The 859,824-nt window shown below is 64.9% G+C and carries 799 protein-coding genes, 11 tRNA genes, 2 rRNA genes and 3 pseudogenes (2 of these 815 cut by a window edge); 450 read left to right on the top strand and 365 right to left on the bottom strand.

What is annotated here, in order from left to right:
* The 6 genes from G6P88_RS08950 to G6P88_RS08925 form a co-directional block, all read left to right on the top strand.
* Positions 1-1,145, top strand: a 23S ribosomal RNA gene (locus G6P88_RS08950); it begins 1,644 nt to the left of the window's first position.
* 105 nt (positions 1,146-1,250) lie between these two features.
* Positions 1,251-1,365: ribosomal RNA gene (gene rrf, locus G6P88_RS08945) — 5S ribosomal RNA — on the top strand.
* Between the two features lie 80 nt (positions 1,366-1,445).
* A tRNA-Met gene (locus tag G6P88_RS08940) sits at positions 1,446-1,522 on the top strand.
* A 288-nt stretch (positions 1,523-1,810) separates the two neighbouring features.
* Positions 1,811-1,951 carry a hypothetical protein gene (locus tag G6P88_RS08935; RefSeq protein WP_165322836.1) on the top strand — a complete coding sequence of 47 codons (141 nt, stop codon included), beginning with the start codon at positions 1,811-1,813 and terminating at the stop codon, positions 1,949-1,951.
* A 116-nt stretch (positions 1,952-2,067) separates the two neighbouring features.
* Entirely contained in the window at positions 2,068-2,550 is a 483-nt protein-coding gene (locus tag G6P88_RS08930) for a sterol desaturase family protein (RefSeq protein WP_165322835.1), read from the top strand.
* 22 nt (positions 2,551-2,572) lie between these two features.
* Positions 2,573-3,289 (top strand): fatty acid desaturase, encoded by a 717-nt coding sequence (locus tag G6P88_RS08925; protein WP_165322834.1) that lies wholly within the window; start codon positions 2,573-2,575, stop codon positions 3,287-3,289.
* On the opposite strand, the gene G6P88_RS08920 is transcribed toward G6P88_RS08925, so the two are convergent.
* Genes G6P88_RS08920 through crtY form a run of 3 tightly spaced genes read right to left on the bottom strand, consistent with a single transcriptional unit; the run spans position 3,272 to position 6,776 of the window.
* On the bottom strand, positions 3,272-4,171 hold the full coding sequence (locus G6P88_RS08920; protein ID WP_165322833.1) for a phytoene/squalene synthase family protein: 900 nt from the start codon (positions 4,169-4,171) through the stop codon (positions 3,272-3,274). The two genes, G6P88_RS08925 and G6P88_RS08920, sit on opposite strands and share 18 nt — an antisense overlap.
* Positions 4,168-5,634 carry a phytoene desaturase gene (locus G6P88_RS08915; RefSeq protein ID WP_165322832.1) on the bottom strand — a complete coding sequence of 489 codons (1,467 nt, stop codon included), beginning with the start codon at positions 5,632-5,634 and terminating at the stop codon, positions 4,168-4,170. Before G6P88_RS08915 ends, G6P88_RS08920 begins: the two co-directional genes overlap by 4 nt.
* Positions 5,631-6,776: a lycopene beta-cyclase CrtY gene (gene crtY / locus G6P88_RS08910; RefSeq protein WP_165322831.1), complete on the bottom strand. Its 1,146-nt coding sequence runs from the start codon at positions 6,774-6,776 to the stop codon at positions 5,631-5,633. The genes G6P88_RS08915 and crtY overlap by 4 nt, the downstream gene beginning before the upstream one ends.
* Positions 6,777-6,829: 53 nt before the next feature.
* On the opposite strand from crtY, the gene G6P88_RS08905 reads away from it, so the two are divergent.
* From G6P88_RS08905 to G6P88_RS08890, 4 genes are all read left to right on the top strand, one after another.
* Positions 6,830-7,279: a DUF2141 domain-containing protein gene (locus G6P88_RS08905; RefSeq protein WP_165322830.1), complete on the top strand. Its 450-nt coding sequence runs from the start codon at positions 6,830-6,832 to the stop codon at positions 7,277-7,279.
* Between the two features lie 204 nt (positions 7,280-7,483).
* Positions 7,484-8,695 (top strand): 4-hydroxy-3-methylbut-2-enyl diphosphate reductase, encoded by a 1,212-nt coding sequence (gene ispH / locus G6P88_RS08900; RefSeq protein WP_206335906.1) that lies wholly within the window; start codon positions 7,484-7,486, stop codon positions 8,693-8,695.
* 8 nt (positions 8,696-8,703) lie between these two features.
* Entirely contained in the window at positions 8,704-9,600 is an 897-nt protein-coding gene (locus tag G6P88_RS08895; protein ID WP_226946790.1) for a polyprenyl synthetase family protein, read from the top strand.
* A gap of 120 nt (positions 9,601-9,720) precedes the next feature.
* Positions 9,721-10,704: a zinc-dependent alcohol dehydrogenase family protein gene (locus G6P88_RS08890; RefSeq protein WP_165322828.1), complete on the top strand. Its 984-nt coding sequence runs from the start codon at positions 9,721-9,723 to the stop codon at positions 10,702-10,704.
* A gap of 8 nt (positions 10,705-10,712) precedes the next feature.
* Here G6P88_RS08890 and G6P88_RS08885 read toward each other — a convergent pair whose 3' ends face one another.
* Entirely contained in the window at positions 10,713-12,404 is a 1,692-nt protein-coding gene (locus G6P88_RS08885) for a radical SAM/SPASM domain-containing protein (protein WP_206335905.1), read from the bottom strand.
* A 380-nt stretch (positions 12,405-12,784) separates the two neighbouring features.
* Between G6P88_RS08885 and G6P88_RS08880 the strand changes: the two genes are divergently transcribed.
* Positions 12,785-14,851, top strand: coding sequence for a S9 family peptidase (locus G6P88_RS08880; protein WP_165322826.1), 2,067 nt, complete (start codon positions 12,785-12,787; stop codon positions 14,849-14,851).
* A gap of 150 nt (positions 14,852-15,001) precedes the next feature.
* Positions 15,002-16,456: a flavin-containing monooxygenase gene (locus tag G6P88_RS08875; RefSeq protein WP_165322825.1), complete on the top strand. Its 1,455-nt coding sequence runs from the start codon at positions 15,002-15,004 to the stop codon at positions 16,454-16,456.
* A gap of 40 nt (positions 16,457-16,496) precedes the next feature.
* Here the strand turns inward: G6P88_RS08875 and G6P88_RS08870 are convergent, their stop codons facing one another.
* Both G6P88_RS08870 and G6P88_RS08865 read right to left on the bottom strand, forming a co-directional pair.
* Entirely contained in the window at positions 16,497-17,678 is a 1,182-nt protein-coding gene (locus G6P88_RS08870) for a DUF1214 domain-containing protein (protein ID WP_165322824.1), read from the bottom strand.
* A 37-nt stretch (positions 17,679-17,715) separates the two neighbouring features.
* A complete protein-coding gene (locus G6P88_RS08865; RefSeq protein WP_165322823.1) occupies positions 17,716-18,975 on the bottom strand; it encodes a sulfotransferase family protein in 1,260 nt (419 codons plus the stop codon).
* Between the two features lie 134 nt (positions 18,976-19,109).
* Between G6P88_RS08865 and G6P88_RS08860 the strand changes: the two genes are divergently transcribed.
* Both G6P88_RS08860 and G6P88_RS08855 read left to right on the top strand, forming a co-directional pair.
* On the top strand, positions 19,110-20,180 hold the full coding sequence (locus G6P88_RS08860; RefSeq protein WP_206335904.1) for an AraC family transcriptional regulator: 1,071 nt from the start codon (positions 19,110-19,112) through the stop codon (positions 20,178-20,180).
* 51 nt (positions 20,181-20,231) lie between these two features.
* A complete protein-coding gene (locus G6P88_RS08855) occupies positions 20,232-20,912 on the top strand; it encodes a DUF2490 domain-containing protein (protein WP_165322821.1) in 681 nt (226 codons plus the stop codon).
* A 3-nt stretch (positions 20,913-20,915) separates the two neighbouring features.
* On the opposite strand, the gene G6P88_RS08850 is transcribed toward G6P88_RS08855, so the two are convergent.
* A complete protein-coding gene (locus tag G6P88_RS08850; protein WP_206335903.1) occupies positions 20,916-21,383 on the bottom strand; it encodes an Lrp/AsnC family transcriptional regulator in 468 nt (155 codons plus the stop codon).
* 135 nt (positions 21,384-21,518) lie between these two features.
* On the opposite strand from G6P88_RS08850, the gene G6P88_RS08845 reads away from it, so the two are divergent.
* The 3 genes from G6P88_RS08845 to G6P88_RS08835 all read left to right on the top strand — a co-directional run bounded on the left by G6P88_RS08845 (position 21,519) and on the right by G6P88_RS08835 (position 24,511).
* On the top strand, positions 21,519-21,791 hold the full coding sequence (locus G6P88_RS08845) for a hypothetical protein (protein WP_165322820.1): 273 nt from the start codon (positions 21,519-21,521) through the stop codon (positions 21,789-21,791).
* 113 nt (positions 21,792-21,904) lie between these two features.
* A complete protein-coding gene (locus tag G6P88_RS08840) occupies positions 21,905-23,620 on the top strand; it encodes an ATP-binding cassette domain-containing protein (protein WP_165322819.1) in 1,716 nt (571 codons plus the stop codon).
* Between the two features lie 204 nt (positions 23,621-23,824).
* Complete coding sequence (locus G6P88_RS08835; protein WP_165322818.1) at positions 23,825-24,511, top strand: TetR/AcrR family transcriptional regulator; 687 nt, start codon at positions 23,825-23,827, stop codon at positions 24,509-24,511.
* Here the strand turns inward: G6P88_RS08835 and G6P88_RS08830 are convergent.
* The 3 genes from G6P88_RS08830 to G6P88_RS08820 all read right to left on the bottom strand — a co-directional run bounded on the left by G6P88_RS08830 (position 24,508) and on the right by G6P88_RS08820 (position 27,858).
* Positions 24,508-26,613: a RelA/SpoT family protein gene (locus G6P88_RS08830; protein ID WP_165322817.1), complete on the bottom strand. Its 2,106-nt coding sequence runs from the start codon at positions 26,611-26,613 to the stop codon at positions 24,508-24,510. The two genes, G6P88_RS08835 and G6P88_RS08830, sit on opposite strands and share 4 nt — an antisense overlap.
* A 158-nt stretch (positions 26,614-26,771) precedes the next feature.
* A complete protein-coding gene (gene rpoZ, locus G6P88_RS08825) occupies positions 26,772-27,113 on the bottom strand; it encodes a DNA-directed RNA polymerase subunit omega (RefSeq protein WP_165322816.1) in 342 nt (113 codons plus the stop codon).
* 109 nt (positions 27,114-27,222) lie between these two features.
* Positions 27,223-27,858 carry a class I SAM-dependent methyltransferase gene (locus tag G6P88_RS08820; protein WP_425594481.1) on the bottom strand — a complete coding sequence of 212 codons (636 nt, stop codon included), beginning with the start codon at positions 27,856-27,858 and terminating at the stop codon, positions 27,223-27,225.
* A gap of 369 nt (positions 27,859-28,227) precedes the next feature.
* Here G6P88_RS08820 and G6P88_RS08815 point away from each other — a divergent pair, with 369 nt between their 5' ends.
* Positions 28,228-29,112: a LysR substrate-binding domain-containing protein gene (locus tag G6P88_RS08815; RefSeq protein WP_165322815.1), complete on the top strand. Its 885-nt coding sequence runs from the start codon at positions 28,228-28,230 to the stop codon at positions 29,110-29,112.
* A 66-nt stretch (positions 29,113-29,178) separates the two neighbouring features.
* On the opposite strand, the gene G6P88_RS08810 is transcribed toward G6P88_RS08815, so the two are convergent.
* Positions 29,179-29,646: a peptidylprolyl isomerase gene (locus tag G6P88_RS08810; protein WP_165322814.1), complete on the bottom strand. Its 468-nt coding sequence runs from the start codon at positions 29,644-29,646 to the stop codon at positions 29,179-29,181.
* A gap of 197 nt (positions 29,647-29,843) precedes the next feature.
* On the opposite strand from G6P88_RS08810, the gene mgtE reads away from it, so the two are divergent.
* Both mgtE and G6P88_RS08800 read left to right on the top strand, forming a co-directional pair.
* Entirely contained in the window at positions 29,844-31,250 is a 1,407-nt protein-coding gene (mgtE, locus tag G6P88_RS08805; protein WP_165322813.1) for a magnesium transporter, read from the top strand.
* Positions 31,251-31,281: 31 nt separating this feature from the next.
* Entirely contained in the window at positions 31,282-31,689 is a 408-nt protein-coding gene (locus G6P88_RS08800) for a DUF1489 family protein (protein WP_165322812.1), read from the top strand.
* Here the strand turns inward: G6P88_RS08800 and G6P88_RS08795 are convergent.
* The 5 genes from G6P88_RS08795 to G6P88_RS08775 form a co-directional block, all read right to left on the bottom strand.
* Entirely contained in the window at positions 31,581-32,393 is an 813-nt protein-coding gene (locus G6P88_RS08795) for a head GIN domain-containing protein (protein WP_165322811.1), read from the bottom strand. The genes G6P88_RS08800 and G6P88_RS08795 overlap by 109 nt on opposite strands.
* A 120-nt stretch (positions 32,394-32,513) precedes the next feature.
* Positions 32,514-33,032: a CarD family transcriptional regulator gene (locus G6P88_RS08790; RefSeq protein ID WP_165322810.1), complete on the bottom strand. Its 519-nt coding sequence runs from the start codon at positions 33,030-33,032 to the stop codon at positions 32,514-32,516.
* A 230-nt stretch (positions 33,033-33,262) separates the two neighbouring features.
* Entirely contained in the window at positions 33,263-33,601 is a 339-nt protein-coding gene (gene fdxA / locus G6P88_RS08785) for a ferredoxin FdxA (RefSeq protein ID WP_165322809.1), read from the bottom strand.
* Positions 33,602-33,637: 36 nt separating this feature from the next.
* Positions 33,638-33,919 carry an RNA-binding S4 domain-containing protein gene (locus G6P88_RS08780; RefSeq protein ID WP_165322808.1) on the bottom strand — a complete coding sequence of 94 codons (282 nt, stop codon included), beginning with the start codon at positions 33,917-33,919 and terminating at the stop codon, positions 33,638-33,640.
* Positions 33,906-36,455, bottom strand: coding sequence for a helicase-related protein (locus G6P88_RS08775; protein WP_165322807.1), 2,550 nt, complete (start codon positions 36,453-36,455; stop codon positions 33,906-33,908). Before G6P88_RS08775 ends, G6P88_RS08780 begins: the two co-directional genes overlap by 14 nt.
* 214 nt (positions 36,456-36,669) lie before the next feature.
* Here G6P88_RS08775 and G6P88_RS08770 point away from each other — a divergent pair, with 214 nt between their 5' ends.
* The 4 genes from G6P88_RS08770 to G6P88_RS08755 all read left to right on the top strand — a co-directional run bounded on the left by G6P88_RS08770 (position 36,670) and on the right by G6P88_RS08755 (position 41,806).
* A complete protein-coding gene (locus G6P88_RS08770) occupies positions 36,670-38,235 on the top strand; it encodes a M23 family metallopeptidase (RefSeq protein ID WP_165322806.1) in 1,566 nt (521 codons plus the stop codon).
* A gap of 106 nt (positions 38,236-38,341) precedes the next feature.
* The gene (locus G6P88_RS08765) at positions 38,342-39,976 is read left to right on the top strand and encodes a helicase HerA-like domain-containing protein (protein WP_165322805.1); all 1,635 of its coding nucleotides are present in this window, start codon (positions 38,342-38,344) and stop codon (positions 39,974-39,976) included.
* A gap of 94 nt (positions 39,977-40,070) precedes the next feature.
* Complete coding sequence (locus tag G6P88_RS08760) at positions 40,071-41,060, top strand: ATP-grasp domain-containing protein (RefSeq protein ID WP_226946789.1); 990 nt, start codon at positions 40,071-40,073, stop codon at positions 41,058-41,060.
* A complete protein-coding gene (locus G6P88_RS08755; protein ID WP_165322804.1) occupies positions 41,060-41,806 on the top strand; it encodes a class I SAM-dependent methyltransferase in 747 nt (248 codons plus the stop codon). Before G6P88_RS08760 ends, G6P88_RS08755 begins: the two co-directional genes overlap by 1 nt.
* Positions 41,807-41,822: 16 nt before the next feature.
* Here G6P88_RS08755 and G6P88_RS08750 read toward each other — a convergent pair whose 3' ends face one another.
* From G6P88_RS08750 to G6P88_RS08740, 3 genes are all read right to left on the bottom strand, one after another.
* Entirely contained in the window at positions 41,823-43,457 is a 1,635-nt protein-coding gene (locus G6P88_RS08750; RefSeq protein ID WP_165322803.1) for an ATP-binding protein, read from the bottom strand.
* 78 nt (positions 43,458-43,535) lie between these two features.
* Complete coding sequence (locus G6P88_RS08745; RefSeq protein ID WP_165322802.1) at positions 43,536-44,294, bottom strand: TIGR02186 family protein; 759 nt, start codon at positions 44,292-44,294, stop codon at positions 43,536-43,538.
* A complete protein-coding gene (locus G6P88_RS08740; RefSeq protein WP_165322801.1) occupies positions 44,291-45,205 on the bottom strand; it encodes a sulfite exporter TauE/SafE family protein in 915 nt (304 codons plus the stop codon). Before G6P88_RS08740 ends, G6P88_RS08745 begins: the two co-directional genes overlap by 4 nt.
* Before the next feature lie 134 nt (positions 45,206-45,339).
* Here G6P88_RS08740 and pdeM point away from each other — a divergent pair, with 134 nt between their 5' ends.
* Positions 45,340-46,002, top strand: coding sequence for a ligase-associated DNA damage response endonuclease PdeM (gene pdeM, locus G6P88_RS08735; protein WP_165322800.1), 663 nt, complete (start codon positions 45,340-45,342; stop codon positions 46,000-46,002).
* A gap of 9 nt (positions 46,003-46,011) precedes the next feature.
* Here the strand turns inward: pdeM and msrA are convergent, their stop codons facing one another.
* From msrA to G6P88_RS08720, 3 genes are all read right to left on the bottom strand, one after another.
* The gene (gene msrA, locus G6P88_RS08730) at positions 46,012-46,749 is read right to left on the bottom strand and encodes a peptide-methionine (S)-S-oxide reductase MsrA (protein ID WP_226946788.1); all 738 of its coding nucleotides are present in this window, start codon (positions 46,747-46,749) and stop codon (positions 46,012-46,014) included.
* A gap of 146 nt (positions 46,750-46,895) precedes the next feature.
* Positions 46,896-48,098 (bottom strand): pyridoxal phosphate-dependent aminotransferase, encoded by a 1,203-nt coding sequence (locus G6P88_RS08725; protein ID WP_165322799.1) that lies wholly within the window; start codon positions 48,096-48,098, stop codon positions 46,896-46,898.
* 67 nt (positions 48,099-48,165) lie between these two features.
* Positions 48,166-48,798 carry an aminotransferase class IV gene (locus G6P88_RS08720; RefSeq protein WP_165322798.1) on the bottom strand — a complete coding sequence of 211 codons (633 nt, stop codon included), beginning with the start codon at positions 48,796-48,798 and terminating at the stop codon, positions 48,166-48,168.
* Between the two features lie 193 nt (positions 48,799-48,991).
* Here G6P88_RS08720 and G6P88_RS08715 point away from each other — a divergent pair, with 193 nt between their 5' ends.
* Complete coding sequence (locus tag G6P88_RS08715; RefSeq protein WP_165322797.1) at positions 48,992-49,660, top strand: MBL fold metallo-hydrolase; 669 nt, start codon at positions 48,992-48,994, stop codon at positions 49,658-49,660.
* 42 nt (positions 49,661-49,702) lie between these two features.
* On the opposite strand, the gene G6P88_RS08710 is transcribed toward G6P88_RS08715, so the two are convergent.
* Positions 49,703-50,143, bottom strand: coding sequence for an MAPEG family protein (locus G6P88_RS08710; RefSeq protein WP_165322796.1), 441 nt, complete (start codon positions 50,141-50,143; stop codon positions 49,703-49,705).
* 160 nt (positions 50,144-50,303) lie between these two features.
* Here G6P88_RS08710 and rpmF point away from each other — a divergent pair, with 160 nt between their 5' ends.
* The 5 genes from rpmF (at position 50,304) to G6P88_RS20535 (ending at position 53,372) form a co-directional block, all read left to right on the top strand.
* Positions 50,304-50,483 (top strand): 50S ribosomal protein L32, encoded by a 180-nt coding sequence (gene rpmF / locus G6P88_RS08705; RefSeq protein WP_165322795.1) that lies wholly within the window; start codon positions 50,304-50,306, stop codon positions 50,481-50,483.
* A gap of 25 nt (positions 50,484-50,508) precedes the next feature.
* A complete protein-coding gene (gene plsX / locus G6P88_RS08700; RefSeq protein WP_165325060.1) occupies positions 50,509-51,555 on the top strand; it encodes a phosphate acyltransferase PlsX in 1,047 nt (348 codons plus the stop codon).
* Complete coding sequence (locus G6P88_RS08695) at positions 51,552-52,523, top strand: beta-ketoacyl-ACP synthase III (protein WP_165322794.1); 972 nt, start codon at positions 51,552-51,554, stop codon at positions 52,521-52,523. The genes plsX and G6P88_RS08695 overlap by 4 nt, the downstream gene beginning before the upstream one ends.
* Before the next feature lie 74 nt (positions 52,524-52,597).
* Positions 52,598-52,900, top strand: a complete 303-nt coding sequence (locus tag G6P88_RS08690) for an integration host factor subunit alpha (protein ID WP_165322793.1) — start codon at positions 52,598-52,600, stop codon at positions 52,898-52,900.
* A gap of 13 nt (positions 52,901-52,913) precedes the next feature.
* Entirely contained in the window at positions 52,914-53,372 is a 459-nt protein-coding gene (locus G6P88_RS20535) for a MerR family transcriptional regulator (protein WP_165322792.1), read from the top strand.
* A gap of 13 nt (positions 53,373-53,385) precedes the next feature.
* Here the strand turns inward: G6P88_RS20535 and G6P88_RS08680 are convergent, their stop codons facing one another.
* Together G6P88_RS08680 and G6P88_RS08675 are read right to left on the bottom strand one after the other, a co-directional pair.
* The gene (locus G6P88_RS08680) at positions 53,386-53,928 is read right to left on the bottom strand and encodes a SixA phosphatase family protein (protein WP_165322791.1); all 543 of its coding nucleotides are present in this window, start codon (positions 53,926-53,928) and stop codon (positions 53,386-53,388) included.
* 109 nt (positions 53,929-54,037) lie between these two features.
* A complete protein-coding gene (locus G6P88_RS08675; protein WP_206335902.1) occupies positions 54,038-56,137 on the bottom strand; it encodes a TonB-dependent siderophore receptor in 2,100 nt (699 codons plus the stop codon).
* A gap of 128 nt (positions 56,138-56,265) precedes the next feature.
* On the opposite strand from G6P88_RS08675, the gene G6P88_RS08670 reads away from it, so the two are divergent.
* From G6P88_RS08670 to G6P88_RS08660, 3 genes are read left to right on the top strand one after another with little or no spacing between them, the layout of a single operon-like run.
* On the top strand, positions 56,266-56,598 hold the full coding sequence (locus G6P88_RS08670) for a hypothetical protein (protein ID WP_226946787.1): 333 nt from the start codon (positions 56,266-56,268) through the stop codon (positions 56,596-56,598).
* The gene (locus tag G6P88_RS08665) at positions 56,595-58,184 is read left to right on the top strand and encodes a PepSY-associated TM helix domain-containing protein (protein WP_165322790.1); all 1,590 of its coding nucleotides are present in this window, start codon (positions 56,595-56,597) and stop codon (positions 58,182-58,184) included. Before G6P88_RS08670 ends, G6P88_RS08665 begins: the two co-directional genes overlap by 4 nt.
* The gene (locus G6P88_RS08660; RefSeq protein ID WP_165322789.1) at positions 58,181-58,462 is read left to right on the top strand and encodes a hypothetical protein; all 282 of its coding nucleotides are present in this window, start codon (positions 58,181-58,183) and stop codon (positions 58,460-58,462) included. The genes G6P88_RS08665 and G6P88_RS08660 overlap by 4 nt, the downstream gene beginning before the upstream one ends.
* Here the strand turns inward: G6P88_RS08660 and G6P88_RS08655 are convergent.
* Positions 58,427-61,177 carry an ATP-dependent DNA helicase gene (locus tag G6P88_RS08655; RefSeq protein ID WP_165325054.1) on the bottom strand — a complete coding sequence of 917 codons (2,751 nt, stop codon included), beginning with the start codon at positions 61,175-61,177 and terminating at the stop codon, positions 58,427-58,429. The two genes, G6P88_RS08660 and G6P88_RS08655, sit on opposite strands and share 36 nt — an antisense overlap.
* Positions 61,178-61,287: 110 nt before the next feature.
* Between G6P88_RS08655 and G6P88_RS08650 the strand changes: the two genes are divergently transcribed.
* Positions 61,288-62,883, top strand: coding sequence for a lysine--tRNA ligase (locus G6P88_RS08650; protein ID WP_165322788.1), 1,596 nt, complete (start codon positions 61,288-61,290; stop codon positions 62,881-62,883).
* A 140-nt stretch (positions 62,884-63,023) separates the two neighbouring features.
* On the opposite strand, the gene G6P88_RS08645 is transcribed toward G6P88_RS08650, so the two are convergent.
* The 4 genes from G6P88_RS08645 to G6P88_RS08630 all read right to left on the bottom strand — a co-directional run bounded on the left by G6P88_RS08645 (position 63,024) and on the right by G6P88_RS08630 (position 67,344).
* Entirely contained in the window at positions 63,024-64,868 is a 1,845-nt protein-coding gene (locus G6P88_RS08645; protein WP_165322787.1) for a DUF885 domain-containing protein, read from the bottom strand.
* Positions 64,869-64,977: 109 nt separating this feature from the next.
* The gene (locus G6P88_RS08640; protein ID WP_165322786.1) at positions 64,978-65,454 is read right to left on the bottom strand and encodes an RcnB family protein; all 477 of its coding nucleotides are present in this window, start codon (positions 65,452-65,454) and stop codon (positions 64,978-64,980) included.
* A gap of 242 nt (positions 65,455-65,696) precedes the next feature.
* A complete protein-coding gene (locus G6P88_RS08635; protein WP_226946786.1) occupies positions 65,697-66,680 on the bottom strand; it encodes an RcnB family protein in 984 nt (327 codons plus the stop codon).
* 118 nt (positions 66,681-66,798) lie between these two features.
* Positions 66,799-67,344, bottom strand: a complete 546-nt coding sequence (locus G6P88_RS08630; protein ID WP_165322785.1) for a (2Fe-2S)-binding protein — start codon at positions 67,342-67,344, stop codon at positions 66,799-66,801.
* Positions 67,345-67,551: 207 nt separating this feature from the next.
* Here G6P88_RS08630 and rpsU point away from each other — a divergent pair, with 207 nt between their 5' ends.
* From rpsU to G6P88_RS08615, 3 genes are all read left to right on the top strand, one after another.
* Positions 67,552-67,758: a 30S ribosomal protein S21 gene (rpsU, locus tag G6P88_RS08625; protein WP_029548939.1), complete on the top strand. Its 207-nt coding sequence runs from the start codon at positions 67,552-67,554 to the stop codon at positions 67,756-67,758.
* Positions 67,759-67,828: 70 nt separating this feature from the next.
* Positions 67,829-68,395 carry an FKBP-type peptidyl-prolyl cis-trans isomerase gene (locus tag G6P88_RS08620; RefSeq protein ID WP_165322784.1) on the top strand — a complete coding sequence of 189 codons (567 nt, stop codon included), beginning with the start codon at positions 67,829-67,831 and terminating at the stop codon, positions 68,393-68,395.
* A 120-nt stretch (positions 68,396-68,515) separates the two neighbouring features.
* Complete coding sequence (locus G6P88_RS08615; RefSeq protein ID WP_165322783.1) at positions 68,516-69,058, top strand: hypothetical protein; 543 nt, start codon at positions 68,516-68,518, stop codon at positions 69,056-69,058.
* A gap of 18 nt (positions 69,059-69,076) precedes the next feature.
* Here G6P88_RS08615 and lepB read toward each other — a convergent pair whose 3' ends face one another.
* The 4 genes from lepB to pyrE are packed head-to-tail and all read right to left on the bottom strand — an operon-like array spanning position 69,077 to position 71,710.
* Positions 69,077-69,949 (bottom strand): signal peptidase I, encoded by an 873-nt coding sequence (lepB, locus tag G6P88_RS08610; protein ID WP_165325051.1) that lies wholly within the window; start codon positions 69,947-69,949, stop codon positions 69,077-69,079.
* Between the two features lie 36 nt (positions 69,950-69,985).
* Complete coding sequence (gene acpS, locus G6P88_RS08605; protein ID WP_165322782.1) at positions 69,986-70,387, bottom strand: holo-ACP synthase; 402 nt, start codon at positions 70,385-70,387, stop codon at positions 69,986-69,988.
* Positions 70,384-71,118 carry a pyridoxine 5'-phosphate synthase gene (locus G6P88_RS08600; protein WP_165322781.1) on the bottom strand — a complete coding sequence of 245 codons (735 nt, stop codon included), beginning with the start codon at positions 71,116-71,118 and terminating at the stop codon, positions 70,384-70,386. Before G6P88_RS08600 ends, acpS begins: the two co-directional genes overlap by 4 nt.
* Position 71,119: 1 nt before the next feature.
* A complete protein-coding gene (pyrE, locus tag G6P88_RS08595; RefSeq protein ID WP_165322780.1) occupies positions 71,120-71,710 on the bottom strand; it encodes an orotate phosphoribosyltransferase in 591 nt (196 codons plus the stop codon).
* A 192-nt stretch (positions 71,711-71,902) separates the two neighbouring features.
* Here pyrE and coxB point away from each other — a divergent pair, with 192 nt between their 5' ends.
* The 10 genes from coxB (at position 71,903) to G6P88_RS08550 (ending at position 80,533) form a co-directional block, all read left to right on the top strand.
* The gene (gene coxB / locus G6P88_RS08590; RefSeq protein WP_165322779.1) at positions 71,903-72,913 is read left to right on the top strand and encodes a cytochrome c oxidase subunit II; all 1,011 of its coding nucleotides are present in this window, start codon (positions 71,903-71,905) and stop codon (positions 72,911-72,913) included.
* Between the two features lie 11 nt (positions 72,914-72,924).
* The gene (gene ctaD / locus G6P88_RS08585) at positions 72,925-74,613 is read left to right on the top strand and encodes a cytochrome c oxidase subunit I (protein WP_165322778.1); all 1,689 of its coding nucleotides are present in this window, start codon (positions 72,925-72,927) and stop codon (positions 74,611-74,613) included.
* Between the two features lie 84 nt (positions 74,614-74,697).
* Positions 74,698-75,606 carry a heme o synthase gene (locus G6P88_RS08580; protein ID WP_165322777.1) on the top strand — a complete coding sequence of 303 codons (909 nt, stop codon included), beginning with the start codon at positions 74,698-74,700 and terminating at the stop codon, positions 75,604-75,606.
* On the top strand, positions 75,603-75,731 hold the full coding sequence (locus G6P88_RS20430) for a hypothetical protein (RefSeq protein ID WP_282097785.1): 129 nt from the start codon (positions 75,603-75,605) through the stop codon (positions 75,729-75,731). Before G6P88_RS08580 ends, G6P88_RS20430 begins: the two co-directional genes overlap by 4 nt.
* Positions 75,728-76,294 carry a cytochrome c oxidase assembly protein gene (locus tag G6P88_RS08575; protein ID WP_226946785.1) on the top strand — a complete coding sequence of 189 codons (567 nt, stop codon included), beginning with the start codon at positions 75,728-75,730 and terminating at the stop codon, positions 76,292-76,294. Before G6P88_RS20430 ends, G6P88_RS08575 begins: the two co-directional genes overlap by 4 nt.
* Before the next feature lie 33 nt (positions 76,295-76,327).
* Positions 76,328-77,194, top strand: a complete 867-nt coding sequence (locus G6P88_RS08570) for a cytochrome c oxidase subunit 3 (RefSeq protein ID WP_165322776.1) — start codon at positions 76,328-76,330, stop codon at positions 77,192-77,194.
* Between the two features lie 75 nt (positions 77,195-77,269).
* Positions 77,270-77,653, top strand: a complete 384-nt coding sequence (locus G6P88_RS08565; RefSeq protein ID WP_165322775.1) for a DUF983 domain-containing protein — start codon at positions 77,270-77,272, stop codon at positions 77,651-77,653.
* Positions 77,653-78,276, top strand: a complete 624-nt coding sequence (locus G6P88_RS20300; RefSeq protein WP_165322774.1) for an SURF1 family protein — start codon at positions 77,653-77,655, stop codon at positions 78,274-78,276. The genes G6P88_RS08565 and G6P88_RS20300 overlap by 1 nt, the downstream gene beginning before the upstream one ends.
* Entirely contained in the window at positions 78,273-79,406 is a 1,134-nt protein-coding gene (gene glf / locus G6P88_RS08555) for a UDP-galactopyranose mutase (protein ID WP_226946784.1), read from the top strand. Before G6P88_RS20300 ends, glf begins: the two co-directional genes overlap by 4 nt.
* The gene (locus tag G6P88_RS08550) at positions 79,403-80,533 is read left to right on the top strand and encodes a glycosyltransferase (RefSeq protein ID WP_165322773.1); all 1,131 of its coding nucleotides are present in this window, start codon (positions 79,403-79,405) and stop codon (positions 80,531-80,533) included. Before glf ends, G6P88_RS08550 begins: the two co-directional genes overlap by 4 nt.
* A gap of 40 nt (positions 80,534-80,573) precedes the next feature.
* On the opposite strand, the gene G6P88_RS08545 is transcribed toward G6P88_RS08550, so the two are convergent.
* A tRNA-Ser gene (locus G6P88_RS08545) sits at positions 80,574-80,663 on the bottom strand.
* A 128-nt stretch (positions 80,664-80,791) separates the two neighbouring features.
* Between G6P88_RS08545 and hspQ the strand changes: the two genes are divergently transcribed.
* The 8 genes from hspQ (at position 80,792) to G6P88_RS08505 (ending at position 86,605) form a co-directional block, all read left to right on the top strand.
* Positions 80,792-81,181, top strand: coding sequence for a heat shock protein HspQ (gene hspQ, locus G6P88_RS08540; RefSeq protein WP_425594491.1), 390 nt, complete (start codon positions 80,792-80,794; stop codon positions 81,179-81,181).
* Between the two features lie 161 nt (positions 81,182-81,342).
* A complete protein-coding gene (gene rplU / locus G6P88_RS08535) occupies positions 81,343-81,702 on the top strand; it encodes a 50S ribosomal protein L21 (RefSeq protein WP_165322771.1) in 360 nt (119 codons plus the stop codon).
* A gap of 27 nt (positions 81,703-81,729) precedes the next feature.
* Positions 81,730-81,999 carry a 50S ribosomal protein L27 gene (gene rpmA, locus G6P88_RS08530; protein ID WP_165322770.1) on the top strand — a complete coding sequence of 90 codons (270 nt, stop codon included), beginning with the start codon at positions 81,730-81,732 and terminating at the stop codon, positions 81,997-81,999.
* 174 nt (positions 82,000-82,173) lie between these two features.
* The gene (locus G6P88_RS08525) at positions 82,174-82,746 is read left to right on the top strand and encodes a GNAT family N-acetyltransferase (protein ID WP_165322769.1); all 573 of its coding nucleotides are present in this window, start codon (positions 82,174-82,176) and stop codon (positions 82,744-82,746) included.
* A 152-nt stretch (positions 82,747-82,898) separates the two neighbouring features.
* Complete coding sequence (locus G6P88_RS08520; protein ID WP_165322768.1) at positions 82,899-83,468, top strand: TetR family transcriptional regulator; 570 nt, start codon at positions 82,899-82,901, stop codon at positions 83,466-83,468.
* A 67-nt stretch (positions 83,469-83,535) separates the two neighbouring features.
* Complete coding sequence (gene obgE, locus G6P88_RS08515) at positions 83,536-84,573, top strand: GTPase ObgE (protein ID WP_165322767.1); 1,038 nt, start codon at positions 83,536-83,538, stop codon at positions 84,571-84,573.
* Positions 84,574-84,578: 5 nt separating this feature from the next.
* Entirely contained in the window at positions 84,579-85,703 is a 1,125-nt protein-coding gene (gene proB, locus G6P88_RS08510) for a glutamate 5-kinase (protein WP_165325046.1), read from the top strand.
* Entirely contained in the window at positions 85,700-86,605 is a 906-nt protein-coding gene (locus G6P88_RS08505) for an SDR family oxidoreductase (protein ID WP_165322766.1), read from the top strand. The genes proB and G6P88_RS08505 overlap by 4 nt, the downstream gene beginning before the upstream one ends.
* Positions 86,606-86,614: 9 nt before the next feature.
* On the opposite strand, the gene G6P88_RS08500 is transcribed toward G6P88_RS08505, so the two are convergent.
* Complete coding sequence (locus G6P88_RS08500; RefSeq protein WP_226946783.1) at positions 86,615-87,160, bottom strand: Pycsar system effector family protein; 546 nt, start codon at positions 87,158-87,160, stop codon at positions 86,615-86,617.
* Positions 87,161-87,419: 259 nt separating this feature from the next.
* Here G6P88_RS08500 and G6P88_RS08495 point away from each other — a divergent pair, with 259 nt between their 5' ends.
* The 3 genes from G6P88_RS08495 (at position 87,420) to G6P88_RS08485 (ending at position 90,917) form a co-directional block, all read left to right on the top strand.
* Positions 87,420-87,662: an acyl carrier protein gene (locus G6P88_RS08495; protein WP_165325042.1), complete on the top strand. Its 243-nt coding sequence runs from the start codon at positions 87,420-87,422 to the stop codon at positions 87,660-87,662.
* Positions 87,659-88,870, top strand: coding sequence for a serine palmitoyltransferase (gene spt, locus G6P88_RS08490; RefSeq protein WP_165325040.1), 1,212 nt, complete (start codon positions 87,659-87,661; stop codon positions 88,868-88,870). Before G6P88_RS08495 ends, spt begins: the two co-directional genes overlap by 4 nt.
* Positions 88,871-88,931: 61 nt before the next feature.
* Positions 88,932-90,917: an ATP-binding protein gene (locus tag G6P88_RS08485; protein ID WP_165322765.1), complete on the top strand. Its 1,986-nt coding sequence runs from the start codon at positions 88,932-88,934 to the stop codon at positions 90,915-90,917.
* 26 nt (positions 90,918-90,943) lie between these two features.
* Here G6P88_RS08485 and G6P88_RS08480 read toward each other — a convergent pair whose 3' ends face one another.
* The 3 genes from G6P88_RS08480 to G6P88_RS08470 are packed head-to-tail and all read right to left on the bottom strand — an operon-like array spanning position 90,944 to position 93,372.
* Complete coding sequence (locus G6P88_RS08480) at positions 90,944-91,867, bottom strand: hypothetical protein (protein WP_165322764.1); 924 nt, start codon at positions 91,865-91,867, stop codon at positions 90,944-90,946.
* A gap of 11 nt (positions 91,868-91,878) precedes the next feature.
* Positions 91,879-92,850 carry a diacylglycerol/lipid kinase family protein gene (locus G6P88_RS08475; protein WP_165322763.1) on the bottom strand — a complete coding sequence of 324 codons (972 nt, stop codon included), beginning with the start codon at positions 92,848-92,850 and terminating at the stop codon, positions 91,879-91,881.
* A gap of 3 nt (positions 92,851-92,853) precedes the next feature.
* Entirely contained in the window at positions 92,854-93,372 is a 519-nt protein-coding gene (locus G6P88_RS08470) for a DUF2141 domain-containing protein (protein WP_165322762.1), read from the bottom strand.
* Positions 93,373-93,489: 117 nt separating this feature from the next.
* Here G6P88_RS08470 and lptF point away from each other — a divergent pair, with 117 nt between their 5' ends.
* From lptF to G6P88_RS08440, 6 genes are read left to right on the top strand one after another with little or no spacing between them, the layout of a single operon-like run.
* A complete protein-coding gene (gene lptF, locus G6P88_RS08465) occupies positions 93,490-94,695 on the top strand; it encodes an LPS export ABC transporter permease LptF (protein ID WP_165322761.1) in 1,206 nt (401 codons plus the stop codon).
* Positions 94,692-95,789 (top strand): LPS export ABC transporter permease LptG, encoded by a 1,098-nt coding sequence (lptG, locus tag G6P88_RS08460; protein ID WP_165322760.1) that lies wholly within the window; start codon positions 94,692-94,694, stop codon positions 95,787-95,789. Before lptF ends, lptG begins: the two co-directional genes overlap by 4 nt.
* A gap of 33 nt (positions 95,790-95,822) precedes the next feature.
* On the top strand, positions 95,823-96,656 hold the full coding sequence (locus tag G6P88_RS08455) for a sterol desaturase family protein (RefSeq protein ID WP_165322759.1): 834 nt from the start codon (positions 95,823-95,825) through the stop codon (positions 96,654-96,656).
* Positions 96,656-97,804: an N-acetyltransferase gene (locus G6P88_RS08450; RefSeq protein ID WP_165322758.1), complete on the top strand. Its 1,149-nt coding sequence runs from the start codon at positions 96,656-96,658 to the stop codon at positions 97,802-97,804. The genes G6P88_RS08455 and G6P88_RS08450 overlap by 1 nt, the downstream gene beginning before the upstream one ends.
* Positions 97,805-97,848: 44 nt before the next feature.
* Positions 97,849-98,481: a LysE family translocator gene (locus G6P88_RS08445; protein ID WP_165322757.1), complete on the top strand. Its 633-nt coding sequence runs from the start codon at positions 97,849-97,851 to the stop codon at positions 98,479-98,481.
* A gap of 23 nt (positions 98,482-98,504) precedes the next feature.
* Positions 98,505-98,801 carry a DUF1244 domain-containing protein gene (locus G6P88_RS08440; protein ID WP_165322756.1) on the top strand — a complete coding sequence of 99 codons (297 nt, stop codon included), beginning with the start codon at positions 98,505-98,507 and terminating at the stop codon, positions 98,799-98,801.
* 4 nt (positions 98,802-98,805) lie between these two features.
* Here G6P88_RS08440 and G6P88_RS08435 read toward each other — a convergent pair whose 3' ends face one another.
* From G6P88_RS08435 to G6P88_RS08410, 6 genes are all read right to left on the bottom strand, one after another.
* Positions 98,806-99,543 (bottom strand): hypothetical protein, encoded by a 738-nt coding sequence (locus G6P88_RS08435; protein WP_165322755.1) that lies wholly within the window; start codon positions 99,541-99,543, stop codon positions 98,806-98,808.
* 84 nt (positions 99,544-99,627) lie between these two features.
* Positions 99,628-100,404 carry an exodeoxyribonuclease III gene (xth, locus tag G6P88_RS08430; protein WP_165322754.1) on the bottom strand — a complete coding sequence of 259 codons (777 nt, stop codon included), beginning with the start codon at positions 100,402-100,404 and terminating at the stop codon, positions 99,628-99,630.
* Positions 100,405-100,473: 69 nt separating this feature from the next.
* Positions 100,474-100,809 carry an iron-sulfur cluster insertion protein ErpA gene (gene erpA, locus G6P88_RS08425; RefSeq protein WP_165322753.1) on the bottom strand — a complete coding sequence of 112 codons (336 nt, stop codon included), beginning with the start codon at positions 100,807-100,809 and terminating at the stop codon, positions 100,474-100,476.
* Positions 100,810-100,882: 73 nt separating this feature from the next.
* The gene (locus G6P88_RS08420) at positions 100,883-101,437 is read right to left on the bottom strand and encodes a M23 family metallopeptidase (RefSeq protein WP_226946781.1); all 555 of its coding nucleotides are present in this window, start codon (positions 101,435-101,437) and stop codon (positions 100,883-100,885) included.
* A gap of 211 nt (positions 101,438-101,648) precedes the next feature.
* The gene (locus tag G6P88_RS08415) at positions 101,649-102,479 is read right to left on the bottom strand and encodes a ferritin-like domain-containing protein (RefSeq protein WP_165322751.1); all 831 of its coding nucleotides are present in this window, start codon (positions 102,477-102,479) and stop codon (positions 101,649-101,651) included.
* Positions 102,476-103,390, bottom strand: a complete 915-nt coding sequence (locus tag G6P88_RS08410) for a histone deacetylase family protein (protein WP_165322750.1) — start codon at positions 103,388-103,390, stop codon at positions 102,476-102,478. Before G6P88_RS08410 ends, G6P88_RS08415 begins: the two co-directional genes overlap by 4 nt.
* 35 nt (positions 103,391-103,425) lie before the next feature.
* Between G6P88_RS08410 and G6P88_RS08405 the strand changes: the two genes are divergently transcribed.
* From G6P88_RS08405 to G6P88_RS08390, 4 genes are all read left to right on the top strand, one after another.
* Entirely contained in the window at positions 103,426-104,376 is a 951-nt protein-coding gene (locus G6P88_RS08405) for an alpha/beta hydrolase (RefSeq protein WP_165322749.1), read from the top strand.
* On the top strand, positions 104,373-104,846 hold the full coding sequence (locus G6P88_RS08400) for an RNA pyrophosphohydrolase (protein ID WP_165322748.1): 474 nt from the start codon (positions 104,373-104,375) through the stop codon (positions 104,844-104,846). Before G6P88_RS08405 ends, G6P88_RS08400 begins: the two co-directional genes overlap by 4 nt.
* A 70-nt stretch (positions 104,847-104,916) precedes the next feature.
* A complete protein-coding gene (locus G6P88_RS08395; RefSeq protein WP_165322747.1) occupies positions 104,917-107,079 on the top strand; it encodes a TonB-dependent receptor in 2,163 nt (720 codons plus the stop codon).
* A complete protein-coding gene (locus G6P88_RS08390) occupies positions 107,076-108,143 on the top strand; it encodes a PepSY-associated TM helix domain-containing protein (protein ID WP_165325038.1) in 1,068 nt (355 codons plus the stop codon). The genes G6P88_RS08395 and G6P88_RS08390 overlap by 4 nt, the downstream gene beginning before the upstream one ends.
* Before the next feature lie 5 nt (positions 108,144-108,148).
* Here G6P88_RS08390 and G6P88_RS08385 read toward each other — a convergent pair whose 3' ends face one another.
* The 4 genes from G6P88_RS08385 to G6P88_RS08370 all read right to left on the bottom strand — a co-directional run bounded on the left by G6P88_RS08385 (position 108,149) and on the right by G6P88_RS08370 (position 113,576).
* Complete coding sequence (locus tag G6P88_RS08385; RefSeq protein WP_165322746.1) at positions 108,149-108,610, bottom strand: peroxiredoxin; 462 nt, start codon at positions 108,608-108,610, stop codon at positions 108,149-108,151.
* 320 nt (positions 108,611-108,930) lie between these two features.
* Positions 108,931-111,621 carry a bifunctional [glutamine synthetase] adenylyltransferase/[glutamine synthetase]-adenylyl-L-tyrosine phosphorylase gene (locus G6P88_RS08380; protein ID WP_165322745.1) on the bottom strand — a complete coding sequence of 897 codons (2,691 nt, stop codon included), beginning with the start codon at positions 111,619-111,621 and terminating at the stop codon, positions 108,931-108,933.
* A 363-nt stretch (positions 111,622-111,984) separates the two neighbouring features.
* The gene (locus G6P88_RS08375) at positions 111,985-112,614 is read right to left on the bottom strand and encodes a sigma-70 family RNA polymerase sigma factor (protein ID WP_226946823.1); all 630 of its coding nucleotides are present in this window, start codon (positions 112,612-112,614) and stop codon (positions 111,985-111,987) included.
* A gap of 161 nt (positions 112,615-112,775) precedes the next feature.
* Positions 112,776-113,576 (bottom strand): response regulator, encoded by an 801-nt coding sequence (locus G6P88_RS08370; protein ID WP_165322743.1) that lies wholly within the window; start codon positions 113,574-113,576, stop codon positions 112,776-112,778.
* Positions 113,577-113,851: 275 nt separating this feature from the next.
* Here G6P88_RS08370 and G6P88_RS08365 point away from each other — a divergent pair, with 275 nt between their 5' ends.
* From G6P88_RS08365 to G6P88_RS08355, 3 genes are all read left to right on the top strand, one after another.
* Positions 113,852-114,058 carry a NepR family anti-sigma factor gene (locus G6P88_RS08365; RefSeq protein WP_165322742.1) on the top strand — a complete coding sequence of 69 codons (207 nt, stop codon included), beginning with the start codon at positions 113,852-113,854 and terminating at the stop codon, positions 114,056-114,058.
* A gap of 61 nt (positions 114,059-114,119) precedes the next feature.
* Positions 114,120-115,664 (top strand): sensor histidine kinase, encoded by a 1,545-nt coding sequence (locus G6P88_RS08360; protein WP_226946780.1) that lies wholly within the window; start codon positions 114,120-114,122, stop codon positions 115,662-115,664.
* 273 nt (positions 115,665-115,937) lie between these two features.
* The gene (locus G6P88_RS08355; RefSeq protein WP_165322741.1) at positions 115,938-116,078 is read left to right on the top strand and encodes an entericidin A/B family lipoprotein; all 141 of its coding nucleotides are present in this window, start codon (positions 115,938-115,940) and stop codon (positions 116,076-116,078) included.
* A 45-nt stretch (positions 116,079-116,123) separates the two neighbouring features.
* Here the strand turns inward: G6P88_RS08355 and tatC are convergent, their stop codons facing one another.
* The 31 genes from tatC to G6P88_RS08200 form a co-directional block, all read right to left on the bottom strand.
* Complete coding sequence (tatC, locus tag G6P88_RS08350) at positions 116,124-116,885, bottom strand: twin-arginine translocase subunit TatC (RefSeq protein WP_165322740.1); 762 nt, start codon at positions 116,883-116,885, stop codon at positions 116,124-116,126.
* Complete coding sequence (gene tatB / locus G6P88_RS08345) at positions 116,882-117,307, bottom strand: Sec-independent protein translocase protein TatB (protein WP_165322739.1); 426 nt, start codon at positions 117,305-117,307, stop codon at positions 116,882-116,884. Before tatB ends, tatC begins: the two co-directional genes overlap by 4 nt.
* Positions 117,308-117,337: 30 nt before the next feature.
* Positions 117,338-117,595: a twin-arginine translocase TatA/TatE family subunit gene (locus G6P88_RS08340; RefSeq protein ID WP_165322738.1), complete on the bottom strand. Its 258-nt coding sequence runs from the start codon at positions 117,593-117,595 to the stop codon at positions 117,338-117,340.
* Positions 117,596-117,742: 147 nt separating this feature from the next.
* On the bottom strand, positions 117,743-118,342 hold the full coding sequence (scpB, locus tag G6P88_RS08335) for an SMC-Scp complex subunit ScpB (RefSeq protein ID WP_165322737.1): 600 nt from the start codon (positions 118,340-118,342) through the stop codon (positions 117,743-117,745).
* On the bottom strand, positions 118,339-119,109 hold the full coding sequence (locus G6P88_RS08330) for a segregation and condensation protein A (protein WP_165322736.1): 771 nt from the start codon (positions 119,107-119,109) through the stop codon (positions 118,339-118,341). Before G6P88_RS08330 ends, scpB begins: the two co-directional genes overlap by 4 nt.
* 61 nt (positions 119,110-119,170) lie before the next feature.
* Positions 119,171-120,184 carry a beta-N-acetylhexosaminidase gene (gene nagZ / locus G6P88_RS08325; RefSeq protein WP_165325035.1) on the bottom strand — a complete coding sequence of 338 codons (1,014 nt, stop codon included), beginning with the start codon at positions 120,182-120,184 and terminating at the stop codon, positions 119,171-119,173.
* Between the two features lie 70 nt (positions 120,185-120,254).
* Positions 120,255-121,064, bottom strand: a complete 810-nt coding sequence (locus G6P88_RS08320; RefSeq protein ID WP_165322735.1) for an SPOR domain-containing protein — start codon at positions 121,062-121,064, stop codon at positions 120,255-120,257.
* The gene (gene argS / locus G6P88_RS08315) at positions 121,065-122,795 is read right to left on the bottom strand and encodes an arginine--tRNA ligase (RefSeq protein WP_165322734.1); all 1,731 of its coding nucleotides are present in this window, start codon (positions 122,793-122,795) and stop codon (positions 121,065-121,067) included.
* 57 nt (positions 122,796-122,852) lie between these two features.
* The gene (locus G6P88_RS08310) at positions 122,853-124,688 is read right to left on the bottom strand and encodes a M20/M25/M40 family metallo-hydrolase (RefSeq protein WP_165322733.1); all 1,836 of its coding nucleotides are present in this window, start codon (positions 124,686-124,688) and stop codon (positions 122,853-122,855) included.
* Positions 124,688-125,851, bottom strand: a complete 1,164-nt coding sequence (locus G6P88_RS08305) for a deoxyguanosinetriphosphate triphosphohydrolase (RefSeq protein ID WP_165322732.1) — start codon at positions 125,849-125,851, stop codon at positions 124,688-124,690. The genes G6P88_RS08310 and G6P88_RS08305 overlap by 1 nt, the downstream gene beginning before the upstream one ends.
* 61 nt (positions 125,852-125,912) lie before the next feature.
* Entirely contained in the window at positions 125,913-126,155 is a 243-nt protein-coding gene (locus G6P88_RS08300) for a hypothetical protein (RefSeq protein WP_165322731.1), read from the bottom strand.
* Positions 126,156-126,234: 79 nt separating this feature from the next.
* The gene (locus G6P88_RS08295; protein ID WP_165322730.1) at positions 126,235-127,653 is read right to left on the bottom strand and encodes an SPOR domain-containing protein; all 1,419 of its coding nucleotides are present in this window, start codon (positions 127,651-127,653) and stop codon (positions 126,235-126,237) included.
* A gap of 116 nt (positions 127,654-127,769) precedes the next feature.
* Positions 127,770-129,236 carry a cell division protein FtsZ gene (ftsZ, locus tag G6P88_RS08290; protein ID WP_165322729.1) on the bottom strand — a complete coding sequence of 489 codons (1,467 nt, stop codon included), beginning with the start codon at positions 129,234-129,236 and terminating at the stop codon, positions 127,770-127,772.
* Positions 129,237-129,375: 139 nt separating this feature from the next.
* Positions 129,376-130,635 (bottom strand): cell division protein FtsA, encoded by a 1,260-nt coding sequence (ftsA, locus tag G6P88_RS08285; protein ID WP_165322728.1) that lies wholly within the window; start codon positions 130,633-130,635, stop codon positions 129,376-129,378.
* 36 nt (positions 130,636-130,671) lie between these two features.
* Positions 130,672-131,586 (bottom strand): cell division protein FtsQ/DivIB, encoded by a 915-nt coding sequence (locus G6P88_RS08280; RefSeq protein ID WP_165322727.1) that lies wholly within the window; start codon positions 131,584-131,586, stop codon positions 130,672-130,674.
* The gene (locus tag G6P88_RS08275) at positions 131,583-132,539 is read right to left on the bottom strand and encodes a D-alanine--D-alanine ligase (protein WP_165322726.1); all 957 of its coding nucleotides are present in this window, start codon (positions 132,537-132,539) and stop codon (positions 131,583-131,585) included. Before G6P88_RS08275 ends, G6P88_RS08280 begins: the two co-directional genes overlap by 4 nt.
* A gap of 307 nt (positions 132,540-132,846) precedes the next feature.
* Positions 132,847-133,767, bottom strand: a complete 921-nt coding sequence (gene murB / locus G6P88_RS08270) for a UDP-N-acetylmuramate dehydrogenase (RefSeq protein WP_206335899.1) — start codon at positions 133,765-133,767, stop codon at positions 132,847-132,849.
* Positions 133,764-133,964, bottom strand: a complete 201-nt coding sequence (locus G6P88_RS08265) for a hypothetical protein (RefSeq protein ID WP_165322725.1) — start codon at positions 133,962-133,964, stop codon at positions 133,764-133,766. The genes murB and G6P88_RS08265 overlap by 4 nt, the downstream gene beginning before the upstream one ends.
* Positions 133,961-135,382, bottom strand: coding sequence for a UDP-N-acetylmuramate--L-alanine ligase (murC, locus tag G6P88_RS08260; protein WP_165322724.1), 1,422 nt, complete (start codon positions 135,380-135,382; stop codon positions 133,961-133,963). The genes G6P88_RS08265 and murC overlap by 4 nt, the downstream gene beginning before the upstream one ends.
* The gene (gene murG / locus G6P88_RS08255) at positions 135,379-136,539 is read right to left on the bottom strand and encodes an undecaprenyldiphospho-muramoylpentapeptide beta-N-acetylglucosaminyltransferase (RefSeq protein WP_165322723.1); all 1,161 of its coding nucleotides are present in this window, start codon (positions 136,537-136,539) and stop codon (positions 135,379-135,381) included. The genes murC and murG overlap by 4 nt, the downstream gene beginning before the upstream one ends.
* Positions 136,536-137,753: an FtsW/RodA/SpoVE family cell cycle protein gene (locus G6P88_RS08250; RefSeq protein WP_165322722.1), complete on the bottom strand. Its 1,218-nt coding sequence runs from the start codon at positions 137,751-137,753 to the stop codon at positions 136,536-136,538. The genes murG and G6P88_RS08250 overlap by 4 nt, the downstream gene beginning before the upstream one ends.
* Positions 137,750-139,030 (bottom strand): UDP-N-acetylmuramoyl-L-alanine--D-glutamate ligase, encoded by a 1,281-nt coding sequence (gene murD / locus G6P88_RS08245; protein ID WP_165322721.1) that lies wholly within the window; start codon positions 139,028-139,030, stop codon positions 137,750-137,752. The genes G6P88_RS08250 and murD overlap by 4 nt, the downstream gene beginning before the upstream one ends.
* Positions 139,027-140,097, bottom strand: a complete 1,071-nt coding sequence (gene mraY, locus G6P88_RS08240) for a phospho-N-acetylmuramoyl-pentapeptide-transferase (protein ID WP_165322720.1) — start codon at positions 140,095-140,097, stop codon at positions 139,027-139,029. Before mraY ends, murD begins: the two co-directional genes overlap by 4 nt.
* The gene (locus G6P88_RS08235) at positions 140,085-141,497 is read right to left on the bottom strand and encodes a UDP-N-acetylmuramoyl-tripeptide--D-alanyl-D-alanine ligase (protein WP_165322719.1); all 1,413 of its coding nucleotides are present in this window, start codon (positions 141,495-141,497) and stop codon (positions 140,085-140,087) included. Before G6P88_RS08235 ends, mraY begins: the two co-directional genes overlap by 13 nt.
* Complete coding sequence (locus G6P88_RS08230) at positions 141,497-142,915, bottom strand: UDP-N-acetylmuramoyl-L-alanyl-D-glutamate--2,6-diaminopimelate ligase (RefSeq protein WP_165322718.1); 1,419 nt, start codon at positions 142,913-142,915, stop codon at positions 141,497-141,499. Before G6P88_RS08230 ends, G6P88_RS08235 begins: the two co-directional genes overlap by 1 nt.
* The gene (locus G6P88_RS08225) at positions 142,902-144,641 is read right to left on the bottom strand and encodes a peptidoglycan D,D-transpeptidase FtsI family protein (protein ID WP_165322717.1); all 1,740 of its coding nucleotides are present in this window, start codon (positions 144,639-144,641) and stop codon (positions 142,902-142,904) included. The genes G6P88_RS08230 and G6P88_RS08225 overlap by 14 nt, the downstream gene beginning before the upstream one ends.
* Complete coding sequence (locus G6P88_RS08220) at positions 144,638-145,264, bottom strand: hypothetical protein (protein ID WP_165322716.1); 627 nt, start codon at positions 145,262-145,264, stop codon at positions 144,638-144,640. The genes G6P88_RS08225 and G6P88_RS08220 overlap by 4 nt, the downstream gene beginning before the upstream one ends.
* Positions 145,261-146,229 (bottom strand): 16S rRNA (cytosine(1402)-N(4))-methyltransferase RsmH, encoded by a 969-nt coding sequence (gene rsmH, locus G6P88_RS08215; protein ID WP_165322715.1) that lies wholly within the window; start codon positions 146,227-146,229, stop codon positions 145,261-145,263. The genes G6P88_RS08220 and rsmH overlap by 4 nt, the downstream gene beginning before the upstream one ends.
* On the bottom strand, positions 146,226-146,717 hold the full coding sequence (locus G6P88_RS08210; protein ID WP_165322714.1) for a division/cell wall cluster transcriptional repressor MraZ: 492 nt from the start codon (positions 146,715-146,717) through the stop codon (positions 146,226-146,228). The genes rsmH and G6P88_RS08210 overlap by 4 nt, the downstream gene beginning before the upstream one ends.
* Positions 146,718-147,117: 400 nt before the next feature.
* Positions 147,118-147,348 (bottom strand): hypothetical protein, encoded by a 231-nt coding sequence (locus tag G6P88_RS08205; RefSeq protein WP_165322713.1) that lies wholly within the window; start codon positions 147,346-147,348, stop codon positions 147,118-147,120.
* 142 nt (positions 147,349-147,490) lie between these two features.
* Entirely contained in the window at positions 147,491-148,489 is a 999-nt protein-coding gene (locus G6P88_RS08200; RefSeq protein WP_165322712.1) for a cysteine synthase A, read from the bottom strand.
* Between the two features lie 72 nt (positions 148,490-148,561).
* Here G6P88_RS08200 and G6P88_RS08195 point away from each other — a divergent pair, with 72 nt between their 5' ends.
* Together G6P88_RS08195 and G6P88_RS08190 are read left to right on the top strand one after the other, a co-directional pair.
* Positions 148,562-149,065, top strand: a complete 504-nt coding sequence (locus G6P88_RS08195; RefSeq protein ID WP_226946779.1) for a DNA-deoxyinosine glycosylase — start codon at positions 148,562-148,564, stop codon at positions 149,063-149,065.
* Positions 149,066-149,170: 105 nt separating this feature from the next.
* Entirely contained in the window at positions 149,171-149,551 is a 381-nt protein-coding gene (locus G6P88_RS08190) for a hypothetical protein (protein WP_165322710.1), read from the top strand.
* Between the two features lie 52 nt (positions 149,552-149,603).
* On the opposite strand, the gene G6P88_RS08185 is transcribed toward G6P88_RS08190, so the two are convergent.
* From G6P88_RS08185 to G6P88_RS08160, 6 genes are all read right to left on the bottom strand, one after another.
* A complete protein-coding gene (locus G6P88_RS08185) occupies positions 149,604-150,077 on the bottom strand; it encodes a YbaK/EbsC family protein (protein WP_165322709.1) in 474 nt (157 codons plus the stop codon).
* 7 nt (positions 150,078-150,084) lie between these two features.
* Positions 150,085-151,239 carry a hypothetical protein gene (locus G6P88_RS08180; protein WP_226946778.1) on the bottom strand — a complete coding sequence of 385 codons (1,155 nt, stop codon included), beginning with the start codon at positions 151,237-151,239 and terminating at the stop codon, positions 150,085-150,087.
* A gap of 74 nt (positions 151,240-151,313) precedes the next feature.
* Complete coding sequence (locus G6P88_RS08175) at positions 151,314-152,339, bottom strand: phytanoyl-CoA dioxygenase family protein (RefSeq protein ID WP_165322707.1); 1,026 nt, start codon at positions 152,337-152,339, stop codon at positions 151,314-151,316.
* A gap of 9 nt (positions 152,340-152,348) precedes the next feature.
* Positions 152,349-153,152 carry a 3-deoxy-manno-octulosonate cytidylyltransferase gene (gene kdsB, locus G6P88_RS08170; protein WP_165322706.1) on the bottom strand — a complete coding sequence of 268 codons (804 nt, stop codon included), beginning with the start codon at positions 153,150-153,152 and terminating at the stop codon, positions 152,349-152,351.
* 13 nt (positions 153,153-153,165) lie between these two features.
* On the bottom strand, positions 153,166-154,158 hold the full coding sequence (locus G6P88_RS08165; RefSeq protein WP_165322705.1) for a KpsF/GutQ family sugar-phosphate isomerase: 993 nt from the start codon (positions 154,156-154,158) through the stop codon (positions 153,166-153,168).
* Positions 154,159-154,320: 162 nt separating this feature from the next.
* Positions 154,321-155,973 (bottom strand): SAM-dependent methyltransferase, encoded by a 1,653-nt coding sequence (locus G6P88_RS08160; protein ID WP_226946777.1) that lies wholly within the window; start codon positions 155,971-155,973, stop codon positions 154,321-154,323.
* On the opposite strand from G6P88_RS08160, the gene G6P88_RS08155 reads away from it, so the two are divergent.
* Together G6P88_RS08155 and G6P88_RS08150 are read left to right on the top strand one after the other, a co-directional pair.
* On the top strand, positions 155,972-156,763 hold the full coding sequence (locus tag G6P88_RS08155) for a metallophosphoesterase (RefSeq protein WP_165322704.1): 792 nt from the start codon (positions 155,972-155,974) through the stop codon (positions 156,761-156,763). The two genes, G6P88_RS08160 and G6P88_RS08155, sit on opposite strands and share 2 nt — an antisense overlap.
* A 66-nt stretch (positions 156,764-156,829) precedes the next feature.
* Positions 156,830-159,511, top strand: coding sequence for an EAL domain-containing protein (locus tag G6P88_RS08150; protein ID WP_165322703.1), 2,682 nt, complete (start codon positions 156,830-156,832; stop codon positions 159,509-159,511).
* 217 nt (positions 159,512-159,728) lie between these two features.
* On the opposite strand, the gene purL is transcribed toward G6P88_RS08150, so the two are convergent.
* The gene (purL, locus tag G6P88_RS08145) at positions 159,729-161,891 is read right to left on the bottom strand and encodes a phosphoribosylformylglycinamidine synthase subunit PurL (RefSeq protein WP_165322702.1); all 2,163 of its coding nucleotides are present in this window, start codon (positions 161,889-161,891) and stop codon (positions 159,729-159,731) included.
* Positions 161,892-162,002: 111 nt separating this feature from the next.
* Between purL and G6P88_RS08140 the strand changes: the two genes are divergently transcribed.
* The 3 genes from G6P88_RS08140 to G6P88_RS08130 are packed head-to-tail and all read left to right on the top strand — an operon-like array spanning position 162,003 to position 164,401.
* Positions 162,003-162,533: a sigma-70 family RNA polymerase sigma factor gene (locus G6P88_RS08140; RefSeq protein ID WP_165322701.1), complete on the top strand. Its 531-nt coding sequence runs from the start codon at positions 162,003-162,005 to the stop codon at positions 162,531-162,533.
* Entirely contained in the window at positions 162,520-163,290 is a 771-nt protein-coding gene (locus G6P88_RS08135) for an anti-sigma factor family protein (RefSeq protein ID WP_165322700.1), read from the top strand. Before G6P88_RS08140 ends, G6P88_RS08135 begins: the two co-directional genes overlap by 14 nt.
* A 19-nt stretch (positions 163,291-163,309) precedes the next feature.
* Positions 163,310-164,401, top strand: coding sequence for a 2OG-Fe(II) oxygenase (locus tag G6P88_RS08130; protein WP_165322699.1), 1,092 nt, complete (start codon positions 163,310-163,312; stop codon positions 164,399-164,401).
* 27 nt (positions 164,402-164,428) lie between these two features.
* Here G6P88_RS08130 and G6P88_RS08125 read toward each other — a convergent pair whose 3' ends face one another.
* From G6P88_RS08125 to G6P88_RS08115, 3 genes are read right to left on the bottom strand one after another with little or no spacing between them, the layout of a single operon-like run.
* Positions 164,429-165,049 carry an Isoquinoline 1-oxidoreductase subunit gene (locus G6P88_RS08125; RefSeq protein ID WP_165322698.1) on the bottom strand — a complete coding sequence of 207 codons (621 nt, stop codon included), beginning with the start codon at positions 165,047-165,049 and terminating at the stop codon, positions 164,429-164,431.
* Entirely contained in the window at positions 165,046-167,202 is a 2,157-nt protein-coding gene (locus tag G6P88_RS08120) for a xanthine dehydrogenase family protein molybdopterin-binding subunit (RefSeq protein ID WP_165322697.1), read from the bottom strand. The genes G6P88_RS08125 and G6P88_RS08120 overlap by 4 nt, the downstream gene beginning before the upstream one ends.
* 1 nt (position 167,203) lies before the next feature.
* The gene (locus tag G6P88_RS08115; RefSeq protein ID WP_165322696.1) at positions 167,204-167,665 is read right to left on the bottom strand and encodes a (2Fe-2S)-binding protein; all 462 of its coding nucleotides are present in this window, start codon (positions 167,663-167,665) and stop codon (positions 167,204-167,206) included.
* 128 nt (positions 167,666-167,793) lie between these two features.
* Here G6P88_RS08115 and G6P88_RS08110 point away from each other — a divergent pair, with 128 nt between their 5' ends.
* Both G6P88_RS08110 and G6P88_RS08105 read left to right on the top strand, forming a co-directional pair.
* The gene (locus G6P88_RS08110) at positions 167,794-168,786 is read left to right on the top strand and encodes a ligase-associated DNA damage response exonuclease (protein WP_165322695.1); all 993 of its coding nucleotides are present in this window, start codon (positions 167,794-167,796) and stop codon (positions 168,784-168,786) included.
* The gene (locus G6P88_RS08105; protein WP_165322694.1) at positions 168,786-170,396 is read left to right on the top strand and encodes a cisplatin damage response ATP-dependent DNA ligase; all 1,611 of its coding nucleotides are present in this window, start codon (positions 168,786-168,788) and stop codon (positions 170,394-170,396) included. Before G6P88_RS08110 ends, G6P88_RS08105 begins: the two co-directional genes overlap by 1 nt.
* A gap of 6 nt (positions 170,397-170,402) precedes the next feature.
* Here G6P88_RS08105 and G6P88_RS08100 read toward each other — a convergent pair whose 3' ends face one another.
* Both G6P88_RS08100 and G6P88_RS08095 read right to left on the bottom strand, forming a co-directional pair.
* On the bottom strand, positions 170,403-171,554 hold the full coding sequence (locus G6P88_RS08100; protein ID WP_165322693.1) for an alkene reductase: 1,152 nt from the start codon (positions 171,552-171,554) through the stop codon (positions 170,403-170,405).
* Positions 171,555-171,584: 30 nt separating this feature from the next.
* A complete protein-coding gene (locus tag G6P88_RS08095; protein ID WP_165322692.1) occupies positions 171,585-172,088 on the bottom strand; it encodes a nuclear transport factor 2 family protein in 504 nt (167 codons plus the stop codon).
* A 162-nt stretch (positions 172,089-172,250) separates the two neighbouring features.
* Between G6P88_RS08095 and G6P88_RS08090 the strand changes: the two genes are divergently transcribed.
* The 5 genes from G6P88_RS08090 (at position 172,251) to G6P88_RS08070 (ending at position 177,687) form a co-directional block, all read left to right on the top strand.
* A complete protein-coding gene (locus tag G6P88_RS08090; RefSeq protein ID WP_165322691.1) occupies positions 172,251-172,811 on the top strand; it encodes a nuclear transport factor 2 family protein in 561 nt (186 codons plus the stop codon).
* Between the two features lie 97 nt (positions 172,812-172,908).
* On the top strand, positions 172,909-173,877 hold the full coding sequence (gene ku / locus G6P88_RS08085; RefSeq protein ID WP_165322690.1) for a non-homologous end joining protein Ku: 969 nt from the start codon (positions 172,909-172,911) through the stop codon (positions 173,875-173,877).
* A gap of 2 nt (positions 173,878-173,879) precedes the next feature.
* Entirely contained in the window at positions 173,880-176,408 is a 2,529-nt protein-coding gene (gene ligD / locus G6P88_RS08080) for a DNA ligase D (protein WP_165322689.1), read from the top strand.
* A gap of 42 nt (positions 176,409-176,450) precedes the next feature.
* Entirely contained in the window at positions 176,451-176,789 is a 339-nt protein-coding gene (locus G6P88_RS08075) for an antibiotic biosynthesis monooxygenase family protein (RefSeq protein ID WP_165322688.1), read from the top strand.
* Positions 176,790-176,832: 43 nt separating this feature from the next.
* Positions 176,833-177,687: an SDR family oxidoreductase gene (locus G6P88_RS08070; RefSeq protein WP_165322687.1), complete on the top strand. Its 855-nt coding sequence runs from the start codon at positions 176,833-176,835 to the stop codon at positions 177,685-177,687.
* 94 nt (positions 177,688-177,781) lie between these two features.
* Here the strand turns inward: G6P88_RS08070 and G6P88_RS08065 are convergent, their stop codons facing one another.
* Both G6P88_RS08065 and G6P88_RS08060 read right to left on the bottom strand, forming a co-directional pair.
* Complete coding sequence (locus tag G6P88_RS08065) at positions 177,782-178,015, bottom strand: hypothetical protein (RefSeq protein ID WP_165322686.1); 234 nt, start codon at positions 178,013-178,015, stop codon at positions 177,782-177,784.
* 165 nt (positions 178,016-178,180) lie between these two features.
* Entirely contained in the window at positions 178,181-178,594 is a 414-nt protein-coding gene (locus tag G6P88_RS08060; protein ID WP_165322685.1) for an RrF2 family transcriptional regulator, read from the bottom strand.
* 191 nt (positions 178,595-178,785) lie between these two features.
* Between G6P88_RS08060 and G6P88_RS08055 the strand changes: the two genes are divergently transcribed.
* Positions 178,786-178,862, top strand: a tRNA-His gene (locus G6P88_RS08055).
* Positions 178,863-179,003: 141 nt separating this feature from the next.
* Positions 179,004-180,053, top strand: a complete 1,050-nt coding sequence (locus G6P88_RS08050; RefSeq protein ID WP_165322684.1) for a Glu/Leu/Phe/Val family dehydrogenase — start codon at positions 179,004-179,006, stop codon at positions 180,051-180,053.
* Positions 180,054-180,057: 4 nt separating this feature from the next.
* Here G6P88_RS08050 and G6P88_RS08045 read toward each other — a convergent pair whose 3' ends face one another.
* Complete coding sequence (locus G6P88_RS08045) at positions 180,058-180,966, bottom strand: DMT family transporter (RefSeq protein ID WP_165322683.1); 909 nt, start codon at positions 180,964-180,966, stop codon at positions 180,058-180,060.
* Between the two features lie 95 nt (positions 180,967-181,061).
* Here G6P88_RS08045 and ccmC point away from each other — a divergent pair, with 95 nt between their 5' ends.
* From ccmC to G6P88_RS08010, 7 genes are read left to right on the top strand one after another with little or no spacing between them, the layout of a single operon-like run.
* Entirely contained in the window at positions 181,062-181,778 is a 717-nt protein-coding gene (ccmC, locus tag G6P88_RS08040) for a heme ABC transporter permease CcmC (protein WP_165322682.1), read from the top strand.
* Positions 181,775-181,906, top strand: coding sequence for a heme exporter protein CcmD (gene ccmD, locus G6P88_RS08035; RefSeq protein WP_165322681.1), 132 nt, complete (start codon positions 181,775-181,777; stop codon positions 181,904-181,906). Before ccmC ends, ccmD begins: the two co-directional genes overlap by 4 nt.
* A gap of 5 nt (positions 181,907-181,911) precedes the next feature.
* On the top strand, positions 181,912-182,373 hold the full coding sequence (ccmE, locus tag G6P88_RS08030; protein WP_206335935.1) for a cytochrome c maturation protein CcmE: 462 nt from the start codon (positions 181,912-181,914) through the stop codon (positions 182,371-182,373).
* Positions 182,370-184,295, top strand: a complete 1,926-nt coding sequence (locus G6P88_RS08025) for a heme lyase CcmF/NrfE family subunit (RefSeq protein WP_165322679.1) — start codon at positions 182,370-182,372, stop codon at positions 184,293-184,295. Before ccmE ends, G6P88_RS08025 begins: the two co-directional genes overlap by 4 nt.
* Positions 184,292-184,819, top strand: a complete 528-nt coding sequence (locus G6P88_RS08020) for a DsbE family thiol:disulfide interchange protein (RefSeq protein WP_165322678.1) — start codon at positions 184,292-184,294, stop codon at positions 184,817-184,819. The genes G6P88_RS08025 and G6P88_RS08020 overlap by 4 nt, the downstream gene beginning before the upstream one ends.
* Entirely contained in the window at positions 184,816-185,241 is a 426-nt protein-coding gene (locus tag G6P88_RS08015) for a cytochrome c-type biogenesis protein (RefSeq protein ID WP_165322677.1), read from the top strand. The genes G6P88_RS08020 and G6P88_RS08015 overlap by 4 nt, the downstream gene beginning before the upstream one ends.
* Complete coding sequence (locus G6P88_RS08010; RefSeq protein ID WP_226946776.1) at positions 185,241-185,873, top strand: tetratricopeptide repeat protein; 633 nt, start codon at positions 185,241-185,243, stop codon at positions 185,871-185,873. Before G6P88_RS08015 ends, G6P88_RS08010 begins: the two co-directional genes overlap by 1 nt.
* 151 nt (positions 185,874-186,024) lie before the next feature.
* On the opposite strand, the gene ald is transcribed toward G6P88_RS08010, so the two are convergent.
* Positions 186,025-187,122: an alanine dehydrogenase gene (gene ald / locus G6P88_RS08005; RefSeq protein ID WP_165322676.1), complete on the bottom strand. Its 1,098-nt coding sequence runs from the start codon at positions 187,120-187,122 to the stop codon at positions 186,025-186,027.
* 131 nt (positions 187,123-187,253) lie between these two features.
* On the opposite strand from ald, the gene G6P88_RS08000 reads away from it, so the two are divergent.
* The 3 genes from G6P88_RS08000 (at position 187,254) to G6P88_RS07990 (ending at position 190,334) form a co-directional block, all read left to right on the top strand.
* Positions 187,254-187,694, top strand: coding sequence for an Lrp/AsnC family transcriptional regulator (locus G6P88_RS08000; protein ID WP_165322675.1), 441 nt, complete (start codon positions 187,254-187,256; stop codon positions 187,692-187,694).
* A gap of 145 nt (positions 187,695-187,839) precedes the next feature.
* Positions 187,840-189,804 (top strand): potassium transporter Kup, encoded by a 1,965-nt coding sequence (locus G6P88_RS07995; RefSeq protein ID WP_226946775.1) that lies wholly within the window; start codon positions 187,840-187,842, stop codon positions 189,802-189,804.
* Positions 189,801-190,334: a 2'-5' RNA ligase family protein gene (locus tag G6P88_RS07990; RefSeq protein WP_165322674.1), complete on the top strand. Its 534-nt coding sequence runs from the start codon at positions 189,801-189,803 to the stop codon at positions 190,332-190,334. The genes G6P88_RS07995 and G6P88_RS07990 overlap by 4 nt, the downstream gene beginning before the upstream one ends.
* Here G6P88_RS07990 and G6P88_RS07985 read toward each other — a convergent pair.
* Together G6P88_RS07985 and G6P88_RS07980 are read right to left on the bottom strand one after the other, a co-directional pair.
* A complete protein-coding gene (locus G6P88_RS07985) occupies positions 190,303-190,710 on the bottom strand; it encodes a DUF3775 domain-containing protein (RefSeq protein WP_165322673.1) in 408 nt (135 codons plus the stop codon). The two genes, G6P88_RS07990 and G6P88_RS07985, sit on opposite strands and share 32 nt — an antisense overlap.
* A gap of 82 nt (positions 190,711-190,792) precedes the next feature.
* Positions 190,793-192,025 carry an NAD(P)/FAD-dependent oxidoreductase gene (locus G6P88_RS07980; RefSeq protein WP_165322672.1) on the bottom strand — a complete coding sequence of 411 codons (1,233 nt, stop codon included), beginning with the start codon at positions 192,023-192,025 and terminating at the stop codon, positions 190,793-190,795.
* 126 nt (positions 192,026-192,151) lie between these two features.
* Between G6P88_RS07980 and G6P88_RS07975 the strand changes: the two genes are divergently transcribed.
* A tRNA-Met gene (locus G6P88_RS07975) sits at positions 192,152-192,228 on the top strand.
* Positions 192,229-192,299: 71 nt separating this feature from the next.
* On the opposite strand, the gene G6P88_RS07970 is transcribed toward G6P88_RS07975, so the two are convergent.
* The gene (locus G6P88_RS07970) at positions 192,300-193,556 is read right to left on the bottom strand and encodes an NAD(P)/FAD-dependent oxidoreductase (RefSeq protein WP_165322671.1); all 1,257 of its coding nucleotides are present in this window, start codon (positions 193,554-193,556) and stop codon (positions 192,300-192,302) included.
* Positions 193,557-193,686: 130 nt separating this feature from the next.
* On the opposite strand from G6P88_RS07970, the gene G6P88_RS07965 reads away from it, so the two are divergent.
* Positions 193,687-194,232: a hypothetical protein gene (locus G6P88_RS07965; protein ID WP_165322670.1), complete on the top strand. Its 546-nt coding sequence runs from the start codon at positions 193,687-193,689 to the stop codon at positions 194,230-194,232.
* A 213-nt stretch (positions 194,233-194,445) separates the two neighbouring features.
* Here the strand turns inward: G6P88_RS07965 and hemE are convergent, their stop codons facing one another.
* The 4 genes from hemE to G6P88_RS07945 form a co-directional block, all read right to left on the bottom strand.
* The gene (gene hemE / locus G6P88_RS07960; RefSeq protein ID WP_165322669.1) at positions 194,446-195,465 is read right to left on the bottom strand and encodes a uroporphyrinogen decarboxylase; all 1,020 of its coding nucleotides are present in this window, start codon (positions 195,463-195,465) and stop codon (positions 194,446-194,448) included.
* A complete protein-coding gene (hemF, locus tag G6P88_RS07955) occupies positions 195,462-196,304 on the bottom strand; it encodes an oxygen-dependent coproporphyrinogen oxidase (RefSeq protein ID WP_165322668.1) in 843 nt (280 codons plus the stop codon). The genes hemE and hemF overlap by 4 nt, the downstream gene beginning before the upstream one ends.
* Positions 196,301-197,176, bottom strand: a complete 876-nt coding sequence (gene hemC / locus G6P88_RS07950; RefSeq protein ID WP_165322667.1) for a hydroxymethylbilane synthase — start codon at positions 197,174-197,176, stop codon at positions 196,301-196,303. The genes hemF and hemC overlap by 4 nt, the downstream gene beginning before the upstream one ends.
* Positions 197,177-197,374: 198 nt before the next feature.
* Positions 197,375-197,845: a TspO/MBR family protein gene (locus G6P88_RS07945; RefSeq protein ID WP_165322666.1), complete on the bottom strand. Its 471-nt coding sequence runs from the start codon at positions 197,843-197,845 to the stop codon at positions 197,375-197,377.
* A gap of 56 nt (positions 197,846-197,901) precedes the next feature.
* Between G6P88_RS07945 and G6P88_RS07940 the strand changes: the two genes are divergently transcribed.
* The 3 genes from G6P88_RS07940 to bchO are packed head-to-tail and all read left to right on the top strand — an operon-like array spanning position 197,902 to position 201,445.
* On the top strand, positions 197,902-198,861 hold the full coding sequence (locus tag G6P88_RS07940; protein WP_165322665.1) for a magnesium chelatase ATPase subunit I: 960 nt from the start codon (positions 197,902-197,904) through the stop codon (positions 198,859-198,861).
* Entirely contained in the window at positions 198,858-200,573 is a 1,716-nt protein-coding gene (locus G6P88_RS07935; protein ID WP_226946774.1) for a magnesium chelatase subunit D, read from the top strand. The genes G6P88_RS07940 and G6P88_RS07935 overlap by 4 nt, the downstream gene beginning before the upstream one ends.
* Positions 200,570-201,445: an alpha/beta fold hydrolase BchO gene (gene bchO / locus G6P88_RS07930; protein WP_165322664.1), complete on the top strand. Its 876-nt coding sequence runs from the start codon at positions 200,570-200,572 to the stop codon at positions 201,443-201,445. Before G6P88_RS07935 ends, bchO begins: the two co-directional genes overlap by 4 nt.
* Positions 201,446-201,573: 128 nt before the next feature.
* Here the strand turns inward: bchO and G6P88_RS07920 are convergent, their stop codons facing one another.
* Together G6P88_RS07920 and crtD are read right to left on the bottom strand one after the other, a co-directional pair.
* Positions 201,574-202,506, bottom strand: coding sequence for a hydratase (locus G6P88_RS07920; protein ID WP_345719204.1), 933 nt, complete (start codon positions 202,504-202,506; stop codon positions 201,574-201,576).
* Positions 202,407-203,963 carry a 1-hydroxycarotenoid 3,4-desaturase CrtD gene (crtD, locus tag G6P88_RS07915; RefSeq protein ID WP_165322662.1) on the bottom strand — a complete coding sequence of 519 codons (1,557 nt, stop codon included), beginning with the start codon at positions 203,961-203,963 and terminating at the stop codon, positions 202,407-202,409. The genes G6P88_RS07920 and crtD overlap by 100 nt, the downstream gene beginning before the upstream one ends.
* 56 nt (positions 203,964-204,019) lie before the next feature.
* On the opposite strand from crtD, the gene G6P88_RS07910 reads away from it, so the two are divergent.
* From G6P88_RS07910 to G6P88_RS07855, 12 genes are all read left to right on the top strand, one after another.
* Positions 204,020-205,144, top strand: a complete 1,125-nt coding sequence (locus tag G6P88_RS07910) for a methyltransferase (protein ID WP_165322661.1) — start codon at positions 204,020-204,022, stop codon at positions 205,142-205,144.
* 95 nt (positions 205,145-205,239) lie between these two features.
* Complete coding sequence (gene bchC, locus G6P88_RS07905; RefSeq protein WP_165322660.1) at positions 205,240-206,184, top strand: chlorophyll synthesis pathway protein BchC; 945 nt, start codon at positions 205,240-205,242, stop codon at positions 206,182-206,184.
* 2 nt (positions 206,185-206,186) lie between these two features.
* Positions 206,187-207,164: a chlorophyllide a reductase iron protein subunit X gene (locus G6P88_RS07900; RefSeq protein WP_425594490.1), complete on the top strand. Its 978-nt coding sequence runs from the start codon at positions 206,187-206,189 to the stop codon at positions 207,162-207,164.
* A gap of 2 nt (positions 207,165-207,166) precedes the next feature.
* On the top strand, positions 207,167-208,687 hold the full coding sequence (gene bchY, locus G6P88_RS07895) for a chlorophyllide a reductase subunit Y (RefSeq protein WP_226946773.1): 1,521 nt from the start codon (positions 207,167-207,169) through the stop codon (positions 208,685-208,687).
* Positions 208,684-210,144, top strand: coding sequence for a chlorophyllide a reductase subunit Z (gene bchZ, locus G6P88_RS07890; protein ID WP_165322658.1), 1,461 nt, complete (start codon positions 208,684-208,686; stop codon positions 210,142-210,144). Before bchY ends, bchZ begins: the two co-directional genes overlap by 4 nt.
* Before the next feature lie 139 nt (positions 210,145-210,283).
* Entirely contained in the window at positions 210,284-210,439 is a 156-nt protein-coding gene (gene pufB / locus G6P88_RS07885; protein ID WP_165322657.1) for a light-harvesting antenna LH1, beta subunit, read from the top strand.
* Positions 210,440-210,486: 47 nt separating this feature from the next.
* A complete protein-coding gene (pufA, locus tag G6P88_RS07880) occupies positions 210,487-210,666 on the top strand; it encodes a light-harvesting antenna LH1, alpha subunit (RefSeq protein ID WP_165322656.1) in 180 nt (59 codons plus the stop codon).
* 118 nt (positions 210,667-210,784) lie between these two features.
* The gene (gene pufL / locus G6P88_RS07875) at positions 210,785-211,609 is read left to right on the top strand and encodes a photosynthetic reaction center subunit L (RefSeq protein ID WP_165322655.1); all 825 of its coding nucleotides are present in this window, start codon (positions 210,785-210,787) and stop codon (positions 211,607-211,609) included.
* Between the two features lie 14 nt (positions 211,610-211,623).
* On the top strand, positions 211,624-212,595 hold the full coding sequence (pufM, locus tag G6P88_RS07870; protein ID WP_165322654.1) for a photosynthetic reaction center subunit M: 972 nt from the start codon (positions 211,624-211,626) through the stop codon (positions 212,593-212,595).
* Entirely contained in the window at positions 212,592-213,668 is a 1,077-nt protein-coding gene (pufC, locus tag G6P88_RS07865) for a photosynthetic reaction center cytochrome PufC (RefSeq protein WP_165322653.1), read from the top strand. Before pufM ends, pufC begins: the two co-directional genes overlap by 4 nt.
* A gap of 67 nt (positions 213,669-213,735) precedes the next feature.
* Positions 213,736-214,986 (top strand): DUF3422 family protein, encoded by a 1,251-nt coding sequence (locus G6P88_RS07860; RefSeq protein ID WP_165322652.1) that lies wholly within the window; start codon positions 213,736-213,738, stop codon positions 214,984-214,986.
* 190 nt (positions 214,987-215,176) lie between these two features.
* Positions 215,177-215,530: a hypothetical protein gene (locus G6P88_RS07855; protein WP_206335897.1), complete on the top strand. Its 354-nt coding sequence runs from the start codon at positions 215,177-215,179 to the stop codon at positions 215,528-215,530.
* 140 nt (positions 215,531-215,670) lie between these two features.
* Here the strand turns inward: G6P88_RS07855 and hemA are convergent, their stop codons facing one another.
* From hemA to bchF, 14 genes are all read right to left on the bottom strand, one after another.
* Positions 215,671-216,894 carry a 5-aminolevulinate synthase gene (hemA, locus tag G6P88_RS07850; RefSeq protein ID WP_165322650.1) on the bottom strand — a complete coding sequence of 408 codons (1,224 nt, stop codon included), beginning with the start codon at positions 216,892-216,894 and terminating at the stop codon, positions 215,671-215,673.
* Entirely contained in the window at positions 216,891-217,661 is a 771-nt protein-coding gene (puhE, locus tag G6P88_RS07845; RefSeq protein WP_165322649.1) for a putative photosynthetic complex assembly protein PuhE, read from the bottom strand. The genes hemA and puhE overlap by 4 nt, the downstream gene beginning before the upstream one ends.
* Positions 217,658-218,704, bottom strand: a complete 1,047-nt coding sequence (gene acsF, locus G6P88_RS07840; protein WP_165325022.1) for a magnesium-protoporphyrin IX monomethyl ester (oxidative) cyclase — start codon at positions 218,702-218,704, stop codon at positions 217,658-217,660. The genes puhE and acsF overlap by 4 nt, the downstream gene beginning before the upstream one ends.
* A 59-nt stretch (positions 218,705-218,763) precedes the next feature.
* On the bottom strand, positions 218,764-219,048 hold the full coding sequence (locus G6P88_RS07835) for a hypothetical protein (RefSeq protein WP_165322648.1): 285 nt from the start codon (positions 219,046-219,048) through the stop codon (positions 218,764-218,766).
* Positions 219,045-219,512 carry a photosynthetic complex assembly protein PuhC gene (puhC, locus tag G6P88_RS07830; RefSeq protein WP_165322647.1) on the bottom strand — a complete coding sequence of 156 codons (468 nt, stop codon included), beginning with the start codon at positions 219,510-219,512 and terminating at the stop codon, positions 219,045-219,047. The genes G6P88_RS07835 and puhC overlap by 4 nt, the downstream gene beginning before the upstream one ends.
* The gene (puhB, locus tag G6P88_RS07825; RefSeq protein ID WP_165322646.1) at positions 219,509-220,126 is read right to left on the bottom strand and encodes a photosynthetic complex putative assembly protein PuhB; all 618 of its coding nucleotides are present in this window, start codon (positions 220,124-220,126) and stop codon (positions 219,509-219,511) included. The genes puhC and puhB overlap by 4 nt, the downstream gene beginning before the upstream one ends.
* Positions 220,123-220,881, bottom strand: coding sequence for a photosynthetic reaction center subunit H (puhA, locus tag G6P88_RS07820; protein WP_165322645.1), 759 nt, complete (start codon positions 220,879-220,881; stop codon positions 220,123-220,125). The genes puhB and puhA overlap by 4 nt, the downstream gene beginning before the upstream one ends.
* A gap of 11 nt (positions 220,882-220,892) precedes the next feature.
* The gene (locus G6P88_RS07815; protein ID WP_165322644.1) at positions 220,893-222,326 is read right to left on the bottom strand and encodes a BCD family MFS transporter; all 1,434 of its coding nucleotides are present in this window, start codon (positions 222,324-222,326) and stop codon (positions 220,893-220,895) included.
* Entirely contained in the window at positions 222,323-223,021 is a 699-nt protein-coding gene (gene bchM, locus G6P88_RS07810; protein WP_165322643.1) for a magnesium protoporphyrin IX methyltransferase, read from the bottom strand. The genes G6P88_RS07815 and bchM overlap by 4 nt, the downstream gene beginning before the upstream one ends.
* Positions 223,021-223,911, bottom strand: a complete 891-nt coding sequence (bchL, locus tag G6P88_RS07805; RefSeq protein WP_165322642.1) for a ferredoxin:protochlorophyllide reductase (ATP-dependent) iron-sulfur ATP-binding protein — start codon at positions 223,909-223,911, stop codon at positions 223,021-223,023. The genes bchM and bchL overlap by 1 nt, the downstream gene beginning before the upstream one ends.
* An 11-nt stretch (positions 223,912-223,922) precedes the next feature.
* A complete protein-coding gene (locus tag G6P88_RS07800) occupies positions 223,923-227,468 on the bottom strand; it encodes a magnesium chelatase subunit H (RefSeq protein ID WP_165322641.1) in 3,546 nt (1,181 codons plus the stop codon).
* A complete protein-coding gene (bchB, locus tag G6P88_RS07795) occupies positions 227,458-229,005 on the bottom strand; it encodes a ferredoxin:protochlorophyllide reductase (ATP-dependent) subunit B (RefSeq protein ID WP_165322640.1) in 1,548 nt (515 codons plus the stop codon). The genes G6P88_RS07800 and bchB overlap by 11 nt, the downstream gene beginning before the upstream one ends.
* A gap of 106 nt (positions 229,006-229,111) precedes the next feature.
* On the bottom strand, positions 229,112-230,389 hold the full coding sequence (locus G6P88_RS07790) for a ferredoxin:protochlorophyllide reductase (ATP-dependent) subunit N (protein ID WP_165322639.1): 1,278 nt from the start codon (positions 230,387-230,389) through the stop codon (positions 229,112-229,114).
* Entirely contained in the window at positions 230,386-230,901 is a 516-nt protein-coding gene (gene bchF / locus G6P88_RS07785) for a 2-vinyl bacteriochlorophyllide hydratase (protein ID WP_206335896.1), read from the bottom strand. Before bchF ends, G6P88_RS07790 begins: the two co-directional genes overlap by 4 nt.
* 216 nt (positions 230,902-231,117) lie before the next feature.
* Here bchF and G6P88_RS07780 point away from each other — a divergent pair, with 216 nt between their 5' ends.
* The 7 genes from G6P88_RS07780 to G6P88_RS07750 all read left to right on the top strand — a co-directional run bounded on the left by G6P88_RS07780 (position 231,118) and on the right by G6P88_RS07750 (position 237,682).
* The gene (locus tag G6P88_RS07780; RefSeq protein WP_165322638.1) at positions 231,118-232,014 is read left to right on the top strand and encodes a cobalamin B12-binding domain-containing protein; all 897 of its coding nucleotides are present in this window, start codon (positions 231,118-231,120) and stop codon (positions 232,012-232,014) included.
* Between the two features lie 122 nt (positions 232,015-232,136).
* Positions 232,137-233,477 carry a transcriptional regulator PpsR gene (gene ppsR, locus G6P88_RS07775; protein WP_226946822.1) on the top strand — a complete coding sequence of 447 codons (1,341 nt, stop codon included), beginning with the start codon at positions 232,137-232,139 and terminating at the stop codon, positions 233,475-233,477.
* Between the two features lie 57 nt (positions 233,478-233,534).
* Positions 233,535-234,443 carry a chlorophyll synthase ChlG gene (gene chlG, locus G6P88_RS07770; RefSeq protein WP_165322636.1) on the top strand — a complete coding sequence of 303 codons (909 nt, stop codon included), beginning with the start codon at positions 233,535-233,537 and terminating at the stop codon, positions 234,441-234,443.
* Positions 234,440-235,744 carry a BCD family MFS transporter gene (locus G6P88_RS07765; protein ID WP_226946772.1) on the top strand — a complete coding sequence of 435 codons (1,305 nt, stop codon included), beginning with the start codon at positions 234,440-234,442 and terminating at the stop codon, positions 235,742-235,744. The genes chlG and G6P88_RS07765 overlap by 4 nt, the downstream gene beginning before the upstream one ends.
* On the top strand, positions 235,741-236,937 hold the full coding sequence (locus tag G6P88_RS07760; RefSeq protein WP_165322635.1) for a geranylgeranyl diphosphate reductase: 1,197 nt from the start codon (positions 235,741-235,743) through the stop codon (positions 236,935-236,937). Before G6P88_RS07765 ends, G6P88_RS07760 begins: the two co-directional genes overlap by 4 nt.
* Positions 236,934-237,413, top strand: coding sequence for a TspO/MBR family protein (locus G6P88_RS07755; protein ID WP_165322634.1), 480 nt, complete (start codon positions 236,934-236,936; stop codon positions 237,411-237,413). Before G6P88_RS07760 ends, G6P88_RS07755 begins: the two co-directional genes overlap by 4 nt.
* Before the next feature lie 83 nt (positions 237,414-237,496).
* Complete coding sequence (locus G6P88_RS07750; protein WP_226946771.1) at positions 237,497-237,682, top strand: hypothetical protein; 186 nt, start codon at positions 237,497-237,499, stop codon at positions 237,680-237,682.
* Here G6P88_RS07750 and G6P88_RS07745 read toward each other — a convergent pair.
* Positions 237,675-238,205 (bottom strand): c-type cytochrome, encoded by a 531-nt coding sequence (locus G6P88_RS07745; RefSeq protein ID WP_226946770.1) that lies wholly within the window; start codon positions 238,203-238,205, stop codon positions 237,675-237,677. The two genes, G6P88_RS07750 and G6P88_RS07745, sit on opposite strands and share 8 nt — an antisense overlap.
* A gap of 421 nt (positions 238,206-238,626) precedes the next feature.
* Between G6P88_RS07745 and G6P88_RS07740 the strand changes: the two genes are divergently transcribed.
* The 6 genes from G6P88_RS07740 to G6P88_RS07715 all read left to right on the top strand — a co-directional run bounded on the left by G6P88_RS07740 (position 238,627) and on the right by G6P88_RS07715 (position 245,397).
* Positions 238,627-239,040, top strand: coding sequence for an MbcA/ParS/Xre antitoxin family protein (locus tag G6P88_RS07740; RefSeq protein WP_165322632.1), 414 nt, complete (start codon positions 238,627-238,629; stop codon positions 239,038-239,040).
* Complete coding sequence (locus G6P88_RS07735) at positions 239,040-239,771, top strand: RES family NAD+ phosphorylase (RefSeq protein WP_165322631.1); 732 nt, start codon at positions 239,040-239,042, stop codon at positions 239,769-239,771. Before G6P88_RS07740 ends, G6P88_RS07735 begins: the two co-directional genes overlap by 1 nt.
* Positions 239,772-239,894: 123 nt before the next feature.
* A complete protein-coding gene (locus G6P88_RS07730) occupies positions 239,895-240,935 on the top strand; it encodes a hypothetical protein (RefSeq protein WP_165322630.1) in 1,041 nt (346 codons plus the stop codon).
* Positions 240,936-240,937: 2 nt separating this feature from the next.
* Positions 240,938-241,609, top strand: a complete 672-nt coding sequence (locus G6P88_RS07725) for a hypothetical protein (protein ID WP_165322629.1) — start codon at positions 240,938-240,940, stop codon at positions 241,607-241,609.
* 103 nt (positions 241,610-241,712) lie between these two features.
* Entirely contained in the window at positions 241,713-243,794 is a 2,082-nt protein-coding gene (locus tag G6P88_RS07720) for a TonB-dependent receptor (protein WP_165322628.1), read from the top strand.
* Positions 243,795-243,885: 91 nt separating this feature from the next.
* Positions 243,886-245,397 (top strand): cryptochrome/photolyase family protein, encoded by a 1,512-nt coding sequence (locus G6P88_RS07715; RefSeq protein ID WP_165322627.1) that lies wholly within the window; start codon positions 243,886-243,888, stop codon positions 245,395-245,397.
* Here the strand turns inward: G6P88_RS07715 and G6P88_RS07710 are convergent.
* From G6P88_RS07710 to G6P88_RS07665, 10 genes are all read right to left on the bottom strand, one after another.
* Positions 245,374-245,517, bottom strand: coding sequence for a DUF2256 domain-containing protein (locus G6P88_RS07710; protein ID WP_425594489.1), 144 nt, complete (start codon positions 245,515-245,517; stop codon positions 245,374-245,376). The genes G6P88_RS07715 and G6P88_RS07710 overlap by 24 nt on opposite strands.
* A gap of 79 nt (positions 245,518-245,596) precedes the next feature.
* On the bottom strand, positions 245,597-245,914 hold the full coding sequence (locus tag G6P88_RS07705; protein ID WP_206335895.1) for a hypothetical protein: 318 nt from the start codon (positions 245,912-245,914) through the stop codon (positions 245,597-245,599).
* 16 nt (positions 245,915-245,930) lie between these two features.
* The gene (gene cheB, locus G6P88_RS07700; protein ID WP_165322625.1) at positions 245,931-246,974 is read right to left on the bottom strand and encodes a chemotaxis-specific protein-glutamate methyltransferase CheB; all 1,044 of its coding nucleotides are present in this window, start codon (positions 246,972-246,974) and stop codon (positions 245,931-245,933) included.
* A 23-nt stretch (positions 246,975-246,997) separates the two neighbouring features.
* Positions 246,998-247,447, bottom strand: coding sequence for a chemotaxis protein CheW (locus G6P88_RS07695; RefSeq protein ID WP_165322624.1), 450 nt, complete (start codon positions 247,445-247,447; stop codon positions 246,998-247,000).
* Between the two features lie 34 nt (positions 247,448-247,481).
* Complete coding sequence (locus tag G6P88_RS07690) at positions 247,482-247,850, bottom strand: response regulator (protein WP_165322623.1); 369 nt, start codon at positions 247,848-247,850, stop codon at positions 247,482-247,484.
* A 70-nt stretch (positions 247,851-247,920) separates the two neighbouring features.
* Positions 247,921-248,469 (bottom strand): chemotaxis protein CheD, encoded by a 549-nt coding sequence (locus G6P88_RS07685; RefSeq protein WP_226946769.1) that lies wholly within the window; start codon positions 248,467-248,469, stop codon positions 247,921-247,923.
* Complete coding sequence (locus G6P88_RS07680; protein ID WP_165322622.1) at positions 248,457-249,479, bottom strand: protein-glutamate methylesterase/protein-glutamine glutaminase; 1,023 nt, start codon at positions 249,477-249,479, stop codon at positions 248,457-248,459. Before G6P88_RS07680 ends, G6P88_RS07685 begins: the two co-directional genes overlap by 13 nt.
* Positions 249,479-250,339 (bottom strand): CheR family methyltransferase, encoded by an 861-nt coding sequence (locus tag G6P88_RS07675; protein WP_165322621.1) that lies wholly within the window; start codon positions 250,337-250,339, stop codon positions 249,479-249,481. The genes G6P88_RS07680 and G6P88_RS07675 overlap by 1 nt, the downstream gene beginning before the upstream one ends.
* Positions 250,336-252,600: a chemotaxis protein CheA gene (locus G6P88_RS07670; protein ID WP_165322620.1), complete on the bottom strand. Its 2,265-nt coding sequence runs from the start codon at positions 252,598-252,600 to the stop codon at positions 250,336-250,338. Before G6P88_RS07670 ends, G6P88_RS07675 begins: the two co-directional genes overlap by 4 nt.
* Complete coding sequence (locus tag G6P88_RS07665; protein WP_226946821.1) at positions 252,597-252,911, bottom strand: STAS domain-containing protein; 315 nt, start codon at positions 252,909-252,911, stop codon at positions 252,597-252,599. The genes G6P88_RS07670 and G6P88_RS07665 overlap by 4 nt, the downstream gene beginning before the upstream one ends.
* A gap of 563 nt (positions 252,912-253,474) precedes the next feature.
* On the opposite strand from G6P88_RS07665, the gene G6P88_RS07660 reads away from it, so the two are divergent.
* Entirely contained in the window at positions 253,475-255,715 is a 2,241-nt protein-coding gene (locus G6P88_RS07660; protein ID WP_165322618.1) for a putative bifunctional diguanylate cyclase/phosphodiesterase, read from the top strand.
* Between the two features lie 72 nt (positions 255,716-255,787).
* The gene (locus G6P88_RS07655) at positions 255,788-256,003 is read left to right on the top strand and encodes a hypothetical protein (RefSeq protein ID WP_206335894.1); all 216 of its coding nucleotides are present in this window, start codon (positions 255,788-255,790) and stop codon (positions 256,001-256,003) included.
* 27 nt (positions 256,004-256,030) lie between these two features.
* Here the strand turns inward: G6P88_RS07655 and G6P88_RS07650 are convergent, their stop codons facing one another.
* The 3 genes from G6P88_RS07650 to G6P88_RS07640 form a co-directional block, all read right to left on the bottom strand.
* The gene (locus G6P88_RS07650; RefSeq protein ID WP_165322616.1) at positions 256,031-257,512 is read right to left on the bottom strand and encodes a globin-coupled sensor protein; all 1,482 of its coding nucleotides are present in this window, start codon (positions 257,510-257,512) and stop codon (positions 256,031-256,033) included.
* A 180-nt stretch (positions 257,513-257,692) separates the two neighbouring features.
* On the bottom strand, positions 257,693-258,430 hold the full coding sequence (locus G6P88_RS07645; RefSeq protein ID WP_165322615.1) for a response regulator transcription factor: 738 nt from the start codon (positions 258,428-258,430) through the stop codon (positions 257,693-257,695).
* A gap of 113 nt (positions 258,431-258,543) precedes the next feature.
* Positions 258,544-260,574, bottom strand: a complete 2,031-nt coding sequence (locus G6P88_RS07640) for a sensor histidine kinase (RefSeq protein WP_165322614.1) — start codon at positions 260,572-260,574, stop codon at positions 258,544-258,546.
* A 252-nt stretch (positions 260,575-260,826) separates the two neighbouring features.
* Here G6P88_RS07640 and G6P88_RS07635 point away from each other — a divergent pair, with 252 nt between their 5' ends.
* Positions 260,827-262,302, top strand: a complete 1,476-nt coding sequence (locus G6P88_RS07635) for a PAS domain-containing sensor histidine kinase (protein ID WP_165322613.1) — start codon at positions 260,827-260,829, stop codon at positions 262,300-262,302.
* 60 nt (positions 262,303-262,362) lie between these two features.
* Here G6P88_RS07635 and G6P88_RS07630 read toward each other — a convergent pair whose 3' ends face one another.
* The 4 genes from G6P88_RS07630 to G6P88_RS07615 form a co-directional block, all read right to left on the bottom strand.
* On the bottom strand, positions 262,363-263,151 hold the full coding sequence (locus tag G6P88_RS07630) for an enoyl-CoA hydratase/isomerase family protein (RefSeq protein ID WP_165322612.1): 789 nt from the start codon (positions 263,149-263,151) through the stop codon (positions 262,363-262,365).
* On the bottom strand, positions 263,148-263,909 hold the full coding sequence (locus G6P88_RS07625; protein WP_165322611.1) for an SDR family NAD(P)-dependent oxidoreductase: 762 nt from the start codon (positions 263,907-263,909) through the stop codon (positions 263,148-263,150). The genes G6P88_RS07630 and G6P88_RS07625 overlap by 4 nt, the downstream gene beginning before the upstream one ends.
* 94 nt (positions 263,910-264,003) lie before the next feature.
* Positions 264,004-265,188: an acetyl-CoA C-acyltransferase gene (locus G6P88_RS07620; protein ID WP_165322610.1), complete on the bottom strand. Its 1,185-nt coding sequence runs from the start codon at positions 265,186-265,188 to the stop codon at positions 264,004-264,006.
* Between the two features lie 37 nt (positions 265,189-265,225).
* Positions 265,226-266,353 (bottom strand): acyl-CoA dehydrogenase family protein, encoded by a 1,128-nt coding sequence (locus tag G6P88_RS07615; protein ID WP_165322609.1) that lies wholly within the window; start codon positions 266,351-266,353, stop codon positions 265,226-265,228.
* 79 nt (positions 266,354-266,432) lie between these two features.
* On the opposite strand from G6P88_RS07615, the gene G6P88_RS07610 reads away from it, so the two are divergent.
* On the top strand, positions 266,433-267,062 hold the full coding sequence (locus tag G6P88_RS07610; RefSeq protein ID WP_165325012.1) for a TetR/AcrR family transcriptional regulator: 630 nt from the start codon (positions 266,433-266,435) through the stop codon (positions 267,060-267,062).
* Here G6P88_RS07610 and G6P88_RS07605 read toward each other — a convergent pair whose 3' ends face one another.
* A complete protein-coding gene (locus G6P88_RS07605; protein WP_165322608.1) occupies positions 267,063-268,067 on the bottom strand; it encodes an inorganic phosphate transporter in 1,005 nt (334 codons plus the stop codon). It lies immediately after the preceding gene.
* A 2-nt stretch (positions 268,068-268,069) separates the two neighbouring features.
* Entirely contained in the window at positions 268,070-269,185 is a 1,116-nt protein-coding gene (locus G6P88_RS07600; RefSeq protein WP_165325010.1) for a DUF47 family protein, read from the bottom strand.
* A 307-nt stretch (positions 269,186-269,492) separates the two neighbouring features.
* Between G6P88_RS07600 and G6P88_RS07595 the strand changes: the two genes are divergently transcribed.
* The 4 genes from G6P88_RS07595 (at position 269,493) to otsA (ending at position 274,142) form a co-directional block, all read left to right on the top strand.
* Positions 269,493-269,819 (top strand): UrcA family protein, encoded by a 327-nt coding sequence (locus G6P88_RS07595; protein WP_165322607.1) that lies wholly within the window; start codon positions 269,493-269,495, stop codon positions 269,817-269,819.
* Positions 269,820-270,196: 377 nt separating this feature from the next.
* The gene (gene otsB, locus G6P88_RS07590) at positions 270,197-270,952 is read left to right on the top strand and encodes a trehalose-phosphatase (protein ID WP_165322606.1); all 756 of its coding nucleotides are present in this window, start codon (positions 270,197-270,199) and stop codon (positions 270,950-270,952) included.
* Positions 270,949-272,745 (top strand): glycoside hydrolase family 15 protein, encoded by a 1,797-nt coding sequence (locus tag G6P88_RS07585; RefSeq protein ID WP_165322605.1) that lies wholly within the window; start codon positions 270,949-270,951, stop codon positions 272,743-272,745. Before otsB ends, G6P88_RS07585 begins: the two co-directional genes overlap by 4 nt.
* A complete protein-coding gene (gene otsA / locus G6P88_RS07580; RefSeq protein WP_206335893.1) occupies positions 272,742-274,142 on the top strand; it encodes an alpha,alpha-trehalose-phosphate synthase (UDP-forming) in 1,401 nt (466 codons plus the stop codon). Before G6P88_RS07585 ends, otsA begins: the two co-directional genes overlap by 4 nt.
* A 429-nt stretch (positions 274,143-274,571) precedes the next feature.
* Here the strand turns inward: otsA and G6P88_RS07575 are convergent, their stop codons facing one another.
* The gene (locus G6P88_RS07575; RefSeq protein ID WP_165322603.1) at positions 274,572-275,858 is read right to left on the bottom strand and encodes an AAA family ATPase; all 1,287 of its coding nucleotides are present in this window, start codon (positions 275,856-275,858) and stop codon (positions 274,572-274,574) included.
* 398 nt (positions 275,859-276,256) lie between these two features.
* Positions 276,257-277,765 carry a YifB family Mg chelatase-like AAA ATPase gene (locus tag G6P88_RS07570; RefSeq protein ID WP_165322602.1) on the bottom strand — a complete coding sequence of 503 codons (1,509 nt, stop codon included), beginning with the start codon at positions 277,763-277,765 and terminating at the stop codon, positions 276,257-276,259.
* A gap of 176 nt (positions 277,766-277,941) precedes the next feature.
* On the opposite strand from G6P88_RS07570, the gene G6P88_RS07565 reads away from it, so the two are divergent.
* On the top strand, positions 277,942-279,012 hold the full coding sequence (locus G6P88_RS07565; RefSeq protein WP_165322601.1) for a 50S ribosomal protein L11 methyltransferase: 1,071 nt from the start codon (positions 277,942-277,944) through the stop codon (positions 279,010-279,012).
* 31 nt (positions 279,013-279,043) lie between these two features.
* On the opposite strand, the gene G6P88_RS07560 is transcribed toward G6P88_RS07565, so the two are convergent.
* Entirely contained in the window at positions 279,044-279,541 is a 498-nt protein-coding gene (locus G6P88_RS07560) for a DUF3251 domain-containing protein (RefSeq protein WP_165322600.1), read from the bottom strand.
* 246 nt (positions 279,542-279,787) lie between these two features.
* Here G6P88_RS07560 and rpmH point away from each other — a divergent pair, with 246 nt between their 5' ends.
* The 9 genes and pseudogenes from rpmH to G6P88_RS07520 all read left to right on the top strand — a co-directional run bounded on the left by rpmH (position 279,788) and on the right by G6P88_RS07520 (position 285,331).
* Positions 279,788-279,922 carry a 50S ribosomal protein L34 gene (gene rpmH / locus G6P88_RS07555; protein WP_012049799.1) on the top strand — a complete coding sequence of 45 codons (135 nt, stop codon included), beginning with the start codon at positions 279,788-279,790 and terminating at the stop codon, positions 279,920-279,922.
* Positions 279,923-279,939: 17 nt separating this feature from the next.
* Positions 279,940-280,260: a ribonuclease P protein component gene (gene rnpA / locus G6P88_RS07550; RefSeq protein ID WP_165322599.1), complete on the top strand. Its 321-nt coding sequence runs from the start codon at positions 279,940-279,942 to the stop codon at positions 280,258-280,260.
* Positions 280,257-280,469: a membrane protein insertion efficiency factor YidD gene (gene yidD / locus G6P88_RS07545; RefSeq protein WP_165322598.1), complete on the top strand. Its 213-nt coding sequence runs from the start codon at positions 280,257-280,259 to the stop codon at positions 280,467-280,469. The genes rnpA and yidD overlap by 4 nt, the downstream gene beginning before the upstream one ends.
* A gap of 27 nt (positions 280,470-280,496) precedes the next feature.
* Entirely contained in the window at positions 280,497-282,230 is a 1,734-nt protein-coding gene (yidC, locus tag G6P88_RS07540; RefSeq protein ID WP_165322597.1) for a membrane protein insertase YidC, read from the top strand.
* A 26-nt stretch (positions 282,231-282,256) separates the two neighbouring features.
* Positions 282,257-282,886, top strand: a complete 630-nt coding sequence (gene yihA, locus G6P88_RS07535; RefSeq protein ID WP_165325008.1) for a ribosome biogenesis GTP-binding protein YihA/YsxC — start codon at positions 282,257-282,259, stop codon at positions 282,884-282,886.
* 92 nt (positions 282,887-282,978) lie between these two features.
* Positions 282,979-284,103 (top strand): succinyl-diaminopimelate desuccinylase, encoded by a 1,125-nt coding sequence (gene dapE, locus G6P88_RS07530; protein WP_165325006.1) that lies wholly within the window; start codon positions 282,979-282,981, stop codon positions 284,101-284,103.
* A gap of 42 nt (positions 284,104-284,145) precedes the next feature.
* Positions 284,146-284,230 (top strand) — tRNA-Leu (locus G6P88_RS07525).
* 270 nt (positions 284,231-284,500) lie between these two features.
* A pseudogene (locus G6P88_RS20295) lies at positions 284,501-284,671 on the top strand (helix-turn-helix domain-containing protein); the annotation flags it as partial.
* 24 nt (positions 284,672-284,695) lie between these two features.
* Positions 284,696-285,331: an IclR family transcriptional regulator domain-containing protein gene (locus tag G6P88_RS07520; RefSeq protein ID WP_226946861.1), complete on the top strand. Its 636-nt coding sequence runs from the start codon at positions 284,696-284,698 to the stop codon at positions 285,329-285,331.
* 117 nt (positions 285,332-285,448) lie between these two features.
* On the opposite strand, the gene G6P88_RS07515 is transcribed toward G6P88_RS07520, so the two are convergent.
* From G6P88_RS07515 to G6P88_RS07505, 3 genes are all read right to left on the bottom strand, one after another.
* Positions 285,449-287,110, bottom strand: a complete 1,662-nt coding sequence (locus G6P88_RS07515; protein WP_165322595.1) for a flavin-containing monooxygenase — start codon at positions 287,108-287,110, stop codon at positions 285,449-285,451.
* Between the two features lie 178 nt (positions 287,111-287,288).
* Positions 287,289-289,469, bottom strand: a complete 2,181-nt coding sequence (locus G6P88_RS07510) for a TonB-dependent receptor (RefSeq protein ID WP_226946768.1) — start codon at positions 289,467-289,469, stop codon at positions 287,289-287,291.
* Between the two features lie 167 nt (positions 289,470-289,636).
* A complete protein-coding gene (locus G6P88_RS07505; protein WP_165322594.1) occupies positions 289,637-290,392 on the bottom strand; it encodes an SDR family NAD(P)-dependent oxidoreductase in 756 nt (251 codons plus the stop codon).
* Between the two features lie 173 nt (positions 290,393-290,565).
* Here G6P88_RS07505 and G6P88_RS07500 point away from each other — a divergent pair, with 173 nt between their 5' ends.
* The 10 genes from G6P88_RS07500 to G6P88_RS07455 all read left to right on the top strand — a co-directional run bounded on the left by G6P88_RS07500 (position 290,566) and on the right by G6P88_RS07455 (position 300,616).
* Complete coding sequence (locus tag G6P88_RS07500) at positions 290,566-292,104, top strand: SDR family oxidoreductase (RefSeq protein WP_165322593.1); 1,539 nt, start codon at positions 290,566-290,568, stop codon at positions 292,102-292,104.
* A 117-nt stretch (positions 292,105-292,221) separates the two neighbouring features.
* A complete protein-coding gene (locus G6P88_RS07495) occupies positions 292,222-292,986 on the top strand; it encodes an enoyl-CoA hydratase/isomerase family protein (RefSeq protein WP_165322592.1) in 765 nt (254 codons plus the stop codon).
* 12 nt (positions 292,987-292,998) lie between these two features.
* Positions 292,999-294,603 carry an acyl-CoA synthetase gene (locus G6P88_RS07490; RefSeq protein ID WP_165322591.1) on the top strand — a complete coding sequence of 535 codons (1,605 nt, stop codon included), beginning with the start codon at positions 292,999-293,001 and terminating at the stop codon, positions 294,601-294,603.
* 3 nt (positions 294,604-294,606) lie between these two features.
* Positions 294,607-295,335: an SDR family NAD(P)-dependent oxidoreductase gene (locus G6P88_RS07485; RefSeq protein ID WP_165322590.1), complete on the top strand. Its 729-nt coding sequence runs from the start codon at positions 294,607-294,609 to the stop codon at positions 295,333-295,335.
* Between the two features lie 11 nt (positions 295,336-295,346).
* Positions 295,347-295,877 (top strand): short-chain dehydrogenase, encoded by a 531-nt coding sequence (locus tag G6P88_RS07480; RefSeq protein WP_165322589.1) that lies wholly within the window; start codon positions 295,347-295,349, stop codon positions 295,875-295,877.
* A 58-nt stretch (positions 295,878-295,935) separates the two neighbouring features.
* Positions 295,936-296,718, top strand: a complete 783-nt coding sequence (locus tag G6P88_RS07475; protein ID WP_165322588.1) for an IclR family transcriptional regulator — start codon at positions 295,936-295,938, stop codon at positions 296,716-296,718.
* 114 nt (positions 296,719-296,832) lie between these two features.
* Positions 296,833-297,717, top strand: coding sequence for an SMP-30/gluconolactonase/LRE family protein (locus G6P88_RS07470; RefSeq protein ID WP_165322587.1), 885 nt, complete (start codon positions 296,833-296,835; stop codon positions 297,715-297,717).
* Positions 297,718-297,795: 78 nt separating this feature from the next.
* Positions 297,796-298,974: an acyl-CoA dehydrogenase family protein gene (locus tag G6P88_RS07465; RefSeq protein ID WP_165322586.1), complete on the top strand. Its 1,179-nt coding sequence runs from the start codon at positions 297,796-297,798 to the stop codon at positions 298,972-298,974.
* A gap of 11 nt (positions 298,975-298,985) precedes the next feature.
* Positions 298,986-300,098: an acyl-CoA dehydrogenase family protein gene (locus G6P88_RS07460; RefSeq protein WP_165322585.1), complete on the top strand. Its 1,113-nt coding sequence runs from the start codon at positions 298,986-298,988 to the stop codon at positions 300,096-300,098.
* Positions 300,095-300,616: a nuclear transport factor 2 family protein gene (locus tag G6P88_RS07455; protein ID WP_165322584.1), complete on the top strand. Its 522-nt coding sequence runs from the start codon at positions 300,095-300,097 to the stop codon at positions 300,614-300,616. The genes G6P88_RS07460 and G6P88_RS07455 overlap by 4 nt, the downstream gene beginning before the upstream one ends.
* A gap of 44 nt (positions 300,617-300,660) precedes the next feature.
* Here G6P88_RS07455 and G6P88_RS07450 read toward each other — a convergent pair whose 3' ends face one another.
* Genes G6P88_RS07450 through G6P88_RS07440 form a run of 3 tightly spaced genes read right to left on the bottom strand, consistent with a single transcriptional unit; the run spans position 300,661 to position 304,715 of the window.
* Positions 300,661-301,755, bottom strand: a complete 1,095-nt coding sequence (locus G6P88_RS07450; RefSeq protein WP_165322583.1) for an NADH:flavin oxidoreductase — start codon at positions 301,753-301,755, stop codon at positions 300,661-300,663.
* Positions 301,756-301,790: 35 nt separating this feature from the next.
* The gene (gene pcaF / locus G6P88_RS07445; protein WP_165322582.1) at positions 301,791-302,996 is read right to left on the bottom strand and encodes a 3-oxoadipyl-CoA thiolase; all 1,206 of its coding nucleotides are present in this window, start codon (positions 302,994-302,996) and stop codon (positions 301,791-301,793) included.
* 42 nt (positions 302,997-303,038) lie between these two features.
* Positions 303,039-304,715, bottom strand: coding sequence for a long-chain fatty acid--CoA ligase (locus tag G6P88_RS07440; RefSeq protein ID WP_206335892.1), 1,677 nt, complete (start codon positions 304,713-304,715; stop codon positions 303,039-303,041).
* A gap of 271 nt (positions 304,716-304,986) precedes the next feature.
* Here G6P88_RS07440 and G6P88_RS07435 point away from each other — a divergent pair, with 271 nt between their 5' ends.
* From G6P88_RS07435 to G6P88_RS07410, 6 genes are all read left to right on the top strand, one after another.
* Entirely contained in the window at positions 304,987-306,135 is a 1,149-nt protein-coding gene (locus tag G6P88_RS07435; RefSeq protein ID WP_165322581.1) for an acyl-CoA dehydrogenase family protein, read from the top strand.
* Between the two features lie 29 nt (positions 306,136-306,164).
* Entirely contained in the window at positions 306,165-308,198 is a 2,034-nt protein-coding gene (locus G6P88_RS07430) for a 3-hydroxyacyl-CoA dehydrogenase NAD-binding domain-containing protein (RefSeq protein WP_165322580.1), read from the top strand.
* A gap of 49 nt (positions 308,199-308,247) precedes the next feature.
* Positions 308,248-309,018 (top strand): enoyl-CoA hydratase/isomerase family protein, encoded by a 771-nt coding sequence (locus G6P88_RS07425; RefSeq protein ID WP_165322579.1) that lies wholly within the window; start codon positions 308,248-308,250, stop codon positions 309,016-309,018.
* Between the two features lie 385 nt (positions 309,019-309,403).
* Positions 309,404-311,521: an adenine nucleotide alpha hydrolase family protein gene (locus G6P88_RS07420; protein WP_165322578.1), complete on the top strand. Its 2,118-nt coding sequence runs from the start codon at positions 309,404-309,406 to the stop codon at positions 311,519-311,521.
* The gene (locus tag G6P88_RS07415; protein WP_165322577.1) at positions 311,518-312,261 is read left to right on the top strand and encodes a hypothetical protein; all 744 of its coding nucleotides are present in this window, start codon (positions 311,518-311,520) and stop codon (positions 312,259-312,261) included. Before G6P88_RS07420 ends, G6P88_RS07415 begins: the two co-directional genes overlap by 4 nt.
* A complete protein-coding gene (locus tag G6P88_RS07410; protein ID WP_165322576.1) occupies positions 312,258-313,340 on the top strand; it encodes a GSCFA domain-containing protein in 1,083 nt (360 codons plus the stop codon). Before G6P88_RS07415 ends, G6P88_RS07410 begins: the two co-directional genes overlap by 4 nt.
* A gap of 3 nt (positions 313,341-313,343) precedes the next feature.
* On the opposite strand, the gene G6P88_RS07405 is transcribed toward G6P88_RS07410, so the two are convergent.
* Positions 313,344-314,312: a methyltransferase domain-containing protein gene (locus G6P88_RS07405; protein ID WP_165322575.1), complete on the bottom strand. Its 969-nt coding sequence runs from the start codon at positions 314,310-314,312 to the stop codon at positions 313,344-313,346.
* Between the two features lie 117 nt (positions 314,313-314,429).
* On the opposite strand from G6P88_RS07405, the gene G6P88_RS07400 reads away from it, so the two are divergent.
* The 4 genes from G6P88_RS07400 (at position 314,430) to G6P88_RS07385 (ending at position 321,910) form a co-directional block, all read left to right on the top strand.
* Complete coding sequence (locus tag G6P88_RS07400; protein ID WP_226946767.1) at positions 314,430-315,608, top strand: sulfotransferase family protein; 1,179 nt, start codon at positions 314,430-314,432, stop codon at positions 315,606-315,608.
* Positions 315,605-319,510: a glycosyltransferase gene (locus tag G6P88_RS07395; protein WP_165322574.1), complete on the top strand. Its 3,906-nt coding sequence runs from the start codon at positions 315,605-315,607 to the stop codon at positions 319,508-319,510. Before G6P88_RS07400 ends, G6P88_RS07395 begins: the two co-directional genes overlap by 4 nt.
* An 89-nt stretch (positions 319,511-319,599) precedes the next feature.
* Complete coding sequence (locus tag G6P88_RS07390; RefSeq protein WP_165322573.1) at positions 319,600-320,586, top strand: M23 family metallopeptidase; 987 nt, start codon at positions 319,600-319,602, stop codon at positions 320,584-320,586.
* 73 nt (positions 320,587-320,659) lie between these two features.
* Positions 320,660-321,910 carry a glycosyltransferase gene (locus tag G6P88_RS07385; protein WP_165322572.1) on the top strand — a complete coding sequence of 417 codons (1,251 nt, stop codon included), beginning with the start codon at positions 320,660-320,662 and terminating at the stop codon, positions 321,908-321,910.
* 102 nt (positions 321,911-322,012) lie between these two features.
* On the opposite strand, the gene G6P88_RS20425 is transcribed toward G6P88_RS07385, so the two are convergent.
* The 4 genes from G6P88_RS20425 to G6P88_RS07365 form a co-directional block, all read right to left on the bottom strand.
* A complete protein-coding gene (locus G6P88_RS20425; protein WP_282097783.1) occupies positions 322,013-323,446 on the bottom strand; it encodes a calcium-binding protein in 1,434 nt (477 codons plus the stop codon).
* A gap of 174 nt (positions 323,447-323,620) precedes the next feature.
* Positions 323,621-325,054, bottom strand: a complete 1,434-nt coding sequence (locus G6P88_RS07375; protein ID WP_165322570.1) for a calcium-binding protein — start codon at positions 325,052-325,054, stop codon at positions 323,621-323,623.
* A 378-nt stretch (positions 325,055-325,432) separates the two neighbouring features.
* Positions 325,433-326,914: a calcium-binding protein gene (locus G6P88_RS07370; RefSeq protein ID WP_165322569.1), complete on the bottom strand. Its 1,482-nt coding sequence runs from the start codon at positions 326,912-326,914 to the stop codon at positions 325,433-325,435.
* Between the two features lie 495 nt (positions 326,915-327,409).
* Positions 327,410-328,840 carry a calcium-binding protein gene (locus G6P88_RS07365; RefSeq protein WP_226946766.1) on the bottom strand — a complete coding sequence of 477 codons (1,431 nt, stop codon included), beginning with the start codon at positions 328,838-328,840 and terminating at the stop codon, positions 327,410-327,412.
* Between the two features lie 179 nt (positions 328,841-329,019).
* On the opposite strand from G6P88_RS07365, the gene G6P88_RS20420 reads away from it, so the two are divergent.
* A complete protein-coding gene (locus G6P88_RS20420; RefSeq protein ID WP_282097782.1) occupies positions 329,020-329,145 on the top strand; it encodes a hypothetical protein in 126 nt (41 codons plus the stop codon).
* A gap of 63 nt (positions 329,146-329,208) precedes the next feature.
* Here G6P88_RS20420 and G6P88_RS07360 read toward each other — a convergent pair whose 3' ends face one another.
* The 4 genes from G6P88_RS07360 to G6P88_RS07345 form a co-directional block, all read right to left on the bottom strand.
* On the bottom strand, positions 329,209-329,964 hold the full coding sequence (locus G6P88_RS07360; protein ID WP_165322568.1) for a sulfotransferase domain-containing protein: 756 nt from the start codon (positions 329,962-329,964) through the stop codon (positions 329,209-329,211).
* Position 329,965: 1 nt separating this feature from the next.
* Complete coding sequence (locus G6P88_RS07355; protein ID WP_165322567.1) at positions 329,966-331,369, bottom strand: HlyD family type I secretion periplasmic adaptor subunit; 1,404 nt, start codon at positions 331,367-331,369, stop codon at positions 329,966-329,968.
* Complete coding sequence (locus G6P88_RS07350) at positions 331,366-333,111, bottom strand: type I secretion system permease/ATPase (RefSeq protein WP_165322566.1); 1,746 nt, start codon at positions 333,109-333,111, stop codon at positions 331,366-331,368. The genes G6P88_RS07355 and G6P88_RS07350 overlap by 4 nt, the downstream gene beginning before the upstream one ends.
* Before the next feature lie 88 nt (positions 333,112-333,199).
* Entirely contained in the window at positions 333,200-334,789 is a 1,590-nt protein-coding gene (locus tag G6P88_RS07345) for a TolC family outer membrane protein (protein WP_165322565.1), read from the bottom strand.
* A gap of 327 nt (positions 334,790-335,116) precedes the next feature.
* Here G6P88_RS07345 and G6P88_RS07340 point away from each other — a divergent pair, with 327 nt between their 5' ends.
* The 3 genes from G6P88_RS07340 (at position 335,117) to G6P88_RS07330 (ending at position 343,106) form a co-directional block, all read left to right on the top strand.
* Positions 335,117-339,415, top strand: a complete 4,299-nt coding sequence (locus G6P88_RS07340; RefSeq protein WP_165322564.1) for a glycosyltransferase — start codon at positions 335,117-335,119, stop codon at positions 339,413-339,415.
* A 56-nt stretch (positions 339,416-339,471) separates the two neighbouring features.
* The gene (locus G6P88_RS07335) at positions 339,472-342,030 is read left to right on the top strand and encodes a methyltransferase domain-containing protein (protein WP_165322563.1); all 2,559 of its coding nucleotides are present in this window, start codon (positions 339,472-339,474) and stop codon (positions 342,028-342,030) included.
* A gap of 119 nt (positions 342,031-342,149) precedes the next feature.
* The gene (locus tag G6P88_RS07330) at positions 342,150-343,106 is read left to right on the top strand and encodes a class I SAM-dependent methyltransferase (RefSeq protein WP_165322562.1); all 957 of its coding nucleotides are present in this window, start codon (positions 342,150-342,152) and stop codon (positions 343,104-343,106) included.
* Between the two features lie 225 nt (positions 343,107-343,331).
* Here the strand turns inward: G6P88_RS07330 and G6P88_RS07325 are convergent, their stop codons facing one another.
* From G6P88_RS07325 to G6P88_RS07300, 6 genes are all read right to left on the bottom strand, one after another.
* The gene (locus G6P88_RS07325; protein WP_165322561.1) at positions 343,332-344,072 is read right to left on the bottom strand and encodes a class I SAM-dependent methyltransferase; all 741 of its coding nucleotides are present in this window, start codon (positions 344,070-344,072) and stop codon (positions 343,332-343,334) included.
* A 243-nt stretch (positions 344,073-344,315) separates the two neighbouring features.
* On the bottom strand, positions 344,316-345,110 hold the full coding sequence (locus G6P88_RS07320) for a glycosyltransferase family protein (protein ID WP_226946765.1): 795 nt from the start codon (positions 345,108-345,110) through the stop codon (positions 344,316-344,318).
* A 120-nt stretch (positions 345,111-345,230) separates the two neighbouring features.
* Positions 345,231-346,397: a KpsE/RkpR family capsule polysaccharide export protein gene (locus tag G6P88_RS07315; protein ID WP_165322559.1), complete on the bottom strand. Its 1,167-nt coding sequence runs from the start codon at positions 346,395-346,397 to the stop codon at positions 345,231-345,233.
* 32 nt (positions 346,398-346,429) lie between these two features.
* Complete coding sequence (locus tag G6P88_RS07310) at positions 346,430-347,224, bottom strand: ABC transporter permease (protein WP_165322558.1); 795 nt, start codon at positions 347,222-347,224, stop codon at positions 346,430-346,432.
* Positions 347,221-348,489 carry a glycosyltransferase family 4 protein gene (locus G6P88_RS07305; RefSeq protein ID WP_165322557.1) on the bottom strand — a complete coding sequence of 423 codons (1,269 nt, stop codon included), beginning with the start codon at positions 348,487-348,489 and terminating at the stop codon, positions 347,221-347,223. Before G6P88_RS07305 ends, G6P88_RS07310 begins: the two co-directional genes overlap by 4 nt.
* A gap of 42 nt (positions 348,490-348,531) precedes the next feature.
* The gene (locus tag G6P88_RS07300; protein WP_226946764.1) at positions 348,532-351,156 is read right to left on the bottom strand and encodes a glycosyltransferase family 4 protein; all 2,625 of its coding nucleotides are present in this window, start codon (positions 351,154-351,156) and stop codon (positions 348,532-348,534) included.
* Here G6P88_RS07300 and rfbC point away from each other — a divergent pair.
* Genes rfbC through G6P88_RS07275 form a run of 5 tightly spaced genes read left to right on the top strand, consistent with a single transcriptional unit; the run spans position 351,149 to position 355,020 of the window.
* On the top strand, positions 351,149-351,703 hold the full coding sequence (rfbC, locus tag G6P88_RS07295) for a dTDP-4-dehydrorhamnose 3,5-epimerase (protein WP_345719203.1): 555 nt from the start codon (positions 351,149-351,151) through the stop codon (positions 351,701-351,703). The genes G6P88_RS07300 and rfbC overlap by 8 nt on opposite strands.
* Before the next feature lie 2 nt (positions 351,704-351,705).
* Positions 351,706-352,764, top strand: a complete 1,059-nt coding sequence (gene rfbB / locus G6P88_RS07290) for a dTDP-glucose 4,6-dehydratase (RefSeq protein ID WP_165322555.1) — start codon at positions 351,706-351,708, stop codon at positions 352,762-352,764.
* Positions 352,761-353,660 (top strand): dTDP-4-dehydrorhamnose reductase, encoded by a 900-nt coding sequence (gene rfbD / locus G6P88_RS07285; RefSeq protein ID WP_165322554.1) that lies wholly within the window; start codon positions 352,761-352,763, stop codon positions 353,658-353,660. The genes rfbB and rfbD overlap by 4 nt, the downstream gene beginning before the upstream one ends.
* Positions 353,657-354,526, top strand: coding sequence for a glucose-1-phosphate thymidylyltransferase RfbA (gene rfbA / locus G6P88_RS07280; RefSeq protein ID WP_165322553.1), 870 nt, complete (start codon positions 353,657-353,659; stop codon positions 354,524-354,526). Before rfbD ends, rfbA begins: the two co-directional genes overlap by 4 nt.
* Positions 354,526-355,020 carry a Crp/Fnr family transcriptional regulator gene (locus tag G6P88_RS07275; RefSeq protein WP_165322552.1) on the top strand — a complete coding sequence of 165 codons (495 nt, stop codon included), beginning with the start codon at positions 354,526-354,528 and terminating at the stop codon, positions 355,018-355,020. The genes rfbA and G6P88_RS07275 overlap by 1 nt, the downstream gene beginning before the upstream one ends.
* 20 nt (positions 355,021-355,040) lie before the next feature.
* Here G6P88_RS07275 and G6P88_RS07270 read toward each other — a convergent pair whose 3' ends face one another.
* Positions 355,041-355,265 carry a hypothetical protein gene (locus tag G6P88_RS07270; RefSeq protein ID WP_206335890.1) on the bottom strand — a complete coding sequence of 75 codons (225 nt, stop codon included), beginning with the start codon at positions 355,263-355,265 and terminating at the stop codon, positions 355,041-355,043.
* A 127-nt stretch (positions 355,266-355,392) separates the two neighbouring features.
* Here G6P88_RS07270 and trxB point away from each other — a divergent pair, with 127 nt between their 5' ends.
* Positions 355,393-356,364: a thioredoxin-disulfide reductase gene (gene trxB / locus G6P88_RS07265; RefSeq protein WP_165322550.1), complete on the top strand. Its 972-nt coding sequence runs from the start codon at positions 355,393-355,395 to the stop codon at positions 356,362-356,364.
* A 61-nt stretch (positions 356,365-356,425) separates the two neighbouring features.
* Here the strand turns inward: trxB and G6P88_RS07260 are convergent, their stop codons facing one another.
* A complete protein-coding gene (locus G6P88_RS07260; RefSeq protein ID WP_165322549.1) occupies positions 356,426-356,698 on the bottom strand; it encodes a phosphopantetheine-binding protein in 273 nt (90 codons plus the stop codon).
* A 126-nt stretch (positions 356,699-356,824) separates the two neighbouring features.
* On the opposite strand from G6P88_RS07260, the gene G6P88_RS07255 reads away from it, so the two are divergent.
* The 11 genes from G6P88_RS07255 (at position 356,825) to G6P88_RS07205 (ending at position 371,297) form a co-directional block, all read left to right on the top strand.
* A complete protein-coding gene (locus tag G6P88_RS07255; RefSeq protein ID WP_165322548.1) occupies positions 356,825-358,363 on the top strand; it encodes an acyl-CoA ligase (AMP-forming), exosortase A system-associated in 1,539 nt (512 codons plus the stop codon).
* Positions 358,360-359,601 (top strand): pyridoxal-dependent decarboxylase, exosortase A system-associated, encoded by a 1,242-nt coding sequence (locus G6P88_RS07250; protein WP_165322547.1) that lies wholly within the window; start codon positions 358,360-358,362, stop codon positions 359,599-359,601. Before G6P88_RS07255 ends, G6P88_RS07250 begins: the two co-directional genes overlap by 4 nt.
* Positions 359,602-359,695: 94 nt before the next feature.
* On the top strand, positions 359,696-360,340 hold the full coding sequence (locus G6P88_RS07245) for an XrtA/PEP-CTERM system exopolysaccharide export protein (RefSeq protein WP_165322546.1): 645 nt from the start codon (positions 359,696-359,698) through the stop codon (positions 360,338-360,340).
* Positions 360,341-360,372: 32 nt separating this feature from the next.
* Positions 360,373-361,896 carry an XrtA system polysaccharide chain length determinant gene (locus G6P88_RS07240; RefSeq protein ID WP_165322545.1) on the top strand — a complete coding sequence of 508 codons (1,524 nt, stop codon included), beginning with the start codon at positions 360,373-360,375 and terminating at the stop codon, positions 361,894-361,896.
* A 2-nt stretch (positions 361,897-361,898) separates the two neighbouring features.
* On the top strand, positions 361,899-362,987 hold the full coding sequence (locus G6P88_RS20415) for an AAA family ATPase (protein ID WP_282097781.1): 1,089 nt from the start codon (positions 361,899-361,901) through the stop codon (positions 362,985-362,987).
* On the top strand, positions 362,984-364,591 hold the full coding sequence (locus tag G6P88_RS07230; RefSeq protein ID WP_165322544.1) for a porin family protein: 1,608 nt from the start codon (positions 362,984-362,986) through the stop codon (positions 364,589-364,591). Before G6P88_RS20415 ends, G6P88_RS07230 begins: the two co-directional genes overlap by 4 nt.
* A 38-nt stretch (positions 364,592-364,629) precedes the next feature.
* Positions 364,630-366,297, top strand: a complete 1,668-nt coding sequence (locus tag G6P88_RS20530; protein WP_425594480.1) for an XrtA/PEP-CTERM system-associated ATPase — start codon at positions 364,630-364,632, stop codon at positions 366,295-366,297.
* Positions 366,298-366,304: 7 nt separating this feature from the next.
* A complete protein-coding gene (locus tag G6P88_RS07220) occupies positions 366,305-367,150 on the top strand; it encodes an XrtA system polysaccharide deacetylase (RefSeq protein ID WP_165322543.1) in 846 nt (281 codons plus the stop codon).
* 2 nt (positions 367,151-367,152) lie between these two features.
* Positions 367,153-368,202, top strand: coding sequence for a FemAB family XrtA/PEP-CTERM system-associated protein (locus G6P88_RS07215; protein ID WP_165322542.1), 1,050 nt, complete (start codon positions 367,153-367,155; stop codon positions 368,200-368,202).
* Positions 368,199-369,392 carry a TIGR03087 family PEP-CTERM/XrtA system glycosyltransferase gene (locus G6P88_RS07210; RefSeq protein WP_165322541.1) on the top strand — a complete coding sequence of 398 codons (1,194 nt, stop codon included), beginning with the start codon at positions 368,199-368,201 and terminating at the stop codon, positions 369,390-369,392. Before G6P88_RS07215 ends, G6P88_RS07210 begins: the two co-directional genes overlap by 4 nt.
* A 6-nt stretch (positions 369,393-369,398) precedes the next feature.
* The gene (locus G6P88_RS07205; protein ID WP_165322540.1) at positions 369,399-371,297 is read left to right on the top strand and encodes an XrtA/PEP-CTERM system amidotransferase; all 1,899 of its coding nucleotides are present in this window, start codon (positions 369,399-369,401) and stop codon (positions 371,295-371,297) included.
* 14 nt (positions 371,298-371,311) lie between these two features.
* Here the strand turns inward: G6P88_RS07205 and G6P88_RS07200 are convergent, their stop codons facing one another.
* The 5 genes from G6P88_RS07200 to fmt form a co-directional block, all read right to left on the bottom strand.
* Positions 371,312-371,728 carry an FKBP-type peptidyl-prolyl cis-trans isomerase gene (locus tag G6P88_RS07200; protein WP_165322539.1) on the bottom strand — a complete coding sequence of 139 codons (417 nt, stop codon included), beginning with the start codon at positions 371,726-371,728 and terminating at the stop codon, positions 371,312-371,314.
* Positions 371,729-371,744: 16 nt separating this feature from the next.
* Positions 371,745-372,554 (bottom strand): APH(3') family aminoglycoside O-phosphotransferase, encoded by an 810-nt coding sequence (locus G6P88_RS07195; protein WP_165322538.1) that lies wholly within the window; start codon positions 372,552-372,554, stop codon positions 371,745-371,747.
* A 34-nt stretch (positions 372,555-372,588) separates the two neighbouring features.
* Complete coding sequence (locus G6P88_RS07190) at positions 372,589-373,500, bottom strand: phosphoenolpyruvate carboxykinase (ATP) (protein ID WP_165322537.1); 912 nt, start codon at positions 373,498-373,500, stop codon at positions 372,589-372,591.
* A gap of 87 nt (positions 373,501-373,587) precedes the next feature.
* Positions 373,588-374,331 carry a tRNA pseudouridine(38-40) synthase TruA gene (truA, locus tag G6P88_RS07185; RefSeq protein ID WP_165322536.1) on the bottom strand — a complete coding sequence of 248 codons (744 nt, stop codon included), beginning with the start codon at positions 374,329-374,331 and terminating at the stop codon, positions 373,588-373,590.
* Positions 374,328-375,239 (bottom strand): methionyl-tRNA formyltransferase, encoded by a 912-nt coding sequence (gene fmt / locus G6P88_RS07180; protein ID WP_165322535.1) that lies wholly within the window; start codon positions 375,237-375,239, stop codon positions 374,328-374,330. Before fmt ends, truA begins: the two co-directional genes overlap by 4 nt.
* A gap of 53 nt (positions 375,240-375,292) precedes the next feature.
* Here fmt and recR point away from each other — a divergent pair, with 53 nt between their 5' ends.
* The 3 genes from recR (at position 375,293) to def (ending at position 376,938) form a co-directional block, all read left to right on the top strand.
* On the top strand, positions 375,293-375,889 hold the full coding sequence (gene recR / locus G6P88_RS07175) for a recombination mediator RecR (protein WP_165324990.1): 597 nt from the start codon (positions 375,293-375,295) through the stop codon (positions 375,887-375,889).
* A 91-nt stretch (positions 375,890-375,980) separates the two neighbouring features.
* Entirely contained in the window at positions 375,981-376,322 is a 342-nt protein-coding gene (locus tag G6P88_RS07170) for a hypothetical protein (protein ID WP_165322534.1), read from the top strand.
* An 85-nt stretch (positions 376,323-376,407) separates the two neighbouring features.
* Positions 376,408-376,938 (top strand): peptide deformylase, encoded by a 531-nt coding sequence (gene def / locus G6P88_RS07165; RefSeq protein WP_165322533.1) that lies wholly within the window; start codon positions 376,408-376,410, stop codon positions 376,936-376,938.
* A 16-nt stretch (positions 376,939-376,954) separates the two neighbouring features.
* On the opposite strand, the gene G6P88_RS07160 is transcribed toward def, so the two are convergent.
* Both G6P88_RS07160 and G6P88_RS07155 read right to left on the bottom strand, forming a co-directional pair.
* A complete protein-coding gene (locus G6P88_RS07160; RefSeq protein WP_165322532.1) occupies positions 376,955-377,638 on the bottom strand; it encodes a Fe2+-dependent dioxygenase in 684 nt (227 codons plus the stop codon).
* 6 nt (positions 377,639-377,644) lie between these two features.
* Positions 377,645-378,385, bottom strand: coding sequence for an energy transducer TonB (locus G6P88_RS07155; protein ID WP_165324988.1), 741 nt, complete (start codon positions 378,383-378,385; stop codon positions 377,645-377,647).
* Positions 378,386-378,523: 138 nt separating this feature from the next.
* On the opposite strand from G6P88_RS07155, the gene G6P88_RS07150 reads away from it, so the two are divergent.
* A complete protein-coding gene (locus G6P88_RS07150) occupies positions 378,524-380,830 on the top strand; it encodes a ribonuclease R family protein (protein WP_165322531.1) in 2,307 nt (768 codons plus the stop codon).
* A 27-nt stretch (positions 380,831-380,857) separates the two neighbouring features.
* Here G6P88_RS07150 and dcd read toward each other — a convergent pair whose 3' ends face one another.
* The 4 genes from dcd to G6P88_RS07130 form a co-directional block, all read right to left on the bottom strand.
* Positions 380,858-381,412 (bottom strand): dCTP deaminase, encoded by a 555-nt coding sequence (gene dcd / locus G6P88_RS07145; protein ID WP_165322530.1) that lies wholly within the window; start codon positions 381,410-381,412, stop codon positions 380,858-380,860.
* A 16-nt stretch (positions 381,413-381,428) separates the two neighbouring features.
* Positions 381,429-381,881 (bottom strand): cytidine deaminase, encoded by a 453-nt coding sequence (cdd, locus tag G6P88_RS07140; RefSeq protein ID WP_165324986.1) that lies wholly within the window; start codon positions 381,879-381,881, stop codon positions 381,429-381,431.
* A 10-nt stretch (positions 381,882-381,891) separates the two neighbouring features.
* Positions 381,892-382,374, bottom strand: coding sequence for a UPF0262 family protein (locus G6P88_RS07135; RefSeq protein WP_165322529.1), 483 nt, complete (start codon positions 382,372-382,374; stop codon positions 381,892-381,894).
* A 93-nt stretch (positions 382,375-382,467) separates the two neighbouring features.
* Positions 382,468-382,983, bottom strand: a complete 516-nt coding sequence (locus G6P88_RS07130; protein ID WP_165322528.1) for a MarR family winged helix-turn-helix transcriptional regulator — start codon at positions 382,981-382,983, stop codon at positions 382,468-382,470.
* 136 nt (positions 382,984-383,119) lie between these two features.
* On the opposite strand from G6P88_RS07130, the gene G6P88_RS07125 reads away from it, so the two are divergent.
* Complete coding sequence (locus G6P88_RS07125) at positions 383,120-384,631, top strand: replicative DNA helicase (RefSeq protein WP_165322527.1); 1,512 nt, start codon at positions 383,120-383,122, stop codon at positions 384,629-384,631.
* A 265-nt stretch (positions 384,632-384,896) separates the two neighbouring features.
* Here the strand turns inward: G6P88_RS07125 and G6P88_RS07120 are convergent, their stop codons facing one another.
* The 14 genes from G6P88_RS07120 to G6P88_RS07060 form a co-directional block, all read right to left on the bottom strand.
* Entirely contained in the window at positions 384,897-385,661 is a 765-nt protein-coding gene (locus G6P88_RS07120; RefSeq protein ID WP_165322526.1) for a phosphoadenylyl-sulfate reductase, read from the bottom strand.
* A complete protein-coding gene (locus G6P88_RS07115) occupies positions 385,654-386,079 on the bottom strand; it encodes a DUF934 domain-containing protein (RefSeq protein ID WP_165322525.1) in 426 nt (141 codons plus the stop codon). Before G6P88_RS07115 ends, G6P88_RS07120 begins: the two co-directional genes overlap by 8 nt.
* Positions 386,072-387,706, bottom strand: a complete 1,635-nt coding sequence (locus G6P88_RS07110; RefSeq protein WP_165322524.1) for a nitrite/sulfite reductase — start codon at positions 387,704-387,706, stop codon at positions 386,072-386,074. The genes G6P88_RS07115 and G6P88_RS07110 overlap by 8 nt, the downstream gene beginning before the upstream one ends.
* A gap of 1 nt (position 387,707) precedes the next feature.
* Positions 387,708-388,004, bottom strand: a complete 297-nt coding sequence (locus G6P88_RS07105; protein WP_165322523.1) for a DUF2849 domain-containing protein — start codon at positions 388,002-388,004, stop codon at positions 387,708-387,710.
* The gene (gene cobA / locus G6P88_RS07100; protein WP_165322522.1) at positions 388,001-388,798 is read right to left on the bottom strand and encodes a uroporphyrinogen-III C-methyltransferase; all 798 of its coding nucleotides are present in this window, start codon (positions 388,796-388,798) and stop codon (positions 388,001-388,003) included. The genes G6P88_RS07105 and cobA overlap by 4 nt, the downstream gene beginning before the upstream one ends.
* Positions 388,799-388,878: 80 nt before the next feature.
* Positions 388,879-389,379, bottom strand: coding sequence for a glutathione peroxidase (locus G6P88_RS07095; protein ID WP_165322521.1), 501 nt, complete (start codon positions 389,377-389,379; stop codon positions 388,879-388,881).
* A gap of 5 nt (positions 389,380-389,384) precedes the next feature.
* Positions 389,385-389,894: a MarR family winged helix-turn-helix transcriptional regulator gene (locus tag G6P88_RS07090; RefSeq protein ID WP_165322520.1), complete on the bottom strand. Its 510-nt coding sequence runs from the start codon at positions 389,892-389,894 to the stop codon at positions 389,385-389,387.
* Between the two features lie 90 nt (positions 389,895-389,984).
* Positions 389,985-390,875 carry an EamA family transporter RarD gene (rarD, locus tag G6P88_RS07085; RefSeq protein ID WP_226946763.1) on the bottom strand — a complete coding sequence of 297 codons (891 nt, stop codon included), beginning with the start codon at positions 390,873-390,875 and terminating at the stop codon, positions 389,985-389,987.
* A 94-nt stretch (positions 390,876-390,969) separates the two neighbouring features.
* Positions 390,970-393,387, bottom strand: a complete 2,418-nt coding sequence (locus G6P88_RS07080) for a TonB-dependent receptor (protein WP_165322519.1) — start codon at positions 393,385-393,387, stop codon at positions 390,970-390,972.
* A gap of 248 nt (positions 393,388-393,635) precedes the next feature.
* A complete protein-coding gene (locus G6P88_RS20275) occupies positions 393,636-393,803 on the bottom strand; it encodes a DUF5818 domain-containing protein (protein WP_345719206.1) in 168 nt (55 codons plus the stop codon).
* Between the two features lie 26 nt (positions 393,804-393,829).
* The gene (gene pyrF, locus G6P88_RS07075; RefSeq protein ID WP_165322518.1) at positions 393,830-394,510 is read right to left on the bottom strand and encodes an orotidine-5'-phosphate decarboxylase; all 681 of its coding nucleotides are present in this window, start codon (positions 394,508-394,510) and stop codon (positions 393,830-393,832) included.
* Between the two features lie 6 nt (positions 394,511-394,516).
* Positions 394,517-394,810 carry a hypothetical protein gene (locus G6P88_RS07070; protein WP_165322517.1) on the bottom strand — a complete coding sequence of 98 codons (294 nt, stop codon included), beginning with the start codon at positions 394,808-394,810 and terminating at the stop codon, positions 394,517-394,519.
* Between the two features lie 75 nt (positions 394,811-394,885).
* The gene (locus tag G6P88_RS07065) at positions 394,886-397,201 is read right to left on the bottom strand and encodes a patatin-like protein (protein WP_165322516.1); all 2,316 of its coding nucleotides are present in this window, start codon (positions 397,199-397,201) and stop codon (positions 394,886-394,888) included.
* 26 nt (positions 397,202-397,227) lie between these two features.
* On the bottom strand, positions 397,228-397,395 hold the full coding sequence (locus G6P88_RS07060; RefSeq protein ID WP_206335889.1) for a hypothetical protein: 168 nt from the start codon (positions 397,393-397,395) through the stop codon (positions 397,228-397,230).
* A 56-nt stretch (positions 397,396-397,451) separates the two neighbouring features.
* Here G6P88_RS07060 and radA point away from each other — a divergent pair, with 56 nt between their 5' ends.
* The 4 genes from radA (at position 397,452) to G6P88_RS07040 (ending at position 401,168) form a co-directional block, all read left to right on the top strand.
* On the top strand, positions 397,452-398,819 hold the full coding sequence (gene radA / locus G6P88_RS07055) for a DNA repair protein RadA (RefSeq protein WP_165322514.1): 1,368 nt from the start codon (positions 397,452-397,454) through the stop codon (positions 398,817-398,819).
* Positions 398,820-398,831: 12 nt separating this feature from the next.
* Positions 398,832-399,383 (top strand): CvpA family protein, encoded by a 552-nt coding sequence (locus G6P88_RS07050; protein WP_165322513.1) that lies wholly within the window; start codon positions 398,832-398,834, stop codon positions 399,381-399,383.
* A gap of 56 nt (positions 399,384-399,439) precedes the next feature.
* Complete coding sequence (locus tag G6P88_RS07045) at positions 399,440-400,528, top strand: PA0069 family radical SAM protein (RefSeq protein ID WP_165322512.1); 1,089 nt, start codon at positions 399,440-399,442, stop codon at positions 400,526-400,528.
* Positions 400,529-400,616: 88 nt separating this feature from the next.
* A complete protein-coding gene (locus G6P88_RS07040) occupies positions 400,617-401,168 on the top strand; it encodes a hemerythrin domain-containing protein (RefSeq protein ID WP_165322511.1) in 552 nt (183 codons plus the stop codon).
* Positions 401,169-401,199: 31 nt separating this feature from the next.
* On the opposite strand, the gene moaB is transcribed toward G6P88_RS07040, so the two are convergent.
* From moaB to G6P88_RS07025, 3 genes are read right to left on the bottom strand one after another with little or no spacing between them, the layout of a single operon-like run.
* Complete coding sequence (gene moaB / locus G6P88_RS07035) at positions 401,200-401,727, bottom strand: molybdenum cofactor biosynthesis protein B (RefSeq protein ID WP_165322510.1); 528 nt, start codon at positions 401,725-401,727, stop codon at positions 401,200-401,202.
* 12 nt (positions 401,728-401,739) lie between these two features.
* Positions 401,740-403,509, bottom strand: a complete 1,770-nt coding sequence (locus G6P88_RS07030) for a lytic transglycosylase domain-containing protein (RefSeq protein ID WP_165322509.1) — start codon at positions 403,507-403,509, stop codon at positions 401,740-401,742.
* Positions 403,506-404,273, bottom strand: a complete 768-nt coding sequence (locus G6P88_RS07025) for a uracil-DNA glycosylase family protein (RefSeq protein WP_226946762.1) — start codon at positions 404,271-404,273, stop codon at positions 403,506-403,508. The genes G6P88_RS07030 and G6P88_RS07025 overlap by 4 nt, the downstream gene beginning before the upstream one ends.
* A 109-nt stretch (positions 404,274-404,382) precedes the next feature.
* On the opposite strand from G6P88_RS07025, the gene G6P88_RS07020 reads away from it, so the two are divergent.
* Positions 404,383-406,032, top strand: coding sequence for an electron transfer flavoprotein-ubiquinone oxidoreductase (locus tag G6P88_RS07020; RefSeq protein WP_165322508.1), 1,650 nt, complete (start codon positions 404,383-404,385; stop codon positions 406,030-406,032).
* Between the two features lie 63 nt (positions 406,033-406,095).
* Here G6P88_RS07020 and G6P88_RS07015 read toward each other — a convergent pair whose 3' ends face one another.
* Positions 406,096-406,374: a hypothetical protein gene (locus G6P88_RS07015; RefSeq protein WP_165322507.1), complete on the bottom strand. Its 279-nt coding sequence runs from the start codon at positions 406,372-406,374 to the stop codon at positions 406,096-406,098.
* Between the two features lie 90 nt (positions 406,375-406,464).
* On the opposite strand from G6P88_RS07015, the gene G6P88_RS07010 reads away from it, so the two are divergent.
* The 5 genes and pseudogenes from G6P88_RS07010 (at position 406,465) to G6P88_RS20480 (ending at position 410,504) form a co-directional block, all read left to right on the top strand.
* Entirely contained in the window at positions 406,465-406,830 is a 366-nt protein-coding gene (locus G6P88_RS07010; protein WP_226946761.1) for a hypothetical protein, read from the top strand.
* Between the two features lie 76 nt (positions 406,831-406,906).
* The gene (locus tag G6P88_RS07005; RefSeq protein WP_226946760.1) at positions 406,907-409,042 is read left to right on the top strand and encodes a DUF3857 domain-containing transglutaminase family protein; all 2,136 of its coding nucleotides are present in this window, start codon (positions 406,907-406,909) and stop codon (positions 409,040-409,042) included.
* Between the two features lie 28 nt (positions 409,043-409,070).
* Positions 409,071-409,937, top strand: coding sequence for an energy transducer TonB (locus G6P88_RS07000; RefSeq protein ID WP_165322506.1), 867 nt, complete (start codon positions 409,071-409,073; stop codon positions 409,935-409,937).
* 165 nt (positions 409,938-410,102) lie between these two features.
* A pseudogene (locus G6P88_RS20485) lies at positions 410,103-410,282 on the top strand (arsenate reductase/protein-tyrosine-phosphatase family protein); the annotation flags it as partial.
* A 3-nt stretch (positions 410,283-410,285) separates the two neighbouring features.
* Positions 410,286-410,504: a hypothetical protein gene (locus tag G6P88_RS20480; protein WP_345719202.1), complete on the top strand. Its 219-nt coding sequence runs from the start codon at positions 410,286-410,288 to the stop codon at positions 410,502-410,504.
* A 63-nt stretch (positions 410,505-410,567) separates the two neighbouring features.
* Here the strand turns inward: G6P88_RS20480 and G6P88_RS06990 are convergent, their stop codons facing one another.
* On the bottom strand, positions 410,568-411,410 hold the full coding sequence (locus G6P88_RS06990) for a 4-(cytidine 5'-diphospho)-2-C-methyl-D-erythritol kinase (protein ID WP_165322505.1): 843 nt from the start codon (positions 411,408-411,410) through the stop codon (positions 410,568-410,570).
* Between the two features lie 32 nt (positions 411,411-411,442).
* Complete coding sequence (locus G6P88_RS06985; RefSeq protein ID WP_165322504.1) at positions 411,443-413,101, bottom strand: tetratricopeptide repeat protein; 1,659 nt, start codon at positions 413,099-413,101, stop codon at positions 411,443-411,445.
* 147 nt (positions 413,102-413,248) lie between these two features.
* Here G6P88_RS06985 and G6P88_RS06980 point away from each other — a divergent pair, with 147 nt between their 5' ends.
* A complete protein-coding gene (locus G6P88_RS06980; RefSeq protein WP_226946759.1) occupies positions 413,249-413,821 on the top strand; it encodes a peptidylprolyl isomerase in 573 nt (190 codons plus the stop codon).
* 39 nt (positions 413,822-413,860) lie between these two features.
* Here the strand turns inward: G6P88_RS06980 and G6P88_RS06975 are convergent, their stop codons facing one another.
* Positions 413,861-414,349 (bottom strand): flavin reductase family protein, encoded by a 489-nt coding sequence (locus tag G6P88_RS06975; RefSeq protein ID WP_165322502.1) that lies wholly within the window; start codon positions 414,347-414,349, stop codon positions 413,861-413,863.
* A gap of 170 nt (positions 414,350-414,519) precedes the next feature.
* Between G6P88_RS06975 and infA the strand changes: the two genes are divergently transcribed.
* The 6 genes from infA (at position 414,520) to G6P88_RS06945 (ending at position 417,126) form a co-directional block, all read left to right on the top strand.
* The gene (infA, locus tag G6P88_RS06970) at positions 414,520-414,738 is read left to right on the top strand and encodes a translation initiation factor IF-1 (RefSeq protein WP_003049127.1); all 219 of its coding nucleotides are present in this window, start codon (positions 414,520-414,522) and stop codon (positions 414,736-414,738) included.
* An 11-nt stretch (positions 414,739-414,749) separates the two neighbouring features.
* A complete protein-coding gene (locus G6P88_RS06965) occupies positions 414,750-415,334 on the top strand; it encodes a Maf family protein (protein WP_165322501.1) in 585 nt (194 codons plus the stop codon).
* Complete coding sequence (locus G6P88_RS06960) at positions 415,327-416,328, top strand: Rne/Rng family ribonuclease (RefSeq protein WP_165322500.1); 1,002 nt, start codon at positions 415,327-415,329, stop codon at positions 416,326-416,328. Before G6P88_RS06965 ends, G6P88_RS06960 begins: the two co-directional genes overlap by 8 nt.
* A complete protein-coding gene (locus tag G6P88_RS06955; RefSeq protein ID WP_165322499.1) occupies positions 416,306-416,467 on the top strand; it encodes a DNA gyrase inhibitor YacG in 162 nt (53 codons plus the stop codon). The genes G6P88_RS06960 and G6P88_RS06955 overlap by 23 nt, the downstream gene beginning before the upstream one ends.
* A gap of 65 nt (positions 416,468-416,532) precedes the next feature.
* Positions 416,533-416,608: transfer RNA gene (locus G6P88_RS06950), tRNA-Phe, on the top strand.
* A gap of 83 nt (positions 416,609-416,691) precedes the next feature.
* Positions 416,692-417,126: a lysozyme inhibitor LprI family protein gene (locus tag G6P88_RS06945; RefSeq protein WP_165322498.1), complete on the top strand. Its 435-nt coding sequence runs from the start codon at positions 416,692-416,694 to the stop codon at positions 417,124-417,126.
* A gap of 33 nt (positions 417,127-417,159) precedes the next feature.
* Here G6P88_RS06945 and G6P88_RS06940 read toward each other — a convergent pair whose 3' ends face one another.
* Entirely contained in the window at positions 417,160-417,684 is a 525-nt protein-coding gene (locus tag G6P88_RS06940; RefSeq protein ID WP_165322497.1) for a hypothetical protein, read from the bottom strand.
* A 128-nt stretch (positions 417,685-417,812) separates the two neighbouring features.
* Between G6P88_RS06940 and G6P88_RS06935 the strand changes: the two genes are divergently transcribed.
* Positions 417,813-418,820: a tetratricopeptide repeat protein gene (locus G6P88_RS06935; protein ID WP_226946818.1), complete on the top strand. Its 1,008-nt coding sequence runs from the start codon at positions 417,813-417,815 to the stop codon at positions 418,818-418,820.
* Between the two features lie 16 nt (positions 418,821-418,836).
* On the opposite strand, the gene chrA is transcribed toward G6P88_RS06935, so the two are convergent.
* The 6 genes from chrA to G6P88_RS06905 all read right to left on the bottom strand — a co-directional run bounded on the left by chrA (position 418,837) and on the right by G6P88_RS06905 (position 425,869).
* Complete coding sequence (gene chrA / locus G6P88_RS06930; RefSeq protein WP_165322495.1) at positions 418,837-420,240, bottom strand: chromate efflux transporter; 1,404 nt, start codon at positions 420,238-420,240, stop codon at positions 418,837-418,839.
* Positions 420,237-421,193, bottom strand: a complete 957-nt coding sequence (locus tag G6P88_RS06925; protein ID WP_165322494.1) for a chromate resistance protein ChrB domain-containing protein — start codon at positions 421,191-421,193, stop codon at positions 420,237-420,239. The genes chrA and G6P88_RS06925 overlap by 4 nt, the downstream gene beginning before the upstream one ends.
* A gap of 82 nt (positions 421,194-421,275) precedes the next feature.
* Positions 421,276-421,647 carry a hypothetical protein gene (locus G6P88_RS06920; protein ID WP_226946758.1) on the bottom strand — a complete coding sequence of 124 codons (372 nt, stop codon included), beginning with the start codon at positions 421,645-421,647 and terminating at the stop codon, positions 421,276-421,278.
* 4 nt (positions 421,648-421,651) lie between these two features.
* Positions 421,652-422,902 (bottom strand): aromatic ring-hydroxylating oxygenase subunit alpha, encoded by a 1,251-nt coding sequence (locus tag G6P88_RS06915; protein ID WP_165322493.1) that lies wholly within the window; start codon positions 422,900-422,902, stop codon positions 421,652-421,654.
* Between the two features lie 25 nt (positions 422,903-422,927).
* Positions 422,928-423,410: a nuclear transport factor 2 family protein gene (locus G6P88_RS06910; RefSeq protein ID WP_226946757.1), complete on the bottom strand. Its 483-nt coding sequence runs from the start codon at positions 423,408-423,410 to the stop codon at positions 422,928-422,930.
* A gap of 56 nt (positions 423,411-423,466) precedes the next feature.
* The gene (locus G6P88_RS06905; RefSeq protein ID WP_226946756.1) at positions 423,467-425,869 is read right to left on the bottom strand and encodes a TonB-dependent receptor; all 2,403 of its coding nucleotides are present in this window, start codon (positions 425,867-425,869) and stop codon (positions 423,467-423,469) included.
* Positions 425,870-426,286: 417 nt separating this feature from the next.
* Here G6P88_RS06905 and G6P88_RS06900 point away from each other — a divergent pair, with 417 nt between their 5' ends.
* From G6P88_RS06900 to G6P88_RS06880, 5 genes are read left to right on the top strand one after another with little or no spacing between them, the layout of a single operon-like run.
* The gene (locus tag G6P88_RS06900) at positions 426,287-427,453 is read left to right on the top strand and encodes an acetamidase/formamidase family protein (RefSeq protein ID WP_165322491.1); all 1,167 of its coding nucleotides are present in this window, start codon (positions 426,287-426,289) and stop codon (positions 427,451-427,453) included.
* Between the two features lie 30 nt (positions 427,454-427,483).
* Positions 427,484-428,677 (top strand): aromatic ring-hydroxylating oxygenase subunit alpha, encoded by a 1,194-nt coding sequence (locus G6P88_RS06895; RefSeq protein WP_165322490.1) that lies wholly within the window; start codon positions 427,484-427,486, stop codon positions 428,675-428,677.
* A 13-nt stretch (positions 428,678-428,690) separates the two neighbouring features.
* A complete protein-coding gene (locus G6P88_RS06890) occupies positions 428,691-429,065 on the top strand; it encodes a hypothetical protein (RefSeq protein WP_165322489.1) in 375 nt (124 codons plus the stop codon).
* Positions 429,062-429,556, top strand: coding sequence for a nuclear transport factor 2 family protein (locus tag G6P88_RS06885; RefSeq protein WP_165322488.1), 495 nt, complete (start codon positions 429,062-429,064; stop codon positions 429,554-429,556). The genes G6P88_RS06890 and G6P88_RS06885 overlap by 4 nt, the downstream gene beginning before the upstream one ends.
* Positions 429,553-429,861 (top strand): non-heme iron oxygenase ferredoxin subunit, encoded by a 309-nt coding sequence (locus G6P88_RS06880; protein ID WP_165322487.1) that lies wholly within the window; start codon positions 429,553-429,555, stop codon positions 429,859-429,861. Before G6P88_RS06885 ends, G6P88_RS06880 begins: the two co-directional genes overlap by 4 nt.
* A gap of 59 nt (positions 429,862-429,920) precedes the next feature.
* Here G6P88_RS06880 and G6P88_RS06875 read toward each other — a convergent pair whose 3' ends face one another.
* Both G6P88_RS06875 and G6P88_RS06870 read right to left on the bottom strand, forming a co-directional pair.
* Positions 429,921-430,943, bottom strand: coding sequence for an AraC family transcriptional regulator (locus G6P88_RS06875; RefSeq protein ID WP_165322486.1), 1,023 nt, complete (start codon positions 430,941-430,943; stop codon positions 429,921-429,923).
* 23 nt (positions 430,944-430,966) lie between these two features.
* Positions 430,967-431,716: an aspartate/glutamate racemase family protein gene (locus G6P88_RS06870; protein WP_226946755.1), complete on the bottom strand. Its 750-nt coding sequence runs from the start codon at positions 431,714-431,716 to the stop codon at positions 430,967-430,969.
* 253 nt (positions 431,717-431,969) lie between these two features.
* Here G6P88_RS06870 and G6P88_RS06865 point away from each other — a divergent pair, with 253 nt between their 5' ends.
* The 3 genes from G6P88_RS06865 to G6P88_RS06855 are packed head-to-tail and all read left to right on the top strand — an operon-like array spanning position 431,970 to position 434,762.
* Positions 431,970-432,326 (top strand): hypothetical protein, encoded by a 357-nt coding sequence (locus tag G6P88_RS06865; protein WP_165324976.1) that lies wholly within the window; start codon positions 431,970-431,972, stop codon positions 432,324-432,326.
* A complete protein-coding gene (locus tag G6P88_RS06860) occupies positions 432,323-433,513 on the top strand; it encodes an SRPBCC family protein (protein ID WP_165322484.1) in 1,191 nt (396 codons plus the stop codon). Before G6P88_RS06865 ends, G6P88_RS06860 begins: the two co-directional genes overlap by 4 nt.
* Positions 433,449-434,762 (top strand): NAD(P)/FAD-dependent oxidoreductase, encoded by a 1,314-nt coding sequence (locus tag G6P88_RS06855; RefSeq protein ID WP_206335888.1) that lies wholly within the window; start codon positions 433,449-433,451, stop codon positions 434,760-434,762. Before G6P88_RS06860 ends, G6P88_RS06855 begins: the two co-directional genes overlap by 65 nt.
* Here G6P88_RS06855 and G6P88_RS06850 read toward each other — a convergent pair.
* The gene (locus G6P88_RS06850; protein WP_165322483.1) at positions 434,759-435,667 is read right to left on the bottom strand and encodes a LysR family transcriptional regulator; all 909 of its coding nucleotides are present in this window, start codon (positions 435,665-435,667) and stop codon (positions 434,759-434,761) included. The genes G6P88_RS06855 and G6P88_RS06850 overlap by 4 nt on opposite strands.
* Before the next feature lie 101 nt (positions 435,668-435,768).
* Between G6P88_RS06850 and G6P88_RS06845 the strand changes: the two genes are divergently transcribed.
* The 9 genes from G6P88_RS06845 to G6P88_RS06805 all read left to right on the top strand — a co-directional run bounded on the left by G6P88_RS06845 (position 435,769) and on the right by G6P88_RS06805 (position 442,198).
* Positions 435,769-436,932, top strand: coding sequence for a muconate cycloisomerase family protein (locus tag G6P88_RS06845; protein WP_165322482.1), 1,164 nt, complete (start codon positions 435,769-435,771; stop codon positions 436,930-436,932).
* Entirely contained in the window at positions 436,932-437,228 is a 297-nt protein-coding gene (gene catC / locus G6P88_RS06840; RefSeq protein ID WP_165324972.1) for a muconolactone Delta-isomerase, read from the top strand. Before G6P88_RS06845 ends, catC begins: the two co-directional genes overlap by 1 nt.
* Before the next feature lie 25 nt (positions 437,229-437,253).
* Positions 437,254-438,183: a catechol 1,2-dioxygenase gene (gene catA, locus G6P88_RS06835; protein ID WP_165322481.1), complete on the top strand. Its 930-nt coding sequence runs from the start codon at positions 437,254-437,256 to the stop codon at positions 438,181-438,183.
* Entirely contained in the window at positions 438,183-438,899 is a 717-nt protein-coding gene (locus tag G6P88_RS06830; protein WP_165322480.1) for a CoA transferase subunit A, read from the top strand. Before catA ends, G6P88_RS06830 begins: the two co-directional genes overlap by 1 nt.
* Positions 438,899-439,546 (top strand): 3-oxoacid CoA-transferase subunit B, encoded by a 648-nt coding sequence (locus tag G6P88_RS06825; protein ID WP_165322479.1) that lies wholly within the window; start codon positions 438,899-438,901, stop codon positions 439,544-439,546. The genes G6P88_RS06830 and G6P88_RS06825 overlap by 1 nt, the downstream gene beginning before the upstream one ends.
* Complete coding sequence (pcaF, locus tag G6P88_RS06820; RefSeq protein WP_165322478.1) at positions 439,543-440,736, top strand: 3-oxoadipyl-CoA thiolase; 1,194 nt, start codon at positions 439,543-439,545, stop codon at positions 440,734-440,736. The genes G6P88_RS06825 and pcaF (G6P88_RS06820) overlap by 4 nt, the downstream gene beginning before the upstream one ends.
* Positions 440,733-441,527 (top strand): 3-oxoadipate enol-lactonase, encoded by a 795-nt coding sequence (gene pcaD / locus G6P88_RS06815; protein ID WP_165322477.1) that lies wholly within the window; start codon positions 440,733-440,735, stop codon positions 441,525-441,527. Before pcaF (G6P88_RS06820) ends, pcaD begins: the two co-directional genes overlap by 4 nt.
* 148 nt (positions 441,528-441,675) lie before the next feature.
* Positions 441,676-441,846 (top strand): hypothetical protein, encoded by a 171-nt coding sequence (locus G6P88_RS06810; protein ID WP_165322476.1) that lies wholly within the window; start codon positions 441,676-441,678, stop codon positions 441,844-441,846.
* Positions 441,847-441,952: 106 nt separating this feature from the next.
* Positions 441,953-442,198, top strand: a complete 246-nt coding sequence (locus tag G6P88_RS06805) for a hypothetical protein (protein ID WP_165322475.1) — start codon at positions 441,953-441,955, stop codon at positions 442,196-442,198.
* Between the two features lie 330 nt (positions 442,199-442,528).
* Here G6P88_RS06805 and G6P88_RS06800 read toward each other — a convergent pair whose 3' ends face one another.
* The 7 genes from G6P88_RS06800 to G6P88_RS06770 form a co-directional block, all read right to left on the bottom strand.
* Complete coding sequence (locus G6P88_RS06800) at positions 442,529-442,744, bottom strand: hypothetical protein (RefSeq protein WP_165322474.1); 216 nt, start codon at positions 442,742-442,744, stop codon at positions 442,529-442,531.
* A gap of 316 nt (positions 442,745-443,060) precedes the next feature.
* Positions 443,061-443,267: a cold-shock protein gene (locus G6P88_RS06795; RefSeq protein ID WP_165324971.1), complete on the bottom strand. Its 207-nt coding sequence runs from the start codon at positions 443,265-443,267 to the stop codon at positions 443,061-443,063.
* Positions 443,268-443,504: 237 nt separating this feature from the next.
* On the bottom strand, positions 443,505-444,614 hold the full coding sequence (locus tag G6P88_RS06790; protein WP_165322473.1) for a 3-ketosteroid-9-alpha-monooxygenase, oxygenase component: 1,110 nt from the start codon (positions 444,612-444,614) through the stop codon (positions 443,505-443,507).
* Positions 444,615-444,633: 19 nt separating this feature from the next.
* A complete protein-coding gene (locus G6P88_RS06785; RefSeq protein WP_165322472.1) occupies positions 444,634-445,827 on the bottom strand; it encodes a flavin-dependent monooxygenase in 1,194 nt (397 codons plus the stop codon).
* A gap of 21 nt (positions 445,828-445,848) precedes the next feature.
* Entirely contained in the window at positions 445,849-446,769 is a 921-nt protein-coding gene (locus G6P88_RS06780) for a VOC family protein (protein ID WP_165322471.1), read from the bottom strand.
* A 188-nt stretch (positions 446,770-446,957) separates the two neighbouring features.
* The gene (locus tag G6P88_RS06775; RefSeq protein ID WP_165322470.1) at positions 446,958-451,184 is read right to left on the bottom strand and encodes a translocation/assembly module TamB domain-containing protein; all 4,227 of its coding nucleotides are present in this window, start codon (positions 451,182-451,184) and stop codon (positions 446,958-446,960) included.
* Entirely contained in the window at positions 451,184-453,199 is a 2,016-nt protein-coding gene (locus G6P88_RS06770) for an autotransporter assembly complex protein TamA (RefSeq protein WP_165322469.1), read from the bottom strand. Before G6P88_RS06770 ends, G6P88_RS06775 begins: the two co-directional genes overlap by 1 nt.
* Positions 453,200-453,491: 292 nt before the next feature.
* Between G6P88_RS06770 and G6P88_RS06765 the strand changes: the two genes are divergently transcribed.
* From G6P88_RS06765 to G6P88_RS06755, 3 genes are all read left to right on the top strand, one after another.
* Positions 453,492-454,880, top strand: a complete 1,389-nt coding sequence (locus tag G6P88_RS06765) for an L-serine ammonia-lyase (protein ID WP_165322468.1) — start codon at positions 453,492-453,494, stop codon at positions 454,878-454,880.
* A gap of 191 nt (positions 454,881-455,071) precedes the next feature.
* A complete protein-coding gene (locus G6P88_RS06760; RefSeq protein ID WP_206335887.1) occupies positions 455,072-455,713 on the top strand; it encodes a DUF1353 domain-containing protein in 642 nt (213 codons plus the stop codon).
* A gap of 20 nt (positions 455,714-455,733) precedes the next feature.
* The gene (locus tag G6P88_RS06755) at positions 455,734-457,419 is read left to right on the top strand and encodes a caspase family protein (RefSeq protein WP_165322467.1); all 1,686 of its coding nucleotides are present in this window, start codon (positions 455,734-455,736) and stop codon (positions 457,417-457,419) included.
* Between the two features lie 77 nt (positions 457,420-457,496).
* On the opposite strand, the gene map is transcribed toward G6P88_RS06755, so the two are convergent.
* The 5 genes from map to G6P88_RS06730 all read right to left on the bottom strand — a co-directional run bounded on the left by map (position 457,497) and on the right by G6P88_RS06730 (position 464,310).
* Positions 457,497-458,276, bottom strand: coding sequence for a type I methionyl aminopeptidase (gene map / locus G6P88_RS06750; RefSeq protein WP_165322466.1), 780 nt, complete (start codon positions 458,274-458,276; stop codon positions 457,497-457,499).
* Position 458,277: 1 nt separating this feature from the next.
* A complete protein-coding gene (locus tag G6P88_RS06745; protein WP_165322465.1) occupies positions 458,278-458,496 on the bottom strand; it encodes a ParD-like family protein in 219 nt (72 codons plus the stop codon).
* A gap of 77 nt (positions 458,497-458,573) precedes the next feature.
* Entirely contained in the window at positions 458,574-460,007 is a 1,434-nt protein-coding gene (locus tag G6P88_RS06740; RefSeq protein ID WP_165322464.1) for an efflux transporter outer membrane subunit, read from the bottom strand.
* Positions 460,000-463,158: a multidrug efflux RND transporter permease subunit gene (locus G6P88_RS06735; protein ID WP_165322463.1), complete on the bottom strand. Its 3,159-nt coding sequence runs from the start codon at positions 463,156-463,158 to the stop codon at positions 460,000-460,002. The genes G6P88_RS06740 and G6P88_RS06735 overlap by 8 nt, the downstream gene beginning before the upstream one ends.
* A gap of 12 nt (positions 463,159-463,170) precedes the next feature.
* A complete protein-coding gene (locus tag G6P88_RS06730; RefSeq protein ID WP_165322462.1) occupies positions 463,171-464,310 on the bottom strand; it encodes an efflux RND transporter periplasmic adaptor subunit in 1,140 nt (379 codons plus the stop codon).
* Positions 464,311-464,460: 150 nt separating this feature from the next.
* Between G6P88_RS06730 and G6P88_RS06725 the strand changes: the two genes are divergently transcribed.
* Together G6P88_RS06725 and G6P88_RS06720 are read left to right on the top strand one after the other, a co-directional pair.
* The gene (locus tag G6P88_RS06725; RefSeq protein ID WP_165322461.1) at positions 464,461-465,156 is read left to right on the top strand and encodes a response regulator transcription factor; all 696 of its coding nucleotides are present in this window, start codon (positions 464,461-464,463) and stop codon (positions 465,154-465,156) included.
* A complete protein-coding gene (locus G6P88_RS06720) occupies positions 465,153-466,247 on the top strand; it encodes an ATP-binding protein (RefSeq protein WP_226946754.1) in 1,095 nt (364 codons plus the stop codon). Before G6P88_RS06725 ends, G6P88_RS06720 begins: the two co-directional genes overlap by 4 nt.
* A 48-nt stretch (positions 466,248-466,295) precedes the next feature.
* Here the strand turns inward: G6P88_RS06720 and G6P88_RS06715 are convergent, their stop codons facing one another.
* Both G6P88_RS06715 and G6P88_RS06710 read right to left on the bottom strand, forming a co-directional pair.
* The gene (locus tag G6P88_RS06715) at positions 466,296-467,162 is read right to left on the bottom strand and encodes a Coq4 family protein (protein ID WP_165322460.1); all 867 of its coding nucleotides are present in this window, start codon (positions 467,160-467,162) and stop codon (positions 466,296-466,298) included.
* A 26-nt stretch (positions 467,163-467,188) separates the two neighbouring features.
* The gene (locus G6P88_RS06710) at positions 467,189-468,934 is read right to left on the bottom strand and encodes an N-acyl-D-amino-acid deacylase family protein (RefSeq protein ID WP_165322459.1); all 1,746 of its coding nucleotides are present in this window, start codon (positions 468,932-468,934) and stop codon (positions 467,189-467,191) included.
* A 132-nt stretch (positions 468,935-469,066) separates the two neighbouring features.
* Here G6P88_RS06710 and G6P88_RS06705 point away from each other — a divergent pair, with 132 nt between their 5' ends.
* Positions 469,067-469,834 carry a hypothetical protein gene (locus G6P88_RS06705; RefSeq protein ID WP_226946753.1) on the top strand — a complete coding sequence of 256 codons (768 nt, stop codon included), beginning with the start codon at positions 469,067-469,069 and terminating at the stop codon, positions 469,832-469,834.
* Here G6P88_RS06705 and G6P88_RS06700 read toward each other — a convergent pair.
* Complete coding sequence (locus tag G6P88_RS06700) at positions 469,815-470,963, bottom strand: calcium:cation antiporter (protein ID WP_226946752.1); 1,149 nt, start codon at positions 470,961-470,963, stop codon at positions 469,815-469,817. The genes G6P88_RS06705 and G6P88_RS06700 overlap by 20 nt on opposite strands.
* A 163-nt stretch (positions 470,964-471,126) precedes the next feature.
* On the opposite strand from G6P88_RS06700, the gene G6P88_RS06695 reads away from it, so the two are divergent.
* Entirely contained in the window at positions 471,127-472,113 is a 987-nt protein-coding gene (locus G6P88_RS06695) for an NADPH:quinone oxidoreductase family protein (RefSeq protein WP_165322458.1), read from the top strand.
* A gap of 13 nt (positions 472,114-472,126) precedes the next feature.
* Here G6P88_RS06695 and G6P88_RS06690 read toward each other — a convergent pair whose 3' ends face one another.
* The 4 genes from G6P88_RS06690 to G6P88_RS06675 are packed head-to-tail and all read right to left on the bottom strand — an operon-like array spanning position 472,127 to position 477,100.
* Positions 472,127-473,356 carry an acyl-CoA dehydrogenase family protein gene (locus G6P88_RS06690; RefSeq protein ID WP_165322457.1) on the bottom strand — a complete coding sequence of 410 codons (1,230 nt, stop codon included), beginning with the start codon at positions 473,354-473,356 and terminating at the stop codon, positions 472,127-472,129.
* A 3-nt stretch (positions 473,357-473,359) separates the two neighbouring features.
* Entirely contained in the window at positions 473,360-474,403 is a 1,044-nt protein-coding gene (locus G6P88_RS06685; protein ID WP_165322456.1) for a phosphotransferase, read from the bottom strand.
* Entirely contained in the window at positions 474,396-475,322 is a 927-nt protein-coding gene (locus G6P88_RS06680) for an SDR family NAD(P)-dependent oxidoreductase (protein ID WP_165322455.1), read from the bottom strand. The genes G6P88_RS06685 and G6P88_RS06680 overlap by 8 nt, the downstream gene beginning before the upstream one ends.
* A 23-nt stretch (positions 475,323-475,345) precedes the next feature.
* The gene (locus tag G6P88_RS06675) at positions 475,346-477,100 is read right to left on the bottom strand and encodes an acyl-CoA dehydrogenase family protein (protein ID WP_165324961.1); all 1,755 of its coding nucleotides are present in this window, start codon (positions 477,098-477,100) and stop codon (positions 475,346-475,348) included.
* A 140-nt stretch (positions 477,101-477,240) separates the two neighbouring features.
* Here G6P88_RS06675 and G6P88_RS06670 point away from each other — a divergent pair, with 140 nt between their 5' ends.
* Positions 477,241-478,176: an alpha/beta hydrolase gene (locus G6P88_RS06670; RefSeq protein ID WP_165322454.1), complete on the top strand. Its 936-nt coding sequence runs from the start codon at positions 477,241-477,243 to the stop codon at positions 478,174-478,176.
* Positions 478,177-478,259: 83 nt separating this feature from the next.
* Here G6P88_RS06670 and G6P88_RS06665 read toward each other — a convergent pair whose 3' ends face one another.
* The gene (locus G6P88_RS06665) at positions 478,260-478,691 is read right to left on the bottom strand and encodes a hypothetical protein (RefSeq protein ID WP_165322453.1); all 432 of its coding nucleotides are present in this window, start codon (positions 478,689-478,691) and stop codon (positions 478,260-478,262) included.
* Positions 478,692-478,919: 228 nt separating this feature from the next.
* On the opposite strand from G6P88_RS06665, the gene G6P88_RS06660 reads away from it, so the two are divergent.
* The 13 genes from G6P88_RS06660 to G6P88_RS06600 all read left to right on the top strand — a co-directional run bounded on the left by G6P88_RS06660 (position 478,920) and on the right by G6P88_RS06600 (position 493,029).
* Positions 478,920-481,223: a TonB-dependent receptor gene (locus G6P88_RS06660; protein WP_165322452.1), complete on the top strand. Its 2,304-nt coding sequence runs from the start codon at positions 478,920-478,922 to the stop codon at positions 481,221-481,223.
* A gap of 25 nt (positions 481,224-481,248) precedes the next feature.
* Positions 481,249-482,046, top strand: coding sequence for an SDR family NAD(P)-dependent oxidoreductase (locus G6P88_RS06655; protein ID WP_165322451.1), 798 nt, complete (start codon positions 481,249-481,251; stop codon positions 482,044-482,046).
* Between the two features lie 137 nt (positions 482,047-482,183).
* The gene (locus G6P88_RS06650; RefSeq protein WP_165322450.1) at positions 482,184-483,410 is read left to right on the top strand and encodes an MFS transporter; all 1,227 of its coding nucleotides are present in this window, start codon (positions 482,184-482,186) and stop codon (positions 483,408-483,410) included.
* Positions 483,411-483,504: 94 nt separating this feature from the next.
* Entirely contained in the window at positions 483,505-484,647 is a 1,143-nt protein-coding gene (locus tag G6P88_RS06645; protein ID WP_165322449.1) for an amidohydrolase family protein, read from the top strand.
* Between the two features lie 204 nt (positions 484,648-484,851).
* On the top strand, positions 484,852-486,477 hold the full coding sequence (locus tag G6P88_RS06640; protein ID WP_206335886.1) for a class I adenylate-forming enzyme family protein: 1,626 nt from the start codon (positions 484,852-484,854) through the stop codon (positions 486,475-486,477).
* Positions 486,474-487,271 carry an enoyl-CoA hydratase/isomerase family protein gene (locus G6P88_RS06635; RefSeq protein WP_165322448.1) on the top strand — a complete coding sequence of 266 codons (798 nt, stop codon included), beginning with the start codon at positions 486,474-486,476 and terminating at the stop codon, positions 487,269-487,271. The genes G6P88_RS06640 and G6P88_RS06635 overlap by 4 nt, the downstream gene beginning before the upstream one ends.
* A gap of 2 nt (positions 487,272-487,273) precedes the next feature.
* On the top strand, positions 487,274-488,431 hold the full coding sequence (locus tag G6P88_RS06630) for a thiolase C-terminal domain-containing protein (protein ID WP_165322447.1): 1,158 nt from the start codon (positions 487,274-487,276) through the stop codon (positions 488,429-488,431).
* Between the two features lies 1 nt (position 488,432).
* On the top strand, positions 488,433-488,852 hold the full coding sequence (locus G6P88_RS06625; RefSeq protein ID WP_165322446.1) for a Zn-ribbon domain-containing OB-fold protein: 420 nt from the start codon (positions 488,433-488,435) through the stop codon (positions 488,850-488,852).
* Between the two features lie 3 nt (positions 488,853-488,855).
* The gene (locus tag G6P88_RS06620; RefSeq protein WP_165322445.1) at positions 488,856-490,259 is read left to right on the top strand and encodes a phenylacetate--CoA ligase family protein; all 1,404 of its coding nucleotides are present in this window, start codon (positions 488,856-488,858) and stop codon (positions 490,257-490,259) included.
* Positions 490,260-490,269: 10 nt separating this feature from the next.
* On the top strand, positions 490,270-490,437 hold the full coding sequence (locus tag G6P88_RS06615) for a hypothetical protein (RefSeq protein WP_165322444.1): 168 nt from the start codon (positions 490,270-490,272) through the stop codon (positions 490,435-490,437).
* Entirely contained in the window at positions 490,434-491,204 is a 771-nt protein-coding gene (locus G6P88_RS06610; RefSeq protein ID WP_165322443.1) for an SDR family NAD(P)-dependent oxidoreductase, read from the top strand. Before G6P88_RS06615 ends, G6P88_RS06610 begins: the two co-directional genes overlap by 4 nt.
* Before the next feature lie 19 nt (positions 491,205-491,223).
* Complete coding sequence (locus G6P88_RS06605) at positions 491,224-492,006, top strand: SDR family oxidoreductase (RefSeq protein ID WP_165322442.1); 783 nt, start codon at positions 491,224-491,226, stop codon at positions 492,004-492,006.
* Between the two features lie 21 nt (positions 492,007-492,027).
* A complete protein-coding gene (locus tag G6P88_RS06600; RefSeq protein WP_165322441.1) occupies positions 492,028-493,029 on the top strand; it encodes a Rieske 2Fe-2S domain-containing protein in 1,002 nt (333 codons plus the stop codon).
* A gap of 63 nt (positions 493,030-493,092) precedes the next feature.
* Here the strand turns inward: G6P88_RS06600 and G6P88_RS06595 are convergent, their stop codons facing one another.
* On the bottom strand, positions 493,093-493,857 hold the full coding sequence (locus G6P88_RS06595; protein ID WP_165322440.1) for an SDR family NAD(P)-dependent oxidoreductase: 765 nt from the start codon (positions 493,855-493,857) through the stop codon (positions 493,093-493,095).
* A complete protein-coding gene (locus G6P88_RS06590; RefSeq protein WP_165322439.1) occupies positions 493,854-494,984 on the bottom strand; it encodes an LLM class flavin-dependent oxidoreductase in 1,131 nt (376 codons plus the stop codon). The genes G6P88_RS06595 and G6P88_RS06590 overlap by 4 nt, the downstream gene beginning before the upstream one ends.
* Before the next feature lie 323 nt (positions 494,985-495,307).
* Between G6P88_RS06590 and ribB the strand changes: the two genes are divergently transcribed.
* From ribB to G6P88_RS06575, 3 genes are all read left to right on the top strand, one after another.
* The gene (gene ribB / locus G6P88_RS06585) at positions 495,308-496,456 is read left to right on the top strand and encodes a 3,4-dihydroxy-2-butanone-4-phosphate synthase (RefSeq protein ID WP_165322438.1); all 1,149 of its coding nucleotides are present in this window, start codon (positions 495,308-495,310) and stop codon (positions 496,454-496,456) included.
* A gap of 88 nt (positions 496,457-496,544) precedes the next feature.
* Positions 496,545-498,281 carry an N-acyl-D-amino-acid deacylase family protein gene (locus G6P88_RS06580; protein WP_165322437.1) on the top strand — a complete coding sequence of 579 codons (1,737 nt, stop codon included), beginning with the start codon at positions 496,545-496,547 and terminating at the stop codon, positions 498,279-498,281.
* Positions 498,282-498,304: 23 nt separating this feature from the next.
* Positions 498,305-499,174: a hypothetical protein gene (locus G6P88_RS06575; protein ID WP_165322436.1), complete on the top strand. Its 870-nt coding sequence runs from the start codon at positions 498,305-498,307 to the stop codon at positions 499,172-499,174.
* Between the two features lie 57 nt (positions 499,175-499,231).
* On the opposite strand, the gene G6P88_RS06570 is transcribed toward G6P88_RS06575, so the two are convergent.
* A complete protein-coding gene (locus tag G6P88_RS06570; RefSeq protein ID WP_165322435.1) occupies positions 499,232-500,149 on the bottom strand; it encodes a dihydrodipicolinate synthase family protein in 918 nt (305 codons plus the stop codon).
* 136 nt (positions 500,150-500,285) lie between these two features.
* Between G6P88_RS06570 and G6P88_RS06565 the strand changes: the two genes are divergently transcribed.
* A complete protein-coding gene (locus tag G6P88_RS06565) occupies positions 500,286-501,062 on the top strand; it encodes a FadR/GntR family transcriptional regulator (protein WP_165322434.1) in 777 nt (258 codons plus the stop codon).
* 23 nt (positions 501,063-501,085) lie between these two features.
* Here G6P88_RS06565 and G6P88_RS06560 read toward each other — a convergent pair whose 3' ends face one another.
* The gene (locus tag G6P88_RS06560; RefSeq protein ID WP_165322433.1) at positions 501,086-501,667 is read right to left on the bottom strand and encodes a nitroreductase family protein; all 582 of its coding nucleotides are present in this window, start codon (positions 501,665-501,667) and stop codon (positions 501,086-501,088) included.
* 277 nt (positions 501,668-501,944) lie between these two features.
* Between G6P88_RS06560 and G6P88_RS06555 the strand changes: the two genes are divergently transcribed.
* Complete coding sequence (locus G6P88_RS06555) at positions 501,945-502,250, top strand: hypothetical protein (RefSeq protein ID WP_165322432.1); 306 nt, start codon at positions 501,945-501,947, stop codon at positions 502,248-502,250.
* A gap of 4 nt (positions 502,251-502,254) precedes the next feature.
* Positions 502,255-503,277: a LysR family transcriptional regulator gene (locus G6P88_RS06550; RefSeq protein WP_206335885.1), complete on the top strand. Its 1,023-nt coding sequence runs from the start codon at positions 502,255-502,257 to the stop codon at positions 503,275-503,277.
* 6 nt (positions 503,278-503,283) lie between these two features.
* On the opposite strand, the gene G6P88_RS06545 is transcribed toward G6P88_RS06550, so the two are convergent.
* A complete protein-coding gene (locus G6P88_RS06545) occupies positions 503,284-503,871 on the bottom strand; it encodes a TetR/AcrR family transcriptional regulator (protein WP_165322430.1) in 588 nt (195 codons plus the stop codon).
* Between the two features lie 66 nt (positions 503,872-503,937).
* Here G6P88_RS06545 and G6P88_RS06540 point away from each other — a divergent pair, with 66 nt between their 5' ends.
* The 3 genes from G6P88_RS06540 to G6P88_RS06530 all read left to right on the top strand — a co-directional run bounded on the left by G6P88_RS06540 (position 503,938) and on the right by G6P88_RS06530 (position 508,963).
* Complete coding sequence (locus G6P88_RS06540; RefSeq protein WP_165322429.1) at positions 503,938-505,194, top strand: cytochrome P450; 1,257 nt, start codon at positions 503,938-503,940, stop codon at positions 505,192-505,194.
* Between the two features lie 121 nt (positions 505,195-505,315).
* A complete protein-coding gene (locus G6P88_RS06535; RefSeq protein WP_165322428.1) occupies positions 505,316-506,539 on the top strand; it encodes an aminotransferase-like domain-containing protein in 1,224 nt (407 codons plus the stop codon).
* A 42-nt stretch (positions 506,540-506,581) separates the two neighbouring features.
* The gene (locus tag G6P88_RS06530; protein WP_165322427.1) at positions 506,582-508,963 is read left to right on the top strand and encodes a membrane-bound PQQ-dependent dehydrogenase, glucose/quinate/shikimate family; all 2,382 of its coding nucleotides are present in this window, start codon (positions 506,582-506,584) and stop codon (positions 508,961-508,963) included.
* On the opposite strand, the gene G6P88_RS06525 is transcribed toward G6P88_RS06530, so the two are convergent.
* Positions 508,948-509,475, bottom strand: a complete 528-nt coding sequence (locus G6P88_RS06525) for a nuclear transport factor 2 family protein (RefSeq protein WP_226946751.1) — start codon at positions 509,473-509,475, stop codon at positions 508,948-508,950. The two genes, G6P88_RS06530 and G6P88_RS06525, sit on opposite strands and share 16 nt — an antisense overlap.
* Before the next feature lie 352 nt (positions 509,476-509,827).
* Here G6P88_RS06525 and G6P88_RS06520 point away from each other — a divergent pair, with 352 nt between their 5' ends.
* Complete coding sequence (locus tag G6P88_RS06520) at positions 509,828-512,266, top strand: TonB-dependent receptor (RefSeq protein ID WP_165324955.1); 2,439 nt, start codon at positions 509,828-509,830, stop codon at positions 512,264-512,266.
* A gap of 69 nt (positions 512,267-512,335) precedes the next feature.
* On the opposite strand, the gene G6P88_RS06515 is transcribed toward G6P88_RS06520, so the two are convergent.
* The 7 genes from G6P88_RS06515 to G6P88_RS06485 form a co-directional block, all read right to left on the bottom strand.
* Complete coding sequence (locus G6P88_RS06515; RefSeq protein WP_165322426.1) at positions 512,336-512,692, bottom strand: RidA family protein; 357 nt, start codon at positions 512,690-512,692, stop codon at positions 512,336-512,338.
* A gap of 13 nt (positions 512,693-512,705) precedes the next feature.
* Entirely contained in the window at positions 512,706-515,105 is a 2,400-nt protein-coding gene (locus tag G6P88_RS06510; protein WP_165322425.1) for a TonB-dependent receptor, read from the bottom strand.
* 56 nt (positions 515,106-515,161) lie between these two features.
* Positions 515,162-515,923: an SDR family NAD(P)-dependent oxidoreductase gene (locus G6P88_RS06505; protein ID WP_165322424.1), complete on the bottom strand. Its 762-nt coding sequence runs from the start codon at positions 515,921-515,923 to the stop codon at positions 515,162-515,164.
* Complete coding sequence (locus tag G6P88_RS06500; protein ID WP_165322423.1) at positions 515,920-516,501, bottom strand: nuclear transport factor 2 family protein; 582 nt, start codon at positions 516,499-516,501, stop codon at positions 515,920-515,922. The genes G6P88_RS06505 and G6P88_RS06500 overlap by 4 nt, the downstream gene beginning before the upstream one ends.
* A 41-nt stretch (positions 516,502-516,542) precedes the next feature.
* Positions 516,543-517,283: an SDR family NAD(P)-dependent oxidoreductase gene (locus G6P88_RS06495; protein ID WP_165322422.1), complete on the bottom strand. Its 741-nt coding sequence runs from the start codon at positions 517,281-517,283 to the stop codon at positions 516,543-516,545.
* Between the two features lie 135 nt (positions 517,284-517,418).
* Positions 517,419-518,609, bottom strand: coding sequence for an MFS transporter (locus tag G6P88_RS06490; RefSeq protein WP_165322421.1), 1,191 nt, complete (start codon positions 518,607-518,609; stop codon positions 517,419-517,421).
* Positions 518,610-518,702: 93 nt separating this feature from the next.
* Complete coding sequence (locus G6P88_RS06485; protein ID WP_165322420.1) at positions 518,703-519,185, bottom strand: Lrp/AsnC ligand binding domain-containing protein; 483 nt, start codon at positions 519,183-519,185, stop codon at positions 518,703-518,705.
* Positions 519,186-519,290: 105 nt separating this feature from the next.
* Here G6P88_RS06485 and putA point away from each other — a divergent pair, with 105 nt between their 5' ends.
* The 3 genes from putA to G6P88_RS06470 all read left to right on the top strand — a co-directional run bounded on the left by putA (position 519,291) and on the right by G6P88_RS06470 (position 523,955).
* Positions 519,291-522,389, top strand: coding sequence for a bifunctional proline dehydrogenase/L-glutamate gamma-semialdehyde dehydrogenase PutA (putA, locus tag G6P88_RS06480; protein ID WP_165322419.1), 3,099 nt, complete (start codon positions 519,291-519,293; stop codon positions 522,387-522,389).
* Between the two features lie 190 nt (positions 522,390-522,579).
* Positions 522,580-523,335, top strand: coding sequence for a prepilin peptidase (locus tag G6P88_RS06475; protein ID WP_165322418.1), 756 nt, complete (start codon positions 522,580-522,582; stop codon positions 523,333-523,335).
* A gap of 107 nt (positions 523,336-523,442) precedes the next feature.
* Positions 523,443-523,955: a DUF1993 domain-containing protein gene (locus G6P88_RS06470; RefSeq protein WP_165322417.1), complete on the top strand. Its 513-nt coding sequence runs from the start codon at positions 523,443-523,445 to the stop codon at positions 523,953-523,955.
* 50 nt (positions 523,956-524,005) lie between these two features.
* On the opposite strand, the gene G6P88_RS06465 is transcribed toward G6P88_RS06470, so the two are convergent.
* Positions 524,006-524,353, bottom strand: coding sequence for a response regulator transcription factor (locus G6P88_RS06465; protein WP_226946750.1), 348 nt, complete (start codon positions 524,351-524,353; stop codon positions 524,006-524,008).
* Positions 524,354-524,517: 164 nt separating this feature from the next.
* Entirely contained in the window at positions 524,518-525,654 is a 1,137-nt protein-coding gene (locus G6P88_RS06460; RefSeq protein ID WP_165322415.1) for an endonuclease/exonuclease/phosphatase family protein, read from the bottom strand.
* Positions 525,655-525,896: 242 nt separating this feature from the next.
* On the opposite strand from G6P88_RS06460, the gene G6P88_RS06455 reads away from it, so the two are divergent.
* Positions 525,897-527,822, top strand: coding sequence for an alpha/beta hydrolase family protein (locus G6P88_RS06455; RefSeq protein ID WP_226946749.1), 1,926 nt, complete (start codon positions 525,897-525,899; stop codon positions 527,820-527,822).
* Positions 527,823-527,902: 80 nt separating this feature from the next.
* Here the strand turns inward: G6P88_RS06455 and G6P88_RS06450 are convergent, their stop codons facing one another.
* Positions 527,903-528,268 carry a hypothetical protein gene (locus G6P88_RS06450; RefSeq protein WP_165322413.1) on the bottom strand — a complete coding sequence of 122 codons (366 nt, stop codon included), beginning with the start codon at positions 528,266-528,268 and terminating at the stop codon, positions 527,903-527,905.
* Positions 528,269-528,560: 292 nt separating this feature from the next.
* Here G6P88_RS06450 and pstS point away from each other — a divergent pair, with 292 nt between their 5' ends.
* The 4 genes from pstS (at position 528,561) to G6P88_RS06430 (ending at position 532,363) form a co-directional block, all read left to right on the top strand.
* Entirely contained in the window at positions 528,561-529,607 is a 1,047-nt protein-coding gene (gene pstS / locus G6P88_RS06445; protein ID WP_165322412.1) for a phosphate ABC transporter substrate-binding protein PstS, read from the top strand.
* An 80-nt stretch (positions 529,608-529,687) separates the two neighbouring features.
* Positions 529,688-530,638, top strand: coding sequence for a phosphate ABC transporter permease subunit PstC (pstC, locus tag G6P88_RS06440; RefSeq protein WP_165322411.1), 951 nt, complete (start codon positions 529,688-529,690; stop codon positions 530,636-530,638).
* Positions 530,639-530,648: 10 nt separating this feature from the next.
* A complete protein-coding gene (gene pstA, locus G6P88_RS06435; protein WP_165322410.1) occupies positions 530,649-531,485 on the top strand; it encodes a phosphate ABC transporter permease PstA in 837 nt (278 codons plus the stop codon).
* Positions 531,485-532,363: a phosphate ABC transporter ATP-binding protein gene (locus tag G6P88_RS06430; protein WP_165322409.1), complete on the top strand. Its 879-nt coding sequence runs from the start codon at positions 531,485-531,487 to the stop codon at positions 532,361-532,363. The genes pstA and G6P88_RS06430 overlap by 1 nt, the downstream gene beginning before the upstream one ends.
* A gap of 42 nt (positions 532,364-532,405) precedes the next feature.
* Here G6P88_RS06430 and G6P88_RS06425 read toward each other — a convergent pair whose 3' ends face one another.
* Both G6P88_RS06425 and G6P88_RS06420 read right to left on the bottom strand, forming a co-directional pair.
* Positions 532,406-533,416: a sensor histidine kinase gene (locus tag G6P88_RS06425; protein ID WP_165322408.1), complete on the bottom strand. Its 1,011-nt coding sequence runs from the start codon at positions 533,414-533,416 to the stop codon at positions 532,406-532,408.
* Between the two features lie 98 nt (positions 533,417-533,514).
* Positions 533,515-535,272: a hypothetical protein gene (locus tag G6P88_RS06420; RefSeq protein ID WP_165322407.1), complete on the bottom strand. Its 1,758-nt coding sequence runs from the start codon at positions 535,270-535,272 to the stop codon at positions 533,515-533,517.
* Between the two features lie 699 nt (positions 535,273-535,971).
* On the opposite strand from G6P88_RS06420, the gene G6P88_RS06415 reads away from it, so the two are divergent.
* The 3 genes from G6P88_RS06415 to G6P88_RS06405 all read left to right on the top strand — a co-directional run bounded on the left by G6P88_RS06415 (position 535,972) and on the right by G6P88_RS06405 (position 538,985).
* Positions 535,972-537,456: a PAS domain-containing protein gene (locus tag G6P88_RS06415; RefSeq protein WP_226946748.1), complete on the top strand. Its 1,485-nt coding sequence runs from the start codon at positions 535,972-535,974 to the stop codon at positions 537,454-537,456.
* Between the two features lie 809 nt (positions 537,457-538,265).
* Positions 538,266-538,658: a hypothetical protein gene (locus tag G6P88_RS06410; RefSeq protein WP_165322405.1), complete on the top strand. Its 393-nt coding sequence runs from the start codon at positions 538,266-538,268 to the stop codon at positions 538,656-538,658.
* A gap of 78 nt (positions 538,659-538,736) precedes the next feature.
* On the top strand, positions 538,737-538,985 hold the full coding sequence (locus G6P88_RS06405; protein ID WP_165322404.1) for a hypothetical protein: 249 nt from the start codon (positions 538,737-538,739) through the stop codon (positions 538,983-538,985).
* Positions 538,986-539,063: 78 nt separating this feature from the next.
* Here G6P88_RS06405 and G6P88_RS06400 read toward each other — a convergent pair.
* A tRNA-Cys gene (locus G6P88_RS06400) sits at positions 539,064-539,137 on the bottom strand.
* Positions 539,138-539,311: 174 nt separating this feature from the next.
* Between G6P88_RS06400 and G6P88_RS06395 the strand changes: the two genes are divergently transcribed.
* From G6P88_RS06395 to G6P88_RS06370, 6 genes are all read left to right on the top strand, one after another.
* A complete protein-coding gene (locus G6P88_RS06395) occupies positions 539,312-539,956 on the top strand; it encodes a protein-L-isoaspartate O-methyltransferase family protein (protein WP_165322403.1) in 645 nt (214 codons plus the stop codon).
* Positions 539,957-540,012: 56 nt separating this feature from the next.
* The gene (locus tag G6P88_RS06390) at positions 540,013-541,455 is read left to right on the top strand and encodes a TolC family outer membrane protein (RefSeq protein ID WP_226946747.1); all 1,443 of its coding nucleotides are present in this window, start codon (positions 540,013-540,015) and stop codon (positions 541,453-541,455) included.
* Positions 541,456-541,607: 152 nt separating this feature from the next.
* Positions 541,608-542,066, top strand: a complete 459-nt coding sequence (locus G6P88_RS06385; protein ID WP_165322401.1) for a DUF2497 domain-containing protein — start codon at positions 541,608-541,610, stop codon at positions 542,064-542,066.
* A 70-nt stretch (positions 542,067-542,136) separates the two neighbouring features.
* On the top strand, positions 542,137-544,170 hold the full coding sequence (locus G6P88_RS06380) for an alpha/beta hydrolase family protein (RefSeq protein ID WP_165322400.1): 2,034 nt from the start codon (positions 542,137-542,139) through the stop codon (positions 544,168-544,170).
* 68 nt (positions 544,171-544,238) lie between these two features.
* Positions 544,239-546,941 (top strand): valine--tRNA ligase, encoded by a 2,703-nt coding sequence (locus G6P88_RS06375; RefSeq protein WP_165322399.1) that lies wholly within the window; start codon positions 544,239-544,241, stop codon positions 546,939-546,941.
* Between the two features lies 1 nt (position 546,942).
* Positions 546,943-548,349 (top strand): MATE family efflux transporter, encoded by a 1,407-nt coding sequence (locus tag G6P88_RS06370; RefSeq protein WP_165322398.1) that lies wholly within the window; start codon positions 546,943-546,945, stop codon positions 548,347-548,349.
* Positions 548,350-548,398: 49 nt separating this feature from the next.
* Here G6P88_RS06370 and G6P88_RS06365 read toward each other — a convergent pair whose 3' ends face one another.
* From G6P88_RS06365 to G6P88_RS06355, 3 genes are all read right to left on the bottom strand, one after another.
* On the bottom strand, positions 548,399-548,635 hold the full coding sequence (locus G6P88_RS06365; protein ID WP_247710572.1) for a type II toxin-antitoxin system RelE/ParE family toxin: 237 nt from the start codon (positions 548,633-548,635) through the stop codon (positions 548,399-548,401).
* 28 nt (positions 548,636-548,663) lie between these two features.
* Complete coding sequence (gene relB / locus G6P88_RS06360; protein WP_165322396.1) at positions 548,664-548,969, bottom strand: type II toxin-antitoxin system RelB family antitoxin; 306 nt, start codon at positions 548,967-548,969, stop codon at positions 548,664-548,666.
* Between the two features lie 63 nt (positions 548,970-549,032).
* Positions 549,033-550,364, bottom strand: coding sequence for an MFS transporter (locus G6P88_RS06355; RefSeq protein ID WP_226946746.1), 1,332 nt, complete (start codon positions 550,362-550,364; stop codon positions 549,033-549,035).
* 154 nt (positions 550,365-550,518) lie between these two features.
* Here G6P88_RS06355 and G6P88_RS06350 point away from each other — a divergent pair, with 154 nt between their 5' ends.
* From G6P88_RS06350 to G6P88_RS06340, 3 genes are all read left to right on the top strand, one after another.
* Positions 550,519-552,975 (top strand): TonB-dependent siderophore receptor, encoded by a 2,457-nt coding sequence (locus G6P88_RS06350; protein WP_165322395.1) that lies wholly within the window; start codon positions 550,519-550,521, stop codon positions 552,973-552,975.
* A 95-nt stretch (positions 552,976-553,070) separates the two neighbouring features.
* Positions 553,071-554,180 (top strand): glycoside hydrolase family 68 protein, encoded by a 1,110-nt coding sequence (locus G6P88_RS06345; protein ID WP_165322394.1) that lies wholly within the window; start codon positions 553,071-553,073, stop codon positions 554,178-554,180.
* Positions 554,177-555,070, top strand: coding sequence for an ROK family protein (locus G6P88_RS06340; RefSeq protein WP_165322393.1), 894 nt, complete (start codon positions 554,177-554,179; stop codon positions 555,068-555,070). The genes G6P88_RS06345 and G6P88_RS06340 overlap by 4 nt, the downstream gene beginning before the upstream one ends.
* Positions 555,071-555,189: 119 nt before the next feature.
* On the opposite strand, the gene G6P88_RS06335 is transcribed toward G6P88_RS06340, so the two are convergent.
* The 4 genes from G6P88_RS06335 to G6P88_RS06320 all read right to left on the bottom strand — a co-directional run bounded on the left by G6P88_RS06335 (position 555,190) and on the right by G6P88_RS06320 (position 558,365).
* The gene (locus tag G6P88_RS06335; RefSeq protein ID WP_165322392.1) at positions 555,190-556,212 is read right to left on the bottom strand and encodes a serine hydrolase domain-containing protein; all 1,023 of its coding nucleotides are present in this window, start codon (positions 556,210-556,212) and stop codon (positions 555,190-555,192) included.
* A gap of 234 nt (positions 556,213-556,446) precedes the next feature.
* Positions 556,447-557,355 (bottom strand): diacylglycerol/lipid kinase family protein, encoded by a 909-nt coding sequence (locus G6P88_RS06330; protein WP_165322391.1) that lies wholly within the window; start codon positions 557,353-557,355, stop codon positions 556,447-556,449.
* Between the two features lie 66 nt (positions 557,356-557,421).
* Positions 557,422-557,880 carry an Lrp/AsnC family transcriptional regulator gene (locus tag G6P88_RS06325; protein WP_165322390.1) on the bottom strand — a complete coding sequence of 153 codons (459 nt, stop codon included), beginning with the start codon at positions 557,878-557,880 and terminating at the stop codon, positions 557,422-557,424.
* On the bottom strand, positions 557,877-558,365 hold the full coding sequence (locus G6P88_RS06320) for an Lrp/AsnC family transcriptional regulator (protein ID WP_165322389.1): 489 nt from the start codon (positions 558,363-558,365) through the stop codon (positions 557,877-557,879). The genes G6P88_RS06325 and G6P88_RS06320 overlap by 4 nt, the downstream gene beginning before the upstream one ends.
* 272 nt (positions 558,366-558,637) lie before the next feature.
* Between G6P88_RS06320 and G6P88_RS06315 the strand changes: the two genes are divergently transcribed.
* From G6P88_RS06315 to G6P88_RS06270, 9 genes are all read left to right on the top strand, one after another.
* On the top strand, positions 558,638-561,070 hold the full coding sequence (locus tag G6P88_RS06315) for a TonB-dependent receptor (protein ID WP_165322388.1): 2,433 nt from the start codon (positions 558,638-558,640) through the stop codon (positions 561,068-561,070).
* A gap of 17 nt (positions 561,071-561,087) precedes the next feature.
* On the top strand, positions 561,088-561,882 hold the full coding sequence (locus tag G6P88_RS06310; RefSeq protein WP_165322387.1) for an SDR family NAD(P)-dependent oxidoreductase: 795 nt from the start codon (positions 561,088-561,090) through the stop codon (positions 561,880-561,882).
* Between the two features lie 82 nt (positions 561,883-561,964).
* Complete coding sequence (gene hemB, locus G6P88_RS06305; protein ID WP_165322386.1) at positions 561,965-562,957, top strand: porphobilinogen synthase; 993 nt, start codon at positions 561,965-561,967, stop codon at positions 562,955-562,957.
* Positions 562,954-563,484: a GNAT family N-acetyltransferase gene (locus G6P88_RS06300; protein ID WP_165322385.1), complete on the top strand. Its 531-nt coding sequence runs from the start codon at positions 562,954-562,956 to the stop codon at positions 563,482-563,484. Before hemB ends, G6P88_RS06300 begins: the two co-directional genes overlap by 4 nt.
* Positions 563,481-564,032: a gamma carbonic anhydrase family protein gene (locus tag G6P88_RS06295; protein ID WP_165322384.1), complete on the top strand. Its 552-nt coding sequence runs from the start codon at positions 563,481-563,483 to the stop codon at positions 564,030-564,032. The genes G6P88_RS06300 and G6P88_RS06295 overlap by 4 nt, the downstream gene beginning before the upstream one ends.
* Before the next feature lie 1,105 nt (positions 564,033-565,137).
* Complete coding sequence (locus G6P88_RS06290) at positions 565,138-565,275, top strand: hypothetical protein (protein ID WP_165322383.1); 138 nt, start codon at positions 565,138-565,140, stop codon at positions 565,273-565,275.
* A gap of 684 nt (positions 565,276-565,959) precedes the next feature.
* On the top strand, positions 565,960-566,151 hold the full coding sequence (locus G6P88_RS06280; RefSeq protein WP_165322381.1) for a hypothetical protein: 192 nt from the start codon (positions 565,960-565,962) through the stop codon (positions 566,149-566,151).
* An 89-nt stretch (positions 566,152-566,240) separates the two neighbouring features.
* Entirely contained in the window at positions 566,241-568,046 is a 1,806-nt protein-coding gene (locus G6P88_RS06275; protein WP_165322380.1) for an aminopeptidase P family protein, read from the top strand.
* 145 nt (positions 568,047-568,191) lie between these two features.
* Positions 568,192-568,677, top strand: a complete 486-nt coding sequence (locus G6P88_RS06270) for a CAP domain-containing protein (RefSeq protein WP_165324951.1) — start codon at positions 568,192-568,194, stop codon at positions 568,675-568,677.
* On the opposite strand, the gene G6P88_RS06265 is transcribed toward G6P88_RS06270, so the two are convergent.
* Positions 568,671-568,835 (bottom strand): hypothetical protein, encoded by a 165-nt coding sequence (locus G6P88_RS06265; RefSeq protein ID WP_165322379.1) that lies wholly within the window; start codon positions 568,833-568,835, stop codon positions 568,671-568,673. The two genes, G6P88_RS06270 and G6P88_RS06265, sit on opposite strands and share 7 nt — an antisense overlap.
* 124 nt (positions 568,836-568,959) lie before the next feature.
* Between G6P88_RS06265 and G6P88_RS06260 the strand changes: the two genes are divergently transcribed.
* The 6 genes from G6P88_RS06260 to G6P88_RS06235 all read left to right on the top strand — a co-directional run bounded on the left by G6P88_RS06260 (position 568,960) and on the right by G6P88_RS06235 (position 575,559).
* A tRNA-Thr gene (locus tag G6P88_RS06260) sits at positions 568,960-569,034 on the top strand.
* Between the two features lie 297 nt (positions 569,035-569,331).
* Positions 569,332-570,528 carry a DUF932 domain-containing protein gene (locus tag G6P88_RS06255; RefSeq protein WP_206335884.1) on the top strand — a complete coding sequence of 399 codons (1,197 nt, stop codon included), beginning with the start codon at positions 569,332-569,334 and terminating at the stop codon, positions 570,526-570,528.
* A gap of 39 nt (positions 570,529-570,567) precedes the next feature.
* Positions 570,568-570,972 (top strand): DUF2958 domain-containing protein, encoded by a 405-nt coding sequence (locus G6P88_RS06250; RefSeq protein WP_165322378.1) that lies wholly within the window; start codon positions 570,568-570,570, stop codon positions 570,970-570,972.
* 121 nt (positions 570,973-571,093) lie between these two features.
* Positions 571,094-573,226, top strand: a complete 2,133-nt coding sequence (locus G6P88_RS06245) for a ParB/RepB/Spo0J family partition protein (protein WP_165322377.1) — start codon at positions 571,094-571,096, stop codon at positions 573,224-573,226.
* A gap of 59 nt (positions 573,227-573,285) precedes the next feature.
* Positions 573,286-574,323, top strand: a complete 1,038-nt coding sequence (locus G6P88_RS06240) for a DUF7146 domain-containing protein (protein ID WP_165322376.1) — start codon at positions 573,286-573,288, stop codon at positions 574,321-574,323.
* A gap of 303 nt (positions 574,324-574,626) precedes the next feature.
* Positions 574,627-575,559: a DUF2493 domain-containing protein gene (locus G6P88_RS06235; protein WP_165322375.1), complete on the top strand. Its 933-nt coding sequence runs from the start codon at positions 574,627-574,629 to the stop codon at positions 575,557-575,559.
* Between the two features lie 150 nt (positions 575,560-575,709).
* Here the strand turns inward: G6P88_RS06235 and G6P88_RS06230 are convergent, their stop codons facing one another.
* Genes G6P88_RS06230 through G6P88_RS06220 form a run of 3 tightly spaced genes read right to left on the bottom strand, consistent with a single transcriptional unit; the run spans position 575,710 to position 579,063 of the window.
* On the bottom strand, positions 575,710-577,752 hold the full coding sequence (locus G6P88_RS06230; protein WP_165322374.1) for a hypothetical protein: 2,043 nt from the start codon (positions 577,750-577,752) through the stop codon (positions 575,710-575,712).
* Positions 577,749-578,237: a hypothetical protein gene (locus G6P88_RS06225; RefSeq protein WP_165322373.1), complete on the bottom strand. Its 489-nt coding sequence runs from the start codon at positions 578,235-578,237 to the stop codon at positions 577,749-577,751. The genes G6P88_RS06230 and G6P88_RS06225 overlap by 4 nt, the downstream gene beginning before the upstream one ends.
* The gene (locus G6P88_RS06220; protein WP_206335883.1) at positions 578,227-579,063 is read right to left on the bottom strand and encodes a hypothetical protein; all 837 of its coding nucleotides are present in this window, start codon (positions 579,061-579,063) and stop codon (positions 578,227-578,229) included. Before G6P88_RS06220 ends, G6P88_RS06225 begins: the two co-directional genes overlap by 11 nt.
* A gap of 544 nt (positions 579,064-579,607) precedes the next feature.
* On the opposite strand from G6P88_RS06220, the gene G6P88_RS06215 reads away from it, so the two are divergent.
* From G6P88_RS06215 to G6P88_RS06180, 9 genes are all read left to right on the top strand, one after another.
* Positions 579,608-579,772, top strand: a complete 165-nt coding sequence (locus tag G6P88_RS06215; protein WP_165322371.1) for a hypothetical protein — start codon at positions 579,608-579,610, stop codon at positions 579,770-579,772.
* A gap of 128 nt (positions 579,773-579,900) precedes the next feature.
* Entirely contained in the window at positions 579,901-580,296 is a 396-nt protein-coding gene (locus G6P88_RS06210) for a hypothetical protein (RefSeq protein ID WP_165322370.1), read from the top strand.
* A gap of 623 nt (positions 580,297-580,919) precedes the next feature.
* Positions 580,920-581,246, top strand: coding sequence for a DUF736 domain-containing protein (locus G6P88_RS06205; RefSeq protein ID WP_165322369.1), 327 nt, complete (start codon positions 580,920-580,922; stop codon positions 581,244-581,246).
* 151 nt (positions 581,247-581,397) lie between these two features.
* Entirely contained in the window at positions 581,398-581,739 is a 342-nt protein-coding gene (locus G6P88_RS20525) for a transcriptional regulator domain-containing protein (RefSeq protein WP_425594479.1), read from the top strand.
* 88 nt (positions 581,740-581,827) lie between these two features.
* Positions 581,828-582,262, top strand: coding sequence for a DUF2285 domain-containing protein (locus tag G6P88_RS20520; protein WP_226946744.1), 435 nt, complete (start codon positions 581,828-581,830; stop codon positions 582,260-582,262).
* 138 nt (positions 582,263-582,400) lie between these two features.
* Positions 582,401-582,667, top strand: a complete 267-nt coding sequence (locus tag G6P88_RS06195; protein WP_165322367.1) for a helix-turn-helix transcriptional regulator — start codon at positions 582,401-582,403, stop codon at positions 582,665-582,667.
* Positions 582,667-583,236 (top strand): S26 family signal peptidase, encoded by a 570-nt coding sequence (locus G6P88_RS06190; RefSeq protein WP_165322366.1) that lies wholly within the window; start codon positions 582,667-582,669, stop codon positions 583,234-583,236. Before G6P88_RS06195 ends, G6P88_RS06190 begins: the two co-directional genes overlap by 1 nt.
* Positions 583,221-583,907: a lytic transglycosylase domain-containing protein gene (locus tag G6P88_RS06185; protein WP_226946743.1), complete on the top strand. Its 687-nt coding sequence runs from the start codon at positions 583,221-583,223 to the stop codon at positions 583,905-583,907. Before G6P88_RS06190 ends, G6P88_RS06185 begins: the two co-directional genes overlap by 16 nt.
* Before the next feature lie 24 nt (positions 583,908-583,931).
* Positions 583,932-584,822: a HEPN domain-containing protein gene (locus G6P88_RS06180; RefSeq protein WP_165324945.1), complete on the top strand. Its 891-nt coding sequence runs from the start codon at positions 583,932-583,934 to the stop codon at positions 584,820-584,822.
* A 65-nt stretch (positions 584,823-584,887) separates the two neighbouring features.
* Here G6P88_RS06180 and G6P88_RS06175 read toward each other — a convergent pair whose 3' ends face one another.
* Both G6P88_RS06175 and traD read right to left on the bottom strand, forming a co-directional pair.
* Entirely contained in the window at positions 584,888-585,148 is a 261-nt protein-coding gene (locus G6P88_RS06175) for a conjugal transfer protein TraD (protein WP_165324943.1), read from the bottom strand.
* Between the two features lie 37 nt (positions 585,149-585,185).
* The gene (gene traD, locus G6P88_RS06170) at positions 585,186-585,491 is read right to left on the bottom strand and encodes a conjugal transfer protein TraD (protein ID WP_165322365.1); all 306 of its coding nucleotides are present in this window, start codon (positions 585,489-585,491) and stop codon (positions 585,186-585,188) included.
* A gap of 153 nt (positions 585,492-585,644) precedes the next feature.
* Here traD and traA point away from each other — a divergent pair, with 153 nt between their 5' ends.
* On the top strand, positions 585,645-588,287 hold the full coding sequence (traA, locus tag G6P88_RS06165; protein ID WP_165322364.1) for a Ti-type conjugative transfer relaxase TraA: 2,643 nt from the start codon (positions 585,645-585,647) through the stop codon (positions 588,285-588,287).
* Positions 588,284-590,071, top strand: a complete 1,788-nt coding sequence (locus G6P88_RS06160; protein ID WP_165322363.1) for a type IV secretion system DNA-binding domain-containing protein — start codon at positions 588,284-588,286, stop codon at positions 590,069-590,071. The genes traA and G6P88_RS06160 overlap by 4 nt, the downstream gene beginning before the upstream one ends.
* 121 nt (positions 590,072-590,192) lie before the next feature.
* On the opposite strand, the gene G6P88_RS06155 is transcribed toward G6P88_RS06160, so the two are convergent.
* From G6P88_RS06155 to G6P88_RS06125, 7 genes are all read right to left on the bottom strand, one after another.
* Positions 590,193-591,119: an NADPH:quinone reductase gene (locus G6P88_RS06155; protein WP_165322362.1), complete on the bottom strand. Its 927-nt coding sequence runs from the start codon at positions 591,117-591,119 to the stop codon at positions 590,193-590,195.
* 89 nt (positions 591,120-591,208) lie between these two features.
* A complete protein-coding gene (locus tag G6P88_RS06150; RefSeq protein ID WP_165322361.1) occupies positions 591,209-592,396 on the bottom strand; it encodes a dipeptidase in 1,188 nt (395 codons plus the stop codon).
* A 62-nt stretch (positions 592,397-592,458) separates the two neighbouring features.
* On the bottom strand, positions 592,459-593,166 hold the full coding sequence (locus tag G6P88_RS06145) for an alpha/beta fold hydrolase (RefSeq protein ID WP_165322360.1): 708 nt from the start codon (positions 593,164-593,166) through the stop codon (positions 592,459-592,461).
* A gap of 38 nt (positions 593,167-593,204) precedes the next feature.
* Positions 593,205-595,535 (bottom strand): TonB-dependent receptor, encoded by a 2,331-nt coding sequence (locus G6P88_RS06140; RefSeq protein WP_165322359.1) that lies wholly within the window; start codon positions 595,533-595,535, stop codon positions 593,205-593,207.
* Between the two features lie 168 nt (positions 595,536-595,703).
* A complete protein-coding gene (locus G6P88_RS06135; RefSeq protein ID WP_165322358.1) occupies positions 595,704-597,200 on the bottom strand; it encodes a M81 family metallopeptidase in 1,497 nt (498 codons plus the stop codon).
* Positions 597,200-598,540: an MFS transporter gene (locus tag G6P88_RS06130; RefSeq protein ID WP_165322357.1), complete on the bottom strand. Its 1,341-nt coding sequence runs from the start codon at positions 598,538-598,540 to the stop codon at positions 597,200-597,202. Before G6P88_RS06130 ends, G6P88_RS06135 begins: the two co-directional genes overlap by 1 nt.
* 143 nt (positions 598,541-598,683) lie before the next feature.
* A complete protein-coding gene (locus tag G6P88_RS06125; protein WP_226946741.1) occupies positions 598,684-599,730 on the bottom strand; it encodes an AraC family transcriptional regulator ligand-binding domain-containing protein in 1,047 nt (348 codons plus the stop codon).
* A 228-nt stretch (positions 599,731-599,958) separates the two neighbouring features.
* On the opposite strand from G6P88_RS06125, the gene G6P88_RS06120 reads away from it, so the two are divergent.
* From G6P88_RS06120 to G6P88_RS06075, 10 genes are all read left to right on the top strand, one after another.
* Positions 599,959-600,966, top strand: coding sequence for a zinc-dependent alcohol dehydrogenase family protein (locus tag G6P88_RS06120; RefSeq protein WP_165322355.1), 1,008 nt, complete (start codon positions 599,959-599,961; stop codon positions 600,964-600,966).
* A 150-nt stretch (positions 600,967-601,116) separates the two neighbouring features.
* The gene (locus G6P88_RS06115) at positions 601,117-603,489 is read left to right on the top strand and encodes a TonB-dependent receptor (RefSeq protein ID WP_165322354.1); all 2,373 of its coding nucleotides are present in this window, start codon (positions 601,117-601,119) and stop codon (positions 603,487-603,489) included.
* A 77-nt stretch (positions 603,490-603,566) separates the two neighbouring features.
* Complete coding sequence (locus G6P88_RS06110; protein ID WP_165322353.1) at positions 603,567-604,676, top strand: NADH:flavin oxidoreductase; 1,110 nt, start codon at positions 603,567-603,569, stop codon at positions 604,674-604,676.
* A 49-nt stretch (positions 604,677-604,725) separates the two neighbouring features.
* On the top strand, positions 604,726-605,898 hold the full coding sequence (locus tag G6P88_RS06105; protein WP_165322352.1) for an acyl-CoA dehydrogenase family protein: 1,173 nt from the start codon (positions 604,726-604,728) through the stop codon (positions 605,896-605,898).
* Positions 605,898-607,001: a CaiB/BaiF CoA transferase family protein gene (locus G6P88_RS06100; RefSeq protein WP_165322351.1), complete on the top strand. Its 1,104-nt coding sequence runs from the start codon at positions 605,898-605,900 to the stop codon at positions 606,999-607,001. The genes G6P88_RS06105 and G6P88_RS06100 overlap by 1 nt, the downstream gene beginning before the upstream one ends.
* On the top strand, positions 606,998-607,846 hold the full coding sequence (locus G6P88_RS06095; RefSeq protein WP_165322350.1) for an HTD2 family dehydratase: 849 nt from the start codon (positions 606,998-607,000) through the stop codon (positions 607,844-607,846). The genes G6P88_RS06100 and G6P88_RS06095 overlap by 4 nt, the downstream gene beginning before the upstream one ends.
* A complete protein-coding gene (locus G6P88_RS06090) occupies positions 607,843-608,649 on the top strand; it encodes an HpcH/HpaI aldolase/citrate lyase family protein (protein WP_165322349.1) in 807 nt (268 codons plus the stop codon). The genes G6P88_RS06095 and G6P88_RS06090 overlap by 4 nt, the downstream gene beginning before the upstream one ends.
* Before the next feature lie 138 nt (positions 608,650-608,787).
* A complete protein-coding gene (locus G6P88_RS06085) occupies positions 608,788-611,133 on the top strand; it encodes a transketolase (RefSeq protein WP_425594478.1) in 2,346 nt (781 codons plus the stop codon).
* A gap of 1 nt (position 611,134) precedes the next feature.
* Entirely contained in the window at positions 611,135-612,427 is a 1,293-nt protein-coding gene (locus G6P88_RS06080; RefSeq protein WP_165322348.1) for a pyruvate dehydrogenase complex dihydrolipoamide acetyltransferase, read from the top strand.
* A gap of 61 nt (positions 612,428-612,488) precedes the next feature.
* Positions 612,489-613,736, top strand: coding sequence for an NAD(P)/FAD-dependent oxidoreductase (locus G6P88_RS06075; protein ID WP_165322347.1), 1,248 nt, complete (start codon positions 612,489-612,491; stop codon positions 613,734-613,736).
* A gap of 39 nt (positions 613,737-613,775) precedes the next feature.
* On the opposite strand, the gene G6P88_RS06070 is transcribed toward G6P88_RS06075, so the two are convergent.
* Positions 613,776-614,939 (bottom strand): amidohydrolase, encoded by a 1,164-nt coding sequence (locus G6P88_RS06070; RefSeq protein ID WP_165324939.1) that lies wholly within the window; start codon positions 614,937-614,939, stop codon positions 613,776-613,778.
* Between the two features lie 231 nt (positions 614,940-615,170).
* Between G6P88_RS06070 and G6P88_RS06065 the strand changes: the two genes are divergently transcribed.
* The 4 genes from G6P88_RS06065 to G6P88_RS06050 all read left to right on the top strand — a co-directional run bounded on the left by G6P88_RS06065 (position 615,171) and on the right by G6P88_RS06050 (position 619,873).
* Positions 615,171-616,313, top strand: a complete 1,143-nt coding sequence (locus tag G6P88_RS06065; RefSeq protein WP_165322346.1) for a pyridoxal phosphate-dependent aminotransferase — start codon at positions 615,171-615,173, stop codon at positions 616,311-616,313.
* A gap of 260 nt (positions 616,314-616,573) precedes the next feature.
* Positions 616,574-617,482, top strand: coding sequence for a polysaccharide deacetylase family protein (locus G6P88_RS06060; protein WP_165322345.1), 909 nt, complete (start codon positions 616,574-616,576; stop codon positions 617,480-617,482).
* Positions 617,479-618,873: an MmgE/PrpD family protein gene (locus G6P88_RS06055; RefSeq protein ID WP_165322344.1), complete on the top strand. Its 1,395-nt coding sequence runs from the start codon at positions 617,479-617,481 to the stop codon at positions 618,871-618,873. The genes G6P88_RS06060 and G6P88_RS06055 overlap by 4 nt, the downstream gene beginning before the upstream one ends.
* A 67-nt stretch (positions 618,874-618,940) precedes the next feature.
* Entirely contained in the window at positions 618,941-619,873 is a 933-nt protein-coding gene (locus G6P88_RS06050; RefSeq protein ID WP_165322343.1) for a LysR family transcriptional regulator, read from the top strand.
* Here G6P88_RS06050 and G6P88_RS06045 read toward each other — a convergent pair.
* The 12 genes from G6P88_RS06045 to trbB form a co-directional block, all read right to left on the bottom strand.
* Positions 619,870-620,103 (bottom strand): helix-turn-helix domain-containing protein, encoded by a 234-nt coding sequence (locus G6P88_RS06045; RefSeq protein WP_165322342.1) that lies wholly within the window; start codon positions 620,101-620,103, stop codon positions 619,870-619,872. The genes G6P88_RS06050 and G6P88_RS06045 overlap by 4 nt on opposite strands.
* Before the next feature lie 112 nt (positions 620,104-620,215).
* Positions 620,216-620,353 carry a hypothetical protein gene (locus G6P88_RS20205; protein ID WP_206335880.1) on the bottom strand — a complete coding sequence of 46 codons (138 nt, stop codon included), beginning with the start codon at positions 620,351-620,353 and terminating at the stop codon, positions 620,216-620,218.
* Between the two features lie 43 nt (positions 620,354-620,396).
* On the bottom strand, positions 620,397-621,581 hold the full coding sequence (locus G6P88_RS06040) for a TraB/TrbI/VirB10 family type IV secretion system protein (protein ID WP_165322341.1): 1,185 nt from the start codon (positions 621,579-621,581) through the stop codon (positions 620,397-620,399).
* Positions 621,578-622,435 carry a P-type conjugative transfer protein TrbG gene (gene trbG / locus G6P88_RS06035; protein ID WP_165322340.1) on the bottom strand — a complete coding sequence of 286 codons (858 nt, stop codon included), beginning with the start codon at positions 622,433-622,435 and terminating at the stop codon, positions 621,578-621,580. Before trbG ends, G6P88_RS06040 begins: the two co-directional genes overlap by 4 nt.
* Positions 622,432-623,121, bottom strand: coding sequence for a conjugal transfer protein TrbF (trbF, locus tag G6P88_RS06030; protein WP_165322339.1), 690 nt, complete (start codon positions 623,119-623,121; stop codon positions 622,432-622,434). Before trbF ends, trbG begins: the two co-directional genes overlap by 4 nt.
* A complete protein-coding gene (gene trbL / locus G6P88_RS06025) occupies positions 623,118-624,437 on the bottom strand; it encodes a P-type conjugative transfer protein TrbL (protein WP_165322338.1) in 1,320 nt (439 codons plus the stop codon). Before trbL ends, trbF begins: the two co-directional genes overlap by 4 nt.
* A 3-nt stretch (positions 624,438-624,440) precedes the next feature.
* Positions 624,441-624,812 carry a putative entry exclusion protein TrbK-alt gene (gene trbK-alt / locus G6P88_RS06020; protein WP_206335879.1) on the bottom strand — a complete coding sequence of 124 codons (372 nt, stop codon included), beginning with the start codon at positions 624,810-624,812 and terminating at the stop codon, positions 624,441-624,443.
* Positions 624,813-624,828: 16 nt separating this feature from the next.
* Positions 624,829-625,575, bottom strand: coding sequence for a P-type conjugative transfer protein TrbJ (trbJ, locus tag G6P88_RS06015; RefSeq protein WP_165322337.1), 747 nt, complete (start codon positions 625,573-625,575; stop codon positions 624,829-624,831).
* Complete coding sequence (gene trbE, locus G6P88_RS06010) at positions 625,572-628,025, bottom strand: conjugal transfer protein TrbE (protein WP_165322336.1); 2,454 nt, start codon at positions 628,023-628,025, stop codon at positions 625,572-625,574. The genes trbJ and trbE overlap by 4 nt, the downstream gene beginning before the upstream one ends.
* 5 nt (positions 628,026-628,030) lie before the next feature.
* Positions 628,031-628,294, bottom strand: coding sequence for a VirB3 family type IV secretion system protein (locus tag G6P88_RS06005; RefSeq protein ID WP_165322335.1), 264 nt, complete (start codon positions 628,292-628,294; stop codon positions 628,031-628,033).
* Positions 628,294-628,608, bottom strand: a complete 315-nt coding sequence (locus tag G6P88_RS06000; RefSeq protein ID WP_165322334.1) for a TrbC/VirB2 family type IV secretion system protein — start codon at positions 628,606-628,608, stop codon at positions 628,294-628,296. The genes G6P88_RS06005 and G6P88_RS06000 overlap by 1 nt, the downstream gene beginning before the upstream one ends.
* Positions 628,605-629,534 (bottom strand): P-type conjugative transfer ATPase TrbB, encoded by a 930-nt coding sequence (gene trbB / locus G6P88_RS05995; protein WP_165324935.1) that lies wholly within the window; start codon positions 629,532-629,534, stop codon positions 628,605-628,607. The genes G6P88_RS06000 and trbB overlap by 4 nt, the downstream gene beginning before the upstream one ends.
* Before the next feature lie 326 nt (positions 629,535-629,860).
* Here trbB and G6P88_RS05990 point away from each other — a divergent pair, with 326 nt between their 5' ends.
* A complete protein-coding gene (locus G6P88_RS05990) occupies positions 629,861-630,235 on the top strand; it encodes a hypothetical protein (protein WP_165322333.1) in 375 nt (124 codons plus the stop codon).
* A gap of 129 nt (positions 630,236-630,364) precedes the next feature.
* On the opposite strand, the gene G6P88_RS05985 is transcribed toward G6P88_RS05990, so the two are convergent.
* The 3 genes from G6P88_RS05985 to G6P88_RS05975 are packed head-to-tail and all read right to left on the bottom strand — an operon-like array spanning position 630,365 to position 632,222.
* A complete protein-coding gene (locus G6P88_RS05985; protein WP_165322332.1) occupies positions 630,365-631,018 on the bottom strand; it encodes an SOS response-associated peptidase in 654 nt (217 codons plus the stop codon).
* Positions 631,019-631,044: 26 nt separating this feature from the next.
* Positions 631,045-631,506, bottom strand: coding sequence for an SRPBCC domain-containing protein (locus tag G6P88_RS05980; RefSeq protein ID WP_165324933.1), 462 nt, complete (start codon positions 631,504-631,506; stop codon positions 631,045-631,047).
* Between the two features lie 56 nt (positions 631,507-631,562).
* Positions 631,563-632,222 carry an SOS response-associated peptidase family protein gene (locus tag G6P88_RS05975; protein WP_165322331.1) on the bottom strand — a complete coding sequence of 220 codons (660 nt, stop codon included), beginning with the start codon at positions 632,220-632,222 and terminating at the stop codon, positions 631,563-631,565.
* Between the two features lie 137 nt (positions 632,223-632,359).
* Between G6P88_RS05975 and G6P88_RS05970 the strand changes: the two genes are divergently transcribed.
* The 4 genes from G6P88_RS05970 (at position 632,360) to G6P88_RS05955 (ending at position 639,549) form a co-directional block, all read left to right on the top strand.
* Positions 632,360-633,091, top strand: coding sequence for an ImuA family protein (locus tag G6P88_RS05970; RefSeq protein ID WP_165322330.1), 732 nt, complete (start codon positions 632,360-632,362; stop codon positions 633,089-633,091).
* Positions 633,012-634,571 carry a DUF6504 family protein gene (locus tag G6P88_RS05965; protein ID WP_165322329.1) on the top strand — a complete coding sequence of 520 codons (1,560 nt, stop codon included), beginning with the start codon at positions 633,012-633,014 and terminating at the stop codon, positions 634,569-634,571. Before G6P88_RS05970 ends, G6P88_RS05965 begins: the two co-directional genes overlap by 80 nt.
* Positions 634,568-637,885, top strand: a complete 3,318-nt coding sequence (locus tag G6P88_RS05960) for an error-prone DNA polymerase (RefSeq protein WP_165322328.1) — start codon at positions 634,568-634,570, stop codon at positions 637,883-637,885. The genes G6P88_RS05965 and G6P88_RS05960 overlap by 4 nt, the downstream gene beginning before the upstream one ends.
* A 179-nt stretch (positions 637,886-638,064) precedes the next feature.
* Complete coding sequence (locus tag G6P88_RS05955; protein WP_165322327.1) at positions 638,065-639,549, top strand: hypothetical protein; 1,485 nt, start codon at positions 638,065-638,067, stop codon at positions 639,547-639,549.
* A gap of 80 nt (positions 639,550-639,629) precedes the next feature.
* Here the strand turns inward: G6P88_RS05955 and G6P88_RS05950 are convergent, their stop codons facing one another.
* Complete coding sequence (locus G6P88_RS05950) at positions 639,630-640,040, bottom strand: hypothetical protein (protein WP_165322326.1); 411 nt, start codon at positions 640,038-640,040, stop codon at positions 639,630-639,632.
* Positions 640,041-640,143: 103 nt separating this feature from the next.
* Here G6P88_RS05950 and G6P88_RS05945 point away from each other — a divergent pair, with 103 nt between their 5' ends.
* Genes G6P88_RS05945 through G6P88_RS05935 form a run of 3 tightly spaced genes read left to right on the top strand, consistent with a single transcriptional unit; the run spans position 640,144 to position 643,618 of the window.
* Positions 640,144-641,688, top strand: coding sequence for a hypothetical protein (locus G6P88_RS05945; protein WP_165322325.1), 1,545 nt, complete (start codon positions 640,144-640,146; stop codon positions 641,686-641,688).
* Positions 641,689-641,691: 3 nt separating this feature from the next.
* Positions 641,692-642,438, top strand: a complete 747-nt coding sequence (locus tag G6P88_RS05940) for a hypothetical protein (protein WP_165322324.1) — start codon at positions 641,692-641,694, stop codon at positions 642,436-642,438.
* A gap of 31 nt (positions 642,439-642,469) precedes the next feature.
* Complete coding sequence (locus tag G6P88_RS05935) at positions 642,470-643,618, top strand: phospholipase D family protein (protein ID WP_165322323.1); 1,149 nt, start codon at positions 642,470-642,472, stop codon at positions 643,616-643,618.
* Positions 643,619-643,642: 24 nt separating this feature from the next.
* Here G6P88_RS05935 and G6P88_RS05930 read toward each other — a convergent pair whose 3' ends face one another.
* From G6P88_RS05930 to G6P88_RS05915, 4 genes are all read right to left on the bottom strand, one after another.
* A complete protein-coding gene (locus tag G6P88_RS05930; protein ID WP_165322322.1) occupies positions 643,643-645,073 on the bottom strand; it encodes a response regulator in 1,431 nt (476 codons plus the stop codon).
* A gap of 2 nt (positions 645,074-645,075) precedes the next feature.
* A complete protein-coding gene (locus G6P88_RS05925) occupies positions 645,076-645,966 on the bottom strand; it encodes a sensor histidine kinase (RefSeq protein WP_165322321.1) in 891 nt (296 codons plus the stop codon).
* Entirely contained in the window at positions 645,956-647,809 is a 1,854-nt protein-coding gene (locus tag G6P88_RS05920; protein ID WP_165322320.1) for an SMC family protein, read from the bottom strand. Before G6P88_RS05920 ends, G6P88_RS05925 begins: the two co-directional genes overlap by 11 nt.
* Positions 647,810-648,025: 216 nt before the next feature.
* On the bottom strand, positions 648,026-649,288 hold the full coding sequence (locus G6P88_RS05915; RefSeq protein ID WP_226946740.1) for a tyrosine-type recombinase/integrase: 1,263 nt from the start codon (positions 649,286-649,288) through the stop codon (positions 648,026-648,028).
* A 379-nt stretch (positions 649,289-649,667) separates the two neighbouring features.
* Between G6P88_RS05915 and G6P88_RS05910 the strand changes: the two genes are divergently transcribed.
* On the top strand, positions 649,668-650,870 hold the full coding sequence (locus G6P88_RS05910) for an FAD-dependent oxidoreductase (RefSeq protein ID WP_165322318.1): 1,203 nt from the start codon (positions 649,668-649,670) through the stop codon (positions 650,868-650,870).
* A gap of 168 nt (positions 650,871-651,038) precedes the next feature.
* Here G6P88_RS05910 and G6P88_RS05905 read toward each other — a convergent pair whose 3' ends face one another.
* Complete coding sequence (locus tag G6P88_RS05905) at positions 651,039-651,734, bottom strand: type 1 glutamine amidotransferase domain-containing protein (RefSeq protein WP_165322317.1); 696 nt, start codon at positions 651,732-651,734, stop codon at positions 651,039-651,041.
* Positions 651,735-651,805: 71 nt separating this feature from the next.
* On the opposite strand from G6P88_RS05905, the gene G6P88_RS05900 reads away from it, so the two are divergent.
* The 5 genes from G6P88_RS05900 (at position 651,806) to G6P88_RS05880 (ending at position 659,440) form a co-directional block, all read left to right on the top strand.
* Positions 651,806-654,505: a winged helix-turn-helix domain-containing protein gene (locus tag G6P88_RS05900; RefSeq protein WP_226946739.1), complete on the top strand. Its 2,700-nt coding sequence runs from the start codon at positions 651,806-651,808 to the stop codon at positions 654,503-654,505.
* Positions 654,506-654,613: 108 nt separating this feature from the next.
* Positions 654,614-656,677 carry a TonB-dependent receptor gene (locus tag G6P88_RS05895; protein WP_165322316.1) on the top strand — a complete coding sequence of 688 codons (2,064 nt, stop codon included), beginning with the start codon at positions 654,614-654,616 and terminating at the stop codon, positions 656,675-656,677.
* 11 nt (positions 656,678-656,688) lie between these two features.
* Positions 656,689-657,741, top strand: a complete 1,053-nt coding sequence (locus G6P88_RS05890) for a Rieske 2Fe-2S domain-containing protein (RefSeq protein ID WP_165322315.1) — start codon at positions 656,689-656,691, stop codon at positions 657,739-657,741.
* A 9-nt stretch (positions 657,742-657,750) separates the two neighbouring features.
* A complete protein-coding gene (locus G6P88_RS05885) occupies positions 657,751-658,185 on the top strand; it encodes an SRPBCC family protein (RefSeq protein WP_165322314.1) in 435 nt (144 codons plus the stop codon).
* Between the two features lies 1 nt (position 658,186).
* Positions 658,187-659,440 (top strand): NAD(P)/FAD-dependent oxidoreductase, encoded by a 1,254-nt coding sequence (locus tag G6P88_RS05880; RefSeq protein WP_165322313.1) that lies wholly within the window; start codon positions 658,187-658,189, stop codon positions 659,438-659,440.
* A gap of 66 nt (positions 659,441-659,506) precedes the next feature.
* Here G6P88_RS05880 and G6P88_RS05875 read toward each other — a convergent pair whose 3' ends face one another.
* Positions 659,507-659,974, bottom strand: a complete 468-nt coding sequence (locus tag G6P88_RS05875) for an Lrp/AsnC family transcriptional regulator (protein WP_165322312.1) — start codon at positions 659,972-659,974, stop codon at positions 659,507-659,509.
* A 125-nt stretch (positions 659,975-660,099) separates the two neighbouring features.
* On the opposite strand from G6P88_RS05875, the gene G6P88_RS05870 reads away from it, so the two are divergent.
* The 5 genes from G6P88_RS05870 (at position 660,100) to G6P88_RS05850 (ending at position 666,015) form a co-directional block, all read left to right on the top strand.
* Entirely contained in the window at positions 660,100-661,341 is a 1,242-nt protein-coding gene (locus tag G6P88_RS05870; protein WP_206335878.1) for a thiamine pyrophosphate-dependent enzyme, read from the top strand.
* An 11-nt stretch (positions 661,342-661,352) separates the two neighbouring features.
* Complete coding sequence (locus G6P88_RS05865; protein WP_206335929.1) at positions 661,353-662,360, top strand: alpha-ketoacid dehydrogenase subunit beta; 1,008 nt, start codon at positions 661,353-661,355, stop codon at positions 662,358-662,360.
* Positions 662,360-663,625 (top strand): dihydrolipoamide acetyltransferase family protein, encoded by a 1,266-nt coding sequence (locus G6P88_RS05860; RefSeq protein ID WP_165322309.1) that lies wholly within the window; start codon positions 662,360-662,362, stop codon positions 663,623-663,625. Before G6P88_RS05865 ends, G6P88_RS05860 begins: the two co-directional genes overlap by 1 nt.
* Before the next feature lie 105 nt (positions 663,626-663,730).
* Positions 663,731-664,354: a gluconate 2-dehydrogenase subunit 3 family protein gene (locus G6P88_RS05855; RefSeq protein WP_165322308.1), complete on the top strand. Its 624-nt coding sequence runs from the start codon at positions 663,731-663,733 to the stop codon at positions 664,352-664,354.
* A gap of 11 nt (positions 664,355-664,365) precedes the next feature.
* Positions 664,366-666,015, top strand: a complete 1,650-nt coding sequence (locus tag G6P88_RS05850) for a GMC family oxidoreductase (protein ID WP_165322307.1) — start codon at positions 664,366-664,368, stop codon at positions 666,013-666,015.
* 201 nt (positions 666,016-666,216) lie between these two features.
* Here the strand turns inward: G6P88_RS05850 and G6P88_RS05845 are convergent, their stop codons facing one another.
* The 6 genes from G6P88_RS05845 to G6P88_RS05820 form a co-directional block, all read right to left on the bottom strand.
* A complete protein-coding gene (locus G6P88_RS05845; RefSeq protein ID WP_206335877.1) occupies positions 666,217-667,515 on the bottom strand; it encodes a hypothetical protein in 1,299 nt (432 codons plus the stop codon).
* 343 nt (positions 667,516-667,858) lie between these two features.
* Positions 667,859-670,129 carry a TonB-dependent receptor gene (locus G6P88_RS05840; protein ID WP_165322306.1) on the bottom strand — a complete coding sequence of 757 codons (2,271 nt, stop codon included), beginning with the start codon at positions 670,127-670,129 and terminating at the stop codon, positions 667,859-667,861.
* Positions 670,130-670,241: 112 nt separating this feature from the next.
* A complete protein-coding gene (locus G6P88_RS05835) occupies positions 670,242-670,700 on the bottom strand; it encodes a MarR family winged helix-turn-helix transcriptional regulator (RefSeq protein ID WP_165322305.1) in 459 nt (152 codons plus the stop codon).
* A complete protein-coding gene (locus tag G6P88_RS05830; protein ID WP_165322304.1) occupies positions 670,697-671,926 on the bottom strand; it encodes an MFS transporter in 1,230 nt (409 codons plus the stop codon). The genes G6P88_RS05835 and G6P88_RS05830 overlap by 4 nt, the downstream gene beginning before the upstream one ends.
* Positions 671,923-672,669 (bottom strand): 2-keto-4-pentenoate hydratase, encoded by a 747-nt coding sequence (locus G6P88_RS05825; RefSeq protein WP_206335876.1) that lies wholly within the window; start codon positions 672,667-672,669, stop codon positions 671,923-671,925. Before G6P88_RS05825 ends, G6P88_RS05830 begins: the two co-directional genes overlap by 4 nt.
* Positions 672,670-672,698: 29 nt before the next feature.
* The gene (locus tag G6P88_RS05820; RefSeq protein ID WP_165322302.1) at positions 672,699-673,247 is read right to left on the bottom strand and encodes a VOC family protein; all 549 of its coding nucleotides are present in this window, start codon (positions 673,245-673,247) and stop codon (positions 672,699-672,701) included.
* Positions 673,248-673,311: 64 nt separating this feature from the next.
* On the opposite strand from G6P88_RS05820, the gene G6P88_RS05815 reads away from it, so the two are divergent.
* Genes G6P88_RS05815 through G6P88_RS05805 form a run of 3 tightly spaced genes read left to right on the top strand, consistent with a single transcriptional unit; the run spans position 673,312 to position 675,475 of the window.
* Positions 673,312-673,722, top strand: coding sequence for a limonene-1,2-epoxide hydrolase family protein (locus G6P88_RS05815; RefSeq protein WP_165322301.1), 411 nt, complete (start codon positions 673,312-673,314; stop codon positions 673,720-673,722).
* The gene (locus G6P88_RS05810; protein WP_165322300.1) at positions 673,719-674,483 is read left to right on the top strand and encodes an SDR family oxidoreductase; all 765 of its coding nucleotides are present in this window, start codon (positions 673,719-673,721) and stop codon (positions 674,481-674,483) included. Before G6P88_RS05815 ends, G6P88_RS05810 begins: the two co-directional genes overlap by 4 nt.
* Positions 674,483-675,475 (top strand): amidohydrolase family protein, encoded by a 993-nt coding sequence (locus G6P88_RS05805; protein WP_165322299.1) that lies wholly within the window; start codon positions 674,483-674,485, stop codon positions 675,473-675,475. The genes G6P88_RS05810 and G6P88_RS05805 overlap by 1 nt, the downstream gene beginning before the upstream one ends.
* Before the next feature lie 33 nt (positions 675,476-675,508).
* Here the strand turns inward: G6P88_RS05805 and G6P88_RS05800 are convergent, their stop codons facing one another.
* The 7 genes from G6P88_RS05800 to G6P88_RS05770 are packed head-to-tail and all read right to left on the bottom strand — an operon-like array spanning position 675,509 to position 682,608.
* Positions 675,509-676,267, bottom strand: a complete 759-nt coding sequence (locus G6P88_RS05800; RefSeq protein WP_165322298.1) for an SDR family NAD(P)-dependent oxidoreductase — start codon at positions 676,265-676,267, stop codon at positions 675,509-675,511.
* A 13-nt stretch (positions 676,268-676,280) separates the two neighbouring features.
* The gene (locus G6P88_RS05795; protein WP_165322297.1) at positions 676,281-677,354 is read right to left on the bottom strand and encodes an oxidoreductase; all 1,074 of its coding nucleotides are present in this window, start codon (positions 677,352-677,354) and stop codon (positions 676,281-676,283) included.
* Positions 677,355-677,390: 36 nt separating this feature from the next.
* Positions 677,391-678,068, bottom strand: coding sequence for a ThuA domain-containing protein (locus G6P88_RS05790; protein ID WP_165322296.1), 678 nt, complete (start codon positions 678,066-678,068; stop codon positions 677,391-677,393).
* A gap of 4 nt (positions 678,069-678,072) precedes the next feature.
* Positions 678,073-678,819 carry an SDR family NAD(P)-dependent oxidoreductase gene (locus tag G6P88_RS05785; protein WP_165322295.1) on the bottom strand — a complete coding sequence of 249 codons (747 nt, stop codon included), beginning with the start codon at positions 678,817-678,819 and terminating at the stop codon, positions 678,073-678,075.
* Positions 678,820-678,821: 2 nt separating this feature from the next.
* Positions 678,822-680,039 (bottom strand): cytochrome P450, encoded by a 1,218-nt coding sequence (locus tag G6P88_RS05780; protein WP_206335875.1) that lies wholly within the window; start codon positions 680,037-680,039, stop codon positions 678,822-678,824.
* The gene (locus G6P88_RS05775) at positions 680,036-681,256 is read right to left on the bottom strand and encodes a cytochrome P450 (protein ID WP_165322294.1); all 1,221 of its coding nucleotides are present in this window, start codon (positions 681,254-681,256) and stop codon (positions 680,036-680,038) included. Before G6P88_RS05775 ends, G6P88_RS05780 begins: the two co-directional genes overlap by 4 nt.
* Entirely contained in the window at positions 681,256-682,608 is a 1,353-nt protein-coding gene (locus G6P88_RS05770; RefSeq protein WP_165322293.1) for a metal-dependent hydrolase family protein, read from the bottom strand. Before G6P88_RS05770 ends, G6P88_RS05775 begins: the two co-directional genes overlap by 1 nt.
* A 497-nt stretch (positions 682,609-683,105) precedes the next feature.
* On the opposite strand from G6P88_RS05770, the gene G6P88_RS05765 reads away from it, so the two are divergent.
* The 6 genes from G6P88_RS05765 (at position 683,106) to G6P88_RS05740 (ending at position 691,707) form a co-directional block, all read left to right on the top strand.
* Positions 683,106-685,445 carry a TonB-dependent receptor gene (locus tag G6P88_RS05765; RefSeq protein ID WP_165322292.1) on the top strand — a complete coding sequence of 780 codons (2,340 nt, stop codon included), beginning with the start codon at positions 683,106-683,108 and terminating at the stop codon, positions 685,443-685,445.
* Between the two features lie 111 nt (positions 685,446-685,556).
* Positions 685,557-687,422 carry an outer membrane protein assembly factor BamB family protein gene (locus G6P88_RS05760; RefSeq protein WP_165322291.1) on the top strand — a complete coding sequence of 622 codons (1,866 nt, stop codon included), beginning with the start codon at positions 685,557-685,559 and terminating at the stop codon, positions 687,420-687,422.
* A gap of 39 nt (positions 687,423-687,461) precedes the next feature.
* Positions 687,462-687,914: a (2Fe-2S)-binding protein gene (locus G6P88_RS05755; RefSeq protein WP_282097780.1), complete on the top strand. Its 453-nt coding sequence runs from the start codon at positions 687,462-687,464 to the stop codon at positions 687,912-687,914.
* Positions 687,911-690,280 carry a xanthine dehydrogenase family protein molybdopterin-binding subunit gene (locus G6P88_RS05750; protein WP_165322289.1) on the top strand — a complete coding sequence of 790 codons (2,370 nt, stop codon included), beginning with the start codon at positions 687,911-687,913 and terminating at the stop codon, positions 690,278-690,280. The genes G6P88_RS05755 and G6P88_RS05750 overlap by 4 nt, the downstream gene beginning before the upstream one ends.
* Positions 690,280-691,074 carry an FAD binding domain-containing protein gene (locus G6P88_RS05745; protein WP_165322288.1) on the top strand — a complete coding sequence of 265 codons (795 nt, stop codon included), beginning with the start codon at positions 690,280-690,282 and terminating at the stop codon, positions 691,072-691,074. The genes G6P88_RS05750 and G6P88_RS05745 overlap by 1 nt, the downstream gene beginning before the upstream one ends.
* 18 nt (positions 691,075-691,092) lie before the next feature.
* Positions 691,093-691,707 (top strand): SRPBCC family protein, encoded by a 615-nt coding sequence (locus tag G6P88_RS05740; RefSeq protein WP_206335874.1) that lies wholly within the window; start codon positions 691,093-691,095, stop codon positions 691,705-691,707.
* 114 nt (positions 691,708-691,821) lie between these two features.
* On the opposite strand, the gene G6P88_RS05735 is transcribed toward G6P88_RS05740, so the two are convergent.
* Complete coding sequence (locus tag G6P88_RS05735) at positions 691,822-693,255, bottom strand: efflux transporter outer membrane subunit (RefSeq protein ID WP_226946738.1); 1,434 nt, start codon at positions 693,253-693,255, stop codon at positions 691,822-691,824.
* Between the two features lie 119 nt (positions 693,256-693,374).
* Between G6P88_RS05735 and G6P88_RS05730 the strand changes: the two genes are divergently transcribed.
* The 8 genes from G6P88_RS05730 to G6P88_RS05695 all read left to right on the top strand — a co-directional run bounded on the left by G6P88_RS05730 (position 693,375) and on the right by G6P88_RS05695 (position 706,824).
* Positions 693,375-693,992, top strand: a complete 618-nt coding sequence (locus tag G6P88_RS05730; protein WP_165322286.1) for a TetR/AcrR family transcriptional regulator — start codon at positions 693,375-693,377, stop codon at positions 693,990-693,992.
* 116 nt (positions 693,993-694,108) lie between these two features.
* Positions 694,109-695,161 (top strand): efflux RND transporter periplasmic adaptor subunit, encoded by a 1,053-nt coding sequence (locus G6P88_RS05725; RefSeq protein WP_165322285.1) that lies wholly within the window; start codon positions 694,109-694,111, stop codon positions 695,159-695,161.
* Positions 695,158-698,274: an efflux RND transporter permease subunit gene (locus G6P88_RS05720; protein WP_165322284.1), complete on the top strand. Its 3,117-nt coding sequence runs from the start codon at positions 695,158-695,160 to the stop codon at positions 698,272-698,274. The genes G6P88_RS05725 and G6P88_RS05720 overlap by 4 nt, the downstream gene beginning before the upstream one ends.
* Positions 698,275-698,356: 82 nt before the next feature.
* Entirely contained in the window at positions 698,357-698,629 is a 273-nt protein-coding gene (locus tag G6P88_RS05715; protein ID WP_165322283.1) for a hypothetical protein, read from the top strand.
* Positions 698,630-698,991: 362 nt separating this feature from the next.
* Positions 698,992-705,201 (top strand): calcium-binding protein, encoded by a 6,210-nt coding sequence (locus G6P88_RS05710; protein ID WP_165322282.1) that lies wholly within the window; start codon positions 698,992-698,994, stop codon positions 705,199-705,201.
* A 3-nt stretch (positions 705,202-705,204) separates the two neighbouring features.
* Entirely contained in the window at positions 705,205-705,591 is a 387-nt protein-coding gene (locus tag G6P88_RS05705; protein WP_165322281.1) for a hypothetical protein, read from the top strand.
* Between the two features lie 71 nt (positions 705,592-705,662).
* Positions 705,663-706,127 carry a c-type cytochrome gene (locus tag G6P88_RS05700; RefSeq protein ID WP_165322280.1) on the top strand — a complete coding sequence of 155 codons (465 nt, stop codon included), beginning with the start codon at positions 705,663-705,665 and terminating at the stop codon, positions 706,125-706,127.
* Positions 706,128-706,143: 16 nt separating this feature from the next.
* Positions 706,144-706,824, top strand: a complete 681-nt coding sequence (locus tag G6P88_RS05695; protein WP_226946737.1) for a cytochrome b/b6 domain-containing protein — start codon at positions 706,144-706,146, stop codon at positions 706,822-706,824.
* Between the two features lie 220 nt (positions 706,825-707,044).
* Here G6P88_RS05695 and G6P88_RS05690 read toward each other — a convergent pair whose 3' ends face one another.
* From G6P88_RS05690 to G6P88_RS05680, 3 genes are all read right to left on the bottom strand, one after another.
* A complete protein-coding gene (locus G6P88_RS05690; RefSeq protein WP_226946736.1) occupies positions 707,045-708,316 on the bottom strand; it encodes a methyl-accepting chemotaxis protein in 1,272 nt (423 codons plus the stop codon).
* Between the two features lie 199 nt (positions 708,317-708,515).
* Positions 708,516-709,571, bottom strand: coding sequence for a serine hydrolase (locus G6P88_RS05685; protein ID WP_226946735.1), 1,056 nt, complete (start codon positions 709,569-709,571; stop codon positions 708,516-708,518).
* 224 nt (positions 709,572-709,795) lie between these two features.
* A complete protein-coding gene (locus G6P88_RS05680) occupies positions 709,796-710,371 on the bottom strand; it encodes a hypothetical protein (protein ID WP_165322278.1) in 576 nt (191 codons plus the stop codon).
* 220 nt (positions 710,372-710,591) lie between these two features.
* Between G6P88_RS05680 and G6P88_RS05675 the strand changes: the two genes are divergently transcribed.
* The 5 genes and pseudogenes from G6P88_RS05675 to G6P88_RS05655 all read left to right on the top strand — a co-directional run bounded on the left by G6P88_RS05675 (position 710,592) and on the right by G6P88_RS05655 (position 714,107).
* Positions 710,592-711,584, top strand: coding sequence for a cupin-like domain-containing protein (locus G6P88_RS05675; protein WP_206335873.1), 993 nt, complete (start codon positions 710,592-710,594; stop codon positions 711,582-711,584).
* 79 nt (positions 711,585-711,663) lie between these two features.
* Positions 711,664-712,065: a PRC-barrel domain-containing protein gene (locus G6P88_RS05670; RefSeq protein ID WP_226946734.1), complete on the top strand. Its 402-nt coding sequence runs from the start codon at positions 711,664-711,666 to the stop codon at positions 712,063-712,065.
* 54 nt (positions 712,066-712,119) lie between these two features.
* A pseudogene (locus G6P88_RS20515) lies at positions 712,120-712,290 on the top strand (hypothetical protein); the annotation flags it as partial.
* Between the two features lie 685 nt (positions 712,291-712,975).
* On the top strand, positions 712,976-713,842 hold the full coding sequence (locus G6P88_RS05660) for an alpha/beta fold hydrolase (protein WP_165322275.1): 867 nt from the start codon (positions 712,976-712,978) through the stop codon (positions 713,840-713,842).
* A 106-nt stretch (positions 713,843-713,948) separates the two neighbouring features.
* A complete protein-coding gene (locus tag G6P88_RS05655) occupies positions 713,949-714,107 on the top strand; it encodes a hypothetical protein (RefSeq protein ID WP_165322274.1) in 159 nt (52 codons plus the stop codon).
* 1 nt (position 714,108) lies between these two features.
* Here the strand turns inward: G6P88_RS05655 and glcF are convergent, their stop codons facing one another.
* From glcF to G6P88_RS05640, 3 genes are read right to left on the bottom strand one after another with little or no spacing between them, the layout of a single operon-like run.
* Positions 714,109-715,419, bottom strand: coding sequence for a glycolate oxidase subunit GlcF (gene glcF, locus G6P88_RS05650; RefSeq protein ID WP_165322273.1), 1,311 nt, complete (start codon positions 715,417-715,419; stop codon positions 714,109-714,111).
* A complete protein-coding gene (locus tag G6P88_RS05645) occupies positions 715,409-716,584 on the bottom strand; it encodes an FAD-binding protein (protein WP_165322272.1) in 1,176 nt (391 codons plus the stop codon). The genes glcF and G6P88_RS05645 overlap by 11 nt, the downstream gene beginning before the upstream one ends.
* Positions 716,584-718,083, bottom strand: a complete 1,500-nt coding sequence (locus G6P88_RS05640) for an FAD-linked oxidase C-terminal domain-containing protein (protein WP_165322271.1) — start codon at positions 718,081-718,083, stop codon at positions 716,584-716,586. Before G6P88_RS05640 ends, G6P88_RS05645 begins: the two co-directional genes overlap by 1 nt.
* 316 nt (positions 718,084-718,399) lie before the next feature.
* Between G6P88_RS05640 and G6P88_RS05635 the strand changes: the two genes are divergently transcribed.
* The 6 genes from G6P88_RS05635 (at position 718,400) to G6P88_RS05610 (ending at position 722,717) form a co-directional block, all read left to right on the top strand.
* Positions 718,400-719,119: a cistern family PEP-CTERM protein gene (locus G6P88_RS05635; RefSeq protein ID WP_165322270.1), complete on the top strand. Its 720-nt coding sequence runs from the start codon at positions 718,400-718,402 to the stop codon at positions 719,117-719,119.
* Between the two features lie 151 nt (positions 719,120-719,270).
* Positions 719,271-719,966: a cistern family PEP-CTERM protein gene (locus tag G6P88_RS05630; RefSeq protein WP_226946733.1), complete on the top strand. Its 696-nt coding sequence runs from the start codon at positions 719,271-719,273 to the stop codon at positions 719,964-719,966.
* 27 nt (positions 719,967-719,993) lie between these two features.
* Positions 719,994-720,347, top strand: coding sequence for a DMT family protein (locus G6P88_RS05625; protein WP_165322268.1), 354 nt, complete (start codon positions 719,994-719,996; stop codon positions 720,345-720,347).
* A 61-nt stretch (positions 720,348-720,408) separates the two neighbouring features.
* Positions 720,409-720,960, top strand: a complete 552-nt coding sequence (hslV, locus tag G6P88_RS05620) for an ATP-dependent protease subunit HslV (RefSeq protein WP_165322267.1) — start codon at positions 720,409-720,411, stop codon at positions 720,958-720,960.
* A gap of 38 nt (positions 720,961-720,998) precedes the next feature.
* Positions 720,999-722,300 carry an ATP-dependent protease ATPase subunit HslU gene (gene hslU, locus G6P88_RS05615; RefSeq protein ID WP_165322266.1) on the top strand — a complete coding sequence of 434 codons (1,302 nt, stop codon included), beginning with the start codon at positions 720,999-721,001 and terminating at the stop codon, positions 722,298-722,300.
* Between the two features lie 69 nt (positions 722,301-722,369).
* Positions 722,370-722,717, top strand: a complete 348-nt coding sequence (locus tag G6P88_RS05610; RefSeq protein WP_165322265.1) for an ArsC family reductase — start codon at positions 722,370-722,372, stop codon at positions 722,715-722,717.
* Here G6P88_RS05610 and G6P88_RS05605 read toward each other — a convergent pair whose 3' ends face one another.
* On the bottom strand, positions 722,718-723,887 hold the full coding sequence (locus G6P88_RS05605; protein WP_165322264.1) for a GGDEF domain-containing protein: 1,170 nt from the start codon (positions 723,885-723,887) through the stop codon (positions 722,718-722,720).
* Positions 723,888-724,037: 150 nt separating this feature from the next.
* Here G6P88_RS05605 and purT point away from each other — a divergent pair, with 150 nt between their 5' ends.
* The 4 genes from purT (at position 724,038) to G6P88_RS05585 (ending at position 727,111) form a co-directional block, all read left to right on the top strand.
* Positions 724,038-725,225, top strand: a complete 1,188-nt coding sequence (gene purT / locus G6P88_RS05600; RefSeq protein ID WP_165324922.1) for a formate-dependent phosphoribosylglycinamide formyltransferase — start codon at positions 724,038-724,040, stop codon at positions 725,223-725,225.
* Positions 725,222-725,608, top strand: coding sequence for a RidA family protein (locus G6P88_RS05595; RefSeq protein ID WP_165322263.1), 387 nt, complete (start codon positions 725,222-725,224; stop codon positions 725,606-725,608). The genes purT and G6P88_RS05595 overlap by 4 nt, the downstream gene beginning before the upstream one ends.
* 166 nt (positions 725,609-725,774) lie before the next feature.
* A complete protein-coding gene (locus tag G6P88_RS05590; RefSeq protein ID WP_165322262.1) occupies positions 725,775-726,089 on the top strand; it encodes a UrcA family protein in 315 nt (104 codons plus the stop codon).
* A gap of 227 nt (positions 726,090-726,316) precedes the next feature.
* Positions 726,317-727,111 (top strand): sulfite exporter TauE/SafE family protein, encoded by a 795-nt coding sequence (locus tag G6P88_RS05585; RefSeq protein WP_165322261.1) that lies wholly within the window; start codon positions 726,317-726,319, stop codon positions 727,109-727,111.
* Between the two features lie 51 nt (positions 727,112-727,162).
* Here G6P88_RS05585 and G6P88_RS05580 read toward each other — a convergent pair whose 3' ends face one another.
* Both G6P88_RS05580 and G6P88_RS05575 read right to left on the bottom strand, forming a co-directional pair.
* Positions 727,163-727,423 (bottom strand): hypothetical protein, encoded by a 261-nt coding sequence (locus tag G6P88_RS05580; protein ID WP_165322260.1) that lies wholly within the window; start codon positions 727,421-727,423, stop codon positions 727,163-727,165.
* Positions 727,424-728,093: 670 nt separating this feature from the next.
* Positions 728,094-728,600 (bottom strand): hypothetical protein, encoded by a 507-nt coding sequence (locus tag G6P88_RS05575; RefSeq protein ID WP_165322259.1) that lies wholly within the window; start codon positions 728,598-728,600, stop codon positions 728,094-728,096.
* A 93-nt stretch (positions 728,601-728,693) separates the two neighbouring features.
* Between G6P88_RS05575 and G6P88_RS05570 the strand changes: the two genes are divergently transcribed.
* The 3 genes from G6P88_RS05570 to G6P88_RS05560 all read left to right on the top strand — a co-directional run bounded on the left by G6P88_RS05570 (position 728,694) and on the right by G6P88_RS05560 (position 732,185).
* A complete protein-coding gene (locus tag G6P88_RS05570) occupies positions 728,694-729,341 on the top strand; it encodes a hypothetical protein (RefSeq protein ID WP_165322258.1) in 648 nt (215 codons plus the stop codon).
* A gap of 153 nt (positions 729,342-729,494) precedes the next feature.
* Complete coding sequence (locus G6P88_RS05565) at positions 729,495-730,277, top strand: transglutaminase-like domain-containing protein (RefSeq protein ID WP_165322257.1); 783 nt, start codon at positions 729,495-729,497, stop codon at positions 730,275-730,277.
* 81 nt (positions 730,278-730,358) lie between these two features.
* Positions 730,359-732,185, top strand: a complete 1,827-nt coding sequence (locus G6P88_RS05560; RefSeq protein WP_165322256.1) for a DUF885 domain-containing protein — start codon at positions 730,359-730,361, stop codon at positions 732,183-732,185.
* A gap of 55 nt (positions 732,186-732,240) precedes the next feature.
* Here G6P88_RS05560 and G6P88_RS05555 read toward each other — a convergent pair whose 3' ends face one another.
* A complete protein-coding gene (locus G6P88_RS05555; protein WP_206335872.1) occupies positions 732,241-732,933 on the bottom strand; it encodes an Npun_F0296 family exosortase-dependent surface protein in 693 nt (230 codons plus the stop codon).
* Between the two features lie 140 nt (positions 732,934-733,073).
* Here G6P88_RS05555 and G6P88_RS05550 point away from each other — a divergent pair, with 140 nt between their 5' ends.
* Positions 733,074-733,508, top strand: coding sequence for a hypothetical protein (locus tag G6P88_RS05550; protein ID WP_165322254.1), 435 nt, complete (start codon positions 733,074-733,076; stop codon positions 733,506-733,508).
* 54 nt (positions 733,509-733,562) lie between these two features.
* Positions 733,563-734,675: a PQQ-dependent sugar dehydrogenase gene (locus G6P88_RS05545; protein WP_165322253.1), complete on the top strand. Its 1,113-nt coding sequence runs from the start codon at positions 733,563-733,565 to the stop codon at positions 734,673-734,675.
* A 321-nt stretch (positions 734,676-734,996) separates the two neighbouring features.
* Here the strand turns inward: G6P88_RS05545 and G6P88_RS05540 are convergent, their stop codons facing one another.
* Positions 734,997-735,404 (bottom strand): response regulator, encoded by a 408-nt coding sequence (locus G6P88_RS05540; RefSeq protein WP_226946732.1) that lies wholly within the window; start codon positions 735,402-735,404, stop codon positions 734,997-734,999.
* A 127-nt stretch (positions 735,405-735,531) separates the two neighbouring features.
* Positions 735,532-736,464 (bottom strand): DUF808 domain-containing protein, encoded by a 933-nt coding sequence (locus G6P88_RS05535; protein ID WP_165322252.1) that lies wholly within the window; start codon positions 736,462-736,464, stop codon positions 735,532-735,534.
* A gap of 208 nt (positions 736,465-736,672) precedes the next feature.
* Here G6P88_RS05535 and G6P88_RS05530 point away from each other — a divergent pair, with 208 nt between their 5' ends.
* Positions 736,673-737,671 carry a potassium channel family protein gene (locus G6P88_RS05530; protein ID WP_165322251.1) on the top strand — a complete coding sequence of 333 codons (999 nt, stop codon included), beginning with the start codon at positions 736,673-736,675 and terminating at the stop codon, positions 737,669-737,671.
* 42 nt (positions 737,672-737,713) lie between these two features.
* Here G6P88_RS05530 and G6P88_RS05525 read toward each other — a convergent pair whose 3' ends face one another.
* The 5 genes from G6P88_RS05525 to G6P88_RS05505 all read right to left on the bottom strand — a co-directional run bounded on the left by G6P88_RS05525 (position 737,714) and on the right by G6P88_RS05505 (position 744,007).
* Positions 737,714-739,309, bottom strand: coding sequence for an NAD(P)/FAD-dependent oxidoreductase (locus G6P88_RS05525; RefSeq protein WP_165322250.1), 1,596 nt, complete (start codon positions 739,307-739,309; stop codon positions 737,714-737,716).
* 58 nt (positions 739,310-739,367) lie between these two features.
* Complete coding sequence (locus G6P88_RS05520; protein ID WP_165322249.1) at positions 739,368-740,843, bottom strand: CYTH and CHAD domain-containing protein; 1,476 nt, start codon at positions 740,841-740,843, stop codon at positions 739,368-739,370.
* Between the two features lie 67 nt (positions 740,844-740,910).
* Positions 740,911-741,879 carry a DMT family transporter gene (locus G6P88_RS05515; RefSeq protein WP_206335871.1) on the bottom strand — a complete coding sequence of 323 codons (969 nt, stop codon included), beginning with the start codon at positions 741,877-741,879 and terminating at the stop codon, positions 740,911-740,913.
* Between the two features lie 31 nt (positions 741,880-741,910).
* Entirely contained in the window at positions 741,911-743,173 is a 1,263-nt protein-coding gene (locus G6P88_RS05510) for a M24 family metallopeptidase (protein WP_165322248.1), read from the bottom strand.
* Positions 743,174-743,260: 87 nt separating this feature from the next.
* Positions 743,261-744,007: a tryptophan 2,3-dioxygenase family protein gene (locus tag G6P88_RS05505; protein WP_165322247.1), complete on the bottom strand. Its 747-nt coding sequence runs from the start codon at positions 744,005-744,007 to the stop codon at positions 743,261-743,263.
* A gap of 166 nt (positions 744,008-744,173) precedes the next feature.
* Here G6P88_RS05505 and G6P88_RS05500 point away from each other — a divergent pair, with 166 nt between their 5' ends.
* From G6P88_RS05500 to G6P88_RS05485, 4 genes are read left to right on the top strand one after another with little or no spacing between them, the layout of a single operon-like run.
* Positions 744,174-744,641, top strand: coding sequence for an Lrp/AsnC family transcriptional regulator (locus G6P88_RS05500; RefSeq protein ID WP_165322246.1), 468 nt, complete (start codon positions 744,174-744,176; stop codon positions 744,639-744,641).
* Positions 744,638-745,600, top strand: a complete 963-nt coding sequence (gene pip, locus G6P88_RS05495) for a prolyl aminopeptidase (RefSeq protein ID WP_165322245.1) — start codon at positions 744,638-744,640, stop codon at positions 745,598-745,600. Before G6P88_RS05500 ends, pip begins: the two co-directional genes overlap by 4 nt.
* Positions 745,597-747,015: an amino acid permease gene (locus tag G6P88_RS05490; protein WP_165322244.1), complete on the top strand. Its 1,419-nt coding sequence runs from the start codon at positions 745,597-745,599 to the stop codon at positions 747,013-747,015. The genes pip and G6P88_RS05490 overlap by 4 nt, the downstream gene beginning before the upstream one ends.
* Before the next feature lie 27 nt (positions 747,016-747,042).
* Positions 747,043-747,741, top strand: a complete 699-nt coding sequence (locus G6P88_RS05485) for a 2OG-Fe(II) oxygenase (RefSeq protein WP_165322243.1) — start codon at positions 747,043-747,045, stop codon at positions 747,739-747,741.
* A gap of 6 nt (positions 747,742-747,747) precedes the next feature.
* Here the strand turns inward: G6P88_RS05485 and G6P88_RS05480 are convergent, their stop codons facing one another.
* Together G6P88_RS05480 and G6P88_RS05475 are read right to left on the bottom strand one after the other, a co-directional pair.
* Positions 747,748-748,098 carry a PilZ domain-containing protein gene (locus G6P88_RS05480; RefSeq protein ID WP_165322242.1) on the bottom strand — a complete coding sequence of 117 codons (351 nt, stop codon included), beginning with the start codon at positions 748,096-748,098 and terminating at the stop codon, positions 747,748-747,750.
* A 122-nt stretch (positions 748,099-748,220) separates the two neighbouring features.
* Positions 748,221-748,751, bottom strand: a complete 531-nt coding sequence (locus tag G6P88_RS05475; RefSeq protein ID WP_165322241.1) for a PilZ domain-containing protein — start codon at positions 748,749-748,751, stop codon at positions 748,221-748,223.
* A 196-nt stretch (positions 748,752-748,947) separates the two neighbouring features.
* Between G6P88_RS05475 and G6P88_RS05470 the strand changes: the two genes are divergently transcribed.
* The 3 genes from G6P88_RS05470 to G6P88_RS05460 all read left to right on the top strand — a co-directional run bounded on the left by G6P88_RS05470 (position 748,948) and on the right by G6P88_RS05460 (position 752,058).
* Positions 748,948-750,615, top strand: coding sequence for an MFS transporter (locus tag G6P88_RS05470; protein ID WP_165322239.1), 1,668 nt, complete (start codon positions 748,948-748,950; stop codon positions 750,613-750,615).
* Positions 750,616-750,950: 335 nt separating this feature from the next.
* Entirely contained in the window at positions 750,951-751,145 is a 195-nt protein-coding gene (locus tag G6P88_RS05465) for a hypothetical protein (RefSeq protein ID WP_165322237.1), read from the top strand.
* 163 nt (positions 751,146-751,308) lie between these two features.
* Positions 751,309-752,058: an SDR family NAD(P)-dependent oxidoreductase gene (locus tag G6P88_RS05460; RefSeq protein WP_165322235.1), complete on the top strand. Its 750-nt coding sequence runs from the start codon at positions 751,309-751,311 to the stop codon at positions 752,056-752,058.
* Between the two features lie 37 nt (positions 752,059-752,095).
* Here the strand turns inward: G6P88_RS05460 and G6P88_RS05455 are convergent, their stop codons facing one another.
* From G6P88_RS05455 to G6P88_RS05440, 4 genes are all read right to left on the bottom strand, one after another.
* On the bottom strand, positions 752,096-752,464 hold the full coding sequence (locus G6P88_RS05455) for a hypothetical protein (RefSeq protein WP_165322233.1): 369 nt from the start codon (positions 752,462-752,464) through the stop codon (positions 752,096-752,098).
* A gap of 34 nt (positions 752,465-752,498) precedes the next feature.
* Positions 752,499-753,683, bottom strand: coding sequence for a class I SAM-dependent methyltransferase (locus tag G6P88_RS05450; protein WP_165322231.1), 1,185 nt, complete (start codon positions 753,681-753,683; stop codon positions 752,499-752,501).
* A 124-nt stretch (positions 753,684-753,807) separates the two neighbouring features.
* On the bottom strand, positions 753,808-754,611 hold the full coding sequence (locus tag G6P88_RS05445) for an alpha/beta fold hydrolase (protein WP_165322229.1): 804 nt from the start codon (positions 754,609-754,611) through the stop codon (positions 753,808-753,810).
* A 10-nt stretch (positions 754,612-754,621) separates the two neighbouring features.
* Complete coding sequence (locus G6P88_RS05440; RefSeq protein ID WP_165324916.1) at positions 754,622-756,220, bottom strand: FAD-binding oxidoreductase; 1,599 nt, start codon at positions 756,218-756,220, stop codon at positions 754,622-754,624.
* Between the two features lie 103 nt (positions 756,221-756,323).
* Here G6P88_RS05440 and G6P88_RS05435 point away from each other — a divergent pair, with 103 nt between their 5' ends.
* A complete protein-coding gene (locus tag G6P88_RS05435) occupies positions 756,324-757,007 on the top strand; it encodes a GntR family transcriptional regulator (protein WP_165322227.1) in 684 nt (227 codons plus the stop codon).
* On the opposite strand, the gene G6P88_RS05430 is transcribed toward G6P88_RS05435, so the two are convergent.
* The 4 genes from G6P88_RS05430 to G6P88_RS05415 are packed head-to-tail and all read right to left on the bottom strand — an operon-like array spanning position 757,008 to position 759,501.
* Positions 757,008-757,643, bottom strand: a complete 636-nt coding sequence (locus tag G6P88_RS05430; protein ID WP_165322225.1) for an ATP-binding cassette domain-containing protein — start codon at positions 757,641-757,643, stop codon at positions 757,008-757,010.
* Positions 757,640-758,305 carry a molybdate ABC transporter permease subunit gene (gene modB / locus G6P88_RS05425; protein ID WP_165322223.1) on the bottom strand — a complete coding sequence of 222 codons (666 nt, stop codon included), beginning with the start codon at positions 758,303-758,305 and terminating at the stop codon, positions 757,640-757,642. Before modB ends, G6P88_RS05430 begins: the two co-directional genes overlap by 4 nt.
* 3 nt (positions 758,306-758,308) lie before the next feature.
* Positions 758,309-759,061, bottom strand: coding sequence for a molybdate ABC transporter substrate-binding protein (modA, locus tag G6P88_RS05420; RefSeq protein WP_165322222.1), 753 nt, complete (start codon positions 759,059-759,061; stop codon positions 758,309-758,311).
* A gap of 59 nt (positions 759,062-759,120) precedes the next feature.
* On the bottom strand, positions 759,121-759,501 hold the full coding sequence (locus G6P88_RS05415) for a winged helix-turn-helix domain-containing protein (RefSeq protein ID WP_165322220.1): 381 nt from the start codon (positions 759,499-759,501) through the stop codon (positions 759,121-759,123).
* Between the two features lie 139 nt (positions 759,502-759,640).
* Here G6P88_RS05415 and epsC point away from each other — a divergent pair, with 139 nt between their 5' ends.
* The 3 genes from epsC to G6P88_RS05400 are packed head-to-tail and all read left to right on the top strand — an operon-like array spanning position 759,641 to position 762,642.
* Positions 759,641-760,615 (top strand): serine O-acetyltransferase EpsC, encoded by a 975-nt coding sequence (gene epsC, locus G6P88_RS05410; RefSeq protein WP_165322219.1) that lies wholly within the window; start codon positions 759,641-759,643, stop codon positions 760,613-760,615.
* A complete protein-coding gene (locus G6P88_RS05405) occupies positions 760,605-761,237 on the top strand; it encodes an RBBP9/YdeN family alpha/beta hydrolase (RefSeq protein ID WP_165322217.1) in 633 nt (210 codons plus the stop codon). The genes epsC and G6P88_RS05405 overlap by 11 nt, the downstream gene beginning before the upstream one ends.
* A 31-nt stretch (positions 761,238-761,268) precedes the next feature.
* A complete protein-coding gene (locus G6P88_RS05400) occupies positions 761,269-762,642 on the top strand; it encodes an alanine/glycine:cation symporter family protein (protein ID WP_165324915.1) in 1,374 nt (457 codons plus the stop codon).
* A 30-nt stretch (positions 762,643-762,672) separates the two neighbouring features.
* Here G6P88_RS05400 and G6P88_RS05395 read toward each other — a convergent pair whose 3' ends face one another.
* Complete coding sequence (locus tag G6P88_RS05395) at positions 762,673-764,487, bottom strand: gamma-glutamyltransferase family protein (RefSeq protein ID WP_165322215.1); 1,815 nt, start codon at positions 764,485-764,487, stop codon at positions 762,673-762,675.
* A gap of 15 nt (positions 764,488-764,502) precedes the next feature.
* The gene (locus tag G6P88_RS05390) at positions 764,503-765,732 is read right to left on the bottom strand and encodes a threonine synthase (RefSeq protein WP_206335870.1); all 1,230 of its coding nucleotides are present in this window, start codon (positions 765,730-765,732) and stop codon (positions 764,503-764,505) included.
* 71 nt (positions 765,733-765,803) lie between these two features.
* Here G6P88_RS05390 and G6P88_RS05385 point away from each other — a divergent pair, with 71 nt between their 5' ends.
* Both G6P88_RS05385 and G6P88_RS05380 read left to right on the top strand, forming a co-directional pair.
* A complete protein-coding gene (locus tag G6P88_RS05385) occupies positions 765,804-766,349 on the top strand; it encodes an organic hydroperoxide resistance protein (RefSeq protein ID WP_425594477.1) in 546 nt (181 codons plus the stop codon).
* Positions 766,346-766,813 (top strand): MarR family winged helix-turn-helix transcriptional regulator, encoded by a 468-nt coding sequence (locus tag G6P88_RS05380; protein ID WP_206335869.1) that lies wholly within the window; start codon positions 766,346-766,348, stop codon positions 766,811-766,813. The genes G6P88_RS05385 and G6P88_RS05380 overlap by 4 nt, the downstream gene beginning before the upstream one ends.
* A 19-nt stretch (positions 766,814-766,832) precedes the next feature.
* On the opposite strand, the gene G6P88_RS05375 is transcribed toward G6P88_RS05380, so the two are convergent.
* Together G6P88_RS05375 and G6P88_RS05370 are read right to left on the bottom strand one after the other, a co-directional pair.
* The gene (locus G6P88_RS05375) at positions 766,833-767,090 is read right to left on the bottom strand and encodes a hypothetical protein (RefSeq protein ID WP_165322213.1); all 258 of its coding nucleotides are present in this window, start codon (positions 767,088-767,090) and stop codon (positions 766,833-766,835) included.
* 242 nt (positions 767,091-767,332) lie between these two features.
* A complete protein-coding gene (locus G6P88_RS05370) occupies positions 767,333-768,226 on the bottom strand; it encodes an iron-containing redox enzyme family protein (protein WP_165322212.1) in 894 nt (297 codons plus the stop codon).
* 215 nt (positions 768,227-768,441) lie between these two features.
* On the opposite strand from G6P88_RS05370, the gene G6P88_RS05365 reads away from it, so the two are divergent.
* From G6P88_RS05365 to proC, 29 genes are all read left to right on the top strand, one after another.
* Positions 768,442-768,861 carry a secondary thiamine-phosphate synthase enzyme YjbQ gene (locus G6P88_RS05365; protein WP_165322210.1) on the top strand — a complete coding sequence of 140 codons (420 nt, stop codon included), beginning with the start codon at positions 768,442-768,444 and terminating at the stop codon, positions 768,859-768,861.
* Complete coding sequence (locus G6P88_RS05360) at positions 768,858-769,331, top strand: NUDIX hydrolase (protein ID WP_345719199.1); 474 nt, start codon at positions 768,858-768,860, stop codon at positions 769,329-769,331. The genes G6P88_RS05365 and G6P88_RS05360 overlap by 4 nt, the downstream gene beginning before the upstream one ends.
* A gap of 77 nt (positions 769,332-769,408) precedes the next feature.
* Positions 769,409-771,781 (top strand): hydrolase, encoded by a 2,373-nt coding sequence (locus G6P88_RS05355; protein WP_165322209.1) that lies wholly within the window; start codon positions 769,409-769,411, stop codon positions 771,779-771,781.
* Positions 771,782-771,967: 186 nt separating this feature from the next.
* Complete coding sequence (locus G6P88_RS05350) at positions 771,968-772,273, top strand: hypothetical protein (RefSeq protein WP_165322207.1); 306 nt, start codon at positions 771,968-771,970, stop codon at positions 772,271-772,273.
* Positions 772,273-772,632 carry a hypothetical protein gene (locus G6P88_RS05345; protein ID WP_165322205.1) on the top strand — a complete coding sequence of 120 codons (360 nt, stop codon included), beginning with the start codon at positions 772,273-772,275 and terminating at the stop codon, positions 772,630-772,632. The genes G6P88_RS05350 and G6P88_RS05345 overlap by 1 nt, the downstream gene beginning before the upstream one ends.
* The gene (locus G6P88_RS20200) at positions 772,574-773,284 is read left to right on the top strand and encodes a terminase large subunit domain-containing protein (protein ID WP_206335868.1); all 711 of its coding nucleotides are present in this window, start codon (positions 772,574-772,576) and stop codon (positions 773,282-773,284) included. Before G6P88_RS05345 ends, G6P88_RS20200 begins: the two co-directional genes overlap by 59 nt.
* A complete protein-coding gene (locus G6P88_RS20195) occupies positions 773,281-774,021 on the top strand; it encodes a phage terminase large subunit family protein (RefSeq protein ID WP_206335867.1) in 741 nt (246 codons plus the stop codon). The genes G6P88_RS20200 and G6P88_RS20195 overlap by 4 nt, the downstream gene beginning before the upstream one ends.
* A gap of 272 nt (positions 774,022-774,293) precedes the next feature.
* Complete coding sequence (locus tag G6P88_RS20190; protein WP_206335866.1) at positions 774,294-774,725, top strand: hypothetical protein; 432 nt, start codon at positions 774,294-774,296, stop codon at positions 774,723-774,725.
* Positions 774,715-775,086, top strand: coding sequence for a hypothetical protein (locus G6P88_RS05335; RefSeq protein WP_206335865.1), 372 nt, complete (start codon positions 774,715-774,717; stop codon positions 775,084-775,086). The genes G6P88_RS20190 and G6P88_RS05335 overlap by 11 nt, the downstream gene beginning before the upstream one ends.
* Before the next feature lie 183 nt (positions 775,087-775,269).
* Entirely contained in the window at positions 775,270-777,234 is a 1,965-nt protein-coding gene (locus G6P88_RS05330; RefSeq protein WP_165322202.1) for a portal protein, read from the top strand.
* 117 nt (positions 777,235-777,351) lie between these two features.
* Positions 777,352-778,239, top strand: a complete 888-nt coding sequence (locus G6P88_RS05325; RefSeq protein ID WP_165322200.1) for a hypothetical protein — start codon at positions 777,352-777,354, stop codon at positions 778,237-778,239.
* Positions 778,240-778,251: 12 nt separating this feature from the next.
* The gene (locus G6P88_RS05320) at positions 778,252-779,499 is read left to right on the top strand and encodes a P22 phage gp5 family major capsid protein (protein WP_165322198.1); all 1,248 of its coding nucleotides are present in this window, start codon (positions 778,252-778,254) and stop codon (positions 779,497-779,499) included.
* A gap of 70 nt (positions 779,500-779,569) precedes the next feature.
* Positions 779,570-780,295 carry a phage adaptor protein gene (locus tag G6P88_RS05315; RefSeq protein ID WP_165322196.1) on the top strand — a complete coding sequence of 242 codons (726 nt, stop codon included), beginning with the start codon at positions 779,570-779,572 and terminating at the stop codon, positions 780,293-780,295.
* Positions 780,296-780,298: 3 nt separating this feature from the next.
* The gene (locus G6P88_RS05310; RefSeq protein WP_165322194.1) at positions 780,299-781,726 is read left to right on the top strand and encodes a hypothetical protein; all 1,428 of its coding nucleotides are present in this window, start codon (positions 780,299-780,301) and stop codon (positions 781,724-781,726) included.
* On the top strand, positions 781,723-781,950 hold the full coding sequence (locus tag G6P88_RS05305; RefSeq protein ID WP_165322192.1) for a hypothetical protein: 228 nt from the start codon (positions 781,723-781,725) through the stop codon (positions 781,948-781,950). The genes G6P88_RS05310 and G6P88_RS05305 overlap by 4 nt, the downstream gene beginning before the upstream one ends.
* 393 nt (positions 781,951-782,343) lie before the next feature.
* Complete coding sequence (locus G6P88_RS05295) at positions 782,344-783,600, top strand: hypothetical protein (protein WP_165322189.1); 1,257 nt, start codon at positions 782,344-782,346, stop codon at positions 783,598-783,600.
* Between the two features lie 41 nt (positions 783,601-783,641).
* Positions 783,642-784,217 carry a hypothetical protein gene (locus tag G6P88_RS05290; RefSeq protein ID WP_165322188.1) on the top strand — a complete coding sequence of 192 codons (576 nt, stop codon included), beginning with the start codon at positions 783,642-783,644 and terminating at the stop codon, positions 784,215-784,217.
* Positions 784,217-784,606: a phospholipase D-like domain-containing protein gene (locus G6P88_RS05285; protein ID WP_165322186.1), complete on the top strand. Its 390-nt coding sequence runs from the start codon at positions 784,217-784,219 to the stop codon at positions 784,604-784,606. Before G6P88_RS05290 ends, G6P88_RS05285 begins: the two co-directional genes overlap by 1 nt.
* A gap of 1 nt (position 784,607) precedes the next feature.
* On the top strand, positions 784,608-784,946 hold the full coding sequence (locus tag G6P88_RS05280; RefSeq protein ID WP_165322185.1) for a hypothetical protein: 339 nt from the start codon (positions 784,608-784,610) through the stop codon (positions 784,944-784,946).
* Positions 784,947-784,976: 30 nt separating this feature from the next.
* A complete protein-coding gene (locus G6P88_RS05275) occupies positions 784,977-785,462 on the top strand; it encodes a TIGR02594 family protein (RefSeq protein WP_165322183.1) in 486 nt (161 codons plus the stop codon).
* Positions 785,459-785,626, top strand: a complete 168-nt coding sequence (locus G6P88_RS05270; protein ID WP_165322181.1) for a hypothetical protein — start codon at positions 785,459-785,461, stop codon at positions 785,624-785,626. The genes G6P88_RS05275 and G6P88_RS05270 overlap by 4 nt, the downstream gene beginning before the upstream one ends.
* Complete coding sequence (locus G6P88_RS05265) at positions 785,623-786,033, top strand: hypothetical protein (RefSeq protein ID WP_165322179.1); 411 nt, start codon at positions 785,623-785,625, stop codon at positions 786,031-786,033. Before G6P88_RS05270 ends, G6P88_RS05265 begins: the two co-directional genes overlap by 4 nt.
* Positions 786,034-786,114: 81 nt before the next feature.
* Positions 786,115-787,362: a phage head spike fiber domain-containing protein gene (locus tag G6P88_RS05260; RefSeq protein WP_165322178.1), complete on the top strand. Its 1,248-nt coding sequence runs from the start codon at positions 786,115-786,117 to the stop codon at positions 787,360-787,362.
* 96 nt (positions 787,363-787,458) lie between these two features.
* Positions 787,459-787,534, top strand: a tRNA-Val gene (locus G6P88_RS05255).
* A 265-nt stretch (positions 787,535-787,799) separates the two neighbouring features.
* Positions 787,800-788,555 carry a TlyA family RNA methyltransferase gene (locus G6P88_RS05250; RefSeq protein WP_165322176.1) on the top strand — a complete coding sequence of 252 codons (756 nt, stop codon included), beginning with the start codon at positions 787,800-787,802 and terminating at the stop codon, positions 788,553-788,555.
* The gene (locus tag G6P88_RS05245; RefSeq protein ID WP_165324910.1) at positions 788,548-789,105 is read left to right on the top strand and encodes a TspO/MBR family protein; all 558 of its coding nucleotides are present in this window, start codon (positions 788,548-788,550) and stop codon (positions 789,103-789,105) included. Before G6P88_RS05250 ends, G6P88_RS05245 begins: the two co-directional genes overlap by 8 nt.
* 58 nt (positions 789,106-789,163) lie before the next feature.
* Entirely contained in the window at positions 789,164-789,421 is a 258-nt protein-coding gene (locus G6P88_RS05240) for an accessory factor UbiK family protein (RefSeq protein WP_165322175.1), read from the top strand.
* A gap of 95 nt (positions 789,422-789,516) precedes the next feature.
* Positions 789,517-790,029, top strand: a complete 513-nt coding sequence (locus tag G6P88_RS05235; RefSeq protein ID WP_165322173.1) for a type III secretion system chaperone family protein — start codon at positions 789,517-789,519, stop codon at positions 790,027-790,029.
* Positions 790,030-790,033: 4 nt separating this feature from the next.
* A complete protein-coding gene (gene proC, locus G6P88_RS05230; protein ID WP_165322171.1) occupies positions 790,034-790,840 on the top strand; it encodes a pyrroline-5-carboxylate reductase in 807 nt (268 codons plus the stop codon).
* Between the two features lie 2 nt (positions 790,841-790,842).
* On the opposite strand, the gene G6P88_RS05225 is transcribed toward proC, so the two are convergent.
* The 7 genes from G6P88_RS05225 to G6P88_RS05195 all read right to left on the bottom strand — a co-directional run bounded on the left by G6P88_RS05225 (position 790,843) and on the right by G6P88_RS05195 (position 799,865).
* Positions 790,843-791,715, bottom strand: coding sequence for a sulfotransferase family protein (locus G6P88_RS05225; RefSeq protein WP_226946731.1), 873 nt, complete (start codon positions 791,713-791,715; stop codon positions 790,843-790,845).
* Complete coding sequence (locus tag G6P88_RS05220) at positions 791,712-792,743, bottom strand: glycosyltransferase family 2 protein (protein ID WP_226946730.1); 1,032 nt, start codon at positions 792,741-792,743, stop codon at positions 791,712-791,714. The genes G6P88_RS05225 and G6P88_RS05220 overlap by 4 nt, the downstream gene beginning before the upstream one ends.
* Positions 792,744-792,803: 60 nt before the next feature.
* Positions 792,804-794,102, bottom strand: a complete 1,299-nt coding sequence (purB, locus tag G6P88_RS05215) for an adenylosuccinate lyase (protein WP_165322168.1) — start codon at positions 794,100-794,102, stop codon at positions 792,804-792,806.
* Positions 794,103-794,181: 79 nt separating this feature from the next.
* Positions 794,182-794,874, bottom strand: coding sequence for a RadC family protein (gene radC, locus G6P88_RS05210; RefSeq protein WP_165322166.1), 693 nt, complete (start codon positions 794,872-794,874; stop codon positions 794,182-794,184).
* Between the two features lie 95 nt (positions 794,875-794,969).
* Positions 794,970-795,974 carry a KpsF/GutQ family sugar-phosphate isomerase gene (locus G6P88_RS05205; RefSeq protein ID WP_165322165.1) on the bottom strand — a complete coding sequence of 335 codons (1,005 nt, stop codon included), beginning with the start codon at positions 795,972-795,974 and terminating at the stop codon, positions 794,970-794,972.
* Between the two features lie 5 nt (positions 795,975-795,979).
* Positions 795,980-798,076 carry a class I SAM-dependent methyltransferase gene (locus G6P88_RS05200; protein WP_165322163.1) on the bottom strand — a complete coding sequence of 699 codons (2,097 nt, stop codon included), beginning with the start codon at positions 798,074-798,076 and terminating at the stop codon, positions 795,980-795,982.
* Positions 798,077-798,086: 10 nt separating this feature from the next.
* A complete protein-coding gene (locus tag G6P88_RS05195) occupies positions 798,087-799,865 on the bottom strand; it encodes a hypothetical protein (RefSeq protein ID WP_165322161.1) in 1,779 nt (592 codons plus the stop codon).
* A gap of 226 nt (positions 799,866-800,091) precedes the next feature.
* Here G6P88_RS05195 and G6P88_RS05190 point away from each other — a divergent pair, with 226 nt between their 5' ends.
* The 3 genes from G6P88_RS05190 to G6P88_RS05180 all read left to right on the top strand — a co-directional run bounded on the left by G6P88_RS05190 (position 800,092) and on the right by G6P88_RS05180 (position 803,892).
* Entirely contained in the window at positions 800,092-803,244 is a 3,153-nt protein-coding gene (locus tag G6P88_RS05190) for an intermembrane phospholipid transport YdbH family protein (RefSeq protein ID WP_165322159.1), read from the top strand.
* 76 nt (positions 803,245-803,320) lie between these two features.
* Positions 803,321-803,521 carry a YnbE family lipoprotein gene (locus G6P88_RS05185; protein WP_165324908.1) on the top strand — a complete coding sequence of 67 codons (201 nt, stop codon included), beginning with the start codon at positions 803,321-803,323 and terminating at the stop codon, positions 803,519-803,521.
* Complete coding sequence (locus tag G6P88_RS05180; protein ID WP_165322157.1) at positions 803,518-803,892, top strand: YdbL family probable chaperone protein; 375 nt, start codon at positions 803,518-803,520, stop codon at positions 803,890-803,892. Before G6P88_RS05185 ends, G6P88_RS05180 begins: the two co-directional genes overlap by 4 nt.
* A 44-nt stretch (positions 803,893-803,936) precedes the next feature.
* Here the strand turns inward: G6P88_RS05180 and G6P88_RS05175 are convergent, their stop codons facing one another.
* Positions 803,937-804,545: a flavodoxin family protein gene (locus G6P88_RS05175; RefSeq protein WP_165322156.1), complete on the bottom strand. Its 609-nt coding sequence runs from the start codon at positions 804,543-804,545 to the stop codon at positions 803,937-803,939.
* A 229-nt stretch (positions 804,546-804,774) separates the two neighbouring features.
* On the opposite strand from G6P88_RS05175, the gene egtB reads away from it, so the two are divergent.
* Positions 804,775-806,004, top strand: coding sequence for an ergothioneine biosynthesis protein EgtB (gene egtB / locus G6P88_RS05170; protein ID WP_165322155.1), 1,230 nt, complete (start codon positions 804,775-804,777; stop codon positions 806,002-806,004).
* A 1-nt stretch (position 806,005) separates the two neighbouring features.
* Positions 806,006-806,992 (top strand): L-histidine N(alpha)-methyltransferase, encoded by a 987-nt coding sequence (gene egtD, locus G6P88_RS05165; RefSeq protein ID WP_165322154.1) that lies wholly within the window; start codon positions 806,006-806,008, stop codon positions 806,990-806,992.
* Positions 806,993-807,042: 50 nt separating this feature from the next.
* Here the strand turns inward: egtD and G6P88_RS05160 are convergent, their stop codons facing one another.
* The 4 genes from G6P88_RS05160 to G6P88_RS05145 all read right to left on the bottom strand — a co-directional run bounded on the left by G6P88_RS05160 (position 807,043) and on the right by G6P88_RS05145 (position 811,218).
* Complete coding sequence (locus G6P88_RS05160; RefSeq protein WP_165322153.1) at positions 807,043-808,704, bottom strand: adenylate/guanylate cyclase domain-containing protein; 1,662 nt, start codon at positions 808,702-808,704, stop codon at positions 807,043-807,045.
* Between the two features lie 222 nt (positions 808,705-808,926).
* Positions 808,927-809,002, bottom strand: a tRNA-Thr gene (locus G6P88_RS05155).
* A gap of 17 nt (positions 809,003-809,019) precedes the next feature.
* The gene (locus G6P88_RS05150) at positions 809,020-809,889 is read right to left on the bottom strand and encodes a hypothetical protein (RefSeq protein WP_165322152.1); all 870 of its coding nucleotides are present in this window, start codon (positions 809,887-809,889) and stop codon (positions 809,020-809,022) included.
* Between the two features lie 15 nt (positions 809,890-809,904).
* Positions 809,905-811,218, bottom strand: a complete 1,314-nt coding sequence (locus G6P88_RS05145; RefSeq protein WP_165322150.1) for a replication-associated recombination protein A — start codon at positions 811,216-811,218, stop codon at positions 809,905-809,907.
* A 117-nt stretch (positions 811,219-811,335) separates the two neighbouring features.
* Here G6P88_RS05145 and G6P88_RS05140 point away from each other — a divergent pair, with 117 nt between their 5' ends.
* Both G6P88_RS05140 and G6P88_RS05135 read left to right on the top strand, forming a co-directional pair.
* Positions 811,336-811,947 carry a PadR family transcriptional regulator gene (locus tag G6P88_RS05140; RefSeq protein WP_165322149.1) on the top strand — a complete coding sequence of 204 codons (612 nt, stop codon included), beginning with the start codon at positions 811,336-811,338 and terminating at the stop codon, positions 811,945-811,947.
* Positions 811,947-812,264 (top strand): DUF2218 domain-containing protein, encoded by a 318-nt coding sequence (locus G6P88_RS05135; protein WP_165322148.1) that lies wholly within the window; start codon positions 811,947-811,949, stop codon positions 812,262-812,264. The genes G6P88_RS05140 and G6P88_RS05135 overlap by 1 nt, the downstream gene beginning before the upstream one ends.
* Positions 812,265-812,289: 25 nt before the next feature.
* On the opposite strand, the gene G6P88_RS05130 is transcribed toward G6P88_RS05135, so the two are convergent.
* A complete protein-coding gene (locus tag G6P88_RS05130) occupies positions 812,290-813,471 on the bottom strand; it encodes a glycosyltransferase family 4 protein (protein ID WP_165322146.1) in 1,182 nt (393 codons plus the stop codon).
* Between the two features lie 85 nt (positions 813,472-813,556).
* Between G6P88_RS05130 and G6P88_RS05125 the strand changes: the two genes are divergently transcribed.
* The gene (locus tag G6P88_RS05125) at positions 813,557-813,775 is read left to right on the top strand and encodes a hypervirulence associated TUDOR domain-containing protein (protein WP_165322144.1); all 219 of its coding nucleotides are present in this window, start codon (positions 813,557-813,559) and stop codon (positions 813,773-813,775) included.
* A gap of 19 nt (positions 813,776-813,794) precedes the next feature.
* Here G6P88_RS05125 and trmFO read toward each other — a convergent pair whose 3' ends face one another.
* The 3 genes from trmFO to G6P88_RS05110 are packed head-to-tail and all read right to left on the bottom strand — an operon-like array spanning position 813,795 to position 816,615.
* Positions 813,795-815,129 carry a methylenetetrahydrofolate--tRNA-(uracil(54)-C(5))-methyltransferase (FADH(2)-oxidizing) TrmFO gene (trmFO, locus tag G6P88_RS05120; protein ID WP_165322143.1) on the bottom strand — a complete coding sequence of 445 codons (1,335 nt, stop codon included), beginning with the start codon at positions 815,127-815,129 and terminating at the stop codon, positions 813,795-813,797.
* Between the two features lie 56 nt (positions 815,130-815,185).
* On the bottom strand, positions 815,186-816,358 hold the full coding sequence (locus G6P88_RS05115) for a winged helix-turn-helix domain-containing protein (protein ID WP_165322141.1): 1,173 nt from the start codon (positions 816,356-816,358) through the stop codon (positions 815,186-815,188).
* Positions 816,355-816,615, bottom strand: coding sequence for a hypothetical protein (locus tag G6P88_RS05110; RefSeq protein WP_165322140.1), 261 nt, complete (start codon positions 816,613-816,615; stop codon positions 816,355-816,357). The genes G6P88_RS05115 and G6P88_RS05110 overlap by 4 nt, the downstream gene beginning before the upstream one ends.
* A gap of 162 nt (positions 816,616-816,777) precedes the next feature.
* Here G6P88_RS05110 and G6P88_RS05105 point away from each other — a divergent pair, with 162 nt between their 5' ends.
* Together G6P88_RS05105 and G6P88_RS05100 are read left to right on the top strand one after the other, a co-directional pair.
* On the top strand, positions 816,778-817,584 hold the full coding sequence (locus G6P88_RS05105; protein ID WP_165322138.1) for a hypothetical protein: 807 nt from the start codon (positions 816,778-816,780) through the stop codon (positions 817,582-817,584).
* Between the two features lie 132 nt (positions 817,585-817,716).
* Positions 817,717-818,343 carry a YbhB/YbcL family Raf kinase inhibitor-like protein gene (locus G6P88_RS05100; RefSeq protein WP_165322136.1) on the top strand — a complete coding sequence of 209 codons (627 nt, stop codon included), beginning with the start codon at positions 817,717-817,719 and terminating at the stop codon, positions 818,341-818,343.
* 4 nt (positions 818,344-818,347) lie between these two features.
* Here the strand turns inward: G6P88_RS05100 and G6P88_RS05095 are convergent, their stop codons facing one another.
* Together G6P88_RS05095 and G6P88_RS05090 are read right to left on the bottom strand one after the other, a co-directional pair.
* Positions 818,348-819,250, bottom strand: a complete 903-nt coding sequence (locus G6P88_RS05095) for an LOG family protein (protein ID WP_165322134.1) — start codon at positions 819,248-819,250, stop codon at positions 818,348-818,350.
* Between the two features lie 63 nt (positions 819,251-819,313).
* Positions 819,314-819,985, bottom strand: coding sequence for an extensin family protein (locus G6P88_RS05090; protein ID WP_165322132.1), 672 nt, complete (start codon positions 819,983-819,985; stop codon positions 819,314-819,316).
* Positions 819,986-820,315: 330 nt separating this feature from the next.
* Between G6P88_RS05090 and G6P88_RS05085 the strand changes: the two genes are divergently transcribed.
* The 3 genes from G6P88_RS05085 (at position 820,316) to G6P88_RS05075 (ending at position 822,160) form a co-directional block, all read left to right on the top strand.
* Positions 820,316-820,900, top strand: a complete 585-nt coding sequence (locus G6P88_RS05085) for a hypothetical protein (protein WP_165322131.1) — start codon at positions 820,316-820,318, stop codon at positions 820,898-820,900.
* 86 nt (positions 820,901-820,986) lie between these two features.
* Positions 820,987-821,577, top strand: coding sequence for a hypothetical protein (locus tag G6P88_RS05080; protein ID WP_206335864.1), 591 nt, complete (start codon positions 820,987-820,989; stop codon positions 821,575-821,577).
* Between the two features lie 37 nt (positions 821,578-821,614).
* Complete coding sequence (locus tag G6P88_RS05075) at positions 821,615-822,160, top strand: hypothetical protein (protein WP_206335863.1); 546 nt, start codon at positions 821,615-821,617, stop codon at positions 822,158-822,160.
* A 217-nt stretch (positions 822,161-822,377) separates the two neighbouring features.
* Here the strand turns inward: G6P88_RS05075 and G6P88_RS05070 are convergent, their stop codons facing one another.
* The gene (locus tag G6P88_RS05070) at positions 822,378-822,773 is read right to left on the bottom strand and encodes a DUF4345 domain-containing protein (protein ID WP_165322128.1); all 396 of its coding nucleotides are present in this window, start codon (positions 822,771-822,773) and stop codon (positions 822,378-822,380) included.
* Positions 822,770-823,228 carry a DUF2721 domain-containing protein gene (locus tag G6P88_RS05065; RefSeq protein WP_165322127.1) on the bottom strand — a complete coding sequence of 153 codons (459 nt, stop codon included), beginning with the start codon at positions 823,226-823,228 and terminating at the stop codon, positions 822,770-822,772. Before G6P88_RS05065 ends, G6P88_RS05070 begins: the two co-directional genes overlap by 4 nt.
* Before the next feature lie 198 nt (positions 823,229-823,426).
* Here G6P88_RS05065 and G6P88_RS05060 point away from each other — a divergent pair, with 198 nt between their 5' ends.
* Positions 823,427-823,708, top strand: a complete 282-nt coding sequence (locus tag G6P88_RS05060; RefSeq protein ID WP_165322126.1) for a hypothetical protein — start codon at positions 823,427-823,429, stop codon at positions 823,706-823,708.
* Positions 823,709-823,771: 63 nt separating this feature from the next.
* Here G6P88_RS05060 and G6P88_RS05055 read toward each other — a convergent pair whose 3' ends face one another.
* Entirely contained in the window at positions 823,772-824,980 is a 1,209-nt protein-coding gene (locus G6P88_RS05055) for an LL-diaminopimelate aminotransferase (protein ID WP_165322125.1), read from the bottom strand.
* A 128-nt stretch (positions 824,981-825,108) separates the two neighbouring features.
* On the opposite strand from G6P88_RS05055, the gene G6P88_RS05050 reads away from it, so the two are divergent.
* The 3 genes from G6P88_RS05050 to clpS all read left to right on the top strand — a co-directional run bounded on the left by G6P88_RS05050 (position 825,109) and on the right by clpS (position 828,338).
* Positions 825,109-826,857, top strand: a complete 1,749-nt coding sequence (locus tag G6P88_RS05050) for a PHA/PHB synthase family protein (protein WP_165322124.1) — start codon at positions 825,109-825,111, stop codon at positions 826,855-826,857.
* A 106-nt stretch (positions 826,858-826,963) separates the two neighbouring features.
* Positions 826,964-827,809 carry a phasin family protein gene (locus G6P88_RS05045; protein ID WP_226946729.1) on the top strand — a complete coding sequence of 282 codons (846 nt, stop codon included), beginning with the start codon at positions 826,964-826,966 and terminating at the stop codon, positions 827,807-827,809.
* A 166-nt stretch (positions 827,810-827,975) separates the two neighbouring features.
* Positions 827,976-828,338 (top strand): ATP-dependent Clp protease adapter ClpS, encoded by a 363-nt coding sequence (clpS, locus tag G6P88_RS05040; protein ID WP_425594476.1) that lies wholly within the window; start codon positions 827,976-827,978, stop codon positions 828,336-828,338.
* A 41-nt stretch (positions 828,339-828,379) separates the two neighbouring features.
* Here the strand turns inward: clpS and G6P88_RS05035 are convergent, their stop codons facing one another.
* Positions 828,380-829,171: a hypothetical protein gene (locus G6P88_RS05035; RefSeq protein ID WP_165322123.1), complete on the bottom strand. Its 792-nt coding sequence runs from the start codon at positions 829,169-829,171 to the stop codon at positions 828,380-828,382.
* Positions 829,171-831,783, bottom strand: a complete 2,613-nt coding sequence (locus tag G6P88_RS05030; RefSeq protein WP_165322122.1) for a TonB-dependent receptor — start codon at positions 831,781-831,783, stop codon at positions 829,171-829,173. The genes G6P88_RS05035 and G6P88_RS05030 overlap by 1 nt, the downstream gene beginning before the upstream one ends.
* A 134-nt stretch (positions 831,784-831,917) precedes the next feature.
* Here G6P88_RS05030 and murA point away from each other — a divergent pair, with 134 nt between their 5' ends.
* Positions 831,918-833,201 (top strand): UDP-N-acetylglucosamine 1-carboxyvinyltransferase, encoded by a 1,284-nt coding sequence (murA, locus tag G6P88_RS05025; protein ID WP_165322121.1) that lies wholly within the window; start codon positions 831,918-831,920, stop codon positions 833,199-833,201.
* A gap of 53 nt (positions 833,202-833,254) precedes the next feature.
* Here the strand turns inward: murA and G6P88_RS05020 are convergent, their stop codons facing one another.
* Positions 833,255-833,815, bottom strand: coding sequence for a hemerythrin domain-containing protein (locus G6P88_RS05020; protein WP_165322120.1), 561 nt, complete (start codon positions 833,813-833,815; stop codon positions 833,255-833,257).
* A 263-nt stretch (positions 833,816-834,078) separates the two neighbouring features.
* Between G6P88_RS05020 and G6P88_RS05015 the strand changes: the two genes are divergently transcribed.
* Complete coding sequence (locus G6P88_RS05015) at positions 834,079-834,978, top strand: winged helix DNA-binding protein (protein ID WP_165322119.1); 900 nt, start codon at positions 834,079-834,081, stop codon at positions 834,976-834,978.
* Between the two features lie 35 nt (positions 834,979-835,013).
* On the opposite strand, the gene G6P88_RS05010 is transcribed toward G6P88_RS05015, so the two are convergent.
* Positions 835,014-836,333: a cystathionine gamma-synthase family protein gene (locus G6P88_RS05010; protein WP_165322118.1), complete on the bottom strand. Its 1,320-nt coding sequence runs from the start codon at positions 836,331-836,333 to the stop codon at positions 835,014-835,016.
* A gap of 70 nt (positions 836,334-836,403) precedes the next feature.
* Entirely contained in the window at positions 836,404-836,970 is a 567-nt protein-coding gene (locus G6P88_RS05005) for a helix-turn-helix domain-containing protein (RefSeq protein WP_165322117.1), read from the bottom strand.
* A gap of 116 nt (positions 836,971-837,086) precedes the next feature.
* Between G6P88_RS05005 and G6P88_RS05000 the strand changes: the two genes are divergently transcribed.
* The 4 genes from G6P88_RS05000 (at position 837,087) to G6P88_RS04985 (ending at position 840,268) form a co-directional block, all read left to right on the top strand.
* A complete protein-coding gene (locus tag G6P88_RS05000; RefSeq protein WP_165322116.1) occupies positions 837,087-837,695 on the top strand; it encodes an SOUL family heme-binding protein in 609 nt (202 codons plus the stop codon).
* A 248-nt stretch (positions 837,696-837,943) separates the two neighbouring features.
* Positions 837,944-839,071, top strand: coding sequence for an OmpA family protein (locus tag G6P88_RS04995; RefSeq protein WP_165322115.1), 1,128 nt, complete (start codon positions 837,944-837,946; stop codon positions 839,069-839,071).
* A 148-nt stretch (positions 839,072-839,219) separates the two neighbouring features.
* The gene (locus G6P88_RS04990; RefSeq protein WP_165322114.1) at positions 839,220-839,774 is read left to right on the top strand and encodes a superoxide dismutase family protein; all 555 of its coding nucleotides are present in this window, start codon (positions 839,220-839,222) and stop codon (positions 839,772-839,774) included.
* On the top strand, positions 839,771-840,268 hold the full coding sequence (locus G6P88_RS04985) for a low molecular weight protein-tyrosine-phosphatase (protein ID WP_425594475.1): 498 nt from the start codon (positions 839,771-839,773) through the stop codon (positions 840,266-840,268). Before G6P88_RS04990 ends, G6P88_RS04985 begins: the two co-directional genes overlap by 4 nt.
* Here G6P88_RS04985 and thpR read toward each other — a convergent pair.
* Entirely contained in the window at positions 840,253-840,786 is a 534-nt protein-coding gene (thpR, locus tag G6P88_RS04980) for an RNA 2',3'-cyclic phosphodiesterase (protein ID WP_165322112.1), read from the bottom strand. The two genes, G6P88_RS04985 and thpR, sit on opposite strands and share 16 nt — an antisense overlap.
* A gap of 140 nt (positions 840,787-840,926) precedes the next feature.
* Between thpR and G6P88_RS04975 the strand changes: the two genes are divergently transcribed.
* Positions 840,927-841,655 (top strand): Bax inhibitor-1/YccA family protein, encoded by a 729-nt coding sequence (locus tag G6P88_RS04975; RefSeq protein ID WP_165322111.1) that lies wholly within the window; start codon positions 840,927-840,929, stop codon positions 841,653-841,655.
* Between the two features lie 95 nt (positions 841,656-841,750).
* A complete protein-coding gene (locus G6P88_RS04970; protein WP_165322110.1) occupies positions 841,751-842,509 on the top strand; it encodes a WecB/TagA/CpsF family glycosyltransferase in 759 nt (252 codons plus the stop codon).
* 32 nt (positions 842,510-842,541) lie between these two features.
* On the opposite strand, the gene G6P88_RS04965 is transcribed toward G6P88_RS04970, so the two are convergent.
* The 3 genes from G6P88_RS04965 to G6P88_RS04955 are packed head-to-tail and all read right to left on the bottom strand — an operon-like array spanning position 842,542 to position 844,813.
* Entirely contained in the window at positions 842,542-843,438 is an 897-nt protein-coding gene (locus G6P88_RS04965) for a dienelactone hydrolase family protein (RefSeq protein WP_165322109.1), read from the bottom strand.
* 13 nt (positions 843,439-843,451) lie between these two features.
* Positions 843,452-843,811, bottom strand: coding sequence for a hypothetical protein (locus G6P88_RS04960; protein ID WP_165322108.1), 360 nt, complete (start codon positions 843,809-843,811; stop codon positions 843,452-843,454).
* Between the two features lie 3 nt (positions 843,812-843,814).
* Positions 843,815-844,813 carry a GDP-mannose 4,6-dehydratase gene (locus G6P88_RS04955; protein ID WP_165322107.1) on the bottom strand — a complete coding sequence of 333 codons (999 nt, stop codon included), beginning with the start codon at positions 844,811-844,813 and terminating at the stop codon, positions 843,815-843,817.
* A gap of 97 nt (positions 844,814-844,910) precedes the next feature.
* On the opposite strand from G6P88_RS04955, the gene G6P88_RS04950 reads away from it, so the two are divergent.
* Positions 844,911-844,985 (top strand) — tRNA-Gln (locus G6P88_RS04950).
* Between the two features lie 118 nt (positions 844,986-845,103).
* Here the strand turns inward: G6P88_RS04950 and G6P88_RS04945 are convergent.
* Positions 845,104-847,314 (bottom strand): beta-glucosidase family protein, encoded by a 2,211-nt coding sequence (locus G6P88_RS04945; RefSeq protein ID WP_165322106.1) that lies wholly within the window; start codon positions 847,312-847,314, stop codon positions 845,104-845,106.
* Positions 847,315-847,616: 302 nt separating this feature from the next.
* Here G6P88_RS04945 and G6P88_RS04940 point away from each other — a divergent pair, with 302 nt between their 5' ends.
* From G6P88_RS04940 to G6P88_RS04910, 7 genes are all read left to right on the top strand, one after another.
* Positions 847,617-848,999 (top strand): M24 family metallopeptidase, encoded by a 1,383-nt coding sequence (locus tag G6P88_RS04940; RefSeq protein ID WP_226946728.1) that lies wholly within the window; start codon positions 847,617-847,619, stop codon positions 848,997-848,999.
* 40 nt (positions 849,000-849,039) lie between these two features.
* Entirely contained in the window at positions 849,040-850,767 is a 1,728-nt protein-coding gene (locus G6P88_RS04935) for an alpha/beta hydrolase-fold protein (RefSeq protein ID WP_206335862.1), read from the top strand.
* Between the two features lie 115 nt (positions 850,768-850,882).
* Positions 850,883-853,912 carry a TonB-dependent receptor plug domain-containing protein gene (locus G6P88_RS04930; RefSeq protein WP_165322105.1) on the top strand — a complete coding sequence of 1,010 codons (3,030 nt, stop codon included), beginning with the start codon at positions 850,883-850,885 and terminating at the stop codon, positions 853,910-853,912.
* Between the two features lie 54 nt (positions 853,913-853,966).
* Positions 853,967-855,397: a M20/M25/M40 family metallo-hydrolase gene (locus tag G6P88_RS04925; protein ID WP_165322104.1), complete on the top strand. Its 1,431-nt coding sequence runs from the start codon at positions 853,967-853,969 to the stop codon at positions 855,395-855,397.
* A 41-nt stretch (positions 855,398-855,438) separates the two neighbouring features.
* Positions 855,439-857,598: an LpqB family beta-propeller domain-containing protein gene (locus tag G6P88_RS04920; protein WP_165322103.1), complete on the top strand. Its 2,160-nt coding sequence runs from the start codon at positions 855,439-855,441 to the stop codon at positions 857,596-857,598.
* A gap of 109 nt (positions 857,599-857,707) precedes the next feature.
* Entirely contained in the window at positions 857,708-859,009 is a 1,302-nt protein-coding gene (locus G6P88_RS04915; RefSeq protein WP_165322102.1) for an NAD(P)/FAD-dependent oxidoreductase, read from the top strand.
* A gap of 71 nt (positions 859,010-859,080) precedes the next feature.
* A protein-coding gene (locus G6P88_RS04910) for a DUF885 domain-containing protein (protein ID WP_165322101.1) crosses the window boundary here: on the top strand, positions 859,081-859,824 show its 5' end (the start). The gene runs 930 nt beyond the window's last position; 744 of the gene's 1,674 nt are visible here — the first part of the coding sequence; it begins with the start codon at positions 859,081-859,083; its stop codon lies off the right edge, out of view.

Below are 859,824 nucleotides of genomic sequence, written 5' to 3'. Positions count from 1 at the left end.
GCGCAAGCACTTATGGGGGGCACAGGCCAGGGGGTAGCGACTGTTTAGCAAAAACACAGGGCTCTGCTAAGTCGGCTTCAAGACGACGTATAGGGTCTGACGCCTGCCCGGTGCCTGAAGGTTAAGTGGAGGGGTGCAAGCTCCGAAATGAAGCCCAGGTAAACGGCGGCCGTAACTATAACGGTCCTAAGGTAGCGAAATTCCTTGTCGGGTAAGTTCCGACCTGCACGAATGGCGTAACGACTTCCCCACTGTCTCCAGCACATGCTCAGCGAAATTGAATTCTCCGTGAAGATGCGGAGTACCCGCGGTTAGACGGAAAGACCCCGTGCACCTTTACTGCAGCTTCAGAGTGGCATTAGGAAAGAATTGTGTAGCATAGGTGGGAGGCTTTGAAGCCAGGGCGCCAGCCCAGGTGGAGCCATAGGTGAAATACCACCCTGTTGTTTTCTGATGTCTAACCTCGAACCATGAAACTGGTTCAGGGACCCTCTGTGGCGGGTAGTTTGACTGGGGCGGTCGCCTCCCAAAGAGTAACGGAGGCGCGCGAAGGTTGGCTCAGGCCGGTTGGAAACCGGCTGTTAGAGTGCAATGGCATAAGCCAGCCTGACTGCGAGACTGACAAGTCGAGCAGAGACGAAAGTCGGTCATAGTGATCCGGTGGTCCCTCGTGGAAGGGCCATCGCTCAACGGATAAAAGGTACGCCGGGGATAACAGGCTGATAACCCCCAAGAGCTCATATCGACGGGGTTGTTTGGCACCTCGATGTCGGCTCATCACATCCTGGGGCTGGAGCAGGTCCCAAGGGTTTGGCTGTTCGCCAATTAAAGTGGTACGTGAGCTGGGTTCAGAACGTCGCGAGACAGTTTGGTCCCTATCTGCCGTGGGCGTCGATATTTGAGAGGAGTTGACCCTAGTACGAGAGGACCGGGTTGAACATACCTCTGGTGGACCTGTCGTGGCGCCAGCCGCGCAGCAGGGTAGCTATGTATGGACGGGATAACCGCTGAAAGCATCTAAGCGGGAAGCCTCCCTCAAGATAAGATATCTTAGAGCGGTCGAAGACCACGACCTTGATAGATCGGATGTGGAAGTGGGGTAACCCATGGAGCTAACCGATACTAATTGCTCTATTCGCGCTTCGAGAACCCCACCATCAACATCAATCCTGATGTCCAATGGTGGCGGATCTACATACAGCATCAAATATCTGCACGGTTTCTAGAACAATGATACGCGGTCCACATAGCTTGGTGGCCATAGCGTCTGTGACCCACCCGATCCCATCCCGAACTCGGACGTGAAACCAGACTGCGCCGATGGTACTAGCGCTTAAGCGGTGGAAGAGTAGGGCGTCGCCAGGCTTTGTCGACCGCGTATCCATACCCATTCATAATGACACTCAGGCCTCAGGCCAAAACCTGACATCCTGATACCTCCTTGGCGCGGGGTGGAGCAGCCCGGTAGCTCGTCAGGCTCATAACCTGAAGGCCGCAGGTTCAAATCCTGCCCCCGCAACCAACTCAAATATACACCACCACCCCAACATCCACCCCGGTAGCTCAAGCGCACCGGGCTCCGCTCGTTTCCGGGCACTCCATTGTCGATGGTGCGGCAAGGATCGTTCGCTCGTGGGCGAAGGCTTCACTACACATTAGCTCGCATGATATGCGAGCTCCGCTTCCTCCCGCATCGGACGTCCGAAAAGCGGCTTAGGTCCGACTATCCCCGAGCAACATTTGGCGCTATCGCCCGATCGGGCCGGCGCGAACTCGCGCAATCCGCCAAGCGACGAAGGATGCAGAAATTATGAGCGACGAGACCCCCATGGATCAGGAACTCACGCTGAAAGGCGCGATCTGGACAGCGCCAGAATTGACAGTCATCGACCTTTCCGAAGCGACGGAAACGTTCAACGGTGGCGCCGGGGATAGCAATACCGGCAGCTGAAACGCCCGCCCGGGCTCCACAACAACACTTCCCACAAATCCACCTGCGAGAAGGGCCGGTTTCGGCTATGCTCGCAATATGATGTTGATTTTTCTCACGCCAGTGACGGCCAGGACATGAGCCTCTCCCTTTGGCAGGGGGGGCTCGTGGCGCTGCTCGTCACGGTGGCGATGGAGATGGTCGCCTGGGCGGTGCATCGCTATGTCATGCACGGACCCGGATGGGTTCTGCATCGCTCCCACCATGTTCGCTCCGGCGGGTGGCTCGAGCTCAACGATCTGTATGGCCTGTTCTTTGCGGTGGTAAGTGTTGCGCTTCTCATGAGCGAACCGTTCGACAGCCCCGGCTACTGGATCGGGGTTGGAATGACCCTGTACGGAGCGCTCTACGCCGTGTTGCACGACGGACTCGTGCATCGTCGCCTGCCGCTGCATTTCGATCGGATGAATGGCTATTTCCGTCATCTCGTCCGCTCGCACCATCTGCATCATGCAACCCAGGGGCGTGACGGAGCCGTGTCCTTCGGTTTCCTTTATGCGCCGCCGCTCAGGACGCTGGCGGAGCAGCTACGCCATAACCGGCAGCGCCGTCGTGGATGATGTTCCGCCAACTCGCGGCCTCATGCTCGCGGGCCTCGTGCTCGGGAGCTGGGCCGGTCTGCATATCTGGTCGGTCTTCCTGATCGATGTCGGTGAGACGCCGCTGTGGATGACGGCGTCGGTTATCCTGCTGCTGTGCTGGCTCAGCGTGGGGCTTTTCATCGTCGCGCATGACGCGATGCACGGCTCGCTTGCACCGGGGCTGCCGGCATTGGGCCGGGCGATCGGACGGCTGTGCCTATTCGTCTATGCGGGCTTTTCCTTCGATCGGCTGTTGCCGAAGCATATGGCGCACCACCGCCACGCCGGTACGGCCGAGGATCCCGACTTTCACGCGCCCGCGCCGCGCAGCGTCTTACGCTGGTACGGCGCCTTTTTCCGCCAATATTTCGGCCTGCGCGAACTCGCGGTGATGTCGGCGATCATTGGCGTCTATCTGTTCCTGTTCGGCGCCCGCTACGAGAATCTGTTGCTGTTCTGGGCGCTGCCCTCGATCCTGTCTTCGATGCAGCTGTTCTTCTTTGGCACCTATATGCCGCATCGTGCGGGGGATGATTTCGTTGACCGGCATCGGGCACGCAGCGCCGATGTGCCTGTCTGGGCGTCGCTGCTCAGCTGCTACCATTTTGGGTATCATCACGAGCATCACCGCTGGCCGCACGTCCCATGGTGGGGCCTGCCGGCGGCGCGGCGGCGGGCGATAGCTGACGCGGCCAGGCGCTCAGGCGGCGGCGCGTAGCAAAGACCGCGCTACGATTGCCAGCTTGCGTGGCGTCGAGAGGACCACTCGCTCATCCCAGGCCCGGGCACCCCGCGCCGCTACTTCCCGGCCGATGCCGCCATAGATCGACCGGGCGCTGTGGATCGCCCAGCGCGAGCGAAAGTCGAGGCGGGCGATCCCCGCCATCGCCCGCTCCTCATACAGCAGCGAGAGGTCGACGATGCGCCCCACAAGCGCCACCAGTGCATCGCGCCGCGTCGGGTTCATCGGATCGGCGGGATCGACCCCGAATTCCTCCATCCAGGCACTCGGCAGATAGCATCGGCCGCCTGCATGATCCTCGGCCACGTCGCGCGCGATATTGCCCAGTTGGAAGGACAGGCCGAGTGCGCAGGCGGTGTCCAGCGTGGCGTCGTCGTCGGGGTCGACCCCCATAACGACCGCCATCATGCAGCCGACCGTGCCCGCGACATGATAGCAATAGCGCAACAGATCGGCCTCGGTCTCGGGCGTCCAGCCTGCACAGTCGAGCGCAAACCCCTCGAGATGGTCGTCGATATAGCGGACCGGGAGACGCCGCTCGGCCGCGACCGAGGCGAGCGCGCGATAGGGGGCTGCAACCGAAACATCCCCTGCCAGCGCGCGATGCGTTTCCCGGCGCAGTTCCTCGATGACGTCAGCGTCGCTGGGGCTCAGCGCACCGCCCAGTTCCTGCCCATCGCAGAGATCGTCGCAATGTCGGCACCATGCGTAAAGCAGCCACGCTCGCTCGCGCGTGGCGCGGTCGAAGAGCTGGCTGGCCATGAAGAAGGAGCGCGAGCCGAGCCGGATCGTCGATCCGGCCCATGCGACCAGATCTTCGCGGCCTGGCAATGCCCCCTGCTGCAGGCCGCTTGTCATTCGGCAAGGTCTTCGATCATCAGGGCCGCGGTGGCTTTCGCGCTTCCCACGACGCCGGGAATGCCCGCGCCTGGGTGGGTGCCCGCCCCGACGAAATAGAGGCTGCCTATGTCGGGATCGCGATTGTGGACGCGGAACCAGGCGCTCTGGGTGAGCACCGGCTCCAGGCTGAAGGCCGAGCCCAGATGCGCGGCCAGGTCGTCGCGGAAATCGAACGGCGTATAATGGAACATCGTCGTGATCCGCTCGCGCAGGCCGGGCATGAAACGCTGCTCTAGGATCGACAATATCTGATCGCGATACCGCGGCCCCTCGACCTCCCAGTCGACATTGGCCTTGCCCAGATGCGGCACCGGCGCGAGGACGTAGAAGGTCGAGTGACCGGCAGGGGCCATCGACGGGTCGGTGGCCGTTGGATGGTGAAGATAGAGCGACGGGTCGGCGGCGAGCTTTCCGCCCTTGTAGATGTCGTCGAGCAGCCCACGATAGCGCGGACCGAAGACGATAGAATGGTGCGGTACGTCGGGCCAGTCGCCGGTCGTGCCGAAATGCACCACGAACAGCGATGGCGAGAAGCGCTTGGCCTTCAGCTTGCGCTGCTTGCGCTCGTCGCTGAGCAACCCGTAGGTCGAAACCACGTCGGCGTTGGAGGCGACCGCGTCATAGCGCGCGCTGTGTCCGGAGCGCGTGATCACGCCGCGCGCGCGGCCTTCTCCGGTGCCAATGTTCACGACCGGATCGTCGAGCCGCAGCACACCGCCCAGCCGTTCGAAATGCCGCACCATGCCGCGGATCAGTGCGTTGGTGCCCCCCTTCGCGAACCAGACGCCGCCATCCTTTTCTAGCTTGTGGATCAGGGCATAGATGGCGCTGGTCGTCATCGGGTTGCCGCCGACCAGCAGGGTGTGAAAGGAGAAGGCTTCACGCAGCTTCTCGTTGCGGATGAAGCTCGACACCATCGAGTAGACCGACCGCCAGGCCTGATAGCGCGCCAGCTGCGGGGCGGCCCTGAGCATCGAGGCGAAGTCGAGAAAGGCGACCGTGCCGAGCTTGCGATAGCCTTCCTCGAAGACGCCCGCCGAATAGTCGAGAAAGCGGCGATAGCCTGCAACGTCGGCGGGATCGAGCGCAGCGATCTGACGCTCGAGCGCCGCATCGTCATTGTCATAGTCGAAGGTCGATCCGTCGGGCCAGGACAGACGGTAGAAGGGCTGTACGGGGACGAGGTCGACATCCTTTGCCATGTCGGCGCCACTCAGCGCCCAGAGTTGCTGCAGGCAATCCGGATCGGTGATGACGGTCGGCCCGGCATCGAAGATATGGCCGTCCTTTTCCCAATAATAGGCCCGGCCGCCCGGCCGGTCGCGCGCTTCGTAGATCGTGGTCGCGATCCCCGCCGACTGGAGCCGGATCGCGAGCGCCAGGCCGCCGAAGCCCGAACCGATGACCGCTGCCGTCTTCATGCCCGGCCTCCGATCGCGGAGAGCGCCGCAAGGATGCCGACCGGCGGCTTTCCGCTGAGGGTACGCAACTTGTCGAGCGCGGTCAGACGCGCGGCGTAGAAGCGGGCCACGCTCGCCTCGGGCAGGTGATAGAAATGCTCGAGCACGCGATAGCGCTGTGCGGGTGGGGCGGCGTGGAAGAGCATGCGGTTCAACATCCTGTAGAAGCCGCGTTCACGCCAGAGGCGCTTGGCACGGTCGTGGAGCAGCCGTCGGAGCCCCGACGTGGTCATATCGGATGCCTCGGTCAGCAGCATCGCATTGGCTACCGCATCCGGCACCGAATAACCTGTGGTAGGATGGAAGAAGCCGCCACGCATCCCAATCCGTCCTAACGGGCAGTCGTCCGGCCAGAGCGCTTCGAGCCTGCCCCCCAGGACGATCGGCAGCACGCCCGTCTCCTCGCCTACCGTCTCGAACGTCCGATCGATCCGATCCTCGACATAGGCGTCGATCCGCTGCCGCAGCAAAGGGACGTCCAGCGTTGGATCGAGGCTGTAATAGGTATCCTCGACCAGCAATTCGGTGGCGGTGAAGGGAAGGAGATAGACGAAGCGATAGCCATCGGACTGATCGACCTCGGCGTCCATGATCATCGGCTCGGCCACGCCATGGGGCGTGGCGAAGCGCAGGTGGCGGCCGACGAACTTCTGCCAACCCAGCGGAAGTCCGTCGATCGGACCGCCGCCGCGCGCGTCGACCACCGCGTCGGCGGCAATCGTCTCGCCATCGGACAGCCGGACGCCCTCCGGCGTCACCTCGACTGCGTCCCGGCCCAAGCGCAAGGACTCGGCGGGCAGGGTCCGGAGCAATATGTCGTGAAGTTTGGACGACCGCAGGCTGTTGTAGCCTAAACGCAGCTGCCGCTGCCTCGCCGGGAAGGCGATGCGGTGCGAGGGCCAGCGCGTCGGGCCCACCGCGTCGACGAGCCAGCGATGGGCGGCGTCCACGTCCTGATCGAAGAACGACCAGATGTGGTTGCCACCGAAGGACGCATCCCGTTCGATCAGGATTGGCTCCACATCGCCCCTTCTCGCATGGAGGGCGAGTGCGCTAAGCCCTCCGGCGAGGCCGCCGCCCAGAAGCAGGACACGCCGTTTCATGCAGCGCTCCGTATCGTTTCACGGCATGGGCAGGCGGAAAGAAGGGCAGGAAGATGGCGAAGCGCGGATATCAATGGACGGCCCTTATCGTCGCGGCGGCATTCGGCACGGAGGCCGGCCATGCCGCTACCGCCGAGCTTCGGCTGTGTCTGGAGGGACTGCGTAGCACGCGAGGCATGGTGCGCCTATGCCTGGCACGCGAGGTGGCGGCTTTTCCCGACTGCAAGGAAGGGGCTTCGGTCCGTCGGGAAATGCCGGTCGGCGCTGGGCCTGAACATTGCTTCACCCTGACCGCGCTCCAACCCGGGCTCTACGCCATTTCGCTTTTTCATGATGAGAATGCGAATGCGCGCCTCGACAAGACAATGTCCATTCCCCGGGAAGGTTTCGGCTTCTCGCGAAATCCCAAGATCGGCTTTGGCCCGCCCCGGTTCGATGCGGCACGCATCGATGTGAAGGCCGGACAGAATAGTGAGACGATCAAAGTCCGCTATCTGCTCTGAATCAGGCACCTGTACCTTAGGGCATTGGAACCGGAGCGAGGATCGGGCCGTTGCTCTCAGCCTGGTGCTGGTTTGGTGGCCACCGAGATAGCATGTTTCCACCGGCCGGAATGGCACAAGACACGGGGGAAGATCAGCCGAGGGTTGAAGATCTGAGAAATAAGGTCAGTGCGCGGGCGCAGGTTTGCAATCGCGCTCTTCTTCTTGATCAACACCGATCGAATCGGGGAGAAGTCTGCGGCAGGAAGGTCCGGGCGAGGGAGCAAGTCCTGGACTACACCGATCGCTTCGCCGATCACAGTGGGCGCCAGTCTACCATTGTCTCAGCCCTCTCGACTTGAAGCGAGAAGTAGGGTTATTCTGCAGACGATTATCTCGGGGGCCATCAAGCCGGCAGCAGGCCACTTGTTCATTCGCTTCAGCGAGGTGCCGATGTCCGTCCTGCCGCTATCGACAATCCTCGCCGGACCGACCGCAGAGCGGCTGCCGCATCTGAAGGTCGTGCTGGCTGCTCCGCGTGGCTTCTGTGCAGGAGTCGTGCGTGCCATCGATGCGGTGACCGATGCCATCGCCCATCACGGGGCGCCCGTCTATGTACGCCATGCCATTGTCCATAACCGCGCGGTGATCGGGGATCTCGAGCGACGCGGCGCAATCTTCGTGGAAGAGCTTTCCGACATACCCGAGGGCGAGGTTGCAATCCTGTCCGCCCATGGCGCGCCCCGGCGCGTCTGGCGCGAGGGGCGTGATCGGGCGTTGACGCTGGTCGACGCGACCTGCCCCCTGGTTGCGAAGGTCCATCGCGAGGTGATCCGTCATCAGCGGGATGGCCGCCACATCGTGTTGATCGGCCATGCCGACCATCCCGAGATCATCGGAACGCTCGGCCAGATCCCGCCCGAGGGCGCAACCGTGGTCCACAGTGTCGCGCAGATAGCGGATCTTCCCCAGCCTTCCGACCATCCGATGGCCTATGCCATTCAGACGACCTATTCGGTCGAGGATGCGAGCCTGCTGGTAGAGGCGCTGCGGGTGCGCTTCAGCGATCTGGCCGAACCGCGCAGCAGCGATATTTGCTACGCCACCACGGCCCGACAGGCGGCTGTCCGGCACCTTGCAGGCACGGTCGACGCCATGCTGATCGTGGGAGAGGATTTCTCGTCCAATGCCTGCCGGCTCGCCGATACGGCGCGCGCCGCCGGATGCGCGTCGGTTCAACTCGTCGCGACCTGCGATGCGATCTGCTTTCAAAGTCTCGAAGGATGCGCCATCGTCGGCGTGTCCGCCGCCGCATCGACGCCAGCGGACAGCGTCGACCAGGTTCTTTCCGCCTTGGCCGGGAGATTCAGGCTCTCGATCAGCGAGATGGATGCGGAGGCGGAGTCGATGACCTTCAAGCGGGTGGCCGTTGTATGACGATCGAGATGTTGACCGACCAGGACCTGCCGGCCGCGATGCGGCAGATATCGGATTCTGTCGACGCGGTGTTCGCCGACATATTGGCGACCCCGCCCGGTGCGAGCGAGCGACTCTACGAAGCGATGCGCTATGCCGCGATCGGTGGCGGCAAGCGGATGCGGCCGCTGCTGGTGGCTGCCTCGGCGCGGTTGTTCGACGTCGCGCCGCAAAATGCACTCCTCGCCGGCGTTGCGGTCGAATGCGTCCATGTCCATTCGCTGGTCCATGACGACCTGCCATGCATGGATGACGACGATCTCCGCCGGGGCCGGCCGACGCTGCACAAGCGGTTCGACGAGGCGACGGCAGTGCTTGCGGGAGACGCGCTGCTGGCGCTCGCTTTCGGGCTCCTGGCGCGGCCCGAAACGCATGCCGATCCTCTGGTGCGTGCCGAACTGATTTCGACGCTCGCCTCCTCGGCTGGCGCGTCGGGAATGGCCAGCGGACAGATGATGGACATGGCCGCCGTCGATACGACGCTCGACAAGGACGCGGTCGTCCAGCTTCAGCAACTGAAGACCGGCGCGATGATCGGCTGGTGCGTGGGCGCAGGCGCGGCTCTCGGCGCGGCCGATGCCGACCAGCGTGCGGCGCTGTCGCACTACGCCCAATGTGTCAGCCTCGCCTTTCAGATCGCCGATGATCTGCTCGACGTCGAGGGCGATGAACGCACCGTGGGCAAGCGACTCCGCAAGGACGACGAACAAGGCAAGCAAACCCTCGTTCGCATGCTTGGACGCGACAGTGCGCGCAGCTATGCGAGCGACCTCATCGACCGCGCGGTATCCAGCCTCGAACCTTTCGGACCGTCGGCCGAGCTGTTGCGGTCGATCGCCCATTTCAGCATCCATCGGGATCGCTGACCGCTGCGTCGTTGCGGTCGCGGCAATGACGGCGCCCCTTTGCGACATTGAAATCGGCCGGGCACCGGTCATCACTCCCGCAGCGGCCATCTGGGCCGGCGAAGGCGAGGAGGATGAAGAGTGGCCGACACCGTGATCTGCTATCGGGACGGCGCGCTTCATCTGGAGAGATTGGCGCCGCCGACCCCGCGGGCGGGCGAGGTGCGCTATCATGTTTTGGCCTTTGCACTGAACCGATCCGAGCTGCTGTTCATGGACGACCGCCATTATGTCCCCCGCCGCGATGGCGTCCGTCTTGGCTATGAAGCCTGCGGCGTCGTCGATGCGGTTGGACCGGGCGTGACCGGCTTTGCCGTGGGCGACAGGGTGAGCTCGATCCCCTTCGCCAACGATACCTATGGGGTAAACGGCAGCTGGGCGGTGACGCCGGCGGAGTGGCTGGCGCCATGGCCTGCATCGCTCGATGCCGCCGAGGGCTGCAGCGCCTGGATGCAATATCTGACTGCCTATTTTCCGCTATTCGAACTCACCCCGGTCGAACCGGGCGAAGTCGTTCTCGTCTCGGCGGCATCGAGCAGTGCCGCCATCGGCGCCTGCCAGCTGGCCAGGAGTCGGGGCGCCCATGTGATCGGCCTGACGCGCCGGTCGACCAAGAGCGCGGGCTTGCTGGCCTTGGGCTATGACGCGGTGATCGCGACCGATGAGATCGAGGATCTGGCGCGCGCCATCCGGGACGCTGCGGGCGGCCGGCCCGTGCGGCTGTCCTATGATGCCGTCTGCGGCGACCTCGTTGCGCGCTACGCGTCGGCGCTCGCTCCCGGAGCGACGATCTATGCCTATGGCAATCTGTCGGGCGATTCCGAGGTCCGACTCCCGCTGATCGCGGGTGTACGCGGCGACCTGCGCCTGCACGCCTATTCGACGCCCAACTTCTCTCACGATCCGGTGCAACGGGCCCGCGCCGTAGCCGTGATCGCTCCGATGCTGGCGAGCGGCCGCCTCCGCCCCGTGATCGACCAGCGCTTCGCCTTCGCCGACTGGCGGGACGCCTATGTGCGCCTGCGCAGCGGCGAGCAAGTGGGGAAGGTCGTTGTCACTTTGTGAGCCGGCGGTCAGCGAAACTCCGCCAGATCATTCAGCAGAACGGAGGGATGGCGCATGCGCGGATCCCGAAGCGTATCGCGAAACGCGTCATGGTCCGGATGGGTGGGCATGAAGACCGCCCGGCTGGCATATTCGGCCGCGGAGAATGTTCCCCAATTGGTGAGGCGCGAAAAGCCGACATGGTCGGCACCGTGCCGAATGCCCAGATCCACGAAATCGGGCATCTCATGGAAATTCTCAGCCTGAACGGTGAACACGAACTCAAGCGCGTCGACTTCGCCGGCGGCGCGCAGACCTGCAGCGAAGGCCAGGTTGCGCTCCATCACGTCCCAGCGGGCGCCGCGGCGAATGCTTTCGTGGACCGGGCCGCTCGCGGCGTCGAGGCTGATGCGAAGGTGGGCGACACGACCGTGAAGTGCAGGAAAGCGCTCCCATTCGCGCGGGGTCAGTAGCATCGCGTTGGTCATGAGCAGGAAGCGGAGGTCGGGATAGGCTTCCGCGTCCAGGCGATGCATGAGATTGCGAAAATTCTTGCTGGCGAACGGGTCGCCGGACCCCGTGACGAACACCAGCTCGCAATGCTTGAGCATGGGAAGAATAGCCTCTTCCTGCAACCGATCGAACCGTGCTCTGCGCCGGGGACCGGCGGCTATGACCTCCGTGCGGCAACTCGGGCAGGAAAGATTACACGTCATGTCATAGGCAAGATTCACCCGGCGCGGACCGTGAGCCAGCAAGGTCTGCGTGTGCTCGACGATGCCAGCCATGACCGTCGATCTGGCCGCGACCTCGCTCTTGGCCGGCAACGTGTTTCCCGCGATCAAGGGGCAAGCGGTCTTGTTGCAGAAGCGATAGCTGCCGTCATGAATGCTGGTCCGGATCGCCTGCGCTGCGTCGGAATTCCAGACATCCTGCCACGATTCTTGAGCGGGATCGCCGACAGATTCCGGTAGCCAGCTGGCGCAGCAGAGATGACTTTTCCCGTCCAGAACATCGAGAACCTCGAACGGTGCAGCGCAGAACCGATCCGTCAGGTCGAACCTGGTGTCGCCGGGATGCTTGAGCGACTTCAGATAGAAATAGGCCCCCTGGACCAGCGTCGACTGGCTATGTGCGACCGCGATCGGCTCCAGCTTTTGCAGAGCCTCTTCCACATGCCCCTGGGCGGCAATGCAGACCGAATGAACTACGGCCCACATCTCGGTATAGAATTTCAGTTCGTTCGCTGTGTAGCTTTCGATCTCTGCCGTGAGCTGCGGAAAGCGCGACGTCACTGCGGGCATCGCAGCCCATATTTCAGGATGATCAAGACCATCCAGCAATTGCCCGAAGAGGAGTTCGATGACGCTGGTCGTATCCGGAAGGACCAGATAGCGAAGTTGCGCGGCGGCATTGCCGAATGCGAGGTTAGGCCGTAGGTGGGTGGCCCGGATGAGCAAGATATCCGCCTTGTCCCGCGCCCCCTCCGCAGCAAGCAGAGCGGCCGACAGCAGAACGATGGCATCACCGAGATGTGCAAGATCGTCCTCGTTTGTCATGCCATTTGCCATGCGCACGATTTCGAGCGCGATACGCGCTACGCGCGGCTGAAGCTCCAGGACTTCTATGAGCGGTTCTGGATTGGAGAGGTCGAGCTCCAGCATCTCCAGTCGTCGTACCAAGGCCTCGACGAGCAGCGATTTCTCATGGTCGTCTTCCAATATCAGTCGATTGAAATCTGATAGTGGCGAGGGGCCAGGGGATTGCCAGTCATCACTCCGAGCGTCGGACTCCCCACTGCCGTCCAGATCCAGAATGGGAATCGTAAAGGAATGATTTTCCATGGATTTTACTCGTGCAGGACCTTCCTTCGAGCTACGGAAACAGGGTTAATCACGGGTAAACGACACCCTCCAAGCAGGCTAATTGCGTCAAAATGGATGTGATTTCCGGAATTTGCGGTCTCTTGATCAGATACGCTTGCCGTTTCGCCCGTCGAGTGCCCTTGAGTCCCAAGAGGTAGCCGTGGCCTCCATTGCAAGGTCTTGAGCTGGCTTCCAAAACGCGCGACGCTGTCGGGCTGACCGGTTCGAGGAACGCCATGCTCAAGACATCCCTGCTCGCCCTGTTTGCGGGTGCCTCCATTTTTGCCGCACCGCTTCTCGCGCAGGACGCGGGGGGCGGAGGCGTCGCCTCCCGCTTCGAAGGGCGCGACATATTCGCGTTGCAGGTCGCGGCGGATCCGCAGATCAGCCCCGATGGCCGCAGCGTCGCCTATGTGCGGCGGCAGGGCGACATCATGACCGATCGCCAGAAGGGCTCGATCTGGCTCGTCGACGTCGCCAGCGGTCGGCAACGGCCGCTGGTCGAGGGGGCGAGCCAGCCGCGCTGGTCGCCAGACGGACGGCGGCTGGCCTATGTCGCGGCCGATGCGAAGGGCAATGCCCAGCTGTTCGTCCGCTGGATCGCCGAGGACGCCACCGTCCGCGTGACAGGACTGCCTGACAGCCCCAGCGCCATCACATGGTCACCCGACGGCAAGAGCATCGCCTATGTCATGCGCGTCCCGGGCGAGCCGATGAAGCTCGGCAAGGCGCCCGACAAGCCCGAGGGCGCCGACTGGGCCAAGCCGCTCGAGGTGATCGATCGGATCGACTATCGCAGCGATGGCGGCGGCTATGTCGAGCCGGGCTATGATCATGTCTTCCTCGTCGCAGCGGACGGCGGCCCGTCGCGCCAGCTGACCAGCGGCGACTATCAGCATGGCGGGCCGCTGTCGTGGTCGCCCGACGGCCGGTCGCTGCTGTTCAGCGCGGTGCGCAAGCCCGACTGGCAGCGCGAGGTGTTCGACCCCGAAATCTACGCGCTCGACCTTGCCAGCGGTGCGATCCGCGCGCTGACCGATCGGCGGGGCCCCGATATCGCACCGGTGGTCTCGCCCGACGGCGCCAGGATCGCCTATCTCGGCTATGACGACCGTCGTCTCTCCTATCAGAACACGTTGCTCTACGTGATGAACCGCGACGGCAGTGGCGTGCGGGCAATCACGGCTGGGCTCGATCGCAGCATCGACCGGGTCGAATGGGCCGCCGACGGCCGCTCGCTCTATGCCCAATATGACGAGCGCGGCGTCAACCGGGTCGCGCGGATCACGCTCGACGGCAAGGTCTCCGAACTGGCGACGGGCCTGACCGGCACCGGCTTCGACCGGCCTTATAGCGGCGGCGACTTCTCGGTCTCGCGCAATGGGGTCATCGCCTTCACCAGCGGTTCGGCGCTGCGCCCGGCCGACCTGTCCGTCGTGTCCGGCGGCAAGGCGCGCCGGCTGACCGCGCTCAACGACGACTTCCTGGCGCATAAGAGCCTCGGACAGGTTCGCGAACTGGCGGTGAAGGCGCCGGACGGCCGCGAAGAGCCGGCCTGGCTAGTGACACCGCCCGGCTATCAGGCAGGGCAGAAGGTGCCGCTGGTCCTGGAAATCCATGGTGGACCGCACACCGCCTATGGCCCGCATTTCTCGACCGACGACCAGCTCTATGCGGCGGCCGGCTATGCGGTACTCTACACCAATCCGCGCGGGTCGACTTCCTATGGCGAGCAGTTTGCGCAACTGATCCACCACAAATATCCGGGCGATGACTATGGCGACCTGATGGCGGCGGTCGATGCGGCGATCGCGGCGGGCGTTGCCGATCCCGACAATCTGTTCGTGACGGGCGGATCGGGTGGCGGCGTGCTGACCAGCTGGATCGTGGGCAAGACCGACCGCTTCCGCGGCGCCGCGACCCAGAAGCCGGTGATCAACTGGGTTAGCGAGGCGCTGACGATGGACAATACGCTGTTCACGTCGCGCTACTGGTTCCCCAAGCTGCCCTGGGAGGATCCGATGGGCTATTGGAGCCGCTCGCCGCTCAGCCTGGTCGGCAATGTGAAGACCCCCACGCTGGTGGTGGTGGGCAGCGAGGATTATCGCACGCCGGTCAGCGAGTCCGAGCAATATTATGCCGCGCTCCAGATACAGGGTGTTCCGACCGCACTGGTGAAGGTGCCGGGGGCGAGCCATGGCGGAATCGCGGCGCGTCCCTCGCAGTCGGCGGCGAAGGCGGCGGCGATCATCGCCTGGTTCGACCGCTATCGCACGGGAACCAAGACCAAGACCGCCCCCTGACCGCTCGGACATAGGCCGTTCAGCCTAGTCGAAGCGGACGATGCCCGACCCCGGCGGGCTCGTTATGCCCAAGTCACATATGGGAGAGGATCGGCAAGCGGCCTGGCTTCGGGCCGATCCGACCCCGTTAGAGAAAAGGACAGGGTCGACATGGCAAAGGCGTTGCGGTTCGTGGTCATCGGTGCGGGGATGTCGGGCATCCTCGCGGCCATCAAGCTGAAGGAACAGGGGCAGAAGGACGTCACCGTCTATGAGAAGGGGGCGACGATCGGCGGCACCTGGCGCGAGAACCGCTACCCCGGCCTGACCTGTGACGTGCCGGCGCATTGCTATACCTACAGCTTCGCGCCGCATGCCGACTGGAGCGCCTTTTACGCTCCCGGCCCCGAGATAAAGAACTATTTCGAGAAGGTGATCGACGATTTCGGCGTGCGCGACCTGATCCAGCTCGAGCGCGAAGTGACCGAATGCATCTGGCGCGACGGCCGCTGGCACCTGCGGCTGGCCGACGGAAGCGCCGACGCGGCCGATATCGTGATCGCCGCCTCGGGCGTGCTCCACCATATCAACATGCCCGAGATCGAAGGCATGGCGGACTTCCAGGGCGCACTATTCCACTCTGCGCGCTGGGATGACAGCGTGGCGCTCGACGGGCAGCGGATCGGCGTCATCGGCAATGGCTCCACCGGCGTCCAGATCGTCACGGCACTGTCGACCCGCGCGGCGAAGCTTGTCCATTTCCAACGCTCGCCACAGTGGATCATGCCCGTCCAGCAATTCCCCTATAGCGACGAGGACCGCGCCGCCTTCCGCAGCGACGTCGCGAAGATCGATGCGATCCGCTATGGCGACGACTATTGGAACGGCGTGCGGCGCTTCAACAAGGGGCTGGTCGATCCCGATTCCGAAGCGATGCGCGAGATCGAGGAGCTGTGCCGCCAGAATCTCGAGAATAATGTCCATGATCCTGTGCTGCGAGAGAAGCTGCGGCCGAACTATCGCGCTGCGTGCAAGCGCCTGATCTACTCCTGGAACTATTATGAGGCAGCGCAGCGGCCGGCGGTCGAGATCGAGACCGGCAAGATCGACCGCATCACCGCGACCGGCATACGCATGGCGAATGGCACCGAACATGCGCTCGACGTGATCGTGATGGCGACAGGCTTTCGCGCCGACCGCTTCATTCGTCCCACCGTCGTGCTGGGCGAAGATGGTGCCGATCTCGACGAGCTTTGGCGCGAACGACCCACCGCCCATTATGCCGTCACTCTGCCGGGTTTCCCCAATTTCTTCATGCTCAATGGACCAACCGGGCCTGTCGGCAATTTCTCGCTGATCGACATTGCGGAGCGGCAATGGGGCTATATCGCCCAGCTGATCGCACCGATCGTCGAAGGGGAGGCCAAGGCCGTCGCGCCGACGCGTGAGGCCCATGCCGATTATGACCGCCGCCGGGCCGACGCCGCCCGCAACACGATCTTCGGATCGGGCTGCACCAGCTGGTATCTCGACAAGAATGGCGTGCCGCTGACCTGGCCGTGGAGCTACGATGCCTTCGCCGAGGCGATGAGTGCGCCGAAGCGCGAGGAATATAGCTGGGCCTGAGGCTGAAACCGGGCGTCCGCGGACAAGGCGGGCGCCCGCTTCACCATTTGAAGCGCTGGACGATGCCCCGGCGGCGCCCGGCCAGCTGCTCGCGCCGTTCCTCTGCTCCGATCCGCTGCATGCCGGCGGGTAGATGATCGAACAGCTCGCCGCGCTTGACCTGCTGGCAGGTGGGAACAGGATACTGGTCGGCGATCATCCAGCGATAGGTGACATAGCCTTCGCTATGCCCTGACGGGTCGAGCCAGTTGGGGACGCCCGGATCGTCATGGCTGACGACCACGATCAGTTCGCCATCCTCCTCCAGCGCGGCATAGTGGCAGTTGGTGTTGGCGAGGCGATAGCGATAGTCCATCGTCTCCCACCAGTAATTGCCGAACTCGACCGCCCAGTAGCGCGCTTCGGGTGGGCGGACACGGATGATGAGAGCCTCATCCTCGGGCAGCATCCAGTAGCAGATCAGCGGCTCGCCCCCCGGGGTCGCGTCGATCTTGTTGTCGTCGAGCTGGCGATAGGAGAGGAAGCGGTTGGGCTGGACCTTCCATTTGTCGATCATGTCGGCCCAATAGGTCACCGACCAGTGGAGCCAGTGCGCAGCGGCAGCCAGGCCGTCGGCGACCGTCTCTGGCGTCAGCTGGGGCGGGGCGCCGTCGCCGGTGATGCGGTCGATGCGCGCCTCCATGGGCTTCTCGCCTTCCCAGTCGGCAAAGAACTGCCGGAAGGTCAGGCGGAAGGTGTCGGGCGTGGTGCGGATCCAGTTGCCGGGGCGCTCGTCCGGCCCGACCCAAAGCTCGAAATTGCCGTCCTCGTCGACCTCGAGATCGTCTCCGAACAGGACCGAGGGCACCGCTCCGCCCCAGGGCGTGGCGCCGCGCTCGACCACGGTGACGCTGAAATAGCGCGCGTTCCCGCGCTTGCCGCTCACCCGGTAGGTGTCGGTGCCGTTGATCGGGGCACCGACATAGAGGGCGTCCGTGTTGTCCCCACCCTGTTTCCGCATCGGATCGAAATAATGCATGATCTCGGGGTGGAGCGGGTCCTTGTTCTCCAGCTCGAAGGCGAGTGCGAGGCCGATGTTGCGCGACAGCAGCCGGATCGCCGCGGCGCGGTCGACCGGATTGGACGATGCGGTCTCGCGGAAACTGATCTCCCCGGCGCGCTTCAGCGAGTCGCAGAAATCATTCCACGCATTGCGCAGCAGCAGGTCATGGTCCGTGGTCATCGGCATGGTCCTTTCCCGGACGGTTGGTGGGCGGCGCTCAGGCTTCGCTCGGTACGTCGAAATAGCTCTGGTAACGGTGGAACAGCTGCCGGGTCCGGTCCTGCTGGTCGACCTGATAGGCGTGCGCGCCGAACTTCCCCTTGGGCTTGTGGGCGAGATAGTCGGCCACGGCCGAACGCGCCTGATCGGTGAAGGGGAAGCCGATCTTCGCGTAGAGCTTTTCGAGCGCATCGACGGGCGAGTCGATCAGATCGGCATAGTTCGAATGGACGATCTGGTCCGCGGGGATCGCGCCCTGTTCGATCCAGTCGATCATCTGTTCCAGACGTGCTGCGGTGCCTTCGGGTGTCAGCAGTTCCTCGAAGGCTCGCGCGTCGAATGCTTTGTCGCTGCGCATCCAGTAGATGGTGCCGAGCAGGTTCGTGACTGATCCTTGCGCCTTCACGGGATCGCGGTGTGTGACGATGACGCGGGCGTCGGGAAAGACGTCGAACAGCGTCGGCAGGAAGCTCTGATGCTCGGGTGCCTTGAGCAGCCAATGGTCACGCGGGTTGCGCCATTGCAGCAGCTTCAGCAGCCGGCGGTAATAGGCATAGACGGGCGTCTGGTCCGCCCCGAACAGCCAGTTCACATAGGTCGGCACCTGGAAGGCGGCGGCGAGGTGCTGCGACCGGAAGGTCAGCCGGAAGGCGACCCCGCACTCGTTCGGGATCCAGGCGCCCATTTCGTGCATCGCCTGATAGGTCGGCGCGACCCGGCCCATCTGCGTGATCATGTCATGCGCGCGCGGCACGCGTGGATCGGTACGATAGGTGGCTGCCTCGGGGGGCGGGCAGGGGAGGACGAACTCCCAGTTCGCGGGTGCGAGGAACTGCTTGTCCTGCGCCAGCAGCTCGAACAGGATCGAGGTGCCCGACCGGGGGAGCCCGGTCACGAAGACCGGTTTGTCGATCACCTCGTCCTCGATCTCTGGATGTTGGCGATAGGCCTCCTCGACCTGCAGCCTGACCTCCAGGAAATGCAGCAGCTCCTGCCGGGTCCAGAGCCGGCCGAACAGGTGGAGCTCGGCCTCCTCGTTGATCGCCTTGACCATGATTTCGAGCGGTTCGCGCCAGTCGTCGCTGCCGAAATCGCTGAGGCCGGTGCGAGCGCTCGCCGTTGCGATCAGTTCCTTCGCGTCGAGCGGCGCCACGCTGTCCGCGTCCCAGGCGGCGGTCTCGGCGAGGAACTGCGCGAGCCATTCCGGGCGTGGGGGCGGTGCCCAGCTGGAGATCGGTGACCCGTCCTTCTCGCTCATCCTCATCCTCCGTTCGATCGGGGCGATGCGCGCGCCTCCGTCTGTCCGTTTCTTCCGGTGATAGGACCATGCGGGGGTGGAAGAGGATAGGGTCTTCCTTCATAGAGAATAGGGTTTTCGTTCGGGGGCGTGGGATGATCGAGGGCGGCAGGCCTGTGTCCGAACTGCTCAAGCTGCTGCAGAAGATATCGCGTATCGGGGGCGAGCCGGCCGACCTGCTGCGCAAGGCCGGGGCTGGCTTCCTGCCCGCCGATCTTGAAAATGGCCGGGTCACCGCGATCGACCGGCGCCTGCTGGTCGCCATCTATCGCGAAGCGATCGTCACCATAGGCTGGCATTCGAGCCGGCTGGACCGCAAACCGCAGATGCACCCCGATGAGTTCCGGCTGATGTGCCATTGCGTCATCACCTGCCGCAAGCTCGAAGAGGTGATCGAACGGCAGGCCGCCTTTTTCCGGACGCGGCTGGAGAAGATCTCGACCATCCGACTTGAGCGGGGCGACGGGACGGCGCACATCCTGGTCGACACGCTGCGACGGCGGACCAACCTCAGCAGCTTCCTGTCCGATCTGGCCGGCATGTCGATGTTCTGCCGTCTCTATGGCTGGCTGCTCGGAACCGGCGAACATGTCTTCTCGGTCGGCTTGGCCTATGATGAACGCTATGCCGCCGAAGCGGTGTCCGACTTCTTCTCGGGCGAGCTGGCCTTCGGTTGCGCGGTCAACCGCATCTCCTTGCCCGCCCATATGCTGTCGATGCCGATCGTGCGCACGCCGGACGACCTCGACCGGCTGCTGGTCGATTTTCCCTTCGATTTCCTGGCCGCCTCGCCCGACAGCCTGGCCCTGCCCGATCGCGTGCGGACGCTCTACGCGATGGCGCTGGCGCGCGAAGGGCGGTTGCCCACGCTCGAGCAGCTGGCGGAGATGACGGGGCGAAGCCAGAGCAGCTTGCGCCGCCACCTGGCGGAGGCCGGTTGTTCGGTACGAATGTTACGCGAAAAGGCGCAGCGCGGCTTGGCCACCGAAGCCCTCGCCGTTGGCAGCCGGTCGATCGACGAGATCGCGCTGCGGTCGGGCTTTCGCGATACGGGAAGCTTTCGGGCGGCCTTCCGGCGGTGGACCGGCCTCTCGCCTGCCGCCTATCGACGGGCGCGGCGCGACAGCGGGGAGACATTAGGATCGAATGGGGAAACGCTTTCGTAACAGGGTGTCTGGCAAGGAGGGGGCTCCGCACCCGAGCAAGAGCCCCCTTTTATGAACATCCTGCGCGCCTCTCTGGCCGTCCTGTCCCTGATGTTTGCTGCACAGCCCGCGCTGGCCGAGACTGCCCATGACGAGCAAGCCTGGGTAAATCTCACGCTGATGGGATCGCTCAAGGGCAAGGTCGTCTATTTCGCCGAGGTGCAGCCGCGCTTCGGCGACGGCGTAAGCCGGCTCGACCAGTTGTTGCTGCGCCCGGCGATCGGCGTGAAGCTGTCGCCGACGATGACCCTGTACCAGGGCTATGCTCGCGTGATCACCAAGCGCGAAGGTGCGCGCGACCTGCGCGAGCATCGCAGCTTCCAGCAGCTCAGCTGGGTCATGGGGAAGCCCTGGGGCGGGGAGATCTCCACCCGCACCCGGCTGGAGCAGCGCTGGCGTGCCGATGGCGACGATGTCGGGCACCGGCTGCGCGAAATGGTCAGGCTCGAAGTCCCCGTCGCCAGTAACGGGCTGGCTGCGCTCGGCTATGCCGAAGGCTTTCTGGCGCTCAACGATACCGATTGGGGCGCCCGATCGGGTTTCGACCAGTTGCGGAGCTTCATCGGCGCGGAGATTCCGGTCGTGGGCAAGACGACGATCGAACTGGGCTATCTGAATCAGCTGGTCAACCAGACCGGCGGCCGCCGCCGGATGAACCACGTCCTGTCCTTCTCGCTGTTCGCGCGCCTGTAAGGATCAGGTGGACGGCAGCGGCAGCGCGGTCGTCGACTTGATCTCCGACAGGGCTGCGATCGAATTGATCTCCTGCACGCCCTGCAGCCGGCTGAGCTTGTCGAAGAAGAAGCGCTCATAGGCGTCGATGTCGGCGGCAACGATGCGCAGCAGGAAATCGACCGGACCCATCAGAACGAAGGCTTCTAGCACTTCCGGGAATTCGCGGATCGCGGCGGTGAACTCGTCGAGATGCTGGCGGCCATGGGCGTTGAGTTTGACCTGCGCGAAGATCTGCGCGTTGAGTCCGATCTTCCGGCGATCGACGAGCGCGACCTGCCGAGCGATGACGCCGCTTTCGCGCAGCCGCTGGATGCGCCGCCAGCAGGGCGTCGTCGAGAGGCCGACCTTCTCCGCGATCTCGGCCGCGGAGAGCGAGCAGTCCTGCTGGAGCAGCGCGAGGATCTTGCGTTCGTAGGAGTCGAGTTTCATTGCAAAAACATACTCGGAAAACCACTCTGTAAGAAACATCATTCTCATATTGATCGAGATGATCGGTGATTGAGACGAATATTCCGGCGGGCTTAGGTTAATAGCTGCATCGTTACAGACCTGACGGGAACCGCCATGAGCCTTGCCACCCATTCGCCTTCGCTGGCCGACCATCGCTCACGCATAGCCCTTGAGGCCGAGGTCGATCTCGGCGTAACGGGCCGGCTGCTTGACCTGCTCGTCGCTTATGATCGCCTGCCGCAGACGATGAACCTGCGCCGCGAGGGCCGGACGATGACGGTGACGATGGAGATGCCGAGCGGTGTCGAGGCAGGCGCGGGCCTGCTGGCCCTGATGCGGGGGATACCGGGTGTCAGGACCGCGGGATCGATCGCCGACGCCTCCTGACCGGCTGGAGGCGGTCACGGCAGGGCCACGCCACGCGGTGCTGGACAAAGGATAATGTCGAAGCGCGGCGGAGGGTGCTGGATGAACGGCCTGCAGCTGCCTATGGACGGCCTATGGACGCCCCGCCGACCGCCGCGAACGCACCCGATGCGCTGACAACCCTGCGTGCCCTTCTGCAAGGCCAGCGGCGCGTTGGGGCCGTCGTCGGCCTGTCCGTCGTGTCGAGCCTGACCGAGGGCGTCGGCCTGCTGATCATGGTGCCGCTGCTGCTGTCGCTCGAAGCGGGCGACGGGCGCGCCGACCGCTATCTGGACATGCTGGGCCTGTCGAAGCCGCAGTTCGTTATCCTCGCGCTCGGGCTCGGCTTCCTGCTGGTTCTCCTGCGCGTCGTCATCAATCTGGTGCTGAGCGTGCAGCGACGTCATCTTGAACAGGATGTAGTCGACGGACTCAGGATGCGCATCTTCAGGGCTCTGGGGCGTGCGGAATGGCGCTGGCTGTCGCAACGGCGCGGCGCCGACCATGTCGCCGCCATGTCTACCCAGCTCGGCCGCATCAGCAGCGGTCTCTATTCCGCGATCAGGGTGATGGGTCTGCTGGTATCGATCGCGGTCAATCTTACCGTGGCTGTCCTCATCTCCTGGCAGACGGCGCTTGCGGCGATCCTGGCGGGGGGGCTGATTGCGGCGATCTTCCGCCAGCAGCGGGGCCGGGTCGCGCGGCTGGCGCAACAGGTGACGCCGCTGTCCAACCATGTCCATCGCCTGGGACAGGAAGGGGTCACCCAGCTCCGCCTCAACCGGCTGCTTCACCGGCAACCGGCCGCGGAAGCCGAGCTCGGGGCGGCGGTGCAGCGTCTGCGCGACGTCCAGATCGGCCATGGACGCGATGTCGCGCTGATCGGCGGTGTTGCGCAGCTGGTGACCGCGCTGGTCGCGGTCGCGCTGGTGGCCTTCGGCTATGCGCTGGTCGGACTGCCGATCGGCATGCTCCTGCCGCTGCTCGTGGCCATCGTTCGGATCGGCCCGATGATCGGCGGTGCGCAGGACAGCTGGAACATCTGGGTCCACGCGGCGCCGACCGTCGATGCCGTCCAACAGCTGGTCGAGGAGATCGATGCGGTCGCCGAGCCGGCGATCGATCCCGGTGCCCCCCGTATCGGGCTGGAGCGGGACATCGGCCTGTCGCAGGTGGCACTGCGCTACCCGGGCCGGGATCGGCCGGCCCTCGCCAATGTCGATTGCCGGATCGAGGCGCGCAGCACGACGGCTGTCATCGGGCCGTCAGGCAGCGGCAAGAGCACCTTTGCCGATCTGATCACGGGCCTGCTCTCCCCCGATGAAGGGCATCTGGAGGTCGATGGGCGGATCATCGCCGGGAGCGAGCGGATCGCCTGGCGACGATCGGTCGCCTATGTCGACCAGCATTCCATGCTGTTCAATGCGACGGTGCGGGAGAATCTCTTGGCCGCCGTTCCGGATGCGAGCGAGGAGCAGATGCTGGCCGCGCTCGAGGCCGCTTCGGCGCAGTTCGTCCACAGCCTGCCGGCCGGACTCGACACTGCGATCGGCGACGATGGCGTGCGCCTGTCGGGGGGCGAGCGGCAGCGCCTCGCGCTGGCGCGTGCCTTGCTCGATCGCCCGGCTCTGCTGCTGCTCGACGAGGCGACGAGCGCGCTTGATGCGGCCAACCAGGCCGCCATCGCGGATGCGATCGCTGCGCTGCACGGCCGTATGACGATCGTGTCGATCAGTCATGGCGGCTGGCTGCTCGATCGCGCCGACCATATACTCCGAATCGAAGATGGCCGACTGACGGTCGAACGCTGAGCTTCCCGCTTGTCAGGCACGGGGATTGCGTGCAGCCTTTGATCGGGAGCTTCGCCGTCAGGACGGGGCCCGATGGGGAGGCCAGCCTGATGGCGCCACGAGAGATAGGCATCTGCCTCGCGCGGATCAGGCCGTCAGCTATGGCCGCCCATTGGGGCGAGCGACCTTCCTCCCTTCCACGACTTTCAGGGATGAGGCTCCGCGATGCTCGATAACGTCCATCGTCTGACGAACCACCGGCGTCCCGGGCCGGGGCGGCCACGCCGGGAGGAGATCGACGCGCGCAACGCCGAGCTTCTCGACCATGCGCTGGCGCTGTTCCTCGACCACGGGTTCGAGCGGACGACGATCGAGGGAATCGCGGCTTCGGTCGGCATGGCGAAGCGCACCGTCTATGCGCGCTATCGCGACAAGGAGGGGCTGTTCAAGGCAGCGCTGCAGCGAGCGATCGATGACTGGGCGGTCCCCATCGAACGCTTTCGCGCGTTGGAACGCGACGATGTCGAGCATTGCCTTCAGGATATTGCCCGTCTTCTTGTCACCAACCTGCTCAGTTCGAGGGGCTTGCGGCTGATGCGCCTTGTGAACTGCGAATCCTATCATCTCCCTGAAATCGGTCGCTACGCCTATCAACGCGGGACGCAGCGCACGATCGTCTATCTGGCCGACCTCTTCCGTCGCCGTTGGGCCGGTAGCGGTTTCGATGCGGACGAGGCCGAAGACGCAGCAGCCGCCTTTCTCAACCTCGTCGTGGGCGGTCCGGCGCGCACCACCGCGATGGGGATCGGCCTTCTCGATGCGGACCTGGAGCGACAGACCCAGTTTCGCGTACGCACCTTCGTGCGCGGCGCCTTTCCGCTCGCTGCGGCGAGGCAGGACGCTCTCGCCTAGCCCGAGGGCGTTCTTTCGGCCGAGGAGACGGCATCGGCCGCCCGCAGCGCAGCAATGATCTTCATCAGATGCTGGAGATCGTCGACTTCCACGGTGACGTCATAGGTGTGGAAGGCGGCGTCGCGGTGCGACAGCGTCAGGTTGACGATATTGGCGTGGTAGGTGCCCAATATGCCCGACATGACCCCCAGTGCGCCGGGCTCGTTCTTGACGATCACGTTCAGCCGCGCGCTGGCGCCGTCCGATCCGTCGCCCCAGGCGAGGTCCACCCAGTTCGTTTCGTCGCTTTCGGCCAGGACGCGGCAGTCGATCGTGTGCACCTGCACCGGTTGATCGGGCTGACGCACGCCGATGATGCGGTCGCCGGGCACCGGGTTGCAGCATTTCGCAAGCTGGAAAGCGACCCCGGGGGTCAGGCCTTTCATCGAGATCGCATCCCGCTGGACGGGTTCGCGGCGCTTGACGCCGGCCTTCTCGGCGCTGCCCGGCATCAGCGCGTCCATCACCGAGGCATCGTCGACGAGCCTGCGGGCGATCGCCTCCATCAGCGAGTCTTCGTCGGGCAGTTTGAGCCGCTTGAGCGCGTCGGTCATCGCGTCGGTGCCCAATGCCGCGGGCAGCCGCCGAACGATCTCGTCGTAGAATTTCCGACCGAGGGTGATCGTTTCGTCGCGCTCCTTCTGCCGCACGAAGCGGCGGATCGAGGCGCGCGCCTTGCCGGTATAGGCGAAGGCGAGCCACTCCACCTGGGGCTCCTGCGCCTTGGACCGCAAGATCTGCACCTGGTCGCCATTTTCGATGGGGGTCCTCAGCGGGACCACGCGACCGTTCACCTTGGCGCCGACCGTCGTGTCGCCGACGTCCGTGTGGACGGCATAAGCAAAGTCGATCGCCGTCGAGCCCTTGGGCAACTGGATGAGCTCACCGGTGGGACTGAAGGCGAAGATGCGATCCTGGTACATCGCCATCTTCGTATGCTCGAGCAGTTCCTCGGGATTACCCGCATGTTCCAGGATGTCGACGAGGTCCCGGATCCAGCTGTGGTTGCCGTTGGGATCGGTCTGCTTGCCCTGCTTATAGGCCCAGTGCGCGGCAAGGCCGAACTCCGCCTCCGCGTGCATCTCCTCCGTGCGGATCTGCACCTCGATCCGCATCTTTTCCGAATGGATGATCGAGGTGTGCAGCGAGCGATAGCCGTTGCGCTTGGGCGTCGAGATATAGTCCTTAAACCGTCCGGGAACCATCGGCCAGCGGCGGTGCAGGACGCCGAGCGTCTTGTAGCAATCCTCGATGTCCTTGACGATCACACGAAAGGCCATGACGTCGGACAGCTGTTCGAAGCTGATGTGCCGCTCGGCCATCTTGCGCCAGATCGAATAGGGATGCTTCTCGCGGCCCTGAATGTCGGCCTGGATCCCCGCGCGGCCGAGCTGGAGCCGCAGCCCCGAGCTGATCCGCGAGATCAGGTCGCCGCCACCTTCGTTGAGCTGCTTGAGCCGCTTCGTGATCGAATCATAGGCGTCGGGTTCGAGTTGCTGGAAGGCCAGCGTCTGCATCTCGCGCATGAACTCGTACATGCCGATCCGCTCGGCGAGCGGCGCGTAGATGTCCATCGTCTCGCGGGCGATGCGGCGACGCTTCTGCTCCGATGCGATGTGATGCAGCGTGCGCATATTGTGCAGGCGGTCCGCCAGCTTGACCAGCAGCACGCGGATATCGCTCGACATCGCCAGCAGGAATTTGCGCAGATTCTCTGCGGCGCGCTCATTCTCCGTCTGGGCCTCGATCTTCGACAGCTTCGTGACGCCGTCGACCAGCCGCGCGACCGATGCACCGAAGGTCTTCTCGATCTGCTCCGGGGTCGCGACCGTATCTTCGATCGTGTCGTGCAGGATCGCCGTCGCGATCGTCTCGTCGTCGAGTTGCAGATCGGTCAAAATGCCGGCCACCTCGATCGGGTGGCTGAAATAAGGATCGCCGCTGGCCCGCTTCTGGCTGCCATGCGCCTGCATCGAAAAGACATAGGCCCGATTGAGGAGGGCCTCGTCGGCGTCCGGGTCGTAGCTCAGGACCCGGTCTACAAGTTCATATTGTCTCAGCACATAACCATGATTGGGGTGCCGCCGGGCATGATGCAACTGCGAAAAGATCGATTCCGCGTCGGGCGGGCCCGTTGCGTGTCACAAATGCACCACATGCGAAACGGCCCGCCTGCCGTGGGGCAAGCGGGCCGCATCATCATCGCAGCAGATACGACCTATCAGTCGTAGTCGCCGCCGATATTCTGGTTGCGCGGCGGGGCTGCTGCCGTCAGGCGCAGCGCTTCGGCCGAAGCCGCGAGCGAGCCGATCTCGTCCGGAGCGTCATCGTCGTCCACGCGCACGCGCTGGAGCGAAGAAACGACCGCCTCGTGCAGGTCGGGCGGGGTGACGGTCTGTTCTGCGATCTCGCGCAGCGCGACCACCGGGTTCTTGTCGCGGTCGCGGTCGACCGTCAGTTCGGCGCCGCCCGAAATCTGGCGGGCGCGCTGAGCTGCAAGCAGCACCAGGTCGAACCGGTTGGGAATCTTGTCGACGCAATCCTCGACTGTAACGCGCGCCATGGAACGCTCCGTTCTAACTCGTAATTCGGAAAGAGGGCGCGGCTAACAGGCGCCGCCGCGAATGTAAAGGAAAATGCCCTGTCAGGGATGTGGCCGATCAGGTCAGGCGTCAGGTCTCGAGTGGCTTTCGCGCCTTGAGGATGTGGCAGGGCGGGATGTTGAGCCATTCGAAGGCGCGATCGACGCGCGGGAAATGCGGGGCCAGCAGCCGCAGTGCATAGGGCGAATATTGGTAGATGAGAAAGCTGCCACCCGGGCTGAGCGCTTCGAAGGTCTGCTCGGCGATTCGCGCGCCGACGCCGGCTGGCAATGTGGAGAAGGGAAGGCCGGAAAGCACATAGTCCGCGCTGTCGAATCCGTGGGCGGTAATGATATCCCCGACGTCGGCGGCCGATCCGTGCACCGCGATAAAGCGGCTGTCGGTATAGCGCCGTCGCAGATAGTCGATGAATGCCGGGTTGGTGTCGATGACGAGGAGCGTCGCCTCTGGCGCAAGGCGTTCGAGGATGGTGTCGCAGAAGGTCCCGACACCCGGCCCATATTCGACGAAAAGCCGAGTCTCGTCCCAGCGCACGTCGGACAACATGGCCTCGATCGTTCGTCGGGACGATGGAATGATCGAGCCGATCATGGCCGGATGTCGCAGGAATTCGCGGAAGAACAGCGCCATTGGGCTGGCCGTCTTTCGCGCGGAGCGGGAGGTCACGCCGCCGTCCAGCGATCGTTCGGCCATCAAATCACCCATGTTCGTCCCATCGGATCTGTCTTTGCACGTTCCGTCGCAAAAGCCGCCGCGCATGGCAAGCGATGCCGACTATGGAAACGACAGGACGCCTCAGAGAGGGCGCAGGTTGCAGGGAGAATAGGGCTGAGCAAAAAAAAGGCCGGCAGCCCGAAGGCGCCGGCCGTAAAGTTTTAGGAGAGGATGCCTGAAAGGCCCGTCCTTATTGCGATGCGGCATAAAATCTCGCAAGTGCGAAATTGGGAGGGTGGATTGCAACTTCTGCAATCTTGAATCTCCCGCCATTGCTGCCATAAGATGTTTCCACGCCGTTGCTGAGCGCACGGATTGCATTTTGCATCGCAATGCAAGGCGGCGGAATGAAAGGGTCGCATGCGCAGACTGCCCCCGCTGACCGCCATAGAGGCGTTCGTTCAGGTCGCCCGCCTGGGCTCGGTCAAGGCCGCAGCCGAGGAACTGGCGCTGTCCTCGCCCGCGCTGAGCCGCCGGGTGCAGGCGCTGGAGCGCTTCATGGGCCGTAGCCTGTTCGAGCGCCGCCACCAGGCGATGATATTGTCCGCCGAGGGCGAGAAGTTGCTGTCGCGCATCGCGCCCGCTCTCGACCAGCTCACCCTGGCGATCGATGCCAGCTCCGGCGAAACCGAACTTGTGCGGCTACGCCTGGGAGTCATGCCCCTGTTCGCGTCGCAGCGCCTGATGGGGCGCCTGCCCGAATTGCGCGGACGGCATCCCGAACTGCACATCGACATCGATACGGGCAGCCATGCTCTGGCGCGGCTGGGGGAGGGCGTCGACGCTGCGATCGTGCTGGCGCGCGACGTCGATTCCAGCCTCTATTCGCGACGGATCGACCGGGACACGGTGGTCGGGATCGTTAACCGCTCTTTGCTGACGGGGCGCTACCCGGTCGGCAAAGTCGACGATCTCGCTCGTCTCACGATCTTTTTGCACCGCGACATGCCCGAGCTCTTCACCATCTGGCGGGAAGCGCTGGGGCGGCCGGATCTGGAGCCGGCCGCGGTCGACGTGTTCGATTCCGGACAGCTGATGCTCGATGCGGCGGCGCAGGGGCTGGGCGTGGCATTCATGCTCCGCAGCCATCTCGAAGATGCGCATGACGACCGGCTCACCCATATCTTCGATGAGTCGATCGACAGCCCCTACGGCTATTTCTTCGCTTGTCGCCGCCCGGCGCTCTCGACGCGCGCCGTGCGGATTTTCCACGACTGGCTTTTCGAGACGATCTCGACCGTCTGACACAGCCAAATGAAAAATGCCTCCCCGGCGTGAACCGGAGAGGCATTTCCAAGCTGTGCTTGCAGATCAGGCGTCGGCGGCGATGCGCGCCTTGACGATCTTGCCGGGCGTGCGCGGCGGCTCGCCCTTGGGCAGCGCGTCGACATGCTCCATGCCCGACTCGACGATGCCCCAAACGGTGTACTGGCCGTCGAGGAAGCGTGCGTCGTCGAAGCAGATGAAGAACTGGCTGTTGGCGCTGTTCGGGTTGGCGCTGCGTGCCATCGAGCAGACACCGCGGACATGCGGCTCGCGATTGAACTCGGCCTTCAGGTTCGGCTTGTCCGAGCCGCCCATGCCGGTGCCGGTCGGATCGCCGCCCTGCGCCATGAAGCCATCGATCACGCGGTGGAAGACCACGCCGTCGTAGAAACCTTCGCGGGTCAGTTCCTTGATATGGGCAACATGACCGGGAGCGAGGTCGGGGCGCAGGTTGATGACCACATCGCCGCCCTCCAGCGTCATGATCAGGGTGTTTTCGGGATCGGCGGCCATCGGGAACTCCTTTTCGTCGATACGACTCCGCTGCCGTCCCTATCGGCAGATGGCGCCGGAGGCGAGTGTTGTTTGATCCGTTGCGCGGCGGAGCGGGCGCAAAAGGCCGCCGCGCCGCCAACGCGTCGATTCCCGCCATTGCCGTTTGCCGGTCACCGCCCTAGACCGGCGCTCCGGCCAGGCGTGCGGAGGATGGCGTGAGCGAAACGGACGGCGAAATCCTCGATTCCTCCGCTGCAGAGAAGCTCCACGACGAGGATGATCGCCTCAAGTCGAGCTTCGTCGACGCGGTCATAGAATGCGTGGAACAGGGCGATACCGATGGCGCCCGCGCGCTGGTGTCCCCGCTTCATCCCGCCGATATCGCCGACCTGTTCGAGCTGGCGCCGCAGGAGATGCGTCGGCCGATCGCCTCGGCTATCTCCGACCTGCTCGACGGCGACGTCTTCGCCGAAATGAACGAATGGGTGCGTGACGAGCTGATCGATGCGCTCGCGCCGCACGAGGTGGCGGAGATTGCCACCCAGCTCGAAACCGACGACGCCGTCGCGATCATCGAGGAGCTGGAGGAGGAGGACCAGCGCGCCGTCCTCCGCGCGATGGAACCCGACGATCGCGCCGCGATCGAGGAGGCGCTCTCCTATCCCGAGGAGTCCGCCGGACGCCTGATGCAGCGCGACCTTATCGCGGTGCCCGAGCATTGGACGGTCGGCAATGTGCTCGACTATCTGCGCGGCAACGAAGATCTGGTCACGGATTTCTGGGAGGTGTTCGTCGTCGACGCGGGCCACCGCCCGATCGGCACCTGCAAGCTCAGCTGGATCATGCGTACCCCGCGCCAGGTGTCCGTCGGCGATGTCATGGCGCGCGAGCAGACGCTGATCCCGGTCGACATGGACCAGGAGGAGGTCGCGCTCCGCTTCCAGAAATATGCGCTGATCTCCGCCGCCGTGGTCGATCATTCGGGGCGACTCGTCGGCATGATCACGGTCGACGACATCGTCCACATCATTCAGGAAGAGGCCGGCGAAGACATATTGAAGCTGTCCGGCGCGGGCGACGGCGACATCAACGAGCCCGTGCTGCAGACGGTGAAGGTCCGGCTCACCTGGCTGGTCGTGAACCTCGGCACCGCCATCCTCGCGGCTTCGGTGGTCGGGCTCTTCCAGGGAACGATCTCGCGGCTGGTGGTGCTCGCGGTTCTGATGCCGATCGTCTCGGGCATGGGCGGCAATGCGGGCACCCAGACGATGGCCGTGGCGGTCCGGGCGCTCGCCCTCAACCAGCTGACCTCGTCCAATACCGCGCGCATGATCTTTCGCGAATTCCGGATCGCCATCATGAACGGCCTGTGTCTCGGCGCACTGATCGGCCTCGCCGTGTTCCTGATCTATGGCAACCGCGATCTCGGCCTGGTCATCTGTCTCGCGATGATCATCAACAACATCACGGCGGGCCTCGCAGGCATACTGGTGCCGGTGGGCCTCGACAAAGCGGGCGCCGATCCGGCGGTCTCGTCGGCGGTGTTCGTCACGACCGCGACCGACGTGATGGGATTCTTCTCCTTCCTGGGGCTGGCTGCCCTTTGGGGATTGCACGGTTGAAGCCGGTCCGCCTTCCGCCGATATTGCGGAAATGAGCGACCTCCACATCACCAAGATCGCCTTCGGATGCGACGGATTCGACGACCTCCGGGCGCGGCTCCTGCCGCGGATCGAGCGCGGCGAGCCGATCGTGCTGACCACCCGCTACAAGCCGAAGCGCTTCGAGGAGCTGGCGGGCGGGTCGCTCTACTGGATATCGCAGCACCGGTTCGGGCTGCGGCAGCCTCTGATCGGCTTCGAGGATATAGAGGGCGGTCGGTGCGGGATCGTCCTGGCGCCGACGCTGATCCCGGTCGAGCCTCGCCCGCGGCGGGCGCACCAGGGGTGGCGCTATCTGACGGCCGCCGACGCACCTCGGGACATTGGCGAGAATGCCGCCGATGCCGATGCGATCCCGGCCGCGCTGCAAGCGGAACTGGCTACCCTCGGGCTGCTCTGAACCGTGTTCAGCCGCCGCAGCGTATCGACCCGGACCCCGTCTTGCGCTGGGTACAGTCGGGGGCGTCCGCCGACCCTTATATCGCCCGAGCCTGTGACGGTCGCCTTGGCGGTCCTGGCTGCGCCGATGTCGATATCGCCCGATCCGGTTACCGTTGCGATCAGGCCTCCGGTGGTCAGGTCGCGTGCCATGATATCCCCCGAACCGGTCACGCTGGCTTCGACGTTCTGGACCGTGCCGCTTGCCGCAAGGTCGCCCGAACCGGTGACGCGCAGCGAAAGCTTGTCGGCGTCGATGCGGCCGATACGCATGTCGCCCGATCCGCTGACGCCGGCGGAAAAGGCGGGGCCCTTCGCTTGATCGAGCACGATATTGCCCGATCCACTGAGCTGGACCGAGCGAAGCGCGGGCGCCGTGATCGCGACCCGCGTGGCGTTGCGCCCGGCATTCCAAGACCAGGCCGACCTGCGCGTCTTGACGACCAGCGTGTCGCCATCCACCGCGATGATCAGGCGATCGAGCTGGTCCTGCGGCCCGCGCGCCGATGCCTCGGGCCGGCCGCCGGTCCTGACCTCCACATCATAGGGGCCTTCGACCACGATCCGGGAGAACCCTGCGACGGCAAAATTGCGGCTGGCGGCCGTTTCGGCCAGCGCAGGCGAACAAAGCCCCGCGGAAATCAGCAACAGAACCGATGCGCGCATGACGACCTCTCAACTGTGTTGTATGGATAATACACGGTCGACGCGCGACGACCATAGGAAAAAGGCAAAGAAAAAGGCGGCCCGCAAAGGCCGCCTCATTCATCCTTCCGGGGAAGGGTCTTATTTGTTGTGGATCGCCGCAGCCTTGCGGAGAATGTCGAGGATCTTCTCCTGCGCCGTGGGCTCGTCGACCGCTTCCATGGCGGCGAGCTCGCGGGCGAGGCGGCTGGTGGCCGCTTCGAAGATCTGACGCTCCGAATAGCTTTGTTCGGGCTGATCGTCGGCCCGGAACAGGTCGCGCACCACTTCGGAGATCGACACGAGGTCGCCCGAATTGATCTTCGCTTCATATTCCTGGGCGCGGCGCGACCACATGGTGCGCTTGATCTTGGGCTTGCCCTTGAGCGTCGCAAGTGCCTCGCTCATCGTCAGGTTGGACGAGAGCTTCCGCATGCCAACGGCCTCGGCCTTGTTGGTCGGGACACGGAGCGTCATCCGCTCCTTTTCGAACCGGAGAACGTAGAGTTCGAGTTTGGCTCCAGCAATTTCCTGGCTTTGCAGTTCGACCACGCGGCCGACACCATGCTTGGGATAAACAACATAATCGCCGACGACGAAGCTCAGCGCCTTGGCAGCCATTTAGCAGACCTTTCTTTGGGATGCCGTATCAGTTCCGTCCGATCCGCCCTCCCCTTAGCGGCCGACGGCAATCCTCATACGGCGACTCGCAGGTTCCTTGTTGCAGGCGCGCTGGATCGCGCCCGGACGCGAATCCTGTAACACATCAGTAAGCGAAAAGCCAGCATCCGGGCCCGTTCCGGCCCAGATGCGGCAAAGATGGTCGCATTTTGCAGATGCGAAGCGGGCGATCAGTCGCCCTGGCCGGGCTCCGGCGAGAAATGCTTCTCATATTTGCCCTCGACGCCCTTCCACTCGTCAGCGTCGGCCGGCGCTTCACGCTTGCGCGTGATGTTCGGCCACTGCGCGGCGAAAGTATTGTTGAGTTCCAGCCACTGTTCCAGGCCGGATTCGGTGTCGGGCAGGATCGCTTCGGCGGGACATTCCGGTTCGCAGACGCCGCAGTCGATGCATTCGCTGGGGTTGATCACCAGCATGTTGTCGCCCTCGTAGAAACAGTCGACGGGGCACACCTCGACACAGTCCATATACTTGCAACGGATGCAGGCATCGGTGACGACGTAGGTCATTATCCACTATTCCCCAGGGGCTGACGCGGCACCCCGTTAGGTTGCGCTTCGCGGCTCGTCAACAGGCGGCGGCGAAAGGTCCGTATAGCAGGCGGCCGCCTCCGGTGCCGGTCCGCGTCGTGCCGGCAGCGCTTCCACGCGTACGATCCGCACCCGCCCATGCAGGGCGAAGGTCAGGACATTGCCCACGCGTATCGCGGCATGGGCCCGGTCGACCACGCGTCCGTCGATCCGCATCCGGCCTTGTTCTGCCAGGTCCTGCGCAAGGGCGCGGGTCTTCGTCAGGCGCACGAACCAGAGGAATTTATCGAGCCGCATTCCGGGAGGACCGTGACGGATAGAGGTCGGCCAGCGCACCGAAGACATTGCCGGGACGCTGGGTTTCGGACTTGCGCGGTGGCCGGTTTCCCTTCCACATCCATTCCTCGCCCTTGCCCGGCTGGGTGGTGCGGAAGCCCAGGGCCAGCATCAACTGGGCGAAGCTTGCGGGACGTAGCCCGAGCGACGTGGACAGCGCCGGATCCGGGGTGAAGGGCTTGCGCCCGGTGCGCGCCTCATGGGCGATCCGGGCGAGCCGCTCGGCCAGATCGACGCGAAGCATCTGCGCTCCGAGCGCGCGATACCCGGCGCGCGTCATTGCCTCGCAGGCGTTATTGTCGCCCGGCGTGGGCATGGAGACCGATCCCGGCACCGGCAATTCGGGCATCATCTGATCCTCGGCTGCCGCGAACAGGGCGAGGCGCCAGCGCGTCGGTTCAGGCTTGAGCAGGGTGGGCGAATAGACGTCGATCGTCCCGATCTTGACGTCCAGCCGTTCGGCGCGCGACCGGTCCTCGCGCTCGAGATGGTCGATCGCCGAGGCGATCTGATCCCGTGGGACGATGCCGCCAGCCTCGGCAAGGGGCGAGAGCAAGGCACGCAGCGACGGTGGACAGGCGGGATCGCGAGCCGCATCGAAATAGCGCGCGAGCGGCTTCAGTTCGCGCTGGATCCGGGCCTCCAGCCATATTGCGAGCCGCTGCTCGACCCCTGCGCGGTCGATCGGGGTGAGCGTGTCGAGCGCGCGATGCAGCCTGAGGCGCGGAGTCAGAAGCGTGCGGCCCTTCTCCAGCCGGGCCACCACATCGCCGCGCCAGAACACGGCCACCGGCCGCCCGGCATCGGTGGCGAGGGAGAATTCGGCATCCCCATCGGCCGCCAGCTGGCGCGCGCGGTTGGACAGTTCCACCCCCAGCCGCCGTTCGGCCGCCGCCATAAGCCTTTTCATGTCACCATGCCGAGCCAGATGATCGGCCTTGAAGCGGAAGCCGATAAGGCGCCCGATCGCCTCGCCGTCGACGGTGACGATACCTTCCTCGTCGACCTTGACCGGCAGTAGCAGGTCCCCGCCCTTGGCGCCCAGATCGCGCATCAGCACCGATGTGCGCCTATCGACGAAACGCTGCGTCAGGCGCTGGTGGAGCGCGTCCGACAGCTTTTCCTCCAGCGCGCGGGTGCGTTCTGCCCAGCTGTCCGCATCGGGCAGCCAGTCCGCCCGGTGCGCGATATAGGCCCAGGTGCGCACGCCGGCGATGCGGTCCGCGAGCGTCTCGACGTCGCCCTGCACGCTGTCGAGGCGGGCGAGTTCGTCGGCGAACCAGCTGACCGGAAGGAAGCCGTTGCCTTCGCTCAGGTGCCGGAAGATGCGCGCGACAAGACGGCCATGCGGTTCCGGGCCGGTCTTACGAAAGTCGGGCAGGCCGCAGGCGGCCCAGAGGCGGGCGATAACGGGCTTGCTCCGCGCCCGCTCGCGCACCCAGTCCTCCTCGGCCAGCCGCTTGAGCACGGCCAGATCGATCGCCTGCGGCGCGGCCCGGAGAACCTGCCGGTCGGGACGCCGTTCGAGGTCGGTGATCAGTCCGTCGAGCGACGACAAGGTCGGCTTGCCTTCGCGCCAGAAGAGATGGTCGATCGGCTGGAAGGCATGGGCCTCGATCGCGTCGACCTCCTCGTCCTCGAACCGTGCGCTGCTGCTGCCCTCCAGTGCAAGCGTGCCAAAAGTACCGTCGCGCTGATGCCGGCCTGCGCGCCCGGCGATCTGCGCCATTTCGGCGATGGTGAGGCGTCGCGTCCGCCGGCCGTCGAACTTCCGCAACGAGGCGAAGGCGACATGCGCTACGTCCATGTTCAGGCCCATGCCGATAGCGTCGGTGGCGACCAGATAATCGACCTCTCCCGCCTGGAACATCGCGACTTGCGCGTTGCGGGTGCGCGGTGAAAGCGCGCCCATCACGACCGCCGCGCCACCCCGAAGGCGGCGCAGCATCTCCGCAACCGCGTAGACTTCCTCGGCTGAGAAGGCGACGATCGCGGAACGGGGCGGCAGCCGCGACAATTTGGTGGCACCCGCGAAGCTCAGCGTAGAAAAGCGTGGCCGGCCGATGATCTCCGCATCGCGGACCAGCGCGCGCACCATCGGTCGCAGCGCTTCGGAACCGAGAATCATCGTCTCCTCGCGCCCGCGCGCGCGCAGCAGCCGGTCGGTGAACACGTGCCCCCGCTCGGGATCGGTGCCGAGCTGCGCCTCGTCCAGTGCCACGAAGGCGAAGTCGCGGTCGATCGGCATCGATTCGGCCGTGGTCAGATAATATTGCGCATTCGGCGGGAGAATCTTCTCCTCTCCGGTGATGAGGGCGACGCGTTCCTTGCCCTTGATCGCCACGACCCTGTCATAGACTTCCCGGGCAAGCAGGCGGAGCGGGAAGCCGATCATCCCGCTCGAATGGCCGCACATCCGCTCTATCGCGAGATGCGTCTTGCCGGTGTTGGTCGGGCCCAGCACGGCCACGACCGGCTGGGCGCTAAGGCTGGCCATGCGGGCAGGATCGACCCGTCGCGTGACGAACGCAAGCGCGAAACCACAGGCCGACTCGACTCATGCCGCAAAGGACTCGACTCGTCGCATCCGGCGACAAAGCGCGCGCCCTTTAGTTTGACATTAACTATGTCGCGGCAGACTGACTGCGTCCGGCACGAATTTGTCTCGTCAGGGCAATCGGATAGGCGATTCGTTGAAAGGGCGGGGGCTTTTGTTTCGGGGCGGCGCTCAGGATCTGGCAACGGAAGGGCTCGCCGCCGGTGGCGGCGGCCGTGCTGTTGCGCTCGTCCGGCCGGCCCGTTTTCCTCAGTTCGACAAGCTGATCGATAGTCCGCTCGGTACCGCCGTCGATCGTCTGGCGGGCGCGGACCTCGTCGTGGACCTCGGTGCCCGCATCGGTTCGCGCGAGTGGTTCCGCGGACTCTTCACCTGCCTTTCGCTCTGTACAGCCGCAGGGCTGATGGTGCCCGACTTCCGGCCGATCCGGCTGCCCGCCGAGCCGCAGATGGGCGCAGCGCAATATGAACAGGCGCGTACCCTCGCGATTGCGCCGCTCGCCCTCGGCGCCGATACCGGCCGCCGGCTCGCGCCGACCGCGCAGGTCGAAACGCTCGGAGATACGCCGGAACGCCCGCGCGTCGAACTCACCGCCACGCTCGGACAGGGCGACGGCTTCGTCCGCGTTCTCGAACGCGCCGGGGTCGCGCGCAACGAAGCCGCCCAGGTCGCGACGCTGGTAGAGCGCGCCGTCCCGCTGGACGATCTGCGCGCAGGTACGAGGATGGACCTGGTCCTCGGTCGCCGCGAGTCCAAGCGCGATGCGCGCCCGCTCGAAAATCTCGGCTTCCGCGCCCGGTTCGATCTCAAGCTCGCCGTCGAGCGCGTCGACGGCGATCTCCGGCTTCAGCGCATCCCCATCCGCGTGGACAACACGCCTTTGCGCATTCAGGGCCGCGTCGGCTCCAGCCTCTATCGCTCGGCGCGTGCCGCCGGGCTGCCCGCCGGGGCGATCGAGACCTTCATCAAAGCGGTGTCGCAGAAGCTGTCGATGCGCAGCATCGGCTCGGACGCCCGCTTCGACGCGATCGTCGAACATGCCCGCGCCGAGACCGGCGAAGTGAAGGTCGGCGAGCTCCTTTATGCCGGCATTACCGAGGGCAAGAAGAAGGTCCAGATGCTGAAGTGGGCCGCCGGGGGGCGCCAGCAATGGTATGAAGCCTCCGGCGTCGGCGAGAGTAAGGGCGTCATGCAACGTCCGGTCCTCGGGCATCTGACCTCGACTTTCGGCATGCGCATGCACCCGATCCTCGGTTATTCGCGGATGCACCAGGGCGTCGATTTCGGCGCTCCGATGGGTGCACCGATCGTCGCCGCAACCGATGGCGTCATCGCCTTTGCCGGTCGTCATGGCGGTCACGGCAACTATGTTCGGATCAGCCATTCGGGCGGCATCGCAACGGGCTATGCGCATATGAGCCGCATCATCGCGAGGGTCGGTGAGCGTGTGCGGCAGGGGCAGTTGATCGGCTATGTCGGGTCCACAGGACTCTCGACCGGACCGCATCTCCACTATGAAATGTATCGCGACGGTCGGCCGATCAATCCGACTTCGCTCAAGTTCACGACGGTGCAGCAGTTGTCCGGCCGCGAACTGGCGAACTTCCGGGCCAAGCTGAGCAATCTGCTTGCGGTGCGCGTGGCCGGCCCTGCCGCGGCGTCCGAAACGCCCGAGAAAAACGCCGAAGCGGCCGATCGCGCCAAGCCGCGTAAGGGCTGATCAGTCGAAGGTAAAATCTGCGCATATGGTCGCAGCCTGGCGCGCCGGCGCTTCCGTACCGCCCTTTGCAAAGCTAGGCTGAAGCCTCCGCAGGAGGAGGCGTTTCATGGTCGATGGGCAGGGCATCTTTCTGGGCGGCAGCCCGTCCGGGTCGGGGATCGACGCCCAATATCTGAACCTGAGGCGCGCCAACCGGCATGGCTTGATCGCGGGCGCAACCGGCACGGGCAAGACCGTCACTCTCCAGGGGATTGCCGAGAATTTCTCCGCTGCAGGTGTCCCCGTCTTCTTGGCGGACGTGAAGGGGGATCTGTCGGGCATGGCCATGGCCGGATCGCCGGTGGCGAAGAATGCCGACAAGCTGGTCGCCCGTGCGGCGGAAATCGGCATGGACAGCTTCGGTTGGCGCGACAATCCAGCGGTGTTCTGGGATCTTTACGGCGAACAGGGCCATCCGATCCGTACGACGGTGTCGGAAATGGGGCCGCTGCTCCTCGCGCGGCTCATGAATCTGAACGAGGTTCAGGAGGGTGTGCTCAACATCGCGTTCCGGCTGGCCGACGAGGAAGGGCTGTTGCTGCTCGACCTCGGCGATCTGCAGGCCATGCTCGCCCACTGCGCCGAGCAGGCGGATATGCTCTCGGCGCGCTACGGCAATGTCAGCAAGGCCAGCGTTGGGTCGATCCAGCGTCAGTTGCTTCAGCTGGAAAGCCAGGGTGGCGGTCATTTCTTCGGAGAGCCTGCCCTGGCGATCGAGGATTTCCTATTGGTCGACGAGCAGGGGCGCGGCCATGTCAACATTCTGGCCGCCGACAAGCTCATGCAGAGCCCCAAGCTCTATGCGACCTTCTTGCTCTGGCTGCTGAGCGAACTGTTCGAGGTGCTGCCCGAGGTCGGCGATCCCGACAAGCCGAAGCTCGTCTTCTTCTTCGACGAGGCGCATCTGCTGTTCGACGATGCGCCCAAGGCATTGGCCGACAAGATCGAGCAGGTCGTCCGGCTGATCCGGTCGAAGGGCGTCGGCGTCTATTTCGTGACACAGAATCCGATCGATATCCCCGAGGACGTGGCGGCGCAGCTCGGCAACAGGGTCCAGCACGCGCTGCGCGCTTTCACGCCTCGCGACCAGAAGGCTGTCGCGGCGGCTGCGGAGACCTTCCGGACCAACCCGGATCTCGACGTCGCCCGCGTGATCACAGAGCTGAAAGTGGGTGAGGCGTTGGTTTCCGTCCTGCAGGAGGACGGGAGCCCTTCGATCGTGCGGCGGACCCTGATTGCGCCGCCGGGCTCGCGGCTCGGTCCAATCGACGCGCGCGAAAGGGCCCTGATGCTGTCGACTTCGCCCGTGGCGGGCAAATATGACGAGCCTATCGATCGGGAGTCGGCCGAGGAGATATTGGCCGCGCGCGCCGATGCCGCCGTCGCCGCAGCGGGTGCGGCAAAGGCGCAGGCCGAAGCCGACCGGGCGGCAGCGACCCAGGCCAAGCTCGAGGCCCGGCAGCGCGAAGCCGAGGCGCGCGAGCAGGCCCGTCGCCGGGCAGCCGATGAGCGGGAGGCCGCAAAGCCCTCCGCCGTCGACAAGGCGATCCAGTCAGCGACCCGGGCTGCCGCATCCTCGATCGGGCGACAGATCGCCAATGAAGTCGGGCGCGCTGTGCTGGGCGGCGGCCGGAGACGCGGCGGATCGGGAGGCATTGCAGGGCAGCTCGTCCGCGGAATCCTGGGCGGCCTGTTCAAATGAGCGCTGTCCTCGGGTGGTTCTGAACGCCATTTCTTCATTGCGTTCGGGCGCCGAACCGTGTGAACCGCCAACGGCGTAAGTCGGGGAAGCAGTTTTGGTTACGAAGACAGAGGGCGGCAACAAGCTTGGCGTCCTGTTCGGATCGGACAATCAGCATGGGAAACTGTGGGCCGGCGAGGAGCGGCAAGGCGTGCTCGGCACGACTGACGTCCGTCTGCTGCATTCGGCGGATCAGAACGACTTCGTCCGGCTCAACATCCCTGTCAACTTCCTCCGGCTGAAGACCCGGCCTTCGTTGGACAATGTCGGCGTCGTTCTCAACCTGATCACCGATGCCGACCTGAACCCAACGGTTCTCGGATTGGCCGAGCGTTTCCTCAAGGGTTATAAGGGGCGGGTGCTCAATCGGCCCGAGGCTGTGATGGAGAGCCGGCGTGACCGGGTGGCATCGCGCATGGCCGGTATCGACGGTTTGATCGTTCCGCCCGTGGCCAAGTTCAAGGGGCGGCCCAATGTGGCGATCGCAGCGATCGAGAAGGCCGGTCTCGGCTTTCCCGCCATCCTCCGCATCGCGGGTCATCATGACGGGCGGGTGGACGGGGTCTGCGCCGATCGCGATGCCGTGTTGCGGCAGATCGACCCCAAGCAGACCCATTATCTTACCCAGTTTTTCGACCTGCGCCAACCGACCGGACTATACCGCAAATTCCGCGTCTTCTATTTTGGTGACCGCGCCGTCATCCGCCACCGCCTCGTTTCGGACAACTGGAACGTCCACGGCCCCGCCCGCGAGCGGGTCATGCCGGACCACCCCGACGAGATAGCCGAGGAAAAGCGTGTCGTGGAGGGAGGGCTCGCAACGCTGCCAGAGCAGGTACAGCGGATATTGCAGGATATCAGAGCGCGTATGCCCCTCGATTTCTTTGGTATAGATTTCGACATCATGCCCGATGGCCGCGTCATCCTGTTCGAGGCCAATGCGACGATGATGTTCTTCCCCGTGTCCGATGATCCCCGCTTCGCTTACGGGCACAGCGCCCGCGAACAGGCGACGGCGGCATTCGATGCGATGATCGCCCGCTGATGCTCGACAGCTACGCCGACATCTTCGCCCGCCGCGCCGATCGCTACTATCGCGCGATGGACATGTTTCCCAAGGCGCGCGACGCGGAGTTCGCGGTCGTCGCCGATTGCCTCGATGCAGATTGCAAGGTCGTGTACGACATGCCGTCCGGAAGCGGCTGGCTGCGCCGCTACATTGCCGACGATATCCGCTACGTCGCGGTCGAGCCCGCCGAATATTTCCAGCAGCGCTGCCCGTCGGACGAGCGGTCGAGCAGCTTGCTCGCTCAGGTGGAAGCCGTACCGGCGCCCGCTGGAACTGCGTGCGCAATCATTTCGCTGGCCGGCCTGCATCATGCACCGGACCTCTCGGTGATTTTTGCCGAGATGCACCGGCTGCTCAAACCCGGCGGCCAACTGGTGATTGCCGATGTCGGCGCCGGAAGCAGCGCCGACCGCTTCCTGAACGTCTATGTCGATGCGAATAACAGCATGGGCCATGAAGGGCGCTTCCTGGACGAGGAAACGGCCAGACTTCTGGTCGCGGCTGGGTTCGAGGTCATCGAGGACCGTCAGGCCGAGACACCCTGGGTCTTTGGCGACCGGATCAGCGCGGGAGCCTATTGCCGCGATTTGTTCGGTATCGACGGACAATCGGCCGAACAGGTTTGCGACGCTTTAGCCGACATCGTCGGCCTGTCCGAAGGGGATGGGAGCCATGTCGTGCAGTGGAGCCTTCGCCGAATCATCTGCCGAAAGCCTGGCTGACGGTCCGACCGCGCCTTTACCGACCCTGGTTGCGCCAGCGCCCGATGATCTGTTCGACGAGCGCGTCCTCATTTCCGCCGCGTTTCCACAGTTCCGAGAAGAGCGGATCGTGCGATGCGGGGCGGAGCTCGGGCGCGAGATCGTCGAACGCCACGCGGATCGGGATCGGGACGCCCTCGCCGCAGATGATCGCCTCCCGGTTGCGCAGGGCTGGAATCGTGTCGAGGAACCCGCGCGCGCCTTCCGGCATCGCCGCCCGCACGAAGGCCTGGTCCCGCTCGTTGTTGAGGCGCATCGCGATGATCGTGCCGCACTGGGACAGCACGCCTTCGGCAAGATCGGAGGGGCGCTGCGTCACAAGCCCCAGCGACACGCCATATTTGCGGCCTTCCTTGGCGATCCTCTCGAGGATCCGGCGGACCGGGCCGCTATTCTGCTGTCGATCCGAGGGGACGTAGCGGTGCGCTTCCTCGCAGACGAGGAGGATCGGATGCTGCGCCGTGTTCCGTGCCCAGATCGCATAGTCGAACACGCAGCGCGCCAGCACCGAGACCACAACCGACGTGATCTCCGAGGGTACACCCGACACGTCGATGACGGAGATCGGCCGGTCTTCGCCCGGTAGCCGGAAGATGCGCTTGATGAAGCTCTTCATGCTGTCGCCGACGAGCATCCCCGAGAACATGAAATGATAGCGGGGGTCGGAGCGGATCTCGTCGATCTTGTGCTTGAGGCGAAGATAAGGCGCGTTGCTCGACGCCTTCTCCAGCTTGCCCATTTCGGTCTGGATGATCGTGGTGAGATCGGAGAGGACATAGGGAATGGGGCTGTCAACGGTAATCCGGCTGACGCCTTCGGCCGCGCGGTTGCGTTGCCGCGCGGCGAGGAGACATTTCGCCAAGATGTCCGCGTCGGTCTGCCGTTCGGCACCGCTCGTGGTGAGCAGCACCTCGCAATGCTCCTCGAAGTTCATCAGCCAGTAGGGCATGGCGAGATTGGCGACGCCATAGGAGGCGCCCACCGCGTCGAAGGCCGCGGCATATTCGCCATGGGGGTCGATCATCACGATATGACCGTGCGGCGCCATGGCACAGATGCGGTGCAGGATGAGAGCGGTCGCGGTCGACTTGCCGGTACCGGTCGAGCCGAGCAGGGCGAAATGCTTCGACAGCATGGCGTCGACGTGCAGGGCGGCGCGCGTGCTTCGCGTCGGGTGCACGGTGCCCACCTCGATGTTGGGAATTTCGCGCGCGCCGAATATGGCATCCATGTCCGGGGTGGAAACGCCGGTGACCGGCGTGCCGGGCAGGGGGAAGCGGGTAACCCCCCGGCGGAAGCCGGAGAGATGGCCTGCAGCGTCGCGTTCGCCCTCTCCCAGGAAAGCCAGATGCGCGATCACGCTGTCTCCATCGCAATCGAGCGCGTGGACCGTGGCGATCACATTGCGGCCCGCGACCGACATGGCGAGCATCGACCCGACTTCGCCGCCCATGGCCAGCGCGCCATCGTCGTCTCCCGCCAGCAGCGCGAGACCCTGACGATCGAGCCGGATGCGGGCACCTCCCCCTGAAACCGCCTCGACATGGCCCAGTACCACGCCGTCGGCCCCGTCTGTTCTAGCCGGCCGCAGCCCGCGCACGATCTCGTTCATTATTTCAAGCCCCGATCCATGGCCGGGGTCTAGCGGGACGGCGGTTAACAAAGCCGCCAATGCGCACGGGGCGAAAAGCTACTCGCGCAGCCGTCGGAACGCGACGCTGGCGGCCCAGCCGAGGCCGAGCGAGAGAAGAACCGCCGTCAGCCCGTAGAGAATGCCGTGCCGCTCTGCGGCGCGGGCGACGAAAGCCTCCATCCCGGACTTATGAATCTCGATCTCGCGCGTCGCCGCAGCGACGACGCGTCCGCGTTCGATCAGGAAGGTCTCGGCGGTGTAGCGCCCCACCGGCACCCGGGCCGGGATGGCGATGCGGGCGCGGTACAACACGCCCTCGCTGATCTCGACGCCCCGGTCGGTCTCCGAATAATAGCCGCCGCGCCGCTTGAGTTCGATCAGCCCTTCCTCGAAGCGCTGGTCGTCGGCGAGGTTGCCCGAACTGGCGGGCGAGAGCTGCAGATTGTCGATGCCCAGCTCGTAGATGACCGCCGTGCGCTGGTCGACGAGCTCGGCGATCGGGCGCGACGAGGCAAGCGCGTAGAAGGACGGCGCCGAGCGGAAGTCGCTGCTGTCCGCGTTGATCCACATGCCGGCGATCTTGCGTTTTTCGCGCACCAGCACGGGCTCTGACGGACCTTTCACCACCACTGCGATCTGGGCGTCGTCGCTGGGCGTGCGGCCGCCCGGATAGAGGATTGCCCCGAACAGCAGCAGCTCCGCTCCGGTGAAGCTGTAGATGATCTCGATCTTGCGCTGGGACACGTCGGGCACCAGCTTGGGGCCGGATGCTGCGATCAGCACCGGCGCGAGACAGGCGAGAAGAAGCGCTCTCACAGCGGCTGCACCGTGAAGATTTCGGGAGGCTGCCAGGTCAGGCCCAGCAGCATCCGGATCGCGACGACGAGAACGATGAAGGCCAGCGCGAGGCGCAGATATTCGGGCTTCATCTTCAGCGCCATGCGGGTGCCGATCTGGGCGCCGGTCACGCTGCCGACCAGAAGAAGCGCCGTCAGGACCAGGTCGACCGCGCGCGTGGTCAGCGCATGGACCATGGTCGTCGCAGCCGTCACGAACAGGATCTGGAACAACGATGTGCCGACCACGACGCGCGCCGACATGCCGAGGATGTAGATCATCGCCGGGACCAGGATGAACCCGCCGCCGACGCCCATCAACACCGTCATGATGCCGGTGGCGAGGCCGAGCAGGAAGGGCGCGAGCGGCGAGATGTAGAGGCCGGAGCGGTAGAAGCGCCAGCGGAACGGCATCATCGCAATCAGCGGATGGTGCCGCCGTCCGCTGGCTGGCGGGGCTACGCCGCGCCACTGGGCATGCAGGGAACCGATGGCGTCCTTCGCCATGACGATACCGATGCTGCCCAGCATCAGGACGTACATGACGTTCACGACCGTATCGATCTGCCCGATGTCCTGCAGCAGGCGGAACAGGAAGCCGCCGAGAAGCGACCCGATCGCGCCCCCCGCGACCAGTACGCCCCCCATCTGGTAATCGACGCCGCCGCGTGCGCCATGGGCAAGCACGCCAGACACGCTCGCGCCGGTGATCTGTGGGGCCGACGATGCCACGGCGACCGCCGGGGGGATGCCATAGAAGATCATCAACGGCGTGGTCAGAAATCCCCCGCCGACGCCGAACATGCCTGACAATATGCCGACCAGACCGCCCAGGCCGATGATTACCAGGATGTTCACCGACAATCCGGCAATGGGCAGGTACAGGTCCATGCCCGCAGGGCTAGAGCATTTTCGCCTGTCGGGGAAAGGGCCAAGCACCAAATCCTGTCGGTTTCGACGGACGATTGAGGCGTTTCGAAACCCAGCCTCTTGCCCGTCGCACCGACCCAGGGCTATGCAATGCCATGGTTCCCTTTTCGTTCTGTTCGGTCGATCTGCTGGCGCTCGGCGAGGGCGGGCTCTTTCATGCTCCGACTCGCAGCCTGCTCTTTGCAGACCTCCATCTCGAGAAAGCGAGCAGCTATGCGCGGCGCGGTCAGATGCTGCCGCCTTATGATTCGATCGAGACGCTGCGCCGGGTTCTGGCGCTGGTCGAGCGCACGGAAGCGGAAGCGGTCTATTGCCTGGGCGACAGCTTCCATGACCGGAAGGGAACCGAGCGCCTGACTGATGAAGCGCTCGGCCTGCTGGCCTTGCTGACCGCGCGAACTCGCTGGACCTGGATCGTCGGCAACCATGATCATGCGATCGCCGATCCGCTCGGCGGCCACATCGTCGGTGAGGCATATCTGGCCGGGCTGGTCCTGCGGCACGAGGCCGACCGGCATGATCCTCGCCCTGAGATTTCAGGCCATTATCATCCCCGCTATATGGTCACGCTGCGGGGGCGTCGGGTGTCCCGGCCCTGTTTCGTGGCGGGCGAAACGAAGCTGATCCTTCCTTCCTTCGGCGTATTGACCGGCGGGATGGACGCCGCCGATCCGGTCATACTCAGGACCGTCGGGGCAGGCGCACGAGCGCTGATCGCGGTTCAGGAGCGGTTGCTGGGTTTCCCTCTCGCTGCCTGAGCCTGGGCGTCAGCCCTTGGGATAGACCATCACCGGCTGCTTGCGGAACCGGTCGGGAAAGGCGACGCGCAGCGCCTCGACCTTGGGGAGGTCGTTATAAACGATATAGGGATAGTCGGGCTTCCGCAGCAGGAAGTCCTGATGATAGCGCTCGGCCGGATAGAAGCCGCGATAGCGCTCGACCTTCGTCACGATCGGGGCCTTCCACAGCCGCGCTCCGGAGAGCTGGGCGATATAGGCTTCGGCCGTTGCACGCTGGGCCGGCGTCGTCGGGAAGATGGCGGTGCGATACTGGCTGCCCCGATCGGGGCCCTGCCGATCGAGCGTCGTCGGGTCCGCGACCAGCGCGAAGAAAATCCGCAGAAGCGTGCCATAGCTGACCTTCGACGGATCATAGGTGATACGTACCGCTTCGGCATGACCTGTGCTGCCCGATCCGACCGCCTCATAATTGGCAGTCTGGGCAGAGCCGCCGGAATAGCCCGACACGGCCGATCGTACGCCCTCGACATGCTGGAACACGCCCTGCACGCCCCAGAAGCATCCACCGGCAAGCACGGCGGTCGCGGTCGCGGTCCCTTCGACCGGATCGACCGCAGGGGCCGGAACCCGAACGATCGGGCCGGCGGCGACTCTTGGAGCCGGGGCGATTGCCGGGCTCCGCGTTGCCATCATGCCCGCTGCCGCCAGCAGCAATATGCCCGCGCAAATGCCGGCGATCATCGGCCGGTTAGGACTGTCCGTCAAAAGGTCATCCTTTTTTCGATCCTGTGACGATTATGTCACACAGATGGAGAGCCGCCAACCGGATTCAATCCCGGGGGCGTCACGGTCGTGCCGGGATGGTGCGGCAGCGACCGCGCCCTCCCCGTGTCGGGGAGGGCGGCTGTGGTTCAGCTAAGGGCCGCGCAGGCGGCCTGGATGCGCGTGCAGGCTTCGGTCAGGATCGCTTCCGACGTCGCATAGCTGACGCGGAAGGCGGGCTCGAGCCCGAAGGCCGCGCCATGCACGGCCGCGACACGATGGTCGTCGAGGAAATAGTCGATCAGATCGGCATCGGTCGCGATCGTCTTGCCGGCCGGAGTCTTGAGACCGATCAGGCCCGACACGTCCGGATAGACGTAGAAGGCGCCTTCGGGACGCGGACAGTTGATGCCCTTAGCTTCGTTGAGCATCGACACCACGAGATCGCGACGCTTCTGGAAGGCGATGGCGCGCTCGGCCAGGAAGGACTGATCGCCGCTGAGCGCAGCCGTCGCGGCGGCTTGGGCGATCGAGCAGGGGTTGGAGGTCGACTGCGACTGGAGCTTCGACATCGCCTTGATCAGCGGGGCCGGGCCGCCCGCGAAGCCGATGCGCCAGCCGGTCATCGAATAGGCCTTCGAGCAGCCGTTTACCGTGAGCGTGCGCTCATAGAGGTCTGGCGCGACCTGGGCGATCGTCGCAAACTCGAAGCCATCGTACAGGATATGCTCGTACATGTCGTCCGACATGATCCACACATGCGGATGGCGACGGAGCACTTCGGCGATGGCTTTGAGCTCGTCGGCGCTGTAGGCGGCACCGCTGGGGTTGGACGGCGAGTTGAGCAGCAGCCACTTGGTCTGGGGCGTGATCGCGGCCTCGATCTGCTCCGGCGTGATCTTGTAGAGCTGGTCGGCACCGGCGCGGATGAACACCGGCGTGCCACCGGCGAACTGCACGATGTCGGGATAGCTGACCCAATAGGGGGCCGGGATGATCACCTCGTCGCCGGCCGAGACGGTGGCGACCAGGGCGTTGAACAGCGTGTGCTTGCCGCCGACATTGACGCTGATCTGCGAGGCTTCGTAGGTCAGATTGTTGTCGCGCTTGAACTTGGCAGCGATCGCCGCCTTCAGTTCGGCGGTGCCGTCGACATTGGTGTACTTCGTCTGGCCTTTGCGGATCGCCTCGATCGCTGCGTCCTTGACGAAGTCGGGCGTGTCGAAGTCGGGCTCGCCCGCCGAAAGGCCGATCACGTCGATGCCCTTCGCCTTCAGCTCGAGTACGCGGCTCGTCATGGCGAGCGTCGGCGAGGGCGAGATGCGGTTGAGGGCAGGTGCGATGAGGCTCATGGCGAGGCGCTTTCCTGTTGCTGCGCTGATGGAAACGGCCGCGCTATAGGGGAGAGGGGGCTCTGCCTCAACCTCCGTTGTGCGCTGCCGCAACGAGGCGCGCCGCGATAAGGCCGCGCAGCGAGTTGCCGATGAAGAAGCCGTCGGCAAGATCGGCAGGCGTAAGGCGTTCCTCGAACGCCCGGCCTTCCTCGATGAGGCGCTCGCGCAAAATGCCGGGGAGCAGGCTGCCGGCGGGCGGTGTGGCGAGCCGGTCGCCGCGCGTGACGAAGATATTGGTGAAGCTGCCCTCGGTCAGGCCGCCGTCGGCCGCGCGGAAAATAACCTCGAAGGCGCCCGATGCCCGTCGCGCGGAATCATAAAAGTCACGATCGGTGGTCTTGTGGATCAGGCGCAGATCGTCGGCTGGGACGGGGAGGTCTGCCAGCGCGACGGCGACCGGCTCTGCCGGCACCTGCGGCATCGGGCGGATCTCGATCGCGATGGCGCCGCTGCGTCCGAGCAGCAGGCGGACCCGGGCGTCGCTTGTCAGGCGGAAAGTCGCCGCCTGCAATTCGTTACGGCAGTCGTGCCGGTTGAAGGTGAAGCCGAGCCTGTCGGCACTTCGACGCATTCGCTCGAGATGTCGTTCCAGTTCGACGAATCCGTCGAGCGCTTCGAAGCGCATCGTTTCGACGAGGTCGAACGCCCCCGATGTCATGGCGATCCGCTGCTCCCTGCCGCCGCGGGAGCGGCGCTCGATTGCCCTGCTTCCCCTATGGTGCGAAACCGCCGCGAGCAAAAGGGCTTATCGCCAGCTTCAGGGGAGCCGGGCCTGGATAGCCGTCCGTCCGGAGCGCGCGCCCGACACGCGGCATATTGCATATGGGCCTCGCGGCAGCCATGTCGGCGGGATGACGAATGAAGCCACTCCACCGCTCAAGGCCGCGATCGTGCCGGTGACGCCGTTGCAGCAGAATTGCACCCTGCTCTGGTGCACCAAGACGATGAAGGGGGCGTTCGTAGATGCCGGCGGCGACCTCGAACGGCTCAAGGGTGCGGCCGCGCAGCATGGCGTCACGATCGAGAAGCTGCTCGTCACCCATGGTCATATCGATCATTGCGGCGGGACCGGCATCCTGGCGGAGCAACTGGGTGTGCCGATCGAGGGGCCGCATCCCGACGATCGCTTCTGGATCGCGCGGCTCGACGACGATGGCCGCAACTATGGGATCGAGGGGCGGGCCTTCGAACCGGATCGCTGGCTGGGCGATGGTGACAAGGTCACGGTGGGGGAACTCGTCCTCGACGTCATCCACTGCCCCGGCCATACGCCTGGGCATGTCATATTTCACCATGCCCCGTCGAAGCTGGCTCTGGTCGGGGATGTCCTGTTTCAGGGATCGATCGGCCGGACCGATTTTCCGAAGGGCAACCACGCGGATCTGATCGCGTCGATTACCCGGAAGCTGTGGCCGCTCGGCGGCGCTACCGCCTTCGTGCCGGGCCACGGGCCGATGTCGACTTTCGCGCATGAGCGCGCCAGCAATCCGTTCGTCGCGGACCGCGTCGTCGGCGCCTGACGCGGGCGAGGGGGGCAGCGTCGCCGCCGCCCCCGATGCCGTTCAGCGGCCGGGCGCCAGCCCGTCGTTGGTGACGGTCGTGATCAGGCCGTTCTTCGTCGTGTAGGGAATGGTCAGCGCATAGCCGGCGAGGCCGAGGGTGACCACGAAGCTGATGAGCACGCCAGCCGCGCGGAGCGGGTTGGGTGTCTGCCGGTCCATCCCGAAGGGATGAAGAATGCGTCCGGCTATATATATAATGCCGGCGCCCCACAGCCAGTTCTGAGTCCCCTGAGCAAACTCGATGAGCGCTATGAGGATGAGGATGATCGGGGTATATTCGATAAAGTTCGATTGCGCGCGCATCCGGGCGATCAGCAAGGGTTTGCCGCCGTCACCGATCAGCACCTTGTCCTTGACGCGGATGGTCGCGATCCGGACGGCGAGCCATATGTTCACGATCGCGGCGGCACCCGCGATCGTCAGCGTGATAGGCAGGATCATATCCCCCTCCTTGGATTGGAGGGCGTTGATTGGCAGGTCGCACCGATACTTGCAACGCGGAGCGAAATCGCTATAGGTCGCGCGCTCGCGACGAGCCCGACCCCCCAAAGGGTTACGGGCGTTCGTCGCTTTATTTGTTTAGCTAGGAACAGGTGCCGACATGGCCGTCCCCAAGAGAAAGACTTCGCCCTCGCGGCGCAACATGCGTCGCAGCCATCACGCGTTGACGGTTGAAGCGTTCCAGGAATGCCCGAATTGCGGCGAACTGAAGCGCCCGCACAACCTCTGCAACGCTTGCGGACATTATAACGGCCGCGAGATCGTCTCGGTCGAGGCCTGAAACAGGCCTGATCCGGGGAATGACCGTGGACGAAGCACCGCGAATCGCCATTGACGCGATGGGCGGTGACGGTGGGCCGGCGACGATCGTTGCCGGCGTTGCCCTTGCTCGCCAGCGTGACCCATCATTGCGATTCACCCTGTTCGGGGACGATGCTGCGCTGCGTGCGGAGCTGCGTCGGCATCCCGGGATGGGCGATTCGGACGTCGTCCACTGCGACGACGTCATCACGGGCGACGACAAACCCAGTCAGGCGATTCGCCGCTCCAAGACCAGTTCGATGGGTGCCGCCATCCAGGCCGTGAAGGCCGGGGATGCGGCAGCTGCGCTGTCCGCGGGCAACACCGGTGCGCTGATGGCGATCGCGAAGCTGTCGCTGCGGACGATGCACGGCATCGACCGGCCGGCGCTTGCCGCGCTGCTGCCGACGCTCGGTGATCGTGATCTGGTGATGCTCGATCTGGGCGCCAACACCGATTGCGACGCCCGCAACCTGGTCGAGTTCGCGGTGATGGGCGCCGCCTATTCGCGTCTCGCCCTGGGTACCGAACAGCCGCGGGTGCGGTTGCTCAACATTGGCACCGAAGAGCTCAAGGGCACCGGCGAATTGAAGGACGCCGCCGCTCAACTGCGTCAGCAGACCGGCAGCGGATGGCGCTTCGACGGTTTCATCGAAGCTGATCGGCTCGGGCGTGGCGAGGCGGATGTCATCGTCAGCGACGGCTTTTCCGGAAATATCGCGCTGAAGTCGATCGAGGGCACCGCGCGCTTCATCACCGACCTGCTGCGTCGCGCCTTTTCGAGTTCGATCCGGTCCAAGGCGGGCTTCCTGCTGTCGAAGCCAGCTTTCCAGCTGCTGCGCCACCACCTCGATCCGAACAACCATAATGGTGCCGTCTTCCTCGGCCTGAACGGCCTCGTGGTGAAGAGTCATGGCGGTGCCGACGAGAAGGGAATCGCCAATGCGATCAGTCTTGCCGCCAAGATCGCTCGCGAGGACCTTACCCGCCGGATCACCGACGATATCGAGGATTTCCGCAAGAGCATCGCGCAACCGGAGGACGTCGCGTGAGCGCTGAACCGCGCCGCCGCGCCGTAATCGCCGGAACCGGGTCGGCGCTGCCGAGCCGGAAGGTGTCCAATGCCGAGCTCGCCGAGACCGTGGATACGTCCGACGAATGGATCGTCGAGCGCACCGGTATCCGCATGCGCTATATCGCAGGCGAGGGTGAGACCACCTCGACGCTGGCGACCGACGCCGCCCGCCGCGCTATCGAGAATGCCGGTATCGACGCCTCGGCGATCGACCTCATCATCCTCGCCACCGCGACGCCCGACCAGACCTTTCCAGCATCCGCCACCATCGTGCAGTCGGCGCTGGGTATCAACGACTGCGTGTCCTTCGACGTGCAGGCGGTCTGCTCGGGCTTCCTCTACGCGCTGACGGTCGCCGACAGCATGATCCGCGGCGGCGCGGCGAACCACGCGCTGGTGATCGGAGCGGAAACGTTCAGCCGGATCCTCGACTGGGAGGATCGCACGACCTGCGTCCTGTTCGGCGATGGTGCGGGTGCAGTCGTCCTTCGTGGCGAGGAGAGTGAGAGCGGAGTCCTCGCGACTCGGCTTCATGCCGATGGCCGGCACAACCAGCTCCTCTATGTCGATGGCGGCCCATCGACGACGCAGACCGTCGGCAAACTTCGTATGAAGGGGCAGGAGGTGTTCCGTCATGCGGTCACGAACCTCGCCGAGGTGCTGCGCGAAGTCCTCGCTGCCGCCGATCTGACCGTGGCGGATATCGACTGGGTCGTGCCGCATCAGGCCAATCGCCGGATACTTGACGCTACGGCCCGCAAGCTCGGGCTGCCGGCGGAGCGGATCGTCATCACGGTCGACCAGCATGCCAACACCTCCGCCGCATCGGTTCCGCTCGCGCTCGACACGGCTGTTCGCGACGGCAGGATCAAGCGGGGCGACCTGCTCGTGCTCGAGGCGATGGGTGGCGGTTTCACCTGGGGTGCTGCGGCCATACGGTATTGAAGCCCTTGGAATCGGCTTTGATTCGTGCGCTACTGTACGTAAGGTAGCCGAAATCTAACCGACCGGGGGGTTCTATGGCGTTGAATGGGGGCACTTTGACGCGGGCGGATCTGTCCGAAGAAGTCCATCGCGAGATCGGCCTGTCGCGCGCCGACTCCGCAGCGGTCGTCGAACAGATCCTCGAGCATATGAGCTCTGCCCTGGCCCGTGGCGAGAATGTGAAGATTTCCGGCTTCGGAAGCTTCATCCTTCGCCAGAAGGGAGAACGGATCGGCCGCAACCCCAAGACGGGGGTCGAGGTGCCGATCGCACCGCGACGTGTTCTCACCTTCAGGGCCAGCCAGATGCTCCGCGATCGGATCGTTGCGGGGAATTAAGGCTTTTTCTTGAATGACTTCTGCTGGTGAAAAATCCGACGACGCCTTTCGGACCATTGGGGAGCTGTCGGCGGAGCTCGGCATACAGCAGCACATCCTGCGCTATTGGGAGACGCGCTTCCCGCAGCTGAGGCCGCTGCAGCGCGCGGGCAACCGGCGCTATTATCGTCCCTCCGATGCCGCGCTGGTTCGCCGTATCCACAGCCTGCTCAACGAGCAGGGCTATACCATAAGGGGCGTGCAGAAGCTGCTCGCCCAGAAGGCGCCCGCCGACGAGCCGTTGGTGGTGACGGCAGTCGAGCCTTCCGACTCCCCGCCCGCGATCGAATCCGAATCGCCCAGCATGGCGGCTGCGCCGATCGCACCGCAACCCGTATTGGTGGTCAATCAGAGCCTGCCGGCCGCGGCCCGAACCGAACTGGCGGCAATTCGCGAAGCGCTCGTCGAGGCCCTCGCAACCGACATGGACTGATCCAGCCTCGGGCTCAGGCCTGGTCGGGGCCCAGGCTGGGGTCGAGATCGCGTGGACGGACGAACAGCGACAGCGTGCCGCCATCGGCGCGGACCTCGTCCCAACGCTCCACGGGGAAACTGATCTCGGCGAGGCTGGCTGTCGGAAATTTCTCCTCGACCTGGTCGCGTGCCTCGTCGTCGGTCCGGTCTGGCACGAGCATCAGCACAAGATCCTCGAGTCCAGGATTATGGCCGACAAGAAGCAGCGAATCGAAACGGTCGTCGGCCTCCTGGACGACATCGAGCAGCGATACTGCAGAAGCGAGATAAACGCGCTTGTCCCAGGCAGGAGCGATCGTCTCGCCGATACCCTGTGCGACATGCTCGATCGTCTCGACGCAGCGGACCGCAGGCGACGACAGGATATGGTCGAAATGCATTGCGTGGTCGCGCAGATACTCGCCGATGCGATGGGCGGCGCGCTTGCCGCGCGGGTTCAGCGGGCGGTCGAAATCGCGGGCTACGGGATCGTCCCATCCCGACTTGGCATGGCGCAAAAGCGTCAGTTTCTTCACGGTGGCAACACACTCCCTCGACCTCGGGCCGTGATGCCCGAAACAGGCGACGGAAGAAAGTCCGCTTGCGGCCCGACCGCCGCCACAGGGGCGGCGGCCGGATGCCGTATCAGAAGTGCCGCGTCACCGTCGCGAAGATGTTGCGCTCTGCACCCATGAAGCAGTCCCCGCGCGAGAGACACGCCGAATAATGGCGCTTGTCGAAGAGGTTGGTCGCGTTGATCGCAAACGACCAGTCGGTCCAGTTGACCTCGACCAGAGCATCGACCAACGTATAGGACGGCGTGCGAACGCTGCCCGAGCGGTTGGCGCCGGTGTAGCGGACGCCTGAACCGATCCGCACGTCGGTATCGTCGTTCAGCACGAAGCTCTTGGTCCCCCACAGCGTGGCCAACCGCTTGGGGACATTGTCGAACTGGGTGCCGGTGCCGGCCTCCTCGGCCTTGTTGTAGCTGTAGGTCGCGATCAGCGAGTAGTTATCGCCGATGTTGCGGTTGATCTCGATCTCATAGCCCTTGGAGGTCGCCGACCCTGCCTGGCGCTGGTCGAAGGGGTCGGCGGTGGTGGGATCATCCACGGGCCGGTTCTGTTCGCGGATATGGTAGCCGGTCAGCGTGACCAGTGTATTGTTGTCTGGGTGGAACTTGATGCCGCCTTCATATTGGCGGCCGGTCTTGGGCTTGAACGGATTGCCCGCGCCGGTCGTGCCCGAGATGGGTTCGAAGGACTCGGTATAGCTGAGGAAGGGCGAGACGCCCTTGACGATCTCACCGATGATCCCCGCGCGGAAGGTCGTCGCATTGGCCTTCACGGCAGCGGAGCCGGCGGCCTTGGTGCGGACATGATCGCGGCGTCCACCGAGCACGACCGAGACACGATCCCACAGCCGGATCTGGTCCTGGATGTAGATGCCTAGCTGCCGCTGACGGGTATCTTCGGAACTGGAGAACAGGAAGCTCGGGTCCGCCGCAGTGGGAATGCCGCCGCCAAAGTCCGAGAGCGCAGCATAATCGATATTGTAGATGTCGATCGTCTCGAAGGCGAAGCCGCCGACCTTGCGGACGCGGTTCCAGCTATAGTCGATGCCCGCCAGGACGAGATGCTCGATCGCCGCGCCCGTGTTGAAGCCGATCTGCATATTATTGTCGGTCGAGAAGATGTTGAGGCGCGCCCGGCTGCCATCGGCATAGAGGCCGATCGTGCGCTGGGCCGCATCCAGATAGGGATTGGCGGGATTGGAATAGCTGTTCGGATAGTGGGTCAGATAGGTGACGTCGCTGTCGATGTAACGCGCCTTGACGTTCAGCTTGATCCGGTCGGTGAAGCGATGCTCGACAAGGCCCGTGCCTTGCAACAGGCGTCCGTCATAGCGATCCCAACCCGGCTTGCCGATGAACAGGTCGTTCGGTAGGCGGCCATTGGGATTCGCGTAGATGGTGCCGACGAGCGGGAGGAACTGCGACGTCGAACCGCCGTCATCCTCCTGGTAGAGGCCCAGCACCGTGATGTCGGTATCCGACGACGGCTGCCAGCGCAGCGAGGGGGCGAGCATCACGCGGTCGTCCGGCACATGATCGGTCTGGGTGTCGGCGTCGCGAACCCGCGCGACGATCCGGCCAGCCAGCCCGGGCGCGAGGCCTCCGGTGAAGTCCGCCAGCGCTTCCTTGCGGTCAAAGGAGCCGTAGCGCAGCGAAACTTCGCCCTTCGTCTCGAACTCCGGCAGCTTGGAGGAGAGGTTGATCAACCCGCCGATCGATCCCTGGCCGAACAGGACCGAAGCCGGGCCCCGCACCACGTCGACGCGCGAGAAATTATAGGGGTCGGCGCGGATGCTGGCATAATAGCTGAAGATGTCCCGCATGCCGTCGCGGAACTGCAGCGCGTTGATGCCGCGGATGAAGCTGCTGTCCACGCGGCTGTCGGGGCCGTAGGGATTCGCGACCACACCCGCCACATAGCGCAGGGTATCGGCGATCGAGATCGCTCCCTGGGCGAGATAGACGTCATCGGTCACGACCGTCAGGGCCTGGGGCGTCTGGATCAGCGGGGTGTCGGTCTTGGTACCGGCATTGGTGCGTTCATATCCGCCCGTGACGATGATCGTACGAGCGTCCTCGCTTTCGGCTTCGGCGGCCGCTGCATGGGCGGCGATGCCGTACAGCATGGCTGAACTGGCGAGGGCGAGACGGAGTGCGGCGCTTGCTTTCATTGCGATATCCCACTGTTTTTGACGACGGTCGATCGGTCCCGCGTGCCAGCTATTGAGAATCACTCTTATTTGCAAGTGGCTTGCAGCCTGTTGTTTTTGCGAATATCTGATCGGGTCAACGGGCCGCGATGCGGCTGGGCCGGGACATCGAGATGCGCACTTCGGCGAGGAAATGGATAAGGGTGGGGCTGGCCGGTCCGATGGCCGTGATATCGGCCCTCGTGATGATGGCGGGGATGACGCAGTGGCTCCCCGGGGGCGCGGCCGGAATCGATAATCTCGTCCTGCCGCTCCTTCTCGTTCCGCTTCTGTGGGCGGGATTCTTCTTTCACGCCTGTCTCGATTCCCGGCTGAGCCGGGTCGCGATCCTGTCCATAGGCCTCACGGTGATCCACGCGGGGCTGGTCGCCGACCGCTTCCTCCAGCGCGCACCCGAGGCGACCCAGGGGCACCGGCCATGATCCATCTCGAAAAAGAAGACACCAAGCTGATGGTGGCGGTCCACGGCTGGTCGGGCATATTGCTCGGCCTGCTGCTCTACGCCGTCGTGATCACGGGAATGGCTGCCGTCTTTGCGGAGGAGATCGGCATCTGGTCAGCGGGGCATGTGCAGACCAGCTCGGCCTTCGAGCGCCCCTTCGACCGCGCCGTCAGAGTGCTCGGGGAGCGCACGCCGGAAAAATATCATGAGGGCGTCGATCTCTTCGAGGTCGGTGATCGCAATATGGGGGTTTTCTTCCATCGGCACGAAACCGATGCCTCGGGCAATCTTGTCTCGCGCGGCATCTATTATCAGCTCGATGCGCAGGGACGCGTGGCCAGCGAGCGCAGCGGCACCGGCGAAGAGGTTTTTGGCCCGCGCAACGATGACGCGCTGAGCAGTTTCCTGGTCGATACCCATGTTCGACTGCATCTGCCCGATCCCTGGGGCCTGCTGCTGACGGGCATATTGGGACTGGCGATGCTCGTCGCGGCCATATCGGGGTTGCTGATCCACCGGCATCTGTTCAAGGACATCTTCACGCTCCGCCGCCGCGCCAATCCCGTCCTTGTCGACCGCGATCGGCACAGCGTCGCGGGCACGTGGAGCCTGCCCTTCGCCTTCCTGCTCGCCTTCACGGGAAGCTTCTTCTCCTTCTTCGGAACGGTCGGCGTGCCGATCGTCGCGATGGCCGCCTTTGGAGGCGACGTACAGGCGCTCAACGATGCGGTGTTCGGCAACCCGCGCATCGTCGATGAGCGGCCGGTTGCGGTCGGTAATCTCGATCGCATCGCGCAGGACTCGATCCGCCGAACCGGCGAAGCGCCCACCTTCCTGTCTATCGAGCATTTCGGCCGGGCCGATTCGCAGGTCACCAGCTTCCACCCGCCGGGCGAGGGCGGGCTGGAGCCCGCGACGCTTCTCTATGACGGGGCGACGGGACGCTTCGACCGGGCAAAGCCGTCGATCGGGACCGCACCGTCTGCCGGCGGCACGCTGGCGGCGATCATGGCGCCGATCCATTTCGGCAATTTCGCAGGGCTGCTGTCCAAGGCGATCTGGTTCGGGCTGGGATTCGCGATGTGCTATGTCACGCTGACCGGGCTGCGGCTCTGGCTGGTGCGGCGAAGGGAAGCCGGCCGGGCGCTCGATTGGCTCGAGCGGACGGTAGGGGCGGTTGGTTTCGGCCTGCCACTGGGACTGGTCGCCGCAGCTGCGGCCTTCCTGATCAGCATGCCCCTGGGCAGCGCCGTCTTCTGGACGCCCACCGCCTTCCTGATCGGCTTCGGCAGCGCCCTCGTTCTGGCGTGCACGCTTCGATCGGCGGCGACGCTCGACCGTGCGTTGCAGCAGGCCACGGGGGTGGTGCTCGCCCTCCTGCCGTTGTTGCGGCTGGCGACCGGCGGACCCGGCTGGACGCAGGCACTGGCCGTGGGGCAGCCGGTCATCGTGGCGATGGACGTCGCCTGCATCCTGGGTGGCGGCTGGATGTTGTGGCGCCTGCGCGGGCTGGGCGATGCCGCCAGCCGAGAGCGTGGGGCGCCGATGCTGCAGGCGGCCGAATGATGGCGCTGCTTCTGCCGTCGGCAGCGATACTGCTCACCACCACGCTGATCGCGCTGCTCGCGGCGGGCGATCCGAAAAGGCGGCGGTCGGCGCGGCTGTCGGGAGACGGGCAGGGGAAGAGTCTCCGCCGTGTCCTGGCAGCTTTTGCCTGCCTGCCCGGGGCCGTGCTGGCGGCGATGGGCGACGCTGCCGGCTTCATGCTGTGGCTCGGCGGAGCCGCCGTCGCTGGCTGGTTCGTGGCGCTATTGTTCGCCCAGACCCGGCAGGAGACGCGCTGACTCAGGCGCGCCCGCTGCAACTCCAGTCGCAGGCCTATTCGGGGCGCGATGCCCCGCAATACGCGCGACGGCCTCGTCGAGTGTAACGCGCAGAACCGGGACCCCGCCCGGGAAGGCGTCGAGCAGGCGCGACGGGGTGGCCGCACCGAGCAGGACGAAATGCCCGCGATCCTCGGCGCTACGGATGAGCCTGCCAAAGGCCTGGCGCAGCCGCGCGCGAACGATGCGGTCGTCATAGACGCTACCGCCGCCGGCTGCCTTCCGCGCACTGTGCAGCACGGTTGGTCTCGGCCACGGTATGCCCTCCATGACCACCAGCCGCAGCGAATCGCCCGGTACGTCGACGCCATCGCGCAGCGCATCGGTCCCGAGCAGCGAGGCGCGGGGATCGTCGCGGAAGATATCGACCAGCGTTCCGGTGTCGATCGGATCGACATGCTGGGCATAGAGCGGGAGCCCGTCCCGGGCGAGCCGGTCGGCGATGCGCGCATGGACCGCGCGCAGGCGCGAGATTGCGGTGAACAGCCCCAGCGTGCCGCCACCGGCCGCCGCGATCAGCCGATGATAGGCCTGGCCCAGTTGCGCGACATCGCCCCGCTTGAGGTCGGTGACCACCAGCACTTCGGCGCTGGAGGCATAGTCGAAGGGACTGGGGACCGACAGATGGCGAGGGCTGTTGTCGAGATGGACCGTCCCAGCCCGCGCCTCCGCGCCGCTCCAGTCTTCGCCGTCGCGCAATGTAGCGGACGTGACGAGGACGCCATGGGCCGGCTTGAGAACCGTTTCCGCCAGCGGGCGGGATGGATCGAGCCAATGGCGGTGAAGACCGATGTCGAGTTCCCGCCCCTCCACGCGATCGACGGCGAGCCAGTCGACGAAATCGGGATCGAGCGGGCCGCCGAGTCGGGCGAGCATGGCGATCCACGAGGCGACGAGTTGCCCGCGCTGGGTCAGCCCTGCGATCGCGCCCTCGATCCGCGCGCGGGCCTGCCCGTCGAGCCAGTCGGGGCCGTCGTCCATGACGGCGGCAAGTCGCTGCCGCAGCTTCGCCATCGGCCGCATCAGCGCCTCGAGGGCTTCGACTGCCGGGCGCGCGGCGTCGATCAGCTCCGGCTCGGGCTGCCCCGCGTCGGTCTCAAGCCCATATCCCGCATCCTGCGCGTCGGCGCGTGCATAGACGGTGGCCCGCACGGCGGAGAGCAGCCGCTCGATCGGCCCCAGCGGCAGATTCTCGCCCAACCGGCCGAGCCAGCCATCGGACGGCAGCAGGGTCGCCGCCGCCGCCGCCGCCTCGATCGCCAGCCCGCCCTCCTCGTCATAGCTGGCGACGTCGGACAGCCGCGCGGACAATCCGCGCCGCCTGCCACGCGCCTTGGATTCCGGACCGATGATCCAGCGGCGCAGCTCGATCGTCTCCTGGCCGGTGAGTGCGGCAGCGAAAGTCGAGTCGGCTGCGTCGAACAGGTGATGGCCCTCGTCGAACACCAGCCGTCCCAGCGGCTGTCCCTCGTCGGCGCGCCGCTGGGCCAGGATCATCACCAGCGCGTGGTTGGCGATCACGATGTCGGCATTGTCGGCCGCGCGGGCCGCGCGCTCGATGAAGCATTTTCGGTAGTGTGGGCAGCCCGCATAGACGCATTCGCCGCGCCGGTCGGTCAGCGCCGTCGATCCAGCGCGGCGGAACAGCGTCGGCAGCCAGCCGGGCAGGTCGCCCCCGACCATGTCGCCGTCGCGCGTATACATGCCCCAGCGGGCGACCAGCTGCGCCAGTATCGCGGCGCGGTTCTGGAAACCGCCCTGCAATGCATCTTCGAGGTTGAGCAGGCAGAGATAATTTTCCCGGCCCTTGCGCACCACGACCCGGCGGGCGCGTTCGGACGCGTCGGGAAAGATGCGGCGCGTCTCCTTGTCGAGCTGCCGCTGGAGCGCCTTGGTATAGGTCGAGACCCAAACGGCCCCGTCCGCCTTCTCCGCCCAGAGCGAGGCGGGGGCGAGATAGCCGAGCGTCTTGCCGATCCCGGTGCCGGCCTCTGCAAGCACCACATTGGGGCGTCCTTCGCCCGAGCGGGGATCGAAGGCGCGGGCGTTGGCGGTCGCATAGGCTCGCTGTCCCTCGCGGCTCTCCGCCTGGGGACCGACAAGGGCGCTCAGCCGCTGGACCACCTCCTGCTCGTCCAGATGGACGTTGCGCGGCTGTCCGCGGGCGCCCGCCTCGTCCCACTCTGGCAGGCGCGCGAACAGGCCGCGCTCCGGGCGGGCCGGCGACTTCAATATCTGTCCGATCGGGCCCGACCAGGGCCAGCGAAGGCGGGCCAGCGACTGGGCGCTGTTATAGGCGCCATAGGCTTCGGGCCAGTCTTCGGGCCGTGCCATGCGTCCCAGCAGGGCCTGTGCCGCCTCGATCAGGAAGATCGAGGCGCGCGCGTCGTCGACGGGTGGCGACAGGTCTAGTGCGCGTGCGAGGCCTGCGGGCGTAGGCACGGCAAACCGCGCGGGATGCACAAAGGCGAACAGCTCGAGCAGATCCAGACCCGAAAAATCGGCAATCCCCAGGCGGCTCGCCGTGACCGCCGCATTCAGCACGATCATCGGGGTTTCCGCTGCCCGCGCTGCCGCCTCGCCGCGCCCGATCCCGCGGACCTCGCCCTGCGCGGAGGCGAGCCAGATGCCGCCATGGGTCGCATGCAGCGCCGGATAGGGAAGGGCGAGGGCCATTGCGTCCATCTAGGGGCTAAGGAACGATTGGGGAACAGGCATAAGGCAGGATTCCGCATCGCCGCCACTGATGTTGATTCGCCGGGCGCGCGCGCTACAGGAGCCGGATCATGACCGACAGCACCACCCCCGCCGCGCTGCGCGATGCCGCGCTCGTCTCCAAGGCCTGGCCCTATGAGGAGGCGCGCAAGCTCCTGAAACGCTATGAGAAGGGCGCACCGGAGAAGGGTTATGTGCTGTTCGAGACCGGCTATGGCCCTTCGGGTCTGCCGCATATCGGCACCTTCAACGAGGTGCTGCGCACGACGATGGTTCGTCGCGCCTATGAGGAGATGTCGGACCTGCCGACCCGCCTGATCGCGTTCAGCGACGACATGGACGGGCTGCGCAAGGTGCCCGACAATGTGCCGAACCAGGAGATGCTGCGCGAGCATCTGGGCAAGCCGCTGACGCGCATCCCCGACCCGTTCGGCAAATATGAGAGCTTCGCGCACCACAACAACGCGATGCTGCGCGAATTCCTCGACCGTTTTGGCTTCGACTATGACTTCCGTTCGTCGACCGAGGCCTATGAGGGCGGCCAGTTCGACGAGGCGCTGAAGAATGTGCTGCGCCATTATCAGGGGATCATGGGCATCATGCTTCCCACGCTGCGCAAGGAGCGCCAGGCGACCTATTCGCCGGTTTTGCCGATCAGCCCCAGAAGCGGAATCGTCCTGCAGGTGCCGGTCGAGGTCGTCGACGCCGACGCCGGGTTGATCCGCTTCGAGGATGAGGGCGAGAGCATCACCCAGTCGGTCCTTGGCGGCAAGGCCAAGCTTCAGTGGAAGGTCGACTGGGCGATGCGCTGGGTCGCGCTGGGCGTAGATTACGAAATGTCGGGCAAGGACCTGATCGACTCGGTCACCCAGTCGTCGAAGATTTGCCGCGAACTCGGCGCCCGTCCGCCCGAGGGCTTCAACTATGAAATGTTCCTCGACGAGAAGGGGGAGAAGATCTCCAAGTCGAAGGGCAATGGCCTCAGCCTCGAGCAATGGCTGACCTATGGGCCCGAGGAGAGCCTCGCCTTCTACGCCTATCGCGAGCCGAAGAAGGCCAAGCAGCTCCACATGGGCGTGATCCCGCGTGCGGTCGACGAATATTGGCAGTTCCGGGGCAATTATCCGGCGCAGCCGATCGAGCAACGGCTGGGCAATCCGGTCCATCATATCCACCGTGCCACCAATGATGCGGTTCCCGAAAGCACGCTGCCGGTCACCTTCGGCCTGCTGCTGAACCTGGTCGGGGTCATGGGCGATGCGTCGCGCGAGCAGGTGTGGGGCTATCTGTCCAACTATGTCGAGAATGCCTCGGCCGAGAAATATCCCGAGCTCGACCGCCTGATCGGCCACGCCCTCGCCTATAATCGCGATTTCGTTGCGCCGACCCTGAAGCGGCGCAAGCCGACCGAGACCGAGGCGGCTGCGCTGCGGGCGCTGGACGCAACTCTTGCCGCTCTGCCGGCCGGAGCCACTGCCGAGGATATCCAGAACGAGGTCTATGCGATCGGCAAGGACGAGGCCTATGGCTTCGCGTCGCTGCGCGACTGGTTCAAGGCGCTCTACGAGACGCTGCTGGGCGCCGAGCAGGGGCCGCGCATGGGCAGCTTCATTGCGCTTTATGGGATCGATAACAGCCGCCGCCTGATCGCGGAGGCGCTGGCCTGACCGCAATTTTTTGAAAGCCAAGGGAAACCCCGGCTTTCTGCGGCGTTTCCGAGCCGGTCCACCCCCTTTCGGACTGGCATTGCGCGGCTCCGCGCATGTCGGCCGCGCCGTTGCGTATCACGCGGCGCGGCCACCCATGATCAGTGTCCCGCGCGGGTCCGCTGGATCCAGTCGTCGATCTTCGCTTCGAGCACCGTCATCGGCAGGGCGCCGGTGTCGAGCGCCTGGGCATGGAAGGCACGCGGGTCAAAGCGATCGCCCAGTTCCTTGCGCGCCTTGTCCTTGAGGCGAAGGATCGTGAGCGCGCCGATCTTGTAGGCGAGCGCCTGACCCGGAATGGCGATATAGCGCTCGACTTCGGCCGTTGCATCGGTGCGGCCGATATTAGAATGCGTCAGCATATATTGGATCGCCTGGTCGCGGCTCCAGCCCTTGGCGTGGATGCCCGTATCGACGACGAGCCGCATCGCGCGCAGCATTTCGTCCGACAGGCCGCCGAAGCGCTGATAGGGGTCGGTCTCCATGCCGAGATCCTTCCACAGCGTCTCGGCATAGAGCGCCCAGCCCTCGACGAAGGCGGTGTTGCCGCCGAAACGCATGAAGGCCGGCAGCGCCTCATTCTCCTGCGCGAGGCTGATCTGGAAATGATGGCCCGGTACCGCCTCGTGGAGGTACAGCGTCTCCATGCCAGGGGTCGTGCGCGACTTCAGGTCATAGGTGTTGAAATAGAAGATGCCGGGGCGGCTGCCGTCGGGAGTTCCCGACTGATAGCTGCCTCCGGCCTCGGACTTCTCGCGATAGGGCTCGACTGCCTTGATCTCCAGCGGACTCTTGGGCAGCAGCGTGAACTGCTCCGGAATGCGCTGGTCGACGCGCTTGCCGATGCGGAAATATTCGTCGCGCAGCCATTCCGCGTTCTTCGGCTGGAATTTCGGATCTTCGCGCAAATAGACGAAGAACTCCGCAAGGCTTCCCTTGAAGCCGACCTGCGTCTTGATCTTCTCCATTTCCGCCGTGATGCGCGCGACCTCCTGGAGCCCCAACTGATGGACATCCTCGGCTTTGAGCGGCAGCGTGGTGTGCACCTCGATCAGATGAGCGTAGAGGCGGTCGCCGCCTTTCAGGCCCACAAGCCCGACGCTGTCGCGCGCTGCCGGCAGATATTCGGTCTTCAGGAAATTGCCGAAGCGCTTGTAGGCAGGAATAATGCCGTCCCGGATGACCGCGGCTGTTTCGGCCCGAAGTCGCTGTTGGTCCGCTGACGAAATGTCGGCTGGAAAGCTCTTCACCGGTCCATAGAAGATGGAGCCTTCTACGCCCTGGGCGATCTGGGCGTCGATTTGCTCGATCATGTTGTTCACGATCAGCTTCGGTTCGACCACCCCTGCCGCCATGCCCTGGCGGAAGCGCTCGATCCAGCGGTCGACCATCACGACATAATCGCGATGACGCTTCAGGTTGTTCTCATAATCGGCGACCGTTTTGAACGGCGCGGCACCCTCGCCCGAGGCCAGGCTGGGATAGAAGGTGTGAAAGCCCTGGAAATGGTCGACCGGCTGGACCACGGTGGTGGCGAGCAGATCGGGGGCGAAGCCCTTGAGGTTCAGTTCGCTCTGCCATTTGAACACGTCATAGGCGATCTGATTGGTAGGATTGAGCTTCGAGCGATCGATCTCTGCCAGTGCGCCCAGGTCGGATTCGACCGCAATCTTCTCCGCAGCCATATAGGCATCGCTGACATAGTCGCCCAGGCGATCAGCGTAGCGCATGTCGCCGCGAAACAGCCCGTTGAGAGGATTGCGGCGCAGCGAGGCTTCGTCGCTCTGGCGGAACAGCTCAAGCAATTCCTTGTCCTCTTCGGAAACGGGCTCTGAGGCAGAGGCGGGGGTTGCGACGGGGGCTGCTGCGGCCACGACGGGCACCGCCGTAGCAAAAAGGGTCGTTGCGATAGCCGAAGCGGCCAGCAGGGGAAGGCGGAGAATCATGGGAGCAGGCATCCTGTCTGTGATGCCCGTGCTATTTCACTCATACAGTGGAGACGCAAGAAGCCCCGGCATCGCGGGGATGCCGGGGCCTCCTGTGCTTCACACTGGATTACCAGAAGAAGCGGTTGTGGACTTCGACCACGCGACCGGTCCGGACGTTCACCAGGACCACGTCATTGCCGTAGCGGACCCAGCGGTTGTAGCCGCCCGGGCGGGGCAGACGGTAGCGCGCAGGATCGGCGATCACGTAGCGCGAGTGGTAATAAGCCGGCGCGAAACGGTAGCCGGGAGCCACCGGGCGATAGGCATAGCCGCGCGGGCCGACATAGGCCGGACGACGGAAGACATCGCGATGTGACTGACGATAGTCGCGCCAATCGCCGCGGGCCTCCTGGCGCGCATCGCGGACCTCTTCGCGGGCTTCGCGCACGTCGCGACGGTCGCCATAACGCTGCGCATCGCGCAGGTCGCGCTGGGCCTCGCGAACGTCGCGCTGGCTCTCGCGGGCTTCGCGCAGCGACTGGGCCGACGCCATCGACGGCAAGGCCACGGCAGCGAGCAGGGCCAGGATGATCGGTTTACGCATGAGATATACTCCTCTCGAAATTCGCTTCGTCAAAACTCCGTGACGGGGGCCCTGTTCCTCCTCCGGCACTGAACAACTGATTCGCACAGCCGCGATGAACGCGGCAGGAACCCGATCGTCAGCGAAATGAAAGGATGACCTGCTGGCCGGTTGGCGGTGGGGATAGAGCGGGCCAAACGGAAAAGGGCCCGGCGGACATGCCGCCGGGCCCCCTCTCGGCCACTCTCTTGCCGAAGCCGTGATCAGAAGAAGAAATCGTACAGGATATCGACGATCTCGCCGGAACGAAGGTCGACGAGGACCGCGTCGTCATAATAGCGGACCCAGCGATAATCGCCGTAGGCGGGCGGCAGTCGATATTGCCAAGGATTGCCGATCCAGTAGCTCGATCCGTAGAACCAGGGATCGAAGCGGTATCCGGGCGACCAGCGCCGATAGCTGAAGCCGGCACGGGGGGCGACGTAGCGCGGCAGGCGATAGACATTGCGGTGGCTGTCGCGATAACCGCGCCAGTCGTAGCGGCGGTCGTTGCGCCAGCTATTGTCCCAGCGGCGGTCGTGGGGGCGTCCGTCATTCCTGTCCCACGACCGGCCATCGCGATTGCGGTCTGCACGATCCCACCCGCGGTCGTTCCTATCCTGCCATTCCCGGTCGCGGTCGCGGCGATTCTGATCGAGGCGATCGCCGCCGCGTCCATCCCAGCCTCGGCCATCCCGATCACGCCCGTCCCGGTCGCGCCCTTCCCAGTTTCGGCGATCCCCGTCGCGGTCGCGGCGGTCGTCACCATTGCCGGGCGGAGGCGGCGTCGGGCGACCGTTGGCGCCACCCCAGCGCTCGCGATCGGTCGACCAGTTGCGGTCGCCGCTCCGGTCCCAGGTGCGGCGATCGGTAGACCAATTGCGGTCGGGCGAGGCGGGCGCCGTCGTTCCCGCCGCAGGGCGGGGCGCCTGCCTCTCCGGGGCCGCAGGCGTCGGGCGACGGTCGTCGCGACTCCCGTCGCGGGCAGGGGGAGAGGGGGCAGGGCGGGGCTGCCCGGCGTCCCGCTGCGAAGCGCGATAGCGCTCCATCGCCTCGCGGCGGCTGTCCGCATTCATCATCGCGCCGCGCATGTCGCCCTGGCTGGCACGCGGGCGAGGAGCCGGCGCTTCCTGGGCGGCGGCGAGGGAAGGCAGGACCAGTGCGGAACCGAGCAAAAGGCCGGTCATCATCCGCGAAACGCTACGCATCGAAACATCTCCCGACGGCGGGCGCGATGCCTGCCTGATCCTTTCGTATCCGCGCGCGGCTTAGCGCCGGCTGAACCCGTGCGTCAGCCTGCCGAAAGAATCGGAGTCGATTACGACCTTATTCGGTGGACCTTGAGTCGAGGGCAGGAACGGCCCGTGCCGCATCGGCCGGATCGATGCCGGGGGGCGGGGCGGCGGCCACCGTCTCTTCGCCCTTCATGATCCTGGCGGCGCGGCCGATCGCGCGGCGAATGCGCGGATAGGTGCCGCAGCGGCAGATATTGGTGATCGCGGCATCGATCTCGGCATCGCTGGGCGAGGCATTGCTTTCGAGCAAGGCGGCGGCGGCCATGATCATGCCGGGCTGGCAATAGCCGCATTGGGGCAGGTTTTCGGCCACCCAGGCCTGCTGCACCGGATGGCTGCGGTCGCGCGACAGCGCTTCTATAGTGGTGACGAAACTACCCTCGATGGAACCGATCGGCACGCTGCACGATCGCACAGCCTGGCCGTCGATATGGACCGTGCAGGCGCCGCACAGGCCTGCGCCGCAGCCATATTTGGTGCCGGTCATGTTGGAAGCGTCGCGCAGCGCCCACAGCAGCGGGGTCGACGGATCCATCCTGTAATGGACGGGCTGGCCATTGACGGTGAACCTGGTCATGGCCCCTCATAACCCAGCGCCTGCGGGGACACAGCGAAAAAAGACATGCTTTCGCTTGAAGAATCACGGCTCCCTTGATAGGGGCCGCACTTCACGGCGCGGAAAAAGCTTCCGCGACGACAAACGTTTTTGCGTTGTAGCTGGAGACTCCGTCGGATCGGCGGCGTGGATGGCTCGCTCCGCAGGATTTTGGAGACCGGGTTTTTTATGCAGATCATCGTTCGCGACAACAATGTCGATCAGGCCCTTCGCGCGCTCAAGAAGAAGCTGCAGCGTGAGGGCGTGTATCGCGAGATGAAGCTGCGTCGTCACTACGAGAAGCCGTCCGAGAAGCGCGCCCGCGAGCGCGCCGCTGCAATCCGCCGCGCCCGCAAGCTGGAGCGCAAGCGGATGGAGCGTGACGGCGTTCGGTAAGAACGGTGTCGGGAGGCCGGCCGGTCCGGATCTCCCCGTCTTTTTTCATGGCTGAGAGAGCGAAGCGTCTATGTCGGAAGTAACCGCCGTCCCCCTTCGTCCGATCGCGAAGGGATCGCTTACCAAATTGTGGGTAGGCATCGCGGCGGTCGTCGCTCTCGCCGTGGGTGCTGCCTATGTCAGCACCCAGAGCCAGGTCGTCATGGCGATGACCCCGGAAGAGTTCCTCGCATCGAATCGCGGCGGCAATGTCGTCGAGACGGCATCGGGGCTGCAATATCGCGTCCTCGAGGAAGGCAGCGGCCGCAAGCCCACCGTGAACGACCTCGTGCTGGTCGATTTCGAAGGCAAGCTCCCCAATGGCGATGTGTTCGAATCGAGCGCGCGCCATGGTGGCCCGTCGCCGATGCCGCTCCAGGGTATGATTGCCGGCTGGACCGAAGGGCTTCAGCTGATGAACAGCGGCGCCAAATATCGTTTCTGGATGAAGCCGGAACTGGCTTTCGGTCCCGGTGGCATTCCCGGCAAGGTTCCGCCGAACTCGATCGTCGTCTTCGACGTCAAGATGAAGGAAGTGCTTTCGCCCGAGACCCTCGGCATGGGCGGCATGATGCCCCCCGGCCATGGTGGCATGTGACACCAGGCGTCTCGATCAGATAGGAGAGGACGGGGGTCGCAGCGATGCGGCCCCTTTCTTTTTGGCACGTTGTCCGTGGTGCCGCCCTCTCGCGGTGTCGCATTACCCGGAAAACACGACATGACCCTTCGCCTTTGTCTCCTCGCGCTCGCTGGCTGCGTCGCGGTTCCGCTCGCGGCACAGGAAAGTGGCACAGGGCCGCTGCCGTCGCTTCTGCAAGATATGCAGGGATGCTGGAGCGGCGAGGGCAAGGTGATGGACAAGGCGGTGACGATCTCCATGCGCATATCGCCGATCGCGCTCGGTGCCCTGCTGGCCGTCGACGCCGACAGCAGGGCGAAGGCCGATCCCGCCGACCGTTATGCGGCGCACCTGATCTTCGGCGCGGCCGCGACCGACAAAGGGGAGGCGCAGGGCAAGCTGACCGGCTTCTGGGGGGACAGCTTCGGGGGCGGCTATACCGCGACCGGGCAGGGCGGGATGCGAGCCGACGGATTCGACATGGCCTATGCCTATCCCGACGCGACGTTCCTCAACAGCTGGCGGCTTGGCGGCGATGCGCTGCGCTGGTCCATCGTTACGCGCGGCCCGTCGGGAACCGAGCAGCCCTTTGCCGAATACACGCTGCGCCGCCAGGCATGCGACCCTAAGTCGCCTGCCTGACGCACCGCGATTTCGCCCTTAGCGGCCTTCCTGTGGGTGCAGACTGGTTCCCGCACGACCGCCGCGCAGAGCGGTGAACCAGCTGATCGGGTTCCACAGCTTCGTCGTACCGTCGAGCGAGAATGTGATGAATTCGGCACGGCCGCCGATATTCTCGAACGGAACCGGGCCATCGAGGCCGTTGCGATAGGCGGGCACGCGGCTGTCGGCCGACTGGTCGCGATTGTCGCCCATCACGAAGATGTGATCGGCGGGGATGGTGATCGCGGGATAATCGTCGATCTCGGGCATGTAGCCGAGATCGAGCGTGTCATAGCTGCGGCCGTTGGGCAGCGTCTCGCGGAAGCGGGGAAGTGCGCAATACAGCTTGCCGTCCGGGCCGACGGTCCGGAATCGGACGACCTCGGGCTGGTCGCAGGCGACATTCGCGTCGACGGCGATCATCGCAGGGCTCTCGGGCACGCGCTTTACCGGCACCCCGTTGAGCACCACCACGCCGCCGCGCACCTCCAGGCGATCGCCGGGCAGGCCGATGACGCGCTTGATGAAATCGGTGTCCGACTGGGGCGGCTTCAGGATCACGATGTCGCCGCGCTCCGGAAGGCGGCCGAACAGCCGGCCCTTGATGAAGGGCAGGATGTGGAAGCTGGGCGACACATAGGACCAGCCATAGGGATATTTGGTGACGACGAGCCGGTCACCGGTGATCAGTGTCGGCATCATCGATTCGGACGGGATGTAGAAGGGCTTCGCGATGAAGCTGTGGAAGCCCAGCACCGCGAGGATCAACCAGAATATGCCGCGAATCTCGGCCCACCAGTCCGTGCCCTCCTTCTTCGGCGCGGCAGGAGCCTCGGCCGTGGGGGCGGGAACGTCGCTGGCATTGTCCATGGGATCACTCGGTCGATCGCTCACGCGATCTCCTCCTCACAAGGGGCGCGCATACAGGATGACGAACGCCTGCGCCCAGGGATGATCGTCCGTCATCGTCAGATGAACGTCAACCGCGTGGCCCGGCGGCGTCAACGCGTCAAGCCTTGCCTTGGCGCCACCGGTCAAAAGCAGCGTCGGCGCGCCGCTGGGCAGGTTGACCACGCCGATGTCCTTCATGAACACGCCCGCCTTGAAGCCTGTGCCGACGGCTTTCGAGAAGGCCTCCTTCGCGGCGAATCGCTTGGCATAGGTGGCGGCCCTTGTCAGCACGCGCCGCTCGGCCTTGGCGCGCTCCGTATCGGTGAAGACGCGGTTGACGAAGCGCTCGCCGAACCGGTCCAGCGACCCCTGTATCCGCTCGATGCTGCAGAGATCGGATCCGATCCCGACGATCACCGCGCCTCGTCCATCAACTGACGCATCCGCTGGACGACGGGGCCCAGCCCTTCGAAGATCGCCTCGCCGATCAGGAAATGGCCGATGTTGAGCTCGGCAATATGGGGGATCGCGGCGATCGGGGTGACGTTGTCGAAGGTCAGGCCATGGCCGGCATGCGGCTCGATCCCGTTCTTCACCGCCAGTGCCGCGGCTTCGGTGATGCGGCGAAGCTCTACAGCGCGCTCCTCGCCCTCGCTGTGCGCATAGCGCCCGGTGTGGAACTCCACCACCTGCGCGCCGAGCGACGCGGCGGCATCAAGTTGGCGGTGGTCCGGCTCGATGAACAGACTCACGCGGATGCCGGCGTTGCGCAGTTCCGAAATCAGCGGCTTGAGATGGTTATGCTGCCCGGCCGCGTCGAGACCGCCTTCGGTGGTCACTTCCTCGCGACGCTCGGGGACGATGCAGGCTGCGTGGGGACGGTGGCGCAACGCGATCGCGACCATTTCCTCGGTCGCGGCCATCTCCAGGTTCAGCGGCAGAGCGATTCCGCCGATGAGCCCGGCAATATCCTCGTCCATGATATGGCGACGGTCCTCGCGCAGATGCGCGGTGATGCCGTCGGCGCCGGCCGCGCTGGCAATCTGCGCGGCACGGATCGGGTCGGGATGGATGCCGCCCCGCGCGTTGCGGATGGTGGCGACATGATCGATGTTGACGCCAAGGCGGAGTCTGCCGAGGGGCGCCATGCTATGCGGCCACCGCAGCGCGGCTGCCCGGCTTGATCGCCGGGATCGCGGCCAGTTCGGGCGGCAGGGCGTCGGCCGCATAGGTCGGGACGTCGAGCTGGATGAGCGGGAAGAAGGGCACGCCCAGATCGGCGGCGCCGTTCGATCGATCGACCAGCGCGGCCGCGGCGATCACTTCGCCGCCGGCTTCGGCCACCGCCTTGATGGCTTCCCTTGAGGACAGTCCCGTCGTGACGACATCTTCCATCAGCAGCACCTTCTGGCCGGGTTCGAGCCGAAAGCCGCGCCGCAAATGGAACACGCCGTCGGGGCGTTCGACGAACATCGCGTCCAGTCCCAGAGCGCGGCCCATCTCATGTCCGGCGATCACGCCGCCCATGGCGGGGGATACGACGGCGCCAAGCTGGATTTTGATTTTATCCGGTATTTTCAGAGACAAAGCCTCCGCAAGACGTGCCGCTCTGGCGGGGTTCATGAGCACTCGCGCACATTGAAGATAGCGCGGACTGCGCAGTCCGGACGACAGGATGAAGTGGCCTTCGAGGAGCGCTTCGGCCGCGCGAAATTCGGCCAGCACCTGTTCGTCGTTCATCTGCGGGATCCTGTCTTCGGCTGCCGGAGTGCAGCATTGCGACCAGATAGTGAGATGAGATTATCGCTTCAACTGCTTGCATTCGGCTTCAAGCGGTGCTTGAGGCTGCCGGGAGCCGCGCCTATAAGGCGCTGGAATTCGTAGGGCCCGACAACAGGAAGGCACGCGCACTTCGTGCTTCACGGGGGTGAAATGAAGACGTTGAAGACTATAATGATGGCGCTCTCGCTGGCTTCGACGCCGGCAGCGCTGTACGCGCAGGAGGCAGCACCGGCGGCGAGCACCACCGTCGAAGCGGCTGCGCCTGCCGCTGCGGCTCCGGCCGCTCCGGCTTTCCAACACCGTGCGCCGGAAGCCGATATCGGTCAGCCGATCCCCGGCGGTTTCAAGCTTCAGCCCCAGGTGACGAAAGTCGGCGAAGACGCGCAATGGCTGCACGACAGCCTGCTGATGCCGATCATCACGATCATCACGATCTTCGTTCTCCTGCTTCTGGTCTATGCGGTGATTCGTTTCCGCGCGAAGGCGAACCCGGTCCCGTCGAAGACCTCGCACAACACGCTGATCGAGATCGTCTGGACTCTGTTCCCGGTCCTGATCCTGCTGGTGATCGCGGTTCCTTCGATCCGTCTGGTGGCCGCGCAATATGCGCAGCCCAAGGCCGATCTGACCATCAAGGCGATCGGCAACCAGTGGTACTGGACCTATCAATATCCCGATAATGGCGACTTCGAGCTCGTCTCGAACATGCTGCCCGATGCCGAAGCCAAGAAGCGTGGCGAGCCGCGCATGCTGGCGGTCGACGAGCGCGTCGTCGTTCCGGTCAACTCGGTGGTCAAGATGATCGTCACCTCGAACGACGTCATCCACAGCTGGGCCGTCCCGGCCTTCTGGACCAAGATGGACGCCGTTCCCGGCCGTCTGAACGAAACCTGGTTCAAGGCGGAGCGCGAAGGCCTCTATTATGGCCAGTGCTCCGAGCTTTGCGGCGCGCGTCACGGTTACATGCCGATCGCGGTCGAAGTGGTCTCGAAGGAAAAGTTCGCCGAGTGGGTCCGCTCCAAGGGTGGCAGCCTGCCGGGTGAGAAGGTCGCCGAGGCGGCTGTCCCGCCTGCGCCCGCCGCTGCCGAGCCGGCCGCGCCCGCCACGGAAACCGCTCCCGCGGCTCCGGCGACGTCCCAGCCTGCAACTGCGCAGAACTAAGGCACGATCCGATGACTGACATCACCGCAAACGCATCGCATTTCCAGGCGCATGACGATCATGCGCATCATGATGCCGATCACAAGCCGGCGTTCTTCCAGCGCTGGTTCATGTCCACCAACCACAAGGACATCGGTACGCTCTACCTGATCTTCGCGATCTTCGCCGGCATCGTCGGCGGCGCAATTTCCGGTCTGATGCGCGCCGAGCTCGCCCACCCTGGCATCCAGTTTCTCCCGATCTGGGTTAAGCTCATGGGCGGTGCGCCCGACTTCGACACCGCGCTCCACATGTGGAACGTGCTGATCACCGCGCACGGCCTGATCATGGTCTTCTTCATGGTCATGCCGGCGATCATCGGCGGCTTCGGCAACTGGTTTGTTCCGATCATGATCGGCGCGCCGGACATGGCGTTCCCGCGCATGAACAACATCAGCTTCTGGCTGATGATCCCGGCCTTCACGCTGTTGCTCGGATCGACCTTCGTCGCAGGCGGCACCGGTAACGGCGCCGGCACGGGCTGGACGGTCTATGCGCCGCTGTCGACCAGCGGCTCGGTCGGTCCGGCTGTGGACATGGGCATCCTCGCCCTCCACCTCGCGGGCGCTTCGTCGATCCTGGGTGCTATCAACTTCATCACCACCATCTTCAACATGCGCGCGCCGGGTATGACCCTGCACAAAATGCCGCTGTTCGTGTGGTCGGTGCTGGTTACCGCCTTCCTGCTGCTGCTGGCCCTCCCGGTCCTCGCCGCCGCAATCACGATGCTCCTGACCGATCGTAACTTCGGCACGACCTTCTATGATGCGTCGGGCGGTGGCGATCCGGTCCTGTACCAGCACCTGTTCTGGTTCTTCGGCCACCCCGAAGTGTACATCATGATCCTGCCGGGCTTCGGCATCGTCAGCCACATCATCTCGACCTTCTCGAAGAAGCCGATCTTCGGCTATCTCGGCATGGCCTACGCCATGGTCGCGATCGGCGTCGTCGGCTTCGTCGTGTGGGCGCACCACATGTTCACGACCGGCCTGTCGGTCGACACCAAGATGTATTTCACCGCCGCGACGATGGTCATCGCGGTCCCGACCGGCATCAAGATCTTCTCGTGGATCGCGACGATGTGGGGCGGGTCGATGAGCTTCAAGACGCCGATGCTCTGGGCGATCGGCTTCGTGTTCCTGTTCACCGTCGGCGGCGTCACTGGCGTCGTCCTCGCGAATGGCGGCGTCGACAACTATATGCACGACACCTATTATGTGGTCGCGCACTTCCACTATGTGCTGTCGCTTGGAGCGGTTTTCTCGCTCTTCGCCGGCTTCTACTACTGGTTCGGCAAGATGTCGGGCCGCATGTACAACGAGTTCCTGGGCCAGGTTCACTTCTGGCTGTTCTTCATCGGCGTGAACGTCCTGTTCTTCCCGATGCACTTCCTGGGTCTCGATGGCATGCCGCGTCGTATTCCGGATTATCCGGATGCGTTCGAGAAGTGGAACTCGCTCGCGACCCACGGGTACGAGATCATGGCCTTCAGCATGATCTTCTTCTTCATCAACGTCTTCTGGTCGCTCTTCGCGGGCAAGAAGGCCGAGGGCAATTATTGGGGTGAAGGCGCGACCACGCTCGAGTGGACGCTGTCGAGCCCGCCGCCCTACCACCAGTTCGAGAAGCTGCCGCAGATCGGGGACGATCACGGCCACTGATCGACGGTGACTTCCTGACGATGAACCGCCGCTTCGACCTCCAGCGTCCAAGCGGCGGTTTCATGTAACGATGATTGAAGAGCGATGGCGAGTAAGGCTTTCCCGATAGATATGACCGCAACGGCCGAGTGGCGCGATTTCCTTGCGCTCACCAAGCCGCGCGTGCTGACTCTCGTGGTCTTCACCGGTCTGTGCGGCTTGCTTGCCGCACCGCAGGCGATCCATCCCGTGCTTGCCTTCACCGCCGTGCTCTGCATCGCACTGGGCGCAGGCGCGGCGGGTGCGCTCAACCAATGGTATGAAGCCGACATCGACGCGATGATGGCGCGGACCGCAGGTCGTCCGCTGCCCGCCGGCCGGATGGACCGCCAGACGGCGCTTCATTTCGGCGTCGGCCTCGCCTGCTTTTCGGTTCTGCTGATGGGCTTGGCGGTCAACCTGCTGGCCGCAGCGATCCTGCTGGTCTCGATCCTTTTCTATGTGGTGGTCTACACCGTCTGGCTGAAGCGCCGGACCCCGCAGAACATCGTCATCGGCGGCGCGGCTGGGGCCTTTCCGGCGCTGATCGGCTGGGCCGCCGCGACGGGTCGGGTCGACACGCTCCCCGTGCTGCTCTTCTTCCTCGTCTTCCTGTGGACGCCGCCGCATTTCTGGGCGCTCGCGCTGTTCATCAACCCGGACTATGCGCGCGCCGGCGTGCCGATGCTCCCGGCCGTTGCGGGGCAGCGGGTCACCCGTCTGCAGATCATGCTCTACACGGTGCCGATGGTTGCCGCAGCGGTGGCGCCATGGCCTTTGGGCCTGACCGGGGCGATCTATGGCGTCGGCGCTTCGTTGCTGTCGGCCATCTTCCTGCTGCTGGCGGTGCGCGTCGGGCTGAGCAGCGAAGCCGATCCCAAGCGGATGAAGCCGGAGCGTCAGCTGTTCGGCTACTCGATTCTGTATCTCTTCCTCGTTTTCGGTCTCGTCGTGGCCGACAAGGTGCTTGCATGAGCTATACGCCTGAAGAGCAGCAGGAAATCCGTCGCCGCCAGAAGTCGCGCGCGCTGGTGACCGCTCTGATTCTGGGCGGCATGGTCATCCTCTTCTACGCGATCTCGATCGCGAAGATGCTGTGATCGCGCCTGAAGCCCGAAACAAGCGCGTGGGCGCGATCGCGCTCATGATCGCGCTCGGCATGCTGGCGCTCGGCTATGCGTCGGTGCCGCTGTACCGCATGTTTTGCCAGGCGACCGGCTTCGGAGGGACCACCCAGCGCAGCGAGACCGGTGTCGCACCGGGCGCTGTCGTGGGTAAGCTGATCGATGTCCGCTTCGACGCCAATGTCTCGCCCAGCCTGCCCTGGCAGTTCGGGCCGGAGAAGAAAGTCGCCCGCGTGGCGATCGGCGCGCGTCAGATGGCGTTCTTCACCGCGACCAATCTCAGCGATCGCCCGATCACCGGGACCGCAGCGTTCAACGTAACGCCCGAGATCGCAGGCGCCTATTTCACCAAGATCCAGTGTTTCTGCTTCACGCAGCAGACTCTGAAGCCCGGCGAGACGATCCGCATGCCGGTGATCTACTATGTCGACCCCGCCATCCTGACCGACAAGGAAGCCGGGAAACTCAACGAAATCACGCTGTCCTATACCTTCTACCCCGACAAATCCGCTGTGGATTCCGGACGGGTGGGCGGTTAAGGACGTTCCAGCAAAATATCAGGGGCACGGAAAATGGCCGGAGCGAAGAGCCACGATTATCATATCCTACCGCCGAGCATCTGGCCGTTCTTCGGCTCGATGTCGGCGCTGGTCATGGCGTCGGGCGCCATCATGTGGATGCACAAGGCAGCCTTTGGCGGCTACGTCTTTTTCGCCGGCGTGCTCGGCGTCCTCTTCACCATGTACAGCTGGTGGTCGGACGTCGTTCGCGAGGCGCATGCCGGCGATCACACGCCGGTCGTTCAGCTGCACCTCCGCTACGGCATGATATTGTTCATCGCCTCGGAGGTGATGTTCTTCGTCGGCTGGTTTTGGGCCTGGTTCGACTTTTCGCTTTTCCCGGTTGCGCTCGAATATAATGAGGGCGTTACCTCGGTCATCGCAGGTCCGAACAGCGTCACCCAGGCTGCTGGCATATGGCCGCCCAAGGGCCTCGAAGTCGTCGACGCCTTCCACCTGCCGCTGCTCAACACGCTGCTGCTGCTCTGCTCGGGCACCACGGTGACCTGGGCGCATCATGCCCTGCTGCATGGTGATCGCGACGGCCTGAAGAAGGGCCTGTGGCTGACCATTATCCTGGGCCTCGTGTTCAGCTCGGTGCAGGCCTATGAATATATGCACGCCCCGTTCGCCTTCAAAGGTCTGAACTATGGCGCGGCCTTCTTCATGGCGACCGGCTTCCACGGCTTCCACGTGCTCGTGGGGACGATCTTCCTGATCGTCTGCCTCGTGCGCGCCTATAAGGGCCACTTCACCCCGCAGCAGCATTTCGGCTTCGAAGCCGCTGCCTGGTACTGGCACTTCGTCGATGTCGTGTGGCTGTTCCTCTTCATCGTCGTCTATGTCTGGGGCGGCTGGGGCGCGCCGGTTCACGGCTGAGCCAGCTTTGACCGAACAAGGGCGCGGTGGCGGGGCAACCTGTCGCCGCGCCTTTTCTTTTGCGGGGTGCAGGACATGACGAATCAGCAGGGCGACGCGGCACCCCGGCCGTTCGATGCGGCTTTGCGCGGCCTGTGCCCGCGGTGCGGTAGTCCGGGCCTCTTCGCCAGCTTCCTGCGTTTTGCCGACCAATGCCCGCGCTGCGGCCTCGACTACCGGACCTTCAATGTTGGAGACGGTGCCGCTGCCTTTCTCATTCTGATCGTCGGGGCCATCGTCAGCCTGCTTGCGATTCTCGTCGAGCTCCGCTGGGAGCCGCCGCTGATCGTGCATTTCTTCCTGTGGGCTCCGTTGACGCTGGTGTTGACGGTGACGTCTCTGAGGTTCGCGAAGGCGCTGCTCCTCGCGCTGGAGTTCCGCAACGCCGCGCGCGAAGGCCGGATCATGAAGGACGATTGATGCGCAGGCTCCCCCTATTGCCGACCTTCGTCGTTCTCCTGGCCGTCGCCACAATGATCGGCCTGGGACTGTGGCAATTGCGTCGCGCCGAATGGAAGGAAGGCCTGCTCGCGCAATATCGGACGGCACGCACGGCACCGGCCATCATGGGCCTTCCGGTCGATGCGGAGCCTGCGTCTCTTGCCTTCCGCCGCACCCGGCTGGACTGCGCCCTTACCGGGAAGCCGGTTCAGATCGGCGGCCCCGGCCCTGACGGTGACAGTGGTTTCCGGACGATCGTCGGCTGCCGTCTGGACGACGGACGGCTGATGATGGCGGATATCGGCTGGCAGCCCGTCGGCAGGAGCCTGCCGCCATTGAAGACCGGTTCGGCTGTTCGGGGGATGGGCGTGCTGATCCCTGACGAGGTGCTTGCGGACCGCTTCGCGGGTGCGAACGGCGAGCCGCTGCCGTGGCTGATCGTCCTCGAAACGCCGTTGCCCGGCTATGCGCCGAGCACCCCGCCATCGGTCGAGACGATCCCGAACAATCATCGCGGCTATGCTGTGCAGTGGTTCCTATTCGCGGCCGTCGCGCTCGGCATCTACGCTCTGGCGGCGAGAAAGCGCTGGCTCGGCCGGTGAAGCAGGTCGCCGGCATCTCCGCGCTGGCAGGCAGTCGATGGGACGTGCTCGTCGTCGGCGCCGGATTTGCCGGGGCGGTCATGGCGGAGCGATTCGCGGCGGATGCCGGGCTTCGCGTCCTCGTCCTCGATCGGCGGGCGCATATCGGCGGGAACGCCTATGACGAGCGGGACGGGGCTGGCATCCTCGTCCATCGGTACGGCCCGCATATCTTCCACACCAACAGCCAGGACGTGGTCGACTATCTGTCGGCCTTCACCGCATGGCGCCCTTATGAGCATCGCGTTCTCGCGCATGTCGACGGGCGGGACCTGCCTTTTCCGATCAATCGGGCGACGCTGAACCTTCTCGATGGCTTGTCCTTGTCGAGCGAGGCCGAAGCGGAAGCCTACCTCCAGAGCGTGGCGGAGCCGGTCTCGCCGGTGCGGACATCGGAGGATGTCGTCGTTGGCCGGGTGGGAAGGGCGCTCTACGAGCGTTTCTTTCGCGGTTATACCCGCAAGCAGTGGGGCCTCGATCCATCGCAGCTCGATGCGTCCGTCACTGCGCGGGTGCCGGTGCGCACCAACCTCGACGACCGCTACTTCACCGACAGCTTCCAGGCGATGCCTGCCGAGGGATATACGGCCCTGTTCATGCGGATGCTCGATCATCCGAACATCACCGTGGCGACGGGGGTCGATTTCTTCGACGTCCGGGAGGCCGTCGCCTTTGGCCGGCTCGTCTTTACCGGGCCGATCGACGAATATTTCGGCCGCTGCCATGGGCCGCTGCCCTATCGTTCGCTGAGCTTCCGGCACGAGACGCTGGGGATGGAGCGTTTCCAGGCGGCTGCAGTGGTGAACTATCCCGACCAGCAGGTCCCCTATACCCGGATTACCGAGTATAAATATCTGACCGGCCAGCAGTCCCCGTCGACCAGCATCAGCTACGAATATCCCGCCGACGAGGGCGACCCCTATTATCCCGTTCCACGGGCCGAGAATCAGGCGCGTTTCCGCGCCTATCAGGCGATGGCGGACGCGCTGCCCGACGTCCTGTTCGTGGGCAGGCTCGCAACCTATCGTTATTATAATATGGACCAGGTCGTCGCGCAGGCGCTTGCCACCTATCGGCGAGCCAGGCGGTGATATCGAAGCACCGGCGGCTCCTCCGTCGTCTCGACGGACTCGCTGCGGCAGCCCGCGCCGGTTTCTCCCGGCCTCTCGTGCGCCTGCTCCTCCTCAGCGACGGCCGGGAATATACCAGCGAGCAGCAGTTCGCGCCGATCTGGCGCCACCGATGGCATCTTCGCCGGGAATTGGGGCTGGCCGTGGACTGGTTGCCGCTGGAGGGGAAGGGGGCTGACGTCCAGGCAGTTCTGCCGCGTTACGACGTGATAGGGATCAAGCTCTCCTTTCGCCGCCCTGCTGTGGAGGCTGAGAGGATCGTGGGGCGGCTCCGGGACGCCGGGCAAACCGGCCGAACGCCGCGTTTCGTCTATTTCGACGGAGACGACGACAGCGCGGTGTTGTGGCCCGAGATTGTCGATCTGGTCGACCTCTATGTGAAGAAGCATCTCTTCGCCGATCCCGCCGCCTATGGTCGTTCCTTCACGGGAAAGAGCAACCTGACCGATTACGCCGCGCGGTACGGCGGATGGTCCTTTGCCGACGACATCATCCCCATAGGCCAGCCCAGGCCGCTGGGCTCACCGGAGCGGTTGCATCTCGGCTGGAGCATCGCGCTCGACGACGAGATCGCCCGCCTGCCGACCGTGTCGCCGCGGGTCGATCGGTCGATCGACCTGTGCGGCCGCGTCCACGTCGCGCCGGGCAACTGGCTCGAGGCGCTCCGCGCCCCCGCCATAAAGGCGCTCGAATCGGCTGGGTCGCGCTGGCGCGTCGCCGTACCGCGCGAACGCGTATCCCAGGCGGCCTATCAGGCGGAGCTGCGCGCGGCACGCCTCTGTGTGAGCCCCTTCGGCTATGGCGAGCTCTGCTGGCGCGATTTCGAGGCGATCCAGGCGGGGTGCCTGCTGGTGAAACCCGACAGCGGGCACATAAGCACGGATCCCGATCTGTTCGTCCCTGGCCTTACCTATGTTCCCGTCCGGTGGGACTTTGCCGATCTCGAGGACGCCTGCCTGCCTTATCTGCAAGACGAAGAGCGGCGCGTGGCGATGGTGGAGGAGGCGCAACGCCGCCTGCGCGATTCGTTTCACCCGCGATGGTTCGCCGGCCGTATGGCGTCGCTTCTCGCCCGGCTCGGTCTGTAGACCGGGGACGGCACTCATCTGTGGAATATTATCGAGGAAATGGCGGAGAGGGTGGGATTCGAACCCACGGTACGGTTACCCGCACAACGGTTTTCGAGACCGCCCCGATCGACCACTCCGGCACCTCTCCGCAGAGGTGGAACGAACGGACCGTGAAGCCGCTCGCCAGTCGATAGGGGCGGGCCATTAGCTGAGAGTTTCGCACTTGCCAAGCACCTGCTTGCAAGTGGGAGAGACTTCCCTACATTAAATCCCGTGATCGATAAGAATGTTGCCATTGCGCAGGCCCCCGGCCTGCTGCCCCAGGGAATTGCTCCTCCGCCCGTTGCGCACGCGCGTTTCGCCATCGGCGACGTCGTGCGGCACCGGCTGTTCGAGTTTCGTGGAGTCGTGTTCGATGTCGATCCGGTGTTCGCCAACACCGACGAGTGGTACGAATCGATTCCGGCCGACATGCGGCCGGCGAAGGACCAGCCCTTCTATCATCTGTTCGCCGAGAACAGCGACAGCAGCTACATCGCCTATGTCAGCCAGCAGAACCTGATGCGCGACGACAGTGACGAGCAGGTCGACCACCCCGCGATTTCGGGGCTGTTCGATGGATTCTCCGAAGGCCGCTACAAGCTTCGCCGCCAGCACCGCCACTGAGTCGTTCCGGCTCCGCCGGTAAGCGCCCGGCGATTCACGTCGGCGCGCGCATAGAGGTTGACTTTCGGGCCTTCGACCTCTAGCGAGCCGCTTTCCTGCGTGGGCTGGTGGCCAAGTGTCCCCTGTTCTCGCTAACAGCTTTTGAAGAAGTGATGAGGGCCATGTTCGCTATCGTGCGCACGGGCGGCAAGCAGTATCGCGTTGCCGCGGGAGACAAGATCGTCGTGGAGAAGATTCCGGGTGATGCGGGTTCCACCGTGTCGCTGGACGACGTTCTTCTCGCAGGCGAGGGTGCTGAGCTGAAGGACGTCAAGGGCCTCAGCGTTTCGGCGGAAATCATCGCGCAGGCGAAGGCCGAGAAGGTCATCGTCTTCAAGAAGCGCCGTCGTCACAACTATCGTCGCCGCAACGGCCACCGCCAGCAGCACACGATCCTCAAGATCCTCTCGGTCGGCGGCGAAGCCCCGGCGAAGAAGGCTTCCAAGGCAAAGGCCGACGCTCCGGCCGCCGCCGAAGCCTGATCGAAGAGCCAAACGGAGTAGTTTGACATGGCACATAAGAAAGCAGGCGGCTCTTCGCGTAACGGTCGCGATTCGGCAGGCCGCCGCCTCGGCGTGAAGAAGTTCGGTGGCGAAACCGTCATCGGCGGCAACATCATCGTCCGCCAGCGCGGCACCAAGGTCTATCCGGGTCGCAATGTCGGCATCGGTAAGGACCACACGCTGTTCGCACTCGCCGAAGGCCGCGTCGAATTCCACAGCGGCAAGCTTGGCCGCAAATATGTCAGCGTCGCGGCGTTCGCCGAGGCGGCTGAGTAAACGGATGATCCGTCGAGGGTCGTCCGGAGAGGCGACCCCGGGTCCGGCCCTGCCGGACCGATGAGGGAGAGGGTCGCACCTCTCCCTTTTTATTTTCTCCCTCAAAAAAGTGTCGCTGCGCTGTAACCTTTTGGGTTCAAAGGCGTTTCCGGGGCAGCGATAAGGGAGAAAGAGATGTTCGCTCGTACCCCGCGGCTGTTGCTGCGTCCCGGCTGGAGAGAGGATGCCCAGGCTCTGACGGCGGCGATCGGCGATTTCGCCATCGTGTCGCGGCTTGCGCATGCCCCCTGGCCCTATACGCTCGACGATGCCGAGGCCTTTCTTGCGGCTGACCATGGTCCGCTGCCCAATTTCCTGATCTTCGCACGCACTCTGGGTGCGCCCCGGCTCGTCGGGGGGATTGCCTTCGCGTCCCGCGAGGGCGGCGTCGAACTGGGCTACTGGATTGCTCGGCCCTATTGGGGGCTGGGTTTCGCGACCGAAGCCGGACGTGCGATGATTGACATCGCCGACCATTGCCTGCGCGTGCCGCGCCTGACGGCGGGACATTTTTCGGACAATGCCGCGTCGGGCCGGGTTCTTGCCAAGCTGGGTTTCCAGCCGACGGGCCGGGTCAGTACGCGCATATGCCGTGCCCGCGACGCGGTCGTGAACTGCGTCGATTTCGAACGGCCCGCCTTTGCGACCGGTCGAGTCGGAGACGATGTCCGCATAGGCTATGATCGCGAGGAGGCAATGGCGGCGTAAACGCGCATTTATCGCGTGCCGCCAAAGCCTTGCTTCGTCCGCTTACAGAAAATGCTGGCCCATCGCTGCGTCGGGTGATGCTAGTGGCCGGGAACCGACAACCGGCGCCTTAGGCCTCCGGTTGTTTTCCAACGCCTCAGGAGGGCCCGACGATGCCGCATGTCCGTCTGCGCCTGTCCACCGAGGAGATGCGCTTCCGCGCGCTCGACGCCGCGCGCACCATCCTGATCGAGGAGGGGCCGCAGGCGGTGACGCTCATGGCGGTCGCCAAGCGTATCAACAGGACCCACGCCAATATACTTCACCATTTCGGGTCGGCGGGCGAACTGCGCCGCGCCATGGCCGAGATGGTCGTCAGCCGGGCGGTGGAAGAAATCGAGCAGAAGGTCGTCGACGCGCGGCGGAACGAAAGCGACCTGCGCGAGGTCGTCGACATAACCTTCGATATCTTCGAGAAGCAGGGGCTTGCTTCGCTCGTGTCGTGGATGGTGCTGTCGGGGGAGCGCGAGGGACTCGTTCCGATCCTCGAGGCGGTGCATAATGTCGTCGAGGAACTCGGCGAGTATCGCGGTGCTCCGCTACGGCAGATTACCCATATTCTGGTCCTGACCGCGCTCGGCGAGGGATTGCTTGGCGAGTCGATCGCCGATGCGCTCGATCTGCCACGCGACTCCGCGCGGGCGACGCTCGCCCACCAGTTGCGCATAATGCGGGGCTGGTGAGCGGGCATATTCGACAGTTCGTATACCGATGGGTTCTTTTCGCCGCCAATTGGTATAAAGGCGCGCGATGCATTTTCTTGATCAAGCAAAGATATTCATTCGCTCCGGATCGGGCGGCCCCGGTGCCGTCAGCTTCCGGCGTGAGAAGTACATCGAATATGGTGGCCCTGACGGCGGTCATGGCGGCAAGGGCGGAGACATCATCTTCGAAGCGGTCCCGGGTCTCAATACCCTGATCGACTTCCGCTATACGCAGCACTTCAAGGCGCAGCGCGGCCATGGTGGAGCGGGATCGAACCGGACCGGTGCCGGTGGGGAGGATCTCGTGATCCGCGTCCCGGTCGGCACGCAGATATTGTCGGAAGACAAGTCGGAGGTCCTCGCCGACTTCATCGTCCCCGGCCAGCGCGAGATATTCCTTCGCGGTGGCGACGGCGGCCGGGGCAATGCCAGCTACAAGACCTCGACAAACCGGGCTCCCCGCCAGCATGGCAGCGGCTGGCCGGGCGAGGAAATGTGGGTCTGGCTGCGGCTGAAGCTGCTGGCGGACTGCGGCCTGGTGGGGCTGCCCAATGCGGGCAAATCGACCTTCATCAATGCGGTGTCTAATGCCAAGGCCAAGGTCGGCGACTATCCGTTCACGACCATCCGGCCCCAGCTCGGCGTGGCCGAGCACAAGGGGCGGGAATTCGTCGTCGCCGACATTCCCGGGCTGATCGAGGGCGCGGCCGAGGGCGCCGGCATCGGCGATCGCTTCCTTGGCCATATCGAGCGCTGTCGCGTGCTGCTGCATCTGGTCGATGCGACCGGCGACGACCCGATCGATGCCTTCGAGGTCGTGCGCGGCGAACTCGACGCTTATGGTGCGGGACTGGCCGACAAGCCGCAGGTGCTCGCGCTGAACAAGATCGACGCGGTCGAGCCCAAGGCGCTGGAGAAACTGGCGAAGAAGCTCGCGAAAAAGAGCGGCGCCGAGGTCATGCTCCTGTCCGGCGCAAGCGGTGAGGGCCTGCCCGCCATACTCGATCGGATCATCGAAACGCTGGGCCCGCCGCCCGAAGCCGTCGCCGCCAATGAGAATGACGAGCCCTGGTCCCCGATCTGACGATGATGTCCGCCGCCCGTTTCGCACCTGCCGCCTGCCCGCGCCTGGTCGTCAAGATCGGATCGGCGTTGCTCGTCGATCCCGACGGCAAGGTTCGCCGTTCCTGGCTTGAGGGGGTCGTCGCCGATCTCGCCCAGCGTCACGCGGCGGGCCAGCAGATCGCGGTGGTGTCGTCCGGAGCGATAGCGCTCGGTGCCCGCCGGCTCGGCCTTGCCAAGGGCGGCCGGGCCAGCCTCGAGGACGCGCAGGCCGCTGCCGCGACGGGCCAGATCGCCTTGTCGCATTGCTGGGCCGAACTGCTTCACGAGCGGGGGCTTACGGCAGCGCAGATGCTGGTCACGCTCGACGATCTCGAGGATCGGCGGCGCTATCTGAACGCGGCTTCGACCCTCGACCGCTTGCTGAGCCTCGGCGTCATTCCCGTCATCAACGAGAATGATTCGGTCGCCACCGAAGAGATTCGCTTCGGCGACAATGATCGACTCGCGGCGCGCATCGGCCAGGCAGCGGGGGCGGGTGGCGTGATCCTGCTGTCGGACATCGACGGCCTCTACACCGCCAACCCCCATCGGGACCCGACCGCACGTCTGGTGCCGGAGGTCTCCCGGATCGATTCGCGAATCCGGGCCATGGCCGATGGCGGGTCGGCCTCGGGCATGGGATCCGGGGGTATGATCTCGAAGCTCGAAGCGGCGCGCATCGCCCAGCGCTCGGGCGCACATCTGGCGATTATTTCCGGCAAGCGTGACCATCCCCTTTCGGCCTATGATGCCGATGGGCGCGGCACGGTGTTCCTCGGAAGCCACATCGGCAGCGCGCGCAAGGCGTGGCTTGCGGGCCGGCTGACGGCAAAGGGCAAAGTGCTGGTCGATGCCGGCGCAGCGGCAGCGCTGCTCGAAGGGCGCAGCCTGCTGGCGGCGGGGGCCACCGGCGTTCAAGGGCGCTTCTCGCGCGGTGACGTGGTCGACATCTGCGGTCCGGAGGGCGAAGCTTTTGCGCGGGGCCTTGCCGAATATGATGCCGACGATGCGGCGAAGATCGTCGGTCGCCGCCGTGAGGCGCTGGAGGACCTGCTCGGTTACGCCCCGCGCTCGGCACTGGTGCACCGCGACCATATGGTGCTGCTGTGATCTTGGCGGTTACCGGGGGCACGGGCTTTCTGGGTGGCCATGTGCTGCGCCTTGCGGCCGAAGCCGGTCATCAGGTTCGCGCGCTGGCCCGCAGGCCGCAGCTTCCGCTGCCCAATGTCGAATGGGTGCGCGGTACGCTCGAAGATCATGTCGCACTGGGCGAACTGGTCGAGGGCGTGGATGCGGTGATCCACGTCGCGGGCGTGGTCAACGCGCCGACGCTGGCCGGATTCGTCGAGGGCAACGTCACCGGAACGGCCTCGCTCGCCACCGCCACCGAAGCCGCCGGGGTACGGCGCTTCGTCCATATTTCCTCCCTGTCGGCGCGCGAGCCCGATCTGTCCGATTATGGCTGGTCCAAGCGGGCGTCCGAAGCGATGGTCGTGCAATCCTCGCTCGACTGGACGATCGTGCGTCCACCGGCCATCTATGGCGCGGGCGATCGGGAGATGCTCGAGCTGTTCCGCATCGCCGCGCGCCGTGGCATCCTGCCGCTACCGCCGAAAGGGCGTCTGTCGCTGATCGAGGCGGCCGACCTGGCGCGACTGATGATCGCCCTCATCGATGCGCCCGAAACGCACGCCCAGACTTATGAACCCGACGACGGCATGGTCGACGGCTATACGCACAAGGAATTCGGTCGAATGATCGGCGCAGCGGTGGGCCGCCCCGGGATCCTGACATTGTCCACGCCGAAGCCGTTGCTGCAACTGGCCGCCTTCGTCGAGCGGCAGAGACTGGGCGACAAGGCGAAGCTGACCGGCGACCGCGTCCGCTATTTCTGTCATCCCGACTGGGTGGTCCGTACCCGCCCTCCCGAAACGATCTGGCGACCTGGCGTAGCGGCTCAGGATGGTCTGCGTGCCACCGCCGACTGGTACCGCGGACAAGGCTGGCTCTGAGCGCGCTCGTCAGCCGAAATCGATCACCAGCTGCGCCATGAAGGCGAGGAAGCTGAGAATGAGCCCGCCGAGCATCACCCGATAGGCATAGCCGAGCAGCCTGTACTTCTTACGGGCGAGCACGCGGCCATTCTGGTAGATGTCATGGGCGAAGGCGGCATAGACCGCGTCGCTGTCGGTGACGGTATCCAGGACGAATTTGACGAACTCCTCTTCCTCGATCTGCGTGAAGGATCCGAAGAACAGCATGTTCGCAGGGCCGTCGGCGCGCGGCGGAACCTTGGTCGACGGCAGTACCGCCATCACCGCGAGCAGCGCGGATAGAAAGGCGGCCGCACCCAGGATCATCAGCGCGACAGGGGCATGGCCGCCTGCCTTGATCTGGCCGACCGTGATCGTGAAGATCACGAAGGTCGCGCCCATCAGCATATTCGCCTTCTGGTCGGCCATCTGGCTCAGCTGATACTGGATCTGCTGTGCGGTTCGCAGAAGATGGACCGCATCGGGCGCGAACTGCCCTCTCGGTGGCGCTCTTGTCTCGTCGGCTGCCATCATGCCCCCTGAATGCCCGCCCGTTAATGGCATGGCACCGGGGGCCGGCAAAGAGACTTTATCGCGACTATGCGCCGGAAAGGCGACGATCGCCGCCGGTCTGCCGCGATGCCGCCGCATTCGCTTGGCAAGCGCGGCTCTGTCATCCTAGAGCGTGGCAGGACGGGCAAGGCCGGTTCCGCGCTTGCGGATCGGCCATTTTGCCGCGGGTGGCGAGCGGTCGGCCTTGCCGATGCTCGCGCAATCGCACTGAGGAACGATGATGAGCAGCAGAGACGATACCTTCACCCGCGTGGCCGAGCAGATCGAGCCCTTCAACAAGAAGGGGATCGACCTGACCGACGCGACCAGTTTCGCCGGCGATCTCGAATGGGACAGCCTCACGGTGATGGATTTCGTGGCGGCGGTCGAAGACGAATTCGACATTATCATCACGATGAACATGCAGGCCGAGATCGAGACCGTCGGCCAGCTCGTTGATGCTGTCATGAAGCTGCGGGGCTGACCTTGACGACCGATCTCTTCTCGAAATTCGACCCTCTCATCGCCGAGCGCGAGGCGCTGCTCGCGACCGGGGTGCGCGATCCCTATGCGATCGTCATGGAAAAGGTGCTGTCGCCGACGGAGGCGCTGATCAACGGCAAGAAGACGATCTTGCTGGGCACCTACAACTATATGGGGATGACGTTCGACCCGGACGTGATCGCCGCCGGCAAGGCCGCCCTCGACGCCTATGGTTCGGGCACGACCGGCAGCCGCGTGCTGAACGGTACCTATCAGGGCCACAAGGAGTGCGAGGACGCGCTGAGGGAGTTCTACGGGACCAAGCACGCGATCGTTTTCTCGACCGGCTATCAGGCCAATCTGGGCATGATTTCGACGCTGGCCGGCAAGGGCGATTACATCATCCTCGACGCCGACAGCCACGCCTCCATCTATGACGGATGCTGGCTGGGCAACGCCGAGATCGTCCGCTTCCGCCACAATTCGGTCGAGGACCTCGACAAGCGGCTTGGCCGCCTGCCTGCCGAAGCGGGCAAGCTGGTCGTCCTCGAAGGCGTTTATTCGATGATGGGCGATATCGCGCCGTTGCCGGAGATGGTGGCTGTCGCGAAGAAGCATGGCGCGATGATCCTGTGCGACGAGGCCCATGGCATGGGCTTCTTCGGCGAACATGGCCGCGGCGTGTTCGAGGAGGCCGGTGTTGCGGACGACATCGATTTCGTCGTCGGCACCTTTTCCAAGTCGGTCGGCACGGTCGGTGGCTTCTGCGTCTCGAACCATCCGAAGTTCGAAGTGCTGCGCCTCGTCTGCCGGCCCTATGTCTTCACGGCGTCGCTGCCGCCGTCGGTCGTTGCGACCGCCGCGACCTCGATCCGCAAGCTGATGCACGCGGGCGAGAAGCGGGCGCATCTGTGGAAGAATTCGCGCCGGCTTCACCAGGGCCTGCGCGACATGGGCTACAAGCTCGGAACCGAGACCGCCCAGTCGGCCATCATCGCGGTGATCCTGACCGACATGGCCCAGGCCGTGGCCCTGTGGCAGGGGCTGCTGGAAGCGGGCCTCTACGTCAATACGGCGCGGCCGCCGGCGACGCCGGCTGGGACGTTCCTGCTGCGCTGCTCGCTCTGCGCCGAGCATAGCGACGAGCAGGTCGACCAGATTCTGGCGACGTTCCAGAGCGCCGGTCAGGCGATCGGCGTCATTCCCTGATCGAAGCTCGGCGACCCGGGATGCACTATCCCGGTCGCTTCGGCTGCGATACAAGGCGGTTATGACGCTCAACGCTTCCGTCGCATGGGTACGGAACCTGTCGCAGGGGACGAGGCGATCGATCGCAGCGGCCCTGCTGGCGATATGTGCGATCGGGCTGCTGATCGCCGTGGTCACCATGGTCGCGCGGTCGAACGATGCGCGCGACGCGGCATTGCGTCGAGAGCAGCACAGCTACGACATCATGGTGCTGACGCGCTCGCTCGATGCGTCGATGGCACGATCCGAGGCGGCCCTGGCCCGCTATGTCGTGAGTGGCGATCGCAAGGTCGGCACGATCTATTATGACGAGTGGCGCAGGGCCATGAGCCAGCTGCGCCAGCTGGATCGACTGACGGCGAGCCAGCCCGGCCAGCAGCGGCTCGTCCGCAAGCTGGAAGCCCTTGCCGCCGATCGTGAGAAGGAACTTGCCGCCGCCGCCTCCTTCGCCAATGTCGGCAAGGGCTGGTACGCGATCGGCATGTTCAGCAAGGCCGGCGAATCGTCCAACGTTCCTGCCATTTCCAAGACGCTGGAGGACATCGCGGCGCGCGAGCGCGAGCGGCTGGGCCAGCGGTCGGAAGCCACGCTGTTTTCCGCTGAACGTGCCAACTGGTTCGCGACACTCCTGTCGGTGCTTGGCCTTTCGCTGATGGGACTGGCCATATTGCTGGGCTGGCTCGCGGCGGCTGCGGCTGCTCAGCGCGCGCACGCGGCGGAGGCGATGGAGATCGAGTCCGATCGTGCGGCGCAGCTGGAGGCGGCCGTGGCCGAACGCACCCGGGAACTGAGCGAGGCCAATCGCCGGCTGCTCGAAGAGAGCGAGACCCGCGCGCGTGCCGAGGCGCAATTGGCACAGGCGCAGAAGATGGAGGCCGTCGGCCAGCTGACCGGTGGCATCGCGCATGATTTCAACAACATGCTGTCGGTGGTCGTGGGCGGTCTCGATCTTGCGCGGCGCAAGCTCGCGAAACACCCCGCCGAAGCGGGCATGTATATTGACGGGGCACTGGAAGGCGCGGACCGGGCGGCGGCATTGACCCGTCGGTTGCTATCCTTCGCGCGCGCCGAGCCCCTGTTGCCCGATGCGGTGCTGCCCGCCAAGCTGGTCGCCGGCATGAAGGTGCTGCTCGACCGGACGCTGGGCGAGCGCGTGGTCGTCAACGTCCATGCTGCCAGCGCGCTATGGCCGATATGGGCCGACACGCATCAGCTGGAAAATGCGATTCTCAACCTGGCGGTCAATGCCCGCGACGCCATGGAGGGGGCAGGGCGCCTCGATATCACCGTGGAGGATGTCGCGCTGGATTCCGCCGCCAGCGGCGGGCTCAAGCCCGGAGATTATGTCAGGATCAGCGTTTCCGACACCGGTTGCGGTATGTCGAAGCAGGTCATGGAGCGTGCGTTCGAACCCTTTTTCACGACCAAGCCGGTAGGAAAGGGCACCGGTTTGGGCCTCAGCCAGATCTTCGGTTTCGTGCGTCAGTCGATGGGCGATGTCCACATCGCGTCGGAGCTGGGCAAGGGGACGACCATCTCGCTGTTGCTGCCACGCTATCAGGGCATGGCCGTGCAGCGCAGCGGCCTGGAGCTGTCGGTGGCCGCCCGCCCGGATTCCGGTGCGCTGGAGATCCTGCTGGTGGAGGACGATCCGCGGGTGCAGGCGTCCACGAGGGCAGGCCTCACCGAACTCGGCCATGTCGTGAGCGCCTGCGGCTCGGGTGAGGAAGCACTGGCGATATTGGCGGACGGGAGCAGCTTCGACCTGGTGCTGACCGATGTCATGATGCCCGGCATGACCGGCCCCGAGCTTATCGCCGCGATCAGCCGAGACTATCCCGAAATCGCCGTGTTGTTCGTCACCGGCTATGTCGGGGAGGCCGGGCAGACCGAAGATTTCGCGGACCATGAGGTGCTGCGCAAACCCTTCACCATCTCGGCCCTGGGCAATGCGATCGGGCGAGCGATGGGGCGTCGTCCCGGCAGGACGGCGTCGCAGGCCGCCTGAAACCGTTCAGGCCGGCCTTCGCTCGGTCATCGGACGGCGCCTCGCGCGATCAGACGGGGAAGCAGCGCCAACGCACCGAGGATCGGCCAGCGTCGCTGCCACGGCTTGATCTGGATCGCCGCGCCTGCGTGGCGATTTATCTTCCACGCCAGATAGTCGATGCCGCCGGCATAGGTGGTGCTCGCCTTCGCCAGCCGCAGGAGGGTCAGCGCCTTGCCTTCCCGCCGACGCCGGCGCCAGGCGCCACGGCCTGCCTGGCTTTCTGCGATGGTCACGGGTTCGGCGAAGCGGACCGTGGTCCCTTCGATAGCGGCGCCCAGGCCGGCCATGGCAAGCGCCGGTGCCGTGAAGCGGGCGTAGCGGCCGGGGTCTGCTGCAACCACCGATGAAGCGCGGCCCTTGCGTTCGGCGCGAAGCTCGGCGCCATAGGTCAGGGCGAAGGCCCCCTCCCACAGCTCGGCGATGCTCAGCGCGTCCGGAAGCAGCGGGCGGGCTGCGGCCAGCAGCGCGGGTGCGGCTCCCGCTATGGCGCGAGCGGCCTCCTCGGCGGCGGCTTCGTCGGCGGACCAGACCAGCCGCGAGGGCTGGGCGAAGCGCGCCCAGACCGAGACATTGCGCGTCGAGGCGGAAGCGAGGCGCCGGAAGTCGGCCTCGCTCAGCACGGCATATTTGGCGATCAGCCCGTCATGCTCGAACGGGAAGACATTGGGAGGCACGTGGCGATTGGCGAAGGCGAGCCAACCGCCGCCATAGGCGGCGCGATAGTCCGACACGATCAGATAGAAGTCGAGCATCAGCCCGTCGAGATTGGCCTCGCGCAGGCAGGAGCCGTAGAAGAGGACCGATCGCGAGGCGCCGGGATAGCGCGCGGCCAGGGCAGCGGCCATGGTCGTGACCCTCGGGTCGACGGGCTCGGCCAGCTCCGTCGCCACCAGCGTTTCCAGTGGCATGGGCTTTCCGGTCAGGCGGCCAGACGGAGGAAGGGCACGGGCGGCGTGGTCTTCAACACGATCGGCTTGCCGGCATCGGCCTGGAAGATCTCGCCATCGAGGATCACGCTCGAGCGCTCGCCCTCGATCTGGATCTCGTCGCCATATTCGAAATGGACGCCGTCCATGCGGTCCCGGCCAACCCGGCCGAAGATACCGGCGAACAGGGCGCGCAGCAGGGGCAGGGGGCGCTGTTCGACAACCATGAGCTGCAGCGCACCCGATGCGGTGCTGCCCCCGGTGCTGCTGCCCAGAAGCAGCTTGTGGAGGGTGGTCACGATCAGCAGCGAGAAGCGGCCCTGAATCTGCCCGGCGCGCATCATCGACACCTTCATCGGGCGTGCTGCCGGCGGCAGGAAGGCGGTGCGGATGCCGAGGATCAGAGTCACAAGAACGGCGATCGCGGTCAGAAAATGGCTGATCCCGTTCGGCAGGCCGAGTGGATAGATCTTGTTGCGGCAGTAGAGGATCGTGTCGGCGAGACCGGCCCCGCCGAGGAACATGCCCAGCACCGGACGCGACCCGTCCGAGCCGTCGGACAGCGCGATCAGCTCGCGGACGACGACATGCTCCTCGATGCCGGTGCGTGCGATCTCCATCACGCGTCGAAGCGCGGCGATCGGGTCGCCGACCGCGCCGAGATCGAGGGCGATGAGGTTGGTCTTGCCGTTCGGAAGCACTGCGACCGGAGGCGGCGAGCCATCGAAATGGCCACCGAGATAGAGTTCGGTCAGGGCGGCCTGAACCGTGCCGTCGCCGCCATTGACCACGAGCACCTTGGGACTGACCCGGGCAATGGTGCGCAGCGCCTCGCCGATCTGATCGACCGACTCGACCTCATAATGGAAGATGTCGCTCTGCGAGGCGCAGAAGCTCCGCATCCGCGGCAGCATCGACAGATTGCCTGTCGAGCGTGGGTTGGAAAGGAGCGCGACGGTGGCCATCGCTCAGCGGGCCGCCATGGCGACGGGGCCGAAGGATCCGCCCTTCACATAATTCATCACTATCGACACGCGCGTCATTCCGGCCACCTCGATCTGGACCTTCTGCGGATCCGGTTTGCGCTTGAACAGGACGTCGAGCAGCGACAGCCGGGGATTGCCGGACATGCCGCCACCGTCCTCCATGCCCGTCTTGCCCGAACCGTCCACATCGTGGCGGACCGAAACCGCATAGGCGCCGTTCGCAGGCAGCTTGACGCAGACGTCGACCGGACCCGAGGCGGGAACCGGGACGTCGATGCGGCGAAGATAGCTGCCCTTGTCAAAATAATGCTTTGGATTGCCGCCATAGGACTGCACGCGCAACATGCCGCTGCGCGACTTAAGTCCTTCGACATGAACAAGAATTGCGGGCGCGTTGCCGGTGCAGGCGGCGGCGTCGGGGCCGAGCACGGCGGCACCGGCCGCGACGGGCATACCCATCGCGATCATCAGTCCAGCCATCCCCGCCACAAGTTTCGACATGACCTCATTACTCCTGGAAGCTATAGCCAAGCGCGAACGCATGGCCGGCACATGCCCCCATGAGTCGGAAAGTGGGCTGCGATTGCGGCCAGAACATGGTCATGGGGCGTCGAAAAGTTGAGATTTGACACGCTTACCGACCGCTATCTCGCCCGTCTGGTCGCCACGCCGCTCATAGCGACGCTGGTCATCGCCGCGATGTTGCTGACGCTCGACAAGATGCTGCGTCTGTTCGATTTCGTGGTGTCGGAAGGCGGGCCGGTCAGCGTCGTGTGGCGAATGCTCGCCAATCTGATTCCCGAATATATGTCGCTCGGCATCCCGATCGGGCTGATGCTCGGATGCCTGTTGGCGTTCCGCAAGCTCGCCATGTCGTCGGAGCTCGATGTGTTCCGCGCGGTGGGGATGAGCTATGGCCGGCTGCTGCGTGTACCCTATTATTACGCGATCGCCCTCGCTCTGCTGAACCTCGCCATCGTCGGCTTCATACAGCCCTATTCGCGCTACAAATATGAGGGATTGCGCTTCGAGCTGCGCTCCGGCGCGCTGGGGGCTTCGATCAAGGTCGGCGAGTTCACCAAGCTCGGCAAGCGCATGACGATCCGCGTCGAATCCAGCCGGGACGGCGGGCGCGAGCTTTCTGGCATCTTCCTGATGACCGAGGGCACCGACGGCAAGAGCCTCGCGGTGACCGCCGAGCATGGCCAGTTCCTGGCGACCGACGATCCCGACACGATCATCCTGCGCCTGCAGAAGGGCGTGCTGGTCCATGACGCACCAAGCTTCAAGGAACCGCGCGTCCTGCAGTTCGTCGGGCATGACCTGCCGATCGACTTGCCCAAGATGGAGGCCTTTCGTCAGAGAGGCGGACGCGATCTTGAGATGACGATGCCCGAGCTGGTCGTGACCGCGCACCAGCCGCAGACGCCGGCGAAGCAGCGGGCGCAGTTCCGATCGGAATTCCACTTCCGCCTCGTCGAGGTGGCGACGATGTTCCTGTTGCCGATGCTGGCCCTGGCGCTGGCCGTGCCGCCCAAGAGGTCGTCTTCGGCGCTGGGCGTGTTCCTGTCGATCGTGATGATCGTCACCCAGCACAAGATCAACGAATATGCCGCATCGGTGGCCGCGCTCGGGCGGATCGATCCGCTGATCGCTTTGTGGACGCCCTTCCTGCTCTTCACTGCGCTGGTATGGTGGATGTATCGGACCATCGCCTATGTACCCGGAGGGCAGCCGATCGGCGCGCTCGAGCGCGCGGCCGACAAGGCGGCGAAGGCGATAGTCGGCTGGATTCGCCGGCTGGGTCGGAGGGGCCGCGCATGAACGGAATCAGCTTCTTCGCATCGCGGACGATCACCTTCTACATGGCGCGGATGTTCCTCGTCCGCTTCGCCTCGGTGCTGGCGGCGCTGGTCATCGTTCTGCTCGCGCTCGATCTTCTGGGGGAATCGGGCGATATCCTCGCCTATCCCGGCAATGGCGACGCGCAGCTCTGGTTGTATGCCACCTTGCGGACCCCGCAGATCATCGCCCGTTTTCTGCCCTTTGCGGCGCTGCTGGCGACGTTGATCACCTTCGTAACGCTGAACCAGAACAGCGAGATCATCTCAATGAAGGCGGCGGGCGTTTCGGCGCACCAGATACTCGCACCGCTGGTCGTGGCGAGCCTGGGCGTGGCGCTCGTGTCCTTCGTGTTCAACGAGCGGGTCGTCGCGCGCTCCACCGCCACGCTGACCGCATGGCAGAACGCCAATTATGGTCCGATCCCGCGCGACAGGGGCATCGTGTCGAACGTGTGGGTGCGGGACGGCGACGACCTGATCCATGCCGCCGCCGCCCGCGGACGCGGCGCCCAGACGCAGCTGGATGACGTGACGATCTACGATCGCGACGGTGGCCGCCTGTTGTCGATCGTGACGGGCAAGCTCGGCGTCCAGAAGGCGGGTGGCTGGCAACTCGCCGGGGCAAGCCGCTTCGACGTTACCCGCGGCACGACCTCCACGCTGCCGCTGTTCGCCTTTGCCCGGGGGGTGACGCCCGACCGCTTCACCCTGGCGAGTGTCGATCCGGCATCCAAGTCCATCCTTCAGCTCCGTTCGGCGATTCAGGATCTTGAGGCGGCGGGCCGTCCCACGGGGCCGCTGCGCGCGGGATTGTGGCACAAGCTGTCGGGCCCGCTGTCGGCGGTGCTGATGCCGCTGCTCGCGGCGGTCGCGGCCTTCGGGCTGGCGCGATCGGGACGGCTGTTCGTCCGTGCCGTCATCGGCATGGCGCTGGGCTTCGCCTATTTCGTCGCCGATAACTTCGCGCTGGCGATGGGGAATCTCGGGGCCTACCCGCCCTTTCTTGCGGCCTGGGCGCCGTTCCTGCTGTTCCTGCTGATCGGCGAGACCGTACTGATCCGGACCGAGGAATAGCTTTCGTCCCGCGACGGTCGCAAAAGCGCCGCATTGCCAATCCAGATCGCAATGCCATATGTGGTCCCACGAGGGGCTGGCATCTATCCATTGAGGTTTCGCGTGAAGCTTTCCGCCATCAAGCCGGCCTTCTGGTCGAAGGAGCACCATCTCGATCGCATGACGCTCAAGGAGCTGTGGGTCGCCTTTTTCCAATATCCGGCGATCATCGGTTACCTGTCGTGTGCGTTCGTCTCGATCGCCCTCTATTTCCGCTATCCGGCGCCGCTGCTTCCCACGCTGGCGGCCATCGGCATTTCGGTGTTTGTTTATCCGCTGGTCTGGTATTGCCTCCACCGCTGGGTTCTGCACAGCCGCTGGATGTTCAAGGTGCCGTTTCTTGCCGCCACCTGGAAGCGGATCCACTATGATCACCACCAGGATCCTAACCGGCTCGAAATCCTGTTCGGTGCGCTCCACACCACGCTGCCCACGATCGCCATCGCCACGGCCCCGATCGGTTACGCCCTCGGCGGTGTCGGCGGCGCGCTGGCGGCTTTCGCAACCGGGCTGATTACGACCTGCGTCTACGAGTTCTTCCACTGCATCCAGCATCTGGCCTATAAGCCGAAGATGAAGTGGGTGATGAACATGAAGGCCCGTCACATGGCACATCATTTCCATGACGAGCGCGGCAATTTCGGAATAACCAACTATTTCTGGGACCGCCTGTTCGGCACCTATTACGAACGGATCCTCAAGGAAAAGAAGAGCGAGACCGTGTTCAACCTGGGCTACACGCCTGAGGTGGCCGAGCGCTATCCCTGGGTCGCGCGCCTGTCTGGTGGCGTCGCCATGGGTCATCCGAGCCAGCGCATCCCGCACTGATGACCGTGCGCATCCGGCCGGTCATCGGCAAACGCGACCGCAAGCGGTTCGTAGATCTTGCCTATACGCTCAACGGCGGTGACCCCAACTGGGTCCCGCCTTTGCGCATGGAAGCCCTGGAGCTCGTTACTCCGGGCAAGAACCCTTTTTACGAGCATGCCGAGCAGCAGCTGTTCCTCGCCGAGCGCGAGGGACAGCTCGTCGGCCGCATCTCCGCGCATATCGACCATCTCTGGCTCGCCATGCCGGCCGATCAGGGCGGTGGGCCGGGGATCGGCAATTGGGGCATGCTTGAGGCGGTGGATGCCGCGGTGGCGACGGCCCTGATCGGGCAGGCCGAGCAATGGCTGCGCGACAAGGGGATGACCACGGCGATGGCGCCGCTCAGCTGCTCGATCTGGGAAGAGCCGGGGCTGCTCGTGCAGGGCCATGACCATCCGCCGACGGTCATGATGGGCCACGCCAACCCCGCATATCAGGGCTGGGTGGAAGCGCTCGGCTATAGCGGCGTAAAGGATCTCCTGACCTTCGAAATCGACATCACGAAAGATTTCCCGCCGCTCGTCCAACGGATCGTGAGTTCCGGCGAGCGCAATGCGCGAATCCGTATCCGCAAGGTCGACAAGAGCCGCTTCGACGAGGAAGCCGCGCTGATCCTGGCGATCCTCAACGATGCCTGGTCGGACAATTGGGGGTTCGTTCCGATCACCCCCACCGAGATCGCGCACACCGGCAAGAAGCTCAAGCCGATCGTCTTCGAAGATCTCATCCGCGTGGCCGAGGTCGATGGCGAACCGGTCGCCTTCATGATGACGCTGCCGGACCTGAACGAGATGACCGCCGACTTTGGTGGGAGCCTTTTCCCGTTCAACTGGATCAAGCTGCTCCGGCGCCTGCGCAAGCCGCGTGTGAAGACGATGCGCGTACCTCTGATGGGGGTGGTAAAGAAGCTGCAGGCAACCCGGCTTGCGTCGCAGCTGGCCTTCATGATGATCGAGTATATCCGCCGCGATTCGGTCGCCGACTATGGCGCGACGCGTGGCGAGTTCGGCTGGATCCTCGAGGACAATCAGGGGATGCGCTCGATCGCGGAGACGATCGATGGCCGGGTGAACAAGGTCTATCGTATCTATTCGAAGGACCTGTAAGCAATCCGCCCGGCGGGCGGTCAGTGCGAGGGCAGGGGGCACAGGTGTCGTTGCAGAACTGGTGGGTGTTCGTCGTGGCGACCTTCTTCGTGTCCGCCATGCCGGGACCGAACATGCTTCACGTCATGACACAAAGCATGCGGCATGGTTTCGTGCGGGCTTTCGCAACCATGGCGGGCTGCATGCTCGCTTTGCTGCTTCTGTTCGGCGTTTCGGCGATGGGCATGAGCGCGCTGCTGTCCGCACTTCCCGAGCTTCTCACCCTGATCAAGGTGGCAGGTGCCGCCTATCTCGTGTGGATCGGCATCAAGAGCTGGCGGGACGACAGTCCACCCGTCGACCTGTCGGATGAGCTGTCGACGGGGGCAGCGCGAAGCGCGGCGACGCTGTTCCGCTCGGGCTTCCTCATCAGTATCAGCAATCCAAAGGCGCTGATCTTCGCGGCGGCCTTCTTCCCGCAGTTCGTCAGCCCGACCCTGCCCAAGGCGCCGCAATTCGCGATCCTGCTGGCGACCTTCGTCGTTATCGAGACCGGCTGGTACATGACCTATGCCACGGGCGGCCGGACGCTGGCCCGTCATCTCCGCCGCCCCGAATGGCACCGCTGGGTCAATCGCACCAGCGGCGCGTTGTTCGTCATGTTCGGCCTCTCGCTACTGGCGTGGCGGCAGCGCTAGGAGAGGCTTTTGGGAGAATCACAATGACGATCGACGATATCGACGACCGCGCCGCAGCTGCCGCGTTCCGCCGGCTGGTGCGGCATTTGCAACATCGCGACGATGCACAGAACATCGATCTCATGGGACTGGCGGGCTTCTGCCGCAACTGCCTGTCGGACTGGCTGACAGAGGCGGTCGCAGGCGAGCATGACAAGGACAGCGTGCGCGAGGCCGTCTACGGCATGCCCTATGCGGACTGGAAGGCGCGCCAACCCGCCGCCACGCCCGAGCAGCTCGCACGGATGGAAGCCAGCGTGGCGCGCAACCGCGCCGGATGAGCTGCTAGGCGACCAGTCCGGCGGCCCAACGGGCGAAGCTCAGCCAGGGCCCCGTCTGCCACACCGCGAAGCGCAGCACCTGCGAGGCGAGCACGATCCCTCCGCCGATCAGCGTCGCGCGATGCAGCCTGCCATGCCGCTTCAGGTCCCACCCGATCAGCGCGAGCAGGAACAGGTCGCTGAACCCGAAGATGATCACCGGGCCCGGCACGAAGGCTGGCCACGGCCACCGGCCGAAGCCGGGGCTCGTCATTTCGAGCATCGCCAGGAACATGTAGCGCTTGTGGCTGGCAGCGTCCCATCGCTTGGTGAGCCCAGCCCCGATCAGCCCGGCGAAGACGGGCACGCTGATGAGGGGGATCGCCAGCCAGCTCAGCGGCGCGACGATCGGCGGGCCCGATGCGCGGCCGACCTGGTATAGCGCGGAAACAAGCGCGATCGCGACCATCGCGGGGAGCAGACCCACGCTCGCCATCCCCAGCCGGCGGTGCAGGTCACGGCGATCGGCCGATATCAGGAGCACCTGCGCCACATAGAGCAGCATCCAAGCCGTGAAGATCAGGCCATGGAGATGGACGAGCGGGGTCAATGAGGGGATCGGGTGGCCCGGATCGACGACCCCGCGCAGATAGTAGCTGGGCAGGAAGCCGATGATGATCGACCCGGCCATCGCGATCGCCGTTCCGCCGAAGAACCATCGTTCCGCACTTAGCCTGCGCGCGCTGCCCGCCCTGGTCGCCATGTCCCTGTCCCCCGTGCCTGTTATCTTCGTCGATATACTATAGGGGAGACGTTATTGTTGCGCAGGAACCTTGGCGCCTTGTCTCTATCGCAGCGTGATCCAGGTCGGAGCGTGGTCGCTCGCCTTTTCCAGCCCGCGCGTATCCTTATGCACCCCGGCGTCGATCAGCCGGTCCGCAGCGGCGGGGCTCAGCATGAGATGGTCGATGCGGAAACCGGCATCGCGCTGCCAGGCGCCCGCCTGATAATCCCAGAAGGTATAGACCGGCCCATGTGGATGGACGGTGCGCAGCGCGTCGGTCCAGCCGGCGGCACAAAGGCGTCGGAAGGCCGCACGGCTTTCGGGCTGGGTGAGCGCGTCGTTCGCCATGGCCCGCTCGGAAAAGACGTCGTCGGTCGATGGCGTGGGAATGACGTTGTAGTCCCCGGCCAGCACCACCGGCTTTTCGGTCGCCCAGAGCGCGCCGGCATGGTCGATCAGTCGGTCGAACCAGGCCAGCTTATAGTCGAATTTCGGCCCTGGCACGGGGTTGCCGTTGGGCAGGTAGATCGAGGCGACGATGACCCCACCCACCTCGGCTTCGATATAGCGGCTGTGACTCGGATCGGGATCGTCGGGCAGGCCTTTGCGCCGTTCGACCGGCTGGGCGCCGCGCGCGAGGATGGCGACCCCGTTGAAGCCCTTCTGGCCGTGCCAGATCGCGCCATAGCCTGCCGCTTCGATCTCGGCGATCGGAAAGGTCTCGTCGGAGGTCTTGATCTCCTGAAGGCACGCGACATCCGGCGCCTTCTGTTCGAGCCATTCGATCAGGCGGGGGAGTCGGGCCTTGATCCCGTTGATGTTGAACGTCGCTATCTTCATTTCGACGGGATAGCGTGCCGCATCGGTCCCGTCACCCGTCGACGCGACGGGCGCGCGATCATGCCGGCGTCAGATCGAGAAGCTCGACCCGCAGCCGCAGCCGGATGCCGCGTTCGGATTGGTGACGCGGAAGGCGGCGCCGCCCAGCGACTCGACATAATCGACCGCGCCGCCGCGCACGAGATCGAGGCTCACCGGATCGACCACGAGCGATACTCCATCGCGGACCGCGATGATGTCGTCGTCGGCCGGCGCATCCGCGAGCTCGAACTTATATTGGAAGCCGGCACAGCCGCCGCCATCGATCGCAAGGCGCAGGATCGGCGGCTTGCCGGTCTTGGTCGCGATTGCGGCTACGCGCGCTGCAGCAGACGGCGTGATGTCGATGTCGGTGATCGCTTCCATGGCTGCATAGATAGGCACGAAAAAGGCCGCCGACAATCGCCGGCAGCCCTTCTACCCTTCATTGGGATAAATCTTATTCTTCGGGACCGCCGAGAGCGACCGCCTGGCTCTCCTCGCGAGCAGCCATCAGATAGTTGGCCGACTGCAGGAAGGGGAGGGGATTGACGGCGCGGCCGTCGATCCGGACCTCATAATGAAGGTGGCTGCCGGTCGAGCGGCCGGTCGAGCCGACATAGCCGATGAGGTCGCCACGCTTCACGCGCTGGCCGTCACGTGCGGAGATGCGCGACATATGGCCGTAGCGGGTGGCGACACCCTTGCCATGATCGATCTCGACCATGTTGCCATAGCCGCCGAACCACTCGGCGCGATCGACGACGCCGTCGGCGGTCGCGTAAATCGGCGTACCGGTGGGCGAGGCAAGGTCGATGCCAGCGTGCATCGCAGCGGCGCCGCGAAACGGGTCCGAGCGGACGCCGAAGGCGCTGGTGAAGGTGAAATTGGCGATTGGCTGGATCGACGGAATGGAGATCGCTCCCGCGGCTCCACCGACGTTCACCGCATCGAGCTTCTTCCAGGACTGGAAGATCGCCTGGAACTGTGCAGCGGCACGTGCGTTCTCAGACATGTCCGAATCCTGCGCCATCGCAGGCTGGAACGACGTCGTAACGATAAGTGCGGCGGCGAATGTCTTGATTTGTGCGCTGCTGAGAGCCCGGGCAAGTCGGCGTGCGAAACGAACGGCATTGTCCACTAGGTGCATAATTCCCCCGCGACCGGATGACTCGAACCGGGAAACCGGTCGACCCTGTTTCGCCGCTATCAGGAATTGCCCCCCCTCATGCGACGCCGCCCTTGTGTTGGAGATCACAGGATGCGGCAACCCCAGCCATCATCGCTTTCGTCAAACCGGCTCGCTCGCGCGCCGAATCGTTAAACGGAGGTTTAACCATTCCGCGAAAATGCCGGCCGACGAGGTCGCTCCACTGCACTGCGCAATCGAATCGCTGTCGCTCGCAGAGATAGGCGAACCAGCGAACCCCGGCCGCGACATGGTCGATCTCGTCCTCGGCTATCCGGCGCATGACCTGGGCCGAGCGGACGTCGCCTGCTGCGTCGAAACGGCTTATCAGCGAGGGTGTTACGTCGAGACCCCGGGCCTCGAGTACCATCGGCACGACGGCCAGGCGGGCCATCGGATCGTGCGCCGTTGCCGCCGCGGCCTCCCATAGACCGTCATGCGCAGGCAGGTCGCCATAGGATGCGCCATAGGCGTTGAGCCGCCGTTCGATCAGCGCGAAGTGCATAGCCTCCTCGGCGCCGACCGCCATCCATTCGTCGACAAAGGCGGTTGGAAAATGGGCGCCGAACCGTCCGACCAGATCGAAGGCAAGATCGATGGCGACATATTCGATATGGGCCAGCGCATGGAGCATGGCGATGCGCGCGCGGGGAGACCCGGCTCGCCCGCGCTTGGGCATGCGTGAAGGCGGCAGAAGGGGAGGACGTCCGGTGCGAGCAGGCTGATCCGGCATGGGCGTATCGAAGCCTCGGGCCAGGCGGCTCAGTCGCCAGTCGCGTGCAGCCTTGCGTGCCGCCTTGACCTTCGCGCGCGGGGAGGGCTGGTCGAGGACCGATCGGCAGGCTGCGGAAATGTCGGTGCTGCTCACGCCGCCGGGGGTCCTTCGATGAACTGCTTGTGCAGCGCCAGCATGGATCGGGCATGTCGCCGGGCCACTGCGCGCCGGTCGTCCCCATAACCGCCGCCCATTGCGCTGGCGAGAGGAATGCCGCGTTCGCAGGCTGCCCGCATCACGAACCGGTCGCGCCGGTCCAGGCCCTGGTCGGTCAGCGCGAGCCGGCCGAGGCGGTCGTCGTGGTGGGGATCCACGCCCGCCTGATAGAGGATGATATCCGGCGCATGGGTGTCGAGCGCGGGGGCAAGGTGCGTCGCCAGTGCCGTCAGATAATCGGCGTCGCCGGTGCCGTCGGGCAGGCCCAGGTCGAAATCCGATCGGGCCTTGCGCGCCGGAAAATTGCTCTGACAGTGGATCGAGAAGGTGAAGATGTCGGGGCGGTCGTCGAGGAGCAGGGCGGTGCCGTCGCCCTGATGAACGTCGAGGTCGACAATCATGACGCGCTCCGCATGGCCTTCGGCGATCAGCCGGTTGGCGGTGATCGCCAAGTCGTTGAACACGCAATAACCAGCGCCGTGCGTCGCCTGTGCGTGATGGCTGCCGCCCGCGGCATTGGCCGCGAACCCGTGACGCAGCGCCAGCATCGCCGCCAGCCATGTGCCGCCCGGTGCCAGAAAGGCGCGGCGGGAGACATGCTCGGTCACGGGGAAACCGATCCGCCGTTCGATCGCTGCCGACACCCGACAGCTTTGCACATCATCGACATAATCGGGGTCGTGCAGCGCCTCGATCCAGTTCCGAGGCATCGGCTCCGGGCAATGAATCTCCATGTCCACCCCGCTGTCCTGCAGAGCCATCATGACCAGTTGATATTTGTCGAAGCTGAAACGGCTTCCCGCAGCGGGCGGAGAGACATAATCAGGGTGATGGACGACGCGGAGCATCTTGCGACGCTAGCGCCTTTTGCCGATGGAAAGCCATGAACGAAGAATTCATCCGCCCCGACGTCCGCGCCTTTCTCGACGACATCAACGGTCGGCCCGGTCCCAAGACCCATGAGGTCGATGCCCCGACCGCCCGCATGATGTCAGCGCGTCTGCGCGACATCGCCGATGTCGACAGCCCGCCGATTGCGACCCGCGAGGATCTCCTGATCCCGACGCATGACGGCCGCACCATTTCCGCGCGCTTCTACGATCCGCGCGCCGAACGCGACGATGGTCCGCTGGTGATCTTCTATCATGGCGGCGGCTTCGTGCTCGGGGACCTGGATCTTTACGACGCCGCCGCTGCCGACATCGCCAGAGGCCTCGACCTGCCGGTGCTGTCGGTCGACTATCGGCTGGCCCCCGAGCATCCCTGGCCGGCCGGCCCCGACGATTGCGAGATCGCGACCCGCTGGGCCGCGGCGCAGGCCGTGCTGTTCGGCCGCCGCTTCGATTCGCTCGCGCTCTGCGGCGACAGCGGCGGCGGGACGCTCGCCATCGTGACCGCCATGGCACTGCGCAATGAGCCGGCTGCGCTGCCCGTGATCGCACTTTGGCCGCTCTATCCGGCGGTCGACCTGCGCAAGCGCTTTCCTTCGACCGAGAAGCTGGGCGCCGGTTACATGCTGACGCTCGACACGCTGCGCTGGTTCAACGAGCATTATGCGCCCGACTTCAACCATTGGCGTGCGTCGCCCGGGCGCGGCGATCTGCGCGGCATGCCGCCGGCGCTGGTGGTTGGGGCGACGCTCGATCCTTTGCTCGATCAGGCCCGCGCCTATGCGATCGCCTGTATCGAGGCGGGCGTGCCGGTCACCTACAGGGAGGCGAGGGGCAATATCCACGGCTGGCTCACCCTGCGCCGGGGCATCCCGTCCTCCGAGCAGGATCTCCAGGGTTCGCTCGCGGCCTTCCGCAGCCTGATCGAGGAGTATCGTCCGTGAAGCCGACGCTGCCCTACCGCCCTGCCGCCGCGATCATGCTGCTCAACGCCGACAACCAGGTGTTCGTGGCTCAACGGATCGATAATCTCGCCGAGGCCTGGCAGATGCCCCAGGGGGGGCTCGACAAGGGCGAAGATCCCCTGGCTGGCGCACTGCGCGAGCTCGAGGAGGAAACCGGCATCCCGCCCCGCCTCGTCGAGATATTGGGAAAGGCGCCGGAGGAGCTGCTGTACGATCTGCCACCCGAACTGGTCGGCAAGATCTGGGGCGGAAAATATCGGGGCCAGGCGCAGCACTGGTTCGTCGCCCGCTTTCTCGGCACGGACGACGACGTCAATCTCGAGACGGCCGAGCCTGAATTCCGGGCGTGGAAATGGGCGGATCCGGCCGATCTGGTCGACATGATCGTCCCCTTCAAGCGCGATCTTTATGCCCGGGTGGTCGAGACCTTCCGCTCCTATCTGTCATAAGCTCTATTGCTAATCACTTGCATTAGAGATGGTAGCGCATTAGCGGCTCCCCGAAACGAAGGGGAATCCTATGCGTCACCTGTCCCGCCTGGCCGCCTCGGTGGCCTTCGTCGCTGTCGTTCCTGCCTTCGGCCAGACCGCGCCGGGCGCAGGCGAGGGGGATAGTGGCGACATCGTCGTGACGGCCGCGCGCAGCGTGCTGCCTGCCAATGCGCTTCCGCTCACCGTCGACGTGGTCGGCAAGGCGGACCTCGACCAGCAGATCGCGATTTCCGGATCGGTCACCGATGCGATTGCGACCCTGACGCCTTCCTTCTCTCCGACGCGCCAGAAGCTGTCGGGCGCGGGCGAGACGCTCCGTGGGCGCAGCCCGCTTTATGCGATCAACGGCATTCCGCAGACGACCCCGCTGCGCGACGGCAGCCGTGACGGCTTCACGATCGACGGCTTCTTCGTCGACCGTGTCGAGCTGATCTACGGTTCCAACGCGCTGCAGGGCATTGGCGGTACCGGCGGGATCGTCAACCAGGTGACGGTCGGTGCACCCGAGAGGGAAGGGGTCAGCGGTCGCGTCCTGTTGCAGGGCAATGCCGATGACGGCTTCACCAAGGATGGGATCGGCGGGAAGGCCGCCGGCCTGGTCCAGTACAAGCAGGACCGCTTCGACGCTTCGGTGGGCGCGGCCTATGAGAAGCGCGGCGTCTTCTACGACGGCAAGGGGCGCCGCGTAGGCATCAACCTGACCCAGGGCGAAACGCAGGATTCGGGTAGCTTTTCGCTGTTCGGTCGCTTCGGCTATCAGCTGGGCGATACCGGGCGCATCGACCTGATCGCCAGCCGCTACGAACTGAAGGTCGATGGCGATTACATCGCGGTCGCGGGCAACAGGAACACTGGCCTGCCCACGAGCGCCCGGCGCGGCACGCCGCCGCTCGATCCGGCGCAGAGCCGTACCGAAAGCCTCGCGCTGTCGGTCACCGACACCGACCTGCATGGCGGCAATTTCGTCAGCCAGATCTTCTTCAACCGCACGCGCGACACCTTCGGCGGCGAACCGGCACCGATCGCGACCTTCCAGGACGTGCGCATCGCACCGGTCGGCACCCTGCTCGATCAGTCGCAGAACAGGTCGCGCAAGCTGGGCGCCAAGTTCAGCTATGAGCGGGCCATGCCGGGCTTCGAGGCGCTCACCGCCACGCTCGGCTTCGACGCCCTGGTCGACGAGACCGAGCAGCGCCTGATCGCCACGGGCCGTACCTGGGTCCCGCCGACCGACTTCCGGAGTCTGGCACCCTTTGCCCAGGCCAATCTGGCGCTGTTCGACAAGAGGGTGCGGCTGGCCGCCGGCGCGCGCTGGGAGAATGTCCGGATCAAGATCGACGATTATGTCACGCTGGCGTCGACAACGACGCCGGTCGGTGGCGTCGCGGTGTCGGGCGGTACGCCGAGCTTCGACGACGTCCTGCTCAATGGGGGTGTCGTGGTGGAGCCGTGGCAAGGCATCCGCGCTTATGCGAGCTATGCCGAGGGGTTCACCGTCGCGGACATCGGCCGGATCACGCGGGCGATCGGGAAGCCGGGCGTCGACCTTGATAATTTCCTAGACATCACGCCCGTCATTTCGAACAACCGTGAGGTCGGTCTCGAGGTGAAGCGCGGCCCGCTCGACGCCAGCGTCACCTATTTCTGGTCGAGCAGCAAGCAGGGCCAGATCCTCGTCGCCAACGCTGACGGCATCTTCAACGTGCTGCGCCAGCGCGTCGAGATCGAAGGGCTCGAGATCAACGCGGGCGTGCAGATGCCGGTCAAGGGGCTGAAGCTGTCGGTCGGCTATGCGCAGCTGAAGGGCCGCTATGACGCGAGTGCGGTTGCGGACGGCAAGGTTGGAACCGACCTCGACGGCGCCAATATCTCGCCCGATCGCGTCAACCTCGCGGCGATCTACCAGCGCGGCGCCATTTCGGCGCGTCTCCAGAGCAATTTCTATCTGAGCCGGACATTCAAGAGCAGCGAGATCACGCTGGATCGGCGCAACGATTTCGGCGGCTACAACCTGACCGATGCGAGCATCCGTTATCAGACGGGGATCGGTGGCTTCACCTTCTCGGTCCAGAACCTGCTCGACGAGCAATATATCGACTATGCGAGCGACACCCAGCGGGCGACCGACAATTTCTTCTATTTCGCCGGGCGGGGCCGCAACTTCACGCTGACCTGGGATTACCGGTTCTGAGGCTGATCGATCAGCTTCACCGCTGGATCGGCGGGGTGCTCGGCATCCTGCTGCTCATCCTCGGCCTGTCGGGCGCGGTCCTCGTCCACCGCGACGCGTGGATCGGGCTGCCCCATGCCGGCGACGCGCGGGTCGCCGATCCGGTGGCCCTCGGCGAACTGACGGCGCGATTGATGGCCGACCCCGCGTCGCGCCCGCAGAGCATCCTGTTCGCCAGCGATACGCTGGGCCTGGTCAGGCTGTCGGGCAAGGGCGGATCTGGTGCCTATGCGGATCAGAGCGGCGCGATCGTCACCCGCTGGTCGAGCCAGTGGGAACGGCCAGAGCTCTGGCTGTTCGATCTTCATCATCATCTGCTGGCGGGTGATGTCGGCGAAACGGTCATCGGCATCGCGGGCGCGGCTGGCCTGTTCTTCGTGATCTCGGGCGTCACCCTCTGGTGGCGGACACGAAAGACCTTCGTTTTTCGGCTGTGGCCGGCGCGGATGACCCGGCCTGCCGTCCTTCGCCACCACCGCGATCTCGGCATCCTCGTCGCGCCGCTGCTGCTGCTGTCCTTCTACACCGGCGCGGTGCTCGTCTTCCGACCGTTCGCCGCCCTGACCCTGGGGCCCGGCGCGCCGGCTGCGATCCAAGGTGCGCTGAAACCGCCGGCGGGCAGCAAAGCGGCCTTGTCCGAGCAGATCGGCTGGCGGGCGATCGTCGCCACTGCCCACCGCCGGTTTCCGGATGCCGAGCTTCGCCTCGTCTCGCTACCCCGCAAGGGCAGTGGGCTGATCACGGTGAGGATGCGTCAGCCGGAGGAGTGGCTGCCCAATGGCCGGTCGACCCTGTGGTTCGCGGCGGACAGCGGTGCGCTGGTCGCCGCCCGTGACGCGCGTGCCCTGGGCTGGCAGGCGAAGGCATTCAACCTCTTCTACCCGCTACACGCGGCAAAGGTCGGCGGGCTCGGCTGGAGGATCGCGATGACCATCTCCGGTCTCGCGCTCGCCCTGCTCGGCGGCTTCACCACCTGGAGCTTCTGGTATGCCCGGCGTCGGACGATAGCGCAGCGCCGGGTCTGAGTCCGTCAGAGCGCCTGCGCGGCGGCCAATACCTCTTCGGCATGGCCCTTGACCTTCACCTTACGCCAGATGCGGGCGATCCGGCCGTCCTTGTCGATCAGGAAGGTGGCGCGGTCGATGCCCATATAGGCGCGGCCATAGAGGGTCTTCTCGATCCAGGTGCCATAGGCCTCGCAGACACTACCGTCATTGTCCGACGCCAGCCGCAGCTTGAGGCCATGCTTGCCAATGAACTTGGCATGGCGCGCGGCATTGTCCTTGGATACGCCGATCACCGATGCGCCGGCCGCCGCGAAATCGTCGGCAAGAGCGGAGAAGGCCTGCGCCTCGGTGGTGCAGCCCGGCGTATCGTCCTTGGGGTAAAAATAGAGGACCAGCGTCTTGCCGGCTTCCGCCGCTATGCTCGTGCTGCTGCCGTCCGGCAGTTCGAGCGTCACGTCCGGTGCCTTGTCGCCTTCGTTGAGCATCGCCTGTCTCCCTGTTCTTATCGTCCTTAGGACGGCAGGGCGGGAGGTTTCAACCTTCCCCAGCGGACAACGGCAACATCCAGGGCGTCGCCCTCCGGCAGGACCCGGCACGGCGGGGGGACTGGGGGCGCCCCGTTACGCTGGGGCGCCCTTCGGTGAATACGACCACCGGTCCACTTACGCTTACGCTACGCACACTTGATGCTGCCTGGAATAGCAGCCAGTCTTTAAGCGAGCGTCGATCAGACTGGTTAAAATCGGGAAACCCTGATTATTCTTTCGGCTGAGCGAGGCGAGCTCGAGCCCCGGATTTCCGGGCATCATGCGATGCCGGCCGCCCTTATCCATTCGCTGCGGACCAGCATCTTCGCGCTTTCATAGCCTTTAACCAAGGCGGGCCAGTCGGGCTCTCCGCAGCTGCGCGCGACCAGATCGCGCGACGCTGGCGGCGGCTCGGCCGAGGCGGGAGAGACGAGCCGCTGCGTCACCAGCAATCGCGTCAGCAATTCATGCGCGCCGATCAGCGCGGGATCGATCAGGCCGTCTTCGGCCAGTGCCCGCATCGCCACGCGGAGCCGGGGGCTGAGGCCGCGCCGGTGCCGCAATTGAAGCAGGTGGACAGTGAACTCGCAGTCGACCAGGCCGCCTTCGACGAGTTTGACATCGAAGGCGCTCGATGGCGGCTTGTGCCGCGCGATATCGCCCCGCATCTTGACGACATCGGCGGTCAGCGAGCTATCGTCCCGCTCCTGCTGAAGGATATCGTCGATAATCCTCTGCACGGCGCCGCGCGCGGGGGGCGAGCCGAAGAGGGGCCGGGCGCGGGTGAGCGCCATATGCTCCCAGGTCCAGGCGCTCTCCCGCTGATAGCGCTCGAAACTCTCGATCGACACCGCCAGAGGCCCCTGAGTCCCCGATGGCCGCAGCCGCGTATCGACCTCGTACAGGGGGCCGGCCGCGGTCGAGACCGAAAGCGCCGCCGAGACGCGCTGGGCCAGCCGGTTGAAATAGGTGGTGGCGCCCAGCGGGCGGGCACCATCGGACTCGGTCATGATGTCGCCGCTGAACAGATAGACGATATCGAGGTCGGACGCGTGGGTGAGGGCGCCTCCGCCCAGTCGGCCCAGAGCGATCACGATCAGTTCACCGCCCGGCACCTTGCCATGGGCCGCCTCGAACTCCGCCACCGTCGCGCGTGCGAGCACGTCGAGCGCCGCTTCCGCTACCCGCGCATAGCCATGTCCGACCTCGATCGGGTCGGAGGCCGCTTCGATCAGCTGCACGCCGAGGGCGAAGCGCCGCTCCCCCACCATCTGACGCACCCTGTCGAGCAGCAGTTCGTAATTCTCCGAGCGCTCGCCATGGGCGAGTTCGGCGACCAGCACCTCGACCGAGGGCGGCGGTTCCAGGGCGGTTGCGTCGATCAGCCCATCGAGCAGGGCGGGTCGGCGACCCAGCGCCTGCGACAAGGTGGGCGCGTGGCTGAGAACGTCTATGAGCGCGCGCGCCAGTGCTGGCCGCGCCTGCAGCAGGCGGAAGAGGTTGATCGCGCTCGGCAGGCCTGCGACCAGATCCTCGAAGCGGCTCAGCGCCTCCTGCGGCGCGGGCGCCTTGCCGAGCGCCCTGACGAGGGTCGGCAGCATCGCCTCCAGCGCCTGTTGCGCGACGCCGGTGCGCAGCGAACGGCTCTTGCCCTCGCGCATCGTCTCGATACGCAGCCGCGCTGCGGCGGGGTCGTCGAAACCAGCCTCGGCCAGTGCGGCCTCGAGCTTCTCGGCCTCCATAGGCATTCGCTCTTCCGCGTCGCCGTCGAGCCCATCATAGACGGCCCCCACGCGCTCGACATGCGGCTGGAGAAGATCGACGAGCGCGTCGCCGTCGCTCAGGCCGTGCAGCCGGGCGACATTGGTCAGGGCGTCCGCATCCTTTGGCAGGCGGTGGGTCTGCAGGTCGTCCACCATCTGAAGCCGATGCTCGATCGTGCGATAGAGCCGATAGGCCAATGCCAGATCGCGTGCGGTCTGCGGATCGATCCGCCCTGCCTCGCCCAGCGCCTGCAGCGCATCCAGCGTCGCCGGGGCCCGCAGCGCGGGTTCGCGTCCGCCGTGAATCAATTGGTGGATCTGCGCGAAAAACTCGATTTCGCGGATGCCGCCCCGTCCGCGCTTCAGGTCATAGCCCGGGCCGAGCATCTGGCTCTGCGCGAAATGGTCGCGAATCCGGCGGGAGATCTGGCGGATTTCCTGCACCGCTCCGAAATCGAGCGACCGGCGCCAAACAAAGGGCCGAATGGCCTCCAGAAATTCGGTCCCCAGCGCGACATCGCCTGCGGCAGCCCTGGCGCGGATGAAGGCAGCCCTTTCCCATGGCAGCGCGGCCGACTCATAATAGCTCAGCGCGGCGTCGATCGGCAGGGCGAGGGGAGAGGCCTCGGGTGAAGGGCGCAAGCGTAGATCGACGCGGAAGACATAGCCGTCGGCATCGCGGTTCTGCAGCAGTTCCAGCACGCGGCGCGTGATCCGGACCGCCGCCTCGACCGGCTCCTCGCGTGTGCGATGGGGCAGTGTGCCCGGATCGAAGATCAGGATCGGGTCGATGTCGGACGAATAGTTGAGTTCGCGGCTGCCGTGTTTGCCGAGTGCCAGCGCCGCCATTCCCCGTGGCTCCTCCCCTGGCGCCCGCTCAAGAATGGCCGAGCGGATGGCGAGGTCGAGCGCATGGTCTGCGAAGGCGGAGAGCTGCGACACCACCTCCTCGAACGAAGCGATGCCTGCCAGATCGGCCAGACCTGTCGCCAGCGACACGATCTGCCGCTGGACGCGCAGCATGCGCCCCACATCTTCCCCTCGCGCCTCGTCTAGGCCCGATGCGATCGTGTCGGAAAGTCCGGCGGCATGAAGCCGCTGGACGATGTCGGGATGTCTTTTGACGAGGCCCGCGAGGAAGGGGGAATGGTCTCCAACTCTCCGCAGGGCGTCGTCCAGCTTCTCATGCCGGGATCGTGGGTCCATCGCCGATGGATAGGGTATTTGAACGGTAGTGCAACATCCGGAAACTTGCGCGGTTCAATGCGTTATCTGATTTATGGAAAAGCGTCCCTCCTCCGACCCAGCAACGATGGCCCGGTTCAGCCGGGGACGCATCGTTCAACCGCCGCAGCGGTATGAGGGGCTGGGCAACGCACTGCGCACCGCATTTGATTCGGCCAGCTGTGGGCTGCCGGACGATATGCGCCGCCTGTTGGGCAAGCTCGACGGGTCGTAAAAAAGCCCCCAGTCCGGATGGGACAGGGGGCTCTTTTCAACATTTCTCGAGAACAGGACATTTTGCCGGGCGCCAGGCCAGCAGCCTCACCGCCATAGGTGTCAGGCCGGTCAGTCGCGACTCAACTGGTCTACGTCCGCCATGATCTGTTCGAGCGTCGAGGTTGCAGGATCGGTGTGGTGGTCGCGCCGCGAGGGCAACTGGCCATGATCGAGCAACTGTTCGAGCGCGGTACGGCCACGGGCCACGCGGCTCTTTATCGTACCGACCGCACAGCCGCAGATATCCGCAGCCTCTTCGTAGGAGAAGCCGCCCGCTCCGACCAGAATCAGCGCTTCGCGCTGCGGCTGGGGCAGGTGGAGCAGCGCACGCTGCATGTCCGCGAGTTCGATGTGGCGATCCTGGGAGGCGGGTGCCGAGAGAATCTTGGCGGCCGCATTCTCGTCCCATTCGCCGCGAAAGCGCGCACGGCGCATCTGCGAGAGGAAAAGGTTGCGCAGGATGATGAACGTCCAGGCGCGCATGTTCGTGCCTGCCTGAAAACGCGCCCGGGCAGCCCAGGCCTTCATCAGCGTTTCCTGCACCAGATCGTCGGCGAGATCGCGGTTGCCCGACAGTGAGCGGCCAAAGGCGCGCAGATGCGGGATGACCCGCGCCAGCTCGATCTTGAACTCCTCGTCGGAAAGCGCCGCATGGGGCACCGGCTCGCTGGTTTCGAGAAGATTGTCTTCGTCGTCCATGTCGTCAGCTACCCCGCTCGGCTTCGGATAAGCCGCTACTTTCGCCAGTACAGCCATCGGCTCCCCATCTCTTCGGCGGGAACTTCACCGTCACCGCCACGCCGCACCAACGACGCAGCGGCAAGTCGGTTCCAATCGAAACGGAGCCGAAACCTCTAACCTCAAGCCTCGATCGTTGCGGCGTTGAAGAAGAGCGCCTGGCTGATCGCGGCCTTTACGGTGGAGCGCTGGAAGGGCTTGGTGATCAAGAAAGTTGGTTCTGGACGCTCGCCGGTCAGCAGCCGCTCGGGGAAGGCGGTGATGAAGATGACCGGCACGCTGAACTCGGCCAGGATGTCCTTGACCGCGTCGATGCCCGAGCTGTCGTCGGCCAGCTGGATGTCAGCAAGCACGAGGCCGGGGCGCTGGGCATGGGCCTGGGCGACCGCCTCGTCGCGGGTCACGGCGACGCCGCTGACATTGTGGCCGAGATCGCGAACGATCGTTTCCAGATCCATCGCGATGATCGGCTCGTCTTCGATGATCAGCACGTCGGTCTGGGTCTGGCGGTCGATCTCCGCGATGGCCTCGGCGACGAGCGCGTCGACCTCTTCGGGCGAGGTCTCGATCAGATAGGCGGCATCCTGAACGGTGAAGCCTTCCATGGCCGTGAGCAGAAGCGCCTGCCGCGACAGCGGGGTGATGCGACTCAGGCGCGCATTGGCGATAGCCTCGCGTTCGACATCGGTATCCACTGCGGATTCTGCGAACTCGTCATAATGCGCGGAATTCCAGATAGCCTGGAAAGTGCGGTACAGGCCGACGCGAACGTCCACGTCCTTGGGGAAATCCTCCGGTGCGGCGACGATCGCTTCCAGCGTGGCGCGGACATAGGTGTCGCCATGCTGCTGGCTGCCGGTCAGGGCGCGGGCGTAACGACGAAGGAACGGCAGGTGCGGGGCGATTTTCTGACCGAGCGACATGTGTATCAACACTCCCTGAAGATATGAAAGCGGCTGACCACCATCGTACCGTCGGGAAAGGTAGCAGCCCCACCGGTAACGCGGAAGACACCCGCCGCCTCAAATTTGAACCTGAAAAAAAGAGGCGCTCGGGCTAGGGAACAATCGTCGGAGTTTTTTGTTTCATCGGCGACGCGTACATTTTACCACCATCGGGAAAATGATACGTGTCCGGATCGATCCAGGCGGGGCGGAGTCCATCGGCACCGTTGCGTGGGAGAGCATTGGACAACCACATGCAGGTCAGGGGCCAAAGCCGGTTGGCAAAGGAAAGTTCAGGGACGCCCGAGGGCGACAAGAGTGGAAGCAAGTCCACGCAGCGGCGACGGGAGGAATCTCCCCGCGATGCGAACGTGGGCGATGCTCTGCGTTCCGTCTATTCGCAGGCCGTGGACGAGCCGATTCCAAACGAATTCCTGGATCTGTTGAACAAGTTGAACTGACCATGTCCCTTAAACCTTCCGTTCCCCTGCGGATCCGCCTCAGGGGTCGGGGAGGCTTTTGATGGTGGGTTTTCCCAACCGGTTGTCTTTCGCGCGGCTGCCCAGCGGCACGAAGATGCTGATCATCATGTCGGCGGCAATGCTTCCGCTGGGCCTCATCGCGCTGCTCACCTCGCTCGATATGGCCCGCTCGGCCTCGGCCGAGCGCCGCGCTGCCGCCCAGACGGCCGCCGCCCTCTACGTTTCGCAGATCGAGGCCCGGATAAACCGGGGCCTCGATGCGGTGCGGCTGCCGGCGGCGAGCATTCAGGACGTTCCCTATCTCTGCAGCGCGCTTGCTCGTCAGGCCGTCGCCGCGCCCTCGCGGCCGCCGATCGCGCTGTTCGACGAATCGGGACGTAAGCTGTGCCAGTCGCACGGCGCCGCCATCGAACAGGTCGCGGCCAGCCACCCGATGGTCGATCATGTCTGGCTCGACCAGGCGAGCAAGACTTTCCGGCTGACCGCGGCGCGCGATGACGGCAGCCTGCTTGCGGAGGCCGATGTTCCCATCGAGGACGTTCGGCGCGACGTGGCGGAGGATGTCGGCATTCGCCCGATCCGGCTGACGCTGCGCCAGGGCGACTCCGAGGTCGAGATTTTCGCCGGGGAATCGCAGGCAGGCGACGGCGCGCCGCTGGTCATCTCGCTTCCCGTCAGCGATGGCCGGCTGGCGCTCGTTGCCGAGTTCGCCCCGGCTTCGACCGGTGCGCGGACGCTCCTTCTGGTCCTGCTTCCTCTGCTGATGTGGGCCGCCGCGGCCTTTGCCGGCTGGTACATCATCAACAGGCTGCTCCTGTCGCCGCTCGCCCAGATCAAGCGCTCGATCGAGACCTGGGAAGGATCGCGCGGCACCTTTCCGCTGCCGCGCATCACCACGCCCAGTCACGAAATTCGCGACCTTGCCGACAGCTTCGCATCGGTCACCGCGCGCATCCAGAAGCATGAAACCGAACTGGAGGAAGGGCTGGCGCGCCAGACCCGGCTGACGCGGGAGGTCCATCACCGGGTCAAGAACAACCTCCAGGTGGTCTCCAGCCTCATCAATCTGCACGCCCGTGGCGCCGAGGGCGATGTAGCCGCCGCTTACGGGGCGATACAGCGGCGTGTCGACGCGCTCGCGGTCGTCCACCGCAATCACTATGCCGAGCTCGAGGAGAATCGCGGCCTCGCCATGCGCGCGCTCGCGGGAGAACTGGCGGCTTCGCTTCGTGGCTCCGCCCCCGCGGCAGCGGCCGGCATGCCGATCGCGCTCAATATGGTCGACCTCTACGTGACGCAGGATGTCGCCGTTCCGGCGGCCTTCCTGATCACCGAGGTCATCGAACTGATGATGCACTGCAATCCTCGCGGATCGGTGCTCATATCGCTCGAGCCTGCCGAAGCGCCCGGTCGGGCTCGGCTGCGCATCGAGACCTTCGGCATGGAGCCGGGCGCAATCGCCGCCTATCCCGCGATCGTACGCTTCGAGCGGGTCGTGACCGGCATCGCCCGGCAGTTCAGGGCGCCGCTGATCGAGGACCGCGACGCTGGCCGTTTCGAGATAGAGATTGCGGCCCAAGCCTGAGCGAAAAAAAATGCAGCCTGCGGGAACCGGGTAAACGGTAGGGCGTTCTTTAATTCGGATAGCGATGCTTTGCCCCCCCGCTCCCGCTATCCAAACCAACAAAGGGCCCGGTCACTTATCCCCCCGTACGTGACCGGGCCCCCATTTTATCTATAAATCGCAAATAGTTGAGTTGGTTTCGCTGTTTCACAGGCGGAACCAGTCGGCGGCTAGTGCATTGTTCAATCGAGCTTCCCAAAATGGGAGGCCCAGTTTTTTCGAAAGAGGGTTGCCATGTTGAAGCGCACTATCGTCCTCGCCTTCGCCGGCCTGTCGCTGTTCTCGGTCACCGCCTGCAACACCGTCGAAGGTGCCGGCCAGGACGTTTCTTCGGCCGGTCGCGCCGTCTCGGATGCGGCGAACGACGTCAAGTAACGTCGTTCGACCAGCGTCGAAACAGAAAGAAGGAGCTCGGGACGGTCAGGCCGTCTCGGGCTCCTTTTGTTTTTCGCGACGGCGCTCGGTCAGCCAGATTCCGATGAGGCCGAGTTCGTAGAGGAGCACCAGCGGGATCGCGAGCAACAGCTGCGACCCGACGTCTGGGGGGGTGAGTACCGCCGCGATCGCGAAGGCGCCGACGATCGCATAGCGGCGGGCAGCGACAAGTTGCTTCCGGCTGACCACGCCGGCCCGCTCCAGAAGCATGATCAGGACGGGCAGCAGGAAGGAAATCCCAAAGCCGAACAGGAACTGCATCACGAAGGACAGGTAGTTGCCGACCCCGGGCAGCGCCTCCTGCTGGACACCGCCCAGATTGCCCTGGAAGCCGAGCAGGAAATGCAGAGCCACCGGAATGGCGACATAATAGGCCAATGCGGCCCCGGCGGTGAACAGCACGGGGGTCGCGAAAATGAAGGGGAGCAGCGCCCGCTTCTCGTTGCGGTACAGCCCCGGCGCCACGAACTGCCAGATCTGGTTGGCGATGATCGGGAAGGCCAGCATCATCGCGGCAAAGAACGCGACCTTGATCTCGACGAAGAAGGCTTCGAAGATCTGGGTGTAGATCAGCTTTCCCTGTCCGGCGCGCAGCAGCGGCTGGACCAGAAAGGCGAAGATCGGCCGCGCGAAATAGAGGCACACGCCGAAACAGAGGCCCAGCGCGGCGAGCGACATGAGCAGCCGCCGCCGCAGTTCGAGCAGATGATCGAGAAGCGGCGCGCGTGTATCGTCCAGGTCGGTCATGTCTGCCGTGGCTGTGGGGCGGACGCGGGAAAGTCCTCACCCTTGGAAGCGGATTGGGTGACGTCGGGATCGGGCAGGGCCGTGGCGCCCTCCGAGGACTCGGCGAGCAGGGCTGGCTGCGATCCGACGGGGATCATGCCGTCATCGTGCGACGAGGGCTGCTGGTCGGTATGCTGAGAAGCCTGCGGCGGATGCTCACGCATGATCCGCTCATTCTCCGCGGCCCATTTCTTTTCCATCTCCTCCAGCTCGGACTGGCGGATCATCTCGTCGATGCCCGAACGGAAATGGCGGGCCACGCCGCGCGCACGCGCGATCCACTGCCCGACGACGCGCATCGCCTTCGGCAGATCCTTGGGGCCTATGACGACGAGCGCGACGACGGCGACGAGCAGCAGCTCCGTTGGTGCTATGTCCAGCATGACGGACGATCGGCGAGGATCAGGTCGCTATCAGTTGTTCGGCCTGTCGTCCTGCATCGGCTGGAGCTTGGCCTCCGCGGTGGGCTCGAGCGGGGGCTGCTGCTGCAGGCGGGGTGCGGGGCGTGCCGGGGCCGGCGGAGTCGTCTCATCTTCCTCCGACATCCCCTTCTTGAAGCTCTTTATGCCCTTGGCGACGTCGCCCATCATGTCGGAGAAGCGACCCTTGCCGAAGAGCAAAAGCACTACAATGCCGACGACGAGCCAATGCCAAATGCCGAAACCGCCCATGGAAAATCTCCTAGAATAGCCTCCATTTAAGCCCTGCCCCTACCAATCGCAATGGCGCAGGCTGCGTATTGGCGGGTGGGCCGGCGGAGGAGGTTCCCTTGGTACAGATTTGCGACAGGCTGGTGACATCGTCGCCGGCACTTATCGCTAGTCGGCGTCGCCTTCGTCCTCTTTCTCCGGCCCTGCGGTCTCCATCTGCAGCTGTTCGAAGGCAAGATCGACCGGATCGAGCAGGCCCGCCGCCTTGAGGTCGGCGATACCGGGCAGGTCGCGCCGGCTCTGCAGTCCGAAATGAGTCAGGAAGGCCGGAGTGGTGGCGTAGAGCAACGGCCGTCCCGGCGTCTCGCGCCGGCCGGCGGGCCGGATCCACCCGGCTTCGAGCAGCACGTCGATGGTGCCCTTGGATATCTGCACGCCGCGGATCGCCTCGATCTCGGCGCGGCTCACCGGTTCATGATAGGCGATGATCGCGAGCGTTTCTATTCCGGCGCGGCTCAGCTTGCGCGGCTCCTCGCGCGTCCGCCGCAATATGTGCGCCAGGTCGGCCGCCGTCTGGAAGTGCCAGCGCCCGCCGCGTTCCACGAGCTCTATGCCGCGCCCCGCGTATAGGCGCGCGAGGCGGGGGAGGGCATCGCCGAGCGCTTCGGCCCCGATCACCGCCATGAGTTCGGACGGACTCATCGGCGCTTCCGCCGCGAACAGGGCTGCTTCGAGGGCGCGGAGCAGGTCGTCAGGCTCCTCGATCATGATGCGCTCCGGACGAGAAGCGGTGCGAAGGGCGCCTCCTGCGCCAGCGACAACCGCCCCTGCTTGGCAAGTTCGAGCGCTGCTAGGAAGCTGGAGGCGAGCGCGGAGCGCCGATAGTCTCCCCGGGCTTCGACCGGGATGAAGGCTTCGAGGCTGGTCCAGTCGATCAGCGCGCCGATCATGCGCGACACCCGTTCGATCGCCTGTTCGAGGGTCATCACCGGTCGGCGCTGAACGATGTGCACCGGCGGCTCGGCGCGCGCGCGAACGGCGCCATAGGCCGAAATAAGGTCGTAGATGCTGGCATCCCAGGCGGCCTTCCGGACGACCTTCAGGCCCTCGGGTGCGCCGCGAACGAACACGTCGCGGCCCAGCCGGTCGCGGGCCATCAGCCGCGCACCTGCCTCGCGCATGGCTTGCAGACGCTGGAGCCGCAATTGCAGCCTCAGCGCCAGTTCCTCAGGGCTGGGCTCGACTTCCGGATCTTTGGGCAGGAGCAGGCAGGATTTGAGATAGGCCAGCCAGGCGGCCATCACGAGATAGTCGGCCGCGACCTCCAGCTTCAGCGCCTTGGCATTGTCGATGAAGGACAGATATTGCTCGGTCAGCGCCAGGATCGAGATCTTCGCGAGATCGACCTTCTGAGCCCGCGCGAGACTCAGCAGAAGGTCGAGCGGTCCTTCCCAGCCTTCGAGGTCGAGCGTCAGCACCTCGTCAGGCCGGCCGTCGGCCAGCGGCAGATCAAGATTGTCGTCGTCGTCCCCCATCGGGGCGAGTTAATCAGGATTTGGCCGCCAAGGAAACAATTGTCCCGGGTGTCCCGTGCGGTCAGGCGGGAAGGACGGCCAGCAGCGCGTCGCGCTTCGCCATCAGGTCCTCGACGCTCGCCCGGCTGGTGATGTCCCTGACCGTCGCCATGGCTCGGTCGAGCCTCGCTCGCGCCGGGTCGCCGATCGCGCCGACCGCGCCCGCGATCGCTTCCATTTCGGCCATGTCGCCCGAACAGTGGAGAGCGATGTCGCACCCCGCCGCCAGCACCGATGCGGCGCGGCTGCCGAAATCCCCGGTCAGCGCATGCATGCCCAGATCGTCGGACATGAGAAGCCCGTCAAAGCCGATACGTCCGCGGATGATATCGCCGATGATTCTGGCCGAAAGGCTCGCGCACTGCTCCGGATCCCAGGCCGGATAGACGACATGGGCGGTCATCGCCATCGGCGCATCGGCCAGCTTGATGAACGGCGCGAGATCGGTTTCGAGCGCCTCTGCGTCGGCCTCGACGACCGGAAGCTCGACATGGCTGTCGGCCATGGCCCGCCCGTGACCGGGGACGTGCTTGACCACGCCGACCGCGCCGCCGGCGCGCAAGCCCTCGATCACCGCGCGGCCCATCGCCGCCACGCGCAGCGGCTCTGCGCCCAGCGCGCGGTCGCCGATGATGTCGTGTGCGCCCGGCTGCCGCACGTCTAGCAGGGGCAGGCAGTCGACGTTGATGCCGACCTCGGCCAGCATCGTGGCGATGGCCTGGGCATTGTGGCGCGCGGCCTCGATCGCCGTCATTGGCGCGATATCGTAGAGGCGGTCGAACAGCTCCGCCTTGGGATAGGCCGGCCAATGCGGGGGCTGCATGCGTGCGACGCGCCCGCCTTCCTGATCGATCAATATCGGCAGATCGGCTCGGCCGGACAGCGCACGAAGCGAGTCGGTCAGCGCGCGGAGCTGCTCCCGATCCTCGACATTGCGCTTGAACAGGATGAAGCCGGCCGGGTCCAATTCGCCGAAGAAGCGGCGTTCGGCTTCGCTGAGGGTGGTTCCGGCCAGGCCGAGAAACAGGGGCGTCATCGCCATCGTCAGTCCATTCGTTATGGCGGCCGGCGCCGGAGAGCGTCGAAGCCTCCACCGCCGGGCATCGTCATCCTATGATCGAGCAGCTTTCCCCGGCAACGCGCAGGCGCTTGCAGATGTCCGCACCATTGCCGCCGCTGGCGCGCAGGCGGTAAAGCGTCTTTTCACCCGACTGCACGGGCACGACCGACTGGGTCAGGCCCGAGAGGAAGGAGAAGCGCCCGGAGAGGGTCTTCCAGGCGGCATTGGCCTTGGCCTGGCTCGAGAAGGCGCCAAGCTGCACGGTCGATCCGCTGGTCGGCTCCGATGGTGCCGCAGGCGCGGCGACGGGCGCCGGCTTGGGCTTCGCGACCGGCTTGGCGGCCTGCTTGACCACCGTCTCGTCCACCGAGGATCCGGCGCGCACCGCTGGCTTGGGCGCAGGCGCGGTCGGCTTGGCGACCGCTGCGACCAGGGCCGGCTGCGTCGGCGCGGCCATCGTCGGGGCAGCGGGTGCCGGCTGCGGGCGGTCGACATTGACCGGGGTCTCGGCCGCGCCGCTGATGTCGATCACGCTTTCGACCTCATTGCCCTTGCTGGCGCTATAGACGATCTCGTCGCCATCTTCGGGCGCGCTCTCGTTGCCGGGGCGTTCCTTGTAATAGCTGTCGGGCGCCTGGATCAGCGAGCCGTCGCCTGCCGTCGAAGCGTCGCGCTGCCGCAGCCAGAAGAAGCCGCCGACGACCAGACCGGCGACGGCCAGCGCCGCAACCAGCCAGATGATCAGCTTCGGGGTGGTGAGACCGCCCGGCTCGTCATATTCCTCTTCGACCGGCTCGAGCCACGGCAGGCGATCCTCGTCCTGCGGACCAAGCCTGTCGCGCGAATAATCCGCCATCTACTGCATCTCCTCGGCGGCCGAGACGCCCATGACGGCGAGGCCGTTGCGGATAATCTGCCCGATCGCATCGCTGAGCGCCAGCCGCGCGCGGGTGATTTCGGGCCTGTCGGTGAGCAGGAAGCGACGGGCCGGGTCGTCATTGCCCCGGTTCCAGAGCGCATGGAACATCGCCGCCAGGTCATAGAGGTAGAAGGCGATACGATGCGGCTCGTGCGCCTGGGCCGCGCTCTCGACGATGCGCGGGAACTGCGCGGCGAGCTTGACCAGTGCCAGCTCTTCCGCGTCCAGAAGGCCAAGATCGGCTGCCGGGGTCAGGTCGATCCCCGCCTCGGCGGCCCGGCGATGCAGCGAGCGACCGCGCGCATGGGCGTATTGGACGTAGAAGACCGGATTGTCCTTCGACGCCTCGACCACCTTGGCGAAGTCGAAGTCCATCTGAGCATCGGCCTTGCGGGTTAGCATGGTGAAGCGGACCACATCCTTGCCGACTTCGCGCACCACGTCGGCGAGGGTCACGAAGCTGCCCGAGCGCTTCGACATCTTCACGGGTTCGCCGCCGCGCAGAAGCCGAACCATCTGGACCAGCTTGACGTCGAACGCGGTCCTGCCGCCGGTCAGCGCCTGGACGGCCGCCTTGATCCGCTTCACCGTGCCGGCATGGTCGGCGCCCCAGATGTCGATCAGGACGTCGGCGTCCTCGGCCTTCTGGGCGTGATAGGCGAGGTCGGTGCCGAAATAGGTCAGTCCGCCATCGGACTTACGCACAGGACGGTCGCTGTCGTCGCCGAAGGCGGTCGCCTTGAACAGCGTCATCTCGGTCGGCTCCCAGTCGTCGGGAAGCTCGCCCTTGGGCGGTTCGAGCGTGCCTTCATAGACCAGCCCCTCGGCGCGCAGCCGGTCGAGCGCCACGTCGACCTTGCCCGCCTTCTGCACGGCGGCTTCGGATGCGAAGACGTCGTGCCGGATACCGAGCAAGGCGAGGTCGTCACGGATCATGTCCATCATCGCCGCGACGGTCTTCTCGCGGAACAGGTCGAGCCACTCGCTCTCGGGCTGGCCGACATAGCGGTCGCCGAACTCGGCGGCGAGCGCCTGGCCGATCGGGATCAGATAGTCGCCCGGATAGAAGCCCTCGGGAATCTCGATGCTCTCGCCCAGCGCCTCGCGATAGCGCAGATGCGCCGAGCGGGCGAGCGTCTGCACCTGCGCGCCCGCGTCGTTGACATAATATTCGCGGACGACGTCATGCCCTGCAAATTCGAGCAGCGCGGCCAGTGCGTCGCCGACGACGGCGCCCCGGCAATGCCCCATATGCATCGGGCCGGTCGGATTGGCCGAGACATATTCGACATTGACGCGCTTGCCGTTGCCGAGGGTCGAGCGGCCATAATCGGTGCCGGATGTCAGGATCTCGGCCAGTTCCTCGCGCAGCCGTGCGTCGGTCAGGCGGACATTGATGAAGCCCGGTCCGGCGACTTCGGCGCTGGCGATCTCCGGCAGCGCGGACAGGCGCGGGACGATCAGGTCTGCGAGCGCGCGGGGATTCTTGCCGGCGGGCTTCGCCAGCACCATCGCGGCGTTGGTCGCGAGGTCGCCATGGCTCGGATCGCGCGGCGGCTCGACCGTGACATTCCGTCGATCGAGACCGGCCGGCAGGTCGCCGGTCGCCTGGAGGTCGTCGAGAATGGTGCCGATCCGGTCGGCGAAGCTGGCGTAGAGCGTGGTCAATTTCAATTCCGCTGGCGATAAGTTGGAGCGTCGCCTTAGCGGATCGTCGCCCAAAGGTCAGTCCTTAGTTTTCTTGCCTCCCTCGGCGAGGCTGTAGGTCGGGATGGTGTGCGCCAGCGGGTCGAAGCGCACCCACAAAGCCAGAACGAGCGCGGCGCCCAGCAAAACGCCCGCGCCAAGCCGCGTGGCCCTGCTGGGCCAGAGCATCAGCAGCACCGGCAGCGCGGCGAACAGCGGCACGACCAGCACGACCGACAACTCCGCACCGATGCCGAGGAACAGGAAATGCGCCTGCGCGAGGAGATGCCCGATCGCGATCGCGGCGCACAGGCCCATGGCCGGAAGCGCGGCCCGTTCGCCGAGCCACGCCCGCGCGGCCAGCGCGATTGCCGCGAGGAGCAGCGGCCAATGGAGGATCGGGGCCGCTGTCGGCAGCGTCGCCTGGACCAGAATGCCGGCTGCGAGCAGGAGCAGCAGCGCACCCTCTGCCCGGGCGGCACGATCCTCGGGAAGAAACCAGGCCGACGCCATGGCGAGCAGCGCGACCGGCACGATCGCGATCGGGCCTCCGCTCAGCAGGCCGGCCCACATCAGGATCATTCCCGGCGCGAGGGCTATCGGGTGCGGGTCCGTCCGGCGGACCAGCGGCAACAGACAGAGTAGCGCGGCCAGCGTCGCCGCAGCCATGGCCTCCAGCCGGGGCAGCGCCGCCAGCCGGTCGTAATAATTGGCGCCGCCACTGCCCGACAGGGCGTTGAAAGCCAGCAAAAGCAAGGATGCGTGAAGCAGGATGGTCAGCGTAATCAGGATGCCGCGCCCGATTGCGGCCCGATCCGGTCTCTCGCGCCACAGGGCGAAACCGATCAGCAGGGCGGAGCCGAGCAGGATCAGCCAGCCGCCGGCCGCAGGATAGACGATCGTCGCGCGACCCATGAGATCCGAGAAGCTCGCATCCGCCGCGCGCGGCGGCAGATCGCGGGCGTAGAGCAGCGCAGAGGACAGTGCGAGCGCCTGATCGCCCATGTCCTGCAGAGAGCCCGGGTCGACGACATCCGGCAGCGCCGCTGGCGAATGATAGGCATAGCCGCGGTCGAGAACGGCAAGATTATAGCCGGGAATGCCCATGCGCTTCGCGACCGTATAGTCGGTGTAGTTGGGCATGTTGTTATAGACGAGGACCGACAGCGAATTGGTTGCGGGGCGTCGGACATGCCCTGCATAGAGCCGCATCATCGCGCCATTGGCCGGGCCGGTCTCGAACATGTTGGCGCGTCCGCCCGCGCCGCGCGCCTCCATGTTGATGATGGCGCCGATCCGACGGGCCAGCGGGTTCCGGGCGAAGAAATATTCCGCACCGTCGAGGCCCAGCTCCTCTCCATCGGTGAAGAGCAGGACGAGATCGCGCTCGGGGGCGCCCCGCTCGCCAATCGCTCGGGCGACTTCCAGGGCCGCTGCCACGCCCATCGCATCGTCCGCAGCACCTGGCGAACCCCATACGCTGTCATGATGCGCCATCAGCAGCAGCGGTGGCAGGCTGCGGTCGCGACCGGGAAAGATGCCGATCAGGTTGCGGGCGACGACCCCGCGCTCGGTCCGGCCGCTCCACTTGCCCAGCCGGCGCAGGGAAGCGGCGCCGAGGGGCATCTGCTGAACGTCGATGACGGCCCCCATCGCGTGCATCCGCATCAGCAGATAGGCCGAGGCCCGCTCATTTTCCGCCGAACCCGTGGGATGCGGGACGCGGCCGATTGCTGAGACGTCGCGCATCGCCCGCGCTGCGGAGAAGACTGTGGCATGTGCTTCCAGCCCGCGTGCGGCGGGTGGGGTAATGGCCATCCAGGCCCAGAGCAACGCGCCGGCGAGCGCGGCGAACAGAGCGACCGACCGGGCCATCAGAAACCCTCGAGCGAGATCGGCCCGACATGCTCGGCATAGCGGGTCAGTGCATAGCGGTCGGTCATGCCCGCGATGAAGTCGCCGATATGGCGCGTTCGCGCTGGCTCCTCCGCCGGCAGCGAGGCGCGCCAGTTGTCGGGGAGCAGTGCCGGATCGTGGCGGTAGGCATTGGCGAGACCCGATACGACGCCCGCCATCCGCGCCGCGATCTCCAACTGTTGCGGGTGATGGTAGAGATTGGCGTACATGAAACGGGTGAGCGCCTTCTCCCGTGCCGCCATCTCGTCGGAGAAACCGATCAATGCCCGTCCGGCGGCACGCACGTCCTCGACCGAGCGGGGAGCGGCTTCCTCCAGCCGGCGGCGGCTTTCGGCCAACAGGTCGTTGACCATGCAGCCGATCTGCTCGCGCACCAGCTCGCCCAGCAGGCGCGATTCCGGGACGTCCGAATAGCGCTGGCGGACGCGGTCCCAGTTGCTCCGGACCAGCGGGTCATCGAGCACCTGGTCGAGCGTCAGCAAACCCGCGCGGACGCCGTCGTCGATATCGTGATTGTCATAGGCGATGTCGTCGGCGAGCGCCGCCACCTGCGCTTCGGGCCCGGCCCAGCTGTCGAGATCGAGCGACCACTGGTCGTCGACCTCGGCCATCGCCCAGGTCCGCTCGCGGATCGGGCCGTTATGTTTGGCCAGGCCTTCGAGTGTCTCCCAGCTGAGGTTCAGTCCGTCATGCGATGGATAGGGAGAGTCGAGGCGTGTGAAGATGCGCAGTGTGTGCGCGTTGTGATCGAATCCGCCGACGTCGGCCATGGCGGCCTTCAGCGCGTCCTCGCCGGCGTGACCGAAGGGCGGGTGGCCGATATCATGGCCCAGACAGAGCGCCTCGGTCAGATCCTCGTTCAGCCCCAATGCGCGGGCGATGGTGCGCCCGATCTGCGCGACCTCCAGACTGTGGGTCAGGCGGACACGAAAATGGTCGCCATCGGGGGCGACGAAGACCTGCGTCTTGTGGCGCAATCGGCGGAAGCTGATCGAGTGGATGATCCGGTCGCGATCTCGCTGAAAGACATCGCGCGGACCGCGGGTTTCGCCATCGCCATGGCTGTGGAAGCGGCCCCGGCTGCGGCCTGGGTCGGAAGCATAAGGCGCGAGATCTGGCATGTTGGCCCTGATGGCCGAGCGGGCCAGACAAGTCGACTCCCGACTTGCCCGCGGGAGCGAATCAGCGCTCGGAGTCGGAGCGGATTTCGGTCCCGGCCGTCTGCGGCAGGCTGGAGAGATCGGCGTTCATCAGCATGATGGGCAGCAGCCCACGCCAGCCTTCGCCCTCGATCTCCATCTCGGGGTACAGGCGTTCGGCAGCGGCTGCCTGCGACCGGGCCGTCGGATCGACCGGCGTCGTCACGGCCAGGGCAGGGGCGGCGATGAGCAGCAGGGACGATAGAAGAATAGGGCGCAGCAGCATGACGACTCCGATGATGAGTCGCTAATGCGGCCGCCCCGTTACCCTTTTATGACATGGCTGTTGCACCGGCCGAGCCGGGTCAGTCGATCCGATCAACTTTCTGGCCCGCCGGCGTGGTGACGGGAAAGCAGCTCAGCCCCCCGGCGCGTGCCGTGTTGACATAATCCTGGGCGGCGCCCTTGCTCGCGAAGGGGCCGATCAGCAGGCGGTTGGTGGCCTTGTAGGGCGCTGTCCACGGCGACCGGCCCGCGAGCAGCTTGCCGTGCGCCTTCTTTTGCTTGTCCCATTCCTTGTCGAGGTCGGGTTTGTAGGCACCGCTCGCGATCTGCACCCAATAGCGTTCCGGATTGGACTTCTTCGTCTTCGCTTCCTCGCGTGCCTTCGCCTTCTTCTCGGCTTCCGCCTTCTCGGCGGCGGCACGCTTCTGCGCGGCGCGGCGATCCTCGGCCAGGCTACGCTGGTCGGCTGCCTTCTGTTCGGCCGCGACCGCCGGTGACGGCGTGGATGCACTGTCCGATGCTGGCGGTGTGGCAGCTGCGGCTGTCCGCTGACTCGTCTCGGACCGGCTCACCAGCCGGCCGCTGCGATCGAACTGCGGGCGCTGGGCGGGGGACGAAGTCGATGGTGCCGGGGACGCGGCTGCGGGAAGCTCCTTCGAGGATGGTGCCGGGCGTGCCTCGGCAAGCTGCATCGGCACCTTGTCTTCCGGGAAATGTCCGAAATGCACCGCGGCGGCCTTTTCCGCCGGTTTCAGCGACGCGAGGCGGGCGAGAAAGGGCTTCAGCGCATCGGCCTGGAAGCGCGGCAGCACGGCGTTCGCCGCCGCTTCCGCGCCGACCGTGTCGCCCGTCATCGCCAGCACGAAGGCGCGTGCGCGCCAGGCAGCGATGTCCTTCTTGCGCAGCAGGGGGTCGAGGATGGTCAGCGCATTGGCCTTGTCGCCGCTCATTGCGAACGACAGGGCAAGACGGCGTATCGCCTCCGGGTCCTGCTTCGTGCGCATCACCAGCGCATAATCGGCCTGCGCCTTGCGGTTGTCGCCGCGCAGGTCATAAGCAAGCCCGCGGTCCAGCGCGACGTCGACCGGCGGAATGCCGAGGTCGATCGCATTGTCGAACAGCCGCAGCGCGGCACGGGGCTGTTCCTTCTGTATGAGGGCGGAACCGAGGCCAGCCTTCACCCGCCCATCGCGCGGCGAGATCTTCTCGGCCCGTACGAAGAAGTTGATGGCCGCATCGGCATCGCCGACCGCGAGCGCGGCGGAGCCGGCACCCGTCAGGGCTTCGAGATCACCGGGATCGCGGGCGAGCACGCGGAGGTATCGCGCCAGCGCTTCGGCGGGATCGCCCCGCGCCATGGCATCGCGAGCGGCCGCGACGGGATCCACGACGACGGCTTCTTCCGATGTATCGTCGAGCGACTGGGCGCCGACCTGTACGGGCGCCACGATCGCCGTCAGCAGCGACCAACCCCCAAGGATATGATATAACTTTATCATGATGCCGCCATGCTTAACCACAGCAATGCGGCGGACCGCAAGACGATTCCAGACATTGTCGCCGGACCGACCGGCGTTCGCGGCAGCTGACCGCGAACGCCCGATCCATCAGTCGTTTACTGGTTGCTCTGGCGGTTGAGGAAGCGGGGAACCGTCCCGTTGCCGGCCGGCTCATCGCCTTCCACCTGCGCCTTCGCCGCGCCGCGCGCAATGTTCGACATGCGTTCGAACAAGGTCGCACCGGTCGAGGAGGGGCGTCGGGCCGGTTCCGGCTCGGCCGCCCAGCGCCGCGCACCATCCTCTTCCTCGCGCGCCTCGGCGGCGGGAGCAGGAACGGTTGCCTCGGGCTGAAGCAGCAATTCGTCGTTGAACAGGCTGGTCAGTTCCAGCGTCTCCGCCGGGCCTTCGGGGGCTTCGAGAACGAGCTTCTCTTCTGCCGGAGCCGCAGGAGCGACCGGGGCCTGCTGGACGGGCGCGGGAGCGGGCTCCGGTGCTGCCACCGGCGCAGGGGCGGGCGCCGGGCTCGCTGCCTGCGGGACCACCACCGACTTCTCCTCACGCGCAGGCGTACGCGGCGGGAAGCTGAAGCTCTTCGACGGCTCCGGCATCGTTGCGGCGTCGACTTCGATGCCGGTCGCCACGACCGAGACGCGGATGCGGCCCTCGAGCTCGTTGTTGAAGGCCGAACCCCAGATGATGTTCGCGTCCTGGTCGACCAGCTGGCGGATGTGGTTCGCGGCCTCGTCGACCTCGAGCAGGCGCATATCGTCGCCGCCGGTGATCGACACGATCACGCCCTTGGCGCCGTTCAGGCTGACGCCGTCGAGCAGCGGGTTGGCGATCGCCTTTTCCGCTGCCTCGATCGCGCGGTTGTCGCCGGTCGCTTCGCCGGTGCCCATCATCGCCTTGCCCATCTCGCTCATCACCGAGCGGACATCGGCGAAGTCGAGGTTGATCAGGCCGGGCATGACCATGAGATCGGTGATGCCGCGCACGCCCTGCTGCAGGACCTGATCGGCCATCTGGAACGCTTCCTTGAAGGTCGTGTTCGGGTTGGCGATCAGGAACAGATTCTGGTTCGGAATGACGATCAGCGTATCGACATGCTTCTGCAGCTCCTCGATGCCGGCCTCGGCCGAACGCATGCGGCGGTTGCCTTCGAAGCTGAACGGCTTGGTGACGACGCCGACGGTCAGGATGCCACGGTCACGGGCAGCCTTGGCGATGACCGGGGCGGCGCCGGTTCCGGTGCCGCCACCCATGCCGGCGGCGATGAAGCACATGTGCGAACCTTCGAGCGCCTTTTCGACCTGTTCGAGCGTCTCTTCGGCAGCGGCCCGTCCGATTTCGGGACGGCTGCCCGCACCCAGACCCTGGGTGATCTTGAGTCCAAGCTGGATGCGGCGCTCGGCAGGGGAAGCGTTGAGCGCCTGGGCATCGGTATTCGTGACGATGAAGTCGACGCCCTGGACGTCGGCCTGGATCATGTTCGCGACCGCGTTCCCGCCCGCACCGCCGACGCCAATTACGCTGATACGGGGTTTCAGCTCGTCGACTTGCGGACGCATGAACTCGATCGTCATAGATATTCTCCCTTGCGGCCCTGCCCGCCGAAGCACCGGATGGGCCGAATCTTGCCAGACGCGATTCAGCGAATCACGCGAAAAGTTGTCCTATCCACAATTTTCGGGGTTAACCGAGCTGTCGTGGCGGTGCCCTGCATCAATAGCCACTCTTGATCGCCGCCATAAGCTTGCCGACCAGGCCCATCGGTTGGGGCCGGTGGACGGTCTGCTCGGCGACGAACGGGCGGAGTTCGGCAGGATTGGCAGCGGCCACCTGCGCCAACCCGACCAGCGTCGCGAAGGCGGGGCCGCTATGGGCGTCGGGAAGGCCCGTCAGCGTGCGCGGCCGGCCGATCCGCACGCTGCGGCCCAACACGCCCTGCGCATAGTCGGCGATGCCGCGCAGTTCGGCGCCGCCGCCGGTCAGCACGACCTGGCGTCCGACCGGGCCGACATAGCCGAGGTCCGACAGCGCCTTGGCAACCGCATCCATCCAGTGGTCGAGGCGCAGGCGGATGACTTGGATCAGCTGCGCACGGCTGATGCGCGGCGGATCGATGCCGTCGGCGGCTTCCTCGGGCGACCCGATCTCGAGCATCTCATGATTGTCGCGGGGGCTGTTCTGTGCCGAGCCATGGACGCATTTCAGCCGTTCGGCCTGGGCGCGGCGGATGTTGAAGGCGGAGGCGATGTCGTCCGTGATGTCGGCGCAGCCCATCGGCAGCGAGGTGAGGCCGACGAGCAGGCCGCCCGCGAAGAGCGAAACATTGGTGACCCCGGCGCCCATCTCGACCAGCGCTATGCCCATCTCCCGATCTTCCTCGGTCAGGCAGGAGGCGCCCGTCGCGATCGGCGAAGCGACGATCGATTTCACGCCAAGATGTGCCGAACGGACGCACAGCGCGAGGTTGCGTACCGGCGACGGCTCCGCGGCGATGACATGGATTTCGACACCCAGCTTGTCGGCATGCAGGCCGAGCGGGTTCTTCACGCCGTTGAGCCCGTCGAGCGTGTACAGCGTCGGCTGTGCATGCAGCACCATGCGACCCTGCGGGTTGAGCGACTGTCGCCCCTGGCGGAGCAGTTCGTCGATGTCGGGCTGCTCGATCTGGACGCCGCCGAGATCGACCTCGACCTGCGCCACGTCGCTGACGAGGCCGCCGGCAGAGAAACTGACCCACACATGGTCGATATTGGTCCGGGCGATCGTCTCCGCCTGCTCGACCGCTTCGCGGATCGCAGCTTCGGTCGCCTCCATGTCGGCGATATAGCCACGACGGACGCCCCGGCTCTCGCGCTGGCCGCTGCCGAGCACTTCCAGTTCGCCGGCCTCGTCCGGGCGCGCGATCAGGGCGGAGACCTTCGACGATCCGATGTCGATCGCCGTGATCAGACCTTCATTGCGCGGCTGCGCCATCGCTGCTCCCTTTCCCCAAATTGCCATCGCCCGCCCTCATGTCGTCGACTTCGGGTTGAGCTGAGCCGCCGGCGGCTCGATGCGGCTGCCCGGCTCGCGCGAGACGCGCGCCACCATCCGGCTGGGATCGCGCATATCGATCGACACCAGCCCTTTGCCCAGAAGCCCGGCGCGGCGATCTTCCTGTGCGAAGAAGACCAGTGCCTTGGCCGCTTCCGCATCGCCTTCGGGCAGCATCAGCTTCTCGCCCGACTGAAAGATGATGTCCCAGCGCCGGTCGCCCTGCCAGCTGGCTGCGGTGACCAGTGGCTTCAACGACGGCGCGTTCGCCATGAGCGCCGACAGCTGGCTGGCCCTGCGGTTCGCGCCGGGGCCGACGACGACGGGGAGGTCGGGCATGGCGCGATCATCCACCGGACCGATCACGACCCCGTCCTTGTCGATCAGGGCAAGGCGGTGCTGATATTGCCAGATCGCGGTCGGCACGCGTTCGACGATGTCGACCACCAGCGTGTCGGGCAGCCGCCGCGATACCCGCGCGTCGGAAATCCAGCCGAGCTTCATCAGTTCGGCGCGCGTTCCGTCGAGGTCGACGAGCGGCATCGGGCGGGCCTGCTGGCGCATCGCGATGTCGTACACCACCGCGCTGTCGACCTGGCGGCGGTTCAGTATTTCGACGTTACGGACCTTGAACCCCGCGCTGCCGATGCCGTCGGCGATCATCAGGCCGATCATCTGGGGCAGGCCCATGGCGATCAGCCCGGCGATCACGCCACCGGTCACGGCAAGGCCCAGCGCCCAATTGCCGGTCCTGCGCAGGGCATCGCGCGAAATCGGCAGCTGATCGACCGCCTTGTCGAGGGTCGAGGCGGTGCGGCGCGTGGGCGCGCGACGGGCCGGCGCGCTGGCGCGCGGTCGGCGGTCGGCGGAACGCGCGCGCGCGGCCTTCATCCCTTCGATCCTTCCTTGGATTGCCTGTCCGCGAGAGCTTCGTCGACGATCGCCTGGACGAGATTGGCATAGGTCATGCCGGTGTGTTTCGCCTGTTCGGGAACGAGGCTAAGCGGGGTCATACCCGGCTGGGTGTTGACCTCGAGCAGGTAGAGCCCCTCGACGCCCTGTTCGTCGTCCCAGCGGAAATCGGAGCGTGACGTGCCGCGGCATCCCAGCACGCGGTGTGCGTCGAGCGCCATGCGCATGGCTTCGTCGGCGATGGCCTGCGGGATGTCGGCAGGACAGACATGAGTCGTCAGGCCGTCGGTGTACTTGGCCTCATAATCGTAGAAGCCGCTGGTCGGGACCAGCTCGGTGACGCACAGCGCGCGATCGCCGAGCACGGCCACGGTCAATTCGCGCCCCCGGATGAAGGGCTCTGCGAGCAGTGTCTTGAAGCTTTGCCAGGGGCCATGCGAGTCACGATGAATCGGCGAGCCGTGATTGTCACCCTCTTTTACGATGGCGACACCGACCGACGAGCCCTCGTTGACCGGCTTCAGGACATAGGGACGGGGCAGGGGGTCGCCCTCGTACAGGCTGGCGCTCTCGACGATCCGCCCCTCGGGCATGCGGATGCCGGCGGGGACCAGCTGCTGCTTGGTCAGTTCCTTGTCGATGGCGATCACCGAGGTGGTGAGCCCCGAATGGGTGTAGGTCAGCCCCATCAGGTCCATCAGGCCCTGGATGGTACCATCTTCGCCGGGCGTGCCGTGCAGCGCGTTGAACACCACATCGGGCATCGCCGCCGCAAGCCGCGCGGCGACGTCGCGGTCCATGTCGATCCGCGTCACCTTGTGACCAAGGCTTTCGAGCGCATCGGCGACGCCGTTGCCCGAGGTCAGCGACACTTCCCGCTCGGACGACCAGCCGCCCATAAGAACGGCGATGTGGAGAGGCGCATGTGTCACAGTCCGTTCCTCCCCCGAACGGAAAGGGGCTCGCCGCTTGCGCGGCGCCCCTCCACCAGCCTGCGGCTGGTGCCCCTCCCCATGCTGGGGAGGAACTTATTGGTAGAGCGGCTGCCACGGAGCGTCACAATCAGAGGAGAGTTATACGTCGCACAGTTCCTCCCCGGAACGGGGAGGGGGACCGCGAGCAGCGTGGTGGAGGGGAGGGCGGTGCGGGCGGGAAGGGGCCCGCCGCTGGCGCGGCGCCCCTCCACCAGCCTGCGGCTGGTCCCCCTCCCCTTGCAGGGGAGGAACTTAGAGGTGCCGATCATTCAGCCACCCCCACGCGCTGGATTTCCCATTCCAGGGTCACGCCTGTTTTCGCCTTCACCTTGGTCCTTACCTCTTCGCCCAGCGCCTCGATGTCGGCGGAGCTGGCCTCGCCGAGGTTGAGCAGGAAATTGCAGTGCTTTTCGCTGACCTGCGCGTCGCCGCGTCGCAGGCCGCGGCAGCCGGCTTCGTCGATCAGCTGCCAGGCCTTGTGCCCGTCCGGATTCTTGAAGGTTGAGCCGCCGGTCCGGCTGCGCAGCGGCTGGCTCGCCTCGCGCTCTGCGGCGATGCGGTCCATCTCGGCCTGGATCGCCGCCGGATCGCCGGGCTCACCCCGGAAGGTCGCGCCGACGACGATGGCGCCGTCGGGCAGTTCGCTGTGGCGATAGGTGTAGCCGAGATCGGCGAGGGCCAGCGTCCGGCGCTCACCCGATCGCAGAACGATGTCCGCCGCGACCAGCACATCCTTGACCTCGCGGCCATAGGCGCCGCCGTTCATGCGGACGAAGCCGCCCACCGTGCCGGGGATCGAGCGAAGGAACTCGACGCCGGCTATTCCGGCATCGCGCGCGGCCGAGGAGACGAGAATGCCGCTCGCCCCACCGCCGCAGCGGAGGGTTTCACCATCGAGCCGTTCGACCTTGGCGAAGGGCTTGCCCAGGCGCACGACGACGCCGGGAACCCCGCCGTCGCGTACGATCATGTTGGATCCAAGGCCCAGCCCCATCACCGGCACGGCCGGATCGAGCGCGGCCAGGAAAGCGGCGAGGTCATCGACATCGGCAGGCTCGAACAGCCACTCGGCCGCGCCGCCGCTTTTGAACCAGAGGAGCGGCGCCAGCGGCGCGCCAGCCGTCAACCTGCCGCGCACGGGCGGCAGGGACGACGACGCTACGCTCGCGGTCGCTCCATCGTTCACTTCTTGTCCACGCCCCACATCGCCATCCAGCGTTCCCACGCCTGAACCTGCATGTCGGCCAGGTCCTTCGCCGCCTTGGCGGCATTGTCGAAATGCTCGCCGCTGCCCATGGCCTTGAATGCCGCTTCGACGGCGGTCTTCTGCATGGTGAGCGCCTGGTCCTGGATCATTTTCCACGGTCCGAAGAAATCGGTCATGCTGCCTTCTCCTTGGCAATCGCCTCTGAAAGCCCCGCCGCCCATTTCGTGATATCACCCGCGCCCAGGCAGATCACCATGTCGTCCGCTCCGATCGTCGCAGCCAGGACTTTGGCGAGCGCGTCCGGCCCGGCGACGGTCTGCGCCGAGCGGTGTCCGCGTTGCTTCAGCCCCGAAACGAGCGCGTCGGCGTCGACGCCTTCGATCGGCGCTTCGCCCGCTGCATAGACCGGCGTGACGTACACGGTGTCGGCGTCGTTGAACGCCGTCTGGAACTCGACCATCAGGTCGCGCAGGCGGGTGTAACGATGCGGTTGGACGACCGCGATGACGCGCGACCGCGCACCCTCGCGGGCAGCGGCCAGCACCGCGCGGATTTCAACCGGATGGTGGCCGTAATCGTCGATGATCGTGGCCACACCGTCGCCGACCGGGACCTCGCCGACCTTCGTGAAGCGCCGCTTCACGCCGCCGAATTTGGCGAAGCCGTTGGCGATGATGTCGTCCGATATGTTCATCTCCAGCGCGACGCCGATCGCGGCGAGAGCGTTCTGGACATTGTGCCGACCGGGCATCGGCAGGGTGACGCCCTCGATACGGCGCGTGTCGCCATCGCGATTGCGGATCACGACGTCGAAGCGGTTGCCGCCGGGGATCGGCGTGACATTGTCGCCGCGCACGTCGGCCTGCGCCGAAAAGCCATAGGTGACGACCTTTCGGTCGCGGACGCGCGGGATGATCGCCTGCACCTCGGGGTGGTCGATGCACAGCAGCGCCGCGCCGTAGAAGGGGACATTCTCGACGAACTCGACGAAGCAGTCCTTCACCTTGTCGAACGAACCATAATGGTCGAGATGCTCGGGATCGATGTTGGTCACCACTGCGATGGTGCCGTCGAGACGCAGGAAGCTGCCGTCGCTCTCGTCGGCTTCGACGACCATCCAGTCGGACGCGCCCAGGCGGGCATTCGAGCCATAGCTGTTGATGATGCCGCCGTTGATCACGGTCGGATCGACCCCACCGGCGTCGAGCAGCGCCGCGACCATCGAGGTCGTGGTTGTCTTGCCATGGGTGCCTGCGATCGCGACGGTCGATTTCAACCGCATCAGTTCGGCGAGCATCTCGGCGCGGCGGACGACCGGAATGCGCTTCTCCAGCGCCAGCTCGACCTCCGGGTTGCCGCGCTTGATCGCGGTCGATGTCACGACCACGGCGGCGTCGCCCAGATTTTCGGCCTTGTGGCCGATCATCACGGCGATGCCGCGCTTGCGCAGCCCTTCGACGACATAGCTTTCGGAGACGTCCGAGCCCTGCACCTTATAGCCGAGATTATGCATCACCTCGGCGATACCGGACATGCCGATGCCGCCGATGCCGATGAAATGGATGGTGCCGATGTCGGTTGCGACACCCTTCATGCAAATGCGCCTTTCAAGGGACGGAGTTCCAGTTTTTCCACGGGGATGGGGTCGACGATCGGTTCAGGGCCGATGCGCTCGACCAGATCTGCAAGGTCCTCGGCAGCCTTGGGGCGGCCGACGCCATGGGCGCGCCGCGCCGCATTGATCAGCGCCTTGGGATCGAGCGCGAGCTTCTGCATCTGCTTCGCAAGTTCCTGCGGCGTGAAGTTCGACTGCCGGATCGCGCGGGCGCCGCCGACCTGCGCAAGTTCGCGGGCATTGGCGGTCTGATGATCGTCGGCCGCCGACGGCAGGGGGATCAGGATCGCGGGACGGCCGGCGACGCTGATGTCGGCGATGGTCGAAGCCCCCGCGCGGGCGATGACGAGATGCGCCCAGGCGAGCCTTTCCGGAAGGTCGGTGAAATAGGTCGCGAGATCGGCCGGGATACCGAGTACCTTATATTTGCTGCGGACCGACTCGATGTCCTCGGGACGGCATTGCTGCGTCACCTGAAGCCGGCGCCGGAAGCCCTGGGGCAGAAGAGCGAGGCCGTCGGGAACGACGTCCGAGAGGATCGATGCGCCCTGGCTTCCCCCAGTCACCAGCAGGCGGAAGATGCTGTCGGGGCCAAGATCCGGAAAGGGCTGTTCGCGGATTTCGCGGACGCTGTCGCGCACGGGATTGCCGACCAGAACCGTCTTGTCGTCATAGCGCGGCTTGAGCCGTTCGACATCGGGATAAGCGGTGGCGATCGCATCCACTTTCCCGGCGACGAAGCGGTTCACCCGGCCGAGCACGGCATTCTGCTCGTGGATCACCGTTGGAATGCGGCGCTTGAAGGCGGCGCGGAGCGCGGGCAGCGCGGGATAGCCGCCGAAGCCGATCACCGCCGACGGCGCGAAAGTCTCGTAGAGCTGCCCGGCCATGGCGGTTCCGGCGCGAATGTCGCGCACGGCCTTGATCATGGCCCGCAGGCCGCCGCCGAGCCGGCCGGCAGGAATGACGTGCGTCTGCACTCCGTCGAACAGCCCGGGAATCCGCGCGCCGCGTTCGTCGGTGACCAGCGCGACCCGATGTCCCCGGCGCATCAGTTCGGCCGCCAGCGCATGCGCCGGGACCATATGGCCGCCGGTGCCGCCGGCCGCGAGGACGAAGTGGCGCGTTACCCTCATCGTCCCGTCCACCGGACCGTGTAGGTCGCTTCCTTGAGATGGGGATTTTCGCGGGTGAAGGCGAGGAGCAGGCCGAAGCCGATCGACAGCGCGATCATCGACGAGCCGCCATAGCTGATGAACGGAAGCGTCATGCCCTTGGACGGGGCGAGGCCGACATTGACCAGCATGTTGATCAGCGCCTGGAAGCCAAATTGCGCGACGAGGCCGGCAGAGGCGAGCAGGAGGAAATCATCCTCCTCGCGCATCAGCCGCAGGCAGACCCGCGCCACGATCGCGAAGTAGAGACAGGCGATCGCGATGCAGGCGATCAGCCCGAACTCCTCGCCGATCACCGAGAAGATATAGTCGGTGTGCGGCTCGGGCAGGGTGAATTTCTGGGTGCCGGCGCCCGGCCCGGTGCCGAGCAGGCCGCCATTGGTGAGCGTCGCATGGGCGCGGTCGACCTGATAGGTGTCGCCCTGCTTGAACAGGAATTTGTTGATGCGCTCGGTCGCGACCGAATAGAAGAAATAGGCGGTGACGACCGCGCCCATGCCGGCGCCGATCAGCGAGCCGATCAGCCGGATCGACGCTCCGCCGACGATCAGCAAGACCATCCACACCGCGCCGAAGATGACCGTCTGGCCGAAGTCGGGCTGCTTCATCAGAAGCACTGCGATCAATCCCATGGGAACGACCGAGATCAGCGCGAAGGGCAGCTCGGGATTGCGCGCGCGCAGCGACAGCAGCCAGGCCATGCCGACCGCGAACATCGGCTTGAGGAACTCGGACGGCTGGAATTTGGCGGGGCCGATGGCGATCCAGCGGGTGGCGCCGTTCGCGCTGCTGCCGATCACCGGGACCAATGCAAGGCAGAGGAGGAAGAAGAGGCCGAGGATCAGCGCCATGCGCCGCGCTGCTTTCTGCGGCAGGGCGGACACGACGAGCATCACCGGCACCGCCATCATCGTCCAGGCAAGCTGCATCCAGAAATAATAGCGCGATGCCACGGTGACGCCATTGCCCGAATAACGCACGCCGGCGGCAGGCGAGGCCGCTGCGACCGCGATGAGCCCGACGCCGATCAGGATGGTGACGAGGAGCAGCAGGACGCGGTCGATTTCCCAGAACCAGCGCGCGACGGGCGTGCGCTTGCCGCGGCCGAAACGCGACCGGCGAATGGGGAGCGGAGCGGGGGTTGCCGTGGAGTCGAAGGACACTGCGACATTCATAGCGAAAGCCCCTCCACCGCGCGACGGAAAGCATCCCCGCGCGCCTCATAATCGCTGAACTGGTCGAACGATGCGCAGGCCGGCGATAGCATCACCACTTCGCCCGGAGCGGCTGCCGCTGCGGCATCCGCCACCGCACGCTCCAGCGTCTCGCTTTCGGTCACCGGCTTGCCCGCCTCGCGCAGGATGCGCGCGAACATCGGTCCGGCCTGCCCAATCGTATAGGCGGCCACGACATGGTCGAAATAGGGCGCGCAGTCGTCGAGATCGTCGGTCTTGGGCAGGCCGCCGAGGATCCAGTGAATCTTTGGATAGGCCCCGAGCGCCGGCGCGGTGGCAGTCGCGTTGGTCGCCTTGCTGTCGTTGACGAACAGAACGCCCTTCTTCTCGGCCACGCGCTGCATGCGGTGTGGCAGGCCGGGATACGTGGCGAGACCGCGCGCGATCGCATCCTCGCCGATGCCGAACGCGCGGCAGGCGGCGATGGCGATGACGGCGTTCTGGGCGTTGTGCGGTCCCTGCAGCGCGGGCCAGTCCTGCTGACCCACGACGTCGGTCGAGCGGACGGCTACCACGCCTGGACGGCGCGAAGCTATCGCCGCACTCGGGGCATCCTCGACCGCGATGATGGCGGTGCGGTCGGGCGACTGCATCGCGAACAGCCGTTCCTTCGACGCGGCATAGCCCTCGAACCCGTCATAGCGATCGAGATGGTCGGGGGTGATGTTGGTCAGCACCGCGACGTCGCAGTCGAGGCTCTGGGTGATGTCGATCTGGTAGCTCGACAACTCGAGCACATAGACGCCGCCTGCCGGCAGCGGATCGCGGCCCAGGATCGGCAGGCCGATATTGCCGCCCACCAGCGTCGGCACGCCCGCGGTCTCGACGATATGCGCAATCAGCGCGGTCGTGGTCGACTTGCCGTTGGTGCCGGTGATGCCGACGACCTTGTGGGGCGGTAGCGAGGGGCGGGCCTGTGCGAACAGTTCGATGTCGCTGATCACGGGAACGCCGAAGCGCGCGGCATGCGCGGCGATGGGATGCCGGTTCAGCGGCACTCCGGGGGAAACGACCACGCCGGCATAGCCCGTCAGGTCGATCTCGACCGGATCGGCGAAGGTCACTTCACCCGTCACCTTCGCCCGTGCGTCTTCCTTACCGTCCCAGGCCGTGACCCGGGCGCCGGAGGCGAGCAGCGCCTCGACCGTTGCCAGCCCCGAGCGCGCGAGGCCGAGGACGGCATAGTGCTTTCCGGCGAAGGCGGGGCTCGTGATCACCGCAGCTTCAGCGTGGCGAGACCGGCGAGGGCGAGGACGAAGGAGATGATCCAGAAGCGGATCACCACCGTCGGTTCGCTCCAGCCGAGCTGTTCGAAATGATGGTGGATCGGCGCCATGCGAAAGATACGGCGGCCGGTACGCTTGTAAAAGAAGACCTGCAGCACGACCGAGACGGTTTCCATGACGAACAGGCCGCCGACGATCGCCAGGACGATCTCATGATGCGTGACGACCGAGATCACGCCCAGCGCGCCGCCAAGCGCAAGGCTCCCGGTGTCGCCCATGAAGACGGCGGCCGGTGGCGCATTGAACCAGAGGAAAGCGAGTCCGCCGCCGATGATTGCGGCGGTCAGGATCGTCAGGTCGCCTGCGCCGAGAACGTGCGGAATGCCGAGATAATGCGCGAACTTCGCATTGCCGACCAGATAGGCGATGACGAAAAAGGCGAGGCTGGCGATGACCACCGGCATGATCGCCAGACCGTCGAGCCCGTCGGTCAGGTTCACGGCATTGCCGAAGGCGACGATCACGAAGGCCGCGAACAGGATATAGGCGGGGCCGAGATCGATCACCGGGCCATTGTAGAAGGGCACGTAGAGCTGGGTGCCGTTCCCCGAGACGATCAGCCAGCTGGCAAGACCGGCGATGACGAACTCGGCGATCAGGCGGGCCTTGCCCGAAATGCCGGCGGTGCTGCGTTTCTTGACCTTGTCATAATCGTCCATGAACCCGATGAGGCCGAAGCCCAGGGTCACCCCGATGCAGGCCCAGACATAGCGGTTGTTGAGATCCATCCACAGCAGCAGCGACAGCGTCACCGCGATCAGGATCATCAGCCCGCCCATGGTGGGCGTGCCGACCTTGGCGAGGTGCGTCTGCGGGCCGTCGGCGCGGATCGGCTGGCCCTTGCCCTGGCGGACGCGGAGCCACCCGATGAAGCGCGGGCCGATGATGAGGCCGATGAACAGCGCCGTGAGCGCAGCCGCCCCCGCCCGGAAGGTGATGTACCGGATGAGATTCAGCACGCCCGGAAACCCGAGCTGTTCGGCAATCAGGTAGAGCATGTCGTCCTTTCGCCGGCCAACGCCCCCGAGCGGAGATGCTCAACGAGACGCGACAGGCCGATCGCGTTCGATCCCTTGATCAATATGGCATCGCCCGGCGCAAGCCGGCTCCCGATCGAATCGAGCGCCGCGCGGGCGTCGGGCACATGCGCGAAATCGATCCGGCCCTCAAGGGCGTTTGCGAGCGCAGCCATCTCCTGTCCGACGAGCAGCGCGAAGCCCACGCCAGCCTCCTGCAGAGGCCCTGCGAGCGCGGCGTGATAACCGGGCGAACCGGCGCCCAGTTCCCGCATGTCGCCCAGCACCACCACGCGGCGATCGGCCGCCTGCTGGCCGAGCATGCCGATGGTAGCGGCCATCGACCCGGGGTTGGCGTTGTAGCTTTCGTCGATGACCAGCGCGGTGCCGTCCCCGATCGAAACGGTGCTGCGCTGGCCCCGTCCGGGAAGGCCCTCCATTTCGGCAAAGGCGAGCCCGGCTGCCGCGAGGTCGCCGCCCACTGCCCACACGGCGGCCATGACCGCCATGGCGTTGGATACCCAATGCGCGCCCGGCGGTGCGATGGTGAAGGTCAGTTCGGCATCGGGCAGGATCAGCGAGACGAGCGTGCCGCTGTCCAGCGGGACCACGTCCTGGACGCGGATATCGGCCTGGCGGTCGTGCCCGAAGGTGACGATGCGGCCGGCATGCGGCTCGGCGGCCGCGCGCAGGCGCTCGCGGTGCGGGCTGTCGAACGGCAGGATGGCGATGCCGCCGGGCTCGAGGCCCTGGAATATCTCGCCCTTGGCATCGGCGATGTCCGCCTCGCTCGCGAAGAAGGCGCTGTGCGCGGGCGCGATGGCGGTGACGATCGCGACGTGGGGCCGGACCAGAAGGGTAAGCTGGGCAAGCTCCCCGGCGTGGTTCATGCCCATCTCGAACACGCCGATGGCCGTGTCTGCCGGCATGCGGGCGAGGCTCAGCGGCACGCCGGTGTGGTTGTTGTAGCTCTTGACCGAGCGGTGGACCCGCCCCCGCAGCGACCGATCGAGGCAAGCGAACAGCGCTTCCTTGGTGCCGGTCTTGCCGACCGATCCCGTCACTCCGATGATCTTGCCCGCCATGCGCGCCCGCGCCGCCGTGCCGAGCGATTCGAGCGCCGTCATCGTGTCGCCCACGCGGACGTGGGGGCCGGGGCAGGCGTCCGAGACTATCGCGCCCGCTGCGCCAGCGGCAAACGCCTTGTCGAGAAAGGCGTGGCCATCGGTGGTCTCGCCTTTCATCGCGACGAACAGGTCGCCGGGTCCGATCTCCCGCGAGTCGAAGGCGACACCGGACGCCTGGAAGTCGCCATGTACCTCGCCGTCCACCGCCGCTGCGATGTCGAACGCCGTCCAGAGCGGGGCGGAGGACGCGCTCATCAGGCGGCGCACTCCCGCGCGACGCTGACATCGTCGAACGGCAGCACGCGGTCGCCGACGATCTGCCCCTGCTCATGACCCTTGCCAGCGATCAGGACGATGTCCCCCGCCTCGGTGCGGGCAATGGCCTCGGCAATCGCTTCGCGACGTCCGCCGATCTCGATCGCGCCGGGCGCACCCGCCATGACGTCGCGGCGGATGGCGGCGGGGTCTTCCGAGCGTGGATTGTCGTCGGTCACGATGGCGATGTCCGACAGCCGCGCGGCGACCTCGCCCATCAAGGGCCGCTTGCCGGTGTCGCGATCGCCGCCCGCGCCGAAGACGGTGATCAGCCGGCCGGCGGTGTGCGGACGCAGCGCTGCGATCGCCGCCTCTAGCCCGTCTGGCGTATGCGCATAATCGACATAGATAGGCGCGCCGGTCTTCGAGAGGGCAGCACGCTCCAGGCGGCCGCGCACGGGCGCGACCCGCTGAAGGTCGGAGAGCGTCCTGTCGACGTCACCCCCCGTGGCGATGACCAGCCCGGTCGCGACCAGCGCATTGGCGGCCTGATAGGCGCCGATCAGCGGCAGCTTCACGTCGCGGGTCTTGCCGTCTATCTCCAGCTTGAGCGTCTGCCCGAGCGCGGTCGGGGTGCGATCGAGCAGGCGGATGGTCTCGCCGCCGGCGCCGACCGTGATCGCGCGGACCCCGCGTGCCTTCACTGCCTCGATCACGCCGCTGGAATAGGCGTCGTCGGCCCAGATCACCGCGGCACCATCCGCATCGACGACTTCGTCGAACAGACGAAGCTTTGCCGCGAAATAGGCCTCCATCGTGCCGTGATAGTCGAGATGGTCGCGGCTCAGATTGGTGAAGGCGACGGCGCGGACCGGCAGGCCTTCGGTGCGATATTGCGACAGGCCGTGGCTCGACGCCTCGAAGGCGGCGTGGGTGACGCCTTCCTTGCGGAGACCGGCCATGTTCGAGAGGAAGGTGACGATGTCGGGGGTGGTCAGCCCGGTCGATACCTGATCGTCGGCGGTTGTGACGCCGAGCGTGCCGATCGACGCGGCGTGGAACCCGGCCATGCGCCACAGCTGGCGGGTCAGCTCGACCGTCGAGGTCTTGCCGTTGGTGCCGGTCACCGCGACCGTCGTGTCCGGAAAAGGTGCGAAGAAGCGAGCCGCAAGGCGCGCGAACAGGCGCCGTGGTTCTTCGTCGACGATATGGACCGCACCTTCGACGGCCACGCCGGGGGCGGACACGATCGCGACCGCCCCGTCGGCGATCGCCTGGCCGATATAATCCTCGCCATTGAAGCGGCTGCCGCGAAAGGCGCCGAAGATGGTGCCGGGCGCGACCTTGCGATGGTCGATCGCGAAGCCGGTGATGCGGGCGTCGGACGGCGCGCCGGGGATGAGGTCAGTCAACCGCATGGACGCCTTCGTCCTTCTTCTCGGGTTTGTAGACGAACGGCATCAGGTCGGACACGTCGATGTCCTTGCTCGGATCCGGGATCACGCCGAGCAGCGGGCCGATCCGCGCGATGACATTCTTGACGGCTGGCAGTGCGGTCCATGCGGCGGTCCGGAAGCCATAGGTTTCCGGGATGCCCTGCGGCTCGTCCATCGTGACGATCACCACGTAACGCGGCGCGTCCATCGGGAAGGCGGTCGCGAAGGTGGTGACGAGACTGTTGTGGATGTAGCGACCGTTGAGATTCTTCTCTGCGGTGCCGGTCTTGCCGCCGACGCGCAGGCCGGGAATGTCGGCGTTGCGGCCGGTGCCTTCCTTGACGACGAGGCGCATCAGCTGGCGGATGCGGCGGCTCGTTTCCTCGGAGATCACGCGCTCGCCTTTCGGCGCCTGCCCGGGCGCCAGCTTGAGCAAGGTCGCGGGGCGCATGATGCCGCCATTGACCATGGCGGCATAGGCGTTGGCGAGGTGGAGCTGGCTGACCGCGATGCCGTGGCCATAGGCGACGGTCATGACCGTCGTCCGCGCCCAATAGCCGGGCCACAGCGGCTTGCCCCGCGCGCCCAGTTCGAGGTCGGCGGCGCGATCGAAACCCAGCTTGCGGAAGAAGGCCTGGGTCCGATCGGGGCCAAGCTCCTCGGCGATGCGGGCGGTGCCGATGTTGGACGAATGGATCAGGATGTCGGGGACCGACATCCAGCGCTTCTGCGGATGGTCGTCGCGGATCGTGAAGCCGCCGACCTTGAGCGGCGCGGTCGCGTCGTAGCGACGGCCGAAATCGGTGATCACGCCATTTTCGATGGCATTGGCCATCGTCAGCACCTTGAAGGTGGAGCCGAGTTCGTAGACCGAACTGATGGCGCGATTGTAGCGGGCATCCGGGCGCAACGGATCGGTGCCGACGGGAACGAGCCCCGGCGCGTTCGGATTGAACACCGGCAGCGACGCCATGGCGATCACCTCGCCGGTGTGCACGTCCAGCACGATACCCGCGCCGCCGACCGCGAAATGCTTTTCGGCCTGCTTACGGATGGCGCTTTCGAGAGCGGCCTGGACGCGGCTGTCGATCGACAACTCCACCGGCTGCCCGTTGCCGGCGGCGCTCGTCAGGCGCTTGTCGAGAAAGGCCTCCATGCCGCTGACGGGCACGCCGCCAATATCCATATAGCCGATGACCTGCGCGGCCATCGTGCCCTGGGGATAGAAGCGCTTGGGTTCCGGGACTTCTTCGATGCCGGGTTCGCCGAGCAGGCGGACGGCATGGATCATCGCCGGTGTCGCCCCCCGCTCGAGATAGACGAATTTGCGCTTGCTGTGGAGGATGCGCCGGAACTGGTCGACGCTCCGGCCCGGAAAGAGGCGCGCCAGTTCCATCGCGAGATGGTCCTTGTCGCCGATCAGCAGCGGCGGGCGGATCGCGAGGCTCACGCCGCGAATGGTCGAGGCGAGGACGGTGCCGTTGCGATCGACGATTTCGCCGCGCCGGCCACTCGCCGCCGCGACCGCCGACCGGTCCGGGCCGTCGAAAATGGCGAGATAGAGCAGGCGCAGGGCGATGACGCCGATCAGCAGACCGAACAGCAGCATGAGCACCATGAGGCGTTCATGGGCGATCTGGACGGTCTGGCCGGTCTTGACGAGGGCGCGGTCGCGCGGCGGGTTGAGCCCGGCCGCAGGCGCGTTCATTGCTTGCCTTTGCGGCTGCGCGCCGACCGGTCGTCGACCAGCCCGTCGAGGAAGTCGTCCCCCAGACTCTCGTGCTTGGCGATCTTGCGCAGCGCGACGTCATGCACCGGAGACGGGGTCTGCTCTGCCAGCGGAGAAGGCTTTGCCTGGACGTAGTTGGCCGTCCGGATGCGTGGCTGCTCGACCGCCGGGGCCGGCAGTGGCGCGGGCGCGGCCGGCTTGGCCCGCGTCGCGCCGTCCGCAACATCCTCGATCCGGTTCAAGCTGACCTTGCTCACCGCGCCATGGCTGGCGACGATCTGCGGATCGAGCTGCAGGGCGGGCTGGCCCTGCGGCTGCGTCATGGCCACAAGTCGCACCGAGCTGGCCGCGAACTGCTCCGGCCCCGGCGCCTGCAGCCCGTAGACATGCTGATTCCACTGCTCGATCTGCGCGAGACCGCCGCGCGTGTCGATCTGCGTGCGCAGCTCGCGAATGTCTTGCTGCGTCATGGCGATCTTGCGCTCGACGCTGGCGAGTTCGGCGCGCTTCGCTGCGACCGTCTGCGAAATCATGTAGAAGGTCAGGGCGGCAGCACAGATGCCTCCGGTCCAGACCACCTCCTTGAAGCGGGTCGTGATCATCCCTGACGTCCTTCTTTCTTTACGCTGAGACCCCATGGCGAGGCCTCGGTCCGATGCGCGACGCGAAGCGTGGCGGACCGGGACCGGGGATTTCGGGCAATCTCGGCCTCGCCCGCGCGGACGGGCTTGGCGACGGCCTCGAAGCTGGGACGCGGCCCCCCGGCGCGCGCATCTGGAAGGTGGCGGGAACCGGCGGGATTGGCCCCGCTGCGCTCGCGCAGAAAACGCTTTACGATCCGGTCCTCGATCGAATGAAAGGACACGACGGCAAGCCGCCCGCCCGGTTTCAGGACGCGTTCGGCCGCAGCGAGCCCCTGTTCGAGTTCGTCGAGCTCGGCGTTGAGGTGGATGCGGATCGCCTGGAAGGTGCGGGTCGCCGGATCCTTCTTCTCGTGCGGGCGGTGGCCGAGGGCCCGCCGGACGACCTCGGCCAGTTCCCCCGTCCGCGACAGCGGACGCGCCTGCACGATCGCGCGTGCCACACGGCGCGCGCGGGGCTCTTCGCCTAGTTCATAAAGGACGTCGGCAATCTCGGCTTCGTCGGCGGTGTTGACGAAGTCCGCGGCGCTCATGCCGTCCTGCTCCATCCGCATGTCCAGCGGACCATCGGACTGGAAGGAGAAGCCGCGCTCGGCGCGATCGAGCTGCATCGACGACACGCCGATGTCGAGCGTCACGCCGTCGACCTGTGCGACGCCATGCTCTGCCAGAGCCTCCGCCATGCGCGAGAAGCGCTCGGGCACGAGCGTGAGCCTGCCGCCAGCGGCTTCCTCGATCGGCTTGCCCTCGGCGATCGCGTCGGGATCGCGATCGAAGGCGTAGACGCGCGCGCCCTGTCCAAGGATGGCGCGCGTATAGCCGCCAGCGCCGAAAGTGCCGTCGACATGGATTTCCTCCGGCCCCGGAGCGAGGCCGGCCAAAACCTCGTCGAGCAATACCGGGATGTGGGGAGCTGCTGCGGTCATCCGCGCTCCTTCCGCTTCGCCAGAAGCTCTTCCATCTCTTCGATCACTTCCTCGGACTCGCCGCCTGGCGTGGCGCGGAGGATGTCGGGGCTCCAGATGCGGAAGCGCCGGCCGCGGCCGACGAAGAAGGCGTCACCGGTGATGCTCGCCTTGGAGCGCAGCCGTTCCGGCAGAATCATGCGGCCCGCCGCGTCGAAATTGACGTCCTTCATCAGCGGGAAGGCTTCCGCCTCGAGACGATCGAGGATGTCGCCCATCAGCTCGCCCGTCTGCTCGGACACGCGGGCGGCATGCGCGGTCATCTGCTCCTCGGTCTCGGCAATCTGCAGACCGTCGCTGACCTCGATGCAGGGCAGCGAGGGGTGGCGCGTCATACGCAGCGTCTTTTCGAGACCGGAGGCAACCTTGCCTGAGCCACAACGGATTTCGATGGTCTGACGAAAGGCAGCCGGGAGCGAAACGCGCCCCTTAAGGTCCACGCCGTTCATGTGAACGTCATTGAAGACCGCACCACCCGCCGCCACCGAACGAACCCCGTTTTCTGAGGGGAGAACCGCTGGCGCCATGCCGCTCGGAGAGCTGCGAAAGGCGTCGATGCGTAGGGCGATACTCCCCACCCCATTGCACCATTAGGATGTACTTGGATCGCCTTGGTTTGACAAAGGGTTTTTATACCATTTCGTGGTTCAGCATGGTTTGAGCTGTGGATTTCGGGGGATGGTCAGGGCCTGGCCATGGCATGCGGAACGCACAAAGCGCCGGAATCCGCCGTAGATGCACGGGGATGGGCCTGTGGATAAGTCTAGGGAAAAGCCATGTACCGCCCCGGTAACGAACCGGGACGGGCGGGGAGCGCGGACTGCGGGGCTGTGTCCCCCTGCGATAGGATCAGGGCTGAGTCGGTTCCGGGGGCGCGGGGCTGGTCTCGCCGATCGTGCCGCCGGGGGCGACTCCGAGTTCGGCCAGCGGATCGCCCGAGGGTGCGGTGCTGTTGGCGGCAGAGGCCAGATTGGCCTCCTCGCTTCTGTCCTTCGTATGAAAGCCGACGATCGCGGCCGCGAAGAGGACGATGAGGAACACCACGGCGAGGCCGGTTATGCCGATCCGCACGCGATGCATCAGGCTTGCTTCCCCATGGTCTGTTTTTCCGTCAGCCCTGCGCACAGGTCAATCGACAATCTGCACGGGCCCTCGACCCGCCCGGCGACGAGCGAGGCTTGACCGTGCATAGTGCGGTATCCGGATGGCGCGGCGCTGGCGCTCAGCGCCGCAGGAGGGCCGGTACCGGCAACCCCTTGGATTCGAGCCAGGCGGGGTTGAAGAGCGACGAGAGGTAGCGCATCCCCGGATCGCACAGGATCGTGACGATGCGCTTGCCGGGGCCGAGTTCCCGCGCCAGCGCGATGGCGCCCGCGACGTTGATGCCCGAGGACAGGCCGACGCAAAGGCCTTCCTGTTCCAGCAGCGCGAAGGCCTGTTCCAGACCCTGCTCGTCCGAGATGCGGAACTGCGTGTCGACCGGTGCGCCGTCGAGATTGGCGGTGATGCGGCTCTGGCCGATCCCCTCGGCAACGCTCGACCCTTCGGCCTTCAGCTCGCCATGCGCGAAATAATTGTAGAGCGCGGCGCCGTGCGGATCGGTCAGTCCGATCACGATGTCTTCGTTGAACGACTTGAGGCCCAGGCCGACGCCCGCCAGCGTGCCGCCCGTGCCGACGGCGCAGGTGAAGCCGTCGATCCGCCCTTCGGTCTGGGCCCAGATTTCCGGTGCGGTGGTACGGATATGGGCCAGGCGGTTGGCGGTGTTGTCGAACTGGTTCGCCCACAGCGCGCCCGGCGTTTCCTCGGCGATGCGGCGCGAGGTGTGCACATAATGGGCGGGGTTGGAGTAGGCGGTGGGGGCGACCAGCACGAGTTCGGCGCCCAGCGCGCGAAGCGTCTGCTGCTTCTCCTGGCTCTGCGTGTCGGTCATGACGATGATCGTCCGATAGCCGCGTGCATTGCCCACCAGCGCCAGGCCGATGCCGGTGTTGCCGGCGGTGCCTTCGACGATCACCCCGCCGGGGGCGATCAGGCCGCGTTCCTCGGCATCGGTGATGATCGCGAGCGCGGCCCGGTCCTTGACCGACCCGCCCGGGTTCATGAACTCGCATTTGGCGAGGATGTCGCAGCCGGTCGCTTCGCTCGGGCCCTTGAGGCGGACGAGCGGGGTGTTGCCGATCAGCGAGATGGCATCGGGGGCAATGGTCTGACGTAGCATGGCGCCTGCCTAGCCGAGAGCGCTGCCCATTGCCAACATAGCTTGTGTTGGGCCCTGGTCATGCCCAGCTTCATGGCCATGACGCGCAAGGCCAGCTTTCCTCCCGTGGTGCGGGCGGACACCCGATTGCTGCTGCTTGGCAGCCTGCCCGGCGAGGCATCGCTGCGGGCGGATCGCTATTATGCGCATCCGCAAAACCAGTTCTGGAAGCTGGCCGGGGCCGTTGCCGGCATCGAGGGGCTGCACGAGCGCAGCTATGAAGACAGATTGGTACAGCTCCTCGACGCCGGCATCGGGCTGTGGGACGTCGTTGCGGATGCGCTGCGCTGCGGCAGTCTCGATGCTGCGATACGGGACCATCGCGTGAACGATCTCGTTGCTCTGGTCGGAACGCTGCCGCGTCTCCGCGCGGTCGGCTTCAATGGCGCTACGGCTGCTCGACTGGGCCGGAAGATGATGACTGAACTGGCAGAAATCCGCCTTTTCGACCTTCCGTCAAGCAGTCCGGCTTATACTCTCGGCTTCGCATCGAAGCTCGAGCGATGGATGGCGATGCGCCCTTGCCTGCAGCAATGATGCCGGAAGGGCGCCGGTTGCGATAAAAAGTTTCCGTTCATGGGGCCTTCATGCCAGCGCGATACTTGACGCAGTGCACACAAGGCCCGCAAGAGACAGAGCGCTATGCAAAATCATTCCCGCTTCATCACCGCCGCCGTCCTCGGAACGGCACTTATGCTGACCGCATGCGGAAAGCCCGAAACGATTACCGCTGGGGGCGACGATCCCGACGCGAAGGCGCTGAACGCCGCGGCGCCGGTCGAGCTTCCGCCCATGGTCACGCAGAGCCGCACCTATCGCTGCACCGACGGCGCGCTCGTCTATGTCGATTTCTTCAGCAACAACACCGCCATGTTGAAGAAGGATAAGAGCGAGACCGGCACCCAGCTCAAGGCCGAGGCCCCGGGCAAGCCCTATGTTGCGGAAGGCCTTTCGGTGAGCGGCGATGGCCCGCAGGTCGAAATCGCCATGCCGGGCAAGGCGGCGCAGAGCTGCAAGGCCTGAATTCCACTCTTCTCCACGAATCGAGCCGGCGGACGCTGTTCGCCGGCTTTTTTCATGCCTTGGCCGGGGACTGGCAGACATCCACCCATGTGGCGCCGGTAAGCTCTGCAAGACGAGCCGGCGTCAGCGCCACCGATGCCGTGCGCGACCCGGCTGCCGGATAGACGATGTCGAAGTCACGCAAGGATATGTCGCAGTAGATCGCCAGCGGATGGGTGAGCCCGAACGGGCAGACCCCGCCGACCGGATGGCCGGTCAGCGCTTCCACTTCCTCGGCCTCCAGCATCCGGGGCCGGTCGCCCAATGCGTCCTTCGTCTTGCGATTGTCCAGCCGCGCATCGCCGCGCGCAACGACGAGCAACCGCCTTTCCCCGATACGTACCGACAGGGTTTTGGCGATCTGCCCCGGGAGCACCCCGAGCGTCTCGGCCGCCTCCGCGACCGTTGCCGTGCTTCGGCCCTGATCGATGATCTCCAGATCGGGTGCATGCTGCGCGAGGAAGGCGCGCACGGAGTCGAGGCTCATTGACCGTTCAGTCCTTGCGGAGGACGAGGCCGAAGGGTCGGTCGAGATCCTCCGCACCTTCGAAGTTGAGCTGGGCGACGGAAAAGCCCCGGGACAGCAACGTGACGGCGAGCCGCTCGACCTCGCCGCGCGGCAGGGCCCCGGGCGTGGCGGTAGTTCTGCCTGACAGGAGCAGCATATGCACCGCGACGCCGCGCGGGCGCAGCACCGACATCATCTCCAGAAGCATGTTCGCGGTGTTGCCGTCCGCATAGCCCTGATTGGCGGCTCCCAGGCTCAGCAGAAAGTCGAAACCCCGCTGGTCGGGTGCTTCATCGGCGAGCGGCAACAGTTCGATCGGAGAATCCGCGCGGGCATCGAGCCGCCGGCAGGGAAAGGCGTGCCAGTCGATCCCTGCGTCACCGGAGATCGGCGCGGCCTCGGCCAGAAGCGCGCTGCAGCCGGCGTCGGCAAACACCGGTGCGAGCGCCCGGCATTCGGGCCCCCAGCAGATTCCACGGGCGCCGGGTTCGAGCAGGCCATAGCTGCGCAGCGCCTGCGCCGCAAAAGCGAGCGTCCAGGACTGCTCGGGCGTGCCGACATGGTCGCCAAGCTGGCCTTTCCACCGCTCGAAATCCGGCTCTTGCAGTTGCGTGTCGGTGATCGCCTGCGACACTGGATAGGCGAAGGATGGCGGTTCCGACGCGATCAGGCGGGTGGGGGCCTGCAACTGCCCGGCGCCGAATTTGCTCGGAAGAAGGGGGCGTTGCGCGGTGGCCGGATCGGCTGTTTCCAGCTGCTCGGCCTCGATCGTCAGTCCCTCGGCGCGGGCATCGGTGCCCTCGGTGCAATAGCCATAGGCGGCATAGGTCGCGCCGGCGACGCTCATGAAGCTGATGGTCAGGCCGCGCGCCACCGCTGCTGCGTCATGAAGATTGACCCGGGCCGACGTGACGAAGATGGCATCGCGGCCGCTTCCGGGAATGAAGGCGTTAACATTGACCCGCAACTCGCCGAAGCTTGCCCGGAGCCGATCGAAGCGCAGGCGGAAGACCACGCGGCCGGGCTGGAATTCGACATAGGGCGTATGGAAGGCGTAACGCGTGTCCAGGCTGCGCTCGACGCCGCCCAGCGGGACGATCGCGCTGCTCTGGCCGATGAAGAAGCCGAAAGGGTCCAGCATGCGCACATGCTCTGAAACGTCCGATGTCATATGTGTCCCCTAAGGCTGTTCGACAGCGGATGGAATGGCGGGTTTCACTCGTCGCCGGGCTTCTTGAACCCGGCCTTCGCCCAGGGCTGACCGATCCAGCGACGATAAATGTCGTGGGTGAGCCAAAGCAAAGGAATCCGTCGCTCCGCTACGCCGGGAAGGCTCCAGGGGTCGAGCCCCAGGAAGGGCAGAAACGGGTTGCGGCGGCTATAGGCGAAGATCTCGACGCGCGTGCTGGGGCGACTGCTGGTGCCGCGCGCGTGGAAGCCGAAGGTGTCGGCGACCACCAGCGTGTTGGCCGGAACGGTAAAGGCGGTCGGTTCCGGAAGGCCGAGCGCGGCCAGTTCGTCGCGTTCGATCCGGAACGATCCCCGCGCCGAGAGGAAGTCGCCACTGTCGCGCACCTCGAGGCTCCGGCGCCTTTCCCATGCCAGACGCTCCGGTGTCAGTCGATGCGACCCTGGGACATAGGTCAGCGGCCCGTCCTCGGAACAGACGTCCTGAAGGAATAGCCATGCCTTCATCGACGGATGGAAGGTGTCCGCATGGAGGCAGGTCTGTGGATCGGATGGTGCCGCGCGACGCTGGCTCAGGATGCTCTGCACGTAGAGCAGCGGTTCGATGTCGAAGCCCGACACATAGCGTGCCAGCCCCCGCCAGCGCTTGTCGTCGCGAAAGGCCGCCAATGCCGGGACGGCGCGGACGGCGCCGGGATCGATCGCATAGCGGCGCGTGATCGTGTCGCCTTGGACCATCTCACGCGCCGGACCTTGCCAGTCCGTCACGCCCTGTCTGAGGGCTGCGAAGACGTCGGTGGGCAGGAAATCGGGGATGCACACATAGCCGTCCCGCTCGAACGCTGCGCGGTCGTCAGGGCGCACCAGTCCGGCGAGCCGCGACCTGCGGCGTTCGGCCATGGCGTTTGCCGTTTCCACCCGCCACGCGTGCAGACCACGCCGATTGAGGCGTCGCGAACCGATTAGCGGATTGTCGAGAAAGGACCGTGCGCCCGTCAGAATCTGCGCCGCCCAGAGGGGCGCCAGCAACGGGCGGAGAAACGAAGCGGCCATCGACGTGTCTTATGCGATTCCGCGGGCTTTGAGGATGGCCTCGATCGGGGCGACATCCGTGGGATTGTTCAGTTCGATGGCGTCCCAGGCGATCGGATCGAACGGAACGACGCCGACCGCTATGCCACCCGCGAGGAAGCGCAACTGTTCGAGGCCCTCGAGCTCCTCGAGCTGGCTTACCCCGAGCGCGACATAGCGCCGCAGGGCTTCCGGCCGATAGGCATAGACGCCGAGGTGCAGATGAACCGGGGGGAAATCCTCCGCTGCGGCGGAGGGCGGCAGATGGGGGATGACCCTCTTCGAGAAATAGAGCGCCCGGCGGTTCGCGCCGAATACCACCGTGGTCCCGCCGACGCGCCCCTGCGCCTGATCGGCGACCAGATGGGCATAGGTGCTGCGCGCGCAGCGCAGGGCAGGGGTGGTCATCGCGACCGCATTGTCTTCCCGCAGGGCATCGACGAGCGCGGAGGCGACATGGGCCGGGGTGAGGGGAGCGTCGCCCTGAAGGTTCACGATGATTTCCGGACTGGCCGGCAGCTTGTCGATGGCCTCGGCGCACCGCTCGGTGCCGTTGGCACAATCTTCCGACGTCATCACCACCTGGCCGCCAAAGGCGCGCACCGCGTCGGCTATCCGCTCGTCGTCGGTCGCAACCCAGATGGCGTCCGCTTCGACGATGGTGCGCGCACATTCCCAGCTGCGCTGGATTAGCGGCTTTGCGAGACCGGTCGCACCGACGAGCGGCGCCAGCGGCTTCGCCGGATAGCGCGACGAGCGATAGCGCGCGGGAATGATGACCGCGACGTCCTTCATGCGGCGACGGATATCAGCTGAGACCGTAGCGGACGAAATCGTGAATATGAACGATGCCCGCCGGCCGCTCGGGCCGCTCGGCCTCCATCACGAACACGGTCGTGATCTTGCAGTCGTTCATGATCATCAGGGCGTCCTCGGCGAGCGTGTCGGGCGGGACCGTCTTCGGATTGGCGGTCATCACATCCGCCGCTACGCCGTCGCCCAGATCGCCGACATGTCGACGCAAGTCGCCATCGGTGATGACGCCGATCAGTCGACCCTCGCCATCGAGGACGCCAGCGGCGCCGAAGCCCATCGACGTCATGATCATGATCACGTCGCGCATCGGCGTATCGCGCGACACGAGCGGCACGCTCGGCCCGCTGTGCATCATCTCGCTGACCGCCATCAGGCGAAGACCGATCGCACCGCCCGGATGGAGCGCCTTGAGGCTTTCCCGGTCGGCCCCCCGCAATTCGCTGAGCGCCATGGCGAGCGCGTCGCCCAGCGCGAGCATTACTGCGGTGGAGCTGGTCGGTGCGATGTTGCTGGGGCAGGCCTCGCGCACCTGCGGCAGCAGCAGCCGCACGTCGGCGGCCTGCATGACCGGCGAGTCGAGACGGGAGGCCATGCCGATGATCCGGATGCGGAGGCTGCGGCAATGCTGCATCACCGGGCTGAGTTCCGGCGTAGAACCGGAGTTGGACAGCACGACCAGCGTGTCGCCATGCTGCACCATGCCGAGATCGCCATGAGCGGCCTCTGCGGGATGCAGGAAGATTGCAGGCGATCCGGTGGCAGCGAAGGTCGCGGCGATTTTGCGCGCGACATGGCCGGACTTGCCCATACCCGTCACGACGATGCGGCCGCGAGTTTGCTGCAGCAGCATGACCGCTGCGGAGAAGCTCTCGTCCACCTGCTGCTCGAGCTGGATCAGCGCATCGATCTCGGCGCGTATGACCCGGCGTCCATGTTCAAGAATAGCTACTGTGGCCGTATTGGCCTGGATGTCGTGTGTTATCACGCTCGTCTCCCTGGCCCCACCACGCGATCGGAAAATATACAGGCTCGTTAATGTTGCAATAGGCTAATTGCCGCGATGCACCAATCCCGGGACGAGCCCCTTTATTCCGTGCGGGCAGGTTCTGTTAGTTTGACGAAGCCATTTGGCGAATGCCTTGGTCCGTCAGGATTTTTTTCGGACGATCATGCCGAAGGAGGTCGCGACCCAGCGCATCAGCTGCAGCTTCAGATGAGGATCGCTCGCATAAGGGGGAAGGTCGATCACCCGATCCAGTTCGTCGTCGCCACTGTCGAAGGTGATGGGGATCACCTCATGTCCTGCCGCCGTGAGCCGTGTGGCCAGTTCCTCGAAGTCGCGGCGGCGGAAGATCACGGTTCCGCCCTTGTCCAGCGTAGCATCGTTCGAGCTGAGGTTGAGCTCGGTCGTATGGACCGCCAGCCCGCCGGGCTTCAGGCATTTGATGGAGTTTTCGAAAAAGGCGAGCCCCGCCTCGATCGAGCCGAGATGCTCATAGGCGCAGGACGACCAGGTAAAATCGAAGTCGACCAGATCCGCCGGAATCGCGTTCATGTCGACTGCGCGGTAGGTTACCAGGTCGAAGAAAGTCTGTTCGTCACACAGCTGCGGATTGTGGATCTGCCGCAGATTTGCGCCGAGTTGGTCGGTGTCGCTCCAGGCACGAGCGCGGTCGTCATCGGCGGCAAGATCGGTCGCGACCACCTGGCATCCCGCCGCTGCGAATATTGACGAGAGCGGCTCGATTCCTACGCCGAAGCCCAGGCCTTTCGCTCCTGCGCGCAGCGCGCCATAATATTCGAGGGCGCGCAGGATGAACACGAATTCCCACTGCTTGCGGTGGCGCGTGGGAACATTTCCCATACGCTCGCACCATTGTGCGTATATGGGCTCCGCCATCTGCGCCGCCGTGCACATCTGCGAGATCGGGCTTTCCAGCGTTGCACGCTGTCGGACCACCAGCTTGCGAAGTGGGCCGCGCCCGGGCTCGGCAAGGAACTCGCGCCTGGCTGCCTCGAAGCGGGTGCGCAGGGCGTCGGAACTATCGCCGCCGGTCAGGCTGATCTCGATCCGCTCGGCCCGTGCGTCCGAGTCGTCGGTGAGCGTGCCCATCAGAGCGTAGCTATGGCCGTATAAGCCGAGCTTGGATATCTCGACCTCGCCGCCAGCGGAAACCAACTTGTCGATCGAAACCGACATCGTCTTTGGCGCGATGGGCTCGGCGGTAGCGCCGAGGCCGTTGACGTTGATCATGAGCGTGCCCCGCGTGCCCGTCAGGCCGTGGAGCCGAACCGTGAAGCTCAATCGCCCGCCTGTCGACGGCACATAGTCCGTATGGAAGGCATAGCCGGGTACGATGCTCGGCTGGCTTCCGCCCTCTCCCGACAATGCGCTGGCTTGACCAGGCCAGAACGAGAATGGCTGAAGAATCACGGCCGGTTCGTCGCGCCGGCTTCCGCTGCGCCGATCGCGCCACCACCTGATCGCCCGAACGATCAAGGCATGGACCTTCGATTTGTCGTGCTGGGAGGCGAGGCGAGCTGGAATGGGTGCGTTTATCGTCATGGTTGAGGGGGGCTCTATGCCGATACGCAGGACGCTATTCAACCTGATAGATGTGAACGGCGATTGCGCATCCTTTGAAGAGAGGAGGATGGAAAGCCACAACGCAGCTTTGCGGCATCGGTGCCTTCCATTGCCAAATTCCGTGGCCCCGCCCATATCTGCGCGCTTCGGAGGCTGAATTTTGAACGATATGGAAGAACAGCAGGGTGGTGATCGGGGCTGGCGCCAGCGCATGAATACGCTGACGGCGCGGCGTGCCGAGCCGCCACGCCCGCAGATTCCCGCCGGACAGCGCGTCTATGCTGTCGGCGACGTCCATGGACGTCTCGACCTCTTGTTGCCGCTGCTCGCACATATCCGCGACGACAGCGCCGCGCGCGCCGATGCCGACGCCCATGTGGTGCTGCTCGGCGATCTCGTCGATCGCGGGCCTTATTCGGCGGAAACGGTCGAATATGCGATCAGCGGCCTGCCGAGCTTCGCCACCTTCCACATTCTCATGGGCAATCATGAGGAAGCGATGCTGCGCGCGCTCGACCCGCATGAGGATAGGGCCACGAATCTCTGGCTCAAATTCGGCGGCTACGAGACGCTTGCGAGCTACGGCATGCCGGTTGCCCTGTTGGGAGAGGAACTGCCCCCGGCAGAAACGCTTCGCCACTATATACCCGAGCGGCATCGCCAGTTTCTCGACAGCCTGCCCGACGCGATTCGCTTCGGCGACTATGTGCTGGTCCATGCCGGCATCCGCCCGGGCGTCGCGCTGGAGGACCAGAATCCTTCGGACATGCGATGGATCCGCCAGGAATTCCTGACCAGCAAGGGTGATCATGGGGCCTTCATCGTCCATGGCCATTCGATCTCGACCGAGCCGGACCTTCAGGCAAACCGCATGGGCATAGACACCGGCGCCTATCGTAGCGGCACGCTCACCGCGCTTGGCCTCGAAGGGGAGCGTCGCTGGCTGATCCAGGCCAGCGTGATCGACGGTGAGGTTCAAACGAAATTAAGCAGCTTGGGCTAAGCCCGACTCGAAATCGGGCTCGCGCGCGCATGCCGTGGCGGCCCGCGGGTCGAGGAGATGCGCCGCATGCGGCGGGTACGTGGTAGGTCTGTCATGGCCATGGAGACGAGGAGCGAGGCCGAGCCCCGGCACGGCCTTTTCCTTCAGGGCCTGTTCCCCAGCGGTGATTCGCACGATCAGCAGTCGATCGCGAACCGCGTCCGGATGACGATCGACGCGCTGCCGGTGCTGCTGCTCGCCAATGTCGTGGTCGCGGCGGGCCTCGCTTTCGTGCGGCGACCGGAACTTGGCAGCGGAGCCTTCTGGGCTCTCCTCCTTCCACTCCTGCTGGTGTTGCCAGCCGGTGCCGCGCTCGTCGCTTTCGGCCGTCGCAGCCGCACGGGCTCGACTCACACGGCGCACGGCGCGGTTGGCTCGCCCGTACGGATGCACGGATTCGTTTCCCTGTTCGGACTGCTTCAGGGCCTGGGCTGGTCGGCGTGGATGCTTGGCGTGATGGGTGATGCCGGCAACCCCAACTGGCCCGTCGCGATCGTCGCCCATGGGGCGCTGCTGATCATCACGACGCTGATCTTCGCCCCCGTCCCCACGGCGGCGCTCGCGCTCTGGCTCACCCTCTCGATCGCCAGCGTCGGGCTGTTCGGGCAATTCGCGGTGCTCGCGATGCTGCTCCCGCTGCTGGCTGTGGCGACCATTGCGCTGGGCGGAATCTCGCAGCGCAGCTATCTCGCTTCGCGCCGCTGGCTGGTCAATGCGGCCGCAGCGTTGAAAGCCTCGCTTCTGCTCAGCGAATTCGAGGAAAGCGGTCGCGGCTGGTTCTGGGAAACCGACGACCGCGGCCTGATCAGCTATATCTCTCCCCAGATCGCCGTAGCGCTGGGCGTTCCCGTCGAACAGCTGCTGGGAACCCCCATGACCGGGCTCGTCCTGCACGAGACGGGCGAGGGGCGTGGCGGGACGGGCGACGGGGAGCGCACGCTCGGTTTCCACCTCTCGACCCGCCTGGCCTTTGCCGAGATCGCGGTCCGTGCGGCGAGTGGGCATGACGTCCGCTGGTGGTCGCTTTCGGGGCGGCCGGCGTTCGATGAGTTCGGCACCTTCCTCGGTTTCCGCGGCAGCGGCACCGACCTGACCGAGATGCGCCGCTCCGAGGCCGAGGTGAAGCGCCTCGCAAGCTATGATTCGCTGACGGGCCTGCCCAACCGGATCCTCATGCGGCGCACGCTCGACGAATCGATGCGCGACATCGCTGGTCGGCCGAAGCGTGCGGCGCTGTTCATGCTCGATCTCGATCGCTTCAAAATGGTCAACGACACACTCGGCCATCCGGTTGGCGACGGGCTGTTACGGCAGGTGGCGGAACGGCTGCAGCGGATCGTCCATAATGACGGGCAGGTGGGCAGGCTCGGTGGCGACGAGTTCAATGTCGTCCTGCCCGGCATCGTCGAGAAGAACCGGTTGGCCACCCTCGCTTCTGCGATCATTCAGGAGGTTTCGAAGCCCTATCTGATCGAGGGTTCGCACGTCACCATCGGCGCATCGGTCGGCATCGCGATCGCGCCCGAGGACGGGGCGACCGCGGACGCGCTCGTTCGGAACGCCGATCTCGCGCTGTACGCCGCCAAAGCCGACGGCAAAGGCGTCCATCGCTTCTACGAGCCGGAGATGCACGCAAGCGCCAAGGACCGGCGTCTGCTGGAGATGGACCTTCGCAAGGTGATGAACGAGAGCGGGCTCCATCTCGTCTACCAGCCCGTGGTCAATGCCGACAGTGAGGCTATCGTCTGCTTCGAGGCGCTGGTGCGCTGGAACCACCCCACGCGCGGGCCCATATCGCCGTCCGAGTTCATTCCCGTGGCGGAAGAGATCGGCCTGATCCCCCAGATCGGGGAATGGGTGCTGCGTACCGCCTGCATGGAAGCCGCGAATTGGCCGGACCCGGTTCGCATCGCAGTCAACATCTCGCCGATCCAGTTTGCCAATCCTTCGCTGCCCGGCATCGTCATGTCGGCGCTGGCAGCGTCGCAACTGCCGCCGCATCGGCTGGAGCTCGAAATCACCGAAGGCGTTTTCCTGAACGACGATGCCGCCACCGATGCGATGTTCGCACGCCTCAAGGCGATCGGCGTGCGGTTCGCGCTCGACGATTTCGGGACCGGCTACTCCTCGCTTGGCTATCTGAAGAAGGCGCCGTTCAACAAGATCAAGATCGATCAGAGCTTCGTGCGCGGGGCGGCCGTGCCGGGCAACCGCAACGCCGCCATCATCCGCGCGATCGTCGCGCTGGCCGACAGTCTGGAAATGGAGACCACCGCCGAGGGCGCCGAGACCCCGGACGAGCTTGCATTGATCCGGTCGCTCGGCTGCAGCCACATTCAGGGCTATATCTTCGGTCGGCCGATGCTTTCGGACGAGGCGCGGGCGCGCGTCGCGGGCTCCGGCAAGCTTGCAATGCCGGGTCTGCTGGTGACCCGCGACCCGCGCGTCGCGGTGCTGCGGTCGGCAACCGTGCTCAGCGCTGGCGGGCCAGCCCAGGGCAGGGTGCGAAACCTGTCGCGTTCAGGCGCGATGATCGAAAGTGCAACGGCCTTTCGCCCGGGCGACCAAGTCACGCTCGATTTCGGCGAGGGCCGCCGGATCGCCGCGGTTGTGCGCTGGGCGGACGAGGAGCGCTTCGGCGTCGCATTCGACGAGCCGATCGAACTCGATCAGTTCAACCCACAACGCCCGATGCGGGCTGCGGGCTGATCCCGAAGCCTCCATCTCAGTTTTCTCTTGATATTGAGAATAATTCGCAATAAATATGTGCGTGTCGCAGGTTATGCCCTTGGCCACCGGCGCACATGCCCCGAAAGCTCCCTCCTCGGGACATGCGAATGGGCGGGGCTCGCCTCTCCTGGCCCCGCCCATTCCCTCTTTTTCTCCGAGCGGCTTGCCCGTTTCGCAACGGCGAGCAGAACTCGGGTCAGTTCATCAGCTGGGGAAAGAAACCCTCATGCGCGGTGCGCAGGTCGGCGAGATTGATGCCGACGAGCGTCTCGCCGCCGGTAACGCCGATCCGGCGTGCCGTCACGCCAGCGGTCAGTGCGGCTGCAAGCAACGCATCCGAATTGGCGGTGGTCACCACATAGCGCGCCTGATCCTCGCCGAATGCCCGAACATGATCGAGTTCGTCCAGCTTCGCGCCGATGCCTCCCGCAAGCGCCATTTCGGCAATCGCGACGAGCAACCCGCCGTCCGCGATGTCATGGACCGCGCTGACCTTGCCGTCGGCGATCAATTCGCGGACGAAGTCGCCATTCCGCTTTTCGAGTTGCAGATCGACCGGCGGGGGTGGGCCTTCCTCACGACCGGCGATGTAGCGTAGCCACAGCGACTGACCGAGATGGCTACCTTCTTCGCCGATCAGAACGATATGCTCGTCTGCGGACTTGAAGGCGATCGTCGCCATCTTGTCGATGTCCGCCAGCAGGCCGATGCCGCCGATCGCGGGGGTCGGCAGGATCGCGCTCCCGCTGCCATCCTCGTTCTTGGTCTCGTTGTAGAGGCTGACATTGCCCGACACGATGGGGAAGTCGAGCGCGCTGCATGCCTTTGCCATGCCCTCGATCGCACCCACGAACTGGCCCATGATCTCGGGACGCTGCGGGTTGCCGAAGTTCATGCAGTCGGTTGTGGCGAGCGGCTTGGCGCCGACCGCCGTGATGTTGCGCCAGCATTCGGCGATCGCCTGCGCCCCGCCCTGGACCGGGTCGGCGAACACGTAGCGCGGCGTGCAATCGGTGCTGATCGCGATGCCCTTGCGCGACCCGTGGACGCGGACGACGGCGGCATCGCCGCCGGGACGCTGAACGGTATCGGCGCCGACCATGTGGTCATATTGCTCCCAGATCCAGCGGCGGCTGGCGAGATCGGGCGACGCCATCAGCGTCATGAGATTCTCGGGTACACTGCCCTTGGCGGCGACGGGGCCAAGCGCAGCGCGCGTCGGGGTCGGGACCCAGGGACGGTCGTATAGCGGAGCCTCGTCCGCCAGCGGGCCGAGCGGGATGTCGCAGACAATTTCGCCATCGAAGCGCAGGACCATGCGGCCCGTCTCGGTGACGCGGCCGATGACCGCGAAGTCGAGCTCCCATTTACGGAAGATCGCCTCGGCCTCGGCCTCGCGGCCGGGCTTCAGCACCATCAGCATCCGCTCCTGCGACTCGGACAGCATCATCTCATAGGGCGTCATGCCGGTTTCGCGACAGGGAACGGCGTTCATGTCGAGTTCGATGCCGACACCGCCCTTGGACGCCATTTCGACCGACGAAGAGGTCAGGCCGGCCGCGCCCATATCCTGGATCGCGACGATCGCATCCGACGCCATGAGTTCGAGGCAGGCCTCGATCAGCAGCTTTTCGGTAAAGGGGTCGCCGACCTGGACGGTGGGACGCTTCTCTTCGGAATACTCGGTGAAGTCGGCCGACGCCATGGTCGCGCCGTGGATGCCGTCGCGGCCGGTCTTCGAGCCGACATAGACGATCGGATTGCCGACGCCGGACGCGGCCGAATAGAAGATCTTGTCGGTATCGGCGACGCCGACCGTCATCGCGTTGACGAGGATATTGCCGTCATAGGCCGGGTGGAAGTTGACTTCGCCGCCGACGGTGGGGACGCCGACGCAATTGCCATAGCCGCCGATCCCGTGGACCACGCCCGAGATCAGGTGGCGCATCTTGGGATGGTCGGGCCGGCCGAAGCGCAGCGCATTCAGGTTGGCGACGGGCCGCGCGCCCATGGTGAACACGTCGCGCAGGATGCCGCCCACGCCCGTGGCCGCGCCCTGATAGGGCTCGATATAGCTGGGATGGTTGTGGCTCTCCATCTTGAAGATAGCAGCCTGGCCGTCGCCGATGTCGACCACGCCGGCATTTTCTCCGGGGCCGCAGATGACCTGCGGACCGGTGGTCGGCAGCTTCTTCAGATGGATGCGGCTCGACTTGTAGCTGCAATGCTCGGACCACATCACCGAGAAGATTCCGAGCTCGGTCAGGTTCGGCGCCCGACCCATCGCATGCAGGATGCGCTCATATTCTTCGGGGGACAGGCCGTGCTCGGCGACGATGGCGGGCGTGATCTCGGTCATGCGCCGCCGATAGCGTTTGAATCGGCCTGCGCCTAGACCCGTCGAAGGCGTCGAGGAACGATCCTTGTCGACGTCGTGGAATAAATGCCCGACGGAAGGCGTAACCCCGTCATGACTCCCTGGACCGCCACCGAGATCGAACAAAGCCTGCCCCGTCTGCGCAGCTATGCCCGGGCGCTGACGCGCGATCCGGTGGCGGCCGACGATCTGGTGCAGGAAGCGCTGCTGCGGGCCTATGAGCGCGCCGCGACCTTTCGGCCCGGTAACTCGTTGCGATCCTGGTTGCTGTCGATCGTCCACAATCTTTTCATCGACCAGAAGCGGCGCGAAGCGAGCGAACAACGCCGAAACGCCCGTGTGGCCGCTCTCGACCCCGGCGCCGTTATCCAGGGCGGGCAGGAACAGGCGGTGTGGCTCGCCGAGGTTGCCGCCCGCTTCGACGCTCTGCCGGATGAGCAGCGGGCGGTGGCCAGCCTGATCATCGTGCAGGGCGTCAGTTATCAGGAGGCGGCCGAGACGCTGGACGTCCCCGTCGGCACCGTCATGTCGCGGCTTCACCGCGCGCGCGCCGCGCTGCGCGAGCCGCATCACGCCGGCAATGCCCGGTTGCACATCGTAGGAGGCAGGGATGCAGGAGCCTGAACCCGTTACCGACGACGAGATCGAGGCCTATCAGGATGGCGAACTCGATCTGGACCGACGGCTGGCCGTCGAAACCCATCTTGCGCGCAATGCGGAGGCGGCGGGGCGCTTCTTCGAAGATCTCCGGCTGCGCTCGTCGCTGCGTCTGATCGCCGCGCAGGCTGAGGAGGCCCCGCCCGCCATGCGTCGCACGGCAGCTCTGCTCGCGGACCGGCTGAACGAGCGGCCCATGCGGGGCTTCCGCCAATGGTTTGCGCCGCGTGGCTTGTCGGGGCTCGCCATGGCCGCCGCGCTGGTCGCGGTCGTCTTCCTTCCGGCACGCTATGTCGTCGCCAGCCCACCCGACTATGTCGGCGATGCGGTCGAGGCCTATCGCACCGCGCTGCTGCGGGGGCGCATGGTCTCGCAGATCGAATCGCCGCGTATCGACATCGCGGAAATTCGCAGGAGCACCAATATCTCCGTGCCACGGTTGCCGGCGCAATGGGTGGTTACGGATGCGCAGATATTCCCGACGCAGAAGGGACCTGCGTTGCAGATCATGGTGAAGACGCCGACCGAAGGCACCCTGTCGATCTTCGCCGTTCGCGCGCCAAGCGATGCGCCGGCGGAGCCGGAAGCCGTACGCCATGAGGGCACATCGGTTGCCTATTGGCGCGAGGGGGACATGTCTTACGCCGTCACCGGAGGCGAAGCCCCCGAAGCACTCGACACGATCGCCGAAGACCTGGCGGTCGAGAACCAGACCGAAGCCTGATCGTCGGAGAAGGACGACCATGAAGATTTTTCCCGGCGAGTTCGCGCCGTGGTTCCAGGCGCCCGTGCCGGGGGGGGGCAAGGAGTTTCAATTCTCGTCGCTGGGCGGGATGCACGTCGTGATGCTGTTCGTGAAGAGTGCCGATTCGCCTCTGGCGCGCCAGGCGCTCGCCGATCTGCATGCGCGGCGCTCGATACTCGATGATCGGCGGCTGTGCTTCTTCGGGATCACCCGCGACCCTGCCGACGTGGAAGCGGGCCGGGCGGCGATCAGCCTGCCGGGTATCCGCTGGTTCACCGACTTCGATGGTTCGATCTCCCGCCAATATGGCGCGATAGACGCCGTCGACGAAGATCGTCCCATATGGATGGCGATGGACCCGCTGATGCGGATCATGGGGCGTTCTGACGTAGCCCAGGGCGGCGCGCTTCTCGACCGGCTGGCCCAGGTGGTCGGCCGGCCGCGTGCCGAGATACCCGCGCCGGTCCTGATCCTTCCGGACGTGTTCGACCGCGCCATCTGTCGCCGTCTGATCGATGCCTATGAAAAATCCGGCGGCGAACCCTCGGGCTTCATGCGCACCGTCGACGGGAAGACGGTCGGCGTGTTCGACGAAAAGATCAAACGCCGGCGCGATCATCATATCGAGGATCCCGCACTGCGAGAGCAGATCCAGCTCCGGCTGACCCGCTTCCTGATTCCGATGGTGAAGCGCGCGCTCCAGTTCGAGGTTACGCGCGTCGAACGCTATATGGTCGCCTGCTATGATGGGCAGTCGGCGGGCTTCTTTCGCGCCCATCGCGACAACACCACGGCCGGCACCGCCCATCGCCGCTTCGCCTGCACGATCAACCTCAACGCGGAGGAGTATGAAGGGGGCAATCTGCTCTTCCCCGAATTCGGTACGCGCGCCTATCGGGCGCCGACCGGTGCGGCCCTCGTCTTTTCCTGCTCGCTGCTGCACGAGGCACAGCCCGTCACCAAAGGGCGGCGTTATGCCTTCCTGCCCTTCTTCTATGACGAGGCCGCTGCGCGCGAGCGGGAAGCTATGGCCCGCTCAGGGCAGGTCGGCAGCGATCTGGCCAAATATCGCGTGCGGAAATCAGGATAGGGGAGGCGTTAAGCCACCCTTATCCGATCATTTGGGGCACTGCGCCCCCGAATCCGCCCAGGCCTTGAACAGGGCGCCGAACTGCGCCTGCGTGCCCGGCGCCGGGGTTCGCTTCCCACCCGGATTCCAGCCCCAGCCCACCAGTTCGTCCTCGGCCATATGGTGGACGAGCTGCGCCATGTCCTTGCCGCCGTTGCGGTTCGGATCCTTGATCTGCTCGCAGATCTGACCGAGCGACTTGCCGACCCACGCCATTTCGGGAGGCGCGAGCATCCATTTCGGATTGCCGGGCACGCCGGCCGGCTCGTAATTTTTCTCGTGGTGGCAGGTGGTGCAGCGCATGCCCGTCGCGCCGATCCCGCCATCGCCTCGCACGACCAGCGGCATATGCGGACGCATGGCGTCGGTCTGGGTCGGACGCTCGCCGACCGGGTGGCAGTTCAGACAGCGCGGATGCTGGATGACCTTGCCGACCTCGGCGAAGAGGGCCAGCGACCGCTTCTTGCTATCCTTTATCCCGGCGAAGTCGGATACCGGTCGGAGCGTCTTCGCCATGGGCGGCGCAGCCGGCTCCTTGTCGGCGGCGATGCCCGCACCGGCGACGGCGAGGGCAAGGAGCGCCGACAGGCCGGCGACGCGCGCGATCATGCGCGCACCATCGGCAGGCGGGCGGGGCGCTTGTGGCCCAAGGCGGCCATTGCATTCGCGACGGCCGGCGCCAGCGGGGGCACGCCGGGCTCGCCGATGCCGGTCGGTGCTTCCTTGGACGGGACGATGACCACCTCGATCTCGGGCATCTCGTTGATCCTCAGCGACCGATAGTCGTTGAAGTTCGACACGGTAGGCCGACCCGCCTCCAGCGGCACTTCCGCATAGAGGGCGTGGCCGAGGGCGAAGCCGATGCCGCCTTCCAGCTGAGCCCGGATGATGTCGGGGTTGACCGCTACGCCGCAGTCGACTGCCGCCCACACCTTATGGACCTTGGGCTCGCCATTCTCGCCCATCGACACTTCGGCGATCTGCGCCACATAGCTGCTGAAGCTTTCCACGACGGCGACACCCCTTGCCCGACCATTGGCGGCTCGCGGGCCCTTCCAGTCCGCGAGCTTGGCCACGGCCTTCAACGCACCGGCGGCGCGCGGGTTGCCGGCCATCATGGCAAGGCGGCCTTCGACGGGGTCCTGGCCGGCGGCGACCAGCAACTGGTCGACGAAACACTCCACCGCATAGCCAGTGTGGGTGTGGCCGACCGAGCGCCACCAGAGGGTGCTGACCGGCGACTTTGCGACATGGGCGTCGCAGCGGAAATCGGCGATGTCGTAGAGCAGCTTGCTCGACCCCTCGCTCATGATCGCATCGACGCCGTTGCGGACGGCGAAGGCCTCGAAGGAGGAGCCGATCATGAAGGACTGGCCCATCATCGTGTTCGACCAGGCGGTGATCTTGCCGTCCTTGATGGCGCCTTTCAGGCGGTGGACGAACAGCGGGCGGTAATAGCCGCCATGGATGTCGTCCTCGCGCGTCCAGACCAGCTTGACCGGGGTACCGACGGGCATCGCCTTGGCGACCTCGGCAAGTTCTGCCGCGAGATGGCCGCTCGGCGTGGCGCGGCGGCCGAAGCTGCCGCCAGCCAGAAGCGTCTCGATCTCGACCTTGTCCATGGGGATGCCGAGCACCTGGGCGATGGCGCCCTGGTCGATCGTCTGCCCCTGCGATCCGAAGCGCGCTTTGGCAGTCGTGCCGTCGAAGACCATGAAGCCGTCGAGCGGTTCCATTGGCGCATGGGCGAGATAGGGGAAGACATATTCCGCCTCGATCACCTCACCGCCAGCGGCGAGCGCCTTGGCCGCGTCGCCCTTTTGACCGTGGACCGTGCCGGGCTGGCGCGTCTGCTCGAGATAGGCGGCGATCATCTCCTCGCTGCCGCGGGTCTCGGCCTTGCTGTCGTCCCATTCGATCCGCAGCGCCTTGCGGCCCTTGATCGCGGGCCACATGCCCCTGGCATAGACGGCGACGCCGGTGGAGATCTGCTTTACCGCGACCACGCCCTTGACCTTCAGAGCATCGGCCGCGTCGAAGCTGCGGACCGTACCCCCGAAGCGCGGGCTGCGCGCCACGAGCACGGTCAGCATGCCGGGTGCGGTCATGTCGATCGTGAACTTCGCGCGGCCGGTGGCCTTGTCGGCGCTGTCGACACGAACGCCGGGGCGGTCCTTGCCGATCAGCGTGTAGGCGGCCGGGTCCTTATAGGCGACCTGCTTGGGCATCGGCAGCTTCGAGGCCGCTTCGGCGAAAGTGCCGAAGCCGGCGGAGCGCTTGCTCTTGCCGTGGGAAATGACGCCCTTGGAGACGGCGATCTCCGAGACGGGAACCTTCCATGCGGTGGCGGCAGCCTGCACCAGCATGGCGCGGGCCATTGCGCCTGCCTGCCGCATCTGGTCGAAGCTGTTGGCGATCGCCGACGAACCGCCGGTCAGCTGTGCCCCGAGCATGAGGTTCGCATAGATTTTCGCATCGGCCGGCGCGCTCTGCACGCGGACCTTCGACCAGTCGGCGTCGAGTTCGTCTGCCGCGATCGTGGCGAGGCCCGTATAGGGCCCCTGACCGAATTCGATATGCTTCGACAGGATCGTCACGACGTCATCCGCGCCGATGCGGATGAAGGCGTTTGGCGTAATCGGCGGCGGACCTTTGGCCGCCTGCGCCTTGAGGCCGCCGACCGGCAGGCAGACGCCGACGACGAGCGCGCCGGCGGCCTTGAGTGCGTCGCGACGCGACAGCGTCATGTCATGTGCGCCCATGTCAGGCCTCCGTCAGCGATTTGGCGGCCGCGTGGATCGCGGAGCGGATGCGGACATAGGTGGCGCAGCGGCAGAGATTGCCGTTCATCGCCAGGTCGATGTCCTCGTCGGTGGGCTGGGGCTTCTCCCGCAGCAGCGCGACCGCGCTCATCACCTGGCCCGACTGGCAATAGCCACACTGCGGCACGTCATGCGCGACCCAGGCCGCCTGGACAGCCTTTGCCTCGGGACCTTCGACCGCCTCGATCGTCCTGATCTCGCCGCTGACGCCCGAGATGGGCATCGAGCAGGAGCGGATCGGCTGCCCGTCCATATGGACGGTGCAGGCGCCGCACATCGCCACGCCGCAGCCGAACTTCGTGCCGGTCAGGCCGAGGTCGTCGCGCAGGACCCACAGGAGCGGCGTGTCGTCGTCCACGTCGACGCTACGGCTTTCGCCGTTGACGGTAATGCTGAAGCTCATCGGAGGCACCCTCTGTTCGGCGCATGGCGCGCGCCCATGAACGAATGATACGTACCGTTCGGTTTCTGTAAACCCGGAAATGCGGCCAGATGGATGGAACCGTCTCCGGCTGCTATCGTCTTTGCTCCATGGTCGACTGGATCGAAGCCTCTCCCCGCGGCATCTATGTGCGGCCCGCCAATGCCTGGATCGACCCATCGATCCCGGTCGACCGGGCGCTGATCACCCATGGCCATGCCGATCATGCGCGCGGCGGGCACCGCGAGGCCTGGGCCACACCCGAGACGCTGGCGATCATGCGTCTCCGCTACGGCGCCGTGGACGGCAAACCGGTGGCCTATGGAGAATCGGTGCGGGTCGGCGGGGTCGAGGCGAGCTTCGTGCCCGCCGGCCATGTGCTCGGGTCGGCGCAGATATTGCTCGAACATGCCGGCGAACGCGTCGTTGTGACCGGCGATTACAAGCGGCGCGCCGATCCGACCTGCCCGCCGTTCCAGCCGGTGCCCTGCGACATCCTCATAACCGAGGCGACCTTCGGACTTCCGGTGTTCCGCCACCCGCCGATAGGGCAGGAAATGGACCGGCTGCTGGCGGCGCTTCACGCGGCGCCGGACCGGTGCGTGGTCGTCGGGGCCTATGCGCTGGGCAAGGCGCAGCGGGTGATCGCCGAACTGCGTGCCCATGGTCATACCAATCCTATCTTCATCCATGGCGCGCTCGAGAAGATGTGCGATCTCTATCGCGACTTCGGTGTCGACCTCGGCCCGCTGATCCCGGCCACCGCCGCCAACAAGGATGCGATGCGCGGCAGCATCGTGCTGTGCCCGCCTTCCGCGCTCAACGACCGCTGGTCGCGGCGACTGCCCGATCCGATAACCGCTATGGCCTCGGGCTGGATGCGGGTCCGACAGCGCGCCCGGCAGAAGAATGTCGAACTGCCTTTGGTCATTTCCGACCATGCCGACTGGGACGAACTGACGGACACGGTCCGCGAGGTGGCGCCGCGCGAATTATGGGTGACGCATGGGCGCGAGGAGGCGCTCGTCCACTGGTGCGCACTCAACCAGATCCGGGCCCGGGCGCTGGCGCTGGTCGGTTACGAAGATGAGGACGAAGGCTGATGCGCGCCTTCTCCCAACTGCTCGACGGCCTCGTCTACACCCGCTCGCGCAACGCCAAGCTGGCATTGATCGCCGATTACATGCGCACCGCCCCCGATCCCGACAGAGGCTGGGCGCTGGCCGCGCTGACCGGCGACCTCAACCTGCCGGCGGTCAAGGCGTCCGCGATCCAGGCGATCGTCGACGAGCGGGTCGATCCCACCCTGTTCCGCATGAGCCGCGACTATGTCGGCGATCTCGCGGAGACCGTCGCGCTGCTCTGGCCCAAGCGGCTCGACCAGCCGGCGGAGATCGACGACGGATCGCTGACGCTCGGCGCGGTGGTCGACCGCCTGATGAAGCTGGGCAGAGCGGAGGCGCCGGCCGCACTGGGCGAGATGCTCGACCATCTCGACTCGCCGGGGCGCTTCGCCCTGCTCAAGCTGGCGACCGGCGGTTTGCGCGTCGGCATCTCTTCGCGCCTCGCCAAGACCGGTTTCGCCCAGGCCTTCGATCTCGACGTCGAAGCGGTCGAAGAAGTCTGGCACGCGCTGAAGCCACCCTATGCCGAACTTTTCGTCTGGGGGCAGGGCGGGGAGCGTCCCGATCCGCGCGGTACGCCCTTCTTCCGCCCCTTCATGCTGGCCCATCCGCTCGAAGACGGCACCGTCGACCTCGGCGACTATGCCGCCGAATGGAAATGGGACGGCATTCGCGTGCAGATCGTCGGCACCGGTGACGCCGTGCGCCTTTATAGCCGTGCGGGCGACGACATCACCGCGACCTTCCCCGACGTGGCAGCCGCTGCGGCAGGGCTCGACGGCGTGCTCGACGGCGAGATGCTCGTGCGCGGCGAGGCGCAGGGGCGCGAGGAACATGGCGGCTCGGCCGCCTCGTTCAACGCGCTGCAGCAGCGGCTCGGTCGCAAGACCGTTTCCGCGCGCATGCTCGGCGACTATCCCGCCTTTGTCAGGCTGTACGACCTGCTCATCGACGGCGAAGAAGATCTGCGCGAACTGCCCTGGAGTGAACGCCGTACGCGGCTGGAGACCTTTGCCAGCCGGCTCGATCCCGACCGCTTTGACGTGTCGACGGTGATAGCGGCGCGCGATTTCGACGAGCTCGCGGAGACCCGCGCGGGTGCCCGCGACGCAGCGATCGAGGGCGTGATGCTCAAGCGCCGCGACAGCCCCTATGTCGCGGGCCGCCGCACCGGCCTCTGGTATAAATGGAAGCGCGATCCGCTGACGATCGACTGCGTGATGATGTATGCGCAGCGCGGGCACGGCAAAAGGTCGAGCTTCTATTCCGACTACACTTTCGGCTGCTGGTCGGGTGATCCCGAACAGGGCGGCGAACTCCTGCCGGTCGCCAAGGCCTATTCGGGTTTCACCGACGAAGAGCTCAAATGGCTCGACAGCTTCGTCCGCAACAATACCCTCAACCGCTTCGGTCCAGTGCGCGAGGTCGAGAAGACGCTGGTCGTCGAACTCGCCTTCGACAGCGTGCACGAGAGCCGGCGCCACAAGTCGGGCGTCGCAATGCGCTTCCCCCGCATCGCCCGCATCCGCCGTGACAAGCCGGCGGCGGAAGCTGACAGCATCGACAGCCTCCGCCGGTTGATCGCCTGACCGGCGTCAGCCGGTCGTTTCCGCCGACAGCGGTGTTGGAGCGGCATCGACCGGCTGGAGGCGGCGCGGATCGGTGTCCGCATGGACCGGATAGTCGGTGTAGCCCTCGGACCCTTGCGTATAATAGGTCGCGATGTCCGGACGAGTGATGTCCAGCCCGTCGCGATAGCGCTCCGCTAGATCGGGATTGGAGATATAGGCCTGCCCGAAGGCGATCATGTCGGCTGCGCCCTTGGCAATCGTCGCGGCGGCCGTCCGACGGGTGAAGCCGGCGACGAACATCGCCGGACCGTCGAACAGCGGGCGCAGCGTGCCGTAGACGTCCCACTCCATCCCGTAATTGCCGATCTGGAGATAGGCGATGCCGCGCTTCGACAGTTCGCGTACGACATAGGTGTAGGTCGCGACGGGATCGTCGTCGAACACGTCATGGAAGGTCCAGCCTGGCCCGATTTTGACCGCGACGAAGCCGGGGTCGGTCGCGGCGATCATCGCGTCGACGCAGGCGAGCAGGAAGGCCGCGCGCTTCTCGACGCTGCCGCCCCAATCGTCGGTGCGGACATTGGCGTTGGTCGACAGGAACTGCATCGGCAGATAGCCCGAGGCCGCGTGAACCTCGACGCCGTCGAAGCCCGCCTGGCGCGCCAGCGCGGCGCAGCGCGCATATTCGTCGATGACGCCCAGCACCTCGGCATGGGTCATGGCGCGAGGTTCGGGATAGGGACGCTTCGGGCGCGGGCAGTTAACCGTATAATGGCGCGCCTTGGGATCGGGCTGCACGGCGGAGGGCGCGATCGGTTGCTCGCCGTCGAGCATCAGCGGATCCGAGAGCCGACCGACATGCATGATCTGTCCGAAGATCGCACCGCCGGCAACGTGGACGGCATCGGTGACCCGCTTCCAGCCAGCGACATGGCGATCATTGTGCAGGCCGGGGGTGAAGAGATAGCCGCAGCCCATCGGCCCCGGATAGATGCCCTCGCTGACGATCAGGCCGGCCGATGCCCGCTGGCGATAATAATCGACATTGAGATTGGTCGGCGTGCCGTCGAGCAGCGAGCGCTGTCGCGTCATCGGGGCCATCGCCATGCGGTTGGCTATGGTGACGTTGCCGACGCGCAGCGGCGTGAACATCGCGTCCAACGGGTCAGTGCTCATTCGCTTGGTCCTTTTATCATGGTGGCGCCGTCAGACGCCCTGCATGCCGATATCGGGTCGTGCGCGTGCGCCGAGCGCCGCGGCCTTTTCGAACAGGCTTCGGTCGCCTTGCTCCCAGGTGATGTTGAGGCGGCAGGCCGCGATCTTCCAGCCGGACGGCGTCCTGATGAAGCGCTCGGTATAATAGCCGCCCATCATTTGCGCCTCATCGCCCAACTGATGCCGCGCGGTCATGTTGGTCACGCAGTCGGCCTCGTCGCCTGCCAGCGTGATGAACTGCCCGCTGAAGACATGCTGGGTCGCGTCGAAGGGGGCGAGGGTCGCCTTGACCATTTCGACCCAGCGATCGGCGGGGATCGTCTCGCGGATTCCGGCCCAATCGAAAAAGTCGAAGGCGACCTCGTCGGTGAAGATCGAGCGATAGAGCGGCCAGTCGCGCCGGTCGACGGCAAAGGCGTAGGTCTGCTTGACGTCATGGATTGCGGCCCTGTCGAGCAGGTCCTGAAGCCCGGATGGTGGTCGTGGCAGATCCATGGCGCTCTCCGTTGCGGCGGATCCTGGCCCGCTTCGGTCCGCACAGGGCCGCATAAGCGCGGCATCCACAAGCTGGGCAAAAGCCTAGCTGCGGGACGGCCGACCGCTGATAGTCTTCCTGCTGGATCGGTCTCGATGGACCGGCAAGCGAGAGGAATGCCGATGTCGGTCGCAGCACCCGGCCCAGAGGAAATCGCCGCGCGCCTCGCGATCGCCGATGTCCTGCACCGCTACTGTCGCGCGATGGACCGGATGGACCGCGACCTGGCGCTGTCCTGCTGGCATCCGGGTGGCACCGACGAGCACGCGCCCTTGTTCGTCGGCACGGCGGAGGGCTTCGTCGACTGGGTGTGGCGGATCCACCAGCCGATGCTGCTGACGCGGCATGTCCTGTCCAACATCCAGATCGAGGTCGATGGTGAACGCGCCTGGTCCGAAAGCTATTGGGACGTGTTGCTGCGTATCCGCGACGGGGCGACCATGACCGACATCACCGGCGGCGGGCGCTATCTCGATTATCTCGAATGTCGCGGCGGGCTGTGGGCGATCGTCCATCGCCGCTCCGTCCATGACTGGGATCGCGTCGACCCCGTCGGGCGGACCATGGCCGACGGCGACGCGGTTCCGCCCAACAACCCCGGAGCGCGCCTGCACCTCGCGACTCGCGACGCGCTTGACCCATCCTATGCCTTTCTCGGCGGCCATCTGACCCGCTTCGACTGACGTCGGCCACCTCGCCCGGAGCGGCTCGCCCGCGCCGGCGGAACCATCGCCTCCAACGGGCTTTGACTCCGCATTCGCAGGGGCAGGAGAATAGAGCATGGCCGCGCGCGCTTACTGGCAGGGGCAGATCCGTCTTGCCCTCGTCTCGATCCCCGTCGAAATCTACAGCGCAACCAACAGCAGCGCGCAGGTCGCTTTTCATCAGGTGCACGAGCCCAGCGGCAAGCGCATCCGCTACGAAAAGATCGTGCCCGGCATCGGACCGATCGACACCGACGATATCGTCAAGGGTTTCGAGGTGTCGAAGGGCAATTATGTCCTGCTGGAGCAGGACGAGATCGATGCGGTAAAGCTGGAGAGCAAGCGAACGCTGGAGCTGGTCCAGTTCGTCGACGCGCACGAGATCGACGTCCTCTATTTCGAGAAGCCCTATTATGTCGTTCCGGCGGACGAGCTGGCAGAAGAAGCCTTCATCGTCCTGCGCGAGGCGCTGCGGCGGACCAAGAAGGTCGGTCTGGGCCAGCTCGCCATGCGCGGGCGCGAATATGTCGTGAGCCTCAAGCCCTGTGGGCGGGGCATGGTGCTCGAAACGCTCCGCTATGCGGACGAGCTGCGCAAGGCGCATAGCTATTTTCGGGAGATTCCCGATAGCAAGCCCGATGCCGACCTTCTCGATCTTGCGGAGACGCTGATCGAGAAGAAGAGCGCTAAGTTCGACGCGAGCGAGTTTCACGATCGCTATGTCGACGCGCTGAAGGGCCTCATCGAGAAGAAGAGCAAGGCCAAGGGCCGCAAGATCATCGAGGATCCGGAGGACGCCCCACGCGCGAAGGGCAACGTCATCGACCTGATGGCGGCACTCAAGAAATCGGTCGACGGAGGCACGCGGTCGCGCGCTGCTGCGCAACGGGAGCCGGAAAAGGACGAGGCCGACACCAAGCCCAAGACCGCCAAGGCACGGTCGACCGCCAAGAAGGCTGCCACCAAAGCACCAGCGGCGAAGTCCCGAGCCTCCAAGACGGCTGCTGCCAAGTCCGGCACCAGCCCCGCCCGCAAGCGTGCCTGACCATGGCGCGGCTGGACGACTATAACCGGAAGCGCGACTTTGGGCGGACGCGCGAGCCCGCAGGCAAGCTCGGCCCGAAAGGCGGGCATCGCTTCATCGTCCAGAAGCATGATGCGACCCGCCTCCATTATGATTTCCGGCTCGAAATGGATGGCGTCTTGAAAAGCTGGGCGGTCGCGCGCGGACCGAGCCCCGATCCTGCCGACAAGCGGCTGGCCGTTCGCACCGAGGATCACCCGATCAGCTATGCCGAGTTCGAAGGCTGCATTCCCGCAGGCGAATATGGCGGGGGTACGGTCATGCTGTGGGACATCGGCACCTGGGCGCCGATCCCGGGCAAGAGCGAGCGCGACCTGGACGAGGGCCATCTCCACTTCACGCTCGAGGGTGAACGGATGAAGGGCGAATGGCTGCTCGTCCGGATGAAGCCGCGTCCCGGCGAGAAACGAGAGAACTGGCTGCTCCGCAAGGTCGAGGACGCGGCGGCCGGCGGCAGCGACGATCTGGTCGGCACCGCCCTGACCAGCGTGAAGACGGGGCGGACGATGGCGGAGATCGCGGCCGACCAGGACGGGGAGATCAGTCTGGCCGGGAAGAAAGGCAAGGCGTTCGACGCTGCCATGGCGCGTGCGGACGATCATGCCGCAAAGGTCGGGAAGACCGGCAGGGCGCGGCCCAAAGCAGCGCGCAGGAAGACACCGGCGGCACTGCCGGCCTTTCGTCCGCCGCAACTGGCAACGCTCGTCGATACCGTGCCCGTCGGGCGCACCTGGATCCATGAGATCAAGTTCGATGGCTATCGGGCACTCGTCGCCGCGTCCGGCGGAAATGTGCGCATATATACCCGCTCCGGCCTCGACTGGACCGACAAGTTCGAGCCGGTCGCGGGCGCCGTCGCCGCACTCGACCTGCCGTCCTGCCTGATGGATGGAGAGATCGTCGCGCTCGACGACAAGGGCAATCCCAGCTTTTCTGAGCTTCAGAAGCGCATCAAGGGCGAGAGCGACGCCCCGCTCCACCTCTATCTGTTCGACCTGCTGATGGAGGAAGGCGAGGACCTGACCAAATTGGGTACGGTCGAGCGAAAGTCGCGTCTGTCCGCGCTGGTGGCGGCCGATGCGTCGGTGGTCGTCCAGGTGGCCGACCATGTGATCGGGGCAGGCGAGAAACTGTTCGATGCTATGTGTGGCGCGGGGCAGGAGGGCATCATCAGCAAAAGGGCCGACGCTCCCTATCGGGGCGGGCGCTCCAGGGACTGGCTCAAGACCAAATGCACGCGGCGGCAGGAGTTCGTCATCATCGGATGGAGCCCGAGCAGCGCACGGGGGCGCCCCTTCCGGTCCCTGCTGCTGGGCCACCATGTCGACGGCAAACTTGTCTATGCCGGTAAGGTTGGGACGGGCTTCGACCAGGACGGCATGACGGCCTTGGCCGAGCTTTTCGCCAAGCGGTCACGCAAGACGCCGCCTGCCGAGGCTCCCCGGAGCGAGGCCCGGGATGCGCACTGGGTCAGGCCGGATCTGGTTGCCGAAGTCGCCTTTGCGGAGTTCACCCATGAGGGGGTGCTGCGGCATGCGAGCTTCCTGGGGCTGCGCGGCGACAAGGAAGCGACCGACGTGCGCCTCGAGGAGCCGGTTCCGGTGCAGGAGGCCATCCGCCGGGATGTCGCCGAGGACGTCGTGATCACCAATGCGGATCGTGTGATCTTCCCCGAATCCAAGACGACCAAGGGCGATCTCGCCGACTATTATCGGGCGATCGGTCCGGTCATGCTCCCCTGGGTGGCGAACCGACCGGTCAGCCTCGTGCGCTGCCCCCAGGGGCGCGGCCGTCAGTGTTTCTTTCAGAAGCATGATTCGGGCTCGTTCGGCGATCATGTGAAGCATGTGCCGATCCGCGAAAAGGACGGCGGGGCCGAGGATTATCTCTACGTCGAGGATATCGCCGGCCTTGTCGCCTGCGTGCAGATGGGGACGATCGAGTTCCACGGCTGGGGATCTCGCATCGAGGATGTCGAGAAGCCCGACCGGTTGATCTTCGATCTCGATCCCGACGAAGGCCTGGATTTCGCCGACGTGAAGAAGGCGGCGCGCGACATAAGGACGATGCTGGCGGATATCGGGCTCGTCAGTTTCGCCCTGCTTTCGGGCGGCAAGGGCGTCCATGTCGTGGTTCCGCTCCGTCCCGAAGCGGAATGGCCGGCAGTGAAGGATTTCGCCCAGCGCTTCGCCCAGGCGCTCGCCCAGGCCGAGCCGGAACGCTTCGTGGCGACCATGGCGAAGGCGAAGCGGATCGGGCGCATCTTCATCGACTATCTGCGCAACCAGCGCGGCTCGACCGCGGTCATACCCTATTCCGCCCGGGCGCGGCCGGGGGCGCCCGTAGCTGCGCCGATCTCGTGGGAGGAACTGGACGGGTTCGACACGGCCGGGGCGTTCAGCATTACCGGCGCCGATCTGCTGTTGAAGCGTGCGTCGTCGCGGGCGCTAAAAGGGTGGGGCGTGGCCGACCAGACCCTGCCGGATCTATGATGGTCGATCTATGATGGTCGTGCCGAAGCGAGGGGAGCCCGCATGTTCGTAGCCGTTTACTGGTGGAAGGTTCATCCGGGCAAGGAGGAGCAATTCGTTCGCGCCTGGACCCGGGGCACCGACCTGATCCGCGAAATCTATGGCAGCTACGGATCGCGCCTTCACCGTGATTCGGACGGCCGGTTCGTCGGCTATGCCGAATGGCCGGACGAGGCGACCTGGCGATACGCCTTCGATCACAAGATGACCTATGAAGAGCCGGAGACGCGCCAGGCCTTCGAGGATGCGGTGTGCGAGGTCCCCGCCGACGCCGATCCGATCTTCACGATGACGGTGGTCAGCGACCGGCTGGTCACCCGGACCGTGCCCGCAACGGACTGAACCCGCGTCGTGCCGCTTCGTTGGTCGGGCGAAGGAGATCACCATGACCGACCAGCACGAACCTATGATCCACGAGGATGACCTGCCGGGTCACGAGAGCGGACTCGACCCCAAGCCCGACTGGGCGCCCCGCTATCCCGGATCGGGCCGTCTCGAGGGCAAGGTGGCGCTGATCACCGGCGCTGACAGCGGAATCGGTCGCGCCGTCGCGGCGCTCTATGCCCGCGAGGGTGCCGACGTCGCCATCCTCTATCTATGCGAGCATGACGACGCGGCAAAAACCGTCGAGATCGTCGAGCGCGAGGGCCGCCGGGCTATCGCCATCCCGGGCGACGTCGGCGACAAGGCCTTTTGCGACGAGGCGGTCGCGAAGGTGATCGAAACCTTCGGCAGTCTCGACATTCTGGTCAACAATGCCGGCGAACAGCACCCCGATCAGGACATCACCGACATCACCGAAGAGCAGCTGCGCCGGACGTTCCAGACGAACATCTTCGGCATGTTCTTCCTGACGCAAGCCGCACGGCCACATCTGCGTGCTGGCGCCGCCATCATCAACTGCACGTCGGTGACGATGTATCAGGGTAGCAAGGAACTGCTCGACTATTCGAGCACCAAGGGCGCGATCACCGCCTTCACGCGCTCGCTATCCGAAAATCTGGTGGGGGAGGGCATTCGCGTGAATGCGGTCGCGCCGGGCCCGATCTGGACGCCGCTCAATCCGTGCGGCGGCGCGAGCGAGGAGAAGCTTGCTCATTTCGGCGAGTCCACCCCGATGGGGCGCCCGGGCCAGCCGAATGAGGTGGCGCCGTCCTTCCTCTTCCTGGCGTGCGAGGATGCGAGCTACATGTCCGGGCAGGTGCTGCACCCGAATGGAGGGATCATCGTCAACGGCTGAGCGCGCCACGCACCCCTCGGCACAAAAGAAAACGGGCGCCCCTTTCAAGGCGCCCGTTCCTTTCAGCAATTCCGGTCCGGTACGGACCTGGAGATTACTTCGCGTCCTTGACGGCGTCAGCAGCTTCCTCAGCGGCATCGGCCTTGTTCTCAAGCGCGCTCTCGACGGCCTCGTTCGAGGCATAGTCGGCGGCGTTCTCGAGCACCTCAGCCTGGTTCTCCAGGGCAGCGGCGGTGTTGTCGGCGGCGTTCTCGGCCGGAGTTTGCTTGTTGCAGGCGGCCAGGGCGATCAGACCAGCAGCAACGACGACTACGCTCAGCTTTTTCATTCGAGCAGCTCCCAAAGCATTTTAACGGCCGGCTCGAACGCCGTACCTCGGGTTGACATAACGCCGAAGATAAGAGCGTCAACGGAAAATCGACATGAATCCAAGGCTTAAAAGGTAACGACGCCCGTAACGAAAATCCCGAAAGCGACGGATTTCATAGGGTCGTTACAGGTCCAGCCGTTCTGCCAGCGACAGTCTATCGAGAATATTCGCCGTCTCGTCCCGCACGGACAACATGACGGCGCGCAACCGGCACTTGGCCTCGTCTATGCAGTGGTCGCAGGGCGCATAGGCGAGACGGGCGGCGCAGGGCACCAATGCCAGCGATCCGCGTGTCGCCCGCACGATGTCGCCATAGGTGATCTCGGCCGGCGGCCGTGACAGCCAATAGCCGCCCTCCTTGCCCCGCATCGTCTCGACGAAACCCGCGCGCTTCATCTCCGACAGGATTACGGTGAGGAACTTGCCCGGAATATTCTGCTCGTCCGCGATCTCGGCCAGCTGGATCGGCCCCTTGCCGTACCGGTCTCCGAGATGGAGCAAGGCGCGTATCGCATATCGCGTTCTCTGTGACAGCACGGCCCGACCCTCTGAAGCTTGCGAACCATGTAGGCAAAGCCAACGATAATGGAAGAGTAGAGTTAGTAGACAAAGCGATCGGCCGCCAGTCGGCGAGCGATCCGGCTCGCACCCGGATGGCGCACATGCCCGCTTGCGTCGGGCGGGGGCTTTGCCTATGGAGCCCCGCACATGACGCGTCAGCGTTCGTGGCGATCGTAGTTCAATTGGTTAGAGCACCGGTTTGTGGTACCGGAAGTTGCGGGTTCAAGTCCCGTCGGTCGCCCCACCTTTTCAAGCATGAAGCAGCGTTATGCTCCGGCTTTTCCGGTGTGGCCGAGCCGTATGTTCCGCGGGCCCGCTTTAGGCTAGCCAATTTCCAGGAATAATTATATTACCTCAGATCGTAATAGAATTACGTGAGGTTGTAATGATCGCTCCCTGGTCCCTTCCCGATTTCGATGATCACGAGGGCGTGCACCTCTTCCGCGACGCGGCATCGGGGCTAACGGCGGTGATTGCGGTGCATTCGACCCATCTCGGGCCGGCAGCCGGCGGCACGCGTTTCTGGCATTATGCCGACCAGGCCGAGGCGATCACCGACGTGCTGCGCCTGTCGCGGGGCATGAGCTTCAAGAATGCCATGGCCGGACTGCCGATGGGCGGCGGCAAGGCCGTGGTTCTGGCCGATCCGCTGCGGACGAAGACCCCCGAGATGCTCGCTGCCTTCGGCCGTGCGGTCGATTCGCTCGGCGGGCGCTATGTGACCGCCGAGGATGTCGGCATGTCCGACGCAGACATGGTCGCGATCTCGCAACAGACGAAGCATGTGTCGGGCCTGCCTGTCGCCGCCGGTAATGCGGGCGGCGATCCCGGTCCGACGACGGCGCTCGGCGTGTATCTGGGGGTCCGTGCCGCGATCGCGCGGGGGCTCGGCAAGAGCGACCCGCGCGGGGTCCATGTCGCGATCCAGGGCGTGGGCAGCGTCGGTGGGGCGCTGGCGCGGTTGCTGGCCGCCGATGGTGCGCGGCTGACCCTGGCCGATGCGGACGCGAAGCGCGCCCGCGCGCTGGCCGCCGAACTCGGCGCGGAGCTGGTTTCGACCGGCGAGATCATGGCGGTGGAGGCCGATGTTCTGAGCCCTTGCGCGCTCGGCGCGGTGCTCGACGAGCGCAGCATCGCCGCGCTGCAGGTCGGGATCGTCGCGGGTGCGGCGAACAACCAGCTGGCCACCCAGGCCGATGCCGACCGCATCCATGCGCGCGGCATTCTCTATGCGCCGGACTATGTCATCAATGCCGGTGGCATCATCAACGTCGCGCTCGAATATCTCGGGCAGGGCGATCGGGCCGAAGTGGAAGCGCGGGTCGCGCGCATCCCCGAGCGTCTTGAGGCGATCTGGTCCGAAAGTGCCGCCAGCGGCGTTGCGGCGGCGGTCGTCGCCGATCGCATGGCGATGCGCCTGATCGGCCGGGGCTGAGGGCTCAGCCGAGCGTCGCCGCGCTCGCGCGCCGCAGGCGCTGTTCTCGCCACACGGTGTAGAGCCCGCTCGCGGCGATGAGCCCGGCGCCGGCCAGCGTGCTGGCGCCGGGCACGGCCGACCAGATCAGCCATCCCAGCAGCGCCGCCCAGACGATCTGGGCATAGTCGAACGGCACGAGCGCGGCGACCGGAGCTGCCTGCAATGCACGGGTCATGCACAGCTGCGCGCCGGTGCCGGTGAGTCCGCCCGCGAGCAGCAGCCACCAGGTCATGGCATCATGGCGTCCGGTGAAGAAAGGCATCGCGATCGCGCTGGCGACGAAGACACTGACGAAGAACCAGAAGATGATGGCGCCCGCCGACTCGGTTGCACCCATTTCGCGCACGGTCACGTTCACGGCGGCGTTGGCGAACGCCGCCGCTATGGCGATCACCACCCCGGCGAGGGGCAGGTCGGACCCGCCTGGTCGTGCGACGACGACGACCCCGAGAAAGCCGATGGCGACGGCGGCCCAGCGATGCAATCCGACATGCTCGCGCAGGAAAACCGCCGACAATATGGTGGCGAAGGCTGGTGCGGAAAAGCCGATCGCGACCGCGTCGGCGAGCGGCAGCAGCACCAGCGACTGGAAGAGCAGGCCGAGCGACGCGAGCCCGATCAGCGATCGGAAGATGTGCGCGCCCGGTCGCTTCGTTCGGATCGTGCCCACACCGTCGGTCATCCACAGCCAGGCGAGGATCGCCGGTATGCCGACCGCGGCGCGGAAGAAGACCATCTCGACCGGTCCCGCTCCGTGATTGCCGGCAAGCTTCATCGCCGCGCTCATCAGGGCGAAGAAGGCGACGCCCGCCGAACGCAGGGCGATACCCCGAACGATATCCTGCTGGTGCGAAGGGAGGGGCGGGGTCATTCCGTAGCGCGATGGTCGCTATCGTGGCGGCGCGCAAGCCTTCCCCGATGGACCATTGCGGAGGAGTCATTTCACCCTTATTCCCACATGCTACCGTGCATATCTTGGCCAACCCCGCCCGCTTCTTGTCGATCGCGCGCCCGCTGACGCCCTGGTTGGGCTGGCCGGGTCTCGTGCTGATCGTGGCTGGCATCGTCGGCGGTTTGTTCTTCACCCCGCAGGATTATCTGCAGGGGCAGAGCGTCCGAATCATGTATGTCCACGTCCCCGCCGCCTGGCTGGGCATGGCGGGGTGGAGCGGCATTGCCGTCTCCAGCTTGATGCAACTGATCTGGCGCCATCCCCTGGCGGCGGTCGCCGCGCGCGCCATCGCGGTTCCGGGCGCGCTGTTCAGTGCGATCTGCCTTGCGACGGGTTCGATCTGGGGGCGTCCGACCTGGGGCACCTGGTGGGAATGGGATGGCCGGCTCACGTCGATGCTCGTCCTGTTCTTCCTCTATCTCGGCTATATCGCCTTGTCGTCGGCCGGCGCCGAGCGCGGTAGCAACGACCGCATCTCGGCGATCTTCGGTGTCGTGGGCGCGGCCAATATTCCGGTGATCCACTATTCGGTCGAATGGTGGCGGACGCTGCACCAGGGGCAGAGCATCGGGCTGGGCGGCTCGAAGATCGATCCCTCGCTCCTCTGGCCTCTGTTGCTCACCACCCTCGGCTTCACGCTGCTGTTTGGTGCCATCGTGCTGATGCGGATGCGCGCGCTGCTGGCCGAGGCCAAGGTCGCTTCGCGGCTCAAGCGGATGGCATCCGAATGACGCATTGGCCCTTCATCGCCGCAGCCTATGCGGTCACCATCCTCGGCACGCTGGGCGTGCTTATCGCCTCGCTGCGCTGGATGCGCCGCGCCGAGCGCCAGGCCGAAGCCCTGAGCAGGCGCGACTGATGGCGGTGAAAGCGAAGAACCAGCGGCTGATCCTGGCCCTTCTCGCGGTCGTCGCGATCGTCGGCGCGGCCTTGCTCGCCATGTCCGCGCTCAAGGACCAGGCCTCCTATTTCTACACACCATCCGATGCCAAGCGCGACCATGTCGAGACCGGGCGCGCCGTTCGGCTGGGCGGGATGGTGAAGGGTGGCTCGATCGAGCGCATGGGCGATGGCGTGACGATCCGCTTCGTCGTCACCGACAATGCCGAGACCGTGCCCGTCACCTTCAAGGGCATCGTCCCCGACCTGTTCAAGGAAAATTCGGGCGTCGTCGCCGAGGGCAGTTTCCAGTCCGACGGCAGCTTCGTCGCGACCAACATCCTCGCCAAGCATGACGAGCGCTACATGCCGCCGCAGGTTGCGGGCGAGATGCACAAGACCGAGAGCCTGGACGCGGGGCCGGGCAAGGGGAAGGGGACGACGTGATAGCCGAAGCAGGATTGGCGGCGCTGTGGCTTGCGGCCGCGCTTGCGGGGCTACAGCTTCTGTTCGGGATCATGGGCGTATCGAGCGGCCGGGCCGAACTGCTCGCAGCCGTGCGGCCGGTCGCGGTCGTCCAGGCGGTGTTGACCGCGCTGGCCTTCGCCATCCTCATCTATCTGTTTGTCACGGTCGACCTGTCGGTCGCGCTGGTCGTCGCCAACGACGCGTCGACCAAGCCTCTTCTGTACAAATTCGCCGGTACCTGGGGCAACCACGAAGGCTCGATGCTGATGTGGGTTACCATCCTCGCGGTGGCTGGCGGCGGCGTGGCACTCTTCGAGCGGCGGTTGAACGAGCGCACATTGATCGCGACGCTGGCGGCGCAGGCGGCGATCGGGCTCGGTTTCTATGCCTTCCTTCTGTTCGCCTCCAACCCCTTCGCCCGGATCGATCCGGCGCCTGCCGAAGGGCAGGGGCTCAATCCGTTGCTGCAGGATCCGGGCCTCGCCTTCCATCCCCCGACGCTCTACCTCGGCTATGTCGGCCTGTCGGTCGCCTTTTCCTTCGCGGTCGGTGCGCTCATCACCCGCGACGTCGGCGCGGCCTTCGCCAAGGCGATGCGGCCCTGGGTGCTTGGCGCCTGGATATTGCTGACCCTCGGCATTACCGCCGGCAGCTACTGGGCCTATTATGAACTCGGCTGGGGCGGCTGGTGGTTCTGGGACCCGGTCGAGAACGCCTCGCTGATGCCCTGGCTCGCGGCGACGGCGCTGCTCCATTCGGTGACCGTGCTGGCGACGCGGGAAGGCCTGCGTGCCTGGACCGTGATGCTCGCGGTCGTCGCCTTCTCGATGTCGATGGTGGGTACCTTCCTCGTTCGATCGGGCATCCTGACCTCGGTCCATGCCTTTGCGGTCGATCCCAAGCGGGGCAGCTTCATCCTGGCACTTCTCGCCATCTATATCGGTGGCGCGCTCGCGCTGTTCGGCCTGCGCGTCGGCACGGTGCGCGAGGGGTCGCGCTTCGATGCAGTCAGCCGCGAAGGGGCGCTCGTCATCAACAACCTGCTGCTGTCGGCTATTCTCGGCATCGTATTGGTGGGCACGCTCTATCCGCTCATGGCTGAGGCCGTGACCGGGGAGAAGCTGTCGGTCGGCCCGCCCTATTTCAACACCGCCGCCGGCCCGCTCGCGCTCGTCCTTGTCGCCGTCATGATGGCGGGCCCGGTGATGCGCTGGCGGCGCGATGATCTGAAGGCGGTGCTGACCCGCATGGCGATCCCGCTTCTGGTCGCGGCAATCGTCCTGTTGCTGGTCGTCCTTCTCGCGCCTGGCATCGGCATATTGCCACTTCTGGGGCTGGTCGCGGCGGGTGGCGTCGGCCTCGGTTCGCTGGCGCCGCTGTGGAAGCGCAACCTGCGGCGTACTCCGCTGTTCACCTGGGGCATGGTGATCGCGCATCTCGGCATTGCCGTCAGCATGGGGGGCATGGCGGCCGAAAGCGCCTTCACCAAGGAGACGCTCGTCGCGGCGCAGATGGGCGAAAGCCACCGCGTCGGTCCCTACACGATCCGACTCGATGACGTGCAGCCGGTCGCGGGGCCGAATTTCACTGCGGTCGAGGCGAGCATCACCGCTCAGCGCGGCAGCAACGCGCCCTTTACCCTGCACCCGCAGACACGGACCTTCCCGTCTCCGCCGGCCGAAACCAACGAGGCCGCGATCACGACAGTGCTCGACGGCCAGCTTTATGTCGTCGTTGGCAAGTCGGACGAGGCAGGCCGCTGGCAGCTGCGGCTGTGGTGGAAGCCCTTCGTGACGCTGATCTGGGCCGGTGGCGCGCTCGTCGCGCTGGGTGGCCTGTTATCGCTGATCGGGCGCGTGCGCCGCGAGATGCGCCACGCTCCGGCGGAGCGTTACGCATGAGGAAGCTGCTCATCTGGCTGCCGCTGGCGATGTTCCTTGCGTTCATGGTGGTCTTCGCCGGCGGTCTGATCAGCCCCGAGAGCAAGACCATCCCGTCGAAGCTGATCGGCAAGCCCATGCCGCAATTCGCTTTGCCGGCGGGAATTGCAGGCAAGCCGGGCCTCAGCAGCACCGAACTCGCCAATGGTCAGCCGCATCTGGTCAACATCTTTGCCAGCTGGTGCATCCCCTGCATCCAGGAAGCCCCGCAGCTGGCGCAGCTGGCACAAGCCGGCGTGCCGATCTACGGCATTGCCATACGCGACCGGCCCGAAGATCTCGGACGCTTCCTCGCCCGCAACGGCGATCCCTATCGTGCGATCGGTGGCGACGCGAACAGCAGCGTACAGATTGCGCTTGGTTCTTCGGGCGTGCCCGAGACCTTCATCGTCGACGGCAAGGGTATCATTCGTCGCCAGCATATCGGCGCGATCAATCCCGAAGACGTGCCCGGCCTGATGTCGGCGCTGGCGGCCGCGAAATGAGGCGGCTCCTCGCTATCGCAGGCGCCGCGACGCTGGTGGCGAGCCCGCTCGCACCGCTGCTCGCCGATTCGCTGATGCCGGCCGCGCGCTATGCCAATGAGCAACTCGCCGACCCGAAGCAGGAACGCCAGGCCAAGGCGCTGATGGAGACGATCCGCTGCTTGGTCTGCCAGGGCCAGTCGATCGCGGACTCGGATGCGGAGATGGCGGGCGATATGCGCGCGCTGATCCGCACCCGGATCGAAGCCGGCGAAAAGCCGGAGGCGATCCGTGCTTGGCTGATCGAGCGCTATGGCGACTGGGTGAGCTTCACGCCGCCGCTCGATCGCCTGACTTGGCCGCTCTATTTGCTCCCCGCGCTTTTTCTCGGCCTGGGCATCTGGATCACGAGCGGGCGCCTGAAGCGCCGGAGGAAAAGCTGATGGGCTGGATCGTCTTCGCCGTCCTCGCGGCGCTGGTCGTCGTCGCCCTGTGGCGCTTCGGTCGGCTGCCCAAGGGTGGGCTCGAACTGGTCGGCGCGGCGATGTTCATCGCGGTCGCCGGTTATGCGTGGCAGGGTTCGCCGGGCCTGTCGGGTAAGCCGACCCCGCCCGCCGACATGGCGAAGATGCCGGACAGCGACTTTGCGCAGGAGCGCGAAAAGCTGCTCAGCCGCTTCGGCGCCGACGCCGACGTCCTCGGCACCGCCGACGCCTTTCATCGCCAGGGACTGAACCTCTACGCGATCGGAATCATCAAGGGGGCGCTGGAGAAGCGGCCGAACAGCGCGGAGTTGTGGGTCGGTCTCGGCAACGCCTTCTTCATCCATGGCGGCAACCAGATGTCGCCGGCCGCCCAGCTTGCCTTCCAGCGGGCGCAGGCGATCGCACCCGATCATCCGGGACCGCGTTTCTTCATGGGCCTGTCCTATGCGCAGGCGGGACAACTCGACCAGGCGGAGATCGTCTGGCGCCAGCTGCTCGAAAGCGCGCCGCCGGGTGCGCCCTGGCGCAACGACGTGGAGGAACGGCTGGTCGAGCTGGAGCGGTTCAAGGCCGGCATGGCCGGCCGCTGATCCGGACTTCGCCCGCTTCCGGACGGGGGTGGGAGAGGGAAGGCGCGGCCGGGGAAGACCGCGCCCTACAGGTCCGGGGATAGGGGGGTATGGCCCTGTCTCCCTCTCCCGATCCTCCCCTCCAGGGGAAGAGGGGAGGAAGACGGAAATCCTAGCCGGCGAACGGCAGGTCGAGTGCCTCGGCAACGGCCTTGTGGCGGATCTTTCCGGCCGACACGTTGAGGCCGGCCGCGAGATGCGGATCGGCGGCCATGGCCGCATCCGCGCCTAGCGCGGCGAGCTTCTGCACGAAAGGCAGGGTCGCGTTGTTCAGCGCGAAGGCCGAAGTCCGCGCGACGGCGCCGGGCATGTTCGCGACGCAATAGTGGATGACGCCGTCGACTTCGAAGACGGGGTCGTCATGCGTGGTCGCATGGCTGGTTTCGAAGCAGCCGCCCTGGTCGATCGCAATGTCGACCAGCACGGATCCGCGCTTCATCGTCTTGAGCATGTCGCGCGTCACCAGCTTGGGCGCTGCGGCACCCGGAACCAGCACGGCGCCGATCACCAGATGCGCGCGGGCGACGGCCGCAGCGATGGCGGCCTTCGAGGCATAGGCGGTCTTGATCTGGCTGCCGAAATGCATGTCGAGTTCGGCCAGGCGATCATTGTTGATGTCGTAGATGGTGACGTCGGCGCGCTGGCCGACCGCCATTTGCGCGGCGTTGATGCCGGCGACGCCGCCGCCCAGGATCGCGACGCGCGCGGGGGCCACGCCGGGCACGCCGCCGAGCAGCACGCCCCGGCCGCCCTGTTCCTTTTCCAGATAATGGGCGCCGACCTGGATCGACATGCGGCCGGCGACTTCCGACATCGGCTTGAGCAGCGGCAGCGCGCCGGAGCGCGACGTGACCGTCTCATAGGCGATGCAGGTCGCGCCCGACGCCATCAGCCCTTCGGCCTGCGGCTTGTCGGCGGCGAGGTGGAGATAGGTGAACAGCGTGTGGCGCGCCTCGAGCATGGCGATCTCGGACGGCTGCGGCTCCTTCACCTTGACGATCATGTCGGCGGCGGCGAAGACGGCGCCCGCATTGGGGGCGATGCGCGCGCCCGCAGCGACATAATCCTCGTCCTCGAAGTCGATGCCGGTGCCGGCACGCGTCTCGACGATCAGCTCGTGACCGGCGGCAACGAGTTCGGCTACGGAAGCCGGCGTCAGACCGACCCGATATTCGTGATTCTTGATTTCCTTTGGAACACCGATCCGCATGGCTCATTCCTCTCAATGATCACCCATCATAACGCCTGGGCAACGGGAAAAAGTTGCGAAGGTCGACGGGGTTGAGCGAAACGCGCGCAGGGGTTTGCGCGGAACCCCCTAGTCATGCCAAAAACTCCCGCATGGATCGTATCGATCGCAAGATCCTCTCACAGCTTGCCCGCGATGCGAGCCTGACCAGCGAACAGCTTGGCGACAAGGTCGGGCTGTCTCCGTCGGCCGTGCATCGGCGCGTCAAGGCGCTCGAACAGGCCGGCATGATCCGCGGCTATCGGGCGCGGTTGTCCGACGAGGCGCGCGGCAATCCGTCGACCATGTTCGTCCAGGTAACCCTCGCCGACCAGCGTCAGGCGACGATGATGGCGTTCGAGCAGGCGCTCGAGCGGACAGGGCATGTGGTCGAGGCCTATCTGCTCAGCGGCGAGTCCGATTATCTGCTGAAGGTCGAGGTCGCCGAAGACGACAGCTATGAACGGGTCCATCGCGACATCCTGTCCGCGCTGCCCGGTGTCCTGCGTCTCGTGACCCAGATGACCCTGCGCACGCTTCTCAAGGATGACTGAGCGGCTCGTCCCGCGATGGAACGCGAGCCTGCGCCCACCGTTGCTACCGACGTCCCGCCCGTGCTAGTGCGCCGCCGCTGTGCGGTCCGACCCGGGGGAAGGGCGGGCGCTCGACATGGGCATCGGACATGAAGGCTGACCTCGCATGACGGAAGAGGGCACGGGCAACCATTCCGTGCAGGCAGAGTCGACCTCGACGCCGCAAGGCGAGCAGGTGGAGCATGGTTCCGGCGGGCATGCCCATGGCAGCCTGGGCGCGCTCATGGTGGGCGCGATCGGGGTGGTGTTCGGCGATATCGGCACCAGCCCGCTCTACGCCTTCCGCGAAACCTTCGCCGGCCATCATCCGCTGCCCCCCGACGAGATTCACATCCTCGGCGTCCTCAGCCTGATCTTCTGGTCGATGATGGTCGTCGTGACGTTCAAATATGTCGCGATCATCATGCGGGCCGACAATAAGGGCGAGGGCGGAAGCCTGGCGTTGCTGGCGCTGATCAACCGCAAGACCGAGAATAAGCGCTGGACCAAGGGGATCGTCCTGCTGGGCGTGTTCGCGACCGCGCTCTTCTATGGCGACAGCATGATCACCCCGGCCATCTCGGTCCTGTCGGCGGTGGAGGGGCTGACCACGGTCGAGGCCGGATTCGCGCCCATGGTCCTGCCGGTGGCGGTGGGCATCCTGATCGGCCTGTTCACGATCCAGTCGCGCGGCACGGCCAAGGTCGGCCTGCTGTTCGGTCCGATCATGCTGGTCTATTTCACGGTGCTGGCGGCGCTCGGCCTGTGGCACATCGTCGACAATCCGCATGTGTTGATCGCGCTCAACCCCTGGTATGCGGTCCGCTTCTTCATGGAGGAAGGCTATTTCGCCTTTCTCGCCATGGGTTCGGTCGTGCTGGCGGTGACCGGCGCCGAGGCGCTCTATGCGGACATGGGCCATTTCGGGCGCAAGCCGATCGGCGTCAGCTGGCTGGTGTTCGTTCTGCCGGCGCTGATGATCAACTATCTGGGCCAGGGCGCGATGCTCCTGTCCCAGGACATGGCGACCGCGCTGCGGACGATCCACAATCCCTTCTTCCTGCTCGCGCCGGAAATGCTGCGCCTGCCGCTGGTCATCCTCGCGACGATGGCGACGGTGATCGCCAGCCAGGCGGTGATCTCGGGTGCCTTCTCGGTCACGCAGCAGGCGATCCAACTCGGCTTCATCCCGCGCCTGCGCATCACCCACACCAGCGCCGGATCGATCGGCCAGATCTACATCCCGGCGATCAACTGGGGCCTGATGGTCATGGTGATCCTGCTGGTCATCTCCTTCCGCACCTCGTCGAACCTCGCCGCCGCCTATGGCATTGCGGTGACCGGCGCGATGGCGATCGATACCTGCCTCATCGCGGTCGTGCTGATCCAGCTGTGGGGCTGGAACAAGTGGGTCGCGGCACCGCTGATCGCGGTCTTCGCGGCGGTCGACTTCGCCTATTTCGGGGCGAACCTGACCAAGGTCCCCGACGGCGGCTGGTTCCCATTGCTGATCGGCTTCATCGCCTTCACCCTGCTCACCACCTGGGCGCGGGGCCGGAGCCTGATGATCGATCGCCTCCGCCAGGCATCGATGCCGGTGAAGGTGTTCGTCCAGTCGGCGGTCAATTCCGCTGTCCGCGTGCCCGGCACCGCCGTGTTCATGACCTCGCAGGCACAGGGCATGCCGCACGCGCTGCTGCATAACCTCAAGCACAACAAGTGCCTGCACGAGCGGGTCATCCTGCTCACCGTGAAGATCGCGGACGTGCCCTATGTCCGGACCACGGAGCGGGTCAGCTGCGCCGACCTCGGCCAGGGCTTCTTCCGCATCGTCATCAATTACGGCTTCATGGAGGATCCGGATGTGCCGGCGGTGCTGGCGCAGACGCAGACCTGCGGTCCGGAGTTCCGGATGATGGACACCAGCTTCTTCCTCGCCCGGCAGACGCTGCTGCCGTCGGCCCATCCCGGCATGGCGATCTGGCGCGAGAAGCTCTTCTCCTGGATGCTGCGCAACGCCGAAAGCGCGATGGAGTTCTTCAAGCTGCCGACCAATCGCGTGGTCGAGCTGGGCAGCCAGGTCGAGATTTGACGGCAGCCGCGCCGATCATCGTCACCGCGCTGCTGGGCGACGAGGATCTCGCCTGGGCCGACGGGCTGCGCCGCGCGCACTTCCCGCCCGAGCGCAACGTGCTGCGCGCGCATCTGACGCTGTTCCACCATCTGCCACCGTCGGGATTGGACGAACTGCGCCGCCTGTTGATGCGCGAGGTGCGCTTCACCATCGCGCCTGCGGCGCGCATAACGCGGCTATTGTCGCTGGGAAGAGGGGTGGCTTTCGGTATCGACAGCCCCGGCCTGGCCGCGATCCGCTCGCGCATCGCCGAGGCGTTCGATCCGATGCTGACTCCCCAGGACCGCGCAGGGTGGCGTCCCCATATCACGGTCCAGAATAAGGTGACTCCCGCCGAGGCACGAGAGCTCATGGCGGAACTGTCGAAGGAGTTCGAACCGCGTCCGCTGCGCATCGACGGCCTGTCCGCCTATTGGTATCGCGGCGGGCCGTGGGAATCGATCGGCGACTGGCGCTTCACTCGATCTGGCCGATCCCCGCGCAGCTGAGGTCGAACGCGGCAAGGCCGGCATCGAGATAGCCGGCCAGCATCGGCATCTCCATCAGCTGATCCACGATCGGCTCGGCATCCTGCTCGCCGGCCGCCTCCAGCGCCTCGTCCCATTCGCTCGCGTCGAACGTGCCGCGCCCGACCAGAGCGAGGGCAAGGACCTCGACCTGCTCGTCATCGGCCATGTCCTCGATCAGCGCGCGAATCTCTTCCTCGACAGCCTCATTGGCTTCGTCCTCGAGCACGGCCAGCGGATCGTCGCTGTCGGTCGGGTCCTCGTCCTCCTCGGTCTCGATCGCAGGCACTTGGGCCTCCATCTCGCGCGCACGCACGATCAGGCGGCAAACATCTTCCAGGGAAACTGTCAGTTCCATCGCACGAACCTCGCATGTCCAGCCGCTATCGGCGCGCTTTCCAACGTGGAGGCGCGATCAGGGTTCCCGATGTTCCCGAGCGTCAGGCGGGAACGAGCGTCTTGAGCGGGACTTCCGTGTCGGCCAGCGCCGCCTTGTCGGGCGACAGACCCTTGGTCACGAGGGCCTTGCCCTGGACATAATCCTTCACCGCATTGACGCAGTCGAGCGCGAGCACCTTGCCGTCCTTCAGGTAGATGACCGAGAAGCTGCGCGTCGCCGGATCGCCGCGGACGATGGTCTCGTCATAGCCGATCGACAGGCCCATGGTCTGCAGCCGCAGGTCATATTGGTTCGACCAGAACCAGGGCACGGCATGATAGGCTTCCTCGGTGCCGAGGATGTGCTTCGCGGCAGTGGTCGCCTGGTCGTTCGCATTCTGGACCGATTCCAGCCGGATGCGCTGCCCGTCGGCGAAGGCATTGGCGTGCATCGCACAGTCACCGATCGCATAGATGTCGGGTAGGCTGGTGCGGCAATAGGCGTCGACATCGACCCCGTTTCCGCCGGCCGCGCCGGCCGCGATCAGCGGCTCGACCGCCGGGATGATGCCGATGCCGACGATCACCATGTCGGCCGGGATGATGCTGCCGTCGTGCATCCGCACCCCGGTCACGCGGTCCTGCTCGTCGCCCAGGATGCAGTCGACCTTCGCGCCCAACTGCACGTCGACGCCATGCGCGCGATGCTCTGCCTCGTAGAAACGCGACAGCGTCTCGCCGGCGACGCGCGCCAGCACGCGGTCGAGCGCTTCGAGGATCGTGACCTTCTTGCCGAACTTCGACAGCACCGCCGCCGCCTCGAGGCCGATATAGCCGCCGCCGATGACGACGACATTGGTCGTCCGCTCGAGTTCGCCCAGCATCCGGTCGGCATCGGCGCGGGTGCGCACGCCATGGACGCCCGACAGATGATGGCCCGAGCAGGTCAGCCGGCGCGGGGAGCCGCCGGTCGCCCAGATCAGCTTGCCATAGCCGATGGTCGACCCGTCGGTGAGGGTGACGCTGTGGCCGACCGGATCGACGCTCTCGACCCGCCGGCCAAGCAGCATGTCGACCTTGCGGTCTTCCCAGAAGCTGGCGGGACGAATCAAAATCCGCTCGAAGCTCTTCTCGCCCGAGAAATATTCCTTGGAGAGCGGGGGGCGCTCATAGGGGAGTTCGGGCTCGTCGCCGACGATCGCGATGCTGCCCTCGAACTTGTTCTGGCGCAGCGCCACGGCTGCCTGCGCGCCGCCATGACCGGCGCCAACGATCAGCACGTCATACTGGGCCAAATCCGAATCTCCCCGCCATGTTTTCACGCTGAGGGGCTCTGTAATGGGTGGGACGGCAAAGTCCAGTTGACCGGCCCGCCGACCCCGCTTATAGGCCCGCTCCACCGCGTTCGCGGACGCCTTTGGGGCGGAGTAGCTCAGTTGGTTAGAGCAGCGGAATCATAATCCGCGTGTCGGGGGTTCAAGTCCCTCCTCCGCTACCATTACTCTCCTTATACATGCCAGAGGCCTGGGTGGGGGACCGTTCCGGCTGCATGGCTAAGCCCTCGACCGATCAGCCGCTCTCGCCGTCGCCCGTGATCAGGCGGGCGCCGCGCTCGAAGGTCAGGTAGTTCCAGATCCAGCTGATGGTCACCGACATTCGGTTGCGCAGCCCGTTCAGATACCAGATGTGCGCCACGCACCACAGCAGCCACGCCAGATGTCCCGACAGCTTAACGCGGCCAATGCTGCAGACGGCGCGGGCGCGGCCGATCGTCGCCATCTGCCCGTAGTCGCGATAACGGAACGGCTCCACCGCGCGGCCGGAAAGGCGATCGCGGATGGCCTGTGCGGCATATCGCCCCTGCTGCTTCGCGGCCGGCGCCACACCGGGACATTCGCGCCCGTTGGCGTCCACGCATCGCGCCGTGTCGCCGATCACAAAGACATCGTGCGCGCCCTGGGGGTGGAGCAGCTCGTCGACGTCCACCCTGCCGCTGCGATCGGGCGCGCAGCCGAGCCAATCGGCGGCCGGTGAGGCCATCACGCCGGCTGCCCATATCACCGTCCGAGCCGGTATGAACGCACCGTTCACCGCAAGGCCGGCCGGCGTGATCTGCTCGACCCTGGCTTGCAGCCGCACGTGAACCCCTAGCGCTTCGAGCGCCAAGCGCGCCTTTTCCGACAAGGCTTCCGGGAAGGACGGCAGCAGGCGGTCGGCCTTCTGCACCAGCCAGACTTTCGAGCAGTGCGGGGTGATGTGCCGGAAATCCTTGCTGACCGACTGGCGGGCCAGTTCGGCGATCGCCCCGGCCATTTCCACCCCGGTCGGCCCGCCGCCGACGACCACGAAGGTCAGCAGCGCGTCGCGCGTGGCCTTGTCGATCTCGGTCTCGGCCTTTTCCAGGGCGATGAGGACCCGGCGCCGGACCGAGGTCGCATCATCGATGGTCTTGATGCCGGGGGCGTGCGGCGCCCATGCGTCCATCCCGAAATAGCTGTGACGCGCGCCGGTCGCGACGATCAGCCAGTCATAATATAGCGGACAGTTGTCGCGCATGTGCACCATGCGCGCCGCGCGATCGATCCGGCATACCTCGTCGAGCAGCACCCGGCTGTTCTGCTGGTCGCGCAGGATCGACCGGATCGATCCGGCAATGTCGGCCGGCGATAGCCCGGCCGTGGCCACCTGATAGAGGAGCGGCTGGAACAGGTGATGATTGCGCCGGTCGATCACCGTGACGTCCACCGGCGCCCGGCGCAGCGCCTTCGCCGCCGCCAGCCCGCCGAAGCCGCCGCCGACGATCACGACATGGGGGCGAGTGGACATGGCGGCGGTCTCCGGTTGGGCATGGAGGCGCCATGCCTGCAACCGTTTTTTCGTTGGCGTGGGGGAGAACGTTACAAGCGGGCCGTGGGCTGGTGCGCGAATCCGGGTTTTGCGGGCCGGAGTAACTTCGGTGCAGCGTCACCGAAGTGTCATCGAAATCCGCAAGCTCGGTCGGCTTGCAGATGTCACTGCGATTGTCCATCATTTGCCCGACTGGACCGTTGGGGGCTCAATGTTCTTTCCGCTTATCGTCGCTGCCTCTGTAGCGTCGGCGCCCGCCGATGCGCCCTGCACAAATGAGGTTTGCGTGTTCCGCAGCCTCAAGGACAGCGGAGTGGCATTGCCGAAGGGCAAGGTTGCAACCGCCGCGAGAACGGCTGCCATGCCCTATTTCCATTGTCTTGCCGATAATCTGGAAACGGTCACATGGGTTTGGCCACAGGGGAATGACATCGAGCAGGCAAGGTGGGTGGTTAGCACAACGTGGGACGTATGTGCGAAGGAGCGTGCCGCTGCGACTGCGGCGATGGTCAATGTTTTTCACGAGGCACGAAGTTATTCGACCTTAGATGATGAGCAGGTGGGCGCAGATCGATACCGTAGTGGCATTGCTTACGCGTTGTATTCGCTGCGCTTTATGAAGATGGGCAAGTTCGAAGCATTCAAGGGCATCTGATGAGATGCTGCCTTTAATCTTTCTGCCAATTCTCGCGCAGAATTCCGGTGACCGTGCAGCAATTCGGATGTGACTGGGGGGCGGTCCACCCTCTGCGTGAGATGGAGCTTTATCGCTGCATCGTCGTTATCGCGGCCCACTGAATCGGCTTGCTGTGCGCGACAATGTCTAAGGCTCGGCCGTGCCCTCCGCGCCGCCAAACCTCATGCCCCCTCACGCCACCCCACGCACCCGCGCCAGCAGCGCTTCGACATGGGCGATCGGGGTTTGCGGCAGGATGCCGTGGCCGAGGTTGAAGATGTGGGGGCGGTCGCGCAGGGCGGTGGTTAGCCGGTCGATCGCGGAATCGAGTTCGGCGCCGCCGGCGAGCAGCGCGAGCGGGTCGAGGTTGCCCTGGACTGGCAGGCTTTCGGGCAGTGCCGCGTTCGCCCAGGCCGGGTCGACGGTCTCGTCGAGGCCGATCGCATCGGCGCCGGTTTCCTTCGCATAGGCGACGAGCTTGCCGCCCGCGCCCTTGGGAAAGCAGATGACCGGCGTGTCGGGGTGGCGCGCGTGGAGCGCGGCGACGATCCGGGCGGTCGGGGCGATGACCCAGCGGTCGAACTGGGCCGGGCTCAGCGTCCCCGCCCAGCTGTCGAACAATTGCACGGCCATCGCGCCGCACGCGATTTGGCGCGAGAGATAGTCGATCGTCAGGTCGGTGACGGCATCGATGATCCGGCCGAACGCCTGCGGGTCGCGATAGGCGAATTCGCGCGTCTCGTGCTGGTCGCGGCTGCCCTTGCCGGCGACCATGTAGGTCGCGACCGTCCAGGGCGAGCCGGCAAAGCCGAGCAGGGTCGTCTCCGGCGGCAGCGCGGCGGCGACGCGGCGGACGGTTTCATAGACCGGGTCGAGCCGGTCGAGTGCAGGCGTGAGGCTATCGACGTCGTGGTCCAGCAGCGGCGGATCGAGCTGGGGGCCTTCGCCCGGCCCGAAGCTTAGATCCTGGCCCAGCGCCCAGGGCACCATCAATATGTCGGAGAACAGGATTGCCCCGTCGAAGCCGAAGCGCCGGATCGGCTGGAGCGTGATCTCTGCGGCGGTCGCGGGATCGGTGGCGAGTTCGAGGAATCCGCCCTTGTCGGCGCGCAGCGCGCGATATTCCGGCAGATAGCGTCCGGCCTGCCGCATCAGCCAGACCGGTGGGACGTCCAGGCGCTCGCCCTTCAATACGGAGAGCAGCGGCCTCATGACCAGGTCGCGCGAGGCGGGAGGCTCATCAGGATCGCGTCGATATTGCCGCCGGTCTTCAGCCCGAACAGCGTGCCGCGATCATAGACGAGGTTGAACTCGGCATAGCGCCCGCGCCATTCGAGCATCGCCGCCTCGTCCTCCGGCGTCCAGGCATCGTTCATGCGTCGCCGGACGATGCGCGGATAGGCATCGAGAAAGGCGCGGCCGACATCCTGAACGAAAGCGAAGTTGGTGGCGAAGTCGCCCTCCAGATGATCGAAGAATATGCCGCCGACCCCCCGATTGACGCCGCGATGCGGGATTCGGAAATAGTCCTCCGCCCAGGCCGAGAAGCGCGGATAGTCGCCCGCCGGATGGGCTTCGCAGGCGCGTTGCAACGTCGCGTGGAAGTCGGCGGTGTCTTCGGCATAGGGAAGCGGCGGATTGAGATCGGCGCCGCCGCCGAACCAGCGTTTGGTGGTCGTCAGGAAACGGCAGTTCATGTGCACCGCAGGGACGTGCGGATTGACCATGTGCGCGACCAGGCTGATCCCGGTGGCGAAGAATTGCGGGTCTTCGGCCGCGCCGTGGATCGACTTGGCGAAATCGCCCTCGAACGCCCCCCCGACTGTCGACACATTGACTCCGACCTTTTCGAAGACGCGGCCCTTCATCACGCCGCGCACGCCGCCGCCGCCGGGTTCGCCGGACGGATCCGAGCGGTCCCAGGCCGTGTAGTCGAAGCTGGCGTCGGAGCCCGCCTCGCGCTCGATCGCTTCGAATTCGGCGCAGATCAGGTCGCGAAGATGCTCGAACCAGTGGCGGGCCTGGGTCTGTTCGGAGTCGATGGGCTTCATGCGGCGAATAGCTTTCGAATGGAGTCGGGTGCGCGGGCGAGAAGGTCGCGCGCCAGTGCTGCGGGATCGCGGCCTGTGCCGGCGACATGGGCGCTGCCGTCTTCGGCATAGAGCTCGGCACGGATCAGGCCGGTCGTGTCCGCCAGCGCCGCCACCGGCGAGTGGCAGCCGGCGTTGAGCCCGGCGAGCAGGGCGCGTTCGGCCAGGACGCAGCCATGGGTCGGCGGGTGGTTCAGCACCGCGAGCAGCGCGCGCATGTCAGCATCGTCGCTACGCGCTTCGATCCCCACCGCGCCCTGCGCCGGGGCCGGCAGCATCACGTCGAGCGCGATCGGGGTGCCGACATCGGGCCGCTGGAGCCGTTCGAGGCCCGCCGCCGCCAGCAGCGTGGCATCGGCCTCTCCAGACGCCAGCTTGGCGAGCCGCGTATCGACATTGCCGCGAAACTCGACGATCGTCAGGTCGGGTCGCATCCGCAGCAATTGCGCGCGGCGCCGCGGTGAACTCGTGCCGACCGTCGCGCCTTGCGCTATTGCGTCTATGCTATCGGCGCCGATCAGCCGGTCGCGGACGTCTGCGCGCTCCAGTATGGCGATGATCGCGATGGCCGGGGGGCGGATCGTCTCGACGTCCTTCATCGAATGGACCGCACAGTCGATCTCGCCCGCGAGCAGGGCCCGATCGAGTTCCTTGGTCCACAAGGCTTTCCCGCCAATATCGGCCAGCGGGCGATCCTGCACGACATCGCCGGTGGTCTGGATGACGACGATCTCGGCCGCGATGCCGTGAGCGGCGATCAGCGCGTCGCGTACCATCCCTGCCTGTACCAGTGCGAGCGGCGATCCGCGGGAGCCTATCCGAAGGGGCTTCACGAATGCGCCGGCTTATGACGGCTATGCATTATTTCGACGGACATCCGTTCCCCATCCCCCTTGTCGCTTTGGCAAAGCGTAGGAAAATGCCATCACAGTGTCAAACTATCTGGACACAGATGCTGTAAGAAGAAACTGGCTTGAGCCGTCGGATCGGTGTGTCTCCGCTGCCCGGTCTTTCCGCTCTCCCCAATCCGGTCAGGCAAAAGGTCCGTTCAGGCGCACGATAGCAAAATTCAGCCAGGAGGCGAAGCTGACCCAGAGCAGATAGGGCAGGATCAGCAGGCTGGCGAAGTGCGAGATCGGCCATAGTCCGATCACCAGTGCAACCAGCGAAGCCCAGAGAAACACGACCTCGATAAGCGCCCAGTCGGGGCGGCGCGCCCGAAAGAACAGCGGGCTCCAGAGCGCATGAAACAGCGCGTTCGTTGCGAAGAGGATGATCACGTCGGTTCGCGCAGCCGAATCCTGCGCTGCGTTCCACGCGGTCACCGCCGACCAGGCGGCGAGGCCGAGAATGATCGTCCAGGCAGGGCCGAACAACCAGTTCGGCGGCTGCAGCCTGGGTTTGGCCAGAGACCGATACCAGGGACCGATCGGCGTCATGAGCCCACCTAACGCGCCCAGGAACAGAGCGCCCGCGCCGGCAACGATGATCGGCGTCCACATGTCTCACTATCCTGTCTTGTAGAGTGTCCAACCCGTGTTACAGTTCAGGGGTGCGTATGTCATTTCCATTCTCCGCAATCGTCGGCCAGGACGAGATGAAGCGCGCCTTGCTGATCGCGGCGGTCGATGCCCGGATCGGCGGGGTCATGGTGTTCGGCGACCGCGGGACGGGCAAGTCGACGGCTGTGCGCGCGCTCGCCGGACTGTTGCCGCCGATCGATGCGTCCGCCGCAGGCTATCAGGACGGCAGTCCCCGCAAGGGCAAAGTGGCGGTGCCGTTCGTCGACCTGCCGCTGGGGGCGACAGAGGACCGCGTCGTCGGTGCCCTCGATCTTGAGCGGGCGCTGGGGGCGGGGGTCAAGGCGTTCGAGCCGGGGCTGCTGGCGCGGGCCAATGGCGGGTTTTTGTATATCGACGAAGTGAACCTGCTGGAGGACCATATCGTCGATCTGCTGCTCGACGTTGCGGCATCGGGCGAAAATTTGGTCGAACGCGAAGGACTGAGCGTGCGGCACCCGGCGCGCTTCGTGCTGGTCGGCAGCGGCAACCCGGAGGAAGGCGAGCTGCGCCCGCAATTGCTCGATCGCTTCGGCCTGTCGGTGGAGGTACGGACGCCTGGAGACCTGAAACAGCGCGTCGAGATACTGAAGCGCTGCGACGCCTTCGAACGCGATCCCCAAGGCTTCTCCGAGAGCTGGAAGCGCGCGGAACGCAAGACGCTGAAGCAGATTGCGCGCGGCCGTGAGGCGTTGCCCATGGTGACGATATCCGACGCGGTCCTGACCTATGCCTCGCGCCTGTGCATGACCGTCGGCGCCGATGGGTTGCGCGGCGAGCTGACGCTCATGCGGGCAAGCCGTGCGCTGGCGGCACTCGACGGCGCCGACATGGTGACCACCGGCCATGTTGCGGCTGTCGCGCCGATGGCGCTGCGCCACCGTCTGCGCCGGGGCGTGCTCGACGACACGGGCTCGACTGCCCGGATCGAGCGTGTGCTGGAGGAAATTGCGGCGTGACGGCGTCGCGCGACGATGCTCCCGATCCTTTTTCTGATGCACTGCTGGCGGCGCGGATGTGCGCGATCGACCCCGGGCTGGGCGGTCTTGTCCTGCGGGGCGACGGCGAACTCCGCGATGCGGTGATCGCGGAACTGCGGGCGACTCTCCCGGCAGAAGCCCCGATGCGACGCCTGCCGGTCCATGTCGACGACGAGCGGCTGCTGGGCGGCATCGATCTTGCCGCGACGCTGGCGCTCGGGCGGGCCGTGACGAGTCCGGGCCTGCTGGAGGAAGCGGCAGGCGGACTGCTTATCGTGCCCATGGCGGATCGGCTCTCGGCAGAGACGGCCGGGCGTATCGGCGCTGCGATGGACAGCGACCATGCGCCGTTCCTGTTGGTCGCCCTCGACGACGGGATGGAGCCCGACGATCGCCCGCCGGCAACCCTGGCGGAGCGGCTGGCCTTCGCGATCGACCTCTCCGCCCCGGCCGATGCAGGTGCATCACTGGCAGAGCGGTGGAAGGGAAGTGATGCAGGCGGGGCGACCATGCCGGTTCGCTTCCACCAGCCTGTGCTTGGTCCCTCTCCCCATGTCGGTGAGGATCTGATGACGGCGCTGGTCGCCACCGCAGCCGCGCTCGGTATCGAGTCGGCGCGGGCGCCGATCCTGGCGCTCCGTGCGGCGCGCGCGTCAGCGGCTCTTGCGGGGCTGGCCGAGGTGACCGAGGAGGATGTGATGCTCGCCGCGCGTCTCGTCCTGGCGCCACGCGCGACGCGCCTGCCGGCCGCAGCCGAGGATGCAGCGCCGGAGCCGCCGCCGCCATCGACCGACAATGATGGCGCAAATGAAGATCGCGGCGAACCCGGTCCGATCGAAGATGTCGTTCTCGCCGCCGCTCTGGCGGCTTTGCCCAAGGATGTGCTGGCGCGCATCGCCGCCGGTCGCAGTCGCAAGCCGGGGCGCGCCAACGGGGCGGGAGAGCGGCAGGCGTCGCATGCGCGCGGCCGGCCGATGGGCGCGCGTGCGGGCATGCCGGGGGGCGGGCGCCGCTTGAGCCTGATCGATACGCTGCGTGCCGCCGCGCCGTGGCAGAGGCTGCGCGGCGCCGGTGGCGGCCGGGTGGCCGTCCGCCGTGCCGACTTGCGCATCCGTCGGTTCGAGTCGCGCGCGCGTGCGCTCACGATCTTTGCGGTCGATGCTTCGGGGTCGTCGGCGCTGGCACGGCTGGCCGAAGCGAAAGGGGCGGTCGAGCTGCTGCTCGCCGAAAGCTATGTGAAGCGCGCCGAAGTGGCGGTCGTCGCCTTTCGTGGCACCGCAGCGGAACTCCTGCTGCCGCCGACGCGGTCGCTCGCCCGCGCCCGCCGCTCGCTTGCCGAATTGCCCGGCGGTGGAGGGACGCCGCTGGCGGCCGGACTGAATGCGGCTCGAGAGGTTGCCGAGAGCGCGCGTGTGCGGGGCCGTACACCGTTCCTCGTGGTGTTGACCGACGGCCGCGCCAATATCGCCGCCGACGGCAGCGCCGCGCGCGAGGCCGCAGAACGCGATGCGATGACCGCGGCCGGCGCGATCGGCGCGGCCGGCATCGCGTGCGCCTTCGTCGACATCTCGGCGCGGCCGCGGCCTGAAGGCGCCAGGCTCGCCCGTGAAATGGGCGCGCGCTATCTGCCGCTGCCGCGCGCCGACGCGGCGGCGATGCACGCCGCCGTGACGGCGGCACAGGCCGGATGAGCAGGCCGCGCTGGTCAGTCGAGGGCCGCGACTGGCCCAATCGCGCTCACAGCCGGTTCGTCGATGCCGGGCGGATGCGCTTCCATGTCCAGATCATGGGCGAAGGGCCGGTGCTGCTGCTGCTGCACGGAACCGGCGCGGCAACGCACAGCTGGCGTGCTCTGGCGCCCATGCTCGCCGAGAATGTCACCGTCATCGCACCCGACCTGCCGGGTCACGGTTTCACAACCGGGCGCCCCGTCGGCGGGCTGGCGATGCCGGCGATGGCGCGTGCGATCGGCGAGTTGCTGCACACCCTGGATATGCGGCCCGACGCCATAGCGGGCCATTCGGCGGGGGCGGCGATCGCCATCCGCATGGCGCTGGACGGCATCGCGGATCCCAGCGCGATCGTCGGGCTGAGCGGAGCACTGCTGCCGTTTCCGGGTCTGGGGGCCGCCCTGTTTCCGACGCTCGCGCGCCTGCTGTTCGTCAACCCCTTTGCCCCGCATATCTTCGCACGGATGGCGCGCGTGCCGCGTGAGACGGGCAGGTTCCTCGTGCGCAGTACCGGCTCGCACATCGATGCCGAGGGTGTCCGCTGTTACGAACGGCTGCTCGCCACGTCTGACCATTGCGCGGGGGCGATCGGGATGATGGCCGATTGGGATCTGGAGACGCTGAAGCGCGACCTGCCGCGGCTGCGTAAGCCGTTGCTGCTCGTCCATGGCGAGGAGGATGCGGCGATCCCGATCGCTACGGCGCGCAGTGCGGCCGGGATGGTGGAAGGCGCGCGGTTGCTGGCCTTGTCTCGTCTTGGCCATCTCGCGCACGAGGAGCAGCCGGAGGAGGTTGCTGCGATCATCAGGAATTTCGTGGAGGCGTCCTTATGAGTCTCGGTCTGCTCGACCTCGCGATCGCCGGCATACCCGCGCTCGCCTTCGGCATCTGGCAACTCGTGTCGATCAATCGGGAGATCGCGCGCGACAGGGAGAAGCGCGAACAGGCAGCGCAAGACGCCTCACCAGAAGGCTCTGGGCATCCGGTAGGGGAGCATCGACTGGATGATCGGTGACCGGAAGCGGCCGAGCGACAGGCTTTCGTGCACTGCCTGCGCGTCTTCCCCGAACAACCGGGTCGCCAACGCCGTCCGCGCATAGAAGGGCGCATCGATCCATGTCCTGATGACGCGCGGCGCATGCCCCGCGTCCGCGCGCGTCGCCCGCTTGACCAGCCAGCCGCTGCGCGGCAGCGACGCGGGCGAAGGCTGCACCACGTCATGCCAGCGCCCTTGCCGGTCGAATTTCAGGGCGAGGTCGAAAGGCGTGCCGTCGCGGCGCTTCCCTTCGTAGAGCACCGCGACGTCGTGCTTCAGGTGCGCGCGTGACCAGTGCCATTCGTCGAAGCCGTCCTCGAGCGGCTCGTCGCCGAAGTTCGAATCGAAATAGCCGTCGCCATGCCAGACCACGTCGGGGTGGGTCATCGCCACCTCCACGCGCGCACGTGGCGCAACCGGGTGCCACCGGTGCATGCCGGCAGGGTCGAGTGCGAAAGCGGTGGTGCCGATCATCTCCGGCGTTACCCGCACGGTGCCGCGCACCCGATAGGGGAGGGGCGCCGAAATCTCGGCGATCTCGATGACCAACGTGTCGCCATCCCAGCTGAGCCCGCTCGGACCGACGGTGAAATGATCGCGCCCGCGATCCACGCGGGCCGCGCCGCGCTCGGTCATCGCCCAGGCGCTGCCGCGCGGTCCCGTCAGCGAGACGTTGATCGCGCAGTGATTGTCGGGCCGGCCCCGCCCGCTGAACTTGTAATAGGGCGAGAAGACGCTGCCGACAAAGGCGATGATCGTCAGCCCGTAACGACCGTCCGCGCTGGTTGCGTCGATGTACCACCAGGCATAACCGTTCGGCGCGACCGCGACATCGAAGCGCGGTCCCTGAGCAGACATTCGACGGCTAGCTGGCCGGAAAGCGCCGCCATCGGGACGCCCGCGCCGGGGTGTGTACTCCCGCCCGCGCAATAGAGCCCAAGGATCGCTGTCCGGCTGCCCTGCCGGCGGAAGGAGGCCGCCCACCCGTGCGAGGCCGGTCCATAAAGGGCTCCACCCGTCGACGGAAACAGGGCTTCGAAGTCGTTCGGAGTCGTCAGCACCGCCGAAGCTCCCAGATCGAGCGAAAGTCCCGCCCGCGAAACGCTGTCCAACATCCGCTGTGTGCATAGGTCGATCTCCGCTGGAGTTGGGGGTGCGCCGTCGCCGGTGGCGGGAGCATTCACGATGATCTGGACACGCTCTCTGCCGTCGCCGCGCCGCGCGCCGTCGTCGTCGCGATCCTGCGCGCACAGATAGACGCTCGGTGCCTGGGCCAGCCGGCCGGCGGCGAGCGCGGCGAACTCGGCGGCGTAATCGTTCGAAAAAAAGACGCTGTGGCGCACCAGCGGAAAGCCTGTCGCTTCGGCCTGCGCTGTCCACACCATCGCACTCAGCGAACGGCGGCGCGGCGAAATCCTGGGGGTGGCGACCCGCGCAGCTTGACCGAACGCGCCGGCCCCAAGCGCTGCGGGGTCGGCGTTGCACACGACCGCACGCGCTTCGAGCCGTTCGCCGGTCGACAGAATGATGGCCGCAACCTGCCCTCGCTTGACGACGATTTCCCGGACGCGTGCGTGATAGCGGAACCGTGCGCCGACGCTGCGCCCCAGCGACTCGAGCGCGCGGGCCAGCCGATGCATTCCGCCTTCGATCAGCCACACGCCGTTCGCCTCGACATGGGAGATCAGCATCAGCGTGGCCGGGCACGCAAAGGGCGAGGACCCGCAATAGGTGGCATAGCGACCGAACAGCTGGCGCAGTCGCGGGTCGCCGAAATAGGCGCCCAGCGCGCGCCACATCGACGTGTAGGCCCGCAAGTTCAGATAGTCGGGGAAGCCCTTTATGCCCATCCGCCAGCCGAGCGTGATCGGATCGGTCTTCACCCCTCGCAGGAAAGGGCGGTCGAGCGCGTCGAAGAGTCGTTTCGCCTCCGCCCGAAAGATACGGTAGCCCCGCGCTTCTTTCGCGCCGGCAAAGTCGCCGATGGCCTCCTCGCTCGCTGCAGGGTCGGCAAAAAGATCGAGCCGTGCGGTGCCCCAGGCATGGCGCGCCAACCGGTTCGCGGGTCGTAGAGTCAGATGATCGGCCATGGTCGCGCCGCACGCATTGAAGATGCCCTCGAAGATGTCGGGCATGGTGAAGACGGTCGGCCCGCCGTCGATCGCCACCCCGCCCACATCGACAGCACGGAGCTTTCCGCCAGGTGCGCTACCCGCCTCGACCACCAGAACGTCGCACCCTGCGGCCGCCAGCAATGCGGCGCTCACCAGTCCGCCGACACCCGCTCCGATTATGACGATGGGTCCGTCCGACATCGCTTCTATCCACTTCGATTGACGCAATGCTATCATGTGTCCAGACTAATGGACATATGAAACCGTCCAAATATTCGGAATTGGGTTGGAGGGGGCGTTGGCTGGCGCTCCGCAACCATGTGCTGTCCTCACCGGGATTCCAGCGTTGGGCCGCGCGATTTGCGCTGACCCGTCCGATCGCACGGGCGCGGGCAGGCGAGTTGTTCGATCTGGTCGCCGGCTTCGTCTACTCGCAGATTCTGGCGGCGTGCATTGAGACCGGATTGCTGCGTCATCTTTTCGACAGCCCGCTGACCGCCGAGGAGGTTGGTGCACGCATCGACCTCCCGATCGAGGGCGCCACACGTCTATTGCGGGCGGCAGCGGCGCTGCGACTCGTCGAACCGATAGGATCGGCCTGGACGCTGGGGAGCGCCGGTGCCGCGATGTGCGGCAATCCTGGCATTGCGGACATGGTGGCGCACCACCGCCTGCTCTACGCCGACCTGACCGATCCCGTATCGCTGCTGCGTAGCGGCGGCGGCGGGGGCAAGCTGGCTGGACTGTGGCATTATGCCGAAGCGCCGGGGACGGGGGAGGACTCGGCGGTCGCCGCCTATTCGGCGCTCATGGCGGCATCGCAGCCGCTGGTCGCCCAGCATGTGATCGATGCCTATCCCTTTCACCGGCATAAGCGGCTGCTCGACGTTGGCGGCGGCGAGGGGGCGTTTCTAGCCGCCGTCGGTGCGCGAGCGCCGGACCTGCAACTGGCGCTGTTCGATCTTCCCGCCGTCGGCGAGCGCGCCCGCGCGCGGCTTGACGATGCCGGCCTGTCGAGGCGGACGCAGATCCACGGCGGGAGTTTCCTCAGCGATCCCCTGCCGCATGGCTATGACCTCATCTCGCTCGTCAGGGTCCTCCACGATCATGACGACGGCCCAGCCATGGCGCTGCTGCGGGCTGTCCATGCTGCGCTCCCTCCGGGGGGTATGCTGGTGATCGCTGAGCCGTTGGCCCAGACTCGGGGTGCCGAGGCAGCGGGGGACGCCTATTTCGGCTTCTATCTTCTCGCGATGGGATCGGGGCGTCCACGAACCTCGGACGAAATTTGTCGCATGCTGGGCACTGCCGGATTTCGCGAATCGCGCGAAATTCCGACGGCAATGCCACTGACCGTGCGTGTAATCGCGACGACCAAATGACGAATGTCTAAGTTTGTTGACATAAGCGAGTGTCTAGATCAGATTACACAAACGTTAGAGCGCGCCATGTGCTCGACGTCGGGGAGCCAAGTCTCATGGAGGCTGTTGCAGTCATTCTGGAAGCGCCGGGGCAGCTATCGCTGCGACCGCTAGCACTGACCGGCATGGCTGCGGGCGATGTACGGGTCGAGATCGAGTGGAGCGGCATTTCCTCCGGCACCGAGAAGCTGCTGTGGACCGGGCGGATGCCTGACTTTCCCGGCATGGGCTATCCGCTCGTACCTGGATATGAATCGGTCGGCCGCATCGTCGATGCGGGCTCGGACGCAAGAGCCCGGATCGGTGAGTATGTGTTCGTCCCCGGTGCCAACTGCTACGAGAGCGCGCGGGGCCTGTTTGGCGGGACGGCGCGACAGGTCGTGCTTCCCTCTGCGCGGGCGATCCCCATCAGCGAGTCGCTGGGGCGTGACGGCATCCTGATCGCGCTGGCGGCGACCGCCCACCGGACAATATCGGTCGGCGGGGTGCCCGAGCTGATCATCGGTCACGGGATATTAGGTCGCCTTATCGCTCGGATCGCCATCGCCACCGGCGGCGACGCCCCTACCGTGTGGGAGGCCAACCCGGTCCGGCGGGAAGCAGATCTTGGCCAGGCGGGTTTCGATTATTCGGTGATCGATCCCGATGCGGATGGACGTCGAAATTATGCGGCGATCTGCGATGCCAGCGGCACGCCCGATATCCTGGATCTCGCCTTTGGCCGCTTGGCGAAGGGTGGGGAAGTGACGCTCGCCGGCTTCTACGACCGGCTGTCCTTCGCCTTTCCGCCCGCATTCATGCGTGAAGCCCGTATGCGGATATCCGCCGAATTCACCCCCGCGGATCTCGCTGCCGTCGTCGAACTTCTCGATATCGGGCTGCTCGAGTTCGACGGCCTGATCAGCCACACCCGGCCGGCTGCCGAAGCCGACGCCGCCTACCCGCAGGCGTTCACCGACCCTGCGTGCCTCAAGATGGTCCTGGATTGGAGAACGCTGTGAGCATGCTAGACCCCGGTGTCCTGCGCGAGGAAGCATCCTGGGAGCCCGATCCGGTTCCTACGGGGACGCCCACCAAGGAAACGCAGATCATTGCGATCTACGGCAAGGGCGGCAGTGGCAAGTCGTTCGCGCTGGCCAATCTCAGCTACATGATGGCGCAGCAGGGCAAGCGCGTGCTGCTGATCGGTTGCGACCCGAAGAGCGACACGACCAGCCTGCTGTTCGGCGGCAAGTCGACGCCCACGATCATCGAGACCTCGTCGAAGAAGAAGCTGGCCGGCGAAGAGGTCGGCATCGAAGATGTCTGCTTCCAGCGCGACGGCGTGTTCGCGATGGAGCTTGGCGGGCCCGAAGTCGGCCGCGGCTGCGGCGGACGTGGCATCATCCATGGCTTCGAGACGCTGGAGAAGCTCGGCTTCCACGAGTGGGGCTTCGACTATGTCCTGCTCGACTTCCTCGGCGACGTGGTGTGCGGCGGCTTCGGCCTGCCGATCGCGCGCGACATGTGCCAGAAAGTGATCGTCGTCGCCTCCAACGACCTGCAATCGCTGTACGTCGCCAACAACGTCTGCAAGGCGGTCGAATATTTCCGCAAGATGGGCGGCAATGTCGGCGTCGCCGGCATGATCCTGAACAAGGACGACGGCACCGGCGAGGCGAATGCCTTTGCGGAAGCGGTTGGCATCCCTGTGCTGACGGCGATCCCCGCAAATGAGGACATCCGCAAGAAGAGCGCCAACTATCAGATCATCGGCAAGCCCGGCGGGCAGTGGGCCTCGATCTTCGAGGAACTCGCGACCAATGTCGCGGAGGCACCGCCGCTCCGCCCCACGCCCCTCGACCAGGACGGGCTGCTGGGGTTGTTCAGCGCCGACGTGACCGGAGCGGACTTCACGCTCAAGCCCGCTACCCAGGCGGACATGCGCGGCGCGGCCTATGAGCCCAAGCCGAGCCTCGAAGTCGTGTACGACGCGGTCTGAACGTGGATAGCCCCAACCTTTCCCGCGATCGCGACCGGATCGACCTTGCGGCGCCTGCCGAAGGCGGCTGCTCGTCTGGCGACACGCTCCGCGCGGCCGCGATCGAGGCGGGCAAGTCCGATATCCTCGACCGCTACGCCGCCGATTATCCCAAGGGCCCGCACGACCAGCCGCAGTCGATGTGCCCCGCCTTCGGGTCGTTGCGCGTCGGCCTGCGCATGCGTCGCACTGCCACGGTACTGTCGGGCTCGGCCTGCTGTGTCTACGGCCTGACCTTCACCAGCCATTTCTATGGCGCGAAGCGCAGCGTCGGTTACGTCCCCTTCAGTTCCGAGACGCTCGTCACCGGCAAATTGTTCGAGGACATCAAAGAAGCAGTCGAGGGTCTCGCCGATCCGGCGCTCTACGACACGATCGTCGTCACCAATCTGTGCGTGCCGACCGCATCGGGCGTTCCGCTGCAGTTGCTGCCCGACCAGATCAACGGCGTGCGCATCGTCGGCATAGACGTCCCAGGCTTCGGCGTGCCGACGCATGCCGAGGCGAAGGACGTGCTGGCAGGCGCCATGCTCGCCTATGCGCGGCGAGAGGCGGAAGTCGGCCCGGTCGCCGCGCCGAAAGAGCGCTCGGCCCGCCCGACCGTCACCTTGCTGGGTGAGATGTTCCCCGCCGACCCGCCGGGCATCGGGCTGCTGCTCGAACCGCTCGGCCTCGCCGCCGGCCCTGTCGTTCCGACCCGCGAATGGCGCGAACTGTACCAGGCGCTCGACTGCGCCGTGGTTGGTGCGATCCATCCCTTCTACACCGCCAGCGTCCGAGAGTTCGAAGCGGCAGGACGTACGGTCGTCGGGTCCGCGCCGGTCGGCGCAGACGGCACGGCGGCATGGCTCGACGCGATCGGCGCGGCATGCGGGATCGCGCAGGACAAGGTCGATGCGGCAAAGAACCGCTTCATCCCGGCGATCCGTGGCGCGCTCGCTGCCCGGCCGGTATCGGGTCGCGTCACCGTATCGGGCTATGAAGGCTCCGAGCTGCTCGTGGCGCGGCTGCTGATCGAGAGCGGGGCCACCGTGCCTTATGTCGGCACCGCCTGTCCGCGGACCGTCTGGTCCGATCCCGACCGTGACTGGCTGGAGGCGCATGGCTGCCGCGTCCAGTATCGCGCCAGCCTCGAACAGGACATCGCCGCAGTCGAGGAATATCGTCCCGACCTCGCAATCGGGACCACGCCGGTCGTCCAGCACGCCAAGCAGAAGGCGATCCCGGCGCTCTACTTCACCAACCTCATCTCGGCGCGGCCGCTGATGGGCCCGGCGGGCGCGGGGAGCCTGGCGATGGTGGTGGGCGCCGCGCTCGCCAACAAGCACCGCTTCGACCGGATGACCGAGTTCTTCGAAGGAGTCGGCACCGGCGCGACCGCAGGCCAGTGGGAAACCACGCCTGTCGACCGGCCCGAGTACAAGGCGAAGTTCGCCGCGAAGCGCATTGCCGCCGCCAAGGCGGAAGAAAGCGTCGGCGTATGACCCTGATCCTCGATCACGACCGCGCCGGCGGCTATTGGGGGGCGGTTTACGCCTTCACCGCGATCAAGGGCCTGCAGGTCATCATCGATGGCCCGGTCGGGTGCGAGAATCTGCCGGTCACGTCGGTGCTGCATTATACCGATGGCCTGCCGCCGCACGAACTGCCGATCGTCGTGACGGGGCTGGGCGAACAGGAACTCGGACGCGACGGAACCGAGGGCGCGATGCGGCGGGCGTGGAAAACGCTCGACCCGGATCTGCCGGCGGTCGTCGTGACGGGCTCGATCGCCGAGATGATCGGCGGCGGCGTCACGCCGGAAGGCACCAACATCCAGCGCTTCCTGCCGCGCACGATCGATGAGGATCAGTGGCAATCGGGCGACCGTGCGCTCACCTGGCTGTGGACGCAGTTCGGTCCGAAGAAGGCACCGCCTGCAAAGCCGCCGGTCGCCGGGCAGAAGCCGAAGGTGAACATCATCGGCCCGATGTACGGCACGTTCAACATGCCGTCGGACCTCGCCGAGATACGCCGGCTGATCGAGGGCATCGGCGCCGAGGTCAACATGACCTTCCCGCTCGGCAGCCATCTGGCCGATGTAAAGAAGCTCGCCGCCGCGCAGGTCAATGTCTGCATGTATCGCGAGTTCGGACGCGGGCTGTGCGAAGCGCTCGAGCGCCCCTATCTGCAGGCACCGATCGGGTTGGAGAGCACCACGCTCTTCCTCCGCAAGCTCGGCGAGCTGACCGGTCTCGATCCCGAGCCGTTCATTGCTCGAGAGAAGCACACGACGATCAAGCCCTTGTGGGATCTGTGGCGCTCGGTCACGCAGGACTTCTTCGGCACCGCGAGCTTCGGCATCGTCGCGACCGAAACCTATGCCCGCGGAATCCGCAAGTTCCTCGAGGAGGACATGGGGCTGCCGTGCAACTTCGCGGTGGCGCGCTGCGCGGGCGCCAAAACGGACAATCAGGCGGTCAAGGACATGATCGCGACCAATCCCCCGCTCGTCCTGTTCGGCAGCTTCAACGAGCGGATGTATATGGCCGAGGCCGCGGGCGGCGGCGGCGGGATGCGCGGCTGCTACATTCCCGCAAGCTTCCCCGGCGCGGTGATCCGTCGTCACACCGGGACACCCTTCATGGGCTATGCCGGCGCGACCTACCTCGTCCAGGAAGTCTGCAACGCGCTGTTCGACGCGCTTTTCCACATTCTTCCGCTGGCGGGCCAGCTCGACGCGGTCGAGGCGACCCCGGCGCGCACGCAGAGCGAAGTGACCTGGGACGCCGCCGCCAAGATGGAACTCGACGCGGTCGTCGAGCGCGCTCCGGTCCTGGTCCGCATTTCGATGGCCAAGCGCATCCGCGACGCCGCCGAGCGCGCCGCGCGCCGGGCTGGCGAGGCGTCGGTCACGCCCGAACGCCTGGCGATAGCGATTTCAGAAAGCCGCGGGGCATGACCGCGGCCAACCCTTACCGCGCGATGCGACCTGGTTCGCTGCGGGCGCACCGATCCTGCCGGGCATGTCGCCCGGGTGGATGCCGTCGGGGAGCGCGCTTCACGCTCCTACCCTCGTCGGGAATAATGGAGACGTAGAAATGAATGATCCGAACGAAAGGATGGGGCTCACCACATATCTGAGCCCGGAAGAAGCCAAGGAATTCCACAAGCTGTTCATCACCAGCTTCCTGATGTTCACGGCGGTGGCGATCGTCGCCCACTTCCTGGTCTGGAACTGGCGCCCCTGGCTGTAAGCGGCATTGCTGCGGAATTCTGGACTGACTGAGAAAGGAACCACGACATGTGGAGGATCTGGCTGATATTCGACCCGCGCCGCGCGCTGGTCGCATTGTTCATATTCCTGTTCGTGCTGGCACTGCTGATTCACTTCATCCTGCTGAGCACCGACAAGTTCAACTGGCTCGATGGCCCGCGGACCGCCCCCATGGCGGCCACGGCTCCGGCCGCGCCTGCGAGCTGACAGCCGTCGGGCGATTTCAAGTGGGCGGGGCGGGCCCCTCCGTTCGGCCCGTCCACTGAAATTTCTGAAATATTCGAATGGTCGCTGTCGCTGATCGGCACGACGGGGAGGTTTGGCCATGGCCTTGCTGAGCTTTGAGCGAAAATACCGGGTCAGGGGCGGCACGCTGCTCGGCGGTGACCTGTTCGACTTCTGGGTCGGGCCATTCTACGTCGGCTTCTTCGGCGTGATCAGTGCGATCACCGCGCTGCTCGGCACGCTGCTGATCATCTATGCCGCTTCGCTGGGGCCGACCTGGAACCCCTGGCTGATCAGCATCGCACCACCCGACATCAGCTACGGCCTGGGCCTGGCGCCGCTGCGCGAAGGGGGGTTCTGGCAGATCATCACGGTGTGCGCGATCGCGGCCTTCTCATCCTGGGCGCTCCGCGAGGTCGAGATCTGCCGCAAGCTCGGCATGGGATATCATGTCCCCTTCGCCTACGGTTTCGCCATCTTCGCCTATGTCAGCCTCGTCGTGATCCGCCCCGTGTTGCTGGGCGCCTGGGGGTTCGGTTTCCCCTATGGCATCTTCAGCCACCTCGATTGGGTGTCGAACACCGGCTACCAATATCTGCACTTCCACTACAATCCGGCGCATATGCTGGCGGTCAGCTTCTTCTTCGTGACCGGTGGTGCGCTCGCCTTCCACGGCGCGCTCGTCCTTTCGGCGGTCAATCCGCCGCCGGGCGAAGCGGTGAAATCGCCGGAATATGAAGACGCGTTCTTCCGCGACACCATCGGCTATTCCGTCGGTACGCTCGGCATCCACCGGCTGGGCCTGTTCCTGGCCCTGTCGGCTGGCTTCTGGAGCGCGATCTGCATCATCATCTCGGGTCCGTTCTGGACACGCGGCTGGCCGGAATGGTGGACGTGGTGGCTCAACCTGCCGATCTGGTCGTGAGAGGGAGATAGACGATGCGCTATCAGAACATGTTCACCCAGGTGCAGTTGCGCGGGCCGCTGGAGATGGGGCCGCCATTGCCCCCCGGCAGCTTCGCGCGCGGTGACCTGGCGATCTACAATTATTGGGCCGGCAAGCTCGGCGCCGCGCAGATCGGACCGATCTATCTCGGCAAGCTCGGCATCGCCTCGCTCGTCTGCGCCTTCCTCGCCTTCGAGATCATCGGCCTCAACATGTGGGCAAGCGTCAACTGGGATCCGATCCAGTTCGCCCGCCAACTGCCTTGGCTGGCGCTGGAACCGCCGGGACCCCAGTGGGGCTTCACCCTTGCCGTGCCGCTGGCCGAAGGCGGCTGGTGGCAGATGGCAGGCTTCTTCATGACCGCCGCGCTGCTCTTGTGGCTCGTCCGCACCTTCCGCCGCGCCAGCGCACTGGGCCTTGGCAACCATGTGCCCTGGGCTTTCGCTGCCGGCATCTCGCTGATCCTGACTCTGGGTTTCATCCGCCCGATGCTGATGGGCAGCTGGTCGGAAGCGGTGCCGTTCGGCATCTTCCCGCACCTCGACTGGACCGCAGCCTTCTCGATCCGCTACGGCAACCTCTTCTACAACCCGTTCCACTGTCTCTCGATCGTCTTCCTCTACGGATCGACCCTGCTCTTCGCGATGCACGGTGCGACGATCCTCGCGGTCGGGCGCTATGGCGGCGAGCGCGAGATCGAACAGATCACCGATCGCGGTACCGCGTCTGAACGTGCCGCCTTGTTCTGGCGCTGGACGATGGGCTTCAACGCCACGATGGAATCGATCCATCGCTGGGCGTGGTGGTTCGCGGTGTTGTGCCCGCTGACCGGTGCGATCGGCATCCTCCTGACCGGGACGGTCGTCGACAACTGGTATCTCTGGGCGACGCAGCACGGATATGCGCCGGGCTATCCCAGCACGGGCGTGATCGATCCAGCCACCTTGCCGGGAGCGCCGCAATGACCCGCACCATGATCAAAGTGGCTGCCGCCGCCATCGGGCTGATCCTGCTGGCCGGCTGCGAACTGGGGCCGAAGGACACCGCGCAGGTGGGCTATCGCGGCACCGGCATGAACCTGATCGTCGACAAGGACAATGTGCCTCCGCCGGCGACCATCCCCCCGATTGCCTATCCGCTTCCGCCCGAGGGCGGAGACACCGCAGCCTCGGCTTATCAGAATGTTCCGGTGCTCGGCAGCATGAGCAAGGACCGGTTCGACCATATGATGGCGCAGATCAACCAATGGGTCGCGCCGGCCGAACAGGGCTGCAACTACTGCCACAATCCCGAGAATATGGCGTCGGACGAGAAGTACACCAAGATCGTCGCGCGTCGGATGCTCTTGATGACGCGTCAGATCAACACGGGCTGGTCGAGCCACGTCAAGCAGACCGGCGTCACCTGCTTCACCTGCCACAGGGGACAGCCGGTGCCGGCGAACATCTGGGCGCAAGAGGAAGGGCCGCCCAATCCGCGGTCGATCCGGGGCAACAAGCGGGGGCAGAACACGCCCAACCCGGCCGTTGCCTACGCCTCGCTCCCGGCCGGTGGCTTCTCCGAATATCTGGCCGGCAAGGGCAATATCCGGGTTGCTTCGACCAACGCGCTGCCTTCCGATCATCGCGTGTCGATCAAGGCGACCGAGACGACCTATGGCCTGATGATGCACACCAGTCAGGCTTTGGGCGTGAACTGCACCTTCTGCCACAACAGCCAGTCCTTCGCCGCCTGGAACCGCAGCCGCGCGCAGCGTGCCCAGGCCTGGTACGGCATCCGCATGGTCCGCGATGCCAACAACAGCTACATCACGCCGCTTGCATCGGTCTTCCCGGCCAATCGCAAGGGGCCGATGGGCGACCCGTACAAGGTCAACTGCACCACCTGCCACCAGGGCGTGAACAAGCCGCTCGGCGGGGTGAGCATGGTCGACCAGGCGCCCTGGCTGATCCAGGCTCCTGCCCCCGCGGCCCCGGCGCCTGCCCCATCCATCGCGATGGCGCCGGCAACGGGCACCCAGGTGGCGGCAGCGCAATGACGATGGCCCGCGCCGCTGGTTCGAGCGGCGCGGGTCCAGACTTTCCGACACGGCTGGCGCGCGGGGCATGATGCGCAATCACGCCCTGCGCGCTTCGCTGTCGGAGGAGATGCACGTCCGGCGCCTGCCGCGCCTGTCGGCGCCGTGTCGCCTGATGCAGATCATCACCCTGACCGGCGAAGGCGGCGGCGAAGCGAGCCGCGCGCATATGGACGCGCTGGCCCAGGGCAGCCGGGCGATCGTTCCGGTTGCCGCCAAATATGGCGTCATCGCCGTTGACGGCTTCACCCTGGTGTGGGAGCGGCATACCGAATTCGTCAGCCACACGCTGATCCGCGAAGGCCATTATGACGCGCCGTTCGACGAGGCGCTGTTCGAGCCGCTGCTCAGCCGGATCCTGGCCGACCTTCCGGGCGACGTGATCCGCGCGACGCAGATTGCCTTCGCTCCGCGCGATCGACCGGAACCCTCTGCAGAGGAGCGTGATCGCTGGTTCTCGTCCGAGGCTACGGTCGTGTGCGACGTGGCGTCCGGCGCCGCCAGGATAATGTCGGACTTTCGTTTGCATGACGACGGCTATGGCCGGTTGCTGGTGCTTGATCGGGATCTTGCGCTCGACGAGCCTGCACAGCTTCTGATGCGGCTCCAGGAACTGGGCAATTACCGCAACATGGCGCTGCTCGGTCTTCCTTTGGCGCAGCGGCTGACCCCGCGCGTGTCCGAGCTTGAGGCGCGGCTGGCGGAGCTGACCGGCGCGGTGTCGGAGCGGACGTCGCAGGACGACGAACTGCTCGACGAACTGACCTTTCTCTCGGCCGAGCTCGCGCGGATCGTCGCCGAGACGCGCTATAGGATGAGCGCGACGCGCGCTTATGCCCAGCTCAGCACCGACCGGCTGGCATCGCTCCAGATCGGGCTGGTGCGCGGACACCAGACGCTGGCGGACTTCACCGAAAGGCGGCTGACGCCGGCGGTGCGGACCTGCGACAGCTTTTCCGCGAGGCTCGAGGATCTGTCGCAACGCGCCGCCTGGACCAGCGAGCTGCTCCGCACCCGGATCGACACCGCGCTGGCCAAGCAGAACACCGTGCTGCTGGCGTCGATGGACCGTCGGACCGAAGTGCAGCTGCGGCTGCAGCAGACGGTCGAGGGCCTGTCGGTGGTCGCGATCAGCTATTATCTGGTCGCCTTGCTGGCCTATGTGATCGGCGCGGTGCCGGGCCTGTCCTACAAGGTCGCGATGGCCGCCGTCGTGCCGCTGGTGCTGACGATCGTCGCGCTGAGCCTGATGCGGGTGCAGCGGAAGCTGCACGAATAGGCGGATCGACCAAGTTCGCGTGAGCGGGGAGCGTTCTCACGCATACACACAGGCGCAAAGGCGAGCGGTCTTTCTGCGTCATCGGCGGGGAACGGCCTGCTGTCACTCCGTATCGGACCACGAGATCGCTAAAGTCGCCTGTCGGCTCTCGACCCCGTTGCTGTCGATCAGCCCAAGTGTCAGATTACCGATGATGACGATTCATGACCCGACCAAAACGGGGAAGCTAGCGCGCGAGCGTTTCAGCGTCGCCCTCATGAGCGACGCCAAGTGGCGAAAGCTATTCGGGGCAGTCGAGCAATTTGGTCGCGGTCACATGATTGTGAAGTTCATCGATGTTGACGAACCACGCCAAATGCGGTTCCCACCTTCGCTCGCATGTCCCAAGGCATTCATGGATACGATTGAGTTTGGGCCAGTTGAGCTACGTGCGATCGAGTGGCTTGAGCTTCCTATCGATTTAGCGCCGATTGTTGACCCCATCGGCAAATTTCCGCTTGTGCCGACAGAATTTGGAACACGGGTTATCGGCTATCAGTCCTGACCAAGGTCATGGCAGGAATCCACCCCATCCCGGCCATTGAGATCTACTGGCTATAGCGCCGACAGCTGACAGGCAGCCTTGCGAGATAGGGCAGGACTAGCAGCGGTGGCGCCCAGCTTACGCCAGCGGCGCGCTCGCCCTCAGGCCGCCATTTCCCGCCGTGCCAGCGCGCATTGCGACCAGATCTCGCTCAGCGCCGTCACCAGCCGGTCGATGTCGCCGTCGGTGTGGACGGGCGACGGCGTGATGCGCAGCCGCTCGGTGCCCTTGGGGACGGTCGGGTAGTTGATCGGCTGCACATAGATGCCGTGATTGTCCATCAGCCAGTCGCTGATCATCTTGGCATGGTGCGCGTCGCCGACCATCACCGGGATGATGTGGCTGGGATTGGGCAGATGCGGGATGCCGAGCGCGTCGAGCCGCTCGCGCACCATCTTCACCCGGTTCTGGTGGCGCACCCGCTCGACCTGGCTGTCCTTGAGGTGGCGGATCGAGGCGGCGGCACCGGCGGCGACGGCCGGCGGCAGCGAGGTCGAGAAGATGAAGCCGCTCGCAAAGCTGCGGACGAAATCGCAGAGATTCTTCGACGCCGTGATGTAGCCGCCCATCACCCCGAAGGCCTTGCCGAGCGTACCCTCGATCACGTCGATCCGGTCCATCAGCCCTTCGCGCTCGGCGACGCCGCCGCCGCGCGGGCCGTACAGGCCGACGCCGTGGACCTCGTCGATATAGCTGAGGGCGCCGTGCTTTTCGCACACTTCGATAATCTCGCGGATCGGGGCGATGTCGCCGTCCATCGAATAGACGCTCTCGAACGCGACCAGCTTGGCGCGGCCCGGCTCGACCTGGGAGAGGAGCTCATCGAGATGCGCCACGTCATTGTGGCGGAAGCGGAGGCATTCGGCGCGGCTGTGGCGAATGCCTTCGATCATGCTGGCATGGTTGAGCGCGTCCGACAGCACCACGCAATTGGGCAGGCGCGAGGCGAGGGTGGAGAGTGCCGCCCAGTTGGACACATAGCCCGAGGTGAAGATCAGCGCCGCTTCCTTGCCGTGCAGATCGGCAAGTTCGCTCTCGAGCAGCACATGCTGGTGGTTGGTGCCGGAGATGTTGCGCGTGCCGCCGGCGCCGGCGCCGCAGCGGTCGAGCGTCTCGTGCATCGCCGTGAGCACCTTCGGGTGCTGGCCCATGCCGAGATAGTCGTTCGAGCACCAGACGGTGACGTCTTCGACCTGGCCATCCTTGGTCCAGCGGCTGGCACGGGGAAAGTTGCCGGCCTGCCGCTCGATCTCGGCGAAGACGCGGTAGTTGCCCGCTTCGCGCAGAGTATCGAGCTGTTCGGCGAACAGGTTGTCGTAGTTCATTGCCCTCTCCCCAGAAAATCGATTTTGGCGGGCTTAGCCCAGCTGAACAATTTGGCGTCGCGCATCGGCAGCACCAGAAACAGATGTTCGACCACCCCGAGAGCTGCGAGGCCCGCGAGCAGGGTCGCGCTTGCCGCCGCCCCGTCGGCCGACCGTTCGGCGACGGTCCAGGCCCAGACTGCCAGGCCCACGCTGCCCACGATCGAAAACGGGAACAGCGGGTTCAGGCGGCGCTTGCGGAAATAGGTCTTGAGATAGGCGAGATGCTCCGGAAACACCTCGTCGCTCAGGTTCGGCACGCCGAAATAGAGATTGAACTTGGCCGACAGGCGGAGTGCGAACAGCAGTGCGAAGGTCAGCGGTGCGGCCTGGTTGGGCTGCCCCCAGGTAAGCGCGAACAGCGCGAGTGCCGTCGCGGCGATGGCCAGCTCATGGTGGATGACGGTCGCGGTCGCCGCCTTGAATCGTTCCCAGCCGGTCAGTCCGGGCGGACAGGATGCGCGGTTGGGACCGGCGACCTCGCCCATGAGGAAGCTCATCTCGTGCCAGCCCCAGATGGCGATCGCCGCGCCGAAGCCGACATAGGCGCCGTCCACCGTGCTACTGTCGGCATATGTCCACACCAGGCCCATCGCCGCGATCGCCACCACGCCCGCCAGCGAAAGGCTCGTGCGGAAGGTGTCGCGCGGGCGGCTGTCGAGCCAGACGACCGTGGCGGTACCGATGAACCACATCAGAAGCGCGAAAAGGAGGGGCGGCAGGGTCACCAGGCCGGGACCAGACGGACGCTGGCGGGAAGCGGGTTGGCCTCGGCGCGCTGGAAGAAGAGCCGCACGAAGGTCAGGCCCGCCGCCGCCATGGTGCCGAGCCGGCGCGCCTTGTTGAGAAGGCCGGGCTGGCCCCGAAGCGCGTCCATGCGGCGCGAGATCCGCAGCAGATCCTCCATGCGGGCGCGGAACTGCGGCGTATCGGTGTCGATCGTGATGGGGAAAGCCTGGCGGCTGATCTCGGTCGTCAGGCGGAAGACGCTGTAGTCATAGTCGGTGATGTCCATCCCGAAAGCCTCGTACAGCGCCGGACGGGTATGATCGCGCACGTACATCGTCGCATAGACCGAAAGGATGAAGAAACGGATCCACAGGCGGTTGATGCCCTGCGTCATCTTCGGGTCGGCGCGGATCAGCAGTGCCAGCGCTTCGCCATGGCGGAACTCGTCGTTGCACCAGCTCTCGAACCACTCGAAGATCGGGTGAAAGCGATGTTCGGGATGCTTCTCGAGATGGCGGAAGATCCGAATGTAGCGCGCATAGCCGATCTTCTCGGAGAGGTAAGTCGCGTAGATGATGAACTTGGGCTGGAAATAGGTGTATTTCTTGGCCTTGCTCAGGAAGGACAGATCGATGCCGATTCCGGCGTCCTTCAGGCTGTCGTTGATGAAGCCGGCGTGCCGGCTCTCGTCGCGGGCCAGGCACTTCATCAGGCGCTTCATGTCGGGATTCTTCGTGCGCTTCGCGATTTCGGCATAAAGGAGGCAGCCCGAAAATTCGGAGGTCATCGACGAAATCAGGAAGTCGATGAAGTCGCGACGCAGTTCGGGGGGCATCCGCTCGATCACACCGTCGAAAGACTCGTCCTTCTTGAAATGCGTCTTGTTGGGGTCCGACTCCATTTCGTCCATCAGCCCGTCCCACTCGGCACGGACGCGGGAGACGTCGGTTGCATCGAGCGCCTTGAAATCGGTGGTGTAGAAGCGCGGGCTGAGGACCGTCTCGTTCGACACCTCGCGCTTCAGATCCTCCACGCTCGGCATCGCGACCTCGGACGACGGCGCAGCGACGACAGGCGCCGCCGATTTGAGGGCCATGGTGCTCATCGATGATCTCCCGGCGAGAAGCCAATTTCGTATAATTCGGTCAGCGCGAGCCGTGCCTTGATGCGGGTCAAGGCCCGCTCCCACGGCCGGGCGCGGGTCACCGTCGCGGTGCGCCGCTCGGTGAGCGATCCGCCGAAGGGGACGATGATGCGCGCGCCATGAACGATTACGCGGTCCCCCGCGTCGAGCTGGACATCGCTGTCGAGCGTCACATGCGCATGCAGATGCTCGAAACTGTGCGCCACCTCGACGGTGCAGCCGATGTCGAACCGGCGGCTCATTTGAGCAACGCCGCAAAGGTCGCGCGGTTGGTGGCGCCGAAGCTCGAAAGCTCGATCGTCCGGCCGGTCGCGGTGTCGGTCAGCGAAAGCTGCCCATTCGCCCAGGCGGTCAGGCGGAACGGCGGCTCCGCGCCGATGCCGCGCATATGCCGGTCGCGGGCCAGCCCGCGCATCACGCCGCGGGTGAAGCCGGTCTGCTCGCCGGGTGCGATCACTGCCGCCGTCCGTCCGGTCACAACGTCGTCGATCACCACGGCCCCGTCGGCGCGGTCGCGGAAGCGCAGCACGCGCTCGGCGAGTGGCGCAATCTTCTCCTGGGCGCGCAAAGCGACGGGTGAGGCCGCAGGCGGCGTGCCCGTGATCCGCACCATGGTGGTTGCCGTCAGCGCGAACGCGACCATCGCGCCGGCAACGACCAGCGTACCGCGTGGCAGCATATTGGCGTGATTATGTGCGGTGCTCATGCGACCTGCGCCAACGACGGCATCGGCTGCGCCGGGGTTTCGGCGACAGCGATCTGCCCGCCGGGATTGGCCGCGAGGCAGGTCCGCGCTACCAGCGCCGCCACGTTCGCGGCATCGGGTACCGCGCGCAGCATCGGCCGGGGCGTGCCGACCTTCCAGGGCAGGACGTGCGGCCAGAAGGCAAGATAGCCCATCCGGTGGGTGCCCATCAGGGTCAGCGGCAGATCACCGGTTCCGTCGGCGTGGCAGCCCAGGTCGACCGCGGCGATCTTTCCGAGCGGCAGGTTGATGCATTTGGGCACCGCGATGCCGATCCGCAGGACGATGCGCCGGTTGGTGAGCGTGTAGAGCGTCGTCCGCGCCGAAGCGCGGGCCAGCAGATGGAGCAGGCCAAGGGCGACCCCGCCCAGAGCGGTCGTCATGGCAACGCCTGTGATGCTGCCGAAGACTATGGATATGGCGATGAGCAGGGCGAAATAGCCGGCGACCCAGCGCGTGCCGAAAGCCGTCCGCGCCAGGACACGCCACTCGGGCGACCCCTGCCACAGGATGCGCTCGCCCGGTGGCAGCTGTCCTGGCAGGCCGGGGATCGGCTCGATCTCATGCTCGGTCATATGATCGGCTCCTGACGGCCGGCATTGGCGTAGAGATAGCCACCGCCAAAATAGGACGCGACGCGCTCTTCCTCATACAGGGTGATCTGGTCGGCAGCGGAGGGGCGGGGCACGCCTGCGAACTGTGCGGCGTTGATCGCATCGATCACGACGCGGCGACGCCGGCGGTCGACCTTCGCCATCATCATCGGCGCCAATATGCCGTCCTCCATCTGGATGTAGCGGACCAGCCGGTCGGCGGTGTCGATCCACAGGTCGGTGACATGGCCGGCGACGGCACCGTCGGCGCCGATCACCGGCCAGCCGTTCAGGTCCGAATCCTCGCGGGCGATGCCGAAGGCGCTGGCCTTGCTGAGCGGCAGGATGCGCGGGTGACCCTCCATGTCGAGGTCGGGATGCTTGGCGCGCTCGGCCCAGGCGGCCGGGCCGATGCCGTCGACCAGCGGATTGCCGGTGGGCTCGTAGGGCGCGCCGGCGAAGCGATCGGTGCGGCGCGCGGCGATGTCCACCGGTTCGCGGCCCTTGGTCGGTGCGGTGACGAAGCCGTGGCCAAAGGGCAGCCGGAACGTCTTGGTCGACGCGGTGCTGAGCGGGCCACCCGGCGTCTCGACCCGGCCGGTGAACTCGTCCTCGAGCGGATAGCCCTCACGTCTGTCCTCGCGGCGCAGGTAGAAGACCAGGCAGACGAAGAAGAGGACGAACGACCAGAAGACCAACAGGGCGACATCGATGCCGGGGGTGAGTTCAGGGCTCATGGCAGGACCTTTCAGATCGGAAATTCGCTGAGGCCGAAGCCGCGGGGGGTGGACGGGGTAGACCGATAGGTGCGGACGAGCGGTCCGAGGGCGACGAGCGCTGCGACCAGCAGCAAAATCTCTATTGCGTAGACCAGGGCATAGCCCGTCGTCGGTGCGGCCAGCGTCGCTCCGAAGCGGTTCTCTACTGCTGCCGACGACACGGCGTCGCGCATGAGGGCGCCGATCGCAATGGCGAGGCCGGCGGCCGTCGCCTGCACCGCACCCCAGGCACCCAAGGCCAGGCCGGTTCGCTCCGCATCGCCCAGCGCCATCGCTGCCGTGAGCGTACCGACCGAGAACAGGCCCGCGCCGGCGCCGATGAAGGTCGCGCCGATGCCCAGCAGGGCCGGCAAGTGGAGTGGGCCTGCGAAGATCACGCAGAGGAAGGCGCCGATGCCTGCCACGGCGCCGAACCCCGCCAACCGGTGCGGGTCGGCTCCGGCCGAGAGGGCGCGGGCAGCATAGGTGAAGCCGGCGAGCATTCCGACCGCCCAGAGTGCGGTGAGCGAGGTCGTCGCGCCGACCGACAGGCCGAGGATCTGTCCGCCATAGGGTTCCAGCAGGACGTCCTGCATGCTGAACGCTGCCGCGCCCAGTCCGACCGCGACCAGCAGCCGGCGTGTCCGCGCATTGGCGATGAAGGGAGCCCAGACAGTGCGGAAGGCCGGGCGCGCTGGCGCCGGCTGGGCCGAGCGAGGCGCGCGTGCCTCCTGCTTCCAGAGTGCCACGACGTTCAGGACCATCGTCAGCATCGCCGCACCCTGGACGATCTGGACGAGCTTGGTCGGGGTGAAGTCCGCGAGCAGCCGCCCGATCACGAGCGCGCTGACCAGCATGCCGACAAGCAGCATGACGTAGAGCAAAGCGACGACGCGCGGTCGGGAGTCTTCGGTGGCGAGGTCGGTCGCGAGCGCGAGACCCGCGGTCTGCGTCGTGTGCATTCCGGCGCCGACCAGCAGGAAGGCGAGCCCCGCACCGATCTGCCCGACGATGGCCGGGCCGATGCCGCCGCCGGTCATCACCAGCAGCCCGAAGGGCAGCAGCGCCAGCCCGCCGAACTGCAGAAGCGTCCCGAACCAGATGTACGGCACTCTTTTCCAGCCGAGCACCGAACGGTGCGTATCGGAGCGGAAGCCGATGAGCGCGCGGAGCGGGGCGAACAGCAGCGGGAGCGATACCATCGCGGCCACGATCGACGCCGACATGCCCAGCTCGACGATCATCACCCGGTTGAGCGTGCCGGTTAGCAGGACCGCTGCCATGCCGACCGACATCTGGAACAGCGACAGGCGCAGCAGCCGGCCGAGCGGGAGTTCCACCGTTGCGGCATCGGCGAACGGCAGGAAGCGCGTACCGACGCGGTTCCAGAACGCTCCGGTCCGCAAGGCGGCCACGCGGCTCATCCCGGCATCACCTCCAGGGCATGGCTGGTGTAGAAGCCGCTGCCGATACGCTCGCTGCGGCCGATCCTGGCCGACGGCATCGCACCGTCTATCAGCGTGCGGAGCAGCCGCTCGCGGACCGGCTCGATTGCCGGCGAGCGGTTGCCGCGCGGGAATAATTTGCCGATCGCATGCATGACGATGAGCGGCCGGGTCGAGGGCGCGAAAGTGAACAGCAGCGATCCGTCGGTGCGATCGGCAAGGCCGGACAGCACATCGACGATGTCGAATGCGCGATAGTGGATCAGCGAGTCCATCGCCACGATATGGTCAAAGCGGCCGAGCGCGGGATCGAGCAGGTCACCGACCCGCCAGTCGATCTTGAGGCCCTTCGGCGCGCGATGATGGGCGACCTCGACCAGGCTGCGTGCCACGTCGATCGCCACCACCTCGGCCCCGCGCCGCGCCGCCTCGACCGCCAGCGCGCCTGTGCCGCAGCCGGCGTCGAGCAGCCGAAGGCCGGTCATGTCGGCAGGCAGCCACGACAGCAACATGTCGCGCATCCGGTTGCGGCCGGCGCGAACGGTCGCGCGGATGCCGCTGACCGGCGCGTCCGACGTCAGCCGCTCCCAGGTCTTCGACGCCGTGCGGTCGAAATAGGTCTCGAGCGACGAACGCCGATCGGCATAGGTGGAGGAGGGGGCAGCGCTGGCCATCACTCGAACCCCAGAAATTCGAAGATATCGCGATCCTTCATCGGCTCGGCATCGAGCGGGTCGACGCCTGCCCACAGCATCGCTGCGAGCCGCTTATACTCGTCGCAGGCCGCGGCGACCTCGGGCGTCTGCTCCATCTCGAACAGCGTGCATTTCTTCAGGCGCGAGCGGCGGATGGCGTCGAGATCAGGGAAATGCGCGAGGCGCTTCAGGCCGGTGGCCTCGTTAAAGCGGTCGATCTCGTCGGTTGCAGTCGAGCGGTTGGCGATGACGCCCGCCATGCGCACGTCGTAATTCTTGGACTTGGCCTTGATGGCGGCGACGATGCGGTTCATCGCGAAAATGCTGTCGAAGTCGTTCGATGCCACGACGACAGCACGCTCGGCATGCTGGAGGGGGGCGGCAAAGCCTCCGCACACCACGTCGCCAAGCACGTCGAACAGGACGACGTCGGTGTCCTCGAGCAGATGGTGCTGCTTGAGCAGTTTCACCGTCTGGCCGACGACATAGCCACCGCACCCGGTTCCTGCCGGAGGCCCGCCCGCCTCGACGCACATCACGCCGTTAAACCCCTCGAACATATAGTCCTCGGGGCGGAGTTCCTCGCTGTGGAATTCGACGGTCTCGAGCACGTCGATGACGGTGGGCATCAGCTTCTTGGTCAGCGTGAAGGTGCTGTCATGCTTGGGATCGCAGCCGATCTGGAGCACGCGCTTGCCGAGCAAGGAAAACGCCGCAGACAGGTTGGACGAGGTGGTCGACTTGCCGATCCCGCCCTTGCCATAGACGGCGAACACCTTGGCGGTGCCGATCCGGTCATTGGGGTCGAGTGCGACCTGGAGCGAGCCTTCGCCGTCCAGCTTCTTCGCGGGGGGATCAAACAGGGCCATCTTCAAATTCCTTATGCCGCCACCGGGGTGACGCCTTCGAGGCGGTCTTCAAGTTCGTCGCTGGCCGCCTGGAGAGCAGCGAGAGTTTCCGGATCGGGCAGCCAGAACTGGCGTTCGCTTGCCTCGATCAGCCGGTTGGCCACGCGGGCCGATGCCTTCGGGTTGAGCGCGGCGAGGCGCTCGCGCATCGCCGGATCAAGGACGTAGGTTTCGCTGATGCGCTGGTAGATCCAGGGCGCGACCTGCCCGGTGGTGGCCGACCAGCCCATCGTGTTGGTCACGTGGCTTTCGATGTTCCGCACGCCTTCGAAGCCGTGCTTGAGCTGCCCTTCGTACCACAGGGGGTTGAGCATGCGCGTCCGCGTCTCGAGATCGACTTGTTCGGCAAGCGTGCGGACCTTGGTCGGGCCTTGCGTCGCATCGACAATGTAGATCGGCGCGGCGCTGCCCTTTGCGCGCGTGATCGAGCGGCTGATTCCGCCTAGGGCATCGACATAATGGTCGATGTCGGTGACGCCCAGCTCGACCGAATCGAGGTTCTGATAGGCGAGGTCGACTGTCGCGAGCGCAGACTTGAACAATTCCGCCTGACGCGCCGGCTTGCCGTTCGGGCCATAGGCATAGCCCTTCTGCCGCTCGAACACCTCGGCGATCTCGTCAGGATCCGTCCAGGCACCGTCGTCGATCAGCATGTTGACGTTGGCGCCGTACGAGCCTTCGGCATTGGAGAAGACGCGCAGCGCGGCCGTCTGGAGATCGCAGCCGTGCTTGTCGGCATGCGCCAGGCTGTGCTTGCGCACGAAATTGTGCGTCAGCGGTTCGTCGGCCGAAGCGGCGAGCCAGGCGGCCTCCGCAATCATGCGCGTCTGGAGCGGCAGCAGATCGCGGAAGATGCCCGACAGGGTCACAACCACGTCGATGCGCGGCCGGCCGAGTTCCCCCAGCGGCACCAGTTCCGCCCCGGCGAGCCGGCCATAGCCGTCGAACCGTGGACGGGCGCCGATCAGCGTCAGCGCCTGTGCGATCTGGACGCCTTCGGACTTGAGATTGTCGGTGCCCCACAGCACCATAGCCAGCGTTTCGGGCAGCGCGCCGTCGCCGCCGTGCCGTTCGAGCAGCGCATCCGCCTGACGCTTGCCCTCGGCCATCGCGAAGGTGCCGGGGATGCGGAAGGGGTCGAAGCCATGGATGTTGCGGCCGGTCGGCAGCACCTTGGGGTTGCGCAGCACGTCGCCGCCCGGCGCCGGCCGCACGAAGCCACCGTCGAGCGCATGGACCAGCGCATCGAGCTCGCCATTGTGATCCGACAGTTCCGCGCCCGCCGCGATCATCTCCGCGCGCTGAGCCTCGGGGATCGGCTGCCCCAGAATGTGCAGGCCGTGCGGGATCAGCTCACGCTCGATCTCGTAAATCCGGCTCGAAAGCAGTGCGATGTCGCTCGCATCGAGATCTAGCATCTCCGCCGACGCCGCGATCATCGGTTCCACCGCGGCGCGCTCTTCGTCCGACGGCGAGGAGCGCCAGCGCTCGATCAGAGCCTTGAGATCGTTCAGTCCCTTGTACAGCCCGGACTGCGCCAGCGGGGGCGTCAGATAGCTGATCAATGTCGCGCCGGAGCGGCGCTTGGCGATCAGGCCTTCGGACGGGTTGTTGGCGGCATAGAGATAGATGTTGGGCAGGTCGCCGATCAGCCGTTCCGGCCAGCAATCGCCACTCAGACCCGCCTGCTTGCCGGGCATGAACTCCAGCGCGCCGTGCGTTCCGAAATGGAGCACAGCGTCTGCGGCGAAATCCTCACGCAACCAGCGATAGAAGGCGCTGAACGCGTGGGTCGGGGTGAAACGGCCCTCGAACAACAGCCGCATCGGGTCGCCCTCATAGCCGAAGGCGGGCTGGATGCCGACGAACAGGCTGCCGAACTGCGCGCCCAGCACGTGGATGGTGCCGCCGTCGCTCTGCTGCTTGCCCGGCGCTGGGCCCCATTGCGCCTCGATCGCCGCCAGATGCGGCTCGCGGCGGACATGGTCGTCGGCCTGGATCCGCACATGGACGTTGGCGTCTGCGCCGTAGCGTGCGGCATTACCCTTCAGCACCGCGTCGCGCAGCGCGTCGACATCGGCGGGGACAGCGACGTCATAGCCTTCGCCAGCCAACCGGGTCAGCGTCGCATGCAGCGATTCCCAGACCGCGAGATGCGCCGCGGTGCCGGTTGCGCCGGCATTGGGCGGGAAATTGAACAGCACGATGGCAAGCTTGCGTGCCGCCCGTTCCGATCGGCGCAGCGCAACCAGTTTCGCGACCTTGCCGGCGAGCGCTTCCGCGCGCTCCGGGCAGGACTGCATCTCGCGGGTCAGCGCGGCGGCAGGGAAGGTGCAGCCGCGCCCGCAACCGGTGCAGGGCTCGCCGGATCCGTCCGCGCGGCCCCCGAACACGCTGGGCAAGATCGAGCCGTCGAGCTCGGGGATCGCGACCATCATCGTCGCCTCGATCGGCAGCAGCCCCTGGCGGCTCGCACCCCATTGTTGGAGCGACTGGAACTCGAGCGGATGCGCCGCGACATAGGGCACGTCGAGCGCGGCAAGCACCTCCTCGGCTGCCGCCGAGTCGTTATAGGCCGGTCCGCCGACCAGGCTGAAGCCGGTCAGCGACACGACCGCATCGACCGTCGCGCGCCCGTCGTCCACGAAGAAACGGTCGATCGCCGCGCGCGAGTCGAGCCCGCCCGCAAAGGCGGGGATCACGCGCAACCCGCGTGCTTCCAGCGCCGCGATGACACCATCATAATGGCCGGTGTCGCGGCTGAGCAGATAGGAACGCAGCATCAGCAGGCCGACCGTGCCGTTCCTTGCCTTGGCTGGGGGCAGCGCATCGATGCGGTCGGTCATCCGCTCGGCGAGCCGGGGGTGGTACAGCCCGACATCGGGATAGTCGCGGGGGCTCTCGGCGCGCGTCGCGTGGCCGGCATAGCGATGCGCCAGCGCGCGCACCATGTTGACGACATTGTCGTCGGACCCGGCGAGCCAATATTGCAGCGTCAGAAAATAGGCGCGAACATCCTGGGCCGTGCCGGGAATGAACCGCAGCATCTTGGGCAGGCGGCGCAGCATCTTCATCTGGCCCGCGCCCGATGATTTGCCCGATTTGGATGACCCGCGCAGCCGCTTGAGCAGCGCCAGCGGCCCTTTTGCGGGCTTGTCCATGCGATACTCGCCGAGCCGCGTCAGCTTGACGACCTCGCTGCCGGACATCAGACCCACCATTGCCGCGCACGCTTCGCGCCGCGCCTCCAGCGCAGGCAGTACCGCGCGGATATGATCGTCCAGGAACAGCATCGATGCGATGATGATGTCGCCGCGCGCGATGTCGGCGAGGCAGGCGGTGAGGCGCGCCGGATCGCGGTCCCAGTCGGCGGCGGCGTGGAAGCCGATCGTGATGTCGGCCCCGTCTGCGGCAAACCGCGCCGCCGCGCGCTCGGCGGCGCCCGACAGATGGTTGTCGAGCGTGACGATCACGACCCGGAGCGAATCCGGGCGGAGAGGCGCGGTGCTATCGGGCATAATGCGCCTTTGCGTCATACAGCGTGTCGAGGGTGATCGTGGCCACGCCCTGCTCGGCCGCGAACTTTTCGGTGTTCCGCCGCGCCTTGCCGCGGACGAAGAAAGGGATCTTCAGCAGCTCGCGCTCGGCCTCGGGGGCCCAGCCGCCCGCAGTCTGGGCCGGGGCCTCGGTGATGGCTGCTACGGTCGGCTCGGGCGCTGCCGCCGGCTGGGCGCCATGTCCCAGATGGCTGGCTCCGTGTGCGTCGGAAAATTCGAAATCGTCCCGGAACATCGTCAGCAGATGCTCCTCCAGCCCCATCACCAGCGGGTGGACCCAGGTATCGAACAGCACATTTGCGCCCTCGAACCCCATTTGCGGGCTGTAGCGCGCAGGGAAGTCCTGGACGTGGACGGGTGCGGAGATCACGGCGCAGGGAATGCGCAGCCGTTTGGCGATGTGCCGCTCCATCTGCGTGCCGAGTACCAGCTCGGGCTGAAGTGCCTGGATCGCGTCCTCGACGACGAGATAATCGTCGGTGATCAGCGGTTCGACGCCGTAGAGTGCTGCCGCCTCGCGCAGGTCGCGCGCGAATTCCCGATTGTAGCAGCCGAGCCCCACGACCTCGAAGCCAAGCTCGTCGCGCGCCACGCGGGCAGCGGCGATGGCGTGGGTCGCGTCGCCAAAGATGAAGACGCGTTTGCCGGTCAGATAGGTCGAGTCGACCGAGCGGCTCCACCAGGGCATGTTCGACGTATCGAGCGCCGCAGCCGGGTCGACGCCCGCAAGTGCGGCGACCTCGGCGATGAAGGCACGGGTGGCGCCGTAGCCGATCGGCACCGTCCGTACCGTCTTTTGCGCGTAGCTGCGTTCCAGCCAGCGGCACGCGGTATCGGCGATTTCGGGATAGAGGCAGATGTTGAAATCCGCATCCGCCAGCCGCGACAGGTCGGCAGGGGTAGCCCCCAGCGGCGCGACGACGTTGACGTCGATGCCCAGCGTGCCGAGCAGCCGCGTGATTTCGATTACATCGTCGCGATGGCGAAAGCCGAGGGCGGTCGGCCCGAGGATGTTGGCCGATGGCCGCGCCCTGTCGGCGCGCGCCGGCTTGGCGACGCCCGCGCACATCCGGCGCACGAGCTGGTAGAAGGTCTCCGCCGCGCCCCAATTTTCCTTGCGCTGATAGCTCGGCAGTTCGAGCGCGACGACGGGGCAGGGAAGGCGCATCGCCTCGGCGAGGCCCGAGGGATCGTCCTGGATCAGCTCGGCGGTACAGGACGCGCCGACCAGCATCGCCTGCGGCTGGAAGCGCGCATAGGCATCGCGTGCCGCCTGCTGGAACAACTCGGCCGTATCCTTGCCCAGATCGCGCGCCTGGAAGGTGGTGTAGGTGACCGGGGGGCGCTTGCTGCGCCGCTCGATCATCGTGAACAGCAGGTCGGCATAGGTGTCCCCCTGCGGCGCGTGCAGCACATAATGGACACCCTGCATCGCGGTTGCGATCCGCATCGCGCCGACATGGGGCGGACCCTCATAGGTCCATACAGTCAGTTGCATCGACCGCCCTCCGTGCCGTTGGCTGCGAGTGCCGCCGAGAGACGTTGACCGTCCGCCGATGGCCGCTTCTCGACGTCGCCCGAAGCGAACGGGGGCTGCCGGCTGTTCATAGCTGCAACACGTCTCGCCGCCTCAGCGGGCGCGCGAAGAGTTCGGCGAGGTCGCCTGCCTGGTCGAAGCCGTGAATGGGCGAGAAGACCAGCTCGATCGCCCATTTCGTCGTCAGGCCCTCGGCCTCCAGCGGATTGGCGAGGCCGAGGCCGCACACCGTCAGGTCGGGCCGGGCGGCGCGGACGCGGTCGAGTTGACGATCGACGTCCTGACCTTCGCTGATGAGCGTCCCCTCTGGCAGCAATGCCAGTTCCTGTGCGAGGTGGCGGCGGTGGAGATAGGGCGTGCCGACCTCCACCGGCTCCATGCCCAGCTCGGTTGCCAGGAAGCGTGCCAGCGGCACTTCCAGTTGCGAGTCGGGGAGGAAGGTGATGCGCTTGCCCGCAAGTTTTGCGTAGCTGTGTTCGATCGCCCGCTTGGCGCGCTCGCGACCCGGCGCGATCACGCGGCGGAAGTGCATCTCGTCGACGCCGAATGCGGTCGCCGCTGCGTGGAGCCAGTTGGTCGTTCCTTCCGCGCCGAAGGGGAACAGCGCGTCGAGCCGGGTGGCGCCGCGATCTTCCAGCGCCCGCGCGGTCTCACCCAGAAACGGTTGCGCCAGCAGAAAGCGCGTGTCGGGGCCAACCGGCGGCATCGCCTCGGCTCGACGCGCGGGGAGCATGTGGACATGCGCGATGCCGAGCTCGGCGAACAGCCGCAGAAACTGGTCCTCGACCACGTCGGGAAGCGCGCCGACGATCATCAGGCTCGGCACTTCCGTCGTGTCGGCGGGAAGATCGGCCACCAGCGCGGCGAGGCAAGCGTCTTCGCCTTCGGTGAAGGTCGTCTCGATCCCGCTTCCCGAGTAATTCAGGATCTTCGTCGTTCCGGCATGCTTGGTCGAGAGCCGCCCTGCGGCGCGCGACAGATCGAGCTTGATGACTTCGGACGGGCAGGAGCCGACGAGGAACAGCAATTTGATGTCGGGCCGGCGCGTCAGCAGGCGGTCGACCACGCGGTCGAGCTCGTCGTTGCAGTCGGCGAGTCCGGCCAGGTCGCGCTCCTCGATGATCGCGGTACCGAAGCGCGGCTCGGCGAAGACCATCACGCCCGCCGCCGACTGCAGCAGATGGGCGCAGGTGCGCGAGCCGACGACGAGGAAGAAAGCGTCCTGTACCTTGCGATGCAGCCAGATGATTCCGGTCAGCCCGCAGAAGACCTCCCGCTGTCCGCGTTCGCGCAGCACCGGGGCGGCGTTGCACCCCAGGGTCGCAGGGGAGGGCGGGGGCGTCATCCTTCCAGCGCCATCTGTGACGGCGCCGTCAGGCGGGCGACGCGCAGTTTCCACAAGAATTGCCCGGCGTTCACGACGTAGCTTGCATAGGCCGCCAGGGCGAGGAGCATCCGGTCGCGTTCGCTGCCGAAATCCCCGATCAGCATGACCAGATAGGCCGTGTGCAGTGCCAGCACGAGCATGCTGAACACATCCTCCCAGAAGAAGGCGGGCACGAAGAGCCATTTGCCGAACACGACCTTCTCCCAGATCGAGCCGGTGATCATGATCGCGTAAAGAAGCAGCGTCTTGGTGACGATCGACACCGTAGCCGCAAAGGCTCCGTCGCCGGTGGCGAGGTAGCGGAGGACGAGCATCAGGCTGGCGAGGAAGACGAAGAACTGAAGAGGCGCGAGAATGCCCTGCACGAGCGTCCAGCGTGTCGAATCCCGCCGCTGGCGCTGCTCGGCCGTATAGAGCGGCGCGGCGCGTCCACCATTTGCGGAATATGAGTCGTTCGACCGCAGCGCCACGTCGTCTGCCCTTTTCCAGTCAGGTCACAAGGCTACGACCAACTGGCCAAATGTGTCAAACGGAAATGACGTCCAAATTTTTAGACATTTCTTCTCGAAGGTTCATTGCGAGGTTGCTACACATCGAGAACAGGCATACTGTCCGAGTCGTGGGGATGTCGGAGGGCAGTTCCACCAATTGTCTCTGGGGACATCAACCAGCGAGAGGGACGGGCTATGGCGTCATTAGCGCCTCGAGATCCTCAGACCGTTCCTGCCGAACTCGCGCAGGCCCTGGTGCGACTTGCGCCCGATGCGCTTCAACTTGCCAGTTTCCGCAGGGAAGCGACGGCGGCGCCATGTGATCGGTCGTTGTCGACCCTGATCGAAAACGAGATCATTCCTCGCCTGATGATAGCGCATTCTGTTCGCGCGCCCGACGCCGCCGAAGGCGGGGCTGCCCCCGAAGACATCGACACGCTGGCGCGTCTGGCGCTGCAGGTTGATGCCGATGCGCTGCTGAGCCATGTGGATTCGATCCTCGCGCGACGCGTTGCGGTCGATACCATCATGGTAGATCTGGTTGCGCCGGCGGCGCGCCTGCTCGGCGTCTATTGGGACGAAGACCGGTGCAATTTCGTCGATGTCACGATGGGGCTCTGGCGACTGCAGGAGGTCGTTCGCGAGATCGCCGCACGCGTCCCGGCCGATCGCCGCCGCGCCGCCGGAGGCCATCGTGTGCTATTTGCGGCGATACCGGGAGATCAGCACACATTCGGCGCTGTCATGATCGATGAAGTGTTTCGCCACAATGGCTGGATGACCGAGTTGCTGGTGGACTGTTCGACGCCCGACTTGCTACGGCGTGCCAGCGGCGAATGGTTCGACCTTGTCGGATTGACTGTCAGTCTCGACTGCAATATCGCGGCGCTCCCATCGATCATTGCTGCGCTGCGGAATGTTTCCCGAAACCCCGGCCTCTGCATCATGGTTGGAGGGAGGGTATTTGCCGCCGATCCCGACCTTGCGAAACAGGTTGGGGCCGATGGTACCGCCCGCGATGCCAAGCATGCCCTGAAAGTGGCTGCGGATCTTGTCCGTGTCCGTGAAAGGGAAATTTCCGCTTGTAGCTGATATCGTTTTCTGGAAAGCGACGCTCGTCGATGACCACGCCTGTCGCCCCGTCCCTCAAGACCGCTTTTGCGCGGCCAGATATGATGCCGGGACCGTTGTCGGCGGAAGTCTCCGCTGTGCTGATGTCCGCAGTGGGCGACGTTACCTTCATTCTGTCGGGTGTCGGACGCATTCTCGACGTCGCCGTATCGCAAGTCGACCTTGCCAGCCAAGGGTTCGCCGAATGGATCGGCCGGGCGTGGATCGACACGGTCACCGTCGAGAGCCGCCCGAAAATCGAGGAAATGCTGGCCGACGCAGCCGCGGCCGGATCGGCTCCGCGCTGGCGCCAGGTCAATCACCCAACCGCCGGTAGCGACGTGCCCATCAGCTACGTCACGATGGCGTTGGGCGACGAGGACCGTTTGATTGCGATCGGGCGCGACATGCGCAAAGAGGCGGCGATGCAGCAGCGGCTGCTCCGGACCCAGCAATCGCTCGAACGCGACTATATGCGGCTGCGGCAGGTCGAGACGCGTTATCGTCTGCTGTTCGACATGTCGTCGGAGCCGGTGCTCATCGCCGATGCGGCCACGCGACGCATCCGCGAGGCGAACCCCGCCGCGCACCGCCTGCTCGACGCGGCCGAGGGCACGCTGGTCGGCAAGGCGCTGGCGACGATCGTGGATCCGCGCGACCGCGACGATTTCATCGCCTATCTGGGGGCTTCGGAAGCGACCGACGACCTGGCGCCGGCCACTCTTCGGCTGAGCAAGGCGCGCGGCGAAGCCCGGATCTCGGCGCGGCTTTTTCGTCAGGCGCGTGCGCCGCTGCTGCTCGTGCGTATCGCCATGGCCGACCGTTCAGCGTCCGACCATCCCTATGACGCGGCACTCGGTGCTGTGGTGGAGAGGATGCCGGACGCCTTCGTCCTGGTCGACCGGGAATTGAGCGTACTCGCGGCCAACGCCGCGTTCGTGGAGCTCGCCGAGATACCGTCGCTGGAGCGCGCCATTGGCGAAGGCCTCGGCAATTGGCTCGGCCGGCCTGGAATCGACCTTGATCTCATTTTGGGCCAGCTGCGGGACCACGGCATGGTCCGCAATGTTCCCACGATCCTGCGCGGGATGACCGGCGGCGACGAAGAGGTTGAGCTGTCGGGCGTGGTCGCGCCGATGGGCGACAGCGAATGCTATGGCTTCACGATCCGCGCGGTCGCGCGCCGTCTGGATGCTGTGGCGGCTGCTCCTCGCGACGTGCCGCGTTCGGTTGAACAGCTCACCGAACTGGTCGGCCGTATGCCGCTGAAGGACATCGTCCGCGAATCCACGGACGTGATCGAGCGGCTGTGTATCGAAGCGGCGCTTGCCTATACCTCGGATAATCGTGCATCGGCCGCCGAAATCCTGGGCGTGAGCCGTCAGAGCCTCTATTCCAAGCTGCACCGCCACGGGCTGGGCAATCTTGTCGGGGGTGACGACTGATCTGCTGACTGTCAATTTGGTTTGACGCCTGCAGATGTCAGTTATAGCGTTCCGAACATGGAGCGCTTAAAAGATTCTCGTATCGCGACGCCGATCCCATATCCGCGCGATGTGCTGGAATTGCTCAAGCCGGTAACATGGTTTCCGCCGATGTGGGCGTTCATGTGCGGCGTGGTTTCGTCCGGCGTCCCCCTCGTCGATCGCTGGCCGTTCTTACTGGCCGGCGTCATGCTGGCCGGGCCGTTGGTCTGCGGTACCAGCCAGGCCGTGAACGACTGGTTCGATCGCCATGTCGATGCGATCAATCAGCCAGAGCGCCCAATCCCGTCGGGGCGAATTGCGGGCAGCTGGGGGCTGTGGATCGCCTGCATAGGCACGATCCTGTCATTGCTTGTGGCGTGGGCGACCGGCGCGTGGATCTTCGCGGCGACCTGCCTGGGCCTCGCCTGTGCCTGGGGGTACAGCGCGCCGCCATTTCGTTTCAAGACCAGCGGCATCTGGGGCCCGGCGGTGGTCGCGCTGACCTATGAAGGCCTGACCTGGTTCACCGGCGCGAGCGTCATGGCTGGCGGGTTGCCGCCTCCTCCCGTGCTGATCATCCTGGCGCTCTACAGCGTGGGGGCGCACGGAATCATGACGCTCAACGATTTCAAGGCGGTCGAGGGCGACCGCGCCACTGGCTTGCGCTCGCTGCCCGTGACGCTCGGGGTCGGCCCTGCGGCGCGACTGGCGTGCGTGGTGATGGCGGTGCCGCAGGCGGTTGTTTTCACGCTGCTGGCAGCCTGGGGCCATATGCTGTCTGCGGGCATGGTTGCGGTGCTGCTGGGCGGGCAACTGCTGCTGATGCGACGCTTGCTGTCCGATCCGCGCCGGCATGCGCCGTGGTACAACGCGACGGGAACGTCCTTATATGTGCTCGGAATGCTGGCCGCCGCGCTGGGTCTTGGCGGGGTAATGGCGCTGTGAAACCGCTCGGGTGGTTCGGGATCATTCGCCTGGGGCTGGTGCAAAGTGCGATCGGCGCCATCGTCATGCTCGCGACATCGCTCCTGAATCGCGTGATGGTGGTCGAATATATGCTGCCGGCCGCGTTACCGGCGGGCCTGGTCGCGTGGCACTATGCGGTGCAACTCTCGCGACCGATTTGGGGGCATGGCTCGGATCGTGGCCGGCGGCGAACGCCCTGGATCATCTTCGGGATGGCAATATTGGCGGCAGGTACGTTGCTGGCGGTGAATGCGCTCAGCCTGCTCGCCGTGCGGTCGTTCTGGGGCTACGCGCTGGCCCTGCTCGGCTTCTCGCTGATCGGAGCGGGCGTGGGGGCGGCAGGAACGTCGCTGCTGGCTCTGCTTGCGACACGCGTCGCGCCGGAACGGCGGGCGGCGGCGGCATCGATGACCTGGACGATGATGATCGCCGGCATCGTCGTCACGGCCGGCGTCGCGGGTGGACTGATCGACCCCTTTTCGCTGCCGCGGCTGGCGATGGTGGCTGGTGGCGTGGTCACGGTCGCGGTCCTGATCGCGGTCGCTGCGGTGTGGGGCGTCGAGGGTAAACCAGCGTCGGTACGGCCCGAGCCGGCGATGCCGGCGTCCAGCTCCGCGTTCGGCCCGGCACTGCGCGAGATGTGGGGCGACCCTGCGGCGCGCCGGTTCACCGTCTTCGTCTTTCTGTCGATGCTCGCCTATTCGATGCAGGACCTCATCCTCGAGCCCTTCGCTGGCCTGCTGTTCGATTTCACGCCGGGGCAGTCGACCAAATTGTCGGGCGTGCAGCATGCAGCGGTCCTGGCCGGCATGATTCTCGTCGGCTTGGGCGGTGGCGCCTTCGGGGGGCGGAGCCCTGGGGGGCTGCGGATATGGACCGCCGGTGGCTGCATCGCGTCGGCAGTGGCGCTTGTGGGGCTGGCGATCGGCGCACGTTCCGGCTTGGGCTGGCCGTTGACGGCGAACATCGCGTTGCTGGGTTTCGCCAATGGTGTCTTCGCTGTCGCCGCGATCGGCGCCATGATGGGACTGGCGAGCAGCGACAAGGGGCGCGAGGGTATCCGCATGGGGGTGTGGGGTGCGTCGCAGGCGATCGCGTTCGGGCTCGGCGGCTTGTTGGGGGCGGTGGGCGTCGATGCGGGCCGGGCGCTGACCGGCTCGATCCCCGATGCGTTTACGACCGTGTTCGCGGCCGAAGCGCTGCTGTTCTTCATCGCGGCGGGCCTCGCGCTTCGCCCCGTACAGCGCGCGGCGATTCCGATAATGGCCAGGGCGGCATGACCTATGACTGCGTCGTCGTCGGCGGCGGGCCGGCCGGGGCCACCGCTGCAAATGACCTCGCAAAGGAAGGCCGTCATGTCCTGCTGCTCGACCGGGCTGGCCGGATCAAGCCCTGCGGCGGTGCGATTCCGCCACGACTGATCCGCGACTTCGCCATTCCGGAGCACCTCCTCGTCGGGCGCGCGGTCGCGGCACGCATGATCGACCCGCGTGACCAGCGGGTCGATATGCTGGTGGACGAGCGCCGCAGGACCGGCTTTGTCGGCATGGTCGATCGCGACAGCTTCGACGAATGGCTGCGTGCGCGGGCGGAAACATCGGGCGCCGAGCGCCGGACCGGCACTTTCCAGCGTATTGAGCGGGATGCCGATGGTGCAGCGATCGTGGTCTATACCGACAGGCGCGGCGGGGCGGAACAGCGCGTAGCGGCGCGATGCGTGATCGGGGCCGATGGCGCCCGCTCGCGCGTGGCAAGGGCGGTCCTGGCCGATGCCGATCGCATGCCCTGCGTCTATGCCTATCACGAAGTGATAGCGTCGCCGCCTGAGAGCGACCCTAGCTTCGATCGCAGCCGCTGCGACGTATTTTATCAGGGGGCCTTGTCGCCGGATTTTTACGCGTGGGTGTTTCCGCATGGAGATACCACCAGCGTCGGGGTCGGGAGCGCGATCAAGGGTTTCGGTCTGCGTGACTCTATCACGCAACTGCGCGCCCATGAGGGTCTGGATGGCTGTGCGACGATCCGTCGGGAAGGGGCGCCGATCCCGCTCAAGACATTGAAGCGGTGGGACAATGGGCGCGATGTCATCGTCACCGGCGATGCGGCGGGCGCAGTCGCCCCGGCTTCGGGGGAGGGCATCTACTATGCCATGGTCGCCGGGCGCGAGGCAGCCTCTGCGGTCGGCGCCTTCCTTCGCTCGGGCAATCCCAAGGCACTGCGCCGGGCGCGCCGCGCTTTCATGCGTGCCCATGGACAGGTGTTCTGGGTTCTTCGGATCATGCAATATTTCTGGTATCGGAACGACCGGCGCCGGGAGCGTTTCGTGACGATGTGCGAGGACCGCGACGTGCAGAAACTGATATGGCCAGCCTATATGGACAAGCGATTGGTCTACGCACAACCGGCGGCCTATCTGCGGATCTTCCTGAAGGACATGCGCCACCTGTTGCAGACGGCGGGCGGATCGCGATGAGCCGGGCCTGGCTTTTCCCGACTGTCGTCGCCCTGCTCCTTGCGACGGTCGTCGCGTTCATGGGGGCGACCATTACCGATTTGGGGCCTTGGTATCGCGGCCTCGTCCAACCCAAGTGGGCGCCGCCCGATGCGGCTTATGGCATCGGCTGGACGATAATCTTCGCGTTGGCGGCCCTGTCTGCGGTCAACGGCTGGCTGGCGATGCGCTGGAACGAGCGCGAGTGGCTGCTGGGTCTCTTCGCCCTAAACGGGTTCCTCAACATCCTCTGGAGTCTGTTGTTCTTCAAGCTCCACCGACCGGACTGGGCGATGGTGGAAGTGATCGGGCTGTGGATTTCGATCCTCGGGCTGATCGTTTTCATCTGGCGCAGATCGATCATGGGCGCCGTGTTGTTGCTGCCCTATCTGATGTGGGTCACTTTCGCCGGATATCTCAACATGACGATCGTCCGGCTTAACGGGCCATTCGGCTGAGCGGCTGGCTGGCCTGGGCGTTCGCCAGCGGCCATGCCGCGGACTTCGTCCTGCTGGTCATCGCAGCGGAGTTCGTCTGGCTGGTGAAGGCGGGGCGCTGGACTGTGGCCGATGCGGCGCTGCGGTTGTTGCCCGGTGCCTTGATGATGGTGGCCGTGCGCCTTGCACTGGTCGATGCGCCTTGGCTGCTGATCGCGCTGACGCTCGCGCTATCGTTTCCGATCCACCTCGCCGACCTGCGCCGGCGAGGTGGACCGCGCATCACTTGAGTGTTGCGAGGTAGGCGATCACGTCTGCACGCTTCTGTGCATCGGGAATGCCGCTGAACGCCATCTTGGTGCCCGGCACCACGCGCTGCGGACCCTGCAGATACTGGAACAGCTTCTCGGGCGTCCAGGTGATGCCGCTATTCTTGTTGGCCGGCGAATAGGTGTAGTCGGCCACGCTGCCGGCCTTGCGGCCGACGACACCGGCCAGGTGCGGGCCGATCTTGTTCTGGACCGGGTCATGGCAGGTCTTGCAGGCGACGAAGGCGGCTTCGCCCTTCGTCGCATCGCCGGTGAAGCTGGCAAGCTTGGTGCCGTCGGTCGTGTCGGTGTTGTCGGCCGCGGGCGCACCCGAAGCTGCGGGCGCAGCGGCCGGTGCCGGCGTAGCTGCGGCCGGAGCGGCCGTATCTGTTGCGCTTGCCGTCGTCGTCGTATCGGCAGCCTTCTCTTCGGACTTGCTGGAACAGGCGGTCAGCGCAAGCGCCGAAACCGCGGTACAAATGGCTAGTCGACCAAAACGAACCATGGATCCAGATCGCATAATATCGTTCCTCTCAGCAGCATGCTCCCCAGCCTCATCCTCTACCGGCAAGATCAAAATGTCCATGGCCCTTAACAGGGATTGGCTCGACAAAATGCCGCCTGCGCCAGTTGTTTGATCTTGGCGCAGCTATCCACGCCAACGCGGGGACAGAGCTGGCGTCGCGCTTCTCTCGGACGAGCCCCCGCAAAGTCTTGAATTGCATGCCCGCATCCTTGGGCACGACTCGGCGCAATTTTCCCTGATGTCGGGTCGCTCGGCAGTAGTCTGACGAGGCTTTGTAGAAATAGATCTGTAATACAATATGTTATGGCTTTGCGGGATCTTCTCTCGCTAAAAATGCGCAAAGCACAGTGTTGCCAAATGGCATTGAAGACCCAATATGTAGCCATATTGGAGATTGTCCATGCTTGGCCTGCACCCCATCGATACCGCCGTCCCGCCGTTCCGGCCGGAGCCGATCACCCAGGATGAGGCTGCGGCGATGTTCCGCGCGGCGATCAACCTGTTCGGCAAATGGGGCCTCACCGACGAGCAGGCGGCGACGTTGCTCGATATGCCGCTGCGCTCCTATCGGCGGTGGAAGGCCGAGGGGCCGGGTCGGGTCTCGCGGGATGGGCGGGCGCGGCTGTCCAATCTGATGGGCATCCACAAGGCGCTTCGCACGATCTTTGCCGATGCCGGTCGGGTCTATGCCTGGATAAGGGCCATCAATGATGCCTTTGGCGGGGCAAGCGCGCTGGACGTGATGCTGGGCGGTGAACTCACCGATCTGATGCGCGTCCGCCGCTATGTGGATGCTGAGCGCGGCGGCTGGTGATGCCGGCCGATGATCTCCCACAGGTCCGTATCGACTGGAGTAGCGCGGTCCGGATCATCCGCAGCGCCTTTCCGCCGATCGACCTGTTCGAGGATATCGCCGATCCCGCCGACTGGCCGCTGCTGATCTCGGCCGAACAGAAGACCAATCCCCGGCTTATGGCGACCATCGGCAATCTCGATCTGATCCCGGCGGACCGGCGCGTCGGCGGAGCGGGGGCGTCCTATCTGATGGCGCCCTTCACCCATGTCAGCCCGGATCGCCCCAGCCGCTTCAGCGACGGCAGCCGGGGTGTGCTCTATCTGGCCGACGCATTCGAAACGGCGCTGTTCGAGACGATCCACCACCACGCCCGCTTCATGGCGCGCACGCGCGAGGCGCCGGGATGGACGTCGCAGTTTCGGGAGATCGTGATGTCGGTCGAAGCCGATCTGCATGACGTGCGGGGAGATGATCCCCGCTTCGCTGCCGTGCTGAACCGCGACAGCTATGCCGCATCGCAGGCGCTTGCCGAACAACTGCGCGCTGCAGGCTCGGACGGCATCGTTTTTCCGAGCGTAAGGCACGCAGCGGGAGAATGCGTTGCGCTGTTCTACCCGGATTGCGCGTCCAGCCCGGTGCAGGGGCGGCATCTCGATTATCACTGGGATGGGGAGCGGGTCGATCTCGTGCGCGATGCAGGGTCGGGGGCGGTCTTCCGGGTCGTGGAGATGTCGGTTGAACAGCGCTGATTGTTTCGAACGTCCATGGCTCGAGTTTGTTCTGCAAATGTTCTTGAATTGTAGGAGAGTCTATGGCTGCTTCTCCTCCGGATCGCGGCAAGGCCGCTAGCTGGACCTTCCGGGGGAGTAGGAATGGGCAGATCAAAAGGAAATTCAAGGTCTTCGGGCTGGGAAAGCACGAAGGCCGGATTGCGGGGAATCGTAGACTCGGCGCCGTTCGACTTGGGAGATTACGCACCCGCGGTAGTGAATGCGATTATTGATGCGGCACACGGTAAGTCGTTTCAGGCGGCCTATGATCGACGACTGAAGGCGGAACGAGCCCAAAACCGCTATGATGAGGCGGTCCATCCTTACGCGCGCTTGGCAGGCAAGGCAGGCGGGACGATTGCTCAGATAGCCGTGCCCGGTTTGTCACTCGCCAACGTCGCGAGGGCAGAGCGAATGAAGGTCGCGACGCGGTTGCTCGCAAGTGAGGCAGGCAAACTTGCCGGGATCGGAGCGGGTGTCGGCGTGGGCTCGCAAGGCGTGGCGGATGTCCTACGCGGGAAGCGGGGTTCTCTCGGCGAATATGCGGGAAGCGCGGTCGGCGGTGCAGCAGGGGTGGCGGCCGCTCTGGCGGGCAGGCCACAATATGTTGGCGCGGTAACGGGGGGCGTCACAGCTGGCGTTCAGGATCTTCTGGATCATGGGACAGGGTCGCGCCAGGATCTGCTACGTCTGGCCGGCAAGATCAGTGGAGGTGCAGCAGACGGCAACTTTGCAGTGCTTCCGGCCTTCGGGTTGATGCGGAGGGTCGAGAGGTTCTCGCCCAAGAAGAAGGGTGAGTTGGGCGAAAAGCTTGCTCGGCAGCGGACGCGGTTGCGCGGCGAAAGCATCACGCCAGGGCCGCGACGAGAGTATCTCCGGAATGGCAGGTACACCGTGGTCGATCATCGGACCGGGACAGGCGCCGCGGCCGGGATAGTCGAAGCAAAGTTCGGAGTAAGCCACGCCAAGAAGGGGCTCAGCCGTCGGCAGACGACAGCGAGGGAGGAATATGGAGATCTGTATCGCGTCGATCATTTCCTGCCGCGCGATATCCTCGCCGGCGCGTCCGTCCCGACGGGCTCGATCCTTTCTCAGGGACCGCTCAGAATTCGGTCGGACAAACCCGTCAAGAAGGGGAGATAATCATGAGCGTGCATGATAGCTGGATCGCGGTCCGTGACCTTCCGGCCGAGGCCCTGCTCGACCTGTTGGGGCTGGAAGAGACGGGCGAGGAGGATGTCGCCGCTTGTGCGGCGGACCCCTATGCGTGGGGCAGGACCGAGGCGGGCTGGACGATCCTCTATGCCAATTTCAATGGCCTGGCCCATCCCGACAATCTGGGCGCGCTGTCGCGCCATGGTACCGTCATCGCGTGCGACTATCAGGACCAGGTCGACACGCCGAGCGGGTCGATGATCGCAGTCCGCAATGGCAAAACGCTGTGGAAGATCGACGTCGTCGGAGATCTGCTGGAGACCGAAGGCAAGCTTCCACCCGCGTTCGGTCCGATCCATGATCGGCTCAAAGCGCTGCAGGACGTCGATCCGGACAGTCCCTATTTCTGGGATATTCCGATCGATCTGGGCAGGGAGCTATGCGGGTTCAGTCCGTTCGAGAGCGAAGTGCGCTTCCGATCGCTGCGTCCGCGGAAGAACTCGATCTGGCACGGATCGCTGACTCTCGGCGACCACCGGAGCTACCCCGAACCGCCGACGTCTTCTTCCAATGATGTTCTGTGGGATTTGGGCCAATATGCATTGTGGTGGGTGTTGGGCCTGGGCGCATTCTTTACCCTTTTGCATTTCGCGGACAGATAGCACCGCTGCGGTGGTAGCCTAGCTAGCCTTGCACATGCGAATGACTGGCAATAGCGCGTAATGATCGCTATGGGCCGCTCCGACTTTGCGTTGGGGAGGCGAAATGAGTCGCGCGTTTCTGTTGTGCTTTGCTGCTCTGTCTGTGCCGGCCATGGCGGCGGAAGCCGATGGGGCCGATCAGGCCGACGGCCGGACGATCATCGTTACCGGCAAGGCGATCGGCTATAAGGCGACCGATACCGCCACGGCGACCAAGACCGATACGCCGCTGATCGACGTCCCGCAGACCGTGTCGGTCGTGACGCGCGCCCGGATCGACGATCAGGCGCTGCGCAGCATGGCCGACGTGCTCCGCTACGTACCGGGCACGACCGTGGGGCAGGGCGAGGGCAATCGCGACCAGATCACTCTGCGCGGACAGAACACCACCGCCGACTTCTTCCTCGATGGCGTGCGCGACGACGTTCAATATTATCGCAGCCTCTACAACATCGAGCGCGTCGAGATATTGAAGGGGCCGTTCGCGCTCATCTTCGGGCGCGGCGGCAGCGGCGGCATCATCAACCGCGTCCAGAAGACCCCCTCGGCCGATCTGCTGCGCGCGACGGCAGAGGGCAGCGTCAACAGCTTCGGCGCCTGGGATGTGGCCGCCGACGTCAACGCACCGATCGCCGACAACGCCGCGATCCGGATCAACGGCTTCTACGAAGAGCTGAACAACCACCGCGACCGGTTCGATGGCAAACGCTATGCCGTCAATCCCTATGTCGCGGTCGATCTGGGCGCGTGGAAGCTCGGCCTGTCCTATGAATATGTGAACGACGACCGTGTGACCGATCGGGGCATCCCATCGGTGGCTACGGGGGCGGGGCGACCCAATCGCCCCGTGCGCGGCCAGCGCGACACCTTCGTAGGCGTTCCGGGGATCAACCGCGCGGGGCTCGAAGCGCATATCGCCAAGGCCCGGCTCGATGGCGAACTGACCGACAGCCTCAACTGGTCGACAACGGTCCTCTATGGCGACTACGACAAATATTATACCAACGTCTTCGCCAATGGCGCGGCGACGGCCGATAACGGGACCGTCGCGCTCTCCAGCTACACCGATCCCACGACCCGTCGGAACATCATCGTCCAGTCCAATCTGGTCTGGAAATTCGCGCTGGGCGAGATCGGCAACACGCTGCTCGGCGGCCTGGAATATGGCGACCAGCATTCGACCAACCAGCGCCGCAACGGCACTTTGTCGAGCAGCGTCTTCGACCTGGCGAACCCCGTCTATCCGACGGTGCAGTTCGGCGCTCTTGCCCGCAATACACGGTCCGACGTCACCGTCCTGTCCGTCTATGCGCAGGATCAGATCGCCTTTGGCGACCATGTCGATGTCGTCGTCGGCCTGCGCTATGACCTCTTCCGGATCGAAGGGACCGACCTCATCGGCGCCGCGCCGCGCCCCTTCGCCCGCACGGACGAGAAGATCAGCCCGCGCCTCGGCCTGATCCTCAAGCCGCGCGAGAACATGTCCTTCTACGGCAGCTTCAGCCGGTCCTTCCTTCCGCGCTCGGGGGATCAGTTCGTCAGTCTGACCGTCGCGCAGTCCAATCTCGCGCCCGAGCGTTTCACCAATTATGAGGTGGGCGCGAAGTGGGACATCCGGCCCGACCTCAGCGCCACGCTGGCCCTGTTTCAGCTCGACCGCACCAATGCTACCACGCCCGATCCGAACAATGTCCTAGCGACGATCAACATCGGCGGCACACGAACCAAAGGCGTGGAAGCGGCGATCACCGGCCGGATCGCTCCGGGCTGGCAGAGCAGCGCGGCCTACAGCTATCAGGACGCCAAGTTGCGCGGGAACAGCTTCGTCCGGCTGGGCCAGGTCCCTCGGCATCAGGCATCTCTCTGGAATCGCTATGACGTGACGCCCACTTTCGGCGTAGGTGTTGGCGTGATCCGTCAATCGTCGCAGTTCGCCGCCATTCGCACAGCCGCAACCACCACCCGGCTGCCGGGCTTTACCCGGGTCGATGCGGCGCTGTTCCTGAAAGCCAGCGATCGGATCGACGTCCAGCTGAACGTCGAAAATCTGCTCGACGAGACCTATTTTTCGGACGCGCACAACAACAACAACATCTCGACGGGGGCCCCGATCAACGGTCGCCTGACGCTGCGCGTGAAGCTTTAGGGAGCAGCGCCCATCCTCCGCGAGGGTGGGCCGGTCGCGATACCCCGACGGACAGGCTGCGCAGGCGCTCCCGGGCGCCTAGGTCTGACCGATGGCACGCAACGTCATCCTGCTCCTCGGCGACCAGCTGAGCCCTGGCATATCCTCGCTGCAAGCGGCCGATCCCGCCGCAGACGTCGTGTTGATGGCCGAGGTGGCGGAGGAAGCGACCTATGTCCGTCACCACAAGAAGAAGATCGCCTTCCTGTTTTCGGCGATGCGTCATTTCGCAGAAGAGCTGCGTGCGTCGGGCTGGACGGTCGATTATGTGCGGCTCGACGATGCGGTCAACAGCGGCTCGCTGCGTGGAGAGGTCGAGCGGGCCATGTCGCGGCATGGCGCCTCCGGGGTTCTTGTCACCGAGCCCGGCGAATGGCGGCTGCTCGACGACATGCAGCGCTGGCCTGCAATCCGTCTGCTGCCGGACGACCGCTTCATCGCCGACCGCCACGACTTCGTCGCCTGGGCGGAAGGCCGGTCGATGCTGCGCATGGAGCATTTCTACCGGCTGATGCGCAAGAAGACCGGATTGCTGATGGACGGCGGAAAGCCGGTCGGCGACCGCTGGAACTTCGATGCCGAAAATCGCAAGCCGGCTTCGGACGATCTTTTCCTGCCCCGGCCGCTGACCTTCGAGCCCGACGACATCACACGCGAGGTGCTCGACCTCGTCGAACGTCGCTTCCCCGATCATTTCGGCGACCTGCGACCCTTCGGCTTCGCCGTTACGCGCGCGCAGGCCGAGCAGGCCTTCGACCATTTCCTGCGCAGCGCTTTGCCGGATTTCGGCAGCTACCAGGACGCCATGCTGCGCGGGCAGAAGTTCCTCTTCCACGCCGTGGTGTCGCCCTATCTCAATGCCGGGCTGCTCGATCCGCTTGCCATGTGCCGGCGGGTGGAGACCGAATGGCGCGAGGGGCGGGCGCCGCTGAACAGCGTGGAAGGCTTTATTCGCCAGATCATCGGCTGGCGCGAATATGTCCGCTGCATCTACTGGTGGCAGATGCCCGGCTATGAGCGGGTCAATCATTTCGAAGCCGATCGGCCGCTGCCGGCGTTCTATTGGGACGGTGACACCGCGATGGCCTGCGTCAGCCACTGCGTCCGGCAGACCCGCGAAGAGGCCTATGCCCACCATATCCAGCGGCTGATGGTGACCGGCAATTTCGCGCTGCTCGCCGGCATCGACCCGCACGAACTCCATCTCTGGTATCTGGCCGTCTATGCCGATGCCTATGAATGGGTGGAACTGCCCAACACGATCGGGATGAGCCAGTTCGCCGATGGCGGACTGCTCGCGTCCAAGCCCTATGTGGCGAGCGGCGCCTATATCGACCGGATGTCCGACTATTGCGGCTCCTGTCGCTATGACGTGAAGGTCAAAACGGGGCCGAAGGCGTGCCCGTTCAACCTGCTCTACTGGCGCTTCATCGGCCGGCACCGGGACGGGCTGGTCCGCAATCCCCGGATGAAGCGAATGGTGGATCTGTGGGACGGGTTCGACGCCGAGAGACGCGAGACGATCCTGCGCGATGCGGACCTATTTCTTGCCGGGCTTGGCTGACCGGCACCGGTCCGAGCAATAGAGGACATTGTCCCAGTCGCGCGCCCATTTCTTGCGCCAGGCGAAGGGACGCCCGCATGTCGCGCAGGACTTTTCCGGCAAATCGGACTTGCGAACCATCTTGGGCATGGGGCCGGTCTAGCACCGACCGGCCGAAGATCGAGCTGGACCTTCGGCCGTTACCCCGCCGAAGCAGCGATCAATTGTACCAGTCGACGTCACCCGAATCCGAAGGTTCGCTGGGTGCCATGGCGCCGGTGGCATGGTGAAGCCGGGCGGTTATGCTCTCGAGCGTCGCCGCATAGCTGGCGGCACGGATGTCCTGCGATCGCAGGATAGACGCAACCGACGCGCAGCGCTGGCTGACATGGTCGAGCGATTGCAGTTCGCGGATGTGCTGGGACGCCGTCTTCGGGTCCGCGATCAGAACCATGCCGAGCTTTTCGAGCTGCACCTGTGCCGCATCGAGCTCGCTCGCCAGCATCGCCAGTACGTCATTCTGTCCAATTATTGTCATGGCATGACCTCTCTCGTCATGCTGCGTCCCGTACCAGACGGCAGCTGTTCAATATGGCGGCTGCGATGTCACCCAGGGGCAGGCTGACATCGACAGCGCCCGCCGCGCGGGCTGCTGACGGCGCCTGGTCCACGACGCAGGTCGAAGCGTCCTCGGCGATGGTGTAGCCGCCTGCCGCGCGGAGCGCCTTGAGCCCTGCGGCGCCATCGGTGCCGAGCCCGGTCAGGATGCAGCCGACCGCGTTGGCGCCGGCAGTCTTGGCGACCGTCGCGAACAGCAGGCTGGCCGATGGGCGTGAGCCGCCGACGGGGTCGGACCGCAGCAGGCGCAGCGATGGATCGGGCCAGCGGTCGATGACCGCATGCGAACCCAGGTCGGTGGCAAGGTAGATATGCCCCTGGCGCAGCGGCTGACCGTCCTCGGCAAGCACGATCTGGGCCTGGCAGGCGGCCTTGAGGCGCTTGACCAGCGGATCGATGAAACCCGGATCGATCGGCAGGCAGATGACGGTCGGCGGGCAATTGGCCGGGAAGGTGGGCAGCAGGTTGATCAGCGCGTCGACGCCGCCGGTCGAGGTGCTCATCGCGACCATCTTGCCGTTCCAGTCGAACGCCTCGTGGGTTGCGGGCTTGGTGGCCGGCTTCGCCTTCTTCACCCCGCCGCTCGACGCGGCGATCACCAGCGCGGCCAGCTTCGGAGCGAGAGCGTTGAACTCTTCCGGCGTGGCGCTCTTCGGCTTGGGGAAGCAGTCCACGGCACCCAGCTCGAGCGCCTTGAACGAGATTTCCGCACCCTTCTGCGTCAGCGTCGAGAGCATCACGACGGGCGTCGGACGCTCGCGCATGATCTCCTCGAGGAACTCGATGCCGCTCATGCCGGGCATTTCGACGTCGAGGGTGATCACGCTCGGCTTGAGCCGGATCATCAGGTCCCGGGCTTCGTCGGCATTGGCTGCCATGCCCACGACCTCGATCCCCCGCGCGCGCTCCAGCACCCCGCTGAACAGCGCTCGCATCGTCAGCGAGTCGTCAACAATCAGAACACGGGCGGTTTCCATCATCAATTCCTGGGTATTCGAAGTTGTCAGGCAGCTTCGGCGATCTGGCCCACGGGCACCTCGATCGACAGGCGATCGAGCGCGAGGATCATCACCATGCGATCTTCGACCGAGGCGATGCCGTCCAGGCATTCCGAAGCTTCGTTGTCGCTCAGGCTCGGCGGCGGCTGCAGCGCCGATTCGTCGATCGTCACGATGTCGTTCACCGCATCGACGATCAGGCCCTGGAGCTGATCGTTGATCCGCACCACGATGATCACGTGGCGCGCAGTGGGATCGGTCAGTCCCCAGCCGAGGCGGGCTGCGAGATCGATCACGGGGAGAACGGTGCCGCGCAGATTGACGACGCCGCGAACGTGCGACGGGACATGCGGGAGCATGGTCGTCGGGGTCCAGGCGCGAATCTCGCGGATCGCCATGATGTCGACGCCGAGATACTGCTCGCCGATCTGGAAGGTGATGAATTGACGGCTCATCTGGATTTCCTTCTTCGCTGAGGGGTGAGACCGGTCAGACGGTCACGCGGCGAATCGCCGAAGCGAGCTTCACCGGATCGAACGGCTTGACGATCCAGCCGGTGGCGCCGGCGGCGCGGGCGCGTGCCTTCTTCTCGTCCGAGCTCTCGGTCGTCAGGACCAGGATCGGCATGTCGCGGTGGACCGACTTGGCGCGGACCGCCTCGACCAGACCGAAACCATCCATGCGGGGCATGTTGATGTCTGTAATCATGAGATCCGGCTTGTCGTTCGCCGACAGCCACTCGAGTGCGGCAATGCCGTCCTCGGCCTCATGCACGTCATGCCCTTGCTCGACGAGCGTGCTGCGCAGGAGCATGCGCATGCTGGGCGAGTCATCAACCGTCAAAATCGTTTTGGACATCGCTTCATCCTTTTCCCGTGCCGCCCGGCACGCTCATCAGCGTCTTCCGGGCATTATGGACCAGACCCAGTTAAAAAAGTTCAACCTCACCTTGATCTTGTACGACTGCCGGCCGCCGGACCTCGATCGGCACCTCCGCTTCGACCAGGCGACAGCGCGCCTGTCCCATCGCGGCCCGGAATTCGACGCGTCGCGCCTGCGTTCCGCCAAGGTCCCGATGTGCCAGCGGAATGCGATCGCGTGCGAGGAAGTCCTCGGCGAATCGGGCATTGCTCGTGCCGATCGCCTGCATGCCCGCATGCATGTTCGCCCCGCCATAGAGGTGGGCGCGCAAGGTGCTGCGAGTCGCGCCGGCCTTGAGCATCTCGTTGACGAGAAGCTCCATCGCGAAAAGGCCGTATCGTTCGGCTTCGGTATTGTCGCTGCGCATGCCTTCTCGCGGCTGCGCGAGCAGGAAATGGTTCATTCCGCCCACCTTGGCGTGGGGATCGAACAGGCAGCATGCAACGCAGCTGCCCAGCACCGTCGTCAGCACGATCTTCGGATCCGCTGTGATGAAGTTGGTGCCCTGAATGACGTTGACGCGATCCCGCATCACTTCGTTCGTCAGATGCTGCATAGTTCGAGAACCTTTCTGCCGATGCGCTCGAGCGGCAGCACAGTTTCGCAGCTGCCCATCTCGGCAGCGGCGCGTGGCATGCCGTATACGACGCAGGTCCCCTCATCCTGGCCAATGGTGCGGGCGCCAGACTGGCGCATTTCGTAGAGCCCGGCGGCGCCGTCACGGCCCATGCCGGTCAGGATCACGCCCACCGCCCGGTCGCCGAAGCTCTGTGCGAGCGATCGGAACATCACGTCCACGGAGGGCCGATGCCCCGATACCGGATCGGCCGCGATCAGGCGGCAGATCGGATGGGTGCCGTTGCCGACCATCAGGTGCGACAGCCCGCCCGGCGCGATATAGACCCGGCCGGAGACCAGCGGGGCCCCGCTGGTGGCCTCGACCACCTCGGCCGCGCAGAGCCGGTCAAGACGGGCGGCGAAGGACGCCGTGAAGGTCGCGGGCATGTGCTGCACGACGATCGTCGGCGGACAATCCTTCGGATATTCGCTGAGCAGCGTGGTCAGGGCCTCGACCCCGCCGGTCGAAGCACCGATGCCGACGATCTTCTCATTGCAGCGATAGTCGGTCGGCGGCGCGGCCTGCTGCTGCAGCTGCGGCGAGCGTCGGCGGCTGCGCGCGGCCTGCTTCACCATGTTGGCGAGGCTGCCGTCGTCGATCGCGAGCAGTTCCTGCAGAGGTCGCTCCGGCTTGGCGTAGCAATCGACCGCGCCGATCTCCAGCGCGCGAAGGGTCGCCTCCGCGCCTTTGGTGGTCAGCGTCGAACACATCACCACCGGAGTGGGGCGCAGGCGCATCAGCTTTTCGAGAAAATCGAGGCCGTTCATGCCGGGCATCTCGATGTCCAGCGTGATGACGTCCGGATTCAACTCCTTGATCATCTCGCGCGCCGACTGGGCGTTCGGTGCAGTGCCGATCACTTCGATGTCGGGATCGCGGCCGAGCAGGCCCGTAAGCAGGGCCCGCATCATCGGCGAGTCGTCGACTATGAGACAACGGACGCTCATCAGCGGATCTTTCGATAAATGGTCTGGCCGATCGAGGCGTATCGGGCGGCACAGTCGCCGATCAGCCGCTCGGAATGACCGATGTAGAGATGTCCGCCGGGTGCGAGCTGCTCGGTGAGCCGGGAGAGAAGCGTCTCCTTGGTCGGCTCGTCGAAATAGATCATCACATTGCGGCAGAAGATGACGTCGAACTGCCCCTTGATCGGCCAGGGGTTCAACAGGTTGAGCTTGCGGAAGCGGACCAGGTCGCGGACTTCCTTCAGGATGCGGACATCGTCGCCAACCTTTTCCGTCCAGCAATCGAAATAGCGGCGGGGAATGTCGGTGGTGGCCGAAGTCGGATAGACGCCGGCCTCGCCCACGTTCAGCACATTCTGCGACAGATCGGTCGCCAGCAGGGCGATGTCGTTCTGCAGCAACTGCTTCCCCTCGCGCCGGTCGGTGCCGAGCAGAACCATCGCGAGCGAATAGATCTCCTCGCCGCTCGACGAGGCGGACGACCACATTCTGACGCGTTCGCCGCGCTTCAGACGGGCGACCATCTCAGGGCGAACTTCCTGTTCGAAATGGTTGAAGTGGTGATCCTCGCGGAAGAACTTCGTGTGGTTGGTGGTCAGCGCCTCGATCGCACGGGCGCGCTCGGTGGCGTCATGCGTGATCAGCTCGACATAATCGGCGAAGCTCCGCTGGCCCGTTTCGCGCAGCAGCTTCGAGAGGCGCGAATAGACGAGCATCGCCTTGCCGTCGGGAAGGCATATGCCTGCATGGGCATGCACCATCTTCGCGATCGCCTGGAAATCCGCCTTCGTGTAGGGAAGTTCGGTTCCGGTCGAGGCGATCTGTGCGTCGAACTGCGTCATGCAGCGAGGCTCCGCGCGGGCTCGATCTGATGCTTGATGGTCGAGGTGATCGCCTCGACGTCGAGGATCAGGGCCACGCGGCCGTCGCCGAGGATGGTGGCGCCGGCGATGCCGTCGACCCGTCCGTAATTCGACTCGAGGCTCTTGATGACGACCTGCCGCTGATCGAGGATCGCGTCCACCATCAGCACCCGGCGCCCGGTCTCTTCGGACTCGACGACGATCAGGACCGCATCGGTCGGTTCCGACCGTGCGCCGGGAACCGAAAGTTCGCGACCGACGGACAGAACCGGCAGCCAGTGGCCGCGGACGTTGAGCATCGACTGGCCGGCGCCGATCGACTTCACGATGTCGGCGCGAGGCCGCAGCGTTTCGACGATGTGGTTCAGCGGCAGCACGAAGGTCTGCTCGCCCACCGTCACGATCATGCCGTCGAGAATGGCGAGCGTCAGGGGAAGGGCCATCGTGAAGGTCGAGCCTTCGCCAGGCCGCGAAGAAATGGTGATCCTTCCGCCCAGGGCGCTGATGTTCCGGCGCACCACGTCCATGCCGACGCCGCGACCGGAAATATTCGACACCGTCTGAGCGGTCGAGAAGCCGGCCGCGAAGATGAGGTTGTCGATCTCTTCGTTCGACAGCTTGGCATCCGGACCGACGAGGCCGCGTTCGATCGCCTTGGCGAGAACGCGCTCGCGGTCGATGCCCTTGCCGTCGTCGGACACGCTGATGAGGATGCGGCCCGACCGATGCTCCGCCGAGAGTTTGATCCGGCCTTCGGGCTGCTTGCCTGCGGCAAGGCGCTCTTCCGGCGTCTCGAGCCCATGATCGACGGCGTTGCGGATGAGGTGGGTCAGCGGATCGCCGATCCGTTCGACCACCGTCTTGTCGAGTTCGGTCGATTCGCCTTCGAGTTCGAGGACGACGCGCTTGCCGGTGCTCGCCTGCAGTTCGCGCACGATCCGCGGCACGCGGCCGAAGACCGAGCGGATCGGCTGGGCACGGATGGACATCGCGCTGTCCTGGAGCTCGCGCGTCAGATGGTCGAGGTCGACCAGCTCGCTAATATGGGACAGGCCGCAATCGAGCAGACGCTGCGCAAGCATCGACTGCGTGATCACCAGCTCGCCGACCAGATTGACCAGGCGATCGAGCTTTTCCAGATCGACGCGAATCGTCGGCGTGACCCCGACGGCCTGCGCGGTGGCGCCGCCCTTGTCGGCATCGGCCGCGGCGTCCGCGACAGGCTTGGCGACCGGCTGTGGTGCGGCGGGAGCGCTCTTCTGCGCCGGCGGGGGCGCCGCGGCGGCGACGGCCGGAGCCGCCTCGACGGGTTCCGGCTCGGTCCGCTGTTCCGCTATGGGCGCGACGGTCTCGACAGGCGCCTCGACGGCGACAGCTTCGGCCACTTCAGCCTCGGGGGCTTCGGCTTGCGTCTCCGGACCGGAGCTGTCGAAGGTCAGCTGGCAGCAGTCGGAAACGAACTCGAAGATTTCCTCGATATCCGAGCGCTGTACGCTGGACGGAACCGTCGCATGCCAGCCGATATAGGCCTTGCCCGGATCGAACTGATCGATCGTCGGGATCGAGGAGAGATCTGCCGAGCGCACGGTTGCGCCGAGATCGACGAGCTCCCGCAGCAGCAACAGCGGCTCGCCGCCATTGGCCAGCGCTCCATCGAGCGGTCGAACGAACAGATGGGTGACCTCTTCGCCCGACTCTGTGGTCGCGTCGTCTTCGGCGTCGGCGGCCGGGGCCTCGTCGGCGGGACCCTTCTCCCAGTCCTCCGCCGGGGCCATGCTGTCCTCGATCGCGCCAATCATTGCGTCGAGGTCGAAGCCGAGCGAGTCGCCCGCTGGTTCGACTTCGGCCGCAGCCTCGACGGGCGCGCCCGAGACGACAGCCTGCAGCTGCGCAAGAACCGTGCTGTCTTCGGGCATGGGCTTTTCGCCGCGAATCGCACCGACATGGTCGGCGAGCGTGTCGAACGCTGCCAGCAACAGGCTGACGAGATCAGGCGTCAGCGGCCGCTCGCCGCTGCGCACCTGATCGAGCAGCGTCTCGAAATGGTGGGTGAAGTTTTGAAGCGCCGAGAAGCCGAAGGCGCCAGCGCCGCCCTTGATCGAGTGCACCGCGCGGAAGATGGTGTTGATGGTCTCGTCGTCACCGCTTCCGGATTGCAAGGCGAGCAGGCCGGTTTCGGCATGGCCCAGTCCTTCGTCGCATTCCTGGAAGAAGATGTCCTGAATTTCCTCGATCTTCATGCGCTCGTCCCCGCGCTATTCGTTGAGTCGATGAACATGTCGGCCAAGCCCGCGAGGCGGATCACCGGTTCGATGCCCCTGCAGTCCTTGAAACTGATGGCGATGTCCCGCTCACGGCACGTCCGCACCGCGCTCGCGAGGAGCTGAAGTCCGGCCTGGCCGATCTGCTGCACCTCGCCACAACCGATCTCGATCGGCTGTCCGGTCGCGAATGCCGCCCGCAACTCGTCCAGATGCTGCACCACGGCGCTTCGGTCTATGACCGGTGCCAGCGCGATCGTGACTGGCTGAGAGCCTTCTGTTTGCGTCATCACTTCCACTCCTGCAGGCATTGCGCGCTCCGGAAGGCCGCCCCGTCGGTTGCCCCCCGATACCCCCGACCGGCGCGACGGCTGGATTGCGTGCGACGTCCGACCGGCGTGCCGGACATGAGACCGCCCGCATTTGCATGTGCCTTGCGGTCAAGGGCGTCTGCTGCGGGGAGGATCTTCTTTCTGGACATCGTGCAGACACGCTGCCCGAAGTTGGTAAGATAATCGTTAAGGCTAGCGGTGCCGCCGCCCATTCTTTCCGCGCAGGCAGTCGCTGTTAGACGAAGGTCGTAGAACCGCAGTGCATCGGGCGGGAGCAGGCAGGACAAAACGCCCGGTTTTGTCGCGCGTCGCCGCATCATGCGCCTCGTTCCTTCCTTCATAGTACGCCCCGAAGGCGTCCCGCGGATTTCCGGTCCTGGGCAGGGAAGGGGTAGCTGGCGCCGGTAAAGTCGAAGTTAAGGCGCTGCGCAGAATGCGGCCGTTACTGTCACGTAATTGTACCTGAAATCGCACGTTGAGCCACCGACCACGCTGTTCCTATGCTGCGACATGAGCAGGGAATGAAATCCGATCGATTCATGGCGCCGCCGGAGCGGCTGTTCGAGCCACGGGATTTCACCCGTCCGCTTGCCGCCACGGCCCTTGTCGTCCTTGTCGCGGCTGCGGCCATGATGATGGTGCTCGTGCGACAGATCGATCGGGATTCCGCCGCAAGGGAGCAGGCGATCCTCGCTCACGGCGTGGACTCGCGCTTCGCTGAGCTGGCGGCCTCGATTCAACCGCAGCTCGCCTGGGATGAGGCGCTGCTTCGGCTCGATCATCGTTTCGATCCGGTCTGGGCACGCGACAATCTCGGCGTCTATCTCACCGAAAATGCCGGCTTCGACACGGTCAGGTTGCTCGACCGCAACAATAGGCCGCTGTTCGCTTATGCAGCGGCCCCCGCCTCGATGCGCCCTCCGCCGCTGGACCTACCGGCGGTGTCGGCGATCGTCGCCAAGGCGCGGCACGAGGAACGTATCCGGCGTACCAGCGCCAGCGCAACAGCGCCGACACGCGGTCTGCCGCCGGTCTATGCGACGGCAGCGGCCCGGATCGACGGGCGCGTCCATCTTGTGGTCGCAATGATCGTCTCTCCCGATCTTGGCCGAGTCCGGCCGCTTGGGGAAACTGCTCCGCTCGTGCTCGTGACCCGCCCGCTCGACCAGGGCTTTCTCGACCTGATCGCCGCCCGTTTCCTCATCCACGGGCTGCATTATCGCGAGGGCGAAGAGCGAATCGGATCTCATGCCGATGAAGCGCATGTCGAGCTGATAGACGCCCGGGGGCAAATGGTGGCGTCGCTCGGCTGGGAGCCCGTCCGGCCAAGCGCGGCCGTTCTGGGGCGGTTGAAGGGGCCTCTCCTTCTTCTCATGTTGCTTCTGTGCATGGCGGTGTACGCGTTGCACCGTCGAACGCGCCGCATGGCCCGTGGGCTGATGGCCAGCGAAGCGCGCGCCAAGCATATCGCCTTTCACGACATGCTTACCGGCATGCCCAACCGCCCGCTCTTCGTCCGAAGGCTGCGCGACATTGCGGGACGGCGGAAACGGGATGGAGGACAGGCCGCCATATTGTGCCTGAACCTCGACCGTTTCCGGGAGGCGAACGACACCTATGGCCATGTCGTTGGCGACGAACTGATCCGTGAGGTCGGCGCGCGGCTCCTCCGGACCTGCCGACAGCATGAGATGCTTGCACGATTCTCTGCGGACGAGTTCGCGATTCTGCTGGAAGATGCGACTGCGGATGCCGCCGCGCGGCTGGCCGAGCGGCTCTGCGCGACGGTGGCGGAGCCGTTCGCATTGGGGGTCGGCCCCATCTCCGTGACCTGTACGATCGGCATCGCCATGTTGCCGGAAGGCGATGTCGATCCGGAAGAGATGATCCGCCAGGCCGATATGGCATTGCTTCGGGCGAAATCGGAAGCGCGGGGGCAGTATCGCCTCTTCGACGCAGACATGGACGCGCTCGTTCGATCGCGCCGGATATTGGAACAGGATCTGGGCGAGGCGCTCCGCGACGGCGATCTGCGGGTCGAATATCAGCCGCAGGTCAATGGCTCGGGACGCATGATTGGAGTCGAGGCGCTGCTGCGCTGGCGGCATCCCGAGAAAGGCGAGATCTCGCCAGCGCTGTTCGTCCCCGTTGCCGAGCAGTCGGGTCTGATCGAGCGTCTCGGTCTGTTCGTGCTGCGGCAGGCGTTCGAAGACAGCAGGGCATGGCCGTCGCTGCGCGTGGCCGTGAACATCTCCTCCTGCCAGCTCCATGCGGAGGGCTTCGTCGACAGCCTCGCCGACCTTGTTCGCGAGATGGACGTCGATCCACGTTTGTTCGACCTGGAAATCACCGAAGGCGTCTTTCTGCGTGACGATCGGCAGCTGCGCGAGAAACTGGCGCGGCTGCGCGAGCTGGGGTTTGGACTGGCGCTGGACGATTTCGGAACCGGTTATTCCAGCCTTGGCTATCTGCGCAGTTACCCGATCACGAAGATCAAGATCGATCGGTCCTTCGTTACGGGCATTGGCGCCAGCGAAGCGTCCGACCAGGTGATCGGCGCGATCATCAGGCTCGCTACGGCGCTTCGCCTGGGAATCGTCGCCGAGGGGGTGGAGACGGAGGCGCAATGGTCGTGGCTGCTCGACGCGGGGTGCCGTGACGCTCAGGGCCATCTGTTCGCGCGCGCCATGCCGGCATCGGCGGTCGGTCAGCGGCTCAATGACGAGGCAAAGCCGGGCGGGGCGCCCGGCATGGCTGCCTGACCGTCCAGAAGGGATTGCCCTTAGCAGAGTCCACAATATCGACCGACGTCTGCAACGATTATGACCCGGAACATGGTTAACAGTCGCGCCGTCATGCAAAGCTACAGATTGTACATTCTGGATTCGCTGGGCGACCACATCGACGATTGCGTCGAACTGCGTGCCCATGACGACGAGGCCGCTGTCGCCACTGCGGTACAGTTTACGGGCCGGCGCCCTTCCGAGTTGTGGCGGCTCGACCGTCGCATACGCAGTTTTCCGACGACGGCCCCGCTGCTGGCCGCGTGACGCCCTAGACGATTACTCCCGTGGGTTTCAGCCTACTGCGCTGAGCCTGCTCTGGCTGCTGTCCCAGAAGCCCTGGGCGCGATTGCCTGAGCTGCGGCCACCTTCGCCCAGGGCGAAGCGTCCGACCAGCCCGGAAAGGCGTGTGGCTTCGGTCGATAGGCTGTTGGCAGCGGCTGTGGCCTCCTCGACCATGGCCGCATTCTGCTGGGTCGAGCGGTCCATCGAGTTTACGGCAACATTGACCTCGGCGATCCCCTGCGCCTGCGCATCCGCCGTGCTGGCGATCTCGGTGGCGAGGAGGTTCATCTGGCCGATACGTCCGGCGATGCGAGAGAGGGCCTCGCCGGTTTCGCCGACCAGATGCACGCCTTGGGTGACTTGCGCCGAGCTGCTGCCGATCAGGTCCTTGATATTCTTCGCTGCATCGGCGGATCGCTGCGCGAGCGCCCTGACTTCGTTCGCGACCACCGCGAAGCCCATGCCGGCATCGCCGGCGCGTGCGGCTTCGACGCCGGCATTCAGGGCCAGCAGGTTGGTCTGGAAGGCTATGCCATCGATCAGCGTGACGATCTGGGCGATCTCGCTCGACGACCGCTCGATGTCGGCCATCGCCCCAACCGCCTTCTGGACGACCTCGGCGCCGATGCCGGCGTCATGCTGGGCCTCCTGAACCGCTGATCGAACCTCGTTCGCCCGACTCGCGGTCTGCTTCACCGTGGCGGTGATCTGCTCCATCGCGGCCGCGGTCTCCTCGACATTGGCCGCCTGTTTTTCGGTGCGTTCGGCAAGATCGGAGGAGGCGTGGGCGATCTCGGACGAACTCACCCGGATCATTTCCGACGCATCGGCGACTTCGGTCAGCGTCTCGCGCATCCTTACGCGCATCTGCTCGAAATCCTGTTCGATCTGTCGATATTCGGCGCTCAGGCCGCTGAGGCGATTGTCGAGGTCGCCATCGGCCAGCGCCGACAGGGCCTGGCCGATCCGCCCGATCGCCTCGGCACGTTCTTCATTCGCCGCCTTGAAATAGGAGGACAGAGCCAGCTGCATATCGAATAGGGCCGTCTTGACGAAGGTCCCTATGGCGTGGGTGAGGGCCTTGCCGCTGAGGCGACGGCGGACGGACTGACTCATCATCCCGTCGATCACCTGGTCGAGGACCATGGCATAGGCGCCGATATACCAGACCGGATCGAGCCCGACCCGCGCATGGATCAGCCCGATCTTCTCGGCGCCTTGCATGAACTGCCCATTGATGCCCTGCGTGAACAGGGCGGACCAGTGCTCGAGCTGCTTGGATCGCGCATGCTCGATGGCGGCGGGGTTACGGAACAGCACGCCCAGCTTGGGGTCGGAAGCGATCTTGGCGTAGAGAACATCCAGCGCTGGGCCGGCATGGCGCTCGACGCCTTCGTGGATGAGCGGCAAGTCGTCGTTCGGGCCGAAAGAGAGGCCGAAAAAGCTCAGCTGCGCCGACTCGGCCGGCAAGGATGTCCTGTTGTCTGTCATAGATCACTCCTAGATGAGTGTTTATCTACAGCAGGGACGTAAACATTTGATGATCGACAAAAATATCAATGTTTCGGAGGCGTTCTGAAATAAAATACGCCGGAAAATCAGCGTTATTACCGTGATTTCAAGTTAATGCGTGATTATGGGTGAGTGCAACTTGTCGATACGTACCTTGGATCAGGGCTTGATCGACGGTGAATCCAGTTTTGTGACGCCTGCCGCTACGGCAATCTTGAGCGCTTCGGCGAGCGATCGTACGCCGAGCGCCCGCATCAGCGCCGCGCGGTAGAGTTCGACCGTACGGATGCTGAGGTCCAGTTCATAGGCGATCACCTTGTTCGCCTTGCCTTGGCTCAACTTGACCAGAACCTCGCGTTCGCGTTGCGTCAGCCCGGCGATCTTCGCTTCGGCGTTCTTCTGTTCGGCAGCCGTTATACCGCTTGTCTCCAGCCGCACGCGCTCGGCCAGGCGCTCACAATTTGCCAGCCTGTTGTCAATGGCGGCGATGAGCAGATCGAAATCAATCGGCTTGACCAGATAGTCGTCCGCCCCCGCCTGGCGCCCGTTGATGAGATGGCTGTTGTCGCCATAGGCCGATAGGAAGATGAAGGGGATGGTACCCGTCTTCGCATCCCGGGCACGCAGTTCGCGGACCAGTGAGAGACCGTCCAGTTCGGGCATGTTCATGTCGCTCACGATCAGATTGGGCGTCCGTGCCTCAACCTTGGCAAGCGCTTCCACGCCATTTGTCGCGCCTTCGACCGAAAAACCGGCATGTGCCAGTTCCTCGACCAGATCGGCGAGTATCTCTGCCTCATCCTCAACGCACAATATGTGATACTGCGCGCGTGCTGCCGTCGCAGCAGCCGAAAGCGCGGCCTGTTCGACGGCGGATCCGCTATTGTCTTCGGCCATCTTCATCATACTCCCCCAAGACGCCTGCTTACGAATGGCTACGCCAAGATGTCGGGAAAAGCGATTCCGCACCTCTCCGTAGACTTACTATGCGCTGCCAGCCTTTTATGCGCTCAGTATTGTTCCTCAGTGCGTCCAGGCGGCGGGGCGAGCTCTTCCTCTTCGTCGGCCTTCCAGGCGTGGCGCTTCGGCAGACTGAGCGCCACCGTCGTACCGCGGTCCTGCTCGGAGAAAATCTCCAGGGCTCCGCCATGGGCGTCGAGGATCTGATCGGCCAGGTAAAGCCCGATGCCCGCGCCCGGCGTGCCGGCGCTGTTTGCCCCCCGGAAAAATCGCTGCTTCACCTGGGCAAGCTCGTCCGGCGCAATGCCGGGCCCGCTGTCATGGACCGACAGGATGCTGCGGTCGCCCTGGTCGCGCACCGAGATATGGACCTTGCCGTCCTCGCCCGCATAGCGCGCGGCATTGTCGACCACCGCCGCAACGGCGACGCGCATCATCTCGGGGTCGATCTCGATCGGCGTGTCCGGCAGATCACCTATTTCGAGCGTCCGTCCCGGATATTGGTCGCGCAGCGCTTCCTGAGCGGGCGCGACGAGCTCCGACCACATGGCCCGTGTCAGTCGGGGCGGCTCACCGCGTCCGGTCTTCTCGACACGCAGCAGCTGCAGTGCGCTGGCCAGCACATCGTTGCATCTGCGCACCGCGCGGCGGAGGCTTACCGACCTTTGTCGCAGGTCATCCGGCTTCAGCTGATCGGCACGCCGCGCGAGGATCTGGCCGCAGCTGTCGATAACCGTCAGCGGCGTGCGGAATTCGTGCGAGATGACGTCGATGAAACGTCGCTGAGCGGTATTGATCGCCACCTCGCGCTGAAGCGCTGTGCTGACCTGGCGTTCCTGCTCGCTGATGGTCTGATAGGCCTGCGCAAGGCCCCGCGACATGTGGACCAGACTATGGGCCAGAGTATCGATCTCGGTGACGCCGCTCTCCGGCGTCGACTGTTCATGCCGGCCGGCGCCGATCTCGAAGATCGTCTCTCCGATCGCATCCAGCGGGTCGGAGAGCTTTTTGCTCAGCGCACGTGTGCGCGCGTAGAGATAGACCATAAAGATGCAGTAGAAGAGGAACAGCGCCAACGCCATCAACTGACCGATGCTCTGCAGTCTCGCGCGAAGATATTGGGCCTCGCTCAAAATCTCTTCCGACGGTGCCAGCACGAGCAATTTCCACCCCGGGCCCATTACCGCGCCCCGGGCCGCAATCATGCGCCGTCCGTTCAGGGTGACATCGCGCGCGACCACCCGGTCGTCGCGAAATAGCGTGGCCAGCGGCGCCAGATCCTTGCGGCGCAGCAGATTATAGGCCTCGGGTTTGAACGTGTCCGATTTCACGGCGCCGTCATAGGCATGCTGCCGCATCTCCTTCACGCCCAGATCACGCTCGCCGGGGCCCGGTATCGCCAGCATCGTTCCGTCGCGACCGACGAGGATCGCATAGCCCTTCCACGGGATGTTCATCGCCAGAACATGCTCGATCAGCGCGCCGATCGTGACGTCTATCCCGACTACGCCCTCCAGCCGCTCGGTCGAATAGACGGGCGCGATCGAGGAGACCATCCAGCCCGCTCCGGCGGGGTCGAGATAGGCATCGGTCCACGTCTGCCGGCGCGATGGATTGCGCTTGGCGTCGGCCTCATAGTAGAAGTTATAGGACCGCACGTCCATGTCGGCGGGATAGGTTTCCGCAGCGTTCACATAGGGATAGATGCGGTTATAGGTGTCCCAGCTATTGAAATAGGATTGTGCGACCAAGGGGTTGGTTTCCTTGAGGTCGCGCAGAAGCGGATCAATCCGGGTGAGGCGCCAGACCTTGTCCATCTGCTCGGGGCCTATCCCGCGCTGGCCACTGTAAAAGCTGGCGCTGCGATCACCACCGCCCGTACTGACCAGCGCGCCGGCTTTCGTGCGGCGATAGCGCGCTCGTTCGGCAGGGTCGACGGCGGGGGCCGGCGACGCGAGCGCGCGTCGGGTCTCGCGTGCGAGAAGGGTGGTCGATGCAGCTATGCCTTCGAGCGAACTCGATATCGAAGACGCCTCCCGCTGGGCAAGGTCGGATAGGTAGTCGCGAGAGATCTTCTCCACCGCCGCAGCATTGCGGTCGTAGATGAAATTGCTGCTAACCCAATAAATTGCCAAAAAGGTTAGTTCGATCAGCAAAAGCGGGAGGATGGCGGTTCGCAGATAGGATCGGGATATCCAGGTCGCGAGGGAAACCGACCCTGGCGCATCTCTGTCCCCACCATGCTCCATAAGTCGAATTCCAGATTTTTAACTTAGACAAAATTTCGGTAGTCAGCTTAGGTTGCCATAGCGGGAAATGATGGGCGGCAGGAATTGCGGACAACCCTTAAGCACCGGAAAGTTGAGCAGGAGCTGCCGCTTTTCGAGACGGCCTACACGGTCGCACTCGATCAGCTTGCCAGCCCGATCTGGCTGTTCGACCTGGACAGCTTCGAACTGGTGTGGGGCAATCGGTCGGCTTTGACCTTCTGGGGAGCGGCATCGATTGAAGAGTTTCGCCGTCGCGACGCTTCTCCGCAGTCTCCTGGGGTCCGGCAACGGCTGGGCGTGGTCCGGCATGACCTGCTGGTTCACGGTGTGTTCGAGGATGCGTGGACCTTATATCCCTCTGGGCAGCCTACCCCGCTGACCTGCCGCCTGCGCGGTTTCCGGCTGGACAATGGTCATGTCGCGATGCTGGTAGAGGCGCAGACTGCGACGATCGCGCCCGACAAGATAAACGACCTGCGCCTGATGGAGGTGATTCGGCACACCCCCATGCTGGTCTCGCTGTTCCAGCCCGATGGAGCCAGCATCGTCAACAATCCTGCCGCTCATGCCTGGCTCCACGAAGTCGGGCTGGATGACGACGAGGATGGCGATCTTTTCCTGGCGATGTTCGTCGACACCAAGGCCGCTACCGCGCTGCGCCGGAAGGCGCTCTCATCGGGTTTCGCCGAGGCGCGGCTGCGTGTGAAGGGGCGGGGCGTGCGGCATCATGCCGTGCAACTTCGCCGGGTTCTCGATCCGCTTACCGGCAAGCCCGCGTTGCTGGCCGCGCAGTTCGACATGACGGCCACCATGCGGCTGGAGGCGCGGCTGGAAAAGGCGCTGCGCAAGGAGCGCGCGATCAATGAGAATCAGCGGCAGTTCCTGTCGCTCGCCACCCATGAGTTCAGAACGCCGCTGTCGATCATCGATGCCGCGACACGGCGGCTCCTGCGCCTGGGCACCAGCCTCAGCCCCGCCGTGAGCGAGAGGGTGCAGTCGATCCGATCCGCTACGACCCGGATGCTTGCCGCGATCGAGAAGACGCTCGCCGCCTCGTTGGTGGAAGAGGGCAAGATTTCCTTCCAGCCCGAACTGACGGATATCGGCCCGCTGCTGGATCAGGCGGTGGCGACCCAACAGGGACTGAGCGCGGACAGGACCTTGGTTCTGGATCGCGAGCCGCTCCCTGCCTTGAAGCTCGACCGCATCCTTGCCGAACAATGTATCGACAATATCCTGACGAACGCTGCCAAATATTCTTATCCCGACACGACCATCCACGTTCAGGCGGCGGTTCGGGGGGGGCATGTGTCGATCCGGGTGCGCAATGAAGGCATCGGCATCCCGGCCGACGATCTTCCGCGAATCTTCGATCATTATTTTCGCGCGAGCAATGCGCGCGGTATCAAGGGCACGGGCATCGGCCTTTACACCGTCCGCCATTTCATGACGCTGCACAGCGGCACGATTACGGTGCGCAGCAGCGAGAAGGAGTGGACCGAAGTCGAGCTGCGTTTTCCGCTGCCGACATCTGCCTGAAAGCGAAGGGCCACCACGACATGGTCGTGATGGCCCCTTGGTGATCCACGCAGCGGCCGGTTACTTCGCGTTGGCGAAATCCGGCTTCCGCTTGCCGAGGAAGGCGGCGACGCCCTCGCGGCCTTCCGGCCCCGCGATCGCACCGGCGATGCCGCGCGCCTCGAGTTCCAGATGGGTTTCCCAGCTATTGTCATAGGCGTTGAGCAGCAGCGCCCGCGAGCGAGCGATGGCGCCGACGGCACCGCTGGCGAGCTTCGCCGCGACGGCCGCACCCTCGGCTGCGAGCGCCTCGTCGTCGACTACGCGGGTGACCATGCCCAGCGCCTCGGCCTCGTCCGCCGTGACCTTGCGGTTGGTCAGGATGATCTCCTGCGCCTTGCGCAGGCCGACAAGGCGCGGGAGCAGCCAGGTCAGGCCGCCGTCGGGCGACACGCCGAGCATGCCATAAGCGGCGTTGAACACCGCTGCGCGGCCGCACAGGACGACGTCGCCGCTCAGCGCCATGCCATAGCCCGCACCGGCGGCGGGACCGTTGACCAGCGTGACCAGCGGTTTGTTCATGCGTGCGAAGCGGGACATGGCGAGGTGCAGCGTGCTGGCGAGATCGCCCACCATCGCACCGACCTTGTCGCCCGCCGCCGCCATCGCCGACACGTCGCCGCCCGCACAGAACATGCGGCCGGCACCCGTCATCGTGACGCAGCGTATGCTGTCGTCGCTGTCGCATTCGGTCGCCACCTCGAGCAGCGCGCGCGCAACCGGCATGTCGAGCGCATTGGCCGCTTCGGGGCGGTTGAGGGTGACCTTGGCGACGGAGCCTTCGCGCTCCAGCAGGACCAGCGCGCTCATCGCGGCGCCATCCGGATCGCGCCGTCGAGACGGATCGTCTCGCCGTTCAGCATCGGGTTCTTGAGGATGCTTTCGGCGAGCATCGCATATTCGCTCGGGTCCCCAAGGCGGCTCGGATGCGGCACCTGCTGGCCGAGCGAGTCCTGTGCAGCCTGGGGCAGACCCTTCATCATCGGGGTCATGAAGATGCCGGGAGCGATCGTCATCACCCGGATCTTGTGCTGGGCAAGGTCGCGGGCGGCGCACAGGGTGAGGCCCGCCACGCCTGCCTTGGACGAGGCATAGGCGGCCTGGCCGACCTGGCCGTCAAAGGCGGCGACCGACGCGGTGTTGATGATCACGCCGCGCTCCTCGCCGACCGGCTCGACGGTCAGCGCGCGGGCCGCGAACTTCGACAGGGTGTTGAAGGTGCCGATCAGGTTGATCTCGATGACCTTGCGATAGAGGTCGAGGTCGTGCGGGCTGCCGTCCTTGGCGACGACACGCGCAGGCGGGGCGATGCCCGCGCAATTGACGAGCACGCGGGCCACGCCATGCTTGGCTTCCGCTTCGGCGATGCCAGCGGCGACGCTGGCATCGTCGGCCACGTTCACCGAGACGAAATGGCCGCCAATCTCAGCGGCAGCCGCCGCGCCAGCTTCGGCATTGAGGTCGAAGATCGTTACTTTGGCGCCATTGGCGGCCAGCATTTTCGCGGTTTCGCCACCGAGGCCGGAGGCCCCTCCGGTGACGATCGCGGCAACGTCCTTTAGGTTCATCTACATCATCCCCTTGTCGTGGGCGGGCCAGCCCTAAAGGGCCGCCCGCCGAATATCCAGCGCCGCGTCGGATCCGCCGCGCAGCGCTCCGGCCTCACACCAGCTCGACCGCCATCGCGGTCGCTTCGCCGCCGCCGATGCAGAGGCTGGCGACGCCGCGCTTTAGGCCGCGGTTCTGCAGCGCGCCGAGCAGCGTCGCGATAACGCGGGCGCCGCTGGCCCCGATGGGGTGGCCCAGCGCACAGGCGCCGCCGTTGACGTTGAGCTTCTCGGCCGGAATCTGCAGATCCTTGGCAGCGATCATCGCGACCACGGCGAACGCCTCGTTGACCTCGAACAGATCGACGTCGTCGACGGTCCACCCGGCCTTCTTCAGCGCCTTCTCGATCGCGGGGACGGGGGCGGTCGTGAACAGGCCAGGCTCATGCGCATGAGCGGCGTGCGACGCGACGCGCGCGACCACCGGCAGGCCGAGCTTTTCGGCAACGCTCTGCCGGGTCATCACCAGCGCCGCTGCGCCGTCCGAAATGGACGAGCTGTTGGCGGCCGTGATGGTGCCGTCCTTGGCGAAGGCGGGCTTGAGCGTCGGGATCTTCTCCGGCCGTGCTTTGCCCGGCTGCTCGTCGGTCGACACCGTGACCGGGCCCCCGCGCGTCTCGAGCGTCACGGGCACGATCTCGCGCTCGAAGGCGCCGCTCTTGATCGCCTCGCTGGCACGGCTGAGCGAGCGGATCGCATATTCGTCCTGCGCCTCGCGGGTGAACTGATAGTTGCGCGCCGAATCCTCGGCGAAGGCGCCCATCAGCTTGCCGGGGGTGTAGGCGTCCTCGAGGCCGTCGAGGTACATCGAGTCCTTGATCACATCATGGCCGATGCGCGCGCCGCCGCGATGCTTGGCGAGCAGATAGGGGGAGTTGGTCATGCTCTCCATCCCGCCTGCGACGATCACGTCGGCGCTGCCGGCAGCCAGGGCGTCATGCGCCATGATCGCGGCCTGCATGCCGGAGCCGCACATCTTGTTGACGGTGGTCGCCTCGACATTCTTCGGCAGGCCGGCGCCGAGCGCAGCCTGGCGGGCAGGGGCCTGACCGAGGCCGGCCGGGAGGACGCAGCCCATGAAGATCTGTTCGACCTGCTCGCCCTCGATGCCTGCGCGCTCGATCGCGGCCTTGACGGCGGCGGCGCCGAGTTCGGTCGCGGACGCGCCGGAGAGGGCGCCCTGGAAACCGCCCATCGGCGTGCGGGCGTAGGAGGCGATGACGACGGGATCTGTGCTCATGCTGCTGTCCTCAGGTGAAGAAGAAAGGGGTATAGGATCAAAGGCCGCGCGCGATCACCATGCGCTGGATGTCGGACGTGCCTTCGTAGATCTGGCACACGCGAACGTCGCGGTAGATTTTGGCGAGGCCATATTCCTCGAGATAGCCATAGCCGCCCAGCGTCTGGATCGCCCCGGAGACGATCGCCTCTGCGGCTTCCGACGCAAAGAGCTTCGCCATCGAAGCTTCCTGCAGGCAGGGTTTGCCGGCATCCTTGCAGGCCGCCGCATGCAGGACCAGCTGGCGCGACGCTTCTAGCCGGGTCGCGAGATCGGCAAGCCGGAAGCCGACCGCCTGATGCTCGATGATCGGCTTTCCGAAGCTGCGGCGGTCGCGGGCATAGCCGACCGCGATATCCAGCGCGGCCTGCGCCATGCCGACGCATTGCGCGGCGATGCCGATCCGGCCGGCCTCGAGATTGGCGAGGGCGATGTTATAGCCCCGGCCCTCCGTGCCGAAGAGCAGGTCATCCTCGACGAACAGGTCGTCGAAGCGGATCGCGCAGGTATCGGACGCGGCCTGGCCCAGCTTGTGCTCGACCTTGTCGACGACATAGCCCGGCCGGTCGGTCGGCACGAGGAAGGCGGACATGCCCTTCTTTCCGGCGGCGGGATCCGTGACAGCAAAAACCATCGTCAGACCGGCGATCTTGCCCGAGGTGATGAACTGCTTTGCCCCGTTCAGCCGCCAGCCGCCCTCGACGCGAACGGCCCGGGTGCGGAGCGCGGCAGCATCCGAGCCAGCATCGCTTTCGGTCAGCGCGAAGGCGCCGATCATGCGGCCGCCGATCAGATCGGGCAGGAAGCGCTGCTTCTGCTGCTCGCTGCCCTGCGCCAGCAGGCCGCCGACGAGCAGGCTGTTCTGGATCGAGACGACGGTCGAAAGCGCGCCGTCGGCCGCGGCCAGCTCGATCAGCGACAGGGCATAGGAGACATAGTCTGCGCCGGCTCCGCCAAATTGCTCGGGCGCCACCATGCCGAGCAGGCCTAGGCTCGCTACTTCCTCGAACAGACCTTCGGGATAGCCGCCCGCCGCCTCATAGGCGGCGCTGTTCGGCTTGATGCGGTCCTGAGCAAAGCCACGCACGGCATCCTGAATGGCCAGCTGCGTCTCGGTGAGAATCATGAAACCCCTCGGAAGATTCTATACTCACCGGTATATTGATTGCTGACAGGTTTTGTGTCAACTCGGACGCAGGATGAAGATGCCCGATCAGCGTGACGCGTCTGCGTCCCCGTTCAGGACGCGAGAGCAACGCGAAGAGGAGCGGTCGGCCAAGCGCCTGGCCCTGCTCGTTGCGGCGGTGCGCATGTTCAACGAGCGCGGCTTTCATGCGACCTTGCTCGAGGACGTCGCCGCCAGTCTCGGCGTGTCGAAGCCGACCATCTATCATTATCTGGGCAACAAGGAGCGGGTGCTGCTCGAGTGCATCCGGCTCGGCATCGAGCAGTTTCGCGCGGCGATCGAGGAGGCGAGGGGACTGCCCGGCAGCGGGCTGGACCGGCTCCGCCATTTCCTGCGTGCCTATGCCCGCATCAACATGGACGATTTCGGCCGCTGCGTGATCCGCACGGGAGTCGAGCCGCTGTCGCCGGAGGGCGCGCAGGTGATGCGCGATCAGAAGCGCGGGATCGACGCCGCGCTGCGCTGCTTCATCGAGGATGGCATGGCTGACGGCTCGATCGCGCCGAGCGACCCGAAGATATTGGCGTTCACATTGGCCGGCGCGCTGAACTGGCCGGCCCGCTGGCATGTGCCCGGCGGCCCGATGAGCGCGGAAGACATCGCCACGCAGATGGTCGACATACTGACGGCTGGCCTCGCCCCGCGTTGATCAGCCGAAGAGGCCGGCGCCCAGATAGAATAGTGCACCGATCGCGGCGGCGGCGGGGAGGGTGATCACCCAGGCGACGACGATGCTGCCCGCAACGTTCCACCGCACGGCCGACAGCCGTCGTGACGATCCTACGCCGACGATAGCACCGGTGATGGTGTGCGTCGTCGACACCGGGATACCCAGCCAGGTTGCCCCGAACAGCGTGATCGCGCCGCCCGTCTCCGCGCAGAAGCCCTGCGCCGGGGTCAGGCGCGTGATCTTCGATCCCATAGTGTGGACGATCTTCCAACCGCCCATCAGCGTGCCGAGGCCCATCGCAGACTGGCAGGTGATGACGACCCAGAACGGCACGTGGAACTCGCCGCCGAGCATGCCCTGCGAATAGAGCAGGACGGCGATGATCCCCATCGTCTTCTGAGCGTCGTTGCCGCCATGGCCGAGCGAGTAGAGCGAGGCCGAGATCAGCTGGAGCCGGCGATAGCGGCGGTCGGCCGCGGTCGGTGTCGAGCGCACGAACACCCAGCTGGTGATGAACACCAGCACCAGCGCAAGGATGAGCCCGATCGTCGGGGACAGCACGATGGCGAAGCTGGTCTTGAGCACACCCGACCAGACGATCGCCGCGCTGCCTGCCTTCGCCATGCCGGCACCGAGCAGGCCGCCGATCAGCGCATGGCTGGACGAGGAGGGGATGCCCAGCAGCCAGGTGATGACGTTCCAGCTGATCGCCCCCATCAGTGCGCCGAAGATGACGCGGGCGTCGACGATCTCCGCGCTGACGATCCCCTTGCCCACCGTCTCGGCGACGTGAAGCCCGAAGAAGAGGAAGGCGATGAAGTTGAAGAAGGCCGCCATCGCTACCGCATGATGCGGCTTCAGAACGCGGGTCGAGACGACCGTCGCGATCGAGTTGGCGGCGTCGTGCAGGCCGTTCAGAAAGTCGAACGCCAGCGCGATGCCGATCAGGCCGACCAGCAGCGGAAAGGAAATCACGGGGTCCATCGTCAGGCGTGGTCGAGCACGAGACCCTGGATCTCGTTGGCGACGTCCTCGAAGGCGTCGGTGATCTTCTCGAGATGGCTGTAGATTTCGCGGCCGATGATGAAGGCCATCGGCGATTTTTCACCCTTCGCCTTGAACAGCACCTTGAGCCCCAGCGCATGGATTTCGTCGGCATGGCCTTCGAGCCGCACGATGCGTTCGGTCAGGCTGTGCAGGCGGCCCGAATTCCGACCGAGGTCACGCAGCAGCGGCATCGCGTCGGCGGTGATCCGCGCGGCTTCGACGATGATCCCCGCCATGTCGCGCATATGCGGTTCGAACTCCTTGACCTCGTACAGCGTGATCGCCTTGGCGGTCTGGTTCATCTGGTCGATCGCATCGTCCATCGAACCGATCAGGCTGGTGATCGCGGTGCGGTCGAACGGCGTGATCAGCGTCTTGCGGACGTCGACCAGCACGTCGCGGATGATGTCGTCCGCTTCGTTCTCGCGGTCGAAGATCTCCTGGCTGTGGACGGGCATGTCCGGCCCGCCCTGCAGCAGGCGGCCGAGCGCGTCGGCCGCCGCGACGTTGAGCGCGGCATGCGCCTCGAACTGCTCGAAGAAACGGCCCTGCTTGGGCAAGAGGGCCTGAAACCAGCGCACGATGGTGAACCTTTCTGCTGAATGGCGGCGCGTGGCCGAAACGACGCGTTCCGCCAGCCCCGGATTCCACACCGGGGGGGTGAACTGCGCCAATATGCTTTTGAGATCGGGCTCGTCGACCGCGGCGGCGGCGTCGGCCGGCATGAACCAGCGGGTCTGCCGCTCTTCCTTTTCCGGCCAGTCGTCGAGCTGCGTGGTGACCGAGAAGGGGAAGATGTCGACCGTCGCCGGACGCGAAGTGCCGTTGCGCCGCTGCTTGCGATAATCGTAACTGCCGATTGCATAGGGGCAGGCGATGCCGACCAGCCCCGCCTCCTCATAGGCTTCCTGGCTGGCGGCTTCGTGGCTGCGCAGTCCCTTGATGCGATTGCCCTTGGGAAGCACCCACCGGCCGGTGTCGCGCGACGTGATCAGCATGACCTCGATGAGGCCCGCTGGGGTCGTACGATAAGGCAGGACGGCAATCTGGCGGATGATTCGACTCCCCGGCGACGGGGCTCCCTACAAATGTGACAGTTATGTTGCAACGCTCACGGCGAATCGGCCGCTTGGGCCGTCTTCCCTTACGCCTGTCGTTCGTCGAACGTCCCCGTCGTTTCGTCGGCGTCATGCGACTTTGGTGGAGGCGGCGCGACGGTCGGTCGAAGTCGAAATGCGCGGCGGCAGGCAGGCGCCTATTCCCGGATCAACGGCACGGCACCGAACAACGCCGAGCCGCAAACCAGGATTTCACCGGGGGAATGAACGCCACGTTCTCCCGGCGCACAACAGGAGAACGACCATGAACCGCATCGTCACCGCCATTGCCGCCCTCGCTTCCGTCAGCGTCCTTGCTGTTCCCGCTTTTGCGCAGCGCACCGCCGAGGTCGCGTACAGCGATCTCGACCTGTCGAGCGCCGATGGCGCCGCCACGCTCAAGGCCCGCGTTCGCCACGCTGCCCAGCGCGTCTGCGCCTCGAACGGCGAACGCTCGCTGAGCAACACGGTCGAAACCCGCGCCTGCTCGACGGTCGCGATGGCCAAGGCGATGCCGCAGGTCGAGCTGGCACTGGCCAAGGCCGGCACCCAATATGCCGACGCCGGCCGCCTGACCGTCGCCGCCAAGTAACCACCCCGGCGCGCTCCGCCCCCCAGACGCCTTACCGCAGCGCGCTTCAGCGACGGACATCCCCCGGGGCGTCCGTCGCTGCTCCGGCACGAACCATCTCCCGTGTCGCTTGATCGCTTCGGCGCACCCACCACTTTGAAGCCTACATGCGGCCGGACTGGCAATTTCCTCCGCATGGGACGCACCCTCGGGTTCCCTTACCCGGGGGTGCTTTCCGTCAAACTTTTCGGCTCGCCTCGCAGCGTCTCAGGACCGGTTCGCCTCCGCAACGGAACCCGTGCCGTGATCGCGCGTCCTTGATGTTGGTCGCTGCGGACATCGTCCTATGCGTCCTTGTCCGCGTGTCACGACAACAGACGTCAGGGTGATTTGAAGAGATGCTGTCCCGGTCCCATCAACCGGTGCTGGCGCCCCCGCCGGCGCTCGACCCCACCCGTTTCAGCCTGTTCATCGATTTCGACGGCACGCTGGTGCCGCTCGTGGACCATCCCGATCTGGTTCGGGCCGATGGGGAACTGATCGATCTTCTCCACGCCCTTCATGCGAGATTCGAGGGTCGCGTCGCCATCGTCAGTGGACGATCGATCGCCCAGCTCGACGCGATGATCGGCAACGTCGCTTCCGCCCTTGCGTTGGCGGGAAGCCATGGCGCGGAGGTCCGCGTCGATGGGCGGCTGGTGGAGCCGGAAAGGCCTGCCGGACTGGATGCCGCCATCGCCGCTGTGCGGAACTATGGGGCGGGGCATCCCGAAATCTACATCGAGGAAAAGAGCCACGGGGTCGCCCTTCATTATCGCAAGGCGCCGATGCTGGAGGAGCCCGTGCACCGGCAGGCGCGCGCGATTGCCGAACGCACCGGCCTCGATCTCCAGCCCGGCAAGATGATGGTCGAGCTGCGAGGCCCCGGCTGGGACAAGGGCGAGGCCGTCGCCGCATTGCTGGCGGAACCGCCCTTTGCACTCAGCCTGCCGGTGATGATCGGCGACGACCTCACCGACGAGTCCGCGCTGCGGATCGCGGAGGAGAAGGGCGGCATGGGTGTTCTGGTCGGGCCGGGGCGCGAGACCGCTGCCCGCCACGGGCTTGCGGATGTTGGCTCGGTCCGCCGCTGGCTGTGGGAGGCGGTGGCATGACCGCGACGCTCGATCTCTGGCCCATCGGCAATTGCCAGGTGTCCGCTCTCGTCGATCGGGCGGGCCGCCTCGTCTGGGCCTGCGTGCCGCGCGTGGACGGCGATCCGGTGTTCTCCTCGCTCCTCGACAGCAATCGCCCCTCGGCCGAGGGCGCGCGCGGCTTCTGGGAGATCGACCTGGAAGACTGCGTCGACACGCAGCAAAATTATGTCCGCAACACTCCGATCCTCGTTACCCGCCATGCCGACGCGGCGGGCAATGCGATAGAGGTGGTCGACTTCTGCCCGCGCATCCATCGCCACGGCCGGATGTATCGCCCGGTCGCCTTTGCGCGGATCGTGCGGCCCGTGTCCGGCAGTCCGCGTATCAAGGTGCGGCTGCGGCCGTCACGCGACTGGGGGGCATCGGCGCCGGAGACGACGCGCGGCTCCAACCATATCCGCTATCTGCTGGACGACACGACGCTGCGCCTCACCACCTCGGCGCCGATCGGCTGGATCGAGAGCGAGCGGCTGTTCCGGGTCGAGCGCCCGCTGCACTTCTTCCTCGGCCCCGATGAAAGCTTCGTCGGAGAGATCGGCGACGCGCTCGACACGATGCTCGAACATACGACCCAGGAATGGCGGCACTGGGTCCGCGCGCTGGCGACCCCGGTGGAATGGCAGGACGCGGTGATCCGCGCGGCGATCACGCTGAAGCTGTGCCAGCATGAGGAAACCGGCGCGATCGTCGCGGCGCTGACGACGTCGGTACCCGAACATGCCGACAGCCAGCGAAACTGGGACTATCGCTACTGCTGGATCCGTGACGCCTATTACACCGTCCAGGCGCTCAACCGGCTTGGCGCGCTCGACGTGCTGGAAACCTATCTCGAATATCTGCGCAACATCGTCGACAATGCCAAGGGCGGGCATATCCAGCCGCTCTACGGCGTTGGCGGCGAGGCGCGGCTGGTCGAGCGGGTCGCGCCGCATCTCGATGGCTATCGCGGAATGGGGCCGGTGCGCGTCGGCAACCAGGCCTATGAGCAGATCCAGCACGACGCCTATGGTCAGATCATCCTGTCCAACGCCCAGGCTTTCTTCGACCAGCGACTCTTTCGCATGGCCGGCGAGGAGGATTTCCGCGCGCTCGAACGGGTCGGTGAACTCGCCTGGCAGGTCCATGACAAGCCCGATGCCGGGCTGTGGGAGCTGCGGACCAAGAGCCATGTCCACACCTATTCGGCGGCAATGTGCTGGGCGGGCTGCGATCGGCTGGCCAATGCCGCGCGTGCCCTGAACATGCCCGAGCGCGAAGCCTTCTGGCGCGACCGCGCGCTCAGGATCCGCGAGCGGATCGAGAGCCAGGCGTGGCGCGAGGACACGCAGCGCATTTCCGCCACCTTCGGCGGCGACGATCTCGACGCCAGCCTGATCCAGCTGCTCGACCTGCGCTTCGTTTCCCCTGACGACCCCCGCTTCCAGGGAACGCTGCGCGCGGTCGAACAGGGGCTGCGCCGGGGATCGCACATGCTGCGTTACGCCACGGAGGACGACTTCGGCCTCCCGCATACGGCATTCAACGTATGCACCTTCTGGTTGATCGAAGCGTTGTGGCTCACTGGGCGTACCGAAGATGCAAGGGAGCTTTTCGAGGAAATGCTGTCGCGAAGGACCCGTGCCGGGCTGTTGTCCGAGGATATCGATCCCGTAACGGGCGAGCTGTGGGGCAATTATCCGCAGACCTATTCGCTGGTGGGGATCATCAACTGCGCCGCGCTGCTCAGCCGGCCGTGGAACGCCGTCCGATGAGCCGGCTGATCATCGTGTCGAACCGCGTCCAGCCGCCGACCGGCGAGGGCGGCGGCAACCAAGGCGGGCTTGCCGTCGCGCTGTCGGCGGCGCTGCGGGAATCGAGCGGCATCTGGTTCGGCTGGTCTGGCGAGGTGGCCGAGCAGTTCACCGGCCATATCAACCTGCGCCGCGCCTTCGGGGTCACGACCGCGACGGTCGACCTGGAGGAGCAGGACGTCGACGAATATTATAACGGCTATGCCAACCGGACGCTGTGGCCGCTGTTCCACTACCGGGTCGACCTGGCCGAGTTCGAGAGCGGCTTTGCCGAGGGCTATGAACGCGTCAACCGCCGCTTCGCCGAGACCCTCCAGCCGCTGGTCGAGGAAGACGACCTGATCTGGGTCCACGATTATCATATGTTCCCGCTCGGTCGCTTCCTGCGCGACCGGGGCGTGCGCAACCGCATGGGCTTTTTCCTGCACATCCCTTGGCCGCCTTACCGGCTGTTGATGTCGCTGCCCGACCATCGCGAACTGGTCGAGACGCTGTTCGCCTATGACGTCGTCGGCTTCCAGACGCAGGACTCGCTCGAGGCCTTCCACGACTATGTCGTCCACGAGATGGGCGGCACGGTGGAGGAGGATGGCCGCGTGGTCGTGGGCGATCGTTCGGTGCTCGCGCGCGCCTGTCCGATCGGGATCGATACCGACAATTTCCTGGAGGCCGCACGGTCACCCGCAGCCAAGGACGCCTATGACCGGATGCGCGAAAGCGCCAATGGCCGAGACATGATCGTCGGCGTCGACCGGCTCGATTATTCCAAGGGGCTGCAGGAGCGTTTCCTGGGTTATGAGCGGCTGCTCCAGCAGGAGGAGGGGCTTCACGGGAGGCTGTTCCTGCTGCAGATCGCGCCGCCCTCGCGTGGCGACGTGCAGAGCTATCAGGAAATCCGTGCCGGGCTGGACTCGTTGTCTGGGCGGATCAACGGTGCCTATGCCGATGCCGAGTGGGTGCCGATCCGCTATGTGAACCGCGGCTATCCGCGCGACCGGCTGGCCGGCATCTACCGCGCTGCGCGGATCGGCCTCGTCACGCCGCTGCGCGACGGGATGAACCTCGTCGCCAAAGAATATATCGCGGCGCAGGACCCGGAAGACCCCGGCGTCCTGATCCTCTCCCGCTTCGCCGGCGCCGCCGAACAACTGAGCGACGCTCTGCTGATCAACCCGCACAGCCCCGAGGACATTGCCGACGCGATCCAGAAGGCGCTCGCCATGCCGCTCGCCGAACGCAAGGCCCGCTGGCGCGCGTGCATGGACAGCGTCGAACAGCAGGACGTGATGTGGTGGCGGAGGTGTTTCCTCAGCGCGCTGGCGGGGGAGGAGGAGTGTTCGCAAGCGGATGCGGCGTGAGGGTGGAGGTGAGAACCTGAGCGGCGACGAGCAGCGGAAACGTATTAAGTCCAATGGAGATGCGGTCCGCGAAGTCTATATAAGCGCCTCGAACCTAACCTTATACCATGCGCCTATTTGGGAGCCTCCGATACTTCTAAAGATCCCTACGCTGTTATTCGCTGAGGCCGCGAGGTTCTCAACCGCTGGACTACTTACGTATTTGGAGCGGAGACGACGAGCCTGTTCCGATGCAGCAAACAGGCCGTAGGGCACCATGGGACCGTCCAGCTGATCAAGGCGGCCCGCGACACGATGCCAGCACGGCATCCGGCAACACTGCGGCTGGAAGGCTGTAGGTTGAGCTCGGTCACGATTCAGTTTCATGGAACTCAGATTTTGAGCGTGTACGAGAATAAGAGCACAAAAATGCTCCCGACGCCATAGCCGTCACTTTGCAGCTCGGTGAACCTCCCATCGGAGATAAAATCGGAAAAAAGGATCTACCAACACTAGTTCAAGATCGTCGCTATTCCAGTCCAATGCCCTTGAACCCCGATTGCCGCCTGCGTCGATAGAAGATAAGTGATTAAGTGCATTGGAGACTTCGAGCTTTTGCGGTACTTTGTCGGCTAATATAGTATTAAGGCTACTTCGGATTTGGTCGTACGTGAGCTTCTCTTTTGGACCGGTCGCCGCGATAGACAACAAGATTGCTTGGTAAATGTCTGCGGTTCCACCTCCTACTAACGGGCGCGGGATGCGCTCTGTACGAGTTTGAGGGCCTTTCTTCAATTTTTCGTACACAGGCAGACCGGCATCACTCGCCACTTCACGAAAGATCGAATCGGTATCAAAATTAGCTGGAACAACCTGCTTGGTCACGTTCGCTTCTTCTATCCCGCAGTCATAGCAGAGGTTCCAACAAAACTGCTGCATAAGTAGCGGACTACCCTGAGATTCCTTGGCAAATAGCTCGATTATTGCGGTAGGGCAGTCAACATTGAGCGCTTTGAAGCCAGTTTGACCGATCTCAATTAGATCAGCTTCGCTCCAGTCTGGAACTGTCACATGTTTAAAGCGCCCAGTCACCTCAGGCTCTGCCTTAATTGCTTCGAAGGCGCGATAGGGTGTCGAGAGCAAAACTACTTTCAACCCTTTGAATACTGCACCTTTCAATGACTTTATGACATCTGCGCGGACATCATCAGTCAAATAATGAAAGTCATCGATAATCAACGTGATATTGTTCTTGAGAAGGTGTTCTATAGCAGATGACATTCCATCTATTTTGTAGGTTCGCGAACTATCGAAGCTTTTAAGGCGCGAGCCGCCCAAAGAAACTTCGATTTTCCCACCAGTTCCAAGAAATCCTGCGCTACCTTCCGCTTTAATGCCACCATCAACGCCGCGTTCTCGGCCTTCTGCATCGCATTGTTCAGCAGGAAGCCGTAATTCACTGCAAATTTTTGTCCACAAATCTGACTCTGTTTTTATTTGTCCGCCATCAATCCATACATACTCGAAGGCTTCCATAACACTCTTGCAGAGAACTGTCTTACCTGCTTTGGTTGCACCCGTTAGAGATACTATAGTTGTAGCCAGCGCGATCGCCTTCTTCAGGGCGGGTTCCAAGTTAAGGTGGGCGCGATTATTGTATGTGATAGAGGGCTGACCGCCTGGCGTGAACACATCGTTAAGTTTTGGCGGATTGAGAAGATTGGTGAGTATGTTCATAACGCCTCCGTGCGTACTAAACTACCTCCACACGCGGAACGAGTCCACTTGCCTCTCGACGCCTCCCGATAACTGCCGACGCCTGCCAACGCCTCCCCATGCACTCGACCTGCCCTTTGACAAATTATGATCTTAATTTGTTCTGATGGACTGTTGGAGTTTTGAGTGATGCCGATGCGCAACGGAACCGACGGCTCTCGGTTTAAAGGAAGGAGATCTCGGTTTAAAGGAAGGAGATGATGTCTCCGCCTGGGCGCGCCCAGACCCACATAGACTGTGGGCACGCGGGGAAAGCATCGAGAAACAGGACGTTGTGTGGTGGCGGCAGTGTTTCCTGAGCGCTCTGGCGGGCGAGGAGGGAATGCACGCAGGCATATGCGGCGTGATGGCAGGCGCCCCTAACTCACCGGCGCCCGCCGACGATAGCTGAGCGCCTCGGCGATATGCACCCGGCCGATATCTTCCGCTCCCGCCAGATCGGCGATCGTCCGGCTGACACGTAATACCCGATGATAGCCGCGTGCCGACAGCCGCATTGCCTCGGCGGCTTGCGCGAGCAGCTTGCGGCCCGCCTCGTCAAGGGCCGCGACGGTGTCGAGCAGGTCGCCGTCGGCCTCGGCGTTGGTCCGCACGCCGTGGCCGGCATAGCGATCGGTCTGGATCGCGCGGGCGGTGGCGACGCGGGCGGCGACTTCGTCGGAGCCTTCGGCGGGCGGGGGCAGGACCAGGTCGGCGGCGCTGACGGCGGCGACGTCGACATGGAGGTCGATCCGGTCGAGCAGCGGTCCCGACAGCTTGGCCTGATAATCGGCGGCGCAGCGCGGCGCGCGCGAGCAGGCGAGGGCGGGGTCGTCGAGATGGCCGCAGCGGCACGGGTTCATCGCCGCTATCAACTGGACGCGTGCTGGGAAGGTGACATGCGCGTTGGCGCGGGCGACGGTGACCTTGCCGGTCTCCAGCGGCTGGCGCAGCGAATCTAGGACCGTGCGCTGGAACTCGGGCAGTTCGTCGAGAAAAAGGACGCCGAGATGGGCGAGGCTGACCTCGCCGGGACGCACCTTCAGCCCCCCGCCGACCAGTGCCGCCATCGACGCCGAATGGTGCGGGGTGCGGAAGGGCCGCGCGCGGAGCAGGCGGCCGTCCTGCAACTCGCCCGCGACCGAGGCGACCATCGACACTTCCAGGGCTTCGGCCGGGGTCAGTTCGGGCAATATGCCGGGAAGACAGGCGGCCATCAGCGACTTGCCCGCGCCGGGCGGGCCGCTCATCAGCAGGTTATGCCCGCCCGCCGCCGCGATCTCCAATACGCGCTTGGCGGTTTCCTGTCCCTTGACCTGGCGCAGGTCGGCGAGGCGCGGGGGCAGGTCGGCGCTGCCCGGCTGGGGTGGGGTGAGCGGGGCGCCGCCCTTGAAATGGCCGATCAGCGAGAGGAGGTCGGGCGCGGCGATCACTTCGACGGTTGCGGCCCAGGCGGCCTCCGGGCCCTGTGCGGCGGGGCAGACGAGGCCAAGTTCGCGTTCGGCCGCGTGGAGCGCCGCCAGCAGTACGCCCGGCGCCGGGGCGACGCGCGCGTCGAGGCCGAGTTCGCCCACGACCAGATAGGCCGACAGCGTCTCCGCATCGATCACCCCCATCGCCCCGAGCAGGCCGAGCGCGATCGGCAGGTCGTAATGCGACCCTTCCTTGGGCAAGTCGGCGGGCGAGAGATTGACGGTGATGCGCTTGGGCGGAAGCGTCAGTCCGATCGCCGACAAAGCGGCGCGCACCCGTTCGCGGCTTTCGGCCACGGCCTTGTCGGGCAGGCCGACGACGATGAAGGCGGGAATGCCGGGCGCCAGCTGCACCTGCACCTCGACCGCCCGGGCCTCGAGCCCGAGAAAGGCGACCGTCGCAACCCGCGCCACCATGTGCTTGATTCCCCCGATGTTCGCCCTGTGTTCTAGTCGTGGCCGCCGGGCTTTGTCGAGGGGCGTGCGGATCCGAGCGGCGGCGGTGCCTCGTCATGCCGGGTTGACGCTGCACCGCCCTGCCGCGCATGCATCGGCAAAAGGCCGACGAAGCGGCCACGGCGGGGCGAAAGCGAATGGGCGACGGTAAGACGGTCTGGACCAGATGGCCGATGTTGCAAGGTCGCGGGCCCGATGACTGGGCGATGTTCGCGCAGGTCCTGCTCGACAAGGGCAAGACGGACGACGCGCTCGATCTGGCGCTGGCGGTGCTCGATCATACCGACTGCAGCGGCCGGGCGCGTGTGATGGCGAGCCGGGTGCTCCACAAGGACGTGCCCAACTGGCATTGGGGGCTGGTCCGCGATTCCAAGCGTAATCAGGCTTATGAGGCGGCGCTGCGGCGCGTGGTCGGACCGGACAGCCTAGTGCTCGATATCGGCGCAGGCACCGGCCTGCTGAGTCTGCTAGCGCTTCGTGCGGGCGCGGGGCGGGTGGTCGCCTGCGAGATGAACCCAGCCGTCGCGCGTATGGCGATGGCGATCGCTCGGGCCAATGGCGTCGAGGACCGGCTGACGATCGTACCGAAGAACTCGGCAGAACTCATCCTGGGTGAGGATGTCGAGCGGCCTGTCGACGTGATCGTGTCGGAGATCGTCGACAATATGCTGCTGGGCGAACATACGCTGGCGGTGCACCGCGACGTGGTGCCGCGGCTGTTGCGGCCCGGCGGAAGCGTGATTCCCGCCGAGGGGCGCATCCTGGCCGCACTCGGCCATGATCCAACGCTCGAGAGCCGCCGCATGAGCAGCCATGAGGGGTTCGATCTGTCGGCGTTCAACCGGATCGCGGCGCCTTCTCATCGGATCAAGGTCGGCGATCCGGGCGTGCGGCTGGTGTCGGATGTCGCCTGCCTGTTCGACTTCCGGTTCGACGAACCTGACAGCTGGGGCGGAAAGGCTGCAGAGCAGTCGGTGACCGCCGAGGCGGGCGAGGCCAACACGATCATCCAGTGGATGCGGATCGACCTCGATCGATCCGGAGCTGCGGACGCGGTGTACGAAGTCCGGCCGAGGCCTGGCGCGAGTTCTTGCTGGGCCGCAGTGTCCTGGCCGCTCGTTTGGCCAATTCGGCTGCAAGCGGGTGAGCGGCACGCCATCGCCGCAGCGCGCACCGATTCCACTTTAACGGTGTGGCTGGCGGGGTGACGCCGCAAGAGGGCGCCACCCCGAGCTTCTATCAGCTGCTCAGCAGATCGACATTGCCGCTCTCGAAGCCCGAGATGCGGATGAAGCCCAGCTGGGTCGGCTGAACGCCGGGCAGATCGATCACATATTGCTTCCAGCTGCCCGCCGGCAGCGGTTCGGGTGCCGTGAAGCTGGTCGACTGGTTGGCGTTGACGACCGGCAGGCCCTTGCCATCGATCGCACCCCATTCGATCTTCGCCTTCATCCCCGACAGGCGCGCAGCGGTGGGGTTGCCGAAATCGAGCGTGACGCGGGTGCCGCCCGCATAAGTCTCGACTTTGGCGATGGCGACGGCGATCCGGCCCATGTCGCTCTGGAGAATGCCGTAGCCGGCAGCACCGGGCTTCAGGCTGACGGCCTTGCCGGTTTCGACGGCGGCCTCGACCTTGGCGAGGCGATCCTCGAGCGCCTTGAGGCGCGTGTCGGTCTTCGATCCGCACGCGGTGAGAAGGGGAAGGGCGAGCATGGCGCACAGCAGCGAACGGCGCATGAGCAACTCCTGAAAAGACTGAACTGCGCGTGCCGAACGCCCGTGCAACGAAAAAGAGCCATCGGGCGAAACGATTCCTGCTACCTCGTTCCCCATCGCGCCGGCGCAGCGGCGGAAAGGGCTCCATCGGGGGCATTTCCTCTGTCGCGGAGATTGACTCGCGCCGGCCTTTTGCCTAAGCGCGCCGACGATCAGCGGCTGCCGCGTGCCGGCGGCCCTTTTGTTTTTTGATTTGAGGCAGAGACAATGAAGCGCACTTTCCAGCCGAGCAACCTGGTCCGCAAGCGGCGCCACGGCTTCCGTTCGCGCAGCGCGACCCCCGGCGGCCGCAAGGTGCTGGCTGCTCGCCGCGCACGCGGCCGCAAGAAGCTGTCCGCCTGAGCGATTGTCCCTACGCGGTGCTCGGGCGCCGCGCGGATTTTCTGGCAGCAAATGGAGGCAGGAGAGCGCCGATGCCCGGCTTCGTCCTGCTCGTCCGCCCGCGCAGCGACGACGACCCCATGATGCGCCTCGGCATCACCATCACCAAGAAGGTCGGCAACGCGGTGGTCCGGAACCGGATGCGCCGCCGTTTTCGCGAGCTGGCGCGGGAGCTGTTTCCGGTCGCCGGAATCGCGGGTGCGGACCATGTGCTGATCGGCCGGGCCGGCGGCATCGAGCGCGACTTCGCGCTGTTGCGCACCGAGCTGCTGAAGGCGCTCGGCAAGGTCGCGCGGTGATCGGCCGGATCATCATTCTCCTGGCCCGGGCCTGGCAGCTGGGCCCGTCGATGATCCTTCCCCCCACTTGTCGCTACAGTCCCAGCTGTTCGGCCTATACGATCGAGGCCGTCTCGCGCTATGGCGCGCTCAAAGGCGGGTGGCTCGGGGTTTGCCGAATCTGTCGCTGTCATCCCTGGGGGGGATCGGGTTTCGACCCGGTTCCCTGACCATTTAAGGAATATCGGGAGTTTTTGGTGGAAAACCAGCGCAACATGATCCTCGCGATCGTACTGTCGTTGCTCGTCCTGCTGGGCTGGCAACTGGCTAGCGAGCGTTTCTTCCCGACTCCTAAGGCGCCCCCGGTCGCCGCACAGCAGGGGGCGGCACCCGCCACGCCCGGCGCCCTGCCGACCGCTGGCGACGCCCCACGCGTTCTGCGTTCGCGCACGGCGGTCATCGGCAGCACGCCCCGCATCGCGATCGACACGCCCAAGCTGGCCGGGTCGATCAATCTGCGCGGCGCCCGCATCGACGACCTTGTCCTCAAGACCTATCGCGAGACGGTCAAGAAGGATGCCCCCCCGGTTCGCCTGCTGTCGCCGCAGGGCTCGGCAGGGGCCTATTATGCCGGCTTTGGCTGGACCGGCGACGGCGTCGATGCTCCGGGCCCCAACAGCCTGTGGACCGCCGATCAGAACGCTCTGCGCCCGGGTCAGCCCGTCACGCTCAGCTGGAACAACAATCGCGGCCAGCTCTTCCAGACGGTGATCGCGGTCGACCAGGACTATATGTTCACCGTTACCCAGCGCCTGATCAACAAGGGCGCCGGTGCGGTCGCGGCGCGGCCTTATGGCCTCGTCTCGCGCGACGGCATCTCCAAGGATCCCTCGACCTGGACGCTGCACACCGGACCGATCGGCGTGTTCTCGAACAAGGCCAATTATGATCTGAGCTTCAAAAAGCTCGACGAGGCCGGCTCGGCCGGCGCGCGTTTCTCGACCACCGGCGGATGGCTCGGCTTCGGCGACAAATATTGGCTGACGGCGCTGATCCCGAACGGCAAGGACAGCGTCGAGGCAGGTTTCCTGACCACCGCTCCCAAGGTCTATCAGGCGGTCCAGACCGGTCGCCCGCATGTCATCCGCCCCAATGCGAGCGAGTCAGTCACGCAGCGCTTCTTCGCCGGCGCGAAGGAGGTCAACCTCCTCGACCGCTATGAGGAGGAAGGCGGCGTCGAGCAGTTCGGTCGCGCAATCGACTGGGGCTGGTTCGAGATCATCGAGAAGCCGATGTTCTGGGTGCTCGATCAGGTGTTCAAGCTGGTCGGCAACTTCGGCGTCGCGATCATGATCCTGACCTTCCTGGTCCGTGGAATGATGTTCCCGATCGCGCAGAAGCAGTTCCGTTCGATGGCCGGCATGCGTCGCGTCCAGCCGAAGATGAAGCAACTGCAGGAGCGCTACAAGGACGACAAGCCGCGCCTCCAGCAGGAGCTGCTGAAGCTGTACCAGGAGGAGAAGGTCAACCCGCTCGCGGGCTGTCTGCCGATCCTGGTCCAGATTCCGGTCTTCTACGGCCTCTACAAGGTGCTGATGGTCACGATCGAAATGCGTCACCAGCCCTTCGTCCTGTGGATCAAGGATCTCTCGGCGCCCGATCCCGCGCATCTGCTCAACCTGTTCGGCCTGCTCGATTTCGAGCCGCCGGCTTTCCTCGGCATCGGCATCCTCGCGCTGCTGCTCGGCGTGTCGATGTGGCTCCAGTTCAAGCTCAATCCGCAGCCGATGGACGATGCGCAGAAGCAGGTCTTCGCGCTGATGCCCTGGATCATGATGTTCATCATGGCGCCGTTCGCGGCGGGCCTGCTGATCTACTGGATCACCTCCAACTTCCTGACGATCGCGCAACAGGCGTGGCTGTACCGGCAATATCCGGTCGAGCCGGTGCCTGCTTCCGCTACGGTCGTGACTGCGACGAAGAAGAAGTGAACGACGAGGTCCCCTTCGAGGAACTGATGGAGCCCGCGCGCAAGCTGTTCGCGGGTCCGGTCTCATTCCTCAAATCGGCTCCCGGGCTGCAGCATCTGCCTGAGCCGGACGCGCCCGAGATCGCCTTTGCCGGGCGGTCGAACGTCGGCAAGTCGTCGCTGCTCAACCGGCTCACCAACCGTGTCGGGCTGGCGCGGACATCGAACACGCCGGGACGAACGCAGGAGCTCAACTTCTTCGACGTCGGCGCGACCGAAGAGGGTGGCGTGCCGACGCTGCGGCTGGTCGACATGCCAGGCTATGGTTTCGCCAAGGCGCCGAAGGACATCGTCCGCAAGTGGCGCTTCCTGGTGAACGACTATCTGCGCGGGCGGGTCGTGCTGCGCCGGGCGCTCGTCCTGATCGACAGCCGCCACGGCATCAAGGATGTCGATCGCGAGATCATGGACATGCTCGACAAGGCTGCGGTCACCTATCACCTCGTCCTGACCAAGGCCGACAAGATCAAGGCAAGCGAACTGGCTGCCGTGACCGAGCAGACCGAGGCCGAGGCGCGCAAGCATGTCGCCGCCCATCCCCGCCTGCTGGTGACGTCGAGCGAGAAGGATTTCGGTATGGCCGAACTGCGCGCGGCGATCCTCGACGCGATCCGCTGATCGGCCGATCCCCTGGGCCTCCCGGCTCGCTTCCCGATGGTTCAGGGCCTTGCATCTCGGCGCGACCGCGCTAGGCGAGGCGCGTGACCGATATGATCGACCCGCTTGCGCTGACCCAGCGCCTCATCGCCTGTCCCAGCGTCACTCCTGCCGACGCCGGTGCGATGGCCGTGATTGCCGAAGCGCTCGAAGGACTCGGCTTCGCGGTGCATCGCTTTGCGGCGGGCGGTCCGCCCGACGGCCCGATCGAGAATCTGTTCGCTATCCGGGGCGAGAGCGGACCCCATTTCGCCTTTGCCGGGCATAGCGACGTCGTCCCACCGGGCAGCGGCTGGACCGGCGACCCCTTCGTCCCCGAGATACGCGGCGAACTGCTCTACGGGCGCGGCGCCGTCGACATGAAGGGGGCGATCGCCGCCTTCATCGCCGCCATCGCGCGCATCGAGCAGGATCGCGGCACGGTCAGCCTGATCATCACCGGCGACGAGGAAGGACCGGCCACGCACGGCACGGTCGCCCTGATCGACTGGATGAACGAGCGCGGCATTCGCCCCGATCTGTGTCTCGTCGGTGAACCCACCTCGACCCATCGGCTCGGCGACATGGTGAAGATCGGGCGGCGCGGCTCGGTCAACATCTGGATCGAGAATGCCGGGACGCAGGGCCACGTCGCCTATCCGCATCTTGCCCGCAATCCCGTGCCTGAGCTCGTACGGGCGCTGGCGGCGCTCGATGCGCTGCACCTCGACGACGGCAATGCCTGGTTCCAGCCTTCGAATCTCGAGATCACGACGGTCGATGTCGGCAATTCCGCGACCAACGTCATCCCGGCAAAGGCGAGCGCGCGGGTGAACATCCGCTTCAACGACGAGCATAAGGGCGCCGAGCTGGTCGAAAGGGTCAGCCGGACGGTTCTGGCCCATGCGCCGCATGCCGAGATCAAGGCCGTCATCTCCGGCGAGAGCTTCATCACGCCGCCGGGCGACTTCTCGGCGCTGGTTTCGTCGGCGATCACCAAGGTGACCGGGCTGGTGCCCGAGCTGTCGACGACCGGCGGGACGTCCGATGCGCGCTTCCTGTCGCGGATCTGTCCGGTGGTCGAGTTCGGCCTGTGCAACGCGACGATGCACAAGCTGGACGAGGCCGTGGCCGTGCCGGACCTCTACGCCCTCGCCGACATCTACGAAGAGATCGTCCGGGTCGCGCTGGCGCGCTGAACGGTTGCACGGGCAGCAGGAGCCGCTATAGCTGCGGCGCACGCGGGCGTGGTGAAATTGGTAGACGCGCCGGACTCAAAATCCGGTTCCGCAAGGAGTGTCGGTTCGAGTCCGACCGCCCGCACCAGAACTTTCTGCTCCTTCTCCGATTACTTCCGCCACTTCCCCTCCACCGCCTTCGGCGGTCCCCCTCCCCGTTCCGGGGAGGAACTCGTGTATAGTGTGCGGCAAAGTTCCTCCCCGGGACGGGGAGGGGGACCATCCGGAGGATGGTGGAGGGGATTCCGGTACTTTTGGGGCGGGCCTATCTCGCATCACATATGCAATACTTCCCCGAAACATTGCCATGGCTGACAGCGGTGGCAAATTACATCCGCGATAAGACATAAAATGCCGGATGGAGAGATGTATGCAGCGCGGAACTGTAAAATCTGCTTCGCGGACGATTCAGGTTCTCGAACTTTTTCAACAGAAAAAGCGTCCCTTGCGACTGAACGAAATATATCGCGAACTTAATTATCCTCAGTCGAGTGCGACCAATCTTCTGAAGAGCTTGGTTGTAGCAGGCTATCTCAATTACAATCGTTCAACGATGTCCTACCTTCCAACGCTGAAGGTCAGCAGCCTCGGCAGCTGGCTTTCGACGACGCTCAACAGCTATGGCGAACTCGATCGTCTTATCCAGGATATCCACAGCCGCACCGGAGAGACGGTCGGCCTCGTGTCGCAGAACGATCTGTTCATCCAATATGTGCGCTTCGTAAGCAACGCCGACGCGCCCTATTCGCGGCTCCAGGAACTCAACATGCCGCCGGACGAGGGGACGATGCGGCTGATGGTCGACTCATCTGCAGGGCTCGCCATGCTCAGCCGGCTGCGCGACCGGGAGATCGACAAGATCTACCGCTATTCGCGCCACTATAATCGTGACTCCGATGCGGTTCCCGATTTCGAGGAGTTCATGCGCGAGGTCCGCTGGGCGCGGCAGGTCGGTTATGCCTTTCTGCCGAAGAAGCCGACCCCGGAGCTGGCCTCGATCGCAATCGCGCTGGACCAGCGGGTGCATGGCATCCCGCTCGCGGTGGGAGTCGGCGGACTGGTCGAATCGATCTCGAAGCGGAAGAACGAGATATTGCGCGTGATGCGCGAGGCCATTGCTTCCTTCCATTCGGCGCAGTTGCTGGGTCAGGATGACGAGGCCGAGATCCCTTACGCACAGGCCAGCTGACCGAAGCTCGCCACCGCCGCAGAGACGCGTCGGGCCGATGGCCCCCGAAACGAGAAGGGGACGGGATCGCACAAGCGGCCCCGTCCCCCCTTTTCTTGTCCGATCGGCAGAGAGAGTTCAGGCCGGCTCCGACACCTCGTGCGAGACCGGTGCAGCCGCGAAGTCCAGGCCGCGATATCCGTCGCGGATGACGGCAGTGCAGGCTTCGTTGAACTTGAGGAAGCCGCCGGTGAAGATGGTCAGGCCGCGTGGCTTGCCCTCGACATTGGCGCCGACATACCAGGTGTTGGCCTTGGACACGAGGGTGAGCTCCGCAAGCGCGCGGACATGCTCCATCCACTGCTCCTCCGCTTCGGCCGTCGCATCCACCGTGGCGAAGCCTTGCTCGCGCATGTGGGTGATGACCTGACAGATCCAGTCCACATTCTGCTCGTCGAGGGTGATGATGTTGGCGAGCGCGGCCGGGCCGTTCGGGCCGCACACCATGAACAGGTTGGGGAAGCCCTCCATCATCAGTCCGAGGAAGGACTGGGCGCCGTCCGCCCATTTGTCGCGCACGGTGCGGCCGTCGCGGCCGGTCACCTCGAAGGCGAGCAACGCGCCGGTCAGACCGTCATAGCCGGTCGCCAGGATCAGTGTGTCGAGTTCGACCTCGCCCGCGCTGGTGCGCAGGCCGGTCTCGGTGACGCACTCGATCTGATTGGCGAGGCAGTCGACGAGATGCACGTTCGGCTTGTTGTACATCTCGTAATAGCCGGTATCGAGGCAGGGGCGACGCGCGAGGATGGGGTAACCCTTGGGCTTCAGCCGTTCGGCGGTGTCCTGATCCTTGACCGTCTCGGCGATCTTCTCGCGTACGAAATCGGCGACCTGCTCATTCGCCTCGATGTTCGTCAGCAGATCCGAGAAGAGGCCGATGAAATTCAGGCCGCCGCGCGTCCACGCATCCTCCATCAGCGCGCGGCGCTGGCTGGGCGTGATGCTGAAGAAAGGACGGCTCGTGGTGGGGCGTACGCCGCCCAGGTGGCTGGCACGGGCAGAGGCGCGAATGCCCTGATAGTTGCGCTTGAGCTCGGCGACATAATCGGGCTCAAGTACGGTGTTGCGCATCGGAAAGGCAAAGCTGGGGGTGCGCTGGAACACGTGGAGCGACTGGGCTTCCTCCGCCACGACCGGAGCGATCTGAATACCGGTGGAGCCGGTTCCGACCAGACCGACGCGTTTGCCTACGAAGCTGACCGGCTGGTGCGGCCATTTGGCAGCGCGGAGGATTTCGCCCTTGAAACGATCGAGGCCCGGGAATTCGGGATCTTTCGGAATCGACAGTGGGCCGGTCGCCATTACGCAATAAGTGGCTTCGATGGTCGCGCCGTCGTCGGTCTTTGCGACCCACAGCGTCCGTGCCTCGTCCCACGCAGCGCTGATGACGCGCGTATTGAAGCGGAAATGCGGTCGCAGGTCGAGCTTGTCGGCGACGAAATTGGCATAGGCCAGGATTTCCGGCTGGGCGGCGAATTGCTCGCTCCACGTCCATTCCTGCTGGATCTCGTCCGAGAAGCCGTAGCTGTAATCGACGCACATCAGGTCGCAGCGCGCGCCCGGATAGCGATTCCAGTACCAGACGCCGCCTACATTGTCGCCCGCCTCGACCGCGACCAGCGACAGGCCCATCTCGCGCAGGCGATGGACTGCATACATGCCGCCAAAGCCCGCGCCGACGACCAGCGCGTCGACGCGCGTCACCTCGGCTGCACCTTGCGATCCCCCGATATTCGTCATTCTCTAGAACCCTCAGTCATCTCTCACGGCGACCATGCCGCGCGGGCGCGGCGCATCCGAACGAAAGCCGGGTGGGGCGCGAACAATCACATCCGTGCACGGCGCGAAGCGCGATTGGTGCTCGCGCACGAAAAAGGGGGCCCCGGAACGGGACCCCCTTTCGCCGGGAGAAGGCCGGTCAGAGCTTGAAGGTAACTTCGGCGCCGAGCACACGGCCCTTGTTGATCGACGAGAAGGTCGACCCTGCGAAGAAGGGCAGCGGCGAGACATTGCCCTCGGTCTGATCGTCGAACAGATTGTTGCCGTAGATCGAAAATTTCCAGCGGCCGTCCGGCGTTTCATAGGCTGCGGTCAGGTCGATCATGTTGGCGGACGTCAGCACGCCGGTATTCGCGTCGTTCGAGAAGGACGCGTCGCGGTGGGCATAGCTGACCCGCGCCGTGAACTCCCCGCCGTTGGGCAGGTCATGGTCGAAGGTCGCGGCGGCACCATAGGTCCAGGGCGACAGGCGTGGCGGCTTCAGCGCGAAGTCGCGGGCGTTGATCACGCCATCGCCGGTCAGGTCGAAGAAGATCTTCTTATATTTGGCGTTGGTATAGCCGAACTGGCCGTTCAGCGTCAGGTGCTTGAATGGACGCAGCGTCGCTTCGGCTTCGACGCCCTGCAGGCGCAGGTCGGCCGAGTTGCGGATCACCTGGGTAGTGCCGATCGGCAGCACGGGCGTGATGATCTCGCGCTGCATCCCCAGCACCGTGTTGTGGAACGCAGCCAAGTTCAGGCGCAGGGTACGACCGAAATCGCGCTTCAGGCCGATCTCGAACGAGTTCTGCTTCTCGGCGTCGAACGGTCCCGGTGCCACGCTGGCATTACCGTTGCGGAAGTTATAGCCGCCGCTGCGGAAGCCGCGTGCGAAGAAGCCGTAAAGCTGCGTCTCACTGTCGGGCTGCCACTGCGCGCCGAGCCGGAAGGTGGGGTCGCTCCAGCTGTTGGAGTCGCGAAAGCCATAGGCCGTGCAGCCCTTCAGGGCGATCGGATCGCACAGATTGCCGACCAGGTTCGCGACCCGGACACGCTTGCGCTCGTAGGAATAGCGGAGGCCAGCGTTCAGGGTGATCGTGTCGGTCGCATGCCAATCGGTCGAGAAGAAGGCGCCGAGCGTCTTCTGGTGCTGGATGCCGCCCCCCGAAATGCGCAGCGCGCCACGCGACAGCCGGCGAAGTTCGACATAGTCGATCTTCTGCTGGAAGTAATAGAGACCGGTGGTCACGTCGAAGCGGCCGAAAGTCCCTGCATAACGGAGCTCGTTGCTCCACTGATGCTGGCGCGTCAGCGTATCGGAATGGAATGTGTAGCTGGGCGACGAGTCGATGTCGCTGGTGACGAAGCCCTCATAAGCGCGATAGGCGGTCAGATTCGTGATCTTGCCGTCGCCGAAACCGGTGTCGATGTTGATCTCGAGCGAGGCCTGGTCCCAGTTGTTGCGCGTCACGCCTTCCTCGTCGACGCTGATGCCGAAGCTCTCGCGCGGGAAGAGGCCGAAATTGCTGACGACCGCGCCGTCGCCGCGGATGCGGCCATGTTCGTAGCGGCCGACGATGTCGAGCGTCTCGGTCGGCGTGAAGCGCAGCGCCGAGCGGAGGATCAGCGTGCGCGAGGCGCCGAAATCATGATTGCCGTTGAACTTGTTATAAAACCAACCGTCGTCGTCATTATAATAGACGGCGACCTTGGCCGAGAGCTTGTCGGTCACGATCGGTCCCGACACGACCGCGCTGGCGATCTTGTTGAGGCCGGTTTCCACCGCGACGCGCGCGTTGACCGAAAGCTCGTTGGTCGGCGTGGAGGTGCGCACGACCACAGCGCCGCCGGTCACGTTCCGTCCGAACAACAGGCCCTGCGGCCCGCGCAGCACTTCCACGCCCTCGAGATCGAAGGTGTCGAACAGGATGCCGGCGCTGATACCCATGTAGACGCCGTCGACGAACACGCCGACCGTCGGGTCGATCGATGGGATCGAGCTGTTGATGCCGAGGCCGCGGATCGAGAAGTTCGCGAAACCGGGCGAGGTGCCGACGTCGTCGAGCTGGACGTTCGGCGCGCTATAACCGAGCCCGTCGAGCGTGCGGACATGCTGGTCGGCGAGCTGCTTCGCACCGAAGGCGGTCACCGCGAAGGGAACCTGCTGCACATTCTGCGCATCCGCCCGCTTGGTCGCCGTCACCACGATGTCGCCGAACACGGATCCGTCATCCGCCTGTTCCTGCGGCGTTGTGGCCTGTGCCATCGCCGTGCCGGACAGCGCCAAAAGCGCACAACCGCCGCACAGCGCGGCCAGTGTGTTGAATCGAGACCCCATCATCCTACTCCCCGATCATTGCCTATATCAAAAGCCGGTTATCGTCTTCGCCCTATCCTCGGAGGAGGGACGCCAGGCACCGGTCTGCCTGGTGAAACTGCTGGATCGTGCGACGGATTGGCAATCGCGGCTCTCCGCAACCCGCCAGAATCACAACCGCGATTGCCCGTTCAGCGACCGAGCCGATGCCCGATCCCGCCATCGACCGCGATCGACTGGCCGGTGATGAAGCCCGCACGTTCGCCTGCCAGCCAGAGCGCGGTCTGGGCGATATCGTCGGTCTCACCGAGGCGACCGAGCGGCGTTTGCTCGACACGGAGTGCCAGATTGTCCTCTGACAGGATCGCGAGAACGCCTTCGGTCGCGACGGTGGAGGGAGCGATGGCGTTGACGCGAATGCCCTTGGGGCCAAGCTCGACCGAGGCGGCGCGTGTCAGGCCATCGACGCCGGCCTTGACCGCCGAATAGAGGATGCTGCCCCGACTGCCGAGACGACCGGCCATCGACCCGATGTTGATGATCGAGGATCCGGGTGCCATGTGCGGCACGGCGGCCTGCATGCCCCAGACGATGGCCGCGAGGCCGACGCCGGTCATCCGGGCGAACGTCTCCGGCGCGATGTCCTCAAGGACGTCGTAGCGGTTCCACATCGCGTTGTTGACGAGGATGTCGACCCGGCCGTGGCGCGCCACGCAGTCCGCCATCGCCGCTGCGACCGCATCGCGATCGGAGACGTCGGCCCCCAGTCCCACGGCATTGCCGCCGCGTGCGACGATCTCGTCCGCAGCCGCCTGCGCCCAATGCTGCTTGAGGTCGAGGAGCACGACCTTGGCGCCTTCGTTCGCGAACAGCTCGGCCATGGCCTTGCCCAGTCCGCGCGATGCGCCGGTGATGACCGCCACCTTGTTATCGAGTTCGCCTGCCATGCTTCGCTCCTTTGCGTCGCATCTAGGTCTGGCATCGGGTGTCTGCTGGCTCTTTTCGAACGGCCCTTTGCACTATCGTCAGCTTGATAGTTGAAAATGGGCAGACCGCCGGTTTGACAGGCGGCCCGCACAGGCCTGCTCTCCGGTCGATAATCTGGCCGGGAGAGACAGCGATGATCGACGGAATATGGGCGGAGGGCGGCGCGGTGGTCCTGGTGACCGGAGCGGTGCGCGGCATCGGGCTTGCCTGTGCCCGCCGCTTCGCTGCCGCCGGCGACCTGGTCGTCCTCGCCGACCGCGATCCGGCCTGTCATGCCGCCGCCGCCGCCCTGGGCCCCGGTCATATCGGGGTGGAGATGGATGTCACCGACGAGGATTCGGTCGCCCGCGCTCTGGCCGTGATCGAAGAGCGGGTCGGCCTTGTCGACATCCTCGTCAACAATGCCGGCATCGTCGATGCGCAGGCGCGGCCCTTCCTGGACGTGCCTGTCGATGTCATCGACCAGCTTCTCGCGGTCAATCTCGACGGTCCTTTCCTGCTCGCGCGTGCCGTTGCATCCGGCATGGCAAGGCGCGGTCGCGGTGCCATCGTGAATGTCGGTTCGGGCGCCGGGGTCCGGGCGCTGCCCGGTCGGGCGGCCTATGGTGCGACCAAGGGCGCGCTGCTGGGATTGACGCGGGCGCTGGCGGTCGAGCTGGCGCCGGCGGGCATCCGCGTCAACGCGGTGCTGCCCGGCTATACCGACACAGACATCATCGCAGCGCTCGAAAAGGAGGGGCGCTTTCAGCGCGAGCTCGTCGCGGGTGCCATCCCGCTTGGCCGCCTTGGGCAACCGGAAGAAATGGCCGAGGCGGTCTTTCATGTGGCGCGTGCGCGCTTCTGCGCTGGTGCCTGCCTGCCGGTCGACGGCGGGGTCGATGCCTTCGGAGCCGCGTCGAAAGCGTCCCGCCAGGTCGCTCCGCAAGGCCGGCGGGATGGTGCCGTCGTCATCACGGGCGGCGCCAGCGGTATCGGTGCGGCGACGGCGGCCCTGTTCCTGTCGCGCGGACGCAAAGTCGCAGTACTCGACCGCGACGTTGAGGCGCTCGGCAGTGTGCCGGAGGGCATCCTGCCCCTGGCGGCGGACGTGACCGACGAAGCCTCGCTGGCAAAAGCCTTCGACGAAGCCGTTCGCCGACTGGGGCCGGTTTCCTGCTTCGTCGCCAATGCGGGTGCAGTGGACAGGCTGGCGCCGACGGCCGATCAGGAGCTCGTCGATTTTCGGGGCATCGTCGCCATCAATCTGAAGGGAGCGATGTACGGCGCCCGGGTGGCGGCGGCGCATATGCGGGAGGCAGGCGGCGGTGCGATCGTCAACATCGCGTCTATCGCCTCCGTCCTCGGCCTGCCTGCACGCAACGCCTATTGCGCGGCCAAGGCGGGCGTGGCGATGTTGACGCGCAGTCTCGCCTGCGAACTCGCGGTGCTCGGGATTCGGGTGAACGCCGTCGCGCCGGGCTATATCGAGACCCCCGGGGTGGCGCGGCTGCTCGCAAATGGAGAGCGTGATGCATCGGGCATAGTTGCCCGTACGCCCCTCGGCCGACTTGGCCGACCCGAGGAAATCGCGGAGGCGGTGGCCTTTCTCGCATCCGAAGCGGCCTCTTATGTGACCGGTGCGACGCTGGCCGTGGACGGAGGTTATGCCATCGACGGACGCGCCGAACTCTGATTGACCTCAGGCCAGCGGCACCAGCCGATCCCATATGAGATACTGCCGCGCCACTCTCCGCTTCGATGTTTCCCGTACGCACCAGCGCTTATGCCGCCATCCGAAGGAGATGGAGCTATGAGTCAGGTCAGGCTGGACGTGTCGGATTATGTGGCGCTCGTCACGATGGATAATCCGCCGGTCAATTCCCAGAACATGGACTTCGTCGAGGAACTGACGGCGGTGTTCGACAGCTTCAACGACCGCGACGACGTTCGCGTCGTGGTGCTGACCGGTGCCGGAAAGTGCTTTTCGGCGGGCGCAGACCTCAAGAACCGGCCCGACCTGTCGCAACCCGGCGCGCGCTGGGCGCGCAACCGCAAGGTGCGCGAGATCAGCTACGCGATTGCGGACAATGCGAAGCCGACCATCGCCGCGGTCAACGGTCCCGCCCTGGGTGCCGGCCTCGGACTGGTCGCAAGTTGCGACATCATCGTCGCGTCCGAGGCGGCGGTCTTCGGCCTGCCGGAGGTCGATGTCGGCCTGATGGGCGGCGGCAAGCATGCCGCGCGGATCCTGCCGCATTCGCTGGTCCGCCGGATGATGCTGACCGGCTATCGGGCGCCGGCTGCCGAGCTCTATCGTCGTGGCATCATCGAGGCGTGCCTGCCACATGAAGAGCTGATGCCGTTCGCCATGGACATGGCACGCAACATTGCGAGCAAGAGCCCGCTGGCGACCAAGCTCGCCAAGGACTCGATGCGCACGATCGAGAATATGACGCTCCGCGACGGCTATATCTACGAGCAGGGCAACACAGCGCTCCTGTCCAAGTCGCATGATGCCGCCGAGGCGGTCGCCGCCTTCGTCGAGAAGCGCGCGCCCAACTTCCTCGGCCGCTGAAGGGGGCGGATTATGGGCTGGGCGAGCGACTGGAATTTCGGCGATCTGCTGGACGCCACCGCATCGGTCGTTCCGGCCGATCGGCCGGCGATCATCCATGGCGAGCGGGTCATTGCCTGGGGCGAGTTCGATGCCCGCACCAACAGGCTGGCCCGCGCTATGCTGGCAGGCGGGCTGCAGGCCGGTGACCGCGTCGCCATCCTGGCGCGCAACATCCCCGAGTTCATCGAGATCGCCTGCGCCGCCTTCAAGGCGCGGCTGACGCACGTCAACATCAACTACCGCTACACCACGGCCGAGGCCGAATATGTCCTCGCCGACTGCACGGCGTCCGCGCTTTTCTATCAGGCGGAGTTCGCGCCGGTCGTGGCCCCTATCGACGGGCGTCTCGACCATCTGCTGTTGTCCGTCCAGATCGACGGCGGTGGCGCCTATGATGCCATGGTCGGGCAGGGCGACGGTTCGGCCCTGGGGATCGAGCGCTCGCCCGATGACGGCTATCTTCTCTACACCGGGGGCACCACCGGCAAGCCCAAGGGCGTGATGTGGCGCGCCGCCGATGCGCGCCGCGTCCAGCTCGAATCGCCCGTCGTGAAGACGGCGATCCTGACGATGGACGACCATATCCGCCAGGTTGCGGACAATGCAGCACCCGGCCGGGTTTTGCCGGCCTGCCCACTGATGCACGGCGCGGGGCTCAACAGCTGCATGGCGGAGCTGATCATGGGCGGAACCGCGCTGCTGCTCGCGAAGGATCGCTTCGACGCCGAGGAATTATGGGACGTGGTCGACCGCTGGCAGGTCACCCGCGTCCTGATCGTCGGCGATGTCTTCGCCCGCCCTATGGCGCAGGCTCTGGCGGCGCATCCTGGCCGCTGGTCGCTCGGCTCGATGCGCGTGATCTCCTCGGCTGGCCTGATGTGGAGCCGCGAGGTCAAGCAGGAGTTGGTCCGCCTGATCCCGCAGATTGCGCTGGTCGACATATTGGGCGCCTCGGAAGCGTCGGGCCTCGGCTATGCGGTGACGACCGCGACACAGGAAACACCCACCGGCTTCTTCGAGCCTGGCCGTCAAACCGTCATCATCGATGTCGAGAGCGGCAAGCCGCTGCCCGACGGGCAGCCGGGCGAGGGCTGGCTCGCGCGAAGGGCGCCCTTCGCCAAGGGCTATTATGGGGACCCGGAGAAGACTGCGGCGACCTATCCGCTGATCGACGGGGTGCCTTACGCCGTGCCGGGCGACATTGCCGAGCGCATGCCCGACGGTCTGATCCGACTCGTCGGCCGGGGTAATCTCTGCATCAACAGCGGGGGCGAAAAGATCTTCGTTGAAGAGGTCGAGGAGGCGCTCAAGCGGGCGCCCGGCATCGAGGATGCGATGGTGGTGGGCGTCCCGGACGACCGCTGGGGCAAGGCGGTCGTGGCGCTGGTCAAGACCGGCGCTGGCTTCGATCGCGATAGCGTCCGGGCCGCGCTCGAAACCGATCTGGCGCGCTACAAGCTGCCGCGCAGGCTGGTCGAGGTTGCCGAGATGCCGCGCCATGCGAGCGGCAAGGCCGACTATCGGCGTGCGCTCGACCAGCTTGGCCCGATCCTCGCCGCCGATCCGCTGAACTGAGCGATGGCGCGACCCCAGGCGATCGTCACCGGCGGGGCGCGCGGGATCGGCAATGCCATTGCGCACATGCTGGCGGGGCAGGGCTGGTCGGTGACGATGTTCGACCGCGACGCGGAGGTGGTTGCCGAGGCGGCGGCGGACGCGGAAGCCAAGGGCCTCGACATCAGCGGTAGGGCCGTCGACATTACCGATCGAACAGGGGTCGCGGACGCGATCGCCGGTTTCGACCGGCTCGACCTGGTCGTCAACAATGCCGGCATCGCTGCCGAGCTTTTGCTCTTCGCGCAGCTTCGTAGAACGGACTTCGAACGCATGCTGCGCGTGAATGTCCTTGGTAGTTTCGTGGTGGCGCAGGAGGCTGCGCGGCGCATGTCGGGGGGCGCGGTCGTCAATATCGCATCGCGCGGCTATCTTGGCGGGGCAGGAGCTGCGCATTATGTCGCGTCGAAGACCGCCGTCGTCGCGATGACCCGGGCTATGGCGGTCGAACTGCGCTGGCGCAGGATCGCGGTCAACGCCGTGGCGCCCGGCATGGTCGAGACGCGGATGATCGCCGACTTCACCGACACGATGCGGGCGCAATTGACCGCGCTGGAGCCGAGCGGCGCGGCGCTCGCGCCGAACTCCATAGCCTCGGCGGTTGCCTATCTGGCGTCCGAAGATGGCCGGAAGCTGAGCGGACAGGTGATCCTTGTCGATGGCGGAAAATCGCTCGGCGTCGAGCCACTCTGACGGGACGGACGATGACAGAAGGCCTGCTGGCGCTCGGCGCGACCCGTTTTCTTGCGGATATGCGTGATGCAATCGCCGCGCTGCTTTCGCCGGAGATCGCTGCGCGCTGCGCGCTCGTAGACGCGACGCCGCCCGCTTGCGCCACATCTTTCCTCGATCTGCCCGATGCCGAGTTCGAACAAGGCTTTCTGACGCCGGCGCTCGATCTGGCCGACCATCTGCAATCGCTGCCGCCAGGGCGGAGCAGCATCCTGCTGCTGGGCTCGCTCGACCATCTGGGCGAATGGCATGCGGTACCGGCCGCCGCCTTGTCGGGTTTCGCGATTGGATTGACGCGTTCGCTGGTGCTGGAGCGAATGGGCGCGGGGCTGGTCGTCAACATGATCGCCTTTCCGCGGGACCGGAGCCGTCTGCCGGACGGGTGGATCGGCCAGGCCGCGCAGATCGGTGTCGCGCTTCTGACTGGACATGGCATCAACGGCCACGTCCTTCCCTTCGACGGGGGCGCCAATTTGAGGATGACCAAGGCCCGGCGGCGGTAGTAGGACCGTCGCAACGACGCCCATCGCCTAGGCACGGTGGCGCGCGCAGGGATAGGCTATGCTGGCTGGCGTCAAGTCCGCGCTGCGGACCTTCGAGATCATGGAGCTCTTCGCGGAGCGCCGCAGGCCGCTCCCGCTGCACGAGATCCACACCACGCTCGGCTATCCCCAGTCGAGCACCACCCAGCTGCTCAAGAGCATGGTCGGGGCCGGCTATCTCAATTACAATCGGGAGACCCGCACTTATTTGCCGACGACGCGCTTCTCGCATCTCGGCAGCTGGCTGCCGGGCTATATCCAGGCGTCGGGCGGCTATCGCGAGATGATCAGCGAACTGCAGCGCCGGACCGACGAAACCGTCGCGCTGGTGACGCAGAACGACCTGTTCATCCAGTACGTCATCCTGCTCACGCCCTCTCACGAGTATAAGATGGCGCCGCGTGTCGGGGCGATGCGCAAGCTGGTCGATTCCTCGTCGGGGATCGCGATGATGTCGCGGATGGACGACGCCAAGATCGACAAGCTGCGCCGCTATTCCAACGCCTATGCGACCGACGACAGCGAGCGCGTCTCGCTGACGGAGCTGATGCAGCAGATCGGCCGGGTCCGGGTACAGGGCTATTCGCACGTACCCCACCGGCCGACGATGGAGGTCTCGTCGATCGCGATGCCGCTCGATGCCGATCTCTACGGCATTCCGCTGGCGATCGGGGTAGGGGGCTTTGCCGAGCGGATCGACGTCAATCGTGATCGCATCGTGTCGATCATGCGCGACATCATCGCCGAGTTCGAACAGGGCGCCTTCGCCCCATCGCCGATGCCCGAGGGCGACGACGACTGACCGGCGCGCCAGCGGCTATCGCGGACGTGATAGTGCGCGAGCGGAAGCGATGCGCGCATGGCGGGCGCTGCCCTCTGCCTAGGATGGCGGTTCGATAGGAGAGGACGAGGCGTCATGGTCGACATCGCATTTCTGGGCGAGCATCGCTGCAAGCTGGGCGAGAGTCCCCTGTGGGACGTCCGCAACCAGTGCCTCTGGTGGGTCGATGCGCGGGCCATGTCGATCTTCGCCGCAAAGATCGACGGCACGCTCCTCTCGCGCTGGGACTATGCCGAGCTTCCCGGCAGCATCGCGCTGGCCGATGGCGGGCTGCTCGTGGCCTTCGCCGACCGCTTCTGTCTGATCGACGCGCACGGCGCCGTACGTGAACTGGCCAGCCTGCCCAGACTCTCCGGCTCGACTCGGCTCAACGACGGCAAGCTCGACCGTAATGGGCGGTTCTTCTTCTGTGGAGAGACCCAGCTAGACGATGTCGCGACCGGCAAGCTCTGGCGGCTGGGTGGTGATGCCGCGCCGGACGCGCTCGCCGACGGCATAAGGATCGGCAACGCCATCTGCTTCTCGCCCGACGGCGCCGAGATATTCTTCGCCGACAGCCTCGACGGGTTCATCCGGCGGCATCGCTATGACCCGGGCAGCGGCGCGGTCGGCGAGGCGCTGGGGCGAATTGCACTCGACGGGATCGGCAAAGCGCCCGATGGCGCTACGGTGGACGCGGACGGCAATCTCTGGATCGCGCTGGTGCTCGACCAGGCGATCGCCTGCGTGTCGCCTGACGGCCAGCTGCTGCGCCGTATCGAGGTGCCGATGCCTTTCCCGTCCTGCCCGGCCTTCGGTGGCCCCGATCTCGACATCCTCTTCGTCACCAGCATCGGCGATTCGGGCCGGCATCTCGTCACCGACCATATCGATGGGGGGCGCATCCTCGCTATCCGCGATTGCGGCGCGCGCGGCCTCGCCGAGGCGCGTTTCGCGACGCCCGATCACATCCGGGATTAATCGCCGCCGGACGCACTTCCCCTGCCGATCGGGGCGGCGGGCGCATTAGCGTCGGTCGTTCAACACAGGGCAGATGGAATGAAGCTGGAACTCGACGCATCCGACCGCGCCTTTCAGGAAGAGGTGCGGGCCTTTTTCGCCGACAGCATCCCAGAGCACTGGCGCACCCGCGTCAGGGCGGGGCTGCGGCTGAACCCTGAGGAACTGACGGCCTATCAGAAACGCCTTGCCGCCCGCGGCTGGGGCGCGCCGACCTGGCCGGCCGAATATGGCGGAACGGGCTGGTCGCCCGTCCAGCAATATATCTTCTGGAAGGAGGCTGCCGATGCCGATGCGCCGGCGCAGTTCCACCAGGGGCTGGAGCTGATCGGCCCGATCATCTTCACCTATGGCAGCCAGGAACTGAAGGACCGCTATCTGCCGCGGATTATCAATGCCGACGACTGGTGGTGTCAGGGCTATTCCGAGCCCGGTGCCGGTTCCGACCTAGCTGCGCTCCGCACACGTGCCGTGCGCGACGGCGACCATTATGTCCTCAACGGGCAGAAGGCCTGGACCAGCTACGCCCATGTCGCGTCGCATGTCTTCGTCCTCGCGCGCACCTCGGACGAGGCCAAGCGCCAGCAGGGCATTTCGCTGCTGCTGCTCGACATGAAGACGCCGGGCATCACAGTGCGCCCTGTCGCGACGATGGACGAGAAGCATCACACCAACGAGATGTTCCTCGACGATGTGCGCGTGCCGGTCGGCAATCTGGTCGGCGAGGAAGGGCGCGGATGGGAATATGGCAAGGTGCTGCTCGACCGCGAGCGCATGGTCACCGCATCGGTCGCGATCTTCCTGACCCAGACGATCCGGGGCATCAAGGAGGCGGCCAGCCGCCGGACGATCGGGGGCGTGCGCCTGATCGATCAGCCGGGCTTCCGCAGCAAACTTGCCCAGTTCGAGATCGAGGTGATCGCGCTGCAGACGATGATCCTGCGGTTGATGGCCGATGCCAATGCGGGTGTGGACTCGGGCCCGCGCGGCTCGATGGTCAAGCTGCGCTGGTCGCAACTGACCCAGCAGGGGACGGCGCTCTGGATCGGCGCACTCGGCCCCGAGGCCGCCCATTTCGCAGCCCTCGGCGATACCGGAGTTCCCGCCGACATGCCCTATGCGATGCAGGGCGCGCTCTATGCGCGCGTGACGTCGATCTATGGCGGGTCGAGCGAGATCCAGCACAACATCATCGCCCAGCGGGCGCTGCGGCTCTAGGAGGTCGTTCGGTGGATTTTCTCTATTCGGACGAGCAGCGGATGCTGCTCGAAAGCGCGGACCGCTTTGGTCTCGACCATTTCCCCGCCACCGATCGGCTAAAGCTGCTGGAGGAAGGCGAAGCCGGCGTTCGGCGCACCTGGGCGATGATGGCCGAACTCGGCTGGCTGATGCTGCCGATCGCCGAGGAGCAGGGTGGCCTTGGGGGCGGCCTCGTCGAGGTCATGGCGCTGCAGGAAGCGCTCGGTCGCCACCTCGTCCCGTCGCCTTTCGTCACCTCCTGCGTCCTCGTCCCGGCGCTGCTGCGCGAAGCCGGCGATGCGGCGGCCGAGCTGCTTGCCGCAATTGGTGCGGGTGAGGCGATCGCTGCGGCTGCGCTGTTGGAAGCCGATGGCGGCTATGATCCGCATCGCGTGGCGCTCACCGCGCAGGCGGTCGACGGCGGCTACGCGCTGTCGGGCGCCAAATGCCATGTCGAGGACGGTGCCGACGCCGACTGGTTCCTGATCTCGGCGCGGACGGCGGGAGCGGCGAACGAGCGCGAGGGGATCAGCCTCTTCCTTGTCCCGGCGTCTGCCTCCGGCCTGACGGTCCATCGCTTCCGCGCGATCGACGGTCATCGCCATGCCCGGCTGGAGCTGAACGATGTGCGCGATGCGGTCCTCCTCGGAAGCAAGGATCAGGCGCTGCCGGTGATCGAGGCGGCGGTCGCACGGGCGTCCTGCGCCTATCTGGCCGAGGCGACCGGCTCGATGGAGAGCCTGTCGGCGATCACGCTCGACTATCTCCGCACCCGCCATCAGTTTGGCAAGCCGATCGGGTCGTTCCAGGTCCTCCAGCATCGCATGGTGGACATGGTGATCGCCTGCGAGGAAGCGCGCGCCATGATGCTGCATGGGACCCTCAACCATCATCTGGGCGACCGCGACTGGCAGCGTGCGGTCTCGGCTGCGCGCGTTCGTGTCGGCGAATGCGGGGTCTATGTCGGACAGCAGGCGGTGCAACTGCACGGTGGCGTAGGATTTAGCGACGAGCTTATCGTAAGCCATCACCTGAAGCGTCAGATGATGCTGGCGCTGGCCCATGGTTCGATCGACTATCACCGGGGGAGGTTCGCGGCATGACGGCATCTCTGGAGGACAGCATCAGGGAACTGCTGGCGCGGGAGGCGATCCGCGACTGTCTCTATCGCTATTGCCGGGGGATCGACCGGATGGACGAGGCGGCGCTGCGGTCCGCCTATTGGCCCGACGGCGAGGATCGGCACGGCCCCTATCAGGGCAGCGCCGTAGGCTTCATCGAATGGGCGCTCGCTACGCTCCCGAGCATCGAGCGCGGCATCCACCAGATCCACAATATCCTGATCGAGTTCCGCGAGGGCGGCGCAGCGGTGGAGAGCTATTTCTCCGCCTTCCAGCGTCAGCCCGGTCCCGAGGGCGGGATGAAGCAATGGGACATGAAGGGCCGCTATCTCGACTGGTTCGTCGAGCGCGACGGCGAATGGCGCGTGCTCAAGCGGCAGGTGGTGTTCGACTGGGTCGAGGAATTGCCCCTTCCGACTGCCAGCGAGGCGGAGCGTTTCGGCCTGCGCCAGCCAATCGGCTCGCGCTGGCCCGACGATCCCGTCTATTCGATCGGTTGAAAAATCTCGGGGGAGCACTGAAAGGCTCCCCTGTTTTTTGCCTGTCAGACCAGGTTGGCGAGGGCATCCCGCGAAAAGGGCTGGATGTCGCCGATTTGCCCGTCGCGGACTTTGGCTGCCCATTCGGGATCGCCGATCAGCGCTCGGCCCACCGCCACCAGGTCCACCTCGCCATTGGCCAGCATCTCTTCCAGCCGGTCGAAATGGCCGGCTTCGACGTCGGGATTGACGCCGGTGCGCGTGACCAGGAACTCCTCGCTCAGCCCGACCGAGCCGACCGTGATCACCGTCCGCCCGGTGAGCTTCTTCGTCCAACCGGCGAGATTGAGACTGCTGCCGTCGAACTCGGGCGTCCAGAAACGGCGGTTGGAACAGTGGAAGATGTCGACGCCCGCATCGGCCATCGGCACCACGAAGGCATCCAGTTCCTGCGGACTGGCGAACAGCCGCGCGTCATAGTCCTGCTGCTTCCACTGCGAGAATCGCATCGAGATCGGAAAGTCCGGCGCGGTCCGGCGACGGCATTCGCGCACGATCTCCAGGCCGATCCGGTGGCGCTCGGCGCCATAGGTGTCATCGCGCAGATTGGTGGGTGCCCAGAAGAACTGGTCGACCAGATAGCCATGCGCGAAGTGCAACTCGATTCCGTCGAAACCGATCGCGCGGGCATCGGCCGCCGCCTGGCCATAAGCGAGGATGATCTTGTCGATCCGCTCGGCGGTCAGCGCCTCGCCATTGGGCTGGTCGGGCGCGAACAGGCCCGATGGCGAAACCGCCGGCACATCCGGTGTGCCCGTATTCTCCGGCTTGCGGGCCGCGCCGACATGCCAGAGCTGAGGGAAGATGCGGGCACCGGCCGCGTGGACGGCGTTGCATATGGCGGTCCAGCGGGTCAGCGCATCCGGGCCATGGAAGACGGGAATATTGGCTTCCGCCAGCGCGGCGGGATCGTCGATCGCGGTGCCTTCGGTGATGATCAGGCCGACGCCGGCAGCGGCGCGCCGGGCATAATAGGCCAGCACGTCCTCGCCGGGGAGCCCATCGGGGCTGAAGCGCCGGGTCATCGGCGCCATGACGATGCGGCTGGGCAGTGCCAGCGCACCCTGCTGGAAGGGCTGGAAGAGGGTGTCGGCGACCATGATCGGCTCCGCTATGCAGGATGGTGGGCGGATCGTCAGACCCGTTCGATTGCCAAGGCAAGCCCCTGGCCGACGCCGACGCAGAGCGTGGCGAGGCCGCGGCGCCCGCCGCTGCGCTCGAGCTGGTTCAGCAGCGTGATGACGAGCCGCGCCCCCGACATGCCGAGCGGATGGCCGAGCGCGATCGCGCCGCCATTGGCGTTGACCTGCGGCGCATCGTCGGGAAGCCCGAGCGCGCGCAGTACGGCGAGCGCCTGGCTCGCAAAGGCCTCGTTGAGTTCGATCGCGTCATAGTCGCCGATCGCATGGCCCAGGCGCCCGAGTAGCTTGCTGACCGCATCGACCGGGCCGATGCCCATGATGCGCGGCTCGACGCCAGAGCTTGCCATGCCGAGGATGCGGGCGCGGGGGGTAAGGCCTTGCGCGCGGGCTGTCGCCTCGTCCGCGACGATCAGCGCGGCCGCGCCGTCGTTCACCCCCGAGGCATTGCCGGCGGTGACACTGCCGCCGTCGAACAGCGGTGCAAGTCGGCCCAGTTGTTCGACCGTAGTGTCTGGGCGGCCATGCTCGTCCTGCGCGAAGCACATGGTCTCGCCGCGCTTGCGGCCGGGAACCTCCACCGGCACGATCTCGCTATCGAATGTTCCGTCGGCCTGCGCGCGTCCGGCGCGCTGCTGACTGCGAACGGCAAAGGCGTCCTGGTCGGCGCGCGATATGCCGAACTGCTTCGCGACATTCTCGCCCGTGCGCGGCATCGATTCGCTGCCATAAAGCCGGTCCATCGCGGGATTGACGAAGCGCCAGCCGATCGTGGTGTCGAACATCTCCTGCGTGCGGCCGAAGGCGCTCGTCGCCTTGCCCAGCACATAGGGCGCGCGGCTCATGCTCTCCACGCCCCCGGCCAGAGCGAGCGCCATCTCCCCGGCGCGCACCGCGCGGGCGGCGGAGCCGATCGCCTCGAGGCCCGAAGCGCACAGCCGGTTGAGCGTCACGCCCGGTACCGACGCGGGAAGCCCCGCCAGCAACAGGCTCATCCGCGCGACGTTGCGATTATCCTCGCCCGCCTGATTGGCGCAGCCGAGGAAGACCTCCTCGATTGCCGCCGGATCGAGCGACGGGTTGCGCTCGATGAGGGTCCGGATGGGGATGGCGCCGAGATCGTCGGTACGGACGCTGGAAAGCGACCCGCCATAGCGACCGATGGGCGTGCGGATGGCGTCGCAGATGAAGGCTTCAGGCATGCAGATGTCCGGGAAGAGAGGATGTTCAGGAGCGCGGTTGTGTCACGCCGACGGGAGCAGATGGTCTCCATGGCGTTCGCGCAGCACATATTTGAGCAGCTTGCCGGTCGCGCTGTGCGGCAGTTCATCGACCACAAGGATGTCGTCCGGCAGCCACCAGCGCGCGACCCGCGCCTCCAGATGGCGAAGGATCGCCTCCTTGTCGAAGTCGGCGCCTGGCCGCATCGTCACGAGCATCAGCGGGCGTTCCTGCCAGCGCGGATGGGTTGCGCCGATCACGGCGGCCTCTGCGACGCCCGGATAGGACTGGGCGGCATTCTCCAGGTCGATCGAGGAAATCCACTCGCCGCCCGACTTGATCACGTCCTTCGACCGGTCGGTGATCCGCAGGAAGCCGTCGGGGGTGATCTGCGCTATGTCGCCGGTGTCGAACCAGCCATCGCCGTCGGTCGCCGATGCGTCGCGTCCGAAATAGCGGTCGATCACCCATTGCCCGCGAACCTGCAGCAGCCCCGTTGCGACACCGTCATGCGGCAGGGGCACGCCCTGCTCCGAGACGATCCGGATGTCGACGCCATACATGGTGCGGCCCTGCAGCGCCTGCAGCGCGGTCAGGTCGGTGCCTTCCAGCTGCCGTTGATGGGCGAGCGGGCGGCAGACGGTGACGACCGGGCTGGTTTCGGTCATGCCCCAGGCCTGAACGACGTCGATCCCCAGCAGCGTGCGGAAACGCTCGATCAGCGCCGGGGGCGGTGCCGCGCCGCCGATGAAGACCCGGTCGAGCGCGAGGGCGGATCGCACCTCGGCGTCCAGCCGCTCGACATGGTCGACGAAGCTCATCCACACGGTCGGAACGCCAAGTGCAAAGGTCGCTTTCTCCTCGGCCATCAGTGCGAACAGCGATGCCGGATCGAGCGCGGAGCCGGGCAGGGCCAGCTTCGCCCCGCACATGGCGGCGGCGAAGGGGACGCCCCAGGCGTTCACATGGAAGAGCGGGGTGACGAGGGCGATGCAGTCGCGGGCGGACAAGGCCATGGAATCGGCGGTGCAGGCGGACATGCAGTGCAGGACCGTCGAGCGGTGGCTGTAGAGCACACCCTTGGGGTCGCCGGTCGTGCCCGAGGTGTAGCAGAGGGTCGAGGCAGCGTTCTCGTCCACCTTCGGCCATTCGGCCAGGGGCTCGGCGCCCCCCACCAGTTCGTCGAGGGGAAGCAAATTTGGAAGGCTGCTTTCGGGCATCTCGGGCCGGGCGCACAGCACGATGATATGTTCGATCAAGGTCAGCCGGCCGATGATCGGCTCGACGAGGGGAAGCAGGTCCGGGTCGACGCAGAGCAACCGGGCCCCGCCATCGTTGAGAATATAGACGAGATGATCGGCGTGGAGGCGCGGGTTGACCGTGTGGAGCACATGGCCCGCCGACGTCACCCCGAAATAGAGTTCCAGGTGCGGCATCCGGTTCCAGGCGAGCGTGGCGATCCGATCTCCCTGAACGATGCCCAAGCCCGCGAGGGCCGAGGCGATCCGCGCGGCGCGGTCGCGCAGCGTCGCCCAGTCGGCACGTTCGAAGCGGCCGTCATGACGGCGCGCGACGATTTCACGGCGGCCATGATGCTGCGCGGCATGGTCGATCACCGATCCGATCGTCAGCGGGCGGGCCTGCATCAGGCCGGTCAAGGTGGCGGCGCCGGCAGGCGCTCCGAACCCGGGCAAAGACATGTGCGCTCGTCGATCCTCTCTCCAGAACTGCGCGGCACCCTTCCACGGGCGAAGCTGCAATTCGAACGGATCGCGTCCGCCGCCGCGACTATCGCGGACGTGATGACATGGGGAGCGGTGCAGGGGGTGGTATCGCATACGCGATAGCGGGAGGCGGAAGAGCCCCAAAATTGCGTCGCGCCTTTCCCGCAATAGGGTTCGCTCGTCTTCGCGTCCGGAGCTGGTTTCGACCGGCTTCGGTTCGCCCCGCCCGTACGGATGAGTGAACCCGATGCCCCTCGACAGCGAAACCTTCGATCTCCTGCTCGGCGCGGTTCGCCGCTTCGTCGACGAAAGCCTCATCCCCGCCGAGGCCGAGGTCGCCGAGCAGAACCATATTCCAGACGCCATTGTCACCGCCATGCGCGAGCTCGGCCTGTTCGGCCTGTCGATCGCCGAGGATTATGGCGGCCTGGGCCTGACCATGGAGGAGGAGGTCCGCGTGGTGTTCGAGCTCGGCCGCGCTTCGCCGGCCTTTCGCTCGATGGCGGGGACCAATATCGGAATCGGGTCACAGTCGATCGTGATCGCGGGCAGCGACGAGCAGCGCCGCCATTATCTGCCGCGCCTCGCCTCGGGCGAGATCATCGGCAGCTTCGCCCTGACCGAGCCCGATGCCGGGTCCGACGCCATGTCCCTTCGCACCCAGGCGAGGCGCGACGGCGATCATTATGTGCTGAACGGCACGAAGCGCTACATCACCAACGCGCCGATCGCGGGCCTCTTCTCGGTGATGGCGCGGACCGGAGAGGGCGCCGGTGCCGACGCCATCTCCTGCTTCCTCATCGAGGCGGGAACGCCGGGGCTGGTGATCGGCAAGCCCGACAAGAAGATGGGCCAGGCGGGTGCGCTCACCAGCGACGTCATCCTCGACGATTGCCGCGTGCCGGCGTCGACGCTGCTCGGCGGCGTCGAGGGCAATGGCTTTCGTACCGCGATGAAGGTGCTCGACAAGGGGCGCCTGCACATCGCTGCCTTGTGCGTCGGCATGGCCGAGCGCCTGATCGCCGAGGCGGCCGGTTTCGCGACCACGCGCAAGCAGTTTGGGGCCACGATCGGCACTTTCCAGCTCGTTCAGGCAATGATCGCCGACAGCCAAGCCGACATGCTGGCGGGACGGGCGCTGGTGCTTGAGACCGCGCGCCAGCGCGACCGGGGCGAGCGGGTCACGATGGAGGCCGCCTGCGCCAAGATGTTCGCGTCTGAGATGCTCGGCAAGGTCGCCGACCGCGCGGTCCAGATCCATGGCGGGGCAGGCTATATGGCCGAATATCCGGTCGAGCGCTTCTATCGCGACGCGCGGCTGTTCCGCATCTTCGAGGGCACGACGCAGATCCAGCAGCTGATCATCGCCCGCGAAGTCCTGCGCCAGTTCGCCTGACGGTTTTCAAAGACAGCGAGACCCGATCCATGATTTCGACGACTATCGACGGCGGCATCCTCGCCGTGCTGGCGGACAATCCGCCGGTCAACGCACTCGGTGCGGATCTGCGCGCGGCGCTGCACGATGCGATCACCCGGGCCTCCGGTGACCCGGCGGTCGAAGCGATCGTGATCGGTTGCGCCGGCCGTACGTTCTTCGCCGGCGCCGACATTCGCGAATTCGGCCAGCCGCAGCGTGAGCCTTCGCTGGTGGCGCTGATCGCGGCGATCGAGGCGTTGGACAAGCCGGTCGTCGCGGCGATCCACGGCACGGCGCTTGGCGGCGGGCTGGAAGTCGCGATGGCCTGCCACTATCGCATCGCTACCACTACCGCGAAACTGGGCCTGCCGGAGGTCAAGCTTGGCCTGCTGCCAGGTGCGACGGGCACGCAGCGCCTGCCCCGGCTGGTCGGCATTGAAGAGGCCTGCCGGATGGCGGTGTCCGGCGATCCGGTCGATGCCACGACGGCGGCGCGCATCGGGCTGGTCGATCGCATCGTCGAAGAGGCCGATCCTCTGCCCGGTGCCGTCGCCTTCGCGCGCGAGCGTGCGGGCAAGCCTTTCGTGCGGACTCGCGACCGGGCGGTTGCGGGCGAAGCGGAGGCCATCGGCGACTATTTCGAGCGCAACCGGTCGAAGCTGCGCGGGCTGGACGCACCGGTCGCCATCCGCCGCTGCCTCGAAGCGGCCATGGCGCTGCCCTTCGACGAGGGCGTCGCGATCGAACGGGAAGGCTTCGTGCGCCTGCGCGATGGCGACCAGTCGAAGGCGCTGCGGCACTATTTCTTCGCCGAGCGCGCGGCCGCGAAGATCGACGGGCTCGATGCCGCCGTCGAACCGCTACCGGTGCAGAAGGTCGGCGTGATCGGCGCCGGCACCATGGGCGGCGGGATCGCCATCAACTTCCTCGTCGCCGGCTTCGACGTAGTGATAGTCGAGCAGGATCAGCAGAGGCTTGATGCGGGCGTCGCGCTTCTGCGGGACAATCTTGCGAAGACTGCGCGGCGCAAGGGACTGGCGGCAGACCGGGTTGACGCCATGATGGCGCGCCTCTCGCCCAGCCTGTCCTATGAGGCGGTGGCCGATTGCGATCTGGTGATCGAGGCCGTGTTCGAACTGATGGATGTGAAGAAGACGCTGTTTGCGACGCTCGACGGCATCGTCAAACCCGGCGCGATTCTGGCGTCGAACACCAGCTATCTCGACCTGGACGAGATCGCCGGCGCGACGGGCCGCCCGGACTCGGTCGTCGGGCTACATTTCTTCTCACCGGCCAACATCATGAAGCTGCTCGAAGTCGTGCGCGGCGCGCGGACGTCGGAGCGCGTTCTGGCGACGGCGATGCAGCTGGCACGCCGGATCGGCAAGATCGGAGTCGTCTCGGGCGTATGCTACGGCTTCATCGGCAACCGGATGCTTGCCGCCCGTCAGCGCCAGGCGATGAAGCTGATCGAGGAAGGTGCCAAGGTGATCGAGGTCGACCGGGCTCTGACCGATTTCGGCCTGCCCATGGGGCCGTTTCAGATGACCGATCTTGCCGGGCTCGACATCGGCTGGGATCCGCGCACGAGCGCCGGGCGTACGATCCGCGAGCGATTGTGCGAGGCCGGGCTGCGCGGCCAGAAGAACCGGCGTGGCTTCTATGACTATGACGCCGATCGCAACCGCAACCCTTCGCCCGAGGCGGAGCAGATCATCCGGCGTTTCGCCGAGGATAATGGCATCGGCCAGCGCGCCATTGGGGCCGACGAGATCCTGGAACGCCTGCTTTATCCGATGATCAACGAAGCCGCGCTGATCCTGGAGGAGGGCATAGCGCAGCGGGCGTCCGATGTGGATGTGGTGTGGGTGAACGGCTATGGCTGGCCGGCCTGGCGGGGCGGGCCGATGTTCTGGGCCGACAGCCTTGGTCTCGCGCGGGTCGTCGAAGGGCTGCGGCACCATGCGGCGTCGCTCGGCCCCGATTTCCGTCTGTCGAACCGCCTGGTCGAGGCCGCGGCCTCGGGTGCCCCGCTATGCTGATGGGCTGTTCTTCAATGTGGGACTCCTGCAGCGACGGCGTGCGCGGGCGATGAGCGGGGTAGAGATGGTCACGCTCGAACGGAGCGGCGCGGTTGCCTGGCTGCGCCTGAATCGCCCCCACCGGCTGAATGCGCTGACGACCGAGATGCGGCGAGAGCTGCTGCAGGCGCTCGAAGCTGTCCGCGCCGATCCGCCGCATGTCCTCGTACTCACTGGCGCGGAGCGCGGCTTTTGCGCGGGCCAGGACCTCGGCGAGCGGCTGGGCCAGGTCGAGCGGGGGGAGGACATCGACCTTCGTGCGTCGCTCGCCGATACCTATAATCCGGTCATTCGCGCTCTGGGCGATCTGCCCTGCGTGACGATGAGTGCCATCAACGGCGTCGCGGCCGGTGCGGGGATCGGCTTGGCACTCGCCTGCGACATCGCGGTCATGGCACGGTCAGCGACGCTGGCTTTGGCCTTCGGCAAGATCGGGCTCGCCCCGGATGCCGGGGTCAGCTGGCGGCTCGCCCGACAGATCGGCGAGGGACGCGCTCTTGCCCTGATGCTTACATCTGCCGCGCTCACCGCCGAGCAGGCGGCCGCATGGGGACTGGTCGCGCGGATATTCGATGACGAGCGTTTCGATGGCGATGTCGCCGCGATGGCCGAAGCGTTGGCAGGCGGATCGCTCGATGCGCAGCTGGCGACGCGCAGGCTGGTCCGTCGGCCCTCGTCCGATCTCGATGCACAGCTGGACCGGGAGGCCGAGGAGCAGGGCCTTCTGGGAAGGACGGACTATTTCCAGGACCGGCTACGGTCATTCTCCGCCAAGCCCTGAAGTCGTTAGGCACCGATCTGCCGAGTCGCGGCCACGGATAACGCCATGGCGGGCCAGGATGTGTTCATTTTCATCCATATTCGTTATGCTTTTGTTTGTATCTCATAGTCTTATGTGGAAGTGTGGGAGTAGACGAAAGTTTGCCGCAGAGCGCGGTTTGAGCTTGCTTTGTCGGGGCGATGGGCTAAACCAGACAGGTCATTAGTCAGAATCCTCCAGAGAATAACCCGGCCCAAAAGGCCGGGTTATTCATTTTCAGGCAGGTTCGATAATGCTTATGCGGGTTGATCGCGCTGCGGTCTTCCCCTCGCCCCGGAAAGAGGGCTAGGCACGGGCGATGGCCCTCTTTCTTCTTTGGCGAGAGCCCCTGTCGGGGCCGGACCCGATGGCGTCTTGCGCCGATCCCGATGCGCGAGCGCATATTCTCGGCGACCATCGCCTTGCCGCGGCTTTCGCAACTCCGTCGGGACGCTGGCAGCTGCGATGCTGGGCGACCGAGACCCATTTCTACCAGCCCGAAGCGCAGCTGTGGCAGGACGACGAGGCGGGTGTCTGCGTCATCCACGGGCTGGTCTGGCGAATGCGCGACGACGGGGCGGAGTTGCTCGACGCCGCTGCGGTCGCTTCGCTGCTGGCGCGGCCGGGCGACCGACTGCCGGCCGATGTCGGCGGCGAATATGCGATCGCCAGGCTCTACCGCGACGGCAGCCTGACCGCCTTTTCCGACCAGGCAGGGCTGCACCAGCTGTTCCGGGGGGCGGCAGGACAGCCGGTGCTGTCCAACCGTGCTTCTCTCGTTGCGGCTTGCCTGGGCGACGAGGCGCCCGATCCGGCGGCGCAAGCCTGGCTGGCGGCGATCGGCTATCGCGTGGGCACCGCAACCGCCTTCGCGTCGGTGAGCCAGATCGGACAGGGCAGCCGCCTGATCATCGATGCCGCAGGTGCGCGCGAGCAGGGCGATCCGCTGCGAGCCCTCGGCCTGGGATCGCTGCGGGGATGGTCGGCCGCGCATGTCGACGATCTCGAACGCGGCATCGCCCAGGCCTGTGCCGCGATCGGGCTCGGCATCCCGGGGGAGGGGCCGGTGGACCTTCCGATCACGGGGGGCAAGGACAGCCGGGTTATTCTCGCGCTGTGCCTGTCCATGGGCCTTCGGGACCGGCTCCGATTGTTCACGCGCGGCTATGAGGGGCATCCCGACGTCATCACCAGCCGTCTGATCGCCGAGGCTCTGGGTCTGCCTCATCGCAGGGAGCCCCCCCATGGCAGCGATGAGCCCGCCTTCTGGACGAGCGAGCGCTTCTTCGGGAAGCTGGCGGCGCAGGCGTGGCAGACCGATGCCATGGTCGGCGGCTGGGATCTCATTCTGGGCCAGTCGACCGGCCGCGAGACGCTGGTGAGCGGTCATATGGGCGAGGTGTTGAAGGCCTATTCGAAGAAGGCTCTTCCCGAAGGCCCGCTCGATCCGGTTTCGATGGTGCGGCTACAGGCGCCCTTCGATCCCATGGGCGTGCTTCTTCCCGATGCACGGGCGGCGCTGGAGTCGGAATTGCGCAAGCAGATGGCCGAGGCTCGCGCTGCCGGCGCGCTGGAGGCGGACCTTCCCGATCTCTTCTATTATCGCAACCGCCTGCCCAACTGGCTCGGCGCGATCCGCGCGATCAAGTCCTTCGAGCGGCAGCCGGTCGTCCCGCTCGGGGCGCCTGCCTTGCTCGGCCTCGCCTTTCGCCTCCTGCCCGAAGAACGCGCCCGCGAACTGCTCCATTACCAGATAATCGAGCGGGCGGCGCCCGAGCTCCTCCCGCTGCCCTTCGCGCTCCAGAGCTGGCATGCGGCGCTGGGGGAGGACGTGCCGCGCCCGGCGCCCATCCTTCCCGCGCCCGGCGCTCCGCCGGTTTTCGGCAACTGGCAGTTCTCGCTCAACCACAATGCCTCGATCCGGGCCGCCTTGGCTGCGCTGATCGATGGTGCGCCAGATCTGACGCTCTGGACATCGGTCGATCGCGCGGTGCTGCTCGATCGGCTGAGGACGCGGCGGTTCGACATGTTCGACGCGATCAGCCTGCTCGGCATCGTCATTGCCTTCCTGCACGAGGCGGGACTGGCGGTGCCGATGCGCCTCGGCGAGGAGCGCGGCTGCGAGGAACAGGCGATTGCCCTGAGCGAGCTTGCCGAACTGCCCAAGGTCGACGGCTATCTGGATGCCGTGGTCGAGGAGGAAGACCTGCTCCGCTTCGATGGATGGGCCTTTTGCGCCGCCTGGCCTGGGGCGCAGCCCGCCATCGAAATCCGGGTGGGCGGTCAGGTGCTGGCGGTGGCGGCGGCGTCGAACGACCGTCCCGACCTCATCCCCCATGGGATGGGCGATGGCCGTCATGGCTTTTCGATCGCCGTGGCGCGCGATCTGCTACGTCCGCTGGTCGATGACTGCGGGCAGGTGGAGGTTATGCTGACTCCGTTCGAAGGCGATTACGAGATCGCCCGCCGGGTGGTGCGTCCATGAGCCGGCCAATCCTCGTCATCGGCCAGAGCCACGTCGCCGCGATCCGCGCGGCCGCAAAGACGCGCCGTGAAGCGGATCCCGACCGTCTCCGAACGCGGGTCATTCACACGATGGAAGAGCGATATGCGCCCGAGCTGGTCGGCGAGGGTGACGAGACACGCTTCTCGCCGACACTGGAGGAGGCGATCCGCGACCAGATCGCGCGCCACGATCCCATCCGGGCGTCGGTCAGCGGGGGCAATGTCCACAATGGCTTCGCCCTGATCCGCCACCCCCGGCCGTTCGATTTCCTGCTTTCGACGGAGGTTGGTCCGCCGCTTGATCTCGCCGCCGAGCCGATCACCGAAGCGATGATGCGGACCGCGCTCGAAAGCGCGCTCGACCGGGATCGGGCGCGGCTTCGCGAGATCGCGCGGATAATGGGGCCGGGGGTGATCCAGGTCGAATCGCCGCCGCCGCTGGCCGATGACGCGCGGATCGCCGCACTCGCCGACGGCTATTTCCGCGAACGCGGCATCGCCGCGCAAGGCGTCGCGCCGGCCGCATTGCGCTACAAGATGTGGCGGCTCCATTCGCGCATCGTCGCGGGCTACTGCGCCGATCTCGGCTTTCGCTATCTACGTGTTCCTGCCGAGACGCAGGACGGACAAGGCTTTCTGCGGCCCGAACTGGCGGGCGACGCGACCCATGGCAACGAGGCCTATGGCGAGGCGATCATCCGCGCATTGGAGGCGATGTGAGCGACCATCCCTATCGTGGACTGCCCGCAGAGGCCTATTGGCGCCGCGCGGTCGTGGGGCGGGGGCCGGCGATCGATCCGGTCGCGGGGCCGTTCCTGCGCCTCGAACCGGCGGACAAGGTCGCGACCGCCGGCAGCTGTTTCGCACAGAATATCGCGCGCTACCTGAAGCGCAGCGGCTTCGGCTATCTCGTCAGCGAGACGGCGCATCCGATCATCCCCGCCGCCGTGGCGGAGCGCCATGGCTATGGCCTGTACAGCGCGCGCTACGGCAACATCTACACGGCGCGCCAGCTGCTGCAACTGATCGAGCGTGCTTATGGCCGGTTCGTGCCATCGGTCGATCTGTGGGACGCGCCGGGCGGAGCGGGACGGGTCATCGATCCCTTTCGGCCCAGCGTCGAGCCCGATGGCTTTGCGAGCGAGGCCGAGCTGCGCGCCGACCGCGCCTGGCACTTCGCCCGCGTGCGCGAGATGTTCGAGACGCTCGACGTCTTCGTGTTCACGCTGGGGCTGACCGAAGCCTGGGAGGCGGTCGAGGACGGGGCTGTCTATCCGGTTTGCCCGGGCGTTGCCGGAGGGCATTTCGATCCGGCCGCGCATCGCTTTCGTAATTTTCGAGTGTCGGAGATCGTCGCCGACCTCACCGCCTTCGTCGTGGCGCTGCGGGCGGTGAACCCGGCCGCGCGGATCATCCTGACAGTGTCGCCCGTACCCCTGGTTGCGACGGCGAGCGGCAATCATGTGCTGAGCGCGACGACCTATTCCAAGTCGGCGCTGCGTGCGGCGGCACAGGAGGTCTGCGAAGACCTGCCCGAGGTCCATTATTTCCCCTCCTATGAGATCATCATGGGGGCTCCTGCCGGTGCGCGCTATTTCGCCGAGGACATGCGCAACGTGACCGAGGAAGGGGTGGCGCAGGTCATGTCGGTGTTCCTGCGTCATGCGGCCGGGATCGAAGCCGGGCCAGCTGTGCCATCGCCGGCAGAGCGCCGCGAAGAGGATGAGACTCTGAGCGCCGCGCGCGACTGGGTCCGGTTGATGTGCGACGAGGCGCTGCTCGACGACGGAGGAGACTGAGCCTCAGAGCTTGCGGGCGACCAATGTGTTGCCCGCCGCGTATGTGGCTTTCGCCCGGTCCGGCAGCGCGGCAAGAACCCTATTCCAGAAAGGGCCGCCCGGTGGCTGGTCGAGCAGGGCGCCGACACTCATTGCGCGGATCTCTTCGCACACAGCCTTATCCTCCAGCGCTTCGAGCAGCCCGCTCAGCTGCCAATTGAGCGCGTGATCGGGTGTCTGGTTGCTTTCGGTCGCCAAGTGCAGCCGCTCGAACCCGGTGTCGAACAACCGGGCCAGTCCTTCGCGCGTCGCGTTGAAATAGTGCAACGGATAGCCATGAACCGGCACGAGGAAGGGGTAGTCGATGAACACCCGTCCGCCCGGCTTGAGCATGCGCCGAAATTCGGCGGCAGCTTCCCAGGGCGAGTCCATATGCTCCATCACCGCGAAGCAGCCGATCCCGTCGAGCGATGCGTCGGCGATCGGGTAGCGGCAGGCCGGCTCCATAACGATGTCGGCGCTGCGCGAGGGATAGACTTCCAGATAGAGGCAATTGTCGAAGGTCCGCGTGCGCCGGCCACAACCGACGTCGAGGTAAAGACCCTGCGGGTCGGCACGTACCGCTTCGACGAAGAGGCCGAGCCCGGGATTGGCGGACTCGTCGTCATAGTCGCCGAGATCGTGGCTCGCCCCGCCATAGGCGACGGGGAAACTGTCGGTGGCGCCGACGAAGCGGAAATCGCCGCCCGCGCCGCGCGACGCATCGAGGATCGGTGCGAAGCGCGCATATTTCGCCTCGGCCCGCGTTCCCGGGAGGCCGGCGGCGGCACGGGTCAGCTGCCTGCGTCCCTCGCGTCGGCCATGCCGCTCGAAATGCTTCCAGGCATTGCCGCCGGCCGCGACATGGCGCGCGACGTCGGGGTTGGCCGCCAGATAGAGGTCTTCGACGAAATTCTCGTCGGTGGCCGGTTCGAACCGCGTGGGATCCTGCATCGCGCCTGCCTATCGCCATCGACGGACGAGGGCCAGTGCCGAACGGTTCGCGCGCGGCCTCTGTCCTTTCGCGGCGCCAGCGGCTAGTCGTTCCGACCGATGATCAGGGAGACGAGATTGGGCGCCGACATCCGCCAGCCACGCATAGCCATATTGATCTTGGGCATGCACCGCAGCGGCACCTCGGCCCTGACGCGCCTGATCGGTCATCTCGGCGCCGCGCTGCCCACCGACGCGATCGAGGCGCATGAAGACAATGCGCGCGGCTATTGGGAGTCCGCGGCTGTCGTGAAGGCGGACGATCAGCTGCTGCGCGTCGCGCGATCGAGCTGGTTCGATGTCCGTCCGCTCGACCTGTCGCGGCTCGACGCCTCGGCGCTCCGCTCACGCAAGGACCGGCTGTGGGAGGCGATGGTCGCGGCGTTCGGCGATGCCCCCATGATGGCGGTAAAGGATCCGCGCCAGTGCCGCTTCGTGCCGACCGTCGTCGAGACGCTCGCCGAGCATGGGGTTGCCAGCCGGGCGGTTCTGATGCTGCGCGATCCGGCGGCGGTCGCACGCTCGGTCGCCCGCCGCGACGGCACCACCCCGGCCTTCGCCCAGCTGCTCTGGCTGCGGCACATGATCGAGGCGGAAAGGGCGACGCGCGGGCTGATGCGCGCGGTCGTCGATTATGATTCGATGCTCGCGGACTGGCGCACGACCGCCTCTCGGCTGCTGCCGCTGACGGGCGCCGACATGCCCGAGGGGGAGGAAGCGGTGGCGATCGACGCTTTCCTCGATCCGACGCTGCGGCACCATGTCGGTGGTGAGGACCAGCTCGCGGCGCCTCTCGGCCCCATCGTCATGGCGGCGCGCGACGGTCTTGCCGCGCTGGTAGATGAGGACGGTGAAGCGGCGCGCGCCCGGCTCGACGACGCCTATGCGCAGCTCGATGCCGTGCCCTGGCTGGTCGACGACATCATCCATGACGAACTGCGCCATCGCCGCGCCGGTGGCTCGGCCGAGCCCGAAGCCGTGGCGATCGCACCCGCGCCGGTCGTGCCCCGCCCGTCGCTGCCCGCACCCGATCCTGCGCTCGCCGATGCCGTGGCTCTCATCCGTGAGAGTGGGCTTTTCGACGAGGACTGGTATCTCGCCACCTATGCCGATGCGGGCGAGGCCGGGCTCGATCCGGTCGAGCATTATCTGCGCACCGGCGCGCCACAGGGGCACAAGCCCAACCCGCTGTTCGACACGGCGTTTTACGCCCGGCAGATGGCCCGGCGGCTGGCAGCGGCGGGAATCCCGGCATGAAGAGCGCGATCGTCCTCCATCTCTTCTATCCGGATGTCTCGCTCGAGTTGATCGACCGCGTCTCGCCGCTGGCGGACGACGTCGACCTGTTCGTGACGCACAGCGCCGCCCTGACCGAAGAGGTGCGGGCTGCGCTGGAGCGGCTCTCCCGACCCGCCCGTATCGTCCAGGTCGCCAATCGCGGCTGGGACATCGGGCCGCTGTTCGAGGTGCTGCCGCTGCTCCGCGCCGAAGGCTATGAGCTGATCGGCAAGTTGCACAGCAAGAAGGGCGGATCGGGCTATGCGCCCGAATGGCGCCAGCTCGCCTATGACGGGATGATCGCCGGACGCGATCTGGTCGGGCGGATTTGCGAGGCTTTCGCCGCCGATCCGGGGCTGTCGCTGCTGGGACCGCGCCGGCTCTACAAGTCGGTCGCCAGCCATATGTTTCGCAATGCGGAGCTGCTGTCCGACCTCGCCCCACGCCTGACCGCGCCGGCCTATCCGCCCGCCGACTGGGGTTTCTTCGCCGGCACCTTCTTCTGGGCGCGCCTGTCGCTGCTGGAAAAGGTCGCGGCGCTCGCCGACTTTCGCGACGCCTCGCCCAATCAGGATCGCGATGGGGCGCTGGGCCATGCGGTCGAGCGGCTGTTCGGCCTCGCCCCGATCGGGCTGGTCGGCCGCATCGGCCTCGTCGAGGATGGCGCGATCGAGATCGTGCAGGCGCCGGGTTCGCCTTCGCACGAGCCCGTGATCCAGACCTTGGTCGACGCGGCCGGTCTCGCTACCGGTCCGGTGGACGAGGCGCTGTCGGCGCTGATCGCCCGGCACAATCCATTGGTCGACTATATCCGCCATGGTCGAGAGGACGATGCGCTCGATCCCAATCTCTATTTCTCGTCGAGCTGGTACAACAGCATCCATGCCGATGTGCACGCGGCCGGCATGCTGCCGCTCCACCATTATATCCATTACGGCGCCGCCGAGGGCCGCTCGACCGGGCCATTGTTCGACGGCCAGTTCTACCGGCGAAGCTATCCCGACGTGCAGGGCGATCCGTTGCGCCACTTCCTCGAGACGGGGGCGGCGGAGGGGCGGGTGGCGATCCCGGTCAGCCGGCCGAGCTACGAGACCAGCGACGAACGCCCGCGCCGCTTCTACCGCCATTTCGATATCGTCCGCGAGGAGGCCTTTCTCCGCTCGGTCGCAGATTTGCCCCGCGACGTCCGCGAGCGGGCCAATGCGACGCTGGTCAGCGTGGTCATGCCCGCCTGGAATCGGGCGGACCGTATTGCGGCGGCGATCCGCTCGGTGCTGGCACAGAGCCATGGCCATTTCGAACTTCTCGTGGTCGACGACGGTTCGACCGACGGTACCGCCGAGATTGCGGCGGCGTTCACCAGCGACCCGCGCGTCCGGCTGATCCGGGGCACCCATGGCGGGGTCAGCGCCGCGCGCAATCTGGGCCTGGCCGAGGCCAAGGGCGAGATCATTGCCTATCTCGACAGCGACAATAGCTGGAAGAGCTGGTTCCTCGACGTGATGACGCTGTTCATGACGGCGGAGGGGCTCGACACCGCCTATTCGGGCATCGCCCTGCGCGACGAGCTCAACCAGCTGACCGGCTATCGCGGCGACGATTTCGACTGGGACGCCTGCCTCGCGGAAAATTATGTCGACCTCAACGCCTTCTGCCACCGCCGCGCGCTGGTGGACAGCCATGGCGCGTTCGACACCAACCTCCGCCGGATGGTCGATTGGGACCTGATCCTGCGCTACGCCAGGGGCCGCAGCGTCAGCTATGCGCCCTTCGTAGGCTGCGAATATCATGATGCGCGCGGCGATACGGGCCGGATCACGGTCAGCCAGCCCGCTGCGTTCCAGGCATTGGTACGGACGAAGAACCGGCTCGGCCTGCCGACCGGCGCCGACGCGTATGAACTGGCGGCGGCGCTGCGCCTGAACGTCGCGATCAAGATCGCGGCGCCCGAGGAGGAAAAGGCCGCCTGGGGCGACTATCACTTTGCCGAGAGCCTTGCCGCCGCGATCGAGCGCCTGGGTCATAGCGTGCGGATCGATTTCCGTGGCCAGTGGCACGGCCATTCGATCGCCAGCGAGGATCTGGTGATCGTGCTGCGCGGTCTGATCCCCTATGAACCGCGCCCCGGCCAGATGGCGTTCCTGTGGAACATCAGCCATCCCGATCAGGTCGGCTTCGACGAATATGACCGCTACAGCCGGGTCTATGCCGCCTCGGCCTCGACTGCGGCGCTGCTGGCCCCGATCGTCCGGCCGCCGGTCGTTCCGATGCTGCAGGCGACCGATCCGGAGCGCTTTCATCCGCTGAAGGAGCGGCCCGAGTCGCCCGATGTGCTGTTCGTCGGCAATTCGCGAGGGGTCGATCGCCCGATCGTCAACTGGGCGATTGAGGCGGGGCATCCACCAGCGATCTATGGAGATGGCTGGTCGGGCCGGGTGCCCGACGATCTCGTCCGCGCCGCCAATGTCGACAATCGCGAGCTGGGCCGGCTCTATGCCGGGGCGGGCGTCGTCCTCAACGACCATTGGGAGTCGATGCGCGCTTTCGGCCTGCTGTCCAACCGGTTGTTCGATGTCGTCGGTGCGGGGGGCAGGGCGGTATCCGACGCGGTGCCGTCGATGGCGTCGGTGTTCGGGGATTCGGTGCGCCAGATCGGCAGCGCGGGCGAGTGCCGTGCTGCCATCGACGAGATACTGTCGACGCCGCGCGACGAGGTGGCGCTGGCGGCAGCGGCCGCCGAGGTTCATGCACGTCATAGCTTCGACGCCCGGGCGCGGACCTTCATTGCCGATGCTTTCGCCATTCTCGGCCTGCCATCGCCCTCCGAGGTGGAGCCGCAGCCAAAGGACGACCGGCTGGCGGTCCATATTATCGCCCGCCACAGCTCGATCGGCCCGCAAAGCTCGGCCTTCATCCGCTTGGTCGCTCCGTTGACCGACGAGACCGTTGCCGGGCGACTCCGCCTGACGCTGGGTTCGCCGGACGAGCCCGTACCCGACTGCCACGTCTGCATCGTCCAGCGCACCGCGCTGCCGACGGTCGAGGCGGTCGATGCGCTGGTCCGGCATCTGGGCAGGATGGAGGCGGCGCTGGTCGTGGACGTCGATGATGCCTTTCGCCTGATCGGCCCCGACCATCCGGAGCATGACCTCTATCGCCCGTTCAACGCGGCGCTCGACCGGCTCGTGGCGGCGGCGGCGGAGACATGGTTCTCGGCCGCCGAACTCGCCGAGGCCTATGCTCCGCTGGCGCCGCGCTCGGTGATCGTGCCCAATGCGATCGACCCGCGTCTGTGGCGCGACTGGCGCAAGCCGCGCCCAGCGCCCTTCGCGGGGCCGAAGGTGCGGATGCTCTATATGGGCACCCACACCCATGGCGCCGACTTCGCGCTCGTCAGACCGGCGCTCGACCGGCTTTTCGCCGAGCGCGGGGATGCGTTCGACGTCACGCTGATCGGCGTCGCGCCAGACGTCGAACCGGCACCCTGGCTCCACCGCCTGTCGCCCCCGGCCGAGGCGGTCAGCTATCCGCGCTTCGTTCGCTGGCTGCGCGAACAGGGGCCATTCGATCTGGGGCTGGCGCCACTGGTCGACAGTGCCTTCAACCGCTGCAAGTCCGACATCAAGGCGCTCGATTATGCCGCGCTCGGCCTGTTACCGCTGGTGTCCGATAGCCCCGCCTATCGCGCCGATGCCGCGCTGGCCCGCCATCTGGTCCTCGTCGGCGACGATGGCTGGTACGACGCGCTGTGCGCCATAGTCGATGATCGCGCGGACGCCGCGGCACGGGCGACGGCGCTCCACGCGTGGCTATGGTCCAATCGCGTGGTGGCGAAGGGAGCTGTCTCGCTGGCGACACGGCTCGAAGCCTATCGGCGCTGAACGCGGATACCGGGCGCTGCGCCTTCGTTCATGCGGGGTAAGGCTGCGCAGGGCAGAAAAGCCTCCCACGCCGCAGGAAAGGACGATCGATGAAGCCCTGGCCCCTGATGACGCTCGCAGCTCCGGTCCTGCTCGGCGCCGGCTCCGATATGCCGAAGCTCGGCAAGCCGATCGCCTGTACGCTCGGCAAAGACTGCGCGATCCAGAATTATACCGATCTCGATCCCGGCCCCGCCGCCAGCGACTTTCGCTGTGGCAGCCGCACTTATGATGGGCATAACGGCACCGATTTCCGGCTGCACAGCATGGACCAGCAGCGGCGCGGCGTGGCGGTGCTGGCGGCGGCCGATGGCAAGGTGCTGCGCGTCCGCGATGGCGTGCCCGATGTCTCGGTAAAGGAGGCGGGCCGGAGCGAGGCGGTGGCGCAGGCGATGTGCGGCAACGGCCTCGTCATCGAGCATGCCGGTGGTCTCGAAACGCAATATTGCCACATGGCGAAGGACAGCATCGCCGTGCGGCCCGGCCAGCAGGTCAAGGCCGGCGAGCGGATCGGCCTGGTCGGGTTGTCGGGCAACACCGAATATCCGCACCTTCACATGACGGTCCGCAAGGACGGCAAGGTGGTCGATCCCTTCGCTTATGGCGCGGCAGCCGGCCAGTGCGGCGGCGGACGCCCGCTCTGGTCGGCGGACAGTGGCCTTGCGGGCGCTTACCGTCCCGGAGAGGTGCTGCTGACCGGCTTCGCGACCGGCCCGGTGACGATCGCCTCCGCACGCGAGCATGGCGAGGCGCAGCAGCCCGCCCCCGACAAGAGCGCGCCTGCGCTGGTCGCTTTCGTCCAGGCGATGGGGCTCAAGGCCGGAGACGTGCAGCGGCTGATCGTGACCGGACCGGACGGCAGCGTGCTGGCGGACAACCGTGCCAAGCCGCTGGAGAGCGACAAGGCGGAATGGTTGATCTTCACCGGCCGTAAACGTCCAGCGACCGGCTGGCAGGCAGGGCGGTACGAGGCACGTTACGAGGTTCGGCGCGGCGACAAGCCGGTCGTTTCCGAGCGTTTCTCCGTGACGCTCTGATCGTTCGTCGGCTATCCGGTCGCATCAAGGGGGGCATGCCGTCCCCGATCGACTGTCGAGAAGATAGAAGCCGATGCGCATATTGATCGTCCACCAGAATTTTCCCGGCCAGTTTCCCGCGATCGCCGACGCGCTGGTGGCGCGGGGCGACGAGGTGGTGGCACTTGGCAGCAAGAGCGCGGCCGACCGTGCGGGGGTGCGGCTCGTCCGCTGGACGAACAATCGCGGGACGACCGAGGGCATCCTCCCGATCGCCGTCCGCGCGGAGGCCGATCTGATTCGCGGGACCGCGGCGGCGCAGGCGGCAACGCAGCTGGCAGCAAGCGGGTTTCGCCCCGATGTGATCATCGGTCACCCCGGCTGGGGAGAGACCATCTATCTGCGCGAGATTTTCCCCGATGCTAAGATCGTCCTGTTCGGCGAGCTGTTCTACCGGACGCACGGTGCCGACATCAATTTCGACGCGGAGTTCGAGAGCCCGGACCTCCCGCAGATGCTGCGCACCCACGCCAAGAACGCGACCCAGCTGCTGGCTATGTCGACTGCCGACCTGATCGTCTCGCCGACCCAGTTTCAGGCCTCGACCTATCCGGAGATTTTCCGGCCGATCCATCGCGTATTGCACGAGGGCGTCGACCTTTCGGCCGCGCGTGGCAACCCCAGGGCCGTCGTTCGCCTGCCCGGTGGACAGGAGCTTCGCCCCGGTGGGCCGGTGATCACCTTCATCAATCGCAACTTCGAGCGGTTGCGGGGCTTCCACATCTTCATGCGTGCGCTGCCCGAACTCTTCCGCCAGGTGCCCGAGGCGCACGTCCTGGCGATCGGCGCTGACGGAACCGGCTATGGTGGCGCAAGAGCCGATGGCAAGCACTGGCGCCATGCGATGCTGGAGGAGGTGAAGGGCGGCATTCCCGAGGGCCATCTGCACTTCGTCGGGCGCGTCGAGCACAAGACGATGATCGATATCCTGTCGGTCGGCGCGGCGCATGTCTACTACACCTATCCCTTCGCCCTTTCCTGGTCGCTGGTCGAGGCGATGGCGTGCGAATGCCTGGTGCTGGGATCGGATACGGCGCCGGTACGTGACGCGATCACGAACGGCGTGGAAGGTGTTCTCAACGACTTTTTCGATGTCGACGCACTCAGCGCGGCCATGATCCGCGCGGTGCGCGAGCCCGAGGCTTTTGCCGAGATGCGCAAGGCCGCCCGCGCGACGGCGCTGGCGCGGTTCGACCGCGAAAGCGTCGGCGTGCCGGGCTGGCTGCGCCTGATCGATGAGATTGCGGAAGGGCGGATCGCGGCAGAACTGGACGAGGTCGGCTGAAGCGCGGCCCCGACCCGGCGGGCCGCCGCTTGGCCGGTAACTCTTGTAAAAAGAAAGGGGCGACCTTTCGGTCGCCCCCCTTCATCGGTCCGCCTCTGCGGATCAGGCGAAGCTGAAGAAATCTTCATCGACGAAGCTGGCGGTGGTGAGCGCGGTCACGCCAGTGAGGGTGATCGCCGAGTTGACGGCTCCATCCTGACCGTTATCCCTGTAGAACAGATAGGTGTCCGTGCCGACCTTCAGTGCCAACACCTCATTGTCGTCGAGCGTGACAGTTCCAGCATAGTCAAATGCGGCCTGGACAGTCGTGAACTGGATGCCCGGAGCTGCGCTGACCTCAAGGACCTCGAAGCCCAGGTCCAGCTTGTCGCCTGTCGTGAAGTCTGTGATGCGATCGGTCAGCGTCGCGCCGTCGATCGTTGCCACTGCGGCGTCGCTGCGGCTGAAGACGAAGATGTCATTACCCGCACCGCCGGTGAGAATGTCAATCGTATCTTCGCCCGAGCCGCCGATCAGCGTATCATCGCCGGCATCGCCGAGGATGACGTCATTGCCGTCTTCGCCAAAAATGAGGTCGTCGTCGGCGCCGCCACGGAGCGAATCATTGCCGTCGCCGCCGCTGATCTGGTCGGCACCCTTATTGCCGTTGACGGTGTCGTTGCCGGCGTCGCCGTTGATGACGTCATTGTCCGCACCGCCGAAAATGCGGTCGCTGCCCTCCGCGCCACTCAGCGTGTCCGCACCGGCATTGCCCTGGATATAATCGGCGCCGCCACGGCCATTGATATTGTCGTTGCCGTCGGCACCGCCGGCGGCACTTTGGCCATAGAGGCGATCATTGCCGGTGCCGCCCGTGATCGAATCCGCACCCCCGCCGCCATTGACGACGAGCGTGGCATCGGAGCTGCTCGCGCTCATCACGTCGTTGCCGTCGTCCAGCGAGATGGAGAAGACGCCATCGGCGGTCGAGTTGATGGTGACTATGTCGACACCCGCACCGCCAGAGATCGTCGCGTCGCCGGTTCCGTTTACAAGGATGCTGTCATCACCCGCGCCGCCGGTGATGCTGAGGTCATCGACAGTGGTAGAGGTGATTTGGTCGTTGCCTGCGCCGCCGTCGATCGATCCGCCGCCAAAGGCATTGATGATGTCGTTGCCGTCACCGCCGGAAATGGTGGTCGTGCCCGTGCCGAACGATCCGATGCTGTCGTCGCCGGCAAAGCCGTACATCGCCGAGCCATCATCGTCGGTGTTCAGGAACAGGTTGTCGGCCCCGTTGGCCCCAACGATGAGCGTCGCGCTGCTTCCCGCGATGAAGGAACTGGCGAACTTGATGTTCGCGCCAGCCAGGGCGGTGCCGGGGAAGGAAAGCGACTTTCCGCCTGCCGTCAGCGTGGTGATATCGAAGCTGTTGGCGCTGTTCGCGACGACGACATCGGCCGGCGTCAGCGTGCTGCCGGAGAAGGTAAGCGTGTCGCCAGCCAGCAAATTGCCGGCATCCGCCGAAGTCATCGTCTCGAAATTATAGTTCGCCATTGAAGTCTCCGGTCGGAACATGGGTTAAACGGACCGGAGATGCTCGTTCTCCCACCGTCACGGTCCCTTATGTCGTCCGAACCGCCAAACACAAGCCGATCCGCGATCCGCGAGCACCAGGCATGAAAAAGGGGGCAGCCTGTGGCCACCCCCTTTCATAACGAAATGCTTCGATCAGCCTGCGAGCTGATAGAAATCGTCCGCGACGAAGCTGGCCGTGGTCACGCTGGTGACGCCGTTCAGCGCGATCGCCGACGTTGCCGAATTGGCGCCGCCCGAACCGTCCGCATCATAGAAGAGATAGGTGTCGGCGCCGACCGTCAGGGCAAGGACTTCGCCATTGGCGAGCGTTGCCGTGGCGGCATAATCGAACGCGGCATCGGTCGTGGTGAAGACAAGGCCGGGCGCGTCGCCCACCTCGCTCACCGCGAAGCCGAGGTCGATCTTGTCGCCAGCGCCGAAATCGGTGATCCGGTCGGTGAAGACAGTGTCATCGACGGTCAGCTGGTTGGCATCGGTATCGCGGAACACGAAAAGATCGTTGCCTGCGCCGCCTGACAGAATGTCGGCCCCAACACCACCGATGACGATATCGTCGCCTGCATCGCCCTGAATGACGTCATTGCCGCTGTCGCCGGAGATCAGATCGTTATCGGCGCCGCCGCGCAGGGAATCGTTTCCAGCACCGCCGAAAATCTCGTCTTCGCCCTTGTTGCCGTTGACGCTGTCGTTGCCGTCGCCGCCAGAAATGGCGTCATTGTCGGCGCCGCCGAAGATCCGGTCGCTGCCATCTTCACCGTTCAGCGTGTCGACGCCGGCATTGCCCTGCAGATAGTCGGAACCGTCACCACCGCTGATGCTATCATTGCCGTCTATGCCGCCGCTGGCGCTCTGCCCATAAAGGCGATCATTGCCGTCGCCGCCGGTCAGCGTGTCGGCTCCGCTGCCACCGTTGACGATGACCGTCGTATCCGAGCCATTGGCGTTGAAGACGTCGTTGCCGTCATCGAGCGCGATGTTGAACAGGCCGGTACCATCGGCATCGACGGTCACGCTGTCGTCTCCGGCCCCGCCGGCTACGGTGACCGCGCCGCCGCCATTCAACAGGATGGCGTCATTGCCTGTGCCACCGGCGATGATCAGGTCCTCGATTGCGGTTGAGGTAATGTCGTCATTGCCCGCGCCGCCGTCGATCGAGCCACCGCCGAATGCGGTGATGTCGTCATTGCCGTCGCCGCCGGACAGGGTTGCTGCGCCGGTGCCGATCGATTCGATCGTGTCGTTGCCGGCAAAGCCGTAAAGATAGGAGCCGTCGTCGCTGGTGTTGAGGGTCAGGTTCTCGGACGCATTGGAACCGATTTCCAGCGTCGCACCGCTGCCAGCGATGAACGAGCTGACGAACTGGATGCTGCTGCCCGAAAGCGCGGCGCCGGGGAAGGAGAGCGTCTTGCCGTCGGCCGTAATGGTGGTGATGTCGAACGCGTTGCCGCTATTGGCTACGGCCAAGTCGGCGGGAGTGAGCGTTGAGGAGGAGAAGGTCAGCGTGTCGCCGGCCATCAGATTGGCGGCTTCGGCCGAGGTCATCGTCTCGAACGTGTAATTGGCCATGGGGAACTCCAGTTGGACCTAGCGGGATCATCGGGCGCGCTCGCCGAGGGGCGAACTGCTGTCTGAAACGTCCGATGGGCTGACAAGGGCCTGGAGGATCGAAAAATTTTCGTCGGGACGTGCTGCGCGTTCGATGGATTTCGCCCCAGGTGCGATGCGAAAGCGACGCGGCGAGCGTGTTTCAGCCGATCATAGAAGGCCGGGCACGTGACGGGAGAAGATAGATGACGGTCTTCTCTGAAAGGTGAAGCGCTCTGAGCGAGGCCATGCTTGATCGAGCGGCTTCATCGGATTCATAGCTGACTGGCAGGCGAGGAGCATACAAAAGAAAAGGGGCGACCTTTCGGCCGCCCCGATCTTTTTGCCTGTCCAGAAGGATCAGGAGATGATGGCGAAGCCGAAGGCGTCCGCTACATCGAAGAAGTCCGCAGCGACGAAGCTCGCCGTGGTCACCGTGGTCACGCCGGTAAGAGCGATCGCCGAGTCAACCGAGCCTTCATCGTTGGCTGCGTTGTAGAACAGATAAGTGTCGGTGCCGACGGTCAGCGCGAGAACCTCACCTTCAGCCACCTCCGCATCGTTGGCATAGTTGAACGCCGCCTCGACGGTGGTGAAGATCAGACCCGGAGCCGAGGTGACGTCGGTGACTTCGTGGCCGATGTCGATCTTGTCACCGGTAGTGAAATCGGTGATGCGATCGGTCAGCGTATCATCGCCGATAGTGGCGATGGCAGCATCGCCACTCTCGAACACGAAGACGTCGTTACCGGCACCGCCAGTGAGGATGTCGATCGTGTCGTTGCCTGCACCGCCGATCAGCGTGTCGTCGCCGGCATCCCCGAGGATGACGTCGTTGCCGCTGCCCACGAGAAGCGCGTTTTCACCGGCGAAACCGCCCCAGATGATGTCGTCATCGGCACCGCCGCGCAGTGAGTCGTTGCCGTCGCCGCCGTCGATCAGATCTTCGCCCTTGTTGCCGTTGACGGTGTCGTTGCCGTCATCGCCACGGATCGTGTCATTGTCGGCACCACCGAAGATGCGGTCGGAGCCACGTCCGCCATCGAGCGTATCGCTGCCGGCATTGCCCTGCAGATAATCCGAACCCTCGCCGCCGGAGATGGTGTCATTGCCGTCGGCGCCGCCGGCAGCGCTCTGACCATAGAGGCGGTCGTTGCCGTCGCCGCCTTCGATGACGTCCGCACCAGCGCCGCCTTCGACGATCGAGGTCGAATCGCTGCCGTTACCCTCGAACACGTCATTGCCGTCACCCAGGGTGATGTTCAGAAGGCCCTCGCTGTCGCTGTCGACCTGGACGCTGTCGTCGCCCGCCCCGGCCGTGATCGTCGCTTCCGGGCTGCCCTGGATATCGATCTGGTCATCACCGGCACCGCCGACGATCACAATCGTGTCATCGGTATCCGAGTCGATCTCGTCATCGCCGGCGCCGCCGTCGATCGAACCGCCGCCAGCCGAGAAAATGAGGTCATTGCCGTCACCGCCCAGGATCGTAACAGCACCGGAGCCGGTGGAATCGATCACGTCGTTGCCGGCGAAGCCATAGATGTACGAGCCATCGTCGTCCGTGCCCAGTTCAAGGACGCCGCCAGGCCCCTGATCGGCGCCATTGGTACCGACCACGAGGGTCGCGCCGCTGCCCGCGATGAAAGAGCTGACGAACTGGATATTCGCGTCCGAGAGGGCTGCACCAGGGAAGGAGAGCGACTTGCCGCCAGCGGTCAGCGTGGTGATGTCAAACGCGTTGCCGCTGTTCGCCACGACGACGTCGGCCGGGGTGAGCGTGCTGCTCGAGAAGGTAAGTACATCGCCTGCCACCAGATTGGCGGCGTCAGCCGACGTCATTGTTTCGAAAGTATAATTAGCCATCATTCACTCCAGTGAGCCCCCGGCCGCATGTGGCGTCGACAAGACAGACAGCGTCCTCGGCGCCGCTTATATCATGATCACGGGACGCGCATAGATATTTTGATTCCGTAACTGCGGGGTAAAGAGCGGTGCCGCAGCCGGGCTTTCCCCTATGCCTCACCGAGGTAGAAGTTGTCCGCGCGCGGGGGCTCCACGCGGATTTCCCAAGTCTCATTTTCTGGGTCGACCGCCCCCGCTCTGCGCGCGGCCGATGGTTCAGCATGGTCGATGGGGCGGTCGGGCAGGGGGCAATGTGGACGATTTTCAAGGGGCGGCTACGCTGGGTCGCTGACGGCTTTCCGGAGGCGATGAGAGGCAGATGGTCCGGGCGGACGTCCCGAGAAGGTCGGCCCTGCGTTGTGCGATATCGTTGGCACAAAAGAAAAGGGGCGGCCCTTCGGCCGCCCCGATCCTTGTACCTGTCCTGATGGATCAGGGAGCGACGGAGGCTTCGACGAAGCTGTCCGTCGTGAGGGTGGTCACGCCGGTGAAGGCAATAGCCGACGTCACGGAACCCAGAGCACCTTCATCGTTGTAGAACAGATAGGTGTCGGTGCCGACGGTCAGAGCAAGCACTTCGCCTGCGTCGAGGTTGGCTTCATCAGCGTAGTTGAAGGCCGCATCGACAGTGGTGAAGATCAGGCCCGGAGCATCGCTGACTTCTTCGACGGTGAAGCCGAGGTCGATGAGGTCGCCGGTCGAGAAATCGGTCACGCGATCGGTAACGGTCTCGTCGTCGATGGTCAGAACGTCGGCGTCGCCTTCGGCGAAGACGAATACGTCGTTGCCTGCGCCGCCGGTCAGGATGTCAACACCCGCACCACCGGTGATCTCGTCATCGCCGGCATCGCCGAGGATGACGTCGTTGCCGTCTTCACCATTGACGATGTCGTCATCGGCACCGCCGCGCAGCGAGTCGTTGCCGAGGCCGCCGTCGATGATGTCGTCACCCTTGTTGCCGTTGACGGTGTCGTTGCCGTCATCGCCGTTGATGGTGTCGTTGTCTGCACCGCCGAAAATGCGATCGCTGCCGTTGCCGCCATCGAGCGTATCCGCGCCGGCGTTACCCTGGATGTAATCCGAGCCGTTGCGGCCTTCGATGATGTCGTTACCGTCGGCGCCACCAGCAGCGCTCTGACCATAGAGACGGTCGTTGCTGCTGCCGCCAGTGATGAAGTCAGCGCCAGCGCCGCCTTCGATGATCGTGGCGCCCGACACGTTGCCCGTGTTGGCTACGTCGTTGCCATCACCCAGCGAAATGTTGAGGAGTCCGTCAGTTCCGAGGTTGGAGTTGACGGTATCGGCACCGGCGCCGCCGGTGATCGTGACGGCCGCGTCGCCGTTAAGAGTGATGGTGTCGTTGCCCGCGCCACCCGTGACGACGACCGAATCCTCATCGGTAGTGTCTTCGCCCAGAGTGACAGAGTCGTTGCCAGCGCCAGCGTCGACAGAACCGCTGCCGTTCAGCGTGATGATGTCGTTGCCGTCGCCGCCGGAGATCGTGCTCGCGCCCGAACCGTCGGAAGCCAGGAAATCGTTACCAGCGAAGCCATAGATGAACGAGCCGTCGCTGTCGGTTTCGACGCCGACTTCATCCCCATCGTTCGTGCCGACCGCGAGGGTCGCACCGCTGCCCGCAATGAACGAGCTGACGAACTGAATGTTCGCGCCCGAGAGAGCCGAACCGGGGAAGGAAAGCGACTTGCCGCCAGCGGTGAGCGTGGTGATGTCGAACGCGTTGCCGCTGTTAGCCACGACGACGTCGGCCGGGGTGAGCGTGCTGCTCGAGAAGGTGAGCGTGTCAGCCGATGTGAAATTGGCGGCGTCGGCCGACGTCATCGTTTCAAAAGTGTAATTAGCCATTAGAACCTCCAGTTGAACCTTACCCGGGCAAGCAGCGCGCAACCTCCCGTGATCCACGAGCGGGAGGCACCCCTTGCCGCCCGCGAACCGATCCCCCACGGCATGGTTCGACGAGCAAGCCCAGCACGTTGCTTAGCCAAGCTTTCTCAACCGCGCAACAGACAAAAGCGCAGCGCAGCATGGCTTTCTTCATGCGCCGCGCCGCTATTTTCTATGGGCACGCCAATGTTCGTGCTGCTGCTGCGTGTCGATTTCCGAAGAAAAATGACGATCGCGCTACAACCGAGGCGATGTTGGGCGCCTGAGCCTCTATTTCCGGGTGTTCCGGCAGATGAGGGTCGTGTCGTTGCTGGGCTGATGCCGCGCCCTCAGCGGCTCCAGTTGCCGAGGTCGATTCCGGTAAGCGCCTCGAATCGGGCAAGATCCGCCTGGTATAGCCCGCGCAGCAGGACGAGATCCTCTGCGGTCAGGCGCGACGGATAGTCGATGTCGTCGCGTGCCGCGCGTACGCTGCGGGGCAGCACGTTCGCCGGTGGGGCGACCCCGAGGAAGGCGCACACCGAGGCGATCGTCCCCGCGGGGTCGGTCCGCAGATCCTCCGATCGCAGGAACAGGCATTGCGTGCGGGGGAAGCTGCGGAGCAGCCGTTCGACCTGGGCACCGTAATAGCCCCGTTCGACATAGCTGAACACGCGATGATGGCCGGGCGCCTGCGGATCGCCGGGCGTCAGCCGCGCGCGGCCCTCGCGAATGCACCAGGCAAAGGGCTCGCGCTCCTTGCGCTTGGCATATTCCATCTTCCAGTGCGACCAGGCCCGTTCGACCGGGTCGCGGAAGATCAGGATCATCCGCATCGCCGGATTATAGCGTGCGATCCGCTCGATCGCGTTCGGCCAGTAGAGGTAGATCGGCGTCGCTTCGCCCCACCGGCCTGGGCGGTCGGGAAACAGCGCATGATAGGCGGCTTCGTCCGGACGGTCCCAGTCCTGCTCCTCGTCGTCGAAGAAATGCGCTTCCTTGACGTCGGGCAGATGAAGGCCGGGCACCTCGCGCAGATATTCGAACAGCGCGCTGGTGCCGCCCTTCTGGACCCCCGAGACGAGGAAATCGACCTTGCGGGTCATCTCAGCGTTCGCGGAGGGCCGTGCGCATGGAATCGGTGAAGGGTTCGAGCAGGAAGTCTATTATCGTCCGCTCCCCCGTCACGATCGCGACGCTGGCCGGCATGCCGGGCGCGAGGCGGACATTGGGGCCAGCCTTTGCGATCTGCTCGGCCGGCACGGTGACCTCGACCAGGAAATGGCTTTGTCCGGTCTTGTCGTTCACACGGGCATCGGCCGACACCAGCGTCACCTTGCCATCGACCGGCGAGACGAGGCGCGGATTGAAGCCGAGCAGCGTGACACGCGCCGGCATGTCGCGGCGCACGTCGGATATGTCGCGCGGGGCGACCTCGGCCGCGACGACCAGCTTGGTGTTCGACGGCACGATCTGCAGCAGCACCTGTCCCGCTCCGGCGATGCCGCCCTTGGTGAACTGGGTCAGGTTGAAGACATAGCCGGCGACGGGCGCACGGATTTCGGTCTGCTGCAGCATCATCTTCGCAGAGCGCAGCTTGGGGTCGGCCTCTGCCAGCTTCTCCTGTGCGGCGCGGATGCCGTCGGCGACCTCGGTCTGGTGTTTGTCCTCGAGCTGCGCGATCTGCAGGCGGACCTGGCCGATCGACTGGCGCGCGCGGGAGATGTCGGACATGGCCGACCCCTTCTGCCCGCGCACCTGGACGGTGCTGCGTTCGAGCGCGAGGAGGCGGCTGTTGGGGGCATAGCCCTGCCGCGCCAGTTCGCGCACGCCCTGAAGCTCTTCGCGGATCAGCTTGCCCTGATCCTCGATCGCGTCGGCCTGGATCTGCAGGCCGGCGACCTGCGTCTGCAGTTGCTGCGCCTGCGAGTTGAGAACCATCGCCTGGCTGCGATAGAGCATCATCCGGGTGTCGAACAGCGCCCGCTGCCCGTCGAGCAGCGCGGCCACGTTCGGATCGGTCGCCGCGCGTGCGACGAGGTCCTGGGGAAAGGTCACTGAAGACGCATTGGCGGCTTCGGCCTGGAAGCGGGCGATCTGCGCACGGGCGCTGTCGACGGCGCTCTGGAAGATGTCGACAGCGGCTTCGGACTGGGTGTCGTCGAACCGGATCAGCAACTGGCCCTGCGCGACCTTCTGGCCCTCGCGGACGAGGATGTCGCGGACGACCCCCGCCTCGAGCCGGCTCAGTGTCTTGCTGTTGTCCTCGACCTTGATCACGCCCTGCGCGAGCACCGCGCCCGAGACGCGGAACACCGACGCCCAGATCAGCAGGACGACGATGAGGATCAGCAGTGCGATACCGCCCTTCGCCATCGGATGGCGCAGCCGGCGTTCGATCTCCGCGTCGCGGGCGGCGAAGGCGGCAGCAGGATCGACCGGCTCGCCCTCGACTGTCTCGCTGGAATCGGGGCGCGCGATGGCGCGGCGCAGGTCGGCGAGCAGCTTCATGGCTTGACCTCCGCCAGAGCTGGGCTTGGCGGCTTGTTCTGCGGGGCCTGTGTCGCCTGAGGCGGGTTCAGCGCGCGCAGCACATCCTCGCGCGGGCCATATTTCTCGATGCGCCCGGCGCGGATCATCATCAGCTTGTCCGCCTGGGAAAGAACGCTCGGCTTGTGCGACACCATAACGATGGTCGTGCCTTTGGCCTTGAGGTTGCGAAGCGCCTCGGCCAGCGCATTTTCGCCGTCGGCGTCGAGATTGGCGTTCGGTTCGTCGAGAACGACGACCTTTGGATCGCCATATAGGGTGCGGGCGAGGCCGACGCGCTGGCGCTGGCCGGCCGACAGGATCGACCCCGCCTCGCCCAGTTCGGTATCATAGCCTTTGGGCAGGCGCAGGATCAGGTCATGCGCGCCGGCCAGTTGCGCGGCGGCGACGATGTCGGCGTCCTGTGCATTGGGCAGAAAACGGCAGATATTGTTACGTACGGTGCCGGCGAACAATTCGGTGTCCTGTGGCTGATAGGCGACATGGCGGCCGAAATCGCTGCGTTCCCAGCTATAGACGTCGGCCCCGTCGAGCCGGACGGTGCCGGTGCCCGGCTTCCAGATGCCGACCATCAGCCGCAGCAGGGTCGACTTGCCCGCGCCCGACGGGCCTATCACGCCGACCATCTCGCCCGGCACGATGATGAAGCTGGCGCCCATCAGGATCGGGGCAGGCGACGCCTTGGTCGTGAAGCTCACGCCCTCGAAAGCGATGCGGCCGGTGGGCGTCGGCAGCTGGGTCGACGGCACCGGCGGCTCGAACTCGGCGAGCACCTTGTCGAGACGCTTATAGGATTGGGAGGCCTCGAACAGCACCTTCCAGGACGCGACAAGTCGCTCGATCGGGGCGAGTGCCCGCGAGGCGAGCAGCATGTTGGCGAACAACAGACCCGAGGCGATGTTGCCGATGATGACGAGATAGGCGCCCACCGCGATCGTCGCGACCTGAATGCCCATGCGGACGAAGCGTATAGCCGCCTGATAGAAGCTGCCCTGATCGCTCGCGACGATGTTCATCCGCTGCGCGATCTGGCGATAGGTGAACCAGGCGCTGCCGAGCATCGGCAGCATGCCGAGCGCGCGGACGATTTCCGAATTACGGAGTGCGGCGTCGGTGAAGGAATAGCTCTTTATAGACGCGCTGCTCGCTTCCTTCAGCGCCGCATGGGTCGCGCGATCCTGCAGGATGGCGAGCAGCAACAGCAGAAATCCGCCGATCGTCGTCACGGCACCGATCCAGGGATCGATGACGAACAGCACGCCCAGGAATATCGGCATCCACGGCAGGTCGAACAGCACGCTCACTGCGGCTCCGCTGATCGCCGCACGCAGCGTGTCGAGGTCACGCAGTGCCTGGGCATGCGATCCGCCGACGCGGCGGACGACCAGATCGAACAGCGCGGCGAAGGTGGGGCTGGCCAGTTCGCGATCGAAGGCGATGCCGAAGTTCGACAGCGTTTGCGTGCGATAATGGTCCAGAATGCTCGAGACCAGGAACACCACCAGCGCGCCAAAGGTCAGCACCAGCAGCGTCGACCCGCTATGGCTGGCCAGCACGCGCGAGTAGATCTGGTTGGTGTAGATCGGGAGCGCAAGGAACAGCAGGTTGCTGAACAGGCTGAACAGTGCGGCGGCCGCGAAGGCACGCTTGCCCTTGGCCAGGGCATCGTTGATCATGTTCTTCTGGAGCAGGGCGGAAATCATCGCGCAGTCATTCCCGTTTGCGGCGTCCGCCGATATTCGCGAGCTGGCCGGCCTGATATCATCCCGGCCGCCGGGCGGCTAAATCTTTTCATTGCGGATCCGAGGGGCGGGGCGGGGGATTGCCATAGTCGCCGAGCAGCGCCGGTATCTCCTCGGCAGAGATCAGGCGACTCTTGCTGATCGGAGTCAGCGGATCGGTTACCACGCTCGGTGGCGGCGTGGGCGGCAGATCGAGCTGGCCAGTCGGCTTCGGTTGCTTGGCGCCGCGCAGGTCGGGCTTCGGCTTCGCATTCGGGCTGGCCGATCCGACCCGGTCGAGCAGCATCACGACGGGTTCTGTCGGCGAAACGCCGCGCCAGCGCACCTTGCGGAATTCCTCGTCGGGATCCTTGGCCGGTATCGCCGAGTTCACCGTGCGCGCATCCAGTCGGCCCATCGCGAGCAACAGGGATGCGCGCGCGACATATTCATTGTAGCGGTTCGACAGCAGCCCCAGCTGCGCCGAGGCCAGCTCCTGCTCCGCGTTGAGCACGTCGGTCGTCGTTCGCAGCCCGTTCTGCTCCTCCAGCCGCATGCCGGCGAAGGTAACCTGGGCGGCCTCGACCTGCCGGCGACCCGCGGTGACGGCGATGCGGGCCGAGCGCAGCTGGTTCCATGCGACGACCACATCCTGCAACGCCTGCCGCCGTTCGCCGTCGAGCGCGGCCTGGGCGGCGCCATTCTGGTCCTGGGCCTGGCGGATGCGCGACTGGATCGCGCCGGCCTGGAAGATCGGCTGGGTGATCGTGATCTGCGCCTGGACGTCGGTGCGCAGCTGGCGACTGTCATAGGGCGACAGCGGCCCGAGCTTGCCGGCCGAGGCGGAGATGGTCGCCTGTGGCCGCTGATTGCCGCGCTGCGCCGCGACATTGGCGCGCGTCGCCTGCTCGTTATAGCGGGCGGCGGCGAGATTGGCATTTTCCTCGTCGGCGATGGCGAAGGCCTCGTCGACGCTCTCGGGCAGCCCCCCAAGATCCGGCAGCGGCTGAAGGTCACGCGGCTCACGGCCGACGACGAGCAGATATTGGCCCCGACTCACGGCCAGCTGCGTCTCCGCAGCAGCCAGCTGCAGCTCGCCTGCGGCAAGGCGCGCATCGGCCTGGGCCACGTCGGTTATGGTCGCGTCGCGCACATTGCGCCGCGCGCGGCGTTCGGCCAGCTGCTCGCGAAGCGCTGCGACATTCTCCTTCGAGACCTCGAGCCGCTGCTCGTCGCGCAACACAGCGCCATAAACTTCGATCACGCGCTGAACGGTTTCGCCTTCGACCCGGCGCAATATTTCCTGGCTCTGTTCGACATTGGCCCGGGCTTGGGCGATCGCCCCACGGACGCGCCCACCGGTATAGACAGGCTGGCGGACGCTGACGCTCAATTCGCCTTGATTGGTATCGCCCGAGCGGCTGCCGAATTTTGGCCCCAGTTTCTGGTACTCGTAGGAGCCAGTCGCCGTGACCGAAACGGTCGGCCCATATTGTCCGCGGGTCTGGACGTAGGTCTCGTTGGTCGCCTTCTGCCGGAAGCGCTGCTCGACGAGTGTCGGGTTGCTTGCGTAGGCCGCTTCCACCGCGTCCATCAGCGTCTCAGCCATGGCGATCGAGGGTGTCGTCGCGAACGTAAGACCGAGAAGCGAACCGGCCATCAGGCGCGTTCGACCGATTGCGTTGGAAGATCGACGGGGGCTGCGCTGTCTTATGAGGATCATCCAGTTTGCCGTCATTTCATCGACGGCTCCTATCCCAGGCCCGCCGCTGGTGCCGGGCCGCCCCCATAGCCGCCTGTGCGCGTGAGTCAATCACGACGAGACCCTTGCTGCAGCCTTAACGGCTTGCGTTTGAATGTGGCTTCTTCCTAAGAGGCAGGACCGGCGCGGCCGGCCGCAACCGCCCCGCGGCACCATCGATCAAGAGTCTTTCGCCATGCGCGCTCCCGATTTCGTCCCCACTCTCCTCATGGTAGCGCTTCCGGGATGATAGGCGGCTATTGGCAGCGGCGGACGGTCAGGCGGGCCTTTCGGAAGGCGAGCGCCGCGCGCGATGCGCGTGACTGGCGCACCGCCGCCCGGCACTATCGCCGCTTCCTTGCCGCCCGGCCTGGTGATTTCGCGATCTGGGTGCAACTCGGCCATATGCTGGCAGAGGCCGGCGACCTTGGAGAGGCCGACGCAGCCTATCGCAGGGCGGCGGAGATCGACCCGCAGGACGCAGACCTCGCGCTCTGCCGCGGACATCTGGAGCGCCGGCGCAGCAATATCGAGGGTGCGCTCGATTTCTATCGGAAAAGCTTCGAGCTCGACGGCAACGACCATGCCGCACGCGCGCTTGCCGAACTCGCCCCGCCCCCGGAAGAACCCGAAACCGAACCCGAACCCGAAGTTGGGCCCGAACCGGAGCAATCCGATGCCGATGGTGACAGCACGACGATAGACTGCGCCGCCGACGAGGTGCTGCATAGCGAGGAGGAAAGTGCTGCTCTCCAAGAGGAGGGCGCAGAGCCGGAGGCCCCGCCCGCCTGGGGCGGGCGAATCGAGGGCTGGTATCTGCGTGGCGTTTCGGGCGTCTTGTTCGAGACCGAGGATGAGCAGCCCTGGGTCGAGTTTCGCGAGGGCCAGCGCCTTGTGGGTCAGGCGACGCCGAGCCGACGTGACGACGGCATGCTGGAATTCCGCACCGTGCTCGATGTCGAACTGGGCGATAATGGGGAGGGGGCGGAGGTCCTCGCGCGGCGCATGCCCGACGGTGCGACGCTGGAGCCCGGCCCGATCATCCTGTTCCCCCCCTCGCGCCACCCCGAGGATCATGCGGTCGCCTGGTCTCTGCCTTCCGTCACGGTGAAGCCCTTTGTCGGCGATCCGCGCGGCGAGGTGGCGCTGTTCGTCACCCATTCGCGCAGCGGCAAGGTCAAGCCGCACGTCCTGCCTTATATCCGGGCGCTCAAGGCGGCGGGTCTGTCCGTATGCCTGATCGCCTCGGTCGACCGGCCGCTCGACCCTGCGCCCGAGTTGCTCGACCTTGTCGACGGGATGCTCGTGCGCCGCAATGGCGGCTATGACTTCGCCGCTTGGGCGCATGCGCTGAAGCTCGACCCGCGTCTCTATGGTTCGTCGACCCTGTATCTGGTCAACGACAGCGTTCTGCCGGCGGCCGATACGGGCCGAATTGCTACGCTGGTGGAGCAGGTGCGGGCGAGCGAGGCCGATCTGGTCGGTCTGACCGAAAGCCATGAGTGGCGCTGGCATGTGCAGAGCTATTTCCTCGCCGTGAAGAGCCGGTTCCTCTCGTCGCGCGCGTTCCACGGCTTCATGGACGATGTCCGCCTGCTGACCCGCAAGGATCATGTCATCCGCGCCTATGAAGTTCGCCTCGCCGAACTGGCCGAGGAGAGCGGGCACAGGGTGGATATCCTCTACCCCAGCGCTACGGCGATCAATCCGACCCTGTTCGGCTGGCGCGCGCTGATCGAGGCGGGGATGCCGTTCGTCAAGCTGCTGCTGCTGCGCGGTCAGTTCGACGCGATCGACATAGACGGCTGGCAGGACGTCCTCGCCGCGCATGGCTTCGACGCGGCGCTGGCGGAAGCGGTGATCGCTGCTGCCGCCGAAGAAGGTCCGGTGGACGATGGCGGCCGCCTGCTGGCGCGGCGCCTGCCGGAGCGGGCGGCAGGGGCCGATGAGAGGCTCAAGGTCGCGTTCTTCGGTCCGTGGAACTATGACAATGGGCTGGGCTCGGCAAGCCGTGGGATCATCGCTGCGTTGCGGGAAACGGGCGTCCGCCTGAACCTGCACCCCGTCCACAAGGCCTTTCACGTCCACAAGCCGCTGACCCCGCCCGTCGACATCGTCGACTTTGCCGGGCCGGCCGATATCGCCATCGTGCATCTCAACCCCGACAGCTGGCATCTGCTGACCGACGACCAGCTTGCAGCGATTGGGGCGGCCCGAAAGCGGATCGGCTATTGGGTGTGGGAGATGGGGCATATCCCGCCTGCCTGGCGCCGCAATTTCGGCGCGGTCGATCGCATCTGGGCACCGAGCCGCTATTGCGCCGATGTCTTCGCCGCGGGCGGAGACGTTCCGGTCGACGTCGTGCCGCACGTCGTCCCGCTCGCGGAGACCTCGCTGGTCGATCCGGGCGCCAGTCGTGAGCGGCTGGGCTTGCCCGCCGATCGTCGGACGATCCTCTATATCTTCGATGGGTCCAGCTATCTCGTGCGCAAGAATCCGGCGGCGCTGGTGCGGGCTTTCGCAGCGTCAGGGCTGGCCGAGCGCGGATGGTCGCTGGTCCTCAAGACCAAGCATTTGCTCGATCGCCCCGAAGAGGGCGAAGCGCTGCGCTCGCTGGCCGATGAAACCGACGGCGTCGTTCTGCTGGACCGGTCGATGACGGCGGACGAACTCGCCGAGCTGGTCGCTGCAGCCGACATCTATGCCTCGCCGCATTGTTCGGAAGGCTTCGGCCTGACGGTTGCCGAGGCGATGGCGATGGGCAAGCCCGTTGTCGCGACCGATTTCGGCGGAACCCGCGACTTTCTGGACGCGGAGAGCGGCTGGCCGGTTCGGGCGCATGGCTGGACGCTCGATCAGGATTTCGGCCATTATACCGTCGGCGGGAGCTGGGCCCGGATCGATGAGCCGGCACTGTCGCTGGCTCTGACGCAGGCGGCCGAGGCCGTCGAGGCCGGCGACTCCGGCAAGGGCGTTGCAGCGCGGGCGCGGATCGCCGGGCAGCTTTCGCAGGCGGCGGTGGCGGAGCGGATCCGCGACAGCTTCGCACGGCTGCGCACGGAGCCCGCCGAAGGGCGCGGCCTGACCTTTGCGGTCAACGGGCGTGCCGGCATGCCAGCCGAGCGCGTGGCGTTCGGCGAAGGGCTGCACATGGTGCTGCTCGCGCCCGACGGTGCCTATGACGCGGCCGTCCCGCCCGAATTGCCCGATGATCCGGATGCATGGGTCGTGCTTGCCCCGCGCGGCAGCCGGCTCGCGCCGATGTTCGAGCGGGCGTGGCGTGATGCGATGCAGGCGCGGCCCGATGCGGGCATATTCTATGGCGACGACGTTGCGGCTGAGGCAACGCGCCCGATCGATCAGTTGCGTCTCAAGCCCTGTTTCGACGTCACGCTTCTGGCGGCGCAGGATTATATCGGTGCGCCGCTGATCGTGCGGGCTTCGGTGCTTCGCGAGATCGGTCTCGACCCGGCCATGGGCAGCGCCTTGCTCGACGATCTGCTGATGCGTGCGCATCATGCCGGTGTTTCGATCGCCCGGATCGCGCAGGTCCTTCTGTGCCATCCGGCCGAAAGACCGCAAGCCGACCCCATCGTCCGGCGCCGCATGCTCGAGCGCCTGCCGCACTATCGCGATCATGGCTTCGTGGCGGGGCGGGCGCCCGACACGTTGCTGCAGCGGCGTCGTTTCGGCAAAGTCTTTCCAGATGTTTCGCTCGTCATTCCGACGCGCCGCAGCCGCGTTCCGGACAGCCGGACCACCTATGTCGAGCGCCTGCTGAAGGCGGTGGCGAAGGTCGACTGGCCGATGGACCGGCTGACGGTGATCGTCGGCGACGATATCGCGGGGGAGCCGGCCTGGGCAAAGCGCGACTGGCCTTTCGTCCTGCGTCGGATCGAAACGCTGCGCGCCGTGGACGAACCGTTCAACTATGCCGCGAAGATGAACCGGCTGTGGCGTGAGGCGACCAGCGAGCAGATCGTCCTGATGAATGACGACCTTCAGCCGGTCGAGGGCGGCTGGCTGCGGGCGCTCATCGGCTTCTCGATGGACGAGGATGTGGGCGGAGTCGGCGGGCGCCTGCTCTATGCCGACGGGCGGATGCAGCATGCCGGCATAGCGCCGCTGTTCGGGGCGGTCGCGCACCCCTGGGCAGGCCGCTCGACCGATCGCGCCACCTATCAGGATTGGGCATCGGTGCAGCGCGAATGGTCTGCGGTCACCGGGGCCCTGTTCGCAACGCGCCGTTCCCTGTTGGAGCGGATCGGCGGCTTCGACGAGCAGTTCACGCTCGAATATAACGATATCGACATGTGTCTGCGGATGCGGGCGCTCGGCCTTCGCATCATCTGCACGCCCGATGCGGAGATGGTCCATGCCGAAAAGGCTTCGCGCGGCGAGATGCCGGCTGGGGGCGACCAATATGCGTCCTTCATGCAGCGCTGGAAGCCGTGGCTTGCGCAGGATCCATCCTGGCACCCCGGCCTGCGCTGGGACAGTTTCGAGGTCATGCCGGTCGACGACCGCGATGCCTGGTATCGGTGATATCCGCCCGGATGTCGGGGCTGTGCCCGGCGCCGGACGCAGGCTAAGGCTGTCCGATGGTCGAGGAAAGAACAGCGAGCGCCGATGACGGTCAGGCGGTGGTCTTGCCGCCCCGTTTCGACGAGACCGAGTATCGGGCACGCAATCCGGACCTGGCGATCGGGCCGGCGGAAGCCGAAGCCCATTATCTGGCCGAAGGGCGCGCGCGGGGGCTTGTCGCCTCTCCACTCGCCTTGCGCGAAAATCTGATTGCGATGGTCGCCGACGGGCGGTCGGTCCTCGAGATCGGGCCCTTCTGTAATCCGCTGCTCAAGGGGCCGTCGGTTGCCTATCTGGACGTGCTTGACGCGGACCAGTTGCGCGCGCGGGCGCGGGAGATCGGGCTCGATCCGGAGGGATGCCCAGCGCACATCGATTATGTCGGTGGCCTGGAACAGGTGAAGCGGCGCTTTGACGCTGTCATCAGCAGCCATGCGATCGAGCATCAACCCGACCTGATCCACCACATGCAGCAGATCGAGCGCATCCTTGAGCCGGATGGCCTGTTCTGCCTGATCATTCCCGACAAACGCTATTGTCTCGACCATTTCCTGCCCGAAAGCACGATCGCCCAGGTGCTGCAGGCGCATCGCGACCGCCGGCGGACGCACAATCTGGCAAGCATCGTCGAACATGTCGCGCTGACCACGCATAATGACAGCCATCGGCACTGGGCAGGGGATCATGGCGATCCGCTGCCGCGCGACCGGGCGGCGCGGCTGGCCAAGGCAATGCGCGATCATGATTTCGCGCTGGGCCGCTATGTCGATGTGCATGCCTGGTATTTCACGCCCGACCGCTTCGCCGAGATCGTCGGTGCGCTGGGGGCGCTGGGACTGGTCGGGCTGGAGGTCGCAGGCGTCTACGATACGGCACATGGGCGCAACGAATTCTGTGCCGTGCTGCGACTGTCCCCCGAGGCGCGGCGTCTGGCACCGAGCGCCGATCGGCCGCTCGAAATCATGCTGATCCAGTTTATCGGGCAAGGCGAGGAGGATAGCGCCGCGCAGGCGGCGACGGCCGGCACGATACAGGCCTTTGCGCGGCGGCATGGCTATCGGTACGAACTGGGCCTTGGCACGCAATCGGTCTTCGATCTTCTGTCGGACGCAGTCGCCCGCCAGCACGGCGACTGGGCGGTTTTGTTCGGGCCCGACAGCTTCATCGGCAGCGCAGATTTCGATCTGACTTCCTATCTCGATGGGCAGAACCGGCCGCTCGTCATCCTGTCACAGGCCGGGATGCCAGCGCTGGGTCGCGGGGCCGGGGCGCCCTGGCTGCTCAACCTGGCCCATCGCAGCGCGCGCGCCTTTCTCGGCGCGCTTGGCCAGCGGGATAGCGACGACGTGGATATTGCAGCGATCGCGCAGGCGGTCGGCGGCGCCGATGCTGTGCGAATCGAGCAGGAGGCCATTCTCGGCGGCCGGCACGCCGCTTTCGTCCGCTGCGCGGCAGGCGATGCTGTTCGACTCGAGGACCTGGCCCTGGCGGTTCGCACGGCGCTTGTGGCGGGTGGAGACGCCGCAGCGGCGCCAGCGCCAACACCGTCTGCGGGACGCTGGGCCGCTCGCTTTTTCCATCCGGCGGGCCGTCTTGCGCCGCTGGTCGAAGCGCCCGCGGCCACACCGGATAGGGTCGGTGCGCAAGCGCTTCGCGATGCGTGGGTCCGGATGGGCGGACCGGCGGAGATCGATCGCCTGCCCGCGCGGATGCTGCCGCTGGCCGACCTGCTGGCACGGGGCGATGACGAGGGGCTCGCCTCGGCGCTTGCGGCGTTCGGCCGATCCTCGGCCGCGCAAGGGTGGTTGGGTGGAGATCGCCAGCACGACCGCGCCCGCGATCCCGGTTTCGCCGAGCAACTGGCGCGCTGGACCCATGACAAGCTCGTCTCGCTCGCCGAAGCGGTGGGATGTCTGAGGGTCGAGAATCCCGAGACGGGGCCCTGGGGCGTTACGGCGCAACGCGATCCCGCCGAACTTTTCGCCGCCATCGAAACCGCCTTGGGTGCCGACCTGTCACCCCCGCCGAACATCGGCGCCTATCTCGGTATCGCCGTCGGCGGGGGCAGGGTGGTCCATATGCGGATGCTGGACGCGGTCTATGCCGCATGGCGTGTGCGACAGCTTCAGGAGCAACTGGCGGATGCCAGCGGGACTGAGGCTTTCGCTGTCGGAGAGATCGGGGGCGGGATCGGCCTCAACGCCTTCTACGCCGGTCGGCTGGGGCAGCCACCCTATCGCCAGTTCGGCAGCGCCACTGCTGCGGTTATTCAGTCCTATGTCACGGGGACGGCGCTGCGGGATGTTGCCCCCGGCGACCTGCGGCAGTCACGGCTGGACCTGCTTCTGAACTGCGACTCCCTTCCCGACATGGCAGAGGAGGATGCTCTGGCGTGGCTGGCGGCGGCGCAGGGTGCGCGGGTGACACATGTTCTGAGCATCAATCAGGAGGTGGCCGCACCGGGCCTGCACGCCGTGGCGGAGCTGATCGAAAAGGCGGGCGGCTATGCCCTGATCAGCCGGCACCGCCACTGGATGCGGGCGGGCCATGTGGAAGAGCTGTATCGGCGGATCTGAGGGGCTCACCCGGTTTTTGATCCGTTCTGGATGAGATAACCCTCTCATAAGCTTGCATCCTTCGAAACGGCTGCCCCAATGCGCCTTGGTCCGGCGTTTCGCCGGTGAGAGGAGAGAAGATGGCAGTCACGCGCGAGCAGGTGATCGACGCCTACCGGCTTATCCTGGGGCGGGATCCCGAGAGCGAGGCCGTCGTGGAGGGCTTCCTCAATGTACGGGACTGGCAACAGCTGCGGGATATCTTCTTCGGCAGCCAGGAGTTCGCCTTGAAGAATGGCGCCGATGGGCATCACGCCCTTCCGGTCGGCCGCTATCTGGACGTGCGTGAAATCGACGTCGACCTGCGCTGCTCCGGGAAGCAGCTTCAGCAGATGTTCGACCGCATCGGTGCCGAGTGGAAGAAATTCGGGGAGACCGAGCCGCATTGGTCGGTCCTCGTCAGCGATGACTTCAGGCAAGAGAATCTCGCCGAGAATATCGAGCGCTTCTATGCCAGCGGAAAGCCGGACATCGATATCCATCTGAACTTCCTGCGACGCAGCGGCCTCTCGACGCACTTCCGCCGGGCGATGGACTTTGGCTGCGGCGTCGGCCGGTTGTCGTTGGCGCTCGCGGCGCATGCGGACGCGGTTGTCGGCGTCGACATATCGCCGCCCCACCTGGCGCTTGCCCGCGAAAGGGCCGGCACCGTCGCAGCGGGGAATGTGACGTTCGAGGCGATCGGATCGGTCGATGATCTCGCTGGCCTGGGTCTGTTCGATCTGGTCATCAGCCGGATCGTCCTCCAGCATAACCCGCCGCCCGTGATGGCCGCGATCTATCGCCGCCTGCTCGACGCACTGACGCCAGGGGGCGTGGCGATCGTGCAGATGCCGACCTACATCGTAGGGCAGCGTTTCGCGGCGGAGAGCTATCTATCGAGCGAGCAGCCGGCGATGGAGATGAACGCGCTATCCCAGGACCGGATATTCGAAATCATCGACGCTGCAGGATGCGTGCCGGTCGAGATACGTGAAGATGGGGCGGCAGGCGGCAACGCAATCAGCCATACGATCGCGGTTCAGAAAAGACGGTGATCGGTAGCGGCAACGGCCTGTGGTAGGCGATCACGCGATTTGCCAAGGGGTTGTGGGCCGTTGGTGGTCGATCAGATCTCGATCTCCAGCTCTCATGGTCCTGGAGTAACGATCATCAGCGACGCGCTCGGCGAATGTTTCTATCGACACTCACTATAGTATATGTGGCAACCAATCTGATAATCAGAAACAGATTTCATTCTGACATCAAAATGGACGGCACGCTTAAGCGTTTTGATCCTCGCGAGAAGATGAATTGCGCCAAGCCGCTGCATAGTCACCCTGCTGTGGCCAGCGTCGGTTGAACGGAACAACATTTTCGATACGCTCTGCGATGTAGAGCAAACTCGCCTTACGGTGTGTCAAACCGATTTCGCCTCGGACGCCGTCAGCGCCGCTGTCCTCGACCACGTCCAAAGGCGATCCATCTAAAGCCCCATAATAAACTGCATGGAGGCGATATCCATTGTCGGGCACCAGCACCCTGAAAGCCAGTTCCGCACTGAACTGATAGAATCCGTGACCAAACCAGTTATTCGCAGGAACGCAGGCAATCAGACGGCCACCGACCTTCGGGAGCAAAAGAAGGTTCTTCCATGATTGCGCCACATTGAAAATGTGCTCCGTCGATCCAAAGTCGATGACCGTGTCGAACTTGCCATGCAGAACGGCGTCGATCGGCTCGTTGAAGTCATGTACGATATCCGCCCCTTCGTAAGCCGAGGCGTCGACGGAAACGATGCTGGTCGCGCCAAGCCGGGGCAATAATTGCTGGTCGGCAAAGGCGAAGGGCCCGATTGCTTCTGCGAGACCCGAGCCCAGATCGGCCTCGCGGATCCACTTATCAACTTCAGGGCTTTCGAGGATGTACAGGCCTTGCCGCCCAAGCTGCAGCACGTCGCCTAGCGGGCCAAAGCGGTTTCTTGTTTCGATCAGCAACCGCAAACTGTCGACGTCGATTCCCATCAAACCGGCCTAGCTTGAATGGCGGGGCCGCGCAACGAGGTGTTTTTTGACTTGGATCTTGGGCGCCCGCGGCAGTGCAGAAGGAGCCAGACTCAACCTCTTACGGGTAACAACCGGGGAGCCCGGCATGTGAAAGCTCGTGCTGGACGGTTTCGATCTCGACCCAGATCTCAGCGGCAGCCATGTCAGCGGTTCTGCCATGGCTTCTTCTGACCGGTAGCTAACAGCATCCGCGCCCGATGCTCAGCGCTGGAGCGTCTTATACTCGTCGCTGTGTATCAGTTCATGAGCCACCAGCCTCGTGCCCTCTTCCAAGCCGCTAGCGTCTACCAGTCGAGCGTAGGACGTGAGTCCTCCGTCGTCGGGTTCGCGCTTGAGCAATCCGCGATAGAGGGCTGCCACCACTTGCAGGCTTGCAGACTTCCGATCCGAAAGGAGCTCTTCCGACAATGCCTCAAGCATGTTCGTACGCGTGCCGATGTCGGGGCTCAGCGACCGCAATAGCTGTCGGATGAAGATCGCCTCGCTCGAATTGACGGTCGCGCCATCGTCATAATCAACGGCGTCACGCAGCACGCTATCCTCACACAGGACATCGAACAGCATGGACTGGTCGCTTTCGCTGTCGTCCCAGACACTCATGCCGCGCAGGCGTTCGTCCTCAATTTGCAGATATTTGTCGAGCCACCGCCGGACGATCTCGCGCGCCGAAGCATTGCCGAGATTGAGCAGGATTACGCCGGCGTTGATGCACCACGGGTGGGGTGAGCCGGGTATCGTGGTCATGATACCGGCGCGCTGTCGGAAACGGCCGAGATAGGCGTCAAGGTCGAAGTCAAGGTCGTTGATATAGGCATCCGCGTCGAGGTAGATCGCCCAGCCTGCAAATTCCCGGTCGATCAGTTCGCGAAACTGGAACATCCGGTTGAAGGTGGCATGCCAGGGGAAGTACCCCCGCTTGATCCCCACATAGCTTTCGTAGGCATAGCCGTGACGCCGACAATATTCTGTAATCGTGCGGGCGGTCGCATCAAGCATCCGCTTGTAGCGATAAGGATCTGCCGTCTGCAGAAATACGACGTCCAACAACCCCTCCCGAAGACTACTCCCGCAACGGCTTTATACGCCGTTCCCCGCTCGGCTATTCCCGAATTTTCCTTACAGTGAATGCTCGCGTACGCCGGCGGCCAGAAGCCAGCCGATGCCATAGGCGACCAACAGCGACAGGAAGATGGTCAGCACAATCTCGCCGCGCTTGGGATATTCCGACTTTACCGGCATGTTCGGGTCGACGACGCGGACGATGTAGAGCTGCTGCTTCATCGCGGCGTCGCGCGCTTTTTCGAGATTGGCCGCTGCGACCTCATAGCGCTTGGCGGCGAATTGCTGGCGGATCTGGAGGTCCTGGTAGTTGCCGAGGCGCGCGGCGATCGCGCCACCGCCGCTGGTCAGCTTGCCCGACTGTCCGGCGACCTGGGCTTCCAGCGCGCGGACCCGTGCGAGCGTCGCCACATATTGAGGGCTGGACGGTGCGATGATGCCCTTCATGGCGTTCAGCTGGGCTCGGGCGTTGGTAAGTTGCCCCTCCAGCGTCGTGACGAGGCCGAGCTGCGCCTTCCCCGAGCCTTCCGGGTCGATGTCGCCGCGCGCCTGACGGAAGCTCGTCATCTTCGACTGGATCTCGAGCAGTGCCTGCTCGGCTTCCGCCAGCTGTCGGCGCGCACTGGAAAGCTGGTCGGTCTGGCTGCGCCGGTTGATTTCGTTCACCCGACCCTCGCCCATGGCGAGCAGTTCGTTGATGATCGCGTAGCTGTCGGTCGGGCGAAAGGCGCGAACCTGCAGCGAGGTGATACCCGTCTCCTGGTTGAACTTCACATTCACCTGCCGACGGTAATAGCGCAGCAGCATTTCGGGCGTGGGCTGCGAGAACCACAGCCGCGTCGCCACGTCCGCTTCTGGCCGCCGGAAACGCTCGACCAGGTTCAGCTTGTCGTCGATGCGGTTCACGACCTGCTGCGAGTCCAGATAGTCGTTGACGCTCATCGCCTCGCTACGCGACGCCGACATGCCGCCGCCGAGACCCAGAAACTGGCTGAAGCCACTACTCGGAGTCGGCGCGGCATCGGCCGTACGGACGATGAAATGCGCCTCCGACTGATATTGGTCGGCCGCGAGGACGTAATAATAGAGTGCGGCCAGCAGCGTCGGGACGACGACGATCGCCAGGAACCACTTGTTCCGTCGCGACCACGCACGGAGTTTCTCCGACCAGTGCGGACGCTCGACGAGCGCGTCGGCGGAGTGCGGCTTGATAATTCCGTGCATCGATTATCCAGATATTGCAGGCTGAGGCGACATTAGCGGACGTGTATGCGATTGCGAAGCCGCCGTATCCCGAGCAGGCCAGTATAGGTGAAGAAGGCGCACCAGGCGATGGCGTAGCCGGGAAAGATATGCTGCGCCGATGCCATCTCGAACATGCCGTAGCGGATGATCTCGAAGATGTTGACCAGCGGAAACCAGTCTGCGGCTCGCTGGACGGAGAGAGGCAGCCACTCGACGGCGAAGAAGGCGCCCGAAAGCGGCATCATGAAATAGGAGATCGGATGCACCAGCCGCTGCAGGGTAGGGCGCTCGAAGGTGATGGCCGTGACGTTCAGACCCAGCGCGAAGGAGATCCAGATCATGAGCAGCACGCCGAGCATGGCATAGAGTGGTCGCGCCGGAACCTCGCCCATGCCGATCAGCGTGATGAAGCTATAAATGATGACGAATGTCGTGATGCACCCCGCCGATTCGACCACGACACGGGCGATCGACAGGTTCAGAACCGACACCATCCGGTGGTACATGAGGGGCAGATTGCCCTCGACGATGCTTTCCGCACGATTGAAAATGCCGCGGAAGATGATGAAGACGCAATAGCCAACGATAGAGAAAGCCACTGGCGGTATCGCCGATCCGAGGTGCCCGGGCTGGAAGGCGTGAAGCGCGCCGATGACCGTCGCGAGCAGCATCGGTTCACCGATCATCCACAGATAACCGATATTGTTACGGCCGAAGCGGGTGTGCAACTCGCGCAGGACGAGCGCCCCCACGACGTTCATCTGATGCGTCAGATCGTCGTAGAAGGAGGAGCGGATAGCGGTCATTTCGCCATATCTCCGCGCGCATCGATGTCGCGAACCAGGTCAAGCACGGTCGCGATATGCGCGTCCCAGGTGGGCGGTGTCCAGTCCTGCATGCGTTCGATCTGTCGCAACCGTGCGGCCGATCCGTCATGCGCATAGTCGGTTATGGCCGCCAGCCAGCCCGGCCCGTCGAGCGGGTCGAGGAATTCGGGCACGGTCCCGCCGGCCTCGCGCAGGGCCGGGAGATCGCTGCAGAGCGCGGGAGTCCCGCTGAGCAATGCCTCGGTCACCGGCATGCCGAAGCCTTCCGCGAAGGAGGGGCACAGCAGGGCGCGCGCGTTGCGCAGGAGCGTTCCGACCATATGGTCGGGCAGACCGGACAACTCATGGACATGCCCCTTGATGCTGTCGCATCGCTCCAGCATGTCGATCACATTCTCATTCTCCCATCCGCGGCGTCCCACGATCGCCAGCTGGGGTGTGGCCTCCGGGCCGAGCGTCTCGACCATGCGCCGCCAGATATTGAGCAGGAGCAGATGATTCTTGCGTGGCTCGATAGTGCTCAGGACGACGAAATAGGGTGGGGTCAGCCCCGCTGGCAACGCAGCGCCGGAGGGTAGCGGATCGCAGCCGAGATGAGCGACGCGCACCGGCGGGGCAGACTCGCCGAGAAATGCGGTCAGGGAGTCGGCGGTCGCCTGACTGTTGGCGATCAACCCCTGTGCGAAGGCGCCCATCGTCGCGATCCGCCGCCGGTGCGTGTCCGCGCCGTTGGGCCGGGCATATTCGGGATATTCGATCGGAATGAGGTCGTGAACGAGACAGACGAAGCGTGCGCCTTCGGCCTGCAGCTTTGCCTGCACGCGCTCGGGCCGGTCGAGATGGTGCGGCGATGCCTGGATATAGTAACGGCGGGAGCCGGCTGCCCGACGCGGCACCGGGCGCGGCCGGAGGCTTGCCAGGCTGCGGCCGGCGGCCACCAGCATTTCACGGCGGGACAGGCTCCTCGCGCTCGACCAGCGCGCTTCGGTCTCGGCTATAAAACGCAGCACGGCTTCGGTCGGCAGACGGCCGTAGAGCCCCAGCGGATTGACCGCAGCGAAGTGCAGTCGGTTGGGGATCTTGTCGATCAGCTGGCGGGCATAGACCAGCTCGACCCGGTCGATCCCGGTCGGCATCGCGTGAAGCGTACGCGACAGCAGGCGCGAGATGTCGAGGATGATCTCGACCCCGTCGGGCAGGACCTGGAGCCCCGTTGCCAAAGCGGCCCTGTCGCGCGTCGCCATGCGAGCGCTATCGGCGAAGGCCGCGCGCGGGGCAAGGGGGCTTCACATCTCCCGGAATGCGCTCAGGGCATCCAGCCGGTTCAGCGCGACCGCCTCGATGAAGTCCATGCGCGCCGCCTGGTCTCCGAGCGCGCACAGAAAGAAGCCGCGGACGAAAAAGGTCGGCAGCGTTCCATCGGGCGCCGGGGCGGCGCCGAAACTCAGGTCAAGGTCATAAGGGGCACTGGCCGCGGCAATGTCGCAACTGATCCAACGATCCTCATGAATGCCGACATCGCCCGCCAGCTCCTGCTGGCCGCAGCCGAGCGTCCACTGGCAGGCAAAATGTTCGTCGCCGCCCAGCTGGAAGAAGATGCGCAGCGGCGACTCATGCGCGGGCATCGGCAGGGTCAGCCTCGCGCCTTCCGCCTTGATCCTGCAGCCGCGATGCTCGGGCGGATGCCACCCCAGATTGGACCGGAAGATTTCGGCCGTCTTCATCCCGCGCCAGATGCGGATCTCTTCGTTGCGGGTCAGCGCGTGCCAGGCGCCGATCGTCGCCCTCGTCTGTGGCAGAGCAAGAGGCTTCTCCGCGTCGCGCGCCGCGAAACGGTCGAGTTCGTCGGCGATCTGCTTGGCGAGCGCGCTCCACGAGCGCGGCGCGAAATCCGCCGAGATGCGGGCTTCCAATGCGCGACGATGGTCGTCGTCGAACATCAGGCGATCCGCCGCCGCGATCAGCGAATCGGTCGAGCCGGCTTCGACATAAACGGCGAAATCACCCCCCGCCTGCGGCAGCGAGGCGGCATCCGAGATCAGCGGGACCTTGCCATAGCAGAGCGATTCGGTGACGGGCAGGCCCCAGCCCTCGTAAAGGCTGGGATAGAGGGTGAAGCGGCAGCTGCGATAGAGGAGCGCCAGTTCTTCGTCCGACAGGCGCGACAGCATCGTCACCCGCTCGGCCAGAACGGGATCGTCGCTGAGTCGCTGGTAGATGCGGCTATTGAGCCAGCCCTGATTGCCGACGCACACCAGTTTCGGCACCGCCGCAGCGCCATGACGCGCGATCAGTTCGGCCCAGGCCTCGAAGGCGATCAGATGGCCCTTCCGGGATTCGATCGTCGATACGAACAGCACGAAGCCGTCGGGTTCCAGACCCCATTGCCTAAGCTCGCTGTCGGCCAGGCGTTTCTGCTCCGGCTTGCGGAAATCGGTGTCCAGCGCAATCACGGCTACGTCGTCGCGCTCGACCGTATAGCCAAGGCGCGCGGCCACGGCGATCAGGTCCTCCCGCGTAGCGTCCGAATTGACCAGGAAGTGGTCGGCATGATCGAAAACGCCGATCACCCAGCTGATGAAGTCCTGGGTCAGGCCCCGCACGCAATGCTCGGGCGTGATGATCGGAATCATGTCGTGCACGAAGGGGACGTAGCGAATGCCGCGCTTCGCCTTCGCCTCCCGCACATAAAGAAAGTAATTCTGCAGCCACCAGCTGGTGCCGAGATTGATCAGCGAAGCGCCCTGGGGAAATTCGAAGGGTTCGGTCAGCGACAGGAACAGGCGCAGCCTGTCCATTGCCTCGGTCCACTCCGGCGCGAGGCGATCGCCGCTGGCCGTGCTCAGCTTCGCGATGGCGCGCATATGCTCCAGCGGAAGCTCGAGCCAGTCATCGCGCCCGTCGATGAAGCAGCACAGCCGGATGTCCCTGTTTCCGCCCTGCTCCACGGCGCCTTCGATCGTTTCGATCTGGACGCGCTGGATGCCGGTCGGAAGCCGCGCATTGCGGTAATAGGCGATCAGGTCGGAGATATCGAACACGAGCGTGTGCCGAGGCTCGCCGACGCGGACGGGCTCCGCCATGTCCTCGATCAATATGGCGCGAAGCTGGGAAAGCAGGCGTGCCTCGCCAGTGCGTTGGGGCAGGGGAGCCACCCCGCGCTTGAGCAGGGATGTCAGTGTTTCGCGCTGCTGCTTCGGCCGGTGGTTGATCAACCACATCAGTTCGTCGCTGGCGTCCGGACCGCAATCGCCCGCATGCAGGGCGCCCAGAAACGACACTATCGCGCCGTCGACCAGGCCCATGCGCTTCTGCAGATGCGCGAGATGGATGAACGCATCGGCTTCCAGCGGTCGTAACGCCGTCGCCCGGCCATAGGCGTTCAGGGCAGCCTCCAAGGCGCCGCGTTCCTTCTCGGCATGGCCCAGCTGCACCCATATCGCGGCAAGCTCGGGCTGGTCGTCGAGTGCGGCGCGATAGGCCGCCGCCGCCGCCGCCCAATCCGCCCGTGACCGTGCGGCATCTCCGTCCGCGATCAGCTTTGCCGCGGTCTCGGATGCACGCGGACCGGAGCGCGGCGACACTCCGGCCTTACCGCGGCGTCCACCAAGGCTTGCCAGTATCTTGCTCGCCACGCTCATGCGCCTACTGCTTTCGATCGCAGCGGCGGCAAGGGCGCAAAGAACGAAAGTCGCGTCGCGCAACTGAAAATATTTTGTAATATCAATGTCATGAAGAATATAATACCTGTCCCCACACGGTTGACACTGGTAATGCAGCCTCTGGCGCGCTGCAATATGGCTGCCGAAAATATGATGCGCGCGCCTTGGTACTGGACAGGGGCGGCAATGCCTGCGAACCGGCTCGGGTTCGATGACAGGAGCCAGCATATTGCCCGTCAGATTGATCAAGACCCGTCGCTTCGGCGATGATCGTGGTTGGTTTTCCGAGACATACCGCCAGGACCGCTTCGCGGAACTCGGTGTTCCCGATCTCTTCGTGCAGGACAATCACAGCTATTCGCGGCACGTCGGAACCCTTCGCGGCATTCATTTCCAATCGCCCCCGCACGCGCAGGCTAAGCTGGTTCGATGCGTTCGTGGGCGGATAATCGACTATGCGGTCGATCTGCGCGCCGGATCCCCCACGTTCGGCCGGCATGTCGCGGCCGAACTGTCCGCCGACAATGGCGATCAGCTCTATATTCCGGTCGGCTTTGGCCATGCCTTCGTCACGCTCGAACCCGACACTGAGGTCAGCTACAAGGTTTCGGACGTCTATGCGCCGGAAACCGACGGCGGCATTGCGTGGAACTGTCCGACGCTCGCCATAGACTGGCCGCTGCCGCCCGAAGGGCCGGTCCTGTCCGCCAAGGATATGGCCTTGCCTCCGCTGGAGGGCTGGGCCAGTCCCTTCGCCTATGACGGCGTGCCGCTCGGGCCGCTCTCGGAGGAGTGACGATGCGCATCCTGGTCACCGGCGGCGCCGGCTTCATCGGTTCCGCCTTGATCCGCCACCTCATCGGCGAGACGACGCATGAGGTGCTCAATCTCGACAAGCTGACCTATGCCGGCGTGCTGAGCTCGCTCGCTCCGGTCGGCAATTCGCCCCGCTACCGCTTCGTGCAGGGCGACATATGCGACGCCGAGCTGGTGCGTAAGCTGCTCGCCGAGTTCAGGCCCGACGTCGTCGCGCATCTGGCCGCCGAAAGCCACGTCGACCGGTCGATCGACGGCCCGGGGGCTTTCATCCAGACGAATGTCGTCGGCACCTACACGCTGCTCGACCAGACGCTGGCCTATTGGCGAGGGCTCGATCCCGAAGCGCGCGAAGCTTTTCGCTTTCACCATATCTCGACCGACGAGGTTTTCGGCTCGCTGGGCGAAGAGGGCCTGTTCACCGAGAGCACGGCCTATGATCCGCGCTCGCCCTATTCGGCCTCGAAGGCCGGGTCCGATCATCTCGTGCGGGCCTGGGGGCATACTTATGGCCTGCCGGTGCTCGTCACCAATTGCTCGAACAATTACGGGCCCTATCATTTCCCCGAGAAGCTGATCCCACTGATCATCATCCGCGCGCTCGCGGGCGAAGCCCTGCCTGTTTACGGCGACGGTTCGAACATACGCGACTGGCTGTACGTGGAGGACCATGCCCGCGCGCTGCGCACCGTCTTCGAGTGCGGCGCGCCGGGCGAGACTTATAATGTCGGCGGCAATTCGGAGCGCCGGAACATTGAGGTCGTACGGTCGATCTGTGCGGCGCTCGATCGTCTGCATCCCCGCAGCGACGGTCATGGCTATGCCGACCAGATCAGCTTCGTTGCCGACCGGCCGGGGCATGATCGGCGTTACGCGATCGATGCGAGCAAGATCCGCAACGTTCTCGGCTGGGAGCCGCAGGTTTCGTTCGAGGAAGGTATCGAGCGGACGGTGCGCTGGTATCTCGAGAACCGGCCCTGGTGGGAGGATATCCTCGCGGGCCGCTATGCGACCCAGCGGCTGGGTCTCGCTGCGGGATGACGCGCCATATCCTCGTAACGGGGGGGCAGGGGCAGGTCGGGCTCGAGATCGCACGGCTGACATGGCCCGACGGGATCGAGGTGCAGCTGCCGACGCGCGCTGAGCTAGACATCGCGTCGCGTCACAGCGTCGCCGGCTATTTCGACAGGCATCCGGTCGATGCGATCGTCAACTGTGCCGCCTATACGGCGGTCGATCGGGCCGAGGAGGAATCTGAGCTTGCCTTTCGCGTCAATGGTGAGGCCCCCGGCTGGCTGGCCGAAGCGGGCGTCCCGATCGTCCATCTGTCGACCGACTATGTGTTCGACGGGAGCAAGAGCGACCCCTATGACATCGACGATCCGGTCGCGCCGCTCGGCGTCTATGGCGCCTCCAAGCTTGCGGGCGAGCGCGCCGTGCTGGCCGGCGGCGCACCGGCTCTGGTGTTGCGCACGGCATGGGTTCTCTCGGCGCACCGCAACAACTTCCTCAAGACCATGCTTCGGGTTGCGGCCAACACGCCTCGTCTGCGGGTGGTCGATGATCAGCGGGGTTGCCCGACCGCTGCCGCCGATATCGCCGAAGCGGTTCGGACGATCCTCATTCGGATGATGGAGGATCCGCAGGCGCCGTTCGGCGTCCAGCATTTCGTCAATGCGGGCGAGGCCAGCTGGTGCGAACTGGCCCGGGAAATCTTCAGGCTGAGCGCGGCGCGCGGGGGCCCGGTTGCGGAAGTCGAGGCGATCACGACGACGGATTATCCCACCCCTGCAAGGCGACCGGCCAATTCTCGGCTGTCGACGGCGGCGCTTCGCAACGCCTATGCGATCGAACCGCGCCGCTGGCAGCTGGCCGTGAACGATATTATCGAGGAACTGCTCGGGCCGCCGGTCCGGAACCAGGGGACGGACGCGTGAAAGGGATAATCCTGGCAGGGGGCGCGGGAACGCGGCTCCACCCGATGACGATGGTGACGTCGAAGCAGCTCTTGCCGATCTACGACAAGCCGATGATCTATTACCCGCTGTCGACGCTGATGCTCGCCGGCATAAGGGAGGTCCTGCTGATCTCCACCCCGCGTGACATCCCGTCGTTCCAGGCGCTGCTGGGCGATGGCAGCCAGTGGGGTATCGACATCCGCTATGCGGTCCAGCCCAGCCCCGACGGACTTGCGCAGGCCTATATCATCGGGGCCGACTTCGTGGGCAATGACCGGTCGGCGCTGATCCTGGGCGACAATATCTATTACGGGCACGGCGCGACCGACCTTTTCCGTTCGGCAGGAGCGCGGGCCGACGGAGCGACCGTCTTCGCCTATCATGTCACCGATCCCGAGCGTTATGGCGTGGTCGAGTTCGATGCCGACATGCGGGCGGTGTCGATCGAGGAGAAGCCGGAGCGCCCCCGCTCCAACTGGGCGGTTACCGGGCTCTATTTCTACGACGCGGATGTCGTCGAGATCGCCCGCTCGCTGAAGCCGTCCGCGCGCGGCGAGCTGGAGATCACCGACGTCAACAAGGCCTATCTCGCCGCCGGCAAGCTGTCGGTCGAACTGATGGGACGTGGCTATGCCTGGCTCGACACCGGCACGCCCGACAGCCTGATCGAAGCGGCCGAGTTCGTCCGGACGCTCGAGAAGCGGCAGGGCTTCAAGATCGCCTGCCTGGAGGAGGTCGCCTATCTTCAGGGGTTCATCGATGCCGGCCAGCTGGAACGACTTGCCCACGCGCTCGGCAAGAGCGCCTATGGAACTTATTTGCGGGATCAAGTGCTAAAGCGCTGATGCAAAATGCCCGCTACATTGCCGCCGGTCTCAGCGACGCCGACATGCTCTGGCTGCTGTCGGTGGGCAGTCTCCGAAGCCTCAAGCGTGGCGATGTGCTGGTGAGTGCGGGCAAGCCGGTCAACGAACTTTTTTTCGTGCTGGCCGGCCGGGTGGCGGTCCGCTTGCGCGACGGTACGCAGGTGGCCCGCCTCAGCGTCGGCGACGTCGTGGGCGAGATGTCCTTCGTCGAGCGGCATTCCCCACTCGTGTCGGTCATCGCCGAAGAGCCGGCCGAAGTCCTCGCCATACCCCGAAAGCTGATCCTGGAGCGGTTCGATGAGGAGCCGGTCTTCGCAGCGCGCTTCTACCGGGCCCTGGCCGTCTTCCTGTCGGAACGGCTGCGCGAGACCACGGCGGCGGTGAGGGCGCAAGAGGGCGAGAAGCAGGAGGACAAGGACGACCGCGACGCCCGTGCGCGCTTCGGCAAGCTGTTTCGCAGGTCGGCCGGCTGAGGGCGACCGAAGGCGTATCGTCAGCCCTGCATCGCGTCCCGGATCCGATCGAGAGCGGCCGGCAGATGCTGCCGAAGCTTGAAAACCGGATTGTCGAGCGCGCCGCGTGACAGGAGTCCGGGAACGGTCAGGGCGACCGCTACGGCGACCAGGCAGGTGCCCAGCGCGAAGCGCAGCGCTCCCTTTCCCTTTCGATCCCCGTGCATCGTCTTGATCGCCTGCCGTAGCCGCATCGTCATGTCCATTTTGGTGGTCTTCGCCGGGCTAGCGTCGGAAAGCTAAGCGGGGGTAAATGGCTGGCGGTTGCCAAGTCGGGGGAGGCGTCCCTATCTGCGCATTCGAGAATCATTCTGCACGACCGGAACGACAGCCATGACCGCTACCCATTCGACTCGCATGTTGATCATCGGCTCCGGCCCCGCAGGCCTGTCCGCTGCCATTTATGGCGCCCGCGCGGGCATGTCGCCGATCGTCGTGCAGGGGATCCAGCCCGGCGGCCAGCTGACCATCACCACCGACGTCGAAAATTATCCCGGCTTCCGCGAGGTCATCCAGGGGCCGTGGCTGATGGAGGAGATGCGGGCGCAGGCCGAGCATGTCGGGGCGACGATGGTCTGGGACATGATCGTTGACATCGATCTCAGCGAGCGGCCCTTCCGGCTCAAAGGCGACGGCGGCACGCTCTATGTGGCCGATACGCTGATCATCGCCACGGGCGCGCAGGCGAAATGGCTTGGTGTCGAAGGCGAGATGGAACTTGGCGGCAAGGGCGTTTCCGCCTGCGCCACCTGCGACGGCTTCTTCTATCGCGGCAAGAAAGTGGCGGTTATCGGCGGCGGCAACACCGCGGTCGAGGAGGCGCTGTACCTGACAAATCACAGCCATGACGTCACGCTCATTCACCGTCGCGATTCCCTGCGCGCGGAGAAGATCCTGCAGGAGCGGCTGTTCGCCCATCCCAATATCAAGGTCATGTGGAACCAGCAGGTCGAGCGCTTCGTCGCCGGCGAAGGCAATGCCGGGCTGGTGGCGATCGAACTGAAGGATAGCGTCACGGGCGAGATCTCGCAGCTCGAAACCGATGGTGGGTTTGTTGCGATCGGCCATAGCCCATCGACCGAATTGTTCCGGGGCCACCTCGATCTCGACGAGGATGGCTATCTCGTCGTCGAGAAGGGCGGCACGCGCACCAATGTGCCGGGCGTGTTCGGCTGCGGAGACGTCGCCGACAAGGTCTATCGACAGGCGGTGACGGCGGCCGGCATGGGATGCATGGCGGCGCTCGATGCCGAGCGCTTCCTGGCCGAGGCAGATTTCGAGGCGCGGGTGTCGGTAGACGCCTGAGCGTCGGAACGAACCGTCGGGGCGGGGACGAGATGGCTGAACCGCTCGCCCCTGCAGCGCCTCAGCGCTTGATCTTTCGCTCCACGAAGGCGAGCAGCGCTCCGAAACTCTCGAGCATCTCGCCGTCCACTTCGTCGTCGTCGATGATGATGTCCAGCCGGTCCTCCAGCGCGGTGAGGAGGCCGGCCACGGCCATCGAGTCGAGCTCTGGCAGCGAACCGAATAGCGCCGTATCGGTGTCGAAAGCCGCCACCCGGGTGGCGTCGAGCGACAGGCTGTCCGCGAGCACGGCGCGGACGGCATCCTCGGTGCTCTCGAAATCGGCTGCGCTCACGTCGACACGTCCTCCCGGTTCGGAAATGGCGGCTCCCTAGACGCATTGCCGGCCAGGAACAAGATTCCGATAGGCATTGTCCGCAGCCGGTTGCCCATCCGCCCGCCAGTCCCTAGCTGTCGGCCGATGCCCGTCGCCGCAGATCCCGTTCCTCGTCCGCTCGATCACCTCGCCCTGCTCGGCGATCGATCGGCGCCGGCGCTCGTCGACAGGACGGGAATGCTCGATCATGCGGGGCTCGAGGATGCGGTGGCGCGGCTTGCGGCGGGGCTTCGGGCCCGCGGGCTGCGACCAGGCGACCGGCTGGGAAGCTGGATGGCCAAGAACCGCCTCGCCTGCCTGCTGCCGCTCGCGGCCGCGCGGGCGGGTCTGATTCATGTTCCGGTCAATCCGCAGCTCAAACATCATCAGGTCGCCCACATTCTGAGCGACAGCGGAGCCCGGCTGCTCATAGCCGGCACCGGGCGGGCCGCCACGCTGGAGCCGGGAGATCGGCCCGAGGACTGCGCGCTGGCGATCGAGGAGGAGGAGGGGCCGGCCCTGTTGTCCGGTGACGAGCGACTGCCTCCGTCGGCCGCCGACCCCTCCGAACTTGCCGCGATCCTCTACACCTCGGGTTCCACGGGGCGGCCGAAAGGGGTGATGCTGAGCCACGCCAATCTCTGGCTCGGTGCCATCTCGGTCGCCCATTATCTCGGCCTGGAACCGGACGATCGAACCCTGGCCGTGCTGCCATTGAGCTTCGACTATGGCCAGAACCAGCTGCTGTCGACATGGGCCGCCGGCGGCTGCGTCCATCCGCTCGATTATCTGACTCCCCGCGACGTCGTACGCGCGGTTGCGCGCCATGGGATCACGACGCTCGCGGGCGTGCCCCCGCTGTGGATCCAGCTGGCGGAGGCCGACTGGCCGGCTGAAGCGATTGCTCCGTTGCGGCGGCTGACCAACACCGGGGGACGGATGAGTCTTTCGCTGGTGCGTCGCTTGCGGGGCCTGTTTCCCGACGCTCGCCTCTTTTCGATGTACGGCCTGACCGAGGCGTTCCGGTCGACTTATCTCGATCCTGCGCTGATTGACGCGCATCCCGATTCGATCGGCAAGGCGATCCCCTTCGCGGAGATTCTCGTCGTGCGGCCCGACGGCAGCATCGCCGACGATGACGAGCCAGGCGAACTGGTCCACGCCGGCCCCCTCGTCGCGCAAGGCTATTGGCGCGATGCCGAGCGAACGGCGCTACGCTTCCGTCCGGCGCCGCCGGCCTCCATCCATGGCGGGACAGCCGTCTGGTCGGGCGATACGGTGGCTCGCGATGCGGCGGGATTGCTGCGGTTCATTGGCCGCGACGACGAGATGATCAAAGTATCGGGAAACCGCATCAGCCCGACCGAGATAGAAGAGGCCGCGATCGCCAGCGGTGCGACCTCCGAGGCGGTGGCCGTCGGGCTGCCCGACGAGCGTCAGGGGCAGGCGATATTGCTCTATGCGCGGCCGTCGGGCGCGGAGGCCGATACGCTTCTCCGCGACTGGTTCCGACGCAACCTGCCATCATTCATGCACCCGGCACGGATCGTCTGGCGGGCCGAGCTGCCGCGCAATGCGAACGGCAAGCTCGATCGGGCCGCGTTGCGCGCCGAGGCGGCGGCGCTGAAGGAGGAGGACGCATGAAGCCCATTGGTCCTATCCCTACCGATTATATTTGGCGCGACGGTGCGCTGATGCTGGGCGACCGGCCTGCTGACGAGTGGGCGACGCTGGCTGGCGATACGCCGCTGTTCGTCTACGATCTCGCCATCGTCCGTCGGCGCGTGGAGCGTTTTCGGGCCGCCTTCCCGGGGATTTCCCTCCATTATGCGGTGAAGGCCAATCCGCACCCGCCTTTGCTGAGCGCGATGGCGGGCCTCGTCGACGGCCTCGACATCGCCTCGGCTGGTGAGGCGCGACTGGCTCTCGATGCAGGCGTCGACCCGCGCCGGATCTCCTTCGCGGGACCGGGCAAGCGCAACCGCGAACTGGAGCTGGCTATAGAGGCCGGGATAACGATCAACGTCGAATCCGCTTCCGAGCTCGACCGCGCCCTGGGCCTGGGGCGCGCCCTCGGCGCGACGCCGCGGCTGGCACTGCGGGTCAATCCCGACTTCGAGCTCAAAGGATCGGGCATGAAGATGGGGGGAGGCGCCAAGCCTTTCGGGATCGACGCGGATCGCGTCGCTCCCCTGATCGGGCGCATCGAAGAGAAGGGCGGCCTCTATCGCGGCCTCCATATCTTCGCAGGTTCCCAGGCGCTGGATCCCGAAGCGCTGATCGAGGCGCAGGCGTCGGCGGTCGCGCTCGCGGACCGCATAAGCCGCGAGGCCGGGGTGGCACCACCGCACGTCAATCTGGGTGGCGGCTTCGGCATCGCCTATTTTTCCGCCGACAGTCCGCTCGATGAGGTGCGGGTGGGCGAAGCCCTCGCTGCAACCCTCGCGGCACGCGGTCCGATGCTGGCGCGCACAGAATTTACAATCGAGCTTGGCCGCTGGCTCGTCGGCGAGGCCGGCGTGTATCTGACGCGTATCGTCGATCGCAAGGAAAGCCACGGAGAGACTTTCCTCGTCGTCGATGGCGGATTGCACCATCAGCTGGCAGCGAGCGGAAATTTCGGTACGGTCGTCAGGCGTAACTACCCGATTTCTTTGACCAAATGCGGTGAGCCCGATAGGCTGGAAACCGTCTCGGTCGTCGGCTGCCTGTGCACGCCGCTCGATCGTCTCGGGGATCAGGTCGGCCTGCCTCCGGCCGGGGTCGGCGATCTCGTCGCGGTGTATCTCGCCGGCGCCTATGGGGCCAGTGCAAGCCCGGCTCGATTTCTGGGGCAGGGAGAGGCAAAGGAATTAACCATAGACGGCGTCGACATCCTGTGATTCTAAGCAACTGTTCAGGGTTTGTGCGCCATAGGGCGGGACTGTGCGTTGAGATGGGGCGAACGGAATTTTCGATGGTCCCGGAGGATCGGTGATGGCCTTTTGTGCTAAGCGTTGGACGTCGGTCTTTGCGGTTGTGCTGTTGGCGGTCGCGACGGTCTCGCCTGCCGTCGCGGCGGAGAAGGAGCTGCCGCCGGCGCTGTTCGTCCCGCAGGGTGGGCAGCCCGGCGAAGATTATACGATCGGTCCGCTCGACTCCCTGACCGTGTTCGTGTGGCGCAATCCGGAACTGGGCGCGCAGGTGCAGGTGCGCCCCGATGGCCGCATCACCTTGCCGTTGATCAACGACATGGTCGCGGTGGGGAAGACGCCCACGCAGCTGTCGGACGATATCCACAACGCCCTGTCGACCTACATCACCGATCCGATCGTTTCGGTGATCGTCAATAATTTCTCCGGCACCTTCGCCCAGCAGATCCGCATCGTCGGCGCAGCGGAGCGGCCTGCCACCGTCTCCTACCGGGCGGACATGACCTTGCTCGACGTGATGATCTCGGTCGGTGGCCTGTCGCAATATGCTGCCGGCAATCGCGCCAAGCTGATCCGCTACAATCCGGAAACCAAGAAGCAGGAAGAATATCGCCTGCGGATCGACAGCCTCTTGAAGCGGGGCGACATCAAGGCGAACGTGAAGCTGCTACCCGGGGATGTGATCATCATTCCCGAGAGCTTGTTCTGAGTCCGGTGACCGTGGGGGCGGCTGACTAGACGATGGAAGCGATCTACACCGAGATCCGCATCGCGCTTTATGCGATCTGGCGCATGCGCTGGCTCGCGCTCGCGGTGGCCTGGGCCTTCTGTCTGGTCGGCTGGATCATGGTGATGCGTGTTCCGGCGGCTTATGAGAGCAGTGCGCGAATTCAGGTTCAGGTGAAGTCGCTGTTCGGCGACGGGTCCGAAGGCGACATGCAGCGTAGCGTCGACCGCGTTCGTCAGTCGCTGACATCGACCGAGATGCTGAAGCGCGTCGTCAAGAACGTCTCCAACGGCGAACGTCCGCTGACGTCCTATGAATCGCTGTCGCTGATAGGGGCTCTGCGCGGCGGCATCTCGATCACGGCACAGGGCGAGGATCTGCTTGAGATCAAGACCCGGATCAGCCTCAACGGTATTTCCGAGCAGCAGACCGCCTTCATCGTCCGCAGCGTGACGCAGCAGCTGATCGACATCTTCGTGCAGGAGAATGTGATCGGGTCGAAGGCCAATAATGAGGAGGCGCTCCGCTTCCTCGACCAAGAACTCGCTCGCCGCGCCAAGGAACTGGCCGATGTCGACCGTCGGCGGGCCAAGATCACGCAGGACACGCTGGGCGCGCTTCCGGGAACGGGTACGCTCGAGCAGCGGATGGACGCGGTCCGCAATGAGATGGTCAGCCTCGAGTCCAACCTGATGCAGGCGCGCAGCGCGCTCGCGGCGATGAACGGCCAGATCGCCGCCACCCCTGCGCAGATTCCCGCGGGCAGCGTCGGCGGGCTCGATTCGATCGACCAGCGCATTGCTTCGCTGGAAGGGCAGCTTTCCGAGGCGATTTCGCGGGGGTGGACGGAGAAGCATCCGGACGTCATCGCGATCCGCGCTCAGCTGGGACAGTTGCGGGCGGAAAAGGCACGGGGCGGCACCCGCTCGGTGCCGATGACGCCCAATCCCGTCTATGTCTCGCTCAAGTCCATGCAGGCGGAGCGGCAGGGCAATGTCGCCGCCCTGGAGGCGCGCAAACAGCAGATCGAGCAGGCCATCACGCTGATCGGGCAACGACAGATGACCGCGCCAGGACAGCAGATCGACCAGGCCCGCCTCGACCGCGACTATGACGTGCTGCGCGACCAGTATAACAAGCTGCTCGAGCGGCGGGAGTCCGCCAAGCTGCGCTCGGATGCGACCGGCAAGACAGATGGCGTCCGCTTCCGCGTCATCGATCAGCCGTCTTTGCCGCGAGAGCCGGCCGCGCCGAATCGCACGATGCTGCTGTCGGCGGTCCTCATCGCCGGGATTGTCGTCGGAGCGGGTGTCGGCTTCGCCAAGAGCCAGCTTTCGAACGTCTTCACGACCACCCAGCAGCTGGCCAAGGCCAGCGGCCTTCCTGTTCTCGGCTCGATCTCCGAGGTGATAACCGCCGACACCCGGCTCGTGCGGCGCAAGCAGATGATGTGGTTCTCTTCCGCAGCCGCGGGTCTTCCGGGCATGTTCATGCTGTTGATGTTGATCGAATTCATCAAGCGGATCATGGTGTCCTGACGGTGGACGACGACAGCCCCAAACCCCCCGCGCGCAAGCGCCGCCGTCGCGGATCGCTGATCGAGCGCGCCGGCTCGGTCTATGATTTCGAGGCCGTGCTGCGGGCCCGCGTGGTGATGCCGGATGCCGGAACCATGCCCTACTCGCCGGTTCTGGACGTGCCGCTCTCGCCGCAGCCGGGGCCTGCCAGCCTCGGTGCAGGGACCATGCAGGCGCCAACCCTCGAAGCAGTGCCTCCCGTGGCGCCGCTGTCGGGACCGCCCGTTGTCGAGCAGCCCGCCGCGCCACCGGCGCAGGCGGAGCCACCCGCATTGCCGCCGGCGCAGCCTGCGCCTACTGCGCTGCCGGCGCCGGACATCATCTACCGGACCGCCAAAGTAAACCGGGCGGATCTGATCGATCAGGGCTTCGTGATGCCTGATGCGGCGATCACCGCGCTGGCCGAGGAGTTCCGGATCGTCAAACGCACGCTGCTGCTGAACGCCATCGGACCGACGGCACTGCCCAATGGCCGCCGCATCCTGATCTGTTCGGCGCAGGCGAATGAGGGAAAGACTTTCTGCGCGGTGAACCTGGCGCTGTCGATGGCGAATGAGCGCGATATCGAGGTGCTGCTCATCGATGGCGACTTCGCCAAGCCAACTGTGTTGTCGACGCTGGGAATCGAAGGACCGGTGGGTCTTATGGACGCGCTCGCCGATCCCGAGGTCGATGTGGAGACGCTCGTCATCAAGACCGACGTCGGCAATCTGTCGGTGCTGCCGTCGGGCAAATATACAAATGAGGCGACCGAGCTGATCGCGGCCGACCGGACGCGGCAGATCATCGAGCGGCTGTCGGCCAAGCCCAACCGGATCATCCTGTTCGACAGCCCGCCGGCGCTGGCGGCCTCGCCGGCGTCGGTGCTCGCCTATCATGTCGGGCAGGTCCTGCTGGTGGTGCGCGCCGACAAGACCGGCGAAGCCGAACTGCGCGACGCGGTCCTGCTGCTCGGCGGCTGCGAGGAGATACAGCTTCTCCTCAACGGCGCCCGCTTCGCGCCCAATGCCCGCCGTTTCGGCAGCTATTACGGCTATGAAGCACCGCGATGAACAGGGTGACATCGCGAGCCGTACTGGGTCTCCTCGCCGGGGGAGCCGCCTGTGGCGCAGCGCATGCGGAACGTCCCCAGATCGGTGCCTTTTTCGACATTCAGCAGGTCGTCCAGTCGCAGCTGAGCGGGCAGGGCGTCGACGACCTGACCTATACCGAGGTATCGGGCACGCTTGCCGCTCAGATCACCAACCGGCGCGTGATCGTATCGGGAACCTACAGGCTGGCCTATCGCATCCCCGAAATGGGCGACACGCAGCAGTCCTTCGTTCAGGACGGGGTGATGCAGGCCCAGGCCGTGGTCATAGAGGAATGGCTGACGGTCCAGGGTGGCGGCATCGTCACGCGCAGCCGCATCGATCCGAGCGGGCCGGCACCGCCGACGAATTTCGGCAGCGGCCGCAATCTGACCCAGACCTATTCGGGCTATATCCAGCCCATGCTCGCGCACCGGATCGGCGATCTCGGTTTCTCCGCCAATTATCGCTATGGCTATACCAAGAACAAAAGCGACGGCGGCGCCTTCTCGACAGGGCCGGTTACCGATCGCTTCGACAGTTCGGTCTCCCAGCAGGCGCAGCTCTCGCTGGGGATGGAGCGCAGTTCGCTCCCGTTCGACTGGAAGCTGAGCGGCGAGGTGCGGGCGGAGGATCTGTCGAATCTCGATCAGCAGCTTCGCGCCCTGAACATCATCGGCGAGATCAAGCTGCCGGTGGCGGAGACGATCGCGCTGGTCACCAGCGCCGGCTATGAAAAGACGCGCACCACCGAGCGCGAGGCGCTGATCGATGCGCTGACGGGCCTGCCGGTGATCGGCCGGGGCGGCGGATTCGTGTCCGATCTGACCAAGCCTCGCGTGCTTACCTATGATGTCAGCGGCTTCATCGCCGATGGCGGCGTGATCTGGAGACCGAGCCGCCGGACCCGCTTCGAGGCGCGTGCCGGCTATCGTTATGGCGGCTTCTCGGTCACCGGTCTGGTCGAAATGAAGCCGAGCGAGCGGACCGGACTCACCGTCATCATCAGCGATCAGATCCAGAGCTTCGGGCAGGGCCTCACAAGCGGTCTCGCCAATTCGCCGGTCAATCTCGACCTCGGCCAGGCGATCGATCCGACCACGTCCTTCCAGAATTGCCTGTTCGGAAAGGCCGCCGGATCGGGTCGCTGCATTGGCGGGACGCTGGGGCAGGCATCGGCCAATATGTATCGTGAACGCGGTGCCAGCATCATCTTCACGCGGGCCCTGCGCCAATGGAATGTGTCCGCGGGGCTGGGCTATACGCGGCGCAACTATATCGACGATCCGAACGCCGTCGTATCGCTTGCCGGCGTGGTCGATCAGAGCATTTTCGGCAATTTTGCGGTGGGTGGTCAGCTGACCCGCCAGTCGGGCGTATCCTTTTCTTTTACCGGTAACATGTTTAAGAACGGACAGGTGGGGGCTTCCGACGTGCTGTCGGGTTCCGCCAGTGCGAATTATTTCCGCACATTTGGGCGCGGGATACAGATGCAGGCGAGTGTTGCGGTGGATGCGTCAAAGCAGGATGGGCTCACGGCGGATGTCTCCGGGCGCGCGCAACTCGGCCTGCAGTATCGCTTCTGAGATGATTGGCCTGATCTTCAGCACGCGGGAGGGTCGTTTTGGACCATGATCCCTATGGCCTGACCGACAGGCCGTTCCAGCTGACGCCCGATCCGCGCTTCTATTTCGAAAGCGCGACCCATCGTAAGGCGATGACCTATCTCGGTTACGGCCTCGCGCAAGGCGAAGGTTTCATCGTCGTCACCGGCGAGGTCGGCACCGGCAAGACCATGCTGGTCGGCCGCCTGATGGCGACGATAGACCGGTCGCGGCTGACCGCGATCAATCTCGTGTCGACCCAGCTGGAGGGAGAGGACATCCTCCGGATCGTAGCCCTGGCGCTCGGCGTGGCGACGGACGTCGCCGCAAAGGGGCAGCTGCTGGCGCGGATCGAGCGCTTCCTTCACGAGCAGGCGCGCAGCGGAAAGCGTACTCTCCTGATCGTCGACGAGGCGCAGAATCTTCCGATTTCGGCCCTGGAAGAGCTGCGTATGCTCTCCAATTTCCAATATGGCGGCCAGGCGCTTCTGCAGATCTTCCTGCTGGGGCAGCCGGAGTTTCGCGATGCACTGGCCCAGCCGCGCTTCGAGCAGCTGCGCCAGAGGGTCATCGCCACCCATCATCTGACGGCGATGGGTCCCGAAGAGGTCGCGCCCTATGTCATGCATCGGCTCGCCTGTGCCGGATGGAAGGGGACGCCGCGTTTTACCCAGGATGCCTATGACGCGTTTCACCGGCTGTCCGGAGGCATTCCCCGCAGGCTGAACATGTTGGCAGGCCGGGTCATGCTCCAGGGGGCGATCGAGCGTCTGACGGATATCGACGGCGAGGTGGTCGAGGATGTCGCCTCGGACCTCGCGAGCGAAAGCATCATGCCGGCCGAAGGACCACAGCCGCGCGCCCAGGCGATGCCGGCTGCGGCGGACCCGGTCTTTCCGGCACCACAGGCGCCCGCTCCGGTTGCGGACTCCTTTCCGGCTCGCGAGCCTGTGCCCTATGCGGCGCCACCCTATGTGCCTGCGGCCTTCGCCGAGCCGGTGCCGCCACCCCCGCCGCCTCCGCCTCTTGCGGTGCAGCCCTCCTATACGAGCTACGCGCCTCCCGAAGAGGATGAGCCGTTCGACCTGCCGACGGATTCGGCGGCCGGCTTCGCTGCCGATCCGCTCGCTACGCTGCGCGGCCATGTGCCGCCGCCCGCTATGGCGCAGCCTCCGAGGTTCGACGGAAATGTGCCGCCCGAACTGGTCCGCTCCCAGCCGCCCGAGGCTCCGGTAATTCCGAACCCCAGCGCTCGCCCCCTGGCTGGTTTCGACGATCCGGCAGCAAGCTGGGCGCCCGTCGCCGCACCGGCATCCGCACCAGCCTCTTCGGGTGAGCCGTCCTGGGCGCAGGATCAGGATTGGTCCCGACCGCGCCAGGACGATGTCGCGCCACCGGCCGCTCCCCTTTGGGAACCCGCGCCGGAACCCGCTGCTTCGGTACCGCCGATTGCCCAGGCGCCGCTGTCTCCACCGCCTGCATCGATCGATCCGGCACTGATCAGTGACTATGCCGCCCGCAACGCAGAGCTGGAGGCCCGCCTGGCGGAACAGGAGGCGATCCTTCGCCGGACGCTGACCCTGCTGGTGGAACTGGTGGAATCTGACCCCCAGCTCAATCCGCAACCCGCCGCCCCCGGATCGACGCCGTCGCAGCGGCCCGGCGGCGGAGGGCAGGGGCCGGCCTGACCGGGCCATGGTGATCAACGGTCTATCGGTCGACATCGAGGACTGGTTCCAGGTCGGCGCGTTCGAGAACAGCATCCGCCGCGACGACTGGGAGTCCCTCCCGTCACGTGTCGAGCGCAACAGCGATGCCGTGATCGAGCTGTTTGGTCGGGCCGGTGCGAAGGGCACCTTCTTCACGCTGGGCTGGGTGGCGGAACGCTGTCCCGCCCTGATCCGGCGCATCGTTGAGGCAGGCCATGAAGTCGCGAGCCATGGCTGGGATCATGTCCGGGTTTTCACCATGACCCCGGCCCAGTTCCGGGAAGATTTGCGCCGGACGCGGGCGGTGCTCGAGGATCTCGGCGGCTGCCGGGTGGTCGGCTACCGCGCGCCCAGCTTCTCGATCGACGCTCGTACCCCTTGGGCCCATGAGATCCTGGCCGAGGAGGGCTATACCTATTCCTCCAGCGTCGCTCCGGTGGTTCACGACCATTATGGCTGGCCGGAGGCGCCGCGCTTCGCCTTTCGCCCGCTGCCCGGTGCCGATCTGATCGAATTGCCGGTCACCACCGCGCGTCTCGCCGGTCGCACCATCGCGGCGGGGGGCGGCGGCTTCTTCCGGCTCTTTCCCTACGCTTTCTCGCGCTGGGCGATTCGTCAGGTCAATGCCGAGGGCAGACCCGGCATTTTCTATTTTCATCCCTGGGAGATCGATCCCGGCCAGCCGCGCGTGGCGCACGCGCCGCTCCGTTCCCGGCTCCGCCATTATGCCCGGCTGTCGGCCATGGAAGCGAAACTGGCACGGGCGATCGGCGACTTCGCCTGGGACCGGATCGACCGCGTCGCGGCCGTGGAAGCGGCGAGGGCTGCCTGACGATGGACGGGCTGCGTCGTGCCGACCTGTCCGATCCGGCGGACTGCCGGGCGATCGAAGGCTATGTCGCACGGCATCCGGCGGGCACGGTTTTCCACAGACCGGGGTGGAGCCTCGCGGTCGAGCGTTCCTGTCGCCAGACGGCGCATTATCTGGTGGCGCTGGCCGACGGCAGGCTGACGGGCGCTATGCCGCTGTCGGAGGTCCATTCGCCGCTGTTCGGCAGAGCGCTGGTCTCAGCCGGATTCGCTGTGGGTGGCGGGCCGATCGCCGACGATCGCGAGACCTCCGACGCGCTGGCGGAGGCGGCCTGGCAATTGGCGGGCCGGCTGAGCTGCCCGTCGCTCGAACTGCGCGGCGGCACGGCGCCCGACGCCTCCGCCTGGCATGTCGAGCAGGGCGTCTATGCTGGTTTCGCGAGACCGCTGGCACAGAATGACGAGCAGGAACTGCTCGCCATCCCCCGCAAGCAGCGGGCGGAGGTCCGCCGTGCGCTGAGTTTCGACCTGGAGGTCGTCATCGGCCGCGACGAAACCGACCGTCGCGACCATTATGCCGTCTATGCCGAAAGCGTCCGCAACCTCGGTACGCCGGTTTTTCCGCGTGCCTTGTTCGATGCCGTCCTCGACGCCTTTTCCGACGATGCCGATATCTTGACGGTGCGGTATGAAGGCAGGCCGCTGGCGAGCGTCCTCAGCCTGTACCATCGTGGCGCGGTGCTGCCTTATTGGGGGGGCGGAACGCGCGACGCGCGTACGTGGCGGGCCAACGACCTGATGTATTATGCGCTCATGCTCCACGCCCGGCGGCGAGGGAGTTCGTCCTTCGACTTCGGACGATCGAAGTTCGGGACGGGTGCGTTCGCCTTCAAGAAGAACTGGGGGTTCGAGCCGCGCCCGCTTGCCTATGCCGTGCGCACCGCCGACGGGCAGGCGCCCCGGCAGGTCAACCCGCTCAACCCCAAATATCGGTTGCAGATCGCACTGTGGCAGCGGCTTCCCCTGCCCATCGCCAACCGCGTCGGCCCATGGATCGCGCGAGGGCTCGGATGACGGGCGAGATCATGTTCCTCGCGCACCGCATCCCCTTTCCCCCTGACCGGGGCGATCGGATACGGAGCTTTCACATGCTTCGCCACCTCGCGCAGCAGCGTCCGGTCCATCTGCTAGGCTTCGTCGACAGCGAGGAGGATCGCCGGCAAGCCAAGGAACTGCTGCCGATGCTGGCGTCGCTCCACATCGAGATTCGCAGCAAGTCCCGCCTGCGCGCGGGGCTGGAGGCGCTGCTCCTCGGCGAGCCCGTATCGATCGCGGCCTTCGGGTCGCGTCGGATCATGCGCATGGTGGATCAGTTGCTGGCGGAAAGGCCGATCGAGACGATCTTCGCCTATTCCGGGCAGATGGCGCAATATGTGCCCGACGACCGCGTCGGCCGGCGTTTCGTCATGGATTTCGTCGACGTCGATTCGGAGAAATTCGCCGCCTATGGCAGGTCCGGTCGCGGGCCTCTCGCCTGGATCAACCGACGGGAAGGGCGGCTGCTCGCGGACTATGAAGACAGCGTCGGACGCTGGGCAGATGTGAGCCTGTTCGTGAGCGAGGCCGAGGCGGCATTGTTCCGCAAGCGCGCGGGCCTGTCGTCCAGTCATGTCAGGGCGCTCGACAACGGCATCGACTATCGCACCTTCGCGCCGGAAGGCTTTCCGCGCGTGTCGGGCGCCGAGCCGATGCTGGTCTTCACCGGGCAGATGGATTATCGGCCGAATGTCGATGCCGTCACCTATTTCGCGCGTCGGACCTTCCCGGCCATCCGCGCCAAGCACCCGGCCACGCTGTTCGCCATCGTGGGGCGCAATCCGACGCCGGCCGTGCGCGAGCTGGCCAAGCTGAAGAATGTGATCGTGACCGGCGAGGTCCCCGACGTGCGGCCCTGGCTCGCCGCTGCCTCGGTGGTGGTCGCCCCGCTGGAGATCGCCCGGGGAGTCCAGAACAAGGTTCTGGAGGCGATGGCGATGGCCCGCCCCGTGGTGGCGTCGCCGGCCGCCTTCGAGGGGATCGATGCGGAGCCCGGCAAGCATTTGATCGTGGCGCATGGCTATGAGATGGCCAATGCCGTGAGTCATATGCTGACCCATCCCGACGAGGCGGCCGCGATGGGAGAGGCGGCTCGCCAACAGGTCATAAATCGCTATGACTGGGATGCGCAGCTCGCGGCGCTCGATGGCATGCTGGGGATCGGCTGAACGTTCATGTGCGGCATCGCCGGTATCTATCATCTGCAGACGGCAAAGCCGGTCGATGCACTGCGTATCCGGGCGATGACCGATGCCATCGCTCATCGCGGACCCGACGGTGCCGATCTCTGGGTGGCGCCGGGGGTGGGCCTTGGGCATCGCCGGCTGGCGATCATCGACCTTGCCGGCGGTGCGCAGCCTATGGAGTCGAACGACGGTCAGGCCGTCATCACCTATAATGGCGAGGTCTATAATTATCGCGAGGTGCGCGCTGCGCTTCAGGCATGCGGTCGCAGCTTCCGGACGAACAGCGACACCGAGGTCATCCTCGAGGCGTGGCGCCAATGGGGCCCCGATTGTCTGTCCCGCCTCAACGGCATGTTCGCTTTCGCGATCCATGATCGCGAGCGCGGCTGCCTGTTCCTGGCCCGTGACCGGCTGGGCGTGAAACCGCTCCATTATGCCGAGCTGTCGGATGGCAGCGTGATCTTCGGATCGGAGCTGAAGGCGCTGCTCGCCCACCCCCTCTTGCGTCGCGTGCCGGACTTCAGCGCGGTCGATGATTATCTCGGCCTGGGCTATGTGCCCGACGATGCCTGCATTCTCGCCGGCGTCCGCAAATTGCCGGCGGGCCACTATCTGATGCTGCGCCGCGGGCAGGGCGTTCCTGCGCCGATCGCCTGGTGGGACGTGACCTTCGCCGATCGGGCGCGCGGCTCCGCTGCCTCGCTCTCCGACGAACTCGCCACCCTGATGCGCGCGTCGGTGGCCGACCGGATGGTGGCGGACGTCCCGCTCGGAGCCTTTCTGTCGGGCGGTGTCGACAGCTCCTCGGTGGTCGCCCTGATGGCGGAAGCCAGCCCACAGGCGGTCAAGACCTGCTCGATCGGTTTCGACCATCCCGATTATGACGAGACGCGGTACGCAGCGCAGGTCGCCGAACGTTTCGCGACCGAACATCGCACGCGCATCGTCTCCTCCGACGATTATGGGCTGATCGACCGGCTGGTGGAGGCCTTCGACGAACCCTTTGCCGACGCCTCGGCTCTGCCCACCTATCGCGTATCGGAACTTGCGCGTGAGAATGTGACGGTGGCGCTGTCCGGTGACGGCGCCGACGAGGCCTTTGCCGGCTATCGGCGGTACGTCTTCTTCCGCAACGAGGAGCGTCTTCGCTCGGTCCTGCCGGGCGGGTTGCGCGCCAGCGTCTTCGGCGCCCTGGGGCGTGTCTATCCCAAGCTCGACTGGGCGCCCCAGTTCCTGCGGGCGCGGTCGACCTTCGCCGAGCTCGGGCGCTCGAGCGAGGAGGCCTATGCCGGCGCCGTGGGCGTGACGGCACGCGAGGACCGACTTCGGATCTACACGGACCGCGCCGTCCGCGACCTGCAGGGGCACCGCGCCGAGGATCGCTATATTCGCACGATGCGCGATGCACCTGCCCGCGACCCGCTCGACCGCGCGCAATATGCCGATCTGAAGATCTGGCTTCCCGGCGACATCCTCACCAAGGTCGATCGCGCCAGCATGGCGGTGAGCCTGGAAGCGCGAGAGCCGCTGCTCGACTATCGGCTGATCGAGTTCGGGGCGCGACTGCCGCAGTCGATGCGCATAAGGGGCACGACCGGCAAGTGGCTGATGAAGAAGGCCATGCGCCGCTATCTGCCCGATGACATCCTCTATCGGCGAAAGATGGGCTTCTCGACGCCGATCGGCGCGTGGTTCCGTGGCCCTTTGTCGGGCGAGGCCCAGCGGATCGCCCAAGGGTCAGCGCTGGTCGAAAGCGGCTGGTTCGATGTCGCGGCGCTCGACCGGATCGTGACCGAGCATCGGAGCGGCCGCCTCGATCATGGCCGGCTGCTTTGGCAGTTGCTGATGCTAGACCGATCGCTCGGCCGCCTGTTCGGGATCGGCTGAACCGGGCCGGGCGCCTATTTGACGTCGAGAAGCTCGATCTCGAACATCAGCCAGCTGTCGGGCGGCACCGGCCCCTTGCCCTTGCGACCATAGGCGGCTGAGGGCGGAACGATCAAAGTACGGACTCCTCCGACGCGCATTCCCGTCAGGCCATCGTCCCATCCCTTGATGACGAGTCCGTCACCGAGCCGAAAGCTGAGCGGCGTGCCGCCATGCGAAGAGTCGAACTTGCGTCCCCGTTCGTCCTTCGCCGGGTCGTAGAACCAGCCGGTATAGTGGACGACGAGCGTCTTGCCCTTGCGAGCCTCGGCGCCGGCACCGCTCTCCAGATCCTCGATCCTGATGGTTTCGACCTCGGGCTGTTGTGCCGAGGCGGGTGGGCCGGCTGCGACGGCGGTCATGATCGTCAGGGAGAGAAACAGCGGGAACATGGGGCAGCGGCTCGCTCTAGAAAAACTCATCCAATATGAGGTGGAACTCGAGCCTCCGCTCGTCGATGTCCACGATCCCGTAGCGCCGCACGAAGCGCTGTTGCAGATCGCGGCCGAACTCGCCCAGCGAGTTCCAGGCGATGGCGATGTCCTGATAGCGGTCGGCCAGCCCAAGGCGGCCGACATCGATGCAGGTGACCGGCTGGCCGCTCGGGAACAGCAGATTGTCGAGCGAATAGTCGCCATGGGCCACGACCTGGTCCGTGCCCGATGGTGCCAGGCGCACGAGGCGTTCCCAAAGCGCCTCTGGCGTTTCGCCCTGGCGCTCCTCGTCGAAATCGTCCTGGTCGACCAGCCCTTGTTCCATGCGCCGCTTCGCCAGAGCGAGACGAAGTTCGGCACCGGCGGTGAACGGGCAGTCGCTCGGGGGGATGGCATGCAATCGGCGGAGATGATCGGCCATGGCATCGACCACCGCCCCGCGTTCGGACATGGTACCGGTCGTTAGCAATTCATAGGCGGTGCAGCCCCCGACCGCGTCGGTCAGCAGCCAGGCTTCAACGGGAAGCGAAACGAAGCCGCCAATGCCAGGAACGGCGATACGAGCCTGCAACCATTGCAACCGCACATATTCGTCGATGAGGTCGCCGACATGCTGCTCGGGCGCGTGTTTCAGATAGCGCGCCGGTTGTCCGGACGGGTTCGTCAGACAGAAAATCGCACAGCCAGACTCACCCACCAGATCGCGGTGCCAGAAGAGCCCGTCGACGGAGGGAGCGAGACTGGAGGGCAGGGCTGGAGGAGAACAGGGTTCACGGCGTGGCATGGATATCACCCGCGATGCGCCCAAGCATTGTTCGTCACGCACAGGCCTCGTCGAGCTGCTCGATCAATCGGTCCACATCCTGCGGCTTTACTCGTCCAACGGTATAGGCCGGAATCGGAATGATGCGCATCATCTGCGCCATCTGCCACCGCGCGAGGCCCATGCGGCGCATTGCCGGGAGGCGGTAGACAAGGTCTTTCGACCGCTGGAGGAGGTCCGTCGGACGCAGGCGGGTCAGTTGCCCATCATAGGACGCCTCGGGATCGATCATCACGATAGCCCGAAGCGGTGCCGGCTCCGGATGGAAGGCGTCGACGACCGGCAGCTTGAACTTGTCCATACCGCCCGTCACTCGCTCCAGATCGGCCGCGTCTATCTTCATCCGATCGAGCGCGTCCTGCCAGAGCTTGACCCGAGGGAAGCTCGGCAGGGCGCGGGGCGGTCCGTCCTCGGACAGGTCGAGGAGCGTCACGTCGTCGGCCATCATCGCCCGCCCACGGTCGATCAGCATCGCGGCGAGCGTCGATTTGCCTGCGCCGGAACGCCCGCTGAAAGCGGCTACGCCCGTGCCGAAGCGCAGACAGGCAGCGTGAAGCGGAAACAGGCCCCAGCGCATCGCGGCGATCGCGAAGACCGAGCCATAAAGATAGGTCCGGATCGCGGGGTCGTCAGGATCGGTTTCGAGTTCGATCGTGATCGATCGTCCGTCGGGAGAGATCAGCCAGGCGGCGGTGCCGACGATGTGCAGACGGCAGCGACCGTCACGCGCGACCTGCATATGGGGCGCCTCCGACATCACATCGTCCAGCGCTGGGGCCGCACCGATCCGGATCGACAGGTCAGCCTCGCCGCCGGCAGTCCACAGCGGAAGGTCGGGAAGCGCGATCTCGCTGGAGATATGGCGCAAGGCAAAGGACCATGCGCGGGTCTCCGAAAGAACGGGCAAGGGCTGGGCAGAGGTCAATCAAATCTCACCACGAATGACGGTACCTGCCCCCCGTGACGCAGGCGGCAAAGGAAGGCAAGCCGGGGATCAGTCGGGGTAGACGGCTTCGACAAAGTAGAGTCCGTCCGGGGGGGCATTCAGCCCGAGCCGCGATCGGTCCGCTGACGCCAGCGCATCGGCCAGATCGTCGCGCGACCAGCGTCCCTGGCCGACCAGGGCAAGGCACCCGACCATCGAGCGAACCTGATGATGGAGGAAGGAGCGCGCCGCCGCTTCGATCTCGATCGCATCCCCGGCACGACGCACGTCGAGACGGTCGAGCGTCTTGACCGGGCTTTCCGCCTGGCAGTGGGCGGACCGGAAGGTGGTGAAGTCGTGCCGCCCGACCAGCGCCTGCGCCGCTGCATGCATCGCGTGATCGTCGAGCGGGTTTGCGAGCTGCCAGGCCAGTCCGCGCTCGAAGGTCAGCGGAGCCCGCCGGTTGACGATGCGGTAGATATAACGCCGCCCGATGCAGGAAAAGCGCGCATGCCAGTCGTCAGCCACCTCTTGCACGGCGAGGATCGACACCGGCGCCGGACGCAGATGCGCGTTGAGCGCCTCGCCGAGGCGAAAGGCGGCGATCGGCCTGTCGACATCGACATGGGCGACCATGGCCCGGGCGTGGACGCCCGCATCGGTCCTGCCGGCGGCGTGCACAGGAGGGCTTTCTCCGGTGATCGCCGTAACCGCTTCCTCGATCGCCTGCTGCACGCTCGGTCCGTGCGCTTGCCGCTGCCAGCCCATGAAGGGCCGTCCGTCGAATTCGACGGTCAGGCGGAAGCGGGTCATGCGATGACGGTGCCGGCCGCTATGTCGAAGCCGCGGAGCAACTCGTCCGTCGCCATCGCCGCCTTGCCAGCGCGCTGGACGCGGATCGGTCGGATGGCGCCGCCGCCGCATGCGATCGTCAGGCGATCGTCAAGCACTTCGCCGGATGCGCCTGCGGCTGCGTCCTCGACGATCGAACAGGCAAGGATGCGGATGCGCTCGCCGTCTTGTTCGAACCAGGCACCCGGCGCCGGGTTGAACGCGCGCACCTGGCGTTCCACCTCCGCCGCCGGCCGCGTGAAGTCGAGCCGCGCTTCGGCCTTGTCGATCTTGGCGGCGTAGGTGACGCCGTCCTCCGGTTGCACGACCGGCGGATAGGCCTCGATCTTGTCGAGCACGTCCACCATGAGAGCGGCGCCCGATCGGGCGAGTTCGTCGGTCAGCGCGCCTGCGGTCTTGCGGCCTATGGGAGTGCGCAGGATCGCGAGCATCGGGCCGGTGTCCAGCCCGCGTTCCATCTGCATGATCGTTACGCCCGTCTCGACATCGCCGGCCAGTATTGCGCGCTGCACGGGTGCCGCGCCGCGCCAGCGCGGGAGCAGCGAACCGTGCACGTTGAGGCAGCCGAGGCGCGGCGCGTCGAGGATCGGCTGCGGCAGGATCAGGCCATAGGCCGCAACCACGGCGGCATCGAGGTCGAGGCTGGCAAAGTCGGCCTGGGCCTGCTCGTCGCGGAGCGAAACGGGATAGCGGACCTCCAGGCCGAGCGCTTCCGCGCGCTTCTGCACGGGCGATGGCGACAGCGCCTTGCCGCGTCCTGCGGGCCGGGGCGGCTGGCAGTAGACCGCGACGATCTCATGCCCGGCAACGGCCAGGGCATCGAGCGTGGGGACGGCGAAATCGGGTGTTCCCATGAAGGCAATGCGCATATGCCCTCTGAAACGCTTGCCATGCCAACATGCAAGCCCATATCGAAGACGCCATGTCGTCTCCCGAGATAGAAATGCTCACCCAGGCGCTTGCGAGGTTGCCCGGCCTGGGGCCGAGGTCCGCGCGCCGTGCGGTGCTGCACCTCCTCAAGAAGCGGGAGATCGCGCTCGAGCCGCTGCTGCGGGCGCTGGAGTCGGTCAATCTGCGCCTGACCGACTGCCATGTCTGCGGCAATGTGGACACCAGCGATCCCTGCGGCATCTGCGCGGATCCCCGCCGTGATGCGCGCATGCTGTGCGTGGTAGAGGAGGTTGCCGACCTCTGGGCACTGGATCGCTCGCGCCTGTTCCCCGGACGCTACCATATATTGGGCGGGCGGCTCTCGGCCTTGGATGGTGTGCGGCCCGAGGACCTGACGATCGACCTGCTCGTGAGCCGCGTCGCGGCGGGCGGTGTCGACGAGGTCGTGCTCGCGATGAACGCGACGCTGGAAGGACAGACTACCGCCCATTACATCGCGGATCGGCTCGAAAGCTATCCGGTGCGGCTGACCCAGCTCGCCCACGGCCTGCCCGTTGGCGGCGAACTCGATTATCTCGATGAAGGAACGCTGGCCCAGGCGCTTCGTGCGCGACGCCCGGTCAGCTGACGGCCTTCGTTCGGCCAGCGTTCAGCTTGATGTATCGATAGTATAGGAGACCTGTCTCCAGCTCGGGTCAGCCATGCTGAAGGAGAGCAGGATGAAACGCGTCTTCATCAAAGCAATCGCCGCCCTCGCGCTCACCAGCTCGATCGCCGTAGCCGTGCCCGCCGAGGCCCGGCCCGGGCGATGGGGCTATGATCGGGATTATGGCCGGCACTGGGGCGGCCGCGACCGGTATCGCTGGGATCGCGGCTATCGCGACTACGGATATTGGCGCGGACCACCGCGCCGCTATTATTATGGGCCCCCGCCTCGATATGGTTGGGGTTATGGATGGGCGCCACCGCGCCGATATCATTACCGCGACCGTGGCGGGGACGTACTGCTGGGCGCCCTGGCAGGTGTGGCGATAGGTGCGGCCATCGCCGACGGCCGATAACGGCGGAACTCTAGCCGTCCGTCGGCGCGAACCGGCGGGCGGCCTTTTCCTTGACGATTCGGCCCCGAATACCTAGCTCCCGCACATGGCCATTCTTCCGATCCTAGAGACGCCGGACCCCCGGCTGCGGACCAAGTCGCTGCCCGTGGACCAGGTCGACGACGACGTCCGTGCGCTCATCGCCGACATGTTCGAGACGATGTACGACGCTCCGGGGATCGGGCTCGCCGCGATACAGGTCGGCGTGCCGAAGCGGATCCTGGTAATCGACCTGCAGGAAGAAGAGGATGCCGAGGGCAAGCCCATCCGCAACCCTCGGGTGTTCATCAATCCCGAACTGTTCGATCCGTCGGACGAGCATAATCTCTACACCGAAGGCTGTCTTTCGGTGCCCGATCAGTTTGCAGAGGTGGAGCGGCCCGCGGTGGTCCATGCCCGCTGGCTGGACGCGCAGGGCAACAGCCATGAGGAGCGGCTCGACGGTCTTCTCGCGACCTGCCTCCAGCATGAGATGGACCATCTCGAAGGCATATTGTTCATCGATCATCTGTCCCGGCTGAAGCGCGACATGCTGCTCAAGAAGCTGGACAAGGCCCGCCGTACGCACGCGGCCTGATCCGCTCCACAGGACGTCAGGCGTCGGCCCAGCGCCGCAGCAGATTATGATAGACGCCGGTCAGGCGGATGACCGCGTCGTCGGACTGTCCCCTGTCGGCCGCGACGCTCTGGATCGCTGAGTCGAGGTCGAACAATGTGGACCGGGCGCCGTCGTCGCGTACCATGCTCTGGATCCAGAAAAAGGAGCAGAGGCGCTCGCCCCGCGTGACGGGCGTGACGCGATGCAGGCTTGACGCTGGATAGAGGATCATGTCGCCGGCGCTGAGCTTCACGCTGTGGGTGCCCAGCGTGTCCTCGACGACGAGGTCGCCGCCGTCATAGCTTTCCGGCTCGGCGAGGAAGAGCGTCGCGGAAAGGTCCGACCTGATGCGAAAATCAGTACCGCGCTTCAGTCGGATCGCATTGTCGACATGGGTGCCGAAGGACTCTCCCTCGCCATAGCGATTGAACAACGGCGGAAACACCTTGAGCGGGAGTGCCGCCGCGACGAACAACGGGGATGCCCCGAGCGCGTCGAGGATAATCGACCCTGCCGCGCGGGCCGCTTCGCAGTCTTCAGGCAACTGGCGGTTGCGCTTGGCGAGTGCCGACTGGTGGCCCGAGGTTGCGTTGCCGTCGATCCAGTCCGCTTCACTGAGCAGTCGGCGAACCTGCGCCAGCGCGTCGCCCGAAAGCAAACCGGGAATGGCGATCATCATGCGAAGTCAGCCGCGCAGGATGAAGGGGATCGGCATCAGCCCGCGCACCTCGACCGGTACGCCATCTCGCAGCATCGGTTGCCAGCGCCAGCGGCGGGCCGCCTCGAGCGCTGCCCGGTCGAGTCGGTCGAAGCCGCTGCTTTCCGCGACCGTCACCTGCGCGACCCGGCCATCGGTGCCGATCAGCAGACGAAGCACGACCGTGCCCTGCTCCTTCTTCCGGCGCGACTCGATTGGATAACGGGGCGGCTCGCCTTCGATCATCCGCTCTTCGAGATTGGCCATGCTGACGGGTCCTGCCGCAGGTGGGGCCACGGGCGCGGGGCGGGGCGGGGGCGGCGCAGGCGACGTCATCACGGGCGGCGGCGCGACCGCGACGCTCTGCACGATCGGCGGAGGAGCCACGACAGGCGACTCGACCGGCCGCTCGATCGTGGGCTCAGGTTTGGGCCGTTCCACGACTGCGGGCGGGGCCGGTTCGGCGATCAGGTCGACAACCAGCGGCGCGGGCTTTGGCTTGGGCATGGGGATGACGTCGAGTTTCACGAGGGCGACGAGCGCCAGCAGGTGCAGGGCCGCAATGGCGAGGATTCCGCCCCAGTTTGGGCGGCGGTCGACGCCATAGACCGAGTGGTGCAGGGGCGCTGCGACCGTGGTCGTCGTGGCCGCTGCGGGGCGCGCGGGCGGCGTGTCGAAGAACAAGGCATGCGCGTCTTCGAAATCCTGTTTGCCGAGCGTCGCGTGCATGGTCACCTGCTCACTCCCGAGAGAATATCTCCGCTAATACAGGAAATAGTGAGAATCAATCGCATTAGCATTTGATTCGCGTCAAGGACGGCGATTGCAATGCGTGACGCGCAGCGCCTCAGCCTCTATGGGTGACCGATGCCCCGCCAAAAAACCTCCGGTCTCCCGACCCGCGACCAGATCCTCGACTTCATCGTCAAATCCGAGACACCCGCCGGCAAGCGCGAGATCGCCAAGGCCTTCGGCCTGCACGGCGCCGCGAAGATCGAGCTCAAGGCCCTGCTCAAGGACATGGCCGACGAGGGGCTGATCGACAGCGGCCGGGGGCGCGCCTTTCACAAGATGGGCGGCATCCCCAAGATGACGGTGCTGCGGATCACCGACGTCACCGACGAGGGCGTCCCGCTCGCCGTACCCGAGACCTGGCATGGCGAACATGGCCCGCCGCCGCAGCTGCGGGTCAAAGAAACGCGCGGCCGCAAGGGCCCGGCGCTCGGCGTCGGCGACCGCATCCTGGCGCGGACCGAGGAAGCAGGGCGCGGCTGGATCGCCCATCCGCTCAAGAAGCTTGAGCGCGGCGAGGCGCTGCTGCTCGGTGTCCTGCATCGCGACGGCGACCGTTTGTGGCTGCGGCCCGTCGACAAGCGCGAGAAGCGCGACACGCTCGTCTCCGATGCGGGCGATGCGGAGCCGGGCGATCTCGTTCTGGCCGAAAAGGCGGGCCGCCCACCGCGCATCACCGCGCGGGTGACGGAGCGGCTGGGCGACCCCTTCGCGCCACGCTCGTTCAGCCTCGTCGCGATCCACAAATTCGGCATCCCCGACGCGATGCCGGAAACGGTGATCGAGGAGGCAGAGCTGGTCCGCAGGCTGCGGCTGGGAGCGGAGCGAGAAGACCTGCGCGACCTGCCGATCGTTGCGATCGATCCTGCCGACGCGCGCGACCATGACGACGCGATCTGGGCGATGCCCGACGATGACCCCGCGAACCGCGGCGGCTTCAAGGCGATCGTCGCGATCGCCGACGTGTCCTTCTACGTGCGGCCCGGTTCTGCGCTCGACCGCGAGGCGAAGAAGCGCGGCAACAGCGTCTATTTTCCCGATCGTGTCGTACCGATGCTGCCAGAGGCTCTGTCGGCGGGTATCTGCTCGCTGAAAGCGGGTGAGGACCGGGCGGCGATGGTCTGCCACCTCGTGATCAAGGCCGACGGCACGCTCGCCAGCTGGCGCTTCTCGCGGGCCGTTGTCCGGCTCGCCGCCAATATCGCCTATGAAGACGCGCAGGCCGCGATTGACGGTGAGCCGATCGAAGGCGGCTGGGATCGCAACCTGACCAATGTCGCGCTCAGGCCGCTTTGGGCGTGCTGGAAGGCGCTGGCAGCTGCGCGCGACAAGCGGGAGCCGCTCGACCTCGATCTGCCCGAGCGGCGCGTGGTTCTCGACGAGAAGGGCCGTATCCTTTCGGTCGCGCCGCGTGAGCGGCTGGACGCCCATCGGCTGGTCGAGGATTTCATGATCGCGGCCAATGTCGCGGCGGCCAAGGCGTTGGAGGCCAAGAAGGCGCCGGTCATGTACCGCGACCATGAGCCGCCGAGCCGCGAGAAGCTTGTCGCGCTCAAGGACTATCTGGCCACGTTCGACATGGAATTCGCGCTCGGGCAGGTCGTCCGGCCGTCGACCTTCAACCAGATCCTCAAGCGGGTGACCGACGACACGATCCGTCCCCAGATCATGGAACAGGTTCTGCGCAGCCAGACCCAGGCCTATTATGCGCCGGCCAATACGGGCCATTTCGGCCTTGCGCTCGGCAGCTACGCGCATTTCACCAGCCCGATCCGGCGCTACGCGGACCTTCTCGTTCACCGCTCGCTGGTGGGGGCCTATGGTCTCGAAGCGGGCAAGGTGGAGATCGACGGGGCGGGCCGCACCGGAGACATCGTTCCTCGCACCGCGCTGACGCTCGAGGAGGGGGAGCGGATGACGGCGATCGGCGAGCTTATCAGCAAGGCCGAGCGACGGGCGATGGAGGCCGAGCGCGACACCGTGGATCGCTATGTCGCCGCCTATCTGTCGACGAAGGTCGGCGAGTTGCTCGACACGCGAATCACCGGCGTGCAGTCCTTCGGCTTTTTCGCGACGGTCGAGGGCTTTGGCGGGGACGGCCTCGTGCCCGTCTCGACGCTGGGTGCCGAGCGCTTCCGCTATGACGAGAAGGCCCAGGCTCTCGAGGGCGAGGAGAGCGGCGAGCGCTATGTGCCCGGCATGAAAATAAGGCTGCGTCTGGTCGAGGCCGATCCGATCAACGGGTCGCTGCGCTTCGAGCTGGAGGAAGGGGCGAACCACCTGCCGATGCGCGGACCGCGCGGACCCCGCAAGGGTGGGCGTCCGATCGTCGGCCGTCGCGGACGCCCGGGCAATATCCGTCATAACGGGCGTCGCCGCTGAGCGGCGTCACCCGCGGCGCGCAGCGGGTCAGAGGCGCGGCAGCGTCACGCCTTGCTGGCCCATATATTTGCCGAGCCGGTCCGCATAGCTGATCTCGCAGGGCTCGTTGCCCTGTAGGAACAGGAACTGGCACGCGCCCTCATTGGCGTAGATCTTGGCGGGCAGCGGGGTGGTGTTGGAGAATTCCAGCGTCACATGCCCCTCCCAGCCGGGTTCCAGCGGCGTGACGTTCACGATGATCCCGCAGCGGGCATAGGTCGACTTGCCGAGACAGATCACGAGCACATCGCGCGGCACGCGGAAATATTCGACCGTGCGTGCGAGGGCGAAGCTGTTGGGCGGGATCACGCACACGTCGGTCTCTCGATCGACGAAGCTGTTCGCCGCGAAATTCTTCGGGTCGACCGTGGCCGAGTCGACATTGGTGAAGATCTTGAACTCGGGCGCCACGCGGGCGTCATAACCGTAGGAGGACAGGCCGTAGCTGATGCAGCCATCGCGGCGCTGTGCCTCGACGAAGGGCGCGATCATGCCGTTCTTCGTCGCCTGCTCGCGAATCCACTTGTCCGACATGATCGTCATGAAGGCGGTACCCTCTTTACCTGATGCCGAGATCGGCGGGGCCGAAGGCGTGCGGCAACAGCTCCGACGCCCGAAAATGGCGGAAGGCGCTTCCATCGGCCGATGCGCAGTAAATGTCCACGTCGGATCCCGACAGATCCGCGGCCTCATTGATGATCTGGCGACAACGACCGCAGGGCGTGACGAGGCCCTGGCCGCTGATCGTTCCGTCCTTGGCCAGCGCGCCGCCGACGACGCCGATCGCCGCGATGTCGCGCAGCCTTCCCTGGGCGCTGGCGCTCGCGATCGCGACCGTCTCGGCGCAGAGCGACAAGCCATAGCTCGCATTCTCGAAATTGGTTCCCGTGACGACCGATCCGTCGGTCAGGAGAACCGCCGCACCGACGCCGAAGTTGGAATAAGGCGCATGGGCATGGCGTGCAGCGTCGCGCGCTGCCTCGATCAGGACACGGCCCGCGACCTCGCGCATGTCCACCGGTTCAGCCACGGATGTGCAACACGCAGATGAGGGTGAACAACCGCCGCGCCGTATCGAAATCCACGTCGATCTTTCCTTCCAGCCGCTCCTTGAGAAGCTGTGCGGCCTCGTTGTGGATGCCGCGCCGGGCCATGTCCACGGTCTCGATCTGCTGCGCGGTCGAGGTCCGGATCGCCTGGAAATAGCTGTCGCAGATAGCGAAATAGTCGCGGATCGGCCGGCGGAAGCTGCCCAGGCCCAGGATCAGCGTCTCCAGCAATTCGTCGCTCTGTGCCTGGATATCGATCGCCAGGCGGCCCTCCTCGACGCGCAGCTTGACCTTGTACGGGCCCGCATATCCCTGCGGATAGGCCCGCAGCGGCTTGAAGTAATTCTCTTCGAGCAGGTCGAAGATGGCGACGCGCCGCTCCTGCTCCACATCGGCGTTGCGCCAGATGATCGTTTTCTCGTCGAGATCGATGGCGATGATGCGCGGATCGGACATTGTTTCGCGCATTAGCGCCCGTCGCCCGCCTTGGCAAAGCGAAGCATGCAGAACCTTGGTTCTGCATGCTTCCAGTTGCCTCGGGGGAGGATCTCAGTCGATGATGGGGACGGCGGTGGCCGCAGCGGCGGTGGCGGGCGTTTCGGGAGACGGTCGGGGTGCGTTGGCCGTCCGTTCGTCTTCCTCGCGAATATGGTCGCGCACGATCGACAGCAATTCGGAGAGTGTCTCGCGCTGAGTCGTCGTCAATGGAGCGAGCACGCGCTCTTCCAGCGTGCTGGCGATGTCCGACAACTCGCTGACGATCGGCGCAGCCCTGTCGGTCAGATGGATACGCCACACCCGCCGGTCGGCCGGATCTGCGCGGCGTTCGACCAGGCCGGCCTCGGCAAGCCGGTCGACCATGCGGCACAGGGTGATCCGCTCGACGTCGAGCATTTCCGCGAGTTCGCTCTGGGTGGGGCCTTCGGCAGCGGCCAGGCTGATCAGGACCCGCCATTGCGGCCGGGTGATCCCGCGCGACCTGGCACGCGCGTCGAACCAGTAGCGCGACCTCCGGGCGATGTCGTGCGTCAGAAACGAAATGCGCCGATTCGGTTCTGTATGCATGCTTACATTATGCCGACGAACATTAAGTCGTGCAAGCAGAGTGCGTTGTAGCAATCCACAGGATCGTCCAGAGCTTTTTGCGGCGCCGGTCGACGCGCCGCTTGCGGCGCGGCCCCGGTGAGCGGATAACCGGCACATGGCTGAACCTATACGTATTCCCACGCCGGCTCCGGCCGACGCGCCCTCCATGCCGCAGAACATCGAAGCGGAGGCGGCGCTGCTCGGCGCGATGATGCTGGACAACAGGATCGTCGAGGATGTCCAGGTGCGCCTGCGGCCCGAACATTTCTTCGAACCGCTGCACGGCCGGATCTACGAGGCGATTCTGCGCCTTGTCGACCGCAACATGCTGGCCACGCCAGTGACGCTGAGGCCCTTGTTCGAGGGCGACGTCGGCATGCGCGAGCTGGGCGGCCCCTCCTATCTGGCGCAGCTGACCGGTAGCGGTGCCGCGATCATCGGCGCGCGCGACTTCGCGCAGCAGATCTATGATCTGGCGCTGCTTCGTGCACTGATCGGCGTGGGCCGCAACATGGTCGAAGGCGCGCTCGACACGTCGGAAGAGGTCGACCCGAAGTCGCAGATCGAGCAGGCGGAAATCTCGCTCTACAAGGTCGCCGAACAGGGCGGCGAGGAAGGCAGCGTCAAGAGCTTCGCCCAGGCGACCAAGACGGTCATCGAGACGGCGAGCGCCGCGCTCAATTCGGGTGGCCATGTCGCCGGCCTGACGACGGGGCTCGAGCGGCTGAACGCCAAGATCGGCGGCCTGCATCCGTCCGACCTCATCATCCTCGCGGGCCGTCCGGGCATGGGAAAGACGTCGCTCGCGACGAACATCGCCTTCAACGTGGCGGCCCGCTACATGCGCGACCAGCAGGATGGGATCAGCCCCTCGGTCGGTGCGCCCTGTGCCTTCTTCAGTCTGGAAATGTCGGCCGACCAGCTGGCGGGCCGCGTGCTCTCGGAACAGGCCGAGATCAGCTCCGAACAGATTCGCATGGGCAAGCTCACTCATAATGAGTTCACGGCCTTCGCCCGGGCGGCGCAGGAGCTTGAGACTTTGCCGCTCTACATCGACGACACGCCGGGCCTGACGATCGCGGCGCTCCGGACGCGCGCCCGCCGCCTGAAGCGCCAGAAGGGCATCGGCGTCATCGTCGTCGACTATCTCCAGCTGCTGCAGGGCTCGGGCAAGAGCTCCGACGGCAACCGCGTGCAGGAGATTTCGGAAATCAGCCGTGGCCTCAAGACGCTGGCGAAGGAGCTGAGCGTCCCGGTGATCGCGCTGTCCCAGCTCAGCCGTGCCGTCGAGCAGCGCGAGAACAAGAAGCCGGTCCTCTCGGATCTGCGTGAGTCGGGTTCGATCGAGCAGGACGCCGACATGGTCTGGTTCGTCTATCGTGAGGAATATTATCTCAACCTGATTCGCCCTAAAGAGGCTTCAGCCGCAGCCGGCGATAGCGCCGTGGACGTGACTGCTTTCGAGGATTGGCAGCTGAAGATGGCGCGCGCGCACAATCGCGCCGAACTGGTGATCGCCAAGCAGCGTCATGGCTCGACGGGCACGATCCCCATGAAATTCGAGAGCAAGTTCACCAAATTCTCCGATCTGGCGGACGATTATTACAATCCGAACGATTATGAGTGAGCCGTTCTTGTTGCGCTGCAACGCAAGCTGACGCTCATTTTCGTCGCTATTGCGGCTTTGCGCAGGTGACAAAGCGCAGAAAAGGTGGTTTTCTTATCCAGCACCCGGAATAGCGGGGCGTTGGGGAAGAGGATGCCGCGATGTCCTACATCGATCGCACCATGGATCAGCTGCTGGTGGCCGCCATCATGTGCGTGCCCTTCTACATGGCCTATAAGATCGGCGTTTTCCTGATCGACTGAGATCGGCACCGACCGACCAGGGATCAGAAGACGGGCTCGTCTCCAGGGTTCGTCAGCGGCTCGCCATGAATGCCGCACTCGACCTTGTCCCAGCCACGCCAGCGCCCGGCGCGGGGGTCTTCTCCCGGCTTGACCACGCTGGTGCAGGGGGCGCAGCCGATCGACAGATAGCCTTTGGCCTCAAGCGGGTGGCGCGGCAGATCGCGGCTCTCGAACCATGCGTCGAGATCGGGCTTGCCCCAGTCGGCCAGCGGATTGAACTTGATGCGGTCGCCGTCCAGCTCGAATCGGGCGATGCCCGATCGGGTCGATGCCTGGAAGCCCTTGCGGCCCGAAATCGACGCGTCGAACCCGCGCATGGCGGCGGCGAGGGGCAGTACCTTGCGGATTTCGCAGCACCCATCCGGATCGTAGGACCAGCGCAGGCCGGTCGCGTCCTTGGCCTCGATCGTCGCGGCCTCCGGAGTGATGTTGCGGACGTCCCGGAGGCCGAGGCGCTCGACCAGCAGGTCTCGATAGGCGAGCGTCTCGTCGAACATCTTGCCCGTGTCGAGAAAGATCACAGGCGTGGCCGGATCGGCCTGGGCTACGAGGTCCAGCAGAACAGCGGACTCGGTACCGAAAGACGACACGACGGCGACGCGACTGAGGAGCTTTTCCTCGAGCACGGTCTTGATCATGTCGGCCGTTGCGACTCCCTCGAAGCGCGCGTTGAGCGCAGCGACGTCCGCCGCCGTAAAGCGCGGTGCGGTGTCGATGCGGTCGATCCTGCGCGCCGGCTCAGCCATGCCGCCGGGCCCATATGGGCGCGCGTCCGTCCACCGTCTTTTGATAGACGTGAGCCTGGAGCGAGAGGAGCTTGTCGAGCACGTCCCGGTCGATCTCCGCGTCGCTAAGAAAGGCGTCGAAGCCGCAGCGGCGCATCGGCCCGATCTGGTCGACCAGGACGTCGCCCGCCGCGCGCAGTTCGCCCGTATAGCCGGCCTCGCGCAGGATGCTGCCGATCGAATAACCCCGGCCGTCGCGGAATTTGGGAAAGGACACCTCGATCAGCGACAGCCGCGACAGATGCGGAATCAGGGCACGCGGATCGTCGGTCGGCTCGAGCCGTACGGCAGTTGCGTTCGACTGGCCCAGAAAGGCGTCCAGCGTGACGGCAGGCTCTTCATGTGTCTCGTCGTCGCGAAACCGGATGAGGTCACCCATAGATCGCCTCCTTGAACGGCGCTTCGCCGACCCGGCGATAGGTGTCGATGAAACGCTCGCCCTCGGCGCGGAGCGTCGTGTAGACGTTCACCGCCTTCTCGATCGCGTCGACGACGCCATCCTCGGAGAAGCCGGGACCGATGATCTTGGCGAGGCTGGCATCTTCCGCACCCGAGCCGCCAAAGGAGAGCTGATAATTCTCTTCGCCCTTCCGATCGACGCCGAGGATGCCGATGTGGCCGGCATGGTGGTGGCCACAGGCGTTGATGCAGCCAGAGATTTTCAGCTTGAGCTCGCCCAGATCCCGCTGGCGATCGATCGCGCCGAAACGCTCCGAGATCTTCTGCGCGAGCGGGATCGAACGCGCATTGGCCAGGCTGCAATAGTCGAGTCCGGGGCAGGCGATGATGTCCCCGACCAGGTCGAGGTTGGGCGTCGCGAGGCCGGCGGCGTCGAGCTTCTGCCAGATGGCGTAGAGGTCGCTCTTGCGAACATGCGGCAGGACGATGTTCTGCGCATGGGTCACGCGCAGCTCGTCGAAGCTGTAGGTCTCCGCAAGCTCGGCCATCAGGTCGATCTGCGCCGAGCTGGCATCGCCCGGAATGCCGCCGGTCGGCTTCAAGCTGATGTTGACGATCGCATAGCCCGGCGCCTTGTGCGCCACGACCTGCTGGTCGAGCCACAGCGCGAAATCCGGGTCGCTGCGATCGATCTCGTCGCTCAAGCCGCTCTCGAAGGCGGGCGGCGCGAAATGGGCGGCGATGCGATCGAACTCGGCCTGGGGTGCATCGAGGCCGAGGGTGCGGGTGTGGAGGAACTCCTCTTCGACCTGACGACGATATTCGTCGGCGCCGATCTCATGGACGAGGATCTTGATCCGCGCCTTGTAGAGATTGTCGCGGCGGCCATAGCGATTGTACACGCGCAGGCAGGCTTCCATGTAGCTCAGGAAATCGGCCTTGGGCAGGAAGTCGCGGATCACCGGAGCGATCATCGGGGTGCGGCCCATGCCGCCGCCGACGAACACGCGGAAGCCGGTTTCCCCTGCTTCGTTGCGATGGATCTGCAGGCCAATGTCGTGCAGGCGCACCGCCGCGCGATCCTCTTCGGATCCGATCACGGCGATCTTGAACTTGCGCGGCAGATAGCTGAACTCGGGGTGGAAGGTGCTCCACTGGCGCAGCAGCTCCGCCCAGGGGCGCGGATCCTCGATCTCGTCCGCGGCGGCGCCTGCATATTGATCGGACGAGATGTTGCGGATGCAGTTCCCGCTGGTCTGGATGGCATGCATCTCGACCGTCGCCAGCTCGGCGAGGATATCCGGTGCGTCCGCCAGCTTGATCCAGTTATACTGGAGGTTCTGCCGGGTCGTGAAGTGACCGTAGTCCTTGTCATATTTGCGGGCGATGTGCGCCAGCATGTGCATCTGCTTGCCCGACAGCGTGCCATAGGGGATGGCAACGCGCAGCATATAGGCGTGCAGCTGGAGATAGAGCCCGTTCATCAGCCGCAGCGGCTTGAACTGGTCCTCGGTCATCTCGCCGCTGAGGCGACGGCGCACCTGATCGCGAAACTCTTCGACGCGGGCGTCGACGATCGCCTGGTCATATTGGTCGTACTGATACATGTCAGATCACCCAGTCGCCGATGGTGGGGTCGGCCGGCTTGAGGCCGAGGTCGGGACGCACCGTCGGGCCGATGGCGCGGATGCGGTCCTTGATGTGGGCGGGGCGGGGGCCTTCGCCGGTGAGCTCGGCCTGGATCACATAGGGGCCGTTTACGTGCCGGGCGGCTTCCTCGCGCGCGCCAATGGCCTCTCCCTGTCCGTCGACATCGACCGCATGTTCGATATGGCGCGACCAGCCGTCGCCGGTCCACCAGATCACGTCGCCCGTGACCAGATCGTTGCCCGTCAGAATCTTCACGCTTCGTCTTTCATCCGTTCGGCCCGGGCAGCAAAGGCGGCCAGGCGGTTTTGGGCATCCGAGAGCAGGACCACTTCGCCGACGACGATGATCGCAGGGCTTTCGACGCCCTCGCGTTCGACCATGTCGCCCAGATCGGCGAGCAGTGTCCGCATCGCCCGCGATCCCTCCAGCGTACCCTTTTCGAGCACCGCGACGGGCATGTCGGGGGCGACGCCGTCCGCCATCAGCTTGTCGGCGATCATCGAGGCGGTGGTGACACCCATATAGATCACGAGCGTCCTGCCCTGTCCTGCGAGACCCGACCAGTCCTGCTCGCTCAGCCCCTTGCAGGTGCCGGCGACGAAGCTGACTGCGCTCGACCAGTCACGGTGGGTCAGCGGCAGCATGGCTTCCGCCGCGCAGCCCAGCGCCGAGGAGACGCCGGGGATGACTTCGACCGGCAGGCCGGCCGCGCGGACGGCCTCGACCTCTTCGCCGCCGCGGCCGAAGACGAACGGATCGCCGCCTTTCAGGCGGACGACGACAGAACCCGCCTTCACATGAGCGATGATCAGCGCGTTGATCGCGTCCTGGGGCAGGGTGTGCCGGTCGCGCTTCTTGGCGACCGAAATGCGCTGTGCAGTTTCAGGCGCATAATCGAGCACGCGCGGATCGATCAGTCCGTCATGCACGACGACGTCGGCAGACCGCAGCGCATCGACCGCGCGGAGCGTCAGCAGCCCGGGATCGCCCGGGCCCGCGCCGACGAGAATGACGCGCCCACGCGCATCGGGATCGAGCAAGGAAGCCATGCTTGCCAAATGGGCCTTGCCGCGATCACGCGCAATTCAGCGTTGCTTGGGGGGCAACCAAGTTTTCTTTGCTCAAGCAGTTAGCTGCCGGAAGACGCTCCGTCGAGCAGGTCCTCAATGTCGCCCTTGATCGCCTCGGGCTTGGTGATGGGAGCGTAGCGGCTGACGACCTGGCCGTTGCGGTCGATCAGGAATTTGGTGAAGTTCCATTTGATCCCCTCGGTGCCGAGGACGCCCTTCGCCTTGCTCTTGAGCCAGGCATAGAGCGGATGGGCGTCGGGGCCGTTCACGTCGATCTTGGCGAACATCGGGAATTTGACGTCATAGCTGGTGCGGCAGAAGGTCGCGATTTCCTCCGCATCGCCCGGCTCCTGCGCCCCGAACTGGTTGCAGGGGAAGCCGAGCACGACGAGCCCCTTGTCCGAGAGCTCCTCGTGCAGTTTCTCCAGGCCGTCATATTGCGGCGTGAAGCCGCACTTGCTCGCGGTGTTGACGATCAGCAGGACCTTGTCGCGATACTGGTCGAGCGAGACTTCGCTGCCGTCGATCGCCTTCGCCGAAAAATCATAGACCGTGCTCATCCGTGCTACCCCTGTTTGCGGACGTGCGGCATGCGCGTCTTCTCCTCGGACGGCACGAGCCCCTCGAGCACCGCCCAGAATCCCGTTACAGCATTTTGTCCCGCCTGCGCATAGGCGACGGACAGCCGCTCGCGCAGCGCCTCGAACAGCGACGCTTCCAGCGCGGATCCCGCCTCGGTCACGCGCAACAGCCTCTGCCGCCGATCCTCCCGGCCGGGACGAGTCTCGACCAGCCCGCGATCGTGGAGCTCGTTGAGGACCCGGCCCAACGACTGCTTGGTTATACCGAGCAGCCGCAGCAGTTCGCTGACGGTGATGTCGGGGTTGCGGGCGATGAAATAGAGCGAGCGATGATGGGCGCGGCCGAGGCCCTGGGCCGCCAGCCCTTCGTCGATTCCCCGCAGAAGATGGCTGTAGCCGAAATAGAGAAGCTCGACGCCTCGGCGTATCTCCGGCTCGCGCAGGAAGAGCGGTGACGCGGCCCGGAAGCCTTCAGGTGTGTTGGGGCCAGCCATGGCGACGTAATCTGCTCTCCATTCTCTGGCCGATGCGGGTAATGAAAATGCGCGCGGATGTCATCGTCTGAAATTATCGTGGCGGCGTCGTCATTCCGGCAAGGTGACGGCAGCGCGGCTCCGGTGGACGGTTGCAGCGACGTAGAGCGCCAGGCCCGCCCAGATCAGGCCGAAGGACAGCAGATGGATCGGAAGCAGTGGCTCGCCGAAGATATGAATCGCGATCAGCATCTGCAGCGTCGGGCCGATATATTGGAGTAGGCCGAGATCCGAATAGCGGATCCTGTTCGCGGCGCCCGCGAAGAGCAGCAGAGGCAGGGTCGTCGCCACGCCGCTCAGCACCAACAGCCAGAAGGCGGGGGGAGTCGCGCCGGGCTCCAGTTGCGGCATCGTCAGCAGCCAGATCGCGGCGAACGGCGCAAGCAGGCCGGTTTCGATCAACAGTCCCTCGACCGGCCCGAGCGCAATCTTCTTGCGGACGAGGCCGTAGAGGCCGAAGCTAGCCGCGAGGCCGAGCGGAATATAGGGGATGCTCCCCTGATAGATGGCGAGCGCAAGCACGCCGATCGCAGCCAGGAGAACTGCAGCTGTTTCCATCCGCCCCAGCCGCTCGCGGAAGAAGATCATGCCGAGCACGATGTTGAGCAGGGGATTGATGAAATAGCCGAGGCTTGCCTGGAGCGCATGGCCGCTGTTGATCGCATATATGTAGAGCAACCAGTTGGCTGCGATCAGCAGGGTCGAAGCGACCAGGGCAAGGAGGATGTGCGGCTGGCGCAGGGCGGCAAAAGCCGCCGGCCAGCGGCGTAGCGCAAAGGCGAGGACGACGATGATCAGCAGCGACCAGACGACGCGCTGGGCGAGGATCGCGGTCGGGAAGAGCGGCGCCATCGCGCGAATGAACAGGGGGAGCAGGCCCCAGATCGTATAGGCGCCAATTCCCATCAGGACGCCGAGGCGCGCTTCCGATTTCCCGTTCATCCGCCTCGCCTATGTGTCCTCGTTCGGAAAGGCAATCGGCCAGCGTCCTGGAGGACGCTGGCCGACCGGGGGGGCAAGTGGTGAAGGGTGATGCTCAGAAGCTTGCCTTGATCGTCGCACCAAAGGTGCGCGGATCGCCGGTCTGCCCGGCGATCAGGCCAGTGTTGCTCGGCGCGGTCTGGAGCAGTTCGAAATAGTTGGTGTCGAACGCGTTGCGGACCCAGCCGAACACGTCGAAGCTTTCGGTGCGGAAGCCAGCGCGGAAGTTGGTGATGTTATAGCCGTTGACCAGGGTGTACCTGGACGGCGACGGGTTCGACTGGAAGTTCGACCGGTACTGGCCGTCGACGCCGAAATAGATCTGCCCCTCCTTGTCGAGCAGTTCGATCGGCGCGTTGACCTCGGCGCCGTAAGACACCGAATATTTCGAGACGCCCGGCAGCCGCTGCCCCGAGATATTGCAGTTCGCCGGGCTCAACGAGCCGGGAACCCCCGGGGCGCCCGGGGTCTGGCCGGCGCCGACGGTCGTGCCGCCCGCCAGTTCGGGCGGGCAGGGGGCGTCGACGAAGCGCACATATTTGGCGTCGGTGTAGGCGCCGTTGACATAGGCGTTGAACCGCTCGCTCGGGCGGATCGAGAAGTCGGTTTCGATGCCCTGCGAACGCACCTTGCCGGCATTGGCCAGATAGCCGCGCAGCACGCCGAGCTGGCCGTTGGTGACGGTCGCCTGGTAGTTCTTGATGTCGGTGCGGAAGGCCGCGACGTTGAAGGTCGCCTTGCGGTCCCAGAACTGGGTCTTCACGCCGACCTCGAACGAGTTGACCGATTCCGGCTTGATGTCGGACTGCAGCGGGTTGCCGGCGGCATCGGTCGGCAGGCCGTTCTGGTTGATGCCAAAGGTCTTGAAGCTCTTCGCATAGGTCGCATAGGCGAGAATGCCGGGCGCCAGCTTGTAGTTGACGTTGAAATCATAGGTGAAGTTCCAGGCGCTGTCCGAAGGCGCGCTGGTCTGCGGCGAGAAGACGCCACACTGGGCGGCCCCGACCGGGTTGGTCGCGGCGGGCTGTGGGCAGGTCAGGATCGCGCCTGCGCCCGTCGTCACGACGCGCCGATAAAAGCCCGACTTCTTGTCGTAATTGACCCGTGCGCCCGGCTGGATCGTGAGTTCGTCGGTGACCTTCCAGCTCAGTTGGCCGAACAGCGCGGCGCTGGTCGCCTTCAGCCACTGGGTGTTTCGCGCGGTCAGGCCGTTCAGCACGCTGGGATCATTGGCGAGCGCGCCGGTCAGGTTCCACCGGCTCGACGCCGCGCCCTGCTGTTCGAGGCCCTGGGTATCGATCCGTTGCTTGAAGCCGAACAGGCCCAGGACGAAGTCGATCTTCTTGCCGCTGTAGTTGTAGCGGAACTCCTGCGAATACTGGTCCTGCTGCGACGGGTTCTGCGAGCGGGACACGATCGGCAGACCGGTGAAGTCGCGGTCGTTTTCGGGCTTCCAGTCCCAGAAGCGCCAGGCGGTGACCGAGGTCAGCGTACCGCCGCCCACATCCCACTTCACCTTGGCCGAAACGCCGCCGATCTTGTTGCCGGCGTTCAGATTGGCATCGATGTCGGTCAGGCGATCGAAGGGGTTGCGGCTGACGACGCGGTAATTCTGGGCAGCGGCCAGAGCTTCATATTGGCGTGCCAGGGCACGCTGCGTGGTGCCGACGCGAACGAAGACGGTGCCGCAGCACTCCGCATCCTGCTTGCTATAGTCGCCCGACAGGGTGATGCTGAGGTCCTCGTTCGGCTGGAACAGAAGCTGGGCACGCAGACCGAGATTGTCCTGCGCGTTGATCCACTGCTTAGAGGTCACATTGTAGATCGTGCCCCGGCGCGACGTGGTCGCTACGGCGACGCGGGCAGCGATCTTCTCCGACAGCGGACCCGACAGCGCAGCCTTCGCCTGCTTGAAGGCCAGATTGCCGGCGGTCACCTCGGCCCTGCCCTGGAAGTCGAAGGTCGGCTGGTTGGTGGTGATGTTGATCGCACCGGCGGTCGTGTTCTTGCCGTAAAGCGTCCCCTGGGGACCGCGCAGCACTTCGACCTGCTTGACGTCGAGGAAGTCGAACACCGCAGCCGCGACGCGGGCATTGTAGACGTCGTCGACATAGATGCCGACGCCCTGCTCGAAGCCGTCGCTGGTCAGGCCGAATGGCACGCCCAGGCCGCGGATGTTTACCGCCGTGTTGCGCGGATTGGACGAGTAGACCTGCAGGGTCGGCGCGATCTGCTGCATCCGGAGAATGCTGAAATTGCCGGTGTTCTCGATCTGGTTCACGCTCACGACCGTGATGGCGAGAGGAACCTCCTGTGCGGTCTCCTGGCGGCGACGCGCGGTGACGACGATGTCCTCCCGCGAAGCGTCACCGTCGGCTTCCGCGGCGGCCGGCGCAGCCGATGTCGATTGGGCATAAGCCGGCGTCGCGAGAACGGCGAAGACCGCCGCTCCCGCCAGGAGCTTGTTGCGCATGAACTGTCCCTTTCCTCTGTTCTTCGGTCTTCGCACTCTCTCCCCAGAAAGCGGCGGCCCTGACCGCTGCCCCCGCCCCGGGGGGAGCGCCGATCCGTGGGCGCCACGCGCCACCAGACCAGCTCTGGAGTCTGTTTAACTCTACCGATGAGAAAGAGAAGAAAGTTTTTCTATCTTATGAGTAGTGAAAATAGGTCCATGCTATCTTATTGTTAATCATATATTTTACACAAAATAATCGATTGCGATCAGCCTGGCTGGACGCCTTCGGCCTCAAGTGTAGCTTCATCGATGAGCAAGCCGGCTATCCGCACGCGCTTCTCCACCAGGTCGACCGGTGTGCGGGAAAGTTCGAGCCGGTAAACCGGCCCGCTATCGCTTTTGAGGGTGAATCCCCCGCCTTCGCGAAGGAGCAGTCCGGTCTCCTCGACCCGACGCGAGGTCAGAGCGTGGCCTCGATCGCCCGTGCGGCCTGGTCCGGGTCCTCGGCCTGGGTGATCGGGCGGCCGATGACGAGGATCGACGCGCCCTGGTCGAGTGCCTGACGCGGCGTCATCACGCGCTTCTGGTCTGCGTGGCTCTTGCCGTCGGCCGGGCGAATGCCGGGCACGACGAAATAGCCGTTCGGCCAAAGCTTCTTGGCGGCCTTCACCTCATTGCCCGAACAGACCACGCCGTCGAGGCCGGCCTGCTTCGCCAGCAGCGTCAGGCGCTCGACCTGCGCATGGGGATCGCCTTCCACGCCGATCGCGGAAAGGTCGTCATGATCGAGGCTGGTCAGCACGGTGACCGCGACGACCTTCGTGCCGACGGGAGCGGCGGCCTTCGCATCCTCCATCATTGCCAGCCCACCGGCCGCATGGACCGTCAGGATCGCCGGTTTCAGACCGTTGAGCGCCTGCACCGCCTTGGCGACGGTGTTGGGAATGTCGTGCAGTTTCAGGTCGAGGAAGATCGGAAGATCGAGCGCTGCCATTTCGCGGACGCCGGCCTGGCCATGGGCGCTGAAGAATTCGAGGCCGAGCTTGATGCCGCCGACATGGTTGCGGACGCGCGCCGCTATATCCTTGGCCCGGGCGATGTCGGGCGTGTCGATGGCAACGTAGATCGGGCTGCGGCTCATGAGGGTCTATTCCGTCGGTATCGGGTCCGGCTGCGCCGTAGCGGGGACGACCGGCGCCGCCAAGGCGCTATTGCGTTCCAGCGTGTCGATGCGCCGGTGCAGCCGCCACATCCGCGTGCGGTGGATCGCATAGGTCGGCAGAAAGCCGATCAACGCTCCCATCAACAACAACAGGGGAAGCTTCACATCCGCAGTCAGGCCGGCCCACAGATTGATCGAGACCGGCGTCCAGTTCCGTGTCGAAAAGACCGCCGCGACGACGGTCAGGATCACCCAGAACAAGGTCTTCAGGAAATGCATGCGCTGCTTGTCCCCCAGCGATGCGACGCGGTCAACCCATGGATGCGAGAGGGCAACCGCGCGAATCTGCGCCGATCAGCCGATTTCCCGCTCTATCTCGGCGATCTGCGCGCCGATGGTGCCAAGCCTATCGCGTTCCTCGTCGAGTATCGCATGAAACAGGCTCCGTTTCAGCTGCTGAACTTCGTCCGCATCGAAACCGTGCTCCTCCGGCAGCGTCGATATCAGCACGTCGATCATGCGCTCGGCCCCGTGGAGCCGGCCCCAGAGATAGTCATTCTCGCGATAGGCACGGCAGAAGAAGGCGCCGAACAGATTCAGTTCGATGCCCTTCAGCGTGGCGGCTGCACCGCCCTGGCGGATCGAACCCGCATCGTCGGGTGAGATGCGGTCCACCTGGATCGAATGGAATTCCTGCGCCCCCTGCGGCCGGATGAGCGACAGCGTGGCAAGGTCGTAGAAGCCGAAGCCGAGATAGGCGAGCAACAGCGCACGACGATCGGCCCGGGCGAGGCGCGGGAGCATCGCCGCGATGGCGCGGTCGGTGTCCAGGTCGAGCATTTCGAGATTGCGGATCGCAGCGATGCTCGACAGCGCCGTCTCGGGATCTTCCTCGAAACGCTGCGCGGCCGCGACGACCGGGCGATCATAGTGGTCGCGCATCTGCAGCGCCAGATAGGGTGCCAGCGAACCATAGATCGCGTCGCGCGCCGCCTGCAGCCCGTCCTGGTTTTGCCGGTCCTGCGCGGCCTCGATCTCGGTCAGCCGATCGGCGAGGAAGCGCAGCCGCCGGATACGGAAACCCAGATCATGCTGGCGGAAGAAGTCGATCATGGCCGCATTGGTGTCGCCAGCCCGCAGGGCGTCGGGCTCCTCGAAGCCGCGTTCTCGGATCAGGCCGGCTATGGTGCGCCTTATCCCCAGCTGTTCGCCCGAATCTTCGATCCCTGCGAGCAGGGCGATCGTGGATGCCAGTTCCTCGACGATCGTGGTCAGCTTGAGCTGGCCGTAGCCGGCATAGGTAAAGCCGGCCTGTCGCGCCGCCTGCGTATGGGCGCGCTGTCGCCACAGGCCGATCCGCTCGGCGCTGGGGCGATAGATCAGGATCTGGCGTCCCATCGCGGCGTCGACGGCGGCGTCGACCTCCGGCCGGATCGCCTCGATGATCCGGCGCGTCTGGGCGATCCGTACCGAGCGCTGCTCGATCAGCTCGAGATTCTCGCGGATCGGCTGTTCTCGGGGGATCGTCGATATGGCGCCGAAGATCGTGGCGAAGAAGCCCGGCAGGCGGACGATGCCGTCGCTGTGGCGTTCCGGTGGAGCCTGAACATTGGCGGTGGGATCGAGATACAGGAAGCGGCGATCGACCTCGCGACGCGCGGGGCGGTTGCGCAGCGCCTCGATCGCCGGCCTGAAGGGCGCGTTCGCCAGCACCGAGCCGTCGATCAGAACCAGATCCTCGGGACTGCCGCTGACGGCGGCGCGGGGAAAGATGCGATGGAGGAACGCCTCGCGGCCGGGCCAGTCGCGTTTGCGGGCCTTCAGCACCTTGTCGAGCTCATCGACATTGAAGGGCGGGAAGGCGCCGGGGAAGCTGGCCGTGGCCCGGGCAGCGAAGGTGAGTTCGGCAGGATCCGCCAACTGCCGTCCGTCGACGCCACGGTCGGTGAAGCCGATGGTCAGCCGATGCTCGCGCTCCTCGGCCTGTTCGGGGCTGTGCAGCCGCAGGCGCTGATTATAACCATGGAAGTCGGTCACGGTGACGGTCACGTCGAGTGGCTGCCGCGGCGGCAGGAGCGGCGGGCCCGCCTCGCTTTTCTCCATCGCGTCGAACGCATCCAGGATCAGATTCGAGAAGGTCGGGCCGCCGAAGGGCGGATTGAACCAGCGCGCGCGGACGAAGCCCGACAGCTTGCGGCGCACCTCGGCGCGCGTCTCGGGCGCCACGGTGCGCTCCACTGCGCCGCCGCGCCGACGGGCGAGCATCCAGGCGAAGGGCACGGCCCAGATCTTGGAGAAGCGCGACAGCGGGCGGGCGTCCGGATCGAGCAGGACCTCGACGTCCGCCTTGTCGAGCCACAGGTCGGTCAGCGGTTCCAGCGACTGCCCGGTCGAGATTGCATGGCCCAGAAAGACGCCGTTCATGCCGCCAGCGCTGGCGCCGGCGATGACGTCGATCAGGACGCGCAGGCGCAGCCCTTTATCGGCCTGCACCCGCTCCAGAATCTGGCGATAGATGGCTTCGCTGCCGGGGCCGCTCGCCTCGCCGTCGTGGAAGGCGCGGCTGGCGCGGACGAGGCGCCATAGCTCCTTGGTGATCCCGTGCATGTAGACGGCAAGGCTGACTCCGCCGTAGCAGACCAGCGCGAGCCGCAGTTCCTTCTCCCGCATGGCGAGGGCTTAGCGGCTGCGGCGGATCAGAGCCAGCCGCAATCCTTGAGCATCCGCCGCCGCTCCTGCTCCGTTGCCCGATTCCAGATGCGCTGTCGCGCCCGCTCTTCCGGATCGGGCAGCCGCCGTTCGCCGCGCGTCAGGAGTTCGGCGAGCCGGGCCCTTGCCCGCTCTTCGCTGGGATCGCTTGTCATGGTGCCGGCGATGATGTACTCCTTTTGTTCGATATTCAAGAGGATCTCCCGGATCGATGGCGAAGCCGCAGAAGCGTTATGTCTGTCAGGCCTGTGGAAGCGTGGCGACCCGCTGGCAGGGGCAGTGCGCCGATTGCGGCGAGTGGAACAGCCTCATCGAGGACAGCGCCAAGGCGACTGTTTTCGCTGCCAAGCATGATCTTCGCACCGGCGGGCGGGCGATCGAGATGGTCGGGCTCGATGCCGATATCCCGCTGCCGAAGCGCTGGAGCACCGGGATCGCCGAGTTCGACCGCGCGCTGGGCGGCGGTGTGGTGCCGGGTTCGGCGACGTTGATCGGCGGCGATCCGGGCATCGGCAAGTCGACGCTGCTTCTGCAGGCGGCAGCGCGGATGGCGATGGCGGGCCAGCCGGTGGCCTATATCTCGGGCGAGGAAGCCGCCGACCAGGTGCGCCTGCGCGCGCGCAGGCTCGGGTTGGGCCAGTCTCCGGTCCAGCTCGCGGCGGCGACGTCGGTGCGCGACATATTGACGACGATGGAGCGCATGCCCCCCTCGCTTCTGGTGATCGACTCGATCCAGACGATGCACAGCGACCAGATCGAGGGCGCGCCGGGCACGGTCAGCCAGGTGCGCGCATCGGCCCAGGAACTGATCCGCTTCGCCAAGGAGCGCGGTACCTCGCTCGTGCTTGTCGGCCACGTCACCAAGGACGGTTCGATCGCCGGGCCGCGCGTGCTCGAGCATATGGTCGATACCGTGCTCAGCTTCGAGGGCGAGCGCAGCCACCAATATCGTATCCTGCGCGCGGCCAAGAACCGCTTCGGCGGGACCGACGAGATCGGCGTCTTCGCCATGGCGGAGGAGGGGTTGAGCGAGGTCGCCAATCCCAGCGCCCTGTTCCTCACCTCGCGAGGCGAGGGGGTGAGCGGAGCGACGGTGTTCCCGGCGATGGAGGGCACGCGACCGGTCCTTGTGGAGATTCAGGCGCTCACCGTGCGGCTGCAGAGCGGCGCCACGCCGCGCCGGGCGGTGGTCGGATGGGATTCGGGCCGGCTGGCGATGATCCTCGCCGTGCTGGAGGCGCGCTGCGGGCTCAGCTTTTCGACGGCCGAGGTCTATCTCAACATTGCCGGCGGCTATCGCGTGTCCGATCCGGCGGCGGACATGGCGGTTGCCGCCGCGCTGGTATCGGCGCTGGCGGAGAGGCCGGTCCCGATCGACTGCGTGCTGTTCGGCGAGATCGCTCTGTCCGGCGAGGTGCGACCCGTCGCGCATGCCGGATTGCGCCTGAAGGAATCGGCCAAGCTCGGCTTTGCCCAGGCCTGGGCACCTGCCGGCAAGGAGCCGGCCAGCAAGGGAATGCGGCAGGAGAGTTTCTCCAGCCTGGGCGCGCTCGTTGACCATATCCTCGGCCGTCGATAGCAAGCGCTGCCTATGCATGGATTGACCGGCCTCGACATCATCGTCCTGCTTGCCATCTTCGGCGGCGGGCTTTTCGGCGTGATGCGCGGCTTCGTCTCCGAGGTGATCTCGCTCTTCTCCTGGGTCGCCGCGATCTTCGCGCTCAAGCTGTTTCATGCGACCGGTACGAAGATGGCGATGGGCTTCGTCGGCAGCCCCAGCGGGGCCAGCGTACTCGCCTTCGTCCTGATCTTCCTTATCGTCTATGCGGCCGGAAAGCTCGTCGGGGCATCGCTGGGCCAGCGGATGCGGACTTCGGTGCTGGGCCCGCTCGACCGCGTGCTGGGTTTCGGTTTCGGCGCGCTCAAGGGGCTGATCATCGTCACGCTCGGCTATCTGCTGATCAATCTCGGCTATGACACGCTCTACGGCGCGACGGCCGAACGGCCCGGCTGGATGCGCAGTTCGCGCACGCATCCGCTGCTCAACGCCACCGGACGTGCCATCGTCGACTGGGTGGGCAATCGGCGCAAGGCCGGTGGCCTGATCGGCGAAGGCAAGGCGGACTCCACCACAACCAAATAGACGCCGGCCCGATCGACGCGGCTTGCCGCTGTAATTGTTCTTGTTATGTTCCTTCCATGCCCGACTCGCCAAAGCCTCTGCCGCTGCCCGTGCATGGACGCGGAGCCGTGAGCGCCGGGCTGAGCGGCCGTTTCGACGATCGCGGGCGTGAGGAGGACGGCGACTGGCTCGACGCGCGGGAGGAGGTGGATGGCGAAGGCCCCGTCCTTCGGACCGAGGTCACCATGGAAACCCCGCGGACGATCATCAGCCGCAACCGCTCGCCCGACATTCCGTTCGATCGCTCGATCAATCCCTATCGGGGTTGCGAACATGGCTGCATCTACTGCTTCGCGCGGCCGACCCACGCCTATCACAACCTGTCGCCCGGTCTCGACTTCGAGACGAAGCTCTTCGCCAAGCCCGGTGCGCCCGAGCTTCTCCGGCGCGAGCTGGCGCGGCCGGGCTATCAGTGCGAGCCTATGGCGATCGGAACCAATACCGACCCCTATCAGCCCGTCGAAGGGCGGCTGCGGATCATGCGGGGCCTGCTCGAAGTGCTGGCGGAACATGATCATCCCGTCGCTATCACCACCAAATCCGCGCGCATCCTGCGCGACATCGATCTTCTCGGACCGATGGCGGAAAAGGGTCTTGCCGCCGTGATGATGTCGGTAACGACGCTCGATCCCGTCATTGCCCGGCGGATGGAGCCGCGCGCCTCGGCTCCGGCGCGCCGCATCGCCGCGATCAGGGCGCTGGCCGATGCGAGGATTCCGGTATCGATCAGCGTGTCGCCCGTGGTCCCCGCGATCACCGACCATGAGATCGAGGCTATCGTCGAGGCCGGCGCCCGGGCCGGAGCAAGCGGCGCCTTCTCGATCGTCGTGCGCCTGCCGCACGAGGTCTCGCCGCTGTTCCGCGAATGGCTGGCGGTGCATTATCCCGACCGGGCCGCCCGCGTCATGTCGCTCATCTCCGGCATGCGCGACGGCAAGGACAATGAAGGCGCCTTTTTCGACCGCTTCCGGCCCAAGGGGGCTTATGCCGAGGCATTGCTTGCCCGCTTCAGGCTTGCCTGCCGAAAACAGGGCTTGGGCGGCATGCGCTTTGCGCTTCGCACCGACCTGTTCCACGCTCCAGGTCAGCAGCTCGCGCTTTTCTGACCTGCCTTAACAGGTTGTTTCACCTTCGATTTGGCAACTGCGTCCCTCCTCGTTCGTTTCCCGCGCAACCGAAGAGGAGAGATTTGCCATGTTGGACGACAAGACCACGCGGAGTTTCGCGATCGGTGCGGCGGCGGGCCTGACCGCTGGCCTGGCCGCAAATGCGGTGCGCAAGATTTTCGTTCAGGCGCCGACTTTCATGGCCGGCGAGTGGGACGAAGCGCTGGCGGCCGAGCATAAGGCGGTGCTGGCGCTGTTCGATCAGCTCGAAGCGACCGAGAACGGTCACAAGGTTCGGCGGTCGATGTTGCTGACCCAGATCGGCCATGCATTGGCGAAGCATGCGCTGGAAGAGGAGAATGCGGTCTATGCGGTGCTGCGCACCCATGGGCAGGCCGCCGACGCCGACAAGCTCAACGGCGATCATGGCTATGTGAAGCAATATCTGTTCGAGCTGGGCGAGATGGACAACGACCATCCCCAGTTCCTCGCCAAGGTCGGCGACTTCCGCGCCATGCTCGAGGAGCATATGCAGGAGGAGGAGAAGAAGGTCTTCCCTCGCCTGCGCGGACTGCTGGACGAGGACGAGACCGCCCATCTGACCCATGCGATGAACAAGGAAGGCCTCAAACTGGCCTGATGCGGGAAGGGGCCGGCGCAAGCCGGCTCCCTCAGCGCTCGGTCAGGCGCGGCATCAGTTCGACGAAGTTGCAGGGCATGTGCCGGCTGTCGAGCTGATAGACCAATATATCGTCCCAGCCGTCCTTCACCGCGCCCGTCGATCCCGGCAGCGCGAAGATATAGGTACCGCGTGCGACCCCGGCTGTCGCCCGCGACTGGATGGTCGATGTCCCGATCTTGGCGTAGCTCAGCCAGCGGAACAGCTCGCCGAAGCCGGGGATTTCCTTGTCCCACACCCGGGCGAATGCCTCGGGCGTCACGTCGCGTCCGGTCACGCCGGTGCCGCCCGTGGTGATCACGCAGTCGACTTCGGGATCGTCGATCCAGCCATGAAGGCTGGCGACGATCAGGTCGACATCGTCACGCACGATCGCACGATCCGCCACGACATGCCCGGCTCCCTCGATCCGCGCAACCAGCGTGTCGCCGGATTTGTCGGTCGACAGGTCGCGGCTGTCCGAGACGGTCAGGACGGCGATCCGGACCGGATGAAAGGGAAGATCTTCCTTGATCGGCATAGGTGGGTCCCGTCAGTCTGCGGCGGCGGTGGAGCCGATGGACGTCAGGCGCACCGCCTGCTGTCCCGGCAGGCCGGGGAAGCGCGGCCACATTCCCTGCGCGATCGCCGTAAGGCTGACGGGCTTCGCACCCGAATGCTGCTGATACATCCAGTAGTTCCGCAGGACGATCGCGACATAGGCGCGCGTCTCTACGAAGGGGATGGATTCGATGAACAGCAGCGGATCGGCCAGGTTGCGCCCGCGTGCGTTCCAGTTCGCCACCGAATTGGGCCCCGCATTATAAGCGGCGATCACCTTCGGCAGCAGCCCGCCGGTGGCGCCGGCATTGTCGGCCAGCTCGCGCAGATAGGCCTGGCCCAGCTCGAAATTGGTGGTCGGCTGGAACAGCGCGCCGGTATCGACAGAGCGGCCGAGGTGGCGCGCTACCATTTGCGCTGTGCCCGGCATCAGCTGCATCAGGCCGCGGGCACCCGCCGAACTGACCGCATCGGTCCGGAAGCGCGATTCCTGCAGCGCATGGGCGAACACCAGCGACTTGTCGACGCGCCAGCCCGATTCCGGGGTCCAGGCCGGCATCGGATAGCGCGCGGACGGCGACAGGCGCGCACCGGACGGGCCGTTCTGTGCCAGCCAGATCTGCGCGGCGGGAAGGTTGAGCCGGGCCGCGAGGTGGATCAGCGATTCATGGTCGCGGCTCTGGCCGATCCGCGCCTGATGCCTGAGCATCGTTTCGGCAAGGCCCGTCTCGCCGATTTCGGCCAGCGCCGTTGCGCGACGGACATTGGCTATGGTGCCGATCGCAGCCCAGTCGCCGGCGGTCAGCTTGACGCCGCCGTCGCGGCCGTCATCGATTCCGAGCGCTGCCTTTGCGATCAGCCCGTAGAAGGTCTCGCCCATCCGCGCGGCTGTGCGCAGGCGGGGCTCGATCCGTTCGGGATGTTGGCAGGCCATGTCGGCGCGGCTGGCCCAGAACAGACCGGCGGCCATCATCTCCGGATCGCGGGCGCGGCTTCCGACCTCTTCGAACGCGGTGCCGGCCGCGGCGCAATCCTTCTGGCGCCAGGCGGCAAGGCCCGAGACCCAGCTGGCCTGTACCGCCCAGTCGCCCGCGCCCGATCGGGCAAGGTCGGCCACGCGGCGCGCATTGGCATCGTCTCCGGTCAGATAATAGGACCAGGAGGTACGCTGCAGCCATTCGGCCTGCGCTTCCGGCGACAGTTCGGGGAGCTTCGCCTGCACCAGCGCCTCGCCCTCGCTCGGGCGGTCGTCGCGGAGCAGAGGCAGCGCCTGTTGTGCGAGCGCCGCTGCCGCCCGGTCATTCTTGAGGCTGCGGGCGGTCTGGCGCCGCGAGGGCCCGGCGAAGCGAACCAGATCGCGCGCCACCGGCAGGGCGGCGGAGGAAAGGCCCCGCTTGGCCGCGATTGCCGCCACATCCGGGGCCTCGGGCAGGTCGGGCGCGCTCGTCAACAGCGCGGCGAGCCGGTCGTCGGCTATCTTGGGCGACCCCTTGGCCAGGATCAGTTCGGCCTGAGCCACGTCTGTCAGCGGACCGTTGGGCAGGGCGTCGATCCCGGCCTGCGCCGTGCTCCAGTCGCCCGCACGGATGGCCGCGAAGATCGACCGATAGGCGGTCTTCTGATCGGCGGTCAGGCCGGAGGTGATCGCCAGCGGCTGTGCCGCCGCGGCGAGACCCGCCGTCGCGGCCGGAATCACCGTCTGCGACTGGGCCAGTGTCGGCACGAACAGCATCGAACCGGCGAGGAGAAGGGAACGGATCATTCGAGCAACTTCATCAACAGTTGGAGGTCTTCCCAGGCGCGGCGCTTCTGCTGGGGGTGCTGCAGCAGCGTCCGGGGATGAAAGGTGGCGACCGCACGGACCGCGCCGCCGGGGAGCGCCACGTCGTGCACGGTACTGCGCGCCTCGACGAAGCCCTTGCCGAGAAAGGCGCGCGAGGGCTGCTCGCCCATCAGCAGCAGGGCTCTCGGGCGGGCGAGGGCAACATGATGGCGGGCCAGTTCGCTGAACAACACGCCCATCGCGCGGTCGACGACGCCGCCGGTCGGCCATCCCGGCGCCATGGCGCTTAGGTAGAGTGACTGGCGATCACGCCCCACGGCGGCGAACATCTTGTCGAACAGGTCTCCGACCGGTCCGGAAAGCAAGCGTCCGTTGGCGGTATCGACCTGTTCGGGCAGATCGACGAGCACCATCAGGCCCGATGCCGGATCGCCCATCGGCGCGACGCGCGCTGGCAGCGGCATCGCGATCTTCTCGCTCGTCGCCAGCCATTGCTGGAAGGCCGGCAGGGTGTCGGGGAATGAGGCCGGCGGCGCGGGGCGTTCGGGCGCGACGGGCACCGCCGCAGGGCGGGAAGGCGACTCCATCGTCGGGGTGGCAGGCGCGCGTTCGGCCGGGCGCTCGACCCGCGCGAGCCAGTCGCACGGCTCATCGGCTGCCAGGACGTCGAGTCCGGCATCGCGCCACCAGCCCATCAGGCTGGCCAGTTCGGCTGCCGAGGCATGATTTCCCCCAAAAACCATAGCGCTGACTAAAGGAATGGGTTGACGAGGGCGTCAATCTGCGGGCAGCGCCTTTGGGGCATGACGTTTTTTTGATGCGATGACCGGATAGGCAGGACGAGGACCAGACATGTCGCAGCGCGAATCTATGGCTTACGATGTCGTGATCGTGGGCGCCGGGCCGGCTGGCTTGGCGGCAGCCATCCGGCTCAAACAGCTGGCGATCGAATCGGGCCGTGAGATCGCCGTCTGCGTCCTGGAAAAAGGATCCGAGGTCGGCGCACATATCCTTTCGGGCGCAGTCGTCGATCCGATCGCGCTGAACGAGCTTCTTCCGGACTGGAAGGACATGGACAGCCCGCTGACCGTGCCGGTCACCGAGAACCACCACTGGATTCTGACGGCGAAGCGGCAATATTCGATGCCGCATATCGCGCTGCCGCCCTTCATGAACAACAAGGGCACCTACACGCTGTCGCTTGGCAATCTGTGCCGCTGGCTGGCGGGGCAGGCCGAAAATCTGGGCGTGGAGATCTTCCCCGGCTTCGCTGCCGCCGAGATTCTCTACAATGAGGATGGTTCGGTGAAGGGCGTCGCCACCGGGGACATGGGCGTCAGCCGGACCGGCGAGCACAAGCCCGATTATCAGCCGGGCATGGAGCTCCACGCGAAATACACCCTCTTCGCCGAGGGCGTGCGCGGCCATCTGTCGAAGATGCTCAAGGCGCATTTCGACCTGGAGGCCGATTGCGAGCCGCAGACCTATGCGATCGGCATCAAGGAGCTGTGGGACATCAATCCGGCCAAGCATGAGCCGGGCCGCGTCATCCACACCCAGGGCTGGCCGCTGACCGACGAGGTCGGGGGTGGCTTCCTCTACCATCAGGCTAACAACCAGGTTGCGCTCGGCTTCGTCGTCGGGCTCGGCTACAAGAACCCGCACCTCTATCCGTTCGAGGAATTCCAGCGCTGGAAGCAGCACCCGGCGATCCGCGCGATCCTGGAGGGTGGCCGCCGCGTCTCCTATGGCGCGCGCGCGATCAACGAGGGCGGCTGGCAGTCGATCCCGAAGCTGGTCTTCCCGGGCGGCGCGCTGATCGGTTGTTCGGCGGGCTTCGTCAACGTGCCCCGCATCAAGGGCAGCCACACCGCGATGAAGTCGGGTATGCTCGCCGCCGAGGCCGCGTTCGAGGCGCTGTCGCACGAGCGGTCGTCGGACGAGCTGGCCGCCTATCCGGCCGCGCTCGAGGACAGCTGGGTCGCCAAGGAGCTCAAGACCGTCCGCAACGCCGAGCCGTTCATCGCCAAATTCGGCCCCTTCGCGGGCACGATCATGGCCGGCACCGACATGTGGATGCGCACGCTGGGCATCGGCCTGCCGTTCACGCTCAAGCATCACAAGGACAATGAAGGCCTGTGGCGCGCCGACATCGCGCCGAAGATCGACTATCCTAAGCCCGATGGCGTGATCAGCTTCGACCGCCTCTCGTCGGTGTTCCTGTCGAACACCAACCATGAGGAAGACCAGCCGGTCCATCTGCAGCTCAAGGACCCGAGCGTCCCTGTCGACATCAACCTGCCGCTCTATGACGAGCCTGCGCAGCGTTACTGCCCGGCGGGCGTCTATGAGATCGTCGGCAAGGAAGAGGGCGCACCGCGCCTGCAGATCAACGCGCAGAACTGCGTCCACTGCAAGACCTGCGACATCAAGGACCCGACCCAGAACATCAACTGGGTCACGCCGGAAGGCGGCGGCGGCCCGAACTATCCCAACATGTGATCGGGAGGGGGCCGGGTTTTCCGGCCCTTTTTCGTAGCCGGGCAGGGCTTGGCCGAAACCCTGTCAGCGCGCGCAGGCGCGATAGTCGCCGGCCTCGCACGCAGCGACCCGCCGACGCCATTCCTCGCGCTGCCGTTCGTAACGCTCCTGCGCCGCGCGGTTGGTCTCGCGGACCCGCGCATTGGAGCGGTCGCGGGCATCGACCCTGGCCCGTGCCGCGGCGTTGAGCTCGATCGTCCGCAGTCGGTCGGCACGATGCTCGGCATCTTCCTCCTGTGCGGCTGCCGGGGATGCGAGGGTGGACAATATCAGAGTGGAGAGCGGGAGGAGCAGGCGGACCATGACCGTTGCTTGCTCCGCAACGGCTTTCCACCGGCTGAACGGCGCCGCCACCCTTGCTTTGCGGGCTGCGGACCGATATGCGCGCCAGCGATGAACACACCGCGCAAGACATTGTCGCTCAGCCGTGTCGTGGCCCCCGCTTCGGGCCCCGAACTGTCGCCCGAAGCGCAGCTGATCGCCCAGGCGATCCGGCGCCGGCTCTGCATCACCGCCGTCTACAACAAGACCGCCATGGTGATCACGCCGCACATCCTCTACACCAAGCATGATGACCCCTTCATCGACGGCGTCGTCACCCTGCGAGACGGCAAGGTCCCCGCGGAGCCGAAGCTCGGCACGTTCAAGCTGGCCGGCCTCAACAGCGTGATGCTGACTGCCGACAATTTCGAGCCACACGCGCTGTTCGATCCCGCCGACGCGAAATATGAAGGCGTGACGCTAGCGAAGCTGGGGTGAGCTGAGCGCGTTGGGCCTGCGACAATTCGCAGGGCCAGCGTCATGTCACTCGGCGTTGCCTCAACCGCATAGCGCAATGGCGCTGGACGGCGGCGAGACGATCTTTCTGTGCGTTCGGTTGATGACAAATGGCGTATCATCCGACATGCTGGCACAAGTGACTAGGCTTCGCTTCCCGCTTTTCCTCACTTTGCCCGCGCTGTTCACGGCCGGCGTGGCACAAGCGGAACAGGGGGCGACCAGGATCGGTCCGGTGCCGGCCTGGGTTCGGGCATCTGACCCACTGTCGGTTCCGTTGAATGCGCCCGGCGCATTGTTCTTCCGCCGTCAGGATGTCCTGGTCCACCTGAATTCGACCGGCGCGCAGCAATATGTTGGCTACCGCATGAAGGTCCTCCAGTCCAACGCGCTCCAGGTCGGCAATATCGCAGTTTCTTGGAATCCCGCTGCGGGCGAACCCATCATACATGGTATCATCGTCTATCGCGGCGAGCAGATCATTGACGTCCTGAAGACGACGTCGTTCGAGATATTGCGCCGTGAGGATCAACTCGAAGCGGCCATGATCGATGGAGTTCTGACAGCAACGCTGCGCGTTCCCGATCTGCGGGTCGGGGACGAATTGGAGGTAAGCTATACGCTGCCCGCCAGCGATCCCACGCTCGGGATCAACGACGCCGGTATCTTGCTGCTCGGTCCGAGTCCTGCTCCGGGTCGGTATCATATGGGGCTCAGTTGGGATGATGGTCGGAAACCAATAGTTAAATTGACCTCTGACATGAACCGGGCGGCGCAGATTAGCGAACGGGCCGTGGACTTGTTGTTCGAAAATCCCACAACGCTCGTTCCGCCGAAGGATGCACCGCCGCGTTTCCAGTGGCAGCGCGCCTTGGAATATAGCAGTTATTCCGACTGGGCAGGGGTATCGCGGCACCTTTTCCCGCTGTTCGCCAAAGCATCGCATCTGTCGGCAGAGTCTCCTGTCAAGCGCGAGGCGAAGAAGATTACCGCGAGCAACAAGGGCGTGCTCGGACGGGTGAGCGCCGCGCTCAAGCTGGTGCAGCAGGACGTCCGTTATGTCTATGTCGGGCTGGGGAGCGGCAATCTGACCCCTGCCACAGCCGATGAAACCTGGCGCCGCCGCTATGGCGATTGCAAGGGCAAGACGGTTCTGTTGCTCGCTCTCCTGCGCGAAATGGGCATTGAAGGGGTGCCCGTGCTCGTCAGCAATGCCGGCGTGGATGACGGTATGGACCAGCGTCTGCCCAGCCCGCGCCTTTACGACCATGTGCTGGTGCGCGTCCGGATCGATGGAGCCTGGTATTGGCTCGATGGCACCATGCCGCCGGTCGTCGGGCCCAGCACGGAATCGATGCTGCGATATCGGTGGATTCTGCCGTTGACGGCGGAAGGCAGTTCGCTCGAACCTGTGGCATGGCGGCCGCCGACCCGGCCCGAGGAGATCACGCTGACGAATATCGATGCACGTGCTGGCTTCGATCAGGACGCGCATGTCGTCAACACGAAGATAGTCCGTGGAATCGGTGCGGTGCAGCAGCAGATATCGTTCTCCAGCGTGCCGCCCGATCAACTGGTCCAGGCGATCCGTCAGAACCTGCTTGGCGGCGACTGGCAAACCATCGACGACGTCAGATGGCTATACGATGAAAAGGCGCAGGCGAGCGTCCTGACTATCAGCGGAACCTGGAAGATTGATTGGGAAGACGATGGCGACGGAGCCAAATCGCTTGCCTTGCCTGGCGGTGGATTCAACCCACCGGAGCGGCGTGGCCGGGCTAAGGATCAGGACCAGGAAGCCCCCTATTACAATAAGCCGGAGTTTGACTGTTATGTGACCACCGTTCGCCTTCCTGCCGCGACGCGCTCCAGACAGTGGGCGTCAAAGCCGGGCTATGATCAACGCATCTTCGGTAGGAACTATTATCGGGCCTTTGGTCTGCGAGATGGAGCCATACGCATGATCAGGGGCTTCCGCGTTGAACAAGAGGAAGTCGATGCAGCAGCAGCGCTGCGGGACAATGGCCGCATTGCCAAGTTCGACAACAGCAAGGGCTATATATTCTACAGTCCGCTTACGCAGAGCAAGCCGGTTGCGACCGACGTCAATGTGCCGGCCACCGACGAGATCGACTGGACAGCAGATAACGTTCCTTGTGTTTCATCTTCGGCGCGCAATAAGGCACCGGAGTAGTTTTGCCCGGACCGGCGGAGAGAAGTGCATGAAGAAGGCAAGACACGCTTTGCTCCTGTGGTCGATTCTGGCTTGTTCGCATGTAGCGATAGCCGAGAAGCCCAAGGCAGGCCCAACACCGCCGGTGCCCCAAGGCACGCCGGGCGAATGGGTCACGCCGGAGGATTATCCCATCCCTGCGTTACGCTTGGGTATGATCGGTACCACCTCGTTCGTGCTGGCGGTTGACGTGAAGGGCAAAACCACAGGCTGCGAGATTACTGACAGCAGTGGGTTCGACATTCTCGACGAAGCGACGTGCAAACTCCTGATGGCCAGAGCGACGTTTTCTCCATCGCGCGATCGGGCAGGCAAGGCGCAGGCGGCAAGCTACCGAAATCGCGTCCGGTGGATGATCCCAGGGGACATGCATGCAATCGGCGAAAACTGGACGTCCGTCTTGATGTCGGTCGATCAGACGGGACATCCGACGTCTTGCAAAATGGTTATCACAGTTCCGAACCTTCCAAATCGATCTCAGGAGGGGCCTTGCAGCCCCAATATGGCTGCGCCTCCTGAGCTTGGTCCCGCTGTTCGCGGCGATTATGCGGGATCTTCCGCTCAGATCGAACTGCAGCAAGCCGACGTTTTCACGCCCGAACTTCGCGAGCGGGTGCTTGCCCCGCGCTCTGGCTATGAGCAGCGTGGGCTGAACGTTTATCGCTTTACCGTCGGGAAGGACGGCAAAATGGATAAGTGCAGCTATGTTGAGCAGCGCGGCAACGTGCAGTTGGTGACGGACTATTGCGGTCAGGCTCGAAGCATCACCTTCGATCCGCCCTTTTCAGCCTTCGACAAGGACGGTGTCGCAACCGGCTGGCACATCATCAGGGCGCTGCTAAAGAGCGCTCCCTAGGCGGCGTGGAACGCTTGAGGTGTTCATGAGGCGGGGTAGAGGGTCGCGAATTCGTAAACTGTCCCTGATTTTACCACGGACGCGAAATATGAAGGCGTGACGCTGGCGAAGCTGGGGTGAGGTTCGGGTTGAAAGGCTCGAAGAACCGGATATTTTGTCTTCGACATATGGCAGCCACCTGATGATGGGGTAGGACTGCCCGATTATCGTCGGAGCAGGCCAATCAAGCGCTATCTCTTCGTATGCAGTCAAAATCGGTTGCGAAGTCCAACGGCTGAGCAGCTTTTCTCGGCTCGAAAGGATATTGAGGTCGCGTCTGCCGGCACCAACAATGACGCAGAGGAGCCGTTGACCGATGATCTCGTCGAATGGGCGGATTGCATCGTCGTCATGGAGAGGATTCACCGGAGCAAGGTTCAGAAGCGCTTCCGTCGTGCGCTCGGCAGCAAGCGCGTTATATGTCTCGATATACCTGATGACTATGAGTTCATGGACCCCGAACTGATCCGGCTCTTGGAAGCGCGCATGGCACGACATCTGCCTATGCATCGACATTCGGATCACTGAATATACGCTGCCTGAAAATCAGGAAAATCAGGGACAGTTTACTAATTGGGAAGAGGCAGTCGCTTATCGCAAGCTGCTCGCCAGCCTCCACCAGCCGGGATGCTCCGCGAAAGCCGCTTCGCTCGCGGCATCGCGCTGGTCGGCACTCTCGAACAACGCAAAGCAGGTTGCGCCCGAGCCGGACATGCGGGCCAGGGTGCAGCCGGGCTGAGCCGCCAGCAGAGCGATGACCTCGCCGATGACGGGGCACAGCTGCAAGGCAGGGGGCTCCAGGTCGTTGCGGCCGGCCAGTGCGGCTTCGAGCGGGTCGCCGGAGGCGAGGGGGCCGCGGTCCGTGCCGTCCCAGGCCTTGAACACCGGCCCCGTCGACAGCGGCACGCCGGGGTTGACCAGCAGCAGCGGGATGTCGCTGAGGCCGCTGCCGTCGATCGGCCGGAGTATGTCGCCGCGCGCGTCGCCGCGGACGCTGCGCGACATCAGGCAGGCGGGGACGTCGGCGCCAAGGTCGGCCGCCAGCGCCATCACCTCGGGCGTCTCGATCGACAGGCCCAGCCGGCGGCAGAGCAGGCGCAGGACCGCGGCTGCGTCGGCCGAGCCGCCACCGATGCCGGCGGCGACGGGCAGGCGCTTGTCGAGGTGGATCGCGGGCGGAGACCCGGCATCGGCGAGGCGGTAGAGGCCGCGCGCGGCGCGCATCACCAGATTGTCCTCCGGGTCCTCGCCGCGCAGAACGTCGGCGAAGGGGCCCTCGATCGTCAGGCGCGGAGGGCCTCCGAGGGCGCTGACCCGATCACCATGGCGGGCGAAGGCGAAGATCGTCTCCAGCTCATGATAGCCATCGTCGCGCCGGCGACGGACGTGGAGCGCGAGATTGATCTTTGCGAAGGCGATCTCGCTGTCGGTCATGGCGGTGCGATCGGGCGACGGCGGTGGCGCGGTCAGCGATCGTTGGCGGACAGCGTCTCGCCCGGTCCGTCCGACAGCTTGCGGTTGATCCGGTCGGCGCTGGCCTTGTCCGCCTGGACGAGCGCGGCGCGCCAGGAATAGCGTGCCTCCATGCGCCGCCCGACCGCCCAATAGGCGTCGCCGAGATGTTCGTTCATCACCGACTGGCCGGGATCGCCGGCGACCGCGCGTTCAAGCGCCGGGATCGCACCGCGATAATTGCCGCGCTTGTAATAGAGCCAGCCGAGCGAGTCCGCGATGGCGGCGTCATTGGGATCGAGGCCGCTGGCGCGTTCGATATAGGTCTGCGCCTCGGCGAGATTCTCACCCCGGTCGAGCATGCCATAGCCCAGATAGTTGAGGATCATCGCCTGGCCGGGGGCCAGCGCATTGGCCTGGCGAAGCAGCGCCTTGGCCCCCTCCCAGTCGCCCGAGCGGTCGAGGGCGCCGGCTTTCAGGAAAAGGTGGACCCAACTCTTGACGCCCTCGGCATCGTCGCGGTCGATCGCCTTCTGATAGGCCTGCGCGGCTTCTTCATGGCGCTCCAGATCGGAGAGGATGCCGCCAAGTTCGACAAAGGCGTTGCTGGGCGCGCCGGGGCGTTCGGCGGCGCGTTCGGCGTCGCCCAGAGCGGCCTGACGGTCGCCCATCAGCATCAATATGCCGCTGCGCTGCTGGCGGGCGACCTCGTAGAGCGGGTTGTCCGCCGGAACCTGAAGCGTCAGTTTCAGCGCGGACTCATTATAGCCATTGCCCGACAGCAGGTCGGCGGTGGCGATCATTGCGGCGGCGTTGGTCGGCGCCATGTAGCAGGCCATCCGCGCGAGCTGCAGCGAGATGGGCGAGCGTCCGTCCCCCTTCACGTCGATCGCAAGCTGCGCGAACAGATCGGACAGGCCGCGCTCCGCGCTGTCCACTGCTCCGGGTATCGGTCGCCCGGCATCGAGCTGCGCACGGGCGCGGGCCAGTTCGGGCGCACGTCCCTCCAGAGCAAGCCTCGCCTTCTCGATCTGGCCGCGCTTGGCGAACAGGGCGCCTGCCGCCAGTTGCAGCCGCAGCGAACGGCTGTCATTCGCGGCGGCCAGCTTGCGGATGTCGTCGAGCGCCTCATCCTTGCCCATGGCGAGCTCGATCAGGATATGGTGATCGCGCGAATAGGCATTTGCGAGCTGCGATCCGCCCGATGGCGCCGACAGCCGGGCCGCGTCGGACGAGCCGCGGCCGAACGCCACCCAGCCGCGCATGACCGGCACGAGGAAGCCGAACACCTGTTCCCGGTCGATCCGGGTGGCGATCTGGTCTGCCAGGCGCCAGTCGCGCGCGGCCACGGCCTCGGAGAACAGCATCAGGGTGCCGTCGTTCGGGAGAGCCGCCAGGCTGTCGAGCTGGCGCGCGGCCTGGCCGGCCAGTTTGAAATTGCCCGCGGTCAGCGCCTGTCGATAGGTGCGCAGGGCGAGGCGCCTGTCGGTCGGCGACGCCTGGAGCAGCTTCGCATAGCTGCTTGCCGCAGCTTCCGGCATGCCGTCGGCATCGGCGAGCCGCGCCCGGACATATTGCCGCATCTCGCCATCGGCATCGGGAACCATGGCCGATGCGCTGCCCGGCGTCAGGGCGAGCAGGGCGATGCCGAACAGAGCGCGCTTCGCGGTCATAATCTTACTCCAACACGTCGTCCGACGGTCTATCGCAACTCCATATGGTGAAGCCAGTATTAACCTGAGTGTTTACCACCTTTCCGCCGTGGACCTGTCGGGCCGGAGCGTTAAGCTTTGCGAATGATTCGCCGAATTGCCCTTCGCGTGGCAGCGCTGGTGCTGCTTTTTCCGTTGCTCGCTCCGCCCGCGATGGCTGCGCCCGGCATCGTCCGGGTCTCTATGAAGACCACGGCGGGGACGTTCGTGCTGGCCATCGATACGAAGCGCGCGCCGATTACGGCGAAGAACTTCCTGGCTTATGTCGACAAGCGCTTCCTCGATGGAACGACCTTCTATCGGGCGGCGCGCGCGGTCGGCAATCCGGGCAGGGGCTTCATCCAGGGCGGAGTGCACCGCGATTTCCGCCGATCGCTGCCACCGATCGCGCATGAGCCAACCAGCAAGACCGGCCTGCGCCATGTCGACGGTGCGATATCCATGGCCCGTCGCGAGCCGGGCAGTGCAATGGGCGAGTTCTTCATCATGGTCGGCGCAGCGCCGGCGATGGACGCGAAGGCTGGGGATCCCGGCTATGCGGTGTTCGGCAAGGTCGTCTCGGGCAAGCCGGTGCTCAGGAAGATCCTGGCAGAGAAGACCTGGCCCGGCGGGTCGGGCTCGATGAAGGGCCAGCTGATGAAGCAGCCGGTCAAGATCATCGAGGCCCGTCGTCTGTCCTGAACCGGGCTTCTGATCCGCCCGCTTCCGCCGGCAGCTCTATCAGCGCGCGGCGCTGGCGAAGGTGCCGTCAACCCAGACCAGCGGGCTGATCTCGTCATGGTTCACCACCTCCTCGACTTCGCCGAGGAAGAGCGTGTGCGTGCCCACGTCGATCCGCTGCGTGGTACGGCAGACGAGGCTGGCGAGCGCGTCGCCGAGCACCGGTATGCCATCCGGGCCGGCGCCCCAGTCGCCGGTTTCGAACCGGGCGAGGCCCTTTTTCTGTCCGCTGAAGATGCCGACGAGATCGCGGTGCCGGTCGGCCAGCAGGTTCACGCAGAAGCGCTCCGACTGGCTCAGCACCGGGTGGATGCTCGCCGTGCGGTTGACGGCGGTGAGCAGGGTCGGGGGCTCGGCGCAGACCGACATGACCGCCGTTGCCGCCATGCCGGACCAGCTTTCGTCGCGGCCGGTGGTGATCAGCGCGATCGTGGTCGCGAGGCGTCGCATCGCATGCCGGAAGCCGTCCTTGAGCTCATCCTCAGTCACGCGATTCTCCTCCCTGTCTGACGTCCCGAACTGCCGCTAGAGAAATGATGCGGCGCGCGCAATTGCTGCTACCGCATCTCTGTCATCGAAAGGGCAAGCGCCGCTTTCCTTTTCATGGCCAACCGCGTATGGGCACGCCCAAACACCGATCATCTCTGTGAGGCACTAGTTTGGCGAAAGAAGAACTGCTGGAAATGCGCGGGCAGGTTGTGGAACTGCTGCCCAACGCCATGTTCCGCGTCCGGCTCGAGAACGACCATGAAATCCTGGGCCATACGGCGGGCAAGATGCGCAAGAACCGCATCCGCGTGCTCGTTGGCGACGAGGTCCTGGTCGAACTGACCCCCTATGACCTGACCAAGGGTCGCATCACCTACCGCTTCAAATAAGGGCGGGGGCCTTGTCCCTGCTTATTCTCGCATCGGCCAGTCCTCGACGGGCCGAGCTCATTCGAAGGCTCGGCATCGAACCCGCGGCCATCGATCCCGCCGACATCGACGAAACGCCGCAGCGCGACGAGCTGCCGGCGCGCTATGCGGCGCGCATGGCGGCGGAGAAGGCGGCGCTTGTCGCGATCCGTCGTCCCGGTGCGGCCGTGCTCGGCGCCGATACGGTGGTCGCCGCCGGCCGCCGCATCCTGCCGAAGACCGAGCAGGCCGAGGAGGCCCGCGCCTGCCTGCGCCTGCTGTCCGGACGCCGCCACCGCGTCCATTCGGCGGTGACGCTCATCGATGCGGAGGGCAAGGCGCGCCACCGCCTCTCCACCAGTATCGTGAAGTTCAAGCGGCTGACCGAGAGCGAGATCGAAACCTATCTGTCCGGTGGCGAGTGGCAGGGCAAGGCCGGCGGCTATGCGATCCAGGGCTATGCCGAAAGCTGGGTGGCGATGCTTTCGGGAAGCCATTCGGGCGTGATGGGCCTTCCCCTGTTCGAGACACGGGCGCTGCTGGGTGCCACCGGTCTGCTGCCGCCCTCGGATGGCTGAGTGGATCTACGAGGACGGCATTGGTGAGGCGCGCGCGGCGCTGATCGAAGACGGTGTCATCGTCGCGGCGGAGATCGAGGCCGACGACGACGGCATCGCGGCTGGAACGATCGCCGAAGGACGCCTCGTCAAGATAACGGTGCCGGGGCGGCGCGGACTTGTGCGCCTTGACGGGGGCGAGGAGGTCCAGATCGAACCGCTGCCGCGCGGCGTCACCGAGGGCGGGCGGCTTGTCGTCGAGATCCGACGGGCGGCGCTGCCCGAGCCCGGACGGGCGAAGCTTGCGCTCGCTCGCCAGGCGAGCCCGGAGGCGGGCATCGCGCAGGGACCCACATTGATCGAGCGGCTGCACGCAAGCGGAGACGCGGTGCGCCGCCTGATGGCGCATGAGGCCGACGCGCTGGAGGCGGCCGGTTGGTCCGAGTTGCTCGAGGAGGCGCGCACGGGGGAAGTCGCTTTCCCGGGCGGGGGCCTGCGGCTTTCGCTGACTCCCGCGATGACCCTGATCGACGTCGACGGTTGGCTCGACCCGGCTGCCTTGTCGATCGCCGGGGCCGAGGCGGCGGCGCGCATGATCGTCCGCCACGGGATCGGTGGCTCGATCGGCATCGACCTGCCCACCGCCGGCAGCAAGGCGGCCCGACAGGCCGCTGCCGAGGCGGTCGACACCATCGTGCCCCAGCCGTTCGAGCGCACCGCCGTGAACGGCTTCGGTTTCCTGCAGATCGTCAGGCGGCGCTTGCGCGCTTCGCTCCCGGAGCGGTTGCAGGGCGACCCGCTCGGGTCTGCGGCCCGCGCGCTGCTGCGCCGTGCCGAGCGCACGCCCGGCTCCGGCATGCGAACGATCAGCAGCCATCCTGGGGTGATCGGCCGAATCGCCGATCGGCCCGACTGGCAGGCGGAGCTTGCCCGTCGCATCGGCGCACCGATCGCCTTGCGCCCGGACGCGCGGCTCGCCATATCCGGCGGCCATGTCGACGCGGAAAATCCATGACTGCCCGGGCTGCTGTAAGCCGGCCGAGGCGCGCTACGAACCCTTTTGCAGCCAGGGATGCCGCGATCGCGACCTCTTGCGCTGGCTCGACGAAGGCTATCGAATCCCCGGCCCGCCCGCCGATCTCGACCCAGAATAAAAAAGCGGAAAGCGGGCTGGACAGGACCGGCAACCCGCCTCTATAGGCACGCCTCCAACGCGAGTGCCCAGGTAGCTCAGTTGGTAGAGCATGCGACTGAAAATCGCAGTGTCGGCGGTTCGATCCCGTCCCTGGGCACCATTTTTCTCACATCGGTGTTACGACCGTGGCGGCTTCTGTCGGCGCGTCGCGCTGCGTTATTTCGTTTGTCCGGAGGACCCAGCATGAGCAGGCGGGCGCATGTAATGCTGGTCGTCTTGGTGGGGACATTCGTCGAACCTGCCATGGGTGGCGGTGTAATGTCCCCCTATGCCACCGAGCGGCAATTGCGCCAATGCCTGGCCAGGCCGGCGAATGCCTCCACGGCGGCACAGGTCGAATGCCAGGCTGCTGCGGGCAAGGCCTATGATCGGCGCATGAACCTTGCCTATGCCGCGCTTCTTCGGAGACTCTCCGGTCCCGCCGCGGAGAAATTGCGCGTCGCGCAGCGTGCCTGGCTCCGGTTTCGGAATGCAAACAGCGAGGCCGGCAGGGCGCTTTTCGCCACGCGGCAGGGCACGATATACAGCCCGATTTTCGCTGCAGGACAGATCGCAACAGTCCGCGATCGGGCGATCGTGCTCGAAACCCAGCTGCGGATATTGGCGGTCGACGACTGACGCATTGCGGCGCTGTGTTGCCTCGCGGCGCTATCAACCCTCTTTCTTCGAGAAGCGAAGACAGCCGGCGATTCGCTCGACGATAGGCGCGTAACGGGCCTTCAGGCTTTGCGGATAGCGGAAGCGGATCGCGATCAGCCGGTCGCCGCTGCGCATGGCCTTGGTGTAGAGGATCTGATCCACGCGCGTTCCCGAGACGACGAACTCGGTATCGCCGTTGGTCAGGTCCCGACTGCTCGACATCAGCGCGATGTGGGTGAGCCGTTCCTTTTCCATGCGGATCGGTTCGGCCAGCGTCTTGCGGGTGTAGATCATGCCTGCCGCTATCATCTGCGCGCTGTCGGCGGACTCCAGGACGATGCCGTGCTTCTGGGGCGATTCCCGGCCGATCGGGAACAAGGATTTCGGATAGCAGAGCGTGTAGCCGAACCGCGCATTGTGCCAGTCCGTCCAGTCGCTGGCGGTGTCTGATTCGGGGCCCGGCGCTGCCGCCCATACCGCTGGTGCGATCGACAGGGCGATCAATGCACGGAACAAGATGCGGCTTCGGCGCGTCACATCTGCCTCTGTTCACTGGCGAGCATCCCTCGCCATAAGCGATGTGGGTCGGATGAAAAAGATAGGGGATTCAATAAGGTGAGTCCTTTCGGTGTCGACGCGGGCCTCTCGACGGAGAGGGCGGCGTGATGTGGTGGCGTCTGATGCTGGTGAGCCTGTCCTTCGGACATGGCTTGGGTATCGCCGCGATTGCCAGTGCTCAGGTCCGCGATATGGAGGCGCGGGAACAGCCCGTTTTGTGGTCGGAGACGTCGCCCGGCACCGTCGCGAAAATGCCGGCCCCCTGCGAGCCAGGCGACGCCGAGGCCTGTACCGACCTCGGCTATGCGTATCTCGAAGGCGACGAGATGCCGAAGGACGAAGCCCGTGCCGTGACATATTTCGCGCAAGGTTGCGATTTTGGCAGCATGCGCGCCTGCACGATGGCGGGCTATGCCTATGCCCAGGGCCAGGGTGTCGCCGCCGACGCCGCTTCTGCGGCTTCCTATTACAACCGGGCTTGTGAAGGCGGCGAGGCGACGGGCTGCTCGAACCTGGGGCTCGCTTATGCTGCGGGCGTCGGCGTCCCGGAAGACATGACGCGGGCCAATGCATTGTTCTCCAAAGCTTGCGATGCAGGAAGGATGGCGGGCTGCGCCAATCTCGGCGCTTCCTATTCGCTTGGACGCGGTGTGGCGCGCGATCAGGTGGCTGCTGCAAAGCTGTTTCGGCGCGCCTGTGAGGGCGACGACGTCCATGCCTGCGCCAATCTCGGCGTGCTCTATCGGGACGGGCTGGGCATGCACCAGAATCACGGCCGGGCGGCCGAGCTGTTCGACCGGGCGTGCGCAGCCGATGATGCGAGTGCGTGCGGCAATCTCGGCTTCCTGGCCGACGATGGTCGGGGCGTACCCCGTGATCGCGGGCGCGCGCTGTCTTTGTTCGAGAAAGCTTGTGGCCTCGGCGACGCCGAAAGCTGCTTCGCGTTGGGTCGCGCCTATCAGACCGGCAATGGCCGCGATCGCGACGATGCGCGGGCTGTCCAATTGCTCGAGCGGGCCTTGCAACTCGACCCCGACATGGCCTCCGCCGGTGCGGCCCGAGAGGCGCTCGACCTTGCTCGGCAGTCTAGTACCTCGGCTCACGAACAGCCCTGAGCGTCAATCCGTCGTTTCATGCCAGGACCATATAGCCTGCCCCCAACACCGCGCAGCCCAGCAGCACCGTTATCATGCCCAGCTTGAAGCGGAACACAGCGAGCGCCGCGAGAGCGGCGAGCACCAGCGCCGGTAGGTCGAGGCTCGACGGGACCGGCGCGTCGAAGGCGAGGGGGCCGACGCCGATCCGGCGGACCTGGCCGAACAACGTGTGGATGGCGAACCACAGGGCGAGGTTGAGGATGACGCCGACGACAGCGGCAGTGATCGCGCTGAGCGCGGCCGACAGCGCCTTGTTGCCGTGGAGGCGCTCGACGAAGGGGGCGCCGGCAAAGATCCACAGGAAGCAGGGCAGGAAGGTGACCCAGGTCGTCAGGACCGCACCGAGCGTTGCGGCCGCCAGCGGAGGCAGGCCCGTCGAACCGCGATAGGCGGCAAGGAAACCGACGAACTGCACGACCATGATCAGCGGGCCCGGGGTGGTTTCGGCGAGGCCGAGGCCATTGAGCATCTCGCCCGGCTGCAGCCAGCCATAGGTGCCGACCGCCTCCTGCGCGACATAGGCAAGCACGGCATAGGCGCCGCCGAAGGTGACCACCGCCATCTGGCTGAAGAAGGTCGCGATCTGGGTGAAGGGGTTGGCGGAGCCCGCGAGCAGGATCAGTGCCACGACCGGCGCGAGCCAGAGGAAGAGGAAAGCACCCGATATCTTCAGCGACCAGCCGAGGTTCGGCCGCGCATGATCGGGCAGCCCTTCGCCCAGCGCGGTTTCCGCATCGTGGACGATCTTGCCGCCGCTCGCGCCGTGGCCGGCACCGTCCTTGAAGGCGGGCAGACCGGCGCGACCGCCAAGATAGCCGGCGAGGCCTGCCAAGAGGACGATCAGCGGGAAGGGGGCTCCGAAGAAGAAGATTGCCACGAAGGCGGCGGCGGCGATTCCGCGCATGACGCCGTTGCGCAGCGCGCGCGAACCGACCCGGATCACGGCCTGAACCACCACTGCGAGCACGGCAGCCTTGAGACCGAAGAACAGGCCGTCGACCACCGGTGTCTGGCCGAGCAGGACATAGACGAAGCTGAGCGCCAGAATGGCTAGGAAGCCCGGCAGCACGAACAGGCCGCCCGCCACGAGACCGCCCTTCGTCTTATGCAGCAGCCAGCCGATATAGGCGGCCAGCTGCTGCGCCTCGGGCCCGGGCAGCAGCATGCAATAGTTGAGCGCGTGGAGAAATCGCTCCTCGCCGATCCATTTCTTCTCCTCGACCAATATGCGGTGCATTACCGCAATCTGGCCGGCCGGCCCGCCGAAGCTGAGCGCGGCAATGCGCCCCCAGACGCGTGCGGCTTCGCCGAAGCCGATGCCATGCTCCTTGGCGGCGGGCACATCGGGGGCGGCAACGGGCACGGCTGTCTCACTCATCGGCTGGCTGTCCTCGAACGGAAAAAGGCGTGGAATTGGTCGAGCGTCTCGCTGCCGCGCGCGATGCGCTGCATGTCGTCATCGGTGGATGCACAGATGCCAGCAAGCATCGCACCCAGGCCCGAGGCTTCAGGCCGGTCGAACTTGCCGTCGCCGATGTCGAGTTCGTGGATCAGTTCGGCGATGGCCAGCAGCGCGGGATCATCCGCCGGACCTGCACGCAGGAGCAGCGTTTCGAAGCTGCACCGGTCGCCTTCGTGGGTGAACTCGGCGTCGGCCATGTCGAAGCGCAATTCATCCGGCTCAGGCACATGGCTACGGCTATCGACGAAACGGAAGCTTGCGTCGCGGTCTATGAAGCGGCGGATCAGCCAGGCGCAGGCGATCCGGTCGACATGGACTCCGCTGCGCGTGACCCAGGTCCTGCCGCGCAGTTCGCTCTGCGAGACCGATGGCGCCTCACCGTCCCGGCCGACATCGGGATGGGCATGATGAAGCCGTTCGAGATTATCCAGCGCGGCCTCTGCGGCCTGCCGGCCGTGTGCGCCGAAGAAATCTAGGGCGGTCGCTTCGTCCAGCCGCTTGTGCAGGCGGGCGAGGTCGGTTGCACTGGAAGGCCCGGTTTCGAGAAGTCGCCGGGCGGAAGCCGCGATATCCTCATAATCGGCATCGCGGGCGCCATCGAACAAGGCCCGGACATCGGCGTCGCTCTGCCCGCCGAGGAGGCGCGCTTCGAGCAACACCGCTTCGCCACCACCGGCGACGATCTCCGCGATGAGCGTCCGCAGAGCGGCCTCGTTGGTCGTGCCGCTCGGCAGCACATGGGCCGCATTCTTGATCGCGACCGCCCCGAGTGCCTGAAGACGGCGCCAGACCTTGACCCGCAGATAAGGCGGCTTGGTCGGCAGTTGATGAAGCAGGACTAGCCAGTCCTGTGCTTTCGACTCTGTCATGATACATGTGTATCTCATATCTTGTGAAAGATACACATGTATCAAAAGATATCATAAGGTCGGCCGTCCATCCGATAGGCGTTTAGCGCATGGCTTTGGCGCTGCTTGGCGTATCGCCATGCGCCGGTACGAAGCGTCGCGCGGCGAAGCTGAAGGGCACTTCGGCGCTGCCGCCGTAAAGTTCGTGGTGTGGTGCGGCTTCGGCAAAGGCTGCGGTGAGCAGGAAGAGCGTCTTCTCGCCCTCGTTCATCGCGTCGAGCGCGACACCGTCGAGCCGTTCCAGCGCCGATGCGAGGCGCGGCATGAATGTCGCGTAGAAGTCCGCGAACTCCTCTGCGCTGGCGGACCAGCGTATGGCGTTGCGTCCGGTCTCGGTCGGCCTAGCCCATTTCTCGACAAAGGGTGCCAGATCTTCGAAGCCGAAGGGCAGGGGAGCAAGGTGCGACATCGTCATCCTTTCAGGCCGCGAGATAGCTTTGCTGCACGCGCATCGCGTGCCGGATCAGGAATTCCTGATCCATCAACTGCATGCTGTCGATCGCGCCGGACCTTATGCCGACGAAGCTGTCTTCCATCGTCGCCGTGTCTTCCAGCCAGGCGTTGCGGTGCAGCGCGTTGACATGGAACTGGGCGACCCGCTCCGCTGCCGTGCGGGCCGGGCGGAAATAGTTGATCCCCTCCCAGAGCGTGCGGCCGTGATCGAGCGGCCAGAACTGATGGGTGAAATAGGCCATGCCCGGATAGCCGCAGCCGGATGCGAGATGAATGATGAAGTTCGGGAAGATGTTGGGCAGCTCGAACTGGAAATCGGGCCGGCGCGTCGGGTTGATCCCCGGCGGCAGCAGGTCTGGACGCGGACCATGATGCTCGCTCGCGTGCAAGACGCCCGCGAATTGTGCCGTCGAGGCAGCAGTGTCCATGCCGGCGCCATAGATGGTCGACGAGGCGTGCGGGCCGATCAGCTTGAAGTCGGCATGCTCGATGCCGCGAAAGCCGGGCAGCGAGCCGGCATGGATGGTCGGCACATGATAGCCTTCGGAGAAGGCATAGAGTGCAACCTTCCAGTTGCATTCCAGCACGGTGGAATAGCGGAAGATCGTGCTGGCTTCTTCATAGGGGTAACCGGCGAACAACGTGCCGAAGTCGCCCAGATAGTCAGCCAGCGTCTGCTCCGGCTCTTCGGCCAGATTGACGAACACGAAGCCTTGCCAGACCTCGCAATTGATCTCGCGCAGACCGAGACAGGCCTTGTCGAGCGTCCCGAACGCCTCTTCCAGGGGGACCGAGCGCAGCGGCCCATCGGTGCCGAAGACCCAGCCGTGGAACCGACAGGTGACCACCCCCGCGCGGGCTCGGCCGAGTGTCTCGAAATCCGCATTGGGCACCACCTTGTTGCCGCGATGCGTGCAGACATTGTGGAAGGCGCGAACCTTGCCATCCTTGCCGCGCACGACGAGTAGCGAGGTGTCGACGACCGGCAGCTCCTTGACCTTATAGTCGCCGGTCTCGGGCAGTTCGCTTGTCGTGGCGACCTTCAGCCAGGTGCGGCGAAAGATCTTCTCCTGTTCCAGCGCATAGATGCGCGGATCGCGAATGCCGTCCACCGATACCGGATCGATGCCGAGTTCGGATCTGATCTGTGCAACCGAGCGGTCGAGGTGGGACAGGGGCCTGCCGGCTTCGCGCGGCGGTTCGCTAGGGTGGTTCATCTGCTGCTCCTTTGCAGGTGGCGGTTCAGGCGTCCGCCAGGGCCGGGGGCTTCGCTGTCCAGCCGTCCGGATAATGCGAGATCAGGTCGGCGCGGAGTTCGAGGCGCGAGAAGCACCATCGGCCGGCGTCGGCTCGGGCGGCCGCGAGATATTTGCCGCCGATCCAGTAAGCGCGCCCGCTGGCCGCGGTCGCCACTTCCCAAAGATAGAATTCGAGTTCGGCCGAAGAGAGCCCGGCGTCGAGCGAGACCTTGGGGGAAACGAGATAGTGGAGTGTCCAGCGAAAGCCCTGTTCCGCATTGCCGGCGACTCCCTCGGCAATGGCCTCCCGCCCTTCGAACAGGCCGTAGCTGTCGATGATGAAGCATGCGTCGTCGGTGAAGAGCGGGCGGAGCGCTTCGGCGGAGGGGCCTGCGTCGAAGGCACGACCGAGGTCGCCGATCAGATCGTCGATCGCGCGAAGCGCCTCGAGCCTGGCCACGCGCCTTTCCAGCGTCTCGATCGCCATGAGTCTCTCTCCTTCAAGACAGGGGCAGGCCGCGCGGGCCTGCCCCTCATGGTCGTTCAGAAAGTGTAGCGGGCGCTCAGGAACCATTCGCGAGGGCGCCCGTAGACGCCTTCGACGACGCCGCCGAAGGAGTCGGCATAGCCCGAGCCGAGATAGACCTCCTTGGTCAGGTTTTTCACCCCGACGGTCACGCCCCAGCGCTTGTCGGCGTCGCTATAGGCGATCGACGCGTTGACCAGATGATAGCCGTCCTGCACTAGCAGCGGGTTGTTGACCGCGTCATTGTACACCCGCGAGCGGTAGGACCAGTCGACGCGTGGCTGGAAATTGCCCACCCCGTCGACCTCGATCGTATAGGAAGCACCGGCGCTGAGCGTCCACTTCGGCGCGTTCTGCAGCTTCGTGGCCGTGGTCACGCCGGCGTTGAGCGCGCGGATGTCGACGCTGCGATATTTGGCGTCGAGATAGCCGATGCCCGCGTCCAGTTGCAGCCCCCCGACCGGGCGGGCCTGCATCTCGAGCTCGAAGCCCTTGATGCGGGCCTTGGCAGCGTTCTGGATGATCGGTGCGAAGCCCAGCGTCGGATCGTTCACCGTGATCTGAAGATTGTCGTAATCGTTCATGAACACCGCGCCGTTCACGCGCAGCTTGCGGCCGAGCAGGTCGGACTTGAAGCCGAACTCATAGGTCGTGCTGGTTTCCGGCTTGAACGACGGGATGAAGGCGAAGGGCGGGAAGACGCGCTGGGTAAAGCCACCGCCCTTGAAGCCTTCCGAGTAGGACACATAGGTCAGCAGTTCTGGGCTGAAGCGATAGGCCAGGCTGACCATCGGCGTCCACGCGGTGTCCTTGATCGTCGATGTCTGTCCGAGCGGCCCCATTAGCGGATCGCCGTCCTGCAGGCCCGAGCCGTCGGGATTGAACGGCGCACCGCGCAGGAAGCCGGCGTCCACCACGAACTGGTTGGCGTTGCCGAAGCTCTTCTTGTCCTCGGTCCAGCGGATGCCGGCGGTCAGGTTGAGGTCCTTGACGATCTCGTAGGTACCCTGGCCGAAGAAGGCGAGGCTCTTGCCGTCGAGCACCGCACCGGACAGGAACACTGCGTCGACGATGTTGACCAGATCCTTGTGATTACCATGCTCGTCCGAATAATAGCCGCCGAGGACCCAGTTGAAGCTACCGTCGAACATGTCGCCGAGAAGCTGTACCTCCTGCGAGAACTGATCCTGTGTCCAGTCGCTGTTGGTCTGGACGATCGATGCCGGGCTGTGATCGGAGTCGCGCGTCCAGAAACCGGTCACCTTGCGATAGGCGGTGATCGACTTGAACGTCAGCGCGTCCGACAGCTTCCATTCGAGCGTGCCCGACACGCCCCAGATGTTGAGGTCAGACGCCGACTGATAGGGTTCCGGATTGCCATTGGCGAAGACCGGCGAGATCGCGCTGAAGGTGCCGCCATGACGATAGGGCGCCAGCGCCCACTGGCTGTTGTAGCAACGCTGGTCCGTCAGACGGGCGGCATTGGCGCTGTTGGCGCAGATGCCCGGCGCGCCCGAATAGACCGCATTCCAGACCTGCGGTGCCGGTGCGTTCTCGTCGATCGAGATCGCGACGTTCGGCGCGGAATTTTCGCGCGCTCTGGTTCCGTCGACCGCGAGGTCGATCGTGACCGACTCCGAAGGTTCCAGGCGGAGGGCGAAGCGGCCCGCCAACTGATCGGTGTCGCCGAGATCGGGGGCGGCCGGGATGACACCTTTCACATAGCCGTCGCGCTTGTGGTAGAAGCCCGCGAAGCTCGAATAGATGCCCTCGGCCAGAGGAATGTCGATCGAGCCCTTGAGCTGGATGCGGTTGAAGCGGCCGGTTGTTCCCTCCAACGTACCGCCGAGGGTGTCCGACGGCTTCTTGGTCACGACGCTGACGGCACCGCCGATCGTGTTGCGGCCGAACAGCGTTCCCTGAGGACCGCGAAGCACCTCGATGCGTTCCACATTGAGCACGTCGAGGATGTTGCCAACGCCGCGCGAGATGTAGACGCCGTCGAGATAGAGGCCGACACCGGGGTCCGCGGACAGCTGATAGTCGTTCTGCCCGATACCGCGGATGAAGATGGCGGCGGTCGCGTTGCTCGCCGAGACGGGCACCGAGCTGTTGAACTTCACGTTCGGGGTGAAGTCGCCGATCTGCGTCACATTGTCGATCGCGCGGGCGGTCAGCCCCTCGGCGGTGACTGCGGAGATCGCGATCGGCGTGTCCTGCATCGACTCCGCCCGCCGACGCGCGGTGACGGTGATCATCTCGATGCCTTCATAGGCAGTCTCTTCGGCGGCGGTAGCCGTCTGCGCTCGGACCTCCGTTGCGATTAGCAGACTCGGCAGCGAAGCGCCGATCGCGAGAGTTGCGAGCCAGCGCCGGCTGCCGGCGCGGGGCGCACTGTGCGCCTTGTTCACCCTTGTCATACTATTTCCCTTTCCTCCCATGCGCACAGGCCGAATGGCGACGACCGGACGTCCCTGCGACGTCTCCCCCGATCAGCGCCCTCGCTTGTCCTGCCGCAATTCGCCCCATCCGGGCGCATGGCCCGATGACCATTGCATGCAACATCACCGGCGCTTTTGGCGCTAGCCTGTTGCTGCGATCAGCAACATCTCAGCGCGATTGAATTGCCCGGCGCGAAAAGGCCGGGAAATGGGCCCCCCACGCGGGCGAACGCGCGGTAGAAGGGCCTGCTCACATCGTCATGCGCCGCCGTTTGATTGCGGTGACCGGCTACTGATCTCGGCAGCGGGATAGCGGCGGCCGCCGCCCTCCGCCCATGATCCTTGCGACAGTCACGAGGCCGTTCCGACAGGTTCGGCCGAGCGCGAGGGAACAGCATGTCGAACACCGTCGAAGTCAAGCGCAGCGGAGCCACGGCCAAGGACGACCCCAATTGCTTCAACCGGCTGCACTGGGCGCTGGAGCCGGTCGCTCGCGCAAAGCCGGGCGACTATGTCGTTTACGAGACGCGAGACGCCTTCGATGATCAGTTCGACTGGTCGACCCAGCCTGCGGATGTCGCCGCCTGCGACCTTAACCGCGTCCACCCTATGACCGGCCCGGTCTATATCGAGGGTGCCGAGCGGGGGGATGCGCTGGCGGTCACTATCGTCGACATAGCACCCTCCGACTATGGCTATACCGTCATCGTACCCGGCTTCGGTTTTCTGCGCGATGTCATCCCGGGGCCGTTCATCGCCAACTGGAAGCTCGATCGCCTTTGCGCGGTATCGGAACAGATCCCCGGCGTCCGCGTCCCGATGTGTGCCTTTCCCGGCTCGATCGGCGTCCTGCCCGGCGAGCCTGAAGTCGCGGCGGCGCTGGAGCGTGAGGGAGCGCTCGCGGCGGCCGGCGGCTTCGCCCTGATGCCCGATCCCGGTCGAGCCCTGCCGGCGCATCTGTTCGGGGAAGGCGCTCCCTATGCCGCCGAAGGGCTCCGCACCGTCGCCCCGCGCGAAAATGGCGGCAATATGGACATCAAGGCCATGCAGGTCGGCACGACCGTCATCTTCCCCGTGCTGGTGGACGGTGCCGGGCTTTGGACCGGGGACATCCACTTCGCCCAAGGCGATGGCGAGGTCTGCGGCACTGCCGTCGAGATGGCGGCGCGCGTCACGCTTAAATGCGAGGTGATCAAGGGCGGCGGCAAGAACATCGTCTTCCCGCACGTCTCGGGCGGGGGGCAACTGCGCAACACCGAACCCGCGCGCTTCCACGCGATTGTCGGTATGCCGGTGAAGAAGAAGGGCGAGGTGCCACCGCATCTGGCCTATCTCGACAGCCCCAAAGTCGCCGCCCTCACCAATCTTTCGGAGGACCTGACGCTCGCCGCCCGCGACGCGCTGCTCCGGATGATCGACTGGATCGTCGAGACCAGGGGCTACAGCCGCGAGCAGGCCTATGCGATCTGCGCGGCCGCCGTCGATCTGCGCATCGGCCAACTGGTCGACGTTCCCAACATCATCGTTTCCGCGGTGCTGCCGCTCGACATCTTCGTCGACTGACGCGCCGCGCCCTTATCGGAGAGACATGCAATGAATGCCGAGCATCGCTGGCTGGAGGCTTATCCCGAACTGGGTTCGGGCCCGATTTCGACCGAACCCTATATCTCGCCCGACTGGTACGCGAAGGAAAAGGAGAAGATATTCCGCAAGGTCTGGCTGTGCGTCGGCCGCGCGAACGAGCTTCCCAAGGCGGGCGACTACAAGGTCAAGCGGCTCGAGGCGGCCGACACCTCGGTGATCGTGATGCGCGGCAAGGACGGTCAGATCCGTGCCTTCCACAATGCCTGCGCGCATCGCGGCAACACCGTCGTTACCGAACATGGCCAGGAGACCTATGGGCGCAGCAAGGCGGCGGTCGTTACCTGCCGTTTCCACGGCTGGGTCTATGGCGCGGACGGTGCGCTGAAGAGCGTACCGAGCGAGGACCGTTTCTATGCCTGCTTCGACAAGCAGAAGAACGGGCTGGCGCCGATCCATCTCGAGAGCTGGGAAGGCTTCCTTTTCGTCAACGTCGCGGAGCAGCCGGAGAACAGCCTTGCCGAGTTCCTCGGCGATTATGCCGAGCATTTTCGCGGCTTCCCCTTCGACGAGCTCGACTATGGTTTCACCTACCGCACCGAGCTCGAGTGCAACTGGAAAGTCGCGCATGACGCCTTTGCCGAGGCCTATCATGTCGACACGATCCATGCCGGCTCCTTCCCGAACGTCTTTTCGACGGGGCTCCAGAATGTGAAGCTGATGGGCCCGCACCGCACCTGCGCGGTGTGCCTGACGCTCGACGCAAAGCCCACGCCGGTCGCCGGGGTCGCCAACCGGATCGCCGGTGCCAGCCTCGTCTCGCTCCGCGGGGAGTCGATGCTGCCGCCGCTCATCAATCCCGACCGCCGCTCGGATTTCGCCTTCGAGCTCAGCGTGATCTTCCCGAACACGCTGCTGCACATCTCGGAGGGGATCTGGTTCACGCATCAGTTCTGGCCGATCGCGCACAACCGGACGCTGTGGGAAGGGCGCTATTATGTGAAAGCGCCCCAGACCAATGCCCAGCGCTGGGCGATCGAGCATGCGATGACGTTGCAGCGCAACGCCTGGCTGGAGGACACGGCCACGATGGAGGACACGCAGCGTGCGATGCAGTCGCGCGCCAAGTCGATCCAGCATCTGCAGGACGACGAGATATTGATCCGCCACGGCGCGATCGTCGTCGAGCAGTTCGTGAACGCCTGACGGGAATGAGAGCATGACTAACCAACCGAACTTGCCCCCCGCCTTTGCGGACCTCGCGCCATTTCTCGACTGGGCGCTGCCGACGGCCGACGAGCGGCAGCAGCGACGGCTCGCGGCCACTTCGGAAGGTCTGCGTGCCTTCTACGACGCCGTGCTTCCCCGGCTGGAGGATATCCTCTCCGCATTGGACGAATATCCGCTCGGTGCTCTGCCCGAAGAGCTGCGCCCGCTCTACGGCATCGCGCTCTCCCTGGCAGAGGTCGCGCCCCATATCGAACTCTATGGTGGTGCGGTCGGCGTGCCCTATGCCTTCGAGGAAGGGCGCTTCATCGCCGTCCACGGCGGTCAGCCGACCTGGCAGGGCCTGCAGCCGATGGGTTTTCAATGATCGGCGCCAGCGGTCTCTCCACGGAGGACCGCCTGGCCCGGCTGGAGGCGCGTGCCGAGATATCCGATCTCGTGGCGCGCTATGCCCATGGCGCGGATCGCAAGAATGATCCGGCCATATTGGGGCCGCTGTTCGCGCCGGAAGCGGCCTGGTCGGCCGAAGGCTTCGCCGCGCTCGAGGGGCGCGATGCGATCGCCTCGGGCCTGGCCGCCTTGGCGGAAGGGCGGGTGCTCTGGTCGATCCACTATATGGTCTCGCCACTGATCGAGATCGGTCCCGATTGCACGACCGCGCGATGCCACTGGTATCTCTGGGAATTGTGCACGATGGCCGAAGCGGCCCGGGCGACCGACAGCTGGTTCGGGGGCTGGTATGACAGCGAACTTCGCCGGACCGAAGCGGGATGGCGTTTCACCCGGGTCGTCCTCGACGTCCGGATTCAGGGGGAGGCTCTTCCCGAATGGCAATTCAAGAAACCGGTGCAGCTATGACGATGACGAAGCTCTGTGCGATCAGGGATGTTCCCGAGGGCGAGGTTCGCCAGGTCGATCTCGGCGATGGCCGCGTTCTCGCGGTCTACCATATGGACGGCGCCTTCTATGCCACCGACGATCTCTGTACGCATGGCGATGCGTCGCTGTCCGAAGGAGAGATAGAGGACGGCCGGATCCTGTGCCCCTACCATCTCGGCAGTTTCGACATCCGTACCGGGGAGCCGGTCGCGGCGCCCTGTTCGGTCGCGATCAGGACCTACCGCGTCGAGACTGTGGGAGAGGACGTGTTACTCGCGGATTGATCCATCAACCGATCGAACCGCCCCCGGCCGGAACCCCTTCCGGCCGGGGTTCTTGTATCTCAGCCGAAGCGCTTCAGTGTCGCCGAGGGGCGCTCGCCGAAGCGGTCTAGATAGTCGCGCGCGAATTTGGACAGATGCGTGAAGCCGCAGGAAAAGGCGATCTCGGTTACCGAAAGCCCCTGATCGGCGGCGACCTTGAGCTGGCGATGCGCCAGGTCGAGCCGGTGGTTCTTCAGATAGACCATCGGTGTCGTGTCGCGGAAGCGCCGGAAGCCTGCATGGAGAGACCGCGCGCTGACGCCGGAAATGACGATCATCTCGTCGAGCGTGATCGCTTCGCGCGCGTGCTCGTGGATATAGTCCTCGACCCGCCGCACATAATAAGGCGCCGGAGTGGACTGTGGCGCGTCGAACAGCTCCGAATAATTGTGCGGCACCGCCGCGAGCAGCAGCCGCTGGAGGGCTTCCTCGACCGAGCCGCAGGCACGCGCGTGGTTGAAGCCGGCAATGCCGTGATCGAGATCGTCGCAGATCGTACGGACGAGATGCGCGAACGCAGCGGCAGCGCCCTCCAGCTGCACCGGCTGCGAGGAGAAATGCAGTTCCTTGGGGCGGAAGCCCAGTTCCTGCGCGAGCACGCTCTCGAGTCCGCTCTTGGCAATCTTGACGGTGAAATGCTTGTAGCCCTCGCCGAAGGTCTGTTTGACCTGCGCTTCGGGGTCCAGGACGCACATCTGCCCCGGCAGCAGTTCGACGACGGCGTTCCCCTGGGCGATCTGCGCCACGCCGGAAAGCGAGAACTGCACAAGATAGAGTTCGCTCATCGGCGGGATGTTGACCACCACGCGACCATAGGGATTGCCATAGTCGGTGGCATTGAAGGTCACCGAGCGAAGCGACGCCTGATGGTGGCGGAAGGCGATCGGCGGATTGCCCCCCTCGATCCGGAGATCGTGCGGGCAGAACATCCGGCTCATATGGTCGTGGACCTCGTCGATGTTCCCCGTGACGAGGCGCGCGAGCCTGGAAAGCGGCATTCCCGTGCCGTCCCAGTTGCGGGGTGTGTCCAAGCTCGTGATCATCTGTCCCGACCTCCGCTGCCCAGCTATGCCCCCATGGCCGCCGAGAAAATCGTATCAGCCGTCCCCTCCGGATCCGGATAAGCGCGCTTGCTATGCGTCAGCTTCAAGTCGAGCAGCATTTCACAAGTCTTGAACGCCACCAAGCCCGGATTGAGGATCGGAACCGAAAGTCTCTCGGCCAGAAATGCGTGCGATTGGTGCATCGTCGTCGATCCGAGGATCAGGACGTCGGCGCCATCGACCTCGATGGCCTTTTGCGCGGCGTCGAGCAGGAGGGGAAAGACGCTGTCTTCCTTGCCGGCGAGCAACTCCGCCGTGTCGGGGCGGACGCCGATCGACCGGATCGAGGCGAGCCGGTCCTCGAGCTTCTGCTCGCCGATCACCTTGTCGTAGAGCCAGCGCCAGCGATCCCACATGCTCAATATGGAAAAGCGGCGGCCGAGCTGCGTGGCGAGGGCGTAGGTGGACTGGGCCGTGCCGACCACCGGGATCGACAGGCGGGAGCGCAGACCGGCGACGCCCGAATCGCTCATCGAGTTGATGCACACCGCCGTATAGCCTTCCTCTTCGGCGGTGGCGCCCGCCTCCAGGCAGAAAGCGTCGGCGATCACCCCCTCATAGGGGGAGTCCAACGTGCTTCCGCCGCGCGCCGCGCAGGCGAACGTCACCTCGATGCCCGGCCTCAGAAGTCCGGGCGGAATCTGGGCGGCGAAGCCGACAAGGGCTGCCTGGGGCACGGGCACCGGCACGATCATCTTGATCTTTTGGACCACGGAAGCTCCCCACATCCATTTCAGGTCTGGTACTCGCTCTGCTCGGCCAGACGCCGATAGTGCCAAAGTTCCGCATTTTCGGGCTGCAGTGTCCAATACTCAATCGAGCGTTGATTATACCTAACGAGTATCACGTAGTATCAGACCGCTCGGCGCATATTCCGCGCTGAGCGGTCAGCGATTGCGGGATCAGGATAGCGGCGCCTCCATGTTCGGCCCAGGCTTGCGTCTCAATCAGCCGGAAGAGATCGCCATGACCGCGTCACTGCCCCGAGGCTTCGAAGATCTGGAGCCCTTTCTCGACTGGGCCCGCCCCACGGAATTGGAGCGCAACAGCAAGCGCTGGTCCGCCACCATGGAGGAAAGCCGGGCCTTTTATGAGGTGATGATCGAACGCGGCGGCGCTGCGCTGGAATATCTCGGGGGCTTCGAACTTGCGGCGATCGAGGGCGCCGAGCGGCGCCTGCTCGACCTGTGCCTGGCGCTTGCGGAATGCTCGGCGACAATCGAGATGTACGAGGACCCGCAGCCCAAATATGTCTTTCCGATCGACCGCTTCGTACCCACCCATGACGCCTGGCCGCTCGCCGGCCTGGGAGGGCGCGCATGAGCACAGCCCCCCGCCGCTTCACGGAGCGCTATCCCGAGGAGGGCAGCGACCCGATCCCCGTCGAACGGTACACATCGCCCGACTATTTCGCCCTGGAGCGTGACCGCGTCTTTCGACGCAAATGGCTGAATGTCGGCCATGTCCTGCAGGCGCCGAAGCCGGGCGACTATTTCGTGCAGGAACTCAAGATCGTCGACACCTCGCTGCTGATCATCCACGGCAAGGACGGTCGTTATCGCGCCTTCCACAACATGTGCTCGCATCGCGGTGCCCCGGTCGCATGGGATGCGCAGGGCTCCTGTCGCGGCTATCTCGCCTGTCGCTTCCACGGCTGGGTCTACGACACCACCGGCAAGCTCGTACAGATCAGCGACGCCGCCAATTTTCCGGGCGTGAAGGCCGAGGAAAACGGCCTTACAGCAGTTCATTGCGAGGTCTGGAAAGGCTTCATCTTCGTCAATCTGGCGAAGGAGCCGGAAGAGAGCCTCCTCGACTATCTCGGGCCCGTCGCCGACGAGATCGGTCGGTTCGACTTCGAGGGATTCACGCCGGCCTTTTCCTATCGCATCGACGAAGCGGTCAACTGGAAGACGTTGCAGGAAGCGCAGCTCGAAGGCTGGCATCTGCCCTATCTGCACGAAAAGACGCTGGCGCGTGCGGTCAAGGTCGACGGCAATCAATATCGCCATGCCGCGATCGAGCTGTACGGCCTGCACGGCGTGCTGGGATCCCCGCCGCCGGACAGTTTCACCCCGCCGCCGACGGCGCTGCTCGCGAGCCGCTTCGGCACTGGCACGGTCCAGGCCTTCGGGACCAAGACCGAGGCCGAAGGCGACGGCTATCGTTTTCGTGGATCGTTCGACTTCTGGCACATCTTCCCGAACTTCTTCGTCGGGTTGCTCAACGGGCTGTTCTTCACGTTCAACATATGGCCGCAGGCGGTCGACCGCAGCATATGGGAGATCAAGGGCTATTATCCGCCCGTGAAGACTGCGGGCGAGCTGTTCGCCCGTGAATATTCCAAGGTCGGCCTGCGCGATCCGATGATGGAAGATTGCTTCACGCACGAGCTGATCTGCGCGCAGCTCAAGTCCGGCGCGAAGAGCCATATCCATTTCCAGGATGAAGAGATGCTCGCGCGCCATCTGGGCAACGGGGTCGATCGCTGCGTGCGAGGGCTCGCCTGACGCCGACGGAATCGCGCTCGGAGAGGAGCTGCTCATGTATCGCGACGTGGTCATCGTCGGGGCCGGCCATGCGGGTGCCGAGCTGGCGAGCACCCTGCGGAGAAAGGGGTTCGGCGGATCCATATTGCTCGTCGGCGACGAGCCGGTGGCACCCTATGAGCGTCCCCCGCTGTCCAAGGCCTGCCTCCTCGGCACGATCGAGATAGAACGGATATTGCTGCGCGAAAGCGACTATTGGTCGACTGCCGCGATCGAGCTGGCGCTGGGATGCGCGGCGACGGCGCTGGACGCGGAGAAGGACGGTCTGCAGCTGTCCGATGGCCGTCATGTCGATTTCGCATGGTGCGTGCTGGCGACCGGCGGCAAGGTTCGGAAGCTGAACTGCCCCGGCAGCGACCTGGCCGGCATCTACTATCTGCGCACCTTGCGGGACGTGCAGGCGATCGGGGCGGCCATTGGCGAGGCGCGGCGGCTGGTGGTGATCGGCGGAGGGTTCATCGGCCTGGAAGTGGCTGCTGCCGCCCGACAGCTCGGCAAGGAGGTCGCCCTGATCGAGACGCAGCGCCGCGTCCTCGCGCGTGTCACGTCGCCGGTCGTCTCCTCCTTCTACGAGGCGCTCCATCGCCAGCGGGGCGTAAGGCTGCTGCTCGGAAGCGCGATTTCAGGCCTGGAAGGCGAGGGGCAGGTTTCCGGCGTGCGCCTGGCGGACGGAACCGTCGAGCCTGCCGATCTCGTCGTCGTCGGGATCGGGATCGATGCCGACACGGGGCTGGCCGAGCAGGCCGGGCTTGCCTGCGACGCCGGCATATTGGTGGATGAGGCATGCCGTACCTCGCAACCGCGCATTCTCGCCATCGGTGACTGTTCGCGCCACCCGAACGACTTCGCCGGCGGCCTCTGGCGGCTGGAGTCGGTGCAACATGCCAATGACTCGGCAGGAGCCGCGGCCGACACGATCCTGGGGAATCCCGGCATCTACCGTGAGGTGCCGACCTTCTGGTCGGATCAATATGAGTGCCGTCTGCAGACGGCCGGACTCACCAAGGATGCCGATGAGATCGTCGTGCGGGGTGATGCCGGGCAGGTGCCGTTCAGCGTCGTCTATCTGCAGGAGGGGCGCGTCGTCGCTGTCGATGCGATCAACGCCCCCAAGGACTTCATGGCCGCGCGTCACCTGGTCCGTAGCGGGGCTCGACCCGACCGGAAGCTGCTTGCGGATCCATCGATCGCGCTAAAATCGCTGGCCTAGCCGTGCTCTCCGGCGTCCACCCCGGCATGAAGTTCGACCCCGATGTCGATCAGCCGGGTCAGTTCGGGCGATACGTCGCCGGTGCGGTGGATCATCATGATGGGCGACCTGGCCCCGCGGTCGGCGACTGGAAGATAAACGACGTCGTCCCGGCGCATTCTCCGGACCGATCCAGGCACGATGCTGAGTCCGGCATGGGCGGCGACCAGCCCTATCGCGGTCTGGAGCTCGCGCACCTCCTGCACGGGGCCGGGTTGCAGGCCGAGATCGTGAAATATGCCCAATATCTGGTCGGCATAGCTCGGACGGGCAGGGCGGGGGTAGACGATCAGCGGCTCGTCCGCGATCTGGGCCAGATGGATCGCCTTGCCACAGAGGGCGAGCGGGTGATCGGGGGGAACCACTGCCACCAGCGGTTCTTCGGCCAGGACGATACGCCGGATCGCCGGATCCTCGAACCGCAGGCGGCCGAAGCCGACGTCGATGCGCCCCTCCTTGAGGGCGGTGATCTGCTCCACGGTCGAGCATTCGATCACCGAAACCTCGAGATGGCGTTCGGCGTCGCGAAAGCGTCTGATGACTTCGGGCAATGCGCCGTAGAGGGTGGAACCGACGAAGCCGATCACGAACCGGCGATGCCCCTTTCCGGCAAGCCCGCGCATCATCACGCGCAACTGCTCGGCGCCCGCCAGCACATGCACCGCATGTTCATGGAGAAGCCGGCCGGCCTCGGTCAGGCGCAGTGGGCGGGCCTCGCGATCGAACAGTTCGACACCCATCTCCTCCTCGAGCTGGCGGATCTGCCGGCTGAGGGGCGGTTGCGCGATGTTGAGCACTTCGGCAGCGCGCGTGAAGTTCCGCTCGTTCGCGACCGCGACGAAGTAGCGCAGGTGCCTCAATTCCATATCATACCTTCAGAGTATGTTTGCGGACCCAATCGATCCTGTCGCGTGATCGAGGCATCGCTTAGAAAAACGATGATTTCAAGACTCAGAAAAGCGGCCTGATGCCTTTCCAGATAGACAAGATCGATACCTGGATCGTCGACATCCCGACGATACGCCCTCATGTGCTTTCGGTGACCGCGATCAGCAAGCAGGTCATGGTGATCGTTCGCGTCCATTGCTCGGATGGCGTCATCGGCATGGGCGAGGGGAGCACGATCGGTGGTCTCAGCTATGGCGATGAGAGTCCCGAGGGCATCAAGCTCGCCATCGACACCTATATGGCGCCCCTCGTCCTGGGAACGAAGGCGGAGAATACGGCGTCGCTGATGGCGCTCGTGACGCGCCATGTGGTCGGCAACCATTTCGCGAAAAATGCTCTTGAGACCGCGTTGCTCGATGCCGATGCGCGGCGCTGCGGTCTTCCGCTGAGCGAGTTGCTCGGCGGTCGCCTTCGCGATCGGCTGCCCGTCTTGTGGACATTGGCGAGCGGCGACACGGCGCGCGACATCGCCGAAGCCGAGGCGATGATCGACGCCGGTCGCCATGACGTGTTCAAGCTCAAGATCGGCAAGCGCAGTCTTGCCGACGACGTCGCGCATGTCGCGGCAATCAAGCGCGCCCTGGGTGAACGGGCCTCGGTGCGGGTCGACGTCAACCAGGCCTGGGACGAACAGACCGCGCGCCGTGGCGCCGACATGCTCGCCGATGCCGGCGTGGATCTGATCGAGCAGCCGCTGCCGCGCGCGGACCGCGAGGGCATGCGCAGGCTCACCGAAGGCTCGACAATCGCGATCATGGCGGACGAGGCGCTGCGCGGCCCGCATGATGCGCTCGACTTCGCCCGTTCGCGCTCGGCCGACGCCTTCTCGATCAAGCCGCCCCAGGCGGGCGGGCTGTTCGCGGCCGGAAAGGTCGCGGCGATTGCCGATGCGGCGCATATCGGGGTCTATGGTGGCACGATGCTCGAAGGCAGCGTCGGGACGATTGCCTGCGCACAGCTCTATGCCACCTTCGCCCGGCTGGACTGGGGCACCGAATTGTTCGGCCCGCTGCTTCAGACCGAGGAGATATTGACCGAGCCGCTCGCTTATCGCGACTGCGGCCTGGTCCTGCCGACCGGGCCGGGGCTCGGCGTGTCGCTGGACATGGATAAGGTTGTCCGATTCAGGCGCGACGGACCAGCTCGTACAGTTGTGGGTGCCCGCACCAAGGAGAGCGCATGATGCTGTTTCAGGTCGAGATGAAGGTCAACGTGCCTTCGCCGGATCAGGTCGATCCCGCGACGTTCGACGAGATCAAGGCGCGTGAGAAAGCCTATGCTGCGGCGCTCCAGGAGGATGGCCGCTGGCGCCATCTGTGGCGGCATGTCGGGCTCTATTCGAACACCAGCATCTTCGATGTCGAGAGCAACGAGGCGCTGCACGAACTGCTCACCGGCCTTCCGCTTTTCCCCTTCATGGACATCAAGGTGATCCCGCTCTGCCGGCATCCCTCATCGATCCGCGACGGCGATCGCTGAACACGCAAAACACAGGAGAGACACTATGGCATCCACTTTGGTGCAAAGCCCGGACATCCAGGCCTATCTCGATCGCATCGCCGGCCTCGACGGGAGCGGAGGCGACAGCAGGACGAAGGCGATCTTGCGCCGGCTCGTCTCCGACCTCTTCTCGACGATCGACGAGTTCGACATCTCGGCGGAGGAATTCTGGTCCGCACTTCACTTTCTGCAGCAGGCGGCGCCCGAGTTCGGCCTGATTGCGCCAGGTCTCGGCTTCGACCATTTTCTGGATATCCGGATGGACCTTGCGGACAAGGCGGCCGGCGTCGAGGGCGGCACGCCGCGCACGATCGAAGGTCCGCTCTATGTGCCGGGCGCGCCGCTCGAAAAGGGCCGCGCCAGGCTGGACGACGGGACCGACACCGGCGAGGTCCTGCTGATGCGCGGTGTCGTCAGGGGCGCCGACGGCCAGCCTATCGCAGGCGCAGTGGTCGATGTCTGGCATGCCAATACCAAGGGCGCCTATTCGACTTTCGATCCTTCGCAGTCGCCTTATAATAACCGGCGGCGGATCGAGACGGCGGCAGACGGCAGCTATGCCTTTCGCAGCGTCGTGCCGTCGGGATATGCGGTGCCGCCCAATGGCAGCACGGAGTCCCTGCTCAAGGCGGTCGGCCGGCATGGCAATCGTCCTGCCCATATCCATTTCTTCGTGTCGGCACCGGGCTATCGCCATCTGACGACGCAGATCAACATCGACGGCGATCCTTTCCTCCATGACGATTTCGCCTTCGCGACCCATGACGAGCTGATTCCGCAGGTCGTGCGGCAGGAGGAGCCGGAAGCCATTCGCGCGGAACAGCTCAACGGGCCGTTCAGCCAGATCGACTTCGACTTCACCCTGCTTCCCGCGGCACTCGCCGACGAGGAGCAACTGATGGCCCGGACGCGGGCGCTCGCACAGGCGCAGTGATGGCAGGGAAAATCTACGCCACGCCGGAGGAGGCGCTCGAGGGTGTTCTCTTCGACGGCATGTCGATCATGTCCGGCGGGTTCGGGTTGACGGGCAATCCCGAAAATCTGATCCCCGCCATCCGGGCATCCGGGGTGCGCGACCTGACCGTCATCTCCAACAATTGCGGGGCGGACGGCTACGGGCTGTGGACCCTGCTCGCCAACGGCCAGATCCGGAAGATGGTCTCGTCCTATATCGGCGAGAACAAGCTGTTCGAGGAACTGTATCTCGACGGCAAGCTGGAACTCGAACTCGTGCCGCAGGGGACGCTGGCCGAGCGGATCCGTGCCGGTGGCGCAGGTATCCCTGCCTTCTACACGGCAACGGGCGTTGGTACGGTCGTGGCGGAAGGCAAGCCCGTCGAGACGTTCGAAGGCCGCAGCTATATGCGCGAGCGCTGGCTGCGCGCCGATCTGGCGATCGTGAAGGCATGGAAGGCGGACAGCGAAGGCAATCTCCTGTTCCGCAAGACATCGCGCAACTTCAACCCGGTGATGGCGACGGCGGCCGAGGTCACTATCGTCGAAGTCGAGGAGATCGTGCCCGATGGCGCGATCCCGGCGGATCAGGTTCATACGCCCGGCATTTATGTCGACCGCATCGTTCGCGGTGCCGCCTATTCGCGCCTGATCGAAAAGCGGACCACCCGGCCGCGCCCGGTGGAGACGGTCTGATGCCCTGGACGAGAGACGAGATGGCGGCGCGGGCTGCGCGCGAACTGGCCCATGGCTATTATGTGAACCTCGGCATCGGCATTCCGACGCTGGTCGCCAATCATATTCCGTCGGGTGCCAAGGTTACGCTGCAGAGCGAGAATGGCATGCTCGGCATGGGGCCCTATCCGTTCGACGGGGAGGAGGACTCCGATCTCGTCAATGCGGGCAAGGAGACTATCACCGAGCTTTCGACCTCGAGCTATTTCTCCTCCGCCGACAGCTTCGCGATGATCCGGGGCGGTCATATCGACCTTGCTGTACTCGGCGCCATGGAGGTCAGCGAGACCGGCGACCTCGCCAACTGGTCGATTCCGGGCAAGATGCTGAAGGGCATGGGCGGCGCGATGGACCTCGTCGCGGGGGTGCGCCGGGTCGTGGTCGTCATGGAGCATGTCAGCCGCTCGGGCGCGCCCAAGATCGTCAGGCGCTGTTCGCTGCCGCTGACCGGGCAGGGCGTGGTCGACCTGATCGTGACCGATCTCTGCGTCCTGGCGTGCGACAAGCAGGCCGGGGGGCTTTCCCTCGTCGAATGCGCTCCCGGCGTTTCGGTCGAGGAGGTCGTTGCCGCGACCGGCGCCCCCGTCCGGCTGCCGACGGCTGCATGAAACCGGTCTTTCTTTGCGATGGCATCCGTACGCCGATCGGTCGCCATGGCGGCGCCTTGGCGACGGTTCGCCCCGACGATCTGGCCGCCCGGACGATCTCGGCACTGCTGGCGCGCCATCCCGGGCTCCCGGCGGAAGCGATCGACGAGGTCCTGCTCGGCTGCGCCAATCAGGCGGGGGAAGATAATCGCAACGTCGCCCGCATGGCCGCGCTGCTGGCCGGCATGCCCGTTTCGGTGCCGGGCGCGACGGTAAATCGGTTGTGCGCATCGGGCCTCGATGCGGTGGGCAGCGCCGCGCGGGCCATTGCCTGCGGAGAGGCCGGGGTCGTCATCGCCGGCGGCGTCGAGAGCATGAGCCGCGCGCCCTTCGTCATGGGCAAGGCGCCTGCCGCTTTTTCGCGCGGGCAGACGCTTGAGGACACCACCATCGGCTGGCGCTTCGTGAACCCGACGATGAGGGCGCTTCACGGCGTGGATTCGATGCCCGAGACCGCCGAAAATCTGGCCGAGCAAATGCGTATCGGGCGAGCGGATCAGGATGGCTTCGCGTGGCGCAGCCAGATGCGCGCAGCCGTTGCTGAGCATTTTCGTTCGGGAGAGATTTTGCCGATCGAGGTCGGGGCCGGCAAGACGCGGCGCATCGTCGATCGTGACGAACATCCCCGCGAAACCACGCTGGAAACACTGGCGTCGCTCAAGCCGATCGTCCGGCCCGACGGGACGATCACGGCGGGCAACGCTTCTGGCGTTAACGATGGCGCCGCAGCGCTTCTGCTTGCCGGTGCAGAGGCGGTCGAGCGGCATGGGCTGCAGCCGCGCGCGCGCATTCTCGGCATGGCGACCGCCGGCGTCGAACCCCGTATCATGGGCATCGGTCCGGTGCCTGCCACACTAAAACTGCTCGAGCGGATCGGCTGGACGCTCGGCGATGTCGATCTCGTCGAACTCAACGAGGCTTTCGCCGCGCAAGCCCTCGCCGTTATGCGCGGCCTGGGCCTGCCGGACGATGCGGCCCATGTGAACCCGCATGGCGGCGCGATCGCGCTGGGCCATCCGCTGGGCATGTCGGGCGCGCGGCTGGCGCTGACCGCCCTGCGCGGGCTTGAAGATATGGGTGGGCGCCGGGCGATGGTCAGCCTGTGCGTCGGGGTCGGGCAGGGCGTATCCCTGGCATTGGAGCGGATATGATCAGCGAAGGCTTTGCCACCGTCGCCGACGGGTGTCGGATTGCGTGGCGCATGGACGGAGAAGCGGGGGCGCCGATGCTCACCCTCTCCAACTCGCTCGGGACGACGATGGAGATGTGGGCCCCGCAGATGCCCACCCTAGCGAAGACCCATCGCATCCTGCGCTATGACGCGCGCGGTCATGGGCGATCCTCGGCGCCGGTCGGTGCCTATGGTCTCGATCGCCTCGGTCGGGACGTGGTCGACCTGCTTGATGAGCTGGGCGTCGAAAGCACCGCCTTCTGCGGTCTCTCGCTCGGTGGCATGACCGGTCAATTGCTGGGCGTCCATGCGCCGGAACGTCTCACCAGGCTGGTTCTCGCGAACACCGCAAGCGTCATGGGGCCACCCTCTTCATGGCAGCAGCGCATTGCGACCGTGACCGGACATGGCATGGCCTCGATCGCGGATGCCGTGATCGAGCGCTGGTTCACACCGGAGTTCCGGGTCGCCGAGGCCGGGATCGTGGCGATGGTGCGCGGATGGCTGCTGGCGACCGATCCGGCGGGCTATGCCGGCTGTTGCGCGGCGATCCGGGACATGGACCTTTCACCGGTCGTGCGCCTCATCGACGTTCCAACGCTGGTCGTTGCCGGCGAGCGGGACCCTGCCACGCCGGCATCGCAGGGTCAGGCTATCGCTACAGCGATCACGGGCGCACATTATGCGTCGCTCGATGCGGCGCATCTTTCCAACCTCGAGCGGCCGGAAGAATTCTCCCGGCTAATCGCCGATTTTCTGGCGGATCGGTGAGGCGGACAGACGGATGTGACGGACGGCCAACTGGTCGCGCCGCTATCGCGTCGGCAACTTCCGTGCTAACAGGGTGCATCAGCGGGACGTTCTTCGGCACCCGCTGACTGAGAGACCCGCGTGCTCCCGCTGCAACCAAGGCCGCACCATGGATCTCAACTATCTTTTCGCCCGCCATCAGATCTCGCTGATGAAGGCCGCTTCGACGCTTTGCCTGGAAACGCGGACGGCCCATCTCGGTCTGGCGGGCCTTTATGTGGAGCGTATCGATCGCCTGCGCAGCGCCATGCGGGGCGCTGGTCGCAGCGTCTTTCTTTGATCGTGCCTGGTGTAGCGTCCATAGACGGACAGCAGCCTGTCCCGAAGAGCCACGCGCGCGGCCCCGTGGTGACGCCGTACCAAGCCTGTGACGGGAGCGTAGCTGCATGACCGCCGAACAAGATCAGCCAGCAAGCCTGTGGCGCACTGTCGGCGGCAATACGATGCGTGGCGGCCGGCGTGCGCCCCAGAAGATCGCCGCTGGCACCCTTGGCGAGGTTCTCGCGCTGGTTGCGGAAGAAGATCCTGAGGAGATCTGGCGCCTGGTCGTGCAGACCGACGATGGCAGGCATATTCGGTCATCGGAGCTTCGTGAATTGCTCCGCAGCCAGGCCGACCAGCAGTCGGGTTGATCCGGCGGTGGCCCCCGCAATGCGGACAGCCGTCCTCTACCAGAGGGCGGCCGGGCACAATGGAAATGGTCTGATATTGGGGCGGGTCAGCATGCCGACCCGCCGATCAGCGATAGGTCGCTGCGCCGAAAGACGTCACATTGTGGCGGTGCTGCAATACAGCCCATACCGCATGATAAAGGTCCGCCCGGGCAATCTTGCCCAGACGGACCGATTCCAGAAACTGGAAATGGGCCTCCTCGACGGAGCCCCGGCCCCAGCGCGCCTGCAAACGCCTGGCGAGCTGGATAGCGCGAGGCTCCCCCCGATAAGGGTGTGAGGCCTCGGGCATCAGAGCTGGGCTTCGCGGGCCTGGGCGGCGCTGTCCGCCACGTCCTGAAGACGGCGGGCCGACCGCGCTTCCTGAGCCGAGTGGCGCACGGCAAGGCCGCGCCAGGCGCGTTCCGAACGGAGGAACTGCTCCTTCACCTCGGTCAATATGCTCTGCTCGGCCTGGTGCGCACATTCGTCCGCCCGGGCCATGCACATGTCGCTGTTCGATGCCATGATTGTGCTCCGCTCGTGATTGTCAGTCGACCATATCGGCGACGAGGCGTTTCAGGTCCGCAGGCGACAATGTCGCGCCCGATCGGGCTGGCGTACGACGCCGCTGCGGGTGGGTGTTACAGGAAAAGGGGGTGGTATCTTTTTGAGTCTTCAAGAACATTCTTAATCCGTGGCGACGATCGCCATTGTTGGGATGAACAGGCGGCGGTCCGTTCCGGGAGAGCATGTTGGGCATGCGCTTCGTCCGTCGGGCGGCGGCGCCTGACCCGGCGGCATCGGCTGGCCGACGCCTTCCGGGGTAAAAGGCTGATATCGCTCAGGCAGCTTCGAGATTGACGGCGGACGCACGTCCGCGCTGGTCGGCCTCGATCACATAGGTGAGGCGCTGCCCCTGCTTCAGCGTGACCATTCCGGCGCGCTCGACGGCACTGATGTGCACGAAGCTGTCGCCGCTATTGTCTTCCGGCTCGATGAAGCCGTAGCCTTTGGTCTCGTTGAAAAATTTGACGGTGCCGGTCGGCATGGAATCTTCCTTCATAGGCAAAATATCACCAGCCACGGGGCTGATGAGCTGATAGCGCGTGAAAGGAAAATCTGCGGATCAGGCAGTAAATTCGTCGCAGGCGACGTTAAGCATGACCATAGATAAGGAAATTTTTCAAAAAGTCAATTGTTGCCAGTAAAGTGAATCCTCGGTGATGTACAATTGGAATCTGATCGAGATGGCATAAACAGAGTGAATCGTCTGTGCAGATGTGGGCTATGCGGGCACGAATCCGGCCGCTGGAATAACGTCAGGGCGGGCGCCGGACCGCCCGTCTAACGAAACATGGACTCCGTTGACGCGCCGCTGAAACTCGCCCGCCCGGTCCCGCCCGTTGTAGAATTGGCGATACCAGATGCGCCCCTTGTGAAAGGGCCCGTCCTCCGGAATCTGAAGGATCGACAGTGCGGGCTCCTTGTTCTGCCACAGCTCGAAATCCTGGGCGAAGGCCGCCAGCCCGGCATCCTGATAATTTCGGGCCAGCGCGATGGCCGCCCCATCGACCGGCCCTGCCGACGCGCGTACGGCAAGTGCATACCAGACCTGAACCATGCCGTCTTCGACCGGGGTGTGGCAGATCATCATGACCGACGGGTAGCGCCCCTCCATGCGAGACAGGAGGATGCCCGGGCCGGTATAGCAGGTCTCGTTGAGCAGCGCGCCGCTGCCCGCGGCAAGCGTGCGATGGCCTGATTCGAGCGTCTGCCGGATGACATGATCCTCGAAGGCATTGGCGAAATAGACGATGTCGGTGCTGCCATGAACCGGCCGGAAATGGGCGAGGTCGGTCATATTGTCGAGGATCTCCTGCGGGTGGATCGGCAGCGTCCCCAGATCGTCGAGCCGCCACCGGACCCAGCCCTCCTCCTCGGCGTCCCATTCCGCAAAGTCGGGCAACGCATAGTCCGGATCGCCGCCCTCCATGTCGTGCCACATCCAGATGCAGCCCGCCCGTTCGACCACCTTATGGGCAGTCACGCAGGCGGCCTTGGGAATGGCGCGGGTCGAGTAGGGAATGTCGTCGCATCGGCCATCCGCGCCATAGCGCCAGCCATGAGCAGGACAGCGGATCGAGTCCTCTTCGACATGGGTCCCGTCGCGCACGACATAGGAGGTCGTGTTCTTCGCCAGGTGGACGCGCATGTGCGGGCAGTATGCGTCGAGCAATATGGGGTTGCCGGAGCGCTTGCCCCGATAGAGGACCATGTCGCGGCCGAAGAAGCGGACCGGCCTGGGCACGTCGTCCACATCGGCGGCGACCGCGATCATGAACCAGCCGCGCGGGAAGGTGAGCGGGCCAAGCCCGTAATCGGCGGTGCGTGCCATCGGCAGGGTCTCCCCGAGATCAGATGAAACTGTCGGCGTTGGGCGCGCCGAGCAGAACGCCACCGAAATTGCGCCCGACCTTTGACGGGTTGTTGGCGACGTGGGTTCGTCCGGCATGGATGTCACAGAAAATGCGCGAAATCGGCCGGTCCCTGAAAATACCCTCGGCGCCGGACGCATGGAAGATGCGGGTGACGAGATCGGCGCAGCGGCTGGAAATCTGTGCTGACTGGTAGCGAAAGGTCAGCCGGGTCTCGACGTCGGCCTGACGTCCCGCCCGGGCGGCGGACATCAGATGGTCGAAGTTGCGGTTGAGCAGGGCCTTCATCTCGTCGATCGCGGCGGCGGTCTCGGCGACGAGCTCGAGCGTGGCCGGATCCTGCGCTGCGCAGGACGCGTCGTTGTTGGAGACGCGTGTCGCGCCGGCATTGCGGAACAGGTCCAACGCCCCCTGCAAGGCGCCGATCGAGGAACTCGAGACGGCCCGAACGAAGACCTGACCGAAAGGCAGGCGGAACAGTGGAGAGTCGTTGACCTTCAGTCCCGGGCTGCTGACGGCAAAGCCGTCCTTCGACCGATGCACGCGATAGGCGGGTACGAATGCCCCCTCGACGACGACATCGTGGCTGCCCGTGGCGCCCAGACCCATCGTCTTCCAGACCGGCAATATCGTGAAATCGCGACGCGGCACGAGGAAAGTCACGAAGTCGGGTGTGCCGGTCGTCGGGTCGGTGATCATCCCGCCCAGAAAGGCCCATTCGCAATGGTCGACGCCGCTGGAGAAGCTCCACCGGCCCGACAGGCGATAGCCGCCATCTTCGGGCGTGACCCTGCCCTTGGGCATGTAGGAGGAGGAGATCAGCGTGGCAGGATCCTCACCCCACACATCGTCCTGCGCCTGAGCGTCGAACAGCGCCAGTTGCCAGTTATGCACCGCGAGCACGCCCAGCACCCAGGCCGATGACATGCAGCCTTCGCCGACCTTCATCTGCACGGCGTAGAAGCTCTGCGGATCCATTTCATAGCCGCCATAGCGGCGCGGCTGGAGGATCTTGAAGAAGCCGGCGGCGCGGAAGTCGGCGATCGTTTCGGCCGGAAGGCGGCAGTCGCGTTCGGCCTGTTCTGCCCGCTCGCGAAGCAAAGGGATCATCGCCTCGGCGCGCGCCACCAGATCGGCTTCGGTCGGCAGGCCGACAGCTTTCGTCAAAGTCATGCTCCGTCTCCTCGTTTGTCGTCAGGCGGCTGCCGCCAGTTTCGCGCGCTCGTCCGCGCCGAAGCCGACGCTGAAATCATGTCCCCAGTCGCTGATCGCCGTGAACTCGAAGGCGCTATGTTCGGACCAGTCGAGCTGCAGTCCGCCAAAGCCATATTCGAGCGCGAAGCCGCCCGGCGTGGCGGCGTAGAAGCTGACCATGCGGTCGTTGCTGTGGCGGCCGAGCGTCGCCATCAGCCGCGCGCCTGCCTGCTCCATCCGGTCATAGGCCCGTCCGATCTCGTCCAGCGTGGGCAGTTCGACCATCAGGTGCACGCAGCCTGCCGGAACCTCGCCCTCGAACAGGGCGATGCTGTGGTGGCGGGGATTGTCGCAATGCAGGAAATCGATGCGCATGGCGGGACCGTCCGGTCCCAGCGGGCGATGGACCATATAGTCCGACAGGTCGAAGCCGAGCACCTCGTTCAGGAAATCACGGGTCGCGTCGATGTTCGGCGCCGGCAGCACCACATGGCCCATGCCGAGCTGCCCGGTGACGAACTGCTCGACCCCGGCGGGCGAGCGGAAGGGCGCGGACGCCACAGCGGGCCCGTGAAAGATCTCGTGCCGGTTCCCTGCGGGGTCCAGCAGCCACAGCATGTCGGTGACGCTCCTCAGAGCCCGCTCGGCGGCTGTCGATCGCTCGAATGCGATGCCCTTGCGCGCAAGCTCCTCCTCAGCGTCCTCGAAGGCCTTGCGTCCGCGAACCTCCCAGCCCGACGCCCGGTAACAATCCGTCGGCGAGGGGATGACGATGATGCGGCCGGGCCGCTCGTCCATGCGCAGAAGAACGACGCCGTCCCGCTCCTCGGCGGCAAAGCCCGCCACCGTCTCGCCAAACTCGATCCACTGCCTGGGTGCGGTGGAACCGATCACGCAATATGCGAGGCCTGCAATCTGCATCCTGAGACATCCTCTTCCGTTCGATCCAGGGATGCCATGGCACCCGGTCGCGGAAATTGATCTCGGTCAATAATATGCTGATATGCGTTACGGATATCCGCCGTGAGGCGAGATATTGTCATGAAAATCGCTATCAGCGTAGAAAATGCGTAGATTCAAAGCCGTTCTCGCACTGTCTCCGATCTGGCTCAATAATCCTTCGAATAGCGGATGCTGGCATTGGACCCGCCGAACGAACTCGTCTGGCTGAGCAGGCTGAGCGTCTTCGACAGCGATATCTCCAGCTGGGTCGCCGTGAAGCCGCGTGCGTCGGTGATGACCTCCACATAGATGTCATTGGAGATATATTGGCCGGCTGCGAGCGCAGTGCCGCGTCCCGCCGTTTTGTCTGCGCCGAGGACGCGCAGCCGGTCGATGCCCGAAGCCGAGCGCAGCTTGCCCAGCGGATTGAGGCCGCCGCCAGAACCGCGCAGCGAATTGAGCGCTGCCGCCAGCTGGATCGCCTGGGTCGGTGACAACGAGGTGACGCTCTCGCCGAACAGAAGGCGCGACAGCACCTCGTCCTGAGGCAGCGTAGGAGTCGAGGTGAAGCTCACCTGTGGCGCCATGGCGCGGCCGCCGATGACGATCCGGGCGGTGACGCCTTCGACCGAGGTGTCGGCCGAGAGGTCGAGTTCGGGGTTCGTCAGCTGACCGCCGTCGAAGCGGATCTCGCCCTGTTCGTCGAGGTCGAAGCGGCGGCCCGCGAAGGAATAGGTACCCCGCACGACCGACAGTCGACCGACCACGCGCGGATCGCCCGCCGTCCCGGTCACGCGCATGTCGGTGGCCCATTCGGCTTCGAGGCCCATGCCGCTGACGAAGATCTGGTTGTCGGCCCGGATTCGGATATCGAGCTTCCAGTTGCTCGGCGCGGCGCCCGCGTCGTCGCCTCCCGGCTTGAGCGGCTCGTCCCCACGCCGGCGGACGCCGGTCAGTTCGGCGACCTCGGCTGCGCCCTGCCGGATGATCCGGTAACGCGCTTCCGGCACCCGAAGGTCTCCCTTGATCAGCCCTCCGCCGGGGCCATTGGTAATGTCGAGCGTCCCCGAAGCCACCGCGCCCAGCGCGTCGCTCTTCGCCAGACGCGCCTTCGCCAGCGTCGCCTTCAGCTGGATCGGGAAGCCCTCGGTCGCGGCGAGGCCGATCCGGCCGGTGGCGCTGACCGTGCCTTCGCCGGCGCGACCGGTGAAGCTGTTCAGCAGAAACTCCGATTGGGTGAAACGGCCGTCCAGCGCGATGTTCGAGATTACCGTGCCATAGCTGCTATTCTCGTAGCGCAGCGTCTTGGCCCGGGCGACGCCGGTCAGCGTCGGATTGTCCAGCCGGCCGCCGAAGTCGGCTGCGATCGCGATCGGGCCGCTCACTTCCTGTCCGGCGATACCGGTCAATGTCCACGGCACATCGGCTGGACCGCTATAGCGGATGCCGCCCGACAGCGGCGCCTGCATCAGCCGTTCCTGGAGGGTCGCGCCAGCACCCAGCGGAGCGAGGCGAGTCACGAAGCGCCCGACGACATTGTCGCCGCGCCGGACGATGCCGCGCATATCGCCGCCAGAGGCGTCAAGCTTCGCCAGCAGGGCGAGATCGACCGGTTCGGAGACGACATAGGCCGAGGTTCGGGTGAAGCGCTTGATGTCGAGCCGAGCGTTGACGGTCGGCGTCGCCTGGCCGGGCAGGCTGGCATAATCGAGCGTCCCGCTGGCGCGGCCACCGAGGCCGAGACCGGGGGCGAAGGCCTGCGCGATGCCGATGTCGAAATTGGCGAGACGTGCCTCGAGACGGCTTTCCCGGCCATAGCGGCCGGACAGGCGAACCTCGCCCTGCGGCACGACCAGACGGGCCGGGGACAGGACCCAGTCCTGACCCTCGCGGTCGAGCCGGACCGGCTCGGCGAAGCGGAAGGCGACGTTGGCGACGCGGCCCTTGGCATTCGCGATGATCCGGTTCGGGGCGAAGCGCGCTTGCGCCGCGACATCGAAGTCGGCGCCGCTGCGGCCCTGAGCCACGATGGCCGCCGTTCCCGAACCCTCGCGATAGTCGATGCGCCCCTGCGCGCGCTTCACGATCGTCTCGCCCTGCCGGACGTCGGCGAGCAAGAAGCGCCCCTGTGCGGCCGGCCCCTTGGGGCGTAGCACGACCTCGCCCTTCAGACTGCCCTGACCGATCATAATGGGGATGTCGCCCGGTATACGGGCGGCCGAGGCGATGATATCGGCGACGACGCGCTGGTCTCCACCGGCCGCAGACAGCTGCAGCCCGCCCGACAGGCCGGAGCCCGCCAAAGTCAGGCGACCGTCGAACGGGCCGGAGCGCGTCTGGACGATCGTGCCCTTGAGATCGACGCCGGCGACGGTCGCCTTGGTGATGTCGATCGCGAGCGGTCCGCGCCCCTGCCGGATCAGCAGGTCGGCGGTCAGCGGGCCATAGGCGGTGGCACCGCGCGCCTTGACCGCATAGCCCTGCGGCACGCCACGCAATTCGGCCACGAGGTCGCGCAACTCGACGCCCAAGCCGGGACGCGCGGCGCGCAGGCGCACCAAGGGGCGGTCCAGCGTGCCGCTCGCATCGATCACGAGCGGGCCATAGTCGCGCGAGCGGCCGGATGCGCGAAAGGCGATCCTGCCATTTTCGATATCATAGCTGCCGACCGCGTTGCCCAGCTGGAAACCGGGCGAGCGGACGGTAAAACGGGTCAGTCGGGCGACCCGTCCGTCAAAGCCGAACTGTCCGGTCGCGACAGCCGTACCTCCGAGCGCATTGCGCAGCGTTTCGTTGTCGATGCGACGCGTCGTCATGCGGAACCCGCCGCGAACCCCGAACCCGCCTTCGCGCCCCGGTACCAGCTCGGCATCGGTGACAAGTGCGATGCGTCCGAGCCCGTCGACCTGATAGTCGTTCACGCGGCCCTTGAGTGCCCCCGTATAGATTCCCTTGGCCGGGTCCGCGATGATGATCGCGGTGGCGTCGAGCGTCTTCGAACGAAGGCGCAGATTGTCCGAAAGCAGCCGGCCGCTCGACCAGGCAAGGTCGCCGTCCGCCTTCAGGTCGATCAGCAGTCCGCCGACCGCCGCGTTCAGGCCGGTCACCCGCCGCGCGGAGGCGTGGAGTGGAATGCTGATCCGGTCCGCATCGACGCGGGCCTTGCCCTCCGCCGCGAGCCCCTCGACGCCGAGGCTGCCGAAGGCCAGCCGCTTGGCCTTGATCGCATAGGCGATCGTCGGAGCCGAGAAGGGGCCGTCGAGCGTCGCATCGGCGAGGACATCGTCGCCCGACAGATTTTCCGCCATCGCACGCGCCTTCAGTAGCGCGGCGTTCAGATGGAAGTCCGCGAAGCGGTTACCGGCGAGATCGACCGTGCCCTTGGCGGTCGCTCTCAAGGCATCCGACGCGATTTTGGCGTCGATGGTGGCGCTGCGCTCGGCGAGCCTGGCGGACGCGTCGACCGTCAGTTGGGGCGCGGTCAGACCCGCGATCGGCCCGGTGAAGATGATCCCCGGGCGCAGCGCGCCCTTGGTCGCGAACAGCCCGGATCGGGCGGTGACGGTCAGGTCGGCCAGCCGCTCCTGACCGCTAGTGGCTCTGAGCGTACCGTCCCAGGCGCGCCAGTCCCCAGCACCGGCGAGGGTCGCCGCCAGCGGCTTGCCGAACCCGGCGAAGCCATCGACCAGTCCGCCCGCCGGCGCTTGCAGTCGACCGTCGATCTGCAGGCGGTTGGACGCGGGCACTGCATCGAGCCGGAGGCGCAGCATGTCGCCACCTGCCAGACCCCTGCCTGTCAGCGCGGCGGCATCGGCGGCAATCACGGCACGGCCGTCTGCGATGTCCACCTTGCCGGAGAGGCGCACGACATGCGCTTTACCGGTGATCGCCGGAGCGACGACCAGCCGGTCGATCGCCAGCCGGCCGAGCGCGACGTCGATATCGGGCAACAGCGGGGCATCCGGGTCGCTGGGCACCGGCTTCAATGACGGAAGCCGCTGCAGCCGGACTTCGGGCGAGGCCAGTTCGCGTATGTCGATCCTGTTCGAGCTGAGATAGGCGATAGGCCGCCAGTCTAGGATGAGCCGGTCGGCACTGAGAAATACCCCGCGCGTGTCGCGCAGCTGCACCTTCGACAGCGTCATGCGGCCATAAAGCGATCCATCGATCCGCCCGGCGGTGAGGCGGAGACCGGAAGCGGTCTCGAAGCCCGCGAGCCTGTCGGCGAGGAAGCGGCGACCCGGACTTGTGTCGAGAGCGGCGATGGCAAGCAGGACCAGAAGGACAAGACCGGCAATCGTGCCTGCCGTCCACAAGGCGATGCGCTGCCAGAGGGGCCGACTGGCGCCCGAACGATTGCCCGCGGGAGCCAAGGAGGTGTCGATGTCGGCCATCAGAAGGCCTGACCGATGGAGATGTAGAGCGCGATCTTCGATTCACCCTTGCGGCGATTGATAGGGGTGGCGATGTCGATCCGCATCGGCCCGAAATTGGTATAATATCGCCCGCCTATGCCGGCGCCGTAGCGCATCCCCGACAGCGAGGGGGTGGAGCCCTGGCCGACCCGCCCGGCGTCGAAGAAGGGTACGATCCCATAGTCGCCAAAGCGGTAGCGCGCCTCCAGTGCGAATTCGGTCAGGCTGCGACCGCCGACCGGATCGCCATTGGCGTCCTTGGGTCCAAGCTGCTGGAAGCCGAAGCCGCGCACCGATCCGCCGCCGCCCGCATAATAGCGCCGCGAGGGCGCGATGGTGTCGCGGGTCGCCCCGACGATCGACCCTACGCGGGCACGCCCGGCCAACACGAGCGAGTCCATCACCGGATAATAAGCGCTGCCTTCCAGCAGCATCCGCGCATAGGCGTCATATCCGCCATTGTTGCGCTTCTGTGCTTCGGGGCTGAGGCGCCCGGTCACGCGGAAGCCCCGCGTCGGGTCGAGCAGGCTGTCCGATCCGTCATAGCCGAGCTGGCCGGGAGCGGCGACGATGAAGTAGGTGCTGCGCGGGCGCTCCCCGTCTGCCGGGTTGAAGCGGGTCTCGCGCGATGCGGTCAGCTCGCCGCCGATGCTCCACGTCCATTTCTTCTGGAAGATCGGCGTGCTCGATCGCGACAGGCTGCCGGTCAGGCTGACCGTCTGCGCATTATAGGCTTCGAAGTCCTGACGGGCGACGCTCGCGCCGAGGGCGAAGACGCGGTCGCGCTGCCCGGCGTTCGAACGGCGGAAGGCGGTCGACAGGCTTTGCTGCTGCGTGCCGGCGACACCCTCCACCGTCAGCGCGCCTTCCGGCGGGAACAGGTTGCGATGGGTCCAGGAGCCGGTGAGCTTGATGCCTTCGCCGGTGCCATAGCCGGCGCTCGCCGCCAGCTGCCGGCGGGGGCCTTCGCTCTGGCGGACGAGGAGGTCGACGGTCTCGGTACCGTCCGCCGCGACGATGCCCGTGCGCACCGGTTCGATCGCGACGGTCGACAGCAGGCTTGTGGCGATCAGCGCCTGGCGCAGGTCGTCGACCTGACGGCTGTCATAGAGGTCGCCCCGGTCGAAGCGCCGGATCACCTCGATATGACCGGCGTCGAATACGGGATCGCCCGCAGTCCGGATCCCGCCGAAGCGGGCCTTGGGACCGGAATCGAGCGGCAGCGTGTAGTCCCCCTTGTGGTCGCGGTCGTCGAGCAGGATGTCCCGCTGCCCCACCTCGACGAAGGGGTAGCCATTTTCCGGCAGGCGTAGGGAGACATTCGCCTCGGCCGTCTCGACCTCCGCCGCGACGATCGGTGCGCCGCTCTTCAGGTCGAGCGCGTCGACCGCCAGTTTAGTCGGCTCCTCGGTGGCGCCCGTCACCGCGATGCGTCCGAACATGTAACGCGTGCCCGGCGTGGCGGTCAGCGTAGCGGTGAGCCGATTGCGGCTGTTGGGAAGCGTGTCGACCGAGATGGTCGCGACGCCGTCATAATAGCCGCGTGAGCGGAGCAGCCGCTCGGCCAGCAGAACGTCTTCCTCGGCACGCGCACCGATCTGCGCGGCATTCTCCGCCTTGCGCCCATCGGACAGCAGCGCCGACAGGTCACGGAACTCGTCTTCGAGGCCAACGTCCTTCAGCCCTTCGATGCGAACGTCATAGGGCAGCTCTTTCGGCTTCTCTTCCGCCACCGTGATCGCCGGCGGATCGACCGGGGCGGCGCTTAGTGCTGGTAAAGGTTGTTCGAGTTCGGGTTCGGGCGCCAGGGCAACCGGTTCGGCGGGGGTGTTAGGAGCCGGTCCCTCGCTGGTTGCGGGCGCGGAGGTGTCCTCGAGCGGGGGCAGGGCAGCCTCGAACGCGGCATCGTCGAGCGGGCCCTCCGCGGGCTGGGCATGGGAAAGTGTCGAGGCGGCCGTGGCGAGAAGAACGGCAACGAGAGATAACGGCTTCAACGAACGGCCCCCTTAGCCCGCCATTCGGTTTCGATACGGCGGCGTCACGGACCTGAACGGACGAGGCCCCTGCTGGTTGCAACACGCATGAGCGAAAATTCGGTTCCCGCGACATGGCGCTCGCGGCGGCGGACCGGCGCATCCCGTCGACGGGTGACCTGCGCACGCCGGCCGGCTAGAAGCAGCACAGGAAGACCCGCCGTCGAGCGGACGGGCAGAGGATGTCGATGATTATGTACTTTACTGCGTGGGCGGCCGGAGCCTGCCGAGGTTCGGAAGGTCTGGCCTGCCGATGACCCGTCCCTCCAAGGCGGTCTGCCTGCCCGCCGACCAGGCGATCAGCGTCCGCGACCTGTTCACGATCGGGATCGGTCCGTCGAGCTCGCACACCGTCGGCCCGATGCGCGCGGCGCGCGACTTTGCCGAGCGCGCCCTGGCCATCGGTCCGGTCGCCCATGTCCGCTGCGAGCTGTTCGGATCGCTCGCGCTCACCGGCCATGGCCATGCGACCGACACCGCCATCCTGCTCGGGCTGGCAGGGGAGGCGCCCGAGACGGTCGATCCCGATCGGATCGGCGCCATCGCGGCAGCCATCCGCGAGCGCGGACGGATAAGCTTCGGTGGCGGCAAGGATATCGCCTTCGACGAGAAGGAAGACCTGCTGTTCCTGCGCGGCAAATTCCTCTCGGGTCACGCCAATGCGATGCGCTTCACCGCGCGGCTGGCGGACGGGGCGGTCGAGCAGGCGGTCTATTTCTCGATCGGCGGCGGCGCGATCCTGCGCGAGGATGCGCCGGCCCGGAGCGCCAACATCGCGCTGCGCCATCCCTTCTCTTCGGCGCGCGAATTGCTGGCGCTGGGCGAAGCGCAGGGGATGACGATCGCGGACATCGTCGCCGAGAATGAGCGCGCCTGGCGCAGCGATGCGGAGACCGACGCCTTCCTGGCCGATGTACGCGGAGCCATGTTCGCCTGCATCGCGCGCGGGCTGAAGGGGGAGGGGGTGCTGCCCGGCGGTCTCAACGTCCGCCGCCGTGCGCGGGCCGTCCACGACGTGCTCATCGAACGCGGCCCGCGCAGCGATCCGTCGACCGTATTCGAGTGGGTCAGCCTGTGGGCGCTGGCTGTGAACGAGGAGAATGCCGCCGGCGGCCGCGTCGTCACCGCGCCCACCAACGGTGCGGCCGGGGTGCTCCCGGCGGTGCTCAAATATTATGAGATATTCGTGCCAGGCGCCAATGCGGCGGGCAGCCGGACCTTCCTGCTGACCGCCTCGGCGATCGGCTTTCTCTACAAGAAGCGCGCGTCGATCTCGGCGGCGGAAATGGGCTGCCAGGGCGAGGTGGGCGTCGCTTGCTCGATGGCCGCCGCCGGCCTCGCCGCCGCGCTCGGCGCGACAAACGCCCAGATCGAGAACGCCGCCGAGATCGGCATGGAGCATAATCTGGGCCTGACCTGCGACCCGATCGGCGGTCTCGTGCAGGTGCCCTGCATCGAACGCAACACGATGGGCGCGATCAAGGCGATCAACGCCGCCTATCTGGCGCTACACGGCGACGGCCAGCATGTCGTCAGTCTCGACGCGGTCATCGAAACGATGCGCCAGACCGGCGTCGATATGCGCTCCAAATATAAGGAGACGAGCCTCGGCGGGCTGGCGGTGAATGTGGTGGAGTGTTGAAGGGCAAGTTTCACGGATCAGCAGTGCGGCGCTGAAGCCGTCATCGTTTTTAGCCGCAGAGCAAGAGGTCGAAGATGTAAGGTGCGGAAAAGAAATGGATTTCCACGCGAAGTAAGGAAGATAGTTAGAAATTTGTATGATTTGGTGATATCCGCTAATTGAACATATAAGATAATAGGAGTTGGGAAGCCATGATAGTAATGGCTCGTCGAGCGTTGCTTCGCAGCGGGCTTGCGCTCCCGTTTCTTTCTGCCCTGCTTGGTCGTGCGGCTGCGGCCGTGGCGGACGATCAGCCTGAAGTGCTTAGCACGCTTGGCAAGAACGAGTGGATCGACAAGGCTCTGTCATTGCCGCCGGCGAGGGGCACCCCTGGAGCCACGCTGCAGACCGGGCGCTTCCGTGATCCTTTCTATTTTTTGACGTCGCCGATCTCATGGCGACCAGGGCCGGGCGATCCACCCGGCCTGCCGCAGGTTATTGTGCCAAAAGGGTTCGTGACCGACCTTGCCAGCATTCCTGAAAAACTATTCAGCTTTCTCAGGCCGGACGGCGACTATGTCTACGCAGCGGTGCTTCACGATTATCTTTACTGGGAGCAGACTACCGACCGCGACACAGCCGACATTGTTCTGCGGACCGTGATGCGCGATTTCGAGGTCGCCCCCATGACGGTGAAGGCAATTTATCTGGGCGTTCATCTGGCTGGCAACGCGGCTTGGCTAGGCAACGGCGCTGCGCGGAAGCGGGGCGAGAAGCGGGTACTGCGTGAGTTTCCAACCGATCCTCGGACCACTTGGGGCGAATGGAAGCTCAAACCAAATGTGCTTACGTAGGCGCTAGAGGTGGAAGGCTGATGGCAACACGGGCTTGGATTTGTTTCACGGTAGCGTTCGCCGTGCTATCCACCTGTTACGAAGGCGAAGTATCGGCGCAGACTACAGTTAAAGAAGTCTTCGATCGGCAGCGGCCGATTGCCGAAGGGCGCCGGATCGCGCTGATTATCGGCAATACCGAATATCAGGCAGGCACCCTTTGGGGGCGTCTCCCCAACGCCCAGAACGACGCGGCCCACATCGGGGCCTTGTTGTCAGACAAGATCCGGGGAGACTCGCGCTTTGAGGTCGAGCTCGTTCTCAATGGCACCCGCAAGCAGATCGTCGAGGCGGTAGAAGCTTTCGCGACAAGGGCGAAAGACGCTGACATCGCTCTCCTCTACTACACTGGGCACGGCTTCGAATATGCCAAGACGAACTTCATCGTCCCGAGCGATGCTCCGGGTGAGGTCAAGGCCGTCGAGCTCGGCAACTTCTACATCGATATGGAAAGGATTGCTCGCGAGGCACATGCCCGCAGCTTTAACATGATTTTCGTTGACGCCTGCCGGCAGCGAGTGCCGATCGTGCTCGGGGAGGATGGCCTGAGTAAGGCGGGCGATGCGACCGAATTTGCGTCGATTCAAGCACCCGAGTCGATTGTCTTCTATGCCAGTTCGCCAGGCGGGGTAGCCTACGACGCGGCGCCGCCGGAATGGAAACTGAGTCCGTTCGCCCTGGCGCTCGCCGAAGGCATGAAACGGCCTGGCATGGACGCGGAATCAATCTTGCCGCGAGTTGCCGACTATGTCGGCAAGGCAACTGCCGATCGTGCACGGCCTCAGCACCCGCAGGTGCAAGGCAGTTGGACCAAATTATTCTATTTCCTGCCCGAGAGCTCCGCCGCTCTGCCGGTAGCTGTGGCGATGCCACCGCTAACCATCGATATGGCCGCGTTGAGCACAATGGATGAGCCGGTGCTGATACGGCAAGTGCTGGAGAAGCATCCACCTGCGGAGCTCCGGGCGCTCGCTGATAAGGGCGACCCGCTTGCGCTGTACATTCTCGGCTACATGTACGCTTACGGAAAGTTTCTGCCCGTCGATCTTAAGCAGGCAGAGTTCTTGCTGAAGCGTGCGGCGGAAACCGGCAATCCGGCTGGGCAACTGGAATACGGCCATTTCCTACTCAACCGGTCGAAGTTGCCGGGCAAGCAGCAAACCGCCTACGCCCTTTACGAGAAAGCCGTAGCCCAAGACTTCGCAAAGGCGAAAACGCATCTCGCTACTGCGCTGCTCGAAGGGCAATTTGGTCCGAGTGGGGTAGTCAAAGGATACAGAGAAAAAGCCCGCCGGCTGTTGGAGGAAGCCGCGGCACAGGGGCACGTCGCTGCGCTCGCCGCACTGCTCTACCATGGCGATACGGTCGCGAGGGTCAAAGCGCTAACAATGCTTCAGGCCGTTTCTGCGCAAGGCGAGCTCGCCGCCGACGATCAGCTCTGCAGCTACAATGTCAGTCTTGGGAACTGGGTCGCGGCCAAAAGCTTCTGCACCAAGGCTGCGGAAGGACTTTTCGTCGAGTCCCAAGCGCGGCTCGCTTGGTTGTACTCTGAAGGGAAAGGTGTCCCCGTTTCGCCAACGCTGGCGCGCCAATGGGCCCGCATTGCCTTGTCTCAAGAGGACCTCGGCCAGAGCTGGAGATATTGGATCGCCCCGCTGGGTGAGTGATATAAAGGTAGTACTCGGCTAACTTCGTCGGCCACAGAGCTGGGGACGACAGTCTACGCTTTGCAGCTGTGGCCCCCCTAAGCCGCCTCTGCCATCCTCGCCCGCTCATTCCTCCGCAGCGTCAGCACCTCGACGCCGGTCGCCGTCACTGCCACCGTATGTTCGAACTGGGCGGACAGCTTGCCGTCGGTGGTGACCACGGTCCAGCCGTCGTCACGGGTCGCCACGCTGCGGCTGCCCTGGTTGAGCATCGGTTCGATCGTGAAGACCATGCCCTCGCGCATCTGGGGGCCGGTGCCGGGGCGGCCGAAGTTCAGGATCTGGGGTTCCTCGTGCATTTCGCGGCCGATGCCGTGGCCGCAATATTCGCGGACGACCGAATAGCCGTTCTTGCGGGCATGGCCCTCGATCGCCGCGCCGATGTCGCCGAGATGGGCGCCGGGGCGGACGCGGGCGATGCCCTTCCACATCGCTTCCTGCGCCACCTTCGCGAGGCGGCGGGCGGCGGCGGGAACGTCGCCGACCAGATAGGTCTTGCTGGAATCAGCGATGAAGCCGTTCTTTTCCAGCGTGATGTCGAAATTGACGATGTCGCCGTCGCGGACGATCTCGGTCGCGCTCGGCACGCCGTGGCAGACGACGTCGTTGATCGAGCAGTTGAGCACATAGGCGAAGCCATATTGCCCCTTGCTCGCGGGGCGTGCGGAGAGGTCGTCGACGATGAAGCGCTCGACCAGATCGTTGACCGCCATGGTCGACCGGCCGGCCAGATCGACGCCGTCGAGCATTTCGAACACCGAGGCGAGCAGGCGGCCGGAGATGCGCATCAGGGCGATCTCCTCGGGCGTCTTCACCATGTCAGGCGGCCTCGGCCCGTTCGGGTATCGGGGCTGGCTCCTGTGCGGCCGCGTGGAGCTGGATCCGGACGATCTCGTTGAAGGACAGGGTGGGGTTCGCCTCGGCCAGCCGGCCGATCTTCATCCAGAATTCGGCCTGCGCGTTGATCGACCGGCACATGACCGTGCTGGCGCGACGGATCTCTTCGTGCAGTTCGTCGTCGATCTTCACTATGCCCATGGCTGCCTCGCCTGAATATACGAACCGTATATGATCCGTATATTCAAGCGTCAATCCCGTGGCGCGGCGGAACGGTACTAGCGGGTGGCCTTCGGTTCCGCGCCGCCGCCGAGGGCACGGTAGAGCCCGGCGGCGCTCGACAGTTCCTGGCGGCGCAGTTCGAGCAGGGTCTGCTCGGCGGTATAACGGCTGCGCTGCGCGTCGAGCAGTTCGAGCCGGCCATCGACGCCCGCACGGTAGCGGAGCGCCGACAGTTCGGCGCGCTTCACGGCTGTGTCGCGCGCCTGGCGCTGCGCCTCCTGCTGCCGCGCGAAGGTGGCGCGGCCGGCCAGCCCATCGGCGACCTCGCGGAACGCCGACTGGATCGCCTTCTCGTAATTGGCGACCGCGACCTGCTTCTGGAGCTTGGCCACGTCGAGCTGCGCACGCAGGCTGCCGCCCCGGAAAATCGGCTGGGTGATCTGCGGGGTGAAGGACCAGGTGCGGTTGTCGCCCTTGAACAGCTGGTCGAAGGACAGGCTGGTGAAGCCGAACAGGCCGGTGATCGACAGGCTGGGGAAGAAGGCCGCGCGCGCCGCGCCGACATCGGCGTTGGCGGCGACCAGCTCATGCTCGGCCTGGCGGATGTCGGGCCGGTTGGCGATCAGGTCGGAGGGCAGCCCGGCGGGCAATTGCGTCAGGATCGGCTGGTCCATCAGCCCCATCGGCGCCGGAAGATCGGAGGGGATGGGCCCGCCGACCAACAGCTGCAGGGCGTTCGTGGCCTGGGCCAGGTTGCGCTGGGCGGCAGCGAGATCGGCTTCGGCCTGCTGCGCCTGGCCTTCCGCCTGCGCGAGATCGAGCCCGCTGGCCTGCCGCGCGGCGTGACGTTTCCGGGCGATGTCGAGCGAGGCTCGCCAGTCGGTCAATGTACGCTCGGTGAGGCGCAGCTGCTCGTCTGCCAACCGCTCGGACAGATAGGCGTCCACCACCGACCCGATCAGCGAGATGCGCGCCGACTGACGGCCCTCGTCGGTCGCCAGATAGCGCTCGAACGCGGCCTGGCTCTGCCAGCGCAGCTTGCCGAACAGGTCCAGCTCGAAGCTGGTGAGCGCGGCATTGGCCGAATATTGCTGAAATTCAAATCCGCTCGGTGCGTTCGGATCGGTCGAGGTGCTCCCGCCGAAGCCGGCGGTCGCTGCCGCCGTCGGGCTCCGCTGGCGCAGATAGGAGCCGTTGGCGTCGAACTGCGGCAGCTGTGCCGCGCGCGAGACCCGGAACTGGGCCCGTGCCACTTCGACATTCAGCGTCGACACTCGCAAGTCGCGGTTGTTTGCCAGCGCCAGCTCGATCAATGCCTGCAGCCGGGGATCGCGGAACATCGTCCGCCAGTCGACTGCTGCGGCGCTGGCCGCTTCGTCGGGCGACGCCTGCGGGAAGCTCTGCTGCACAGGGGGCGGGGGCACCTCGAGGCGGGGGTTCATCGAGCAGGCGCTGGTCATCAGCAGCCCGATCAGGGCGAGTTTACGCATGTTCATTCTCCAGCGCCGGATCGCTGCCGGTGCCCATGTCCTTGTTCCTGGCCTTGCCGCGGCCGCCGCGCAGCCGCTCGACCAGCTTCATCACCACCACGAAGAAGATGGGGACGAAGAAAATGGCGAGCGTGGTGGCGGTGATCATGCCGCCGAACACGCCGGTGCCGATCGCGCGCTGGGTCTCCTTGCTCGCGCCGGTGGCGAGCATCAGCGGCATGACGCCCAGGGTGAAGGCAAGGCTGGTCATGACGATCGGCCGCAGCCGCAGCCGTGCAGCGTGGATCGTCGCCTCCACGGTGGACATTCCCTCGTCGCGCGCCGCCTTGGCGAACTCGACGATGAGGATCGCGTTCTTCGCCGACAGGCCGATGATCGTGATCATGCCCACCTTGAAGAAGACATCGTTCGGCATGCCGGCGATATAGACCGCCGCGATCGCGCCGATCAGGCCGAGCGGCACCACCAGGATCACCGACAGCGGGATCGCCCAGCTTTCGTACAAGGCTGCCAGCACCAGGAACACGACCAGCATCGACAGGCCCATCAGCAGGATGGCTTCGTCGCCCGACTGCTTCTCCTGGAGCGACTGGCCGGTCCATTCGACCGCGAAGCCGGGCGGCAACTGGGCGGCGAGCCGCTCCATCTCGCGCATGGCAGCACCGGTCGACTGGCCGGGGGCAGCCTGTCCGGCGATGCGGATCGCGGGATATCCGTTATAGCGGACCAGCTGGAGCGGGGTGAGCTCCCACTTGGTCGAGACCAGCTCGCCCAGGCGGACAGGATTGCCCTCGGCATTGCGGACGTAGAGATTGAGCACGTCGTCGATGCTCATCCGCGACTTTGCCTCGGCCTGCACGATCACCTGTTGCAGGCGCCCCTTGTTCGGGAAGTCGTTGACGTAGGTCGAGCCCATGGCAGTGCTCAGCGTCGAGGCGATGTCGGTAAAGGCGACGCCCATGATCCGCGCCTTCTGCCGGTCGATCTGCAGCTTGACGCTGCTGCCGGGCGGAAGCCCCTCGGGATAGACCCCGGCAACGACCTTGCTCTGCGCGGCGAGGCCCAGCAGCTGGCCCTGCGCCGCCATCAGCGCCTGTTCGCCGCGATTGGCGCGGTCCTGCAGGCGCAACGAGAAGCCGGAGGAGTTGCCGAGCCCGTCGATCGACGGCGGCAGCAGGCTCATGATCACGCCCTCGCGGACGCTCGAGGTGGCCTTATTGGCGTCGGCCACTTCCTCGGCGGCGGAGACGCCGGGCCGGTCACCCCAGTCCTTCAGGACAGTGAAGACCAGAGCCGCGTTGGAGCCCGAGCCCGAGAAGCCGAAGCCTTGGACCACGACCGTGTCGCGCACCGCCTCGCGGCTCTTATTGTGCTTTTCGAGCACGGCGGTCGCTTCGGAGGTGCGCAGCGTGGTCGAATCCGCCGGCATCTGGAAGGCGGAGATGAAGAAGCCCTGATCCTCTTCGGGCAGGAAGGAAGAGGGCAGCTTGTAGAAGCCGAGCGCCAGCAGAGCGACGATCACCGCGAAGGCGGCCATCATCCGTCCCGACCGCTTGAGCAGGCGGGTCACCCAATTTTCGTATCCCTTGGTCATCGCCGCGAATTTGCGGTCGAACCAGCCGAGGAAGCCCTTCTTCTCCTCATGACCGGTCACCGGCTTGAGCAGCGTCGCGCAGAGTGCGGGCGTCAGGGTCAGCGCCAGGAAGGCGGAGAAGAGGATCGAGACGGCCATGGCGACGGTGAACTGGCGATAGATCGCGCCGACCGAGCCGCTGGAAAAGGCCATCGGGATGAACACGGCGGTGAGCACCAGCGTGATGCCGACGATGGCGCCGCTGATCTCCCACATCGCCTTGCGCGTCGCGTCGCGAGGGGAGAGGCCCTCCTCGGCCATCAACCGCTCGACATTCTCCACGACCACGATCGCGTCATCGACGATGATGCCGATGGCCAGCACCATGCCGAACATGGTGAGCACGTTGATCGAGAAGCCGGTGATCGACATCACCGCAAAGGTCCCGAGCAGGGCGATTGGGGCGACGATCGCCGGGATCAGCGTGTAGCGGACCTTCTGCAGGAACAGGAACATCACGAGGAAGACGAGGATCATCGCCTCGGCAAGCGTTTCGACCACCTTCTTAATCGAGATCGAGACGAAGGGAGCCGTGTCGAACGGGATCTTGTACGATACGCCCGGCGGCATCGACTTGGACAGCTCGTCCATCCGCTCCTTGACCGCCGATGATGTGCGGACGGCGTTCGCTCCAGGGGACAGCTGCACCGCGAGGATGGCATTGGGCTTGCCGTTGACCCGGCTGCTGCTCGCGAAGCTGGCCGCTGCGAGTTCGATCCGGGCGACGTCGCCGAGCAGGACCGTCGACCCGTCGCTGTTCGCGCGCAGAACGATCTGGCTGAATTCCTCGGGCGTCTGGAGCTGGCCGTCGACGGTCAGCGGGATGGTCACCCGCTGCTCGCCGACCGTGGGCTCGGCGCCGACCGAGCCGGGCGCGATCTGGACGTTCTGGCTGGCGATCGCGTCGGTCACGTCGCCCATGGTCAGCTTGTAGCTGACCAGTTTCGCCGGATCGACCCAGATGCGCATGCCGCGCTCGGAACTGAACAGCTGGACGCGCCCGACGCCCGGAATGCGCTTGAGCTCCTCGGAAACGTTGCGGGCCGCATAGTCGCCCAGCATGCCGGCATCGGCATTGGGGTTGTTGGACTGGATGCTCACCATCATCAGGAAGCCCGACGATGCGGCTTCCACGGTGACGCCGGTCTGGCGGACGATCTGCGGCAGGCGCGGTTCGGCCGTCTTCAGACGATTCTGGACGTCGACCTGGGCCAGCTCCGGATTGGTGCCCGGCTGGAAGGTCGCGGTGATCTGCGCGGCGCCCGACGTGTCGGTGGAGCTCTCGAAATAGAGCAGGTTCTTGACGCTCGACAACTCGCGCTCGATCAGCCCGACGACGCTGTCGTTCATCGTCTTCGGGGTCGCGCCCGGATAGGAGGCGTAGATGCTGATGCTGGGCGGCGCGATCGACGGATAGCGTTCGATCGGCAGGTTCGGGACGGCGATTAGGCCCATCAGGATGATGCCGATCGCCAGCACCCAGGCGAAGACCGGGCGGTCGATGAAAAAGCGGGACATGGTCGGTCTACCTCAGCGGGCCGCTGCGGCGGCGCGCCACGGCATCGGTTTCACCTTCGCCCCCGGCTGGACGCGATCCTGTCCTTCGACCATCACCACGTCGCCCGGCTTCAGACCGCTTTCGACGATGACCTTGCCGTCCTTCTCGTCGCCCAGCACGACCTTGCGTGTCTGGACCTTGCCTGCGGCGTCGACGATGTTGACCGAGGTCTGGTCGCCCATATGCGCGATCGCCTGCAAGGGGACCATGATCGCGTCAGCCTGGGCCAGGCGCGGCAGCCGCGCGCGGACGAACATGCCGGGCAACAGCGTACGGTCGGCATTGGGAACCTCGACGCGCGCGATCACCTCGCCGGTGCCGGGATCGACGCTGATGCCCGAGAAGAGCAGCCGGCCCTTGACGGCATGGACGCGACCTTCACCCAGGATGATGTCGACCGGGGCGCCGGCATTGCCCGCGCCCTTGCGGGCGGCGGCCCGCAGCGCCTCGAGGCGCGTGGCGGGCTGGCGCACGTCGACATAGACCCGGTCGATCTGCTGAACCGTCGCTAGGGGGTTGGTGTCGCTGCTGCTCGCGAGGCCGCCTTCGGTGAGCACGGCCTGGTCGATGCGCCCGCTGATCGGCGATCGGATGGTGGCAAAGCCCAGATCGACGCGGCGGCGATCGAGTTCAGCGCGCGCCTGGGCGAGGTCCGCCGCAGCCTGATCACGTGTCGCGACGGCGTCGTCATAATCCTGGCCGCTGATCGCGTCGCTCCCCACGAGCGGAGCAAGCCGCTGTTGCTGGGTGCGGGCGCGGGCCAGCGTGGCCTCGGCCCGCTTCACCGCTGCGGCGGCGCTATCGGCATCGGCCCGGAAGGGCGCCGGGTTGATCTGGAACAGCGGCTGGCCCTCGCGGACCTCGCTACCCTGTTCGAACAGGCGACGCTGGATGATGCCGCTGACCTGCGGGCGGATCTCGGCCACGCGATAGGCGACGACACGGCCGGGCAGCTCGTCGGCGATCTCGACCGCTCCAGGCCCCACCTTGATGACCGATACCTCGGGCGGCGGGGGCGGCGGTTGTTGCTGGGATCCGCACGAGGCGAGCACCAGCAGCGACGCACTGGCGAGCGCGAGCAGCGGAAGGGGGCGTCTGGAGAAGTCAGGCATCTGGAGGAGTCCACAGTAATCCGAATATGTCAGCGGCCTTTGCATCCGCTTCGTCGATGCTGTGTGGACGAAGTGTGGAGAAATCGTGGAGCGGCATGGCGGCTCGCCTGTCCTTTGGGTTAGGAGGACTTCAGGGGAGAATGGACGATCGTGGACAACGCGCTGATCCTTGTGGCCGAGGACGAGCCTGAAATCGCCGAGGTGATCTCGGCCTATCTCGAGCGGGAGGGCTTCCGGACCGTGCGGGCGAGCGACGGCCGAACCGCGCTCGACATCCATCTTGCGCTCAAGCCTGACCTGGTCATGCTCGACGTGCAGATGCCGCGCATGGACGGCTGGGAAGTGCTGGCCGAGCTGCGCCGACGCGGCAATACGCCGGTGATCATGTTGACCGCGCTGGACCAGGACATCGACAAGCTGCAGGCCCTGCGCATCGGCGCCGACGACTATGTCGTGAAGCCGTTCAACGCGGTCGAGGTCGCGGCGCGGGCCCGCGCGGTGCTGCGCCGGACGGCGGGGTCGGCCGGGGCATTGCTCCGCGTCGGCACGATCGAGGTCGACCTCGAAAGCCATGTCGCGTCGGTGACCCCCGAAGGAAGCGGCGATGCCGCGATCCTTCCCCTCACGCTGACCGAATTCCGGATCCTGTCGCACATGGCGCGCGCGCCCAAGCGTGCCTTCTCCCGCAGCGAGCTGGTCGACGCCTGCCTGCCGGGCGGCGAGGCGCTGGAGCGGACGGTCGATACCCATCTGAGCAAGCTCAGGCGCAAGCTCGAAGAAGCGGGCGCGCCCGGCTTCGTCAATAATGTTCGGGGCGTCGGCTTCCGCCTGGCAGACCTCGCGTGAAGCTGGGCTTCACCGGCCTCGGCGGACAGATCGTCCTGTCGATGGTCGTGGCGACCATCGCCTCGGTCGTGCTGACGATCGTCGGCCTCTACGTCTTCTATGGCATCCTCGTCCGCACCGCGCCGGAACTCCTGTCCACCGCGACCCAATGGTTCCCGACGCGGCTCGAATGGGCAGTCATCTTGGGCCTGTGCATGGCGGCCGGCGTCATCACGGTGATCGTCGCGCGGCGCCTGGCGCGCAGGATCGTCGCGCCGCTCGTCTCGGTGGCCCGTGCTGCAAGGCGCATCGCCGATGGCGATCTGCTCGCCCGTGCCGAGGCGGGCGACCGATCGCTGTTCGAGGCGGCGATGCTGGTCGACGACTTCAACCTGCTTGCCGAGCGTCTGGATGCCGCATCGCAGGCAGTGACCAGATGGAACGCGGCGATCGCGCACGAACTGCGTACGCCCGTCACCATTCTCAGTGGCCGGCTCCAGGGGCTGGCGGACGGTGTCTTTCATCCCAACCCCCCGCTGCTGCGCTCGCTCGTGGCACAGGTGGAGGCTCTCACCCGTCTGATCGAGGACCTGCGGACGGTCAGCCTGTTCGACGGCGGCCGGCTCGACGCCCGGCTTCAGCCCACCGATCTCGCCGAGGAGATACGCGGTGTCGTCCGCCTGATGTTGCCGGGCATGGAAGCGGTCGGCTTCCGGGTCGAGACGCAGCTCGACGAAGGCCAGTGCGATGTCGATGCGGCGCGCGTCAGGCAGGCCCTGATGGCGCTGATGGAGAATGCGCAGCGCCATGCCCGACCTTGCACGGTCCGCGTCCGCCTCACGCTCGACCGGGCGCTGGCACGCATCGACGTGATCGATGACGGCCCGGGCCTTCCAGATGATTTCATCCCCTACGCCTTCGAGCCGTTCCGTCGCTATATGGAGATCGACCGGCCCACCAAGGGCAGCGGCCTAGGCCTCGCGGTCGTGCTCGCCATCGCGCAGGTGCACGGCGGCACGGCCAGCTATGCGACGGTCGGCGGCGGCGCCTGCTTCAGCATGATCCTGCAGCGGAGCAGCGGCTCTACCAAGCGACGCGAGAAGCAGCTCTGAACAAAAAATCCGGGGAGCGGGGTCCCGCTCCGCTCCCCGGTAAGGATATCATTCTGCGGCCTGTGCCAGATCCTGACGCGGGTCGATCGCGAGGTCGGTCGTGTCCTGCCAGAGACCGGCTTCGGGCACGGGGGTGATGCCCAGCTCGGCCTGGACCTCGGTGAGCGGCATGTCGATCATGGCGCGCCAGTCGGCCAGCATCAGCGGGTATTTCCAGTTGAGTCCCTGGCGCTGGCCCTGCACCTGCGCCTCCTGCACCAGGACATGCGCGTCCGGGTAGAAGAGCACGTCCTTCAGCATCGTCTTGGCCTTCAGATAGGTCGGGATGCGGTTGAAGAAGGAAGCGAGCTCCGCGCAGAAATAGCGGGCCTTCGACTGGAGATTGGCCTCGATCAGCGCGATCTCGCCGCCATGATTGGGGCCGAAGCCGGTCACGATATGCTCGATGTCGTGGGTGACGGCGGTCTGGCGGAGATAGAAGGTGAAGTCGTTGACGACCGGAATCTCCTTGAACATGAACTCGAGCTCATAGCCGCTCGTCGCCATGAAATGGTGGATCGCTGCTCCGAGCGTTCCCGGCGCGCAATGCGCCACGTCGGCAAGCCGGAAATTGGCGAGGCTGCGCTTCTCGCACCATTCGCGGAATTTGGGCAGACGCGCCTTTTCCATCTCGAACAGCTCGACGATCCGGCCGACATTTTCGAGTTGGTGAAAGATCTGGGCGACCTCGGGGATATAGGCGGTCGGGGACACGTCCGGCCCGTTCCGGCGCAGCATTTCCTGCGCCAGCATCTGCGGCAGGGTGGGGTGGTTGAGATAGGGCGACGAGCTGATCAGAACCGAACTGGTGGTGGTCAGCTTGACATTGCCCTGGTTGAAATAGGCGATCTCGTCCGAACTGATTTTGGCTTCCATGGCATCTCTCCCCATAGGCTCTGCGTTCATTCGGCCGGTTCGGCCTCCAGCTGGCGCGCCTCGACCTTGGGCGCCAGAAATTCTCCGGGGACGGCTCCGGTATAGGCACCGTCCTCGAAGGTCGGAACACCGTTGACCAGCGTCAGCCGCGCGGGCATCGCCTTGCGGCTGAACCGCCACGTCAGGCCGCCTTTTCCGTCGTCGAGGTCGTAGACCTTCTCCATCTGCCGGCGTTCGATCTCGTCGAGGTCGAAGACGACGATGTCGGCGCGCTTGCCGACTTCGATCGTACCGCGGTCGTGCAGGTTGAAATAGCCGGCCAGCTTGCCCGTCAGGACATGGACCGCCTGCTCGAGCGAGATCAGCTTGGCATCGCGCGCATAATGGGTGAGGAGCAGGGCATTCTCTCCCCCGCCGCACAGCATCTGCAGGTGCGCGCCCGCGTCGGAGATGTTGCCGACCGAATGCGGGTCGTTCAGCAGTTCGATCAGCCGGTCCTCGTCCTTCGGCCAGGGCGCCATGTGGATTGTAGAGCGGGTTCCGTTGGCCAGCATCCAGTCGGCCAGTGCATCCGATGCGTGCAGGCCGCGCTCGTCGGCATAGGCCTGCAGCGTGATGTTGATCGGCCCCGTCCCGTTCTCGCTGTCGATCAGCAGCAGGTTCTGCGGATTGGCGAGCGCCGACTGCTTCCAGATCTTGTTGTCCCAGCTGTCGCGTGCCCGGGCGCGCCAGTCCGGATCGGCGAGCAGGCGCGCCTTGTCTGCGTGGGTTTCGGCGAGCACGACCTCATGCCAGACATAGTCGTTCGACTGTGCGAACAGCAGCGACTTGATCAGGCCGATGACGCTGGTGATGGGCACGTGCGCGGCGGTCGGCCAGATGTCGATCCCCGCTTCTTGCATCGCGAGCATGCGGGCCTCCATCGGCTCGCGAATCTTCTTCTGGAACTCGAGCAGCGGCAGTCCGCCCGCGACCTGCAGTCGGATCGAGCGACCCTTCAGCAGGCGTTCGAGCCGGTCCATGCTCTGCGGGCCGGTCATCCGCATGAAGACGTCGACGATGACCTGATAGGTCGCGGCCGGGTAGCGCTCGATCACGTCGAACAGCGCGTTCAGTTCGTCGTCGCAGGCCGACAGGCTGGGCACCGGACGGTCGGAGCCATCATGGTCCATCAGATTGCACGACAGCCCCAGAGCGCCGGCTGCCAGCGCATCGTCGAGCAGGTCGGCCATGGCAGCGATCTCGGCTGGCGTCGCCTTGCGGCTCCAGGCGTCCATGCCCATCACCGCTAGGCGCAGTGCGATATGGCCGACATAGGTGGCGTAGTTGATCGGAACGCGCACCTGCCGCTCCATGGCGGCCTTATATTCCGACCATTTCAGCCAGTCCCACGGCATATGTTTGAGGAACAGCTGTTCGGGAATGTCCTCGAAGAAGGAGAAGATGCCGATCATCTCGCGCTGTATGGCTTTGTCCGGATGCAGCGGGGCGGCGCTGAAGCCGCAATTGCCCATGATCATCGTCGTCGTGCCATAGCCGGGCAGGGGGTCGAGATCCGGCTGCCACCACATGCTGCCGTCATAATGCGTATGCGCCTCGATGAAGCCCGGCGTGACCTTGCATCCCTTGGCGTCGAACACCCGCTCGCCCTGCGGTTGCAGGTCGGGACCGATCTCCGCGATCAGCCCGTCGCGCACGCGGACATCGGCCTTGTAGGACGCGCCACCGGTTCCATCGACCACGGTGCCGTTCTTGATCAGCATATCGGTCATGAGCCTCTCCTCGCTTGTGCCGGACGAAGGCTCTGCGGCCTCTCATCAGAAAACACAGGGAGACCCTTATGGAGAGTCGTTGCAAGGCACCGCTTGCGGATCGGATCGATATCCGACACGTATCGGATCGATATGCGATCCGGACTTGCAAGCGATGCACTCTTGGCCGTTCTCCGCAAAAGGCTGCGGGCGGGCGGCTGGACGGCGCCGCGCATCGCCGCCGAGCTCAGGGTCGGGGAAGCGACGGTCAAGCGATGGAAGGCGGGGCGTGGCCTGACATTGCCGAGGCTTGAGGCTTTGCTCGGGCTGTGCGGCGTGACTTTCGCCGAACTGGCGCGGGACGCGGAGCAGGGGCAGACCGATCTGGTACGCGAGCTTACCCTTGCGCAGGAGCGTGAACTCGCCTCCGACGTGCTGCTGGCCTTCTTCTTCTCTGCGATCCTCGCCGATATTCCCCCGCAGGAGATTGCCGAGGATTTCGAGATCGATCCTGCGCTGGTCGAGGCCAAGCTTGCGCGGCTCGAGCGGCTGGCCCTGATCGACCGGCGCCCGGGCCTGCGGGTGCGGTCGCGCGTCGATCCGGTCGCGAGCTTCATGAAGACGCCGCTGCGCGGCATGTTCGAGACCTATATGAAGCCGCAGTTCTTGGAACTCGACTTCGCCGATCCCGACACGAGCTTTTCCGCCGAACTGGTCAAGCTCTCCCGCGCCGGCGCGGCGAGGCTCGCGGAGATGATCGAGCGCCACCGGCACGAGGTTCTGGCGCTGGCTAAGGAGGATCGCGAACAGGCGCTGCTCGGCCAGCGCTGGTTCACCGCGCTGTCGGTGATGCGGCCGCTGAATACCGCCCGACTACGCGACCTGAGCCGGGCGGCGGGGGTCAAGGCACGATCGTCGTGAACAGATAGGCCAGGAAGATCACGATATGGACCACGCCGGGCAGGATCGTCGTCCGCCCGGTTCCCAGCGACAGCGCCGACACGATCAGCGACAGCGCGAGAAGTGTCATCGACTTGGCGTCGATTCCCAGTGACAGCTTCCAGTCCATCCAGATCGACAGGATGGCGACCGTCGGGATGGTCAGGCCGATCGTGGCAAGAGCGGAGCCGAGGGCAAGGTTCAGGCTCGTCTGAAGCCGATTGCGGCGGGCTGCCTTGACTGCGGCGAGGCTTTCGGGGCCGAGCACGAGCGCGGCGATCATGATGCCGACCAGGGTTAGCGGAAGTCCCGCGCCGAGCACCGCTGCCTCCAGCGTCGGCGACAGCTGTTTTGCGAGCAGTACGACGCCGACCAGCGCTACGACGAGCAGCGCGAAAGCAAACCAGCTCTGGATGTTGCCGGGCGGGGCGGCATGGACCTCTTCGGGAAGATGCTCTGTGCCGCCGGGCAGGAAATAGTCGCGGTGTCGCACCGTCTGGATCAGGACGAAAGTGCAATAGAGGACGAGAGAAACGATGGCGGTGAAGGCGAGCTGCGACGGGGAATAGACCGGGCCTGCCACGCTCGAGGTGAAATTGGGCAGGACCAGAACCAGCACGGCCATGGCTGACAGCACGCATAGAGCGGCATTGACGCCCTGAAGGACGAACTGCTGCTCATGATGGCGCACGCCGCCGCTCAGCAGGCAGACACCGACGATACCGTTGAGGATGATCATGATAGCGGCGAACACGGTATCGCGCGCAAGCGTGGCGGCCTCTCCACCACCAGAGAGCATCAACGACACGATCAGCGACACCTCGATCACGGTGACCGCGACGGCCAGGACGAGCGTACCGAAGGGCTCGCCGACGCGGTGTGCCACGACCTCTGCGTGGTGAACAGCTGCCAGAACACAGCCGATCATGATCGTCGCGGCGGCCGCGCTGCCGCCCCAGCCGAGATCGGGCAGGCCCAGGCCAATGGCCAGCAGACCCAGGACGGGAATGACGAGCGACCAATAGGGCAGCATGGCTCCGCCAAGCAGGCGTTCGGACGGATGGGCGATCAGGATGCTGGTCTCCTCGAGGTCGGTCGTGTCGGTCTGCATCTTTCCTCCGGCGTTACATTGTCGCTAGGTCCCTTACGTTTCCCGCGCATGTCCCTTCCCGGAGCGTTCATGATGGCGATTGTGTAACCGCTGTCCGCGGCGAGCGTTCCCAGGCAGCAGGCAAGGCGTTAGGGGATGAGCGAACAGCCGAAAGGACAGGAATTTGCGCGCTCTTCTTTGCGAACGTCACGGCCCGCCCGAGGATCTGGTACTGCGCGAGACCGCCGATCCCGCGCCGGCCGCCGGGCAGATCCTGATCGATGTACGCGCCGCGGGGGTCAATTTTCCCGACGGCCTCATCATCCGCAACATGTACCAGATCAAGCCGGAGCTGCCCTTCGCTCCCGGCGGCGAGGCGGCCGGCGTGGTCGAGGCGGTCGGGGAAGGCGTGACGGGCTTCAAGCCCGGCGACCGCGTCTGCGCGATGACCTTGTGGGGTTCCTTCGCCGAGAAGGTCGCCGTCGACGCCGATGCGGCGGTGCGCGTTCCCGACGAGATGCCCTTCGATGAAGCCTCGGGCTTCACCATGGTCTATGCGACCGGCATCCACGCCTTCGTCCAGCGGGCTGCGCTGCAGCCGGGCGAGACGGTGCTCGTCCTGGGCGCGGCCGGCGGCGTGGGGATCGCGGCGATCGAGATCGCCAAGGCGATGGGTGCACGCGTCGTCGCCGCGGCATCGAGCGCGGAGAAGCTCGAGCTCGCCCGGTCGCACGGCGCCGACGCGCTGATCGACTATAGCCGCCCCGATTTTCGCGAGCAGCTGCGCGCTGTCACCGATGGCAAGGGCCCAGACGTCATCTATGATCCGGTCGGCGGCGATCTTGCCGAGCAGGCCTTTCGCTCGATCGCACCCAATGGCCGCTACCTTGTCGTCGGCTTCGCCGCCGGCACCATTCCGGCGATTCCGCTCAACCTGCCGCTGGTCAAGTCGGCCTCGATCGTCGGCGTGTTCTGGGGGGCCTTCATGAAGGCCGATCCCCAAGCCCATGCCGCCAACATGGAGCAGCTGTTCGACTGGTATCGCGCCGGTGCGATCCGCCCGGAGATCAGCCGCCGGTTCGCCTTCGAGGAAGGGGCGGCGGCGATCCGCTGGGTGATGGACCGCAAGGCGCTCGGTAAGGTCGTCGTGACGATGGACCCGGCCGGCTGATGCCGACGGCGGGTCAGCGTCCGCTGGCCCGCCGATATTCGAGACGCGCGATCGCCCGGTTGTGGACCTCGTCGGGGCCATCGGCGAGGCGCAGCGTCCGCGCCAGTGCATAGGCCGCCGCCAGCGGGAAATCGTCGCACACGCCGGCACCGCCATGCGCCTGGATCGCATCGTCGATCACCTGCAGCGCGAGGCGCGGCCCCGCGACCTTGATCATCGCGATCTCCAGCTGCGCGACCTTGTTGCCGACCTTGTCCATCATGTCGGCAGCTTTCAGGCAGAGCAGGCGGGTCATCTCGATCGCCGTGCGCGCCTCGGCCACGCGCTGCTCCCAGATCGACTGGTCGGCGATGCGCTTGCCGAAGGCTTCGCGGCTCATCAGGCGCGAGACCATCGCGTCGAGCGCCATTTCGGCAAGGCCGATCGAGCGCATGCAATGATGGATGCGCCCCGGCCCGAGCCGGCCCTGTGCAACTTCGAAGCCGCGCCCTTCGCCCAGCACGATGTTCGAAGCGGGCACCCGGACATTGTCGAACACGACTTCGCAATGCCCGTGCGGAGCATCGTCATAGCCGAAGACGGGAAGGGCGCGACCGATCGTCACGCCGGGTGCGTCGACCGGCACGAAGATCTGGCTGTGCCGCTGGTGGCGTTCCGCATCGGGATCGCTGACGCCCAGCACGATCAGCAGCTTGCAGCGCGGATCGCCGGCGCCAGAGATCCACCATTTGCGGCCATTGATCACATAATCGTCGCCGTCGCGTTCGATCCGCGTCGCGATGTTGGTCGCGTCCGAACTGGCGACGGCGGGCTCGGTCATCGCGAAAGCAGAGCGGATCTCTCCATCGAGCAGCGGCCGCAGCCAGCGTTGCTTCTGCTCGGGCGTCCCATAGCGGTGCAGCACCTCCATATTGCCGGTGTCGGGCGCCGAGCAGTTGAACACCTCGGATGCCCAGGTGACGCGACCCATCTCCTCGGCGCAGGGCGCATATTCAAGGTTGGTGAGGCCAGCGCCGCGATAGTCGCCCTCGTCGTGATCGGACGGGGGCAGGAACAGGTTCCACAGGCCGGCGGCGCGCGCCTTCTGCTTCAGTTCCTCGATTACCGGGACCGGCTTCCACCGCGTCGGGCCCTCGGCGATCTCGGCATGGTAGCGCTGCTGTGCCGGCAGGACATGCTCGTTCATGAAGGCGCGGACGCGGTCGCGCCATTCGACCTGCCGTTCGGAATAGGTGAAGTCCATGTCTCAGCGTCCTGTCTGGGCGAGCGCGAGCGCCGCGATGTCGTCGAGTTGCGCGGCAGCCTCGGCCGCCTGCGGGGACGAGGCCGTGCCGCGGATGAGCCGTCCCTTGATGCCGTGGATGATGGCGGCGAGCCGGAAGAGGCTGAACGCCAGATAGAAGTCGAGCCGGTCGATCCCCTCACGCCCCGTGCGACGGCAATAGGCCGCGACATAGTCGGCTTCGGACGGGATGTTGAGCGCAGGCAAATCGAGCCCGGCCAGCCCGGTCGAGAAGCCGGGCGGCATCCGGTACACCATCAGATGATAGGCGAAGTCGGCGAGCGGATGGCCGAGCGTCGACAATTCCCAGTCGAGCACCGCCACGACGCGCGGCTCGGTCGGGTGAAACAGCATATTGTCGCAGCGGAAGTCGCCATGGACGATGCTCGCTTCGTTGCCCGGCGGGATGTTCGCCGGCAGCCATTCGATCAGCCGGTCCATCGCCGCGACGCGCCCGGCATCGGCGTCGTCGAGATATTGCTTCGACCAGCGGGCGATCTGCCGCTCGAAATAGTTGCCAGGTCGGCCATAGTCGCCCAGCCCGACCGCTGCGGGGTCGATGCTGTGGAGGCCTGCGATCGTCGCGTTCATGGCATCGAACAGCGCGGCGCGCTCCTCGCGGGAAACGCCTGGGAAGGCGGTGTCCCAGAAGTTGCGGCCCTCGACCAAGTCCATCACGTAGAATGCGGTGCCGATCACCGCCTGATCCTCGCACAGGCCATAGGTTTTCGGCGTCGGGAAGCCGGCGGCATGCAGCGCGCTTATCACCCGATGCTCGCGCTCGACCGCATGCGCACCCTTCAGCAGCGTACCCGGCGGCTTGCGGCGCAGCACATAGTCGCGCGTCGGCGTGTGCAGCTTGTAAGTCGGGTTGGACTGGCCGCCGGAAAACTGGCTGACCGTCAGCGGTCCCGCATAGCCCGCTACATTGTCTTCCAGCCAGCCGGCCAGCGCCGCCTCGTCGAACCGATGCGCCTCGCGGACCGCGCCGAGACCGCGATCAGCCATTGGCCAGCGCCGGTTCGGCCTGGGCGAGTGCGCGGGCGAGTTCGAAGCGGGGTTGCTCGAGACCGGTATGCGGGACCATCTCGTCGGTCCGGTCGGCGATGAGGTCTAGGCTCGCCAGCAGGCGCTCCGCCGCGTCCTCGCCTGTCCCGATATATGCGCCTTGCGTCATCGTGATGTGCGCGCATTCGAAGCTGCCCGCCCCTGCGCAGAGGATCATCCCGTTCGGTGCCTGCTCCGATACCAGGACGAGCATCGCGGGCGACACGGCCTCGGGTGCGAGTGCGGCCAACTCGGCCTCGTCCATGATGTCGGCGGTCATCCGCGTCGCCGCCGACGGCGCGAGGCAGTTGACGCGGATGTCGTATTTCGCGCCTTCCTCCGACAGCGTCTTCATCGCGCCGACGAGACCCAGCTTCGCCGCACCATAATGCGACTGGCCGAAATTGCCCCACAGGCCGGACGACGAGGTCGTCATCATGATGCGGCCATAGCCCTGGCTGCGCATCTGTTCCCACACCGCCTTGGTGCAGTTGATCGAGCCCATCAGATGGACTTCGACGACCGCCCGGAAATCGGCGAGGTCGAGCTTGGCGAAAGTGCGGTCGCGCAGGATGCCGGCATTGTTGACGAGGATGTCGACGCGGCCCCAGCGGTCGACCGTGTCGGCGACCATGGCCTGGACCTGATCGACATCGGTCACGCTCGCGCCATTGGCGAAGGCCTCCCCACCGGCGGCGCGGATTTCCTCGACGACGGCCTCGGCCATGGCATTGCCGCCACCCGATCCATCGCGTGAACCGCCCAGATCATTGACGACGACGCGCGCGCCGCGCTTCGCCAGCAGCAAGGCGTGGGCGCGGCCAAGGCCACCGCCGGCCCCCGTGACGATGGCCACGCGGCCGCTCAGATCGATGCTCATCCTCTTCCCCTCTTCTTATTGTTTCAAAGGCACTCGACCGGCACGGCGGCGACCAGATCGCTGCCGGCCTCGACCGGCCGCAGCCAGGCGTCGATGCGCGGAACCTCACGTTCGAAATAATAGCGGCAGGCCCACAATTTGCCCGCGCGGAACGGCGTATCGGCATCGCCTTCGCACAGCAGTGCGCGGTCGAGCCACAGCCAGCCCGACACCGCATGGCCGAAGGCGCGCAGCAGCGGGGTCGCGTGCGCGGCGATGCGCGTCGCGTCCCAGTCTTGGATCAGGTCGAGCGTGGCCGCCAGCCGCTCGAACACGTCCGCCAGCGTCTCGCCTTGCTCGGCCAGCGACGTCGAGGCCGCGCGGGCGCAGCAGTCGGCCACCCGCTCGCGCAGCAGGCCGAAGGCGGTGCGGTCGCGCAGCAGCTTGCGGTTGACCAGGTCGAGGCCCTGTATCCCCGTCGTCCCCTCATGGATTGGGTTCAGGCGGTTGTCGCGCCACAGCTGCTCGACGTCGAAGTCGCGGGTATAGCCATAGCCGCCATGGACCTGGATCGCGATGTCGTCGGCGACCAGCCCATATTCGGATGACCAGGTCTTGGCGATCGGCGTCAGCAGGCCGAGCAGCGCATCGGCCGCCGGATCATGCTCGGCATCGTCGACGAGCCGCGAGCAATAGAGGGTGAGAGCAATTGCGCCTTCGCCGAAGCATTTGGCCGCGAGCAGCATGTCGCGGACGTCGGGATGTTCGACGATGGCGCGGGATTCATGTCCCTTACCCGCCGAGGGAGCACGTCCCTGCAACCGTTCCTGCGCATAGCGCAGCGCGTGGCGATAGCCGCGATAGCCCAGCGCCGCCGCACCCAGGCCGACGCCGATCCGCGCCTCGTTCATCATCTTGAACATCTGCGGCAGGCCCTGGCCCGGCTCGCCGACCATCCAGCCGATCGCGCCGTCATTCTCGCCGAAGTTGAGCAGACAGTTGGTCGTACCGCGATAGCCCATCTTGTGGTTGAGGCCCGCGACCGCGATGTCGTTGCGTGCGCCCGATGGCAGGATCTTGGGCGCGATGAACAACGATATGCCGCGTGTGCCGGGGATCAGCCGCCCCTCCTCGTCGGGCACCTTCGCCAGGACCAGGTGGACGATATTTTCGGCCAGGTCGTGGTCCCCGCCAGAGATCCACATCTTCCGCCCGGACAGGCGGAAGCGGCGGCCGAAGCCGTCCTCGCCATCGGCCACGGCACGCGTTGTGACGTCGGCCAGGTTCGATCCGGCCTGCGGCTCGGACAGGCACATAGTGCCGAACCAGCGCCCGGCGATCTGGGGCAGGGCGAACTGCTCGATCTGCAATGGCGAGCCGAATGCTGCGATCAGGCGGGCATTGGCCGTGGTCAGCATGGGATAGGCAGCGGTCGAAACGCTCGCCGCCAGGAACTGCGCGAAGGAGGCGTTGGCGAGCAGGCTCGGCAGCGCCATTCCGCCCAATTCGGTCGGAAAGCTGGCGGAGAAGAGGCCCAGTTCGGCATATTGCCGCAGCGCCTCGCGGATCGCCGGGTGCGCCCTAACGCCATCAGGGCCGAGGCTCGGCTCCTCGCTGTCGATCTTCTTGTAATGGCTCAGGAAGGCATCTTCGGCGAGCTTGGCCGACAGCTCCAATATCGCGTCGGCCGATTCCCGGTCGAGCGCATCCGCGCCGCTGCGGGCCAGCACGGCGTCGAGGCCGAGCCATTCCCACAGAAGGAAGTCCATTTCCTCGCGCTGGATCAGTAGGTCGCTCATCACCCTCCCACGGAATCGCTCAGGATTCTTTTGCAGTTGCGAATAGGTCTGTGCCTTCATAGCGTCGAATATCAAAGCCCGATCAATGGCATCGCCAAACGGCAATTGCTCGGATCGGCCCGGCGAGGCCCTGTTGCGCGATGGAGAGGGACGAACCAGCCGAGCTGCATCCGCACATGCGGGCGATGCTCGAACGCCGCGCGGCACTGAACCTGCCGGGCTTCGCCGAAGGCAGCGTCGAGGATGCGCGCCGCAGTTTCGCACAGTCGCAGGCGGCGCTGCCGAAGGATCGCGGAGCAGAGGTCGCCCTGATCGAAGACGTCGATTTCGCGGGCGTCGCCGCCCGCCGCTATGTGCCGCTGGCACCGCGCGGCCCCGGCGTGATCCTCTATTTCCACGGCGGCGGCTGGGTGTTCGGCACGCTCGATGGTTTCGACCCCGTCTGCCGCCAGCTTGCGGCGGCTAGCGGGCTCGAGGTGATCAGCGTCGATTATCGGCTGGCCCCCGAACATCCCTATCCCGCTCCGCTCGACGATGGCTGGACAGTGCTGACCGCGCTGGCCGCGACGAAGCGGCCGATCATCGTCGCGGGGGACAGCGCCGGCGGCAATATCGCGGCGGCACTGACGCTCCGCGCCCGCGAGCGCGGTGGACCGGCCATCGCCATGCAACTGCTTCTGTATCCGGTCCTGTCCCCGGATTTCGACAGGCCTTCCTATCGCCGCTACGGCGCCGGCGGGCATTTCATCTCGCGCGCCGACATGGCGTGGTTCTGGGATCATCATGTCCCGGCAGAGCATCGAGCCGAACCTGAAGCATCGCCCCTGATGGCCGCAAACTTCGCCGGGCTACCCGAGGCGATCATCGTCCTCGGCCAGTGCGACCCGCTTCACGACGAGGGCCGCGCCTATGCCGAAGCGCTCGGCCAGGCCGGCGTTCGCGTCCGCCTGCGCACCCATGAAGGCATGGCACACGGCTTCGCGACGCTGATCGACCTGCTGCCGGCCGCCAATGCGGAGATCGACCGTGTGGGCGACCTGGTGGCGCAGCGGCTTGCGGCAATCGGGAAAGCCTAAAATCTGCATGGCGTCCCTGGCGAAGCATGCGAAGCCCGCTCCGTGCATTTCGGGCACCGCCGACAAACAGGTTCGCCAGAGCTTCAGGTTGTCACACAGACTTCTAGGCTTTGGAGGACTTCGACGCGCTCACCCGACGGGAGCAACTGAGGATCGCCTGCTTCAGCCATGACAATGCGGCAAACGCGCTGATCCCTCAGCTTCTCGAGCGTACTGATAAATTGCCCAAACACAGGGCTTTCCCCAAGTCCGACGAATAAGGGATACCAGGGGTACCTGTTCGCGTGACGCACCGCTTCATCCGACCCGAACTTGACCAAATTGCCAACCGACATGCCGTCAGTCGAACGCCAGCCAACAGGTGTGAGGAAAACCGCCTTCTGATCCGGCGCCTTAACGAAGTCCATGCCATGGGAAGCTTGCGGCAGATCTACAAAAAAGGGCCTTGGCCTTGAGGTGAGCCAGCTCAGATATGCGCCATCCGCAATAAGCAGCGCCGCAGCAATCACCGCCAAGATGCGATGCCGCGGCCTCGATCGTAGCGGCGGCCTTATGTGGGGAGTCGTCATGAGCCCAAACCTACATCTGGGAGGCATCATTTGCTATGTGACCTCAGCTAGTCTCCAGACTGCCGCGCTCCGCTAACTTGCCCATATTGCATGGCAGCCGTGCCGGTTTCAGAATTGTTCTGATCGCAAGCTGCCGTAGAACCAGCAGAAATCATAAATCCGAGGGGATGCAGAATGTTGAGGCAAATCGCGGCTCGCGATCTCTTTCGCGCGGGTGTGGCCTTCGGGGCGCTGCTCATCGCGGCGGTTCCGGCTCAGGCGCAGAATGCGGGCGATACGGCCGAACCGCTGACAGCGGGTCAGATCGAAGACATCATCGTTACCGCGCGCCGCGTGTCGGAAAGCGCGCAGAAGACCCCGCTGTCGGTCAGCGCGATCTCCTCGCAGCAGCTGCAGACGCTCAACATCGTCCGGATCGAGGGGCTCACCCAGCTGGCGCCCAGCCTGCGCGTCACCCAGGCGAGCGGCAGCGGCAATGCCCCGGCGATCTACATTCGCGGCATCGGCACGTTGTCCACGGCGCTCTATGTCGAGCCGGCGGTCGGCGTCTATGTCGACGGTGTCTACACGCCGCGCCCGAGCGGCAACACCTTCGACCTGCCCGACATCGCGAGCGTCGAAGTGTTGCGCGGGCCGCAGGGAACCCTCTTCGGTCGCAACACGACGGGCGGCGCGATCGTGCTCAACACGCGCAACCCGACCGAGGAAGCGGGCCTCAAGGCCGACTTTTCCTATGGATCGCGCAACGAGATCGTCGCCTCGGCGATCGCCCAGCTGGGCCGCATCGGCAGCTCGCCTTTCGCGGTGAAGTTGTCCGCGCAGACGCACAGCCGCGACGGTTGGGTCGAGGCGCCAGGCTATTCGAAGGCCAAGTGGGGCGGAGCGCTCGACAGCTATGGCTTCGGCGGGGCGATCCGCGGCGAAATGGGCGCGCTGACGCTCGACCTGCGCGGTCGCTACAACAAGATCATCTCCTACACCGGCTGGGAGGCGCTGGCGGCGTCGACCGTGGGTCGTGCCTATTTCGGCAATGCGGGGCAGAATTTCGGCCCGGCCTATCCGATCGGTGTCGGCCCGCGCGACTTCTCGGTCCGCGACCCGCGCACCGACGGCAAGTCGGCGGTGGAGACCTATGGCGGCGCGTTCACGCTGGACTATGATGTCAGCGACGCGCTCTCGATCAAGTCGATCACCGGTTATCAGCGCATCGACCAGAATCTGCGCGGCAATATCGGCGGCGGCTCGACGCGCGGCATCGTCGCCAACCCCGTCGTGCCCGGCCAGAATCTCGAGCCGGTCACCGCGCATGTTACCCCGAACAATCCTGGCGACCAGAAGCAGTTCACCCAGGAGCTCCAGTTCCTCGGCACGCTCGGCGATTTCAACTATCTGGTCGGTTTCTATTATTATGACGAGAAGGTCGACGAGACGATCACCACGATCCTGAACTCGCCGATCTCGCCGACCGTCGCGGTCCGGCTCAATCGCTCGACCAGCTACTCGATCGACTCAAAATCCTATGCGGGCTTCGCGCAGGTCGGGTGGAAGCCGTCCTTCGCCGATGGCCGCCTCGAGATCGTCGGTGGCCTTCGCTACACCGAGGACAAGAAGACGCTGAACTCATCGTCGGTCCAGACGACGACGACCACGACGACCCTGTCGCAGTCGCGCAAGGACAAGTGGGACAATGTCGGCTGGCTCGGCTCGGCGAGCTATCAGATCACGCCGCAGGTCATGGTCTATGGCCGCGCTTCGTCGGCCTATCGGTCGGGGGGCTACAACGCACCCACCGTCGGCGCGCTGCCGTTCGATCCGGAAACGGCGATCAGCTACGAAGCAGGCCTGAAGAGCGATCTGTTCGACCGTCGCCTGCGCCTGAACCTCTCGGCCTTCCAGACCGATTATGACGATCTGCAGGTCAACGGCTACAACATCCAGACCAACACCAACCAGCTGACCAATGCGGGCAAGGCACAGTATCGCGGCTTCGAAGTCGAGACCGTGGTCGCGCTGGGCGATTTCCGCTTCGATGCCAATCTCGGGCACGTCCGCCCGAAATATAAGCGCTACATCCTCGCCGTCGCCGGCGTGCCGACCAATGTCGCCTCGCAGGCCGAGTTCGCCAATGTGCCGCACTGGACCTACCATGTCGGCGGGCAGTACAAGTTCGATGCAGGTGAGGCAGGCACCTTCACGATCCGTGGTGATTATGACGGCAAGAGCAATTCGCCGACCTACACTCTGATCGCCCAGGCGCCGAACACGGCGCAGGTTCCGCTCTATGGCAAGGAATCCAACTATAGCGCGCGGATCATCTGGGAGTTCATGGCGGCGGATCGCAAGATGCGCGCCCAGGTCTTCGGCGAGAATCTGTCGAACAACCGCTTCATCACCTTTGCGTCGGATTTCGGCGCGATCATGGCCGGCACCTATAGCCGCCCGCGTTATTTCGGTGCCGCGCTCGGTATCGAGCTCTGATCCCCAAGGCGAGGAGCGGCGCGCGATGGACGAGTTGAAGACTTCATCGGGCGCCGCTCCGGCGTCGCTCGCGCAGACAAGCCGGCTCGACGGGAAGACGGCACTGGTGACGGGCGGTGCGTCCGGCATCGGTCATGGCGTCGCCATGCATCTGGCGGAGGCGGGGGCGGGCATTGTTCTGCTCGACCGGAACGCCGAGGCTGTCGAGGCGGCGGCTGGTGCCATCGAAGGCGCGCGGCATGTCGTGGCCGATGTCACCGACTGGCAGGGCGTCGAGGCTGCCATTGCGACGTCTCTCGGCGAGGCGCCGATCGACATGCTTATCAATGCGGCCGGCCTCTTCCCCTCTGGCGGGATTCTCGACCTCGAAGAGGCGCATTGGGACATGCTGCTCGACGTCAATCTGAAGGGCGTCGCGCGGCTGTCGCAGCTGGCGGCGCGGCGGATGCAGGCGTCGGAGAAGGGCGGGGCGATCGTCAGCATCGGATCGGTGCAGGCGATCCACTCGACCGCCGGCAAGGCAGCCTATGCGTCCTCCAAAGCCGGGCTTGAGGCGCTCACCCGCGTCATGGCGATCGAACTCGCCGCAGTCGGCGTACGCGTCAATGCGATCGCCGCCGGACCCGTGCTGACCCCCGCCGTCAAGGCGCAGATCGCGCTGATGCCGCCCGGTGCCCAGAATGTCCGTCCGCTCACCAAGGGGCTGATGCGGCCGGGCGAGGTCGACGAGATCGCTCGCGTCGTCCATTTCCTCGCGAGCCCCGCCGCATCGTTCGTGACCGGCGCCGTGTGGACCGTCGATGGCGGTCTGACGCTGGGCTGACGCTTCCGGCAAAGCCGAACCGCTTGCCGGCCCGCTCGCCAATGATGCAGGCTCGGCAATGGAGGAATGCTCCAAAGCGAAGCCTCGCCGGATGCGGCGATGCTATCGTCTGAAAATAGAGGATGAGGAGGGATGCCATGGCCGCGGTCGGGGGCATAGTGAGTGATACGCCGGCAACGGCGCCCGCGACCGAATTGCCGGCGTGGCGACGTGCGCTCGTCATCTTCATCCTGCTGACGGGGGGCATCAAGTCCGCCCTGGCGTTCACCACCGTCGTCCCCGCGCTCCAGCTGATCGCCAAGGAGTTCGGCGGGCAGGGCGACGACGTGCTCAGCGCGCAGTTCGTCGTGACGCTGGCGCCCGTGGGAATGGCCCTGTCCGGCCTGCTCGCGGGCCTCGTCGTGTCGAACCGCAACCTGCGCAACACGATGTTCCTGTCGCTCGGTATCTGCACCGTCGCCGGGCTCATGCAACTGGTCGTCCAGAATTATTATCTGCTGCTCGCGAGCCGATTCGTCCTTGGATTCAGCGCTGTCGTCGCCGATGTCGCGATGACCAGCATCCTGGCCGCTCAGTTCGCCGGCGCGCTGCGGTCGAAGCTGATCGGCTATCGCCAGGCGATCTCGTCGATCGGGACCGTGTCGACGATGCTGCTTGGTGGCTGGCTCGCCCAGAATTACGGCTGGCGCGCGCCGGGTATCATGTTCCTTCTCCCCGGCTTCATGCTGCTGCTCGCCTTCGTCGCCTTCGATCGCCCGATCCATCTCGAGCGCGCGCCGAAGGGCGGGGAGAGCTTCTCGGTCTGGCAGCTGTGGCCGCTGCTGCTGCTGTCGCTGGTGATGTCGATCGGGCACACCATGCCGTCCTTCCAGATGCCCTTCCTGCTGCGTGACAATGGCGTCACCAGCGCGGTGCTGGTGTCGCGGGTGCCGGCGCTCAGTTCGGCGGTGTCGATCGTCGCCGCCTTCGGCTTCGGCTTCGTCTACGCGCGCCTCGGCGCCTGGACGCTGGTCGCGGCGGCGATCCTGATGGGCAGCGGTTTCATCGGGGCGGGGCTGGTCCCGACCTATGAGCTGATCCTGCTGTGCGTGGTGATCGAAGGGATCGGCGCCGGCTGGACCATGCCCTTCTTCCTCAACCGTTTTCTCGACAAGGTAAGCCCGTCACAGCGCAGCTCGGCGATCGGGCTGGTACAGTCCTCGCTGTTCCTCGGCCATTTTCTCAACCCGATCCTCACCGCACCGATCCGCCTCAATCTGGGGATCCACGCGACCTTCGTCGCGGTCGGGGCGGCGCTCATCCTGGTGGCTGCCTTCATCGGCGCCTGGACGCTCGCTTTTCGGGGGAGCGCGCGCGGAATCTAGCTCGCTGCGATGCCGATACGCGAAGGGCGGACGCGGTTGACTCAGATCAATTTTTTCTATCTTATATAAGATAGCTAATACAGGAGATGAATCGATGCCTTTGGGTAGCAGCAGGCTGATTTCGGCGGACAGTCACTTCAATGAGCCGGGCGACCTGTTCACGAAGCGCGTGGCCGCGAAATTCAAAGACCGCGCGCCTCGTATGGAGAGTTTTCCGGAAGGCGATGGCTGGATTTTCGAAGGGCTGGACGGCCCGCGCAATTTCGGCTGGAACGCCTGTGCCGGCCTGCCGCCCGAGGAAGTGAAGGCGTGGATGCGCTTCGAGGATATGCGCAAGGGCGGCTGGGATCCGGCCGAGCGCGTCAAGGAGCAGGACCGCGACGGCGTCACCGCCGAGGTGATGTACCCGACCCCCTCGATCCAGGCAGCGATTGCCCTGGTCGAGGACGAGGAATTCCACCTCGCGCTGGTCCGCGCCTACAACGATTGGGTCTCCGAATATGTGGCCTATGACCCGAGCCGCTTCTGCGGTCTGGTCTACATCCCCAACCGTGGTGGTGTGAAGGTCGCGGTCGAGGAGATGGACCGCGTGCTCGGTCGCCCCGGCATGCGCGCGGTGATGTCGCAGGCCTATCCGACCGGCACCACCGTCATGACTGATGAGCATGACTATCTGTGGGCAGCGATCCACGAGCGTGACGTCAGCTTCAACATTCACGTTGCGCTGGGCATCTACAAGCCGTCGCCCCACAAGGCGAAGCTGCCCGGCTATGGTCGCTTCTTCGATGCGCCCAATCGCTGCATCGAGTTCATCTTCAACGGCGTGTTCGATCGCTTCCCGAACCTCAAGGTTGCCTTTGCCGAGGTCGACTTCGGCTGGGTTCCTTACGTGAAGGAGCAGATCGACAACAATTATCAGCGCCTCGAAAAGGTCAGCCATTTCGGCCTGAAGCGTCTGCCGTCCGAATATATCGATGAGCATTTCTACTTCGGCTACATGACCGACAGCTTCGGGCTCGACAATCTCAGCTATATGAACCCGGAGCGGGTGCTGTGGTCGACCGACTATCCGCACATCAGCGCCGACTATCCCTACAGCTGGCGTACGATTCAGGCCTCCATGGCTGGCGTTCCGGGGCCGACCAAGGCCGCGATCCTGCATGGCAATGCCGAGAAGCTGTACAAGTTCCCGGCCGCGGAGAAGGTCGAAACCCGCCCGAAGCTGGCGGCTGCCTGACGATGTCGGGCCGGGTCTGGCGGAGGTGCTGTCCTCCGCCAGCCCGGTCGATCGCCACACAGAGTTCGTTTCGAGCTGGCCCGGAAGCACGACGCAGATCGTGCACTTGGGTACCTTCCGATCGGAACGGAACTGGCCGGTTGACGGCTCGCATCATGGCAATGATACCTAATTTACAGACGACGAGGGGCAGGAGGGATTGCTGTGAAGCCGCTTGAGGTCGCCCGCAGCGGGCGCGCCGATCCGGAGGCTGCCGCGCGCTATCGCGCCGCCGGCTGGTGGGGCGATCTAACGCTGTCGCGCCGTGTCGCCGACCTCGCGCAGGCGAAGCCCGATGCCGATGCCTATGTCACGCCCGAGGGGCGGTTCAGCTGGCTCCAATATGATCAGGCGGGCAACCGCATCGCAGCGGAGATTCTGGCGCGCGGCCTGCCGCCCGGGTCGCGCGTCGCCGTCATCCTGCCCGATGGACCGGCCGTCCATGCCGCTCTACTCGGCGTCGAACGGGCCGGCATGGTGGCGGTCGGGATCGGTGCCCGCGCAGGCATCGCGGAGATCGCGCACCTTCTCAAGCGCACCGGTGCCGGGCTGTTGATTGCCCACGACCGGATGCGCGACCAGTCGATCGCAGAACTCGTCGCAGCGGTGCGCGGGCAGGGGGCTCCCCTGTCGCAGTGGCTCGCGGTACCGGACCTGATCGCCAACCCGGAATGGATCGTGGCAGCTCCGGTCGACACGGCCGGTTTTCCCTTAGGCGATCCGGACTCCCTGTTCCTGATCAATTCGACCTCGGGCACCACCGGCATGCCCAAATGCGTGATGCACACGCAGAATCGCTGGTTCTATTTTCATAAGCTCGCCGCCGAAGCCGGGTGCTTCGGCGAGGATGAGGTCTTCATGGGCGCCGTTCCCGCGCCTTTCGGCTTCGGGCTGTGGACCGCGCATTTCTCGCCCACCGCGCTCGGCGTGCCGACGGTCGTCCTGCCGCGCTTCGATGCCGGCCTCGCGCTCGACCTGATCGAGCGCGAGCGCGTCACGGTGCTGTGCTGCGTCTCTACCCAGTTCATCATGCTGCTCAACGAACAGGCCGAGCGCCCGCGCGACCTGTCGTCGCTCCGCGCGATGTTCACAGGCGGCGAGGCCGTGCCCTACAAGCGTGCCGCCGAGTTCGAGGAAGTCACCGGTGCGGCGGTCCTGCAATTTTACGGTTCGAACGAGACGGGCGCCCTCAGCCGGACGACCGCGAGCGACAGCCGCGAGCATCGGCTGAAGACCGCCGGACGCATCATCGACGAGATGGAGGTCCGCCTGTTCGATCCCGCCACGCGCGCAGAGGTCGAGGGCAGCGGGCAGCCCGCCTGTCGCGGTCCGGCCACCTGCCTCGGCTATTGGGACGATGACGAGGCCAACGCCAAGCTGTTCACCCCTGATGGGTGGATGCTGATGGGCGACATCGTCGACGTCGATGCGGACGGCTATCTGCGTGTCGTCGGCCGGACGTCGGAGTTCATCATCCGTGGCGGCAAGAATCTGTCCGCGCCCGCGATCGAGGCGGAGGTGGCAACCCATCCCGCCGTGGCGCTGGTCGCGGCGGTACCTGCCCCGGATCCCGTCTTCGGTGAGCGCGTCTGCGTCTATGTCGTGCCCAGGGCAGGGCAGGAACTGACGCTCGATCAGCTGACCGCGCATCTTTCGGAGCGTGGCGTGTCGCGTGAATGGTTCCCCGAATATCTGGTCCTGATGGACGAACTGCCGCGCTCTTCCGGCGGCAAGGTCGCCAAGGGCGCGCTGACCGACGACGCGAAGAAGCGCTGGGCGGTGCCGGCATGAGCTACGAGAACCTCACCCTCGTTTATGAAGGCCGCACCGCGCTGCTGACGCTGTCGCGTGCGGAGAAGCTGAATCCGCTCGACTGGTCCACGGTCAAGGAACTCAAGCGCGCGGTCGCAGAGATCGAGGCGCGCGAGGGCATCGACTTCGTCCTGTTGACCGGCGCCGGTCGCAGCTTCTCGGCTGGGGGCGACCTCGACGGCTATATCCGCCTCTACCGCGAGCCGGCCGAGTTCCAGGCTTTCCTCGACGATTTTTACGACATGCTCGTCGGCATCGAGAAAGCGCGGGCAGTCTGGATCGCGGCGGTCAATGGCGTCTGCGTCGCGGGCGGCATCGAACTGCTGCTCGCCTGCGACATGGCGATCGCGGGCGAGAGCGCACGCATCGGCGACGGGCATCTGAACTTCGGCCAGCTCCCGGGCGCAGGGGGGTCGCAACGCCTTCCCCGCGCCATCGGCTTGCTGCGCGCCAAACATCTGATGCTGACCGGCGAATTGCTCGATGCCGCGACGTCGCAGGCGTGGGGCCTCGTGACGAAGGTTGCGGCCGATGCCGACCTGATCGCCGAGGCGAAGCAGTGGATCGCAGGCATGGAGACAAAGAGCCCGGTCGGCCTGGCCGGCGCCAAGCGGCTCGCGAACATGACGCTCGACACGCCCTATGAGGAAGGGCTGCGCGAGGAGATCGCCTTCGTCCATCGCTACGCGACCACCGAGCCCGATGCCACCGAGGGCCTCATTGCCTTCAAGGAAAAGCGCGCGCCGCGGTTCGGCGCGCCCAAGGAAAGCTGACCATGTACAAGCTGCGCGACAAATATGCGATCGCCGGGATCGGCAACACTGAATATAGCAAATTCTCCGGCCGCACCGTGCGCAGCCTTGCGACCGAAGCCTGCCTCAAGGCGATCGAGGATGCGGGCCTGACCGTCGGCGACATCGACGGGATCGTCAGCTTCAACTTCAACGACAGCGCTCCCGCGATCGGCGTCGCGACCGAGATGGGCATCGTCAATGCCGGCTATGCGGTCGACTATGCCGCAGGTGGCAATGGCGCGAACCTGATCACCCTCGCTGCGGCCGCCGCGATCGAAGCAGGGCTGGCGAAGAATGTGGTCTGCTTCCGCGCGATGAACGGTCGCTCGGGTTTTCGCCTTGGCGGCGGGCGCGACATGTCGGCCTATGGCGTGACGCAATATACCGCACCGCTCGGCTGGATCACCTATCCGCAGGCGATGGCGATGTGGGCGCGTCGCCACATGATCGATTACGGCACCACCGAGGAGCATTGGGCCGAGATCGCGACCACCTTCCGAGCCAACGCGTTGCTCAACGAGCGCGCGATGCAGCGCACGCCGATGACCAAGGACGATTATTTCAACTCGCGGATGATCGTCGATCCTTTCCGCATGTACGACATCTGCCTCGAGAGTGACGGCGCCTGCGCGGTCGTGATCACCTCGGCGGAGCATGCGCGGGACCTGCGCCAGAAGCCGGTCTTCATCATGGGCGGCGCCTATGGCGGCGGACCGAGCCAGGGCGACGACCTGTTCGATGCGATCCGCTGGCCGAGCCACTCGCACAACTGCTTCAAATATCTGGCCGACGATCTGTGGGGCAGCGCGGGCATCGGCCCCAAGGATGTCGACGTCGCGGAGATATATGACTGCTTTACCTACAGCGTGCTGATGGCGCTCGAAGGGCTCGGCTTCTGCAAGGAAGGCGAGGGCGGCCCCTTCGTCATGGGCGGGCGCATCGCGCGCGACGGCGAACTGCCGGTCAACACCCATGGAGGGCTTCTCTCGGAGGCCTATATCCACGGCTTCAACCATGTGATCGAGGCGGTCGAGCAACTGCGCGGCACTGCCGGCGAACGCCAGATCGAGGGGGCGGAGATCGCCCTCACCACCGCAGGCGCGATGACCTGCGGCAGCGCCATGATCCTGAGGAACTGACATGTCCGACACCGCCTATGCCAAGCCCCTGCCGGTTCCCGATCCCGAAAGCACGCCCTTCTGGGACGGCATGCGCGAGGGGCGCCTGATGCTCCAGCGCTGCGCCTCGACCGGCGAGCATCTCTTCCCGCCCGTCACCTTCTGCCCGGGCTCGCTCGAGCGCCCCGAATGGGTCGAGGTGAGCGGCAAGGGGAAGGTCTTCAGCTGGATCGTCGTGCGCCATCCCGTCCCGCGCGACATCTATGCCGACGATGTTCCCTATATCGTGGCGCTCGTCACGCTCGACGAGGGATGCCGCATGACCGGCAACATCGTTGGCGTGGCACCCGAGAACATGCGCGCCGACATGCCGGTCCAGATCGTCTTCAACCGTGCGACGGCAGAGATCACGCTGCCGGCTTTCCGTCCCGTCGAGGGCTGAGCCATGGCGTCGCCGGCCATCGCCGATCCCTTCGCCGCATCCCCGCTGCTGAAGCGCTTCGCGGGCATGTCCCGCGAGGAGCTGGAAGCCTATCAGTTGCGCAAGGTCCGGGCGCTCTGTGAACGGCTTCATGCGAAGAGCGATTTCTATCGTGCGAAGATGGCGGAGGGCGGGATCGTCGACGGCCGGATCACCAGCCTCGACCATTTTCGCAAGACTTTCCCGACCTCGGCCAAGGCCGATTTCCTCAAGGACCAGCAGTCCGCGCCGCCCTTCGGTACGCGCCTCGGCGTCGATCGCGACGAAGTCGTCCACATCAGCATGACCAGCGGCACGTCGGGTCAGGGCCAGGAAATTTACGGCCGCACCCAGCGCGACGTGCACATCCTCGGCTATCTCCACGCTTTGCCGTGGTTCATGGCGGGGCTGCGCAAGGGCGATACCGCGCTGAACTGCGTTCCGGCCGGCGGCATGACCACCGGTGGCTGGGGGCCGGGCGAGGCTTTGCGGATTGTCGGCGCTACGGGCTTCCACGTCGGTGGCAACCTTTCCACCGATGCCAAGATCGACCTGATGCTCAAGCTGGGCGGGGTCCACTTCATCTATGCTTCGACCAACTATCTCCACACGCTGACCGAGGCGCTGGTCGCACGCGGCATCGTGCCGCGCGAAGCCTTTCCCGACATGCACGGCCTGTTCATCGCGGCGGAGGGCTATCCGACCGAATGGGCCGCGAAGATCGAGGACTATTGGGGCTGCCGGCTGCAGGAAGGCTATGGCAGCACCCAGCTCAACGGCTTCGGCGGCTCGACCTGTTCGGCCGGCGTGGTGGACGAGAAGGGCGCTCGCGGACTGATCCGGCTGTTCGAATGGGAGCATCTGATCGAGATCGTCGACCCCGTGACCGGCGAGCCGGTCAAGCCGGGCGAGCAGGGCGAGATGGTCGTCACCAACCTCTCGGTCGAGGGCAGCCCGACCGTTCGTTTCCGGACGGGCGACGCGGCGCGCTTCGTGCCATGGCAGGAGGCCGGCGGCGGCGCCTGGAATGCGATCGAATGCGGCACGATCGGTCGCTTTGACGACATGATGAAGATCCGCGGCAACAATGTCTGGCCGTCGATGATCGATGCCGCCGTCTTCGCCCATCCCCAGGTCGGCGAATATAAGGGCCGGGTCTACACGCGCGACGGCAAGACCGAGATCGAGGTGAGGATCGCGGTGGCCGAGCATCATGCCGGGCTGTCGGCCGATGAGCGCGGGCGGCTGGTCCAGTCGGTCCGCGCCGCGATCAAGGAACGCAGCAACGTCTGGATGGACGTGTGCGAAGTCCCGCGCTCCGAGTTCCAGGGCTTCGCCTACAAGGCGCGCCGCTGGAGCGACGAGCGGCAAGACGGTTACCGGCTGTAGGAGAGACGATATGGCGCCTGTCATGGACGAGGACGCGCTGCTGGCCGACATGCTGGCGCTGGCCGACCAGCTGAAGAAAACCGACGACGCGCTGATGGCGGGGCAATATGCCTATCTGCGCGCACGCATCGCCGCGCTGATCGAACTGCGCGGCGGTGAAGCGGAACGGGCAGCGTGAAGGGGATCGAGCGCTTTGCCCTGACCGGCCAGGTCGCGGTGGTGACCGGCGGCGGCGGCGGCCTCGGCGCCGCAGGCGCTCTCGCGATGGCAGAAGCAGGCGCGGACATCGCACTCGTCGCACGCAATCGCACGAAGCTCGAGGCGGCTGCCGAGGCAGTGCAGGCGGTTGGGCGACGCGTAATGATCGTCGAGGCCGACGTGTCCGACCCGTCCGCGATGGTCGAGGCGGCATCGCAGGTGGTGCGCGACCTAGGCCGCATCGACATATTGTTCAACAACGCCGGCATTACCAACCCGCAGTCGGTCCTCGACGTGCTGCCCGAAGACTTCGCGCGCGTCGTCGAGGTCAATGTGATGGGCGCCTTCCATGCGATCCGCGCGGTGGCACCGGCGATGATCGAGCGCGGCTATGGCCGGATCATCAATATGGGTTCGATCCTGTCGGGGCGCGGCATGGCGAACCGGGGCGCCTATTGTGCGTCCAAGGCCGGGCTCGCCAATCTCGGCGCGGCCTGCGCCTTCGAGTTCGGGGGCGCGGGAATCACGGTCAACACGCTGGGCGCGACCGTGATCGTGACCGACCTGAACCGCGAACTCGTCCGCACCCAGCCACAGCTTTACGCCCGCGTGGTCGATCGTACCCCGCTCGGCCGGCTCGGCGAGGTCGAGGACCTCATGGGCGCGCTGCTGTTCCTCGCTTCGCCCGCGTCCGGCTTCGTGACCGGCCAGACCCTGTTCGTGGACGGCGGCTACACCGCCGGATGACCCTGGAGACTTTTTGCCGATGTCGACCCCGCTGAAGACACTTTTCGACCTGACCGGCCGCACCGCCCTCGTAACCGGCGGTTCGCGCGGGCTCGGGCTCACCATGGCGGAGGCGCTGGGCGAGTTCGGCGCGAAGGTGATCCTGACCGCGCGCAAGCAGGACGAACTTGACGCGGCCGTAGCGCATCTCGCCGGTCTTGGCATCGAAGCGATCGCGATCGCCGCCGATATGGGCAAGCACGACGAACCGGCCCGCGTGGTCGAGGCGATCAAGGGCGCCGGGCTCTCGGTCGACATCCTCGTCAACAATGCCGGCACGTCCTGGGGCTCGAAAACCGAAGAGATGCCGCTCGACGGCTGGAACAAGCTGCTGGCGGTCAACCTGACCGGGCCGTTCCTGCTGGCCCAGGCGGTTGGCAAAGCCTTCATGCTGCCCGGTGGCTGGGGCCGCATCATCAACATAGCATCGGTCGAGGGGCTGCTGGGGCACCATCCGCGCATGATCGGCACCATCGCCTATAATGCGAGCAAGGGTGGGCTGATCAACTTCACCCGGGCGCTCGCCGCCGAATGGGGCGCGCAGGGCATCTGCGTCAATGCGATCGCACCCGGCTATTTCCCGTCGAAGCTGACGGGCTACGTCCTCGACAAGCATGGAGAAGAGCTGCGGGGAGACACGCCGCGCGGTCAGCTGGGCTGCGATGACGATCTCAAGGGGGCGACCCTTCTGCTCGCCTCCAATGCAGGCGCGCACATCACGGGACAGGTCGTGGTGGTCGACGGGGGCGCGTCGATCATCTGATAAAAGAGGAGGGATGTTGTCATGAATGCACCCAGTCGCTTCGGTACACGCTACCCGTTTCACCCCTATCCGACCGGATGGTTCGCTGTCGGCTTCACCGACGATCTGTCGCCCAAGGACGTCCGGCCGCTCCGCTATTTCGGCAAGGACCTCGTCCTGTTCCGCACCGAGAGCGGCGAGACCGTGGTCACCGACGCGCATTGCCCGCATCTCGGCGCGCATCTGGGTTATGACAGCTGGGTCGAAGGCGAGACGATCGTCTGCCCTTTCCACCAGTGGCGCTACGATACGTCGGGCAAGTGCGTCCATGTGCCCCACGCCAAAGCCGTTCCGCCGCGGGCGCAGGTGCGCAAATGGCCGACCGCCGAACGCGGCGGCATGATCTTCATCTGGCACGATCTGGACGGCCGGGCGCCCATGTACGACCTGCCGCAATATGACGAGAGCCGGAAGATCGCGGGCGCGGGCTTCCACCGCCTTCACGACGACTTCGGCTCAGCGCATCCGCAGGACGTGTTCGAGAATGGCGTGGACTTCGCCCATTTTCCGGGTGTTCATGGCACAGGCAAGGCGATCTCCGACGGCGAGATCAAGACCGAAGGCTTCCGTTTCTACAGCCCCGTCCGCATCCTCCCCGCCGGCTATGAAGGCCCGGCCGACAAGTCGGTCGGTTCGACGGTTGAGTCCGAAGTGATCGGCGGCGGCCTCTCGCGCGTCGAAAGCCGCACGCCACATGCGCCGGGGATCGTCACCGTCTATTATGTCTCGGTGACCCCGGTGGACGAAAATCTCAGCCACTATTACGTCCACCAGTTCTTCCTGAAGGACGATGACTGTGCGCTGGCGCCCGAACAGATCGTGGCGTTCACCAGGATGGCGGCCGAACATGGCCTGAAGGAACAGTATAGCGACGGGAAGATCTGGCCGTACAAGGCCTATGTCGAGCAGCCTATGCTGTCCTCGGCGGATGGCCCGATCCTGAAATATCGCGACTGGTACAAGCAGTTCCACCCGGCGGTGTGACGCGAGCATCTTCCGCAGGCGTCGAAGGGCTGCCGGGTATCACCTCGGCGGCCCTGTTGTCGTTCAGCGCGGAGAGATCTCGTCCAGCACAGCCTCGAACCGCGCGCGTGCGCGAGCGGCGTAGGCCGGGTGGGTGAGGATTTTCGGGGCGTCGGCCAGCGCGCCTGCAAAGGCGATCTCGGCGAGGTCTTCGGGCTCGATCGAGTCCGCAGGCCGTGCCCGCCCCGGATCGGTCGAGGCGAATATCCCGGTCGCGACGGCGCCGGGCATCAGCAGCGACGCTCCGACCTGCGTGCCTTCGAGTTCTTCGCGCAGGGCCTCGACCATCGGCCACAGCGCATGTTTGGTCGCGCAATAGGCGCCCAGCCCCGGGGCCGTGACCATCGATGCGGTCGATCCGGTCACGACGACCTGCGAGGGCAGGCCATGGGCAATCATCGCGGGTACGAAGGCCTGAAGCGTGTTCACCACGCCGAAGAGATTGACCGAGATCAGCGCCTGCCAGTCGTCGAGGGGCAGATCCAAGACCGCCCCCTTGCGGAGCAGGCCCGCATTGGCGAAGAGCAAGGCAATCGGGGGCATGGCCGCCGTCGCCGCCGCGAGACTGGCCATATCGTCGGGGCTGGCGACGTCGGCGATACGGAGCTCGTGCTGCGTATTCGTCGCATCAAGCGTGACACGGAGCGAGGCGAGGCCGGCGGCGTCACGGTCGCAGCCGGCGACTACCATGCCCAGGCTTGCGGCCTTCAGTGCAAGGGCGCGACCGATGCCGGACGCGACCCCGGTCACGACCGCGGTCCGTCCGGCAGGATCGATCGCTTGTCTCACCTGAAGTGCGGTATCACATGCGTGCCGATCTTGCGCAGCGTTTCGAGCTGCGCCCATTGCGGCACGGTGCCCATGTTGGTCATGAACAATATCTCGTCGGCGCCGGCGGCGGCGAGCTGTTCGACATAGTCGATGCAGTCCTCGACCGAGCCATAGGCGTTGCGCGCGCTGAGTATGCCCGAGCTGGGGCGTCGGCCGTTTTCGTCGGGACGCAGGTCCATCGAAATCGTCTCGGACGCGAGCTTGGTGGTGATGATGGTGTCGGTGCCTTCCTCGACCAGCTCGTCACCCCAGGTTTCCGGCTCGGGACGCGGGCCGCCGCCATACCAGTAGTTCAGCGACTCGTAGAAATAGCGCTGGCCGCGAATGCCGATCTTGCGCGCCTGCGCGGCGTCGTCGAGCACGATCGTCGGGCATAGCGCCGCGAGATGCTTGATCGGACGGTATCCGACCTGGTCCGAAGGATCGCGGCTGTCCCATGCATCACGATAGAGCTTGTTCTTCTTGGCGACCTCTTCGGGACCGCCGAAACCGAGCACCAGCGCGCCCAGGCCCCGCTGCCCGGCGCGCACCAGCGTGTCGGGATTGGTGCAGGCGAGGTACATCGGCGGATGCGGATCCTGATAGGGCTTGGGATGGATCGGGCGGGCCGGAATAGTGATGTGCGGGCCGTTATGCTCGATCTCGTCCTGCACGAACATCTTCGGGATCAGGTACATCGCCTCGTCGATCAGCGGCTGCAGTTCGCGCAGGTCGTAGCCATAAGCCCCGGCCTCCTGCTGGCTGCCGCCCTTGCCCACGCCGAAATGGACGCGGCCCTTGGACAAAAGATCGAGAGTCGCCACCCGTTCGGCTACCTTGATCGGGTGGTTCATCGCCGGCATCAGGCAGACGACACCATGGCCGATCCCGATGCGCGACGTGCGCCCGGCGATGTAAGCCAGGAAGGTCTCCGGCGCGCTCATATGCGCATAATGGGTGAGCGAGGTATGCTCCACGCTCCAGACGACGTCGAAGCCGAGCTGTTCGGCCAGGACCGCCTGCTCGACCAGTTCGTCGAACACCTGCCGTTCGCCACGCGGCGAGGCGTCGGCAATCTGGGCCTCGAATATCAGGGAAAAACGCATCGCTCTCTCTCTCGGCTTCACTTTGTTCTCGAATGAGTCCGAAACTCGGGCCGTGGAGCGTTCGATTCAAATGCCGTTTGGCGGCGGTACCCATAGCGGGCCGGCATCGTTCCCCGGCCCACGACTGCCGACAGGGCATCGCACAGCGCTTTTTCCCGATGCTGCACGGCGAACAGGCCGATAGCCCAACGGCAATGGCTGTGGGCATGCCCCGCCGATAGACCGAGGCAATCGTCGGCAAGAGTGCCGGCTTCCCGGACAATCATCTGCGAGCGCCATGTCGGCCCGCAAGAAGATGCCGCGCACAGGAGTGGACCGTTCCGATGGCGTCTTCGTCCCCGCACCCGCTGCCGCACGCCTTTGTGTCTTCGCCCGAAGAGATCATCGATGCCGCGCGCAACGGGCGGATGTTCATCCTCGTCGACGACGAGGACCGCGAAAATGAAGGCGACCTCATCATTCCCGCGCAGATGGCGTCGCCCGATGCGATCAACTTCATGGCGAAGCATGGCCGCGGTCTGATCTGCCTCGCCCTCACTCGCCAGCGGGCGGACGATCTGGGCCTGGAGCCTATGTCGCGCCAGAACGGCACGCGCCACGAGACCGCCTTCACCGTGTCGATCGAGGCCCGCGATGGCGTGACGACGGGGATCAGCGCCTATGACCGGGCGCGGACCATCTCGGTCGCGATCGATGCGTCGCGGTCGCGCGACGAGATCGTCACGCCTGGCCATGTCTTCCCGCTGGTGGCGCGGGAGGGCGGGGTGCTTGTCCGCGCCGGGCATACCGAGGCGGCGGTCGACGTGGCCCGCCTCGCGGGGCTTAATCCCTCCGGCGTTATCTGCGAGATATTGAACCCCGACGGCTCGATGGCGCGGCTGCCGGACCTGATCCCCTTCGCGCGCGAGCATGGGCTGAAGATCGGGACGATCCGTGACCTGATCGCCTATCGCCGCCGCCACGACCACCTCGTCGAACTGCGCGAGGAGATGCGCTTCGTCAGCGCGTGGGGCGGCGAATGGCGGATACAAAGCTATCGCAACAAGGTGGGCGGCGCCGAAGTGGTTGCGCTGGTGAAAGGCAAGATCGATCCGGACGCGCCCGTGCTCGTCCGCATGCACGTCCATTTTCCTCTGTCCGACCTGTTCGCCGAGGACGGCGATCGTTCGGGCGTGTTGCGCGAGGCGATGGAGGCGATCGCGACTGAGGGGAGCGGTGTCGTCGTCATCCTCAATTCTCCCGCCCCGGACCTCGTTGCCTGCATCATCCGCGCCCGCCGCGAGCGGCGCGAGGAGAGCAGTGGCCGGACCATGGCGCTGCGCGAATATGGGATCGGAGCGCAGGTGCTGACCGACCTCGGCATTCATCGGATCATTTTGCTCAGCAACAGCGATGCCAGCTTCGTCGGGCTCGACGGCTACGGGATCGAGATCGTGGAGCACCGTGCCCTGGGTGACCCGTCCCACGCCTGACGCGGGCTGCCGGATCGGCAACCCTGTTAAGCTTGCAATCTTATACAGTTTATGAACTATTCGGTGCTATCAGGAGGTTAGGAGAGCCATGACCAACATTCTTATCCGGGGCGGCACCGTCGTCGACGGGACCGGCGCACCGGCGTTCAAGGCGGACGTGCGCGTCAGCGGCAAGACCATCAGCGAAATCGGCCAGAATCTGACGCCTGCGGCGGACGAGAAGGTCGTCGACGCGAGCGAGTGCATCGTGTCGCCCGGCTTTATCGAGCCGCATACGCACATGGATGCCGTGATGTGGTGGCAGCCCAGCCTCGACCCACTGCCGGGCTATGGCGTGACGACGGTGGTCATCGGCAACTGCGGCTTCACCGCGGCTCCCGTGCATGAGGAGCGCGAAGTGCAGCGCGAAATGGTGAAGATCTTCACCTTCTTCGAGGAGGTGCCCGAGCAGCCCTTTTTCGACCTGCTGCCCTGGGACTGGCGGACATGGTCCGAATATCGCGCATCGATCGCCAGGAACTGCCCGACGGCTGCGAACATCGCGGGCTATGCCGGCCATATCGCGATCCGCCTTGCGGCCATGGGCATGGATGCATGGACCCGCGCGGCGACCCCGGAAGAAATCCGCAGGATGTGCGTGCTGCTGGAAGACGCGATCGACGCCGGTGCGCTGGGCATGTCGTCCAACCTGATGGACCATGACAGCCAGGACCGTGCGGTGCCGAGCCTCGTCGCCGACGATGCCGAATGGTCGGCCCTGATCGGCGTCCTCGCCAGCCGCCCGGGAACCCAGCTTCAGGTCATCCTCGACACCTTCTTCCGCCTGAAGGCGCCCGAGCAGATGGAGCGTCTCGGCAATCTCTGCCGTGGCCGTGGCGTCCGCGTGCAGATGGCGGGCGCCGGCGGCCTGCTGCGTTTCCAGGACTCGATCCGCGATCGCATGTGGGAAATCTCGGCGAAGCAGAAGGAAGAGGGTCTCGATTTCTGGCCGAGCTTCGCGCACGTGCCGCCGACGACGGCGCTCAACTTCTTCAGCACATCGTCCTTCGCGCAGGCGAACGAATATGTCTGGCACGAAGTCGTTCAGGCCGAGACGGTCGAGGCGAAGCTGGCGCTGCTCAACGACCCCGACTTCCGCGCCCGTGCGCGCGATAGCTGGGACAACAAGGCGTTCAAACAGTCGCTCGTCGCCAATCCGCACATGATGCTGCTGCTCGATTCCGAGACCGGCGCAGGCCCGCTGGGCCTGAGCCTCAAGGATCTCGCCGAACAGCGCGGCGTGCATCCGTCGGATGCTCTTGCCGATTGGGTCATCGCCAACGGGCTCAACTCGATCGTCAATCGCATGCCGCACCCGATGGCTCATGAGCAGACGCTCCAGATGCTCAAGGACGACAAGACCGTCGCGAACATCTCGGACGCTGGCGCGCACGGCCAGATGCTATGCGGCGGCGGCGAGAATATCCTGCTGCTGACCCAGTTCATGCGCCAGCAGGAACTGACGCTGGAAGAGGCCATCCACGTTCAGACGGGCAAGCAGGCGGGCCATTTCAACTTCGCCGATCGCGGCGTGCTGAAGCCCGGCTATCGCGCCGACATCACGGTGTTCAAGCTCGACGAGATCGAGGCCCGCCCGCTCAAGCGCGTCTTCGACGTGCCCGACGGCAAGGGCGGCATGACCTGGCGCTTCACCCGCGACGCGGCGCCGATGCGCCTGACATTGGTGAACGGCGTGCCGACGTTCGAAAATGGCGCCTTTACCGGCGCGCTGCCGGGCGAAATGGTGGGCCCGCAGCTTCGCAAGGTCGAGGAAGCCGCGGCCTGAGCGCCGCAACGAGGAGGAAGAGGATGACGGAAGACGATCTTCCCTATCTGCAGCGCGGTCGCCAGAAGGTCGAAACGACCAGCAGCGCGCTGATCAGTTCGTCCAAATATCTTAGCGACTATCGCATCCGCGAATGGGTGGTGACCCAGAGCCTGCGCAAGAACGGGCGCGATTATCCGCCCACTTTCGGCATACCGATGCTGATCGAGGCGGTGCGCGAGGTGCAGGACCATGAGCGTATCGAAGAGCTGTTCAACGAGGCGCGCAAGGACTGGCCAGAGTTCGACAAATGGCTCGACGAGCGCTGGCTGTCACGGCTCCGCCGCGACGACATGAAGTCCTGCCCGGAAGGGTCGATCGGCGGCATCTGGTACAAACAGCTCGTCGGCGCCCAGATGGAGGTCGACATCATTCCGAGCTTCGAGCCGCGCTCGAGCTTCGAATATTTCTTCCTGCGCGGCGTCCAGATTCACGACTTCATGCACATATTGAGCGGCGGTGGGTTCGATGGCCTCGGTGAGATCATGCCCGCCTTCCTGAAATACGGAAATCTCTTCCGCTATTTCAACGCCGAGCTGGCGGGGCTGCTCAATGTGCAGAACACGTTGCTGACCATTCCGATGTTCATGCGCGGGCCGCTCCATTATCCTGCGCTCTTCCCGAAGATGTGGGATCTGGCCCATTATGCGCTGAAGGTCGGCGAACGGTCGGACCCGCTGTTTCTGCCGCGCTACGAGGACTGGCTCGATCTTCCGCTGGAGGAGGCGCGCCGCAAGTTCGGGGTGCGCGGGGCGCGGACGATCGACACGTCGCGGGAGTCGGACTTCTTCAACGAGTTCACGACCAGCTACGATCCCGACCCGCCCGAGCGCGAGGCGGTTGCTGCCGAATAATCGACGGCTTCCGGTTCAACAATGAGGGCCCCCCGCTTCGGCGAGGGGCCCTTTTTCTTACCAGCCCTCGATTTCCGCCAGGCCAATCTCCTCGACCACGGCTAGGGCGCGTTGCAGCGCTTCGGGCTCCGAAGGCAGGCGCGGCGGACGCGGATATCCTCCGGCCATGCCGAAATGCTCGAGCACCGCCTTGGTGACGCGAATGCCGCCATTGCCGTAGAGCGCGAGGAACAGCCGCATCAGCTTGCCCCAGCGGTCGAGGAAGGCGACATTGTCTCCGCTGCGCGCGGCCGCGATCACGCTGGCGCACAGGCGCGGCGCGAGATTGCCTTCCGAGGTCAGGAAGCCATGCGCGCCGAAGGCGAAGGCGAGGGGGGCGTTGTGGGGGCCACCGACGCAGATGTCGATCCGGTCGCCCAGCGCATCGGCCAGCGTGCGCAGATAATTTGGGTCCTGGTGGCTGATGTTGAGGCCGATGAGCTGCTTATGGCGCTCGAACAGGGCGATGATCACCGGAGCGGGGATTACATAGCCGACCGACTGATGGGTCGAGAGCACCGAAGGGATGTCGCTGTTCGACAGCACCTCGTCGAAATAACGGTCTAGCTCGGCGGGGGTCGGCACATGGCCGTGGCCGACGTCGAGCGAATAGACCTGGGCGGCGTCGACGCCGGCGCGCTTGGCCTTGTCGAGAAAGGCGATCATCTGCCGCGCGGTGCGCGGCTCGACGCCCATCGCGCGGATCGGCGACCGTCCCTTGAGTTCGTCGCTCGCAATACCCAGGAGCCGTTCGGTCTCATCGTCGGACAGGGTATAGCCCTCGCCGCTGCCGCCGCCGCCGACATAGACCCCGACGCCGGCATCGCTGAGCTTGCGCAAATGGCGGCGAAAGGCAGGTTCATCGATGGCACCGTCCGCCGTGAACGGGGTGATGCTGATCGTAAAGGTCTGATAGCGGGCCAGATCGATGCCCATGCTCCTCTCCTCCTGTTATTTGTGACGGCTGTACCGGTTGTTGTTGCAAAGATTGGAACGAAACCTATTGCTGATAAGCAGAGGGAGAGCCCTCCGCGCCCGACGCGCGGACCAGTTGGAGGCACCGAACCTGAATATGACCGTACCGGGCAAGAAGCGGCTGCGGCAGCCGCGTCTCGCGGAGATCGTCGCATCCTCGCTTCGCGCGCGCATATTGTCCGGGGCGCTCGGCGACGGCGATCTTCTGCCCAAGCAGGACGAGTTGCTGACCGAGTTCGGCGTCAGCCCGCCCTGCATCCGCGAGGCGTTTCGCATCCTTGAGACCGAAGGTCTGATCACCGTCATTCGCGGCAATGTCGGCGGAGCGGTGATCCATGTGCCGAAGCCCTCGACCGCCGCCTATATGCTGGGGCTCGTCCTGCAGGCACGCAAGGTGTCGCTGATCGATCTGGTCGATGCGATGCGTCTTCTCGAACCCGCCTGTGCGGCCCAGGCTGCGCGCCGCACCGATCGCGCGACGACGGTCCTGCCCCGGCTCCGCGCCAATATCGACGCGAGCCTCGCGGCGGTGGACGATCCCAGCACGTTCATCGGTCTCGCACGCGCCTTTCATACCGAACTGGTGTCGGGCTGCGGCAATGAGACGATGAGCCTCGTCGTGGGCGCGCTGGAGAAGCTGTGGTCGGCGCAGGTCGACGAACTCGCGCTCAACAAGTCGGTCCACGGCACCTTCTCCGATCGTTCGGTGCGCCTCTCGCTCGCGCAGGAGCATGAGCGCATCTACCGCGCCATTGCCGAGGGCGATCCGCTGACCGCCGAACGTGCCATCCGCGAGCATTATACCGGCGGCGGCGAGCGCCGGCACGGCTTCGATACCGACATGACGGTGATCGCGGATTCGCTGCGGCCCTGATCGACGGCCCCTCGGGGCCATCGTCAGAGGGCCAGATCGGTCACCGCGTCGTCCACCGACACGCGCGGACGCGGGGCGGCGGGTTCGGCGACGGTGCCGATCAGGATGACTCCAGCAACCTTCTCGCCGTCGGCAAGGCCGAGCAGCGCGGTGGCGTCGTGATCATAGGCATGCCAGCCGGTCAGCCACTGCGCACCATAGCCAAGCGCATGCGCGCCGTTGACGAGGTTCATGCAGACCGCGCCCGCCGACAGCCACTGCTCCCACTCCGGCACCTTGTGTCCGGAGACCGCTTTCGAGACCACGACGACCGCCAGCGGCGCCGATGCGAGCTTGCGCGTGCTCACCCGCGTCTTTGCGGCATCGTCGCGATTTTCGACGATCGCCATCAGACGCTCCACCCAGCGGGCCTTGCTCTCGCCGGCGATGCGTATCAGGCGCCATGGTGCAAGCCGGCCATGGTCGGGAACGCGCAGCGCGATTTCGAACAGCCTTGCGCTTTCGACCGCGTCGGGGCCCGGCGAGACAAGCGCGTCGGGTAGCGGGGAGCGGCGGGTTGCGAGCAGTTCGCTGGCGTCGATAGCGGTAGCGACGGCGGTGGCCATGGATGAAGTCTCCTCTCACGCGATGCTCTGTACTATCTATCTTTATAAGTAAAGAACCCCCGATTTCATGCTGTCCGCCTGCGCGGCGCCTCGCTGTGAGGGGCTCCGATCCGCCGATGTTGACTCGCGGAACAGCCTGTGTCTATCTTATATAAGATAACGATATTGTCGCTGCGATCAGCGTTTTGGCCGGGGGTGGCTCTGGAAGGTCCCCGCCCGGCATGAGCTCCGCAACTGCGAGGTGCAGCCGCAGACGGGGCAGGCAAGGAGGGGATTGATGGAGGGATCGATTCTGCGTTTCGCCGATGTCCGTCTTGGACAGCCGGTGCCGCTCGTGGAGCGGGATGGAGTGGCGGGACCGCTCGCCGATCGCATCTGCGACATGGTTCGCTCGTGGTCGGGAACGGCGTCGGCCCTGCTCGTTTCGCTACAGGAAGAACAGGCGGAGGCCATGGGCGAGCCCCTGGCCGCCTCGGTCGTGGGTCGCCACCTGGGCGGTAGCAACCGCGCCGATGTGGAAGTTCTCGTGCGGTCGAGCGAGATCGCCCGCACGCGCGCCGTCGTCCGTGTCACGCTGGCTTGATCCGATGTACAAGGATCATGAAGCCGATACGGCTCCCGTAACGCGCGCTCCGTCCGCGCCCTCGACCACTGCGTCGCTCCAGCCGGCGATGGCCAGCGGCGTCGCGACGCTGCGGACCCTGCGCATCGCTAAGCATTTTCCGTTCTTCCTGGCGGTGGCCGAGGAGCAGAATCTGCACCGCGCCGCCGAGCGGCTGAACATCGCGCAGTCGGCGCTGTCGCGACGGATTGCCGATCTGGAGCGTGAGCTGGGTGGTGTCGCGCTGTTCGAGCGGCAGGCGCGGGGCGTGGCGATCACCCAGGCGGGGCGCGAGCTTGCCAAGGATGTTCGGCGCATATTGATGTCGATCGAGGAAGCGGGTCGCCATGTGAAGAGCGTGGCGCTGGGCGACCGGGGCACGATCCGGGTCTCTTTCTCCGAAGCGATGCTGCGTCGGCCGATATTGCCGCTGGTGCTGCGCGACTTCCGCAAGCGCTATCCCGATGTCGACCTGCGCGCCTTTCCGCTGCCCTCCGATGCCCAGCGGTCGCGGCTCGGCGCGGGGGAGATCGATGTCGCCTTCGTCATCGACGAGAGCAGCGACCGCGACCAGTTCCATTCGCTGGCGATGGGCGAGGACAAGTTCGTGCTGGCGCTCCCCGACGATCACCCGCTCGCGGCATTGCCGCATGTGCGGCTGAGGGACATTGCCGGCGAGCCGCTCCTGTGGCCTGCAAGGCACGTCTCGCCGCGCCTGTTCGACCGGATGATCGCCGCCTTCGATGCGCAGGGCGTTTCGCCCAATATCGCGGTCGAGGTCATGGCGGTCGATATCGCCTATGAGTTGGCGGCGGCGCGGATCGGGCTGGGCGTGGTTACGGCCGCGCGTCCGGACCGGACGCCGCCGGGCATCGTACTGCGCGACATCGTCGACCTGGATCTGCCGCTGCCGCTGTCGATGCTGTGGTCTTCGGCCAATGGCTCAGCGCTGGTGGGCAATTTCGTCGAGCTGGTCCGCGAACGGCTGGCGGAGCCGACCGAGGCCTGATCCGGATCAGGCCGCAAGCACGGCGCGCAATATCGGTCTCATGCGGTCGACCTCGGCCGCATCGGGACTGCGCCGGGCGAACTGGCCGACGATGGCCAGCGCCGCCTCGATGTGCGTCCGCGCCTGGTCGGCCGGGATCGAGCTGCGCACGCCGGCAAGGAGCGCTGCCAGCCTTCCAACCAGCGAACGGCGGACCTGATCGAGCTGCGAGCGGTCTGCTTCGTCCATGTCGATGATGCTGGCCTGGAGCAGGCCGATAACCGCACCCTCGCGCAACGCACGATCGACAAGCACGTCGGCGATCAGGTCGATCGTCATCGCGCCATCGCCCGCGGCTGTTTCGATCGCCCCGATGGCGTCGCTTGCGGCGGATTCCAGCAGCGCGACCAGGATTTCGGTCTTGCGGCTGAAGTAGCGGTAGATGGCGGGGCCGCTGATACCCGAGGCAAGCGCGATCGCGTCGATGCTCGCGGCGGCATAGCCATGTTTCTGGAACATCTCGGATGCCGCCGACAGGATCAGTGCCCGGCGCGCCTCCCGGGTCATCCGCGTACGCCGTGCGGCAGAGTTCGGCGGCACATTTTCGTCGGTCATAGAGACCCCCTAGCGGAGCCGGTTCGAAAACGCTAGTTAGCCATCGTTCACTAAGAGGATGCTCCGATGACCGACTCCCGTCCGCTGGCCGACCCGGCCCTGTTCGATCCCGATCGCTTCGCGAGCCACGGCTATCCCCATGATATCTGGACAGAGATGCGGCGCGACCGGCCGATCGCCTGGCATGAAGACGGCATCCGCCAGCCCTTCTGGGCGCTCGCGCGCTATGACGACATCACCGCGATCGGGAAGGACAGCGACAATTTCATCAGCAGCCCGGGCGTAACGATCCTGCGCAAGGACCAGGAGGTCGAGGGCGGCGGCCCGCGCGTTCCGCTGATGCTCACCATGGACCCGCCCGAGCATCATAAATATCGCATGATCCTGCGTGAACGGTTCAAGCCGAGCGTGATGCGCGCGCTCGAAGCGCACATCATCGAGCGGTGCAGCCAGATCGCCAACGACGTCGCGGCCGCGCGCGTCACGGCGGCGACCAAGGGCGAGCAGGTGATCGATTTCGTCGACGCCATCGCGATGCGCCTGCCGCTCGACGTCATCCTCGAGCTGCTGGGCGTTCCCACCGACGACCGCGACCAGATGTACGAGTGGAGCAACGCCGTCATCGGCAGTGAGGATCCGGAATATGGCGACGTCGACCTCCCCCGCGAGGCGATTGTCGCGGCGCAGCAGGGCATGTTCGGCTATTTCGCCCGCTTCATCGCGCAGCGCCGCGTGGCACCGCGCGAGGATCTGGTCAGCCTGCTGGTCGAGGCGCGGATCGACGGAACGCCGCTGAACGACATGGAGATTTTGGGTTTCTGCTTCCTGCTGGCGATCGCCGGCAACGAGACCACGCGCAACGCGACGAGCGGTGCGATGCTGGCGCTGATCGAGCATCCGGAGGCGCGGCATCAGTTGACCACCGATCCGTCGCTGATGGTCCCGGCGGTCGAGGAACTGCTGCGCTGGGTCACCCCGATCGTCTACATGGCGCGTACCGCGACGCGCGACATCGACATCGCCGGCCAGACCGTGCGCGAGGGCGAGAAGGTCGTGATGTTCTACCCCTCGGCGAACCGCGACGAGAGCGTGTTCGAGCGCCCCTTCGATCTCGATTTCACGCGCAAGCCGAACCGCCATCTCACCTTCGGCTTCGGGCGGCACAGCTGTCTGGGCAACGACCTTGCCCGGATCGAGCTGCGCGCGGTCCTGACCGAAATCCTTGCTCGCTTCCCGCACCTCAATCTCGCGGGTCCGGTCAGCCGCCTCAGGTCGAACTTCGTCGGCGGGATCAAGCGCATGCCGGTGAAGATCGATGCCTGAACCCGGCTCCGGCGCAGCGATCTCGCGATAGCAAGGATCGGGACGGCTTCCCGACTGGACATGCTCGTGTCCCCTGACGACACCATCGGGGAACAGAAAAAAGCAGGAGAGGGGCCGTCCGATGCCGGACTGGGATTCGCTATATGCCACCCGCATGGCGGGGGTCGTCGCGTCGGACATTCGGGAGCGGATGAAGCTTCTGGATGCGCGGCAGATCATCCATCTTGGCGGTGGGCTGCCTGATCCCGAGATCTTTCCCTATGCGGCCCTGCGGGAGGCGTCGGACCGTATCTGGTCGGATCGCGCTCTTGCGCGCACTGCGCTGCAATATGCGCCGAGCGAGGGTTATGCGCCGCTGCGCCAGTGGATCGCGGACCAGTCGAGCGAGGGAGCCGCAGCGTGCGGGATCGACAATGTCGTGATCACCAATGGCTCGCAGCAGGGGCTCGACTTCATCGCCAAGCTGCTGCTGTCGCCAGGCGACAAGGCCATGGTCGAAATTCCGAGCTTCATCGGCGCCCTGCGCGCCTTCGACGCCTATGAACCGCGTTATCTCGGACTGCCGGAGGACGCAGCGGACTGGAATGCGGCGACCTTGTCGGGTGCCAAATTCTGTTATGTCGGGCCCGATTTCCGCAATCCGACCGGGACCACTATGTCGCTGGCGGATCGGGAAAAGCTGCTCGATCTGGCCGACGCTACCGGCATGATCATCGTCGAGGACGGCTGCTACGAGCAGCTGCGCTACGAGGGCGAGGCGATCCCTTCGCTTCTGACGCTCGCCCTGCGCCGCTATGGCGATATCGAGAAGGTCCCGGTGCTGCACACGGGCACCTTTTCCAAGACGATCGCCCCGTCGCTGCGGATCGGCTGGATCTCGGGACCGCGCGAGGCGATCCGCAAGCTCGTGCTGATCAAGCAGGCGAGCGATCTTGCGACCAGCGCGCTCAACCAGATGCTGTTGCTCGAGGTGATCCGAACGTCGCTCGACGGCGCGATCGGGACCGCCTGCACCGTGTATCGCGAGCGGCTGGACTCGATGGTGGCAGCGCTCGATCGCCACATGCCCCAGGGCGTGTCGTGGACCCGCCCCGAAGGCGGCCTCTATGTCTGGGGAACCCTGCCCGACGGCGTCGATGCGACCCGCTTCGCGGAACGGGCGCTGATGGAGCATTCGGTGTCGATCATCTCCGGCGCTGCCTTCTATCCGGCCCGGGCGGAGAATGTGCAGCCCCAAACCAACCGGTTCCGCCTCAGCTTCTCGATGATCCCGTCGGAAGCCGCATCGGAAGGTATCCGGCGGTTGGGCCTGCTGGCGCGCGAGATGGTGCCGATGACGATCTGATCTCGTGAGCCCGGATGGGCGCTAGTGCCGAAAGGAAGACCGATGCCCGCCGCGTTGCGTCTGTCGATCATCACCCTGCACGCCGCGCTGTTCGGGCTGGTCGGGGCGGCACTTTGCTGGTTCGGTGTGCAACTGCTCTGGCTGGGCGGCTCGCCTTATTATGCCATGGCGGGCATCGTCCTGCTCTTTTCGGCCATGCTGATCGCGCGACGCGACCGGCGCGGCTACTGGCTTTACGTCCTGCTCTGCCTCGGCACGATCGCCTGGGCCCTATGGGAGGTCGGAGCCCAGCCTTGGGGCCTGATCGCGCGCACCGCCGCGCCGCTCGTGCTGCTCGTGCCTCTCAGCGGGGTTGCGTTCTGGCTCAAGCCGATGACCTGGGAACCGAGGAGCCGCTGGGCGCCACTCTGGATCGCGGTCGGGGCGATGGCATTGCTGAGCGGCGGATGGGCGTTGATCCGCGAGCCTGCGCCCTCATCGGCACGACCCGCAGCTGCTTTTGCTCCGGTCGGAAAGGGCGACTGGCCCAATTATGGCGGGGGGTGGAAGGGCGACCGCCACAGCCCGCTCGCTCAGATCACCCCCGCCAATGCGGGCAGCCTCACGCGCGCCTGGACCTTCCGGACGGGCGGTATCGACGACCTCGGCAACAACAGCCGCTTCACCGCCACGCCGCTCGCCATCGACGGCACCCTCTATCTCTGCGACCCGCGTAACCGCATCTTCGCCGTCGATGGTTCAACCGGGCGACAAATCTGGCGTCACGATCCGAAGGTGAACGCCAGCAAGGCCTTCTCGATCGTCTGTCGCGGCGTTTCGCACCATGCGAGTGCCGACGCGGGAGAATGCGCGTCGCGGATCCTGGAGGCAACGCTGGATGCCCGGCTGATTGCGGTCGACGCCGCGACCGGGCGGACCTGTCGCAGCTTCGGCAGCGATGGCAGCGTCGATCTGCTGAAGGGCGTCTCGACGCGCTTCGATGGCTATTATTACGGGACCTCGCCGCCTGCGATCATCGGCGATCTGGCCGTGGTCGGCGGCTATGTCATCGACAATCAGCGGCTCGATCCGGCGCGCAGCGTCGTGCGGGCCTATGACGTTCGCACCGGTGCATTGCGCTGGGTCTGGGATGCCGGCGCGACGGGTAGGGCCGGTCCCGGCGACAGGGATGGCCTCTTCTCGGCCGGCAACCCCAATGCCTGGGCGCTGTTCACCGCCGATCCAGCGCTGGGTCTCGTCTATGTGCCGACCGGCAACAGCTCGCCGGACTTCTACGGCGCGCTCCGCACCGAGGCGGCCGAGCGCTACGGCACCTCCCTCGTCGCACTCGACGCGGCAACCGGTGCAGTGCGCTGGTCCTTCCAGGCCGTCCACCACGACCTGTGGGACTATGACATGCCGGCCCAGCCAGCGCTGGTCGACCTGCCCTCGCAGGGACGGAAGCCCACCCCCGCGCTGGTGGTCGCTGGCAAAACCGGGCAGATTTTCCTGCTCGACCGGCGCGATGGCCGGCCGCTCGCACCAGTGGAAGAGAGGCCCGTTCCGCCGTCCTCAATTGCTGGCGAGAAGACGTCGCCGACGCAGCCCTATTCGTCGGGCATGCCGTCCTTCGCGCCGCCGCGGATCACCGAACGCGCCATGTGGGGCGCGACCCCCGTCGACATGCTGCTGTGCAGGCTTGCCTTCAGGCGGTTGCGCTACGAGGGCGACTACACTCCACCATCGCGCGAGCCCTTCCTATTCTCGCCGGGGACCTTCGGCGCGATCAACTGGGGCGGGGTGGCGATCGATCCTGCGCGCCGGACCATGATCGTGAACAGTTCGAACATGCCCTTCGTCGGGCAACTGGTGGATCGGGCGCAGGCCGATGCGGAGGGAGCCGCGCCTTATGATCCGGATGCCGGTCGCGCGAAGCAGAGCGGACCGATGCCGCCGATGCCGATGGCCGGAACGCCCTTCGGTCTGCGGCTTCGGCCCTTCCTGTCGCCGATCGGCTTTCCCTGCCTCGCCCCGCCCTGGGGCCGGATCGCCGGAGTGGACCTGCGGGCCCGGCGCTTGCTCTGGCAGCGGCCGTTCGGCGACAGCAGCGGCAACGCGCCCTTCGGCCTCGCGCTTCCGGTGGGGATCTTCAACCTCGGCGGCGCGGTCACCACGGGCGGAGGGATGACGTTCATCGCCGCCACCACGGACGCGCGCATTCGGGGCTTCGAAACCCGCACCGGGCGCCTGTTGTGGCAACATGACCTTCCGGCTGGCGGGCAGGCAAATCCGATCAGCTATGCTGCGCGCGACGGTCGCCAGATGATCGCAATCGTTGCGGGAGGCCATGGATCGCTGCGCACGAAGCGCGGTGATTATCTGGTGGCCTTTGCGCTGCCAGGGCGACCGGACAGCCGCGCGGGTGAACGTCAGCGCGGACGCTGACTATAGTCCTCGCCGCGCCGGCCGCCGCGCAGCGCGCCGGGGCTGTTCTCGAAGAAGCTGTGATCGGCGGGGAGGTCGGTCACCCAGTCGGTCAGCAATACGCGGCGCGAAATCCGCCAGTCGCCGTCGATGCAGCGATAGTCGTCGATATAGCGGCCCGCGATCACGAGGTCGCGCGGCTCGCCGTCGCTGCCGCGGGTTCCGTGCCACGCCTGGAAATAGCATTCGCCGCGGGCGCTATCGCCGTCGAGTTCGATGCGGACCTGTCCGAGCAGATGGTGGCTGGCGTCCATCGAGCCCAAAAACTCCTGGCAGAAGTCGACGAAGGCATCGACCTTGCCCGCCATCAGGCCGCAGTCGATCTCCGCATCGTCGTGAAAGGCACTCCGCTGCATGTCGCGGTCGAGCCGGTCGAGCCCGCGCATGTAGCGCTGGACCGCGTCGCTGATGTCGCGGCGCGCCATCAGGTCGACTATCTCCTTCTGAAGCCTTTCGGCGCTGAGCTCTGACACGGACGATCCTCTCTTGATGCTTCTCTGGTGGCGCGACTCTTTCCGAGCTCGTGAAGAAATTGCCCTATCAATAAAGATAGGGTTTCCGTTCGGGGACGGATCGGCCCGATGCTCCGGGTAAGGGTCAATATTTCTTCCCTTCCTACCAAGACGAAGTCTGGACGAACTGGCCTATCCAAGATGATAGGTGATGCAGAAATGCCACATCCATCTCCCGCAGGCGGCAGCTAGTTTTTTTGTGAGGCAGTGCCATTGGCTCCGCAGCCTATGATCTTCGCCAGTCAAAAGTCGAAATATAAATAGGGGAGACGATGCGGTGATTTTCCGAACAACTCTGCTTGGCGCGTCCACGATGGCGCTGGCCTTTACCATGGCCGCCCCTGCGCTGGCGCAGGAAGCACCGGCCCAGCCGGCTGCTGCGGAGGCCGTAGGCGGCCTCGAGGACATCGTCGTTACCGCCCGTAAGCGGCAGGAGAGCGTTCAGAGCGTTCCTGTCGCCGTCACCGCGATCAGCGGCGACCTCGTGCTCAAGCGCGACATCACCAGCATCGAAAAGATCGCAGCCGCGACGCCGAACCTGAACGTCGGTCGCGCGTCGAACGGCTCGGGCGCGCAGCTCACGCTGCGCGGCATCGGTTCGTCCTCGACCTCGATCGGTATCGAACAGTCGGTCGCCGTCGTCGTCGACGGCGCCTATTACGGCCAGGGCCGCATCATTCAGGAGGGCTTCTTCGATCTCCAGCGGATCGAAGTGCTCAAGGGGCCGCAGGCGCTGTTCTTCGGCAAGAACGCCACCGCTGGCGTGATCAGCCTTGCGACCAACGATCCGGGATCGGAGCGCGAGTTCATTGCGCGCGCCGGTTACGAGTTCCGTTCGCGCCAATATCAGGGCGAGTTCATCGGCTCGGGCCCGCTGACCGATACGCTCGGCCTGCGCGTCGCGGTCCGCGCATCGACCATGGATGGCGGCTATTATCGCAACGTCTCGGTCAATCGGACCTACACCACGCTCGACATCCAGAACCTGTTGACGGGCGGCAACGGCAACCCGATCGGTCACCTCGCGACGCCGGCGGCAAGCCGCGCGCCGGGCGAGGACGAAATCCTGGGCCGCGTCACGCTGAAATATGAGCCGACCGACCGCCTTACGATGACGCTCAAGGCCAGCTACGACCGCAACAGCGTCAACAACAGCTCGTGGAACTATGTCGCATTCCGCTGCGGCCTCGGTTCGGGCATCAGCCAGCTCAGCGGCTATGCCTGCGACAACGACAAGTTCGTGACGCACCAGAACAACATGCCGACCGATATCGCCGCCAACTTCCCCTATGCGAAGAAGGACGGCCAGCTCTACAACCGGTACGAGAGCTATGCGATCAACGGCAATGTGAATTACGAGCTCGACAATATCACGATCAGCTCGGTCACCAACTTCAACCGCAACAACAACCGCTGGACCTGCGCCTGCGACTTCCAGTCGAGCAACAACGCAACCTGGGCGACCGAGAATTCGACCTGGCGGTCCTTCTCGCAGGAAGTCCGCGCGCTCACCAGCTTCGATGCGCCCATCAACCTCATGGTCGGTGCGCTCTATCAGAAGACGCGCCGCAATTTCGGTCAGTGGGTGGCCTTTGCCGGCCTGCGCAACAGCGCAGCTTCGCCCGAAAACCAGTTCGTGGCGACGAGCAAGACCAGCTTCACCAAGGGTGAGACGACCGCGCTGTTCGGTCAGGTTACCTGGAAGATCGTCCCGACCGTCGAACTGGCCGGTGGCGTTCGCTACACGCACGAAACCAAGGACAGCTTCTTCACCCAGCCCTACAACAACCCGGGCGTGACCGCGATCTTCCGCGATCAGAACGATCCCGATGGCCTGGGCGAAGTGACTGCGAACCAGACCTTCAACAACTGGTCGCCCGAAGTCACGCTGACCTGGAAGCCGTCGCGCGAGCTGCTCGTCTACGGCGCCTTCAAGACTGCCTACAAGTCGGGTGGCTTCTCGAATGGCGGCATCAACTCGAAATTCTCGACAAATCCGCTGGCCGATCTGACCTTCGATCCGGAGCGGGCACGGGGCTTCGAGGCAGGCATCAAGTCGACGCTTGCCGACAACCAGCTGCGCCTGAACCTGACCGCGTTCACCTATAAGTATCTCGATCTGCAGGTGGACTTCTTCAACTCGCCGATCTTTGCGTTCCAGACGCTGACCGCCGATGCGAAGACTCGCGGTATCGAAGCCGAGTTCGAATATGCCCCCCGCGCGGTTGCCGGTCTGAACGTGCATGGCTCGCTGAACTACACCAAGGCGACCTACACGAAGTTCCCGCTGGCTCCCTGCTATGCGGGCCAGACCCCGGCGCAGGGCTGCACGGCGATCAGCGCGATCGACTCCCGTCAGAACCTGAATGGTGCTCCGCTCTCGGTCGCACCGCGCTGGACCGGCAATTTCGGCGTCGCCTATGACACCGATCTGAGCAGCACGCTCAAGCTCGGCACCAACGTCGACATCCGCTACAGCGGCAGCTACCTCGCTTCGGGCTTCAACAACCCGCTGTCGCGCCAGAGCAAGTACGCCACGCTCGATGCGGGTATCCGCGTCAGCGCCTGGGACGACAACTGGCAGGTCGCCCTCATCGGCAAGAACCTGACCAACCGTCTCTATGTCAACGGCGTGGTCGACGGTCCGTCGACCGGTGGTGGTACCGGCACGGCGGCGGGTATCCCGGCCGACCAGCTGGGCTTCGCCAACCTGCCGCGCACGGTTCAGATCCAGCTGACCAAGCGCTTCTGATCTCGATTACGGACAAAAAAGCTCCCGGTCGCCAGCGCGGCCGGGAGCTTTTCTTTTGTCTGGCTGTCGTCAGTCGGTCGCGGCGGTGACCGCGATCTCCAGCGCGTAGAGCGGCGAGGCCAGCTTCACTTCCATCGTCGTGCGCGTGGGCGCGCACCCCGGCACGATCCAGCGATCCCACACGGCATTGAGGTCCGGCAGGATCGCTAGGTCCGACAGGAAGATCGACGCCGTGAGCAGGCGACTGCGGTCGCTGCCCGCCTCCTGCAACAGGCCGTCTATTCGCGAGAGCACCTCCTCGACCTGATCGGGAACAGGCCCGCCCCGATGGTCGATCGCGACCTGACCCGACAGATAGACCACATGGTTATGAACCACGGCGCCGCTCATGCGCGGGTTGGCGGCTATGCGATTTATGTCGGCCATCGGGGCGTGCTCCTCAGAAGGAATAACGGAGCGTAGCCCCGTACATCCGCGGTTCGTTGTACATGCGCTGGTTGACGCCAAGACTGGAATTGATCAGCGACGCGCCGCCGATCTTGAAGGTCGTGTTCGTCAAATTGGTGACGTACAGGCCCAGATCGAAGCTGCTGCCGAAAATCTCCCGCCAGTCGACGTTCAGGTCGATCGTCTGCGTCGCCCGCTCGCGGCTTTCTCCGTCGAAGACATTGGTGCCGTTGGGCAGGGTGATGAATGGAACGAGGCCGAGGATGATCGAGCTCTTATAGGCCCAGTTCATCGAGCCCGAGATCTTGCCGAGCGATTCATCGACCGGCAGCGTCCATTGCGCGTTCACGTTCAGCTTGTGGCGGGGCGTGAACGGAAAGATGCGCCCCGACTGGCGGGTCGGCGCGTTGGTTGCCGGGTCGCGCCGCGAATAGTCGAGGAAGGCGCCATATTTGGCCGAGGTGTAGGCGTAGGACATCAGCACGCTGAAGTCGCGCGTCGGCGCCACGGTCACGTCGATTTCCGCGCCCTTGATCTTGGCCGAGGCGGCGTTGACCAGCGCGCTGACATTGGCGGTGCCGACGCCGAAGGTCTGGTTGATCTGCGCATCCTTCAGCCATTGATAATAGGCAGCGATGTTGGTGCGCAGGCTCCACTCACCCAGCCGGAAATCCGATTTCAAACCCAGCTCGACATCGCGCAACGTCTCCGGCTGATAGCGGAAGAGCGAGATCGCATCGGGGATCGGGGGAGTCGCGAGCAGTGCCGGCGCCGCGAGCGGGTTGGTGCCGCCAGCCCGGTAACTCTGGCGATGGGAAATATAGACCATCGTGCCCGGCGAGAGCTTATAGTCGAAGCCGACCGTATAGGCATCACTGTTCGCCTTGGCGACGAAGTCGGCCCGGCAGGGGTCGGCCTGCGCCGGATTGGCGACCGTCGTTCCGGTTGCCCCGGTGACGCAGCGTCCGTTGGTGACCTGATAGAGCGTCAGCGCCCGCCGATCGTGCGTCCAGCGATAGCCGGCGTTGAGGGTCAGCCCTTCGAGCGAGCCACCGAAACCATAGCTGAGATTGGCGAAGATCGCGCGCGAGGTGTCGTCGATATACTGGTTCGTGTCGGTTGAAGATCCGAACACGGAGGTCTGGTGCTGATAGTTTGCATTGGGGGTGTCGAGATCGGCGCCGAACAAACCCACGATATATTTGAGCCGGTCGTCGAACGCCTGACCCTGCAGCTGCAGTTCCTCGCTGATCTGCCGGATGTTGAGGCCCCATGGCGAACCGGGATCGCGCGCGTTGCAGGTGGCGGGTGTCGAACAGGTGTCGAAATGCAGGATCGTCAGCGGCGATCCGTCGAAGTCGAAGCGGTTGACCTGCTTGAAGCGGCGATAGCCGAAGATGTTCTTGAGGATCAGGCCATCGGCGATGTCATAGCTGGTGATGTTCGACACGCCCATGGAGCGCTTCTTGTCGATGCCGTCGACATTGCTGAAGGTCGTGTGCGGGCCGGCGGCATTCTGGCGGGCGAGCGCCTGTGAAACCGCGCCTTGGAAGAGCGTCGGGATCAGCGCGGCGGGGTTCACCGCCGCCAGGATGTTCGAGCTGCCATTGGTGGTCGACCGGAAGATGTCCGCCACGAGGATGTTCGAGAGGCGGTCGGTCGGATCCCAGCCGATCGAGATGCGGCCGCTGACGAAATCGCGGTCATCCTGGCGCTTGCCCGTCGTCGCGTTGCGGGTGAAGCCGTCGCGCTTGAGGCCCTTGCCTGCGACGCGGACGCGCAGCGTATCGCTGATCGGCAGGTTGAGCGCGCCTTCGATGCCGCGGTTTTCGTAATTGCCATATTCGGCCATCACATAGCCGCCCAGTTCGGTTCCCGGCTGGCGCGGCTCGAACAGCACGGCGCCACCGGTCGAGTTGCGCCCGAACAAAGTGCCCTGCGGGCCTTTCAGAACCTGGACATTCTGCAGGTCGTAATAATAGCCGGGGCCGCCGCCGTCGCCGATCGGCAGCGGGACCTGTGCGAAATAGGCGGGGACCGTGACCTGCTGGCCCGAGATCGAGGCACCCGATCCGGACTGGCCGCGGATCACATAATTCTCCTCGTCGCGGCTGCTCTGCGCGGAGGTGAGGGCGGGGACGATCTTCGACAGGTCGGTCGCGTTCTGGATGCGCTGCTTTTCGAGGATTTCTCCGGTGAAGGCCTGCACCGCGATCGGAATGTCCTGCAGCGCTTCCTCGCGGCGGCGTGCCGTGACGACGATGTCGGCAATCTGGCTTTCATTCACGGCGGGCGTCGTCGAGGACGGCCCGGATTGCTGGGCGAGCGCGGCGCTGCCCGGCACAAGGTGCAAAGCGGCGATGCCGCACATCAGCATGTGCTGCCTGTTCATTTCCCTCTCCTTTTCGTGCGCGTCATTTTATCTTTGTCGGGGTGCGCAGACCCCCGTCACTCGTTCAGGCGCGGTGCGATCAGCCCTCCGTCGATCGGCACGGCGGCGCCGGAAATATAGGATGCGTCGTCCGAGAGCAGGAAGGCGATCGCCTTGCCGAACTCCTCCAGCCGGCCAACCCGGTCGAAATGCGACATCTTGTCGAGAAAGGCCTGGCGTTCGGGCGTGCGGCTGGGGTGGGGCGGGTTGCCCAGCACCACGGCGTTCACATTAACCCCGAAGCGGGCGACCTCCTTTGACACCGAGCTCACCAGAGCGTGCAGCGCCAGCTTGCCCGAGGCATAGGCGCTGCCCGATTCCTGGCCGAGCACGGCGGAGATCGAGCTTACGCACACGACCTTGCCATAGCCGCGCGTGACCATCCCCGGCAGCAGCGCATGGAACAGCATCGCCTGGGTGAAGAAGTTCATCTCGAAGATCGCGCGGAAATGGGCGAAGTCGGATTTCGCGAACTCTGCCCAGGGCGTCATCGGCGGCCCGCCGCCGGCATTGTTCGCGAGCAGATCCACCTTGCCATGGGCGGCATTGGCCGCGCCGACGAACGCCTCGATGAACGCCGGATCCATGACGCTGCCGACATGCGTCGTCACCTTGACGCCATGGCCGCGCAGCTGTTCGGCCGTTTCGTTCAGCCGGGCCTCGTCGACATCGTTGAGCGCGAGTTCGGCGCCACCGCGGGCCAGTTGCTCGGCGGTCGCTGCGCCGATGCCGCGACCAGCGCCCGTGACCAGCGCGACCTTGCCCGCGAAGCGGCTCACGCGCCCTTCCTTGCGCGCGGGTCGGAGAACATCGGGTTGGCGGCGTTGTTCGTCCAGATCTGATGCTTCACGAAGCGCCAGTCGCCGGTCGCCTTGCTGAAGCTGAACAGATAGGTGCCCTCGTGCAGCCCATGCTGCCACTCGTCATTTTCCTGTCCGACGAGAGCCATCTGATAATGGCACAGCGCCCATGCGGACTGGTTGTCGTCCGACACGCGCACGACCTGAGTGCCGATCAGATGGCGGATTTCGAGCCCGACGATCTTCGTCAGGTCGCGCGGCGGGGCGACGACGCCTTCGCGGCGGGGCAGGGCAGGCTTGGCATGAAGACCGATGAGGTTGTCGCGACCCTTCACCGTCTCGTCGAGCGTACCCTTCATGACGCGCTCGATATTCTCGTCATAGAGGCGCTCGAGCACATCCCAGCCGCGGCTGTCGCAGGCGAAGGCATATTCGTTGATCATCTCCTGGATCCGCATCTTGTCGGTCAGATACTGGACCTTGTCCTCCAGGGTGGTGCGTTCGCGCTCGATGGCGGGGGCCAGTTCGCGCCAGCAGGCATAAGCGTCATACAGCATGCGTCATTCTCCTCGTGGGTCGGGGCAGCGGGCGGCGGCGATCAGATCGGCCCGCCGCTTCCGCCCGCGACGTTGATCAGTTCGCCATTGATGAAGGCGCCGTCCTCGCTGCACAGGAAGGCAGCGGTTCCCGCAATCTCCTCGGGCTTGCCGAGCCGGCCGACCAGCGACAGTTTCGACATGAAGGCGATCTCCTGTTCGGAGCGGTTCCGCTTCATCAGCGGCGTAAGAATGGGCCCTGGAGCGATCACATTGGCGCGGATGCCCTGCGCGGCATGATCGATCGCGAGCGATTTGGTCAGCGAGATGACCCCGCCCTTGGCCGCGACATAAGCGGGGTTGCGGCCCATGCCGGAAACGCCCGCGCCGGAGGCGATGTTGACGATCGAGCCGCCGCCGTCCTGCGCGATGCGCGGGATCGCCGCCTTGCACATCAGGAAGGTGGAGGTGAGATTGAGGCGGACCCAGAAGTCCCACTCGTCCTCGTCAAACTCGACGACGGTCTTGCCGGGGCGGCTTCCTCCGACGATGTTGATGAGCAGGTTCAGACCGCCGAAGCGTTCGACGGCGAGCGCTACCGCTGCGGTAGCATCGGCAAGGCTGGTGGCGTCGGAGCGCTGGGTCACGATGTTGGTGCGGCCCTCGGCCGTTTCGGCGAGACCGGCTTCGTCAATGTCGGTAGCGATGACCTTGGCGCCGCGCTCGGCGAAGAGCCGGGCAGTCGCCTGCCCGATGCCTGCACCAGCGCCCGTGACCAGCGCAACCTTACCGTCCAACTGCATATCCCCTCCCTGTCGGAGGGGCAGGCCGCATCGCGCGCTGGGACGATTCGTCCCGCGATGCTTGTTCCCCTCCACGCCATGACGACTCTTTATTGGTTAAATTGGCTATCTATTATAAAATAGGCTGGCAAGGCCTTAAGCTCTGCGTTGCCGAACGGAGATCGCGACCCCGCCGATCAGGAGCGCCGCCGCCGCGACGAGGAAGGCGTTGTGGATGCCGATCGCCGCCCGAAGCGGGGTCATGATCAGCGGATTGATGAAGTCGGCGATGTAGAGGACGGTGAACTCCAGGCCGACGGCGCGCGCGCGGATCTCGGGCGGTACGCGATTGAGCAATATGCCGCCGATATGGGGCGGTATCATGCCGCCGCCGCCGCCCGACAGCACCGCGCCCAGCGTCAGCAGCGCGACGCTGCTCGAAAAGCCGATGATGGCAAGACCCGTCGCCATCATCAGCACCAGCATGACCTGCACGCCCCGTTCGCCGAACCAGGCGTAGAAGCGCCCGTAGCAGCCGCCGAAAACGCCTCCCGCGAGAACGCCCGAGGCGATCACCACCGATCGCACCAGCGGACTGTCGAAGCCATCCTCGGCGAGCAGGAAGGAAAGCTGGATCGAGGTCATGAAATAGCCGACGAACAGGAACATGGCTAGCGCGTAGACCGGCCACAAGGCGACCAGCGGGCGCAGCGATGCCCGTTCCTCGCGCGGGGCCGTCCGTCCCACCCCCCGCGGCAGGCCGGTGACCGCCAGGGTCAGGACGACGAAGGCGATCATGTAGAGGAGGAAGGGCGTGCGCCAGCCGCCCGCCTCGGCCAGCAGGCCCGACATCAGCAGCCCGCTGACCGCGAAGACGCCCGCGACGGCACTCTGATAGCCGAGCAGGCGCGCACGGGCGACGCCCTCGAACCAGCTGCCGACGATTACGCCGATCGCCGTGCCGATCTGCGCCACGCACAGGCCCAGCAGGAAACGCGCGACGAGGAGATAGGGCAGGCTGTCGATGAAATAGCCGCTGACGCCCAGGACCCCATATCCCGACAGCGCCGCGATCATCACCGGGCGCGGCCCCCAGCGCTCGACCGAGAGGCCGCCCAATATGCCGCCCAGAATCACGCCGATGGCCGGCATGGTCAGGATCATCTGCGCGGCGAAGGCGCCTTGGTTCCGGCCGCCGAAATGCTCGGCGATGGTCGGCAGGACCGGGCCGAGGGCGGCGAACATCAGCGCCATGAGCGGCGCGCCGCCCAGCAGCGTGACCCGAGCGACGCCACCGCGCCAGCCCGGCGGAATCCCTACGAAGGCGAGGCGTTCCTCTGCCAGCATATCCTCTCTCCTCGTCTATCATTATTGTTATCTTAGATAGGTAAGAAGGCTGGCATATTTCGCCGGTGCTGTGAAGCGTTGCGATGCGAAGGCTCAGACGGCTAATTTGGTTGTGAGCTTGACCTCTTCGAGCACCGCATAGGTGCGCGTCTCGCGGACGCCGGGCATGGCGGTCAGGATGTCGCCGAGAAAGGTCCGGTAGGCGGACATGTTCGAGACTCGCACCTTGAGCAGATAGTCGAACCCGCCCGCGACCATGTGGCATTCCATCACCTGGGGAACGCGGCGGACATGTTCGGAAAAGGCCCGGAAGACGTCGTCGGTCGTGCGATCGAGCATCACTTCGATGAAGATCATCAGCGCCTGGTCGAGCTGTTCGGGGTCGAGCAGCGCTGTATAGCCCGTGATCACGCCGCGCTCACGCAGCCTCTTCACGCGGTCGAAGCACGCGGCGGGGGACATGCCGCAGAGCTGGGCCAGCGCCTGGTTCGTGATTCGACCGTCTTCCTGCAGGACCCGCAGCAACCGGCGGTCGGTTTCGTCGATCTGAACAAGCTTCGGATCAGGAGCGGCCATTTTCAAATCTCTTCGCTGCAGACGGTCGTAATATGAAGCACATTCGGCGATCCGGAGAATATCATAGAGATATGTCGGCAAACAGTGCCGATCTGCGAGGATCGAATGGCCAATCAGCTTTCCAAATGGGATATTATCGACGGCGGCAAATATCAGGACGAGGCCGAGGTCGTCCGCTCGCTGCTCGATCGGCAGCCTTTCGATCCCGGACAGCGGGCCGCCGTGGTGGCCGAGGCGGTCGCGCTCGTCGAGGGCGCGCGCTCGGCGACCAAGAAGCAGGGCGTCGTCGAAAGCTTCCTGCAGCAATTCTCGCTCGGCACGCGCGAAGGCCTGGCCTTGATGTGCCTCGCCGAGGCACTGTTGCGCACGCCCGATGCCGACACGCGCGACCGGTTGATCGCGGAGAAGATCGGGGCGGCCGACTGGGCGAGCCATCTCGGCAAGTCCGACAGCCTGTTCGTCAATGCCTCGACCTGGGGACTGATGCTGACCGGGCGCCTCGTCGACGTCGACGAGGAGGCCAGGCGCGACCTGGGCGGCTTTCTGAAGCGCATCACGGCGCGCCTCGGCGAACCGGTGATCCGCCAGGCCGTCGGCGCCGCGGTGCGCATGATGGGTGAGCAGTTCGTCCTCGGCCGCACGATCGGTGATGCGCTGTTGCGGGCCTCGAAGGAGGATTTTCTCTGCTCGTTCGACATGCTGGGCGAAGGTGCCCGGACGGCCGCCGACGCCGAGCGCTATGAGCGCATCTATGCCGATGCCATCGAGGCTGTCGGGCAATCCGCCGCGGGCGCCGGGCCGGAACTGGGCCATGGCGTGTCGGTCAAGCTGTCGGCACTGAGCCCGCGCTACGAGGCGGTGCAGGAGGCCCGTGTCTGGGACGAGCTCTACCCGCGCGTGAAGCGCCTCGCCCTGATCGCGGCGCGCCACGATCTCAACTTCGCGATCGATGCCGAGGAGGCCGACCGGCTCGTCATCTCGTTGAAGATGATCGAGCGGCTGGTGAAAGAGCCGGAACTGGGCAGCTGGCAGGGGCTGGGCGTCGTCGTCCAGGCCTATCAGAAGCGTGGCCTCGCCGTGATCGGCGCCTTGCGGGATCTGGCGGAAAGCAGCGGGCGCCGGATCATGGTGCGCCTGGTGAAGGGCGCCTATTGGGACAGCGAGATCAAGCGTGCGCAGGTCGCTGGGCGGCCCGACTATCCGGTGTTCACCACCAAGGCCGCGACCGACCTGTCCTATCTGGTCTGCGCCCAGGCACTGATCGCTGCGAGCCCTGCGCTTTATCCGCAATTTGCCAGCCACAACGCCCATACGCTGGCCGCCGTCCGCCGTATGGCAGAGCAGGCCGGCGCGGTCATCGAGCATCAGCGCCTTCATGGCATGGGCGAGGCGCTCTATCAGGCCGCGGAACACCGCTATGGCATGCTGCGCCTGCGTGCCTATGCGCCGGTGGGCGGGCATGAGGAACTGCTGCCCTATCTGGTCCGCCGCCTCCTCGAAAATGGAGCCAATACGAGCTTCGTCCACGCCTTGCTCGACGAGCAGGTGCCCGCCGATCTGGTCGTTGCCGACCCGATCGCGGCCGTCGCGGCGCAGCCCGATCGCCACCCCCGCATTCCCGTACCCGCCGACATCTACGGCGCCGGCCGGAGCAACCCGCTGGGCCGCGATTATTCGCTGGTGGAGGCCCGTAACATCGCCGCCCGCATGACGACCCTGACGGCGGGAGAGCGTGAGACTTCCGGCGCGATCGTCGAAGGACGGCTCGTCGCAGCCGCGTCCGAACCCGTTACCAGCCCTGCGGACCGGGGGCGCGTCATCGGCTATGTATCGACGACCACGCCTGCCGATATCGACCGTGCCATCAAGCTGGCGCGCAAGGCCCAGCCGGGCTGGAACCGGCTGGGCGGCACCGGCCGTGCGCCGATCCTGCGGGCTATGGGCGATGCGCTCGAAGCGGAGATGGATGGTCTCATCGCGCTGCTGTCGCTGGAAGCGGGCAAGACCCTCAACGACGGGGTCGCCGAAGTTCGCGAGGCGATCGACTTCTGCCGCTATTATGCCGAACTGGCCGAGCGTCAGTTCGGGGCGCCGACGATCCTGGCCGGCCCGGTCGGGGAAACCAACCAGCTCGAACTGGGCGGGCGCGGTGTGTTCGCCTGCATAAGCCCGTGGAACTTCCCGCTCGCCATCTTCACCGGGCAGATCGCCGCGGCCCTCGCCGCCGGCAATGCGGTGCTCGCCAAGCCGGCCGAGCAGACGCCGCTGATCGCGGCCCGCGCAGTGCGCCTGTTCCACAAGGCGGGGCTCGACCCGGCGCTGCTCGCGCTGTTGCCGGGCGACGGTGCCACGGTCGGCGGCGCGATCGTCAACAATCCGGGCATCGACGGCGTGGCCTTCACCGGCGGGACCGAAACCGCCTGGGCGATCAATCGCCAGCTGGCGGCGCGCAATGGGCCGATCATCCCGTTCATCGCGGAAACGGGCGGCCTCAACGGCATGTTCGTCGACACGACCGCGCTCAAGGAACAGGTGGTGGACGATGTGGTCCTGTCGGCCTTCGGGTCTGCGGGTCAGCGCTGTTCGGCGCTCCGCCTGCTGTTCGTGCCGCACGACAGCGCGGACGAACTGATCGCGACGATCCGGGGCGCGATGGAGGCATTGGTCATCGGCGATCCGTCGTCGCCGGCCACCGATGTCGGGCCGGTCATCGACGCCGAGGCCCGCGCTGCGCTCGAGGCGCATCGCGAGCGGCTATCGCGCGAGGCGGTGATCCTCCACAGCTGCGAGGCGCCGTCCGGCGGCGATTTCTTCGCGCCTTTGATGGCCGAGATTCCGAGCGCGGACTTCCTCGAGCGTGAGGTCTTCGGCCCCATCCTGCATGTCGTCCGCTACGACCCCGCCGATCTGGCGAAGGTCGCCGGACGTCTGGCTTCGCGCGGCTATGGCCTGACCCTGGGCATCCACAGCCGGATCGAGCGCTTCGCTGCCGAAGTCCGCGATCTGGTGCCCGCCGGCAACGTCTATGTGAACCGCTCGATCATCGGCGCGGTGGTCGGGGTGCAGCCTTTCGGTGGCGAAGGTCTGTCGGGTACCGGCCCGAAAGCCGGTGGGCCGCATGCGCTGCTGCGTTATGCGACCGAGCGTGCGCTGTCGGTGAACATCACAGCGCAGGGCGGCGATCCGGCACTGCTCAATCTCTGATCCGAAGCCTGGTTCGCGGCGCGGGCATTGCGCGTCGCGAACATCAGGAAGCGGCCGAGCAGGCTGCATTGGCAACTACCGACGTTACGCATCACGCCACCCCTGTCGAAATCGGCCCTATCGAATCTGCGTGCCCTATTGCATGAGCAGGTGACGGGGCCATGACAGCGACGGATCGGATGCTGCGACGATGCTGACATTGCTGGGCGCCGTGCTGGGGCTGGTCTTCGGCAGCTTCATCGGCGTGATCGTGATCCGATGGCCGCAGGGCCGATCGGTCGTTGCGGGGCGATCGGCCTGCGATCATTGCGGCGCTACGGTACGGGCGCGCGATCTGATTCCGATCGTCAGCTATGTTCTGCTCCGGGGACGTGCGACCTGTTGCGGCGGGCGGATCGATCCGCTCCATATGGTCGCCGAGGCGGGCGGGTTGATGATCGGAACCCTTGCGGTGGTGGCGACCCCGTCGCCGTCGCATGCGCTGTGTGCCGCAGTCATGGGATGGCTCCTGCTGGCACTCGCCTTGCTCGACCTTCGGCATTTCTGGCTGCCCGACCGGCTGGTAGCGGCGCTGGCGGTCGCGGCGATGCTCCCTATCGCCTTCGGCCTGCCGCCCGCCCTGTTCGATCGGTTTGCTGGCGGCGTTGCCGCCTGGCTTGCTTTCATGGCGATACGGTTCCTCTATCGACGCCTGCGCGGGCGCGAGGGGATGGGGGCCGGGGACGCCAAGCTCTTCGGCGCGCTGGGCCTGTGGCTCGGCTGGCGCCTGTTGCCGTTGCTGTTGTTGCTGGCGGCCCTCGGTGGGCTCGTTGTCGCGCTGGCGACCGCGATCGGGCGGGGTGGCATCGATCGATCGAGCCGCCTGCCCTTCGGTCTGTTCCTTGCGCTGGCGTCCTGGCCGCTGGGGTTGCTGTTGCTGTCCGGCGGGCTGGCGCCGGCGAATTGAAGCCGCTGTCGGATTCGCTCGCGGCTCGTGCCGGGAGGCTGATCGATCGGTTGAGGATCGGAAAAAGCACTCTACGATAAAGTGGATAGCAGCTCAGGAGAGCCCGCATGTCCTACGCCCATTCCGCGCGAGCGACCTTCGCCAATATGCTCGGTACGCTGGACCATCTCGTCGGCAGGGCGATCGATGTCGGTATGACAGACGATGTGCTGGCGGAAAAACTGACCGAGGACATGTTTCCGCTCGAATTGCAGTTTCGCATTGCCATCAACCAGGTTCTGCTGGCGTTCAATCAGGTCGGAGGGCAGGAGGTTCCCCTGGAGGAGAGTGCTTACCCGTCCCTCGTCGAGCTTCGCGAACGGATCGCGGCGGTTCGTTCGCTGGTCGACGTGGCCGACCCCGCCGGGTGGGTCGATGCCGGCGCGCCGGTCGATCTGACGCTGCCGAATGGCGTCCGCTTCCTGATGTCCGCAGCGGAGGACATCCAGGACTGGATCATGCCCAATTTCTATTTTCACGTCACGATGGCCTATGCGTTGCTCCGCAAAGCAGGTCTTTCGATCGGGAAGATGGATTATCTGCCCCATATGGAACGCCACAAGGTTTCGGTCGCGCAATAGCGGGTCCCGGTCTAGGCCAAGCGCGCCAGACCATTGCGGCTGCCTGATGATTAGCTGGAGCTCTGAGATGCGTGCCTCAAAGCCGTCTCAAGGCCACCAAGGGTGCAGGGCTTGCGAATGATGGGATCGCTTGCGCTGATGCCTTCCGCATAAGCGCTGATGAAGATGATATCCAGATCGGGATGGCGCTTCTTGGCCTCGCGGGCAAATGTGAAGCCCGTCATACCCGGCATCCGAATGTCCGTCAGCAGCAGGTCCACGGCGGATCGCTGCGTGCTCATCCACGAAAGAGCGGTAAGAGCATCGGAAAATTCGAGTACGAAATGCGACAATTCGCGTAGCATATCTGAAATTACGCTACGCACTAGTTCATCATCGTCGACGCAAACAATTACCATAAGAGAAGCTCACCGAATATTACGCTCTTATGGCAACGATCATGAACTGTTTGCGATCCGGTTTTACAGGCTGTTACGGGATATCGCGTATATCCGGCTATTCGCAGTGAGATATGTACGGGTTCGCTGTACATCATTAAGGAAGGCCACGCGATCGACCATCGTCACGATCGTGTCACTCTCGAATAATTCCGGCCGTCTTGCTCTCTGGGGCCAATGCCCGCCAGTTCACCCAGGCGGTCCCTCTCTGTCTTCGAAGGCATAAGCGCTTCCTGCGGGACGACATCGAAATGCCCGACATAGCCCACATGGTCTGACAGCATCGTACCGTCGGGTTCACGCCCGAACGGCACGGAGACGGCGCGCACCGCAAGGCTGGAGTGGGCACCAGCGAATAGGAATTGCCGATCCTTCCCGCGCCGATAGGTGGCGATGGCATCGTTAATGGTGCCACCCGGGCAGGATGGCGCAGCGGCAACGCAGCGCGACAGCGCATCGGCGAGCGGCCCCGAGGCTCTGAGACTCAGGGCTTCTGCGATCAACGCCTGTCTTTCCGTACTGCGGCCGATGTTGAAGTCGCCCGCCACGATAAGCGGACGGGCCGCGTCCAGCGTTTTGAGGAAGCGGCCGAGTGCCAGCGCCTGGCGGCCATAAGCTGCGTTGGCGCGACCCACCGCAACGCCGGATGCCTTGCGCGCGTTGAGGTGCAGGTTGACGATGGTTACCGGCCCGCTGCCACCGGGCAATTCGACCTGCGCCGCCATCGCCGCCTTGTTCGCAAGGCAGTCGAACCCGGCGCAGGCATCGGCGAACGCCATGCTGCTTACCCGGCCGATCGGGTAGTCGGACAGGATTACGAGCCCGCTGTCGAGCAGCTTGCCGATGCCCTCGCCGCGCATGCGATCTGGATTGTCGGACCTGCTCGTTGTCCTGCTATCCGCGTTGTCTGCCGAGGGGCCGAAGGCAAGGAAGGCATAGCCCGAGGATCGTGCCATCTCCCGCGCATCGTCCGAAAAGACCTCCTGAAGCAGGACGATGTGCGGCTGTCGTCCGGTGGCCCGCAAGGCGCGCAGCCGGTTCGCCATGCGCAGCAGGGATGCTCGGCGGTTGATCCGCGCGGGCCAGGGCAGACCCTCGACATTGTATGTCATGACCGAGAGCGGCGCGGCGATCGGCTGCGACAGGGGATCGAACCCGTCCTTGTCGCCGGCGGCCCCGCGCGCCGCCGCCAGGATCAGTCCGCAGCCCAGCAAGGTTGCGGTGATCCGGCTTCGTCTCGATGTGATCCAGCGCGCGAACATGGCCCGCCTATGGCGATCGCGGGTGGCGTCCTTTTGACAGGTCGATGGCGATTTTCTTTGCGAATGGCGTCAGTTCCAAGACGGCAGGCGCTGGCGGAAAGGGAGGGAACGGAGGATCGCACGAAAATGGACCTAATCCTGCTTGCACAGTGCGAGGCCGCGCGAGACATCGAGCCAAAAGGGGGGGCGCTATGCAACGCAATCTTATCGGTTTTCTAATCGGCTCCGTATCGTTCGGAGCCGTGGCTTCCGCAGAAACGGATCTCGCCGCAGCCTTTGGTGCACGCGAGCAGATCCAGCAGATCAGCATGTCGCCCGACGGGACGCGTCTGGCCTATGTCGTCCCCACCAAAGGGCAGGGAGCGGCGCTGCTGACCTTCGCGCCCGGCATCGATAGCGAGCCCAAGGTGGCTTTGGTGTCCGACGGCGAAACCGATCGGCTTTCGGGTTGCAACTGGATCGCCAACACCCGGCTGGTCTGCGATCTCTGGGGCCTCACGCGGCCGCCCGAACTGGCCAATTACGGTATCATCGCCTTCAGCCGCGTGGTCGCGGTCGATATCGATGGCGGCAATCCCAAGGTTCTCAGCAAGTCGACCGGGGCCTACTCGCGCGGTTACAACACCGATGGTGGGACGGTCATCGACTGGCTGCCCGAAGAAGACGGTGCGGTTCTCATGACGCGGACGCAGATGGCGGACGATCGCCTGGGCACGCGCCTGGGCAGCAGTGAGGCCGGGACGGTCGTCGACCGGATCGACAGCCGCACCCTTGCAAGCAGCAGGATCGAGCGGGCAGAGGAGAATGTCAGCAGATATCTTACTGACGGGCACGGGCATGTCCGCATCAAGGGGATCGAACTGATCGAGGCGAACCGCAATTCCGGGGTGATCCGCTATTATTATCGCCCGGTCGACGGCAAGAAATGGGAGCAGCTCTCCTCATATAATTATATGGACAGGACCGGCTTCCTGCCGGTCGCGGTCGATCATGAGCGCAATGCGGTCTATGGCTTCGACAAGGAAGAAGGCCGCAGCGCGCTCTATCGCATGGCGCTGGATGGTAGCGGCAGCAGGGAGCTTCTCCTCGCGCGTCCCGATGTCGATGTGGACGATGTCATCCAGATCGGGCGACGCAACAGGGTGGTCGGCGCCACCTATGCGACCGACGTTCGCAAGTCGGTCTATTTCGACGAGAAAATCGCGAAGCTGCGTGACGCCCTTTCAAAGGCGCTACCCGATCAGCCGATGGTCTCGATCGTCGATTCCAGCCTGGACGAGAACAAGCTCCTCATCCGGGCAGGCAGCGACAAGGATCCCGGGGTCTATTATATCCTCGACCGTACGACGAAGCAGATGGCGACTTTTCAGCCGATCCGCCCGCAACTCGAGGGCGTTAAGCTGGCAGAGATGCGGCCGGTAAGCTTCCCCTCGGCCGATGGGACGATGATCCCGGCCTATCTCACGCTTCCGGCTGAAGGAACGGGCCGGAATCTGCCCGCCATCGTAATGCCGCACGGTGGCCCGGGGTCACGTGACGAATGGGGCTTCGACTGGATGGTGCAATATTATGCCGCGCGCGGATATGCCGTACTCCAGCCAAATTTCCGGGGATCGACGGGCTATGGCGACGACTGGTTCCAGAAGAACGGTTTCCGGTCCTGGCCGACGGCTATTGGCGATGTCACCGATGCTGGCCGCTGGCTGGTCAAGCAGGGCATTGCTGCGCCCTCCAGGCTCAGCATAGTCGGCTGGTCCTATGGCGGCTATGCCGCGCTGCAATCGGCGGTGGTCGATCCGACCCTGTTCAAGGCCGTCGTCGCCATCGCGCCTGTGACGGACCTGCCCGCCTTGAAGGAGGATGGGCGCTGGTGGACCACCTATCGTCTCGACGCCGCCTATATCGGCGATGGGCCTCAAGCGATTCAAGGTTCACCCGCGCGCCGCGCTGCCAGTATCAAGGCGCCGGTGCTGATGTTTCACGGCACGATGGACCGCAACGTCAATGTCGAGCAGTCCAAGTTGATGGATGCGGCGTTGAAGGCTGCGGGGGGAAATAGCCGCCTGGTGATCTTCAATAATCGCGATCACTATATCGAGGACAACGAGATGCGGGCGCAAATGCTGCGCGAGAGCGATGCCTTCATGCGCAAGGCGTCGGGCATGTAGGCCCTGGGTCAGGGGGGCGCGTGTTGCGCTCCCTTGCCACAGTCAGTTTGTTGATCCGACTCTTCGGGACGCGGTCGCGGTCAGTACAGGGTCGGATGGCGATGGCGAAGATAGTCGAACAGACCCTCGACCTGCGCACGCGAATAGCCAGTGCCGATCATGGCTTCTATTTCGGTGCCGTCGATCCTTTCGGCATGATGGCGTGCCAGCGAGGCGAAGCGGCGGAGTTTTTCGAGGCGCGCATCGGCCAGCGGCCGAGGCAGGCGCAGGCCTAGAGCCCATTCGACGAAGCGGCCAAGGCGGCTTGCGGAGTCTATTTCGCGGCTGGCGTCGATGCGTTCGGCCAGTCCGATCACGCGCAACTCGGTCGGCGTGAAGAGGCTGGCGTCGATCGCCGCTGGTGCGCGCACTTCCCCATCGAGCGGGGTGAAACCCATATAGGCCATATCGGAACTCCCTGACCGATGTAACCGATCGGTACAACGGCGCATGTACCGATCGGTTACATGGTCGTCAAGCCTCTCGACCATGGCAGCGGATTTTTGTTTTCACGCTTTCCGACATGGCAGTTTCGGAAGGTATTCCGCGCCGGAAAGTGCATGTTACCATTTGATGACATGGATTGCGGCGGCATTCTTGCGGGCCAACCCCGTCGGGGCTGTGCGTTGTAACAATCATGTAACAGGGCGCCAGTAAGCGGGCCTCAGCCGGCAGCAGCCGGGATCGGAGACTCAACGCATGTTCAAGAAATTCGCCGGCGCGATTGGCGCGGCGGTCATCCTCGCCAGCACAGCTTCGGCCGCCATGGCTGGTGCGATTTCGGGCGCGGGAGCGACCTTCCCGGCGCCGCTCTACGCCAAATGGGCGGAGGTCTATAAGGCGAGCACCGGCATCGGTCTCAACTATCAGGCGATCGGTTCGGGCGGCGGCATCAAGCAGATCAAGGCGAAGACCGTCGATTTCGGTGCATCGGACAAGCCGTTGAAGCCCGAAGAACTAGCTGCGTCGGGGCTTTACCAGTTTCCGACCGTGATGGGCGGCGTGGTCCCGATCGTCAATCTTCCGGGTGTTCAGCCGGGCCAGCTGAAGCTTTCCGGCGCTTTGCTGGCGGACATCTTCATGGGCCGGGTCCTGAAATGGAACGACCCGCGCATCGTTGCCCTGAACAAGGGCGTCAAGCTTCCGCCGCTTCCGATCACCGTCGTTCACCGCTCGGATGGTTCGGGTACGTCCTTTCTCTTCACCAGCTATCTGGCGATGAAGAATCCGACCTGGGCTTCGAAGGTCGGCGCCAGCGATGCCGTGTCCTGGCCGACCGGCATCGGCGGCAAGGGCAATGACGGCGTCTCGGCTTTCGTCAAGCAGACGATGGGGTCGATCGGCTATGTCGAATATGCCTATGCCAAGCAGAACAAGGCGAGCTTCGTCCTGCTGCAGAACAAGGCTGGCAAGTTCGTTGCGCCGGCGGCTGCCAATTTTGCGGCGGCTGCGGCCGGCGCGCAATGGGCGAAGGCGCCGGGCAATTATGTGCTGCTGCTCGATCAGCCGGGTGTGCAGAGCTGGCCCATCACGGGGGCGAGCTTCATCCTCGTCTATCGCAACCAGGCCGATGCGGCTGCGGGTGCGAGCGTGCTGAAATTCTTCGACTGGGCCTATAAAGCGGGCGACGCCACGGCGGCACAGCTCGATTATGTGGCGCTGCCGGCGCCGGTCAAGGCACTGGTGCGCAAGCAATGGCTTGCCAACGTCAAGGCTGGCGGTAAGCCGGTCTACGTTGCACGCTGATCAACTCGTCGACCCGAGAAGGCTGCAAAGGGGGCAGGCGAGGGTGATCGGCATCCGCGCCGCTTTACGGGAACAGGACAATGGCCAGCGCCGCATCTGACACCGCTCGTTTCGGTCCGTCGCGTTCGACGGGTGAGGCGATATTCCAGGCCGCCTGCCTCGGTGCGGCGACGATGCTGCTCGTCACGCTGGGGGGCGTGGTGGTCAGTCTCGCCATCGGCGGCTGGCCTGCCTTCGCCGAGTTCGGGCTGGGCTTCCTGACCTCCAGCGAGTGGAATCCCGTCACCGAGGTCTATGGCGCGGCCGGGCCGATCGTCGGCACGCTGATCACCGCCTTTCTCGCGCTGGTCATGGCTCTGCCGCTGGCACTGGGCGTCGCGGTGTTCCTGGTGGAGTTCTGCCCGCGGACCATAGCGCAGCCGGTGGCGATCGCCGTCGAACTGCTCGCGGGTATTCCCTCGATCGTCTATGGCATGTGGGGCCTGTTCGTGCTGGCGCCCTGGTTCGCGGAGCATGTGCAACTCCCGCTGATCATGGAGGCCGAGCCCGGCTCCTGGCAGGAAAGCCTGTTCTCGGGCATCCCGAACGGCGCCAACATCTTCACCGCCTCGGTGATCCTCGCGATCATGATCCTGCCCTATATGGCGGCGGTCTTCCGTGAACTGTTCATGACCGTGCCGGCCCAACTGCGCGAAGCAGCCTATGGCCTCGGCTGCACGCCGTTCGAAGTCGTCCGGTCGGTGATCATTCCCTATGTCCGGCGCGGCGTCGTCGGCGTCGTTATGCTCGGTCTCGGACGCGCCCTCGGCGAGACGATGGCGGTGACCTTCATCATCGGCAACGCGCATGGCTTCCCCGACTCGATCTTCGCCTCCGGGTCGACCATCGCCTCGACCATCGCGAACGAGTTCGCCGAAGCCACCAGCGACATGCACAGCGCCGCGCTGGTCGCGCTCGGCCTGGTGCTGTTCTTCATCACCTTCGGCGTCCTCGCCATCGCCCGGGCGCTGCTCGGCGGCCAGAAATATTGAGGCCCAAGTCATGGATCGCGCCCTGTATCGCCGCCTCTCCAACTATCTGTTCGTCGCGCTCACCGCGATTGCGACGCTGATCGCGCTTACCGCTCTGATTCTCATCCTTTGGTCGCTGCTCACCAAGGGGCTCGGCGGGATCGACGCGAAGATCTTCACGATGACCCAGCCGGCACCGGGGTCGGAGGGCGGCCTGTCCAACGCGATCATGGGCTCGATCATGATGTGCGGTATGGGCCTGCTGATCGCGGTGGTGGTGGGCGTGCTCGCCGGCACCTGGTTGTCCGAATATGGCGGCAGCACGCCTTATGGTGCTGCGGTCCGTTTCCTCAACGACGTGCTTTTGTCGGCGCCATCGATCCTCATCGGTCTGTTCGTCTATGAGATCATGGTGCGGCCCTTCCACGGCTTCTCGGCTATCGCCGGTGCCGTGGCGCTGGCGATCATCGCCATGCCGATCGTAACCCGCACGACCGAGGACATATTGAGCCTGCAGCCCAGCGCCCTGCGCGAAGCGGGCATGGCGCTGGGCGCCAGCCGCGCCTTCGTCATCCGCAAGGTGGTGTGGAAGTCCGCCCGCGCCGGCCTGATCACCGGCGCGCTGCTCGGCTTCGCACGCATCAGCGGCGAAACCGCACCGTTGCTGTTCACCGCGCTCGGCAATCAGTTCTTCTCGGTCGATCCCACGCAGCCCATGGCCAGCCTGCCGACCACCATCTTCCAGTTCGCGCTGTCCGCCTATGAAGACTGGCAGCGCCTGGCCTGGGTCGGCGCGCTGCTGATCGCCGTCGCCGTATTGTCCATCAACATCATCGGGCGCGTCGTCGCCCGGGAGGCCCGCCGATAATGACCGACCTTCCTTCGCATCTGTCCGAAGAGGTCCATCTGGCCTTCCCGCCGAGCGACAGGCTCGCGATCGAAGCGCGGAAGCTGGATTTCTTCTATGGCAAGACCCAGGCCCTGTTCGGGGTCGATCTGCCGGTCGAACGCAACAAGATCACCGCTCTGATCGGCCCGTCGGGTTGCGGCAAGTCGACCCTGCTGCGCGCGCTCAACCGGATCTACGACCTTTATCCGCGGCAGCATGCGGTCGGTCGCATTCTGCTCGACGGCCATGACGTGCTGGCGGATCGCAAGAGCCTGCAGCGGTTGCGCGAGCGTGAGGGCACGATCGACGAGGCGACGATGGTCCGCTCGCCGGTCGACGTCGCGGGCCTTCGCGCGCGCGTGGGCATGGTGTTCCAGAAGCCCACGCCGTTTCCGATGTCGATCTACGACAATGTCGCCTTCGGCGTACGCCTCTACCAGCGCAAGAGCCGCGCGGAGATGGATGTGATCGTCGAGAAGTCGCTGCGTCGCGCCGCGCTGTGGGACGAGGTCAAGGACAAGCTCCACAGCTCGGGCCTCGGCCTTTCCGGCGGTCAGCAGCAGCGGCTCTGCGTCGCTCGCGGCATCGCGGTCGAACCCGACGTCCTTCTGCTCGACGAGCCCGCCTCGGCGCTGGACCCGGTGTCCACCGCGAAGCTGGAAGAGACGCTGATCGAGCTGCGCGAGGATTTCACCATCGTCATCGTGACGCACAACCTCCAGCAGGCGGCGCGCATCTCCAATCATACCGGTTTCATGTATCTTGGCCGGATGATGGAGTTCCAGCCGACCGAGGAACTGTTCGCCAATCCGCGCGGGCAGCGAACCCGCGATTATGTGACGGGCCGCTTCGGCTGACCCTGCCGGCCGGGTCGCGCTCAGGCGCCGCCCGGCACGCGTTCAATTTACCGGTATCGGCACGCGAAGCTCGCATCGCGTGCCGCGGTCGATCGTCGACGCCGCGCTGATGTCGAGCGTGGCCGACAGCGATCGCGCCAGCAGCCGCATCAGGCTTGCTCCGCTGCCATGCCCCTTCTCGGATGGCGCGTCCGACCGGCCGACCCCATTGTCCTCGATCGTCACCACCAGCCCGTCTTTCTCGCGGCGCAGCCACAGGGCGATTTCTCCCAGCCCGTCGGGAAAGGCATGTTTGGCTGCATTGGTGATCGCCTCGTTGACAATCAGGGCGATGGCGACCGCCGTCTTGGCCGGCACCTGGATGGGTTCCGCATCGAGGCTCAGCGTGATGCCGGGCGGGAGCATCGCTTCCCTGATCCGGTCGCAAACGTCGCGGAGATGGTCGTGCAGCAGGACGTTGGTGAGGTCCGCGCTGCTGAGGGCGAGGTTTGAATAGACTGCGGCAAGCGATTGCAGCCTGCCTGCCGCCGCCCGAAACTCGCTCTGCACGTCGGGATCGGCGTGGGACATCGCCCTGGATATCAGCAGCGACGCCGCGATCTGGAAATTGTTGCGCGTCCGGTGATCGACCTCGCGCAGCGCCAGCGACAGAAATTCGACATGGCGGCGCTCCTCCTCGCGCAGCCGCAGCGCGGTCGAGCGAAAGGCGGAGATCACGCACACCGCTAGCACAAGCGAGAAAGACGAGACCAGCAGGCCGATGGCATCCTTGGTCACGATGACGAAGGAGCGCGGCTCGGGGACCACGAAATACCAGATCAGAAGCTGGCACACCGCTGCAGCGATCAAGCCAGCCCGCATGCCGGCAACGAGGCTGGCAAGAATGATGAAGGGAAAGACGAAGGCGTAAGGCGCCACCCCGGGCGCGAAGATGTCGACGATCAGTCGACCCGATGCGGCGAGACCGATGGCGGCCGCAGCGACCAGCAGGTCGGCGGTCAGATCGGGCTTGCGTCCTGCAAGGCGCAGCGAAAGGTCGACGATGGCGGTCATGGGTCCATTTCCTGCGTCGGCTTCCGATGGTTGATCGGGCGATCGTTGCATCGCTGTAACGCCGAGCAATCCGCTGCGATAGCGGTAATGCGGACGGGTCAGGCCGGCGGCAGGCCGACCGTGCGCAGCTTGCGGATAATCTGGCGGCGCGTTGCAGGCGAATAGCCGAGGCGCTGAAGATAGGCGAGCGGCGCGGGAACGACCGTGCCATCGAGCCGCTCGAGCTGCTTCCAGGCGGCTCGCGCCCTTGGCGCCTGGCCGAGCATTCCGTAGCCGGCAGCGGCAATGATGTAGAAGTTGCGGGGCCGGCCAATCACCGGTGGCGCCATCTGCGAGAGTGCTTCGCGTGCCATAGCCCGGTCGTCGCGGATGATGGCGAGCATCAGGAGAGGAACATAATAGCGGCCGGAAGGGTCGTCGCCCACGGCGATCGCGCGGCGGATGACGGACTCCGCGCCAGGGTCGCGACAATCGGCGAGATAAGCGCCGACGTCGGACAGAAGATTCGGTTCATAAGGTTGCAGGGCCGCAGCGCGCAGCGCGAAGTTCACCGACTGAGGGCAGGCTCCGCGAGCGAGCGCGATCCGCGACTGGGTGGCGTTGGTCCAGCCATTATAGGGGTCGAGAACGCGCGCGAGCTGCGCATGGCGGCGGGCGCTGGCGAGAAGGCCGGCCCTGTCGTTCATGTTCACGCCCGGGTCCGACATCTTCTCAACGGCAAGCTGGGCCGCGGCCGCCTGCAGGGCTGCGTCATCGGGATCCTGCGCCAGGCTGCGTTCGACACACGCCTGGACGTGGTCGCGTTCGTCGACGGCGCGCTGCTTGCGATAGCGATGGAAGAGCAGCAGACAGCTATAGCCCCGGGCTTCCTTGCCCGCGCTGCGCTGAAGTTCGTGGATGGCCACTAGGCCATCGACCTTGCTGATCGTCGCGATGATCGGGGCGAGGCGCTGGTCGAGAGCGGAGCCGTCGCCCAGGGCATCCGCAGGCAGCGAGACATCGCCTGACCAGATCAGCTTGTCGGGCGACAGCTGAGTTAACCGCAGGAATAGCCGCGGCGTAGCGCCCTCGATCAGATCAGCGCCCAGGCGGTAACGGGGCGGCGGTCCGCCTTTTCCGACGGTGCGGCCCGAAGTGGACAGGGGGCGGAGGTCGAAGGCGAGGCTGCGTCCGAGGCCGTTCACCAGCAAGGTCCGGATCCTTGCCCCCGCCGTGCTTTGTCGGGCCATCTCGACGCCGGCCATTTCCATCACGGGCCGCTTCAACGGAGCGCCTGCGGCTGCCATAGGAAGCCACCGCGCCGCGCCGATGCCCAGTGCCAGCACCAGCCCGACGATGAGAAACAGCGACGGTCCGAAATAGAGCGGCGACACCGCCGTCATCGAAACCGCCGCTGCCGACAACGGTTCGGTCGGCGGCGAGTCCTGCGCTGCCGCTCCGGGGGCCTGCTGAGGCTCTGTCGCCTCCAGCACGACCTTGTAACGGCCACTGGGTATGCTCAGTCGTACACCGGAGGTCGGGTCGGATAGCCGATAGTGGCTGTCCAGCATCTTGCGCAGCCGGCCGACCTGTACACGGGGATAGCTGTCCGCCCGGGCGTCATAATCGGGCGCTCGTCCCAGACCGTCCACAGCAACCGAATAGGCCTTGAGCTGCTCGCCGCGCCCCGCTGCCGTCTCCTCCACAAGGAAACAGAGCAGCTGTTTCATGATGGGTGCGCGTGCAAAGTCGGGGGAAGCCAGCACCGACTGAAGCTCTTCGCGCATCAGGTCGGCCTGACCGGCCGGCGTCGAGTGGGCATCCCTCAGCGCTGCATCGGCCTTCTGATCGGGCGCTCCGGTTTCCGTCGCGGTCATCGAAACGGACGATAACCCGTTCCAAACACGGAGTCATGGCGAATTTCGAGTGATCGTGTAACGGTAACAGAGACGCAGAGAAACTATCCTCGCCTAGGGGGTTGCGCTGTTTTTGTCCGGCAGCTTGGCTGCGTGTGCAGGAGCCTGAAGGCAATTGTGCACGCCGGTGCATCTCGCGGGTCTCGGATCCTACCCCCAACGGGATCCGTGGCTGGCACTGCTTCGGCATGATCGGCCGACCGTCCATTTGGCCCCCACCGGTGGACGGTCGGCCTTATCCATCCGCGAAGCGACCGGGCCGGCCTCCTCCCCGGGGCAACTGTTGTGCTCGTTCATTACGGCGTTGAGCCGCCCGCGCAGCGGGTATAGGGAGGGGCATGATTGATCATGACCCGCCTGCAGATATCCCGATCGGGGCCGTCATCCTCGCTGTCGCCTCGGTCGTCGTACCGCTAGCCCTGCTCTTCTGGTTGATGAGCCTGTACGGCTGAACAGAACTGCCGTGCGGCGCGGCTAATAGATTTCGGCTGAGGGAACAATCCGATCCGCTGGGCATTGTCGCGTCAGGCGGACCTTTCGTCCTGCATGTCTTTGGGGGGACAATGCGCGTTTATCTATCGGCCGCCGATTCAGCTGGCCAAGGTCGGTCCTGAGCGGATGCCAATCGTTCATGACTCCAGTTCGTCCGTTAAGGCGGACTTGCAAGCGCCGAGCGTTCCGCATTCAGGCGAGGGCAATCCCCTTGGACCCTATGCGATCGAAGGCCTGTTCGACGATCCGGAGTTGCAGGGCATCACCCGCTTTGCCGCAGAACTGTGCGATTGCCCGATCGCGCTCGTAAGCCTTGTCGAAGAAGAGCGGCAGCGATTCGTCGCTCGAACGGGCCTTGCCGCCACGGAGACGCTGCGCAGCCTGTCCTTCTGCGCCCACGCCATGACGGGACATAGCGTGATGGAGGTGCCTGACGCTCGTGAGGATGATCGCTTCCGCACCAATGCGCTGGTGGTGGGAGAACCCAACATCCGCTTTTATGCGGGGGCGCCGCTGCGGTCGGTGCAAGGCAGGCCGCTAGGTTCGCTCTGTGTGATTTCGCCCGAACCGCGCGCCGGATTGACTGCTTTCCAGCGACAAGGGCTGGACGTTCTTGCGGGCGCGGTGATGCGCTTTCTGGAGGACCGGCGGGAGAAGCTCGCCCACCATATATGGGAGCAGGCGGCCGAGGCGGATCTGGCCGAGAGCGAGGAGCGGTTTCGCGTTCTTGCGGATGCCATGCCGCAAATGGTCTGGTCGACGCGTCCGGATGGGTATCACGACTATTACAACGCCCGCTGGTACGACTTTACCGGTGCGACCCCCGGTGAGACTGCGGGAAACGGATGGAATGGGCAATTCCATCCCGATGACCAAGAGCGTGCCTGGGCGGTCTGGCGTCATTCGCTCGAGACCGGCGAGCCCTATGAGATCGAATATCGTCTGCGTCGCGCCGATGGAGCCTATCGCTGGACGCTCGGGCGTGCGCTGCCGATGCGAGACGAGCGAGGGTCCATTCTGCGCTGGTTCGGAACCTGCACCGACATTCATGACCAGCGAATGCTGCGGGAGCAGCAGGACCTCCTCTCGCGTGAGCTCGGCCACCGGATAAAGAACATCTTCATGGTCGTGACCTCGCTGTTGCGCCTGTCTGGCCGCAGCGATCCGGCCTTGAAACATTATGCTCTCCGGCTCAGCGAGCAAATCGGTGCTCTCGGGCGGGCCTATGACTATGTGCGTCCGCAGGATGGGGCGTCTGCCTTCACCCTCCAGGGGATGCTGCGCGAATTGTTCGCGGCGTATAATTTCGACGGCGAAGATCGTGTCCGGGTCACCGGAGAGAATGTGGTCCTCCCCGAAAAGCATATGACGCCGCTCGCGCTGACCTTCCACGAGCTCGCGACCAACGCGGTCAAATATGGCGCTTTGGCGAGCGCGGAAGGGACGGTGGAGCTATCGATCGCTCGCCATGGCGACGAGCTTCACCTCGACTGGATCGAACGCGGGAATGAGGTCCGGCAGGCAACTGGCCATCAGGGTTTCGGATCGGAACTCATCCGCGCGAGTATCGAACGTCAGCTGCGCGGCACGTTTACGCGCGAGTGGCTTCCGACGGGCCTCAATGCGAAGGCCGTTATCCCGCTCGGGACCTGAACGCCCCCGCGGCTGCGATCCTCGGCTTCTCGCCCGCGGGGTCGAGAGGTCGAGATTGTAGGCAGGCAGTTATCGGTCGTTGGATGTCCACAAGGGGACGGATCGCCATGGCAGCACTGCCGCCTGAGGCAAGGGCCATCGCGCCACACCATGGGTTCTCAGTTCCGTCGCCGTCTCGGCATAAGCCTGTGCGAGGTCCTGAAATTGCTGCCGGCTGATCGGATCCGAGGTGAGCGCTGCGTCCGAAAGGGCGCGCTGCCGCAAATGCTCGAGGATGCGTGTGTCACATTGATTATTGGTCATCACTGTCTCCGCGCGTGGATTGTCGACGCGAGAATGCCAATATGGCGATCTATATTCTTAATATAAGAGATTTAATGTCGGATGTGTAACGAAGAAAATAATAAAATTTATGGATAATTGAGATGCTATATTATCTAATGGATCTTCTATATCGCATGGATTGCGATAATTGAAAAAAGGCGAAATTTATGTGGACCGTGATGTTTTGTTTTGCCGGCCTACATAAAAGAGAAATGCAATCGCTCTATTATGCCAATAAATGCTGGCATGCCAATTGCGAAGGATGCGGAAAGCCGATGCTTCGGATCAAGGGGAAATGGGGACTGGATCGTCGTCTGGCCAAGGAGTGAGTCTCTATTTCGGACAGCACTATCGAAAATCGTCAGCACCGATCTGTTTCACAGCTTGTTATCCTGCCGATAATTCCCATATGCCGAAGACCGCAGTAGCTCTTTGCACGCTGTGGCTGAGAGACAGCGTTGCGCTCCCGCACAGAGGAGCGCTCGATGACTCATCCCCCTGTTCCGCACCCGACCGGCGATGATGCGCCGGGTACCAGCCATCCTCCCGTTGACCTGAACATGCAGCTCGCGCGCGAGCAGACGGCGATCATGCAGTCGGAGGTCGCGATGGGTGCGGAGAGCCGCGCCGTCAATATGGGCACGGCGCGCGACGCGCGCGAACGTATCGAGGAAACGGCCTTCCCCGCCCGAGCGCCTCACGACTTCGAAGCTGTGCTATCGGTGGAGGGGCCGGAAGCAGCTCTCGATGCTCGCCATGCGACGGCACTCATGGCGAAACGGCTTCACGAAGCACTCGCCGCAGGCTTCGTCAGCCCAAAGAGCTTTGCCCACAGGAGCAGGGTGCTGCGACAGGCGACAGCACGCTGCGAGGCGTGACGGCACGACGGCAGGATCAAAGCTCCCGGCAGGAATTGCCTCTCCGCAGCAATATCCTTTTCAGACAGGGCGAACATCATGGACCCGAGCTATTACAGGTTGAGGATGGACGCCTCCTACGCGGCCGCCGCGGCAGCGACTCACCCCGCAGCGCGCAGTGCGCACCTTCGCCTCGCCAAGGCTTATGGAAAGCTGCTGGGGGCAGAGGCCGTCATCGGCTGCGGATCTGCGCGAACGCCGGAAAATGTCTCGCGGCAGGAGGGCCGCCGCATCAGTCTGGAAGGGTGGGAAAATGAGGGCGGGCCGGCCGGCGTGAACAGGACTTAACCGGCGACGGAGCGCCGGGTCTTATGAACGCCTGCGGCGGCGCCGAGCGGCTCAAGGTCTGAGTGGTGTAGAAAAATCTGGAGGCCCGAGCCGGAATCGAACCGGCGTATACGGATTTGCAGTCCGCTGCGTCACCACTCCGCCATCGGGCCAGTGGGGCGCGGAAATGACGGGGGCGGGGGGGAATGTCAACCGTGATCGGCGGGAGCCATCGTCTTTTGCCCAAATCCCCAGATCAGGCTTGGCGGAAATGCGCCGAGGCGATAAAGCCTTGAAGCTGTTCCTACTGTATTGTATGGCTAAGACACTAAGTGGCAGGAAACCCAGTGACCGAGCAGAATTTCGATCAGATGCGTCGCGCGATGGTGGTGAGCCAGCTCCGGACCACCGGGGTCAGTGACGCGCGGGTCGTCGCCGCGATGGGCGAGGTCGCGCGTGAGCGCTTCGTTCCGGCGGACAAGGCCGCGATCGCCTATGCCGAAATCGCTCTGCCGCTGGGCAAGGGCCGTTCGCTCAATCCGCCGATGGTGACGGGGCGCCTGCTGACGCAGGCGCAGGTCGCAGCGGGCGACACCGTCCTGCTGGTCGGTGCGGCGACGGGTTACACCGCGGCCCTGCTCCTCGCGCTCGGCGCCAGCGTCGTCGCGGTGGAGGAGGACGAAGCCCTATTCGCGCAGGGTAAGGCGGCCGTTCCGGGAGCCACTTGGGTCAAGGCGGCGCTGACCGCCGGCAGCAAGGACGCTGCGCCTTATTCGCTGATCCTGATTGATGGCGCTGTGGAACAGGTTCCGCAGGCACTGGTCGATCAGCTGGCGGACGGAGGGCGCCTCGTCGGGGCGCTCATCGAAAATGGCGTCAGCCGACTGGTCTCGGGCGCGAGGGCGGGCAAGGGGTTCGGAACGACGGCATTCGCCGACGCCGATGCCGCCATCCTTCCCGGTTTCGAGAAGCCTGCCGGATTCAGCTTCTGACAGGGATGTAACAGGTGACATCGAAGCTTGGGGGAAGAGCGGCAGGCCGTTGGAGTGTGTCCGCCGCACTGTTGGCGCTCGTCCTGGCGTCGTCGCCGGCCACGGCCGACACGCTGCGTGAGGCCTTGGCCCGAGCCTATGCTTCGAATCCGACTTTGACGGGTGCCCGGGCCGGCTTGCGCGCGACCGACGAGGGGGTGGAGATCGCCCGTGCGCCGGGATTGCCGGATGTCGCCGCAACGGCCGGCTATAATGAATATGTGAAGCGCTCGGCGAACGCTTTCACCTTTCCCAAGCGCGCGGTCCAGGCAGCGGCCACCGTCACCGTGCCGATCTATCAGGGTGGCGGCATCCGCAATTCGATCCGCGCGGCCAAGGCGCGCGTCGAGCAGGGGCGGGCGAGCCTGCTCGGAACCGAGGCGAACGTGTTCACCTCGGTGGTGGCCGCCTATATGGACGTGATCCGCGACACCGCGATCGTCAACCTCAACGAGGGCAATGTCGGCGTGCTGGAGACCAATCTCCAGGCAAGCCGCGACCGTTTCGAGGTGGGAGACCTGACCCGGACCGATGTGGCGCAGTCCGAAGCTCGGCTAGCCGGTGCGCGCGCCAATCTGCGCTCGGCGCAGGCGCAGCTCGACGCGAGCCGGCAGACCTATCTCGAGGTCGTCGGCACCTTTCCCGATACACTGCAGCCGCCACCGGCGCTGCCGGGTCTTCCGGCCAGTTCGGAAGATGCCGTGGAACTTGCGGTCGCCAATAATCCTGACCTTGCGGCAGCGCGCCAGGCGACCCGCGCCGCGCAATATGACATCGGCGTTGCGGAGGCGACGCGGATGCCGCGTCTGCAGGCCTTCGGCCAGGGCGACTATACCGATTACAGGGGTACGCTCGCCGGTGGTCTTGCCGGGGTCGCACAGATCGACAAGACCGCCACAGTCGGTCTCCAGGCGCAGATTCCGCTCTATCAAGGCGGCGAGCCGGCCGCGCGCGTCCGCCAGGCGCAGGCGCGCAAGAGCCAGGCGATCGAAGCCGAAACGGCGGCCGAGCGCGCCGTGATCGCCGACGCGCGGATCGCCTTTGCCCGATACGAGGCCTCGCTGGGCGTGATCGACTCCTCGGAAGCAGCGGTCGCCGCCAATGAACTGGCGCTCGAAGGCGTGCGCGCCGAGCAGGGCGTCGGCACGCGCAACCTGCTCGATGTGCTCAATGCCGAACAGGAATTGCTGAACTCCCGCTCGACCCTGGTGTCGGCCAAGCGCGACGCCTATGTGGCCGGCTTCGCATTGCTGGCGGCGATGGGGCGCGCGCAGGCGAAGACGCTTGGGCTCGACGGCGGCTCGCTCTACGATCCCGTTTCCAACTACAAGCGGGTGCACGGCCGGATCTGGGACTGGGACAGCGATCCGAAGCCCAAGCCTGTCGCGACGTCGACCCGCAAGGAGCCGAGCGTGTCCGCCGTTCCCTCGCACAGCGCTGTGGCAACGCCCGGGAAATAGCCTATATTCGGCGTATGGCCGAACCGCGTCCCGAACCGTCGATGGAAGATATATTGGCTTCCATCAAGCGTATCATTTCCGACGAACCCACAACCCAAAGGGCGGCGCCTCCGCGCCAACCGGCGCCAGCGCCTACCCCGTACGCTCCTACGATGCCGAGTCGCGCTGCGGTTCCGCCGCGCCCGACAATCGGACAGGCTGCGGCGCCGGTCGACCGCGACCCACCGCCACCCTGGCCGATTCGCAGCGAGGCTGCCGCGCCGCCGCCGGCTCCACCGGTTCCCGACTCGATCCTCGAACTGACCGAGGCGGTCCCCGATCCCGGGCGTACGCCGCCCAGGCCGGCTGAATCCCGGCCGGTGCAGCGGGCCGTCGAACGCCTGCGGCAGGCCGAAGCGCAGGCCCCTGCGACGGTGTCGCGTCCGGTGCCGCGCGACCTTCTCCCGCGCACGCCGGCGCCAAGGGCGACAGGCGGCGATATCACGCTCGATGCGCTCGTCCGCGAGGCGCTGCAGCCGATCCTGACCGAGTGGGTCGAGCGCAACCTGCCGGACATTGTCGAGCGGCTTGTCCAGGCCGAGATTCGGCGCATGATGGAAAAGGACGGCTGACGCCGCTGCTGCCGTATCGCAAGGATAACACGGTCTTGGCGGTAAGGTCCGATTGGGCTAGCCCTTGGCCATGCAGAAAATCTCGCTTCTGGCCATTGGCCTCTTGGCGGGTCTCGGCGCTTCCGCCCATGCCCGCCCCCTCACCATCACCGACGTCGCCACTCTGTCCCGCATCGGCAGCGCCGACGTGTCTCCGGACGGACGCTGGCTCGTCTGGGACCAGCGCGAAACAGATCTCGCGGCGAACAAGGGGCGCACCGATCTCTGGCGCCTCGACCTGAGCCGCAAGGGCGCGCTCCCCGAAAAGCTCGTCGCCGATCCCGCGAAGAATGAGAGCGGCCCGGCCTTCGCACCCGACGGCCAATGGGTGTTCTTCACCGCCGACAAGGACGGGAAGAACGCGATCTGGCGCGTGTCCGTCGGTGGCGGCGCACCGGAACTAGTCGCCGATCAGGACGTCGGCGGCTTCAGGATTGCACCGACCGGCGACAAGCTGCTGGTCTGGGCCGATCGCCCCGTCGGTGCGCGTTCGCTCGCCGACACCAAGCCCGAGGCGAAGGGCGGCAGCGGCCGGACCTATGACGATTATTTCGTCCGCCACTGGGACAGTTGGGCCGACGGGCAGCGCTCGCAGCTGTTCGTCCTGCCGCTGTCGGCGGGCAAGGCGAGCGGTGACGGCGTACCGCTGGTCGGCGCTCTTGTCGGCGATGCTCCGTCCAAGCCTTATGGCGACGGCAGCGAGGTCAGCTGGAGCAAGGATGGCAAGACCGTCTATTTCACGCTGCGCGAGGCGGGGCGGACCGAACCGCTGTCGACCAACCTGGACATCTTCGCGGTGCCCGCCGACGGCTCGGCGGCCCCGGTCAACCTGACCGTCGCGAACAAGGCCACTGACACGAAGCCCAGCGTTTCGCCCGACGGCAAATGGCTTGCTTATGTCGCGATGAAGCGGCCGACCTATGAAGCCGACCGGTTGGTGGTGCATCTGCGCAACCTCGCGACCGGCGAAACGCGCGCGCTGACCGAGGCGTGGGACCGCTCGGCCGATAGCCTGACCTGGTCTAAGGACGGCAAGACGCTCTACGTCACCGCCGAGGACACCGGCACCGGCGCGATCTTCGCGGTCGACGTCGCCAAGGGCAGGGTTACGCGCCTCACCCAAGGCGGGACGGCGGGCGGCGTTCTCGCGACGCCGAAGGGTTATGTCTATACATTAAACAGCCTGACGGCGCCGTCCGACTTTTACGCGGTCAGCGGCAAGGGCAAGCCCGTCCGCCTGACGTCTGTGAACCGCGAGCGGCTGGCGGGAATCGACATGCCGACGGTCGAGCATGTCAGCTTCGCGGGGGCCAATGGCGACACCGTCTGGGCCTATGTCCTGAAGCCCGCCGGCCTCGCCGAGGGCGCGAAGGCGCCGATGGCCTTCCTGATCCACGGTGGACCGCAGGGCTCCTTCGGCGACGGATGGTCCTATCGCTGGAACCCGGCGGTCTTCACCGGCGCCGGCTATGGCGCGGTCATGGTCGATTTCCATGGCTCGACCGGATACGGGCAGGGCTTCATCGATGCGATCAACCAGGATTGGGGCGGCAAGCCGCTCCAGGATCTGAAGGCGGGCTTCGCGGCGGTCACGCAGCGCTTCACCTGGCTCGACGGCAGCCGCGCCTGCGCGGCGGGCGGTTCCTATGGCGGCTATATGACCAACTGGATCGCCGGCAACTGGCCCGACGGTTTCAAGTGCCTCGTCACCCATGCCGGCGTCTTCGACGCGCGCGCCATGGCCTATGAGACCGAAGAGCTGTGGTTCGACGAGTGGGAGCATGGCGGCCCCTATTTCGAGGTGCCCGGGAATTACGAGAAGTGGAATCCGGTCAACCATGTCACCGCGTGGAAGACGCCGATGCTGATCCTGCACGGCGAGAAGGATTTCCGCATTCCCTATACCCAGGGGATTGCCGCCTTCACCGCTGCGCGCCGCCGCGACGTCGAGACGCGGCTGGTGGTCTATCCCGACGAGAACCACTGGATCCTCAAGCCGAAGAACAGCATCCAATGGTATGACGAGGTGCTCGGCTGGATGAACAAGCACACCAAGGCGGAATGACCGTCGCGGACGGTCCGATAGATTAGGGTGGCGCAGGGGCGGGTCTCCCCGCTAAAGCCTGCGCCACCATGACGATAGACAAGACGTTCGACCCCGCCGCGATCGAGGCCCGCTGGTACGCCCATTGGGAAGGCAATGGACTGTTCCGTCCGGAGCGTCCCGATGCCGAGCCCTTCACAATCGTGATCCCGCCGCCCAACGTGACGGGCAGCCTGCACATCGGCCATGCGCTCGACGACACATTGCAGGACGTGCTCGTCCGCCATGCGCGGCTGAAGGGCAAGGACGCGCTGTGGGTGGTCGGCACCGATCATGCGGGTATCGCGACGCAGATGGTGGTCGAGCGCCAGCTCAACGCCAAGGGGCAGAAGCGCACCGATTTCGACCGCGACGCCTTCATTGCAAAGGTGTGGGAGTGGAAGGAAGAGAGTGGCGGTACGATCACCCGCCAGCTCCGCCGCCTCGGTGCGTCGTGCGACTGGGCCAATGAGCGCTTCACGATGGACGAGGGCTTCTCGCGCGCCGTCCTCAAGGTGTTCGTCGATCTGTACAATCAGAAGCTGCTCTATCGCGACAAGCGGCTGGTCAATTGGGACCCGGGCCTCAAGACCGCGATTTCCGACCTCGAGGTCGAGACCAAGGAAGTGCAGGGCCATTTCTGGCACTTCTCCTATCCGCTTGCCGATGGCAGCGGGACGATCTCGGTCGCGACGACACGGCCGGAGACGATGCTTGCGGACATGGCCGTCGCGGTCAATCCGGAGGACGAACGCTACAAGGCGCTGATCGGCAAGCAGGTGCGCCTGCCGATCACCGGTCGCCTCATCCCGATCGTCGCCGACGAACATGCCGATCCGGAGCTTGGATCGGGCGCGGTCAAGATCACGCCGGGGCATGACTTCAACGATTTCGAGGTGGGCAAGCGCGCCGGGTTCAAGCCGGCCGAAATGCTCAACATGCTCGATGCCGATGCGAAGGTCGTGCAGACCAGCGACGGTCTCATCCCCGCCGACTATCTGGGTCTCGACCGGTTCGAGGCGCGCAAGATGGTCGTCGCGGCGATCGAAGCGGCGGGCCTGCTCGAGAAGATCGAGGACCGCGTGATCCAGACGCCGAAGGGCGACCGGTCGGGCGCGGTGATCGAGCCCTGGCTGACCGACCAATGGTATGTCGACGCCGAGACGCTGGCGAAGCCCGCGATCGAGGCGGTGCGCTCGGGCGCGATCAGGATCGTGCCGGAAAGCTGGTCGAAGACCTATTTCAACTGGCTCGAGAACATCCAGCCGTGGTGTGTGTCGCGCCAGCTCTGGTGGGGACACCAGATCCCGGCCTGGTATGATGAGGACGGCAATGTCTTCGTCGCGGAAAACGAGGAAGAGGCTAAGGCGCTGGCCGGCGGCAAGACGCTGACCCGCGATCCCGACGTGCTCGACACCTGGTTTTCGTCCGCGCTGTGGCCATTCGGGACGCTCGGCTGGCCTGACGAAGTGATGGGCAACCCCTCTCTTTCAGGAGAGACCCCACCCCCAACCCCTCCCCTGAAGGAGAGGGGCTTGTTGGCCCGCCACTACCCCAACGACGTGCTGATCTCGGGCTTCGACATCCTGTTCTTCTGGGATGCGCGCATGATCATGCAGGGCCTGCATTTCATGGGCGAGGCGCCGTTCAAGACGCTGTACCTGCACGGCCTCGTGCGCGCCGCCGACGGCTCGAAGATGTCGAAGTCGAAGGGCAATACGGTCGATCCGCTCGGCCTGATCGACAAATATGGCGCCGACGCGCTGCGCTTCACGCTGACCGCGATGGAAAGCCAGGGTCGCGACATCAAGCTCGATGAGAAGCGGGTCGAAGGGTATCGCAACTTTGCGACCAAGCTTTGGAACGCGGCGCGCTTTGCCCAGGGCAACGGCATCGGCGCCTCGACGTCGGTCGAGGCACCGGGCGCGCAGCTGGCGGTCAACCGCTGGATCGTCGCCGAGACGATGAAGACGGTGAAGGGGCTCGACCGCGCGATCGAGGATCTGCGCTACGACGAGGCGGCCAACACGATCTACCACTTCGTCTGGGCCAGCTTCTGCGACTGGTATATCGAGCTCAGCAAGCCGCTGCTCGGCGAGGATGCCGATCCGGCGCAGGCGGCCGAGACGCGCGCCGTCGCGGGCTGGGTGCTCGACCAGATATTGGTGATGCTGCATCCGTTCATGCCGTTCATCACCGAGGAGCTGTGGCATGCGCTCGGCGACCGGCCCTGTGAGCTGATCCTGGCGAAATGGCCGGTGTTCGACGACAGCGCGATCGACGCCGACGCGCAGGCAGAGATCGACTGGCTGATCCGGCTGGTCAGCGAGGTTCGTGCGGCACGCAACGGGCTCAACGTGCCGCCCGGGACGCGACTGCCGGCCTATAGCAGGGGCGCGAGCGACCAGACGCTGGCCCGGCTGCGCGCCAACGCGACCGCGATCGCACGGCTTGCCCGCATCGACCCGGCCGAAGGCGAGGCTCCGTCCGGCGGCGCGGCACAGGTCGTGGTCGACGAAGCGACCTTCGTGCTGCCGCTCGAAGGGGTGATCGACCTCGATGCGGAGCGGGCGCGTCTCGCCAAGGCGATCGCGGCGGCAGAGAAGGAGCGCGACGGGCTCGCCAACCGGCTCAACAACCCGGCCTTCGTCGAAAAGGCGAAGCCCGAGGCGGTCGAGAAGGCGCGGGCCGATCATGCCGAGAAGAGCCTCGAAGCGGAGCAGCTGAGCGCGGCCCTGGCGCGGCTCGGCTGACATGGCGCAACAGCAGCGGGACCTGACGCAGGGGCCGATCGGCAAGACCCTGCTGCTGTTCACCATTCCGACGCTGGCGGGCAATGTCCTCCAGTCGCTCAACGCGTCGATCAACACGATCTGGATCGGGCGTTTCCTGGGCGAGAAGGCGCTGGCGGCGACCGCCAACGCCACCAACATCATCTTCCTGATCTTCTCGGCGCTGTTCGGCTTCGCCATGGCGGCGATGATCCTGATCGGCCAGCATGTCGGGCGACGCGACGTCGACTCCGCCCGGCGGGTCTTCGGGGCTGCGGCCGGCCTGCTGCTGGGAATTTCCTTCGTAATGGTCGCGGTCGGGGTCGGCTTCACCGACCGGCTGCTCCACTTGCTGGGTACGCCTGCCGATGCCGCGCCGCTTGCGTCTGCCTATCTCAAGATGATGATGCTCGGCCTGCCGTTCAGCGCGCTGGTCGTCCTGCTGATGATGTCGCTGCGCGGCGTCGGCGACGCGATGACGCCCCTGTGGTTCATGATCGCGGGGACGATCATCGACGCGGGGCTGAACCCGCTGCTGATCGTCGGCATCGGGCCCTTTCCAGCCTTGGGCATCGAGGGATCGGCGATAGCGACTTTGATTGCCAATGGCGTGTCGCTCACGGGCATGCTGGCCGTGGTTTATTGGCGCGACCTTCCGGTGCGGCTGCGCGGCGCGGAGTTCCGCTACCTTCTCCCGCAATGGGCACTGCTGCGCCTGATCCTGTCGAAGGGCGTGATGATGGGGCTGCAGATGTTCGTGCTGACGGCCACCGGCCTCGTCATGATCGGTCTCGTCAACCATGCGGGCGTCATCGCCACGGCGGCCTATGGCGTCGCGGTGCAGCTGTGGAATTACGTCCAGATGCCCGCGCTCGCGGTCGGCTCGGCGGTCAGCGCGATGGCGGCGCAGAATATCGGCGCTGGCCGCTGGGATCGGGTAGGCGCGATCACGCGCAGCGGGCTGCTCTACAACTTCCTGCTGACCGGTGTGCTGGTCCTGCTGCTGACCCTGTTCGACCGGCCGGTGCTGGGCTTGTTCCTCGGTGCCGAGAGCCCCGCCATTCCGATCGCGCGCGAGATCCAGCTCATCGCCGGGTGGAGCTTCCTCTTCTCGGGCATGACGATGGTCTTCTTCGCGACGGTCCGCGCCAATGGCGTCGTCATGGCGCCGTTGATCATCATGATCGTCGGACTGGTCATCTGTCGCCTCGGCTTCGCGGTGCTGGCGCAGCGCTGGCTGGGCTTCGACGCGCTGTGGTGGGCTTTCCCGGCCAGCTCGCTGGTCGTGGCGCTATTGTCCTGGGCCTATTATGCACGGGGCGGCTGGCGCAAGCGCTCGCTCGCCGACGAGGCGCTGGCGGCGGAACGAGGGGGCATCCAAATCTCCTGATCACAAGGAGTAGCGTAAGCCGCTTTGTAAAGGGGGCGGAGAGCGGTGATCAGCGCGGCCACATTTGCGCGGCATGCAATATCCGCAAGATCGTTACGACCTGCTCATCTTCAGTATACACAACGATGTAACTCCTGCGGACCAGCATCTCCCGGGTGCCGGGCAAGCGCCCAGCCTGATACAGCTTGGGATTGTCTGCGAGCTGAGCAGGCTTCGCTTCCACATCGTCCAGCAGCGCCAGTGCCGCATCGATATTGTCGTCGGAGATGTAGTCGACGATCGCCAACAGGTCGGCGCGCGCTGCCGCGTGCCACTCAAGCCTCGTTTTGGCCACGCCGCTTCCCGGCGATCAGAGCGCGAGCGTCATCCATCACCTCGTCATGCGAAATCGTGGAGCGGGGATCGTTCAGCGCTTCACGCACCTTGGCGCGGAACCACGCGTCATGCGACGCGGGGTCGGACGTAAGACCCGGCGGAAGCCCGCCCTCCTTAGCGATCCGGGTGAGCAGGATGCGTACAGCGTCCGACAACGTCAGACCCACATTGGCCAGCTTTTCCGAAGCCTCAACCTTGAGCGCTTCGTCTACCCGGACGTGGAGCATCGAAGATCGAGCGGTCATGCGATTCTCCTTACGTCATAGTATGTATCTCATTTGCGATACATACAAGCTCCGCCTGACAGTTCAGGCGAGCGCTGGCGTCTCGACCGGACGACGCTGCCTGATCGCCAGCGTTGCGATGGCGCCGGCCGCCATCAGCAGCCCCGCCAGGACCAGCACATGGCGGGGATCGCCGCCCAGCAGGGGGCGATAGATCAGCGGCATGGTCAGGCTCTCGATCATCATCGGGATGACGATGAACATGTTGAGGATGCCCATGTAGATGCCGGTCCGGTTGGGCGGAATGCTGTCGGCCAGGATGACATAGGTGTTGCCCATCATGCTGGCCCAGCCGATGCCGATGCCGATCATCGGCAACAGCAGCAAGCCATGGGGCGTATAGGGCAGGGCGACCATCGCGATGCCCGAGGCCGCAAGTGCCGCAGCGTGGACCGATCGGGCACCCACGCGGCGGGCGAGGGGGATCATCGCGAAGGCGGCGAGGAACGCCACGAAATTGTAGAAGCCGCCGACCTGCCCGTTGACGAGGACCGCCTCGCGGAAGCCGCTGCTCATCGGATCGGCCGTGTCAAACAGCGAGCGGGCGAGGGCGAAAGTGATGTACTGCCAGTAGCAGAACATCGCATACCACTGGAACAGCATGGCGACCGCCAGTTGGCGCATCGGCGTCGGCATCTCGACGATCGCCGTCTTCAGGTCGCGGAGCGTTGTTTGCACCGACATCGGTTCTGCGCGCATCGCCGCGACTTCCTCCGGTGACAGCGGCAACTCGCGCACCCGGAAGACCGACCAGAGGATTGTCGACAGCGAAAGGACCGCGCCTATGACGAAGGCGATCCGCGTGACGACGGGAATGCCGTTCGGATCGAGCGCGTTGAGGTCGAAGCCCCACCAGACGAGCAGCGAGGGCGACAGATAGGACAGGGTCTGGGCGAGACCGGTGAAGGCGCTCTGGGTCAGGAAGCCGAAGGGACGTTGCTCCTCGTCGAGCCGGTCGCTGACATAGGCGCGATAGGGCTCCATCGTGACATTGTTGGCCGCGTCGAGGATCCACAGCAGGCTCGCGGCCATCCACAATTCACGGCTGTAGGGCATAGCGAAGAGGCACAGGCTGCACAGGACGGCGCCGATCAGGAAATAGGGTGTCCGGCGGCCGAAGCGAGTGACGGTGCGATCGCTGAGCGCGCCGATGATCGGCTGCACGATCAGGCCCGTCATCGGCCCCGCGAGCCAGAGCAGGGGCATCGATGCCTCGTCGGCGCCGAGATAGCTGTAGATCGGCCCCATATTGCTCTGCTGGAGTCCGAAGCTGAACTGCAGCCCCAGAAAGCCGAGATTCATCTGGATGATTCGCCCGAGCGAAAGGCGCGGCTTGGTCGTCATGGAAGCGTGCATGCCCGTCCTCTCCATCCAATCGGACTTGGTTTTATATGGCCCGTCAGCGATTTGTAATCCCATCTGCAAACGATTGCAATTTGTTGTTGCAATCGATTTCCGTTCTGTGCATCCTATGTTCAGGCCGAGCTCAGATCGGCGTGGGAGAGAGATTATGAGGCATCTTCGGACAGTCCTGTTCAGCTCCGTCGCCTTGATCGCGACGGCCCCCCTTTCGGCGCAGACGCAGGCCGAGGCCCCGGCCGATGAGGCCGTGTCCGGCGAGGACATCGTCGTCACGGCGGTCGCGCGCAGCTCGAACCGGCTCAACACCAGCGTCACCGTGAGTTCGCTCGGCGAGGCCGAGATTGCGAAGGTCGCCCCGCGGTCGGTGGCGGAGATCTTCCGCAACCTGCCGGGCATCCGCTCCGAGTCCTCGGGTGGCGAAGGCAATGCGAACATCTCGGTGCGCGGCCTGCCGGTCGCGTCGGGTGGTTCCAAATTCCTCCAGTTGCAGGAAGACGGTCTTCCGGTCCTGGAGTTCGGCGACATCACCTTCGGCAATGCCGACATCTTCATGCGGTCCGACTTCAACGTCGGCCGGGTCGAGTCCGTGCGCGGCGGTTCCGCCTCGACCTTCGCCTCGAACGCGCCGGGCGGCGTGATCAACCTGATCTCGAAGACCGGCGAGCAGGAAGGCGGCGCCATCCAGGCGACCGCCGGCGTCGACTATCGCGACTGGCGCATGGACTTCGATTATGGCGGCCGGCTGAGCGATACCGTCCGCTTCCACGTCGGCGGCTTCTACCGCCAGGGCGAAGGTCCGCGCAAAGCGGGCTATGACGCCAACAAGGGCGGCCAGATCAAGTTCAACGTCACCAAGGAATTCGATAGCGGCTATATCCGCCTCTACGGCAAATATCTGAACGATCGCGCGATCGGCTATCTGCCGAACCCGGTGCTGGTGACTGGGACCAATGGCGATCCCAAATACCAGAATCTGCCGGGTTTCAGCATCAACGGCGATACGCTGCATTCGCGCTATTATCGCGACAATGTCACGCTCGACGGCAACAACAATCCGGTCACCCGCGACATTCGCGACGGTCAGCGCCCGCTGGTCAAGGCGATCGGGCTCGAGGCGCAGTTCGATCTCGGCGGCGGTTGGAACGTCACCGAACGCTTCCGCTATTCGGACATTTCCGGCGGCTTCACCTCGCCCTTCCCGGCGTCGGTCGACACGGGTGCGGCGATCGCTGCCTCGCTGGGCGGTGCCGGTTCGACGCTGACCTATGCCAATGGACCGCGTGCAGGCCAGGCTTTCTCGCCCAGCGCCTATCTGGCGCAGATCGTGCTGTTCGACGTCAAGCTCAACAGCCTCGACAACATCACCAACGACATCCGCCTCAGCCGCGACTTCGAGACCGGCCTCGGCAAGCTGACCTTCACCGGCGGCTTCTACAAGTCGCGCCAGACCATCGACACCGACTGGTTGTGGACGGCATCGCTGCTGGAGGTCACCGGCGGCGGCAATGCGGCGCTGGTGAACCTCACCAACGGCGCGGGCCAGGCGCTGACCCAGGGCGGGATCTTCGGCTATGGCGCGACCTTCTTCGGCAATTGCTGCCGCCGCAGCTACGATATCCGCTATGACACCAACGCCCCCTTCGCCTCGCTGAGCCTGGCGGCGGACAAGCTGACACTCGACGGCAGCATCCGCTACGACTTCGGCAGCGCGAACGGATCGGTGGCCGGTGCGGATCTCGGCGGCGGTCGGGTCGGCGTGATCAGCCGCGACATGAACGGCAATGGCGTGATCTCGATCCCCGAGACCAAGGTCAGCGCCATCCCGCTCGGCAGCGCAGCGCCGGTCGATTATAATTACAACTACTTCTCCTACTCGCTCGGCGCCAATTACCGGTTGTCGACCAACGTGGCGCTGTTCGCCCGCTACAGCCGTGGCGCACGCGCCAATGCCGATCGCCTGCTGTTCGGGCCGGCGGTCAATACGACCACGGGCAAGCTGACCGACAAGAGCGCGGCGGTCGATTATGTCCGCCAGCTCGAAGGCGGCGTGAAGTTCCGCGACGGTGGGCTGACGGTTAACGCCACGCTGTTCCATGCCCGTACCGAGGAGCAGAATTTCGAGGCGACAACCCAGACCTTCTTCAACCGCACCTATCGGGCGACCGGCCTTGAGCTGGAGGGCGGCTATCGCATGGGCGCGTTCAGCCTGACAGCAGGCGGCACCTATACTGACGCGAAGATCGCCTCCGACGTGCTCAACCCGGCGGTCGTCGGCAACAAGCCGCGCCGGCAGGCGAAGTTCATCTATCAGCTGACCCCGCAATATGACGACGGCCGCTTCTCGGTCGGCGCGAACGTGGTCGGAACGTCGAGCAGCTATGCGCAGGACAATAACCAGCTGAAGCTTCCGGGCTTCACCCAGGTGAATATGTTCGCGACGGTTCGGCCGATCGAGCGGGTGATGCTGTCGGTCAACGCTAACAACCTGTTCGACGTGAAGGGCTTCACCGAGGCGGAAGAGGGCGCGATCCCGGCGAACGGCATCGTCCGTGCGCGCTCGATCAATGGCCGGACGATCTCGGCCTCCATCCGCTACGAGCTCTAGGCGCCCGGCGCCTGGACCCATGGCCCCGCCGCTCCCTCCTGTCTCGGCGGGGCCATGACCTTCTTCTTCATGCACGATATCCGGGAAAGATTCTGATGGCCTGCCGCTGGACCGCCGACCATCTCGCCGCGCTCGATCCCCTCCACATGGCGGTTGCGCCGGTCATCGACCGACCTGCTCCGATCCTGCCCGACGTCGATCTGTGGGATTATTGGCCGGTCCAGGAGGAGGATGGGCGTCAGGCGGATATCGCCGGCGGGCAGCTCTTCATCTTTCTGTCGGCGCCGCTCCAGCCCGATCCCGATGCGCGGCATGGCCTGGCCCGCCTCCGGCTTCTCCATCGCAAGGACGGCGCATGGCGGGATCTCGGACTGCTCTTTCCGAAAGGTTTTTCACCCGGCAGCCGCGAATGGTCGGGCTCGGCGGTGATCTCGCCGGCACATGACCGGGTAACCCTCTACTACACCGTCGCCGGCCATCGCGGCGAGGAGCGTCTCAGCTTCAGCCAGCGCCTCTTCGAGACCGAAGCTGCGCTGCGCGTCGATGGCGAGGCGATCGTCCTTTCGTCCTGGTCCGAGCCTCGCGAGATGGTCGTGCCCGATGGCGAGCATTATGTCCGCGACATGGAGGGCGGCGGCGGCATCGGAACGATCAAGGCGTTTCGCGACCCTTCCTTCTTCCGCGACCCGGCCGACGGGCGCGACTATGTCTTCTTCGCCGGGTCGAACCCGCGGTCGACGTCGAACTGGAACGGCAATGTCGGCGCGGCGCGCCGGGAAACCGATGGCCGCTGGACATTGCTGCCCCCGGTGATCGACGCCGAGGGCGTGAACAATGAGCTGGAGCGCCCCCATGTGCTCGTCCGGGGCAGCCTTTATTACATGTTCTGGTCGACCCAGAAGAAGGTCTTCGCCCCCGACGTGCAGGCCGGCCCCAACGGCCTTTACGGCATGGTCGCCGATCGTCTGGCGGGCCCGTGGCGGCCGATCAACGGCAGCGGCCTGGTCTTCGCCAATCCGCCCGAGGCGCCGTTCCAGTCCTATAGCTGGTTCGTGCTGCCGGACCTGACGGTGCAGAGCTTCGCCGACATGGTGGGGCTGACCGAGCCACCAGTTGACGCGGCACAGGCGCGCGCGCATTTCGGGGGGATGCCGTCTCCCGAACTCATATTGCGCCTGGAGGGCGACCGGGCCTTCGTCGCATGACCGACGAGCCCCTGATCGCGGGGATCGAACTGGGCGGCACCAAGTGCATCGCCAGCCTTGCGCGCGGACGGACCATCGTGCGGCAGGAACGCTGGCCGACCGGCACGCCCGATACGCTCGGGTTGATCTCGGCCGAGGTCGCGCGCTGGATCGAGGAGGAGCCGATCGCGGCTATCGGTATCGCAAGCTTCGGCCCGCTGATGCTCGACCCCGCGCATCCGCGCTTCGGCCATATGGGCCGTACGCCCAAGCCAGGATGGGCCGGGGCCGACATAGCGGGGCATTTCCGGGAGCGGTTCGACTTGCCGATCGCGATCGACACCGACGTCAACGGCGCAGCGCTCGCCGAAGGGCATTGGGGCGCGGCGCAGGGCTGCGACGCCCATATCTACGCCACGGTCGGGACTGGCGTCGGGCTGGGCGTTGTGATCGACGGCCGCCCGCTCCATGGCCGCATGCATCCCGAGGCCGGCCATATGCGGATCCGGCGGCAGGCGGGCGACGACTTCCCCGGTTGCTGCCCCAGCCATGGCGACTGCATCGAGGGGCTAGTCAGCGGCCCCGGCCTCATGGCCCGCGCCGGCCGCCCGCTCGCCGAGGTCGAGGATGATGACCTGCTGTGGCGACGCGTCGCGATGGACCTGGGCGAATGGGCCGCGATGCTAATCCTAGCCTTGTCGCCGCAGCGTTTCGTGATCGGCGGCGGGGTGCCCCAGTTGCGCCCGGGCCTGCTACCGGTGATCCGGCACCATGCGGGCACCTTGCTCAACGACTATCTCGACGATCTCGACGAGGCCGCGATGGACCGGCTGATCGTGGCACCGGGGCTCGGCAGCGACGCGGGCCCGCTCGGCGCGGTAATGCTCGGCAGAGCCGCCTTGGGCTGCTAGCGGTTACGCGTTTTAATCAGGGACAGTATACTAATTTCTACGGATGGATGGAGTGGGCCATCGGGTTGCGCATCGCCATTTCACGACCCGGAAATTGGTATACTGTCCCCGAATTGATTTTAGGGCGTGCTTCGGAGCGTCTTGAGCAAATAGTTGGCGGATGCCGTGGCGGAGCCATCTCCGGTGAAGGCGACTGCGACGATTGCGTTGTCGGCTGGCGAGAAGGCCACCACAGCGCTCGCGCCAGGGGTTCCGCCGGCATGGCCTATCCAGCGTAAGGTCCGATCTCCGTCCGGGACCTCGAACAGCATGAGTCCCAGGCCGTAATATGTGCCGGCGTCGAACATGGGGTAGAGCTCATGCAGCATGGCCGCCATGGTGTCGGTCTTCAGCAGGCGGCCGCCGAGCAGAGCGCCGAGGAAGCGGGTCATGTCCGCAGCATCGCTGACGATCGGGCCAGCGGCACCCGCCCAGGAGGGATCGATCAGGGCGCCCTTCGCGGGGTGGGGCGGCGCGACGCCCTCCGAAGGCCCGCCCGGCCGCAGGGCGCGCATCTTTTGCAGATGGAGCGGCTCGATGATCCTGCGCGTGATCGCTTCCTCGATGGGAATGCCGTCGACCTTTGCGACGATCTCGCCCAGCAGGCTGAAGCCCGTATTGGAATAGCGCCACGCCGCGCCGGGACAGAATAATGGCCCATGTCGGCGGACGATTGTCAGCTGTTCGGGCAGGTCCAGAAAATGGGGATCGCGCGCTATGGTCTCGTCTTCGTTCGCGCTGAACAGGCCCGACCTGTGGGCGAGAAGGTCACCTATCGTGATGAGGTCGCCGTTCGGAACGCCTTCGATCCAGCCTGAAACGCGATCATCGAGGCCGATCCTGCCCTCGTCGACCAGTTGCAGGACGACGACCGCCGTCGCGATCTTTCCCGCGCTCGCCCAGAACAACAGCGGCGTGTCCGAAGGCGCGACAGTGGTCTGCCACAGGCCTTTGTCGGGGATCAGCACAGCTGCGCTCATCGCGGGCGCGGCAAGGCGATCCTGGATCTTGGAGAATGCGCTATCCAGCGCGTGAGCCGCATCGGGCTTCATATCGCCGTCGGGTAGGATGGCGGCGACCTGTGGCATGGAAAGGGTGCGCATGGCGGGCCCCGCATAGGGTGCCCGTTTTTCGCAGACGGACGGTCGCTTCTCGCGTGCGGGCAGGCTTATGGAGCCAGCGCAGGCGAGGAGCGCTATCGAAAATGCGAACCGTCCAATCTTCGTCATGGGCACTCGACCAGCGTTGGTCGCCGGGCTACCCGACAGGTTGGCACGAACACTCCGGGACGTCGGCCGATACGCTGTATTCGCGGTCGGTCGAGCCCGAGCTTCTACTCAGTCCGGCCGTACGCAGTCCACCGGCGCCATCACGGTGATCACGCCGGGCGCCACGCGCGCGGTGAAGGGGGTTTTGGCCAGAACCTCTCCGTCGATCGAGACCTGCAGCGAGGGCACCGTCTCCACGCGCAGCGCGCGACCGCGATATTCGACGGTGGTGTCCTTGCGCGCGCGCAGGCGCAGCCAGCTGGTGAACCAGCTCCAGCCGAGTTGGACCGGTGAACGCCCGACCACGGCCTGGACGACAATCTCGCCGCTTTGCGGATCCGCGTCGTCGACCAGTTCGACGCCGCCATGATAGGGGCCGTTGGCGATCCGCACCTCCAGCGCGTCGATCTCGTGCCGGACCCCATCCTGCGTCACGATCAGACGGAAGGAGCGGAACTTCATCGACTGCCAGGTCGCCCAGATCAGATAGCCGAGGCGGCCGAGGCTCTTCTTCAGGACAGGCGGTATCTGCCCGCCGATCTTGGTCGAAAGGCCGATCGCGGCGCAGTTGCAATAATAATCGTCGTCGATCATGCCGAGGTCGATCCGGCGGGGCGTGCCGGATGCGATGACGTCAATCGCGCCGTCCAGATCGAGCGGAATGCACAGCGTCCGTGCGAAGCTGTTGGCGGTTCCGAGCGGCAGGACTGCAAAGACGGTATCGGTTCCGACGATCGCGTCGACGACGCCCGACAAAGTGCCGTCGCCCCCGCCGACGATCAGCATCGGCGGACGTTTTGCCATCGCTTCGCGCACATGGCGGTCGAGTGCGCCGGGCTCGTCGACCGCGATCGCGTCGATCAACTCGACGCCCGACCTCTTCAATCCGTCGCAGGCGCTGTCGAAGAGGTCACGGCCCTGACGCGACATCGCGTTGACGATCATGATGGCGGAGCGGGGGGCGTCTGGCTGTGTCATGCGCAGCCACAACGCACCAGGATCGTTTCGGGCGCAATGTCCCCAACGCTTTTTGTCGCCGGTTGGTCAAAGCTTGGCGATGCGCTCATTATATTTGATCGACTGCGTCACGATCGATGCCTGTACGTCGAGCACACCGGGCACGCCATCGAGGAGGTCGGACGTTATCGTCCCGATCTCCTCGCGGCTGTCGAAAAGCCCGACCGCCAATATGTTGAAATTGCCGAGCATCATGATGACCGTTCGGAGCTGGGGATAGCGGCGCAGCGCTTCGGTGATCCTGCCTGCCTGCCGCATGTCTGCGCGGATGCGGAGAAAGGCGAATTCGGGATTGCCGTGCTGGCGATGGTCGGTGATCGCGGTGAAGCGCAGCAGACGCCGGTCGGTCAGACGCTTGATCCGCGTTCGCACCGTGCCTTCTGCCAGTTCGAGCCGGCGCGCGATAGCGCGATTGCTCAAGCGCGCATCGTCGCCCAGCAGGTCGAGGATCGCCCGGTCGGTCTCATCCAGATCGATCCGGTTCACCGCGCGATTCCCACGTCGAAATTGTAGAAGACGACGTCGGTGGCGATGCAGGCATCGACATGGGCGATGCCGGCAATCCCGTTGATCGAGCCCATCACGGCGTCGGACAACTCGGCGAAGTCATGAACCGCGACGAGCGCCTCGACATGGTGGGTGCCGGTGACGAGGTGCACCGCGAAGATGGCGGGGAGGGCGGCCAGTTCCTCGGCCACCGCTTGCGGCGCACGACCCGATACCTTGATGGCCAGCGCGATCAGGACGCTGAAGTCATAGGCGCCGAAATCTGCGGCGGCGACGATCCGCAAGGCTCCCGCGTCGGTCATCCTCTGGATGCGCAGGCCGATCGAGGCGCGCGTCACCTTGAGCCGCTCGGCGATCTCCTGGTTCGAGATGCGCCCGTTCGCCTTGAGCAGATCGACGATCTTCCAGTCCAGCGCATCGAAGGCGAAATCGGCATCGCCGGCCATGGCATCTCCCCGCCGCATCTTGTCTCCTATCGGCACCCGTCGCGCAATCGGCATCGCTGGATGATACGAAAGCGTAGAATGGTGATATACATATTACGCATTAGCCGAGTATGAAAACTTCTTGGAGAGACTTTGCGTGGTGATTCGCTCAAAAGATGATGGCCATGGACCATCATCAGGCGAGAAGCCCGCAATCAGTGGATGGGGCCGTGCTTTGCCGCGACGCCCCAGCGTCGGTCCCGCTCTCCACCACAAGCCGGCATCAAACCGGCGAGGAGAGGGAGAGAAAGATGAAGACGCTGAAGAGCGTCCTGCGGCTGACGGCTGCAGGATGGATCATGGTCGCCGCACCGGGACATGCACAGCAGGCTGCCCCCGCCACCACCGCGCAGGAGGCGACCGCCGAAACAGGGCTGGGCGATATCGTCGTCACGGCCCGCCGCCGTGACGAGGCGCTGCAGAATGTGCCCGTCGCCATCACCGCTTTGTCGGGCGAGACGCTGGCCGATCGCGGCATCCTGTCGACCGAGGCGCTGCGCCAGACCGCGCCGGCCCTCAACATCTTCCAGAACAACCGCAATGAGGCCGGCTTCTACATTCGCGGGCAGGGGCCCGGGATCATCGGCGGCGGCGCACGCAACTTCACCAGCGTCGCCACCTATTTCGCCGAGGTCCCCACCACCATCGCCGGCTCCGGCGTCTTCTACGACCTGGCGAATGTGCAGGTGCTGAAAGGGCCGCAGGGCACGCTGTTCGGGCGCAATACGACCGGCGGCGCCGTGCTGTTCGAGCCGAACAAGCCGACCTTCGACCTCGAAGGCTATGTGAAGGGCAGTGTTGGCAATCTCGACTATCATGAGGTCGAGGGCATGGTGAACCTGCCGATCGTCGAGGACCGTGTCGCGCTGCGTCTGGCCGGTTCCTGGTCGCGCCGCGACGGCTTCACCAAATCGATCTATACCGGGCAGCGCGCGGACAGCCGCAACCACGACGCCTTCCGCGTGTCGCTGCTCCTCCGCCCGAACGATCGGATCGAGAGCAACACGATCGTCGACTATAATTTCCGCGACAACACCGGCAACGGCCTCATCCTGCGGGCGATCAATCCCGGCGCGCAGCTGGGTGCCTTGCCGGTGCCCGATGCCCTGCAGCAGGGTTTCGGCCTGCCCGCGAGCATCCCGCTGCTGGCCGGCGCGCCGACCCCGATCGCTTGCCTGTCGGTGGCGCTGCCCAACTGTCCGACCGGCCCATTCGGCGGGGCGGTGGCGGCCTTCGTCGCAGGCGCCAATGGCGGCTTCAGCCTGTCGGGCCTGACGCCGGCGCAATTCCAGGACGCACTCGCGCTGCAGCGGCAGATCGGCGTCCGGCGCAACCTCAGCCGGCGGCCGGTCTATAACCGCAACAAGGCTTATGGCGTCACCAACCGGACCCAGATCGAGCTGACCGACAATTTGACGCTGAAGAACATCATCTCGCTGCGGCGCAGCCGCACGGCGGAGACCACCGACATCACGGCAGGCCTCGATTATGCCTATGGCGAATATCCGGGCACCGGAAGCAACCCGCCTTATGTCCGCGGTACCAACCAGTTCACCGAGGAGGTGCAGCTGCAGGGCAAGCTGCCCGATGCGGGGATCAGCTATGTCGTCGGTTTCTACCATGAGAAGACGACGCCGGGCATCGACCAGAGTTATCGCTCGGTGGTGTTCGGCGCGGCCAGCAACACCGGCAATTATTATCGCGACAGCAGCGACGCGCTGTTCGCCCATGTCGAGTGGCAGATCACCGACAAGCTTCAGCTCTCGGGCGGCTTCCGCTACACTTGGGACAAGCGCTTCCTGACCTCGTCGGTCACGGACGACGCCGGCAACTGCACCCAGACGAACACTGCCACAGGCGGCATCGAATGCCCGGTCGAGGGCAAGGCGAGCTTCAGCGCGCCGACCTTCGATGCTACGCTGCAATATGAGCTGACCGACCGCATCCTTGGCTATGTCGCCTATCGGCGGGGCTATAAAAGCGGCGGGTTCAACCTTCCGGCGCCGGCCGCGCAGTTCGCCACCTTCGGCGAAGAGCAAGTCGACGACTGGGAAGTGGGCCTCAAGGCCGATTGGGACATCGGCGTTCCGCTGCGCACAAATCTGTCGCTGTTCATCGACAAATATCGCGACATCCAGATCTCGCTGCCGGTGCTGGCGAACGGCTCCTTCATCAACCTCGTTCAGAATGCCGGCAAGGCGACCAACAAGGGCGGCGAGCTGGAAGTGCTGCTCAAGCCGTCGCGCAACCTGACGATCGGCGGCTTCGCCTCCTATCTCGACGCGAAATGCGCGACCAATGTCGGCACCGCTTGCCGCGTGGGCCGGCAGATCGCCTTCCAGCCGGAATGGAAGGCCGGCATCAACGGCCAATATGTCCTGTTCGAGGGCGATGCCGGCTCGGTCACGCTGACCAGCGACTATAGCTTCACCGACCGGGTGACGACGTCCGATCCGGACACGCCGCTCGACACTTATCCCAGCTATTCCTTGTGGAACGCGCGGCTCGACTGGGCCGACGTCTTCGGGCGCGGCATCGACGTCGGCGTCTTCGCCAACAACATCACCGGCAAGAAATATATCGTCGGCGGCTATCCGCTCGCCTCGGCGCTGGGTTTCGACGCGGCGCTCTATGGCGAGCCGCGCACCTACGGCCTCAACATCCGCTACCGCTTCGGCAAGTGAACAGGGAGGAGATGATCATGCAGACACTCGCAGGAAAGACCGCCCTGATCACCGGAGGCGGCGAAGGGATCGGCGGGGCCATCGCCAGCCGCTTCGCGCGCGAGGGCGCCAATGTCGTCATCGCGGAATATAATCCGGCGGTGGGCGAGGCGCGTGCGCAGGCGATCGCGGCGGCGGGCGGCTCGGCGCTGTTCGTCCAGACCGACGTGACGAAGAAGGAGCAACTGCTCGGCGCGGTCTCCGCAGCAGGCGAGCGCTTCGGCGGCGTCGATATCCTCGTCAACAATGCCTATGGCGGCGGCCACATCCGCCGCCTTGAGGACAAGACCGACGAGGAGTTCGCGCACAGCTTCGACATGTCGATCATGGCAAGCGTCTGGGCGATGCGGGCGTGCTTCCCGCATATGCGCAAGGCGGGCTGGGGCCGGGTGATCAGCATCTGCTCGCTCAACGGCGTCAATGCGCATATCTATTCGGCCGACTTCAACGCGGGCAAGGAGGGGCTGCGCGCGCTCACCCGCACCGCCGCGCGCGAATGGGCGGGCTATGGCATCACCGCCAACATCATCTGCCCCGGTGCCGCCAGCGCCGCCTATCTGCGCTTCAAGGCGGAGTATCCGGACAATGCCGCCGCGATGGACGCGCTCAACCCGATGGGGCGGACCGGCGATGTGGATGAGGATATCGCCCCGGTCGCGCTGTTCCTCGCGAGCGAGGGCAGCCGCTATCTGACCGGCAACACCTTGTTCGTCGATGGCGGGTCGCACATCAACGGCGTCGCCTGGGCGCCCGAACCCGAAAAGGTCGGCTGACGGCGCATGGGGAGGGGAGCTTCGTTTCTCTCCCCGACGCCATCGGCTTTGCACCGTGCCGCGTCGGGTCTAAAGCTGTGTCATGACTCACGCATCCTTCCCCGCCCTTCGTCTCCGCCGCACGCGCCGCCACGGCTGGAGCCGCGAAATGTTCGCCGAAAATGTGGTGACCCCGGCCGACCTGATCTGGCCGGTCTTCATCGCCAATGGCGATGAGGTCGAGCCGATCGCTTCGCTGCCTGGCATTTCGCGCTGGCCGCTGTCCCAGATCGCGGCGAAGGCGAAGGAAGCGCGGGAGGCCGGCATCCCCTGCCTGGCCCTGTTCCCGAATACCCCGCGCGAGAAGCGCAGCGACGATGGGCGCGAGGCGCTCAATCCCGACAATCTGATGTGTCGTGCGATCCGGACGATCAAGGATGCGGTGCCCGATATCGGCCTGCTGACCGACGTCGCGCTCGATCCCTATACCAGCCATGGCCATGACGGGCTGATCGACGCCGAAGGCTATGTGCTCAACGACCCGACCAAGGACATCCTCGTCGGGCAGGCGCTGGTCCAGGCCGAAGCCGGGAGCGACATCGTCGCCCCGTCGGACATGATGGACGGCCGCATCGGCGCGGTCCGCGAGGCGCTGGAGGCCGGGGGGCATGTCGACGTCCAGATCATGGCCTATGCCGCCAAATATGCCTCGGCTTTCTATGGCCCCTTCCGCGACGCGGTCGATACGCGCGGGCTGCTGAAGGGCGACAAGAAGGGCTATCAGATGAACCCCGCCAATGCGCAGGAGGCGCTGCGCGAAGTGGCGCTCGACCTCGCCGAGGGCGCCGACAGCGTGATGGTGAAGCCGGGGCTCCCCTATCTCGATATCGTCCGGCTGGTGAAGGAGCGCTTCGAGGTGCCGGTGTTCGCCTATCAGGTGTCGGGCGAATATGCGATGATCGAGCATGCCGTCGCGGCCGGTGCGGCCGACCGCGACGCGATGGTGCTGGAGACGCTGATGGCGTTCAAGCGCGCCGGCGCCTCGGGCGTGCTGAGCTATCATGCTCTCCACGCCGCGCGCCTGATGGGCGCATGATCGACACCGAAAGGCTGGTCCTGCGTGGCTGGCGCGACGAAGACGCGGCGCCCTTCCTCGCCATGGGGCAGGATCCCGAGGTGATGGCCTATCTCGGCCCGCTGCAAACTGCGGAGGATGTCGCGGCGGGAATCACGCGACAGAAGGACCTGCTGGAGACGCACGGCTATTGCTTCTGGGCGCTGGAGGAGCGGGCGAGCGGAGCGTTCATCGGTTTTTGCGGGCTCAAGCCGGGGGTGGCGGGTACGCCGGTCGAGGGCCGCACCGAGATCGGCTGGCGGCTGGCCCGCGCACATTGGGGCAAGGGCTATGCCCGCGAAGCCGCGCAGGCCTCGCTCGACTGGGGCTCGGCCAAGGGCATCGACAGCATCTGGGCGATCACCGTGCCGGCCAATGTCCGCTCCTGGGGCCTGATGGAGCGGCTCGGCATGACGCGCCGCCATGACCTCGACTTCGATCATCCGCTGCCGGGCCTCGACGAGCGGTTGAAGGCCCATGTCACCTACAACATCGAAAGACCGCAATGAACTACGACCACACCGTCCTGACCTATGAGGGCGCGACGCCCGAGATCGACGACAGCGCCTTCCTCGCGCCCGGATCGCGCGTGATCGGTCATGTCCGGATCGGGGCCGAAGCGAGCCTCTGGTACAATGTCGTGGTGCGTGGCGACGGCAACTATATCCATATCGGCGCGCGAACCAATGTCCAGGACGGCAGCGTCATCCACATCTCGACCGGCACCCACCCGACCGTGATCGGCGAGGACGTGCTGATCGGCCATATGGCGACCGTCCACGGTTGCACGCTGCACGACCGCGCCTTCGTCGGCTTCGGCGCGCTGGTGATGGACGGCTGCGTCATCGAGTCCGACGCGATGCTGGCGGCGGGCGCGATGCTCACTCCCGGCAAGCGCATCCCGAGCGGCCAGCTGTGGAGCGGCCGCCCCGCCCGCTACATGCGCGACCTGACCCCCGAGGAGATGGCGAACAACCAGAAGGGCGTCGCCGCCTATGTCGTCGAGGCGCGCAAGCATAAGCAGGCGCTGGCGGAAGCCGAGAAAAGGGCTGACTAATTATTTGTTCCTTACTTACTCTTTTAATGCCGGAGCGATCGCGTATCTGGCAAACCTCGCGGAACACGGCAGGAACCGCGCGCTAACGAGCAGTGCACCCACTGCTAAGCCAGCCAAGCAACCACACAACCAGTGCTGGCATGGGAAGTGAAAGTGATACACAGGTGGCGGCGACCATGATAAGGTCGCCACCGGTTGGGATCGCATGTTACGACCGGTTAGAAGCCGCCGCCCGTGCAGGGGTTGGCGGCTTCGTTCATTTTACCCTCACCGCGCCCTCGTCAGTGGCACGCAGAGCATTCGGATTTCCGCCTCCGCTTCTTACGCATTGCGCATCTCCCTAGTCGGCGTGATTGCCGATGGCGGGATCATCGCGGGATCGAATTGCGCCACCAATAGCAAACATAATTGCGCCGAAATTACGCTAGTCTTTCTGGCGTGATGGCTGTTTTCCGGGATTTTTATGCCCTCTTTCACGCCGGAATGACGCCAAGAATTCGCGTTTCCGGACATTGTGATCTGGGAATATCGCTTTTGCACGCGCCCATGCAGTATCTTCTGATATCGTTATTCCCCATCCGGCAGCGATTGCTTTGCCGAGTCGATCATATTCCCCGATGGGAAGATCGGACTTGGATCGCGACGAAGCTGGGGCCGGCGTGTCTGACGCTGGCGCAATAGAAGCGGGAGGAGCGATGGGCTGCGGCTGTGGAGGCCCCATGAACTCCGCAGGCATATGCCTTTTGCCGTCAAAGCTGTTAATGTCGAACCGGACATCAAAGTACCAGTGGTCGTCAAACTTCGCCTGACCGGTTGACCAGAAATGGGTATCCCCATCCTCCGGCCAAGCGTTCCAAAGAACGGGGCGGATCAGCGGGAATGGGCCGTCTGGACCGGTTCGGGCTACTGCGACAACAAGCCCTGATGCTAATTGGGCAATGAGAGATTTATGGCGCGTGTAGCCAACGACCGCCCTATTTATGCGTTCATATGCCGCGACTGTCAGCCAATGATCGTTGAAGTCGGACTCGCTCGGCGGCTCCCATCCCATGCGAGACGGATATCACATAGTTTTGCGGAGTCGATTCCGTGCTATGTTTGCGGCATGGCAGACCAAATCAAATCCCAACTCGACAAGTTAAAGGAAGCAGACTGCGCCCTTGAGTGCGACGATGATCATCGCTTTAAGGGCAAGCTCAATAAGATGGTGAAGCAAAGTCCCGTACTGGAGAAGTTGGAATGAATCTTCCACCACTTCTAGATGAAGAAGTGGCAGACTTCGTGCTGTCTCTAAGATCAATAGAGCGAAAAATTCTACAGAGCTTTTCCGATGATCGCGGGCGGTTGTATCAAGCAATCGCTGAAAAAGCGGGAGTGTCTTACGCTGATGTCCAGGAACTCAGCATGAAGCTTCAACAAGCACGCTTGGCACACATATCGGTCATTCCGTTCAATGGATGCCGGTTGTTTCTCAACGATCGAGGTCGGCAGGTGAAGCGTGCCGCAGAAATTTTTGAGGGCCTTCAAGTGCGGTGCGCGACAAAGTAGTTTGTAAAACACACAATCGCCCATGTAGGGTTTTGTGCGAGAGCCGACTGATCTCGACATCGGGAGATAGGCGTGGGCACCCGGTACAAAGCCTACGACATCCCAAGGGGTTCGTTTCTGCAGATCCCGGACGCAATCGCTACATCCGGCGGCAGCGCAGTTCGCTTGAATTGCCGCCTCGTCTGCACCCCGCTTATGATCGGGACAGGTTCGATCCGAGCAACGCGATCGACAAGGAGGGTGTCGTGACTGACCTAGCGGGGATCGCTCTTGGCTCGACGGTGGCGGGTGCACCGGTCAGAGTTATCGACGGAATCGGAGGCGCAGCCCTGGCGGGTTTGAATGCCTGGAAGAAACTGCGCGAATCCGAGGGGGAAAAATGACCTCGAAGCTGAAGAAACAGGGCTTGTTGCTGCTGGTGGTGACGATCCTCGCCATCGGTATCAAGCTCATCGAATCTCCAGGAGCGGCGGGCCATCAGCCTGTCCCGATCCTTGGATGGATCGCCTTGTGCTGGGTCATTTTCTTCCATTCCTGGTGGCGGGAGCGACGGCGGTCGGATTCGCACTGATTTCGCTCGGTGGCGCTTATTCGCAACCGTTGCCGCAATGCGGGCAGGGGCCTATCTAGGCTCTCTGTCCGCATCAAGGTTTCGGTTCCATGTCCAGCTATGAAGATCGGTTGAAGGCGCTCCGCGAGGAGCTGGCGCGGCGCAGGCTCGACGGGTTCGTCGTGCCGCTGACCGACGAGCATATGAGCGAATATGTCGGCGCCTATGCGCAGCGGCTCGCCTGGCTGACCGGGTTCCAGGGCTCGGCGGGGTCGGCGGTGGTGCTGCCGGCCGAGGCGGCGATCTTCGTCGACGGGCGCTACACGCTGCAGGTGCGCGAGCAGGTCGACGGCCAGCATTGGAGCTACCAGTCGGTGCCGCAGACGAGCACCGCGCAGTGGCTGGAGCAGCATGCCCCCGATGGCGGGCGCATCGGCTATGATCCCTGGCTGCACACCAAAGGCTGGGTCGAGGCGGCGCGCAAGGCGCTGGCGGGGAAGGGCGCGGAACTGGTCGCGGTCGACACCAATCCGGTCGATGCGATCTGGCCCGACCGGCCCGCACCCTCGGCGGCGCGGCTGGTGGTGCAGCCCGATGCGCTGACCGGGCAATCCTCGGCCGCCAAGCGCGCGAATATCGCCGACTGGCTGGCGGGCAAGAAAGCGGACTCGGCGGTGCTCTCGGCGCTCGATTCGATCGCCTGGGCGTTCAACATCCGCGGACAGGACGTCGATCGCACGCCGGTCGCGCTGGCCTATGCGCTGGTCCACGCCGATGCGACCGCCGACCTGTTCGTTGCACCCGACAAGCTCGACGAGGCGGTGAAGGCGCATCTCGGCAATGGCGTGCGGCTGCACGACCGCGCGGCGTTCGAGCCGGCGCTGAAGGCGATGGCGGGCAAGACCGTTGCGGTCGATCCCGAGCGGGCGGTGGCGGCGATCTTCGAGGCGCTGTCGGGCGCAGGCGCGAGGCTGATCGAGGAGCGCGATCCGGTCGTACTGCCCAAGGCGGTCAAGAATGCGGTCGAGATCGCCGGCCACAAGGCCGCGCAGGCGCGCGATGGCGCGGCGCTCAGCCGCTTTCTCCACTGGCTGTCGGTCGAGGCGCCCAAGGGCGGGCTCGACGAGATCCAGGCGTCCGATCGGTTGCAGGCGTTCCGTGCCGAAACCGGGCTGCTCCGCGACCTGTCGTTCGACACGATCTCGGGCGCCGGGCCCAATGGCGCGGTGGTCCATTATCGCGCAAGCGACGAGACCAAGCGCATTCTCGAGCCCAATTCGCTCTATCTGGTGGATTCGGGCGGCCAATATCAGGATGGTACCACCGACGTGACCCGAACGGTCGCGATCGGGACGCCGACTGCCGAGATGCGCGACCGCTATACGCGCGTGCTGAAGGGCCACCTCGCCATCGCCCGCGCGGTCTTCCCGAGGGGGACGCGTGGCGGCCAACTCGACATATTGGCGCGCCAGCATCTGTGGGCGGCGGGCCTCGATTATGCGCACGGCACCGGGCATGGCGTGGGCGCCTATCTGTCGGTGCATGAGGGGCCGCAGCGCATCGCCACCTTCGGCGGGGGCGACGAGCCCCTGCAGCCGGGGATGATCCTGTCCAACGAGCCCGGCTATTACAAGACGGGAGAATATGGGATCCGGATCGAGAATCTGATCCTGGTCGAGGAGCGGGCGATCGAGGGTGGCGAGAAGGCTATGATGGGCTTCGAGACGCTGACCTTTGCGCCCTATGAGCGGGCCCTGATCGATACCGCCATGCTCGATGCGGGCGAGATCGCCTGGATCGACGCCTATCATGCGCAGGTCCGCGCGGTCGTCGGTCCGCAGCTGGAGGGCGATGCCGCCGACTGGCTGACACGGGCAACGGCGCCTTTGCTTGAAAGGATGGATAACGAGGCTTAACACTTCGCCGCCGGGCCGCGACTCATGACTGCGGACGGCCGGATTGTGGGGTCCGGTTGCTTTGCAGGGGGTTGGGCTGACGCGATATCTGGACCGATGGCTGCATGGCCTCGCGCGTCTCGTGCTGCTTCCTCTCGCGGGGGGGATGCTGTCCGCCGCATCTCCCTTGTGGACGCCCCAGGACGTGAACCAGCGCCTACTGGCCGCGCACAATGCTGAACGGGTGCGCCTCGGCATTCCCCCGCTTGTATGGAGCGACAAGCTGGCCCGCCAGTCGATGGAGTGGGCCCAGCAGCTGACGCTTATCGACGGGTTGGAGCATAGCGATTCGGCCGACTATGCCGATCCCACCGACGGCGAAGAGGGCGAGAATCTCTGGCGCGGGACGAAGGGCTATTACACGCCCGAGCAGATGGTGAATCTGTGGGTCGACGAGCGCAAGATCTTCATCAACGGCCCGTTCCCGCGCAACAGCACGACCGGGCAGTGGCGTGACGTCGGCCACTATACCCAGCTCATCTGGCGCTCCACCACGCAGGTCGGCTGCGCGATCGCGAGCAACGATCAGGACGAGGTGCTCGTCTGCCGCTATCTCGAGGGCGGCAATGTGATCGGCGAAAAGCCTTACTGATCCTCGCCCGAAGCGGGGCCGGCCGGGGGCGCCAATTCGTCCTTCTGCGCACGTGCCTGTGCCTTGCGGCGGCGCAGATTGTCGCGCAGCGCCTGCGCCAGCCGCTCGGCGCGCTCCTCGGCTGCGGACCGGGCGGGGGAGGTTTTGTCGTCGCTCATGTCCGGGATCGATAGCCGGATCGAAATAACAGGCAAGCCGCCTTGACGGACGCCTCCGCATTGTCCATAGGCCCGCCACACCGCAGGGGCTTAGCTCCCCGGTCGCCCGCAACATGCTGGCAGTGCTGCCGTAGCTCAGTGGTAGAGCGCATCCTTGGTAAGGCTGAGGTCAAGGGTTCGATCCCCTTCGGCAGCACCATTCTCCCGCATGAAGTCAGAGACTTAGACTACCCCTCCGGGGGAAAACGCATATTACGCCGCGTCAGATCGGCCAAACGTAATATCGGCGTATAGGGGTCAAATCGTAGCAGCTTCGGCGTAATTTGCGCTGTTGGAGGGGAAAGTCTTCCCCTGCCGGCGCGCCGGAGTCGCGACGGACCCCTTCTGCGGGCGGCTCCGCCCCCGCAACGCCCCCTAGAGTGAAAGAAAAGCGGAAATTCCCGTGACGGGTAAAGGCTGAGAGAGAGGCTCTCGGCGCCCGTCGTGGAGATTTCCCATGGCGACGATCCTCATGCAATCCGACACGTCCCGGCCGGTTTCGGCGGGCTACAAGGTCGACATCTCACGCGGCCAGCGCATCGGCCGCGTTTCCTCCGAATGGTTCTCCCGGCCGGACGACGAGCGCTTCCTGTCGCTGTCCTCGCTTCACGCCGCTGTCAAATCGCGGGCCGAACGCGCTACGGCGCGCACCGTCGAGACCCGAGACGTCAAGGTCGAGGCCAGCCGCGACGATGCCGAACGCCTGGCGCTGCTCGTGCCCGGCCGCGACGAGCCGGTCATGCCGACCCACTGGTCGTTCGGCCAGCTGTGCAGTCTTGTGGGCGCCCCGGCGGGCTATCTCCGCCAGCTGCCCGCGCCGCTGGCGGGCATAAACATGCAGCAAGGTTTGCTCTCGCACCGCGCTGAGTTGATGAAGACCCTCGAGACCGATGATGGCCGGATCGAACTGCGCGCCGTCACCGGTCCGGACTATGGCCGCATCTGGGATCATGAGCTGGTCGCGGCGGTCATGAAGATCGCGGGCGATGGCACCGGCGACACGCGCTGGAAGGTGCCCGGCCTGCTCGACTGGTCGACCATGACTCACAACCCGTTCGTCGAGGTGACCAAGGATACCACGACGCTCTACGCGAGCGATCGCGACGTCTTCCTCTTCCTGGTCGATGATGCCCATCCGATCGAGGCCGGCCGGCTACCCAATGGCGACCCCGACCTGTTTTTCCGCGGCTTCTATGCCTGGAACAGCGAGGTGGGCTCCAAAACGCTCGGTATCGCCTCTTTCTATCTCCGGGCGGTCTGCATGAACCGCAACATCTGGGGCGCCGAAGGCTTCGAGGAGATCAGCATCCGGCATAGCAAGTTCGCTGCCAACCGCTTCGCGCATGAGGCGGCGCCCGCGCTGGAGAATTTCGCGACCTCGTCGCCGGTGCCGTTCATGGCCGGCATCAAGGCCGCGCGCGAACGGCTAGTCGCCCGGACCGACGACGATCGGCAAGCCTTCCTGCGCAAGCGGGGCTTCTCGAAGGGCGATACCGATCGGATCATCGCCACCGTGCTCGAAGAGGAAGGCCATCCCCCGGCGTCGATCTTCGACTTCGTCCAGGGCATCACCGCGGTGGCGCGCGACAAGCCGCATCAGGACACCCGCCTCGAGCTTGAAGGCAAAGCCGCCAAGCTCCTCACCGCGGCCTGATCGGCGAAACTCCACCTCCCTATCGAAAGGAGCGGTCTCATGATCGTTCTGCCACCGATCGCCCGCTACGCACTGCGGGCCAATCATATAAATCGCCGGGCGGCGGCCGAGCGCGAAATGTCCGAGCCCGACCCGGCACCGCTGATCAAGTTCTTCAATCCGCTGGGAGCCCAAATGTGGCTTACCACCGAGCTCGCCGAGGATGGCGATGCGCTCTGGGGATTGGCTGACCTTGGCTTTGGATGTCCGGAGATCGGCCCGTTGTCGCTGAGCGAATTGTCCGCGGTCCGCCTGCCGTTAGGCATGGGCATCGAGATCGACGCCGCTTTCAAGTCGGACGTCCCCCTCTCGGTGTGGGCAACATGGTCCCGCCGAACAGGCTCGATCCTCTGGACCGAGACCCTGTTCCGGCAGTCGCCACCTGGCGAGCCGCCGCCAGACTGATGGCGCGGACCTCACCTGTTGGCGCGGTTCTCACCCTCTTAGAGGGAGAGGGCTGCGCCGGCTCCATGACGGGTTGAGGGTCGAGAGAGAGTCTCCCGGCCGCCCGTCATGGAGAAGACCCATGACCAAGCATGTGAAGATCGTCCTGAGCGGTTCGCGGGACATTCCGTTCAATCAGCTGGTGCTGAGCCAGGCCAACGTCCGCCGCGTAAAGGCGGGCGTCTCGATCGACGCGCTCGCCGCGGACATCGCCCGGCGCGGCCTGTTGCAGAGCCTGACCGTCCGCGCCCAGCGCGATGCGGAAGGCAACGAGACCGGCCTGTTCGAAGTGCCGGCCGGCGGGCGCCGCTTCCGCGCACTCGAAAAGCTGGTCAAGCAGCGCCGGATGGCCAAGACCGAGCCGGTGCCCTGCATCGTGCGCGACGATGATCAGATCTCGGCCGAGGAGGATTCGCTCGCCGAGAACGTCCATCGCGAGGCGTTGCATCCGCTCGACCAGTTCCGCGCTATGCAGCAGCTCGTGATGCAAGGCACCGACATCGAGACCGTCGCCGCCACCTTCATGACGACCCCCGCCGTCGTGAAGCAGCGGCTGCGCCTCGCTTCCGTCTCGCCCAAGTTGCACGAAGTCTATGCCGAGGACGGCATGACCCTCGAACAGCTGATGGCCTTCTCGGTCGCCGAAGACCATGAGCGCCAGGAGCAGGTCTGGGAGCTGCTTCAGTCCAGCTACAACCAGCAGCCCTACATGATCCGCTCCAGGCTGACCGAGCAGGCCGTGCGAGCGACGGACAAGCGGGTCCGCTTCGTCGGGCTCCACGCCTATGTCGCCGCGGGCGGCTATGTGCTCCGCGACCTGTTCGAGGAGGATCAGGGCGGCTGGCTGCAGGATGTGACCCTGCTCGATCGCATGGTCGACGAGAAATTGAAGGCCGAAGGCGTTCGGGTCGGGGAAGAAGGCTGGAAGTGGGTCGCAGTCGCGGTCGACTTTCCCTACGATTATGACGACGGCATGCGCGTCATCGACGGCGACCAGCCCGAGATGACCGACGCCGACGAGGCCAGGCTCACGTCGCTTCGCGAGGAAGCCGAGGCCCTCGAGGAAGAATGGTCGGGCGCGGGGGACATCCCGGACGAGGTCGATGCCCGCGTCACCGCGATCGACGAGGAGATCAGTGCGATCGTCTCACGTCCGTTAGTTTATCAGCCGACGGAGATGGCGCGTGCCGGTGTGTTCGTCAGCATTGACGTCGATGGCTCGCTTTATGTCGAGCGCGGCTATGTCCGGCCCGAAGACGAACCCGCCGAGGAGTCGACCGGGGGTGACGACGAGGGCGCAGATGCGTTCACCGACCCGACCCAGCGCGATGATGGCGGCAATTCGGGCGCCGCAGTCGTCTCGGTCGGCGGCGCGGTCAGCACCGAAACTGGTGATGACGAGGATGACCAGGACGACATGCTGCGTCCGCTTCCGGACCGCCTCGTGACGGAGCTGACTACCTATCGCACGCTCGCGCTCCGCAACGCGGTGGCGCACAGCCCGCAGGTCGCCTTCGCGGCCGTTCTGCACGCGCTCACGCTCGAGACCTTCTACAGCTATTCCTCGGCGGAAAGCTGTGTGGGCATTTCGGTCCGGGGCGGCAGTCTTGGCGTCCATGCGCCGGGGCTGAACGACAGCGCGCCGGCGCGTGCGATCGACGAGCGGCATGAAGGCTGGTCCGAGCGTCTCCCCGATCAGCCTGCCGAATTGTGGGATTTCCTCATCGCCTTCAGCGCCGATGACCAGGCGGCACTCTTTGCCCATTGCGCGTCGTTCGGGATCAACGCGGTCTGGGAACCGGCCAATCGCTATAATGACGGCCGCGTCTCCGCGCGGACCGTCTCTGGCAGGATCGAGCACAGCCACGTCCTCGCCCGTGCCGCCAATCTCGATATGGTCGCAGCCGGCTGGACCGCTACGGTCGACAATTATCTCGGCCGCGTGACCAAGGCGCGCATCCTGAGCGCGATCGATGATGCCAAGGGCGCCGAAGCCGCTGGGCGCCTCACCGGCCTGAAGAAGCCCGAAATGGCGAAAGAGGCCGAACGCCTGCTTGAGGGCAGCGGCTGGTTGGCAGAGCCACTGCGCACTCCGCCTGTCGAACCGGTCGAAGAAGCGGCGGCGATCGACGGCGAACCGGCTGTGGCAGTCGAACCGACTCCGGAGCAGGATGGCGGCGAGAGCGAAGAGCATTTCGCCGTCGCGGCTGAATAGCTTCTTCTTATCCGGGGCCTGTCGCATGGCAGGCCCCGGTTCTTTTCGTGGAGATGCCCATGGCCGGCACCGCGTCCGACCTTTCCCAGCTACTCGCCCGCAGTGCGGAAGCGGTTTGCCGTCACTATCTCGCTGCCGGCCGCCGCGAAGGTCGCTACTGGATCGCGGGCGATGTCCATGGGTCCAAGGGTCGCAGCCTTTATGTTCGGCTGAAGGGCGGCGAACATGGCAAAGGAGCGGCAGGCAAATGGACCGACGCCGCCACTGGCGATCACGGCGACCTGCTCGATCTGATCAGGCTCAACTGCGGTCACCGCCTGCTCTCGGACACGCTCGACGAGGCGCGCCGCTTCCTGGCACTGCCGCGTGAAACGCCCGCGTTCGACCCCGACCAGCCGGCCGTGCCGACGGGTTCGCGCAAAGCTGCGCAGCGTCTCTTTGCCGCCTCCCGCCCGATCGCGGGCACGCTTGCCGAACGCTATCTCCGCACGCGCGGCATCTTAGATGTTCGCATGGAACGCTGGCTGCGCTTTCATCCTCGCTGCTGGTACCGCCCGTCCGAGGCAGACGCGCCAGGCACGCCGAGCGTCTTTCCCGCGCTGATCGCCGCCGTCACCGACAATGATCACGCCATTACCGGTTGTCACCGCACATGGCTCGCACCTGACGGCTCAGCCAAGGCACCCGTCGCCACGCCGCGCAGAGCGATGGGCGACCTCCTCGGCATGGGTGTGCGTTTCGGGAACGCGTCCCCGATCATGATCGCCGGCGAGGGCATCGAGACGATGCTGTCGCTGCGTCAGGTCGTTGCCGCACCGGCGATCGCGGGCTTGTCGGCCGCCCACCTCGCCGCAGTCCGGTTTCCGGCCGGACTCCAGCGCCTCTATATCGCACGCGACGATGATCCCGCGGGCACGGGCGCCTTGATGACGCTCACCGAACGGGCGACCGAGGCCGGAATCGACATCGTACCGCTCGAACCGCAGCTGGATGACTTCAACAGCGATCTTCGCGCCTTCGGCCGGGAACGACTGGCGGCGAGCTTGCGCGCCCAGCTTCGGACCGAGGATGCCGAGCGTCCGCTGAGACACGGCTAAGTTCAGCGCTCCCGATCGCACACGAGCAGCGGCCGCAAGGCCTCCCTCGTATAGAGACGCCACGCCCGGCCTTCCTCGAGAGGGCGACTGCGGCAGCCGGCCCGGGCCGGCAATGGCTTCGCTCACGGCTATTTTCCGCCGGGGCTGAAGCCCCTTTGCAGCGCGAATCAAAATAGCCTTTCCTCCGCCATCCTCCGCTCGCGCTCCGGCCGCGCATGCGCGCGGTGCAGGCCCGGTCCGCCCGCCGCCGGTCGTCGCCAGGAAGGCCGCGAGAGGCGCGGCTTTGAAACGACGGAGGCCAGCATGACGACTGACAACGATCCCGACGGGCAAGAACCGCAGCCCGGTTCCACCGCTTACCTTCTGCAAGAGATGCAGCTTTATGGCCATCGGCCCTTCGAAGACGAACCCGATCATCGCCCGTTGCCCGATGCCCGCATTGCCGGCGGCGCGATCGCCGACATCTTCGATGCCATCGTATCTTCGCTGATCGACACGCGGATCGAACCCGACCTCGAGGATCTGGCCTGGGGAATCGTCAACGTCTTCCACCGTGCCGGCGAGCGGATCGAACGCGAGCTCGACGACAATGAGCGGGAGCAGAAGCGCCTCCAGCGCGAACAGGACGGCAGCGAGGTCAGATCGGTCGAGCTCGAACGCCGGATCGCCGAGGGGATCACGATGCTCGAACGCCGCGACACCATGGAATTTCTCCGCGACACGGCCGCCGACCAGTTCCGCACCCACATTCGCAAGGCCTGGCTCCCGCGCTCGGGTGCGATGGTCAACCGCAAGATGCTGACATCAGCCGTTCTCGACAGCCGTCGGCAGATCGACAAACGCTCGTATCAGGACGCCCGTGTCCTCAATCCGGATGGCGTCCGGATCGCATTCACCGGGGGGGCTTACTTCAACGATCACAAGCTGATCTACGCCACGCTCGACAAGGTTCATGCGCAATTGCCCGACATGATCCTTCTGCATGGCGCAACGCCCACCGGAGCCGAACGCATCGCCGCCTGCTGGGCACGCGACCGCAATGTCCCACAGAAGCCCTACAAGCCTGATTGGGACCGCCACAAAAAAGCCGCCCCGTTCAAGCGCAACGATGCGATGCTCGAGGAAATGCCGAGGGGCGTCATCATCTTCCCGGGCACCGGCATCCAGGACAATATCGCCGACAAGGCGCGCAAGATGGGCATTCGGCTATGGGATTTCCGCAGACGGACAGACTGATATCAGGGTCCGTCGTTCAAGGACCGGGACACGAACGGTTGCTTTGCACAAGAGCAGAGGCCGCTCAGCCGACCGCCGACATGGGTTCTCTGGATCATCTGTGGCAAATTCACGACGACCGCCGACGCGACCGAACTATGAGTTGATCTATCAAGCCGGCGCATGGGTCTCGACTGGTTGCAGCACATAGCCATCGAAAATGATCTTCTTGCACGAAAGGCGTGCAAGAATCGGTGTTAATGTATCGATGTCTTCGCTTGTGGAGACGATCACCTGCTGACCCGTTCCACGATGACTTGCTGCTCGCTCAAGCAAATGACCAAAACTAACCTTTGATGAAGATTGTTGGCGCGGCTCATCGAGCAGCAGCATGCCAGGATGATTGGTCGTGTAATTTCGAGCGAGCTCTAGGAGTCCAAGTTGGTACGCCCATTTTAGGCGAATGGCGTCGCTCGCTGATGTCTCGAAGCCAATCTCATAGCCTTCTTTCTGCGGGCGATAGCTGTCTTCGTCGATCGTCAGGTCCTTGGGTGCGAAGGTTGTGAACCCGAAGGCCTGTGCTAATTGTCGTACTGAGCCTGTGAGCGCGTCGAGCTTATCCTTATCATCCGCAGTCATTTTATCGGACGGAAGCAGCCGACCCGCCTTCAACAATTCTGTGAATTCTGCAGATAATATGTGGAGGCGGCTTGCTGTATCACCCAGTGATGCGATCAGGCCTTCAAGATCGCGAATGCGGGCTTCGATGCGTACGCGCTCCTCGACGGCCGCTGCCGAGGGTGCACTAGATGGACCCAGCAGGTCCGTACGTATTGTTCGAACGCGCGTGTATAACTGGGCGATCTCCCCTGCGGCGACCACGCTCAGATCCTCAAGGCGCCGCTGCTCGGCCTGCTCCCGCTTCAAGATATCTTCGAACATCTTGAGCTGTGACCGGACGTACTCGATGTTGTCCTCGATCGGCATTACCGCCTCAAGGACTTCCTGGGAGATCAGGGCATCAACGAGGCTCTGCTCGCAGGTGGGGCACTGCTCTGGTGTTAGATTTCCAGCGGTTCCGGCGTAGCGCTGAAGCCTCTGAACGTCTTGGTTCTTCTGTAGGTCCTCTTTTAGCTGGGTGATACGGCGCTCGAGAGACACGATATCGGCATCCTTTAGCTGTCGCACCTTATGAATTTCGAGGCGCTTCTGATTGCGCGCGTCGATGTCCTTTCCAAGCGCTTCAAGCTCTGCCGTGAGGGCATCCGCCGTCTCGCCGACCTCAGGGACCTTCGCCTCGGTCAGAGCAGCGACCCGGCCTCGTAATGCGGCCAATATCGTTTCGACTACTACGTCGTCGTCATCCTGTACTAGGGAGACTGTCCACCGTTCGAGGCTGTCAATGTCCATCGTCGGCCGAGGAGGAAGGCCGCTTAATGTGCCGCCAGCGCGCCGCGCGACGCGCATCATCTCATCGACCACGCCTGTCCAGTTGCGTGCATTCTCCTCGATTTTCTCCTTCAATCGTTGGCGCTGAAGTTCGAGCGTGTGGACGTCGAGATCCATAATGAATTCGACTGCGCGCTTTTGGACATCGCGGACGCGCAGATATGTCGGGATAGCGGCAGGGATTGTGGACCAGCCGCGCTTTTGCTCGACCCAGAAGAGCGGGAACACAGTTTCCAGCGGAAGTTTTCCCTCGGGGCCTTCATATTTCCGCACGACCGGCATATCCCAGCCGATGAAGGCTTCGAGGAAGTGCAGGAAGCCATCCTCGCGCTGGAAAGCGCCTGGATCGCGAACGAAGAACTGTCGTGAAGAAGCGCTCGCGGACGGTTCGGTCAGCATGGGGCCGAACCACACCGTGACAAGGCGCGTGTCGATGCCAGGTTCCTTGATCGGTCTGCGGACCGTGACGATGGTCCCGGCACCATTCTCAATTTCGAGCTCGACAAACGAGCTGGTAACGGGGAGTTCGCTCTCGTCATCCCTCAGCAAATACGTCGTCAATGCGTGAGGTACCGGCACCTCCCGACTCGGGCTGAGCATCTTCTCCATGCCAAGCACGTAGAGCAGTGCCTGCATGCTGGTCGATTTACCCTTCGTGTTGTCGGCCCAAATCACGTTGAGGCCCGCCTGGAACGGGAAATCGGCCCCGTAGAGACCGTCTTGTGTAAGGGCGCGCAATCGCAGGTGTCTAAGGCGCAGGGTCAAAGCAGCGTCTCCATACGCCAGATGCGGGTTACGATCTCTTCAGTGGCTCGTTTGGCTACGATGGTCAGAAAGGCGCGCTCATGCTGAAGCACATCGGACTTGGCGTCGATCGCTGATGCAACGTTTTGTCCTAACGGCGTCAGCGTGATCGTCTTACCTTTGCTTACTTCAACATATTTGAGGCCATGCGCCAAAGCGACAGCCCGGTTAAGCCAGGGCTCCACCCGGACCTGAACTTCGCTGGTCTTTCGTTCGCCGCGCAGCACGGCGTGGACCTGCTTCCGGCTGCCTTCAGTGCGGATCGAGTGCGCCAAGAATTGCAGCTTGAGGAAACTCGCTTTTCTGCCGCGGCTGTGGAGCAGACTAAGGAGAACAACCGAAATTCCCCATGACATGCGAAGGTCACCGGCGACCGGCTCGGGTCGTGCGGTGAAGGAGAAGTTGGCGCCCTGCAGCGCTTCGAGGAACAGGCTTTCAAGCGGCATCGGGGAAATCGAGTGGGCAGCGCATGATCCATTCGGAGATGGTGCCAAGCGCAATTTCATGCGCGTTATCGTCCGACAACGTCGGAGCAGCGGTTTTGATGGCTTGAGTGAGCGAGGCGATCTCGGTGTTCAGGATGCTGCTGGGCAAGGTGCCCCCTTTCGGTCCAGCGAACGTGAGGGTGCGCGCACGGACTTGGATCGCGGCGGCGACCTTCTCGTGCATATCCGGCGCGTTGTTGCGTAGAGCATCAATGAGCCCATTTCCTCGTAGGAACGCCTCTATTCCGTGGGCCACGACCTCGCCCAAAGCTGGACCGCTGGCTCGTTTCCCTAATTTTACGGTGGCATTGGCGACGAGGTCGGCAGAACCCGCCTCCCAATTCTTCAATTCCTCCTTGCTGGGTGCAGCGACATTCAGCGACAGGTTGGTGAGTCCAGCCATCGCATCCTGCACCGCTTTCCCGGGGAAATGGGTCTGATCCTGGATGCAAACCTCGAAATTTTCGTCGAGCAGCGGCAGCCCTAGCTTACGCAGGTCGCCAGTTTTCTTCGCGCAATGGAGGTTCAAATCCTTACTGTCATGATTGGGGACAAGGAGTACCCAGGATTTTAGCTTCTGACCGAGCATGAGCTTGGAAACGTCGGCGGCTCCTTTGATGAGCTTGCCGAGATCGGTCGTCATTTTGCTTTTCTGACGATCAGCGCGGACCGCGATATCAAGAGGCTCTTCTGGCGCGTAGCATTGATAAATAACGCGTTCGATCAGACAGTAATAGTCGATGCCGAGATCTCCGCTATGGTTCGCGGGGACCTTGTGAACGTTCAATACGCCATGCCGACTTTGCAAAAGGCTATGGGAGAATTCCTCCCAATCGTCGGGTCCCCATTGATGGACTAAGCTCGCCACTTCCCCCCCCGAGCGTGATTACCGTCGAAGGTGTTTGTTGCATGTAAGACGCCCGATCTCAATCACGGTGATCAGCAGACGGCTTATGTTGGAAGCTGCCGTTCCGCGCCTGCGGCAGAAATGACCGTATGTCCCATCCGTCGCCGTCCAGCGCATCCGCTTGCACCTGCTGAACGCTCCATCAAAGTAACCAAATAGCTTCCATTTCGGTGAGGTGCCAATCGGAGCTGCGAGACCTGCGGCGCCTGTTCACTACTACGCCGCAGGGTCACTCCCGCTCTTTGAGGCGCTAGTCCTTCCCGGGCCCGCGACCTTGTGACGATCAACCCTCAAGGGGTCCGCTATGCTGTGCATGCGGCCGCTTGGGCCTTTGTCCCTGCGCGGTGATCGCGGTCGCGCGCCCGGATGCGTCGGCGCCTGTCGAGCGGGGAGTGGCCCCGCTTCCCAACGACGGGAGCCGATCATGAGCCTCGAAGCCGCACAGCGCTACGCCTGGAACCTCGCCTGCACCCTCAAGGTCATCATCATCCTGATCGAGACTGACGATGGATACAACGCGATGCCGAGCGACGAATATGACGGCGACGTCGAGCGCGTGATCCGAGAATATGATGTCTACGCAAGCTGATACAACAATTCGGCTCGACCTGATGATCCCGCCAACGGTTTCGCTGGCGGGTCATTTCTGCTATCATTTTGACGCGCTGTGGTGGCTGGTGGAAGCGCGTCAACCCCTTGTGAAAAGGACCTGACGCCATGCCGATTCTCTTGCCTCTCTCCCTGATCGGGTTCGGCTTTCTGATCTACCAGCTCTTCGCGGGCGCCACTTTGGCGCTCCCGATCGCGCTCGGCGTCGCCGTAGGCCTTTCCGCCCACCAGCTCGGCTGCTCAGCTTTCGCCTCGATCGCCGTGGGCGTCATCGCCTTCATGGGCGTAATCGCTGCGAGCCGCGCGGCGGCACTGAAGCTCACCAACCCGCACGCCCGGATCGCGCTGGCCGTTCTATTCGCCCTGCCGGCGGCGCTTGCGGGCTATTCGCTCGCACACGCACTCGGCGTGCTTGTCGGCACCACCGGCATTGTCGCAGGCGTGGTTGCTGCGGTCCCGTGCGCCGCAATTGCCGCCCAGCGGATGCTCCGCCCCGCGCTCTGATCCTCGAACCCTGCAGACTTCAAAACAAGCCCCGCCCAGTCGATCCCGGGCGGGGCTTGTTTATGCATCTCTCGTCATGGCCGGGAGGAGGCGCCGATTGGCTGTGTCGCAATCCCCTACCGTCGGCGTTGGGCGCTTCGGAAAGAGGGCGTCACCCATAAACGCAACCCTCATGTGACCTTGATGGACGGCTGATTCGCGGAGACCTCGCTCTTCGCCGGAACGGCAGTGTTATCGGCGCGGGCACGAGGACAGGGTGACCGTCCTGTCTGTCAGCGTCGGTATCCGAAACCACGATCGGGAAGAGGGGCTTCTGGAAGGGCTCCGAGAAAGGCGCCACGTCTCCCTTGGCGGATCCAGGCCAGTGCCCAAACGGCCTCTCTTCATGGCTTTGATGATCGGGACCGGCTTCGCCTCTGCCGCTCATGGCCGCAACGGCTCTGGGTCACTTTTTTCCCCTGCCGGCTGCGCCGGCATTCCTCGCGGGTCAAAAAAGCGCCCCGCCGCCGTCTTCCGCTGACGCTTCAGGTCTGACGACTGCGGCCGCGGCAGCCCCGGTCATGTCCCAAGCCATCGAGACCGTGATGGGCACGGACCTCGTGGATCAAGACTGGAGACTTAACATGGCTACCATCGGCACCTTCAAGAAGACCGCCAACAACGAGTTCGTCGGCGACATCGTCACTCTCAGCGTTCAGGCCAAGGGCGTCCGCATCGTTCCCGACAGCAACCGCGCCAACGACAATGCTCCCTCGCATCGGGTAATGGTCGGCCGGGCCGAGATCGGCGCCGCCTGGACCAAGCAGTCCAACGAGGGCCGCGACTATCTGGGCCTCAAGCTCGACGATCCGAGCTTCACCGCCCCGATCTACGCCAACCTCTTCGACGATGAGGACGGCGAGACCTTCAACCTAATCTGGTCGCGCCCCGGCCGCCGCAACGGCGATTGAGCCGGACCACCAAGCCCCGTCCGGGATCAACCGGGCGGGGCTTTCGTTTGATCCATTTTGGCGTTAATTATTAACCACTTGCGATAAGCGGACGCTTATTTCCCGATAAGGCGTGGCCTCATTGCGCACTGCAACATTGGCCACATAGCTTATGGTCGCAGGGGGCATCGAGGAGATTACGATGCCAGGTTATCATCGCTTACGCTTACCCGCCGACTATCAGGTCCTGACCGCATTGGATGCACGCGGATTCGCCTGGGAATGGCTTCGGCGTAATTCTGAGTTTCGCGACCTCTACTGCTCGGCGGCCGCGCAGGCACGACGCGCCAGAACAACCGGCGAAGCGATCGCACGGCGATCCGCCCGAACGCTCATCACGATCGCGCAGCACCCGCTGGCAAGGAGGTGGTCCCAATGGGGGCTCACCTTTCGCGCCCGATCCCGACACCGGCGCAGTCGAGGCGCCGGCGGTCGCCTGGAGTCCCGAGCTTGATACCTCAGTCCTCACGATCGTCCGCCCCGTACCGTGGGCGCGGCCCATCAGCGATCTCCGCTTCCTGTTCGAGCGCTGGGGCGAGCGCGTGTACCGGATCGGATCGCCGGGCGGAACGCACCTCCTAATCCGCCGACGCGGCGCGCCCGAGCTATCGCTCTGGCTGCCTTCCGGCCTTGCCCCTGCCAGAGGCGGCGGCTTCGGCATTTATCTTCATCCAGACAACGGGCACACGGCGCGCGTTCAGGCCGCCACGAACTTCCGGCGCGCAATTGGCCACGGCAGCCCGCTTCGCTATGTGCCGTTTGCCCATGCTCGCCGTCACGCGGCCATGCTCTGTGTCCACGATCTGTCCCGGCAGGGCGCGTCGCTCCGCGACATTGCCGAACTGCTGCTCGATCCGATGCCGCCCGACTGGCGGACGAGCTCCGAACGATCGGACCTTCGCCGCCTGCTCGATGTGGGCAGGGAGATGATCGGACAAGGATATAGACGACTGTTGGGACCACGCCCACCAACATAGCCGGTCGCTCGCTTGCGATGTGGTCGGAACGCACACCCCATCTTTCCGGCCACCACAGGTCTTCTTTCGTCGCCGATGATGACCGGGTTCGCGAGGCGCTTGGCAGGCGCCTCGCTTCCTCGAGCCAGGAGCCCGGTCATGCCCGATATCATCAAGGACACACGTTATCTGCGCACCAAGGAGGCCGCCCACTATGTCGGCCTCTCGGCGCGCACGCTCGAGAAGCATCGCACCTACGGCACCGGTCCCGCCTACCGGAAGATCGGCGGGCGCGTCGTTTACACGCTCGAGGATTTGCGCGCCTGGGCCGACCGCGGCGCGTGCGCATCCACGTCTGACCCGAACAACGGCACTGTGCCGCCAGCGGCGCGGCGGCCCGGCGATCATGCGCCGGAGCAGGGCTGATGGAACGCGTTCCCGCCAGTTCGGCAGATGCGGTTACCGCGCCGCGTCGCTCGCTTCGCCATCCGCTGCGCGCCTGCTTGCTTGCTTGCGGTGGCGGCGCGCTCGCTCTCTTGCTCTTGCCCACCATTCACCGTCCGCAACTGCGGCTGGTCTGGAACGCGTCGGCGAGCGTGCCGCTTGGGCTCTACCGTATCGAGCCGGGTGCTGCCCCGCGGGTCGGCGATCTCGTCGCGTTGCGACCGTCGCCCGCCCTCGGGCGCTTCATGGCCGAGCGGCGCTACGTCGAAGCCAACGTACTGCTGATCAAGCCCGTCGCCGCCGCAAGCGGCGCGACTGTGTGCCGCATCGGCGTGCGCGTCACGATCGACGCGCGGCCCGTCGCCTCCGCGCTGCCGCGCGATCGCTTCGGCCGCCCGCTGCCGGCGTGGTCGGGATGCCGGCGATTGCGAGCAAGCGAGGTGTTTTTGATCGCACCTTACCGGCGAGATTCGTTCGACAGTCGCTATTTCGGAGCGGTCGACCGCCGCCGGATTGTCGGGCGCGCATTACCGCTGTGGACCTGGTCATGAGCGCCGGGTCTCTCCGGTGCCTCTGCGCGATCGTGCTGCTCGCCGGCGGCATATCCAGCACCGCACAGTCGGCTCGCCCTCGGACGGGCAACGTTTGCGCGGGGTATGCCGCAGAAGCCGCCAGCCGCTCCGGCCTATCGGTCGATATCGTGCTGCGCGTGATGATGGCGGAGTCCGGCGGCAACGCCCGGATCGTATCGCCCAAAGGGGCGATGGGATGCATGCAGATCATGCCGGCAACCTGGACCTATCTGAGCGCCCGCTACAGTCTCGGCGCCGATCCGTTTGATCCTCGCCGCAACATGATCGGCGGCGCTATGTATCTCGCGGAACTGACCGCCCGCTACGGATTGGCAGGCGCTATCGCGGCCTACAACGCTGGCCCGGGACGATATGAGCGCTACGTCAGCGGTTCGAAGGCGCTGCCGGCAGAAACCATAGCATACGTCCAGCGGATAGGAGCCTCCGCACGCAGCCCCGTCGCCGGCCCCGTCGTCGGTCCGGCGCGATGGCAGGAGGCTGGTCTTTTCCTCGTGCGTGGTCCCTCACAGAAGGCGACACCGACTGTCGCCAATGAGGTATCGACAACCGGCCGTCCGGTTACCGTTGATCGGCTCTTCCCCCTGGGTAGAATCGCCGAGGCGCGAGCTGCGGGCGCCGCTGGACCCTAAGATGCGATGCGCTATCTCACGAATATGACGACATGGAATCTCGACACATTGCGCGGCCTCGATCTCAAATACGCGAAAGAGGGCGTGCACATGCACCAGCGGCCCTTCCGCGCTGCGACCGAAATCCTCGGCTCCGCTTTCTCGATGGGTGTCGGCGGAAATCCCGAGGTGCAAAAGATCATGGCGGCCTACGAGGCCATGATGCCGGAGGTAAACAGTTCATGGCCCGGCATGGGAATCGGTTTGGCCGCCGTCGTTGATCAGGTGCGCAAGGTGACGGTCCCCGTCGTGTTCGGCGAGCAGGCGCTTGAAGCGTGGAGTGCCCTTGGCTTTCCCACCAAAGAGGCTTGGTGGTCCTGGTGCCGCGAAGACGAACGGATGGCCGCTGGGACAGCGTTCGCCTTCGCCGATCTGCTCGATCTAACCTATGGGCTCGACGAGCTGAAAGGCGGCACCGGCCCTGATCTCGATTTGTGGAAGATGGCAACATCCAATCTCGCCGACGCCGCGAACAATTTGCCGACAGCGTTCAGCGTGGACTCCGTGCTCCAGCCGATCTGTCTGGTTGCCGAGCTGTCGATGAAGGCGGCTCTGGTGCGCAGCGGCGCCGACCCAAAAAGCTTTGGACAGAAGGGAGCGGAAGGCCACGATCTCAAGAGGCTTAGCAGTCGGCTCGCGACTGAGACGCCACATCGCGACGATGCGCTGATCGGCCACATCGTCGCACGGATGCCAGCCTATGTGGGAAGCCGTTACAAACCTGCGGGCCGGACTCGACTGGACGTCGTACAGCTCGCACTTGGCGTCCAGTTCATTGCGGCGTCGGCGGTACGGCGCCACAGCGACTGCGACTTTGCGCGGCCGATGGAGACGGGCGATTGGCCTGCACCGCGGCCGCCGTTCTTCGACAGCTGAACTCTGTGCATGCGCGCTCGAGGTGACGGATCTGATGGCGCATCCAAGCGAGTATTCGCCGATCGTTACCCGTCACCAATGTTGGCCGCCGATTTCGGCAATTTGGCGCGAGCGGTTTCTTCGGCTTCTGTCGCAAACGCCCGTGCGCCGCGCCGTCGGTACAGGAGCTTCGATTGCGCGCCGTCATCGCCCTGGAGACGGATGGCGAGATCGAGAAACGCGCCGTACAGCAAGGCGCGGTCGTCGTCGGCAAGTGCGACAAGTCCGGCTTTCTGCACGAGCCCCCCAAGCTCGATCAGATGCTTGGTGCGTTCTCTTCGTGCCACGACCCAGGCTCTCGTGTCGCTGCGCGCCCGAGCGGCCTCAAGCCTGTTCCGCGCCTGTTTCAGCCGCCTTGCCGCTCGCACCAGTGTCACCAGCGCGGCGCGAGGATCGCCGGCTTGTTTCCCGAAAAAACTGCGCGCCGCGCGTGCTCCACTTCGTCGTGACCGATTTCTCCTTCTCTTCCACTGCCGCAAGGAGCGCACCGGCAAGGAGGTCGGGCTCGAGCGCATCGGCGCCCGTCGCCTCGATCAGCTCACCGAACTGCTGGATCTTGCGCTGCTTGAGCAGCTTCGCCCGGTCGTTGAGTGCCTTCAGCTCGGCATCGAAATCCCGTACCTTTCGCATCGTCGCATCTCCACTAGCGCTGTCGATGCGGTTTAGCTGGGCGGGTTAGCCTTGAGTTCAACGCCTCAAATCTCTCAGGCGTGCTCTAGCGCATGAGAGCGCGCTTATACGTCGTACCGACGTCGCGAGTTCAGGCGTAAATGGGTTGCCGCGATGGCGATCTATCACTTCTCGGCCAAGATCATGGGGCGCGGCACCGGCCGCAGCGCGGTGGCGTCTGCTGCCTATCGCTCTGCCTCGCGCCTCCACGACGAGCGGCTCGGCCGCCATCACGACTTCACCAACAAGGCAGGCGTCGTCCATTCCGAGGTGATGTTGCCCGAAGGCGCGCCTGTACGCCTCTGCGACCGCGAAACTCTCTGGAACGAGGTCGAGACGACCGAGAAGCGGAAGGACGCGCAATTCGCCCGCGAGGTGGAATTTGCAATCCCGCGCGAAATGACCAGCGAGCAGAGCATCGCGCTCGCGCGCGAGTTCGTCGACCGTGAGTTCGTCCAGCGCGGCATGGTCGCCGATCTCAATGTGCACTGGGATATCGGCCCCGACGGCGAGGCCAAGCCGCACGCGCATGTCATGCTGACCATGCGCGAGGTTGGCCCGGACGGGTTTGGGCCAAAGGTGCGCGAGTGGAACGCCACGGCATTGCTGCAGAGCTGGCGCGAGAATTGGGCGAGCCACGTCAACGATCGCCTGGCGCAGCTCGGCATCGAAGTGCGGATCGATCACTGCAGCTATGACGCGCAGGGCATCGAGCTGGAGCCGCAGCACAAGATCGGTGCCGCGGGCGCTCGCCGCGAAGCGAAAGGCGAGGACGCCGAACGCGCCCAGGACCATCGCGTCATCGCGCGCGACAATGGCGCTGCGATCATCGCTGATCCAAGCGTTGGGCTGGAGACGCTGACCAGGCAGCAGGCGACCTTCACGGTGCGCGACCTTGCCATGTTCGCGCATCGCCATTCGGACGGGCAGGAGCAGTTCGATCGCGTGCTCGCCGCCATGCGTCATCATGAAACGGTGCTCGCGCTCGGGCGCGACGGTCACGGCGCTGAGCGCTTCACTACGACCAGCATGTTGAGCGCGGAGCAGGCTCTGGTGCGCGACGCCGAGCGCCTCGCGGAGATGCGCGATCATGCCGTTTCGCGAACAGAGATCGGCCGCGCCGTTGATGGCGCCCAGGCACGCGGAATGCGGCTCGGCGCCGAACAGCGCGCCGCACTCGATCATGTACTACGCAAGCCCGGTCTCGCTCTTGTCGTCGGCTATGCCGGCGCCGGCAAATCGGCGATGCTGGGCGTCGCGCGCGAGGCGTGGGAAGCGGCCGGCTACACCGTGCGCGGTGCCGCGCTGTCGGGTATAGCCGCCGAGAATCTCGAAGGCGGATCGGGCATTGCATCCCGTACAATCGCGAGCTTCGAACATGGTTGGGCACGCGACCGCGATCGGCTCAATTCCCGCGACGTGCTGGTGGTCGACGAGGCCGGCATGATCGGGACTCGCCAGCTCCAGCGCGTGCTCGCCGAGGCCGCTGGCGCTGGTGCCAAAGTCGTCATGGTCGGCGATGCGCAGCAGTTGCAGGCGATCGAGGCGGGCGCGGCATTTCGTCTGCTCGCCGAGCGCCACGGTGCCGCCGAGATCGGTGAGGTCCGCCGCCAGACCGCCGAATGGATGCGCGAGGTGACCCGGGATTTCGCAACCGGTCGAACCGGCGAGGCGCTGGCCGCCTACAACCAAGCCGGCATGCTCCATGTTGCCGACACGCGCGATGCCGCCCGCGCGGCGCTCATCGATCGCTGGGATACAGAGCGCCGGGATGAGCCCGCCGCCTCGCGCATCATTCTCACCCATACCAACCAGGAGGTTCAGATGCTCAATCGTGCGGCCCGCGAGCGGCTCCATGCACAGGGCGAACTCGGAACGGACGTGGCGATCCGCGCCGAGCGCGGCTTGCGCGAATTTGCCGACAATGACCGGATCCTCTTCCTCAAGAACGAGCGTGATCTCGGTGTGAAGAACGGCACGCTCGGCACCATTGAGAAAGCCGCGCCGGACAATCTCTCGGTACGGCTCGACGACGGCCGCCGGATCGAGGTCGATCTCACGAGTTACGCGCACGTCGATCATGGGTACGCCGCCACCGTTCACAAAACGCAGGGCATGACCGTCGATCGCACCCATGTGCTGGCTACGCCCGGGCTGGACGCGCATTCCTCCTATGTCGCGCTCAGCCGTCATCGCGACGGCACTGCGCTTCATTATGGGCGTGACGATTTTGCCGACGAGAAGACGCTTCGGCAAACGCTCGGGCGCGAGCGCCCCAAGGATATGGCGCTCGATTATGATCGACCGACTGTGCCGGCTCCGGGACAGCAGCAGCCTGCGGCCACAGCGCGTGCGGCGGATAATGCTGCATCGAGCACACCTCGCGAAAATCCGCGCGGTCTGGTCGCGTTGGTTTCTCGCATGCTCGGCCGAACGGGTGACGAGCGCACGTCTGCGCCGGTGCTGGCGCGGGACGCCGATAGCGCGGTGAATACGCGGGCAGCGAGCGTAGCGGCTCTAGACGCCGGGAAGGTTCAGGAGGGTGCCAACGCCCGGGCCGTATCCGCAGCCAAGGCGGCGGACGTTGGCCGTAACGCCGATTCGGCGAACAGCGATCAGGCGAAGGCCCTCCGCGCGATGATGGCGGCACGCAATGCCGCGCCTCGTCAGACACCGGAATCGATGCGCGAAGCGATGGCTGCCGCGAAAAAGGCGCCCGCCGCCGCACGCGATAAAGATTATGGGGCTGAGCGGTGAGCGCGCCCGGTAACGGCGGCGGCGGCGATGTTCGGGGCTCCGAACCCATTATCCAGCAGATTGCCTTTCTCTCATCTTTTGCTGCGATCGCTGCATGCTGGCCGCTTGTTTGCCACATCGTGCCGGTCGATGACCGGTTCGCGTTCGCCGATCTCGCGCGCGAGCATTGGGCGCATCGCCACGCGCTCGAGCCGTGGCTCGAGCAACGCTGGGCGTGGCTCGCACTTCACGGCTATCATCTCTGGTTCGCGCTCGCCGTGCTTCCTGGCACGCTTGCCGCAGCCATCGTCCAGGGTGTCGATCGCCGGACATTCTCGCCGCTCGTGCATGCGCCGATCGGCTGGCTCGGCGGAAGCGTCTTGGGATATTGGCTCTACGCCAGCTTCCAATCGGACAGTTGGCCACTCGCGGTGATGATGCCAGCCGCTTTCGGATTTTTGGGCGGCGCCATCGCCGCACGTTTCGCCGCTAGTCCGCGAAAGGTCACGCATCTGCGCGGAACACGAGTGGGGGTCTTCACCGGCCAGCGTGGGGGGCGGCTCAAGGCCCGGCTGACGGGTGGCGTGACACTGGCGGGCGTACCGTTGTCCCGAGAGGACGAGACCATGCATGTCGCGGCGATCGGTGCGACCGGGTCGGGCAAGTCGACGGCGTTGCGCGCGCTGATGGCGGATGCGATCCGGCGTGGCGATCGCCAGGTGGTAGCCGACCCCGACGGCTCTGCGATGAGCGCTTTCTTTAAAGCCGGTGACGTCATCCTCAATCCATTCGATCCACGCTGCGCGCGCTGGGACTTGCTCGCCGAGATCGAGCGTCCAGGCGACCAAGCCTTTCTCGCCCAATCGCTACTGCCCCACCTAGGTATCGGCGAGCATGATCAGTGGATTACCTATGCCCAGCAGCTTCTCGCCGCGGCACTGGAGAACTTTGGGCGGCTGGGGCTCGGCACGACCAACGACCTCATCACAATGCTCGCGTCCGGCTCCGTCGCCGAGCTGAAGCTCCTGTGCCAAGGCACAGCCGCGGCGCGCTATTTCGAGCCCGGTGGTGAGAAAATGCTCGCCAGCATTCTCGGCACGCTGGCGCCAGCGATTGCAAACCTCCGCTTCCTCGCGGCGTTGGACGGCGAACCGTTTTCCGTCCGGAAATGGGTTCGTTCAGGCGCGGGTTCGCTTTGGCTGCCCTATACCGCCAACCAGGTGGCAGCATTGCGCGGACTGATCTCTTGCTGGATGAATATCGCCATTCTCGAGACGCTGTCGCTGCCTCCCGATCGCGACCGGCGAATATGGTTCCACATCGACGAGTTGGACGCCCTGGGCCGGATCGAGGGGCTGAAGGATGCGCAGGCTCGTCTCAGGAAATTCGGCGGTTGCGTCGCCATCGGCTTCCAGTCGTCGGCGCAGGTCAAAGCCGTCTATGGTGAGGGGGCTCATACCATTATAGAGAACTGCGGAAATCTGCTGCTGCTTCGTTCCGGTCTCAGTGAGGGCGGTGGAACTGCGGAGCTCGCCTCCGGTCTGATTGGCAGCCGCGAGGTTGAACGCGACGACGTCAGCCGATCGCGCACACACGGACGTTACACCTCGCGCTCAACCTCAATGCAGAGCAAGCGAACAACTGAAGAAGTAACATTGGCTAGCGAGATCATGCAACTTCCTAACCGAGAGGGCTTCGTAAAGCGCGCGACGATGCCAAAATGGAATCGCATCCGCTTTGCCTATGTGACCTATGTTCAGCAAGTGCCCCCATTCGAGCCAGCTCCGAGCTTGAATTCTCAGTAATGTTAAGCCTCGAACCGGTTGAGCAAGTTACGGCATCTCACATTGCAAAATTCGATAGCATATCTACTTCGACGTCCGCGAGACAAGGTTTCCGAAGCTTCGCCGATTTTCTCTACGAGTTTTAGATAAACTCCTCGCCCGGACCGCTCAAAACAACGTTTCCGTCCGGCCCCTGCTCAGCAAAAGTGTGAGCTTCGGCGATCCTGTCTAACGGGAAGGATTTGGCAATAGTCGGTCTCAGCCCGCCAGCCTTCAAAGCAGCGGAGAGCGTTTTAACAGCCGCATTGCGTTCGATATCGGGAAGCGTAAATATCTGAAGCGTCTTGATAGATGCACCTTTGAATTGAAGCGCATAATAGGGAATCGAAGGAAACCTGTTAGACGTAGAAGAATAAGAAACGATCAGACCATAATGCTTTAGTAATTTCACATCCATTTCGATATTTGCGGAAAAGTCCACCTCTATAATCTGATCAACGCCACTCGGGAAAATATCCGACATCACCTTCACAACGTCTTGCTCACGGTAGTCGATGACATAATGCGCACCGGACGTGCGTGCGCGCTCGGCCTTCTGTGCACTGCTGACGGTCGCTACGACCGTAGCGCCGGCGGAAGACGCCAGTTGAACGGCTAGTTCGCCCACTGCGCCAGCGCCACCTTGGATGAATATGGTTTTTCCGCGCGGATCACCGTCGGCATATACCGCCGCGTAGGCGGTGAAGCCGGGCACGCCGAGGCATGCGCCGATCTCAAATGAAACATTGTTTGGAAGAACTGCGACATTCTGAAGTGGCAACGCCACATATTCGGCTGCCGTGCCGGCTTCGCGCGGTCCCGGCGGCGCATAGCCGTGGCGGAAAACGGCATTCCACAACCAGACCCGTTTGCCCAGCCAGCTCTTCGGAACGTCGGCGCCGACTTGCTCGATGATCCCGGCGCCGTCGCTGTGCGGCACCATCCGCGTCGCAATGCCGTTACCGGCAAAATTACCGCGATGCTTGTAGTCCGAAGGGTTGATGCCCGATGCCTTGATATGCACGAGCACTTCGCCCGCCTCGGGACAAGGACGGGGCATGTCGCCGATTACGAATACGTCGCCCGCCGGACCAGGCCGGTCATACCAAGCGGCCCGCATCACTCCGCCCAGACCTGGGCAAATACACGCTGGAAGTTCTGGCCTAGCACTTTTTCGATGACACGATCTGCATAGCCTGCCTTGGACAGATCCCAGGCAACCACCTCCAGCCGTCGCGGCGTATTCATGCCCGGAACTATAAACGGGCCGATGCCGTCGAGCGGTGCAGATATTCCCTTCTCATCGCGCCCAGAAACCATATCCTTCAGAGCACGCTTGTACCCGTCGTCAAACACAACCGGTGTGGTCGAGTTGTCACTACCGATGCCGACATGATCCTCGCCGCAAACGTTCAAAGCATGCAGCAAGTGGCGGTTGAATAGAGCCTGCGACGCGTAGAGCGGATCCTGGCCGAGATAAGGCATCATATAGATCCCGAAGACGCCGCCGCCGTCGGCCACCGCGCGCAACACTTCATCTGGCTGATTGCGAGGATGGTCATAGACCGCCCTGCATGCGCTATGCGAGACGATGATAGGCGTGTTCGATGCATGCGCTGCGTCGAGGGCGGTTTGCGGATGTGAATGCGCCAGATCGACGATCACGCGGCGGCGATTGATATGACCGACTGCCTCGTGTCCTCCTTCGCCGAGCCCGGCCGCAGCTTGGGTGGCCAGGCAGCCCGATCCGATCCTGCTCTCGCCATTATAGGTGAGTTGCATAATGAGCACGGACTCATCGGCAAACCGATCTATCGGCGTCAGGTCATCCTGCATGAACTCCAGCCCCTGGAAGCCGAAGATGATGCCGAGCAACCCTTGGTCCTTGGCACGGACAAGATCGCTCGGCCTTTCGATCAGCATCAGCTTGTCGGGGTTCTCCGCGATATCATCCTTGACCTCCCTGATTCGATTCAGCTTTTCAGCAACGTTCGAACCATGGACGGTCAGATTAACCGCTGTGATCCCGGAACGGCGCGCATTGGCGAGTTGCTCGGCGGTAAAGCGCGGTCCTGCCGGTGGATAATAGACGTTGAACGTGTTCGGGGTAGCAAGCGCATCGATGACCATGGCCTGATCATAGAGTTTGCGGACATGGGCAGGCGGCTCAGCTGTTTCCACCGTCCATAAATCGGTTGGCCCCAGAATACCTTCCTGCGCGCAAACAGTGCAGGTCCCGACACCAGGATGTGCGGTGGTAACCGCGCCGGTATGCCCCTTATCGCCTCCGATGGCGCCATCACCCATAATAGTTCCTTTGGCATTTTGAGTTCGAAAGCGGCTCGAAGGGCCGTTCCCCGGCCGCACAGTCATGCGTGTTCGAGCAGTATCTCGGCGAGTTCGGTTGCGCTGTCGATCATGAGGTCATGCCCCCCGTCGAGCGCATAGACATGGTTGCCGGGCGTAAGCCGTTCGGCCTCATACCAGCCGGGCATTGGCGTGGGCATGCCGATGTCCTTCGTGTTGTAGACGAGCAGCCGCTTCGCGATCGATCGATAGGCGCCAGTCAGACGAATGCTCTGTATGAAACAAGCGATCGGATGTGGCGTGAGCTTGGAATCAACCCATGCGTGATGCTCTTCAGCGCAGCCGAATTGCGCCGCTTGCAGCGGCTTCACGAGACTGCCGTCTTCGCTGGCATTGGCAACGAACGGGGCGATGACCACGGGCAACAGCGAAAATTGCGAGTCACCGTCCTTCGGCAAGGCGGCGTCGAGATAGACGAGCGTCGTAATCCGATCCGCCAACTGGTCGGCAACACCCGTGATGACCATCCCGCCATAGGAATGGCCGCACAAAATCACGTCCTGAAGATCGTGCCAACGAAAGAGCGCGACAATGTCAGCGATATGCGTATCGAGATTGATCACGCCGAGCGACGCAAGGTGGGCGTTTTCCCCGACGCCGGTCAGCGTCGGTGTGAGAACATTGTGGCCAGCACTTTCCAGGGCAGGACGGATTTTATCGTAGCACCATCCTCCGTGGAAGGCGCCTGACACGAAAACAAAAGTTGCCATAAATCTCGTCACTCCCCCGGATTGCCGATCGTCGAGGATCAATCGAATTTCACGCTCGCGGTTATACCATAGGTAACCGGCTTACCCGGAAACCGCAGAATGGTGTCAAATGCGCGGAACACGTTCGAGTAGTTGTACGTGTTGGTGACGTTGTTGCCCCAGACCTGGATTTGCCATTTGTCGTTCGGCCCCCTGATGCCTGCCCGAAGGTCGAGCAACGCGGCAGACTTGATGCGGTACAATGGATTTTCACCCAACTGAGCGAAGGAACTGCTCGTGTAGGTCACGCCTGCGCCGAGGAAGGCCGTCAAGTCACCACCGACAGCCCAGTCATACTGCGCGTCGCCGGCAGCATTCCACCTTGGCGAGATCGGAACCTCGGTTCCGGCGAAGTTTTGCAGCAAACCATCCTGATCATAACCTGTGAAGCGGATGATCTTCGTCTTCAAATAGGTTGCGGAACCGCTGAGGCGCAGCCCTGCGAAAGGCGCCGCTATCACTTGGGCCTCGGCACCCTCGACGCGCGACTTTGGAATGTTCACGAGCGCGCTGAGCGGGCCGAAGATCGGATCGGGCGATCGGCCCTGAACCTGTTTGTTGCGATAATCATAGTAGAAGGCCGCAGCGTTAAGCTGAAGTTTGCGCTCGAAAAGCGGCAATTTGACGCCCGCCTCATAGGCGAGAACCGACTCCTGCGTGACAGGGAAGAACTGCGTGTAGCTCGACGCCGCGAGGGTTGGGAAGCTGCCGGACTTGTAGCCCTTGCTTGCACTCAGATAGAAAAGCGATCCGTTGTCGGTCTTATAATCGATGCCAGCCCTCCACGAGACGTTGTTTTCCTTCAGCGTTGAGACAATCGCACTAGGCTGCAGCGTTGCGCTGAAGGTCAGGCACTGTGTGCTGCTGAGTGGCGGGCGTCCGGCGCCGTTAAAAAGGCCGTCGAGAAAGGTGAAAGCCGCGGCCAAATTGCCGTCGCCGCCATCGAAGAGACAGCCATAAAAATTTCGATTGGACTGCGTGTAGCGGACTCCGCCATGGACGGTGACGTGCTCACCAAAGCTGTAATCGATGTTGCCAAAGCCAGCATAGGTCGAGATCCTGTTGCGGACCAGATTGCTCGTCTGGCTGATCAGCGTACCGGGCAAGATCGCAGCAGCGTTGGATTCTTCTGGAAGAACATAGACGAGAAGGTCTGAGGCGGTATCGCGCTCGTAATTACCGCCGACGATGATCTTGGCGTTACCGAGATCGGCCTGGGCGCGCATTTCCTGCGAGAAAGTCCTGATTTGGCCGCGCTTGATGACGTCGTCGACCTGGAAACGCGTACCGTCGAAATCGACCTGAGAGCGGGCGCGATATTGCTCATAGGCGGTTATCGAGGTCAGGGTGACGGATGGCGCAATCTCATAATCAGCGCGAAGAGCGAACTGGTAGAAGCTGTCGTCGCGCTTGAACGGCTTTCCTGGGGTCCAGTCCGCAGCGCGATTGTTTTCGGGCGCCAGCGGATAGCCCTGCAGAACGTTGATCGCATTGGGATCAGTGGGCGGAGTCAGGGGCGAAACCTTGATCACCTGTGCGGCCAGCGTGTCTGACTTGTCGAGCCAGCCGTTTACGTTGAGCGTGAACTTGAGGCTCTCGGTGGGCTTCCAGTCGAGGAGGACGCGACCCTGCACGACATGCGTTTCGCCAAGTGAATCGTTGCGCGTGTAACTCTTCTGCCAATCGCCGCCCTGGGTGGTCCTCACCGATAAACGGCCATTCAGATTGTCGGCAAGCGGGCCGCTGATAAAGCCCTGAAGGTCGGCGGTATTGAAGCGGGAATAGCTGCCCCTTAGGCCCGCCTCGAAATGGTCGGTCGGCTTGTTGGCGATGTAGTTGATCGCGCCGCCTGTCGCATTTTGGCCATAAAGCGTGCCTTGCGGTCCTTTGAGAACCTCGACGCGCGCAAGGTCCAGCGCGGCCGCTTTAGTCATCACGGAGAAGGGAAGCGATACTTCGTCGGTATACACGCTGACCGTGGTGCCGGCCGTCAACGAATAATCGAAGAAACCAACGCCGCGCAGCGTATAGACCGGCGCGTCATAGCCGGTCTCCTGAGCCGAGAATCCAGGCACAAGCTTGGCCAGGTCGGCGGTGGAATTGACGTTGCGCTGGTTGAGAGCGTCGCCGCTGATTGCCGCGATCGAGAGCGGGATGCTGTTCGCACTTTCCTGACGACGCTGCGCGGTTACGACAATCTCGCCAATGCCGCCCTCGCCATCGACCTGCTGCGCGCCGGATTGTACGGTGGTTGTCTGAGCGAGCGTGGGACCCGACCATGCAAGGACGGTTACGCACCCACTCAGCATCAAGATCGATTTAACGGACATATTGGCCCCCTTTGGCTCCATTCAAGCCCGCCATTGCGCAGCGAGCAGTGAGAGGGAATTTGCCGATGATCATCAAATGCTGTTTACAGAATGAGACACAAAATTGACATAGGGAGGCGTTCCGTCGGTTTGGAGCGCGCTACGACCTCAACTCCAAGGACCTCGGGATCATGGGCGACGTCTGATAGTCGGCGGCAATTTCGTCCACGGCAGGTCCGCCGGATCGGCCGCCATCGCTCCAGCCGCTTTCGCTGTCAAAATGTCCCTGTCCTCGTCTTCGACCAGTGGAGCGAAGTCGGCCCGGAAGTGGTTGGTGCTCTTGACGACGATAATCCGCATGGCTTCCGGGGCGATTCCCAAGCCGCGGAACAGTTCGCGATCCTGGGCGCCGATCCGCGCACTCGTCACCGCAATAAGGACGCCCTCGATCTCCAGGCAGGCGGAGGCGCCGAGGTTGGTTACGAAGCCAGTCATCTTGGGGCCTTTGAAGGTGAAGCGACCGTCCGCGATCGCCCTCACCTTATAGCGGCCGAAGACAGGCGGATCGCTTGCACCTTGAAAGGTCGGCCCGGATGCGCCAACCGCCAGCTCGATTGTGGCGCCGACGCCCGCCGCCACGGCTGTGGCTGCGGCTGCTTCGTCAAATAGCAGCCCTATCGTAACCTGGCCCGGGAAGTGGCGACCTGCATTTTCCGCAAGAAGCGCGTGCAACATGCCGGTAGTGCTCGCTGTACCGCCGGCCCCCGGATTGTCCTGGGTGTCCGCGATGACGACAGGCTTGCCGGTCAGCGTGGTACGCGCGATGGCCTGCGCGACAGCGGCGCGTGGCTCATAGATTTCGAGCTTCCAACGGTCCGCGTCAAGCGCAGCCGACGCGAGCCTCTCGACGGTCAACGCTGCTTCATCGCCATAGCCCCAGATCATGGGCGCGCATTCTTCGAAATCTGATGCAGGAAAGCCCATGCAGAAGCTCGAAATCGTGCCATGGTCGGTGTCGAGACGCACGAGCAGTTCATAGATGCTCTTTGCAGGCTGGGTCGTCGTGCTTTGTGCGTTCACCGGAATCAGAAATGGTAGACGCGTATGCGACAGCTTTTCGCGCGATCCTTGCCTGATCCTGCGATCGAGCAACTCAGCCGCCAGTTCGCCGGTCTCCACATAATCGATGTGCGGGTTGGTGCGGAATGCGACGAGCCCGTCAGCCAGATCGAGCATGGCCTTGGTCACGTTCGCATGAAGATCGAGACTGGCGACGATCGGCAGATCATCGCCAACTACGCCCCGGATGCGGCGAAGAAGCTCTCCGTCGGCATCGTCCGCGTTGTGGGCCATCGCTGCGCCATGCATATCGATATAGATCGCGTCAAAGCCGCCTTTGCGCACGTCTGCGATGATTGTGTCGCAGATGAACTCGAAGGCTTGGGCGGTGATGTAGGAGGACGGTACCGCGCCGCACCACAGGCTCGGCATGATAGTCCAGCCCTTGTCGCGAGCGACACGAAGAAATCCTGAGAGCGAGACGTTCACGCGCGAGATGCGATCGATCATCACAGCGCCATGGCTGGCGGCAGGAAGCAACTCGCCGCGTTCGAACGCAGCCCAATCGGCCAGATTGGGCGCGAAGCTGTTTGTCTCGTGCTTGAAGCCAGCGACCAGCACCCGCATCACGACTTGACCTGAGTTGGCGCGAACGGATGCGCATTCGATGCATCCCCCGATTTATTCAATTCTCGCTTGGCCATCATCATCACTCCGGCTCCCAGAATTGCGACGACCGAACTGGCGGCAAGGGCAAGGGCGAGGCTGCGAACACCGTGATCCGGTTTCAATATGTCGCTCGTCAGACCCACTGCCGGGACGACAATGGTGAGACTGATCACATTCGTGACCGACGCCCACAACCCGATGGCGATACCGCGCAACTTCTCTGGTGCCGCCTTCTGGATCAAGAGCGTGCCCGGTGTCAGGAATCCAAAGGCAAAAGGGTAGGTGAGACACAGGCCGACAATCGCGACCGTTTTATTCGATGTCAGGGTGGTCAGGGCGAGCGCTGGACCCACGGCGAGCAGTGAAAGAATCAGAATCACGCATTCCGGCTGTTGGATATGTGGTCGAAGCCGGTCGCAGGCCCAGCCGCTGCCAATCGAACCGACGCTTCCGCCCGTCGCCATCGCGATCGACATCCACAAGGCGGTGTCAATCATCGACATTCTGTGGACACGCACAAAATAGACCGGCAGCCAAGCCTGAACGACATAATAGATAGAAATGCCTGCAATGCTCGCGATCACCGACAGGCGGTAAGCGCGAATGGCTGCCAAGCGGCGGATCGCATGACCGAGATGCAATGACATGATCACCTCGGCGAAATTCCGGCCCGTTGCGGCCCGCGGATCGCGCAACGCGAGCCACATCAAAAGGCCCAGCAAAAGCCCAGGAGCGCCCGCAAACAAAAACGCGGCGCGCCAGCCAAATGAGGTCGCCACCACGGCGCCGATCAGCATGCCGAGGCATCCGCCCACAGGCACACCGAGATAGAAGATCGCAGTTGCCAAGCCCCGTTGCCGCGGCGGGAAGCAATCAACGATGAGCGACGCCGACGCTGACTGTGATCCCGCCTCGCCGATACCGACGCCCATTCGAGCCAGTGCCAATTGAACAAAATTCGCAGCGAGTCCGCAGCAAATTGTAAGGATGCTCCAAATCGACATCGCGGCGGCGATCAGCCGCGTCCGGCTGACATGGTCCGACAGGCGCGACATAGGGATTGTGAAGAAGGCGTACATCAAACCGAACGCAGTACCGGTCAGCAGGCCGAGTTCTGCGTCATTCAGCCGGAGATCGATCTTGATTTGCTCGGCGAGAATGTTGACGACCTGACGGTCGAGGAGATTGAGCGTAGCCGCAAGAAAGAGAAAGCCAAGCGTCGACCATCGCCGTGGCGTGGAAATGCCTTTCCAATAGCCATGCTCTCTTTCCAGCGCCGAGACATGCGCGTCGGACATCTTTTTCTCCCGGGAATGGACCGAGCAGGCAGGGCACGCGCTGATCACCGCAGCGCGCCAGCATCCCTCAGATATCAGACTAGGCAGATCGCAGTGAACATCCGGGGGCATTCATTTTACAATATGCGACAGCTCTCGGGCGGCTATCGCCGTCGCCGACGCCCCGTTGCTGATGTAACTCTGGCCTGGCCGAGTTCTGCTCGCATCGTCGACGCGCTGCGTCCATAGGAGGTCTGGAACCATCGCGAAAAGGCGCTGAGACTTTTGAACCCCGTCGAGCATGACAGCTCGGTCAGCGACAGTCCGGGATTGCTGATCGCCTGCTGAATAAGTTGCAGGCGCAGGTCATGCAGCAAGGCTTGATAGGTGGTGCCTTCGCGATTGAGGCGTCGGTTCAGCGTGCGGCGGTCGATCCATAATTCGTCGGCAATCGCTTGCGCCGAGAAATCACCATCTTCGAGCCGTTGACTGATCATGCGTGTGACTCGCATCGCCATCGTGTCCTGTCCCCGCTCGAGCAGCGGCTGCAACTGCTTGATCGCGAGGCGTCGTAGGAACGGCGGCGACGTCACGAGCGGGCGGCGGAGCAAGGCTTTGTCGAGCACGAGGCCCGACAGCGTTTGTTCGTGGAGGATTTCGCATTGGAAAATCCGACGCGCGAACTGACCGTCGGGAAGAGGCGGGAAGGTAAAGGTCACCAGTTCAGGGCGATAATCGTCGCCGATCAGCCAGCGCAACTGCATCAGGATGCCAGTAATCCCGAACTGGGTGACCTGCATCGACTCCAGCATCGTGTTGCCCGTAATTTCCACCGCAATGATCGGATAGTCGAAGCCGGTCTGCAGATGGACGAGAGTTCCATCGGAGTGGAGGCGCATGTGCGATGAGTAGAGCCGGATCGCAGCTTCTACATCGTCGGCTTCGCGCATCAGCAGGCTGACCGCACCAAGATCCGGTATGCCGCGCGCATGAGCAACGCGCATGCCGAAGTCCATAAGGCCGGTCTTCTCCGCGGACAATGCCAAAAGCTTCACGAATGCATCGAACGAGATGAGCTCATCAGGGTCTTGCGCATTGCCGCTGGCCAAACCGACTTCCCGGAGCATGGCCGCCGGCGATAACCCGGCCGCCTGCGCGGCCTCCGCATAGCCATTCAATGTTGCGCGCCGAATTACCCTTCTTTCGTGCATAAGACTCCTCTTGCGTCCCGATATGTCAACCGCCCGCCTCTAAGTATCAAGTCTAAAATGTCGCGCGTGGATACACGAGCCGTGTCGGCCCCACCTTGGGGCAACCGGGACCGGGGTAGGCCGACATCTGACGCTGATCCCGCGTCGTCCGGGACAGTTCGATCTTGCGAGGTTCGAGATGTTTTTGCCGCTGTCTGACCGCCGAATATCGACGCGTGGAGCACGCACTTGAAGGCCGTTCGCATAGGCGCGCCAGCAGGTCTCGATCGTCTCGAGACCGTGGAGATAGCCGATCCCGGACTTCCGGAAGCGGGCGAAATCCGGGTGAGGATTCACGCGACCTCTTTGAACTATCACGACTACCGGATCGCCAATGGCGAGGCATTAGCGGTGCGAGGGCGAATCCCGATGGCCGATGGCGCCGGTGTAGTCGAAGCAATTGGGGAAGGGGTCGAAGCATTCGCGGTCGGAGACTCGGTCGTGTCGCTATTCTTTCCGCAATGGTCCGATGGGCCGGCGCGAATTGGAGATTTCGCGCAGACGCCGGGCGATGGTGTCGACGGTTACGCGCGTGAGGTTGTGGTACGGCCCGCAAGTTGGTTCACTCATGCGCCGGCAGGCTTTACCCATGCTCAAGCAGCTACTCTGACGACGGCAGGGCTGACCGCATGGCGAGCGCTCGTCGTCGACGGAAAGCTCAAGGCCGGCGACATCGTGCTGACACTGGGTACGGGCGGCGTCTCGATCTTCGCCTTGCAGTTCGCCCATGCAATGGGTGCGCATGTGATCGCTACATCGTCGTCGGACGAAAAGCTCGAGCGGCTGCGAGAATTGGGCGCTGCACATACGATCAACTATCGAGCCACACCTGATTGGGGACGCGCCGCAACCGATTGGACGGGCGGCATCGGCGTCGATCACGTCGTCGAAGTGGGCGGTGTCGGCACCCTGCCGCAATCGATCGCCGCAGTCCGGATCGGCGGCCATATCTCTCTTATAGGGGCGTTAACCGGCAGGTCGGGAGATGTCCCCCTTACTGCCTTTCTCGTGAAACAGGCACGGCTCCAGGGGCTGATCGTGGGCAGTCGGTCCCATCAGATCGACATGATCCGCGCACTCGAGACGACCGGTATCAAGCCAGTCATCGATCGCACATTCGCGCTGGAAGATTTGGGCGAAGCATTTCTTCTGCAGGAAGCAGGGCGCCATTTCGGAAAAATCGTTGTCGAGTTCTGAAAGCGCATGGCGTCATTGCCGTCACTGATTGTCCCAATCTATCAACTATGTGCCTCGTTTTGCGCAATCTAACCCACTCTGCGCCCCATGATGGAATGGGGTTTGGTCAAAGGGGGCCAGCGTCCGAAATAGATGAAAGGGAGGTTCTTGATGCGCAGCATCATCTTGAAGACCGGGGTCTGCCTGGCGGCTGTGACCTGGCCATTTTTGGCGCAGGCACAAACTACGCCTACGGAAACATCCGTGGCGTCTGGACAGGCGCAGGCCACCGACGCTCCATCAGATGCCGGCGATATCGTCGTAACCGCTCAGAAACGTACGCAGCGCTTGCAGGACGTCCCAATCTCCGTGGCGGTGCTTGGTGGCGAGGCGCTCCAGGACAAAGGCATCCACAATCTTCAAGACCTCAAAGGCGCGCTGCCGGGAATCCAGATCCTGCCCGCCGGTCCTACCAGTCGCCTGTTCGTCCGAGGTATCGGTTCGGGTGACAATGCCGGCTTCGACCAGGCGGTCGCGACGTTCATTGACGATGTCTATCATGGTCGTTCGCGCGGAACTGCGTCGGGCCTGTTCGACATCGAGCGGTCGGAATTTCTAAAAGGACCGCAGTCGACCTTCTTCGGCAACAGCGCGATCGCGGGTGCCGTCAATGTGACGACCGCAAAGCCCACGGACACGCTGCAGGGCTATGCCTACGGCTCGTACAATTTCAACTTCGATCAATATGTTGTCGAAGGTGCAGTAAGCGGGCCGATCACGCCGGCCCTGAGCGGCCGCCTGTCGGTGCTGTTGGGGTCGGGCGACGGCTGGGTCGCTGATACCACTGCAGGCGGCAAGATCCCTGAAACCAACGATCGCGCCGTTCGAGTCCAGCTCAAGTGGGAGCCCGATGACAGGCTGTCGATGGTGCTGAAGGGGGAGGCTGGCCGGTTCAACCAGCGCGGCGGCCTGCTTGGGCAGATCACGCAGTGCCCCCCGGTGCTCGCTACCCCCACACAAGACGGTTTTGCGCGGCCGGGCGTATATTGCGCGCAAGCGCTCGCGAACGGTGATGACGTTGTCTTCAACAGCAGGCGCTCCACCAACCCCGGCAGCCATGCCAACCTGTCAAACCAGGAAGTCGCACTGACTGCCAACTATGATCTGGGTGCAGCCACGCTCACGTCCACAACGGCTTATCTGCGGTATAATTACAAATCTGTATGGGATCTCGACTTCACATCGACCAACAGCGCCTATTCGGGACTGCCGGAAAAATATGATCAGTTCAGCCAGGAATTGCGGATCGCATCGGGCGACACGGGTCTCCTCAACTATACGGTTGGTGCATATTTTCAGAGCGATCACCTGACCGGCCGCACGGACCTTGGATATTATTTCCTAAACCCACCGATCGTTCAGGCTCTGACCTATGATCAGCATGAAAAGATCTACGCGGGTTTCGCTTCGCTTGGCCTCAATCTGACCGAAAAGTTGACGATCACCGGTGGCTTGCGTGCGCAACGCGTCGAGAAGCGGCTGCTCAAGGGCATTTACTACGGAGCGCCCACAGGGTTCGCCGACGTCGCTCCGATCGAGACCGCCGCATACAATGCTACGGGAGTCGCGCTTAATCTCGGCCCGGCCGGCCAATGGCGCTATTCGGACAGCTATAGCAAACTCGTTCCATCAGCGAATATCCGCTACAAATTCTCGCCTGACCTGATGGCTTACGCATCCTATGCGAACGGCTTCAAGGCCGGCGGGTTCAACATGGCGGCGAGCGGGCCGGTCGACCCTGCAACGGGCCAACAGATCGGCGTCGCTTTCCAGCCCGAGAAGGTCGATGCTTTCGAGATCGGGTTTAAATCGCGTCTCTTTGATCGTCGTCTGACACTGAACGTGACCGCGTTTACCAGCCGCTATTCGAACCTTCAGGTGGGCGGCAATCGCCAGACGGTCAATGGCCCGGTCAACGTCGTGAGCAATGCGGCAAGTTCCGTGTCGAAGGGTATCGAGGTGGAAGCCGATCTTCGTGTGACGGGCGGCCTCACGACAGGCTTGCAGTTGAGCTTGCTCGATGCACACTACAAGAGCTTCCCTGGTGCTTTGCCAACTGCGTGTCAGCAAATCGTCGGCCAATGCGTGTTCGGCTCAACCGCGCCAGGTGCCACGGTCCAGGATCTCTCCGGCAAGCCGACCGCCTATTCGCCGAGCTATAGCGGTCTCTGGACCATCGATTACGAGACGCCCATCAGCGACAATTTCCGGCTCGCACTAGGATCCCAGCTTTCGTTCACGGACCATTTCCAGGTCGCAGTCAACAACGATCCCAACACCGAGCAGGACGCTTATGTGCAACTCGATCTGTCGGCCAAACTCATCAGCGGCCCCGGCCAATGGGAAGTCGGGCTCATCGCCAAGAATGTGAATGACGTGAAGACCTTCCATTGGGCTACCGGCCTTCCCCGCAGCCCGGGCAGCTTCATCGTCGCGCGCGATCAGCCGCGCAGCTTTACCGTGCAGTTCCGAAAGACTTTCTGAATGTTATGCGGACCGAAATCACGGGATTTCGGTCCGCCTATGATAGTTGTCGCAAGAGTTCGAAGGACGACAGTGGAATGAATGGGGTTGAAGTCCTGTTGAGCCCGTTTCGCCTGAACAAGGTGGAGCTTCCGAACCGCGTGGTCATGTTGCCCATGACCCGCTCCTTTTCACCCTCCGGCGTTCCTACCGACGACGTTGCGGCCTATTATCGCCGCCGCGCCGAGAATGGCGTCGGCCTAATCATCACCGAAGCGACCGGCGTCGCCCGGCCATCATCGATCAACGAGCCCGATGTTCCGCATTTCCACGGCGAGGCTGCCTTGGCCGGTTGGAAGCGCGTGGTCGACGAGGTGCATGCGGCCGGCGGGCGGATCATGCCGCAGTTGTGGCACGTCGGCAGTAAGCGCTCCAATCTCGGTCGAGACTGGGTCCCACCGTCACCCTATGAGAGCCCGTCGGGTCTCGCACTGAACGGCGAGCCGGATGGTGACCCGCTAAGCGAGGCCGACATCGCCGACATCATCGACGCCTTTGCGCGAGCGGCAGCAGACGCAGAATCGCTAGGGTTTGATGGCGTCGAGCTTCATGGCGGCCACAACTACCTGATCAACCAATTCTTTTCTTCCGATCTGAACCGCCGTACCGATCGCTACGGTGGAGAGACGCTGCTCGCGCGCTCAAGGTTCGCGATGGAAATCCTGCGAGCTATCCGACAGCGGGTCACACCCGACTTTCCCGTCCTGCTACGTCTTTCGCAGTGGAAGCCGCATGATTTCACAGCGCGGCTTGCCGACACGCCGGACATATTCGAGCAATGGTTGACCGCCCTTCTCGATGCAGGCGCGACCGGGTTCGACTGCTCTCAGCGCCGCTATTGGGAGCCGGCGTTCCCCGAACACGACAACGAACTGAGCTTCGCCGGATGGGCCAAGAAGCTGACGGGTGCCCCATCCATACTGGTGGGATCGGTCGGGCTTTCCGGGGATGTCTACGAAACTCTTGCTGGCAAAACCTTCAAGCACGCCTCGCTCGATCCGCTGTTCGCTCGCCTCGAGCGCGGCGAGGTCGATCTCGTCGGCGTGGGCCGGGCTTTGCTGCAGGACCCCGCATGGCTGGAGAAGATTCGCAGCGGGCATGTCGATTTCCCTGACTTTTCGACCGAAGCGCTGAACTGGCTCAGCTGAGCCAGTTTGCACCGCCTCGATCCGACTGGCTAATGGAGTAGAACGAACAGTGGCACTCACGAATTTTCAAGGCACGGACTATCCCGAAATACGCCAGGAAGTCGCGAAGCTTTGCGAGCAATTCCCCGACGAATATTGGCGAAAGCTCGATCGCGAAATGGCTTATCCAGCTGAATTCGTGCGCGCGCTGAGCGAAGCGGGTTATCTCGCTGCACTCATTCCCGAAGAATATGGCGGATCGGGACTGCCGCTTTCAGCGGCGGCGGCGATCCTGGAGGAGGTGCAGCGCGCCGGATGCAATGGCTCTGCCTGTCATGCGCAGATGTACATCATGGGAGCGCTGCTGCGCCACGGCAATGAGGCACAGAAGCAAGCCTATCTGCCGCGCATCGCCAGCGGCGAACTCCGACTGCAAGCCTTCGGCGTCACCGAGCCGACCAGCGGTACAGATACCGGAGCGCTGAAGACCACCGCCGTCCGCGACGGGGATCGCTACATCGTGAACGGCCAGAAAATCTGGACCAGCCGCGCCGAATATTCCGATCTTATGCTGCTTTTGGCGCGGACCACGCCGCGCGATCAGGTCAAGAAGGGAACGGACGGACTATCGATCTTCATCCTCGACATGAACGCGGCGCAGGCCGCCGGCGGCCTGACAATCCGCCCCATCCGCACGATGATGAACCATTCCACCACGGAGGTTTTCTTCGACAATGTCGAAGTTCCCGCCGAGAACCTGATTGGGGAAGAAGGCAAAGGCTTCCGCTACGTGCTGTCGGGCATGAACGCCGAACGAATTCTGATCGCGGCGGAATGCATCGGCGATGCCAAATGGTTCATCGAGCGATCGCGGCGTTACGCCAATGAGCGCCATCTGTTCGGACGCGCGATCGGTCAGAATCAGGGTGTGCAATTCCCGATCGCCAAAGCTTATGCCCAGATGCGCGCCGCTGAACTCATGGTACACAATGCCGCTGAAATGTTTGAGGCGGGCGACGCCATCGGCGAGCAAGCGAACATCGCCAAGATGTTGGCCGCGGATGCGTCCTGGGCAGCTGCGGAAGCCGCGGTGCAAACGCATGGCGGTTTCGGCTTCGCCGAGGAATATGACGTCGAGCGCAAGTTCCGGGAGACCCGGCTCTATCAGGTAGCGCCGATATCTACGAACATGATCCTAAGCTATATTTCGGAGCATGTGCTGGGCATGCCGAGATCCTATTGATGGAAACGGCGCTTCCTCTCGCAGGCTTGTCGGTCGTCGCAATCGAGCAAGCCGTGGCCGCACCGTTCTGTACCTCACGGCTAGCGGATGCAGGCGCCCTCGTCGTCAAGATCGAGCGGCCGGAAGGCGATTTCGCGCGCGGCTATGACGATGTCGCCAATGGCCTCAGCAGCTATTTCGTCTGGCTCAATCGCGGCAAGACGTCGGTCGTGCTCGACCTCGCCACGGACGAAGGCAAGGCCGAGCTTGCTCGACGTATCGCCGGCGCAGACGTCGTCGTTCAAAATCTTAAACCGGGGGCGTTCGCGCGGCTCGGCTTCGCACCGGAGCAGTTGCTGGCGAAGCATCCCAGACTGATCATCTGCTCGATCAGCGGCTATGGCGAGACGGGTCCGATGGCTGACCGAAAAGCCTATGACCTGTTGATCCAGGCAGAGTCCGGGCTATCGTCGATTACCGGTGGGCCGGACATGCCCGCGCGCGTTGGCATCTCGCTCGTTGACATCGCCACAGGCGCGACGGCCCAGACCGCTATTTTGGAAGCGTTGTTGGCGCGCAATAGCACCGGGTGCGGCGCCGACATCCGCATCTCGATGTTCGACGTCATGGCCGACTGGCTGACCGTCCCCTTGCTGGCGCACGAGGGTGGGAAGACGCCGACACGGGCCGGTCTCTCCCATCCCTCGATCGCGCCTTACGGCGTTTTCGAGACGCAGGATGGCGGCCAATGGCTGGTTTCTATCCAAAGCGATCGTGAATGGCGCCGCTTCGCCGCCGATTTTATCGGGGATGCCCGGCTTGGGGATCATCCCGATTTCAAGACCAACGTGGTGCGCGTCGCCAACCGCAAGGAAACAGACGCTTTAGTCGCGGCGGCCTTCGCTGGAATGACGACATCGCAAGCCGAAGCACGCCTGCTTGCCGCCGATGCAGCCTTTGCCAAGGTCAATGACATGGCGGCGTTGGCGAAGCATGCGCATCTGCGGCGGATCACGATCGATACTCCAGCCGGACCGATCACCATGCCGGCGCCGGCGCCGATTACGGTCGGCAGCGCACGATCCTACGGCCCGGTTCCGCCCCTGGGAGGCTCGCCGGTATGAGTGCCGATCTGGACATCGCACAATTACGCCGCTGGATCGGAGCCGAGGAGATCGCGGACGATACCGTAAGCGCCTCGCTAGTTGCCCGGTTTCGGGCCACGATCAGAGGGTCCGACGAACCATCGGAGACCGATCGCAAGGCGCCCCGGCTGATCCATTTCTGCCTTTGCCAACCGGCCGCTCCGATGGAGGGCCTTGGCGATGACGGTCATCCCGCGCGAGGCGGATTTCTGCCGCCTGTGCCGCTGCCGCGACGCATGTGGGCCGGCAGCAATATCTTGTTCCATGGCGATCTTGAGATCGGCGACACTGTGCGTCGCCGCTCCACGATTGCCGACGTCGTCGTTAAGGACGGACGGACCGGAAAGCTATGCTTCGTCACGGTGGACCACATTTTCAGCGTCGCTGGAGAAGCGCGTGTCACCGATCGCCAGTCCATCGTCTACCGTGCGCTTCAAAGCGTTACGACCGCGCTGGCGAGCGATGCTGCGCCGATCGGCAAGGTGGTTACTCAGATAGATCCTTCGCCTCCCTTGCTGTTCCGTTACTCAGCGCTGACGTTCAATGGGCATCGCATCCATTATGACGCGCCTTACGCAACGCAAGTTGAGGGTTATCCGGGCCTGGTGGTTCATGGCCCGCTCCAGGCGACTTTTCTCATGCAGCTAGCGGCCGATATTCGAAGGCGTGTTCCCGATTCATTCGAGTTCCAGAGTCTGTCGACATTATACGATTGCGATCAGGTAAATCTGAATGCCACCGAACATGTTGATGGTTCTATGTCGCTCTGGACGGCGCGGGCCGATGGCCCGGTCGCGATGCGCGCAGAGGCGCGCTGGACATGAGCCTGCTCGCCTCGCTTATCGCGCCGCTCTTTGTCCCGGCGGACAGGCCTGAACGCTTCGCCAAGGCTGCCACGAGCGGCGCCGACGCCGTCATAATCGATCTCGAGGACGCGGTGCCGGCCGCCGATAAGGCATCCGCGCGTGATCAGCTTCGCGATGCCGCTCTCGACGTTCCGGTGATCGTGCGGATCAACGGCGCTGCGACGCCCTGGCATCAGGACGATGTTGCGGCGCTTGATGGGCTCGATATCGCAGCGATCATCCTGCCCAAAGCCGAGCGTGAACAAGAGGGTGCGTCCCTTGCCGCCATCGCGCCGGTGATCGCTCTGGTCGAAACGGCCCGAGGCCTGGCCAACGTGCGTGCGCTGGCGCAATCGGGCGCATTTGCGCGGCTAGCCTTTGGCTCGATTGATTTTGCGGCGGATATCGGGTGCGATCATTTACCGGAAGCGCTTCTCGCGGCACGGAGCGAACTCGTACTGGCGTCCCGGCTTGGCGCGCTCCCGCCGCCGCTGGACGGCGTAACCACCGATATCTCGAACCCTGCGGCGACGCGGGACGACGCCCGCGCTGCACGGTCGCTCGGTTTTGGCGGCAAGCTGCTCATTCATCCACGACAGGTCGCGGCGGTCTTCGAGGGGTTTCTGCCAACGCCCGAGGAAGTTGAGTGGGCACGTCAGGTTCTCGCTGCCGACGAGGAAGGCGCGGTGAAGATTGGCGAACAGATGGTCGACGCGCCCGTCCGCATTCGCGCCCGCGCGCTCCTTTCTCGAAGTGAAGCGGGCGGTGCCGTCATCGCCTGAAATCTTCGAGACAGCCCGCCGTCTCGCGTCCCACAATGCCAACAGCGTGACGCAATTGGTCAACAATGTCGCCGCTCCTCGGCTAGCGTTTATCAGCACTCGGCGCGGCGATGAAACGCGCGATATCAAGATTAGGCTATGATGAACCAAACCGTTTCCGATGATCGACCCACGCTGATCAGCTCACTGGAACAGATCGATGTGCGCCTGCGCTGGCTGTCCTCGTGGATGGTGCACAACGCCAACCATCTTCGCGAGAAACGGGACGGGTTGAAGGTCGGGGGGCATCAGGCAAGCTGCGCCTCGATGACCGCGATCATGGCGGCGCTTTATTTCCATGCGCTGCGTCCTCAGGACAAAGTGGCGGTCAAGCCGCATGCGGGGCCGGTCCTCCATGCCATTCATTATCTTCTCGAACAGCAGTCGCTCGATCGCATGCAACGCTTTCGCGGCCTTGGCGGCGTGCAGAGTTATCCAAGCCGGACCAAGGATAAGATCCCCGTCGATTTCTCGACCGGGTCGGTCGGTCTGGGCGTTGCCGTTACCGCCTTCTCCAGCCTTGTGCAGGATTATCTGATCGCCCACGGCCAGGTGAAAGAGGAAGATGCCGGGCGCATGATCGCGTTGATGGGCGACGCCGAACTGGACGAAGGCAATATCTACGAATGCCTCATCGAGGGCTACAAGCACGATCTCCGCAACTGCTGGTGGATCGTTGACTATAATCGCCAGTCGCTCGATGCGACCACGGCCGATCGCATGTTCAGCCGTTTCGACGACATTTTTGAGACATGCGGCTGGCGGGTGGTTACGCTCAAATATGGCAAGCGGCAGCGCGAAGCGTTCAAGCGGCCGGGCGGTAAGGCGCTTGAGGAATGGATCGACAATTGCCCTAATGCCGATTTCGCGGTGCTGACCTATCAGGGCGGTTCGGCTTGGCGTTCGCGGTTGATCGAGGACCTCGGCGCGAAGCCGCAGGTAAAGAAACTGCTCAACGGTTATGACGACGAGGCGCTGGCGGCGCTGATGACCAATCTGGGCGGGCATTGCGTCGAAACGCTGGTCGAAGCCTTCGACAGTGCCGATGATGACACCCCGACCTTATTCATCGCCTATACGATCAAGGGATATGGCCTGCCGCTGGCCGGTCACAAGGACAATCACTCTGGCATGATGAATTCTGCTCAAATGGAGCAGTTGCGTCATAATCTCGGTATAGCCGAAGGGAGGGAATGGGAGCCATGGGGCGGGCTCGGCGATAATGCGGCGGTTCAGTTGCAGGCCTTCGTCGAGGCAAGTCCGATCGCTCGCAAGGTTGCTGAACCGGTTGCCGCAATGGTCCCGGTGCCCCAGCGCCTTGCAACGCCCGAGGGCGCGGAGCAGTCAACCCAGGCGGCTTTCGGCCGGATACTGCTGGACCTCGCCAAGTCGGGCGAACCGCTCGCCGATCGCATCGTTACGACCGCGCCTGACGTGACGCAAACGACCAATCTGGGCGCCTTCGTCAATCAACGCGGGCTGTTCCGGCGGCAGGAGCTGGCCGACGTCTTCCACAAAGCGAAGATCCCGTCAGCGCAGAAATGGGCGCAGCACGCGGCCGGCCAGCATATCGAGCTGGGCATCGCCGAAAATAACTTCTTCATCATGCTGACATCGCTTGGCCTTGCCGCGCCGCATTTCGGCACCCGCCTGCTGCCGATCGGAACCGTCTACGATCCTTTCATTGCGCGCGGGCTCGATGCCTTGAACTATGGCTGCTATTCGGACTCCCGATTCCTTCTGGTCGGCACGCCTTCGGGCATCACGCTGGCTGCCGAGGGTGGCGCACATCAGTCGATCAACACGCCATTGATCGGCATGGGACAGCCCAATCTCACCTATTTCGAGCCGGCCTATGCCGACGAACTTGCCGTGATGATGCGCTGGGCCTTCGATCACATGCAAAAGCCAGACGGCGCCTCCGTTTATCTGCGCCTGACGACACGCGCGATCCCGCAAGTCGCGCGCGAAGACGAGGCTTGGGAAGCCGACGCGCTCAAGGGAGGCTATTGGCTGCGGCGCCCGGCCCAAGGTGCCGAGGCCGCGATCATATTTACAGGAACCGTGGCGACGGAAGCTCTGGCGGCATGGGAGGAGCTTTCGGACGACATTCCCGGCATCGGCCTGCTCAACGTCACCTCGCCCGACCTCCTGCACCGCGGCTGGTCCGCGCAGAACGCTGCCCGGTGGACCGACGATGCGGTTACGCGCAGCCATGCCGACACGCTCCTTTCCGAACTGGCGTCCGGCGCAGGCCTTGTCACCGTGATCGATGGATCTCCCGGCGCCTTGTCCTGGCTCGGCGGAGTCAAGGGGATGCGGGTTAGTCCGCTCGGCACCGACCGCTTCGGCCAGACCGGTGACTTGCCGGACCTTTATAAGACCTATCGGCTTGATGCCGAGTCCATCATCGAAGCTGCCGCCGAATTCTTCCTGGGACACTGACATGGCAATCGAACTGAAGATGCCGGCGCTTTCGCCGACGATGGAAAAGGGCAATCTCGCCCGCTGGCTGGTCGCCGAGGGCGATCTGGTGAAGCCGGGCGACCTTATCGCAGAGATCGAGACCGATAAAGCTACCATGGAATTTGAGGCGGTCGATCAGGGGCGCATCGCCAGCCTGGTGGTCCCTGCGGGCACCGACGACGTGGCGGTCGGCACGGTAATCGCGCTCCTCGCTGATACGGACGCTGTGATCGCGACGCCGGCACTTGAAGAAGCGGCGCCGGCCATCGCAGGGCCGACCGAGGCTGCTCCGCCACCACCTCCCGCGTTACCCGCAGAGCCAGCAGCCGGAAAGCCATCAGACGAACCGGCGGCACCGCGGCCGCGTCCCTCGCCCGCTGACCGTATCAAGGTAAGCCCGCTTGCTCTGCGTATCGCGAAAGCCAAGGGCATGGTTCTCGACGGCATTGTCGGCACCGGTCCCCACGGGCGGATCGTCCGCGCGGACCTTGGCATCGCGCCGCTCGTCAAGTCGCAGCCGGCGGTGTCGCAGGAAATGTTCATGCCGCCGCTGCCACCCGCGACGATCGCGCCGCCAGCAGGTGTGCCGGTGGAATCGATCAAGCTGAGCGCTATGCGCAAGACGATTGCGCGTCGCCTCACCGAATCCAAGCAAATGGTGCCACATTTCTATCTGACCGCGCGCTGCAACATCGATCCGCTGCTGAAGCTGCGGGGAGAGCTCAATGCAACTCTCGAAGCGCGTGGCGTGAAGCTCAGCGTCAACGACATGCTGATCAAGGCGCTGGCGCTGGCGCTGGTTGCGGTGCCGGAGGCCAATGTTCAATTCGGCGGCGAGGAGCTCCATCGCTTCTCGCGGGTCGACATCTCCATGGCCGTCGCGATCGACGGCGGACTGGTGACACCGGTCATCAAGGATGCCGGAGCGCTGTCGCTTTCGGCGATCGCGCAGGCCAGCAAGATCCTTGCGACAAAAGCGAGAGACGGCAAGCTGGCGCCCGAAGACTATCAGGGCGGGACCGCCTCGATATCCAACCTCGGCATGTTCGGGATCGATGAGATGTTCCCGGTGATCAATCCGCCGCAGGCTTTGATCCTGGGCATCGGCGCGGGCGTCAAGCAACCTTGGAAGGTGGATGGCGGCATGGCGCTCGCGACCATCATGGCAGCCACGGCGAGTTTCGACCATCGCGCCATCGACGGCGCGGTGGCCGCGCAGTTCATGCAGGCGCTTCGTGAACTTATCGAGACGCCGCTGCTGATCCTCGGCTGATCGAGCGTGGCCCCGATATCGGTTTTCACACCCGTTCGCCGTCCATAGGAATAGTGGGAATATGACCCGGAATTTCGACGTTGTTGTCCTGGGAGCGGGCATTGTCGGCGTATGTGTCGCCCTGCATTTGCAGATGCGGGGCCGGCATACGGCATTGCTCGATCGGTCCCAGCCGGGGATGGGCACGTCCTTCGGCAACGCTGGCCTCATCCAGAATGAAGCCGTCATGCCCTATCTTTTTCCCCGGTCGATCGCCGATGTCCTCCGTTATGCGCGTAACCGGTCGATCGATGCGGCCTATCAGCCCTCTGCCTTGCCCGGGCTGGCCGCGCCCTTCTACCGCTATTGGCGCAATTCTCACCCAGATCGCGCACTTGCGATAGCGCGCTATAGGGCCCCGCTATTTGACCGATGCATAGCCGATCACCGCGAGCTGGCCGAGGCGGCCGGCGCAATGGACTTGATGCGCGCGGGGGGCTGGAGCAAGATATTCCGGTCACAGGCACGGCTGGACAGCGCGATAGCCGAAGCCGAGCTTGAAGCGCAGCAACTCGGCATTCCCTTCGTCGCCATGGACGCGGCCGCTGTGGCCGATCACGAGCCGGATCTCGCGCGCGATCTTGTCGGTGGAATTCATTGGCCTGGTCCATTGTCGGTGCCGGACCCCTACGCGCTCACTAAGGCCTATGTCGATCTGTTCGAACGCAACGGGGGAAGTGTGCTGCAAGGGGATGCGAGGTCCTTGACGTGCGACTCCGGCTGGCGGCTCGTGACGGATGCGGGTCCGATGGCTGCAGCGGATGTGGTGGTTGCGCTCGGACCCTGGTCGCCGGTTGTCACGCAGATCCTCGGCTATTCTGCGCCCTTTTTCGTAAAGCGCGGTTATCATCGGCATTTCGCCCCGGGTGAGGGCAGGCTTGGTCGTCCTATCCTCGACGCGGAGAATGGTTACATTCTCGCTCCCATGCGTCAGGGCATTCGTCTAACGACAGGCGCCGAGTTCGCGCACCGCGATGCGCCACCGCATCCCGTGCAGATAGCGCGGGCCCTTCCCAAAGCGCGGCATCTCTTTCCGAAACTCGGTGAGCCCGTTGATCCAAAGGCGTGGATGGGCTCCAGACCATGTTTGCCCGATATGCTGCCTGTTATCGGCCCGGCGCCGGGGCAGCGGCGCGCATGGTTCGCCTTTGGCCACGCCCATCACGGCCTGACTCTGGGACCGACAACGGGAAAGATCCTCGCCGATATGATCGAGGGCAAAGAACTGGAAATCGATCCGGTCCCCTTTCGTGCAGACCGCTTCGGTTAGAGCCGCATCGCGGCACGATCCATCGACGGCAGGACGACCCTAACCGGGCACCTGGGCGCTATCACTCGCATGACCCAGCTCGCGCCGGACGATATTGACCCAGTAGCGAATGCCGTCGGGGATGATCGCATCGTTGAAATCGTAAAAGGGCGTATGCGGTGCATGGAACGCGCCATCCGCCGCGGCGCCATTCCCGATCCTCATGAAAGCGCCCGGGCAGCGGCGCGACAGCTCGGCAAAATCCTCGCTGCCGGTCGTTGGCCGCAAGGCATCGTCGACATTTTCGGCCCCCACGACGGCCTCTGCCGCCGCTACTGCGATGTCGACCTGCGCCGGTTGATTGATGAGTGCGCACGATCCGCGAATATAATGCGTCTCCGCGCCGCATCCCCATGCTTCGGCGGTGCTGTAGGCAAGCTCGGCGATCCGCCGCTCGATCGTGTCACGCACCTCGTCAGAATAGGATCTGGCGGTGCCGGCCAAGACGAGTTCGGCCGGGATGACATTGGGCGACGCGAGCTGCCCGCCGCCGATATAACCGACGCTGATCACCGCCGGTTCGAGCGGCGGCACATTGCGCCCGATGATGCCCTGAAGTCCGAGGACGAAGTGGGCCTGCGCATAGGTGATGTCCGTCGACAGTTGGGGCGACAGTCCCCCGTGGCCTCCGACACCCCGAAACGTTACGCTCCAGAAATCGCCTGCCGCCATCATCGCGCCCCGGCGCGTCGCAAAATGGCCGTTTGGCATCCCGGCGGTATTGTGAAGGCCGTAGACGGCATCGCAAGGAAAGCGTTCGAACAGGCCATCGCCGATCATTGCAAGCGCCCCTTCGACATTCTCCTCCGAAGGCTGGAAAATGAGGTTGACCTGACCCTCGAAGTCGGGGTGCTCGGCCAGATATCGTGCCGCACCCAGCAACATGGCCGTGTGGCCATCGTGACCGCACGCGTGCATTTTGCCTTCTACCGCCGATGCATAAGCCAGGCCTGTCTCCTCGTGGATGGCCAGCGCGTCCATATCGGCTCTGAGACCAACGGCCCGCGACCCCGGACGCTTTCCTTTGATGACGCCGACGACGCCGGTGCCGCCTATTCCCTCAAAGGCTTCGATGCCCCATTGCCGCAGCTTTTCAGCGACGAGTGAGGCTGTACGCGTCTCCTCAAAGCCAAGTTCAGGATGGGCATGCAGATCCCGCCTGATCGCGACGAAATCGGCTTCATGCTATGCGATCCATGGGTCAAAATTTCCGACCATTCGGGCCACTCCTCAGGCTGGCGAGATTGTCTCCCGCCTAAGTGTATAGACTGCGCAGCATTTGTTCCGGCGAGACACGACCTGCCCCAGTCGGCAAAACGAGACCTTTTTAACCGACATAGGGCGCGCAAATGATGGTGGGTTCGATCTGAACTCGCTTGGCTTGGCGAGTTGGTTATGGTCGCGACTATCGAACCGTTTTACGCTGTCGAACTCAGCAAGCTCGCCCATAAATTGGCGGCCGAGGGACGCTCGATCATTCATATGGAGTTTGGCCAGCCTGCGACGGGCGCGCCCGCCGCTGCCATCGCTGCCGCGCATCGCATACTCGATAACGACGGCATGGGATATTGGGAGAGCGCGGCCCTGAAACAGCGCATATCCGGCCTTTACGCCGATCGTTATGCAGTGAGCGTCGACCCGGAGCGGGTCATCTTGACCTGCGGTGCGTCGCCCGCGCTCGTGCTTGCGCTCTCCTGTCTGTTCGAACCTGGCGATCGGATCGCTTTCGCCCGCCCCGGCTATGTCGCCTATCGCAACACCGCTAAATCGCTGTATCTCGATCCTGTCGAACTGGAATGCGGGCCGGCGCAACGGTTCCAACTAACGGAAGCTGCGCTTCGCGCGCTCGATCCCCAGCCGTCAGGCCTGATCATTGCTTCGCCCGCCAATCCGACCGGCACCATCATCGCGCCCGAGGAAGCCGAAGCCATCGCAGCCCATTGCCGCCGCCATGGCATCGCAATCATATCCGACGAAATCTACCATGGTCTCGCGTACGGCTCACGGGCGCGCTCCATGCTGGAATTTGCGCCGGACGCGCTAGTCATCAACAGCTTCTCCAAATATTTCAGCATGGCTGGCTGGCGTCTGGGTTGGCTGATTGTGCCGGATCATCTGATAACGCCTGCGCGCGCCCGGATGGGCAATCTCTTTCTCACACCGCCCTCACTCGCTCAGCACGCTGCCTTGGCTGCGTTCGACTGCAGCGACGAACTGGATGCGCACCTTGCCACCTACGCGCGCAATCGCGATCTGCTGCTCAAAGCGCTTCCCGAACTTGGTCTCAATCGGATCGCCCCGCCCGACGGGGCCTTCTATGCCTATGTGGACATCTCCGATTTTACCGACGACAGCGTGGCATTCTGCACCCAGATGTTGCTCGATACCGGTGTAGCGACGGCTCCCGGCGTCGATTTCGATCCCGTTGACGGCAGGCACCACATGCGATTCAGTTTCGCGCTGTCGACGGCGGAGGTCGATGAGGCCCTCGCGCGGATCAGACCGTGGTTTGCCATGCGGGCCATAACGGCCGGATAGCTCGCGACGCTTTGCCGAAATCCCGCGTCGAGGCATTGCAGAGCGGGCGTGCTCCACTGTCTTCCGACGAACAGCTCACGCCCCAAAATGTCAACTCCTACCCTTGCCCGACTTTAGGGTCCGCCATGAGAGATGCCTGTCCTTGCGTCTCCGAGCCTGGGGATGACGCTGGCTCGGGGGCGGACAGTCCGGCCTCTCAGCCAGGATGACGGGGGCTCATCAACATCGTTTATGCGACCGCACGGAAGGAAAGAATTTCAATGAACGACCAAGGCCAAGATCAACCCTGGCAGTGGCCTGACCAGGAATGGCGGCGCTTGGTGAATCGCGTCCGGGCGGGTCGGGCGTTGCGACCCAAAACATGGAAAGGAGGCGCCAGGTTTGCCGTGGCTCTGTCCTTCGACTCCGATCACGAGACCAACGAACTGCGCGATGGCGCGCAATCGATCAACCGGCTGTCATGGGGCCAATATGGCAATCGCGTCGGAGTGCCTCGTATCCTTGCGGTGCTCGAGCAACATCAAGTCTCCGCCAGTTTCTATGTGCCGGCGGTCACCGCGCTCCTTTATCCGGACGAGCAGCGCAGGATCATCGACGCCGGCCATGAAATCGGCCTGCACGGCTGGATCCACGAACGCAACTCAAAGCTGAAGATCGAGGACGAGCGTGAGCTGATGCTGCGCTCGATGGAGACACTGGAGAAGATCACCGGCCACCGACCGACGGGTATGCGCTCACCGTCGGGAGATTTCTCAAACAACACACTCGCTCTGATCCGCGAATTGGGGCTCGCCTACGATACGTCTCTCGGTGCTGACGACGACTGCTATGAACTAGAAATGGATGGAGAGCCAACCGGAATTGTCGAAATTCCGTTCGATTGGGTGCGCGACGATGCGGTGTATTTTCTCATGGATCGCTTCAGTGGGTTGCGTCCCTACACCCCGCCGTCAGCCGTGTTCGACATCTTCAAGCGCGAAATGGACGGCGCGCACGCGGACGGTGGGCTGTTTGAGCTCACCATGCATCCTCACGTCATCACGAACAGGTCGCGGATATGGATCGTCGAGGAACTCATCCAATATGCGCGCAGCCTTCCGGGCGGCGTCTGGTTTGCGCGGCACGATGAGATTGCCGCCTATGTTGTAAAGCACTCGGAGAATCCATGAGCGTCTGCAGCTTTTCGTCCGGTGTGAAAACACAGATCAAGCCCCGAACCAAAGAACTGGCGTCGTTCGCTGCGACCCTGCCCAGCGAGGACATTCCAGCCAATGTGACCGCGCGGGCGCTCGACCTGACGATCGATCTGATCGGGTCAGCGGTACGCGCCGCCCGCGACGCTGAATCGACCCCTGCCATTCTGGCGACGGTTCATCGGCTGGGTCTGTCTGGTGATCCGCTCTGCACAGTGTTTGGACTGGACCGCCGCTACGGCCCTGCGGCGGCAGCCCTTCTCAATGGCGCGTTTGGCCATTCGCTCGATTTCGACGACACACACGCTGACAGCTCGCTTCACCCAAGCGCGCCTGTGGTTCCTGCGGCATTAGCAGCCGCGCAGATGACCGGCGCAACCGGAGCGGAGCTGCTCACCGCTATCGTGATCGGCTATGAAGTCTGCTGTCGTCTCGGCAATGCGCTCGATCCCACAGCGCATTATGCACGCGGCTTCCATCCCACCGCTACTGCCGGCGTGTTTGGGGCGTGCGCCGCCGCGGGTCGATTGCTCAAGCTGGACGACCAGGCGATGGTCTCGGCGTTTGGCATTGCCGCAAGCCAGGCCTCCGGTTCGCTCCAGTTTCTCGCCAATGGTGCCTGGAACAAGCGCTATCAGGTCGGCGAGGCTGCCATGAAAGGCATCATTGCAGCGACGCTCGCGTCTGAAGGATTTGTCGGGGCGGACGATGGAATCGATGGGAAGCATGGTTTCCTGTCGGGCTATAGCGACGCCAGTGATCCGGAATTGGCGGTAGCGGGATTAGGTCATGTCTGGGAAACTACGCGCATTGGAGTGAAGCCTTACCCCGCCTGCCGCTACACGCACGCGGCCGTGGACGGTCTTTTGAACTTGATGCGAACCGAACACATATCGCCAGCAGCCGTTAAGTCCGTAACGGTTGGCCTGCACAGCAACGGGATCACCCTTGTTGGCGCACCGATGGCCAAAAAGCGGCGACCCCGGAATATCGTTCAGGGGCAGTTTTCGATGCCCTTCGCAGCTGCCGTCACACTATTGCGCGGTAGGTTTGGCTGGGACGATTACGAGCTTTTGGGACGGCCAGAAGTGGATGCGATCTGCGATCGGATTTTTGTGAAGCGCGACACGTCACTTGAAAATGCACCGCATCCATTCGGGGCAACGCTGGAGGTTGAAGTCGGCGCGCATCGGTTTCATCGAACAGTTGCCGACCCTTCAGGGGAACCGGCAACATTTCCCACGCAAGATCAGATTGCCGACAAGTTCTTGTTGCTTACGCAACCGGTGTTGGGTTCGGGGGGTATGGAGCTCCTTGAGAAACTGCGAAAATTACCCTCCACAGCTCGCATCGGACAAAGGCTTTGATTGCGTGAGTGAGATGTCGTGGGTGCAAGATCCGAAGGCTGTAGGCGGCACGGAATAGGTTGGCCAAGTGATCGGGCGCAGTCACGCTAGCGGACGTCAAAGACGGAACCTACGCCCGGACTTCACTCAGCTTGAAACGTTCCTTAAGGTCGCTGAGACGCGGAGCTTTGCTGAGGCGGCGCGTCAGTTGGGCGTGAGCCAGCCCGCCGTCAGCCAAACCATCTCGCGGCTCGAAGAGTTGTATGGGGGTGACCTGTTCGAGCGTCGGCGAGGTGCTCCGGTGGCGCTCACACCCATTGGCAGCGCTATTCTGCCGAAAGCGAAACTGCTGCTTTTCACGGTCGACCACCAGATTGAGCGGGCGCTTGCCACAGCACAGAGTTATGAAGGCACGCTGTCGATCGGATTTTATGCGGGGCTCGCATTCGGTCCTTTGACCGACGCGATTGCTGAGCTTCGCCTATCACGACCCGATGTAGGATTGCAGATAGTAGAGTCTTCTCCAGCTGAGCTTCGTCGTGCACTTAATGAACGTTCATTAGATATCATTTTCACAGCTTACCTATCTGAAGCACAAGGAAGCACAAATGATTGGGAAAGGCTCTGGATGGAGCCGATTGTAGTCGCCCTACAAGCCACTCACGCGCTGTCAAAAAGAGAAAGTGTTACATGGGATAACCTATCCTCCCTTCATCTGATGATGCGCTCGCATGGTGGCGATCTCACTGCTTATCGCGCAATTGCGGCACGGATGGGGGATCGCCCATTCAACTGCGATTTGCACGACGTTTCACGTGGTACACTGATTGAGTTGGTTAGATTGGGACTTGGGTCAACTATCTCTTTCGCGTCAGCCGTGATCCCGCGCGACGGAGTAATATTCCTTCCAATAATCGACGATGGCGCGCGAATAGGAATTGATGCTATCTGGCCTCGGAACGACCGCAATCCACTGCGTCATCAGTTACTTTCCCTCGTGCGCAAGCACGCAGCGTGCTAACATCGTTTGCGCTTTTGAGTACCCGGCGGGGTCAGCAACTCATTCGGACTCACGCCAAGCGCATCCGCAATCTGGCCCAGCAACGTCACGCTCGGCGACACCTTCGAGCGCTCGATCGAGCCGAGGTAGCGTGTGCTGATGCCGAGAAGGTGCGCCATATCCTCTTGGGTCCGACCTGTCTCGTTCCGAATCCGTCGGAGATTGTTCGATAAAACTTCCTTCAGGTCCATCCGACACTAAATCACAGTGTCGGAACGATCGTTCTAGGAACGATAGTTCCTATTCGTTATGGCTGGATCATACCGTCCTCGATCAACCTTGGAACCTCAGATGCCATTGTTCTTACCCTGCGAGCGCACTGCGGAGGCCGAGCGGCTTATCGATCTTGCGCGAGCGCTTCTGGACGAGCCAGAAGAAGAAATCGTGGTCAACTACCTCGATCACGCCGTTGAAGCGTTGAGGATCATTTCCGAGCAGCAAGCCGGACGTATCAGCCGTCCGCTCGCTCCCTAGGCACCCCACACTACGGCGATGGTGATAGCAGCAGATCGCGATCCACAAGAACCCGTACCCGCGCGCCCGGACGAATTGTGATCGTCTGCTGGACGTCGAGCTGGCGGCTGACGATCTTGTCGCCGGCGCCTTCCACCGATCGGCCCGCGCTCTCCCGGATGGCGTAAGCGATGTCGTTATTACTGCCGCCGCGCGACGTCGCGGCATTGGCCCCGACCCCGAACAGCGTCGAAAGCAACCCCGCCACCAGCAATTTACCGGTGTGGCCGTTCACGCGGTCAGTAAATCCAGATTGACCCGCCGGGTCGGTACCGATCATCCGGTCGAGATCGATCGAACGGCCACCGGGAAAGATCATCCGCGTCCAGACAACCAGGGCACGCGTCTGCCCGTAGGTGACGCGGGCATCATAAGTGCCGATTAGCCGCGTGCCCTGAGGAATCAGCCGGCTCCGGCCGGTCGCACTGTCGAACACATCCTCTGTCACCTGGGCCACGACCTGGCCGGGAAGGTCGGAAGACAGCCTGGTGATGAGGGCGGCGGCGATCGTCGATCCGGCTGAGATCACATAGCGACCAGCGGGCGCGTTCAACCTGCCACTGTTCACGATCGGCTGCGCTGCGCCACCGACCACGAACGCCGCCTTACGATCCTGCGCATCGGCGTTTCCGGCGCGCGCATCATTGCTGGGCGCTTCTCCGGGAAGCGCGGCGACGGGTTCCGGTGCGGAGGCTACGGCTCTCACGCCGTCGCCCGCGCCGGCGAACAGCTTGCTCGACCGCGCACTGTCGCGTTGTTGTCGACGACGCTGCTGGTCCGCCGCTGCTTCATTATTGACGGGAGCCGCTGATCCGGATGCAGGGCCGGAAGGCGGCTGCGGTGTGACCGGCTCGGTCGCAGTCGCCGGCACCGCGACACCGGCGGCGGCAGTCCGAGCCAAATCCCCATAGTTTTTCGGCGCATCGGCAAGCGCGTCGGTATTGCGGCGTTCAACAGACACAGTTTCCTGAGTGACGTCGGTGCGACGGCTCATGGTCAGACTGTAGCCGAGCGCCGCCGCTACCCCGAGCGCGCTGACCCCGGTGAGCGTCACCAGCGCCTTGCGCGATAGCCGCCGCGGTGTTGGCGCGGGTGCGCGGGTCGCGATCGGCGGCCGCGCCGCCGGATCGACCGGGCGATCGTCGGGACCGCTCATTTGCCGGTCTCCCGGGCACGCGTGCGCTCGATCCGCACGATCTGCTGTTTCTTCGTACCCAGCCGCAGCTCCGCGACGGAGAATAACCGGTCGACCACCATGTAGCGGCCCGACATCCGATAGTTGACCAGTTCAGCCTTCTTCCTCTCGCCGATCAGGAACAGCGGCGGCAGTTCGCTCTGCGCGATCGTGACCGGGAAGAGGATGTAGGTCTTCGCGCCGTCGTCGAACACCTGGACTGGTTTCCACGCCGGATTGGCTCCCGTCAGCCGATAGGCGAAGTCGAGGTTGGCCGGATCGATACCGGTCTGGACCTGTGTGTTCGCCACCGCGTTCGCGGCTTCGATCCGGGCGCGCACCGCGATCAGCTCATCCTGGGGATAGGACCAGCCGACGCTCGCCATATAGATGCCGGGCGTCGAACGGAGCTCAATGTGATAGGTGCGCCTATCGGTGTTGATGACGAGATTGGTGCGGATGCCGGGGTCGGTCGGCTTGATCAGGATATGCGTGCGGCGGCCGGTGCCGGTGCCGCTCGCCGCCTCGCCGATCACCCAGCGCACGGTGTCGCCGGAAGCGACCGCGCCGGTGTCTGACAGCGTCTCACCCTCCTGCAGCATAATGTCGGTAACCTGGCCCACCGCCGCGTAGACCTGGTAGAGTCCGCCCGGCGCATAGACGAACAATTGCGTCGCCCCCTGCCAACCGGCAGCGCGGGGACTGACCCGAGCCGCCTCGGTTGCGGCCGCGACCGGACGTACGGATGCCGGCGTCGATTGCGCGAACGCAGGCATAGCGGCGAGCAACAAGGGCGTGGCGAACAAGGAAGCAAGTGGGAACGGGCGCATGATCATTCTCCAAGATCCTGGGACCAGTTGATGGCGTGGACGTAGAGGCCGAGCGGGTTGCGGCTGAGTGTCGCTGCGTCGCTTGGGGATCGGACCACGATCGTCAGGACCGCCGTCCAATGGGTCGTGATGCTGAGCTGGCCATGGTCGTAATGACGCTCGTCCCAGGCGACCCGGAAACTGTCGGCGGACGCCCGCACGACATTCTTCACATCGACCGACACCTGTTTGTCGGCGAGATCGGCGAACGGATCGCTGGCGCGCGCATATTCATTGAGCACCGCAGCACCCTGCTCGGTCGTGAAGTCGTAGGCCGCGGCGAGGTTCTGCCTGAGCACGATCGCATCGGCGGGACGTGACCGCACATTCTCGATGAACCGCGCGAGATGCCACGCGATCTGCGGATCAGTCGGGCGGAAGTTGGAATCGGCCGGCGACACCGCGCGTGCGGCGCCCAGCCGGTCAACCTCGACGACATAGGGCACGATCTTGCTGCCGAACCGCAGCCTCAGATTGTCGGTCACCGACAGCGACAGGAGCGCGGTCGCGCCGAACGCCATCAGCCGCCAGCTATGGGCCTGCGCGCGCGACGAGCCGATGCGATCGTCCCAAGCCTGGCCGGCGCGCTGGTAAGGGGTTTCAGGGGTCGGCTCGCGCCCGAGGCGCGATGAGGGACGACGGAACGGGTTCATGAGCGATCCTCCAGCGAGATGTGAGCCGAGCCGCCGTGATGGTCGGCCGAGCGAAGGGTGTGCGCCGCCATGGTCGCGCCCTGGACCATTGCTTGCCGGCGGCGCAAGCGCTTCGCCCAGGCGGGAGCCGGGGTTTCCGCCGGGGCCGCAGTGGAGGAGCCGGCCGCTTCGACGGCGAGCGGTTCCGGCGCTGCACCGCTTTCAGTTCTGCCCTGCGGCGCGGAGGCCGAGCCGTCATCGACAGCACTGCCGCCGCTCGATCCGCCCCCCGGCGCTCCGGACGGCGGGGGAACCGTCGGAGCGCCGCCCGTCGGCGCCTGGGGAGCTGGCGGCGCAGGCGGGGATCCACCGCCCGCCCCGGGGGCGCTGGGCGAGCCGGAGGACCGGGAAAGGGTGGAGGCGGCAGCCGATCCCGTGCGGCTGGCAAGCCCGGCGGCGCCGGCGACGCCCATCGTGGCCGCGGCACCAATCCCCGCGACCGTTGCGCCGGTCGCAACTGCGGCGCCAGCACCAAGCTGGGGACCGCCTGAAATCAGGCCGGAGGCGATGCCAGGGCCGAAGATGGCGAGCCCGAGCAGCGTCAGCGCGGCAAGCGCGAGACTGACCACTTGTTCGATCGTCGGCTGCGCGTCGCCGAAATCGATCACGAAGTCGCGGAAGATGGTCGAGCCGATGCCGATGATGACGGCGAGCACCAGCACCTTGACGCCGGTCGCCATCACATTGCCGAGCACGCGCTCGGCTAGGAAGGCGGTGCGTCCAAACAGCCCGAACGGCACCAGCACGAACCCGGCGAGCGTCGAGAGCTTGAACTCGATCAGCGTGACGAAAAGCTGGATCGCGATGATCAGGAAGGCGAGCAGCACGATCGCCCAGGCGATCAGCAGCACCGCGATCTGCACGAAGTTGGTGAAGAAGCCGACCGGCCCGACGAGCAACGATGCCTGGTCGAGCAGCGGTTGTCCCGCATCGATGCCAATCTGCGCGATCTTGCCGGGATGGAGCAGATCGTCCGGGCTACCCGAGCCAGCCGCCTTGAGGCCAATCCCCGAAAAGCTCAGATAGATGATCTTGGCGAGGCCGTTCCAGTTCGAGATCAGGAAGGCGAAGAAGCCGACCTGCAGCGTTTTCTTGACCAGCCGCGCCACGACATCCTCGCCGTCGCCCCAGGTCCAGAACAGCATGGCGAGCGTCACATCGATGACGATCAATGAGCTCGCCAGAAACCCAACATCGCCGCGGATCAGCCCGAACCCGGAATCGATGTAGCGCGCGAAGAGATCGAGAAACCGATCGATGACGCCCGTGCCTTCCATGGCTCAGCGCTCCAGCGGAGTAGAGGGTGTAGGATCGCCTGTGCGCGCGGGCGGCGCAGCGGACCCCACCGGCTGGCGGTCGGCGGGCGGAAGATATGTCCGGCTCTCGCCCATGAAGCGGCGTCGGTTTACCTCCCATGCGGCCTGGCAGCGCGCATCGACGGTGTCGGCCGGCAGGATGCGGCACCGCGCCAGTTCGGTGCGCAGTGGATCGGCGCCGGCCGGTGCAGCCGTGCCCGACCCGTCTCCCACCGCATAGCGCGACGCAGGCGGCGCCTGGTCGCGGGTCGCGACCAGGGCGACCACGCCAGTCGTCGCCACCGCGGCGGCAATCGCCACCGATCGCCAGCCGAGCCGCGGCAAGCTGCGCCCCACCGATCGTGTCGGCCCCTCAGTCACGGAACAGCGTCACGCTCTGGGGGACGTAGCCGCGCCCGGGCGCCAGGAAGCGGCGGGTCTGCTCGCGGCCCTGCGCCTCGTCGGCAGCAGCGCGGGCCGCCTGGACGGCGGCTGCGCGCGATTGGGCCGCGACCATCGCGGTCAGGTCCGCCAGCTGGCGGGTCTCAAGCGCCAGCAACTGATTGCCGGCCTGTGCCGCTTGCAGCGCGCCCGTCGCGCTTTGGCTCGCCGTGACCAGCGTCGAGGCCTGATCGCGCGTGCCATCGATATTGCCGGTGACCGTCGCACCGGTGCGTAGCGCATCCTGATAGGAGGCCAACGCGTCGGTCCAGCGCGTCTGCGCATTAGCGACGAGATCGCCCGACGAGGTGCCGGCGAGCGAGCCCGAGGGGTAGCGCTGGCTGAACACCTGGTCGATGTTCTGGACGTTATAGGCGATCTGCTGCGCCTGCTGGATTAGCTGCCGCGTGCGGTCGATGTCGCGCTGGATGCTCGACAGCATGCTGGTCGGCAGGTTCGCGAGGTTGCGCGCCTGGTTGATCAGGCTCTGCGCCTGATTCTGGATCTGGGTGATCTGGTTGTTGATCTGTTGGAGGCTGCGCGCCGCGGTCAGCACATTCTGCGCATAGTTGGTCGGGTCGTAGACGATCCCACCGAATTGGGCCTCGGCCGGTGCTGTCGTCATCAGCGCGATGGCAGCGGCGCCGATGACGAGAATGGATTTGCGGAAGCGGGTCATGCGTAGGTCTCCTGGGGTTCAAGGGATTCAGGGATGAGATGGTCGGCGGCCCAGGACAGGCCGCGGTGGCGCACCCAGGCCGCCGCAAAGCCGTCAGGCCCGTGCGCTTCGAGAAGCGCCGTGATCGCATTGAGATCGGTGCGCGACGACGCGGCGGCGAAGGCCAGCGCGACCGGCCCGAGCCCCAAGTCGAACAGCCGGTTGCCGAGCGCCGACTGGCAATAATAATCGCGCTTGGGCGTAGCGCTCGCGATGATCTCGATCTGGCGGTCGTTGAGGCCGAAGCGTCGGTAGACGCCCATGATCTGCGGTTCGAGCGCGCGCTCGTTGGCGAGGAACAGCCGCGTCGGACAGCTCTCAATGATCGCGGGCGCGATCGCCGAACCTTCGATATCGGCAAGGCTTTGCGTAGCGAAGATCACGCTCGCATTTTTCTTGCGCAGCGTCTTCAGCCATTCCTTGAGCTGGCGGCCGAACAGCGGATCGTCGAGCGCGAGCCAGCCCTCATCGATCAGGATCAGGGTCGGCCGTCCGTCGAGCCGCCGCCCGATGCGGTGGAAGAGATAGGCGAGCACCGCCGGCGCGGCGGGCGTGCCCACCAAACCCTCGGTCTCGAACGCCTGCGCGTCGCTCTCCCCGAAATGCTCGACATCGCCATCGAGCAGTCGCCCATAGGGACCGGACAGCGTGTAAGGCGCGAGCGCACGCTTGAGGCCCGATGCCTGAATGAGCACCGTAAGCCCGGTGAACGTGCGCTGCGCGACAGGCGCGTCGGCAAGACTGCCCAGCGCCGTCCAGAGGTACTCCTTCACCTCGGGCGTGATCGCAAATTCCTCGCGGGCGAGGATCGCGGCCAGCCAGTCGGCCGCCCAGGCGCGTTCGTCGAGCTCATCGATCCGCGCCAGCGGTTGCAGCGATACCGGCGCGGCATTGCCGCCGAGCGCGCCACCGAGATCATGCCATTCGCCACCGACACCCAGCGTGGCGGCGCGGATCGACCCGCCATGATCGAAGGCGAATATCTGCGCGTCACTATAGCGCCGGAACTGCAGAGCCATGAAGGCGAGCAGCACGCTTTTGCCCGAGCCCGTGGGACCGACCACCAGCGTGTGGCCGACATCGCCGACATGCAGCGAGAAGCGGAACGGTGTCGCGCCTTGCGTGCGAGCGTGGAATAGGGGCGGCGCGTTGAAGTGTGCGTCCCGGTCGGGACCGGCCCAGACCGCCGAGACCGGCATGATGTGCGCGAGATTGAGCGTCGACACCGGCGGTTGGCGGACATTGGCGTAGGGGTTGCCCGGCAACGAGCCCAGCCACGCCTCGAGCGCGTTCAGCGTCTCGGCGATGCAGGCGAAATCGCGACCACGGACGATCTTCTCTACGCCCGCGAGACGCAAGTCAGCGTCCCGGGCCGTGTCGCCCAGCACCGTGATGGTGATCGTGACATAGGCGTAGCCGGCGATATCGGCGCCGAGATCCTGCAGGGCGGCATCCGCCTCGGCCGATTTGTTCGCGGCGTCGGTATCGACCAACACGCTCGCCTCGTTGGTCAGCACCTCCTTGATGATCGCAGCCAGGCTCTTGCGCTTCGAGAACCAGAGCCGACGAATGCGACCCAGCATCCGCTGCGCCGACACCTTGTCGAGACAGATCGCGCGCGTCGTCCAACGATAGGCGAAACCGAGCCGGTTGAGTTCGTCGAGCATCCCCGGCACCGTCGATGCCGGGAAGCCGGTAATGGAGAGGCAGCGAAGGTGCTTGCTTCCCAGTTGCGGCGTCAGACCGCCCACCAGCAATTCGTCGGCGAGCAACGCATCGAGATGCATCGGCGTTTCGGGCACCGCGATCCGCTGATCATGGGTCGAGATCGTCGAATGCAGATAGGTCAGCGTCTCGGCATCCGACAGCCAGGTGGCCTCGGGCATGACGCCCTCGATCATGTCGAGCAGCCGTCCCGTATCGCGCTCGAAATCGTCGAGATGGTCGGCCGCTGTAGCAACGCCCTCAGCGCCGCCTTCGTAGAACAGCGACGAGGCTTTCGCCGTATCGTCGGCCGGGGGGAGCCATTGAAGCGTCAGATAGAAAGCGCTGGTGAAATTGGGCCGGGTGATATCGCCGCCCTCGAACTGGTCGCGCCGCTCCTCGTCGATCAGCGCAGAAACGGGATCGGCAAAGCCGTCCGATATCGGATAGCCGGGCGATGGCTTGCGCTGCGCCTCGACATAGATCGCCCATCCGGTCCCGAGCCGCTTCAGGGCGCTGTTGAGCCGGCTCGAGGTGGCGATCAGCTCGGCCTGGGTCGCGCTGTCGAGGTCGGGACCGCGAAACCGCGCAATGCGCAGGAAGCTGCCGTCCTTGTTTAGGATGATGCCTGGCGCGATCAATGCCGCCCAGGGCAGGAAGTCGGAGAGCCGCGACGCGCGGCGAGCATGTTCGCGCAGGAACATCATGGAGATCAGCTTTCGAAGAGAGTGGGAAGCGCCACGTGGCGGCGGGCGACAGGGAGGATCTGCGGGTCGCGGCGTGCGGCGAACACGGCGAGGCCGTGGCCGACAAGCGCCATCACGATGCCGGCGATCCAGAGCCGAAGCCCGATCCCGACGGCGGCCGCGAGCGTCCCGTTGACGATCGCGAGCGCGCGCGGGGCGCCGGCCAGCAGGATCGGCTCGGCGAGCGCCCGATGCACGGGCGCCGCGAACCCAGGCAGATCCTCCTGCATCAGACGAGTGCCCCGCCGCCGAAGCTGAAGAAGCTCAGGAAGAAGGACGAAGCGGCGAACGCCACCGACAGGCCGAAGACAATCTGGATCAGCTTGCGGAAGCCGCCGGACGTGTCGCCGAATGCCAGCGTCAGGCCGGTGATCACGATGATGATCACACCGATCACCTTGGCGACCGGGCCCTGCACCGAGTCGACGATCGACTGGAGCGGCGTCTCCCAGGGCATGCCGGAGCCTCCCGCCCAAGCCGGCGACGAGGTGAGTATTGCGGCCGCGACGAGGCTGGCACGCTGAAGTTTCTGCAGACGGGTCATGAAGCTGCTCCTGTGGCAAGGTGGACTGGGAGAAGGCGGTAGCTGCCATCGGGCTCGAGCCCTTCGACGCGGACGAGCTCGGACAGGCGGCGTTCGGGCCCGCGGCCGGTCAGCACGGCGATCACGTCGATCGTCTCGGCGATCAGCGGGCGGGGCACATGGGCGATGGCTTCAAGGATCAGCTGCTCGAGCCTGTGCAGCGCCGCAGTGGCGGTGCCGGCGTGGATCGTGCCGATGCCGCCCGGATGGCCAGTGCCCCAGGCTTTCAAGAGATCCAGCGCTTCGGGACCGCGCACCTCGCCGATGGGGATGCGATCGGGGCGCAGGCGGAGACTGGATCGCACGAGATCCGTCATCGTGACGCCGGGCGCGGTCCTGAGCGCCACGACATTCGCGGCATCGCAGCGCAATTCGCGGGTGTCTTCGATCAGGATGATCCGGTCTTGACCGCCCGACGCGACTGCCAGCAGCGCGTTGGTGAGCGTCGTCTTGCCGGTCGACGTGCCGCCGGCGACCAGGATGTTAGCGCGGGTCTGGACCGCCTGCGCGAGATAGGCCGCTGCGGTCGCGGTCATCGTGCCGGCAAGGACATAATCGGCCAATGCGAGGGGCAGGCTTGCCGGTCGCCGGATTGAGAAGACCGGCTCCATCACAACCGGCGGCAACAGCCCTTCGAACCGCTCGCCGCCCTCGGGCAACTCGGCGGATACTCGCGGTGAACCGCGATGGACTTCGGCGCCGACATGATGGGCGACGAGCCGGATGATCCGCTCGGCTTGCATCGGCGACAGCCGTTCTTCGGTCTCCGCCATGCCGCTATCGAGACGATCGACCCAGAGCCGACCATCGGCATTGAGCATCACCTCGGCGACTTCTGGCGCGTCGAGCCAGGCCGCAATCGCCGGACCCAGCGCGCTCTTCAGCATCGCGGTGCCGCGTGCATGAACGATGGCCGATGGCTGGGTCACTTGGGGCTGTCTCCGTTGGTTCGGACCGCGCCATCACGGCGTCGGAGACAGGTAAAGAATGCGAATTTTGAGCGGTTACAACAGCATTCGAAATGTGTCGTAGGGCCGGCGGCGGCCGGATATATTAGCGCGGGTCATGGTTTAATGCCGCGGCGACCGGGCCTTGTTTTGGACGGCAACCTCGTCGCGACTCGGCTCGTCTGATTCGAACTAGGATCGGCCGGGATCGCAGGATTATACTTGCTGCCCGCAGACACGGCGCTGACGTGCCGACGAGGTTTCCAATGCAGAATACCCCGCATTTCGTTGCATGGATCGACTATCTCATTGCCAGCGACGACCCGGCGGATCAGGCGCTTGCAACGGAATTTCGAACCCAGAGCTGGGCGATGCGCGAACTCATCGACGCAACGGCGACCGGAATGAGCGCTGGCCAATTCACTACTGATTGGATGGAAAGGATGGAGGCGCAGCGCCGCGTCTGCGACGAGCTGACCAAACGTGTCTTTGACCGAGCTCAGATTCTCTTAGCCACGGGTTCCTCGCCCGCCGATGAGGCTACCGTCGCTAGGGATTGGAGCGCCCGAGCGGTTGGCGCTCGTCTCATCGCGTGGCCCGACCAGGGCGAAGAGCCCAATTCCCCATCTACGCGAAATTGAACGCACACGATCGCGTGCGTTGATCCGATGCTTTGAATCGTGGGTCACAGATTGGGAAGGACCTGACCACCTCATCGCCAACCCGTGATTGCGCCGGCGGTGCCTCGACGAACAGTGTCGCTCTTCGTGTCAGGAGGGGGCTACACCATCGCTGACGCGGCCCTTGCGCTTGTCCCAATATTCATCTGTCCGGGTCATCTCGATCAGGTCGTCCGGGAAGCACCGCAGCTGAAATGAAAGCGCCTCGTCGAAGCTCCCGTGCAGCCACTGATCATATTCGTCAGGATGGAGCAGCACGGGCATCCTGTCGTGAACAGGGCGGATGGCCTCATTGCAATCGGTCATCACGCCCGAATAGACCGGACCCCAGCCATATTGCGTGTCTTCACGCCATAGTCCCGCCCAGGCGAAGATCGGTTGGCCCTTTACGTTGAACCAGGTTCGCGTCTTTGCGCCCTTCGGGCCCTCGGCCTCAGCGAAGCCCGTAAGCGGAATCAGGCAGCGCCATTCCGGCTTGCGCGCGTTGCCGATCCAGGTCGACTTGCGAAGATCGGCGATGTTGTTGACCGGCTTCGGCTTGGCCGCCTCCGACATGGCTTTGAACTTCATCGGCCAGCCCCAGGTCATCGTCTGCATGATGCGACGACCTTCGGCCTCACGGACCACCAACCCGGTAGCGCCGGGATAGACTTCTTCGCCTACGTTCGACGCTACGGGATTATCGACGCCGAAATGGGCGGCGACTTCTGCGGCGCTCAGCCTCTCCGTATAGAGATTGCACATGCCCCGATCCTATCATGTGCCCCGAATTATTCGAGCAGATTGGCGAGGCTCTTGAGCGCCGACTCCATGCCCATGACATGATCCGCTTCGCTGATCCCTGATGGCACGTTTTCGGCGAGGAAGGTTACCTTGGTGCCGCCGGTTACCGGTTTCATCATCGTCGTGAGGGTCATTGTCCCGGCGAAGCGCGGATCGTCGCTTTCGAAGCGCGCGGACTCGACTATCTTCTCATCCGGAAACAGCTCGACAAACCTTGCCTCGACGATGTCGCTCGTCTCCGTCGATTTGGGGTCACTCGTCGCGGGATCGCGATAGATGAGCTCCATCCGGTAACCGCCGCCGACCCGCGGATCGAACGAGAGGAGCCGGGCTTCCATATTGGCCGGCGCGCGCCATTTCGGCACCACCTCAGGGTCGACAAATGCCCGGAAGATCGCTCGCGGCGTTGCCAGAATCGTCCGGGAAGCGGAGTGGGTCTGAGCGGTCATGACGACATCGCTGGTAACCGGCCACGCTGCTGGCGCCAACGCCGTTTCCATTGTCGTCACAGCAGTGCCAGTTGCGGGGCGGGCTTGGAGGGTGCGGCGCCGCTGCGCCACCGATCCTCGGTGCGGTCGACGGTCATCCGATCGGCCGCAAAGGGTTCGCGGTGCTGGAAGCGAATGACGTCGCGAATCGAACCCTCCAGCCAAAGATCATATTCATGCGGGTCGAGCAGGACTGGCATGCGGTCGTTGGTTGGCGGGATCGCCGCATTCGCCGTCATCGTCATGCCGGCATAGACCGGTCCGAACTCCGGCGTGTTACGGCAAAAGCCGGCCCAGGCCATGATCGGCTGTCCCTTCACCGAAAACCATGTCCGCGTCTTTGATCCCTCCTCGCCATCCGGATTGCCGAAATGCGTGAGCACGATCAGGCAGCGATAGCGCGGATCAACGACCAGCTTATCCCACATGGGATTGGTGAGATTGGCGACCAGGCCAAGCCGCTGCGGCGTTTCGCCGCGCAACTGGCTCTCATGGGTATGGCGCGGAAAGCCCCATGTCATCGACTTGAGCAGCCGACGTCCGCCATTGGCCATGACCACCAAGCCATGCAGACCCTCGACGATCTCGCTCGGCGCCTCGAGCTCGGGCACCGTCTCGACGCCGAAATGCTCCGCGATTTCGGAGGTACTCGCCTGGATGCTGTGCAGTCGTGACATGGCAATCGCTCGGAACCGACTCAGGATGAGCTCAGGCTATAGCATGGAACATATAGCGAACAAAAGTGATTGACTCAGCCTCTCGATAGGGACGAACAAGACGATCCTTTCGACAACCTGCGAGTCTCTTGAATGCCATGCGTGAGTCCGTCGTCCTTCAAAATCTGCGTGCGCAAATTGCGCAGATCGAGGGCGCGGGAGCACGCCATGCGGTTGTGCCGTTCGGCATCGATGCGATCGATCAGCGGCTACCGGGAGGTGGCCTCGCTACCGGCGCGCTACATGAGGTCGCGGGAAGCCCCGATCTCGCCGACGACGCCAGCGCCACGATCTTCCTGGCCGGCATTCTCGCCCGGATCGACGGGCCGGTCTTCTGGTGCCTGCGGTGGCGTGACCTGTTCGCGCCGGCGCTTCACCTCGCCGGACTCCGCGCCGATCGCGTGATCTATGTCGAAGCGGGCAGCGACGCCAATGTCATGCTCGCGATGGAGGAGTGCCTGCGCCATCCAGGCCTCGGCGGCGTGGTCGGCGAGATCGGCAAATATTCGACGACCGCCTCCAAGCGCCTGCAGCTCGCAGCCGAAGGGTCCGGTGTTGCGGCCTTCGTCTTTCGCCGGGCCTCCAAGGTCGAGCAGTCGGTCGAAGGCACGGCGGCGATGACGCGCTGGCGCATAACCGCGAGCCCGAGCGAGGATCTCGGCATTCCGAGTCTCGGTCGACCGCGCTGGCAAATAGCATTGGAGCGGGTACGCGGCGGCAATCCGCACGCATGGATCGTGGAGGGGTGCGATGCGACGGGTCGCCTCGGTCTATCTTCCGCACTGGTCGACCGACCGGCTGCGGCGGAAGACCGCCAAGTCGCCGCCTGACGGCGGCGACACCCTTTCCCCGACGATCCCGTTGGTCACGGCGATCCCCGATCATGGCCGCCGCATCGTCGCGGCGGTCGATGCCGGCGCACGCGCGCTCGGCATTACGCCGGGCATGACGATCACCAAGGCGCGGTCATTCGCGCCCGAACTCGCGGTCGTTGACGCGCAGCCCGACGCCGATGTCGATGGCCTGCGCCGCATCGCCCTTTGGGCGGGCCAGCGTTATTCGCCGATCGTCGCCCCCGATGCGCCTGACGGTCTCTGGCTGGATATCACCGGCTGCGCCTCGCTGTTCAGCACCGAGGCGGCGCTCCTCAAGGACCTCCACCGCCGCATCGCGGCCTTCGGTGTGGCAGTCCAAATCGCGGTCGCGGATACGGCGGGCTGCGCCCATGCTGTCGCGCGGCACGTCCCGGCGGGTCGGCCGGTGACGATCGAACCCGGTGATCATCGCAAGGCGATCGCGCTGTTACCGATCGCAGCGTTGCGGCTCGAAGCGGGCATCGTCGAGGGGCTGCGCAAACTCGGCTTCGAGCGCATCGAGCAGCTGATCGGCACACCGCGCGGTCCGCTCGCCAAGCGGTTCGGCCGCACGCTTCATCGTCGGCTCGACCAGGCGCTTGGCTTTGCTCCTGAGCCGATCGAGCCGATCTTTCCGGAGCACCTGCCGAGAGCACGCCGCGGGTTCATGGAGCCGATCGCCACGCCCGAGGCGTTCGCACGGGTAATCGGCGATCTCGTCGCCGATGCCGTCGATCAGCTCGGCCGTGTGGGCAAGGGCGCGCGCCGGCTCGATTGCTACTTCCACCGCGTCGACGGACAGACTCAGGTCATTCGCGTCGGGACCGCTGCGCCCTCGCGCGATCCCAAACATTTGTCCAAGCTGCTGGCAGCGAAGATCGAAACCGTCGAGCCGGGACTCGGCATTGAGGCGATGACACTGGTGGTGTCGCTGATCGAGCCGATGGCGGCCCGGCAGGGGGAAAGTCTGGAGAGCCTCGGCAAGCGCGGGCCGGACCTTGCCGCGTTGGTCGACGCGCTCGCCAACCGCTTCGGTGGGCGCAATGTGCACCGCATGATGCCGCAGGCCAGCGCGATGCCCGAACGGTCGGCGGCGACAGCACCGGCGCTCGACACGGCGCGCGACGCCGGCTGGGATGACGATCTGCCACGACCGGCGCGGATGCTGGCGCGGCCCGAGCCGATCGAGGTGATCGCGCTGTTGCCCGACGACGCGCCGAGGCTCTTCGTCTGGCGGGGCAAACGCTTCCGCGTCACCCAGGGCGATGGTCCCGAACGGCTGCACGGCGAATGGTGGCGCGACGGTGGGGTGGAAGGCGAGCAGCCCTTCGCGGTCCGTGACTATTATCAGGTCGAGACGATGAGCGGTGGTCGCTACTGGCTGTTCCGGGCGGGCGACGGCGAAAACCCGTCAACCGGATCGATGCGCTGGTTCATTCACGGCGCTTTCGCATGAGCGATCCCGCACCGATCTATGTCGAGCTGCAGGTTACGACGCATTTCAGCTTCCTACGCGGCGCGTCCAGCCCCGAGGAATTGTTCGTCACCGCGGCCCGCTTGGGCCTGCCGGCACTCGGTATCGTCGACAGGAACTCGGTCGCCGGCATCGTGCGCGCCTGGGACGGCGAGAAGACGACCGGGGTGCGCTCGATCGTCGGCTGCCGGCTCGATCTGACCGACGGCACAGCGCTGCTGGTATATCCGACCGACAAAGCCGCCTATGGCCGCATGTGCCGCCTGCTCAGTGTCGGCAAGAAGCGGGCTGGCAAGGGCGCTTGCCATCTCGACTGGTCCGACGTCGCGGAGTGGAACGAGGGGCTGATCGCGATGCTCGTGCCCGATCGCGCCGACGATGTCACCGAGGCCGCGCTCGCCCGCGTGAAGCGGATCTTCGGCGACCGCGCCTATATGGCGCTATCGGTGCGGCGCCGTCCGAGGGACGCCATTCGCCTGCGCGATCTCGCGGTGATCGCCGCTGCCGCGCGCGTTCCGACGGTCGCGACCAACGATGTCCTCTACCATGTGCCCGAACGCCGCATGCTCCAGGATGTCGTGACCTGCATCCGCGAGAAATGCACCGTCGATACGCTCGGCAATGCGCGCGAGCGTTTCGCCGATCGCTATCTGAAGACGGGCGAGGAAATGGAGCGGCTGTTCCGCCGCTATCTCAAGGATCCGAGCCCGGTCTGGCGGAGCGTCGAACTTGCCGCTCGCTGCACCTTCAACCTCGACGAACTCAAATACCAATATCCCGACGAAATCCGCGTGCCAGGCCGAACGCCTCAGGAGGAGCTTGAGCGGCTGACATGGGAGAAGGCGCCCGAACGCTATCCTGATGGGATCGACGGCAAGGTGCGCGAACAGCTCAAGCATGAGCTCCGACTGATCGCCCAGCTCGACTATGCGCCCTATTTTCTGACGGTCCATGCGATCGTCGCCGAGGCCCGGCGGCGAGAGATTCTATGCCAGGGGCGCGGGTCGGCCGCCAACAGCGCGGTTTGCTATGTACTCGGGATCACCTCGATCGACCCCGTGCGATCCGAGCTGCTCTTCGAGCGCTTCGTCTCGGCCGAGCGGCGCGAGCCGCCCGACATCGACGTCGATTTCGAGCATGAGCGGCGCGAGGAAGTGATCCAGTGGATCTATGAAACCTATGGCCGCACCCACTCGGCGCTGACCGCCGTCGTCGCCCGCTATCGGTCGCGCGGCGCGGTGCGCGAAGTCGGCAAGGCGCTGGGATTGTCCGAGGACGTGACCGCCGGCCTTGCCGGTGCCGTCTGGGGTTACAGCCGGGAAGGAGTCGAGGAGAAGCACGCGGAGGAACTCAATCTCGACCTCGGTGACAAGCGCCTGGCGCTCACGCTCGAACTTACCCGCACGCTGATCAACACGCCCCGCCATCTGTCGCAGCATCCTGGCGGCTTCGTGCTGACCCGTGATCGGCTCGACGAACTCGTCCCGATCGAGCCCGCCGCGATGGACGATCGGCAGGTGATCGAATGGGACAAGGACGACATCGACGCGCTTGGCTTCATGAAGGTCGATGTCCTCGCGCTCGGCATGCTCAGCTGCATGCGCCGCGCCTTCGAGTTTCTCGAGAACGACAAGGGAATAAAGCATGACCTCGCGACGATCCCGGCCGAAGATCCCGCGACCTATGCGATGATCAGGAAGGCGGACACGCTCGGCGTCTTCCAGATTGAGTCCCGGGCGCAGATGGCCTCGATCCCGCTGATGGCGCCGAAGACCTTCTATGATCTCGTCATCCAGGTCGCGATCGTGCGGCCGGGCCCGATCCAGGGCGACATGGTCCACCCCTACCGACGGCGGCGAAACGGCCAGGAAGAAGTGACCTATCCGACCGAGGAGCTGCGCCGCGTGCTGGAAAAGACGCTTGGGGTACCGCTCTTTCAGGAGCAGGCCATGCGCGTCGCGATCGAATGCGCCGGGTTCACGCCAAGCGAAGCTGACCTGCTGCGCCGCGCGATGGCGACGTTCAAGCTGACCGGCGGCGTTTCGCATTTCCGCGACAAGCTCATCAACGGCATGGTGTCGCGCGGCTATGATCACGAATTCGCCGAGAAGACCTTCAAACAGATCGAAGGGTTCGGCTCCTACGGTTTCCCCGAAAGTCATGCCGCGTCGTTCGCGCTGATCGCCTATGCAAGCAGCTGGATGAAATGCCATCATCCCGATGCCTTTTGCGCCGCCCTCCTCAATGCCCAGCCGATGGGCTTCTATGCTCCGGCGCAGATCGTGCGCGACGCGCGACAGCACGGCGTCGAGGTACGGCCGATCGACGTGAATGCCAGTCGGTGGGACTGCACGCTCGAGCCCAGCCGCGGCCGCTACAAGGCCGTTCGGCTCGGCCTGCGCATGGTGCGGGATCTTTCGAATGCCGATGGCGCCGCGATCGTCACGGCGCGCGGTGAAGCACCCTTTACGAGTGTCGAGGAAATCCCGCGCCGTGCCGGCGTCGGGCGTGGCGCCCTGGACCGGATCGGCGACGCGGACGGCTTCGGCTCGCTCGGCGAGGACCGAAGGGCGGGACTGTGGGCCGTCAAGGGCCTTGGGCCAGCGGCGCTGCCTCTGTTCGCCGCCGCCGACGAGCGCGATGGCAAGTTGCGACAGGAGGCGCTCGAGCCGACGGTCATGTTGGCGCCGATGGGCGAAGGGGCCGAGGTGGTGGAGGACTATCGCGCGTCGGGCCTGTCGCTCCGCGCGCATCCGGTCGCCTTCCTCCGCGATGAGCTGAAGGCGCGCAAGATGATCAGTTGCGAGGCGCTGCGGACGACGAAAGACGGTCGCTGGGTCGAGCTCGCCGGGATCGTCCTCGTCCGCCAGAAGCCGGGCAGCGCAAAGGGCGTCATGTTCATCACGCTGGAAGACGAAACCGACGTCGCCAATCTTGTCGTCTGGACCAATGTCTTCGAAAAAAACCGGCGCACCGTTCTTGGCGCCTCAATGATGGGCGTCCGCGGCCAGGTGCAACGCGAAGGCGATGTGATCCACATCGTCGCCCAGCGTCTCGACGACCTGTCAGGGCTGTTGGCGAGTGTGGGCCGGCGCCCCGAGGTCGCCGATATCTATCGGGTCAGCCGCGCCGACGTGGTCAAGAGTCCGATGACGCCCGACCAGCGCGACCCCGAGCACCGCAGCCTTAATCGGAACGCCAGGGAGATATACATCCCAGATCTGCGCCTGGGATCGGGGATTGTCCCCGGTCGGCAAACGGATGGCATCAAGATCAAACCACGCGACTTTCGGTAGCCCGCGTCAGCCTCCTGCGTCGTGGAGCCGCATTATGGGCACTTAGGGTGCGAGCGAACTCCGTCAGATTGCCATCCGCGTAAAAAATCTCTTCCGGCTTATGAGCGTTCGCAGGCATCTCGCCGACGATGTATGGTCAGTCAGCAAAAGCAAAAACGGATCGTAGAGAATCAATCGAGATGTCCAGCATCAATCGCGGCGAGGGCATCACCGCGTCCGAACGCAAGCTTGCGCAGCTTGCCGACAAAACCTTCCTACGGCTTTGGTCCTATCCGAACACATTTAACGATCGGACGAAAAGCACGAGCGGCGGCGGGCAAGAGTTTGCAGACCTTCTTGTCGTTTTCGACAAACATGTTCTGCTTTTCAGTGACAAAGAGGTCGAGTGGCAGGCGCATAAGCCCATACCGCTAGCTTGGTCGCGCTGGTACCGTAAGGCCATCAAAGAGTCGGTCGATCAGCTCATCGGCGCGGAGCGTTGGCTCAGCAAGCACCCAGACCGCATCTTTACCGACAAGGCTTGTACCCAGCCTTTGCCGCTCGACCTGCCACCAAAAGACGAGCGAATCGTCCATCTGATCGCTGTCGCCAGCGGCGCAAACCAGGCGTGCCGGCGCTTTTTTGGACATTCCCGCGGAACGATGGTTCTCGAGCCCGGGCTCAAGGGCGATCAGCATGTGAACTCCGACCGCATCGGATTCCATCCGTTCGTCATCGGCGATGCAAACGCTGACGGATCGTTCGTCCATGTTTTCGACCCCGTCGGCCTTGAATTTGTCCTTACCGAACTCGACACCGCGGCCGACCTAACTGCTTACCTCGTCGCCCGGGAGCGGCTTGTTCGATCACGCAAATTGGGTATCGCGACCGGCGAAGAAGACCTCCTTGCTTCCTACATGATGAACGGTTTCATTGACGGGACGCCCGGCTTTGTGCCGAAAAAACTTCGCACAAAGGCTCGACGGAAGCTGCTTTCGATCCCCGAGGGGGAATACGAAACCTACATTTCGTCGGCGGTCTACGGAGAGCTTTCAAGACAAAGAGAGGCATCGCTCGCATGGGATCGGATGATCGAAATCATCTCGGACGACGTCCTTGGAGGGACTTCGATCGGCATATTGGGAGAGATCCCAACAACAAATCTGTCCGAACGCGCACTTCGCGTGATGGCCGCCGAAAATCGCTTTAACCGCATACGCCTTGCCGAAGCGCTTCAAAGCGCAATCGAGCGCTCCGTCGCGGAACAGATGAGTCGTTTCGTTCGCCGGCTGCTGATCGCACGCCGGCCGCCTCAACGGCAAACAGGATACCTCTTCTTGATCCTGCCCTATCGCGAGGAAAGCGGCAGCTATGCGCAATATCGCGACCACCGCGCTGCCATGCTCCAGACCTACTGCATGTCCTTCTTTGAGGAGCAGCCAAAGCTTCAGACGATCGTCGGACTCGCGCTCGACATCTATGTCGACAACGGTACGATCAAGACACGATCAGAGGATTTGCTCGCGTGCGACGCGCCAAGCTTCACGCCCGAGTTCAGGACTAGCTTGGAAGAAGCTCGGATAACATTCGGGCTGAAGGACCCAGGTGAGCTCGAAGGGCGGGCCATCGGGAAGCGCTTGCGCAATCCGTTTCGGATCAATCGCAGCGCGCGGCCTTTCTCCTGAAAATTCTGAACGCGGTACTCGCACAAGACTGCGCAACGGGTCCAGAGGTAGCGACCTGGTCGCACTAGAACGCGGAGCACCTAAAGAAATCTGTTCAAGAGATCTCCAAACCCCCAGATCAACGTCGCGCAGATGAGCAGGCCGGTTTGCCACACCGTAGTCGCCGTATCGACCATTCTGGTGTTTCGCCGGGTCAGCGTCTCGATTCTCGTCTGACTGACGGCACCCGTGAGAGGAAGCTTCTTCGTGATCGCGGCGAAACTGCGGTTCGCCTTTTCTTCGGAACGAGACAGCGCTTGCCGATAATCGTGCAAGGCAAACCCTATGGCGAACGCAGTCGCCATTGCCCCCGCGCGCGCCATTGGCATCGCGGAAGCTGCAGTGGATAGGTGCCATCCCACTGCGTAGCACCCGATCGAGCAGATCGTGTTGCATGCTGCGAATCTCGCGTGGCGCCAGAGCGACCACCATATAATCAGTTTCTTTTTCACGCGCCCGCTCCTGGCTTGGCTATAAGCATCCACGAAGTCCACGCGACAAAAAACCAAGGCCCAGACCAGGTCTTATCAGCCATAAGCGGAGGCAAGCCTGCAGATGCTCGAAGCGCTACCCCCTGATGAGCTTGGTGATGCGGGCGAAGACCTCTTCCGCTCGCTTTGCTCCCGTGCCCGGCTAACCTGCAACAAAAGCGAGCGCGACCGAACAGGCTGGGATTTCCGGGTCGAATTTAAAATGGATGACGCCGACGGCGTCACGCTCGACCAACGTTCGCCACGTGCAGCCCAAATTCAGCTGAAATGTACGGCCGGAGAGAGCGGGACGCGAGTAACAGCACGCCTGTCGTCGATCGAACGGCTGGCAAAGGACGCTGCACCGGCAGCCGTGGTGGTTTTTCGCATGAAGCCGGACGGCACCCCGCTCATGGGCTATCTTATCCCACTGATCGACCATGAGCTGTCGCGTATCCTGCACCGGCTTCGGCGCGCGGAGGCGGACGGCCGGCACGACGTCAACCACATGACGATCTCGTTCGATTACCTGAAAGGCCGCAGGTTTAAGCCCACACCCGAGGGCCTTCGAGAGGCTTTGGCCGCAGCTTCTCCCGTAAACGTCCACGCTTACACTGAGAAAAAGCGGGAGCAGCTTGCAACGCTCGGCTATGAAGGCGGCGGGATCGAGGCGGATGCTCTTGTCTGGATTGAGAGCCCCAATCACCTCACACGCATCCTATCGGGAATCGAGCCGCTCAAGCCGCTGAGACTTCAGGCCTACGACCGGCGCTTCGATATCCGCGTTCCCTACCGAGGCGATTTGCTCAACGGAGTAGAGGAGATCAGCATCCAGCTGCCGCTCGTCGGTCCATGTGAAATCGTCATCCGCGGCGGCCCCCGTAAGCCCGCAGCCGTATATCGATGCGAGGCTTTCGCACCGCCGCCGATAGAAGGCGGCCCTCTCATGGTCATCAAGCATGATGTGCTTTCAGCGCTGTTCACAGACGATGGATTGCAGATCGAGACGACGGGGAACTTCGATGAAACGCCACGTTCGCTAGATGATTGGATCCTGCTGCTACGAGGACTGGCCTACATGGCAAGCGGCATCGCGACGATGGAGTTCGAATTTCGGGGCACCCGCCTATCGCAGCTAGCTGTTCCGTCCGGCGGTCTTCAGGGTCCGCATACAGAGGATCTTCCCCGCTTGCTGGAATTCACTGAGCGTTGGAAGGAAGCAAACGCTCTCGCCGGGACCGTACCATGGGCTGCGTTCTCGTTGGCAGAAATCTGGGATGCCAACGCCGTCCAGATGGGTCTCGACATGATCCTCAATCCGCATCCGCTCGCCCGCCTAGAGTTCGACGTGATCGAAGGCGCGGATGATGAGATGTCGTTGGAGGCCCTCTACTTCAACACGATCGGATTTGCCCAAACCGCCATTACCTTCGCCGTCCGGGTGACGCTCGATAGGGTGGCGAAAGGCGCAGTTGGATTCGTCTCCACCGGATTCGACCTCATCGACATTCGCCCCGGAGTTCTTGACCTCGACGCGTATGGGGCTGAGCTTGCTACGATCAACGAGATCCAGATTGTCATCAATCCAAGCAATTTAGTGGTCGTCGATCGGCCGCTCCTTGAAAGCTAGACTGTGCAAAGCGATGCTCCTCGTTGCGCGGCGCCCGGCTGTGAAGAGACCGCGCTCTGCAATGCGCACATCATCCCGCGAGGTTTTGCGAGAAGGCTCAGCCGTCCAGGCGGCCATAACCTCGCAATCCGCCCTGAAGGCTCGAAGCCGGCCAAGCAGCCGCTGGGAGCGTTCGACAGCCAAATCCTTTGCGCCCTTTGCGACAGCAAGCTTGGAGTTTTTGACCAATATGCCATCCGCTTCTGCGGCGGCCTGGACGCTACGGGAGACGCCCGCACGGGCACAATCTTCCAGCATGAGCAATTTGACGGCGACACGTTCACCCTCGCGGTCCTGGCGATCCTCTGGCGCGCATCGATCAGCAAGCGGGAAGAGTTCACCCATATTACTCTGGGGCCCTATGCCGCCTCAGCTACCCACGTCCTGTTTGAGAATGCCAAATTGACCGACCTTCGAGCATTTCAAGTTGTACTTATGCGGTACGCATCAAGCACGCACGACGCGCGTAAGATCATCTTTCCAATACAAAGGATACGCTCCGGCGCCTTGAACGCCTTCACGCTAGGGATCGGAGGCTTCATGGTGATTGCCAAATTAGATCAGCGGTCGTTCGACCCGCAGCTACGGCCTTACATCATAAACGGGGCAACCCGTCTCGTCGCGCCGCACATTAAGTTCGAGGAAACCGCCGAATATTCATTCTTCAGGGAAGCGGCAGCCGAAGATCGACGTCGCGGCCGCCGACAATAAATCGCCGCAGGACGACAAGGGGGGCGTAGCGATGTTTCGGCTGATCAGCAGTAATTGGGAAAAAGAAGTTCTCGATGCAAGAAGCGCGAGCCCGGTTGGTCTCCGGATCATCTGTCCGTTCATCAAAGCCAGGACGATGGCGCGCATCCTAGAGGCCGGGCACAAGGGGCCGCTCGAAGTCATCACCCGGTTCGATCTCGGCTGCTTCTATGACGGGGTCAGCGACACAGACGCGCTTCGCGGCCTACTTGAGGCCGGCGGCACGATCCGGGGCATCAAAGGACTGCATGCCAAGCTGTTTTTGTTTGCTGAAGCAACAGCTATCGGCACGAGCGCAAACGTCACCGACGCTGCAATGCTGCGTAACCACGAATTCGGGTTTATCGCCGACGACGCCACCATCGTCGACGAATGCCGCAGCTATTTCGATCGATTATGGAAGCAGGCCGGCCGAAATCTGACCGCAGCGCGACTCAAAGATTGGGACACGTTGCTCGCCGCCGCGCGCAAGAAAAGCGGGGGCAATCAGCGACCGAACCTGCCTGATCATGGTGCAAAGCTACCGGCCACATCTCCCTTCGCGCTGGCGTCGGTCGCAAAGAGTTATGACAACGCGGCATTCCTCAAATTCTTCGGGCAAGGCACCAACCGTTCTCCTCGAACCGCACGGATCGCTGATCTTGTCGCGGATTCGGGATGCAATTGGGCGTGTACGTATCCAACAGCGCGGCGGCCGCGCCAGATTCAAGACGGCGATATTCTCTACATGGCGCGGATCGCTGCGCCCGATGATCTGCTGATCTTCGGTAGTGCGATAGGTTGGCGCCATCGCGACGACGAGGATGTTGCCAGCGTCGCTGAGATAGAGGCGAGACCTTGGAAGGAAAAGTGGGCGAACTACGTGCGCGTGCACACCGCGCGCTTCATCAACGCCGAACTGGGAGTAGGCGTTTCGATGCGAGAGATGATGACCGAATTGGGGTCGGACAGCTTCCAATCAACTCAGCAAAATGCCGAGAGAGGGTCCGGAAACACCGATCCCTTCGCGGCTTATTTGCGCAAACCTGGCATGCCGCTCACTTCTATTTCGCGAGAATGGATCGATCGCCGGATCGAGGCGCTGTTCCGGCAACATGGGGAGGTCGATCTTAGTCCAATCCGTTTCAGGGCTCCGACCTAAGTCCCGCGACCACGCGCTCGGTCATCACGCCACGATGCCGGTCAGAGCAGAGATACAGCCGCGGATGATCGCCCGGGCAAGAACCTTGTCGGTGTCGTCGTACTTGAGCTGTCGAAGCGCATATGCATAGCCGACCGCTAAGACCTCCTGCTGCGAGCCTGCTACGGCCACCGCCCAGTCACGGCACGCGCGCAGATAAGCCTCATATGGCGCGCCAGCCGCGAAGGCACCGACATCCGGCCAGTCAACGGCCTGCGCCTCGCTCGGCCAACCATGACGATCGGGCGCATGCCTATGAAAGACAGTGCTCAACTCGAGCGCTATTGGATCCAGGCTTGCGAGAGTGCGGCCAGTCTCTGGGTAATCGATGAACATCGGGAGACCTCGATCATCGAAGAGGACGTTGGCGCAATGCAGATCGCCGTGCTGAACACAATGCGCCACATCGATTTCGAGCAATTCGACTGCGACAATGTCGATGCCTTGAAGTTCGCCCTCGATGCTCGCGAGCGCGACATCGCCGATCAGGCGGCGTCGAATAGCACCAACGCGCACCCGTTCGCCGTCGCGCGCGGCGAACCAAGGCGCCTGGGCAGCGCGCAATTGGCTTGGCACCTCCGCTCCGCCGTCAGGGTCTGAGACGAGCTTGGCGAACAAATCGGTGACCTCGCTCCCGACAACGCCGTAGAAAATGCCGGCATGCCCAGAGGCGCCGAGCGTGATGTCACCCGTAAGTTGCGGGGTGGATCCGGGGACCAATCGCGCGATCTCGCCATGATAGCGGCTTCGTTCGACACCAATCTCGTCGAACGCCCCTACCTTGGCGATCGACGTCACAATGGTCTGGCCAGCGGCATTACGCACGGCGACGCGCAGAACGCGGGCGCCTGAGAGGCCACCGCTCAATGGCCTGACCTCGACGCTGACGCCGCCATGCCGGCGCCCGAACAGCTTGAGCAACCGCTCCTCTTCGGGTCGCAGATTGACAGGTTCGCCGACCTGGCTGAGGTTGATCGCCTCAGTCCGCTGAACGTCGGCGCGAAATGTCTTCGCAGCTGCGACGCAATCCGTCATCCGACGCTTCCAGAACACACGATAGATCGTGTCCTCACGCCCGCAGGAATGGATGTCGCCGTTGCGACCAAAATCGTTCAGCACATCGGCAGAGAAATCGGCGTCCTCCGTCCCGGTCAGGAACCAGACCGACGTGCCGGGCAACGTTTCCCGGATTGACTGGAACACGTCCCAGCCATGGTTCACGTCGTCATCAAGCACGCCATCCTCGGACGGTATGCGCCGGTCGAGGAGCACGACGTCGAACGGTTCGTCGGCGAGCGCCGCAAGCGCACTCGTCTTGCTCTTCTTCCAGATGACGTCGCAGCCGTCCACAGCGCGCAGCGCCTTGTCGATCGTTGCGGCGAAGTCGGGCTTGTCCTCGACCAGCAGAATCCGCACGGCTATGCCCCGGCCTTCGGCCAGCGCATCTCGAACCGCACGCCACGCTCACCCGGGATCAGACGGACGCTCCCATCCATGGAGGTCATCGCTTGTTGCGCCGTCGCGAGGCCCATGCCGAGATGGCCTGCCTTGGTGGTTGATCCAATATCGAAGGCGCGCGCAACATTGCCTCGGAACCCCACGCCCGAGTCTACGATAGCCACCCAGGCATCGATATCGGTCGCCCCCCAGTTGACGGTGATGTCAGGATATTTGTCGTTTTCGGTTTCTAGCGCCTTTGTCGCGTCGATCGCGTTCCGCAGTCCGTTCACGAAACTCAGGCAGATCAGACCCTTGTCTCCTTCGACCGTGCAATCTTGGGGCCCCGCGCGTAGGACGCGAACTGCCTTGCCAGCCGCTTCCTCTTCGACCCACGCATAGATGCAGCGGTCGAGCGCCAACTCTTCTACCTTGGGCGCGCTTGCAGCCCGCCGCAGGCGTGAAAGACTGGCTACCAGCGCGTCGAGCCGATCGAGCCCGCGCGCAGTGTCCGAAGCATCGAAGTTCGGGACATCGGCTTCCGCCGAGAGGCGCAGCGAGCCGAGAATCGGCTCAATCTCGTGAATGAGCTGCGCTGCGGTGGTCTCAAGCGCGTCCGAATAGATCTGCGCCGCGTAAACCGCACTCAGCTCGCTCGCCTCCGGCGCCGAGGCAGCCGGCGCATTGGGACGCACTTTCTGAAGCGCCCGCCGAAGAGCGCCACGCACCCAGCCGACTGTTTCGATGCCCAGCGCCGCCTCAATCTGTCCGGCATGGCTTGTCTGCGCACTCTCGACCAGGAAGCGAGCGGCCTCGAGCCGCTCACGAGGGTCGGTCGAGCCGAGCTTGCGTCCGAGTACTTCAGGCGTCATCGGACGTGTTGCTCTCGGCATAGAAGGCCGCGCGACGCTGAAACGCCTCACGGCCACCTTCCATGATCGTGGTGATCGAATTGACGATCGCATGGTCCTCAAGCTCGCCAGCGACCTGCACGAAACAGCGCTCACCGTCGGAATCGAGGTGCGCGATCCAGTCGGCCCCGCCGAGCACGGGGATATTGGGGTTGTGAGTTGCGACTATCGTCTGCGCCGAGGTTCCTCGCGAACGGATTGCCTTGACCAGGGTACCCACGACAAAGGCGTTGTCGAGATGATCCTCGGGCTGGTCGAGCACGATCACGCGTTCGGTGTGCTGCAGAATGATCGGCAGCACCGCGGTGCATCGCTGCCCCATCGACAGGAACTCGGTGCTCTTGAAGCTTGTCCCGTCGAGCAGTTCGATACCGATCTCGTCTCCAACTTCGGTCGTCAGCAGGTCGATCCCCGCATCGCCGCGCAGACCTTCTGCAAGCCGATGCGCTCGATCCTCGTTGATTTCGAGCGCCGACCCGATCTTGCTGATCTCGCCTCGCTCCGCGAGACTTGCAATCTCTTGCGGGCTGAACGTCTCGGCAATCCGGTCGGCCAAATCCCTGTAACGCAAGCCGCTGCCGCGCAACGCCGCATTGAGGACGCTTTGATAGCTCCGATAATCGGCTAGCGGATTGACGACCACCCGGATCGCTGGCGCCAGCGCGTCAGACAATCTGGTTGCGATCCGCTGGCGCTCCTCGGTCAACACCTGTGACTTGGCGTGCATCTCGTCGAGTGCAGCCTGGCGTTGCGCATTAAGCGCCTCAATGCGCTCCGTTCGCTCCTTGCGAAGATCGGCGAGCGAACTTAGCGCCGCGATCTCCTGGCTGAGGTCGGCGATCTGCCGGTCGAGGATGCTCGCCCCCTTCTGCTGCTCCTCGATCTTCTGGCGGACTTCGCGCGCCTGTGTTTCAACCACGGCCTTCTCCTCGTGCGCGGTCTGCCGCAAACCATCCAACTCGGAACCGATCTGGCGGAATTGAAGGATTGCTTCCTGTAGCCGCTGTAACGCGACTTCCTGACGGGCACGCTGGTCGGCGAGCTGGTCGGGGGACGCCGCCTGCGACGGCCAGGGCTCAATCAGGGGCCGACGCTCGGCCACCATTTCAAGCTCGTCGGTCCACGATGACAGCTTTCCTGCGGACCGCTCGATCGAGGCTGCTCGAACATTAGCGGCATTGGCACGGGGAGTCAGTTCCTCAAGCTGCTTGCGCAACGGCTCGAGTTCTGCGCTCCGCGCGCTCTGCGCGGCACCTTGCTGTTGTAGTTCGGCGAGCTTTTCCTGCCGCTTTGGCAGCACAAGGAGCTTTTCGGAGACTTCGTCGATCTCCGCCAGCAAACTCCGGATCTCCGCCGTTAGCGATTTGATGCGAGCGAGGAGTGGTGCTTTGCGCGCGCTTGCCGAGCCTGCCCGTCCGAGAAAAGCGTCGACGAGCCGGAGCCGTGAGTGCGATCTCGCACCGATCTGCTCGACCTCTTTCTGCGAAAATACGAGCGGGGACGCCATTTCCAATGGGCGGAAATCATGTTCGTCGCTGGCAATCCGGGTGACTTCGACTCGTTCGGAACCGTTTGTCAGAGTGATGGTGACCTTGCCGTCGCCGAGAACCCCGAGCGCATGTTCAAGGGCCTCCTTTCCGATCGCGTCCGATGATGCCGGGGAGCCAAGCCCGAAGCGGATCAGCTCAATTACCGAACTTTTGCCGGTGCCGCGGCCGCCGATGAGCACGTTCAGACCGCGGTTTAACGTCTGCCGGAAGCCGTCTAGAGCACCCCCTTCGATCTTGATCGATTCAATCCACACCCCTGCCGCCGCCTTCCCCGTAATTCCATTCCGATCGGAATCCGCCCGATGACGATGGTCTAGCGTTTAGGCGCCTTCTGGCCCAGCCATTTCCTACACAACGATTGGAGGATCACAGACCTCATTGGCTCGCGTCGGTGGCAGCACGGCATGCGTGGGATGTATGGCCATTTGCGTTGCCGGCCTTCGGGTTTGGCGAGCGGTCCCCAATCAATCTTATGCAGCAAGAGGTCGCTCGAGCGCTGGATCCCGATCCTGTCGAACGCTACTGATACGCCCATCGAGCAAATCTGCGATCTTCGCCGAAACCGCATCGGCGGCCTCACGCAAACCCTCTTCGATGTGAATGTACCCTTGCGTCACACCGCGTTTTCCGTGCCCGAGAAGGGCTGCGATAGTCAGTTCGGCATACCTCATATCGCCGGCAATGCTTCCGAAAGTATGGCGCAGCGTATGAGCCGTGACGCCTTCGATCTTCGCGGCGGCGCAGAGACGGACCAGCACATCGGGCACCTGCTTATAGTGGCTGTCTCCGTAGTCCGAGGGAAACACAAAGGGGCAGCCGGCGATCGCCGACTGAGAGGTCAGCACATCCAACGCAGCCTTCCCGATCGGCCGATCCTGCGCTCCCGTCTTCGTATCCGGGAAGTGGACCGCCTGAGCCTCGGCGTCGATCCATACACGCTGAACCTGCTGTGCCTCCGACAGCCGGAAGCCGCTGAGCGCAATCAATCTCACAGCCGCGAGGCCGGTCGGATTCTCGTCGCGCTTCCCGGCTACCCGCATAGCGTTGCCGAGCCTACCAAGCTCCACTGCGCTAAGGCGGCGCGTTCGGCGATTGCTCGCCATCCGCCGCGCACCCCTGGCGGGGTTGCTCTCGATGATTCCGAGGCGGACCGCATGCTCGCACATCGAATGAAGTGTCGAAATTACGCGAGACGCGGCCCCGGCGCCGCCCGTCGTCGACCGGCCGCGCCCTTTGCCTTTCTCAGCGGCGCTCTTGCCCGCAGCAATATCAGCCTGCATCGCCTCGATGTCCGCCGGCTTCAGCCCAACAACCTTCCGATGGCCAATCAACGGCCGAATATGTCGCTCAATCCGGCTCCGCTCCATCCGAACCGTCGAAGCTTTGATCGGCATGCGTCGGCGCCCGAGGAGTCGGCCAGCCTCCGCTTCCTCAAGATACCAATCACAGACGTCACCAATCGTCGGCGCGGCACGCTTCGCCTGTTTCGCATCGGCCGGGTCGATACCCCGGGTCACATCGGCGAGCATTCTGATCGCCTCTTTGCGTGCCTCGTCGACTGTGAACACGGGATACCTCGCGTACGCCATGCGGCGAAGACGGCCGTCAGGACTACGGTACTGAAGGACATACGACTTCACGCCTGAAAACGCGACGCGGACTCCGAATCCCTTGAGCTCGCCGTCCCACAAAAAGGACTGGCCGGTCTTGGGCAGCGTGGCGGTCTCGATCATGTGCGTAGTCAATTTGCGGGGCATAGTTCAGCACCTCCGGAGCCAGAAATTACGTGGAATGGGCTGCGCCGCAACGTAATAAAGCCGTAGGAGAACCATCGGATACCGCCGGATATGTTTGGGAAGGTTTCGTGTGGTCTATCGTGTTGATATAATGCGGCAAACATAGGGATATCGTGCCATGGGCTGGAGTAGGTTGCACAACCCTATACCCGTTGGTAAGGCTGAGGTCGTGAGTTCAATCCTCACCGGCAGCACCATTTTTCCCCGCATCGACGGTGCTTCCTACAGGAGGCGAAGCCTGGAATGGGGACGCTTCAGACATAGCAGAATGCGGGCTTCGCCCGTCCGCATACAGACCCTCCGCTAAGTCCCGTCCATGGTTGCCAGGCGGATCGGCATCGCGGGTTGCGGGGTTGGCGGTCTTGCCGCGGCGCTGCTGCTATCCCGGGCGGGCGAGCGGGTCGAGTTGTTCGAGCGCTTCGATAGGCCGCAGCCGGTAGGATCGGGACTGATGATCCAGCCGACGGGCATGGCGGTGCTCGAGCGTCTGGGCCTGGCAGAGCGGATCCGGCGGGAGGGGGCTCGGGTCGATCGTCTATATGGTACCGCAGGCCCGCGGGTCGTTCTCGATGTCTCCTATGCCGCCATGGCCGAGCCGGGCCATCATGGCGTGGGCATTCACCGCGCCTGTCTTTTCGACGCTCTGCATGACGCCGTCGCCGCGCAGGGCATTCCCGTCCATGGTGGCCTGACGATCGCGGGGTCGCGGATCGACCGCGACAAGCGTGTCCTCCTGTTCGAGGACGGGCGGACGAGCGGCGGTTTCGACCTCATCGTCGACGGTCTGGGAAGCCGGTCCGCGCTGGCGCCACCCACGGGACATGAATTGCCTTACGGCGCGCTGTGGGCGAGCCTCGACTGGCCGGATGCTTGCGCTTTCGACCCCCACAGCCTCACGCAGCGCTACCAGCGCGCCAGCAAGATGGCAGGCATCTTGCCCCTTGGCAGCGGCGGCAATGGGCGCGAGCGGGCCGCCTTCTTCTGGTCTCTCAAGCGAAGTGATCTCGCATCCTGGCAACAGGCGGGGCTGGACGTGTGGAAGGAGGAGGTTCGCCAGCTGTGGCCGGAATGCGATCCGTTTCTCGCCGGGATCGGCCATCAGAGGCAGATGACCTACGCGCGATACGCGCATCGCACCTTAGCCGATCCCACCGCCGAGCGGCTTATCCACATCGGCGATTCCTGGCATTCGGCCAGCCCGCAACTGGGGCAGGGCGCCAATATGGCCTTGCTCGACGCCTGGGCGCTTTCGGCGGCCCTGGCGCGGCACGCCGATATCGGCGAAGCGCTCGATGCGGCGGTCGTCTCGCGCCGTCGGCATGTCCGGCTGTATCAGTGGCTGACCTGGGCCTTTACGCCGATCTATCAGTCCGACAGCCGGTTGCTGCCCATCGTGCGCGACCGGATCATGGGGCCGATATCGAAACTATGGCCGATCGACCGGTTCCAGGCGCTGCTGGTCAGCGGGCTGTTCGGCAGCCCCCTCGGCCCGCTCGGGTTGGAGAGCAGACGCCGATGACGTGCCGAGACGAAGCTGGTGGAGAACGGAATCTCTGCGGAAACCCCGGCTCCCCCGGCCTGAATTCGCACGCCATGGGCGAAAAGTCCCTCCATACCGACGACAACAGCGGGCATATGGGAGCTTGGCAGTTCCAACTCCCAACGTTCGCTGTTTCAGCAGTCTCGCCTAGGGCAAGGGCGTTCCGAGACGCGCGAGCAAGGCCTTTGCCAATGGGCCGGCACTTGCCGGGTTCTGACCGGTGATCAGCAGGCCGTCCTCGACGACATGCGCTTCGAAGGGAGCCGCTTTGCTGTACAGCGCTCCCTGCGCGACAAGTTCCGTTTCTGCGAGAAGCGGCACGAGCTTGTCATATTCGAGCATGGCTTCCTCTTCATTGCTGAAGCAGGTGAGCGACTTGCCCGCTGCGAGCGGCTGGCCGTCTGCCGCCGTGGCGGTCAACAGGCCGACGACGCCATGACAGATGGCTGCAACGGGTCTGTTCTCTGCCAGCAAGGTGCTGGCCAGCGCGCCGAGTGGACGGCAGCCGGGGAAATCCCACAGCGTCCCCGTGCCCCCGACCAGAAAGATCGCGTCGATCCGGGAGGCGACCACATTCGCCAGGTCGAGCGGAGCTTCCAGCTGGGCGAGGGCTTGCTTCTGGGCGCGAAACCAATGTCCTGCAGGCTGCAGCCAGGGCTCTTCCAGACTCGCCGGATCCAGCTGAGCCGGCTTGCCCCCCGGCGTTGCGAAGAGAATGTCGAAACCGGCTGCGCTGAGCATCTGATAGGGAGCCGCCAGCTCTTCCAACCACACGCCGGTCTTGGCACCAGTCTGTCCCAGATCGCCTTGTCCGGTGAGTGCGAAGAGGATGGTTCTGGTCATGGCGATCTTCCTTCAGCGGTGTATTCCCCGGAAGTGCGCGCGCCGATCTTCGGCCGCAATCCACCAATTCGGTGGATGGGACGCCACCAAACTTGTGGCATGATCGACCGATGCTCATCCAGACTAAACTGGCTCCGCCGAACAGGTCGATCGATGTTCTGTGGCGCGATGCACTTGTCGAGAGGATCACCACCTCGGCGAAGCAGTTGGTCGTCGTCTCGGCGCCGGCGGGCTATGGCAAGACCACATTGCTCAGCCAGTGTCACGCGCAGTGGCGCCGCGAAGATGTTGCGGTAGCCTGGTACAGCGTCGACGATTCGAAGTTCGAGGCGGATCAGTTTTTCGCTTATCTTATGGCTGCCCTGAGCCGTGCCGGATTGCCTCTTCCTTATTCGCGGGAGGCGATAGACGCAGGCTTGCCGGGCCTTGCCGTCGAAGCGGCTGCGCGCGCGATCGTTCTTGCCCTGGAGGCCAGCGAAGAGCCCGTGCGGCTCATCATAGACGACTATCACCGCATCGCATCGCCCAAGACCAACCTCTTTCTGGAATATGTCATCGAACGGATGCCGTCGCATGCCGCCATCGTCATCGCGTTGCGGGGCATACCTGAAATTGCGCTGGCGAGCCTGCGACTGAATGGTCAGCTGTTGCAGCTGGAGCAACGCGATATCCGGTTCTCCGACAGCGAGGCCAGAGCCTTTATCAGCGACCAGTCGGGCAAAGTGGACTGGAGCGAACTGATCGACCGCACGCAAGGTTGGCCCGCAGCCTTGCAGCTTCTGCGACTCTGGCTGGCGGGGCGCGACCATGTCGATACGCTCGATCATCTGACTCGCCGATCGACCGATCTGGCCGATTATCTTGCAGAGCAGGTCTTTTCGCGGTTGTCCGAAGACACCCAGCAATTCCTGCTGGAGACATCGATCGCACAACGCATCAGCAAGGGGCTCGGCGACGCGATCACCGGACGCGACGACAGCGCGCAGATGCTGGATCAGCTTCGCCGCCAGAATCTGCTCATTGCGCCGCTGGACGAGGAAGGGGTCTGGTACCGCTTTCATCCTCTGCTCCGCGAATTTCTCTATGATGCGCTGGCCCAGGGGCGCCAGGCGCGGCTGGACGATCTGCATCTTCGTGCGGCCAATTGGCTGGCGGCGGAAAATCTGTTGCCGGAAGCGCTGGCGCACGCCGCTCTGGTGTCGGACCATGCAGCGGCACTCGGCATTATCGAAGCTGCCGGCGGATGGCGAATGGCGATACGGGGTGGTCTCGCCCTGTTACGGCATCTCGACGATCTGGACCATGTCACGCCCGGAGAATTTCCGCGCGTGACGCTCGGCCAGGCCTATTATGCGGCGCAGCACGGCCGGTTGATCGAGGCGCGGTCGCTGCTGAACGGGTTGCTGGAAGCCAGGCCCATCGAGTCTCTGGAGGAGACCGATCCTGCTCTGGCCTGCGAGATATTGTGCAACCATCTCGTGACGCTGATCTACGAAGATCGTTGCTTTCCATCGGATTGCCTACCGATCCTCGAGCGCCAGCTGGCGAATGGGAGCCACGATCCTACGCTGCGCGTCCTGCTCCATCATCTCTCCTGTCTCGCGAGCTTCGATCGGGGAGACGACTTGTGGTGCCGGGTCCATGGAGAGAAAGCCTGCAAACTGGCGCGTCTGCACCAACTCCCCCTGCTCGAAGTCTACGCCTACCAGTATCTGGGCCTGTCCCAGCTGCGGACCGGGCGGCGGCGGGAGGCGGAACTCTATTTTCGTCGCAGCCTCGAACAGGCCACCCGTCATTTCGGTGAAGGCAGCCCCCAGGTTGCAGTGGCGATCGCCCTTCTGGCGTACACGCTGTACCTTTCAGGCGATCTGTCCACCGCCACCGATCTTCTGGAATCTGCGCTTCCGGTGATTGAGGCGACGGAAGGCTGGCACGAGGTTTTCGTCGCGGCCTACGCGACACAGGCCTGGTTCTCCATACGCACCGGCAATTTGATTCAAGCTGAACAGATCATGCAACGCGGCCGGGAAACGTCGGACCGACGCAACCTGCCTCGCCTGCGCTATCAACTGGATCTGCTGCAGACACGCATGTTGCTCAGCGTAGGTGATGTGGATCGAGCGATGCAGATGCTCGATGAGCTCGGCCCACCCTGTGCGCTGTTTCGTAAGAGGGATCGACGGCTGTCTTGCGATTATGGAATCGCGATGATGGCCGGTCTGCTGCAACGGGGCGTGAGCGACGGTGCGGCAATGGCCTCGCTGGAGGCTGAAACCGCCGATGCAGGATCGGTCGGTCTTGATATTGAGATGCACATTCTGCGAGCCGCAGCATCGGCGGTGGCCGACCGCCGAATGGATGCCGCGCACGCTTTTCGCCTGGCCCTGGAGACGACGGAGAGCGAGGGACTTATCGGTGTCGTCTCACAGTTCGGAGCGCTTCTGCCCATCGTGCTGGCTGCCTGCGAAGGGGCGCTCCATATTTTTGAGCCAGCCCAACGTACCGTTGTCGCGCGGCTGATGCAGAATAGCCCGGTGGTGCGGAGAGGCATGAGCGCGGTGCCCCCGCCTGCCAGCGACGTCGTCGTGACCCCACGCGAGGTCGATGTCCTGCGCGCACTGGCGGACGGGCTGTCGAGCAAGGAAATGGCCCGAACGCTCGGCGTAGCTGAAAGCACGATCAAGACTCACCGCATCAATATCTATCGCAAGCTGGATGTCGCGACCCGGTCGCGTGCGATCGCTGCGGCCCGCAATCTCCGGCTCATCTGACAGGTCCACCTTTTCTACCGATATACCCCCCAGCGTGCTCCGCCATAGGATCGGGCTTCCAGCGTACGGGCCACAGGCCGGCGCAACGAGCGAGAAGGGGACAAAGGGATGGGGTTCGGGAAGCATTTGCTGAGCGGACTGCTGGCGACAGTCAGCATTTTCGGAACGAGCGCACATGCGCAAGACATAGACGGTAATGACATCGTCGTAACGGCGCGGCAGCGATCGGAAAGCCTGCAGCAAGTCCCCGATTCCGTGACTGCCTTCTCCGCGAAAGCCATCGAGGAAGCGGGCATCCGCAGCATCGACGATGTAACCGCGCTGGTTCCGAACATCTCGCTCGTCGACGCCCAGGATGCCGGCACGGTTGCGATCAGCATTCGGGGCATCGGTCAGGTTCGCAACGGCGAAGCGCCGGTCGCTCTGGTCATCGACGGCGTACAGATGACATCGACCGATATGATCAAACAGGCGCTTTATGATCTGGAGCAGATCGAGGTGCTCAAGGGCCCGCAGGGAGCGCTTTACGGGAGGAACGCTATCGGCGGAGCCATCAATATCACCACGAAGCGACCGACCAACACCCTCGAGGGGCGGGTCGGGGTCGATTATGCCAATGGCGATGATCGACGGCTTTCGGGGTCGCTCAGCGGGGCGATCGTGCCCGATATCCTGCTGTTCCGCGTGGCGGCAGACTACCGCAAATTCGATGGCGTGCAGCATAACGTCACACTCAACCGGAAGGTGGATTTCGTCGAGGATCTGAACCTGCGGGGCCGCCTGATTCTCATCCCGAGCGACCGGCTGACGCTCGATCTGCGTGGTAGCTATGGCGATCTGAAGGGCGGGGCGTCCTGGTACATCCCCCTTCCGGATGGGCAGCCGAACAACACGTCGATCCCGATCCAGAATGATTTTCTCGGTGAGAGCCCCCGGAAAATCAAGGATGCTGCACTCAAGATCGACTATGAGTTCGATCCGTTCACGCTTTCGTCGGTCAGCGCTTACAACGACACGCATATCGATCTGATCGAGGATCTCGACTGGACGCCGGCGTCGGTTCTGGGCGCACGCCAGATTCGCGGTTACGAGAGCTTCAGCCAGGAGCTTCGACTGGCTTCGCCCTCCTCGCAGAAGCTGCGCTGGACTGCCGGAGCGTATCTGCTCGACGCAAAGAGAAGCATCGAAACGACGGTGCTGATCTCCCCCAATCCGGGCGCCAGCGGACTGCCCCCATCGGCCTATATTCCCTTGCCGGTTGCGGCGGCGGATGAGGATATCCTGACCAAGGCCGTCTACGGCCAGCTCAATTACAACGCGACCGATGCGCTCGAACTGACTGCGGCTCTTCGCTACGATCATGACAAGCGGACGCAGACGAACCGGTTGGTGGCGGGTCCGAAGCGCAAGGCAACATTCGACGAGTGGCAGCCTAAGCTCTCGGTCAAATATGCCTTTTCGCCGGACAACATGGTGTACGCGACGGCGGCGCGAGGCTTTCGCAGTGGTGGCTTCAACCCACCCACCGGCGTGTTCCCAGCGATCTATCGCCCGGAAGTCGCGGATACGCTCGAGATCGGGACGAAAAACAGTCTTCTGGACCGGAAACTGACGCTCAATGCGGCGGCCTTCTACATGCGATACAAGGATCAGCAGGTTTTCATCCTGAACCTTGCTGACCAAGGCATCGTCAATGTCGAAAAGACCGACATATTCGGCCTCGAGTTCGAGGCTCAGGCGCGACCCACCCGAAATGTGCAGCTCGGCGCATCTCTTGGCTTCATCGACACGGACATAAAGGATTTCGACGGAACAAATCGTTTCCGCGGTAACAAGGTCCCGCTGACCTATCGCTGGTCATACACCATGTTCGGTCAATATCGCCTGCCGATCGATGACGACCGTGCGCTGATTGCGCGGTTGGATTATTCCGGTCGCTCGGGGAATTACTGGCACATCGACAATGCCGACCGGCAGAATGCCGTCAATCTCGTCAATGCCCGCCTCACGTTCGACGCGCGTGGCTATTCCATAGCCCTTTACGCCACCAATCTGCTCAAGGAGCGGTACACCGAGGAATTCTTCGCAAAGGAGTTCTCGGCCGGCGCTGCTGACATTCGTTATCCGGGACAGCCCCGCCGCTACGGCGTTGCTGCATCCCTCAAATTCTGAGGAGTCCAGCCATGCCCACTGTGGCACGCGATCTCGAGGATATGTTCAACGGCCAGCAGGCCGCACTCGAACTGATCGACCGGCGGCGGCACGGCCGGGGCGTAACCTATGAAGGCCAGGACGGCCGCTTTTCGCAGAACTGGTATCCGCTCTGTCGGTCGAGCGATGTGGCACCAGGCGCCGTGCTGGGACGCAACTTTCTCGATGGACGCGTTGCCGTCTATCGGAGCGAGCAGGGCGCGGCCAACGTCGTCAGCGCCTATTGCCCGCATAACGGTGCCGATCTTTCGATCGGGAAGGTGGCGGGTGATCGCCTCGTCTGTGCATTTCATCACTGGGAGTTCGATCTCGGCGGCAAATGCGCACGCACGCCGACCGGCGACGCCGTGGTCGATGCCATGCGGGTATTTCGCTATCCGGTGCAGGAGCGTTTTGGGCTGATCTGGGCCTTCAACGGGGAAGAGCCGCTCTTCGATCTTCCCGATCTGGGCTTTCCCGACGACGAACTCGCCTTCCATCCACAGATCCCACATCTCGATCTGCTTGCCGACCCGTGGGTCTTCATGTGCAATACCACCGACTTCAACCATATCAGCGTCGTTCACGGGATCGAGGTACAAGGCGACGCAACCAGCGATATCAACTGGCACAGCCATGGATATCATTATGATCTGAAGGGGCGGTTTCGGGAAACGGGGGCCGAGCTCGAGTACAGAGTCGGAATTCACGGCACCAACATCTTCTACCAGATGGGGACCGTGAACGGCCGGTGGTTTGCCTTCCTATACCCATGCGGCATTCATCGACCGGGCACCCTGCGCAGCTATTTCGTGATCGCGACGCAGAAATCGGATGGCACGCCCGAAGACGACAGGCGCGTTCAGGAAACGCTCGATTTTGCGCAGACGCTGGAAATAGCTGTCGTCGATCAGGACGTCGATATCCTCAATTCGATCCGGTTCACGCGCGGCATGTTCACGCGAAGCGACCGGGCGCTTGGACGCTTCGTCGATTATCTGAAGACATTTCCGCGAGCGCACCCTGGCGCCGACTATATCCGATAGGAGAGAGAGATGCTGACGGTCGAAATCGCCCGGCGGATCGCTGCGCCGGCCGAAAAGGTCTGGCACTATGTGAGCGACTTTTCGGGCACGGTCCTGACCCGCGGTTATGTCGCGCGCGTCGAATGCAGCGGGCAGGGGAAGGGCGCGTTGCGCACCTATCATCTTGATCCTGCAATTGGTGGCGGGGCCGTAGTCGAGCGCCTCGTCGAGCTGGATAATGTCGAGCGCGTGATCGCCTACGACATGGTGGACTATGGCCCGCTGCAATGGGCCGACTATGCCGGGAGGATTCAGGTGACACCTGCCGGGCCGGATGAGAGCATGTTCCTTATCCGGACGCGCTTCTCCCCGATCGATCCCGCACAGGGCGAACAGCTGCGAGAGTTGTCGCGAAGCAACATTGGAAAATACATCGGCAATCTCGAAGCTGCACTCGGCCTCTGACATGGCCGAGCCGCCCGTATGGGTCCCAGCCGGCCAGCATGAACGGCCTTCTCTCAAAGGCGATCAGGTGTGCGACCTCGTCGTGATCGGCGGTGGCATAGTCGGCCTGACTGCGGCCGAATATGCCAGTCGCCATGGACTCCGCGTCATTCTGGTTGAAGCCGCAGCGGTGGGGGAAGGTGCTTCCGGTACCAACGCGGCCGGGATCGCACCCATTTGGGGGATGCAGACGCCAGGCGGCGTCGTCGCAGAGCTGGGCCCCGAGCGGGGAGATGCCCTGAACCGCGCGCTGGCTGCGAGTGCCGACACGCTGATTGACCGTGCGCTGAGCCTTGCTCCGGAAAGCAGGCCCGTTAAGGAGGGCTTCCTGGCTCTCGCTGCCCGGCAAGCTACGGCCGAGCGTCTCGGGGATATCGCCGAGCAATGGCGGCGATGTGGCGCCGAGGTGGAGCACCTGAGCGCTGCCCTAGGCCATTATGTGGACAGTCCGCGTTACCTGGGCGGCCTTCTGTTCAAGTCCGGAGGCACATTCGATCCATTGGCCTATATGAAAGGGCTGGCGGTTCGCTGCGAACAGCTGGGCGCGACCCTCTTCGAGGGCAGCCCCGTGAGCAGGGTGTCCCGGATTGGAGATGGGCAATGGCTGGTCGATGCCCGTGAAGGAACCGTGCGCGCCGATATAGCTGTGGCAGCAGTCCATGGAGGCGCTGACCTAGGCCATGGCCTAGACCAGCTCGGGGGGCGTATCGAATGTCAGCTGGTCTCGTCAGCTCCGCTTACCCAATTGCAGCGCGCGGCCCTTCCGCCTGTGTCCACCTTTGCGGATCTGGACGACATGTCTGTTTTTGGCGGAACGATGACCGCGGATGGGCGAGTGGTCTCAACCGTCCTGCCGGGTCCGGGCCGCCTTTCGCTGCCCCAGGCAACCGATCTTCTCTCGCGCAAGTTTACGCGCGCCTTCCCCACCATCTCGCCGCCTGACTGGTCCGGAATGAGCGGGGGGCATATTTTGATGACCCCGAAGAAGCTGCCTCAGTTGATCCAGCTTGGGCAGGGCTTTTTCGCAGGACAAGGCTGCAACGGCTACGGATTGTGCGCGGGAACTCTACTGGGAGAAGACCTTGCGCGGCTTGCGTTGAGCCGCGACGCTTGGCCCGCCCGGTTTCCATTGGAGCGCGCGCGCCGGTCCCGTGCCCACAGCCTCGTATCAGGCATGGTGAAGCTTGCCATGCCGTTGGTTCGTCGTTTCAGCTGAGCGGAAGCTGTAGCTGACGCTTCGTCGTTCTAAGGCGCGGACGTGGCACTTTTGTCGCGCCTTCGGCTACAAAGGCAGATCCGGAGTGGACTTCACCGTCTTGAGCGTGAAGCTCGAATTGACCGAGGCGATGCCGGGGAGGTGGAGCAGCACTTTCTTCAGGAAGCGCTCATAGGCATCCATGTCGGCGGCGACAACGCGCATGACATAGTCGCTTTCGCCGCTCATCGAGAAACACTCCAGTATCTCGGGATGTTCGAGCGTCTCACGCTCCAGCGCTTCCAGCGTTTCCTCGTCATGGCGTTGCAGGCGGACATGAGCGAGGACGTTGATGGGAAGCCCGACCTTCTTGGGATCGAACAGGATCGCGCGGCGCGCGATCACCCCTTCGGCTTCCAGGCGCTTGATCCGCCGCCAGCAGGGCGTCTGGGACAGTCCCACGATCCCGCTCAAATCCGCGACCGACATATCGGGATGCGACTGCATCGCCCGCAATATGCGGCGATCGCTGTCGTCGAGTGCGCGTGGTTGCATCCGCTCTCCTTGGAATCGATGGCCTCGAAATCCGATGCTATGAGTATGTTCGTTCTAATAACAGTCATTTTGGAGGCTGACATAGCCTAAGACGCACTATCGCGCCTGTTGCTATGCCTGTGGGCATGGAACCCTCCCTTCCCAATCGCGCACGCCTCAGCCTGCACATCCCCGAGCCGCCGGGTCGCCCGGGCGACCTGCCCGATTTCACCACTCTGCGCCTGTCTGCGGCAGGGGAGGTGGATCGGCCGCCGATGGATGCATCGGAACCGTCGATGCGCGAGCTTCCTTATCGTCTGATCCGCGTGCTCGACGATGGCGGGGCGGCGGTCGGGCCGTGGAACCCGCATCTGCCGGTTGAGACCCTTGTCCATGGGCTGCGCGCGATGATGCTGACGCGCGCCTTCGACGACCGTCTCTTCCGCGCGCATCGGCAGGGCAAGACCAGCTTCTACATGAAGTCGACCGGCGAGGAGGCGATCGGTGCTGCGCAATCGCTGGTGCTCGGAGCCGGGGACATGTGCTTTCCGACCTATCGGGTGCTGAGCTGGCTGATGGCGCGCGACTATCCGCTGGTCGAGCTGTGCAACCAGATTTTCTCCAACGCCCGGGATCCGCTCAAGGGACGTCAGCTGCCGATCCTCTACTCTGCGCGGGACTATGGCTTCTATTCGCTGTCGGGCAATGTCGGCAGCCGTTTCGGCCATGCGGTCGGCTGGGCCATGGCATCGGCCTATCGGGGCGATGACAAGATCGCGCTGGCCTATATCGGCGAGGGGACGACGGCGGAGGGCGATTTTCACGAGGCGCTGACCTTCGCCTCGGTCTACCGCGCGCCCGCAGTCCTGTGCGTGACGAACAACCAATGGGCGATCTCGTCCTTTTCGGGCATCGCGGGTGGGCAGGAAACGACGTTCGCGGCGAAAGCCCTCGCTTATGGCATTCCCGGCCTCCGGGTCGACGGCAACGATTTCCTCGCGATCTGGGCGGCGACGGCCTGGGCGGCGGAACGGGCGCGGTCCAACCTGGGCTCGACGCTGATCGAGCTCTTCACCTATCGCGCTTCGGGCCATTCGACCTCGGACGACCCGACCAAATATCGCCCGTCCGACGAACCCGCGCACTGGCCGCTCGGAGATCCCGTCGAGCGGCTCAAGCAGCATCTCGTCGCCCTCGGCGCATGGTCCGACGACCGGCATGAAGCGCTGGCGCTCGAACTCGACGCGGCCGTCAGGGCGGCGGTACGCGAGGCAGAGCAGGTCGGCACGCTCGGCAAGTCGAAGCCGGATCTGCGCGAGATGTTCGAGGGCGTGTTCAAGGAGCCCGACTGGCGCCTCGTCGAACAGCGCCGCGAGCTGGGGCTCTGACGATGGCGATGATGAACATGGTGCAGGCGCTGAACTCGGCGCTCGACGTCAAGCTGGCGCACGACCCGGATATGCTGATCTTCGGCGAGGATGTCGGCTATTTCGGCGGGGTCTTTCGGGTCACCGACGGGCTGCAGAAGAAGCATGGGCTCAAGCGCTGCTTCGATGCGCCCATCGCGGAAGGGGGGATTATCGCGGCGGCGATCGGCATGGGCGCTTATGGCCTGCGCCCGGTCCCCGAAATCCAGTTCGCGGACTATATCCTGCCCGCTTATGATCAGCTGGTGTCCGAAGCGGCACGGCTGCGCTATCGCTCCGGCGGAGAGTTCTGGGCCCCGATCACGGTCCGCTCGCCTTATGGTGGCGGCATCTTCGGCGGGCAGACGCACAGCCAGAGCCCCGAGGCGATCTTCGCCCATATTACCGGGCTGAAGACGGTGATTCCTTCCACCCCCTATGACGCCAAGGGCCTGTTGATCGCCTCGATCGAGGATGACGATCCGGTGATCTTCCTCGAGCCCAAGCGGCTGTACAACGGTCCATTCGACGGTCGCCACGATCAGGCGGTCAAGAGCTGGGCGGGTCATCCGGCGGCGGAGGTGCCCGAGGGTCATTATACCGTTCCGCTGGGCAAGGCTGCCGTGGTGCGGTCCGGCGAGGCCGTCACCGTGCTGGCCTATGGGACGATGGTCCATGTCGCGCTGGCCGGGATCGAGGACAGCGGCATCGACGCCGAACTGATCGACCTGCGCTCGATCGTGCCGCTCGACATCGACACGATCGTTGCATCGGTGAAGAAGACCGGACGCTGCGTGATCGTCCATGAGGCGTCGCGCTATGGCGGTTTCGGCGGCGAGCTTTCGGCGCTGGTGCAGGAGCGCTGCTTCTTCGAACTGGAAGCGCCGATCGGTCGGGTGGCGGGCTATGACACGCCCTATCCGCATGCTTTCGAATGGGATTATTTTCCCGGACCCGGCCGCGTCGCGGCGGCGCTCCGGCAGGTGATGGACGGACAGTAATGGCTACCTATGAATTCAAGCTGCCGGACATCGGCGAGGGCATAGCCGAGGCGGAGATCGTCGCCTGGCATGTGGCGGTGGGCGATGTGGTCGAGGAGGATGCGCCGCTGGCCGACCTGATGACCGACAAGGCGACGGTCGAGATGACCGCGCCGGTGGCGGGCCGGGTGGTGCGGCTGACCGGCGAGGTCGGCGAGCAGGTGGCGATCGGTTCGATCCTGGCGGTGTTCGAGGTCGAGGGCGAGGCGGCCCTCGAGGAAGCTCCCGCGCCAGTGGTCGAGGTCGCCCCTGTCGAGGCGGCGCAGGTGGTGAAGCCCGATCCGGTGCCGACCCCGGTCGAGGCGACGCCCGAGCCTGCCCCCGTCGCTGCGGCGGCTTCCGAGCCCGAACCGGCGCCGGCCGAACGCCATCGCGTGCTCGCCTCTCCCGCAGTACGCCAGCGGGCGAAGGACCTAGGGATCGACCTGGCCGAGGTGAAGGCGGCGGCCGACGGTCGCGTGCGCCACGCCGATCTCGATGCCTTCCTGACCTACAATGCCGGCGGCGGCTATCGCGCGGCCGGTGCCACGCGCGGCGACGAGCAGGTCAAGGTGATCGGCCTGCGCCGCCGGATCGCGGAGAATATGGCGGCTGCCAAGCGCGCCATTCCGCACTTCACCTATGTCGAGGAGATCGACGTTACCAAGCTGGAGGCACTGCGCGCCGACCTCAACGCGACGCGGGGCGCCAAGCCCAAGCTGACGATGCTGCCGCTGCTGATCACGGCGATCTGCAAGACGCTGCCCGACTTCCCGATGATCAACGCACGTTATGACGACGAGGAGGGGATGGTGAACCGCTCGGGCGCGGTGCATCTGGGCATGGCGACGCAGACCGACGCCGGGCTGATGGTGCCGGTGATCCGCAATGCCGAGGCGCGCAATGTGTGGCAGCTGGCGACGGAGATCGTGCGGCTGGCCGATGCCGCGCGCAGCGGCAAGGCGAAGTCGGACGAGCTGTCGGGCTCGACGCTGACGATCACCTCGCTGGGGCCGCTGGGCGGCATCGCGACGACGCCGGTGATCAACCGGCCCGAGGTCGCGATCATCGGGCCGAACAAGGTGGTCGAGCGACCGGTGTTCCGCGACGGGCAGGTGGTGGCGGCGAAGCTGATGAACCTGTCGATCAGTTGCGATCACCGCGTCGTCGACGGCTGGGACGCGGCCAGCTTCGTCCAGGCCCTCAAGCGCCTGATCGAGACGCCGGCGCTGTTGTTCGTGGAGTAGTTCGGCACTCAGCCGCCGGGGCGTCCATGCGCAGTTTGTCGTATATCCTCACCGGGAGGCGCGTGCGCTCATTCGAATGCTGTCCAAGCAGATTCGGAGCGGCTCATGGAACGATCTACCCCCTCGCGTCGCCAATTCCTTGTCGCCATCGGTGAACTGGCCAGCGCGAGCTGGGTCGCCATGAACTGGCCGCAAATCGCTGCCGCAGCGGAGCATACGGGCCATGGCAGCCACGAAGGCACGGAGCCGCCTGCCAGCATTACCACCCTGACGGCTGCCGAAGCAGCCGAGATCGACGCTATCGCAAACCAGATCGTGCCCGGTGGCGCGACGCCCGGGGCGAGGGATGCCCGCACCATCTATTTCATCGATAATGCGCTCGGCAGTTTCTTCGCGAAGCAGCTGCCGGCCTTCCGGCAGGGCCTGAGCGAATTCAACAGCGCCTATGCTGCGCGCTATGGTTCCGGCAAGCCCTTCTCGGCGGCCCCCGATGCGCAGCAGATCGCCTTTCTCCAGGAGGTCGACAAGACCCCCTTCTTCGCGGCTGTGCGGCGACTGACCGTGCTGGGGCTGCTCGCTTTGCCGAAATATGGCGGTAACCACGACTACCTGGGATGGAAGCTGATCGGGGTGGAGGACCAGCACGCCTGGGAACCCCCGTTCGGCTATTACGACCGGGATTATGCGGGGTTCGAACCCTATCCCGGCACCAAGATCATGACCGTCTGACGGAGCCCCGCATGCCGAGCAAGACATATAAGACCAGCGAGACAGTCGATTTCATCGTCGTCGGCTCCGGTGCCGCAGGCGGCATCGTCGCCCGGGAGCTGGCGCGCGCCGGTAACAGCGTCGTGATCATGGAGCAGGGGCCGCGCATGGACCCCGAGGAGTTCGAGCATGACGAACTGAAGTACCGCAATCTCTCCGGCATCACCAACAATCCGGCCACCAATCCGCAGAGCTTCCGGAACGTCGCGAGCGAGAAAGCGGAGCCTGTATCCGGCCGCAACCCGCTGACCTATGCACGCGTGGTCGGCGGCAGCAGCGCACACTTCAACGCCAATTTCTGGCGCCTGCACGAGATCGACTTCATCGAGGGCAGCCGGCTCGGGTCCATTCCGGGGGCAAGCCTCGTCGACTGGCCGATAACTTATGCCGAGCTCGAGCCCTATTACACCAAGGTGGAATGGGAGGTCGGCGTCTCCGGTCTCGCCGGCGCCAGTCCGTTCGATCCGTGGCGCAGCAAGCCCTATCCGATGCCGCCCTTGCCGGTGAAGTCGTCGGGCGTGCTGTTCGAGCGCGGTGCGAAAAAGCTTGGCCTGCACCCGTTCCCCGCACCGATGGCGATCAACTCGACCTTCTACAAGGACCGCCCGCCCTGCGTGCAGTGCGGACTGTGCGGCGGCTTCGCCTGCGAGGTGATGGCCAAATCCTCGTCGGTGTGGACCGTCATTCCCGAGGCCGAGGCGACCGGCAATTGCGAGGTGCGCGCCAACAGCTATGTTTTCCGGATCGGTATGAACAAGGCCGGCCGGGCTACCGGCGTTCACTATTTCGATCGTGACAAGGTAGAACAGTTCCAGAAGGCACGCGCCGTTGTGGTATGCGCCAACGGCTCCGAAACTCCGAAGCTGCTGCTCAATTCCGCCACCAGCGGGTTCGAGCAAGGCCTGGCCAACAGCAGCGGGGCGGTCGGCAAATATCTGATGTTCAACAAGGGCGGCGGCGCGATGGCCCGGTTCGAACATCCCCTCAACGAGTATAAGGGCGCCAACGTCACCCGCATTCTGCACGACTTCTACGATAGCGATCCGAAGCGCGGATTCTATGGTGGCGGCGGCTTTGACGCTCGCTCCGGCGGTCCGCTGACCTGGGGGCAGACCGTGCCTCCGGGTACGCCCAGCTGGGGCGCAGGATTCAAGGACTATCTCGAATCCTACACCTACTGGATGAACTGTTCTGGACACGGTACGTCATTGGCGCAGGAGACCAATCGTATCGACATCGATCCGGAGTTGAAGGACGCCTGGGGCGTGCCGGCGATGCGGGTCACCTACAAGGACCATCCGGACGACGTGAAGCACGCGGCCTGGCAGGTCGAGCGTGCGGTGGAGATCATGGATGCGGCTGGTGCCAAGCAGATCGTTCCCGGAGAGGTTCGCGAAGCGAGTGGCGGCGTGCACCTGCTCGGCACATGCCGGATGGGGAATGATCCGAAGAGCTCGGTGATCGACAAATATCACCGCACCCACGATGTGAAGAACCTCTTCCTGTGCGATGGTTCGAGCATGGTGACGTCGGGCCGCGGTCAGCCGACGCAGACGATCGAAGCCCTGGCCTTCCGTGCCGGCGACTACATCTCCAGGTTCGCTCGCGCTAACGAGATCTAGGGGCGTTGTGACGTTTGCGAGTTGAAGACGGGGGGAGTGCGGCGGCTCGCGCATCAGCCAGTTGCCGTCACGACCCCCGGGCTAGCCCTTGCCTGATTGAGGGCTTCGGGACGGTCGGGCAAGAGATCGCGCCAGGGGCGAGAAGCGCCATGAAAGCAGGCTTCTGCCAGGGCCCGGTCACCATGGTGTCGCGTTCCCCGATCAGCTGACCCCCGTGACGTTGTCGCTTGCCAACAGGTCAACCGGCACATCGATTTTTTCTGCCGGAGACGCCGCCCCCATCGCCGGCAACGGCTCCGCCCCAGGCAGGTCGAAACGATCCATGCTTACTGCCCCGCAGCCATAGGTCGCATTGTTGCGCCAGGTGGCCAACTGCATGCGCCGGGCGAGTTCAGGCTGGAAGCGGCCGATGACATTGCGGCTGTCCTCTGGATGGCTGGTGTAGGAGAGCTGAAAAGCCTTGCCGCCATTCGACAGCTTGGTGCCCCAGAAGGGAATGAAGTCGCCGATATAGAGAACCTCTCCCGCCCCGACATGGAAGACTGGTGCCCCGAAGCAATTGCCGGTCATCAGCACATTGCCCAGGCCCATCGACGTCAACACATAGTCGCCTGCGGTCAGGCGGACGATCTGCACCTCTAGTCCGGCCTTACGGTCGTCGCTGAAGATGTCCCTGGTGTAGCTGGTCTTGTCGCCCTTCTTCTTCCAGTCCTTGGGCTGGTAGATCAACTCGCGTTTCTCGATGTCGTACCGAGCCAGGACAAGTCCGCCGTGACGACCTGCCGAGGTGGGATCGGAACGCCGAAAGGCGAGCACGATCGCACCCTCGCCAGGCTCCAGCGCGAGGGGCGTCTCCGGCGGGATTTTCTTGCCGAAATACAGGCTGCTTGTTCCGGTGATCGCCGCGTCCAGGTTCATCGCGGGATCGCTGAGCTGCGTGAAGCTCTTGCGTTCGGTAATCTTGCCGTCGACCTTGTCGGCGCCGATCATCTCGTCGAACCACGCACGTCGATCGGGTTCGCGCATCGCGGCCAGCTTGGCGGATTGCTCCGCCGAAGGCTCGACCATTCTCCAACCACGGATCAACAGACAGGCACGACGATTGGCTCGCCGCTGGTCTCCCTCGGCAATCATGCCGACGATGAGGCCGCCCAGGGCACCGCCGACACCCGCCGCCATGGGCGACATGACGGCTGGGTCATAATTGTAGAAGATTGTGCCTGATGGCGTCCGCGATCCCCGTGCGATCAGCCTGCAGTCCTGCCAGGCGCTGTCGAAGGCTGCACGCGTTGCACCCGGTTTGTTGTAGAAGCGGTTAGCATTGACGTCCCGCTCGGCATCCTTGGCGATGCTTTCCGGCGTATCGTCCGGATCCGGGGCCGGATTTTGGGACACCGGCTTGGCATTCGTCCCAACAAACACCGGCATCTGGGCCTGCGTCCAACCCGCCTGTTCCAGCACCAAGGCCAGGAACAGGGCAACCCCCGCCGTCTTCGTCATGATACCCCCGCGCGTAAACCGTCGCAGGACGGGCCTGAGGCCATCCCGGACAGTCGCCACGATAATCGGCCGCAATTATGTGGGAAGTGAGATCTAAATCCATTTTGGCGCCATCGTGCCGCCGGTTCGAAAAGCCCTCAGAAGAGCAGCGTTTCCGCTTGTCAGGCACTGGTCCGCCTCAAGACCCTGTGCGGGACAGTGGTGCTCACAGTCTCATTCCGTTTTGGCCGAGTTTCAGAAGTGGGGCTCCATGGTGTCAAAAAGAGAGGCGCCCCGGATGGAGCGCCTCATGCCTCGGTTCGCAAGGGCGGTTCCTGCCCGACGGGCGGGCAGGAACGGGGGATCAGAAGCGGACGCCGAACTCGACGCCATAATAGCGGGGCATGCCGCCGAAGGCGTTGTAGCCGATGTTCGGCGACTTGATTTCAGCATATTCGGTGTTAGCCAGGTTGCGGCCGAACAGTGATACCGACCAGCGGTCACGCTCATAGGTGAGGTTGGCGTCCCACAGGCCATAGGCCTTCTGTTCCAGGATCGGCGTGTTGAGCACGTCGGTGTAGACATGCGAGCGCCAGGTATAGCCGGTGCGGAAGGACAGCGTGCTGTCGTCGCCCAGATCATAGTCGTAGCTGCCGCCGACATAGGCGGTCCATTTCGGTACGCGGTCGAAACGCAGGCTGGTCGCGCTGACACCAGCGGGCAGGCCGGTCAGATTGTTGAACGAGTCATATTTGGCATCGGTGTAGCCGAGCGACCCGTCGAACCGCAGCCCGCGCACAGGGGCGAAGGCGGTTTCGAGCTCGATGCCCTGGATGGTTGCCTTTGCCGCGTTGAACAGCTGCTGCGCGGGGGACTCGCCGGGGATGGCGAACTGCACGAGCCGCTGAATGTCGTCATATTTCTGGCGGAAATAGCCGAGGTTGAAGCGCAGCTTGTTGTCGAGCAGGTCCGACTTCACGCCGACTTCGTAGGACGCCACCGTCTCGGGATTGGCCGGCGTCGCCGCACCGCCGCGCGAAGGTGCGCGCGCGTTGAAATTGCCGGCGCGATAGCCCCGCGAGTAGCTCGCATAGAGCATGATGTTGGGCTGGACCTTGTAGTTCACCACGAAGCGGGGCGAGACGTCGTCCCAGGACTTCTTGGCGTTGATGAAGTCCAGAACGCAGGAGTCGAAGCTCTGGCCGGGGCAGTTGGTCAGCGGCTGCACATGCATCCGCTTGGTGTCCTTGCTGTAGCGGACGCCGGCCGACGCGGTCAGCTCGGGCGTGATGTGGAAATCCACATTGGCGAAGGCGGCCCAGGACTTGATGTCCTGATCCCAGATGTTGACCGTGTAGCGCCGCAGGGTGCTCGTCGGCAGGCGCGTCAGCCGCTTTTCAAACACGTCTTCCTTCAGGTTGAAGTAGAAAGCGCCGACCATCAGGTCGAAGCGGTCGGCGACCGTGATGTTGTAGCGCGCCTCGAGGCTGCTCTGCTTCGCATCCTCCTCGCCGTCGGGGAAGATCAGCACGTCGAACGGGTCGCCGCCGACATTGAGCGTCGAGTCATAGCTGACCTTGCGGTATGCGCCGATTGCGGTGAGCGTTCCGGTGCCGATTTCCTGCGACAGCTCGCCGATGATGTGGAAGCCCTTGATGTCGGTGTAACCCGGCGTGCCGAGATTGACGCCCCACTTCTTGTCGGCAGGCGTATAGCCCCACAGCGTCTGCTGCTGGCGGGCCGGCGCGCCGGCCGGGAAGTAGGAGCGCGTCGCGCCGCCACCGTCGTTGATATTGATATATTGGCCGAGCAGCGTGAACTCGGTCCGCTCCGACATGTTGAACACCCAGGTCGACTTGACGACGACCTGATCGGCGCCGCCGACGCGGCCTTCCTTATGCTGTGCGGCGGCCGCGCCCGTCGGGTTGACGTTGGCCGTAGCGGGCACGGTAACGAAGGTGCCGCTATTGCCGTTGCGGAAGAAGCCGTCATTGTTGCGCGTCAGCACGGCGACGCGGGCGAAGACCTTGTCCTCGACGATCGCGGTTTCGAGGCCGGTCCGCGTCTCGACCGTGTTGGCATTGCCGAGGGTGACTTTGAAGGTCGCTTCGCTCTTCCCGGTAGGGCGCTTGCTGCGCAGGCTGACCGCGCCGCCCGAGGCATTGCGTCCGAACAGCACGCCCTGCGGGCCGCGCAGCACCTCCACGCCCTCGGTGTCGAAGGTGTCGAGGATCGCGCCGGCCTGATAGCCGATGACCATGCCGTCCTGGATGATGTTGACGGCCGGATCGAGCGAGCGAACGCTGGTGCTCACGCCCACGCCGCGCATGAAGAAGTTGGCGAAACCGGGGAAGGTGCCGACGCCGTCGAGCTGGGCATTGGGGACGAGGCGGCCGAGATCGCGAATGTCGATAGCATGGCTCGCCTCGATCGTGCGCGCGTCGACCGCGCTGATCGCCATCGGAACCTTCTGAAGCTGCTCGCCGCGCGCTTTCTTCTGCGCATAGACGACGATGTCCTGGATGCCGTCGACCCTGTCGTCGGCCGCCTGCTGGGCTGCCGCCGGCGAGACCAGGGCAAAGGCCAGTGCCATCGACCCAATGACATTACGCAGCTCTCGAGCCGATTCCCTCATGCACCTCTCCTGTTGCGGTTATAAATATTGCTTTCGATTTAAATGCATTCATATCGAAATATATCGGCCGCGCAAGTCCAATATGGCCGCGTTTGACGGTCGGAAGGTTTGGTTAGCGGGCCTTTGGGGCCAGGGCGTCGTCGATACGCTTCATCGCGCCGCGCAACTCTTCGAGATTGTCCTGACCGAGCGCCGCGACCAGCAGGTCAGTGACCTCGCGGCTGAGCGCATTCGCTTCGAGCGCGACCTGACGGCCTCGCGCGGTAAGTTCGGCAATGATCACCCGGGAGTCGTGCTCGCCCGGCGTGCGCTGGACATAGCCGCGCTTTTCGAGGCGTTTGAGTTGGTGCGAAATCGTCGATTGGGGCAAGGCCATCAACCGAACGATGTCGCCCGCCGGCATCGGGCCATTTTCCAGCAGCGAGACGAGCAGCCGCGACTCTGTCAGGTCGATGTCCCAGACCTTCAGCTTCGGGTTCGTCATACGCAGAAGATGTGCGTTGATGCGGTGGACGAGGAAGGAGACGCGGTCGCGCAGGGGAGGCGTTCGTGGCGGCATCGCGTCGGTCATCGGTTCTGGTCTCCCCCTGTCGGCAACACCGGATAGCGCCCAAGCGCAAGCACGAGCAAGCCGCCAGCCACGAACAATGCCGCGGCCGTCTGGAAGCTGGCAGCATAGTCCTGCGTGCTCTCGTAAATGCGCGAAAAGATCGTCGGGGCGACAGCGCTGCCCGACGCCAGCGCGACATAGCTGAGCGCGTAGATTTGCGGATAATGGCGCAGACCGAAATAGCGCGCGGTGAGAAAGGCGAGGACGTCCAGTTCGGCGCCAGCCGCAAGACCCAGCAGTGCGCAGGACAGCGCGAGCATGGTCGGATCGGCTGAGTGGCTGATGATCAGGCAGGCGCTTGCCGGCAGCAACAGCACCACGCAGGCGACCATCGGCGCCCAGAACCGGTCCATGAGAAAGCCCGAGAGGATACGCCCCGGGATCATGCTGATCGCATAGAAGCTCGCTATGCCTGCCGCCGCGGCAGAGTCGAAACCTCGGTCCGACAAGGTCGGGATCAGGTTCGGGCCAGCGCCGGAGATAGCCAGATAGCCGCATAGGATGGAACCGGTGAGGATCCAGAAACGCCGGTCCGTCAGCGCCTGACGCGTATTGAGGCCTGTCCGGGCGACGGTGGCCTGCTTGGCGGTCTCCGTATCGCGCGGATGAAGGAAGAGATAGACGACCGGCAGTGCGACGAGGACCGGCAGCGCTGCGATCAGCCGCAATGCGCCCTGCCAGCCGAGGCTAGGGGCGGCGAGGGCGACGATCCCGGGCAGGAGCATCGCGATGAAGGCCGTGCCGACGAGCGCCAGACCCAGCGCGGTTCCCCGCGCCTTTTCGAAGCTGCCTGCGACGACACGGGACCACAGCACCGGGTTCGAGCCTGCGCCGAGGATCGCGGCAGCGGCGTAGCCGGCCCAGAACTGCTCCAGCGTCGTCGCAAACGATGCGAGCAGAAGCCCGATCGACACGCCCACAAGCGACGGCATGGCGACGCGGCGGGCGCCGTAGCGCTCGATCAGCCAGCCTACGATCGGAGAGGTGAGCGCGCCCAGACCCGAGCTGAACAGGATCGCGAACTGGATTTCCGAGCGGGCCCAGCCGGTGGCGGCTTCGACCGGCTTGGTCAGCGGCCCGATCGAATAGAAGGGTAGGGCTATCGCGCTGCAGCCGACCCCGATCGCGCAAGCCACCAGCAGCAGCCAGCCGGCCTTGAGCTCGGCGAGCGATCCGCGCTCCATCATGCCCCGGTCCGCAGCGACAATCGGCCCAGCGATCCCAACGCGACCTGATAGGTGCGGCCGGGCGATGGCTCGACCGCGCGGCCCATCGCCCCGGTGAGCAGCAGGTCACCGGCCTTCACCTCCCATCCGGCGCGGCGTGCCCGATCGGCGAACCAGCGATAGACGTTGAGGATCGTGCCCATGCAGTCGCTGCCGCGGCCCTCCGTAACGAGCGTGCCGTCCTCCACCATCGTCATGCCAATGGCAGCAAAATCGATCTGGTCGGCCGGAAAGCCGCTCGGCGGGAAGAGGATGCGTCCGCAGCAGGCATTGTCGGCGATGGCGTGACCCACCGCACGCGGCCATCCCGCGATCCGTGAATCCGCAATCTCTATTGCCGGACGGACCGACCGGATGCCCGCGACCACCGCCGCGTCGTCAGCGTCGGCATCGGGCAGGTGGTCGATCTCTATCAACAGCTCGCCTTCGACGCGCGGCGCACAACAGCGCGACAGATCGAGCATGCCCCCGTCGTCGATCCTGCTGTCGGCGTAGATGCGGCCGACCATGGGTTCGTCCGCGCCGAACAGCGCAAGTGCCTTGGCCGAGGTGAGGCCGATCTTCCACCCGATCTGGCGGCGGCCGGTAATCTGGAAGGCCTCGACGAGGCGATCCAGAACAGCATAGCCGCAGGAGCTGTCGGCGGCGTCGAAGCCGAGTTCCGACGGGTCTATCGGACGTGCGGTCCGAAACGCATCCGCCAACCTAAGCGCGATCTCGTCGATGGCGGGCCTCAAGCGCCTGTCCCCATTTCAATGGTCAATTGTCGTCCGTCCCATCCGTCGGCGGCCGCCGCGATCCTGGCGTAGAAGTCGAACAGGCTGTCGTTGACCCGGTAGATTTCGACCATGTGGCCAAGCGTCGCGCGCGTGTCGACATAGGTCGCGCCGCGCCCCTCGGCCGTCACGAAGTCGGTCGCCGCGACATGGCCGAGCCTGGCATAATGGTCGACCATCGCGTCATGATCTTCCGGGAACAGCGCGACATGGTGAAGCCCTTCCTCGCCTACAGCGAACATGTCGCGAAAGGCCGATGGCTGCGCGCAATGCTGGGTCACCAGTTCGATCTGGACATCGCCCGCCTGGGCGTGGGCCGCGCTGATGTCGAGCGTGCTCGGCTGGCCCCGATAGCGGACATCATTGAGGCGGATATGCCGCCGCACCATAAAGGGGCCGATGCCGGTCAGCCGGTTCCACCGGACGATGGCCTCGTCGAGATCCCAGACAACATAGGCGTTTTGCACGAACCGCTGACGGTCCGGCGTGCTGCGTGTAATGGGCATCCCGTCCTCATTTATATCGAAATCGATACTTCCCGTGTGCGCTCCGATCTGTCAAGTCCCGCTCATGGAGAGAGAATCGCAATCGCAGCCGATCGACATCGTGCTCGCCTTCTGCGCGGCATGGGACAGACTCGACATGGACGCGGCGATGGCGCTGCTCCATCCGCAGATCGCCTACCACAATATTCCGATGGCACCGCTTTGGGGCAAGGCCGACGTCGAGGCTTATCTCCGCGGAGCGGCTGCGCGGATGGAGGCTTGTAACTGGGAGGTTCTCGCGGTGGCATCCGACGGCACGCGCGTCCTGACCGAGCGTGTCGACCGGATGGTCGTTCGCGGACAACCGATCGTCCTGCCGATCATGGGGACTTTCGAAATCGAGGACGGGATGATCCGTCACTGGCGCGATTATTTCGATCTGGCGAGCTACCGCGCGCAATGGCCGCGCGACGAGGAGGAGGGGACTCTGGCATGAAGTTCGGACTAGAAGGCAAGTCGGTGCTGGTGATGGCGGGAAGCCAGGGCATCGGTCTGGCAAGCGCCCAGGGTTTCCACCAACTGGGTGCGCGGGTGACGATTGCGGCGCGGGGTGTTGCGGCGCTCGATGAGGCCCTCGCGCTCATGCCGGGTGCCATCGCCGTCCGCGCCGACGTGACCGATCCCTCGGGAATCGCCGATGCCGTGGCCGCAGCTGGCGCGGTCGATGTCCTCGTCAACAATGCGGGCGGCCCGCCTGCCGGCCTGTTCGACGCGCTCGACGACAGCGCCTGGCAGTCGGCGGTCGACCTCACCCTGATGTCGGCGGTCCGGGCCACCCGCGCAGTGCTGCCGCACATGCGCGCGCAGCGCTGGGGCCGCATCGTCAACATCAGTTCCTATGGCGTGAAACAGCCGGTGCCGAACCTGACCCTGTCCAACGCGATCCGCATGGCGGTGCTGGGCTGGGCCAAGACCCTCGCCGATCAGGTCGGACCGGACAATGTCACCGTGAACACGGTGTGCCCCGGCTGGACCCGCACCGCGCGGGTTACGTCGCTGTTCGAGAAACAGTCGCGCGAAAGCGGCGTCGGGCAGGATGCCCTGTCGCGCGACCTAGAAACCCAGATCCCGCTCCGTCGCATCGGCGAGCCCGAGGAAATCGCGAACATGGTAGTCTTCCTCGGCTCCGAAGCGGCAAGCTACATCACCGGGGCTGCGATCCAGGTCGATGGCGGCATCGTAAAGGGATATGCCTGATGAGCCTGCAAGATGCCCGCGTGATCGACATTCACGCCCATGCGGTGTGCGAGGAGACCTTCGGCGCGGCCGGCAGCTTCGGTCCCGACCTGACCGAGGAGGCTGACGGGACGCCGGTGTTCCGCATCGGCGACTATCGCCTGCGCGGCGTCCGCTATCGGGGCAGCGCCTTCATGGACGTGGACGCCCGCATCGCCGCCATGGACCGGTCGGGGATCGACTGGCAGCTGCTGTCGCCCAATCCGCTGACCTATTTCCATTTCATCCCTTCGGCGGAGGCGACCCGCTTCTGCCAGACCAGCAACGAGGCCGTCGCCGCCTGGGTCGCGCGCCATCCGGATCGGCTGGGTGCGGCGGCCGCAGTTCCGATCCAGGATGTCGATGCCGCGATCGCCGAAGCACGCCGCGCCGTCCGCTCACTGGGGCACAAGGCCATCTATATTGGCACCTCGATGCCGCACGGGCTCGACGATCCGGTCATGGATCCTTTTTACGAGGCCATCGTCGATCTCGATGTGCCGCTGTTCATTCATCCCGGCCCCGACGGAATCGATGGGCCGCCGGGAAGCCCGGCGCTGAAGCGCTACGAACTCGACATATTGGTCGGCTTCACGATGCAGGAAACGACGGCGGTCGCCACCTTGCTGTTCGGTGGCGTTCTGCACCGGCATCCGACACTGGACATCTGCATCAGCCATGGCGGCGGTGCGCTGGCGCTGGTGTGGGGGCGCCTGGAACATGCGACGCATAAGCGGGCCTGGATGCCCGACCATCTGAAGCGCGAGGGAAGCTTTGCCGAACAGCTCGGCCGTCTGTGGTATGATGTGCACATGCACGACGACAAGGCGCTGGATCTGCTCGCGCAGCGCGTCGGTACCGGCCGCATGGTCTATGGAACCAATTTTGCCGGCTGGGACGCGCCCGAGCGTTTCTCTCCGCCCAAGATCGACGCGCCACTCGCGGACAATGCGCGCCGCCTGCTCAGAGGCTGAACCCCGGAACAGGCGGCATACCGGATCCTTCGCTCAGGCGCGGGTGACGCCGAGACCCATGCCGCCGTCGACGTCGAGGATCGCACCCGTCACCCACTGGGCCCGCGCGAGATAGTCGACCGCCTCGGCGATGTCGCTGCCCTGGCCGATCTCGGGGATCGCCTGGGCCGACAGCAAGGCGGCGGCGCGGTCGCGGACTTCCTGGTCGGTCATCAGCCCGGCGCGCACATTGATCTCGGTCGGGATGCTGCCGGGGATGACGCAGTTGACCGTGATCCCCCGGTCGCCCAGTTCGGCGGCCAGGACCTGGGTCAGCGTCTGCAGTGCGCCCTTTGTCGCGGCATAGGGCGAAGCGGTCGGGAAGCTGCGGCGGGTGTGGACCGATCCGACGAACAGGACCGCGCCGCGCGTCGCGGCGAGGTGCGGGACGGCAAGGCCGGTCAACAGCATCGCCGACAGCACGTTGCTGTTGAAGATGTCGAACAGCTTGTCGGCTTCGAGCGCTTCGATCGGTGCGCGGTACATATTGCCGGCATTGTTGAACAGAACGTCAAGCTTGCCGCCGCCATGGTCGACGGCCGCATCGATCATCGCCTGTCGGTCGGCGGCGTCGGTGACGTCCCCCGCCACGCCGTTGCATCCGATAGCCGCCGCAGCGGCGGCGACGCGGTCGGCACGACGACCAGTGATCGTCACCCGCGCGCCGCGCTCCGCGAAGTGCCGGGCGGTCGCCTCTCCGAGGCCGGAGCCGCCGCCCGTGATCAATATGCTCAGTCCTTCGATCGGCCGCATGTTTCTCTCCCTCTCAATCCAGTTGCTTCAGCATGGCGCCATCGAAGGCCCGCAGGCCATTGGCCTCGCCGCACGCGATCCGGTGCGCCCAGTCCGGATTGGCGATCATCGCCCGGCCGACCGCCACCAGATCGAACCAGCCTCTGGCGAGGCCATCCTCCAGCCAGTCGATATGATCGGCCTGAGTCCCGGCGTGGCGCTTTCCCGAGGGCGACTTGAAGTCGACGTCGAGCGTGACCGATCCGACGGCGATCGTCGGGCGCCCGCTCAGGCTGCGCACCCAGGCTGACAGGGGGCGTTCGTCACCGGCGAACTCCGGTTCCCAGAAGCGGCGCGTCGAACAGTGGAACAGGTCGACGCCGGCATCGACGAGCGGCTCGACCAGCGCCGAAAGTTCGCGCGGGTCGGCTGCGATGCGCGCGGCGTAATCGAGCTGCTTCCACTGCGACAGCCTGAACCCGATCGCGAACCCCGGGCCGGTTGCCTGCCTGATCGCGCGAACGAGTTCCACTGCGAAGCGAATGCCGTGGGGGTGGCCATAAGCGTCAGATCGCCGGTTAGTCTCCTGCCAGAGAAACTGGTCGACCAGATAGCCGTGCGCGCCATGGATCTCGACCCCATCGAAGCCCGCGGCCTGGGCCAGCGCGGCGGCGGCCGCAAAAGCCTGGATCGCGCCGTCGATATCTGCCGGCAGCATGGCGCTGCCGAAGGGACGCCCTGGTGCGGCAAGGCCGGATGGGCTGAGCCGCTCGACCTCGAGGCTGTCGGTCATGCCGACCATCGACGGCGAAAAGGCGCCGACGTGCCAGAGCTGGGCGATGATGGCGGCACCATGGGCATGCACGTCGGCGACGAGCCTCGTCCATGCCGGAAGGACGTCGTCGCCATAGAGCCGGGGAACCGAAGCGCCGAAGTGGCCGGCCCTGTCAACAGCCACGCCCTCGGTGATGATCAGGCCCGTCCCACCCGCGGCCCGCCGCGCATAATAGCGCGCCATGTCGGCGGTCGGGACGCCGTCCGCCGCCATTTCGCGGGTCATCGGCGCCATCGCGACGCGATTGCGGAGCGCGAGCGATCCCAGCCTCATCGGCGAAAAGAGGGGCGACGCCCGCTCCGTCACTGATCAGTCCTTGCCGCCGAGCCAGTCCAGCATGGCCGCGATCAGCGCCGCATGGCCCTCGGCGCGCAGCGAGCAGCCGTCATGACCGAGCGCGTCGACGCCGACGCGGCCGGCGCCGTGGCGCCGCAGCCAGGCGACGGGCTGGGGGCCTTCGCCCGCATCGACTTCGGCCAATATGGCGCAGTCGGATGCCGGGGAGAGATGGTGATAGGCTTCGTCGACGATATCGAAATCGACAGGCCCGGCACTCCGCTCGCGGCCCTCTGCCGTCAGCGTCACGCGGATTGGGCCGAGCGGCGGATGGTGCGATACCCCCCATTGCCACCCGCCACCGAGAAGGCGCGGCCATCCCGGCTGGTTGTCCCAGCAGATCGTCGCCGTGTGCATCGCGAGCAGCGCGCCGCCGGAGGCGACATGATCCTCGATCCGGCGCATGTCCCGGTCGGGGAGGGCGAAGGCCCAGGCGTCGCGATCGGGGGCATATTTCTCATGCTGCGTCATCGACCAGCGCAGGGCATTGACCACCAGCAGATCGGATGGGGTCAGCTGGGCGAGCGCCGCACCGATGCTGTCCACCGGCGTCACCGCCCATCCCGCGTCGCGCGCGAGGTCGCACAACGCCGCCCCGCTCTCGGCGAAGGGATGGTTGTAGCCGTCGCTGTAGACGATCGCGCGCGCCATCGGGTCAGTCGCGGGGCAGATTCTTGAGCACGGCGTGCGTCACGCCGCCATCGACGAGCAGGTCTACCCCCGTGATGTAGGACGACGCGTCGTCGTCGAGCATCAGCACGGCATTGGCGATGTCCGCCGGGGTTCCGAGCCGCTTGAGCGGAACGCCGTTCGAGCGCGACGCGCGAACCTTCGGATCGGCGTAGATCGGGGTCGACATGCCGCCGTCGATGAAGCCGGGCGCGATGCTGTTGAAGCGCAGGCCCTGTTCGCCATATTCGAGCGCGAACTGCTTCATCAACTGGAGCAGCCCCATCTTGCTGGCGGGATAGGCGCCAGAGCCGGGCCCGGGATTATAGGCGTTGGTCGACGTCAGCGAGATGACGTGGCCCGAGCCGCGCCCGACCATCCGGCGCACCGCCTCGCGCGTGACGATATAGGCGCCGAGGAGATTGATCCGCAGAACCGTCTCGAAGTCCGAGATGCTCTGTTCGGCAAGCGGGCCGAAGCGGACGATCCCCGCATTGTTCACGACCAGGTCGGGCGCGTCGCCGAATTGGTCGAACGCGGCGGCCACCGCAGCGGCATCGCTGACATCGGCGATCAGGGCGACGGCGCCGCGACCGATCTCTCCGGCCCGAGCTTCGACCGCCGCCGCGTCGAGGTCCATCACCCCGACGCGATAGCCGCGTTCGGCGAGGGCGGACGCGATGGCGGTGCCGATGCCATTGGCGGCACCGGTGACGATGGCGGATTTGGTCATTCTCAGTCCTTGGCGAAGATGATTGGATAGCTGCCCCAGTTGGGCCTGATGGTGCTCGTGTCGAGCTGCGGCGCGGCATCGGGATCGGGTCGGGCCCCGAGTGCGAGCAGCCGGATGACGATCAGCGCGACGATGCCATATTGATGGCTGTCGGGATCGGCGCCGGGCTTGGCTGGAAGGCCTCCGTCGAGCTCGCGACCGAGACAGGCGTGGACGCCGATGCCGAAGGCGAGAGCGGTCGGCAGCACGCCCTTCGGTACGGCCCGGTCGGGATCGAAGCTGTCGGCATCCGCCCCGAACACGCTCGGGTCGCGATTGGCGTTGAACAGGTCGAGCACCAGGCGGTCGCCCGTATTGACATCGCCCGCGCCTGCCATCGCCATCGGGCACATGCTCGTCCGCCACGCTTCCGGGCTGGCCGGGTGCAGGCGGAGGCTTTCGTGAACGCAGCGCTGGACGAACAGCGGATCGCCAAGCCGCTCCCAGCGGGATGCGTCCTGGCCGGCCCAGCCGATGATCTCGTGAAAGGCATGGATGACCGTGTTCGCGGTCGAGTGCGCGCCCGCCTGCATGTAGAAAGCGATTTCGCGCAGGAGCAGATCGGCATCCAAGGCCAGCTCGTCCTGCGCCTGGAGGATCACGGTCAGCACGTCCCTTGGCAGATCGGCTGGGTCCATGCGGCCGGCCGCGACGTCCGCCAGCAGGTCCTGCCGACGACGGATCGAGGGTTGGAGGAAGGCGTCGTCGAACTCGGCGAGTGCCGTCCTGACTTCGTCTTCCAGTTCCTTCGGGTCGCGCGTCGAATGGACCATCGTGGCCCCTTCGCTGAGCTTCTTGACCAGCCGGATCAACTGCTCGCTTTCCTCCGCCGACTTCAGCGGGCGGTCGATGCCGGCAAAGTCGGCCGTCAGGTTGACGGTCGCGCGATAGCCGAAGGCGACGAGATTGGCGCGGCCGGTTTCCAGATAGGGGGCGAGCGTCTGCCCCAAGGTGCTCGGGAAGACGACCTTCTCATAATGATTGAAGAAGTTGCGCCGGAACACGCGTGCCTCGACGCCGCGACGCTTCAGATGTTCAGGGCCGTGCAGCGTGAGCAGCACGTCTTCCATGACGACCTTGCCCGCATCGTAGAGCGCCTGTTTGAGGTTGGCGTTGCGCAGCGCCGCCTCGCAGTCGGCAAAGCCGCGTAGCGTGATGATGTCGCTCGTGGTTGCGGTCACAGCAGCGCCTCATCCGGACGGAAGACGATCGGGTAGCGGGCCCAGGTGATGCGCGTAATCGTCCCGTCCTTTTCGGGGCGCTCGTTCGGGTCGGGTCTGAGGCCGTGGCGCAAAAGGCCGGCCACGATCAGCGGAACGACGCCGTATTGATGCTTGTCGGGATCGGTGCCCGGCTTCGGATCGACCCCGATCGCCAGATGGCGCCCCAGGCAGGCATGCGCCCCGTCGCCCATCGACAGGCCATAGCGGAAGCTGGTCTTGACCGTTCGGTGGGGGTTGAAGCGGTCGGCATCCTCGCCGAACAATTCGGTGTCGTGATTGGCGGCGCGCAGATTGACCGCGACCTGCTGCCCCGGTTCGACGACTGCGCCGTCCTTCAAGGTCACGGGGCACAGGGCGCGTCGGCGCGCGACCGGGCTCGACGGGTGAAGCCGCAGGCTCTCATAGACGCACTGCTGAATGAAATAGGGATCGTCGCGCAGCCGCTGGCGATCCTCGGGATGGGCATCGAGCCAGTTGAGGATCTCATGAACGGCGTGGCCGAGCGAGTGGATCGTCGTATGCGCGCCGGCGAGCACGAAGAAGATGCCCTCCTGCACGAATTCCCGCTCGCTGAGCTGGAGGTCCGACTGGCCGAGCAGCAGCGCCGTCAGCACGTCCTTCGGGAGATCGGCCCGATCGAGCTCGCCCGCGTCGACCTTGTCGATCAAGGCCTGGCGGCGCTCCAGCGAGGGATCGAGAAAACGGGCTTTGAACTCCTCCATCGCGATCGAGATGCGGCGCTTCTTTTCGGCGACGTCCGCCGGATCGAGTGACTGGCCGAGCGCCGGGGCGAGGCTGAACTCCTTGAGAAGCCGCAGAAGCTCGCCGGTCTCCTCAGCGCTGCGCAACGGCCGATCGATCCCGGTGAAGTCGATCGTCAGGTTCATCATCACCCGATAGCCGATCTCGACGAGGTCACCGCCGCCCTCGGCCAGGAACGGGGCGAGCGTCTCGGCGAGGGTCTGCGGCAGGACGTTCTTCTCATAGTGGAGAAAGATGTCCTTGCGGAACATGACGGCTTCAACGCCGCGCCGCGCGCGGTGCTCGGCGCCGTGCAGATTGACCACCGCACGCTCCATCATGAGGGCGGCTTCGTCGTAAAGCGATTGGCGCAGATCAGCCTGGCGCAGCGCGTGCACGCACCCGCCGAAAGACTGGATTTCGATGTCGGACATCAGCGATCCTCTTCGCGACGGCCGAGCACTGCCTGACGGGTCGCGATCATGGTGGAATAGGTGGAGACGCGCCACGACGGCATCGGCGATCGCTCGGGCATGGGGGTTTCGATGTCGATCGACAGCCCGTCCTTGAAGACATGGCGGACGCCGCCCGGGCGACCCAGCAGCGTGACATCCTGCGTCATATCGCCGTCGACCACGATCAGGTCGGCGCGCTTGCCAGGCTCGACCGTGCCGATCTCGCTCATGCCCAGCACCTGCGCCGCCTTGCGGGTCGCGCATTGCAAAGCCTCGGTCGGCGTCATGCCGATATCGTCGACGAACACCTGCAGTTCGCGCCAGTGCCACTCGCCATAGGGGGTGATGGAAAAGCCGCTTTCGGTGCCGCACAGCAGCGGTACGCCCGCATCGTGCGCCGCCTTCAATTGCCGGCTGCTGTCGGCGATTTCCTTGGCGAACAGGTCTTGTAGGAAGGCACTGGCGCCGACCTTGTCGCCATGGTCGGCAAGCACCGCCTGGAAGGTGAGGGTGGGGACGATCGGAACCCGGGTCTCGCACACGGCGGTCAGGGCTTCGTCGTCCATATTGGTGGCGTGCAGGATCATGTCGAACCCGGCGCGCGCCGCATCGCGGGTGCTGGATGCATTGCGGCAATGGCCGACGATCGGAAGGCCGAGTTCATGCGCGGTCCGCGCGGCGAGTTCGAGCTCTTCGCGGTTCCAGACCTGAATCTCGCCGGCTGCCCTCTGCCGGGGGATCAGCCCGGTGACGTGGATCTTGATCCAGTCGACGCCGCGCTTGGCCTGCTGCCTGATCTCTGTCACGATCTCGTCGCGCGTGCGGGTGACCTTGAGGTAACCGACGGCGCCTTCATCGGGCACCAGAAGGCCAGCGGTTCCGCCGACGCTGGTGAACAGCGCATTGCCGCCGCACAGCATGCGAGGGCCTTCGGTAACGCCGCCCTCGATGGCGTCGCGCAGATCGAGCGAGACGTTGTAGATGGTATCCGCGTCGAAGAGCGTTGTGACCCCCGACCGCAGCACCTTCCGGACGTTATAGGCCGCCACGATCGCGGCCAGGCCCTCGCGCCGGTGGAAGAAAAGCTCGTCGTTCGACGAAGGTTCGTCGAAACTGATGTGGCAATGCGCGTCGATCAGGCCGGGCATGACCGTCATGCCACGGGCATCGATCCGCTGAACGTCGTTGCGGCCAGACGCCCATGCGACGGCATCCGCACCGGTCGCGACGATTTCGCCGGCAAAGGCCACGGCCGCAATGTCGGAAGCGCCGTCGACCGCCGAAAACAATCGCCCATTTTCGATCAGACAGGGTCTGCGTCGCTCAGCCACTGGACTACCTCTCCTTGATGCGATTCATCCTGTCAGCAGATTGCATCGAGATCAATATAATTTTCTGACGTCGTTATGTCATTGAAACGAATGAGATTTGATCCGGAGCACGCAAAGGCGGGCGGTCGAAAGTTCGGCACCATGTGATGCACAGCCGGGCTCAGACAAGTGAGTCGAAGCCAAGCGTCGGGTATCGTCTCGACCGGTTTGCCACGAGCTATTCAAGGACCATGGCTGTAGTGGGACGATTTTCTCGCCCCGACTGAGAAAAATTGGAAAATATCCTCGTTAATCAACAAACTCACCGGCTGTACGCTGTGCATATAATGGCCTGGCCGGGCTGCTCGCTGAAAACAGCTTGCCAAAGCAATTTGCTTCGATATCAATATAAATAAATCGAGATCGATGTTCTTAGGAGCAATCGACACCACCTCGACCGTGTTCGGCGGCGGGTGGAAATCCGGGTGGAAAAACGCCCGGCTATTGGGGAGAGGAAGATGAAGGGATCAGGTCTTCTGATGGGGGTCAGTTCTGCAGCTATCGGCTGCATGATCTGCGCCAGCCCGGTATCGGCCGCAGCGGCCGACAATGCTGTCGTGGATGAAGGCTTCGCGCCGATCATCGTGACCGCCAACCGTCGAGCCGAGAATGTCCAGAACGTCGCGGTGCCGGTTACGGCGCTCAACGCCGCTCTCATCGAGCAGCGCTTTTCCCGCGACCTGCTCGACCTCGGCAGTATCGCGCCAAATCTGATCGTCGATCCGATCCTGGGCAACGGCACAGCCGCGATCTCGATCCGCGGCATCCAGCTCAACGATGTCGAGAAGTCGTTCGACCCGCCGGTCGGCGTCTTTCTGGACGGCGTCTATCTCGCTTCCACCACCGGTGCGCTGCTGACGGTCTATGATGCGGCCACGGTCGAGGTGCTGCGCGGCCCGCAGGGAACGCTGTTCGGCCGCAACACCATCGGTGGCCTGCTGCACGTCCAGCGCGCGAGGCCAACCGGAGAGTGGGGCGGCAAGATATCCGCGACCTATGGCCGGTTCGAGCAGTTCGACGTCAAGGGCGTGCTCAATCTTCCGCAACTCGGAAACGCGATCAGCGCGAAAGTGGCGTTCGTCAGTCTCAACGGCGGCGGCTATTTTCGAAACGTCACGCGCAACAAGCGGGAGGGCAACAACGACCTCCTGATGATCAGCCCGCAGGTGCTTGTCGAGCTCGGTGGCGGCAACGAGATCAACCTGGCGTACGACTATATCCGCGATCGCACGCCGACGCGTCCGGTAACCGCCCTCACCGAGGCCAACGAGCTTTTCGGGACTCTGCCGGGCGGGATCGGATTGGGGCAGCCGGCGGGCAATGCCGGCTTCCATCGCCGTCCCACGACGTCGCTGGACCAGAAGGCGTTTCTGGACACCCATTCGATCACGGCCAATGGCAAGTTCGGCCTGGCCGACGATCACGATCTTTTCGTCGTCGTCAATTATCGCGATACCAAGGAAAACTCGATCCAGGACTTCGACGGCGTCGCCGCGACGCTGTTCAACTCGGAACGTCCGCAGCAAATCGACCAGTTTTCCGCCGAACTCCGCTATCAGGGAACGATCGGCCGAGCCAAGGTCGTATCGGGCCTCTATTTTTTCGACAGCAAGTACAATCTCAACCAGCGCACCTATTTCTTCGGTGCAGAGACGGGCGGCACGGATTATCAGCAGAAGGCCAAAAGCTATGCGGCCTTCGCGCAGGTCGACTGGGAAGCGATCGACAATCTGACCTTCACCGCCGGCGGCCGCTACCTGGTCGACAAGAAGCGCGCCTGCGGCGGTCTCGGACAGGGACCGGTATCGGCGCGGACCTATCTCGTTTCCTATGGCGACTGCAGCGAAACGCGCCAGAATGCGCCCGGCTTCAGCAATGTCATTCCCGGTTCGACCAGCCTGGCCACAGGCCGAGCCACGTGGAAGAAGTTCACGCCGAAGGTTGGTGTGAGTTACAAGCCCGGCGAAGACGTGTTGCTGTACGCAAGCTATTCCGAGGGCTTCCGTTCGGGTGGCTTCAACGGACGCGGCAACAACATCCTGACGCTTGGGCCGTACAATCCCGAAAAGGTCCGCAATTTCGAGGTGGGCCTGAAGAGCGAATTCCTCGACCGGCGCGTTCAGGTCAACATTTCCGCGTTCCACACCAAATATCTCGACAAGCAGGAAGACGTGGTCTTCCCGGATCCCGCCGGTGCGACGGTCACGGTCGTTCAGAACGCGGCTTCGGCGACGCTCAAGGGCTTCGAGCTCGAGTCCAAGTTCAGGCCGATCGCCGGCCTGACGCTGGGCTTCAACTTGGGCTATCTGGAAAGTGGCTACGGCCAGTATTTCGACCAGGGCACGCTGCTCGACGGGCCGAACGCCGGGCAGCTGGCACCGATCGACAAATCGAACTTCCTGCTCCGTCGCGCGCCGAAGTGGAACGGCGAGCTGAACATGAACTATGAGCTGCCTATCGGCGACAAGCGTTCGTTGCTGTTCAACACCGACTACAACTTCAAGAGCCGATATTCGATCGTCGGCAACACGGTGAACACCCACGCGAACAATCCCGGCATAATCAAGGCGTTCGGTACGCTCAACGGGTCGATCAGCTACAAGACCGAGACGTACAAGGTTTCGCTGTTCGGCCGGAACCTGACCGGCGAGGATCACTTCCTGCATGTGCTCGACGTGGGAACGACCTTCGGCCGCACCGCTGCGAGCAATGTGCCGATCCCGACCTTCGCCCTGTGGACGTTCGGCACGATCAATCCGCCCACGACCTACGGCATCGAGATCGAGTTCAAATTCTAAGCGGAGAACACCTGAGCCGGGCGCAGCATTGTGCCCGGCTCAGAGTATGACGGAGGACGACGGGTGAATTGGCAGCGACTGTCCTTGGTGGTTTCGGCATTTTGCTCAATCGTGCTGCTTACTGCCGGAGGAGGCGGGCGCGCGGCCGAGACGGTCAAATCGGCCGAGCAGTTCGCCACCGGCAAGGGGCTGATCGCCGATCGGGCCAGCTTGCCGGGTGCCAGGATCTTCGCGGAGAATTGCGCCTTCTGTCACAATGGCTCGGTGCCGAAGGCGCCGCACCTGCAATGGCTCGAAATGTTGCAACCCCAGGCGGTGGTCGACGCGATGACGAAGGGCGTCATGCGCGAGCAGGCGGCTGCGCTTTCACCCGACGACAAATTGCGCGTTGCCGAATATATCACGCGGGTCGATCTGCGCGACGGCCTGCCGAAGATATCGCTGCCGCCGATGTGCAAGGACGGTGCCGCCGGTTTCGATCGGTCGCGCCCGGTCGTCGCGGCCGGATGGGGCCACGACACGCGGCGCTACGTCGCGGCCGCACAGGCCGGGCTTTCGGCCGATGACCTGAAGCGCCTCGAACTCAAATGGTCCTATGCGTTCCCGAACGCGTCGAAGGCGCGGTCTCAACCCTCGATCGGCCTGGGCGCGGTGTTCGTCGGCAGCGAGGACGGCAGGGTCTATGCGTTCGACCTGAAGACCGGCTGTGCCAAGTGGATCTACCAGGCGGCAGGCGAGGTCCGCACCGGCGTGGTGCTGGTCGACGGTCCCACCCCCTCGGTCTATTTCGGCGACATCCTCGGCCGGCTCTATGCGGTCGATGCGCTGACCGGCAAGGAGCGCTGGAGCAAGCGTCTCGACGAGCATCCCAGCGCAACCATCACGGCCACGCCGCTCTACCATGATGGACGGATCTATGCGCCGGTCTCTTCGCTGGAGGTCGTGCCCGCAGCCGATCCGAACTATCCCTGCTGCACCTTCCGGGGATCCATGGTCGCGCTCGATGCGAATGACGGGCGCGAGGTCTGGCGCTTCTGGGCCATTCCAGAACGGCCCCGTCTTCTCGGCAAGACCGCGGCCGGCGCGGACATCTACGGCCCATCGGGGGCACCGATGTGGCTCAGCCCGACGCTGGATGCTGCCCGGGGCCTGATCTACGCCGGCACCGGCGAGAATTACTCGTCCCCGGCCGATGAGAACAGCGACTCGATCTTCGCGATCGATATCGCCAGCGGGAAGCGGGTCTGGCATCGCCAGACCATCACCGGCGATGCCTGGAACGTCGCCTGCATGATGGCCGACAATCCCAATTGCCCGACGGAGAAGGGGCCGGACTTCGACCATTCCAGTTCGCCCCTGCTGGTGGATCTGCCGGGCGGGAAGCAATTGCTGCTGGTCGGGCACAAGAACGGCACCGTCTATGCCCTCGATCCCGACAAGGCCGGCGCGCTGCTCTGGCAGGTCAAGGTCGGGCGCGGCAGCATCCAGGGGGGCGTCCACTTCGGCATGGCCGTCGAGGGCACGACTCTGTACGTCCCGATCAACGACATGAACAATCTGCGCGACGGCAAGGTCATGGACGCGGCTGCGGCCCGGCCGGGGATGCACGCCGTCGATATCCTGGCCGGCAAGCTGCTGTGGAGCCGTGTCCAGGCCAATGTCTGCGGCTCGGACAGGCCTTTTTGCGACCCCGGTATTTCGGCGGCGGTAACTGCCTTGCCTGGCGCGGTCGTCGCCGGGCATCTCGACGGCCATGTCCGCGCCTATGCGCGAAAGGACGGTGCCCTGCTGTGGGATTTCGACACGGTTCGCGATTTCGTCGGGGTCAACGGGATGCACGGCCGTGGCGGCGGCATGTCCGGCGCGGGCGCCGCCATTGGCGACGGTCATGTCGTGATCAATTCCGGCTATGGTCTCTATTTTCACGAGCCGGGAAACATGTTGCTGGTGTTCGGCCCTGCCGACAAGGCGCGCTGAGCGGAGAGGATAGAGCCGATGGGCAGGATAGGTTTGCGAGTGAACGGCGCCGACGTCGAACTCGAGGTGGAGGACCGGACGCTGCTCGTCCATGCGCTGCGCGACGGTCTGCGTCTGACCGGGACCCATGTCGGTTGCGACACCAGCCAGTGCGGCGCCTGCACGGTGCATATGGATGGAAAGGCCGTAAAGAGCTGCTCCCTGCTCGCGGTACAGGCCGAAGGCAGCGAGATCGTCACCATCGAGGGGCTGGCCGCCGGATCGGACCTGCATCCGATGCAGCAAGCCTTTCGGGAGATGCATGCCCTTCAATGCGGTTTCTGCACGCCGGGCATGATCATGATGGGGATCGATATCGTGAAACGGCACGGTCGCCCCGACGAGGCCACCGTCCGATCCGAACTCGAGGGCAATCTCTGCCGGTGCACAGGTTACCACAACATCGTTCGGGCGGTCGTGTCGGCCGCCGCCAAGATGGGTGAGCCGGCATGACCGACGCCCCGATCTACGGAAAGTTCGGGCAGTCGACCAAGCGGGTCGAGGACGCGCGCTTCATCACCGGGCGCGGTCGCTATGTGGACGATCTGAACCTGCCCCGCCAGGCTCATGCGGCGTTCGTGCGATCGCCGCAGGCGCATGCCCGTATCGTCAGCATCGATCTCGATGCTGCCCAGGCATCCCCCGGCGTGATCCGCATCGTGACAGGCGCGGACCTCGAGGCGGGAGGCCTGTATCCGCTACCCTCTGGCTGGGCCTTGTCCTCCGTGGACGGCACTCCGGCCCGGGTCGCGGTGCATCGGGCGATGGCGCTGGACGTCGTACGGTTCGTCGGAGAGCCGGTGGCGCTGGTGATCGCCGAGACCCGCGAGCAGGCGCGAGACGCCGCAGACGCCGTGATGGTGGATTATGAGGACCTTCCTCCCGTCGCTGACATGGAGCGGGCTATTGCCCCCGGTGCGGCGCAACTTCACGAGGATATTCCCGCAAACCGCGCATTCGACTGGGAGTTGGGCAATCGCGACGAGGTGGACGCCGCCTTTGCGCGTGCCACCCGGCGGGTCGCGCTGAAGCTGACCAACAACCGCCTTATCCCCAATGCGATCGAACCGCGCGCGATCAATGTCGAATGGAATGCGTTCGACCGCGCGATGACGATCTACCTGACCCACCAGAACCCGATCGGCGTCCGCCTGCTGTTCATGATGCTGCTGGGCCTGGACTCCGAGCACAGCCTGCGCGTCGTCTCTCCCGATGTGGGCGGTGGTTTCGGGTCCAAGGCGCCGGCCTATGCCGAGGAACTGGCCGTCGCCTTCGCCGCGCGGCTGGTCGATCGGCCGGTCAAATGGACCGCCGAGCGCAGCGAATCCTTCCTGACCGATGCGCATGGCCGCGATCATGTCACGAGTGCCGAACTGGCGATGGACGATGACGGCCATTTCCTGGGCCTGCGCGTTCATACCCTGGCCAATCTGGGAGCCTATATTTCGACCTCGAACGCGCTCGTGGTGTCGTACATGTATGCGACGATGCTGTCGGGCCAATATGCGATCCCGGCTGTGCATGCGCGGGTCGAGGGTGTGTACACCAACACCTGCCCGGTCGATGCCTATCGCGGGGCGGGGCGTCCGGAGGCGGCCTATCTGATCGAACGGCTCGCGCATCTCGCGGCGCGGGAGATCGGGGTCGATCCGGCCGAGATCCGGCGGCGTAACTTCATTCGAGCCTTTCCGTACCAGACGCCTCTCGTCTATCGCTATGATAGCGGGGACTATGAGGGCTGTCTGGATGCGGCGCTGCGGCTGGCCGATTACGACGCCTTCGCCGAGCGACGGGCGCGCTCGCATTCGCAGGGCAAGCTGCGCGGCATCGGTCTGTCGGCCTATGTCGAGGCCTGCGGCATCGGCCCCTCCAAGCTTCTCGCCAGCCTCGGCGGGGGCGGCGGGATGTGGGAATCCTGCGAGATCCGGGTCCAGCCGGGCGGATCGGTGGAGGTGCTGACCGGGGCCCATAATCACGGGCAGGGGCATCAGACCGTCTACAGCCAGATCGTCGCGGAACGCTTCGGTATTCCGATGAACCGGGTCACCGTCATTCAGGGCGATACCGATCGCATCCAGGCCGGCACCGGCACCTATGGATCGCGGGCATCGGTCGGCCTGTCGGCGGCTGTCCTGTCCTGCGACAAGATCATCGCGAAGGGCCGCGAGATCGTCTCGCATATGCTGGACGTCGATGCAACGACGGTCGACTTCGCCGATGGTATCTTCTCGAGCACGGCGACCAACCGGACGGTCGCCTTTGCCGAGATGGTCGGCGCCGCGCATAGTGCCGCCGCCTTCCCGACCGACCGGATCGAGCCAGGCCTCGTCGCGACCACTTTCTTCGACCCTCCGAACTTCACCTATCCCGCCGGCGTCCATGTCTGCGAGGTCGAGATCGATCCGGACACGGGCGTCGTCGAGGTGGTCGCATTCAACGCCGCCGACGACTTTGGCAATGTCGCCAATCCGATGATCGTCGAGGGCCAGGTTCATGGCGGCGTGACACAGGGAATCGGTCAGGCGCTTTGGGAGAATGCCCTGTACGATCCCGACAGCGCGCAGCTGATGACGGCGTCTTATATGGACTATGGCATGCCGCGTGCGGACAGCCTCCCCGAGTTCGGCCTGTGCTTCTGGCCGTCCCCGACGCCGGTCAACCCGCTCGGCATGAAGGGCTGCGGCGAAGCTGGCGCGATCGGATCGCCACCCGCCGTGATCAACGCCATCTGCGACGCCCTGGGTGTCGACCATGTCGACATGCCGGCCTCTCCGGAAAAGATCTGGCGGCTGTGCCGGCAGCGGACGGAGGCTGCCTGATGTACGAACTTGCCTATAGCCGCCCTGTGTCGCTGGCCGAGGCCCTGGCACTGCTCGAAGAGGATGATGGCGCTCAGCCGATTTCGGGCGGGCAGACGCTGATGCCGGTTCTCCGGGCCCGGCTTGCCATGCCATCCCGCCTCGTGGACATAGCACGTCTGGCGGAACTGCGCGGGATACGGCTCGTCGACGGACGGCTTGAGATCGGCGCCGCCATGACCCATGCCGAGGTCGCGGTCGATCCGCTCGTGCAATCGCATGTGCCAGGTCTGGCGCAGTTGGCCGCTGGGATCGGCGACGCGCAGGTCAGGCATCGCGGCACGATAGGGGGATCCGTTGCCAACAACGATCCAGCCGCTTGCTATCCGTCCGCGCTTCTTGCGCTGGGCGCTGTGATCGTCACCAGCCTTCGCAAGCTGGATGCCGATGCCTTTTTTCAGGGCATGTTCGCGACGGCGCTCGAGCCGGGCGAACTGGTGACCGCAGTCATCTTTCCGGTCTGCTCTGGCGCGGCCTATGTGAAGTTCCGCAATCCCGCGTCACGTTTCGCATTGATCGGCGTCTTCGCCGCCAAGACGGATGGTGGGTACCGGATCGCTGTAACGGGTGGAGGGAATGGGGTCTTCCGTTGGCGTGAAGGCGAAGAGCATCTCGACCGGGGCGGCACGGTGGATGCCCTGGACAAGGTGCAGCTGGATAGAGACCTGTTTACCGGCGACATGCACGGCTCGGCGGAATATCGCCACCATCTTGTCAGCGTCGTAACCCGGCGGGCACTGGCGCACTTTCTCTGATAAAGGACTGCGATTGGGATGCAGATCACCGGAAGTTATCCTTTGCCCTGCTCGCCTGATGCCGCCTGGGCGGCGCTCAACGACACCGAGATACTCAAGGCCTGCCTGAAGGGCTGCGAGGCGCTGGAGCGCACGAGCGAGACCGAATTCGTCGGGCGGGTTGCCGCCAAGATCGGGCCCGTCAGTGCGCGCTTCACTGGCACGATGCGGCAGACCGAGATCGATGCACCCCATAGTTGCCGCATGCAGTTCGAAGGGCAGGGCGGTGTCGCAGGATTTGCCAAGGGCAGCGCCCAGGTCACGCTGGCGCAGCAGGATGGCGGCACGCTGCTGACCTATGTTGCCGAAACGCAGATCGGCGGCAAGATCGCCCAGATGGGCGCCAGGCTCGTCGAGGGCACGGCGAAGTCGATGGCAGACGATTTTTTCAGCAAATTCGCCGCTGCGGTCGCCGAGCATGAGCCTGTCTCTCTTCCTCTCTCCCCTCTGGCCGATGTCCTTGAGGCGCCGCCCGCTTCCGAGCAAAGCCCGGGGGCGGAAGCGCCGGACCGGCCCCGGACGCGGTTGCCGGTTTTCCTGATCGCTGCCGCCTTGTTGCTCGGTGGAGGAGCCGTGCTGGTTCTTCTGACATAGGCTTGTACTTTGCGCCGCGCCTATGCCGTCAAGTGCGCCAATAAACTGAAGGCCGATCCGAGAATGCGGTGATGGCACGGAGAGAGCGGGACGCATATCCGCGCTGGATTTCACCTACGGCGTCGGGTCACTATTCCTGTCAGCAGTGGGCGCCTCCCATCCCCCGCCAAGCGCGCGGAAGGAGGCCACGGCCGCGCGGGCGGCTTCGGTCTGCGCCTGGGCGCGCGCGTCGCGCGTTGCGAGCAGGCGGCCATCGGCATCCAGCACTTCGATCAGGCTGACCGCGCCGCCGCGATAGGCGGCCAGCGACGCGGCCTGCGCACGGGTCAGAGCGGCCTCGCCCCGGGCCAGCGTCGCGACCTGCTCCTCCCGGTTGAGGAGAGCGGAAAAGGCGGACTCGACATCCTCCGACGCGCGCAGCACGGCCAGCCGATATGTGGCGAGGGCTTCCGCATTGACGCCCCTGGCCGCAGCCACCTGAGCGTCGACGCGCCCGAAGTCGAACAGCCGCCAGCGCAAGCCCAACGCGCCCTGTGCCTGGGTGGCGCTGCCGGTGAACACATTGCCGGCGCTCGTCGCCGATCCGCCCAGAAGGGCGCTCAACGACAGCTTCGGATAATATTCGGAGACGGCGACGCCTATCCGTGCGTTCGAGGCAGCGAGACGACGTTCGGCAACGATCAGGTCGGGTCGTCGGCGCAACAATTGCTGGGGCGTGCCCATCTCGCCGATGGCGGGCGCAGCGGGGATCGGCCGCACATCGGACAAGGCGCTGCGGTAGGTACCGGGCTGGACGCCGAGAAGGATGTCGAGCGCATTCAGGGCTGCGTCCAGACCGCTGCGCAACACCGGCAGGCTGGCCTCGACCTGGGCAAGCGCGCCTTCGGTCTGGCGAAGCTGGAGTTCGGCGGCGACGCCCTTCTCATATTGCAGCCGGACCATCTCGACGAGCCGGCGCTGGGTTTCCACTTGCCGCTCGGCGATCCCGATCCTAGCCTGCAGGCCGCGAATTGTCAGATATGTGTCGGCTGTCCCGGCCGCGACCGCCAGACGGGTGGCCGCTGCTCCCGCCTGCGATGCCTGGTAATCGGCACGCGCTGCTTCCTGGCCACGTCGCAGACCGCCGAACAGGTCGATTTCCCACGCGGCGCTCAGACCGGCATCGTAAAGCGCGTTATCTCGATCGAATCCCGGGGCATTGCCTGCAAAGCGCCCCAGCGGCGTTTCCAGCGACTGACGGGCGGCCGCCGCCGATCCGGAGGCAGCGAGGGACGGGAGCAGGGCGGCGCCCGCCGCGCGCAGTCCGGCCTGGGCCTGGCTGAGGCGTGCCGCAGCCTGTGCGATGTCGAGATTTTGGGTCAAGGCCGTGCCGACGAGCTCGGTGAGTAACGGATCGCCGAAGCGGGTCCACCAATATGCCTGATCTCCCATCTGTGGCGACGTCCGTGTCGCCATCGCGGCCCCGCTCATGAACGCCGAGGGTGCGGTGATGACCGGAGGGTGGTAGTCGGGGCCGGCAGCGCAACCCGACAGGACGAAACCGGTCATGAGAGGCGCGAGCGAGAGAGGAAAGGCGCGCATTGTCCAGATTTCGTCCAAAGGTGATGTGACCAATGTACAATATGGTCACTTGTTGTCAATCGTCTCACCAATTATCATAGGCCCCCATGACGCAGATGATCCCCGCCACAGCCGGCCAGCGTGGACCCGCCGAGACCGAGAAGCGCGATGCCATCATCGCTGCCGCCAAAGAGCATTTCACCCTCTATGGCTATGACAAGACGACGGTTTCCGATCTTGCCAGGGCGATCGGCTTTTCGAAGGGCTACATCTATAAATTCTTCGAGTCTAAACAGGCGATCGGCGAAGCGATCTGTTCGGGCTGCCTCTGTCAAATCGTGCAGACGATCCATGTGGCATTGGCCGACGCCCCGACCGCTTCGGAAAAATTCAGGCGCCTTTTCAGAGCTATAGTCGAACAAAGTACCACCCTCTTTTTTGCCGAGCGCAAGCTTTACGATATCGCCGCAGTATCCACTCTGGAGGATTGGGGGTCGTCCCGTGCCTATCTGAAGGAGGTGTCCGACATCCTCCAGCAAATCATCCGGGAAGGGCGCGAAGCGGGCGAGTTCGAGCGCAAGACGCCGCTCGACGAGACGTGCCGCGGCATCCTCCAGGTCATGCAACCCTTCATGAACCCGATGATGCTGCAGCATAATCTCGATGTGCTTCCCGATGCGCCCAACGAGGTCGCCAATCTGGTGCTGCGGAGCCTCGCACCCTGATAAGGTTTGTGACCAGTTGACATATTGGTCACTCGATGAGACAGGGCGATATCCCGCGCGGAGAACGCCTCATGTCCCGAACCAATTTGTCCCGATCGACTCCGATTCGATTTCTCATGATGACGAGCGCGGTGGCGCTGTCGCTTTCGGCCTGCACGAAGAGCGAGGACGACCCCCGGACAGGGCCGCAACTCGTGCGGGTCGCCACAGCTATGGGCGGTGGAGCGCGCAGTCGGGCCTTTACCGGCGTCGTCTCTGCGCGGATCCAGAGCGACCTCGGCTTCCGCGTCCCTGGAAAGGTCGTTGCCCGGCTGGTCGATACCGGACAGGCTGTCAGGCGCGGCCAGCCGCTGATGCGCATCGACCGAACCGATCTGGCGCTTGCGGCTGCGGCACAGGGCCGCTTCGTCGAGGCGGCCCGGGCGAGAGCATTGCAGACGGCTGCGGACGAGCGCCGGCTTCGCGATCTTGTCTCTGCGGGAGCGATTTCCGCTTCGGCCTATGATCAGGCGAAGGCGGCGGCGGATGCTGCGCAGGCGCAGCTGAAGGCGACCGAAGCCCAGGCGGACGTTGCGCGCAACGAGGCCGGCTATTCGGTCCTCCTGGCCGATGCCGATGGGATCGTCGTCGAAACACTGGCCGAACCCGGGCAGGTCGTTGCGGCCGGCCAGACCGTCGTGAAGCTGGCCCGTGCCGGTGCGCGCGAGGCCGTTGTCGATCTGCCGGAGGCGGTTCGGCCGCCGATCGGCTCGGTGGCGCGCGCCAACGCTTTCGTGGGTGGGGGCACCAGCCGGGCGCGGCTACGGCAGCTGTCCAACGCCGCCGATCCGCTGACCCGGACGTACGAAGCGCGTTACGTTCTGGAGGGCGCCGCCGCCCGGGCGCCGCTCGGTTCGACGATCACCGTCGAACTTGCCGAGCGCAAGGCGGCCGGGTCGATGGAGGTGCCGCTTGCGGCCATCCATGACAATGGCAAGGGGCCGGGCGTTTGGGTCGTCGCGGGAACGCCGCTCCAGGCCCGCTGGCGCCCGGTCCGCCTGGTCGGAGTCGCCGAGGAGACTGCGACGATCGCCGCAGGGCTGCGACCCGGCGAGCGTTTCGTCGCGCTCGGCGCCCATTTGCTCCACGAAGGCGAAGCCGTTCGCCTGTCGGTCGAGCAAGCGCAATGAGCGGGTTCAACCTTTCCGCCCTGGCTGTCCGCGAACGCGCCGTCACCCTGTTCCTGCTCATCGCGGTTTCGCTCGCCGGGCTTTACGCCTTTCTACAGCTTGGCCGCGCCGAGGATCCGACCTTCACCATCAAGGCGATGACGGTCGTCACGACCTGGCCCGGCGCGACGGCGCAGGAGATGCAGGATCAGGTGGCCGAGCCGCTGGAAAAGCGCATGCAGGAGCTGCGCTGGTACGACCGGTCGGAGACGTTCACCCGCCCTGGACTAGCGTTCACGACGGTGACGTTGAAGGATTCGACCCCACCGTCTGCGGTGCCGGAAGAATTCTATCAGGCGCGCAAGAAGCTGGGCGATGCGGCGGCCCAATTGCCGCGCGGAGTCCAGGGGCCGTTCGTCAATGACGAATATGGCGACGTCACCTTCGCCCTCTACGCGCTCAAGGCCAAGGGCGAGCCGCAACGTTTGCTGGTGCGGGAGGCCGAGCAGATCCGCCAGCGCCTGCTGCACGTGCCGGGCGTCAAGAAGGTCAACATCGTCGGCGAGCGACCCGAGCGGATTTTCGTCGAGATTTCTTCCGACCGCCTCGCCAATCTGGGTGTCTCGGCGCGCGACATCTTTGCAGCGCTGGCCAACCGGAACCTCATCACCCCGGCAGGTTCGATCGACACCAAGGGCCCGCAACTGCTCGTGCGGCTCGACGGCGCGCTCGACGATCTCGACAAGATCCGCGACACGCCGATCGTCGCCGCAGGACGAACCCTCAAACTGGCCGACATCGCCACCGTCCGGCGCGGCTATGAGGATCCCTCGACCTTCCTGATCCGCCACCAGGGCGAGCCCACGCTGATCCTCGGCGTGGTCATGAAGGAGCGCTATAACGGCCTTCAGCTGGGTCGCGACCTGGAAAAGGAGGCGGGTGCGATCGCCTCCGAGATGCCGCTGGGCCTGTCCTTCGACAAGGTCACCGACCAGGCCGTCAACATCCAGGAAGCCTATAGCGAGTTCATGCTGAAATTCGTGGTGGCGCTCGCGGTCGTGATCGCGGTCAGCCTGATCAGCATGGGCTGGCGGGTCGGGATCGTGGTGGCGATGGCTGTTCCGCTGACGCTGGCCGCGGTGTTCGTGATCATGCTGGCGACCGGCCGCGATTTCGACCGGATCACGCTGGGCGCCCTGATCCTGGCGCTGGGACTGCTCGTCGACGACGCGATCATCATCATCGAGACGATGGTCGTGAAGATGGAGGAAGGGCGCGATCGTATCTTCGCGTCCACCTTCGCATGGAGCCATACGGCTGCGCCGATGCTGGCGGGCACGCTGGTGACGACGATTGGTCTTATGCCAGTGGGTTTCGCCAAGTCGAGCGCGGGCGAATATGCCGGCAACATCTTCTGGGTGGTCGGCTTCGCATTGCTCGCCTCCTGGGTGGTGGCGGTGATCTTCACGCCCTATCTCGGCGTAAAGCTGCTGCCCGACATCAAGCCGATCGAGGGAGGCCATGCCGCGATCTACGGTACGCCGCGCTACCAGAAGCTTCGCTCGATGGTCGGCTGGACGATAGCCCATAAGAAGAAGGTTCTGTTGTCGGTCGCTGGACTACTGATCGTCGCGGTGCTGGCGATGGGGCTGGTCAAGCAGCAGTTCTTTCCGATTTCGGACCGGCCCGAAGTTTTCGTCGAGGTCCAGATGCCGGAGGGCAGCAGTATCGAGGCGACGAGCGCTGCGACCGCCAAGGTCGAGGCGTGGCTGAGGAAGCAGCCCGAATCCCGGATCGTGACATCCTATATCGGGCAGGGCGCGCCTCGCTTCTTTCTCGCTATTTCGCCCGAGCTCCCCGACCCGTCTTTCGCGAAGATCGTGATCCTGACGCCGGACCAGGAGGCCCGCGAGACCCTGACGCGCCGTGTCCGTCGCGCCGCTGCCGAAGGGCTGGCGCCCGAAGCCCGAATTCGCGCCACGCAGATCGTGTTCGGTCCTTATTCGCCTTTCCCGGTCGCGTTCCGGGTGATGGGGCCGGACGCCGCGAAGGTCCGTGCCATCGCCGAGCGGGTGCGCGGCGTGATGCTCGCCAATCCGTCCATGCGCCAGGTCAACACCGACTGGGGCGAGCGGGTGCCGACGGCGCATTTCGTGCTGGATCAGGATCGATTGCGATCGATCGGGCTGAGCTCGCAGGATGCGGGGGAGCAATTGCAGTTCCTGCTGACCGGGGTGACTGTCACCCAGGTTCGCGAGGACATTCGGACGGTAGATGTGGTCGCGCGCAGTGCGGGTCCGGATCGGCTCGATCCCGCACGGCTGAATGGCTTCACCCTTGTCGGGAGTGCCGGGCAGCGGGTTCCGCTCGAGCAGATCGGGAAGATCGAGATACGGATGGAGGAACCGATCCTGCGTCGTCGCGACCGCTATACGACGATCACGGTGCGCGGGGACATCGCCGACGGTCTCCAGCCGCCCGACGTGGCGAACCAGGTGCTCAAGGACATCGAGCCGATCGTGTCGACCTTGCCGGCCGGCTTCAAGATCGAGACCGCCGCTTCGCTGGAAGAGTCCGGCAAGGCCAACAAGGCGCTCGCCGCGGTCTTCCCGCTCATGATCGTGCTGATGATGGTGGTGATCATCTTCCAGGTCCGCTCCATGTCGGCGATGGCGATGGTGCTGCTCACGGCGCCGCTGGCGCTGGTGGGCGTTGTTCCGACGCTGCTGATCTTCCAGCAGCCCTTCGGCTTCAACGCGATCCTCGGTCTCATCGGGCTTGCCGGCATCATCATGCGCAACACGCTGATCCTGGTTGGGCAGATTCACACCAACGAGGCGGAGGGCCTCGCCCCCTATCATGCCGTTGTCGAGGCGACGGTCCAGCGCGCCAGGCCGGTGATCCTGACGGCACTCGCCGCCGTGCTCGCCTTCATCCCGCTGACCTTCTCGGTCTTCTGGGGATCGCTGGCATTCACCCTGATCGGTGGCACGATCGGCGGAACCGCGCTGACGCTGGTGTTCCTGCCCGCGCTTTACGCGATCTGGTACCGCGTCACGCCGCCTTCCGACGACGGTCGGGGGGAGTTGGCTCCTCCCGAGCATGCCATACCCTCCAACGAGCGGCCGTCCTGATGAGCGGCCGGCATGAACAGCGCGAGCGACCTCAGTATCCCATGCTGAATGATCCGTCCGCTACCAGGGGATCGATCCCGTTGTGCGTTTCCCGTACGTCGATGTCGGCCACGCCCAGAGCGTGCCCGGATGCGGTGAAGATCTCGAGTGCCAGATCGGCGACCCCATCTCCGTTCGTGTCGCCTTCGACCAGCCAGTGTCCGCTGGCGATTTCGACCCGGCGCAATTCCCCCGCCAAACCCGTGAAGACATTGTCGCCGACATCGGTGAAGGCGGTGTTGCCTGGCGTGCCAAGGTCGGCGTCGATCGCCGACAGGTCGATCCGGTCGCCGGCCGCGAATGGACAGGCTGCTGATGACCGAGGCCCGGTCGGGGCCCGCCCGGTTCGAGCGCAGCCACCGATCCACCTCTCCTTGATGAAACCATCCTGTCAGCAAATTAAATCGATATCAATATAATTTTTAACGCTGGAAGCATTGGTGGATCCCCTCCTTCATCGAGGTGACGGCGCTGGCTGTTTGAGCCTCGCCATGGCGATCAGGAGGGCACGCGAACGAGGCTCGCCAAAGCGCGCGTCCGAGCTGTCGTGACGGCACTGCGGGGCCCCGGATGGCGCAGGCAAATCAGAACCAGAACGGATCTTTTTCTGCCCAGCAAACTCTGGGTTTCCAGAGCTTTCAGGCTATACCAGCCGCTGACTATCGCGCCGGGGGGCTCATGCTTATCAACGGAACGGCTGGTGCCGACACGCTTATCGGCGGTGCGGGAGACGATCGGCTGGAAGGCGGGGACGGGGCGGATACGCTGTCCGGGATCGAAGGCAGCGATAGCTTCTTCGGCGGCAATGGCGATGACGTCATACTGGCGGGCGCTTATCTCGATAGCCAAGACAGCGACGTCAAACTGATCGACGGCGGCGCGGGTACCGATCGGCTCGAGATCTATTTCTATGTTGGTGATGCCGTCACCGTCGACCTCGGCAATCCCGCCTCCGCCGCGTCGATCCTGATCGGCGGTGCGGTGCGCGGAACGATCGTCGACGTCGAACGGATCGACATCGCTACCGGCAGCGGAAATGACAGCATCACCGGCGGCGAATTGCCGGATACGCTCTTCGGCGGCAACGGTAACGATACGCTCCGCGGCGGCGGTGGAGACGATCTGCTGTTCGGCAGCGTGAATTTGCCTGCCGGGTCCGATGACGATCTTCTCGATGGCGGATCGGGCAGCGATACCGTTACCTATCGTCACACCGGCGATCCGGTCTCGATCGATCTAAATCTTCAGGGCCAGGTCCAGAATAACGGGCTGGGTGCAGGTTCCGATATCCTGATCGGGATCGAGAACATCGAAGGATCCCGCCATGGCGACAGGCTGATCGGCGATGACAATGCCAATCATATCGACGGCATTGACGGTAGCGACCTGATCGACGGGCGCGGTGGAGATGACGAACTCTACATCTCGTCCGATTTCGGCAATGTCCGGGTCACGATGATGGGCGGCGACGGCGATGATCGTATCAGCGCCTATCGTGCCGAGCGGGTCACGCTGGACGGCGGCAACGGCGATGACGAGATATTCGCCAGGGTTGAGAACGCGGTGATCGATGCTGGCGCCGGCGACGATATCGTGACCGTCTATCTGGCCAGCGCCGGCACCTACGTGACGCTCGGCGCCGGTTCGGATACGCTTCGCCTCTTCCAGACGGCGCGCGCTTATCAGGGCGGAACCCGCGTGATCGCCGATTTCCAGACGGGCGACGACGGCGATATTCTCGACTTGGCCGATTATGCTACAAATTCTGTGTTGGTGCCCGCGGTATCGGGCGGAAATCTCTTCACCACCGGGCATTTCAAGCTGGTGCAGTCGGGCGCGGATACGCTCTTCCAGGTCGATGTCGATGGCAGTGCCCGATCCGGCTATTTGGCGACCACGATGCTTGTGTTCCGGAATCGGAACGTCGAGGATTTCACCAGCTACAATCTGGCCGGGCAGCTTCCGGGCCAGATCGGTCCGGCTATAGGGACCAACAGCGACGACGTACTGACGGGGACCGCGTCGAGAGACAGTATCGACGGGGGTGCCGGCAACGACACCATGGCCGGCGGTGCGGGTGACGATCGCTATCAGGTCGACCAGGCCGGCGATGTCGTTATCGAACGGGAAGATGAGGGCGATGATCTCGTCATCGCCTCGCTGAATTACAACCTCCCGGTCAATGTCGAAAATCTGATCCTGACCGGCAACGCGCCGCTCGTTGGTATCGGTAACGCCCTGTCCAACGCCATGACCGGCAATAGCGGCTCCAACGTGCTGGCAGGCGGGGAAGGCAACGATACGCTGGAGGGAGGAGCCGGTGACGACATTCTCGTCGGCTGGACCGGCTCTGACAGTCTGGTCGGCGGAACGGGGGATGATCTCTATGTCGTCGATGAAGGCGGCCCCGTCTTTATCGACAGCGTGGTAGAACAGGCCGATCAGGGCACGGATACGGTCAACACGTCGGCGAGCTTCAGCCTTCCGGACAATGTCGAGAATCTGGTGCTTGCCGGGACAGGCGCGCTCTCCGGGATCGGCAATGCGCTCGCGAATATCCTTACCGGCAATGTGGCAGGAAACCAGCTTAGCGGCGGCGATGGCAATGACAGCATTTACGGTGGTGCAGGATCGGACACTCTTTCCGGCGGCGATGGTAACGATCTGCTCGATGGCGGTGGCGATAGGGATGTTCTCGTCGGCGGTGCTGGTGACGACGTCTATATCGTCGACAATATCGGCGACCTGATCAGCGAGGTGCCAGGCGGAGGCATTGACAGCGTCACCGCCTCGGTCAGCTTTCAGCTGGCTCCGATCGAAATAGAAAATCTCCTTCTGGCAGGCGCGGGCAATCTCGACGGCACCGGCAATCATCTGGCCAACGTCATCACGGGCAATGACGGAAATAATAATCTCTCGGGCGCCGATGGCGCGGACACGCTGAACGGCGGTGCCGGCAATGACAGGCTGGATGGCGGCGCGGGTATCGACCTGATGGCCGGCGGCGCAGGCAACGATGCCTATGTCGTCGACGATGCGGGCGACATCGTCGTCGAGGATGCGAATGGCGGCATAGACGACGTCAGCGCATCGGATAGTTTCATGCTTTCTGCCAATGTCGAGAATCTGACGCTGACGGGTTCAGCCCATAGCGAAGGCCGCGGCAATGCGTCCGCCAATGCGATTGCCGGCAATGCCGGAAGCAATCTGCTCGCCGGCGGATCGGGCAACGATACGCTCACGGGCAACGAAGGGGCGGATACGCTCGACGGCGGCCAGGGCAATGACGCCATGGCGGGCGGAACCGGTGACGACGTCTATGTCGTCGATGCGACGGGCGATATCGTCACCGAAATGGCGGATGCCGGCGTCGACCGCGTCAGTGCTTCGATCAGTTACACGCTCGGCAGCACCGTCGAAAATCTGGGACTGACCGGCTCGGCCGACATTGCTGGCAGCGGAAACGCGCTGGATAATGTCCTGGTCGGCAACAGTGGCAACAATGTGCTGAGCGGCGGGGCAGGGAGCGATAGGATCGAAGGCGGTGCGGGCAACGACGCGCTGGATGGCGGAGGCGGCGCCGATTCGATGGCGGGCGGGATCGGAGACGACAGCTACACCGTCGACAATGTAAGCGACGTTGCGAGCGAGGCGGCAGGCGAGGGGACAGATGCGGTCAACGCTTCGGTTTCCTACGGACTGAGCGACAATATCGAGAATCTGACGCTGACGGGCAGCGCTGCGATTAATGGCACGGGCAACGGTCTCGCCAACATCATCTCGGGCAACGGGAACGCGAACGCTCTGGCCGGGGGTGGCGGCAACGATACCCTGACGGGCGGAGCAGGCAACGACACGCTCGACGGTGGTGAGGGCGTCGACACGCTGGCCGGGGGGAGCGGCAACGACTTCTATCTGGTCGACGAAGCCGAGGATCTGGTGGCCGAGGACCGCAATAGCGGCACCGACACGGTCAGCGCCACGGCCAGCTACGCGCTCGGCGACAATATCGAGAATCTGACATTGGCCGGCAGCGGGGATATCGACGGTGCCGGAAACGCCCTGAACAATGTCGTGCTCGGCAATGGCGGCGACAATGTCCTGAGCGGTGGAGACGGTAATGATGTGCTGACCGGCAATGCCGGCAATGACACGCTCGATGGCGGTAGCGGCAACGACACGATGACAGGCGGCATTGGTGACGACAGCTATGTCGTCGATGCGACCCGCGACATCGTAAGCGAAGGATTGGGCGCCGGAACCGATACGGTCCATGCCGCGATCAGCTACACGCTTGGCACTAACGTCGAAAATCTGGTTCTGACCGGCTCGGCCAACCTCAATGGCACCGGCAATCTGCTGGACAATGTGGTTCTCGGGAACAGTGGCAACAATGTTCTGGTTGGCGGAGCGGGCAGCGACACGATCGAGGGTGGTGCGGGCGCTGACACACTTGACGCCGGCGTCGGCGCGGACTCTATGTCGGGCGGCGCTGGCAATGACAGCTACACCATCGACAATGCCGGGGACCGGGTGAGGGAGGCTGCGGGCGAGGGCACCGACACGGTCAATGCTTCCATTTCGCACACCCTGAGCGATAATGTTGAGAATCTGACTCTGACGGGCAGCGCCGCCATCGATGGTACGGGTAATGGTCTTGCCAACGTCATCACAGGTAATGACGGCACCAACATTGTCGCCGGCGGGGCTGGCAATGATACGCTGATCGGTGGCGGCGGCAACGATAGGCTCGACGGTGGCGAAGGCAGCGACGCGCTGGTCGGGGGGAGCGGTAACGACCTTTATCTGGTCGATGATTCGGGTGACCTGATAACCGAGGGCCGCAATGGTGGCACCGACACGGTGAATGCCGCGGGCAGCTATACGCTCGGCGCCAATGTCGAAAATCTGGTTCTGACCGGTGCGGGCGATCTTGATGGCACCGGCAATAGCGCAAACAACGCGATTACCGGCAATGGCGGCGACAATGTCCTGAGTGGTGCGGGCGGCAACGACGCACTTACGGGCAACGCCGGCAACGACACGCTCGATGGAGGTAGCGGCAGCGACACCATGGCGGGCGGTGCTGGGGACGACAGCTATATCGTCGATGCGACGGGCGATGTCGTGAGCGAGGCAGCGGAAGCCGGCACTGATACGGTCAGCGCTTCAATCGGCTACACCCTCGGGGCCAATGTCGAGAATTTGACCTTGACCGGTTCGACCAACATCAACGGCACCGGCAATGTGCTGGACAATGTCGTCGTGGGCAACAGCGGCAACAATGTCCTGAAAGGCGACGCAGGCAACGATACGATCGAAGGTGGTGCCGGCAACGATATGCTCGACGGCGGCTCCGGCGCCGATTCGATGGTTGGCGGGGCCGGCAGCGACAGCTACGTCGTCGACAGCGCTGGCGACGACGTTGTCGAGCTCGAGGGCGGCGGCATCGACGCGGTCAGCAGCTCGGTTGGCTACACACTGGGCGCCAATATCGAGAATCTGACCCTCACCGGCTCTGCCAACATTTATGGCGCCGGTAATGGCGCGAACAACGTTCTCACAGGCAATGGCGGCGCGAATGCGCTGACGGGCGGTGCGGGGAGCGACACGCTGAACGGCGGCGCCGGCAACGATGTGCTGGATGGCGGCAGCGGCAACGATGTCATGGTCGGCGGTTCGGGCAATGACGCTTATGTCGTCGACACTGCAAGCGACGCCATAATCGAAAGCGCCAATGGGGGCACCGACAGCGTCACCGCTTCGGTATCCTACGTCCTGTCAGCCAATATCGAGACGCTCACCCTGGTGGGCGACAGCGACATCAACGGTACAGGCAATGCGTCGGCCAATCAGCTTATCGGCAACAGCGGCAGCAATATCCTGATCGGCGGGGCTGGCGCAGATACCTTGAGCGGAGGAGAAGGCGATGACCACCTCGATGGTGGCACCGGCAGTGATAGAATGGCGGGCGGTGTGGGCAATGACAGCTATGCTGTCGACGCCAGCGGCGACCTGATCACTGAACACGCGGACGGCGGGATCGATAGCGTCGCGGCCTCGGTCAGCTATGTGCTGGGGGCCAATGTCGAAAACATGACCCTGTCGGGCAACGGCAACATCAACGGCACGGGCAATGCGTCCGACAATATCATCACGGGTAATGGCGGCAGGAATAGCCTGAACGGTGGCGACGGCGACGATGTGCTGAACGGCGGGGCGGAGAGCGATACCCTCTCCGGCGGTGCCGGTGACGATGTGCTGAACGGCGGCACCGGAGTTGACCGGATGGCGGGTGGCACCGGTGACGACATCTACGTGGTCGATGCGACGGGTGACGTCACCACCGAGGCTGCTGGGGCCGGAACCGATACGGTAAATGCTTCGGTCACGCACATGCTCGGCGCCAACATCGAAAATCTAACGCTGACAGGTTCGGCCGGCATCAATGGCAGCGGCAACAACGAACATAACGTCATCGTAGGCAACAGCGGAGCCAACGTCCTGAACGGTGGTGCTGGCAATGATACGCTGGACGGAGGTGCGGGCAGCGATACCCTGATCGGGGGAGCGGGTGGGGACATATTCAGCTTCGGTACCGCACTGGTCCCCGGAAATGTCGACATGGTGATGGATTTCGCTGTCGGGTTCGACCTGTTTCGCCTCGACCACGCTATCTTTCAGGGCATCGGACTGGGCCTACTTGGCGAAAACCAGTTCTTCGTCGGCAGCATGGCCGCCGACAACACCCATCGCATCATTTACGACAATGTCGGTGGAGGACTTTATTACGACGCTGATGGCAGCGGAGATGGTGGCGCACAGCAATTCGCACGGTTCAACCTGTCCGTTTCGTCCCTGTCGCATTTGGATTTCCTCATCGACTAAGCGGTGAATGCGCCGGCGACGGGCGATTTCGTCGACCGCGGTGAATCGCTATCAACTGCCAATGATCTCCCCGGAATGGGCATCAGGCGGCTGGAGGCCGGCTCAGGGGAGCAGAACCGCCTTGATACACTGGCCGGCGGCATGTTCGTCGATCGCCCGGTTGATGTCGGCGAGCGGATAGGTGAGATCAGTCGATCGAACTGGCAGCGCAGTTGTCAGCGGGATGCCCAAATCCTCCTTACTTCCCGAACTCGATCCTGTGCCATGGGCGCTGATGGCGATCCGCCTGCTGACCGTCGTTGTTCGCACACCCATATTGTCGACAAGCATGGACAAATAGCAGCAGGCATGTTGAAAATGCTGTTGCCACGGCGGGCGGGACTTATCTGAGAATATTTCGGAAAGCCGCTTCCCCGCTGGCGCTTAAGCCGCTCTGATCTCAATCTTTTCAGGAGCCTGCCATGACCCAGCCCCGTTCAAGGACGATTGCCACTGCCCTTGCACTTGTTGCCGCAGGTGTCGCAACGCTGGCTGTTGCGGCGTCTCCTGCCGACACCATTGCCGCGCGTCAGGCCAACTTCAAGAAGATGGGCGGTGCGATGAAGGTGATCAAGGACCAGCTGGCAGGCGGCGCAGATAAAGCAAAGATGGCCGATGCGGCAAAGACGATCGCTGCGGTGGCTCGCGCGCAAGTGCCGATGTTCCCCAAGGGGACCGGCCCAGGCGCGGGCGTGAAAACCGATGCCCTGCCGGCGATCTGGACCGACCGTGCCACGTTCGATGGCCATGCAAAGAAACTGATCGTCGAGGCGGACAAGCTGGTGGCTGCAACCGGTACCGGCAATGCCGCGGCGATCGGCGCACAGTTCAAGGCGGTCGGCAGCACCTGTGGCGCCTGCCACAAGCAGTTCCGCGCTGAAGACTGAGCGGGACCGGAGCATCATGATGGGGGATAAGGTCCGCATCTGGGATGCGCCTGTACGGCTGTTTCACTGGACACTCATCAGCTTGTTCGCCTTTTCGTGGTGGAGCGGCGAGAATCACGAGATGGAATGGCACCGCATTTCGGGTCTGGCCGTCCTCGCGCTGCTGCTGTTCCGCCTGTTCTGGGGACTTGCCGGATCCCGGACGGCTCGCTTCGCTCAGTTCATCAAGGGGCCTGGTACGGTGCTGGCCTATCTCCGCAAGGCTGCGGACGAGCAGGCGACCGACGGGCATAATCCGCTCGGCGGGTGGAGCGTGGCGGCGCTGCTGCTCGTATTGCTGACGCTGGTCACGGCGGGGCTGTTTTCGGTCGATGTGGACGGGCTCGAATCGGGGCCGCTTGCCGAATATCTGAGCTTCGACGGCGGACGCGCCGCTGCCGAGATCCACGAAACCGCGTTCAAGGCGGCCCTGGCGCTGATAGGGCTGCATATCAGCGCAATTCTCTTCTACCAGTGCCTCGTCGGGCGAGACCTTCTCCTTCCGATGATCACGGGAAGACGCGAGCGTGAACCGGGCGAGAAGGTCGATGACGTACGCTGGTCACCGGTGCGAGCGGCAATCGGCCTGGCGGCGATAGTGGTCCTCGTCTGGGCGATATCGAAAGGCTTTCACTTGGCCGGCGCGGGCGACGTGTAGGCGGGCCGCTCGCGTCAGGCTTCGTCCACAAGATCATTTGGCATCGGATGTCCCGGCACGCTTTCGATGCCTCGATAACACCGAAGACGCTCGGTAACGCACGAGCTCCCGGAGCTTGCAGCACGCGGGGGAGAACTCTGACCTGAGGCAGCGCCGGCCAATGGAACGGCTTGCCCAACCGAGCCCGACAGGCAACCACCTCACTCCAGGGATGCCGCCGTCAGGCGGCGCGCCAGCCGGTCATGCGCGTTGTGCCGGATTGCCCAGACGTCGACCCGCCCTGATGGCGAAAGCGTCCCACCTGCACGCTCATGTCTGCAGCCTCTCCGGCAAGGCTGCGCGCGGCGGCGGTCGCCTCCTCGACCATTGCTGCATTTTGCTGGGTGACGATATCGAGCTCCGACATGGCGGTGTTGATCTGACCCAGGCCGGACGCCTGCTGACGCGACGCATCGGCAATGTCGGCAATGAGCGCCCCCATCTCTGTGACCTGCCGCGCGATCCGGTCGAGCGCGCTGCCGGCTGCGTTGACATGCTCGACGCCGGAACGGACCTGTTCGGCCGAGGCGCCGATGCGACTCTTGATGTCCTTGGCCGCATCCGCCGAGCGCTGCGCGAGCGCGCGGACTTCGCTTGCGACGACCGCGAAGCCTTTGCCGGCGTCCCCGGCGCGCGCCGCTTCCACGCCCGCATTCAGAGCCAGAAGGTTGGTCTGGAAGGAGATGCCGTCGATCACGGCGATGATGTCGGAAATCTCGTTCGAGGTCCGCTCGATCCCGCCCATCGCGTCGATCGCGCGGCGAACGACGTCGCTGCTGTCGGCGGCATCGGCCCGCGCCTCGCTGGCGACTTCGGCGGCCTTGGCGCTGCCAGCGGCTGTCTCGCGTACCGTGCTGGTGATTTCCTGCAGCGCGGCGGCCGTTTCCTCGAGCGACGCCGCCTGCTGTTCGGTGCGGCGCGAAAGATCGTCGGCGGCCTTGCTGATTTCCTCCACGCCGATGCTCATCCGGTCGGCGGCGGTCGCGACCGAGGCGAAGGAGGAGCCGAGCGTTTCGATCGCGGCGTTGAAGCTGTGCCGAAGTGGTTCGTAATCGGGCGCAAAGGCGCCATCGATGCGGCAGGTCAGGTCGCCCTTGGCGAGCGTCGCCAGCCGATCGCGCAGCGTGTCCACCACGACCATCGTGTGATTCTGGTTCTGGACGATGACCAGGAGATCGTCCGATGCCTCCACCGCGGCGGGGATCAGCGTCACCATCACCCGGATGACCTTGTCGTTCCGGTCGAGATTCCACCATTCGAACCGGGCATGGCCCTCGCGCAACGCCTGCGCCACGCGCAGTTTCACTTGCTCGGCGGCCGGCCGGCCATCGGCCTGCGTCGGCGCGGAAAAGGCACCGGGGTCGCTGCCGATGATCGCCGAGCGTGGACGGTCATAGACGCGTTCGGCAGCCGCATTGCATTCGACGAAGCGGCCCTGAGAAAGCAGCAGCATCGCGTCGGGCGATTGACGGAACATCGCCTCCGCGACCCGGCTTTCAAGCGTCGGTTGGAGGTCTTCTTTCGACTTCTTCCACATGGCCCCTGCTTCCCGTCTTGGCGGTTAGAACGTGCACAGGTCGCAGCGCGAAGTTAATTTCGGGTTAGCCATCCGGACGGATTGGGGGGCGTGCGGCGTGGCCCCATTTTTTGCTTCAAGGTCGTGCGGGCGGGGTCGGGGCTTCTGCGGGCGGAGCCATTTCCCGCTGACGGGTGAGCGTCCGATCATAGTCGATCGTTGCGCCGACGACCTTTTGCATCAGCGCCATTCTCTGGCCGAGAGGGCGATCGGTGCGTCCGATCATGACGGCGATCGCATAGGAACGGCCCTCTGGCGAGGTGAGAATGCCGACGTCGTTATATCCGGCTTGCTCCCCCTCGAGTATCTGACCGGTCCCGGTCTTGTGCGCCAGCGTCCAGCCGGGCTCCAGCCCGCCCTTCAGCCGGTTGGCGCCGGTGCGGGTGTTGCTCATGATGCCGAGCATCTCTTCGGTCGAGCGCTGCGACAACAGGCGACCCTGTTTCAGTCTTGCCAGCGCGTCGACGATGCCGAGCGGGGAGGCTCCGTCCATCGGATCGGAGGTATAGGCGTCGAAGGCCGCGCGCCGCGCCGCGCGGGGAAGCGCCTCCCGGGCTTCATAGAAGCGGTTGCCGACGGAATAATCGGCCTTCCAGTCAAGCCCCGCAACCTTCGCTTGCAGCGATCGTTCGCCCGGACCGAAACGGACGCCCGCGATCGCCTTGGCGGCGAGCGTCGCGCGGATGCTTCCGGTTCCCCCGACCTCACGCAGCATCCGGTCGTTCGCGCTGTTGTCGCTTTGCGTCAGCGCGCGGATCACCAGATCGCGGGCATCGGTGCGATAGCCGCCAGGGCGCAGCGCCAGCGCCCGCACCGGCTGATGGAACAGGGTGAGATCGGCTTTCGTCAGGCTTAGCTCGCGGTCGAGCGACAGCGTGCCGCGGTCCACCTGATCGAAGGCGGCCAGTGCGACCCAAAGCTTGGACACGCTCTGTTGCGGAAACAGATCCAGCCCCCGATGATCCGATGTCCAGCCCGTCTGCACGTCGCGAACCGCAATGCCGACATCGCCGTCGAAGCTTCGCCCCAGCCGGGCGATGGTCCGGTCTAGCCCGCTCGCAGCGCTCGGCGGAATAGGAGCCAGCGTGACGACAATGGGCCCGGCAGGGCGGGAAACCGCATCGCGTTCCACCAATATAGGACGGCGAACCTGGGAGGCTTTGCGGCGGTCATCATCGCCAGCCGACGGGCTGCACGCCGCGAGAACAAGGGGCAGGGCAACGAGACATGTCCCGGCCAGTCGCCACAGGTAGGGCCGTTCAGCCGCGCCGTTCACCCTCGTTCCGTCTCCTCATCCGGTAACGCCATGATGACAGACGAGAATTAGCCATTTCTGAACGGCCGGGGCAAGCCTGTTCAGAGGCCTACGTGGGACGAAGGGCTGCCAGGTGCGATTATCGTCTCCGCAGGCCCTGGCGCGGCGATCACCTGATATTTGCCGTTGCCCCCGTCCTTGACCCGCCAGTCGAAGCCATAGGTTTCGAGCTGCTCGTTCACCCAGGCAGCGGGCGCGGGCGCGCCGCCGATCTCGCTGCCGGTGGCTTTGGCGAGATAGATGCGGCCGAGCCGTTCCAGGACGTCCGTCTGCGAGAGTTGCGATGGCCGTAGCGCGTCGCCGTCCGGAACCGCTTCCGACCTTGCGACGGCGTTCTGAGCCGCCAGTTCGCGTTCTGCCCGACGGGCGAGAAGCTGCACGAGCAATTGCTGCGAATTGCCGGTGGCGGGTACGCCTTCTGCCAGCGCGAGCCGGCGAAGATCGGCCTCGACCGATCGCGCCGTCGCCGCGAGCTGACGGCTGTCGTCGCGGACCGCGTTGCTTGCCTCAACGAACTCGGTGATCCTGAAGGCCAGGGCAAGCACGATCAGGGCGATCAGCGCCGCCATCGCCGCGATCGGCCGACCGGGCCGTCCGAAATGGAAGGAAGATATCATTATCGCAATGGCGAGGAGCATGCTCCCGCCGCACATCAGCATCGCAATCACACTACGCCCCCAAAACAACGGCCTTAACCATAATCCCGGAAGCCGTTTCGGGCAAATGGAGACCGGTTGAAATGCTGCTGTAACAATGGGGGCGAATGTCGGGCTCGTCTTGGAGAAAGCGGCGACAGGCATGGCGTCAGGTAAAAAGGGCGGATCGGCCCGGTCCGTCATGAACGATGATCTGCGAGAGGACATCGCAGCGATGCTGCTCGACGGCATGGCGCCCGATGTCGTGGCGCGGCGTGTTTCGTCGATGGGGCATCCGCTCGCCATCGCGGAGTCGGAAGTCGCACGGGCGATCAAAAGCCCGTATTTCCGGGGTTCGCGCCAGTTGCGATGGCGGCTCGGAAAATGGCGCTGGATCATGCAGAATCAGGCGCGGCTAAGGTTGACCGACGACGAGGCGCTCGAGGTTCCGACGGTGCCGTCCGACCGGATCCACGCCTTTTACCGGGATCATTATCTTGCCAACCGGCCGGCGGTGCTGCGCGGCCTTGCAGACGCATGGCCGGCGCGGCGCCTGTGGTCGTTCGATCATCTGGCGACGGCGCTGGCCGGCCGGCAGGTGCGGGTGCAGTGGAATCGCTCCGCCTCCGCCGACTATGAACGCAATGTCGACCGCCATGCGACGACCAGGCCTTATGAGGAGATCGACCGGCGCCTTCGCGATCCCGCGCCGTGCAACGACTTCTATGTGACGGCGAACACTGCCGACCACAACAGGAGCGTCTTCGGCCCGCTCTTCGAGGAGGTGGGCGAGATGCCGGACCTGCTTGCTCTCGGCGGCGCCAGGGCAGGCTTCATCTGGATCGGTCCGCGCGGAACCATAACGCCCTGGCATCACGACCTGACCAACAACCTGCTGCTCACGCTGGTGGGGCGAAAGAGGGTGCGGCTTGTCGCGCCACATGACACGCCCAAGATGCGCAACGACGTCCATTGCTTCAGCCGCTGGACGACCGATGACCTTCCGGCGGGACCGGCCGAGGGCGAGAAACCGGCCGTGCTCGAATGCGAAATCGGGCCGGGCGACGCATTGTTCCTGCCGATCGGCTGGTGGCACCATGTTGAGGGATTGGACCCGCACATCGGAATGTCCTTCACGGCCTTCCGCTGGGATAATGACTTCTACACCTCCTATGAGAGCTACCGGATGGAGTGATCCGCAATAGCCTCGGAACGATCGTCGGCAGACCCCGTTGACCGAAGGGGCGCCGCCCCTTCGCATCGATGGGAGAGACATGATGAACGACAGTTTCGATGAGCCGCACGGCGAGGCGGGCCACAGCCTGATCCTTGGCAGCCGGGTCAACGGCACGCCCGTCTTCGATCGTGACGGCGAGCGGATCGGCCATGTCGACGACCTGTCGATCGAGAGGAAAAGCGGCCGTATCGCCTATGCGATCATGTCCTTTGGCGGGTTTCTCGGCATCGGCGAAAAATTCCACCCCATCCCCTGGTCCTTGCTGGACTATGATCCGGCGCAGGATGGCTATGTCGTCTCGCTCGATCGCTCCGTGCTGGAAGGCGCGCCTTATTATGGCCGGGAGGAACTGGTCGACCTGGGCGGCGCCAGCGTCAGGCAATATGATCAGCGGATCTTCGAATATTACGGGCCTTATGGCCCGCTGCCCTATATTTGACCGCATAGTTCCTGCCGCGTGACGGGTGACGGCCAAGCGCGCTATGGCAGCCGGATGACGGACATCGGAACTGCTCAGATTGTCGATGCGATCTGTGTGGCGAACGAAGCGAAAGCGCGCTCGCCCTTCGTGGTGGGGATCGCCGGGTCGCAGGGCAGCGGCAAGTCGACCCTGACGCGAGAGATGGAGAGGATGCTGGCCGGTCGGGGCCTTCGCGTCGCGACCCTGTCGATCGACGATATTTATCTGCCGCGCGCCGAGCGCCAGCGTCTGGCGGCTGAGGTTCACCCTCTGCTCGCGGTTCGCGGTGTTCCCGGTACGCATGATGTGGCGCTGGGTCATGCCGTGATCGACGCATGCAGCCGACCGGGTAGCATCGGACTGCCGCGTTTTGCCAAGCAGATGGACGACCGCCTGCCGGTCGAGCGGTGGAGCAATGTCGCGGGGCCACTCGACATAGTGCTGTTCGAAGGTTGGTGCGTAGGGGCCGCACCGCAGGATGAGGCCGTCCTCGACCGGCCCGTCAACGCGCTCGAGCGCGAACAGGATGCGGATGGACGCTGGCGCCGCTGGGTCAACCGTCGGCTTGCCACGGACTATGCCGGCCTGTTCGCGCGAATAGACTGGCAGCTCTTCCTCGCCGCGCCGTCCTTCGACGTGGTGGCGGGATGGCGGCGAGAGCAGGAAGAGGACCTGCGACAAAGGCTGTCCGACGCTGGCGAGTCGGCCGAAGGGACGATGGACGACAGGGCGATCGACCATTTCGTTCAATATTATCAGCGTCTCACCGAGCATATGCTGGCCGAAATGCCCGCCCGTGCCGACCTGACCATCCTGCTCGATCGTCAAAGAGGGCGACGGCTTCGATTATCACATTGATTTAGCCGGGATCGCGTGAAAGGTCGGGCCGATGACCGAGACGACCAAGCCACTGCGCGTAACAACTGACGATGGACTGATACTCGCGGGCGAGGTCGGCGGGCCTGCGGATGCGCCGACGGTCGTCATGCTGCATGGCGGCGGCCAGACCCGGCACAGCTGGTCGGGCACGATGGAGCAACTGATCGCGCGCGGCTATCATGTCGTGAACTATGACGCACGCGGCCATGGCGACAGTGGCTGGTCCCCGGAAGCCGCCTATCATGTCACCGACCTGGCGAATGACCTGCGCTCCATATTGCGCGGAGTCGGAAGGCCGGTCGCCCTTGTCGGCGCGTCGATGGGGGGAATGACCGCCTTCTACGCGGTCGGCAGCAGCCCGGAGCCGATTGCCGATGCCCTCGTCATGGTCGACATCACTCTGCGCCCTGCAGCCGAAGGCGCGCAGCGTATCGCGGCCTTCATGAACGCGCATCTCGACGGCTTCGGCTCGGTCGAGGAAGCGGCCGATGCGGTATCGGCCTATTATCCCGAACGCCCGCGCCCCAAGGATATCAGCGGCCTGCGCAAGAATCTGCGTGAGGGGCCGGATGGTCGCCTCTACTGGCATTGGGACCCCAAGATGCTGAGACCGACCGCTCGGCCCGAACCGCCGCGCTTCGCCGAGGCGCTGCGTTCCGTCGCCGACAAGGTAACATTGCCGGTCCTGCTTGTCCGCGGTGGCAAGAGCGACATCGTCGACGAAGAAGGCGTCGCCGAGATGAAACGCCTCGTGCCCCAGACCGAGCTTTATGACGTCGCAGGCGCCGGCCATATGATTGCGGGCGACCGCAACGACAGTTTCAGCGCGGGCCTCGTAGCCTTTCTAGACCGGACGATGCCCGCAACCGCGCGCTGACCGATCGCCGGCCTTAGACCTGGCGCGTTAACCATGATTTAGCCTCTGCGTGGTTGGATGCGCTGAAGCACGAGTGCAGGCAGGGTGTTCTCGGCAGGGGCGGCTGATGATCGAGATATTCGAATCCAGGCTGAGCTATCTGGAACGACGCGTCGAGCAGGAACGGCTTGCTGCGGCGCGGGCATCGAGCGACGAGGCGCGGGCGATTCGCAGCGGCCTCGCGCGGCGTTATGAAAGGGAGGCGCGTCGCCTCTGCGACGGCTGAGCTACCCTTCGCCGGTTGACAGTTCCGCCAGCTCGTCCGGCCTGGGTCCCCCCGTAGCCCAATCGACGAGCTGGACGATGTGGACAACCGGGCGGGCACTGCGCATGCCGATCTGGACGGCACAACCTATATTGCCCGTTGCGACGACATCGGCTGCCAGCCGATCGAGATTGGCGGCCTTGCGGCCTCCCAGGCGGCCCGCCAGTTCGGGCTGGAGGATGTTGTAGGTTCCGGCCGAGCCGCAGCACAGATGCGCTTCCGCCGGGGTGAGCACCTGAAAGCCTGCGGCGGTGAGCAGCTTGCGAGGCAGATCGGGAAGCTTCTGCCCATGCTGCAGCGAGCAGGCGGCGTGATAGGCCACGGTTACCCCCGATATACCGGCGGTGGGCAGGTCGAGCGGGGCGAGAAACTCGCTGATGTCGCGGGCGAGTACGGATATGTGAGCCGCACGCTCGGCATAGGCCGGGTCGTTGCGTAGCAGGAACCCATAATCCTTGACGGTGGTGCCGCAACCCGAGGCGGTGATGAGGATGGCGTCGAGGCCGTCCTGCTGGATCACGCGCCACCAGGCATCGACATTGCGCCGCGCGGCCTCCAGGGCCGCCGCTTCCTTGCCCATATGATGGACGAGCGCGCCGCAGCAGCCTTCGCCGGGTGCCGACACGGTGCGGTAGCCGAGCCGGGCGAGAAGGCGCAGCGTCGCCGCCCGTATCTGGGGCCGGAGCACGGGTTCGGCACAGCCCTCCAGCACGGCGACCACGCCGGCGGGATGTTCGGGAGCGTCGGGTGCCTGCGGCGGCATCTGCATCGGCCGACTGCGCGGTGCCAGATCAAGCATGGCGGCGAGCGGGCGCGTTCGGGATGATCGCCTGAAGAGCGGTGCGAGCGGCCGGGCGAGGCGCGCGAGACCGAGGGCGAGGCGGAAGCGGCGGGGATAGGGAAGCACCGCCGCGAGCAGCCCCCGGATCATCCGCTCGGCAAGCGGGCGGCGATAGCGGCGCTCGATATAAGCGCGCGCATGGTCGACGAGGTGCATGTAGTTCACGCCCGATGGGCAGGTCGTCATGCAGGACAGGCAGGACAGGCAGCGGTCGATATGCTTGACCACCTGCGGGGTCGGCTCGGCTTCCTGCTCCAGCATGTTCTGGATGAGGTAGATGCGGCCACGCGGGCTATCGAGCTCGTCGCCGAGCAGCACATAGGTGGGGCAGGTTGCCGTGCAGAAGCCGCAATGCACGCATTTGCGGATGACCGCTTCTGCGACCGCCGTCGCGGGATCGGCCAGTTGTTCGGGGGTGAAGTCAGTCCGCATCGTCGTCGTCCAGGAAGCGCCCGCTTTCGAAGATGCCGGCTGGGTCGAAGGCGCGGCGCACGCGCCGTTCGAGCGCCATCACGCCGGGCTGGCGAGGGTGCTGGAACGCTATCCGAGCGCGTAGCTCGGCGGGCGCCCGGACCAGCATCGCATGGCCGCCCGCGTCGGCCGTCGCGGACCGGATGATCTCGGGTGATGCGTCGCTTGCCAGCCATAGCAGACCGCCGGCCCAGTCCATGAGCCAGTCGGTTCCGGCAGGGGCCAGTCGCTCGATCAGGGCGGGTGACTGGTGGGCGGGGAGGCTTAGCCGCCACAGGACCGCAGCTTCGCGCAGGGGAGCGGCGGTGCGGATTGCGTCCCAGCAGTCGGCCTGGTCCCGGTCGGAGAGTATGTGGGGCCGCCCATGATCCCGCAGCAGGTCGGGCAAGGCCAGACAGCGCGCCTCGACCGAGGGTGCGAAGCCCTGGACACGCAACAGCGTCAGCGACGGCCTGCCGCCACCTGCAGGCATGTGTGCGGCCGCCGAGACGTCGCAGGGGCTGCCCAGTGCGCACGCCATTGCCCGATGCGCGGCGTCCGGAGAAAGCCCCTCGATCGCGAGCGTGCGGGTGACGCGCGGACGGGGCAGGACCTTCAGCGTCAGTTCGGTCAAGGCGGCGAGCCTGCCCCAACTGCCTGCGATCAGTTTCGGAAGGTCGTAGCCGGTGACGTTCTTGACGACCTTGCCGCCCGCCACGAAGCGCTCGCCGCGCCCCGATATGGCGGAGAGGCCGAGCAGATGATCGCGCGGCGCGCCGGCGGTGAGCCTGCCGCTGCCGGCCGTCCCCGAGACAACGGCACCCCCGATTGTGCCGGCTCCTGCCGGCCGGTCGAACAGGGGCCCCTGGTCGAACGGCTCGAACGCCAGCATCTGGCCGTTGTCCGCCACCAGCCGCTCGATCTCTGCTAGCGGAGTCGCGGGGCGCACGGTCAGGACCAGTTCGGGCGGGTCATAGTCGACGATGCCGGAGAAGGCGCCGAGGTCGACGAGCTCGACCTCGCGCGGTGCGCCGATGTCGCAGCGCGATCCCCCGGCGCGCAGTTCGAGCCGGCGGCTCTCGGCGGCGGCGTCAGCGAACAGGGTGGCGAGTTGGCGGTCGTCGGTCGGGCGGTGTGTGATCGTCATCAGAAACGCGGTAGCTCGGGGTGGGGGACGGCGCCCCGATGGACGTGCATCCGACCGAGTTCGGCGCAGCGGTGCAGGGTCGGGAACATCTTGCCCGGGTTGAGCAGCAGGGCCGGGTCGAAGGCGCATTTGACCCGCTGCTGGTGGGCGAGATCGACCTCGCTGAACATCTCGGGCATCAGGTCGCGCTTCTCGACACCCACGCCATGCTCGCCGGTCAGCACGCCGCCCATCTCGACGCAAAGCCGCAATATGTCGTTGCCGAAGGCTTCGGCACGTTCGAGCTGCCCCTCCTCATTCGCGTCGTAGAGGATGAGCGGGTGGAGGTTCCCGTCGCCAGCATGGAAAACATTGGCTACGCCGAGCCCGTAGCGCTCGGACAGCACTGCCATGCGCTCCAGCACTTCGGGCAGGCGTCGGCGCGGGATGGTACCATCCATGCAGTAATAATCGGGCGCGAGCCGACCCACGGCCGGGAAGGCCGCCTTGCGTCCCGCCCAGAAAGCGAGGCGCTCGGCTTCGTCGCGGGATGCGCGGATAGAGGATGCGCCATGGCCTGCGGCGATCCGCGCGACCTCCCCGGCCAGATGCCCGCATTCCGCCTCCGGGCCGTCTAGCTCGACGATCAGCAGCGCGTCGGCGTCGAGCGGATAGCCCACGCGGACAAAGGCTTCGGCGGCATGGATGGCGGGCCTGTCCATCATCTCCATTCCGGCGGGAATGATGCCGGCGGCGATGATGTCCGCCACGCATTGACCGGCGCTCGCCACCGATGAGAAGCCGATCAGCAAAGCCTGCGCGGTCTGCGGGCGCGGGAGGATGCGGACGGTCACTTCGGTGACGATCCCCAGAAGACCTTCGGAGCCGACGACGACACCGAGCAGATCGAGCCCGGCCGGATCGAGATGGCGTCCGCCCAGCCTGAGGACTTCACCGTCCATCGTCACCAGCTCGACCGCGAGGACGTTGTTCGTCGTCAGGCCATATTTGAGGCAATGGACGCCGCCCGAGTTCTCCGCGACATTTCCGCCGATCGTGCAGGCGATCTGGCTCGATGGATCGGGCGCATAATAGAAGCCTCGCTCCTCGACGGCCCGGGTAATGGCGAGATTGGTCACGCCCGGCTGGACGACGGCGATGCGGTCGACATAGTCCACGTCGAGAATCCGGTTGAAGCGGGCCATGCCGACCAGCACCGCATCGGCCAGCGGCAAGGCCCCGCCCGACAGCGAGGTGCCGGCGCCTCGCGGCACGACCTTCACGCCCTGTTCGTGGCAGTAGCGCAGGATTCGGCAGAGCTGGTCGACCGTTTCGGGTAGCACGACGGCGAGCGGCGGCTGCCGATAGGCGGTCAGTCCGTCGCTCTCATAGGGGCGGAGTTCGGCGGGATCGTCGATGACGCCTTCACCGGGCACGATTGCGCGCAGGGCTGCGACGATCGTGTCGCGTTGCTGCAGCGTCCGCCTGTCCGGCTCCGGCATCTTCAACGACATGCTCATCCCCTCTCCGCGACCGCTCGATAGCCGCTGCAGCTCATTCCGAACAGGATCGAATCAGCTAGGTTTAAGGACCTCGGACAGGTTCGATGCTGCGAAGTTTGCGTGCTGCACGAGCCGAACACCTCACGATGCAGGACATAGCCGCAGACAAAAGGCAAATATGCAGTGCCGGATTTCATTGAAAAATCAGCGTGCTATCGCTCGCAGTCGCGTGGGCGTTGTTAACAGTTGCAAAATGGATATTGGGTCCGGAACATGATATCGAGGTTGCAAGACGGCTGCCGGGGGGCAGTACGTGGAGCAAGGTGTAGGCGTTATGCGTAAAAGTGGCTTTCTGGCTCTCGTTATTGCGGCGACGGCGGTGTTCGGATCGGCTGCGCCTGCGGCGGTGCTGATCAACAGCTCCAACGTCGGCTACTCCTTCACGACGGATTATACGGGGCTGGTCGGCAGCGGCAGCACCAACCTCGTCAGCGGCCTCAGCACCTTCACCTTCACCGGTCTCAGCAACAACGGCCTGACCTATAATTTCAACTATTCGATGACGAACGATTCTTCGGTGTCGTCGCGCCTCACGTCCTTCGGTTTCGACGTTGATCCCAATGTGAGCAGCGCATCGTCGACTGGCTATTTCGCAAGCGCGAACCTGAACAACAATTATCCGGCAGGTGTTGGAACGATCGACGTCTGTTTCGAGGCCGACAGCAATGGCAACTGCACCGGTGGGCCTCTGGGCCTGAACGCCAATCAGACCGGAACGGGCACCTTTGCGCTGACCTTCTCGCAGGTCATGGCGTCGGTTTCGCTCGATAGCTTCGTGACGCGGTTCCAGTCGATCAATCCTACCATCAATGGCTCGAGTTCTGGCGTCGGAATCGGCTCGGTGGTCAGCACCAGTGGCGGTAGCAATCCGATCGTGGCGCCAGAACCCGCGACCTGGATGATGCTGATTTCCGGCTTTCTCCTGATCGGCGGGATCATGCGCCGGTCCAGATCGGGCTCGCCTGCGGTCCGCTTCGCGGCAGCGCGCCCTTAAGGTAAACAATCGTAAAGTCCCGCCGTTTACGTCGTCCCGCCGTAACGGTTGAAGAGCGGATCAGTTAGAACCGCCCAGGTTCAGCCGATTCGGCTTGGGGGGCATGATGTTCGACTTCCGCGGGATTACCGCCGCTGCGATCGCTATTGTAATGGCCGCTGCGCCAGCCTCTGCCACCTTCGTCTGGCCGAGCAATGACGAGGTTACGATCAGCGCGGGCAATGCGGGCTTTCAATGGGTCGTCGACTTCAACAGCGCATTGGCCGGAAGCGGCACCACCACGGCGGTGAGCGCGCTCGGAAACTTCACCTTCACCGGCGTAAGCAACAACGGTCTGACCTATAATTTCAACTACTCGCTGCTCAACGATTCCGCCAATTTCTCACGACTGCGGGCTTTCAGCTTCGACACCACCGGTACGGTGAACACAAGCGCCACCAACTCGACCGGCGCGCTGTCCTACGAATATTACAACCAGAGCTGGCCCTATATCGGGACCCAGGACATCTGCTTTGCAGCGGGCAGCAGCGGATGCACGGCGCATTCCAACAGCGGCATAACGTCCAACCCCGACCTGACCGGCACGGGCAGCTTTTCGGTTACCTTCGCGCAGGTCATGCAGGCGGTTACCTTCGACCAGTTCGCGGTCAAATTCATCGACGTGAATCCGACCGTCAACGGCCAGGATTGGGCGATAGGAATCGGCCAGGTCACGTCGATGACCAATCCCCAGCCGATCACGGCGCCGGAACCTGAAACATGGATGATGCTGCTGGGAGGATTCGGCCTGATTGGCAGCACGCTCCGGCGCCGTAACCGCTCGGTGACGCGTCTCCAGGCGGTCTGATCATTTTCTCCTGACGAGCGGGGGGCTATGGCGCGGAGCATGACGCTCACGCCCCTCCTCCTCCTCGTCTGCTCCAACATCTTCATGACGATCGCCTGGTATGGGCATCTCAAGTTCACCGACACCCGTCTGTGGATCGTCATCCTCGCTTCCTGGGGCATCGCTCTCGTCGAATATTGCTTCGCGGTGCCGGCAAACCGGATCGGTTATCTCCACGGGTGGAGCGCGGGGCAGCTCAAGATTACACAGGAGATCGTGACGCTGCTGGTGTTCGCGGGCTTCGCCTATTTCGTGCTGGGCGAACATCTCGGCTGGCGGCATGTCGGCGCCTTCGCCTGCATGGTCGGGGCGGCTTGCTTCATGTTCGTGGGCAAGAGCTGAGCGAGATTGCGCAACCGCCGAGGCGTTCCCATATCGCGATCCGCAAAGCATCAGGACGGATATGAGCGAACTTCCCAAATGGCACGGCACCACGATTTTGTCGGTGCGCAAGAACGGCAAGGTCGTCGTCATCGGCGACGGCCAGGTTTCCATGGGCAACACGGTGATGAAGCCGAATGCCCGCAAGGTCCGCAAGCTGGGTGACGGGTCGGTGATCGGCGGCTTCGCCGGCGCGACCGCAGACGCCTTTACCCTGTTCGACCGGCTCGAGCGCAAGCTCGAGCAGCATAATGGGCAATTGCTCCGCGCGGCCGTCGAACTGGCAAAGGACTGGCGGACCGACAAATATCTCCGCAACCTCGAGGCGATGATGATCGTGGCGGACAAGGACGTCACCCTGATCCTCACCGGCAATGGCGATGTTCTGGAGCCGGTGGCCGGCGTGGCCGCGATTGGATCGGGCGGCAATTTCGCCCTGTCGGCGGCGCGCGCGCTGGTCGACTATGAGCCCGACGCCGAAGCACTTTGTCGCAAGGCCATGGCGATCGCGGCCGAGCTCTGCGTGTTCACCAATGACAGCCTGACGGTCGAGACGCTCGACAGCGCCGCCTGAACGCAGCCCCATCGATCAGTCCAGCGAAAGCAATTTTCATGAACGACCAACTCACTCCCAAGGCGATCGTCGCTGCGCTCGACGCGCATATCGTCGGCCAGGCGGACGCCAAGCGCGCGGTTGCCGTCGCACTGCGCAACCGCTGGCGGCGGCAGCGCCTGCCCGAAAATCTGCGCGACGAGGTAACGCCGAAGAACATCCTGATGATCGGCCCGACCGGCTGCGGCAAGACCGAGATCAGTCGTCGCCTGGCGAAGCTCGCCGATGCGCCCTTCGTGAAGGTCGAGGCCACCAAGTTCACCGAGGTCGGCTATGTCGGCCGCGACGTCGAGCAGATCGCCCGCGATCTGGTCGAGGAGGCGGTGCGGCTGGAGAAGGAGCGCCGGCGCAGCGCGGTCAAGGACAAGGCCGAGGAGGCGGCTCTGGGGCGCCTGCTCGACGCGCTGGTCGGCAAGGATGCCAGCGAGGCGACGCGGCTGGCCTTCCGCCAGCGCTTCGAGGACCACCAGCTCGACGACAAGGAAATCGAGATCGAGGTCGAGGATTCGGGTGGTATGCCGTTCGAGCTGCCGGGCATGAACGGGCAGATCGGCATGATCAATCTGAGCGACATGATGGGCAAGGCGATGGGCCAAGGGCGCACCAAGCGCCGCAAGATGACGGTTCGCGCCGCCTGGTCCAAGCTCGTCGACGAAGAGGCCGACAAGCGGCTCGATCAGGACGAGGTCAGCCGTTCCGCACTGCAGGACGCCGAACAGAACGGCATCGTGTTCCTCGATGAGATCGACAAGATCGCGGTGTCGGACGTGCGCGGCGGATCGGTAAGTCGCGAGGGTGTCCAGCGCGACCTGTTGCCGCTGATCGAGGGGACGACGGTCTCTACCAAATATGGTCCGCTCAAGACCGACCATATATTGTTCATCGCCTCGGGCGCGTTCCACGTCGCCAAGCCGTCGGACCTGCTGCCCGAACTGCAGGGGCGCCTTCCGATCCGGGTCGAGCTCAAGGCGCTGACCGAGCAGGATTTCGTCCGGATCCTGTCCGACACGCGCGCCAGCCTGACCGAACAATATCGCGCGCTGATCGGCACCGAGGGCGTCGAGATAGCCTTCACCGAAGACGGCATCGCGGCCATCGCCAAGGTCGCCGCGGAGGTGAACAGCCAGATCGAGAATATCGGCGCCCGCCGGTTGTCCACGGTGATGGAAAAGCTGCTCGAGGAGATCAGCTTCGGCGCCGAAGATCGGCGCGGTTCGACCATCACCGTCGACCGGGACTATGTCGATGCGCAGCTGAGCGAGGTTGCCCGCGATACCGACCTGTCCAAATATGTTCTTTGATTAGCGCTCCGCTTCCCTGCCGGCAGAGACAAGAGGCCGGCAGGGACGTCGGCGATGAGGGGGATGGCGATGACGATCACGATGTACGGCATCAAGAATTGCGACACGATCAAGAAGGCGCGCACATGGCTCGAGGGCCGGGGCGTGGACTATGCCTTTCATGACTATAAGTCGGCGGGGATCGATCGCGATACGCTGACGCGCTGGTGTCAGGAGTTGGGCTGGGAGACGGTGCTCAATCGTGCCGGCACGACGTTTCGCAAGCTGCCGGACGCCGACCGGGCCGATCTCGATCAGGACAAGGCTATTGCGCTGATGATCGCGCAGCCATCGATGATCAAGCGGCCGATTGTCGATGGGGACGGGCAGCTTCTGGTCGGGTTCAAGCCCGATCAATATGCGGCGCGGTTCGGCTGATCAGAAGGCGGCGGCGGCCTGGCGATCGACGGTCGTCCGGTTCCGTCCCGCCTCCTTCGAGGCATAGAGTGCGCGGTCTGCGCGCTTGATCACGTCGCTCAATATCTGATCCGATGCGCTCATCGGGGCGATACCGAAGCTTGCCGTGAGGCGAAGCGGCAGATCGCCGATCCGGAGCTTGGCGATACGATTGCGAAGCTCCTCGACCTTGTCGCGGGCCCGGTCGATATCGGCTCCGGGGAAGAACAGTACGAATTCCTCGCCGCCGAACCGGCCATAATGTTCCGGGGCCACCAGGGTGTCGCGAAACAGGCTGGTGATCTGGCAGAGGACTTCGTCGCCATGGCTGTGGCCGTAGAGGTCGTTGATTTCCTTGAAATGGTCGACGTCGCAGATCGCGACCGTAAGGGGACGGCCGAACGCGTTCGCTTCCTGCATCAGGCGCGTGCCGGTGGTCTCGATCGCCCGCCGATTGGGCGCGCCCGTGAGCGAGTCGGTATCCGCTGCCAGGCGCAGCCGCTCCGACAGATCGCCGCCCATCAGATAGAGCGAGAAGATGCCCGCCGCGACCGTCATGGCAGGGAGGCCCAGAAAGACGATCACCGTATAGGCCTGGTCGAGCAGCTCCGAGCCCTGAGGCGGCATCAGGGCAAGGGTCATTCCGCCGGCAATCTCGATGGCGGCCATGCCCATGCAGGTGAAGATGATCGGCCGCTCGCCCAGCAGGAGCTTGCGTCCGGGCCGGAGAAGGGCGCTGGTCACGCCGAAGAGCAGGACGATCGCTGCATAGAAGGGGACGACGGCGCCGGCCAGCCCCCGGTCCGGATAGCCGGTGCTGAAGAAGAAGATCACCAGCAGTGCGGCAGCCTGGCTTACGACGAAATAGGGGGTCTTGTGGGGCAGGCCAGACCGCATCCGATAGGCCATGGCCGCGAGGATCGGCGTGGTCGTCGCAAAGACGCTGACCAGAAGATTGGCCCAGGGATCGCCGCGGAAGTAGAAATAGTAGATGGGGTCGGCGGTATAGAGCAGGACGTTGCAGCCGAACGCGCCCGCCAGCATCTTCGCCATCTTCGGCTGGCCGAGTGTCCGCGAGGCCAGCAGCATCGCGATCGTCATCAACGCGTTGATGAGCAGCAGAACCGCAAATATGAAAATATCGACAGACACTTAGCCGCTTCGCCCCTTAGCGGTTTGTCCTTGGCATAGCCGATCGCGCAGGCGAGACAAAATGAACTATTGTAAAATCCCTTAGGGATCTTCCGCAGCGGCTTTATCAGCTGGACGACTCCCTCTATCGGCGGCGGCAAGGAGACGATGATGACCCCGATCGCGAAGATATTGTTGCTCGGTTCCGGTGAGTTGGGACGGGAGTTCGTGATCGCTGCGAAGCGGCTCGGCGCCTATGTCATCGCCTGCGATTCCTATGCCGATGCGCCGGCGATGCAACTGGCGGACGCCTCCGAAGTCTTTTCGATGCTGGACGGTGACGCCCTCGCCGCGGTGATCGAGAAGCACCGCCCCGATCATATCGTTCCCGAGGTCGAAGCGATCCGGACGGAAGTCCTGAAGGACTATGAGGATCGCGGATTTTCGGTCGTGCCATCGGCGCGTGCGACGCAGTTGACGATGAACCGCGACCGCATCCGCGACGTGGCGGCGCAGGAGCTGGGCCTTGTCACGTCGCGCTTCCTTTATGCGGAAAGCCGCGAGGAGATGCGGGCGGCGGTCGAAAAGATCGGGATTCCCTGCGTGGTGAAACCGGTCATGTCGTCGTCGGGCAAGGGGCAGAGCATCGTCACCGCCGAGGGCGCCGTCGATGCGGCGTGGGACTACGCCGTCGAAGGGATGCGGGGCGATCGCCAGCGCGTGATCGTCGAGGCCTTCGTCGCGTTTGACTATGAGATCACGCTGTTGACCGTCCGCACCCGGCAAGGGGTGATCTTCTGCGAGCCCATCGGCCATCGGCAGGAGCGGGGCGACTATCAGGAAAGCTGGCAGCCGACGCCGATGTCGAAGAAGGCGCTGAAGGCGGCGCAGGACATGGCGCGAAAGGTCGTCGACAATCTGGGCGGCTATGGCCTGTTCGGCGTCGAGTTCTTCGTCGCCGGCGACAAGGTCATCTTCTCCGAGCTGTCACCCCGTCCCCACGACACCGGCATGGTCACGCTCATCTCGCAGAACCTGACCGAGTTCGATCTGCACGCACGAGCCATATTGGGGTTGCCGATCCCGCACATCCACCTCAACGGGGCCGCAGCGTCGGCGGTTATCCTGGCCGACCGGAACGCGGAGGATTTCCGCTTCGAGGGGCTGGCCGAGGCGCTGGCCCCGGTGGATGGCGTGGAGACCGATATGCGGCTGTTCAGCAAGCCGGTCACGCGTCCCAATCGCCGCATGGGCGTCGCTCTCGCAGTCGCGCGCGGCGGCACGGCCGATACGGCGCGGGCGGCGGCGCGGGCGGCCGCGGCCAAGGTGCGTATCATCTACCCGAGCGACGGCGAGTGACCCGTATCCGGATTTCCTCGGGCTCTCCCTTCGAAGAGCAGGTCGGCTACAGCCGGGCGCTCGTCGACGGTGACTGGGCGTTCGTTGCCGGCACCACCGGCTATGATCCCGAAACGAGAGTCATGCCCGACGGGGTTGCCGATCAGGCCCGGAACGCGCTGGCACTGATCGAACGGACGTTGTCGCAGGCCGGCTTCGCCATGGCGGACGTGGTTCGCGCCACCTATTATCTCACCGATGCCTCCCATTGGGAGGAGGTGGCTCCGGTGCTCGGCGCCACTTTCGGGGAGATTCGTCCCGCCGCCACGGCGCTGATCGTCGGGCTCATCCGGCCGGAGATGAAGATCGAGATCGAAGTGACTGCTCTCCGCCGCCGAGGCTGATGGCGGGTTTAGGATTATCCACCGTGAGATGGTGAAATTCGCTAATGGTGAGCGGGTTTCCTTCTACCCTACACTGAAAAAAAACTGATTTTTCGCCATTTTTTCATTTGGCACGGTTCCTGCTGAGCATGTGACATCCACAACGCACATCAAAAGGGAACTGAAAATGACCAAGCTGAACAACACCGTCGCCGGCACCTTCGCGATCGTCGCGACCTTCGTCACCATCGCTGCCGCAACGCCGCTCCGCGCCGAACCCGCTCGCGTCGCTGTCGCCTATGGCGATCTCGACCTCTCCAGTGCAGCGGGCGCTTCGCAGCTCGACGCCCGGATCCGCCGCGCTGCCGAAGATGTCTGCGGTCGCCCGGATGTCGGCACCAGCATCGAGGTTGCCGCCTGCCGCCAGAAGGCCGTGATGGGAGCCAAGGCCACTCTGGCGCAGGCCAAGCCGGCTGCCGATATCCGCCTCGCCGCCCGCTGATTGCTGGCGACACCGCATGGCCGACAGAGGCCGCCAGGAGGCTCCAGCCCGTCCTGGCGGCCTTTCTGTGTAAAGGGGGCGCGGTGCGGGCGTACGTCTGCAGGGTCCGACCCGTTGGGCGCCGTTACGGCCGCGCAGGGTGATCGCTTGCAGGCAGGGAAGAAGAGCTTTCTTGTCCCCAGGCAGGGCCCCGGCAATAGGAGGGGCGTGAACAGAGCCGGGGCAGCATGATCGACATCGACTGGTTGAATGCCCTGGCCGGACTGCTCGTCGGGATCATCGTCGGCATTACAGGGGTCGGGGGTGGCTCGCTGATGTCACCGATCCTGATCCTTTTGTTCGGGGTCGCGCCGACGACGGCGGTGGGCACCGATCTGTGGTTCGCGGCAGTCACCAAGACCGCAGGGTCGATCGTCCATCATCGCCAGGAGAGCGCCGATGTCCGCATCGTCGGCTGGCTCTGCCTCGGCAGTATTCCCGCAGCGCTTCTGACCCTGTTGTTCCTGTTCGCCTCGGGAAGTCACCAGGTGAAGCACGGGCTGGTGGTTACGATGCTCGGCGGCATGCTCGTCATCACCTCCGCCGCGACGCTGTTTCGCCGCCAGCTGGTGACGGCGATGATCGACGTCGATGACGAAGCCCGCGCCAAGCGCTTCGTGCGCTGGCAGCCGGCGCTCACGGTGCTCGCGGGCGCCGTGCTGGGCACGCTGGTGACGCTCACCTCGGTCGGCGCGGGGGCGCTGGGAGCGACGATGCTTCTCATGCTCTATCCATTGCGGCTGACTGCGCGGAAGCTGGTGGGGACCGACATCATGCATGCCGTGCCGCTGACGCTCGTCGCGGGGCTCGGCTATCTCGTCGCGGGCGCGGTCGACCTGCACCTGCTGGCTATGTTGCTGATCGGATCCATTCCCGGGATCGTCCTCGGCGCGAGGCTCACGATGTGGCTGAACGAGACGTTCGTCCAGCGGGCGCTCGCCGTCATCCTGTTCCTCACGGGGCTGAAGCTCCTCCTCTCCTGACGGCCGCCGGGCAGGCGCGCAGGCCTGATATCGGCCGCTTGATCTTGCCGATTACGCGTGGCCTCCGCCGATGTCGCGCCAGGCCTGGTGCAGTCCGTCGACTTCGAAAAGCTGATAGGCCGCAAGCAAGCTTGCGCTCCACGATTCGTCCCTGAGCCGAGCCGCGCTGAGAGCAAGTCGTCGGCTCTGCAGGTCGCGACGTCGTCCTTTGTCCCGCGCATCCGACGTCCAGTGGCGCAGATTGTCGAGTGCGTGGATCAGGGCGTCGATCTGGACGAGGTCGGGGCAGGGTGGGCTTCCGGTCTGTTCCAACCTACGCGATGCTCCTCAGCCGACAGGCATTTTCGCGTACAATAATCTTGTGCAAAAATCAATCAATTTCTTGACTCGCTGGCAGCAGCAGACAGGCTATTGCGGCTGTCCGCAGCCGCCGCGAGCGGCCAGAAATTAGGAAGCTGTCAACAATTGTAACTTAAGCGGGAGTCCTATTTTCTTGAGCGGCCAACAGGCGCATCTAGCCGCCAAGACAGTGATCAGGTGGTGAGTCGCAATGAACATGATGACGGGCGATATGATGGCGCAGGCGGAGGTCCTGATCTCCGGGGCGTTCTCCGATAGCCTTCCGTCGACGGGGGCGGTTCGGCCTACGCCTCCCAACTGGATGATCGCGCCCATCTTTCGTCCGCAGGCGACGCACGCTCCGGTAGTCGTGGCAGAAGCGCAGGCACCCTATGCGGCCGTGGGAGGCGCCCCGTATCGCTCGCCTCGCGAGGTTCCCAGGGGCGCCTGATCCCGCCTCATGCGAGGGCCCGGACATGCCGGGCCCTTTTTTTGTGAGATGGATAGGAAAAATCCTAGACACCCGCACCGTATCGAAATAGAACAAAAAAAGAACATATATGGAGCGAGTCGATGAGCCCTATGGTCTATCGGTCCACGCCTGCCTGTAGTCTCGGATGTCCGGCCTGCGAGATCGGCTGCGCTATCCGCGCGGGCGAGGCCGATGATGCCTGGCAGGAGGTGCAGCGGCTCCGGCGCGCGTCAGCCGGGCCGGAACAGGCGATGAAGAGGCTGCGCGCTGAAGCGCGGTTGGCAGCCGCAAGGCGAGCATTCGGGCAAGCGCGTCGCGCTGCTCTCCGGGCAGTTGATCCTCCAGCAGCGTTTCGAACATCCGGGTCAGCGCTGCTGCATTAGGCAGGGCGACCGGAAGCAGGATCTGCTGGAACTCTGGCTCGGCGACCGCTTCCGCTTCGCTCTGGTCCTGCGACAGACCCGCCAGCTCGAAAATCTCGACGGCGTCCACTCCGAACGGCTGAAGCGCGGCGGCAATCCTGCGCGCGGCGTCGACGGGCAGCGGGCCTGCGAAGCGCTTCTCCTCATAATAGGCGTAGCGCTTGTCGAGCGGCGACCCGAGCATCGCGGCGAAGGCGCGCATGGAAAGGCCCGAGCGGGCGCGCAGCGAGCGAAGGCGTTCGTGGGGACGGTCCATGGCGATCCTCTTAGCGGAGGGGAGGAAGCGGGCGGACAGTCAGTAAATCTTGAATCGAATTGTGCAAGTTCTTCGTCAAATGGGAGATGCGACATGGGAAGGCCGGGACGGAAAAGACAGGCGGGCCTGCGTACGGCGAGCGGCCGACTGAAGGGGGGCGCCGCGCCGCGCATCGACGCCGGCACGGCCGAGCTCCGGCTTCACCGTGCGCGCAGGGCAGGGGAGCTCGATCCGGCCACCGCCCGACTCTGGCGGATGGGGCAGGCCGAGGAAGCCGCCGCCGGTCTGGCGCGCGGGCGCGACCATGGTCAGGCGGTCGATGCGGTCGGCCGAGCCTTTCTCGCCGGCTTGCTCGAGCATCATGTGCACCCCGCAGAGACGCTGCGCGACGCCGGGCGTACTTTGTTCAAGCTCTACTGGGTCCATTATGCAGCCCTGGCGCCGAGCGGCGGCTTGTATCGGGAGCTTGTGGGCCGAGGGGTGGTAGGCAGACCGGTGGAGGTTGAAAGCGATCGCGCGGCCCAGCTGGAAGCTGCGCTCAATCGCCGTCTGGCGAGCCTGGACGCCTGCGGTCGCGACATACGCCGCGCTGTCGAGAGCCTGTGCATCGACCATCATTTCGAGTTTGGCCCGCTTTGGCTCGATCGCCTCCTGGCGGCCCGACGCACCGGTGGCGTAGCCGGCGAGGAGGACCGCCGACGGATGGCGGCCGCCGTCCACGGACTGGCCGTGATCTGCTAGAGCACTTTCACCATGGGTGAATGAGCTCCATGTTCTCGACGCCGCATTTTCCGAGCCTTCGACCGCATCCGATCACCTTGAAAATGCTCTAACGCCACGGAACTTTGGGCGCTGTCCGTTGTCCTGACGCCATATTCCCACGTCGGAGGCTTCATGCGCATCGGGATCGAGTCCCATCTTCGCTACAATTTCACGGAGCCTGCGGATGTGCTGCTGGCGATAGAAGTCGCGCAGATGGAGGATCAGCGGCTGATCACGGATTTGCTGACCGTTTCGGGAAGCGGTGAACTTCGCCCCATAGCGGGAGAGGAAGGGATCGGGCGGCGCACCTGGATGCGGGTCGAAGGCGCCGTCGAAGCGCTATACACGGCAGAAGTCGAGCTGTTCCGGCGCGCATCTCCGATCGAGGCGTTGCCCATTACGCCCCGCCGGGATCTGCCGCCCGGCGTGATCCCCTATCTGTGGCCCAGCCGCTACTGCGAATCCGATCGTTTCGAGGCTTTCGTCGACCGCCAGTTCCCCGGCGATCCGCATGGAGCGAAGATCGTCGCCATGGCCGACTGGGTGCGCGAGCATATGGACTATAGCATCGGCTCGAGTGACGGGACGACGACGGCGGTCGACGCCTTCGTGTCCCGTCGCGGCGTGTGCAGGGACTTCGCGCACCTCCTCACTGCCTTTGCGCGGGCAGCAGGCGTGCCGGCACGGGTCGTCTCTGCCTATGCGCTGGATCTGGACCCGCCGGATTTTCACGCGGTCGTCGAAATCTGGCTGGCGGGCGAGTGGTATCTCGTCGATCCGACCGGCCTTGCCCCGCTCGACGGTCTTGCTCGTATCGCCGTCGGGCGGGACGCGACAGACATCGCCTTCATGACCGTCTTCGGCAGCGCCGAACTGGTCGAACAACGCGTTTCGGTGGTCCGCCTCGATCCATGAGAACCGCTTGCCGACGACTGGCAAAGCGGCGTTCCCCTCTCTACACTATTGTCAGCACAGTGTTTTCGGAGAGGATATCTCATGGATCGTCGTAGGTTCATCGCTTCGGCTGGCGTCGCTGCCGTCATCGCTGGGCTCCGCTCTGGTGGCGCGTCTGCCGCCACCGCAGGCCCCGCCGCGGCAGACGACGCGAAGCTGAATGCCCTGTTCGACGAGATTTTCGTCGAGGCGCTCGACAGCTCGCCGGAATTCTGCACTGCGCTGGGTTTCGACAAGGGGGCCCGCGCCGGTGCGAAGCGCCGCCTCGACGACAATAGCGACGAAGAGATGCGTCGCGACCTGGCGCGTACGAAGCGGCGCCTGGCCCAGCTGGAAGCCTTTCCTGCCGCAAATCTGTCCGAAGCCGCAGCGCTCAATCGCGAGATCGTCCTCTATTCCCTGCGCAATGCCACGGTCGCGCCTGAGCGCTTTGGCATCGACAGCGTCATCCGGCCCTATCGGATATTCCAGCAGGGCGGGGCCTATTTCAGCGTTCCCGACTTCCTCAACGACGCGCATGTGATCGCGGATCGCACAGATTGCGAAGCCTATCTGGCGCGCCTCGACGCCTTCGGTCCCGTTCTCGACGTGGACACTCAAGTCCAGCGCGCGCGGTCCGAGCGGGGTTTCACCGCGCCGGATTTCTCGGTGGACCTCACGCTCGGGCAGCTTCGCAAGCTGCGTGACGTGCCTGCGGACCAGAGTCCGCTCGTTCGCTCCCTCCAGCGCCGGGCGACCGAAAAGGGCATCGAGGGCGATTTCGCGACCGTCGCGGCCCGTCTGGTGGAGCAGCGCATCTACCCGGCGCTTGATCGCCAGATCGCCTTGATGACCGACTTGCGGCGGACGACGCGCCCCGGTGCGGGCGTCTGGCGCCTTCCGGACGGGGAGGCACTCTATGCGGCCGCATTGGCACAGGCGACGACCACCAGCTTCTCCCCCGACGAGGTTCACCGCATGGGCCTCGAACAGGTGGCGGAGATCAGCGCGGAGCTCGACGCGATCCTCAAATCGCAAGGCTTTACCCAGGGCGGGGTCGGCGAACGCCTGACGGCCCTCAACAAGGATCCGAAACAGCTCTACGCCAATGACGCTGCCGGGCGCGCGGCCCTGATCGCATCGCTCAACGAGGGCGTACAAGGCATGTATGCGAAGCTCGGTCGCTATTTCTCACATGTGCCGACGGCGGCGCTGGAGATCCGCGCGGTGCCGGTGGAGATACAGGACGGCGCATCCAACGGCTATTACAAGCGCGCGACCCTCGATGGCTCCCGTCCTGCCATCTATTTCATCAACCTGAAGGATGTCGGCGACTGGCCGAAATATACGCTTCCTGCGCTGACCTACCATGAGGGTGTGCCAGGCCACCATCTGCAGATCAGTCTTGCCCAGGAATCGAAGGACATTCCGACGCTGCGCAAGATCAGTTTCTTCGGTGCCTATAGCGAGGGATGGGCGCTCTATGCCGAACAGCTCGCCGATGAGCTCGGCGGCTATGCCGACCCGGTGGAGCGCGCCGGTTATCTCCAGTCCTTCTTGTTCCGAGCGGCCCGCCTGGTCGTCGACACGGGGATCCACACGAAGCGCTGGGATCGCGACAGGGCAACCGCCTATATGGTGGAAACGACCGGTTTCGCGGCACCACGGTCACAGCGTGAAGTCGAGCGTTATTGCACCCAGCCCGGCCAGGCCTGTTCGTACAAGGTCGGGCACATGGCCTGGGTGCGGGCGCGGGAAAAGGCGGAGAAGCTGCTGGGCGACCGCTTCGACATCCGTCAGTTCCACGACGTCCTCAAGAACGGCGCGATGCCGCTGACGGTCATGGAGCAGCTGGTGGACCGCCGGAGTCAGGCCGGCCTGGCGCGCTGACGGGGAAAGCGGGGGGCCTGGATCAGCCTGAGCCCTTCGCCGTTGCGGCGCGGGCTCAGGCGAGGGCTGCCGACGCCGAGCGGCGGCGGCGCAGGCATTGGCCGATCAGCCCGAAGCCGAGGATGAACATCGCCCAGCTGGCCGGCTCGGGTGCGGTGCTGACGACGGCGGTGCCGACCGTCAGATTGTCGAACTCGAACCCGCCGCCCCCATTCTGGATGAGCTGGATTCGATTGAAGGCGCTGTCGCTGGCGAAGTTGAAGAAGGCATAAAGCTCGCCGCCATTGCCGCCGCCGAAGGGGTTCCCATAGTAGCTGTTGCTGAACGTCGGATCGCCCTGCAGCACCGACTGGAGCGAGTAGCTGCCCAGCAGGTTGTCATCATTATACAGGGCAACGGTGTTGTTGCCGTCCAGGGCCGAACCCCACAGGCCGAAATAGTTTACCGACTGCGACAGCTGGATCGTCGCGGGGCTGCCGTTGATGGTGCCGAACTGCCCTGTACCATTCGCGCCGCCATAGACATTGGCCGAACCGATGTTGATGAACCCCTCGGTGGTCGCGCCGGTGATCGATGTTCCGACGAAGTTGAACGAGGTCGGCCCGTTGGACAGCGCGTCGAGGTTGGCGACGCCGAAGCTGTAGCCGGACAGCCCTGCCGATGCCGAACCGGGCGCGGATACCGATAGAGTGATCGCAGCCTCGGCCGACGTGTGGGCGATAAAGGCTGCAAGTGCCAGGACGGCCATTCTGAACATACGCAACATAACCCCCACCATGCGAACTCCACCGCACGACGCCAGAGGCGTAGCATCAAGCGGGGCGTGGCGATAGAGGGAGCGATCGAGCGGCGGGTGGCAGCGTGGTCAACTCCTGCTATAGGCCGGATATGACCCTGATCGATCTCGACGTCTGGATCGGCAAGACCCTCTTCGTCCCGCCGATCGTGAAATTCTGCCAGGTGACCCGGCAATCTCAATATGCCGTATCGCGCCTGTTCTGGTTCATCACCGCGCTCGACCAGCTGCGGATCGCCACCTCGCTCACGTCGCAGATCATCGCTGGGCTGTTCAGCCTGTTCATGATGTTCACCGCGTCGATGCGCGCCGACATCCCGGCGTTCAGCATGCGCTGGTTCCGGATGCTGGCCCTCGTCATGCTGCTGCTCGACGTAGGATCGAGCATCTTCAGCGGGCAGTGGCGGGGCGTGGAGATCTGGCTGCTGGTACTGTTCGCGGAATATGCGGCGACCATCACCAATGTCCCGCCCGCCGACGAGAAGCGCAAGTCGTCGGTGTTGAAGCCGGATGCAATGAAGCGCTGAGTCGGCAACCCTATGCCGGGTCGAGGGTTGTCTGTCGCGACAGGAGGCTTTCCGATGCAGAAGCTGTTTCTACTGGCGGGGCTGGTCTGTTCCACGCTCGCCTTCCCTGCTTATGCCGATCAGGCGGCGATAACCACCGAACGTCCATTTGCCGACAAACCCTTTAAAGCGCAGGAAATTGCGCGGTTCGACAAGCCCTGGGGGATGGCCTTTCTTCCCGACGGGCGCCTTCTCGTGACGGAAAAGGCGGGCCGGCTGCTGCTGCTGTCGAGCGACGGGCGCCGCCGATCCGAGATCAGCGGAGTGCCGTCGGTGAATTCCGACGGGCAGGGCGCGCTCGGCGCGATTGCCGTCGATCCAGGCTTTGCGCGCAATGGCCTGATCTATTTCACTTATTCCTCTGCGGGCACGCCCAATGGGATCGAACTCCTCCGCGCCAGGCTGGAAGGCAACCGGCTTCTTGATCCGGTGGTTCTGTTCAAGGCGAAGCCCTTGATGACGGGCGGTCACTATGCCGGGCGTATCGCCTTCGATGCCCAGGGCCATCTTTTTCTCTCGCTGGGGGAGAGGCAGAAATTCACGCCCGCGCAGGACCCCAAGGCGACGCTCGGCAAAGTCCTGCGGCTGAACCGCGACGGAAAGCCGGCTGCCGGCAACCCGCTGGCGACGCAAGGCTTCGACGCGGCCGTGTGGAGCTATGGGCATCGCAACCCGCTGGGGCTGGATTTCGATGCCGAGGGACGCCTTTGGGAGGTCGAGATGGGACCCAAGGGTGGCGACGAGATCAATGTTGTCTTGCCCGGCCGCAACTATGGCTGGCCACTGGTATCCAACGGCGACCATTATGATGGGCGCCCCATTCCGGATCATCCCACCCGGCCCGACCTCGAGGCGCCGCGAGTGAGCTGGAACCCCTCCATCTCGCCCTCCGACATGGCGATTTACAAGGGCAAGCTGTTCCCGAACTGGCGGGGCAAGGCGATCATCAGCGCCCTGTCGGGCAAGATGATCGTCGTCGTCGACCTGGGCATGGAACGTTCGGCGGAGGTCGCCCGCTACGCGATGGGCGAGCGCATCCGTGCAATCGCCGAGGCCCCGGACGGAGCGCTATATGTGCTCGAAGACGGCAAAGACGCGAAGCTGTTGCGACTGGTCCCGCTAGGCTGATTTTCGAAGAGGCAGTGCTACCGGAGATAAGGAGAGCGGTGACGCCCCGCCCTGGAGGATGGCGGGGCGGGGCACGCTCAAGCACAAGCCGCCCCCAAGTGCGCGGAATTATGCCCTGCTGACTCCATAGCAAATTGGAGCCATCATCGCGAGCGAGATCATGGCTGCATAAGCACCCGTCGGGCTGTGGTCCGGCGAGAGCCTGTTCACGGAGGCGAGGATCATGGGGGACTTTTTGGCTCCACCGACGGCAGTCCTAAGCGTTGCCGTAACAACGCCGCCCCTAAATACTCGCTTCGCGCTCGGTGCAGCCGAAGCGCCCTATCGTGATACGGTCGATCGGGCGTCGAGCAGGGCGGCCAATGTGGCGATCAGCGTCGCCGCGCGATAGGGTTTTTGCAGGAACAGCACGCCTGCCGTCGCCGAAGCACAATCCTCCTGGCGATGGCCCGACGTCAGCAGGATCGGCATGTCCGGGCAGCGCGCCCTGACATGGGCGGCCAACGCCAGCCCATCCATCGGCCCGGGCATCCGGATGTCGGTGAAGATGGCGTCGATTTGCCGCGCGTCGAGCAGGCGCAGAGCATCCTCGGCATCTTCGGCCTGGACCGCCGTGTAGCCGGCCTCCTCGATCGCTTCCACCGCAAGCAGGCGGACGATCGCTTCGTCGTCGACGACGAGAATAACGGGCGGACGGCCGGAGGCCGCCTCGGTACGCAGGTTTCGCAACTTACTCTTCCACAACAAATGGAAGCCTGTGGATAAACCATTACGCTAGGGAAATCGACTCAGTGTCATTGCGGACATCGCAAGGGACGTAGGCCCTTCACCGCAAACATTTATTGGTACCGGTCGATTAGCCCTTCTTGCCCGGTCGGGGCAAAGCGTGGAGGGCGCCAGCGATGAGCGCGCCCACCGCGAACCCCACCAGCCCGGAGCCCGCAGCTGACAAAAGCCAGCCCACCGCACCGGCTACCGCAGGCAGGGCAGCCGCGCCGACCGAAGCCACATGGTGGATCATGTGAGCGGGCGCTTCCACGCCGAAGGTCTCCAGCCCATGGACGAGGATGCCTCCGCCGACCCAGATCATGGCCGCAGTACCGATGATCGACAGCCAGCGCATGATCACCGGCATCGCCTTGACGAGAGTGCATCCCAGCCGATGTGTGGCGGGCGACTTCGCGAGGTGCAGGCCGATATCGTCCATCTTCACGATCACGGCGACCACGCCATAGACGCCCACCGTGATGGCGATGCCTACCGCAGCCAGGACGGCGGCCATGGTCAGGATCGGCAGCGACGCCACCTCGGCCAGCGCGATCGCCATGATTTCTGCAGAGAGGATCAGGTCGGTTCGGATCGCGCCCGAAACCTGCTGTTTCTCCAAGGTTTCGGCATCGATAGTCGCGAGCCGGTCTTCGTCTTCATGTCCGCCCTTGATGGCTTCGATAACCTTCTCCGCGCCTTCGAAGCACAGATAGGCGCCGCCCAGCATGAGAAGCGGGGTTATCGCCCAAGGGGCGAAACGGCTGAGCAGCAGCGCGACCGGTAGCAGGATGAGCAGCTTATTCCGCAGCGATCCGACCGCGATCTTGCCGATGATCGGCAATTCCCGCTTCGGTGAGAGGCCGGTGACGTAGCTTGGCGTGACCGCGGCATCGTCGACCACCACGCCGACAGCTTTCGATCCCGCCTTACCCGCAGCGGCGCCGACGTCGTCGAGCGAGGCGGCAGCGAGCTTCGTCAGTCCAGCGATATCGTCGAGCAGCGCAACCAACCCCGAAGCCATGTTCGTCCTTTCACTCTGCCTTCGCCGGGCATCCTTAGAGCCAATCGAGAGGCGCACCAGTCCCCTGATCGCCTCACCCGTCCTTTCGTTCCCGCTTGCAACACTCGTCCCGTCTTTGCGTCGACCCTTGAAACGCTCTAAAGCCGGCAAGGTGCAGCGCCGTTCGCGAGATTCCGGACAAGCGACGACGCTCCGGCGGCGGTCGACGATGCCTGTCTGGGTGTCGCTGCTCCTCCGCGTCCTCATCGCCTTCCTGCTTCTGGCCATCGCGCTTGTGGGCCATTGGATCGACCGGGATGGGCTGCGCGACAATGTGGACGGCGTGATCAGCTTTCCCGACGTGCTCTATTTCACGATGATCACGATCACGACGGTGGGCTATGGCGACATCGTACCCGTCACCCAGCAGGCGCGTCTGTTCGACACCTTCGTGGTGACGCCGATCCGCTTGTTCGTTTGGCTGATCTTTCTTGGAACGGCCTATGAGTTTCTGTTCAAGCAAGTCTGGGAGAGATGGCGGATGAACCTGATTCAGCGGGGCTTGCACAACCATGTCGTCGTTGCGGGCTACGGTACGAGCGGGGCCGAGGCGGTCAGCGAGCTCATCCGGCGCGGCACGGACCCTTCGGCGATCGTGGTGATCGATCAGAATGGCAGCAGCCTGAGAGCCGCCGAGAGCAAGGGCGTGAACATCCTCGACGGGGACGCCACGCGCAATGCGACGCTCGAGGCGGTTCACGTGCAGCGGGCCCGCTCGATCATCGTCTCGGCGGGCCGCGACGATACCTCGATCCTGATCGTGCTGACGGCGCGCGGGCTCGCCCCGGATGTGCCGATCAGCGTCGTGATCCGGTCGGAGGACAATGAGGCGCTGGCACGGCAGGCGGGCGCCGGGACCGTGATCAATCCCGCAAGCTTCGCCGGCCTGCTGTTGGCCGGATCGACCCATGGTCCCCATATCGCCGATTATATGGCGGACCTGGCCAATGCCGACGGGCGCGTCACCCTGCGTGAGCGGGCTGTCGAAGGAAGCGAGATCGGCCAGCCGCTGTCCGGGATCGGTACCGGCCTCGGCCTGCGGATTTACCGCGATGATCGAGCCTTCGGTTTCTGGGAACCGGAGACGGCCCAGTTGCAGAGCGGAGACCAGATCGTCGAGGTCGTCCCCCGGACCGGTCCGCGCTACGACGGTGCTGCCGGCAGATGACGTCCGCCGCGCCGCTCGCGCCGGAAGCGCCGAAAGCCTGATTCAGGCGATGGCCATGGCGACCGCTTCCGCGACCTTGATCCCATCGACCGCGGCCGACAGGATGCCGCCGGCATAGCCAGCGCCCTCACCGGCGGGGAAAAGTCCGGCGACATTGAGGCTCTGGAAGTCCTTGCCTCTCGTGATCCGGATCGGGCTGGACGTACGCGTCTCAACGCCCGTCATGATGGCATCGGGATGATCGTAGCGCGCGATCTGCCGGCCGAATATCGGCAGCGCCTCGCGAAAGGCCTCGATCACGAAATCGGGCAGGCACTCCGACAGGTCGGTCAGCTTCACGCCCGGCTTGTAGGATGGGAGGACTTCGCCGAACTCGGTCGACGGCCGTTGCGCCAGCAGGTCGCCGACCTTCTGGCCGGGCGCGTCATAGTTGGAGCCGCCGGCGACAAAGGCCATTTCCTCGAGCCGGCGCTGCAACGCGATGCCGGCGAGCGGATGGCCGGGATAGTCCCGCTCGGGTGAGATGCCGACGACGAGGCCGGAGTTGGCGTTGAACTCCTTGCGCGAATATTGGCTCATCCCGTTTGTCACCACGCGGCCGACCTCGGAGGTTGCGGCGACCACGCGGCCGCCGGGGCACATGCAGAAGCTGTAGACGGTGCGGCCGTTGGAGCAGTGGTGGGAGAGGGCATAGGCGGCTGCACCCAGGTCAGGGTGCCCCGCGCAGGTGCCGAAGCGGGCTCTGTCGATCCAGCTCTGCGGATGTTCGATGCGGACACCGATCGAGAAGGGCTTGGCTTCGATATGGACGCCGCGCTCGTAAAGCGCCTCGAACGTGTCGCGCGAGCTGTGCCCCACCGCGAGGACGACGTGGCGCGTGGCAAGATATTCGCCACCGTCGAGATGCAGGCCCTGCAACTGGCCGTCTTTGATATCGAAGTCGACGACCCGCTCACCGAACCGATATTCGCCGCCGAGGTCTTCTATCGTGGCACGCATATTCTCGACCATCGAGACGAGCCGGAAAGTGCCGATATGCGGGTGCGCCTCGGTCAGGATCTCCTCGGGGGCGCCGGCTTTAACGAACTCCGTCAGGACCTTGCGGCCGAGATGGCGCGGATCCTTGATCTGGCTGTACAGCTTTCCGTCGGAAAATGTCCCCGCCCCACCTTCGCCGAACTGGACGTTCGATTCCGGCGTCAGCACGCTCCGTCGCCACAGACCCCAGGTATCCTTGGTCCGTTCGCGGACGATCTTGCCGCGCTCGAGGATGATCGGGCGGTAACCCATCTGCGCGAGGATAAGACCGGCGAAGAGGCCACAGGGGCCAGCGCCGATCACCACCGGGCGGGGCGCATTCGCCGGGGCCTGTCGGACCGGACGATAGTCGGTGTCCGGGGTCGGGCGGACATGGCTGTCTCCGGCGAAGCGGGCAAGCACGGCCACTTCATCGGTCAGGGTCACGTCGACCGAATAGACCATCTGAATGGCGGACTTGCGGCGAGCGTCGTTGGCGCGCCGGGCAATGGTCCAGCCGAGCATTTCGTCCGGCGCAATGCCGAGCCGTTGGAGGATCGCAGCGGGCAGCGCTTCGGCCGGATGGTCCAGCGGCAGCTTCAGTTCGGATATGCGGAGCATGCTGCGCCTTTACGTGGCCTGCGGCGTCACGGCAACGGCGGAGGGGGCAGAGGCGGCGTCAGTCGGCGGATCGCCAGAAGCGCTTGACATCGAGCAGCCGGGTCACATTCTTCCGGGCGCGGGACAGGCGCTTGCGGCGCCATCCGGGACGCCTGACGACCTCCGCCCAGGGGATGTTCCATTGCGCGGCCAGATGACCGGCATCGGTCTCGTCGTTCAGTTCGCCCAGAAGGTCCTGAATGTCCTCCAGCGCGGAGAGCATGTCCTCCATCCGGGTCCGCGCCTTGCGGCCTGGGTAGAGGGCAACGAAGAACTCCGTCGCATAGCGGAGTTTCTTGGCGTCCTTGCGCAACTGGTGGAGCTCTTCCGGGCCATGCTTGGCGAGGGACTTGCCTCGGCGCTTGATGCGCTTGCGCAGCCTGTCGAGCCGTTCGGCGGCGAAGACGGGGAGTGCGCCCGACACGGATCCGGCTTCGCCCGAGCGCCAGCCGCCCACCGTAAGCCATTCCACCAGCTCCAGCGGCAGAAGACGCGCGCGGGCGCTGTCGAGGGTTTCGCCCAGTGTCGCGACGGCCTCCGCCCTGATGGCCGTCAGGCGCATGCGCTCCGCTTCGCCCAGTCGGGGCAGCAGCACGTCGATCTCGCGCAGCGGGCTCCATTGCGCCGTGAGCCACCGCAGGTCCTCGATGAACTGCGCAGTTCGCGGGTCGTCACGCAGCAGGGGCGAGAAAATCCAGAAAGCACTGCGCAGGCGCCTGAGCGCAATACGTGCCTGATGGACAGGCCCTGCCGCACCCTGTGCGAGGAAGCGGCTCTCGTTGAGTCGATATTGGCGGAGGCAGGACGCCGCGATCGCCGCGAAGGCCTCGGACGGCGTCATGTCTCGGGACAGCCTGACCGGATCGGCCCGGACGGCACCGTCCAGCTTGTGGTCGATCAGCCGAAAGCCGCGATCCGATTTGGATTCCACGCCGAGCCGCACCTTGCAGCGCTCAGCGATCGCTCGGGCGAGGGTGAACAAGGCGGACGCATCGCCCTCGACGAGCTCCAGTTCGATCTCGCACAGCGGCAGCTCACGCTCGCCCGCCAAAACGGCGCCGCTGTCGCACGCTATTTCGATGCGCGCACCGAGCTGATCGCACCGGCCGACACGGCGATCCACGTCGGTGGTGAACAAGGGGCCTATGCGCTCGATAACATCGGGTCCGAACAGCGTGCCGATCGGACCGGCGTCCTCCCCCAGCGACAGCTGGTGTTCGGCAAGAGCCTTTTCCCATTCGCCGCGGGCGAACAGTCCGGTCGACGGTCCTGAGGCGGCCTTCACCGTCTGGACGAGGTCGCCGTCCTCCGAGCGGATGCGCAGCACGAAACCCTCGCTCGCGAGCCTTCGCTCCGGCGTGTCGAAATAGGTCGCGCGCAAATGCTGCCTGCCCCAGACGGCGACCGGGATGGGAGAGCCACGATCGACCAGTGTGTCGCAGTCCGAGATTTCGCATTCGAGCTTGAGCTCGAGCTCGAAGGCCGTGCCGGTCATGTGCGGGACCCCTTATACCGTCGCCTTGTACCAAGCGCGCGGCCGATTGTCATGGCATTGCTATCGATCAAAGCGGCGGATGCGCGGCAGCGAGTGCTTCGCCGCGCTTTCCGGGGCGCGGTCGATGCGCGGCGAGGCAGGCCAGAACGCCCATCACCAGCAGCAGGAAAGCGGCAGTTTCGGGCAGCGTCGGAAGCCGCCCTTCCCACAGACAGGCATAGATGATCGCGAACAGGGTCTCGAACAGGATCATCTGGCCGACGAGGGTGAGCGGGAGAAGGCGGCTCATCCGGTTCCACAGGGCATTGCCGATGATCGACGCGAAGATGGCGATGCCGGCGGACACGAGGGCGAGGCGCATCCATGAAGAGGCGTCATGCGACGTGTCTTCGAGCAGTGGCAACAGCGGCACCATGAGCAGGGCGATGCCGCCGGTGACGACGCCCGTGAGCAGCGACCAGTCATGCTCGCTGACATGCTCGAGCCGGTTCAGCCAGCGGGCATTGCCTACCGCAAAGCAGGTCCACGACAAGAGCGCGCCGATGGCGGCGAGTAGCCCGAGCAGACGTGTGGCGCCTGCCGCGCCATCGGCCGGAAGCATCGCTTCCCAGCCGATGCAGGCGGCGCCCGCGACGCAGAGCAGAAGCGAAGGGATGAGGCGTGTCAGGGGAACCGCACCTTTGTCGCGGCTGCCGATGATGGTGATCGTCACGGGCAGGAAGCCGACGACCAGCGAACTCAGCGCGATGCCGGCCATCTGCACGGCGGAAGCCAGCAAGACATAATAGACGACATTGCCGGCAAGCGCGAGCCACAGCAGGCCGAACCATTCGTGGCGGCCGAGATGCGGGCGGAGCCGGTTCCAGCGCGGTGCGATCAGCAGCAATGCGATCCCACCATAGAAAAGGTAGCGCGCTACCGATTGCTGGAGCGGGCCGAAATCGCCACAGAATTCCGGCGCGACGAAAACGAGACCCCATAGCGCACCCGCGGCAACGCCATAGAGCGTGCCGGTGAGGGTAGAACCGGCGATCAAGGCGCGGAACGTGCCGGCTGGCGCTTCGCCATCATGCGAAAGGATCGTCGATCGATGCCGGCGGTCTGGAGAACCAGCGAGGCCCGTCCGGGGTCATGTAGAAGCAATCCTCGATCCTGACACCGAAGGCCCCCGGTATGTAGATGCCGGGCTCGTTCGAGAAGCACATGCCGGGAGCGAGCGGGGTGGTCTCGCCATGAACGAGGTTGACCGGCTCGTGGACGTCCATGCCGATGCCATGGCCCGTGCGATGCGAGGTGCCCGGCAGCTTATAGCCCGGGCCATAGCCGAGCTTTTCATAATGGCGCCGCACGGCGTCGTCGACCGAACCGGCGGGCGCGCCGACATTTGCGGCCTGCATCGCGATCTCCTGACCGCTGCGCACCTGATCGAACAAAAGGCGCTGCCGCTTGTCGGCGGGGCTGCCGAAGACCATGGTCCGTGAAATGTCGGCCTGATAGCCATGGATACTCAGCCCGGCGTCGAACAGGATGATCTCCCCGTCGGCGACGCGGCGCGGCGTGGCCGATCCATGCGGATAGGCGCTGGACTCGCCGATCAACACCAGCCCCTCATCGGCAGTGGCGCCCAGCGCGCGCACCGTCGCGAGGAGCATCGTGCGCAGATCCTGCTGGCTCATACCGCGTTCGATCTGGGGAGCGATGTGGCGATAGGCGGCGACCTGCACATCGGCGGCCAACTGCATCAGGGCGACCTCGGCCGGCGACTTGATCATGCGGCAACCGCGCACGACCGGATTGGCGGAGACGATCTGCACGTCGGGCGAGGCCTGCCGCAGGCCGTTTACCGCGAAGAAGCGGACCGTTTCCTCAACTCCGATAGTCGCCTTGTCGAGCTTCCGCTCGCGCAGGAAGCCGGCGATGAGGGCGCTGGGGCTTTCATCTTCCTGCCACACGCGCACGTCCGCCGGCACGGCCAGGCTCTCGCGGATTGATGGCTCCTCGAAGGCGGGGGTGACGACGAGGATATCGCCATCGGCCGGGATTAGGGCGGCGGTCAGCCTTTCGCTTCGCCACCAGTCGATCCCGGTGAAGTAGAGCAGCGAGGATCCGGCTTCTACGAGGATCGCGCCGATGCCCTGGGCCTGCATGAGACGCTGCGCCTTGGCGAGACGGGCGCGATGCTCCTCCGGCTGGATCGGCCTCACATTGCCGGTCATCGGCGCCAGACCCTTGGCTGCATCTTTCGCCCAGGCGGGGAGGGTGACCATCGAAGACAGGCCAAGCAGCCCGGATCCGAACAGGAATTGACGACGATTGGCGCGCAGCTGCATGCTTACCCCCTTGAAAACACAGCGGTCATAGCGAGCCACGAGGATCAAGGCGAGGGCGCGCGGCGCCTCCGCTGCAGCGGCGCAGCGTCAGGGTGCTTCGCTATGGCCTATGCTGTCGCGGACCCGGCCATATTGGCCACCCCAATCATCGGTCATGGCGACCCGCACGTCCCACAGCTCGGGGAAGAAGCGGTGCTTCGCGCCGGCCTGCAGCAGGTCGACCGAGCGACCCTTCAGCGACGCCGCGCCCATGCCGATCGACCGGTGGATTAGGAAAAGATGGTGCCAGCGGAACTTGCCGAACAGTTCGTCGAACTCGATCAGCGCCTCCGCCACCGCATAGGCGGCGTCGTGGCGATAATCCTCATCATAGATCGAGCGGACCGTGCGCCCCTCGGCGACCAGGTAGCGCTGCTCGAAGCTGCGCCATAGCTCGGGCACCAACTTGAGCAGGATGCGGAAGCCCGGGGATTCCTGCCCGCTGCCATTGCCGAGCTGCAGACGTATTTCCTGATATTCCTTGGGTGACATGGTTTCCAGCAGGTCGAGCTGGTCGGTCATCAGCCGCATGATCCGGTGGCAGCGCCCGAGCAGTGTGACCACGCGGTGCGTTTCGCCCGCCTTGAGATAGTCGTCCACGTCCAGCAGCGTGTAGGCCATGAGCTTCATCCAGAGCTCCTCGACCTGATGGACGACCTGAAACTGAAGCTCGTCGCGATTGCACAGTTCGTCGAAGGGCTTCTGGCAGGCCAGCAGTGAACCGGTCTTCAGATAAAGTTCGTAATCGAGCGCCTCGGGCGCCTGCATGAGCGCATAATATTTCTCGCGGTCCATCGCATCGTCCCCTCATCCGGTAGCCACGCCAGTGTAGCATCCGAGGTCCGGGACATTGTCCGCATAATCCTCCTTCATTTCGCGGGCTGGAGAACGATGGTGCTTTCAATGCGCCGCTCGGCCACCTACCGTCCTCTCGAACCGGTGATTCGAAGATTGGATCGAAATGGCCCTGGATCAGGTTGATCATCGTCTGCTGGCGGCGCTGGAGGGCGATGCAAGGCTGTCTTTCTCGAGCCTGGGCGAGATGGTCGGTCTGTCCAAGACACCGTGCTGGAAACGCGTCCAGGCGCTCGAGCAGGCGGGCGCGATCCGGGGCTATCATGCCGCGCTCGACGCTGCTGCGCTCGGCCTGGGAACGGCGGCGTTTGTCAGGATCAGCGTGCGGTTCGACAAGCATGCCGAGTTCGAGAAGGCCGTGCGGGCCCATCCGATGATCCTGTCCTGCCATGCGACCGTCGGCGATACCGATTATCTGGCGCACATCCTGGCCCGCGACATGACCGACCTCGACGAATTCCTGAGATCCGAGCTCTGGCGGCTTCCGGGCGTGGAGCGCTTCACCACCACCATCGCGATGCGCGAGATCAAGACCGCCGGTTCGCTGGCGGCCAACGCGGCGAGAAAAAGATGAGCGATCTGCGCGGACTCTATCCCGAGATAGAGCCTTATGAGACGGGGCTGCTCGACGTCGGTGACGGGCATAATATCTATTTCGAGCGGGTCGGCACCCGGGGCGGGAAGCCGGCGGTGTTCCTGCACGGCGGACCTGGTTCGGGCTGCTCGTCCGACCATCGCAGGCTGTTCGACCCCGAACGTTATGACGTGCTGTTGTTCGACCAGCGCGGCTGCGGTCGATCGACCCCCCATGCCAGCCTGCACGCCAATACGACCTGGCATCTCGTCGAGGACATCGAACGGCTGCGGATCATGGTCGGGGTCGATCGGTGGATGGTGTTCGGCGGCAGCTGGGGCTCCACGCTAGCCCTCGCTTATGCGCAGCGATTTCCCGCGCGCGTCAGCGAGCTCGTCCTGCGCGGGGTGTATACGGCCACGCCGGAGGAAATACGCTGGTATTATCAGCTGGGCGTCTCGCAGATGTTCCCGGACAAGTGGGAGGGCTTCCTCGCGCCTATTCCCGAACAGGAGCGGGGCGATCTGGTCGCGGCCTATAATCGCCGGCTCACCGGCGACGATCCCGTCGAACAGCTGAAAGCGGCACGTGCCTGGAGCCGGTGGGAAGGGCAGACGATCACGCTTATGCCCAGTCCGGCGCTCGACGCGCAGCATGGCGACGATCATTTCGCGATCGCCTTTGCCCGGATCGAGAACCATTATTTTCACAATGATTGCTGGCTCGAGCCGGGTCAGCTGCTGCGCGATGCGGGACGGTTGCGGGGCATTCCGGGTCTGATCGTCCATGGCCGCTACGATATGCCCTGTCCCGCGCGCTACGCATGGGCGCTGCACAAGGCCTGGTCCGACGCGGATTTCCATCTCGTCGAGGGCGCCGGACATGCCTATTCGGAGCCGGGCATATTGGACAAGCTGATCAGGGCAACCGACGGCTTCGCGAACAAGGAGAGGGAATGAACGCTTTTCTGCGGCGCAAGCCGATCGGCGGGGGAGCACCGCGCGCGGATCGGCTGCCACCGACATTGTCATGGCCGCATCTCGTCGCGCTCGGTGTCGGCGCGATCGTGGGAACCGGAATCCTGACGCTGATCGGTGTCGGCGCGGACCGGGCGGGCCCTTCGGTCCTGCTGTCCTTCGGCATAGCGGGCGCGGTCTGCGCCTGCGCCGCGCTGGCCTATGCCGAACTGGCGGCCATGCTTCCCGCCTCGGGCAGCGCCTATAGCTACAGCTACTCTGCCCTCGGCGAGATTTTCGCCTGGGTCGTCGGATGGAGCCTGATCCTCGAATATTCGCTGGTCGTGTCGACCGTCGCGGTCGGCTGGTCTGGCTATGCCTCTCCGCTGCTGGGAGGATTGGGATTTCCCATGGCCCTGACCCAGGGGCCGGAAATGGGTGGCATCATCAATCTGCCGGCCATCTTCATCATTGCCGTGGTGACGGGACTGCTGCTGCTGGGCACGCATGAGAGTGCGCGGGTCAACACCATATTGGTCATCGTCAAGATCGCGACATTGTCACTGTTCGTCGCCGTAGCCCTGCCGCAGTTCGATGCGGCCAACCTCACGCCCTTCATGCCCTATGGTTTCGGGGCATCGCCCGGGCCCGATGGCATCCAGCGCGGCGTGATGGCGGCCGCAGCGATCATCTTCTTCGCCTTCTACGGCTTCGACGCGATATCGACCGCGGCCGAGGAGACCAAGCGCCCCGAGCGCGATCTCGCGATCGGGATCGTGGGGTCGATGCTGGCCTGCACGGTGATCTACGTCCTGGTGGCCGCTGCCGCGATCGGGGCGGTTCCGTTCAAGGGCTTCGCCGACAGCCCCGAGCCGCTTGCCCTCATCTTGCGCGAGCTTGGCCGCCCCGGCGTTGCCCGCACGGTTGCAACCGCGGCGGTCATCGCGCTGCCGACAGTGCTGCTGGCCTTCCTCTACGGGCAGAGTCGGATCTTCCTGGCCATGGCGCGGGATGGTTTCCTGCCCGCCTCGCTCGCCAAGATATCGAAGCGGGGAACCCCGGCGCGCATCACCACCGCAACGGCGATCCTCGTCGCCGTTCTCGCGGGGCTGCTGCCGATCGGCGAGATCGCCGCGCTGGCCAATGCGGGGACGCTGATCGCGTTCATGGCCGTGGGCGCCTGCCTGATCGTCCTGCGTCGCCGTAGCCCGGACCTGAAGCGCCCGTTCCGAACCCCGGCCGGGCAATTGGTGGGCCTCGGAGCGGTGCTGGGATGCCTTTACCTGTTCATCAGCCTGCCGCTGCAGACCCTGCTCTGGTGCCTTGCCTGGAACGCGGTGGGGCTGCTGATCTATCTCGTCTACGCGCGTCACCACAGCCTTCTCGCGCGTGGCGAGCAAGAAGCGGGAAGCGCCTGAGCCGAACCATCTGCCAGTCATAGCCGCATGGACGATCCGACCGGCTATGACTGGCATGCAATAGCGAAGACGCTCGATGCGCGCGGTTGGGCGAGGTTGCCGAAACTGCTCGATCCGGCGCACTGCATTGCGCTTGCGGCCCTGTACGACGAGGGGCGGCTTTTCCGTTCGACGGTGACGATGGAGCGGCACGGCTTCGGCAGGGGCGAGTATCGATATTTCGCCTATCCGCTCCCGTCCGCCATCGCGGCCCTGCGAACCGCGCTGTATCGCCAGCTGGCACCCGTGGCCAATGGCTGGGCCGCTGCCGAGGGGCGGGGCGAGCGCTATCCGGCGGAACATGAGGCTTATCTGGAACGCTGTCGGGCCATGGGGCAGGATCGACCGACGCCGCTGCTCCTCCGCTATGCGGCGGGCGATTTCAATCGTCTCCATCAGGACGTCTATGGCGCGGAAAGCTTTCCACTGCAGGTCGCAATCCTGCTGTCGCAGCCCGAAGAGCATTTTACCGGCGGCCAGTTCATTCTGACCGAGCAACGCCCGCGGATGCAATCGCGCGTGGAGAGCGTCGCGCTGCGGCAGGGGGACGGCGTAGTCTTCGCTGTTTCACATCGCCCCGTCGCCGGAAGCAGGGGGTATTATCGGGCGAATATGCGGCATGGAGTCACTACCGTCGAAAGCGGGTGCCGATCCTGCCTGGGCATAATCTTCCACGACGCCGCCTGAACGGGCTCAGCGAAATCCCATCGGCTCCGCCGAAGCAAGGGCCCGCCTGCCTTCCGTCAGCAAGATGTCGAGCTTCGCCGAGGGGAGACCCGAATCGAAGGCGAGGCCGAAGCGGCTGCCCTTGACCCAGGCGGTGCGGCCGAGCAGCTCGTTGCCCTTGCACACGACCCACACGATCTCGCCGGGGTCTGGCGGATCGTCGGCATGAACGAGTGCGCCCTTGCGCGACAGATCCAGTATGTGGATCGGCATTGGTCTGCCATTGGCCAGCAGGGTCGCCTTCAGATAAACCCTGGTACGCGCATCCTGTCGCGCGTCAGGCCGTCCTCGGAACCCCAGAGCGGTGGCTAAAGACATGGTACGCATTCCTTACGCGCCGCCCGAAAGCCATGGCGGCATGTAAGGAGGTAGCTCCCGCCCGGTAGCAGCGGGTTAGTGTAACTGGTGAATGGCGCGCTAACGCTTTTTCAACTTATGGCTCACATCAGCGCCAGCGCCGCGAGGGCGGCGACCAGCAGTCCCGACATCAATATCCAGACGGCCCATCGTTGCGCAGGGCGCCGTTGCACGGGGATAAGAGCGCCCACCTCTTCGGGATGATCGACGGCTGGCCGATCGGCGGCGTCGACCTTCACTATATCGGCGATGGCCGAGGCGAGGGCGGGGCATTCCACCGCCAGGCGATGGCTGCTCGCGGCCGCCATGCCCAGTTCCTCGATACTCAGGGGGCTGCCAAAGCGACATCCGGCGCGGTTATCGGCGATCCACATGACCTCGGCTTCGCGCCATCCGACCAGTGGAACCTCGAGTATGATCTGCGCGCCGGGGACGAGGCCGCCGGCATTGGATGCCATCAGCCCTTCCTGGGAAATATCGGTGAGCGTAATGCCATCGATGCAATCCCCATCAGGGCGGGCGCCGTCGAGCGTCATGCGAAGCCGCGCCTGCTGATGGATGGCGACACGGCGTTTCTGACGACGCTCGGCAGGAAAGGAGTCGAAGCTGTTCATAGGGCTCCCTGGGTCGGCGAGGTTAAGGCGCCAGCCCCCGATGTCGCCATATGAAACTAGTTTATCCCCGGTTTTGCGCCGACTCGGGTGTTTCCCCTAGCTGGAAAGCGAGAAGGCAGGTGCACCGACGCCCATCTGTCGGACGTCGGAAGCCTTGCTATTGGCAGCGGATGCCGGCTGCGGCATTGCTGCACATATGAGTGCCGACCCAGCCGCCGACGTCGAGACGCAGTCCTCCTCGCCGCTGCGCATACCGATCTTCCGGGCGATCTGGCTGTCTTCCATGGCGTCCAATTTCGGCGGGTTGATCCAGTCGGTCGGGGCGGCGTGGATGATGACGTCGCTGTCGGGTTCGCCCAAGATGATCGCGCTCGTCCAGACATCGACGGTGCTGCCCTTCATGCTGCTGTCGCTGCTGGCGGGCGCGGTTGCGGACAATCTCGACCGGCGCAAGGTGATGCTCGTTGCCCAAGGGGCGATGCTGGCCCTGTCGGCGCTGCTCGCCTTTTTTGCGTGGCGGGGCTGGCTCGATCCGTGGCTCTTGCTGGGCTTCACCTTCCTGATCGGGTGCGGGACTGCGATGGCCGGACCGGCCTGGCAGGCGACCGTAGGTGACATCGTTCCAAGGGCGCTGCTGCCCAAAGCCGTGGCGCTCAATTCGACCGCGTTCAACCTGGCTCGGACGGCGGGGCCGGCGCTGGGCGGTGCGATCGTAGCAGCGGCGGGCGCAGCGGCTACCTTCCTTATCAACAGCCTGTCCTATCTGGGCCTGATCGTCGTCCTGCTGCGCTGGCGTCGCCCCGTGGCGGAACGGGTGCTGCCGCCGGAGGGCCTGTTGGTCGCGATGGGAGCGGGGCTCCGCTATGTCGCAATGTCGCCAAATCTGCGGGTGGTGGTCATGCGCGCCACCCTGTTCGGGCTTACGGCCAATGCGGTCTCCGCCCTGATGCCGCTGATCGCCCGCGACCTCGTTCAGGGCGGAGCGCTGACCTTCGGTTCGCTGCTCGGCGCCTTCGGTGTCGGCGCGGTGTTCGGCGGGCTGGGTTCGGGCTATCTGCGCAGTCATGCGTCGACCGAGACGATCGCCCGGATAGCCTCGGTCGGGCTCGCCATAGGTACCGCCGTTACGGCGGTGAGCGGAATGCTCCCGCTGACCTTCGCTGCGCTCATGCTCAGCGGGGCGAGCTGGGTTCTGGCGCTGTCGACCTTCAACATCTCGGTCCAGCTTGCCTCGCCGCGCTGGGTCGTGGCGCGGGCTCTGTCGGTCTATCAGATGATGGCTTTCGGCGGCATGGCGGTCGGGGCATGGCTGCTTGGGCTGATCGCAGAGCAACATGGGGTGATGCTCAGCCTGCTGCTGGCAGCGGGCGGGCAGGGTGTGGTGCTTTTGTTCGGCATCTTGTCGCCGCTGCCGCAGGTCGAAAACGTCAATCTCGATCCGTTGAGCCAGTGGCGCGAGCCGGATGTCGCCTTGCCGATCGAACCACGCAGCGGCCCGGTTGTGGTGACGATCGAGTATCGCATCGCCGACGGCGACATCGCACCATTTCTCGCGGCGATGACCGAACGGCGGCGGATAAGAAGGCGGGACGGCGCGCGCGGCTGGTCGCTGCTGCGCGATCTCAACGAACCGCAGCTCTGGGTCGAGCGCTACCATGTCGCCACCTGGTACGACTATATCCGGCACAACCAGCGTCGGACGCAGGCCGATGCAGAAAATAGCGCCCTGCTGTCCGGCCTGCAGCAGGCAGACATTCCGATCCGGGTCCATCGGATGATCGAGCGGCAGACCGGCTCGCTGCCTCATGCGCGGCGTCATGATCCCGTTACTATGGATGCGCGGATGAACGACCCCGCAGCGTGAAATCTATTCAGCTCTTCGATCGCAGAAGAGCTGCCTCGCGCTCGTACATCTCCAGTATCTTCAAATGAAGAAGACGCGCGGTCTCGCTCTGTGCCTGCTCTGCGGCAAGACGAGCACGCTCGATGCGCTGCGCATAATGCGTCAGTTTTGAATCGTTTATTTCTATCATCGCCCTGGAACCGTTGGAGGTCCTTCAACAGTCCCAATATCAGTATTGGCCAACAACGGCGGTAAACAAAGGTAAACTCGCCACTTTGGTCACCCATTGTTCAGCTTCGCCGCTATAAGCCTTGGACAACAGGGCGTTTTCGGTAACAGCAAGCAGAGATTCTGAAGTGCCCATCACGGATATTCATCAGCTCCGACGCGAAGCGGAGAAGGCGCGAATCCTGGCGAACAACGCCTTCACCGAGGGTGAGCGGCAACAGCTGCAGGACGTCGCATCCAGTCTGGAACGGGAAGCGACGCTGATCGAGCTGGAAGCCAGGCGCCAGTCTGTTCGCTGGCAGGCCGGAGAGCAGCGCGCGTGACGCCTTGCCCTTCAGGCGGTGATCGGCATCGAAATCTCGATATGGTATCCAAACCAGCGTCATTGATTCAAATATCACGCAGTTCTGCCCTGAATGCCGCCTTTTCTGTGTACAGAGTGATGATCACTGCTTAGCTTCTCTCCTCTTCAGAAGGGAGCGGCTCATGAAGCTAGAGGGTCAGGCGGTTCTGGTTACGGGTGCCCAGCAGGGCATTGGCCGGGCGATAGCGATAGCGTTCGCGGAAGCGGGCGCGGATGTCGCCATCAACTATTATGACGATCGGGAGGCTGCCGAGGAGGTCGCGTCGGTCGTCCGCGCGGCAGGCAGAGAGGCCGTGCTGATCCAGGGCGATGTCGCCGACTGCGCCACGCATGCGGCATTGGTCGCGGAGGCGGTGCAGGGCCTGGGGCGGCTCGACCATCTGGTCAACAATGCCGGCATTTATCCCCGAGCATCCTTGCTGGAGATGTCGTCCGAGACCTGGGACCGTACGCTAGATACCAATCTCAAGGCCAGTTGCTTCATGGCGCAGGCGTTCGGTCGCTATATGATCGAGGCTGGTCGAAGCGGCTCGATCGTCAACATGGCGTCGCTCGCTGCGCAGGGCTGGCCGAATTCCTCGGCCTATACCAGCTCAAAGGGCGGCATCATCGCGCTGACCCGCACCCTGGCGATGGAACTCGCTGACCATGGTGTGCGGGTGAACTGCATCTCGCCTGGAGTGATCGACACGGCGCAGCCGCGCGGCGGCTATAGCGAGGAGCAGCTTGCGGAACTGGTCAAGGGCACCTTGGCCAAGCGCATGGGCACCGCAGCGGAAGTGGCGAGCGTCGCACTGTTTCTCGCCAGCGATGCGTCGAGCTTCGTCAACGGGCAGAATATCCACGTCAACGGTGGGGTGTTCATGGCCTGAAGGATGCGGGGTGGCCGTGGCCACCCCGTTCCAGAAGTCAGGCGGCTTCGGACGTCACGAGCTCGACTGCAGCGTCATAGCTTTCGGCGAGCTTGCCGGCCTCGAGCGCGAGCTCTTCGCGCTCCTGATGGACGATCCGCAGGACATTGGCGAGGAAGGTCTGGCGCCAGGCGTCGCGTTCCTCCCGGACGTCCACGTCGGGAATGTAGGCGGCGATATCGGCCCGCGTCACCGGGGCGCCCTTTTCCATGAGGCGCTGCATCGTATCGATCTGGTCGTGCATCACCGCGACTTCCCCGGCGAGGGCCATGGTGATCGCCAGGACCTTGTCTATCGCCGGATCCTGGAAATATTGCGGCCGCTCGCCCTTGGCCTTCTTGCGCAGTTCGATGGTGGTATCGGTCATGTCGTGCTCCGTGGATGCTGGGTGAGGGCGGGGATCAGGCGGCCTTGCGGACGCCCCATACCCACCACGCGCCACCACCGCCGAAGTCGCCGCCCTGGAAGACCCGGGTGCGGCGCGCCTCCTCAGCTTCGAAGGCGCTCGGCTGATAGGCTTCGAAGGCGAGCGCCGGGTCGAAGCCGGTTTCGGCTGCGACCTCGGCGGCTTTCAGTTCGTGGCTGGCGCCCCAATATGGCTCGTTGTTGTTGCGCGTGTCCCAGTCGAGCATGAAGGCGTCGTAGAGCGGCAGGTCGCGGTAGGGCGGCGTTTCCGCATGGACAACGAGCCCGCCCGGCGCGAGCAGGCGGTTGGCCTCGCGCATGATCCGACGGATCGCGACATGGCTCGTCTCATGGACGAGGATGTGGCTTACGATCAGGTCGAAATGACCGTCGGGGAAGTCGGTCGATTCCGCATTTTGCTGGCTGAAATGGACGGTCTTGCCGAGCGTGCGGGCGCGAGCATGAGCATAGCGGAGCATCGGCGCGCCGACGTCGATGCCGTAGACTTCCGCCTCTGGGAAGGCATCGCAATAAGGCAGGGTCGAGTGGCCGACCGAGCAGCCCATGTCGAGGATGCGGCGCGGGCGGAAATCGGGATGATTGGCCTTGATCCAGGCGATCGTCGTGTCGCCGATGTCCGAGTTGAACGGGCCCATCCGTCCCATGGCATAGATGTAGACAGCCCGGTCATAGGTCGCGCCATTGGCGACGTCGTCGGTGGTGAACTCCGAATGATAGCCGCCCGGCATGCAGTGGATGTCGACGGCGCTGTGATAGCGCGGGGTTTCAAGAGCCGGATCGAGGCGCAGGGTGCCGCCGGTGTCGGGAAGCTCCGCCTGGCTGGCTTCGATCAGATCGGGAAGCTGTCGCTCAACCGAAAGCTGGACCGACTTCCACATCATCTCCTGGCTGTTGCGCTGGAGGGCGCTCCAGAAGTTGAAATAGGGTTCTTCGGCCATGGCCTTTCGCACGTCGTGGATGGTTTCCGGCGCGCGCTTGGCGGTTCGTTCGAAACGGGGCTTGGCGCGTGCTTCGAAGGCGTCCTTGTTGCCCGGCGACACCTGGCTCGCGAGGTGAAATTTAAGGCTCTTCACGAACTCCTGGCGCGCGAACTCTTCGGCGCTGGTTTCCGGCAGCATGGCATGGCGGTACTGCGTCTTCAGGTCGATGTCTTCGGTCATGGCAGGGTCTCCGCACGGGGTGACTTGGTTGTGAAAGGGCGACTCGCTATCCCTGATTTTGCATGCAAAATACTGGGCATTTCGGCGTGATGGTCAAGCACGGGCTGGGATTGGCAGAAGTTTGTCACGGTTCGCAGGCCGAAAAAAATGCCGCGAACTCCCTGGCCACCGCTTCGGTGTCGAGGTCGGGCTCGAAATTGGCGCCCTCGATCGGCATCACCCGGGCATCCGGCCGGAGCGAAATGGCCCGGTCAAGATAGGCTGCCAGGACATCCGTGGGGGCTGCTCCGATCATGATGGGGCAGGACAGCGCCACATAGGCGGCGGTGAAGTCATAGTCCCAGACCGCGCGGTAGGACTGGACGCGGCCCCACCAGGCCCGCAGTTGATCCGACATCTCGCGGTGGATCAGCATAGGATCGGCATGCGCACCGAGGTTGCGCAGATATTCCCAGTTATCGAGCAGATAGGCGCCGCTGACGACGGGTTTGAAGGGCGTCCCGAAATGGTGGGAGAATTCGACGCGCTCCTCGGCGGTCAAAGGCACGGGTCCTATCAGGCTGATGCTGGCGATGCGGTCGGGCGCGAGGCTGGCGAGTTCGACCGCGATACAGGCGCCGGTGTGATGGCCGGCAAGGTGGAGGCGATCGATGTCCAGCGCGTCGAGCGTCTCCAGGAACCAGCGAGCATAGTCGCCGATCGCAGGCGAGGCGTCCTGCGGCGGATCGAAGGAGCCGCCGAAGCCGGGCGTGTCGAGGGCGTAAAGCGCGCGCGAGCCGGCCAGTGCCCGCATGACCTTGTGCCACATCTTCCCCGAACTGGCCGTCTGGTGAAGGAAGACGGCTGGCGTGCCCGCGCCCTCCACATGCGAGAGGTGGATCTGCCCGGCCGAGCAGTCGACATAGGCTTTGCGGATGATGTCGTTCATGGCGTCCCCCTTACAGTCCCAGGCAGCCGGGATTCATGATGTTGTCCGGGTCGATCGCGGCCTTGATCCGGCCGGCCAGCCGGGCCAGGCCGGGGTCCTCCATCATCGGCTCGTAGGGATAATATTTGGCGATCTGCAGGTGTAGGCCGCCAAGCCCGTCGAACAGGTCGCGCAGTTCGTCCCGCAGCTGGAGTGCAACCGCGCGGCGCGCTTCGTTCGGCGGGATGTCCTTCCACTTCTCGGCGAATTCCGGCTCGATCAGCGACAAGCGGAAGGGACCGAGCTCGTCGTGCCAGTAGAAGCTCGGTTCGATCACGAACTCCGGGCCCGAGAAGCAGGTCAGGTAGCTGGTCTTGATGCCCCATTGGTCCATGAGAGGCGCGCGTTCGGCGAGGAAGGCCTCTGTCGCGCGGGCCGCATCGACCGCCCGGGACAGGGGAAAATAGCCGTGGACGGGGATCCAGATCTCGCCCTCAGAGCCGAGCAGAACAGTACGGACGCTGCCGAAAGGCGCATTGCGAAATACGGTCGGGATGGTGTTGGCCATCTCCGTGCCGCCTTCTTCGGCGCAAATTTCGGCGGCCAGATCGGTGTGCTCGGCGGCGACGCCTTCGGTCAGTCCGTCGAGCGTCATATGGAGTGAATAGGGGACGTCGCGCAGGATGCGTTTCCCGCCGAGCGCCACGCGCGCGGCATGCTTGAGCCCCTTGAGCCCCCCCTTGCGCGCGATCTTGCCGACGAGCGACAGGCCCTCTTCGAAGGTGATGCCCTGCTTCTCGAAGCCCGCATTATAATAGGGATCGAAACCATAGCATTCCGACGCGATACCGAGCCGGGCAATGCGGACCTGCGCCGACAGCATCGCGTCGAGCGTGCCGAAGCGATAGGACAGGAAGCCGGTATGGCGCGGGGCCGGGACGAGGCGCAGCGCCGCCACCGCCTTCACCCCCATGGCGCCATTGTCGGCGGTGAAGATGCCGGTGATGTCGGGGCCGAAATGGCGCCAGAAGGGGTTGGAATGGCGGTGCGCCCAGGAGCCGGTCGTCACGACCGAGCCATCGGCGAGCACCACCTTGAGGCCCAGCACGCTTTCGGCGGCGGTGCCCCCCACGCCCGAGCCATGGAACAGGCTGTTCTGCGACAGCGCGCCGCCGACGGTGGCATAGGCGCCCGACAGCGGGCCCCAATAGGGCGTGCTGAGGCCTAGCGGCGACAGCGCTTCGTGGAGCTTCTTCCAGGTGCACCCGGCCTGGACCAGCACGTACATGTCGTCGGCGTTGATCTCGACGATCTCGTCCATGGCGCGCATGTCGACGAGGATCGAGCGATCACGTGCGGGAACATAGCCCCCGGTGTAGGACATGCCCCCGCCGCGCGGGACGATGGGGCAGCCAGCCTCGGCCGCGCGTGCGACGCAGGCGGACAGCTGTTCGAGCGAGCGGGGACGGACCACGCACATCGCGGTTTCCCCGGGTCGCCAGCTGAGATCGGTCGAGAAGAAGCGACGGTCGGCGTCGCTGACCAGCAGGTCGTCAGGGCCGAGCAATTGCCGGAGTGCGTCCAGCAGCTGCGCATCCGTGCGATCGATCCGTTCCGCGACGTCGTCCATCCCAACACCCTCCTAGATGAGTCGACAAAAGTGTATGCAAAAGTTGGCGATCAAACAAGCGGTCATGCTTGGCGGGATGAAAGGGTTGGGATAAGGGCAGCGGATGGCCAGCAAAGCATCCGACCGCGACGAGGAAAACGGCGCGTCCCTCGTTTCCCATGTGGTTGATTCCATTGTCGATGGCGTGATGGCCGGACGCTACGCGCCGGGGCAGCGCCTGATTGCGGCGGACCTGGCTGAGGAATATAATGTGAGCCGCGCCCCCGTCCGCGAGGCACTGCACATGCTCGCGGGCGAGGGTGTGGTCGAGCTGATCGCCAATCGTGGCGCGCGGATCCGGCGCCTGTCGGTCAAGGACAGGATCGACTTTCTGGAGTTCACCGAGGCGCTGTGCGTACTGGGCGTGCGGCTGACTGCCGGCAAGGTCGGCGATCCGGAGATACGCGACGCCGTGATCGCGGCGTTCCAGCCGATCGAGGACAATGCGGTGCGCCGCAGCGCGCGCGACTTCGTCGACTCGCTATACCGCTATCATATCGAGCTCAACCGGCTGTCGGGGAACCGCTATGTCGAGTTCTTCTACAGCCGGCCCTATATGCGCTTCTTCACGACACTGTTGTCCGAACTCGCGCCGGGCGATCATTGGGATCAGTATCTGATCAACTATCGGTTGATCCACGACACCATCCTGACCGGCGACGCCCATTCGGCCGTGGTCACATTCTCCAGCCACATACGCTGGGTGCTGCGGAACATGCGCGAGGCACTGGCTGCCGACGAGGGGTGATCAGACGCTGGCCAGGCGGCCGTTTCGCAGGATCAGTGTTGTCGAAGCCAGCCGCTGGGCCTCCCCCTCGTCATGCGTGACGTAGACGACCGGCAGGCCAAGGTCTGGCAGCGTGTCCCCAAGCCAGCTGAGCATCGCAGCGCGTGCCGGGGAGTCCAGCGCGGACAAGGGCTCGTCCATCAACAGCAGGCGAGGCTGGCCGAGCAGCGCGCGAGCGATGGCGGCGCGCTGTGCTTCACCGCCCGACAGATTGCGCGGCATCGCTTCGAGCAATGAGCCGATGCCGGTTTGGCGGATGATCTCGTCCCGTTCGAAGGGGCCAGGCGGCGCGCGGCGTTCGGCAAAAAGGAGATTACGAGCGACCGAAAGGTGGGGAAGCAGCCCTTCGCCCTGAAAGACATAGCCGACGCGCCGTCTTTCGGCCGGTACGAATTGCCGTTCATCCTGCCAGATATCCGCACCGAAGCGAATGGTGCCGGGATGGCGATCGAGCCCCGCCAGCGCGCGCAACAGGCTGGTCTTGCCCGAGCCCGACGGACCAAGCAGCGCGGTGACGCCGGTCGAGGGGATCTCGACGTCGACCTCGAGCCGGAAGCGTGCGTCACGCTTTCCTTGCAACCGGATCACGATGGTCACGGACGGGGTGTCCCAATCCGCCGGTCGACCAGCAGCAGCGCCAGCAATGCGGCGAAGGAGAAGGCAACCAGCCAGGCGGCGATCCGATGCGCCTCGCCGAATTGCAGGCTTTCTACGAGCTGGAAGATGCGAGTGGAGAGGACTTCGGTCCGACCGGGTATGTTGCCGCCGATCATCAGCACCACGCCGAACTCGCCGACGGTATGGGCGAAGACAAGGATCGCGGCCGACAGGAAGCCGCGACGGGCCAGCGGGAGCGCCACATGGACGAAGCGGTCCCAAGGGCCCGCACCCATGGTTGCGGCGAGCTCAAGCGGCCGGTCGCCTATGGCCTCGAAGGCGGTGCGCAGCGGTTGAACGGCGAAGGGTAGAGAATAGAAGATCGAGCCGATCACCAGTCCGCTGAAGGTGAAAGCGAGTGTCCTTATCCCGAAGGGATGAAGCAGCGCCATCAGGGGACTGTCGGGGCCGAGCGCGATGAGAATGTAGAAGCCGATCACGGTCGGTGGCAGCACGAGGGGAAGGGCGGTGATCGCGCCGACCACCTCTCTGGCCCAATGCCGCGACCGGGCGAGCCACCAGGCCAGCGGCGTCGCCAGCAGCAGCAGCCAGATGGTCGTGACCAGAGCCAGTTCGATCGTCGTCAGGAGAACGAGCGCCATCGATCAGCGCGCTGCATAGCCGTAGCGGCGGATGATGCGCAGCGCGGCGTCGCTCTTCAGGAACTTCAGAAAAGCGCGGGCCGCAGGGTTGGCCGCACCGGTCTTCAACAGGATGGCCTGTTGCTCGATCGGCTTGTGCAGGCTGGCAGGGACGATCCAGCGCGATCCCCCCTTCACGTCGATGATCTGCGACAGTGCCACGAAACCCAGCTCTGCGGCGCCGGTGGAGGTGAACTGATAGGCCTGGGCTATAGACGTGCCCGTGACGATGCGCGGCTTGAGTCTTGCTTCGACACCAAGTGCTCGCATCGTTTCCAGCGCTGCCAGGCCGTAAGGTGCGCTGACAGGATCGGCGATGGCAATCTTCTCGAAGCGCCCGGTCCTGAGTACAGCGCCCGCCTTGTCCACAAGCCGCGGCGTCGTCGAAAAGAGCGCGAGCCGGCCCACGGCATAGGTGAAACGCGTAGCGGGGACGCCCAGCCCTTCCTGCTCGATCTTTACGGGGCGTTCGGCGTCGGCCGACAGGAACAGCTCGAACGGCGCACCGTGGCTGATCTGCGTATAGAAGGCGCCCGACGGGCCGAAGACGAGCTGTGCCTTATGGCCGGTCGCCTTCGCGAAGGCGGCTGCGATCTCCTTGGCAGGCTCAGTGAAATTGGCGGCGACGGCGACCGAGGTTTCGGCGGCGAAGGCCGATGATGCGGCGCAGGTGAAGAGCAGCATGAGGCCCAGATACAGGCGATAGCGCAAGGTCATGCCGAAACTCCCGGAAGATCGGCCTCGGGATGCTATATCGATACGGATATGGCAAGCAGTCAGTGCGCTGGGGGAAGCGGCTCGTTCCGCATCAGCCCTGCAAGTTCCCGGAAGGCGTCGCTCTCCGCTGCATCGAGAAGGCTGCGTTCGAGCGTGCGATAGGCGTGCAGAATGCGATGACCGAACTCCGTCACCCGAGCGCCTTTCTCGCGGCCACCACCGGGCGTGGTATCGACGACCCGTTCCTGCCAGCAGCGGTTCAGGCTGTCGACGAGAAGCCAGGTCCGCCGGTAGCTCATGCCCAGTGCCCTGCCGGCCGCCGAGATCGAGCCCTCGCGCTCGATCGCCTCGAGGAGGGCCGCCTTGCCAGGGCCGATCGCCGGCTCGTCACCCGCGTATAGCTGAGCCTTGAGTTTCAGGGGGCCGAGACGCGGTACCATGCGGCGAGCCTATCACCGGTGTCGGACCGCGTCACGCACCTGACGTGTCCATGATATATTTCCTATCAATTCGGTAGAGAAAAATTGCTTTCGCTCGCAGGTCGGCCGGCTATCCCAGCATCCAGCAAGAGAGGCCCTGATGACGAACCCTATCGATGACAGCCTGGACGCGCCGCCCGGGCATTATTGGGACATAGACCGCATAACCTCCGAATTGCGCGTCGCGCGCGACGACTGGCGGGGCGCACATCGGCGGAACGCCGAACTGGGCTCAGTCGGCTTTCCCTCGCGTCACGTGCTGGACAAGATCATGTCGGCGCTGTGCGGCGCGCTGTTTCCGTTGCGCCTCGGACCCAGCTTTGTCCGGCTGGAAAATGAAGAGGCTTATGTCGCCGAGACGCTGCAGACCGCGCTGAGCCGGCTTTATGGCCAGATCCGCCTCGAGCTGGGCTATTCACGCGACGGCGAGGGGATGCACCGCGTCGATGCCGAAGCCGGGCGCATCATCGGTCATTTTGCCCAAGCCCTTCCGACGCTCAGGCGTCTCTTGGACAAGGATATCGAAGCGGCTTATGCGGGCGACCCGGCGGCGCGCAGCGTCGACGAGGTGCTGATCTGCTATCCCTGCGTGATCGCCATCGTCCACCACAGGCTGGCCCATCTGCTGCATCGGCTCGGGGCACCGCTGGTGGCGCGGATCATCTCGGAAATCGCTAATTCGCGGACCGGGATCGACATCCATCCGGGAGCGACGATCGGCGAGTCCTTCTTCATCGACCATGGCACTGGCGTGGTGATCGGCGAGACTACGGTGATCGGTGACCGCGTCCGCCTGTACCAGGCGGTGACGCTCGGTGCGCGGAGCTTCCCGGCCGACGAGGATGGGGCGATCAAGCGCGGGCAACCGCGGCATCCGGTCGTCGAGGATGACGTCGTCATCTATGCCGGGGCGACGATATTGGGCCGGGTGACGATCGGTGCAGGTTCGACGATCGGCGGCAATGTATGGCTGACCTCGAGCGTGCCGCCCGGCAGCGTGGTGCATCAGGCGCGCGCCGATCGCGATGCCGGCGAGCGGCCGGCTCTTCTGACGGGAGCCGCCGATGAGCAGTGAGCGGCCGCTGTGCCTGATCGTGCCGGGCTTGGACAATTCGGGGCCAGACCATTGGCAGACGCTGTGGCAGGCGCGGCGGGACGATTGCCGCCGGGTCGATCTCGGCTGCTGGTCGGAGCCGGACAGGCGGATCTGGACCGAGCGGCTGGACGCGGCCGTGGCGATGACGGATGGACCGCTGGTGCTGGTCGCACACAGCCTCGGCTGCCTGACGATCGCCTGGTGGGCACAGGCGTTCGAGACGGCGAGCCTCGGCCGGGTCAAGGGCGCGCTGCTGGTCGCGCCTCCCGACGTCGATGCGCCCGACGCCCATCCGCTGGTTCGCCGATTCTCACCGGCGCCGGTGCGGCAGCTGCCCTTTCCGTCGATTCTCGTTGCGAGCCGCAACGACCGGTACGCGACTTTCGACCGGCTCGAGTGGCTGGCCCGGGCCTGGGGCAGTCGCTTCGTAGATGCGGGTCATTGCGGGCACATCAATGCGCAGTCGGACCTGGGATATTGGCCGGATGGCGAAGTCCTGCTGGAAGAACTGATTGCTGGCGATCATGACGCCGTCGAGGTTCGGGCGGGAAAGTCGGAGGCTTCGAACGATCGCAATGACCGGGCGCGGACTTGGCAATGACAAGGTGGAACAACCCGGCTAGCGTCCGATGATGGAGAGTTTCAATCGCATCGTCGACGCGCTGACCGGCGCGGTCTTCTTCAAGATTCCGTTGCTGGGCACCCAGATCGAGCTCGTCGTGCTCTATCTGGCGGTGCCGATGCTGTTCTTCACGGTCTGGCTGGGATTTCCGAACATACGCTGCATCGGGCATGCGTTTCGTATCCTGCGCAACCAGCCGCGCGAAGGCGAGGCGAAGGGCGATGTCAGCCAGTTCGCCGCCTTGACGACGGCGCTCGCCGGAACGATCGGCCTGGGCAATATCGCAGGCGTTGCGGTCGCGCTGACGATGGGCGGGCCGGGTGCGATCTTCTGGATGTTCGCGATCGGCTGGTTCGCGATGACGGTGAAGATGGCCGAGGTTACGCTGGGCCTGAAATACCGCGTCACCGACGAATATGGCTATGTCCATGGCGGCCCGATGTATGTGCTGAAGGCGGTGCTCGGACGACGCGGGCTGCCGCGACTGGGTGTCATCCTCGGTGGGTTTTATGCCTTCTTCGCGCTGTTCGGAGCCATACCGATGGTGCAGGTCAACCAGAGCTTCGCGCAGGTCAGCGTCGTCACCGGCTTTACCAATGGCTGGATCTACGGGATCGGCCTGGCCTTCGCGGTCGCGCTGGTGACTCTCGGCGGGGCGCATTGGCTGGGCGAGGTGTCGAAGCGGCTGACGCCGTTGAAGGTCGGGGTCTATCTGGCGGGCATCCTCGCCATCCTCGTGCTGCATGCCGATGCGATCCCGGCGGCGCTCGCCGCGATCTGGCGTGGAGCCTGGGGCTTCGATGCGGCGGCTGGCGGCGCGGTGGGGGCCTTCGTGGCGGGCATGCGCCGGGCCGTGTTCGCCAGCGAAGCAGGCGTCGGATCGGCGGTGATGGCACACAGCCTCGCGCGGACCGAGCATCCGGTCTCGGAGGGCATGGTGGCACTGCTGGAGCCGTTGCTGGGCACGATGATCGTATGCGGCATCGGCGGGCTGGCGATGGTCGTGGCGGGCACGTGGACCGATCCAAATTTGAAGGGGATCGAGATCACCAGCGCGGCGTTCGCGCATGTTTCCAGCTGGTTCCCGCTGCTGCTCGCGATCGTGGTCGTGCTGTTTGCCTATTCGACGCTTGTCGCCTGGGGTTTCTATGGCCTTCAGGCCTGGGGCTATCTGTTCGGCCATGGGCCGAAGGCGCAGTGGAGCTACAAGATCCTTTACATCGTGGCCCTGCCACCGGCGGCGGTGATCGATCTGGGCCGGGTGATCGACATCATCGACAGCAGCTTCTTCCTGATGGCGATCCCCAATGTGCTCGCGCTGTTCCTGTGCGCGGGCGAACTGCGCCGCGACGTCAGGGCCTATCGCGAACAGGCCGGCGTCTGATCGAGCGGGCGGCCGGAGCCGCCCGATGCGTTAATAGGCGAGGGCGCAGCCGTCGGCGCGCATCTCGCTCGCGGCCGCATAGACGCGCTCCTGCCCGTCCATGCGGTGCTCGACCGCCTGATAGCGGCCGAAGGCGGCGTCGGATTCGCCGAGCGTCCAGCCGCGCGACCGGAGCCCATCGCGGGTCGCGGCCGGGACGCCGTTTTCGAGGCGCAGCAGGCCGGTTGCCGGGAGGCCGGGCGAATCCTCGCCCATCGACTGCGACGAACCCTCATGATGCCAGCGCGGGCTGTCTCCCGCCGCCTGGACATCGAGCCCATAGTCGCGACGGTTGACGATGATCTGGGTCTGGCCCTGTGGCTGCATGTCGCCACCCATGACGCCGAAGCTCATCCAGGGGGCGTCGCCGCGTGTCGCGAAACCGGGGATGATCGTCTGGAAGGGGCGCTTACCCGGCGCATAGATGTTGGGATGGCCATCCTTCAACGAGAAGAGCTGGCCCCGATCCTGGAACATGAAGCCGAGCCCATCGGCAACGAGGCCCGATCCCATGCCCCGGAAGTTGGACTGGATCATCGACACCATCATCCCGTCCTTGTCGGCGCAGGTGAAGTAGGTGGTGTCGCCGCGTGAGGGCGCCTGGCCCGGCCGGACGTCCGGATTGATGCGGTCGGGGCGGATCAGGCGGGCGCGCTGCGCGGCGTAGTCCTTGGAGATCAACCACTCGATCGGGATCTTCGAGAAGTTCGGATCGGCATAATAGCGGGCGCGATCCTCATAGGCGAGGCGCTTGGCTTCGGCCTGGAGGTGGATGGACAGCGCGGACTGGAAGCCGGCGCCATCCATGTCGAAATTTTCGAGGATGTTGAGCATCTGCAGCGTTGCGATGCCTTGCGTGTTCGCGCCGAGCGCATGGACCCCGACGCCGCGATAGTCGGTCTTGTGCGGGGTGATCCATTCGCCCTTGTGCGCGGCGAGGTCCTCGGCACGCAGCCAGCCGCCGATCCGCCGGAAATAGGCGTCAATCGTCTTCGCGATATCGCCTTTGTAAAAGGCGTCGCGGCCGCCGTCGGCGATCATCCTGTAGGTGCGGGCGAGATCGGGGTTGCGGAAGATGCTGCCGGTCTGCGGCCCGTTGCCGCCCATCGACCAGGTCCGCAAGGCGTTGTCGGTCTCCTCGATACCATTGCCCGGCTTGCGGAAGTTCACGAGGGCGCGGCGGATATAATAAGCGATGATGTCGGGGACGGGGGCTCCGTTGGTCGCCAGATCGATCGCAGGCTCGAACAGTTCGGCCCATTTCAGGCGGCCATAGCGCTGGTGCATCTGCGCCCAGGCGTCGACCGTGCCCGGCACCGACACGGTGACCGCGCCGAGTGGCGGCAGCGCGCCGTTAACCGCCCGGGCGCGAGCGGTTTCCAGAGAAAGCGCGCGGGGCGAAGCGCCCGAGCCCGCCAGCCCCATGACGGCCTTGGCCTTCGGGTCCCAGAGCATTGCATAGCAATCGCCGCCGATGCCGCAGGAGGTCGGTTCGAGAAAGCCGAGACAGGCATTGATCGCGATGGCCGCGTCGACGGCCGAACCGCCCTTGCGCAGGATGGCGATGCCGGCCTGGGTCGCGAGCGGATGGGCGGTTCCTGCGGCGCCCGACATGCCATAGGCGGCGGTGCGGCTGGCGAAGCTTGCCCCTATCGGCCTGTCGCCTGCATGGACGTCCCCACGCTCGAAGCGGTCTTCTCCTTCGCGCCAGCGCGGAGAAGAGGGCTGGGCGGCCGCTGCGCGGGCAATCGAAGGCGCAGCGACTGCCGCAGCCGGCAGCGAGGCGAGGAACAGGCGGCGGTCCATGGCAGCGTCCTTCTGTCAGAGCGAGTCGAAGTCGATCCGCTCGTTCCGGTCGAGCGTCTGGGGAGCGGCGGGCATCGGATATTTGAGGCCCGTCGAGCAGTTGAACAGGATCGACTTGTCTGTTTCCGACACCCATCCCTCGGCAATCGCCAGTCGATAGGCGGCGAGCGTTGCTCCGCCTTCCGGACAGAGGAGCATTCCATCCTTCCGGGCGGCGTCGTCAACGGCCTGCAGAATGTCGGGATCTTCGACGGCGACAGCTCGGCCCCCGCTCGCGCGTACGGCGCGAAGGATCAGGAAATCGCCGACAGCGCGCGGGACGCGGATGCCGGCCGCGACGGTATGGGCGTCTTCCCAGCGGTCGGCATGCTCCACCCCGTCGTCGAACGCCTTGACGATCGGCGCGCACCCGGCCGCCTGCACCGCGAACATCTTCGGGCGATGCGACCCGATCCAGCCAAGTGCCTCAAGTTCGTCAAATGCCTTCCACATGCCGATCAGGCCCGTTCCTCCTCCGGTCGGGTAGAAGATCGCATCGGGCAGTTCCCAGCCGAGTTGCGCGGCCAGTTCGAGGCCCATCGTCTTCTTGCCTTCGATCCGGTAGGGCTCCTTGAGGGTGGAGAAATCGAACCAGCGGCCTTGGCGCGCGCCTTCGCCGACGATCGCGCCACAATCGTCGATCAGGCCATTGACGCGCCAGACGCGAGCACCCTGCATCGCAATCTCGCGCACGTTGATCTCGGGCGTATCCTCCGGACAGAAGACGAGCGTCTCGATCCCGCAACGGGTCGCGTAAGCAGCGAGTGCGGCGCCGGCATTGCCGTTGGTCGGCATCGCGATGCGGGTAACTCCGAGCGCCTTCGCCATCGACACCGCCATCACCAGACCGCGTGCCTTGAAAGAACCGGTCGGGAGGCGGCCTTCGTCCTTCACGAGAACGGAAGCTCCAGCCGATCGTGGAAGATCGACGAGCGGGGTTTCGATCTCGCCGAGACTGACGATGTCCTCGCTGCGGCGTACCGGCAGCATTTCGCGCCACCGCCATAGATCAGTTGGGCGGGCTTCAATGTCGTTGCGAGACAGCGCCTTGCGCATGGCTTGGAGGTCATAGCGGACGAGAAGCGGGCGGCCCGCCGCCGAGAGACCATGCAGCTCACCCGCTGGATAACGCTCACCGGTCAGCGAACATTCGAGATGGCTGACGAAACTCGGTCGAGCTTGAGTCAGGTTCGAGTTTCTCTCCATCTCTCTGTCTTATCGACAGAATTCGGTCACGAAAAGCCTCGTGTCCGCAGCGGCACCACCCTTTCGGCCATATGTCTGGCGAGCGCACCTTGCATGTGGAAGGCAGTCACGCCGAAAAAATTATAGGCAATTATCTTGTTTGCAATCAGATTGTGCAATATATGTATCTGGGAAGAGCAGAGGAGTTAGGTATGAGCCAACTATATTCGACGCGTGTCCACGCCCATGGCGGTCGTAGCGGAGCGATCAAGAGCGAGGACGGTATTCTCGATCTGCCGCTGGCGCTGCCGAAGGAATTGGGCGGCAAGGGCGGGGCGACCAACCCCGAGCAGCTTTTCGCCGCAGGCTATGCCGCCTGTTTCGAAAATGCGGTCATTCACGTCACGCGCGGTCAGGCGGACAAGGTGACGGACGACGACATCGAGGTTTCCTGTGAGGTCGGCCTGTTGCCGAACGGGCAGGGCGGCTTTAACCTCGCAGTCTCTCTCGATGTCGAGATCGCCGGTGTCGACCAATCGAAGGCCGAAGAGATCGTAAAGGCTGCCCACGCCGTGTGCCCTTATTCCAACGCGATCCGCGGCAATATCGAGGTCAAGTTCAGGATCTTCACGCAATGAATGACAGGGTGGCAGCGTTGGATGGAGAAGGTGATCCCCTGCTGCTCGATCGGCAGGTCTGCTTCCCCCTCTACGCTGCCACCAACCTTCTCAATCGCCTCTATGGCCCGGTCTTGCGGCAATTGGGGCTGACTTATCCCCAATATCTCGTGATGCTGGTGCTGTGGGAAAGGGCCCCCCAGACGGTGGGGACGCTCGGCGCGCGCCTGTATCTCGACAGCGGGACATTGACCCCGCTGTTGAAGCGGATGGAGGCTGCAGGCCATGTAACCCGGTCGCGCGATCCGGAAGACGAGCGTCGGGTGGTGATCGGCCTGACCGACGCAGGGAGGGCCCTGCGCGAGAGGGCTCTGCATGTCCCCGGGACCATCGCCAAGGGACGCACGCCCGAAGGAATAGAGGAGTTACGCGAAAGCGTGCAAAAGCTGGTGGCGGCGCTGGCAGAACATAGCGAGCAGGGCTGACGCCCACATAAGAACCGCCTTAGTGCGCCGCCAGCCAGGTGCGGGCGCGGCGCTGAGCCTCCACGATTTCCTGGCGGGTCATCTGGTGTGCAATATCCGCACGACAATGTTGGGCCTCTGCCGAGCCGGACAGAGCGGCCAGATTGAACCATTGATGCGCCGTTACGAGATCCAGCGGAAAGCCATCGGCGCCTGTCGAATAGGCAAATCCGAGGTCCAGCATATATTCCGTATCCGTAGCGGTCATGACCGCCGCACTAGCGATATTGGTTCCCATGGCCTTGCTCCTTCGCGTCAAACATCGCGAATTCGCGGCAAATAAATGGTTAATCCAAGATCATACGTTAGTCTAATCCGGCATCGGTTCCGATCAGCCGCCTAACATGCCTCAAATAGCCTGTGAACGGACCATGTCATTGAAAAGACGAAGGGGTCCGTGCAGCTATGGAGCAAAGGACGAGGCATGCCACTCATAGGTAGTTCTACCAAGTAAGTTACCGCGCAAGTCGTCAGTCCGGGCTATTTCCATAATATCGTGCGATAACGATCAAAACAGCGTGCACCGCAACGAAGGCGGATCAGCGCCCCTTCCGCGAGCGCAACCGCGCGTGAAGGGTCTTCTTCGAGGAGTGGGCGGATCGCTTCGCGGTTCCAATCGGCGCTGTGTTTGACGTCCAACACGGCATGGAGGTCGAAATATCGTCTCTCCCTGTCGCTCAGACCGATGCGTCGCAACCCTTTAGCCACCATGGCCGATCGTCCGGGGGCCGTCAGTTCGATGGCGCCGAGCGCGCCTACCGAATGCCAGGCGTAGTCCCGATGCGTTGCCATCGCGGTCATGGCGTTGGCAAGTGCCAGACTCTCCCAAACGGTATTGTCGATCGTGGGTTCTACGTCGAGAATGGCCACGAGCGCATCCAGCATGGGACCGTGCATGCCAGCGGGATTGCCGCGACCCATCTCGTCCCAATAGTTTCGAGCAAGTTCGAGTTTGGCTCTTGCTGGCATCTTCACTTGTGTCATCGCCACGAGATCGTCGAACCCCGCCTCCCCGGCGGCTTCCTGTTCGAAGAACCAGCGCAGTTGTTCCCGGTCGGCTTCGTCCGCAAGCCACGGAAAGAGCATGTCCCCTTGTCCGGGGCCATGAAGCTTGAGGCTCTCGAACCAATTGACGAAGCCGTCAGCGTCGCGTGGAACATCGGCTGCGGCCGCCGAAACTTCCGAACGCAGATGGGCAAGGAAAGCGCGCTCAAGCCTGAGCATCCGGACATCATGCTCAAACGCGTCGGAACCCGCATCGGGCTGGCGGGGAGACAATCTTTCGCGGTTCCAGCGCGCCAGTCCCCTCTGGAAAGTCTCCGTCAGGAACTGCGAACTTCGTTCTTCTCGTACTCTATCATAACGGGTCGCCATCGATCTGCCTTATCTTGGAATATGGCGAGAGAACGAAGCCTTCATGGCGGATGTTCCTATTGTGACGCCTCCGATCCACCTGATTTCCTTCGACATTGCGAGCTTGGCCCTGAGGCTGGAACTCGGCTTGTTCATGCCATGATGTGATTGACGCCGCGGTCCGGGTAGGGAATGCAAGGCAGACACAATCGCTTAGCGATCGATTGGGAGGAAGGATGCACCAAGCCCAGCACCCGCTGATCATCGAGAGCCATCGGCAAGGTTTGACGGATATCAGCGCCGAGGTCGTTACCTGGGTGGGGGCGCAGCAGATGAGATCCGGCGTGTTGACGATGTTCTGCACCCACACATCGGCATCTTTGCTGATCCAGGAGAATGCCGCCCCGGAGGCACGAGCCGACCTCGAACGGTATTTCGCTCGCCTCGCGCCCGAGGATCCCGGCGCCTATGACCATGACGAGGAAGGGCCAGACGACATGCCTGCGCATCTCAGAGCTGCCCTGACGCAGGTGCACCTTTCCATTCCTCTGGCTGGGGGACGGCTGGCGCTCGGCCAGTGGCAGGGCATTTATCTGTTCGAGCACCGCCGCCGGCCACATCGGCGCACGATCATCCTGCACCTGGTCGGGGAATGATGCGGCCGCGGAGCGCAGGAGTGCTGCCCTATCGCTGGTGCGATGGCCGGCTGGAAATATTGCTCGTGCTTCCCGGGGGGCCCTATTGGCGAAAGCGCGGGCCGGGTGCCTGGCAAATCGCAAAAGGCGCGATCGAGCAGGGGGAAACGCCCGAACTGGCCGCCCGGCGCGAGGCGCAGGAGGAACTCGGCGTTGCAATGCCGGCAGTCCTGCTGCCGCTGGGCTCGATCCGCCAGAAAGCGGGCAAGGAAGTCGAAGCCTTCGCTACCGAACTGGATCTCGATCCCGCGCGGATCCGGAGCAACATGTTCGAGCTCGAATGGCCGCGCCGCAGCGGGCGTATGCAGAGCTTTCCCGAAGTCGCGGAAGGACGTTGGTTTTCCGTGAGCGAGGCGCTGGAACAGATGCTGGAAAGCCAGCGTCCGCTGATCGTGCGGCTTGCCGAAAAGGTGGGCGGAGAGGCGCCGTGATCATGCGCCGATCATGGTTAACGCGATCTTAGGGTTGCTGCGCGATACCGGCAGCAAATTCCGCCGGAAGGATTGCCATGAAGATCAGCGTGACCGCGCAGGACATCCCCAGCTTGCTCGACCGGGTTCCGCCGACCATCTCCATATTGTCGCTCGACTGTTTCGACACGCTCCTGTGGCGGAACTGCCAGGCCCCTTCGGACGTGTTCACGGGCCTGCCCATCCAGGGCGGCGCGATCGAGCCGCGCGTCATCGCCGAGCGGGAGGCCCGAAAGGCCGAAGCCTATCGCTCCGGGCGGCGCGAGACATCGATCGAAGCGATCCACGCCCGCCTGCTGCCCGGTGTCGCCGCCAGCGAGATCGCTGCGTCCGTCGCGACCGAGATCGCGGCAGAGGTACGGCATTGCTATGCCTTTCCGCCGGTCGTGGCGCTCATGCGCGCCGCCAAGGCGCGCGGGCTCAAAATCATCATCGTCAGCGACACCTATTTCAGCGCAGAGCAACTGCTTTCGCTGATCGAAGCCTCGGCAGGTGGTGAAGTGGCGGCCCTGATCGATCGGATATTCACCTCGTCCGAGCATGGGCTGAGCAAGGCGGAAGGTCTGTTCCAGCCGGTATTGGAGGCCTTGAAGGTTCGTCCTCAAGCCCTGTTGCACCTCGGCGACAACGAGATCGCCGACCAGTCGGCGCCATCCGCCCTGGGGATCGCCACCGCGCATTTCGTGCAGTTCGACAAGGACGCCGAAGCACGGCTGCGGCTGGAAGCCATGGCTGCGGTAATGCTGGATCCTGCGACGCGCCAGACGGAGGCGGTCATGCAGCCGCATCGCCCGCTGCTGTCGCTTCGGCAAGAGCAGGATCCCGCCTTCGCGATGGGCCATGACGTGATGGGTCCGTTGCTGCACGGCTTCGCCCAGTGGGTGGAGGCGGAGGCGGTCCAGCTCTCGAAGGAGCATGGGCGGCCGGTCAAGATCATGTTCCTGATGCGCGACGGCTTTCTTCCGATGAAGCTGTTCGAGACGCTGGAGACGGGGCGCGGCTATGGCGACTTGTCGATAAGCCGCCTGACGGCCGGACGGGCCAGCCTGATGGATCATGGCGCCGTCGAAGCGTTGGTTGCGCGAGAGGCCGGCAAGCAGCGACTCGACGTGATCGGCGGGATGTTGTTGCTGGAACCCCATGAAGCGCGGAAGATTGCCGGGCCGTCCGGCGACGTTTCGACGTTCGAACGCAAAATATGCCAGTCGGATGCTGCCCAGAAGGTGGTGCGCCGCTCGACACGCTATGCCGATCGGCTGATCGAGCATGTGCGCAAGCAGGGCGTCGTCGACGGCGACCTGCTGATGCTGGTCGATCTCGGCTATCATGGCACGGTCCAGGACCGGGTGGTGCCTCTGCTGAAGGCGCGGATGAACGTCGAGATTGCGGGCCGATATCTGCTCCTGCGGGAGAATGAGCCGACCGGGCTCGACAAGAAGGGGTGGTTCGACAAGCGCCATTACAGCCGGGAAGTCCTCTCGGTGCTCGGCTCTTCGATCGCGGTAGTCGAGCAGATCTGCACCCAGGCGAAAGGCTCGGTGATCGATTATCACCCCAATGGGAAGCCGATCCACGAGAAGCCGGGCGACAAGGGCCGCCAGAGCGAGACCCGCGACCGCATACAGGCCGGCGCGATCGCGTTCGGCCGGGCTGCGAGCGCGCTGGGCCGGACATCGATATCCGACGACCCGGACTGCAGGAGAAAGTCGGCTGCCGCCGTCCTGGCCCGCCTGATGTATTTGCCTACCGCAGCCGAGGTCGCCACGGTCGGCGACTTCACGCATGACGCCAATCTCGGTTCGTCCAGTCACATGAAGATGCTGGACAAGTCGCGGTCGGTCCGGGGGCTCCGCCGCCGCGGGCTCCATTATCTGCAGAGCACGGCGCGCATGTTTCTGCCGGGGGAGTTGCAGGAACAGGGGCTGGCGATGAACCTGGCCCTGTTCGGAATCGTGCGCGGGGCGCTCGACGTCCGCGAGAGCGACTTCCTGGCCGGGGGCATAACAGTGCCCGTGATCCTCGCCAATGCACGAGGGGACTGCATGATGGATATCGAGGCCTATCCAACGCATGACGGCTATTACCGGATGATCGTCCCCGCTCGTCAGGACCTTACCGTCGCGGTGCTGCTCGGCAATTGCTACGAGGCCGTCCAGATCGAGGATATCAGCTTTCAGCCGATCGAACTGCCCAGCGCAGAGCCGGGGCGGAACGAGCGGCCCGATATCGAGGCGCCTTTCGTCCAAGAAGGCATGGAGCCGGTGGTCGACGATCTGTTTCGCTGCACCGCTTCGGCCGCAGTGCTGGTTCCGCCTCTCCCGGCCGTCGCGCAGGGCGACTATAAGCTGTGCATCGCCTTCCGGCCGGTGGTCCGCCGTTCGGATGCACTGGCCGAGCGGCAGGCTGCCTGACCCATGCAAAAGATTCGTGTTCTTATTTTGTTCTTGACTTTGGCGAGTCGGGTCGATATGCATAAAAACACAGTGGGGTTGCCACGTAGAAATTAGCCGACCGAACGGCTGACCCCCGGATATTCGAAACGCCCGCTGGACTCCGGTCTGGCGGGCGTTTTTCGTGCGCAGCCAGTGGAGACGAGGATGACCGTCGAAATCAGTTATTTTGCCCGCGTCGCAACCGGCGGGTTGCCGATCGCCGCCGATCCTGGACAGGATGGAGCGGCATCGAAGGCGCAGAGCATTTCGATCAGCACCGCGCCGGTGTTGAGTGTCGCGACGCCCGACGGACAGACGGCGCTGAGCCTGATCGCGACCGAGGCCTTTCGGTACGAATATAGCCCGTCGGGCAGCGTGGCCGCGACGGCCTCGTCCAATTACGTGTCGGCGGGCGAGCGATTCTGGCTCGCGCCGCGCGCCGGGCATCGTTTCAGCCTTCGGACCGCCTGATGGCGCGGCGTCGCGACGCCGAACGGCCGTCGGCGCACGATAATGCGCTTGCGCCGTCCGGGACCGATGAAAGCTGTCCCGACCGCAGTGAGGGTGCGAAAGACCCGATCATCGATGACGAGCCGAGCGCCGATTTCCTGGACGAACTGCGCGCCAGCTGGACGCGTCATGGCGCGCGAACGATCGACAAGGTGCGTGCCGACCGGCCGCATGACTATCTCCGGCTGATCGCCTCAGCGCTCGCAAAGCGCTCGGAAGACGGCAGTGCGGTCGAGACACTTACCGATGACGAGATCGCCGATGAACTCCAGCGGATACTTGCCGCGCTTGCGGCGACGGGCGCTGATCCTCGCGCGTGAACTCAAGCGGCGGCGCGACCGTAATCGCCTGTCCCGCTATCGTCCTTACACGCGGCAGAGAGAGTTTCACGACGCCGGAGCGGTGCATCGCGAGCGGCTGTTCATGGCGGGCAATCAGCTTGGCAAGACGGTCGCGGGTTCATTTGAACTGGCGATGCACCTGACCGGCCGATATCCGTCCTGGTGGCGAGGGCGGCGCTTCGCGGAGGGAGGCCGCTACTGGGCGGCAGGCGAAACCCGCGTATCGACGAGAGACACGGTGCAGAAGCTGCTGGTCGGGGAGCCCGAACGGAGCGCTGCCTGGGGGTGCGGCGCCATTCCCGGGGAGGCCATACTTGGCATTCATCGGGCTTCGAGCGGGGCAAATATCCTGGATGCGGTGAGCGTCGCCCACGTGTCCGGCGGTGCCTCGACCCTGTTGTTCAAGACCTATGAACAGGGGCGGGCCAAGTGGCAGGGCGATACGCTCAATGCAGTGTGGTTCGACGAGGAGCCGCCGGTCGACATCTATGTCGAGGGGCTGACCCGGACCAATGCGACCGAGGGAATGGTGATGCTGACCTTCACGCCGCTGAAAGGCATGAGCGAGGTGGTGCGGATGTTTCTCGACGAGGCCTCCCCCAACTCCGATCAGGGAAAAGAGATGCGATGAGCCGCCATGTCACGCGCATGACGATCGACGATGCCGAGCATTACACGCCGGCCCAGCGCGCGGCGATCGTCGCCGCCTATCCGGCGCACGAGCGAAAGGCGCGGGCCGAGGGCATTCCGATGCTCGGGTCGGGGCGTGTCTTTCCGGTCGATGAGGATCTGATCCGGGTGGCTGCGTTCGAGATCCCCGCCCATTGGGTGCAGATCGGCGGGCTGGACTTCGGCTGGGATCACCCGACTGCTGCGGTGCGGCTGGCCTGGGATCGCGATGCGGACTGTCTCTATGTGATCGCATCCTATGGCCAGCGCGAAGCGACGCCGCTGATCCATGCGGCGGCTCTGAAGCCCTGGGGGGCCTGGTTGCCCTGGGCATGGCCACATGACGGGTTGCAGCATGACAAGGGGTCGGGCGCGGCGCTGGCCCAGCAATATCGTGAGCAGGGTCTGGCGCTGCTGCCGGAGCGGGCATGTTTCGAGGATGGCGGGAATGGGATCGAGGCGGGCATCGCGGAAATGCTCGACCGAATGCTATCCGGTCGCTGGAAGGTGTTCGACCATCTCGAGGACTGGTTCGCCGAGTTCAGGCTGTACCATCGTAAGGACGGTATTATCGTGAAGACGCGGGACGATCGGCTGTCGGCGTCGCGCTATGCGATGATGATGAAGAGGATGGCGCTTGCCGCGCCGGGCGGATTGTCTTCGCGACCCGTCGTCAAGATGGGCGGCTGGATGGCCTGACTGCCAAACCGACCCCCGGCGATGTCGCAGCTCGGCCTTTAGCAGAGCTGCTGTCGGCGGAAGGGGCGCAATCTCTGGAATGAGGAGAACTCCCGATGAACGGCGCTGCCGCACCAAGCCGCCCGAAGGCTAGTGTCGAGAGCGGACGAGACAGTCCGGTATCGTTACCCAAGATTCTGTTTCGGCCCCCTGCGGAGCGCGCACCTCCGCGCAGGGGATCGAGTCCCGCCAATCCCATGCCGCAGCGTGGTCGAACTGGATACGGGCCCGGTGTGACGGTCAAGCCCATGTCGTATGTGGAAGCGGCCCGGAAGGTCCTGGACAAGGCGGCGCTTGCCGCCGACGTCGCGGCCGTCGCCACTGCGGCCGGAGGGATCACAGCGCCCGCAGCGTTGGCGGCAAAGGGTCTCGGGTGGGTTGCTGAGGGGGCCCTGCTCGGGGTCAACGCCTATGATGCCACTGCGAACGGCCGGGCTGGACCGCTGTGGGCCCAACTCACGAGCTTCCCCTCCCGGCTTCTGCCGGGAGGCCGCGCGCTTCAACGTACGTTGAAGCTTGTCAGAGGTCCCGCCGGGCCTTTGCGCAACAATATCGGGCGATACAGGCGGTCGCACTTCGATAATGAGGGAGTGAAAGAGGCTGGCGATGTTTTTCGTGATCGCTATGTTCAAGCGCTCACGGACGAGATCTTCGATGATGAATAATTTCATCCATCATGCCAGCCGCATCGTTGTGCTTCCTTTTGCCTTGCTGGTGCGGGTCATCGGCCAGTGGACCGCCGAATATCAGAGCGGTCTGGATCTTTTGATCAAGGGTAAGGATTTCGCGGCTCGTATGGAGGGCTTCTCGCTGACGAAGCGCGTCGATGCGAAGTTCTTGCTGCTCGCCTCAATCCCTATTGTCATACCAATCTTCGTGAGAGAGCAGATCGGAAATTTTTCGCTGTTCAATGTCTTTATAGGAATTGGTGCAGTCTGGGGGGTTGTAATTTTTTCTCTGGGCACTCGTGCTTATTTGAAGTGGTTCTGCAATAATCGAGAATTGTATAGATGGGGCAGGCGTTGAGCGACTGCTCATGATTTTATCTATACATATTGATATCTTAATTGATCGCGACATCAGAGCACTGACGGCTTGATAAGGACGATGCTCGACGTCCTGTCGCCGCTAAGCCGCCCCCGCTAATCTCGCGTCCCAGCGACCCGCCTGCTGGCCGGCTCGCGGCTGCGCATTTCATGGGAACCGAAAATGGACGATATCGTCAAGGAGGCGGTGGAGGCCTTTGCCGCCGCCGAAGCGCATGAGAGCGACAATCGGGCGGCGGCGCTCGATGATCTGCGTTTCGCCAGGCTGGGCGGAGCCTGGCAGTGGCCAGACAAGGTGCGGCGGCAGCGCGAAGCGGAGGGGCGGCCCTGCCTGACGATCAACCGGATGCCGAGCTTCATCCGGCAGGTCGTCAACGACAGTCGGCAGAACAAGCCGGCCATCTCGGTCCATCCGGTCGAGCGCGGCGACGCGAAGACGGCCGAGGTCATGAGCGGGCTGATCCGGAATATCGAAACGATGTCCAACGCCGACATAGCCTATGACACGGCGGTCGATTGCTCGGCGACGATGGGGATCGGCTATATCCGGATCAACCTCGACTATGCGACCGACGACGGGTTCGAGAAGGACCTGGTCATTCGCCCGGTTCCCAATCCCTTCGCCATCTATGGCGATCCGTTCGCGCAGTCGTCGGACGGTTCGGACTGGTCGACCGCCTTCGTGATCGAGCAGATGAGCGAGGCGCATTATGCGCGCCGCTTTCCCGAGGCTGAGACAATCGACTTTTCGAGCTCGGCCTGGAGCGGGACGTCCGGATGGCTGGACGGGCAGGAGCGCAGCGTCCGCGTCGCCGAATATTGGAAGCGCGAGGAAGTGGTCCGGCAACTGGTCCAATATGCGACACCGGACGGCCGGATCGCGGTCGCGCATCTCGACGAACTGCCCCGGGTACGGGCTCTGCTGGGTCGGATCGAGACGATCGGTCAGCCGCGTCCGGTGAAGTCGTTCGAGGTGACGCAATATGTGCTCAATGGATCGGACCTGCTGTCCGAGCAGGCTTGGCCGGGACGGTTTATCCCGATCGTGCCGGTCTATGGCGAGGAGGTGAATGTCGAGGGGAGGCGTCATTTCCGCTCGCTGATCCGCGATGCGCGCGATCCGCAGCAGATGTTCAACTATTGGCGGACGATGGCGACCGAACTGGTGGCGCTGGCGCCCAAGGCGCCGTGGGTCGGCCGCCGGGGCGCCTTCGCATCCGATCCGCGCTGGGCGACGGCGAACAATGCGACGCACGCCTTCCTCGAATATGACGGACCGGAGCCGCCGATGCGCCAGCCCTTCACCGGGGTGCCGGCCGGCGAACTGCAAGCGGCAATGAACGCCGCCGACGACATGAAGGCGGTGATGGGGCTGTACGATGCGTCGCTCGGCGCGCGGTCGAACGAGACCAGCGGGCGGGCGATCCTGGCGCGGCAACGCGAAGGCGATGTGGCGACCTTCCACTTCATCGACAATCTCAGCCGCGCGATCCGCCAGACCGGCCGCATCCTCATCGACCTGATCCCCAAGGTCTACAATAGCGACCGCACGATCCGGGTCCTGGGGCAGGACGGTAAGGCTGCGATGGTGCGGATCACCGACCCCGATGGAACGGCAGATCCGGCCGCCGAGATCTATAATCTGACGATCGGCAAATATGATCTGACCGTGAAGTCGGGGCCGTCCTATTCGACCCAGCGCGAGGAAGCCGCGACGATGTTGACCGAGCTGGTTCGGGCCAACCCGCAGAGCGCCAGCCTGCTCGGCGACCTGATCGTCGAGAATCTCGACCTTCCCGGCGGCGAGAAGGCGGTCAGGCGGCTGCAGGCCGTCCTGCCCGATGCCGTTCGCCAGGCGGAGCAGGGGCAGGACCCCGTGCGCGATGCCGCCGCCCGCCAGGTCGAGCAATTGCGCCAGGCTTTGGAGCAGTTGGGCGGCCGTTTGCAGGCTGTGCAGGCCGATCAGCAGCGCGAGGAACGGCAATTGGACATCGCGGCTTACAAGGCTGTGACCGATCGGCTTGCCGCGATCGCAGGTCAATTGCCGGCGAACCTGCTTGAGATGCTCGTCGCCGAGACGTTGCAGGACGTCGCGCAGACGGCGGTTGCGGTGCCAAATGAGCCTTAGGCGGCGGGTAGCGGATCGCAAAGCATGATGAGCCTCGGCGCGGCACCGTGATTTTCGGCGATCTGCCGCATTGCTCTACGCCACCTGCTTTCGCCTGATTTCATTCGGGGAGTCCACATGATTGACGATGACATGACGTCCGGCTTGGCCGGCGATGAAGACGTGCGTCCGGAGATGTTCGGCCCTGACGACGATCCGGCGGAGGCTGACGATTTCGCGGAAGATGAGGATCACTGGTCCGATGATCCCGAGGGTGGAGACGAGGAAAGCGCCGCCGATGGCGAAGGCTTCGACGACGATGCCGACGCCATCGAGCAGGTCGAATATGAGGGGCGCGTCTATGAGGTGCCGGCGCCGCTGAAAGACGCGTTGCTGCGACAGGCGGATTATACGCGCAAGACGATGGCGCTGGCCGAGCAGCGGCGGGCCCTGGCGGCGGACCGCGCGGCACTGGAGCAGGTGCAGGCGATGACCGCCGAGGAACTGCAGGCAAGCCAGCGGCTGCACGATATCGAACGGCAACTCGACGAACTCGCCCAGCATGACTGGTCGACCGTCGATCCGGGTGATCCAGATCTGGCCGACCTTCGTAGGATAGTCGGCGAACTGGCACAGGAACAGATGGCGCTCCACCATCTCCTCGGCCAGCACAGCGAAGCGAAGTCCCTCCGCGAGCAGCAGGATTCTGCCAGGGCGCGTGAAGAGACCGATGCGATGATGGCGCGCGAGATCCGGGACTGGTCACCGCAGCGCCGCCAGATGCTGGAGGGCTTCGCCGTCGCCCTTGGCATACCCGACACCCATCTCGGCCATGCGTCGCCAGCCGAGATGCGCGTGCTCAACCTGGCTTTTCTGGGCGCCCAGCAACTGGAGCGGCAGCGCGCCGCCAACCAGGGCGCCTTTCGACCGGCGGCCGAAGTCGGCGGCGGTGCCGGCAGCGGCCCATCCGATCCTTCGCGCATGACCATGGCCCAGTACCGGGCCTGGCGCGCCAAACAGAAATAGGAAATCCAATCCATGGCAAACAGCATTCTGACGATCGACGTCATCGCCAAGGAGGCGCTGATGGTTCTCGAGAACGAGCTGGTCGCGGCGAAGCGGGTGCACCGCGGGCTCGAGTCCGAATTCGGCAATGGCCGCAACGGCTATCAGACCGGCGCGACCGTGACGATCAAGCGGCCGACCGACTTCACGGTTCGGTCGGGCAGTAACGCGTCTGTGCAGGACGTGGTCGAGGGATCGACGACGATCACCGTCGATCAGCAGAAGGGTGTCGACTTCGCCTTCACCTCGCAGGAACTGACGCTCAACATCAAGGATCTGTCCGAGCGGGTGATCAAGCCGGCGATGGTGCAGCTCGCCAACCGGATCGACAGCGACGTCCTCGCGCTGGCGACCAAGGTGCCGAACTGGGTCGGTACGCCGGGCCAGTTGATCAACAGCTTTCAGGATTTCGCGCCTGCACCGCAGCGTCTCGACGAACAGGCGGTGATGTCCGACGGCCGCACGGCGATCCTGTCGCCGGCCGATCACTGGGGCATGCTGGGTACGCAGACCAATCTCTACATCCAGGGGGCGGCGAACGACGCCTATCGCAAGGGCGACCTGGGCAGGATCGGCGGCGTCGACACCTTCATGTCGCAGAATGTCCAGACGCTGACGACCGGCAGCCGCGCCGGTTCGATCCTGATTGACCTGAGCATCACGGCGGCGACGATCGAATATACGGCGGTCAAGGACACGATGGTGCAGACGATCCACATGGACGGCTTTGCCACCGCGACCGACACGGTGAAGGCGGGTGAGGTGTTCACCATCGCCGGCGTCTATGCGGTCAATCCGGTGACAAAGACGCGGCTGCCCTGGCTCAAGCAGTTCACCGTGATGGCGGACGCGGTCTGTGCCGGCAGCGAGACCGACGTGCAGATCTATCCCGCTATGATCTGGTCGGGTGCGTTCAAGAATGTCGACGTGGTCGGGACCGCCGACCTGAACAACCAGGCGGTCAGCTTTCTGGGGTCGGCCGGCACGACCTATGCGCAGAACCTGGCCTTCCACAAGAACGCCTTCGCGCTGGCGATCGTGCCGATGGTCTCCCCGCCGGGCGCCGTGGACGTGGCGCGCGAGAGCTACAAGGGCGTGAGCGTCCGGATGATCCCGTTCTACAACGGGTCGTCGGATGTGAGCACCTTGCGGCTCGACGTACTTTATGGACTGAAAGCGATCGATCCGCGGCTCGCGACGCGCATCAGCGGCATGGCCTGACGGCTCGGGACCAGCAATCTGAAAGGCAGGGGCCGGTCATCGACCGGCCCCTTTTTCGTGGAGGACGATCATGGCGCTGACCTCCTATTCGGGGCTGATCGAAGCCTTGTCGGCGTGGCTCGACGGCTCCGATCTTGGTGCGCGGGAAGGCGATCTCATTGCGCTCTGCGAAGACGAGCTGAATGCACGTCTCGGGGCGGCGCTGCAGCAAGGGGCGGCGATCCGGCCGATGATCGAGCGGAGCGTGATCACCATCGACAGCGAATATGTCGACCTGCCCGACGGATCGACCATCCTGCCCATCTCGGTCGAGATCGATGTCGGAGGGCGGCGAAGGACCGTGGGGTTCACCTCCGCAGGGCGCCTGGCCGAACTGTCTGCCGCGAGGAGCGCAGAGGGGTCCGACCCGTCGGGCAATGGCGTCGAGACGGTTCCCGTCCAGTATACGCTGAGCGGCGGGCAGTTCCGTTTCCTGCCGGCGCCCGGTGAGCCGATCCAGGCAGTGTTCACCCGCTATTCGCGCGTGCCGGCGCTGTCTTCGGAGACAGCCTCCAACTGGGTGCTGGCCAATCATCGCAACGCCTATCTCTACGGCGCCCTGGCACAGGCGGAGCTGTTCGGATGGAACGATGCCCGCATGAGCAGCTTTGCGACCCTGTTCGCACAGGCGGTCGACGGGATCGTCGCGCTCTACCCTTCGCCGGCCGATCAGGCGGTACTGAGGCACGATCTTCCGCTGTCCGGCGACGGCCGTGGCACGTCCGGTGTGGTCGCCTTTCTGCATGGGGGCATCTGAGGCATGCGACAGATTTTCGGCGAATGGAAACCGGACCAGCCTGCGCATCTGCAGGACGGGCTCGTGCGCGCGCATGGTGTCGTGCCGATAGCGAACGGCTATGCGCCCTTGCCCTCTTTCTCACCGGCTCCCGGTGGCGCTTTGCCCGCGGCGTGCGTCGGTGCCGGGGCCTATCGATCGAGCGACGATGTCCACGTCTTCGCGGCGACGGCGACCGCGATCTACCGCTATGGCGGGGCGGGGCATGTGGCCATCAAGACGGGCCTGTCCTCCTCGTCGGCGGTCGGCGTGCGCTTCTGTCCGTTCAATCGGCTGATGCTCGCCACCAACGGCGTCGATCCGATCCAGAAGTTCGATCCCTCGGCACCGACCGGAATGACGGTGCTGGCAGCGAGCGCCCCGACGGCACGTTTTCTGACCGTCGTCCGAGGCTTCGTCGTCGCCGGCTATGCCGCCAATGATGCGTTGAGGGTGGCCTGGTCCGACAATGGCGATCCCGCCAGCTGGACGGCGGGAGCGGGCGAAGCCGGCTTCCAGACCATGGCTTCCGGAGGCGACATAACCGGCATGGTCGGTGGCGAATATGGGCTGGTCTTTCAGGAGAACCGCGTCGTCCGGATGACCTATACTGCGGATGACGCCATCTGGCAGTTCGACGAGATCGCGACAGATATCGGCTGCATCGCGCCGTGGAGCCTCGCCACTTATGGCAAGCTGACCTTCTTCCTGTCGAACAAGGGGTTCATGGCCTGCGACGGGGTGACCGTCGAGGCGATCGGGATAGAGACGGTCGATCGCGCCTTCCTGTCGATGCTCGACCGTACTTATCTCGAAAGGATGTCCGCCGCCGTCGACCCCCGTTCGTCGACGTACATCGTGTCGGTGCCGAGCGCGAACCCGGCGACGCAGGTCTATCTCTATCATTTCGCGCTGCGGCGGTGGACCACCGCAAGCCTGACGTCCGAGAGGATATTCCCGGCGTTATCGCAGAGCGTCAGCCTCGATGCCCTGGACGCATCCTATGGCAATATCGACGCGACCGGCCTGTCGATCGACAGCGCCATGCTGCGCGGTGGATATCCGTTGCTGATGCTGTTCGACGGCAGCCACCGGCTGGGGACGCTGAGCGGGCCGAACATGGCGGCCACGCTGGTCGATGGACTCAAGGAGTTCGTGCCTGGGAGAAAGTCCCGAATAGGATCGGTTCGTCCGCTGACGGATGCCTCGGTCACGACCGTCAGCCTGCTCGGCGCCGACGGGCTGGGGGACAGCCTGGACGAGACGGTTCATGGCGCCAGAACAGGTGCCGGTGTCCACCGGATGCGGCGCAGCTGCTGCTTCTGCTCGGTAAAGCTGTCGATCCCGGCGGGGGCCACCTGGACCTATGTCCAGGGCTATGACGTCGACGTGGTTGCGGGAGGGCGCGCATGACCCTTTTGCTCAAGGAGCAGGAACGCAGCCAGCAGGAGTGGAACCGGAAAGCGCGGGATGCGGTCAACATGCTGATCCGGCGGATGATGGGCGGCGGTGCGACGACGGAGCGGCCACCCAATCCGGTTGATGGGCAGCTCTTCTATGACCGCACGCTCAAACGGCCGCTGTGGTGGAATAGCGAGGAGGCGCGGTGGCTCGACGCGTCGGGAGACCCTGCATGAGGTTCGGTTGTGCCGGGGCCGATCACTGGGACGAAGTTTGCAACCTTCTCCTGCCGGCCATCAGGTGGGCTGGCGATCACAGGCCCGACGAGGTTCGCGCCGATATTCGCAGCGGTCGGGCGCAGCTGTGGATCGGCACCGACGACGTTCCGCGCGTCGCGGTCGTGACCCGGATACGCAGCAGCCTGCACGGGCCGATCTGCGAGATATGGCTGACCGGAGGCAGCGGGCGGCAATCGTGGCTGCATTTCCTGAAGATCATCGAGGCCGCTGCGCGAATGCGTGGCTGCGTGGCGATGGAGATCGTGGGGCGGGCCGGGTGGAAGCGGGTGCTGCCCGATTATCGCCAGACCGCCGTCACCCTCCGCAAACTTCTGACCGAGGACGAGCATCATGGGCAGCAGCAAGAGCAAGCAGAAGACCGAACCCTGGGCGCCGGCCCAGCCCTATATCCTGAACGGGATGAAGCAGACGCAGAGCGTGTTCGACGCCAATCAGCCGCGCCTCCAGGAGATGTCGAGGACGGCGCAGGACGCCTTTCTGGACGTCGCCAAGACCGCGTTCGAGATGCCGAACCCCTATGTTGGCGCCGCCCAGTCCGCCGCCCGCGATATTTTCGAGGGGCGGCGCGCGGTCCAGTCGGGCCAGCCTGTCTATGAGCGGCTGATGGCCGGCGGATCCGGAATGCGCGGCGGCGGAGACATGCCGGCCAAGCTGCCGGTTGGCGGCATGCCCCAGGGGGGCGATCCATCGCGCGGAATCCTGTCCAGAATGGCTGCCAGCAACCCGATTTCCGACGCGATCGCGTCGGGCGGGCGCAATCCGGGCGACGGCTATGCGCGGCGAACGGCGGAGGGCAGCTATCTGAACGCGCAGCCATCTGCGGCGCTCTATGCGTCGATGCTGGCCCCCGAGGCGTTACAGGGCAATCCCTATCTCGATAGCGTGATCGAGCAGAGCAACGCCAATGTCGCGCGGCAGGCCAACCGCATGTTCGGCGCACGGGGCATGGGCAGCGGCCTGTCGTCCGCCTTCGCCGACGTGCTGTCCCGGAACCTCGCCGCGAACGAAGGCCAGCTCCGCTATCAAAATTACAATGATGCGGCGAACCGGCAGTTGCAGGCGGCCGGCCAGTCCGACGCCGCGTGGAGCGGCGAGCGCGATCGGATGGGGGCCGCGACCGGGCAATTGTCGAGCAACCACGATGCGGCGCAGAGCAGAGTCCTGGAAGCCGCACGCGCCGACGCGCAGAACCGCCTCGGCGCCGCGCAGTCGCTGGCCGGCCAATATGGACAGCAGCAGGATCGCGCACTCGAGGCGGCCAAGGCATCGGATGCGGCCAATTCCAGCAATGTCGCACAGATGCTGCAGGCTCTGGGGCTGACAGGCGAACTGCGCAGCGCCGACTATACCGGCATCGCGCCGGCGCTGTCGCTGCTCAACAGTGCAGCCGACATTCCTTATGTTGGCACGGCGGCCCTCAATGGTCAGATTCGTCAAGCGTCGGACGGGTACAACACCGTTACCAAGACGAGCAGCCCGGGCATCGGTCAGCTGCTGGGTTCGGCCGCCGGCAGTTTCGCAAGCAGCTTTGGCAGCGGCCTGGGGACGGCAGGCGCTACGAAGTTCGGCGGCTCTCTCGGCTGGTAGCGCCATTCTCGCCCCGACAGTTCATTTTCGATGGAGGCATCATGCCCAAGTCAAGCGTGGCGGCGTTCGACGTCGTCGCCGCCAACAATAGCGACATTGGCGGCATCAATATCGCGGAGGGCTGTCCGGCGGCCGGCCTGAACGATGCCGTTCGGGAGCTGATGGCGCAAATCGCCGCCTGGCGCGATGGGCCGGTTGCGGCGCTGTTGCCGAAGAGCGGTGGCGCCATGACCGGCGCGATCACCGATCTGGGCGCGGAGTCCACGATCAAGGACCCGGGCGGGACTGCGCGGAAAATCGGCTATCGCAACGTCCCGCTCCGCAGCGCGTCCTCCAGCCAGACGCTATCGCTGAGCGACGTAGGGCAGCTCCTTTCGCTGTCGGCGGGGGACATAACCGTTCCCACCAACGCTACAGCCGCCTTTGCGCTGGGCGACGCGATCTCGATCTACAACAATGCGTCGTCCAGCCGGAGCATCTCTGGGGTGGCGGGGGTCACGCTTCGTCTCGCGGGAGCGACCTCCACCGGCAGCCGCACCCTCGGTGCGCGCGGCCTGTGCACGCTCGTCAAGGTCGGCACCGACGAATGGGTCGTCGCCGGCGCGGGGGTGTCCTAATGACGGGTCCTTTGCAGATGCTGCTCGCGCGGACCCCGCCGCCACCGGCGCCGACGTTGAGCGTCAGCGCGGCGGTGTATGGCGGTTCGGTTCCGGTAAACGTCTCGACGGCGTCCGGCACGAGCGATGCGCTGCCCGGGGGCGGCTTTCGCTATTTCGACGCGAACGCCTCGGGCGGATCGCCGCCCTATCGCTATTCGTGGAGCCGGCAGAACGGCGTCAACAAGACCGTGCTGATCGATCCCGATAGCGAGCGGGCGCGGGTCCAGTGGAGCGACATGGTGGTGGGCGAATATCAAAGCACCACCGCGCGCTGCGAGGTGACCGATGCCAATGGCGCCACCGCGACGTCGAGCACGATCGTCATCGGCTTCAACCGGGTCGCGTGAGATGATCACAACTCAGCCCGACTGGTTGATCCCGCTGCTCGGCGGAAACACTCTGCTCAGCGCGGCGCTGGGCTATCTCGTTCCGGCGATGGTCACGCGCCGCAAGGATGCAGGCGACCTCGCTTCGGATCTGCTGCGCCAGGCGCTGGAGCGGATCGACAAGCTGGAGCGCGAGAATGCCGAATGCGCCGAGAAGGCTGCGCGGCTGGAAAAGCGCTGTGACAGAAACGAGTTGGTCCTGCGCCTGACGCTGTCGGACCTCAGCGCCCGGGCCCCCGATTCGCCGACGCTGCGGCAGGCGCAGACGCTGTGCGGTCCCGCTTTCGCGGCCGGCGGCTGATCGATTTCAAATACGCATATCGGAGATCGCATGCCGGATTCTGCACTGGCCTGGATGGCGTACGCCCTGTCGTTGACAGGGGTGCGCGAAATTCCCGGCCCCAAGAACAACCCCGTGATCGTGGCATGGCTGCGTCGGCTCAAAGCCTGGTGGAGCGACGACGAGACACCCTGGTGCGGCACCTTCGTGGCACATGTCGCGCGCAGCGTCGGGCTGCCCCTGCCGAGACACTGGTATCGCGCCAAGGCCTGGCTCGACTGGGGTGTCCCCTGCGCACCCGCCTATGGCGCGCTGTGCGTGCTCGACCGGCAGGGCGGCGGGCACGTGTTTTTCGTCACGCGCGCCTCTCGTGGCTTTCTGTGGGGCATCGGGGGCAATCAGGGCAATCGCGTGTGCGAGGCCAAGTTCAGCCGGGACCGAGTGCTGGGCTGTCGCTGGCCCGTGGGGGTGCCGCTGCCGCAACCCCTGCCCGCTGGAGAGGATGGCGCGGATCGGCCATCCGAGGTGGAAGCATGATGGACTATCTTCGCTGCCGTCTTCGCGAGCGCGGCACATGGATCGCGATCGGCGCCGCCGTTACCGGAGCCGCCGCCCTTTCGAGCCCCTATAGCTGGATGGCGATCGCTGCCGGTGTCGTCGCGGCACTGTTGCCGACGCCCGGCGGAAAGGGGGCTGCATGAGGACGGAGCTTTTTCTGTCAGCGGCCGGCATCGCCGCGATCGGAGCGTTCGGCAGCGGTTGGTTCGTGCGCGACCTGATCGCCGACCGGGCCGAGGCACGGTCCGCAGCGAGGCTGGCGGAAAGCCATGCTGTGGCGCAGCGGGCGCTCGAGCGGCAATCCCGGGCCTTCGAGACCGAGCGCCGCACGCTGGAAGCGCTGCGTCCCCAGAGCCGCGCTCTCATCAGGGAGGCCTATCATGACATTCCGGTATCTGCAGATTGTGCTGTGCGGCCTGACGTGCTGCGCCTGCTCGAGGACGCCCGCGCCCGCGCCAATGCCGCCGCTGCCGGCCAATCTGGCGAGCCCGTGCATGGCGGTCCAGCCGGTGCCGCCGATCGACCCGGAGAGGGCCATCTGGGAGGCTGACCTCCTGCTCGCTTACGCCGAATGCGCCGGCCGACATCGCGCCACCGTCGACGCTTGGGGCGCCACCAGGAAAGATGAACGATGACCGACGACTCTAGCGGAATGCTGCCCGCGCGACTGAGCCATCCCGAGATGCAACTCGCCGGTGGGCTCGGAATGCCTGCCGGAGGCGGGCCGAAGCCGGTCCTCGATTTCGACTTCACGACGATCTCGACGCTCGACAGCCGGATCAGCTTTTCCCGCGCATCGTCGGCAACGCGGGTCAACGCGAGCGGCTATATCGAGACGGTGGCCGCGAACCAGCCGCGCTTCAGCCACGACCCGGTGACGTTGCGACCGCTGGGGCTGCTGGTCGAGGACCAGCGCACCAACATGCTGCTGCATTCGCAAGATTTCGGTTCGGCGATTTGGACGAAGACGCGATGTTCGCTCGTCACCACCGGCGCAATGACACCCAGTGGCGAGCCGGACGCTGTGAAGCTCGTCGAAAACGGGACGTCCGGCGATCATCTGATCAGCCAAAGCGTGGCCTTTACCGCTGGATCACACACACGCTCGGTCTACCTCAAGCCGGCCGGCCGAAGCTGGGCAAAGCTGGCGTGCGGCGGCATGGCGACGGCCTATTTCGATCTTTCGACCGGCAGCGTGGGCAGCATTTCCGGAACCGGCACGCCAAGCGCCCAGATTCAGCCGGCCGGCAATGGATGGTATCGCGTGTCGCTCAGCTTCACCGCCACGGCGGGGACGGTGTCGGTCTCTACCGGATGTGCCGTAGTGAATGGGAGCGACCTCTATTCGGGCGACGGTTCGTCGGGCTTGCTGTTGTGGGGCGATCAGCTGGAGGCGGGCGGCTTCGCGACGTCGTATATTCCAACGGCGGGTGCGGCGGTAACGCGGATGATGGATTTGCCGGTTATTCCTTCCGCCGTAGCTGGCCCGATACTGGCAGAGGGGCAGGGTTGTATCACAATAAACAGCGATTTTCCGCGGGCGGCGAATGGAGAAATTGTATGCGTCGATGATGGCATCGGCGCTAATTCTCTGGAGATTTATCGATCTTCGCTGACAACATTAAATTTCTTTGCAAAAGCAGATTCAAACGTTGTTGCAGACATATCCAGTTTTCCCAGAACTAGTGATCTGATCAGTGTAATTATCATGTATGATTGGGACAATTACACAGTTAACTTTGGTTCTATGGGTTCCCGATCAGGGTCTATATCAGGAACGCAATCTCTAAATACAATTAGGTTTGGTCAGTACAGAAGTCCTGGGTTCGCAATCAATGGGCACATAGCTAAATTTGTCTATAGCATGGCAAGCGCGTGAGGAGTGGAACTGCATGGCAGGTGCCGATAGGAGTGGAAAATGGGGACTCTTGCCTCTTGCACGCGCCGGAAAAGACCTTAAGGGCATAGCGGATAGGGGCGGTTAGCTCAGTTGGTAGAGCATCTCGTTTACACCGAGAGGGTCGGCGGTTCGAGCCCGTCACCGCCCACCACGTATATCAGCTGCGAATAAGCGCTTCAGATTGCTCTGACACCAATGAGCCATGAAAAGCGCATTTTTGTAGTAGTGTGGCGGGATCGAGCACCTTCCAGATCTTTTTGGACGTTATCGATCGTGTGAAGGAGTTCAGCGGCTTCCTTGTAAATGCCAAGGGGCTGCTGTTGAGCTGGCACCTTTTGCCGCTTGGTCGGGTGCAAAGGTTCGTTGGACGGAGAATTGTCTGTCCGGCGGAATTCCGATCTGTTGTTGGAACTGGGATGACCACAATTCGCGCCGACCAGTTGCTCGTAGATCGCGGTCTCGTCGAGAGCCGGTCGCGTGCGCAGGCGGTTATCCTGGCCGGGCTTGTCTTTTCCGGTGAGCGGAAGATCGAGAAGGCGGGGCAGGCGCTGAAGGCCGATGCGCCGATCGAGCTGCGCGGGCGTGATCATCCCTGGGTGTCGCGGGGCGGGGTCAAGCTGGCGCATGGCCTTACCCATTTCGGCTGGTCGCCCGAGGGGGCGATAGCGATCGATGTCGGCTCGTCGACGGGCGGCTTTACCGATGTGTTGCTGGCCGGAGGTGCCACGCGCGTCTATGCGGTCGATTCCGGGACGAACCAGCTGGCGTGGAAGCTGCGGTCCGATCCGCGCGTCGTCGTGCTGGAGCAGACCAACGCCCGGCATCTGACAGCCGACCATATCCCCGAGCCGATCGACATCGTCGTATGCGATGCCAGCTTCATCTCGCTCGCGAAGGTGCTGCCGGCGGCGCTGTCCTTCGTCCGGCCGGGCGGTCGGCTCGTAGCGCTGATCAAGCCGCAATTCGAGGCCGGTCGCGAGGAGGTGGGCAAGGGCGGGGTGATCAGGGATAGCGCCGTCCATGAGCGCGTTTGTGCCGAGGTCCGCGCGTGGGTCGATGCGCAGGGCTGGGTCGTCGAGGGAATCGAGCGCAGCCCGATCACCGGTCCCGAGGGCAATGTCGAATTTCTGATCGGCGCGACCCGTGCCGGCGAGGAGCAGAATGATGGGTGAGATTGCGTCGGCGGGCCAGTTGCGGATGTCTTGGATACGCTGGGCGCTGGTCACGGTGCCCGCGATCGTCCTGCTCGGTACCATATCCGGCCGGGGATCGGGGGCGGGCATGGGCAATCCGTGGTATGACATGCTGGAAAAGCCGGCCCTGATGCCGCCTGGCTGGGCCTTTGGGCTGGCGTGGACGATCCTCTACGTCCTTATGGGTGTCGCATTCTCGATGATCCTCAATGCGCGTGGCGCCAAAGGCAGGGGCGTCGCGATCGCCCTGTTCTTGATCCAACTGGCGCTGAACCTGGCCTGGTCGCCGGTCTTTTTCGCGATGTACCGGATCATGCTCGCCTTCGGGCTGATCCTGTTCATCTTCCTATGGGCGTCGGCCGCGACCTGGCTGTTCTGGCGGATTCGGCCGGTCGCGGGCATATTGATGCTGCCTTATCTGGGCTGGCTCGTCTTTGCCGGTACGCTCAACTGGCAGATCCACGAACTCAATCCGAGCGGCGGCGCCCTTGTTTCAAATGGCGGTACCACCCAGATAGTCATAGAGTGATGCCGCGACGCGCGGTTTGGAATGATGCCGCGTTGCGCGGTCTGGCGAGGAATTGATCATGCAGTCTGAAAACCGCCTCTTCGACGATTTCGTCAAGCTGATGAACGGCGCGGCGGGTACGCTGGCCGGCGTCGGCCGCGAAGCCGAGTCCGCTTTCAAGGAGCGGACGCGCGAGTGGATTGCGGGCATGGACTTCGTAAGCCGCGAGGAATTCGAGGCTGTGAAGGCGATGGCGGCCGCAGCGCGCGACGAAGCCGAGGAGCTTAAGGCGCGCATCGCCGCGCTGGAGGCGGCTGCCGGTACGGCAAAGCCCTGACAGCTATCCACAGCTTTATGACCCTTGCGGGTTGAACTGAACGGCATTCCGAGCCACGGAGTGACCCTCTGGTGGGCAACGGAGTACAGCCCCTGATGGACGTCGATGATTTCGAGTCCGCGCGAGACGCAAGCGCGCCGATCGATATGCTCGAACATTATTTCTCTGCGCGTGGATGGGATTATCAGCGTGCGGGCGATGAAGAGATCGTAGCGCAGTTCCAGGGGAGCTGGGCGCAATATGAGCTGCGCGCCGTCTGGCGCGAAGAAGACCGCGTCCTGCAGTTTCTCGTCCTGCCCGATATTCGCGTGACCGCCGACAAGCGGGGCGCGATGTATGAGACGATGGGGCTGATCAACGAACAGCTCTGGCTTGGCCATTTCGAGATGTGGACCAGTTCGTCGATGGTGCTGTTCCGCCATGCGGCGCTGCTCGACAGCCAGTCGGGCGATGCGACGCTGGGTCTCGACCAGGCCGAGACGCTGATCGAGGCGGGCATCGACGAGTGCGAACGCTTCTATCCGGTGTTCCAGTTCGTGCTGTGGAGCGACAAGACGCCGCAGGAAGCGATCGCGGCCGCTATGATCGATACGCAGGGCGAGGCCTGACGCCATGGCGACGACGAAGAGTCTATGGCTCGTCGGCGCCGGCAATATGGGCGGGGCGATGCTGCGCGGCTGGCTGGCAGCGGGCTTCGACGGGAAGATCACGGTGATCGATCCGTTTGTTCCGGAGGTTCCGGCGGGCGTCGATCTGTTCCGTGAGCTGCCGACGACGGGCGACGGGCCCGACATTCTCGTGCTGGCGGTCAAGCCGCAGCAGCTGGATGCGGTGACGCCAAGCTTCTCGGACAAGCAGCGCTCTCCGCGCCTGCTGCTGTCGATTCTTGCCGGTGTCGAGACCAGGACGCTGAGCGACGGTTTTGGAGCGGCATCCACGGTGCGCGCCATGCCCAACCTTCCCGTGTCGATCGGCGAAGGCGTGACCGCGCTCTATTCGGCCGATGCACCGGACGCCATCCGTGCCGAAGCGGCGGCGCTCGTCGCGCCCCTCGGGCTGGTCGAGTGGATCGGCGACGAGGCGCTGTTCGATGCCGTCACCGCCCTGTCGGGTTGTGGTCCCGGCTTTCTGTTCCGTTTCATCGAGGCGATGGCGCAGGCGGGCGAAGCTCTGGGCCTGCCCGCCGATCAGGCGCTCAGGCTTGCCACAGCGACGGTCAAGGGATCGGGGCTGCTCGCGGCGGCGTCCGAGGAAGGGCCGGACGTGCTGGCCGACCGTGTCGCCAGCCCTGGCGGCAGCACGCGCGAAGGGCTCAACGTCCTGGATGCCGATGACAGGCTGAGGGCGCTGCTACGCGAAACACTCGCCGCATCCGCGAAGCGCAACGCCGAAATGGCCGCCGCCGCGCGCAAGGCCTGAGGTCAGGCCCAGTCGAGGGGTTTTTCCTTCACGACGCTGACGAAATTTGCGCAATCGAGTCGACAGCCCAGCATTTCCCCCAATGAATCAAGGTCAGGATCGAAGGTTCGGGCGAGGCTGGTGCGGGCCTCTGCGGAAACTGTAGGCCGGGCGGGCATCTGCCAGCGGCGCTTGACTCGATCGCGGACGGACTGCGGAATCATCGTTCGGCGTATCGTCGCCAGGAGCGGATGATCAACGATGCGGTCGCGCCAAGGGGCGTCGCGCAACCGCAGGCCCGATGCATTGCGTGATGCGAGATCGGCCTGCCAGGAAACAGGGCCCCCAAGCCCGATGAAGGCGGCAGCTCGCTCCAGTTCCTGTTGCGGATGCGCGGCCAACCGCTCCGTGAAGAGCGGCAGAATAGCATGCTTGCCGAAGGCATCGATCCAGGGGCGCAACTGCATGGCGTATCGGCCATAATCGACGAGCTCGGGGCGGCTGGCGATCGCCTGTTCGAGCGGTTCGTCGACGCCGTTTTCCAGCCAGAGATGGCTGTAGTGGGAGATGAGCCGCTCGACCGGATGGCGCATCACATAGATGAGGCGCGGCGCAGCGAGCGTTGCCTTGGCGCGAGATACGGTCAGCGGAAGATCGGGCAGCTTCGTATAATGGGTGCTCGCTTCGCCAAGGAGTGCGCCATCGGGGGCGGCTGCGAAGAGGCTGCAATACCAATCGATCCCGCGTTGCCACTGCGCGTCGTCACTGAAGAAATTGGGCTCCTTCGGCGTCGCCATGAAGATGCCGGGCTGTGCGCCAAGCTGCGCATGCAGCGTACTCGTCGCCGCCTTCATCGCGCCGATAATCAGGAAATGGGGAAGCCCGGTGTCGGTCAAGCCGCCACCTTGGACGGGCGGTACATGAGTCCGCCTGGGCCATAATGATACGTCAGGAAGTCTAGCCAGAGCCTCGGCGGATCGTGGCGTGGGCGTCCACGCACGGCGGCGATCAGGCGACCGAGCGGATGAGCGACCAGCCATAGCAGATTGGCGAGATGGGTTGCAGCCACGCCATGACGGCGCAGGAAGAAACGCGCGCGCGAGGCGAACCAGTAGCGGGGGCGGCGCTTCGGGCAGGCTTCGGTGAAGCCGGTCGCCTGTCCACCGAGATGCACGATGACGCTGTCGGGCACGTGCCAAGCCTCGAAGCCGGCGTCGGCGGCGCGAGCGCAGAAGTCGGTCTCCTCGAAATAGAGGAAGTAGCCGCTGTCGAAGAGGCCGATCCTCTCGAACACCGCGCCACGGATCATCAGGCTGGAGCCCGACAGCCACTCGGCCCGATATGGTTCATCGGACAGTGGCAGGGCCACGTCGAACCTGCCGAGACGTTTGCGCAATGGACCGAAGTCCAGTTCGCACAGCAGTTCGCTCAGCGGACTGTGGAAGCGAAAGGCGCTGTGGCGGATGGATCCGTCCGGGCGGAGGCAGCGACCTCCCGCTAGCCCCGCGTCCGGCTGGCTGTCCATGAAGTCGACCAGCGCTGTCAGGGCATTTGGACGCGCGACCGTATCCGGATTCAACAGCCAGATGAAGTGGGGTAGGCCTGCCCCTTCGGCGCGCTCCCTATAGGCGCGCAGGCCTGCATTGTTGCCCGCAGCAAAGCCTTGATTGTCGGGCAGCGCGATGAGCCGGCAGCATCCGTCTGCGCCGAGCTTCGTAACTCCCTGCGCCAATTGCTCGGCTGACCCGTCGCCCGATCCATTGTCGACGATGCAGATTTCCGCGTCGCCGCGCGCTCGGACCTCGGGCAAAATGGCTTCCACCGCCTGCAGCGTCAGCCCGGCCGTGCGGTAGTTGACGATGAGCACCAGGATCGGCGCGACCGGCATGGCTCGACGGTCCCCTAAGCCATCGTCGCTCGACATGAGCGGCGATTGCCGAACAGATGCCCGGCAATCCCCGTCATGACAATCTTTCGATCGGCCTCAGCCGAAGACGCGCGAGAAGATCGTGTCGACGTGCTTGAAGTGATAGTCGAGGTCGAACTTCTCTTCGAGCTCGGTCGGCGACAGCGCGGCGGTAACCTGCTCGTCGGCCTTGAGCAGCTCAAGCAGCGAGAGCGCGCCGTCCGATTCCCACACCTTCATCGCGTTGCGCTGGACGATGCGATAGGCGTCCTCGCGGCTGATCCCGGCCTGGGTCAGCGCGAGAAGAACGCGCTGCGAGTGGACGAGGCCACCCATGCGGTCCAGATTCTTCTGCATCCGCGCCGGATAGACCAGCAGCTTGTCGATCACGCCGGTGAGGCGTGCGAGGGCGAAGTCGAGCGTTACCGTCGCGTCGGGGCCGATCATCCGCTCGACCGAGCTGTGGCTGATGTCGCGCTCATGCCAAAGGGCGACATTTTCCAGCGCCGGCGTGACATAGCCGCGCACGAGGCGGGCGAGGCCGGTCAGATTCTCGGTCAGCACCGGATTGCGCTTGTGCGGCATGGCCGAGGAGCCCTTCTGCCCAGGCGAGAAATACTCCTCGGCCTCCAAGACCTCGGTGCGCTGCAGGTGACGGACTTCGGTCGCGAGCCGTTCGACCGACGAGGCGATCACGCCCAGCGTCGCGAAATACATCGCATGGCGGTCGCGCGGGATGACCTGGGTCGAGACCGGCTCGACGGTCAGGCCCATCTTTTCCGCGACATAGGCTTCGACGCGCGGGTCGATATTGGCGAAGGTGCCGACCGCGCCCGAAATGGCGCAGGTCGCGACATCGGCGCGCGCGGCGATCAGGCGCTCGCGGTTGCGCGCGAACTCGGCATAGGCCTGGGCGAGCTTCAGGCCGAAGGTGACCGGCTCGGCGTGGATGCCGTGGCTGCGACCGATCGTCGGGGTCATCTTATGCTCGATCGCGCGGCGCTTGAGCACCTCGAGCAGCTTGTCGAGATCGGCGATCAGGATGTCGGATGCGCGGGCCAGCTGGACCGCGAGGCAGGTGTCGAGGACGTCGGACGAAGTCATGCCCTGGTGCATGAAGCGCGCCGGCTCGCCGACATGCTCGGCGACGCTGGTCAGGAAGGCGATGACGTCATGCTTCACCTCGGCCTCGATCTCGTCGATGCGGGCGACGTCGAAGCTCCCCTTCTCCCAGATCGCCTTGGCAGCATCCTTGGGAACGACGCCCAGATCGGCGAGCGCGTCGGTGGCGTGGGCCTCGATCTCGAACCAGATCTGGAAGCGGGTTTCCGGTTCCCAGATCTTGACCATCTCTGGGCGGGAATAGCGCGGGATCATAGCCTGTCCTTGTTCGAGAGCCGATATGCGGGCGCGCCTAGCAGAGGGCGCTCCGGGCGGCAATCGCGCGCCCGCCAATTCACATCAGGCCGCGGCTTCTCAGACTGGTCTGGCCCTTGGTGCCCACCACGATATGATCGTGGATGCTGATCCCCAGCGGCCGGGCCGCCGCGACCAGTTCCTGGGTCAGGGCGATGTCCTGCCGGCTGGGCTCCGGATCGCCCGAAGGGTGGTTGTGGACGATGATCAGCGCCGCCGATCCGAGTTCCAGCGCGCGACGGATGATCTCGCGCACATGCACGGCCGCCTGATCGACCGAACCCTCGGAGACGAGTTCGTCGCGGATCAGCACGTTCTTGGTGTTCAGGTGCAGGACGCGCACGCGTTCGACCATGCGGTGCGCCATGTCGGCATGGAGGTAATTCGCCAGCGCCTGCCAGTCGGACAGGATCGGGCGGTTCTTCACCTCGCTGCGCAGCAGGCGCAGCGCGGAGGCTTCGGCGATCTTGATGCCGGCTATCGCGGCGTCGCTGATCTTGGCGCGGCGCAGAGATTCGGCATCCGCCGAGAGCAGCGGACCAAGCCCTCCGAATTCATCGAGCAGTCGCCGGGCGGTCGGCTTGGTGTCGACGCGCGGTATCGTCAGAGCGAGGAGATATTCGACCAGCTCATGGTCGAGCAGCGCATCGGGGCCGCCCTCAATCAGGCGCGTCCGCAGCCGGGCGCGGTGGCCGCTCGCATCATTGGCCGGATCGGGCGCGGGTCTGTCCATTTGCGCGACGCTAGCCAATTCTGGGGCGCTGGCTAGTCCGCTCGTGCGCCCCGATGCCGAGGCCGGACGTCAGGGCCGGTTGTCACGCCCGAATGTCAGGCCAGGCCGAGGCGGTGGAAATCGTGGATGTGGACGAGCCCGACGGGGCGGTCGGGGGCATCATGGTCCATCACGAACAGCGCGGTGATCTTGTTTGCCGTGAGGATCGCCATTGCGTCCTCGGCATAGGTGCCGTCGGGAACCGTCTTGGGATTGCGCGTCATGACGTCGCAGGCGCGGCTGGTGAACAGGCGCTCGACATGGCGGCGGAGGTCGCCATCGGTGATCGTGCCCACCAGCCGTCCTGCCGCGTCGACGACGCCGGCTATGCCCAGGCTCTTTTCGGTCATGGTGACGATGGCGTCGCGCATCGGCAGCGCATGGTCGACCAGCGGCAGGGCGTCGCCCGCGTGCATGATCTCGTTCACCGGCAGAAGTCGCAGGCCGATCGAGCCGCCCGGATGGAGCCGCTCGAGCTGTTCGCGGGTTATCCCGCGCTGTTCCATCGCTGCCACGGCCAGCGCGTCGCCCAGCGCGAGCATCAGCGTCGTCGAGGTGGTCGGCGAGATGTTGACGGGGCAGCTTTCGCGGATCGGCGGCAGGATGATGGCGGCGGTGGCGGCTTGCGCGAGCGGCGCGTGGCGCTGCGCGCTGATCGCCACGATCGGGCAGCCAAGATCGCGCGCATAATCGGTGATCGGCCGCAACTCGGGCGTCGCGCCGGAATTGGACAGGGCGATCAGCAGGTCTCCGGCAAGCAGCATGCCGAGGTCGCCATGTGCCGCCTCGCCGGGGTGAACGAAGATCGCAGGCGTGCCGGTCGAGGCGAAGGTCGCCGCCATCTTGCGCGCGACATGGCCCGATTTCCCCATGCCGCTGACGACGACGCGGCCCTTCGTCGCCAGGATCAGCGATACGGCCCTGGCGAAGGCGCCATCGAGCGCGTCGCGCAGCAGGAGAAGCGATCGTGCTTCGAGGTCGAGGACCTCCCGCCCGGCGGACAGGATCCTCGCTGTTTCCGCTCGGCAGTCGGTCGGGGCACGGTGGAGAAGCGAAGCCATGGGCGTCAGGGCTTGATCGCAAACCAGGTCGGATAGCGCGAGTTCCAGCTGTCCTCCTGGCAGTCGATCACATGCAGTTCCAGCTTCTGCTCTGCGCAGAAGGCGTTGACCGCTTCGACGACCAGCGGCCATTCCGGGGAATAGTCGTCACCGGAGAATATGCCGCCGGACTTCAGCTTGGGAAACCAGTCCCGAAAGGTCTTACCGTTCAGCTGCCCATCATGGGCATAACCATCGACATAAACGAAATCGAGCGAGTCGTCGGGAAACAGCGGCAGTGCCTCATCGAAGCGCATCTTCAGGACGCTGTTGCGCGCACGGTGCTGATCGAGGCGCATCACCGCTTCGCGATACTGGTCGATGCCGTGCCCACGGTCGCCGGCCCACATGTCGATGCTGTAGAGATGCGCTATGTGCGGGAAGCGCAGGAGGCGATCGGAGAAATCTCCCGCTGCCACGCCGAGTTCGACCCCGACCCCGCCCTCGGAGAAGAGCGTCGCGACATCGTCGCGGCGTTCGAAGCTGGCGGTCAGTTGCCGGATCGCGCGGCTGAGCTGCGGCGTGTAATGGGCCGACCAGCGGATCGGGCCGGCGGAACGATCCTGCGACCGATATTCCTGTCCCTTGATGTAGAAGGTCAGGGCGATCGTATTACGGTCGCGCTCCTGCGGTCCGAGCTGGTCGACGCTGTGCCAGCTCTCCTCGGTGCGGACGAAGGCATAGGCGCTGTTCGGCAGGAAGCGGTTCTGCTTCAATCGCTCGAAACCTTCGCCGGAGCGGCGGTGGAACACGGTCCCGACATGCGCCTGCGCGTCATCCTCCGGCAGATAGAATTGCAGCGTCGCAACCTTTGTGGCCGCGTCCGGGTGGATGCCGATGCGATAGCCGGGCTTGTCGCGATAGAAGATCGGCACGGCCACCAGTTCGGGGATGCGACCATCGAAGCGTGCGGCCAGCGTGGCGCCGAACTTGTCGGTCACTGCTGCAGCGATGCGCGGCGACGTAAAGACTTCGATCATCGCTTCCCAGAAGGGCTGGTCCTCGGCGGGCAGCCGCCACAGCGTTTCGTGCGTGAGATCGAGGAGGAGGCGCGTGACCCGGCCGCTCTCGTCGACCGCGTCGGGATGCTCGATCGGGTCGAGCATATCGTCGGCCGGCAGCCGCGCGACGAGTTCGTGATAGACCGAGGCCGGCAGCATGTCCTGCATGTAGATATTGCCGCAGGGACTCTCGTCGAGCCTGGCTGCGGCGATGCGTGCGACGATGGCATCGACGATCTGGTCGGTCGTCACCAGCTCGTCCGCCACAGCCTCGCCGACGGGTTTCGCCCGGGTGCGATAGGCTTCCGGATCGCGGTGGAACAGGAAGTTGAGGACGTCCCGCGTCTCGGGCGTGGCGAAAGCGGCGTTCTGCTTCTTGTGGACGAAGCGCAGGCCTGCGCCCTCCAATATTTCGGTGACAGCCGCGACCTGCTGCAGGTCGCTGTCGATCAGCTCGATGGAAACCGAACGAACGCGTTCATCGGCGAGCGTCCGGCGAGCGCCTTCGACGATCGACAGTTCGATTCCGTCGACGTCGATCTTGATGTGGTTCGGAATCTCGACTCCGAAATCGGCGACGAAGCTGTCGATATCATAGCCGACCATGCCTTGGCGGAACGCCGGATCGAAGGGATTGCCCCGGAAATCGAGCGCTGCCCCGAAATTGCTCATCGATGTGCCGACGTCGAGGCTGGCCAGATTCATCTCGCTCACCGACTTGCGCGCTGCGAAGGCGAGACACAGCGGGGTGACGACATCCTGCACCTGGTTCAGGGCGACCGTGGCGCAGAGCTGTCCGTAATTGGCGAAATGCGGCTCGAAAGCGAGGGTGCGAATGCCGCGCACCCCGGCGTATATCGAGTATATGCCGACATTCGCGCCGATGTCCCAGAACAGGTCGTCAGGCGCGAAGCTGTCGATCCACTCGATCGTTTCCGGCTCCTTCTCCAGCAGCGTCGCGAAGCGCCAGCCGGCGCCCTGGCCGAAATAGCGGATGACATGGCCATTGGCGTCGATGGTGTCGATATCGGCAACTGTGAAACCATGAGCGGGGGCGTTCATTCTTCTCTCCTCAGGCGGCCCGCAGCCGCTGGTTCTCGCGTTCCAGATCGCGTGCCCAGGATGCCAGCCCGAAGCGCCGGACATCCACCTGCCTCCAGAACAGGCCGGGATCGCGCTGCCAAAGGTGGAAATGGGCGAGCGCGTTGGCGCATTGCGAACCCATGTCGATCACCTCGGCCAGTTCCTGCAGATAGAAGGGGAGGAGATGGCCGTCCGGCCCCATCTGCTCGTCATGCGGACAGGCCGCCGCCTTAAGCGAGGTCTCCATGCCCTGGCGGAAGCAGGCCAGCGCGGTCTGCGCATCGCCGGCCGCAAGGTGGAGCCGTGCCTCGTAGAAGGCTGCTGCGATGCTCTTGGTTGCGAGCAGGGGGGAGAAGTCCCACCAATTGGCCTCCGCCGCCTGCCGGTACCACCGCGCCGCGGCATCGCGGCGCTCGCTCATCTCGCACAACCGGCCGGCAAGGAATGCCAGCGAGATGCGCCAGCGGCGCACATGGACGGGCATCGATGGCTCGGACGACTGGCCGATATAGGCTTCGATCAGCGGTAGAATGACCTGCGCCAGATCGGCGCGCCGCATCTCCAATATGCGGTAACCGAGTACGGCGATCGCTGCGCCCCGGTCGGCGGAGTCGGGCCGGGATTCCTCGATCACGCATTCTGCGAGGCGGGCCAGCTTGACCTCATGGTTCAGCCGCTCGCCCATCTGCACGAGCGTCCGGTAGAGCCACGGATTGTCATAGGCCGCACCGAAGTCGATCAGCGATGGCGGCGTGCCGTGCCGCAGGGGATAGGCCGGATTTTCATATTCGGTGACCGCATGGACACCTAGGAGCGGGTTGGCCGAGGCGACCATGATCAGCCACTCGACGTTCGCTGACTGCTCGGCCGGAATCTGCAGGAGCATATGCGCGCCCCTCGGATTGGGGCTCGCCGCGCATTGCGCATAGCGGAGCTCAGGCAGCAGATGCTCGGACACGGCATCGTCGAGCGCGTCCCAGTCGCGCGGTCGGATGCCTTCGCCTGCGTCCCGCCGCCAGCCCAGAACCGCCCGCCCGTCATGCTTCAGCAACCGGGCATAGTCGTGCAGCCGCGATTGCCAGCCTCCCGGCGCGCTGGCGTCGAATGCGATCACGAGATCGATCGATTGCGGGGGGATGGAGTCGAGATCGGGCCCCGTCGTCTCCCAGCGGGAGTCACCGGGCGGACCGACGAACAGGACCGATCCTGCGCGCGACAGCGCAAGGATGATCGCCGCCGCGTCATCCGATCCGGCGCCGTCGATCAGGACGCGATCGCCGCTGCGGACATGGGTGGCTGCCATTGCGAAGCGCGCTATCGCGGCGTCGGCTTCGAAGCCCTGGTCGAGCCATCCGTCGCGCTGTCCGCTGTCATGCTGCCAATAGCTCAGCGAGGGGAGGCAATCGCCGGTCCACTCGCCATATTCGTGAAGCATCATGCCCCCCGGATGGCGCCGCCATCCATGGGCGAAGAGCTGTGCTTCCAGCGCGGCACGCGGCTGGCCGGCAGAATGAAGCGCAAGTGTCCCGGCGCCTGCGAAGGGAGCAATCGCGCTGGCGAAGCTCGGGCCTGCGCCCGGTCCCGTCCAGGCCAGATAGCCCGCGCGGGCCGGGTTATGAGAATGCGACGGTGTGCTGTTGCCCGGCTCGGCTATCTCGCAACCGACCAGGGCCAGCTCGCAGGCGAGTTCGGGATGCGCTGCCTGGTCGATCTCGATCGTGCAGGGGCCGAGGCGTTGAACCAGAGCATTGGCAATCTGAATCGACACGCGTCACTCCTGACAGCCTTACGCGGACCCGGTGCCGCCTCGCCCGCGAAAACGAGCCGGTGGCGGAACAATGCCTGAGGGCGGAAGGTTTGGACGTTGATCTGGATAGAGAGAAAGCGTTGAGGGTTGGTTAACCATGTTGCGGGGCGGCGAACCCCACCGATGAACGGCCCGGTCGATCGCCGCCGGGGTGACGCGGCCGTCGGGACCGACTAAGTCCGCAACGATGGAGTCCGCGTCGTCGCGCAAGAAAAGGGTGCTGGCCTGGACGGGCGCGGGCACGGCGCTGTTTGCGCTGGGTGGCGTCTGGCTGTGGAGCGAGCGGGTTCCGATCGCTGCGTCGTACATCGACGAGATGCTGCGCGCGAAAGGCGTCGCCGCCCGCTATCGTCTCACGCATATTGGCGTCCGAACGCACAGGATCGAGAATGTCGTCATCGGCGACCCGCGCTCGCCGGACCTGGTCGCAGACTGGGCGGATGTGGAACTGGCAATAGGGCTTTCGGGCGTTCAGCTGCGCGCGGTGGATGCGGGCGGCCTGCGCGTTCGCGCGCGTCTGGTCGATGGGCGCCTCTCGCTGGGCGCGATCGACCGACTGCTGCCGCAAGGCGAGGGCGATACGCCATTCTCCCTGCCAGCCATTTCGCTGACCGCCCGCTCCGCACGAGCCGACATCGTCACTGCGGCGGGATCGGCTGTCCTGATCCTCGACGGGTCCGGTCGGCTGGATGACGGTTTCACCGGGCGCGCTACGCTGTCCGCGCCGCGCCTTGCCACGAATGGCTGCGTCGCCGAGCGGCTGGGCGGAAGCCTGCGCGTCGCGACGAGCGGGGCAGGGCCTCGGCTGACTGGGCCGTTGCGCGCCGCCTCGATCCGCTGCGAGGGGATACGGTTATCGGATGTGCTGATCGCGAGCGACCTGCGCGCCAGCCCCGATCTTGCGCTCTGGCGAGGGACGCTGGAGCCCAGGCGGGGCAGCATCGCCGCCAGCGGCGTCCAGGTTGGGCGGATGGCCGGCAGGGTCGCCTTTTCCGCGCAGCGAGCTGGCGTCGCCGGCGATCTCGATCTCCGCGCCCTTGATGTGACGACCGCGCAAGGGCAGGCCAATTCGCTATCCGTGCAGGGCCGATACCGGCTGACCTCCCGAGGCGATGCGGACTTCGACGGACGATTGCTGGCATCGAAGGCGCGCTTGTCGCTACGCATGCAGGAAAGGATTTCCCGCATCAGGACCGCCGGCGACGCGACGCCGTTGGGCCCCATTCTGGATGCCTGGGGCAGGGCGCTTGCCCGCGCGGCGTCGGCGACCGATCTGCGCGGCGACATCCGCGCAAGCTTCGGAAACGATCAGGGAGAAATCCGCCTGCTTCGCCTCGACGGGCGCAGCGCAAGTGGCGCACGACTTCTGGTCAGGCCGATGGGTGCGGCCGGGATCGGCTGGACACGGTCCGAAGGCTTGTCGACCAACGGCAGTTTCGAACTGTCCGGCGGCGGGCTGCCCCATCTTCTGGCGACGGCACGGCAGCCCTTTGCGGGTGGTCCGATCGAGGGTTCTGCGAGCATCGCTCCCTATTCGACGGGAATGGCATCGCTGGCCTTCGATCCGATCCGCTTCGATCGGGACCGTCGGGGCGTCATCTCGCTGGCGACCGGCGTGATGATGAGCGGGCCGCTTGGCGACGGCCGGATCGACGGCGCCCGCCTGCCTTTGCGGCTGTCGATCGATGAGAGCGGCGGCGTCCTCCTGAACCGCACCTGCGCGCCGCTGGCGTGGAACCGACTCGCGATCGCCGGAGCCTCGATCGGTCCCAGCATATTGCCGCTGTGCCCGCTCGATGGCGCGCTGTTGAGACGAACCTCCGAAGGCCTGCTGTCTGGCGGTGCGGTGGTCCGGAAGCCCCGATTGCGGGGAAGCCTAGGTGGCCAGCCCCTGTCGATCGAAGGAGGGCGACTGGCGGCGCGCCTGGACAGGCCCGGCTTCCGCGTCGACGATCTCGCCGTCCGCCTGGGCGGAACGCAGGATCCGACGCGGCTGGACATCGGCCAGCTCGACGGGCGGCTGGGCACCGAGGGCATCGTAGGACGTTTCGCTTCGCTGTCCGGGAAGCTGGCTTCGGTGCCTCTTCTCCTGTCCGGCGGCGAGGGCGGCTGGCGGCTGGCGGGTAGCCGCTTGACCGTGGAGGGTGGACTGGAGGTCGCCGATGCGCAGACCGACGAGCCGCGTTTTCGGCCGCTCCTGTCCGACGATGTGCGACTGGAACTGGTCGATGGCAGGGTTACCGCTGCGGCAACGCTGAAGGAACCCAAGTCGCAAGCCGTCGTGACGCGGGTCACGCTGCGCCACGACCTCGCTAGCAGTCGCGGCGGCGCGCTTCTGTCCGTGGATGGCCTGACCTTCGGCAAGACTCTTCAGCCCGAGGCGATAACCCCGCTTACGCTGGGCATGGTTGCCAATGTCGAGGGGCGGCTGGATGGCACCGGCGAGATCACGTGGCGCGGCGGAGAGGTTGCCAGTCGTGGTAGCTTCGCGACCGACAAGTTGGATTTCGCGGCGGCCTTCGGTCCCGTCACGGGGCTGAAGGGGAAGATCGAGTTCGTCGACCTCCTCGGCCTCGTCACCGCACCCGACCAGAAGGTCGCCATCGCCGAGGTCAATCCCGGCATAGCTGTCACCGACGGGGTCATTCGCTATCAAATATTGCCTGACCGCCAGTTGTCGATCCTGTCCGGCGACTGGCCGTTCGCAGGCGGAACCCTGACGCTTGAGCCGAGCGTCCTCGATATGGCGCGGCCTGTGGCCCGCAGGCTGACCTTCCGGATCAACGGACTCGATGCGGCAACCTTCGTTCAGCAGCTCGAGTTCAAGAATCTGGCGGTCACCGGCAAATTCGACGGCGTGCTCCCGATCATCTTCGACTCCTCGGGCGGGCGCATCGAGAATGGCGAACTGCGGGTCAGGCGCGACGGCGGAACGCTGTCCTATGTCGGCGACGTGACCAACGCCAATCTCGGCCGCTTCGCGCGCCTCGCCTTCGACGCGCTGAAGTCGATGCGCTACCAAAGCCTCGCCATCGATCTCAACGGCCAGCTTGACGGAGAAATCGTGAGCCGGGTCCGCTTCGACGGGACCAATGATCGTCCGGAGGAGACGGCAACGCGCAACGGGCTGATGGGTCGCCTGCTCGCACCGCTGACGCGGCTGCCCTTCCGGTTCAACATCACCATAACGGCGCCCTTCAGAGGCCTGGTCAATTCCGCCCAGACCTTCGTCGATCCGTCGCTTCTTCTGCGCAACGGCGCCGTGCAGGATGCGCGCGGGCAGCCAGAGGAGCAGGCGCCGGCGATCGTTCCGGGCCCGGCGGCCATTCAGCAAAGGTAAAGCGGGAGCATGTCATGACCTCAGCCAGATTGACGAGCGAGACGCGCGGTGCGAGCGTCCCGAGATGAAGAAACAGATGTCGATATCCAAGGGTTGCGTAACAGCTGCGGTCATCCTGCCTTTCGGCCTGCTGCTGGCCGGCTGCATCCAGGTCGCGGCACCCGACAAGCCGATCGAGATCAACCTGAACGTGAACGTGAAACAAGAGGTGGTGGTCAGGCTCCAGAAGGATGCCGAGGACTTCATCGCCAATAATCCGGAGCTGTTCCCGCAATGAGAAAGATATTCGGTACGGCCATTTTCGCTGCCGCCGCTCTCGTGGTGGCTTCGCCGCTACTGGCGGCGGACCCGGTGGTCGAGCAGGCCCTGTCGGCCGGAACGGTGGGCGAGCAGTGGGACGGCTATCTCGGCTTCGTCTCGTCGCCTTCGTCCGATCTGAAGGCTGCGGTCGATGCGATCAACATCAAGCGTCGCGCCGGCTACACGCAGATCGCCGCGGCGCGCAACGTGACCGTCGACCAGTTCGCCCAGACGACGGCGTGCCAGACGCTGCGTGCAGTCAAGCCCGGCCAAGCTTACAAGCTCAAGGACGGTGCCTGGAAGAGGCGCCAAGGTTCGGAGTCGATCACGCCCGATTATTGCGGCTGATCATGGGGCGCGGCGGGTGCATGCCCGCCGCGCCCGATGCCCGTTCAGCCGGGATAAGGCGCGCTTTTGAGCAGGCCGGCCAGATGCGCGGCGTTGCCCGCGACCATCTTTGCGGTCTTGGACACTTTTTCCGGTGTCTCCTGCAGATCCTTGAAATCGACCGATCCCATCGCTTCGCCGACCCAGTAGCAGGCGGCAACAGCGGGGATGGTCCAGCCGACGTCATTGAGGGCCTGGAACAGTTGCGCGCTCGAGAAATGCGCGCCGTCCTCATTACCCACGATTGCCGCCACCGCTATTTTTCCGTAGCTCGGCATCCGCCCCTGATCGTCGGTCTCGCCGAGAAAGGCATCCATCCGTTCGAGCACGCGTTTGGCGACGCTTCCGATCTGTCCCATCCAGATCGGTCCGCCGAAGATCAGAATGTCATGCTCCAGTATCTTGTCGCGAAGCTGGGGCCATGCGTCGCCATCGCCCTCGTCGGAACTGACGCCCGGCTTGATGTCCAGGCCAGCCACGCGGACGGTCTCGGTGAGCGTCACGTCCCGATCCGCGAAGGCCTCTTCAAGCACCGCGATCATCGCGTCGGTCGACGACGGGCTTTCCACCTTGCCCTTCAGGCTGCAATTCAGGGCGATCGCTTTCAGGGTCATCAAATCGTCTCCATCCATTCGCTATCCCGCCGATCAGGCACGGATGTGCCGAACGCATGACGGCAGCCGCAGGACGCGTGACGGAGATCGCGAAAAAAACTTCGGGGCGCGGTAACCTATCGGCGGGTCGATCGTTTCAAATGCCGTGCCGATCAGGTGCGACTTCAGGCGAGGGCCCTCGATCATCGTGGCAAGCATATCGGAAGAGGCCCCGGTAACCGCCATTCCCATGGCAGAGCGATATTCCCGGACGCGGCGTCTGAGTGTCGATCTGGTGGCCGGTCTGTCGGATGCCGATGCGACCGTCCAGTCGATGGCGGATGCCTCTCCGGCTAAATGGCATCTCGCGCATATCACGTGGTTTTTCGAAACCTTCGTGCTGCGCGATCATGTGCCGGGCTACCGGTTGTTTCACGATCGCTGGCCCTTCCTCTTCAACAGCTACTATGACGCGGAGGGCGCGCGCCACGCGCGTGACAAGCGGGGGCTGCTGACGCGGCCGTCGCTGCGCGAGATCATTGCCTACAGAAGCTGGGTCGACGACGCGCTGCTCTCCGCGCTGGACTCGCTGTCGCCCTCGCACCATGCGCTGGTGGAGCTTGGCCTGAACCATGAGCAGCAGCACCAGGAACTGTTGCTGACCGATCTCAAGCACCTTCTGTCCTGCAACCCCCTGGGCCCTTCTGCATGGGACAAGGACCTGCCCTGCCCGGCGGGGCCGGGCGAGGTGGCACCCCTGCGCTGGCTGCGGCACGATGGCGGGCTGGTGGAAGTGGGGCATGGCGGTTCGGGCTTCGCTTTCGACAATGAAGGACCACGGCACCCGATATTTCTAACCCCCTACGCGCTTGCCGACCGGCAGGTGACGAATGGGGAATGGCTCAGCTTCATCGAAGATGGCGGTTATGCAACCTCCACCCTCTGGCTGTCCGATGGATGGGCCTGGGTGAATGCCGAGGCCATCGACAGTCCGCTCTACTGGCGGCGCATCGGCGGGACGTGGGAGCATTTCACCCTGTCCGGCTGGCAGCCGCTGGACCTCTCGGCGCCCGTTGCCCATGTCAGCTTCTACGAGGCCGATGCCTTCGCCAGCTGGGCGGGGGCACGACTGCCCACCGAGCAGGAATGGGAGTTTGCCTCGGCGTCCCACGATCCGCTGTCCGGGGTGCAACTGGACGCAGCCGGCGCGGTGACGCCGTGCGGTGACCGCAGCGGCGCGCCATCGATGTTCGGCAATGTGTGGCAATGGACGGGATCGGCCTATCGACCCTACCCGGGCTTCCGCACGGCGCCCGGAGCCGTTGGCGAATATAATGGCAAGTTCATGAGCGGCCAGTTCGTCCTGAAGGGCGGCAGTTGTGCCACGCCGCGCGGACATCTGCGCCATTCCTATCGCAACTTCTTTTACCCGCATCAGCGCTGGCAGTTCACCGGTCTGCGGCTCGCAAAGGACATCTGACATGGGCGTCATCGAAGAGATCAAGTTTTCCGGGCGGGAGCACGCCGGGGTCGATCCCGCCTTCCGCCAGGATGTGCTGGACGGTCTCGCCCAGACGCAGAAGGCCATACCCGCCCGCTGGTTCTATGATCTCGCAGGATCGGAACTGTTCGAGCAGATCACCACGCTCGACGAATATTATCCCACGCGCACGGAGATCGGCCTGCTCGAGCGCCATGGGGCCGACGTCGGCGCGGTGATAGGCACGGGCCGCGCGGTCGTCGAGTTCGGCTCGGGTAGCTCGCTCAAGACGCCGCTTCTGCTGCGCGCTATCGATCCCGCGGCCTATGTGCCGCTCGATATCTCGGGCGAGTTCCTGCGCCAGTCGAGCGAAGCGCTGGCGGTGAAATTCCCGCAATTCCCGGTGCTGCCGGTCGAGGCCGACTTCACCCGGCCGGTCCATCTGCCCGCCGACGTGCGCGACATGCCCATGCTCGGTTTCTTCCCCGGATCGACGATCGGCAATATGGTGCCGCGTGTGGCGATCGACCTGCTGCGGTCGATGCGCGCGACGCTGGGAAATGGTGCCTTTCTCCTGATCGGCTTCGACCGGGTCAAGGATGTCGATCGCTTGGTGGCGGCCTATGACGACGCGCGCGGCGTGACGGCGGCGTTCAACCTCAACCTGCTCCACCGCATCAATCGGGAGCTGGACGGCGACATAGCCGTGTCGGCCTTCCGCCATGTCGCACGGTGGAATCCCGACTGGAGCCGCATCGAAATGCATCTGGAGGCGGTCGAGGATGTCGCGTTTCACGTCTGCGGGCAGGGCTTCCGCATGGCGGCGGGCGAGACGATCCACACCGAGAACAGCCACAAATACACCCCCAATCAGGCGAGGCTGCTGTTGCAGGCGGCCGGTTGGGGGCCGAGCGCCAGCTGGACGGACGACGGAGACGATTTCCTTCTCGTGCTGGCCGAGGCGACCGAGCTTCGTACGGCGCCCTGATCCCTTAACCTGCACATCGGGCTGGACCTCTAGGGGGTCCAGTCAGGCCCTCATTTCGCTTCGAGCGTCCATATGCCGGCCCAGTTGGCCGGGGGCTCGCCGCCGAGCGCATCTATCCGCATCCGCATCGTCCGGCTCGGCCCATCCTCGCTTTCGCCCTCCGCGAACAGGCGCCGCGCATCCCCCCATCGGCCTTCGCGGTACAGCGCGAGCGCCTGCGCATAAGCCGCGCTGTGCGTAACCCGGCGAGCATCGACTTCGCCGGCCCGGCCGATGATCTCGAACACGCGAACGGGCTCCTCTCGCCCGACCACGCGGACCAGGTCGATCTCTCGCGTTTCGACGGCATCGCCCGCCAGTTCCCGCGTCACCGCGTCGATCAGGATGCGCGTGCCGTAGAGCTTGTTGACGCCTTCCAGCCTTGCGCCGAAGTTCACTGTGTCGCCCATGGCGGTAAAGCTGCGCGCATGTTCGGAACCGATCGAGCCGACGACCACTTCGCCGGTGGCGATGCCCATGCGGACGTCGATCTTGGGCAGGTCGCGGCGCATCCCGATCAGGTCGGGGATGTCGGCGCGGAACGCTTCGAGCGCGTCGAGCTGGTCCAGTGCGGCGAGGCAGGCCAGCCGCGCCTGATCGGTCGGCTCGACGAAGGGCGGCACCCAGAAGGCCATGATCGCGTCGCCGATATATTTGTCGATGATGCCCTGCCGTTCGCGGATGCACTCCGACATGGCGCCGAAATAGGCGTTGATCAGGCGCACCAGCGTGCTGGGCGCCAGCCGCTCGGCGAGCGGGGTGAAGCCGGCGATGTCGGAGAAGAAGAGTGTCGCGATCTGCTTCTCGCCGACCGTGGATCGATCCGCGCTGCCATTGACCAGCCCGGATATCACGCGCGGATCGACATATTGGCCGAAGGTCGCCTTGATCCGCTCCTTCTCCCGCAGCTCCGCCAGCATGCTATTGAAGGTCCGTGTGACGTCGCCGATCTCGTCCGAGCTGGTCACCGGGACATCCTCGTCCAGCCGGCCCTGCTGAATCGCGCGGGCGCCGGCCTGTAACCGGCTGATCGGCCGCGTCAGCCCGCGCGCGACGAGCCAGGCGAGCAGAAGCCCCACGGCCCCGGCCGCCGCGATCAGCAGGAAGTTGGCGTTCATCGCCCGCCGCTGATTGTCGCCCACGATAACCGCGCCGGTCGCCACGAACCGGGCTATCTCATGGTTGATTGCGCCGGCATGGCGCCGCACCTCGGCGACCCGGCGTGCCGCTTCGGCTTTCGCCTCCGCATCGCCTCTGCACAGGGCGGGCACCAGCCCGATCAGCTTGCCATGATCATAGGCGAGGTCGTCGAGCATCGGTTCGAGCCGGGCGAGTTCCAGCTTGTTGCGCTCCAGCATCGCCAGCCTGGCCGCGCGCGACCGATAGTCGATCGTGCGGCGGATCAGCGCTTCGTTGCGGTCGAGCATGCCGTGCAACTGGCTCACGCAACGGGGGCCTGCGGACGGCACCGCAGCCATCTCCGATGCGACTCCGCTGTGAACTTCGGCGATGGCCAGCGCCATCGGAAAGAGGCCCCGGTCGAGCGTCTGCAGCTGCAGGTGGACCTGCTCGGTCAGCCGCCCGGACCATGTCGCCGCAGCCGCCATGATCACTAGCAGCACCACGGCCACGCCGAAGATCTTGATACTGATCGATCGCAGCAGAACGGCCATGGCTCCCCCTCGTTCGGCGCAGGATAGGGGATTATCGCACAGGACGGAACGGGGCTTGGTTGGGGGGATAGACGTCCCCTCCACCATGCTTCGCATGGTCCCCCTCCCCGTGCCGGGGAGGAACTCGGATGTAGTGCGCGGCCAAGATCCTCCCCGGCACGGGGAGGGGGACCGGCGAAGCCGGTGGAGGGGAAGTGCTGCGGTTCAGGCGAATATCGGAGATGGTGCCGGCTGCAGGGATCGAACCCGCGACCCCCTGATTACAAATCAGGTGCTCTACCAACTGAGCTAAGCCGGCGTAGGCGCTCTCATGCGTCAGGGAATGCCGAAGGTCCAGCCCTCAAGCGCGGCGAGGGCCGGAGAAAGTGCAGGAGGATGCCAGAGTTCCTCCCTCTGCGCCGTCTGTGACAGCCATAGCGCGGTGACGAGGGCGTCGGTGCTGTGGTCGTCATGCCGGTCGAGGACCGGGGCGTCTCGTACGCCCAGGCCGGCGAGGGCGAGGGCCAGCCGTTCGGCGTCGCGCATCTTGCTGCCACCTTTCAGGCCGGCCGCGCGGGCGGCAATCGTCGTGTAGATTTCGACGATCAGCGGGCCGTGCGCCGGCACCGGATCGAACGGCCAGATCGGCACGCGACCGTTCAGCCGGTGGAGCAGGCGCATGCCGGTCAGACTGGACTTGCCGACCTGAGCTGCCCCAACGAGGTTGAAGCAGCTTGTCGCGGGCGCATGATGATGGTCACGGCAGTGACGCTCGGTCACCCGGAACCGGCCATTGCCCGGACCGAAAAGGGAGCCCTGCCTGCCGCCATGCCGGCGAAAATGCGGCGCTATCTCCGGGTGATCGATGAAACTGCCGGCCTCCAGATGCGGATCGTCTTGGCACAGGCGATCGATCGCCGCCCACAGAGCCCGCGCGTCGGCCGGGCTTTGCTCCCAGCCCGGCAGATAGGCACCCGCATCCACGAACGGCAGCGCGGCAGAGAAGTCGACGCCGATCAGCATGTCCGTCTTGCGCTCGGCATGGTCGAGCAACCAGTCGAGGATGGCGCTCCGCGACCATGGACCCGCAAGCAAGGTCGGGCCGGGGCCCTCAGTTTGCACGGTAGCGACGGCGATACCCGGCTGCACCGGGCCCTTTGCGCCCGACCAGTCGATACAGGCAAAGCTGGCGAAGCGGCGGTTCATTGGGGCCAAAGGGCGTCAGCGGCCTGAGCGCTCGGCGCGCAGCTTGTCCCAATGGGCCAGGCGTTCGCTGATCCTCGCCTCGAAGCCGCGCGGCGAGGGGGCATAGAAGCGCTGCGGCTCCATCTCCTCCGGCCAGTAATCGTCGCCCGAGAAGGCGTCCTCGGCGTCATGGTCATAGGCATAGCCCTTGCCATAGCCGATGTCCTTCATCAGCCTGGTCGGGGCGTTGAGAATGTTCTTCGGCGGACTCAGCGACCCGGTTTCCTTGGCGGAGCGGAAAGCCGCCTTCTGTGCGGCATAAGCGGCGTTCGATTTGGGTGCGGTCGCCAGATACAGACAGGCCTGGACGATCGCCAGTTCGCCTTCGGGAGAACCGAGAAAGTCATAGGCGTCCTTGGCGGCAAGGCACTGGACGAGAGCCTGCGGGTCGGCGAGACCGATGTCCTCGCTCGCGAAGCGGACAAGTCGGCGCAGGACGTAGAGCGGCTCCTCGCCCGCCACCAGCATCCGGGCCAGATAATAGAGCGCAGCCTGCGGATCCGACCCGCGCAGCGACTTATGCAGCGCCGAGATCAGGTTGTAATGGCCCTCGCGATCCTTGTCGTACACCGCCATGCGGCGATGGAGCAGCTTGGCGAGTTCGCCGGGTTCCAGCGGATGGTCTATGGCGATGGAGAAGAGCGTCTCGACCTGGTTGAGCAGGAAGCGTCCGTCGCCGTCGGCCGATGCCACCAGCGCTTCGCGCGCATTCGCGGTCAGCGGCATGGTCCTGCCCATCAGCTCTTCGGCGCGCGCGATCAGCCGCGTCAGGGCGGCTGCATCCAGCCGGTTGAGGATCAGCACCTGGGCACGGCTGAGCAAGGCTGCGTTGAGCTCGAACGACGGATTCTCGGTCGTCGCCCCCACCAGCACCACGGTGCCGTCTTCAACATAGGGCAGGAAGCTGTCCTGCTGCGCGCGATTGAAGCGGTGGATCTCGTCCACGAAAAGCAAGGTGCGCATGCCCATCCGCGCATGCTCGCGCGCCTCGGCGAAGATCTTCTTGAGGTCGGCGACACCCGAGAACACGGCCGAGACGGGCGCGAAACGCAAGCCCACGGCATCGGCCAGGAGGCGCGCGATCGTGGTCTTTCCGGTGCCGGGCGGCCCCCACAGGATCAGCGACGACAAACGGCCCGCGGCAACCATCCGGCCGATCGCGCCGTCGTCACCGGTCAGATGTTCCTGTCCGATGACCTCGTCGAGTCGGGCAGGGCGCAGGCGCTCGGCCAGCGGAATGCTCTCGGCAACAGGGGCATGCTCGCCTTCGGGCGCAAATAGATCGGCCATGCCGGCGATATAGGGCGCGCCGGGGCGGTCGCACAGCTTTTGCAAAAGCCCTCTTGCAAAAACTCTTTCAAGATATATCTTGGACACATCGAAAACGACTCGATAGGTATTTTAACTATGCATTTCTTTCATAAGGTCCGCGCACATGGCGGACACGGTATCCGGCACGCGATGCGCGGACGGCGGGGCGGCTTCTTCGGTGGTGGCCCCGACATGTTCGGTGACGCTTTCGGTGGCGGCTTTGGTGGCCATGGTGGTGGCCGGGGACGCCGGCGGGTGTTCGACGGTGCCGAGCTTCGGCTGGTCCTCCTGGCGCTGATCGGGGAGCAGCCGCGTCACGGCTATGACCTGATCAAGGCGATCGAGGAGCGCACGGGGGGCAGCTATGCGCCGAGCCCGGGCGTGATCTATCCGACGCTCACCATGCTCGAGGATATGGGCCAGATCGCCGAGCAGGCAGCCGAGGGGGCCAAGCGCCTGTTCGCGATCACCGACGCCGGCAAGATCGAGATCGGCGAGCAGGCAGAACAGATCGAAGCGCTGTTCGCCCGGCTCGACGGCCTGGGCGAGGAAGCGTCCGGCGGCGAGGGGCGGGCTCCGGTCAAGCGGGCGATGGTCAATCTCGCCATGGTTCTGCGCGACCGGATGGGACGTCGCGATCGCGACGATCTGGGGCACGACATCGCGGCGATCCTCGACGAGGCGGCCCGCAGGATCGAGCGCCTCTGATGATCGCTGCGACTGCTTCGGTGCCGACCCGGTCGGCCAGCCGCTATCTTCAGCAGCTCTGCAAACACTGGGCGCATAACCTGGAGGTCAGCTTCGACGCGCAGCACGGCTCGGTGGTCTTCCCGCGCGATGCGCGCGGCGCGGACTTTCCGGGCGATGGTCTCGCCACCTTCGATGCGAAGCCCGACACGCTCGAGGTCCGGATCGACGCCAGCACCCCCGAACAGCTCGAAGGCTTGCAGGGAGCCGTAGTGCGTCACCTCGACCGCTTCGCCTTTCGCGAGGCGCCGCTCACTTTCGATTGGCGGCCGGCCTGACCCGGCGCGGCCGGCCCGGCAGGGTTCAGGGGACCGGGCTCTGCCGAGTCATCCGCACGCCCGCCTGATGCTGGCGGATGATGCGGATATAGGCGTCGACCAGTTCCTGATTGACCTGGTCCCAGCCATAGCGCGCGCTCGACTGCAGGCCGGCGAGGCCGATCTTCTGGCGGAGTTCGCCATCCTCGCAGAACTGGCGCAGCGCATCGGCGAAGGCCTGGGTCCGCCCCGGCTGGATCAGTCGCCCGGTCACGCCGTCGTCGATCAGGCTCTCACTGCCGGTCGCACGTGCGGCGACCACGGGCAGCCCTGCCGCCATCGCCTCGAGCGTGACATTGCCGAAAGTCTCGGTGACCGACGGGTTGAACAGCATGTCCATCGAGGCGACCGCGCGGCCCAGATCCTCGCCCGCCTGGAAACCGGCGAAGACCGCCTTGGGCAGGCGCTTCTCGAACCACTCGCGCGCAGGACCCTGGCCGACGACCAGCACCTTGTGCCGGACCTGCTTGCGTTCGAGCTGGTCGATCGTGTCGGCGAACACGTCGAGCCCCTTTTCCATGACCAGCCGTCCGACGAAGCCGATGACCACGTCGTCATCGTCGATGCCGAGCGATTGGCGCCATTCCAGGCTGCGGCGATCGGGGCGGAAGATCGTCCGGTCGATCCCGCGCGACCAGATGCCGACATCATAGCTCATCCGCTGCTCGCGGAGCAGCTGCGCCATCGACTCCGAAGGTGCGAAGATGGCGTCGCATCGGCGGTAGAAGCGGCGCAGCAGCGCCTCGACCACCGGTTCGAGGAAGGCGAGGCCATAATAGCGGAAATAGGTCTCGAACCGCGTGTGGACCGAGGCAACGACCGGAAGATTGCGGTGGAGAGCCAGGCTGACCGCGCGGTGCCCCAATATCTCCGGGCTCGCGACATGGATGATGTTCGGCGCGAAGCGGCTGATGTCGCGCTTGATCGAGGGCGGGATCATCAGCGGGAAGCGATATTCGCCGCGGCCGGGAACGGGCAGCGACGGGATGCTGACGAGATCGCCGGTTGGCGGAAAGGCGGGCTCGTCGATCGTCGGCGAATAGACGCGCACCGCCGCGCCCAGGCTCAGCAGATAGCCGACGAGACGGTTCAGCGCCTGGTTCGCGCCATCGCGCACATAGTTATAGTTGCCCGTAAACAGGGCTACACGCAGCTGCGAAGCATCCATCGCGCCGCCTTAGGAGGCAAATCCGATCATCGCAACCGGAACGGCCACGCGGCCAAGTGGTTCTGGAACGGGAGAGGAGATCGCCATGTCCAACAAATTCCGGAAAGGCCAGAAGGTTAGCTGGACGTGGGGCGCGCATAGCGCCCATGGTCATGTCGAGGAGCGGTTCGAACGACGCGTCCAGCGGACGATCGAAGGAAGCCGGATCGTTCGTCGGGGCACGACGGACAACCCGGCCTATCTCGTCGAAACCGACGAAGGGAAGAAGGCACTCAAGCGGGGATCCGAGTTGACCGCCGCCTGACCGGGCCGATGCGCGACGATCAGGCGGCTTCGTTATCCGCCATCCAGCGGCGCAGCGCTTCGTCGGCACGCTCGGACATCATCACCTTGCGATCGCCCTTGCGCTTGCGCCCGCCGCGCGCGCCCTCCAGCGGCGGGAACAGCCCGAAATTGACGTTCATCGGCTGGTAGCTGTCGGCTTCCGCATCGCCGGTGATGTGGTTGAGCAGCGCACCCAGCGCGGTGGTCTCGGGCGGACGAGCGAAGCTGCGACAAAGCAGCTCGGCAGCGGCGAAGCGCCCCGCCAGCAAGCCGATGGCGGCGGACTCCACATAACCCTCGCAGCCGGTGATCTGCCCCGCAAAGCGGATGTGCGGGCGCGACTTGAGCCGCAGGGTTCGGTCGAGCAGCTTCGGACTCTGGATGAAGGTGTTGCGGTGCAGCCCGCCCAGCCGCGCAAACTCGGCCTTTTCGAGGCCGGGGATCGTCCGGAACAGGCGGACTTGTTCTGCGTGCTTCAGCTTGGTCTGGAAACCCACCATGTTCCACAGCGTGCCTAGCGCATTGTCCTGGCGCAGCTGGACGACCGCATAGGGCCAGCGCCCGGTGCGTGGATTGTCGAGGCCGACCGGTTTCATCGGTCCGTGGCGCAGCGTGTCGACGCCGCGCTCGGCCATTACCTCGACCGGCATGCAGCCGTCGAAATAGGGGGTATTCTTCTCCCACTCCTTGAACTCGGTCTTCTCGCCGTCGAGCAATCCCTGATGGAAGGCGAGATACTGCTCCTTGTCCATCGGGCAGTTGATGTAATCCTTGGTCTCGCCCTTGTCCCAGCGCGAGGCCATCCACGCCACGTCCATGTCGATCGAATGATGATGGACGATCGGGGCGATGGCGTCGAAGAAGGCCAGTGCGTCTGCCCCGGTCGCTTCGCCTATCGAGGCGGCGAGCGATGCAGCGGTCAGCGGGCCGGTCGCGACGATCACCGCGCCGCTGCCGGGGAGCACGTCGACACGCTCGCGGACCAGCTCGATCATCGGGTGGTCGGCGATCGCGCGGGTGACGGCCTCGGCATAGCCCTCGCGGTCGACCGCCAGCGCCGATCCGGCCGGCACGCGATGCGCATCCGCCTGCGCCATGATCAGCGATCCGAGCGCGCGCATCTCCTGGTGGAGGAGACCCACCGCATTGTGCGGGTCGTCGGAGCGAAAGCTGTTCGAGCAGACGAGTTCGGCCAGGCTGTCGGTCTGGTGGGCAGGCGTCGCCTCGACTCCGCGCATCTCCGACAGGCGGACCTTGATGCCAGCCTGCGCCAGCTGCCACGCCGCTTCGGAGCCGGCGAGCCCGCCGCCGATAATGTGTATCTGATGATCCATGCCCGCGCTTTAGTCGCACCCGCCTTTGGTTTGAAGCGTCTTCCGCCGTGCGATACTCAGGCGGGCAGATCGCGGCCCTCCACCGCCTCGAGCCCCAACCAGTCCGCCATCTCGCGGAGGAGGGCGGTCAGAGCTTCGCCGCTGTGGGCAGGTGCGCCGGGTTCATGATGCACCGACTGGACGAGAAGTCGGGATGACTGCCGATCGGCCTTCAGGTCAACTCGGCCGACGAGCCTGTCGCCCAGCAGGAAGGGCAAGACATAATAGCCGAACCGCCGCTTGTGGGCAGGCGTGTAGATTTCGATCCGGTAGTGAAAACCGAACAGCCGTTCTGTCCGCGAGCGCTCCCAGATCAGCGGGTCGAAGGGTGCTAGCAGCGCTGCGGCCGATATGCGCTTCGGCGCGCGCGCGTCGCGATACAGCCAGGCGGTCTTGGCCCAGCTCTCGACCTGTACGGGCTCGAGCACGCCTTCCTCGGCCAGTGCGGCGATGGCGTCGCGGGTCGGCGCGACTTCGGTTCGAAAATAGTCGCGCAGATCGGTCTCTGTCGCGACGCCCAGCGCGCAAGCGGCGCGCGCGATCAGTGCACGATGGGCCGCCGCCTTGTCGGGGGTAGGCAGGGCGAGAATGTCTGCGGGAATGACCCGCTCGGTCAGGTCATAGACCCGCTCGAACCCGTTGCGCCGGGTCGCCGTGGTGATGTGGCCCGCCCAGAACAGCCATTCCAGCTGACGCTTGGCCTCGCCCCAGCCCCACCAGCCGCCTTGCCCCTTGCCGTCCTCGAAGTCGGATGCGGACAGCGGGCCTTCGTCCGCGATGCCGGCGAGCGTGCGCATGGCTTCGGGGCGCCGCTCGCCGGCATAGGATCTCAGCGATCCCCATCCCCGTTCTCCCCGGTCCGCCTCGGCCATCCGCCAGCGCAGCAGCGGGTGCAGGTCTAGCGGCAGGAGCGAGGCTTCATGGGCCCAATATTCGAAGATGCGGCGCTTGCTGCGCGGGCCCCACGCGGCTTGGTCCAGCCAAGTGCGATCATAGGCTCCGAGACGGGAAAAGGCCGGCAGATAATGCGCTCGCGACAGCACATTGACGCTGTCGATCTGGTGCAGCGAGAGGCGGTCGAGCGTTGAGGCAAGATTGCGCGGGCCGGCTTTGCATTTCCTGCCGCCAAATCCCTGTGCCGCCAGCACGACGCGTCGGGCGTCGGCAAGCGAAAGCGGCTGGGGGCTCAATGCCGCTCCATGCGGCGGGCGGCCCACAGATAGTCTTCCGCCGCCTTGCGGTCGCGCTCGTCCTTGAAGGCGGCCTGCGGGTCGGGCGCCGAACCCAGCGCCTCTAGCAATATCCACAGGGCGAATCGCCGACCGCGCTCCTGCTCGGTGCCGAAGGCGATCGCCACGCGCTCACGCCCCGCCTCGATCGTCTCCTCGTCGAGAGCCTCGAGCGATGCGGTGCCGAAATAGTGAAAAAGCAGATCGTCGAGGTCCATAGCGATGCGATGCAACGGCCGGCTCGATCTGACAAGCGTCGTCCCTCCTCATCGAGCGCGGCAGCGCATTTTCGTTAGGGGCTCGTCGCCACTGTTCCGTAACGGAAGATCGTGGCACTGTCGTCTTCGGCCGGGGGGCTGACCCTTTGAGGGGATGGGGACATGCATCGTTCATTTTTCAAGCTGTGTGCGGTTCTGGCGCTCGCGACGCTCTTCGGCTGTGCGTCGATGGAACTCCCGCCACCACCATCTCCCACGGTCGGAGAGTCGGCTGGACAGACGCCTGCCACGACCGTCGTCGTGCGCGAACTGCTGCCGCGGGAGCGGAATTTTGCGGCGACGGCAACCGCCTATCCTTTCCGGGCGATCATCCTGCTGACCAACCGGAACAGCAGCCGCAACAAGAAGCTGTGCAAGGCCTATGTGGGCCTCTTGACCACGCCCGAGGTCGCGCAGCAGGTGGTGCCTGGCGCGCAGCCGATCCCGACCTATTGGCCGGTGAAAGCGACGACTTCGTCGACCGACTGTGCGGCGATGCTCGCGGCTTATGATTATGAGGGGGCCAAGGCGCTGCTGCAGGTCTATGGCCTCGCCGACGTCAAGGGGCCGGTGTTCATCGTCGCCGACAAGAATAATCGCTACGCTTTTATCGATCTCAGCAAAGCGAGCGAGGCGCAGATGCGTGCCATCGTTACTGGCTGGTACGCGGGTGTGGTGCAGAACGGACTCAAGAACGCCACGATTGCCTCGCCCAATTTCTTCGAGGTTTTCGGAACCAGCATTTGCGGCCTGACCCGCAATATCATCGCGCAGCAGGCGCCGCCGCAGGGCGGTGATCTTCAGGATCCGATGACATGGGGCTGGGATGGGACGAGGTGGACCAAGCCGTCGATCCTGCAGATTGGCTCGGTCCTGATCGGCGGAACGATCACGAACACAGTGTGCGGGCTGGTCGCGACCATGACCTGAATGGGCAAGGTCGGCGGCATTGGCATGATCTGGCGCAATGCCGCCGATGGTCCTTTCTCCTATCGCTCGACGCCTGCGGGATCATTCACGGGCCTTCCCGCATTTAGTCGATGAACCAAGGAGGAAGGATCGATGTTCGAACATCTGCCGCGCTGGCTGGGCGGGCTGCTGCACAACGTGCGGGCGGGCCACTCCAAGCTGGTGATCGTCAATCCCGATCTGTCGATAGGCGAGACCATCATCGATCTGGAGAGCCCGGCCTTCGGCTATGGCGCCAGATTGCCGATCCGCTTCACCGCCGACGGCGACGGCATATCGCCGCCGCTTCTGTGGGGCACGGTTCCCGACGGGACGGCAAGCCTGGCGCTGATCGTCGAGGATCCCGACGCGCCGGCCCTGCAGCCGCTCGTCCATGCGCTTGTCTGGAATCTGCCCCCCGATGAGCGGCGGCTGGCCGAAGGCGCCATCGCGCCCGATGGTGATGGCCAGGCCGACGGTCGCGACGTCGGACGCAACAGCCTGATCGGGGAGGGGTGGCTGCCGCCCGATCCGCCCTCGGGCCATGGCTCGCACGATTATGTCTTCCAGCTCTTCGCCCTCGGCGAGCGTCTCGATGTTGGTCCGAGTCCCGGGCGCAGCGAACTGGTCGAAGCGATGAAGGGCAGGGTGCTGGGCGCGGGCATGCTCGTCGCCACTTATTCGCGCGACGAGGAAGCTGTCGGCTCCGGGCGCGCTGTGCCCGGAGCCGCCCCGGCCTGAGGGATCAGGCCTGCTGCGATTGCGGTTCGCGGTGCAGGTGCACGCGCTCGCGCGTGGCATAATAGAGGTTGAGCTTGTCCCACGCCTCTTCCGCCGTTTCGACGAAGCGGAAGAGGCTGAGGTCGTTTTCGCTGATCACGCCTTCTTCCACCAGCCCGTCGAAGTTGACGATCCGCTGCCAGAATTCCTTGCCGAACAGGAAGATCGGAAGCTGCGCCATCTTGCCGGTCTGGACGAGGGTCAGCAGTTCGAACAACTCGTCGAACGTGCCGAAACCGCCCGGGAAAGCCGCCACGGCCCGCGCACGCAGCAGGAAATGCATCTTCCTGAGCGCAAAATAGTGGAACTGGAAGCTGAGGTGCGGCGTGACATAGGGGTTCGGCGTCTGCTCGAAGGGCAGGACGATGTTCAGGCCGATCGATTCGGCTCCGACATCCTGCGCACCGCGATTGGCCGCCTCCATGATCGATGGCCCGCCGCCCGAGCAGACGACGAACTGACGCTTGCCGGCGGCGTCGAGCGGGCATTGGCTGGCAATCTGGGCCAGTTTCCGGGCCTCGTCATAATAGCGGCTCTTCGCGCGCAGGCGCTCGGCGATGCGGCGCTGCTTGTCGGTCGTGGCCGATTCTACCAGAGCATCGGCCTTGCCCGGCTCAGGGATGCGGGCAGAGCCGTAGATCACGAAGGTCGAGCCGATATTCGCTTCCTCCAGCAGAAGCTCGGGCTTCAGCAGCTCGAGCTGGAAACGGATCGGCCGGAGGTCGTCGCGCAGCAGGAAGTCGCTGTCCTGGAACGCCAGCTTGTAGCTGTCGCTGACGGTCTGGGGGGTTTCGGTGGCCGTGTTCGCGACGGCGGCGTCTTCTTTCGCGCGGGAGAAAACGCGCTGGGGTATCTTTCTATGTGCCATGTCCGCTCTGTATCATCTGGTCCCTTTACCCCCGATTACGGGGAAGGAAGAAAGTGGGGCAGCCTATCGGCAGTAAGGGCCGTTGCCCATGTCGAAATGGAAATGGTCGTGGTGCAGGGCGTTTGCGTCTGGCCCCAGCACGACGGAAAAGCGCGCGCAGGCCGCGCGGTGCAGCCCGCGCAAGAAGGCGCGCGCATTGGCATCCGCCCCGTTCCAGCCGTCCCGCACGCTGATCCGGCGTCCGTCGCGCAGCTGAAAGGCGGCGATGTCGACCGCATTGGCCCGGCCATGTTCGGACAGGCGGTTGCCGGCCTGGTTGTTCACCGGGCGACAGGCGAAGGAGCCCATGCTCTCGATCTTCACGACGTCGGTTCCGAGCCAGCGCCTGGCCTGCGCCTGCACGTCGGTACGCACCCATCGGGCAAAGGGTGCCGCCAGGATGCACTTCACCGCGCCAAGATTGGTGACAGGTATGCCGATCGCCAGCAGCTTCACTGCCGAGGTCGCCGAGCAACCATTGTCGAACGTCCGGTCGGGCAGCGCCTGCACATCGGATCCTTCGGCCCGCATCATCGCAACGCACTGACGGAAGCGCTCCGGGCTTTCGACGGCTTGCTGCGAGGGACTGCGAGGGCTTCGGGGAGAGGGTATGCAACCGGCGAGCAAGGTCGACAGCAACAGCAGAGCTGGAACGGCCAGCCGCGTGCATCGAGCCTCGTTCGCAGTATTTGCCATGGTCGCCCGATCCTCACGCCCGCGATGTGCGGCCCTCGATCATGGCGGGCCGAAGCGGCGCGGGAAAGTCCCTGGCGCCCGCGCCGCGCCGGGATCTGCCTGTCGTGCGGCGGTTCGATCGATACGGCATAAATGCATGATGGCCGCTGCGCAGTCGAACTCACCATCCTCGTTGAAAGGAGCGCCGTTTGAACGTCCATTTGGACGGCGGAGCACACACAGGTTCGGGTCGGGGAGAAATTGTTTACCATTGGGGTCTTTTACTTACCCGGGATGTGCAGCAATATGCTGTCACATTGTGGTGCGTCAGCACCTGATCGGGGTGGGAATATGCGCTTTCATTCTGCCGGGCTTCTGCTTGGCATATCCATGCTGTTTGCCGCCCCGGCGCTTTACGCGGCCGATCCACCCTCTCGGGCAGCGGCTATCGCTGCGGCCGACGCGGCTGCCGGCCTTCCGGCCAAGCCAGCCGAAGTCTCCGCGTGCCAGACGCCTCCCGCTCCGGGACAGAAGCTGGCCGGCGACATGAAGCTGGGCGAAGAGGGGCACAGCATAACGCTTGCCAATTCGGGCGGCGGCGATGCGCTGGTGAAGATCCGCCATGCGGCAACGGGCAAGCTCGCCGCGAGCTACTTCATCCGGTCGTCCGAGGAACTCGCCATCGAGGGCGTGCCGGACGGCACCTATATGATCCAATATGCGTTCGGTCCTGCGCTGGCGGCGGACTGCAAGTCCTTCACGCGGATCATCAAGGCCAATCAGATGCCCGATGCGGATGTGCTCAAGACGGTCGTGATCGACGACGAAGACCATACCGAGGTCAAGCGGTCGAGCGTGTCCTATGCGCTCTCGGTCTCCGAAACCGCTAATGTTAAGCCCGTCTCTATCGACGCTGCGGCGTTCAACGCCGAATGAACATGCAAGGGCCGATAGGCTATCCGCCTCCGACCCTCGTAAGGCGGCGCTCCGCCTGGGCGAGGCTGCGGCTGCCGATCGCCATCATGCTGGTTGTGGCCATCGCCGCGATCGGCGCAGCATTGCTCATGCCGCCTGCGAGCCCGCCCTCCTTCCGGCATGCCGATACCAGCCTGCCTGCGGCTCCCGTGGTTAGGCCCCCACCGGTCGAGAAGGCCGCGCCGGTACCTCCGGTCGTTATCGACATTCCCCGGCCCGACATTGCTACTGCGGCCAAGCCGGTCGACGGTCGCAAGGCAAACCATTGGCATTATGTGCCCCGGCTGGGTGATGGACCCGGCGTGATCTACAGCCGCACCGGGCGTGGGTGGGACTATGCCCTTGCCTGCACGACGGCCACGTCGACGATCGAGATCATCGCGGTCGGGACCGGGTCGCCAGGAAGCTTCGACCGCCAGTCGATTACCGCGGGCAAGACCAAGCTGATGATGGACGCGACCTATTCGCCCGACGGCGGCGGGACGATCAGCACCCGCATTCCCGCCCGCCATCCTTTTCTTGGCGCTCTCGACGGCTCGGCACCGATGGAGATCCAGCTTCACGAAACGCGCAAGACGATCGTGCCGGTGGATCCGGAAGTCATTCGTCTGATCAGACAGTGCCGCGGTCGCGGCTGAGCAGCCTGCGGGGTTTCCAAGCGAAGACCGATCGGCCATGAGCCTGCGGATGCGCTTATCCGATTTTCCTTCCGCTGCCGCTGCGGTTGCCCTCGCGGTTCTGAGCTCCTGCGCCGCCGACGTCCCGGCCCGGCCGGAGGGCACACCCCCGCCGCCGTCGGTCGCGGCGCCCGCACCTGCCGTGCAGGCGCGCCCGGCCGACTGGCGGGACTGGCCGATCACGCCGGGTCTCTGGCAATACCGGCCGGGCACGCCGATCTCTTCGGCGGCCTATGGGGATGGGCAGGCGCCGTCCTTCGTCGTCCAGTGCGACTCCGGTCAGCATCGGGTGACGATCATGCGCCAGGGAACGACGGCGGAGATGACCATCTCGACCTCAAGCCGGACGGCACGTTTTCCGACCGGGCATGTCGAATTGGAAGGGCGTGCCATGTCGGCCGTCATCCTGAACGCCAATGATGCTTTTCTGGATGCGATTGCGTTCAGCCGTGGTCGGCTTGGAATTGCCTCACCAGGGCTGGAGCAACTCGCCGTTCCGGCCTGGGCCGAGCCGGCACGAGTGGTCGAGGATTGCCGAAAATAATCCGCATTACAAGGCTTGTTCATGGCCTTCGCTTCGGGGATGGTGAGGGCCTCGGCAACAAGCGAAAGGAGGTGATCCGATGTCTCATGGTTCAGCATGGAGGTCGGTTCTGTCCGTTCGGGGGACGCGCTTCTAGGAGCGCGGTTGGTCTCCCGGGCCGGCACTCCGGCCGCTGACCATGTTAGGGGTTGCCGGGATCTTGTCCCGGCAACTCTTTTCATTTTCGGGGCATGTTCCGCGCGACGCGCGCCTGCCACAGCATCAGCACAGGTACGACCAGCAGTTCCATGACCAGGGCGGCCTGGTGCTCCCCGCCCGGCGGTCCCTTTTCGACCCAGCCCAGCGCGCGGCCGATGCCGCCGGTGATGACGATAGCCCCGAGCAGGCGGAAGCGCGCGCCATGTGTCTCGATGCGTCGAACGCTGGCGAGGAAGAGCAGTCCGATCATCGCCAGCAAGCCCGACAGATAGCGAAAGTGGCTGTCCAGATTCTGCGCTGCAGCAGAACCGCCGGCCATCGACGGCCCGATGATCATTCCGGCCACGCCGGCAAGGATCGGCACCGCCGAGGCCAGCGCCACCGCGCCTTGCAGCAGTCGGCGTTCGAGCGTCATTCGCGTTCCAGCAATTCGTCCTGGATACGCGTCGCGCGCACCGCGATCCTGACCTCGTGGAGGAACATGCCGAGGCCGCCCGTCAGGAGAAACATCGCCAGGATGAAAACGACCGACATCGCTTGACCGACCGCAAGGTCGAGCAGCACTGCGATGAACAGACCGGCGATGACGATGCAGATCAGGACCGCGCTGATCGTGCACAGGATGAGCGCGCGATTGGCCCAGCGCATGCGTTCGTCGATCCAGCGCAACTGCTGCACCTGATGGGCGTGGCGGGGGTCGTCACGCGGCGTGAAATTCTGCTCGATCCACCGCGAGCGGTCGACGACGCGGCCCATCCGCCCCGTCAACATGTTCAGAATCGCTCCGATTGCGGTGAGCAGGAAGCAGGGTGCCATCGACAACTGGATCGTGTGCGCGATGTCGTCGAGGGCGAACTGGGTGGGGTCCATGGGTTCATTTGTGCGGCAATCGGGGGAGCCGCACAAGTGCGGCCGCTACGGAAGAGCGAGGACAGATGCGGAAACTGCAATGAGTGCAATATCTGCAACCGTGAATGAGTTTTATTCAATTGCCTTCGCACCTGCACAGAGGAATGGTGCATTGCACAAACAAAGAGGATCCGCTGGCAAACTCGAAGGGAGAATGTGATGAAGAAGTTCGCTGCACTCGCAATTCTGGCCTCGATCGCCGCACCGGCGATGGCCGAAAGCTTCACCCGCGACGGAATCACCTATGACTACACCGTCAAGACGATCGGTGAGTCGACCGTGATCAAGGGCAAGATCGTCAACAGCGGCGAGGCCTTCCGCCTCCGCGTCAAGAACGACCGCGTCTCGGGCCAGGTCGGCGTGTGGCCGGTCAGCTTCAAGGCCGACGCTCCGGTCATGACCGCCCAGGCCGGCGGTTCCGCGGTCCTCGCCGCGAACTGATCCTTCCGGATCACACCGAATTAAAAGGGGAGGCGGGCGACCGCCTCCCCTTTTTTCATGCCCTCAGCTCGCCTTCAGCGAACCGGCGTTGACGCCCATCGACTGGAGGTAGCGCTTGATGTTGCGCGCGGCCTGGCGGATGCGCTGCTCATTCTCGACCATGGCGATGCGGACATAGCCCTCGCCATCCTCGCCATAGCCGACGCCCGGCGCCACGGCGACGCCCGCATGGGTCAGTAGCTGCTTCGAGAATTCGAGGCTGCCGAGATGCGCGACCGCCGGAGGCAGCGGCGCCCAGCAGAACATCGACGCGCGCGGCGACGGGATTTCCCAGCCGGCGCGGGCGAAGCTTTCCACCATCACGTCGCGGCGCTTCTTGTAAAGCTCGCGGTTCTTCTCGACGATGTCCTGCGGTCCGTTGATCGCGGCCACGGCCGCGGCCTGGATTGGCGTGAACGCGCCATAGTCGAGATAGGATTTGACGCGGGTCAGGGCCGAGATCAGCGTCTTGTTGCCGACCGCGAAGCCCATCCGCCAGCCGGCCATGCTGTAGGTCTTGGACATGGAGGTGAACTCCACCGCCACGTCCTTGGCGCCCGGCACCTGCAGGATCGAAGGCGTCGGAACGCCGTCATAATAGAGCTCCGAATAGGCCAGGTCGGACAGCACCCAGATCTTGTGCTCCTTCGCCCAGGCGACGAGCCGCTCGTAGAAGGCGAGATCGACGACCTCTGCGGTCGGGTTCGACGGATAGCCCACCACCAGCACCGAGGGTTTCGGCACTGTGAACTTCACAGCACGGTCGAGCGCTTCCCAATAGCGTTCATCGGGGGTCGTCGGCACCGAACGGATCGTCGCGCCCGCGATGATGAAGCCGAAAGTGTGGATCGGATAGCTCGGGTTCGGCGCCAGCACGACGTCGCCGGGTGCGGTGATCGCCTGCGCGAGATTGGCCAGGCCCTCCTTGGATCCGAGCGTGACGACGACCTCGCTGTCGGCGTCGAGCTCGACGCCGAAGCGCCGCTGATAATAGCCCGCCTGCGCGCGGCGCAGGCCGGGGATGCCCTTCGACGCCGAATAGCCATGGGCGTCGGGCTTGCGCGCGACTTCGCACAGCTTCTCGATCACATGGTCGGGTGGCGGCAGATCGGGATTGCCCATGCCCAGGTCGATGATGTCCTCGCCCCGCGCTCGCGCCGCTGCCCGCATCGCATTGACTTCGGCGATGACATAGGGCGGCAAACGCTTGATGCGGTAGAATTCCTCGGACATTTCGTTTCCTTCGGGTTTCGGACTTGGCGAGCGGGGATCCATCCCCCATGGTCGCCGCCGCGACCTATACAGATTCTGCGCGCCGATTGCAGGCGGGATCGTGAAAAAAGCTGAGGCTGGGAGCTGGCATGGCGGACAAGGACGGCGGACGGAGCGAGGGCGAGGTGCCGACGCTGGGAGAACTTCAGCACTGGACCGGGGTCATCGGGCAAGCGCAGCAGTTGATGATGGAGCAGATGGCCGAGACGATGGCCGCGCTGCCGGAGGAGTTGCGCCTTCCTGCCATGCCGTCCCCGCTGTTCGCCGATCCCGCGAAGCTTGCCGACCAGCAGGCCGACCTGCTCAAGGCGGGCCTCGGGGTGTTCGGGCAGTTGCTCGAGGGGCAGCCGGGGACGGAGGCGGCGCGCGACCGGCGCTTCAAGGCGGACCAGTGGCGGTCCTCGCCGATCTTCGGCATCATCGCCGATGCCTATGTCATGCTCTGCGACGTCTGGCTCAAAGGGGTGGATGCGATCGAGGGACTCGAGCCGCGCCAGCGCGAACAGCTCCGCTTTGCCGTGAAGGCGGCGGCCGACGCCTTGTCTCCTTCCAATTTTCCGCTGACCAATCCGCTGGTGCTCGAACGGATACTCGAAACGCGGGGGGAAAGCCTTCTCCGCGGTATCGAGCATATGATGGCAGACATGGGGCGCGGCCAGCTGACCCACAGCAACCCCGAAGCGTTCGAGGTCGGGCGTAACATAGCTGCCACGCCCGGCAAGGTGGTCCACGAGACTCCGCTCTACCAGCTCATCCAATATGATCCGGTCGGGGAAAGCGTGCTTCGGGTGCCGCTGCTGATCTTCCCGCCCTGGATCAACCGCTTCTACATCCTCGACCTGAACCCGAAGAACAGCTTCATCCGCTGGGCGGTGGAGCAGGGGCTTACCGTCTTCGTGGTGTCGTGGAAGTCGGCCGACGAGACGATGGTCGACGTGACGATGGACGATTATGTCGTGCGCGGTCAGGTCGATGCGATCGACGTCGTCCGCGATCTGCTCGGCGTCGAGAAGGTTCATACGATCGGCTATTGCGTCGCCGGTACCGCACTGGCCATGACGCTCGCCTATCTCGAGGCGACCGGCGGCGCGGACAAGGCCGCCAGCGCGACCTTCTTCACCGCCCAGGTCGATTTCAGCGAAGCCGGCGATCTCCAGCTGTTCGTGGACGATGAGCAGATGGCGCTGATCGACAGCCTCACCCAGGGCACGGGCGTTCTCGACGGTCGCTACATGGCGGCGACCTTCAACCTGCTGCGCGGCCGCGACCTGATCTGGCATTATGTGGTCCAGAACTATCTACTGGGCGAGGATTATCCTGCCTTCGACCTTTTGCACTGGAATGGCGACACCACGAACCTGCCCGCCAAATGGCACCGGGCCTATCTGCAGGACCTTTACCGCGACAACCGCCTTGCCCAGCCGGGCAGCGTAACGATCGACGGGGTTCCGATCGATCTCCGGCGGATAGGCACTCCGGCCTATATTCAGGCGGGCCGGGAGGATCATATAGCGCCGGTTCGCAGCGTCTGGAAGCTCATGGACCACCTCGCGGGGCCGAAGCGATTCGTGCTGGCCGGATCGGGGCACATCGCCGGTGTGGTGAACCCGCCGGCAGCCCGCAAATATCAATATTGGACCTGCGATGCGCCGCAGGCTTCACTTGAGGCGTTCGAGCGGGCAGCCAAGGAAACGCCCGGCAGCTGGTGGCCGGACTGGGTCGCCTGGATCCAGGCGATCGATCCCAGCCAGGTGGCTGCCGAAGGCGCGCGAGTGCCGGGGCAGGGGCCTCGTCCGGCGATCGAGGATGCGCCCGGTCGTTATGTGCGAACGCGATAGCGAGTCTGCAAGAAAAGCGTCAACGAACCTCGTTAGACCATTTGCAAAGGGCGGCGGACCGGGCTGAAGCCGGGTCGGTCGACCGTGTTGCAGTGCACAAAAGACCTTGCGCCAGACGGAAAAAGGTTTATTGTGCGACGCAACATTGACAGTGGATCGTGATTCGATGGCGAACAAGATCACTCGGAAGACTGGTGTCGGCGGTTCCGCCAAGCCCGTGACCGTATCGGTACCCGTTGCCGACCGGCGTGCGGCGGGAAGTGCGCCGGCCAAGCCGCCCGAGCCCGCTATCGTGGCTGACGCTGGCCCTGTGGCAAAGGGCAAGTCGGCAGCAGCGGCGACTGTGGCAGGCAAGCAGGCCGCTCCGGCGCCTGTCGCTAAGGCTGCGGCCGCCGTCTCCGTCAAATCCGCCCCAGTTCCTGCGCCCGCAGCTCCTTCGGGGGTTGTGGCGAAGCCCGCACCGGCAGCGTCAACGCCGGAAAAGAAGGGAGTGCCCGCTATGGCCACCACCGTCCAACCCCAGCCCAAGGCTGCTGCTGAAAAGGTCAAATTCATGATGTCTGATTTCAACGATCGCGCCAAGGCCGCCTTCGAAAAGACCGCCAAGGCTGGCGAGGAAATCGCCGAGTTCACCAAGGGCAACATGGAAGCCCTGGCGACGTCTGCCAAGACCGCTGCCAAGGGCGCCGAAGTTCTCGGCCAGGATATGGCCGAATATGGCAAGAAGAGCTTCGAAACGGCCACCGCCACGATGAAGAGCATGGCGACCGTCAAGACCCCGACCGAGCTGTTCCAGCTGCAGAGCGATTATGCCAAGTCGGCTTTCGACGGCGCCGTCGCGCAGGCATCGAAGCTCACCGAGTCGTGGCTGAAGCTTGCCGGCGAGGTGATGCAGCCGCTGTCGAGCCGCGCAGCGATTGCCGCCGAGAAGATCAAGTCGGCTTCGCTCTGATCTCGATCCAGTAACGGATTTCGGGCCGGTCATTCCCCAAAGGGAATGGCCGGTTCGTCGTTTTATGGGGTTCGGAAAGCCGCAACCCGTCGCCGCCCCCTTGCCGAAGCTGCCGACGGTGCCATATTCTGGCGATCCCGTTCCTGTATTGAGTCCCGCGCTGACGATGAGCCACCTGAACCATATCGATGCCGCTATCCGCATGGCGACGCGCAAGGATGGCGAGGATCAAGGCACCGGCCTGGGTCTCGCGACGCGCACGCGTACGCGCACCAAGAAGCCGTCGCCCTACAAGGTGCTCATGCTCAACGACGACTACACCCCGATGGAATTCGTCGTCCTCTGCCTTCAGCGCTTCTTCCGGATGAACATCGAAGATGCGACGCGCGTCATGCTGCACGTCCACCAGAAGGGTGTGGGTGTGTGCGGCGTGTTCAGCTACGAAGTCGCTGAGACCAAGGTGAGCCAGGTGGTCGACTTCGCCCGCCAGAACCAGCATCCGCTGCAGTGCACGCTGGAAAAGGCCTGATCCAGGCTTGACGTCGCAGGCAAGCGTCGTTCCCCGACGGTTTATCGCCTCGCTGCAGCCTGCTCGTCGACCGGAGGAACCCGGCTCGCGACGATAGACCGTGTCGATCGTTCGATCGACCAGAGCAGTCGGGGCTCGTTCGGGTCCCAGGCAATGGCCTGGCCATTGGTCGGGATCGCCATCGTCCCGACATGCAATAATTCGGATCCCGCTTCCGGCAGTTTGAGCACGTAAAGCTCGGGTCGATCATGACCGGTCACATATAGATAGCCGTCGCGGCCCCAGACCCCGCCGGACGAACTATATGGCGCCATGCGCTCGAGCACGCTGTCGGGCAATAGCCAGGCGCCCTGTTCGACGAAGCGGGAATCATATTGCACGATTGTGGTCGACCGGTGATCTCGGCCCGCATCGCCGCCCTTGCCGTCATAATTGGCGAAGCAGGCCCACCAGCTGCCATCGTGCCAGTCGAGCCAGGTCAGCGAACCCCGGCCCGGGCCGAGGCTGCGCGACGCGACATGCTTCATGCTCCGTGTGTCGAACCATTCGACCGAGCTCGCCATCGGCGTCTTCGGATAGTTGGACGCCGCGCAGACCAGCCTCGCCTTGAGAGCGATGCACGAGTTCATATGGCGGAACAGAGCGGGGTCTCCGCTCCAGCGCGACAGGACGCTTCCCGCACGGGGATCGAGCTTTGCGATCGTCGCATTGTCGATGGCGAACAGGTGGCGGCCGTCCGACACGACGCCCTGCCGGGCATCCTCTGCCGCCATCCGCTTCTGCTCGACGGCGGGCGAGAGGGCTAGGGCGAGGGCGAGGAGCGTCGCTGCCATCAGAGCTTCACCGAGATGCCGCCATAATAGGTCCGTCCATAGCGTTCGTTCTGGATCACCCAATCTTGCCGTCCGCCCTGATATTGGCGGGTGGGCTCATCGGTCAGGTTCTGCGCCTCGGCGAAGATACGGATATTGTCGCTGAGCGCCACGCTGATCTTCGCGTCTAGCCGCCGCAGGTCGTCATTATACTGGTCCTGATAGTCGATCGCGCCCGCTGCGAGCAGCGACCTGCCGGTGTTGTGATAGGCGATCGAACCCTCCAGCGGGCCGCGCTGATAGAAGAGTTCGGCGCCGTAGAGATAGCGCGACTGGCTGGGGAAGGTGGAGGTCCTGCCGTCGGTGAGGCGCAGCGTGGAGTTGGTCAGCGTGCCCGTCAGGCTGACGCCGAAGCCCGACAGCAGGCCCGGCAGGAAGGTGAACTGCTGCTGATACTGCGCCTCGATGCCGACGATATCGCCCCGGTCCGCATTGAGCGGCTGGGTGGTGCGCAGGATCGCGTAGGTCCGCCCGTCGAGCGTCACGTTGTTCTGCGTGAAGGTCTGGGTGAAGATCGGATTCTTGATGAACTTGGCGAAGACACCGATGCTCAGCAGGCCTCCCTTCGCGAAATACCATTCGGCCGTGGCGTCGAAATTGTCCGAGCGATAGGGCTTCAGGTCGGGGTTGCCGAACGAGATGCTGCCTTCGAACGTACCCGCCACGGTGCCGTCCTCATAGCTGAGCGACCCGCTCGGCGACAGCTGCGCATAATTGGGGCGGCCGATGCTGCGGGTATAGGCCAGCCGGAATACGGTGTGGTCGGAGGGGGTGATCCGGACGATCATGCTCGGCAGAAAATCATCGTAGCTGTTGTGCGAGCGGACCGAAACGACGCTCGCCGCAGCACCATTGGCGCTCGCGAGCTGAAAGCCTGTCACGTTCAGCTTGGTGCGCTCATAACGCAGTCCCGGGGTGACCGTGATCGCGCCCAGATCGATATTGGCCATCGCATAGGCGGACCAGACATCTTCGCCGACCACGAAATCGTTGAGGGTCGCATTGGATAGCGACGTCGCATTGTCCTTCACGAACAGGCTGCCCGCCAGATTCGATGCGGTGAACGCGCGGATCGCGTCGAGGTCGATCACCGGCGAAACGACATAGGGTTTGCCCGCCTTCGGATAGGACAGCACCGGCTCGCCGGCCAGGCCGAACTGCGCGAGCGTGAAGCGGGTGGCTGCGCTGCCGCCGCGGGTCCAGACGTCGTTGTTGGCGTCGAAATCCTTGTCCGTCGTCCGATATTTGCCGCCGAACTTGAGGAAGCTGCCGTCGCCGAGTGACGCGAGGTCATAGGTCAGGTCGATCTTGCCCTGCCAGATGTCCTCGTCGCCGCGCTCGTTCTGTTCGGTATATTGGCGGAAGTTCATTTGCGACGCGCTGCACTCGGTCCGCGGTGCGGCGCTGAAGACCTTGTCCGTGAAGTCGAAGTCGACCGTCCCGGGGTTGCAGCGGAACTGCCAGAGCTGATTGGGCTCGCGCACCTCATTGTGGACGCGGGCCAGCACATAGTCGAGCTTGAGCAGCTCGAACCGGCTCGATCCGCCGAGCATGCCGGCGAGCACCGACTTCTGCTTGTGCTCCTGGCGCAGGTCCTGTCGGCGCTCGGGGCCCGATCCATTGCCGACGCCGACATTGGGCGTGCCCGTGACCGTACCCGTCAGGCCATTGCCGTCGAGGTTGAAAGCGCGCGAGTTGACCAGCGCGTCGGTCGCGAAATCGAGCCGGTAGCGCTGGCGATATTCGTCCTCGGTGAACTTGCTGTAGATGCCGCGCAGATAGAATTGGTGGTCCTCGCCGGGGCGCCAGTCGAGCGAGCCCGTGGCGCCGATCCGCTCGCGCTTCAGGCTGTAATCGGTATACTTGACGTTGATCGGCAGCCCGCCGCGCGCCGCGCCGGCCACCGGGCGCCAATCGTCGGGGTAGAGACCGTAGCTGGTGTAGGTGCGGTCCGAATAGCTGGCGCCGAGCGCGATGCCGAATTGCTCTTCGCTGCCGAAACGCTTCGCGACGGCCACGTCGCCGCGGATCGGGCGTTTGTCGTTCAATTCCTGATAGCCGAGCTGCGCATTGGCGACGAGCGAGAAGGCGTCGCGAAAGTCATAGGCGGTCTGGGTGACGAGGTTGATCGTGCCGCCGATGCCCTGGCCGTCCATGTCGGGCGTGCGCGCCTTCGAAACCTCCACCCGGTTGAGCAGCTGGCCGGATATGACGTCCAGGGGCAGGGCACGGGTCTGTCCATCCGGGTTGCCGATTTCGATACCGTTGATCGTGTAGCCGTTGAGGTCGGACGGAATGCCGCGGACGGACACGAAGCGGCCTTCGCCCTGATCATAGGTGACGCCCACGCCGGGCAGGCGCTCGACGACCTCGGCGACGTTGCGGTCGGGAAGACGGCCGATCTCATCGCCCGCAGCCACGTCGGAAATGCCGATCGCATCGCGCTTGGCGGCGATGGCCCGCTCCTGCTGGGCACGCTGGCCGGTCACGACGATGTCGTCTACCTCCTGCGCCGTCGCGGCGGATGCGAGGCACAATAGCGCCACACTGGCGAGCAGATGCGAACGGTTCATCGATAACCCCCTGAAAGATAAAGTCGGGGCGGCGGGTATCGGACGTCCGTGACGCCGGTGTTGAGGGGCGATGACAAATCCAAGTCGCGAAGCCCGCGCTTGAGGCGCGCGCGACTCCCCGATACAGGCGGTTCATGGATCGCATCACTATTCGGGGCGGAAACCGCCTGTCCGGCCGCCTGCAGATTTCCGGGGCAAAGAACGCGGCGCTAACGCTTCTGCCCTGCGCGCTTCTCACGGGCGAAGATCTGACTCTGACCAACCTGCCCCGGCTGGCCGACGTCGACGGCTTCGGCCATCTGCTCAACGAGCTGGGCGTGTCGACCACGGTGCGGCGCGGCCAGGGGGATCTGATCGGACGCGAGATGACGATGTCGGCGAGGGTGATCGCCTCGACGGTCGCGCCCTATGACATCGTGCGCAAGATGCGGGCGTCGATCCTCGTGCTCGGACCGCTGTTGGCCAGGGCAGGGGAGGCGACCGTGTCGCTACCCGGCGGATGTGCCATCGGCAATCGGCCGATCGATCTCCATCTCAAGGCGCTCGAGGCGCTCGGCGCGCAGATCGAGCTTACCGCGGGCTACGTCCGGGCCACCGCACCGAGCGGCGGCTTGCGCGGCGGCAGGATCAATTTTCCGGTCGTGTCGGTCGGCGCCACTGAAAATGCCCTGATGGCGGCGGTGCTCGCCCAGGGCGACACCGTCATGGAGAATGTCGCACGCGAGCCGGAGATCGTCGACCTCGCGCGCTGCTTGGTCGCGATGGGTGCCGAAATCGACGGCATCGGGACCGACCGCATGACGGTCCGTGGCAAGACCAGCTTGCATGGGGCGGAATATGAGGTGATGCCCGATCGGATCGAGGCGGGCAGCTATGCCTGCGCCGCCGCGATGACCGGCGGGGACCTGTTGCTTGCCGGCGCGCGACTGGAGGACATGGAAGCGATTCTGGCGGGATTGCGTGAGGCGGGCGTCACCATTGAGGGGCAGGACGACGGCATTCGCGTTACCGCCAGTGGCCGCCCGTCGGCTCTGACATTGTCGACCGCGCCCTTTCCTGCCTTCCCGACCGACATGCAGGCGCAGTTCATGGCCATGCTCGCGCTGGCCGATGGGACCAGCGTGCTGACCGAAACCATCTTCGAGAATCGCTACATGCACGTGCCGGAACTGGCGCGCATGGGCGCCGATATCCAGGTTCATGGCCGCACGGCCGTGGTCAAGGGCGTGGACGGGCTCGTTGGAGCCGACGTGATGGCGACCGACCTGCGTGCCTCTATGAGCCTCGTTCTCGCCGGACTGGCAGCCGAGGGCGAAACGCGCGTGCACCGCGTCTATCACCTGGACCGCGGCTATGAGCGGCTCGAAGAGAAGCTCTCTGCAGTCGGCGCGGATATCGAGCGCGAAAGCGACAGCTGAGGATGTGGCGTGGCGAGGGCAGGCCCTGAGCCCGTCCCTCGCCTTCGTCGGAATCAGGTGCGGGCAACCTCGTCGGGCTGCGCTTCATGGGTGCGGCCTGTCTCGCCGGTCGAGATGATCTGGTCGTACAGTTCCGCCTGTCGGGCCCGCAAGGTCTCGCCAAGGGCATCGAGGTCGATCTCCCCCTTTTTATGCGCCTCGCGCGCATCGGCGAACATGTCCTCGTCTTCCTCGTCGATATGGTGGATCGTCTCCTCGCCGAGCACGTGGATCTTCGAGGCGAACAGCGGCTCATCGCCGTTGAGCTGCTCGAGTTCGGCAATGATCCGCTTGCCGGACTGATGCTCGACGATCCCTTCATTGACCTCGTCGTCGCCCAGTAGGGGCCGGAGCGCCGGGTAGAGTATCTCTTCCTCGATCGCCATGTGCACGGTCAGGCGCATGCAGATTTCGCGCGCGATCTGGACGAGCCGCTCGGGGTTCGCCTCCTCCGCTTCATCGAACAGCGCACGGAAGGCATGATGCTCCTCCTTGAGAAGGGCTATGGCCACCGGGTCGTCCGAGGCGATCTTGTGGGGCGGCTGCTTGTTTCTGCTCGCATAGCTATCGGACATGACGGTCTCCGCTTCAGGGGATGATCGTCAACGATGCACGGCACGTGCCGTTCCAGCGCAGCGCTCGCCGGTTGCAATCATGCCGTGATTCACGTGATCCTGGGCGCGGTGATTGTTGCCAAGTCACCGCAGTTCGCGTGATTTTGGATGAATTCATCCATAACGGACCATTTCTGTGCTGACAGCACTTTGCTGTTTGCTAGTTTTTACAGCAACATGGCACGCGGGGGCGGGCATGTTTTTCAGCGTGCTGGAGATAGTTTATGGACGTCGGGGGGGGCTCTCCCACCATATTGATATTCAGCGACTCAGTCGATGGTGCCTCGGCTGCCGTCCGTCATGCCGAAGCGCATGGCGGCAAGGTGGCCGCAACTTTGCCCCTCACCGGTGCCCTCGACCGCCTCGATCCGCAATTGTCGGTCGACCTGGTCATCATCGACGTCAGCCGCGATCATGGCGAACCGCTGGACGAGTTGCTTCGGCGGGTGGATCGCGCGGCACGCCACCGCCATTTCTCGAGCGTCGTGGTGGCGTCGCCCCACGTTCTCGACATCGTGCTGGCGCGGGTAGGACATGAGGATGTCGAACTCGTCGTCGGGCGTGACAGCCGCGCCCTGGAGGAGGTCATCGCCGACCGCCTTTCGGCTGAAGGCACGGTTCTCCAGGATGTCCGGCTGAAGGGCCTGTCCGGATTGCCGCAGCTCTCGGCTATGCCCCCTCTGCCGGACACATTGACCCGGGGGCTGGGCATGCCCCTGCGCGAAGAGCGCGAGCCTTATGGGCTGACTGCCGGCGACGAGTCGGTGACGACCGACCGCATGCTGCTTGATGCCGCAGCAATTCGCGACATGATCCGCGCACGCCGAATGCGCGAGCATTTGTTCGGGCATGGGCTGTTCGCCGATCCGGCGTGGGACATTCTTCTCGATCTGACGGCCGCACGGCTCGAGGGGCGGGCGGTGGCGGTGTCGAGTCTGTGCATAGCGGCTGCGGTTCCGGCCACGACCGCGCTGCGCTGGATCAAGCAGCTGACCGATGCCGGGCTGCTGCGCCGGGTGGCCGACCCCGAGGATGGCCGGCGGGTTTTCATCGAGCTGACCGATCGTGCCGCGCGGGCGATGGGAGATTATTTCGACGCGGTGCCTTGGCCTCGAAGGGAGTAGACGCCGACCCTTGCGGGCCGGCGTCCCTGGCCTGGTCAGACGATGTGACGCAAGGCCTGCGCGAAGTCGGCGATGAGGTCGTCCGGATCTTCGATACCGATCGAGATGCGAACGAGATTGTCACCGATATCGAGCGCGCGCTTGCGTTCGTCCGATACCGATAAGTGCGTCATGCCGGCCGGGTGGCTCGCCAGAGTCTCGGTTCCGCCAAGGCTGACGGCCAGCTTGGCGATCTTGAGCGCATCGAGAAAAGCGAACGCCTCGGTCTCGCCGCCCTTGAGATAGAGCGAGAAGGTCGACCCCGCACCGGTGCAGTGGCGGCGAAAGATGTCGGCCTGGCGCGACCCGTCCTCATGAAAGCCCAGATAGCCGACGCGCTCGACCTGCGGCTGGGCGCGCAGCCATTCGCAGACCCGGGCGGCATTCTCGCCCGCCCGCGTCATCCGGAGCTCGAGCGTCTCCAGCGAGCGCAGCAGCATCCAGGCCGTGTTCGGGTCCGTGATCGTGCCGATCGTGTTGCGCATCGCGCGGACCGGGTCGAGCAGCTTCTTGGCGCCGACGACGCCCCCGGCGACGAGGTCGCTGTGGCCGCCGGCATATTTGGTCAGCGAATAGACGACGAGGTCGGCGCCGTGGCGCAGCGGCTTCGACCAGAGCGGGCCCAGAAAGGTGTTGTCGATCGCGATCGGGGGGACGTCCTCCTCGCCCGCGAACAGGCGGTCACGGACGTCACGGACTGCCTCGACGTCGACCAGCGCGTTGGTCGGGTTTGCCGGGCTCTCCAGGTAGATCAGCGAAACGCGCCCTTTTGCCCTGGCAGCCTCGATCACGGCCGAGATTTCCTCGGGCGTGGCCCCGGCGGGGAAGTCGAGCCAGGACACGCCGAATTTGCCCAGGATACGCCCGATCAGCGTTTCGGTCGCAGCATAGAGCGGCGCCGAGTGGACGATCACGTCGCCGGGACGCACCGTCGCCAGCAGCAGCGTAGCGATCGCCGCCATGCCGCTCGAGAAGCTGAGCGCGTCCTCCGCATCCTCCCAGATGCCCAGGCGGTCCTCCAATATCTCCTGGTCCGGACCGTTGAAGCGCGAATAGACGAGACCGTCGGCACCTCCGGGCCGCTTGCCGGTGACGCCTTCGAAATGCCGCTTGCCGGCGGCGGCGCTCTCGAAGACGAAGGTGGAGGTGAGGAAGATCGGCGGCTTCAGCGCGCCTTCCGACAGCATCGGATCATAGCCATGCCCCATCATGAGCGTGGATGGCCGGAGACGGCGACCGTCCAGCTCCAATATTTCGGGTTTGGGCCGGCGACGCGGCGTCGTCCCGCCGAGGGCGGGGTCTTCGATGTTGGACATGCGGGATTCCTGCGAACTATTTTTATGATGCCAGGATGATGCGCCGGGTACCGGTCATAGGCAAGGCGCGTCAGCCCAGCGGTCGCAGCAACTGCACCGCCATTGCGATCCACAGGGCATCCGCCACGACGATCTGACGCTGTCCCTGACCGGGGGGAACGAGGTGCAGGCGGTTGCCCTGCCGGTCGGTCAGCCGCCCGAAGGCGAAGCGGCCGCCCGGCCGCGGGACCAATATGTCGCGGTTGAGCGCACGCGAGAACCCCTCTGCGGTGATGCGCTCAAGCCAGAGAATGTCGCCCGCGCGATATTCGCCGATGCCATGGTCCACGCGCATCACGAGCGCCTGATCGGGCAGCGCCGGCATCGACACCGCCTCATCCCCGGTCATCGCGACCGCCCCGTCCATTCCCAGTACCGCATCCACGATCCGCTGCGGCGGCGGCGGCAAGGCGATCAGGTCCGTCACCGCCACGTCGAGCGCCGAGGCGATCCGGCCGAGCCACGCCGTCGACAGGGTTCGGCTGCCCTGTTCGAGGCGACTGAGCGTCTGCGGCGTGGTCGGGGGCGAGCAGCGTTGCGCCACCTCTTGCAGGGTCAGGCCCTTGGCGAGCCTCGTTTCACGGATACGGGTCTTCATCAGTTCTTCCGGGGGAAGGGCCTTGCCCGCTGCTTAGGACAGGATCCCGATGACGGAAAGCCGGCTATGGCCATCGTCAGCGTCGCCGCCTATGCGGCGAACGGAAGGAGTGCTGCATGGCAAGGATCGGCTGGGGCAGGATATTGGCGGGCGTCGCGGCAGCGGCAGCGGCCGGTGCCGCCTATGTCTATATCAAGCAGCGCGGGGCGAGAGCGCCGCTGCACGAGACGCTCGAGACCGACGGTGCGTTCGAGATCAGGCGATACCCGGCGCTGTTGATGCTCGAAACGGTTCAGCAGGGCTCGCGCGACCGCGCGCTGGGCAACGGTTTCGGTCTGCTCGCCGACTATATGTTCGGCGAGGGGCGCGAGGGCGACGAGATTCCGATCGTGATGCCGGTGTTCGGTGAGGCTCTGGCCGGTGATGCGTGGAAGATCCGTTTTCTTTTACCAGCCGCGATCGATCCGGCCGGCCTGACGCCGCCGGCCCATGGCATCGTCATCGTCGAACGACCCGCGCGGGACGTCGCCGTGGTCCATGTTCCCGGTCGGCCCTCCGACAAGCTCTTCGCCCGTCGGGAGGCAGAGCTGAGAAACTGGATGGAGGCGCGGGGGCTGGAGCCTGCGGGGCCCGTGGAACATGCCTATTACAACTCCCCCCTGAAGCCGGGAACGGCGCATCCCAACGCGCTGCTGATACCCATTGCGCGGACATTCGAGGCATAGATTCTTTCGGGAAACTGTTGCTCGAAAGCCACATGCCGAAACAGCTGCGAAATTTTTTTAGCGCCGAGGCAACCCTTTCATTACAGGGTCGTTATGCGGCTGTCTGGGTGGTCGATAGTATCGCGGAACATGCTTCCGTGTTGTTGGCCGGTCGCCGCAGAAACGGATGCGCTTGCGCTTGCACGCATCCGGGTGAATGGTTTAGGTGAACACAGTTCCTTATGGAACCTGTTGGAAAGGGGATTTATATGCGCAAGCTTGCCATCCTGGCAGCGCTCGCTTCTACTGCGCTCGCCGCTCCCGCCTTCGCTCGTGACAACGCCTGGTACGTAGGTGTTGAGGGCGGTGGTATGCTCATGGAAGACATGAAGTTCGATGTCGGCGGTTCGACGCTGGCACCGGCTGGCGGTCGCGCGACGGTAGACACAAACATCGGCTTCGACGTCGATGGCATCGTCGGCTACGACTTCGGCGGTTTCCGCCTCGAAGGTGAAGTCGGCTACAAGCGCAATCGCGTGAACAGCTTCGCCACCACCGCAGCGCGTACGCCTGCGAACATCGGCGGCGCTGGTGCTCCGGCCGGCACCTATAACGAAGCCAGCGGCAAGAACAGCGCGCTGAGCTTCATGGTGAACGGCCTGCTCGACTTCGGTGGCGAGGAAGGCTTCTCGGGTTATGTCGGCGGCGGCGTCGGCGTGGCGCGTGTGAAGCTCGCCAACTACAACGTCTCGGGCGATGACTTCCTGAACGACAGCGACTCGCGCTTCGCCTGGCAGGCGATCGCCGGCGTTCGCTATCCGGTCAGCACCAATGTCGATGTCGGCCTGAAGTATCGCTACTTCCAGGTGAAGGACGTCAAGGTCATCGACCGCGTCGGAGCGTCCTATGAGGGTACGTGGCGTTCGCACAGCGCGCTGCTGAGCCTCATCTACAACTTCGGCGAGCCGGCTGCACCGCCGCCCCCGCCGCCGCCCCCGCCGCCCCCGCCGCCCCCGCCGCCGCCCCCGCCGCCTCCGCCGCCGCCGGTGGTTGAGACGCCGGGTCCGTTCATCGTGTTCTTCGATTGGGACAAGTCGGCGATCACCGCCGAGGCCGCCTCGATCCTCGACAACGCGGCGAACGCCTATGCGACGACCGGTCAGGCGCGCGTCCAGCTTGCCGGCCACGCCGACAAGTCGGGTAGCGACCAGTACAACGTCGGCCTGTCCCAGCGCCGTGCGGACGCCGTCAAGGCGTACCTCGCTGGTAAGGGCGTGCCGGACTCGGCGATCGTCACCGAAGCGTTCGGCGAAAGCCGCCCGCTCGTCGACACCGCCGATGGCGTCCGCGAGCCGCAGAACCGTCGCGTCGAAATCACCTTCGGCGCCGGAATGTAAGCGGTTCCGTCATCGATTTTTCGATGATGGACGGAATAGGGGGTCGGTCTTCGGGCCGGCCCCTTTTTCTTTGGCGCAACCAGCTGTCGATTGCGCCGCCCCGTCGCGTTCGGCAGCCGACAGCAACGACTTAAGGAGAGATCAGGTCATGCGTTCACTTTCCTCGCTCATTTCCCTCACCGCCGCAGCGGGCCTGGCGTTCTACGCATCTTCGGCACCCGCCCAGCATGCCGGGCACCAGGCGATGGGCCACGACATGGCGCAGGCCAATCTCGTCGATGCGGCGGGAAAGCCGATCGGCAAGGCGACCCTGATGCAGCATGGTGACGCCATCATGGTTCAGGTGAAGGCATCGGGCCTCACGCCGGGCGTGCATGCGGTTCATATCCACACCACCGGTACCTGCACGGCCCCCGATTTCGCGAGCGCGGGGGGGCATTGGAATCCCGCCAAGCATCAACACGGACGAGACAACCCGGCGGGTGCGCACATGGGCGATATGCCCAATATGACCGTGGCGGCCGACGGAACGGGAACGCTCAGCACCACGGTAAGCGGCGCGATGCTATCGGGCGGCGAAAACCCGCTGCTCGATGCTGATGGCGCGGCGATCGTCATCCATGCTGCCGCCGACGACTATAAGACCGATCCCACCGGTAACGCCGGCGGACGCCTGGCCTGCGGGGTCGTGGCCAAGTCGTGACGGTGCAGGGCGGACCAGCCCGCATCCTGTTCGTCTGCCTCGGCAACATCTGCCGTTCGCCGCTCGCCGAAGGCGTGATGCGCGCTACGGCGATCGACGCCGCGTTTCCCGTCGAGATCGACTCGGCGGGAACCGGCGACTGGCATATCGGCAAAAAACCCGATCCCCGAGCGATTGCGGTCGCGGCGCGGCACGGCATCGACATCTCGGCGCAGCGCGCGCGCCAGATACGGATGTCCGACTTCGGCTATTATGATCGAATGGTGGCGCTGGATGCGAGCGTCCTTCGGGACCTGCGACGTCTGGCGCCCGCCGACGGCACCGCGCTATTGGAACTCCTGCTCGACCATGTTCCCCACCGCCCGGGGGATGACGTGGCCGATCCCTATTTTGGCGACGACACAGCCTTCGAAGCGGCGCTATCCGATATTCGGCTGGGCATAGACGGGCTGCTGCGAAGCCTCGCGGAGAGTCCGGATCAGACCAAGGGGTAGCGTTCGACCATTTCATAGGTCGATCCGGCGCTGCCCAGGTGGCTTTCGTACAGCAGGAAGTGATCGAAACGGGCAGCGATTGGGGGCGGCGTCAGCGATGCGACCGGCAAGGGCGCTGCTGGCGCGCTCGTCCGGGAGAAGCGCGCGATCGTGACGTGGGGAACGAACGCCCTTTGGTCGGGCGGGATGCCGACCCGTTGCAGCGCCTGTCCCACGGCGAGATGAAGCGTCCTGATCGGCCCATCCGGTCCGATGCCGACCCAGATCGCGTCGATCCGCCCCTTGCGGTCGAAGCAGCCGATCTCGCTCAGTTGCAGGTCGAGGGGCGGGTGCCTCACCGCGCCGAGCGCCGCCACGACGTCTGCGGCGGCGTGTCGGTCCACCTCCCCGATGAAGCGCAGCGTCACGTGAAGATGTTCGTCAGCCTGCCAGCGCGCGCCGGGTACGCCGCCCATATGTGACAAAATAATGCTGCGCATCGGTGCGGGCGGCCGCAGCGCCACGAAAAGTCGGTGCATCGCCAAGTTTCGTCGCATCTGAGACGGTAACGCAAGCGGCATCGTCCATTTTGCGTCGGGTTATGCTTGAAAAGCGTTCTGTTCCTGCCGATATTGGCGGCAAGCGGCATTTCGCCGTTTCTTTTGGAGAGAGTGACATCATGGCAAATTGGTCTGACCCCCGAGCGACTGCCGCGCCCGCCGCGTCACGGGCTGGTGTGGCCGACGCAGCCTTCGACGCCGGTCTGCGGTCCTACATGCTCTCGGTCTACAACTATATGGCGTCGGGCGTCCTGCTGACGGGTGTCGTGGCTCTGCTGTTCGCCGAGTCCGGACTCGCCGCGCAGCTCTTCGCAACCCCGCTGCGCTGGCTGATCGTCCTTGCGCCACTCGCCTTCGTGATGGTCCTGAGCTTCGGCATCAATCGCCTGTCGACCTTTGCGACGCAGGCCCTGTTCTGGGCTTTCGCGGGCGTGATGGGCCTGTCGATGGCGTCGCTGTTCCTGGTCTATACCGGCTCGTCGATCGCGATCACCTTCTTCTCGACCGCGACCGCCTTCGCCGCGCTCAGCCTGTGGGGCTACACGACGAAGAAGGATCTGTCGGGCTTCGGTACCTTCCTGATCATGGGCGTTGTCGGCCTGCTGGTCGCTTCGCTGCTCAACATCTTCTTCAAGTCGCCGGCGCTCAATCTGGCGATCAGCGCGATCGGCGTGCTGCTTTTCGCGGGCCTGACCGCCTATGACACGCAGAAGATCAAGAGCATGTATTTCTATGTGGCCGGCACCGATTTCGCCGGCAAGTCGGTGGTGATGGGTGCGCTCACCCTCTATCTCGACTTCATCAACATGTTCACCTTCCTTCTGCAGTTCCTCGGCGATCGCCGCTGATCAGCGGACCGAAGGAAAGGATCGGGGCCCGGTGGCGACACCGGGCCCTTTTTCTTTAACCCGCGAACGCTAAGGTCGCGCCGGCGAGGTAGGCGATGGAATTTCTGGGACTGCGTTTCGATCCTGCCGGTGCCGCGCAGATGCGCGCGATATTGCGCGCGCGGACGAAGGACGATCGCTGCGCCTATATCGTCACACCCAATGTGGATCACGTCGTGCGGCTTGCCGATCTTCCCTGCGATGCCCCCGAATGGGCGGCCTATCGTGAGGCGGGCTGGTGCCTATGCGACAGCCGCATTCTGTCGTTTCTCGCTCGCCTGTGGGGCATGCGGCTGCCGGTGGTTACCGGCAGCGACCTCACCGCCGATCTCTTCGACACGATTGCCGTTGCCGGCGATCGCGTCTGTGTCATTGGGGGCCAGGCGGCGGATATCGGCAGGCTGGCGTCCCTTTTCCCCGGCCTCGATCTGGTCCAGCATATCCCGCCGATGGGGCTGCGCCACGATGCCGCAGCGCGGGCGCAGGCGGCAGACTTCGCGGTCGCGTCGCAGGCGCGCTTTACCTTGTTGGCGGTCGGGTCCCCTCAGCAGGAGCTGATCGCGGCCGATGTGGCCCGTCGTCCCGACGCGCGCGGCACGCTGCTTTGCGTTGGCGCCTCGCTCGATTTTCTTGTCGGCCGCGAGCGACGGGCCCCCCGCTGGATGCGCCTTGTCGGGCTGGAGTGGTTCCACCGCCTCTGCGTCAGTCCGAGGCGGATGTGGCGCCGTTATTTGCTCTCCGGACCGCGGATATTGCTGATATTGTACCGGTATCCGCGCTCGGTGGTGCGGCGGGAAAATTCCGGCAAGGCTTGAGCGGGTCTGGGTTTGTCCCGCGGTGACACAGCCTATTTGCCACCGCCGCGCAGCCGGTCCTCGAAAAAGGCGATCGTCCTGTCCCACGACAGTTGCGCCGCCGCCGCATCGTACCGCGCGGCGGACGTGTCGTTGTGGAAGGCATGCTGCGTCCCAGGATAATCATAGCGTTGCACGGCGACGCCCGCGGTCTGCAGCGCCGATACCCAGGGCCCGGCGCCCGCATTCACGCGCTCGTCGGTCGCGGCATAATGCAACAGTAGCGCCGCCTTGACCTTGGCCGCTTCGGCAGGTGGGGGCGGGGGGCCGTAATAAGCGCAGGCGGCGGCCAGCGCCGGCCCGGCGGCTACGGCCAGGCGATTGGCCAAGGCGCCGCCCCAGCAGAAGCCGACCACGCCCACCTTCCCGTTCAGCAGCGGATGCGACGCCAGCCAGTCGATCGTCGCCACGCCATCGGCTGTGGCTTTGCCGAGGTCGAGCGCGCCGATCATCGCACGCGCCTTGTCCTCGTCTTGCGGCGTGCCGCCCTCGGGGGCGAGGAAATCGACCGCCAGCCCGACGAAGCCGGCCACCGCCAGGCGCCGCGCGACATCCTTGGTATAGGGCTGCAGGCCACGATTCTCATGGACCACAAGAACCGCCGCCGGCTTCTTCGCATGCTTCTTCGGAATCGCCATATAGCCGAACAGCTGACGGCCATCCGCACCCTTCCAGTGCACCATCCGCGCATTCAGCCGCTTGTCGTCCTCGGCGATGACGGCGGCGGCCGCAGGGTTGGCGGCGATCGTCCCGATTAGCAATTGCGCGGCTGCGGCGCTGCCGGCAAGGCGGGTCATCTCCGCCATGAAGGCGCGTCGGTCCTGGCTGCCGTGCGTGAAACGGTCGTAAAGGGCGATCGCCCGGGCGCGCAGTCCGTCATCCTCGGTCATGGCGACACTTCTCCTATTGGGCCGGCGGAGGCGGCACAGGCGTAACGATCGCGGGCGCCGCCGGTTGCGCCGGCGATGCAGGCAGGGCTCCGGTTGCCGGCGCTTCCGATGCGGCGGGGACGGGCGCCGGGGGCTTCGGCTGGGCGGCCTTCACCACGCCGCCGCCCTCGCGCGGCATGCCCCGCGCGTCGCCCGTCGCCGCATCGATCGCGGTGATCTGGTCGGACCGGTCGAGCGGTAGCAGCTCATCGTCGATACTCGTGGCGATTTGCGGCGAGCCAGCGTCTTCTACCGGCGCGGGGGTCTGGTCCTTCGGTTGCCCGCATGCTCCGAGGAGGAGCAGGGCGGTCAGGATTGGCAGGTTGCGCCGCATGTTTCAGATCCCATGATAGTCGCGGAACCACGTCACGAAGCGGGGTACGCCCTGTTCGATGGTGGTGGTCGGAGAAAAACCCAGGTCCCGTTCGATCGCCCCGATGTCCGCGAAGGTCTCGCGCACGTCGCCGGGCTGCATCGCCTTGTTTTCGCGGATCGCCGGGCGCCCGCACGCCTGCTCGATGATCTCTATCAGTCGCCCCAGCTGTTCGGAGCGATGATTGCCGATATTGTAGAGCGCGTGGGGCGAGCGGCTGCCGCCGGCCTTTTCCCGGCCATCGTCGGATGGCGGGCTGTCGAGCGCGGCGACAACGCCGTTCACGATGTCGTCAATATAGGTGAAGTCGCGCCGCATATCGCCGCCGTTGAACACGGAAATGGGGCGCCCGCGCAAGATCGCGTCGGTGAACAGCCACAGCGCCATGTCAGGCCGTCCCCACGGGCCATAGACGGTGAAGAAGCGGAGCCCCGTCTGCGGGATGCGATAGAGATGGGCGTAGCTTTCGCTCATCAGCTCGTCCGCCTTCTTGGTCGCGGCGTAGAGCGACACGGGCTGGTCGGCGCGATCTTCGACGCGGAACGGCAGCGACGCATTGCCGCCATAGACGGAGGAAGAGGAGGCATAGACCATGTGCGCTACCTGCCGGTGCCGGGCGAGCTCGAGCAGGTTCAGATGGCCGACCAGGTTGCTCCGCGCATAGGCGCGCGGATTGTCGATCGAATGGCGGACGCCCGCCTGCGCGCCGAGGTGCAGGATCCTGTCGAAATCGATCCCCGCAAGCGCCCCTTCGAGCGCGGCATCGTCGGCGAAGTCGCAGTGGAGGAAGCGGAAGCGTCCATCCGCCGCCGCCTCGATCCGCGCGAGGCGATCCTGCTTCAGCTGGACCGAGTAATAGGCGTTGAGATCGTCGATTCCCACGACCCGTTCACCCCGGCCGATCAGGCGCAACGCGCAATGCATGCCGATGAAACCGGCGACGCCGGTGATGAGGACGGTCATGCCCCCGGTCTAGCCCCAAGCGAGCGGCAGGAAAACCGCTCTTCTGCTCTTCCCATTGCCGCGCCGATGAATATAAGGGCGCCTCGCCAAGCGATGCTGGGGCGTCGCCAAGTGGTAAGGCAACGGTTTTTGGTACCGTCATTCGGAGGTTCGAATCCTCCCGCCCCAGCCAGTTTCCGTCCGAAAATCCCTATGCCCGTCAGGTGTCGAATAGGGGGCGACGGACCGTCCATCTCCCCCCATGAGCCTGATGCGCAATGTTCGTCGGCGCGGAGCTGAGGCTTCTGCCTTCAGTCCTTCCAGAACCTGCCGGCGAGCTTGACCCGGACTGGCGCTGAAAGCTGCTCGGCATCCTTGCCCAGCGCGAAGAGATACTCGCCGCCGGGCAGGGTCCAGCCACCATCCTTCCAGTTCGCCAGGATGCGCGGGTCGAGCGTGACGGAGACCGTCTGCGAGGCTCCGGGAGCGAGGTTCACGCGCTGAAAGCCGGCCAGGCGCCGCATGGCCTTGCCGTTGCGCCCGACGAGGTAGAGCTGCGCCACCTCGGCGCCTTCGCGCTGTCCGGTGTTGCGGACTGTGAAGCTCGCGGTCAGGCCCTTAAGTTTCAGATCGCCGCTTTCGAAGCGGGTGTAGGACAGCCCATAGCCGAAGGGGAACAGCGGCTTGGCACCGGTTCGCGCGAACCAGCGGTAGCCGACATCGGACCCTTCGATGTCATAGTTTACGTCCAGCTTGTCGCTGCCTGAGCTGGGGTTGCCGCCGAAGTCCGGTTCAACCCAATCGCTGCCGTCGAGCTTGGGTCGCGGCAACTGCGCTTCGCTTGCGGGAAAGGTTATCGGCAGCCGCCCCGAAGGATTGGTCTCTCCGAACAGAACCGACGCGATGGCTGGTCCGCCGCGTGCGCCGGGATACCAGGCCTCGATCACGCCCGCGACCTTGTCGAGCCAGGGCATCTTCACCGGCCCGCCCGTTTCCAGCACGACGATCGTGTTCGGATTGGCCGCTGCAACCGCAGCGATCAGTTCGTCCTGCCCGTCCGGCAGCGAGAGATCCGGAAGGTCGAGGCCCTCGGTTTCCCACTGCGTCGCGAAGACGATCGCTACTTCCGCCTGACGCGCCTTTTCTACCGCATCGGTGATGTAGCGTCCGTCGCGGAAGGTGAGTTTGGCGGAGCCGGCATGAGCGCGGATGGCCTCCATCGGGCTCGATCGATGATATTGCTGCGCGATGAAGCCGGCCCAGACACCCTTGCCGCTGGCGGGGCGACTGACGACCGGACCGCCTTCGCCATGGACCTGGCTGGATCCCGCGCCTGACAGGACCCCGCCATCGGCATAGCCGCCGATCAGGGCGATCGACTTCGCGGACTTCGCCAACGGCAGCACGCCGTTGTTCTTGAGCAGGACGATGCCCTGGCGGGCCACCTCCTCCGCAACCTTGCCGTTGGCCTCGAAGTCGATCTTGCCGCCCGGCGTTGCCGGATATTTGTCGAGTTCGGCCGCGTAGATCGCCGTCAGGACGCGCAGGTTCATGTCGTCGACCCGCGCTTTCCAGCGGAGGTCGGCGCCGGCTTTTTCCTTGAGTTTGTCGCCGAAGAAGACGGCCGGATCGAGCTGTTCGCCCGATTGCTGGTCGAGGCCCTTCAACGCCGCATCGATGTTCGGTACGGCGCCCCAATCCGACATCACGAAGCCCTTATAGCCCCAGGATTGCTTCAGCACCTTGTTGAGCAGCCAGTCGCTGGCGCACGCCTGCTCGCCCAGTACGCGATTATAGGCGCACATCACCGAGCCGGGCTGGCCCTGTTCGATGCCGATCTGGAAGGCGAGCAGGTCGCTCTCGCGGGCGGCGGCCTCGCTGATCAGCGCATTGGCATATTTGCGCCCGGTCTCCTGTCCGTTGAGCGCCAGATGCTTGATCGTCGAGATGATATGATTGGACTGTACGCCCCGGATCGCGGCGCCGACGAGCACGCCCGACAGAAGCGGATCTTCGGCCAGATATTCGAACGTCCGGCCATTGCGCGGATCGCGCATCAGGTTGACGCCCCCCGCCAGCAGCACGTTGAAACCCTTGGCCCGCGCCTCCGAGCCGATCATGGCGCCGCCCCGGTAGAGCAGCTCCGGGTTCCACGAGGCCGCCTGTGCTACCCCCGATGGAAGCGCGGTCGCACCATCCTTGCGAGCACCCATCACATAGGTGACGCCCAGGCTGGCATCGGTTTCCTTCAGCGCCGGTATGCCAAGACGCGCGATACCCGCGATATAGCCTGCGCCGGGTATGGCATCGGCCGGAATGGGCGGCATGGTCTTGCTCAGTCCCAGCGGCATTATCCCGTGCGTCAGGATCACCTTCTCGTCTGCGGTCATCTGCCGCACCGTGGCGCTGGCTCGCGTGACGGCCGCATCCAGGTCGAGGGCAGGGGCCTCTGCTGCACGCGCCGAGGTCATCGCTGTCGCGCACAGAGCGGCCGTCACCAGGGCACGCGTCTTGTTCACCATCACTATGCTCCGCATGGTCATTCCCGTCATCGTTCTGGCAGGCGCCTGATGCGGCGCCGACCCGCGACGCGCGTTTGACCGACAATCGGAACCGGAACGACCCTGGAATGGCCCGCTCGCGCGGCTTCAGTCCCCCAGCGCGTCATTGCCTCGCCACGACCGCAGACAGGCCGGCGGCATTGCGCGCTCGGCAGCGGACGAAACTTTATTTCCGCATCAACCTCTTCGGCGCTGTACGAGGCGGTTGACACAGTTCCGAAATATAGCCAATATCACATAATAATGGTCGCAAGGGGGATTTGGTGAGGACTGGTTTTCGGTACGCAGCACTGCGTCTGTCCGCCGCCTGCATGGCGTTGGCGGCAGCTGGCCCGTTGATGGCGCAGGCGTCCCTCGACAGCGTGACGATGAGCGACGTCGAGCAGGCGTCACCGGCCGCACCCGAAATCCTTCCGATGCGCGAACAGGCCAAGCTGATCAATGCGATCCTCGCCGACCGCCTCGATACGATCGTCCCGCGCCTGATGCGCGAGCAGAAGATCAGCATGTGGGTGCTGATGGCGCGCGAATATTTCGAGGAGCCGGTGGTCGCCACCATGCTCAATGCCGAAAGCATGCACGCGCGTCGCCGTACCATCCTGATCTTCTTCGATCCCGGCAACGGCAAGCCCGTCGAGCGCCTGACCGTCAGCCGCTATGGGCTGGGCGGCCTGTTCCAGCCGGCCTGGGATCCCGACAAGCAGCCCGATCAGTGGAAGGCGGTCGCCGACATCATTGCGGCGCGCAATCCGGGCAACATCGCGATCAACACTTCGGCTCTGTCCGCTTTCGCCGACGGCATGACGCTGAGCCAATATGAAGAGATGACGGCCGCTCTGCCCGAGCAGTTCCGCTCGCGCATCGTCTCCGGCGAGCGTCTCTCGATCGGCTGGCTCGAGGCGCGCACCCCGATGGAGATGCGCATCTATCCGGGCATATTGCGCCTTGCCCACTCGATCATGGCGGACGCCTTCTCGCGCAAGGTGATCACCCCCGGCAAGACGACGACCGCCGACGTGGTCTGGTGGTATCGCCAGCGCGTCAACGATCTGGGCCTGAAGGTTTGGTTCCAGCCGTCGGTCGCCGTGATCCGCCAGGGCGAGAAGGGAATGCTGGAAGGCGATACCGTGATCCAGCCGGGCGACATGCTCTGGACCGACTTCGGCATCACCTATCTGCGCCTGAACACCGACACGCAGCATCTCGCTTATGTCGCGAAGCCCGGCGAGACGGCCGTGCCGGCCGGGCTGCGCGCTGGGCTCGCCGACGCGAACAAGGTTCAGGACGCTTTGCTGTCGTCGTACAAGGTGGGCGCGACGGGCAATCAGGTGCTGGCTGCGGCCCGTGCCAAGTCGCTCGCGCAGGGCTTGAAGCCCTCCATCTACTCGCATCCGCTCGGCTATCATGGCCATGCGGCAGGCCCCTCGCTTGGATTCTGGGACAATCAGAATGCCGACCCGCGTGGTGAAAACCCGGTCCACGCGAACACGACCTGGTCGATCGAATTGTCGGCTCGCAAGGACGTGCCCGAATGGGGCGGCCAGGGCGTCGAATTCCGCACCGAGGAGAACGCCTTTTTCGACGGGAAGCAGGTCCGCTTCCTGGATGGGCGCCAGACCGAGATACGTCTGATCCCGAGCGACTGAGCCGGGTCGGGGGCAGAAGAAGATCAGGGGGACATGACTGATGAAGCGTAAGGGGTTCAAGCTGGCTGCGGCCGCCATGGTTTCCATGTTGGCACTGGCTGGCAGTCCGGCGGTCGCCGAGAGCTTCAAGGTCACGGTCCCCGCGACTGCGAAGGATGGCCCGTTCGACGGCCGGGTGATGCTGATGCTCACGCCCGACGGCAAGACCGAGCCGCGCTACCAGACCCGCCCCGATTATTTCGGTGCGCAGATGTTCGGCGTGAACGTCGATGGGCTGAAGCCCGGCGGCAGTGCGGCGATCGGTGCCGACGTCCTCGGTTTCCCGGCCGAGGCGATGAGCCAGGTGCCGGCGGGCCGCTATTATGTCCAGGCGCTGCTGCATCGCTACGACACGTACAAGCTCGAGAACGGCAAGACGGTGAAGCTGCCGGCGCCGCGCGGTGCCGGGCAGAACTGGCGCAAGGAGCCGGGCAACCTTGTCAGCACGCCGCAGTGGATCGAGTTCGATCCGGCCAAGCCCGGCGAGATCGAGATCGTTCTCGACAAGGTCAATCCTGCGATCGAGGAGCCGAAGGACAGCGAGTTCATCCGCCACTTCAAATTTCGCAGCGAGAAGCTGTCGAAATTCTGGGGTCGCGATATCTATATGCGCGGTCACGTCCTCGTCCCCAAGGATTTCGACAAGCACCCCGAGGCGCGCTATCCGCTGATGATCTTTCACGGGCATTTCCCGGACGATTTCGGCGGCTTCCGTACGACCCCACCCGATGCGAACCTGAAGTGCGAGCCGAGCGAGCGTTTCAACCTGCCGTGCTACAACCGCACCGAGCAGGAAGAGGCTTATAATTTCTACAAGCAGTGGATCTCGGAGAAATTTCCCCGGGTGCTGATCGTCGAGATCGACCACTCCAATCCCTATTATGACGACAGCTATGCGGTGAACTCGGCCAATCTCGGCCCCTATGGGGACGCGATCACCCACGAGTTCATCCCGGCGCTGGAAAAGAAGTTCCGCGGCCTCGGCCAGGGCTGGGCGCGCTTCCTCTACGGTGGCTCGACCGGTGGCTGGGAAGCGCTGGGCGTGCAGGTCAAATATCCGGACGATTACAACGGCGCCTTCGCCGCCTGCCCGGATCCGATCGACTTCCGGCAGCTGATGCTGACCAACATCTACAAGGACAAGAACGCCTATTATCTGGAAGGGCCGTTCACCCGCGTCGCCCGGGCCGGCAAGCGCGATTATCTCGACAATTCTCCCTACACGATGGAGATGGAGAACCGTTGGGAACTCGTCATGGGCGACAAGACGCGCTCTGGCGGACAGTGGGATATCTGGGAAGCAGTCTTCTCCCCCAATGGTCCGGATGGCTATCCGAAGCGCATCTGGGACAAGCGCACCGGCGTGATCGACCCGAGCGTCGCCACCTATTGGCGCGATAATTACGACCTGCGTTACATCATGGAGCGCGACTGGAAGACGCTGGGGCCGAAGCTTCAGGGCAAAATCCACATCTATGTCGGCGACATGGATAATTTCTACCTGAACAACGCGGTCTACCTGACCGAGGATTTCCTCAAGAAGGCGGACCCGCCGTACAAGGGCGAAGTGCTTTACGGCGACCGGGCCGAGCATTGCTGGAATGGCGATTTCGCCAATGGCAACGCGATCTCGCGCCTGCGCTACAACAGCTTCTACCTACCGAAGATACTGAAAAGGATCGAGGAAAGCGCGCCGAAGGGCGCCGATCTGACGAGCTGGAGATACTGATCCGGCGCGGCAGCCGGACTTCGAAGAGACCGAGAGAGGATCTGGGCCGGGGCGCCGCTGGCGACCCCGAAGGGAGACTGCGTCCTACGTGGCGCGCAACGCAAAGGGAATGTTCATGGCTAGGTTGATCGATAGAAAGACATTGCTGGCGGGTACCGCCTTCATGGGGCTGGTCCTGTCGCAGGCCGCTTATGCGCAGGCAGCGGAAGACGAAGCGCCTGCGGCGGACATCGTCGTCACCGGTTCGCGCATCCGTTCGGTCAACATGGAGAGCGTCAGCCCCGTCACGCAGATCAACAGCGCCGAGTTCGTCAGCCGCGGCACGACCCGCGCCGAAGATCTCATCAACCAGCTGCCCCAGGTGTTCGCTGCCCAGGGTTCGGCCAACTCGAACGAGGCGACCGGCACCGCGCAGATCGATCTTCGCGGCCTGAGCCCCTCGCGCACGCTCGTGCTCGTGAACGGCCGCCGCCTGCCTTATGGTTCGCCCAAGTCGACGCCGTCCGACGTCAACCAGGTCCCGACCGCGCTGATCCGCAACGTCGAGGTCCTGACCGGCGGCGCATCGGCGGTCTATGGTTCGGACGCGATCGCGGGCGTCGTCAACTTCAACCTTATCGACGATTTCGAGGGGCTGAAGATCACCGCCAATGTCGGCGGCTTCCAGCACAACAACGGGCAGAAGGGCTTCCGCAACCTCCTCGACCAGAACAACGCCGTTGTTCCGGGTGCTTATCCGAAGCCCGACAAGAGCGTGTGGAACGGCTTCACCCAAGACTATTCGATCGTCATGGGCAGCAACATGGCCGATGGCCGTGGCAACATCACGGCCTACGGCACCTATCGCAAGATCAACCCGATCCTGCAGGCCGACTATGACTACAGTGCCTGCGCGCTCGGTGCGGCCGGCGTGGGTGGCAGCGACTATGCCTGCAGCGGCTCGGGCTTCAACTTCCCGGCCAACTTCGCCAACACCTCGGGCCTCGCCGGCGTTCCGACGCAATTCCGCGCCGACAATGGCCAATTCGTCGCCGGCCGCCGTACCTATAACTTCGCACCGGCCAACTATTATCAGCGCCCCGACGAGCGTTACACGCTGGGCGCGATCGGTCATTACGAGATCAGCGAGAGCATCGTTCCCTATTTCGAGATCAGCTACATGGACGACACGTCCACGGCGCAGATCGCACCGGGCGTGCTCACCGGCGGCATCACCGGCCAGGGCGGCGGGCTCAACTGCGACAACGCCTTCCTCAGCACGCAGCAGCAGCAGTTCCTCTGCGGCGTTGCCGGTCTGTCGAGCGCCGGTCGCTACGACGCGGCGGGCAACTATCTCGGATCCGATGTCGCGAACGGCCTGATCATCAGCCGCCGCAATGTCGAGGGCGGCAACCGTCAGGACCAGATCAACCACAGCACCTTCCGCCTCGTGGGCGGCGTGCGCGGCAAGATCGACGAAGCGTTCAGCTATGACGTTTTCGGCTCCTATTCGAAGGTCAGCTACAAGAGCCGCTTCGTCGGCAACGCCAACACGGTCCGTTTCGCCAATGCGCTGAACGCCGTCATCGATCGTCGTACCGGTTCGGCCACCTTCGGTCAGGCGGTCTGCGCGATCAATGCCGATGCGACCTCGGCCAATGACGATGCGCGCTGCGCCCCGCTCGACCTTGTCAGCGGCAACCGCGCGAGCGATGCCTCGATCGCCTATGTCGGCGAGGATCAGCAGATCACCGGTCAGACCGCGCTCACCGACATCGTCGCCTCGGTCAGCGGCGACCTCGGCAAGTACGGCATGACGCTTCCCTGGGCGAAGAACGGCATCGGCATCGCCTTCGGCGTCGAGTATCGCAAGAACACGCTCGAGCTGAACCCCGACCAGGCCTATCAGAACTCGACCGAGCCGGAATTCCCGGTGTCGGGCAACACGATCGCCAAGGAGTTCTTCGCCGAGCTCAACGTCCCGATCGTCGAGGAGCGTCCGTTCTTCCAGCTGCTGTCGCTCGAGAGCGCCTATCGCTATTCGGATTACAACACCGGCTTCAACACGCACACCTACAAGCTGGGCCTCAACTGGTCGCCGGTCAGCGAAGTCCGCTTCCGTGGCAGCTACCAGCGCGCCGTTCGTGCGCCGAACGTCGTCGAGCTCTTCGCCTCGCGTTCGAAGTTCGAGGTCGAGCTGACCGAACTCGCCAACGGCACCTACGATCCCTGCTCGGGCCCGACGCCGTTCGCTACCTTCGCGCAGTGCGCCAACACCGGCGTTACCGCGGCGCAATATGGCAACATCGTCGACAACCCTGCCGGTCAGTTCAATGCGATCATCGGCGGTAACGAGAATCTGAAGCCGGAGAAGGCCGACACCTGGTCGTTCGGCGCCGTCTTCGAGCCGAGCTTCGTTCCGCGGCTCACCATCTCGGTCGACTATTTCAACATCCGCGTGAAAGACCTGATCGGCAGCGTCAATCCGAACCTGGCGCTCAAGAACTGCCTTTACAACGCCGATCCGCAGTCCTGCGCCGCGATCAACCGTGGTCCGGGCGGCACGCTGTTCCTGACCAATGACGGCTTCTTCGAGCGCTTCAACGTGAACACCGGCTCGCTGCGGACCAGCGGTATCGACCTTACCGTCGACTATCGCGTGCCGCTCGAAACGATGGGCTCGCTGAGCTTCAACCTCGTCGGCACCTATCTCGACAGCTACAAGACCAAGCCGCTGCCGACCTCGCCGGCGGACGACATCTACGAGTGCTCGGGCCTCTACGGCGGCCTGTGCGGTCGTCCGCGTCCGGAATGGCGCCACAAGCTGCTCACCAGCTGGGCGACCCCCTTCGGTCTCGATGTCGGCCTGACCTGGCGCTACGTCTCTGCGGTGAAGATCTCGCAGACCAGCAGCCAGGCCGCGCTCACCGGCAGCTTCGCGGAAGTCAACCGCAAGCTGAACAGCCGCAGCTATTTCGACCTGTCGCTTGGCTACGACCTGTTCGACAATGCGCGTCTGACCGTCGGCATCAACAACATCCTCGACAAGAACCCGCCGCTCACCACGACGGCTGCGATCGAGGATGGCGGCAACGGCAACACCTACCCGCAGTTCTACGACGCGACGGGCCGTTATGGTTTTGCCAGCGTATCGTTTAAGTTCTGATCGACTGCGTGGCCGCATCCCCGAGGTGCGGCCACGCCCGTTCGGAGGAATATAGTGAAAATCTCCCACGTCTCCTGCTTCGCGACCCTCGCGTTGCTCTTCGCCCAGCCTGCGACAGCGACTTCCTCGATGCCGTGGAAGTCCACTGCAGCGGACCAGCAGAGCGCACGCGCGCTGCTGGAGGAGATCGTGGCCATTCCAACGGCGAAGGGACGCGCCGGCGTCCCGAAGCTGGTCGACGTACTGGCGGCTCGCCTCACCGAGGCGGGCTTCTCAGCCGCCGATATCGTGCGCGTTCCCATCACGATCGACGGCGAGGAGACGATGGGCCTCATTGTCCGTTATGCCGGACGCAATCCGAAGCGCAGGCCGGTCGCCATGCTCGCCCATATGGACGTGGTCGATGCGCTGCCGTCCTACTGGTCGACCGACCCTTATAAGCCGGTCGAAAAGGATGGCTGGCTTTACGGTCGCGGAACGCATGACAACAAGTTCGGCGTGACCGTGCTGGTATCGACATTCGCGCGCCTGAAGAAGGCGGGCTATGTTCCCGATCGCGATCTCCTGCTCGCCTTTTCCGGCGACGAGGAGACGGGGATGTTCTCCACGCGCAAGGTGATCGCCAATCCGCTCGTCGCCAAGGCCGAGTTCGCGCTGAACGCCGACGCGGGCGGCGGGACGATAACGGCCGACGGCAAGCCGATAGACTTCGGCATGCAGGCTGCGGAAAAGACCAATGCGACGTTCGAGCTGACCGCCACCAACAAGGGTGGCCATAGCTCGATGCCGCGCGACGATAATGCGATCTACGATCTCGCGGCCGCGCTGGTGAAGCTGCGCGATCTCAAATTTCCGGTGATATTCAACCCGATCACGCGGCTGATGACCGAAAAAGCGGCGGCCGGTGCGAGCGGTGAGCTGGCGACGGCGTTGCGGACGCTGCTCGACAACCCTGCCGATGCCGACGCGATCAAGGTCGCGCGTGCGCATCCCGAGGTGGGCACCGTCCTGTGGACCACCTGCGTTTCGACAATGTTGAAGGCAGGCAACGCGCCCAATGCGCTTGCTCAGGCGGCGACGGCGACTGTGAATTGCCGCATCCTGCCGGGCACCCCTGTCGCCGATGTCCAGAAGACCATCACGGAGACGGTCGCCAATCCAGCCATTACCGTGAAGCTGGTGGGGGAAGCGGTCGAGAGCCCTGCTTCGCCGCTGCGCGCCGACGTCACCGCGATGCTGCAAAATGCGCTCAACGTAAGCTGGCCGGGTGCCAAGCTTGCCCCGAACATGTCGTCGGGCGGCACCGAGGGGCGCGAATATCGCCGCGCCGGCATACCGACCTACGGCGCCGGCAGCCTGGCGATGCAGCCGGGCGAGATGCGCGCCCATGGGACCGACGAACGCATTCCGCTCGCGTCCTTCTACAAGGAGCTCGACTATTGGGATGCGCTGATCCGCCAGCTGGGTGCTCCCGCCAAGCGCTGAACCGGATCCGCCATAAACTTCGTTCGTCCGGGACCTGAGACATGATCGCCTTTCGACGCCTGCTGCTCACGCTTGCCCTGACCACGGCGCTGCCCGCTGCAATAGCCGCCCAGGCAGCGCCGCCGGCGGTTGCGGCCACCGGAGAGGCGCTGGCTTCGATCGACGCGCTCTACGCCGATGTCAGCATCATCGGGACCTCACCCGAAGGCTTTGCCTGGTCGCCCGATGCCAGCCGTCTTCTGTTCCTGTGGAACGAGGGTGGAACCGGGCGTCGCGACGTCTGGGCCTATGATCCGGCGCGCCGCAGCAAGAGCCGGCTGACGCGTTTCGGCGACGAGGGGCAGACCGTGTCGGAGGCCGCATGGCTCTCGGACGGACGTATCGCCCTCGTCGAAGGCGGGCGCCTGCTCTTCCGGGCGCCGGACGGCACGATGTCTGCGGTGGAGGCAGTCTCCGGCGTGTCCCGCCTCGCAGTATCGCCCGATGGACGACACCTCGCCTTCGTCTCGCAGCGGGGGCTGTGGGTCCTGCCTGTCATGGGCGGTCAGCCAATACGTCTCGTCGAAGGACAGGCGAAGCTGGGGATCGACAGCTATAGCTGGAGCCGGGACGGCAAGACGCTGGCCTTTACCCTCGCGGACGAGCGCACCATGCGCGAAATCGCGATCAGCTACGATGCCGGGGGCAAGGCGCATCGCGACCTGTTCGCCCGTGCCTTTCCGGGTGATCCGACGAACATCACCTACAAGATCGGCACTGTCGCCATCGGAGGTGGAGCACCGCGCCTGCTGGAGCGCACCGACGAGGGCGATCCGATCTGGAACTACCAGCTGTCGCCCGACGGCCGACGGCTGCTGGTCAATGCCAGCGATCAGTCGATCAAGCATCATTTCATCGACGTGTATGATCTTGCGGACGGGCGTCGCAGCCGCTTCTACAGCTATGACGATCCGGCGCAGATCAGGCCCGATTGGCAGGCTGTCTGGGACGGTGACGGGAAGGGGATGTTCCTCCTGACCAACCGCGACGGATTCAACCAGATCTACCACCTGCCGCGTGCGGGCGTCGCCCCCAGGCAGATCACCCGCGCGCCGGGCGAGATCGACATGTTCCTTCTCGATGCGAAGCATGGCCGGCTCTATTACCGGGCCAATGCGCCGACCTATGCCGAGCGGCGCTGGTTCAGGACCGGAACCGGCGGCGGCCCGACGGAAGAGGTGACGCCCGGCGAAGGCACCCATGATGTGGTCTTCGCACCCGACTTCTCGCGGGTGGCAGACCGCGCCAGCAACGATCATACGCCGCCCGAACTCCATGTGCGCGCGCTCAATGGCCGCGTACAGGCCGAACAGGTCACGCGCTCGCCCCTGCCGGCTTTCTATCGGCAGCGCTGGGCCGATGTCCGCTATGTCGATTATCGCTCGCATGTCGATGGCGCGCTGCTGACGGCGCGCGTGATGCTGCCGCCCGACTTCGATCCGGCCAAACGCTATCCGATGATCGTCGGCTCGGTCTATTCCGACGCGGTACGCAACCAGTGGGGTGGGCGCACCGCGCACCCGACATGGGGTCTTGACCAGTTCCTCGTCGCGCGCGGCTACATCGTGATCAACCCGGGCATCAGGGGCAGCTTCGGACGCGGGCGCGACTGGAACAAGCCGATGCTCCACAGCTATGGCACGCTCGATATCGACGATATTCAGGACGGCGCCAGCAAGCTTGTCGACATGGGCTATGCCGATCCGAAGCGCATCGGCATCTGGGGATCCAGCTATGGCGGGTTGATGACGCTGATGTCGCTGTTCAAGAAGCCGGGCTTCTATGCGGCTGGCATCGCCGGCGCCCCGGCCAGCAATGTCGCTCATGCCTATCCCGAACAGCAATGGATCATGGGCCCGCCCAACGGCCCGGATTATCCGGCGCGTTACGAGAGACAGTCCGCGCTTTATCAGAGCCAGGGCCTCGCCGACCCGTTGATGATCATCCACGGCGCGCGCGACGAGGTCGTGCTCTACGCCGACACGATGGCGTTGACCGAGCGCATGATCGGGCAGGGCAAGCTGTTCGAGCTCGTCACCCTGCCGGGCGCGGGCCATCCCTGGGATATGGAAGGCCTGCCGCAGACGCGCTTTGCCTTCCGCAAGATGGTGGAATTCTTCGATCGCCATCTGCGTCCCGCCGATCCGGCCGCGGCCCGCTGAGCGCCCGGCTTGACAGCGGCAATATGGCTCAATATCGCGTGAATATGCACATATATTGTAGCCTTCGCTGTTTCGATCCTGTCGTGCCCGCGGCGTTGGTGCGCCCTGCATGACCGACCGATCGCCCGCGCGGGAGATGTCCGTTTGGGAGGCGTTGACGTCAGCGCCCGCACGGCGCCCGACGGCGCGCGGGCAGCTCGAAGCCGACGTTGCCATTATCGGCGGCGGCGTGGCGGGCCTTTCGACAGCTCTTCACCTTTCCGAGCGTGGCATGGGTGTCGCACTGGTGGAGGCGCAGAGTTTCGGCGCCGGCGCGACGGGCGCGAGTGCGGGCGTAGTCGCGCCGCAGCTGACGAAGACGACGCCAGACGCCGTCCGCAAGAAATTGGGCGAGGACCGGTCGTCGCGATTGTTGCGGTTGATTGCTGAAAGCGGCACGCACCTGTTCGATCTGGTCGCCCGCCACCACATCGACTGCGCGGCCGTGCCAGCTGGTTTCATCGCACCGCGCATGGGCGCGAACAGCCTGACGGTCCTTCAGGATGTCGTGCGCCAATGGGCGCCGATCCGGACGGATCTGCGCATCGCCGACATGGAGGAGGTGACGGCGCTGACGGGTTGTCGCGGCTATCGCGCCGCGCTGGTCGATTCGACCGGCGGCGGCATCGACCCGCTCGCGCTGGCACGCGGGCTGGCCGATCGCGCGGAGGCCCTCGGCGCCCGTCTGTACGAAGGGACTCCCGCCCTGCAACTGGGACGGGCGCCGGGCGGCTGGAAGATCGTCTTGCCCGATGGCGAGATCGTGGCGCGACGCGTGATCGTCGCCGCCAATGCCAGCAATGGCGGCATCCATCGGGCCCTGCGCGGCACGATGCTGCCGCTGCCGGTGGTCGAAGTGGCAACCGAGCCTTTGCCTGCCGCGATGCGGGCGCGCATCCTGCCGGGCAACCAGGCGCTTACCGATCTCGAACTCGATGTCTTCTCGATCCGCTACACGATCGACGGCCGGCTCGTCACCGCCTTCCCGTCGAGCAATGGCGGGCTGCCGGAGGAGCTGGAAGAGAAGATCAACCGGCGCCTCGAAGAGACGCTGGTCGTGCATCAGCCGCTGCGAATCGACTATGCCTGGCTTGGTCAGGCGGCGGTGAATGCCGACCTCATTCCGCGCATCGTTCGTCTCGACGAAGGGCTGCTCGCCGTGCAGGCGTGCAATGGCCGGGGGCTTGGCATCAACACGATATTGGGGCGCGAACTGGCGGCCTATCTGCTCGGCGACCGCAAGCTGGCACAGCTTCCCATTGCGGACGCCCGGCCGATCTCCGGATTTCTGCTCGCTCGGCACATTCCGCGCATGTTGCTGGCGACAGCGCTGTTCGCGAAGCAGCTTAGGCGTCGTCTGGGGATGGCGTAGGCGGCAGCGTGGAGTAGGAAGGACGACCGTCGAAGGCTGAGCCGACGAGGTCAGGACCAGGGAGATATTCGATGCTGCGCACAAGACTCCTCCTCGGCTGCTGCGCGATGCTGTCGGCGACGATCCACGCACCTGCCTCGACTGCGGCGACTCCTTCGATGCCGGCCGCCCAGAGCGAGGTGCCCGCCGCTCTGATTGCGCTCGCCGAGGGGTGGCGGCGCTTCGCGCAGCCGGAGTTTGCCTCGGGCGCACCCGACTATGGCCCTGAGGCCCTTGCGCGCAAGCGGGCCGGACTGGTCGAATGGAAGATCCGCCTCCAACGGCTCGACCGGACCGGCTGGACACAGCGGGCGCAGGCCGATGCGCAGCTGCTCGAAGCCGAGATGAACGGCCTCGATTTCGACCTGCGCGTGCGACGGCCCTGGGCACGCGATCCCAGCTATTTCGCAACGGTATTTGGTGAGGAAAGCGACGTTCCCGCGCATGAGGGGCCGTCAGCCGATGTGATCGACCTGTTCCGGTACGAGTGGCCGCTGTCGAAGGCAGACGATGCGCGACTGACGGTGCAGATGCGCTCGGTGCCGCTGTTGCTGCAACGTGCGCGGATATGGTTGGCGGACGGCAATGCGGCGGACCTTTGGCGCTATGGCGACCGGGCGCTCGGTGAACAGGCCGCTGTCCTGTCGGCGCTGCTCGACGGCAGTCTTTCCATGCGGACACTGGAGGGACAGAAGGCCGCATCGCTGAAAGGAAGCTCGCCGGCGTTGCGCCGTGCGGTGACCGAGGCCCGTGATGCGACGCTGGCCTTTGCGGCA

It is taken from the genome of Rhizorhabdus phycosphaerae (genome assembly GCF_011044255.1).
Classification (GTDB): Bacteria; Pseudomonadota; Alphaproteobacteria; order Sphingomonadales; family Sphingomonadaceae; genus Rhizorhabdus; species Rhizorhabdus phycosphaerae.
This window is presented reverse-complemented; position numbering and strand designations above follow the sequence as displayed.

What these genes read in the sequence shown, in the direction of transcription:
- G6P88_RS08935 (WP_165322836.1), top strand. Translation starts at nt 1,811, where the DNA reads ATGAGCGACGAGACCCCCATGGATCAGGAACTCACGCTGAAAGGCGCG.
- G6P88_RS08930 (WP_165322835.1), top strand. Translation starts at nt 2,068, where the DNA reads ATGAGCCTCTCCCTTTGGCAGGGGGGGCTCGTGGCGCTGCTCGTCACG.
- G6P88_RS08925 (WP_165322834.1), top strand. Translation starts at nt 2,573, where the DNA reads ATGCTCGCGGGCCTCGTGCTCGGGAGCTGGGCCGGTCTGCATATCTGG.
- G6P88_RS08920 (WP_165322833.1), bottom strand. Translation starts at nt 4,171, where the DNA reads ATGACAAGCGGCCTGCAGCAGGGGGCATTGCCAGGCCGCGAAGATCTG.
- G6P88_RS08915 (WP_165322832.1), bottom strand. Translation starts at nt 5,634, where the DNA reads ATGAAGACGGCAGCGGTCATCGGTTCGGGCTTCGGCGGCCTGGCGCTC.
- crtY (WP_165322831.1), bottom strand. Translation starts at nt 6,776, where the DNA reads ATGAAACGGCGTGTCCTGCTTCTGGGCGGCGGCCTCGCCGGAGGGCTT.
- G6P88_RS08905 (WP_165322830.1), top strand. Translation starts at nt 6,830, where the DNA reads ATGGCGAAGCGCGGATATCAATGGACGGCCCTTATCGTCGCGGCGGCA.
- G6P88_RS08895 (WP_226946790.1), top strand. Translation starts at nt 8,704, where the DNA reads ATGTTGACCGACCAGGACCTGCCGGCCGCGATGCGGCAGATATCGGAT.
- G6P88_RS08880 (WP_165322826.1), top strand. Translation starts at nt 12,785, where the DNA reads ATGCTCAAGACATCCCTGCTCGCCCTGTTTGCGGGTGCCTCCATTTTT.
- G6P88_RS08875 (WP_165322825.1), top strand. Translation starts at nt 15,002, where the DNA reads ATGGCAAAGGCGTTGCGGTTCGTGGTCATCGGTGCGGGGATGTCGGGC.
- G6P88_RS08870 (WP_165322824.1), bottom strand. Translation starts at nt 17,678, where the DNA reads ATGACCACGGACCATGACCTGCTGCTGCGCAATGCGTGGAATGATTTC.
- G6P88_RS08865 (WP_165322823.1), bottom strand. Translation starts at nt 18,975, where the DNA reads ATGAGCGAGAAGGACGGGTCACCGATCTCCAGCTGGGCACCGCCCCCA.
- G6P88_RS08860 (WP_206335904.1), top strand. Translation starts at nt 19,110, where the DNA reads ATGATCGAGGGCGGCAGGCCTGTGTCCGAACTGCTCAAGCTGCTGCAG.
- G6P88_RS08855 (WP_165322821.1), top strand. Translation starts at nt 20,232, where the DNA reads ATGAACATCCTGCGCGCCTCTCTGGCCGTCCTGTCCCTGATGTTTGCT.
- G6P88_RS08850 (WP_206335903.1), bottom strand. Translation starts at nt 21,383, where the DNA reads ATGAAACTCGACTCCTACGAACGCAAGATCCTCGCGCTGCTCCAGCAG.
- G6P88_RS08845 (WP_165322820.1), top strand. Translation starts at nt 21,519, where the DNA reads ATGAGCCTTGCCACCCATTCGCCTTCGCTGGCCGACCATCGCTCACGC.
- G6P88_RS08840 (WP_165322819.1), top strand. Translation starts at nt 21,905, where the DNA reads ATGGACGCCCCGCCGACCGCCGCGAACGCACCCGATGCGCTGACAACC.
- G6P88_RS08835 (WP_165322818.1), top strand. Translation starts at nt 23,825, where the DNA reads ATGCTCGATAACGTCCATCGTCTGACGAACCACCGGCGTCCCGGGCCG.
- rpoZ (WP_165322816.1), bottom strand. Translation starts at nt 27,113, where the DNA reads ATGGCGCGCGTTACAGTCGAGGATTGCGTCGACAAGATTCCCAACCGG.
- G6P88_RS08820 (WP_425594481.1), bottom strand. Translation starts at nt 27,858, where the DNA reads ATGGGTGATTTGATGGCCGAACGATCGCTGGACGGCGGCGTGACCTCC.
- G6P88_RS08815 (WP_165322815.1), top strand. Translation starts at nt 28,228, where the DNA reads ATGCGCAGACTGCCCCCGCTGACCGCCATAGAGGCGTTCGTTCAGGTC.
- G6P88_RS08810 (WP_165322814.1), bottom strand. Translation starts at nt 29,646, where the DNA reads ATGGCCGCCGATCCCGAAAACACCCTGATCATGACGCTGGAGGGCGGC.
- G6P88_RS08800 (WP_165322812.1), top strand. Translation starts at nt 31,282, where the DNA reads ATGAGCGACCTCCACATCACCAAGATCGCCTTCGGATGCGACGGATTC.
- G6P88_RS08795 (WP_165322811.1), bottom strand. Translation starts at nt 32,393, where the DNA reads ATGCGCGCATCGGTTCTGTTGCTGATTTCCGCGGGGCTTTGTTCGCCT.
- G6P88_RS08790 (WP_165322810.1), bottom strand. Translation starts at nt 33,032, where the DNA reads ATGGCTGCCAAGGCGCTGAGCTTCGTCGTCGGCGATTATGTTGTTTAT.
- fdxA (WP_165322809.1), bottom strand. Translation starts at nt 33,601, where the DNA reads ATGACCTACGTCGTCACCGATGCCTGCATCCGTTGCAAGTATATGGAC.
- G6P88_RS08780 (WP_165322808.1), bottom strand. Translation starts at nt 33,919, where the DNA reads ATGCGGCTCGATAAATTCCTCTGGTTCGTGCGCCTGACGAAGACCCGC.
- G6P88_RS08775 (WP_165322807.1), bottom strand. Translation starts at nt 36,455, where the DNA reads ATGGCCAGCCTTAGCGCCCAGCCGGTCGTGGCCGTGCTGGGCCCGACC.
- G6P88_RS08765 (WP_165322805.1), top strand. Translation starts at nt 38,342, where the DNA reads ATGGTCGATGGGCAGGGCATCTTTCTGGGCGGCAGCCCGTCCGGGTCG.
- G6P88_RS08755 (WP_165322804.1), top strand. Translation starts at nt 41,060, where the DNA reads ATGCTCGACAGCTACGCCGACATCTTCGCCCGCCGCGCCGATCGCTAC.
- G6P88_RS08750 (WP_165322803.1), bottom strand. Translation starts at nt 43,457, where the DNA reads ATGAACGAGATCGTGCGCGGGCTGCGGCCGGCTAGAACAGACGGGGCC.
- G6P88_RS08740 (WP_165322801.1), bottom strand. Translation starts at nt 45,205, where the DNA reads ATGGACCTGTACCTGCCCATTGCCGGATTGTCGGTGAACATCCTGGTA.
- pdeM (WP_165322800.1), top strand. Translation starts at nt 45,340, where the DNA reads ATGGTTCCCTTTTCGTTCTGTTCGGTCGATCTGCTGGCGCTCGGCGAG.
- G6P88_RS08725 (WP_165322799.1), bottom strand. Translation starts at nt 48,098, where the DNA reads ATGAGCCTCATCGCACCTGCCCTCAACCGCATCTCGCCCTCGCCGACG.
- G6P88_RS08720 (WP_165322798.1), bottom strand. Translation starts at nt 48,798, where the DNA reads ATGACATCGGGGGCGTTCGACCTCGTCGAAACGATGCGCTTCGAAGCG.
- G6P88_RS08715 (WP_165322797.1), top strand. Translation starts at nt 48,992, where the DNA reads ATGACGAATGAAGCCACTCCACCGCTCAAGGCCGCGATCGTGCCGGTG.
- G6P88_RS08710 (WP_165322796.1), bottom strand. Translation starts at nt 50,143, where the DNA reads ATGATCCTGCCTATCACGCTGACGATCGCGGGTGCCGCCGCGATCGTG.
- rpmF (WP_165322795.1), top strand. Translation starts at nt 50,304, where the DNA reads ATGGCCGTCCCCAAGAGAAAGACTTCGCCCTCGCGGCGCAACATGCGT.
- G6P88_RS08690 (WP_165322793.1), top strand. Translation starts at nt 52,598, where the DNA reads ATGGCGTTGAATGGGGGCACTTTGACGCGGGCGGATCTGTCCGAAGAA.
- G6P88_RS20535 (WP_165322792.1), top strand. Translation starts at nt 52,914, where the DNA reads ATGACTTCTGCTGGTGAAAAATCCGACGACGCCTTTCGGACCATTGGG.
- G6P88_RS08675 (WP_206335902.1), bottom strand. Translation starts at nt 56,137, where the DNA reads ATGAAAGCAAGCGCCGCACTCCGTCTCGCCCTCGCCAGTTCAGCCATG.
- G6P88_RS08670 (WP_226946787.1), top strand. Translation starts at nt 56,266, where the DNA reads ATGCGGCTGGGCCGGGACATCGAGATGCGCACTTCGGCGAGGAAATGG.
- G6P88_RS08665 (WP_165322790.1), top strand. Translation starts at nt 56,595, where the DNA reads ATGATCCATCTCGAAAAAGAAGACACCAAGCTGATGGTGGCGGTCCAC.
- G6P88_RS08660 (WP_165322789.1), top strand. Translation starts at nt 58,181, where the DNA reads ATGATGGCGCTGCTTCTGCCGTCGGCAGCGATACTGCTCACCACCACG.
- G6P88_RS08655 (WP_165325054.1), bottom strand. Translation starts at nt 61,177, where the DNA reads ATGGCCCTCGCCCTTCCCTATCCGGCGCTGCATGCGACCCATGGCGGC.
- G6P88_RS08650 (WP_165322788.1), top strand. Translation starts at nt 61,288, where the DNA reads ATGACCGACAGCACCACCCCCGCCGCGCTGCGCGATGCCGCGCTCGTC.
- G6P88_RS08645 (WP_165322787.1), bottom strand. Translation starts at nt 64,868, where the DNA reads ATGATTCTCCGCCTTCCCCTGCTGGCCGCTTCGGCTATCGCAACGACC.
- G6P88_RS08640 (WP_165322786.1), bottom strand. Translation starts at nt 65,454, where the DNA reads ATGCGTAAACCGATCATCCTGGCCCTGCTCGCTGCCGTGGCCTTGCCG.
- G6P88_RS08635 (WP_226946786.1), bottom strand. Translation starts at nt 66,680, where the DNA reads ATGCGTAGCGTTTCGCGGATGATGACCGGCCTTTTGCTCGGTTCCGCA.
- G6P88_RS08630 (WP_165322785.1), bottom strand. Translation starts at nt 67,344, where the DNA reads ATGACCAGGTTCACCGTCAATGGCCAGCCCGTCCATTACAGGATGGAT.
- rpsU (WP_029548939.1), top strand. Translation starts at nt 67,552, where the DNA reads ATGCAGATCATCGTTCGCGACAACAATGTCGATCAGGCCCTTCGCGCG.
- G6P88_RS08620 (WP_165322784.1), top strand. Translation starts at nt 67,829, where the DNA reads ATGTCGGAAGTAACCGCCGTCCCCCTTCGTCCGATCGCGAAGGGATCG.
- G6P88_RS08615 (WP_165322783.1), top strand. Translation starts at nt 68,516, where the DNA reads ATGACCCTTCGCCTTTGTCTCCTCGCGCTCGCTGGCTGCGTCGCGGTT.
- lepB (WP_165325051.1), bottom strand. Translation starts at nt 69,949, where the DNA reads ATGGACAATGCCAGCGACGTTCCCGCCCCCACGGCCGAGGCTCCTGCC.
- G6P88_RS08600 (WP_165322781.1), bottom strand. Translation starts at nt 71,118, where the DNA reads ATGGCGCCCCTCGGCAGACTCCGCCTTGGCGTCAACATCGATCATGTC.
- pyrE (WP_165322780.1), bottom strand. Translation starts at nt 71,710, where the DNA reads ATGAACGACGAACAGGTGCTGGCCGAATTTCGCGCGGCCGAAGCGCTC.
- coxB (WP_165322779.1), top strand. Translation starts at nt 71,903, where the DNA reads ATGAAGACGTTGAAGACTATAATGATGGCGCTCTCGCTGGCTTCGACG.
- ctaD (WP_165322778.1), top strand. Translation starts at nt 72,925, where the DNA reads ATGACTGACATCACCGCAAACGCATCGCATTTCCAGGCGCATGACGAT.
- G6P88_RS08580 (WP_165322777.1), top strand. Translation starts at nt 74,698, where the DNA reads ATGGCGAGTAAGGCTTTCCCGATAGATATGACCGCAACGGCCGAGTGG.
- G6P88_RS20430 (WP_282097785.1), top strand. Translation starts at nt 75,603, where the DNA reads ATGAGCTATACGCCTGAAGAGCAGCAGGAAATCCGTCGCCGCCAGAAG.
- G6P88_RS08570 (WP_165322776.1), top strand. Translation starts at nt 76,328, where the DNA reads ATGGCCGGAGCGAAGAGCCACGATTATCATATCCTACCGCCGAGCATC.
- G6P88_RS08565 (WP_165322775.1), top strand. Translation starts at nt 77,270, where the DNA reads ATGACGAATCAGCAGGGCGACGCGGCACCCCGGCCGTTCGATGCGGCT.
- G6P88_RS20300 (WP_165322774.1), top strand. Translation starts at nt 77,653, where the DNA reads ATGCGCAGGCTCCCCCTATTGCCGACCTTCGTCGTTCTCCTGGCCGTC.
- rplU (WP_165322771.1), top strand. Translation starts at nt 81,343, where the DNA reads ATGTTCGCTATCGTGCGCACGGGCGGCAAGCAGTATCGCGTTGCCGCG.
- rpmA (WP_165322770.1), top strand. Translation starts at nt 81,730, where the DNA reads ATGGCACATAAGAAAGCAGGCGGCTCTTCGCGTAACGGTCGCGATTCG.
- G6P88_RS08525 (WP_165322769.1), top strand. Translation starts at nt 82,174, where the DNA reads ATGTTCGCTCGTACCCCGCGGCTGTTGCTGCGTCCCGGCTGGAGAGAG.
- G6P88_RS08520 (WP_165322768.1), top strand. Translation starts at nt 82,899, where the DNA reads ATGCCGCATGTCCGTCTGCGCCTGTCCACCGAGGAGATGCGCTTCCGC.
- obgE (WP_165322767.1), top strand. Translation starts at nt 83,536, where the DNA reads ATGCATTTTCTTGATCAAGCAAAGATATTCATTCGCTCCGGATCGGGC.
- proB (WP_165325046.1), top strand. Translation starts at nt 84,579, where the DNA reads ATGTCCGCCGCCCGTTTCGCACCTGCCGCCTGCCCGCGCCTGGTCGTC.
- G6P88_RS08500 (WP_226946783.1), bottom strand. Translation starts at nt 87,160, where the DNA reads ATGATGGCAGCCGACGAGACAAGAGCGCCACCGAGAGGGCAGTTCGCG.
- G6P88_RS08495 (WP_165325042.1), top strand. Translation starts at nt 87,420, where the DNA reads ATGAGCAGCAGAGACGATACCTTCACCCGCGTGGCCGAGCAGATCGAG.
- G6P88_RS08485 (WP_165322765.1), top strand. Translation starts at nt 88,932, where the DNA reads ATGACGCTCAACGCTTCCGTCGCATGGGTACGGAACCTGTCGCAGGGG.
- G6P88_RS08480 (WP_165322764.1), bottom strand. Translation starts at nt 91,867, where the DNA reads ATGCCACTGGAAACGCTGGTGGCGACGGAGCTGGCCGAGCCCGTCGAC.
- G6P88_RS08475 (WP_165322763.1), bottom strand. Translation starts at nt 92,850, where the DNA reads ATGGCCACCGTCGCGCTCCTTTCCAACCCACGCTCGACAGGCAATCTG.
- G6P88_RS08470 (WP_165322762.1), bottom strand. Translation starts at nt 93,372, where the DNA reads ATGTCGAAACTTGTGGCGGGGATGGCTGGACTGATGATCGCGATGGGT.
- lptG (WP_165322760.1), top strand. Translation starts at nt 94,692, where the DNA reads ATGAACGGAATCAGCTTCTTCGCATCGCGGACGATCACCTTCTACATG.
- G6P88_RS08450 (WP_165322758.1), top strand. Translation starts at nt 96,656, where the DNA reads ATGACCGTGCGCATCCGGCCGGTCATCGGCAAACGCGACCGCAAGCGG.
- G6P88_RS08440 (WP_165322756.1), top strand. Translation starts at nt 98,505, where the DNA reads ATGACGATCGACGATATCGACGACCGCGCCGCAGCTGCCGCGTTCCGC.
- G6P88_RS08435 (WP_165322755.1), bottom strand. Translation starts at nt 99,543, where the DNA reads ATGGCGACCAGGGCGGGCAGCGCGCGCAGGCTAAGTGCGGAACGATGG.
- xth (WP_165322754.1), bottom strand. Translation starts at nt 100,404, where the DNA reads ATGAAGATAGCGACGTTCAACATCAACGGGATCAAGGCCCGACTCCCC.
- erpA (WP_165322753.1), bottom strand. Translation starts at nt 100,809, where the DNA reads ATGGAAGCGATCACCGACATCGACATCACGCCGTCTGCTGCAGCGCGC.
- G6P88_RS08420 (WP_226946781.1), bottom strand. Translation starts at nt 101,437, where the DNA reads ATGTCTGAGAACGCACGTGCCGCTGCACAGTTCCAGGCGATCTTCCAG.
- G6P88_RS08410 (WP_165322750.1), bottom strand. Translation starts at nt 103,390, where the DNA reads ATGCTCCGCGTCGTCCATCACCCTGATTATGTCTCTCCGCCCGCTGCG.
- G6P88_RS08405 (WP_165322749.1), top strand. Translation starts at nt 103,426, where the DNA reads ATGAACGAAGAATTCATCCGCCCCGACGTCCGCGCCTTTCTCGACGAC.
- G6P88_RS08395 (WP_165322747.1), top strand. Translation starts at nt 104,917, where the DNA reads ATGCGTCACCTGTCCCGCCTGGCCGCCTCGGTGGCCTTCGTCGCTGTC.
- G6P88_RS08385 (WP_165322746.1), bottom strand. Translation starts at nt 108,610, where the DNA reads ATGCTCAACGAAGGCGACAAGGCACCGGACGTGACGCTCGAACTGCCG.
- G6P88_RS08380 (WP_165322745.1), bottom strand. Translation starts at nt 111,621, where the DNA reads ATGGACCCACGATCCCGGCATGAGAAGCTGGACGACGCCCTGCGGAGA.
- G6P88_RS08375 (WP_226946823.1), bottom strand. Translation starts at nt 112,614, where the DNA reads ATGGACGACGAAGACAATCTTCTCGAAACCAGCGAGCCGGTGCCCCAT.
- G6P88_RS08370 (WP_165322743.1), bottom strand. Translation starts at nt 113,576, where the DNA reads ATGTCGCTCGGTCAGAAAATCGCCCCGCACCTGCCGTTCCTTCGTCGT.
- G6P88_RS08365 (WP_165322742.1), top strand. Translation starts at nt 113,852, where the DNA reads ATGCAGGTCAGGGGCCAAAGCCGGTTGGCAAAGGAAAGTTCAGGGACG.
- G6P88_RS08360 (WP_226946780.1), top strand. Translation starts at nt 114,120, where the DNA reads ATGGTGGGTTTTCCCAACCGGTTGTCTTTCGCGCGGCTGCCCAGCGGC.
- G6P88_RS08355 (WP_165322741.1), top strand. Translation starts at nt 115,938, where the DNA reads ATGTTGAAGCGCACTATCGTCCTCGCCTTCGCCGGCCTGTCGCTGTTC.
- tatC (WP_165322740.1), bottom strand. Translation starts at nt 116,885, where the DNA reads ATGACCGACCTGGACGATACACGCGCGCCGCTTCTCGATCATCTGCTC.
- tatB (WP_165322739.1), bottom strand. Translation starts at nt 117,307, where the DNA reads ATGCTGGACATAGCACCAACGGAGCTGCTGCTCGTCGCCGTCGTCGCG.
- G6P88_RS08340 (WP_165322738.1), bottom strand. Translation starts at nt 117,595, where the DNA reads ATGGGCGGTTTCGGCATTTGGCATTGGCTCGTCGTCGGCATTGTAGTG.
- scpB (WP_165322737.1), bottom strand. Translation starts at nt 118,342, where the DNA reads ATGATCGAGGAGCCTGACGACCTGCTCCGCGCCCTCGAAGCAGCCCTG.
- G6P88_RS08330 (WP_165322736.1), bottom strand. Translation starts at nt 119,109, where the DNA reads ATGGGGGACGACGACGACAATCTTGATCTGCCGCTGGCCGACGGCCGG.
- nagZ (WP_165325035.1), bottom strand. Translation starts at nt 120,184, where the DNA reads ATGACGCCCCTGTTTCTCGGCCTGGCCGGAACCACCCTCAGCGAAGCC.
- G6P88_RS08320 (WP_165322735.1), bottom strand. Translation starts at nt 121,064, where the DNA reads ATGGCGGATTATTCGCGCGACAGGCTTGGTCCGCAGGACGAGGATCGC.
- G6P88_RS08310 (WP_165322733.1), bottom strand. Translation starts at nt 124,688, where the DNA reads ATGGCCCGGTCGGTCGCTCTGTTCGCCGCGCTCGCCGGCGCGTTGCTC.
- G6P88_RS08305 (WP_165322732.1), bottom strand. Translation starts at nt 125,851, where the DNA reads ATGCCAGATCTCGCGCCTTATGCTTCCGACCCAGGCCGCAGCCGGGGC.
- G6P88_RS08300 (WP_165322731.1), bottom strand. Translation starts at nt 126,155, where the DNA reads ATGCTGCTGCGCCCTATTCTTCTATCGTCCCTGCTGCTCATCGCCGCC.
- G6P88_RS08295 (WP_165322730.1), bottom strand. Translation starts at nt 127,653, where the DNA reads ATGATAAAGTTATATCATATCCTTGGGGGTTGGTCGCTGCTGACGGCG.
- ftsZ (WP_165322729.1), bottom strand. Translation starts at nt 129,236, where the DNA reads ATGACGATCGAGTTCATGCGTCCGCAAGTCGACGAGCTGAAACCCCGT.
- ftsA (WP_165322728.1), bottom strand. Translation starts at nt 130,635, where the DNA reads ATGGCGCAGCCGCGCAATGAAGGTCTGATCACGGCGATCGACATCGGA.
- G6P88_RS08280 (WP_165322727.1), bottom strand. Translation starts at nt 131,586, where the DNA reads ATGAAGGCCGCGCGCGCGCGTTCCGCCGACCGCCGACCGCGCGCCAGC.
- G6P88_RS08265 (WP_165322725.1), bottom strand. Translation starts at nt 133,964, where the DNA reads ATGACCGATTTCTTCGGACCGTGGAAAATGATCCAGGACCAGGCGCTC.
- murC (WP_165322724.1), bottom strand. Translation starts at nt 135,382, where the DNA reads ATGAAGGGTGTCGCAACCGACATCGGCACCATCCATTTCATCGGCATC.
- murG (WP_165322723.1), bottom strand. Translation starts at nt 136,539, where the DNA reads ATGAGGGTAACGCGCCACTTCGTCCTCGCGGCCGGCGGCACCGGCGGC.
- G6P88_RS08250 (WP_165322722.1), bottom strand. Translation starts at nt 137,753, where the DNA reads ATGAATGTCGCAGTGTCCTTCGACTCCACGGCAACCCCCGCTCCGCTC.
- mraY (WP_165322720.1), bottom strand. Translation starts at nt 140,097, where the DNA reads ATGCTCTACCTGATTGCCGAACAGCTCGGGTTTCCGGGCGTGCTGAAT.
- G6P88_RS08235 (WP_165322719.1), bottom strand. Translation starts at nt 141,497, where the DNA reads ATGAGCGCGTCCTCCGCCCCGCTCTGGACGGCGTTCGACATCGCAGCG.
- G6P88_RS08230 (WP_165322718.1), bottom strand. Translation starts at nt 142,915, where the DNA reads ATGCGGTTGACTGACCTCATCCCCGGCGCGCCGTCCGACGCCCGCATC.
- G6P88_RS08225 (WP_165322717.1), bottom strand. Translation starts at nt 144,641, where the DNA reads ATGAACGCGCCTGCGGCCGGGCTCAACCCGCCGCGCGACCGCGCCCTC.
- G6P88_RS08220 (WP_165322716.1), bottom strand. Translation starts at nt 145,264, where the DNA reads ATGATCACGACCCGCTTCAAGGAGGTGGTCTGGACCGGAGGCATCTGT.
- rsmH (WP_165322715.1), bottom strand. Translation starts at nt 146,229, where the DNA reads ATGACCGCAGCAGCTCCCCACATCCCGGTATTGCTCGACGAGGTTTTG.
- G6P88_RS08210 (WP_165322714.1), bottom strand. Translation starts at nt 146,717, where the DNA reads ATGAACGGCGTGGACCTTAAGGGGCGCGTTTCGCTCCCGGCTGCCTTT.
- G6P88_RS08205 (WP_165322713.1), bottom strand. Translation starts at nt 147,348, where the DNA reads ATGCATCGCGTGCGGATCGGCATAACCGGCCTCGCCGTGGTGTTCCTC.
- G6P88_RS08200 (WP_165322712.1), bottom strand. Translation starts at nt 148,489, where the DNA reads ATGCTACGTCAGACCATTGCCCCCGATGCCATCTCGCTGATCGGCAAC.
- G6P88_RS08195 (WP_226946779.1), top strand. Translation starts at nt 148,562, where the DNA reads ATGGCCATGACGCGCAAGGCCAGCTTTCCTCCCGTGGTGCGGGCGGAC.
- G6P88_RS08190 (WP_165322710.1), top strand. Translation starts at nt 149,171, where the DNA reads ATGCAAAATCATTCCCGCTTCATCACCGCCGCCGTCCTCGGAACGGCA.
- G6P88_RS08185 (WP_165322709.1), bottom strand. Translation starts at nt 150,077, where the DNA reads ATGAGCCTCGACTCCGTGCGCGCCTTCCTCGCGCAGCATGCACCCGAT.
- G6P88_RS08180 (WP_226946778.1), bottom strand. Translation starts at nt 151,239, where the DNA reads ATGCTGGACCCTTTCGGCTTCTTCATCGGCCAGAGCAGCGCGATCGTC.
- G6P88_RS08175 (WP_165322707.1), bottom strand. Translation starts at nt 152,339, where the DNA reads ATGGCCGCTTCGTTTCTCCGCCCGTTGCTGGCGCCCCTCTGGGCGGCG.
- kdsB (WP_165322706.1), bottom strand. Translation starts at nt 153,152, where the DNA reads ATGAAGGACGTCGCGGTCATCATTCCCGCGCGCTATCGCTCGTCGCGC.
- G6P88_RS08155 (WP_165322704.1), top strand. Translation starts at nt 155,972, where the DNA reads ATGAATACGCTGACGGCGCGGCGTGCCGAGCCGCCACGCCCGCAGATT.
- G6P88_RS08160 (WP_226946777.1), bottom strand. Translation starts at nt 155,973, where the DNA reads ATGCGCTGGCGCCAGCCCCGATCACCACCCTGCTGTTCTTCCATATCG.
- G6P88_RS08150 (WP_165322703.1), top strand. Translation starts at nt 156,830, where the DNA reads ATGCGGCGGGTACGTGGTAGGTCTGTCATGGCCATGGAGACGAGGAGC.
- purL (WP_165322702.1), bottom strand. Translation starts at nt 161,891, where the DNA reads ATGACCGAGATCACGCCCGCCATCGTCGCCGAGCACGGCCTGTCCCCC.
- G6P88_RS08140 (WP_165322701.1), top strand. Translation starts at nt 162,003, where the DNA reads ATGACTCCCTGGACCGCCACCGAGATCGAACAAAGCCTGCCCCGTCTG.
- G6P88_RS08135 (WP_165322700.1), top strand. Translation starts at nt 162,520, where the DNA reads ATGCAGGAGCCTGAACCCGTTACCGACGACGAGATCGAGGCCTATCAG.
- G6P88_RS08130 (WP_165322699.1), top strand. Translation starts at nt 163,310, where the DNA reads ATGAAGATTTTTCCCGGCGAGTTCGCGCCGTGGTTCCAGGCGCCCGTG.
- G6P88_RS08125 (WP_165322698.1), bottom strand. Translation starts at nt 165,049, where the DNA reads ATGATCGCGCGCGTCGCCGGCCTGTCGGCGCTCCTTGCCCTCGCCGTC.
- G6P88_RS08120 (WP_165322697.1), bottom strand. Translation starts at nt 167,202, where the DNA reads ATGGGCGCACATGACATGACGCTGTCGCGTCGCGACGCACTCAAGGCC.
- G6P88_RS08115 (WP_165322696.1), bottom strand. Translation starts at nt 167,665, where the DNA reads ATGAGCTTCAGCATTACCGTCAACGGCGAAAGCCGTAGCGTCGACGTG.
- G6P88_RS08110 (WP_165322695.1), top strand. Translation starts at nt 167,794, where the DNA reads ATGGTCGACTGGATCGAAGCCTCTCCCCGCGGCATCTATGTGCGGCCC.
- G6P88_RS08105 (WP_165322694.1), top strand. Translation starts at nt 168,786, where the DNA reads ATGCGCGCCTTCTCCCAACTGCTCGACGGCCTCGTCTACACCCGCTCG.
- G6P88_RS08100 (WP_165322693.1), bottom strand. Translation starts at nt 171,554, where the DNA reads ATGAGCACTGACCCGTTGGACGCGATGTTCACGCCGCTGCGCGTCGGC.
- G6P88_RS08095 (WP_165322692.1), bottom strand. Translation starts at nt 172,088, where the DNA reads ATGGATCTGCCACGACCACCATCCGGGCTTCAGGACCTGCTCGACAGG.
- G6P88_RS08090 (WP_165322691.1), top strand. Translation starts at nt 172,251, where the DNA reads ATGTCGGTCGCAGCACCCGGCCCAGAGGAAATCGCCGCGCGCCTCGCG.
- ku (WP_165322690.1), top strand. Translation starts at nt 172,909, where the DNA reads ATGGCCGCGCGCGCTTACTGGCAGGGGCAGATCCGTCTTGCCCTCGTC.
- ligD (WP_165322689.1), top strand. Translation starts at nt 173,880, where the DNA reads ATGGCGCGGCTGGACGACTATAACCGGAAGCGCGACTTTGGGCGGACG.
- G6P88_RS08075 (WP_165322688.1), top strand. Translation starts at nt 176,451, where the DNA reads ATGTTCGTAGCCGTTTACTGGTGGAAGGTTCATCCGGGCAAGGAGGAG.
- G6P88_RS08070 (WP_165322687.1), top strand. Translation starts at nt 176,833, where the DNA reads ATGACCGACCAGCACGAACCTATGATCCACGAGGATGACCTGCCGGGT.
- G6P88_RS08065 (WP_165322686.1), bottom strand. Translation starts at nt 178,015, where the DNA reads ATGAAAAAGCTGAGCGTAGTCGTCGTTGCTGCTGGTCTGATCGCCCTG.
- G6P88_RS08050 (WP_165322684.1), top strand. Translation starts at nt 179,004, where the DNA reads ATGATCGCTCCCTGGTCCCTTCCCGATTTCGATGATCACGAGGGCGTG.
- G6P88_RS08045 (WP_165322683.1), bottom strand. Translation starts at nt 180,966, where the DNA reads ATGACCCCGCCCCTCCCTTCGCACCAGCAGGATATCGTTCGGGGTATC.
- ccmD (WP_165322681.1), top strand. Translation starts at nt 181,775, where the DNA reads ATGACGCATTGGCCCTTCATCGCCGCAGCCTATGCGGTCACCATCCTC.
- G6P88_RS08020 (WP_165322678.1), top strand. Translation starts at nt 184,292, where the DNA reads ATGAGGAAGCTGCTCATCTGGCTGCCGCTGGCGATGTTCCTTGCGTTC.
- G6P88_RS08015 (WP_165322677.1), top strand. Translation starts at nt 184,816, where the DNA reads ATGAGGCGGCTCCTCGCTATCGCAGGCGCCGCGACGCTGGTGGCGAGC.
- G6P88_RS08010 (WP_226946776.1), top strand. Translation starts at nt 185,241, where the DNA reads ATGGGCTGGATCGTCTTCGCCGTCCTCGCGGCGCTGGTCGTCGTCGCC.
- ald (WP_165322676.1), bottom strand. Translation starts at nt 187,122, where the DNA reads ATGCGGATCGGTGTTCCAAAGGAAATCAAGAATCACGAATATCGGGTC.
- G6P88_RS08000 (WP_165322675.1), top strand. Translation starts at nt 187,254, where the DNA reads ATGGATCGTATCGATCGCAAGATCCTCTCACAGCTTGCCCGCGATGCG.
- G6P88_RS07995 (WP_226946775.1), top strand. Translation starts at nt 187,840, where the DNA reads ATGACGGAAGAGGGCACGGGCAACCATTCCGTGCAGGCAGAGTCGACC.
- G6P88_RS07985 (WP_165322673.1), bottom strand. Translation starts at nt 190,710, where the DNA reads ATGGAACTGACAGTTTCCCTGGAAGATGTTTGCCGCCTGATCGTGCGT.
- G6P88_RS07970 (WP_165322671.1), bottom strand. Translation starts at nt 193,556, where the DNA reads ATGTCCACTCGCCCCCATGTCGTGATCGTCGGCGGCGGCTTCGGCGGG.
- hemE (WP_165322669.1), bottom strand. Translation starts at nt 195,465, where the DNA reads ATGAGGCCGCTGCTCTCCGTATTGAAGGGCGAGCGCCTGGACGTCCCA.
- hemF (WP_165322668.1), bottom strand. Translation starts at nt 196,304, where the DNA reads ATGAAGCCCATCGACTCCGAACAGACCCAGGCCCGCCACTGGTTCGAG.
- G6P88_RS07945 (WP_165322666.1), bottom strand. Translation starts at nt 197,845, where the DNA reads ATGTGGACGCCGATCATCGTTGCCGGCGCGGGCGCTCTGTTCCTGGGC.
- G6P88_RS07940 (WP_165322665.1), top strand. Translation starts at nt 197,902, where the DNA reads ATGTCATTTCCATTCTCCGCAATCGTCGGCCAGGACGAGATGAAGCGC.
- bchO (WP_165322664.1), top strand. Translation starts at nt 200,570, where the DNA reads ATGAGCAGGCCGCGCTGGTCAGTCGAGGGCCGCGACTGGCCCAATCGC.
- G6P88_RS07920 (WP_345719204.1), bottom strand. Translation starts at nt 202,506, where the DNA reads ATGTCTGCTCAGGGACCGCGCTTCGATGTCGCGGTCGCGCCGAACGGT.
- crtD (WP_165322662.1), bottom strand. Translation starts at nt 203,963, where the DNA reads ATGTCGGACGGACCCATCGTCATAATCGGAGCGGGTGTCGGCGGACTG.
- G6P88_RS07910 (WP_165322661.1), top strand. Translation starts at nt 204,020, where the DNA reads ATGAAACCGTCCAAATATTCGGAATTGGGTTGGAGGGGGCGTTGGCTG.
- bchC (WP_165322660.1), top strand. Translation starts at nt 205,240, where the DNA reads ATGGAGGCTGTTGCAGTCATTCTGGAAGCGCCGGGGCAGCTATCGCTG.
- G6P88_RS07900 (WP_425594490.1), top strand. Translation starts at nt 206,187, where the DNA reads ATGCTAGACCCCGGTGTCCTGCGCGAGGAAGCATCCTGGGAGCCCGAT.
- bchZ (WP_165322658.1), top strand. Translation starts at nt 208,684, where the DNA reads ATGACCCTGATCCTCGATCACGACCGCGCCGGCGGCTATTGGGGGGCG.
- pufB (WP_165322657.1), top strand. Translation starts at nt 210,284, where the DNA reads ATGAATGATCCGAACGAAAGGATGGGGCTCACCACATATCTGAGCCCG.
- pufA (WP_165322656.1), top strand. Translation starts at nt 210,487, where the DNA reads ATGTGGAGGATCTGGCTGATATTCGACCCGCGCCGCGCGCTGGTCGCA.
- pufL (WP_165322655.1), top strand. Translation starts at nt 210,785, where the DNA reads ATGGCCTTGCTGAGCTTTGAGCGAAAATACCGGGTCAGGGGCGGCACG.
- pufM (WP_165322654.1), top strand. Translation starts at nt 211,624, where the DNA reads ATGCGCTATCAGAACATGTTCACCCAGGTGCAGTTGCGCGGGCCGCTG.
- pufC (WP_165322653.1), top strand. Translation starts at nt 212,592, where the DNA reads ATGACCCGCACCATGATCAAAGTGGCTGCCGCCGCCATCGGGCTGATC.
- G6P88_RS07860 (WP_165322652.1), top strand. Translation starts at nt 213,736, where the DNA reads ATGATGCGCAATCACGCCCTGCGCGCTTCGCTGTCGGAGGAGATGCAC.
- G6P88_RS07855 (WP_206335897.1), top strand. Translation starts at nt 215,177, where the DNA reads ATGATGACGATTCATGACCCGACCAAAACGGGGAAGCTAGCGCGCGAG.
- hemA (WP_165322650.1), bottom strand. Translation starts at nt 216,894, where the DNA reads ATGAACTACGACAACCTGTTCGCCGAACAGCTCGATACTCTGCGCGAA.
- acsF (WP_165325022.1), bottom strand. Translation starts at nt 218,704, where the DNA reads ATGCCGAGCGTGGAGGATCTGAAGCGCGAGGTGTCGAACGAGACGGTC.
- G6P88_RS07835 (WP_165322648.1), bottom strand. Translation starts at nt 219,048, where the DNA reads ATGAGCCGCCGGTTCGACATCGGCTGCACCGTCGAGGTGGCGCACAGT.
- puhC (WP_165322647.1), bottom strand. Translation starts at nt 219,512, where the DNA reads ATGAGCACCGCACATAATCACGCCAATATGCTGCCACGCGGTACGCTG.
- puhB (WP_165322646.1), bottom strand. Translation starts at nt 220,126, where the DNA reads ATGACCGAGCATGAGATCGAGCCGATCCCCGGCCTGCCAGGACAGCTG.
- puhA (WP_165322645.1), bottom strand. Translation starts at nt 220,881, where the DNA reads ATGAGCCCTGAACTCACCCCCGGCATCGATGTCGCCCTGTTGGTCTTC.
- G6P88_RS07815 (WP_165322644.1), bottom strand. Translation starts at nt 222,326, where the DNA reads ATGAGCCGCGTGGCCGCCTTGCGGACCGGAGCGTTCTGGAACCGCGTC.
- bchM (WP_165322643.1), bottom strand. Translation starts at nt 223,021, where the DNA reads ATGGCCAGCGCTGCCCCCTCCTCCACCTATGCCGATCGGCGTTCGTCG.
- bchL (WP_165322642.1), bottom strand. Translation starts at nt 223,911, where the DNA reads ATGGCCCTGTTTGATCCCCCCGCGAAGAAGCTGGACGGCGAAGGCTCG.
- G6P88_RS07800 (WP_165322641.1), bottom strand. Translation starts at nt 227,468, where the DNA reads ATGCCCGATAGCACCGCGCCTCTCCGCCCGGATTCGCTCCGGGTCGTG.
- bchB (WP_165322640.1), bottom strand. Translation starts at nt 229,005, where the DNA reads ATGCAACTGACTGTATGGACCTATGAGGGTCCGCCCCATGTCGGCGCG.
- G6P88_RS07790 (WP_165322639.1), bottom strand. Translation starts at nt 230,389, where the DNA reads ATGACGCCCCCGCCCTCCCCTGCGACCCTGGGGTGCAACGCCGCCCCG.
- G6P88_RS07780 (WP_165322638.1), top strand. Translation starts at nt 231,118, where the DNA reads ATGGCGTCATTAGCGCCTCGAGATCCTCAGACCGTTCCTGCCGAACTC.
- ppsR (WP_226946822.1), top strand. Translation starts at nt 232,137, where the DNA reads ATGTCCGCAGTGGGCGACGTTACCTTCATTCTGTCGGGTGTCGGACGC.
- chlG (WP_165322636.1), top strand. Translation starts at nt 233,535, where the DNA reads ATGGAGCGCTTAAAAGATTCTCGTATCGCGACGCCGATCCCATATCCG.
- G6P88_RS07760 (WP_165322635.1), top strand. Translation starts at nt 235,741, where the DNA reads ATGACCTATGACTGCGTCGTCGTCGGCGGCGGGCCGGCCGGGGCCACC.
- G6P88_RS07755 (WP_165322634.1), top strand. Translation starts at nt 236,934, where the DNA reads ATGAGCCGGGCCTGGCTTTTCCCGACTGTCGTCGCCCTGCTCCTTGCG.
- G6P88_RS07745 (WP_226946770.1), bottom strand. Translation starts at nt 238,205, where the DNA reads ATGGTTCGTTTTGGTCGACTAGCCATTTGTACCGCGGTTTCGGCGCTT.
- G6P88_RS07740 (WP_165322632.1), top strand. Translation starts at nt 238,627, where the DNA reads ATGCTTGGCCTGCACCCCATCGATACCGCCGTCCCGCCGTTCCGGCCG.
- G6P88_RS07735 (WP_165322631.1), top strand. Translation starts at nt 239,040, where the DNA reads ATGCCGGCCGATGATCTCCCACAGGTCCGTATCGACTGGAGTAGCGCG.
- G6P88_RS07730 (WP_165322630.1), top strand. Translation starts at nt 239,895, where the DNA reads ATGGGCAGATCAAAAGGAAATTCAAGGTCTTCGGGCTGGGAAAGCACG.
- G6P88_RS07725 (WP_165322629.1), top strand. Translation starts at nt 240,938, where the DNA reads ATGAGCGTGCATGATAGCTGGATCGCGGTCCGTGACCTTCCGGCCGAG.
- G6P88_RS07720 (WP_165322628.1), top strand. Translation starts at nt 241,713, where the DNA reads ATGAGTCGCGCGTTTCTGTTGTGCTTTGCTGCTCTGTCTGTGCCGGCC.
- G6P88_RS07715 (WP_165322627.1), top strand. Translation starts at nt 243,886, where the DNA reads ATGGCACGCAACGTCATCCTGCTCCTCGGCGACCAGCTGAGCCCTGGC.
- G6P88_RS07710 (WP_425594489.1), bottom strand. Translation starts at nt 245,517, where the DNA reads ATGGTTCGCAAGTCCGATTTGCCGGAAAAGTCCTGCGCGACATGCGGG.
- G6P88_RS07705 (WP_206335895.1), bottom strand. Translation starts at nt 245,914, where the DNA reads ATGACAATAATTGGACAGAATGACGTACTGGCGATGCTGGCGAGCGAG.
- cheB (WP_165322625.1), bottom strand. Translation starts at nt 246,974, where the DNA reads ATGATGGAAACCGCCCGTGTTCTGATTGTTGACGACTCGCTGACGATG.
- G6P88_RS07695 (WP_165322624.1), bottom strand. Translation starts at nt 247,447, where the DNA reads ATGAGCCGTCAATTCATCACCTTCCAGATCGGCGAGCAGTATCTCGGC.
- G6P88_RS07690 (WP_165322623.1), bottom strand. Translation starts at nt 247,850, where the DNA reads ATGTCCAAAACGATTTTGACGGTTGATGACTCGCCCAGCATGCGCATG.
- G6P88_RS07685 (WP_226946769.1), bottom strand. Translation starts at nt 248,469, where the DNA reads ATGCAGCATCTGACGAACGAAGTGATGCGGGATCGCGTCAACGTCATT.
- G6P88_RS07680 (WP_165322622.1), bottom strand. Translation starts at nt 249,479, where the DNA reads ATGAGCGTCCGTTGTCTCATAGTCGACGACTCGCCGATGATGCGGGCC.
- G6P88_RS07675 (WP_165322621.1), bottom strand. Translation starts at nt 250,339, where the DNA reads ATGACGCAGTTCGACGCACAGATCGCCTCGACCGGAACCGAACTTCCC.
- G6P88_RS07670 (WP_165322620.1), bottom strand. Translation starts at nt 252,600, where the DNA reads ATGAAGATCGAGGAAATTCAGGACATCTTCTTCCAGGAATGCGACGAA.
- G6P88_RS07665 (WP_226946821.1), bottom strand. Translation starts at nt 252,911, where the DNA reads ATGACGCAAACAGAAGGCTCTCAGCCAGTCACGATCGCGCTGGCACCG.
- G6P88_RS07660 (WP_165322618.1), top strand. Translation starts at nt 253,475, where the DNA reads ATGAAATCCGATCGATTCATGGCGCCGCCGGAGCGGCTGTTCGAGCCA.
- G6P88_RS07655 (WP_206335894.1), top strand. Translation starts at nt 255,788, where the DNA reads ATGGTTAACAGTCGCGCCGTCATGCAAAGCTACAGATTGTACATTCTG.
- G6P88_RS07650 (WP_165322616.1), bottom strand. Translation starts at nt 257,512, where the DNA reads ATGACAGACAACAGGACATCCTTGCCGGCCGAGTCGGCGCAGCTGAGC.
- G6P88_RS07645 (WP_165322615.1), bottom strand. Translation starts at nt 258,430, where the DNA reads ATGGCCGAAGACAATAGCGGATCCGCCGTCGAACAGGCCGCGCTTTCG.
- G6P88_RS07630 (WP_165322612.1), bottom strand. Translation starts at nt 263,151, where the DNA reads ATGAGCGCGCTGGTCCTGCTGGAGCGCGAAGGCTCCGTCGCCAAGGTC.
- G6P88_RS07625 (WP_165322611.1), bottom strand. Translation starts at nt 263,909, where the DNA reads ATGAACCTAAAGGACGTTGCCGCGATCGTCACCGGAGGGGCCTCCGGC.
- G6P88_RS07620 (WP_165322610.1), bottom strand. Translation starts at nt 265,188, where the DNA reads ATGAGCACAGATCCCGTCGTCATCGCCTCCTACGCCCGCACGCCGATG.
- G6P88_RS07615 (WP_165322609.1), bottom strand. Translation starts at nt 266,353, where the DNA reads ATGATTCTCACCGAGACGCAGCTGGCCATTCAGGATGCCGTGCGTGGC.
- G6P88_RS07610 (WP_165325012.1), top strand. Translation starts at nt 266,433, where the DNA reads ATGCCCGATCAGCGTGACGCGTCTGCGTCCCCGTTCAGGACGCGAGAG.
- G6P88_RS07605 (WP_165322608.1), bottom strand. Translation starts at nt 268,067, where the DNA reads ATGGACCCCGTGATTTCCTTTCCGCTGCTGGTCGGCCTGATCGGCATC.
- G6P88_RS07595 (WP_165322607.1), top strand. Translation starts at nt 269,493, where the DNA reads ATGAACCGCATCGTCACCGCCATTGCCGCCCTCGCTTCCGTCAGCGTC.
- otsB (WP_165322606.1), top strand. Translation starts at nt 270,197, where the DNA reads ATGCTGTCCCGGTCCCATCAACCGGTGCTGGCGCCCCCGCCGGCGCTC.
- G6P88_RS07585 (WP_165322605.1), top strand. Translation starts at nt 270,949, where the DNA reads ATGACCGCGACGCTCGATCTCTGGCCCATCGGCAATTGCCAGGTGTCC.
- otsA (WP_206335893.1), top strand. Translation starts at nt 272,742, where the DNA reads ATGAGCCGGCTGATCATCGTGTCGAACCGCGTCCAGCCGCCGACCGGC.
- G6P88_RS07575 (WP_165322603.1), bottom strand. Translation starts at nt 275,858, where the DNA reads ATGAACATACTCACCAATCTTCTCAATCCGCCAAAACTTAACGATGTG.
- G6P88_RS07570 (WP_165322602.1), bottom strand. Translation starts at nt 277,765, where the DNA reads ATGGTGGCGCGGGTTGCGACGGTCGCCTTTCTCGGGCTCGAGGCCCGG.
- G6P88_RS07565 (WP_165322601.1), top strand. Translation starts at nt 277,942, where the DNA reads ATGGGCGACGGTAAGACGGTCTGGACCAGATGGCCGATGTTGCAAGGT.
- G6P88_RS07560 (WP_165322600.1), bottom strand. Translation starts at nt 279,541, where the DNA reads ATGCGCCGTTCGCTGCTGTGCGCCATGCTCGCCCTTCCCCTTCTCACC.
- rpmH (WP_012049799.1), top strand. Translation starts at nt 279,788, where the DNA reads ATGAAGCGCACTTTCCAGCCGAGCAACCTGGTCCGCAAGCGGCGCCAC.
- yihA (WP_165325008.1), top strand. Translation starts at nt 282,257, where the DNA reads ATGGAGCCCGCGCGCAAGCTGTTCGCGGGTCCGGTCTCATTCCTCAAA.
- dapE (WP_165325006.1), top strand. Translation starts at nt 282,979, where the DNA reads ATGATCGACCCGCTTGCGCTGACCCAGCGCCTCATCGCCTGTCCCAGC.
- G6P88_RS07520 (WP_226946861.1), top strand. Translation starts at nt 284,696, where the DNA reads ATGTCCTACCTTCCAACGCTGAAGGTCAGCAGCCTCGGCAGCTGGCTT.
- G6P88_RS07515 (WP_165322595.1), bottom strand. Translation starts at nt 287,110, where the DNA reads ATGACGAATATCGGGGGATCGCAAGGTGCAGCCGAGGTGACGCGCGTC.
- G6P88_RS07510 (WP_226946768.1), bottom strand. Translation starts at nt 289,469, where the DNA reads ATGATGGGGTCTCGATTCAACACACTGGCCGCGCTGTGCGGCGGTTGT.
- G6P88_RS07505 (WP_165322594.1), bottom strand. Translation starts at nt 290,392, where the DNA reads ATGGCAGGCGAACTCGATAACAAGGTGGCGGTCATCACCGGCGCATCG.
- G6P88_RS07500 (WP_165322593.1), top strand. Translation starts at nt 290,566, where the DNA reads ATGATCGACGGAATATGGGCGGAGGGCGGCGCGGTGGTCCTGGTGACC.
- G6P88_RS07495 (WP_165322592.1), top strand. Translation starts at nt 292,222, where the DNA reads ATGAGTCAGGTCAGGCTGGACGTGTCGGATTATGTGGCGCTCGTCACG.
- G6P88_RS07490 (WP_165322591.1), top strand. Translation starts at nt 292,999, where the DNA reads ATGGGCTGGGCGAGCGACTGGAATTTCGGCGATCTGCTGGACGCCACC.
- G6P88_RS07485 (WP_165322590.1), top strand. Translation starts at nt 294,607, where the DNA reads ATGGCGCGACCCCAGGCGATCGTCACCGGCGGGGCGCGCGGGATCGGC.
- G6P88_RS07480 (WP_165322589.1), top strand. Translation starts at nt 295,347, where the DNA reads ATGACAGAAGGCCTGCTGGCGCTCGGCGCGACCCGTTTTCTTGCGGAT.
- G6P88_RS07475 (WP_165322588.1), top strand. Translation starts at nt 295,936, where the DNA reads ATGCTGGCTGGCGTCAAGTCCGCGCTGCGGACCTTCGAGATCATGGAG.
- G6P88_RS07470 (WP_165322587.1), top strand. Translation starts at nt 296,833, where the DNA reads ATGGTCGACATCGCATTTCTGGGCGAGCATCGCTGCAAGCTGGGCGAG.
- G6P88_RS07465 (WP_165322586.1), top strand. Translation starts at nt 297,796, where the DNA reads ATGAAGCTGGAACTCGACGCATCCGACCGCGCCTTTCAGGAAGAGGTG.
- G6P88_RS07455 (WP_165322584.1), top strand. Translation starts at nt 300,095, where the DNA reads ATGACGGCATCTCTGGAGGACAGCATCAGGGAACTGCTGGCGCGGGAG.
- G6P88_RS07450 (WP_165322583.1), bottom strand. Translation starts at nt 301,755, where the DNA reads ATGGTCGCCGACACCCTCTTCCAGCCCTTCCAGCAGGGTGCGCTGGCA.
- pcaF (WP_165322582.1), bottom strand. Translation starts at nt 302,996, where the DNA reads ATGCCTGAAGCCTTCATCTGCGACGCCATCCGCACGCCCATCGGTCGC.
- G6P88_RS07440 (WP_206335892.1), bottom strand. Translation starts at nt 304,715, where the DNA reads ATGTCTTTGCCCGGGTTCGGAGCGCCTGCCGGCGCCGCCACCTTGACC.
- G6P88_RS07435 (WP_165322581.1), top strand. Translation starts at nt 304,987, where the DNA reads ATGCCCCTCGACAGCGAAACCTTCGATCTCCTGCTCGGCGCGGTTCGC.
- G6P88_RS07430 (WP_165322580.1), top strand. Translation starts at nt 306,165, where the DNA reads ATGATTTCGACGACTATCGACGGCGGCATCCTCGCCGTGCTGGCGGAC.
- G6P88_RS07425 (WP_165322579.1), top strand. Translation starts at nt 308,248, where the DNA reads ATGAGCGGGGTAGAGATGGTCACGCTCGAACGGAGCGGCGCGGTTGCC.
- G6P88_RS07420 (WP_165322578.1), top strand. Translation starts at nt 309,404, where the DNA reads ATGGCGTCTTGCGCCGATCCCGATGCGCGAGCGCATATTCTCGGCGAC.
- G6P88_RS07415 (WP_165322577.1), top strand. Translation starts at nt 311,518, where the DNA reads ATGAGCCGGCCAATCCTCGTCATCGGCCAGAGCCACGTCGCCGCGATC.
- G6P88_RS07405 (WP_165322575.1), bottom strand. Translation starts at nt 314,312, where the DNA reads ATGCAGGATCCCACGCGGTTCGAACCGGCCACCGACGAGAATTTCGTC.
- G6P88_RS07395 (WP_165322574.1), top strand. Translation starts at nt 315,605, where the DNA reads ATGAAGAGCGCGATCGTCCTCCATCTCTTCTATCCGGATGTCTCGCTC.
- G6P88_RS07390 (WP_165322573.1), top strand. Translation starts at nt 319,600, where the DNA reads ATGAAGCCCTGGCCCCTGATGACGCTCGCAGCTCCGGTCCTGCTCGGC.
- G6P88_RS07385 (WP_165322572.1), top strand. Translation starts at nt 320,660, where the DNA reads ATGCGCATATTGATCGTCCACCAGAATTTTCCCGGCCAGTTTCCCGCG.
- G6P88_RS20425 (WP_282097783.1), bottom strand. Translation starts at nt 323,446, where the DNA reads ATGGCGAACTATAATTTCGAGACGATGACTTCGGCGGATGCCGGCAAT.
- G6P88_RS07375 (WP_165322570.1), bottom strand. Translation starts at nt 325,054, where the DNA reads ATGGCCAATTACACGTTCGAGACGATGACCTCGGCCGAAGCCGCCAAT.
- G6P88_RS07370 (WP_165322569.1), bottom strand. Translation starts at nt 326,914, where the DNA reads ATGACGTCGGCTGACGCCGCCAATCTGGTGGCAGGCGATGTACTTACC.
- G6P88_RS07365 (WP_226946766.1), bottom strand. Translation starts at nt 328,840, where the DNA reads ATGGCTAATTACACTTTTGAAACGATGACGTCGGCCGACGCCGCCAAT.
- G6P88_RS20420 (WP_282097782.1), top strand. Translation starts at nt 329,020, where the DNA reads ATGGCTTTCTTCATGCGCCGCGCCGCTATTTTCTATGGGCACGCCAAT.
- G6P88_RS07360 (WP_165322568.1), bottom strand. Translation starts at nt 329,964, where the DNA reads ATGACCCGCAAGGTCGATTTCCTCGTCTCGGGGGTCCAGAAGGGCGGC.
- G6P88_RS07355 (WP_165322567.1), bottom strand. Translation starts at nt 331,369, where the DNA reads ATGAAGCTGCTCGCCGACCTGCGCCGCGCCATCGCGCGCCCCGATTCC.
- G6P88_RS07350 (WP_165322566.1), bottom strand. Translation starts at nt 333,111, where the DNA reads ATGATTTCCGCCCTGCTCCAGAAGAACATGATCAACGATGCCCTGGCC.
- G6P88_RS07345 (WP_165322565.1), bottom strand. Translation starts at nt 334,789, where the DNA reads ATGGCCGGTTCGCTTCTCGGTCTTACGTTCGCGACGACACCCTCGATC.
- G6P88_RS07340 (WP_165322564.1), top strand. Translation starts at nt 335,117, where the DNA reads ATGATAGGCGGCTATTGGCAGCGGCGGACGGTCAGGCGGGCCTTTCGG.
- G6P88_RS07335 (WP_165322563.1), top strand. Translation starts at nt 339,472, where the DNA reads ATGGTCGAGGAAAGAACAGCGAGCGCCGATGACGGTCAGGCGGTGGTC.
- G6P88_RS07330 (WP_165322562.1), top strand. Translation starts at nt 342,150, where the DNA reads ATGGCAGTCACGCGCGAGCAGGTGATCGACGCCTACCGGCTTATCCTG.
- G6P88_RS07325 (WP_165322561.1), bottom strand. Translation starts at nt 344,072, where the DNA reads ATGGGAATCGACGTCGACAGTTTGCGGTTGCTGATCGAAACAAGAAAC.
- G6P88_RS07320 (WP_226946765.1), bottom strand. Translation starts at nt 345,110, where the DNA reads ATGCTTGATGCGACCGCCCGCACGATTACAGAATATTGTCGGCGTCAC.
- G6P88_RS07315 (WP_165322559.1), bottom strand. Translation starts at nt 346,397, where the DNA reads ATGCACGGAATTATCAAGCCGCACTCCGCCGACGCGCTCGTCGAGCGT.
- G6P88_RS07310 (WP_165322558.1), bottom strand. Translation starts at nt 347,224, where the DNA reads ATGACCGCTATCCGCTCCTCCTTCTACGACGATCTGACGCATCAGATG.
- G6P88_RS07305 (WP_165322557.1), bottom strand. Translation starts at nt 348,489, where the DNA reads ATGGCGACGCGCGACAGGGCCGCTTTGGCAACGGGGCTCCAGGTCCTG.
- rfbB (WP_165322555.1), top strand. Translation starts at nt 351,706, where the DNA reads ATGCGCATCCTGGTCACCGGCGGCGCCGGCTTCATCGGTTCCGCCTTG.
- rfbD (WP_165322554.1), top strand. Translation starts at nt 352,761, where the DNA reads ATGACGCGCCATATCCTCGTAACGGGGGGGCAGGGGCAGGTCGGGCTC.
- G6P88_RS07275 (WP_165322552.1), top strand. Translation starts at nt 354,526, where the DNA reads ATGCAAAATGCCCGCTACATTGCCGCCGGTCTCAGCGACGCCGACATG.
- G6P88_RS07270 (WP_206335890.1), bottom strand. Translation starts at nt 355,265, where the DNA reads ATGGACATGACGATGCGGCTACGGCAGGCGATCAAGACGATGCACGGG.
- trxB (WP_165322550.1), top strand. Translation starts at nt 355,393, where the DNA reads ATGACCGCTACCCATTCGACTCGCATGTTGATCATCGGCTCCGGCCCC.
- G6P88_RS07255 (WP_165322548.1), top strand. Translation starts at nt 356,825, where the DNA reads ATGCCCGTCGCCGCAGATCCCGTTCCTCGTCCGCTCGATCACCTCGCC.
- G6P88_RS07250 (WP_165322547.1), top strand. Translation starts at nt 358,360, where the DNA reads ATGAAGCCCATTGGTCCTATCCCTACCGATTATATTTGGCGCGACGGT.
- G6P88_RS07245 (WP_165322546.1), top strand. Translation starts at nt 359,696, where the DNA reads ATGGCCTTTTGTGCTAAGCGTTGGACGTCGGTCTTTGCGGTTGTGCTG.
- G6P88_RS07240 (WP_165322545.1), top strand. Translation starts at nt 360,373, where the DNA reads ATGGAAGCGATCTACACCGAGATCCGCATCGCGCTTTATGCGATCTGG.
- G6P88_RS07230 (WP_165322544.1), top strand. Translation starts at nt 362,984, where the DNA reads ATGAACAGGGTGACATCGCGAGCCGTACTGGGTCTCCTCGCCGGGGGA.
- G6P88_RS07220 (WP_165322543.1), top strand. Translation starts at nt 366,305, where the DNA reads ATGGTGATCAACGGTCTATCGGTCGACATCGAGGACTGGTTCCAGGTC.
- G6P88_RS07215 (WP_165322542.1), top strand. Translation starts at nt 367,153, where the DNA reads ATGGACGGGCTGCGTCGTGCCGACCTGTCCGATCCGGCGGACTGCCGG.
- G6P88_RS07210 (WP_165322541.1), top strand. Translation starts at nt 368,199, where the DNA reads ATGACGGGCGAGATCATGTTCCTCGCGCACCGCATCCCCTTTCCCCCT.
- G6P88_RS07205 (WP_165322540.1), top strand. Translation starts at nt 369,399, where the DNA reads ATGTGCGGCATCGCCGGTATCTATCATCTGCAGACGGCAAAGCCGGTC.
- G6P88_RS07200 (WP_165322539.1), bottom strand. Translation starts at nt 371,728, where the DNA reads ATGTTCCCGCTGTTTCTCTCCCTGACGATCATGACCGCCGTCGCAGCC.
- G6P88_RS07195 (WP_165322538.1), bottom strand. Translation starts at nt 372,554, where the DNA reads ATGCCACGCCGTGAACCCTGTTCTCCTCCAGCCCTGCCCTCCAGTCTC.
- truA (WP_165322536.1), bottom strand. Translation starts at nt 374,331, where the DNA reads ATGACCCGCTTCCGCCTGACCGTCGAATTCGACGGACGGCCCTTCATG.
- fmt (WP_165322535.1), bottom strand. Translation starts at nt 375,239, where the DNA reads ATGCGCATTGCCTTCATGGGAACACCCGATTTCGCCGTCCCCACGCTC.
- recR (WP_165324990.1), top strand. Translation starts at nt 375,293, where the DNA reads ATGTCGTCTCCCGAGATAGAAATGCTCACCCAGGCGCTTGCGAGGTTG.
- G6P88_RS07170 (WP_165322534.1), top strand. Translation starts at nt 375,981, where the DNA reads ATGAAACGCGTCTTCATCAAAGCAATCGCCGCCCTCGCGCTCACCAGC.
- def (WP_165322533.1), top strand. Translation starts at nt 376,408, where the DNA reads ATGGCCATTCTTCCGATCCTAGAGACGCCGGACCCCCGGCTGCGGACC.
- G6P88_RS07160 (WP_165322532.1), bottom strand. Translation starts at nt 377,638, where the DNA reads ATGATGATCGCCATTCCCGGTTTGCTTTCGGGCGACGCGCTGGCGCAG.
- G6P88_RS07155 (WP_165324988.1), bottom strand. Translation starts at nt 378,385, where the DNA reads ATGCACGCGACGCTCGGCAAACAGGATTTCGAAGACGCGCATGCCTTG.
- G6P88_RS07150 (WP_165322531.1), top strand. Translation starts at nt 378,524, where the DNA reads ATGCCCCGCCAAAAAACCTCCGGTCTCCCGACCCGCGACCAGATCCTC.
- dcd (WP_165322530.1), bottom strand. Translation starts at nt 381,412, where the DNA reads ATGACGATCATGTCGGACAAGTGGATTCGCGAGCAGGCGACGAAGAAC.
- cdd (WP_165324986.1), bottom strand. Translation starts at nt 381,881, where the DNA reads ATGCGCGAGGTCGCGGGCCGTGTCCTGATCGAGGCAGCGCGCGACGCT.
- G6P88_RS07135 (WP_165322529.1), bottom strand. Translation starts at nt 382,374, where the DNA reads ATGTCCGATCCGCGCATCATCGCCATCGATCTCGACGAGAAAACGATC.
- G6P88_RS07130 (WP_165322528.1), bottom strand. Translation starts at nt 382,983, where the DNA reads ATGCATACAGAACCGAATCGGCGCATTTCGTTTCTGACGCACGACATC.
- G6P88_RS07125 (WP_165322527.1), top strand. Translation starts at nt 383,120, where the DNA reads ATGGCTGAACCTATACGTATTCCCACGCCGGCTCCGGCCGACGCGCCC.
- G6P88_RS07120 (WP_165322526.1), bottom strand. Translation starts at nt 385,661, where the DNA reads ATGGCTGAGCCGGCGCGCAGGATCGACCGCATCGACACCGCACCGCGC.
- G6P88_RS07115 (WP_165322525.1), bottom strand. Translation starts at nt 386,079, where the DNA reads ATGGGTGACCTCATCCGGTTTCGCGACGACGAGACACATGAAGAGCCT.
- G6P88_RS07110 (WP_165322524.1), bottom strand. Translation starts at nt 387,706, where the DNA reads ATGTATCAGTACGACCAATATGACCAGGCGATCGTCGACGCCCGCGTC.
- cobA (WP_165322522.1), bottom strand. Translation starts at nt 388,798, where the DNA reads ATGGCTTCCTTGCTCGATCCCGATGCGCGTGGGCGCGTCATTCTCGTC.
- G6P88_RS07095 (WP_165322521.1), bottom strand. Translation starts at nt 389,379, where the DNA reads ATGAGCACGGTCTATGATTTTTCGGCGAAGGCGATCGACGGCAGCGAA.
- G6P88_RS07090 (WP_165322520.1), bottom strand. Translation starts at nt 389,894, where the DNA reads ATGGCTGGCCCCAACACACCTGAAGGCTTCCGGGCCGCGTCACCGCTC.
- rarD (WP_226946763.1), bottom strand. Translation starts at nt 390,875, where the DNA reads ATGAACGGGAAATCGGAAGCGCGCCTCGGCGTCCTGATGGGAATTGGC.
- G6P88_RS07080 (WP_165322519.1), bottom strand. Translation starts at nt 393,387, where the DNA reads ATGCGCAACAAGCTCCTGGCGGGAGCGGCGGTCTTCGCCGTTCTCGCG.
- pyrF (WP_165322518.1), bottom strand. Translation starts at nt 394,510, where the DNA reads ATGAGCCGCAGCCCGATCTACGTTGCCATCGACACGCCCGACATCGCC.
- G6P88_RS07070 (WP_165322517.1), bottom strand. Translation starts at nt 394,810, where the DNA reads ATGCATTTCCTGAAGACCTTGTTCTGGGTGATCCTGACCGTCGTCGCG.
- G6P88_RS07065 (WP_165322516.1), bottom strand. Translation starts at nt 397,201, where the DNA reads ATGCGGGAGAAGGAACTGCGGCTCGCGCTGGTCTGCTACGGCGGAGTC.
- G6P88_RS07060 (WP_206335889.1), bottom strand. Translation starts at nt 397,395, where the DNA reads ATGACAAGCGATCCCAGCGAAGAGCGGGCAAGGGCCCGGCTCGCCGAA.
- radA (WP_165322514.1), top strand. Translation starts at nt 397,452, where the DNA reads ATGGCGAAGCCGCAGAAGCGTTATGTCTGTCAGGCCTGTGGAAGCGTG.
- G6P88_RS07050 (WP_165322513.1), top strand. Translation starts at nt 398,832, where the DNA reads ATGCATGGATTGACCGGCCTCGACATCATCGTCCTGCTTGCCATCTTC.
- G6P88_RS07045 (WP_165322512.1), top strand. Translation starts at nt 399,440, where the DNA reads ATGCCCGACTCGCCAAAGCCTCTGCCGCTGCCCGTGCATGGACGCGGA.
- G6P88_RS07040 (WP_165322511.1), top strand. Translation starts at nt 400,617, where the DNA reads ATGTTGGACGACAAGACCACGCGGAGTTTCGCGATCGGTGCGGCGGCG.
- moaB (WP_165322510.1), bottom strand. Translation starts at nt 401,727, where the DNA reads ATGCCGATCAAGGAAGATCTTCCCTTTCATCCGGTCCGGATCGCCGTC.
- G6P88_RS07030 (WP_165322509.1), bottom strand. Translation starts at nt 403,509, where the DNA reads ATGATCCGTTCCCTTCTCCTCGCCGGTTCGATGCTGTTCGTGCCGACA.
- G6P88_RS07025 (WP_226946762.1), bottom strand. Translation starts at nt 404,273, where the DNA reads ATGGTTTTTGGGGGAAATCATGCCTCGGCAGCCGAACTGGCCAGCCTG.
- G6P88_RS07020 (WP_165322508.1), top strand. Translation starts at nt 404,383, where the DNA reads ATGTCGCAGCGCGAATCTATGGCTTACGATGTCGTGATCGTGGGCGCC.
- G6P88_RS07015 (WP_165322507.1), bottom strand. Translation starts at nt 406,374, where the DNA reads ATGGTCCGCCTGCTCCTCCCGCTCTCCACTCTGATATTGTCCACCCTC.
- G6P88_RS07010 (WP_226946761.1), top strand. Translation starts at nt 406,465, where the DNA reads ATGAACACACCGCGCAAGACATTGTCGCTCAGCCGTGTCGTGGCCCCC.
- G6P88_RS07005 (WP_226946760.1), top strand. Translation starts at nt 406,907, where the DNA reads ATGGCGCTGGACGGCGGCGAGACGATCTTTCTGTGCGTTCGGTTGATG.
- G6P88_RS07000 (WP_165322506.1), top strand. Translation starts at nt 409,071, where the DNA reads ATGAAGAAGGCAAGACACGCTTTGCTCCTGTGGTCGATTCTGGCTTGT.
- G6P88_RS06990 (WP_165322505.1), bottom strand. Translation starts at nt 411,410, where the DNA reads ATGACCGACAGCGAGATCGCCTTCGCAAAGATCAATCTCGCGCTCCAC.
- G6P88_RS06985 (WP_165322504.1), bottom strand. Translation starts at nt 413,101, where the DNA reads ATGACCGCGAAGCGCGCTCTGTTCGGCATCGCCCTGCTCGCCCTGACG.
- G6P88_RS06960 (WP_165322500.1), top strand. Translation starts at nt 415,327, where the DNA reads ATGGCTGAGTGGATCTACGAGGACGGCATTGGTGAGGCGCGCGCGGCG.
- G6P88_RS06955 (WP_165322499.1), top strand. Translation starts at nt 416,306, where the DNA reads ATGTCGACGCGGAAAATCCATGACTGCCCGGGCTGCTGTAAGCCGGCC.
- G6P88_RS06945 (WP_165322498.1), top strand. Translation starts at nt 416,692, where the DNA reads ATGAGCAGGCGGGCGCATGTAATGCTGGTCGTCTTGGTGGGGACATTC.
- G6P88_RS06935 (WP_226946818.1), top strand. Translation starts at nt 417,813, where the DNA reads ATGTGGTGGCGTCTGATGCTGGTGAGCCTGTCCTTCGGACATGGCTTG.
- chrA (WP_165322495.1), bottom strand. Translation starts at nt 420,240, where the DNA reads ATGAGTGAGACAGCCGTGCCCGTTGCCGCCCCCGATGTGCCCGCCGCC.
- G6P88_RS06925 (WP_165322494.1), bottom strand. Translation starts at nt 421,193, where the DNA reads ATGACAGAGTCGAAAGCACAGGACTGGCTAGTCCTGCTTCATCAACTG.
- G6P88_RS06920 (WP_226946758.1), bottom strand. Translation starts at nt 421,647, where the DNA reads ATGACGATGTCGCACCTTGCTCCCCTGCCCTTCGGCTTCGAAGATCTG.
- G6P88_RS06915 (WP_165322493.1), bottom strand. Translation starts at nt 422,902, where the DNA reads ATGAACCACCCTAGCGAACCGCCGCGCGAAGCCGGCAGGCCCCTGTCC.
- G6P88_RS06910 (WP_226946757.1), bottom strand. Translation starts at nt 423,410, where the DNA reads ATGGCGATCGAGACGCTGGAAAGGCGCGTGGCCAGGCTCGAGGCGCTT.
- G6P88_RS06905 (WP_226946756.1), bottom strand. Translation starts at nt 425,869, where the DNA reads ATGACAAGGGTGAACAAGGCGCACAGTGCGCCCCGCGCCGGCAGCCGG.
- G6P88_RS06900 (WP_165322491.1), top strand. Translation starts at nt 426,287, where the DNA reads ATGTCGAACACCGTCGAAGTCAAGCGCAGCGGAGCCACGGCCAAGGAC.
- G6P88_RS06895 (WP_165322490.1), top strand. Translation starts at nt 427,484, where the DNA reads ATGAATGCCGAGCATCGCTGGCTGGAGGCTTATCCCGAACTGGGTTCG.
- G6P88_RS06890 (WP_165322489.1), top strand. Translation starts at nt 428,691, where the DNA reads ATGACTAACCAACCGAACTTGCCCCCCGCCTTTGCGGACCTCGCGCCA.
- G6P88_RS06885 (WP_165322488.1), top strand. Translation starts at nt 429,062, where the DNA reads ATGATCGGCGCCAGCGGTCTCTCCACGGAGGACCGCCTGGCCCGGCTG.
- G6P88_RS06880 (WP_165322487.1), top strand. Translation starts at nt 429,553, where the DNA reads ATGACGATGACGAAGCTCTGTGCGATCAGGGATGTTCCCGAGGGCGAG.
- G6P88_RS06875 (WP_165322486.1), bottom strand. Translation starts at nt 430,943, where the DNA reads ATGATCACGAGCTTGGACACACCCCGCAACTGGGACGGCACGGGAATG.
- G6P88_RS06865 (WP_165324976.1), top strand. Translation starts at nt 431,970, where the DNA reads ATGACCGCGTCACTGCCCCGAGGCTTCGAAGATCTGGAGCCCTTTCTC.
- G6P88_RS06860 (WP_165322484.1), top strand. Translation starts at nt 432,323, where the DNA reads ATGAGCACAGCCCCCCGCCGCTTCACGGAGCGCTATCCCGAGGAGGGC.
- G6P88_RS06855 (WP_206335888.1), top strand. Translation starts at nt 433,449, where the DNA reads ATGAAGAGATGCTCGCGCGCCATCTGGGCAACGGGGTCGATCGCTGCG.
- G6P88_RS06850 (WP_165322483.1), bottom strand. Translation starts at nt 435,667, where the DNA reads ATGGAATTGAGGCACCTGCGCTACTTCGTCGCGGTCGCGAACGAGCGG.
- G6P88_RS06845 (WP_165322482.1), top strand. Translation starts at nt 435,769, where the DNA reads ATGCCTTTCCAGATAGACAAGATCGATACCTGGATCGTCGACATCCCG.
- catC (WP_165324972.1), top strand. Translation starts at nt 436,932, where the DNA reads ATGCTGTTTCAGGTCGAGATGAAGGTCAACGTGCCTTCGCCGGATCAG.
- catA (WP_165322481.1), top strand. Translation starts at nt 437,254, where the DNA reads ATGGCATCCACTTTGGTGCAAAGCCCGGACATCCAGGCCTATCTCGAT.
- G6P88_RS06830 (WP_165322480.1), top strand. Translation starts at nt 438,183, where the DNA reads ATGGCAGGGAAAATCTACGCCACGCCGGAGGAGGCGCTCGAGGGTGTT.
- G6P88_RS06825 (WP_165322479.1), top strand. Translation starts at nt 438,899, where the DNA reads ATGCCCTGGACGAGAGACGAGATGGCGGCGCGGGCTGCGCGCGAACTG.
- pcaF (WP_165322478.1), top strand. Translation starts at nt 439,543, where the DNA reads ATGAAACCGGTCTTTCTTTGCGATGGCATCCGTACGCCGATCGGTCGC.
- pcaD (WP_165322477.1), top strand. Translation starts at nt 440,733, where the DNA reads ATGATCAGCGAAGGCTTTGCCACCGTCGCCGACGGGTGTCGGATTGCG.
- G6P88_RS06810 (WP_165322476.1), top strand. Translation starts at nt 441,676, where the DNA reads ATGGATCTCAACTATCTTTTCGCCCGCCATCAGATCTCGCTGATGAAG.
- G6P88_RS06805 (WP_165322475.1), top strand. Translation starts at nt 441,953, where the DNA reads ATGACCGCCGAACAAGATCAGCCAGCAAGCCTGTGGCGCACTGTCGGC.
- G6P88_RS06800 (WP_165322474.1), bottom strand. Translation starts at nt 442,744, where the DNA reads ATGGCATCGAACAGCGACATGTGCATGGCCCGGGCGGACGAATGTGCG.
- G6P88_RS06795 (WP_165324971.1), bottom strand. Translation starts at nt 443,267, where the DNA reads ATGCCGACCGGCACCGTCAAATTTTTCAACGAGACCAAAGGCTACGGC.
- G6P88_RS06790 (WP_165322473.1), bottom strand. Translation starts at nt 444,614, where the DNA reads ATGGCACGCACCGCCGATTACGGGCTTGGCCCGCTCACCTTCCCGCGC.
- G6P88_RS06785 (WP_165322472.1), bottom strand. Translation starts at nt 445,827, where the DNA reads ATGACTTTGACGAAAGCTGTCGGCCTGCCGACCGAAGCCGATCTGGTG.
- G6P88_RS06780 (WP_165322471.1), bottom strand. Translation starts at nt 446,769, where the DNA reads ATGCAGATTGCAGGCCTCGCATATTGCGTGATCGGTTCCACCGCACCC.
- G6P88_RS06775 (WP_165322470.1), bottom strand. Translation starts at nt 451,184, where the DNA reads ATGGCCGACATCGACACCTCCTTGGCTCCCGCGGGCAATCGTTCGGGC.
- G6P88_RS06765 (WP_165322468.1), top strand. Translation starts at nt 453,492, where the DNA reads ATGACCCGTCCCTCCAAGGCGGTCTGCCTGCCCGCCGACCAGGCGATC.
- G6P88_RS06760 (WP_206335887.1), top strand. Translation starts at nt 455,072, where the DNA reads ATGATAGTAATGGCTCGTCGAGCGTTGCTTCGCAGCGGGCTTGCGCTC.
- G6P88_RS06755 (WP_165322467.1), top strand. Translation starts at nt 455,734, where the DNA reads ATGGCAACACGGGCTTGGATTTGTTTCACGGTAGCGTTCGCCGTGCTA.
- map (WP_165322466.1), bottom strand. Translation starts at nt 458,276, where the DNA reads ATGGTGAAGACGCCCGAGGAGATCGCCCTGATGCGCATCTCCGGCCGC.
- G6P88_RS06745 (WP_165322465.1), bottom strand. Translation starts at nt 458,496, where the DNA reads ATGGGCATAGTGAAGATCGACGACGAACTGCACGAAGAGATCCGTCGC.
- G6P88_RS06740 (WP_165322464.1), bottom strand. Translation starts at nt 460,007, where the DNA reads ATGCGTAAACTCGCCCTGATCGGGCTGCTGATGACCAGCGCCTGCTCG.
- G6P88_RS06735 (WP_165322463.1), bottom strand. Translation starts at nt 463,158, where the DNA reads ATGTCCCGCTTTTTCATCGACCGCCCGGTCTTCGCCTGGGTGCTGGCG.
- G6P88_RS06730 (WP_165322462.1), bottom strand. Translation starts at nt 464,310, where the DNA reads ATGCCTGACTTCTCCAGACGCCCCCTTCCGCTGCTCGCGCTCGCCAGT.
- G6P88_RS06715 (WP_165322460.1), bottom strand. Translation starts at nt 467,162, where the DNA reads ATGGAAGCCAAAATCAGTTCGGACGAGATCGCCTATTTCAACCAGGGC.
- G6P88_RS06710 (WP_165322459.1), bottom strand. Translation starts at nt 468,934, where the DNA reads ATGACCGATATGCTGATCAAGAACGGCACCGTGGTCGATGGAACCGGT.
- G6P88_RS06705 (WP_226946753.1), top strand. Translation starts at nt 469,067, where the DNA reads ATGCGATCCGGACTTGCAAGCGATGCACTCTTGGCCGTTCTCCGCAAA.
- G6P88_RS06700 (WP_226946752.1), bottom strand. Translation starts at nt 470,963, where the DNA reads ATGCAGACCGACACGACCGACCTCGAGGAGACCAGCATCCTGATCGCC.
- G6P88_RS06690 (WP_165322457.1), bottom strand. Translation starts at nt 473,356, where the DNA reads ATGGACTTCACCTATTCCGAACGGCAGGTCGAATGGCGCGACCGCGTC.
- G6P88_RS06685 (WP_165322456.1), bottom strand. Translation starts at nt 474,403, where the DNA reads ATGGCTGATCGCGGTCTCGGCGCGGTCCGCGAGGCGCATCGGTTCGAC.
- G6P88_RS06680 (WP_165322455.1), bottom strand. Translation starts at nt 475,322, where the DNA reads ATGAGCATCGATCTGAGCGGCCGCGTGGCCATCGTCACGGGGGCCGGC.
- G6P88_RS06675 (WP_165324961.1), bottom strand. Translation starts at nt 477,100, where the DNA reads ATGAGCGACCTACTGATCCAGCGCGAGGAAATGGACTTCCTTCTGTGG.
- G6P88_RS06670 (WP_165322454.1), top strand. Translation starts at nt 477,241, where the DNA reads ATGGAGAGGGACGAACCAGCCGAGCTGCATCCGCACATGCGGGCGATG.
- G6P88_RS06660 (WP_165322452.1), top strand. Translation starts at nt 478,920, where the DNA reads ATGTTGAGGCAAATCGCGGCTCGCGATCTCTTTCGCGCGGGTGTGGCC.
- G6P88_RS06655 (WP_165322451.1), top strand. Translation starts at nt 481,249, where the DNA reads ATGGACGAGTTGAAGACTTCATCGGGCGCCGCTCCGGCGTCGCTCGCG.
- G6P88_RS06650 (WP_165322450.1), top strand. Translation starts at nt 482,184, where the DNA reads ATGGCCGCGGTCGGGGGCATAGTGAGTGATACGCCGGCAACGGCGCCC.
- G6P88_RS06645 (WP_165322449.1), top strand. Translation starts at nt 483,505, where the DNA reads ATGCCTTTGGGTAGCAGCAGGCTGATTTCGGCGGACAGTCACTTCAAT.
- G6P88_RS06635 (WP_165322448.1), top strand. Translation starts at nt 486,474, where the DNA reads ATGAGCTACGAGAACCTCACCCTCGTTTATGAAGGCCGCACCGCGCTG.
- G6P88_RS06630 (WP_165322447.1), top strand. Translation starts at nt 487,274, where the DNA reads ATGTACAAGCTGCGCGACAAATATGCGATCGCCGGGATCGGCAACACT.
- G6P88_RS06625 (WP_165322446.1), top strand. Translation starts at nt 488,433, where the DNA reads ATGTCCGACACCGCCTATGCCAAGCCCCTGCCGGTTCCCGATCCCGAA.
- G6P88_RS06620 (WP_165322445.1), top strand. Translation starts at nt 488,856, where the DNA reads ATGGCGTCGCCGGCCATCGCCGATCCCTTCGCCGCATCCCCGCTGCTG.
- G6P88_RS06615 (WP_165322444.1), top strand. Translation starts at nt 490,270, where the DNA reads ATGGCGCCTGTCATGGACGAGGACGCGCTGCTGGCCGACATGCTGGCG.
- G6P88_RS06605 (WP_165322442.1), top strand. Translation starts at nt 491,224, where the DNA reads ATGTCGACCCCGCTGAAGACACTTTTCGACCTGACCGGCCGCACCGCC.
- G6P88_RS06600 (WP_165322441.1), top strand. Translation starts at nt 492,028, where the DNA reads ATGAATGCACCCAGTCGCTTCGGTACACGCTACCCGTTTCACCCCTAT.
- G6P88_RS06590 (WP_165322439.1), bottom strand. Translation starts at nt 494,984, where the DNA reads ATGCGTTTTTCCCTGATATTCGAGGCCCAGATTGCCGACGCCTCGCCG.
- ribB (WP_165322438.1), top strand. Translation starts at nt 495,308, where the DNA reads ATGGCGTCTTCGTCCCCGCACCCGCTGCCGCACGCCTTTGTGTCTTCG.
- G6P88_RS06580 (WP_165322437.1), top strand. Translation starts at nt 496,545, where the DNA reads ATGACCAACATTCTTATCCGGGGCGGCACCGTCGTCGACGGGACCGGC.
- G6P88_RS06575 (WP_165322436.1), top strand. Translation starts at nt 498,305, where the DNA reads ATGACGGAAGACGATCTTCCCTATCTGCAGCGCGGTCGCCAGAAGGTC.
- G6P88_RS06570 (WP_165322435.1), bottom strand. Translation starts at nt 500,149, where the DNA reads ATGGGCATCGATCTGGCCCGCTATCAGACCTTTACGATCAGCATCACC.
- G6P88_RS06565 (WP_165322434.1), top strand. Translation starts at nt 500,286, where the DNA reads ATGACCGTACCGGGCAAGAAGCGGCTGCGGCAGCCGCGTCTCGCGGAG.
- G6P88_RS06560 (WP_165322433.1), bottom strand. Translation starts at nt 501,667, where the DNA reads ATGGCCACCGCCGTCGCTACCGCTATCGACGCCAGCGAACTGCTCGCA.
- G6P88_RS06555 (WP_165322432.1), top strand. Translation starts at nt 501,945, where the DNA reads ATGGAGGGATCGATTCTGCGTTTCGCCGATGTCCGTCTTGGACAGCCG.
- G6P88_RS06550 (WP_206335885.1), top strand. Translation starts at nt 502,255, where the DNA reads ATGTACAAGGATCATGAAGCCGATACGGCTCCCGTAACGCGCGCTCCG.
- G6P88_RS06545 (WP_165322430.1), bottom strand. Translation starts at nt 503,871, where the DNA reads ATGACCGACGAAAATGTGCCGCCGAACTCTGCCGCACGGCGTACGCGG.
- G6P88_RS06540 (WP_165322429.1), top strand. Translation starts at nt 503,938, where the DNA reads ATGACCGACTCCCGTCCGCTGGCCGACCCGGCCCTGTTCGATCCCGAT.
- G6P88_RS06535 (WP_165322428.1), top strand. Translation starts at nt 505,316, where the DNA reads ATGCCGGACTGGGATTCGCTATATGCCACCCGCATGGCGGGGGTCGTC.
- G6P88_RS06530 (WP_165322427.1), top strand. Translation starts at nt 506,582, where the DNA reads ATGCCCGCCGCGTTGCGTCTGTCGATCATCACCCTGCACGCCGCGCTG.
- G6P88_RS06520 (WP_165324955.1), top strand. Translation starts at nt 509,828, where the DNA reads ATGGCGCTGGCCTTTACCATGGCCGCCCCTGCGCTGGCGCAGGAAGCA.
- G6P88_RS06515 (WP_165322426.1), bottom strand. Translation starts at nt 512,692, where the DNA reads ATGGCCGACATAAATCGCATAGCCGCCAACCCGCGCATGAGCGGCGCC.
- G6P88_RS06510 (WP_165322425.1), bottom strand. Translation starts at nt 515,105, where the DNA reads ATGAACAGGCAGCACATGCTGATGTGCGGCATCGCCGCTTTGCACCTT.
- G6P88_RS06500 (WP_165322423.1), bottom strand. Translation starts at nt 516,501, where the DNA reads ATGCTGTATGACGCTTATGCCTGCTGGCGCGAACTGGCCCCCGCCATC.
- G6P88_RS06495 (WP_165322422.1), bottom strand. Translation starts at nt 517,283, where the DNA reads ATGCAGTTGGACGGTAAGGTTGCGCTGGTCACGGGCGCTGGTGCAGGC.
- G6P88_RS06490 (WP_165322421.1), bottom strand. Translation starts at nt 518,609, where the DNA reads ATGCTGGCAGAGGAACGCCTCGCCTTCGTAGGGATTCCGCCGGGCTGG.
- G6P88_RS06485 (WP_165322420.1), bottom strand. Translation starts at nt 519,185, where the DNA reads ATGGCCGCTCCTGATCCGAAGCTTGTTCAGATCGACGAAACCGACCGC.
- putA (WP_165322419.1), top strand. Translation starts at nt 519,291, where the DNA reads ATGGCCAATCAGCTTTCCAAATGGGATATTATCGACGGCGGCAAATAT.
- G6P88_RS06475 (WP_165322418.1), top strand. Translation starts at nt 522,580, where the DNA reads ATGCTGACATTGCTGGGCGCCGTGCTGGGGCTGGTCTTCGGCAGCTTC.
- G6P88_RS06470 (WP_165322417.1), top strand. Translation starts at nt 523,443, where the DNA reads ATGTCCTACGCCCATTCCGCGCGAGCGACCTTCGCCAATATGCTCGGT.
- G6P88_RS06465 (WP_226946750.1), bottom strand. Translation starts at nt 524,353, where the DNA reads ATGGTAATTGTTTGCGTCGACGATGATGAACTAGTGCGTAGCGTAATT.
- G6P88_RS06460 (WP_165322415.1), bottom strand. Translation starts at nt 525,654, where the DNA reads ATGTTCGCGCGCTGGATCACATCGAGACGAAGCCGGATCACCGCAACC.
- G6P88_RS06450 (WP_165322413.1), bottom strand. Translation starts at nt 528,268, where the DNA reads ATGGCCTATATGGGTTTCACCCCGCTCGATGGGGAAGTGCGCGCACCA.
- pstS (WP_165322412.1), top strand. Translation starts at nt 528,561, where the DNA reads ATGTTCAAGAAATTCGCCGGCGCGATTGGCGCGGCGGTCATCCTCGCC.
- pstC (WP_165322411.1), top strand. Translation starts at nt 529,688, where the DNA reads ATGGCCAGCGCCGCATCTGACACCGCTCGTTTCGGTCCGTCGCGTTCG.
- pstA (WP_165322410.1), top strand. Translation starts at nt 530,649, where the DNA reads ATGGATCGCGCCCTGTATCGCCGCCTCTCCAACTATCTGTTCGTCGCG.
- G6P88_RS06430 (WP_165322409.1), top strand. Translation starts at nt 531,485, where the DNA reads ATGACCGACCTTCCTTCGCATCTGTCCGAAGAGGTCCATCTGGCCTTC.
- G6P88_RS06425 (WP_165322408.1), bottom strand. Translation starts at nt 533,416, where the DNA reads ATGACCGCCATCGTCGACCTTTCGCTGCGCCTTGCAGGACGCAAGCCC.
- G6P88_RS06420 (WP_165322407.1), bottom strand. Translation starts at nt 535,272, where the DNA reads ATGACCGCGACGGAAACCGGAGCGCCCGATCAGAAGGCCGATGCAGCG.
- G6P88_RS06410 (WP_165322405.1), top strand. Translation starts at nt 538,266, where the DNA reads ATGACTCATCCCCCTGTTCCGCACCCGACCGGCGATGATGCGCCGGGT.
- G6P88_RS06405 (WP_165322404.1), top strand. Translation starts at nt 538,737, where the DNA reads ATGGACCCGAGCTATTACAGGTTGAGGATGGACGCCTCCTACGCGGCC.
- G6P88_RS06385 (WP_165322401.1), top strand. Translation starts at nt 541,608, where the DNA reads ATGCCGAGTCGCGCTGCGGTTCCGCCGCGCCCGACAATCGGACAGGCT.
- G6P88_RS06380 (WP_165322400.1), top strand. Translation starts at nt 542,137, where the DNA reads ATGCAGAAAATCTCGCTTCTGGCCATTGGCCTCTTGGCGGGTCTCGGC.
- G6P88_RS06375 (WP_165322399.1), top strand. Translation starts at nt 544,239, where the DNA reads ATGACGATAGACAAGACGTTCGACCCCGCCGCGATCGAGGCCCGCTGG.
- G6P88_RS06370 (WP_165322398.1), top strand. Translation starts at nt 546,943, where the DNA reads ATGGCGCAACAGCAGCGGGACCTGACGCAGGGGCCGATCGGCAAGACC.
- relB (WP_165322396.1), bottom strand. Translation starts at nt 548,969, where the DNA reads ATGACCGCTCGATCTTCGATGCTCCACGTCCGGGTAGACGAAGCGCTC.
- G6P88_RS06355 (WP_226946746.1), bottom strand. Translation starts at nt 550,364, where the DNA reads ATGCACGCTTCCATGACGACCAAGCCGCGCCTTTCGCTCGGGCGAATC.
- G6P88_RS06350 (WP_165322395.1), top strand. Translation starts at nt 550,519, where the DNA reads ATGAGGCATCTTCGGACAGTCCTGTTCAGCTCCGTCGCCTTGATCGCG.
- G6P88_RS06345 (WP_165322394.1), top strand. Translation starts at nt 553,071, where the DNA reads ATGGCCTGCCGCTGGACCGCCGACCATCTCGCCGCGCTCGATCCCCTC.
- G6P88_RS06340 (WP_165322393.1), top strand. Translation starts at nt 554,177, where the DNA reads ATGACCGACGAGCCCCTGATCGCGGGGATCGAACTGGGCGGCACCAAG.
- G6P88_RS06335 (WP_165322392.1), bottom strand. Translation starts at nt 556,212, where the DNA reads ATGCGCACCCTTTCCATGCCACAGGTCGCCGCCATCCTACCCGACGGC.
- G6P88_RS06330 (WP_165322391.1), bottom strand. Translation starts at nt 557,355, where the DNA reads ATGACACAGCCAGACGCCCCCCGCTCCGCCATCATGATCGTCAACGCG.
- G6P88_RS06320 (WP_165322389.1), bottom strand. Translation starts at nt 558,365, where the DNA reads ATGCGGCGGGGAGATGCCATGGCCGGCGATGCCGATTTCGCCTTCGAT.
- G6P88_RS06315 (WP_165322388.1), top strand. Translation starts at nt 558,638, where the DNA reads ATGAAGACGCTGAAGAGCGTCCTGCGGCTGACGGCTGCAGGATGGATC.
- G6P88_RS06310 (WP_165322387.1), top strand. Translation starts at nt 561,088, where the DNA reads ATGCAGACACTCGCAGGAAAGACCGCCCTGATCACCGGAGGCGGCGAA.
- hemB (WP_165322386.1), top strand. Translation starts at nt 561,965, where the DNA reads ATGACTCACGCATCCTTCCCCGCCCTTCGTCTCCGCCGCACGCGCCGC.
- G6P88_RS06300 (WP_165322385.1), top strand. Translation starts at nt 562,954, where the DNA reads ATGATCGACACCGAAAGGCTGGTCCTGCGTGGCTGGCGCGACGAAGAC.
- G6P88_RS06295 (WP_165322384.1), top strand. Translation starts at nt 563,481, where the DNA reads ATGAACTACGACCACACCGTCCTGACCTATGAGGGCGCGACGCCCGAG.
- G6P88_RS06290 (WP_165322383.1), top strand. Translation starts at nt 565,138, where the DNA reads ATGGCAGACCAAATCAAATCCCAACTCGACAAGTTAAAGGAAGCAGAC.
- G6P88_RS06280 (WP_165322381.1), top strand. Translation starts at nt 565,960, where the DNA reads ATGACCTCGAAGCTGAAGAAACAGGGCTTGTTGCTGCTGGTGGTGACG.
- G6P88_RS06275 (WP_165322380.1), top strand. Translation starts at nt 566,241, where the DNA reads ATGTCCAGCTATGAAGATCGGTTGAAGGCGCTCCGCGAGGAGCTGGCG.
- G6P88_RS06270 (WP_165324951.1), top strand. Translation starts at nt 568,192, where the DNA reads ATGCTGTCCGCCGCATCTCCCTTGTGGACGCCCCAGGACGTGAACCAG.
- G6P88_RS06265 (WP_165322379.1), bottom strand. Translation starts at nt 568,835, where the DNA reads ATGAGCGACGACAAAACCTCCCCCGCCCGGTCCGCAGCCGAGGAGCGC.
- G6P88_RS06255 (WP_206335884.1), top strand. Translation starts at nt 569,332, where the DNA reads ATGGCGACGATCCTCATGCAATCCGACACGTCCCGGCCGGTTTCGGCG.
- G6P88_RS06250 (WP_165322378.1), top strand. Translation starts at nt 570,568, where the DNA reads ATGATCGTTCTGCCACCGATCGCCCGCTACGCACTGCGGGCCAATCAT.
- G6P88_RS06245 (WP_165322377.1), top strand. Translation starts at nt 571,094, where the DNA reads ATGACCAAGCATGTGAAGATCGTCCTGAGCGGTTCGCGGGACATTCCG.
- G6P88_RS06240 (WP_165322376.1), top strand. Translation starts at nt 573,286, where the DNA reads ATGGCCGGCACCGCGTCCGACCTTTCCCAGCTACTCGCCCGCAGTGCG.
- G6P88_RS06235 (WP_165322375.1), top strand. Translation starts at nt 574,627, where the DNA reads ATGACGACTGACAACGATCCCGACGGGCAAGAACCGCAGCCCGGTTCC.
- G6P88_RS06225 (WP_165322373.1), bottom strand. Translation starts at nt 578,237, where the DNA reads ATGCCGCTTGAAAGCCTGTTCCTCGAAGCGCTGCAGGGCGCCAACTTC.
- G6P88_RS06215 (WP_165322371.1), top strand. Translation starts at nt 579,608, where the DNA reads ATGAGCCTCGAAGCCGCACAGCGCTACGCCTGGAACCTCGCCTGCACC.
- G6P88_RS06210 (WP_165322370.1), top strand. Translation starts at nt 579,901, where the DNA reads ATGCCGATTCTCTTGCCTCTCTCCCTGATCGGGTTCGGCTTTCTGATC.
- G6P88_RS06205 (WP_165322369.1), top strand. Translation starts at nt 580,920, where the DNA reads ATGGCTACCATCGGCACCTTCAAGAAGACCGCCAACAACGAGTTCGTC.
- G6P88_RS20525 (WP_425594479.1), top strand. Translation starts at nt 581,398, where the DNA reads ATGGTCGCAGGGGGCATCGAGGAGATTACGATGCCAGGTTATCATCGC.
- G6P88_RS06195 (WP_165322367.1), top strand. Translation starts at nt 582,401, where the DNA reads ATGCCCGATATCATCAAGGACACACGTTATCTGCGCACCAAGGAGGCC.
- G6P88_RS06190 (WP_165322366.1), top strand. Translation starts at nt 582,667, where the DNA reads ATGGAACGCGTTCCCGCCAGTTCGGCAGATGCGGTTACCGCGCCGCGT.
- G6P88_RS06180 (WP_165324945.1), top strand. Translation starts at nt 583,932, where the DNA reads ATGACGACATGGAATCTCGACACATTGCGCGGCCTCGATCTCAAATAC.
- traD (WP_165322365.1), bottom strand. Translation starts at nt 585,491, where the DNA reads ATGCGAAAGGTACGGGATTTCGATGCCGAGCTGAAGGCACTCAACGAC.
- traA (WP_165322364.1), top strand. Translation starts at nt 585,645, where the DNA reads ATGGCGATCTATCACTTCTCGGCCAAGATCATGGGGCGCGGCACCGGC.
- G6P88_RS06150 (WP_165322361.1), bottom strand. Translation starts at nt 592,396, where the DNA reads ATGGGTGATGGCGCCATCGGAGGCGATAAGGGGCATACCGGCGCGGTT.
- G6P88_RS06145 (WP_165322360.1), bottom strand. Translation starts at nt 593,166, where the DNA reads ATGGCAACTTTTGTTTTCGTGTCAGGCGCCTTCCACGGAGGATGGTGC.
- G6P88_RS06140 (WP_165322359.1), bottom strand. Translation starts at nt 595,535, where the DNA reads ATGTCCGTTAAATCGATCTTGATGCTGAGTGGGTGCGTAACCGTCCTT.
- G6P88_RS06135 (WP_165322358.1), bottom strand. Translation starts at nt 597,200, where the DNA reads ATGCGGGTGCTGGTCGCTGGCTTCAAGCACGAGACAAACAGCTTCGCG.
- G6P88_RS06130 (WP_165322357.1), bottom strand. Translation starts at nt 598,540, where the DNA reads ATGTCCGACGCGCATGTCTCGGCGCTGGAAAGAGAGCATGGCTATTGG.
- G6P88_RS06125 (WP_226946741.1), bottom strand. Translation starts at nt 599,730, where the DNA reads ATGCACGAAAGAAGGGTAATTCGGCGCGCAACATTGAATGGCTATGCG.
- G6P88_RS06115 (WP_165322354.1), top strand. Translation starts at nt 601,117, where the DNA reads ATGCGCAGCATCATCTTGAAGACCGGGGTCTGCCTGGCGGCTGTGACC.
- G6P88_RS06110 (WP_165322353.1), top strand. Translation starts at nt 603,567, where the DNA reads ATGAATGGGGTTGAAGTCCTGTTGAGCCCGTTTCGCCTGAACAAGGTG.
- G6P88_RS06100 (WP_165322351.1), top strand. Translation starts at nt 605,898, where the DNA reads ATGGAAACGGCGCTTCCTCTCGCAGGCTTGTCGGTCGTCGCAATCGAG.
- G6P88_RS06095 (WP_165322350.1), top strand. Translation starts at nt 606,998, where the DNA reads ATGAGTGCCGATCTGGACATCGCACAATTACGCCGCTGGATCGGAGCC.
- G6P88_RS06090 (WP_165322349.1), top strand. Translation starts at nt 607,843, where the DNA reads ATGAGCCTGCTCGCCTCGCTTATCGCGCCGCTCTTTGTCCCGGCGGAC.
- G6P88_RS06085 (WP_425594478.1), top strand. Translation starts at nt 608,788, where the DNA reads ATGATGAACCAAACCGTTTCCGATGATCGACCCACGCTGATCAGCTCA.
- G6P88_RS06080 (WP_165322348.1), top strand. Translation starts at nt 611,135, where the DNA reads ATGGCAATCGAACTGAAGATGCCGGCGCTTTCGCCGACGATGGAAAAG.
- G6P88_RS06075 (WP_165322347.1), top strand. Translation starts at nt 612,489, where the DNA reads ATGACCCGGAATTTCGACGTTGTTGTCCTGGGAGCGGGCATTGTCGGC.
- G6P88_RS06065 (WP_165322346.1), top strand. Translation starts at nt 615,171, where the DNA reads ATGGTCGCGACTATCGAACCGTTTTACGCTGTCGAACTCAGCAAGCTC.
- G6P88_RS06060 (WP_165322345.1), top strand. Translation starts at nt 616,574, where the DNA reads ATGAACGACCAAGGCCAAGATCAACCCTGGCAGTGGCCTGACCAGGAA.
- G6P88_RS06055 (WP_165322344.1), top strand. Translation starts at nt 617,479, where the DNA reads ATGAGCGTCTGCAGCTTTTCGTCCGGTGTGAAAACACAGATCAAGCCC.
- G6P88_RS06045 (WP_165322342.1), bottom strand. Translation starts at nt 620,103, where the DNA reads ATGGACCTGAAGGAAGTTTTATCGAACAATCTCCGACGGATTCGGAAC.
- G6P88_RS06040 (WP_165322341.1), bottom strand. Translation starts at nt 621,581, where the DNA reads ATGAGCGGTCCCGACGATCGCCCGGTCGATCCGGCGGCGCGGCCGCCG.
- trbG (WP_165322340.1), bottom strand. Translation starts at nt 622,435, where the DNA reads ATGATCATGCGCCCGTTCCCACTTGCTTCCTTGTTCGCCACGCCCTTG.
- trbF (WP_165322339.1), bottom strand. Translation starts at nt 623,121, where the DNA reads ATGAACCCGTTCCGTCGTCCCTCATCGCGCCTCGGGCGCGAGCCGACC.
- trbL (WP_165322338.1), bottom strand. Translation starts at nt 624,437, where the DNA reads ATGGAAGGCACGGGCGTCATCGATCGGTTTCTCGATCTCTTCGCGCGC.
- trbJ (WP_165322337.1), bottom strand. Translation starts at nt 625,575, where the DNA reads ATGACCCGCTTCCGCAAATCCATTCTCGTCATCGGCGCCGCTGCCATC.
- trbE (WP_165322336.1), bottom strand. Translation starts at nt 628,025, where the DNA reads ATGATGTTCCTGCGCGAACATGCTCGCCGCGCGTCGCGGCTCTCCGAC.
- G6P88_RS06005 (WP_165322335.1), bottom strand. Translation starts at nt 628,294, where the DNA reads ATGCAGGAGGATCTGCCTGGGTTCGCGGCGCCCGTGCATCGGGCGCTC.
- G6P88_RS06000 (WP_165322334.1), bottom strand. Translation starts at nt 628,608, where the DNA reads ATGACCCGTCTGCAGAAACTTCAGCGTGCCAGCCTCGTCGCGGCCGCA.
- trbB (WP_165324935.1), bottom strand. Translation starts at nt 629,534, where the DNA reads ATGCTGAAGAGCGCGCTGGGTCCGGCGATTGCGGCCTGGCTCGACGCG.
- G6P88_RS05990 (WP_165322333.1), top strand. Translation starts at nt 629,861, where the DNA reads ATGCAGAATACCCCGCATTTCGTTGCATGGATCGACTATCTCATTGCC.
- G6P88_RS05985 (WP_165322332.1), bottom strand. Translation starts at nt 631,018, where the DNA reads ATGTGCAATCTCTATACGGAGAGGCTGAGCGCCGCAGAAGTCGCCGCC.
- G6P88_RS05980 (WP_165324933.1), bottom strand. Translation starts at nt 631,506, where the DNA reads ATGACCGCTCAGACCCACTCCGCTTCCCGGACGATTCTGGCAACGCCG.
- G6P88_RS05975 (WP_165322331.1), bottom strand. Translation starts at nt 632,222, where the DNA reads ATGTCACGACTGCACAGCATCCAGGCGAGTACCTCCGAAATCGCGGAG.
- G6P88_RS05970 (WP_165322330.1), top strand. Translation starts at nt 632,360, where the DNA reads ATGCGTGAGTCCGTCGTCCTTCAAAATCTGCGTGCGCAAATTGCGCAG.
- G6P88_RS05965 (WP_165322329.1), top strand. Translation starts at nt 633,012, where the DNA reads ATGCGACGGGTCGCCTCGGTCTATCTTCCGCACTGGTCGACCGACCGG.
- G6P88_RS05960 (WP_165322328.1), top strand. Translation starts at nt 634,568, where the DNA reads ATGAGCGATCCCGCACCGATCTATGTCGAGCTGCAGGTTACGACGCAT.
- G6P88_RS05955 (WP_165322327.1), top strand. Translation starts at nt 638,065, where the DNA reads ATGTCCAGCATCAATCGCGGCGAGGGCATCACCGCGTCCGAACGCAAG.
- G6P88_RS05945 (WP_165322325.1), top strand. Translation starts at nt 640,144, where the DNA reads ATGCTCGAAGCGCTACCCCCTGATGAGCTTGGTGATGCGGGCGAAGAC.
- G6P88_RS05935 (WP_165322323.1), top strand. Translation starts at nt 642,470, where the DNA reads ATGTTTCGGCTGATCAGCAGTAATTGGGAAAAAGAAGTTCTCGATGCA.
- G6P88_RS05925 (WP_165322321.1), bottom strand. Translation starts at nt 645,966, where the DNA reads ATGACGCCTGAAGTACTCGGACGCAAGCTCGGCTCGACCGACCCTCGT.
- G6P88_RS05915 (WP_226946740.1), bottom strand. Translation starts at nt 649,288, where the DNA reads ATGATCGAGACCGCCACGCTGCCCAAGACCGGCCAGTCCTTTTTGTGG.
- G6P88_RS05910 (WP_165322318.1), top strand. Translation starts at nt 649,668, where the DNA reads ATGGTTGCCAGGCGGATCGGCATCGCGGGTTGCGGGGTTGGCGGTCTT.
- G6P88_RS05905 (WP_165322317.1), bottom strand. Translation starts at nt 651,734, where the DNA reads ATGACCAGAACCATCCTCTTCGCACTCACCGGACAAGGCGATCTGGGA.
- G6P88_RS05895 (WP_165322316.1), top strand. Translation starts at nt 654,614, where the DNA reads ATGGGGTTCGGGAAGCATTTGCTGAGCGGACTGCTGGCGACAGTCAGC.
- G6P88_RS05890 (WP_165322315.1), top strand. Translation starts at nt 656,689, where the DNA reads ATGCCCACTGTGGCACGCGATCTCGAGGATATGTTCAACGGCCAGCAG.
- G6P88_RS05885 (WP_165322314.1), top strand. Translation starts at nt 657,751, where the DNA reads ATGCTGACGGTCGAAATCGCCCGGCGGATCGCTGCGCCGGCCGAAAAG.
- G6P88_RS05880 (WP_165322313.1), top strand. Translation starts at nt 658,187, where the DNA reads ATGGCCGAGCCGCCCGTATGGGTCCCAGCCGGCCAGCATGAACGGCCT.
- G6P88_RS05875 (WP_165322312.1), bottom strand. Translation starts at nt 659,974, where the DNA reads ATGCAACCACGCGCACTCGACGACAGCGATCGCCGCATATTGCGGGCG.
- G6P88_RS05870 (WP_206335878.1), top strand. Translation starts at nt 660,100, where the DNA reads ATGGAACCCTCCCTTCCCAATCGCGCACGCCTCAGCCTGCACATCCCC.
- G6P88_RS05865 (WP_206335929.1), top strand. Translation starts at nt 661,353, where the DNA reads ATGAACATGGTGCAGGCGCTGAACTCGGCGCTCGACGTCAAGCTGGCG.
- G6P88_RS05860 (WP_165322309.1), top strand. Translation starts at nt 662,360, where the DNA reads ATGGCTACCTATGAATTCAAGCTGCCGGACATCGGCGAGGGCATAGCC.
- G6P88_RS05855 (WP_165322308.1), top strand. Translation starts at nt 663,731, where the DNA reads ATGGAACGATCTACCCCCTCGCGTCGCCAATTCCTTGTCGCCATCGGT.
- G6P88_RS05850 (WP_165322307.1), top strand. Translation starts at nt 664,366, where the DNA reads ATGCCGAGCAAGACATATAAGACCAGCGAGACAGTCGATTTCATCGTC.
- G6P88_RS05845 (WP_206335877.1), bottom strand. Translation starts at nt 667,515, where the DNA reads ATGACGAAGACGGCGGGGGTTGCCCTGTTCCTGGCCTTGGTGCTGGAA.
- G6P88_RS05840 (WP_165322306.1), bottom strand. Translation starts at nt 670,129, where the DNA reads ATGAGGGAATCGGCTCGAGAGCTGCGTAATGTCATTGGGTCGATGGCA.
- G6P88_RS05835 (WP_165322305.1), bottom strand. Translation starts at nt 670,700, where the DNA reads ATGACCGACGCGATGCCGCCACGAACGCCTCCCCTGCGCGACCGCGTC.
- G6P88_RS05830 (WP_165322304.1), bottom strand. Translation starts at nt 671,926, where the DNA reads ATGATGGAGCGCGGATCGCTCGCCGAGCTCAAGGCCGGCTGGCTGCTG.
- G6P88_RS05820 (WP_165322302.1), bottom strand. Translation starts at nt 673,247, where the DNA reads ATGCCCATTACACGCAGCACGCCGGACCGTCAGCGGTTCGTGCAAAAC.
- G6P88_RS05815 (WP_165322301.1), top strand. Translation starts at nt 673,312, where the DNA reads ATGGAGAGAGAATCGCAATCGCAGCCGATCGACATCGTGCTCGCCTTC.
- G6P88_RS05810 (WP_165322300.1), top strand. Translation starts at nt 673,719, where the DNA reads ATGAAGTTCGGACTAGAAGGCAAGTCGGTGCTGGTGATGGCGGGAAGC.
- G6P88_RS05805 (WP_165322299.1), top strand. Translation starts at nt 674,483, where the DNA reads ATGAGCCTGCAAGATGCCCGCGTGATCGACATTCACGCCCATGCGGTG.
- G6P88_RS05800 (WP_165322298.1), bottom strand. Translation starts at nt 676,267, where the DNA reads ATGCGGCCGATCGAAGGACTGAGCATATTGATCACGGGCGGCGGCTCC.
- G6P88_RS05795 (WP_165322297.1), bottom strand. Translation starts at nt 677,354, where the DNA reads ATGAGGCTGGGATCGCTCGCGCTCCGCAATCGCGTCGCGATGGCGCCG.
- G6P88_RS05790 (WP_165322296.1), bottom strand. Translation starts at nt 678,068, where the DNA reads ATGGCGCGCGCGATCGTCTACAGCGACGGCTACAACCATCCCTTCGCC.
- G6P88_RS05785 (WP_165322295.1), bottom strand. Translation starts at nt 678,819, where the DNA reads ATGACCAAATCCGCCATCGTCACCGGTGCCGCCAATGGCATCGGCACC.
- G6P88_RS05775 (WP_165322294.1), bottom strand. Translation starts at nt 681,256, where the DNA reads ATGTCCGACATCGAAATCCAGTCTTTCGGCGGGTGCGTGCACGCGCTG.
- G6P88_RS05765 (WP_165322292.1), top strand. Translation starts at nt 683,106, where the DNA reads ATGAAGGGATCAGGTCTTCTGATGGGGGTCAGTTCTGCAGCTATCGGC.
- G6P88_RS05750 (WP_165322289.1), top strand. Translation starts at nt 687,911, where the DNA reads ATGACCGACGCCCCGATCTACGGAAAGTTCGGGCAGTCGACCAAGCGG.
- G6P88_RS05745 (WP_165322288.1), top strand. Translation starts at nt 690,280, where the DNA reads ATGTACGAACTTGCCTATAGCCGCCCTGTGTCGCTGGCCGAGGCCCTG.
- G6P88_RS05740 (WP_206335874.1), top strand. Translation starts at nt 691,093, where the DNA reads ATGCAGATCACCGGAAGTTATCCTTTGCCCTGCTCGCCTGATGCCGCC.
- G6P88_RS05735 (WP_226946738.1), bottom strand. Translation starts at nt 693,255, where the DNA reads ATGACCGGTTTCGTCCTGTCGGGTTGCGCTGCCGGCCCCGACTACCAC.
- G6P88_RS05730 (WP_165322286.1), top strand. Translation starts at nt 693,375, where the DNA reads ATGACGCAGATGATCCCCGCCACAGCCGGCCAGCGTGGACCCGCCGAG.
- G6P88_RS05725 (WP_165322285.1), top strand. Translation starts at nt 694,109, where the DNA reads ATGATGACGAGCGCGGTGGCGCTGTCGCTTTCGGCCTGCACGAAGAGC.
- G6P88_RS05720 (WP_165322284.1), top strand. Translation starts at nt 695,158, where the DNA reads ATGAGCGGGTTCAACCTTTCCGCCCTGGCTGTCCGCGAACGCGCCGTC.
- G6P88_RS05710 (WP_165322282.1), top strand. Translation starts at nt 698,992, where the DNA reads ATGCTTATCAACGGAACGGCTGGTGCCGACACGCTTATCGGCGGTGCG.
- G6P88_RS05700 (WP_165322280.1), top strand. Translation starts at nt 705,663, where the DNA reads ATGACCCAGCCCCGTTCAAGGACGATTGCCACTGCCCTTGCACTTGTT.
- G6P88_RS05695 (WP_226946737.1), top strand. Translation starts at nt 706,144, where the DNA reads ATGATGGGGGATAAGGTCCGCATCTGGGATGCGCCTGTACGGCTGTTT.
- G6P88_RS05690 (WP_226946736.1), bottom strand. Translation starts at nt 708,316, where the DNA reads ATGCTGCTGCTTTCTCAGGGCCGCTTCGTCGAATGCAATGCGGCTGCC.
- G6P88_RS05680 (WP_165322278.1), bottom strand. Translation starts at nt 710,371, where the DNA reads ATGATATCTTCCTTCCATTTCGGACGGCCCGGTCGGCCGATCGCGGCG.
- G6P88_RS05675 (WP_206335873.1), top strand. Translation starts at nt 710,592, where the DNA reads ATGAACGATGATCTGCGAGAGGACATCGCAGCGATGCTGCTCGACGGC.
- G6P88_RS05670 (WP_226946734.1), top strand. Translation starts at nt 711,664, where the DNA reads ATGATGAACGACAGTTTCGATGAGCCGCACGGCGAGGCGGGCCACAGC.
- G6P88_RS05660 (WP_165322275.1), top strand. Translation starts at nt 712,976, where the DNA reads ATGACCGAGACGACCAAGCCACTGCGCGTAACAACTGACGATGGACTG.
- G6P88_RS05655 (WP_165322274.1), top strand. Translation starts at nt 713,949, where the DNA reads ATGATCGAGATATTCGAATCCAGGCTGAGCTATCTGGAACGACGCGTC.
- glcF (WP_165322273.1), bottom strand. Translation starts at nt 715,419, where the DNA reads ATGCGGACTGACTTCACCCCCGAACAACTGGCCGATCCCGCGACGGCG.
- G6P88_RS05645 (WP_165322272.1), bottom strand. Translation starts at nt 716,584, where the DNA reads ATGACGATCACACACCGCCCGACCGACGACCGCCAACTCGCCACCCTG.
- G6P88_RS05640 (WP_165322271.1), bottom strand. Translation starts at nt 718,083, where the DNA reads ATGAGCATGTCGTTGAAGATGCCGGAGCCGGACAGGCGGACGCTGCAG.
- G6P88_RS05635 (WP_165322270.1), top strand. Translation starts at nt 718,400, where the DNA reads ATGCGTAAAAGTGGCTTTCTGGCTCTCGTTATTGCGGCGACGGCGGTG.
- G6P88_RS05630 (WP_226946733.1), top strand. Translation starts at nt 719,271, where the DNA reads ATGGCCGCTGCGCCAGCCTCTGCCACCTTCGTCTGGCCGAGCAATGAC.
- G6P88_RS05625 (WP_165322268.1), top strand. Translation starts at nt 719,994, where the DNA reads ATGGCGCGGAGCATGACGCTCACGCCCCTCCTCCTCCTCGTCTGCTCC.
- hslV (WP_165322267.1), top strand. Translation starts at nt 720,409, where the DNA reads ATGAGCGAACTTCCCAAATGGCACGGCACCACGATTTTGTCGGTGCGC.
- hslU (WP_165322266.1), top strand. Translation starts at nt 720,999, where the DNA reads ATGAACGACCAACTCACTCCCAAGGCGATCGTCGCTGCGCTCGACGCG.
- G6P88_RS05610 (WP_165322265.1), top strand. Translation starts at nt 722,370, where the DNA reads ATGACGATCACGATGTACGGCATCAAGAATTGCGACACGATCAAGAAG.
- purT (WP_165324922.1), top strand. Translation starts at nt 724,038, where the DNA reads ATGACCCCGATCGCGAAGATATTGTTGCTCGGTTCCGGTGAGTTGGGA.
- G6P88_RS05590 (WP_165322262.1), top strand. Translation starts at nt 725,775, where the DNA reads ATGACCAAGCTGAACAACACCGTCGCCGGCACCTTCGCGATCGTCGCG.
- G6P88_RS05585 (WP_165322261.1), top strand. Translation starts at nt 726,317, where the DNA reads ATGATCGACATCGACTGGTTGAATGCCCTGGCCGGACTGCTCGTCGGG.
- G6P88_RS05575 (WP_165322259.1), bottom strand. Translation starts at nt 728,600, where the DNA reads ATGGACCGTCCCCACGAACGCCTTCGCTCGCTGCGCGCCCGCTCGGGC.
- G6P88_RS05570 (WP_165322258.1), top strand. Translation starts at nt 728,694, where the DNA reads ATGGGAAGGCCGGGACGGAAAAGACAGGCGGGCCTGCGTACGGCGAGC.
- G6P88_RS05565 (WP_165322257.1), top strand. Translation starts at nt 729,495, where the DNA reads ATGCGCATCGGGATCGAGTCCCATCTTCGCTACAATTTCACGGAGCCT.
- G6P88_RS05560 (WP_165322256.1), top strand. Translation starts at nt 730,359, where the DNA reads ATGGATCGTCGTAGGTTCATCGCTTCGGCTGGCGTCGCTGCCGTCATC.
- G6P88_RS05555 (WP_206335872.1), bottom strand. Translation starts at nt 732,933, where the DNA reads ATGGCCGTCCTGGCACTTGCAGCCTTTATCGCCCACACGTCGGCCGAG.
- G6P88_RS05550 (WP_165322254.1), top strand. Translation starts at nt 733,074, where the DNA reads ATGACCCTGATCGATCTCGACGTCTGGATCGGCAAGACCCTCTTCGTC.
- G6P88_RS05545 (WP_165322253.1), top strand. Translation starts at nt 733,563, where the DNA reads ATGCAGAAGCTGTTTCTACTGGCGGGGCTGGTCTGTTCCACGCTCGCC.
- G6P88_RS05535 (WP_165322252.1), bottom strand. Translation starts at nt 736,464, where the DNA reads ATGGCTTCGGGGTTGGTTGCGCTGCTCGACGATATCGCTGGACTGACG.
- G6P88_RS05530 (WP_165322251.1), top strand. Translation starts at nt 736,673, where the DNA reads ATGCCTGTCTGGGTGTCGCTGCTCCTCCGCGTCCTCATCGCCTTCCTG.
- G6P88_RS05525 (WP_165322250.1), bottom strand. Translation starts at nt 739,309, where the DNA reads ATGCTCCGCATATCCGAACTGAAGCTGCCGCTGGACCATCCGGCCGAA.
- G6P88_RS05520 (WP_165322249.1), bottom strand. Translation starts at nt 740,843, where the DNA reads ATGACCGGCACGGCCTTCGAGCTCGAGCTCAAGCTCGAATGCGAAATC.
- G6P88_RS05510 (WP_165322248.1), bottom strand. Translation starts at nt 743,173, where the DNA reads ATGCAGCTGCGCGCCAATCGTCGTCAATTCCTGTTCGGATCCGGGCTG.
- G6P88_RS05505 (WP_165322247.1), bottom strand. Translation starts at nt 744,007, where the DNA reads ATGGACCGCGAGAAATATTATGCGCTCATGCAGGCGCCCGAGGCGCTC.
- G6P88_RS05500 (WP_165322246.1), top strand. Translation starts at nt 744,174, where the DNA reads ATGGCCCTGGATCAGGTTGATCATCGTCTGCTGGCGGCGCTGGAGGGC.
- pip (WP_165322245.1), top strand. Translation starts at nt 744,638, where the DNA reads ATGAGCGATCTGCGCGGACTCTATCCCGAGATAGAGCCTTATGAGACG.
- G6P88_RS05490 (WP_165322244.1), top strand. Translation starts at nt 745,597, where the DNA reads ATGAACGCTTTTCTGCGGCGCAAGCCGATCGGCGGGGGAGCACCGCGC.
- G6P88_RS05485 (WP_165322243.1), top strand. Translation starts at nt 747,043, where the DNA reads ATGGACGATCCGACCGGCTATGACTGGCATGCAATAGCGAAGACGCTC.
- G6P88_RS05480 (WP_165322242.1), bottom strand. Translation starts at nt 748,098, where the DNA reads ATGTCTTTAGCCACCGCTCTGGGGTTCCGAGGACGGCCTGACGCGCGA.
- G6P88_RS05475 (WP_165322241.1), bottom strand. Translation starts at nt 748,751, where the DNA reads ATGAACAGCTTCGACTCCTTTCCTGCCGAGCGTCGTCAGAAACGCCGT.
- G6P88_RS05470 (WP_165322239.1), top strand. Translation starts at nt 748,948, where the DNA reads ATGAGTGCCGACCCAGCCGCCGACGTCGAGACGCAGTCCTCCTCGCCG.
- G6P88_RS05460 (WP_165322235.1), top strand. Translation starts at nt 751,309, where the DNA reads ATGAAGCTAGAGGGTCAGGCGGTTCTGGTTACGGGTGCCCAGCAGGGC.
- G6P88_RS05455 (WP_165322233.1), bottom strand. Translation starts at nt 752,464, where the DNA reads ATGACCGATACCACCATCGAACTGCGCAAGAAGGCCAAGGGCGAGCGG.
- G6P88_RS05450 (WP_165322231.1), bottom strand. Translation starts at nt 753,683, where the DNA reads ATGACCGAAGACATCGACCTGAAGACGCAGTACCGCCATGCCATGCTG.
- G6P88_RS05445 (WP_165322229.1), bottom strand. Translation starts at nt 754,611, where the DNA reads ATGAACGACATCATCCGCAAAGCCTATGTCGACTGCTCGGCCGGGCAG.
- G6P88_RS05440 (WP_165324916.1), bottom strand. Translation starts at nt 756,220, where the DNA reads ATGGACGACGTCGCGGAACGGATCGATCGCACGGATGCGCAGCTGCTG.
- G6P88_RS05435 (WP_165322227.1), top strand. Translation starts at nt 756,324, where the DNA reads ATGGCCAGCAAAGCATCCGACCGCGACGAGGAAAACGGCGCGTCCCTC.
- modB (WP_165322223.1), bottom strand. Translation starts at nt 758,305, where the DNA reads ATGGCGCTCGTTCTCCTGACGACGATCGAACTGGCTCTGGTCACGACC.
- modA (WP_165322222.1), bottom strand. Translation starts at nt 759,061, where the DNA reads ATGACCTTGCGCTATCGCCTGTATCTGGGCCTCATGCTGCTCTTCACC.
- G6P88_RS05415 (WP_165322220.1), bottom strand. Translation starts at nt 759,501, where the DNA reads ATGGTACCGCGTCTCGGCCCCCTGAAACTCAAGGCTCAGCTATACGCG.
- epsC (WP_165322219.1), top strand. Translation starts at nt 759,641, where the DNA reads ATGACGAACCCTATCGATGACAGCCTGGACGCGCCGCCCGGGCATTAT.
- G6P88_RS05405 (WP_165322217.1), top strand. Translation starts at nt 760,605, where the DNA reads ATGAGCAGTGAGCGGCCGCTGTGCCTGATCGTGCCGGGCTTGGACAAT.
- G6P88_RS05400 (WP_165324915.1), top strand. Translation starts at nt 761,269, where the DNA reads ATGGAGAGTTTCAATCGCATCGTCGACGCGCTGACCGGCGCGGTCTTC.
- G6P88_RS05395 (WP_165322215.1), bottom strand. Translation starts at nt 764,487, where the DNA reads ATGGACCGCCGCCTGTTCCTCGCCTCGCTGCCGGCTGCGGCAGTCGCT.
- G6P88_RS05390 (WP_206335870.1), bottom strand. Translation starts at nt 765,732, where the DNA reads ATGGAGAGAAACTCGAACCTGACTCAAGCTCGACCGAGTTTCGTCAGC.
- G6P88_RS05385 (WP_425594477.1), top strand. Translation starts at nt 765,804, where the DNA reads ATGTCTGGCGAGCGCACCTTGCATGTGGAAGGCAGTCACGCCGAAAAA.
- G6P88_RS05380 (WP_206335869.1), top strand. Translation starts at nt 766,346, where the DNA reads ATGAATGACAGGGTGGCAGCGTTGGATGGAGAAGGTGATCCCCTGCTG.
- G6P88_RS05375 (WP_165322213.1), bottom strand. Translation starts at nt 767,090, where the DNA reads ATGGGAACCAATATCGCTAGTGCGGCGGTCATGACCGCTACGGATACG.
- G6P88_RS05370 (WP_165322212.1), bottom strand. Translation starts at nt 768,226, where the DNA reads ATGGCGACCCGTTATGATAGAGTACGAGAAGAACGAAGTTCGCAGTTC.
- G6P88_RS05365 (WP_165322210.1), top strand. Translation starts at nt 768,442, where the DNA reads ATGCACCAAGCCCAGCACCCGCTGATCATCGAGAGCCATCGGCAAGGT.
- G6P88_RS05360 (WP_345719199.1), top strand. Translation starts at nt 768,858, where the DNA reads ATGATGCGGCCGCGGAGCGCAGGAGTGCTGCCCTATCGCTGGTGCGAT.
- G6P88_RS05355 (WP_165322209.1), top strand. Translation starts at nt 769,409, where the DNA reads ATGAAGATCAGCGTGACCGCGCAGGACATCCCCAGCTTGCTCGACCGG.
- G6P88_RS05350 (WP_165322207.1), top strand. Translation starts at nt 771,968, where the DNA reads ATGACCGTCGAAATCAGTTATTTTGCCCGCGTCGCAACCGGCGGGTTG.
- G6P88_RS05345 (WP_165322205.1), top strand. Translation starts at nt 772,273, where the DNA reads ATGGCGCGGCGTCGCGACGCCGAACGGCCGTCGGCGCACGATAATGCG.
- G6P88_RS20200 (WP_206335868.1), top strand. Translation starts at nt 772,574, where the DNA reads ATGAACTCCAGCGGATACTTGCCGCGCTTGCGGCGACGGGCGCTGATC.
- G6P88_RS20195 (WP_206335867.1), top strand. Translation starts at nt 773,281, where the DNA reads ATGAGCCGCCATGTCACGCGCATGACGATCGACGATGCCGAGCATTAC.
- G6P88_RS05335 (WP_206335865.1), top strand. Translation starts at nt 774,715, where the DNA reads ATGATGAATAATTTCATCCATCATGCCAGCCGCATCGTTGTGCTTCCT.
- G6P88_RS05330 (WP_165322202.1), top strand. Translation starts at nt 775,270, where the DNA reads ATGGACGATATCGTCAAGGAGGCGGTGGAGGCCTTTGCCGCCGCCGAA.
- G6P88_RS05325 (WP_165322200.1), top strand. Translation starts at nt 777,352, where the DNA reads ATGATTGACGATGACATGACGTCCGGCTTGGCCGGCGATGAAGACGTG.
- G6P88_RS05320 (WP_165322198.1), top strand. Translation starts at nt 778,252, where the DNA reads ATGGCAAACAGCATTCTGACGATCGACGTCATCGCCAAGGAGGCGCTG.
- G6P88_RS05315 (WP_165322196.1), top strand. Translation starts at nt 779,570, where the DNA reads ATGGCGCTGACCTCCTATTCGGGGCTGATCGAAGCCTTGTCGGCGTGG.
- G6P88_RS05310 (WP_165322194.1), top strand. Translation starts at nt 780,299, where the DNA reads ATGCGACAGATTTTCGGCGAATGGAAACCGGACCAGCCTGCGCATCTG.
- G6P88_RS05305 (WP_165322192.1), top strand. Translation starts at nt 781,723, where the DNA reads ATGACCCTTTTGCTCAAGGAGCAGGAACGCAGCCAGCAGGAGTGGAAC.
- G6P88_RS05295 (WP_165322189.1), top strand. Translation starts at nt 782,344, where the DNA reads ATGGGCAGCAGCAAGAGCAAGCAGAAGACCGAACCCTGGGCGCCGGCC.
- G6P88_RS05290 (WP_165322188.1), top strand. Translation starts at nt 783,642, where the DNA reads ATGCCCAAGTCAAGCGTGGCGGCGTTCGACGTCGTCGCCGCCAACAAT.
- G6P88_RS05285 (WP_165322186.1), top strand. Translation starts at nt 784,217, where the DNA reads ATGACGGGTCCTTTGCAGATGCTGCTCGCGCGGACCCCGCCGCCACCG.
- G6P88_RS05280 (WP_165322185.1), top strand. Translation starts at nt 784,608, where the DNA reads ATGATCACAACTCAGCCCGACTGGTTGATCCCGCTGCTCGGCGGAAAC.
- G6P88_RS05275 (WP_165322183.1), top strand. Translation starts at nt 784,977, where the DNA reads ATGCCGGATTCTGCACTGGCCTGGATGGCGTACGCCCTGTCGTTGACA.
- G6P88_RS05270 (WP_165322181.1), top strand. Translation starts at nt 785,459, where the DNA reads ATGATGGACTATCTTCGCTGCCGTCTTCGCGAGCGCGGCACATGGATC.
- G6P88_RS05265 (WP_165322179.1), top strand. Translation starts at nt 785,623, where the DNA reads ATGAGGACGGAGCTTTTTCTGTCAGCGGCCGGCATCGCCGCGATCGGA.
- G6P88_RS05260 (WP_165322178.1), top strand. Translation starts at nt 786,115, where the DNA reads ATGACCGACGACTCTAGCGGAATGCTGCCCGCGCGACTGAGCCATCCC.
- G6P88_RS05250 (WP_165322176.1), top strand. Translation starts at nt 787,800, where the DNA reads ATGACCACAATTCGCGCCGACCAGTTGCTCGTAGATCGCGGTCTCGTC.
- G6P88_RS05245 (WP_165324910.1), top strand. Translation starts at nt 788,548, where the DNA reads ATGGGTGAGATTGCGTCGGCGGGCCAGTTGCGGATGTCTTGGATACGC.
- G6P88_RS05240 (WP_165322175.1), top strand. Translation starts at nt 789,164, where the DNA reads ATGCAGTCTGAAAACCGCCTCTTCGACGATTTCGTCAAGCTGATGAAC.
- G6P88_RS05235 (WP_165322173.1), top strand. Translation starts at nt 789,517, where the DNA reads ATGGACGTCGATGATTTCGAGTCCGCGCGAGACGCAAGCGCGCCGATC.
- proC (WP_165322171.1), top strand. Translation starts at nt 790,034, where the DNA reads ATGGCGACGACGAAGAGTCTATGGCTCGTCGGCGCCGGCAATATGGGC.
- G6P88_RS05220 (WP_226946730.1), bottom strand. Translation starts at nt 792,743, where the DNA reads ATGTCGAGCGACGATGGCTTAGGGGACCGTCGAGCCATGCCGGTCGCG.
- purB (WP_165322168.1), bottom strand. Translation starts at nt 794,102, where the DNA reads ATGATCCCGCGCTATTCCCGCCCAGAGATGGTCAAGATCTGGGAACCG.
- radC (WP_165322166.1), bottom strand. Translation starts at nt 794,874, where the DNA reads ATGGACAGACCCGCGCCCGATCCGGCCAATGATGCGAGCGGCCACCGC.
- G6P88_RS05205 (WP_165322165.1), bottom strand. Translation starts at nt 795,974, where the DNA reads ATGGCTTCGCTTCTCCACCGTGCCCCGACCGACTGCCGAGCGGAAACA.
- G6P88_RS05200 (WP_165322163.1), bottom strand. Translation starts at nt 798,076, where the DNA reads ATGAACGCCCCCGCTCATGGTTTCACAGTTGCCGATATCGACACCATC.
- G6P88_RS05190 (WP_165322159.1), top strand. Translation starts at nt 800,092, where the DNA reads ATGGAGTCCGCGTCGTCGCGCAAGAAAAGGGTGCTGGCCTGGACGGGC.
- G6P88_RS05185 (WP_165324908.1), top strand. Translation starts at nt 803,321, where the DNA reads ATGTCGATATCCAAGGGTTGCGTAACAGCTGCGGTCATCCTGCCTTTC.
- G6P88_RS05180 (WP_165322157.1), top strand. Translation starts at nt 803,518, where the DNA reads ATGAGAAAGATATTCGGTACGGCCATTTTCGCTGCCGCCGCTCTCGTG.
- G6P88_RS05175 (WP_165322156.1), bottom strand. Translation starts at nt 804,545, where the DNA reads ATGACCCTGAAAGCGATCGCCCTGAATTGCAGCCTGAAGGGCAAGGTG.
- egtB (WP_165322155.1), top strand. Translation starts at nt 804,775, where the DNA reads ATGGCAGAGCGATATTCCCGGACGCGGCGTCTGAGTGTCGATCTGGTG.
- egtD (WP_165322154.1), top strand. Translation starts at nt 806,006, where the DNA reads ATGGGCGTCATCGAAGAGATCAAGTTTTCCGGGCGGGAGCACGCCGGG.
- G6P88_RS05160 (WP_165322153.1), bottom strand. Translation starts at nt 808,704, where the DNA reads ATGGCCGTTCTGCTGCGATCGATCAGTATCAAGATCTTCGGCGTGGCC.
- G6P88_RS05150 (WP_165322152.1), bottom strand. Translation starts at nt 809,889, where the DNA reads ATGAACCGCCGCTTCGCCAGCTTTGCCTGTATCGACTGGTCGGGCGCA.
- G6P88_RS05145 (WP_165322150.1), bottom strand. Translation starts at nt 811,218, where the DNA reads ATGGCCGATCTATTTGCGCCCGAAGGCGAGCATGCCCCTGTTGCCGAG.
- G6P88_RS05140 (WP_165322149.1), top strand. Translation starts at nt 811,336, where the DNA reads ATGCATTTCTTTCATAAGGTCCGCGCACATGGCGGACACGGTATCCGG.
- G6P88_RS05135 (WP_165322148.1), top strand. Translation starts at nt 811,947, where the DNA reads ATGATCGCTGCGACTGCTTCGGTGCCGACCCGGTCGGCCAGCCGCTAT.
- G6P88_RS05130 (WP_165322146.1), bottom strand. Translation starts at nt 813,471, where the DNA reads ATGGATGCTTCGCAGCTGCGTGTAGCCCTGTTTACGGGCAACTATAAC.
- G6P88_RS05125 (WP_165322144.1), top strand. Translation starts at nt 813,557, where the DNA reads ATGTCCAACAAATTCCGGAAAGGCCAGAAGGTTAGCTGGACGTGGGGC.
- trmFO (WP_165322143.1), bottom strand. Translation starts at nt 815,129, where the DNA reads ATGGATCATCAGATACACATTATCGGCGGCGGGCTCGCCGGCTCCGAA.
- G6P88_RS05110 (WP_165322140.1), bottom strand. Translation starts at nt 816,615, where the DNA reads ATGGACCTCGACGATCTGCTTTTTCACTATTTCGGCACCGCATCGCTC.
- G6P88_RS05105 (WP_165322138.1), top strand. Translation starts at nt 816,778, where the DNA reads ATGCATCGTTCATTTTTCAAGCTGTGTGCGGTTCTGGCGCTCGCGACG.
- G6P88_RS05100 (WP_165322136.1), top strand. Translation starts at nt 817,717, where the DNA reads ATGTTCGAACATCTGCCGCGCTGGCTGGGCGGGCTGCTGCACAACGTG.
- G6P88_RS05095 (WP_165322134.1), bottom strand. Translation starts at nt 819,250, where the DNA reads ATGGCACATAGAAAGATACCCCAGCGCGTTTTCTCCCGCGCGAAAGAA.
- G6P88_RS05090 (WP_165322132.1), bottom strand. Translation starts at nt 819,985, where the DNA reads ATGGCAAATACTGCGAACGAGGCTCGATGCACGCGGCTGGCCGTTCCA.
- G6P88_RS05085 (WP_165322131.1), top strand. Translation starts at nt 820,316, where the DNA reads ATGCGCTTTCATTCTGCCGGGCTTCTGCTTGGCATATCCATGCTGTTT.
- G6P88_RS05080 (WP_206335864.1), top strand. Translation starts at nt 820,987, where the DNA reads ATGCTGGTTGTGGCCATCGCCGCGATCGGCGCAGCATTGCTCATGCCG.
- G6P88_RS05075 (WP_206335863.1), top strand. Translation starts at nt 821,615, where the DNA reads ATGAGCCTGCGGATGCGCTTATCCGATTTTCCTTCCGCTGCCGCTGCG.
- G6P88_RS05070 (WP_165322128.1), bottom strand. Translation starts at nt 822,773, where the DNA reads ATGACGCTCGAACGCCGACTGCTGCAAGGCGCGGTGGCGCTGGCCTCG.
- G6P88_RS05065 (WP_165322127.1), bottom strand. Translation starts at nt 823,228, where the DNA reads ATGGACCCCACCCAGTTCGCCCTCGACGACATCGCGCACACGATCCAG.
- G6P88_RS05060 (WP_165322126.1), top strand. Translation starts at nt 823,427, where the DNA reads ATGAAGAAGTTCGCTGCACTCGCAATTCTGGCCTCGATCGCCGCACCG.
- G6P88_RS05055 (WP_165322125.1), bottom strand. Translation starts at nt 824,980, where the DNA reads ATGTCCGAGGAATTCTACCGCATCAAGCGTTTGCCGCCCTATGTCATC.
- G6P88_RS05050 (WP_165322124.1), top strand. Translation starts at nt 825,109, where the DNA reads ATGGCGGACAAGGACGGCGGACGGAGCGAGGGCGAGGTGCCGACGCTG.
- clpS (WP_425594476.1), top strand. Translation starts at nt 827,976, where the DNA reads ATGAGCCACCTGAACCATATCGATGCCGCTATCCGCATGGCGACGCGC.
- G6P88_RS05035 (WP_165322123.1), bottom strand. Translation starts at nt 829,171, where the DNA reads ATGGCAGCGACGCTCCTCGCCCTCGCCCTAGCCCTCTCGCCCGCCGTC.
- G6P88_RS05030 (WP_165322122.1), bottom strand. Translation starts at nt 831,783, where the DNA reads ATGAACCGTTCGCATCTGCTCGCCAGTGTGGCGCTATTGTGCCTCGCA.
- murA (WP_165322121.1), top strand. Translation starts at nt 831,918, where the DNA reads ATGGATCGCATCACTATTCGGGGCGGAAACCGCCTGTCCGGCCGCCTG.
- G6P88_RS05020 (WP_165322120.1), bottom strand. Translation starts at nt 833,815, where the DNA reads ATGTCCGATAGCTATGCGAGCAGAAACAAGCAGCCGCCCCACAAGATC.
- G6P88_RS05015 (WP_165322119.1), top strand. Translation starts at nt 834,079, where the DNA reads ATGGACGTCGGGGGGGGCTCTCCCACCATATTGATATTCAGCGACTCA.
- G6P88_RS05010 (WP_165322118.1), bottom strand. Translation starts at nt 836,333, where the DNA reads ATGTCCAACATCGAAGACCCCGCCCTCGGCGGGACGACGCCGCGTCGC.
- G6P88_RS05005 (WP_165322117.1), bottom strand. Translation starts at nt 836,970, where the DNA reads ATGAAGACCCGTATCCGTGAAACGAGGCTCGCCAAGGGCCTGACCCTG.
- G6P88_RS05000 (WP_165322116.1), top strand. Translation starts at nt 837,087, where the DNA reads ATGGCAAGGATCGGCTGGGGCAGGATATTGGCGGGCGTCGCGGCAGCG.
- G6P88_RS04995 (WP_165322115.1), top strand. Translation starts at nt 837,944, where the DNA reads ATGCGCAAGCTTGCCATCCTGGCAGCGCTCGCTTCTACTGCGCTCGCC.
- G6P88_RS04990 (WP_165322114.1), top strand. Translation starts at nt 839,220, where the DNA reads ATGCGTTCACTTTCCTCGCTCATTTCCCTCACCGCCGCAGCGGGCCTG.
- thpR (WP_165322112.1), bottom strand. Translation starts at nt 840,786, where the DNA reads ATGCACCGACTTTTCGTGGCGCTGCGGCCGCCCGCACCGATGCGCAGC.
- G6P88_RS04975 (WP_165322111.1), top strand. Translation starts at nt 840,927, where the DNA reads ATGGCAAATTGGTCTGACCCCCGAGCGACTGCCGCGCCCGCCGCGTCA.
- G6P88_RS04970 (WP_165322110.1), top strand. Translation starts at nt 841,751, where the DNA reads ATGGAATTTCTGGGACTGCGTTTCGATCCTGCCGGTGCCGCGCAGATG.
- G6P88_RS04965 (WP_165322109.1), bottom strand. Translation starts at nt 843,438, where the DNA reads ATGACCGAGGATGACGGACTGCGCGCCCGGGCGATCGCCCTTTACGAC.
- G6P88_RS04960 (WP_165322108.1), bottom strand. Translation starts at nt 843,811, where the DNA reads ATGCGGCGCAACCTGCCAATCCTGACCGCCCTGCTCCTCCTCGGAGCA.
- G6P88_RS04955 (WP_165322107.1), bottom strand. Translation starts at nt 844,813, where the DNA reads ATGACCGTCCTCATCACCGGCGTCGCCGGTTTCATCGGCATGCATTGC.
- G6P88_RS04945 (WP_165322106.1), bottom strand. Translation starts at nt 847,314, where the DNA reads ATGGTGAACAAGACGCGTGCCCTGGTGACGGCCGCTCTGTGCGCGACA.
- G6P88_RS04935 (WP_206335862.1), top strand. Translation starts at nt 849,040, where the DNA reads ATGAAGCGTAAGGGGTTCAAGCTGGCTGCGGCCGCCATGGTTTCCATG.
- G6P88_RS04930 (WP_165322105.1), top strand. Translation starts at nt 850,883, where the DNA reads ATGGCTAGGTTGATCGATAGAAAGACATTGCTGGCGGGTACCGCCTTC.
- G6P88_RS04920 (WP_165322103.1), top strand. Translation starts at nt 855,439, where the DNA reads ATGATCGCCTTTCGACGCCTGCTGCTCACGCTTGCCCTGACCACGGCG.
- G6P88_RS04915 (WP_165322102.1), top strand. Translation starts at nt 857,708, where the DNA reads ATGACCGACCGATCGCCCGCGCGGGAGATGTCCGTTTGGGAGGCGTTG.